This window comes from Sulfitobacter sp. 1A13496 (assembly GCF_043557225.1).
Classification (GTDB): Bacteria; Pseudomonadota; Alphaproteobacteria; order Rhodobacterales; family Rhodobacteraceae; genus Sulfitobacter; species Sulfitobacter faviae.
Map to the genome: position 1 here is coordinate 388,243 of NZ_JBIFFP010000001.1, position 890,055 is coordinate 1,278,297.

The window sequence follows — 890,055 nt, forward strand, 5'->3', positions numbered from 1 at the left end:
GCCTATCGCCGATCGAGATCGAATGCCCGGTCACCCGCGCCAAACGGCGGGCGAAGGCACTGATCTTAGCGGTATCGGACCGGCGCTGAGAGGGCGGCACGCTGTCGCCAAAGATGATTTGCATTCGCACCGGCGCATCCCAACGGCGCAGCGGGCTGACGCCGCCCTGGCCTGAGAAATTGCCGTCATATTCGTTATATAGCGCGATCTGCTCAAAGTTGCGCGCCAGCATTTCGCTGGTAAAGGGTGTGTCCACTCCGCCCCCGTCTTGGCGCAGCAGATCTTGGCCCAGCTGCGCCTTTTCGACCTGATGCAGATAGCTGCGCAGCATGGCGCTTTTTTGCGAGGTCGGTTTCGCCACCGCCGCCGGGGAAGGGGTGGCGGCGGCAGGGCGGGCCTGCGGTTTGGCGACCTTTTGCAAGACGGGCGCAGGCTCGGCGCAGGCCAAGAGCAGCGTGCTCAGCGCCAGCGCCCCTGCGGCGCGCAGATTTCTGCGCAGACGTCGTTGCATGGCCTGTTCCCTCACGTCGGTCTTAGCTTGGCACCGCGTTGCCGGTGGTATCGCCCAGCCCCGTTTCGCGGGTCTTGGCGGCGGCGAGCGTATCGCGCAGACGGCCTTCCATCTCCTGTAACTCTTTCTCGGCATTGGCGCGTTTCGCCTTGCCCTCATCCGCGATTTGCAGGGATTCCTCAATGGTGCCGATCAGGTCTTCATTGGCCTGTTTCACCGCCTCGATGTCGAAGACGCCGCGCTCCATCTCTTGACGGATCACCTTGTTGCTATCGCGCAGGTTCTTCGCGTTGGAGGTGAGCAGTTCGTTGGTGAGGTCATTGGCCTCGCGCACTGCATTTGCCGCCTCGCCGCTGCGCTGGATGGTGACAGCCTGCGCCAGCTGCGTCTCCCACAGGGGCACGGTGTTGACCAAGGTCGAGTTGATCTTGGTCACAAGGCTCTTGTCATTCTCCTGCACCAGACGGATCGAGGGCAGCGATTGCATAGTGACCTGCCGCGTCAGTTTCAGGTCATGCACCCGACGTTCCAGATCATCACGGGCGGCACGCAGATCGCGCAGTTCCTGCGCGCGCATCACCTGATCGTCCTCGCCCGCCTTATCCAGCGCGGTCTGTTTGGCGGGGATGGTCTTGTGATCCAACTCTTCGATCTTGGCCTCCCCAGCAGAGATATAGAGCGCCAGTTCGTCGTAGAATTGCAGCGTCTTTTCATAAAGCAGGTCGAGCGATTTGATGTCTTTCAACAGCGTATGCTCATGCGCCAGCAGGTTGTCGGTGATCCGGTCGATCTGGCCCTGCACCTCTTCGAAACGGGCGGTGAACTTGGCAAAGGGCGTGGCACGGCCCAGCAGTTTTTCCCACCAGCTTTGCTTGCGCCGCACGTCCAATTCCGAGACCGAGAAGCCGCGGATCGCGCTGACCATGGTGCGCAGGCTGTCGCCCGCGGGGCCGACATCCTTGTTGCGCACATCGGCCAGCATGGATTGGCTAATCTCTTGCAACTCGGCCTGCGCGGCAGAGCCGAAGCTGACGATGGACTGGGTATCGGTCACGTCGATCTCGGCCATGCGCTTTTGTATTTCCGCGCTCTGTTCGGGATCGGCTTTGTTCAGCGGCACGATGGCATTGGCATCCGCCGGTTCCGGCAAGACGGTTGCGTTCACTTCTTCTACCAACCCTTGCGATTGGGCAGCTTTGTCACGGAGGGCATCGGTCATCACTGATCTTCCTTAGTATTTGCAGGGGTGGGTTGTTCCAGTCGGACCCCCTCACGAGAGAGGCGCGCCCGCAGCACGTCGATTTCCACATTCAGATCGCTGCGGTCGTCCAGCAGAGACTTCGCCGTGCGGGCGGCAAAGTTCTGATCCAGATCGTCGAGCAACGCGAGGTAGTCATCGCGTGCTTGGGCGTCCTGGTTGCGGGCATAGAGGTCGGCGAATTTCACCGTCGCATCATGCGCCCCGCGCAGATAGACGACAAGGTATTTGCGAGCGGCGGTCAGGTCGCGGGGGTCTTCCTCGACGGTTCGGATCAAATGGCGGGCGGTTTCTTGAAACTCGGCCAGCCGCGCTTCGGCACGGCGGTCGCCCGCGCGCAGGATCGCTTGGCTCATGCCCGAGAGCAGTTTTTCGGCCTCATCCACCACCCGGGCGACGCGGTCTTGCTGGAAGGTGTCGATGCCTTCCATGCCCTTGTTCTGTAGCGGGTCGATGCCGAAGGCGGCGAGGTGCAGGGCAGTGGCGGCGATGCCATAGAGCAGGGCCGCGGCGAGACTGGGGTCGTTGCTATAAGCGGCGAGGGCCGCGCCCGCACCGGCCAAGAGGGCAGCGAGGATCTTGCGCGGCAGGACGGGGCGGCGGGCGACTTTGCGCTCGTGGTATTCCGCCTCGGCCAGCAAGCCATCGCGCAGCAACCAGACGCCCGAAGCCAGCAGGAACGCGCCAACAAGGCCAAGCACCAGCGTGCCTGCGCCCCCGATAAGCGAAGTCGCCGCCAAGAGCACCGGCGGCAGGAACATCAGGTTCACCCGACCGCCCGCCGGATCGACGCGCAGGCGCGCGGTCTTGCGCGGGGCGCTGCCGGGAACGGCATCGGTGTCGGGGCTATATTTGCCGCCAAAGCGCTGCGCCATAGGTCAAAGCCCCCCGAGAAAACCGCTGGTGAGCCCAAGCAGCAGCACCAGCAACGCGCCAAAGGCGATTTTCTGAAAGGTTGTTGGCGCCATCATGTTTCCCCTTTTGCTGCCCCAGATCGGGCGCAACGCCGTGCCGGCACTGTCAGCCGCACGCCCCACGAGCGAGGCTGCGCCGAGGATGATAACCACGAGCGCGGCCAAGGCCACCAAAAACATCACTATTCGCGCCATATTGCCCTTTTCTGACAGCGGTTTCGCGCTGATCTTGCCTGCCGTTCTCTATTCAACGCACGCAGGTCGGCCGCGTTCCGGAAACGCGCAGGGGCAGCTCGGGGCAGGGCCGGTCAGCGGCGGGGTTTTGGCCCCCGGCCTGTGGGTTTTGGCCCCGGTTTGCCATTCGGTCGCCCCGTCGGGCGCGCCCCCGGTTTGCCGCTTGCCTTGCCGCCTGCTTTGCCAGCCGTCTTGCCCATCGCGGCCTTGCCACGCGGTGCGTTCTTTGCCTCGCCGCCCCCACGGCGGGGCGGCGGTTCGTCGTCTTCGCCCCGTTGCACGGGCAGGCCCGGTTGGCCCGCGCCGCCGAAACCGCCGGGCTTGCGGCGCGGCGGGCGGCGCAGACCGGTGGGTTTCTTGGTGGCGGTGCCGCTGGGGTCTTCCAACTCGAGCCCCAGTTGATCGCGCACGACTTTGCGGCGCAGCTCTTCCACCTCGCCGATCTTCAATTCGCCCAGTTGGAACGGGCCGTAGGAGATGCGGATCAGCCGGTTCACGGTCAGGCCCACGGCCTCCATCGCGCGGCGAATCTCGCGATTGCGGCCTTCGCGCAGGCCGACGGTCAGCCAGGCGTTGGCCCCCTGTTGGCGGTCGAGTGTCACGTCCATCGGCTGAAAGTTCTCGCCTTCCACGGTGATGCCTTTGCGCAGCGGCTCCAGCATCTCATCCGTGGGGCGGCCATTCACCCGTGCGCGGTAGCGGCGCAGCCAGCCGGTGCTGGGCAGTTCCAGCTTGCGCTTCACCCCGCCGTCATTGGTCAGCAGCAACAGCCCTTCGGAGTTGAGGTCGAGCCGTCCTACCGTCATCACGCGGGGCATATCCTCGGGCAGGGCGTCAAAGATCGTCTCGCGGCCCTTTTCGTCGCGGGCGGTGGTCACCAGTCCGGCAGGTTTGTGATACAGCCACATGCGCGGCGGTTCGGGCGCGCCGACGGGGCTGTTGTCAACGGTGATCTTATCCTCGGGCGTGACGTTCAGCGCGGGCGAGGTAATCTGCTCCCCGTTCACACGCACGCGGCCCGCTTCGATCATGCGCTCGGCCTCGCGGCGCGAGGCGATGCCCGCGCGCGACAGCACCTTGGCGATGCGGTCGCCGGTGGGGGTGCCTGCACTTGCATCGCTGTCAGAGTTTTGCGGGCCGGAGCCGGAGGGGGGCGTTTTTGCGTTCATACACAGCGCTTACCCTGTTTCACGGGCTTGCGAAAGGGTGGCGTTTGCGGCCATGTGATGGGATGGAGTTTCGCTCGTATATGGGGCAGGCCTTGGCCGAGGCCCGCGCCGCCGCCGCGCGCGGCGAGGTGCCAGTGGGGGCAGTCGTCGTCTCTCCGACAGGGCAGATCGTTTCCGCCGCAGGCAATGAGACCCGGGCCCGCAATGACCCAACCGCCCATGCCGAGATGCTGGCCCTGCGCGCTGCCTGCGCCGCTGTTGGCTCGGAACGGCTGATCGGTCACGTGCTTTACGTCACGCTGGAGCCCTGCGCCATGTGCGCCGGTGCCATCGCCGCCGCCCGGGTGGAGCGGCTCTATTACGGCGCGGCGGACCCCAAATCAGGCGGCGTGGCGCAGGGCGCGCGGGTGTTCTCGCATCCGCAGTGCCACCATGTGCCCGAGGTGTTCGACGGGATCGCGGCGGGAGAGGCGGAAGAGATGCTCGTGAGGTTCTTCCGCGAGAAGCGAGGCCATTAGCCGGGCAGCGCCGGACCGGGGGATGGCGTTCAGGCGTCTCAACGATTATCCGGACGCCCCGCCCCCAGGGCGGGCGCGCAATGCGCCCCCGGTGCTGAAGCACCCGCTGGCCTCAAAAGGTCCACCGGACCTTTTGCGAGACGGCCATCGGCCCCGGGTCGGGCGCGATCCAGCCCTGCACAACGCAAAAGGCCACGCGAAATCGCGTGGCCCTTTGAAACTCAAAAGTCAGGCGATCTTACTTGATCTTGCCTTCTTTGTATTCCACGTGCTTGCGCGCAACGGGGTCGTACTTCTTGATGACCATCTTTTCGGTCATGGTGCGTGCGTTTTTCTTGGTCACGTAGAAATGGCCTGTGCCCGCGGACGAGTTCAGGCGGATCTTGATCGTGGTTGGCTTCGCCATGTGTCTTCTCCTGCTGCAGCGCCGCGCAGGCCTGCGTGAATTCTGAATTTCGGGTTCTAGTCAGACCCGCGCCCGAGTCAACCGCTATTTGCCCGCCCGGTGCCGAAAGACGCCGGTTTCGTCGAAAAACCTGCCTTTCAGCCTCGAAAGAGCAGAAATATGCGCGGAAGGCCTATAAGCCGGATTTTGTACCTGTCCGAAAACAGGCGATGACCATTCCTCTGACCGCACCGTTGCCGATGCGGCTATAGCTGCCAACCCGGACCTGCTGGGGCAGAAGAGCCCCGCCTTTGACCCGAGGATCATCGGCGCGCGGTCCCTATTTGGCATTGCTCCCGGTGGGGCTTGCCATGCCGGGGCTGTTGCCAGCCCCGCGGTGGGCTCTTACCCCACCGTTTCACCCTTACCCTTCGGCTGATCCGGCAAGGCCGGACCGAAGGGCGGTTTCATTTCTGTGGCGCTTTCCGTCGGGTTGCCCCGCCCGGGCGTTACCCGGCACCGTTTCTTCTTGGAGTCCGGACTTTCCTCTACGTCGCTTTGCCTCACAAAAGCGACGCCACGAATGTCACACATGCGTGTGACAGGAGTGGGCGCCGGTCATGCGACCGCGAGTCGACGCAGCGGCCATCCAGCCTTCCGCGCAGCCCCGCCCTAGACGCCGCCGCGCGGCGCGTCAATGGGGGCGGGCAGGGCAGCGAGGTCTGCGGGGGTGAGAGGGCCGCGCGCCCATGGCCTGAAACGCATCCGCACGGCGTCTAGCAGCGTGTCATCGTCGCAAGGCGCGGTGAAGCCTGTGGCCTGCGCGGCAGCGCGGAAGGTTTCGGTGGTTACGCTGTCAGAAAGGGGGGCATCGCCCGCAGGAAGCGCCAGCCCGCGCTGTGCTAGCCGGGCCCAATCGAATCGGGGGCCGGGGTCGATCTTGCGGCCCGGTGCCATGCAGGAATGGCCGATCACCCCTTCGGGCGGGATGGCGTGGCGTGCCATGATGCCGGGCAGGAGGGTTTCCAGCGCCTGCATCTGTGGCTCGGAAAACGGGTGGTCGCCGCGGTTGTCCAGCTCGATCCCGATGGAGCGTGAGTTGATGTCCTCCAACCCCGCCCATTCGCCCGCGCCCGCATGCCAGGCGCGTTGCTCTTCCTCGACCATCTGAATGACCTCTCCACCTCCAGAGATCAGGTAATGGGCCGAGACTTCGGCGGAGGGGGCGCACAGCCGTTCCAACGCCGCTTGGGCGCTGGTCATGGCGGTATAGTGCAAGACGATCAGCCGGGGGCGCAGCCCGTCGCGCCGCGGGCCGCAATTGGGCGAGGGATGCGCCGTCACATCAGGCGCGGCAGACATCTGTCAGCCCTGTGCAGCCCGGCGGAAGGGGGTGGGGTCCCAGTCGCAGGCGAAACCATCGCCATCGGGGTCCATGCCAAGGCGGTCTTTCTCGGGGCCACCGGCCTCAAGAAAGGCGATCTGCGCTTGGTCGGCGTGGCTGTATTGGGCGCAGGCGCGTTCGAACTTGCGGGCCTTGTTGAAACCGATGCGGCTATAAATCTGCTGACCGACCGACTGATTGGTTTGCAGCGCGTAGGCAACGATATTCGGGCCGACATTGCGGCGTTCGGGCAGGGCCTCGGGTTGGACGACCTCATATTGCGCGCGGTTCGCGGCCACGCGGGCGGCGTCGTCTTGAATGCTGCGCTGGCCCGATACGGCGTCAAAGTTGTTCTCGTTCGAGATGCCAACGGCGTTGACTGCGGCGGGGGGCGGGTTCGACGGGCTGGCGTTCACCGGGGCCACGCCCGAGTTGGTGGCCGCGTCATTGCCCAGACCGTTGCTGGCCCCGCCCGGACGGGTCGCGGCGAGAACGCGGGCGGTTTCCGCCGCCGTCGCTTCGGGAGAGCCGTCATCCAAAGGCTGGGCGGTCACCTCCGAGGCGGCGGGCATGTAGCTGCCGTCGCCCGCCAGGGCGGCATCGCGCGCGCGCTGCTCGGCCTCGAAACTGCCGTCGCCAAAACCGACACCGCGCCCGGTGTTGATGTTCCCGGAATCGGGGATCGCCGGTTGGCAGGCTGCCAAAAGACCGCCTGCCGTCATCGCTAGAAGTGTCCGTGTGATCATCTGACCCGCTCTCGCCTCTTGTTCACCGCTCTGCGGCTTACCACCATTTCTCGGGCTTGGCCACAAAACCGGCGGCCTTCTCCAGCGCATAGGCGGAGGACAGCAGGTCTGCCTCTTCCCACGGGCGCCCGATCAGTTGCAGACCCAGCGGCAGACCCGTGCTGCTTTGCCCGGTGGGCAGCGCCACGCCGGGCAGGCCGGCGAGGTTCACCGTCACGGTGAAGACATCGTTGAGATACATCGCCACCGGATCGGCGTCCTTCATCTCGCCCAGACCGAAGGCGGCGGAAGGGGTCGCCGGGGTCAGGATGCTGTCGATGCCTTGGGCGAAGACGTCTTCGAAGTCCTTCTTGATCAGCGTGCGGACCTTGCGGGCGCGGTTGTAATAGGCGTCGTAGAAACCGGCGGAGAGCACATAGGTGCCGACCATCACCCGGCGCTGAACCTCATGGCCGAAGCCCTCGGCGCGGGTCTTTTCGTACATCTCGGTGATGCCGTCGCCGTGGTCGAGCTTGGCGCGGTGGCCAAAGCGCACGCCGTCATAGCGCGCGAGGTTCGACGACGCCTCGGCGGGCGCGATGACGTAATAGGCGGGCAGGGCGTATTTCGTGTGCGGCAGCGAGATGTCGACGATCTCGGCGCCCGCGTCCTTCATCATGGCGATGCCGTCTTGCCAGAGCTTCTCGATTTCCTCGGGCATGCCATCCATGCGATATTCGCGCGGAATGCCGATCTTCTTGCCGCGAATGTCGCCGGTCAGCGCCGCCTCGAAGTCCGGCACGGCCAGATCGGCGCTGGTGCTGTCCTTGGCGTCGTGGCCGCACATGGCCTCCAACATGATGGCCGCGTCGCGCACTGTCTTGGTCATCGGCCCAGCTTGGTCGAGCGAGGAGGCGAAGGCGACGATGCCCCAGCGGGAGCAGCGGCCATAGGTCGGCTTGATCCCCACGGTGCCGGTGAAGGCGGCGGGCTGGCGGATCGAGCCGCCGGTGTCGGTGCCGGTGGCGGCAAGGCAGAGGTCGGCTGCCACGGCGGCGGCAGAGCCGCCCGAGGAACCGCCCGGCGTCAGTTCCGCCGTGTCGCCTTCGCGCCGCCACGGGTTCACCGCGTTGCCGTAGACCGAAGTTTCGTTCGACGAGCCCATGGCGAACTCGTCCATGTTGAGCTTGCCCAGCATCACCGCGCCGCTGTCGCGCAGCTTTTGGCTCACGGTGCTTTCATACTCGGGTAGAAAGCCTTCGAGGATGCGGCTGCCCGCTTGGCTCGGCACGCCCTTGGTGCAGAAGAGGTCTTTGATGCCGATGGGCAGGCCGCACATGGCCGGCGCGTCGCCCTGTTTGATGCGGGCGTCGGCCTCGGCGGCCTGTTCCATCGCGATCTCGGGCGTGCGGTGCACGAAGGCGTTCAGCGCGCCGGCGCCGTCGATGGCTTGGATGCAGGCCTCGGTCAGGTCTTTCGAGGTGGTCTCACCCTTGCGCAGGGCATCGCGGGCCTCGGCGAGGCTCAGTTTGTTCAGATCGGTCATTATTCCACCACCTTTGGCACGGCAAAGAACCCTTCACGGGCATCGGGGGCATTGGCCAGCACGCGGCCCTGCTGGTCGCCATCGGTGACCACGTCCTCGCGCCGCTTGAGCCGCTGCGGGGTCACGGAGGTCATCGGCTCGACGCCGTCGACATCCACCTCGGACAGCTGTTCGATAAAGCCGAGGATGGTGTTGAACTCTTCCGCCAGCGCCGGAAGCGCGTCGGGTTCAACCTTGATCCGGGCCAGTTTCGCCACGCGTGCGGCGGTGTTTTCGTCGATCGACATGAACATCTCCATCTCTTTGAGGCTCCTCTACCGTTTGGGGGCGGGCCTCGCAAGGGTTTGAGAGGCTCGGAACGGAGCCGGGCGGCGCCAGGCCGGGGGATGGTGCTTGATCCGAGGCAGTTGGGCAATTCATGGCTACGGCGGTATTCGGTGATGTCGGGATGGCGTCCGGGTTGCGCAAGCGCCAGCCCGTCGGGCCGCTCCGGCGCGGCCCGGCGGGCATGCGCCTTTGATTCCGGGCCAAAGTGGCATGTTCGGGGGTTACTTGATTCCGCGCAGCATAGGGTCAAATCTGATGTTAGACCCACCGCAATCAGGAGGACCCCCATGAACATCATCTGGCTCGGCCACGGCTCATTCCGCATTGAGATCGAAGACCAAGTCTTGCTGATCGACCCTTGGCTCAAAGACAACCCCATGCTGGACGACGCGCACCATGCCGATGCGATCAAAGGCGCCACACAGATCCTCGTGACCCATGGCCATTTCGACCACACGGCAGATATCGCTGACATCGCCAGCCGCACCAATGCCCCGGTCGCGGGGATGGTCGAGCTGATGGGCTGGCTGGAAAGCAAAGGCGTACAGCAGACCACGGGCTTCAACAAAGGCGGGACGATCCGCGCGGGCGAGGTGGCGATCACGATGGTACCGGCCTCGCATTCCTCATCGGTAGAGGGCGAGAACGGGCCGATCTACACCGGGATGGAGACCGGCTTCATGATCTCGGGCGAGGGGCATACGATCTATCACTCCGGTGATACGGCGATCATGGCGGATATGGATTGGATGGGCGACTATCACAAACCCGATATCGGTATCCTCTCAGCGGGCGGGCATTTCACGATGGACATGGCGCAGGCCGCCTATGCCGCCAAACGCTATTTCGATTTCAAGACCGTCATTCCCTGCCACTACCGCACCTTCGACGCGTTGGAGCAATCGGCGCAGACGCTGATCGACGGGCTTCCGGGCGTCGATGTTGTAGAGCCGCAGGTGATGCAGCCGATCACCGTCTGATCCTCCTCCGCCCCGACGCCTTGCGCGGCGGGGCGGAACGGGGGATACCTGAAGGAACTGCCGGGGGAATGCCATGTTTGCCAAATCGACTGCCGTGATCTTGCTGCTGACACTGGGGGCCTGCGCACCGTTGAGCCGGGCGGAGCCCACCGGCAGTGTCGGCTTTACCGGTGTGGGCGGCGACAGGCCGGTCATTTTCCCGGCGCATCTGTTGGTGTATCAGCCGCAGTAGACGCAAGGCGGGTCAGATGCCCAAAGAAGGTCACTTCATCAACCGCAGCAACTGGCTGCGCGCCGCCGTTCTGGGGGCCAACGATGGTATCGTCTCCTCGGCCAGCCTGCTGGTCGGGGTGAGCGCGGCGGGCATGACGCAGGGCAATGTCCTGCTGACGGGGCTTGCGGGCCTCACCGCCGGGGCGCTGTCGATGGCGGCGGGGGAATATGTCTCGGTCTCGGCGCAGGCGGATGTGGAGAAGGCCGATCTGGAGCGCGAGCGCGTCGCCCTGATCGAAGACCCGGACTATGAACTCAGCGAACTGGCCGAAGGGCTGGAGAACCGGGGCGTGCAAAGCGACCTGGCCCTAGAGGTCGCCACCCAGATGACGGACCATGACGCCCTCGGCGCCCATGCGCGCGAAGAGTTGGGCATGTTCGGCCTCGCCGGTCAGGCCGACCCGTTGCAGGCGGCGGGCGCTTCGGCGCTGGCCTTTGCCTTGGGGGGCGGTCTGCCTCTGTTTGCGGCGGTTCTGGCGCCTGCGGGGCTGCGCGGCGTGACCATCGCCTTGGTGGCGCTGTTGGCGCTGATACTGCTCGGCGCGGGCGGCGCGCAACTGGGCGGTGCGCCAAAGCGGCCCGCCATCGGGCGCGTCGTGGTTTGGGGCGGGCTGGCGATGGCTGTGACGGCCGGGGTCGGGCATCTGTTCGGCGCGATTGGATAAGCGGTGCCAAAGAAAAAGGCCGGCCCCTTTCGGAGCCGGCCTTTCGCATTAGATGGCAGAGCGATTACTCGCGGTTGCCGAAGAGCGACAGCAACATCATGAACATGTTGATGAAGTCCAGATAGAGGCTCAGCGCGCCCATGATCGCGGCTTTGCCCAGCCACTCGGTGTCGCCGTGATGGGCGTGGGCCAGATACTCGGTTTTGATCTTCTGGGTGTCATAGGCGGTCAGACCCGCGAAGATCAGAACACCGATCGCCGAGATCGCGAACATCAGCGCCGAGGAGGCGAGGAAGATGTTGACGATCGACGCGACGACCAGACCAATCACACCCATGATCAGGAAGCTGCCCCAACCGGAGATGTCCTTTTTAGTGGTGTAGCCCCAGAGCGACAGACCCGCGAAGGCGATGGAGGTGATCAGGAAGACCTGCGCGATGGAAAAGCCGGTGAAGACCAGAAAGATCGAGCTGATCGAGATGCCCATGACAGCCGCAAAGGCGTAGAACACAACCTGCGCCGTGGCGGCGGACATGCGGTTGATCATGGCGCCAAAGCCGAAAACAAAGGCCAGAGGCGCAAACATCACGACCCATTTCAGCGGCGAGGCATAGAGCGCATAACCCAATTGCGTCAGATATTTATCCTGGCTGAGCTGCGCCACGGCGGCGGAGGGGTCGGTGGTGACCGACAGGCCCGAGATGGCCCAAGCCGCGGCGAAAGTGATGAGCATGCCGATGGACATGGTGCCATACACCTTGTTCATATGAGCGCGCAGACCCTCGTCGATCGCGGAGACGCGCGACCCGGCAGCAGAGCGAATTGAATTGACGTCAGCCATTTAGTGACTCCCATTGGCAAAGTTGCGTGTCGAAACCCGGTCGACACGTTCTTGGGTCTGAATATCGGGCCTGAGGGGGCGAATTTCAAGTGTCTTGCGGGCTGATAACACGGCAATAATCGCGGGTTTTACGGGTGGGGATGTTCGGGGCATGCGCGGGGCGTCGGCTTGCCCTGCGCGCGCCTTGGACGGGGCTGCCGCGACCGGTCGATCGGCGGAAAAGCACCGATGCATTTCAAGCGGCGCGCGCGCGGGCGGCAGCCATTCCCACCGCCCCAAACACGGAAAGATGGCATTTGACGCATTCCGACGGGAACCGATTGATATTCTTCGCGTTCATCCAGTGGTTGCCGAGCGGGAAACCGACAGGCCCAAGGAAACTTGGGGATTTCACACCCGCCGGTCGCAGAGAGAGAGGGGCAGTGCACCGCCTGAGGTTGCAGTCGATACAGGGCAGATTTTTACCATCCCGTGAAAATTCTTGGCCGAATTCAACGCAACCGCTATGATAGGAGGCAGAACTTTCGCGCAACCCCTGCGGTATCGTGCGAGGCGACGGCACACTTCGTCCTTGTTTGGAACTGAGATTGGCACGGTCGCATGTGCCCTATAAGGATTAGAGAATATGGTGCATGTGGTAGATGTACATGTAGGCAAACGTATCCGGCAGCGCCGCTGGCTGACGGGGATGACCCAGCAGAAACTGGCGGAACTGGTTGGGATCAAATTCCAGCAGATACAGAAATACGAAACCGGCGCGAACCGCGTCAGCGCATCTCGGCTGTGGGATATCGCCGATGCGCTCGGGGTGCCGGTGTCTTTCTTCTTTGAGGGTCTGAAAGACGAAGAGGTCGCGGAGGGGGCGCCGATGGACGGGCTGCCCGCCGATCTGATGGCCGATAAGGAAGCGATGGAACTGGTGCGCTCTTACTACGCCATCCCCGAAAACCAACGCCGCCGTCTGTTCGAACTGGCCCGCGTGTTGAGCGACGTGGCCTGATCGGCGCCGGAAGTCTCCCATCGACGCTTCTCTAAGGCTCTGACAGGCTTGCGCTAAGGGGCGCAAACTGTCAGGTCTTTGTCATGATGAACACCACCGATTTCGATCCCGATATTCGCCGCGTCGCCCATCTGATGGCGGATGCGGCGCGGCAGGTCATCCTGCCTTATTTCCGCAGCCTTGGTTTGCAGGCCGACAACAAGCTCGGCACGGGTTTCGATCCGGTGACGGAGGCCGATCGCGCCGCCGAACGGGCGATGCGCGATATCTTGGCGGCGGAGCGGCCCGCGGATGGTATTCTGGGTGAGGAATATGGCGCGCAGCCCGGCACATCGGGGCTGACTTGGGTGCTCGACCCCATCGACGGGACGCGCGGCTTTCTCAGCGGGACACCGACTTGGGGCGTGCTAATCGCGGTCTCCGACGCCTCGGGGCCGTTCTATGGCATCATTGACCAGCCCTATATCGGGGAGCGGTTCGAGGGGGCGCCGGATGGCGCGCTGTTGAGCGGGCTCCACGGCAGCCACCCCTTGCAGACCCGCGAGGCGCGGGATTTGCGGCAGTCCATCGTTTTCACCACATTCCCCGAGGTCGGCAGCAGTGAGGAGGGCAGCGCCTTTCGCGCCGTCGCCTCGCAGGCGTTGCTGACCCGCTATGGCATGGATTGTTATGCCTATGCGCTGGTCGCGGCGGGGCAGGTCGATCTGGTGATCGAGGCGGGGCTGAACGCCTATGACATTCAAGCGCCCATTGCGGTGATCCAAGCCGCCGGGGGCATCGTCACCGATTGGCAGGGCAACCCGGTGCATGAAGGGGGCAGGGCGCTGGCCGCGGCCAACCGCGACATCCACGCCCAAGCGCTTGCGGTCCTTTCCGCCTATTGATTCAATTGTCGGGAAAGCTCGGATTGACCGGCCCCGGCGGGATGCGATAAATCTCGCAGAAGGTCGGTTCTCTTGCCCGTTTTCCACCGATCACACACGCTTTGCATGAGACGGGCATAGCGAAAGTGTGACCTATGGCAGAGACCCTCATCCGCGGCGCGGATTACCTTATCACGATGGACGACACCCGGCGGGAGCTTGCGAGCGCGGACCTGTTGCTGCGCGACGGCGTGATTGCCGAGATCGGGCAGGGCCTTCGGACAGAGGGTGAGATTGTCGAGGCGAAGGGCTGTGTCGTGACACCGGGTCTCGTGAACACCCACCACCATCTCTACCAAAGCATGACCCGCGCCGTGCCGGGGGCGCAGGATGCGCTGCTCTTTGGCTGGCTGCAACGGCTCTACCCGATCTGGGCGCGCATGGGGCCGGAGCATATGTTCGTCTCGGCCCAGATCGGTCTGGCGGAATTGGCACTCTCGGGCTGTAGCCTGAGTTCGGACCACCTTTATCTCTACCCCAACGGCGTGCGGCTGGAGGATACGATCCACGCCGCCGCCGAACTTGGGCTGCGCTTTCACCCCACCCGCGGCTCGATGAGCATCGGCGAAAGCGATGGCGGCCTGCCGCCCGATGCACTGGTGGAGCGTGAGGCGGCCATTTTGGAAGACTGCATTCGCGTGGTCGACGCCTTTCACGATCCCGCTGAAGGGGCGATGTGCCGCGTCGGATTGGCACCCTGTTCGCCCTTTTCGGTCAGCCGCGAGCTGATGCGCGACACGGCGCTTCTGGCGCGCGACAAGGGCGTGACGCTGCACACCCATCTGGCCGAGAATGCCGAGGATGTCGCCTATTCGCAGGAGAAATTCGGCTGCCGCCCGGGGGAATATGCCGAAAGCCTCGGCTGGCTCGGCGACGACGTTTGGCATGCCCATTGCGTGCAGTTGGACGGGGCCGAGATTGACCTTTTCGCCCGGACCCGCACCGGGGTTGCGCATTGTCCCTGCTCGAACTGTCGCCTCGGCTCGGGCATCGCGCCGGTGCGGGCGATGCTGGACGCAGGCGTGCCGCTGGGGCTGGGCGTCGATGGCTCCGCCAGCAACGACAGCGGCAATCTCGCCGCCGAGGCGCGGCAGGCGATGCTGTTGCAGCGGGTGGCCCGCGGGGCCGATGCGATGAGCCCGCGCGCGGCGCTGGAACTGGCCACGCGGGGCGGTGCGGATGTGCTGGGGCGGCCTGACTGCGGGCGCCTGATGCCCGGCAAACGGGCCGATGTGGCGATTTGGGATGTTTCGGGCGTGCAAAGCGCGGGCAGTTGGGACCCGGCTGCGCTGCTTCTTGCCGGTCCCACGGCGGTGCGCGACCTTTTCGTTGAAGGCCGACAGGTGGTGCGCGATGGTCAGATTATCACCATCGACTTGGCCGCTCAGGTGGCGCGGCAGAATCATTTGGCGAAAGGCTTGGCTGGATGAAGCCGGTTTTACTCTCGATACTGATGCTGGCGGGGATGCCCGCTTTGGCCGATCCGATGGGATTGGACAGGGTGAACGCCCTGCGCGATGTGAAGGGGTTGCAGCCCCTGAGCTATGACAGCCGTTTGGAACAGGCGGCAAAGGACCACGCCCGCGACATGGCCACGCATGACTATTTCAGCCACCAAGGCCGCGATGGCACCGATGTTGGCCGCCGCGCGGCGGTGGCGGGCTATCAATGGTGTTTCGTGGCCGAGAATATTGCCAAGGGGCAGCAATCGCTCGATGAGGTCATGACCGGCTGGACCAACTCGCCGGGGCATTACCGCAATATGGTCGACGCCCGGGCCGAGGAGATGGGGCTGGTGCGGGCCGATGACGCGGTTTGGGTCATGGTGCTGGGCGCGCCCTGCTGACCTTAGCCCCGCCGTGCGCCCGCGACCCAAACATCCGCGATCGCGCGGTCGTCGCCCATCATGATGGTGGCGAAAAGACTTTCCCAGATATCCTTGGCCGCGGCATGACGCTGCGCGATGGCGGGGGTGGAAGCGAGCGACAGCACGGTGATGTCGGCCTCCATCCCTTCGGCCAGTGAACCCACATGATCTTGCAGATGCAGGCTGCGGCCCGAGCCTGCGGTCGCCAGCCAGATGAGCTGTGCCGCATGCAGCGGCGTGCCGCGCAGCTGGCCGACCTCATAGGCCGCCGCCATGGTGCGCAGCATCGAAAAGGATGAGCCGCCGCCGGTATCCGTTGCCAGCGCCAGCGGGATGCCCCGCGCGGCAAGGCCGGTCATGTCGAACAGGCCCGAGCCAATGAAGGTGTTTGAGGTCGGGCAATGCACCAGCGCACCGCCGACCTCCGCCAGCCGGTCGATCTCACGCGGTTCCAGATGGATCGCATGGCCGTAGAGGCCGCGTTCGCCCAGCAGGCCGTGGGCCTCATAGGTATCGAGGTAGTCGCGCGCCTCTGGGAACAGGTCTCGGACCCATTCGATCTCATCCGTCTGCTCGCTGAGGTGGGTCTGCATCAGACAACTCGGATGCTCCGCCCAAAGCGCACCGAGGGCCGAGAGTTGCTCGGGCGTTGAGGTGGGCGAGAAACGCGGCGTGATCGCATAGCTCGCGCGGCCCTTGCCATGCCAGCGCTCGATCAGCGCTTTGCTGTCGTCATAGGCCGATTGCACCGTGTCGCGCAGCCCCTCGGGCGCGTTGCGGTCCATGCAGGTCTTGCCCGCGACGATCCGCTGGCCCCGCTCCGCCGCCGCCTGAAACAGCGCATCGGCGCTATGGGGGTGGATGGTGCAATAAGACGCGACCGTGGTGGTGCCATGGGCCAGCGTCAGGTCCAGATAGCGCGCGGCGATCTCGCCCGCGTAGGCCGGATCCGACAGGCGCATCTCTTCGGGGAAAGTATAGGTGTTCAGCCAGTCGATCAGCCGCTTGCCCCATGAGGCGATGATCGCGGTCTGCGGGTAGTGCACATGGGCATCGACAAAGCCCGGGCAAATCAGCGCATCGGCGTAGCGTGTCACCTCGGCCTGCGGATGCGCGGCGCGCAGCGCGTCCCCCTTGCCGACGGCGGCGATCCGGCCATTTTCGATCAGCACACCGCCCTGGGTGTCGATCTTCACGGCATCCTCCCAAGCGCTTTGCATCGGGTTGCCGGAATAGGTGAGCGTCGCGCCCAAAAGGAGTCGTTGATTTGTCATGCCAGTGGTTTAGGTGAGGGCGGGACGGGGAACAATACCGAAGCGTCGCTGGTGCCGTTGTACCGGCTTGGGCGCTCGCATACTATCGTTCTCAACAAAGGCGCAGAGACGGAGAGCAGCGGATGTCAGAGCAGATCGAAGAGCTGGATCCGGCGGCCTCCCCTGAAGAGCGTGCTGAGGCCTATGTGCTCGACCGCAAAGCGGTGGCCGCGATCCTTGAGGCGGTAGAGGCCAACGATCAGGCGCATCTGACCCAACTAATGGAGCCGCTGCACGCGGCAGATATCGCCGACCTTCTTGAGCAGATCGACGAGGACGACCGCGCCGCCTTGATCCGGCTTTACGGGCAGGAGTTCGACGGGGAAATCCTGTCGGAACTCGACGAGTCGGTCCGCGAGGAAGTCATCAGCATCCTGACGCCGCAGGTTCTGACCCAAGCGGTGCGCGAGCTGGACAGCGACGATGTGGTCGACCTGATCGAAGATCTGGAAGACGCGCAGCAGGAAACCATTCTCGACGCGCTGGAAGAGACCGACCGCGTCGCGGTGGAACAGGCGCTGAACTGGCCCGAATATTCCGCCGGTCGTCTGATGCAGCGCGAGGTTGTCATGGCGCCAGAGCATTGGACGGTGGGCCAAGCCATCGACCATCTGCGCGCCACCAAGGAAGAAGACCTGCCGGATCAGTTTTATCACATCGTCATGGTCGACCCGCGCCTGCATCCGGTGGGCAATGTGACCTTAGGCAAGCTCATGCGCTCGCGCCGCGAGACGCGGCTGGCGGATATTCTGGAAGAGACCTTTCAGATTATCCCCGCCATGCGCGATGAGGGCGATGTGGCCTATGCCTTCAACCAGTACCACCTGATCTCGGCCCCCGTGGTCGACGAGGAGGGGCGGCTTATCGGGGTCATCACCATTGACGACGCCATGGCCGTTCTCGACGAAGAACACGAAGAAGATATCCTGCGTCTGGCGGGTGTGGGTGAGGGGTCGCTTTCTGACCGGGTGACGGAGACGACGAAGCAGCGGCTGCCGTGGCTTGCGGTGAACCTTGTGACGGCGATTGCGGCCTCCGTGGTGATCTCGCAATTCGAGGCGGCGATTGCGCAGATCGTGGCGCTGGCCGTGTTGATGCCGATCGTGGCCTCCATGGGTGGCAACGCAGGCACGCAGAGCTTGACGGTGGCGGTGCGCGCCATCGCGACCAAAGACCTCACTGGCTCCAACGTTTGGCGGGTGATCCGGCGTGAGGTCTTGGTGGGGCTGGTCAACGGGCTGATATTTGCGGTGATCATGGGCATCGTCGGCGTGCTCTGGTTCGGCTCGCCGGGGCTGGGCTATGTCATCGCCACGGCGATGGTGATCAACCTCGTGGTGGCGGGGCTTGCGGGCACCGGCATCCCGATCTTGCTCGAGCGGTTCGGGGTGGACCCGGCGCTCGCCTCTGGCGCATTTGTGACGACGGTGACGGATGTGGTGGGCTTTTTCGCCTTCCTCGGCCTTGCCGCTATGGTGCTGTTGTGAGCGATTGCGCGGCGCGCAAGGCAGAGGCGCGCAAGGCGGCCTTTGCCCGCCGTAAGCCCTTGTTCGAACAGGCCAATGCGGCGCAGGCGGGCTATCTTTCCGAAGTTTTGGCAGGCTACCGGGGCGTGCCTCTGTCGGGTTTCATGCCGATCCGGACCGAGATCGATCCACGCCCCGCCATGGCCGAAGCCTGCGCCCACGGCCCCGTGGGCGTGCCGGTGATCAAAAAGCCGAACCACCCGCTGTCCTTTGCCCGATGGATGCCTGAGACACCGATGGTGCCGGGCACCTTTGGCGCGATGATCCCCGCTGAAACCGACTTTTTCGAGCCTGAGATCGTGATCGTGCCGCTTTTGGCCTTTAACCGCGCAGGCGGGCGGCTGGGCTATGGCGGCGGCTTTTATGACCGTACGCTGGCGATGCTGCGCGCGCGGCGGGCCACGCTGGCCATTGGCTTTGCTTTCGCGGGGCAGGAGTGGGACGACATCCCGCTGGAAGACACCGACGCGCCGCTCGATCTGATCGTGACCGAGGCCGGGGTGATCGAGGTGACGCCGGGCCAACCTCCGTCCCAAGCGGAATAAGGGTTGCCGCCAAGCCGCCCGCGTCCTAGTCCATAGGGCATGAAGATTTTGTTTCTTGGCGATGTGATGGGCCGGGCCGGACGGCGGGCGATCACCGAAAATCTGGCGCGGCTGCGGCGCGACTGGAAGCTCGATTTCATTGTGGTCAACGGCGAGAATGCGACCGGCGGCATGGGGCTTTCGGGCGCACATGCCAAGACGCTCCTCGATGCTGGGGCCGATTGTCTGACCCTTGGCGATCACGCTTTCGACCAGAAAGACATGCTCAGCTTTATCGAGCAGGAGCCGCGGGTAATCCGCCCGCTGAACTTCTCCAAATCCGCGCCGGGCAAGGGGGCTAAACTGTTCACGGCGCAGAACGGCAAGAAGGTTCTGGTGACCCAAGCGCTTGGGCAGGTCTTTATGAAACGGCCCTTCGACGATCCTTTCTCGGCGCTGGAGCCGGTGCTAAAAACCCATCCTTTGGGCGGCATGGCGCAGGCGATCATTGTCGACATGCACTGCGAAGCCACGAGTGAGAAGATGGCCATGGGCCATTGGTGCGACGGGCGGGCGAGCCTTGTGGTCGGCACCCATACCCATGTCCCCACGGCGGATGCGATGATCCTGCCGGGCGGGACGGGCTACCTGAGCGATGCCGGAATGTGCGGCGATTATCATTCGGTGATCGGCATGGATAAGGCCGAGCCGCTGCGCCGTTTCATCACCGGGATGCCGCGCGAACGTTTTACTCCCGCCAATGGCGAAGCAACCCTGTCGGGCGTCTATATCGAGACTGACGACCGCACGGGCCGCGCCACGCGGATCGTCCCGGTGCGTGAGGGCGGTGCCCTTCAGGCCAGCGCCCCTTAAGATCAGCAAGGCGCGGCCCGTGCGTCGCGCTTGCACCGAGGGCTGCAATCGGCGTAACTGGACAACGGCCTTTTGCCCGAATGACAGGTTCTTGATGGAATTTTTCAGCTTCTCTCCGATGGAGACGGCGGTGCTGACCCTCGTGGTCGTCGGCATGATGTTCGTGCTTTTCCTGCGCGAAGCCTTTCCGACCGAAGTGGTCGCCATTGCCGGGGCGGCCTTGCTGCTGGCGCTTGGCGTGCTGCCCTATGACGACGCGCTTGAGGTGCTTTCAAACCCCGCGCCATGGACCATCGCGGCGATGTTCATCATCATGGGGGCCTTGGTCCGTACCGGGGCGCTGGATGTCTTGACGCGACTGGCCGAACGTTCGGCCAAGACGCATCCCAAAACGGCGGTGGCGGGGGTGATCCTGTCGGTCATGGCGGCCAGTGCGATCATGAACAACACCCCCGTGGTGGTGGTGATGATCCCGGTGGTGGTGCAGCTGACCCGCACGCTGAACACCAAGGCCTCCAAGCTGTTGATACCGCTTAGCTATGCCGCGATCATGGGCGGCTCTCTGACGCTGATCGGCACCTCGACCAACCTATTGGTCGACGGCGTGGCGCGGTCGCAGGGCATGGCCCCTTTCGGCATTTTCGAGATTCTGCCCGTAGGCCTCGTCGTCTGCGCTTGGGGCTTGCTATACATGCTGCTCTTCGCTGACCGGCTGCTGCCCGCGCGCGACAGCATGGCGAATATGCTCTCTGACCGCTCCAAGATGAAATTCTTTACCGAGGCGGTGATCCCGCCCGAAAGCAACTTGATCGGTCGCGAAGTGTTGGACGTACAGCTTTTCAAACGCGAGGGCGTGCGGCTGATCGACGTGGTGCGGGGCGACGACTCGCTGCGCCGCAACCTTAAAGGGGTCGCGCTTCAGGTCGGCGACCGTGTCGTGCTGCGCACCCAGATGACCGAGCTTCTCAGTCTGCAAAACAACAAGGAACTCCGCCGGGTCGACCAGCTGTCGGCGGTGGAGACCACGACCGTCGAAGTGCTGATCACCCCCGGTTGCCGGATGGTGGGGCGCAGCTTGGGCTCAATGCGGTTGCGGCGGCGCTATGGGGTCTATCCGCTGGCGGTGCATCGGCGGAACCAGAACATCGGCCAGCAGCTTGACCAATTGATCGTGAAGGTCGGCGATACGCTGCTGCTGGAAGGGGCTGCCGAAGACATCCAGCGGCTGGCGAGCGAGATGAACCTTGTCGATGTGACCCAACCTTCGGCCCGGGCGTTCCGCCGGGGGCATGCGCCGATCGCCATTGCCGCCCTCGTGGGGATCGTGGCGCTGGCGGCCTTCAACGTGGCGCCCATCCTCCTGCTGGCCGTGATCGCCGTGGCCGTGGTGCTGGTGACGGGCTGTATCGACGCGGAGGAGGCTTTCTCTTTCGTCGAGGGGCGTCTGCTGGCGCTGATCTTTGCCATGTTGGCGGTTGGCGCGGCCTTGCAGAATTCCGGCGCGATCACGCTGATCGTCGACAATATCGCGCCGGGGTTGGCGCAATTGCCGCCGTTTTTCATCATCTGGGCGGTGTTCCTGCTGACCACCATCCTGACCGAGATCGTCAGCAACAATGCTGTGGCGGTGATTATGACGCCCATCGCCATCAGCCTCAGCACCGCGCTTGGCATGGACCCGCGCCCGTTGGTGGTGGCGGTGATGATCGCGGCCTCCTGCGCCTTTGCCACGCCGATTGGCTATCAGACCAACACGCTGGTTTACGGGCCGGGGGGCTATCGCTTCACTGATTTCATGCGCATCGGGATCCCGCTGAACCTGAGCATGTCGGTGCTGGTCAGCGCGGTGATCCCGCTCATCTGGTAGCTTAGGCGCTGCGCGGCACGTCGGACTGGGCGACGATTGCGTCAAAGCCTGCCTGTGCCTCAAGGAAGTTACGGGTCAGCGGGGCGGTGAGTTCGGATTGGTCCGAGAAATAGGCCCCGACCCGACAGATATGCCCCGCGAATTCAGGATGCACCCCGGCGTCGTCATAGCGCCGGATGCGGTCCTTGCTCAGCCAGCCGCGCTTCTTGGCCTCTTTGCTGATCAGTTTGAGCCGCTGCACCGCATGGAAGGTCAGGTAGACCGAGAGGTAATCGAGGTAGTCGGGCAGGGCGATGCCGCAGGTCGGATCGAAGGCGTCGATCACCACATCCACCATATCCGGCGGGGCGATGGGCCATGCCTCATCCCCGATCAGCCAAGCGATGTCTTCGGCCCCGTGGCGCAGACCGGCATATTCAAAGTCGAACCAGCGCAGCTTGTCATCCGCACCAATCGCGGCATTGCCTGAACGGCAGTCCCATTTGACGAATTGCCGCGCCGGGGCGTTGATGCGCTCATAGGCGGCGGTGCGGTCGAACTGGTCCGAGATGCCGCCGCCGAGGTCTTTTAGAAAATCCACCGCATCGACGAAGTTCAGCACCCAGTCGCGGTTGTTGCCCAGATGCGGCATGATCGCGTTCAACTCGGTCTGGCGCGCGGCACCGTGGATGCGGAAGATGGCCGAGACGGCTTCGGCTGCGAGGTCAAGCTGTTCGGCGCGTTCCACCCCCGCGACCTCAACGTTGAGGCGGCGTTTGCCGACATCGGATTGGAACATGATCTCGCCCACCACGCCCAGACATTCGGGAAGGTCGCTGCAGTGGCGGCCAAGCTCGGTCAGCACATGGGCTTCGAGATGGGTGCGGCGGAAGTTCGGGCGCAGGGTGGCGATCACCGTGCTGTCGGTCAGATGCAGCCGAAAGCTCGACCGGTTTTCGCCGCCCGGGGCCGATACCCGCGCCACATCTTGCCCGAAATGCTTGCGCGCCGCCGCGGCGATCTGGGCCTGAGCGCTTTGTTCCTTGGGTCGTGCCATGGGGCCTCCGCTGGTGTTTTCGCCTGTCTAGGTCGGCTGGCTGACGAGGGTACGGCGGGTTTTGGGCAAAACAAAGGCAATTTCCACCTATCCCGACGGGAGTGATTCGCACCCCATCAGCGCATTTGACCTATACGAAAGAACAATGCCCTCTCAGGGTGTCTCACTGTTTCGATTTATCACGCTTTGTCGGCCCAATTTACCCAAAAAATGGAAAGAATTTGGCGGAAATAGGCGCCGCTGCTAGGTTTAAAGGCCAGTGGGGGATGCGGCGCTGCAAAGCGGCCGCGGCTGCAAATGCATATGAGGGATTGGCGTCATGGGTTACAGATTCTCAAAGGGTTGGAACAGCAAGGAGAATAGCTGGTCCACCAGCGGTGAAGCGGGCAGCGGTTGCGATGCCAGCGGAACGAAGTCCTATCACAACGGCGGGGTAGAGGGCTCCTCCTTCGCGAAGTGGTATGACGCGCACTTGGCCGGGAAGTTCGACGGGAACGATGACGGCAAAGGTTCCGGTTCGGGTGGGACCAAGGGTTCCGGTTCTGGCGGCACGAAGGGCTCCGGTTCTGGTGGCACCAAGGGCTCCGGCTCTGGCGGTACGAAGGGCTCCGGCACTGGTGGCACCAAGGGTTCCGGCTCGGGTGGCACTAAGGGTTCCGGTTCCGGCGGAACGAAGGGCTCCGGCTCGGGTGGGACCAAGGGTTCCGGCTCTGGAGGCACGAAAGGCTCCGGTTCTGGCGGCACCAAGGGCTCCGGCTCGGGTGGCACGAAGGGTTCTGGTTCTGGCGGCACGAAAGGTTCCGGCTCCGGTGGTACCAAGGGTTCCGGCTCTGGCGGTACGAAGGGCTCCGGCTCGGGTGGCACTAAGGGTTCCGGTTCCGGTGGCACCAAGGGTTCCGGTTCCGGCGGTACGAAAGGCTCCGGTTCTGGCGGCACGAAGGGCTCCGGTTCTGGTGGCACCAAGGGCTCCGGTTCTGGTGGCACCAAGGGTTCCGGTTCTGGCGGTACGAAAGGCTCCGGCTCCGGCGGGACTAAAGGCTCCGGCTCTGGCGGCACCAAAGGTTCCGGCTCTTGTGGCACTAAGGGGTCTGGCTCGGGTGGTACGCAAGGGGGTGATACCGGTGGCGACGATAAATCCGTTCTTAATTTCCTGATGGGAGAGAGTGGGGAGATCACAATCGCCGTCACGGAAACGCCGGAGGGGCAGCTGCACTTCAACCTCTCGCCCACTGATCCCGAAGCGGAATCCCACGCTGACATCAACGGGCTTTTCTTCAATGTGACTGATGGCAGCGCAATCGAAGACCTGAACTTCTTCCCTGATGTGAACGCCGAAGGCTATCACCTGACGGATGTGAAGGCCGTGGATGACGGTGTCGACGGTTTCGCGGGTGGTCCCCAAGCGGGGGGCAGCTTCGATGTGGGTCTGCAATTCGGCACGACCGCTGACAGTTCCGATGGTGAAGTCTTAAGTACGAACTTCACCCTATGGACCTATCCCGGCTCGCTGTCTTTCGAAGATATCGATCTGAGTGGCATGCGTGTCGTGGTGGACTCGGATGAGAGCGGCGGCGAGGTGCTTGAGGTGTCCGGTATGGTCGATCCTGACATGGAGGACTCCGATGACGATACCTCCGACCCCGCGAGCGCCCTCATGGACGCGCTGACCCTCACTTCCGTGCCTGAGGAGGAAGACGAAGGGGGCGACACCTGCGGGGATGACGCCTTCGACATGGCCTAAGGGGCCGTCAGTCTAAAAACGAAAGGCGCGTCCCTCTGGGCGCGCCTTTTGCTTGGCGGGCGTCGCCCCCTCAGCGTCCGCGCATCCAAAGGACGAAGGGCAGGGCCACCAGATACATCGTGATGCCATAGACCGCCGAGGGCAGGGCATAGGCGCTGAACCCCGACACTTGGCCCGAGATCAACCCGGCGAGGGTGATGCCGAGCGTCGCGTTCTGGATGCCCACTTCGATCGAGATCGTCTTGCGGGTCTGCCATGCCAGCCCGGCCGCGGCGGCAATGCCCAGCCCTAGCAACATCAGCGCCGCGTTCACGCTAATAAGCGCGGGACCAAGCCGGGCGAGATTCTCGGTGAAAACGCTCCAATTTCCGGCCAATGCGGCGAGGACAATCAGCACGAAGAGCAGCGCGGCGAGGGCGGAGAGGCCCGGCTCGATCCGCGCGGCAAAGCCGGGGGCGAGGTGGCGCAGGGCAAGCCCAAGCGCCACGGGCAAGGTGGTGATCACGAACATCGCCACCGCCAGCGCCGCGACCGAAACATCCGGCGCGGCATCGCCCATGAAGTGCCGCACGGCGATGGCGGTGAAAACTGGCACGGTCAGGATGCTCAGAAGCGAGACCACCGCCGTCAAAGTCACCGAAAGCGCCACATCCCCCCGCGCGAACTTGCTGATCATATTCGAGGTCACGCCGCCCGGGCAGAAGGAGAGGATCATCAGCCCGACGGCCAGTTCTCCGCGCAGGCCAAAGGCCATGGCCACCGCCCATGCGGCAGCGGGCACCAGCACCACTTGGCAAAGCGCGCCCAAGGCAAAGGCGCGCGGGTATTTCGCCACGCGGGTGAAGTCTGGGACCGTGAGGCCCACGCCCAGCGACAGCATGATGATCGCCAATGACAGCGGCAGTACGACGTTGATTAGAATGTCCATTTGTCCCCCCCAAAGCTGACCTTCAGCCTAGGGGCGGCAAATATGCTCTGGCAAGTCCGACGCGCGGGGGCGGCTGTTAAAGCGGCCAGAAGAACAGGATGGCGGGGATCGACACGGCGACGACGATGATCTCCAGCGGCAGTCCCATGCGCCAATAGTCGCCAAAGGAATAGCCGCCGGGGCCGAGGATCAGCGTGTTGTTCTTATGCCCAATCGGCGTCAGGAAAGCCGAAGAGGCCGCCACTGCGACCGCCATCAGGAACGGATCGGGAGAGACGCCGAGCGACTGCGCCATCTGGATGCCCACGGGGGCCGCGACGATGGTCGTCGCGGTGTTGTTGAGCACATCCGACAGCGACATGGTCACCAACATCAGCACCGTGAGGACCACCCAAGCGGGCAGCCCCTCGGTCAGCCCCACCAGCGCGCCCGCGATCAATTCGGTCCCGCCCGAAGTCTCGAGCGCCGCGCCCAGCGGGATCATGGAGCCTAACAGAACGATCACCGGCCATTCGATATGGGTATAGAGTTCCGACAGCGGCACGATCTTGGCCAGCACATAGCCGACCACCACGATGCCAAGCGCAATGGGCAGGTAGATCAGCCCGAAGGAGGCCGCCGCCACGGCCCCCGCGAACATCGCAATGGCGAGCCATGTCTTGCTGTCTTGCGTCACCGCAAGCCCCCGGTCGGCCAGCGGCAGCACGCCCAGCCAGTCGGTGACATGGGCGACCGTGTCTCGCGGGACCAGCAGCAACAGGATGTCCCCGGGTTTCAGTTCGGTCGTACGCAGTTGCGAGGTGATCTTGCGGCCCTGTCGCGACAGGCCCAGCAGCACCGTGCGCTGACGCCACGACAGGCCCACCGCCTGCGCTGTGCGTCCGTTGAGCCGCGAGCCATCGGTCACCACGACCTCGACAATCTCGACCCCGTCGCCATCGGCCAGCAGGAGATCTTCACGGTCCCGGTCGGCCAGCGCGAGGTTCAGCGTGCTGCGGAATTCGTCCAATGCATCGGGCGTGGCCTCAAGCACGATCGCGTCTCCGGCTTGCAGCACCACGTTACGCGCCGTGCCATAGCGCCGCTTGCCGTCACGCATCAGGCCCAAGATCGCCACATCGGCGCGATGCGCCTCTTCTTGCAACTCGGCCAGCCGTTTGCCGATCTGTTTGTTGCCCTCGGGCACGGTCAGCTCGGCGATATATTGAGCGATATCCTCAGCCTCGATCATCGCGTCTTCGCGGGCGGGGATCAGCCGCCAGCCGATCAGCGCGACAAAGATCAGCCCCGCAATGGCGGCCAACCCGCCCACGGGGGCGAAATCGAACATCTTGAAAGGCGCGCCCAAGGATTCCTGCCGGATGGAGGCGATGATGATATTGGGCGGCGTGCCGATCAGCGTGGCCATGCCGCCAAGGATGGTGGCGAAACTGAGTGGCATCAGGCTCAGCCCCGGCGCGCGGCCCGCTTTGCGTGCGGTTTGGATGTCGACCGGCATCAGCAAAGCCAAGGCGGCGACGTTGTTCATAAAGGCCGATAGCACCCCGCCCACGGCGCCCATCATGGTGATATGCGCGCCCAGGCTGCGCGAACTGTCAACCAGCGTGCGGGTGATCAGCATCACCGCGCCCGAACGGACCAACCCAGCCGAGACCACCAAGACCAGCGCCACGATCAGCGTGGCCGGATGGCCGAAACCGTCAAAGGCGTTTTCCGTGGGCACCACCCCCAGCACCACGCCGAGCATCAGCGCCCCGAAGGCCACGATGTCATAGCGAAACCGCCCCCAGAGCAGCAGACCAAAGACCGCGCCGAAGAGGGTGAAAAGGATGATCTGATCAGTGGTCATAAATCCGGTCTAACGTGGTTGCCCCATTGGCGGAAAGCTAAGCACAGGCCGGGTGGCTTGTTCCAGCGGTGATGCTGGCATATAGAGTGGCGCAAACGCATTGCCAGAACGAGGTATTCATGGCCGGTCACTCCAAATGGGCAAACATCCAGCATCGCAAGGGCCGTCAGGACAAGCTGCGCGCCAAGGTGTTTTCCAAACTCTCCAAGGAAATCACCATCGCGGCCAAGATGGGCGACCCCGACCCGGACAAGAACCCGCGTCTTCGTCTGGCGGTGAAAGAGGCCAAGGGCCAGTCCATGCCCAAGGACAACATCGAACGCGCCATCAAGAAGGCCGTCGGCGGTGAGGGCGAGGATTACGAGGAAATCCGCTATGAGGGCTATGGCCCCAATGGCGTAGCGGTGATCGTTGAGGCGATGACCGACAACCGCAACCGCACCGCTTCGACCGTGCGCTCGACCTTCACCAAGAATGGCGGCAATCTGGGCGAGACAGGCTCAGTCGGTTTCATGTTCGAGCGCAAGGGCGAGGTGATCTATCCCGCGTCCGTGGGCGACGCGGACACCGTGATGATGGCGGCGATTGAGGCCGGGGCCGAAGATGTCGAAAGCTCCGAAGAAGGTCATGTGATCTATTGCGCCGACACCGATCTCAACGACGTGTCGACCGCGCTGGAGGCCGAACTGGGCGAGTCGGAATCGACCAAGCTGATCTGGCGTCCGACCACCACCACCGAGATGGATCTTGAGAACATGGAAAAGCTGATGAAGCTGATCGATGCGCTTGAGGAAGATGACGACGTGCAGCGCGTCACCACCAACTTTGAAGCCTCCGACGAGGTTATGTCGCAGCTTTAACGCGGCATTTGCACCAGCGCCTCGCGCGCCGCGGCCCTTATGGCGGCGGTGAGCGGGGCCAGCGCGGGCGCCATGATCCGCGCCACCTGCCAGTAAAGCGGCACATCCAGCGGCAGCGCCTCGTCGAGTGACACGAGCCGCCCCGCCGCCATATCCTCGGCCACCAGCGGCGCGGGGTTCATCCCCCAGCCCAGCCCTTGACGCGCTGCTGCGACAAAGCCGTGGCTTGAGGGCAGATGGTGGCTTGGCGGGGTCAGTCGCTGCCCGGTCTTTCGCATCAACCATCGCCCTTGCAGTTGATCCTTATGATCGAAGGTGAGCATCGGCGCGCGGGCCAGCGCCTCGGTCGTGACGCCCTCGGCAAACCAGGTCTCGCGATAGGTGGGGCTGGCGGTGGCATGATAGCGCAGCGCCCCCAAGGGCAGGACATCGCAGCCCGGTGCCGCGCGGGCTTGCCCCGTCACCGCCGCGCTGACCTCCCCCTTTCGCAGCCAATCGGCAGAGGTGTCTTGGTCGTCGATCATCAGATCGAAGAGCATGTCGGGCACCTGCGCCAGCGCCGGGATCAGCCATGTGGCCAAGACATCCGCAGGCACCGCAAGGCGCAGCCGGGGCGGGGCGGTGGCATCGCCCGCGCCAAGCGCCTGCGCTTCGAGCAGGGCCACATCCTCCGCATGTTTGGCAAGACGCTGGCCCATGGGCGTGCCGGTGCAGGGCTGGCCGCGCAGAACGAGGGTGGCCCCCACACGATCCTCCAGTGCCTTCACCCGTTGCGAAATTGCCGAGGGGGTCACCCCCAGCACCGCCGCCGCGGCATCAAAACTGCCGAGCCGCAGGATATGGGCCAATGCGGTTAGCTGCGCGCTGTCGAGCTGCATAAGATTTGCTAATCCTAACGTAGACTATTGAATTTGAGTAATCTGAACCGCCGGGCTAGGCAAAGACAACCCATGTTATAGGACGCCTTTGATGTTCACCTCTCTCCTTCCCGGCTTCGCCCTCAGCCTCACCCTCATCATGGCCATCGGGGCGCAGAACGCCTTTGTCTTGCGCCAAGGGCTGCGCCGCGAACATGTGCTGCCGGTGGTGCTGGTCTGCGCTGCCTCGGACGCGGTGTTGATCATGTCGGGGGTCGCGGGTTTTGGCGCGCTGGCCGAGGCGGCCCCGTGGTTCGGCCCGCTGATGCGCTATGGCGGCGCGGCTTTCCTGCTGTGGTACGGCTGGCGCAACGCGGTTTCCGCATGGCAGGGCGGGGAGGCGCTGGAGGCCGAGGGGCAATCCACCCGCAGCCTGCGCAAGGCGATCCTAACACTGCTGGCGCTGACGTGGCTGAACCCGCATGTCTACCTCGACACCTTGGTGCTGCTCGGTTCGATCTCGGCGCAATATCCCGACCGGCTGAGCTTTGGCATCGGAGCGGTGCTGGCAAGCTTCGTCTTCTTCTTCTCACTGGGCTATGGCGCGCGGCTGCTGGCGCCGCTCTTTGCCAGACCGCGCAGTTGGCAGGTCTTGGACGCCATCATCGCCGTGACCATGTGGGCGATTGCCATTAAACTGCTTGCGATGTGAATAAAAATGCCGCGCCCATCTTGCCCTTGGCAGCGCTTTGGGAAAGGGTCGCGGCATGACACACTCTCCCGCCACCACCCCCGACATCCCCGCTCCGCCCAACCGCCCGCTTGTCGGGGTCTTTTGGATGTTGGTGACGGGGGCCTGTTTCATCGGCGTGACCGCGCTGGTGAAATACATGGGGCCGCGCTTGCCTTCGGCCGAGGCCGCTTTCCTGCGCTACGCCATGGGGTTGGTCTTTGTCCTGCCGGTCCTGCGGTCGCTGCTGGCCACACCGGTAAGCCGGCGGCAATGGGGGCTTTTCGGCATGCGGGGCCTGTGCCACGCAGGCGGGGTGATCCTGTGGTTCTACGCCATGACCCGCCTGCCCATCGCCGAGGTGACCGCGATGAACTACCTCGCGCCGATCTATGTCACCGTGGGTGCCGCGATCTTTCTGGGGGAGAAGCTGGCCGCACGGCGCATCGTGGCGGTCTGTCTGGGGCTGGCGGGGGCGGCGATCATCCTGCGGCCCGGTTTTCGCGAAGTCTCTACCGGGCATTTGGCGATGTTGCTGGCGGCGGTGGTCTTTGCCGGGTCCTACCTCTTGGCCAAGGTGCTGGCGGATGAGGCGCGCCCGGTGATGATCGTGACCATGCTGTCAATCTTCGTCACCATCGGGCTAGCGCCCTTCGCCTTCGCCGTCTGGATCACGCCGACACCGCAGGAACTGTTGATCCTCGCCGGGGTCGCCTTTTTCGCAACGGCGGGGCATTTCACCATGACGCTGGCTTTTGCCGCCGCCCCGGTGACGGTGACGCAGCCGGTCACTTTCCTGCAATTGGTCTGGGCCACGATCCTCGGCGTGGTGGTCTTTGCCGAGCCGGTGGACCTCTGGGTCGTGCTGGGCGGGGCGGTGATCTTAGGCTCTGTCACCTTTATCACATGGCGCGAAGCGATGCTGAAACGGCAGGTCACGCCCCCCTCGCATGCGACGAAATTCTGACCTTCCGCCCCGTCGGTCGGTACTTGATTGACGAGTCAATAAAGATTCCCCTATCCTGAGGCGGTCAACACTGCCCCAAGGATCCGAATCCAATGCCCAAAGTCGGAATGGAACCCATTCGCCGCTCTGCGCTGGTCAAAGCCACCATCGCCGAGATCGGCGAGGCCCAGTCGCTGGATGTGACGGTGAGCCAGATCGCCAAGCGGGCAGGCATGTCGAGCGCGCTGGCGCATCACTACTTCGGCGGTAAGAACCAGATCTTTCTGGCGGCGATGCGGCACATCTTGTCGGAATATGCCGCCGGGGTCCGCGAACGGCTTGCCACGGCCCGCACGCCGCATGACCGCGCGGCGGCGATCATCGTGGCCAGTTTCGACGATACCGGCTTTCACCCCGGCACGATCAGCGCTTGGATGACACTCTACGCCCATGCCCGCACCAACCCCGAAACCCGGCGCTTGCTGACGGCTTACCAAAGCCGGTTGCGGTCCAACCTCACACATGCGCTGCGCCCGATCAGCCCCCAGCCCGAAGGCGACGCCGAAACCTTGGCGGCGCTGATCGACGGGCTCTACCTGCGCGCGGCGCTGTCGGATGGCGTCAGCGCGGCAGAGGCCATGACCCGCGCGCTCTATACGCTCGACCTGCTGCTTAAAGCAGGCCGTTGAACACCGCGGAGACGGGCGGCACCGCCGCGCTCCGCCTCCCTGAACACTCCTCGCCTCAGGCAAGAAAGTCCCTTTGATGTCCTATGATCCCCAACCCACCGCCAGCCACTTTATCGACGGTGCCTATGTCGAAGACACCAATGGCACGCCGATCCCGGTGATCTACCCGGCAACGGGCGAAAAGATCGCCACGGTCTATGCCGCCACGCCTCAGATCGTGGAGCAGGCCATCGCCTCGGCCCGACGCGCGCAGGCCGCATGGGGCGCGATGAGCGGCACGGAGCGGGGCCGTATCCTGCGCCGCGCCGCCGACATGATCCGCGACCGCAACCACGACCTCTCGGTGCTGGAAACCCAAGACTCCGGCAAACCCTATCAGGAGACCTCCGTCGCCGATGCCACCAGCGGCGCGGACGCGCTGGAGTATTTTGGCGGCCTCGCTGGCAGCCTGACGGGCGAACATATCCAACTGGGCGAGGACTGGGTCTATACCCGCCGCGAGCCCTTGGGCGTCTGTGTCGGCATCGGGGCATGGAACTACCCCACCCAGATCGCCTGCTGGAAGGCCGCCCCCGCGCTGGCCTGCGGCAATGCGATGATCTTCAAACCGTCCGAGACCACGCCGCTCTGCGCCCTGAAGGTCGCCGAAATCCTGATCGAGGCCGGGCTGCCCGCGGGGCTTTTCAACGTGGTGCAGGGCATGGGCGAGGTCGGCCAGTCGCTGGTCACCGACGCCCGCGTCGACAAAGTCTCGCTCACCGGCTCGGTGCCCACGGGGCGCAAAGTCTATGCCGCCGCCGCCGAGGGCATCAAACATGTGACGATGGAACTGGGCGGCAAGTCGCCCCTGATCGTCTTCGAGGATGCGGATATCGACAATGCCGTCGGCGGCGCGATCCTGGGCAACTTCTACAGCTCCGGCCAGATCTGCTCGAACGGCACGCGGGTCTTCGTGCACCGCGACATCAAGGAGAAGTTCCTCGCGCGCCTTTCCGAGCGGCTGGACAACGCCGTGATCGGTGACCCGATGGACCCCGATACAAGCTTCGGCCCCATGGTCAGCGAACGCCAGATGCAGATTGCGCTAGACTACGTCGAAAAGGGCAAGGCCGAAGGCGCGCGACTGGTCTATGGCGGCACCCGGATCGAACGTGACGGTTTCTACATGCAGCCCACGGTCTTTGCCGATGTGACCGACGACATGGTCATCGCCCGCGAAGAGATTTTCGGCCCCGTCATGGCGGTGCTCGACTTCGAGGACGAGGGTGAGGTCATGACCCGCGCCAACGCGACCGAGTTCGGCCTTGCTGCCGGTGTCTTCACCCGCGACCTCACCCGCGCGCACCGCGTCGCGGCCGGGTTCGAAGCCGGGACCTGCTACATCAACAGCTACAACGACGCGCCGGTCGAAGCGCCCTTTGGCGGCATGAAGAACTCCGGTGTCGGCCGCGAGAACGCCAAGGCGGCGATCGAGCACTACAGCCAGGTGAAATCGGTCTACGTGCGCATGGGCGATGTCGAGGCGCCCTTCTAAGGGGGCGAATTTGCTGAGAGGTGCTTGAGGGATCGGCCTGATCCTCAAGTCACCTCGTCAATTCTGGGGAGCGATTCCCCACCGCCTCAAGGACAAGCCGCGCCTGCGCGCGGTGCTGCGCATCCTTGACCCGGCGGGGAATCACGGAAGGAAGAGCTATGGAAGCTGAATTTGTCATCGTCGGCGCGGGCTCCGCGGGCTGCGCCATGGCCTACCGTCTGGCCGAAGCGGGCCGGAAGGTCATCGTTATCGAACACGGCGGCAGCGATGCGGGGCCTTTCATCCAGATGCCGGCGGCGCTCAGCTACCCGATGAACATGCCGCGCTACGACTGGGGCTATAAATCCGAGCCCGAGCCGCATTTGAACAACCGCGAATTGGTCTGCCCGCGCGGCAAGGTGATCGGCGGCTCGTCGTCGATCAACGGCATGGTCTACGTGCGCGGCCACGCCAAGGATTTCGACCATTGGGAAGAGTCCGGCGCGCGCGGCTGGTCCTACTCGGATGTGCTGCCCTACTACAAACGCATGGAGACATGGCACGAGAACGGCCACGGCGGCGATGCGGCATGGCGCGGCAAGGACGGCCCGCTGCACGTCAGCCGCGGCCCGCGCGAGAACCCGCTATTCGACGCCTTCGTGCAGGCCGGGGCGCAGGCCGGCTACCCGGTGACCCATGACTACAACGGCGAGAAGCAGGAGGGCTTCGGCCCGATGGAGCAGACCGTCTGGAACGGGCGGCGCTGGTCGGCGGCCAATGCCTATCTGCGTCCGGCGCAGAAGACGGGCAATGTCACCCTGATCCGCGCGCTGGCGCAGCGCGTGGTGATCGAAGAGGGCCGTGCTGTGGGTGTCGAGGTCAAGCGTGGCCGCGCGACGGAGGTGATCCGCGCCAGCCGCGAGGTGGTGCTGGCGGCGTCTTCGATCAACTCGCCGAAACTGCTGATGCTTTCGGGGATCGGCCCTGCCGCGCATCTGGCCGAACACGGCATCGAGGTGCTGGCCGACCGCCCCGGCGTGGGGCAGAACCTGCAGGACCATCTGGAGCTTTACATCCAGATGGCCTCGCGCCAGCCGATCACGCTCTACAAGCACTGGAACCTCTTGTCGAAGGCCGTCATCGGCGCGCAGTGGCTGTTCACCAAGACCGGCATGGGCGCCTCGAACCAGTTCGAATCTGCGGCCTTCATCCGCTCGAAACCCGGCGTGGAATACCCTGATATTCAATACCATTTCCTGCCCATTGCCGTGCGCTACGACGGGCAGGCGGCGGCCGAGGGGCACGGGTTCCAAGCCCATACGGGGCCGATGCGCTCCAAATCGCGCGGTGCCGTTACCCTGCGCTCCGCCGACCCGGCCGAGGCGCCGCGTATTCGCTTCAACTACATGTCCCATCCCGACGATTGGGAGGAGTTTCGCACCTGTATCCGCCTCACGCGGGAAATCTTCGCGCAGGATGCCTTCAGGCCCTTCGTTAAACACGAGATCCAGCCCGGCGCCGCGCTGCAGTCGGACGCGGAGCTTGATGCCTTCATCGCCGAACACGCCGAGAGCGCCTATCACCCCTGCGGCACCTGCCGCATGGGGGCGGCGGACGATCCGAACGCCGTGGTCGACCCGCAGGCACGGGTGATTGGGGTCGAGGGGCTGCGCGTGGCCGACAGTTCGATTTTCCCGCGGATCACCAACGGCAACCTCAACGCGCCCTCGATCATGGTCGGTGAAAAGGTCTCCGACCTGCTTCTGGGCCGCGATCCGCTGCCGCGCGCGAATGACGAACCTTGGGTGCATCCGAACTGGCAGGTGGCGCAGCGTTGATCGTTAACCTGCCTTAACATCCTGTCTTGAAGGCCGCGGGGCAGGGCGTCATACCTGCCTCATGTTAAGGATTTGTTCACTTTTCGCTCTCAGTCTGACACTGAGTCTCGCAACTGGATCGGCGGGGGCGCAGACCGTCTCGGGTGTGGTCCGCGTGATCGACGGGGATACTTTCGATCTCGGCGGTACGCGCATCCGCTTGCATGGTATTGATGCGCTCGAGTCCAGCCAGACCTGCGAGACAGAGGGCGGGCAGGCTTGGGCCTGCGGAGATTGGACAACGAGGGAGGTGCGCGACAGATACCAAGGGGCCGACGCGCATTGTGAGGCACTGGACCGCGACCGCTATGATCGCATTGTCGCCCGCTGCCATGTGGGCAACGTTGACGTGGGGCAGGCGCTGGTGCGTGACGGGCTGGCCTTTGCCTATCGGAAATATTCGATGGACTATGATCTGGATGAGAAGGCCGCCTTTGTCGCGGGCCGTGGGATTCATGGGTTCAAGACGGTTTCCCCCGCCCGCTACCGCGTGACCCGCCGCAGCGGGTCCGAGCCTGCCCGGCCCGAGGGGAGCTGCCAGATCAAAGGCAATATCAGCGCCAAGGGGGTCAAGATTTACCATATGCCGGGGCAGGAATTTTACAGCCGCACCCGCATCAGCACCCGCAAAGGGGAGCGTTGGTTCTGTTCCGAAGCCGAGGCGCGCGGCGCGGGTTGGCGGCGTGCGCGGCGCTGATCACTCCACCCGGTAGGGCAGGGTGTCGCGCAGATGCGGGTCGACCACCAACTGCCGCTCTAGCGGCGGGACGGAGCGTTGATGGCAATCCCGGCGTTCGCAAATCCGGCAGGAAATGCCAATCGGTTCAAAGGCATCGCTGCGGGTGACATCCATCCCATCGGCATAGACCAGCGCGGGCGCATGGCGCACCTCGCAGCCCAGTGAAATCGCGTAGCGCCGCACTGGCGCGCCAAACCGCCCCGCCGGTTTCGAGATGTCCCGCGCCAAACTGATATAGCGCACCCCATCCGGCGTCTCGGCCAGTTGCCGCAGGAACCGCCCCGGCGTCTCAAAGGCGCGGTGGACGTTCCAAAGCGGGCAGGCGCCGCCGAAACGCGCGAATTGCAGCCGGGTGGCGGAATGGCGTTTGGTAATTGTTCCCGCCTGATCGACCCGGACGAAGAAGAAGGGCACCCCCTTCGCGCCGGGGCGCTGCATTGTCGACAGCCGATGCGCCACCTGCTCGATCGAGGCACCGAAATGCCCGGCCAGCACCTCCAGATCATGGCGGCAGTCCTGCGCCTTTTGCAAAAACCGCCCATAGGGCAAGAGGGCCGCCCCGGCGAAATAATTGGCCAGCCCAATCTTTGCGATATCCCGCGCCGCGGCGCCGTGGAAGCGGGCGAGGTCCAGCGTCGCCTCCAACAGCGCGTCCTGCTGGGTCAGCGCTACCTGCAACAACATCTGAAAGGTCTGGGTCTCAGGTGCCGCCCGGGCCGATAGATGCAGCACTTTGCGCGCGGGATCATAGGCGCGCAGCCGGTCGTCATCCTCAAAAACCACGCGCACCCCGGCGCTCTCAAGCGCACGCGCCGCGGTCGCCCGCGTGTCACTGCCACTGCCTTCGCGGGTCGCAAAGTGCTCTGCCGCACGGTCGACCGCGTCGATGTAATTGTCGCAATAGTGAAAGAAGTCCCGCACCTCTTCCCAAGGGGAGGGCATCGCACGGGCATCTTCGCGCCCCAGGGCTTCGTCCAGCGAGGCCAGCCGTTCATGCACCTGTCGGTAGCTTTGATGCAGCGCGAGAAAGGCATGTGCCAGCCCCGGCGCGTTGGAGGCGGTAAGGCGCAGATCGGCCACTGGGGGTGCCTTTCCGGCGAAAATCGGATCGGCCAGCGCCTCGCGCAGATCGCTGACCAACCGCTCCCCATCGCCGCTGGAAAGCTCGGTTACATCCAGCCTGAACTCCGACGCCAAGGCGAGCACGACATTGGTGCTGACAGGCCGGTTGTTGTTCTCCATCTGGTTGAGATAGGGCAAGGAGACGCCCAACCGGGCGGCGAAGTCTTTCTGCGTCAGCCCCGCGCGGGTACGGGTCTCACGCAGTTTCACACCGGCATAGAGTTTCTGGATCGCCATCCGCGCGCCTTTGCAACTTTGCAGTCGGGTGCAGCCTAGCTTTGCAAAGCCGGGGTCACAAGTGCGGAGAGCGTGGGCCTAGAGCCCCAAGGCTTTCTCTCGCTGGATCACCACCCAGATGGAGGCGACCGAGGCGATGGCCGTCAGCAGCATGAGCCACAACAGCGGATAGGCCCCGGTTTCGGGGGTGAGCAGGGCGCCCGCCAGCGCGCTCAAGGCCGCGCCGCCGACGATCATGATCGCCCCGCCCAGCCCGGAGGCTGTGCCCGCCAAATGCGGGCGCACCGACAGCATCCCGGCGGTGGCATTGGGAATGCAGAGCCCGTTGCCCAGCCCCACCAGCGTCATCAGCCCGAAAAAGCTGAGCGGGGAGCCGTATCCTGCAAGGAAGATCAGCAGCGACACCGTGCCACCCACGGCATTGGAAATGCAGCCCCAAAGCACCAGCGTATTGACGCCAAACCGGGTCGCCGTCCGCGCGGTGACGAAGTTGCCGATGAAATAGCCGATTGCGGGCGCGCCGAAATAGAGGCCCAGCACCGCAGGCTCCATCCCGAAGACCACGGTGCCCACGAAGGGCGCGCCGCCGAGATAGGCAAAGAAGGCGCCCGAGCAAAAACCCGTGGCCAGCGCATAGCCCCAAAACCGCGGCGAGCGGAGCAGCTCGGGGTATTCGCCGAACTGCTGGCGCAGCGATTTGCCGCTGGCCCGGGCGGTTTCGCCCAAATCTGCCCAAGCCACCCAAAAGACCAGCCCGCCAAGGATAAGCATCGCCCAGAAGGAAGCCTGCCAGCCGAAACCCTGCTCCAGCAAACCGCCCAAGGCGGGGCTGATCATCGGCACCAGCGCCATGCCCATGGTCACATAGCCGATCATGGAGGCCGATTCGTCCTGAGTATAAAGGTCGCGGATCACCGCACGGCTCAGCACCATGCCCGTGGCGATCACAGCCTGCGCCATGCGGAATACCAGAAACACGGCGATGTTCGGCGCCAGCAGACAGCCGACCGTGGCCACGAAAAAGATGCCCAAGCCCCAAAGCATCACCCGCCGCCGCCCGAGGTTGTCCGAAATCGGCCCGATGAAGATTTGCAGTATCCCGCTGAAGAACAGGTAGAGCGGCACCGAAAGCTGGATCACCGCATAATCCGTGCCGAAATGCTCTGCCATCTTCGGCAAGCTGGGCAGGAAGATGTTCATGACCATGGCCGAAAGCCCGGCCAGCAGGATCAGCGTTGAAATATGGGGCGGGGTCGTCCGGTCTAAATACCGGACCCGGGGGATATCGCTCATGCAAATGCAAGTAGTCGCGGGTATGGGAAATGTCCATGTTAACTAGATTGTTTTGCAACTTTTCATTTTGCTTCACCACGCATGTATTGATTTTGCAAATTTGCAAAATTGCGCTTTGGTCAGTTGCGCTCCTCCGGTAGACTGGTCGAAATCACAATAGGGGTGCGTCATGAAAGACATTCTCGAACAACTGGAGCGGCGTCGCGAAGATGCGCGTTTGGGCGGCGGTCAGGCACGGATCGATGCGCAGCACGGCCGCGGCAAGCTCACCGCGCGGGAGCGGGTCGATCTGCTGCTCGACGAAGGCTCCTTCGAGGAATTCGACATGTTCGTCACCCACCGCTGCACCGATTTCGGCATGCAGGATCAAAAGCCCGCGGGCGATGGCGTGGTCACCGGCTGGGGCACGATCAACGGCCGCCTCGTCTATGTCTTTAGTCAGGATTTCACCGTCTTCGGCGGCTCGCTCTCTGAAACCCATGCCCAGAAAATCTGCAAAATCATGGACATGGCAGTGCAAAACGGCGCCCCGGTGATCGGCATCAACGATTCCGGCGGCGCGCGGATCCAAGAAGGTGTGGCCAGCCTTGCAGGCTATGCCGAGGTCTTCCAGCGCAACATCGAAGCCTCCGGCGTGATCCCCCAGATCAGTGTCATCATGGGCCCCTGCGCGGGCGGGGCGGTCTATTCGCCCGCGATGACCGACTTCATCTTCATGGTCAAAGACAGCTCCTATATGTTCGTCACCGGTCCGGACGTGGTGAAAACCGTCACCAACGAAGTCGTCACCGCCGAAGAGCTGGGCGGCGCCACGACCCACACGCGCAAATCCTCCGTCGCCGACGCGGCTTTCGAGAACGATGTTGAGGCATTGGCCGAGGTGCGCCGCCTCGTCGATCTGCTGCCCGCCAACAACCGCGAGAAACCACCGGTCCGCCCCTTCTTCGACGATCCCAACCGGATCGAGCCCTCGCTCGACACGCTGGTCCCGTCGAACGCCAACACCCCCTATGACATGAAGGAATTGATCCTCAAACTGGCGGATGAGGGCGACTTTTACGAAATCCAAGAGGAATTCGCCAAGAACATCATCACCGGTTTCATCCGTCTTGAGGGGCGTACCGTCGGCGTGGTGGCCAACCAGCCGATGGTGCTGGCCGGATGCCTCGACATCGACAGTTCGCGCAAAGCGGCGCGTTTCGTGCGCTTCTGCGATGCCTTCGAAATTCCGATCCTCACGCTCGTCGACGTGCCCGGCTTCCTGCCCGGCACCGGTCAGGAATTCGGCGGCGTCATCAAACACGGCGCGAAACTGCTCTTCGCCTATGGCGAGGCGACGGTGCCGATGGTCACCGTCATCACGCGCAAAGCCTATGGCGGCGCCTATGACGTGATGGCCTCAAAACACCTGCGCTCGGATTTCAACTACGCTTGGCCCACCGCCGAAGTCGCCGTGATGGGCGCCAAGGGCGCAACCGAGATCATCCACCGCAAGGATCTGAACGACCCCGAAAAGATCGCCAAACACACCAAGGATTACGAGGATCGTTTCGCCAATCCCTTCGTGGCCGCCGAACGTGGCTTCATCGACGAGGTGATCCAGCCCCGCAGCACCCGCAAACGGGTCGCCCGCGCCTTCGCCTCTCTGCGCAACAAAAAAGTGCAGACCCCGTGGAAGAAACACGACAACATCCCGCTCTGAGCGCCATCATGCAGCTTCATCCTTTCTCAAATACCGATCCCAGGACGGCCGCGCGCGGAACCCTCGGCGGGCTGGGTGGTTTTCCTTACAAAGGAGGACCGGATCATGCCGAATTCATCCATCAAGGACGAAGAGACCTACAAGTCCCTGCGCGAGGATGGGGCGAGCAAGGAGAAAGCCGCCCGCATCGCCAATGCGCAGGCCAACGACAGCCAGCATCCCGGCCAGAAGGGGGGCAAGCAGCCGCCCTACGAGGATTGGACCAAGGACGATCTCTACGACCGGGCGCAGGAGCTCGGGATCGAAGGGCGCTCGGACATGGACAAGGACGCGCTGATCGACGCGCTGCGCAACCACTAGGCGCTCTTCTGCGCCGAGCCTGGCTGCCAGCCCTGCTGGCGGTCGGGCTTGCAGCCCCCGCGCGGGCCATTGATGTCCCATCTGGACAAACAGTTGACCTGCAAGAGGTCTTGGTCGAGGAACTCGGCGGTGAGACTTGGCTTCGCTTCCGTTTCATTGCGCCGCAGATTGCCAAAGGGCCGGGGGCCATCGCCTATGACCGCGCCGCGCCGGATATGGAACATCTCTGCGCGGTCGTCGCACTTCCTTACATGACTGAACATGCGCTGGCGGGGCAGGTGATCGTCGTCTCCCTCGCCGACCGTCCGGTGGAATTCGGCGCGGCCGACCCCGAGGCGACCCAGTATTTCGAAGCTTTCCGGGCGCAGGATGACACCTGCATTTGGGAGGGTTTGTGATGCGCAGGCAATATCTTGCAAGAATCCGCCGATCCTCGGATTGGAATGATGCTTTGGAGTCACAACGCGACCGATTGCACTTGCAACCGTATCCATTGCCATGTGAATCGCATATGATGCGGTCAAGGAATACCCACGTATCCCTTACCTCAGAACCTGGGCTTGGCCGGCGTGTTGTCGTGTCAGGTTCATTTAACATTAATAGGAGATATACATGTCCAAGAGCATCAAGTTGCTGGCAGCTATCGGTTTCGTCGCAGCGGTTTCGGCCTGCGCACAGCAAGAAGAAGAGTACGTCGTGGTTGAGCCCGAGCCCATCTCGGTTGAGCCCGTCTACACCGGCAAGTACAAGTAATGCCGTTGCAGGGCAGGCGTTTGCGCCTGCCCTGATCCCAGCCACCCCTGCAACCGGGAGGGGTGTCTGATGCCCGCCTATATGCTAAAACACCGCGGGTTCCCCGGGCGTCTGCCCGGCACCGATTTCCAATTCACAATTCGCCGTCCGAACCCCAAAGGGGTCACGCCCATCACCCGGCGTGAACGTCGTCCCGATCGCCGGGCCCCGGACCGCCGCGCCGATACCGCTTTTGTCAAAGCCCTCTGGGAAGCCTTTGGCGAACATCCTTTCGAGCGTGGCAATCTGGATGCGGGCCGCCTGTCATGGCTCTTTGGCCGTGAGGTTCTGCCTGCGACCGATCCTTTCGATCCTGCCGATTACGAAGCGCTGTTGGTGCTCGACGTGGCCGCCGCCCGCGCCGCCTTTCCCGAAGCTTTCGAGGATTGATCGGCATGATGTCGCCGCGCCTGTTCACAGATCAGCATGGCTTTGCCGAAGTTCCCTCCGGGGCTGGCGCAGGCTTGGCGCTGCTGCGGGCTTGGGCCAAGCTTGCCTTGGCTAGCGGCACATCATTTGTCCTTCGTGCCGTTGGACATGAAGACCATACCCCTTCCCCTATCGGGCAGTCGCGCGCTGGTGCGGGGCTGCCCGACTTTTCGAAAGGGTGGTTTTCGCGCCACAGGGCAGCAGACCGAAAAACCGACCGGGAACTTGTCAAACGGCAGGGCGTTGGTCGGATAGTAGATAGCAGTGAAGGAACAGGCACATGTCCATTCGTAACATCATTCTCGCGCTTGGCGCGACAGCCGGTCTGGCCGCATGCGGTGACAACATCGGCGAGCAGGGTCTGGGCGGCGCAGCCGTCGGCGCAGGTGCGGCAGCCGTCACAGGCGGGTCGCTCGCGCAGGGCGCAGCAATCGGCGCTGCAGCCAACGTCGGCTACTGCCAACTCAACCCCGGCAAGTGTAACTGATCACGCCGCAATAGCCGCTTTGCCCTCCAATCGGCAGGGCGGCTCCCCTTTCCAACCTTACCCTACAGGCACCCGCGCAGTTCCGGCTGACGCGGCATTTTGCGTGGCCTGTCACCGTCAAAGGAACTGCTGATGTTTGACAAGATCCTCATTGCCAACCGGGGCGAAATCGCCTGCCGCGTGATCAAGACCGCCAAGAAAATGGGTCTGACCACCGTGGCGATCTATTCCGATGCGGACGCACAGGCGCTGCATGTGGAAATGGCGGATGAGGCCATTCACATCGGCCCGCCCCCGGCGAACCAGTCCTATATCGTCATCGACAAGGTGATGGAGGCGATCAAGCAATCCGGCGCGCAGGCGGTGCATCCGGGCTATGGTTTCTTGAGCGAAAACAGCAAATTCGCCGAGGCGCTGGAGGCCGCTGGCGTGGCCTTCGTCGGCCCGCCGAAAGGGGCCATCGAGAAGATGGGCGACAAGATCACCTCCAAGAAGATCGCCAAAGAGGCCGGGGTTTCCACCGTGCCGGGCTACATGGGGCTGATCGAAGACGCCGAGGAAGCGGTGAAGATCTCCAATGAGATCGGCTACCCGGTGATGCTCAAAGCCTCCGCCGGCGGTGGTGGCAAGGGCATGCGGATCGCCTGGAACGACGAGGAAGCGCGCGAGGGTTTCCAATCGTCCAAGAACGAGGCCGCGAATTCCTTCGGCGATGACCGTATCTTCATTGAGAAATTCGTGACCCAGCCGCGCCACATCGAAATTCAGGTGCTTTGCGACAGCCACGGCAATGGCATCTATCTGGGCGAGCGGGAGTGTTCGATCCAGCGGCGCAACCAGAAGGTGGTCGAAGAGGCGCCGAGCCCCTTCCTTGACGAAGAGACCCGCCGCGCGATGGGCGAACAGGCCGTCGCACTGGCGCAGGCCGTGGGCTACACCAGCGCGGGCACCGTGGAATTCATCGTCGACGGCGACAAGAACTTCTACTTCCTCGAGATGAACACCCGCCTGCAGGTGGAACACCCGGTGACCGAGCTGATCACCGGCGTCGATCTGGTGGAGCAGATGATCCGCGTGGCCAATGGCGAGAAGTTGTCGATCACGCAAGGCGATGTGACGCTGACCGGCTGGGCCATTGAGAACCGGCTCTACGCCGAGGATCCCTACCGCGGCTTCCTGCCCTCCATCGGCCGTCTGACCCGCTACCGCCCGCCGCAGGAGGTGGCCGCGGGGCCGCTTCTGGAGCAGGGCACATGGCAGGGCGACGCGCCCGCCGGTGACATGGCCGTGCGCAACGACACCGGCGTCTACGAGGGCGGCGAGATCTCGATGTATTACGACCCGATGATCGCCAAGCTCTGCACATGGGCGCCGACGCGCGCCGAGGCGATCGAGAAAATGCGCGTGGCGCTCGACAGTTTCGAGGTCGAGGGCATCGGACACAACCTGCCGTTCCTCAGCGCCGTGATGGATCACCCCAAGTTCGTCTCTGGCGAGATGACCACCGCCTTCATCGCCGAGGAATACCCCGATGGTTTCGAAGGCGTGACCCTACCGAAGAGCGAGCTGCGCCGCATCGCCGCCGCCTGTGCCGCCATGCACCGCGTTGGCGAAATCCGCCGCGCCCGCGTCTCGGGCCGGATGGACAACCACGAGCGCAAAGTCGGCAGCGACTGGAACGTGAAGCTTCAGGGTGAGAACTTTGATGTTGTCACCAAGGCCGATCCCGAAGGGGCGACGGTGGCTTTCTCTGACGGCAGTGAAATGCGGGTCAGCGGCGATTGGACCCCGGGCGACCAACTGGCCGAGATGACCGTCGATGGCGCGCCTTTGGTGCTGAAGGTCGGCAAAATCTCAGGCGGCTTCCGCATCCGCACCCGCGGTGCGGACCTGAAGGTCCATGTCCGCACGCCGCGTCAGGCGGAACTGGCGGCCCTGATGCCTGAAAAGCTGCCGCCTGACACATCGAAAATGCTGCTCTGCCCGATGCCGGGTCTGGTGGTGAAGCTCGACGTCGAAGTGGGCGACGAGGTTCAGGAGGGCCAAGCGCTCTGCACCATCGAGGCGATGAAGATGGAAAACATCCTGCGCGCGGAGAAGAAGGGCGTCGTCAGCAAGGTCAACGCCGGTGCGGGCGACAGCCTTGCGGTGGACGATGTGATCATGGAGTTCGAATAGGGTGCGAAGCGGGGGCGATCAGGGCGGGCAGGGCGCGGGGCATCAGCGGATGACGTCGCGCTCTTTCGCCTCTCTGATCTCCCGCTGCCTGAGCGGCATCTTGTCGATGCTGCGGGTGATCTCGCGCACGTCCCAAGGGAAGGGTTTGCGGAGCTCGATCTGGCCTTCCTTGTCGACCAGCACCAGCATGAAACCACGCGGGCGCATCCGCAGCCGCAGCGGACTTCGCGCGGCGGGGTCGGTATCGGTCAGCACGACGACATCGCGCAGGCGCAACTCATCCTCACGCTCGCGGAGGTATTCCATCTGCGCGACGAAGGCGGGGTCGTTCTCGGAATTGGCAAAGACCAGCACGGGCCGTTTGGTCCATTGGAAGGTGCTGAGATCGGCCATATCGGCAGGCAGGAACAACGGATCCTCCACCGGGGCATCGGCCCCTTGGGCCATGGCCGCCGTGGTCATCAATCCTGCAAAAACTAGTGAGATCAAACGTTTCATCAAGGCTCCTGTCCCCTCAAATATAGGGGGCCTGTGCCAGTTTGCGAAGGGCAAAGCGCCGCAGGGGGGATTTATCCCCCTAAGGGCGCGGCCTTTGACAATTCAGCCGTCACAGTTGCGCAGGCCGATGCCTGCCGCCGGGCGCTAAGGGAGAAGGACAAGCATATGACATCCGACCAAAAGGACGCGAAGGCGCGTTGGCAGGAACTGGCTACCGGCGAATTGCGTGGGCGCAGCCTTGACGATCTGACGTGGAAAACGCTGGAGGGGATCGACGTCCAGCCGCTCTACACCGCCGAGGACGTGAACGGGCTGGAGCATCTCGGCAGCATCCCCGGCGAGGCGCCGTTTACGCGCGGCGTGAAGGCGACGATGTATGCGGGCCGCCCTTGGACGATCCGGCAGTATGCGGGTTTCTCCACGGCCGAGGAATCCAACGCCTTCTACCGCCGTGCCTTGGCGGCAGGCCAGCAGGGTGTCTCCGTCGCCTTCGACCTCGCCACCCACCGCGGCTATGACAGTGACCATCCCCGCGTGGAGGGCGACGTTGGCAAGGCGGGCGTGGCCATCGACAGCGTCGAGGACATGAAGATCCTCTTCGATGGCATTCCGCTCGATCAGGTCTCGGTCTCCATGACCATGAACGGCGCGGTGATCCCGATCCTCGCCAATTTTATCGTCGCGGGCGAAGAGCAGGGGCATGACCGGGCCAAGCTCTCGGGCACGATCCAGAACGACATCCTCAAGGAATTCATGGTGCGCAACACCTATGTCTACCCGCCGGAACCGTCGATGCGGATCATCGGGGACATCATCGAATATACCTCGGACCACATGCCGAAGTTCAACTCGATCTCGATCTCGGGCTACCACATGCAGGAGGCGGGGGCGAACCTCGTGCAGGAACTGGCCTTCACCATCGCGGACGGGCGCGAATACGTGCGCACGGCGATTGCGGCGGGTATGGACGTGGACCGCTTCGCGCCGCGGCTGTCGTTCTTCTTCGCCATCGGCATGAACTTCTTCATGGAGGCTGCCAAGCTGCGCGCCGCGCGCCTCCTGTGGTCGCGGGTGATGGAGGAGTTCGAGCCGAAGAACCCCAAGTCCTCGATGCTGCGCACCCATTGCCAGACCTCCGGCGTGAGCTTGGCCGAGCAGGATCCCTACAACAACGTGGTGCGCACGGCTTACGAGGCGCTCTCGGCGGTGCTGGGCGGCACGCAATCGCTGCACACCAACTCGCTCGACGAGGCCATCGGCCTGCCGACCGACCATTCCGCGCGCATTGCCCGCAACACCCAGCTGATCCTGCAGGAAGAGACCGGCATCACCAATGTCGTCGACCCGCTGGCGGGGTCGTATTACGTTGAGAAACTGACCGCCGATCTGGCCGAAGCGGCGTGGAAGCTCATTGAGGAAGTCGAGGAGATGGGCGGCATGACCAAGGCGGTGGCCTCGGGCATGCCCAAGCTCAGGATCGAGGAAGCCGCGGCCCAGCGACAGGCGGGGATCGACCGCGGCACCGAGGTGATCGTGGGCGTCAACAAGTACCGCCGCGACAAGGAAGAGCCGATCGACATTCTCGACGTCGACAACGTCAAGGTGCGCGCAGGACAGGTGGCGCGTCTGGAGCGCATCCGCGCCGAGCGCGACGAAGAGGCCTGCACCGCCGCCTTGGCGGAACTGACACGGCGGGCGGCCGAGGGCGGCAACCTGCTTGACGCCGCGGTCGAGGCCGCGCGCGCACGCGCCACAGTGGGGGAAATCAGCATGGCGATGGAAAAGGAATTCGGACGGCATCGGGCCGAGGTCAAGACGCTCTCAGGCGTCTATGGCGCGGCCTACGAGGGCGACGCGGGCTTTGCCGACATCCAAAAGTCGGTCGATGAGTTTGCCGAGGCCGAGGGCCGCCGCCCGCGCATGTTGGTGGTCAAGATGGGTCAAGACGGCCACGACCGCGGTGCCAAGGTGATCGCCACTGCATTCGCCGACATCGGCTTTGACGTGGACGTGGGGCCGCTGTTCCAGACCCCTGCCGAGGCCGCGCAGGACGCCGTGGACAACGACGTGCATGTCATCGGCATCTCAAGTCAGGCCGCGGGGCACAAGACACTGGCGCCGCAGCTTATTCAGGCGCTGAAGGATGCGGGCGCAGAGGATATCCTCGTGATCTGCGGCGGGGTGATCCCGCAGCAGGATTACAAGTTCCTGCAAGACGCGGGCGTGAAGGCGATCTTTGGTCCCGGCACCAATATCCCAACCGCCGCGCAGGACATCCTGAAGCTGATCCGCGAGACGCGGAAGTGATGCCAGAAGACGGGAGCGCCGCCCGGAAGGACGGCGTGATCCGCCCCGCCGTGGCGCAGGATGCCGCCGCCGTGGCGGCGCTGTGGAACGGTATGATCCGCGACAGCCTGTCGACCTTCACCACCGAGGAAAAGACGCCGGAGGAGATTGCGGCGCTGATCGCCGCCCGCGCCAGTGCCTTTTGGGTGGCCGAAGGGGAGGGCGCGGTGCTTGGCTTTGTCACCTATGGCAGCTTTCGGGGCGGGCCGGGCTATGCCGCGACGGTGGAGCATAGCATCGTCCTGTCCGAGGCAGCGCAGGGGCAGGGGCTGGGCCGCGACCTGATGACACAGGCCATAGAGGCGGCAGCGGCACAGGGCCGCCACACCATGGTCGCCGCGATCAGCAGCGCCAATCCGGGTGCTGTGACATTCCATGAAAAACTGGGCTTTGCGCAGGTCGGGCGGATGCCCGAGGTGGGGCGCAAACATGGCCAATGGCTCGATCTCATCTTGATGCAAAAAACGCTGACTGCATCCTGACTTCCCCGATGCCAGCGGTTAAGCTGGGGGCCGAATACCAAAGGGTCAGCCCATGTCGATCTGGACGCGCATCTCCGAAGCTCTGTCAGCCCTCACCGCGGGCGAGGGGCTGTCGGCTGTCTTTGACCGGCTGCGCAGCCCGCGCGAGCGCTCGGTCGCCTTTACCATCGCGGTGATCGCGCTTGGCGCCAAGATGGCCAAAGCCGATGGGCTGGTGACCCGCGATGAGGTGACCGCCTTTCGCGAAGTGTTCCAGATCGCCGAGGCGGATCAGGAAGGGGCGGCGCGGGTCTTTAACCTTGCCCGCCAAGACGTGACCGGTTTCGAGGATTACGCCCGCCGCATCGCGCGGATGTTCAGCGACCAGCCCCAGACCCTGCATGACCTGATGGAGGGGCTGTTTCACATCGCGATGGCCGATGGCATCTACCATCCCAACGAGAACGCCTTTCTTGAGGATGTTGCCGCGATTTTCGGCATGGATGAAGAGGCTTTCGCCTCGCTCAAGGCGCGTTTCGTGCCGGATAGCTCGCCCCTGCCGCGCACGGTTCTGGGCATCGGCCCCAATGCGACGTTGGAAGAGGCCCGCCGCGCGTGGCGGCGACTGGTGCGCGAGAACCATCCCGACGCGCTGGTGGCGCGCGGGCTGCCGCAAGAGGCGATTAAGATGGCCGAGAAACGCATGATCGACATCAACCGCGCATGGGAAACGCTCTCGGGCAAACACGCGTGATGCGCATCGCGACCTACAATGTTGAGTGGTTCGCGAGCCTTTTTGACAATGACAACCGGCTTTACGACGATGACGCTTGGGCCGGGCGGCACGGGGTGACCCGTGCGCAGCAGACGGCGGCTTTGGGCCAAGTGCTCAGCGCGCTGGATGCCGATGCGGTCATGGTGATTGAAGCGCCGAACCACGGGCGGCGGCAATCCACCGTGGCGGCGCTTGAGCATTTTGCCGCGCGGTTTTCCCTGCGCACGCGGGCCGCCGTCATGGGGTTTTCCAACGACACCGAGCAAGAGATCGCGCTGCTCTATGACCCCGACAAGCTTAGCGCCCGCCATGTGCCGCAGGGTGCCGCGCATGCCCCGCGCTTTGACCAGACGCTGCGGATCGACCTTGACGTGGATGCGACGGAAGACGCGGTGGTCTTTTCCAAACCGCCCTTGGAGTTGGAGGTGACCACGCAGGCCGGTTTCACCTTCCAGATGATCGGCGCGCATCTCAAATCCAAAGCGCCCCATGGGGCCAAGTCAAAGGCCGATGTGCTGCGCATCGCCATCGCCAACCGGCGCAAGCAATTGGCGCAGGCGATCTGGCTCAGGCGACGGATCGACATGCATTTGGCGGCGGAACGGCCCGTGATGGTCTTGGGCGATCTGAACGACGGGCCGGGGCTGGATGAATTCGAAAGCCTCTTCGGGCGGTCCTCGGTCGAGATCGTGCTAGGGCAGGGGGCGGCGGCGCTGTTCGATCCTCATGCTAAACAGGCGCTCAGCCGCCGTTTGGGGGCCGCGCCGACCAGCGCGCGTTTCTGGATCGCGCCGGAGGAACGCTATCTTCAGGCGCTGCTGGACTACATCATGGTCAGCCCGCAGATCGCCGCCCGCGCGGCCCGTTGGCGGATCTGGCACCCGATGGACGATCCGGCCTGCTGGCAAGACGTCGCCCTGCGCGACGCGCTGCTGGCCGCCTCGGATCACTTCCCAGTCACGCTGGATGTCGATCTTTAGGCGGGGGGCTGCCAGCGGCGTGGCGTAAGACTGGACATGCGCGCGGCGCCACCTACCTCAATCTCATGACACGCTTTATGCCCCTTATCGCCCTTTGTACGGTGCTGCCCCTCGCAGCCCATGCGCAGGAAGAATCCGAAGAACGCGGCCTCGGCCTGATGGAGCGCGGCGCGCAGATGTTCATGGACGGGATCATGGATGAGATGGGCCCGGTCATGGAGGGGTTTGAAGGGTTCAGCGAAGCCATGCGCCCCGCGCTGCGTGACTTCGCGCGGGAGATGGGGCCGAAGCTTACGGAGCTTTTGGACGAGGTCGAGGATTGGAGCGCCTATCAAGCGCCCGAGATGCAGCCCAATGGCGATATCATCATCCGCCGCAAGCCCGATCACCCGATGGTCCCGCCTGAGACCCCAACCGAACCCGCGCCGCAGATCGAGCTTTAACGCGCGGCGCGTTTGCCGGTCCGAACATGCACCTCTGCCTCAAGCGATTTGGCGAGTGAGTTCAGCCGCGCCTCTGCGACCTCTCCGAAAAGGGGGACCATGTCGGGGGTGAGCCATAGTTCCAATTGCTTCTTCTTGGGGAACCAGCGCAATTCGCCGCGCTGTTCGCCCTTGTCCATCCAGAGCATCGCACCAAAGCGCATGGCTTTGCCAAGGATTTCGGCCTCCAACCGGGTCTTTTCATCGACCATTTCATAGAGGTCTTCGAAACGCGTGTTTTCACGCTTGTTGGAATAACGGTGCAGCAGGGCCAGCCCGAGGTAGATGCGTTCGGCGTGTTTCAGGCCGCCGAGATTGGCGCGGGTGGCATTGTCGAAACAGGTCTCAGCCCGGTAGTCGGGATGCGCGCGCCAGCTTACGTCGTGCAACAGGCAGGCTGCTTTGACCAAACGCCTACGGGCGTGGGGGGCAGAGCGGTAGAGCGGCAGGATGAAGTTATAAAGCACCTTGCCGAAACCGGGCATCCGCGCGTCCTTCGCCTCGGCAAAATAGCAGGCTTCGATCAGCGGATCCCGGTCGCGCAGGCGCTGCGGCATCTGCTCATAAAGCATGCCTTCGCGGATGCCGTAGCTGGAAATGGCGATGTCCTTGGGCCGAAAGGTCTTGACCAGACGGCTCAGCACCTCGGCGGCGTAGGGCACCAGCGACATCCGGCTGGCGGAGACGCCGCAGGCATTGCGCAATTCCTCAAGGTCGGAAGTTTGGATGAACTTCACCGTCTCGCGCACCGAGGTCACGGTCATGCGGTATTCATGCAGCACATGCAGCGGATAGCCCCGGCGGTACATGTCGATCCGTGCTATTGCCCGCCATGAGCCGCCCACGAGGAACAGCCGGTCGCGCTGGCTGCCCATCTTTTCCTGAAGCCCGGTGATGACCTCTTTGATATGCGCGTGCCGCCCCTTGGCCCCGCCCTTGAGGTCGCGCAGCTTGAGCGGGCCAAGCTGCGAGGTGACCCGCCGCCCGACGCGCCCGCCCGAGATTTCGGCAAGCTCCATCGAAGAGCCGCCGATGTCGCAGACAAGGCCGTAAGCGCCGGGCCAGCCCAAAAGCACCCCTTGCGCCGAGAGCCGCGCCTCTTCCTCGCCGTCGATCACCCAGATGCGCAACCCGGTTTCGCGCAGCACATCGGCGCAAAAGGCGCGCCCGTCACTGGCATCGCGTACCGCCGCCGTGGCGACGACGGTAAGTTCCGACAGGCCCATGCCATCGGCCAATTTGCTGAACCGCCGCAGGGCCGAGAGCGCGCGGGCGCGCCCTTCGGGGGATAGATGCCCGGTCTCGGCCATGCCCGCACCCAAGGCGCACATGATCTTTTCGTTGTAGAAATAGGCCGGAGAGCGCGCCGCGCCGTCAAAGACCACCAGCCGGACGGAGTTCGACCCCACATCCACCACGCCGACGCGGGCCAGCGCCCGCGCGCCCGGATCCTGAAACAAGGGTTTTCCGAAAAGGCCCAATTCCGCCACGCCCGTCTCAGGGACGGGGGCGGCTCGGGAAGGGTCGGTCTGGTCTGCCATCAATGCTCCTGCGGGCCATCCGTTTCACTGGATAATTGGCGCAGGGGGGCGGTGAGGTCAATTGCCAAAGGGGGCTTGCCGGTCAATCCTCGGTATGGGTCAGCTTGGGCACATCCGAGGCCCCGGCACTGCCCCGGCCCGAAAGCGAGGGGTTTTCCATGAAAAAGCGGTGGCAGTTGAAGGCGAAAGTGCCTTCGGGGATCGCCGGGCGGGTGAATTTGCCATCCGGCCCCATGACCCAGCTTTGCGCCACGTCAGCCAGATTGGCTGCCATGATCTGGCTGGTGATCTGCGCCTTGACGGTGGGGTTTTCGATCTCGACCAACGTCTCGACCCGGCGGTTGAGGTTGCGGCCCATCCAGTCGGCAGAAGACATGAAGACCCGTGCCTTCTTGTGCGGCAGCCCATGGCCATTGCCGAAACAGACGATGCGGCTGTGTTCCAAAAAACGCCCGATAATGGATTTGACGCGGATGTTGTCCGACAGCCCCTTCACCCCGGGGCGCAGCCCGCAGATGCCGCGAATGACGAGGCTGATTTCCACCCCGGCTTGGCTGGCGTCATACAGCGCGTCGATCACCTCGGCGTCAATGAGCGCGTTCATCTTGGCCCAGATCACAGCGGGGCGTCCGGCGCGGGCATGTTCGGCCTCGGCGCGGATCATCTCAAGCAGGCGCGGCTTCAGCGTCGTGGGGGAGATGGCGAGGTTTTCCAACTGCTCCGGCGGGGCGTAGCCCGACAGGAAATTGAACACTTTCGTCGCATCGCGCCCAAGGCTCGAGTCGCAGGTAAAGAGCGACAGGTCCGTATAAATCCGCGCGGTGATCGGGTGGTAGTTGCCGGTGCCGTAGTGGGTATAGGTCACCAGTTGGTCACCCTCGCGGCGCACCACGGTCGAGATCTTGGCATGGGTCTTGAGGTCGAGAAAGCCGTAGACCACATGCGCGCCCGCCCGCTCCAACCGGCGCGATTGGCGGATGTTGGCAGCCTCATCAAAGCGGGCCTTCAGCTCGACCAGCGCAGTGACCGATTTGCCATCCTCTGCCGCTTCGCAAAGCGCGCTGACGATGGGGCTGTCGCGCGAGGTGCGGTAGAGCGTCTGCTTGATCGCAACCACATCCGGATCCCGCGCCGCTTGGGCAAGGAAACGCACCACCATGTCGAAGGTCTCGTAAGGGTGGTGCAGCAGCATGTCTTTCTGCCGGATCGCCGCGAACATATCGCCGTCATGGTCGCTGACGCGCTCAGGCACGCGGGGGGTAAACTGCGGCCAGAGCAGGTCAGGCCGGGCGTCGGTCACCAGTTTTGACAGGTCGGCGATGCCCAACATGCCGTCGATCTCGATCACGTCTTGGGGGCGCACGCAAAGCTCGCGCATGACGACGGACTTCAGCTTTTCCGGCGCGCCTGCGGAATGGGTCAGTCGCACGACCTCGCCCCGGCGGCGGCGTTTTAGCGCGACTTCGAATTCCCGCACGAGGTCTTCGGCCTCATCCTCCACCTCAAGATCGCTGTCGCGCAGCACGCGAAATTCGAAATGCGCCTTGAGTTTGTAGCCCGGAAAGAGGTTGGGAATATTGATGATCAGCAGATCTTCAAGCGGCAGATAGCGCAGGCTGCCATCGGGGGCGGGCAGGGGCACGAAACGGTCGATCTGCGCCGGGATCGGCAGCAGCGCCTGTAGCGGGCGTTTATCGCGGGTGCGCTCTAGTTGCAGCGCCAGCGCGTAGCCGGTGTTGGGAATGAAGGGGAAGGGGTGCGCGGGGTCGATCGCCAGCGGCGAGAGCACGGCAAAGACTTGGTTGAGGAAGACCCCTTCGAGATGTTTGTAATCCGCCTCGGTCAGGTCGGCGGTGCGCTCCAGCATGATGTTCTGCGCGTCCATCTCGGCCATGAGGTCGACCAGCACCCGTTGCTGGGACATCATCAGATTGCGCGCGTCTTCGTTAATCAACACCAGTTGCTCGCCGGGGCTCAGCCCATCGGCGGCGGCGGTGGTGTTGCCCGCCTGCGCAAGCTCGCGCAGGCCCGCCACGCGCACGGTATAGAATTCATCGAGGTTGGTGGCCGAGATCGACAGGAAGCGCAGCCGTTCCAACAGCGGCACGCGCGGGTTCTCGGCCTCTTCCAGCACGCGCCAGTTGAAGTCGAGCCAGCTCAGCTCACGGTTAAAGAACCGGCCCGGCCCAGTGGTGTCGAGATCGGGCAGATCGGTGGCGGGCGGAAAGGGCGCTTGCAGGAAATCGGCTTGGGTCATGCGGGCCTCATGACATTGGAATGTAACGGGTTTGCGAAGGCTTGCGTTAATTATTCCAGTATCACGTGCGCGGCGGGGCGATGTCCAGCACCTGCGCGGCCAGTGCGCGGGTCAGGGGGCGCTTCTGCGCAAGGCTGGCGGCATCCAGCCGGTCGACCAGCGCGATTGCAGCGGCAAAGGACCGGTCCATTCGGGTCATGAGGTAGTTGATCAGCTCCGGCTTGGGCGTCAACTGCCGGTCGGCCAGCAGTTTGACCAGCAGGGCCGAGAGCAGCGCATCGTCGGGCGCCTCCATCTCGACCATCGTGGCACCGCGCATCCGGCTGACCAGATCGGGCAGCGTAAGGCCCCAATGCGCCACCGGCCCGGTGCCGGTGAGCAGCAGCGCCTGACCTTCGGCCAGCACGAGGTTGTGCAGATGGAACAGCGCCGTTTGCGCTGCCGCGTCTCCGGCGATCAGATGCACATCCTCCACCGCCACGGGACCACGGGCGAGGGCGGGAATGTCAGCCTCCAGCAGGTCCGCCGCACTGATGATCCGCGCGCCCGAAAGGTCTGCCCAGACATGCGTCAGATGCGTCTTGCCTGAGCCCTGCGGCCCGGTCAGCGCCAGCTTGCCGCCCGCCCAACCGCGCCAGCCGTCGATCATCGCCATGGCCATGGCGTTGGAGGGGGCGACAAAAAAAGCGTCGCGGCCCAGAGCCGTTCGGCTGGGCAGGTTCAACCCGAGTTGGTGGGCCATGTTAGCGGATGTCCTCGTCGACGGTCGTTTCAGGCTCGCGGCCTTTGTAGAGCACGCTTTCGCGGTAGCGCGCCGTGGCGAAACGCGCGATCACCCCGATGGCGGCGGCCACGGGCACCGCGACCAGCAGTCCCACGAAGCCGAAAAGCGTGCCGAAGACCGACAACGCCAGCAGCAGCCAGACCGGGTGCAGCCCGACCGAATTACCCACGAGCTTTGGTGTCAGCAAATTGCCCTCGACCACTTGGCCCAGCACGAAGATGCCCGCGACGAGACCGATGGAGAGCCAATCGCCCCAGAATTGGAACAGCGCCAGACCGATTGCCAGCGCCCCGCCGATCAATGCCCCGAGGTAGGGGATGAAGGTGACCAGCCCGGCGACAAAGCCGACGACGAGGCCGAATTGCAGCCCCACCAGCATCAACGCCACGGCGTAATAGGTGCCAAGGATCAAGCAGACCGTGCCCATGCCGCGCACGAAAGAGGCCAACGTCGCGTCAATCTCGCGCGCCAACTGGCGAATCATCGGGGCATGGTCGCGCGGCAGCAGCCGGTCGATGGCGGCGACCATACGGTCCCAATCGAGCAGCAGGTACACCGCGACCACGGGGACGATGACGAACAATAGCAGGACGTTGATCAGCGACGCAAAGGAGGCCAGCGCGGTTTGCAGCAATTGCCCGCCGCGTTCCTGAATGGTGGTGCCCAGTGTCGTCAACGAGGTGCGCAGGGTCGAATCATCGTCCAAGAGAGAGGGGAAACGGTCGGTGATGAAATCGGTGAAATTACGGGTCAGCTTGGGCGCGGTCTCGATCAAGTTCACGGTCTGATTGACCAGCGTCGGGATCACCAAAAGCGCCATCAGCACGAAGACCAAAAGCGCCACCACGGTGATGACGGCGGTGGCCATGGTGCGGCTGAGCCCCAAACGCTCCAACCGGTCGGCCACGGGGTCAAGGAAATAGGCAATCGCCCCGCCCAGCAGGAAGGGCAGCATCACATCGCCGATGAACCACAGCGCCACCATGAACACCGCTGCCGCGATGCCCCAGTACTTCAATTGGTCTCTGATTGGCAGGGCCATGGCGCTCTCCGGCAGGGAATGCCATCACATCGCCCATGTGGCGTTTCGTTTCAAGCCTTGGCTGCGGGTGGCGCGCGCGTCAGGGGCGCGGAACGGGTAAGCGGTGGAACTGGCCCAGCGGGCCGCCAGACCCCAGCGATGTGATTGTCTCGCCCTTTGACATGCACTAGTCAGGGGGCAATGCGTCAATGAGGAAACACCATGCGTCTGTCCCAATATTTTCTGCCCGTGCTGAAGGAAAACCCTGCCGAGGCGCAGATCGTCAGCCACCGGTTGATGCTGCGGGCGGGGATGATTAAGCAATCCAGCGCGGGTATCTATTCTTGGCTGCCGTTGGGCTACAAGGTGCTGCGCAAGGTCGAAGAGATCGTGCATCAAGAGCAGCAGCGTGTGGGCCATATTCCGATGCTGATGCCGACGCTGCAATCGGCGGACCTGTGGAAGGAATCGGGCCGCTATGACGCCTATGGCCCCGAGATGCTGCGCATCCGCGACCGGCAGGACCGCGACATGCTTTACGGTCCCACCAACGAAGAGATGATCACCGATATCTTCCGCAGCCACGTAGGCTCTTACAAAGACCTCCCGCTGACGCTCTACCACATCCAGTGGAAATTCCGCGACGAGATTCGCCCGCGTTTCGGCGTGATGCGGGGGCGTGAGTTCCTGATGAAGGACGGCTACAACTTCGACCTCACCAAAGAAGACGCATTGCACGCCTATAACCGCCATCTGGTCAGCTATCTGCGCACCTATGAGCGGATGGGCCTGCAAGCGATCCCGATGCGCGCCGACTCTGGCCCCATCGGCGGCGATGACACGCATGAGTTCCTCGTGCTGGCTGAAACGGGCGAGTCGGAGGTTTTCTATGACAGCGAGATCACCGATCTGACCTTCGGCGACCGCGAGATCGACCCCAATGATCACGACGCCTGCCGCGCGGTGCTGGAGGAGTTCACCTCCCGCTACGCCCGCACGGATGAGACCCACGATCCGGAGGTATTTGCCAAGGTGCCCGAAGAGCGCCAGCGCACCGCCCGCGGCATCGAAGTGGGGCAAATCTTCTATTTCGGCACCAAATATTCCGACGCGATGAACGCCAAGGTGCAAGGCCCCGACGGCAAACAGGTGCCGGTGCATATGGGCAGCCACGGCATCGGCGTGAGCCGCCTGCTGGGCGCGATCATTGAGGCCAGCCACGATGACAAGGGCATCATCTGGCCCGAGGGGGTGACGCCGTTCCACGCGGGGATCGTGAACCTCAAACAGGGCGATGCAGAGGCGGACGCCGCCTGTGCCGCACTTTACAACAGCCTCAAGGCGCTGGGTCTTGATCCGCTTTATGACGACCGCAAGGGCGGGGCGGGGATGAAGTTCGCCACGATGGACCTCATCGGTCTGCCATGGCGCATCACCGTCGGCCCGCGCGGGCTGAAGAATGGCGTGGTCGAACTCACCAGCCGCCGCACAGGCGAGAGCGAGGAACTGCCGCCAGAACAGGCGGTTGAGAAGATCGCCAAGATCTACGCCGGTATCGTCTGAGGGCCGCGATGATCCTACGGGCGCTGACATTGGCCGGTGGGATCGTAAGCGCAGGCATTGCCGCACAAGGCCCGGGGTTCACCCGGGCCTATGTGTTTCAACTGGAGGCGGCGGAGCAGCGCCTCGCCAAAGTCGTGGCGGATTTCGATGCCGCCGCGCAGGCCGCAGGGCTGGTGCGGGAAGACGCCGTGGCGCGGCTGCGCGGATCGGCGCTGCTAGAGCGCCGGGGCTTGGACCTGCGCCGCAACATCGAACGGCAAGGGTGGCTTGAGGCCACATTGCCGAGGCTCCAATCAGCGGGCCCCTTCCTGCGCTGCTATCTGCTATGGCGCAGCCCGGATGCCGGAGCTTTGCGCGCCGCCCTGCGCGGCTTTGCCCCCACCGCCCCGCGCAGCCGTGCCGAATGGCTCTTCGCCGGTTTGGGGCTCATCACGGGGGCCAGTCTCACCCGCCTGCTGCTATGGCTGCCCACATGGCCCGCGCGCTTCCGCCGCCGCCGGGCATTGCGTTCTTGACCCTGCTGGGGCAAAGCCTCAGGTTGCGCGCACCTCAGACCGGAGCCTTCCCGCATGGCCAGCAAACCCACACGCACCGCCCCATTCGCGGCCTTTGAATGGATGATCGCTTGGCGCTACCTGCGCGCCCGCCGCGCCGAAGGGGGCGTCAGCGTCATGACGTGGATCAGCCTTATCGGCATCACGCTGGCGGTCTTCGCGCTGATCGCCACGCTCTCGGTCCGCTCGGGCTTCCGCGCCGAGTTCGTCGACACGATCCTCGGGGCCAATGCCCATGTCACCGTCTACACGATGGGCGAGGTGCTGCCCAACGGCCAGATCGACCGCACCATCGACGATTACGAGGCCATGGCCGAGCGGGTGGCAGCCGTCGAAGGCGTGACCCGTGTGGCCCCGCTGGTGCGGCAACAGGTCATGGCCAACCGCCGCCAGTCGAACGCGGGCGTCGAGGTTTTCGGTATTGCTTCGGATGATTTGATGACCATCCCCGGCATCCAGCCTTCGGAGCGTTCTTTCGGTGACATCACACGTTTTGAAGAGGGCATGGCCATCGGCAGCGGCGTGGCGCAGTCCTTGGGCGTGCAGGTCGGCGATAGCGTCAAGCTGATCTCGCCCAATGGGGTAAAGACCGCCTTTGGCACCAGTCCGCGGGTCAATGCCTATGAGGTGGTCTATATCTTCTCTGCCGGGCGCTACGACATTGATAAGACACGGGTTTACCTGCCGATCACCGAGGCGCAGAGCTTTTTCAACCGCGAGGGCGTGGCCGATGAGCTGGAGGTCATGGTCGAAGACCCGGAAGGGGTGGATGCCATGGCGCCCGCGCTGATGCAGGCGGCGGGCGAGCGCGCGCAGGTCTGGACGTGGCGCGACGCCTCAAGCTCCTTCCTCTCGGCGCTCGACATCGAGGACCGGGTGATGTTCGTGATCCTGAGCGTATTGGTGCTGATCGCGGCGATGAACATCGTTTCGGGGCTGATCATGCTGGTCAAGAACAAGGGCCGCGACATCGGCATCCTGCGCACCATGGGGCTGTCTGAGGGCTCGGTGCTGCGGGTGTTCTTCATCTGCGGGGCCTTCACGGGCATCATCGGCACCGCCGCGGGCGTGGTGCTGGGGGTGCTGTTTGCCACTTACGTCGATCAGATCTTTGGCTTTGTGAACTACCTCAGCGGCGGCAATGCCTGGGACGCCTCGATCCGCGGCATCTACTTTTTGCCCGCGAAGCTGCAACTGGGCGATGTGCTCTCGGCCGTGGCGCTGTCGCTCGGCCTGTCGTTCGTCGTCACGATCTTTCCCGCCCGCCGTGCGGCGCGGATGAACCCGGTGGAGGCCCTGCGCTATGAATGATCCCGTCTTGCGCCTGAGCGGCATTTCCAAGGCCTACAACCCCGGCAAGCCAAACGAGGTGCAGGTGCTGCGCAGCATCGACCTTGCGGTGGAACCCGGCGAGGTGGTGGCGCTGGTCGCACCCTCCGGGGCGGGCAAGTCGACGCTTCTGCATATCGCGGGGCTTCTCGATACCGCCGACAGCGGGACGGTGGAGATCGCGGGCGATGACCTGACCGGCAAAAGCGACCGCCGCCGCACCGGCGTGCGCCGCGCGGACGTGGGCTTCATCTACCAGTTCCACCACCTGCTGCCCGAGTTCACGGCGCTGGAGAACATCGTCCTGCCACAGCTTGCCAATGGTGTCGCGCGGTCCGCGGCCGAGGCGCGGGGGCGGGCGCTGCTGGCCGAGGTCGGCATCGCCGAGCGCGCCGATCACCGCCCCGCCGCCATGTCGGGCGGCGAGCAACAGCGGGTGGCCTTCTGTCGTGCGCTGGCCAACGAGCCGCGCCTGTTGCTAGCCGATGAGCCGACTGGCAACCTTGACCCCTCAACCTCCGATCAGGTCTTCGCGGCGCTGATGACGCTGGTGCGCGGCACCGGTCTGGCCGCCGTGATTGCGACGCATAACCTCGAACTGGCCGCGCGGATGGATCGCCAGATCCGGCTCGAGGCGGGGCAACTCGCCCCGGTCTGACCTAGCCGCAGATGTTTTCGAGTTCGACCCCGTCCCAAGGCAGGCCCACGTCATAGGGGCGGCTCTGGGGCAGGGGGGCGACGGGCATGACCTCCGAGAGCATCGCATGCAGCCGTTTGGTGCGCGGCGCCTGAGGGGCCAGCGCGCGGCAGCAGACGAATTCTTCGACGATTGAGCCCTGCTGTTCATACCCGAAGTCGAGAAAGCGCGGCTGGGTGTCGACCTCGAAAAGGTAGGGGTCCGGGCTGGTAAACTGCTCGCTGGCCGCCCGCAGCGGTGAATAACCGGTGAGCTTGCGGTTCTGCCACTGCCAGACATGGGTGGCCTCATGCGCCAGCAGCATCGCGGCGAGCAGCCCGATCCGGTCGGGGTGATCGGGCAGGTAGTCCTTAAGGTACCAATCCTTGTCGAAGAGCACGTGGTTGAAGAGCGCCACGGCGGCGGGTTTCGAGGTGACGATGTCGCCCACCTGCGGCGGCAGGATGCGCTCGCGGCAGGTGGTGCGCGGGCGTGGTTTGCGGCGGAAGGTCACGGCGCGGGTGGGCGCGCCGTCGTGCAGGCGCACGCGGTTGTAGTCGAGCGTGGGGCCGTGGATGGTGTCGAGATAGGCGCGTTCGTTCTCCGTCAACGGCCGACCGCAGGCGGTGAGGAGGAGGCAGAGGAGAAGCGCGCGGATCATGGGGTGAGTTAGGCGCGGGGCGAGCGGCGGATCAAGGGGGAAGTTGGGAGGTAATCGCGAACGATGCAGGTAACTGCTGTCGCGGTCCCGACCTATCGTTGTGTGGAAGCCCCTTCCCCATGGGGGGAAGGGAAGGGGCTATGCGGCAAAGGCGCATGGGATACGGAACAGATGCGGCTGGCATGTACGATCTAATTGTCTCTATTGTTATCATCCAACCATCTATCAATTTGGGGATGTCGGGTCGCATCAGGAAGGTGGCAAAGAAAACTCCACCTAATCTGGCCCATGTTCTTTCGCATAGGCATTGGCAAGTGAAATAGAAGTATGCTCACTGCGCTAAAGACGGTCAGAGCCAAGCCTGCTCCGACAGCGGTTCTTTCTAAATAGTTTACTTCAGAGTTTTGAAGAAGAATAAACTCTTCTCGACAGATAAACATAAGAATAGCGGCGAAGGGAATGAGAGTTGAGAAGACTCCTACTAGCATAAACAGCGCTATGACCGAAGATATCGGGATAGCCTCTTTTAGAAAGTAGTTTGAGAATAGAGGTATTCCGAGAGAGACTTCGTTTTCGGGCTTCTTAATTAGGCTGTAAATGCTTGTTGAAAAACCCGAAAGAAGAATTTTACCGCCCTCCTTAGCTTTGAGAGACATCGCTACAGATGTGTGACAAAATGCTATTGCGCACAGGAACGACAGAAAGCTGGTGGTCGCCAGGAAATATGCTACCGGTACAGCGAGCTCGTAACTCCAAATCTTCAGCGATAAGCTGTCGCCATCCCTTAGTGACGTTAGGAATAGATATGAAATAGCGAGTGCCGAAAGGAATTTGACGAGGCTCTTAATCGCAGTGCTTTCTAAGGTAGTTAGGAGTTCGTACCTCCCTACCCAGTCATGTTGCTGATAGCCCATTCTTCGCAGTGTTGTGTGAAACTCATGACATTTCACCCTTTTCAAAGAAAGAAATAAAGTCTGCCGCATCCTCAAACATCCAACTCCTCCACAAACTGCGCGTTCTGCTGAATATAGGCAAACCGCATCTCAGGCTTCTTCCCCATCAGCCGCTCGACCAGATCCCCGGTCTCGCCCGGTACGTCCTCGTCCACGGTCACGCGGATGAGCTTGCGGGTCTCAGGGTCCATCGTGGTCTCCTTGAGGTCCTTCGCGTCCATCTCGCCCAGACCCTTGAAGCGGCTGACGTCGATCTTGCCCTTACCGCCGAGGCCCTTCTCCAACCACATGTTTTTCTCAGCCTCATCAAGGCAATAGACCCGTTTCGCACCTTGGGTCAGGCGGAACAGGGGCGGGCAGGCGAGGTAGAGATGGCCCGCGTCGATCAGCGGGCGCATCTGGGTGAAGAAGAAGGTCATCAGCAACGACGCGATATGCGCGCCGTCGACGTCGGCGTCGGTCATGATGATGATCTTATCATAGCGCAGATCGTCGAGGTTGAACTTCGTGCCCATGCCAACGCCAAGCGCTTCGCAAAGGTCGTTGATCTCGGCATTGGTCGTCAGCTTGCTGGAGGCCGCGCCCAGCACGTTAAGGATTTTACCCTTCAGTGGCAGCAGCGCCTGCGTATTCCGGTTGCGCGCACCTTTGCCAGAGCCGCCTGCCGAGTCGCCCTCGACGATGAACAATTCGGTGCCCTCGCGGGTCTTGCTGGTGCAGTCGGTCAGCTTGCCCGGTAGGCGCAGTTTCTTCGTAGCGCTCTTCCGCGCGGTTTCCTTTTCCTGCTTACGGCGCATCCGCTCTTCGGCGCGCAGCACGAGGAAATCGAGGATGGCGCCTGCGGATTTCGTATCCGCCGCCAGCCAGTTGTCGAAATGGTCGCGCACCGCGTTCTCGACCAGTCGCTGCGCCTCGGTGGTGGCGAGGCGGTCCTTGGTCTGGCCCACGAACTCCGGCTCGCGGATGAAGCATGACACCAGCGCGCAGCCGCCGGTGATCAGGTCATCGCGGGTGATGTCCTTGGCCTTGCGGTTGTTGGCAAGCTCGCCATAGGCGCGGATGCCCTTGAGGATCGCGGCCCAGAAGCCGCTTTCATGGGTGCCGCCCTCGGGCGTGGGGACGGTGTTACAGTAGGACTGGATGAAACCGTCGCGCGCGGGCGTCCAGTTGATCGCCCATTCGACCTTGCCCGGCACGCCAAAGCGCTCTTGGAACTCGACGGTCCCGGCAAAGGGGTTCTCGGCATAGGTCGTGGCCCTGCCCAACGTCTCGCGCAGGTAGTCGGCCAAGCCGCCGGGGAAGTGGAAGGTCGCCTCCATCGGCGTGTCGCCGTCCTCGATCTCGGACTTCCAGCGGATTTCGACGCCGGAGAAGAGATAGGCCTTGGAGCGGACCATCTTGAGCAGACGCGAGGGTTTGAACCGGTGCGCGCCGAAAATCTGTTCGTCGGCGTGGAAGGTCACGGTGGTGCCGCGCCGGTTTGGGGCCGCGCCGATTTTCTCGACCGGGCCTTGCGGGATGCCGCGCGAGAAGCGTTGCTCAAAGAGTTCACGGTTCCGCGCGACCTGTACGACCATGGAATCGCTAAGCGCGTTGACCACCGAAGCGCCAACGCCATGCAGGCCGCCCGAGGTTTGGTAAGCCTTGCCCGAGAACTTGCCGCCGGCGTGCAGGGTGCAGAGGATCACCTCGAGCGCGGATTTGTCCGGAAACTTCGGGTGCGGGTCGATCGGGATGCCGCGGCCGTTGTCGCGGATGGTCACGGAGTAATCGGCGTTCAACTCCACCTCGATCCGGTTGGCATGGCCCGCGACCGCCTCGTCCATCGAGTTGTCGAGCACCTCGGCCACCATGTGGTGCAGCGCGCGCTCATCGGTGCCGCCGATATACATCCCGGGGCGTTTGCGCACGGGCTCCAACCCCTCCAGCACTTCGATGGAGGAGGCATCGTATTCGGTGGGTTCCTGGCCGGAAAGAAGGTCGGTCATGCGGGCCTGCTCTTTGTTTGTGGGTGGGGGCCATTTTGACAGCCCCGCGCGCCGGGGGCAATCGCGGGTTTGTCTTGGGCTGCTGTTTTGCCCCGGTCAGCCAGCTTTGGCGCGTAGCCAGTCGGCGAGAGTTTCTTCGTCGATGCGGCCTTGGGCTACTTCGCGGATCAGATCGCCAGCCTCAATGGTGTCGTGGGCGATGCGGATGCCATTGAGATGCAAGCAAACAATTATGGTTTTATAGGCAGTGCGCTTGTTCGCATCATTGAAGACATGACCGGTGGCCACGGCGACACAATAGGCAGCGGCAAGATCGAAGGTGTCTTCGATCATCCCGTAGACCAGCCTGTTGTCGACCCGCCCCAGGGCCCCATCGAGAGATTTATCCAGCGCCCGACCAGCAAGCTCTCCGGGGTTCAAGACGGCATTGTGAATCGTTTCGACAAGCTCGGCGTTCAGCAGGACATAGGTCATTTGTCTTTGAGGTAGTCGAGCACGGGCTGGGTTTGCTCACGGGTGGCGGCAATGCTCTCCATCACCTCATCCAGCGTGGCCACGCGCGGTTCTTCCCGCAATGTCGCCTCGGCCGGGACGAAATACCCCACGCAGCGCGAGTTCTTCATCACTGCCACGGGCTTGCCGCCCGAGCGTTCCAATACCTTATGCGGTTCGCGCATTTCGGTCATGGTGGCGATGTGGTTGGTATGAATGCGGGTCATGGCGCGGCTCCTGAATGCATATCTGAATATACAATATTTCGCCCATTTTACAAGGGCCGCTGCCTACACCAGTCGAGTGCCGCCGCCGCCACCTCTGACGGCTTTTGGTGGTGCAGCCAGTGATCCGCCCCTTCGATCTCGACCCGGGTGAGGTCCGGCGCGAAAGCCTCCAACCCGGCGGTGGCTTCGGGCAGAAGGGCGGTGTCCTCCGTTCCCCAAATCAGCAGATGCGGGCAGGGGGCGCGCAAACGGTCGACCGGGAATTCTGGCAGGTCGCGCAGGGGCTTGCCGGGCGCGGCGACTTGCAGGGGGGAGGCACGATACCAGTTGATCATCGCCCTGAGCCGCCCCGGCCGCCCCCATTCCGCGCGGTAGTCCTCAAGCCGGTCGGGCGTCAGCCAGCTTAGGTCCATATTGGCGGAAAAGAGGTCTAGCAGCCCTGCGAAATCGTCTTTGGCAAGTCTTACCGCGCTGCCCTCGGCACGAAGCGCATTGATATATTGCGAAGCGCGCGACTGCGCACCGCCTGCGGCCATGGCGCGTTGAAATGGCACGGGATGCACGCCGTTGAGAACGATCAGCCGGGCAACCAATTCGGGCCGGAACATCGCCAAGGCGTAGCCTACCGATGCGCCCCAGTCATGCGCCAAGACGGTCACCGGCCTATTGCCGATCAAGGCGGCCATATCGGCCATGAGATGCGCCATCGCATAGGGTTCGATCCCCTCGGGCGCGCTGCTTTGGCCATAACCGCGCTGGTCGGGGGCGATACAATGGAAGTCTTGGCAGAGCAACGGTGCCAGATCACGCCACGCGCCGCCGTATTCGGGAAAACCGTGGAGCATCAACAAGGGCGGCAGGCTCTCATCGCCCCAGTGGCGAATGAAAATCTCCTGACCGTTCAATCGGCGGGTTTCGGTCCGTGTCGGTTCCATCGCGAGCCCTTCTGCCACCAGCTTTGCCGTTAAGGGCCGCGGACGCAAGGATTTCATGGCAAAACAGTGGCATCGGCCCCGCGCAAACCCATGGCAGAGCGTAAAAACCGCACTTCCCCTTTGCAGCGACCCGGCGTAAGGCTCGTGCCATGAGCAAGACAATGACCAACCGCAATCACGCCCGGGCGATCCTGACACTCGGCCTGCCGCTGATCGGCGGGCATCTGGCACAGATGGCCATCGGCGTGACCGATACCGTCATGCTCGGCTGGTATTCGGTCGAGGCACTGGCGGCGGTGGTCTTGGGCAGCACCTATTTCTTCGTCCTGTTTATCTTTGGGTCGGGCTTTGCCATGGCGGTAATGCCCTTGGTGGCCGCCTATGACGCCGAGGATGACGAGATCGGCCTGCGCCGCGCCACGCGCATGGGGCTGTGGCTCTCGGTGGGGTTCGCCATGATCGCGCTGCCTGCGATGATCTGGTCGCCCGCGGTGCTGGACCTTTTGGGGCAGGGGCCGAACCTAGCTGACCGGGCGGGCGATTATCTCAAGGTGGCGGGCTGGGGCATTCTTCCTGCGCTTTTGGTGATGGTGCTGAAATCCTACCTTGCCGCTTTGGAGCGCACGCAGGTGGTGCTGTGGATCACCCTGCTGGCGGCCGGGGTCAATGCGCTGGCGAATTACGCGCTGATCTTCGGCAACTGGGGCGCGCCGGAGCTTGGCGTGATGGGGGCGGCTGTGGCCTCGGTCACGACGCAATGCGTCTCGTTGATCGGGGTGGTGATCTATGTGCTGATCGCCCTGCCGCAGCACAGTCTGTTCGTGCGGCTCTGGCGGGCGGACGGCCAGATGCTGCTGCGGGTGTTCACGCTGGGGCTGCCGATTGGCCTGACCACGCTGAGCGAAGTCGGCCTCTTCGCGGCCTCCTCGCTGATGATGGGCTGGCTTGGGACGATCCCGCTGGCCGCACATGGCATCGCGATCCAACTCGCCTCGCTGACCTTCATGGTGCATCTGGGGCTGAGCAATGTCGCCACGATCCGCGCAGGCAATGCCTATGGCCGCCGCGACGTGCCGCATATGAAGCGCGGGGCGGTGATCGTGACCGTGCTTTCGCTGGTATTTGCGCTGCTCACCATGGTCGGTTTTGTCGGCTGGCCCGAGCCGCTGATCTCGGTCTTCATGCAAGAGGATGAGCCCGCGCGGGCTGAAATTCTCGCCATCGGCACCGGGCTTCTGGTGATGGCGGCGCTGTTCCAACTGGTCGATGGGGCGCAGGTGGTGGCCCTTGGGCTGTTGCGCGGGGTGCAGGATACCAAAGTGCCGATGGTCATGGCCGCGGTCAGCTATTGGATCGTCGGCATGCCCTGTTCCTACCTGCTGGGCTTTGTGCTGGGCTTCGGGGCCATGGGCATCTGGGCCGGTCTGGTGGCGGGGCTGGCGGTGGCCGGGCTGCTGCTGAATGCGCGTTTCTGGGGCGTCATCGTCAAGCGGCTGGCGGTTTAGGCCTTAGCCCCGGTCCATCCGATCCGCCTTTTTGCGCACCAGCGTGCTGCGCAGGTCGTGCATCGCCAGCAGCAACTCATCCGTCACCGCCTCAAGCTCGGCATCCGTGGCGCGGGACTGCGCCCATTGGGTGGTGAGGTTCAGATGCTCCACGGCGCGGCGGATGTCGTCGATCTCGCGCGCCGCAAGGGTCTCGCGGCGGGCCTTGGTCCACCGGGCAATCTCGGCCTGATCGGCTTCGGTCAAACGGTGCTGCCCATGGGGCTTTACCTCTCCGTTGCGGATGTTGACCACGGCGATCTGCTCCATCTCGATCCGGCGCTGGCGGTTGGCGGCATCGAGCCGAAACACCGCCGCGCCATTCTCGCGGACCCTGAAGTAATAGTCGGGAAGATCGCCCGCCATGGTGTTGTCCCTTACGTCAGCCCGGCGCAGAAGCTCTGGATACGGCTGCACGCCTCTTTCAGCGCCTCATCCGAGGTAGCGTAGCTGACCCGGAAATTCGGCGAAAGCCCGAAGGCCGCGCCAAAGACGACCGCAACACCGGTTTCCTCAAGCAAAGCGGTGGCGAAAGCCTCGTCATCCGTGATCTTGGTGCCCGCCGCCGAGGTCTTGCCGATCAGCCCGGCGATGGAGGGATAGACGTAAAACGCCCCCTCGGGCGTGGGGCAGGTAATGCCCTCAATGGCCGAGAGCATCTCAACCACCAGATTGCGGCGGCGCACGAAGGTCTCATTGTTTTCGGCGATGTAGTCCTGCGTGCCGTTGAGCGCCTCCACCGCGGCCCATTGGCTGACCGAACAGGGGTTCGAGGTGCTCTGCGACTGGATTTTGCGCATCGCACCGATCAGCTTTTCCGGCCCCGCGGCATAGCCGATGCGCCAGCCTGTCATGGCATAGGCTTTTGACACGCCATTGACCGTCAGCGTGCGGTCGTAGAGCGCGGGTTCCACCTCTGCCGGCGTGCAGAACTCGAAACCGTCATAGGCGAGGTGCTCATACATGTCGTCGGTCATCACCCAGACATGTGGGTGGCGCATCAGCACGTCGGTCAGCGCCTTCAGCTCGTCGCGGCTGTAGCCCGCCCCGGTGGGGTTCGAGGGCGAGTTGAAGATGAACCATTTGGTCTTGGGGGTGATCGCCTCTTCCAGCGCCTCGGGGGTGAGCTTGAAATCATTCTCCAGCGTCGCGGGGGCAATGACCGGCGTGCCGCCCGCGAGAAGCACCATGTCGGGGTAGCTGACCCAATAGGGCGCGGGGATCACGACCTCTTCGCCGGGGTTCATCGTGGCCATCAGCGCGTTATAGAGGATCTGCTTACCCCCGGTGCCGACGCTGACCTGCGCGGGCGTGTAGTCGAGGCCGTTGTCGCGCTTGAACTTGGCGCAGATCGCCTGCTTCAATTCGGGGATGCCGTCGACGGGCGTGTATTTCGTCTTGCCCGCGTTGATCGCGGCCACGGCTGCGTCCTTGATGTTCTGCGGCGTGTCGAAATCCGGCTCGCCCGCGCCAAGCGCGATGATGTCGCGCCCCGCGGCCTTGAGTTCTGCCGCTTTGGTGGTGACGGCGATGGTGGGCGACGGTTTGACCCGATCAAGGGTCGCGGACAGCAGTTCCATTTCAGCCTCGGGTTGCTTATGAATATCTCCACGTTCATAGGGGGCGTCCCCGCACCCGGCAAGGGTGTCTGGCAGGAGATAAAGCATGACCGACGAGATTGACTGGTACGGCCCCGAGGCCGCCACCTTTGGCGACCGGGTCGCGGCGGCCCGCGAACAGACCGGCATGACACAGGCGATGCTGGCCAAACGGCTGGGCGTGCGCCTGTCCACCCTGCGCGGTTGGGAAGACGACCTGTCAGAGCCACGCGCCAACCGGCTGTCGATGCTGGCGGGGCTGCTCAATGTCTCGATGATGTGGCTGATCACGGGCGAGGGGGAGGGCGTCGACGCCCCCGAAGCGGGCGAGACCGCGCGCCGTGTGGACCTCGAAGAAGTGCTGGCCGACATGCGCGCCCTGCGCAGCGACCTGCTGAAAAAGGCCGAGACTGTCGGCAAATTGGAAAAGCGCATTCGGCGCCTCATGATGGAGCCCGCAGATGGCTGAAGCCCCCGAACACCGGATCAAACGCCTGCAAATGCGCTCTATGCGCCGGGGCATCAAGGAGATGGACCTGATCCTCTCGGCCTATGCCGAGGCGCGCTTGCCGCAGATGGATGACGCGGGCCTCACACTTTACGACCAGATGCTGAACGAGAATGACCACGACCTCTATCTTTGGGTCAGCGGACAGGCCGAGGCACCCGCCGAATATGAGGGATTGATCGCAGATATCCGAGGGCAATTGGCCGAGGCGCGGGGCTAATTCAGAAAACCCGAAAGGGTTTAACGAATTATTCTGATTTTTTAGCGAGTTTCCGGTTCAAACAAAGTGAACCGGAGATTTCGCATGAGCATTCAAGACCCCGCCACGCAGCCGATGGCCATAAAGGGTTTCATGGCAGGCTATCTTGAGTCCCTGTCTTTGGTCGAGCGGTTGCACCGCTTGCTGCTGGACGTGATCAAGGACGAATTCGAACGCGTCGGCGTGTTGGAGATCAACGCCGTGCAAGCGCTGCTTTTGTTCAACATCGGCGATAATGAGGTCACCGCGGGGGAGCTTAAAAGCCGCGGCTACTATCAGGGCAGCAACGTCAGCTACAACCTCAAGAAACTGGTCGAAATGGGCTATATGCACCACCAGCGCTGCGAGATTGACCGCCGTTCCGTGCGCGTGCGCCTGACCGAAAAGGGGCGCTATATTCGCGATGTGGTAGCCGATCTATTCTCGCGCCATGCGGATGGGATGGAAAGCAAGGGTGTCTTAGGGGATGCGGGGATCGAGGATATCACCCGCTCGCTCAAACGGATGGAGCGGTATTGGACGGACCAGATCCGCTATATCTACTGATCGCGGGCAGGGGGGAGGTGAGCATAGGCCCGCTCGTCCAATTCACGCAGCAGTTTTTGCGTCATGGCGCGGGCGTAATCTTCGAACCCCTCTGCCGTCTCAACGAATGATCCGGGGCCGAGGATGACCTCGTCCCGGTAGTATGACGCCAGCGCGCCGACCTCGGCCTGTCCGCTATCGTCAAGGCCCGCGTCTTTCGCGCCGATCACCAAGCCGTTGATGGTCAGCCCTTGTGGCCCAAGGGGCTGGTTTTGGAGGCTGCTGCGTATATCCCTGGGCCGCGGTCCGAAGTTCGAGATGCCATCGCCCGAAATATCCAGCGTGTGTTTCCGGCAGTCCGAACGCGCCGCCAACTGCCGCGCGCCGAATTGCATCGCATCTCCCAAGGCCGTACCGGGCGACGCCGCGATCCGCTCGGTACTGCGCAAAAGGGTGATGGCATCGTCAAGCGTAGCCGCATCGCGTAAAGGCGTCCAAGGCAGGATCACCCGCTGATCGCTGGACCCGCTCCACTCATAGACCATCAGATCGACGTGATCTCCGGGCCGCGCCAGAAGAGCGTCCCGCAGGCGCGGATCGTCCAACGCCTCGGCCAAACCGCCCATCTGCAACCGATACTCCCGCGCATCGACAGACCCAGAAACGTCCAGCCCCAAGGTCAGCGCCTGCCGACAGGCGGCCTCGGCCCATTGCGTGCCTGATAGGGTGAGAAAAAGGGCGAGGGCGGCGCGGATCATCTCTCTGCCTTCGGCGGGGCATCAGAAAAGCGCGGGCCGAGCGCGGGAGGCGGAAAAGCCCCCCGCGCTACAATCATCAGCGCCGGGGCGGCGCGGGCGGCACCCCTTACCAATGGCCGGTGTTTTCCATGCTGGCCCATGGCTCCTGCGCGGGCAGGGCGTCACCCTCTTGCAGCAATTCGACGGAAATATTGTCAGGCGAGCGGACAAAGGCCATGCGCCCGTCGCGCGGCGGGCGGTTGATGGTCACGCCGTTGTCTTGCAGGTGCTGGCAGGTCTCATAAATATTCTCGACCGTATAGGCGAGGTGGCCGAAATGGCGGCTGTCGCTGGGCAGCGCGTCGTCGCCGTCCCAATTGTAGGTCAGCTCAACATCGGCGTGACCGTCGTCCATGCCCGGGGGGCAGAGGAAAACCAGCGTGAAACGGCCCCCTTCGTTGTCGATCCGACGCCGCTCGACCAGGCCCAGAAGTTTGTAAAATGCGATGGAGGCGTCGAGATCTTTCACGCGCACCATGGTGTGCAGGTATTTGATGGGCATCGGTTTTCCTTTGGTTGGCTGGCCTGAACGGGGCGGCGCCCTTCCAAGCTTGAATGTCGTTCAAAGCGGGGGGGCAAATCAACCCTTCGCGCTTCGCGGTGGAGGATAGGGGCGAAACCCGCGGAGTCAAAGTGGGCGGGCGATGTCAGTTGATCGGCTTGAGGCCGAGGGCCCGGAAGGCTATGCAGAAGCAACCGCCACGAATGATGAGGAAGCCCGCGTGAAACAGTACCATGATGCGCTGCGCGAAGTGCTGGAGCAGGGGGTGACCTCGACCGACCGCACGGGAACGGGGACGATCTCTCATTTCGGGATGCAGCAGCGTTACCGGATGGCCGACGGCTTCCCGCTGGTCACCACGAAAAAGCTGCATCTGAAATCCATCGTGCATGAGCTTTTGTGGTTCCTCGCCGGGGATACGAACATTGCCTATCTCAAGGAAAACGGTGTTCGCATCTGGGACGAATGGGCCGATGAAAACGGTGATCTTGGCCCGGTTTACGGCCACCAGTGGCGGCGTTTTCCGATGGTGGGTGAACCGATGCCCCAGCCCGATGGCACGGTGCTGTATCAGGCCGGGCAGGTCGACCAGATCGTCAAACTGGTCGAGGCGATCCGCAAGACCCCTGACAGCCGCCGCCTGATCGTTTCGGCGTGGAATCCGGGCGAGGTGGACCAGATGGCGCTGCCGCCCTGCCATACGCTTTGGCAGGTGCGTATCGCGGGCGGCAAGCTGCATTTGCAACTTTACCAGCGTTCGGCGGATATGTTCCTTGGCGTTCCGTTCAACATCGCCTCCTATGCGCTGCTCTTGGAAATGCTGGCCCATGTCACGGGCTACGCGCCGGGTGATTTCGTGCATTCCATGGGTGACGCGCATATCTATTCCAACCATCTAGAGCAGGTGAAAACCCAGCTTGCGCGGACGCCCAAGCCGCTGCCAAAACTGCGGATCAACCGCGAGGTCAGTTCGATCTTTGATTTCCGCTATGAGGATTTCACCTTCGAGGGCTATGATCCCGACCCCGCGATCAAAGCGCCGGTGGCCGTCTGATGCTGAGCCTGATTGTCGCCCGCGCCCGCAACGGCGCCATTGGCAAAGGCGGGGATATCCCTTGGTCGCTGCCCGAAGACTTGAAATTCTTTCAGCGTGAAACCACCGGTGGGGCCATCATCATGGGGCGCCGTACATGGGAGAGCCTGCCCTTCAAGCCACTGAAAAACCGGCTGAATTGCGTCGTCTCCAGCAGCGAGGTCGAGGGCGTAAATGTGGCGCGCGACCCGCAAGCCGCTTTGGGCTATTGCGCAGCAGAGGGCTATCGCCGGGTCTACGGCATCGGCGGCGAAGGCATCTACCGCGCGCTTTTGCCCCTTGCGGACCGGCTTTTGGTGACCGAAGTGGATGTGGAAATCGACGGCGCCGATGCGTTCTTTCCCGCGTTCGACCCAGACGAATGGATCGAATTGGGCAACCTTTGCCTGCGCACATCGGGTCCGCGTGCCATCGCGCGGGAGTGGCTGCGCCGCTGCTGACCGGCCATTGACATAGGCCGCGCGGCGGGCATCACTGCGGGTCATGTTTGATCTATCCGCACCGCCCGAAGGGTTTGTCGAGAACCCGTTCCCCCATTACGACCGCCTGCTGCGCGAGGCCCCGGTGCTGCGCCAGCCTGACGGCTCGGTCCTGATTTGCCGCCATGCGGATCTGAACGCGATCTACCGCGACCCCACACGTTATATCTCGGACAAGAAACTGGCCTTCGCGCCGAAATTCGGCCCCGGCAGCCCCCTGTTTGAACATCACTCCACCAGCCTCGTTTTCAATGACCCGCCTTTGCATACCCGCGTGCGGCGGATCATGACCTCGGCCCTCACGCCCAAGGCGCTGGCGCGGATGGAGCCGGGGTTGATTGATACGGTCGACCGGCTGCTTGAAGGGCTGAGCCCCGCGCCGGACCTGATCGAGGACTATGCCAGCTGCATCCCGGTGCAGATCATCGGCAACCTGCTGGACGTGCCGATGGAGGAGCGCGGCCCGCTTCGCGATTGGTCGCTGGCGATCCTCGGCGCGCTGGAGCCAACCTTGAGCGATGCGGCGCTAGACGCAGGCCATACCGCGGTGCGGGAGTTCAAAGCCTATCTGCAAGACCTCATCGCGCGGCGCCGGGCCGCGCCGGGGGATCCTGAAACCGATGTGTTGACCCGGTTGATCGCGGGGGATGACGGGGGGCAGTTGACCGAGATCGAGTTGATCCAAAACTGTATTTTCATCCTGAACGCGGGCCATGAGACGACGACTAATCTGATCGGCAGCGCCCTTGCGCTGCTGCATGACCATCCCGACCAAAAGGCCCGGCTGCTGGCCGAGCCTGCCCTGATCGGGCCTTGTATCGAAGAGGTGCTGCGCTTCCGCTCGCCCAATCAATTCGGCAACCGGGAAACCACGGCCCCGGTCACCATCGGCGGGGTCGAGATCGCCGCGGGCAGCAACCTGCACCTTTGTATCGGGGCTGCGAACCGCGACCCGGAAGTCTTTGAGGAGCCGACAAAATTCGATATCGGGCGCAAGCCCAATCGGCATCTGGCCTTTGCCGGTGGCCCGCATGTCTGCGTGGGGCTGACTTTGGCGCGGATGGAAGGGAAGATCGCGCTTCAACGCTTCCTGAACCGCTACCCGGATTATGAAATTAGCGCGGCCCGCCAAGGGGGCGGGCGCATCCGCTTTCACGGCTATGCAACACTTCCGGCCCGGCTGAACTAAAGCGGGCCTGCCATAAAAGCCTGGACTAAAGGAAAGCGCCCCGGCAATCTTTGTTATTATTATACATAATTACGAGGGTTATCATGCGCCTAATGACAGCTATTGCAGTGGCGGCAGGGCTGCTTTCAGCCGGGCTGGCCGGTCAGGTCTCGGCAGAGTCCAAGGTCTACGCCTATCCCAGTTCCGCAAATTATTGCCCGGCGGGGCTGCAGCCGGTGACCCTTGGCGGGGCGATCTGCTGTGGAACGCCGAACCAGACCATGACCTATGCTGAGGTCAAGGCGCACCCCGTGCAGCGCCGTCACCGCGTGGTCACACCGCGCCGTTCAGCCCGCGTGCCTTGCCCGGTTGGGACCAAGGGCTGTTCGTATAACTGATTTTTCAAGCAACGCCCGGCGCGGGACGCCGGGTGTTTTCTTGCAATATCGTGGCTAGAGCAGCGCGAGGTCGGTGGCCATCTGCCGTCCGTCGCGGCCTTCGGTCAATTCATAGCTGACCTTTTGATCGTCCGCCAAGCCGGTCAGGCCAGACCGTTCGACCGCCGAAATATGAACAAATACATCGTTACCGCCGCTTTCGGGGGCGATGAACCCGTAGCCTTTGGTGGTGTTAAACCATTTCACGGTGCCAGTTGGCATAATCTCCGCGCCTCCTTTGTCTTTGCGTCTCTGCGTTCAGCAGAATGGCGAAAGCGATTGAATTGCGACCCGCCATAATAGAAAGATCGCGCGGACTGGGAAAAAATCAAGCGATGAGCCGCGAGATCCGCAAATGGACGCGGGATCGGGAAGCTGAGGGAGACGGATGTGCAAATTTATGGGCTGAAAAATTGTGACAGCTGTCGCAAAGCGAAAAAGGCGCTGCCAGAGGCGCAATTGGTCGACGTGCGGGAGGAGGGCGTGCCCACCGCGGTCTTGGAAAAGGCCCACGCGCAGTTTGGTGCAGCCTTGCTCAACACCCGTTCGACAACCTGGCGCGGGCTGGATGACGCGGCCCGCAAGGAAGAGCCGCTGGCCCTGATTAAAGCCCATCCGGCCCTGATGAAGCGGCCCCTGATTGCGGTGGGTGATCGGCTGTTTATGGGGTGGAACAAAGAGATAGAAGCCGACGTTCAAGCGATGCTTTAACCGCGGCTCGCCAAAAGCCGGTCCAGTGACAGGGGGCCGGCCCCTTTGATGACGAGCACCAAAAGCAAGAAGATCCAGAGCGCCCGCTGGTCGAGGATATTGGCGTCGGGGAAACGGTCGAACCACGCGCCGAGGGCGCTGCCGTGGCCGTAGAGATCGGTCAGCGATTGCACCACGACAAAGCCTACCATTGCCAGCGCGGCCAGCCGGGTCAGCAGCCCGATGACGATAAGCAGGGGCAGGATGAACTCCGCCACTGTTCCGGCGACGACGACAAGCCAATGAAACAGCTCAAGCGCGTCACTGTCATAGCCGACCGCCTCGAAAACGCGGGGGAAGATCTGGGCGTAGGCGCCGGTGGAAGGGGTGAAGATGCCCAAAGGGCCGGGGCCGAGTTTGGTTAGACCGGCGTTCAGGAAGTAGACCAGCAACACCGCGGCAAAGAGGAAGCGGGCAAGGGTTGGAAGCAGCCAGCCGGCCCGCTCCAGTCGGTCGGCGGCGGTGCGGTAAAGGCGCAGAACTCGGGTCATTTGCTTTCCTCCACGGAAATCGCGCTGAAGACGCCGTGGCTCAGGGCAAAGCCTAGGGCGGCGGCAAGGTCGAACTCAGGTGCGGCACCGACTGTGGCATCATTGGCCGCCCCGAAGGTCCGCCCCTCGGCAAGGTGACCGAACCATTGCGCCGCGCCGGGCGGCGCCAGATGCGGGGCGGGATCATAAGCGGGGCGGGTGATCACCACGTCCTGCGCGACGTTGCGCGGCTTTGGCGCGTTCTCGGTGAAATTATAGCGCCAGATGTCGAAAAGTGGCCAATCTGATCGCAAAAGGCGGGTCGCGGGGGCGAGGGTCAGCTTGGCCCCCATCAGCGCATCGGGAGGGAGCGCCTCGAAGGTCTGCGGATCCAGCGGTGCCGCGTCGGCGGCGTGGTAGGAAGACCGCAGCGCGAGGTCGAGCTTTGCGGCATCGGCGAGATAGCCGATCCTCGCCAGTGGCGCGAAACCTGCGATGAACCCCGGGAAATCCGCGCCATAATGCATCATCAAGGGCGATTTCGGCGGATGCGCCCGGACATAGAGCGGCGCGAGTTCGGCAAAATTGCGGGCACCGATCAGCTTGCGCACCAGCGGAAAGGCCACTTCGAGGGCGGCGATCAGGGAATGGGTGACATTGTTGCGATAGACGCCATAACGCGCGCCCGCCGGTTGCCCCTTGCCATCGCGCAGCCCCGCGGGGGCGGGGCGTGCGGGATCGAGCAGCGCCGCGCGAAAACTGTGCTGGTCGGTCACGCCAGAACCTCGGCGGCGCGATTGGCTTCGGCCCGCAGGACGGGCCAGTCGGGCACGTCATTGTCCCACTCGACCAGTACCGGCTTTGGACCGGTTTGGGCCAGCGTGTAGCTGAGCAAGTCCCAGACCGGATCGACGACCTCTTTGCCATGGCTGTCGATCAACAGCGGCGCGCCGTGATCGTCGGTGTCGTCGTCATGGCCGCCCACATGGATCTCCCCCACATGGTCTGTCGGGAAGGCGTCGATGTAGCCTTGCGGCGATAGCCCGAGGTTGGTGGCCGAAATGAAGACATTGTTGACATCCAGCAAGAGCCCGCAGGAGGTTCGCGCGATGACCTCGGCTAAAAAGTCGGTTTCGGACAAGTCGGATTCTTCGAATGCGAGGTAGCTTGAGGGGTTTTCAAGCAGCATTTGCCGCCCCAAGACCTCTTGCACCTGATTGATATGTGCGGCGACGCGGGTCAGCGTTTCTTCGGTATAGGGCAGGGGGAGGAGGTCGTTGAGATACTCCATCCCATGGGTCGACCACGCCAGATGTTCGGAGAAGGACGCGGGCTGGGTTCGGTCACAGAGGGTCTTGAGCCGCGCGAGGTGGTCTGTGTCGAGGGGGCCTTCGCCGCCGATCGACAGGCCGACGCCATGAACCGACAGGGCGAAACGTTCCTGCAAGGCGCGCAGCTGCGCATGGGGGCGGCCACCGTCGCCCATGTAGTTCTCGGCATGCACTTCGATCCAGCGGACCGGGCCTGGATCGGCCATCAAGCCATCAAAGTGCCGGGATTTATATCCGACCCCGGGGGCATTGGGCAGCGTGGTGAGAGGGGGGGTATCGTCGCGCATATCGGCCTCCGGCATGGGGCGGGGCAGGGTCCGGGCGGGTGCCGCCCGGACCGCTTTGATTAAGCGGGCAGGTCGCGGTCAAGCGGCTCAAGAGAGCCGGTCCGCTCGGTCCCGTCGGCCATGGCGGGCAGATCGATCTCGGCGCAGGTGCCTTCGTCGACGAGGGTCCATGCGTTGCCCTGGTAGTCGGTCACGGAGGTGCCGGCGCAGGTCGTGCCAGGGCCCGCGGCGCAGTCGTTCTCACCAGCCAGCGATACGCCATAGCATTTCTCTTGCGAAGCGGCGGTTGCGGTGGTGGCGTGGCTGCCGAGTGCGGCGGCGACGGCCCCTGCGATGGCTGCGGTCTTGAGTGTGTTGGACATTGTCATTTTCCTTCCTGATGGTGTTGACAGGCTTACTAGAGCAGCCCGTTCGCTCACAAGCCAGTCACGAGCGAGTGTGTCACAGTCCCGTCAGAATTCACGCGGAAAAACGGCGAAAGTTGTAACGATCCCGCGCAGGAAGGGTGGGATTGTTACAAAAACGCTCCGGCAGGCAGGGGGCATATTGCCCGCAAACCCGCCGGAGCGCATGTTTGTTACAGCGCGTTAGCGCAGGTCAGGCGGGGTCGCGTCCTGTGCCAGTTCGGCGGTGAGTGCGTCGAGCGGCTTTACGGATGTCTGCTTTTGCCCCAGACGCCGCACCGAGACCGTGCGCTCTTCGACTTCGCGCGCGCCCACGGCGAGGATCACCGGCACCTTGCCCAGCGAATGCTCGCGGACTTTGTAGTTGATCTTCTCGTTGCGCATATCGGCCTCGGCGCGGACACCGGCGGCTTTCAGGGTTTCGACGACTTCGGCCACATAGTCATCGGCCTCGGAAGTGATGGAGGCCACGACGACCTGGCGCGGGGCGAGCCAGAAGGGCAGTTTGCCCGCGTGCTCTTCGATCAGGATGCCGATGAAACGCTCGAAACTGCCCAGGGTCGCGCGGTGCAGCATGACAGGGCGGTGCTTGTTGCCGTCCTGCCCGATGAAGCTCGCCTCCAGTCGTTCGGGCAGGTTCGCGTCGACTTGCAGGGTGCCGCATTGCCAGTTGCGCCCGATGGCGTCGGTCAGGGTGAACTCCAGCTTCGGGCCGTAGAAAGCGCCTTCGCCCTCGAGCACCTCGAAGTCATAGCCCGCGGCCTTGCAGGCATCGCCGAGCGCCTGTTCCATATGGTCCCATGTCTCGTCCGAGCCGATCCGCTTTTCCGGGCGGGTGGAAAGCTTGATGGTCCAGTTATGGAAGCCGAGGTCGGCGTAGACCTTGGACAGGAAGGCGATGAACTTCGCTGTTTCCGAGGTGATCTGATCCTCGGCGCAGAAGATATGGCCGTCATCTTGAGTAAAGCCGCGCACCCGCATGATGCCGTGCAACGCGCCCGACGGCTCGTAGCGCGCGCAGGAGCCGAACTCGGCCATGCGCAGCGGCAGGTCGCGGTAGGATTTGAGACCTTGGTTGAAGACCTGAACGTGGCAGGGGCAGTTCATCGGTTTGAGCGCATTCACCGCCTTTTCGCGGGCATGGTCCTCGTCGACTTCGACGATGAACATGTTTTCCTGGTACTTGTCCCAGTGGCCGGACTTTTCCCAAAGCTTGCGGTCAACGACCTGCGGGGTGTTGACCTCGACATAGCCATCGCGGTCCTGCATGCGGCGCATGTAGTCCTGCAAGGTGGTGTAGATGCGCCAGCCGTTGGGGTGCCAGAAGACCTGACCGGGCGCCTCTTCCTGCATGTGGAACAGGCCCATTTCCTTGCCCAGCTTGCGGTGGTCGCGCTTGGCGGCCTCTTCCAGCATGTTGAGATGGGCGCGCAGTTTCTCCTTGCCGGTGAAGGCCACGCCGTAGATGCGCTGCAGCATCGCGCGGTCACTGTCGCCGCGCCAATAGGCACCGGCGATGGACATCAGCTTGAAGGCGTCGCCCGGCACTTGGCCGGTGTGTTGCAGATGCGGCCCACGGCAGAGGTCTTGCCAATCGCCATGCCAATACATGCGCAGCGGCTCATTCCCGGGGATCGCGTTGATCAGCTCGACCTTATAGGGCTCGTTCAGGTCTTCGTAATGTTTGATCGCGCGGGCGCGGTCCCAGACCTCGGTGCGGACGGGGTCACGCTTGTTGATGATCTCTTTCATCTTCTTTTCGATCGCGCCGAGGTCTTCGGGGGTGAAGGGCTCTTTGCGGTCAAAGTCGTAATACCAGCCGTCCTTGATCACCGGACCGATGGTGACCTTGGTGTCGGGCCAGATTTCCTGCACGGCGCGGGCCATGATGTGCGCAAGGTCGTGGCGCACCAGCTCGTTGGCCTGTTCTTCGTCGGCCATGGTGTGGATAGCGATGCTGGCGTCGGCTTCGATCGGCCACGCCAGATCGTAATGCGCGCCGTTCACGGTGGCGCTGATGGCCTTTTTGCCGAGCGATTTAGAGATATCGGCAGCCACTTCACCAGCGGTGATCCCGGCGTCGTATTGCCGGCTGTTGCCATCGGGAAGGGTGAGGGAGATTTGGGCCATCTTGGGCGCTCCTCGTCGGTTTGGCGCCTACGAGACGCCCGGTTGCGGGTTATGTGTTGGGCCTATGTGGCGGGGCAGGCGCGGCTTGTCAATGCAAGCGGGGCCGCTTCGGGAAAGTTGTGGCAGGGCGATGGCGCGCTATGTCAGGCGGGCAACAACGAGGATCGGTCAGATGCAAGACGACACGGCGCAGCGCACATTCGAGACGATTTCGGGGGCGGACGACCCGGCACCGGGGTTGGACGACAAGGCGCAGCAGGCCGAGGCCCGCAACGGGCTGCGCCATATCGTGTCGCTGTCGATGACCAAGGTGGCCGATGGTCTGATCGATCCGAAACTGGTCTTGGCTTGGCTGTTGAGCGCTCTTGGCGCGCCTGCGGTTTTCGCGGGCGCCTTGGTGCCGATCCGCGAGGCAGGCTCGCTTTTGCCGCAGATCGCGTTGGCGGGCGTGGTGCAGCGCATGGCACGGCGCAAATGGGCTTGGGTCTGGGGTTCGGTCGGGCAGGGGGGCGCGGCGGGGCTGATCGCCCTTGCTGCGCTCAGCCTTGAGGGGGCCACGGGGGGCTATGCGGTCTGCGCCGCGCTGGCGCTGCTCGCCGTTTGCCGCGCGGCCTGTTCGGTGTCGTTCAAGGAGATTTTGGGCAAGACGGTGGGTAAGACCCGGCGCGGATCGGTGACCGGCTTGGCGGGGTCGGTCTCCTCGGTCGGGGTGGTGATCTTTGCCGGGCTGCTGATGTCGGGCCTGTTTCAAAGCCGAGGCGTCGTGGTGGCAGCCATCGCGCTGGCGGCGGCCCTGTGGATCGGCGCGGCGCTGTTGTTCTCGACGATCATGGAAACGCCGAGCGAGACTGAAGAGGGCGATGGCGTGGATTTCAAACTGCTGCGCGGCAACCGCGACCTGTGGCTGTTTATTCTGGTGCGCGGGCTTCTGGTCTCGACCGCGCTCGCGCCGCCCTATCTCGTAGTGCTGGCCGGATCGTCGGAGAGCGGGCAGTTGGGGCAATTGGGCGCCTTGGTGCTGGCCTCCGCGCTGGCGTCTTTGGTCAGCTCCTACGTCTGGGGGCGGCTGTCGGATATGTCGAGCCGGCGTGTGCTGATGCTGACCGGCGTCGTTGGCTCAGTGGCGATGGCGCTGGCGGTGGGGCTGTGGTTCCTTGGTCTGGCGCAGGCGGTCTGGGCGATGCCCGCCGTGCTCTTCATCCTGATGATCGCCTATCACGGCGTGCGGCAGGGGCGGTCGACCTATCTGGTCGACATGGCCCCGAAAGACCAGCGCGCCGCCTATGCGGCGGTGAGCAATACAGTGATCGGGCTGCTCTTGCTGCTGGCGGGCGTGCTGGGCGGCGGGGCTGCGCTGATCGGGGCGCAAGCAACGCTGATGCTTTTTGCCGTCATGGCGCTGGCCGCCGCCGTGTTGGCCCATTGGCTGCCGGAGGTTGAGCATCTGGCCGAGGACTGACTTGCCCTCATCCGCCGCGATGCCCATGATTGGACGAACGACGGAGGCAGCATGGCAGACAGCAAATTCATCGACACGCCGCAGGGGCGGCGCATCGCCTATCACAAGACCGAAGGGGCGGGGCCCTGCGTGGTGTTTCTGGGCGGGCTGAAGTCCGACATGATGGGGACCAAGGCGGTCTATCTCGAAGACTGGGCGCGGGCCGAGGGGCGCGCCTTTCTGCGCTTCGACTATTCGGGCCATGGGGAATCGTCGGGCCTATTTACCGAAGGGTGCATCGGCGATTGGCACGAAGACACGCTGGCCGCAGTCGCGGCGCTGACCGAGGGGCCGCTGATCGTCGTCGGCTCCTCGATGGGCGGCTGGCAGGCGCTGCTCTTGGCGCGGCATCTGCCCGAGCGGGTCGCCGGGCTGGTCGGCATCGCCGCGGCCCCCGATTTCACCGAAGATGGCTATTGGGCGAATTTCACCGAGGCGCAGAAACAGTCGTTGGAAGAGGTCGGGCAGGTCGAATTGCCGTCGGACTATATGGAGCCCTACATCATCACCCGCCGGATGATCGAGGACGGGCGCAAGCGGTTGGTGCTGCGCGATCCGCTGAACCTGCCGTTCCCGGTGCGCCTGTTGCAGGGCACGGCGGACACCGCCGTCAGCACGGCCACGGCGGTGCGGCTGTTGGAGCATGCGCAAAGCCCCGACATGCAACTGACGCTGGTCAAGGATGCCGATCACCGGTTCTCGGACGCGCGCTGTCTGGCGATGATCGTCGAGGCGATCAACGCGGTCTCCGGCGACGCGGGGTGACCAAGGGGTGACCAAGGGCGCGGGCATGGAACCGCCGACGCGCCTGCGCCCCGCTGTCCCTCGAAACCACCCATGCTAAGAGACCGCCAAACCCAAGGGGGACGGCATGAAACCACGTTATTTCAACCGCATACCGCACCGGAGCCTGCCCAATGGCTGAGCCGATCGTTCTGCTGCCCGGCATGATGTGCGACGCGCGTGTCTTCACGCCGCAGATCCAAGCGCTGTCCCCGCTCGGGACCGTGGTGCTGGCCCCGATCACCCAAGGCGAACGGATCGAAGAGATCGCCTCGGGCCTGTTGGATCAACTGCCGCCGCGTTTCTCGCTGGTGGGGCAGGGCATGGGCGGTGTGGTGGCGCTGGAACTGCTGCGCCGCGCACCCGACCGGATCAGCCGCATTGCCCTCTTGGCCACCCACGTGCTGGCCGAATTGCCCGCCATTGCCGCGGACCGTGAACCGCAGATCATCATGGCGCAGTCGGGCAAGCTGGGGGAGGCAATGCAGGCGCGGATGGCCAATGGTTTCCTCGCCCCCGGCAAGGGGCGGGGCGAGGTGCTGACCCGCGCGATGGAGATGGCTGAGACGCTGGGCGGCGATGTCTTCGTCCGCCAATCCCGCGCTTTGCAACGGCGGCGCGATCAGCAGGCGGTGCTGCGCAAATGCAAGGTGCCCGCGCTGGTGCTTTGTGGGGAGCATGACGCGCTCTGCCCGGTCAAACGCCATGCCTTCATGGCCGAGATGATCCCCTATGCCAAGCTGACGGTGCTCGAAGACGCGGGCCATCTGCCCAGCCTAGAGCAGCCAGAGGCGACCACCGCCGCGCTGCGCGACTGGCTGCATCAACCTCTCGTGCTGCAATAGGGCAGTGGCTTAGGCCGCTGCCGGTTTATCGCTTTTCTTGGCCTCGGGTTTCTGAGAGGCGGGCTTTTGCGGCTCGGGCGTTTGGGGCGCAGGGTTTTGCGGCTCAGGCGTGCCGTTGTTCGCGTCGATAAAGTCAAGCACCAAGGGCCGGATGTTGTTGCGCCAGCCTTTGCCCGCGAAGATCCCGTAATGGCCCGCGCCCTGCTCAAGATGGCTGGCCTTCTTGGCATCTGGCAGCCCGGTCAGCAGATCAAGAGCGGCGATGCACTGGCCGGGGGCCGAAATGTCATCCTTGCTGCCCTCGACCGTCTTGACGGCGACGGTGGTGATCTTGCCGATGTCGACCTGACGGCCCGCCACGGTAAAGACGTTGCGCGCGATCTCGCGCTCTTTGAAAATGCGTTGCACGGTCGACAGGTAGAACTCCGCCGGCATGTCCATCACGGCGAGGTATTCGTCGTAGAACTTGTTGTGCTTGTCATGCTCATGCGCCGTCTTTTGCGCCACGCGGGTGATCTGATTGGCAAAGGCATCGCGGTGGGTGTCATTGTTCATCGAGATGAAGGAGGTAAGTTGCAACAGCCCCGGATAGACCTTGCGCCCCACGCCCGCGTATTTGAAGCCGACCTGCTGGATCATCATCTGCTCAAGCTGGCCCATGGTCACGCTATGGCCGAAATCGGTCACGTCTGTGGGCGCGGCATCGGGGTCGATCGGCCCGCCGATCAGCGTCAGCGTGCGCGGCTGAGCTTCGGGCGCTTCCTCGGCCAGATAGGCGGTGGCGGCCAGCGTCAGCGGCGCAGGCTGACAGACCGCGATCACATGGGTGTCGGGGCCAAGGTTATGCATGAAATCAACGAGGTAGAGCGTATAATCCTCGATGTCGAACTTGCCCGCACTAACTGGAATATCACGCGCATTGTGCCAGTCCGTCACATAGACGTCGCAATCAGGCAGCAGGGAGATCACAGTGGAACGGAGCAGCGTGGCGTAATGACCCGACATCGGCGCGACCAAAAGAACCTTGCGGCCCGTCTCTTCGCGGCCTTGGACCGAGAATTTCAGCAGATCGCCAAAGGGCCGTTCCATCACCGGCTCGATGCTGACCAGACAGTCCTGCCCCTTGGGGCCGACCACCGGGGGGATGTCCCAATCGGGTTTGACGACCATCCGAGCAAAGGTCCGTTCCGTCACCTCACCCCAAGCGGCGAGCCATTCCATCGCAGGGTTTGGAAACAGAGAGAAAGCCGGGTAGGATGCCATAGCAAGCGCAGAAGCGCCGAGCCATTGATTGGTGTTCCGGATGGACTCCATCATGTCGTAGGTGGCCATATAGCGCATGTGGGGGCTCCTTTATGCTGCACCTGCGAAGATAGGAGGTAAGGGTTAAGATGACAACAGAATCCGAGAATCCCGAGATTGCCGAGCCTCAAGCCCTGTCTCGTATGGCGCAAAACTTGAAAAAGGTTGAAGAATTAAGCCAGCGCCTGACCCGTGTGATGGCGCAGCGCGAGGGCCATCAGCCCGCGCTCGATGGTCCGAACCAACAGCTTTTTGCCAAAGCGGCGCAGTCTTACTGGGCCGAGGCGATGACCAATCCGGCCCGTTTGATGGAGCATCAGATGGGCTATTGGACCAAGTCGGTCGCCCATTTCGTCGAGGCGCAGCAGGCGCTGGCCAAGGGCGGTTTGGCCCCGGTTGAAGAGGACGCGCCGACCGACAAACGTTTCGCCAATCCGCTGTGGCAGACGCATCCCTATTTCAACTTCATCAAACAGCAGTATCTGATCAACGCCGAGGCGCTGCGCCAAGCGGTCGAAGATGCCCAAGACATGGACCCGGCCGAGAAAAAGCGGCTGGTCTATTTCAGCCAGCAGATCATCGCGATGATGTCGCCGACCAACTTCCTTGCCACCAATCCCGACGTGCTGGAACGCGCGGTTGAGACCGAGGGCGAGAGCCTCGTGAAAGGTCTGGAAAACCTGATCGCGGATCTGGAGGCCAACAACGGCGAGCTGGTCGTGAAACTGGCGGATGACAGCGCCTTTGAGCTGGGCCGCAACATCGCCACCACGCCGGGCAAGGTGGTGTTTCGCAACCGCATGTTCGAGTTGATCCAATACTCCCCCAGCACCGAAGAGGTCCATAAAACCCCGCTGTTGATCTTCCCGCCGTGGATCAACAAGTTCTACATTCTCGACCTCAAGGCGCAGAACAGTCTCGTCAAATGGCTGGTCGATCAGGGGCACACGCTGTTCATCGTCTCATGGGTGAACCCCGATGCCAGCTATGCCCAGATCGGCATGGAGGATTACGTCGAAGAGGGCTACCTCGCCGCGATTGAAGAGGTGAAGGCGATCACTCAGGAAAAGCGCCTCAACGTGGTGGGCTATTGCATCGCCGGCACCACACTGGCGCTGACCCTGTCGCTGTTGAAAAAACGTGGCGATAGCTCGATCAAATCCGCGACCTTCTTCACCGCGCTCACCGATTTCTCGGATCAGGGGGAGTTTCAGCCCTTCCTCACCAATGACTTCATCGACGGGATCGAGGCCGAGACGGCGGATAAGGGCATTTTGCCCTCGGTCGTCATGGCGCGTACCTTCTCATTCCTGCGCTCCAACGATCTGGTCTATGGCCCCGCCGTGCGCAGCTACATGATGGGCGAGACGCCCCCGGCCTTTGACCTGCTCTATTGGAACGGCGACGGGGCCAATCTGCCGGGGCAGATGGCAATGCAATACCTGCGCGGTCTCTGCCAGCGAAACGAATTGGCCGAGGGCGGTTTCAAACTGCTCGGAGAGCGGCTAACGCTGGATGATATCGAGGTGCCGCTCTGCGCCGTGGCCTGTGAGACGGATCACATCGCGCCGTGGAAAGACTGCTACCGCGGGGTGCAGCAGATGGGGTCGAAGGACAAGACCTTTATCATGGCGCAATCGGGCCATATCGCGGGCATCGTCAATCCGCCCAATCGGAAGAAATACGGCCACTATGTGAACGGCGATCTCACGCAGGACTACGCCGCATGGCGCGAGGCCGCCGCCTTTCACGAAGGGTCTTGGTGGCCACGGTGGGGCAAGTGGCTGGCCAAACGGGCAGGGGCAATGATTCCCGCACGGTTTCCCGGCGACGATGGGCGCGAGATTCTCGCTGATGCCCCGGGTAGCTATGTGACCCGCAAGGCAAACGACTGATTACCTTAGGTAATCCAAACACCCTTCGGGCTCATGCTGCAATGCAGAAAAAACCTTGAAATGCTGCGCTGCGGCATCTATGTTGTGGTCAGACGCGAAACGGACGGGTCTCCCCGCTCCCTTGCCACAGTAGCATTAAAAGGATTGAGACATGACCAAGACACCTGACATGACCGCGATGTTCAAAGACGTTCTGGGCGCTTTCCCGGTGGATAACGCCGCCATGCAAGACGCATTCAAAAACACCGCCACCCTGAACGAGAAACTCTCCGGCGTTGCCTTCGACGCGGCTGAAAAATCCGCCGACATTTCCACCGCGTGGACGAAAGAGACGCTGGCCCGCCTGACCGAGATGACAAAGGTCAAAGCCGAGCCCACAGACTACGCCAAAGCGATGACCGATTTCGCTTCCGCTTCCGCTGAATCCGCGGCAGAGCATATGGCCGCCTTTGCCGAGATCGCGAAAAAGGTTCAGATGGACACCGTCGAGCTGATGATGTCGGCTGGTAAAGACCTGCAAAGCGACGCCAAAGCCGCCACCACCGAAGGCGTGGCCACCGCACAGGCTGCCGCCAAAAAAGCGACTGTGAAGTAAATCTGACGCTGGGCTCTCCAGCGCCAAGGAATGCTTAAAGAAAGGGCAGGTCCAGACGGGCCTGCCCTTTTGTCATGCGCTCTTTCTATTTGCCGATCCCTGTCCTAAGCTGCGATGCAGCACCATTGGTCGGGAGTAACATCATGGCGGACAAACCGAAGCCCTTGCTGATAAAACGCTACGCCAGCCGCAGGCTCTACAACACCGAAACAAGCGATTACGTCACGCTGGAAGATATCGCCGGTTTCATCCGCGACGGGCGCGAGGTTCAGATCGTCGATCTGAAGTCCGGCGATGACCTGACACGGCAATATCTGTTGCAAATCATCGCCGAACACGAAAGCCGGGGCGAGGCCGTCTTGCCGGTCGATGTGCTGACCGATCTGGTGCGCAGCTATATGTCAGGCAACGTCTCGGTGGTGCCGCAGTTCCTGCAGGCCTCCTTCGACATGCTGCGCGATGGCCAGTCCAAGGCGATCGAAAACATGAGCGCGATGAACCCGATGGCCAAGATGCCGGGCATGGAAGCGATGCAGGCGCAGCAAGAAGCCTTCATGAAGGCGATGACCGGCGGCTGGGCCAAATCCACCACGCCAGAGCCGCCCAAACAGCAGGCCGAACAGGGCGACGATCTGGACGCGATCAAAAAGCAGTTGGCAGAGTTGCAGGACAAACTGTCAAAGCTGAACTAACCCCAGAAGAAGCGGGCGTCGCGCGCCCGCCTCAGGCCGCCTGCGCCTCGGCCACATCCCTCAGCGCGCCCAAAATCACATCCGCCACGGCGTCGATCTCCTCCAGCGTCAACTGCACCGGCAGCCGCACGTCGCAGGCCCGCATCAGCATGGCGCGGGTGCGCGGCAGCTCGGGCAGGTCTTCGATGAATTGCCAGTTCCAAAAGGCGCGGGCGTTGTCGGTGCTCTGGCCAAAGACCTGCACTTTCACCCCCGCCACATCCGCCGCCGCCGCGAAAGCGCGGATGCTGGCATCAGAGAGGCCCACCAGATTGAACTGGATCGAATCCGGCGCGCGGGTCTCACCGGGCAGGGGGCTTGGCACCTCGATCAAGGGGGAGGCCGCCAGCCGCGCCGCCATGTGATCGTGATTGCGCAGCCCATCGGCCACCCGGCGCGGCAAATGCGGCAATTGCGGCCGGATGATCGCAGCCGAAAGGTTGGACATGCGCAGATTGTACAGCGGCAGCCGGTTCTGCCACTTGGCAAAACTGTCTTGCAGGGCCGCGTGTTTCTTCCAATTATGCTCATAAGCGCCCGACATGATGATCGCCCGCGCCACCAGATCGGCGTCATCGGTGATCAGGATACCGCCTTCGCCCGCGTTAATCATCTTGTAGGACTGGAAGGAAAAACAGCCGATCTTGCCAAGCGTCCCGATTTTCCGCCCCCGCCAAAGCGTGCCCAGCGAATGGGCCGCGTCTTCGATCACCGGCACGCCAGCAGCCTCGCAAAGCCCCATGATCGCATCCATATCCGAAGTATGCCCCCGCATATGGCTGATGATCACCGCCCGAACGCCCGGCAGTTTGGCGGCGAAATCCTCCAAATCCACACGGTAATTCTCGCCCACCTCACAAAGCACCGGCTTGCAGCCTGCGTGGATCACTGCAGAAGGCACGGCAGCAAAGGTGAAACCCGGGATCAACACCGGCGCCCCAACCGGCAGGTCCAAAGCAAGCAAGGACAGAAACAGCGCGGCCGAGCAGGAGGACACGGCCAGCGCATATTCACTGCCCATCATCTGCGCGAATTCGACCTCCAACAGGGAAACAGGCGCGTCCTTGGCCGCAGTATAGCGAAAAAGATCGCCACTTTGCAAAAGCACCGCAATGGCGGCCTCCGCTTCGGCAGGGATCGGTTCGGCACGGTGCATGTCGGGCAAAGCCATATTTCAAAATCCTGAATAATGATTTCCAGAATAGTAAAACAAACGCCTACGCAAACCAAGGGGGGATGCCCCCACAATGGGCCACCCCCTCTTCCCCTTCATCCTTTCCTAAATACCCTCGGGGGAATCGCGCCAAAGGCGCGATGGGGGCAGAGCCCCCGCACTCCACCACCAGCCAAACCCGCGCGACCGCTCAGAGCGAAGTCAAAGCCCCAACCGATCCCGCGTCGCATACCAAAGCATCGCAAGCACCAAAAGCGGGCTCCGCAGAGAGGCCCCGCCGGGGAAAGCCTGCGTCGGGATCGCGGCCATCGTGTCAAAACCCGCGGCATCGCCTTCGATCGCCTTGGCCATCAGATAGCCCGCATGGGTCGCCGTCCCAACACCGTGACCGGAATAGCCCGAGGCCGAGAGGATGTTCGGCGCGAGCCGGGCCACATAGGGCAGGCGCTTCATCGTGATGCCAAGAGTGCCGCCCCAAGCGTAGTCGATCTTAACGTCCTTCAAATGCGGAAAGACCTGCGACATCGGTTTGCGGACCTTGGCGGCGATGTCCTGCGGGAAGCGATAGCCATAGCTCTCGCCGCCGCCAAACAGCAGCCGTCCGTCGTGCGACAGTCGGAAATAGTTTACCACAAAGCGGCTGTCGGCCACGGCCACGTCGCGGGGCAGCACGTCTTTCACGCGCGCGCCCAAGGGTTCGGTCGCGGCGATGAAATTGTTGATCGGCATGACCTTAGCGGCCACGTCACCGTTCAGTTTGCCCAGATAGCCATTGCAAGCCAGCACCACATGATCGGCGCTGACGCTGCCGGTGGCGGTTTGCACCAGCGCCTTGCTGCCCTCGACGATGTTCTCGGCGGGACTTGTCTCATGAATGCGCACGCCTGCGGCGGCAGCGGCGTGGGCAAGGCCGAGGGCGTAGTTCAAGGGGTGCAAATGCGCGGCCCCCATGTCGAGCACGCCGCCCTTGTAGTCGGGCGAGGGGCAGACCGACTGCAGCGCGGCGTGATCCAACACTTCGATCTGGTCATAGCCATAGCGCTTTTGCAAATGCTCTGCATAATCATGCAGATGCCGCACATCAGATGTGGTGGAGCCGGTCCAAGCCACGCCGGGCTTCAGGTGACAGTCGATCTCATGTTTCGCGATGAGGGATTTGACCAGTTCCTTGGCGTCTTCGCCCATCTGCCACAGCTTGGCGGCATGGTCTTCGCCCAGCATCTTTTCGAGCCCATCTTGCTCGACCCGTTGGCCCGAGCCTAACTGTCCGCCATTGCGCCCCGAGGCGCCAAAACCCACGCGCTGCGCGTCCAAAAGCACCACGTCATAGCCCGCCTCGCTGAGATGCAGCGCGGCGGAAAGCCCGGTGTAGCCGCCGCCAACGACACAGACATCAGCCTTCGTATCACCCTGAAGCGGCGGGTAGGCCGCGTGTTTCGTGGCGGTGGCGGCGTACCAGCTGGTAGGGTACTGGCCGGGCGTGTCATTGGCGTAGAGCAGGTTCATCGGGCCTCCGGGCGTTAGACGTTCATCAGCAGATGTTCACGTTCCCAAGGCGAGATGACCTGTAGGAACTCCTCATATTCCGCCCGTTTCACGATGGAATAGACGCGGGCGAAATCCGGACCCAAAGCCTCATGCAACTCTGTCGCCTCCTCGAATAGGTCGAGCGCTTGGCCCAGAACCTGCGGAATATCCCCTTCGCCGACATAGGCATCGCCCTTGAATTCGGGCAGCGGATCTTTCTGCTGGATCAACCCCAGATAGCCGCAGGCAAGGCTGGCGGCGATGCCGAGGTAGGGGTTGCAGTCCATCCCGGCGAGACGGTTTTCCACCCGGCGCGACTTTGGCCCCGAGAGCGGCACGCGAATGCCCGTGGTGCGGTTGTCGCGGCCCCATTCAAGGTTGATCGGTGCGGCGTGATCCTTGACGTAGCGGCGGTAGGAATTGACATAGGGCGCAATCACGGCCAGCGCGCTTGGCATGTGATTTTGCAAACCGGCGATGAAATGGCGGAAGGGGGCGGTCTCTTCGCCTTCGGCATCGACAAAGATGTTTTCGCCGGTTTTCACGTCCAGCACCGAATGGTGGATATGCATGGCGCTGCCTGGCTCATCGGCGATGGGTTTGGCCATGAAGGTGGCGTAGCATTCATGCCGCATCGCGGCTTCGCGGATCAGCCGTTTGAAATAGAACACCTCATCGGCCAGCCGCACCGGATCCCCATGTTGCAGGTTGATCTCAAGCTGGCCCGCGCCGCCCTCTTGGGTGATGCCGTCGATCTCGAAACCCTGCGCTTCGGCAAAGTCGTAGATGTCGTCGATCACGGGGCCGAATTCATCCACCGCGGTCATCGAATAGGCCTGACGCGCCGCTGCCGGACGGCCCGAGCGGCCCATCATCGGCAGGATTTCCTTGGCCGGGTCGATGTTGCGGGCCACAAGAAAAAATTCCATCTCGGGGGCCACGACCGGCTCCCACCCCTTGTCGCGGTAAAGCTGCACCACGCGTTTGAGCACATTGCGCGGCGAATAGGCCACCGGCTTGTCGTTGCGGTCATAGGCGTCGTGGATGACCTGAAGCGTCCAGTCGCCGGTCCAAGGTGCGGCGGTGGCCGTGTCCATATCCGGGCGCAGGATCATGTCTTTTTCGATGAAACCGTCATCGCCCGCCGCTTCGCCCCATTCGCCGGTGATGGTCTGGTAGAAGATGCTGTCGGGCAGGTGGAAATACTCTTGCCGCGCGAATTTCGACGCCGGGACGGCCTTGCCCCGGGCGATGCCGGGCAGGTCGGGGATGATACATTCCACTTCGTCCAGACGCCGGCCCTCAAGATAGGCGCGCGCCGCTTCGGGTAGTGCTTCTGTCCAATCCTCGGCCATCAGGCCCTCTCTTTCCTGTTGTCTTTAAAGAATGCGGCCATTTGGTCCGCGATTTTTTGGTTGTCGATGGGGCCGCCCAAGGCGGCAGTCGCCTGTTCCAGCAGATGCTCGGGCACCACGCCCTTGCCGCGGGTTTTGATCAAGCCGTCGATGAAGTCATGGCCGAATTCGGGATGTGGCTGCACTGTCCAGATGCGGTCGTCATAGGCCAGCGCCGCATAGGCGCAAAAGTCCGATGAGGCAACGACGCGCGCCCCTTCGGGCAGGTCCACGATCTGATCCTGATGCCATGCGTTCAGCGCCAGTTTGTCACCATCCATGTCGTATTCGGTGCGGCCAATGGACCAGCCGTTGGTAAACTTCTCAACCTTGCCGCCAAGCGCTTGGGCGATGATCTGATGCCCGAAACAAACGCCGATCAGGGGGCGGCCATCGGCATAGGTCTGGCGGATGAACTCCTCCAGCGGCGGGATCCAATCGTGATCCTCATAGGCGCCGTGTTTCGATCCGGTGATCAGCCAGCCGTCGGCCTGGGTCACGCTGTCGGGCAGGATGCCATCGACGACCGACCAGATTTGAAAGTCAAACCCGTGGCCATCCAGCAGTTTGGTGAACATCTCCCCGTAGTCGCCGAGCTGTTCGAGGAAGTCGTCGGGGGAGTGGCCGGTTTGCAGAATGCCGATTTTCATGTGTCACCTGTTACACAGTGTCGAGGTAGATCTCGACCTGTTCCTCTGGGGTCAATTCCTGCATGTAATGCAATTCTTGGCGTTTGGTCAGCACGAAGTTGCGGATCATCTCGGGCGCGAAGATCCGCGCGACATGGGGGCAGCTTTCAAACAGGTCGATGGCGGTTTTCCAATCGCTCGGCATGCGCGGCAATTCGGCAGCATAGGCGTTGCCGGTGATCGGGGCGGGCGGCTCAAGCGCGTCTTCGATCCCGTTGAGCGCGGCACCCAACACGGCGGCGAGCATCAGATAGGGGTTCACATCCCCGCCCGAGACGCGGTGTTCGATGCGCCGCGCCTTGTGGCTGCCCGAGGGGATGCGGATCGCGGCGGTGCGGTTCTCATAGGCCCAGCAAACCCCGGTGGGCGCATGGGATTCCGGCACCATCCGGTCAAAGCTATTGGCATGCGGGCAAAAGACCAGCGCCGAGCCCTGCATCGCGTTCATGCAGCCCGCCACAGCGTGGCGCAGCGTGTCGGTCCCCTTTGGCCCGCCATCGTCGAAGATGTTGTCGCCCTTCTCATCCAATACCGAGAAATGCGTGTGCAGGCCGGAGCCGGAGTAATCCTCGTAAGGTTTCGCCATAAAGCTTGCGGCAAAGCCGTGCCGCCGGGCCAAACCCTTGACCAGCATCTTGAACAGCCATGCGTCATCGGCGGCGCGCAGCGCGTCGTCGCAATGCATGAGGTTGATCTCGAACTGGCCCAGACCCGCCTCGGAAATGGCGGTGTCGGCGGGAATGTCCATCTCTTCGCAGGCGTCATAGAGGTCGGTAAAGAACAGGTCGAACTGGTCGAGCGCGCGGATCGACATGGTCTCGGCCGCTTTGCGCCGCTTGCCCGACCGGGGCGAGACGGGCACTTGAAGGTTGCGGCCCGAATCGTCGATCAGGAAGAATTCCAGCTCAACGGCGCAGACCGGCGTCAGCCCGCGCGCCTTGTAGCGGTCGAGCACCGCGCGCAGTGCATGGCGTGGATCGCCGGGGTAGGGGCGGCCATCTTCGCGGAACATCCAGATGGGCAGCAGGGCCGAGGGCGCGTCGAGCCATGGCATCGGCATGAAGCCCCGTTCGGTCGGTTTCAGTACGCCATCCGCATCGCCCGTTTCGAACACCAGCGGACTGTCGTCGATATCCTCGCCCCAGATGTCGAGGTTCAGCACCGAGACGGGAAAGCGGGTGCCTTCGGTCGTGACCTTATCGGCAAAGCGCGAGGGGATGCGCTTGCCCCGCGCTTGGCCATTGAGGTCGGCAGCGGCCACACGAATGGTGCGGACCTGAGGATTTTTGCGAAGCCAGTTGTTCATACATCACCTGAATGGGCGGTGGGCATGTCACAAAGCGGTTCGCCCGGGGGCAAAAGCGGTAGGCGCCCACGCGCCGCGTAATTTGATCAAATAATGGATACTACCGGATCAAATTAGGACGCAAGCGAATTTTACGGCGTTGCGCTTGGGGCAGGTGGCGGTTGAGGCGGGAATTGATCAAACCGAAGACGCCGATGATGCAGAGCGTCAGAAGGATGAAATAACCGGCAAGAATGGGATAGGGGACGAAGGGGTTGAAGGTCTTATCCGCGAAATAGCTGGCGTAATAGAGCGCGTCACCGCGCTGTTGCCATGCCGGGAAACCGCTGAAAAACACCAGTGTCGTGGCGTGAAACAGGAAAATCGCCTCATTCGTATAGGCGGGCCAAGCGAGCCGCAGCGAGGTGGGCCAGATCACCCGGCGAAAGCGCGACCAGCCGGACAGACCATAGGCATCCGCGGCCTCCACATCGCCCTTGGGGATGGATTGCAGCGCGCCGTAAAAAATTTCGCCCGAATATGCGGCAGTGTTGAGAAAGAGCACGATCAACGCGCCCAGCCATGCCGCGGTGAAGGGGGCGAAGAAGGCGTATTCCGATTTCAGCGACAGAAACAGGAAGTAGCCAAAGAAGAACTGAATGAAGAGCGGCGAGCCGCGGAAGATAAAGATGAACCACTCCGCCGGTTTGCGGAACCACGGGTTCGCGCTGGCCTTGCCAACGCCGAGCGCCGTCGCAAAGAAAAAGCCGGTCAGCAAAGCGACGACGCCAAAATATACGTTCCAGATCATGCCCGAGCCAATCAGCGTGAACTGCTCGCAAAGCGTGAAACCTTCGCGCGGCAGCAGCCGCTCGCCATAGCCCAAGGACCGCAGGCCGTAGTCCTGAATCGTTTGCAGACAGCTCATGCGCCAGCCCTCCGCTGGGCTTCGCCGCCGGTGGTGGCTTGGCCGCGTGTCAGTCGTTTCATCAGACGGTCCAACGTGATCTCGGAAATGCGGGTGAAGAGCAGGTAGAACACCAGCAGCGCGAGGAAGTACCACATGCGCCAGTCAGGGTGCGGGTAATCGGTAAAGCGCGGGGTCTTGGTCCCGCCCAGTTCACGCGCCCAATAGACGATGTCTTCGACGCCTAGCAAAAACAGCAGCGGCGTGGCCTTGATCAGCACCATCCACAGGTTGCTGAGGCCGGGCAGGGCATAGACCCACATCTGCGGCACCAGCACCCGCCAGAAGGTTTGGCGGTGGGTCATGCCATAGGCTTCGGCGGTTTCGAGTTGCGGGCGCGGCACGGCGCGCATGGCCCCGAAAAGCACATTGGCCGCGAAGGCCCCGAAAACGATGGCAAAGGTAAAGACGGCGAGGCCGAAGCCATAGGTCTCATGCACCCATTGGGCGGCATTGCCCAAGGGCATCTTGGCTTCTTGGCAGACGACGAAGTCGCTGCCTTGGCGGATCGGCATATCCCAATCGGGGCAGAGCACCTTGTGGCGCAGATACTCGATGCCCTGATCTAGCGCGATCACGAAAAACAGGAAGAAGGCGATATCCGGCACACCACGCACCAGCGCGATATAGCCCTTGCCGACCCAACTGAGCGGCGCGAAACGCGCGCGTGCCATCATGGCCCCGCCAAAGCCGAAGGCCAGCGCCACGGGGGCGGTAACCGCCAAAAGCAGCAGGACCTTCAGGAAGGACAGGTAGAAGGACATATGGACGCCGGTGGTCAGGTAACAGGCGGTCCAGAGCCAGTCATTCAGGGTCGACGGATCGGTGCAGAAAGAGAACATGGGCCCCCGTGGGCTGATCTGCGCGCGGGGCCCGCGCAGGCATGGTCAGGCGCGCCGCGACGGGCGCGCCTGAGATGGAATCACTCGTAGGTGGTGGTGTCTTCGCCGAACCACTTCTTGAGCATCTCGTTGAGCGTACCGTCTTCCTTCATCTCAGTGATGACGGCGTCGAAGGTGTCGCGCAGTTCGGTGTCGGACTGGCGCAGGCCCATGCCGATGCCACCGCCGAGCGGCACATCGTCGCCCACGAACATCAGCTCACCGCCGGATTCCTCGACGATCGGCACAAGGTAATCCTTGTCGGCGAAGACCGCGTCGGCCTCACCGTTGCGTACGGCGGCGACGGTCTCTTCCGGGGTCGCGAATTCGATCAGCGTGGCGCCGCTTTCGGCGACATAGCCCGCCTGGATGGTCGCGGTCTGACCAGCGACGACGCCGCCTTCGAGGTCCGCGTCCTCAGATGCCGCCACATAGGCCGAGGCGGTGGGCGGATAGTAGTTCTGCGTGAAGGCGATGACTTCCTTACGCTCGTCGGTGATGCTCATGCCCGCCATGATGGTGTCGTAGTTGCCCGACACGAGGTTGGGGATGATGCTGTCCCAGTCGTTCTTGACCCATTCGCAGGTCAGCTCAGCGCGCTCGCACAGCTCGTCGCCCAGCTCACGCTCGAACCCGTCGACTTCGCCGGCGTCGTTGATGAAGTTGTAGGGGGGGTAGGCGCCCTCGGTGCCCATGCGGATGGTTTTGCCATGGGCTTCGGCCATCGCGAAGCCAGCGGTCATGCTGAGCGCGACGCTTGCCAGTAGGATCTTTTTCATTTGGTAACTCCCTTTGGTTCTTGTTTACGCAGGCTGGGTTGCCGAAAGGAACCCACGCAGACGTTCCGATTTGGGCGCGCCGAAGACCTCTTCGGGCGTCCCTTGTTCTTCGATCAGACCTTGGTGCAAAAAGACGACATGATCGCTGACATCGGCGGCCAGTTTCATGTCATGGGTCACGATCACCATCGTGCGCCCCTCTGCGGCCAGATCCTTGATAACCTTGACGACTTCCTGCTCCAACTCAGGGTCGAGCGCGCTGGTGGGCTCATCAAAGAGCAGCGCTTCGGGCTCCATGCAGAGCGCGCGGGCAATGGCGGCGCGCTGTTGCTGCCCACCGGAGAGCTGGGCGGGGTAGACATCGCATTTGTCGCCGATGCCGACCTTTTCCAGATAGCCACGCGCGGCGCGCTCCACCTCCGCCCGGTCGCGGCCCAGCACGGTCAGCGGCGCTTCCATCACGTTTTGCAGGATCGACATATGCGCCCAGAGATTGAACTGCTGGAACACCATCGACAGGTTGGTGCGGATGCGCAGCACCTGTTTGGCGTCCGCCGGGCAGCGCTGGTGGCCGTCGCCCTTCCAACGCACCGGCTCGCCCTTAAAGATCACCTCGCCCTGTTGGCTGTCTTCCAACAGGTTGCAGCAGCGCAGCAGCGTCGATTTGCCCGAGCCGGACGACCCGATCAGCGAGATCACATGGCCACGCGGGGCGGTCAGATCGACCCCTTTGAGAACCTCCAGCGCGCCATAGGCCTTGTGGAGGTTCTTGATCTGGATAACCGGGGTGTCTGTGGTCACGGAAACTGTCGCCAATCTGTCATTTCAGTGCGCTATAAAGCGACGAATCGACGGAAATTGCAACGCAGAGTTTGCCCCGCGTTGCATCACAGTCCAGGTGCTGACGCTAAGTCAGTTTTCTTTGGCAACACGCTGGCGGGCCATGGCGCTGTCGGTATCGGTGACGCCCAGGAGGTTCGACACCAGCCGCAGCAACGCGTCTTCTTCGTCGGAACGGCTGCCGTCGGCCAGAACCACCTGCCAAAGCGCCTCGATGACCTCCAGCCGGTGCTCATAGGGCACCGCATCCTTGATCGCGCGGGTAAAGCGCACGGTGTCGGGGGCTTGGGCCTCCAGCGCCTCGGCCTCTTTACGCAGGGCGGTGGCGTCGGCCTCGTTCAGGCCGTAGCGCTCGGCGGCGATCCGGTCGATCAGGCGCCGCTCGCTCATTGCGTAGTCATTGTCGGACCGGGCGATGCGCACCAAAAGCGCGGTCAGCGCGAGGCGGGCGTCATTGTCGGCCAATGGATCGGGTTCGGGCTGGGTCAGCCGTTTGAGAAAGTCACCAAACATATATGCGTCATCATCCTGCTGCGGGAAAAGGGAATGTCATAGCGTGTTCAAAGCGTTAGCCCGGGCTGCGGCCATATCCTCATCCGACAGGCCAAGGGCGGTTTCGATGGCGACAAGCTGAATTTCCTCGTCATCATTGCGCGCCCCGTCCGAAAGGGCCACCTGCCACATCGCCTCGCCCAATGCCTTGCGGTCGGCATAGTCGACCTCTTCGCGCAGGATGCGGGTGAACTCCGGCGTGCCGGGGGCGTCGCGCTCTAGCGCTTCGCAAGTGGCACGCAGTTTCGCCGCCTCGATGGGTTTGAGGCCGAAGGTCTGCGCCAGAATGCGGTCGATCTGGCCGATCTCGGAGGCGCGGTAGTTGCGATCGGCAAAGGCCACACGCACCAAAAGCGCGCCAAGTGCCAGTTGGGCATTGGGCTGCGGCAAAGGTTTCGGCTGTGCCTTGCGGCGGGGGAACAGTCGGTTCAGCATGGGGCTCACTTATCGCAGGAAACAGGGTCGCCATAGAGGAAACTGCGCATCGGGGGCGCAGGTTCCTGCAGGGGGCCGCATCGGCTTAGCCGTCATAGCCTTCGACGATCACCAAAGACCCGTCCGCCACGTTCAGGCGAATGTCTTTCGCCCGCTGGTAGCCGGGGCTTTCGTAACAAGCGACCGCATCGGCGTAGCTGTCGAATTCCAAAACAACGGTGCGGGCGCGCATCTGCCCTTCGCGGATCTGCTGGGTGCCGCCGCGGACAAGGAAGCGCGCGCCGTAATCCGCAAAGGGTTTGGCATTGGCAGCACGGTATTTGTCGTAAATCGCAGTGTCGTGGATATCCATGGTGGCGATCCAATAGCCCTTTGGCATTTGTTATCTCTCCTGTTGGGTCAAAGTGGCGAAACGGGCGGTGAGGTTCTGTGCCTCATTGTCGAGCCCGTAAGGGGGATTGATCACGAACATGCCCGAACCGACCATACCATGCCCGGGCCGCGCGGGCGGAAAGCGCACTTCGTGGCGCAGCGCATCGGGGTGGTTGGCGGTGAGCTTGTCGAGCATCGGCTCATGCGCGCGGCTTGTCAGGATCGGATACCACAGGGCGATGATGCCGACGTTCCAGGCGAGGTTGAGTTTGGCAATCTGGCGCGGAATGGTCTCGTAATCGGTTTTGATCTCGTAAGAGGGGTCGATCAGCAGCATCCCCCGGCGCGGTGTGGGCGGGGTCAGGGCAAAGGCCATCTCGAACCCGTCGCTGAGGTGGCATTTCGCCGGGTAGGGCGACATCGCCAAATCAAGGGCGCTGTGCTCTTGCGGGTGCAACTCGGCCAGATGGATGCGATCATCGGGGCGCAGCAGTTTGGCGGCCAGCAGGGGAGAGCCGGGGTAGGCGCGGGGGCCGTGGGCCTCGCGCAGCGCTTCCAGAACCTGCCTGTAGGGGTGATCAGGGGTGAACCAATCGCCCACCTTGTCGATGCCCTGCCGCGCTTCGCCAGTCTTTTCCGCCGCCGCATCCGACAGGTCATAAAGCGCCCGGCCTGCATGGGTTTCCAGATAGGTGAGCGGTTTGTCCTTGCGGGTGAGATAGGACAGCATCCACGCCAAAAGCGCATGTTTCTGCACGTCTGCAAGGTTTCCGGCGTGGTAGATGTGTTGATAGCTCAGCATGGCCTAGCTGTAGCGGATGGGATGGCGGGTGCAACGCGAAAGACGGCGAAGGGCCAGCGCCTGCGGCTTGATTCCGGGCCTAATGGTGGGGCTAGAAAAGAAGAAGGCCCGGCGCAAAACGCACGGGCCTTCAAAACTTATACCAACCGCGACACATCCTTCGCGGCCCGCACGAAATCCTTGAACAGGGGGTGCGGGTCGAAGGGCTTGGACTTCAGCTCAGGGTGGAACTGGACGCCGATGAACCACGGGTGATCCGACCATTCGACGATTTCAGGCAGCTTGCCGTCGGGGGACATGCCCGAGAACTTCAACCCGGCTTTCTCAAGCTGGTCCTTATAGGCAATGTCGACCTCGTAGCGGTGACGGTGACGCTCGTCGATGGTGGTGGTGCCATAGGCTTCGGCCACGCGCGACCCTTCGACCAGTGTCGCGTCATAGGCGCCCAAGCGCATGGTGCCGCCCTTGTCGTCATCGACCTTGCGCGCCACCTTGTGGTTGCCCTGTACCCATTCCTTGAGGTGGTAAACTACCGGCTCGAAACGCTTTTTCCCGGCTTCATGGTCGAATTCTTCCGACCCTGCCGTCTTCAGACCCGCCACGTTGCGCGCCGCTTCGATCACGGCCATCTGCATGCCAAGGCAGATGCCTAGATAGGGCACCTTATGCTCGCGGGCATATTGCGCGGCCTTGATCTTGCCCTCGGTCCCGCGCTCACCAAAGCCGCCGGGGACGAGGATCGCGTGGAACCCTTCGAGATGCGGACCAGGGTCTTCGCTGTCGAAAATCTCGGCATCGACCCATTCGACCTTGACCTTCACCCGGTTCGCCATGCCGCCATGGGTCAGCGCTTCGGCGATGGATTTATAGGCGTCTTCAAGCTGGGTGTATTTGCCGACGATGGCGACTTTGACTTCGCCCTCGGGGTTGTAAATGCGGTCGGCCACATCTTCCCAACGCGACAGGTTCGGCTTGGGCGCGGGTGTGATCTGGAAGGCATCCAGAACCGCCTGATCCAGCCCCTCGCGGTGATAGGCGAGCGGAGCTTCGTAGATAGATTTCAAATCCTGCGCGGCGATCACCGAATCCGGGCGCACGTTGCAGAAGAGCGCCAGCTTCTCACGCTCCTTGGCGGGGATCGGCCCTTCGGAGCGGCAAACCAGAATGTCGGGCGCGATGCCGATGGAGCGGAGTTCTTTGACCGAGTGCTGCGTCGGCTTGGTCTTCAATTCGCCGCTGGCCTTGACGTAGGGCAGCAGCGTGAGGTGCATGAAGATACACTGGCCGCGCGGCTTGTCTTGGCTGAACTGGCGGATCGCCTCAAAGAAGGGAAGCCCCTCGATATCGCCCACGGTGCCGCCAATTTCGCAAAGCATGAAGTCGACCTCATCGTCGCCAATGTCGATGAAGTCTTTGATTTCGTTGGTAACGTGGGGGATCACCTGAATGGTCTTGCCCAGATAATCGCCGCGGCGCTCTTTCTCTAGCACGGTGGAGTAAACCCGGCCCGAGCTGATGCTGTCGGTCTTGCGCGCAGCAACACCGGTGAAACGCTCGTAATGCCCAAGGTCGAGGTCGGTCTCTGCGCCATCATCGGTGACGAAGACTTCGCCATGCTCGAAAGGCGACATCGTGCCGGGATCGACGTTCAGATAGGGGTCCAGCTTGCGCAGACGCACCGAAAAACCGCGTGCCTGAAGCAAGGCACCCAAAGCCGCCGAGGCCAGACCCTTGCCCAGCGACGAGACCACACCGCCTGTGATGAAGATATAGCGTGCCATGTGATCGGAGACCCCCGTGAATTCAAAGTTTGTTGCAGGCAAAAACCAGCCAAACGCGCTGCGGAAAACCGCAGCACCACGGGATTTAAGCCTTACAGGATTCGTGCGTTTGAGGCAAGGCCCGCCGCAACATACAGTTGCGGAACCGGGCCGTGCCTCAAGGTTTTGTGTTCGTTAGGTTAATCGGCCGCAGGGACCAGCGGTGTGTTGCCATCCACGGAAGGCGGCAGCAGATCGTCGCCGGCGGGCAGGGCCGGGCTGCCATCTTGGCTCTGGGCGGGCGGTGTCGCGCTTAGCCGGTCGATGACCGACGAGCCTGCGGATTTTTCCGCCGCGATGATGGTCAGCGTGATCGACGTGGCGATGAAACCGGCCGCAAGCGCCCATGTCACCTTGCCCAATGCCGTGGCCGCCGCGCGGCCCGAAACGGCACCGCCGCCACCACCGCCCATGCCAAGGCCGCCGCCCTCGGACCGTTGCAGAAGTACCACGGCGATCAGGCCAAGAGCCAGAATCAGGTGAATGATCAGAACGACATTTTCCATGGGTACGACAGCTTTCGGTTTTGGTTGGCGGGTATCTATTCGTCTTTGCCCATGGGGGCAAGGGTGGATTGCCGCCGGGTGATGATCGGATCAGGAGGGGGAGGCCTAAGGGATCAAAGGCACGAGCAAAGACCGCCGCATGGGGGCGACGGTCTTTTGAAGCAGTACTCAACCACAATATGTAAGAGGGCTATCCTGGAATTAAGGTGGTGCAGACTCGCTTCGTACATTCACTATAGCATGAAATGCGGGGAAATCCGCCCATATTCTTTGCAGAGAAATGAAGGGATTGCCTGTGATCGGCGATGGACAGCCGAGTGCCGCTGGGGCAGTCTGCCGCCATGCCACATGATCATTCGGACCACGACCACCCCCATGCCCTGCTGCCGCCCGAGCCTGCGCTCAGGGTCAAGGCGTTGGAGACACTGCTGACGGCCAAGGGGCTTATCGACCCCGCCGCCTTGGATGAAATCATCGACACCTATGAAAACCGCATCGGCCCGCGCAACGGGGCCGAGGTCGTCGCCCGCGCCTGGAGCGATCCTGACTTTCGCGCGGCGCTGCTTGAGGATGCGACCGCCGTGGTGGCCGAGATGGGGTTCTTCGGGCGGCAGGGTGAGCATATGGTCGCGGTCGAGAATACGGATGAGGTGCATAATATCGTCGTTTGCACCCTATGCTCTTGCTACCCTTGGCCGCTTTTGGGCATCCCGCCGGGCTGGTATAAATCCGATGCCTACCGCGCCCGCGTGGTACGCGAGCCGCGCAAAGTGCTGGCTGAATTCGGCATCGACCTGCCCGAAGAGGCCGCCGTGCGCGTTTGGGATTCGACGGCTGAGGTGCGTTATCTGGTGATCCCGCAACGCCCGGCGGGGAGCGACGGCATGGATGTCGCCGCGCTGGCCGATCTTGTCACCCGCGACAGTATGATCGGCACCGGATTGGCCAAAGCGCCATGACCCGCGTGCATGACATGGGCGGGCGTTTCGGTGATGGCGCGGTGACGCCTGAGGGCGAAGACGTGGTCTTTCATGCCGATTGGCACCGCCGCGCGCTGGCGCTGACCTTGGCCACGGGGACGTTGGGCAAATGGAACATCGATGTGTCGCGCCACGCCCGCGAATGTCTGGCCCCTACCGATTACATGCGGTTCAGCTATTACGAGAAATGGATCGCCGGGGTGGCCGATATGCTGGTCGCCCGCGGGGTGGTCAGCCGCGAGGAACTCTCGGGCGAAGCCGCGCCCACGCTCAGCCCGCTGGCGGAAAAGGCGCTGAAAGCGCCGCAGGTGGCCAGTGTGCTGGCCCGTGGTGGTCCGGCGGATCGCCCTTCGGACATCGCGCCGCTCTTTGCGCCCGGCGACAGGGTCGTCACCCGTAAGCAGCCGGAAAACAGCTTCGTTCCGGGCGGGCACACCCGGCTGCCCGCCTATGCCGCGGGCGCTTCAGGGCGGGTGCTGCGGCTGCATGGCACCCATGTTCTGCCTGATAGCAACGCCCATGATCTGGGCGAGGCGCCGGAGCCGCTTTACGCGGTGGCCTTCCCGGCCTCTGAGCTTTGGGCGCACCCTGAACATCCCCGCGATGAGGTCGTGCTTGATCTCTGGCAAAGCTATCTGGAGGCCCCATGAGCGCCCCGGAGCCCGTGTTCGAGGCGCCATGGCACGCGCAGCTTTTCGCGCTGACGGTGCATCTGAACGAAAGCGGCCTTTTCGACTGGCCCTTCTGGGCCGACCGCTTTGGCGCAACTTTGGCGCGCCACGGGCTGAGGCGCGCGTTGAACGGGGGAGAGGATTATTTCAACGCTTGGCTCGAAACCCTCGAAACCCTGCTGATCGACGCGGGCCATGCCCGCCCCGGTGACCTGCGCGCCCTGCGCGACGGGTGGGAGGCCGCCTATCTCAGCACCCTGCATGGCGACCCGGTGCATCTGAAGGCAGGGCAAAGCGTCTAAATCCGCTCCCGCGTTTTTTCGAGTTTCACACGCCTGCCACTGTCGCTATACGGGCGCGGGACATCGCAAAGGAATATATCATGGCCAATGTCGTCGTTGTCGGCGCCCAATGGGGTGACGAGGGAAAAGGCAAGATCGTGGACTGGCTTTCGGAGCGCGCGGATGTCATCGCGCGTTTTCAGGGCGGGCATAACGCCGGGCATACGCTTGTCATCGACGGCAAGGTCTACAAGCTGCACGCGCTGCCCTCGGGCGTCGTGCGCGGCGGCAAGCTTTCGGTGATTGGCAACGGCGTGGTGCTGGACCCATGGCACCTGCTGCGCGAAATCGAAACGATCGAAGGGCAGGGCGTGGAGATCACCCCCGAGACCCTGATGATCGCCGAGAACACGCCGCTGATCCTGCCCTTCCACGGCGAGTTGGACCGCGCCCGCGAAGAGGCAGCCAGCAAGGGCACCAAGATCGGCACCACCGGGCGCGGCATCGGGCCGTGTTACGAAGACAAGGTCGGCCGCCGCGCGATCCGCGTCGCCGATCTGGCCGACGCGGCCACGCTCGAGGCCCGCGTCGACCGTGCCCTGCAGCACCACGACCCGCTGCGCAAGGGTCTGGGCGTCGAGGCGATCGACCGCGATGCGCTGATTGCGCAACTGCGTGAGATCGCGCCCAAGATCCTGCGTTTCGCCGCGCCGGTTTGGAAGGTGTTGGCCGAGAAACGCAAAGCCGGTAAGCGCATCCTCTTCGAAGGCGCGCAGGGCGCGCTGCTGGACATCGACTTCGGCACCTATCCTTTCGTGACCTCCTCGAACGTGATCGCGGGGCAGGCGGCGACGGGCGTGGGCCTTGGCCCCACCGCCATCGACTATGTGCTGGGCATCGTGAAGGCCTATACCACCCGCGTCGGCGAAGGCCCGTTCCCGACCGAGTTGGAAGATGCCGACGGCCAGCGTTTGGGTGAGCGGGGCCATGAGTTCGGCACCACCACCGGGCGCAAGCGGCGCTGCGGCTGGTTCGACGCGGCCCTGCTGCGCCAGACCTGCGCCACCTCCGGCATCACCGGTATCTGCCTGACCAAGCTTGACGTGCTTGACGGCTTCGAGACGCTGAAGGTCTGCGTGGGCTACGAGTTGGACGGTGAACGGCTGGACTATCTGCCCACCGCCGCCGAGCAGCAGGCGCGGTGCACGCCGATCTACGAGGAGCTGCCGGGCTGGTCCGAATCGACCGAAGGCGCGCGCAGCTGGGCCGATCTTCCGGCCAATGCGATCAAATATGTGCGCCGGGTCGAAGAGTTGATCCAATGCCCCGTGGCCCTCGTCTCGACCTCGCCGGAGCGGGAGGACACCATTCTGGTGACCGACCCTTTCGCGGACTGATCTGATGGCGCTGAGCTACAAAGCACGCCGCCGTTGGGCGCTGGTGATCCTGCTGATTGGGCTGCCGAGCTATATCGCCGTGGCGGTCTGGACGGTGGCCCAGTTCGACCGCCCGCCGGTGCTGCTTGAGCTTGGCATTTACGTCGCCCTTGGCATCGTTTGGGCGCTGCCGTTCAAATTTGTCTTTCGGGGCATCGGACAGGCCGACCCCGATGCGGAAGACGATCGTTAAAACCCAATAAAAAAGCGCCCCGCGGGGCGCTTTTTCGTGTCTGGCGGAGGGCCGTGGTTTAACCCACGGCGCGGTGATCGGGGCGATAACCGATCTCATCCGAGACGGTGAAACGCCCGCCTTTGATCTTTTCGATTTTACCTGCGCGCAGCAGTTGACCGAAGGAGCGCAGCCCGTCTTCGCGGGTGAAATCCGGCAGGCCGATCGAGCGGACCTTGCCCATCAACTGCGGGCGAGAGAATTGGTCACGCCCCTCGACGAAAGACATGTATGATGCCGCCGCCTCAAGCAGTTCGGGCAGTTTGGTGGCACCCATGTCGGCGGCGAAATCGGCAAAGCTTTCGGCATCGGGGTTGGTTTTGACCGGCTCGACCACGGCGGCCACCCGGCGCGGACGCACGGGGCCCGCGCTGCGCAGCTTATCGACATCGATGCGCTGTTCGGCCACCAGTTTCAGCGGGGCGGAGCGGGCATCGGCCTTGGGCCGCTCGGTCCGGGCCGGGCGGGTGACGGGGCGGCGCGGGCGGACCACATCGGCCAAGTCTTCGCGGTAGGCGTCATCCGAGGTCGCGGTGGTGGCGCGGCCGCCCAGCGCTTCGTCGGCTTTCTTGGCGGCCACGGCGGCGCGCAGGTGGGCAAAGGCATCGCGGCGCGTGGTGCTTTCGGCTTCGTCCATCTTGCTGTCGGTTTCCGCCATCAGGCGCGACATGTCGGGGCCGGCCTCATCGTCGATGGTGGGCAGGCTGTGGCGGGCCGCTTGGGCTGGCTCGGGCTGCTCTTCGACCGGCTGCGCTGCGGCTTCGACCTCTTCGGGCTCTTCCTGAGCGGGCGCCGCTTCCGGCTCGGCCATCTCAACCGCAGGCGCAGGCGTCTCTTCGGCCTCTTCCGGAGCGGCGGCACCGAGTTCGGCTTCCAAAGCGGCCAATTCGCGGGCCAGCTCGTCTTCATCCTCGGGCGACAGGGAAGAGCTGCGCTTTTCCTCAGTCTTCGCGGCAGGCGCCTCTTGCGGTGCCGGGTCCGAGACCTCTTCGAGATCGCCCCGCGCCACGGCAGCTTCGAGATGCGCGCGCTTGACCTTGATCACGCGCCCTTTGCGCGGCAGGTCGGCAGCGTCGATTTCCGGTGCGGCTTCGGCCTCAGGCTGTTCATCGGCCTCGGCGTCGAACAGGCTCTCGTCGGTCTCGGCGCTTTTGGCCTCATCTTCCTCTTCGGCCTCAAGCCGGTTGAGGATATCGGCGAGATCGTCGTCCTCACCCTCCGCAGCCTCCTGCGCCATTTCGGTCGCTTCATCGGCCTCCAGCGCGTCTTCGATGTCACGGCGGGCGGCGGCGATGGCGGCTTGGCTCTCTTCCGGCGCTGCTTGTGTTTCGGCGGTGGCGCGGGCCACGGGCGCGGCTTCTTCCTCGTCATAGCCAGCCGCTTCGTCTTCGTCCTGCTGGGCGACGACGGCGCGGATGCGCTGCAGCTTCGCGGCGATGCTGTCGGCAGGGGCGGCGCTTGCGGCGGGCAGCTCTTCGACGCTGGCATCCTGCGCTTCGTCCTCGAAATGAGTCTGCGGCTGCGGGCTGGCGGCAAAGAAGGCTTCGGCTTCGCTGGTGTCCCCGGCTTCGGCAGCCGGTGCAGGCTTTGGGGCAGGCGCGGGCTCTTCGGCAGGCGCGGGCTCTTCAGCGGTCTCTGCGATCTGGGGTTCCGGCGTGGCGGGCGCTTCCACCGCGGCGGTGTCGGCGATCTCGGCCTTGAGGGGGGCGGGGGCCTCTTCCTCTACCGGCGCAGGCTGTGCTGCGACGGGGGCTTGCGGCGCTGCGGCCTCGGCTTGAGCCGGCGCGGCGGCGGGGGCCGCCGCAGGGGGCGCTTGGGCCGGAGCTTCGGCGCTCTGGTTCTCCAGCGCGCTCAGTACGATCTTGCCTTCTTGCTCACGGGCCTGCACCCGGCGAGAGACTTCGCGCTGCGCGATCCGGGCGAGCATCTCGGCATCGGGTTGGGGTGGTTCGGCACCGAAGTAGCGGTCATCCGAGGCCAGATCGCGGAAATACTCGGCAATGGCCTTCATCGTGCCGAAGGAATCGTCGAAGCCTTCCAGCGTGCACGAAAAAGTGCCATAGGAGACCGTCAAGATTTTGTTGCTGTTCATCATCGGATGCTCGTCCTCTGCGGTGTTGCAGGTATCGTTTACCACGATGTCCAAGACCAAAGCGGCTCGAATCTGTGCCATTCAACGTATGATTTCAAGGCAAGATTAAGGCAGATTTCCAAAAGGGGCATTAATTGACCACTTCAGAGCATATCGTAAGGGAGGAGGGGCCAGTTACGCTGCTGGGCGGCGGAGAGGTCTTTGCAGGGGACATTGAGGCGGCGCTGGCGCTGGCCCCGACCTGCGTGGCGGCGGACAGCGGTGCCGCGGTGGGCGTGGCGGCGGGGGTGGAACTGGCCGCGGTCATCGGCGATCTGGATTCCGCCCCGGCGGAGGTCTTGGCCCAAATCCCGGCCGCGCGGCGCCACCGCATCGCCGAGCAAGAGAGCACTGATTTCGACAAGGCCTTGACGCGGATCGACGCGCCGCTGGTGCTCGGGGTCGGTTTTACCGGGGCGCGGTTGGATCATCAGCTTGCGGCTTTCAACACGCTCGCGACCCATCCGCATCGCTCCTGCATCCTGTTGGGCGCGCATGAGATCGTGCTGCTGGCCCCGCCGCGGATCACGCTGCCGACGACGGCGGGGGATGTCGTCTCTCTCATGCCTCTGGCCCCGGTGACGGGGCGCAGCCAAGGGTTGGAATGGCCGATCGACGGGCTGGATTTCGCGCCGGGTGGCCGGACCGGCACGTCGAACCGCGCCCTGGGGCCGGTCAGGCTTGAGATCGATGGCCCTGATATGCTGCTGATTCTGCCGCGCCGTCTTATGGCGCCACTGGCGGCGCAACTGCTGCGGCCAGAGCACGCGCCGTGGCCCGCTCGCGCATGACGATGTAAAGCCCCGCGCCCACGGTGATCAGAATGCCGAGGCCCGCCAATGGGTTGGGCAGGTCGGAGAAGATCAACAGCCCAAGCAGCGTGGCAAAGGGAATTTCCAGATATTGCATCGGCGCCAAGGTGGCCGAGGGGGCAAAGCGCAGCGACCAGGTCATCAGAAGATGCGCTACCGTGCCCAGCACCCCGATCCCGAGCAGGAGGGTCCAGTCGAGCGCATCGGGCTGGATGAGCCGAAGCGGCGCGATCTGTGTCATGGTGCCAAGCGCAAGGAGCGGCAGGATCATTGCCACCGCCATGACCCCGCTGACGGCCTGCAGGCTGATCGGATCCGTCTCTTTCGCGATTTGGCGCGTCACCAGCATGAAGAAAGAAAAGACGACCGCCACGACGACGGGCAGCAGCGCGGGCCAGCCGACATTGGCAAAGCTCGGCTGTACGATCAAAAGCGTGCCGAGAAATCCCACGATGCTCGCGCCCAAACGTCTGGGGCCGACCTCTTCGTTCAGGATGAATTTGCCGAGCAGCAGCATGAAAAAGGGCATGACGAATGCGATGGCGACCGCATCGGCGAGGGGCAGGTATTTCAGCGCGGTGAACATCGCCGCGATGCCCGCCATATGCAAAAGGGTGCGTAGAAAGGTGAGCCGTAATACCCGGCCCCGCATCCGCCAGATGCGCCCGGAGTACCAGACGATGGGGATCAGGATCAGCGCCTGAATGGCAAAGCGGAGCAGCACCACCTGCCCCAAGGGGACCGAAGCGCCCAGCAATTTTGCCATCGCATCGCCCACGGGGGCGACGATGCAGAAGCCCATCATGAGGGCTATTCCGATGAGGGGCCGATCCTGTTGCATTGCGTTACGCTAAGGAAGCTTTGTTGCAAATGCAATCTTTGGTTGAAGTTTGATTGCTGTTGTCTCGTGCTTGCTCTCAGAGGCAGAGGCAGAGGCAGAGGCAGAGGCAGAGGCAGAGGCAGAGGCAGAGGCAGAGGCAGAGGCAGAGGCAGAGGCAGAGGCAGAGGCAGAGGTCCGATCAGCCCCCCCGCTCATGAAGACAGTCAAAGTGACCCACCTTCCAGCGGCAACGCGCCCCGCCTGTCCGAACCTCAGGCCGCGGGGCGGCTCAGGTTCACCCGGTTCCGGCCATGGGTTTTTGCCGTGTAAAGCGCCCGATCCGCCCGCGCCATCAAGGCTTCGGCTGACAGCGGGTGGCCTTCCTCTTCCACTGGGCCGACGGAAAGACCGATGCTGATGGTCACATGGATCGGCTGGGGCGTGCCGGGAACGACAAAGCCGCGGTTGCCGATATCGGCACAGATGGCCGCCGCCGTCTTCTCTGCATCCGCAAGGCCGGTGCCGGGCATGACGATCAAGAATTCTTCCCCCCCGATCCGGGCCACAAGGTCCATGCCGCGCAGGTTGTTGCGCAGCCGTTCCGCCGTTTGCACCAAAACGGAATCCCCCGCGGCATGACCGTAACGATCATTGATGCCCTTGAAGTGATCCAGATCGGCGACCATCACCGAAAAGGGGCGGGCGGTCGCAACGGCATGTTCCGCGATATGGTCCAGATGGGGCAGGGCATAGCGGCGGTTGTGCAGCCCTGTCAGCGGGTCGAAAACGGCGGCCTTCAGCCCCGTGCGCACCGTGTCGCGCAGTTGGTCCGTCATTCGCTTGCGGCGCAAGATCGCATGCAGGCGCAGCGCCATTTCCGCCGGGTTGAAACCTTCGGTCATCAAATCATCCGCCCCTAGGTCAAGGGCGGTGGCGGCAAGCGCCGCATCCGGGGCCAGCTGCACCACCAGCAGCCCGGTGTGGCGGGTCTGGGCGTTGGCCCGCAGGGTCGAGATCAGACGCAAGGCCGCGGTGGCGGGCACGGGGTCTTTGGGCAGAACCAAAACGAAAGCGTCGGGCGGTCCGTTGGCGGCGGCGGCGCGAATGGCCTCCTCCGGATTGGCGAGGGTGAGGCGCGCGCGCAACTGAGGGCGGAGTTGTTTCGCCCAATTCACGCTTACCGCGCTGTCGGAATGGATGATCACACAGTGGCTGCGGGCGGTGAATTCCGCCGCAGGCTCCGCCAGCCCGAGCGCGCGGGTCGTATCCTCACGCATTTCCCATTCGCCCGCCGCGTTGCGGGCGCGGATGAGGCTGCGGGTCCGGCCCAACAGCAGCGTGCAATCGAGCGGTTTCAGCAACACATCGCTCGCCCCCGCTTCGAGCGCGGTAAACCGATCCACGGCCTGATCGCTATTACCGATGGCCAAAACCGGTAGCTGCGCGGTATCGGGAGAGGCTTTGAGCACGCGACAGAGGTCCGCCGCGCCGCCACCCGGCAATGTCAGCGCGCAGATCACCAGATCCGGCGGGTTTTCCCGCAGGCAGGCCAAAGCCTCTTCCATGTCTTCGGCCTGAACGACGTGATAGTATGCCGCACAAAGCTTGACCTTGAGGGCGATGCGATTGGTCGCGATCGCATCTGCAATAAGGATGGTCCCTTGCACGACAACTCCTTCACCGTACAAATCAGTTTGATGCGAGAGTCTTTGCCCCCTAATGGTTAACAAAGGGTTTCCAACCTTCAGCAAAAGACGGTTTTCCAATGTCCTATACCCAAGACACCGCTGAGACTTTGGCGCTTCAGGCGCTGGGCTGGCTGGCGGCGAATGATGATCTGTTGCCGGTGTTTCTGGGCAGCACCGGTGCCTCCGAAGCGGACCTCAAAACGCAGGCCAGCGACCCTATTTTTCTGGGCGCTGTGCTGGATTTCCTGATGATGGACGACGCGTGGGTGATCGGGTTTTGCGACCATCTGGCGATCCCCTATGAGCGGATCATGCAAGCTCGCGCGGCGCTGCCCGGAGGGGAGCAGGTGCATTGGACTTAAGAAATGTTAAAGCGCTGCTGTTCGACAAGGATGGCACGCTTTTCGACTTCGCCGCGACGTGGGAGCCTTGGGCCGAGGCCTTCTTGCTGCGGGTCTGCGAGGGGGATCGCGGGCTGGCCGCACAGGTGGGCGCGGGCATTGGCTTTGACCTCGCCACGCGCCGTTTCGCACCGGACAGTATCGCCATCGCTGGCACGCCGCAGGAGGTGGTCGATGCCTTGGTCCCTCATTTTCCAGACCAGCTGCCAGTGGATCTGTTGGACATCATCAATGCCGAAGCCAGCGCCGCGCCACAGCGGGAGGCGGTGCCGCTGAGACCGTTTCTGCAAGGGCTCCGCGACCGGGGTCTGCGCCTTGGCGTGGCGACGAACGATGCCGAACACCCCGCGCGGGCCCATCTGCTGGCGGCGGGGGTGGTCGATATGTTCGACTTTATCGCAGGATTTGACAGCGGCCATGGGGGCAAACCTTCGCCGGGGCAGTTGCACGCCTTTGCCGCCCATGTGAACCTTCCCGCCGCCTCTGTCGCGATGATCGGGGACAGTGTTCACGATCTGGAGGCCGCGCGGGTGGCGGGAATGCTGCGGGTCGCGGTGCTGACCGGCCCCGCCACGGCGGAAGACCTCGCCCCATACGCCGATTTGGTCTTGCCGGATATCGGCCATTTGGCGGAGCGCTTGGCCTGAGGACGCTTTATTTTTCGACCATGCGCGCGCCTTCGAGCAGCCCCTCTTCAAGAGTATCGCCATGCAGGACCGAGATATCGCCCGTGGTCTCCAACACCACGGCGCGCACATCCGAGAAGCGCAGGGCATTGGCCTCTCGCAACTTGGCGATCAGATCGGCGCGCGCGACGCGGGTCTCGCTGAGGGCGGCATCGAAAATCTCACCTTCCCGCATCAGGATCACGGGTTCGTTCTGCACGGCTTGCTCAAAGCTGTCGGAAGCCTGCCGTATCTTCGCGATGACGAATTGCGCGCCGAGCAGGGCGGAGATGGCCAAGGTCGGCTGGGCGAACTCCGGCCAAGTGGTGGCCTGACAGGCGCCGGCAAGCAGCGAGCCGGTGGCGACCGTGGCGACAAAGTCAAAAGCGGTCATTTTTGAAAAGGTGCGCAGCCCGATGACCCGGACAACGATGATCACCCAAGTCAGCGCAATGGCCGAAAGCAACAGCGCCCGGGCGAGGATATCTAGAGGGAGGTGATCAAAGAACATCAGCCATGCCCCCCGTTCAATGCCCGGCCCCGTTGGATAAAGAACCGCCCCAGCAGCACCACCATCGCCATGGCAATCAGGCCCAGATAGCGCTCATAGACGCCATCGATCCCGGTGGGCAGAAAGAAAAAGGGCGGAGCCGAGACCAGCCAGAGGAGCGAGATCACCTTGAGCGATTTGGCAAGGAAGCTTGATATATCGGCGAATCCTCTCGACAGCAGCCAAGGCACGGTGAGCATGATCAGGCCGAGCGCGTAGACCAGATAGATATGGATCACTACACCATCGGAATCGCGGTCTCCGTATTCGTTGCGCGCGCCCACTAGAAAGACGATGAGCCCCAGCAGGGCGAGCCCGATGGTGGCGATGCTCCACCAGCGGTCGCCGAAATGCACATGGGCGCAAAGCAGGGCGCAGGCGATGAGCGCGGCAGAGAAGGCATAGATGCCGATGTCGACGATGAACTCATACCGTCCCGCGCCCAGATCGCTGATCGTGTCGGCGATCCAATCGTGATCCGGCACGACGAAATCCGCGATCAGGATCGATATGGCGAATATCACACAGCCAAGGATGGCCACCCAGCCCAGACAGACCATAAACCCCGGCGCGCTGTGCTGCCGGGGTGCTGTGACGTCATTGTTCATGTTGCGTAACCCTTCTTGGCCGCCTTGGTCGGTCAAAGGTCCGACCCCGTGGTCGGACCCAATGCATCAATCCGAAAGCCGCGAGCGTTCTTCGGCGTTGGGGCTGCCGGCGGGGGCTTCGTCCAATGTGGCCTCGGGGCGGTGCAGGTCTTCTTGAGGTTTCTTGGGCGGTGTCTTGTTCTCGCCCTTGGGGTGTTTGGGATCATCGCTCATGAAAAGTCTCCTCAGGCTGGGGAGAGACGGGGCATCGCCTCTTCTTCCTTTACCGAACGCGCAGCATATAGCGGCGGTTCCGCGCGCGGCGCGGGCCGGGACCAAGGCAATTTCCCGACAACTGTATTCATCAGGTCAATCTTAACCACTGCCCCCGCAATCTGGGGTTGGGAAAATGGGAATGAGGCAATCATGCACGGGCTTATCAACCGCAGCATCCAAAACTACTTTTGCGCGAACTACGGGCAGAGGCTCTGGGCCGATGTGGCCGCGCGGGCCGGGTTGGATTTCACCGAATTCGAGGCGATGCTGACCTATCCGGATCACGTCACCCCGGCGGTGCTCGAAGCGGTTTGTGCCGTGCTGGACCGGCCCCTGGCCGAGGTGATGGAGGATGTCGGCACCTTCCTCGTGGCGCAGCCGGGCTATGAGGCCGTGCGGCGCTTGCTGCGGTTCGGCGGGGTCAGCTTCAGCGATTTCCTGCAATCGCTCGACGATCTGCCGGACCGGACCCGCCTTGCTCTGTCGGAACTGCATCTGCCCCCGGTTGAACTGCGCGAAGACCCCGATGGCCAGTATTCCCTGATCTGTGAGGCGCCGCTCGTGGGCTACGGCTATCTGATGATGGGGGTTCTGCGGGCTATGGCTGACGATTATGGCGCGCTGGTGCTGCTGGAACATTGCGGGCGATCCGAAGGCGTCGAGGCGTTGAAGATCATTCTGGTCGAGGCCGAATTCTCGGAAGGGCGCCGGTTTGAGCTTGGGGCGCGGGCATGAGTGGCGCAGGCCACGATCCGGCGGTTCTGGACAAGCTTTGCCCGATGCATCTGCTGCTTTCGGCCAGCGGCAGAATCCGTCACGCTGGGCCCACGATCCAGAAGTTGCGCCCGCAGGTGCCGCTGGCGGGGCGGCGGTTTCTGGATACGGTCACCGTCAAACGGCCCCGTGGCATATCGGGGATGGAAGACCTGCGCCGGGCCGCCGGGGTCAAGCTGCACCTCGCTTTTCGTGACGCCCCCCGGACCGAGTTGAAGGGCCTGCTGGTGCCGCTGGGGGATCGGCGTTTAATCGTGAACCTCTCTTTCGGGATTTCGATTTTCGACGGGGTGCAGGACTATGCGCTGACCAATGCGGATTTCGCTGCCACCGATCTGGCGATCGAGATGTTGTACCTGATGGAGGCGAAATCCGCTGCGATGGAAGCCTCGCGCCGTTTGAACCTGCGCCTGCAAGAGGCGCGGATCGCGGCGGAGGAACAGGCCTTTACCGATACGCTGACGGGGCTGAAAAACCGGCGCGCATTGAATGCGGTGCTGGAACGGTTGATCTCTGCCGGTGAGGGGTTTGCCGTGATGCATGTCGATCTCGACTACTTCAAAGCGGTGAACGACCGTTTGGGCCATGCGGCGGGCGATCATGTGCTGCAAGTCGTCGCCCGGATCATGCAGCAAGAGACGCGCAGCTCTGACATGGTGGTGCGTTTGGGCGGGGATGAGTTCACCGTGGTTCTGCCCGATGTGCGCAGCGAGGGCACCCTGCGCGGGATCGGCCAGCGGATCATCGACCGGCTGGAAGAGCCCATTCATTTTAAGGGCGAGGTCTGCAAGGTCTCCGCCAGCATCGGCACGGTCTGGATTCAGCGGGGGGACCGGCGATCGCGCGACGTGGTCTTGGCCAATGCCGATGCCGCGCTCTATGCCTCGAAACATGCAGGCCGGGCGCGGCATACCTTCTTTGACCCGGCCCTGCGTGCGGGGGGCGGGATGGTCGCCGCGCCTGCAGAAAAGGGCGGCGGCTAATCGCTCGGGGGCGCTGCGGGCCGGGGCGGAAGGGCACGGGGACAGTGGACCGCGCAGATCGGCTGGCGTATCACAAGGGCATGAAATCGCCCCTGCATCTGCTCCGCCGCCTGCGCCAACGCCTGCACAACGCCCGCCGTCGCGCGCGTTTTGCTGCCTCCTTGCAGCATCTGCATGGGCCGAGCAAACTCGACACCGCCCCGGCCGAGGTGGTGCTGATCGCCTTGGTGCGCGACGGCAGCTATTACCTCGACGCTTTCTTTCGCCATTACCGCGCGATGGGGGTGCAGCATTTCGTCTTTATCGACAACGGCTCACGCGATGATACCATCGCCCGGATCAAAGCCCAAAAGGGCACGGTGATCGACCGTTGCACTCTGCCGTTGGCCGAATACGAAGACCTGATCCGCCAGTACCCCGCGCAGACCTATGGCAAGGACCGCTGGTGTCTCTATGTCGATATGGACGAGATTTTCGATTTCGAAGGGCGCAGCCAGATCGGCATCAAGGGGCTGACCGCCTATCTCGACCGGCAAGGCTATACCGCTTTGGCCGCGCAGATGCTTGAGATGTTTCCAAAAACCAGCCTCGCGGCGGCGGCGGGGATGCCCGACAAACAGGCGCTGCAATCCTTCCTGTATTACGACATCAGCGCGGTGCGCAAAATCGATTACCACAGTCCGGAGATTCCGTTTTCCGCCCTGCTGGCCGACAATGCGCTTTCTAACGAGGCAGTGAAATTCGCTTTCGGCGGCGTGCGTGGCAAGGTCTTTGGCGAAGACTGCTGCCTGACGAAACATCCGCTGATTTTCAATGGGCCAGAGGTCACGCCCGCGCCGCATCCGCATCTCTCTTCGGGGGTGCGGGTGGCGGATATGACGGCGGTGATCAAACACTACAAATTCGCCAATGACGCCGCCGCGCGGGATGCCGATACATTGGGTGCGGGCAACCTGTCTCACGGAGAAGACGCGCGGCGCATGGCGGTAATCGGGCAGAACCCTGATGTGTCGCTCTTCTCGCTGGACGCGCGGCGCTGGAACCGGGTCGAACTTCTCTATCGCGCGGGCTTTCTGGTGCCGTCGGAGGCCTATAGCGCCCATGTCGCCGCTTGGCGTGAAGAGCATGCCGCATGAGCATCGGTGCCGTCGTCATCGGCCGGAATGAGGGCGCGCGGTTGGAGCGGTCCTTGCAAGGACTGGCAGGGCAGGTGGCGCAGATTATCTATGTCGACAGCGGCTCGACCGATGGCTCCGTCGCCATGGCGCGGGGACTAGGGGCCGAGGTGGTCGAGCTTGACATGCAGCAGCCCTTCACCGCCGCGCGGGCGCGCAATGCGGGCATGGCGGCATTGGGTGAGGGGATCACGCTGGTGCAGTTCCTCGACGGGGATTGCATCCTGCGAGACGGTTGGCTGGCGGGGGCGGAGGCCCATCTGAGCGCTCATCCGCAGGTCGCCGTGGTCTGTGGCAGGCGGCGTGAGGAAAACCCCGAGGCCTCTGTCTACAACAGGCTGGTCGACCGCGAGTGGGATACGCCCGTGGGCGAGGCGCTTGCCTGTGGCGGTGACGCGCTGATGCGGTTGGACGCGCTGCGCGCCGTGGGCGGCTACCGGGCCGAGATGATCGCCGGGGAAGAGCCGGAGCTTTGCCAAAGGCTGCGCCGCGCGGGCTGGCAGATATGGCGGCTCGACGCCGAGATGACATGGCATGACGCGCAGATCACTAAGGTCGGCCAGTGGTGGCGGCGCAGCCTGCGGGCGGGCCATGCCTTTGCCGAAGGAGCCGCGCTGCATGGCCGCGGGCCGGATCGGCATTGGGTGGCCGAAACGCGCCGCGCACTACTCTGGGGGGCGGTTTTGCCCGCCGTGATCCTGCTCTTGGCGCTGATGCTCCCTTGGGTTGGGCTTGGGCTGGCTCTGATTTATCCGCTGCAACTGTTGCGGTTGATACGGCGGGGCGGGGCGGCTTGGGGTTTTTTCACCCTGCTGGGCAAATTTCCCGAAGCTATGGGCGTGCTCAAATACCACATGCGCCGCGGCGGGCGGATCATCGAATACCGCTGAGCCTAGCGCGCCCGCCATGCCGCAAGCGTCAATCGCGGCAGGATCGCGAAACAACGGGCATAGCGCGGCACCATCCGCGCCGGGCTTTGCATAGCCCGCCAGAGCCACTCCAAAGCCAACATCCGCATCCATTTCGGCGCGCGGCGCTGCCGCCCGGCGAGGAAGTCCAACCCCGCCCCGATCGAGGCGAAACCCACCCCCGGCGCGATGTCGCGCCCGCGTGCGGCAAGGATCTCTTGCTTAGGCGCGCCAAGGGCCAGAAAACAAAGGCGTGCGCCGCTTTGGGCGATCTCCCGCAGGGCGGTATCCGCCTCGGCACTTTCGGGGTCAAAGCCCATGGGCGGGGCGGCGATATGGCAAATCTCCAACCCCGGCAGACGGGTCCGCAGGGCCGCTGCGGCCCCTTGCAGCGCGCCCTCATCGCTGCCGAAAAAGGCGACAGGCAGCGAGTGTGCGGCGGCCAATTCGCAGAGCGGCAAAATCAGATCGGAGCCGGGCATCAGCTCGACCGGCTGTTTGGCGAGTTGCGAGAGCCAGACCACGGGGCGGCCATCGGCCACGATGAAATCCTGCGCGCGATATGCAGCGGCGAAGCCTGCATCGCGGGGCAATTTGGTCAGATGGTCGAGGTTGAGCGTAGCAAGGGCGAATCCCTGACCCGTGGCAAAGCGGGCGCGCAGGGCCTGAAACAATGCGGCCCGCGTCGACACATTGACCTCCACGGCGGCAGTGCCCGTGCCATACTTCATGCCGCGCCTTCCGCTGTCGCACCGACGCTGGCAGGCAAAGAAGTATAAGCTTCGCACTCTATCCCATTGATTTCATGTGTCATCTATCAAACACGCCCGCGCCAAAGTGAACCTGCCGCAAAACTAGCGGGATGACAGGGCTGGGGCCAGATGGTATTTTCGCCCGGCCCCATCCTGCCGCGCCCCGACGCGGCTTTCGCGAAGGACGTCATGCCAAATCCCGTCGCCTATCTGATGTTGCTGATCTGGCCCTTCGTCTGTCTGGCCCTGTTTCGCAACCTGCCGCTTCAGCGGGCGCTGATCTGGTCGATCCTTGGCGGCTATCTGTTCCTGCCTCCGCTGGCGGAGTTCAACCTGCCGCTGGTGCCGGGGCTCGACAAAGTGTCGATCCCGAACCTGAGCGTCTTGCTGATTATCTGGCTGGGTACGCAGGAGAAATTGCAACTCTGGCCCGCCTCCCATCTGGCGGGGCTATTGGTGCTGGGGCTGGTCTTTTCGGCGGTGCCGACGGTGCTGACCAATGGCGATCCGATCCTGTTTCAGTCGATCCGCGGCTTTGAGCCGATCCTTTTCCCCGTCGACACGCTGCCGGGGCTTTCGATCCGTGACATCGGCTCGGTGCTGATCGGGCAGGTGCTGATGCTGGTGCCCTTCCTGCTGGCGCGGCAGTTCCTTGCGGATGAAAAGGGACTGCGGGAATTGCTCTTGGCCTTCATGGTAGGCGGGGTGATCTACTCTGTGCCTTCGCTGTTCGAGATCCGTTTCTCACCGCAGCTCAACACATGGATCTACGGGTTCTTCCAGCACTCATTTGAACAGATGATGCGCAATGGGGGCTTTCGCCCCATCGTGTTCCTGCCCCATGCGCTGTGGCTGGCGTTGTTTATGTGTATCGCGCTGCTGTCGGCGGTGGCGCTGGCGCGGCAGACCCCGGTGATCGACCGCTGGAAGATGCTCTTGCTGGCGGGCTATCTCGCCGTGGTTCTGCTGCTGTGCAAAAGCCTTGCCTCGCTGGCCTATGCGCTGCTTTTGGTGCCGATGGTGCTGCTGACCCCGCCGCGGTGGCAGATCCGGCTGGCGGTGGTCTTTGCCATCGTGGCGGTGATCTATCCGATGCTGCGCAATGCCGGTCTGGTGCCGCTCGATGCGATCCTTGCACAGGCCGAGGCGATCAGCGCGGACCGGGCGCAATCGCTTGGCTACCGCTTTATGAACGAAGAGCAACTGCTGGCGCGGGCCGCCGAGAAACCGTGGTTCGGCTGGGGTGGATGGGGGCGCAACCTGATCCGCGATGCGACGAACGGCAATATCCTGTCGATCCCCGATGGCCGCTGGATCATCGTTTTCGGCACTTTCGGCTGGCTTGGTTACCTATGTGAGATGGGCCTTCTGGCGCTGCCGATCATCCTCGTGGGGCTGCATCTCTACCGGAGGGGCGATGCGGCGCTATCTCCATGGCTCGCACCGCTGCTTTTGATCCTTGGCATTACCATGATGGACATGTTGCTTAATGCCACGCTGACGCCGCTTACTTGGCTCACGGCTGGGGCGATCCTTGGCCATGCCGAAGGGTTGGTGGCGGCGCGCAAGGGGCGGAACAGGATGGACGCCCCCGCGTTGAACGCAAAGCGGACGGTTTTCTAAACCGCGACCCATTCACGGCGCTGTGAAGTGATTTTGGCCGAAAGTGACCCTAGGGCACGTTATCGGCTCATTTTCGCCAGATTTGCCTGTTGTATGCTTCACCCGAAGCTTAAATTGAACCTCAAGGGTGCCGCACTCTGACCAAGCGGGCGGTGGGACATGTGTCGCAATGAATAGCACGGACAACACTCTTTCGCGCGGTGACATCGCGATCGTCGGCATGTCGGTGACGGTGCCCGGCGCCGAAGGGATTGATGCCTATTGGGCGAACCTGCGCGATGGGGTGAGCGCGCTCAAGCGCCGCGACGCGGCAGAGCTGCGCGCCGCCGGAGAGAGCGCCGAGCGGATGGCCCGGCCAAACTATGTGCCCGTCACCGCCGATATGCCCGGCTACGACATGTTCGATGCGGAGTTCTTTGGCTTTTCGCCAAAAGACGCCGCCATCCTTGACCCGCAGCACCGCAAGTTTCTTGAGATCGCATGGGAGGCGATAGAGCAGGCGGGGCATATGCCCGAAAGCCTCTCCGGCCCGGTGGGTGTCTATGCCGGCTGCGGCATGGGGAGCTATTTTTATTTCAACATCTGCTCGAACCCGGACCTCGTCGACGATGTGGGCATGTTTTTGCTGCGCCATACCGGGAACGACAAGGATTTCCTCTCGACCCGGGTGAGCCATGTGCTTGACCTCAAAGGCCCGTCGATCAATCTGCAAACCGCTTGTTCGACCTCGCTGGTGGCAATCCACTACGCCGCGCAGGCCCTGCGCGCGGGTGAGATCGACATGGCGCTGGCAGGCGGGGTGACGATCGAACTGCCGCAGGGGCGCGGCTATGAATTCAAGGAAAACGAGATCCTCTCGCCTGATGGCGAATGCCACGCTTTCGACCACCGCGCGCAGGGCACCGTCTTTGGCTCCGGCGCAGGCGCCGTGGCGTTGCGGCGGTTGGAGGATGCTGTCGCGGATGGTGACCACATCTGGGCGGTAATCAAAGGCTCGGCCGTGAACAACGACGGGGCGGCCAAGGCGGGCTATCTGGCACCTTCCGTGGACGGGCAGACCGCCGCCATTGCCCGCGCGCTGGATGATGCGGGCGTGGCGGCGCAGAGTATCGGCATGATCGAATGCCACGGCACCGGCACCTATCTGGGCGACCCGATCGAGGTGGCCGCCCTTACCCAAGCCTACCGCGCCGAGACGCAGGCCGAAGATTTCTGCCGCATCGGATCGGTCAAGACCAACATCGGCCATCTTGACACCGCGGCGGGGGTGGCGGGGCTGGCCAAGGCGGCGCTGTCGCTGCACCACCAGCAGATCCCGCCTTCGCTGGGCTATGAGGCGCCGAACCCGGCGATCCCTTTTGAGGGCTCGCCCTTCCGCGTCAATGACCGGCTCTATAACTGGTCCGGGCAAAACACCCCGCGCCGCGCCGCCGTCAATGCGCTTGGCGTGGGCGGCACCAATGCGCATATGATCTTGGAAGAGGCACCGGCCCGCGCGGCCTCGGAAGACAGCGATTTCCCTTTCCATGTGCTCTGTCTCTCGGGGCGCAGCAAGGCGGCCTTGGATGCCAATAGCGCCGCGCTCGCAGCACATTTGCGCGCCCATCCCGAACAGCCCTTGGCCGATGTGGCCTTCACCCTAAAGGAGGGCCGTCGCGGTTTTGACAAACGCCGCGTCTTGGTGGCCGAAAGCCATGCGGAGGCCGCGGCCCTGCTGGAGGCGGGCGACAGCCGCCGCGTCTTTACCCATGACCACCTCGGCCCCGATCCCGAAGTCGTTTTCATGTTCCCCGGCGGCGGCGCGCAATATGCCGATATGGCCCGCGATCTTTACGAGACCGAGCCGGTCTTTGCCGAATGGATGGACCGGGGGCTGGCCCATCTTGCCCCGCAACTCGACTACGACATTCGCGCGATCTGGCTGCCGGAGCCTGAAGGCCGTGTGGCAGCCGAGGCCAAGCTGAAACGCCCCTCGGTGCAATTGCCGCTGATCATGATCGTCGAATATGCGCTGGCGCAGCTTTGGCTGTCTTGGGGCGTGAAACCCGCCGCGATGGTGGGGCATTCCATGGGCGAGAATGTCGCCGCCTGTCTTGCCGGGGTGATGCGTTTTGAAGACTGTATCGACCTTGTGCTGCTGCGCGGGCGGCTTTTTGATGAGGTGCCATCGGGCGGGATGATTAGTATCGCCGCGCCGCTGGAGCGGATCACGCCGCTTCTGGGCGAGGCCATTGATATCGCCAGCGTGAACGGCCCGGAACTGATCGCCGTTTCCGGCCCCGAAGACGCGCTAGAGGCGCTGCAAAAGCGGCTCGACGCCGCCGGTCTTGACCATCAGCGCATCGCCATCGACATCGCCGCGCACTCGCGGATGTTGGACCCGATCCTCGACCGATACCTCGCCTTCCTCGCCACGCTTGACCTGCGCGCGCCGCAGATGCCCTTCCTGTCGAACCGCAGCGGCGAGGTGATCACGGCGCAGATGGCGACGGACCCCGACTATTGGGTCGAACAGCTCCGCCATACGGTGAATTTCGCGGATTGCATCAACACTTTGAGCCGCGATGCGCCGCGGGTTTTCCTTGAGGTCGGGCCGGGCAAGGCGCTTTCCGCCTTGGCGCAGATGCACGCCAATGTGGCTCCGGGGCAAGTGATGTCTTCGCTGCGCCACCCCGAGCAAGAGATCGCGGATGATGCCTATTTCCTCGGGGTGATCGGGCGGCTCTGGGCCTGCGGGGTCGAGGCCGATTGGGCGCAGATTTGGGGCGAGGCACGGCGCAACCGCGTGGTGCTGCCGACCTATCAATTCCAGCGCGCACGCTATTTCATCGAGCCGGGTGAGGCGGCGGCACGCCCGGCCGAGCAACCGCTGCAACGGCTGGAGGACATATGCGACTGGGGCGCGCTGCCGCATTGGCAACCGCGCTATGCCGAACGGGATTTGGACCTCTCCGGTCCGCTGAACTGGCTCGTCTTTTCCGACACGGCGGGGCTGGGGGCCGAGGCGGCGGCACGGTTTCGGGCCGAAGGGCACCGGGTGGCAGAGGTCACGGCGGGGGATGCCTTTGACCGCGTCAGTGCCGATCATTTCACGCTCGCCGCTGAACAGGGGCGGTCGGGCTATGATCAGTTGATCGCAGCGCTTGAGGCCGATGGGCGGAGGCCCGACCGGATCGCGCATTTCTGGCTGACTGATGACCAGGCCGCCCCGCGCCCCGGCTCCAGCCGGTTTGACCGCAATGTCGAACAGGGGTTCTGGAGCCTGACGTGGCTCGCCCAGTCCTTGGCCGAGGCCGAGAACCCCGCGCCGCTGCACCTCAGCGTCTTCACCACCGGCGCGGCACTGGTAGCAGAGGAAGGGCTGGCCTATCCCGAAAAAGCCCTCATTTCCGGCCCCGTCGGGGTCATGGCACGCGAGGTGCCGGGGCTGACGGCAACTCAAATCGACCTGCCCGAGGTCGCGCCTGTGGCCCCTTCGGGATGGTTCGCAAAACCGGTGGCGCCCGCGCCGGTGATTGACCCCTCGGACTTGATCGAAGAGCTTTTGGCGACCCCCGCCAACCTCCAAGTCGCCCACCGTGCTGGCCGCCGCTATGAGTTGGGCTACCGCGCCGCCGCGCTGCCCGAGGCTGATCTGCCGGGCTGGAAGTCGCAGGGCACCTACCTCATCACCGGCGGTTTCGGGGGCATCGGCATGACCCTCGCGGCGGATATTCTGGAGACGCCCGGCACCCGCGTGATCCTGCTGAGCCGCGCGGCCCTCCCGATGCGCCATGAATGGGACAGCTACCTTGCCAGCCACGGCCCGGCGGATGCCACGGCGCGGCGTCTGCGGGCTATCCTGCGGCTTGAGGCCAAGGCGGCGCAATCGGGCGGGGCGGTCGAAGTGGCCCGGGCCGATGTCGCCAACCTTGCGCAGATGCGCCGGGTGATCGACGACCTGACCGCGCGCCACGGCGGGCTGACAGGGGTGATCCATGCCGCGGGGGTGCTGGATGACGCGCCGCTTTTGGCCAAGACGGATGCCAATATCGACGCGGTGCTTGCGCCCAAGGTGCAGGGGCTGCGGGTCTTGGATCAATTGCTGCCCGATGGCGCGCTCGACCTCATGGTGCTCTTCTCCTCGACCTCCACCGCGACCCGCGCGGCGGGGCAGGTGGATTATGTGGCGGCCAATGCCTGGCTCAACGCCTTTGCGCAATCGCGGCGCGCGGCGCAGACCCGCGTGTTGGCGGTGAACTGGGGCGTTTGGGGCGATGTCGGCATGGCGGCAGAGAGCCTTGGTGGCGGCGGTGCCGTGGCGCTGCCCGCCCGCCCGATCAAGGCAGCGCTGCTGGAAACCGCCGGGTCGGGCGAGAGCGGCGCGCCCGAATTTACGACCGAGATTGCAGCCTCGCATTGGCTGCTCGCCCAACACCGCACCTTGGATGGCCGCGCGATCATGCCCGGCACGGGCTATATCGAGCTTTTGGCCGAAGCGGCGGCGGCCCAAGGGCTAGGCGGCTTCACCCTGCAAGACCTCTATTTCCTGCGCCCCCTGCCGCTGGCCGATGGGGCGCGGCGCAAAATCAAGATCACCCTGACGCCTGAGGGCGCGGGCTTTGCCGCCGAGTTGCGCAGCGCCTGTGTGGTCAACGGCAAGCCTGCGTGGCAGTTGCATGTCCAAGCGCGGATGTCTCCGGCGGACGGCAGGGCCGAACCGCTTGACCTCGCGGCCATCGCCGCCCGGTGCGAGGATGTGGCCGAGGCCGCACCCGGGCGCCATCTGCCCGCTGTTCAAGAGGCACATTTGAAGTTCGGCCCGCGCTGGCATGTATTGCAGCGCATGGCCCTCGGGCAAGGTGAGGGCATCGCCACGTTGCACCTGCCTGAGGCAGCACAGGGTGATCTGACCGATGGCTACCTGATGCACCCCGGTCTGATGGATATCGCCACCGGCTGGGCCATGACGCTGATCCCCGGCTATGCCGCGCGCCACCTCTGGGTGCCGCTGTCCTATGGGGAAATCACGCTCCACGCCCCGCTGCCTGCCGAAGTCCGCTCGCATGTCCAACTAGCCGAAGGTACGGGGGCCGAGGGTTTGGCCCGTTTCGACGTCACGATTACCGATCCGCAGGGCATGGTTCTGGTCGAGGTTCGCGATTTCGCGATGAAGCGGCTCGAAGGGGCCTTTGCCGAGGTGCCTCCGCCCGACGCCCGCGAAGTGACCTTTGAAGATGCTGACAGCAGCGAGAGCCTCAGCCCCGCCGAAGAGCGTCTGGCCCGTCTGGTGCGCCAAGGCATCCGCGCGCAGGAGGGGCCAGAGGCGCTGCGCCGCGCGCTGGCGCTGGAGGCGCCGCAGGTCATGGTCTCTTCGCTGCCCTTGCAAGGGCTGATCGCGCAGGCCGATGCGCCGCTGACCGATGCCGCCGCCCAAGGGCAGAGCTTTGAACGGCCCGATCTCGACGGCTCCTTCGTGGCCCCGCGCAATGGGATCGAAGAGAGATTGGCCGAGATTTGGTCGAACCTTTTGGGCGTCAGCCCCGTGGGGGTCGAGGACAGTTTCTTTGACCTCGGCGGCCATTCCCTGATCGCGGTGCGCCTCTTCGCGGCGGTCAAACGTGAGTTCAAGGTGGAGTTCCCGATCTCCGTCCTTTTCGAAGCGCCGACCATCGCCAAATGCGCAGCCCTGATCGCGGCGGAGCGCGGGGATGTGGCGCAGGCGGAGGCGGTCGAGACAGACGCGGCGGGCTCGCAACAGCGCTTTGACTACCTCGTGCCGCTCAACCAGTCCTCGCGAGACGCGACGCCGCTGTTCGTGGTCGCGGGGATGTTCGGCAATGTGCTGAACCTACGCCATCTTGCCCTGCCGTTTAGCAATGAGCGCCCGGTCTATGGGGTGCAGGCCCGTGGGCTGATCGGGGACGCAGCCCCCCATGAAGAGGTGCAGACCGCCGCGGCGGATTACATCGCCGAAATACGCGCCTTGCAGCCCCAAGGGCCTTATTTGCTGGCCGGATACTCCGGCGGCGGGATCACGGCCTATGAGATGGCGCAGCAGTTGAAAGCCGCGGGGCAGGAGGTGGCCGTTCTTGCGATGCTCGACACGCCGTTGCCCGTACGCCCGTCGCTCAACAAGATCGACAAGGCGCATATCAAGCTGGCCGAACTGAAGCGCAAAGGCCCGGCCTATCTGCTGGAATGGGCGCGCAACCGCTGGGCGTGGGAGCGTGAGCGGCGTCGGGCGCTACAAGACACGAGCGGCGAAGGTGAGGGGGTTTCCTTTAACAGTCTGCGCATTCAGGCGGCGTTCCTCCGCGCGGTGGGACGGTATGAAACGCCGCAGTGGGACGGGCCGATGACCCTGTTCCGCCCGCCGCTGGATCGGCATTGGGCGGTCTCTGACGGGCAGTATGTCACGGCGGAAAAGGAATATGTCTATGAGGACAACCAGTGGCGGCAATACGCGCCGCGCTTGCAGGTGATCGAAGTGCCGGGCGATCACGTCAGCATGGTGCTGGCCCCGAATGTGACCGTGCTGGCGCAAGAACTGGCCGAGGTGATTGCGGCGGCCCTGGCCGAAGGCGCAGGCCAAGACCACACCCAAGCCACGGCGGCGGAATGATGCAACAACCGCCCCGCCTGTTGGTCGTCATCCTCAATTACCGCACCGCTGAGATGACCCTGCGCGCGGCTGAGGCCGCTTTGGCCGATATGCCCGATGCGGGTGCCGAATTGGTGATCGTCGACAATGACAGCGGCGATGGCTCTGCCGCGCTACTGGCGCAGGAGATCGCCGCGCGGGGCTGGGGCGCGGGCAACCGGGTGCGGCTGATCGCTTCGCCCCGCAATGGCGGCTTTGGCGCGGGCAACAACTTGGCCATGCGGGCGGGGATGTCGGACGGGTCCGCGCCGGATTTCGTGCATGTGGTGAACTCGGATGCCTTCCTCGATCGCGGCTGTATCGGGGCGCTCTTAAATCATCTGCAAAACCACCCCCGCGCCGGATTGGCCGGAAGCCATGTGCGCGGGGAGGATGATCTGCCCCATGCCACGGCCTTTCGTTTTCCCTCTGCCGCCGGAGAGTTGGAGGCCGCTGCGCGCTTTGGCCCGCTGACGCGGCTGCTCTCTGCCTCGGTCGTGGCGCCGCCTCTGCCTGAAAAGGCGGCGCAGGTCGATTGGGTGGCCGGGGCCAGTGTCATGATGCGGTGGGACATGCTGGCCGAGATCGGCCTCTTCGACGAAGCCTATTTCCTCTATTACGAGGAAACCGACCTTTGTCTGCGGGCCGCGCGGGCGGGTTGGGACTGCTGGTATGTGCCGCAGGCGCGGTGCGTGCATGTCGGCTCAGTCTCGACCGGGATGAAGGAATGGCGGCGCATGCCGCGCTATTGGTTCGACAGCCGCCACCGCTATTTCGCCAAGAACCATGGCCGCGCCTATGCCGCACTGGCCACGCTTGCGCGGCTTGCCGGGGGCGGGTTGCACCATCTGCGCTGCCTGCTCACCGGGCGCCGCCCCGAAGATGCGCCGGGTTTCTATCGCGACCTTGCGGCCCATGCGCGCACCGCGCGGCGCGCGGCCCCCGCCGTTCAAGACCCAAGCCGTAGCCCCGCCACGGAGGACCGTTGATGACCGTCAGCTTCAAGACAGACCCGCTCACCGCCCTCTTGATGGGCGACGAATCCCTGACCATCGCCTGCGGCGACATGCTGCTGGCGGGCGGGCACCGGATCGCTGCCGTGATCACCCGCGACGACGCGGTGCGCGCTTGGGCCGAGGGGCAGGGGCTGGCGCTTTGCCGCGATGCCGAGGAACTCTTGCCGATGGGGCTGGCCGCCGACTGGCTGTTGAGCATCGCCAACCTGCGGCTGATCCCCGACACGGTTCTGGCGCTGCCCAAACGCGGGGCGGTCAACTTTCACGATGGTCCGCTGCCGCGCTATGCCGGGCTCAACACACCCGCTTGGGCGATCATCAATGGCGAGGCGCGGCATGGGATCAGTTGGCATCTGATCGAGACCGGCGTCGATACTGGCGACCTGCTGGCGCAGCGCGAGGTTGATATCGCAGCCGATGAGACAGCCTTCAGCCTCAATTCCAAATGCTACGCCGCCGGGATGGAAAGCTTTGGCGAGGTTCTGGCCCAGTTGGAAAGCGGCAGCCTGCAAGGCACCGCCCAAGACCTGAGCCAGCGCAGCTATTTCGCGAAGGACAAACGGCCCGACAACGGCGGGCTGATCGATTTTACCAAAACGGCGGAGGAGATCGGCGCGCTGGTTCGTGGCCTTGATTTCGGAAGCTATTGGAACTCGCTGACCACGGCGAAAGTCGTGGGCGCGGATGGCACGGTGTTGGCCGTTTCTCGCGTGGAAGTGCTGGCAGGGCAGGGTGGCACCCCCGGTGAGGTTATCGAGGTCGACGATGCGCGGATGATCGTGGCGGCGCGTGATGTCCATATCGCCCTTCTTGATCTGCGCGATATGGCGGGCGAGAGCGTTGCGCCCGCGCAGTTCTTCGCCGCCGGGGATATATTGCCTCAAACGGCTGGCACGGCTCCGGCACCGGCTGGGGAGGCATATTGGCGGCGTGCTTTGACCGGGTTCGACGCGCTGCCGGTCCCATTGGCCTCGACTGCCGAAACGGCATCGACATGGAACGTTCGCGAACTCGCTCTGCCGCAGGGAAGCGACCCACTGCACCAAGTCGCCGCCGCAGCCCTCGTCGCGCTGCGCAGCGCCGGGGCCAACGAAGGCGGCATCGCTTTGCGGAGTGAGGACGCACCCGCGTCGCTTATCGCCGATTGGCTGCCGGTCACCATCACGGCAGAGGCGGAAACACCGGTGGCCGAGTTGCTGGCTCAGCTGGACCCCCAACTCAGCCGCACAAAGGGGGCCGTCGGTTTCGCCCGCGACCTGCCGCTGCGCGATCCGGCGATTGATGTGGCTGCTACTCCGGAGTTCGCGATCTCCTTTGACGATGAACCGCTTGCGGGGGCGGCACTGACCCTCTGCCTTACCCCAGAGGGCGCGCGGCTTCGTTTCGATAGCGCCCGGCTGTCCGACGCCGCGGTCGACCTCTTCGCCGCGCGCCTTGAGGCGGCCTTTGCCAAGATCACCGAAGCCTCGGACTGCGGCACCGTCTGGGCGTTTCCAGAGACCGAGGCGCAGATCTTGGCCCGCGTCAACGCGACGACGCGCGCCTATGACCCCCACACCATCCACGCCGCTTTCGAGGCGCAGGTGGAGCGCAGCCCCGAGGCGCTCGCGTTGGTCTTTGAAGGTGAGACGCTCAGCTACGCCGCATTGAACACCCGCGCCAACCAATTGGCGCATCTGCTGCGCGATAGGGGGGCGGGGCCGGGGGTGCCGGTGGCGCTTTGCGTCGCACGGGGCGTAGACCTGCTGGTCGGCACGCTTGGCATTTTGAAAGCCGGGGCCGCCTATGTGCCGCTTGATCCGGCCTATCCGGCGGACCGTCTGGCGCATTACCTTTCGGACAGCGGCGCATCTATCGTGGTGACGCAATCGGCCCTCATCGCCAGCCTGCCGCCGCATGACGCGCAGGTGGTTGAGATCGACCGCGACCCGCGCCTTGCCACGGCACCGGCGGTGAACCCCGCCGCCAGCGCCGGGCCGGATGACCTCGCCTATCTGATCTACACCTCCGGCTCCACCGGGACGCCCAAGGGGGTGATGGTCAGCCATGGCAATGTGGCGAATTTCTTTGCCGGGATGGACGACCGGATCGACCATGAGGCGGGGGCGGTCTGGCTTGCCGTGACAAGCCTCAGCTTCGATATTTCGGTCTTGGAGCTTTTCTGGACCCTCGCGCGAGGCTTCAAACTGGTGCTGGCGGGCGATGACAGCCGGGCGCTCATGTCGAACGGCCCAATTGCCACGAGCGACCGCAGGATCGACTTTAACCTGTTCTATTGGGGCAATGACGATGGCGTCGGCCCCAAGAAATACGAGTTGCTTCTCGAAGGGGCAGAATTCGCCGACGCCCACGGGTTCAACGCGGTCTGGACGCCCGAGCGGCACTTCCATGCCTTTGGCGGCCCTTACCCCAACCCCTCCGTTACCGGCGCGGCGGTGGCGGCGGTGACGCAGAACCTCGACGTGCGGGCAGGGTCTTGCGTGGCGCCGCTGCACCACCCCGCGCGGATCGCCGAGGAATGGGCGGTGATCGACAATCTGACCAATGGGCGCGTCGGTCTCGCCATTGCCAGCGGCTGGCAGCCCGACGATTTCGTGCTGCGCCCGGAAAACACGCCGCCCGAAAACAAGCCCGCGATGTATGACGCCATCGATCAGTTGCGCAGGCTCTGGGCCGGGGAGCCGGTAGAGTTCCCTCGCGCCGATGGCACGCCTCATGCTGTCGTGACCCAGCCGCGCCCTGTCTCGCAAAAGCTGCCGATCTGGGTGACCACGGCGGGCAATCCGCAGACATGGAAAGAAGCCGGAGAGATTGGCGCCAATGTGCTGACACACCTCTTGGGCCAATCGGTGGAAGAGGTCGCCGACAAGATCAAAATCTACCACGACGCCCTGCGCGGGGCGGGCCATGATCCGGCGGATCACAAGGTCACGGTAATGCTGCACAGCTATCTCGCCGCCACCCGCGCCGAGGCCGAAGAGACCGCCCGCGAGCCGATGAAAGACTACCTGCGCTCGGCGGCGGGGCTGATCAAACAATACGCTTGGGCCTTCCCGGCCTTCAAGAAACCGGCGGGCACGACGAATCCGTTTGAGATCGACCTCGAAGGGCTCTCGGCCGAGGAAATGGATGCGATCCTAGAGTTCGCCTTTCAGCGCTATTTCAACGACAGCGGCATGTTCGGCACCGTGGCCGATGGTCTGGCGCGGGCCGAGCAGCTCAAGCGGATCGGCGTGGATGAGATCGCCTGTCTGATCGACTATGGCATTCCGACCGCCAAGGTGATGGCGGGGCTTGCGCCCTTGGCCGAGGTGTTGCACCGCGCCAATGCGGGCGGGCAACCGGCGGCGGATGACCACTCCATCGCCGCGCAGATCATCCGCCACGGGGTGACCCATCTGCAATGCACGCCTTCGATGGCGCAGATGATGGTGATGAACGACGAGGCGCGCGGCGCTTTGGCGCGGATCAAATCGCTGATGATCGGGGGGGAGGCGCTGCCCGGCACCCTGCTGCGCGGGCTGCGCGCGGCGACCTCGGCGCAGATCCAGAACATGTATGGCCCGACCGAGACGACGATCTGGTCCACGACCCATATGCTCGACAGTGCCGAGGCCACCACCGCGCCCATCGGCAGGCCAATTGCCAATACGCAGGTTCATATCCTCGACCCCGCGCGGCAGCCGCTGCCCATCGGTGCTTCGGGGGAGCTATGGATCGGGGGCGATGGCGTCACGCAGGGCTATTGGCAACGGGCCGAGATGACAGCGACGCGTTTCGTCGACGATCCTTTCACCGGCAGGGGCCACCTTTACGGCACGGGCGATCTGGTGCGGATGGACGCCGAGGGTGTGCTGCATTTCGAGGGCCGCGCCGATGCGCAGGTTAAGATCCGCGGCCATCGGATTGAGCTGGGCGAGGTTGAGGCGCGTCTCGCCGACCTGCCGGGCGTGCGCCAAGCCGTGGCGTTGCTGCGCGAGGATGCCGGGCAGGGTGGCGCGCAGTTGATCGGCTATGTGGTCGCGGAAAAGACGGTGGATAGCGACGCCGCGCGGCGGCAATTGGCCGCGCATCTGCCCGATATCATGGTGCCGCAGGCCATCGTCACCCTCTCTGGCATGCCACTGACGCCGAATAAGAAAATCGACCGCAAGGCGTTGCCCGCCCCTACCCGACAAAGCGCGCCCACAAATGCCGCGCCTCAGGCCGAGACGCCCGCGGGCGGCAGCCAAGCGGCGATCGCACAGATCTGGAGCGCGCTTTTGGGGCTAGGGGACATTCGCGGCGAGGATAATTTCTTTGCCCTCGGCGGCCACTCGCTGCTGGCGGTACAGGCGCATCGCGACATCAAGGCGGCCTTGGGCGTCAGCGCTTTGTCGATCACCGATATCTTCCGTTTCCCGACCCTGGCCGGACTGGCGGCACATATCGAGGGGCTGGGGGGCAAGCCCGCCGCACCGACTAAGACACCCTCCGCCGCCGAGCCCCCCGCGCGGTCCGAGACCATGTCGAAACGTCGCCTTATGCGGGCCGCGCGTGGCCGCGGGCGGGGTTGAGGTGACGGCGGAGGGTGAGATCAGGGCGGCTGTTCAGGCTATTTTCGATCTGCCGGTCGCTGTCGCCGTGACCCGCCCCGGCAGAGCCTATCCGCCCTTGCTGGCGGGCGAAGCCGCCTTCATCGCACGGGCACAACCCAAACGGGTCGCCGAATTCACCGCCGGACGCCACGCGGCGCGGGAGGCGATGCAGGCGCTTGGTCACCCGCCAGCGGCGGTTTTGGCCAGCCCCGACCGCGCACCGATTTGGCCACCCGGGCTGACCGGGTCCATCAGCCACTGTGACGACTGGTGCATCGCGGTTCTGGCGCGCAGTGCAGAGGTGGAGACCCTCGGCGTCGATATCGAAGACGACAGCCCACTGCCCGCAGACCTGCTCACCGAAATCTGCCTTCCGGCGGAAATCACCCGCCTCGGCGGCGCGGACCTAGCGGCTGCGAAACGTATCTTTTGCGCCAAGGAGGCGGCTTATAAGGCGCAGTACCCAGCGACCAAGGCGCTTTTTGGCTTTGATCGGCTTGAGGTCACCCTATCTGGCGATAATACCACCTTCGACGCGCGATTTACCCAAGACACAGAAGGCTTTAGCCGCGGCGATAAGCTGCCGGGGCGGATCGCGTCGGTGGCGGGCCACCTTGTCAGCGGGGTGGCGATTGGGCAGATTGATCGCAAAGGAGCTTGATCTCATGGTCGCACTCTCACGCCGTCTCTTTCTGGGGGGCGCCGCGCTTGCCAGCCTCGGCGGCGGGTCTTGGGTCTTTCGCCGGGCGCAGTTGCAGGACCGGGCGGAGGAACTCTATGCCACGCCGCTGAGCGCGCCTTCGGGACCGCTGCAGGTCTATCATCTGGGGCATTCTCTGGTGGGCCGCGACATGCCCGCGATGTTGGCGCAAATGGCAGGGGCGGGGCATAGCTATCACAGCCAGACCGGGTGGGGCAGTTCGCTGCGCGACCATTGGGAGCCGGATGTGCCTGTGAACGGGTTCGAGCGGTCCAACGATCACGCGCAGCACCGGCCCGCCCGGGCGGTTATCGGCTCGGGCGATTACGACGCGGTGGTGCTGACCGAGATGGTGGAAATTGCCGATGCCATCCGCTATCACGACAGCCCCGACTACCTTGCCCATTGGGCGCGGCTGGCCCATGCCGCCCGGCCCGACACTCGCGTCTACCTCTATGAGACGTGGCACCACACGGATGACGGCCACGGCTGGCTGAAGCGCATCGACCGGGACTTGGATAAATACTGGCGGCGGCAGGTGATCTACCCCGCCTTGCAGCAATCGGAGGTGCCCATTCATCTGATCCCCGCAGGGCAGGTCATGGCGGCCTTTGTCCGCGCGGTCGATGCCGCCGGTGGGGTGGGCGGTATCATCAGCCTGCATGACCTCTTTTCGCGCGATGAGAATGGCCGCCCCGATACGATCCACTTTAACGATCAGGGGGCTTACCTCGTGGCGCTGACCCATTACGCGACCCTCTATCACCGCGACCCGGCAGGGCTGCCGCACGAACTGCTGCGCGCCGACGGCACCCCGGCGCAGGCGCCAAGCGCGGAGGCCGCGCGGCTGATGCAGCGGGTGGTCTGGGACGTGGTCCGCGCCCATCCCGACAGCGGGGTCGCGGCATGAGCGGTCTGGGCGGGCTGTTCTCGGTCCTGATGGTAGGCCACAGTCTTTTTGGGGCCGACGGGCCGGATATGCTGCAAGAGGCGCTGCGCGCCGGGGTGGGCCAAGGCGAAGTGCGCGCGCAGATCATCAACGGCGCGCCCCTGCGCTACAATTGGGATGAATCGGATCGGGCTGAGGGCGTGGATGCCCGCGCGCTGCTGCCCGAAGGGGACATCACCCATCTCATCCTGACCGAAGCGATCCCGCTGGCCAATCACACCCGCTGGTCGGATACCGAGGTCTATGCTCAGGCTTTCTTTGATCTTGCGGCGGCGGCCAATCCGGAAGTGAAAGTCTATCTGCAAGAGACATGGCATTCGCTGAAAAGCGGCAGTGGGGAGGCGGTGGCCTATGACGATCACGCCCATATCCCGTGGCGCGAGAGGTTGGAGAGCGATCTGCCCGCGTGGGAGGGGATCGCATCGGCGGTGCGCAGTTCGGAGAACGCGACGATCGAGGTGATCCCAGCCGGGCAAGCGATGGCCCGGCTCTATGATGAAATCGCTTCCGAAAACTTCCCCGGGCTGACCGGGATCGACGCGCTCTTCGCGGATGACATCCATCTGAACGACCTCGGCCACTACTTCGTCGCCATGGTGCAATATGCCACGCTGACGGGCAAAGACCCGCTGGGGCTGCCGACGGATTTTAACGATCGCTGGGGCAAGGCTTTCGACACGCCGGACGCCGATCTTGCGCGGGCGTTGCAACTTGTGGCCTGGGAGGCGGTGCAGGACTATCAGGGCGGTGCTGTGATGCCGGCGCCCCCCGCGACGCGGCCCGTCGCCGAGGACAACGCGCAGACCGCGCCGATTGCCCCGACCGGCCCGCCTGCGCAGACCCCGGTCAGCGATGCGCCCAAGACCGCGAAGCCCCTCGATCCGCCAACGCCATTTGAAATTACGGCCCCGGAAGAGGCCGTTGCGGGCACCCGCGACATGGGCATCGGCCTTGCCGCCATCGCGGATTGGAGCGTGCAAGCGCCTTTCCTCGACTTGATGAAAACCGCCCGCCCGTGGCTTGGCCATGTGGCCGGGCGTTTTGGCGGGATGGAATATGCGCAGCTGGTCCAAGGCGGCTATCTCGATGCCGAGGGCTGGCCGGTGAAGATGCCGCGCGAACTTGGCAGCATCGGCACGCTGATCCTCACCGACATGCCGGCACAGGCGACGACGCTCAAGGGCCGCTATCTGCTGCGCTTCGAAGGGCAGGGCGTGATCGAGGTCACGGGCCGGGCCGAGAATGTACGCTATGGCAAGAACGAGGTGCGGTTCGACTATGCGCCGGGGCCGGGCAGTGTCGACATTCGCATCCAGCGCATGCACCGCAACAACCCGCCGCGTGAGATCACCGTGGTCCGCGAAGACCGCGTCGCCGATTACGACGCCGGGGCGCGTTTCAACCCTGATTGGACGCGGCATCTGACGGGAATGAAGGTGCTGCGCTTCATGGATTGGATGGCCACCAACGACAGCCCCATCGCCACTTGGGAAGGCCGTCCGCGCCCCGAGGACGTGACCTATGCCCTGCGCGGCGTCCCGGTGGAGGAGATGGTCGCATTGGCCAATGAGCTGGGGATCGATCCGTGGTTCAACATGCCGCATCTGGCGGATGATGGCTATGTGACCGCCTTTGCGACCTATGTCGAAGAGGCGTTGGAGGGCGAGCGCAAAGCCTATGTGGAATTCTCGAACGAGGTGTGGAACTGGCAATTCGCCCAGACCCAATGGGCCGATGAGATGGCGCAGGCCCGCTGGGATGAGGCCGAGAAGGGGATGCAGTTCTACGGTCTGCGGGCCGCTGAAGTGGCGCGCATCTGGACGGATGTCTTCGGCGGTGAGGCCAAGGCGCGGTTGCGCAATGTGATCGCGAGCCAAACGGGGTGGCTGGGGCTTGAGCGCGAAGCCTTGGACGCGCCGCTTTACGTGGCCGAGCAGACGGGCAACAGCCCCCCCGCCACGGCCTTTGATGCCTATGCGATCACCGGGTATTTCGGCGGCGTGCTGGGGTTGGAGGAGAATGCCGAATTGGTCAGCGGCTGGCTGGCCGATAGCCTTGCCAAGGCCCGCGCCGAGGGGGAGGCGCAGGGGCTGAGCGGCGCGGCTTTGGCCGATTATATCGCGGCCCACCGCTTCGATGCGGCAACAGCCCTTGCGGCGCAGGACCTGCGCAACGGGGGCACCAGCGATTTGGAGAATGACACGTTGGCCGATCTCATTGGCCGCGTTTGGCCCCATCACGCTGCCGTGGCGCAGGCGCATGACCTCGATCTGGTGATGTACGAAGGCGGCAGCCATGTGGTCGGCCTCGGCGCGCAGGTGAATGACGAAGGGCTGACCGCGTTCTTCCACCATCTGAACTACGCCCCCGAGATGGGCGCGCTTTACACCGATCTGATGGCGGGCTGGCTGGCCGTGGGCGGGCAGCTTTTCACCCATTACTCCGATGTCTATGCGCCGACGAAATGGGGCTCTTGGGGGGCGCTGCGCTATCTGGCGGATGACAATCCGCGGTGGGACGCTTTGACCGCATGGAAGTGACCAATGGCGCGTTCCAAGGGGTGAGCGTGCTGATCCCCGCCCATGATGAAGCCGACTGGTTGCCCGCTTGCCTTGATGCGCTCTGCGCTTCCGCGCCGCTGGCGGGGCCGGTTGAGGTGATCGTCGTGGCCAATGGCTGTTCGGACAACACCGCCGAACGCGCCCGTGCGGCGATCCCGTCGTTCGAGGCGCGGGGCTGGGTGTTGCAGGTGCTGGAACTGGCGCAAGGTGGCAAGCTTGGCGCGTGGAACGCAGGCGAGGCGGCGGCACGGGGGGGCGTGTTGGTCTATCTCGACGCCGATGTGCTGGTGTCACCGCTCTTGCTGAGCCAGTTGCAAGAGGCGCTGGCGGGGGACGCACCGCGCTATGGCAGCGGGGTGCCACGGGTGACGACCTCGGGCGATTGGGTGACGCGCCATTACACGCGGTTCTGGCGGACGACCGGTTTCATGACCCATGGCGTGCCGGGCTTTGGCGTCTTTGCGATGAATCGCGCCGGGCGGGCGCGGTGGGGGGCGTGGCCCGATATCATCTCGGACGACACTTTCGCGCGGCTGAACTTTCGCCCCGAGGAGCGTATCGCCGTGCCCGCCCGCTATGACTGGCCGATGATCGAAGGTTTCGCGCCGCTGGTACGGGTGCGTCGGCGGCAAGATGCAGGCGTGGCCGAGGTGGCGCGGCTGTTCCCCGAATTGATGCGCAACGATGATCCCCACGATCAGATGCGCCCCTTTTGGCGGCGGGCGCTGGCCGATCCCTTGGGCGCGCTGGTCTTTGTTGCCGTGCGGCTTACGATCCATGCGCCGGTTTTGCGCAGCGCCAACCGCTGGGTGCGGGGGCGCTAGCGGGCGGCCTCTTGCATGTGCTGGGCGAGTTTCGCCGCCTCGCGGGCGACATCATGGCGTGCAAAGACCCGCGTGCGGGCTTTCGTGCCCATTTCCTCTAACGCGGGGAGGGGGGCGTCGTGCAGGGCGGCCATCGCCTCGGCCAAGGCCGCCGCATCGCCTGCGGGCACCAGCCATCCGGTCTCGCCCGGCTGCACCAATTCCGGCGTGCCCGCGATATAGGTGGCGATCACGGGGCGGGCGGCGGCCATCGCCTCCATCACCACCATGGGCAGACCTTCGGCGAAGCTGGGCATCACAAGTGCATGGGCGGTGCCGAGTTCCGCCGTCACGCGGGCCTCATCGACCCAGCCGGTCAGGGTGACGCGCTCTTGCAGGCCGTGGCGGGCGATCTTGGCCTCGATCGCGCCGTGCAGGGGGCCGTCGCCGATCAGGGTGAGATGCAGATCGGGGTGGCTCTCGCGCAGCCGTGCCATGGCGTCGATCAGGGCAAGCTGGCCTTTTTGCTCTACAAACCGTCCGATGGAGACGAGACGGCGCGGGCCATCGGGCAGGGGGGCGGGGGCGGCAAATTTGGCGGGCTCGATGCCGCAATGCACGACCTTGATGCGCGGCCAATCCGCCGGGTCGGCCCAACGGCACAGCTGGCTGCGCCCGAACTGGCTGATCGCCACGGCGAAGGCCGCGTGGTGGATTTTCGCGCCGAGCGAGAGGGCACGCGGGCTGTCGAACTCCTCGGGCCCGTGGGCGGTGAAACTATAGCGCGGCCCGCCCAGCCTGTGGCAAAGCATCGCGACCATCGCGGCGTTGGTGCCGAAATGGGCGTGCAGATGTTGGATGTCGCTCCCCTCAAGCCGGGCGCGCAGATAACAGGCCTCTGCCAGATAGATCAGATGGCGGGCCAGCCCCGTCTCGGCCCGGCGGGCGGCCTGCCAGACGTCGCGCAGCGCTTGGCCGAACCGCCGCGGCGCGCGCAGCATCATGCCCAGACTGGCACGGGCGAGGGCGCTGCCACCGGCGGCCAGCACATAGTGGGTCGCTGCCGCCTCGGCCATGTCCTGCGGATCGACCAAAGGGACATCGGGGCTGCGCATGGCAAAACGGTCCACCTCATGGCCCGCCGCCTCTAGAGCCGCGATCTCGCGCCGGATGAAGGAATGCGAGGGCTGCGGATAGGTGTTGAGGATATAGGCGATCTTCACGGGCGGTGCGGCCTTGGCTTGGGGCTGATAAACCTTGTTACCCGCCCGCTTGCCACTGGCACAAGGGCGGGCAAGGCTTTAGGCTCTCGCAGAGAACTGGCAGAGGCGCAGCAACGGGTGTTTTCCAAGCTTTCCCAAGCGGTAACGGGCAATCGCCTGATGGCACGGGCATTGCGCTCGACCTCTTGGATCGTTTTGGGTTATGGCGGCTCGCAGGCGATCCGGCTGGCGTCGAACCTGATCCTGACGCGGCTGCTCTTTCCCGAAGCCTTTGGTCTGATGGCGCTGATACAGGTGGTGATTGTCGGGCTGACGCTGTTCTCAGACGTGGGCATCGCCCCCTCCATCGCGCAGAGCAAGCGTGGCGATGATCCGGATTTTCTGAACACCGCTTGGACAATCCAAGCGATCCGGGGGGCGTGTCTGTGGCTGGCCGCCTCTGCATTGGCATGGCCAGTGACGGCGTTTTACGGCGAGCCGCTCCTGCTGACCTATCTGCCCATCGCGGCGCTGAGCCTCGTGGTGGCTGGGTTCAATCCGACACGGATCGAAACGGCGCATCGGCATCTGCAAATGGGGCGGCTGACGCTGCTGGACCTGACATCGCAGGTGATCGGCATCGCGGTGATGATTCTGGGCGCGGCGCTCTATCAATCGGTGGCGGCGTTGGTGATCGGCGGCGTGGTGGGGGCCGTGGCGAAGCTGGCGCTGACCCATGCCTTTCTGCCGGGACCGGGCAACCGCTTTCGCTGGGAGCGTCCGGCGGTGCGCGAATTGGTGCATTTCGGCAAATGGATCTTCCTGTCGACTATGTTCTGGTTCTTTGCCAGTCAGGGCGACAAGGCGATCTTGGGCAAGTTCCTCTCGCTCGAAGGGTTGGGCATTTACAATATCGGTTATTTTCTGGCGAGCTTTCCGCTGCTGCTGGGGCAGAATGTCACCGGGCGGGTGATGATCCCAATCTACCGAGAGGCGGGGGGCGGCGACCATCCCAAGCTCAAGCGGATGCGCTATGGGCTAAGCGGCGGGTTACTGGCGCTTTTGGTGGTCATGGCGCTTGCGGGGCCTTGGTTGGTCTCGGTCCTCTATGATCCGCGCTATCTGCAAAGCGGCGCGATTCTGGTGATGCTGGCGCTGGCGTTGATGCCGCAGGTGATCGGGATGACCTATGATCAAGCGGCCCTTGCCGCGGGGGATTCGCGGCGGTTCTTCATCTCTTCGGCCTCAAGGGCCAGCCTGCAAGTGGGGCTACTGCTGGCGGGGGTGGTCACCGCCGGTTTGCCGGGGGCGCTGATCGGGTTGGGGGCCGCAATGGTGCTGTCGCATCTGGTGCTGATCTGGCTCGCAAGGGCGCATGGCGTTTGGGACGCGCGGCATGACTTGTTTTTTACCCTCTTAGGGCTGGCGCTCGGTGCGCTGGCGCTTTGGCTGCATTGGGACCGGGTTCTGGGGCTGAGTGCCTCGGTCTGAGCGGTTCAGCTCTTTTGCTTGCGGGCCATCCGCGCGGCGCGGCCTTCTTTCCCGGCCTTCAAGCGCTCCTGCCAAACCTTGCCCAAGGTCCGGCGCTTTTCGCGCGGGCTGAGGTCGGGGATCGAGACGACAGGGATCAACCCGGTCTCGCGCGTCATCTGCCGGGCCGAGCGGATCACCGGGCGGCGCAGTTCCAGCAGGAAGGCCACGATCAGCGCCAGCGCGAAGCTGGCCATCCCGCCCACCGCCGCGCGTTTCTTGCGGCTGAGCGATACGGGGTAATCCGGCAGTTCGGCCTGCTCCAGCGTGATCAGTTTCTCACCCCGTTGATCGGATTCAAGCGAGAAGCCCACCTCTGCCTCGTTCCGGCGGGCGGTGATCACTTCCAACTGGTCTTGCAACTGGGTCAGACGGCGTTCGAACCGGGCCAATTCCCGCTCAACCTCGGGCGAGGTCTGCAGGCTGGCGGTCAGGGTTTCGCGCTGTTCTTGCAGCAGGTCGCGCTGCGTGGTCAGGCTTTCGAGCGTGGCATCCAACTCGGCCTGTTCGCGGGCGATGGTGGCGGCGCGGGCATCGGGGTTGACCCGATCGCGCGCCAGCCGCGTGGCGATGATTTCACGGTCAAGTTCAAGAATGGCGTCATTGAGGCTGCTGATCTCGCCGCGGCGAAACTCAAGACTGCCTTCGAGCGACAGGTCGTTTTCGGCCCGGTAATCGGCCAGTTCGGCCTCAAGCTCCGAAATGTCGCGGATCAGGTTCTGCTCTTGGCGCTGGAAAAACTCCAAGGTTTCTTGGGTCTGGCTCTGGCGTCGGGCGGCGGACATCTGGCGCGTGCGGTCGGCGAATTCGCGGGCCACGGCCTGCGCATCGGCGGGGTTGTCCATCTCGGCGGTGAAGGTCATGACCGAGATGGTGCCGTCATCCGCATAGCCTTCGCGCGGGGCGGCGACGCCGGTGATGGTGACTGAACGGCGCAGCAGATCGACTTTCTCGGACATGCGCAATGCGGTCAGATCGTCATAAAGATCAAAGCGTTGAATGATATCGACCAAAGTGCCGCGTGCCATCAACTGCTGTTCGATCAATTGCAAACGCCGCGCCGAAGACCCTTCGACCGTAGAGGGGGCCAGATCATTGGCGATCTTGGGCTGCTCGATCTGGATGACTTCGGAGGATTGGTAGACATGCGGCGTCGCAAGCGCCCAATAGACCGAGGCGATACAGCCCAGAAGCGTGATCAAGATGATCACGCCCGCGCGGCGGCGGATCATGTCGATGAAGTCATCGAATGTATAGATCGGTCCCATGTGCCTCTTTCCAACCTGCCCAAAGCCCCCGACCGTTGCCCGGCGGAGTTTCCCCGCCTAGACCAGAAGACTTGGGCGATAATAGGGCGCTAGCGGGGGCGGCGACAGGGGGTGTCAGGCATATTTCGGCAGGCTGGAGGCCCGCGCGCGGTTCAGCACGATACCCAAAAGCGGCACCTGACCTTCGAGCATGCGTTCGCATTCACGCAGATGGCGCGCCATGGTCTGGCTGCCGTCAGAGATCAGCAGAACACCGTCCAACTGCGGCAGGAAGGCCGAGAGATCGTCGTGCTCCAGCATCGGCGGCATGTCGTAAAGGACGATTTCAGGCTGGAGCGATGCCCGCAGACGTAGCAGGGTCTCCGCCGTGGCGCTGTCTTGCAAGATTTCGGCGGCGTTCACTTCGGCCCGGTCGTTCAGGCCGAGGGCAAGCGTATCGCTTACCCGCAGCATCCCCTTGCCGAGGTCGGCACGGCCACTGAGCAGATCGCTCATCGCGCCGGGGGCCTGCATGTCAAAGGCACGGGCGAGACCGGGGCTGCGCATGTTCATGTCCATCAACACGGTGCGCGATCCCGGCACCCGCGACAGGCTCAGCGCCAGATTGGTCGCCGAGAAGCTGTTGCCGCAGCCCGAGGTGGGGGCGGTGATGGCGATATTGACCCAGCGATGCTCTAACGTGGTTTGACGCAAGCGCGTGCGCAGCAGGTCAAAGGCCCGCGCGGCGGCGCTGTTGCGATGATCGTCGACCAGCGGCATGTCGCCGCCGGGGCCGGGGGTGGCGATGGGCAAATCTTGCCAGCGCGGCGCGCGGTCGTCACCGATGTAGCGGGAAACGGCAGGGTCGGCGGGCAGGCTGTCTTCAAAGGTCAGGTCGCCTTCGGAGAAATCGCCGTCGAACTCATCTTCATGGTCGATCACGGTGCGGCGCGGGCGGATGCTGTGGCGCATCCCCGGGCCGCCGAACTGCGCCGTAACATCGCTGTTGTCCGCGCCGAGGGCATCGGATGCGTAGAGGTCTCTCATCGTCTTCCCTTTCGATTTCTTGAACATGAGGCGCTGGATTTCTCGTTATTGCCGGGCGCGGCAAGCATTGCTCAGCACCCGGTTCGGCGCAAGACGACGCCGACGGTTTTCAGCAAAATGGTCAGGTCCATCGGCAGCGACAGATTGCGGCGATAGGCGGCGTCGACCTCGTTGCGATAGGTGAAACGGCTGTTGTTGCGGGCCGAGACCTGCCACAGCCCGGTGATGCCAGGGCGCAGCGCGAAATAGGCTTTCGCATCGCCATACATCTCAAGCTGGTCGGGCATCATGGGGCGCGGGCCGATCAGGCTCATGTCGCCTTTGAACACGTTCCACAGCTGCGGCAGCTCATCCAGCGAGGTTGCCCGCAGGAAAGCGCCCACCCGCGTGATGCGGGGATCGTCCTTGAGCTTTTGCATCTCGTCCCATTCGGCCCGCATCGCGGGGTTCGCGGCAAGGTAGCTCTCCAGCACCGCGTCGGCATCGCGCACCATTGTGCGCAGCTTCAGGATGGAGAATCCTTTGCCGCCTCGGCCAAGGCGCTTTTGCGTATAGAAGGGCTGACCGCTTTCGATCCACAGCGCCAGCGCGCAAAGCGCGATGATCGGCAGGGCGATGGGCAGGGACGCGAGGATCAGCAGCCGGTCGAGAAGCGGTTTCGCGTAGCGGCCATAAAGGCCGGTCGGACGCAGACGAAGGGCCGCCAGCGCGCGCGGCGCGGGCAGCACCGCAGTCCCCGCCATGGCAGGCTGCGCACGGCCCAGCACCGGACCGGCGATCACTTCCATCGAGCCATAGGCATGGCTGTGTGCGTCAAAGTACTTCATTCCAAACCCCCCAGGGTTCAATCGCATTCATTCGGACCGTTTCGGCCACGGGGCCTTCGCACCGCTCCGTGTCAACGACCTATCCGGCCTATACGTTCAGGTAGGATATGTATCATTTGTTACCACCTTTTCGCCTTATTCGATCCTTTTTCTCAGAAACAGACTGTTTCGCGGGGCGGCGGGCAGGTGGAGATTTAGGAGTGAGTTGAGGACGTTATGGGAGGCCGGGGGGTGCAGATGTGTGGCGTTCAGTGGTGGAGGGGAGGACGTGCGCAGGCGTCGATTGGATGCCAAGTCGTTGATAAAAAAGGTCTTATGGGGCGCTGGAGTTCCGGATGATCATCTGCCTCAGGTCTCGGCCGCCAAGCCTGTACGCCTTCGGATAGCGAGGGTATCTAGGCGCAAGCCACCACCCGTCGCGCAATTCTCACAATAATGTCAAGGCGATAAATGGGCGACAGTTGGGCGCAGGGGGCAGGTGGGTAAACGCCAAAACCCCGGATCGGTTGCGCGATTCCGAGGGGATTCTTTGTTGCCTCTAGAGACTTGTCTTGTAATTCTGGAGGATAAAAGTGGCAGCCCGTAGGGGAATCGAACCCCTCTTTCCAGGTTGAAAACCTGGCGTCCTAACCGATAGACGAACGGGCCACTCTTTTGTCAGGTCAGTGCAGCGTTTGGTGTGTGCTGCTCTGTCTGTGAGCGGACGTTTAAGTAATACTGCGGGGGGCTGCAAGCGGAAAAATGAAGTTTCTTCAGAAAAAGTTTTCAGGCCCGCGCGGCGTCCTCCAAACGCAGTTGAACGGTGCGCCGACCGCGGAAATTGTTAATGTCGAGACGGCCTGCGAGGTGGAAACGCGCGCCGCCGTGGTTTTCCAGCGCGGGGCCGAGGGGGCCGTCGTAAGCGCCAAAGGAAATCGCCTCGAGATTCGCGCCCAGCCCGTCGCCAAAGCTCACTTTCAGGTGGTTTTCGCCCACGCGTTTGGCAAAGCGGATTTGCATGTCCGCAAAGGCATAGCGCGGGGCAGGGGCGCCGGCGCCGAAGGGGCCGGCTTGGTCGACCATCTCGGCCAGTTCCACGGTGGCCGCGCCGGGCATCATCATGCCGCAAAGGTTTAGGTCGGCGGGGCCTGCCAAATGCGCGCCCTGTTTGGTGAGCAATTCGCCCAAGCGCGCCATTGCCGCTTCGATCTTGTCTTCCGCCACGGTCAGGCCTGCGGCCATCTTGTGCCCGCCGCCTTTGATCAGCAGCCCTTCGGCAGCCAGACGCTGAATCGGCGCGCCGAGGTCGATGCCGCTGATCGAGCGGCCTGAGCCTTTGCCGATGCCGTCTTCGACGCCGATAACGATAGAGGGGCGGTTGGCGGCTTCCTTCAGGCGTGAGGCCACGATGCCCACCACGCCGGGATGCCAGCCGGGGCCAGCAGCCCATGCCAGCGGCCCGTCAAAGCCGCGCTCTTCGGCCTGTGCCATGGCGCTGGCGCGCACGGCGGCCTCAACCTCGCGGCGGTCGGTGTTGAGCTGGTCGAGGCGTTCGGCCAATGCGGCGGCCTCATGCGGGTCGGCGGTGGCCAAAAGCCGTGCGCCAAGGTCGGCTTGGCCAATGCGCCCGCCCGCGTTGATGCGGGGGCCGAGTAGAAATCCGAGGTGATAGGCCGTGGGGGCCGTGTCCATCCGCGCCACATCCGACAGGGCGGCAAGGCCGGGCCGCGCGCGCCGAGCCATGACCTTGAGCCCCTGACGCACGAAAGCACGGTTGACGCCTGTAAGTGGGGCCACATCGGCGACGGTGGCCAGCGCCACCAGATCGAGCATCGTCATCAGATCCGGCCCCTTGCGCCCCGCTTCGCGCAATTGCCGCCCCACTTCGACGAGCATCAAGAACACGACTGCAGCGGCGCAGAGATGCGCCAGCGTGCCGTCTTCGTCCTGTCTGTTGGGGTTCACCACGGCCAGCGCATCGGGCAGCGTTTCGCCGCCAAGGTGGTGGTCCAACACGATGACATCCGCGCCCTTGGCAGCGGCGATGGGGCCATGGGACAGCGTGCCGCAGTCAACGCAGACGATCAGGTCATGCTGGGCGGCGAGGGCCGACATCGCCTCGTCATTGGGGCCATAGCCCTCGTCGATACGGTCGGGGATATAGAGCGTCGCACGGTGGCCCATGTCGCGCAGCCAGACCAGCAGCAGCGCGGCGGAAGAGCCGCCGTCCACGTCATAGTCCGCGAAAATCGCGATGCGTTCGCGGTTTTGCAGGGCCGAAAGAAACCGCGTCGCTGCCGCCTCCATATCGCGCAGGGATCGGGGATCGGGCAGCAGGTCGCGCAGGGCGGGGGCCAGAAAGCCCGCCGCTTGGGTATCGACCACGCCGCGGCGCGCCAGCACTTGGCACACCGGATCGGGCAGGCCCGCGCGCTGCACCAGCAGTTCCGCCGCGCGGGTCAGTTCCACGTCAGGACCGATCCAGCGCCGCCCGGTCAAAGATGTTTCGACACCGAGAAAGCTCATGCGGACCTCATTTGGCCGTTATGGAAGGGGGTGGGGAGGGCCAGTCTGGCCCTCACTCCGCCGGGGTGCGGTAGTTGATGCGACGGACCGAGCCGGTGCGCGAGCGCATGATCAGCGTCTCGGTGGTCAGCCAGCCCGGCTCGCGTTTCACGCCCGGCAGGATGTTGCCCCCGGTGACGCCTGTCGCGGCAAAGATCACGTCCTGGGTGACCATCTCGTCGCGCGAATAGACGCGGTCGAATTCGGTGATCCCGGCCGTGGCGGCGCGGCCCTTTTCGTCTTCGTTGCGGAACAGCAGGCGGCCATACATCTGCCCGCCCATGCATTTCAGTGCCGCGGCGGCCAGCACGCCTTCGGGCGCGCCGCCTTGGCCCATATACATGTCGATGCCGGTTTCAGGGTCGGCGCAATGCATCACGCCAGCCACGTCACCATCGGTGATCAGACGGATGGCGGCACCGGTCGCGCGGACCTCGGCGATCATGTCGGCGTGGCGGGGGCGTTCGAGGATGCAAACGGTGATGTCGGACGCCGCGCAGCCCTTGGCGCGGGCCAGCGCTTCGACACGTTCACCGGGGCTCATGTCGAGGGTGACGACATCGGTCTCAAAACCCGGGCCGATGGCGAGCTTGTCCATATAGGTGTCGGGCGCGTGCAGCATGGAGCCGCGCGGGCCCATGGCGATCACGGTCAGCGCGTTGGGCATGTCCTTGGCGGTCAGCGTGGTGCCTTCCAGCGGGTCGAGCGCGATGTCCACGCCGGGGCCGTTGCCGGTGCCGACCTCTTCGCCGATATAGAGCATCGGGGCCTCGTCCCGCTCACCTTCGCCGATGACCACGACGCCCGCGATATCGAGCATGTTAAGCTGCTCGCGCATGGCGTTCACGGCGGCTTGGTCGGCGGCTTTCTCGTCACCCTTGCCGATCAGCTTGGCCGAGGCCAGCGCGGCGGCTTCGGATACGCGGGCGAGGCCCAGAGAGAGCATGCGGTCTTGGAATTCGGCGGAAGCGGTCATGGAGTGTCCTTGGGTGCAATGTGTTTTCTGTCCTGTACCCTTGCGCGGGCCTCGGGGCAAGTTTTGGGTTAGGCGCAGATAGCACTTGGCCCGGAAAGAAGCCGCAGGCGCCGGGCCATCGCCTGACCGCCTCGTCACGCCGAAGGCGTACCGGTCTAGCTAGGCGCACCTTTGGTGCGACCGGGTAGGCGATTTGGTGGGGCTGGGTGCGCCCCCGCGGGCGCACACCATGGTTAAGCCAGAATGTGGCACGAAGCACCGTCTCATCGCCGGCCCGCGGGCAGGAGATGGCCCTCAGCCTCAGACCTCTTCGATCCGCAGCGCCACCGGTTCACCGGCCAGCACGCCGGTCTTGTCCATATTTGCCAGCGCTTCCAGCAGCGCGTCGCGGCTGGTCTTGTGGGTCACGATCAGCACGGGGGCCGAGACATCCGCATGTTCATACTGGCGCATCCGGTAAATGCTCACACCCGCTTCGCCCAGCACCGTGGCGATTTTCGCCAAAGCGCCGGGTTTGTCGACCAGCGCCATGCGCAGATAGTAGGGGGCGGGGCGTTGGCTGCTGGCGGGGGTGGTTTGTTCAAGCGTCTCGGCAGGCTGGCCAAAGACCGGCCCGCGCAGCCCGCGCGCGATGTCGCAGACATCGGCCATCACGGCGCTGGCCGTCGGCCCTTCGCCCGCACCGGCACCGCGCAACACGATCTGGCCCACGGCATCCCCTTCGATCACCACCATATTGGTGCCGCCATCAAGCTGCCCCAAAGGCGAGGTCTGCGGCACAAGGCAGGGCATCATCCGCTGTTCCAGCCCGCGGCCGGTTTTCTGGGTCACGCCCAGCAGTTTGATCTTATAACCCATGTCGGCGGCGGCGCGGATGTCTTCGATGGCGACTCGCTCGATCCCCTCAAGCTGGATGCCGTCAAAGTCGATCTTGGTGCCAAAGGCGATGGAGGACAAGATCGCCAGCTTATGCGCCGCGTCGATGCCGCCCACATCCAATTGCGGATCGGCTTCGAGGTAGCCCAACCCATCGGCCTCGGCGAAAATCTCTTGATAGGTTTTGCCCGAGTCCTCCATCCGCGTCAGGATGTAATTGCACGAGCCGTTCATCACCCCCATGATCCGGGTGATCTCATTCCCGGCAAGCCCCTCCATCAGCGTCTTGATGACCGGGATGCCGCCCGCCACAGCGGCTTCATAGCGCAGGGCCACGCCCGCGCCTTCGGCCTGTTCGGCCAGCGCTTGGCCATGTATCGCCAGCATCGCCTTGTTCGCGGTGACCACATGTTTGCCCGCCGCCAGCGCGGCTTCGGTCGCGGCCTTGGCGGGGCCGTCCGCGCCGCCCATAAGCTCGACGAACACATCCACGTCATCGCGGGTCGCCAGTTTGACGGGGTCATCCTCCCAATCATAGGAAGAGAGTGACAGCCCGCGATCCTTGTTGCGCGTGCGGGCCGAAACCGCCGAGACCGTCATCGCGCAGCCGGTGCGGGCCTCTAACAGGGCGGCCTGCTGGCGCAGAATGCGCAGCACACCCACGCCCACGGTTCCCAATCCGGCAATCCCGAGGCGAAGCGGCTTAGACATGGCGGTGGTCCTTCTGGTCTGATCCGAAAGGCCCGGCAGGCGGGGCCGGGCATAGCCGCGATGTAGCGGGTTCGGCGCCTGCGTGCAACGCGCATACGCATCACGGGGATGCCCGTTTATTCAGCGCTTTCGCTGTCCTCGGCGGCTTGGCGGGCGCGCCGTAGCTCGGCGGCACGCGCTCTGAGCCGCGCCACCCGTGCGGCACTGGCGGATTGGGTGCTCGTGCGGCTCAGCCGCGCCGCGCGGGCTTCGAGATTGGCCGCACGCCCCGTGAGCGCCGCTTCGGTCCGCGCCGGGTCGATCCGCCCGGCGGTGGCCTTGGCCAAGAGCGGGTCGATCGGGACCAGATCGGGGTAGGGGGCGGCCTCCAGTTCAGGCGTGATGGTGCGGTCAAGTTCAGGAAACTGCGTGCAGCCCGCCAGCAGCGAGACGCCCAGAAACAGGGCGATGGTCGAGAGGGGGCGGGGCGGGCGCGCTTGGGTCATGCCTCGTTCTGCCCCAGCCGTGCTCTTCGCGCAAGCGGGGTTTGCTTTTGAACGCTTGTTCATTAAATTGCCGCCATGGCAAGAACCACAGGCTCCCACTCCGATATCACCGGCCCGCGTGTCCGCGCAGCCGCGCTGCGGCTTTTCGCACGGGGCGGCTATGCCGCCGTGTCCATGCGCGCCATCGCCGCCGAAGTCGGCGTGCAGGCCGGGGCGCTCTATAACTACACCCCCGACAAGCAGAGCCTGCTGTTCGACCTGATGCAGGCGCATATGACCGACCTGCTGGCCGAAACGCCCCATGACCCCAACCGCCCCGCCATGCAGCAGTTGCAGGATTTCGTGGCCTTTCACATCCGTTTTCACGCGGATCGGCCCGATGAGGTTTTTATCGCCTATATGGAGTTGCGCAATCTGACGGAGGAGAATTTCGCCGTGATCGAGCGGCTGCGCCGCGACTATGAGGATCGGTTGGAGGCGATCCTGCGCGCCGGGGTGGCGAGCGGCGATTTCGCCGTCGCCGACACCAAGATCGTGACGCTGGCGATCATCGCCATGCTGACGGGGGTGAACACTTGGTACCGCGCGGGCGGACGGCTTTCGCTGGACGAGGTCGTCGCACAGTATTGGGACATGGTGCGCAAGGCCGTGACCGCCTGAGCGGCCACGGCCCTTTGGGTCAATGGGCGGGGCGGATGAAGGTCCCGTTGTTCAGATCCCGCATCGCCTGCTGTATCTCGGCACGGGTGTTCATCACGATCGGCCCGTGCCACGCCACCGGCTCTTCAATCGGCGCGCCCGAGATCAGCAGGAAACGCACCCCTTCCTCCCCGGCCTGCACCGTGACCTCATCCCCGGTGCCAAAGCGGATAAGCGTCCGGTCGCCTGACATGTCGCGGATGTTGACCTCCTCGCCGGCGACCTCTTTCTCCAGCAGCACGCCCGAAGGGGCGGAGGCATCGGCGAAAGCGCCCGCGCCTTGGAAGACATAGGCAAAGGCCCGGCGATAGGTGTCGATCCGAAAGGTCTTCTTGACCCCGGCAGGCACGAAAACATCCAGATACTGCGGATCGGCGGCAATACCGTCGACGGGGCCGCGTTTGCCCCAGAACTCGCCCGTGATGATCTTGATCCGCGTGCCATCGTCATCGGTCACCACCGGGATGTCGGCGGATTTCATATCCTGATAGCGCGGCGCGGTCATCTTCTGCGCCGAGGGCAGATTGCCCCATAGCTGGAAGCCATGCATCTGCCCATTGGCATTTCCGCGCGGCATCTCCTGGTGCAGAATGCCCGAGCCGGCGGTCATCCACTGCACGTCGCCCGCGTTCAGATCGCCGGTATTGCCGAGCGAATCCGCATGGGCCACGGTGCCTTCGAGCACATAGGTAATCGTCTCTATCCCGCGGTGCGGGTGCCAAGGGAAGCCTTTCTCGAAGTCGCGCGGATGCTCGTTGCGGAAGTCGTCGAACAGCAGAAAGGGGTCAAGCTCCGACGGGTCGTGGAAGCCGAAAGCGCGGTGCAGTTTCACCCCGGCGCCTTCCATCGTGGGCGTGGCGCGGCGGGTTTCCAATGTGGGTCTGAGGGACATGATGCTCTCCTTTGCAGTTGCTCGGAAGATAGGGGGCGACGGTCACCTCAACAATTCGCCCCGGCGAACGGGGCCTGTGCAAATTTGCGCAGCTTCAGCAGTTCGGCACATTCACCGCCAACCCGCCGAGGGAGGTTTCCTTGTATTTCTCGCTCATGTCCGCGCCCGTCTGGCGCATGGTCTCAATACAGGCATCGAGCGGCACAAGATGGGTGCCGTCGCCGCGCAGCGCCAGAGAGGCCGCCGACACCGCCTTGATCGCGCCCAGGCCGTTGCGCTCGATACAAGGCACCTGCACCAGCCCTTTGACGGGGTCGCAGGTCATGCCGAGGTGATGCTCCAGCGCGATTTCGGCGGCGTTTTCGATCTGCTGCGGGGTGCCGCCCATCACGGCGCAGAGCCCGGCGGCGGACATGGCGGCGGCGCTGCCGACTTCGGCCTGACAGCCTGCTTCGGCGCCTGAGATCGAGGCGTTGTATTTCACCAGCCCGCCAATCGCGGCGGCGGTGAGCAGGAAGTCTTCGATATGCGCCTCAGACGCGCCGGGGACATGGTCGAGGTAATAGCGCAGCGTGGCGGGCATCACGCCTGCGGCCCCGTTAGTCGGCGCGGTCACGACCTGCCCGCCGGCGGCGTTCTCCTCGTTGACGGCCATGGCATAGACGCTCATCCAATCGTTGATCGTATGCGGGGCGGATTGGTTCTGTCCGCGCTCCGCCATCAGCGCGTCGTAGATGCCCTTGGCGCGGCGTTTTACCTGCAACCCACCGGGCAGGGTGCCTTCGGAGGTTAGCCCCCGGTCGATGCAGTCGCGCATGACCTGCCACAGCCGTTTCGACCCGGCGCGCAGGTTCTCGGCCCCGCCACGCGCCTCTTCATTGGCGCGTTTCATACCCGCGATGGTTTTGCCAGATTTGGCCGACATCTCAAGCATTTCCGCGGCGGACTTGAAGGGGAAGGGCACCGGCGCGCCCTCATCCGTGTCCTTGCCTGCGGCCAGTTCCTTTTCGGTCATCACGAAGCCGCCGCCGATGGAATAATAGGTCTCGCGTAAGGTCACGTCGCCTTGGGCATCGGTGGCCATCAGCATCATGCCGTTGGCATGGCCCGCAAGCTTGGTGTCGTAGTCAAAGATCATGTCGCGCTCAGGGTCGAAACGCAGTTCGGGCAGACCGTCGACGTTGATGCGGCGGGTCTGTTTGATCTCTTCCAACACCTTTTCAGCGGCATCGGCGTCATAGTCCTCGGGCGTGAACCCGGCGAGGCCGAGGATCGTGGCGCGGTCGGTCGCATGGCCGACGCCGGTAAAGGCGAGGCTGCCGTGCAGCGAGGCGCGCAGCCCGGCGAATTGGAAGGGCGATGCGCGCATTTGGTCAAGGAAACGCCCCGCCGCCACCATCGGCCCCATGGTATGCGAAGACGAGGGGCCGATGCCCACTTTGAACATGTCGAAGACCGAAAGAAACATCAGGCGGCGGACCCTTTTATGGTTGCGGGTGTCGGGGCGCGGTGGAACGGGTATCGCCCAGACCTCTGGCGCATTGCAAGCGGTGTGGGTCGATCCAACCATTTCCCGCCGCCCCGTGGCGCGCCGAAAGCGACAGGCCGTGCGCTCTGACCGTCCTGTCGCCACGGGCACCGCCAAAAACCGCCGACTTGCCCCTCGCACCCTATGCCAATTCGCCCTATAACGCGGCAAACGCCTGCAAGGGAGCACCCGATGTCCGGAGACCTATCACCGATCGACAAGGCCAAATTCGTGGCCGCGAAACGGGCGTGCGAATTCGTGGAAGACGGGATGCGCGTGGGGCTTGGCACCGGATCGACGGCGGCGTGGCTGGTGCGCTGTCTGGGTGAGATGGTGCGCGACGATGGGCTGCGGATCAAAGGCGTGCCGACCTCCTCGCGCACCGCGCAACTGGCGCGGGATGTGGGGATCGAGGTGATCTCTCTCGATGAGGCGAAATGGCTCGATCTGACGATTGACGGGGCAGATGAATTTGACGGCGACCTGAACCTCATCAAGGGCGGCGGCGGGGCCTTGCTGCAAGAAAAGATCGTGGCGACGGCCAGCGACCAGATGGTGGTGATCGCCGATATCGGCAAAGAGGTGCATCATCTGGGCGCATTCCCCCTGCCGATCGAGGTGATTCCCTTTGGTTGGCAGACCACGCAGGCGCTGGTCGAAGAGACGCTGATCTCAATGGATGTGCTGGGCCAAAGCTCGACCCTGCGGATGAACGGCGAAGTGCCTTTCATCACCGACGAGGGGAACTATATCCTAGACCTGCGGCTGGGGCGCATCGGCAACGCGCGGCAATTGGCGCTGGTGCTGAACCAGATGCCCGGCGTGGTGGAAAACGGCCTGTTCATAGATATCTGTGACGCGGTTGTGATCGGCTACGGGGATGGCAGGGTAGAGGTGCGCGACATAAATGAAGGCACCGTGGCGACCGACCGTTTGGAATTCGTCGAGACCGACAACCTATTTTCCGACCTGAGCGATTAGTGCCGACAAAGCGAGACACGCGCGACCCCGCGCAAGACCGAAATATGCGCGATCCCGCGCAAGACCCAAAACGACTAAGAGAGGCGCCAAATGGCCAAGAATGAATTCGACTACGACCTGTTTGTCATCGGTGGCGGCTCGGGCGGTGTGCGTGCGGCGCGTGTCGCAGCGGGCGAACATGACGCCAAGGTCGGTCTGGCCGAGGAAGACCGCTATGGCGGCACCTGCGTGATCCGGGGCTGCGTGCCCAAAAAGCTGATGGTCTTCGCCTCGGGCTATGCCGATGTGGTGGATGAGGCGAAATGTTTTGGCTGGGATCTGAAAGCCGGGCCCTTCGATTGGCATGATTTCAAAGGCCGTCTGAACACTGAGCTGGACCGCCTCGAAGGCGTCTATCGCAAGCTTCTGAAGAACTCCGGCGTGGACACATTCGACGCCCGCGCGCGGATCAAGGACCCCCATACCGTGGCCCTGTCCGACGGCACCGAGAAGACCGCGAAACACATCCTCATCGCCAGCGGCGGCCGCCCCGTGCGCCCCGAGATCGAGAATGCGGAACTGGGGCTGGTCTCCGACGATCTGTTCCACCTTGAAAAACTGCCCAAGTCGATCCTGATCATCGGCGGCGGCTATATCGCCTGTGAATTCGCCTGTATCCTCAACGGTTTGGGTGTCGAGGTGACGCAATACTACCGCGGCGCGCAAATCCTGCGCGGCTTTGACGACGAAGCCCGCGGCATGGTGGCCGAGATGATGCAGGAAAAGGGGATCGACCTGCATCTTGGCACGAACATTCTGGAGATGACGCCCAGCCACGAAGACGGCAGCGGCCCGATGAAGGTCAAGCCGACCAACGGCACCGAAAAGATGTTCGACCAAGTGCTCTTTGCCACGGGCCGTCGCCCCAATAGCGATGACATGGGGCTGGAAGACCTGGGCGTGAAACTGGGCCGCAGCGGTGAGATCGAGGTGGATGAATACAGCCAGACGGCGGTGCCTTCCGTCTATGCCATCGGCGACGTGACCAACCGCATCAACCTCACCCCGGTGGCGATCCGCGAGGGCATGGCCTTTGTCGAGACCGTCTTTGGCGGCAACCCGACGCCGGTGGATCATGATCTGGTGCCTTCGGCGATCTTCACCCAACCCGAGATGGGCACCGTGGGGCTGAGCGAGGAGGCCGCGAGGGAGGCGGGGCCGATTGAGGTCTATGCGACCTCTTTCAAACCGATGCAGGGCGCTTTTGCGGGCAAGGCCGACCGGGTGCTGATGAAACTCATTGTCTGCGCCGACACGCGGGTGGTGCTGGGCTGTCATATCGTCGCACCCAACGCGGGCGAATTGATCCAGATGGTCGGCATCGCGGTCAAGATGGGCGCCACGAAAGAGCAGTTCGACGCCACCTGCGCGGTGCACCCGACCATGTCCGAAGAACTGGTGACCATGCGTAATCCGACTCGCACGGCTTGAATATCACGCGAAAGCGTACAATTTTTGGAACGATAGGCCGCATGGGCGGCCCAGAGGGGAACATATCAATGGCAGGAAATTCGCAAGGCCCCTGGGGGGGCGGCGGAGGCGGCAACCGGGGCAACGGCGGTGACCGGGGCAACGGGGGCCGCAACGACGGGCCGCAGGGCCCGCAGGGTCCACGCGGGCAGGGCGGTGACCGCCCGCAGATGCCCGAGATCGACGATTTGGTGCGCAAGGGCCAAGAGCAGCTGCGCGTTCTGATGGGGGGCCGTGGCGGCGACCGGGGCAATGGCACCGGCGGCGGCGGCCGCGGCACTGGTGGGCCGGGCGTGACACGTTCGACCATTGGCATCGCGCTTTTGGCCGGTGTGGCGCTTTGGGGCTTTGCCAGCTTCTACACCGTGCGGCCTGAACAGCAGTCGATCGAACTGTTCTTGGGTGAATTTTCCGGCATCGGCACCGAGGGTCTGAACTTTGCGCCTTGGCCGCTGGTCACGGCGGAGGTTTTCGACGTCACCACCAACCGCACCGAGGAGTTGGGCGTGCGGCGCGGCGGCGGCGGCAACGAAGGCTTGATGCTGACCACGGACGAGAACATCGTCGACATCGACTTCCAAGTGGTCTGGAACATCAAGAACGCGCGTGACTTCAAATTCTCGCTGCGCGATCCCGAAGCTTCGGTCCGGGCGATCTCGGAATCCGCCATGCGTGAAGTCATTGCGCAATCCGAACTGGCGCCGATCCTCAACCGGGATCGTGGCGCGGTGGCGGATCGGGTGAAGGAGTTGATCCAGAACACCCTCGACAACCGCAACACCGGCATCAACGTGTTGCGTGTCAACGTGAACAAGGTCGACCCGCCGAGCCAGTCCGTGCAGGTCACCGATGCCAATGGCAACACCACCACGCAGTCGGTCGTCGATGCCTTCCGCGACGTGCAAGCCGCCGAGCAGGAGCGTGACCGTGTGGAGCGTCAGGCCGACGCCTATGCCAACCGGCGCACTGCCGAGGCACGCGGTGAATCCGCGCAGCTTCTGGAAGCCGCCGAAGGTTACCGCGCCCGCGTCGTGAACGATGCTGTGGGTGAAGCCAGCCGTTTTGAAGCCGTCTTGGAAGAATACCGCAATGCGCCCGACGTGACGCGCAAACGTCTGTATCTTGAGACCATGGAAAAGGTGCTGGGCGACGTGGATAAAATCATCCTCGAAAACGGCAGCGGCCAAGGCGGGCAGGGCGTTGTTCCCTATCTGCCACTCAATGAATTGCGGCGCGGCGGAGGGTCGAACTGATGCGGAAAACAAGTCTTATCATTCCCATCTTGGTGATCGCCATCGTGGGTGTCCTTTCGGCTGTCTTTGTCGTGGACGAGCGTGAAAAAGCGCTGGTGCTGCGTTTTGGCCAGATCAAACAGGTCCGCAACGAGCCGGGCATCGGGTTCAAAGTCCCGCTTTTGGATGAGGTCGTGCGCTACGAAGATCGCATCCTGTCGCTGGAAACCCCGGTGATCGAAGTCACCCCCGCCGATGACCGTCGTCTTGAGATCGACGCCTTCGTGCTCTACCGCATCGACGATATGGTGCAGTACCGGCAAGCTTTGGGTGCAGGCGGTGAACGTCAGGCCGAAAGCGAGATGGGCGGCATCATGGAAAGCCAAATCCGTGCCGTGCTTGGCTCGCAGGGCGTGACCTCAAACACCATCCTGTCACCCGAACGGGCCGACCTGATGGAGCAGATCCGTGTTCGCGCCGATGCCCGCGCGCAGGCGCTTGGCCTCAAGGTGGTGGATGTGCGTCTGCGTCAGACAAACCTGCCCGAGCAGAACTTCGACGCAACCCTGCAACGGATGATCGCCGAGCGTGAGCGTGAAGCGACCGACGAACGCGCCCGTGGCCGCGAAGCCGCGCAGCGTGTCATCGCCCTTGCCGATCGTACCTACGAAGAGATCCTCTCGGAAGCCCGCCGTGACGCGCGGATCATCGAAGGTGAGGCGGACGCGCAGCGGAACAACATCTTCGCGCAGGCCTATGGCAAGGATCAAGAATTCTTTGAATTCTACCGCTCGCTCAGCGCCTATGAGCAGGCGTTGCAGGGGCAGAACTCCACCATGGTGATGTCGCCGAACAGTGAGTTCTTCAACTACCTGCGCTCGGATCGCAGCGCCACGACCCCTGTGGATGCGATTGCACCACCGCAGACACCCGCAGCCGATGCACAGGCGGTGGAGCCTGCGCCGGAAGAAGATAGCGCCGCTGCGGAAGGCACGCAGGAGGAGGCCCCCGCGGCCCCCACCACGCCAACGCCAGCCGCACCTGAGGCAGACAGCGACCTGCCAGTGGCGACTGACGAATGAGCCTAGTTCTACTGGCTTTAGGGTCGGTTCTGATATTCGAGGGGCTGGTGTACGCACTGGCCCCTTCGTTTTTGGAACAGATGCTTGAAATGCTCCGCCGCATCCCCGAGGCGGCGCTGCGCCAGCTTGGCGCGCTGGTGGTGGTGGCCGGGTTGATATTGGTCTGGCTTGCCTTCCAACTGGGGGTCTGAAGTCGAAGGCGAGGGGCCGAGAACCGCTTGGTTTCACCCCCGGCATGGCGGGCCGAAGCCGCAAATCGTCACACTCCCCACCGTTGAAATGCCCGTGATCGGCCCCATCTTTGCTGTTGCAGCGCGTCCTTTCGGAATGCACTCTGCCCACGTTGGCAACAACAGGAACAATCAGGAGACGATGAATGCAGGCCAAGGCGGTTTCCCTGTCCACAACAGCACAACACACCCAATGGATGCGAGCGATGGCAATGGGGGTGATGGCGCTGACCCTCCTGATCCTGCAAGCCAGCATGGCGCTGGCCAAACCCGAAAGCCTCGCCCCGCTGGCCGAGAAGATCAGCCCTTCGGTGGTCAATATCACCACCTCCACCACGGTTGAGGGCCGCACCGGGCCGCAGGGCATCGTGCCCGAGGGCTCGCCCTTCGAAGACTTCTTTCGCGAGTTTCAGGACCGCAACAATGGTGAGGGCAACCGGCCCCGCCGTTCCTCGGCCCTTGGCTCGGGTTTCGTAATTTCCGAAGACGGCTATGTGGTGACCAACAATCACGTCATCGAAAGCGCGGATGAGATCACCATCGAATTCTTCTCGGGCGAGGAACTGGTCGCCGAGGTCATCGGCACCGACCCCAAAACCGACATCGCGCTTTTGAAGGTCGAAGCGGACGCGCCGCTGCCCTTCGTCTCTTTCGGTGACAGTAACGCCGCGCGGGTGGGTGACTGGGTGATTGCCATGGGCAACCCGCTCGGACAGGGCTTCTCGGTCTCGGCTGGCATCGTGTCGGCCCGCAACCGGGCGCTGTCGGGCACCTATGACGATTACATTCAGACCGACGCCGCGATCAACCGGGGCAACTCCGGCGGGCCGCTGTTCAACATGGATGGTGAGGTGATCGGCGTGAACACCGCGATCCTGTCGCCCAACGGCGGCTCCATCGGCATCGGCTTTTCGATGGCGTCGAATGTGGTCACCCGCGTGATCGACCAACTGCAGGAATACGGCGAGACCCGCCGCGGCTGGCTGGGCGTGCGCATTCAGGACGTGACCGATGACGTGGCCGATGCCATGGGCCTCAAGAAAGCCGTTGGCGCCCTGATCACCGATGTGCCGGAAGGTCCGGCGCGTGAGGCGGGGCTGAAAACCGGCGACGTGATCAAATCCTTCGATGGTGTCGAAGTGGTCGATACCCGTGGTCTCGTCCGTCAGGTGGGCAACAGCCCCGTGGGCGCGACGGTGCGCGTGACCGTGCTGCGTGACGGCAAGACCCAGACCATCAAGGTCGTACTTGGCCGCCGCGAAGAGGCTGATGGTGCGGTTCCTGCCGGTATGGATGACAACGCCGATGAGGGGGCCGAGGCCGAGCCGCAGTCGACCATGCTGATGGGCCTGACCCTGATGCCGCTGACAGACGAGCTGCGCGCGGAGCTTGGGGCCGATGACGATATGACCGGCCTTGCCGTGACGGATGTGGATCAAACATCGGAGGCCTTCGAGAAGGGCCTGCGCATGGGCGATATCATCACCGAGGCCGGGCAGGAGCAGGTGTCGAGCATTGCCGATCTCGAAGCTCGGATCGCCGCGGCGAAAGAGGCGGGCCGCCGCTCTCTGCTGCTGTTGGTCCGCCGCGGAGGCGACCCACGCTTCGTGGCGCTGTCATTGGCGGAGTGATCTGCCGGAACGGTTCGGAAAGGGCGCCTGCGGGCGCCCTTTTTCGTTCCGGGCTCAGCCCTCTTGCCGGGGCACTGCGACCAGCCCGAGCGCCCGGGCGGTGGTCAGCGACAAGACCTCGCTGTTCGGCCCCTCTTGGGCCTGATAGCGGCGGACGGCTGTCCGAGTTGCCCTGTCCATCTCGCCGGAGATCGGCCCCGCGTAGAACCCGCGCGCCTCTAGCGCCCGTTGCAGAGTGCTGTTGAACTCGGGCGTCAGCACATCGGGGCAGGGCGTTTCGAACCAGTTGTCGACACGCGCGCGCACAATCTCTTGCCGGGTCTCTGTCTTGTAGACGGGCGGTTTGGCGATGCTGCCATCGGGGTTCATCTTGGCCGGGGTCACTTCGACCTGTTCGGTCACCGTCTCGATCACCGCAGGGCTGACCGTGCGGCCCCAGCAGCTTCCCTCCGGCGCGCCTGCGGGGCCGTTGCGGGTGGCCTCTAGCACTCCCGGCTCAGGGCGGGGCGTGGCCGGTGCCGTCGTCTCGCAGCCCGCCAAGGCCGCGATGGCCAGCAGCAAAGCGGCGCAGTGCCGCGCGGTTCTGGGGGGGAGGGGCTGTGTCATGCCGGTCTCTCGGGCTCGCCTGTTGTTCGCGGGCAGACTAGCCGGATGCGTGGGCCTTGCCCACCGCAATGTCGGGCGCGCCGTGACCTTGCGAAAAGGGGGCTGGAACCGGCTGCCATAGCCCGTTAAACAAGGCCGAACTTTTAGGACGAAAGGGCATCATCATGGCCAAAATCACCTATGTCGAACACTCCGGCACCGAACATGTGGTCGAGGTGGCCAATGGTCTCACCGTCATGGAAGGCGCGCGGGACAATAACATTCCCGGCATCGAAGCCGACTGTGGCGGGGCCTGCGCCTGCTCCACTTGCCACGTCTATGTCGATCCGGCTTGGGCCGAAAAACTGCCGCCGATGGACGACATGGAAGAAGACATGCTCGACTTCGCCTTCGAGCCCGATCCCGCGCGCTCGCGTCTGACCTGCCAGATCAAGGTCACCGATGCGCTGGACGGTCTGCGCGTGCAGATGCCGGAAAAGCAAATCTGATGCGGGCGATCGGCGCGGCACTGCTGGCGCTGATCGCAACAGATGCGGCGGCGGAGACGATTACCGCCGCGCATTACATCGCGCCCACGGGGCGCTACGCCCATGGCATTCTTGGCGACGCGCTGGAATGGGGCGGCTTGCAAGTCTCTCTGACAGATGGCGGCGCGCGGCGCTTCCATTTGCCGCGTGACCATGTTTTCGAAGATATCGCCCCCCGGCTCGTGGATGTGACCGGCGATGGCGCGCCCGAGGTTCTGGTGGTCGAGACCGACGTGAATCGTGGCGCGGCGCTGGCGATCTACGGCCCCGAGGGCAAGATCACCGAGACCCCGCATATCGGCCAAAGCAACCGATGGCTCGCCCCCATAGGCGCTGCCGATCTGGATGGCGATGGCGCGGTCGAGATCGCCTATGTCGACCGGCCCCATCTGGCGCGGGTGCTGCGGGTCTGGCGCTTTGCCGATGGGCGGCTCAGCGAAGTCGCGCAAATGACGGGGCTGACCAATCACCGCATCGGAGAGCGGCATATCTCAGGCGGTTTGCGCGATTGCGGTGCGGGGCCTGAGATTGTGCTGGCGGATGCCGATTGGCAGCATGTGGTGGGCGTGCGCCTGACAGGCGGGCAGCTTGGGCGGCGCGATATTGGCCCATTCGCGGGGGCCGAGAGCTTTGCCAAGGCGCTGGCCTGTGAATGAGGGGCGGCTGCGGCTCTGGTAGAGCCGCCACCCGTCAGCTCAGCGCGCGCCAGCCGATGTCGCGGCGGCAGAACCCTTCGGGCCAATCGATTCCATCGACCATCGCATAGGCACGCTCTTGCGCCTCGGCCAGCGTGGCCCCGCGTGCGGTGACATTCAGCACCCGCCCACCATTGGCCAAGATCGCTCCGTCCTCCACCTTGGTGCCCGCGTGGAACACCATATTCGCGCTATCCTCGGGCAGGGCGGAGAGGCCCTTGATCTCACTGCCCTTTTCATAACCGCCGGGGTAGCCTTTGGCGGCCATCACCACGGTCAGCGCGTGATCTTCGGCCCAGGTCACCTGCATATCGGCAAGCGCCCCCTTGGCCGTGGCCTGCATCAGGTCGAACGCCTGCGCGCCGAGGCGCATCATCAGCACCTGACACTCCGGGTCGCCGAAACGGACGTTGTATTCCACCAGCCGCGGCTGGCCGTCCTTGATCATCAGGCCAGCGTAAAGCACGCCCTGATAGGGCATCCCGCGTTTCGCCATCTCGGCCATACAGGGGCGGATGATCTCTTCCAGCGCGCGTTCGGCGATCTCGTCGCTCAGCACCGGGGCGGGGGAATAGGCGCCCATGCCGCCGGTGTTGGGGCCGCTGTCGCCTTCGCCGACCCGCTTGTGGTCTTGGGCCGTGCCGATGGGCAGCACCGTCTCCCCGTCGCAGAGCACGAAGAAAGACGCCTCTTCGCCTTCCAAGAACTCTTCGATCACCACTTCGGCGCCTGCCTCGCCAAAGGCGCCGTCAAACATCTCATCCACGGCGGCCAGCGCTTCGGCATCGGTCATGGCGATGATGACACCTTTGCCCGCCGCCAGACCGTCGGCCTTGATCACGATGGGCGCGCCTTGCTTTTCGACATAGGCGCGGGCGCTGGCGGCGTCGGTGAAATGGCCATAGCCCGCCGTGGGCGCCGCGCAGGCGTCGCAGATTTCCTTGGTGAAGGCTTTGGAAGCTTCCAGAGCCGCTGCCGCTTTGGAGGGGCCAAAGACATCGAAACCCGCCACGCGCAGATCGTCGCCCACACCCGCGGCGAGGGGCGCTTCGGGGCCGATGATGACGAAATCGATGTTATTGCCCTCGCAAAAGGCCACAACCGCCGCGCCATCCATGATGTCGAGCTTGGCGCATTGCGCGATGGCCGCGATGCCCGCGTTCCCCGGTGCCACGATCAGCTTGTCGCATTTGGGGTTCTGCATGACCGCCCAAGCAAGTGAATGTTCGCGGCCACCGCTGCCGAGGATCAGGATATTCATGCCGCGCACTCCCTTGGACTTCGTTGCTCCGCGTTCTAAGCTGGGGGACCCACAGACACAAGGTGCCCAGATGGATCTGTTCGACGACCCCGCCCCCGGTGGCAACAGCCCCGAATTCACGGTGACCGAGCTTTCGGGCGCGATCAAACGGGTGATCGAGGGGGAGTTCGGCCATGTGCGGATTCGCGGTGAAGTGGGCCGTGTCAGCCGTCCGCGCTCGGGGCATGTCTATCTCGACCTCAAAGATGACCGCTCGGTCATCTCAGGCGTGATCTGGAAAGGCGTGACCGCGCGGCTTGAGACCCAGCCCGAAGAGGGGATGGCGGTCATCGCCACCGGGCGCATCACCACCTTTGGCGGTCAGTCGAAATACCAGATCGTTATCGAGGACATTAAACCGGCGGGCATGGGCGCGCTGATGGCGCTGTTGGAGAAACGCAAGGCAGCACTGTCGGCGGAGGGGCTGTTCGCCCCCGAACGCAAACGTCCGCTGCCCTATCTGCCTGAGATCATCGGCGTTGTGACCTCGCCCTCGGGGGCGGTGATCCGTGACATTCTGCACCGGCTGCGGGATCGTTTCCCGCGCAAGGTGCTGGTCTGGCCCGTCGCCGTACAAGGCGCGAAATGCGCGCCCGAGGTGGTGCGCGCCATCCAAGGGTTCAACCGGCTCACCCCCGGTGGCGCATTGCCCCGGCCCGAGTTGATCATCGTGGCCCGTGGCGGTGGCTCGGTCGAAGACCTCTGGGGCTTTAACGAGGAAAGCGTCGCGCGCGCGGCGGCGGCTTCGGACATTCCGCTGATCTCTGCCGTGGGGCATGAGACCGACACGACGCTGATCGACTTCGTCTCGGACAAACGCGCGCCCACGCCGACAGCGGCGGCGGAGCTTGCCGTCCCTGTGCGGCATGAGCTGGCGGCATGGCTGGAGGGGCAGGGCGCAAGGATGCGTCAGGCGCTGAGCCAAGGGTTGACCCGCCGGGGCCAGCGGATGCGGGATCTGGCGCGGGCCTTGCCCCGGGCCGACACGCTGCTGGAGGGGCCGCGCCAGCGACTTGATCGCGGGGGGGAGAAACTGGCCCCTGCGCTGATCGCAGGCGTCCAAGGGCGCCGCGTCAAGCTGGCCGATATGTCTGGCGCTCTGCGCCCCGGCACCCTGCGCCGCCAGTTGGAGGCGGATCGGCAACGTCTAGCGCAGCTCTCGGCGCGGCTCGACCCGGCGTGGCAACGCAATCTGGCCGGACAGCGCGAGCGGCTGGCCGCGCGGATTGACCGGTTCCACCCCGAGGTGCTGCACCGTCAGATCCTCCGCCGCCGGGAGCGGCTTTTGGACCGCACACAAACCTTCCGCCCCGAGGTTCTGCGCCGCGACTTGTCACGCCAAGACCAACGGTTGAAAGAGGTGCTGGCCCGGCTGGCGCGCGCAGGCCGCGCCGATCAGGACCGCCGCCGCCGCCAGATCGACGCGATGGGCCGCACGCTCGGCACGCTCGGCTACCGCGAAACGCTGGCCCGTGGTTTCGCCGTGGTGCGGGGCGACGGTGATGTGGTGACCAGCGCGGAGGCTGCCAAGAAGGCGGCGCATTTGGAGATCGAATTCGCCGACGGTCGGCTTCCGGTCAAAGGCAAGGGCTGAACTGGCCTAGACCCCGACCTGCGGCCCAAGGCACAGCAGCGGCTCGGCCATTTCCCGCGCCTCATAGAGCGCGGTTTCGGTCGGGTCATTCTCGAACCGCGCGACCAGCCCGGTCGGGCTTTCGGTAAAGCTCCAGCATTGCGGGGTGGGGTCGTCTTCGTAGACAAAGCAGATCAGCCCATCGGCCTCATACCAGCGCCCCTCTTTGCACTGGCCATCGAGAAAGGACCACTGTACGTGCCGGTCCTCGTGGTAGATTTCCGCCCCATAGGGCGCGCCGGACTGGCCGAAGTAGAGGGTTTTGCCCTCAGTATAGGCTTCGAACTCAGCCGCCGACATCTCGGCCAAGGCAGGCAGTGGAAGGAAGGCGCAGATCAGGGCGAAGGTATGTCTCATGTCACGAGCCTGCCAGAAGCCCGCACCCCGCGCCAGTGGGGTCAGCGCTGATGCCACCGCGCCACGCGCCGGTCCATCACCCGCCGCCAAAGCGGGGGAACGAGGGCGATCACCGCCATGATGGGCAGCGAATAGGGCAGTTTCGGCATCTCTGGCGTCACTTCCAGCGCCGGAAAGGCGCGGGCGGGGCGCATGTGGTGGTCCGAATGGCGCGGGGCATTCAGCATCATTGCGGCGGAGTACCATTTGGGCGCGTTCCAACTGTGCTGCGGGCCCATCGGCTCGAACCGGCCATCGGGGCGCTGCTCTCGTCGCAGCCCATAGTGTTGCACATAGTCCGACAGCAGCAGTTGCATCTGCGCATAGGCCGCCAGCCCGATATAGGCGAGCAGCCCGGCGACCCCGCCCAGCAGCATCGCCGTGAGCAGCGCCAGCGCCGCGCCACCTAGGTAGAGCGTGTAAGGGTGCAACCCTTTCGCCCCAGTCTTGCGCGCCCGCTGCGCACTGTCGGCCTGCCACCCGGCGCGAAACTCCCCCCAGCTTGCGCTCAGCAGAAACCGCCAGAACCCCATGCCCCTGGGTGCGGAGTTGGGGTCAGCCGGGGTGGCGGCGGCGGGATGATGCACCCGCAGATGGGCCGAGACGTGATGCCCGTGCAGCAGCGAGATATAGATCGCCGTGCCGATCCGCCGGGGCAGGCGGCGGCTGGCGTGGATCAATTCATGGGCGTTGGAATTGCTGATCTGGCCCAGAAACAGGCCAAGGGCGGCAAAGATCAGGGCGCGGTCCAGCCCCTCAAGATGCGGGGCTGCGCCAATCGCCCAGACCCCGAGCGGCAGCAGCAGGAAGTGCGCGGCGGCCAAGGTCAGCGTCAGGGCGCGGCCCGAGCTGTCAGAAAGGCTCAGCGCGCGGCCCAATCGGTCCATGAAGGCTACATGCACCGTGATCGACAACAGCGCCAGCACAGGCCAGACCCCGCCCCAGAGGGCGGCGGCGGCGATCAGCACCGCCGGTGTCAGACTTGCGATCACATACCACAGCATGCGTTTTCCCCTGCAAAGCCGCGCCAATCGGCTCGGCCCCCGTATTCTGCCCGCCGCAGGGGCCGCGCACAACGCAAACACCCGCGCGATTGTCGCTTTTTGATCGCACCTCGGCCTTTGGATTTGTTACCAAGGTGGAAAGCAAGGTGGGGGAGAGACATGGCGCTGGATGATCACGGCAAGGCAGCGGCGGGGGAGCCGCGAAAGGGCGTTTGGAAATCCGGCAAGGGCAAGGGGCGGCATCATCCCAAGGGGCGGCAGTTGCAGGATGTGGCGTGGGAGGAGGTCCGTGCGCTCTTGGGCGACCGTCCGCGCGCCCGCGATCTGCTGATCGAGTTTTTGCATCTAATTCAAGACCGCTTTGGCCATCTGTCGGCCGCGCATCTGCGCGCCTTGGCTGAAGAGATGCGCCTGTCGATGGCCGAAGTCTATGAGGTCGCCAGCTTCTACGCCCATTTCGACGTGGTGAAAGAAGGCGAGGCCCCGCCGCCCGCGCTGACCATCCGCGTCTGCGATTCGCTGTCTTGTGAACTGGCCGGGGCACAGGTGCTGAAAACCGCGTTACAGGACGGGCTGGACCCGACCGAGGTGCGCGTCCTGCGCGCGCCCTGTATGGGCCGCTGCGACATGGCGCCGGTGCTGGAGCTGGGGCACAACCATATCGACCTTGCCACGCCCGAGAAAGTGCTCGCGGCCATCGGGGCCGGGGATACCCATGTCCGGCTCCCCGATTATGAGACTTACGAAACCTACGCCGCATCAGGGGGTTATGACGCGCTGTTGAGCTTGCGTCAGGGCGGCGATTGGGAAGCGGTGCAAGAACAATTGTTGGAGGCCGGGCTGCGCGGTCTTGGCGGGGCGGGTTTCCCCTCGGGCAAGAAATGGGGCTTCGTACGCGGCAACCCCGGCCCGCGCTATCTGGCGGTGAATGGCGATGAGGGCGAGCCGGGCACCTTCAAGGACCGCTGGTATCTCGAACGCGGGCCGCATCTCTTCCTCGAAGGCATGTTGATCGCCGCTTGGGCGGTGGAGGCGGAGAAGGTCTTTCTCTACATGCGCGACGAATACCCGGCGGTGCTGGAGATCCTGCGCCGTGAGATCGCCGCTCTGGAAGGTGCGGGCCTCATCACCCCCGGCTATGTCGATCTGCGCCGCGGGGCGGGCGCCTATATCTGCGGCGAGGAAAGCGCCATGATCGAAAGCATCGAAGGCAAGCGCGGCTTGCCGCGCCACCGCCCGCCCTATGTGGCGCAAGTGGGTGTCTTTGGCCGCCCGACCTTGGTGCATAACGTGGAGACTCTGCATTGGATCGCCCGCATTTGCCGCGAGGGGCCGCAGGTGTTGAATGGGGTCGAAAAGAATGGCCGCAAGGGGCTGCGGAGCTATTCCGTTTCGGGCCGTGTGGCGCGCCCGGGGATGTATCTGCTGCCCGCAGGCTCGACCATCACCGATATCATCGCGGCGGCGGGGGGCATGGCAGAGGGCCATCTGTTCAAAGCCTATCAACCGGGTGGCCCGTCCTCGGGGCTGTTGCCCGCGTCGATGGCGGAGCTGCCGTTGGACTTTGACACGTTGCAGCCACATGGGTCTTTCATCGGCTCGGCGGCGGTGGTTGTCCTGTCGGAACACGACAGCGCACGGGCCGCCGCCCTCAACATGCTGCGGTTTTTCGAGGATGAAAGCTGTGGCCAGTGCACGCCCTGCCGGGTTGGCTGTGAAAAGGCGGTGAAGCTGATGCAGGAAGACCGCTGGGACCAAGACCTGCTGGAGGCGTTGTCGACCGCCATGGTCGATGCCTCGATCTGCGGGCTCGGGCAGGCGGCGCCGAACCCGATCCGGCTGGTGATGCAGCATTTCCCCGATGAAATCTGACCCCGCCCCCTCTCGGCGAGCTTGATCTGCCCGGGCGCCCTTCCATCTGCGCGGGCAAGCCTATAGATCAAGACGAAACTGCATGGGAGACGCCGATGGCCTTCTTCACGAAGCTCAAGGACCGCTTGTTCAAATCCTCGTCCAAACTCGACGAGGGGTTGGAGGCAATCGTCAGCGATGGCGGAGAGGCGGAGGCCGAAGCGGCCCCCGTGGATGCGGTGATGGACCAGCCCGGCGCGGCCTCTGACGTGATGCCCGATAGGCAGGAGGACAGCGGCCCGATGTTGGCGGCAGAGCGGGAGGCGGAAGAGCCGACACCCGCGCCTGAACCCGCCCCGGAACCCGAGACGCTCCCAGAGCCCGAGCCGCAGCCTGCGCCTGAACCGCAGCCCGAACCGTCTGAGCCCCAGCCGGACCCCACGCCCGCGCAGGACCCCCCCGCCGCTGATCCCGAGGCCACCCCGACCCCGGAGGAAGTTCCCGCGGCGACCGACCTGCGCCAAGCGATGACACCCGTCGCCCCGGCGCTGGACGAAACCCCAGCCGAGGCCGCCCCCGCCAAACCGGGCCTTCTAGGCCGTCTCATGGGCCGCGGTGCCGCGCAGCCGGTGGTGCGCCGGACGCTGGATGACGAGATGCTCGAACAGCTCGAAGAGCTGCTTATCAGCGCGGACATGGGCGTCGACACGGCGCTGCGGGTCACCGCCAACATGGCCGAAGGGCGCTTTGGCAAAAAACTCTCGGTGGCAGAGATCAAACAACTGCTCGCCAGCGAAGTCAGCCGCATCATGGAGCCTGTAGCGCGGCCCCTGCCGCTCTATGCCAAGACCCCGCAAGTGGTGCTGGTGGTCGGCGTGAACGGCTCGGGCAAGACGACGACCATCGGCAAATTGGCCTCGCAATTCCGCGCGGCAGGTAAGAAGGTCGTGATCGCCGCGGGGGATACCTTCCGCGCCGCCGCGGTGGAGCAATTGCAGGTCTGGGGCGAACGCGCAGGCGTGCCCGTTCTCACCGCCCCCGAGGGCAGCGACCCCGCGAGCCTTGCGTTTGACGCCATGGGCCGCGCGCAGGAAGAGGGGGCCGATCTGCTGTTGATCGACACCGCGGGCCGTTTGCAAAACCGTGGCGACCTGATGGAGGAATTAGCCAAGATCGTCCGCGTCATTCGCAAGAAGGACCAGACCGCGCCGCATAACACCCTATTGGTGCTGGATGCGACGACAGGGCAGAACGCGGTCAATCAGGTGAAAGTCTTTCAAGAGATTTCCGACGTCAGCGGTCTGGTGATGACCAAGCTCGACGGCACCGCCAAAGGCGGCGTGCTGGTGGCGCTGGCGGATCGCTTTGGCCTGCCCATTCATGCCGTGGGTGTGGGTGAACAGATTGACGATCTGTCGCCCTTTGACCCGGATGAATTCGCCGCCGCCTTGGTGGGCACGGATGGCTGAGAGTACACTGGCCGCCGAGAGTGGCGGCCCTGTTCAGTCATGGGTGCCAAGCTTCCGCTCGATCCAGCGCAGAACGGTGAGAACCAGTACCACGACCCCTGCGGTCAGACAGGCCAGCAGAATTTGCCCGGCGCCGCAGGACAGGCCGATGGCACCGGCCAGCCACATCGACGCGCCGGTGGTGATGTTGCGCACCTCGCCGTTCGATGTGAAGATGATCCCCGCTGCAAGGAAGGCGACGCCCGCGGTCACCGCTTCGATCAGACGCAGCGGATCAAAGCGCATCTGGTCACCTTCGCCGAACTCCAAACTGCCCAGCTCTTGTCCGATGATGATGAAGAGACAGGCGGCGATGGCCACCATGATGTGCGTTCGCAGACCCGCAGGTTTGTCGCGCCGCTCGCGTTCATACCCGACGATACCCGCCAGAAAGGCCGCCATGAGCAGCCGCGCCGCGGCCACGGTAACCGGCACTTTGGAAAAACTGTGGGTGAGATCCGCGATCAGGCTTTCAAACATGGAAATTCCGTTGGTGATAAAGGCTTTGAGGTATAAACCTCTCGCCGCCGTGGTGGTTCCGCGATGACCGATTGGATCCTGTCGATCGAAGGCACCCCGGCGGGCCATACCGTGGCCCTGTGGCTCGCGCTTTCGGCGGCCTTTTTGCATGCAGTCTTCGGCGCGCTGCAAAAGGGGCGGCATGATCCTTGGCTCACGCGCGGGGCGATTGATGTCTCCTATGGCGTGATGGCGGCTCCCTTTGCGCTTTTCGTCGTGCCATGGCCCGAGCCGCATATGTGGGTGATCTTCCTCGGCGCTTTCGTGATCCATGTTATCTACAAGCTGTTGCAGGCATGGGCCTATACCAAGGGCGCCTATACGGTGGTCTACCCGGTGGTGCGCGGCACGGGGCCGCTCTTTGCCGTGGTCGGCGCCTATTTGATTTTTGGTGAGCGGTTCAACGCGGTGCAATGGCTTGGCGTGGCGGTGCTGCTAAGCGGCATCTTCGGCCTTGCTCTTTATAACCTGCGCAATTTGGTCGCTGCGCGCGATACGCTGCACGCGGCGCTCGGGCTGGCGGTGCTGACGGGCTTGTTCGTGGCGCTTTACACCACATATGACGCATACGGCATCCGCGCCACGGCGGATCCTTTCACCTTCCTTGCATGGTTTTTCATGATCGACGGGTTGGTGATGCCGGTGATCGCATGGCGGCGCTGGCACGCGATGGAGAACCCGCCCGAGGTGGCGCCGCTGATGCTGCGCGGCTTTATCGGCGGGATCATCGCTTTTGCGAGTTTCGGGTCGGTCATGCTGGCCACGCGGCTCGACAAGGTGGGCGAGGCGGCTGTGCTGCGCGAGACCTCGACCGTCTTTGCCGCGCTGATCGGGGTGCTGGTGCTGAAAGAAACCGTCGGCCCGCGCCGCATCGCGCTGATGGCGCTGATCGCAGCCGGGGCGGTGATTGTTGAAATGGGCGGCTGAAGGAACAGGCATGTCAGAACCAAGAGAGATCAACCCAATGCTGCGGGCAGGCTTGGAATACGGGCCGGTCTTGGCCTTCCTCGTGGCCTATCTGTGGCTCAAGGATAACACCTACACTTTCGGCGGGACGGCGTATGACGGCTTTATCGTCGTCACCGCGATGTTCGTGCCGCTGCTGGTGCTGTCGACCGGCGCGCTTTGGGCGCTGACGGGCAAGCTGAGCCGGATGCAGGTTGCTACCGTGGTGCTGGTGGTGATTTTCGGCGGGCTGTCGGTCTGGCTGAATGATGACCGCTTTTTCAAGATGAAGCCGACGTTGATCTATGTGCTCTTTGGGGGTCTTTTGGCGGTCGGCCTGCTGCGCGGGCAATCCTACCTCAAATACGTCATGGAAGAGATGATGCCGCTGCGCGATGAGGGCTGGATGCTGCTCACCAAACGGCTGATGTATTTCTTCTTTGGTCTGGCGCTGGCGAATGAGGTGATTTGGCGGTTCTTCTCGACCGATACTTGGGTCTACTTCAAAACCTTCGGTCTCACGGCGGCGATTTTCGTTTTCTTCATGGCGCAGGGCAAGCTGTTCGAAGCCTACGGCGAGAAGAAAGACCAAGGCTGACCCGAATTTAACGAAGGCCCTACGCGAAACTGTTGACCTGTAGCGTCGCGCGGCGTAATCCACCCCGCGTGGCGATTTGTTACCGGATTGTGGGCCACGTTAAACATGCCGCTAAAAGGTCAGGATGAAAGACCCCTTTCGCTTGGCCGCGTCTGGGGTTTTTTTATGCCCGCGAGGTCGGGCCGGAAGGATGAAATTGATGAGCAACGACCGTCACGCGCGCACCCAAGCGATCCACGCAGGCACCCGCCGCAGCCAATATGGCGAGGTGAGCGAAGCGATCTACCTGACCCAAGGTTTCGTCTACGACAGCGCCGAACAGGCCGAGGCGCGTTTCGAAGAGATCGGTCCGGATGAGTTCATCTATGCCCGCTACGGCAACCCCACGGTCGCCATGTTCGAGGACCGCATCGCCACTTTGGAAGGGGCCGAAGATGCCTTTGCCACCGCCAGCGGCATGGCGGCGGTCTCGGGCGCGCTGATCTCGATGCTGAAGGCGGGCGATCATGTCGTCTCGGCGCGGGCGCTATTCGGGTCTTGTATCTATGTGCTGGAAGAGATCCTTGGCCGCTACGGGGTAGAGGTCACTTTCGTCGACGGCAGCGACCTCTCTGCTTGGGAGGCCGCGATCCGTGAGGACACCCGAGCGGTCTTCTTCGAATCCGTGGCCAACCCCACGCTTGAGGTGATCGACATCGAAGCCGTCGCCAAGCTGGCCCATGCCAAAGGCGCGCTGGTGGTGGTCGACAATGTCTTTGCCACGCCGGTCTTTTCGCGCGCGATTTCGCAGGGCGCGGATGTGGTGGTCTATTCCGCGACCAAACATATCGACGGGCAGGGTCGTGCGCTTGGCGGTGTGGTGCTTGGCAGCCGCGAGTTCATCCGTGGCACGCTTGAGCCTTACATGAAACACACCGGCGGCTCGATGAGCCCCTTCACGGCTTGGATCATGCTCAAAGGGTTGGAGACCATCGACCTGCGGGTGCGGGCGCAGGCGGCCAGCGCACTGGAATTGGCCGAGGCGTTGGACGGTCACGCGGCATTGGCGCGGGTGCTTTACCCGGGCCTTGCGGGCCATGCGCAGAACGCGCTGGCGATGCGGCAGATGGGGGCAGGGGGCACGGTGCTGTCCATCGACCTCAAGGGCGGCAAGGCGGCGGCTTTCGCTTTCCTGAACGCGCTGAAGGTGGGCGTGATCTCAAACAACCTTGGCGACGCCAAGACCATCGTCACCCATCCGGCCACCACCACCCACCAGCGTCTGCCGCAGGACACCAAAGACCTTTTGGGCATCACGCCGGGGCTGGTGCGGATCAGCGTGGGGCTGGAATATAGCGGCGATCTCAAGGCCGATTTGCTGCAAGCCTTGGATGCGGCGGCGCAAGCCTGACCTGATGTGTCGCGGGCGCGGTGGCATTTTGGCCCCGCGCATCATACATTGAAAGCGACAGACCGGAGGGCCGCGCAATGAACATCGTGACTGAGATGTCCGAGACACCGGACCGGGAGGCGGCGCAATCCGCGCTCGCCACGCTGCGCGCTTGGGCCGAAACGGCCACCCCGGCTGAGATTGCGGCGCTGGACCCGGCCATGGCCCGGATGCTGGCCCCAGCCGAATATCCCGCCCTCAGCCGCGCCTATCCCGAAGATTTCACCGCGGGCGACAACTACCGCGCCAGCCTGCCGGACCTGCAAAACGGCCCCTCCAGCCTGATCCGCGGCGCGCAACAGTTGATCCAGCATGTCGGTATCTCGAACTTTCGCCTGCCGATCCGCTATCGCAGCCGCGAGGGCGGGGATCTGCGGCTTGAGACTTCCGTGACCGGCTCGGTCTCGCTCGATGCGGAGAAAAAGGGCATCAACATGTCCCGCATCATGCGCAGCTTTTACCGCCATGCCGAGGCCACTTTCAGCTTCGAGGTGATCGAAGCGGCGCTGGATGATTACAAGGCCGATCTTGAGAGCTTGGACGCGCGAATTCAGATGCGCTTTTCCTTCCCAATGAAAATCGGCAGCCTGCGCTCGGGCCTCACGGGCTATCAGTATTACGACATCGCGCTGGAGTTGGTAGAACAGAACGGCGAGCGCAAGAAGATCGTGCATCTCGACTATGTCTATTCCAGCACCTGCCCCTGTTCGCTGGAACTGAGCGAACACGCGCGTCAGACCCGCGGGCAATTGGCGACGCCGCATTCGCAACGCTCCGTCGCGCGGATATCGGTCGAGACACGGGACGAGGGCGATTGTCTGTGGTTCGAAGACCTGATCGAGATTTGCCGCCGCGCCGTGCCGACCGAGACGCAGGTCATGGTCAAACGCGAAGACGAACAGGCGTTCGCCGAGCTTAACGCCGCCAATCCGATCTTTGTCGAGGATGCCGCGCGGCTGTTTTGCGAACAGCTTTTGGCCGATGACCGGGTGGGCGATTTCCGCATCGTCGCCAGCCATCAAGAAAGCCTGCATAGCCACGATGCGATCAGCGTGCTGACCCAAGGTGAGACCTTTGCCGCGCAGAGCATCGACCCCAAGCTTTTCAACACGCTCTTCCACGTCGGCTGACCCCGGACGGCGCGGCAATCGCGCATTGGTTGTTCGCAGCCCGCGCCGCGCCCCTTTGCGGGGTATTCTGTCTGTCTTAGCGCGAAAATGGCGAATGTCGCCCTGTCAGCCCTGCAAGGCCCGACCAGCGGCTATGCGAAAACGTCGGTTCTGCTGCGGCGCAGCATTGCCTATCTAACGGTCATCGAAATACTGGAAATTACAAAGGCAATCAGATGACCTACCAGAGCACTGCTCACCCCGCCCACTCCGTCTCTCCCCTCGAAGGGCTGCGGCGCGCCGGCGCCGGTCTGCGCCGCTTTTTTGCGGGGATCGGCCATGGCATCATGATGGGCTCCACCGCCCAACGCCGTTTTGAGCAAGTCCAAGGCCTGCAAGCGAAAAGCGACGAAGAACTGGCCGCCATGGGCATCAAGCGTGACGACATCGTTCACCACGTTTTCAAAGACCTCTACTACATCTAAGACGACACGGACCGGGGCCAAATCGCGCCCCGGTCCCGTCTCGGCTTGACAGCGACGAGCGGCCAAGCCAACGCTGCGCGCATGTTGGATATACGACCTGTCGGATATGTCGTGGGCCTTTTGGTGGCCGTGCTCGGCCTTGCCATGATCATCCCGATCTTGGTCGATCTGGCCGAAGGCCGGGGCCAATGGTGGGTCTTCGTCGAAAGCGCACTGATCACGACGCTGGGCGGCGGTATGATCGCCCTTGCCAGTGCCAATGGAGTCCGCGAAGGGCTCACCATTCAACAGACATTCATGCTGACCACCGGCGTCTGGTTGATGCTGCCGCTCTTCGGGGCCTTGCCCTTCGTTCTGGGCGCGACCGAGGCCAGCTTGACCGATGCCATGTTCGAGGCGATGTCGGGGCTGACGACCACCGGGGCCACGGTGCTGACCGGGTTGGAAGACCTGCCCAAGGGGCTGCTGATCTGGCGCGGTATTCTGCAATGGCTGGGCGGCATCGGTATCGTCGTTGTCGCCATGGTCTTCCTGCCTGAGTTGCGGGTCGGTGGTATGCAGATCTTCAAATCCGAATCCTTCGACACTTTCGGGAAAATCCTGCCCCGCGCGGGGCAGATCGCAACGCAGATTTCGGTGATCTACCTCTGGCTCACGCTGGCCTGCATGCTGAGCTATCTGGCCCTTGGGATGACCACCTTTGACGCGACCGTACATGCGCTGACCACGGTCTCAACGGGTGGTTTTTCCAACTACGATGCCTCCTTCAGCACCTTTTCCGGCCCCGCCGAATATGTCGCCGTGATTTTCATGATCCTCGCCGCGCTGCCCTTCGTACGCTATGTGCAGCTGATCAACGGCAACCCCGTGGCCCTGCACCGCGACCCGCAGGTGCGCGGCTTTTTCATGACGATGACCTTTCTGGTGGTGATCGTCTTTTTCGTTCTGCGCAGCGGCACGACCTATGAATCCGAGCGGGTCTTGCGCGAAGCGCTGTTCAACATCACCTCGATCATTTCGGGCACCGGCTATGCCTCGGCGGACTATATGCAATGGGGCAGCTTTGCCGTGGCGCTGTTCTTTTTCATCGGCCTGATCGGCGGCTGCGCCGGATCGACCACCTGTTCGATCAAGATCTTCCGCTATCAATTGCTCTTTGCGTCGATCCGCGCGCAATTGCGGCGGATCCGTTCGCCCCACGGTGTCTTTACCCCGCGCTACGATGGCCGCCCGGTGGGGGCGGACGTGCTAAGCTCAGTGATGTCCTTCTTCATGTTCTTCGTCGTATCGCTTGGCCTGATCTCGGTCGCGCTGAGCCTGACGGGGCTGGATTTCGTCACCTCGGTTTCGGGGGCGGCGGCGGCGCTGGCGAACATCGGCCCGGGGTTGGGAGAGATCATCGGCCCGGCGGGGAACTTCAGCAGCCTCAACGACACGGCGAAGTGGATATTGATCATCGCCATGTGGATCGGGCGGCTGGAGCTGATGGCGGTCTACGTCATGTTCACCGCCAAGTTCTGGCGCGCTTGAAACGCGAAAGGGCGGCGCCGATGGCGCCGCCCTTCGTCTTTGTCGCTTGGGGCTGAGCCCCCCGCGTTATTCCCAGCAGCTGACCAAGACGGTCATGCCCTGCGCGCGCAGGGTCAGGTCGCGCGGCGCGATCGGGCCTGTGGCCCCCTGCGCCTGTTTGCTGCCCAGCCCGGCATCCTGCGCTGCCTTGAGGATCACATCACCATCAAGGGCAAAGCTCACGTCTTCGGGCAGTTTGCGGTCCGCTTCCGTCTGGGGCAGCAACATGCCCACGACGTGGCCATTCTCGTCAAAGACCGGACCCCCGGCATCGCCGGGCTGGGCCTTGACCGACAGGCGCTTGAGGGTCTCATCTCCGTTCAGCCCCTTGAGGTCCGACAGCGCGCCAAAGGTCAGGGTCGCCGCGCTCAGCACGCCCTCGTAGGAGTAGCCCGCGACGGAGATTTCCGATTGCAGGCGCGGGGCCGCGTTGCTGAACTCGGCCACCGCCAGCGGGGCGAGGCGGCTTTCGGGCTTGAGCAGGGCAAGGCCGCGCGCCTCATCGGTGGCGACCACCGTGGCATCGGTATCGGCGTCCAGCGTCACCCGCCCGCAAGAGGCCACGACTTCGCTGGTGGTGACCACTGCGCCATTGCCATCGATGAAAAAGCCGCTGCGGGCGATCTTGGGCTGGCGGATTTGCAGACCGGCGACCAGATCAATCGCCTGCGCGTCGCTGTTGCCTGCGGCAGCGTCAAGCACGCCGGGCAGACGCGTGAGGCTTTTCGACATCTCGGCCACCACGCGGCGGCGGCGGTCTTCGTCCCCGGCGGGCCAGATCAGGGTGAAGCCCTTGATCTGACCGTTCTCCAGCGAGACCTGCGTCTGGCTGATGATGCTGCCGTTCTCGCCGATCAGCTCAAAAGAATTGCGCTTGCGCTCGCGCGGGCCATCCAAGGGGACGATCTCAAGCGTTTGCATGATGTCGTACAGGCCATAGAGCGTATCTTGATTGCCCGGCTGGCTGATCAACAACACCCGCGCGCCGATGTTGCCGCTGCTGTCGTAATGGGCAAAGGGCGGCTCATAGCGGGCGAAGTCGACCTCGGCGGTGGGCATCATGATTTCGATCCCGGCCTTCTCGTCGCGCACCATTTGCAGGCCCAGCCCGTCCAGTACGGCGTTATACTGCGCCATCAGAGCCGCCCGCTGGCGGGTGGTCAGCACGCCGGTCTGCTCATAGCTGTTGGCGCCCTGCCACGCGCGCATGGAGGCCCGGGTGCCACGGCCAAAGGCACCGTCAATCGCGGCATCATAAAAGCCTGCCCATTGCAGGGCGATTTGCAGGTCCTTGCGCTCTTGCGCCGAAAGGGCGCGTTCCGAGCGGCGCGCCTCTGCAGGGGTCTCATCTGGTTCGGGCGGGGTGGGGGCCGGGGCGGTCTCGGCCTCTGCGGCTTCGGTTTCACCCTCCGTCCCTGTGGGATCAAGCGGGGTTGTCGTGACATCGGGGGTGCTGCTGCCTGCGGCGGCTTCCTCTGGCGCAACGCCATCCACGCCCACGGGGGCGTCGATCACACCGGTTTCCAGAACGTTGTCACCCACGGGCCAGAACTGCTGCTGGAACCGGCTGGATTGCTGGATGAAGCTGTCGCGCGGCACCAGACCGTCGCGCACATAGCTGCGCAGCACCAGTTCCGCATCCTCGCGCCGGTAGGGGCCCACGGCGATACCATACCAACCGCCGCCCAAGGCAAAGCCATTCACGTCATCCAACAGGGTCTCATAGGCGCGCGCCCGGTCCGTGGCCTCGGCCAAGGACGGCTGCGCCTCGATCTGAACCCAAACGACATCCTCTGCCGATTGCGCCCGCGCAAGGCCCGCCCAGGTCAGGCTCAGGGCCAAGAAGATCGCCACGGGGGCACGTAGAATTCGCTTCATCGTCACTCAACTCTCGCAAAACCAAATCCGAGCCAGATTACGCCGGAAAGCGGCGCGAATGCCATGCCAAAGGGGGCGAAATTCTGATAAAGCTGTGATTGACCCCCATGGTTTGCAGACGTAGGAAAGGCGCGCATCATTAAGGGGCAATCACCATGTCTGACGCAGCGCAGAAACCACGCTCTTTCCAAGAGATCATCCTTGCTTTGCAGAGCTATTGGGCGCGGCAGGGCTGCGCGGTGCTGCAACCCTACGACATGGAAGTGGGGGCGGGCACCTTTCACCCGGCCACCACGCTGCGCAGCCTTGGCACCCAGCCTTGGGCCGCGGCCTATGTTCAGCCCTCGCGCCGCCCCACCGACGGGCGCTATGGTGAGAACCCGAACCGTTTGCAGCATTACTACCAGTATCAAGTGCTGATCAAACCCAGCCCCCCCAATCTGCAAGACCTGTACCTCGGCTCGCTCGAAGCCATCGGCATCGACATGGCGCTGCACGACATCCGCTTTGTCGAAGACGATTGGGAAAGCCCGACGCTCGGCGCTTGGGGGCTGGGTTGGGAAGTCTGGTGCGACGGGATGGAGGTGTCGCAGTTCACCTATTTCCAGCAGGTCGGCGGCCATGACTGCCACCCGGTTTCGGGCGAGCTGACCTACGGGCTGGAGCGTCTGGCGATGTATGTGCTGGGTGTCGATCACGTCATGGGCATGCCCTTCAACAGCCCCGACGCGCCGATCCCGCTGACCTATGGCGATGTGTTCAAACAGACCGAAGAGGAATTCGCGCGCTGGAACTTCGACACGGCCAATACCGAGGTGCTGCTCGATCAGTTCAACGAGGCCGAGGCGCATTGCAAATTCATCCTCGAACAGCCCGCCGAAGACCCAAAGACCGGCAAGCGCATCGTCATGGCGCATCCGGCCTATGACCAATGCATCAAGGCGAGCCATATCTTTAACCTGCTGGATGCCCGCGGCGTGATCTCGGTCACCGAGCGGCAGGCCTATATCGGGCGGGTGCGGGCGCTGGCCAAGCAATGCGCGGATGCCTTCGTGCAGACCCGCGCCGGCGGCTGGACGCCCGAGGCGGACAGCGCGGCATGAGCGGCAAGATTGTTGGCATCGTGATCCTCGTCTCCGCAGTGATCGCCGGTGCGGCGCTCTATTACCTTCAGATCTACGGCTTTTATCACGATGTGCCCGAGGCTAAGGTTGAACTCGTCTCTTTGACGACGGAGGAGCCGGAGGAGATCGCGGCGGAGAACCTACAGGCCATCGACGCCGACAGTTCCCCGATCCGGTTCCGCGCCTGTTTCGAGCATGACATCAGGCTCGCCATGGCGACCGAGACCTATGAGATGACCGACCACACCGATCCGCGCAACGCGCCGGGCTGGTTCGATTGTTTCGACGCCCCCGCCATCGCGGCTGAGATCGAAGCGGGCAGCGCGCTGACCTTCCTCGGCGGCAAAAACGTGCACTACGGCGTCGACCGGATCGTGGCGCTGACCGACGACGGGCGCGGCTATATCTGGCATGAGCTGAACGACTGCGGTGAGAAGTCCTATGACGGCACCGTGGTGGGCGAGGCCTGCCCGGAACGCCCCGCCGACTGATCTTATCCCCGCGCGCGGACCCTTTCGGCGGAACCTTTTGACGCTGCCGAACGCTTGTCCCCACATAGAACGGGGGCGAAAATGTCAGAGAAAACACATGAGGGGCTGAAATGGGTGATGCGCGCGGGCTATGGCGCGCGCGGGGTGATCTATACGATCATCGGGGGGCTGGCGCTTTTGGCCGCTCTGAAACGCACCCAAGCCTCGGGTACGAAAGACGCCCTCGCGGCACTGCGGGATGAGCCCTATGGCATCCCCGCTCTCTTTGCCATCGGCATCGGGCTGCTTGCCTATCTGGTCTGGCGGGTCGCGGCGGGTGTGAAGGATGTCGAAGACCACGGCACCGACGCCAAGGGGCTGATCGCGCGGCTTGGGCAGGTCACGACCGGGCTGATCCACGGCGGTATCGGCGTTTCGGTTCTCGCTCTGGCGCTGAGCGGCAAGAACTCCGGCGGCAGTTCCGCGCAAGACTGGACGCAAAAGCTGATGGCCATGCCTGCCGGGCGCTATATCGTGGCCGCCGGTGCGCTGATCCTGCTGGGCGCGGGGATTTACTACGCCTACAAAGGGCTGAGTGGTAAGTATAAGGGCCATCTGGCGCGCACCCATTTCACCGAAAGCATCGACCCCATCGTGAAGATTGGCCTTGTCATCTATGGCGGCATTCTCGCGCTCGTCGCCTTTTCGCTGGGCTATGCGGCGCTCACGGCCAACCCCGAACAGGCGGGCGGTCTGGGCGAGGCGCTGCAAGACCTGCGCGGCATGGCCTTTGGGCGCTTCCTTCTGGGCGGGGCCGGGCTGGGGCTGATCGGTTTCGCTGTCTATAACTTCGTCGAGGCGGGCTATCGCGTGGTGCCGAAATTCTCCGACCCGGATATCCGCACCTTGTTGGATTAAACGCGGGGCGGGGGGCTAGACCCTCCGCCTAGCACTCGTTATCCAAGCCCCCGATGAGACGCCGCCGTCGCGGCAAGAATTGGGGGCCGCCCGTGCCAGATCTGCTGATTGAACTTTTTTCCGAAGAAATCCCCGCGCGGATGCAGAAACGCGCGGGCGAAGACCTGCAAAAGCTGGTGACCAACGGTCTGGTCGAGGCCGGTCTGACCTATGGCTCCGCTGCCGTCTTCACCACCCCGCGCCGCCTGACGCTGGCGCTTCGCGACATGCTCGCCGCCAGCCCCCGGCAGGTGGAAGAGCGCAAGGGCCCCAAGGCCGACGCGCCCGAGAAAGCCATCGAAGGTTTCCTGCGCGGCGCGGGTCTGACGCGCGACCAGCTTGAGGAGCGCGACACACCCAAGGGCAAGGTGCTTTTTGCCAAGATCGAGAAACCGGGCCGCCCCGCCGCCGAGATCGTGGCCGAGGTGCTGGAGCAGACCATCCGCAACTTCCCTTGGCCCAAGTCCATGCGGTGGGGCAGTGGTAGCCTGAAATGGGTCCGCCCGCTCCATTCCATCCTCTGCGTCATCAGCGACGAGGCCGGGGCCGAGGTGGTGCCGCTGACCATCGACGGGATCACCGCCGGGAACACCACGCGCGGGCACCGTTTCCTCGCCCCCGACGAGATCGAAGTCGCGGGTTTCGAGGATTATCAGGACAAGCTCAGCCGCGCCTTCGTCGTGCTCGACCCCGCCGCGCGGGCCGATACGATTTGGCATGACGCCACCAATCTCGCCTTCGCCGCCGGGCTGGAAGTGGTTGAGGACGCAGGGCTTCTGGCCGAAGTCGCGGGCCTCGTGGAATACCCCGTCGTGCTGATGGGCCGCATCGGCGAGGATTTCCTCGGCCTGCCGCCGGAAGTGCTGCAAACCTCCATGAAAGAGCATCAGAAGTTCTTCTCGGTCCGCAATCCGAAGTCGGGGCAGATCGAGCGGTTCGTCACCGTCGCCAACCGTACCACCGCCGACGAGGGCGCAACGATCCTCGCCGGGAACGAAAAGGTGCTGGGCGCGCGGCTCTCGGATGCCAAATTCTTCTGGGACAACGATCTGCGCACCGTCACCTCCGGCGCGGGCATGGAGACTTGGGTCAAGGCGCTGGAAAACGTGACCTTTCACAACAAACTCGGCACGCAGGCCGAGTTGATCGACCGCATGGCGACCCTCTCGCGCGAATTGGCGCCGCTGGTTGGCGCGGACGCTGACGAGGCCGAGAAGGCTGCTCGCGTCGCTAAGGCCGATCTCAGCTCCGAGATGGTCTACGAATTCCCCGAGTTGCAGGGCCTGATGGGCAGCTATTACGCACGCAGGGCGGGGATGTCGGATGCCGTGGCCGATGCGGCCAAGGACCACTATGCACCGCTTGGGCCATCCGATGACGTGCCGACCGCGCCGGTTTCCATCGCCGTGGCACTGGCCGAGAAGATCGACAAACTCACCGGCTTCTGGGCGATTGATGAGAAACCGACCGGAAGCAAGGACCCCTTCGCGCTGCGCCGTGCAGCGTTGGGGGTTATTCGGATATTGATTGAGAATGATGTCTCCACCAACTTGGCTCCCTTATTTCAACGCTGTATTTTGGATACAACCTTAGAAATGGTTGTCGCACATCGGGCGCTAGTCGACATATCGAACAAGGGCATAGAACTCATTCAAGGTACAGTGCCTCCTCCATCCAGAGAGCAAATTGCTGAAAGGTTGAACTCTGAAAAGGTAATCTGGTCTAACGGGGCGGGCTCATTACCGCAACTTGATATAAATTCTTCTCATCTCCTCTCCTTCATCCACGACCGCCTCAAAGTCTACCTCCGCGACCAAGGCATCCGTCACGACATCATCGACGCCTGCATCGCTATGGACGGCAGCGACGACCTGACCCTCTTGGTCAAACGCGCCCGCGCCCTGTCGGAAACGCTGAAAACCGACGACGGCGAGAACCTGATCCAAGGCTTCAAACGGGCCAACAACATCCTCAGCCAAGCCGAAGAAGTCGATGGCGTGGAATACTCCTTTGGCGCCGATCCGAAGTTTGCCGAGACGGAGGCCGAGAAAGACCTCTTCGCCGCACTCGACAAGGCCGAGGCCAAGATCACCCCGGCGATGGCGGCGCAGGATTTCTCGACCGCGATGGCGGCCATGGCCGAATTGCGCGAGCCGATCGACGCCTTCTTTGAGGCGGTGCAGGTCAACGCCGAGAACCCCACGGTGCGGCGCAACCGGCTTAATCTGCTGAGCCGCATCCGCACGATCTGTAGCGCCGTGGCGGACTTGACCAAACTGGACGGCTGACCCAGAGGGGGCGAGATCCCTTGCCCCTTCTGCCTCAACCCCTATGCTGCACCGGAACGATTAAGGTGCCGCAGTGCAGAACGATCCCCATACCACGCTGGTGACCCCCACCGCGCCGATTGCCAATACCACCCACGGCGGGCGGGCCAAATGTTTGCAACGTCTCGTGCGGCTCGACCTGCCGGTGCCGCGCACCATTGCGCTGTCCTTTGACGCGGTGCAGCAGATCGCGCGGGGCCAGATGCCCGACGTGCAGGCGGTGGTCGATCAGTTCCCGAAGGGTGCGCTGCTTTGCGTGCGGCCCTCCAGCCAAGACCCCGATTGGGGCGGGCCGGGGGCGGTGCTGAACATCGGGATCAACGACGCGCTGTTTGAAAGCTATGCTGGCACCATCGGCGAAGGGCCAGCGGCGGCGCTTTATTCGCGTTTCGTGCAGTCCTACGCGGTCAATGTGGCCCGTCTCGACCCGGATATGTTCGACGATGTGAACGGCGATGGCCGCGCGGCGCTGATGGAATCCCTGCGCGCCTATGAGGCCGAGACCGAAGAGCGTTTCCCCCAAGACCCGGCAACGCAACTGGCCGCCGTGCTGCGCTCCATGGCGCGGGCGTGGAACGGCACCTCGGCGCGGCTGCTGCGGCAGGCCAAGGGCGCGCCTGCGGATGCGGGGCTGGGGCTGGTGGTGCAAGAGATGGCCTTTGGCGTGGGGCAGGGGCAATGCGGCTCGGGCGTGTTGCAACTGGTCGACAGCGACACCGGCCTGCCGCAGATCACCGGGCGCTATCTGAGCCAGAGCCAAGGGCGCGATGCGCTCGAAGGCGATGCGGCGGCGATGTATCTCACCCGCGATCCGCGCGGGCCATCGCTTGAAGAATTGGTGCCCGAAGCCTTTGCCGAGTTGAAGGATCACGCGGCGCTGATGCGCAAGAGGCTGCGGGCCGAGATGCAGGTCGAATTCGTGATCGATCAGGGCAAGCTGCATATCTTGGACGGTGTAAAGGTCGCGCGTTCCTCCCGGGCTGCCGTGCGCATTGCCGTGGCGCTGGCCGACGAGGGGATCATCAGCCGCGAGGAAGCGCTCATGCGGGTGCAGCCGCGCACGCTGTCGGAACTGCTGCACCGCCAAGTCGACCCGAGCGCCAAGCGTGACGTGATCGGCCGCGGCATCGCCGCCAGCCCCGGCGCGGCCACCGGGCGGATCGTCTTTTCCGCCAGCGACGCGCAGGCCAGCGCCGCGCGGGGGGAGCCTTGCATCCTCGTCCGGCGTGAGACTTCGCCCGAGGATATTCGCGGCATGCATGCCGCCGCCGCCGTGCTGACTGAACGCGGCGGCATCACCAGCCATGCGGCGGTGATCGGGCGCGGCATGGGGCTGCCTTGCGTGGTTGGTGCCTCGAACATGCGCTTTGTGGTGACCCAACGGCAGATCATCGCCCCCGACGGGCGGGTCTTTGTCGAAGGCGATCAAGTTACCGTCGATGGCTCCACCGGGCAGGTGCTGGCGGGGGCGGCCAAGATGCAGGAGGCCGCGCTCGACGATACCTTTAACCGGCTGATGGGCTGGGCCGAGGACGTGGCCGATATCGGCATTCGCGCCAATGCCGACACGCCGACCGACGCCCAGACCGCGCGCAACTTCAATGCCCATGGCATCGGCCTGTGCCGGACCGAGCATATGTTCTTCGAGCCGGGCCGCCTCACCGTGATGCGCGAGATGATCTTTGCCGAAAGCGGTGAAGACCGTCGCGCCGTGCTGGAACGTCTGCTGCCCATGCAGCGCGAGGATTTCACCCAGCTTTTCCGCATCATGCAGGGTCAGCCGGTCTGCATCCGCCTGTTCGACCCGCCGCTGCATGAATTCCTGCCTTCCGACAAAGCCGGGCAGCGCGAATTGGCCGAGGCGCTTGGCCTTCAGATGTCCGACGTGACGCGCCGCGTGGCGGCGATGACGGAGTATAACCCGATGCTTGGCCTGCGCGGCGTGCGCTTAGGGGTCACGGTGCCCGAGATCTACGAGATGCAGGCCCGCGCGATTTTTGAGGCGACGATCGAAGCCAGTCGCGATGGCGAGCCGGTGGTGCCCGAGATTATGATTCCGCTGGTCAGCGCCCGGCGCGAGGTGGAATTGGTTAAAGCTAGCGTCGATGCCGTGGCCGCCGCTGTGCGCAGTGAACGCGACGCGAGCTTTACCTACCGCCTTGGCGTCATGGTGGAGACCCCGCGCGCCTGTCTGCGCGCCGATGATATCGCGCCGCACTGCGCCTTCCTCAGCTTCGGGACCAACGACCTGACGCAGATGACCTATGGCCTCTCGCGCGACGATGCGGGGCGCTTCATGTCGAACTACGTCCAGCAGGGGGTCTATCCAGAGGATCCCTTCCATGTGCTCGACACCGATGGGGTCGGCGAATTGCTGCAACTTGGCGCGGCACGGGGGCGCAAAGCCCAGCCCGGAATCACCCTTTCCATCTGTGGGGAGCATGGTGGCAACCCCGAATCCATCGCGTTTTGCCGCGAATCGGGGTTCGATTATGTTTCCTGCTCGCCATTTCGCGTACCAGTCGCGCGTTTGGCCGCCGCCCAACTCGCCATTGCCCACAAGATCGGGTAGGGGCGGCGGGCGCCAGCCCAATTTATACCATAATTCGGCGAGTTTCTGCACATAACGTCTGGTTGGGTTTACCGCCGGGAACCTTTTGGCTATCCGCCCCGCAGCCCTAACAATGATGCGAGGCGCATAATGCGTTTTATCCGGTCGATCTCTTTTGCTCTTTCCATGGTGCTGTGCAGCAGCCCGCTGGCGGTTCAGGCCAGCTCCGAAAGCGCGAGCGATCTTGCGCAGATTGAAATTCAAGGTCTGAAGTCCGCCGGTGCGGCGCGGCTTCAGGAGATGGTCGCACAGCCCGTGTCGGCCAGCGAGACAGATGTGAAATTCTCCACGGCTTGGATCGACAGCCAGCCCAAGGCCGAAGGCAACGCTGAGTTGCAGTGCCTTGCCGAAGCGCTCTATTTCGAGGCGCGCGGTGAGACGGTCAAGGGCCAGTTCGCCGTGGCCGAAGTGATCATGAACCGGGTGAAATCCGCCCGTTTCCCCGGTACGCTTTGCGGCGTGATCAACCAAGGGACCGGGCGCAAGTATCAGTGCCAGTTCACCTACACCTGCGACGGCCACAAAGAGGTCATCAATGAGCCGCGCGCTTTTGCCCGTGTCTCGAAAGTCGCGCGTGCGATCATCGACGGCAGCGCGCCGAAGCTGACCAATGGCGCGACCCACTATCACACCACTGCCGTGAACCCCAATTGGGCGCGGGTCTATACCAAGACCGCGCGGATCGGGCAGCACCTCTTCTATCGCCACACATGGAAGACCGCCTCGAACTGAGGGGCGGGATGTGCCTTCGGGTGCTGGCCTGCCGCCGGTGGGCCTGCTAAATATGCATCGAAGCGCCCCGGTGGGGCCATTACCCTGATCCGATAGGCGCTGCCGATGTCCGACGACGAAATTCGACTTGCCTTTGCCCACCCTTCCGAGCGGGCAGAGACGATGGCTGGCCCCGAGCCGCGTGATCGTATCTCACTGCGCGATCATATCGTCGAGGTTGAGATCGGTGCCTTTCAGGCCGAGCGGGACGTGACCCAACGGGTCTGCTTTAACGTGGTGGTCGAGGTGGCCCCCCTGACGGGTGTGGTGGACGACGATGTCGACCGTATCCTGTCCTACGACCGCGTGACCGAAGCCATCGCCGCCGAGCTTGCCGCCGAACGGCTCAACCTTTTGGAAACGCTGGCCGAACGGGTGGCCGACCGTATTCTGATCGAGCCGCAAGCGATGCGGGTCTTCGTGCGGATCGAAAAGCTCGACCGTGGCCCCGGTGCCCTTGGCGTTGAGATCGTGCGCGCGCGGGAAGAGGCCGCTTCGCAGGACGCGGGCCAAGAGGCTCCGCAGCCGCGCGTGGTTTATCTCTCCAACGCGGCGATTGCTTCAGCGCGTTTGCCGGGATGGCTGGACCAATTGAAAGCCGCTGCGGAGCCGGTAATCCTCTGTGTCGGCCCCCCCGACACCCCTTTGCCACAGGCCGAGGATGAGAAAGCGCAGCGCCACATTGACCTCTTAGCCATCGAACAGAACGCTTGGTTGCTTTCAACCCGCGATCCGCGGGGCGCGGTGGTCGGCAGCCGGACGGAGTTGGACTGGGCGATGAAGAACGGCCAGATCAGCATCTGGGCGCCTGCGCGGATCGTGCTCGACGCGGTGGACGGCCCCACGGCCCCGCCAAGCGCGGCACCCGCCCTAGCCGCTTGGTTCGCGGAGAGTTCATCGGCCTGCGAATTAGTGCTGATCGGCGCAGACCAGCCCGAGGGCACGGCGCTGCCTATGCGCCTGCTTGACGTCGACAGCGCGGAGATCGTTTGATGACCGAGTACCATCGCCCCTTGGTTCAGATCGGCCCCGCGCGGCCCGAAGCTGCGCTGACCCTCGCGGGCGGTTGGGGCTGGTTCACCCATGTTGAGCTCTTGTCGCGGGGGCAGACGCCGCGCGTGATCCCGGCAGATGCGCTCCCCTCCGCCGCGCGCGATGCCCTCACCGCGCCGCGCCCAGCCATCGCGGGGTTAAGTTTCGACCGCCCCCGCGTGATGGGCATCCTCAATGCCACGCCTGACAGTTTCTCCGACGGGGGCCGCCATGCCGATCCGCAGGTCGCGGTCGCCGCGGGGGTGGCGATGCTGGCGGCGGGAGTCGATATACTCGACATCGGCGGGGAATCCACCCGCCCGGGCGCCGAGACGGTGCCGGAAGACGCGGAAATCGCGCGTGTCCGGCCTGTAATCGAAGGGCTGCGGGCGGCCGGGGAGGGGGCGATCAGCATCGACACCCGCAAGGCCGCCGTGGCCGAAGCCGCCGTGGCGGCAGGGGCGGATCTGGTCAATGACGTGGCAGGGCTGACCTTTGACCCGGCGCTTGCGCCCTTTTGCGCGGCGCGGGGGCTGCCGGTCTGTGTGATGCACGCCCAAGGCGACCCGGCCACGATGCAGCGCGACCCGCGCTATGATGACGTGCTGCTCGACGTCTATGAATATCTGGCCGAGCGGATCGCGGCGCTTGAGGCGCAGGGCATCCCGCGCGCGAATATCATCGCCGATCCGGGCATCGGCTTTGGCAAGACGCTGGAACACAACCTTGCGCTACTCGCGCGGCTGAGCCTGTTCCACAGCCTCGGGGTGCCGATCTTGCTCGGCGCGTCGCGTAAACGTTTCATCGGCACGATCGGCGGCGGCGCGGCGGGGGAAGACCGCGCGCCCGGCTCCATCGCGGTGGCCCTGGCGGCACTGAACCACGGGGTCCAAGTCTTACGCGTTCACGATGTGGCGCAAACCATTCAATCCATTTTACTTTATCGTTCGGCACTGGCAGGAAAATAGATATGACAAAGCTTTTTGGTACAGACGGCGTGCGGGGCACCGCCAATATTCACCCCATGACCGCCGACATGGCGCTGCGTATCGGTGCCGCCGTCGGGCGCTATTTCCGGCGTGAGAAAAGCGGCGTGCACCGTGTGGTCATCGGCAAAGACACGCGCCTGTCAGGCTATATGTTCGAAAACGCGCTGACTGCGGGCCTCACCAGCACTGGCATGAACGTGTTGCTGCTGGGGCCGGTGCCGACACCAGCGGTGGGGCTTTTGACGCGTTCCATGCGGGCCGATCTGGGGGTGATGATCTCGGCCAGCCACAACCCGGCCAGCGACAATGGCATTAAGTTCTTCGGCCCGGATGGGTTCAAACTCTCCGATCAGGTTGAGCAGGAAATCGAGGCGCTGGTCGCCGAAGGGGTTGAGCCATCGGCGCCGGATCAGATTGGCCGGGCCAAGCGGATCGACGACAGCCGCTTTCGCTATATCGAACGGGTGAAATCCTCTTTCCCGCGGCAGATGCGTCTTGATGGGCTCAAGGTGGTGATCGACTGCGCCCATGGCGCGGCCTACCATGTGGCGCCGATGGCGCTGTGGGAATTGGGCGCGAATGTGATCCCCGTGGGCGTGGACCCGAACGGGTTCAACATCAACGACGGCTGCGGTTCCACCCAGCCGCAATCGGCGGCGGAGGCCGTGGTGGCCAATGGTGCCGATGTGGGCATCTGCCTTGATGGCGACGCTGACCGGGTGATCCTGATCGATCAGAATGGCCGCATCGGCGACGGCGATCAGTTCATGGCGCTGATGGCCGCGCGTTGGGCCGAAGAGGAGCGTCTTGCGGGCAAGGCGCTTGTCGCCACGGTGATGAGCAATCTGGGGCTGGAGCGTTTCCTGAACGACCGTGGTGTGCGGCTGGAGCGGACCGGAGTCGGCGACCGCTATGTGGTGGAGCGGATGCGCGAAGGGGGCTTCAACCTCGGGGGGGAGCAGTCGGGCCATATCGTGATGACCGACTATGCGACCACGGGCGACGGGCTGATGGCTGGGATGCAGTTTCTGGCCGAGATGGTCCGCTCGGGCAAGCCTGCTTCGGAACTGCTTTACCAATTCGACCCGGTGCCGCAGCTGCTGAAAAATGTGCGCTTCTCCGCCGGGCAGGCCCCGCTGGAAGACGCGCAGGTCAAAGCCGCCATTGCGCAGGCAGAGGCCGATCTGGCGCAGGGTGGGCGGCTGTTGATCCGCAAATCGGGCACGGAACCCTTGGTGCGCGTCATGGCCGAACATGAGGACGCGGCACTGATGGAGCGTGCCGTCGACAGCGTGGTCGAGGCGGTGAATACGGCGGTGGGCAGCTAAGCTGTTCTACCCGCGCTGGAACAACCGTTTCAGCGCGTCGTATTGGCTGAGCCCGACCCCCGCAAGGATCAGCGCCATCGCGTAAAGCAGCGACATCGGCAGCGGCTCTGACAGCACCAGCGCGCCCAGCAGGACCGACCAGACTGGCACTTGGTAATTCACCAGTGACATGAAGACCGGGCCCGCGGTGCGCACCACATAGACCCGCAAAAACGCCGCGCCTGCGGTGGGGATGAGGCCGAGAAAGGCCAGCACGGCCAGTATCTTGGGCGTGGGCAGGGGCGGCGGGCCCTCGCTGAGGAAGGCGGCGGGCAGCATGACCACGGCACCGATCAGCATCAGCACCGTCCCCAGCCCAATTGGATCCACAGAAGGCAGCCGGCGCATGAGGACCGAGCTGACGGCATAGCAAGAGGCCGCGGCGACGCAGGCCATCCGCCCCGCCGTTTCCATCGCAGCGCCGGTGCTTTCAAACGCCTGCCCGCCGATCAACACGACGACGCCGACAAAACCGATGACAAAGCCGCCGACCTTGCGCGGGGTCATGCGCTCTCCCGGCAGCAGGAAATGGGCCATGGGTAGGACGATCAGTGCGACAGAAGCCATGGTCACCCCGGCAAAGCCCGAGGTCACATATTGCTGCCCCCATGCGAGCAGCGAAAAGGGCAGGGCCGAGCTGATGATGCCGATGGTCACCAGCACGAGGATGTCGGAGGCCGAGGGGCGCGCGGTGAAGAGCGCGAACCCCCGCAGGGCCCAGAGCGCCAGCATCACCACCGCCGCCAACCCGATCCGCGAGGCGGCGAGCCAGAAGGGCGTGATCCCGGTGAGCGCCACTTCGGTAAAAAGAAAGGTGCCCCCCCAAACAAACCCTAAAAGGGCGATCAGCAGCCAGCTTGTCAGCGTGATTTGAGGCGTGGTGTTCATCGGGGCTCCGGCGTAAAGGCAAAGACCCCGGCGCGAGGCCGGGGTCGATGTCGTCTTATCTCTGGGGAGATTTGGCTCAGTTCTTGGCCTTGTCCACCATCTTGCCTGCGGAAATCCACGGCATCATCTCACGCAGCTTTTCGCCGACCTGTTCGATGCGGTGCTCGTCGTTGATGCGACGGGTCGCTTTGAACGAGGGCTGGCCCACGGCGTTTTCCTGCATGAAGTCACGCACGAATTTGCCGTTCTGGATGTCGGTCAGCACGTCTTTCATGCGCTTCTTGGTCTCGTCGTAAGGCAGGATGCGAGGCCCGGAGACATATTCGCCGTATTCCGCCGTATTGGAGATCGAGTAGTTCATGTTGGCGATGCCGCCTTCATAGATCAGGTCGACGATCAGCTTCACTTCGTGCAGACATTCGAAATAGGCCATCTCAGGGGCGTAGCCGGCTTCGACCAGCGTCTCGAAGCCCATGCGGATCAGTTCAACCAGACCGCCGCAGAGCACGGCCTGCTCGCCGAAGAGGTCGGTTTCACATTCCTCGCGGAAGTTGGTCTCGATGATGCCAGAGCGGCCACCGCCGATGGCGGAGCAGTAGGAGAGGCCGATTTCCAGCGCCTTGCCGGAGGCGTCTTTGTCGACGGCCACGAGGCAGGGCACGCCGCCGCCTTTGGTGTATTCGCCGCGCACGGTGTGGCCGGGGCCTTTGGGGGCCATCATGATCACGTCGACGCCTTCTTTCGGCTCGATCAGGCCGAAGTGGACGTTCAGACCGTGGGCGAAGGCAATGGCGGCACCCTCGCGGATGTTGTCATGCACGTATTTCTTGTAAGTTTCAGCCTGAAGTTCATCGGGCATGGTGAACATGATCAGGTCGGCCCAAGCGGCGGCTTCGGCGATGCCCATGACCTTGAGGCCTTCGCCCTCGGCCTTGGCGGCGGAAGCGGAGCCTTCGCGCAGGGCGACGACGAGGTTCTTGGCACCGGAATCGCGCAGGTTCAGCGCGTGGGCGTGGCCTTGGGAGCCGTAGCCGAGGATCGCCACCTTCTTGTCCTTGATGAGGTTCACGTCGCAGTCGCGGTCGTAGTAAACGCGCATGATCTTGTCCTTTGGTTTGTCTCGTTCTGGGTCTCACCATAGCGAAGTCGCGCGCAGTAGCCATTGTCATCGCAGAGGTATTTGTGAAAGGATGAAGATAGTTATTCGTGGTATCGCTATAAAACGGAAAAATCATGCTTGATGATCTGGATCGCCGTATTCTGCGCTATTGGCAGGCGGAGCCGAGTCTCAGCCCCGGGGAGTTGGCGGAGCGGTGCAATATCACCTCCGGCAAAGCGGCGCGGCGGATTGCGCGGCTGCAAGATCAGGGGATCGTGCAGGGCAGCGGGGTGGTGATTGATTGGGCGGCGCTTGGCTATGCTTTGGAGGTGTCCTTGCGGGTGACCTTGGACAAGACGCAGGCGAATGCTTTTGATGTCTTCATGGCCGAGGCGCGACAGGTGCCTGAGGTGATCGAGTTGCAGACCTTTTTGGGGCGGGTTGATCTGCGGCTTTCGATCATTGCGCGGGACATGGGGCATTATCAGCAGATTTATCGCAGTCGCATCCTGACCCTGCCGCATATCGCTGAGATCGAGGCGCTGATGCATGTCGCGCGGATCAAGACGCAGGAGGGGCTGCCGCTGTGATCGAGCTTGATGACATTGACCGCGCCCTGCTGCGGGCGCTGGCACGGGACGCCAATCAAAGTGCCAGTGCCTTGGGGCGGCGGTTTGGTCTGTCGCAGCCTGCGACATGGCGGCGGATCAAACGGCTGGAGGAGGGCGGCGCGATTGCCGGGCGGCGGTTGCGCTTGAATGCCGAGGCTTTGGGCTTTGGCGTCACGGTGTTTCTTGGCATCAAGCTGGCCACGCGCGGGCGGGTCAGTTTGGAGGATTTCGAGCGGGCGGTTTCGGCCATTCCCGAGGTGCAGACGGTGGAGCATGTTTTGGGGTTGTTCGACTATCGTCTGCGGGTCGTGGCGCGAGACCTGCCGGATTTCGAACGTGTTCTCAGGCGGCGGATCATGACCCTGCCCGGCGCGGGGGAGGTGGAGGCCAATGTGCTGTTGAGCGAAGAGCGCCTGCCGGGGCCGCTTTAGCCGCATTTGCCTTTTGCTGTGGCGGGCCATATGCCTTTGCTTCGAATGATGGAGGAAGAACGATGGCATTGCTCAACACGGTAGACCCTTCGGGGCTTGATGAATTCAGCGTGGTCTTTACCGACCGGTCGCTCAATCACATGTCGGCGGAGTTTCAGCAGGTCATGCGCGACCTCTCGACCTGGCTGGGTGAGGTCTATAACGCCGATGCCGTGGTGCTGGTGCCCGGTGGCGGCACCTATGCGATGGAGGCCGTGGCGCGGCAGTTCGCGCGGGGGCAGGATGTGCTGGTGGTGCGCAACGGCTGGTTCTCTTACCGCTGGAGCCAGATCATCGAGAGTGCCGATCTGACCAATAGTGCCGAGGTGATGAAGGCGCGGATGCAGGGCAATGCCAGCCCCGCGCCCTTTGCGCCCGCCCCGATCGACGAGGTCACCGCCGCGATCCGCGCGCAGAAGCCGCAGGTGGTGTTCGCCCCGCATGTGGAGACGAGTTCGGGCATGATCCTGCCGGATGACTATATCAAGGAAATGGCCACGGCGGCCCATGAGGTGGGCGCGCTGATGGTGTTGGATTGCATCGCCTCGGGCTGTGTCTGGGTGGATATGAAGGCGCTTGGAGTCGATGTGCTGATCTCGGCCCCGCAGAAGGGGTGGAGCGCCTCGCCCTCGGCCGGTTTGGTGATGATGTCGGCGCGGGCCGCGGCGCGGCTGAATGAGACCACGTCGGACAGTTTCGCCATCGATCTGCGCAAATGGCGCGACATCATGAAGGCCTATGAGGCGGGCGGTCATGCCTATCACGCCACCATGCCGACGGACGCGCTGCGCGTGTTCCGCGATACGGTGAAAGAGACGCGGGACTATGGGTTCGACCGGCTGAAAGAGGCGCAGTGGCGTTTGGGCGAAGCGGTGCGTCAGGCCTTGGCCGAGCGCGGTGTAACCTCAGTCGCCGCAGAGGGGTTCGCCGCGCCGGGGGTGGTCGTGTGCTATACCGCTGATCCCGATGTGCAAAACGGCAAGGCTTTCGCCGCCCATGGCATGCAGATCGCCGCCGGGGTGCCGTTGCAGGTGGGGGAGCCGGATGATTTCCGCACCTTCCGTCTGGGGCTGTTCGGATTGGACAAGCTCTATGATGTCGACGCGACTGTAGCGCGGCTGACGGCGGTGTTGGACGAGGTTCTGTAAGACCCTCTGCGCCGCGGGTCAGCGGCGCAGGCCCAGCCCCATTTGCATCAACATCTTGCGCACCGGGGGCAGGGCGTAAAGCGCGTTGAGCCCCGCGGCGCGCGCGTCTCGGGCAAGCGGGCTGCTGGCTTGGCTGGCGCGGTTCAGCAGGTCGATGCCTCGGACCCTGAGCGCGATATCGGCGTGGCGGGCCTTGTGATAGGCCTCCAGCATCTCGGCATCGCCGAGGCGTTCGGGCGCGGCGCGGGCGAGTTCCAGCAGGGTCGCCATATCGGTCAGCGACATGTTCAACCCCTGTGCCCCGATGGGGGGCAGCACATGGGCGGCTTCCGCCACGAGGGCCAGCCGTTCGGCAGAAAGACGTTTGGCCTCTTGGCTGATGATGGGCCAGAGGGCGCGGGGGCTGGCGAGGGTGAGCGGGCCGAAGAGATTGGCCGACCGCGCGGTCGCCTCGGCCTCGAAAGCGGCGGGGTCGAGCGTGCCGCGGGCTTGGGTTGCGGGGCCATCATCCATCCAGACCACGGCGGAACAGGGCATGCCGTCGCGATCGGGTAGGGGCACGAGGGTGAAAGGCCCGCCCGAGCGGTGTACCTCGGTCGAGACATTCTCATGCGGGATCGGATGGGTCACGCAAAAGGCCAGCGCCTTTTGACCGTAGCGGCGGGTGGTGACTTCGATCCCGGCGGCCTCGCGCATCGGGCTGTTGCGTCCGTCGGCGGCGATCACCAAGCGTGTTCTGATCCGGCTGCCGTCGCTCAGGCCCACGCGGGCCTCGCTTTGCCGGGTGAAAAGTGTCGTGGTGCCGGTGCCGGGGCGAAAATCGATGTTGGGCAGCTCGTTTAGGCGGGTGAGAAGTTCACGGCGCAGCAGCCAATTTGGGAAGTTCCAGCCGAAGGGGGCATCTGAGATATCGGCGGCGTCGAACTCGCGGGTGACGCGGGGGCTCGGGTCTTCGCCGCCCGCATCGACGATCCGCATGATCTGCAAAGGGGCGGCATGGGGGGCGAGGCGGTCCCATAGTCCGGCGTCTTCTAAGAGCAGACGCGCCGGTTGCAGCAACGCGGTGGAGCGCATGTCGGCCCCCTTGGCGGCGCCATCGGTGACCGGCGGGGTGGGGTCGACGCAGATCATATCGAAGCCCGCCGCGCCAAAAGCCGCCGCCGCAGTCAGCCCGGCGATGCCGCCGCCGGAAATCAGAATATCGCAATCGAAGGTCATCAGCCCGCCACCCGTGTTAAGAATTCGCAAAGATCCTGCGTATGGTAGTGGATGTGATCGCCTTCGCCACGTTCCGGGGCCACATGCACCGTGCGCATCCCCATAGCGTGGGGCGCGGCGAGGTTGCGCGGATCATCCTCGAACATGGCGGCGTAGGCGGTCTGGAACCCGTCGATGCCAAAGACCTTATCATAGGCGGCGGCTTCGGGTTTGGGCAGGAAATCAGCGTGTTCGACACCATAGACCGCGTCGAAAAGCCCTGAAAGGCCGCGGGCCTCAAGTACCCGTTCGGCGTAGGGAGCGCAGCCGTTGGTGTAGACGATACGCCGCCCCGGCAGCACGCGAATGGCCTGAGCGAGCAGCGGGTCGGGGGTGAGCCGATCCATCGGAATGTCATGCACCTCGGTCAGGTAGGGGCCGGGGTCGACGCCGTGTTCGCGCATCAAGCCGGCCAGCGTGGTGCCGTATGTCTGCCAATAATGCTGGCGCAGGTGGTTGGCCTCGGCGCGGTCGACCTTGATCGCACGCATCACCCAATCGACCATACGCGCTTCGATCAGGTCGAAAAGCCGCGCCTCGGGCGGGTAGAGCGTCTGGTCGAGGTCGAAGACCCAAGTGGTGACATGAGAAAAAGCATCGCGCGGCATGGCGCAGAGGTAGGCCGAGACGCGCAGCCGCGCAAGCCCTGCTGGGTTGCGCAAATGGTCGCGGTGAGTAAGGTGGCGCAACTTTCAAGGACTGATAGCTGATGCCCGACCCCAAGACCGGCCCGACCGACGCCTATTCGATGATTTTGGAGGCCATCGACATTGGCACCTATCGCCCCGGTGACCGCTTGGTGGAGAGCGAGTTGGCCGAGCGTTTCGGCGTCTCACGAACGCCGATCCGTGAGGCATTACAACGGCTTGAGACGCAATCCTTGCTGATGCGTGACGGGCGTAGCCTGATCGTGGCCTCGCTGGATCACAACCAGATGGCCGAGCTTTACGTTGTACGGGGCGAGCTGGAGGGGCTGGCCGCACGTCTGGCCGCGCGCCATGCCACCGCCGAGGAGGTGCGCGTGCTGCGCGAGATGGTGGATACCGACAACGCGCTGGCGGGCAATCCCAATGCGCTGGCACGGGCCAACAAACGGTTTCACAAGCAGATCCATCTGGCGTCGCACAACCGCTATCTGGTGCAGCAGCTCGACCTCGTGCACCGCTCTATGGCCTTGATGGCGACTTCATCCCTCGCGGTGGAAGGGCGGGGGGAGATTGCGCAGGCCGAACATAACCGCATCGTGGAGATGATCGAAGCCCGCGATGAGGATGGCGCGGATGAGGCGCTGCGCACGCATATCTCCGTCGCCTTCATGACCCGGTTGAAGCAGGAAGCGGCCCGGCGCGAGGATGATTTTTGAGCCTTTTGCGGGGTTTTACATAGCGCGGCAGAGTATGCCCATGGGCGGTTTTGTCCCAAAAATGTGGGCTGCGATAGAGCTCAAACAGCGCTTTGGCGGCGGCCAAGGCGCCTAATGCGAAGTAGAGCGGGCAGGTGATGACCCACGGTAGCAGATGCCGTTGACCCCGGTTTGAGACCGCGATGGTGGCGGCGCAGAAGTTCAGCAATTCCGATAGGATGAACAGCGCGAAGATCGCCGTCAGGACGGGTGGCGCAAGCCAGTCCGTGACCGGGTGATACAGCCCAAAAAAACTCAGCCACAGCGACCAGAGAAGGGGCGCGAGGGCGAATTGCGAAACCGTGGCGAGGAAGATCGCCTGCACGCCAATGAACCGCAGGGGGCCGAGGTCTTTCAGCAGGGCGCGTGGTCTTTGCATATGGACCGCCCAAGTGATGAGATATCCCTTCAGCCAACGGGATCGTTGCCGCACCCAAGGCCAAGGCCGGCAATTGGCCTCTTCATAGGTGATGGTGCGCATCAGTTCGGTCACATAGCCGCGCCGCGCCAGCCGGAGGCCCAGATCGGCATCCTCGGTCACGTTATGGGCGTCCCAAGCGCCGAGCCGTTCGAGGATGTCGCGCCGGAAAAACAGCGTGGTGCCGCCCAGCGGGACGACCAGCCCCAGCCGGGCCACGCCCGGTAGGACCACCCGCCACCAAGTCGCATACTCGATCGAAAAACAGCGGGCCATCCAATTGCCGCGGCTGTTGTAGAAATCTAGAACCCCTTGCAAACAAGCGGTATTTTCGGGCGCGTTGTGAAAGCGGGTCACAATTTGTTCGATCTGGTCCGGCTCCGGCGCATCCTCGGCATCCCAAACGCCGATGATGCTGCCGCGGCAGAAATCGAGCGCGTAGTTCAACGCGCGGGGCTTGGTCTTGAGCGCCCCGGCATCGGGCACTTCGATCACGCTGATCCATGGCGGCAAGGGGGTGCGGGCGATGGTCGCACGTGTGAGCTTGTCACTCGCTTCGAGGACCAGAACCACCTCCAGCAGCGATTTTGGGTAGGTGAGCCGCGAAAGCCGCGCGATCAGCGCCTGCGCGATCTCTTCCTCATGCAGCAAGGGCACGAGAACCGAGACACGGGGCAGGCGAAACCCCTTAATCTCTGCGGCATTTGGCAGCGACCGAGGGGGCTTGGGCCGGGTGAGAGAGGCCCAAAGGGCCGCGGCCTTGAGCCCGCTGGTCAGCAGCAGAGTGAGCGCGCCACAGAGGAGAGCGATCGTAAGGAGGGCGGAGGGGAAAAACACCAGTAGCGCAAAGAGCGACAGCAGAATACCCCGCAGCGCAGACCGCCGTTTCCAGCTGCGCACGCCCCAGTTCCGACAGCTTTCGGCATCCGCGACGCGGGTGACGGCATGTTCCGCGAGTTCCGCGGCATAGAGCCTGCCGATCTGGATCTGCACCTGCCGGGGGTCGGCGACGACCAACACCAAGGTTTTCCCACGCTCCCCCAAGGCGTTGCAAAGGTGAGGAAATTCCGCGGGGCGACCGCTGGCCACGAAAAGCCGGTCCCCCAGTTCCAGCCATGGCACGGCACCGAATTGCAGACAGAGACGCGCGGGTATCCGAGCCGCAAGACGCTGATCGCAGGGGCTGCGGGTCAAGTCGACAGGTTGGGCGCCATACTGCCGGGCAAGCGCTTTGACGATGTCATCGGGGGCAACCAACCCTTCGGTGGCCAGAACTTCGCCAAGAGGGGCGTCGATGCGGCGCTGTAGGTCAAGCCCGTGCAGCAGATCGCGCGGGCCGATGACCCCTGCGGCGATTAAATGTTGGCCCAACCGCATCCGGCGAGCGGGCGCGGTGGCCATCCGCGGCGCTGAGAGTTTCAGGCGAAGGTTGCTCATTCCGTGCCCCGTCGAGGTTCCGGAATGAGACTGGCAGGCGACCGTTAATCGAGAGTTAAAAGTCGCCTGTGCAATCAGTGCATGTAGAAAATTTTACGCGCTGCGCTCGGCCATTGCTTCGCTAAACCGTTCGAACAGGTAATAGCTGTCTTGCGGGCCGGGGCTGGCTTCGGGATGGTGCTGGACCGACCAAATCGGGCGGCCATCGACGCGGATGCCACAGTTCGACCCGTCAAAGAGCGAGACATGCGTCTCGCGCACGCCCTCGGGCAGAGATTGCCCGTCGACCGCGAAACCGTGGTTCATCGAGGTGATCTCGACCTTGCCGGTGTCGTAATCCTTGACCGGGTGGTTGGCGCCGTGATGGCCGTGGCTCATCTTAACGGTGGTCGCCCCAAGCGCTAGCGCAAGCATCTGGTGGCCAAGGCAAATGCCAAAGACCGGCAGATCGGTTTTGTCCAGAACCTCGCGGATCATCGGCACGGCATAGGCGCCCGTCGCCGCCGGATCGCCGGGACCGTTGGAGAGGAAGACGCCATCGGGCTCATGGGCCATGATGTCGTCATAGGTCGCGGTGGCGGGCAGTACGGTGACATCGCAGCCCGCAGAGGCGAGGCAGCGCAGGATGTTGCGTTTCGCGCCATAGTCCACGGCGACGACCTTGTGCTTGGCTTCGGTCTGGGGCGCGTAGCCGTCGGGCCATGCCCACCGCATCTCGTTCCAGCGATAGGTCTGGGCGCAGGTCACGTCCTTGGCCAGATCCATCCCTTCGAGCCCGGCAAAATCGCGCGCGGCGGCGACCAGCGCTTCGATGTCGAAGTTACCATCCGGGTCGTGGGCGAGGGCGGCGTGCGGCGCACCTTGCTGGCGGATTGCGCGGGTCAGGCGGCGGGTGTCGACACCGCCGATGGCGATGCGCCCGCGCGACGCCAGCCAATCCGACAGCGGCTGAATGTTGCGCCAGCTGCTGGGCGTGGTGGGCATCCATTTGACGACCATGCCCGCAGCGACCGGATCGCCGGTCTCATCATCTTCGGAGTTGGTGCCGACATTGCCGATATGCGGGAAGGTGAAGGTCACGATCTGGCCCGCATAGGACGGGTCGGTCATGATCTCTTGGTAGCCGGTCATCGCGGTGTTGAAGCACAACTCCGCCACGGTCTGGCCGGTGGCGCCAAACCCCATGCCGTAGAAAATCGATCCATCCGCAAGGGCAAGGCAGGCGGTTGGGCGTGGGCGAGCGGGCGCGGACATGGGGCAGTCTCCGGGCAGAAAGGGTGCGGGTAAACGGGTGGCAACCTAATCCCGCGCGGGCGCGGGGTCAATAGGCGGAGGGAAAAGAGATATCGTTTCAGATCAGTAGTTTACCTATGGTCGCCCCCCATTGCTCCGCAGCGAGAGAGCAGCTAAGCTGCGACCCTTGGATTTAGCGAAACACAGGAAACCACCATGTCATTGCGGATGCGCATCTCGGATGCTTTGAAACAGGCCATGAAAGACAAGGCGGCGGACCGGCTTTCGACGCTGCGGCTGATCAATGCCGCGATCAAGGACAAGGACATCGCCGCCCGGGCCAACGGCAAGGATGAGGGCGTGTCGGATGCCGAGGTGCTGGGCATCCTCAGCAAAATGGCCAAACAGCGTCAGGAATCGGCGCGCGCCTATGAAGAGGGCGGACGGCTGGACCTCGCGGAGCGCGAGCGCGAAGAGGTCGAGGTGATCGAAGAATTCCTGCCAAGGCAGCTCAGCGTCACCGAAACCGCCGCCGCCGTGGATAAGGCCGTGGCCGATGTCGGCGCGACTTCGATCCGCGACATGGGCAAGGTTATGGGGCTGCTGAAAGAGCGTTATACCGGCCAAATGGATTTCGGCGCAGTGGGCCCGGTTATCAAAGACCGCCTGAGCTGAGCCGCAATTGAGTTGAAAAACAGAGGGCTGGGCCGCAAGGTCTGGCCCTTTTTAGTGTCTGGCCCTTTTCAGTTCCGCAGATGCCGTGCCAGATCGTCGTAAAGCGCGATGCGCTCTTCTTCGCTGAGAAAGGCGCCGATCTCAACCTCGCGGCCCTCGCCGCGTAGGGTGACGTAATGCGGCACGGGGCCGTCATCGTCGTATTTCTTCACTTGGGTCCAATAGCGGTTACAGTCCCAATCCTTGACCTCGCCCTTGGCGGTGGTGTGCACCAGCCGCGCCGTGGTGTCGTCGAGGGTCAGCACCTCTTCGATCTGGCGGGCGCGGTGATTGTGTTGCAAGGCCCAATAGACCGCCCCCAAGGCCAGAAGCACGAAGGGCAGCAGCCCCCAGAGCAGGGCGGTGCCGAGCATGGCGAAAAGCGGAATCATAGCCAGCGTAAAAGTGGCCAGCATAAAGGCCGCAAAACCGCGCGCGGGCAGGGATTGATGCGGCCAAAGGCGCATCTGCTGCGGAGTGGCGCGGGGCGGGGTGGTCCATTCGTAGGGCATGGGATCGCTCAGGCTCAGTCAAAAGCCAAAATAGCGATGGGCCGGGCAATGGCAATGCGGCGCGGAGCCGCGGGAGGGGTCAATCACCCAGCAAATCCCAACGGTTTCCGAAAGGATCGCGAAAAACGGCCACTTTGCCATAGGGCTCATGACGCGGTTCTTCTTCGAAGGTCACGCCCGCAGCGGTCAGACGGTCGAATTCCGCCGCGAAATCCTTAACCTTCAAGAACAGCCAAACACGGCCCGCACCCTGATTGCCGATGGCGGCGCGCTGCGCCCCTCCGTCCGCCCGGGCCAGAACGAACCCCGTCTCGGCGCCGGGCGGGGTGACGCGGACCCAGCGTTTGCGGCCTTGGTCGACGTCCTCGGTCAGTTCGAACCCCATGACGCCGCAGTAAAAGGCGATGCCGGCGTCATAGTCGGGCACGATCAGGGTTATCGCAGTGAGGTGCATCGGCTTGCTTCGGCTGGAGGCGCGGCAAGGGGCCGCGCCCGGGAATGATTTACTCTAACTCGACGAGCAGGTCCTTCGCATCGATCTGGCCACCGGCCTGAACATGCACGGCCTTTACCACCGCATCGCGTTCTGCGTGAAGGCCCGTCTCCATCTTCATCGCTTCGATGGTCAAAATCAGGTCGCCCGCCTTGACCTGCTGGCCCGCCTTCACCCCGACGGAGGCCACGACCCCCGGCATCGGCGCGCCGATGTGATCGGGATTGCCCGCCTCGGCCTTGGGGCGCTGCACCGTGGCATCCTTGACCAGCCGGTTCGCCACACGGATCACCCGCGGCTGGCCGTTGAGTTCAAAGAAGACCTTCACCTCGCCATCCTCACCGGCCTCGGATTCGGCCTGAAGACGGATTTCCAAGGTTTTGCCGGGATCGATCTCGGCCGAGATCTCCGCCCCCGGTTCCATGCCGTAGAAGAAGGTATGCGTGGGCAGGGTGCGCACCGGGCCATAGACGCGGTGGCGGCCCATGTAGTCGAGGAAAACCTTGGGATACATCAGATAGCCGCAGAGGTCTTCGTCGTCGATCTGCAGGCCGTCCAACTGCTCGGAAAGCTCCTTGCGCACGGCCTCTAGATCGACGGGTTCCAGATGTTTGCCGGGGCGTTCGGTGTTCGGCGTCTCGCCTTTCAGCACCTTCTTGACGATGCCCGCCGGGAAGCCATTCTGCGGCTGGCCGAGGTTGCCGCGCATCATGTCGATCACGCTGTCGGGGAAGGAGACATCGACATTCGGGTCTTCGACCTGCGCCCGGGTCAGCCCTTGGGAGACCATCATCAACGCCATGTCGCCCACGACTTTGGACGAGGGCGTGACCTTCACGATATCGCCGAACATCTGGTTCACGTCCGCATAGGTGCGCGCCACCTCGGGCCAGCGGTCTTCCAGCCCCATGGAGGCGGCCTGCGCTTTGAGGTTCGTGAACTGGCCCCCGGGCATTTCGTGCAGGTAAACCTCGGAGGAGGGCGCCTGCATCCCGGTCTCAAAGGCCGCGTAATGGCCACGCACTTCTTCCCAGTAATCAGAGATTTCGCGCACGGCCTTCATGTCGATCCCGGTGTCGCGGTCGGTATGTTGCAGGGCCGAGACCACGGTGCCGAGCGTCGCCTGAGACGTGTTGCCCGAAAGCGCATCCATCGCGCAGTCGACCGCATCGACGCCCGCCTCAGAGGCCGCGAGGATGGTGGCCGTGGCACTGCCCGCCGTGTCATGGGTGTGGAAATGAATCGGCAGACCAACCTCGGATTTCAACGCCTTGACGAGCGCGCGGGCCTGAGCGGGTTTCAACAGGCCTGCCATGTCTTTCAGCCCCAACACATGCGCGCCGGCGGCTTTCAGTTCCTTGCCCATATTGACGTAATACTGAAGGTCGTATTTCGCCCGGTCCGGGTCAAAGATGTCGCCCGTGTAGCAGATCGTGCCCTCGCAAATCTTGCCGGATTCTACGACTGCATCCATCGCCACGCGCATGTTCTCAACCCAGTTGAGACTGTCGAACACGCGGAACACGTCGACGCCGGTATTGGCCGCCGTGGCCACGAATTTCTGCACCACGTTGTCGGGGTAATTGGTATAGCCCACCCCGTTGGAGGCGCGCAGCAGCATCTGGGTCATCACATTGGGCAGGGCCGCGCGCAGGTCGCGCAGGCGCTGCCACGGGCATTCCTGCAAGAAGCGATAGGCCACATCGAAAGTCGCCCCGCCCCAGCATTCGACCGAGAAGAGCTGCGGCAGATTGGCGGCATAGGCGGGGGCTACCTTGATCATATCAAGGCTGCGCATCCGCGTGGCCAAGAGCGACTGATGCGCATCGCGCATGGTGGTGTCGGTGATGAGCAGTTGGCGCTGCTGGCCCATCCACTCGGCCACCGCCTCGGGGCCCTTTTGTTCCAAGAGGTTACGCGTGCCCATCTGCGGCTCGCCGCGCAGCACGGGCGGCTTGGGGTCGCGCACATGGGCGGCGGGCAAGGCATGGCCCTTGGTCTCTGGATGGCCGTTGACGGTGATGTCGGCGATATAGGTCAGCACCTTGGTTGCGCGGTCGCGGCGCTGCTCGAACTGGAACAGCTCGGGCGTCTCGTCGATGAATTTGGTGGTGTATTCGTTGTTCAGAAACGTCGGGTGTTTCAGCAGGTTCTCGACGAAGGCGATGTTGGTGCTAACCCCGCGCACCCGGAACTCGCGCAGGGCGCGGTCCATCCGGGCGATGGCCATCTCGGGCGTCGGCGCCTTGGCGGTGACCTTGGTCAGCAGGCTGTCGTAATAGCGCGTGATGACCCCGCCCGCATAGGCCGTGCCGCCATCGAGCCGGATGCCCATGCCGGTGGCCGAGCGGTAGGCGGTGATGCGGCCATAGTCGGGGATGAAATTGTTCTGCGGGTCTTCGGTGGTGACGCGGGTTTGCAAGGCGTGGCCGGTGAGGGTGATGTCCTCTTGCCGCGCCTTGCCCGTCGCTTCGGCCAGCGGTTTGCCCTCGGCAATGAGGATCTGGGCGCGGACGATGTCGATGCCGGTGACCTCTTCGGTCACGGTATGTTCGACCTGGACGCGGGGGTTCACCTCGATGAAGTAGAAATTGCCGGTTTCCATATCCATCAGGAATTCGACGGTGCCCGCGCATTCATAGTTCACATGGGCGCAGATTTTGCGGCCCAATTCGCAGATTTCGGCGCGTTGCTCCTCGCTCAGATAGGGGGCGGGGGCGCGTTCGACGACCTTTTGGTTGCGGCGCTGGACCGAGCAATCGCGTTCGTACAGATGGTAAATGTCGCCCTGTTTGTCGCCGAGGATCTGCACTTCGACATGGCGGGCGCGCAGGATCATCTTCTCCAGATAGCCCTCGCCATTGCCGAAAGCGGCTTCGGCCTCGCGGCGCCCTTCGCGGACTTTTTCTTCCAGTTCCTTTTCGGACATGATCGGCCGCATCCCGCGCCCGCCGCCGCCCCAAGAAGCTTTGAGCATCAGGGGGTAGCCGACCTCGGCCGCCTCGGCGCGGATCGCGTCCATGTCTTCGCCCAGCACTTCGGTGGCGGGGATGACCGGCACGCCCGCCGCCATCGCGACGCGGCGGGCAGAGGCTTTGTCCCCCAAGGCGCGCATCGTCTCGGCCCGCGGGCCGATGAAGGTGATGCCGTTCTTCTCGCAGGCATCGACGAATTCCGGGTTTTCCGACAGCAGGCCATAGCCCGGATGGATGGCATCAGCACCCGACGCCTTGGCCACGCGGATCATCTCGTCGATGCTGAGATAGGCCGCGACGGGGCCGAGACCTTCACCGATGCGATAGGCCTCATCCGCTTTGAAACGGTGCAGGCCCAGCTTGTCCTCCTCGGCGTAGACCGCGACCGTTTTCTTGCCCATCTCATTGGCGGCGCGCATGATGCGGATCGCGATCTCACCACGGTTCGCGATCAGGATCTTTTTAAAATCGGTCACTGGCTGGTCTCCCCTGCTGGTTTTAAAGGCAGCTTAGGGATGCTGCGGTGCAGCGCAAGAGGACTGTGGCCGTCTTTGTCACATTTCTGCAAGCTTTCCGATCAGAACGGCGACAGATCAAAGGGGGGAGGAAGGTCGCGCAGGTTTTGCGCGCCCAGCTGTCCCATATTGGCGGTCAGGTCGCGGGCAAGCACATCGATCAGGTGATCGACCCCGCGCGGCCCAAGGGCGGCGAGGGCAAAGTGGAAGGCCCGGCCCAGCATGACGAAATCCGCGCCGAGCGCGAAGGCACGCAGAATGTCGAGGCCCGATTCCACGCCGCTGTCAAAGATCACCGGCAGTTTCGTGGCGGCACGAATGGCGGGCAGCGCCTCGGCGCTGGCGGGGGCCGCGTCGAACTGGCGGCCCGCGTGGTTCGAGACCCAGATTGCATCGGCCCCGGCCTTTTCCATCTTCGTGGCGTCTTCGGGGCGCAGCACGCCTTTGATCACCAGCGGACCCTGCCAGTGGTCGCGCAGCCAATGCAGATAATCCCAATCGGGCGCGGTGCGCAGCAGATAGCCCACATGCGCGGTCGGCGGCAGGTTCGCGGTGGCCGTGCCTTCGGTGTATTTGTCGAGCATTTTCATATGTGGCAGACCCCGACGGGCCATGCCCATTGCCCAAGCGGGGCGCATCGCGACCTGCGCCATCAGCCGCGGGGTCAGTTTGGGCGGGCTGGTCAGGCCCGAACGGGTTTGCCGCTCACGGCGCGAGGCGACCGGTACGTCGACGGTCAGGACCAAAGTCGTGAAACCCGCAGCCTTGGCCCGCGCCAGCATATCGGTCCGAATTTCCGGGTCGCGCGGGGGGTAGAGTTGGAACCAACCATGCGCGCCCAAATGGGGCGCTACATCTTCCGGGCAGGTTGCGGCCACGGTGGACAGGCCAAAGGGAATGCCAGCACGATCCGCCGCGCGGGCAAGATGGGCTTCGGCATCGGGCCAGATCAGGCCGGACATGCCCAAGGGGGACATGCCGAAGGGCAGGGGGAGCTTTTGCCCCATCAGATCGACGCTGAGGTCAGGTGTGAATTCGCCGTGCAACACCGAAGGCATCAGCCCGACGCGGTCTAGGGCCGCGCGATTGCGGTGTTTGGTGGCCTCCGTCCCGGTGGCGGAATCAAGGTATTCCCAAACGAATTTCGGCAGGCGCGACTGCGCGCGGCTGCGAAGGTCCGAAAGGGCGGGGTAGGTTGCATGTAGGTCCATGGCGGCATTTGCGCCAAAGGGTTGCGGTTTGTCCAGATGGTGCGGCTGCGTCGGAGCCGGGGTGAGGGTGCTGCCGTCCGGGTGGGGCGCCGAGGCGCTACTGCCGAAAAACGGACCGGGCCAGCGGTGCGGCCTCGCTTACCTTTCGCACCGGAGGGGTCGGTAGGTTGTCGGCCATATCGACAAGCGCCGCGATGGCTGCTTCGATTTCGTCGCCTTCACTGGCGCTGGCGTCCTCCATGTCGATCAGATGCACGGTCGGATTGGCCTCGGCATCCAGACGTTCCTGCGCGATCGAGCGTAGCTCTTGCATGGTGCTATCGATGGCGCGGCAGAGCCCGGCCAGCATCCCCGCCGACCCGGTAAGCTTCGCCGGATCGATCAGCCCCTTTTCGGCGGCATCCAGCACCGTCGAGATTTGTTCGAGTTTGAACGAAGATGTCGCCGCGAAATAGCGCACATCCTCAAAAGCGAGGGTATCGCGGTTGTCCCGCTGCACCCGCTCCACAACGATGGCGCTGCCCACCACCCGGTCGAGGCCGCGGTAAGATTGCACATGATGCAACGTGGTGTCCCAAATCAGCGGCCCTCTTGGCATATGCAGCATCTCGCGATAGCGGATTTGCCCCGCGTTTGAGACGCAGCGCGCATAGCGTTCATTGACCGCCTCGGCCTCTTCATGGGGCATGAAACTGTGCAGGGGGCGGTTTATGACCTCGCTCATCACCATGCCGCTATGCGCCTCATGGGCGGTGTTGAGGGCCAAAAGTTCGAAATGCCCGCTGTCCGCGTTCAATTCGGCAATGAACATCGGCAGTTTGAACCGGTCAATCTCTCGGCGCAGTACCGAAGTATCATCGTTTCTGAACATGAGCGGTTCCTCTCGTTTATCGTTGTGTCAGCACATTGCCGCCAAAGCATTATCAACGGGTAAAGATTTCCCCCGCATTTTAAATTCACCCGGTTTTGCCCGCAGTGGCGCCAAATCGGGACTTGAATATCTTTCGAAAGAACATTTGAGGAACGTCTCTTTATCTCGTACCCCGGACGCGCTAGATTGCGGGCATGAGTGATTTTGACGAAATGGACGCCTTTGAGGGCGCCTCTCTCTCCGCCCGCGCCATGGCCGCGCGTCCGCAGCCTTATCTGGAGGGGTTGAACCCCGCCCAACGGGCCGCGGTCGAGACGTTGGATGGCCCCGTACTGATGCTCGCCGGGGCGGGCACCGGCAAAACGCGGGCGCTGACGGCGCGAATCGTGCATCTGCTTAACACCGGGCGCGCGCGCCCGCATGAGGTTCTGGCGGTCACTTTCACCAACAAGGCCGCGCGGGAGATGAAGAACCGCGTGGGCCAGATGCTGGGCCAACAGGTCGAAGGGATGCCGTGGCTCGGCACCTTTCACGCGATCTGCGTCAAGCTGCTGCGGCGGCATGCGGAATTGGTGGGGCTGAAAAGCAATTTCACGATTCTCGATACGGATGACCAGTTGCGCCTGCTCAAACAATTGGTCGCCGCCGAAGGGATCGACGACAAGCGCTGGCCCGCACGGATGCTGGCGGGGATCATCGACGGCTGGAAAAACCGCGCGCTGACCCCGGACAAGATCCCGAGCGCGGATGCCGGGGCATACAATCACCGCGGGCCGGAAATTTACGCGAAATATCAACGCCGTCTGATCGAATTGAACGCGACCGATTTCGGCGACCTGCTGCTGCATATGGTAACGATTTTCCAGGCGCACCCGGATGTGTTGGCGCAGTATCAGCGTTGGTTCAAATACATCCTCGTCGATGAATATCAGGATACCAACGTGGCCCAGTATTTGTGGCTGCGGCTTTTGGCGCAGGGGCACAAGAACATCTGCTGCGTGGGCGACGACGACCAGTCGATCTATGGCTGGCGCGGGGCTGAAGTGGGCAACATCCTGCGGTTTGAAACGGATTTCCCCGGCGCCCATGTGGTCAAGCTTGAGCAGAATTACCGCTCGACCCCCCATATCCTCGCCGCCGCCTCGGGCGTGATCGCGGGCAATGAGGGGCGCTTGGGCAAGACGCTCTGGACCGAAGAGACCGAGGGCGAAAAGGTCCGCCTGATCGGCCATTGGGATGGCGAGGAAGAGGCCCGTTGGATCGGGGAAGAGATCGAATCCGCGCAGCGCGGAACGAGGGGGCTCGACCCCTTCTCGTTCGACGATATGGCGATTCTCGTCCGGGCGAGCCACCAGATGCGCGCTTTCGAGGACCGGTTTTTGACCATCGGCCTGCCTTATAAGGTGATTGGCGGTCCGCGATTCTATGAGCGTTTGGAAATCCGCGACGCCATGGCCTATTTCCGCGTGGTCACCAGCCCCGATGATGATCTTGCCTTCGAGCGGATCGTGAACACGCCCAAGCGGGGTTTGGGCGAGAAGGCGCAGCAGAAGATACAGCGCACGGCGCGGGATCATGGGGTGAACCTTGTCGAAGGCGCGCGAATCCTTCTCGCCCATGGCGGGATCAGCGGCAAAGGGGCGGCGCAACTGCGGCTTTTGATCGACGGGATCGACCGTTGGTCGTCGATGTTGCAAGGCCCGCGGATCGAGATCAGCGAGGACGACACGGTGCTGGATGATGGTGCCGCGCCGCTGCGGATGGATTATGGCCCGCCCGAAGTGTCCCATGTCGAACTGGCCGAGATGATTCTCGACGAAAGCGGCTACACCGGCATGTGGCAGAATGACAAAACGCCCGAAGCGCCGGGGCGGCTGGAAAACCTCAAGGAACTCGTCAAAGCCTTGGAAGGGTTCGAGAACCTGCAGGGCTTCCTCGAACATGTCAGCCTGATCATGGATAATGAGCAGGAGGGCGATGGCGAGAAGGTCTCGATCATGACGCTGCACGCGGCCAAGGGTTTGGAATTCCCCATGGTTTTCCTGCCAGGCTGGGAAGATGGGCTGTTCCCCTCGCAGCGTTCGATGGATGAAAGCGGGATGAAAGGGCTCGAAGAAGAGCGGCGGCTGGCCTATGTCGGCATCACCCGGGCGGAGCAGATTTGCACCATCTCTTTTGCTGCCAATCGCCGGGTCTTTGGCCAATGGCAAAATGCGATGCCGTCGCGTTTCATTGATGAGCTGCCCGAAGAACATGTGGATGTGCTGACTCCGCCGGGGCTTTACGGCGGTGGCTTTGGCGCGGCCATGCCGCAATCGGACCTACATGACCGTGCCGCAAGCGCGAATGTCTATAATTCACCGGGCTGGAAACGCCTGCAATCACGCAGCGGGGCGCGGGGCACGAGCCAGTCGCGCGAAAGCCGCAATGTCACGATCGACATGCAAGCCGTCGCCGCCTTTGAAATGGGCGAGCGCGTTTTCCATGATAAATTCGGCTATGGCGAAGTGATTGGCATCGAAGGTGACAAGATGGAAGTCGCCTTTGAGAAGGCCGGGACCAAAAAGGTCGTCTCGCGCTTCTTGACCGGCGGGAAAGACGTACCGTTCTAAATCAAATCTTGCGGTGGGCTGTCAAAAGCCTGCCTAAACAGGGCTTTACAAACAAAAACGACGACACCTTGGGAGGAAGGTGCCGCCGTTTCTATGTCGGCCCGAAGCGTCGAGGGAGGGTCGGCTTCGGGTCTCCTTGCGGGGTCCGCCTCATTCAGGGAGGAGGAAAGTGACGCGCACCCCGGCTTTCAGACGGCAGAACAGGGAGGGGTTCTGACGTCCGATCTCTATCTCTGCTTAGCCGCGGGAAGATTCCCATGCGACGCGGCGCAGTTCGGAACGGCTCAGACCAAGGTCGGCCAGTTCACGGTTGCTCAACGCGCTCAGACCGTCGAAAGTTTCACGGTACAGACGGTGCTGTTTGTAGCGGGTTGCCAGTGCTTCGAATGCGCCGCCGATACGGGCGAAGACGGAAGTTGTGTTTGCGGTGGTTGTGTTCATGTAAGCCATTTCGGCGCCTCTTTTTTCATCTGTGGATCATCTCGTTGCCTGCTATTTACGCCCTTTCTGCATTTGCACAACGGGCATAAAGTCAATGCCGCTATGCAGAAAGCGCATAGGTTCTGAGTGGCGCAACTAGTTGATAAAAAACGGTTTTGCCCGCGCGGCAAAAGGGCGCAGGGTCATAAAACTGTCATATATGGGGAGGGGGGAAAGGGGGCGACGACATCTGGGAGGAGGTAGATGTCGCCGCCAATAACAGACACATCCGGGAGGAGGATGGACGCGTCTGGTCTTTCCAAACTTGCCTGCATCCGGGAGGAGGAGTGGATGCATCCAAGTCTTGGTAAAATCAGACACATTCGGGAGGAGGAATGTGTCTGGTCTTTCCGAAAGCGGGGCGCTTGGCCCTGCCTATGAACCTAAGTTAGCGCTAATTGCTGCGCCTGCACAATATTTCTTTTTGCAATGCTGCCATGCAGCAAAAACATGGTGCCCCTGCGTAATCCTTGGGCATTGTGCCTCTTCCCTATGCAAAAAGGGCCGTCCCCTTGCGCTTGGCGCAGAACCTGCCATTTCAGAAGCCGTAATAGAGGAGAATTTGCGCATGTCTGTGACCAAAGCAGAAGTCGAAGCGGCGCTGGCGCGGGTGCAACTGCCCGACGGCAAGAGCCTGCTGTCCCATGATCTGGTCCGCGCGCTGGTGGTCGAAGGTGATAAGGTGCGATTCGTCATCGAAGCGCCCAATGCCGATGTGGCGAGGCAGATGGCGCCTTTGCGCGACGCAGCAGAGCAGGTGGTCCGCGATCTGCCGGGGGTGGGTGATGTATCGGTCGCGCTGACCGCGCATGGCCCCGCACCGAAAGCGCCCAGTCTCAAGGTCGGCGGGCATCCCAAACCGCAAGAGGGGCCGATGAAACCCAGCGGCGTGAAGCGCATCCTCGCCATCGGCTCGGGCAAGGGTGGTGTGGGTAAATCCACCGTCAGTTCCAACCTTGCCGTGGCGCTGGCGCGGGCCGGGCGCAAGGTGGGGCTTCTGGATGCCGATATCTATGGTCCCAGCCAGCCGCGCATGATGGGGGTCAACAAGCGCCCGGCGAGCCCCGATGGTAAGACGATCATTCCCTTGCAGGCCCATGGCGTGACCCTGATGTCGATCGGCTTTATGCTTGAGGAGGGCAAGGCCGTCGTCTGGCGTGGGCCGATGCTGATGGGCGCGCTGCAGCAGATGCTGGGGCAAGTGGAATGGGGTGAGCTGGACGTGCTGCTCGTCGATCTGCCGCCCGGCACCGGCGATGTGCAACTGACGCTTTGCACCAAGTCCGAGCTTTCGGGCGCCATCGTGGTCAGCACGCCTCAGGACGTGGCGCTGATCGACGCGCGCAAGGCGCTTGACATGTTCGCCACATTGAAAACCCCGGTGCTGGGACTGATCGAGAATATGTCGACATTCGTCTGCCCCGATTGTGGCTCTCAGCATGAGATCTTTGGCCAAGGCGGTGTGGCGGCGGAGGCCGAGAAGATGGGCGTGCCGCTTTTGGGCAGCCTGCCGATTGATCTCGATACCCGTTTGGCCGGGGATAGCGGCACGCCGGTCGCCGTAGGCGAGGGGCCGATGGCCGATGCCTATGCCCGGCTCGCAAAGGGCTTGATCGACGGTGGTATGGCCTGATGAGGGTGGCGCGGGCGGTTACCCCAGCTCGCGCCCTTCGATCAAGTAGCCATAAAGTGTGGTCAGCATCGAGACGAAAACCAGCCCCTCTATAAGGTAGAGCAGGGAATCCAGCATCAGCCGCAGTCCGGGGTCGGCGGGCAGCAACATGCTGGCGATCACGCCGAGCAACGTGTTCACCACCGCCAGCAACACGGCCAGCGCCCAAAGCGTGCCGGCCAAAGGCTCGGTCGCGCGCCAGCTGTCGCGGACCGACATGACGTGGCCAAGAGCGGCGGCGGGCAGAACGAGGCTGAGCCGCAGCGCCAGCCAAAGAAAGGCCACTCCTGCCACCAGTCCGATCAACAGCAGTGCCGCCGGGCTCGACCCGGTCAGCCCGCCCAGAAGTAGCATGGCAAGGCCGATGGGAATGGCCGCGAGAAACTGCACGAAACCCAGAACGATGGCCCGCCAGACATAGGCCCAGAACAGCCCCATGCCCGGGCGCAGGGCGCTTCCTTTGTGATCAAGCAAGACATAGCGGTGCCAGAGGATGGCCATCAGCGCATAGCCAAGGATGCCCGCCAGCCCGCAGGCGATCAGGATCAGAAGTTGACCCGCAGGCGGCGGGGCGGCGTTCTCGATCACCTGATCCATGGCCCCAAGCGCATCCCCCGCCAGCAAGCCCGCTGCAGCGGCGGCCCCCATCACCCAAAGCACCGCAGGCAGGATCACCCGCAGCGTGGTTGAGGGCGCGTGAAACAGCATGTTCAGCGCGTGGGTAAATAGAGCCGTGGCTTGGATCATGATGCACTCCCTCCGTTTCGCGCCATTACATGCCGTGCGTGGGCCGAAAGGACAAGATACCGCTGTCGGGAGGAGCTGCGCGGCTGGGAAAGCATGGGCCGCTGGGAGGTCATGGGAAAAGTCGCGGGAATGCATGGGAAGTCTGGGAAATCATGGGCGCCCCTTGCGCTATTGGGGGTCTTGCCCGATTCGCAGCCACGGGAATTGGCGTGCAATTCGAATGCTCTGCGCGCATTCTGCGGAACAGGCAACGAACATGTCCTGTGGATAACTATGTGAGCAAATTTTAGTGGGAAACTGTGGGATATTGTGCAGGTCGCAATTCGTTAACAAGATATAGTGTTTCGGACTTAAACGGTCCCAAATTAAGCCACGCTGCGCCCGAAAAGTTATACCAGATGTTGTTCTCACAGCCTGTGCAAAACAAAATATTGGGCGGAAATCCAAAAAATATCTAGACGCCCATCAATTCCCATGGCATCCCTAATGCATCGGATGAGAACGGGACACGGGGCAGCAAACGACCCCAAAATAAATCAAAACCTAGCAGGTTTCATACAGGCACCTCGCTTTCATCAGACCAAAGAGATCCGGCGCGCGAGCGAGCAGACATCCCCCCAGGTGGCGCGCGCAGTCGGACTTCCCCCGCCAAGCTGCGGGACGTGGGCGGCGGGTTGATCAGTGGCAGCAGATCAACCCGCCGTTTCCATTTCCGGGGCAGGGGATTGAGGCGAATAACGAGTTTAAGCGCAAAGGCGCAAGAGGCAGGGACAACAAGTGAGCCGCAGGTTCAGAGGCGAAAGCCACCACAAGGTCGATACGAAGGGGCGGGTGTCTATCCCAGCCTCTTTTCGGCGTGTGTTGGAGGCTGGCGACCCGAACTGGAAGAACGGCGACAATCCCGAGCTGGTCATCGTCTATGGCGATCACCGCCGCAACTACCTTGAATGCTACACCATGGAAGCCATCGAAGAGGTTGACGCCAAGATCGACCGCATGCCGCGTGGCTCCATGCAGCGCAAGGCCCTTCAGCGTCTGTTCCACGGCCAGTCTTTCCCCACGACGGTAGATGAGACAGGCCGTTTGGTGCTGCCCGCCAAACTGCGCAACAAGATTGAACTCAACGGTGAAGCGTTCTTTATCGCCGCCGGTGACACCTTCCAAATCTGGAAGCCCGAAACCTACGAGACCGAGGAAGAGGCATGGCAGCAGGAACTGCCCGACGATGTCGATCCGCTCTCGTTCCTTGATGGTGATATGGAGATTTGAGGGAATGGTTGCTGCCTCTGACCCTTCCGCCCCTCACACCCCCGTTCTGCTGCGCCCGATCCTATCTGCCGTGGCGCCCGTAGAGGGGGTCTGGCTGGATGGCACCTTTGGCGCGGGCGGCTACACCCGTGGCTTGCTTGAGGCCGGGGCCGCGCGTGTGGTGGCCGTCGACCGCGATCCGCTGGCCTTTGAGATGGCGGCAGCATGGGCTGGCGACTATGGCGATCGGATCACCATGCAGCAGGGCGTCTTTTCGCGCATGGATGAATATGCCCAAGACCTCGATGGTGTGGTGCTGGACCTCGGTGTCTCCTCCATGCAGCTTGATCAGGCGGAGCGTGGCTTTTCCTTCATGAAAGATGGCCCGCTCGACATGCGGATGAGCCAAGATGGCCCCTCGGCTGTCGATCTGGTCAATGAGGCCGAGGAAGAGGTGATCGCCAATATCCTCTTTCAATACGGTGAAGAGCGCGCCTCGCGCCGGATCGCCAAGGCGATTGTCCGTGCCCGGGAAGAAGCGCCGATCACCACCACGTTGGAATTGGCGAAACTGGTCGAAGGCTGCCTGCCGCGCTCCAAGCCCGGCCAGAGCCATCCGGCAACCCGCAGTTTCCAAGCGCTTCGGATCGCGGTGAACAATGAATATGGCGAACTTTTTCAGGGGCTTATGGCGGCTGAGCGGGCGTTGAAGCCGGGCGGAAAGCTGGCCGTGGTGACCTTTCATTCGGTTGAGGACCGCATGGTCAAACGCTTCCTCACCGCGCGTGCCGGGGCCGGGGGCAATGCCAACCGTTTCGCCCCCGCGCTTGAGCAGGCACCGCCGCAGTTCACGCTGAAATCCCGCAAGGCGATTGGCCCTGACGCGCAGGAATTGGAAGAGAACCCGCGCAGCCGGTCGGCCAAGCTGCGGGTCGCCACGCGCACCGACGCGCCCAGTGGTGAGATTGACGCGAAAACCATCGGCATGCCGATGGTCAGGGGGATCTGAGTGATGCGCACGGTAATGTATATCCTCACCACCATTGCCGTGGTTGGATTGGCCTTCTGGGCCTACCGCGAGAATTACGCGACCCAGCAGGCGCTAAGCGATGCCGACAGGCTGCATGCCAATATCCGCGCCGCCCACGCCCGTCTGGCCGTGCTGCGCGCCGAATGGGCCTTTCAGAACCGCCCGGACCGGCTGCGCGATCTGGCGGATCTGAACTTTGACCGTCTGGGCCTGTTGCCGCTGCATCCCGGCCAGTTCGGTCAGGTCGATCAAGTCGCCTATCCGCCCCAGCCCATGCTGCCGATCACCGATCCTGTGGATGTCTCGACGATGAATTACGAGGCGCTGAACGGTCTTTCCGAGGAGAAGGTTGAATGATCCGCACCCCGCTGCGCCCGCTGGCCCGCATCCTCGAGGCCCGCGAGAAGGGGGAAAACCCTGACGCGATCGAACGTGAGAACAAGCGCATCCGCCACGAGCAGATGCGTGACAAGGCGCGGATGCGCGCTGAGGGGCGGCTTCTGGTGCTGGGGGTCTGTTTCCTCTGTGCCTTCACCGTGATCGGCGGACGCATGGGGCTGCTGGCCATGTCGGAACCGTCCGAGCCGCGCGGCCATGCGCCGGGGGCCGTGATCTCGGCCTCGCGCGCGGATATCACGGACCGGAACGGCAACCTTCTGGCCACCAATTTCGAGACCCACGCGCTCTATGCGCAGCCGCGTCATATGATCGACCCGGAGATGGCCGCGCGAAAGCTGGTCAAAATCTTTCCCGACCTGAAAGAAGAGCGCCTGATCAAGGATTTCACAGGCAAGCGCAAGTTCCTGTGGATCAAGAAGAAAATCAGCCCCGAACAGATGCAGGCCGTGCATGATATCGGCGATCCGGGGCTTTTGTTCGCGCCGCGCGACATGCGTCTTTACCCCAACGGCTCGCTTGCAGCTCATGTGCTGGGCGGGGCGAGCTATGGCAAGGAAGGCGTCCATGCCGCCGAGGTAATCGGCGTGGCAGGAGCCGAGAAGTATTTCGACGACTATCTGCGCGACCCGGCCAATGGCAACAAACCTCTAGAACTGTCGCTCGACCTCACCGTGCAGGCCGCGGCGGAGCGGGTGCTTTATGGCGGCATGAAGCTGATGAACGCCAAAGGGGCCACCAGCATTCTGATGGATGTGCACACGGGCGAGGTGATCTCGGTCGCCTCCCTGCCGGATTTCGACCCCAACAACCGGCCCCGGCCTTTGACCCAAGGAGATGCTTCGGACAGCCCGCTGTTTAACCGCGCGGTGCAAGGGGTCTATGAACTGGGCTCCACCTTCAAGATTTTCGCAGCCGCACAGGCGGTGGAACTGGGGCTGTTCAACGCCGACACGATCATCGACACCTCCGGCCCGATGAAGGTTGGCGGTTTCCGCATCGGTGAGTTCCGGAACAAGAACTACGGCAAGCTGAGCGTCGCCGACATCATCGTGCATTCCTCGAACCGGGGCACGGGCCGGATGGCGCTGGAAATCGGTATCGAACGGCAGCAGGAGTTCCTCAAAAGCCTCGGTTTCTTTGAGCCGACCCCCTTTGAGATCGTCGAAGCCTCGGGCGGCAAGCCGCTCTTGCCGAGCCGCTGGACCGAGCTGTCGAGCGTGACGATCTCCTACGGCCACGGGCTGTCGAGCACACCGATGCACCTTGCCGCAGGCTATGCGGCCATCGCCAATGGCGGGCGCGCGGTAAAACCCACGTTGCTGAAGCAATCCGCCCCCCAACTCGGCCCCCGCGTCATGTCCGAAGAGACCGCCGCGCAGGCGCGGATGATGCTGCGCAAGGTGGTGACCGATGGCACGGCCAGCTTTGCCGAGGTGCCGGGCTATCAGATCGCGGGCAAGACCGGCACCGCCGACAAGCCCAAGCCCACGGGCGGCTATTACGACGACAAGGTGATCAACACTTTCGCCAGCATCTTTCCGATCAACGATCCGAAATATGTGCTGATCGTCACGCTGGACGAACCGGTTGAGACCTCGGGCCCGAAACCGCGCCGCACGGCGGGGTGGACCGCCGTGCCCGTGGCCGCCGAGATGGTGCGCCGCATCGCACCCCTGCTGGGGCTGCGCCCCGCTGTTGAACCGGTGAACGACGCTGTGCTAACGCTGACCAGCAGCAACTGAAAAGACATTTCTATGACCGACCGGGCCGTACCCCTTTCCTCACTCGGGCTGACCGCGCGGGCGGGGGCCAACCCCATGATCACCGGCATCGCGGTCGACAGCCGTGAGGTGCGCGAGGGCACGCTCTTTGCGGCTCTGGCCGGCAGCCGTGTGCATGGGGCAGAGTTCATTCAATACGCCCTGCACATGGGCGCGGCGGCGGTGCTGACCGATGCGGCGGGCGCCAAGCTCGCCGCCGAGGAATTGGCGGGCTCGGATGCCGCGCTGGTGGTCTCCGACCTCCCGCGGGAGGCGCTGGCGCGCACGGCGGCGCTCTGGTTCGGTGGCCAGCCCGCCACGATGATCGCGGTCACGGGCACCAATGGGAAAACTTCCGTCTCGACCTTCGTGCGTCAGATTTGGGTTGAAATGGGATTGCCTGCCGTAAACCTCGGCACCACCGGGGTAGAGGGCGCATGGGCCGCCCCCTTGGCCCATACCACGCCTGAGCCGATCACCCTGCACCGCACGCTGGCCGAGGCGGCGGCGAATGGGATCACCCATGCCGCGATGGAAGCGTCCAGCCATGGGCTCGACCAGCGGCGGCTGGATGGGGTGACGCTCAAGGCGGCGGGCTTTACCAACTTCACCCAAGACCATCTGGACTATCACGAGACATTCGAGGCCTATTTCGCCGCCAAAGCCGCGCTTTTCGCCCGTGTCCTGCCCGAAGATGGCACGGCTGTGGTCAATATCGACGATGAAAAGGGCGTCGACATCGCGGCCATCGCCCGCGCGCGGGGCTGTGAGGTCATCACCGTGGGCCGCGATGGGGGCGATCTGCATCTGCAAGGCCAGCGGTTCGATGCGACGGGACAAGACCTGCGTTTCAGTTGGCGCGGCAAGACCTATCAAAAGCGCCTCAACCTGATCGGCGGCTTTCAGGGCGACAACGTATTGCTGGCGGCCGGGCTGGTCATCGCCTGCGGCGCCGATCCGCAGGAGGTCTTCGACACGCTGCCGCATCTCACCACCGTGCGGGGCCGGATGCAGCTTGCCGCGACCCGCGACAATGGCGCGGCGGTGTTTGTCGATTACGCCCATACGCCCGATGCAGTGGCCACGGCACTTGCCGCCATGCGCCCGCATGTCATGGGCCGCCTCGTCGCCATCGTCGGCGCTGGCGGCGACCGGGACCGGGCCAAACGCCCCTTGATGGGGCAGGCGGCGGCGGAACATGCGGATATGGTGATCGTAACCGACGACAACCCACGCAGCGAAGACCCCGCGAGCATCCGTGCCGCCGTGCTGGGCGGCGCACCCGAGGCTTGGGAAGTCGGCGACCGTGCCGAAGCCATCCTGCGCGGGGTGGATGCGCTAGAGCCGGGCGACGCGCTGCTCATCGCAGGCAAGGGGCATGAGACCGGGCAGACCGTGGGCGACGACGTGCTGCCTTTCGACGATGTGGAACAGGCCAGCGTGGCCGTGGCGGCACTGGACGGGAGATTGGCATGAGCCTTTGGACAGCGAGCGAAGCGGCGGAGGCCACGGGCGGGCAGGCGCAGGGCGATTGGGCTTGCAACGGTGTCTCGATCGACACGCGGACCTTGCAGCCCGGCGATCTCTTCGTCGCACTCAAGGCCGCGCGGGACGGGCATGAGTTCGTGGCCCAAGCGCTCGACAAAGGGGCCGCTGCCGCGCTCGTGACCCATATCCCCGAAGGCATGGCCACGGACGCGCCGCTGCTGATCGTTGAGGATGTGCAGCAGGCGCTCGAAGCGCTTGGCCGGGCAGGGCGCGCCCGCCTCGGCCCGCAGGCCAAGGTGGCGGCGGTGACCGGCAGCGTCGGCAAGACCTCGACCAAGGAGATGCTGCTGGCGATCTTTGGCGATCAGGGCCGGGCCCATGCCAGCGTCGACAGCTATAACAACCACTGGGGCGTGCCGCTGACCTTAGCGCGGATGCCGCGCGATACCGATTACGCGGTGATCGAGATCGGCATGAACCACCCCGGAGAGATTGCCCCCCTCGCCAAACAGGCGTGCCCCGACGCCGCGATGGTCACGAATGTCGCCGCCGTCCACCTCGAAGCCTTCAAGGATGTCGCCGCCATCGCGGTGGAAAAGGCCAGCATCTTTGACGGGATGGAGCCGGGCGGCGTGGCGGTGATCAACGCCGACCACGCGCACAGCGATATCGTCTTGGCCAAAGCGCTAGAGCGCGGCCTGCGCGAGACGACCTTTGGGCAGGCAGGGCATCACTACAAGCTGGGCGAGGTCAAGGTTCAGGGCGATGCCACCGTGGCACAGGCCGAGGTCGAAGGCGCGCCGCTGATCTTCAAGATCGCCACGCCGGGGCGGCATTTCGCGATGAACGCGCTTGGCGCGCTGGCAGTGGCCGAGGCGCTTGGCGCGGATCGGGCGCTGGCCGTGCAATCGCTGGGCCGCTGGTCGCCCTATGCCGGGCGCGGGGTGCGCGAACGTATTTTGCTGGATACTGTCGATACCCATTTGGCGCTGGAGCTGATCGACGACAGCTATAACGCCAACCCGACCTCCATGGCCGCAGCACTTGAAGTGCTGGCGGCCTCAGAAGTGACACATGACATTGGGCGCGTCAGCAAGGGGCGGCGGATTGCATTTGTCGGTGACATGAAAGAACTCGGCCCCGAGGCCGTGGCACTGCACGCCGGTCTCGCCGATCTCGAAGCCACCCGCGCGCTTGACGTGGTGCATTGCGTCGGCCCGTTGATGAAAGCCTTTTACGACAATCTGCCCGAACATCAGCGCGGCGATTGGACGGAAACCGCCGAAGAGATGTTGCAAGGACTCCGCGCAAGGCTTGATTCCGGCGATGTCGTGCTGATCAAAGGGTCGCTTTCAATGAAACTGGGCGGTATTGTTGACGCCATCCGCAAAATGGGCCATCCGGTCCCGACCGCCTGATCGGCGATTCACCCCACATGATGAGTTAGGACGCGATATATGCTCTATTGGTTGACGCTGCTGTCGGATGGCGGCGATTTTTTTAACCTGTTTCGCTATATCACCTTCCGCGCGGGCGGGGCGTTTCTGACGGCACTGGTGTTCGGCTTTATCTTCGGTAAACCGCTGATCGAAGTGCTGCGCAAGCGGCAGGGCAAGGGCCAGCCGATCCGCGATGACGGCCCAGAGGGGCACTTCGCCAAGGCGGGCACGCCCACCATGGGCGGGCTGCTGATCGTGGGGGCCTTGCTGACATCGACCCTGCTTTGGGCGCGGCTCGACAATCCTTTCGTCTGGCTGGTGCTTTTCGTCACCATGAGTTTCGCCGCCATCGGCTATGCCGACGACCACGCCAAGGTCAGTAAGCAAAACACCGATGGCGTGCCGGGTAAGCTGCGGCTTTTGCTAGGTTTTCTGATCGCGGGCATCGCGGGCTATTGGGCCGCGCAATACCATCCGGCTGAGTTGCAGTACCAGCTTGCGCTGCCGGTGTTCAAAGACACGTTGATCAACCTCGGGGTGCTCTTTGTGCCCTTCGCCATCATCGTCATCGTCGGCTCGGCCAATGCGGTGAACCTGACCGACGGCTTGGATGGTCTGGCGATCATGCCGGTGATGATCGCCGCCGGTGCGCTCGGCGTCATCGCCTATGCCGTGGGCCGGGTCGACTTCACTGACTACCTCGACGTGCACTATGTGCCGGGGACGGGCGAAATCCTGATCTTCACCGCCGGTCTCTTCGGTGGCGGCCTCGGGTTCCTGTGGTACAACGCGCCGCCCGCCGCCGTCTTCATGGGCGACACTGGCTCGCTGGCGCTTGGCGGGGCCTTGGGCGCCATCGCCGTGGCCACCAAGCACGAATTGGTGCTGGCGGTGGTCGGCGGGCTCTTCGTGGTGGAGGCACTTTCGGTGATCGTGCAGGTGCTCTACTTCAAGCGCACCGGCAAGCGGGTGTTCCTGATGGCACCGATCCACCACCATTACGAGAAAAAGGGCTGGGCCGAGCCGCAGATCGTGATCCGTTTCTGGATCATTTCACTTATCCTCGCCCTGCTGGGTCTGGCGACGCTGAAGGTGCGCTAAGCCCTTAGAAGATCGACCAATCCATGTGACGCGCCAAAAGGGCCAGTGCTTCGGTGCCCTTTTGGCTGTTGCCATAGCGATTGAGCCCCGGCGACCACACCGCGATGCTGGCCCGCCCCGGCACGATGGCGAGGATGCCGCCGCCCACACCGGACTTGCCCGGCAGGCCCACGCGATAGGCGAAATCGCCCGATCCGTCATAATGCCCGCAGGTCAGCATCAGCGCGTTAAGCCGTCGGATGCGGCTGGGGGCCACCAAGCGCGGCACGTCCGGCGCTTCGATCAAGAAACGGCCCGCCATGGCAAGCTGCTCCACCGTCATCTCCATCGCGCAATGGTGGAAATAGGTGCCGAGCGTGCGTTCCGGCGCGTTGATGAGGTTGCCGTAGCTCGCCAAAAAATGCGCCAGTGCAAAGTTGCGGTGGCCAAAATCGGTCTCTGACGCGGCGACGGTGTCATTGATGTGGATGTCGTCCGTCCCCGCCGCTTCGCGCACGAAACGCAGGATCTCGGCCAGCGCCTCGCGCGGCTCGCGGTTACCCAAGACTTCATCCGTGGTGACGATCGCGCCTGCGTTGATGAAGGGATTGCGCGGGCGGCCCTGTTCCTGCTCCAACTGCACGATGGAGTTGAAGGCCCGGCCCGAAGGCTCCCGCCCCACGCGGTGCCAGAGCTGGTCGCCCGAGCGGCCAAGCGCAATGGCCAGCGTAAAGACTTTGGTGATGGACTGGACCGAAAAGGGCACCTGCGTATCGCCCGCCACATGACATTTGCCATCCGCCGTCACCACGGCGATGCCGAACTGTGCCGGGTCCACCTTGGCCAGTTGCGGGATATAGGCCGCCACGTCACCCCAGTGGTCATCCTCGCGCATCATGGCATTGAGGCGCGGCAACACATCGTCAAGGTCAGGTTTGGCGGGGCTGGACATCTTCGGCGGCCTCTGGCTTGTGATGGGCGCATCATGCCCCATTCTGGGGTCAACGGGTAGCAGGGGATTGCAGATGATTCCAGTACAGGGCTTGGAAGGCGCACGCGTGGCGGTGCTGGGATTGGGCCGCTCGGGCCTGAGTGCGGCGCGCGCGTTGCAAGCGGGCGGGGCCAAGGTCAGCTGCTGGGACGACAACCCCGCCGCACGGGCGCGGGCCGAGCGGGAAGGCTTCGCCTGTGTCGATCTCAACGCCCCCGGTGCCTTGGACAAGATCGCCCGGCTGATCGTCAGCCCCGGCATCCCGCATCTCTACCCCGCGCCGAACCCGGTGGTGGCATCGGCGCTTGCTGCAGGGGTGCCGGTGGACAATGACATCGGCCTCTTTTTCCAAAGCTTCGCCACGCTGGCATGGGATCACTACGACGTGGCCCCGCGGGTGGTGGCGGTGACCGGCTCGAACGGGAAATCGACGACTTCGGCGCTGATCCATCACATCCTTGAGCATGTCGGGCGGCCTTGCCAATTGGCGGGCAACATTGGGCGCGGGGTGCTGGACCTCGACCCCGCCGTGGATGGGGAGGTCGTGGTGCTGGAGCTTAGCAGCTACCAGACCGAACTCGCGCGCGCGCTGACGCCCGATGTGGCGGTCTTCACCAATCTCAGCCCCGATCATCTAGACCGCCATGCGGGCATGGGGGGCTACTATGCCGCGAAGCGTCGCCTCTTTGCCGAAGGTGGCCCGGACCGCGCGGTGATCGGCGTGGATGAGGCCGAGGGCCGCTTCCTTGCCGGGCAACTCAGCGAGGGGCCAAGCGACGACCGTGTGATCCGCATCAGCGCCGAGACTAAGCTTTCCGGCCCCGGCTGGCAAGTCTTTGCCTGCAAGGGGTTCTTGAGTGAATATCGGCGCGGGAAACAGGTCGGCGCGATCGACCTGCGCGGCATCCAAGGGCTGCCGGGCGCGCATAACCACCAGAACGCCTGCGCCGCCTATGCCGCCTGCCGCGCGCTCGGCCTTGCCCCGCGGGTGATCGAGGCGGCGTTCCACAGTTTCGGTGGCCTTCCGCACCGCAGCCAGACCGTGGCCGAGGCGCATGGCGTCCGCTACGTCAATGACAGCAAGGCCACCAATGTCGACAGCGCGGCCAAGGCGCTGGCGGCGTTCAAGAATATCCGTTGGATCTGCGGCGGGCTTGAGAAAGAGGGCGGCCTGAAAGGGCTGGCAGAGGCGCAAGGATCGGTCCGCAAAGCCTATGTGATCGGGCGCGAAGCCGCGCATTTTGCCATGCAACTCACGGCAGAGACCGAAGTCTGCGGCACGATGGAACAGGCCGTGGCGCGGGCGGCGGCAGAGGCCGAAGAGGGCGATGTTGTCCTGCTGGCCCCGGCGGCGGCGAGTTTCGATCAATACGACAGTTTCGAGCGCCGCGGTGAGGATTTCGTGGCGCAGGTGCAGAAGGTGCTGGCGGAGTAGGGCGGTGCCTAGCCCGCAATCGCCCGTGCCGCCGCCATGCCCGAAGACCACGCCCACTGAAAGTTATAGCCGCCGAGCCAACCGGTCACATCCACGGCCTCGCCGATGAAATAGAGCCCCGGCACCCCTTTCGCCGCCAGGGTCTTGGAGGATAGCCCGTCGGTATCGACCCCGCCCAGAGTGACCTCTGCCGTGCGATATCCTTCGGTGCCGCCGGGGTGAAGCTGCCAGTTCTCAATGCCTGCGATGAATGCGGAAAGCCGCGCGTCGGACCAATCTGCCAGATTGCCCGACAGGTCGAACGTCTGCCCTAGATGCTCCACCAGCCGCGCGGGCAGATGTTGGGCGAGCACGGTGGTGAAGTTCCGCCGCCCCGCGCGTTGCCGCTGGTCGCGGAGCGCGTCCAGCAGGGTGCCTTCGGGGGCAAGGTTCACGGTGATCGCCTCGCCTTCGCGCCAGTAGGAGGACGCCTGCAAGACGGCGGGGCCAGAGAGGCCGCGATGGGTGAAGAGCAGCGCCTCGTCAAACGCGGCTTCTCCGGCGGTGATACGCGCCGGGGTGGCCACACCGGCCAGCGGCGCGAAGCGGCCTTCGGCAAAGGTAAAGGGCACCAGCCCGGCCCGCGTATCGGTGACGCTCAGCCCAAACTGGCGCGCGATGTCATAGGCGATACCAGTCGCGCCCATCTTGGGGATCGACTTGCCCCCGGTGGCGATCACGAGGTTTCGGGCGGTGACTTTCACCGACTTATCAGGCGTTTGAAGGTCGAAGCTGAACTGCCCATCGACCTTCGCGAAATTGCTGGCACTGCTCTTCAGTTGCAGATCGACCCCGGCCTGCTGCATCAACCCGCGCAGCATGGCGATGATCTCTTTCGCGCTGGTGTCGCAGAAAAGCTGGCCGAGGGTTTTCTCATGCCAAGCGATGCCGTGACGGTCGACCAACTCAATGAAATCCCACTGCGTGTAGCGGGCCAAAGCGGATTTGGCGAAATGCGGGTTCTGGCTCAGAAACGCCTGCGGCTCGCAATACATATTGGTGAAGTTGCAGCGCCCGCCACCCGAGATGCGGATCTTCTCGCCCGGGGCTTTGGCATGGTCCACCACCAGCACCCGCCCGTCCGCATGGGCAGCGCACATCATGCCCGCGGCACCGGCTCCGATAATGGCTGTATCGACTTGCATGGGCGCGCTCTGCCTCAATGTGCCGCCCCGGTCAAGAAGACGTGAGACCGGTTGCCGCTTTGCCAAGGCGCCATAGCTGGGGTGCAACGCAACTGACGAAAGGAGCAGAGAATGACCAAACTGACCGCAGAACAGGATTTTCCGAAGATGGACGTGAGCAAGCTCGGCGGCGGCACGCTGACCTTGGGCCAGCCACAAGCGGGGCGCGATTGGCAGTTGGTGGTGGTTTACCGCGGCCTGCACTGCCCGATTTGCAAAAAGTATCTCGCGCAATTGGAAAAGCTGCAAAGCCAGTTCCATGAGATCGGCGTCGACGTGATCGCCGTCTCCGGTGACCCCGAGGAGAAGGCCAAGGCCATGGCCGAGGAAGACAGCCTGACCCTGCCCATCGGCTATGACCTCAGCCTCGACCAGATGGCGGAACTGGGGCTCTACATCTCTGACCCGCGCAGCCCGCAGGAGACCGATCGGCCCTTCGCCGAACCTGCGACCTTCGTTATCAACGATGAGGGCAAGGTGCAGATCATCGACATTTCCAACGCGCCCTTCGCGCGGCCTGAGTTGGAAGGTCTGCTGAACGGCCTCAAATTCGTCCGCGACAAGGGCTACCCGGTGCGCGGCACCCATAAGACCGCCTGATCGCGCGCGTTGAAGGGGCGACCTGATCGCCCGTCAGCGGGGCTTGGCAAAGCCCCGCTGACCCCGCCCGCCTTAGCGGGGTGAAATGCACTAGCTTCATATGACAATTCGGGCTATTCTCCCCGGATGAGACCCCGCAAAGGGGCCGTTGAGGCAGTTAAGGCAGATACCCATGACAGAGATGGTCTATGGCGCGGTCCCGGTGCGGGATGGTGAACCGATCCTTCCAAAATGGTGGCGCACGGTCGACCGTTGGGCTTTGTCCTGCGTGTTGATCCTCTTTGCCGTCGGCATGCTTTTGGGGCTGGCCGCATCCCCGCCCTTGGCCGCGAAAAACGGCTTTGATGCTTTCCACTATGTGCAGCGGCAGGCGTTCTTCGGCGGATTGGCGCTGATTGCGATGCTGCTGACTTCGATGATGTCCCCGGTGCTGGTGCGGCGTCTGGCAGTGCTGGGCTTTGTGGTCGCCTTCGTGGCGCTGGCGCTGTTGCCTTTCTTCGGCACCGATTTCGGCAAGGGGGCGACGCGCTGGTATTCGCTGGGTTTCGCCTCGTTCCAGCCCTCTGAATTTCTGAAACCCGGTTTCATGGTCGCCGCCGCATGGATGATGGCCGCCGCGACCGAGATCAACGGCCCTCCGGGCAAATCGTGGTCCTTCGCGCTTTGTATCTCCATCGTGCTGATGCTGGCGATGCAGCCCGACTTCGGGCAGGCCTGTCTCGTGCTGTTCGGCTGGGGCGTGATGTATTTCGTCGCCGGCGCGCCGATGGTGCTGTTGGTCGGTATGGCGGGGCTCGTCGTTCTGGCGGGCACCTTCGCCTATTCCAATTCCGAGCACTTTGCGCGGCGGATTGATGGCTTTCTCAGCGTCGATGTCGACCCGACCACCCAGCTTGGCTATGCCACCAACGCCATCCGCGAGGGCGGGCTTTTCGGCGTTGGCGTCGGCGAGGGCGAGGTGAAATGGTCGCTGCCTGACGCGCATACCGACTTCATCATCGCCGTCGCCGCCGAGGAATACGGCCTGATCATGGTCGTCTGCATTATCGCCCTATATACTGTCGTGGTCGTCCGGTCGCTGCTGCGTCTGGTGCGCGAGCGTGACCCCTTCATCCGGCTGGCCGGAACCGGGCTGGCCTGCACATTCGGAGTACAGGCAATGATCAACATGGGTGTGGCAGTGCGGCTTTTGCCCGCCAAGGGCATGACCCTGCCTTTTGTGAGCTACGGCGGCTCTTCGGTGATCGCCAGCGGCATCGCCGTGGGCATGTTGTTGGCCTTTACCCGGACCCGCCCGCAGGGTGAGATCAGCGATATTCTGGGTCGGGGCCGCCGCTGATGGCTGCCCCACTGTTGATCATCGCCGCCGGGGGGACCGGTGGGCATATGTTTCCTGCGCAGGCTTTGGCCGAGGTGATGTTGAAGCGCGGCTGGCGGGTGAAGCTCAGCACCGATGCGCGCGGCGCGCGCTATACCGGCGGCTTTCCCGAAGCGGTCGAGATCAGCCAGATCAGCAGCGCCACCTTTGCCCGGGGCGGGGTGGTGGCCAAGGCGCTGGTGCCCTTCCGCATCGCCGCCGGTGTGGTCCGCTCGGGCCTCAACATGCTGCGCGACCGGCCATCGGTTGTGGTGGGCTTTGGGGGCTACCCGTCGATCCCCGCGCTTGGTGCTGCTTGGGCGCTGCGCATGCCGCGGATGATCCATGAGCAGAACGGCATTCTGGGCCGCGTGAATGAGATTTTTGCCAAACGGGTTCACGCCGTGGCCTGCGGCATCTGGCCCACCAAGCTGCCTGAGGGCGTGCAGGGCTGGCATGTGGGCAATCCGGTCCGCGCCGCCGTGCTGGACCGCGCCGGTGCCGCCTATATCCCGCCGGGTGACTACCCGATGGAGGTCTTGGTGATGGGCGGCAGCCAAGGCGCGCGCATCCTCTCGGACGTGGTGCCCCCGGCGCTCGCGGCCCTGCCGATGAACATGATCCGCAACATCCGTGTCAGCCACCAGGCCCGCGACGAAGACGGCCAGCGGGTGGCGGACTACTACGCCGAATCCGGCATCAGCGCCGATGTGCGCCCCTTCTTTGACGATGTGCCCCGCCGCATGTCCGAGGCGCAGCTGGTGATCAGCCGCTCCGGTGCCTCCAGCGTGGCCGACCTGTCGGTCATCGGGCGTCCGTCGATCCTGATCCCCTTTGCCGCCGCGGCGGGGGATCACCAAAGCGCCAATGCCCGCGGCTTGGTCGAAGCCGGGGCCGCGATCATGGTGCCCGAACGCAAAGCCAATCCAGATATCATGACCGACCAGATCCTCGCCGTGCTTGAGATGCCCGAAGGGGCAATGCAGATGGCGCGCGCCGCGCTTTCGGTCGGCAAACCCGACGCGGCCGAGACATTGGCCGATATGGTTGAGCAGCTTGCCGCCCAAGGCACGCTCACCCCCGCAGAAGAGGAACACCCGCAATGAACGCCGCCGCCACCAAACTGCCGACCGATGTCGGCCCGATCCATTTCGTCGGCATCGGCGGCATCGGCATGTCCGGCATCGCCGAAGTGCTTTTGAACCACGGCTACAAGGTGCAGGGGTCGGACCTCAAAACCACCAAGATCACCGTGCGGCTGGCCGAATTGGGCGGGCGCATCTTCGAGGGGCAGGCGGCTGAGAATATCGAAGGCGCGGCGGTGGTCGTGATTTCTTCGGCGATCAAGCCGGGCAACGCCGAGTTGGACGAGGCCCGTCGCCGTGGCTTGCCCGTCGTCCGCCGGGCCGAGATGCTGGCCGAGCTTATGCGGCTCAAGTCCAACATCGCCGTGGCGGGGACTCATGGGAAGACGACGACCACCACGCTGGTCGCAGAACTGCTGGTCGCAGGCGGTATCGACCCCACGGTCGTCAACGGCGGAATCATCCATGCCTATGGCTCCAACGCGCGCATGGGGCAGGGCGACTGGATGGTGGTCGAGGCGGATGAGAGCGACGGCAGTTTTAACCGCTTGCCCGCCACCATCGCCATCGTCACCAATATCGACCCCGAGCATATGGAGCATTGGGGCGACTTCGACACCTTGCGGCAGGGGTTTTTGAACTTCGTCTCGAACATCCCCTTCTACGGGCTGGCGGTCTGTTGCACCGATCACCCGGAGGTGCAGTCGCTTGTGGGCAAGCTCACCGACCGCCGGGTGATGACCTATGGGTTCAACGCGCAGGCCGATGTGCGCGCCGTGGGGCTGCATTACAAAGACGGCGTGGCGTATTTCGACGTGCATCTTCAGTCCGAAGACAAGGTGATCGAAAACTGCGCCCTGCCGATGCCCGGCGATCACAACGTCTCGAACGCGCTGGCGGCGGTGACCGTGGCGCGGCACCTTGGGATGAAGCTTGAGCAAATCCGCGACGCTTTGGGCAGCTTCGGCGGGGTGAACCGCCGCTTTACCCGCGTGGGCGAGGTGGACGGCGTGACCATCATCGACGACTACGGCCACCACCCGGTTGAGATTGCCGCCGTGCTGAAAGCCGCGCGGCAGGCCAGCGCGGGCCGCGTGATCGCCGTTCACCAGCCGCACCGCTATTCCCGCCTGTCGCATCACTTTGACGAGTTCTGCGCCTGTTTCAACGATGCCGATGTCGTCGGCATCGCCGATGTCTATGCCGCGGGCGAAGAGCCCATTCCCGGTGCCGACCGGGAGGGGCTGGTCGCGGGGTTGATCCAGCACGGCCATCGCCGCGCCTATGCGGTCGAGGATGCCGAGGCGCTGACGCAACTGGTCCTGCGCGAAGCGCGCCCGGGCGATATGGTGGTCTGCCTTGGGGCGGGTACGATCAGCGGCTGGGCCAATGACCTGCCCGAGGCGCTGCGCGCGGCCAAGGGGGCAGCTGCGTGAGCCTCGTCTGGCTGTCGATCCTCTGGGTCTTCGCCGCCGTGACCGTGGCCATGCTGCCGCTGCGCTCTCAATACCTGCCGGGGGTGGTTCTGCTGATTGTCGCGCCCTTGTTGATCGTCGCCATCGGTGTGACCCAGTCTTGGGCCTATGCGCTTTTGGCGCTGCTGGCGTTCCTGTCGATGTTCCGCAACCCGCTGCGCTATCTCTGGGCGCGGCTGCGGGGCCAAAAGCCGGAGCTGCCGAAATGAGCCTGTCTCTCATCCTTGCCTGTTTCTGGTTCGTGATCGCGAACATCCTTGCCATGACGCCCAGCAAGGATTCCCATTGGCGCAGCGCCTATCTGCTGATCGTTGTGGGCATACCGATCGTTGGTTTCGTCACCGCGCAGCACGGCCCGTGGCTGGGTCTGTTGGTGCTGGCGGGGGGCTGTTCGGTGCTGCGCTGGCCTGTGGTCTATTTCGCGCGCTGGCTGCGCCGCGGGGCAGGCCGGGTCAAAGGCCCGGCGGAATGACCCTGACGCCGACCCTTGTGGCGCTGCTGTCGGTCTTTGCGGTCTGGATGGTCGCCTGTATCTGGACAGGTTTTCGCGCCCGCGTGCTGTGGTTCTTTCTCGTGCTGGCAACAGGCTTTGCGCTCAATGCCACATGGATGGTTTTCGGGCTGGATGCGCGGGTGTTCGAACCGCATGCGCTTTTGGCGCAGCTTTCCGTCCTATTCTATGCGGTGGGCGGTTTCGGGCTGGGCTGGCTTGCCGGGCGGGTGGCGAAACGCTGGCGCGAGAGCCGTGTCGATCCGCCGTCTTCTTGATGGTTTGCCCCGCCTTATAAATGCGCTAAGTCCGGCGCCATGATTAAGCTGAACATCCCCGACCTGCGCGGCAGGCTGACCCCAAATCGCGCCCTGAGCGACCTGACATGGCTCCGCGTTGGCGGCCCTGCGGATTATCTGTTCCAACCCGCCGATGTGGAGGACCTGTGCCTTTTCATGCGGCGCCTGCCGCAAGGGGTGACGGTTTTCCCCATGGGCGTGGGCAGTAACCTCATCGTACGGGACGGCGGGCTGCGGGCGGTGGTGATCCGGCTGGGCCGCGGTTTCAACGGGATTGAGATCGACGGCGATCAGGTGACGGCGGGGGCGGCGGCACTCGACGCCCATGTGGCACGCAAGGCGGCGGATGCGGGGCTGGACCTGACCTTTCTGCGCACCATTCCCGGCAGCATCGGCGGCGCGTTGCGCATGAATGCGGGTTGTTACGGCAGCTACACGGCGGATCACTTCGTCTCGGCTCAGGCTGTGACCCGCGCGGGCGAGGTGGTGACCCTGACGGCAGATGACCTCAACTTCCGCTACCGGCAAAGCGATTTGTCCCCGGGCGCGGTGCTGATCGGGGCGACCTTTGCACCGCCCAAAGGCGAGCCGGAGGAGCTGCACGCTCGGATGGAGCAGCAGCTTGCCAAGCGGGATGAGAGCCAGCCCACGAAAGACCGCAGCGCCGGATCCACTTTCCGCAATCCGGCGGGCTTCTCTTCGACCGGGAAGGCGGATGATGTGCATGACCTGAAGGCGTGGAAGGTGATCGACGACGCCGGAATGCGCGGGGCCACCGTAGGCGGCGCGCAGATGAGCCCGAAGCACTCAAACTTCCTGATCAACACCGGCGGCGCTACGGCCCATGATCTTGAGACATTGGGCGAAGAGGTGCGAAAAAAGGTTTACGCTTCAAGCGGTATAAGGCTAGAATGGGAAATTAAGCGCGTCGGTGAGAAATTGGGCGATCCGGCGCCGCAAAGCTAAGCCGCGGCGCAGCAGCTAAGCCACGGCAGAAGCAAAGAAAACAACGATAGGGGCCGCAAACGGTCCGAGGCGAAGAGGCACTTTGGTGGGTAAGTCGAGCGGACAGACCCCGACAGTGGCGGTATTGATGGGTGGCCCCTCGGCCGAGCGTGAGGTGTCCCTGTCCAGTGGGCGTGCATGCGCCGCTGCCTTGCGGGAACATGGCGGATATAACGTGATCGAGGTCGAAGCCGACCGCGATCTTCCAGCCGTTCTGACAGATCTCAACCCCTATGCCGTTCTGAATTGCCTGCATGGCCGTTGGGGCGAAGATGGCTGTGTGCAGGGGTTGCTGGAGTGGCTCAAGCTGCCCTACACCCATTCCGGCGTGCTGGCCTCGGCGCTTGCGATGGACAAACAGCGCTCCAAGGATGTGTTCCGCCACGCGGGGCTGCCGGTGTTGGAAAGCGTCATCGCGCCCAAGGCCGATGTGATGGCCGCCCATGTCATGGCGCCGCCCTATGTAGTGAAGCCCAACAACGAAGGCTCTTCGGTTGGGGTCTACCTCGTGGCCGAGGAAAACAACGGCCCGCCGCAACTGTCCGAAGACATGCCCGCCGAGGTGATGGTCGAGACCTTCGCGCCGGGGCGTGAGCTGACCACCACCGTGATGGGCGACCGGGCGTTGGCGGTGACGGATATCATCACCACCGGCTGGTATGACTATGACGCGAAATACAAGCCCGGCGGCTCGCGCCACGTGGTGCCCGCCGATCTGCCGCAAGAGATCACCGATCTGTGTTTCGACTATGCCCGCCGCGCCCATGCGGCGCTTGGCTGCAAGGGCATCAGCCGCACCGATTTTCGCTGGGACGAGGCGCGCGGCCCAGAGGGGCTGATCCTGTTGGAGACCAACACCCAGCCCGGCATGACCGCCACTTCGCTCTCACCCGAGCAGGCCGCCGCCTGCGGCATTTCATTCCCTGAGCTTTGCGCTTGGATGGTGGAGGATGCCTCATGCGATCGCTGATCCGCCGCCGCCCGGAAACGGTCAAGCCCGACCCCGCCCCATCGCGGTGGTCATGGCGCATGCAGCGGTTGATGCTGACGCCGGGTTTCCGCTTTGCCCTGCGCGTGGGGCTGCCCTTCACGCTGAGCCTGCTGGCAGGCACGATCTATATGGCGGACGAAGAGCGGCGCGGCACCGTGGTGCAGGCCATCGCCGACGTGCGCGCCAGCATCGAAGAGCGGCCCGAGTTCATGGTCAAACTCATGGCCATCGACGGGGCGAGCGACATGCTCTCGACCGAAATCCGCACCGCGCTGCCGCTGGAATTTCCGCTGTCCTCCTTCGATCTCGACCTGCCGCAGATCCGCGAGAAGATCACCGACATCGACGGGGTAAAACAGGCCAATGTGCGCATCCGCCCCGGCGGCGTGCTGCAAATCGACGTGACCCCGCGCGTGCCTGTGGCCGTCTGGCGCAGTGAAACGGGGCTGGCTTTGGTGGACAATACCGGTGCACATGTGGCACGGATCGAGGCGCGTCGCGATCATGCCGACCTGCCGCTGATCGCCGGGGCAGGGGCCGACAAAGCGGTGCCCGAGGCGCTCAAGCTGATCGGGGCCGCGACTGTCTTGGGCGACCGGCTGCGCGGTTTGGTCCGCGTTGGTCAGCGCCGCTGGGACGTGGTGCTGGACCGCGATCAAACGATCATGTTGCCCGAAGAAAACGCGCTGCAAGCGCTGGAACGGGTGATCGCGCTGGAAGGCGCACAAGAGGTTCTTACGCGGGACGTGGCGCGTGTGGACATGCGGTTGGCGGCAAGACCGACCCTTAGAATGAACGAAGATGCCACCCGCGAATGGTGGCACATCAGGCAGCTTTCCGGCCAGTAAGATGGCCATTGGAATCGGGACAGTAACGAAATGATGGACCTATACGACAGTCAGCGTTCGATGCGGCACATGCGCAAATTGGCGATCCAACGCGGGGTGGTTGCCATTTTGGATGTGGGCAGCTCCAAGATCGCCTGTCTGGTGCTGCGCTTTGACGGTGCGGGGCTTGATAGCGACAGCGGCGACATCGGGTCCTTGGCCGGGCAGTCGGGGTTCCGGGTCATCGGGGCGGCGACCACCCGCTCGCGCGGGGTTCGCTTTGGTGAGATTTGCGCCATGGGCGAGACTGAGCGCGCGATCCGCACCGCCCTTCAGGCGGCACAGAAGATGGCCGGTATCCGCGTCGATCACGTCATCGCTTGTTTCTCGGGCGGGGAGCCGCGCAGCTATGGGCTCGACGCCTCGGTCGAGTTGGAGGGGCAATCGGTCTCGGAGCAAGACGTGGCGCGGGTGCTGGCGGGCTGCGACGTGCCGGAATATGGCGAGGGCCGCGAGGTGCTGCACGCCCAGCCGGTGAACTTCGCGCTGGATCACCGCAGCGGTCTGGCCGACCCGCGCGGCCAGTTGGGCAACAGCCTCTCGGTGGACATGCATATGCTGACCGTCGACGCCGATACGGTGCAGCATCTGGCCCATTGCATCAAACGCTGTGATCTGGAACTTGCCGGGATCGCCTCCTCCTCCTACGCCTCGGGCATCTCGGCGCTGGTCGAGGATGAGCAGGAGCTCGGTGCCGCCTGTATCGACTTTGGCGGTGGCACCACCGGCCTGTCGATCTTTATCAAGAAACATATGATCTATGCCGATACGGTGCGGATGGGCGGGGATCACGTCACTTCCGACATCTCCATGGGCCTGCAAGTGCCGATGGCCAATGCCGAGCGGATCAAGACCTTCTACGGCGGGGTGCATGCCACCGGCATGGACGACCGCGACATGATCGAGATCGGCGGCGAGACCGGTGATTACGAACACGACCGTCGCACCGCCAGCCGGGCGGAGTTGATCGGCATCATGCGCCCGCGGGTCGAAGAGATCCTCGAAGAGGTCCGCGTTCGGCTGGATGCCGCCGGTTTCGACCACTTGCCAAGCCAGCAGATTGTGCTTACCGGGGCGGGCAGTCAGATACCGGGTCTGGATGGGCTGGCCAGCAAGATCCTTGGCCAACAGGTTCGTCTGGGGCGTCCGCTGCGCGTGCATGGGCTGCCGCAGGCCGCGACGGGGCCGGGCTTCGCCTCTGCCGTGGGGCTTGCGCTTTTCGCGGCGCATCCGCAGGACGAATGGTGGGATTTCGACATTCCCGCCGATCGCTACCCGTCCCGCTCGCTCAAACGCGCGGTGAAATGGTTTAGAGACAACTGGTGACCCCAATATCGGGTGAGAAGCCCGAGATAAGGCGGAAACTGGCAAGTTTCTGCCCATATTTAGCGTCAAAACGATGTTTTTTAGGTGACGATGCGGCCCTAGCCCGGTAGGGTCGGGTAAATTTGGTCGAAAAACTCCCGCAGAACGCGGATAACTGGACAGGCGGACAGCACATGACACTCAACCTTTCAATGCCAGGACATGATGATCTGAAACCCCGTATCACCGTCTTCGGTGTTGGCGGGGCAGGCGGCAACGCGGTCAATAACATGATCGAAAAGCAACTTGACGGTGTTGATTTCGTCGTGGCCAACACCGACGCACAGGCGCTGCAACAGGCGCAGGCCGAGAACCGCGTGCAACTGGGCATCAAAGTGACCGAAGGTCTGGGTGCGGGCGCGCGTGCCTCTGTCGGTGCTGCCGCTGCCGAAGAGAGCATCGAGCAGATCGTCGACCATCTTGCCGGCGCGCATATGTGCTTCATCACCGCTGGCATGGGCGGCGGCACCGGTACCGGGGCGGCTCCGATCATCGCGCAGGCCGCGCGTGAACTGGGCGTGCTGACCGTCGGCGTCGTGACCAAGCCCTTCCAGTTCGAAGGCGCCAAGCGCATGCGTCAGGCCGAAGATGGCGTTGAGACGCTGCAAAAGGTCGTCGACACGCTGATCATCATTCCAAACCAGAACCTCTTCCGTCTGGCGAACGAAAAGACCACCTTCACCGAAGCCTTCTCGCTTGCCGATGACGTGCTGTACCAAGGTGTGAAGGGCGTGACCGACCTGATGGTCCGTCCGGGTCTCATCAACCTCGACTTCGCCGATGTCCGCGCCGTGATGGACGAGATGGGCAAGGCGATGATGGGAACAGGCGAGGCCGAGGGCGAAGATCGCGCCATCCAAGCCGCCGAGAAAGCCATCGCCAACCCGCTGCTGGACGAAATCAGCCTGCGCGGCGCCAAGGGCGTGCTCATCAACATCACCGGCGGTCAGGACCTTACCCTGTTCGAACTCGACGAAGCGGCCAACCGCATTCGCGAGGAAGTGGACCCCGAAGCGAACATCATCGTCGGCTCCACGCTGGACGAAAGCCTTGGTGGCCTGATGCGCGTCAGCGTTGTCGCCACTGGCATCGACGCCACCGATGTGAACACCGAAATCCCGGTCCCGCGCCGCTCCATGAGCCAGCCTTTGCGTCAGAACGTATCGGTTGACGATGTGGCGCAGGTTTCCGCCGCACAGGCGCCGGTCGCTGCCTCCGTGGCCGCCGAAGCGCCGCAGGAAGTCGAACAGGCCGCCCTGTTCCAAGACCTCCAGCCGACACAGCGTGAGCAGGACCAGTATGAGGACGAGAACGTTGTCGAAGATGACGACGGTCTGCCCGCACCGGCCTACCAGCCCGAAGTGGCCGCATTCGAGCCGCGTCAGGAAGAGAACATCGAAGCCGAACCCGAAGCCTTCGTCGCACCGCGCGCGCCGACACCCGGCACACCGTCCCCCGAAGCGCTGGCCCGCCTGCGCGCCGCTGCCCAAAAAGCAGCGCCCGAGCAGCACCGTCAGGCCCAGCAGCAGCAGGGTGAGCAGGGCGACAAGGGCCGTTTCGGCATCAACTCCCTGATCAACCGGATGACCGGCCACGCCGAAGGCGAGGCGCAAGCCCGCCCCGCGCGTCAGCAGCCGCCGGTGCAAACCCGCGCCTCTGCCGCCGTGCCGCAGCCGCAGGAAAACAACGATCCCGATCAAGAACGCATCGAAATCCCCGCGTTCCTGCGCCGTCAGGCCAACTGAACTGATCACGATAGATGATGAAAGGGTCGCCTTAGGGCGGCCCTTTTTCGTTTAATAACAATACCTTGCCCCCGGGTGAGCGCAGCCGCGCTCAAATGTTGCAATGATGTTTCAGACCGTTGCAAAGATTGAGTTGAGCAAAACGAACCCGCCCCTTAATCCAGAGTTCAACAAACAAGAAGATGTTCGAAGCTTGAGGATGACCCGGTGCAGACAACGATCAAATCAGCGGTAAGTTTTACTGGCACAGGCCTGCACTCCGGTCTGCCTGCGACGGTGACACTGCGCCCGGCGTCGGCCCATCACGGCATCTGGTTCTCGCGCAGCGATGTGGCGGTCGGTGACCGTCTGATCCCCGCCCGCTGGGACGCGGTGAACCGCTCGCCGCTCTGCACCAAGCTGGAAAACCCCACCGGCCTGTCGATCTCGACCGTCGAGCATCTGATGGCCGCCGTGGCGGGCTGCGGCATCCACAACCTTTTGATTGAGATCGATGGCCCCGAAGTGCCGATCCTCGATGGTTCCTCCGTGCCTTTCGTGCGCGGCATCATGCAGCGCGGACTGCGCCAGCTTGCAGCCCCCGTGATGGCCTTCGAAGTGCTGAAAACCATCACCGTGCAGGATGGCGACGCGGTCGCGACCATTTCTCCCGCGGATACGCTGCGCATCGACTTTGAGATCGACTTTGCCGATGCCGCCATCGGCCAGCAGCGCAAGTCGCTGGTGATGAACAATGGCTCTTTCGCGCGCGAACTCTGCGACAGCCGCACCTTCTGCCGTCAGGCGGATGTCGAGGCGATGCAGGCCAATGGTCTGGCGCTTGGTGGCGAAGCGGGTGAGAACGCGGTGGTTTTCGATGGCGATGCCGTGGTCAGCCCCGGCGGCCTGCGCCACGCGGATGAGCCTGTGCGCCACAAGATGCTCGACGCGCTCGGCGATCTGGCGCTGGCCGGGGCGCCGCTTTTGGGCCATTACGAAGGCAAACGCGCGGGCCATTCGCTGACCAACACGCTGCTGCGCGCGCTCTTTGCCACGCCGGACGCCGTGCGTCTGGTGGCCTGCGATGCGGCGCAAACGGCGCGGCTGCCCGGCTCCGGCCTGATCTGGGATGAAATCCCGCAGGTTGCCTGATCCCGGGGAAGGGGAACAGCACCGCGAAGCGCAGGGCGCTTAGGCGGCGAAGTGCCATTGAACGCCCTGCCAATGCCTTGTATTCACTAAGCCGAAGTGACAAGCCTGACCCAGCGATGCGCCGCCGCGCAGCCGCCTGCGGACGGGGGCGGAATGGGCGTTTTGCAACGCAGTTTATTGTGCTAGTCACATGCGCAAGAGGGTCAAAGACCATGGGTTGGACGATGCAAGGGGTGCGGGCATGACGGTAGCGGGATCGCGCAAGCGGACGATCAGTGCGGTGCTTCTGGTCGCGACATTGGCAGCCTGCGGCGGTGGTGACGGACGCTCTGACGGGAACTTCTTTAACCCGCAGGAAATCCCGCTTGAAACCTATTCGGCTGAGCAGATTTTCGAGCGCGGCGAATATGAGCTGACCAACAACAACCCCGGCGAAGCGGCATTCTATTTCGCTGAGATCGAGCGTCTCTATCCCTATTCCGAATGGGCCAAACGCGCCCTGATCATGCAGGCTTTCGCCTATCACAAGGATCAGGACTATCCCAACAGCCGCTCCGCCGCGCAGCGTTTCATTGATTTCTACCCCGCCGATGACGATGCCGCCTATGCGCAGTACCTCTTGGCGCTGAGCTATTACGATCAGATCGACGAAGTGGGCCGCGATCAGGGGCTGACCTTCCAAGCGTTGCAATCCCTGCGCGCCGTGATCGAAGGCTACCCGGACAGCGAATATGCCCGCTCCGCGATTCTGAAATTCGACCTCGCCTTCGACCATCTGGCGGGCAAGGAGATGGAGATCGGCCGCTACTACCTGCGCCGCGATCACTATACCGCCGCGATCAATCGCTTCCGCGTCGTGGTCGAGGATTTCCAGACCACGACCCACACCGCCGAAGCGCTGCACCGTCTTGTCGAAGCCTATCTTTCGCTCGGCCTGAACCATGAGGCGCAGACGGCGGGGGCCATCCTTGGCCACAACTACCGGGGGTCTGAGTGGTATGAGGACAGCTACAAACTGCTGACCGGGCGCGGCCTTGAGCCTGCCTTCTACAAAGACAATTGGCTGGGTGCAGCCTATCGCCAGACCATCAAGGGCGAGTGGCTTTAAGGGGGGTGGGATCGCCCACCCGACGGTTCTAGATGCTGCGCGGACTTGATATTTCAGACATGCTGATCATCGACCGGCTGGAGCTTGGCTTCCAGCCGGGGCTGAACGTGCTGACCGGTGAGACCGGCGCGGGCAAGTCCATCCTTTTGGATTCGCTCGGCTTTGTTCTGGGCTGGCGCGGTCGTGCCGATCTGGTGCGTCAAGGGGCCGAACAGGGCGAGGTGACCGCATGGTTCGATCTGGCGCCCGACCATCCGGCCCATGCGGTGCTAGAAGATGCGGGGCTGCCCGCCGGGGATGAGTTGATCCTGCGCCGCATCAACACCTCCGACGGGCGCAAGACCGCGTGGGTCAATGACCGCCGCTGTTCGGGTGAGGTGCTGCGCCGCCTGTCCGAAACATTGGTGGAACTGCACGGCCAGCATGATGACCGCGGTCTGCTCAACCCGCGGGGACACCGTGCCATCTTGGACGATTACGCCGGGAATGCCCGTGCGATTGCCAAGCTGCGCGAGGCGTGGAACGCCCTCGGGGCCGCCCGCAAAGCCGCTGCCGCCGCTGCCGCCGAACGCGAGGCCATCGCCGCCGAGGAAGAGTTCCTGCGTCACGCCGTGGCCGAGTTGGACAAGCTCGACCCAGAAGCGGGGGAGGAGGCCACCCTCGACACCCGCCGCCGCCAGATGCAGGGGGCCGAGAAAATCCGCCGCGATGTGGTCAACGCTTATGAGTTGTTGGGCCAAGGCGGGGCAGAGACCGCCATGGGCGACGCGCTGCGCTGGCTCGATGGGGTAGCCGACAAGGCCGAAGGCGCGCTGGAAGGCCCGCTCGCCGCGCTCAACCGCGCCATGGTGGAGCTGGACGAGGCCATGTCCGGTGTGGCCGATGCGATCGACGGCATGTCGTTCGACCCCTATGAGTTGGAAGCCTGCGAAGAGCGGCTCTTTGCAATCCGCGGCCTTGCACGCAAACATGACGTGCAGCCCGATGAGCTGGCCGGTTTCGCCGACACGCTGCGTGCCAAGCTCGACGCGCTCGATGCGGGCGAAGCGGCGCAGGAGGGGCTGGAGAAAGCCGTCCGCGATGCGCAGGCGCTTTACGACGAACGGGCCACCGCCTTGACCGAGAAGCGCCGCAAGGCCGCAGTCAATCTCGACAAAGCCGTCGCGGCGGAGCTTGCCCCGCTCAAGATGGAACGCGCAGTGTTCCAGACGCAATTGACCGAGGAACCCGCAGGCCCCGAGGGGCGCGATGCGGTCTCTTTCACCGTGGCTACGAACCCCGGCGCGCCTGCCGGACCCTTGGGCAAAATCGCCTCGGGCGGGGAGCTCAGCCGTTTCCTTTTGGCGCTGAAGGTTTGCCTGACCCAGACCCAATCCGGCCTCACCCTGATCTTTGACGAGATCGACCGCGGGGTAGGGGGCGCGACCGCCGACGCCGTGGGCCGCCGCCTGAAGGCGCTGGCCGCCGAGGGGCAGGTCTTGGTCGTCACCCATTCGCCGCAGGTCGCAGCCCTTGGCGCGCATCACTGGCGTGTGGCGAAATCGGTGACCAAGGGCATGACCACCTCCACCGTCACCGCCCTCGCCGCCGAAGAGCGTGTGGACGAAGTCGCCCGAATGCTCGCGGGCGATACGATCACCGATGCGGCCCGCGCGGCGGCGGAGGCACTGCTTAACGGGCAACAGGGCGCGATGACTTCTTAAATGGCGGTTTTACCCAAGGTCAGCTTGCCCTAGACAGAAAGGGTTCAACTGGTCTTAGTCCCATGCCTTCGCAAGATAACGCTTTCTTTTCCCAACAACTTCAGCAGGCGCTTGGCGGCTGCAAACAGGGCTGGACGGTGCTGCGCACCCGCGGGCCGGGGAAGGTCACATTCTGGTTTATCGCGCTGCTGGTGGGCATCGCTGCGGGCTTTGCCGCCCTGTTCTTTCGCAAGGGGATCAACTGGTTGCAGGCCACGCTTTACGGCACGGACGATGTGCAATTCCTGCACAGTTTCCTTGCCGGGCTGCCGTGGTATTGGGTGGTGCTGATCCCGACCTTGGGCGGGTTGCTTGTGGGGTTGATCCTGCACCGTTTCACCCGCGACGGGCGCGCGCGCAGCGTGGGCGATGTGATCCTCGGCGCTGCCATGCACGACGGTCGGGTCGAGACCCGCACCGGGGTGGCCTCGGCGTTGGCCTCGCTCATCACCCTGTCCACGGGCGGCTCATCGGGCCGCGAAGGGCCGGTGGTGCATCTCGCCGCCGTGATCTCGACCAAGGTCAGCCGCTTCATCAAGGCCGATGGGATCACCGGGCGGGATCTTTTGGGCTGCGCCGTGGCGGCGGCGGTCTCGGCCAGCTTCAACGCGCCCATCGCTGGCGCGCTCTTCGCGCTCGAAGTCGTGCTGCGCCACTTTGCAGTCCACGCCTTCGCCCCCATCGTCATCGCCTCCGCCGCAGGCACGGTGATCAACCGGCTGGAGTTCGGTGGGCTGACAGAGTTCGTCCTACCGGGCCTTGGCGACGTGCAATTCTACGTCGAACTGCCCGCCTTCCTGCTTTTGGGGCTGACCTGCGGTCTGGTGTCGGTCGTGCTGATGCGCGCGATCTTCTGGGCCGAGGATTTCGGCAACTACCTGCAAGCGCGCACCGGTCTCGCTCGTTGGCTGCGCCCGGCGGTGGCGGGGGCGATCCTTGGGGTCATCGCGCTCTGGTTCCCGCATATCATCGGCGTGGGCTATGAGACGACCTCCCGCGCGCTGGTCGGCGAACTGGTGCTGCATGAGGCGATCATCTTTGCTGTGCTCAAGGTCGCCGCCGTGGCGATCACGCTTGGCGGGCGCATGGGCGGCGGGGTGTTCTCGCCCTCGCTGATGCTGGGCGCCCTGACCGGGCTTGGCTTCGGGATCATCGCCACCGGTGTCTTCCCCGAGATTTCGGGGTCTTCCTCGCTCTATGCTCTGGCGGGGATGGGCGCGGTGGCGGCCGCCGTGCTGGGCGCGCCGATCTCGACCACGCTCATCGTGTTTGAGATGACGGGCGACTGGCAGACCGGACTGGCGGTGATGGTCGCCGTCAGCATGTCGACCGCACTGGCCTCCCGGCTGGTCGACCGGTCCTTCTTCCTTACCCAGATGGAGCGGCGGGGCATCCATCTGGCCGCAGGCCCGCAAGCCTATCTGCTCTCGATGTTCATGGTGGGCCGCATCATGCGCCGCCCCGATGACGAAGACGCGGCGGCGGAAGACGCCTGTTGGGATTTGATCGACAAGGGCACCTATATCGACGGCAGCGCCACGCTAGAGGCCGCTCTGCCGCTGTTCGATCAGACCCATTCCAACTTTATCCCGGTGGTCACCCTCAGCGCGGATGCGCCGCCCGAATTGCTGGGCGCGCTGTTCCATGTCGATGCGCTGAAAGCCTATAACCGCGCCCTCGCCGCCACGGCGGCAGAGGAGCATTCCTGAGCCGCGCTCAGATCCGTTCGATGGCGATTTCTTCCATCGGGGTGAAAGCCAAATAGCCCTTGATCGCGGCCACATCCTCCTTCGGGTCTTCATAAGACCAAACGGCGTCCTGCAAGGTCCGGCTCTTGGTCACCACCGAGAAATAGGTCGCATCGCCCTTATGCGGGCAGTGGGTGGTCTTGTCGGTGCCATCGAGGAACGCCATGGCGATGTCGCCACGCGGGAAATAGATCACCGGCGGATAGTCCCCCTCGCGCAATTCCAGCGCGCCCGTGGACTCGCCCAATACGGCCCCGCCAGCGCGAACAACCCATGTGCCCTCAGCCGGAGTAATCTTGATATGGTCGGCCATGCCGTACCCCCCTTTACTTAAATCGGACGCTCACAGGGGCGCCGTTGCCGCATCCAACCACAGTTTTGTAACAGGTGATACCCGCGGCCCGATCTTTTCCGCCACGTCGCGGTGATAGGCGTTTAACCAGTCCCGCGCCTCGGGGCTGAGCGCCGCCACATCAATCAAACGCCGATCGATCGGCACCAGCGTCAGCGTGCGCCAATCAAGCATCTTGCGATGCGCATCACCGCCGGGCAGGGCGGGGGCTTCTTGCACCACCAACAGGTTCTCGATCCGAATGCCAAAGGCCCCCTCGCGGTAATAGCCCGGCTCATTGCTGAGGATCATACCCGATTCCAGCGGCACATGGCTCATCCGGCTCAACCTCTGCGGCCCCTCATGAACCGACAGATAGGCGCCCACCCCATGGCCCAAACCGTGATCGAAATCCTGCCCCGCCATCCAAAGCGGCAAACGGCCCAGCATCTCGATATCCCGGCCCGCAAGCCCGCGCGGCCAGCGCAGACGGCTCATGGCGATCATCCCCGAAAGCACCCGCGTGAAAGCCGCGCGCGCCTCCGGATCGGGGCTGCCGATGGCAATGGTGCGGGTAACATCGGTGGTGCCGTCCAGATACTGACCGCCGCTGTCGAGCACCAAAAGATGCCCCTCCTGCAACACGCTGTCGGTCTCTTCATTCACCCGGTAATGGATGATCGCCCCGTTTGGCCCGGTGCCCGAAATCGTCTCGAAACTGATGTCACGCAGGGCGGGATCGCGCCGGCGCAGGGCTTCCAACTGCTGCACCACCTGCGTCTCGGTGACCGTGCCGGGCGCCTGCGCATCTAGCCAGGCCAGCAGTTCGACCATCGCCGCACCATCACGCAAATGTGCCTCTGCCGCGCCAGCGATCTCGGCATCATTCTTGCAAGCCTTGGGCAAGGCGCAGGGGTCTTCTCCCGGCTGCGCCCGATCCCCCAGCAAATCAGCAAACAACAGCGGCGCCGACTGTCGATCAATCCGCACCGGCCCTTCCAGCGCGCGGAGATAATCCGCCAGAACCTCGGGGTCACGCTGCACCACCTCTGGCCCCAGATGGTCCTCCACATCCACAAGCTTCTCAGCCGCCACGAAAAGATCGACCCGCGCATCGTCATGCAACACGGCAAAACCATGGGCCACCGGGTTGCGCGGAATGTCCTGCCCGCGAATGTTCAGCAACCAGTTGTGGCTGTCGGGCAGGGTGATCAATGCCGCCTTCTGCCCCGCCGCGCGCAAATCCGCGGCCAAACGCCGGCGTTTGGCCTCATGGCTTTCCCCGGCAAAACGCTCAGTATGCGCCGCCACCTTGCCCATCGGTGCATCGGGCTGGTCTTCCCAAATACGGTCGACCATATTCGAGACGCGCCGCATCTCGATACCAGACCCCGCCAAGGCCTCGAACAAAAGATCCATCTGCGCGGGCGTATGCAACATCGGATCAAAACCAACCACACCGCCCGCGGGCAATTGATCTTTCAACCAATCGGCCAAAGACACCTCGGGCCAAGGCACCGGGGTAAAGACATCCGCCACCTGCGCTTTGACCTGCGTCCGATAGCGCCCGTCGATGAAAACCCCGGCCACATCGCGCAGCGCCGCACAGAACCCGGCAGAGCCGGTGAACCCCGTCAGCCAAGCCAGCCGATCATCCCGCGGGGCAACATACTCACCCTGATGCGCATCGGCGCGCGGCACGAGAAACCCGTCCAAGCCCGCCGCCTGCAACTCCGCCCGCAGCGCCGCCAAACGCGGGGGACCCTGTTCCGGACGCGCGGTGACCTCGAAACTCTGGAACACGCGGCCCCTCCTTCATCCTTTTTCAAATACCGACCCGACGGTTCAGCCCACGCGGCGCATGCCCATGACACGCGCCCGTTTCCGCGGATCGCTGTCAAAGAGTGCTGCAAGCTGTTCTGTCATCGCCCCGGCAAGCTGATCCACATCCGTGATCGTGACGGCGCGGTCGTAATAACGCGTGACATCATGGCCAATCCCGATCGCCAAAAGCTCGACCGCGCGGCGTTTTTCGACCATGGCGATCACGTCGCGCAGGTGTTTTTCCAGATAGTTGGCCGGGTTCACCGACAGGGTGCTGTCATCCACCGGCGCGCCGTCGGAAATTACCATGAGGATCTTGCGCGCCTCATGCCGCGCCAGCATCCGCCGGTGCGCCCATTCCAGCGCCTCACCGTCAATGTTCTCTTTCAGCAGTCCCTCTTTCATCATCAGACCCAAGTGGTCGCGCGTCCGGCGCCAAGGGGCGTCGGCGCTTTTGTAGATGATGTGGCGCAGATCGTTCAGCCGACCGGGCTGCGCGGGGCGGCCATCGTTAAGCCACGCCTCGCGCGCCTGTCCGCCCTTCCAGGCGCGGGTGGTAAAGCCGAGGATCTCGACCTTGACGTTGCAGCGCTCCAGCGTGCGGGCGAGCACGTCGGCGCAGATCGCGGCGATGGAGATCGGGCGGCCTCGCATCGAGCCGGAGTTGTCCAAGAGCAGCGTCACGACGGTGTCGCGGAACTCGGTGTCCTTCTCGATCTTGAAGCTGAGCGGCGTGGTCGGATTCGCCACCACCCGCGCCAGACGGCCCGCGTCCAACGTGCCCTCTTCAAGGTCGAATTCCCACGAGCGGTTTTGCTGCGCTTGCAGGCGGCGTTGCAACTTATTCGCCAGACGGCCCACAGCGCCTTTCAGCGGCTCGAGCTGCTGATCCAAATAAGCGCGCAGGCGTTCCAATTCGATGGGTTCGGCCAATTCCTCGGCCCCGATCACCTCGTCGTGGTCACCCAGATAGACACGGTATTCCGGGTCGGCGTCCGAGACGGGCGGCGGCGGCGGCGGGTCCATCGGCGCGTCGCCCTCGGGCATCTCCGCCTCGTCGCCTAGCTCCTGATCGGCCTCGTCATCCATCGAGACCTGCGCCTGACTTTCGTCCTGCTGCTGCTCTTGGCTGTTTTCGGGAGTGCCTTCGGCCTCTTCCTCGTCCTGATCGTCTTGGCCGGTGCTGTCGGGATCCTGCTCTTCTTCGGTGCCCTCTTCGGCCTGATCCTCTTGATCCTCGTCTTGGCTGTCGGGATCGTCGCCCAACTGATCGCCATAGCCGAGGTCCGAGATCATCTTGCGGGCCAGCCGCGCGAAATCCGCCTGATCGGCAAGGCTGCCGTCGATCCCTTCGAGCGTGCCGCCCGCCTGATCTTCGATAAAGCCGCGCCAGAGTTCCATGGCGTTCTCGGCCCCTGCGGGCAGATCCCGCCCGGTGGCCAGATGCCGCACCATATAGCCCGCCGCGACCGAGAGTGGCACGTCGCTGGCCTGTTTGGCCTGATCGTAGCCCCGGCGCAGGGCTTCATGCTTGATCTTGACGTCGATGTTGCCGGCGGTGCCGGGCATGTCGCGCGCGCCCATGGCCTCGCAGCGTGCGGTCTCCATCGCCTCGTAAAGCTCGCGCGCCATGTCGCCTTGGGGCGCATAACGGGCGTGGGTCGCGGCATCGTGGTAGCGGCGGTTCAGCGCCAGCGCATCGGCTGTGCCGCGCGCCAGCAGCACCTCTTCGCGGGTCATCCGGCGGCTCACTTGCGGCAGGCGCATCGCGTCGCCGGAAAGCCCCGAGGGGTCGACCGAGTAGCTGACCGTCAGCTCGGCGTCATCGGCCATGACCTTGGTCGCCTCGGCCAGCGCTTTTTTGAACGCGTCAGCGGGGTTGTCGCTTTGTTTACTCATGCCGGTCCCCTTGTCTGTCAGGCAGGCGCGCGTCTGGGAAGGGCAGGGCGCCTTCGCGTGCCGAAACGCGTCCTGCAGGGCGGCGGGCGAACCCGCCGGGGCGGCTTAGCCCAAGCTCAGGCTGGCCGCGCTTTCAGGCAGTTCCTCGTCGAACAAACGCTGATAGAACTCGGCCACGGTCTGGCGCTCAAGTTCGTCGCATTTGTTGAGGAAAGACAGCCGGAAAGCATAGCCCACATTGCGGAAGATCTCGGCGTTCTGCGCCCAAGCGATCACGGTGCGCGGGCTCATCACGGTCGACAGCTCGCCATTCATGAAGGCGGTGCGGGTGAGGTCGGCCACGGTGACCATCTGCTTGAGGGTCTTGCGGCCCTTCTCGGTGTTGTAATGCGGGTTCTTGGCCAGCACGATCGCGGTCTCGGCGTCGATGCTGAGGTAGTTCAACGTGGCGACAAGGCTCCAACGGTCCATCTGCGCTTGGTTGATCTGCTGGGTGCCGTGGTAAAGGCCGGTGGTGTCGCCCAGGCCCACGGTGTTGGCCGTGGCGAAAAGACGGAAATAGGGGTGCGGGGTGATGATCTCGTTCTGATCCATCAGCGTAAGCTTGCCGTCATGCTCCAGCACGCGCTGGATCACGAACATCACATCGGCGCGGCCCGCGTCATATTCGTCAAAGACAATCGCGGTCGGGTTGCGCAGCGCCCAAGGCAGGATGCCCTCGTGGAATTCGGTGACCTGCTTGCCGTCGCGCAGCTTGATCGCGTCTTTGCCGATGAGGTCGATCCGGCTGATGTGGCTGTCGAGGTTGACGCGCACAGTGGGCCAGTTCAGCAGGGCGGCGACCTGTTCGATATGGGTCGATTTGCCCGTGCCGTGGTAGCCTTGGATCATGACGCGGCGGTTGTGGCTAAAGCCTGCGAGGATCGCCAGCGTGGTGTCGGGATCGAACTTATAGGTGCTGTCGATTTCTGGCACGCGGCTGGTGCGCTGCGGGAAACCCTTGACGACCATATCGGTGTCGATGCCAAAGACATCGCGCACCGAGACCTCTTCGGTGGGTTTCATGTCATGTTCCAGTGCACCGTCGGCCATCGCTCGTCATCCTTTTCCTTAGGCGCGCGGTCGGGGCCGCGCGCGTATCTGGTGCAACATATCGTGCATATCCGCAAGGGGAAGGGGGCAACTGGCATTATCCGCAACCGGCCGCTGGTCCGGTCGCGGGATCAGTCCTTGAAGTTGCGGCTGCCTTTGATCTGGTCCCATGCCCAGACGACCAGTTGCAACTGCTCTTCCTGACTGCGGTCACCGCCGTTCATATCGGGGTGCAGCACCTTGATCAGCGCTTTGTAGGCTTTGCGCACCTCGGGTTTGGTCCAAGTGTCTTTGGCTTCGAGAATCTCGATCGCGCGGCGTTCGGTGGGCGGCAGGCGGCGGCCCGCTTGCTGGCCCTTGCCGGGGTTCTGGGTTGCGTTCTTGCCCAGCACCTGATGGGGATCTTCGATGCCAAGACGCGCCCATGCGCGCTGCTCGGGGTCGCCCAGTGGTTTGGTGGTGCGCTCCCAGACCTTGTCTTTGGACATCTGCGCGTTCATCTCGGCCTCGGTGGTGCCGTCAAAGAAGCTCCACTTCGCGTTATATTCGCGCACGTGTTTCTGGCAGAACCAGAAGTAGTCATCCAGCACATCGGGCGCTTTGGGCGCGCGGAACTTGCCCGGCTCGTCGCAGCCTTCGTGGTCGCAAATCCGGGTCGAGGTTTCCGACGCACCGGACATGCCGCGGCGGCCGCGGGGGTTTTTCTTTTTGGAGGACGACACGGACATGTCGAATCCGAAGGGATCAGGTTTTGGCATGTGGATAGACCTTTCCGACTCAGGCCGGTCACCATATACCCTGCGTCGCAGGATTGAAGGGGGCCGGGGGTAAAAACATGTCCACAACACAAGAGATTTCGGATCGGCTGGAAGCCGCTTTTGCGCCGCGTGAACTGGAAGTGGTGGATGACAGCGAAAGCCATCGCGGTCATGCCGGATTTCAGGAGGGGGGCGAAAGCCACTTTAACGTGCGCATCCGGTCAGAGCGTTTCAAGGGCCAGAACCGGCTGGCGCGGCACCGGGCGGTGCACAGCGCGTTGGGGCCGGACCTGATGGGGCGCATTCACGCGCTGGCGCTTGACCTGGACGAATAAGCGCCGCGTTTAGGGCTTTGTCTTATCGTCGTCTTCGTCGCTGCCTTGCGGCGAAGCTTCATCCGTTGAGGGGCCGGACAGAAACGCAGGCGGCGTCGCCGCTTTGGCGGGTTCCTCTTTCGCGGGCGCGTCATCCTCGGGCGTGATAGAGGCGGGCGCATCGGCCTGGAGCGCGGTATCTTCGCCTTCGATCGTGGCGGCCAAGGCAGGCGTTGCAGTGGCAGTGGCTGGCGGCAGCAGATCGCCATCCTCCTGCTGGCCCGCGGCGGTCGCCAAGCGGCGGAACACCAGCACATTGCGCCATTCCGTGGTGGTCGAGGTCAGACCCGAACGCTCTTGCGAAGGCAAGGTCTCGGCCCGCTGGTATTCCCAGCCCTCGGCGGCCTGTTCGTTGAGGCATTCTTCCAAGGTTTTGGCGAAACGCGCTTCGGGGGCTTTCAGACCTTTGGCTTTCTGCCCTTTGCTGGGGGCGGGAAGGATCTTGTATTCGTAGCGCATAGGGGCCTCGGCTGGGTTGGCGACATAAGCCGCGTCAGGTGAGTTTCAGGCGGATTTGCGGCGGATGCCGATGCTGCGACCGGCCTGCGCCGGTTTGGGCAGTTTGGCATGGCTGCGGCGCATCGCGTCAAGACGGGTCAGGATATGGTCCGGCATGGGGGCCACACGCGGGCCGGACTGGTCCACATGCAGCGTCAGCCCCTCGGCGGTGGCGGCAAGCCAGCCGTCGACGTGCCACAGTTCCTGAAAGCTGTGAAACCGCTTCTCGTCATGGTCGAGCAATTGGAAGGTGGTATAGACGCGGTCACTCTCATGCAGTTCGCGCAGGTAGCAGACGTGGAACTCGGCCACATAGGTGGTGCAGCCCGTACGTTGATACTCCGGCCCCAGACCGATCTCGCCATAGGCTTGGTCGACGCCCTGATCGAACAGGACGTTGTAATAGGCCATGTTCAGATGGCCGTTGAAATCGATCCATTCGGGGAGAACCGTCATCTCGCCCGAACGGAAGGGGGCCGGGGCGTCGCTCATTGCTGGGCGAGCTTGCGCGACACGATTTCGTTGACGGCCTTGGGGTTGGCCTTGCCGCCCGTGGCTTTCATCACTTGACCGACGAACCAGCCCGCCAGCTTCGGGTTCTGCTGGGCCTTTTCGACCTGCGCGGGGTTGGCAGCGATGATCTCGTCCACTGCCGTCTCAATGGCGCCGGTATCGGTCACCTGCTTGAGGCCCTCAGTCTCCACGATTTCTTCCGGCTCGCGCCCGGTTGTATATGCAATTTCAAAGACTTCCTTGGCGATCTTGCCGGAAATCGCATCCGAGGCGATCAGATCGACGATGCTGCCCAATTGCGCCGGGGTGACGGGGCTTTCAGTAATGCCCTTGTCGTCTTTCTTGAGGCGGCCGAAAAGCTCGTTGATGACCCAATTCGCGGCCATCTTGCCGTCGCGGCCCTTCGCCACGGCCTCGAAATAGCCCGCGCTGTCGAGATCGGCGGTCAGCACGGAGGCGTCGTAGTCCGACAGACCGAAGTCATTAATGAAACGGGATTTCTTTTCGTCCGGCAGTTCGGGCAGATTGGCTTTGATGTCGTCCACCCATGCCTGTTCGATCTCCAGCGGCAGCAGATCGGGGTCGGGGAAATAGCGGTAGTCATGCGCTTCTTCCTTGGAGCGCATGGAGCGTGTTTCCTGCTTGTCGGGGTCGAAGAGGCGGGTTTCCTGCACGACCTCGCCACCGGCCTCGACAATCGCGATCTGGCGTTTGGCTTCGACTTCGATGGCTTGCTGGATGAAGCGCATGGAGTTCATGTTCTTGATCTCGCAGCGGGTGCCCAGATGCGAGAAATCCTGCGTTTCCTGATATTTCTCGTATTGGCCCACACGGCAGACCGAGACGTTGACGTCCGCGCGCATCGCGCCCGACTGCATGTCGCCGTTACAGGTGCCCAAGTAGCGCATGATCTGGCGCAGCTTGGCGAGATAGGCGGCGGCTTCCTCGGGCCCGCGAATGTCGGGGCGGGAGACGATCTCCATCAGGCAGACGCCGGTGCGGTTCAGATCGACGAAGGACATGTTCGGGTCCATGTCATGGATCGACTTGCCCGCGTCCTGCTCCATGTGGATGCGTTCGATCCGCACCAAGCGCGCAGTGCCGTCGCCCAGTTCCACCAGCACTTCGCCTTCGCCGACGATCGGCTCATAGAGCTGGCTGATCTGATAGCCTTGCGGCAGGTCGGGGTAGAAGTAGTTCTTGCGGTCGAAGGCAGATTTCAGGTTGATCTCGGCCTTCAGGCCAAGCCCCGTGCGAACGGCCTGTTCGACGCAATATTCGTTGATCACCGGCAGCATGCCGGGCATGGCGGCATCGACGAAGGCCACGTTGCTGTTGGGCTCGGCGCCGAATTTGGTGGAGGCGCCGGAGAAGAGTTTCGCGTTCGACGCGACCTGCGCGTGGACCTCCATCCCGATGACCAGTTCCCAGTCATGTTTGGCACCGGCAATCACGCGCGGTTTCGGGGTATCGTAACTCAGATCAAGCATCGCGGCCGCCTTCGGTCAATTGGAACTTGGCCGGTCATACTGGAGCGCACCACGCGCTTCAAGAGGCAGGCTTAGCCCGGCACAGCAATCTGGCGGCGGCCTTCGGTGAAAATGACCCGTTTGCCCGCTTCGATCTCGCGTTGGAACAGGCCAGTGATGATGCGCATGGCCTCGTCCCGGCCCGAGGCGGCAAAGCGCCGGGCGGAGCGGACGCGCAGGTTGTTGTCAAAGCCGCGCGCGGCGTGGGCCCAGAGCATCGGGTGCAGTTCCGTCATGTGGTCGCGCACGATCCAACGCGCGCAATCGGCAATCTCGGCCCGGACGGCCCCGGCGGCATCCTCTGTCTCTGCCGCCTGACCGATGGCGCTGGCGCAATAGGCCGCCAGCAGGTTGGCGGTATGCGGATCGGGGCGGCGGGCGAGGATGTCGTGCAGCCCTTCGATGAAAAACGGCACATCTAGGTTGGCACAGGCCTGCGCATCGCAGCTGATCGCGTCGAATTGCACCCAAGTGTAGCCGCCCGCGCCCCATGTCTCTTGGGTCCGCGCGGCGGTGCGGCGGGCCTCAAGTTCCAACTGGTCATATGAGCCATGCCACCGCGGCAGAAGGTGGTTGCCCATGGCCCGCATGGGGCGCGGGTTTGCGGGGTTCAGGTCGATGAGCCGGGCGTAGCGGTCTGCCACGGCGCGGGCGTCACCGCCGGTTCCCCCAAGCAGGGCACAGTGCGTCGCCGCGAGCAGGGGCGAGGCTGCTGTGTCCTTGTCGAATGGCGCGAGGATTTGCTCGGCGCGTTCAAAATGCGCGGCGAAGGCCGCATGGTTGCGGGCGGGCACGTCGCTGTCCCAGCCCGTGCCGCGCCACGCCCAGCCGATGTCCATATGCGCCTGCGCCACGATGGCCGCGATCATCGTGCTGTCGGCGTGATCGGCCAGCACATGTTCCAGCGCTTCGATCCCGGCCATCAGGGGCGCGTCACTCGCCGGTTTGCCGTCGTAAAGCGCATGTTCCGCGGCGAGAATCACATCCGCCCGCGCGCCAAAGGCCATCAGCTCGGCCACCGGCATGGCACCCGGTGTCATCTCGCGGTTCTCGTCGGCTTCTTGCAAAAGCTTTGCCATCTCCTCCCAACGTTCTTGGCGCACCAACCATTGCGCGCGGTACTGGTGACGGTCGCGCTGCATTTCTTCGGCGTTGGGGTCGGGGCAGGAAATGCGCAGCAGCGCGTCGCGTGGCGCGCGGCGGCGCAGGAGCGGCATTTCCAGCGGCTCGAACTCGGGCGCTTGCGGTGCGGGCTTGGCAAAGAACCCTTGCAAGGCGGACGGGATCATATGCGAGAGTTTCTTCATCTGGGGCCGGTCCTGCCTGCTGTTTGTCGATGATTTAGGTTTGACCGGGCAATGGGGCGGAACCGTGTCCGGCGTGCGGAGCTTTCGGGAAAATTCTGCAGCGCGGTTGGGCAGGCGGAGGCGATCCTTCGCGACAATCCGGCGGCGCGGCGGGCGCTGTTTCCCGATCAGAGGAAATCTGCCGATCCCGCGCCGCTGCCGCGCTTGCCAAGCGCGTTTTGGGGCGGTCTTATGCGCGACATGAAACCTGCCATGATCGCCCTCTTGCTCTGCGCCAGCCCCACCATGATTTGGGCCGAACTGCCCAAACAGCCCGCCCCGGTGGTGGAGGTGGATAACGTGGTGCAGACCGCCGCCACGTCTTTGTCCTTCCCTGATGCGGTCGAGACCGAGGACGAACCGCCCGCGCTTGAAACCGCGCCCTTTACCACAACGCTCCGCCCGCCCGCGCGTCCGGGCAATCTGCCGCGTACGCGCTGGCAGCATATGCGGGGGCATTCGCTTTGGACCCGCGCGGCGATCTCGGCGCTGAAATCCCATGGCAAGCCCTTGGTGGATATGGTGCCCGCCGATGTGGCGGAGTGGTGCCCGGCCTATCCTACGGCATCCGACAGCCAGCGCCGGGCCTTTTGGGTCGGCTTCATGTCGGCGCTGGCCAAACATGAAAGCACCTATCGGTCATGGGCCGTGGGTGGGGGCGGACGCTGGTACGGGTTGTTGCAAATCCTGCCCGGCACCGCGCGGGGCTATAAATGTAACGTCGGCAGTGGGGATGCGCTCAAGAACGGCGCCGCGAACCTGAGTTGTGCCGTGCGCATCATGGCGACGACCGTGCCGCGCGATGGGGTGATCGCCGGAAACGGGCGGCGCGGCGTCGGGGCCGATTGGGGGCCGATGCGCAGCGCGTCCAAACGGGCGGATATGTCCCGCTGGCTGCGGCAGCAGTCTTATTGCAAGCCGTTGAACGCGACCCGGCCCCGCAGCCGTCCGTAGATTACTGGATCAGCGTGAAGTGATGCCGCTCTGTGTTGATGCCGCGTGTCTGTAGCGCGGCTTCCAATGCGCGGTGCGGTGGGGTGGCCTCGAAAGGCAGTTTGATCTTGCGCCCGGTGCGGAGAATGACCGTGGCGCGCACGGACATATCAAGCCGCGTATCAAGCCGAACCCGGTCGACCTGCGCCAGCGCGATTTTCGCATCCCGTTTGCCGGTGAACCACGACAGGCTGTGCTGGTCGAGCGTCAGGCCGCTGGCTGGATTGCTGAAGACCTCCCATAGCGCGGGCAGGGTAAAAAGCCCCAGCAGCCCGATGATCCAGCCCGAGGCGTCAAGCCAGAGCCACGCCGCCGTGAGGGCCGCCCAGATCATGGGCAACAGCAACAGGGCCGTTCGGCTGCGGGCATGGCGGCGGTAAGTATAGGCCGCCATGCCCTTTGTCTGAATAGGCGTGTCAGGCACCGCGAATGCGGCTGAGCATCTCGGAGGTGTCCCGGCTGAGATCGGCGCTGGCGAGGATGCGGTCAAGTTGGGTCTCGATCATATCTTGCCGCGCCATGTCATAGCGCCGCCATGTCTGGAAGGCCGAGCACATCCGCGCCGTGGTCTGCGGGTTGACCGGGTCGAGCTTGATCAGCCAGTCGGCCAGCAGGGCGTAGCCCTTGCCGCTCTCATGGTGGAACCCTGCGTGATGCATGGCAAGGCTGCCAAAGACCGCGCGGAAACGGTTGGGGTTCTTCCAGTTGAAATCGGCATGCTCGGCAAGCCGGCGCGCCACTTCGGCCGCCTCTTCCGGCGCGGCTTGGCTGACTTGCAGCCCGAACCATTTGTCCATCACCAGACGGTCCTCCCGCCACTGCGCCTCAAAGGCGGCCAGCGCCTTGTCACCTTGGCCCGCACGCAGCAGGGCGGCGAGGGCGCTGAGTTGTTGGGTCATATTGTCGGCATCGTCGAACTGCGCCTGCGCGCGCGCCGGTCCCTCAACGCGGGTCAGCAGGGCAAGTGCTGCATTGGTCAAGGCGCGTTTGCCCGATTGCGCCGCATTGGGCTGATAGGGGGCGTCGACCCTGTGGCGGTCATAAAGATCGCCCAGCAGCGCGGCAAAACGCTCGGCCATGGCATAGCGGGTGGCCTCCACCGCCTGATGGATCGCCGCCGGATCCGGCGTTTTGCCTGCGTCATGCAGGGTGCTGGCCAGATCAGCGTGGCTGGGCAGCCCCAGCATCAACGCGCGGTAGGCGGGCTCAAGCGTCTCATCCCCGAGTACAGCTTGAAGTGCGGCAAGCCATTCAGCATCCGGTGCGCTGCCTTCGGTGATCGTCGCCAGCAAAGACTGCCGCGCCAAAGTGCGCCCGGCCTCCCACCGGTTGAAGGGATCGCTGTCATGGGCCAGCAGCAGAAGGCGTTCTTCTTTCGAGAGGTCATGTGCAAGCACCACCGGGGCGGAGAAACCGCGCAGCACCGAGGCCACGGGGCGCGCATCCAACCCGTCGAAGGTAAAGCTCTGTTCGGCCTCGGTCATCTCCAACACGCGAGAGGGGGCCACTTCGGCTCCATCCGCGCCGATCAGCCCCACGGTGATCGGCAGAACCTGCGGTTTCGGCTCAGGCGTGGCGGTGCTGGGCGGGGTGTGCTGGGTGAAGGTCAGCGTGAAGATGCCTTTACCCGCATCCCAAGCCTCCACCACCGAAAGACGCGGCGTGCCCGCCTGCGAATACCAGCGTTTGAACTGGGTCAGATCGCGGCCCGTGGTGTCTTCGAAGACCTTCAGCCAATCTTCGATCGTCGCCGCATCGCCGTCGTGACGCTCGAAATAAAGGTTCAGCGCTTTGGCATAGGCGTCATCGCCCACCAAGGTTTTGAGCATGCCGATCACCTCGGCGCCCTTCTCATAGACGGTGGCGGTGTAGAAGTTGTTGATCTCCTGAAAGCTTTCGGGCCGTACCGGGTGGGCCAGCGGGCCTTGATCCTCGGCGAATTGACGTGCGCGCAGGTCGATCACATCGCCAATGCGTTTCACCGCCGGAGAGCGCATGTCCGAGGTGAACTGCGCGTCGCGGTAGACGGTCAGCCCTTCCTTGAGACAGAGTTGAAACCAATCGCGACAGGTGATGCGGTTGCCGGTCCAGTTGTGGAAATACTCATGAGCGATGATCGCTTCGATCCGCTCGAAATTATCATCCGTCGAGGTTTCGGGGGAGGCGAGAACGGCGGCGGAGTTGAAGATGTTCAGCCCCTTGTTCTCCATCGCGCCCATGTTGAAATCATCGACCGCAACGATGTTGAAGATGTCGAGGTCGTATTCACGACCGTAAACCTCTTCGTCCCATTTCATTGAGGCTTTGAGCGCCTCCATACCAAAGGCGCATTTGCCTTCGTCGCCGGGGCGTACATAGAGGTTCAGATCGATCTCGCGGCCCGACATGGTGGTGAAACGGTCGGAATGGGCGACCAGATCGCCCGCCACCAGCGCGAAAAGATAGGCAGGCTTGGGCCATGGGTCATGCCACTCGGCATGGTTCTGCCCCTGCGCCACGGGATTGCCGTTGGACAACAGAACGGGATGCGGGCCGTTGATGGTAACGGTGAAGACGCTCATCACATCGGGGCGGTCGGGGTAATATGTGATCTTGCGAAAGCCTTCTGCCTCGCATTGGGTGCAATACATGCCGCCCGACATATAAAGCCCTTCGAGGGCGGTGTTGCCCTTGGGGTCAATTTCAACCTCGGCCTCCCAAATGAAGGGGCCGTCGGGCACATCGCAGGTCAGACCGCGTTCTGTCACCTTCGGGGTGACCGGCTTGCCGTCGATCTGCGCAGAGACAAGCTTGAGTTGTTCACCATGCAAGAAAAAGTCAGCCTCCTGCGCCGCCGGGTTGGGGCGAAAGGCGATGCGGCTTTTAACCCGCGTCTTATGGGGATCGAGGTCAAAGGTCAGGGCCACCTCATCCACCAGAAAGCCGAAGGGCTGGTAGTCACTGAGATAGATCGTTTGGGGGGTGGCGTCGCGCATTGGGCCTCCAGTCGCGGGAACGTAATTGGTCTGGGAAATGTTATGTCTCCAGAAGGCGGCCTGCAAGCCGAGCTGCCCCAACTTCGAGCAATGAGGTGTATCCATGTCCGCCCCCGACACCGATACCGAAACGCAGAAGAAACGTCATCGTCCCGCTTTGATCGGTATCAAAACCGCGATCATCGCAGGGGCGCTCTTGATGATTGCCGGCATCGTCTACGCGGTGTTGCAGGCCACCGACCCCTCGCCGGAAGGTGAGGTGCAGCCCGTCGATGGCCCGGCGGACGCCGAGCCGGTGATCGCCACCCCGGAGCCGGTTGCCGACTAGCGGCGCTACCGCCTGCCTGCCCGCGCTTGCGCCGCTTTGCCTTTCTGCTAGACCTTTCACAAAGGTATCCAGCGCGGGAGAGGGCGGAGAATGACGGGTAGAATTGACAAGAACGGTTTGCAGGTAGAGCCCGCACTGATCGACTTCATCGAAGGATCGGCGCTGCCGGGCACGGGTGTAGACGCGGATGTCTTTTGGGCGGGGCTGTCGGACCTTGTGCATGACCTTGGGCCGAAGAACCGTGCGTTGCTTGAAAAACGGTCCGAAATTCAGGCCAAGATTGACGACTGGCACCGCGCGCGCACAGGCAAGCCGCATGACGCGGAAAGCTACACCGCCTTTCTGCGCGAGATTGGCTATCTTCTGCCCGAAGGCCCGGCGTTCCAGATTGAGACGCAAAACGTAGACCCCGAAATCGCGCAGGTGCCCGGGCCGCAGCTTGTCGTCCCGATCACCAACGCACGCTTCGCGCTCAACGCCGCCAATGCGCGCTGGGGCAGCCTATATGACGCATTCTATGGCACCGATGCGCTGGGCGATCTGCCGGTGGGCAAGGGCTATGATGCGGAGCGGGGCGCGCGGGTGGTGGCGCGGGCAAAAGCCTTTTTGGATGACGCCGTGCCGCTTTCGGCGGGCAGCCATGCAGATTTGGCGGGGTATCGCGTTGTGGACGGGCACCTTGAAGCTGTAATGGCGCAGGATGCCGCGCCCTGCGGCTTGGCCAATCCCGCGCAGTTCGCGGGCTACCAAGGCGCGGCGGAGGCGCCCGACGCGGTCCTCTTGCGCAACAACGGGTTGCACATCGAGATCAAGATCGACCCCGATCACGCCATCGGCAAGGACGACCCCGCCAGCGTCGCCGATGTGATCATCGAATCCGCGCTTTCGACAATCATGGATTGCGAAGACAGCGTCGCGGCGGTGGATGCCGAAGACAAGGTGCTGGCCTATGGCAACTGGCTGGGGCTGATGAAAGGGGACCTTGCCGAGACCTTTGAAAAAGGCGGCCAGACCGTCACCCGCCGCATGGCCGAGGACCGTCGCTATACCGCGCCCGATGGGGAGGGGGAGGTCACGCTGAAGGGCCGTTCGCTGATGCTGGTGCGCAATGTCGGCCATCTGATGACCAACCCCGCCGTGCTCGACCGTGAGGGGCGCGAGATTGGCGAAGGGCTGATGGATGCCATGGTGACCACGCTGATCGCCATTCATGACCTCAAACGCGCGGGCGGCAACTCGGTCACCGGCAGCGTCTATGTGGTGAAGCCCAAGATGCACGGGCCCGAGGAAGTGGCCTTTGCCGACGAGATTTTCACCCATGTGGAAAAGACGCTCGGCCTGCCGCAATATACCGTAAAGCTCGGCATCATGGACGAAGAGCGCCGCACCAGCGCCAACCTCATGGAATGTATCCGCGCCGCGAAACACCGGGTGGCCTTTATCAATACCGGTTTCCTCGACCGCACGGCGGACGAGATCCATACCAGTATGGAAGCCGGGCCGATGGTGCCCAAGGGCGAGATGAAGAACAGCGCTTGGATCGCCGCCTATGAGGATCGCAACGTCGATATCGGCCTTGCCTGCGGCTTGCAGGGCCGCGCGCAGATCGGCAAGGGTATGTGGGCCATGCCCGACCGTATGGCCGAGATGCTGGAAGCCAAGATCGGCCACCCCCAATCCGGGGCCAATTGCGCCTGGGTGCCATCGCCCACCGCGGCTACCCTGCACGCTACACATTACCACAAGGTTAACGTCTTGGCGCGGCAGGAGGAGATTAAAGAGGGCGGCGCACGTGCCACGCTTGACGCGCTGCTGACCATCCCGGTGATGGAAGGCCGCAACCTCAGCACCGAGGAAATCACCCGCGAGATCGAGAATAACGCGCAGGGCATTCTGGGCTATGTCGTCCGCTGGATCGATCAGGGCGTCGGCTGTTCCAAGGTGCCGGACATCAACGATGTGGGCCTGATGGAAGACCGCGCGACTTGCCGCATCTCGGCCCAAGCGCTGGCGAATTGGCTGCATCACGGCGTCATCAGCCGCGAGGAAGTCGAGGCCGCGCTTAAAAAAATGGCAGCCGTGGTTGACCGTCAAAACGCCGACGATCCCAGCTATCGCCCCATGGCGCCGGGCTTTGACGGGGTGGCCTTTCAGGCGGCCTGCGATCTGGTGCTGAAGGGGCGCGAACAGCCCTCGGGCTATACCGAACCGGTGCTGCACGCGCGCCGGTTGGAGCTGAAGGCGCAGAGCTGAGGTTGAGACCGCGGCGCGAAGCGCCTATGTTCGGGCCATGGTGAATAAGAGGTAACTCATGGCCCGACCCGTCGTTGGTATCATTGGCAATTCCTACCTGCTGAACGATCAATACCCCGTCCACGCAGGCGGGCAGATGAACACCGAAGCGATTGCCGAGGTTTCGGGCTGTCTGCCGCTCATCGTGCCGAGCGATCCGCGCTTTGTCTCGGTCGAGGAATTGCTGGAGGTCTGCGACGGTTTCCTGCTGACCGGCGGGCGCCCCAATGTGCATCCCGAAGAATATGGTGAGCCTGAGACGGAGGCCCACGGTGCCTTTGACCGCGCGCGCGACGCCGTCGCGCTGGCGCTGGTACGGGCCTGTGTGGCGCGGGGCCAACCCTTCCTCGGCCTCTGCCGCGGGTTTCAGGAAGTGAACGTCGCCATGGGTGGGTCGCTCTATCCTGAGATCCGCGATCTGCCGGGGCGAATGAACCACCGCATGCCCCCCGATGGCACCATCGAAGAGAAATTTGAACTGCGCCATGACGTGAGCTTTACCGAAGGCGGCGTGTTCCACCGTGTGATGGGCGCGTCCAAAGTGCTGACCAACACGCTGCACGGGCAGGGGATCAAGGAACCCGGTCCGCGCGTGGTGATCGACGGCCACGCGGATGATGGCACGCCCGAGGCGATCTATATCAAAGACGCGCCGGGCTTTACCCTCGCCGTGCAGTGGCATCCCGAGTGGAATGCGGCCAATGACCCCGTTTCGCGCCCGTTGTTCGAACATTTCGGCGCGGCGGTGCGGGCCTGGGCGGCAGATGGATCGGCCATGCCGGTGATGACCGCCGCGCAATAGGGCCGGGCACAGGGCGCGCGCGTTGCACTCTCGATGACCGCGCGCCGCGCTTTTCGGGGCGCGGCAGCCTGCATCGCGATGCAGTCGTTCTGTCGGCCCCCCGCGACTCCGATCGCGCCGTCAACAAGTGCCTTATCTCAACGCCTCTCAACTGTGCAGCCCGCTCAATGGCGCAACAGCTTGGGCCGCGTGGTTCAGCGGCGTCACATCATCATCCAAGACCGCGTCCTCCTCTAGCGGCCCCGCCTCTGCGCCCTGAAGCGCTGCCGGACCTGAGCAGGCGCGGCGATAGGAGCTGTAAGGCCAAGCCTCAGGACGGTCACAATAGCCTGCATGGACGGGGCTGAGGTGCACCAAGCTGCAATGCCGTTTGAAATCTGCGGGGTCGCGGATCCGATGCTTCCAGAATCGCCGCTGCCAAATCCCTTTCTCGCCCCGTTTGATCTGCCGCAGACTGCAATGCGGAGCCGGGGGGAGATGGCGGGAAAACCGCCCCTTCCACATGCCGATCCGGTTGCCGTAATCGGTATCGTTCGGCGGCAGGGTCCAGACCGTATGGAGCACATCCGGCAAGATGGCGATGGCATCGATCCGGAAGGGTTTGCGCGCCAAAGTCTCACGCATCGCTTGGCGCAGGGCCGTGATATGCCGCAGCAGCGCATCATCATCGCGCCGCGCAAGGCGCAGGGTAAAGAAATAGCTGTTCGGGCAATGGGATGAAGGGCTGTCTCTCATGGCCCTGAGCTTGGCGCAGCTTGGTTAAAGCAACCTTAACGGCGCTACATTTGCCCGCCAGCGATTTCGATCGACTGGCCGTTGATGCTTTCGGAGCCTTCGCCAACCAGCCATGCCGCCGCGGCAGCCACTTCCGAGGGCGCGATCAGGCGTTTGTGGCGGTTGGCATTAACCATGACATCGCGGGCCTTTTCCTCGGACAGCCCGGCGCGTTTGGAGATCGCCTGCGTGTTGCGCGCGATGATCTCGGTATCGACGTAACCGGGGCAGAGCGCGTTGAAGGTAAAGGGTTGGCCCATGTAATCTTCGCTGAGCGAGCGGATCAGCCCGATCATCCCGTGTTTGGAGGCCGAGTAGCAAGCTGCCCCCGGCAGGCCGCGCAGCCCGGCCATGGAGGACACGGCGATGACCCGGCCCCAATCGGTCTGGCGCATGGATTTCAGGCTCTCGCGGATGGTGAGAAAGGCCCCGTCGAGATTGGTCGCCATCATGTCGCGCCAAAAATCGAGGTCGGTTTTATGCAGGGACCGGCCTTCGGCCACGCCCGCATTGGCCACGCAGATTTGCACCGGGCCATTGGCCTCAACCGCGCGGGCGATGGTGTCGGTGACCTGCGCCTCGTCGCGCACGTCCATCGCCATGCCGCTGATGCCATTGCCTGACACGGCGTCGAGCACCTCCTGCCGCCGCCCGGTGATGGTGACCTTTGCGCCCTTGGCGGCCAAGTCCTGCGCGATGGCAAGCCCGATGCCTGTGCCGCCGCCGGTGATGAATGCGTGTTTGTCTTTCAGTGTCATAAAGCCTCCCATTTGCGGGCAGGGTGGCGCGGAGGGGGCGGCAGTACAATAGGCAGCTTGTGATGACGGGGCGTTATGTGCGGGGCGGCTGGCACGGCGATAGGCCAAATCTTGCCGCCCGCCGATCACAATTGCGGAAGCCTTACGCCGGACTATTGCAGCGCTCGCCGCCTTGGCGCACTGGTCGGATGGGTAACCTGATGACAGGGCCTTGCTAGAACCATTGGAGCAGTAAAATGAAACACATCGAATTTTCAGTTCTCGCCCTTTCCGCAGCCCTCGCTTTTGGGGCAACCACAGCGCAGGCGGTCGAAGTGACGGGTGGATCGGTCGGGCTTTCCTATTCCGCATTCGCGGACGACACCGATTTCAGCCGGCTTGGCCTTGATGGGTCGGTAGAGCTTGGCTTTAACCGCAACCTTAGCTTGCAGTTCGACGCCGGTTACAGCGACTTCGACTTTGTCGATGAAGACAGCCATTTGCTGGGCCTGCACGGCATTTACCACTGGGATGAAGCAACCTCTTTCGGGGCCTTCTACACCCGGGAGGAAGCCTTGGGCGGAGATGCGGATATCTTGGGTCTCGAAGCAGGCTATGAAATGCTAGATTGGGACTTCGAAGGCTATCTGGCCCATGTCGATACCGATGCAGGCGACGGCACGCTTGGCGGTATCAAGGCGCGTTATGCGCTGGCGGAAGGCTTTGGCATCAGCGGCTCCTATGATCGGCTAGGCAGCGATGGAGACGACCTGTCGCGTTTTGCCATGCGGCTCGATCGTGAGGTTTCCCCGACCACCAATCTGTTCTTGGAAGTCGGGTCTGCCAAGGTGGACGTGGGCAGCATCAGCGAGTCCGAGCCCTTCGTAGGTCTGGGCGGCGAAATCAACTTCGGCGCGGATCGTGGCACCACTTTCGACCAGCGCGGTTTGGCGCGTCTGATCCCCGGTCTTTGATCGCGACTTAGCCGTCGTTTGACACTTCGGCATGGCCCTCGGGCCATGCTACTGGCGCAGGGTGGAACGGCTGTTCTATCTCTGCGCCAAAAACAGCAAACCGTTCTTCCGATGTCGCGGTGCAGCAATTTTGCACCGTTTCACCCCGCGGTTTGCTTGTACTATTGCTGCGCGCGCGCTATCGCTCTGACTAACAAAGTTGCGCCAGAGCGGCGCGACGGGCCAGCAAAGGGGGACTCTTGGTTTGAAGATCGGGACACCAAAAGAAATATTTGAGGGCGAGAACCGGGTCGCGATGACCCCGGAAAGCGCGCTGCAACTGCAAAAGCTCGGGCATAGCTGCGTCATTGAGACGGGCGCCGGGGCGGCTGCGGGCTTTGACGATGCCGCTTATGAAGCCGCGGATGTCGAGGTGGTGCAATCCGCCGCCGCGCTTTACGAGGCCGTCAATGTGGTCGCCAAGGTGCGCCCGCCCTCCGAGGAGGAGGTGAAGCACCTGCGCGCAGGCCAGACGCTGATCTCCATGTTCAACCCCGCCGGCAACACCGAGTTGATGGAGGCCGCCGCCGCCAAGGGGGCGACCGTCATGGCGATGGACATGGTGCCGCGCATCAGCCGGGCCCAGAAGATGGACGCGCTTTCGTCGATGGCGAACATCGCGGGCTACCGTGCCGTGATTGAGGCAGGCAACAACTTCGGCCGTTTCTTCACCGGTCAGATCACCGCGGCGGGCAAGGTGCCCCCGGCCAAGGTGCTGGTCGTCGGCGCGGGCGTTGCGGGCCTTGCCGCCATCGGCACGTCAACCTCGCTCGGTGCGATCACGCTGGCCTTCGACGTGCGCCCCGAAGTGGCCGAACAGGTCGAATCGATGGGCGCTGAGTTTGTCTATCTCGACTTTGAAGAAGAACAGGCCGATGGGTCGGCTTCGGGCGGCTATGCCTCTGTTTCCTCTCCCGAATTCCGCGAAGCGCAGCTTGCCAAGTTCCGCGAGCTGGCGCCCGATGTGGACATCGTGATCACCACGGCGCTGATCCCCAATCGCGAGGCGCCGGAGCTTTGGACCGAGGACATGGTGCAGGCGATGAAGCCCGGCTCCGTGATCGTCGATCTGGCCGCGGAAAAGGGCGGCAACTGCAAGCTCACCAAGATGGACGAGAAGATCGTCACCGATAACGGCGTCACCATCATCGGCTACACCGATTTCCCCTCGCGCATGGCGACGCAGGCCTCGACGCTTTACGCCACCAACATCCGTCACCTGATGGCGGACCTCACGCCCGAGAAGGACGGGGTCATCAACCACGACATGGAAGATGACGTGATCCGCGGCGCCACCATCACCCACGAGAAGGAAGTGACCTTCCCACCGCCACCGCCCAAGGTCGCGGCCATTGCAGCGGCGCCGAAGAAGGAAAAGGTCAAGGAAAAGACGCCCGAGGAAAAGCGCGCCGAGGAACTGGCGGCCTTCAAGCAGCAGACCAAGAACCAGGTCACGCTGCTGGCCGTGGGTGCGGCACTGCTGCTGAGTGTGGGCCTCGTGGCCCCCGCCAGCTTCATGCAGCACTTCATCGTCTTCGTTCTGGCGGTCTTCGTCGGTTTCCAAGTCATCTGGGGTGTGGCGCACAGCCTGCACACGCCGCTGATGGCGGTGACCAACGCGATCTCTTCGATCATCATTCTGGGCGCGCTGATGCAGATCGGCTCGGGCTCTTGGCTGGTGATCCTTCTTGCTGCCCTGTCGGTCTTTATGTGTGGGATCAACATTTTCGGCGGCTTCCTCGTGACACGGCGCATGCTCGCCATGTTCCAGAAATCCTGAAGGAGCGAGCATCATGGAATACGGATTCACGACAGCGGCCTATGTGGTCGCAGCGGTTCTCTTCATCCTGTCGCTCGGCGGTCTGTCGGGGCAGGAAAGCGCGAAACGCGCTGTATGGTACGGCATCGCCGGCATGGCGCTGGCGGTCATCGCCACGCTGATCGGGCCGGGGGCGGGGCTGTGGCTCCTCTCGCTGATCCTGATCGCCGCCGGTGGTGCCATCGGCTACCAGCTGGCCACCCGCGTTCAGATGACGCAGATGCCCGAGCTTGTCGCGGCGATGCACAGCCTCGTGGGCCTCGCCGCCGTCTTCGTGGGCTACAACGCTCATATCGAACTGGGCAACGTGCTGGCGATGGACGATGTGGCGCGCAAGGCGACCGAGGGTTTCGCCGCCCTGCTGGCCAAGAAGGACAGCGTCGAGATCGCGATCCTGCGGGTCGAACTGTTCCTCGGCGTCTTCATCGGTGCGGTGACCTTCACTGGCTCTGTCATCGCCTATGGCAAGCTCGCGGGCCGCGTAAGCTCTGCCGCCACCAAGCTGCCGGGCGGTCACCTGCTCAATGCAGCTGCGGCGGTGATCTCGCTGCTCTGCCTGATCTGGTACTTCAACACCGGGGGCTTCCTGCCGCTGTTTGTCATGACGCTGGCGGCGCTCTTCATCGGCTATCACCTGATCATGGGCATCGGCGGCGCGGACATGCCGGTGGTTGTCTCCATGCTGAACAGCTACTCGGGCTGGGCCGCGGCGGCGATCGGCTTCTCGCTGGGCAATGATCTGTTGATCGTGGTCGGCGCGCTGGTCGGCTCCTCGGGTGCGATCCTCAGCTACATCATGTGCAAGGCGATGAACCGCAGCTTCATCTCGGTCATCCTCGGCGGCTTCGGCGGCAGCGCTGGCCCGGCGATGGAGGTCGAGGGTGAGCAGGTGGCGATTGAGGCCGACGGTGTGGCACAGGCGCTTAACGAGGCCGACAGCGTCATCATCATCCCCGGCTACGGCATGGCGGTGGCGCAGGCCCAAGGTGCTGTCAGCGATCTGGTCAAGAAGCTGCGCGCCAAGGGCAAGAACGTGCGTTTCGCCATCCACCCGGTGGCGGGCCGTCTGCCCGGGCATATGAACGTGCTCTTGGCCGAGGCCAAGGTGCCCTATGACATCGTGATGGAGATGGAGGAGATCAACGACGACTTCCCCGAGACCGACGTCGCCATCGTCATCGGCTCCAACGACATCGTGAACCCCGCCGCACAGGACGATCCCAACAGCCCCATCGCCGGGATGCCGGTGCTGGAATGCTGGAAGGCGAAGACCGTCATCGTCTCCAAGCGCGGGCAAGGCACGGGCTATTCCGGCATCGAGAACCCGCTGTTCTTTAAGGAGAATACGCGCATGTTCTACGGTGACGCCAAGGCCAGCCTCGACAAGTTGCTGCCGCTGATCGACTAACGTTTTCTTTTAAAGAAAACGGCCGGGAGTTTTTGCAACATTCCCAGCCCACCGCATGAGCGCCCCGCCGGAAACGGTGGGGCGTTTGCCGTTATGGCCTTGCGGTATACCTCGGTATGCATCAACCTTTTGAAAAGACGTGATTTTTCACTGTTCATCGGCGGCAATGACGCTATTCTTGACGGGATACACCCAACAGCGGACCCCGTCATGGCCCCGATCAAAGACCACCCGCAGCGGCTTGCCCTTACCGGCGAAATGCACGCGCGCCCGTTTCCGCAGCTTGCCGCGCCCTCTCGGGTTGCCTTTCTCGCGGTGAAACCCGCGCCGGATGCCGTGCCGCAGGCCGAGTTAAACGCGCTGCTGGCCCATTACGGCGCCCCGCGCGCCGATGCGGCGGCCACGCATTATTACGGAGAGATGGGCCGCTTCACCCTGAAATGGGAGCAGCATACCGAGTTCGTCACCTATACGGTCATCGCCCCCTCAGGCCGGAGCCTACCTTTCGCCGCCTCTGATTTCGACGCCTTCCCAGAGGATTGGCTGGCCGAAGTGCAGGGGGAGCGGATCACCTCGGCCCTGCTTGCGGTGCTGCCGAAGCCGGAAGCCGACGATGAGATCGCGGCGCATTTGCAAGACTGGTTCGTGCCCGAAAGCCTCGCCGTGGCGGAGGTGCTTGACGGGGCCGCGGTGGTGGCCAGCGACTTTCGGATCGACCCCGCAGGCCATCTGCGCCTCGCGCTTTTCACCGATGCAACGACAGGCCAGCGGCGGATCGGGCGGATCGTGCAGCGGCTCTGCGAGATCGAGACCTATAAGGCGATGTCGATGCTGGGCTTCATGCAGGCGCGCGACATGGCCGGGGCGTTGAACGATCTGGACGGGCAGCTCTCGACGCTCATGGGAGCGATGCGCAGCGGGGCGGGCACGGCGGCTGAGGAAACGCTGCACGCGCTTTTGGACGTGTCGGTCGCGCTGGAGGCGCTGACGGCGGAGACCGCCTATCGTTTCGCCGCCACGGGCGCCTATGAGGCCATCGTCTATGAACGTATCTCGGCCCTGCGTGAGGCGCGTTTTCTGGGGCGGCAGGGCTTTGGCGAGTTCATGATGCGCCGCTATGCGCCCGCGATGCGCACGGTGAAATCGACCGAGACGCGCTTGCAGACCCTCGCCGCGCGGGCACTGCGGGCAGCGGATCTTTTGCGGACGCGGGTGGATGTGGAACGATCGGCCCAGAACCAAGCGATCCTTGCCAGTATGGACCGCCGCGCCGATCTGCAACTGCGCCTGCAACATACTGTAGAGGGGCTGTCTGTTGTGGCGATCAGCTATTACGCGGTGTCGCTGGTGGGCTATCTGCTCTACCCGCTCGCTGCGCCACTTGGGGTCAGCAAAGGGCTGCTGACCGCCGCCGTCACTCTGCCGGTTGTGTTTGGCGTGTGGTGGACGCTGCGCCGTCTGCGGCGGAAGATCGGTTGAGCAGCGCCTGCATGGCCAAGCCGCCCAAAGCGATCATCACGATGGCCTCGATGGCTGCGACCGAAAGCGTCGGCACCCCGGAGAGCCCCGCGCCCAAGGTGCAGCCCCCGGCCAGCACCCCGCCCACGCCCATCATGGCGGCCCCGGTCAGGTAGCGCCCGGTCTGGCGGGGGGCGTCAAAGCTCTGCCACCGGAACTCCCGCGCGAAAAGGCTGGCGATCAGCGCACCGACAAAGACGCCGCCCAATAGCCCAGTGCCAAAGCCTGCGGGGATCGAACTGCTGGCGATGGTCCAAAACAGCGTATCGGCGGAGGGGGAGGTGAAGCTGAGGCTCTCCATCGCGATCGGGTCGAATTCATCAAGCAGGATGAACCCGGTGCCCACCCATGCGGCGGGGACCAAGAGACCGATCAGCGCCGCCATCGCCAGTTGCCCCGGACGGTTGCCCGAGCGCAGCGCATAGGCCAGCGCCGCTACCGCGATCACACCCGCCCAGAGCAGCGCACCGCCGGGCAGGGCGGCGAGGCTCACGTTCTCTCCCATATTCACGGTGACGGAGCCGAGCGCCACGCGCAGCGGTGCCAAGACGCCTTTCAGCGTCGCATGGGCCACCACGGCAAAGACCAGCACCACCAGCGCCGCCCGCAGGTTGCCGCCGCCAGTCAGCACCGTGAGGCGCGAGATGCAGCCGCGTGTCAGCACCATGCCCGCGCCAAAGAGCAGCCCACCCAGGGCAATCGCCAAAAGCGGCACGTCGCTGGCCATGAAGCGATGCGCCTCAAAACTGATCCATCCGGCGGACACGGCGGCCTGCGTGCCGATCACGGCCAGCGCCAGTGCGGTCAGCCAGATGCCAAGCGCTTGGCGTCGGTCTTCGCCCACGAGGCTGCGGCGAAAGCAAAACCGCGTGCGCTGCGCCAGCACGCCGAACGCCAGCCCGATGAGGGCCGCCAGCAGAACGGACGCCTCTTTTGCTGTCGTCTCTTCAAAGCCGAAAGACTCAAACATCGCGAAAACCCTCAAAAACGGAATTATTTCCCATTTGGAGCGGCTGCGGGTCACAATCAAGTGAAAGCGCACAGGGCCGACCCCCAGAGGGGTGAATTAAATTCCGTAATGGTGGGAAAAGGGGCGACGCTGTTCACCCTGCGTCAAGGGGCGCGAAACAATCGGCCCCCGCCACAGGGGGCAGGGGCCGGTCGGTTCTTATTTTGCTCAGCGTCCGCGGATGCGCGGGTCGAGCGCGTCGCGTAACCCGTCGCCGAGGTAGTTCACCGCCAGCACGGTCAGCGAGATGGCGATGCCCGGCAGCATCACCCGCTCGGGGAACTCCTGCATGCGGTCCACGGCATCGGCCAGTTGCTTGCCCCATGTGGGGAAGTCCGACGGGAAGCCGACGCCAAGGAAGCTCAGCGCGCTTTCGGTGATGATTGCCGTGGCGAGGCCCAAGGTCGCCGAGACCATGATGGGCGAGATCACGTTGGGCAGCAGGTGGCGGCGGATGATCTTGCCCGGCGTGGTGCCGATGGAGCGCGCGGCGAGGATGAACTCACGCTCTTTCAGCGCCAGAATATCGCCGCGCACGATCCGCGCGGTCTGCATCCATGAGGTCAGGCTGATGACCGAGACGATGAGGATGAACATGCCACCCTCCGGCCCGAACTGCGCCCGCAGCGGTTGGCCAAAGAGCGTCACGGCGAGCAGGACCAGAGGCAGGATCGGCAGGCTGAGGATCAGGTCGGTGAACCGCATCAGCCAGAAGTCCATACGTTTGAAAAAGCCCGAGAGCACGCCGACGGCGGTGCCGATGATCAGCGCCAGCGCCATCGCCATCCAGCCCACGGCCATCGACACCCGTCCGCCAAAGAGCATCTGCGCAAGGATGTCGCGGCCCAACTGGTCGGTGCCGAAGGGATGCGCCCAGCCCGCCTTGGCATCGCCATCCCACAGCAGGGTATAGATCGGCCGCCAGTTCTTGTTGCGGATGTCCAGCTTCTTGGCGTCAATGTCCCACAGATAGGGGCCAAAGATCACGGCCAGCGTGATGAAGATCAGGAAGCCACCGCCGAAAAGCGCGCCTTTGTGCTTGCGGAACTGGTCCCAAACATCGCGCCATTGGCTGCGCGGCGGTTTTTGCGGGCCCTTGTCTTGCAGGGCCTTCATGAACTCGAGGTCGGCTTCGACCGGGCTTGCGGGAATGGTTTGCTCAGTCATAACGGATCCTTGGGTCAAGCAGGCCGTAGAGGATATCTGCGATCAGGTTGAACAGCACGATCAGCACCGCGAAGATGAAGGTCAGGGTCATCACCATCGGCAGGTCGTTGGCGCGCAGCGCGGTCAGCAGCAGTTGGCCGATGCCGTTCACCTTGAAGACGTTCTCGGTGATGATGGCGCCGCCGAAGATCGCGGGCATGCCAAGCGCGATAACGGTGACCACCGGGATCATCGAGTTGCGCAGCACATGCACCATGACCACGACGCTTTCCTTCAGACCCTTGGCGCGGGCGGTCCGCACGTAGTCTTGGTTGAGGTTGTCGAGCATGGCACCACGCATGTAGCGGCTGATCTGCGCCGTAGTTTGCAGCGCCAGCACCATCACCGGCATGATCATTTGGAAGAACTGCACCTTGAAGCTCTCCCAATCGTTCACGACATGGGTCGTGTCATAGATCGACGGCAGCCAGCCCAAAGAGACCGAGAAGATCACGATGAGCAGCGGACCGGTGAAGAAGGGCGGGATCGAAAAGCCGATCATGGTAATGAACGTCCCGGCCTGATCGAAGACCGAATAGTGCCGGTAGGCCGAGTAGATGCCGATCGGAATGGCGATGACGATGCCGACGATATAGGCCAGCCCCACGACCCAGAGGGTCTGCGGCATGCGCTGGATCACGATGTCCATCACCGGGGAGCGGGTCTGCCAAGAGATCACGCGCAGCTTGCCTTCGGAAAGCGCCGTATCGGGCAGCCAGCTAAACAGGGCAGAGTGGTTGGTCAGATAGTCGATGAAAACCTGCGGCTCGATCCAGAAGACCTGCACGAGCCATTTCCAATATTGGATATAGATCGGCTGGCCGAGGCCGAGCGCTTCGCGCATCTTCTCTTTCACCTCGGGCGGGACCGTCAGCGGCACTTGGGCCATCGGGTCGCCGGGGGCGAGTTGCAGCAGCAGGAAAATCACCAAGCTGATAAACAAAAGCGTCGGGATCGACAAAAGAAGTCGTCGGATGGTGAAGGTCAACATGGGCGTCGCCTTTGTAGGTCAGTCTGTGAGGGGGGGGGGCGAGACGGGGGCGCGCGGATGACGCACACCCCCGAAGGTCGGTGAAGGGAGGCGCGGGCCTGCCGCGCCTCCGTCCTAGATCACTCTTCCATGCGGTACCAATCGGCGGCATTCCACAGTTCGGAGTCCCATGTGTTCAGCACAACGCCACCAAGGGTGTTGGAAGCAGCCGAGACGCGGCCACGGTCCACCAGCGGCAGGATCGAGTAGCTGTCTTTGGTCAGCATGTCGTTCAGCTTTTTGGCCAGTTCGCCACGCTTTTCCATCTCGCCGGTGCGGCCCAGTTCGGCCACCATGGCATCATACTCTTCGTTGCAGAAGCGGTTGATGTTTTCGCCCTGCCACTGTGTCTCGGGGCTGGGGAACTTGGCGCAGGTCCGCTGGGCAAGGTAGCTCTGCGGGTCGGTGCCGTCGAAGTTGTTGGCGTACATTTCAACGTCTGCATAGAAACGCTGGAACGTGTCGGTCGAACCGGGGTCGCCACCGAAGAAGACCGAAGAGTCGATGTTGCGCAGTTCGGTTTCGACACCGATCTGGCTCCACCAATCCTTGATCAGCGCTTGGAAGTCCTGACGCACGGCGTTGGTCGAGGTCTGGTAGAGCAGGGACAGTTTCTCGCCATCCTTCTCGCGCACACCGTCGCCATCGCTGTCAACCCAGCCCGCTTCGTCCAACAGCGCCTTGGCGCCTTCGATGTCTTGGGTCAGACAGTCGGTGTTGTCCGAGGCGTAAAGCTCAGGCGCAGGCACCATGTTGCAGGTGGCGCGGCCCGCTTGGCCGTAGCCGACCTCGACCAGCAGTTCGCGGTCGATCGCCATGGAGAGCGCCCGGCGGACTTTCTCATCGCTCAGGATCGGGTGCGGATGTTTAGCTGTGGCGCGCTCACCCTCCGGCAGATCGGGGGAGGCATCGGTCATGTTCAGTTCAAGACGCTCAACCAGCGTGCCGAAAGCCGACATGGGCTTGCCCTTGCCGCCTTCGGCCATCTTGGCGATGACATCGGGGGCCAGTTGCAGGTTCCAGGCGTAGTCGAACTCACCCGTTTCCATCACGGCACGGCCCGCCGCTGTCGCGTCACCGCCGCCTTTGAAGGTCAGCGTGGCGAAGGCAGGCTTGCTCGGGTCGCGGTAGTTCTCGTTCGCGGCCATGGTGATCACGTCGTTCGGGCGGAACTCGGTGACGGTGAAGGGGCCGGTGCCGATGGGGTTGAAGTTGGCCTCGGTGCACTCAGGCGCTTTGGCGCCGGTACAATCGGCAAACTGTGCCGCCTGAATGATCGGGGATTGGCCGCCCATGAAGGGGCCGTAGGGGTTCGGCATCGGCTCGGAGAAGGTAACTTTGACTGTCTGGTCATCGACCACGTCGACCGAGGAGACACCTTCGAATTTGGCCAGCTGCGCACAGCCGCCTTCGGGGTTCATGCAGTAATCGGCGGTGAACTTGACGTCATTGGCGGTGACGGGGGTGCCGTCGGACCACATCAGCCCGTCTTTCAGCTTCCATGTGATGGTCTTAAGGTCTTCGCTCACGCCGCCGTTTTCCAGCGTCGGAATCTCGGTCGCCAGATAGGGCACCAGCGCGCCGTTCTGGTCGTAGCGGCCCAGCGGTTCGAGAACCAGCGAGGAGGCTTCGACGTCTTTTGTGCCGCTGGACAGATAGGGGTTCAGGATCGAAGGCGCCTGCCAATAGATGATTTTGACTTCGCCGTCGCGGCCCCGCTCGCCCTCATGGGCTTCGGCAAAGGCCATAGGGGCAAGCGCCGTCGATGCGACAGCCCCCATCAATAGGGTCTTCAATTTCATATCTTACTCCATGTTGGACACGTGGGCGTGCCGCTTATTGTCGACGGGATGTTCCCCGCCTTGTTGTTGTCGCCCCGGAAAGAACATGAGCTTCGCCAGCTAAACATAACAAAACAAGCAATATTCAACCTGTGATCGAAGCGCTCTTTCCAAACCGCATGGGCTATATCGAAACAGGTTTGCCGGAAATTGCAAGGGCGGACGTGGCGCAATTATGACAAAGCTCGAACTCTGCGCGTCAGGTTTGACAGTCTCGTGACATTCGCCGTAGCGTCGGGCAAAATCTGCGCCGATAAAAACAACAGGGAAACAGATGCTGGATCACACCAATGGGGCGCCAATCGCCCAAATTCAGGGCCTGCGCGTCGAATTTCAAACCAAAGATGGCCCCGTGGTCGGTGTTGAGGATGTCAGTTTCGACATCAATCCCGGTGAGACGGTTTGCGTGGTCGGAGAATCAGGATCGGGCAAATCGGTGTCCTCCCTGTCGCTGATGCGACTGGTTGAGTATGGCGGCGGTGAAATTGCAGGCGGTCGCCTGCTTTTTGAGCGCGGTGAAGAAGGCCAAGTCGATCTCGCGGCCAGCGGCGGCAATCTGATGCGCAAGATTCGCGGCAATGAGATCGGCATGATCTTCCAAGAGCCGATGACCGCGCTGAACCCCGTGTTCACCATCGGCAAGCAGATGACCGAAGGTCTGCGCCTGCATCTGAACATGACCCGCAAAGAGGCCGAGGCCCGCGCGCTGGAACTGATGAAACAGGTCCGCATCCCCGAGCCGGAGCGCCGTCTCAAGCAATATCCCCACGAACTTTCGGGCGGCATGCGCCAGCGCGTCGTCATCGCCATGGCGCTGGCCTGTGAGCCGCGCCTCTTGATCGCCGACGAGCCCACAACCGCGCTCGACGTGACCATTCAGGCCGAGATCCTCGCCCTGATGGACCGGCTGAAGCGCGAGACCGGGACCGCGGTGATGTTCATCACCCACGACATGGCCGTGGTGGCGCAGATGGCCGACCGCGTGGTCGTGATGTTCCGCGGCAAGAAGGTCGAGGAAGGGACCGTCGAGGAGATCTTCGAGAACCCGCAGCATCCCTATACCAAGGCGCTTCTGGCCGCCGTGCCGAAGCTCGGCGAGATGACGGGCAAGCCATACCCCGAGCCGATGAAACTGCTGGGCACGCCCGACAAGGAGATCGTGCCGATCAAGGGCCGCGAAGAGACGCTTCTCTCGGTCAAGAACCTGACCACGCGCTTCCCGGTGCAGGGCGGTTTCCTGCGCCGCACCGTCGCCAATGTTCATGCGGTCGAAGACCTGTCGTTCTCGCTCAACAAGGGCCAGACCCTGAGCCTCGTCGGCGAATCGGGCTGCGGCAAATCCACCGCCGGACGCTCGATCCTGCGGCTGGTGGAGCCGATGTCGGGGGAGGTGAACCTCGACGGCGTCGACATCATGTCGCTGGACCAATCGGCGCTGCGCACCGCGCGGCTCGACATGCAGATGATCTTTCAAGACCCCTTCGCCTCGCTCAACCCGCAGATGCAGTTGGCCGATCAGGTGGCCGAGCCTATCCACAACTTCGGCACGCTCAAGGGCGGTGAGATCAACAAGCGGATCGAGATGCTTTTCGACCGCGTGGAACTGCCGCGCAGCTTCATGCGCCGCTTTCCGCATGAGCTGTCGGGCGGCCAGCGCCAGCGCGTGGCCATCGCCCGCGCGCTTGCGCTGAACCCCAAGCTGATCATCGCGGACGAGGCGGTCTCGGCGCTGGACGTGTCTGTGCAGGCGCAGGTGCTGAACCTGATGATGGAGCTTCAGGCCGAGATGGAACTGTCCTTCCTCTTCATTAGCCACGACATGGCCGTGGTGGAGCGCGTCAGCCACTACGTTGGCGTCATGTATCTGGGCCGCATCGTCGAGATGGGCTCGCGCCAGCGGGTCTTCGAGAACCCGCAGCACCCCTATACGCAAGCCCTGATGAAGGCCGTGCCGATAGCCGATCCGCGCCGCCGCAAGTCCGAGAAAGACCTGAACTTCAAACCCATCCCCTCGCCGATCCACCCGGTCAGCTACCGGCCCGAGCCTTCGGTCTACCGCGAGGTGGAGCCGGGGCACCATGTGCTGACCACCGACAGCGGCTATTGAAAGAACACCCATGACCGAACGCCTGACCCCGCTCGAGTTGATGACCAAGCTCATCAGCTTTCCCACCGTGTCGCGCGACACCAATATCCCGCTGATCGACTGGGTGGCTGACTACCTCGCCTCGCACGGGATCGAGAGCCACCGCTACATCGACCCCGAGCAGCCAAAACATGCGCTTTTCGCCCATGCCGGCCCGTGGGAGGAGGGGGCCGTCGTCCTTTCCGGTCACACGGATGTGGTGCCGGTCGACGGGCAGGCTTGGGACACCGATCCTTTCACCGTGACCGAGAAGGACGGCCGCTACTACGGGCGTGGCACCTGCGACATGAAGGGCTTCGACGCGCTGGCGATCTGGGCGCTGGTCGAGGCGCATTATGCAGAAGTCAAACGCCCACTGCAGATTGCGCTTAGCTTCGATGAGGAGATCGGCTGCACTGGCGCGCCGCCGATGATCGAGGCGATGCAGGGCGTGGTGCCCAAGGGCTCGGCGGTGATCGTGGGCGAGCCCTCGACCATGCAGGCGGTGACCGGCCACAAGGGCGGCATCGGCTTCAACACCCATCTCGTAGGCTTCGAGGTGCATTCCTCGCTGCTGCACACCGGGGTCAATGCGATCATGGCGGGTGCGAAGCTTATCGAATGGGCCAATGACGTGAACAGCGACAACATGGCCGCCAAGCCGACCGAGACGGCGGCGATGTTCGATCCGCCCTTCACCACCGCCCATGTCGGCGTGATCGAGGGCGGCACGGCTCACAACATCACCGCTAAGGACTGTAAGTTCGCGATGGATTTCCGCGTCGTTCCGGGCGAGGACAAAGACAAATGGGGCACCGCCTACCTCAAGAAGGTGCGTGAGGTCGAAAAGCAGATGCAGGACGTGGTGCCCGAGACCTATATCGAAACCTCGACCCGCTTCGACGTGCCCGCGCTCCAGCCCGAGAAGGACGGCGAGGCCGAGCAGCTCGTGCGCCAGATCACCGGTGACAACGCCAGCCACAAAGTCAGCTACGGCACCGAGGCCGGGCAGTTCCAGGAGGCGGGCTATTCCGCCGTGATCTGCGGCCCCGGCGACATCGCGCAGGCGCATCAGCCCAACGAATTTATCGAGGTGTCGCAATTCGAGGCCGGCCACGACTTCATGCGCCGTCTGCTGACCCGCTTGCAGGGCTGAGCCATCCCTGACAGACCTGTGGCTGGCCCCGCGCGGGGCCAGTCCTTTTCACGGCCGCCCGGTGCAGCCGCGCGGCGTCAGCCACCGGGGTCCGCATGTCCGCTTTTCCTATCACCCTTGCCACCCCCGTCAGCTACCCGCGCACCCCGCCGCGCGAGAGCGAGGTCGTCGTCATCGGCGGCGGGGTGATCGGCGTCTGTACCGCCTTGTTTCTGGCCCGCGCAGGCAAACAGGTCACGCTCTTGGAAAAGGGCCGCATCGCCGCGGAACAATCCAGCCGCAATTGGGGCTGGATACGCCAACAGGGGCGCGACCCGGACGAGTTGCCGATCATGGTCGAGGCCGCGCGGCTTTGGCGTGAACTGGCGCCTGAACTCGACCGCGACATCGGCTTGCAGCAGACCGGCGTCACCTATCTGGCGGGGACCGAGGCCAAGATGCAGGGCTACGCCGACTGGCTGCCCCATGCCAAGACCCATGGCGTCTACAGCCGGTTGATGGACGCAGGCGAAGTCGCCAAGGCTTTCCCGGGGCTGGCCGGGACCTATGCCGGGGCGCTTACCACCCCCTCGGACATGCGCGCAGAGCCTTGGGTCGCCGTGCCCGCTTTGGCGGCGCTGGCGGCCCGCGAGGGTGTGAAGATCATCGAGAATTGCGCTGTGCGCCGCCTCGACCTTGCCGCCGGTCGCGTAGGGGGCGTGGTGAGCGAGGCGGGAGCAATCCGCTGTTCCTCGGTCGTGCTGGCGGGCGGGGCGTGGTCGGCGCTGTTCCTGCGCGCCCATGGCGTCAGCCTGCCGCAGCTTTCGGTGCGCGAGAGCGTGCTGGCCACCAATGTTCTGCCCGAGGTTCACGCCGGGGCCGCCGCCGAGGCGGGGCTAGCCTTCCGCCGCCGCGCCGATGGCGGCTATACGCTCGCCCCCGGCGGGCGGCCCGATCTCTATGTCGGCCCCGACGCCTTCCGCGCCCTGCGCCACTACCTGCCGCAACTGCGCCAGAACCCCTTCGGTCAGCGTCTGCGCGCCGCAGCCCCGCGCGGCTTTCCCGATGCCTGGCGCACGCCCCGGAACTGGGCGGCTGACGCGCACAGCCCCTTCGAGGCGATGCGTATCCTCGACCCCATGCCGGACCACCGCGCGCTGCGCCGGGCGCGCAAACGTTTTGCCGCGCTTTATCCCGATCTGCCGCCCGTCACCGCCCGCGCCTCATGGGCCGGGATGATCGACACGATGCCCGATATCGTGCCGGTGGTGAATGCTTGCGCGCAGATCCCGGGCCTTGTGATCGGCACCGGCATGTCGGGCCACGGCTTCGGCATCGGGCCGGCCATGGGGCGGGTGCTGGCGGCTCTGGTCATGGGCGACGCGCCGGGCCATGATCTGCGCAGATTCCGCGCCGACCGTTTCAGCGATGGCAGTCCCATCCGCCTCGGCCCGACGCTCTGAGATGATTTGAAAAGGACATTCCATGCCGATCAAAAACCGCTTTGCCGAGACCCATGCCGAGATCACCGCTTGGCGCCGTCATCTGCACCAGCATCCGGAGCTGATGTTCGACCTGCCCGAGACTTCGCGCTTCGTCGAGGAGAAGCTGCGCAGCTTCGGCATCACCGACATTACCACCGGCATCGCCCAGACCGGTGTGGTCGCGGTGATTGAGGGGCAGAGCAACACCTCGGGCCGCACCATCGGCCTGCGGGCGGACATGGACGCGCTGCCGATCACCGAGGCGACGGGCCTGCCGCATGCTTCAAAGAACCCCGGCAAGATGCATGCCTGCGGCCACGACGGTCATACGGCGATGCTGCTAGGAGCGGCGCAATACCTCGCCGAGACGCGCAACTTCGACGGGCGCGTGGTGCTGATCTTCCAGCCCGCCGAGGAGGGCGGCGGCGGCGGCAACGTCATGGTGCAGGAAGGGCTGATGGACCGCTGGGGCATCGATGAGGTCTACGGCATGCACAACATGCCCGGCCACCCCACCGGGCAATTCGCCATCCGCGAGGGCGCGCTGCTGGCGGCGGCGGACGAGTTTGCCATCACGCTGACGGGCCAAGGCGGCCATGCCGCGGCCCCGCATGAGGCGGTGGACACGAACCTCGCCGCCGCCCATGTGATGATCGCGCTGCAATCCATCGCCAGCCGCAACACCGATCCGCTGAAACAGGTCGTCGTTTCGGTCTGCACCCTGCGCAGCGACACCGACAGCCACAACGTCTTGCCGCATAAGGTGCTGTTGCGCGGCACGGTGCGCACGCTGGATCCGGAGGTTCAGGATTTGGCCGAGCGTCGGCTGCACGATCTCACACGCCTGACGGCGGAGGCACATCAATGCCGGGCCGAGATCGACTACCAGCGCGGTTACCCGGTCACCCGCAACCACGCCGATCAAACCCGCTTTGCCGCTGAGGCCGCCGACAAGGTCACTCCCGGCACCGACCGGGACACCCCGCCGATCATGGCCGGAGAGGATTTTTCCTATATGCTCAATGCGCGACCGGGTGCCTATATTATGATCGGCAACGGCGAAGGGGCGACGGTCCATCACCCGGAATATGACTTTGACGATGCCGCGATCCCGGCGGGCTGCTCATGGTTCGCGCAGGTGGTTGAGGACCGGCTGGCAAGGGCGTAAGCATGTCGCAGATAAATGCGACTGCATGAAAACAGCGCCCAACCCAACTCCGGAGGATACTTCCTAAATGCCCGTTAAGAACCGATTTGCCGAGCTGCACGCCGACATCACCGCATGGCGCCGCGACCTGCATGAAAACCCCGAGATCCTGTTCGAGACCCATCGCACCTCGGCCACCGTGGCCGAGAAGCTGCGCAGCTTCGGCTGCGACGAGGTCGTCGAAGGCATTGGCCGCACCGGCGTCGTCGGCGTGATCAAGGGCAATGAAACCGGATCGGGCAAGGTCATCGGGCTGCGCGCCGACATGGACGCGCTGCCGATCCACGAACAGACCGGGCTTGAGTATGCCTCTAAGACCGACGGCGCGATGCATGCCTGCGGCCATGACGGCCACACCGCGATGCTGCTGGGGGCAGCGCAATATCTGGCCGAGACCCGCAATTTCGACGGTACCGTCGTGGTGATCTTCCAGCCCGCCGAAGAGGGCGGCGGCGGTGGCCGTGAGATGTGCGAAGACGGTATGATGGAGCGTTGGGGCATTCAGGAAGTTTACGGCATGCACAACTGGCCGGGCATGCCCACGGGCTCCTTCGGCATCCGCGCAGGTTCGTTCTTTGCCGCGACCGATCAGTTCGACATCACCTTCGAAGGCCGCGGCGGCCATGCCGCCAAGCCGCATGAAACCGTCGACACCACCGTGATGTCCGCGCAGGCCGTGCTGGCGCTGCAGACCATCACCGCGCGCAATGCCGACCCGGTGGAGCAGATCGTGGTCTCGGTCACCTCCTTTGAGACCTCCTCAAAAGCCTTCAACGTGATCCCGCAGAAGGTGCAGATCAAAGGCACCGTGCGCACCATGTCCGCCGAGATGCGGGAACTGGCCGAAAAGCGGATCAACGAGATCTGCAACGGCATCGCAGGCACCTTTGGCGGTAGCGCCGATGTGACCTACCATCGCGGCTATCCGGTCATGGTGAACCACGAGGAGCAGACCGAGTTCGCCGCCGACGTGGCGCGCTCGATCTCGGGCCAATGCGAGGAAGCGCCGCTCGTGATGGGTGGCGAAGACTTCGCCTTCATGCTGGAGGAACGCCCGGGCGCCTATATCCTTGTCGGCAACGGCGACACGGCGGCGGTGCACCACCCGGAGTATAATTTCAACGACGAAGCCATTCCGGCGGGGTGTAGCTGGTGGGCAGGCATCGTCGAGCAACGGATGCCTGCGGCCTGATCCTACCTTCAGTAATGACTAGAGCGCGCCTCCCTTGGGGGGCGCGTTCTGCTTTGGGGTCTAGCCGCGCTCCCAAAGCGCGTTGTAGACGGCCTCGATCCCATCGGCCTCGGCCCGCGCGCTGAAACGGTGTTCGGCCCAGTGGCGCGCGGCCTCTGACAGGGCGGCTTGGTCATCGCGCTCAAGCAGGGACAGGGCGGATTGGGCCGCCGCCTCCGCCGCCCCCAGTGGTACGACCTTGCCCACGCGCCCCCCGTTCGAGAAGGCGCCGTAATAGCCCGCATCGCTGCCCACAAAAGGCACGCCCGAGGCGAGCGCTTCGAGCGGGACCATGCCATAGCCTTCGTAACGCGGCAGTTGCACCACCAACGACAGCGCGCGCATCAGTTTCGGCAGGTCGGCAGCAGGGTATTCGCCCACGAAAAGCAGGCGGTCCGCAAGGCCCGCGGCCTCGACCTGTGTCTTGAGCTTGGTCAAAAACGCCTCATGTTTGCCGCCCGCACGGCCAATCACCAACGCCACCGCGCCGGGGCATTGGGGCAGCAGGCGCAGCATGGCCTCGACGAAAAGGTCGGTGCCTTTCTCAGGCCGGATGCGCCCCACGGTGGCGATGCCATGGGTGCCGCCAAAGCCCAATTGCTCCCAAGCGTTCGCCCGGTTGGTGGCGGGGGAGAAGACATCGGTGTCCACCCCATGCGGCACCACGGCGCGGACATGGGGCACAAACTCCGCTGCGCGTTCGGTCGTGGCAATCACCGCGTCCATCTGCCGGATCAGCCAGCGGGGATAGGCCGAATGCAGGCGCTGCGCGGCAGAGGTAAAGACGATCCGGATGTTTGCCCCACGCACATCGCGCAGCCAAAGCGCGCTGCGCATTTCGGTGTTGCGGCGCACATGCCAAATGGCGAAGGGGCGGTCTTGGGGGGGGTGTTTGCGGGTGATCCGCCCCGCCGCGACGCGGGTCAGTGGCACCGGGCAGCCGGGCAGGGGCTGGCCCACCAGCGCCAAGTCATGCCGGTCGACCTGTTGCCGGACCACATTGGCCGCCGTGGCCGAGACCCCGGTGAAATTGCGGTTGTAGTTGGTGACGAAAAGCTCAGGCATCGCTGTTCTCTCGCAGGTGCAGGGCCGTGATCAGACGCTCGGCAATACTGTCGAGCTTGTCGGTCTGCCCTGCGGCATAGGCCTTGGCCGCCGCCACCCCGGAGGCGCGAGCGATGTCGTTGCGCAGCAGATTTCCCACACGGTCCGCCAAGTCCTGCGTGCCGGCGACGAGCCGGGCTGCACCCGCGGCTTCCATCTCGGCATAGGTCTCGGCAAAATTGGTGACATGGGTGCCCGAGAGCACCATCGCCCCGGCCTGCGCGACCTCATAGGGGTTGTGCCCCCCGATCGGGTGCAGCGACCCGCCCAGAAAGACGATGTCGGATAGCGCGTACCATGTGCCCAACTCGCCCAGAGTGTCGGCCAAATAGACCTGTTCGCGCGGCATGTCGCCCCGTGTTCTACGCCCATGCGTCAGACCGTAGCTGGCGATGAGACCGGCGACCTCGTCCCCCCGCTCGGGGTGGCGGGGGGCAAGGATCAAGCACAGCTCGGGGATGCGCTCCAGCAGTTGGCGATGCGCCTCTAATACCGCTTTCTCCTCGCCCGGGTGGGTTGAGGAAGCGATCCAGACAGGGCGGCCCTCCAAGGCCTCCCGCGCTTCGGCAATGGTCCCCTCGTCCTGCGGCAGGGGGCCTGACATGGACTTGAGGTTGATCCCCGGCGTGACCCGGTCAGCCGGGGCGTTGATCGTGGCCATGGCCCGGGCCATGGCGTCATTCTGTGTCAGGATCAGGTCAAACACGCCAAAGAGGAACCCCGCCAGCGCGGGCCGTTTCTGCCAGCTTTTGATCGAGCGTTGCGAGAGGCGGGCGTTGATCAGCGCCATCGCCGTGCCCCGCGCATGGGTCCGCCGCAGCATCTGCGGCCAAAGCTCGCTTTCCACGAAGAGCGCCGCATCGGGGCGCCAATGGTCAAGGAACCGCTTCAGCGGGCCGGGGGCGTCGAGCGGGGCGAACTGATGCCGCGTTCGCGGGGGCAGGCGGCCGCCCACCAAACGGGCCGAGGTGGCGGTGCCGGAAGTGATGAGGAAATGCGCCTGCGGCAGGGCGCGCCCCATCCGGTCGATCAGCGCCAGAACCGACAGGCTCTCCCCAACCGAGGCTGCGTGAAACCAGACCAACTGCCCCTCGGGGCGGGGTTGGCTGGCATGGCCCAGCTTTTCGCGCGCGCGTTCCGGTGCGACCTCGGCGCGGCGCAGTTTGGCCATGGAGCGCCGCCCGGCCACGGGCAAGATCACACGGCTCGCCGCGACCCAGGCCCGGTAAAGAAACGGCACCGCCAAAGGCTCAGCCGCCCGTGTGGCTCATGTGGCGGGGCATCTGCCCGTCGACACGCTGCCGCGAATAGTCGAAATCATGGCCCTTGGGCTTGCGGTCGATGGCCGCGCGGATCGCCTCCTGCAGCGGCAGGTCCGTATCCGGGTGATCGCGCAGAGGCTTGCGCAGGTCGGCCACGTCCTCTTGGCCCAGACACATGAAAATCTCGCCGGTGCAGGTGACCCGCACGCGGTTACAGCTTTCGCAGAAGTTGTGGCTCAGCGGGGTGATGAAGCCGATCTTCTGCCCGGTCTCCTCCAGCCGCACATAGCGCGCGGGGCCGCCGGTGCGCTCGGCCAAATCGGTGACGGTGTAATGTTCGGTGTATCGCGCGCGCACGTCGCGCAGCGACCAGTATTGGCCGAAACGATCCTCGTTGCCCAAATCGCCCATCGGCATGACCTCGATCCACGTGAGATCTATGCCCCGCGCGGCGCACCATTCGGTGATATGCAGCAATTCCGGCTCGTTGAAGCCCTTGAGCGCCACGGCGTTGATCTTGATCTTAAGCCCCGCGCGCTGCGCTGCGTCGATCCCGCGCAGCACCTGCGGCAGGCGCCCCCAGCGGGTGATATCCGCGAATTTCTGCTCGTCCAGCGTGTCGAGGGAGACATTCACCCGGCGCACCCCGGCGGCATAGAGATCATCGGCGAAGCGTTCAAGCTGGCTGCCGTTGGTGGTCAGCGTCAGCTCTTTCAGCTTGCCGCTGTCGAGATGCCGTTTCATGCCGTCGAAGAAGGTCATGATGCCGCGGCGGACCAGCGGCTCGCCCCCGGTGATGCGCAGCTTCTCGACGCCGAGGTCGATGAAATTGCTGCACAGGCGGTCGAGCTCCTCCAGCGTCAGCAATTCCTTCTTCGGCAGGAAGGTCATGTTCTCCGACATGCAGTAGACGCAGCGAAAATCGCAGCGGTCGGTGACGGAGACGCGCAGATAGGTGATCGCGCGCATGAAAGGGTCAATGAGGGGTGCTGTCATGCTTTATAGGTAATGCCCCGCCCAACCCGGGGCAAGCGCCATTTGGGCGATTGATAAGGGGGCAGGGCGGGGATAGGCTGCGCGGATGACACGTATAATCTTACCGCTTTTCATCGCCGCCGCCACCGCCGGTTGCAGCAACCTGACGGAACGCCTCGGGATGGATGCCAGCCAGTCTGAGCCTGCACCCGCATCGGTCGAACCCACGGCTGAGGTTGCAACGCCGAGCGCACCGGCCCCTGCTACGCCGCCCGCCGCCTCTCCCATCGCCACCGCGGGCAGCAGCGCCGAGGCGCTGGATACCACCACGGCGGCAGAGCGCGAAGCGGCCACCCGCGCGCCCGCCAGCGCCGGTGCCGCCTTGGGGTCGACCGTGGTCAGCTTGGGCAGCGCGACGGAGCCGGGGCTGTGGTTGAAAACACCTCTGATCGACGCAGAACAGCCGGGGCGGGTGACCAACCCCGCAACGGGCAAATCCGCCGCGGTGACGCTGATCCCGCTGGAGGGGCCCGCAACCGCAGGCAGCCGCATGTCGCTGCCTGCCTTGCGTTTGATCGGGGCGTCGCTGACCGACCTCACAACGGTCGAGGTCTCGACCGAAGGCTAGGGATCAGCCTGCGCCTTCTGCCTTTTTCAGCAGGCGCAGGGCTTCTTTCACCGCAAAAGGTTTCATTGCCTCCCCATGGGCGGCGATGAAAGCGCGGGTGCGGTCAGCGTCGTGTTTTGACAGGTCGCGCAGCCACCAGCCGATTGCCTTCTGAATGAACCAGCGGTGATCCGGCACCATCGTCGCGGCCCAGCCGAGGATACGGTCGCGGGCGGCCAGTTCCTCAGGCTTAGGATTGTTCTGTTTGGTCCATGGCAGGGTAGAGACGAGCGCGGCGCGCCGGGTCCAAAGGTGATCTGAGGCGACCCAGTTCTCCACTTCGTCCAAGCGCGTCGGATCGGCCACCAGACGTTTCTGCGCCGCCATGCTGGCATGATCGGCAATTGCCCAACTGTCGAAATCGGGGGTCCAGCTTGCGATCAGCGCCCATGCGGCTTGATCTTCCGGGCGCAGCCGCGCTTGGGTGAGCAGTTTTGCCGCGGCGACGCGTGCTTCGAAAATGTCGGACTGCCAAAGGGCATCGGCAAGCGCGACGCGGCCCTCGACGTCCAGCGCCGCGCGCCACGATTGGGCAAGCTCCGCAATTTGCGGGTTGGTCAGACCAAGATAGCCTCGGTTGGCTTTGTGATATGCGCGCATCTCTTCCGCGCGGGCCGGGTTGGCCTGCGCTTCGAGCTCTTCCAATGCGGTTTCGGGGGTCATTCCACCGTCACCGATTTCGCCAGGTTGCGCGGCTGGTCCACATCCGTGCCCTTCGCCACGGCGGTGTGGTAGGCCAGCAACTGCGCCGGAACCGCATATAGGATCGGCGCCAGCGCATCCGGCACCGGGGGCATCTCGATGCTGAACCAGACGCCGTCATTGGCCTCGGCCTGACCTTTGGCATCGGAGATCAAGATCACCTTGCCCTTGCGCGCCATGACCTCTTGCATGTTGCTGACGGTCTTGTCGAACAGCGCGTCGCGCGGGGCCATGACGACCACCGGCACATGCTCATCCACCAGCGCGATGGGGCCGTGTTTCAGCTCACCCGATGCATAAGCTTCGGCGTGGATGTAGCTGATTTCTTTGAGTTTTAACGCGCCTTCAAGGGCGAGGGGGTACATCTGGCCCCGGCCAAGGAACAGCACGTCGCGAGCATGGGAGAGCTTGAGCGCGGCCTCTTGCATCGCGTCGTTTTGTTCAAGCGCGGTGCTGATGGTCGCGGGCAGCCCCCGCAGGGCTGAGATGTGATCGGCGAAGGTGTCTGCGCTGATCACCTCGCGGTCCCGCGCGGCTTTGAGCACCAGCGCGAAGAGGACAACGAGCTGACAGGTGAAGGCTTTGGTCGAGGCCACGCCGACTTCGACACCGGCGTGGATCGGCAGCGCCAGATCGCTTTCGCGGGCGATTGAGCTTTCGGGCACGTTGACGACCGACAGGATACGCGCGGCTTTGCCCTCGCAATAGCGCAGAGCGGCGAGCGTGTCGGCGGTCTCACCCGATTGGCTGACGAAAACCGCCAGTGTGCGGGGCGGGATCGGCGGTTCACGGTAGCGGAATTCCGAGGCGACATCGATCTCGACCGGCAGGCGGGCGATCTGCTCAAACCAGTATTTCGCAGTGAAGCAGGCGTAGGAGGCTGTGCCGCAGGCGACCATGAGGATCCGGTCAAATTGCGTAAAATCAATGTCCTGCGCGCTGATGTTGATCTCACCCTCGGGGGTGAGGTAGTGGCCGATGGCCGCGCCGATCACGCCGGGTTGCTCGGCGATTTCCTTGGCCATGAAGTGTTTGTGCCCCGCTTTGTCGATGCGGGTATTGTCGATCTGCACGGATTTGATCGCACGGTTGGCGAGCGCCCCGTTGCGGTCGGTGACCTCGACTGAGGTCCGGGTGATGACTGCACAATCCCCTTCTTCGAGGTAGGCGATCTGGTGGGTCAGCGGGGCAAGCGCGATGGCGTCACTGCCGACATACATCTCACCTTCGCCATAGCCGATGGCCAAGGGAGAGCCCTTGCGCGCCGCGATCATCAGGTCGTCGTGACCGTCAAAGAGAAAGGCCAGCGCAAAAGCGCCTTCGAGGCGGGCAAGCGTCTGTTTGGCGGCCTCTACCGGGCCTGCGCCCTGTGCCATGTGATGCTGGGTCAGGAGGGCGACGGTCTCGGTATCGGTCTCGGTCACGAATTGCGCGCCATGTTCGGCCAGTTCGGCCCGCAGCTCGCGGAAGTTTTCGATGATCCCGTTATGCACCACGGCCACTGGTCCCGCCTGATGCGGGTGGGCGTTGGTGACGCTCGGCGCGCCATGGGTGGCCCAGCGGGTGTGGCCGATGCCCGACTTCCCCGCCAGCGGCTCATGCACCAGCGCGTCCGAGAGGTTTACCAGCTTGCCCAAGGCGCGACGCCGCTCAAGCTTGCCTTCGTTCAGGGTCGCGATGCCCGCGCTGTCATAGCCGCGATATTCCAGCCGTTTCAGCGCTTCGACCAAGATCGGCGCGACTTCATGGGTGCCAAGCACCCCAATAATTCCACACATAATTAGCTGCCTCTTTGCAATTTTGCCTTCTTGGCCTTTAAAATTTCGAACATTTTGCGCGCCATCCCGGGTTTCTCAACCTGCGGGGCGCGCGACAGGGCCAGCGCCTCGGGTTCTACATCCGAGGTGATGACCGAGCCGGAGCCGGTCATCGCACCCTCGCCGATGGTCACCGGGGCCACGAGCATGGTGTTCGACCCGATGAACGCCCCCGCGCCGATGGTGGTGTGATGTTTCATCACCCCGTCATAATTGCAGGTGATCGTGCCCGCGCCGATGTTGCTGCGCGCGCCCACGGTGGCGTCGCCGATATAGCTCAGGTGGTTGACCTTGGCCCCTTCGGCGATCTGCGCGTTCTTCACCTCGACGAAATTGCCGATACGCACGTCTTCGGCCAGTTCTGCGCCGGGGCGCAACCGGGCGTAGGGGCCGACGACCCCGCCGCGTGAGACATGGCAGCCTTCGAGATGCGAGAAGGCGCGGATGGTGCTGCCGGATTCCACGGTGACATTCGGGCCGAAGACGACATTCGGCTCCACCACCGTATCGCGCCCGATGAAAGTGTCGCGCGACAGGAAGACGGTTTCGGGGGCGACCAAGGTCACGCCGTCTTCCATCAACAGATCGCGGGCGCGGGATTGGAACGCGGCCTCGGCCCTCGCCAGATCGGCGCGGGAGTTCACGCCCATGGTCTCGGCCTCGTCGCAGGTGACCACCGTGGCGCTGCGGCCCTCGGCGCGGGCGATGCCGATGATATCGGTGAGGTAGTATTCTCCCGAAGCGTTGTCATTGCCGACCTTGTCGATCAAATCGAAGAGCAGTTCGGATTTACAGGCCACCACGCCGGAGTTGCACAAGGTAATGGCGCGCTCTTCGGCGGAGGCGTCTTTGAACTCGACGATCCGTTCCAAGGCGTCGCCCTGCATCACCAAACGGCCATAGCGGGCGGGATCGGCGGCCTCGAACCCCAGAACCACCACGTCATGTGTCGCCAGCGCTTCCTGCATCTTCTCAAGCGTCTCGGGCTGGACGAAGGGCGTGTCACCGTAAAGCACCAGCGCCATGCCCTCGAACCCGTCCAGCGCCGGGCGGGCTTGTGCCACCGCATGGGCCGTGCCCAATTGCTCGGTCTGTTCGACCACCTGCGCGTCTTCGTCAAAAAGCGTGGCGGCGGCGCGGACCTGATCGGCCCCGTGCCCGGCCACCACGACCGTATGGCGGGGGCCGAGCATGGCGCCCGCGGCCATAGCGTGTTCCAGCATCGGGGCAGAGGCCACGCGGTGCAGCACCTTTGGCAGGTCCGAGTTCATCCGTGTCCCCTTGCCCGCGGCGAGGATGATCAATGCAGTTTCCATGTAAATCTCTTTGTCCTTCAGCTTGCATTCTCTTTACGCGCTTCGCACAAAGGCGCAAGGTTGCGGCCCATCAAACTAGGTTGCGGACTGCAACACGATGCCATTTTGCAAGGCGGGGTTCCGCCCAAGGAGTATCCAGTGAAGACAGTGGTTTTCGATCTCGACGGCACCTTGGCCGATACCTCGGGCGATTTGATCGCCGCGGCCAATGCGTGCTTCCGCGACATGGGCGAGGGCGATGTGCTGGTCCATGCCGAGGATGCGGGCACCGCGCTGCGCGGCGGGCGGGCGATGCTGACCTTGGGGATGCAAAAGCTGGGCCGTGCCGATGATGCGGCGACGATTGACCGCTATTACCCGATGCTGCTCGAAGCCTATGGGCGCGACATCGACACCCATACCATCATGTACCCCGGCGCGATGGAGGCTGTGGCCGCCCTCAAAGCCGCAGGCTACCGCGTGGCGATCTGCACCAACAAACCCGAGGCTTTGGCGGAGTTGCTGCTGACCCGTCTTGGCGTGCGGGACGCATTCGGTGCGATGCTGGGGGCCGATACGCTGGCCGTGCGCAAACCCGACCCGGAACACCTGTTCGAAACCGCCCGCCGTGCCGGGGGCGATCCAGCGCAATGCGTGTTGATCGGCGACAGCGACACCGACCGCAAAACCGCCAAAGCCGCAGGGGTTCCGTGCGTGCTGGTGACCTTCGGCCCCTCGGGCGAAGACATGGCCGCGCTGGAGCCCGAAGCGCTGTTGGACGATTTCGCCGACCTGCCGGAGGTCATCGAACGTCTGATCGGCAAAGCCGCCTGATGGCCGAGCGGTTCACCGGCAGTTTCACGCAGCAAGAGCCGATCCCCGAAGATGCGATCGAGGCGGCAGTGGCGGTGATGCGTCACGGACGGTTGCACCGCTACAACACAGTCCCGGGGGAGGTGGCCGAGGTTGCCCTGCTGGAGCAGGAATTCGCCGCGATGACGGGGGCGAAATACTGCCTCGCCGTGGCCTCGGGCGGCTATGCCATGGCCACGGCGCTGCGCGCAGTGGGGGTGAAACCGGGCGACCGGGTGCTGACCAATGCCTTTACGCTCGCCCCGGTGCCGGGGGCGATTGCCGCACTGGGGGCGGTCCCGGTTTTCGTCGGCGTGACGGAGCAACTGGTGATCGACCTTGATGACCTGGCCGCCAAGGCGGATCAGGCCGATGTGCTGCTGCTCAGCCATATGCGCGGCCATCTGGCTGACATGGACGCTCTAATGGCGCTTTGCGACACGCGCGGCATCACCGTGATCGAAGATTGCGCCCATACGATGGGGGCGGCGTGGAACGACAAGCCATCGGGCACGCAGGGAAAGCTGGGGTGTTATTCCTGCCAGACCTATAAACATGTGAACGCGGGCGAAGGCGGGTTGCTGATCACCGATAACGCCGAGGTTGCGGCGCGGGCGATCATGCTGTCGGGGTCTTACATGCTCTATGACCGCCACGCCGCCGCGCCGGGGCCGGAGGCTTTTGAGACGATCCGCTATGAGACGCCCAATATCTCGGGCCGGATGGACAACCTGCGCGCCGCGGTCCTGCGCCCGCAATTGCGGCGGCTGCCGGAACAGGTGATCCGCTGGAATGAGCGTTATCGGGTGATCGAGGCGGGGTTGCGCGACACGCCGGGCCTCACGGTCATCGACCGGCCTGAGGCGGAGAGTATCGTCGGGTCGTCAATCCAATTCCTGTTGAAAGGTTGGTCGGCAGAGGATGTCGAGGCGGTGTTGGCGCGCTGCGCTGCGCGCGGGGTGGAGTTGAAATGGTTCGGCAGGGCCGAGCCTATGGGTTTCACCAGCCGCTACGACACGTGGCGCTATGCGCGGGCCGAAAAAATGCCCGCCAGCGATGCGGTGCTGGCGGGGTTGATCGACATGCGTGTGCCGCTGACCTTTTCGCTGGAGGATTGCGCCCTGATCGCGCGGATTATCCGGGCCGAGGTCAGCGCCGTTTTTCAAGGGGACTAGGCTTAGAAGCGGATGGTGCCATGTTTGCCCATGTCGGGCTTTTGGCCGGTCATCTGCGCCTTGCCGATCTCATAGAGGAACTTGATCCCACCATCGGTCGCCCAAACCTCGGCTTCGGTGAGGTCAAAGCGGATCAGCTGCACATCCGGGTCCTGCTTGCCGTCTTCGAACCACGCGCCCGCGATGGCGTTCCAAATCTTGTCCAACTCGGTCGGGTTGGTCACAGCGGAAACATGGCCATCGATCCGCGCCCAGAGGGATTCGTCCTTGCTGGCGATCAGGTATTCAGCGGCGGCGCGTCCCTCGGCGGATTGCGCCAGATCGGTGCCCTTGGCGGTGATGAACCACAGCACGGCGGCGCGGTCGTCTTCGTCGATGTAATGGGTCATTGGGATCGCGCGGGCGGTCTTGGTCATCAGCATCCCGGCGCGGGTGTCGTCCAGACGGTCCCAGAACTCTTTTTTCAGATCATCGCTCATTTGCATCTCGCTTTGTTGTAGTGTTCGCTTGGTCGCAGGGCCAACCCGCCGCGACGCGGGGCGGTTCCACATCGCGCCGCTTGACGCAAAGCGGGTGGGGCGGTAGGTAATGAACAAGCGTTCAATAAATCGGGGGGAGAAGCCGTGTTCAACGCAAGTATGCAGTTTGATCTGGGAGAAGACGTCGCGGCCATGCGGGAGATGGTGCACCGCTGGGCGCAGGAGCGCGTCAAGCCGATGGCCGCCGAGATCGACAGCAAGAACGAATTCCCCGCCGAGCTTTGGCAGGAAATGGGTGAGTTGGGCCTTCTGGGCATGACCGTTGAGGAAGAGTTCGGCGGCTCGGGGCTGGGCTATGTCGCCCATACCGTCGCGGTGGAAGAGATTGCCCGGGCCTCGGCTTCGGTCTCACTCTCCTACGGGGCGCATTCCAACCTCTGCGTGAACCAGATCAAGCTCAACGGCACCCCGGAGCAGAAGGCGCAGTTCCTGCCCAAGCTCTGTTCGGGCGAGCATGTCGGTGCGCTGGCCATGTCCGAAGTGGGCGCGGGGAGTGACGTGGTCAGCATGAAGCTGCATGCCGAGAAGCGGAACGACCACTTCCGTCTGAACGGCAACAAGTATTGGATCACCAACGGCCCCGACGCCGAGACGCTGGTGGTCTATGCCAAGACCGACCCGGATGCCGGCTCCAAGGGCATCACCACCTTTTTGATCGAGAAGTCGATGAAGGGATTCTCGACCTCCAAGCATTTCGACAAGCTCGGCATGCGCGGCTCGAACACTGCGGAACTGATTTTCGAGGATTGCGAAGTGCCCTTCGAGAACATTCTCGGCGAAGAGGGCAAGGGCGTGCGCGTGCTGATGTCGGGCCTCGATTACGAGCGCGTCGTGCTGGCGGGCATCGGCCTTGGCATCATGGCCGCCTGTCTCGATGAGATCATGCCCTACATGGCCGAGCGCAAGCAGTTCGGCCAGCGCATCGGGGATTTCCAACTGATGCAGGGCAAGATGGCGGATATGTACACCGCGATGAACTCGGCGCGGGCCTATGTTTACAGCGTGGCGCAGGCTTGTGACCGGGGTGATGTGACCCGTCAGGACGCGGCGGCCTGCTGCCTCTATGCCTCGGAACAAGCGATGGTACAGGCGCATCAGGCGGTGCAGGCGATGGGCGGCGCGGGCTATCTGTCCGACAACCCGGTGGGCCGGATCTTCCGCGACGCCAAGCTGATGGAGATCGGCGCGGGCACTTCGGAAATCCGCCGCATGCTGGTGGGCCGCGAGATGATGGGGGCGATGTGATGCGCATCCTCCTGCCGGCCCTCGCGCTTCTGGCCGGGCCAGTGGCTGCGCAAGAGATCACCTATTCCGATGCCGCCACGGCGGAATGTCTGGCCGGGGCCGAAGAGTTTGCCGATCAGCGCGCCTGTATCGGTCTTTCGGCGAACCTCTGCATGGAAGAGCCGGGGGGCTATTCGACCGTTGGCATGGGCGGGTGCCTTGATCGTGAGCTGACCTTTTGGGACAGCCTGTTGAACGAGAATTACCGCGCCCGCATGGTGCAGTCCAAATCCGCCGATGAGGAGAATGCCCTCTACCAGCCGCATCTGCCTTCGCAGGCCGAGGCGCTGCGTGACATGCAGCGCGCGTGGATTACCTTTCGCGATGCCGCCTGCGATTATGAACGCAGCCAATGGGGCGGTGGCACAGGCGGCGGGCCTGCAACCTTGGCCTGCCTGATGCAGATGACGGGGGAACAGGCGCTGCGTTTGGGGGCGGCCTATTAACCGCATCTCGCTGTGTCGGCCAAACAGGACGGAGGGATCAGGATGGAAAACCTGATAGAACTGGAGACAGAAGGCGGTGTCCTGCACCACTTTCTGCCTTGGCTGATCGAGGGTTTCGAGATCCTCGCCGCGGTCATCGACATCGCGGCCATCATTCTGCTGCTGATCGGGGCGGCACGCTTCCTGACCGGGGTGACGATCGCCGAGATCGCCCAGAAGGGGCCAGAGCGCGTCCGCCGCACCAACCGCGAGCGGATCGAACTGGGGCGCTACATCCTTGCGGGGCTGGAACTCTTCATCGTCTCGGACGTGATCCACACCGCGATCAGCCTGCGTTTTGCGGACCTGCTCTTCTTGCTGATGCTGGTCATCATCCGCTCCATCACCTCCTATTTCCTTGACCGGGAACTGGAGCAACTGAAGAAGGAACTCGGCCGTGACTGACTATTCCGATCTCAAGGCGCTCTACGTCAATTGCTCGCTCAAGAAGACCCCGGGCGACAGCCACACCCAGCTTCTGATGAACGCCAGCGCTGGGATCATGGAGGCGCAGGGCGTGGGTGTCGAACACCTCTACCTGCTGGATCACCAAGTGCCGCCGGGCGTCTATCCGGACATGACCGAGCATGGCTGGGACCGCGATGACTGGCCCGCGATCTGGGAGAAGGTGCTGGCCGCCGACATTCTGATCATCGGCACGCCGCTGTGGCTGGGCGAGGAGAGCAGCACCTGCCGCGTGCTGATCGAGCGGCTCTATGCCATGAGCGGTGAGCTCAATGACAAGGGCCAGTCGGTATTCTACGGCAAAGTCGGCGGCACCGTGGTGACGGGCAACGAGGACGGCATCAAACATGTCGCCATGACCACCGGTTTCGCGATGAACCATCTTGGCTACACGATCCCGCCGCAGGCCGATTGCGGCTGGATTGGCGAGGCCGGGCCGGGGCCGTCTTACGGCGATGAGGTGGACGGCAAGCGCGCGGGCTTCGACAACGAATTCACGCAGCGCAACACCACGATCATGACATGGAACGCCCTGCATCTGGCACGGATGCTGAAGGACGCGGGCGGCTACCCGTGTGAGGGCAACGACCGCAACGCCTGGGACGCGGGCGCGCGGTTCGATTTCGAAAATCCGGAGTACCGAAGCTGATATGAAGAACGAAGGCGACTGGCCCATCTGGCAGGGCAACATGGCGGCGCAATGCCTCGCCCAGCCCGACGATGCACTGGCGATCATCGACCTCACCGGTCCCGCGCGGCGCGATGTGACCACCGGGGAGCTGCATGCAATGGCCGACGGTCTGGCCCGCGCGCTTAAAAGCCAAGTCGCGCGCGGCGACCGGGTGGGCGTGCTGCTCAGCCAGTCGCCGTGGTGTGCGGCGGCGCATCTGGCGATCTGGAAGATCGGCGCAATCTCGGTGCCGCTGTTCAAACTGTTTAAACACGACGCGCTGGCCAGCCGGATCGGTGACGCCGGCTGCGAAATCGTGCTGACCGACGCCGAGGGCGCCGAGCTTCTGGGCGATCTCGCCACCCCGTGGATCGCGGCGGAGGCCGGCGTCGAAGGTGACGCGGTAGGTTTCGCCGAGGTCGGCCCCGAAGATCCCGCCGTGCTGATCTACACCTCCGGCACCACCGGCACGCCGAAAGGCGCGCTGCACGGGCATCGGGTGCTCTCGGGCCATTTGCCGGGCGTTTCGGTCAGTCATGATCATCTGGGAAAAGACGGCGATTGCCTTTGGACGCCCGCGGATTGGGCGTGGATCGGTGGGCTTTTCGACGTGGCGATGCCCGCACTGGCGCTTGGCGTGCCAGTGGTGGCCGCCCGGATGCCCAAGTTCACCGTCGAGGGCTGCGCCGAGGTGATCGCGAAGGGCAAGGTGCGCAACGTGTTCTTCCCGCCGACTGCGCTGCGGATGCTGAAGGCGGCGGATGTCGCGCTGCCGGGCCTGCGCTCGGTCGCCAGCGGCGGCGAGCCTTTGGGGGCTGAGATGCTGGCATGGGGCCGGGAGGCGTTTGGGCTTGAGATCAACGAGTTCTACGGCCAGACCGAATGCAATATGGTGGCTTCGAGCTGCGGCGTCAATTTCCCCGCCCAGCCCGGCTGCATCGGCAAGCCGGTACCGGGGTTCGAGATCGCCGTGCTGGACGCGGACGGCCAGCCTACCGATGCCGAGGGCGACGTGGCGGTGCGCCGTGGGGCGCCTTCGATGATGCTGCGCTACTGGAACCGGCCCGAGGAGACGGCGGCGAAGTTCCACGGCGACTTGCTGCTGACCGGCGACCGCGGCATCTGGGAGGGCGACTATTTGCGCTTCGTGGGACGCGAGGATGACGTGATCACCTCCGCCGGCTACCGCATCGGCCCGGCGGAAATCGAGGATTGCCTGCTCACCCATCCCGCCGTGGCGACCTGCGGCGTGGTCGGCAAGCCCGATGCGCTCCGCACCGAGATCGTGAAGGCCTATGTGGTGCTGAAACCGGGTGCCGTGGTCGAGGCGAAGGAATTGCAGGACTGGGTCAAGGACCGGCTCGCCAGCTATTCCTACCCGCGCGAGATCGCCTTCGTGCAGGACCTGCCCATGACCGTCACCGGCAAGGTGATCCGCAAGGAATTGAAGCGTCTGGCGGCGCGAGAGAATGAGGACGTAACATGAAACTGACATCCCAAGCCCTGCCATCCTCGGATGCCTACAAGGCCAACGAGATGACGCATCTGAAAGCCCTGAGCGAGGTGCGCGAGGCCGCCAAGGCCGCCGCCCTGGGCGGCGGCGAGAAGTCCCGCGCACGGCACGAAAGCCGCGGCAAGATGCTGCCACGTGAGCGGGTGGCGAACCTTCTCGACCCCGGCAGCCCGTTTCTGGAGATCGGCGCCACCGCGGCGCATGGTCTCTACGACGGTGCAGCACCTTGCGCGGGCGTGATCGCGGGCATCGGTCGGGTGCAGGGGCATGAAGTCATGGTGGTCTGTAACGACGCCACCGTGAAGGGCGGCACCTATTACCCGATGACGGTGAAGAAACACCTCCGCGCGCAGGAGATCGCCGAGGCGAACCATCTGCCCTGCATCTATCTGGTGGACTCTGGCGGTGCGAACCTGCCCAACCAAGACGAGGTTTTCCCCGACCGCGACCATTTCGGCGCGATCTTCTACAACCAGGCGCGGATGAGCGCCAAGGGCATCGCCCAGATCGCCGTGGTGATGGGCTCCTGTACCGCTGGCGGTGCTTACGTGCCTGCGATGTCGGACGTTACCATTATCGTGAAAGAGCAGGGCACGATCTTCCTTGCCGGCCCGCCCTTGGTGAAGGCCGCGACGGGCGAGGTGGTCAGCGCCGAAGACCTCGGCGGCGGCGACGTGCATACGCGGCTGTCGGGGGTGGCGGATTACCTTGCCGAAGACGACGCCCATGCACTGGCACTGGCGCGCCGCGCGGTGGGGCAGCTCAACAAGACCAAGCCAAAGACCGTCGATTGGGCCAGCCCCGAAGAGCCCGCCTATGACCCTGCCGAGATGCTGGGCGTCGTGCCTGCCGACCTGCGCACGCCCTATGATATCCGGGAGGTGATCATGCGGCTCGTCGACGGCAGCCGTTTCGACGAGTTCAAGTCCCGCTTCGGCGAGACGCTGGTCTGCGGCTTTGCCCATGTCAAAGGCTGTCCCATCGGCATCATCGCCAACAACGGCGTACTCTTCTCAGAAGCGGCCCAGAAGGGCGCGCATTTCGTGGAGCTTTGCAGCCAGCGCAACATCCCGCTGGTCTTCTTGCAGAACATCACCGGCTTCATGGTGGGCCGTAAATATGAAAACGAAGGCATCGCGCGTCACGGCGCCAAGATGGTGACCGCGGTGGCCACCACCAACGTGCCCAAGATCACCATGCTCGTCGGCGGCTCCTTTGGCGCGGGCAACTACGGCATGTCGGGCCGGGCCTACCGGCCGCGCTTCCTCTGGACATGGCCCAACAGCCGCATCTCCGTGATGGGCGGCGCGCAGGCGGCGGGGGTCTTGGCCACCGTCAAGCGCGACGCCATGGAACGCGCGGGCGAGACATGGACCGAGGAGGAAGAGACCGCCTTCAAACAGCCCACGATCGATATGTTCGAGGAACAGAGCCACCCGCTCTATGCCTCCGCGCGTCTGTGGGACGACGGGATCATCGATCCGCGCAAGAGCCGCGACGTGCTCTACCTGAGCCTGTCGGCCAGTCTGAACGCGCCGATCGAGCCGACGAAATTTGGGTTGTTCCGGATGTGATCGCGATGCGGTACGGGGGCTGCCCCCGGAACGCCCGACATATTTGGAGCCAGAAAGAGATGAAAAGGGTAGGGCATGTTTGACACGATCCTGATTGCGAACCGGGGTGAGATTGCTTGCCGGGTAATGGAAACGGCGCAGGCCATGGGGGTGCGCTGCGTGGCGGTGTACTCGGACGCGGATGCGGGCGCGAAACACGTCGCCATGGCAGATGCCGCGGTGCATATCGGCGGCTCGGCCCCGGCAGAGAGTTACCTCAAGGGCGAGGTGATCATCCAAGCGGCGCTCGATACCGGCGCGCAGGCGATCCACCCGGGCTATGGGTTCTTGAGCGAAAACCCCGATTTCGTGGAGGCGGTGGAGGCCGCGGGGCTGACCTTCATCGGCCCTTCGGCCAAGGCCATTCGCGCCATGGGCCTCAAGGACGCCGCCAAGGCGCTGATGGTCGAGGCGGGCGTGCCCGTCGTGCCGGGCTATCACGGGGCGGATCAGGACGACGCGTTGCTGGCGCGCGAGGCCGAGAAGATCGGCTACCCGGTGTTGATCAAGGCCGTCGCCGGCGGTGGCGGCAAGGGCATGCGGCTGGTCGAGGAGGCCAAAGGCTTTCAGGCGGCACTGGAGTCTGCGCGTTCCGAGGCCAAGACCGCTTTTGGCAACCCGGACGTGCTGGTCGAGAAATTCGTCACCAAGCCGCGCCATATCGAGGTGCAGGTCTTTGGCGACGGCACCCATGCGGTGCATCTGTTCGAGCGCGACTGCTCGCTCCAGCGCCGCCACCAGAAGGTGATCGAGGAAGCGCCCGCGCCGGGCATGACGGAAGAGATGCGCGAGGCCATGGGCCAAGCGGCGGTGCGCGCGGCCGAGGCCATTGGCTATGCCGGAGCGGGGACGGTGGAATTCATCGTCGACGGTTCGGGCGGGCTTTCGACCGACGGGTTCTTCTTCATGGAGATGAACACGCGGCTTCAGGTGGAGCATCCGGTGACCGAACTGGTGACCGGGGTCGATCTGGTGGAATGGCAGTTGCGCGTCGCCGCGGGCGAAGCCCTGCCGAAGCGCCAAGATGAGCTCACGATCAACGGCCACGCCTTCGAGGCGCGGCTTTATGCCGAGGACGTGCCGAAGGGTTTCCTGCCCGCCACCGGGACGCTGACGCATCTGTCCTTCACGCCCCAGACCCGCGCCGACAGCGGCGTGCGGGCGGGCGACACGATCAGCCCCTTTTACGATCCGATGATCGCCAAGGTCATCGTGCACGGGCCCACGCGGGACGTGGCGCTCTCGCGCCTGCGCGCGGCGCTCAAAGGCTGCGAGGTCGGCGGCACGGTCACCAACCTCGCCTTCCTCGGGGCGCTGGCCGAGCACGAGGGGTTTGCCAAGGGCGACGTGGATACGGGCCTGATCGCGCGCGACATCGAGGCCCTGACCGCGCAGCCCGATGTGCCGGGGCGGCATTTCGCTCTGGCCGGGATGGCAGCACTCGGGCTCGACCAGCCACAAGCCGAGGCGGGCTTCAATCTCTGGCGGCCGTTGCGGCATCAGGTGATGCTGGGCCGCGACGGGGAGGAACATCTGCTGAAGGTGCGGGTGCTCTCGGAGGACGTGCAGCTATGGTCCGTGGGCGATCACGAGGTGCGCGCCGAGCGCATCGCGGGCCGTTGGAAAATCGACGGCCATATAGCGCCCCCGGTCTCGGTCGCGGGCGACGTGGTCACGGTGTTTGATGCCTATGGCATCGCCTTTGACGTGATCGACCCGCTGGCCCGCGCCGCCGCCGCCCATGGCGACGGCAATATTGTCGAAGCGCCGATGCCGGGGCTGGTGCGTGCCATCGACGCCGAGGTCGGCCAGAGCGTGGCCAAGGGCGACCGTCTGGCAGTGCTGGAGGCGATGAAGATGGAACATTCGCTGCTCGCCGCGCGCGACGGCGTAGTGGCCGAGGTGTTGGCTCAGGCCGGCGATCAGGTCGAGGCCGGTGCGGCGCTGGTGCGTCTGGAAGCCGAGGAGGGCGCATGATCACGCTGCATCACTGTCCGCAGACCCGCTCGATGCGCACGCTCTGGCTGCTGCACGAGCTCGACGACGTGGAGTTCCAGGTCAAGATGCATGCCTTCGACCGCAGCCTGCGCGATCCGGAATACCTCGTGCTCTCGCCCGCGGGCCGCGTTCCGGCGCTGGAGATCGACGGCGAGCGCATGTTCGAGACCGGGGCGATCACCCAGTACCTCTGCGAGCGCTACAGCCCCGACCGCATGGGCCGCTCGGTCGGCAGCCCGGACCGCATGGCATGGCTGGTCTGGGTGCATTTCGCCGAGACCATCAGCCAGCACACCGCAGCACTCACCCAGCAGCACATCGCCCTGCGCGAGGATCACATGCGCAGCCCCATCGTGATGAAGCTCGAAGCCGCGCGGATCGGCAAGTGCTACGACGCGCTCGAGGCGCGGCTCTCGACGCCGCTGGAGAACCGCGACTACCTGCTGACTTCCGGCTTTTCCGCCGCCGACATCTCGGTCGGGCAAGCGGTCTACATGGCGCGGCATTTCGTGAAATTGGATGACCACCCCTCGGTCGCGGCGTGGTATGAACGGATCACGGAGCGCGACAGCTTCGCGCAGGCGCTGCCCGAGGGAGCCAAGCTCTACGAGAAGGATTTTTACGCGCCATGGCCGGTCGAGTGACCATGGCCCAGTCAGGGAAGGAAAGCGGCCAATGAGCCTTGGACCATGTGAGATTTTCGAGGTCGGCCCGCGCGACGGGCTGCAGAACGAGAAACGCGAGATTCCCGTGGCCGAGAAGGTCGCTTTGGTGAACAAGCTGAGCCAAGCGGGCTTTGCCCGCATCGAATGCGCCAGTTTCGTCAGCCCCAAGTGGGTGCCGCAGATGGCCGGCTCGGGCGAGGTGCTGGGGCAGATCACCCGTGCCGAGGGCGTGCGCTATGCGGCGCTGACGCCCAACATGCGCGGCTATGAAGATGCGCTGGCCGCGAAGGCCGACGAGATCGCCATTTTCGCCTCCGCCTCCGAAGGGTTCAGCCAGAAGAACATCAACGCCAGCATCGACGAGGCTTTCGAGCGTTTCGCCCCCATCCTCGAAGAGGCGCGGCACGTGGACATCCCGGTGCGCGGCTATGTCTCCTGCGTGGTGGAATGCCCCTATGACGGCAAGGTCGATCCCGGCGACGTGGCCCGCGTGGCCGACAAGCTCTTTGCCATGGGCTGCTACGAAATTTCCTTGGGCGACACCATCGGCGCGGGCACGCCCGACAGCATCGCGCGGATGCTGCTTTCGGTGCGCGACGTGGTCCCGGCGGGGCGGCTCGCGGGGCATTACCATGACACCCACGGGCGGGCGATGGCCAATATCGACGCCTCATTGTCGATGGGCCTGCGGGTGTTCGACGCGGCGGTCGGTGGCTTGGGCGGTTGCCCCTATGCGCCGGGGGCGGCGGGCAATGTCGCCACCGAGGCGGTGAATGAACATCTGACGGCGCTTGGCTACGACACCGGCGTCGATCAGGCGGTGGTCGAAGAGGCCGCCGAAATGGCACGGGCAATGAGAGGCTGACATGTACGAGACTTTGACGATCGAAACCGACGCGCGCGGGGTGGCCACGCTCACCCTGAACCGGCCGGAGAAGCACAATGCGATGTCCGCGCAGATGCTGGCCGACCTGACCGCGGCGGCGGGCAAGCTGGCGGAGGATGACGCGGTGCGCGTCGTAGTTTTGACCGGGGCGGGCAAATCCTTCTGTGCGGGCGGCGATCTGGGCTGGATGCGCGACCAGCGCGACATGGATGCCGAGACCCGCTCAGCGGAGGCGGGTAAGCTGGCGACGATGCTGGGCGCGCTCAACGCGCTGCCGAAGCCGGTGATCGGCAAGCTACAGGGCAATGCCTTCGGCGGCGGCGTCGGCATGGCCTCGGTCTGCGACGTGGCCGTGGGCGTCGATACGCTGAAGATGGGGTTCACTGAGACCCGTCTGGGCATCATCCCGGCCACCATCGGGCCCTACGTGCTGGCGCGGATGGGCGAGGGGCGCGCACGGCGGGTCTTCATGTCGGCGCGTCTGTTCGATGCCGCGGAGGCGGTCGATCTGGGGCTGCTGGCCCGCGCCGTTCCGGCGGAAGAGTTGGACGCGGCCGTCGAGGCCGAGGTCGTGCCTTACCTCTCCTGCGCGCCGGGGGCGGTGGCGGCGGCCAAGAAGCTGGCGCAGGACTTGGGTGGAATCGCCACGCCCGAGGCGGTGGAAATGTCCATTGATGCCCTCGCGGCGCGTTGGGAAACCGATGAGGCCGCCGAGGGAATCGGTGCCTTCTTTGACAAGCGCAAAGCCGCTTGGGTGGTCTAGCTCAAGGCTTTGGCGAAATGGCTCTATTGCGGGCTCGTGGGCGGCATTAACCGGGCTTGGCCCGTTGACCCTACCCACGGGCAGAGTTAAACCCGTTCCAAGTTTGTCTGCGCGGGCTTTTGGCCTTTGCCTCATGCCGCGCACCGCGAAAGGAGCATCCCCTTGGACGACATGCTGCGGGAATACCTGCCCATCCTCGTTTTTCTGGCCGTGGCGATTGGCCTTGGCCTTGTGCTGATCCTCGCCGCTGTGGTCGTGGCCGTGCGCAATCCTGACCCGGAGAAGGTCTCGGCCTATGAATGCGGGTTCAACGCATTCGACGATGCGCGGATGAAGTTTGATGTGCGTTTCTATCTGGTTTCGATCCTCTTCATCATCTTCGACCTTGAAATCGCTTTCCTCTTCCCATGGGCCGTGGCCTTCAAAGAGGTGAGCATGGTGGGCTTTTGGTCGATGATGGTGTTCTTGGGCGTGCTGACGGCGGGCTTCGCCTATGAATGGAAGAAGGGAGCGCTGGAATGGCAGTAAAAGATGACGCACTCGTCACCCCGGTGATGGGCGATGGCCACCAAAGCCCACGGGTGAAATCCGGTGCCTCCGCCCCTGCGGCCTACGGTCAATATGGCGCGGGGCCGGACCCTGAGTTCGCCACTCAAAGCCTGAATGCCGAGTTGCAGGACAAGGGTTTCCTGCTGACCTCGACCGAAGACATCATCAACTGGGCGCGCACCGGCAGCTTGCACTGGATGACCTTCGGTTTGGCCTGCTGCGCGGTAGAAATGATGCACAGCTCCATGCCGCGCTATGACCTTGAGCGTTTCGGCACAGCACCACGCGCCTCTCCGCGCCAGTCGGACCTGATGATCGTCGCGGGCACGCTGACCAACAAGATGGCCCCGGCGCTGCGCAAGGTCTATGACCAGATGCCAGAACCGCGCTATGTGATCTCGATGGGGTCCTGCGCGAACGGCGGCGGCTACTACCACTACAGCTACTCGGTCGTGCGCGGCTGTGACCGCATCGTGCCGGTCGATGTCTATGTGCCCGGTTGCCCGCCCACGGCAGAGGCGCTGCTTTATGGTATCCTCCAATTGCAGCGGAAGATCCGCCGCACCGGGACGATCGTGCGCTAAGGCAACCGCCTGCGCCGCAAGCGGGGCAGGCAGAAGGACAAAGCGCCAAAGGCGCGGGACAGTGAGATGGCGTTGATCGGCGCGTGGAAGGAAGATTTGCGATGAGCGAACAACTGCAGGAACTTGGGGCCTATATCGAAGCCAAACGCCCCGATTGCGTGCTCGGATGGGATGTCACCAAGGGTGAGTTGAACATGGATGTGGCGCTGGCCAATGTCGCCGGGCTTGTCGAGTTCCTCAAAGGTGATCCGACCTGCCGCTTCTCGACTTTGGTGGACATTACGGCGGTGGATTATCCGGGCCGGGCCAAGCGTTTCGACGTGGTTTACCACTTCCTGTCGATGTACCAGAACCAGCGCATCCGCCTGCGCGCCGCCGCGCGGGAGAAGGACATGGTGCCCTCGATCACTGGCGTGCACCCCAGTGCCGATTGGTTCGAGCGTGAAGTCTTTGACATGTTCGGCATCCTTTTTTCCGGCCACCCGGACCTGCGCCGTATCCTCACGGACTATGGTTTCCGCGGGCACCCGCTGCGCAAGGATTTTCCGACCACGGGCTATACCGAGGTGCGCTATGACGAAGGCGCCAAACGCGTGGTCTATGAGCCTGTGAGCCTCGTTCAGGAATACCGCCAGTTCGACTTCATGTCGCCATGGGAAGGGGCCGATTACATCCTGCCCGGCGACGACAAGTCGGCACCCGACGGTCATGTGAGCAAGGACGCGAAGTAATGGGCGGGCTTTGGTGGCTGATCCTCTCGGCGCTGACCGCCATTCCGATGGTCAAACTGCTGCCGTTCTTCGGCATCAACAAATACTGGGCGGTGGCCTGTCTGATCCCGCTGGGCACGATTGCCCTGCTGTGGTGGATGGGCATGAAGCTGCAAGAACTGGAGAAACGGTAATGGACGGCGACATTCGCACAAAAGCCTTTGACGACGGGTCGACCGACTTTGAGTCCGGCGAGCAGAAGATTCGCAACTTCAACATCAACTTCGGCCCGCAACACCCTGCCGCACACGGGGTTTTGCGTCTGGTGCTTGAGCTTGACGGTGAGGTGGTAGAGCGTTGCGATCCCCATATCGGCCTGCTGCACCGTGGCACCGAAAAGCTGATGGAAAGCCGCACCTACCTGCAAAACCTGCCGTATTTCGACCGGCTGGATTATGTGGCCCCGATGAACCAAGAACACGCTTGGTGTCTGGCTATCGAAAAGCTGACCGACACGGTGGTGCCGCGCCGTGCCTCGCTGATCCGGGTGCTGTTCTCGGAAATCGGGCGCATTCTGAACCACCTTCTCAACATCACCACGCAGGCGCTGGACGTGGGCGCGCTGACGCCGCCGCTCTGGGGTTTTGAAGAGCGTGAGAGCCTGATGATCTTTTACGAGCGGGCCTGTGGCGCGCGTCTGCACGCGGCGTACTTCCGCCCCGGCGGCGTCCACCAAGACCTGCCGCCCGCGCTGCTGGACGATATGGAAGCCTGGTGCGAACAGTTCCTCAAGAAGTTCATGGTCGACATCGATGAGCTGCTGACCGAGAACCGCATCTTCAAACAGCGCAACGTCGACATCGGCATCGTGACCGAAGAGGACATTCTCAACTACGGCTTCAGCGGTGTGATGGTGCGCGGGTCGGGCTTTGCTTGGGACCTGCGCCGCGCGCAGCCCTATGAATGCTACGATGAATTCGACTTCCAGATTCCCGTGGGCAAGAACGGCGACTGCTTTGACCGCTACCTCTGCCGGATGGAAGAGATGCGCCAGTCGACCTACATCATCCAGCAGGCGATCGAGAAGCTGCGCGCCCCCGAAGGGCAGGGCGATGTGCTGGCCCGGGGCAAGATCACCCCGCCATCGCGCACCGCGATGAAGACCGACATGGAAAGCCTGATCCACCACTTCAAGCTGTACACCGAAGGGTTCCACGTTCCCAAGGGCGAGGTTTACTGCGCCGTCGAAGCGCCCAAGGGCGAGTTTGGCGTCTACCTTGTGGCCGATGGCTCCAACAAACCCTATCGCTCCAAAATCCGCGCGCCGGGCTTCTTGCACTTGCAGGCGATGGACCATGTGGCCAGCGGTCACCAGCTTGCCGATGTGGCCGCGATCATCGGCACCATGGACGTCGTCTTTGGAGAGATTGACCGGTGATGCCGCTGGCGTCACCCCGTTTTGAAGAATTTTACGCCGGGGGCATCATTGGCCTCCGCCTGACCATAGGTTCGAACTAATGCTCCGCCGTCTACACCCTGACCAGCCCGACAGTTTTGCCTTCACGCCCGCCAACCAAGAATGGGCCGAAGCGCAGATCACCAAATACCCCGAAGGCCGTCAGGCCAGCGCGATCATCCCGCTTTTGTGGCGCGCGCAGGAGCAAGAGGGCTGGTTGACCCGCCCCGCGATCGAACATGTCTCGGAGATGCTGGGCATGGCCTATATCCGGGGCCTCGAAGTGGCGACATTTTACTTCATGTTCCAACTGCAACCCGTTGGTTCCGTGGCACATATCCAAGTTTGCGGCACCACCTCCTGCATGATTTGCGGGGCCGAGGATCTGGTCGCCGTCTGCAAAGAGCGTATCGCCGCCAAGCCGCATGAGTTGTCGGCGGACGGACGTTTTTCTTGGGAAGAGGTCGAATGCCTCGGCGCCTGTTCCAACGCCCCCATGGCGCAGATCGGCAAGGACTATTACGAAGACCTGACCACCGCGCGGCTGAACGAAATCCTTGATGAGTTGAGCGAGGGGCGCGTGCCCGTGCCCGGCCCTCAGAACGGGCGCTATGCCTCCGAGCCTCTGGGCGGGTTGACCAGCCTCACGGATCACGAAAGCGGGCGCACGCAGTATAACGCCAGCGCGCAAGCGGCGGTCGATATCGGCGATACGGTCAAGCGCATCGACGGCACCGAGGTGCCGCTGCTGACCCCATGGCAGCGCAAGCCCGACGCGCCGCAGCCTGAAACCGTGGAAGAGGTCGAAGCCGAAGAGCCGCGTCCCGCCGAGGGCGAAAGCGCCGACAAGACCGGTATCACCGAGCAGGAGGCCGAGGCCGCCTCGAAAAGCAAGCCGCGTTCCAAGCGCGACCCCGCGGGTGAAACCGTCGATGCCGCCGAGGCCGAGACCGACACCCCCGCGACGCCCGGCCAAAAGCCTGCGCAGTTGGACAGCCCGCGCGAAAGCGGTGCGGACGATCTGAAAAAGATCAAAGGCGTCGGTCCGAAGCTGGAGCAGATGCTCAACGGCATGGGTTTCTACCACTTTGATCAGATCGCCCAATGGGGCCCTGAGGAGGTCGCTTGGGTCGACCAGAACCTCGAAGGGTTCAAAGGCCGCGTCAGCCGCGACAATTGGGTAGAGCAGGCCGCTCGCCTCGCAGAAGAATAAGACGGAGATTAACAACGGGCCAAGGACGGCACCCACACCACCCCGCAGAGCCATAAGCCGCATCGCCCGCATCAAGGGAGAGAAGGACAGTCATGACGGATATTTCGGAACGAGAAGCCTGCACCAAGCGCTGCTGGTGGCTGGGTGCCGGTGTCGGTTTGCTCGTGGCATTCCTGTTGCTGGCTTTCGGCATCTGGGGTCTGTTGATGTCTATTTTGGCCGGTGTGCTGGTGGCGGTGATTGTGGGCTATCTGGCGATGGCCCTGCTGTGCAAAGACGTGCCAGCCGCCGCACCGCAAGACAACACCCGCAGCGCGGCGGCAGCATCGGTTGCGGCAGCGCCGACAGCATCGGACAGCGTCTCGCCAGCGGTGGGCACGGTCCCTGCCGGTGACGCAGGCATCGGGGCCGCGCGAAAGGCCAGCGCGCCGGTTGAGCCTGTGGCAGAGACATCGCCGATTGCGCCGGTGGCCGATACGGCTGCCGTTGAGGCCGCGCCGGATGATGTTGCCGAGGTCGATGTGGCGGGCGAGGAAGAACCCGCCGGAACCTCCGAGGAAAGAACGCCGACGCCGCCCGTGGCCGACACAGCCGCCGTAGAAGCCGCTCCGGAACAGGTTGTCGAAGCCGAAGAAGCGCCCGCAGTGGTGACCACCCCGGAAGAGACCGTCGAGACCGCGCCCAAGGGGGCGACAGGTGGCGCATCGACTGATGGAAAACCCGCGCTGCTGGATGCACCCCGCGCGGGTGGGGCGGATGACCTTAAGCGCATTAGTGGCATCGGGCCGAAGTTGGAACAGACGCTGAATGAACTGGGCATCTTCCATTTCGACCAGATCGCGGCCCTTGAGGGGGAGGAGATCGACTGGGTCGATTCCCGTCTGCGTTTTAAGGGCCGTATCCGGCGCGACGATTGGATCGGTCAGGCCAAGGCACTTGCCAGTGACGGCAAAGCCGAGGGCTGATCGGGGTAAGAGAGAGACATGAGCGAAGCCGAAGACAGAGCGCTTGCCCGCAAGGGCCGCACCGCAGGGCTGGTCATTGCCGTGACCATGTGCTTGTGGCTGGCCATGCAATGGGCGGGCCCGGCGCTTGGCCTGCCGGGGCGTTATGCGCTGCTCTTCGACTTTGCTGCACTGGCCGCGCTTTTCTGGGCGATGGTCGTGATATATCAAATGTGGCAGGCCCGCCGGGCCAGCCGTGAGAACCAAAGGTAGGCATCATGCTTCAGGACAAAGACCGCATTTTTACCAACATCTACGGCATGCATGACCGCACCCTGAAAGGCGCGCAGGCGCGCGGCCATTGGGATGGGACTGCCGGGATCATTCAAAAGGGGCGCGATTGGATCGTCGACCAGATGAAAGCCTCTGGCCTGCGGGGCCGGGGTGGGGCGGGCTTCCCGACGGGGCTTAAGTGGTCCTTCATGCCGAAGGAAAGCGATGGCCGCCCGGCATACCTTGTGGTCAACGCCGACGAATCCGAGCCGGGCACCTGCAAAGACCGCGAGATCATGCGCCACGATCCGCATACGTTGATCGAAGGCTGCCTGATCGCCTCTTTCGCGATGAACGCGCATACCTGCTACATCTACCTGCGCGGCGAGTATATCCGCGAGCGCGAAGCCCTGCAGGCCGCGATTGATGAGGCCTATGAGGCCGGTCTGGTGGGCAAGAACGCCAGCAAATCGGGCTGGGATTTCGATATCTACCTGCACCACGGGGCAGGAGCCTATATCTGCGGCGAAGAAACCGCGCTGCTGGAAAGCCTCGAAGGCAAGAAGGGCATGCCCCGGATGAAACCGCCGTTCCCGGCGGGTGCAGGCCTCTACGGTTGCCCGACCACGGTGAACAACGTCGAATCCATCGCCGTGGTGCCGACCATTCTGCGCCGTGGACCTGAGTGGTTCGCGGGCTTTGGCCGCGCCAATAACGCGGGCACCAAGCTCTTTGCGATCTCGGGTCACGTCAACAACCCCTGTGTCGTTGAAGAGGCGATGTCGATCTCCTTTGAAGAGCTGATCGAGACCCATTGCGGCGGCATCCGCGGCGGCTGGGACAACCTCAAGGCGGTGATCCCCGGCGGGTCGTCGGTGCCGCTGATCCCCGGCAAGGATATGCGCGACGCGATCATGGACTTCGACTACCTGCGTGAGCAGCGTTCGGGCCTCGGCACCGCGGCGGTGATCGTGATGGACAACTCCACCGACGTGATCAAAGCGATCTGGCGGCTGTCGAAGTTCTACAAGCACGAAAGCTGCGGCCAGTGCACGCCCTGCCGCGAAGGCACCGGCTGGATGATGCGGGTGATGGACCGTCTGGTCTCGGGTGATGCCGAGCCGGAAGAGATCGACATGCTGCTCGACGTGACCAAACAGGTCGAAGGCCACACGATCTGCGCGCTTGGCGATGCGGCGGCTTGGCCAATCCAAGGTCTGATCCGGCACTTCCGCGATGAGATCGAAGATCGGATCAAACACAAGCGCACGGGCCGCGTCAGCGCGGTCGCGGCGGAGTGAAACCCTGTGCAGCGTCGGGCCTCACCGGCTTGACGCTTGACGCAGGAGCGGCGATAGCGGGCGCGCGTCAGGCGCGTCCGTCCACAACAGGCGCGGGGCGATCGGCAAGGCCGGGCCTTGGCGCAGCGGAGTAGGTTTATGAAATATGCTTTGACGGTTCTGACGCTCAGCGCCCTGCTGGCGGGCTGCGCCAATGATGGCGAGCGGATTGCCTTTGACGGGCAGTATTTCAACACCAAACTGCGCAAGGTCGACGGCCAGCGGGATGTCTTTCAGGTGACAGTCAAGGACGCCGGCAAATCCATCGACGGCGCCCGCGCGGCGGCGCGCTATGAGGCGGTGAAATACTGTGTCGGCAACTACGGCAACTCGAAAATCGACTGGACCTTTGGCCCCGACGCCCCGGCAAGCGCGCTGCGGTTCGATGGCGGGGCGCTGACCTTTCAGGGGCGCTGCCCCCAGTGATCGCATCGGCGACATATCGCGGGCCTGCGGGCCTTGGGGGCGGTGATATTGAATATCACGGCCTGCGATCTCCATTTGTCAGACGGGCCGTTCCGGCCCGCTGCATGAAGGAGAATTGATATGCGCACCCTGATGATCGCCGTGATGGGCCTAAGCCTGACCGCCGCCACCGTGACACCGGTCGCCGCCAAACCGCCATTGCGCGAGGTGGCCGCCATCGACGATGCGCTCTTGGACATGGGCGTCGCCGACATCATCCGCAAAAACTGCCCCGACATCAGCGCGCGGATGCTGCGCGCGGTCAAGATGGCTTGGGACTTGAAAGGCAAGGCAACCGATCTGGGCTACTCCGACGCCGAGATCGACGCCTATATTGATAGTGACGCTGAAAAAGCGCGCATGAGAGCGCGGGGCGCCGCGTTTTTCAAGGCGAAGGGGGTCGATACTTCGGACCCGCAAAGCTATTGTGCGCTCGGACGCGAAGAGATTCAAAAATCGAGCCGGATCGGTTCGTTACTGAAGGCAAAGTGAGCTTATGAGCGATATCCGCAAGATCATCATCGACGGTAAGGAAGTCGAAGTCGAAGGGGCGATGACGCTCATTCAGGCCTGCGAGCAGGTCGGCATTGAAGTGCCGCGCTTCTGTTACCACGAGCGTCTGTCGATCGCTGGCAACTGCCGCATGTGTCTTGTGGAAGTCGTCGGCGGGCCGCCCAAGCCCGCCGCCTCCTGCGCCATGCAGGTACGCGACCTGCGCCCCGGTCCCGAGGGCCAGCCGCCGGTCGTGAAAACCAACTCGCCCATGGTCAAGAAGGCCCGTGAAGGCGTGATGGAATTCCTGCTCATCAACCACCCGCTCGATTGCCCGATCTGCGACCAGGGCGGTGAGTGCGACCTGCAGGACCAGGCGATGGCCTACGGCGTCGACTTTTCGCGCTACCGCGAGCCCAAGCGCGCGACCGAAGATCTCGATCTTGGCCCGCTGGTCGAGACCCATATGACACGCTGCATCTCCTGTACCCGCTGCGTGCGCTTCACGACCGAGGTCGCGGGCCAGCACGTCATGGGCCAAACCGGCCGCGGAGAGGATGCGGAGATCACGACCTATCTCGGCGCGCTGATCGACAGCAACCTGTCGGGCAATATCATCGATCTTTGCCCGGTGGGTGCGCTGGTCTCCAAGCCCTACGCCTTTACCGCGCGTCCGTGGGAACTGACGAAGACCGAGAGCATCGACGTGATGGATGCGCTCGGCTCCAACATCCGCGTCGACACCAAGGGCCGTGAAGTCATGCGCTTCCTGCCGCGCAACCATGATGGCGTGAACGAGGAGTGGATTTCCGACAAGACCCGTTTTGTCTGGGACGGTCTGCGCCGCCAGCGTCTTGACACACCTTACATCCGCGAGAACGGCAAGCTGCGCAAAGCCAGCTGGCCCGAGGCGCTGAATGCCGCCGCCGCCGCGATGAAGGGCAAGAAGCTGGCCGGTTTGATCGGCGATCTGGCCCCGGTCGAGGCCGCCTTTGCCCTGAAGCAGCTGATCGAGGGGCAGGGCGGTGTCGTCGAATGCCGCACCGATGGCGCGAAACTGCCCGCGGGCAACCGTTTCGGCTATGTTGGCAACGCGCGGATCGAGGATCTGGATGATGCCAAGATGATCCAGCTCATCGGCACGAACCCCGCCGTCGAGGCGCCGGTGCTGAACGCGCGTATTCGCAAGGCGTGGAGCAATGGCGCCGAGATCGGCCTGATCGGCGAAGCGGCTGACCTGACCTATCCGCATCATCATCTGGGCAACGACCGCGCCACGCTCGACAAGCTGATGGGCAGCGACTTCGATGAAGTGCTGGAGCAGCCTTCGGTGATCGTCGTGGGGCAGGGCGCCCTGCGCGAAGCCGATGGTTCGGCGGTTCTGGCGAAAGCGATGGAGCTTGCCGAGAAGACCAAGAGCAAGCTGATGGTTCTGCACACCGCAGCCTCGCGCGTCGGCGCGATGGACATCGGTGCCGTGGCCGAAAACGGTATGGACGACGTGAACGCGGCAGAGGTGATCTACAACCTCGGTGCCGACGAGATCGAGATCGGCGAAGGCCCCTTTGTGATCTACCAAGGCAGCCATGGCGACCGCGGCGCACACCGTGCCGACATCATCTTGCCGGGCGCCGCCTATACCGAGGAGCCGGGGCTGTTCGTCAACACCGAAGGCCGTCCGCAGCTGGCGCTGCGCGCAGGCTTTGCACCGGGGCAGGCGAAAGAGAACTGGGCGATTCTTCGGGCACTTTCGGCTGAGATGGGCGCGCAACTGGGCTATGATTCCATTGCCGAGCTGCGCCGCAACCTGACCGAGGCCGTGCCGCATCTGGCGAATGTCGATGAGGTGCCCGAAAACGAATGGAACGCGCTGCCTGCGGGCAAGCTGGGCGATGCGTCTTTCGCGCCTGCGGTGCGTGACTTCTATCTCTCCAACCCGATCGCGCGGGCCAGCCAGTTGATGGCGGAACTGTCGGCACTGGCCGCCGCGCGCCGGGCCGAGCCGATGGCGGCGGAGTGAGAACAATGGCGTTGGCCCCCTTGATGCTACTGGCCGCCTGCGAACCGCAGGTGCCGGTGGCCGAGGATTTTATCCCCGATTACAAGGGGGTCGAAACCCAGCTTTTGGACGGGGATTTGGTGCAATTCAACGTGGCGATGACCAAGGCGCTTTCGGCGCAGGACGTGTCGGACTACGCCGAATGCGCCGCCGCGCAATACACGCTGATCCGGGGCTACGGTTTTGCGCGTCATGTGCGGACAAATGTGAGCGAAGAGGGTGGCATATGGCGGGCAGATGCTGTTTACACAATCTCGCCGAGCCTGCCCAAAGGCTTGAAGACAATTGATGCCGAAGTGACCGCGTTTCAATGCGCGGAACGCGGCATTCCGACGGTGTGAGGACTTATGGCTGATTTCTTTTACACGACCGGGCTTGGCATTGCCCTGCTGACGGTTGGGCAGGTGTTGCTGCTGGTGGTGCCGTTGCTGCTGGCGCTGGCCTTCCTCATGTATGCCGACCGCAAGATCTGGGCCGCCGTGATGATGCGCCGCGGCCCCAACGTTGTGGGCGTCTTCGGCCTGCTGCAAAGTTTTGCCGACTTCCTCAAATATATCGTTAAGGAAGTGGTGGTTCCGGCGGGCGCAGACAAGGGGGTCTTCTTCCTTGCGCCGATGATTTCCTTCGTCATGGCAATGATCGCTTGGGCGGTGATCCCGTTTAACGACGGTTGGATCCTGTCGGACATCAACGTGGCGATCCTCTATGTCTTCGCCGTCTCCTCGCTTGAGGTTTACGGCGTGATCATGGGCGGTTGGGCGTCGAACTCGAAATATCCCTTCTTGGGCTCTTTGCGTTCTGCCGCGCAGATGATCTCTTACGAAGTGTCGATCGGTCTGATCATCATCGGCGTGATCCTCTCGACCGGGTCGATGAACTTCTCCTCCATCGTGGCGGCGCAGGATGGCGACTGGGGTCTGCTGAACTGGTACTTCCTGCCGCATTTCCCGATGTTGATCCTGTTCTTCATCTCGGCGCTGGCGGAAACTAACCGCCCGCCCTTCGACCTGCCGGAAGCGGAATCGGAGCTGGTGGCGGGCTATCAGGTGGAATATTCCTCGACCCCCTTCCTGCTCTTCATGATTGGCGAGCTGGTGGCCGTGGTGCTGATGTGCGCGCTGGTGTCGCTGATGTTCTTCGGTGGCTGGCTGTCTCCGGTGCCGTTCCTGCCCGATGGCTTCTTCTGGATGTTCATCAAGATGCTGATGGTCTTCTTCATGTTCGCCATGGTGAAGGCTATCACGCCGCGCTACCGCTATGACCAGCTGATGCGGCTGGGGTGGAAAGTCTTCCTGCCCTTCTCGCTCTTCTGGGTGGTCTTCGTGGCATTCGCTGCAAAATTCGATTGGTTCTGGGGCATCTACGCCCGCTGGACCGTAGGGGGCTGATATGGCTGCGACTGATTACACCCGCGCCGCGAAATATTTCCTGCTGGCAGATTACGCCAAGGCGTTCATGCTGGGGATGCGCTATTTCTTTGCGCCGAAAACCACGCTGAACTACCCGCATGAAAAGGGGCCGTTGTCGCCCCGTTTTCGCGGGGAGCATGCCCTGCGCCGTTATCCCAATGGGGAGGAACGCTGCATTGCCTGTAAGCTTTGCGAAGCGATCTGCCCTGCGCAGGCGATCACCATCGACGCCGAAGCGCGCGAAGACGGCAGCCGCCGCACCACGCGTTATGACATCGACATGACCAAATGCATTTACTGCGGTTTCTGTCAGGAAGCTTGCCCGGTAGATGCTATCGTCGAAGGCCCGAACTTCGAGTTCTCGACCGAGACCCGCGAAGAACTCTACTACGACAAGGCCAAGCTTTTGGACAACGGCGAACGCTGGGAAGCCGAAATTGCCCGCAACCTCGAAATGGACGCGCCCTACAGATGAACGACCCCAAGAACCCTTTTGATGCGATGATGAAGCAAGCGCAGGAAATGGCGAAAGCCTTTCCAGCGATGGATGCTTTTTCGCCTAAAGGGTTCGAGGCGATGATGGGCACCATGCCGAAGGAAATGATGGATTTCTGGTTCGGCGACACGGTCAACAAGGGCGGGCTGGACGCGCGGACGCGGCTGCTTCTGACCCTAGCCGGGCTGACCATGCAGGGCGCGCAGAATGACATGGCCCTCCGCCAAACCGTGCGCCACGCGCGCGAGGCGGGGGCCACGAAACAACATATCGTCGAGACGATCAGCCAGATGTCGGTCTTTGCCGGGCTTCCGGCGATGACCCGGGCGCTGGAATTGGCGCAATCGGTCCTCGACGACGAACAAGACACCAAGAAGGAAGACGGCGCATGACGGTCTTTTCATTTTACCTCTTCGCGATCAGCGTCATCACCGGCGGGCTGTTCACGGTGATCAGCCGCAACCCGGTGCATTCGGTGCTCTGGCTGATCCTGTCCTTCCTTTCGGCGGCGGGGCTCTTCGTTCTGCTCGGCGCGGAGTTCGTGGCGATGCTGCTGGTCATCGTCTATGTGGGCGCGGTGGCGGTGCTCTTCCTCTTCGTTGTCATGATGCTCGACGTGGACTTCGCCGAACTCAAGGCCGAGATGGCGCGCTACATGCCTTTGGCCTTGCTGATCGGGCTGGTGATTTTGATGCAATTCGTCATGGCCTTCGGCGCATGGGAGCAGAGCGCGGCGGCGGAGAGCCTGCGGGCCAATGCGATTGATCCCGCGCGGTTCAACACCGAAGCCCTCGGCCTGCTGCTGTATGATCGTTACTTCCTGCTGTTCCAACTGGCAGGTCTGATCCTGCTGGTGGCGATGATCGGGGCGATCGTGCTGACACTGCGTCACCGTAAGGATGTGAAACGCCAAGACGTGGTGGCCCAGATGATGCGCGACCCGGCCAAGGCGATGGAGCTGCGCGACGTGAAGTCAGGGCAGGGCCTTTAACTAACGGAATTTTTCAAAAATTCCGGGGCCGTTTTCTTTGAAAGAAAACGGCGTAAAAGAAAGAAAGGGACGTCGAAATGTCGAGAACAACAATCGTGGTACTGGTCGTGGTGTTGATCGTCGTATTTTTCGGCGGCTACAGCTTTATCGGCTAAAGCTTCGGCAATCCCGGTGGCAGCCGGGGCAAAGTGATACTAAAAGCCCCATTAAATGGGGCGCGACCAAAGCCCATCAAGGGGCGGGAACGTAAGGGACGACATGATCGGACTTGAGCATTACCTGACAGTGGCGGCGACGCTGTTTGTCATCGGCATCTTCGGGCTATTCCTGAACCGCAAGAACGTGATCATTCTGCTGATGAGCATCGAATTGATGCTGCTCGCGGTGAATATCAACCTCGTCGCCTTTTCCAGCTTCCTTGGTGATCTGACGGGGCAGGTCTTTACCCTTTTCGTGCTCACCGTCGCCGCGGCTGAGGCTGCCATCGGCCTCGCCATTTTGGTCTGTTTCTTCCGCAACCGTGGCTCGATCGCGGTGGAAGATGTCAACGTGATGAAGGGCTGAGGCAATGGAAACCACGATCCTATTCGCCCCGCTGGTGGGTGCCATCCTCTGCGGTTTCGGCTGGAAGATCATCGGTGAAAAGGCCGCCCAGTGGGTCGCCACCGGGCTGCTGTTCCTTGCCGCCTTCCTGTCTTGGGTGGTTTTCTTGACGCTGGACGGCCCAGCCGAGCAAATTCAGATCCTGCGCTTTATTGAAAGCGGCACGCTGAGCACCGATTGGGCGATCCGGCTCGACCGTCTGACCGCGATCATGCTGATCGTCATCACCACGGTGTCGAGCCTCGTACATCTCTATTCCTTCGGCTACATGGCCCATGACGAGAACTTCCGTGATAACGAAAGCTATCGCCCTCGGTTCTTCGCCTATCTGTCTTTTTTCACCTTCGCGATGTTGATGCTGGTGACAGCCGACAACCTCGTGCAGATGTTCTTTGGCTGGGAAGGCGTGGGCGTGGCCTCCTACTTGCTGATCGGCTTCTACTTCCGCAAGCCGTCGGCCAATGCCGCAGCGATGAAAGCCTTCGTGGTCAACCGGGTGGGGGACTTTGCCTTCCTGCTCGGCATCTTTGGCCTTTACATGCTGACGGACTCGATCCGCTTTGACGATATCTTTGCCGCCGCACCCGATCTGGCCGAACAGTCCGTTACCTTCCTGTGGAACGACTGGAACGCAGCGAACCTGATCGCCTTCCTCCTGTTCCTCGGCGCGATGGGTAAATCGGCGCAGCTTTTCCTGCACACATGGCTGCCCGACGCGATGGAAGGCCCGACGCCTGTGTCGGCGCTGATCCACGCCGCGACCATGGTGACGGCGGGTGTTTTCCTTGTCTGCCGCATGTCGCCCGTGATGGAATTCGCGCCCGAGGCGATGGGTTTCGTTACCGTGATCGGCGCCACCACTGCCTTTGTTGCCGCGACCATCGGCCTTGTGCAGACCGATATCAAACGCGTCATCGCCTATTCGACCATGTCGCAGCTTGGCTATATGTTCGTGGCCGCGGGCGTGGGCATGTACTCGGCGGCGATGTTCCACCTCTTCACGCACGCCTTCTTCAAGGCGATGCTCTTCTTGGGCGCCGGCTCGGTCATCCATGCGATGCACCATGAGCAGGACATGACCAACTACGGCGGTCTGCGCAAAAAGATCCCCTATACCTTCTGGGCAATGATGATCGGCACGCTGGCCATCACCGGCGTCGGCATTCCGCTCACACATATTGGTTTCGCGGGCTTCCTGTCGAAGGACGCGATTATCGAGAGCGCTTGGGGTGGCGGGTCGATGTATGGCTTCTGGCTTCTTGTGATCGCCGCGGCGATGACGAGCTTCTACAGCTGGCGCCTGATTTTCCTGACCTTCTTTGGCAAGCCGCGGGGCAACAAGCATACTCATGAGCATGCGCATGAGAGCCCGATGGTCATGCTGATCCCGCTTGGCGTTCTGGCGCTCGGCTCGGTCTTTGCCGGGATGATCTGGTACGGCAGCTTCTTTGGTCACGCGGATCAAGTCGGCAAGTTCTATGGCATCCCGATGGCCGAGATGGCAGGCCACGGCGACGATAATGTCGAAGGGGCGGAGGATGACCACGGCGCAACTGGTCCGGTCGATGGCGACCATGGCGCGGATGCGCTGGTCGAAGGCCACCAAGACGCCGGCACTTATCACGAAGCCTTCGGCGGTGCGCCGGGCGATGGGGCGCTTTACTTCGCACCCGACAACCATGTTCTGGAAGATGCCCATGCCGCGCCGAAATGGGTCAAGGTCTCGCCCTTCATCGCGATGCTGGCCGGTCTGGTCATGGCCCTGTGGTTCTACATCTGGAGCCCGACCGTCCCGGGACGGCTGGCGGCAAACCAACGCCCGCTTTACCTGTTCCTGAAAAACAAATGGTACTTTGATGAGGTTTACGACGTGATTTTCGTGCGTCCTGCCAAAACGATCGGCCGGTTCCTGTGGAAACGCGGCGATGGCACTGTGATCGACGGCACGCTTAATGGCATCGCCATGGGGATCATCCCCTTCTTCACCCGCCTCGCAGGTAAGGCACAGACGGGCTATATCTTCACCTATGCCTTCGCCATGGTGATCGGCATCGCCGTTCTGGTGACATGGATGACGATGAGCGGAGGAGCGAACTGATGGATACGCATCTGCTTTCAATCATCACATTCATTCCGGCATTCGCAGCGCTGATCCTTGCGGTCTTCCTGCGGGGCGATGATGCCGCCGCCGGGCGGAATGCGAAATGGTTGGCCTTCATCACCACGACGGTCACCTTCCTGATCTCGCTTTTTGTGCTGTTCGAGTTCGACCCGTCGAACACCGATTTCCAATTCGTGGATGAGGCCGACTGGCTCTTGGGCCTGAAATATCGCCTCGGCGTCGACGGCATCTCGATCCTTTTCGTGATGCTCACGACCTTCATGATGCCGCTGGTCATCGCGGCAAGCTGGAACGTCGAGCATCGCGTTAAGGAATACATGATCGCCTTCCTGCTGTTGGAGACCCTGATGCTGGGCGTCTTCATGGCGCTGGATTTGGTGCTCTTCTACCTCTTCTTCGAAGCGGGCCTGATCCCGATGTTCCTGATCATCGGCATCTGGGGCGGGAAAGAGCGGATCTACGCGAGCTTCAAGTTCTTCCTCTACACCTTCCTCGGCTCGGTGCTGATGCTGGTCGCGATGGTGGCGATGTTTACCGAAGCGGGCACCACCTGCATCGGCGGCTGTGAGATCAGCCTGCTCACGCATAACTTCGGCTCCGAAAGCTTTGAGGTTCTGGGCATCCAGATCGTCGGCGGCATGCAGACGCTGATGTTCCTCGCCTTCTTCGCCAGCTTCGCGGTGAAAATGCCGATGTGGCCGGTCCACACCTGGCTGCCCGACGCCCACGTTCAGGCGCCGACGGCAGGCTCCGTGGTGCTGGCGGCGATCCTGCTCAAGATGGGCGGCTACGGCTTCTTGCGCTTCTCTTTGCCTATGTTCCCAGTGGGGGCCGAGGTGATGACTCCGCTGATCCTGTGGATGTCGGCCATCGCCATCGTCTACACCTCGCTGGTGGCGCTGGTGCAGCAGGACATGAAAAAGCTGATCGCCTATTCCTCGGTCGCACACATGGGTTTTGTGACCATGGGCATCTTTGCGGCCAACCAGCAGGGTGTCGATGGGGCGATCTTCCAGATGATCAGCCACGGCTTCATCTCAGGCGCGCTCTTCCTCAGCGTCGGTGTGATCTATGACCGGATGCACACCCGTGAGATCGACGCCTATGGCGGTCTGGTCAACCGGATGCCCGCCTATGCGCTGGTCTTCATGTTCTTCACCATGGCCAATGTGGGCCTGCCGGGGACTTCGGGCTTCGTGGGGGAATTCCTGACGCTGATGGCGACCTTCCAAGTGAACACTTGGGTGGCGGCCGTGGCCACGACGGGCGTGATCTTCTCGGCGGCCTATGCGCTGTGGCTCTATCGCCGCGTGGTGATGGGTGACCTGATCAAGGAAAGCCTCAAGGCGATCACCGATATGACTGCGCGTGAGAAATGGATCATTGCCCCTCTGGTGGCGATGACCCTGATCCTGGGCGTCTACCCGGCGCTGGTGCTGGACATGATCGGGCCCTCCGTGGCTGCCCTGATTGAAAATTACGACATGGCGCTGGAGGCGGCTGACACCGCCGTGCAGACCGCCGATGCCTCGCATTAAGAAGGACTTGGCGCATGATATCCGCTGATCTGAACATCATTCTGCCTGAGATCGTCCTTGCGGGGTTTGCCCTGCTCGGCCTTCTCGGCGCGGTCTATACGTCGAAAGACAAGGCCGCCGGGGTGCTCGTCTGGGTGACCGCGGTGGTGATGGTGCTGCTGGCCGGTTGGGTGGCCATGTCTGGCGACGGCACCACCAATATCGCCTTCCACGGCATGTTTATCGACGACACTTTCGCGCGTTTCGCCAAGGTGACGATCCTGCTTTCTGCCGCTGCCGTCTTGGTCATGTCGGAAAACTATATGAAACTGCGCGGCTTGCTGCGGTTCGAGTATCCGATGCTCGTGGCCTTGGCCGTCGTTGGCATGATGATGATGGTCTCCGCAGGCGACCTGATGGCGCTCTACATGGGGCTGGAACTGCAGTCGCTGGCGCTTTACGTCGTGGCCTCCCTGCGCCGCGACTCGGTTAAGTCCACTGAAGCGGGTTTGAAGTATTTCGTGCTCGGCGCACTCAGCTCGGGCTTGCTGCTCTATGGCGCATCGCTGGTCTATGGCTACGCCGGGACCACGCTGTTCGCGGGCATCATCACCACGGCGCAGACGGGCGGCACATCGCTTGGCCTGCTCTTTGGTCTGGTCTTCCTGATCTCGGGCCTTGCCTTCAAAGTCTCCGCCGTGCCCTTCCACATGTGGACACCGGACGTTTACGAAGGCGCGCCCACGCCGATCGCGGCTTTCTTTGCCACGGCGCCCAAGGTTGCGGCGATGGGTCTCTTCGCCCGGGTGATGCATGACGCCTTTGGCCAGATCGTCAGCGACTGGACACAGATCGTCGCGCTGTTGTCGGTTCTGTCGATGTTCTTTGGCTCGGTCGCCGCGATCGGTCAGACCAATATCAAACGTCTGATGGCCTTCTCCTCCATCGCGCATATTGGCTATGCGCTGATGGGTCTGGCCGCGGGCACCGCCTTTGGCGTGCAGGCGATGCTGGTCTATATGGCGATCTATGTGACCATGAACCTCGGCACCTTCGCCTTTATCCTGCTGATGCAGAAAGACGGCGCGCCGGTGACGGATATCACCCTGCTCAACATGTATGCCAAGACCAACCCGGGCCGGGCGCTGGCGATGCTGGTGCTGCTGTTCAGCCTTGCGGGCGTGCCGCCGATGCTGGGTTTCTTCGGCAAGTTCTATGTGCTGCGCGCGGCCTATGACGCCAATATGACATGGCTGGCCATCGCGGGCGTGATCGCCAGTGTGATCGGTGCCTATTACTACCTGCGCATCGTCTTCTACATGTACTTCGGCGAAGAGCGTTCGGACACGCTCGACCACCAGAACGGTGGTGTGCTGACCGTGGTGCTGATGGCCTCTGCCGTCATCATGATCGTCGGTATTGCCAATATGTTCGGCGTCGAAGGCTTGGCCGCATCGGCTGCGGCATCGCTGGTGAACTGAGCGGTGCGGCACGAGATCGGCCAGACCCGCGCATGACCCCTTGGCCGGAAGGCTATGGCCGGCGCGTCTATGACACGCTCGATTCCACCCTCTCAGAGGCGGCGCGGTTACAGCAAGAGCTGACCGCGCCGACTTGGATCTTGGCGCTGGAGCAGACGGCGGCGCGCGGCCGTCGGGGCCGGAGCTGGGCCACCCCCCGCGGCAATTTTGCGGCCACCCTGATGATGCCGCGCAAAGAGCCGCCGGGCGTCGCCGCGCTGCGCTCTTTCGTGGCCTCGCTCGCGCTTTACCGTGCATTCGTCGCAGTGACGGGGCGGGAGGACGCTTTTGCGTTGAAGTGGCCGAATGACGTTCTGCTGCGCGGCGGTAAGGTTGCTGGCATTCTGTTGGAAAGCGTGGGTGAGCATTTGGCCATCGGCATCGGCGTGAACCTTGCCCATGGACCGGCGGCGGACAGCCTTGAAGCGCGCGCCTTACCTGCGGTGACCCTGCGCGAAGCGGGGAGCAATGTGGGCGCGGAAGAGTTCCTCGACGTGCTTGCGCGGGAATACGCCGGTCTGGAAGAGCAGTTCACGACCTATGGTTTCAGCACGATCCGCAGCGCGTGGCTGGCCCATGCCGCGCGGCTCGGAGAGGTCATCACCGCGCGCACCATGCGCGACGAGATGACCGGCGTTTTCGAAGATGTAGACGGCGCAGGCAATCTGATCCTGCGCACCCGCGACGGCGCGGTGCCCATCACCGCAGCGGACGTGTTTTTCTAAAATCGGGGGGAGGGGAGGCACCATGCTTCTGGCAATCGACTGCGGCAATACCAACACCGTGTTCTCTATCTGGGATGGGGATGCGTTCATCGCCACATGGCGCACGTCGACCGAATGGAAACGCACCGCCGACCAATATTACGTTTGGCTCAACACCCTGATGCGGCTTCAGAATATCGACGCCGACATCACGGATATGATCATCAGCTCGACGGTGCCGCGGGTGGTGTTCAACCTGCGCGTTCTGGCGGATCGCTACTTTAACACGCGGCCCTTCGTTGTCGGGAAACCGGGCTGCGCACTGCCCATCGACGTGCGTGTGGACGAGGGGACGCAGGTCGGCCCGGACCGGTTGGTCAACACCGTGGCAGGCTATGACCTCTATGGCGGCGACCTGATCGTGGTGGATTTCGGCACGGCCACGACCTTTGACGTGGTGGCCGATGATGGGGCCTATATCGGGGGGGTGATCGCGCCTGGGGTGAACCTCAGCCTAGAGGCGCTGCACAACGCGGCCGCCGCCCTGCCGCATGTCGATATCTCGAAACCGCCGTCGGTGATTGGCACCAATACGGTGGCCTGCATGCAGTCCGGTGTCTTTTGGGGTTATGTCGGGTTGGTTCGTGAGATATGTGAGCGGATAAGGGCGGAACGTGCAAGACCGATGCGCGTTATCGCCACGGGGGGTCTGGCACCGCTGTTTCAGCAGGCAGTCGACCTGTTCGATGATTATCAAGATGAACTCACGATGCACGGGCTGACCGTGATCCACGATTATAATAAGGACAAAGCTGAATAATATGAGCAGCGAACGATTTATCTATCTGCCCCTCGGTGGGGCGGGTGAAATTGGCATGAACGCCTATGTCTACGGTTACGGCAAGCCCGGTAAAGAACGGCTGATCGTCGTCGACATCGGTGTGGCCTTTCCGGACATGGACAGCACGCCGGGCGTGGACCTGATCCTGCCCGACATCTCTTGGCTGAAGAAGCGTCGCGATCAGATCGAAGCGATCTTCATCACCCATGCCCACGAAGACCACATCGGTGCCATCGCGCATTCCTATGAGGTGCTGAAGGCGCCGATCTATGCGCGCGCCTTTACCGCCAATATCGCCCGCCGGAAGATGTCTGAACACGGCCACCCCGAGGATGCGGTCACCACCGTCAGCGCATGGCCCGAGCAGATCACCGCAGGTCCGTTCAAAGTGGGCTTCCTGCCGATCTCGCATTCGATCCCCGAATCCTCTGCCATGGTCATCGACACGCCCGAGGGGCGCACGATCCATTCGGGCGATTTCAAGATCGACCGCACGCCGGGCGTCGGCGAAGCCTTTGACGACGCGCTTTGGGCCGAGGTTTGCAAGGATGGCGTGAAGGCGCTGATCTGCGACAGCACGAATGTTTTCTCCGCCCATCCCGGTCGCTCCGAAGCCACTGTGGGCCCGGAGATCGAAAAGCTGGTGAGCAGCGCCGAGGGCATGGTCGTCGCCACCACCTTCGCCTCCAACGTGGCGCGGGTCAAAACGCTGGCCGAAGCCGGTGCGCGGGCAGGGCGGTCTATCGTGCTCTTGGGCCGTGCGATGAACCGCATGGTCGACGCCTCGATCCAGACCGGTGTGATGAAAGACTTCCCGCCCGTCATCTCGCCCGAGAACGCCCGCGCCATCCCGCGCGAGAACCTGATGTTGCTGGTCACCGGCAGCCAAGGGGAGCGCCGCGCGGCCTCTGCGCAACTGGCACGGGGCAAGTATCAGGGGATCGAGTTGAAAGAGGGCGACCTCTTCCTCTTTTCCTCGAAAACCATCCCGGGCAATGAGCGTGGCGTGATCGGCATCATCAACCAGTTCTCGGAAAAGGGTGTAGATGTTGTCGACGACTCCTCGGGCCTCTACCATGTGTCGGGCCATGCCAACCGCCCCGATCTGGAAACCCTCCATGCCATCATAAAACCGCAGGTTCTGATCCCTATGCACGGGGAGCACCGCCACCTGCGCGAACACGTCAAGATCGCCGATGCCAAGGGCATCACCGGCGTTCTGGCGGTGAACGGGATGATGGTGGACCTGTCGGGCAACCAGCCCAAGGTGGTCGAACATGTCGATACGGGTCGCATGTATCTGGACGGTTCGGTTCAGGTTGGTGCGCTGGATGGTGTGATCCGCGACCGTATCCGCATGGCGCTGAACGGCCATGCCACAGTGACGTTGATCCTCGATACCGATGACGAGCCTTTGGGCGAGCCTTGGGTTGATCTGATGGGCCTGCCGGAAACGGGCCGGTCCAATGCGCCGCTCGTAGATGTGCTTGAACAAGACCTCAGCCAGTGGCTGAACCGTCAGAAAGCCGCCACCCTGCGGGATGACGACAAGCTAAACGACGGTCTGAAAAAGGTCGCGCGGCAGTCGTCCTATGACGAAATCGGCAAGAAGCCCGAAGTCACCGTGGTGGTCAGCCGTCTGAGCTGACCTCCGCGTCACCGCTGCACATATAGACCGCGCCGCCCACCGCGACCACGCTTACCCCCGTGGCCGCAAGGGCGGCGGGGGTCGACAGGGCAGTGGCCAGCGTGCTGCCTGTCGTCGCCAAATTGGCGCTGAGGGCAGAGGCCCCTCCCGTCAAAATGAACGCCCCCGATTTATGTGCCACGGCGCGGAGGTTGTCCGGCTGGCTGAGCCTGTCCACGGCGGAGCGCGCGATGTTCTTGCTGATCTCGACGGTCTCTTCCTTGGTGGTGTTCACCCGCTCGCAGAAGGTCTTCTTGCAATAGCCGCGATAGTTCCGCGCGCCGGGGATCAGGAAATGCCCGTCTTCGGGCGTGGCGGTCAGGCAATAGCCGTCGATCTGATCCAGCGGCACAGTGGTGGCGAGGTAGTCGAACAGCACTCCGCTGTCGCAGGCGGGCGGCGTGCCCCAAAGCTTGCTCCACTTCCGCGCGGGCCAATTCATCAGACGCTCGCGGGTGCCGACCTCTTCGGCGAAATTGGCAAAATTCTCGGCTTCCACCACAACTTCGGCGCCATTGACCTCGGCCCGGCAGCGTTCCGCGCTGGCGGGGGCGGCGGTGAAGGCGGTTAGGATCGTGAGAGCGAGGAGGGCGGGGCGCAGCATGATTGTCCTATCTGATGGGTTTCCCCTCACATAGCACAGACGAAAAAGCCGCCAATCCCGGCGGGGATCGGCGGCGAATTCATGCCCGCGTTGGCGCGGTTCAGATGCGTTCGCGGAAGCTTAGACCGATGAAGTCTGGCGTGTGATCGCCCAGACCGACGACACGGTTGTCGTTGCCGCCCCGTTTGTCGCCCCGGCCACGTCCGCCGCGCGACTTCTTCTCGTCCTTGTTGCCGCGGCCCGACTTGCGTTCGTCCTGCGCGGCCTCTGCCTTTTCGGGCTGCGCTTTGTCGTCGGTTTTGGCGTCGACCTTGGCCTCGGCCTTCTCGGCCTGCGGTTGCTTGCCCTCGGCGGGTGCCTCGACAGGTTTGTCGGCCTTGCGGCTGCGCGAGCGGGTCCGCTTGGGCTTGTCATCGGACTTGGCCGGTGCGTCGGAGGTCTCCTCGGCGGGTTTGGCTTTGCCGAGCGGGTTTTCGATGCGCGGGATTTCCTTTTGCACCAGACGCTCGACATCCTCGAAGTTCTTTTCGTCGCGCGGCTGGCAGATCATGATCGCCTTGCCATCGCGGCCCGCGCGGCCGGTGCGGCCAATGCGGTGAACGTAGTCTTCGGCATGGCTCGGCACGTCGAAGTTGAAGACATGGCTCACGCTTGGCACATCAAGGCCACGCGCGGCAACGTCGGAAGCCACGAGGAAGCGCAACTCGCCACCCCGGAACCCTTCGAGCGTGCGGGTCCGCTGGCTCTGGTCCAGATCGCCGTGGATCGGGGCCGCGTCATAGCCGTATTTCTTCAGCGATTTCGCGACGATATCCACGTCCATCTTGCGGTTGCAGAAGATGATCGCATTGGTGCATTTCTCACCTTCGGCGTCGATCAGCAGGCGCAGCAGCTTGCGCTTCTCGCTCGCCTCGCGGTCCTTGCGCGAGCCTTTGAACATCACGACGCCCTGTTCGATATTCTCGCTCGTGGTCGCCTGACGCGCCACTTCGATCCGCTCAGGGTTGCTAAGGAAGGTGTTGGTGATCCGCTCGATCTCAGGCGCCATGGTGGCCGAGAAGAACAGCGTTTGCCGGGTGAAGGGCGTGAGGCCGAAGATCCGCTCAATGTCAGGGATAAAGCCCATGTCGAGCATCCGGTCGGCTTCGTCCACGACCATGACCTTGACGTCCGACAGGATCAGCTTGCCGCGCTCGAAATGATCAAGCAGGCGGCCCGGGGTGGCGATCAGCACGTCGACGCCCTTGTCGATCAGCTTGTCCTGCTCTTTGAAGGAAACGCCGCCAATGAGCAGTGCTTTGGTCAGCTTCAGATGCTTGGAATAGGTGTCAAAGTTCTCGGCTACCTGCGCGGCCAGTTCCCGCGTGGGGCAGAGCACGAGGCTCCGCGGCATCCGCGCGCGCGCCCGGCCACGGGCGAGAAGTGACAGCATCGGCAGCGTGAAGCTGGCTGTCTTGCCGGTGCCGGTCTGGGCGATGCCCAGAACGTCACGACCTTCAAGAGCGGGGGGAATGGCGCCCGCCTGAATAGGTGTGGGCGATTCGTAGCCAGCCTCATCAATAGCTTTGAGGACCTTGGCATTCAGGTTCAGATCGGTAAATTTTGTCATGTGCGTCCGAGTTGAGCGGACACTGACTTGGCCCGCGGCAGCAATACAAGCCGGCCCGAATGGCCCAAGGGGCGGCATTTGCCGCGGCATGTTGCGAAAGCGCATAGCAAGTTGCGGCCCAGCCGTCAAACACTTGCCCTCTCAGGCGCTTAACTTGGGAACTGGCGCGACACCTTTGCATCAAGGTCGAGATCGGCGAGACGCAGCAGACCGTGGGCATTTAACGTTTCGCGCAGCTCAGGCGTATCGGCGCAGACCTCATCGAAAAAGGCGCGCAATCCCGGCTCACCCCCTTCGGATTCGATCATGGAAAAGAGTTCATGCATCGACAATCCGCCGCGATCGCGGGGGCGGTTGGGGGCCAGATCGGCGCGGTAGGAGCCTTTTTCCAGCCGGTAGCGATAGGCGGCGAGCCACTCCGGCCAGCTTTTCGCGTGAAGATGCGCGAGATCAATGCCGGGCTGCTGCTCTGGCCCGTCGATCATCGTATCGTGCTGAAAAGCGTTGTGGATCTGGAGCCGCACCTCCGCCATCCCGGTGCGAACGAAAACTTTGCCGGCCAGATGGCTCAGAAAGCCACCTTTGACGTAGTCACCATAGGTCGGGTAAAGCGCCGAGACGATCTGGGCGCGCTCGGGGCCGTTGGGAATGAAGGCTTTGAAAGCCGTCCCATCCCCGGCCAAAGCCTCCATCGGGCGGATGCGGGTGATTGTTTGTGCCGGGGGCAGGGTGGCAAGCACCTCATCCACCGGGCGGTCAGAGACGAGGAACTCGTCCACATCCATATGGATCAGCCAATCCACATCATCCGCCCGGTTATAGGCGCGGGTCGCGTTCTGGCTTTGACGGACTTGGTGCTTTTGCGGACGTTTGCCACAAAGCCTTTGCCAATAGGCCTCATCGCAGGTGGTGACACGGATTTTTGGATGGGCCTTCAGGCTTTCGAAAGCCTCTGGGTTTTCGGCATCGAGGTATAGGTAGAGGCGATGCGCGCCCGCCTCCAAATGGTAGGCGGCAAAGCGTCGTATCTCCTCTGCGGGGGCCAGGATCGTGGCCACCAGCCCCCATTTTGTCGTCGTCGTCATCGCGTCTCCCCAGTTGGGGTTAGAATGCCATGATCGGCTCCGAAATCAAGGTTTTCTGCCCCCGGGGGCGGGCCGTTTTACACCATCATTTCCTTGGTCGCGGTCAGCTTCACATCCGGGTAATCGCGCTCGACGCGGTCGATGTCCCATTGCAGGCGGGTCAGGTAAACGATGTCGCCATCATGGTCATGCGCGATGTGCTGTTTGTTACTATCGATAAACTTATCAACGGCTTGCTTCGTGCCGTTCACCCAACGGGCCGAGGTGAACTGAGACGGCTCAAACCGAACCGGCAGGCCGTATTCCAACTCGATCCGGCTGGCGAGCACTTCGAATTGCAACTGGCCGACAACGCCCACGACAAACCCCGAACCAATCGAGGGTTTGAACACTTTTGCAGCACCTTCTTCGGCGAATTGCATCAGCGCTTTTTCAAGGTGTTTCGCCTTCAGCGGATCGCCCGCGCGGACCGATTGCAGCAATTCGGGCGCGAAGGAGGGGATGCCACTCACGCGGAGCGCTTCGCCTTGGGTCAGCGTGTCACCGATGCGCAGCTGCCCGTGGTTGGGGATGCCGATGATGTCACCGGCCCAAGCCTCCTCTGCCAACTCGCGGTCGGAGGCGAGGAACATCACCGGGTTGGACACCGTCATCGGCTTTTTCGTGCGCACATGGGTCATTTTCATGCCACGCTCGAAATGCCCCGAGGCGAGGCGGACAAAGGCCACACGGTCGCGGTGCTTGGGGTCCATATTGGCCTGCACCTTAAAGACAAAGCCCGCGACCTTTTTCTCTTCGGGCAGGATCTGGCGTGGGGTGGCGGCTTGGATCTGCGGCTCTGGCCCGTATTTGGCGATGCCTTCCATCAATTCACGCACCCCGAAGGAGTTGATGGCCGAGCCGAACCAGATCGGGGTCAGCGTGCCCTCGTGCATCGCCTTGAGGTCCAGCGGTGGCAGCAGTTCGCGTGCCATCTCAAGGTCTTCGCGCAGTTTCTCCAGCAGCGCGGCGGGAACGTGTTCGGCCAGCTTTGGGTCGTCAAGCCCTTCGATCTTGATGCTGTCGGCGACGCGGTTCCGGTCGGCGCGGTCCATCAGTTCCAGCCGGTCGCGCAGCATGTCGTAGCAGCCCACAAAATCGCGGCCCACGCCGATGGGCCAGCTTGCAGGCGTTACGTCAATGGCGAGGTTTTCCTGAATTTCGTCAATGATTTCAAAGGTATCGCGGCTTTCCCGGTCCATCTTGTTACAGAAGGTGAGGATCGGCAGGTCGCGCATCCGGCAGACCTCGAAGAGCTTTTGCGTCTGGCTTTCCACGCCTTTCGCGCCGTCGATCACCATCACGGCGGCGTCCACCGCCGTCAGGGTGCGGTAGGTGTCTTCGGAAAAGTCCGAGTGGCCGGGCGTGTCAACGAGGTTGAACCGGTAGTTGGTGTCACCGCTATGAAAGTCAAAGGACATGGCCGAGGCCGAGACCGAGATACCCCGGTCCTTTTCCATCGCCATGAAGTCCGAGCGCGTGCGCCGGGCTTCGCCCTTGGCGCGCACTTGGCCGGCCATCTGAATGGCCCCGCCGAACAGCAGGAACTTTTCAGTCAGCGTGGTCTTGCCCGCGTCAGGGTGGCTGATGATCGCAAAGGTGCGACGGCGCGCGATCTCGGGCGGCAGGGCGGGGCGGTTTTGCGGCGTGTCCAACATCCGACCCATATAGGCCGCGCCGCGACCGGGCGCAATCTGGCCATTGCTGCGAATCGCTGGGTGGCGTAGGGTGAGAACATAAGGGGTACGCGGAGGGGATGCGATGGAACTGAAAGAGATTGCCCGCGAATTGGTCACGGGCTGCCGGGCGGGGAATGCTGCCGTGCGTGCGAACCTTGATCGGCTCTATGCCGACGATGCCGTCTCGGTCGAGGCGGTCGATATGGGCGGACAGGGGCGAGAGACCCATGGGGTCAATGCAATCCATGGCAAGCACGACTGGTGGGAAAACGCGATGGAGGAACATAGCACCGAGGTGATCGGCCCGTTCTACTTTGGCGACAGCCAGTTCAGCGCGATGTTCAAGGTCGATGCCACCGACAAGCAAAGCGGTGAGCGGTTCCAGATGGAAGAGATCGGCGTTTACCACGTCAAAGACGGCAAGATCGTCCGGGAGGAGTTCCACTACGCCGTCGAGGCGCCTTAACGGGTTGAGGCTTTGCGCAGCAGCGCCGCCGCGTCGGGGCGGTCTAGCAGTGCCTCTGCCAGATCGAGCCCGGCATGGGGCAGATCGGAATGGCCGGGGATCACCTCGCCCAAGGCTTCGGACATTTCCGGCGGCAGGACCGACCGGGTGCGGCTGTCGACCAACATGGATTCGGCGGCGATGCCTTCGGCATAGATGATCTGATGCCCGTCAAAGAGCAGTTGGAAGTAGTCGACGAATCCGCCGTCCTGCACCGTGACACTGTCGCCGTTGACCAGATGCCGCGCCTTGACCAGCAATTCGGACCGGCCCGCGCCCATCTCATCGCTGCGTTGATAGATGAACAGCCGGTGGTCGGGGCTGACGATCAGGTCGTGTTCGTTGTTGAGCGTGCCTGCGCGGATGCGGATCGGGGCAAACTCGCCGACCGCACGCAGGGTGCTTTGCCCGATCCAGCGCAGGGTTTGCACGCCATCATCGCGGGTCAGGATACGGTCCCCCACGCGCAGGTCTTCGATAGGCCGCAATTCACCCGTGCTGAGCGAGATATGGGTGCCGCGCGTGAAAGAGACGCAGGCCAGCTGGCCGAACTTTTGCCGCGCGGTCTGGGTGTCGATGCCCACGATCCGGTAGCCCGTCTGCGGTGTCAGCGGGCCAAGCGGCAAAAGGTAAACCTCTGCCGCGTGACCGTGTTGATCGACCTCCACCAGCAGCAGCGCCTCTTGGGTCTGCCCGTCGGGTGACATCAGCGTCAGCAGGCTGTCGAGATGCAGATCGCCCCCGGGGCGGCCCACGCCGGTATCCTCGGCAAGGCGGAATTGATCGCCGGGCAGGGTCAACAGAGACAGGCGCTGCGGCTCTGCCGTGCGGTCCAACTCATAGACATCATCGAGGACCAATTCGGCGGCAAAGGACAGCGCATCGCCCATATTGGCCCCATCGCTCGCGCGAAATTCCCCGCCGCGGTAGACGGCGAGGTTCTGTGCGGGGGCGGTGCGGCTGGGGGACATGACGGGCCTTTGGTTCAGGGGCTTTCGCCAGTGAGATAGGTTAGAATTGTGGCCCGGATGGGTCAAGGCTCGGGTGATTTGCTGGCATTGGCGGCGCGGCGTGGTAGGCATATGCAAATGCATAGGAGGAATCAAAATGGATTTGGGAATCAAAGGGAAGAAGGCGCTGGTCTGTGCTTCGTCCAAGGGGCTTGGCCTTGGCTGCGCCGAGGCGTTGGCGGCGGCAGGGGTGAACCTTGTGATGAACGCCCGCGGCGCAGAGGCGCTTGAGGCCTCGGCCGAGCGCATCCGTCAGGAACACGGCGTCGAGGTCACCACCGTCGCGGCGGATGTGGCCACGGAAGAGGGGCAGGCGCTGGTCATCAAGGCGGCAGAGGGCTGTGACATTCTGGTCAACAACGCGGGCGGCCCCCCTCCCGGCATGTGGCAGGATTGGGACCGCGAGGATTTCATCAAGGCGCTCGACGCCAATATGCTGGCCCCCATCGCGCTGATCAAAGCCCTAGTGCCCGCAATGATGGAGCGCGGCTGGGGCCGGGTCGTGAACATCACCAGCCAGTCGGTGCGCGCGCCGATCCCCGTTCTGGGGCTCAGCAACTCCGCCCGCACCGGGCTTACCGGCTATGTCGCGGGCACCGCGCGGCAGGTCGCGGGCAAGGGGGTTACGATTAACAACCTCCTGCCGGGCATCCATGCGACCGACCGGGCAGATTCGCTCGACGCCAATGTGGTCAAGCAAAAGGGCATCACGCTGGACGAAGCCCGCGCCGAGCGTCAGGCGGGCATCCCCGCGGGGCGCTATGGCACCCGTGAGGAGTTCGGCGCGACCTGTGCCTTCCTTTGTTCGCAGCACGCGGGCTTCATCGTGGGGCAGAACCTGCTGCTGGATGGCGGCGGCACCAATCTGACCATGTAAACCCTCCATGGCCGGGGCGCGCGTCCCGGCCATGACCCGTCGCGGCGGATCACATTCCTGACAGCAGCGGTTTCAGTGCTGGCCCGGATTGCAAGCGGCGGCTAACCCTTGTGGGTCAGCTTCTCGCAAAAGGTCCGCCGCCCATGCAAACCACTGTTCTTGTCCTTCTTTTCGCTGCCGTGATCCTTGCCAGCCTCTTGGTGGCACCGCGCCGCGCGACGGTCGAAGGCTTCTTTGGCGGAGCCAATGCGGCAGGCCGCGCGCCGGGGCTTTGGGTGCTGGTGCTGAGCCAAGTCACCACATGGATTTTCGCCCGCAGCCTGATGAACGCGGCGATCTTGGGTTATTTCTACGGCATCGCGGGCACACTAGCCTATGCGGCCTATTACGGGTCTTTCCTGACGGGCGGTTTCCTCGTCGGCCATCTGCGGCGCGGCGGCGCGCGGTCGGTGCAGGACTGGCTGGCGGGGCATTTTGGGGGCGCGGGGACGGCGGCCTATAACCTCGTGATCGGGCTGCGGCTGCTGTCTGAGGTTTTTGCCAATCTCTTGGTCGTCGCGCTGATTTTCGAGGCCGTCTGGCCCGGGTCGGGCACGTTTGCTGTGCTGATCGTCGCCGCCCTCGGCTTTGGCTATTCGGCGTGGGGCGGGCTTTCCGCCGCGCTGCGCACGGATGTGGTGCAGATGCTGGTCTTTCTCGTTGTCTTCGGCCTCGCCCTTGGGGCGCTGCTGCTGAGCCCGGGGTTCGAGCTTGGCGCGGTGCTGAGCGCGCCGGGCGTCTCGGGGCCGTATAACGGCTGGGTGCTGCTGGTCGTGGCGCTGTTGCAGGTCTTTTCCTATCCGGCGCATGACCCGGTGATGATGGACCGCGGTTTTCTGGCGGATGAGGCGACCACCCGGGCGTCTTTCCTCCATGCCTTCTGGATTTCGACGCTTTGCATCATCGGCTTTGGCTTTTTCGGCATCCAAGCCAGCCTGACCGGCGCGGCCTATGAGGGTGAGTTGATCGGCACATGGGGGCAAATTTTCCCGGGCTGGATTTTCGTGGCGCTGATGCTGTCGCTGCTGGTCTCGGCGCTGTCGACGCTCGACTCGGCGCTCGCCTCTGCCGCGCGGCTGATGGTTGAGGAATGGCGCATTGCGCCGCGCAGCCTGGCGGGCGGGCGGCTGGTGATGGCGGGGTTCATGGCGCTTGGTGCGCTGCTGACGCTTTGGGGCAACGCCACGCTTTTTGATGCCGTGGCGGTGAGCGGCACCGCGTCGATGTTCCTCACCCCCGTGCTGCTGGTGGGGCTGGTGGCGGGGCGCGCGATCCCGGTCCGGAGCTACCTTGCCGCCTTTGCCGCCGCGATGCTGGGGGCTGCGGCCTATTTCGCGCGGGGCTGGGGATGGGTCGCGGCACTTCTACCCGAGGGGCATAAATATGAGCAATTGTTGGTGATCTGCATCTTCGTGCTGCTGGCCGGGTTCGCGGCGGTGCTTGCGGGGGCGCGGCGGGGCTGATAGCTGGGTTTCCGAGCGATTTGATCGGATACCGCAGCCTCCATGAGTGACCCCACCCCCCGTCTGGAAATTCGCAACCTGCGCCGCGCCTATGGCGGGCGGCAGGTGGTCGATGACGTATCCCTGCAGATCTTGCCGGGGCAGGTGACCTGCCTGCTTGGCCCCTCGGGCTGCGGCAAATCCACCACGTTGCGCATGATCGCGGGTGTGGAGATGCAAGACAGCGGCACGATCCATGTCGACGGCAAACTGATCTGCGACACCATGTTTCGCGTCCCGCCCGAGCGGCGCGAGATCGGGCTGATGTTCCAAGATTTCGCCCTGTTCCCGCATCTGAGCGTGGCCGACAACGTGGGCTTTGGCCTTAAAAAAGGCACGCGTGAGGAGAAACGCGCGCGGATCGAAGAACTGCTCGAACGGGTGGACCTGCTGCGCTATATCGACGGCTACCCGCACCAGCTTTCGGGCGGGGAGCAGCAGCGCGTGGCGCTGGCCCGGGCGCTGGCGCCGCAGCCGCGTATCATGCTGATGGATGAGCCGTTTTCGGGTCTCGACAACCGCCTGCGTGATGGCATCCGCGACGAGACGCTGAGCATTCTCAAGGAAGAGGACACCGCCGTTTTGCTGGTCACCCATGAGCCGGACGAGGCGATGCGCATGGCCGATGAGATCGCCCTGATGCGCGACGGTAAGATCGTGCAGCAAGGCGCGCCCTACAACGTCTATACGCGGCCCGTCGACCGCGCCTCCGTCGCCTTTTTCAGCGATGCCAATGTGCTTGAGGCCACGGTGACCGGGGCGCTGGCCGATACGGTCTTCGGCCAATTCCTCGCCCCCGGTGTGGCCGATGGCACGCCGGTGAATATCGTCTTTCGCCCGCAACACCTGCGCATCGACTTTGACCGGGCGGGCAAGGGGCCGCGCCCCACGGCGACCGATGGCACCCCGGCCCGGGCGGTCGTGGAACGCGCGCGCTTCATGGGCAACGAAAGCCTCGTGGAATTCGTACTGGAAGAGGATGGATCGCGGCTCAAGGCCACGGTGCCCAATGTCTTTCTGCCGCAACCCGGCGCCGTCATGTGGCTGACCGTGCGCCGCGACCGTTGCTTTGTCTTTCCGGTGACCTCATGAAGCCGCTGTTGGTGGAATTCGGCATGGGCTCCTCCCTGCGCCGCGCCGATTACACGCAGGCCGCGACACGCGCTGTGCAGGATGCGCTGTGGCACAATTCGATCAACTTGGCCGAGCTTTTCGGTTTCGATAAATCCGCCATGCGCATAACCCTCGACGTGGGCGTCCAGCGCCCCGATCTGGTGGATGCCGAGGCGTTGCGCGCGGTCTTTCCCTATGGCGAGGTGACGGTGAACCTGCACCACGGCGGTCTCGACGTGCCGCGCCCCGAAGGCGAAGGGAACCCGACAGTCATGGCCAATGTAGCCCTTTCGGTGGGCTTCGACATGGAGCGTGCCAATGGCTGAGCAGCGGATCATCATCGAAATGGGCATGGGCAACGATCTGCATGGGATGGACTATACCAAGGCCGCGTCGCGCGCGATCGAGGACGCGTTGCGCCATTCCTCCCTGCCGCTGTTCGGCGCGCTGGAGGTGACGCCGGATCAGATGCGCGTGCAGGTCACCGTGGCGGTGCAGGAGCCTGAGAAGGTGGATGTCGACGCGCTGGTGGCCAAACTGCCGCGCGGTCGCGCCGAGGTGCACGCGGTGAAGGGCGGGCTGAACGTGGAAACGGGACAGGATACCATCGTGATCGCGCAGGCCAGCGTTGAGGCGTTCTTGCCCCCGCAAATCGGCTGGCAATTGAAGGGCTGAGGGGGCGGCGTTGATCTGGGGTTAGGGGCGATGATCCGCGAGCGTTCTGCCCGGCTCGTCCACGAATAACTCCGGTAGGGGCTCAGCGCTGCCGATCTGGTCAAGCGGCAGGGTCACGAAATCCGCCGCCCCCTCGCTCCAGGCCGTCAGCAGCCAGAACCGGCCCCAATTACGCACCTCAAGCGGGCGCACCACCTGCGGCGCTTCGCCGATCACTGCAATCCGCAGCTTTTGGCGGGCCTGCACCGCCGCGCGCAGCACCGGCAGATGGGTGAAAACCCGCGTGGCTTTGCCCTGCGACCTCAGCGCCTGCGCCCATGCGGCACCCTCGGCAATGGTCTCGGTCGGCAGCACCGCGTCGAATTTGGCGGCCAATGTTTCTGCTGCGGCTTGCAGGGCGGGGTCGCCCACCTCTGCTGCGACAGCGAGGCCGAGGTTCAGCGCCTCCAACTCCGCCGCCGTCAGGGTCAGCGGGGGCAGAGTGATCGCAGGGATGATCCGATAGCCTTCGCCCCGCGTCCCAGCGATGGACAGGCCCGCCGCGCTGAGCTTGCCCATATCGCGGTAGATCGTGCGGGGGGAAACGCCGAACTGCCGGGCCAAATCCTCGGCCCGGTGCAGCCGCCCATCCCGCAGCCTGTCAATCAGCCGGACAAGCCGATCTTCGGTTTTCGCTGATACCATGCTGCCTCCTGACGCTCCTGACAAAAACATGTCACAACGCGAATTGCACGCGCGAAAATCGGCAGTCCTTCGCCCGCCGCACCGCCCATCCGCCGCATTGCCCCTTCATGGTCCCGGCGCCGCCCGCTATCACGGTGCAGACTGGCGCGACGAGACTGCGCCAAACATGATGGGAGAACAGACATGTTGAACAATATCGGACTGCCGGGCCTGCTGCTGATCGCGGTTGTCGTGCTGGTGCTTTTTGGCCGGGGCAAGATTTCCTCGCTCATGGGCGAAGTCGGCAAGGGCATCACCAGCTTCAAAAAGGGCATCAGCGAAGGCGAAGAAGAGAATAAGCGCGACGAGATCAAACATGTCGAAGACGTGCACCATGCTGACCTGCCCGAACATGCCGATCAGGGCACCCATCCCAAGACCGACCTGAAGGCCGACAAGGACCGGGTGTAACCCAATGTTCGATCTGGGTTGGACGGAGCTTTTAGTCATCGGCGTGGTGGCCCTGATCGTGGTCGGCCCCAAGGACTTGCCCGTGCTGTTTCGGCGCGTTGGGCAATTCGTGGGCAAGGCCAAAGGCATGGCGCGTGAATTCAGCCAAGCGATGAACGATGCCGCCGATGAAAGTGGCATGCGCGAGATGTCATCGTCGCTGAACAAATCGCTCAAAACGGCCAGCAACCCGCTGGGCAGCGCCATGGATGAGGTCAAGGACGCGACCCGGTCACTGACCAATTTCGACCCAGAGAGCGAGACTGGCAAACTGGCGGCGCAAAAGGCCGAGGATGTGAAGAAGATCCAAGCCAGCACCGCGCGGGCCGCCGCCGAACGCAAGCAACGCGAAGCGGCGGAAGCCATGGCTGAGGCTGAAGCGGCAGAGGCGAAGCTTTCGGACGCCGCCCCGGCCAAGGAGGCCCCGGCGCGGCCTGTGATCGAAAAAGACACAGGTCAGGCCCAAGCGGTATCGGACGATGTCGCCGCCAAGACCTCAACGGCACCCAAAGCTGCCGCCAAGAAAGAGTGAGTTAAATGAGCGCCACCGACGATTATGACGAGATCGACGACAGTTCCGCCCCGTTGATCGAGCATCTGGCCGAGCTGCGCACGCGGCTCATCCATTCGGTCATCGCCTTCATCATCGGGATGGTGATCTGCTTTACCGTCTGGAACCCGATCTTCAACTTCCTGACCGAACCGCTCTGCTCGGCCATGGCCGAACGCGGGCAAGAGGATTGCGGGCTGATCCTGATCAAGCTGCAAGAGGGTTTCTTCGTCGCCATCTCGATCTCGCTTCTGGGCGGTCTGGTGCTGGGCTTCCCCTTCATCAGCTACCAGCTGTGGCGCTTCGTGGCGCCGGGGCTTTACAAGAACGAGAAGGGGGCCTTTCTGCCCTTCCTGATCTCCTCGCCGGTGATGTTCTTCCTTGGCGCGGCTTTCGCCTTTTACGTCGTCACGCCGCTGGCCTTCGACTTCTTCCTCGGCTTCCAGCAGGCCGGCACGCTGGTCGGTGGGCCGGACGGTGAGAACGGCATCGCCGCCATCGCCTTCCAAGGCTCGGCGCAGGAGTATCTGTCGCTCACGATCAAGTTCATCGTGGCCTTTGGCCTGTGTTTCCAATTGCCGGTTCTGCTGACGTTGATGGGCAAGGCGGGGCTGGTGAGTTCCGAAGGTCTGGCCAATGTGCGCAAATATGCGGTGGTGGCGATCCTCGTGCTGGCCGCGCTGGTCACCCCGCCGGATGTGATCACGCAGGTGATCCTTTTCGTGGTGGTCTATGGCCTCTACGAAATCTCGATCTTCCTCGTGCGCCGGGTTGAGACAAAGCGCAACGAAAAGCTGCGCGAAGAGGGCTACTTTGACGACGAAGACGAGGAAGACCTGCTGTGATCAATGATCCGATGGACCGTATCGCGGCGGCGCTGGAGCGTATGTCTCCCGCGCCGTTTGCCGCCCCGGACTTCGATGCGGCAACTGCCTTCGTCTGGCACACCGACCCCGACCGTCTGGTGCCAGTGCCGCAGGTCGCGCGGATCGACCTGCCGCTTTTGGTGGGGGTGGATCGGGCGCGGGATACGCTCTTGGCCAACACCCGCCAATTTGCAGCGGGGTTGCCTGCGAACAACGCGCTTCTTTGGGGCGCCCGAGGCATGGGAAAATCAAGTCTTGTCAAGGCGATACACGCGGATGTTCAAGCATCACATGAAGCATTGCGCATCGTTGAATTGCAGCGCGAAGACCTGCCGTCGGTCGGGCGGCTTCTGTCGCTCCTACGCGGGGCCTCGCAGCGGTTCATCCTGTTTTGCGACGACCTCAGCTTTGGCCACGACGACGCGCATTACAAATCGCTGAAGGCCGTGCTGGACGGTGGCATCGAAGGGCGGCCCGAGAATGTCGTGCTCTATGCCACATCGAACCGCCGCCACCTGATGCCGCGCGATATGATCGAGAACGAGCGCGGCAGCGCGATCAATCCTTCCGAAGCGGTAGAGGAAAAGGTCTCTCTCTCTGACCGGTTCGGGCTCTGGCTGGGGTTCCATCCCTGCGATCAGGACCAATATCTGGCGATGATCCGCGGCTATTGCGATGCCTTCGGCGTGGAGATCGACGACGACACATTGCGCGCCGAGGCTGTCGAATGGCAGGCCACACGCGGCGCCCGCTCGGGCCGGGTGGCTTGGCAATATTTCGTGGATTTGGCTGGCCGGAAAGGCGTTCCCGTTTCGGGCGGTTGAGCGCCGGACGGTATTGGCGAAAGGGCCCGCATATTCTGCGGGCCCTTTGTCGTTTGGTTACTGAATATAGGGCGTCGGATCGACGCTCTCAAAGCCTTTGCGCACCTCGAAATGCACATGCGATTCCGATCCGCCGCGCAGTTTGGCGATCTGTTGACCCCGGCTGACGCTATCGCCCTTAGCCACATTCACACCGTCGACATTCGCATAGACCGTGAGCAGGTTGTTGGCATGGCGCACCACGACAATCGGGATGCCCTCCGCACTTTTGGTGATCGCGGCGACGGTGCCCGCCTCGGCGGCTTTCACCGGCCCGCCGGGGCTGCCCTTGATGTTGATGCCCTCGTTCTTGCCCTTGGAATAGGCGCGGATGATGGAGCCTTGGACCGGGGGTGTCATCTTGGTGGCCTTTGCCGGGGCGGTGGGCTTGCCCACATCGGCCACAGGCTCTTTCGGCTCGACCTTGGGCGGCAGGGGCTGTGCGGTTTCATCCTGCGGCAGCGGTTTCGCGGCAGAGGGCGGCGTCGGCGTGGGGGTGCCTGCGCCGGGTGCGCTGGTGACCGGCTGCACGGGGCGCGAGGCGGCGGCGCTCGACGCGGTGTTGGTCGCCTGACGCGGGGGCGCCTGTTTCTCGACCGGGATCAGCAGGAATTGGCCCTCGCGGATTGCGAAATCTGGGCCGAGGCCGTTCCACTCGGCCAGTGCCTTGACCGGCACGTTGTAAAGACGCGCCACGGTATAGGCGGTCTCGCCCCGCTCGACCCGGTGGCGCACAGGCTCTTTCGCCTGCGGTGCCGCGGGCTGCGGCGCAGGCGTGCTGGTGGTGCCTGCGGGCGGCAGGCTTTGGGTCTGGACGCTGGGGGTCGCCGGGGCGCGGTCGATGGCGCTGCCGGCAAGGGTGGTAATGTCCACGGCGCCATTGGTGCCGGGCGCAGGCTCAGAGACGCGGCGGGGCAGGGCGATGATCTCACCCTGGCGGAGCGGGACGCCCTGATCGATCCCGTTGTAGCGGGCCAATTCGCCGCTGTCGGCGCCCACGCGCGCAGCCACGTCTTTCAGCGTATCGCCCCGGCGGGCGACGACGACTTGGTAATTGGGATAAGAGATCACGCCCCGTGCGTCGGGTTTTGGCCGGTCTGCCAAAGGCCCGCGCGCGGCTTCGGCGGTGGAGAACCCATCGCCAAAGGTGCTGCGCATGTCGTAATCCAAGGGCTGATTTTCGCAACCTGCCAGCAGTATCGCACTGGTCCCGGCCATTAGGGTCAGCCGCATGGGGCGGCGCAAGCGTGTTTGGCGCATCTGCAAGTCCTCATCTTCGCCCCCAGACGGTATGGGGCGTTGTCCGTGTCTCTGTAACCTATTAGCCGTCCTTGCCCAAGCCTTCCAGCAGGGGGACAAAGCGCACGGCACGCAATTCGTCGTATTCCAGCCCATCAGCGGTCTTTCGCACGCGGATGAGGTGTTGGACCGTGTCGGATTGGCCGACGGGCAGCACCATGATGCCCCCCTCTTTTAGCTGCGCGAGCAGGGGGCCGGGCGGGTCTTCGGCGGCGGCGGTCACGATGATCCGGTCAAAGGGGGCCTGTTCGGCAAGGCCAAAGCTGCCATCGGCGGTGATCGCGGTGATATTGGTCAAATCCATCGCCTCGAAGACACCGCGCGCCTCTTGGACCAGACGGCGGTGCCGGTCGATCGTATAGACCCGCCGGGCGAGCTTGCTGAGGATCGCGGCCTGATAGCCCGAGCCGGTCCCGATTTCGAGCACCTTATCGCGTGAGGACACCTGCAGGGCTTGGCTCATGAGCCCGACGACAGAGGGTTGGCTGATGGTCTGGCCGCAGGCGATGGGCAGGGGCATATCCTCATAGGCGCGGCTGGCAAAGAGGCCGCGAATGAAGGGGCCGCGGTCGATCGCTTCCATCGCTGTCAGCACGCGCGCATCGGTCACGCCCTTGGAGCGCAGCGCGTAGAGGAACTGCATTTTGCGTTCCGCTTCAGAGATGGGTGGCTCATTCATCCGTTGATGCCCGCCAGCGTTTCGAGGGCTGCGTGATCCGTCAGGTCGCAGCGCATCGGGGTGACTGAGACATAGCCGTCAAGGTTGACGCAGGCATCGCTGCCCGGTGCCGTCTGCACGCGTTGATCGCCGCCCTTGATCCACAAAAAGCGGCGGCCCGAGGGCGACAGATGCGCTTCGGTCGAAAACCCGGTGCCGGGGCGGCGGCCCTGAGGGGCCAGCCGGATGCCGCGCACATCAGTGCCCGCTACGGGCGGGAAGTTCACGTTGTAGAAAAGCCCATAGGCCGCGTCTTCCTTGGGGCTGTGATCCAGAATGCGGCGGCAGGTCTCGGCACCGTGCTGGGCGGCGGCCTCGAAAGGATCGGCTAGATCGCGGTTGGCGGGGCCGTAGTATTGCGACAGGGCGATGGCGGGCAAACCTTGCAACGCCGCCTCGATCGCGCCGCCAAGCGTGCCGGAATAGAGCGCGTTTTCAGCCGCGTTATTGCCCCGGTTCACGCCGGAGAGCACCAGATCGGGGGGGGCGGCGGTCATCGTGTCGTGGATCGCGGCAAGGACGCAATCGGCGGGGGAGCCTTCGGTTGCGAAGACGCGTTCGTCCAATTGCGTGATCATCATCGGCTTGGTGTAGCTGATGCAATGGCCCACACCGGATTGCTCGAACGCCGGTGCCACGGTCCAGACCTCGCCCGCAGGCCCGGCCAGTTCCTCGGCAATGGTGCGCAGCACGGCCAGACCGGGCGCGTTGATGCCGTCATCGTTTGTAATCAAAATACGCATGAATGGCCCCTTTTTGCCTTGATAGGCGAGGGGCGGACCGGCGGCAAGCGCAGCGCGCCGGTGCCGCGCGGTTCAGGAGGCGGAGTTTTTCGACAGTTGCGCCAATACCGCAGCGGCCTGCGTGGCGGTGTCGCTCAGCGCCGCGCGGTCTTCGCCGGGGAAGAAGCGGGCGCGGGTGGCGGTGGGCATCGGCTCGGGCGTGAGGATATGGACACGGGGGCCGATCTGCGCGGTCTCGACCTGCCAAGAGGTCGCCAGCGCGATCTGCGCGGCCTTCGTGGCGCCGTAGCTGCCGAAGAATTTCGTGCCCGCACGCGGATCGTCAAAGAAGACAGCTGTGCCATTCGCCCCCAAAAGCGGCGAGACAAAGGTGATCAGCCGCGCGGTGGCGGTGACGTTTCCGGCGATGGATTTCTCCATATCCTTGGCGTCGATGTGATCGGTGGGCGTCAGCGGGGCGGCATGGACGGCGCAGTGCAGCCAAAGGTCAAGCCCGCCCCAGCGGTCATGGATGCCCCGGCACAACACGGCCATGGCATCGGCGTTGGTGATGTCCATCGGCGCCAAGGTAGCGCTGCCGCCCTTGGCTTGGATACGGTCGTCCAACTCTTCGAGCGCGCCGGTCGTGCGACCGACCGCGATGATGTGATGGGTGGGGGCCAAGGCTTCCGCCAATGCGGCCCCAAGGCCGCGCGATGCGCCGGTGATCAATGCTGTCTTGCTCATGCGCGGGATGTGCACTGCCCCGCGCGGCAGGTCAAGAGGCGCGCGCCGCGCCTCCCTCAAGGTTTCAGCCCTGCGGCAGGCGCAGCACCTGATTGCCGCGGCGGCTGGAGAGCACCAACGTCCCTTGCCCAATGGCGGAGACGATGCCGCCGGCGACCTGATCGCCCACTTCGACGCGCGAGATTTTACCGCCACCTTCGCGGATCAGCGCGCCGGGCGTGCTGTCGCTGCCGAAGATGCCGATCAGCGCCGTGCTGGACAAGTCGGCCTTCTGAGTTGCCAGATCGGAGACTTTCTTTGGGGTCGGGGTCCCATTGCTCGCCATTGATATGCCTTTCGCCTGTGGTTGCGTTTCGCGCGGCAGTCCCCCGCGCTCGCAAGGCGTCAGCTAAGCCCTGCCGCAGTGCAGCGGAAGGGGGCGTTTTCGGGATGCGCAGGGTTCTGCCAAAGCGTCGGCAAAGCTGCGCCGACACCTTGGTTGTAACGCTGCGACCTTTCGTAAGGCTTAATTCGGCTTAGCCGACGAAAGCCTTTTCGACGACGAAATGCTGGGGGTCGGAATTGGCACCCTCGGTCAGGCCAAAGCCTTCGAGAATCTCCATAATATCCTTGTTGAACCCAAGGCTGCCGCAGACCATGGCGCGGTCATGGGCGGCATTGATCTGGGGCACGCCCAGATCTTTGAACACCGTGCCTTCCTGCAAAAGATTGGTGATCCGGCCCATCTTGGGGCTCTCTTCGCGGGTGGTGGTCGGGTAATAGCGAATCTTGGCAAGGTTTTCCGGGCCGATGAGTTCCTGCATCAGCTCGTCGGCCTTCAGCCCTTCGATCAACTGGCGGCCATACTCAAGCTCTGCAACGTCGCGGCAGGTGTGGGTGACGATGACCTCGTCGAATTTCTCATAGGTCTCAGGCTCGCGCAGCAGGCTTGCGAAGGGGGCAAAGCCGGTGCCGGTGGCGAACATCCACAGCCGGTCAGCGGGCAGCAGCGCGTCATGGACCAGTGTGCCCACGGGTTTGGGCCGCAGGATGATCTGATCGCCGGGCTGGATATGTTGCAGCTTGGAGGTCAGCGGGCCGTCTTGCACCTTGATCGAATAGAACTCCAACTCATCGTCCCAGGCGGGGGAGGCGATGGAATAGGCGCGCAAGAGCGGTTTTTGCTTGCCGGTTTCGGGATGCGGGTCGCCCATCAGGCCAATCATCACGAACTCACCCGAGCGAAAGCGCAGGGAAGCGGGCCGGGTTACCCGGAACGAGAAAAGCTGATCGGTCCAGTGGGTGACCGAGGTCACGGTCTGGGCGTCGGGCAATGTCGGGACGGGCTTGGCGGCGGTTTGGTTCACTGTGCTCTGCTCGGTCATCATGGTTTCCGCAAATCGGGTTGCGGCCTCTACTTATGGCAAGGAAGGGGGGAGGGCAATGAAGCGGCCTATTTGGCCGCGGTCGCCGGTCCGGATGCGGCACCGCGCAGGCGGGACTGATAGTCATGGGCCTGCCAATCGGCGCGGGCGCGCCATTGGTCCTCAGGCTGGCGGGCGGCCAGATCCTCGTCGATCTCGACCTCATCGAACCCGGCGCGGCGGGCCATGGCATATTGATCGGCCAGCACATGCCCGCGGGCGCGCAGGCGGCCCCTGTAGCCGCGCAGGCGCAGGACGCGGGCGATGGTAAAGCCGCGCCCATCCGCGAAAGAGGGGAAATCGACGCGGATCATCTCAAGCGCCGGGGTCAGCTTGAGGGCATGGGCATCGGCGTCAGAGGCCAGATCGACGGCGCGGCAATCGTTCGCGGCGCCATCCTCGCAATAGCCTTGGGTCCAGTCGTCGGCGGTGAAGCCTGTGTCGGTGACGAGTACGCTCATGATTTGTCTCCTGTTCGGACCACTTTGCCGTTCACAAAGTGGATGCCGCATTCTTCTTTGTTCTGATCGCGCCAGCGCCCGGCGCGCGGGTCTTCGCCCGGGGCCACGGGCGAGGTGCAGGGCGCGCAGCCGATCGATGGGTAGCCCTTGGCCACTAGCGGATGCCGGGGCAGGCGGTTTTCGGTGATGTAATCGCTCACGTCGGACGTGGCCCAATAGGCCAGCGGGTTCACCTTGATACGCGGTGCGGCACCGTCCTCGGGGATCTCGGTCTCGAAAAACTCCAAGGTCGCGCGGCTGCCCGATTGGAAACGTTTACGCCCGGTGATCCAGCCGTCATAGCCCGCCAGCGCGCTTTGCAGGGGCCGGGTCTTGCGCAGGGCGCAGCAGGCATCGGTGTCATATTGGTGCAGCGTGCCATCGGGATCCTGTGCTGCGATCTCTGCGCTGCGCAGGGTGGTGACATTGCGCAGGCCGAGGCGCTCACTCAGCTCCTGTTGGTAGACGAGCGTTTCGGCAAAGAGCATCTCGGTGTCGATAAAGAGCACCGGGATGTCCCGCGAGACCATGGAGGCGAGGTGCAACAGCGCCACCGATTCTGCGCCGAAGCTGGAGACGAGGGTGAGGTTCTCGATCTCCGCATCGGCGCGGCGGATCACATCCGTCGCCCCGTGGTGGCGCAGGTCGGCGTTGAGCCGTGCCACCTTTTCCTCGACCGCGCGCAGCCCCTCGGGAGGCGGCGCATCGGTATTTGAGAAAGGATGAAGTTCAGGGGTGTCAAGCGGCATTGGCCCGATCCTTCTCTGCCGGTTCGGGGTAGAGCACGGCTTTGAATGGCGCGAGGCCGAGGCGGCGGTAGGCTTGCAGGAAGGTCTCGCCGGGATCGTTGCGCAGGTCGAGATAGCCCAGAACGAGGCGTTCGATGGCGGGGATGATCTCCTCGGCCGAGAAGCCGGGGCCGGTGCGGGTGCCGAGGCTTGCGTCCTCGGTGCCGTCGCCTCCAAGCGTGATCTGGTAGTTCTCTACGCCTGCGCGGTCGAGGCCGAGGATGCCGATATGGCCCACGTGGTGGTGGCCGCAGGCGTTGATGCAGCCGGAGATCTTGATCTTGAGCGGGCCCACGTCATGCTCAAGCTTCAACTCGTCGAAACGGGTGGCGATTTCCTGCGCGATGGGGATGGAGCGCGCGGTGGCCAGCGCGCAGTAATCCATGCCGGGGCAGGCGATGATGTCCGAGATCAAGCCGATGTTGGCGGTGGCAAGTTTTGCCTCTTTCAGCGCGGCGTGCAGTTCGGGCAGGTCGCTGCGGTGCACATGGGGCAGGATCACGTTCTGCTCGTGGCTGATGCGTAGCTCGTCATGGCCGAAGCGGCGGGCTAGGTCGGCCATCACGCGCATTTGGTCCGCCGTGGCGTCGCCGGGCGTGGCGCCGTGTGCTTTGAGACTGATCGAGACGATGGCATAGCCCGGCGCGCGGTGCTGGGCGAGGTTGGTGTCGGCCCAGGCGCGGAAGACGGGATCGTTGGTATAGGCGGATTCGTAAGCCGCGAGGGATGTGGTTTTGAATTGAGGCGCTGCAAAGTCGGCTTCGATGCGCGAGAGCATTTGCTGGTCGACGCCGGTGAACTGCTCGCGGATCAGCGCATATTGCGCATCGACGCGGGCGCGGATGTCTTCGATGCCGTTTTCATGCACGGTGATCTTGATGCGCGCTTTGTATTTGTTATCGCGGCGGCCCAGCACGTTGTAGACGCTGACGATGGCTTCGAGCGTGGGCAGCAGGTCTTCATGTTCCACGAAATCATAGAGCACTTTGCCGATCATCGGGGTGCGGCCAAGACCGCCGCCGACGATGACTTCGAAGCCCTGTTCGCCGTCACGCTCGACGATGCGCAGTCCGATGTCATGGGCCTTGATCACCGCACGGTCGGCGGCGGCGCCGGTGACGGCGACCTTGAACTTGCGCGGCAGGAATTGGAACTCGGGGTGGTCGGTGGACCACTGGCGGATCAGCTCGGCCACGGGGCGGGGATCGGCGACCTCATCGGCGGCGGCGCCGGCGAAATGGTCGGCCGTCACGTTGCGGATGGTGTTGCCGGAGGTTTGGATCGCATGCAGCTTCACTTCGGCCAGCGCGTCGAGCATGTCGGGCACGTCGCGCAGCTCGGGCCAGTTGTACTGGATGTTCTGACGGGTGGTGAAATGGCCGTAGCCCTTGTCCCACCGCTCGGCGATATAGGCGAGTTGATCCATCTGGGCGCTGTTCAGCGTGCCATAGGGGATCGCCACCCGCAGCATATAGGCGTGCAGTTGCAGGTAGAGGCCGTTCATCAGGCGTAGGGGTTTGAACTCATCCTCGGTGAGCGAGCCGTCGATGCGGCGCTCGACTTGGGCGCGGAACTGGGCGTTGCGCTCGGCGAGGAATTTGTCGTCGAATTCGGTGTAGCTGTACATCAGACGGTCTCCTGTTTGCCGTGGGCGTAGTTCGACGGGCCTGTGGCGCGGAACTCTTCGCGGAAATGGGTGGGGCGGGGGCCGCCCGTTTCGGGGGCCACATCGGCGAGGTAGACGCCGACGACCAGATCCTGCTGGCTTAGTGCGTCGATCATGCGCAGGTCCGCGTCGGCCTCATCGGTGAGAACTTCGGCTTCACTCAGTTTGCGGGTCCAGCCGGTGGCGGTTTGATAGACGACATCGCCTTCGAGCAGCGCATTGGCGGTGATGACCTTGGGGGTGAAGGGTTTGGGCATGTCAGGCCAGCTCCTCTAGCGGGGTTTCGGTGGCAACTTGGACGGCGGCGCGCGGGGCGAGGCCGTAGAAGGTGAGCGCGGGGCCGGTCATTTCGGCATCGGCCAGATCGCGCGGCAGATCGTTCAGCGTGGTCGACAGCACCCGCTGATCGGCGCGCGAGGCGTTTTCGATCACGGTGACGGGTGTGGCGCGGTCGGCGCCATGCATCAGCAGGCGGCCTTGGACGAAACGGGCGGATTTCTTGCCCATATAGATTGCGGCGACTTCGTTAGGGCGCGCGAGGGCGGCCCAGTCGTGATCGGCGAAACCTTTCATGTCGTGACCCGTGAGGAACCGGACCGAGGCATTGCGGCCCCGTTTGGTCAGGCTCTGCCCGATGCCCGCCACGGCGGCGGAGGCGGCGGTGATGCCGGGCACGATGTGCCAGCCGATGCCATGGGCGTCGACCGCGTCGATCTCTTCGTCGAGCCGGCCAAAGACGGTGGCATCGCCGGATTTCAACCGCACCACCTGCGCGCCGCTTTGCGCGTGTTCGACCAGCAGGGCGTTGATGTGCTCTTGGGCCGTGGAGAGGCCGAAGCCCTCTTTGCCGACGTCGATCATCAGCGCTTCGCGGCGAGCGAGTTCGAGGATCTCGGGGCTGATCAGACGGTCGTAGATCACCACATCGGCCTCATCCAGCGCGCGGCGGGCCTTGAGCGTCAGCAGTTCCGGGTCACCCGGGCCGCCGCCGACAAATGCCACATGGCCAGCGCGGGCTTTGCGGGTGAGGTGGGTGTGCAGCAGGGTTTTCAGCGCCGGGCGCACGGTGTCCTTGCCCTCAGCCATGGCGCGGGGTCCGGTGGCGAAATAATACTCCCGCCAGAAATCACGGCGCGCGCGGCCCATGGGCAGGGCATCGGCCAGCTTGCGAAAGCCTTTGCCGATGCGCGCTAGCGGGCCGAGGGTGACGGGCAGACGCTCTTCCAGATCGGCCTTGATGGCGCGGGCCAGCACCGGGGCGGCGCCTTCGGTGCCGATGGCCACGGTCACCGGATCGCGGTCGACGATGGCGGGGGTGATGAATTCGCTGTCGTGCAGGTTGTCGACGATGTTGACCAGCACGCCCGCCGCATGGGCCAGCGCGGCATTCTCGGCATCCAGCGTGTCATCTTCGTCCGCCGCGTAGAACAGCCGCGCGCCGGGGAGGTCGGCGGCGGTGAGGGGGCGGCGGTGCAGGGTGAGCTTGCCCGCCGCATGCCAGTCGACGATCTCTGCCGCTGGGTCGGGGGCGAAGACATGCAGCGCCGCTTTGGTTTTCATCAGCAGACGGAGCTTGGCCAGAGCAGCTTCGCCGCCGCCGGAGAGGAGGATCTTTTGCCCGCGGGTGGCAAGGAAGATGGGAAAGTGATCCATGATGCGCCCTGTATTCTGTTTGACGTGACCTCTTATATAGGAAATATTCCCGATAATTGGCTATATGCTGGCGCAGATAAGAACATGCGTTCGCTTTGGCCGCAGGTTGAGTATGAACGTCCTGCCGGGGCGAGAGAGAAGAGAATGACTGTCCGAATTGATGAGACCGACCGGAAGATTTTGGCGCAGCTGCAACAGGATGCGAGCCAATCGCTGGACGATATTGCCCGTGAAGTGGGGTCTTCGAAAACGCCGGTGTGGAATCGGATACGCAAGCTGCGCGAAGCCGGGGTGATCGGCCAGCAGACCGTGGTGCTGGATTCCGAAGCGCTTGGGTTCGAGGCCTGCTTCTTTGTCCTGATCCGCACGTCAGAGCATGAGGCGGCTTGGCAGGCGGCGTTTTTGCAGGCGTTGAAAGACCGGCCCGAGGTGCAGGAGGCGCACCGTCTGGCGGGGGATATCGACTATATCCTGAAGGTGCGGGTCAAGAACGCGCGGGCTTATGATGTCTTTTATCAGGCGCTGATTTCAGAGGTGAAGGTGCATAACGTCACGGCGCTTTTGTCGATGGAAGAGATCAAATCGACGACGATGCTGCCGTTGTAGCAAGGTGGTGCGGCGGAGGGCTCCGCCGCCTCGCATTGTGTTAAGACTGGGCGAGGGCCGTCACGATGGGCGCGAAATCCTCGGCCTTGAGGCTGGCCCCGCCGACCAACGCGCCATCGACGTTTTCGACCGCGAAGATTTCGACCGCATTCCCGGCTTTTACCGAACCGCCGTAGAGCAGGGGGAGCGCATTGCCGATCTCCGCGCCGAAACGGTCGATCAGGCGGGTGCGGATGAAGTCATGCACCTCTTTGATCTGCGCAATGCTGGGGACTTTGCCGGTGCCGATGGCCCAAATCGGCTCATAGGCGATGACGGTATTCCCGGCCTCCACAGCATCGGGGAGTGACCCGTCGAGCTGCGCGCCGATAATGTCGAGCGTTTGGCCCGCGTCCCGTTCGGCTTCGCTTTCGCCGATGCAGATGAGGGCGGTGAGACCGGCACCCCATGCCGCCCGTGCCTTGGCTTGTACATCGGCGTCAGTCTCGCGGTGGGCATCGCGGCGCTCGGAATGGCCGAGGATCACATGGCTGGCCCCGCTGTCGGCAACCATCGCGGCAGAGATATCGCCCGTGTAGGCGCCCGCTTCTTCGGCATGGCAATCCTGTGCGCCGATCTGGATCGGGCTGCCATGGGTGGCGTCGGTGGCGCGAAAGAGGAGGGTGCTGGGCGGGCAGATCACGACCTGCGGCGGGTTGTCGGGCAGGCCGGTGGCAAGGCTGTGAAGCTCTGTCAGCGCGGCGGCAGTGCCGTTCATTTTCCAGTTGCCGGCGGCGATTTTGGGGCGCATCGGTTCCGTCCTGATCTGTTGATATTACCAGATCAGTTCGCAGGCCCGTGGCCTTTCGTCAAGGCCGGGGCCGATCGGCGCGCTTACTTCGCGCCGAGGCTTTCGTCGAATTTAATCGATTCGCCGCAGCCGCAGGCTTCGGTCACATTGGGATTGCGAAATTTGAAACCGGACTCGAGCAGCGTGGTCTCATAGTCGATCTCGGTGCCGAAGAGGAACATCTGCGCCATGGGGGCGATCATCACCCGCGCGCCGTCTTGTTCGACCACCTCATCATTGGGGTCGGTCGCTTCGACGTATTCCATGGTGTATTCCATGCCCGCACAGCCGCCTTTCTTGACGCCAATGCGCAGCCCGGCGTGGCCCGCCGATTGCATCAACTTCGCAATCTGGCCAGCGGCTTTGGGGGTCATGGTAACGGCTTGCTTGCCGGGAATGCCAAACATCACAAATCTCCTATGCCGCCAAGATAGGGGTGCGGCGCGGCGATCTCAAGCCGTCAGAAGGAATTCATTGCGGCCTTGGTGGCGAAGGCGGCGATGAGCGCCCAGCCGAAAGAGGCCAGCGTGCCGATAATCACGTATTCGCTTATCTTCTGGTTCTTTTTCACGGTGTCAAAGCGCAGAATCGACTTTGCCGCGATGAGAAAGCCAATGCCCGCAGGCTCGCCTATCATGACCATTAGAAAGATCAACGCGCGTTCCAGCAGGCCGATCATCCGGCCCGCATTCTCCAGCCCATCCGGTTGGGCCTGCGCCTTGTGTGGCAGCATCAAACCACCCACGGCGGGACCGCCTGCGAGCGTTGCAGTGACCAGCCCCGCGATAAACAGGGCGGGCGGGATGAGCATGCTGCTGTGGTCGGCCCAGATGCCGCGGGCAAAGGCGTCGGGGGCATAGTGGACAAGGGCTACGATGGTGATGAGATGGGCGAGTTGATCGGTAAGGTAGGACCAAAGCCGGTCGCGCTGGTGCGCCGGCACGGCGTAGGTCTTGAGCGCATCAATTGCGGTATGGGCAAGCGCGAGGAGGGCGGCGGGGATCAAATTGCCGCCGAGGGCCAATGCGGTCAGGGCAAAGACGATGACGCCGTGGAGCAGTAGCACTTGCGGCTTGCGCTTGGCGGCGACCATGGCATTGGTTTGAAACACGAAATCTGCCAGCAAGTGAGCGATCAGGCAAGCGAGAGCGGTGGCGATGGCCTGTTCGGTCATAGGAATTCCGGTAGTTGGTGATGGCGTTCATTTGAAAAGCCGTGGCGCGCTGGGGCAAGTGTTTTCTTATAGTGTTTAACAGTCTAATTTGGCTGTAATTTGATAAAACAGGCTTAAAAGGCTGTTTTGCGCGCCTCGAGAACCTCGCAGACCTCCCGCAACTCATCTATCCCCGCCGCGTCCACATGGCCCTGCACGCTCTGCTGTGTCAGATCAAACTGCCGCGCAAGCTCCGCCTGCAGGGGCGGCTCGGGGGCCAGCATGTAATAGGCGACATCGGCTTGGCGCTTGGTCCAGCCGCCCGCGATCCGGTCGGCAAGGGGCAGGGCCGTGCGCAGGGCGAGGGGGGCGTCGGGTGCATGCATGCGCCGCGCGCGGGGCATGTTGTCGAGCGCGTGGCCGGAGCTGACCAGTGCCGCTCCGTCCGCGCGAGATAGGTCGTCACCTGCGAAATGCGCGGGGCCGATACCGATGCCAAAGCGGGTGTCGGCCGTCTTGCCGCAGCGGCGCACGGTGGCGCGTAGGACGAGGGCGGCGCGGAAGGTGAAGGCGGGCGCCACGGCCATCTGCCAGCCATCTCCACGAAAACGGGTCATCCGGGCGGGCTGGCCTTGCCAAGCAGTCAGCGCCTCGGCGGCATCATCAAGGCGCGCGAAGATGGCATCCAACTCCGCCCGGCTCATCGCAGAGGATTTCACGATATCGCCGGTAAAAATTGCCCAAGTTTCCATGGCTTGCCCCTTGTTTCCCGCAATGTCGCAGGAAGGTGAAATCCATGCAAGCCCGGCCACGGAAAAGGGCCGCCCGAAAGGGGGCGGCCCTGATGGCGCTCTAACGGCTAGGACGATCAGAGGCCCATGCAGTTCGCATAATAGGTCACGGTCGCGGGCCAGTCAGAGAAGACACCGGCCACGCCCACGTCTTGGGCCAACACATCCAGTGCCACCAGATAGTCGCTGTCGTCTTTCACGATGTCATTGACCGACTGGAAGTACCAACCGCCACCGGAGGCGAGCGGGCCGGAACGCTCCAGCGTCCATGCGATCAGGGTCAGCCCTGCTTCTTTCGCGGCCATGGCGTATTCGGATGCGGCAATGGCGCCGTCCTTATTGGTCAGCATCATGTTGAGCGAGGGGGCGAGGTAGTTCACGCCCTTGGCTTTCAGATCGGCGAAATCTTCGGCCCAAGTCTCGGGGTTTTGCTCATCGAAACCATCGGACCATTGCACCAGATAGACGGCCTGTTTGCCGAATTCCGGTGTGTTCTCAACCCAGTACAGCACGTCTTCGAGGTTGAAAGACTGCGGCCAAACGTCGGAGGCGGGGATGCCTGCGGCGACATATTCATCCACCAGTTTCTGCGCGTAGTCTTCCTGAGAGAAACCCTCGTGCGGCATCTCGACGGAGGGGGATTTCAGCTCAGGCGTGAACTTGGCGCCCAGAGATTTGAACAGTTCGATCGATTCCGCATGGGTCATCAGATCGGCCTTGTCGCTGTAAAGCTCGGTGCGCCAATTCGCGACGCCGCCCTGATAGTCTTCGGCGGTGGTGGCGGTCTTGTCGGCGCTGTCCATCTTGGGCGTCAGGGTGCGGAATTCGGCCAAGGTGATGTCAGAGGTGCGGCATTCGGCGCTGGCGGGCGTGTCACCTGACGCGGCGGTGAAGCCGGTGGTGCATTTCTCGGCCAGATCGGAGACGAGGATGTTCGTCGTTGTGTGCAGGTCGTTCTGCGCGTGGCGGCAGACCAGCTCATGATCGGCGGTAAAGGTCACGTCGCATTCCAAGATGCCCGCGCCCATACGCGCGGCGGCGACGTTGGATTGCACGGTATGCTCAGGAAACATCAGCGGCGCGCCACGGTGGCCGATGGAGAAATCGGTTTTGGCGGCGTCTTGGCCCATGCAGGAGGCCAGCTTGTCCTTCAATGCGCCCTCGGGCAGCTTGTCCACCAGATAGGCCGGGCGGGGGCCGTATTCCACCGGTGTCGCGGCGGCGTGGGCCTCGGCCAGTGCCATGCCGGGCGCGAGGGCCAGAGCGGCGAGAGAAACAAGTGTTCGCATAATGTTATCCGTTCGTGAATGAAGTTCTGGGGCTTCTATGGGTGCCCGATGTAACGGTTTCACGACCGGATCATGTCAGTCAAATGAACAATCCGCGGTGACCCCGCTCGGCGGGAAGCGGCCAAAAGAAAACGCCGCCGATGAGTTACATCGACGGCGTCTGTTGTTCGCGCTGCGAGACTGCCCGCTACATGAAGCCCAGTTCGAGACGGGCTTCGTCAGACATCATGTCCATACCCCAAGGCGGTTCCCAAACCAGCGCCACATCGACCTGCTTGACCCCCGCAATCGGTTCGACCGCATCGGCAACCCATCCGGGCATCTCACCGGCCACGGGGCAGCCGGGCGCGGTCAGCGACATCTTGATGTCGACTTCGTTCTCGTCGTTGATGTCGATGGTATAGATCAGCCCCAGTTCATAGATATTCACCGGGATCTCAGGGTCATAGACCGTGCGACAAGCCTCAACGACCTGCTCGTAAAGCGGGTGATCGGTGGAGGAGGGCGCAATCAGCGGTGTCCCTTCGAGCGGTTGGGTCTGTTCGGTCATCTCTTGCCTCGCATCATTCTCGACGTTTTATATAGGGATTGCGGGCAGGGGCGTAAAGTGGCCCCGAGCCGGGCGGGGCCGGTGCCGCCCCCGCTAGCCGCCTTTGCGACGCCGTGCGGGCTGTGGCTTCACACGGGCTTCGATCTCATCATAGACCTTGCCGACGATGTCTTTCTTGGTGGCATTTTCGATCCCCTCGAACCCGGGGGAGGAGTTGACCTCAAGCACCTTTGGCCCGCTTTCCGACCGCAGCAGATCGACCCCGGCGATGCCAAGGCCAAAGGCCCGGGCGGCGCGCACGGCGGTATCGCGTTCCTCTTTCGAGATGCGCACGACCTTGGCCGAGCCGCCCCGGTGCAGGTTCGAGCGGAAGTCCCCCTCGGCGCCTGTGCGTTTCATAGAGGCCACGACCTTGCCCGCCACCACGAGGCAGCGGATGTCTTCACCGGCGGCCTCCTTGACGAAATCCTGCACGAGGAAGTTGGCGCGCAGACCGCGGAAGGCGTCAATCACACTCTCTGCGGCCTTCTTGGTTTCCGCCAGCACGACGCCCTTGCCTTGGGTCGATTCCAGCAGCTTTACGATCAGCGGCGCGGTGCCCACCAGCGCCATCAGGTTGCTGGTGTCTTTGGGCGAGGCGGCGAAGGCCGTGGTCGGCATGCCAATGCGCTTGGCGGCCAAGACCTGATGCGCGTGCAGCTTGTCACGGCTGGCGGTGATCCCGGCAGAGCCGTTGACGCAAAAGGTGCCTATGGTCTCGAACTGGCGGATCACGGCGGTGCCGTAAGAGGTGATCGACGCGCCAATGCGCGGGATCACGGCGTCGTAGCGCGGCAGGCGCTTGCCGTCGTAATGCACCTCGGGGGCGAGTTGGTTGATCGCCATATAGCAGCGCGTGGTGTCGATCACCTCAACCACATGGCCGCGCGCTTCGCCCACTTCGACCAGTCGGCGGGTGGAATAGTTGTCTTCCCGGCTCAGCACAGCGATGCGCAGCGCCCGCTGCGGCGCTTTGTGGCGCAGGCTGGCGGTATGGTAGACGTCGTAATTCAGGTCAGGCTGCAAACGCCGTTCGGTGGCCGAGATGTTGATATGTTCGGTCAACGCCTGACGGCCCAGCAGCATGCGGCTGGTCATGGTGCCCCGGTTGGTCAGGGTGACGTCGATGGGCCAGCTTTGGCCGCCGACCTCAAGCGTGGTGGCGATGACGAAACGTTGCTCAGACTCGCCGTTGGAAGAGGTCACCTCGCGCCGGTCGATGATCGGGGCGGAACAGGTGATCGAGATATCCTCGCGCCCGGAAATGGGATGCACGTTGAACCGCACCTTGGGTTTTGAGGCGGGGCCAAAGACTTCGATGTCATGGGCATGCAGCGCCGAGGTGCGCGCGCCGGTGTCGACTTTGGCTTTGATCGCGGGCAGGCCAAGATCGGGCAGGGCAACCCATTCTTCCCAACCGAATGTGAGTTTTTCCATTGCCTGCTCCTTGGGTCATTGGTCTGCCTGCCTAACCTGCGGCAGGGGCTGCATCAAGCGGCGCGATGTCAGGGGGTGCCCATATCCGCGGGGGCGGGGGGCAACATGCGGACGTCGTCTTCTTTCTCCATCCGCGCGGCGGCGGCAAGAAGTTCCTCGCGCACGCGGCATTCGATATCCCAAAAGGTGGCGGCATTGTCGGTGGGCAACTCGAAGCGCACCTTGATGCCAAAGGCATCTTGGTCGAGCACATGCACCTTGGCCTTGTCCATCGGTTTGACATCATCAGGGTCTTCGCGGGCCAAGAGGTCAAAGAACACGCGGCGCAGGGCTGCCACATCAGCGTTTTGCGACAGGGTCAAGATGATGGGGCGCACCATGGCGTGATCCTCGATCGACCAGTTTTCAAATGCGTCGGAGACGAAATAGCTGACCGGCACGATCAGCCGGGTGCCGTTCCAGTTGAGCAATTGAACGTAAGTAAAGTGAATTTGCTCAACGGTGCAGAAATGCCCTTCGAAGATCAGCTGATCCCCGATCCGTGCAGAGCGGTTCAGCGCAATCTGGATAGAGGCGAGGATATTGCCCAAAACCTCACGCGCGGCGAAACCCAAGACGATGGTCACCGCACCGGCAGAGGCCAGCAGCGACAGGCCAAGGGTGTTGTCCGCATTGCTGGAGACGAGGATCACCCCCGAGGCGACCAGCACGGCGATCACGATCACCCCTTTACGCGCCGCCGCGATTGTCGTGGCGATGGAGCGCATATGGGCATTCATCGGATCGGCCAACTCATAGGCGTTGTTGGGGCTGATCCGGTCAAAGATCTCGTCAAAGGTAAAGACAATGGCGAGGGCGGCGGCGGTGACATAGGCGATCAGCAAAATCGGGCTCAGCACCGCGTCGATGAAGCCCGAGACAACCAGCACCCGGCTGGTGGCCGTGCCGATGATCGCCGCGCAAAGCACGATGGCGGCGGGCCAGCGGAAGGAACGCAGTACAAAGCGCATCCAGCGGCGTTTGGCGGCCTGTCCGAGGCGGCGCATGATGCTAAAGGCGAACCAACCGGCTGTCAGGGCGACGACGACCAGCAAAGGCAGGAACAGCACCTCCCACAGGTACATGCCCCAAAAGGCGCGGATGCGCAGCCAGTCGGGCAGCATCGTCTCAAGGTCCGTCGGCCCATACTGCGCGTGCAGATGCGGAATGTTGTCGATGCTCTGGCGCGAGAAGACCCAGACCGGCTCGGCATCCTCACCGGGTTTGATCCGGTTAAGCCGCAGTGGCACGTCATGGCCGCCCAGTTCCAGACGGTCGATCAAGAGCGAACGGCGCACGCGCCCGGTGTCATTGTCCTCGGCGGAGCCTGAGAGCCAGCCGTCGGGCCGGTCCGCCAGCCTGCGCCATGGCACGACGACCTTGCGCTCCATCAGGACGGAAAGTTGAAAAGCACGCTCGGCCCCGATAACCGCCTGATCCCCTTGGGGCAGGTCCGACAGGTCAAGGATATGGGCCGCGTCCGAATAGTGCCCATTGTCAGTGAGGTAGATGAAGCTTTCTAACGCCGCCATCGGTGTACCGCGGTCCAGCGTCTCAGGCGGGGGCGGCAGGCCGGGGTTCAGCTCGGTCGTTTGAAACCATTTCTCCTGCGCCTGCCCGGTGGCGGCCCCCGTCAGCAGCGCAATCGCCAGCACGAAGGCCCCCAGAAAACGAGGAAACACAGTCGCGAAAGCGCGTGAGAGTAAGGCAAGCCGCTGCATGGATAGCGCAATGTAGCGGGGGTTCGGGCAATTCAAGGCTGCGCTGCGCTTTGAAACGCTATTTGCGGGCGTTCGGGCTGCGTTGAGGTTGCGCGTAGCGAGCCGCGCATAGTTGGATTGTTGGCTTCAAAACGTGCGCAGGAATGCGTTGGGGGTGATCAAGCGGCGGCGATCCAGCCCGGCCAAGCACCAAGCCCGTTATCCTTTGAACGATACCATTCTCGTGCAATTTCGGCTATTTCAGCTTTATTGCATGTTTCCCGCCACTGGTTTATCGCGCCAGTCGCAGGCAGAGAGGGCAGCGTATGACCAGCACCGGATTCACCAAACACGCGCAGGACGGCAAGGCACGCAGCGGCGTGATCCAAACCCCGCGCGGCGAGATCCGCACGCCTGCCTTCATGCCGGTGGGCACAGCGGCGACGGTCAAGGCGATGATGCCCGAGAGCGTGGCCTCCACCGGCGCGGACATTCTGCTGGGCAATACCTACCACCTCATGCTGCGCCCCACGGCAGAGCGTGTGGCCGCCTTGGGCGGGCTGCATAAGTTCATGAACTGGGACAAGCCGATCCTAACGGACAGTGGCGGTTTTCAGGTGATGAGCCTCGCTGGCCTGCGCAAGCTGACCGAACGCGGCGTGACTTTCAAAAGCCACATCGACGGCTCCAAGCATGAGATCACGCCGGAGCGCTCGATGGAGATTCAGGAGCTTCTGGGCTCGGACATCGTCATGTGTTTCGACGAATGCCCGGCGCTGCCCGCCGACCGGGATCGCATCGCCGAAAGCATGCGTCTGTCCATGCGCTGGGCCAAGCGCAGCCGGGAGGCCTTTGGCGACCGCCCCGGTCACATGCTGTTCGGCATCCAGCAAGGCGGGTTGGAAGAAGACTTCCGCCAAGAAAGCGCCGAGGCGCTGCGCGAGATCGGCTTTGACGGCTATGCCGTCGGCGGTCTGGCCGTGGGGGAGGGGCAGCAGGCGATGTTCTCTACCTTGGATTTTTCGACCGACATGCTGCCCGAGGACAAGCCGCGCTACCTGATGGGCGTGGGCAAGCCCGATGATATCGTCGGGGCGGTGGCGCGCGGCATCGACATGATGGACTGCGTGCTGCCCTCGCGCTCGGGGCGGACGGGGCAGGTCTTTACCCGGATGGGCGTGCTCAACATCAAGAACGCCCGGCATCAGGACGATCCGCGCCCGCTCGACGAGAATTGCAGCTGCCCGGCCTGCCAGAACTACTCGCGCGCCTATCTGCATCATGTCTTCCGCAGCCAAGAGATCATCTCGTCCATGCTGCTGACATGGCACAACCTGCAATACTACCAAGACATCATGGCCGGCATGCGCGCGGCCATTGCGGCGGGGCGGTTCACCCAGTGGCAGGCCGATTTCCACGCAGGCCGCGAACAGGGCGACATCGACCCGCTCTGAGGGGCGGGGCGCTTCGCCCTCACGGGAATTTGTGCGGATGATCCTTGCTGCAAGGTGGCGGGGTCTTAGGTGCCTTGCACATTCTATTGCAAGGAAAGGCCCGAATATGACCGAGAAGCTTTTTACCCCTTTCACCGCCGGTGAGATCGCGGCCGAGAACCGTTTGGTAATGGCCCCCCTAACGCGCAACCGCGCGGATAATGAGACCGGCGAAGTCTCGGACATGCATGTCGACTATTATCGCCAGCGGGCCGGCGCGGGCATCATCATCACCGAAGCCACCCAGATCAGCCCCGAGGGCAAGGGCTATTTCCAGACCCCCGGCATTCATAGTAAGGGTCAGGTCGCCGCGTGGCGCAAGGTGACCGACGCGGTCCATGCCGAAGGTGGGCGGATCGTCATTCAACTGTGGCATGTGGGCCGGATCAGCCACACCTCCCTACAACCCAACGGCGGCAAGCCTGTCGCGCCTTCTGCTATCGGCGCTGGCGTAAAAACCTTCACCGCCAACGGGTTCGAGGATACCTCCGAGCCACGCGCGCTTGAATTGGATGAGATGCCGCGTCTGGTCGCCGACTATGCCCATGCCGCCGAGATGGCCAAGAAAGCAGGCTTCGACGGGGTCGAGGTTCACGGGGCCAATGGCTATCTGCTGGACCAATTCCTCAAAACCGGCAGCAACAAACGCGAGGACGCCTATGGCGGCAGCGTGGAAAATCGCGCACGGCTGCTGTTCGAGGTGCTGGATGCGGTGACGAAGGTCTGGGGCGGCGAACGTGTGGGGCTGCGTCTATCGCCATTCTCGCCCGCCAACGGGATCGAAGACGCCAATCCGCAAGAGACCTTTGAATATGTCGTGAAGGGGCTGAACCGTTACAACCTGTCCTATCTGCATCTTGTCGAAGGCGCGACAGGCGGCTCGCGCGAGTTGGACGAAGGCGAAAGCATCGCCGCGCTGCGGGCGCTCTTTGACGGGCCTTACATGGCCAACAACGGCTATGACCGCGAGATGGCGATCAAGGCCGTGGCCGAGGATAAGGCCGATCTGATCGCCGTGGGCCGCCCCTTCATCGCCAATCCCGATCTGCCGCGCCGCTGGCAGATGAACGGGCCGCTGAACGAGGGCGATACCGATACCTACTATGGCGGTGGGCGCGAGGGCTTTACCGATTACCCGACGCTGGAACAGGCCGAAGCCTGACCGATCAGGGGGCGCCCGCGCGGCGCCCCTTTCTTACGACGCGTGCAATTGGGGCGAAATCACCCCATCGCGCGCTTGCCTCCATCCCGCCGAAGCGCGATGATGGCGGTCGAATAGCCCGCAAGGGATTGAAACAGGCGGATGGGATGCACACATGTCCTGTCCAGAAGAGGGGATGTCAGAGGCCGCCTATGACAGGGGCCCGGATGTCTTGCTAAGATAAGGAATTGAGCATGTTAGAGCCACTGAACGCATCCTACCCGGTGCTTCCGCTGCGCGACATCGTCGTGTTTCCCCACATGATCGTGCCGCTTTTCGTTGGCCGCGAGAAATCCGTCCGCGCCCTTGAAGAGGTGATGGCGGACGATAAACAAATCCTGCTGTCGAGCCAGATCGACCCCGCCGAGGATGATCCCGACACATCCGGCATCTACAAGGCCGGTGTGCTGGCCAATGTGCTGCAACTGCTGAAACTGCCCGATGGCACCGTAAAAGTGCTGGTCGAAGGGCAGGCGCGGGTGCGCATCACCGAATACCTTGAGAACGACAATTTCTTCGAAGCCCGCGCCGAGTATCTGACCGAGATGCCGGGCGACGCGGCCACCACACAAGCGCTGCTGCGCACCGTGGCCGATGAGTTCGAGCGCTACGCCAAGGTCAAGAAGAACGTTCCCGAAGAAGCGCTCGCAGCCGTTGGCGAAAGCGCCGAGCCCGCGCGTCTGGCCGATCTCGTGGCCGGTCACCTCGGCATCGAAGTCGAGCAGAAGCAGGACTTGCTGGAGACGCTGAGTATCTCCGAGCGGCTTGAGAAGGTCTATGGCCTGATGCAGGGCGAAATGTCGGTGTTGCAGGTCGAGAAGAAGATCAAGACCCGCGTGAAGTCGCAGATGGAGCGGACACAGCGCGAATATTATCTGAACGAACAGATGAAGGCGATCCAGCAGGAGCTGGGCGACGGCGAGGACGGCAAGAACGAAGTGGCCGAACTCGAAGCCAAGATCGCCGAGACCAAGCTGAGCAAGGAAGCCCGCGAAAAAGCCGAGGCCGAGCTGAAGAAGCTCAAGAACATGTCGCCCATGTCGGCCGAAGCCACCGTGGTGCGCAACTACCTCGACTGGATGCTGTCGATCCCATGGGGCGTGAAATCCCGTGTGAAGAAGGACTTGGGCCGCGCGCAAAAGGTGCTGGATGACGATCACTATGGCCTTGAGAAGGTCAAGGAGCGCATTGTCGAGTATCTGGCCGTGCAACAGCGTTCGACCAAGATGAAAGGCCCGATCATGTGCCTCGTCGGCCCTCCGGGCGTCGGTAAGACATCCTTGGGCAAATCGGTCGCCAAGGCCACGGGGCGCGAGTTCATTCGCATCTCGCTCGGCGGCGTGCGCGACGAATCCGAGATCCGCGGCCACCGTCGGACCTACATCGGCTCCATGCCCGGCAAGATCATCCAGGCGCTGAAGAAGGCCAAGACCACGAACCCGCTCATCCTGCTCGACGAAATCGACAAGATGGGGCAGGACTTCCGTGGGGATCCGGCCTCGGCCATGCTCGAAGTGCTCGACCCGGAACAGAACGGCACCTTCGTGGACCACTATCTCGAAGTGGAATACGACCTGTCGAACGTCATGTTCCTGACCACGTCGAACAGCTACAACATGCCCGGGCCGCTGCTGGACCGGATGGAGATCATACCGCTGTCGGGCTACACCGAGGACGAGAAGCGCGAGATCGCCAAGCAGCATTTGGTGCAGAAGCAGATCAAGAACCACGGTCTGAAGAAGAAGGAGTTCGAGATCGAGGATTCCGCCCTCACCGGCATGATCCGCTACTACACCCGCGAGGCAGGCGTGCGGAACCTTGAGCGCGAGATCGCCAAAGTGGCGCGTAAGTCGCTGACCAAGATCGTTAAGAAGGAGGCTGAGAGCGTCACCGTCACTGGCGACAACCTCGAAGACTACCTCGGCGTGCGCAAGCACCGCTTCGGTCTGGCCGAGGAGAAGGACCAGATTGGTGTTGTGACCGGGCTGGCCTATACCTCCGTGGGCGGCGAGCTTCTGAGCATTGAAGCACTGCGCCTGCCGGGCAAGGGCCGGATGAAGACCACCGGCAAGCTCGGCGACGTGATGAAGGAAAGCATCGACGCGGCCAGTTCTTACGTCCGGTCGATCTCTCCGCAGATCGGGGTCAAGCCGCCGAAGTTCGATACGCTGGATATCCACGTGCACGTGCCCGACGGCGCCACGCCCAAGGACGGTCCCTCGGCCGGTCTGGCGATGGTGACCTCGATCGTCTCGGTGCTAACGCAGATCCCGGTGCGGCGCGACATCGCCATGACCGGCGAGGTCAGCTTGCGCGGCAACGCCATGCCGATCGGCGGATTGAAGGAGAAACTTCTCGCGGCCCTGCGCGGCGGCATCACCACGGTGCTGATCCCCAAGGAGAACGAGAAAGACCTGCCGGACATCCCCGACAACGTCAAAGAGGGGCTGACCATCATCCCGGTGGGCCATGTTTCGGAAGTTCTGGAGCATGCGCTGGTGAGCAAGCCAAAAGCGATCGATTGGGACGAAGCCGCCCAAGAGGCCGCCGAGGCCGCCGCGATGAAGGCCCGTGCCGCAGGCGTGGACGCCACGACCACGCATTAAGGCGAACGGCCTGTCAGAATGTCATCAACGCGCGCCTTTCGGGGCGCGCGTTTTTCGTATCCGCCGTGGGGCAGGGCCCGCCGCATCTCGCGACAGTTTTTGCGCCAAACCCTCTTGCAAGCCGCGCCGCAATTGGCTACTTCGCCCCGCAAGGGTGATTAGCTCAGTGGTAGAGCGCTTCGTTCACATCGAAGATGTCAGGAGTTCAAATCTCTTATCACCCACCATTTTCCCCCTAGTTCGCGTTGGATTAGCTTGCCGCTCCGAGCCTGCGCCCATCTCCCATGGCTTGCCTTCTCTGCGTCGGAGTGATCCTTATCCCCATCGGCCCATACCACGGGCACCACGGGTGGAGAGACCATGTCGGCACATCCCAAAATCTGGTTCCTGCGCCACGGGCAGACCGAGTGGAATCGCGCGTTTCGTTTGCAAGGGCACCTCGATTCACCGTTGACCGATCAGGGCATCGCTGAGGCCGAGCGGCAAGCGCAGATCATGCCAGCGATCCTTGTACAAAAGCCGGATATCCTCGTCTCTCCGCTTGGCCGCGCGCAGCAGACGGCGCGGATTGCGTTGAATGGGGCCGCTTTCCAAACGGATGCCCGGCTGAAAGAAATCCATGCAGGCGATTGGCAGGGGGCAACCCGGGATGGGATATTCGCCGCGCACCCTGACCTCGCGGCCCGCGACCCGGCCCCCTTGGAGATCTACGCCGCCGCGCCGGACGGGGAGGGGCTGGCGGCCTTTCGCGCGCGGATACGGGCGGTGCTCGACAGTTTGACCGCGCCCACGGTGCTGGTCGCCCACGGGCTCTGGGGGCAGGTACTTCGCGCAGAGGTATGCGGCGTCGATGCGGCAGAGGCCGGTCGGCTCAGCAACCGACAAGGCTGCGTCTATCTGTTGGAAAACGGGACCGAGCGCATCTTGGAAGCCCCCGCATGAGCCGTTACCCGACGCTTTATATCCTGCGCCATGGGGAGACGGTTTGGAACCTCGCCAATCGGCTCCAAGGGCATTTCGATTCCCCGCTGACCGAGCGGGGGCGCGAACAGGCCGCGGCGCAGAATGCGATTCTGAAACGCTGCGATCTGGCGGGGCTCTCGGCGCTCAGCAGCCCGCAGGGGCGGGCGGTGGTTACAGCCGAAATCGCGCTGGCGGGGACGGGGCTAAAGGCTGCGCCTGATCCCCGTTTGGGGGAGATCGGCATCGGCGCTTGGGCCGGAATGCCGCGCGAGACGTTGCTGCGCCAAACCCCCGCCGCGCGTGATTCCTACGATCTTTATGAACACGCCCCCGAGGGGGAGGGATTCGCGGCGCTGCACAAGCGCTGCCAGCGCTTTCTGGACAGCCTGACCGGCCCCCATGTGCTGATCACCCACGGCATCACATCGCGCATGTTGCGCCTTATTTTACTGGGCCGCACGCCCGCCGCGCTGCGGGAGATGCAAGGCGGGCAGGGGGTGGTTTTCCGTCTTGAGAACGGTCAGCAAGAAAGGCTGACATTATAGGCTTGAAGCCCGCCCCCACCTTGGGCTATCAGGTCCAAGTCGGGTCGTTAGCTCAGTTGGTAGAGCGCTTCGTTTACACCGAAGATGTCGGGAGTTCGAGCCTCTCACGACCCACCATCACCCTTCAACCTATTTATAGGGATCAACCGGTTGCACCAGTGGTGAGCCCGACCGACGCCCGTCCGCTGCGCAGTCAGTCTGGGTCGGGAGTTCGAGCCTCTCACGACCCACCATCCCTCCAACCTATTTATTTGGATCAACCGGTTCCCCTAGGGGTGAGCCCGACCGACGCCGGCCCGCTGCGCGGTCTGTCTGGGACGGGAGTTCGAGACTGTCACGATCGTCTCGTTCAGAGATTGGTATTGGGCCATCGCTCGGATTTCCCACGCAGCGTCGCAGTATTCCAAGCCATAGCCTTCGTCAGCCCCGACCATCGGGGCGGCCAAGCAAAAGCGGCCCGATCCCTCCGCGAAAATCACCCGATTTTCGGCCTCAAACCCAGCCCATCAAACGCCCCAAGAACAACTTACGAAAATTTCACATTTTCGCGCAAACCGCGCTTGACGGCGGAGCGCCCTCACCATAGAACACCCAAACGCTCCGGGGCGACCTGGAGAGTGCAGCGGGCGGTTGTAGCTCAGTTGGTTAGAGTACCGGCCTGTCACGCCGGGGGTCGCGGGTTCGAGCCCCGTCAACCGCGCCACCGCTGCCTGAAAAGGGGACCTCTCTGAGGTCCCTTTTTTCGTTTCCAATCCCTCTAAAATGCCGCGCAAAAACTTCTGTTCAGAAAGCGCATTTTCTCGCGCGAATGCGCTTGACGCCCCGCGCCCCGTGGCCTATTCCGCCCACATCGCGCGGTTGTAGCTCAGTTGGTTAGAGTACCGGCCTGTCACGCCGGGGGTCGCGGGTTCGAGCCCCGTCAACCGCGCCACTTTTTCCCCTCTATTTCGTAACGTGCAGGCGCTAAGCCCTAGTTCGCGCGGGCTTATTCAGCCGTGCCTCTTGAGGCTCAACCAATGGAATAGGTGGCGACCGGGCAGGCCCGATCGCCAATCTGCTCAGGTCAGCGCATCAATGATCCGCGCCCAGGAGCGGATGCCTTTGTGAAAGCTCTCCATGTCGTATTTCTCGTTCGGGGAGTGGATTTGATCGTCATCCTTGCCAAAACCGATCAGCATCGGCTCGGTCCCGAGAATCTTCTGAAAATGCCCGGCAATCGGAATCGAGCCACCACAGCCGATATAGGCCGCGGGCACCTGCCATTCGTCGCTCAGCGCTTGGCGGGCGGGTTCGAACATCGCATGGCCAATGTCCACCCCCGAGGCTTGGCTGGCGCCATGGTCTGAGAATTCGACCGTGCAGTCTTCGGGCAGCATCTCAGCCACCATCTTGCGGAAGTTCTCACGGATGGCGAGCGGGTCTTGCGTGCCGACGAGGCGGAAGCTGATCTTGGCATGCGCCTCGGAGGGCAGCACCGTTTTAAAGCCATCGCCGGTATAGCCGCCCCAGATGCCGTTAACCTCACAGGTCGGGCGTGACCAGATCATCTCAAGCGGGGTGCGGTCCTGCTCACCCGCCGGTTTGCTGAGCCCCACGTCGCCGAGGAAGGCGGCATGGTCAAAGGCCAAACCCTGCCACTGCGCCTCTAGATCCTCGGGCAGGTCCGGCACGCCGTCATAGAAGTCGGGGATGGAGATGCGGCCTTCGTCGTCATGCAGCGACGCGATCACCTTGCTCAGCGCGCGGATCGGGTTCATCGAAATGCCACCATACATGCCCGAATGCAGGTCTTTCGACGGGGCGGTGACGGTCAGCTCTTCGCCCAAAAGCCCACGCAGCATGGTGACGATGGCAGGGGTCTTGCTCTCGAACAATCCAGTGTCGCAGATCATCGCCACATCGGCTTTCAACTCCTCGGCGTTCTCCTCCATAAATGGGACGAGGGAGGGGGAGCCGGATTCCTCTTCGCCTTCGAGGAAGAAGGTGATGCGGCAGGGCCAATCGCCTTTCACCTCTTTCCAGGCGCGCAGGGCTTCGATGATGGTCATCAGCTGGCCCTTGTCATCGGCGGCCCCGCGGCCCCGGATCACGCGGCCCTTCTCCGTCTCCTCAACCGCCGGATCGAAGGGATCGCGGTCCCAAAGGTTCAGCGGGTCGACCGGCTGCACGTCATAATGGCCATAGAACAGCAGATGCGGCTTACCTTCGCCGACATGACCCACGACCATCGGATGCCCCGGTGTGGCGCGTTTCTCGGCCTCCACACCTATGGATTTGAGATCGGCCACCAGCCAATCGGCGGCGCGGTCGCAATCGGCCTTATAGGCCGGATCGGTCGAGATTGACGGGATGCGCAGCAGGTCCAACAGACGGTCGGTGGCGGCGGGCAGATCGTTGTCGATCCGGGCGAGAACATCGTCGAGGGACATGGGCATAATTCCTTGCGCTTGTGAATTTGGCGCGAAGGTATCAGGCGGGCAGGGCGTGTCCAGTGGCCGCAGGGCCCGCGATCAGAAGTTGAGCGAGAGGCGGCTGCCCTCGGCGGTAAGCTGGCTGTCGACCTGCGCATTGAGCTGCGACGCCGCCGCCGCCATCAAGGTCTGCCCAATGCTGTCGGCTCGCCCTTTGCCTTCGTTCGCGGCCCCGATGCCATCGTCTTTGCACTCAAGGTGGAAATGCCCGTCCCGCAGGCTGAGGTCGATTTCGATATGGCCGGGCGCGCCACTCGGGAAGGCGTGTTTGATCGAATTGGCGGCAAACTCGCTAATGATCAGCCCCAAGGATGAAGCCGCGCTGGATCGTAGGGTCACAGGGTCCGACCGGTAGCTGATTTTGACATGCCCCGGTGCGGTTTCTCGCAAAAGCTCCAGGACCCTGTCGAGGTATTTGCCCGCATCGACCTCATCGCGCCCGTGCCCGGATTGCAGTTCACCATGGAGCGTTGCCATCGCGTTGACGCGGCGCTGGATGTCGTTCAACACATTGACCGTGTTCATATCGTCCAACTGGCGGCTGTGCAGCCGCACCATGGCCGACAATGTCTGAAGCGAGTTCTTGACCCGGTGGTCGGCCTCGCTCATCAGCGTCGCTTGGCTGCGCAGGGAAAGGCGCAGGTCGAGCTGTTTCATCACCTGACGGGACAAGACAGAGATCGCCTTGCGTTGCAGCGCGGTCAGCCTGCGGGGTTTGGTGTCGAGGATGCACAGCGTGCCAAGCGGCAGCCCGTTGGACGCAATCAGCAGCGCACCTGCATAAAACCGCAGCCCGTCGCCTGCGGTGCACAGCGGGTTGTCGGCCATGCGCGGGTCTTTCAGCGTGTCGGGAATCTCAACGAAGCGCTCTTCCAGAATCGCATGAGAGCAGAGCGAGGTTTCGAGCGGCGTCTCGCGCGCACCCAGACCCACTTCGGCCTTGAACCACTGTCTGTCCTTGTCGATCAGGTTGATCACTGAAATCGGCGCGTCACAGATCTCAGCCGCCAGTTCGACGATCTCGTCGAACTCCTCCTCGCGCGGGGTGTCGAGAATCTCATAATTATAAAGCGTCCGCAGGCGCTGGTCCTGCTGGGGATGTGGAGTGGCGCGCAAAACAAACTGCCCTTTCTGGATTGGTCCTTTGGAAGCATGAAAGCGGCTGGCAATACAAGCGAACAATCTTAAATCGAGCGTAGAACGCGCAGCGCCTGCGACAGTTCGCCCCGCAAAGGGGTCGGGATAAGAGATTGAAGCTTCGGCTTTGGATCTGTAATCATTCTAAAAGCTGAATATGGAGGGGCCCCCTCCTGTTCGCGCCAAAAGATGGAGACGCGCATGGACTATAACGAGAAGCTCGACGCGGCGATTGCGCGCCTGCATGACGAAGGACGCTACCGGACCTTCATCGACATCGAGCGTCGCAATGGTCAGTTCCCCCATGCCGTCTGGACCAAACCCGACGGGTCGCAGCAGGATATCACCGTTTGGTGCGGCAACGACTATTTGGGCATGGGGCAGAACCCCGTGGTGATCGAAGCCATGGAAGAAGCGCTGCGCGCCACCGGCGCAGGCTCTGGCGGGACGCGCAACATCTCGGGCACAACGGTCTATCACAAGCAGCTAGAGGCCGAACTGGCCGATCTGCATGGCAAGGAAGCGGCGCTGCTGTTCACCTCGGCCTATATTGCCAATGACGCCACGCTCTCGACCCTGCCCAAGCTTTTTCCTGGGCTGATCATCTATTCCGACGCGCTGAACCATGCTTCCATGATCGAAGGCGTGCGCCGCAACGGCGGGGCCAAGCGCATCTTCCGCCACAATGACGTGGCCCATCTGCGCGAGTTGATGGAGGCGGATGACCCTGCCGCGCCCAAGCTGATCGCTTTTGAATCGATCTATTCGATGGACGGCGATTTCGGCCCCATTGAAGAGATCTGCGATCTCGCGGATGAATTCGGCGCGCTGACCTATATCGACGAGGTGCACGCGGTTGGCATGTATGGCCCGCGCGGGGCAGGGGTGGCCGAGCGTGACCGCTTGATGCACCGGCTCGACATCATCAACGGCACGCTGGCCAAGGCTTACGGCGTGATGGGCGGCTATATCGCCGCCTCGGCCAAGATGTGCGACGCGATCCGTTCCTATGCACCGGGGTTCATCTTCACCACCTCGCTGCCGCCTGCCGTCGCTGCGGGGGCCGCCGCTTCGGTCGCCTATCTCAAACGCGCGCCCGAGCTGCGAGAGAAACACCAGCAGCAGGCCATGGCGTTGAAATTGCGGCTGAAGGGGCTGGGCCTGCCGATCATCGACCATGGCAGCCACATCGTGCCCGTCATGGTGGGCAACCCGGTGCACACCAAGCTTCTGTCGGATATGCTGCTCGAAGATCACGGGATCTATGTTCAGCCCATCAACTTCCCCACCGTGCCGCGCGGCACGGAGCGGTTGCGCTTCACGCCCTCGCCGGTACATGGACCTAAAGAGATGGATGCGCTTGTCCGGGGGATGGACGTGCTCTGGTCGCATTGTGCGCTGAATCGTGCCGAAGCTGCGGGCTAACGCAGCGCTATTCGTGTTTTCCGTTGTCTTGTGGTAGCCTTTTGTCAAGAAAAGGCTACATCCGAATCGTTGGGGCGTGTTTGGATCAAAGCTACAGGCTAACAGGGACAGGGCATATTGATGATCGGGCGATGGGCCTCCAGAACCGCTGAGGACGAAACAGTCGAACCCAAAGGGTTCGATGCATTCGAATTGCGGTTGGGGGATGTCATGCGCGGCGAACGGGCTACGCTTGGTAAGTCCCTGCTCGACGTGCAGCGCGAATTGCGCATCAAAGCCTCCTATATCGCCGCAATCGAAAACTGTGATCCCGGCGCATTTGACACGCCCGGCTTCATCGCGGGCTATGTGCGGTCCTACGCGCGCTACCTCAATATGGACCCCGATCAGGCCTTTGCCGCCTTTTGCAAGGAATCCGGTTTCGCCGTGGCCCATGGCATGTCCGCCGAAGCCTCCGTCGTCAAAAAGCCGAGCTTTGAGGAACGCCGTAAGTCCCCGAAAGAAGACGATCTTTTCGCCCGGCCCAACACGCCCTTCGTGCCCACGGGCGACGGGTTGCTCAGCCGGATTGAGCCGGGGGCGGTTGGCTCTTCGCTGGTGCTGATCGCGCTGATTTCGGCCATTGGTTTTGGCGGCTGGACTGTGCTGAAAGAGGTGCAGCGCGTGCAGGTGGCCCCGGTGGATCAAACCCCGATCGTGCTTTCCGATCTCGACCCGCTGGATGGGGCACTGGCCAGCGCGCCTGACGCAGAAGACGATTCCGCTGCGCCGCAAAGCGTGGAAAGCCCCCGGGCCGAGGCGCTGGACCGGCTATATCGCCCACAAGCGCTTGACGTGCCGGTGCTGGTGGCGCGTGACGCGCCGATTGCTTCCATCGACCCGCGCTCTGTCAGCAACTTCCCAACGCCGGACCGCCCCGATACCGCCGCGCAAGGTACCGTGGTCGCCGAGGCAGCGGAGGGTGATGACAGCCTGTCAGATGACAGCATTACCAGCGCCATCGACGAGGCGGTGATGCTCGCCAATGCCGATACCGACCTGCCCAAACCGCAGGTTGTGGAGCCTTTGGGCGAGAAAGTGCGCATGGTCGCCGCTTACCCCTCATGGGTGCGGGTCCGCGCCGCCGATGGCACAGTGATTTTCGAAGGCGTGATGAACAAGGGCGACACATGGGATGTCCCCGTCACTGAAGAGCCGCCCTCCCTTCGGACGGGCGAATCCGGTGCGCTTTATTTCGCCATGGCGGATGGCTGTTTCGGCCCCGTTGGGCCGCGCGGGGCAGTGACCTCTAACGTGCCGCTTCACGCACAGGCGCTGGCTGAGCTTTATGAGCCGGTTGATCCGACGGCGGAGCAATCGCTCAGCCGGATGTTTGCCGATCTCGAAGGCTCGCTCGACCCCTCCGCTCTGGCGGCGATGCCCTGTCAGGGCAGCTAAACGCGCGGGCCGCCGCTTCCCATTGCACATGAGGCCCCGGCTGAATAGGTAGGGGGCCAAAGCCCCTGATCCCGCGAAAGGTGTCTTCATGTCGCTTCATTCCATTCGCCCTTGGCGCGATATTCCGCGTCGCAAGTCCCGGCAGATCATGGTGGGCAATGTGCCGGTGGGCGGTGACGCGCCGATCACGGTGCAGACCATGACCAACACGCTGACCACCGATGTCGCCGCCACCATCGCACAGGTCCAAGCCGCCGCTGACGCAGGCGCCGATATCGTGCGGGTCTCGGTTCCGGATGAGGACTCGTCCAAAGCCTTGCGTGAGATCGTTCCCGAAGTGTCGGTGCCCATCGTTGCGGACATCCACTTTCACTACAAACGCGGGATTGAAGCCGCCGAGGCCGGTGCCGCCTGTCTGCGCATCAACCCGGGCAATATCGGCGATGAAAAGCGGGTGCGTGAGGTCATCAAAGCCGCGCGGGACCACAATTGCTCGATCCGCATCGGCGTGAACGCGGGCTCGCTGGAGCGGCATCTGCTGGAGAAATATGGCGAGCCATGCCCCGATGCGATGGTCGAAAGCGGTCTGGATCACATCAAGATCCTGCAAGACAACGATTTCCACGAGTTCAAGATTTCCTGCAAGGCCTCGGACGTTTTCATGGCCGCCGCCGCCTACCAACAGCTCGCCGATGCGACCGACGCGCCCATCCACCTCGGCATCACCGAGGCGGGCGGGCTCATGTCAGGCACGATCAAATCTGCCATCGGTCTGGGCAACCTTTTGTGGAGCGGCATCGGTGATACCATCCGCGTCTCCCTCTCCGCCGATCCGGTGGAAGAGGTGAAGGTTGGCTATGAGATTCTCAAATCCCTCGGGCTGCGGCACCGTGGGGTGAACATCATCTCCTGCCCCTCCTGCGCGCGGCAGGGGTTCGACGTGATCAAAACCGTTGAGACCTTGGAGAAACGGCTGGAGCATATCAAGACGCCGATGAGCCTGTCGATCATTGGCTGCGTGGTGAACGGCCCCGGTGAGGCGCTAATGACCGACGTGGGCTTTACCGGCGGCGGGGCCGGGTCTGGCATGGTCTATCTGGCGGGCAAACAGAGCCATAAGCTCGGTAATGAAGGTATGATTGACCATATCGTCGAGCAGGTCGAGGAACGCGCGGCGCAGATTGAGGCTGAGGCGGTGAAGGCGGCTGAGTAGGTTGGGGGCTGGGCCGCTGGCGCTGCGTTGGTTGAGAGGCTGCGCAGAGGTATTTTTAAAAGGATGAAGATGAGGGGGAGCGCGTGAGCCGGGAGGTTGGCGCGCTTTGTCTGTTGTGGGAATGATTATTAATCAGGGGGTTGGGGGTTGCTCTTCACCTTGTTTGGGGTGAGGTGTTTTTCGAGGACGATGGGGGGCATGTGGCCGTTGAGGATCATTTCGGGCAGCACGTAGAAGGGGGCGTCGGTGAGCCCTAGGGCGGCGGCCCAGCGGGCGGGCTGGGGGTGGCTGAGATCGTGTTGGATGAAGGTGGTGCCGTAACGATTTGTGATTGCGGTCAATTCGTGGACGGCGGGGGCGCAGGTCTCGCAGTCTTTTGCGGTGAAAAGCGCGATGGGGTGGCCTGCCAGGAGGTCAGGAGCGAGCTGTTCGAGCAGAGACAGGTCGTTTTGGATATGCTGCTGCATTTGCGTCGGGCCGGCCAAGGCTTTGGCGATGACATCGCCATTGGCAAGGACCGCGGCGCGGAGTTCGGTTTCAAACGCATCTCGCGCGGACGGTTCATCGGCCCCGGCGGGCTGGGCCAGCGCGAGCGCGGCCAAGACTGCCGGGGCGCGCATCTTTAGCCGCGCTTTTCTTCCACCAGTGCCATCATTTGGTCGTAGGGCAGGTAGCCGCGCAGCATTTCGTCTTGCATGACGAAGGTGGGGGTGCCGGTGATTTGCAGCTTTTGGGCCAGCGCGCGGGTTTGGGCAATCTCTTGCGTGACCGCGTCGCTGTCCATCTCGGCTTCGATCGCGGCGACATCCAGATCGAAGCTTTCGCCCAAGCGGCGGAGGGCGGGGAGGGTGACCGCTCCGTTGAAGGCCATAAGCGCATCGTTCAGTTGTTTGTAAGCGTCATCGCCCGCGACCTGTTTGGTTGCCACGGCAAAGCGCGACGCCAGCAGCGATTGCTCACCAAGGATCGGGAACTCTTTGACGATCAGTTTGATGTTGCCGTCTGTTTCCAGCAGTTTGGCCACTTCGCCATGGGCGCGTTTGCAGTAGCCGCAGCGGTAGTCGAGGAATTCGACCAGCGTGATGTCCCCCTCCGGGTTGCCGCCGACCCAAGAGTAGCCATCGTCGAAAATCTCATCGGCATTGGCCGAGACCAGATCGAAATCCGCCTGCATCTGCGCTTGGGCCTGACGGTTTTGCATCTGCTCCACCGCTTGCAGGATCACTTCGGGGTTTTCCATTAGATAGGCGCGGACCTCGGCCCGGAACTGCGCGCGTTCGGCGTCCGTAAGCTCGGTCAGGTCCATGGCCCCGGCGGGGGCGGCAAGGGTGACTGCGCCGACAAGGGCAGGGGCGAGGAGGCGGGCGAACATGGGCGGTCCTTTCGGGAAAGCTGCGAAATAGGGGCCAAGGGTTGACGCCCGGCATCAGGCGCGGTGAAAGCACATGCCGACAGTAGGAGCAAGCCCATGCGCAATTCAACCAGGTCCGCCGTTGATCCCTTTATCGTGATGGACGTGATGCAGGCCGCCAGCGCCGCCGAAGAGGCGGGCCGTCACATCATTCATATGGAGGTTGGCCAGCCCGGCACGGGCGCGCCGAAAGGGGCGGCGGCCGCGCTGGCCAAGGCGATGGGTGAGGGGGCCCTGGGCTATACCGTGGCGCTTGGGCTGTCTGCTTTGCGCGCGCGGATCGCGCAGATGTATGGCGAATGGTATAACGTCGATCTCGATCCGGCGCGGGTGGTGATCACCCCCGGGGCGTCGGGCGGGTTTTTGCTGGCTTTTACTGCGCTCTTCGATTCCGGGGATCGGGTGGGCATCGGCGCGCCGGGCTATCCCAGCTACCGTCAGATCCTACGCGCCTTGGGGATGCAGCCCGTCGATCTGCCCGCTGCGCCCGAGAACAGATATCAGCCCGTCGCGGCGGATTTCGCGGGGCAAGACCTGCGCGGTTTGCTCGTGGCCTCCCCGGCCAATCCTTCGGGCACGATGCTCGACCGACCCGCCTTGACGGCGCTGACGGATGCCTGTGCGGCCAATGACATGTCCTTCATTTCGGACGAGATTTACCATGGCATTGAATATGACAAGAAGGCCGTGACCGCGCTGGAGGTCACCGATGACTGCTATGTGATCAACTCCTTTTCGAAGTATTTCTCGATGACCGGCTGGCGCGTGGGCTGGATGGTGGTGCCCGAGGATCAGGTGCGCGTGGTCGAGCGGATCGCGCAGAACATGTTCATCTGCGCGCCGCATGCCAGCCAGATTGCGGCGCTGGCGGCGATGGACTGTGACGACGAATTGCAGGCCAATCTGGCGGTTTACCGGCGCAATCGCGACCTGATGATCACCGGTTTGCAAGAGGCGGGGTTTACCGACATCGCGCCGCCTGATGGGGCGTTTTACGTCTATGCCGATGTCTCGCGCTTTACCGATGACAGCCGCGCCTTCGCGGCGGAAATTCTGGAGAAGGCTGGGGTCGCCGTGACCCCCGGGCTCGATTTCGACCCTGCTCGGGGGCATAAGACGCTGCGCTTTTCCTATGCGCGCAGCACGGCGGATATGGAGGAGGGCATCGCTCGGCTCAAAGCCTTCATGGCGGCGCGCTGAGCGCTGGTTTGGCCGCGCGGCAGGTGGTAGAAGGGCGAAAACGGGCAGGGTGGTCGATCATGCGGGCAATTCTTAGAGGACTGGCAGTGGCGCTGGCCTGTGCGGCGCCATTCACTGCCGCGGCGCAGGAATTGACCGCGCTGGCGCGGGTCGAGCCGGTCGAAAGCGCTGTGAGTGATCGCTGGTTCGGCAAGACCGATTTGACCGTGGCGCTGAGCCAAGGCGTGCCTTTCCGTGTTTTTCTGCTGGATGATCCCGCCCGCCTGATCGTCGATTTCCGCGAGGCGGATTGGTCGAATGTCGCCCGGGGAGATCTGTTGGAAAAACCGGGCCGTATCTCGGCCCTGCGGTTTGGTGCGTTTCAGCCCGGTTGGTCGCGTCTGGTGGCGGATTTGGCCGAGCCGATGGTTCCCGCTGAGATTGGCATGCCGGTGGACGCAAGCAGCGGCAAGGCGCGGCTTGAGATTACCTTGGAGAGGGTCGAGCCTGCGATCTTTGCCGAGGCCGCAGGCGCGCCGGTGGACCCCGATTGGACCACCGCGCTCACCGCGCCGCCGAAACCTGAGGCGGCAGACAAGGACAGTTTCACCGTCGTTCTGGACCCCGGCCACGGCGGCATCGACCCCGGTGCGCAGCGCGAGGGATTGGACGAGAAAGACCTGATGCTTAACTTCGCTCGCGACCTGCGCGATGCGCTGCGGCGCAAGGGGGTGGATGTCTTGCTGACCCGGGACGAGGATATTTTCGTCGCCTTAGAGCACCGGGTCGCCATCGCCCATCAGGCCGAAGCGGACCTTTTCATCTCGCTCCATGCCGATAGCCTGTCGCAGGGCGGGGCGAGCGGGGCGACGGTCTATACCCTTTCCGATGATGCCAGCGATGTGGCGACCGAACATCTCGCGGCGCGGCATGACCGGTCGGATATCATCGCGGGGGCGGACCTGACCGGCTCAGATGATCAGGTGGCGGGCATCCTGTTGGACCTTGCCCGGCAAGAGACCGAGCCGCGCTCAGATGCGCTGGCCGAGATTTTGGTCGAGGGCATGGGCGCAGCGGGCGGGCCGTTGAACAGCCGGCCTCTGCGGCGGGCGGGTTTCTCGGTCTTGAAGTCTGCCGATATTCCTTCGGTTTTGGTCGAAGTGGGGTTCCTGAGTTCCAAGCGCGATCTGACCAATCTGCGCGATCCGGTGTGGCGCGCGTCGATGGTGAGCGCGATGGCGGATGCGATCGTGACATGGCGTGATCAGGACGCGGCGCTCAAGCCTTTGATCAGAAAGTAAATTAGAAAGATATGGCTGCTTTGGCGATGGGCGAAGATTCGCCCCCGCTGGCGGCCATGTGTTTTGACCCGAGCCGGTGCATCCTGTATAGGCTCGGAACTGTCTCTAGCCAATGGTGGTCCGCGCGCGTGTTTCGATTTGTTCTGTCCTTTTTCGGGGGGATCTTTACCACCCTGACCCTGAGCGTCGGCATGGTGGCTTTGACCATCGGAGCGGTGTTCTGGATGTATGGCCGGGATTTGCCCAGCCATGAGTCGTTGGCGCAGTACACGCCACCGACGATCAGCCGGATTTACTCAGGCCAAGGCCGTCTGATCGACGAATTCGCCAAGGAACGTCGTCTTTTCGCCCCGGCCAATACCATTCCGGATCTGGTGAAACAGGCCTTCATCTCGGCAGAGGACAAGAACTTCTACACTCATGAGGGCTATGACCTTCGCGGCATCGGTGCGGCGGCGGTGGATGCGGTCAAATCGCGCGGGCGCGATGTGCGCGGGGCTTCGACGATCACCCAGCAGGTGATGAAGAACTTCCTGTTGTCGGGCGACCGCCGGGCCGAGCGTAAAATCAAGGAGATCATCCTTGCCTCGCGTCTGGAAGAGACCCTGAGCAAAGAGAAAATTCTCGAGCTCTATCTGAACGAGATTTTCCTCGGCCAGAACTCCTATGGCGTGGCGGCGGCGAGCCAGACGTATTTCAACAAGACGCTGAGCGAGTTGGCCCCGCATGAGGCGGCCTTCCTCGCCTCGCTGCCCAAGGCACCCTCGGATTACCACCCGGTGCGCCGCAAGGACCGCCTGCTGGCACGGCGGAACTTCGTGCTGCGCGAGATGAAAGAGAACGGCTATATCTCGGAAGCGGTCTATGAAACCGAAGTGGCGCAGCCGCTGCGCTCGGTCCAGAACGGTGATTTCGAGAGCTTCAAGGCCGAACTGCCGCCGCGGGATTATTTCACCGACGAAATTCGTCGTCAGTTGAGCGAAGATTTCGGCGAGGGGGAGTTCTTTACCGGCGGTCTGACCGTGCGCGCGACCATCGACAACGAGATGCAGCCTATCGCCGCCAACGCTCTGCGCCGTCAGCTGGAGCAATATGACCGCGGGCGGGGCATCTGGCGCGGGACGCGTTTTGAGATCCCCGCCGATCAACTGGACAGCGAAGAGGAATGGCGCGCCGCGCTGGCGGACCTTCGGGTGCCGCGTGACATCGATCTGGAGAACCAGTGGTATCCGGCGGTGGTGCTTGAGGTCGGCAGCAATGACGCCCGCATCGGGATCGAAGGCGTCGAGGATGACGAAGACGGCCACTGGATTCCGGCCAAAGACGTGCAATGGGCGCGCAAACGGCTGGATGACGGCTCTCTCGGGCGCAAGGCTCAGGTGGCGGGCGACCTGCTTGAAGTGGGTGAGGTCGTCTTGGTCCGGCGCATGACCTCGGACAGCGACGGCTCTTTCATCCGCTGGACATTGCGGCAGGTGCCAGAGGTGCAGGGCGGTTTCGTCGCGATGGACGTGCACACGGGCCGCGTGATCGCGATGCAGGGCGGCTTTTCCTATCAGGCGAGCGTGTTCAACCGGGCCACACAGGCCAAGCGCCAGCCGGGGTCAAGCTTCAAGCCCTTCGTCTATGCCTCCGCACTCGACAGTGGCTATAGCCCCGCGACCATCGTGGTCGACGCCCCGATCGAGATCAACACGCCGCAGGGCGTTTGGCGGCCGCAGAACGCCTCGCATAAATTTTACGGGCCGACGCCTCTGCGCACCGGGATCGAACAGTCGCGCAACTTGATGACCATCCGTCTGGCACAGGAAGTCGGGATGGATGTGGTCGGCAGCTATGCGGAGCGTTTTGGCGTTTACGACGACCTTGCGCCCTTGCTGTCAAACGCGCTCGGCAGTCAGGAAACCACGCTGTATCAAATGGTTTCGGCCTATGCGATGTTCGCCAATGGCGGTGAGCGGGTGCAGCCCACTTTGGTCGACCGGGTGCAAGACCGCTATGGCCGCACCGTCTACAAACATGATGAGCGCAAATGCTACGACTGTGAGCAGATCAACCTCGCCCCCGGTGAAGCGCCGCGGATCATTTCCAACCGCGAGCGGGTGATGGACCCGGTGACGGCCTATCAGCTGACCTCCATGATGCGCGGCGTGGTCGAGCGTGGCACGGCGCGCAATGCAGTGAACCTGCCGGTGCCGATCGCGGGCAAGACAGGCACCACCAACGATGAGAAAGACGCGTGGTTCGTGGGCTTCTCCTCCAACGTGGTGGCGGGCTGCTACATCGGTTTTGATACCCCGCGCCCGATGGGCCGGGGCGCGGGCGGCGGGCGGCTCTGCGCGCCTGTATTCCAGCGCTTCATGTCCGAGGCGATCAAGAAGTATGGCGGCGGTGACTTCGCGGTCCCCGACCAGTGCCGCTTTATCAAGATCGACCGTTTCACCGGCGCGCGGCTAAGCGACAGTGCCACCGGCGCCAATGTCGTGTCGGAATGTTTCCGCGATGGCGAAGAGCCGCTCTTTGGCATCTCTTTCGATGGCGGTTTTGCCATGGGGGCGGACCTGCCGCTGGTCGAAGAATTGGGTGGCTCCTCCTCGCGTGAGGTCACCACATCGACCGGCAAGAAAGCCACCGTCGGCCCCAAGGCGAGCTTTGGCACGCTGAGCTCCGGCGGTCTTTACTAATCAGGCCGAAGGGGGCGGGGCAAAGTTGCGCTTTGCCGCCCCCCACTTGCCGCCGCTGGCGGGCTGGTCTATCTCTCGTGCGGCTCCGGTTTTGGGGGCCGCATTACTTATCAAAGGCAGGCACACATGCGCGCAGAGGCACAGAATACCGCGGACCAGATCAGCAAATCGCTGGAATTGCTGGCCCAGCGACTGGATGTGGAGACCGCGCCCTACCGGCTGGAAGAATTCAACGCCCGCGTCGAAGACCCGAACCTTTGGGACAACCCCGATGCGGCGCAAAAGCTGATGCGTGAGCGTCAGTCGCTCGTAGATGCCATCGACACCTATGAGGGCATCAAACAAGAGTTGGCCGACAATCTCGAACTGATCGAACTGGGCGAGATGGAAGAGGACGAAGAGGTCATCTCTGACGCCGAGGCGGCGCTGAAGGCGCTGGCCGAAAAGGCCGCGCAGAAGGAACTCGAAGCGTTGCTGAACGGTGAGGCCGACAGCAATGACACCTTTCTTGAGATCAACGCAGGCGCGGGCGGCACGGAAAGCTGCGACTGGGCCAGCATGCTGGCGCGGATGTATGTCCGCTGGGCCGAGAAGAAGGGCTATAAGGTCGATCTTCAGGCCGAAAGCCCCGGTGACGAGGCTGGCATCAAATCCGCGACCTATAAGATCGAAGGCCATAACGCCTATGGCTGGCTGAAGTCCGAGAGCGGTGTGCACCGTCTGGTGCGCATCTCGCCTTTCGACTCGGCAGCCAAACGGCACACCTCTTTCACCTCCGTGAAGGTTTACCCGGTGGTCGACGACAATATCGAGATCGAGGTGAACCCCTCCGATATTCGCATCGATACCTACCGGTCCTCCGGCGCGGGCGGTCAGCACGTCAACACCACCGACTCGGCGGTGCGGATCACCCACCACCCCACGGGCATCGTCGTGACCTCTTCGGAGAAGTCGCAGCACCAGAACCGCGACATCGCTATGAAAGCGCTGAAATCGCGGCTCTATCAGATGGAGTTGGACAAGCGCTCGGCACTGGTGAACGAGGCGCATGAGAATGCAGGCGACGCGGGCTGGGGCAACCAGATCCGCTCCTACGTTCTGCAGCCCTATCAGATGGTCAAAGACCTGCGCACCAATTACGAGACCTCGGACACCAAAGGCGTGCTCGACGGCGATCTCGACGGGTTGATGGGGGCGACGCTGGCGTTGGCAGTCTCGGGCAAAAGCCGGGCCGAGGCGCAGGGCGACTGAGCCCATGCTGCCCCCTTCATGAAATGACAATGATTAATAGGGGGACATGATGGAATTGCTGAATTGGGACGCCTTAGAGCTGTCTGAGGCGTTGGCCGCGCGAAAGATTTCCGCGGTCGAGTTGATGCAGGCGACCTTGGACCGGATCGAGGCGGTGAACGGCAGGGTGAGTGCCGTCGTCTCCCTCCGCGATCGCGACGCTTTGCTGGCCGAGGCTGAAGCCGCCGACGCGGGCCCGCGCAAGGGCTGGTTGCACGGCATTCCCATGGCGATCAAGGATTTGGCAGATGCAGAGGGGTTGCCTACCTCGCAGGGCTCGCCGCTGTTCGGCTCGGCACCGGCCAAGCGGGATCACCCGGCGGTGGCCCGTCTGCGTGCCGCCGGGGCCATCGTGATCGGCAAGACCAACACCCCGGAGTTTGGCCTTGGCAGCCATACGTTCAACCCGGTGCATGGGGCGACCTGCAACCCCTATGACCTCGGTCGCTCGGCTGGCGGCTCCTCTGGCGGGGCGGCGGCGGCGCTGGCGGCGCGGATGGTGGCCGTGGCCGATGGCTCCGACATGATGGGCTCCCTGCGCAATCCGGCGGGGTGGAACAACGTCTACGGCATGCGGCCCAGTTGGGGCACGGTGCCTTCGGGCAATGACGGCGATCTTTTTTTGCACCAGCTTTCGACCTTGGGCCCGATGGCGCGCAGCCCGCGCGACCTTGCCGCCCTGCTGGACGTGATGACAGGCTATGATCCGCGTGAACCGCTGACCCGCACCACCCCCGATGCAGCACCGCAGATCGACGCGGCGCTGGCCCCCCAGCGGATCGGCTGGCTGGGTGACTGGGGCGGTGCCTTCCCCTGTGCGCCGGGGATCATCGACCATAGCGAAGCGGCGCTGAAGCGCTTGGCCGACCTCGGCCATACGCTCACGCCTTTGGCGGCACCCTTCGATGCGGAGGCCATGTGGGAAAGCTGGATCACCCTGCGGTCCTTTGCCGTGGCGGCCTCTCTCGGGGCGATCTATGACGACCCCGCTCGGCGCGAGGGGCTGAAACCCGCCGCGCAATGGGAGGTCGCACGGGGGCAGGGGTTCTCGGCCTCTGACATCCAGCGGGCCAGTAGCATCCGATCTGATTGGTTCCGCGCGGCGGATGCTCTCTTTGAGGAAGTCGATGTGTTGGTGCTGCCCTCGGCGCAGGTCTGGCCCTTTGCTGTCGAACAGGTGCATCCGACCGAGATCGACGGCCAGCCGTTGGATACCTATCACCGTTGGATGCAGGTGGTGGTCCCCGCCAGCCTGATCGGCCTGCCGGTGGTCAACATCCCCGCAGGTTTCGACGCGCGCGGTCTGCCATTGGGGCTGCAACTGATCGGCAGGCGCGGCATTGACGCGCGTCTGCTCCAACTGGCCCAAGGTTGGCATGAGGCGACGGGCTATCCGCAGGCGCAGCCGCCCCAGCTCTAGCGGGGCTTAGTTAAAAGGCGCGTCAGGCTGAAGCAGGCGGCGGTGGTAGGGCATCAGCGCGTCGATGTCGGTGAACCCCGCCTGCCGCGCGGCGGGCAGAACGGTTTTGGGGTCTCTGCCGATATACTCATAGGTCAGCCGGGTCACCCGCGTGCCCGCGGCGCTTTCGGGGGCGGTGCGGGTGACGTAGCCAACCCAAAAGTTATTTTCGAAAGAGGCTACGCGGTTGAGGTAGTTGAACGACCCGGTCAGCGTGCGACGCCGCGAAACGACGATGGAAACCCCATTCTCCTGCCGTGAGACGATGCCGCGATATTCCCGCGCCATCGGGTTGGTCGGCAGCTCTTGTGCGCGCAGCGATGGCGCGCTCTCATAGCCGCGCAGGAAGGTGTTGCCGCCATGGCGCGTGATAAAAACCACGCCGGTCACGAACCTGTCTTGATCCAGAAAAGACCGCCGCGCGAAACGGTAAAAACCGCTTGGGAAATCCGCCTCGGGCACATTTTGAATTCCGGTGCCCAGAAAGTCGCGCAAGAAGCTGTTGTTGATCGGATCTTGGTTCAGGGAAATCTCGGTTACCGGCTCCAGCAGCACCCGCGCGTCGATCTCGAAAAAGCGGCAGATCCGGGCCAGCACGTCGGGGCGGGGGAAGCTTTCGCCCGAGAGGTAGCGGTTGAATTGCGTGCGATTGATGCCAAGCTGCCGGGCAAGGTCAGAGATCGAGGGGTAATCCGCTGCCAACTGGCGCAGATTGGCGCCGAACATGCTACGAAGTTCAGAGGGGGAGCGGTTGGGAGCGGACATGCAGCCTCGTTCTGATTTGCGTCGCGGCCTTAGAATAAAAGCCGTTATGGCCAGATGGTTAACAGACTGACGCGAAGGCGCGTCAAAGCTGACGCTGATTTGTAGCTGACCCTACTGGAACCGACACAAAATGCAAGCGGACGTTGCATTTTAATCTATGTTGCACCCCTTTCGATTGTCGCAAAATGGAGAACAAACATCGAAAGCGGGGTGTACTATGATTGGTGTAGTTCTGTGGAGCGATAATAGCGCCGGAAAAGCGGTTTTCTGGTGCGAAGATCAAGGCGATCTTGCCTATTACGAAGAGCCGGCGATCCGTGTCGGGCAGGGGGCGGGGTTTGACACGGGCGATATGGTGCAGTTCGACGTCTCAGTGCATCGCAAGCTGCGTATCGCGGACAACCCCCGGCTGGTGCAGGAGAAAGCGGCTTCGCATCTGCCCGAGGCGCTGCGGCAAGATAACCCCGCGGCGGCAGAGCCGGAGGCAGAGGGAAAGCGTCAGCAAGGCGCCCAGATCATCCCCTTTACCGCCAAGCCCGGACCGCGCCAATTCCGCGCGGCCCAGCTGAAAGCCTAAACGGCTCGCGTGTCAGACACCACGGGCGAGGGCGGCCACGCCGGTGCGGGCGACATCGGCCAGCCCCAACGGGCGCATCAACTCGGCGAAAGCGTCAATTTTGTCGGGCGCGCCAGTGATCTCGAAAACAAAGCTTTCGAGCGTGCTGTCGACCACATTGGCGCGGAAGATATCCGCCAGCCGCAGCGCTTCGACCCGATGCTCGCCCTTGCCGACGACTTTTAAAATCGCCAGTTCCCGCTCCACGCTTGGCCCTTCGACGGTGAGGTCATGCACCTCATGCACCGGCACGATGCGACCGACCTGCGCCTTGATCTGCTCGATCACCTGCGGGGTGCCGCTGGTGACGATGGTGATACGCGACAGATGCCCGGTGTGGTCCACCTCGGCCACGGTCAGACTGTCGATGTTGTACCCCCGGCCCGAGAACAGGCCGATCACCCGCGCCAGCGCGCCGGGCTCGTTCTCGACCAGCACGGCCAGCGTGTGTTTTTCAACCACATCCGAGAAGTTGGGCCGTAGGTTATAGGCGGAATGCGAGGTCGCACCTTTTTTGATTTTTAGGGCAGCCATGTCTTCGTCCTTCTTCATCTTCGCCGGAAATTTGAAAAATTTCCGGGACGTTTTCTTCTAAAGAAAACGGGTTACACCAACACCGAGCCTTTTGCGTCGATCACACCCTGGGTCTCATGATCGCCCGGCAACAGCATTTCGTTATGCGCCTTGCCGCTTGGGATCATGGGGAAGCAGTTTTCATGCTTCTCGACCAGACAGTCAAAGATCACCGGCCCGTCGTGGTTGATCATCTCCATGATCGCATCATCAAGGTCATCGGGGTCCGAGCAGATGATCCCCTTGGCGCCAAAGGCTTCGGCAAGTTTGACGAAATCGGGCAGGGCTTCGGACCAGCTTTGCGAATAACGCTCACCATGCAGCAGTTCCTGCCACTGGCGCACCATGCCGAGCCGCTCGTTGTTGAGGATGAACTGTTTTACCGGCAGGCCGAATTGCATCGCCGTGCCCATCTCTTGCATGTTCATCAGCCACGAGGCTTCGCCCGCCACGTTGATCACAAGGCTTTCCGGATGCGCCATCTGCACGCCGATGGAGGCGGGGAAACCATAGCCCATGGTGCCGAGGCCGCCCGAGGTCATCCAGCGGTTCGGTTCCTCAAAGCCGAGGTATTGCGCGGCCCACATCTGGTGTTGGCCCACTTCGGTGGTGATATAGCGGTCGTGATCCTTGGTCAGCGTTTCGAGCCGCGCCAGCGCGTGCTGCGGTTTGATCACCTTGCCGGTCTGGTTGAACTTGAGGCAGTCGATGCTGCGCCATTCTTCGATCTGCTGCCACCATTTCGCCACCGCCTCGCTATTGGTTTTGCGGCCGCGCGATTTCCAGACCTTCAGCAGGTCTTCGAGCACATGGGCCACATCGCCGACGATCGGAATGTCGATGCGGATCACTTTGTTGATCGACGAGGGGTCGATGTCGATATGCGCCTTGGTGGATTTCGGGCTGAAACTGTCGATGACACCGGTGATCCGGTCGTCGAACCGCGCGCCGATGTTGATCATCAGATCACAATCATGCATCGCCATATTGGCTTCGTAGAGCCCATGCATCCCGAGCATCCCAAGCCATTTCTCACCCGACGCCGGGTAGGCGCCGAGGCCCATCAGGGTCGAGGTGATGGGAAAGCCGGTGGCATCAACCAATTCGCGCAGCAACTGGCTCGCCGCCGGGCCGGAGTTGATGACCCCGCCACCGGTGTAGAAGATCGGCCGCTTCGCCGTCTCCATAGCCGCGACCAGTTCGGTGATCTCGGCCATGTCGCCCTTAACCTGAGGCTGATAGCGCGAGGTGGAGGGTTTGGGGGACTCGTAGTGGCCAGTGGCGAATTGCACGTCCTTGGGGATGTCGATCAGCACCGGGCCGGGGCGGCCATGGGTGGCGACGTGGAAGGCCTCGTGCAGAGTGGCGCCAAGGGTGTCGGTCTCTTTCACCAGCCAGTTGTGCTTGGTGCAGGGGCGGGTGATGCCCACGGTGTCGGCCTCTTGAAAGGCGTCCGAGCCGATCATGAAAGTAGGCACCTGACCGGTCAGCACCACAAGCGGAATGGAATCGAGCAGCGCATCCGTGAGGCCCGTGACCGCATTCGTGGCACCGGGGCCGGAGGTCACCAGCACAACGCCCGGCTTCCCAGTGGAACGGGCATAGCCTTCGGCGGCGTGCACCGCCCCTTGTTCATGGCGCACCAGAACGTGTTTGATCGAATTCTGCTGAAAGACCTCGTCATAGATCGGTAGCACCGCGCCACCGGGATATCCAAAGACGGTGTCCACACCCTGGTCAATCAGGGCTTGGACGATCATTTTCGCTCCGGTCATCTGGCGTTTCATCTTGGGTGCTCCGTAAGGCAGGTTATTGCGATTGGCATAAAAAAACCCCCGGTCTGACGGGGGCGCATGGGAAGGATTATGGTCTACCGTTACCGGCCCATGCGCGTGTGTCTTACAATAATGACTAGGTTGGTCATCTTCAGGGTCCTTTAAGCGTGGCGTGAGATTAGGAGGGGGAAAGAGGGGCGTCAACAGCGAAATGGCGAAAATCTTGTGTGTCAGGCGGGATTATCTGTAGGTTTATTTCACAACGTGCCTCATCTTGGTTATTTTCGGAAAGATTTGATCGGCGCGGCGTACTTTCCTGCATTTCCGGCGCGGTATCACACAAAACAAAACGGGCAGCCCAAGGGGCCGCCCGGTAATAGTGCCAAAATCAATAGGCTTCCTCAGCGCGGGCTGACATCCGGCAGGGTGATATTGGCCACCTGTTCGGCGATGGGATCGTTGCTGAGCGGGTGCTGGTCGGGCACGAAACCCTCAGGATCGCGCATCTTTTGCCACTGGCCCCCCATATAGACCTCTAGCCCCGAGAATTTGGCCTTATACCCCATCTTCTGGCTGCCGGGCACCCAATAGCCCAGATAGACATAAGGCAGCCCCGCCGCGCGGGCGATTTCGATATGGTCGAGGATAATGTAATTGCCCAGCCCGTTGCGGGGCCGGTCAGGGGTGTAGAAAGAATAGACCATGCTCACCCCGTCGCTCAGCACATCGGTCAGGCAGACGCCGACGAGTGCATTGTCGGCCTCAGGGTCGGTATATTCGATCACCCGGCTGCGGATCGGGGTTTCCTCGATCATGGCAGCGAATTCGAACACATCCATATCCGCCATGCCCCCATCCGCATGGCGACTGTCGAGGTAGCTGCGGAAAAGGTCATATTGCTCTTCCGTGGCCCAAGGCGATGTCGCGCGGCGCTCAAGGCCTGCGTTGCGCTTCAAGATGCGGCGCTGGCTTTTGCTGGGGCGAAAGGCGGCCACGTCGATCCGCGCGGAAAGACAAGCGGCGCAATCAGCGCAGGAGGGGCGGTACAGAACATTTTGCGAGCGGCGGAAGCCTTGGCTCGACAGGCTGTCATTCAGGCGAGCGGCATTATCGCCCTGAAGGGCGGTGAACAGCTTGCGCTCCATCCGGCCCTCCAGATAGGGGCAGGGTTGCGGCGCTGTGACATAGAATTGTGGTGTCAAAGGCAGTGTATGTCGCATGGGCTTCCAGCATTTATCGGGGGATGCTATCAACCCCCCCCCGCTCCGCCAAGGGCAAATTTGCGTGCGCCCCTAGCGGCTGAGCCGCCGGTTCACCGGCACGGTGCCAAGCGCCATGTCCGTAAGGCTTTGACGGCGGGCCGTGGTACAGATGAGAACGGCCGAGACGACCTGAATGATCGTGACCGTCATCGACAGCGAATAGCCGATGGTATGCAAAAGCGCGGTCATGAAATCGAAGGGTCGGTCGCGGTGGTCGCGCAGCTCCATCGCCATCAGGCGCATCCCCCATGTGGCCGAGCCGCCGGTCAGCGTGGCCACCCGGTAGGCAAAGCCCACCACCAGCGTCAGAAAGGGGAAAAAGAACAGCCCCGTAAAGGCCGTGAAGGGCAGGATCAGCACGCAAAAGAGCAAGACAAGGGTCACATCGATGACCCAAGCCAGCAGCCGTTTGCCAGCGATGCCGTCATAGAATTGCGGGTGTAGGTCGGGGTCTGGGGTCTGGGTCATGTCTTATCCTGCGAAAGGCCCCCCGGGCGCATTGCCGGGGGGCGGGGGTCAGGGTGCGATTAGGCGTTTGTGGCCGTCTCGTCCCGCTTGGCGCGTTCGTCCATGAATTGGTCGAACTCGGCCTTGTCCTTGGCCTCGCGCAGACGCTCAAGGAAGGCTTCGAAGTTGTGCTGCTCTTCCTCCAAACGGCGCAGGGTGTCGGCCTTATAGGCGTCAAAGGCGCGGTTGCCGGTGCTGCGCGACATCATCGCGCGGCTGGATTTGCGGCTGCAGGATTTCGAAGAGAACATGCGTTTGCTCCAAGTCATATAGGCAAGAAGGGCGAGGCCGAGGGGCCAGAAGAAGATGAAGCCGAGCACCATGGCGGCGATCCATGCGCCTTTGCCGCGTGCGTCCATCCAGGCTTCTGTCCGGGCCAGCCAGCTGGGGCGGGGGGAGTAGGTCGGGTCGGTGGTCACTGTCGTCATTGTTGAGCCTTTCGGTCGTGACGGGCCTGTCGCCGGCCCGGGCGTTTCGGATAATGTGAATGTCTTTCACATTGAATAGATCGGAACGCCGAACCCGTTTCGCAAGGGGCTATGTGAATGTTTTTTACATTATTTGAGAAGCGAAAGTGAAATCAGCGACTTGCGCGCCCGAAAGCTGCGCCATTCTCTGCGGTTCAAGACAGAAAACGTGATGCGGCGTGCCCGCAGCGGCCCAGACCAGCGGGAATTGCAGCAGATTGCGGTCAAACCAAGCGCGCGGCGGCGTGATATGCCCCAAAGGCGCGACGCCGCCGATGGCAAAGCCGGTCTGCGCCCGGATCAGCGCGGCATCGGCCTTGCCCAAAGGCTCCCCGGCAAGCGCTGCGGCCTGTTCTAGATCGACCTGCTGCGCGCCCGCGGTGATGAAGAGCAGCGCCGCCCCACTGTCTTCGCCGCGCAGAACGATGGATTTCGCGATTTGGTCGACCGCGCAATCAAGCGCCGTGGCCGCATCCACCGCCGTCCGCGCCAAAGCCGTCTCGCGGATTTCCGGCGTCACCCCCGCGGCCTCCAGCGTGGCGCGGACCCGTTTCAAACTCTTGCTCATTCTCTGCCCCTTGTCGCATCGCGCCCCCTCGGGGCGCCGGTCAAAGTCGTAGCAAGCCAGTGCCCTGCCGCAACCCCCATTGACGCCGCTTGGATCAGCCCGCAAAGCTGGCGCCATGACAGACCCATCTCTCGCCGCCCGGATCACCCGTTCCCCCCGTGTCTACCACCGCGAACGCGCGCAGGATGCGGCGGCGCTGCTGCCCGATCTCGCGCCGGAGTTGCGCGAAATGATCTCGGCTGCGGCCTCGACCGCGCCCTATCTGATGGCGCTTTTGGAGAAAGAGGCGGGCTGGCTGAGCGCGGCGGTCGCCAATCCCGAAGCCGCTCTGGCCGAGAATTGCGCGGCAGCAGCGGAACTGGCCCCCGATCGGCTTGCCGATGGGTTGCGGCAGGGCAAGCGGCGAATGGCGCTGCTGACCGCGCTGGCCGATCTGGGCGGGGCATGGTCGCTGGAAGAGGTGACAGGTGCGCTGACGGAATACGCCGATGCAGCCTGCGGCGCGGCCCTGCGGGCGGGGCTGGCGGCCCAGATCAAGCGCGGCAAGCTGCCGGGCATGGCGATGGACGATCTTTCCGATTGCGCGGGCATGGTCGTCTTTGCCATGGGCAAGATGGGCGCGGGGGAGCTGAACTATTCCTCCGACATCGACCTGATCTGCCTTTTCGACGAAAGCCGTTTCGCGCCCGATGATTTCCACGCCGCCCGCAGCGCCTTCGTCAAAGCCACGCGCGCCATGTCTGCTACGCTGAGCGAAAATACGGCCCAAGGCTATGTCTTCCGCACCGATCTGCGTCTGCGCCCCGATCCGGCGGTCACCCCCGTTTGCATCGCGATGGAGGCAGCCGAGCGTTACTACGAAAGCCTTGGCCGCACATGGGAGCGCGCGGCCTATATCAAGGCCCGCCCCGCGGTGGGCGACATCGCGGCAGGCGAGGCGTTTCTGCAATCGCTCCGCCCCTTCGTCTGGCGCCGTCATCTGGATTTCGCCGCGATCCAAGACGCCCACGACATGCGCCTTGCGATCCGTGAGCACAAAGGTTTGGGCGGCCCGATCACCCTGCCGGGGCATGACATGAAACTGGGCCGGGGCGGCATCCGCGAGATCGAGTTTTTCACCCAGACCCGGCAGCTCATCGCCGGGGGCCGGGATGCGGACCTGCGGCCCCGCGGGACGCTAGCGGGATTGCAAGTGCTGGCCGACAAGGGCTGGGTGCCCGAGGAGGTGGCCGAGACGCTTGGCGATCACTACCGCGCGCATCGTACGGTCGAGCATCGGTTGCAGATGGTGCAAGACGCCCAGACCCACACGCTGCCCCGAAACGACGCCGATTTTGACCGGCTGGCCGCCATGATGGATATGGATGTTAAAGACTTACAGGCCGATCTTCATGATCGGCTGCAAGCCGTGCACGACCTGATCGAAAGCTTTTTCGCCGCCACGAGGGAAGAGCCCGAAGCCGCCCTCCCGGCGCATCAATTCGACACGTCGGTGCTGGACCGCTGGCCCAGCTATCCCGCGCTGCGCTCGGAACGGGGGGCGGATATTTTCGGGCGGTTGAAGCCACTGCTGCTCGACCGTCTGGCGCAATCCGCCAAGCCGGATGAGGGGCTTTTGGCCTTTGACGGTTTTCTCGCGGGGCTGCCCGCCGGGGTGCAGCTCTTCTCGCTTTTGCGGGCCAATCCGCAACTGGGCGATCTCTTGGTGGACATCGTCGCCACATCGCCCGCGCTTGCCACGCATCTGTCGCGCAACTCCGGCGTTTTCGACGCGGTGATCGGCGGGGATTTCTTTTCGGACTGGCCGGGCCAGACCAAGCTGACCGAGATGCTGAAGCAGCACCTTGCGGGGGAGGCGGACTATGAATTGCGCCTTGACGGCACCCGCCGTTGGGCGCGCGAATGGCATTTTCGGATCGGCGTGCATCTGCTGCGCGGGCTGATCGATGCGGCCACCGCCGGGCGGCAGTATGCCGAGCTTGCCCAAGCCGTCTTGCAGGCGCTCTGGCCCGTGGTCGTCGATCAATTCGCCACCCGTCATGGCCCGCCGCCGGGGCGCGGGGCGGTGATCCTTGGCATGGGCTCGCTCGGGGCCGGGCGGCTCACGCCGACCTCTGACCTCGATATGCTGGTGATCTATGACGCCGATGGGGTGGAGAGTTCCGATGGCCCCAAACCGCTTGCCACACGCAGCTATTACGCGCGGCTGACCCAAGCGATGATCACCGCGATGACCGCGCCGATGGCCCAAGGCAAGCTTTATGACATCGACATGCGCCTGCGCCCTTCGGGAAATCAGGGACCGGTGGCGACCAGCCTTGCCAGCTTCGAGAGCTATCAGAAAGAACAAGCATGGGTGTGGGAGCATCTGGCCCTCACCCGCGCCCGGGTGATCGCGGGGGCGGAGGATCTGGGCCGCGATGTCGAAGCGCTCTGCAAAGATATCCTTGGCCGCGCCGCCCCGCGTGACAAGGTGCTGGGGGAGGTGGCCGATATGCGCCGCCGCATCGCCGCCGCCCGCAGCCCCACAGGTGCGCTCGACGCCAAGACCGGCGCGGGACGATTGCAGGATATTGAACTTTTCGCGCAGGCGGGGGCGCTCATCGGCGGCACTGGCGCGCGTGAGATCGACGCGGGGCTTGCAGCTGCGCAAAGTGAAGCCGTGATCGATGCCGAAGGAGAGGTCGCGCTTTCTTCGGCCTATACCGACGCTTGGACCCTGAACTGCGCCGCGCGGCTGCTCTCAGCCAATCCGATCGAGGCGGGGGCGATGGGGCAGGCGGGGGCGAGTTTCCTCTGCCGGGTGCTGGAATGTGACGACCTCTCGGCGTTGGAGCGCAAGATGCAGGAGGATTACGCGACGGCTGCCGAGATCATCGACGCAGCGCTGCCAGCGGCGGGGCAGGAGGAAGCATGAGCGATCCCGATGACCCAAAGGGCCTGATCCGCGAATCCTACCGGATGGAGGGGATCGGCCCCGCCGAATGCCGCAGCATCTTCCTTGATTGGGCCCTGAGCCTGCCCGACGGACACGACAGCGCCGCCGCCATCACCCGATTGCTGGAACGGCACCGCGCCGCCGCCGATCACCCGATGACCCAAGTGCTGCGCGAGGGGCAGACGACGCTGACCACCCCGCGCCGCCGGGGCGGCTGGCGGGGCAGGGCGCGCAACTGACCGCCGATCGGGGCTTGCGAAACCTCTTTCCCCAGCCGCGCGAACGCAGTACGAGGGGCGCTATGACAACGCCCCAACCCCCCTCCGCCCCGCAGCCTGCCACACGTCCCGTGGTGCGCCTATTGCCCAAGGCCAACGCCCGCGCCATCCGCCACGGCTTTCCTTGGGTCTACGCCAATGAATTGGTCACCGACCGCCGCACGCGCGGGCTCGCCCCCGGCACGCTGGCGCTGTTGGAGGATGCCGAGCGCAAGCCCATGGGGCTGGTCGCGGTCAATCCGAATTCCAAGATCATCGCCCGGATGATCGACCAAGACGCCGAGACGCAGATCGATCAGGCCTGGTTCGAAGCGCGCCTCAATCGCGCCCTTCAACTGCGCAGCCAGCTTTACGATCAACCCTATTACCGCCTGATCCACGCCGAGGCCGATGGCCTGCCGGGTGTCATCATCGACCGTTTCGGCGATACCTGCGTGATCCAACCCAATGCCGCTTGGGCAGACGCGCTGATTGAGCCGCTCGTCGCCGCGCTGCAATCCGTGACGGGCGTGCACAACGTACTCAAAAACGCCTCAGGCCGGACCCGCAAGCTCGAAGGGCTAGACGATGCCTCGGCCACGTTGGCAGGCGAAACGCCCGAGGGGCCGCTGCCGGTGCCGATGAATGGCGCGACCTATATGGCCGACCTCACCGGCGGGCAGAAAACCGGCCTGTTCTACGACCAACGCCCGAACCACGCCTTTGCCGCCAATCTCGCGCGGAATGGCGCGCGGGTGCTCGATGTTTTCTCTCACGTCGGCGGCTTCTCCCTCGCGGCACTTGCGGGCGGCGCATCCTCGGCGCTGGCGGTGGACGGTTCCGCCCCCGCGCTGGAACTAGCCGAGGCCGGGGCCACGGCGATGGGCATGCAGGACCGTTTCGCCACCCGCCAAGGGGATGCTTTCGACGTGCTCACCGCTCTGCGGGACGAGGGCAAGACTTTCGACGTGGTGATCTGCGACCCGCCCGCCTTTGCCCCCTCGCGCCAAGCGGTTGACGCGGGGCTTCGTGCCTATGAACGCGTCGCGCGGCTCTCGGCGCAACTGGTGGCAGAGAATGGCATTCTGGGGCTCTGCTCTTGCTCACATGCCGCTGATCTGAACCAATTCCGCACCGCCTCCGTCCGCGGCATCGGTCGGGCCGGACGTCGCGCCATGCTGCTGCACACCGGTTTCGCCGGGGCGGACCACCCGCAACTGCCCCAGCTTGCGGAAAGCGGCTACCTCAAATCGCTGTTCTTCCGCCTGTGATGGAAGCGCGCCCCCGCGTGCTGATCGACGCTTGCGTGCTTTACCCCACGGTGATGCGCGAAATGGTGCTCGGCGTGGCCGCAGGGGGCGCGTTCGAGCCGATTTGGTCGGCGCGTATCTTGGAGGAATGGGCCCGCGCGGCGGTCAAGCTTGGCCCCGCGGGCGAAGCGCAGGCACGGGCCGAGATTGCGCTGTTGCGCGGCAAATGGCCGGGGGCCGAGCGCGAGGCTTCCCCCGGTCTGCAAGCGCGGCTTTGGCTGCCGGATGAGAATGACATCCATGTGTTGGCCGTCGCCGTGGCCAGCAGCGCCGATATGATCCTGACGCTGAACGCCAAGGACTTCCCGCGCCAAATCCTCGCCGAAGAGGGGCTGAGCCGGGCCGATCCCGACAGCTACCTGCATGGCATCTGGCAGGCGACGCCGGAGATGGTCGCCCCCGTGGCAGAGGCCGTTCTGCAAGAGGCGCGGCGGCTTTCGGGGGCGCCATGGGAAATGCGCGCGCTGTTGAAAAAGGCGCGGCTGCCCCGGCTGGCAAAGGCTTTGGGCTAGATCAGCCGTCCCACCGCAACTGCATCTGACGCAGCTTGTTGATCCGCTCTTCCGTCTTGGGGTGGCTCAGCAGCCACGCAGGCGGACGGTTGCCGCCGGATTGGCTTAGCGCGTCCAGCTTTTCAAACAGGGAGATTTGCGGGCCAATGCCGATCCCGGCTTTTGTGAGCAGCGCGGCGGCATAGGCGTCGGCCTCATATTCGTCACTACGCGACAGCCGCGCGGCAAGCAGGCTGGTCAGCCCGCTTGCGATCCAGACGCCGATGCCCGGAATAAGCCGCCCCAACACCATCGCAAGCGCGGTGCGCAGGGCGTTCTGGCCCGAGAAATCAATCATCCGGCGGCGGGAATGGCCAAGGGCGACGTGACCCAATTCATGGGCGATAACGCTTGCCAATTCTTCAGCCGTTACAGCACCTTGGCGGAACTTGTTATAGAAGCCGCGGGTGATGAAAATTCGCCCATCGGGGGCTGCGAGGCCGTTGACCGGCTCGATCTCATACAAATGCACCTTGATGCGCGGCAGGTCGAGCGCGCGGGCCATGCGGTTGCTGATCTCGTTCAACTTCGGATCGACCAGCGGCGTCGATTTCGCATCCAACTCCCGCGCCGTGCGCCAAGCCGAGAAACGGTACATCGCCAGCGCATAGAGAATGGCGAGAAGGATGGGGATGACGCGGATCATGCGCTCAATATGGGGAGCGGGGGGACCGGGGGCAAGCGGCCATGGCCTGCGCCCCGGTGGTATTCTTGGCGATCAGACGAGTTTCGCATCCATCGTGATCTCTGCCGTCAGCAGTTTGGAGATCGGGCAGTTCTCCTTGGCGGTTTTGGCCGCCTCATCGAAGTCTTCCTGCGACGCGCCGGGGATGCTGGCCTCGACCGTTAGATGCACTTTCGGCACATGAAAGCCACCGTCTTTCTCTTCGAGATAGACCTCGGCCTTGGTCTCGATACTGTCGGGCGTCAGGTCGCTTTGGCCAAGGATCATCGACAAGGCCATGGAAAAGCAGGAGGCATGGGCCGCACCGATCAACTCTTCGGGGTTGGTGCCTTGCTTGCCTTCGAAACGGGTGTTGAAACCATAGGGCTGGTCGGACAGCACGCCGCTTTCGGTCGAGACATGGCCATTGCCGTCTTTAAGCGAGCCTTCCCATTTCGCGCTGCCGGATTTGATGATCGGGGACATTCTATTTCCTTCCACATTGCTTGCCTTCGCCCCCTGAGGTGGCGCGGCGCGGCAGGCTGTCAAGGAAGGGGTTAGCGCGTCATGGTCTTGATGCCCCGGCTCAACCCTTCGAGCGTCATGGGCACCATGGCCTCGGGGCCGAAAATCTCTTGGATCATCGCGATGGATTGGGTGTAGCCCCACTGCCGTTCGGGGACGGGGTTGATCCACAGGTGGTTTGGCCACTGGTCGCGTGCGCGGGCAAGCCAAGTCGCCCCGGCCTCGGCGTTCCAATGTTCATTCGCGCCGCCCGGATAGGCGATCTCATAGGGTGACATAGAGGCATCGCCCACGAAAATGCATTTGTAGTCAGACCCATAGCTGCGCAGCACCTCATGGGTGGGGATCTGCGCATCCCAGCGGCGGCGGTTGTCGCGCCACACGCCTTCGTAGAGGCAGTTGTGGAAGTAGAAATGTTCGAGATGCTTGAACTCGCCCTTTGCGGCGCTGAAGAGTTCTTCGACCACCTTTACATGCGGATCCATCGAACCGCCGATGTCGAGAAACAGCAGCACTTTCACCGCATTGCGCCGCTCGGGGCGGGTTTTAACGTCGAGATAGCCATGTTCCGCCGTGGCGCGGATCGTGCCGTTGAGGTCAAACTCCTCTGCCGCGCCATCGCGCGCCCAACGGCGCAGGCGTTTCAGCGCGAGCTTGATGTTGCGGGTGCCGATCTCGACATTGTCGTCAAGGTTGCGGAACTCGCGCTTGTCCCAGACTTTGACCGCGCGTTGGTGGCGGCTTTCCTTCTGGCCGATCCGCACGCCTTCGGGATTGTAGCCATAGGCGCCGAAGGGCGAGGTGCCCGCCGTGCCGACCCATTTGGAGCCGCCCTGATGCCGGCCCTTCTGCTCCTCCAGCCGCTTTTTCAGCGTCTCCATCAGCTTGTCGAAACCGCCGATGGCTTCGATCTCGGCCTTTTCCTCGGGCGAGAGGTGCTTCTCGGCCATTTTACGCAGCCAGTCTTCGGGCAGGTCCACGGCGTCGAGCACATCGTCGAGGCTGATCTTCTCCAACCCTTTGAAGGCGGCGGCAAAGGCGCGGTCGAACTTGTCGATGTTGCGCTCGTCTTTGACCATCGACACGCGGGCGAGGTAGTAGAACGCCTCCACGTCATAGGTCGCAAGCCCCGCTTTCATACCTTCCAGAAAGGCCAGAAACTCCCGCAGGGAGACCGGAACATTGTGGCGGCGCAGCTGATCGAAGAAGGGCAGAAACATCAGAGGCTCAATGCGCGGTCCAACAGAACCGTGGCGACCATGCCGACGATGAGAAAGGCCATGCCATAGCCCGCGGCATATTGCGCGATGTCCTTGCGGTTGCCGCCGCGTTTGCGCGCGGTCAGCCCGCCGATTATCGCGCCGATCAATGCCAATCCGAGTGCTATCATAACCTATTGCCCGTTTGTTTTGCGGGCCTATCCATTGCGCGGGTTCAGGCTTGCGATCTCGCGCAGCTTGGCCCGCACGGCCCAGTCAGGGCCAAAGCCGTATCGCGCCCAGCCGATGCTGTCCAGCCTGACGCGGCGCGCCTCAATGCCGCGGCCTTCGATCTCGAGCGCCTCGGCTTTGAGCAGCATGAGCGTGGCCAGAAGGGCGGCGTTTTCGCTGGCTTCGGCCACGGGCAGATGCGGCGCGATCAGGGCCAGCGCGCCTGCGCCGTCGCCGATGGTCACCGCATAGCCCGCCCGCTGGGTGGCGACATAGGCGCGGTGCAGCGTTGTGCCGGGGGTGCGAGCATAGAGGGCGTCGGCGGTTTGGTAATGCGCCTGTGCGGCGGCCGGGTCGGTCATTTGCGTGACGCGGCCCATGGCGTAATGCGAAAAGGCGTGGCGGTTGTCCTGCCAGCCCTGCGTCTCGGCAATGCGCAGCGCGTCACGGGCGGCCTTCAGCCGGGCGTTGCGGCCCACGTCGCGGCCAAGAGCGGTTTGGATTGCGCGGCTCCAGACCTGCGGCGTGGCGCGGGCGGGGCGGGGGGCGACGGTGCCGCCTGCGGGGTTCACCCGGGCCAGAATGCCCGGCAGACGGGCGGCGACCTCTTCGCGGCTCATGCCCGAGCGCAGCGCGGGGTCATAATAGATGCGCAGCACCAGCATGTCGAAACCGGTCAGCACCGTATGCACATTGTCGTCGTTAAAGACCGAATCCGGCAGCCGGTAGAGATCGTTCAGCGGCCCAAGCGCTTGGGCCAGTTCCTCATGCAGGCAGTCGCGGCTTTCTTGCGGGCTCACGTCATTGGGCAGAAAAATCGCCAGCTTGCGCCGCTCGGTCAGGCGGGTCCAATCGGTGGCGGGCGAGCGGCGCGCGCGGCGGTATTCCTCAAGCGTGCTGACGTTTGGCACTACGAAACAGGCCGCCTGCGGCAAGAGTCGCCGGATTTGGCTGCGGTTCACCGCTTGGATGGTGATGCTGGCCTCTCCGCCCGTGACCTCCCGCAGTTCGATCCCGGCCTCGCGGCGCAGGCGGGCCAGCAGACGCGCAAGGTCCGGCCCCAGCGTGGCGGGCGGCTGGCCCAGCACGCGCAGGGTGATCGGCCCCTCGAAACGGGTCAGAACGGGCAGGGCGCGGCCACTTTCCATCCGGAAGGACAGGTCGAGGAAATCCTCTGCCAGCGCGGCATTCGACACATGCGGCTGAGCGGGGCGGGCTTGGGTGAACTGCTTCATCGGGGGCAGGGTGCTGTCGGCGATGACCGCGCGGGTCGCCACCTCGGAATGCGACGCGGGCACGCAGGCGTTCAGCAGCATCATCAGCGGCAGGATCAGCCGCGCCTTCACGCTGCGCCTCATGCGGCGAGCCCTCATGCGCCCGGGCCTCTCTGCTTCCCTGCGTGGGCTGCTCTATCCCAATATGCGCGTGGCGCGGTTGCTGATTGTCCTTGCATCTGCCTGCCCCATCGGTCGTTTCAACCCGGGTCTTTGCGCCCGTGATTGATCTCAGCCTAGGCAGGCGAAAAATCAAAAGCGAGGAAAATACCCGCTTTTGACGTAAAGTCGCATTTGTGTTGCCGCCCTACCGCTGGCGACGCGCCATGAAGGCCAGCCGCTCGAACAGATGCACGTCCTGCTCGTTCTTCAACAGCGCGCCATGCAGCTTGGGCAGGGCGTTGGGGCCGTCCTTGGCCAGATCTTCGGCGTCCATATCCTCGGCCAGCAAAAGCTTCAGCCAGTCCAACACCTCGGAGGTCGAGGGTTTCTTCTTCAGCCCCTGCTGTTCGCGGATCTCGTAGAACTGCGTCAGCGCGGTGGTCAGAAGCTGTTGCTTGATGCCCGGATGGTGCACTTCGACGATCTGTTTCAGCGTCTCCATGTCGGGGAATTGGATGTAATGAAAGAAGCAGCGGCGCAGGAAGGCGTCGGGCAGTTCCTTTTCGTTGTTCGAGGTGATGATGACGATGGGGCGCTGGCGCGCGCGGATCGTCTCGCCCGTCTCATAGACGAAGAACTCCATCTTATCGAGTTCCTGCAACAGGTCGTTGGGAAACTCGATGTCGGCCTTGTCGATTTCGTCGATCAAGAGCACGACCTTCTCATCCGCTTCGAAAGCCTGCCAGAGCTTGCCCTTGCGGATGTAATTCTTAACGTCATGCACGCGCTCATCACCCAACTGGCTGTCGCGCAGACGGTTCACGGCGTCATACTCGTACAGGCCCTGCTGTGCGCGGGTGGTCGATTTGATGTTCCATTCGATCATGCGCAGGCCCAAAGCGTCGCTGACCTGCCGCGCCAACTCGGTCTTGCCGGTGCCGGGCTCGCCCTTCACCAGCAATGGCCGCTCCAGCGTCACCGCCGCATTTACGGCAATTTTCAGGTCCTCGGTGGCGACGTAGTCTTTGGTGCCTTGGAATTTCATCTTGTTTTCAACCTCGTGTGACGGGCGCTTGATCCTTGGCCTTTAACCAAAAATCAAAGGGATTGTGTAGTGACAATTGTTACCCGCTCAGATAGACGCTGCGGCAGGGGACGATGTCGGGAGACAGGCCTTTTTAATGTCTGAGTTGAAAAACGCCGGGGAAAAACAAATGAAGCAGGAAATGTTCCTGCCGGACGACTATCGTCCGGCCGAGGACGAGCCATTCATGAATGACCGTCAGCTTGAGTACTTTCGTCGCAAGCTGATCAACTGGAAGGCGGAACTGTTGGCAGGCAGCCGCGACACCATCGAAACACTGCAAGACGGCACCCGGAACATCCCGGACGTGACCGACCGCGCCTCGGAAGAGACCGACCGCGCTTTGGAACTGCGCACCCGGGATCGGGCGCGTAAACTGGTCGGCAAGATCGACGCGGCGCTGCGGCGGATCGACGAGGGAGAGTTCGGTTACTGCATGGTCACCGGCGATCCGATCTCGCTCAAACGGCTGGACGCGCGGCCCATAGCCACCATGACCCTTGAGGCGCAAGAGCGTCACGAGCGGCGCGAAAAAGTCCACCGCGACGACTGACATCACCTGAAACACCACACGCCGGGGCAAATGCTTCGGCGTTTGTGGTTGGGGCGCGAATGAAACCTTCCAATGCGATTGTCGTGGGCGGCGGGATCGGCGGGCTGGCGCTGGCCACAGCGCTGGCGCGGCGTGGCGTGGCCGTGACCCTGCTCGAACAGGCCGCGCGCTTTTCCGAGATCGGTGCCGGGCTTCAGATCAGCCCCAATGGCCTCGCCGTCCTGCGCGGGCTGGGGCTTGAGCGTGGGTTGGCGGCACGCGGTGCGGTGCGCGGGCAGGTGGTACGGCTTTGCGACTATGCCAAGGGCGGCCAAGTGGCGCGGCTGGACCTGACCCGCCTGCCGGAGGACCAGCGTTATTATTTCCTCCACCGTGCCGATCTGATCGACCTTTTGCGTGAGGCCGCACAGCGGGCCAATGTCACTTTCGAGACCGATGCGCAGGTCGCCTCCATCCACCCCGGCGCTTTGCCGCAGGTCCAGATGGCGCGCGGCGGGCGGCGGCGGGCGGAACTGGTGGTGGCCGCCGATGGCATCCACTCGGTCGGGCGGATACAGTTGAATGGGGCGGATCAGGCGCGGTTCTCGGGGCAGGTCGCATGGCGCGCGCTTATCCCCAACGTGGTCGATCATCCGCCCGAGGCGCGGGTCACCATGGGGCCGGGGAAGCATCTGGTCAGCTATCCGTTACGCGAGGGGCGTATGGTCAACCTCGTGGCCGTGGAAGAGCGTGACGATTGGGCCGCCGAAGGCTGGCACCATCGCGACGATCCCGCCAACCTGCGCCGCGCCTTTGCCGGTTTCGGGGCACAGGCCGCGCAGATGTTGGAGGCGGTGGAGGAGGTCACTCTCTGGGGGCTGCACCATCACCCCGTCGCCGCAAATTGGCAGGCCGATGGCGTCGCGCTTTTGGGCGACGCGGCCCATCCGACACTGCCCTTTCTGGCGCAGGGCGCGAATATGGCGTTGGAGGATGCATGGGTCTTGGCCGATTGCCTGACCCGCTATCCGCGCGACGCGGCGCTCACCGCCTATCAGGCGGCGCGCATCGACCGGGCGCGGCGCATCGTGAAAACCTCCGAAGGCAACGCCACCCGCTATCACCTGCGCTCAGGTCCGATACGCTTTGCGGCCCATACCGGGCTGCGCATCGCCTCAACGCTGGCCCCCGGTGCCATGCTGCGGGCCTTCGATTGGCTCTATGCCCATGACGTGACGAAAGGGTAGAGGCCGCCGCGGAAGAACGGCGGCCCCAAACACTCAACCCGCGCGTTGCAGCATGCCAAACAGGTCGCGCGGATCATCCGGGTCGGCCAGAAGGTCGAGCGGCTGGAACAGCCCGGTTTCGGCAATCTGGTCGCGGACATAGCGCAGGGCCGAGAAATCTTCGATCGCGAAGCCCACGGAGTCGAACAGGGTGATCTGTTGCGCATCGCGGCGGCCCTCTGCCTGACCGGTCAGCACCTGCCAGATCTCGGTCACCGGGTGGTCAGGCTCAAGCTGCTGGATTTCGCCCTCGATGCGGGTCTGCTCGGGGTATTCCACGAAGATGCCCGAGCGGTGCAGGATCGCGGGCGCCAGTTCCGTCTTGCCCGGACAGTCGCCGCCGATCGCGTTGATATGTACGCCGGAGCCGACCATATTGTCGGTCAGGATCGTGGCATATTGCTTGTCCGCGGTGCAGGTCGTGATGATCTGCGCGCCCATGATCGCCTCCTCGGCACTGTCGCATTCCACGACCTTCAGCCCCGAGCCCGCCAGATTGCGCGCGCATTTCGCGGTTGCCGCGCGGTCGATGTCGTAAAGCCGCACCTCGTCGATGCCGCAGATCGCCTTCATGGCGAGGCTTTGGAACTCGGACTGCGCGCCGTTGCCGATCATCGCCATGACTCGGCTGCCCTTGGGCGCCAGCAGCCGCGCCACCACCGCCGAGGTCGCCGCCGTGCGCAGCGCGGTGAGGATCGTCATCTCGGTCAGCAGCACCGGGTAGCCGTTGGCCACATTGGCCAGAAGGCCAAAGGCGGTCACGGTCTGGAAGCCGGTTTTGGTGTTGTCGGGATGGCCATTGACGTATTTGAAACCGTAAACATCGCCGTCCGAGGTCGGCATCAATTCGATCACGCCCTTCTCGGAGTGGCTCGCCACGCGCGGGGTCTTGTCAAAAAGCTCCCAACGTTTGAAATCGGCTTCGATATATTCGGCCAGCCCGCGCAGCATCTCTTCGACGCCAACATGGTGGATGAGCTTCATCATCTGGTCGACGGAAACGAAAGGCACCAGCGCCTTGTCGGAGGGTTTGAGGTTGGTCATCTTGGGGTCTCCAATCAATATGCGCGTGTGGGGCGGTCAAAGACGCGGCGGCCAAAGGCCGAGGCGGTGAGGTCGACCATCAGCTGCGCGGTGCGCCCGCGTTCATCGAGGAAGGGGTTCAGCTCCACCAGATCGAGCGAGCTCATCAGCCCGCTGTCCGAAAGCATCTCCATCACCAGATGCCCCTCGCGCACGGTGGCGCCGCCCGGCACGGTGGTGCCCACGGCGGGCGCGACGGAAGGATCGAGGAAATCAACGTCGAGCGAGACATGCAGCATCCCGCCCGCCGCCGCGACCTTGTCGAGGAAGCGTTGCAGCGGCTTGGCGATGCCGCTCTCGTCGATCTCGCGCATGTCGACGTAAGTAACGGTGGTTTCCTGCAATGCGGCACGTTCGGCCGCATCGACGGAGCGCAGCCCGATCATGGCAATATTGTCATGGGGCAGGGGGCTGTCGATCACGGGGAAGCCGTCAAACCCCTCGCGCCCGGTGACATAGCCCAACGGCGTGCCGTGCAGATTGCCGCTGTCGCTGGTCTGGGGCGTGTGGAAATCCGTATGCGCATCGAGCCAGAGCACGAAGAGCGGGCGGCCCGCCTTCTCGGCGTGGCGCATCGCGCCCAGCACGGTGCCGAGCGCCAACGCGTGGTCGCCGCCCATGAAGATCGGCAAGCCGTCGTCCATCGCCGCATCGGCGGCGGCAGCGAGGCTCTCGGTCCAGGCGATGGTCTCTTCCAGCGCATGCAGCTTCTCGTGCTCCTTGGCGTGGAAGGGGGCGGGGGCCACGTTGCCGCGGTCGGTCACGCTATGGCCGAGGTCGCGCAGCGCGCGCTCCAGCCCCGCGGTGCGGTAGGCGTCCGGCCCCATCAGGCAGCCGCGACGGCGCTTGCCGCTGTCCAGCGGAACGCCCAGCAAAATACAGTTCTGTTGGTTCGACATGGGGGACTCCTGAGATGTTTGATCTCAGATAATCCGCGCATCTGTCGAACGACAAGCCGTCAAACTGTCCGTTTCGGGGGTGTTTTTGACAAACTGGAAGGTCACCTGTCCAGTTTGTCCGGTTCTCGTCTTTCAGGCCGCCTTCCGCGCGGCGGCGACCCAAAGGCCGACCAAGATGAAAGAGAAAATCGCGTTCCACCCGGCCATCGACAGGCCCAGAAACTGCCAGACGATCTCATCGCACATGACCAAGCCGCTGGGGCCCTCGGTCGACAGCAGCGACCCGCCATCGAGGCTGCCCAAATCCATGCCGCCGCCGGTGCAGGAACTTGGCCCCGGCCACCAGCCCCATTCCACACCGGCATGAAAGACGCCGATCAACGCGGTCACCGCCGCCGCCAAGGTGCCGAGCCAAGCCAGCATGCGCGGCCCGCCCAGCAGCACGATTGCCCCAATCAGCACCGCCGCTGCATGGGGCCAGCGCTGCCAAAGGCACATCTGACAGGGCGCGTAGCCGCCCAGATGTTGAAACCCGAAAGCCCCCAGCAACAGCGCGGCCGAACCGAGCGTCGCCAGCAAAGTCAATGTCTTACCCGTCATAGAACCTTCACCACCATGAAGCCGCCGATCAGCAGGGCGACGGCCAATGTGAACATCAAACCCAAGCGCCGTTCAATGAAGTCTCGGATCGGTGCGCCAAAGCGCCACAGCAGCCCTGCCACGACAAAGAACCGCAGCCCGCGGGCGAGGATCGAGGTCATGATAAAGGTGCCAAGCGGCATACCCGTCCAGCCCGACATGATCGTGATGACCTTGTAAGGGAAGGGTGTGACCCCGGCGACCAGCACCGCCCAAAAGCCCATGTCATTGAACCGGGACGAGAATTCCGCCATCGCATCGGTCTTGCCCAGACTTGCAAGGATCGGCTGGCCGAGGTTCTCAAAGGCCAGCGCGCCGATGGCATAACCCAAAAGCCCGCCCAAGACCGACGCGAGCAGCGCCACCCCGGCGATCAGCCAGGCGCGATTTGGCCGCGCGATGATCATCGGGATCATCAGGATGTCGGGGGGGATGGGAAAGAAGGAGCTTTCGACAAATGCGACAACGGCAAGCGCCCAAAGGGCATGGCGGTGTTGGGCCAGGCCCAGGGTCCAGTCATAAAGGCGGCGGATCATTATCGGGGGCTCCGGCTGTTTTGAATGCCTCACCATGTCGCGCGTCCAAGGTCAAGCAACTGAGCCCGCAGCAGGGGTGAAAATCCACTTGCTCCTGCCGCTTTTGCAGGCTACATCGCCCTACGTGCCCAAGTGGCGGAATGGTAGACGCAGGGGATTCAAAATCCCCCGCCGCGAGGCGTGCCGGTTCGAGTCCGGCCTTGGGTACCACCTTCTTCGTAAGGTTTTCCGCATATTTACATGAATGACACCGGTGCTCTGCGCCTTTCGAGCCTGTTCATTCTTCGCGCCAAAACCCTGCGATCACCTCCTGCGCCACCTTATTCTGCACCGTAAAATCAGTGTCTCCCGCGCCGCCGCCTTCGGGGTCGGTGAACCAACGCCAGATCCAGACGTCACGAATCCCGCGGGCCTTGAGGGCGCGGAGCCAGCGATCCAGCACCTCCGCCTGAAGCGCCATGTCGGCGGGGGCGGCGCGTTCTTCGGCGCTTTCCCATGGGCGGGCGGTCGCGCCTTCGGCGGAGCGGAGGCCGATTTCCGCGATCCAGATGGGTTTTGCGTGTTTTCGCGCCACGGCGGCGACACGGTCCAATTCTGCGGTAATGGCGCGGTCCCAATCGGTCGGCGCGTCCGGGGCGCCTAGAACGGGGTAGAGGGATACCGCTACGGCATCCAGTTCGGGCCAAAAGGTGATCTCCTCGGCCTCATCGGCGCCGTGGGCGACATAGGTGAGCTTTCCGCTGAAAAGCGCGCGTATCTCGGCGATGGTCTCGCCCCAACGCGCCGCCCCCGATACGCCGCGCAATTCGGTGCCGAGGACAAGCACGTCGGCGCCGTTACGCTCTGCTGTGAACGCGATGGCGCGTAGAACCTCTGCGTAGGCGGCGTGCCATGCGTCTGCGCTGTCCGGCTCGGGGGCAATGGCGCCGGCCCAGCTTTCGGGCACCCAGACATGGGGTTTGACGATGGCGGCGATCCCGGCGGCGTGCAGCTGCGCGATCCCGGCGGCGATCCTGTCATGGGGCAGCGCATCCCCCATGACGATGGCGCTGGAGCTGGGCGAAGGCTGCCATAGGAAGGGGATCACCGTCGCCGCCGTCGCGCCCGTGTCACGCAGCCGCGCGATGCTTTGGGCGGCGGCGGGGCTGCCGAAGGGGGCGTTCGGCGTCTCGATCAGATTGAACCCGCGTAGGATGCCACCCGCCTCTCGCGAAAACGCCGCTGTCGCAGTCAAAGCGGTAGAGCCGAGGGCCCAGAGAAGCGTGCGACGGTCGATCATGGGGCTAGGGTAGGGCGACTTCCCCTGCCGCACAACGGCATGCTGGCGAAGATGCTTGGCCTTTTGGTCGCAGCCGCGGGCCGAATAGCGTCAATTTCGCGCAAAATTGGCGCGCTTTTATCTGTCGGACCCGCGCAGAGCCCCGTGACAATTCCCTTTCCCCGGTCGGCCCAAGCGCGTAGGCAGCGCCTACCTTGGAAAACGAGACATATCATGGCGCAGAATGCCACCATCTACAAAGTCGAGCTTTCGGTCTCGGACATGGACCGTCATTATTACGAGACCCATAAGCTGACCATCGCCAAACACCCTTCGGAAACCGATGAGCGGCTGATGGTGCGGCTGGTGGCCTTTGCCCTTAACGCCCATGAGCATCTGGAGATGACCAAGGGCCTCTCTACGGATGATGAGCCGGACATCTGGCAGAAGAGTCTGAGCGGCGAGTTGGACGTTTGGATCACGCTCGGCTTGCCAAGCGAGAAGGTCCTGCGCCAGTCCTGCAACAAAGCGGCCAAGGTGGTGGTCTATCCCTACGGCGGCAAAACGGCGGAGGTCTGGTGGGATAAGGTCAAGAACGGCACCACCCGTTTTGACAATCTGGACGTGGTGAACCTGGCCGAGGGTGACACCAAGGCGCTGGCGGAACTGGCCAGCCGGGCGATGAAGCTTCAGGTGATGATCCAAGACGGCGAGGTGACGGTGAACCTTGATGAGGCGATGGTGACGCTCACGCTCGACCGTTGGAAGACTGCCCGGTAAAGGACAGCGCGCTTAAAGGCTGTCGAAAAAAGGCGCGCCTCTATGGGCGCGCCTTTAAATTTAAACGTCCAGCTTCTTGTCGCCGCGCTTCCATGCCAGCGGCTGGAAAACCTCATCCACCGGGGTTTCGGCAACGTGGTTGACGTAGTTGGAGATGGTTTTCTGCGCCATGCCGAGGATCACGTCCAGCACCGCGCGGTGGCCATAGCCTGCGTCGAAAAACGCCTGCATCTGCGCGTCGGAAACGAAGCCGCGGTTGCGCACCATTTGCACGGTAAAGGTTCGCAGCGCTTCGAGTTTCGGCGTCGGCAGGGCCGTTTCATTGCGCAGCGCGTCGCTGATCTCGTCCGAGACTTTCATCATCTTGGCGATGCCGGTGTGGGCGGGCACGCAGTAGTGGCACTCGTTCTCGACGTTGATCGACTGCCAGACCACGGTCAGTTCTTCGGCGTCAAAGTCAGTCTCGGTGAAAAGCTTATGCAGCACCTGATAGCCCTCATAGGCCTGCGGGCTTTCGGCCAGCACCTTGTGCAGACCCGGCAGGCGGCCAAAGGCCTTTTGCGATTCTTCCAGCAGCGGCTTGGAGGCTTCGGGCGCGGTGTTTTGGTCGTGGGACGGGAATGTCATGGTTTTTACCTTTGTAAATCGTCGATATCCGTCATTTAGGCTTTCTTGAGCGATCACTCAAGTATATATTTGAGTGATCGTTCAACATATGGTGATCTCATGCCCCGCAAACCGAACCACGACCGAGCCGAGCTGATCGACCGCGCCCGCGATCTGTTCTGGCGTCAGGGCTGGGCGGGCACGTCGCTGAAAGACCTCGAAGCGGTGCTGAAGATGAAGCCCGGCAGTTTCTACGCGGCCTTCGGGTCAAAAGAGGCGCTGTTTGAAATCGCTTTGGACAAATATGCCGAGGATGGGGCCGGGCGCTTGGCCGAATTGGTCGCGGAACATGGTCCGATGGCGGCGCTGAAACGCTATCCCGAATTGGCGATCTGCCGCGAGGAGGCTCCGGCCAAAGCCTGCATGCTCTCCAAAACTTTGCTGGAGTTGCAGGCCCATGGCCACCCGTTGGCGAAACGGGCCAGCGCGCATCTTATGGGGATGGAAGAGCAATTCGCGGCCCTTTTCGCCCAGATGCAGCGGGACGGGGAAATCGGCGCGGCGCATGACCCGAAGGCGCTGGCACGCCGCTATCAGAGCGACCTTTTGGGCCTGCGCGTCTCGGCCGAGCGGGAGGAGATCGACGCCCATGCCATTGCCCGTGAAATCGCCGAAGGTCTGGAGCGGTTGTAACCTGAGGCCGCGCTATTCGATCTGCTCTTCCAGCATGGCCGTGATCTTGCGCCGTTGAAAAATATTGCGGATCTGACGCGCCATGATCCGTTCCGGCACGAAATAGGGTTTGCCGTCTTTCCATTCCGCCCGGAACTCAAGCCGCGCGGCGATCAGCTTGGTGGTATGGCCATCCGCTGCAGCAACGGTGAGGTCCATCTGCCGGACTTTATCGAACAGCCCCTCGGTCCCGATCCGCGTCTCGGCGCGGCGGAGCAGGTCGAGAAAACTGCCGATGTCGATGAAATCACCGCTTTTGATCGGCCCTTGATTGGTGCGGGTCAGGGGGTTCTCCACATCGTTCAGTGCCACCTCTTCGCGTTCGGTGACCTTGACGTGGTAGGTTTTGTCATCCGTCACCACCCGTGCCATGACCTCCAGCAGGTAAATCGGCTCGGCCCCCATATTGGTCACGAAGCAATGGGCATTCTCATCCCGGGCAATCGATCGGTTGATCAAGATCACCGGCTGTCGCTGCCGCCGGAAGTTGAGCCATAGGATATGCAGATAGGCCAGCCAGACCACTGCCGTAAAAAGGCTCACCGCCACTTGCAACGTGCCGGAATTCTCTGCGATCCAATCGAGCATTCTGTCTCTTCCTTACCAAGCCTGCGGGGGTCGCGAGATTAACGCACGGGGCGGCGCTTCGTTGCACAGAGATTGGCGGGGCGGGGTTGACCGGGCGGTATTATATCAATAATTCGCGATATATGGATAATGAAAACGCCCTCCAAGCCTTCGCCGCCTTGGGTCAGTCGACCCGGCTGGATGTCTTTCGCCTGCTGATCAAAGCGGGCGGTAAAGGCATGTCGGCGGGCGAGATCGGCACCGCGCTTGATGTGCGGCAAAATACGATGTCGGCCAACCTCTCGGTGCTGGCCCGCGCAGGGCTGATCCGCAGCAAGCGCGAAGGACGCAGCATCCGATATTTCGCCGATATGAACGGGCTGCGCGCGCTGCTGGGCTTTCTCTTGGAAGACTGCTGCGGCGGCCAGCCTGAACTCTGCCAACCGCTGCTGGATGAGCTGACCTGCTGCTAACCCCCGAACCCCCAACACGAAAGACCGCCATGACCGATACCGCTGATCCCGCAACCGCTGGCCTTGGGGCTTTTGAACGCTGGCTTTCGCTCTGGGTGGCGCTGGCCATTGGGGCGGGGCTTTTGCTGGGCAATCTCTTTCCCGGTATTTTCGGCGCGCTGGCGGCGCTTGAGGTCGCCTCGGTCAACCTGCCGGTGGCGGTGCTGATCTGGGCCATGGTCTATCCGATGATGGTCGGCGTCGATTTCGGCGCGCTGCGGCAGGTGGGGGACAAGCCGAAAGGGCTGGTGGTGACGCTGGTGGTCAATTGGCTGATCAAACCCTTCACCATGGCCGCCCTTGGGGTGTTGTTCTTCAATCATGTCTTCGCCGGGCTGATCCCGCCGGATGATGCGCAGGCCTATCTGGCGGGCGTGATCCTCTTGGGCGCAGCGCCCTGTACCGCCATGGTCTTTGTCTGGTCCAACCTCACCCGCGGCGACGCCACCTATACGCTGGTGCAGGTCAGCGTGAACGATGTGATCATGATCTTCGCCTTCGCGCCGATCGTGGCTTTCCTCTTGGGCGTGACCGATATCACCGTGCCTTGGGACACGCTGCTGATCTCGGTCGGCCTCTACGTCATGCTGCCGCTGCTGGCGGGCTACCTTACCCGCGGGCGGTTGGTGGCCAAGGGCGGTGAGGCGGCGGTCGACGCTTTTAAGGCTCGGGTGCAGCCCTTTGCCATCATGGGGCTTCTGCTGACGGTCGTGCTGCTCTTTGGCTTTCAGGGCGAGGTGATCCTCGACCGCCCGCTCGTGATCTCACTGATTGCCGTGCCGCTGTTGCTGCAATCCTACGGCATCTTCTTCATCGCCTATGGCGCCGCGCGGGCTTGGGGCATTCCCTTCAACGTGGCCGCCCCCTGCGCCTTGATCGGCACGTCGAACTTCTTTGAACTGGCCGTCGCCGTGGCGATCAGCCTCTTTGGGCTGGGGTCGGGCGCGGCTTTGGCCACCGTCGTGGGCGTCCTGGTCGAAGTGCCGGTCATGCTCTCCCTCGTAGGCTTTGCCAACCGCACACAGCATTGGTTCCCCGCCGCCAAATGAACCACGCCCGATAACCCTCTGCCGCCTAAGGAAATTCCCGTGACCGATACGCCAAATATCGAAGAAGACCACTTCAACCCCATCGACGAGAGCCGCCTCCTGTCGCCAAAGCGCGTCACCCACGGCCCGCGCATTCTGCTGCTCTACGGCTCGCTTCGCCCGCGGTCCTTCAGCCGTCTGATGACCGAAGAGGCCGCCCGCATCCTCACCCGTCTCGGGGCCGAGACGCGGACTTTCAACCCCACGGGCCTGCCGCTGCCCGACGATGTCGCGCCTGAGCATCCCAAGGTGCAGGAACTGCGCGATCTGGTGTCATGGTCCGAAGGCATGGTCTGGTGTTCGCCCGAACGCCACGGCGCGATGACGGGGATCATGAAAACCCAGATCGACTGGATCCCCCTGTCGCTCGGCGGGGTGCGCCCGACCCAAGGCAAGACCTTGGCCGTGATGCAGGTCAGCGGGGGGTCGCAAAGTTTCAACGCGGTGAACCAGTTGCGCATTTTGGGCCGCTGGATGCGGCTGCTGACCATCCCCAACCAATCCTCGACCCCCAAAGCTTTCTTGGAGTTTGACGAGGGTGACCGGATGAAACCCTCACCCTTCTATGACCGCGTGGTCGATGTGATGGAGGAGTTGGTGAAATTCACCCTGCTGACCCGCGACAATAAGGATTATCTGCTCGACCGTTATAGCGAGCGTAAGGAAAGCGCCGAGGAGCTTTCCAAACGGGTAAACCAAAAGGCGATCTGACCGCCAAATGCAAACGGCAGGGCCAATCTTGGCCCTGCCGCATCATACTCGCGCTAAAAAGCGATCAGTCGTTGGACCAGCCGGAAACCGCTTTGATTTCGCAGAAGTCCTCGATCCCCCAAACGCCGCCTTCGCGCCCGTTGCCCGAACGTTTCATGCCGCCGAAGGGCGCACCTGCGCCACGGCTCTCGCCGTTCATCTCAACCATGCCCGAACGCAGCTTGGTCGCCAGACGGTTGCGGCGGGTGCCATCGCTGGATTGAACATAGTTGGTCAGGCCATAGACCGTGTCATTGGCCATCTCAACGGCTTGATCTTCGCTCTCGAACTTCATGATCGAAAGCACGGGGCCAAAGATCTCTTCGCGGGCGATGGTCATATCGGGCGTCACATCGGCGAAAACGGTGGGTTTGACATAGAAACCCCGGTTCAGATGCTCGGGCCGACCGGTGCCACCGGCCACCAGACGCGCGCCTTCGTCGATGCCTTTCTGGATCAGGTCTTGGATCTTGCCCCATTGCGCTTCGTTCACGACGGGACCGATGTGGCGGCCCTCTTCGCTGGCGGGGCCGACTTCGACCTTATTGGCCACTTCGGCTGCCGTCTCGACCGCTTGGTCATAGACACTGGCCTCGACCATCATCCGGCTCGGCGCGTTACAGCTTTGGCCGGTGTTGTTCATCATATGCAGCACGCCGCGTTTGACGGCCTTGTCATCGGCATCGGCGAAGACAAGGTTCGCGCCCTTGCCGCCAAGCTCCAGATGGACCTTCTTCAGTGTATCCGCCGCGTTCTTGGAGATCGCGATGCCGGCGCGGGTGGAGCCGGTGAAGCTCACCATATCCACATCCTCATGGCCGGTCAGGGCGGTGCCCACGGTCGCGCCGTCGCCGTTCACAAGGTTGAAGACACCGGCGGGGAAGCCTGCCTCATCCATCATCTCGGCAAAGATCACCGCGCTCAGCGGGCTTTCCTCAGACGGCTTCAGCACCATGGTGCAGCCCGCGGCGACAGCAGCGCCGACTTTCAGCATCACTTGGTTCATCGGCCAGTTCCACGGCGTGATCATCGCCACGACGCCAACCGCTTCGTGAATGATCCGGTCGTTCGGCGCGTGATCGCCCAAAGGCTTTACAAATTTGAAATCTTTCGCCGCTTTGATGAAGTTCTTCAGGTGGGTGTAACCCGCCCCCCATTGGGAACTGCGCGCCATCTCAATGGGCGCGCCCATCTCGGTGCTGATCGCCTGCGCCATGTCCTCGGTGCGGGATTTATAGACCTCGGCCAGTTTCTCCATCAGCGCGATACGCTCTTCGGGGGCGGTGGCCATCCATGCGGGCAGGGCGGCCTTGGCCGCAGCCACGGCAGCGTCCACATCCTTCGGCCCGCCGAGCGAGATCACGGTGCAGGGTTCTTCGGTCGACGGGTTGATGACCTTATGTTCTCTGCCCTCAAGCGGGGCGACCCATTTGCCGTCGATATAGAAATCACGTTTTTCGATCATGCTCTGTCTCCGTTATTGGCCAGGCGCGCGTCTTTCTTGCCGCCTAGAAGTGTCCGGGAATCGCCGGCTCCCGATATGCCTAAGACAATTTTACGGGGCGGAAAAGTTCAGAGGTGATTTTTGATCAAAAAGACGGGCGCGGTGGCTTGAAACCTGCGGGCGGGTAGGGGGCGCTCAGCCCTGCGCCGGGAAGCTGATTTCGACACAAAGCCCGTCTTGGCCTTCGACCTTCAGCGTCGCTTCGTGCTGGAAGGTCAGCGTGCGGATCATGCGCCAGCCCAGCGAATCCGACCTCTCGGGCCGTTTGGCGTCATCGGGCAGGCCGACGCCATCGTCATAGACCTTGAGCGTGAGCCCTTCGTCATCCTCTTGCGTGACTTCGATGGTGATCACCCCTTTGTCGCGCCCTTTGAAAGCGTGTTTATAGGCGTTGGTGATCAGCTCACCCACGATCAGCCCGATGTCGACGGCCAGTTTGTTGTCCATCTTCAGGCTGGGGCAAATCAGCTTGATCGCGATGCTCTGACGATCTCCGGTAAAGGCGCGTTCGGCGTTTTTGGCGACTTCATCCAGCATATCCTCCAGATCAAGGTCGGTGCTGTCGGTTGAGCGTTGCATCAGCTCATGCGCCTTGGAGAGCGAACCCACCCGGGTCTCCAACTCGCGCAACACTTGGCGGGTCTCATCCTCTTTGGCTTGGGTCTTGCTCATCCGGATCAGCGCCACGATCAGGGCAAGGTTGTTGCCCGTGCGGTGGTGAAGCTCCTGCATCAAGAGATCGCGGTCGGCGATGCCTTCGCTGAGTTCGCGGTTCTGTTCGGTCAGCGCGGCGGTGGGGTCTTTGGCATTATAGGCCTCCAGCGCCGCGAGAGCATCGGCCTTGATCTGCTCGACCGCGCTTTGCGGCTCGGGCAGGAGGAACTCCGCATGAACCCGCGTGCCTTCTTGCCCGGTGTCCACATCGAAACGCGCCGCGATCCGCTGCACGCCCCGCAGGCCCAGCCCCATGCCCGTCTCAGACACGATGGCGCGGTTGGGGTCGAGCTTGTCCTCTTCGATCCCACGGCCCTGATCAATCACCGTCAGCCCAAGGGCGGGCTTGCCGTTGACATCGGTCAACGAAAAACGCGCGCGGCCCTTCTGCCCGTGCTCGATGGCATTGCGGCCCAGTTCCACGGCGGCGGTGACGGTGCGCGTCCGCTCGAATGAGGTAAAGCGCATGGCTTCGGTCAGGGTCAGGGCGATCTGGCGCAGGGCTGCGATATCGCCGCCCTTTTCAAGGTTCACCGAGGTGAGATTGGTTGCTTTCATCAGTCCGCGTCCCGTGCAATGCGTATGACCACGATGGAGGCGTCATCACGCCCGCGAAATGCCCGGTCGAGCAGGTAGCCAGCGATCAAAAGCGGAGATTTCCACAATAGACCCTGTGGAAGATAGCTGTCGCGCAGGGTTTTCAACCCGTCGCTGTGCAGGATCATCAGATCCCCCGGTTCAAGGTCAAAGGTGTCTTCATAGCCTCGCGTGGCGCGGGCACCGATCCGCCCGTCACGCACCGGCAGGCGTTTGACCGCACCGTCGCGGACCCGCAGCGTGGCGATATTCCCCAAGGCGGCATAGCGCAGGACCATCTGCGGCTGCGCGATATGCACAAGGGCCGCCACCGCGCCGCGTTTGCCGATCAACTGCTCGGTCACCTCATACATTACCGCGCCCGGCTCACTGTTGAAGCTGCGCGTGGCTTTGACGGCGTCGGTGACCTCCAGCGAAGCGGCTGCGGCTTCGGGGCCATGGCCCAACCCGTCGCACAGCAGGATGTCGGTGGCTTTCGGCGTCTGCCGCAGCAGGTAATCGTCGCCGCATTCTTCTTCGTTCGGATGGCAGACCCGTAGGCCCACGGCCTCGACCCCATGGGTCGGGCAGGGGGTACTGTTTTTGACAAAGCTGCAAACGATGGTGGTGCCCACCTCCGGCCCGCTGAAAATGTCGAAATCATTCGACAGGCGGCGGATCGCCCCGAGGCCCAGCCCAGCAGAGCCGCCGCTGCTCATGCCGTCCTGAAACATGTGATCCATATCGCTGATGCCGGGGCCACGGTCGGTAAAGATCATCACGATCTTATCGCCCTTGCCCTCGGCCGGGGCATTGATCAGCGCGCGGCCCTTTTCGGCGTAGCGCAGGATGTTGGTGGTGGCTTCGGTGGCGACGATGGCCAATTCGTCGGTCCGATGTTTGGGCCATCCGTGTTCCGCCGCCAGACGACGCGCGGCGCGGCGCACCACAGCGATGGCGCTTTGGTCCTGAACTTCGACCCACTGTATCATAGGTTCACACTCATCAACACGCTGGTGCCCCCGCCAACGGCGGTGCGAATTTCAAACTTCTGGGCCAGCCGCTGCGCGCCGCCCAAGCCCCGGCCAAGCCCGCCGCCCGAGGTATAGCCGTCCGTTAGGGCCAGTGCCACGTCCTCGATCCCCGGTCCCTTGTCCCAACAGACCACGCTCAACCGCTTGGCCCTTGGATCGACATAGATGGAAAATTCGCCGCCGCCAGCGTGAACGATCGCGTTGCGGGCGATTTCACTGACGGCGGTGGCGAAGCGTGTGACATTCAGCGCCGAAGCGCCGTGTTCTTTCATGTAGCGCGCCACGGCTTGGCGGACCGTAACCGCGTCGCCGCTGGTCTTTAGTTTGAACTGAGAGAGAAGAACCTGCGCCCCAAGGTCCTTTTCATCAAACGCGTCGTAGCTGGGTGAGGGCATGGGTCAGGCTCAAGGCGGTGCGGATTTCTGGCAAGTACATGCCAAGCTCAACCAGCGTGACCGCCACCGTGGGGCGCATGCCGACCACATAGGTATCCGCCGCCAGCAGGCGAGAGATCCCCGCCAACTGCGCAATCACCCGCCCAACGAAAGTGTCCACGATCTCAAGCGCCGAGATATCGAGGATCACCCCATCGATGCGATTCTGGGATATCTTGTTCGACAGCCGATCCTGAAGCTCCAAAATCTCCGTGTCCGTGATGTCATCCTGTATCGAAACGAGGAGCGCATGTTCGACCAGATTAATCGACGTGACACCGGCCACCTTATTGGCCCTCGGTCTTCTTGATCACATAGCCGACGGTCATCAGCGCATCCGAAAGGGCGGTGCGGATGCTGGACCGGGTCGAGACAGTGCCCACGTCGATGCCAAGCTGCACCATGGTCTGGGCGATCATCGGGCTGATGCCGCTGATGATACATTCGGCCCCCATCAGGCGCACGGCGGCGGCGGCGCGCAGCAGGTGTTGCGCCACCTGCGTATCGACGGTGCCGACGCCAGTGATGTCCATGATGACCACTTCGGCCTGACGCTCCAGAATGGTTTGCAGCAGGTTCTCCATCACCTCTTGGGCGCGGGCGGAATCTAGCGTGCCGATCAGCGGCAGGGTCAAAACGCGGTCCCAAAGCTCGACCACGGGGGTCGAAAGCTCCAACATCTCTTGGCGTTGGCGGTCTATGATCTGCTCGCGCTCGAGAATGAAAATCTCATTCGTGTAGATGGCAAAGGCATCGACGAGACGGGTAACCAGCATCACGTCGCGGATCAGCATCGCATGGTCGCTGTCCAGCATCGTCTCAAGCCGTTTGAACAGCGGCGTTTTCAACGCCAGCACAAAGGTCGCCATCTCGGTCGGGGTCACGCCACGGTTGACCCGCTCGCGACTGACATCGGTCAGAACGGCACGCAGATCGTCCCATTGGGTGTCGTCAAAGTCGAAATCCTCGCCGGTGACCCCATCGCGCACACCTTTGGAGAAGGCTTTGAGCAATTCGCGGTTCTGGTTACGGCTCTCCGCATCGGAGAACAGGTCAGAACGCTTTACGCCTTCTTTGACCTGCGTTCCCAGCCACTCCTCGATGATACCTTTGAAATCGGTGTCGAGAACAGTCAGAATATTGGCCGTAGCAGATTGCGGCATCTTGAACCCCAGTATTTATTTCACCCCCCATAGGCCAATCGTGGGCGTGAGTGTCAATAGGACGCAGGGAGTTTGATCGGCGGTAAAGCGCCGTTTTACAGAATGAAATGGCGCGTAAGTAGCTGTTTTTAAGCAGGCTCTCGCGACGAAACGTAAGGGTCGCCTGCAAAAAGGGCAGCAACGGCGCTTTGGCCGGGTGCTGCCCCTTTCTTGGTCTTGTCTTGCGGCTGTCAGGTTGCCGCGAGGTTATTACGCCGCCTCGCCGGGGTGACGCGGCACCAGCGCGCGCACTAGATCGCGCATATGCAGCACGCCAACCTGTTTGCCTTCGCGCATGACGCGGTAGTTGTTGGTGGTATCCCCGCCGGAAACGGCAATGATGCTTTCCAGCGTGTCGTCGAAATCAACCTCACCGGCCACATCCGTGGGCGGCACATCGGTCTTTTCCATGACCGAGCGGACGCGCAGCACGCGGGCACGGTTAATGTCGCTGACGAAGGCTTCGATATAGGGATCGTTGGGGTTCAGCAGGATATGCTGCGGCTCGCCCTGTTGGACGATGAACCCGTCTTTGAGGATCACCAGATGGTCCGCCAGTTTCAGCGCCTCGTCCAGATCGTGGGTGATGAAGATCACCGTCTTATGCAGTTCTTCCTGCAATTCGATCAGCAGGTCCTGCATGTCGGTGCGGATCAACGGGTCGAGCGCGGAAAATGCCTCATCCATCAGCATCACGTCGGAGTTTGAGGTCAGCGCCCGGGCAATGCCCACACGTTGCTGCATCCCGCCCGAAAGCTGCGCGGGATACTGCTCTCCTTGGCCTTCCAGCCCGACGCGGTTGAGCCATTTGGTGGCCTCATCCGCGTATTTGCTGCGGCTTTTGCCTTCGATCTCCCAACTCAGCCCGGTGTTTTCCAGCACCGTGCGGTGGGGCAGCAGGGCGAACTTTTGGAACACCATCGACATGTCATGCTTGCGCAACTGGCGCAGGCGACGCTCGTTATAGTCGAGGATGTTCTCACCGTTCACGATGACCTCGCCCGCCGTGGGGTCGATCAGCCGGTTGAGGTGGCGGATCAGCGTTGATTTGCCCGAGCCCGAGAGCCCCATGATCACCGTCGTCTTGCCCGCAGGCATGTCCACGTTAATGTCATTAAGGCCCAGCACATGGCCCGTCTCGGCCTGAAGGTCGGCTTTGCTCATCCCCCCGCGGACCTTCTCCAGCGCGGTTTTGGGATCGTCGCCGAAGATCTTGTAGAGGTTGCGGACGGAAATCTTGATGTCGTCTGTCATGTCTGGCCTCACTTCTGCGCCGCGTTGATCCGCGCGAGCGCGGCTTTGGTGACCCGGTCAAGGATGATCGCAAGCAGCACGATCCCCAGACCCGACAGGAGGCCCACGCCCAACTCAAGGCTGCGAATGCCGCGCAGCACCAGCACGCCAAGGCCGGGAGCGGACACCAGCGAGGCGATGACGACCATGGCAAGGCTCATCATGATGGTCTGGTTCACACCGGCCATGATGTTGGGCAGGGCCAGCGGGATCTGCACCTTGTAGAGCTTTTGACGGTTGGTCATGCCAAAGGCATCGGCGGCCTCGATCACGTCTTTATCGACCAGACGGATGCCAAGGTCAGTCAGGCGCACCACCGGGACGATGGCATAGAGGATGATGGCGATGCCGTAGAGCTTGGGCTCGGTCACCGAAAAGAGGAAGATCAGCGGAATGAGGTAGACGAAGGGCGGCAGGGTCTGGAGCATGTCCAGCACCGGGATCATCGAGCGTTGCACCCTGTCGCTGCGCGACATGGCGATGCCAATGGGCACGCCCAAAAGCACGCAGATGAAGGCACAGACAAAGATGATCGCCAGCGTCTGCATGGTGTGCTCATAAAAGTCGATGAAGGCGAGGAAACCAAAGACCAGCGCCACCAGACCCACCAGCTTGAGCGAACGGCCCACGGCATAGGTGATTGCCATCAAAAGCGGGATCATCACGAACCACGGCACCGACTGCATCAGCCACAGTGCGTTTTCCAGCGCCCAGCTCAGCGGTTGGGTGAGGGGGTCGACAACAACTTTGAGACTGTCCTTGATGGCAAGGAAGCCTTGCTCCAGCCCTTGGGTCAGGTCGCGCGATTGTGGGATGGCGTCGCAACTGTCGTGCAGCGCATCCAGAGAGGGGAAGGGCATGTCCCAAAGCGTGGTGTCGGTATCACCGCCCGCTTGGCCCATGAGGTCGGCCATGGAGCTGAGCCCGCCGCCTTGATCGTCGCCGCACCAGTCCCGCAGACCGAGCGTGTCAAAGAGATTGTCGTAGGTTGCCATCTGTCGCTTTCCCGGCCTGCATCAGACCGTTTGCTTTGGGGAAGGGGGCCGGTGCGCCGCGCAGGCCGCGCGGCGTCGGCTGCCCCATGCAGTGGCGGCAATTCAAACCTATGTCCTTACAAAGGAACTGCGCATCGGGCCAAAGGGGTCAAGGCGCAGTCGGTATGAAAAGACGTAAGTCTAGCCGCAGGTCATCGAAACGAACGGGCGGGAAACCCTGATGAGTTCCCCGCCCGTCGTTTTGGTCAGTCTGTCTTACTGCTCAAGCAGCTTGGACAGGTTGCCACGGGCGTCATCGCTCAGCCATTCGGCCCAGACGTCCTTGTTGTTTTGCAGGAAATACACCGCCGCTTCCTCGTTGGAGGCGTTGTTTTCACCCTGCCATGCCAGCAGCTTGCTCATGTCGTCGGTCTTGAAGGTCACATTGCCGATGAACTCCGCGATCTCGGGGTTCTCGTCGTGGAAATCCTTGGTCATGACGGTCAGCACCGGCGCGGTCGGGAAGGCCGAAGGCTTGGGGTCCGGCGTGTCGGCGTTCTGGTTGGCGTTATGCGCGGCTTCGTCATATTCGCCCAGATCGACGCTGGTCATGTCGTATTTGCCAAGCGGGGTGGTCGGCGCCCAGTAGTAGCCGAACCAAGGCTCTTGGCTCTCGTAGGCCGAGGCCATCGAGGTCACCATCGTCTCACCCGAGCCGTGGTTGAAGACTTCGATGCCGTTGCCTTCGAGGTCATAGGCCCGCGCGAGGTTGTCGCTCACCACGCGGCAGCCCCAGCCATCGGGGCAGTTGTTGAACATGCCGCCGACCAGTTCGGGGTTTTCCAAAATGCCTTCGATGGTCTTCAGCTCGGGGTGCTCTTCGGCCAGATAGGTGGGGATCCACCAGCCTTCGACGCCACCGGGATCGAGCACGGAGGTGAGTTCAACAATCTTGCCGTCCGCTTTCAGCTTCTTGTAAGCGTCACCGGCGGAGTTGGGCCACAGTTCGGGCACGATGTCCGGCTCGTTGTTCTCGGACAGGGAGGTCACGGCGGGGGTGGTGTCCGAAGGCACCACGGTCACGTCGCAGGAATAGCCCTGTGTCAGCAGGAATTCGGTGACGGCGGTGACGATCTGCGCCGAAGCCCAGTTCATTTCCGCGATCGAGACTTCGCCACAGTCCTGTGCGGCGGCGGCCATCGGGGTTGCAACGGCAAAGGCCGTGCCAAGCAAATAGCGTTTCATAGTGATATCTCCTCTATTGTATCCGCAGTGTCGCGCAGCCGCGCACCGCTGATCTTTGCCCCTTTCCATCAAGAAGGAGCCGGTCGCGCGATAGGCGCGGCAGCTTTCGATGGGTGGGTTTGCTGGAGATATGAAAACAAATCATGCGCCCCTGTGCAACACGATTGCCGGGCGCAAGACGCAAGAACGGGCACCGCGCCGGGCCTGACGCGATGCCGCTATATGCGGCGTTCCCATGCAGAACGCCATATTTTAAGGGTCGGCACGGCCCCTCACGCAGGGCGCGGGCCAGAGCATTCAGCGGCGGGAAAAACTTTCCATGTCGCGGATGTGCTGGGGAATATCTTTGCGGTTCAGGCCGATATCCTGAAGCAGACGGTCGTCCATCGCGTTCAAGGTCGACAGCGTGCGGTTACGCTCCCAACGGCGCGCGGTGTCGCGCAGCGCACGGCGCAGCATGGCGACAAGGGCCAGCCCTTCGGCATTGGCGACTTGACCGATGCTGCCGTTAAAGGCGGTTCCGGGCATCCCGGCGATCTGGTTTGTGTTTTTCAGCAGGCGGAAATGCATGGCATGCTCCATATCAAAAAGGTCGAAGTGGGAAGGATCCGCAAGAGACGACGGTCAGTGCCAGAAGGCCGGGCCGGGTCGGTTGTGTGGGTCTCATCCCGAGTGTGATCCGGAAAGTCAGTTGGAACCCCGATGGTCTAAACAGGCGGATCGGCCTGTCCGACCGGGGTTACCGGCGGTTCAGCAGCGTGCCCGGTTTGCGCGGGCGCCTCTTATGAACAGCATACATCAACATGCCGCGCATTTGGTCCACCCGAGCGGGCTTTGCAATAGGGTGAAATAGGGGTGCGACACCCTGCCGCATGTGCAGGGCGCAGAGCCTACTATGGCTGAGGTTTCCGCCCGCCCGGCGCGGTGTCGTTTGCAGCATCTGAAATGTCGTTTTGAGGGTCGGATTTGGCGCATTTTGGCCCGGCGGATCGAACGGAAAGGGGCGGTTGTTTGAGCGGCCTTCGCGGCTGGCAATTGCATTTTTTCCGCGGTCAATCTCGGCGCGGAGTGAGGGGCGGAGCGCTCACCATGACTCACCCGTAACGCGCGCGGCTTTTGCCGCCGCGGGCGCTCAATGCCGCGAGGAGTTGATTCGGCGGGAATAAGGCGGGTCGCCCGTGGTTTCGTCACCAGTTCCGCAGGTTTGCGGGCGATTGGTTCCAGCCGGTGAACAAGCAATCGAAAAGAATGACGAAAACAAGGCGGCGCAGATGCGGCTGATTTGCGGCGGCATTGTCGCGCAATGCGAAACAGTCTTGACCGAGGGATCGATGCAGTCGTCCCGCGCAGGCGTTAATTCACCTTAATTCTATGGCGATTCGGGATTCCGGCGCGGGGTGCGCCGGAAACAATCCCGCCCGAAAGTCGCGCTAAACCACCTGAATTGCGGCAAAACTTCAATTGGTTCCGGCAATTTTCAAACATTTTTTGCTTTGTCCATTCGTATAGGAGGGCTATTCCTATAGGTGCCCAACTGGGGGGCATAGAAGTCTGTAGGTCACGGGGGCGGCCGCATTAAGCGCATCAGGGATGCGGGAAATGTGGATACGCCGCAAGTTTGCGACCGTAAGCACAACATACCGAAGCGCATCGCGCCTCGGCTGTGGGCCATGTTCCGGCTCTTCCCCTTCGTTGCGCAGGATGCGTGCCGCTCGATCTGGATTTCTGCCAGTGGGGCGCGTGTGAACGGAGGGAGAGACGAGATGATACACAAGCGACAGGCCCTGCCACTGGCCTTTTGCGGGGCAAGAAATGCCCGGTTCGACCGCTCTGCCGTTCGGCGCTCCATTCCTCAAATTGAAACAGCATCCACTTCCAAGACGGCCGCGTTGCGCGCCGCGTGCAACACCGCTCAGGAGATTTCACAATGATTAGAACACTTGATTTCAATGCGTTCAGCGCAGGCACCATTATTGACGACGAATATGCGGATCTGGGCGTTACGGTTTCGGCCAGCGGCGGCTCTGGCGATGCGATGATCTTTGACAGCAGCAACCCCACGGGCGGCGACAGCGATCTGGCCTCCGACACGCTTGAGGGGCTGTTGATCGTCTCCGAAGATGGCGACCAAAGCGACCCGGACGACAACGCCGGCGGCGGCAGCTTGTTCTTTGACTTCGATGATATGGTGCGCATGAAGGGCGTGACCTTCAAAGACATCGAAGAGACCGGCGGGGAAGGCACCCGTGTCATCTTTTACGATGACAATGGCGATGTGATCCAAAACCATTATGTGCAGCCCACCGGCGATGGCGGTGAGCGTTTCGTTCAGTTCAACATTGATGGCGTGTCGCGTTTCGAAGTGCGTTTCGAAGGCTCGGGCGCGATCGACAATTTGGTTTTCGACGATGGCCAACCGCAGGGCGGCGGCAATGACGCGCCCGTGGCCGAAGACGATGTGCTTGAGATCGACGAAGACACCTCCGGCACCGTCGACGTGCTGGGCAATGACAGCGACAGCGATGGCGACACGCTGACCGTCACCATGGCAACCTGCCCGGCGGGCCCGGTCGTCATCAATGACGATGGCACGCTGACCTTCACGCCCGACGCGGATTTCAACGGCGACACCACAATCACCTATACCGTGGATGACGGCAATGGCGGCACCGACACCGGTACCGTGAATGTCACCGTGAACCCGGTGAACGACGCCCCCGTCGCCAATGACGACACCGCCGACACCACCGGCACCGATCCGGTCGTGATCCCGGTTCTGGACAATGACACCGATGTCGACGGCGACACCCTGAGCGTGACAGATGCGTCGAGCGATGATGGCACCGTGACCATCAACGACGATGGCACCATCACCTTTGTCGCCAATGACGACTTCACCGGCGATGCGACGATCACCTATACCGTGTCCGACCCCGACGGCCTGACCGACGAAGGCTCGGTGACCGTGACGGTGGGCGACGGCGGTTCGACCCGTGACGGCTATGTCGACGGCACAGCGGGCGCAGACTTGATCGACACCGCCTATACCGGCGACCCCGATGGCGACATGATCGACAATGACGACGCGATCCTGCCCGATGCGGAAGGCGACGACGACTATGTTCGCGCTGGCGACGGTGACGACACAATTCTGGCGGGCGACGGCGATGATATCGTCGAGGCTGGCGCAGGCTCCGACGTGGTCGAGGGCGGTGAGGGTGATGACATGATCACCACCGGCAGCGATGACCTCGCCCCCGATCTGGGCTACCCGGAAAGCGACAGCGACGATCTGGGCTTTGACCCCGACGCCGACCCCGAGAATGACCGCGACTCTGTCGATGGCGGGGCGGGCAATGACACGATCAGCACCGGCGATGACCGCGACACCATCACCGGCGGCACCGGCGATGACGTGATCAACGCTGGCATCGACGACGATATCGTCGACGGCGGTGACGGCGACGACCGGATCGTCGGCGGCGAGGGCAACGACAGCCTGCTCGGCGGCGCTGGCAACGACACGATCTATGCAGGCAACGACCCCGATCTGGGCCTCGATGTGCTCGACATCCCCGACGAAGAGGATGCGTCCAACCCCTTCACCCCCGACCGCAACCCGAACAACGGGATGGATACGGTCGACGGTGGCGCGGGCAATGACGTGATCTATGGCGCCGACGATGCGGACATGCTGCGCGGCGGCTCGGGCGATGACTATATCGACGGCCAGATCGACGATGACGTCATCTCGGGCAACACCGGCGACGACACGCTGCTGGGCGGTCAGGGCGATGACAGCCTGTCGGGCGGTCAGGGCAATGACGAGCTTGACGGTGGCACCGGCGACGACACCCTGCGCGGCAACCGGGACGACGACCTGCTGGTCGGCGGCGAAGGCGATGACCTGCTTGACGGTGGCGGTGAGAATGACACGCTGATGGGCGGCGAAGGCGACGACGAACTGCAAGGCGGTCGGGGTGACGATCTGCTCGACGGTGGCGCAGGCGTCGACGTGATGACCGGCGGTGCCGATCAAGACAGCTTCGTCAACGTCAACGCAGGCGATGATGTCGATGGTGGCAGCGCGGGCGTGGATTACGACACGCTCGACCTGCGCGGCTCTGCCCCCGAGGGTGGCCGTCTGGAGATCACCTATACCTCCGACGATCGCGAAGACGGTTTCGTTGACTACTTCAACCAAGATGGCAGCGATGCCGGGCGTTTGAACTTCGTCGAGATCGAGAATGTGATCCCCTGTTTCACACCGGGGACCAAGATCGCCACGCCGCGCGGCGAGGTTCTGGTCGAGACGCTTGAGGTCGGTGACCGGGTCATCACCCGCGACAACGGCATCCAGACGATCCGCTGGGTCGGCGCGCGTGAGATAACGGGGGCCGAGTTCGAAATGGCCGCGCATCTCAAGCCGGTGCTGATCCGCAAAGGTGCGCTTGGCAACGATCTGCCCGAGCGTGACATGATGGTCAGCCCCAACCACCGCGTCTTGGTCGCCAATGAAAAGACCGCGCTCTACTTCGAAGAGCGTGAGGTGCTCGTCGCGGCGAAACACCTGACCGGGATGGAAGGCATCGACGTGGTCGAGGTTTCGGGCACCAGCTACATCCATGTGATGTTCGACCGTCACGAGGTGATCCTCTCCGACGGGACATGGACCGAGAGCTTCCAGCCCGGTGACATGTCGCTGGCCGGTATCGGTGAAGAGCAGCGTCAGGAAATCTTTGAACTGTTCCCCGAACTGGCGACAAAGAACGGGATCGAAGGCTACACCGCCGCGCGTCGTTCGCTGAAAAAGCACGAGGCCAGCCTGCTGGTGAAGTGATCCGGCAAAAGCCAAGCGTGACAAAGTTTGAAAACGGGGCGGGCGACCGCCCCGTTTTTTCATGCGCGGGCTATTCCTGCTCTGCGCGCCACGCCGCCCAGTCCTCGGGCGTGTCGAGGTCGCGCCTTGCGCGCTGGCCGGGCAGGGGCACAAGCTGCATCCGGTCTGCGGCAGCGCGCACAACCGCGCGGCCCCCGTCATCGCCGCGCAGCTGTTTCAACTGATCGAAAAGCGCGGCGGCAAAGATGATGGGATGCCCGGGCTTGCCGTCCTCCGTGGTCGCGCGCCAGATCAGGGTTTCGCCCGTCAGGTCCACCGCAGCCGCGAGGCGGGCAAGATCGCTGGCCTCAAGCGCGGGCATATCGGCCAGCAGCACCATGGCGGCGGGCGTGTCCAACGGCAGGGCGGCAAAGGCGCGGCGCAGGCTGGCGCCCATGCCCTCTGCGGCCTCGGGAACGGGCAGCGGCGTGATGTCCAACCCGCTAAGCGCCGTGTAGCGCGGGTGCGGCGGGGGCGGCAGGGCGACGGTGACGGGGCCAATGCCCTGCGCCAGCCGTGCCTGACGGCGCAACAAGGGCTCACCGCCGATATCTTCCAACAATTTGTCACGCCCCCGCATCCGAGTGGAGGCACCGGCGGCGAGGAGGATCACGGGCAAAGGGGCTATCGTCATGCCGCCCAACCTACCGGGCACGGGGGGCGAGGATAAGGGCTTTCTTGCCCCCGCGCCGTGGGGCGGCGTTTCGCGCCGGGCCAGAGTGCAGATTCCGTTAAACCGCCGTTGGCAGGGCGCTTTTTCGTGCTACCCTTTCCCCATGAATATCAAAGACCTGATCCCGCACACGCTGTTTCGCAAAGCCCGCGAATATTCTCGCAAACTTTGGGTGCGGGTGGTTTTCATGGGGCTGCTGGCCTTCGTCGCCCTCGGGCTGACCCAGCTTTTTGAGCCCTTGGTGCCCAAGGAAGTCGCCACGAGGTTGACCGGCGAAGCGGCGGATCGTCTGTTGCAGATCATCGCCGATGCGATGCTGGCGGTCACGATCTTTTCGATCACGATCATGGTCACGGTCTACCGGGCCTCCTCGGCGCAATTCACGCCACGGGCGCATCGGCTGATCATTCAGGACCGCACCACGCAGAACACGCTGGCCGTTTTCATCGGGGCCTATGTCTATGCGCTGGTGGCGATCATTATGCGCGAGTTGGGCATCTATGTCGACGAACGCTCCTTTGTGCTGTTCCTGACCACGGTCTTGGTGCTGGCGATCATCGTGATCTTCCTGATCCGCTGGGTGCTGCATCTGCAAAGCTTCGGCAGCCTGATCGACACCACCCGCCAGATCGAGGCGGTGACCACCTCATTGTTCAAGGAACGGCTGAAGACGCCCTGCATGGGCGGCCATCCCCTGACCGGTCCGGTGCCCGATGACGCCCGCCCGATTTTTGCCCCCGAAAGCGGCTATATCCAACATATCTACCCCGAGGCGCTGGACCAGCAGGCGCGGGACCATGGGGTGGCGATCTATCTGCCCCGGCGCATCAGTGATTTCGTCTTTGTCGGAGAGCCTCTGGTGATGGTCACCCGACGGGGCAGCCCGCAGGACGCGGAACATGATTGGGACAGTCTAGAGCAAAAGGTTTTGGAGACCGTGCAACTGGGCGATCTGCGCACCTTTGACCAAGACCCGCGTTTTGGCTTGCGGGTGCTGGGCGAGGTTGCCTCCAAGGCGCTGTCGCCGGGGATCAACGATGGCGGCACGGCGATTGACGTGATCACTCGGATCGGGCGCGTGCTGTCCTATTACTCGGATGAGGCCAAGCCGGGCGGCAAGGTCGCGCTGCCGAACCTACATATCCCGCCCATTCCGGCGGATGCGCTGATCGAAGACGGGTTTGGTGCGCTGGCGCGGGATGGCGCCTCGGTCGTCGATGTGCAGATGGTCTTGCAAGAGGTGCTGACAGGGCTGATGCAGCACCCCGATCCCGGCCTCTCGGCCGCTGCCCGTGACGCGGCAGAGGATCACCTGCGCCGGGCCTTTGAAGAGGTGCCCTTCGGCCCCGACCGCGCGCGCATCTGGTCCGCCGCCTGCAAGGACGTGCAGGCAGCGGTGGAAACCCCGGCCTAAGCCGGATCAGAGGGGGCGGATCTTGAGCTGGGTGATCCGGTTGCCATCCCGCTCGATCACCTCAAAGCGGAAGTTGTGGAAGGAGAAGACCTGCCCCACGGTGGGGATCATCTGCGCCTCATGGATCACCAGCCCGGCCACAGTATTGGCCTCATCATCGGGCAGGGACCAATCGGTCGCGCGGTTGAGGTCACGGATCGTCATCGCGCCTTCCACCATCAGATGCCCGTCGTCCGACTGTTTCAGCGGGTGATCCGCATCGGGGTCAAACTCATCCGTGATCTCGCCCACGATTTCTTCGAGAATGTCTTCAAGCGTGATCAGCCCTTGGAGCGAGCCATATTCGTCCACCACCAGCGCAAAATGCGTGCGGCGGCGCAGGAACTGGCGCATCTGTTCGTCCAGCGTCGAGGTTTCGGGCACGAAATAGGGTTTCATCACCACGTCGGCCACGTTGAACCCGTTAAGCGCTGCGGCATCGCCGTTGGGGCCGCCGATCAGCTTGTACATGGCGCGCAGCAGGTCTTTGGCGTGGATCACGCCGATGATGTTTTCAGGGTCATCGCGAAAGACTGGCAGGCGGGTGTGGTTCGATTGCAGGCATTTCTCCATGATGTCGGTCGGGTCTGAATCCGCGTCGATCATCTCGATCCCCGAGCGGTGCAGCATGACCTCTTCGACCGCGCGTTCGCGCAGGTCGAGCGCGCCCAGAATACGGTCGCGGTCTTCCTTTTCGACGACACCTTCGGAATGGCCCAGTTGCAGCGCCCCGGCGATTTCTTCGCGCACCGCCAGAATGTTGCTGTCGGGGTCGATCTGCACGCCGAAAAGCCGCAGCACGCCGCGCACGAAATAGCGCACCGCCGTCACCACGGGCGAGAAGACAAGCACCACGATGCTAATCGGGCGCGAGACCAGCGCCGCCGCCGTTTCGGCATTGGTGATGGCATAGGTCTTGGGCAGAACCTCCGCAAAGACGAGCACCAGAAGCGTCATCACCAGCGTCGCCAGCGCCACGCCGCTTTCGCCGAAAAGCCGGGTGAAGAGCGCTGTCGCCATGGAGGCGGCAAGGATGTTGACCAAGTTGTTGCCTAACAGGACCGAGCCGATCAGCCGCTCGTTATCCTCGGTGATCTTGAGCGCGCGGATCGCGCCGCTTGCGCCCTTGTCGGCCTGCGCGCGCAGCTTGCCGCGCGAGGCGGCGGTCAGGGCGGTCTCGGAGCCTGAGAAGAAGCCCGAGAGGACAAGGAGGAACAGGATAATTCCGGTGCTGATCCAGAAAGCGGTGTCAAAAAGGGCGGGGCCCGTTTCCATGAGGTCTAAATCCATCCATTATGTGTTGCGAATGTTATGGGCGCAGGGGCTGCGTCATTCAAGGGTTGCAACGGGGCAGGGTGGTGCGATGCAGGCGAAAATCAACTGCGCGGAGCTTGGGGTTTTGGACGGGCCGTTGCTGCTTTTTGGCGGGCCCTATTCCAACCTTCAGGCGGTCGAGGCGCTAGCGGCTTTCGCCGCGGCGCGCGGCATCGACAGGGGGCAGATGATCTGCACCGGCGACATGGTGGCCTATTGCGGCGCGCCGCGCGAATGCGTGGCGGCAATCCGGGCGCTTGGCTGTGTGGTGGTGGCAGGCAATTGCGAGGTGCAACTGGCCAGCGGGGCCGCAGATTGCGGCTGCGGCTTCGCGCCGGGCAGCAGTTGCGACATGCTTTCGGGCGCGTGGTATGCCCATGCGGCAGGCCAGTTGGACGCGGATGCGAAAGACTGGATGGGTCGCCTGCCGGATGTGGCGGTGTTCCAGCATCAAGGCCAGCGCTATGGCGTGATCCACGGCGGGGTGCGCGATGTGGCGCGGTTCATCTGGTCTGAGAGTGCGGCGGCGGTGTTTGACGAAGAATGGCAGGCGCTGGAAGACATCGCAGGCCCCGTCGATCACATCATCGCGGGCCACTCCGGTCTGCCCTTCATCCGCGAGACAGAGCGCGGGCGTTGGATCAACGCAGGCGTGATCGGCATGCCACCCCATGACGGCGGCCAGCAGACGCGGGTGGCGCTGCTCGACGGGGGTGAGGTGGGCTTTCACCGGCTGAGTTACGATGTGGCCGGGGCCGTGGTCGATATGGCCAAGGCAGGCTTGCCGCGGGCCTATGCAGACGCGCTACAGAGCGGTTACTGGCCTTCGGAAGACGTGTTGCCGCCGGAATTGCGGGTGCCGTCCTTGGCGAGGGGGTGACGCTCCAGCACGAGGTCCGACAGCCGCTCTTCCAAGACATGGGTGTAGATCTCGGTCGTGGCGACATCGGCGTGGCCCAGCATGGTCTGGATCGCCCGCAGGTCCGCGCCATTGGCCAGCAGATGCGTGGCAAAGGCATGGCGCAGGGTGTGGGGCGTGACTTTCTCGGGCGGCACGCCGCCTGTGACGGCGAATTCCTTGATCAGCAGATAGAACCGATGCCGCGTCAAATGCCCCGTCGCCCCGCGGGACGGGAAGAGGTGCCGCGCGGGCGGTTTGCCCTTGGCTTGGGCCGCCTCATCCGCCTTGTCGCGCACCACGAGCCATGCCGCCAGCGCGTCGCGCGCGGGCTCTGACAGGGGCACCAGCCGCTCGCGGCCCCCTTTACCTGCGATCAGCAGCAGACGTGGATCGCCCCGCGCGGCGCTGACCGGCAGGCTGACCAATTCACTGACCCGCATGCCGGTGGCATAAAGCAGCTCCATCAGGCAGGTGTTGCGCAGCTGATCGGCCAGCGACCGGCCAGAATTGCGCGCGGCATCGAGCAGCCGGTCGACCTCTTCCTCGGACAGGATCTTGGGCAGGCGTTTGTCCTGCCCCGGTCCGGCGATTTGCACCGCTGGGTTGTCTTCGCGCAGCCCTTCCTCAAAAGCGAAACGGTAAAGCTGCTTGATGGCCGAGAGCCGCCGCGCGCGGGTGGATTTGGCCAGCCCCTGCGCGTCGCAATAGACGAGGTAATCTTCGACCTCACCGCGGCTGGCGGTCAGGAAATCATGGTTGCGCTGCGCCAGAAAGGAATCGAAATCCTTCAGGTCGCGGCCATAGGCCAACTGCGTGTTGGTGGCGGCACCCTGTTCGGCGGCGGCGGCCTCCAGAAAGCTGGAGATCCAATGGAAGGTCGGGGTCTGGGACATCATCATTGCTGGAGCAATACAATCTGCAAAGCGGCACGTCGGGCGGTGTCTTCCAATCCGAGGGCGCGCAGGGTGGCTAGGGCGTCGCGAAGCGCCGATGTGTCACCACTCGCCCCGTCATGCAAGAGCGACAGTAGGCGCAAAATCGCCATGCCCAATTCCTTGTCCCGCGCCAGCGCCATCAGGTCGGCGCGGGGGGTGGGATTGGCGAAAGCGTCATGCACCGCGGCGGCCAATGGCGCATCGGGCGCGGGGCCGTTGGGCGTGTCGCCCACGGCCACGGCGCGCAGCAATTCGTCCTCGGGGGACTTGCCGATCACCCGCGCCGCGGCGGCCTCATACTCAGGCGACAGCAGCGCCACATCCCGCGCCAGACGCGCGGCATGGCCCGCCAGCGGAATGGTCGAGAGCGGTTCGGCAAAGAGCGCGGCAAAGGCCACTTCGAGAGAGGCTTCCCGCATCGCCTCCCACGCCGGCGGCAGGGTCTTGGCCACCGCCTCGGCGCTGCCGGTGCGCAGAGCCGTTTCAAACCTTTGCAGCGCCGCAACCCGGTCCCAGACCCCGCCAGAGGCGGCGGGCTGCCTATCGGTGTAAAGCCCCAGCAGCAGGTTATCGGGCAGGGCGCCCGCGCGGGTCAACCGCTCGGCAGCTTCAAGCTGGGCCTTCCAACCGGCGATGTCACGCAGATCGGCCACCGCATAGGCGCGGGGCAGAATGTTGGAAGGCAGCGGCTCGCCAATGGTTTCGAATAGACGGAAGGTCATCGGGTCCATCTGACGCGGCACGCGCAGCGGCTCGGCCCCCTCGTAGAAATCCGGGTTGAGGAAACGGTCGAAGAGTTCAAGCTGTGTCTCTGGCAGCAGGCCAAGCGCTTGGGCCGAGCCAAAGGTCAGGGCCGCGTTCTCCCAATTGCCAGCGCGGGCGTTGCAGAAAATCCGGGTGCCATAGTCGCGGGTCAGATGCGGCGATTTCACCAACCGCTCGCAGACGCGATGCTCGGTCCCGGTAAGCAGGGAAAGCTGCATCCACAGGTCGAAATGCGCGGTCGAGGTGGTTACCCCAGCCTGTTCGATCAGCGACAGCGCCGGGTCGAGGGCGCCAAGCTCCATCAGCTTTTCGCCCCGCGCCAGCGCCAAAAGATCGCCGTTGCGCGCCTCGCCCTGCGGGGCCTGCGCCTCGGCCAGAAGCACGGTGTAGAGCAGCGCCTGCGCGGCGGGCAGATGCAGGTCGGGCAGGTCGTGGATACGGTCGATCAGCGCGCTGGTGTCGCTGCCCAGCCAGATGTCCCCGCGCAGCCCGGTGACAGAGCTGGGCACCAGCCCGATGCGGCGCGGCGCGCCATCGCCCAGGGGCGTGACTTGCACGGCAGGCGGCAGGGCGCTGTCGGCCACGGGCGGTTCCGGCACCCGGCCCGGATTGGGCGGGCGTTTGGGCCGGTTTTCGGGCGGCGATTGCGCGCCCAGCCAGTCGATCACCGAAAGCGGCTGATCATTGGCCGCGGGGGGCTGTTCTTGCTGCTGAGCCGCCTGTCGCGATTCGCGGCCCAGATTGCGGTCTTCTTCGGATTCGGCCAGCAGGGCCGTGGCGCTGACCGAGCAGATCAATGCAGCACAAAGGGCCCGTTTGCCTCTGGACAGGGCGTTTATCACGCCGCTCAATCCGCTGTCAGCGTGACAGGCTGGCGCGTCTCAATCTGTTCGGGCGAAAAATCCACGCCAAAGAAAGGCCCGACATAGGCATAGCCCACAAGACCGATGAAGCCGACAATCAATAGAAATATCAAAAGCTTGAAAAGTTTACCCATGATTTATGCCTGCCCGGAATTCTGCTATTTTGCCAAACTATATATGGCCTTTTCGGCAAGATCACGTCATTCAGAGAAAAATGAGCGGAATTAAGCACAGCATGGCCAATGGCGAAGAAACGCCGCCCCGCTACCGTCTGAACAAGACGGTGGCGCTGGTTGGCATGATGGGGGCGGGCAAGACGGCGGTGGGGCGTGCGGTCTCGGCCAAACTGGGCGCGCCTTTTCTGGACAGCGATGCGGAGATCGAAGCAGCGGCCAATCTCAGCGTGCCTGAGATTTTCACCCGCGACGGGGAGCCGTTCTTTCGCAAGCGGGAGACCGAGGTGATCGCGCGGCTTTTGGCCGAGGAGCGCTGCATCCTGTCGACCGGCGGCGGCGCCTTTCTAGCCGAGGTGAACCGCGACAATATCGCGGCTTCCGGTGTGGCGCTTTGGTTGGATGCGGATTTGGACCTGCTGTGGAACCGGGTGCGCTACAAAGACAGCCGTCCGCTGCTACGCACGGCTGATCCCAAGGCCACGCTGGCCGCGCTTTATCGCGACCGGGTGCCGCTTTACCGGTTGGCGGATCTTTCGGTGCGCTGCGACCCGCGCCTTTCGATTGACGCCATGGCCAACCGGGTGATCGACAAGCTGCTGACAAGACCCGATGTTTTGGAGAGATTGGATGCGTGAGACGGTTTCCGTCGCCCTGCCGGGGCGGGAGTATGACGTGGTTATCGGGCCGGGCTTGCTCGGGGATGCCGGCGCGCTGATCGCGCCGCTGCTGCGCCGCAAGCGGGTGGCCGTCATCACCGAAAGCCGCGTCGCCGCATTGCACTTAAACGCGCTACGGGAGGGATTGGCGGCCGAGGGCATCGCGATGTCGGCGCTGGAACTCGCCCCCGGAGAGGGGACCAAGGATTGGGCCAATCTTCAGCGCTGCGTGGACTGGCTGCTTGATGAGCAGGTGGAGCGCGGCGATATCGTCGTGGCCTTTGGCGGTGGGGTGATCGGTGATCTGGTGGGCTTTGCTGCCGCCGTGCTGCGGCGCGGGGTGCGTTTTGTGCAGATCCCCACCTCTCTTTTGGCGCAGGTCGACAGTTCGGTGGGCGGCAAGACCGGGATCAACGCGCGCCAAGGCAAGAACCTGATCGGGGCCTTCCACCAGCCCAGCCTCGTGCTGGCGGATACCGAGGTGTTGGGCACCATGCCCAAGCGGGATTTCCTCGCCGGTTATGGCGAGGTGGTAAAGTACGGGCTGCTTGGCGATGCCGCGTTCTTTGATTGGCTGGAGGCGCAGGGCCCAGCCCTTGCGGCGGGCGATATGGCCGCCCGGATCGAAGCGGTGCGGCGGTCGGTTCAGATGAAAGCCGATATTGTGGAGCGCGACGAGACCGAACAGGGCGACCGTGCGCTTTTGAACCTTGGCCATACATTCGGCCATGCGCTTGAGGCCGCGACGGGCTATTCCGACCGGCTGCTGCATGGCGAAGGGGTGGCGATTGGCTGTGCGCTGGCGTTTGAGCTTTCCGCGCGGCTGGGGCTTTGCCCGCAGGAAGACCCGAGCCGTCTGCGCGCCCATTTGGTGCAGATGGGCATGAAGACCGACCTGCGCGACATTCCCGGCGATCTGCCCGAAGCCGAGGAACTGCTGCGGCTGATGGGGCAAGACAAGAAGGTGGTCGATGGCCGATTGCGCTTTGTTCTGGCGCGGGGCATCGGGCAGGCCTTTGCGGGGGCCGAGGTAGAGAACGAGCAGGTGCTGGCGTTGTTGCTGGATGCATTGAGCGCACGGCAGTAACCCGCGGCGGGTGGGGCCCGGCGGTTTAACTTAATTCTCTAAGCTATTGTAGAGCCGTATAAAAAGGGCGGCGCCGCCAAATCGGATGTTTGAGACAGGCGTCACCCTGCATGTCTTGACGTCTTGACATGGCGCCCGCGCGGGGCGCCTCTGATCCTGTTGCCGAACGGTTGATTGCCCGGCGGGTATCGCGATGGGGAAAGGTCTAAAGCGGCGCGGTTAAGGGTTTCTCATAGCCGCGTTCGCAAAGGTTGGGCAGGGCGCAACAGCGCCCCGCCCCAAGCCGCATAGGGTTTAGAACGGGATCTCGTCGTCCAGATCACGGCTGCCGCCGCCGCCACCGCCGCCCGAAGAGGACGGGCCGCTGTCATAGCCGCCGCCGTAGTCGTTGCCGCCACCGCCGTAGCCGCCACCGCCGCCACCACCGTAGCCGCCGCCACCACCGCCGCCGCCGGAGCCGCCGCCGGGACCGTCGAGCATGGTCAGCGTGCCGCCGAAGCCTTGCAGCACGACTTCGGTGCTATAGCGGTCTGCGCCCGATTGGTCCTGCCATTTGCGGGTCTGCAACTGGCCCTCGATATACACTTTGGAGCCCTTCTTGAGGTATTGCTCGGCCACGCGGACGAGCCCTTCTTGAAAGATCGCCACCGAATGCCATTCGGTCTTCTCGCGGCGCTCACCGGTGTTGCGGTCTTTCCATGTCTCCGAGGTGGCAATGCGCAGGTTGCACACTTTGCCGCCGTTCTGGAACGACCGCACCTCGGGGTCGCGCCCGAGGTTGCCGATAAGGATCACTTTGTTCACTGAGCCGGCCATCTTGCCCCCTCGTTTGTCATTGCTGTGTCATTGCGTCGGGCGCGAATCCGAGCGCGCCCAATTCGGCCGTTTATATCGTGCTTGTTCGCCGGATGACACCGGCTTTCCATCCCGCCGCCCATCGCCACGGCCCGCAAAATGGCCGGGATTTCGGGGGCTGGTAGAAGGGGCGCATTTAAGTATACTGCGCGCAATGCAACGGCAGGGGGCAGATATGCGAAAGACGGGACTTTTGGCCGGTCTGGCGGCGGTGAGTTTGACGGCAGCCGGGATCATCGCGATGGGGGCAGCACCAGCGGCTGCCGATATGTTCGCCAGCAAGAACCGCGCGGGGCTCTTTGCCTCGCAGAAAAGCATCCTCGATAATCGGGCATCCAAACAATATTCCGCCTCCGTGCGGCTGCAACCGCCCAAGGTCGTCACCCCGACGAAATGGGATGTGCCGAAATACAACGGGTCTTACAAAGGGGCCTTTCTGACCCATGCCCGCGCCGCGGCCACGCGCCACGGCATCCCGGTCGATCTGTTTTTGCGGTTGGTGCAGCAGGAAAGCGGGTGGAACCCCAAGGCGCTGTCGCACAAGGGGGCGATGGGGCTGGCGCAGTTGATGCCGCAGACCGCGCGGGCGCTGCGTGTCGATCCCGCCGATCCGGTGCAAAACCTCGAAGGCGGGGCGCGTTACCTCAAGATGCAGTACCGCGCTTTCGGCAGTTGGGAGCTGGCGCTGGCCGCCTATAACGCGGGGCCGGGGGCGGTGAAGAAATACGGGGGCATCCCGCCCTACAAGGAAACCCGCAATTACGTTAAAGTGATCACGGGCAGTTAAGTTATTGATATTTATGGGATGGGCGCTGCGCTTGGGCGTTTGTCCGCCTATTTGCACCCCCGTAAGCCCCTTTGGCATCGGCCCCCTCGGGAACCGCCGGGGCAATCGTGGTGTTCTCTGATCAGAAACTTTGCAGCGGGGCATTCTCGCCGCAGAGAGGAAAGATCAAAGGAGAACGACATGCTGACGAATATGAAAAACATCGCCCTTGCCGCTGGTGTAAGCGTTATCGCGCTGAGCGGCTCTGCCTTCGCCGATGACAAGATCATGGTCTCGAAAATCGACGTCGAATCCTCTGTCGCCGCCGCGGCTGACAGCAATGCCATGGATTTCTATCCTGATCTGGAAGAAGACCTGCGCGCCGAAGTGGCAGAGCGCGTGCCGATGAGCAGCGATGGCTCCGATCCGCAGATCAAGATCGACATCCGCAAAATCTCTCTGAACGGCGCGACCATGCTGCCCGACAGTAAGGAATTCAACGAGTTGGAAGGCGTTGTTGATATTACAAGCCCCACCGGTGACAACGCGGGCCTGAGCTTCCCGGTGATGATTTCGGCCTATAGCGGCGATGAGATCGCGCCCGAAGGCTATGTCAACGTGCAGCCGTCCGAGACTGAGTTCTATGTGGCGCTCGTCTCGACCTTCGCGGATGTTGTGGCTGAAGGTCTGGCCAATGTGAACACTGCCGGTTCGCCTGTTGATCCCTAAATCCGGGTTTGATTTGGCCATGCTGGCCGGATCGTCATAACCTCAGGCCGTTCCCCCTTAGATAGCCTGAGGCATGAGGCGTGGTTCTTCGGAACCGCGCCTTTTTTCATTCCGCCGCCGTGCCTGTCTCAATCACCGGTTCCATTTCAGCGAATTGCTGGGCCGAGAGGTGGCATTTAATCTGATGCCCATCGGCCATGGTCACCATCGGCGGCACCTCGCGTTCGCACAGATCGCCGGGCACCTGCGACTTCCACCGGCAGCGCGTCTGGAAGGGGCAGCCCGGGGGCGGGTTCATTGCTGAAGGCACGTCGCCTTCCAGCACGATGTGTTTCTTTTTCACCTTGGTATCGGCAATCGGCACCGCGCTCAGCAGCGCTTCGGTATAGGGGTGATAGGGCGGGGCGAAGACCTGATCGGTGTCGCCCAGTTCAACCACATGGCCCAGATACATCACCATCACCCGGTCCGAGAGATAGCGCACGATAGAAAGGTCGTGGGAGATGAACAAAAGCGTCGTCTTCTGCTCGCGTTGGATCTCCATCAGCAGGTCGGTGACGGCGGCCTGCACGCTCACGTCGAGGGCCGAGACCGGCTCATCCGCCACCACGATCCGCGCGTCTCCGGCAAAGGCGCGGGCGATGCCGACGCGCTGTTTCTGCCCGCCCGACAATTGGCGCGGCATGCGGCCTGCGAATTCACGGGGCAGTTTCACCAGATCGAGCAGTTCAAGCATGCGCTGGCGGCGCTCTTTCTCGTTCTTGCCGATTCGGAAGATTTCGAGCGCGCGGATGATCTGCCGCCCCACGGTCATCGAGGGGTTCAGCGTGTCGAAAGGGTTCTGGAACACCATCTGTACATCGGCGACATTCTTGGTGGTGCGGTCATCGATCGGCACGCCGCCGATGTCTTTGCCATCAAGGTAGATGTGCCCCTCGGTCGCTGTTTCCAGCCCCATGAGCACCTTGGCGAATGTCGATTTACCGCAGCCCGACTCACCGACGATGGCGAGCGTTTCACTCTCATGGGCCTCGAAACTCAAGGTTTCATTGGCTTTGACCACTTTGGTATTGCCGCCGCCGAACATGGCATTGGCGGCGACCTGATAGTATTTCTTGAGCTTGTCCATCTTGAGGACGACCTCACCCACGTCGCCCTTTTCTTTGACCTCCGCCAGTTCCAAGGGCGCTTGCCAGTCGATCTCCTGAAACCGGATGCAGCGGGTTTCATGCCGGTCGTTGCCGGGCACGCTCTCCATCGGGATCGGCGCGGCGTCGCAGCGGCCGGGGACGAAATAGTCGCAGCGCGGGCCGAAGTTGCAGCCCGTCGGGCGCTCATGGGGCAGGGGGAAATTGCCCGGGATGGCCTTGAGGGGCCGCGCGTTTTTGTCCGCCCCCGGCAGCGGGATCGAGCGGAACAGCGCCTGCGTATAGGGGTGTTGCATCTCGTCAAAGACATCCTCGATCGAGCCTTTCTCGACCGCCTCGCCCGAGTACATCACGCAGATCCGGTCGCAGGTTTCCAGCACCAGCCCGAGGTTGTGCGAGATGAACAGCATCGAGGTGCCGTATTTCTTGCCCAGATCCTTCACCAGCTCCACCACCGCGGCCTCGACGGTCACGTCGAGCGCGGTTGTTGGCTCGTCGAGGATCAAGAGCGAGGGTTCGGACATCAGCGCCATGGCGATGACGATACGCTGCTGCTGCCCGCCCGAAAGCTGGTGCGGATAGGCCTTCAGAATGCGCTCGGGGTCCGGCAGTTTCACGTCCGTGACCACTTGCAAGGCGCGTGCATAGGCTTCCTTCTCGGACATGCCGGCGTGGATCATCGGCACTTCCATCAACTGCTTGCCGATCCGCATGGCGGGGTTCAGGCTCGCCATCGGTTCTTGGTAGATCATCGCGATTTCGCTGCCGCGTATGTCGCGTAGCTCTTCCGTGCTCATCTCGCTCAGGTCGCGGCCTTTGAATTTGATCGAGCCGCCGACGATCCGGCCATTGCGACCCAGATCCTGCATCACGCCCAGCGCCACGGTGGATTTGCCGCAGCCGCTTTCGCCGACCAGCCCCACGGCCTCCCCCGGTTGGACGTTGACAGAGAAATCCATCACGGCGGGAATCTCTCGCAGACGGGTGAAGAAGGAGATCGACAGGTTGTTGATCTCTAGAATGGGACCGTCGTAATCAGTCTTTGGCATTTGGCTCTCCCAGTCGGGGGATCAAAAGGGGCCGGGAGGGCTGGCCCCCCGGAGGATGTTTTTTAGTCGCGCAGAGATTCTTCGCGCAGGCCATCGGCCAAGAGGTTCAGACCCAGCACGAGGCTCAGCAGCGCCAGTGCAGGCGCGATGGCGGCATGCGGGTAGAGCGACAGCAGGCGGCGGCCCGCGTTGATCGTGCTGCCCCAATCGGGGCTCTCGCTCTCCAGCCCGAGGCCGAAGAAGCCCAGCGTGCCCAGAAGGATCGTGGTATAACCGATGCGCAGGCAGAAATCGACGATCAGCGGCCCGCGCGCATTGGGCAGGATTTCCCACAGCATGATATACCACGGGCCTTCGCCACGGGTCTGGGCGGCGGCGACGTAGTCGCGGGTTTTGATGTCGAGGGCCAAGCCGCGCACGATGCGGAACACCGTGGGCGAGTTCACGAAGACCACCGAGACGAAGACCACCAGCACGCCGGGGTCGATGTCGAAGAGGTCGATCATGCTGGGAAGGCCGGGGATGCGGTAGCTGTCCGTCGCCACGATCGCCCCGTCGGTGGAGACCAGCGACAGGTAGAGCCAGCCGACCACCCCAAGCACCACGATCAGAAGCGGCGTGCGGAACGAAGGTTGCGTGTAGTAGCGCGCGTTCAACAGCACGGCGAGGAAGATCAGCGGGAAGATAAATAGGAAGACCGCCATGTAGTTCGGGATGCCGGTCAGCACGATCTCGGGCGTGACCAGCAGGTAGAAGAGCAGGATCACCGGGAAGGCGAGGATCAGGTTCGCCAGAAAGCTCAGCACCGTATCCAACCGCCCGCCATAGTATCCCGCAGGCAGGCCCAGCGTGATCCCCACCATAAAGGCAAAAAGCGTCGCCATCGGCGCGATCTGCACCACGACCCAAGACCCTTTGATCAGCCGCGAGAAGACATCGCGGGCAAGGTTGTCACCGCCCAGAAGGAACCAAGGGTATTTGCCTTCATCCGGGCTGCGCAGGGGCGTGCCGGGCAGTTTGTTCTTCATCCCCGAGGTCTGGCTGAGGCTGTCATGCGTCACCAACAGGTCGAACAGCCCGCCGAAGATGCCGGTGTAGACCCAGAACATGACGATAGCGAAACCGATCATGCCGACGGTGCTTTCAAACAGCTTGCCGTAAAGGCCGAGCCGCCGCTTGAAGTGGAGGGAGAGCGCAAAGGTCAGGATCAGCGCGATCCACACGGGCAGCATCTGCTGCGACATGCCGCCGATGATGCCCGCTTGCGGCCCCATGAAGGCGCCTGCGATGATATAGATCAACAGCACGAGGATCAGCAGTGCAAAGAGCAGGATCACCGCACGGTTCACCCCGCCCGCCAGCCCGCCTTGCCGGGCGACGGTGCCGTCCGGGTTGATCTGGCGTGCCTCACTGGCGGGAAAGAAGGAAACGACGATCTGCACCGCCACGGCCAAGGCCAGAAGCACCGCGAGACCGAGGAAGATGATGTTGAGCCCCGCAAGCGACCCGGTCCATGTCAAAGGTTCCATGTCCAAGCTCCGTTAAGAAATGCGAATGCGCGGGTTGAGGAAAACATAGCCGATGTCCGAGATCAGCTGCGTCACGAGGACGACGATCACCGACACGACCGAGACCGCCAGCAGCAGTTCGATGTCGTTATTGGCCGCCGCCTGCACCAGCAGCCAGCCGAAGCCCTTGTAGTTAAACAGGGTCTCGACGATCACCACGCCGTTCAAGAGCCACGGGATTTGCAGCATGATCACGGTGAAGGGCGCAATGAGTGCGTTGCGCAGTGCGTGTTTCAGCACGATCTCTGAGAATTTCACCCCCTTGAGCCTTGCGGTGCGGATATATTGCGCGGTCATCACCTCGGTCATCGAGGCCCGTGTCATCCGCGCGATATAGCCCATGCCGTAGAGCGAGATGGTCAGCACCGGCAGGAAGAAGTTCCAGAAGTTCGCATCCTTCATGGCAGAGGTGGCCGAGCCCAGAAACAGTGTCTTGCTGTCGATCCAGCCCCATTCGGCCAGCAGCGGCGATAGGCCAAAGCGCGAGGAGGCCAGCACCGCGATGAAGATCACGCCCGAGACATATTCAGGCGTCGCCGTGGTGGCGATCGAGAAGGTGGAGAGCGAGCGGTCGAGCTTGGAGCCTTCGCGCATCCCCGCCAGCACGCCGACGATCAGCGCCGAGGGGACCATCAGCACCAGCACCCAGAACATCAGCTTGCCGGTAAGTGCCAGACGGGTGAGCACCGTCTCGCCCACGGGTTCTTTGAAGACGGTCGAGAAACCCCAATCGCCTTGCAGGATGCCGCAGCGGGTGGGGCGCTCTTCCACCGGGGTGCCGGGGGCGAAACAGCGGCCAAAGGTTTCCTCGGGCGTGTCGCCTTCAGTGACCCAGCCGGGTAGCACGCCCAGCCATTCGCCGAACTTGTCGACCGTGGGCTGCAGGTAGCCGCGGTCTTCGAGGTAGCTGGCCACGGCCTCGTCCGACATGCGGAAGTTGCCTTGGGTCTTGGCCAGCTTTTCGAGGTTCGGATAGAGATTGGTCAGCCAGAATACGATGAACGTCAGGCAGAGCGCCGTCAGCAACATCACACCCAGCCGGCGCAAAATGAATAGTCCCATGTGGTCCCCTGTAGCAGGGTCGGGCGGTGACTTGGCCCGACGATGCGGCCTTTTTGGCCTTTTTAATTCGTGCGGCGCCTTGGGGGCGCCGGTTCTGTTCGCGGCAGGTTTTCTCTGCCTTGTTGCGCTGGGGTGCCGAAGACCTTTTGGCGGTCTTTCTGGCAGCCTGCGCTTGTTCATTGCCCCGCCCCTGTGCGGAGCGGTTCAGCCATGAGGCACGGAAATCACCCGCGCGTCAACATTCGGCTGAGGAGTTTGGAGGAGTTTTTGCGACATGCTGAGGGTCTGAAAACGACATTTCGGCCCGGTTCTCAGCGCAGTTTGCTGGGGGGCAGGCCGCTGTGCTGTTGCATGAAACGGGTGAAATAGGCGGCAGAGCCGAAGCCCAAGGTGGCGGCGATCTCGGCAGCGGTGTGATCGGTCTCGGCCAGCAGGCGACGGGCGGCATGGCAACTGCGCTCGGTCAGAAGGTCAGCCGCGGATTTGCCGGTGGCCGCCTTCACGGCGCGGGTCAGATGGGTTGGGGTCACGCCGAGAGCTGCGGCGTGTTCGGCCATGCTGGTGCCCTTGGGGGCGCCTTGAGTGACCAAGGCGCAGAACCGCGCGCTGAGCCTGTCGCCTGCCTTGGGCCGGGGGGCGGTATGGGCCTCCGCCATGATCTGGCGGCGCAGCCAGACCGACATCAGCGCCACCTGCGCTTTGAGCGCATCTTGGTGCAGGGGGCGGGCCTGTTGGACCTCCCGTTGGGTCTGTTCGATGAGGGTTGCGATCTCCGATTGCGCGGCCCCATCGCGGATCCGCAATTGGCGAGGGCTCTCGGGCATGCGTTCGTCGCTGTCTTCGGGGATCAGCACCGCATGGCCCAGACATTGATAGCCTAGCTCCAGCGCGAAGAGCGACCGCGCCGGTATCCAAAGCGCGTTATGCGGGCTGATGCCGCGGCGTTGGCCATCGAGCAGTAGCCGCCCTTGGCCCCGGGTGATCCAGATCAAAAGATGGTGGTCGCGGTCGTGCGCGAGGGTCAGCCGCCAGTCTTGCCCCGCTGAAAGCTGGGCTAGGGACTGGGTCTGAATCTCTGTCTCGGGCACACGACGCTTTCGTTGAGAAATGGAAACCTTACAAGGGCAATCTTCAACGTCAGGCTAGCGGCGGGTTGGGATAACGCAAGAAATTCCGCCCGCTCGGCGGCTATCCCGGCGTGACCCGCTGCCAATCTGCCATCTTACTGCGCATCCAAGTGCGCTGCCGCTTGGCAAAACGGCGGGTGGCGACCACGGCAGCTTCGCGGGCGCGGTGCAGCGGCCAGTCGCCGTCGAGGTGGCGGATCAGTTCCGGCACGCCGATGGCGCGATGGGCGGGCAGCGATGGGTCATAGCGCGGGCGGAGGGCGGCGACCTCTTCCAAGGCGCCTTGCTCTAGCATCAGGTCAAAGCGCTGCGCGATGCGGGCGTTCAGCCAATCCCGCTCGACATCGAAGACGATCGGCAGACAATCCGCCAGCGGCAAAAGCGGTGCGCCGGTGTCGCGTTGCCAGTCCGACAGGCCGCGCCCGGTGGCCTGCCACACTTCCCAAGCGCGCTGCACCCGCGCGCGGTTGCGTTGGTCGAGGCCTGCGGCGGTCTCGGCATCCAGCCCGGCCAACAGGTCTTCGAGCGCCATCTCGTCGCCTTGGGCGCGCACCTCTACCGGGGTGGCCGGAATCTCGGCCAGCCCCTGCGTCAGGGCAGAGAAGTAAAGCCCGGTGCCGCCGGTGATGATCACCCTCTGGTCGCCGCCCAGCAGCGGGGCCACCTCGCGCAGCCAATGGCCGGTGGAATAGGGCGCATCTTCGGCCAGATGACCATAAAGCAGATGCGGCGCGCGTGCCTCTTCCTCGGGTGAGGGGCGGGCGCTGATGATGCGCAGGGGGGCGTAGACCTGACTGGCATCGGCGTTGACGATCACACCGCCCTGCGCCTCGGCAATGGCGAGGGCAAGGGCGGATTTGCCACTGGCAGTCGGCCCGGCGATCAGCACAGGCCGCTCGGGCGGTAAGTCTTGCAACAGGGCGTCCATCTGGGCCTTGGGAATATCCGGCATTTCTTTGCGTCTTCCTTACGTCCCGCATTGAACCTTGGGCGTATTTGCGACATTTTGGCGCGAAATGAAAACCCTTCACCGCCGCAAGGCCCAAATCTCCCCCGGTTGGTGAAATAGTAAGGTGTGCCCGATGTCCCAAGACACCCCCCAAGTCTCCTTTAACCGCGTGATGCTAAAGATTTCCGGGGAGGCGCTGATGGGTGACCTCGGCTATGGTCTGCATCCGCCAACCGTCGAACGCATCGCCCGTGAGGTGCAATCGGTGCACAGTCTGGGCGTCGAAATCTGCATGGTGATCGGCGGCGGCAACATCTTCCGCGGGCTGCAAGGCTCGGCGCAGGGGATGGAGCGGACCACGGCGGATTACATGGGGATGCTCGCCACCGTCATGAACGCGCTGGCGATGCAATCGGCGCTCGAAGGCTTGGGCATCCACACCCGCGTGATCAGCGCCATCACCATGAACGAAGTGGCCGAGCCCTATATCCGCCGCCGCGCCGTGCGCCACCTTGAGAAGAAGCGGGTCTGCATTTTTGCCGCGGGCACCGGCAACCCCTATTTCACCACCGACACCGCCGCGACCCTGCGCGCCAATGAGATGTCCTGCGAGGCGATCTTCAAGGGCACCAAGGTCGATGGTGTTTATGACAAGGACCCGGCCAAGTTCGACGATGCGAAACGCTATGATCTGGTGAGCTATGACGACGTGCTGCAAAAGCGGCTCGGCGTGATGGACGCCTCTGCCATCGCGCTGGCGCGGGACAACAACCTGCCGATCATCGTCTTCTCGCTGGATGAACCGGGCGGCTTCCAAGGCATCTTGGCGGGGCAGGGCACCTATACCCGCGTCGGGTAACTCCGCCCGCAATCCAAAGCATCGCCCCACGGCGGGGCGATTGACCTGATGCCGTCCGCGTCTCTCACAGCAGGGGCGCGGGGCGCGTATGGTGGCGCAACAATGGGCAGTTGTGAAAGCGCCGCGCCACCGTTAGAAAGCCGTAACGCAAGGAAACAACAAGCAGGCTCGCCATGTCAGACGAATTTATGCTCGATACCGATGATCTTGAACGGCGGATGAACGGCGCGATTGCGTCGCTTCGGACCGAGTTCGCATCGCTGCGCACGGGGCGTGGCTCGGCCTCCATGCTGGAGCCGGTGATGGTCGAGGCTTACGGCCAGATGACCCCGGTGAACCAAGTCGGCACCGTCAACGTGCCTGAGCCGCGCATGGTCACGATCAACGTCTGGGACAAAGGTCTTGTTGGTAAGGTTGAAAAAGCCATCCGCGAAAGCGGTCTGGGCATCAATCCGCAGCTCAATGGCACCATTATCATGCTGCCGATCCCTGAGCTGAACGAAGAGCGCCGCACCCAGTTGACCAAGGTCGCGGGCCAATACGCCGAACACGCGCGCGTCTCGATCCGCAACATCCGCCGCGACGGGATGGACCAGATCAAGAAAGCCAAGAACGACGGCGCGATGTCAGAGGACGACCAGAAAATCTGGGAAGGCGAAGTGCAGGATCTGACCAACCGTTTCATTACGCTCATCGATGAACAGCTTGAGACGAAACAGGCCGAAATCATGCAAGTCTGACCCCGCCAAGACGCCGGGAAACAGAACTTGAAAGAAAAAGGTCGAGACATGAGCACCGCCGAAATTCAGCCCCAAACGATACCCGGCGGGCCACGCCATGTGGCGATCATCATGGACGGCAATGGCCGTTGGGCCACCCAACGCGGGCGGCCCCGGCTTTTTGGGCATCACGCCGGCGCCAAACGCGTCCGCGAGATCGTCGAATGCTGCCCCGATGTGGGGGTGGAGTATCTGACGATCTTTGCCTTCTCGACCGAGAATTGGAAACGCACGCAGGTCGAAGTGGCCGGGCTGATGTCGCTGTTCCGGCGCTATATTTCTAAAGAAATGCGCAGCCTCAGCGACTATGGCGCGCGGGTGCGGTTCATTGGGGATCGCGACCGGCTGGATGACAAGCTGATCAAGCTCATGGGAGAGCTTGAGGCCCATACCGCCCATAACACCCGCATCAATCTAACCATCGCGCTCAATTATGGTGGCCGCGATGAGGTGGCCCGCGCCACCCATCGTTTGGCCCAAGATGTCGCCAGCGGCAAACTTGACCCCGATAGCGTGGACGAAGAGACCCTGCCGCGCTACCTCGATACCCATGTGTTGCCCGACCCCGATCTGGTGATCCGCACCAGCGGCGAGGCGCGGATTTCGAACTTTCTGCTGTGGCAATCGGCCTATGCGGAATATGAGTTCATCGACACGCTGTGGCCGGATTTCACCCGCGAGGAATTCGCCCGGCTCTGCGCCGCCTATGGCGGGCGTGACAGGCGGTTCGGTGCGGTCAAGACCTGAGGAGAGCTGCGATGAAATCACCTGAACAATGGTCCGACCTACGCGCCCGTATGCTATCGGCCAGTGCGATGATCCTGATCGGTCTGTTGGGCATCTGGTTGGGCGGCACCGTCTTTCATCTGCTGGTGGCGCTGATCTGCGGCATGATGGTCTGGGAATTGGTCGGCATGCTGCGCGGGCAGGGGCAGGCGGCGGCTTGGCAATTGGGGCTGGTGACCGCGGCGGCGGTGCTGGCCTCGGTCTATCTGCCGGTGGGCTTTGGCCTGCCGCTTTTGCTGGCCCCGGCGCTGGCGGGCTTTGCACTATTGAGCGCCAATCGCACGCTTTACATGAGTTTTACCGCGCTAATCCTGCTGGCGGGCTTTGGTCTGATCCAGCTGCGCGATGACATGGGTTTTGGCTGGTTGATGTGGCTGGTGCTGGTGGTCGTGGTGACCGATGTGGTGGGCTATTTCGCAGGCCGCGCCATCGGAGGGCCCAAATTCTGGCCCAAGGTCAGCCCCAAAAAAACATGGTCCGGCACCGCCTCGGGCTGGGTTGGGGCGGCTGTTGTCGGGCTGATTTTCTCGTTCAACACCGGCTTTGGCCTGCAACTTGTCGGCATCTCGGTGGCCCTGTCGATGGCCTCTCAGATGGGCGATATGGCGGAGTCGGGCATGAAGCGAAAGATGGGCGTCAAAGACAGCTCGGCGCTGATCCCCGGCCATGGCGGCCTGTTGGACCGTTTTGACGGGATGCTGGGCGCTGCCGTCTTCTTGCTGATCGTCGGCCCGCTGATCGGCTTCCCGCCGGGCGTGAACTGACCCGCTATGCCGCGCAAGATTTCGATACTGGGGGCGACCGGGTCCATCGGTCAGAACACGATTGACCTGATCCGCCGCGCGCCCGATGCCTATGAGGTCGTGGCCCTGACCGGCGCGGGCAATATCGCGCAATTGGCTAAGGACGCCATTGCGCTGAAGGCCGATGTGGCCGTCACCGCGCGTGAAGACCTGCTGGATGATTTGCGCGACGCGCTCAGCGGCAGCGGGGTCGAAGCCGCAGCGGGGGACGAGGCGATCACCGAGGCCGCCTCGCGCCCGGCGGATTGGACCATGTCGGCGATCATCGGCGCGGCGGGGCTGGCACCGGGGCTGGCGGCGCTGCGCCAAGGTGGCACGCTGGCGCTGGCAAACAAGGAATCGCTGGTCTGCGCCGGGGCGTTGATCATGGGCGAGGCCGAGCGCCACGGCGCCACGATCCTGCCCGTGGACAGTGAGCATTCCGCTGTGTTTCAGGCGCTCGTCGGCGAAGATATGGCCGCGGTTGAGCGTGTCATCATCACCGCCAGCGGCGGCGCGTTCCGTGATTGGCCGCTGGAAGACCTCGCCAATGCGACGCTCGACCAAGCCTCAAGCCATCCCAATTGGGACATGGGGCAGCGCATCACCATCGACTCGGCGTCGATGTTTAACAAGGCGATGGAAGTCATTGAAACGCGTGAGTTTTTCGGCGTCTCGCCCGAGGCGATTGAGGTACTGGTGCATCCGCAGTCGATGATCCATGCGCTGGTGGGCTTTTGCGACGGTGGCTTGATGGCCCATGTCGGCCCCGCGGATATGCGCCATGCCATCGGCTATGCGCTGAACCATCCCGCGCGCGGGCATGTTCCGGTCGAGCGGCTGGACCTGACCAAGATAGGACGTTTCGATTTCACCGCCCCCGATGACGCCCGCTGGCCCGCGCTGCGGCTGGCGCGGGACGTCATGGCGGCGGGCGGTCTGATGGGCGCGGTTTTTAACGCGGCCAAGGAGGTGGCGCTTGACGGTTTTATTGACGGACGGCTGCGCTTCACGCAGATGGCCGAGATCGTCGAAGAGGTGCTGGAGCGCCGCGCCGAAGAGGCCGCGCAGGGCCGCGACGACATGACACTTGAACTGGTGGCGCAGGCGGACCATCTCGCACGCAAGGCGGCAGAGGCCGCAATTCAGAAAAGGGCAGGGTAGCACGTTGGACATCATGGGATTTTTGCCGGAGTTCGGCGGGCTGATCTGGACGATACTGGCCTTTGTCGTGGCGCTGTCGGTGATCGTGGCGATCCACGAGTACGGCCATTACATCGTGGGCCGCTGGACCGGGATCAAGGCGGATGTCTTCAGTCTCGGCTTCGGCCCCGTGCTCTTCTCTCGCGTCGACAAACGCGGCACGCGCTGGCAGTTCGCGCTGCTGCCCTTTGGCGGCTATGTGAAATTCGCAGGCGACTCCAACGCGGCCTCAGGCAAGGATGAGACCGCGATGGAAGCGCTCGCCGACGACCCCGAGGCGCTGCGCCACACGATGCACGGCGCGCCGCTCTATGCCCGCGCGCTGACCGTGGCGGCGGGGCCGGTGTTCAACTTTGCCCTGTCGATCATCATTTTCTTCGCCGTGGCGATGACCGCGGGCACCGCCCGCGATCCGCTGACCGTGGGCGCGCTGCGCGCGCTGCCGAGTGATGCCTATGAGTTGGCTCCGGGCGATATTCTGCGCGCGGTCGAAGGCACCCCGGTGCCCTCGCTCTCTGCCGGGAAAGGCTATGGCGATTTCCTGACCAACTTGCCGCAGGAAGCGGTTCTGAGCTATGACATCACCCGCGATGGCGAAGAGCTGACCGTGCCCGGCCCCTATCTGATGCCGCCGCTGGTCAGCAATGTCGCCCCGCAATCGGCGGCGCAAGAGGCCGGTCTGCGCAGTGGCGATGTGATCACCGCCGTGAATGGACAAGAGATCGTGGCCTTTGGGGAATTGAAAGAGGTGGTCGAAGCCTCCGAAGGGGCGCCGCAGGAGTTGACCGTCTGGCGCGATGGCGAGACCCTGCCTTTCACTCTTGTCCCCAAACCCACGGATGAGCCGCAGCCCGATGGCAGTTTCAAACAGAACCTGCGCATTGGCATCGTTGGCGGCATGGCCTTCGTGCCTGCGACCGATACCCCCGGCGTGGGTGAGGCGCTCGGCACCGGTTTGGACAACACTTGGCGCATTATCACCGGCTCGATCTCGGGTCTGCGTGAGATGATCGTGGGCAATATCAGCACCTGCAACCTCAGCGGTCCGGTGGGCATCGCCCAGACCTCGGGCGCGATGGCGAGCCAAGGGGCGCAGTCCTTCATCTATTTCATTGCGGTGCTGAGCACGGCGGTCGGTCTGCTGAACCTCTTCCCGATCCCGGCCTTGGACGGCGGACATCTGGTGTTCTACGCCTATGAGGCGGTGACCGGCAAACCGCCCAGCGACGGCGCGCTGCGCTTTTTGATGAGCATCGGCATCGCCTTGGTGCTGACCCTGATGCTCTTTGCGCTCGGCAATGATCTGTTCTGCCCCTAAGCGGCGCAACGACAGCGAAAGAGAGCCTGCGCCTTGCCCCTCGAGGCAGGGCGCAATGCCTTCAAATGGCCACAATTGAACAAAATCGTGCCGCAATCTCTGGCTATGGTTCCCCTTCATCGAGAAGGAACCGAAAATGCACGTCTTGCAAGGAACATACCGCGGTCTGAGCCTGCTTTTGGACCTGAATTGGGACCGTGCGTTCTTTGGCGCGGCCATTGCCGCGGCGCTTTCCGCCGGGGCCTTTGTCGTCTCTCTCTGACCGCTGCGAGCTGCTGGATCGGGCAGTTTCACACGATCTTGTCCCATCATGTCATTCCGGCCCAACTTGCCGCATGATATGGACTATTTTTCCCGCCGTTGCTTTTGACAAACCCCGTTAACCTGCGTAGTCAGGTTGACAACAATGTCGTAAAAAAACGGGTCGGTGTAATGGGACTGAGGAACGAGGGCAGAATGCCCGTCGAATGGGCGCAGCGCAGCAATGTCGGCAAGACCCTTCGGGGGGCATCGCTTTGTGTCATGTTGTCCGTCGCGTGGCTCGTGCCCGGCAGCCAAGCGCAGGCGCAGCAATATCAGTTCAACACAGTCGTCATCGACGGCAATGAGCGGATCGGCGACAGCGCGATCCTGCGCCGCGCGGGCATCGGGCGCGGGCAGGCGGTGACGGGCGGTCAGTTGAACGACGCCTATCAGAACCTGCAAAACTCGGGCCTGTTCGAATCCGTCTCGCTTGAGCCACAGGGCGGCACGCTGGTGATCACCGTGGTCGAACTGCCGACGCTGAACCGCGTCAGCTTTGAAGGCAACCGCCGCATCAAGGATGAGATGCTGGCGGAACTCATCGGCTCGACCGAGCGTCGGGTGTTCAATCCCAGCCAAGCCGAGCAGGACGCCGCCGCCATCGCCGAGGCTTATAGCAACGAGGGCCGTCTTTCGGCCCGCGTGCAGCCGCGCATCATCCGCCGCGATCAGAACCGCGTCGATCTGGTGTTCGAGATTTTCGAAGGCGACAATGTCGAGATCGAGCGTCTGAGCTTTGTCGGCAACCGCGTCTATTCCGACCGCCGCCTGCGCCGCGTTCTGGGCACCAAACAGGCTGGTCTGTTCCGCCGCTTGGTCAAGCGCGACACCTATGTCGAAGGCCGCGTCGAAGCCGACAAACAGTTGCTGCGGGACTTTTACCTGTCGCGCGGCTATGTCGACATGCGCACCGAGGCGGTGAATGCCGAGTTGACCGAAGAGCGTGATGGCGTCTTTGTGGCCTATAACATCACCGAGGGGCAGCAGTTCCGTTTCGGCGAGGTGAAGCTGGAATCCGAAGTGCCCGGCCTGAATGCGGCGGCCTATCGCGACCTGCTCAAGATCCGCCCTGGCGTGATCTATTCCCCGACCCTGATCGAGAATGACATCGCCCGGATCGAGCGCCAAGCGATCCGCGATGGTGTCGATTTCCTGCGGGTCGAGCCGGTGATCGACCGCAATGACCGCGATCTGTCGCTCAACGTGACCTACAAACTCTCCCGTGGGGAGCGCATCTTTGTTGAGCGGATCGACATCGAAGGCAACACCACCACGCTTGACCGCGTGATCCGGCGCGAATTCGACAGCGTGGAGGGTGACCCCTTCAACCCACGCGAAATCCGCCAAGCAGCGGAACGCATCCGCGCGTTGCAGTATTTCGAGACGGCAGAGGTCAACGCCCGCCAAGGCTCCAGCCCCGAGCAGGTCGTGATCGACGTGGATGTGGAGGAACAGCCCACAGGCTCGCTGAACTTCGGCGGCTCCTTCTCTAACAATGACGGTTTCGGTGTGGCGGTCAGCTTCCAAGAGGAAAACTTCCTTGGGCGCGGTCAGCGGCTGAACCTGTCGATCTCCACTGCCGAGGATGCGACGCGCTATGGCGTGACCTTCGTCGAGCCGCGCTTCCTTGGCCGCGACGTGGCGCTTGGCCTCAAGCTGGACTATGCCGAGACCAACTCCTCCTACACCAGCTATGACACCGAACGTCTGGTCTTCCAGCCCAGCCTGACCTTCCCGGTCAGCGAGAATGGCCGTCTGTCGACGCGCTATACCCTCGAAGGGATCGAGATGCTGGAGCGGGACGACGAGGACAACAGCGCCACCATCGCGAATGAAATCGCCGAGGGCGCGCTCTTCTCCTCCTCCGTTGGCTATACCTATACCTACGACACCCGCCGCAGCGGGCTGGACCCGACACAGGGCGTTCTGTTCGAGTTCGGACAGGACTTTGCCGGGCTTGGCGGCGACAACGAATATATCAAGACCACGGCCAAAGTCGCGGGCGAGAAGCGTATCTTTAACGAGGAAGTCACCCTGCGTGCCACGCTCGAAGGCGGGGCGCTGTCGTGGAACAGCGGTACCAACCGTGCGGTTGACCGTTTTATCCTCGGCCCGTCGATCATGCGCGGCTTTGAGCCGGGCGGCATCGGCCCGCGCGATCAGAGCAACGGGGTGGACGACGCGCTTGGTGGCAACCTTTTTGCCGTGGCCCGTTTCGAGGCCGAGTTCCCGCTGGGTCTGCCTGAGGAATATGGCATCACCGGCGGCGTCTTCTACGACGTGGGCAACCTGTGGGATCTGAGCGATGTGGACACCTCCGGCGGCACCATCGTCGGCGAAAGCGGTTCGTTCCGTCATGTGATCGGCTTCTCGGTCTTCTGGGACACGCCGCTTGGCCCGCTTCAGTTCAACGTCTCCGACGCGCTGAAGAAAGAGAGCTTTGACAAAGAGCAAAGCTTTGAGGTCACACTGCGGACCACGTTCTAAGCCCATGCGCCGCGCCTTCATCCCCTTGGTGATGATGCTGGCCGGGGCCACCCCCGGCCTCGCGCAGCAGGCGCCCGTGGCGGACCCTCAGACAAATACAGCCGCCCCCGCAGGGGGCGGTGTGATCAGCCCGGTGCTGACCATCGATTCCGAACGGCTGTTCCGTGACAGCGCCTTTGGCGAGCGTGTCAGCCGCGAGATCGAAGCCCAGAGTGAGCAATTGGCCACGGAGAACCGTGAGATCGAAGCGGCGCTTGAGGCGGAAGAACGCGAACTCACCGAAAAACGCTCTCAGTTGAAACCGGCGCAGTTCCGGCTGCTGGCAGATGCCTTTGACGAAAAGGTGCAGCGCACAAGGGCAGAGCAGGCGGCGAAGAACCGGGCGCTGAGCGAGGCGCTGGACCTTGAGCGGGAGCGGTTTCTGGCCGCTGCGGCCCCGGTGCTTGAGCAGTTGATGCGCAATTCCGACGCGGCGGTCATTCTGGAGCGGCGTCGGGTCTTTGTCTCGTCCTCCGCGATCGAGGTTACGGATGAGGCGATTGCGCTTTTGGACGAGACGATCGGCAGCGGGCTGACGGACGCCGAGTAAGCGCCGCACCTGCCGGGATGCTTGCCCCCAGCCGCCCGAATTGGTAGCCCTTCGGCAACCTTCTGAGACAAAGGACAGTCCATGACCGAAGAGCTGCTGCGCGCCGATATACAAATGATCCAGCGCATCCTGCCGCACCGCTATCCCTTTTTGCTGGTCGACAAGGTCGAAGAGATCGCGGGCACCGAGAGTGCTGTCGGCTATAAAAACGTTACCATGAACGAGCCGCATTTTCAGGGCCATTTTCCCGGCACGCCGATCATGCCGGGCGTGACGATTGTGGAGGCAATGGCCCAGACTGCGGGTGTGATGGTGGGCACGGCCCTTGGCATGCAGGACCGCGACATGCTGATCTATTTCATGTCCATCGACAAATGTAAGTTCCGCCGCAAGGTTGGCCCCGGTGATGTGCTGCGGATGGACCTCAAGACCCTGCGCGGCAAGCCGGGCGCGAAGATTTGGAAATTCGGCGGCGTGGCCACAGTTGAGGGTGAAATGGCCGCCGAGGCCGAGTTCATGGCAATGTTGGATCTCCCGCAGGACGCGGCATGAGCAATATCCACCCCAGTGCCGTGATCGAAGAGGGCGCGCAGATCGACCCTTCGGCGCGCGTCGGCCCTTTCTGCGTGGTCGGGCCCGAGGTCGTGTTAAAGGCGGATGTGGAGCTGAAATCCCATGTCGTCGTCACTGGCCGGACCGAGGTCGGCGCGGGCACGGTGATCTTCTCTTTCGCGGTGATCGGTGAGATTCCGCAGGATCTGAAGTTCAAGGGCGAAGCCAGCCGTCTGGTCATCGGGGAGCGGAACCGCATCCGCGAACATGTCACCATGAACTGCGGCACCGAAGGTGGCGGCGGGGTGACCCGCGTGGGCGATGACGGGCTCTTCATGGCCGGCTGCCACATCGCCCATGACGCTGTGGTCGGCAATCGCGTGATCGTGGTGAACAACGCCGCCGTCGCCGGGCATTGCGTGCTTGAAGATGACGTGATCATCGGCGGGCTGTCTGGCATTCATCAATTCGTTCGCGTCGGGCAAGGCGCGATCGTCGGCGCGGTGACCATGGTGACGAATGACGTGATCCCCTACGGCCTTGTGCAAGCGCCGCGCGGTGATCTGGACGGGCTGAACCTTGTTGGGCTGAAACGCGCGGGCGTGGCGCGCAGCGATATCACGGCGCTCAGGGCCGCGTTCCAGATGCTGGCGCAGGGCGAGGGGACATTCTCGGACCGGGCGCGGCGTTTGGGGGACGAGACCCAAAGCGATTACGTCCGCCAGATCGTCGATTTCGTCATGGCCGACACGGGCCGCCATTTCCTGACGCCGAAATGAGCCTTGCGCTGATCGCCGGGCGCGGCGGCCTGCCCGTGCGGGTGGCGGCGGCGCAGGAGGTGCCGCCTTTGGTCTGCGCCTATGAGGGCTGCGCGCCCGATGGGCTGAAGGCCGATCTGACCTTCCGGTTGGAGACTTTGGGCAGCCTGCTTGCGCATCTTCTGGGCCTTGGCATCCGCGAGGTTTGCCTCTGCGGTGCGATTGACCGGCCTACGCTCGATCCTGCCAAGCTCGACATGCGCACCGCACCTCTCGTGCCGCAGTTCAAGGCCGCCCTTGCGGCGGGCGACAATGGCGCGCTTGAGGTGATCAAGACGATTTTCGAAGATCACGGCCTGCGGGTGGTCGGGGCCGATGAACTCGTCCCAGACCTGCTGGCCGACAGCGGTGTGCTGTCCCGCGAACTGCCCGACGATCAGATGCGCCGGGATGCGGCGCGCGGCACGGCGGTGCTGGACGGGTTGGCAAGCTTGGATATCGGGCAGGCCTGTGTGATCGGGCGCGAACAGGTCTATGGGGTTGAGACCATTGGGGGCACGGATCACCTGCTTGCGACCCTGCCAGAAGCGATACAGGGCGCGCGCGCAGTGCTTTGCAAAGGCCCGAAAACTGGCCAAATCCGTGAGATCGACCTGCCGACCATCGGCCCCGACACGCTGCGTACCGCCCAAGCGGCGGGGCTGGCAGGCGTGGTGGTCAAAGCCGGTGGTGTGATGCTGCTGGAGCGGGACGCTTGCGTGGCGCTGGCAGATGAATTGGGATTGGTGCTTTGGGTCCGAGAGGGGGACGCTGGATGAAGGTGTTCATTCTGGCAGGCGAGCCTTCGGGCGACCGGTTGGGCGGCGCGCTCATGGCGGGGCTGAAAGAGCTCTGCCCCGAGGTGACATTTGACGGCATCGGTGGGCCGCAGATGATGGCTGAGGGGCTGGAAAGCCGCTTTAATATGGATGAGCTCAGCGTCATGGGGTTGGCCGAGATCCTGCCCAAATACCGCGCGCTGATGGCCCGGATCAACGAGACGGCGCAGGCGGTGGTCGAGTTGAGGCCGGATGTGCTCATCACCATCGACAGCCCCGATTTCTCACTGCGCGTGGCGCGCAAGGTGAAAGAGAAATCCGATATCAGAACAGTGCATTACGTGGCCCCAACCGTCTGGGCATGGCGCCCCGGCAGGGCCGAGAAAATGGCCCGTTCCGTCGATCACGTCCTTGCCCTGTTCCCCTTCGAGCCGCCCTATATGGAAGCGGCAGGCATGGCCTGCGATTTCGTCGGCCACCCGGTGGTGGCCGAGCCCGTGGCCGATGACGCCGCCGCCGCGTCGTTCCGTGCCGAACACCGCCTCGCCGATGCGCCCTTGTTGCTTGCCTTGCCCGGTTCGCGTCGGGGGGAGGTCTCGCGGCTGGCGCCGGTGTTCCAGCAGGTCGTTGCGCGATTGGTCGAGGCCGAGCCGTCCTTGCGTGTCGTCGTCCCTGCGGCGGCCCCTGTGGCCGCCTTGGTCAAACAGGTCACGCGCAACTGGGCGGGCAACCCGCTGGTGCTGGATCCGCGCGACCAAAGCGTCGAGGCTTTCACCGCCAGCAAACGCGCCGCCTTCCGCGCGGCGGATGTGGCGCTTGCGGCCTCGGGCACCGTATCGCTGGAGCTTGCCGCGGTGAACACGCCGATGGTTATCGCCTATGACATGAATTGGATCAGCCGCCAGATCATCGGGCGGATGCTGCGGGTGGATACGGTGACGCTGGTCAACCTCGTTTCGGAAACCCGCGTGGTGCCGGAATTCATCGGCGCGAACTGCCGCCCCGGCCCGATTGCTGAAGGTGTCTTGCAAGTGCTGCGCGCGCCCGGCGCCCAGAAGGACGCCATGGCGCTGACGATGGCGCGTTTGGGGCAGGAGGGTGAGGCACCCGGCCTGCGCGCCGCGCGGGCGGTGCTGGCGCGACTTTAAGGGCTGTCAGCCGCGGTGAATCCAGCCGCCGCCGAAAATGCGCGTGCTGTCAGGATCATAGAAAACACAGGCCTGCCCGGGAGAGACGCCTTCCTCAGCGGTGAGTAGCTCGACCTCGGCCTCCGTCTCGCTGATCGGGCGCAGGATGGCATCGCGCGGTGGACGGGTAGAGCGCACCCGCACGGCGATGTTCCATTCCGCCTGCGAGGTCAGGGGCGCATCGCCCAGCCAGTTGATCTCGCGCACCGGGATTTTACGGGTGGCGAGCATGGACTTCGGACCGACGACAACTTCTTTCCGCTCGGGATCGAGCTTCACGACATAGAGCGGATCGGCCAGACCGCCGATGCCGAGGCCCCGGCGCTGCCCGATGGTGTAATGGATCACGCCCTCGTGGCTGCCCAGTACATTGCCCTCGGTATCGACGATATCGCCCGGATCAGCGGCCTCGGGGCGCAGCTTGCGGATCACCGCAGCGTAGTCGCCGTTCGGGACAAAGCAGATGTCTTGGCTGTCGGGCTTGTCGGCAACCTCCAGCCCGTATTTCGCGGCGAGCTTGCGGGTGTCGTCCTTGCTTGGCAGATGGCCCAGCGGGAAGCGCAGGTAGGAAAGCTGCTCTTCGGTGGTGGAGAAGAGGAAGTAGCTCTGGTCGCGGTTGCCATCGGCGGCGGCATGCAGCTCCGGCCCGTTCTCACCCATCTTGCGCTGGATATAGTGCCCGGTGGCCATGCAGTCGGCCTCCAGATCCTTGGCGGTTTCCAGCAGGTCCTTGAACTTCACCCGCTCGTTGCAGCGGATGCAGGGCACGGGCGTGGCGCCGCCGAGGTAGCTGTCGGCAAACTCGTCGATCACGGCGTCCTTGAAGACATTCTCATAGTCCAAGACGTAATGCGGGAAGCCCATCTCCTCGGCCACGCGGCGGGCATCCTGAATGTCGACGCCCGCGCAGCAGGCGCCTTTCTTGGCCAGCGCCGCGCCGTGGTCGTAGAGCTGCAGGGTGACGCCCACAACGTCATAGCCCTCGTCCTTGAGCATGGCCGCGACGACGGAACTGTCCACGCCGCCCGACATCGCCACGACGACGCGCGTATCGGCAGGCGCTTTGGCAAAGCCAAGCGAATTGAGCGGCGGGGTCTGATCAAGGGCCATGGGTCTCTCCGGAGTTTGTGCGCGAATATAGGAAAATCCTACCTAGTCACAAGGGCGGGCTTCACGCCGCGTTAAGGCAGGTGGGGGTTATTGGACGCCAAAACAATGGCGGATGATGCGATGTACCTGAAAAAAGTCGATGGGCCACGGTCTGTTACCCTCGCTGGCGGGAGCGTGATGTCCCGCGCCGATTTGCCAAGCGCCGATACCCGCAGGTGGGTGGCCTCGCGCAAGGCGGCGGTGGTGCGGGGGGTGGTCTATGGGCTGATCACCCAATCCGAAGCGCTGGAGCGTTACGGCATCAGTGACGAAGAATTTATGGAGTGGTTACATGCGGTTACCGAACATGGGGAGGCGGCGCTGAAGGCCACGGCCTTGAAAAAATATAGACAACTTTAAGTTGTTAATCTATCCTATCGAGTATCGGTAACGGGTAGTTAACCTTTTTTGCTCAGGGTGAGCCCATCGTCCAAGATGAGCCGGAGTAACCGAAATGCGTGTATTGTTAGTTGAAGACGACCCAACGACCTCTCGCAGTATCGAACTGATGCTGACCCATGCGAATCTTAACGTCTACGCCACCGACCTGGGCGAAGAGGGAATCGATCTGGCCAAGCTTTACGACTATGATTTGATCCTGCTCGACCTCGATCTGCCGGATATGAACGGCCATGACGTGCTGCGCCAGTTGCGGCTCGCCCGGATCGAGACGCCGATCCTGATCCTCTCGGGCTCCGACGATACGGAAAATAAGCTGAGGGGCTTCGGCTTCGGCGCTGACGATTATTTGACGAAACCCTTTCATCGGGAGGAATTGGTCGCCCGGATTCATGCCATCATTCGGCGGTCCAAGGGGCATTCGCAATCCATCATCAAGACGGGCCAAGTGGCGGTGAACCTTGATGCCAAGACCGTCAGCGTGAATGATTCCCCCGTGCATTTGACCGGCAAGGAATATCAGATGCTCGAACTCCTGAGCCTGCGGAAGGGCACGACCCTCACCAAGGAAATGTTTCTCAACCACCTCTATGGCGGCATGGACGAGCCTGAGTTGAAGATCATCGATGTCTTCATTTGCAAACTTCGCAAGAAGCTGAGTCAAGCCACTGGCGGGGAGAACTATATCGAGACGGTCTGGGGCCGCGGCTATGTGCTGCGCGATCCTGACCCGGTCGAGATGGATTTGGCCGCCAGCGCCTGATCCCCCTCGGCTCGGGCTTGAAATCATTCGCCCTGAAATCGCTAGACCTGCCCCTGATCGCCACCTATCTAAGCGACAGATGACAATATCGGGGGCAGATCGTGACATCCCAGATCGAGGTTGAAGCGCTGACCAAAGCGCAGGCAGAGACGGAACTGGCCCGGCTGGCCGAGGTGTTGCGCGTAGCCAACACGGCCTATCATACGGAAGATGCGCCGGAAATTTCCGATGCGGAATATGACGCGCTCAAGCGCCGCAATGCCGAGATCGAAGCGCGTTTCCCGGACCTCAAGCGCGCCGATAGCCCCTCCGAACAGGTCGGCGCGCCGGTCGCCGAAGGTTTTGGGAAGATTCGCCATGCGGTGCCGATGCTCTCGCTCGCCAATGCTTTCGACGCCGAGGAAGTCACCGAATTCGACGCACGAATCCGCAAATACCTCGGCCTCGGCGCCGATGCGCCGCTGGCCTATACGGCCGAGCCCAAGATCGACGGGCTGTCGCTTTCTCTGTGCTACGAAAACGGCGTGCTGGTCCAAGCCGCCACGCGCGGCGATGGTGCTGTGGGTGAGAATGTCACCGCGAACGCCCGCACGATCCAAGACATCCCGCAAGAGCTCAAGAACGCGCCCGATCTGCTGGAGGTGCGCGGCGAGGTCTATATGAGCCACGCCGATTTCGCGGCCCTGAACGCGCGGCAGGCGGAAAGGGGCGGCAAGACTTTCGCCAACCCGCGCAATGCCGCTGCCGGATCGCTGCGCCAATTGGACCCCGAAATCACCCGCGTGCGGCCTCTGCGGTTCTTCGCCTATGCTTGGGGCGCGCTTTCGGCCCCTTTGGCCAACACCCAAAAAGGCGCCATCGACCGTTTGGCGGAACTGGGGTTCTCGACCAACCCTTTGACCGCGCTTTGCAAGGGGCCGGGCGATATGGTCGCCCATTATGAGGCGATCGAGGCGCAGCGCGCCACCCTTGGCTATGACATCGACGGCGTGGTCTACAAGGTCGATGACCTTGCTCTGCAGGACCGGCTCGGCTTTCGCTCGACCACCCCGCGTTGGGCCGTGGCCCATAAATTTGCTGCCGAACTGGCATGGACCCGGCTTGAGAGCATCGACATTCAGGTCGGCCGCACCGGCGCATTGTCCCCCGTGGCGCGGTTGCAGCCGGTAACGGTGGGCGGTGTCGTCGTCTCCAACGCGACGCTGCACAATGAGGACTACATCAAAGGGCTCGACAGCAAGGGTGCCGAAATCCGCGGTGGCAAGGATGTGCGCGTCGGTGACTGGGTGCAGATTTACCGCGCGGGCGATGTGATCCCGAAAGTGGCAGATGTTGACCTGTCGAAACGCCCCGAGGATGCGGCGCCTTTCGTCTTTCCGACCACCTGTCCGGAATGCGGGTCGGATGCGATCCGCGAGCCTGGCGATGCGGTGCGACGCTGCACGGGCGGGCTGATCTGTCCGGCCCAAGCCGTTGAAAAGCTGATCCATTTCGTCAGCCGCAAAGCCTTTGACATCGACGGTCTGGGGGCCAAACAGGTCGAACAGTTCTACCACGACGGCTGGATCGCAGAGCCTGCGGATATCTTCACCCTGAAAGAGCGTTACGGCAGCGGCGTGCAGCAGTTGAAGAACCGCGAAGGCTGGGGGCCGAAATCGGCCGAAAATCTGTTCCAAGCCATTGAAGATCGGCGTGAAATTCCCATGGCGCGGCTGATCTTTGCCCTCGGCATTCGCCATGTGGGCGAGGCGGCGTCGAACCTGATCGCGCTCCACTACGGCGATTGGCAGAGTTTCGAGGCCGCCATGGCCGAGGCCCGCGGGCTGGACGGCCCGGCGTGGGACGATCTGATCGGCGTCGATGGGGTGGGCAGCGTTATGGCGGGCTCGCTCGTCTCGGCCTTCGCGCAGGAGGCGGAGCGCGCCTCCATCGACCGGTTGGTGGCCCATCTGACCGTGATTCCTGCCGAGCGGCCCGACACCGAAGGCAGCCCCGTGGCGGGCAAAACGGTCGTCTTCACCGGCACCTTGGAGAAGATGAGCCGTGCCGAGGCCAAGGCCCGGGCGGAGCGTTTGGGGGCCAAGGTTTCGGGCTCGGTCAGCGGCAAGACCGACATTCTGGTCGCGGGGCCGGGGGCGGGGTCCAAGGCCAAAAAGGCCGCCGAACTGGGGATCGAGACCTTGGATGAAGACGGCTGGCTGGCCCTGATCGACGGCCAATGAGCGGCAGACCGGAACAGCTTTTCCCGCTTTTCGCCGGGCTGGAAACGCTCGAAGGGGTGGGGCCTAAGACCGCGCAGGTGCTGGGGCAGTTGGGCATCCAAGCGCCGCGCGATCTGCTCTTTACCCTGCCGCATTCCGGCATCGACCGCCGTCTTCGCGACAGTGTGCAGGACGCGCATCTGCCCGCGACATTGACCGTCGCGGTCACCATCGGCGCGCATCGCCCGGCCCGCAACAAGGGCGGCGCCTATCGCATCATGGTTGAGGACGCGCAGACCAGTTTTCAACTGGTCTATTTCCACGCGCGGGGCGATTACTGGCAGCGCCAATTACCCGAAGGCAGCCGTCGCATCGTCTCGGGCCGGGTGGAGTTTTTCGATGGGATGGCGCAGATGGTCCACCCCGATTTCGCGGTGCCGGAGGATCAGGCCAGCAGCATTCCCGATTTTGAGCCGGTTTATCCGCTGACCTCCGGACTGACACAAAAGCTGATGTACAAGGCCACCCGCGGCGCGTTGAAACGGCTGCCCGTGGTCGCCGAATGGGCCGATCCGGGGCAGGTGGCGCAGGCCGGCTGGCCCGATTTTGCCGCCGCCGCAGAGGCCGCCCATGATCCGCGGAAGGCCGAGGATCTGACCGCCACCGCGCCCGCGCGCGAGCGGTTGGCCTATGACGAGCTTTTCGCCCATCAGGTGACCTTGGCGCTGGCGCGACAGAATGAACGGCGCAAGATGGGGCGGGCAAATCGGGGCGACGGGCGGCTGCAACAAAGGGTCCTGTCCTCCTTGCCCTATCGCCCCACAGGCGCGCAGCAGCGCGCGATCGAAGAGATCACCGCCGACATGGGCCGCGAGACCCGGATGAACCGGCTGTTGCAGGGCGATGTGGGGGCGGGCAAGACGCTGGTGGCCTTCATGGCGCTCTTGCGCGCAGTTGAAGCGGGGGGACAAGCGGTGCTGATGGCGCCGACGGAAATCCTTGCCCGTCAGCACCTTATGGGGCTGCAACCGCTGGCGGAACAGGCGGGCGTGGTGCTGGAACTGCTCACCGGGCGCGACAAGGGGGGCGAGCGTCGGGCCAAGCTCGCGGCGCTGGAACGCGGCGATATCCAGATCCTCGTCGGCACCCATGCGGTCTTTCAGGCCGATGTCAGCTTTGCCGATCTGCGCCTCGCCGTGGTTGATGAACAGCACCGTTTCGGCGTGCGGCAGCGGCTGGAACTGGGCCGTAAGGGGAAGCTTGCCGATGTGTTGGTGATGACCGCCACGCCGATTCCGCGCAGTCTGGCGCTGGCGCAATACGGCGATATGGATGTGTCGATCCTCGACGAAAAGCCCCCCGGGCGGCAGCCCATTCGCACCGCGCTCGTCTCGACGTCACGGATGGATGAGGTGATCGACCGGATGCGCCATGCGATCAGCGAGGGGCGGCAATGCTACTGGGTATGTCCGCTGGTTGAGGAAAGCGAAGTCAGCGATCTCACCGCGGCGGAGGACCGGTTTAAGCGGCTGCGTGCGGCCTTGGGCGAAGGGATCGTCGGGTTGGTCCACGGCCAGATGCCACCTGCCGAGAAGGACGCGGCAATGCGCGCCTTCCAAGCGGGGGAGACCAAGGTGCTGGTGGCCACCACGGTGATCGAAGTGGGCGTCGACGTGCCCAATGCCACGATCATGGTGGTCGAACGGGCCGAAATTTTCGGCCTCGCGCAGCTGCATCAGTTGCGGGGCCGCGTCGGGCGGGGTTCAGGCGCCTCGACCTGTCTTTTGATGTATCAAGCGCCGTTAAGCGAGACGGGCCGCCAGCGGCTTGAGGTGCTGCGCGAATCCGAAGACGGGTTTGTCATCGCCGAAACCGACCTGAAAATGCGTGGCACGGGGGATCTGATTGGCACGGCGCAGTCCGGCGTGCCGCGTTTCCGCGTGGCGGATTTGGAGCGTCAGGCGGGACTGATGGCGGTGGCGCAATCGGATGCCCGCAAGCTTTTGGCCGATGACCCCAGCCTCGAAGGGCCGCGCGGCAAGGCCGTGAGGGTGCTTCTGTGGCTCATGCGGCAGGATGAGGCGATCCGTTTGATAACAGTGGGTTAGCGATCGAAAACTCATTATGTTCGCGGATGTTCTCAAAAAGTTCTTTACTTGTGGGTGAGGAAATGAGAACAAAGAAGCAACACAGATAAGGAGGTATTGATGATTACTTACACTGCCCTGAAATCTATCGCCGTCAGATCACAGGCCACATTGCTGCAAGATGCAGCAGGGGCCGCCGCTTTGATCGTGATGCTGGTGGTGGGTCTGCATCTGCCCGCCTTTATCTGAGTTCTGCCAAGGCTCTCATGCCGCTTTGCCGCTGCATCCGTCCCAATTTGATGCTCCGACTTGCCTGTCCGCGTCGGGTTTCGGCAAAGTGGGTCCCACATGAGGCACGCCGACTGACGCCGCCATCCTTCGCAGGATGTGCGGCGTTTTTTTAGCTTTTCAGGGGGGGGGGAGGCAGGCTGAGGCTGGTCGCGTTCAGCGCTCGCCCGCTTCGGCAGGTGCCTCGGCCTCCTGCATCGCTTCCGTCAGTGCTTCGATGCTGAGCATGATGGAGGCATGGCGGTTTTTATAGCCCGTGGCGGGGGTTAGCACTTCGAAACCGTCGAAAGGGGCATCCGGCACCGGGCCTTCGCCCTTGAGCATGGCGCGCAGTTGATCGCGTGCGGTTGTGATCTGCGCAAGCGACCTGCCGGGGGCGGCATCGCCCACCACGGCGGCGGCGGCTTGCCCCAAGGCGCAGGCTTTCACGTCCTGCTTCATCTCGGCCAGATGCCCATCCTCAACCCGCACATCGACCGTCACGGTGGAGCCGCAGAGCGGTGAGCGGCGTTTCACACTGGCCTGCGGTGCCTCCATGCGGCCCAAGTGGGGGATCTCGGCCGCGAGCGCGAGAATGCGCGCGGAGTAGAGCTTGATGAGGTCCGTCTCATCCGACATGGGCTGTTCCTTTTCGTACTGAAACCCTACATAAGCGCCGCAGAGACAGATGCAAATATTTCCACGAGGTGCCCGATGACATTTGATCCTGGAAGCCTTCAGTTTAACGAAGCGGGTCTGATCCCGGCCATCGCGCAGGACGCCGAGACCCATGAGGTGCTCATGCTGGCGTGGATGAATGCGCAGAGCATCGCGCGCAGCCTTGAGACCGGCAAGGTTACCTATTGGAGCCGCTCGCGGCAGGCGTTCTGGGTGAAGGGCGAAACCAGCGGCAATGTGCAAAAGCTGGTCGAGATGCGCGTCGATTGTGACCGGGATTGCCTGTTGGTGATGGTGGATCAGACTGGGCCGGCCTGTCACACCGGGCGGCGGAGCTGCTTTTACACCGGCATTCAGGACGGTGAAGAGGTCGAACTGATGAAGCCGATGGATTAAGAGCGTGCGCTAAAGCCCGACGATATCACGAATTTCGTCGGGCGTGGCGCCGTTCTCGCGATAGAGCGCGATGGCGCGGGCGTCATCACGTTTGGCCAGTCGTTTGCCGCTGGCATCGCGGATCAGCCGGTGATGGTGATACAGCGGCGTGGGCAGATCGAGCAAAGCCTGTAGCACCACATGAATATAGGTCGCCTCAAACAGATCGGCCCCGCGCGGGACCAGCGTCACCCCCTGCGCGGCGTCGTCGAGCACGACCGACAGGTGATAGGACGTGCCCATGTCGCGGCGGGCCAAGACCACATCCCCGACCGTGTCGATCAACTGATCATGGGAGAGGGTGATCTTCCCAGTTTTGGCATTCGGTCCCTGGCCGTTTTCGGTGAAGCTTAGCTTGGTATTGTCAAGGTTTCCCAGTGCCTTACGCATATCTAGGCGCAGCGCGCCGGCGTTTTTGGAGTGGCCTGCCGTGCGGCAGGTGCCGGGGTAGATGAGGCCATCGGGGCCGTAGACGGGTTCCGCTCCCTCTTGCGGCGCGCTGGTGGCAGCGGCAATATCGCGGCGGTTGCAGGTGCAGGCATAGAGCAGGCCGCGCGACCAGAGGACATCTAGGGCGGCTTGATAGGCTGCCATTCGATCCGATTGCCGCATGACGGGTTGCGGCCAGTCGATGCCCAGCCATGCGAGGTCTTCGTAGATTTGCGCCTCCCAATGCGCACGCGCGCGGGATTGGTCTATGTCTTCGATCCGCAGCAGAAAATCGCCCCCTGCCGCCGTTGCCAGATCATGGGCCAAGAGTGCGGAATAGGCGTGGCCGAGGTGCAGTGGTCCGGTCGGAGATGGCGCGAATCTGGTGGTGAGAGTCAATTCTTTTCAATCAGATATACGGTAGACTTCATGTCGATCCCGGGCAGGTGCGGCCCTTCCTCGGCAAAGAGAAGGATCGCCGCGCCGCAATCGGTCCATTCGTGGATCATGCCTAAAGCACCGCGATCTTCCAGTGCCTTTTCATTCAGTGAAAATAAAAGCTTACCGCCCTTTTCTAATCCATGCATCAGCGTATCGAAGAGGGTGATCGGAGCCGCACCGGGGCCGATCACACCGATGGCGCTGATCGCCGCATAAGCCCCGGGCGCAAAGGGAAGCGGCGCATCAACTTCGAGTTCTAATAGGTTGCGGTATATGCCTTTTTTGCGCGCTTGATCCAGCATGGCGGCGGATACATCACCGCCATCGATGGTGGTGAAACCCGCCTGTTTCAGCGCCGCGCCGGACAGCCCGGTGCCGCAGCCGATGTCGAAGATCGGCTGCTCTTTGTCGTCGAGGAATTCTGCGAGCGTGGCAGCGGCGCGGTCGGGCGTGGCATAGCCTTGCGCCTTGATGTCCTCGTCATAGCTGCTTGCCCATTCGTCATAGAGGCTGCGGATCACATTCGTGTCCCGCGCCGCATAGGCCTTGTCGAAAAAATGCTGTGTCATGCCCCTAGGATATGGGGGATGGGCGGGAGGATCCAGTGTTAACCCCCGCCGCGTTAACCTTGATTAAGCCACGTCTGCCAATCGGCCTTGGCGCGGTCGGTATAGGCTTTGTAGCGGTCCTTGCGGCCACGGCGGCCCGATTTCAGCCCTTCGACCGGGGGGAAAAGGCCGAAGTTCACGTTCATCGGTTGGAAGGTCTTTGCCTCGGCCCCGCCGGTGATATGGGTGATCAGCGCGCCCATGGCGGTGCTGTCGGGCGGGGTGGGCAGGCTGCCGCCCTTGATTTCGGCGGCGGCCATACGGCCCGCCAGCAGGCCCATGGCGGCGCTTTCGACATAGCCTTCGACACCGGTGATCTGACCCGCAAAGCGGATATTGTCGCGGCTGCGCAGGCGCATCTGGTCGTCAAGCAGTGTCGGCGAGTTGATGAAGGAGTTCCGGTGAATGCCGCCCAAACGAGCGAAGCGCGCGTTTTCCAGTCCCGGAATACGTTTAAAAACATCCGTTTGCGCGCCGTACTTCATCTTGGTCTGGAAGCCGACGATATTGTAAAGCGTGCCCAGTTTGTTGTCGCGGCGCAATTGCACCACGGCATGGGCCTTGACCTCGGGCTGGTGCGGATTGGTCAGCCCCACGGGTTTCATCGGGCCGTGGCGCAGGGTTTCGCGGCCCCGTTCGGCCATCACTTCGATGGGCAGGCAGCCGTCGAAATAGCCTGCGGTTTCGCCCTCGCGGAACTCGGTTTTTTCTGCGGCCAGCAGCGCGTCGATGAAATCCTCGTATTGCTCCTTGTCCATCGGGCAGTTGAGGTAGGCGGTGCGCTCTTCCTCGGTCTCGCCCTTGTCATAGCGCGACTGCATCCAGGCTTTGGACATGTCGATGCTGTCAAAATAGACGATCGGCGCGATGGCGTCGAAAAAGGCCAGCGCCTCGGCGCCGGTTTCAGCCGCGATGGCTTCGGCGAGCTTGCCCGAGGTCAGCGGACCGGTCGCGATGATCCATTTGCCGTCGCGCGGCAGTTCGGTGATCTCGCCATATTCGACGGTGATGTTGGGGTGGGCGAACAGCGTGTCGGTGACGCTCTGCGCGAAGGGGTCGCGGTCCACCGCCAATGCGCCGCCTGCGGGCAGGCGGTTCTTGTCAGCGCAGGCCATGATCAGCCCGTTGGCGGCACGCATTTCCCAATGCAGCAGGCCGACGGCGTTCTGTTCGTCATCATCCGAGCGGAAGGAGTTGGAGCAGACCATCTCGCCCAGAAGTCCGGTTTGGTGGGCGAAGGTTTCGACTTTGGGGCGCATTTCGTGGATCACGACCTTCACGCCCGCGTTCGCCGCTTGCCAAGCCGCCTCTGATCCGGCCATGCCGCCGCCGATGATGTGCAATGTATCTGTCATGGGGGCGATGTAGGGCAGGGCAGCGCCGCACGCAACAGGCAAGAAGGGGCGATGAGGCTGCGGGAGAGGAATGGTTTTGGGGTCGCCGCGGCGGGAATGGTCGGTCAGTGAGAGGCTGACCCGGAGGGACCTTCCGCCTGCGGCGACCCAAAATCATCAGGGTTTCTATGCCCTAACATAACTATGCCGTGATTTCGCCAGATTTGCCAGCCCCCGCGTGGCAACAAAGGCTGGCGGTTTTGGAAACAATCATTGGGGCCAATCGGGTCGGCGTTTTTCCAAGAAGGCGTCGATGCCCTCGCGTGTTTCTGCCTCAAGCATATTGCGGACCATGACCTCGCCAGTGAAGGCGTAGGCTTGTTCGCTGGGCATCTGCATTTGCTGGTAGAAGGCGCCTTTGCCATGGGCGACGGCGGTGCCGAGTTTGGCGGCGATCTTCTCGGCCAGTGCCTCGGTCTCTTGGGCCAGTTGGTCGCCCGGCACGGCGCGGTTAATCAGGCCCAGTTCAGCAGCCCGGGGGGCGGAGATGAAGTCTCCGGTGGTGAGCATCTCGAACGCCTGTTTGCGCGGGATGTTGCGGGTCAGGGCGACCATGGGAGTCGAACAGAAGAGGCCGATGTTCACGCCGTTGACGCCAAAGCGGCAGTCATCCGCGGCGATGGCCAGATCGCAGGTGGCGACAAGCTGACAGCCCGCGGCGGTGGCGATGCCATGTACTTGGGCGATGACGGGCTGCGGCAGGCTTTGGATGCGGGCCATCAGGGCGGCGCAGCGGTCGAAAAGGTCTTTGAAGCCCGCCGCTCCCCCGTCTTCGGCTTGGCGCATGGCGGTCATTTGGCGCAGGTCGTGCCCCGCGCAGAAGGCTTTGCCAGCGCCGGACAGGACGACGACCCGCGTGGCGCGGTCTTGGGCCAATTGGTCGAAGCGCGCGTGCAGGGCGGCCAGCATTTCGTCCGACAGGGCGTTGAGCCGTTCGGGGGCGTTCATGCGCAGGTGGGTCACCGGCCCGCGTGCCGTAACGTCAAGAATTGCCACCTTGCCCTCCCCGGTTGATCACGCCAACGTTACGCCGAGGACAGCAGGGAGGACAAGTATGGCCGTGGTGATGGATGCGGAGGCGTTGGAGGCCTTCATGCGGGAGGTGTTCGATCAGGTGGCGGATGATTTCGCCGTGGATCATGTGGCCGAGAACGAGATCACCATGCGCCTGTTGACCAGCCGTCGCCATCTGCGGCCCGGAGGGACTGTTTCAGGCCCATCGATGTTCGCGCTGGCGGATGTCTCGGCCTATCTGGTGACGCTGGCGATGATCGGGCCCAAGGCGCTGGCGGTAACGACGAATTGCTCGATTGATTTCATGCGCAAACCGCTGGCGGATGTGCCGCTGGTGGCCCATGCCAAGTTACTGAAGCTGGGGCGGCAGCTGTCGGTGACGGATGTGTTGATTTATTCCGAAGGGTCGGACAAGCCGGTGGCGCGGGCCGGGCTGACCTATGCGATTCCGCCAGCGTCGATGGGGTGAGGGGCAGAGTTTAGGGCCAGCGCCTGACCGTGGGGTGGCGATTGCGACGCCGGTCCATGCCACTTTATGGCGCAGCCGTGATGCGCCTTCTCGCAAATGCGCCCAGCCTCACCAAATCGCCAGCCCGCCGGGACGGACAGGCGATGGCCCGGCGCCTGCGGCTTGATTCCGGGCCGAGGAATTCTCAGAGGCCACAAAAAAGGGCCGGGAAAACCCGGCCCGAGGAAGAGGTCTGGCAGTCGCCACAGGGAAGCTACGCCTGCCAGAACACGCGGGAAGCCTCGGCCGAGGCTTGTTCCGGTGTCAGTCCCGCATCTTCAAGCTCCCACGGTTCAAGCGCGGCAAGCGCGATCCGGGTGCGTCGGCGGGCCGCCCATGTGGTCACGACCGCCGCAAAGCGCAGCGCAATCACCGCAGGGACCGGCAGGGCGCGGTATGTCATCAATGTCATTGCATCAGCGGTAAGGGGGCGTGCCTGTGTCATGGGGGAACTCCTTGAAATTGTATTGGCGAAATTGTATTGACACAAAGTGTAGAATGCCTACAGGTGCAAAGGTACAAAGCGCGATACAATTTGACCACAGGAATATTGTAATGGGTACAATTTGGCAGCCGACACTGGCCGAGGGGCAGGGGCCGAAGTACAAACTCGTCGCGCTGACCATCCGGCAGGGGATCAACTCCGGCGCTCTGGCGGTGGGGGATAAGCTGCCGCCGGTGCGGGAACTGGCGTGGCAATTGGGGATTACCCCCGGCACCGTGGCGCGGGCCTATACCATCCTCACCGATGAAGGTCTGTTGGAGGCCGAGGTGGGCCGTGGCACCTTTGTCGCCCCGCCGCAGGCGGCCATCCGCGAAGATGTCTGGAATCGCGAACAAGATAGTTGGATCAAGGAATTGGAGGTTGCTGATACGGATGCGGTCAGCCTCTTCAGCCCACGCCTGCCGGACATGGGGCAGGTGGCGCTGATTCGCAGCGCCCTGCGGCAGGTGGCGGATGTGCCGGGCGAAGACCTGATGAACTATCCCACCCGCGACGCCTATGCCCCGGTGCGGCAAGCGGTGGTCGACTGGCTGTCGCATCTCGCCCTCGGGCCGCTGAGCGAGCGTGACGTCGTGCTGTCGCATGGCGGGCAGAGCGGGATTGTATTGGTACTGCAAGCGATCCTCTTGGGGCCGAAGCCGGTGATGCTGGTCGAAGACCTCTCTTACGCCGGGTTTCGCCGCGCGGCGGAAGTGCTGCGCGCCGAGGTGGTCGGGGTGGCGATGGATGCAGAGGGCGTGCTGCCAGAGGCGCTGGACAAGGCCGCGCGCGACAGCGGGGCGCAGGTCTTTTGCACGACGCCGGAGGTGCATAACCCCACGGGCAGCCACACCAGCCTTGAACGGCGGCGTGCGCTGTTGGAAGTCGCGAAACGGCATGGGTTGGAGATTTTGGAGGATGATTGCTACCGCATGGGCCTCGCCCGCGCGCCGAGCTACCGCTCGCTCTGGCCTGAGCATGTCTGGCATGTCTCTTCGATCTCAAAGGAATTGACGCCTGCCTTGCGGGTGGGGTTTGCGCTGGCCCCCGCAGGCCGTGCGGCGGACCTCCGGCGGGTGGCGGAATATGGCTATTTCGGTCTCGCGCGTCCCTTGGCCGAAGCCACGCGGATTCTCCTGACGGACCCGCGGCTCAAAGGGATCTGCGCGGATATTCGCGAAAGACTGGCGGAATATGTCGAAGTGGCGGTGAACCATCTGGGCGGCCACGCCTTGGAATGGTCGCGCGATGTGCCCTTCCTCTGGCTGCAACTGCCGCCGGGGTGGCGGGCCGCCGGGTTCTGCCGCGCGGCAGAGGCGCAGGGCGTGCAGATCCGCTCGGCCGATGAATTCGCCCTGCGCGATGGCCGCGCACCCCATGCGGTGCGCATTGCCGTGAACGCCCATGTCTCCCTGCGCTCCTTCGAGGCGGCAATGCAGCGGCTGCGCTGCCTTTTGGACAATCCGCCAGAGCAGATCAGCGTGTAGGAATATGGGGTATTATTATACCTAAATCGTAACTAACTGTTATTGCTAGTTTAATACGCGATTGCTGCGCTTGACCCGGCGATGCAGGTGTTTATAACGCCTCCATCAGACACCGGGCGGGGATTCCTCGTTCCGACCAACCTCAAACGGGAATTCATCCATGAAAACCTTTTCTGCGACACCGGCAGATATCGACAAGAAATGGATCATCATCGACGCCGAAGGCGTCGTGCTGGGCCGTCTCGCCTCGATCGTTGCCATGCGCCTGCGCGGCAAGCACAAGCCGTCCTTCACGCCGCATATGGATTGCGGCGACAACGTGATCGTCATCAACGCCGACAAGGTGCAGATGACCGGCAAGAAGCGCGAAGAGCACTTCTACTGGCACACCGGCCACCCCGGTGGCATCAAATCGCGCACCAAGGCACAGATCCTCGAAGGCGCGCATCCTGAGCGTGTTGTGACCCAAGCGGTCAAGCGCATGCTGCCCGGCAACCGCCTGAGCCGCCAGATCATGACCAACCTGCGCGTCTATGCAGGTAGCGAACACCCCCATGAGGCGCAGAGCCCCGAAGTTCTGGATGTCAAATCCCTGAACAAGAAAAACACGCGGAGTGCATGAGCATGGCTGACGAAATCAAATCCCTCGACGGTCTGGAAGCAGCCGTGACCGACAACATCGGCGGCGTGCAGGGCACCGAGACCGAAGTTACCCCCCGTGAGCCGGTTCGTGACGAACTGGGCCGCGCCTATGCCACCGGCAAACGTAAAGACGCGGTCGCCCGCGTTTGGATCAAGCCGGGTTCCGGCAAGGTCATCGTGAACGGCAAGCCGCAGAACGAATACTTCGCGCGCCCCGTGCAGCAGCTGATCCTCGCGCAGCCGTTCGGCATCACCAACACCGAAGGCCAGTTCGACGTGATCGCGACTGTCAAAGGCGGCGGTCTGTCCGGTCAAGCGGGCGCGGTCAAGCACGGCATCTCCAAAGCCCTGCAGCTCTACGATCCCTCCCTGCGCGGTGCGCTGAAAGCGGCAGGCTTCCTGACCCGCGACAGCCGCGTTGTCGAGCGGAAGAAATACGGTAAGGCCAAGGCGCGCCGGAGCTTCCAGTTCTCCAAGCGTTAAGCTTACCGATCAAGTTTGCGAAAGGGCTGCCCTCCGGGGTGGCCCTTTTTCATTGCGGTGGGCAGGGTTGGCCGCGGCACATGAAAAAGGCCGCCGCGGGTTCCCGCAGCGGCCTTAGGGTCGGATCGCCTTTGATCCTAAATCGGCTTAGCCGCCGATTTCGTAGCTCACGGTGAAGCCCAGCACGCCGTCGCCATCGTTGGTGTCTTCGTAAAGCGCTTCGAAGGTGACGCCGTCACCGAAGTCATAAACGGCACCGGCTTCGGCATAGATGTTGTCGTCACGGTCGCTGTTGCCGATGAGGCCAACGGCGGTCCAACGCTCGGACAGGGGCGCTTCAAACGCGACTTCCTGATCGCTTTCGCCATTGTCGGGGTCGATGATCACGGCGAATGCGCCCGAGGCGTCACGCCCGATGGGGAAGCCCAGCGTCGCGGTGATCTCTTCGCTGTGGTCTTTGGAATCGTTCAGCCAGATGTAGCCATATGTCAGATCCCAGCTCAGGCCCTGACCGAAGTCCGCGCCGTAGCCGAGGTTCGCTTCGAATTCGACGTCATCGGTGGGGTCTTGGTAAAGCGATGTCGCGCTCAGCCCGGTGTGGAAGCCGCCGTAGGTCAGCTCGACAAAACCTTCGACTTCGTTTTCGAGGTGATCGAAATCATCCGACGTGTTGAACCGTGTCGCGGCAGAGACGCCGGCGGTCCAGCCAACCATCGAAGTCATGCTGCGGTCTTCGATGACCGGGTCGAAACCGGTGGTGACGTTTTCCTGCGCATAGGCAGCAGAGGAGAGCAGCCCGGCGGTGAGGCCGAACCCGATAAGATGTTTGATATTCATGGCATTTGCCTAGTTTTGGACCATAGCTTGTCTGCGACTGGCGAGGTCAGGTTGTGAAGGCCCCTCGGATAGGGCGCTCACCGGGGGGCGGCAAGGCCCGATTGCGCATATCTGACATGCGTTAGAACATAACATTGTGATCGACGGAAATTTCGCCCAAGTCGTTGGTTTTTCTGGGGCGACGTGGTTCCGGGCAGGGCTGTGCCTGCCTATATCAGCCCCAACACAGGAGACAGTCATGCAGTATTCAGTTCTTGATCTTGCGCCCGTGCCCGAAGGGTCGGACACCACCACCGCCATCGCAAATTCCGTCGCTCTGGCACAACTGGCCGAGGCCAAGGGCTATCACCGGTTTTGGATGGCGGAGCATCATAATATGCCCGGAATCGCCTCGGCGGCGACCTCGGTTCTGCTGGGGCATGTGGCGGATCACACGAAAGAGATTCGCGTCGGCGCGGGTGGGGTGATGCTGCCCAACCATGCGCCCTTGGCCATTGCCGAACAGTTCGGCACGCTGGCGGCGATTCATGGCGACCGGATCGATCTGGGGCTTGGCCGCGCGCCGGGTGGGGATCAGGCGGTGATGCGCGCCATGCGCCGGGGCATGAGCGCGGGCGATCAATTCCCCGATGACGTGGCCGAGTTGATGGCTTATCTTGGCGCGCCCGATCCCCGCGCGCCGGTCCGCGCCCATCCGGGTGAGGGGACGCATGTGCCGATCTGGATCCTTGGCTCTTCGCTCTATGGCGCACAATTGGCGGCGCATTTCGGGCTCCCCTTTGCCTTTGCCTCGCATTTCGCGCCGGACGCCTTGGAAGAGGCCACGGCGATCTATCGCCGCGATTTCAAACCATCCGAAGCCTGCCCCGAACCGCGTTTCATGCTGGCGGTGAACGTCTTTGCCGCCGAAACGGATGAGGAAGGCGCCTATCTGCGGACCACCATGCAGCAGGCTTTCGCCCGTCTGCGTACTGGCCGCCCCGGCAAGCTTCCGGCCCCGGTGCGCGACATCGATGCCGAGATCGGCGCGGGCCTGCGCCAAGGGGTCGACCACGCATTGCGCGTCTCTGCCGTGGGCAGCCCTGAGACGGTGAAACGCCAGTTGGAGACGCTGATCGCGCAGCATCGCCCCGATGAGTTGATCCTGACCGGGCAGATTCACGACCACGCAGCGCGCCTGCGCTCGTTCGAGATTGCGGCGGATGTCTTGCAGGAGATGAAAGTGGCGGCCTAAGGGCCGCCGCCCTCACTCGTCCGGGCTGACCAGCCCCAAGCCGCGCAGATAAATCCCGATCCCGGTTTCCAGCAGGTCATCGGGCGGGAAGGGCGAGGCGCGACCGGGCGAGTTACGGGCAAATAGCTCAACCACCCCGTGGCTCATCGCCCAGATATGGGCCGAGAACATTGAGGCGGGCGGGCGTTTGTCCGCCGGGATATGTTGGCTGAGGTCTGTGGCCGCGCGTTCCAGCACCGCATTGGCGCGGTTGGCAGCATGGGCCAGTTCCGGCGTACGGTTGACCGAGATGCCGGATTCGAACATCGCGATGTAATGGCCGGGATGTTTGCGGGCGAAGGCAAGATAGGCGCGGCCCGTCGCCTCAAAGGCTTTGAGCGCCGAGGGCTGGCCGGATTGATAGGCGAATTCCATCAAATCGGCAAAGATATCATAGCCTTGATGCGCGGCCTCGGCAATGAGGTCTTCGCGGCCCTCAAAATGGCGATAGACCGCCGCCGGGGTGACGCCCGCGCGTTTGGCGGCCTCGGAAAGGGTGAAACCCGTGGGGCCGCGCTGCTCGATCAACTCAAGCGCCGCGTCGATCAGCGCTTGGCGCAGGTTGCCGTGATGGTAACCGCGCTTAGGCATCCCAGATGTCCGGTGCGCCGCAGATTTCATCGTCGATCTTGCCGATCGCCTTGGCGTCTTTCTGGGGGTATTCGAAACGGTGCAGCAGGTGGCGCATCGCGGCCAGACGGGCGCGGCGCTTGTCGTCAGAGCGGATAACCGTCCACGGGGTCTCCTCCGTATGGCTGCGCAACAGCGTCTCGGCGATGGCGGCGGAATATTCCTCCCATTTCGACAGACCTTTGACGTCGATGGGGCTGAGTTTCCACTGTTTCAACGGATCGGACTCGCGCGACAACATGCGGCGCAACTGCTCGGCCCGGCCCACGTTGAGCCAGAACTTAATCAGGTGAATGCCGTCTTCGACAAGCATCTGCTCGAATGGGGTGACCTGTTCAAAGAAATGCGCGCGCTGTTCGGGGGTGCAGAAGTCAAAGACCTTTTCCACCACCCCGCGATTGTACCAAGAGCGATCATAGAAAACCATCTCGCCCGCCGTGGGCAAGTGTTTGATGTAGCGTTGGAAATACCATTCGCCCTGCTCGGTCTCGGTAGGCTTCGACAGGGCCACCACACGGGCGGAACGGGGGCTGAGGTTCTCGCGCATACGGCGGATTGTGCCGCCTTTGCCAGCGGCGTCGCGGCCCTCGAAAACCATGACCACGCGCTGCTCGGTTTCGCGCACCCAAGATTGCAGTTTGACCATCTCGATCTGCAACCGGTCATAGTCGCGCTCATAGGTCTTGCGCGACAGACGTTCGTCATGCGGGTAGCTGGGCGAAAGGATATCGTCCTTGTCGGCCCGTTGGATCGCTTGGCGGATGTCTTCGGGGGCGTCGTTCTCATAAAAGGCGCTGATCGCGCCGTCAAAGGGCAGGTCCATGGGCGCTCCTTGCGGTTTGTTCTTGTTTCAATATGGGATGTTAAGGCGATTAACGCAAACCGGCACGGGCGGCGGCGCGGTCGATGGCATCGGCCACTGCCTGCGGGTCGGCGTGATGGGGCATATGGCCCATGCCGGGCAGGCCCGTCAGGGCGCCGTTGGGGATGTCTTTGATCAGTTCCTCGGCGTGGATATGCATGGGGACAATGGTATCGGCATCGCCGTGAATGATCTCGACCGGCATGGTCAGGCGGTCATATTGCGCTGCCATTTCAACCACATGCGGGCGGAGTTGATGGACCTGTTGCGCATTGGCGCGGCTGGCGCTGCGGCGCAGGGTGAGACCCGTGCCGATGTGATCGGCATAGCCTTTGGGCGCTTGCTGTGGGGCAAAGATCGCCGCGATGCTGCTTTGCACCACGCTGTCAGGCACAAAGGCGGTGACGGCGGGGATAAAGAGCGCACCGCCAAGCCGTGAGGCGCTGACGTTATAGAGCCAGCCCAGACCGCCGGGCCAAGGCTCCGACACCGCAGAGACCAGCACCAGCGCTGCGGTCTCATCGGGGCGTTGCAGCCCCCAAGCCAGCGCCACGGCCCCGCCAAAGGAATGGCCCACCACGATGGGGTTTTCGACGCCCAGTTGATCCGCCGCTTTCTGCAAGAGTGCGGCCTGTTCCTGCGGTGACTCGCCGCGCGGGTTCCAAGGCCCGCGCGCGCCGGGAAGGCGGGCGGTATAGCCCATGCCGGGACGGTCGAACATGATGACGCGGTAGCGGTCGCTCAGCCGCTCAGCGAAGCCCAGAGTGAAATCGCGCAGGTTGCCGCTGGCCCCGTGGATCAACACCAGATCCGGCCCGCTGCCGATGATCTTGGCATGGACCGGCAGGCCGTCGACCGTGATGATTTCCCCCTCAGGCGGATGGCTGGCTTCGGCCCGCGCCTCATGCCGCGCGGCGCGCCATTGGACGAGCGCGGTGAGCAGCGCCAGCCCGAGGAGGAGGGCAAGCAGCAGTTTAATGGCCGATCTCATTCATATCAAAGGGGGTGGTTTGGTATATCTCGTTGATCCAATTGCCATAAAGCAGATGCGCATGGCTGCGCCAGCGGTTCACGGGCGTGCGCGCGGGGTCATCCTCGGGGTAGTAGTTGCAGGGCACGTTGATCGGCACGCCATTCTCGACATCGCGGTCATACTCTTGCTTGAGCGTGTCGCGGTCGTATTCGAAATGGTTGAAGACATAGAGCGCGCGGTGCGCGGGGTCTTCGATCAGACAGGGGCCAACCTCATCACTGCCCAAAAGCGTGGTGAGGCCGGGATGGGCGTCAACCTCATCTTGGCGCATCTCGGTCCAGCGGGAGACGGGCACGGTGCAATCATCCGAAAAGCCGCGCAGATAGGGCGAGGCGGGCGCGAGGTTGCGGTGGCGGAAACAGCCGAAAGCCTTTGCGCTCAGCATGTGTTTCTTGACGCCGTGGAAGTGGTTGATCATCGCCATGCCGCCCCAGCAGACGCCAAAGGTGGAGTGGATGTTGGTCTGGGTCCATTCCATTACCTCGCGCAGCTCGTCCCAATAGGTCACCTCGTCAAAGTCGAGATGTTCGATCGGGGCGCCGGTGATGATCAGCCCGTCGAACTTCTCGGCCTTCATCTCCTCGAAGGGGCGGTAGAAGCTTTCCATATGTTCGGCGGCGGTGTTGCGGGTCCGGTGGTCGGACATGCGGATGAGGCTCAGTTCGATCTGCAAGGGTGTCGCACCGATCAGCCGGGCAAACTGGTTCTCGGTCTGGATTTTCTTGGGCATCAGGTTCAGCAGAGCGATGCGCAGGGGGCGGATGTCTTGCCGCGAGGCCAGTTCCTCGTCCAGCACCATGACCCCTTCGTTGCGCAGAACGTCGAAGGCGGGCAGGCGGGAGGGGATCTTGATGGGCATGAGACAGGTCTTTCAGGGGTGGCCAGTGCAGTCAGATAATCTTGGGCGGGGCGGGTTCAACCGCCCGCGGGCAGGTGGCGGGCGATCAGATCGGTAAAGTCTTCGGGAGCTTTCAGGGCGTCGATGTCGGCAGGGGTGATGGTGACGCCCCATTTCGACATCGCCTCATAGCGGGGTTGGCGGTGCGACAGGGCGGCGGCGTAGGTCCAGCGGATGAAATCGTCGGGGTTCACCGCATCCTCGGTGATGCTTTTCTCCGCCAGATAATCGGCCCATGCCCGGGCGAGGAATTCGGGCTGATAGGCCATCGGCTTGGGCGCTTTGTCAAAGCGGCGGATAAGTTCCTCGGTATGGGCCTCGTCGCCCTTGATCCAGACCAGCAGACATTCCTCGGCCAATTGCCGCAGGAGCGGGTCGTTCGGGTCTTCGGGGTCGACCCATTCGCAGATCGAGCCACCGGTGTCGCAGATGAAATGCGGATAGCCATAGAGCGCTTCGGCACGGGTGGCGAAATAGGCGGTGTCTTGCAGCGCGTTGATCTCGGCCCGGCGGAAAGCCTCTTGCCGTTTGGCGTATTCTTCCATCGGCAGTCCGCCGCGCGAAGGGTCACCCGGTTTGCCCAGCCATGTGGCCACGGGCGACAGATTGTCGAAGGTGATGTTCGAGCCGATGTAGATGCTATCGCTCAGCAGCAGATCGCGCAGGAAGGGCACTTTCATCGCCTCGGCCTTGGCGTTGTCGGCGATCAACTCACCCAGATAGCGGGTGCCGATGCGGTAATCGATGGAGTAGTGAAACCAATCCCCGCTGGCGCGCAGCAGGCTGGAGAGATGGGTCTTGCCCAAGCCCGACATGCCGAAGATCAGAACTTTGCGCCGCGGCGCCGCGCGCCAATCGTCAGCCGTGGGGTAGAGCATGTATCACCAAGGTTAAGTGCTTCGTTTCCCCTGACTACCCCAGTGCTTCACCAGACGCCAGATGCGGCCATCGAGCACCAGAAGCCCAAGTGCGAGAAGGGCGAAACCGCCATAGGCAGCGGGGCGCAGGGTCTCATCCCGCAACCATGCGCCCAGTAGGATCGCCACGGGGGCGACCAGTAGTGTCACCAACATAAGGTTGCTGCTGCCCGCCATGCCGAGCACGCGGTAATATAGCAGATAGGCCAGCGCCGTCGCGGCCAGCGCGTAATAGGCGATGGCGACGAGGGTGGCGGGGGCGAGGTCGAGCGTCAGCGGTCCCTCGACGATCCAGGCCGCGGGCAACATGACGAGCGTGGCGCCGGTCAGCATCCCGGCGGCGGCCAATTGCGGCGGCTGGCCCGGCAGCAGTTTGCGCGCGCAGACCCCGGCCATGGCATAGGACATCGCCCCGCCCAGCACGGCCAGTTGTGCAAGGCTGCCGAGGTCGAAATTCGTGAGATTTTCCAGACCGATGGCGGTACTGACACCCGCGAAGCCAAGGCAGACGCCAATCGCCTTGCGCGGGGTGATCCGCTCATCCGCCAGAAAGATTGCGGCGGCCAGCACGCCAAAGATCGCGGTGGCGGCATTGAGGATCGAGGTCAGCCCCGAGGGGATGTGCAGCTGCCCCCATGCCATCAGCGAAAACGGGATCACATTGTTCAAAAGCCCCATCAGCAGGAAGGCCGCCCAGATGCGCGGGTCGCGCGGCAGCGGCAGGCGCATGGTGGCGACGGCGGCCCAAAGCACCAACATCGCCCAGAACACCCGATGCGCAACCGATGTCAGCGGCCCGATCTCATCCAAGGCCACCCGCACGGCGACAAAGGACGCGCCCCAGAGCAGGGCGAGACAGCCCATTTCGATCCAAGCGCGCGGGGGGATGGTTTTCTGTGTGATCATGGCTTGGGTTTAGGCTGTTCCACGGATCGGCACGACCCGAAAGATGCGCATGCATAAAAAACGCCGCCCGAGGGTCTCGGGCGGCGTAATCGCGACGGGTCTGGTGTGGATCAGAAGGTGAAGCCCACTTTCACACCAAAGGCCAGAGCATCGTTGTCTTCGAACTCGCCCGATGCATTCACACCGTTCAAAGTTGTCTCTGCATCACCGATGTTGACGTAGCGCACGCCGGTGGTGATCTTCATGTTGTCGCGGGTATAGACGGCAGCCAGAGCGAGGCTTTTGTTGCCATCGGTCGGCCCGAGGTTGGAGGCGAACCCGCCGTTGGACTTCTCATAGCCAACGGAGGCCGAGACCGACCAGTTGTCGTTCAGACGGCGGCCGACGCCGAGCGAGTAGGTGAAAACGTCGTCATTGTAGCTGACGAGCGAGCCACCGGTCGCGCCTTGGTATTGGGCGGGGGTGATGTCGAAGGAGGACCAATCGACCCAGCGGACGCCACCAAAAAGCAACGTGTCGGCGGCGATGCCGGTCTGGAAATCAAGGTTCACCGACTGCGGGGTTTCGATTTCGGTCGTGCTCATGATGGCGCCGAACTCGGTCGTGTCGACCTCGTGGTCGATGCTGGAATTATAGGTCAGCGCGACACGCATGGCGATGTCGGGGCGCTCATAGGCGACACCCGCAACATAGCCGACGCCGGTGTCACGCTCGCCGTTCACCGTATAGCCGGCGACGAAGGGCACAGCTGCGACCGCTTCGATGGTCTGGACGCGCAGACCGCCGTGAACGCTGAAGTTCTCGTTCATGCGGTAGCGCAGCAGGCCGGTTATCGCGTGGCTTTCCAGATCCGCTTGGGCACCTTGTGCATAGTAGCCGGTGGGCGTGGGGTAATCGACATCCGCGCCGAACGGCTGATCATAGATGATCGCATAGGACAGCTTGTCGTTGATGTCGGCCTTATAGGCTGCGCCAAACTGGAGATAGCTTGAGGTCATATCGCCGGAGCTTACATTCGACAGCGATGGCGGCGGCACCGCCATTGTCGACGTCCCGCTGGTGGATGGATCGATATGCCCGAAGCTGAACTCCGCATAGCGGCCGCTTTCAAATAGGGCGTTGATGGATTGGCCCGACCGATCGATGCCGCCAGCGTGAACGATTGCCGTAGATGCCAACAGTGCCGGAATTGCCAAGAAATAGGTTTTCATTTGCTTTCCTCCCAAGACTTCTGTGCGGTTCCTCCCCGGCACAGGTTAGAAACGATCTAAGCGGATTGCTGCCGTTTGCGTCAATCACTGACCTTGGGTCAGGTTGAAATCTGCGCAAACATTACCTTGGGTGTGCTTTGCGGGTCTCAAACCAGATGTTGAGGTAGTTGCAAGCAAAGATGATCGCGGCCCCGACGAAGACCCAGATATCCAGCGCTTCGGCATAGAGCAGCATTCCGACCACGGCGATGGCCGGAAGGCGGACAAAATCGATCGGCACCACCACCGTCGCGGGGGCGAGGCTCAGCGCGTTGGTCAGGCAGTAATGCGCAAGCAGCCCGCAGGCGCCGACAAGCAGGAGGAAGGGCATCGTCTCAACCGTGGGTCCGGCGATGTCGCCGTCGTATCCCGCCGAGATCAGGCCAAAGATCAATTGCAGCGTGGTGAGGTAGAACAGGATCGTGGTGATCCCTTGGGTCCGCGTCAGCCGTTTGGTCAGCACATTGGTCAGGGCAAAGAAGACGGCACAGCCCGCCGCCGCCAGAATGCCGGTGTTTAGGTTGCCGATATCGGGCCGTGCCACGATCAGGATGCCGATAAAGCCCATAACCCCGGCCAGCGCCCGTGTCGCGGTCAGCCGTTCGCCCAACAGAAAGATCGACAGGACGATGACCCAGAGGGGCGAGGTAAACTCAAGCGCGAAGACCTGTGCCAGCGGGATCAGCGACACGGCGAGGAACCACAGGTTCTGCCCGGTGAAATGAGCGAGGTTGCGCAGGAGTTGTAGGCCGAAGTTGCGGGTGTTGATCTGCCGCCACGCGCCCGTGGCCCCGGCAAGCGACAGGACGATGATCACGCCAATCACGCTGCGGTAAAGCATCACCTCGAAAGTGTCGAACCGCGCCGAGAGTTCGCGCCCCGCCACGGCCATGGTGGAGAATGACCCGATGGAGCCGATCATCCAGAGTGCGGCGCGGAAGGTGGGGCTCATGAGTTCTCGGTAATCCGGTAGTCGCGGGCGATCCCGGCGGTAAGCCTCGCCCAGTCCGATGCTGCGGCACGGGCTTGATGTGCCGCGAAGGCCGCGCGGTCGGTAAAAAGCTCCGCGACCTGCCAGACAAGGGGATCGTCGGTCGGGGTCACGTCGAAGCGCAGGCAGCCCGGCTCGGACCGGGTGAGACGCTGATGCGCGTCAAGTCCTGCGCGCACCCGGTCCGCCTCGGCCCGGGTGGCGCAGCGAAGGTGGCCGGTTAGGGCCACCCGCATTTTTATTCCCACTCGATGGTGCCCGGAGGTTTCGAGGTGATGTCATAGGTAACGCGATTGATGCCCGGCACCTCGTTGATGATCCGCGTGGCGGTTTCACCAAGGAAATCATGCGAGAAGGGGTAGTAATCCGCCGTCATCCCATCCACCGAGGTCACCGCACGCAGGGCGCAGGCGAAGTCATAGGTGCGGCCATCGCCCATCACGCCCACGGTACGCACCGGCAGGATCGCCACGAAGGCTTGCCAGATATCGTCATAGAGGCCGTGACGGCGGATTTGGTCGATATAGACCGCATCGGCTTCGCGCAGGATGTCGAGCTTCTCGCGGGTGATCTCACCAGGACAGCGGATCGCAAGACCCGGCCCGGGGAAGGGGTGGCGGCCGATGAAGGAGGGCGGCAGGCCCAACTCGCGGCCCAACTCGCGCACCTCGTCTTTGAAAAGCTCGCGCAGCGGCTCGACCAGCTTCAGGCCCATCTTTTCAGGCAGGCCGCCGACGTTGTGGTGGCTTTTGATCGTTACAGAAGGCCCACCGGAGAAGGAAACGCTCTCGATCACATCGGGGTAGAGCGTGCCTTGGGCGAGGAAGGTGGCATCGCCCACTTCCTTGGCGTGTTTCTGGAACACGTCGATGAAGAGTTTGCCGATGATCTTGCGCTTGGTCTCGGGGTCGGAGACACCGTCGAGCTCGCCGAGGAAAAGTTCCTGCTCGTCGGCATGGATCAGCGGCATGTTGTAATGATCGCGGAACATGGTGACGACCTCTTCGGCCTCGCCCTTGCGCAGCAGGCCGTGGTCGACGAAGACGCAAGTCAGCTGGTCGCCGATCGCCTCATGGATCAGCACGGCGGCAACGGAGGAGTCGACACCGCCGGAAAGGCCGCAGATCACCTTCTGGTCGCCGACCTGCTCGCGGATCGCGGCAATGGCTTCCTCACGGTAGGCGCTCATGGTCCAGTCGCCCTTGAAGCCCGCCAAACGCACGAAGTTCTCGTATAGGCGCGGGCCGTTGGGGGTGTGGTGCACCTCGGGGTGGAACTGCACGGCGTAGAAGTGACGTTCAACATCGGCGGTAATGGCGAAGGGCGCGTTGGGGGAGGTGCCATAGACCTCGAACCCCGGGGCGATCTTGCTGACGTGGTCTCCATGGCTCATCCAGACCTGTTCGCGGTCGGTGGCGAACCAGCCTTCGAGCAGATCAAGCTGTTGGCCCGTGGGGGTGACAAAGGCCCGACCGAATTCAGCGGTGCCATGGCCGCGCTCCACATGGCCGCCAAGGCAGTGCATCATGACTTGCTGGCCATAGCAGATGCCAAGGATCGGCACGCCCAGTTCGAAAACGGCCTGCGGCGGACGCGGCGCGCCTTCGGCAAACACCGAGGACGGGCCACCCGACAGGATCACCGCCTTAGGCGCGAATTCCTTGAGGAAGGCTTCGTCCACCGTGTTGAACGGGTGGATTTCGCAAAAGACATTCAGCTCCCGCAGGCGACGCGCGATAAGCTGCGTGACCTGGCTGCCGAAGTCGATGATGAGAAGGCGGTCATGGGTGATATCTGTCATGGGGCTGTGATTAGGCCCGTGCGCGCGCTCTGGCAAGTCTCTAGCAGGCCGAAGACCGGTGCCGCCCGCGTTTAATTCGCGCAAGTGGCGCGGGGACGGCACGCGATGTCGCTTTTTGCCGCTAGGGGGCGTTATCCGCGCGAAGCTCCTGCCGGGAATGGGGTAGTGACGGGCCAAGACTTGCGGGAAGGATAGAGCAATGGCGGAATCAGCACGACGGGCACGCGGCGGTGGTGGTGCGGCAAGACGCGCGGCGCGCACAGCCGTCTCTTTCGAGACAGCGCGCTATATCGAACGGAATATCCCGAACTTCGAAGTGCTGACCGAAGAGGCGCTGGAAATCATCGAGCAGAACGCCGATGCGGTGCTGGAAGAGATCGGCGTGAACTTCCCCGACAACCCCGAGGCATTGGCGCTCTGGCGTGAGGCCGGGGCCGATGTTCAGGGAGAGCGGGTGCGTATCCCACGGGGGCTGGCACGCAAGCTCTGTTCCACCGCGCCTTCGACGATCACCCAAGTGGCCCGCAACCGAGATCGGGATGTGGTGATCGGGGGGAGGAACCTTGTCCTTGCCCCCGTCTATGGCCCGCCCTTTGTGCGCGATGCCGCAGGGGGGCGCCGCTATGCCACGATGGCGGATTTCGAGAAGTTCGTGAAGCTGGGCTATATGTCCAAATGGCTGCATCACTCGGGGGGGACGGTATGCGAGCCGACGGATATCCCGGTGAACAAACGCCACCTCGATATGCTGCATGCCCATATGACGCTGAGCGACAAACCCTTCATGGGATCGGTGACCGAACCCAGCCGGGCGCAGGATTCCGTCGACATGTGCGGTATCCTCTTCGGCAAGGACTTTGTGCAAGAAAACACGGTGATGACCTCGCTCATCAATATCAACTCGCCGATGACGTTTGACGATGTGATGATGGGCGCGCTCAAGGTCTATGCCGAGAACAATCAGGCCTGCATCATCTCGCCCTTCATCGTGGGCGGTGCCATGGCCCCGGTGAGTGTGGCGGGCACGCTGACACAGGTCTTGGCTGAGACGCTGGCGGGCATCGCCTATAGCCAGTTGGTCCGTCCCGGGGCGCCGGTGATCATGGGGGCTTTCGTCACCTCCATCGACATGAACTCGGGCGCGCCCACATTCGGCACGCCCGAGGCTGCGCATATCACCTATGGCGCTGGGCAACTGGCGCGCAGGCTCAACCTGCCGTACCGCAGCGCCGGGTCTTTCACCGGCTCGAAACTGCCCGACGCGCAGGCTGCTTACGAGACCTCGAACAGCCTGAACATGGGGCTGCTTTCGGGGGTGAACTTCATGCTGCACGCCTGTGGCTGGCTGGAAGGGGGGCTTGTTTCCTCCTTCGAGAAGTTCGTCATGGATGCGGATCAACTGGGCACGTTGCATCACCTTGCCCGTGGGGTGGAGATCGACGTGAACGCACAGGCCATGGACGCGATCCGCGAAGTGGGGCCGGGGGGGCATTACCTTGGCTGCGCCCATACGCAGAGCAATTTCCGCGATGCCTTTTGGAAGTCGGATCTGTTGGACTACAAACCCTTTGAGACATGGTCGGACGAGGGCGCGCGCGACACGCAGAGCCTTGCCACCGCGCGGGTCGAAAAGATGCTGGCCGACTATCAGCAGCCTGCGCTGGATCCTACCATTCGCGAAGCGCTCGATGCCTTTGTCGCGACCCGTAAGGCGGCGGAACCCGATAGTTTTAGCTAAGGCTTTGCGGCGGGTGCGATCCCCCGCTTTGCAATTCAGGCGCTGGGCATCATCGCGGCCTTCAAGAACCGCGCCTCGCCAACCATGGCGATAAGAACATCTACATGGCGGATCAGGCTATAGCTTGCATCCGCCGTCTTGCGCTGGGCGTCCAACGCGGCCTCGATCTCGATCAGTTTGATCAGCGCGGTGCCGTGGCGTGGCAATATGCCGAAGCCCAGTATCCGTGGCAAATGGGTGCCGCGGCGGTAGTCTTCGGCCCCGATGCGGGCGGCCCGCATCAAGAGGCGCGGGCGGTGAAGTTTTTGCAACATGGTCAGTAGATCTTGCATCACACTCTCCGATTTCTGAGGGGTGAATCACCCCGGATCGGCGAAGTGTCGCACAACCTTTCCGGGTGTTGCGTGTTGCGGGTTCCCGGCGCACGGCGCCTTTCGATGGCGTTTACCTTTTGGAAACAATCATTGCCAAATGCGACGATTTTAACGAACGGGTAACCAAAACATCCATAGGTTGTGAATAACTCTGGGGATAACTCACCCAGCTTGGGGACCCGCCAAAATGGAAGTGGCAGTCAATTGAAGGCGCATTACCAAATTCAACAGTCCGTCCTGCCGGGATGGGTGCCGCACGGAGCCCTGCATTACCTCGCACATACGGAGACCGGCGCCCCGATCCGGGCCTTGGCGCGCCAAGCTGGTGTTCATGCCTCGACCATCATGCGCCAAATCCGCCGTATCGAGACGCGGCGTGACGATCCGCTGGTGGATGCAGCCCTGCGCAGGCTCGGGGCGGTGCGGCGCGCCTTGGATTGTACTGCTGGCCCCCCAGCAGGAAAGACAGCGACAATGATGAAACCCGCCGCCCCCCTTCTTGACGAAGACACTTTCGCCGCCGAGGCGCTGCGCGTCCTGCGGCGCCTGCATGAGGCAGGCGCGATCCTTGCCGTGGCCGAGGGAATGGAAAAGGCCGTCGTCCTGCGCGAGACGGACACCGGCCCCGGCGCACGCACTGCCGTGGTCGACAGCGCCGTGGCGCAGGCGATGGCCCTGAAAGATTGGATCGCGCCGGGCAGCACAGGCCGGGTGACACGCTATCATATCACCAGCGCGGGGCGCGCGGCGCTGCGGCGCATGCTTGAAGAGCAAGGGGCAGCCACAGATGGCTTTGCCGAAGATCAGGCCGCCTTTCTGGGCGGGCCCGACGCGCCCGCCGCAGACTTGGGCGCAGATGCGGATACGGCCCCGCGCCGTGGCCGCTATTGCTTGTCAGAAAGCCCGCTTTCGACCCTCGCAAGGCGGCGCGACAAATCCGGCGCGCTCTTTCTGAACGAGGGGCTGGTCCATGCGGGCGAAAGGCTGCGCGAAGATTTCGAACTGGCGCAGATGGGCGGTGAGGTTACGCAGAATTGGGATCACTTCCTGACCCCGGGCGCCAAACTCACTGGCCGGCGTGACGGGGCCGGCGCCATGGCCGCGGCGGAGGCGCGCAAGAGGGTGGCCGATGCCATGGCCGACCTCGGCCCCGGCCTGTCGGACGTGGTGCTGCGCTGTTGCTGTTATCTGGAAGGGCTAGAGACCACCGAAAAACGGCTCGGTTGGTCAGCGCGTTCGGGCAAGATCGTGCTTCGGATCGCACTCATGCGGCTGAAACGGCATTACGATGAAACCGTGGGGCCGGGTGGCCCAATGATCGGTTAAATGCTGGTCGGGTAAAGAAGGGGCGGCAGGATGATAACCCTGCCGCCCCGATTGTTTTAGTCTGCGACCTTCGTCGGCGTCTCATCCGTGACCGAAATCGCGACTTCGTCTTTCTCGCAAGCGGCACGCACACCGGCGGCATAGTCGGGGTGCACTTTCTCAAGCACCGCATACCAGCGTTCTTTCACCGATTGCGAACAGGGCGCCATGGCACCGGCCATGTTCTCGTGCAGACGGTCACGCTGCGCCTGATCGAACACCTCGGTATAGAGCTTGCGCGGCTGGACGTAATCGGCATCCGCCTCTTCCTGCACATAGCGGTCCGCATCGCCCGAGATGCGCAGCGGTGGTTCTTGCACCGATGGATCGGGACGGGCCGAGCCTTCGTATTGGTTCGGCTCGTAATAGGCATCCGGATGGCCGGTCTGCTGCGGGAAGAACCGCATCGCGCCGTCCTTGTGGTAGTGATGCATCGGCGCGGCCTTGGGCGCGTTCACGGGCAGGGCCTCGTAATGCGTGCCAAGACGGTAGCGGTGCGCATCCGCATAGGAGAACACCCGCGCCTGCAACATCTTATCGGGCGAGAAGCCGATGCCGGGGATTTTGTTCGACGGCGAATAGGCGGCGTTCTCGATGCTCTGGAAGTAGTTGTCAGGGTTGCGGTTGAACTCCAACATGCCGACGGGGATCAGCGGATAGTCCGCATGCGGCCAAACCTTGGTCAGGTCGAAGGGGTTGAAGCCGCAGGTCTCGGCCTCTTCCTCGGGCATGACTTGGATGTTCAGCTCCCATTTCGGGTAGTCGCCGCCTTCGATCGCGTTAAAGAGATCCTCTTGGAAGTTCTCACGGGTGGAGCCGATCAGCTTTTCCGCATCCTCATTGGTGCGGTTGCGGATTTCCTGCTGGCAGCGGAAGTGGAACTTCACCCAATGACGCTCGCCCTTGGCGTTCCACATCGAATAGGTGTGGCTGCCGTAGCCGTGCATATGCATCGGGTTCACCGGAATGCCCCGGTCGGACATCAGGATGGTGACCTGGTGCACACATTCGGGCTGGGCCGCCCAGAAGTCGAACATCGCCTCGGGCGAGCGCAGGTTGGTGCGCGGGTGGCGTTTCTGGGTGCGGATGAAGTCCGGGAATTTATAGGCATCGCGGACAAAGAAGATCGGTGTATTGTTGCCCACAACGTCCCAGTTGCCCTCTTCGGTGTAGAATTTCACCGAAAAGCCGCGCACGTCACGCTCACTGTCGGCGGCGCCAAGCTCGCCCGCCACGGTGGACCAGCGCGAGATGATTTCGCAGGTCTTGCCCACTTCGGAGAAGATCGCAGCACAGCTATACTGGCTGATGTCATGGGTGACGGTGAAGGTGCCCTCGGCACCCCAGCCCTTGGCGTGAACGGCACGCTCAGGAATGCGCTCGCGGTTCTGATGGGCGAGCTTCTCGATCAGTTGGTAGTCGTCCAGCAGCACCGGGCCACGGGCGCCCGCGGTCTTGCTGGTGTCGTTTGTCGGCATCGGTGCGCCGGCGGTGGTGGTGAGACGCTTGCTCATCTTGGGTTCCCCTCGGTTACTGTCTGACAGGAAGATGATCGATTCTGCCCATAATTTCCAATTGCAGTTTTATAAAATTGCGATAGGTAAAAGTTATGAATTTTACCCTGAAACAACTCGAATACTTTCGCGCGCTGGCGACCTTGGGCAACTTCGGGCGGGCGGCGGAGGCGAGCAATATCTCCCAGCCCGCGCTTTCGGTGCAGATCCGCACTTTGGAGGAAACGCTCGGCGGGCGGCTGATCGAGCGGCAGAGCCGCGCTTCGGTGCTCACGCCCTTGGGCCGCGAGGTGCTGACCCGCGCCGAGGATATCCTGCGCCGCGCCAAGCTGTTGGAGGCCACGGCGCGGGAGCAGGTGGGGCTGGCGGGCACGTTGAACCTTGGGCTGATCCCGACCGTGGCGCCCTATCTTTTGCCCGGCGTGTTGGCCGCGTTGCGGGCGCAGGATATCTCGCTTCGGGTCGAGGTGCGCGAGGCGCAGACGGATCAATTGCTGGCCGATCTGCGCGCCGGGGCGCTGGATGCGGCGGTAATGGCGGTGCCCTCGGGCGAAACGGGCCTCGCCGAGGTGCCGCTTTTCGAGGATCGCTTTCTGCTGGCCGGGTCCGCCGACCGGATGGCGGGGGCGGATGTCGCCCGCCCGACCGATCTGGCCCGCACGCCGCTGATGTTGCTGGAGGATGGGCACTGCCTCACCGATCAGGCGCTGGAGGTTTGCCAGCGGGACCGCACGCAGGCGGGCATTCACACCGGGGCGTCCTCCCTCGCCACGCTGTCGCGGCTGGTGGAGGCGGGCTTTGGCATGACCCTGATGCCCGAAATCGCCGCCAAGACCGAGCTTGATGCCGCGCCGGGCCTGCGCCTGCACCGTTTCGGCGCGCCGGAGCCTGCGCGGCAAATCGGGCTGGTCCGCCGGGCTGGCACGCCGGGCAGCGGTTGGGCGGCGCAATTGGCCGATACGCTGAAGGAAGTGGGGGAAGGGCTGACCGGAGAACTGCGCGCGAGATACTAGGCGCGGTGAGGCCTGTCGGGTCAAAGGGCGTGGGTCAAACGGAGCGTGTCAAAGGACCGGGCCAAATGGCCCGATCCGGTCATGCAAAGGGCGCTTAGGCCGCTTCGGTTTGTTTCTGGTTCTCGAGGTATTCCAGCAGGGTCTCAGGGCTGGAAACGCCGTAGGGGTCTTCGTCGTGGTTGTCACGGATGCCGGGCTCTTCGAACCATGCTTCGATCTGACCATCGTTGATGATCGCCGCATAGCGCCAGCTGCGCGGGCCGAAGCCGAGGTTGTCTTTTGCGACCAGCATGCCCATGCGGCGGGTGAATTCGCCCGAACCGTCAGGGATCACGTCGATGTTCTGGACGCCCTGCATCTCTTTCCACTTGTTCATGACAAAGCTGTCGTTGACCGACAGGCAATAGATCGCGTCGATGCCATGCTCTTGGAAAGCGGCGAAGTTATTCTCGAACCCGGGCAGCTGGTAGGTGCTGCAGGTCGGGGTGAAGGCACCGGGGAGGGAGAAGAGCACAACGCGCTTGCCTTTGAAGAAATCATCGCTGGTTTTGTCTTCCCAGCGGAAGGGGTTCGACCCTTCGATGCTATCGTCGCGCACGCGTGTTTTGAAGGTGACGTTGGGGACATTGATACCGGGTTTCATCGCGTCTCTCTTTCTCGGATTGGAATCTTTGTGGCTTGGTAGCTCATATAGGAAGCCTGAGCAACTCTCGCAATGCTGCAACTGCATTGTAGTTTTTCTGTTGCATATCAAAGCTATAATGCGGGCGTGTCGGGCGATGCCGCTGGCGCATGGCTGCCTTGTCGCGGGGGCGTATGCAGTAGGTGGCCATCGGGTCAAGGACTGTGATAAACAGGCCGCGACACAATGATCAGAGGCCCCCGATGCGCGATCTGAAGATACCCGAACAGCGCCACCCCGAGAAGGCGCGCAAGCCTGACAACGCCCAGCCGAAAAAACCGAGCTGGATCAGGGTCAAAGCGCCCGGCGGCAAAGGCTATGCCGAAACCGCGCGGATCATGCGCGACAACAAGCTGACCACGGTCTGCGAAGAGGCGGGCTGCCCCAATGTCGGCGAATGCTGGTCTCAGGGCCACGCCACGATGATGATCATGGGCGAGGTTTGTACCCGGGCCTGTACCTTCTGCAACATCGCCACCGGCAAGCCGCCCGAAGCGCTGGACGTGTTCGAGCCGGGGCGCGTGGCCGATGCGGTCGCCAAACTGGGGCTGAACCATGTGGTCATCACGAGCGTTGACCGCGACGATATCGAAGACGGCGGGGCGGAGCATTTCGCTCAGACGATCCGCGCCGTGCGTCACCGCAGCCCCGACACGACAATCGAAATCCTGACACCGGATTTCATCCGCTGCGGCCCCGAAGCCCTTGAAAAGGTTGTCGAAGCACGGCCTGATGTGTTCAACCACAACCTTGAAACCGTGCCGGGCCTTTACCCCGAGGTACGCCCCGGCGCGCGCTACTTCCACTCCCTCCGCCTGCTTCAGCGGGTAAAGGAGTTGGATCCCTCGATGTTCACCAAATCGGGCATCATGGTAGGTTTGGGCGAAGATCGCCAAGCGGTCATTCAGGTCATGGAAGACATGCGCGCCGCCGACATCGATTTCCTGACCATCGGCCAGTACCTACAGCCGACACCCAAGCACCATGTGCTGGACCGTTTCGTCACCCCCGAAGAGTTCACCTCTTACGAAAAGGCGGCCTACGGTAAGGGCTTTCTCATGGTCTCGGCCACGCCGCTGACGCGGTCGAGCTACCACGCGGGCGACGATTTTGCGCGTCTGCGCGAGGCGCGGAACCGCAAACTGGGGATTGCCTGATCGAAAAGACGCGCCCGGCGTTAACCGCTGGGCAGGGCCTTGAGGTAGGCCGCAATCGCTTCGCGGTCACTCTCGGGGAGCTGCGCGAGGTTGCTGACCACCTCGGCCATCTCTCCGCCCGCGCTGTCGTATTCCGGCGTGAAGCCGGAGGTGAAATAGGCCACGAGATCGGCCTTTGACCAATCAAGCTGATCCGGTGTGATGCCGGGAATGCGCCCCTTGCCCGAAGGGTTCGGCGCGCCGGTCAGCCAAGCGCCCCGGTCAAGCGCGCCCAAGGCATTGCGCGGCGTGTGGCATTCGCCGCAATGGGCAAGACCTTCGACCAGATAACGCCCGCGTTCGACCTCAGCATCAGGCGTGTCGGCCATCACGAAATCATCATGTGAAAACAGCGCCTTCCATGCGCCAAGCCCGCGGCGGATATTGAAGGGGAATCCCACCTCATGCGGCAGGCTCGGCGTATCCGAGGCGGGCAGGGTCTGCATATGGGCGAAGAGGTCCACCACATCCTGCGGGGCGAGGTGTTGGTAGGCCGTGTATGGAAAGGCAGGGTAATAATGCTGCCCCTCGGGCGAGACGCCCCGCGTCACGGCACGGGCGAACTCCGGCAGGGTCCAGTCGCCGATGCCATGATCTGGGTCGGGGGAGATATTGGGCGCGTGGAAGGTGCCGAAATCACTGGCGAAGGGCAGCCCCCCGGCCAGCACCAACTGCTCATCCTCCTCACTTTCGGGCGCGGCGTGGCAGGAAATACAGCCACCGGCGGCAAAGACCAGCGCGCCCGCCTCCGGGTCCGGCGTCAGCCCGGCACCATAGGACGGCTCAAGCGGATCGGGCCGGGTGAGCGCCCAGCCAAGGGCCGCGCCGAGAGCGGCACAGCCCAGCAGTACTGGAATGACCCGTCGCAAGGATCAGTTCTTGGGGCCGCGGTAATCGTCATGGCAAGCGCCGCAAGCCTTGCCGATTGCGCCCATGCCCGCCCTCAGCGCATCCAGATCGGTGCCCGCGGCCTCGATCATATCCGCGCTGGCGGTTTCCAGCGCCATGAGCGCTCCGTTGAACCCTTCGGCATCGCTCCAGATTTCGGCCTTGGCGCGGGAACCTTCGACAGCGCCTTGCTCGGTCCCTTCGAGCCAGAGGGTGCCCGGCGCGAAACCGGCGGCGGCGTTCAGATTGGTCGCGGCGGCGGTGGCCATCTCGGCGTTATACTCTGTCTCGCCCTTGGCCATGCCGCCCAGAATGCCGGTATGATAGGCAATCAGTTGCATCTGCGCATGGCGCGCATTCACCGCCGCACTGGCGGCTTTCTCACTATGGCTGGCGGCGAAGCCTGCGGTGGCAATCAGAGCGGCGCTGATACCAATGGCGGTAATGCTTTTGGTCAAATGCATGGTCATCTCCCTTTTCTTGCCGCAGCGTAACATGGCAGGGGCAGGTCGCAAAAAACAAAAATGTGATCAGCGGGATAAGGCTGCGCGCAGGGTCAGAACCGGCGGGGGTGACGTTCGGCCGTGGCCCAGTCGGGCCAATAGCCCAGCCATTCGACAAGCCCCACGGCCAAGGCCGCAGCGATGATGGCAAAGACCAATATCACCCGTTTGCCCGAAGGTGGATGGCGCGCCCATTGGGACATGCGCAGCAGCCACCGCGGGTCCATCACGTAAAGCGGACTTTCCCGATGAAGGGCAGGTTGCGGTCGCGTTGGGCAAAGTCGATGCCATAGCCCACAACGAATTCATCGGGGATTTCAAAGCCGGTCCAATCCGCCTTCAGGTCGACCTCACGCCGGGTGGGTTTGTCGAGCAGGGCGATGGATTTCAACCGCGCAGGCTCACGCGAGCGCAGCAGGTTGGTGACATGGTGCAGCGTGTGGCCGGTATCGACGATATCTTCAACGACCAACACGTCGCGCCCTTCGATGGCACCGCGCAAGTCTTTGAGAATGCGCACCTCTCGGCTGCTCTCCATGCCGTCACCATAGCTGGAGGCTTCGAGGAAATCGACTTCGATCGGCAGGTCCAACTCGCGCACCAGATCGGCGATAAAGACGAAAGAGCCGCGCAGCAGGCCGACCACGACCAATTTATCGGTGCCGTTGAATTCACCGTGAATCTCACGGCAAAGATCTTCGATCCGCGCCGCGATGGCCTTGGCCGAGATCATTTCGTCGATGACATAAGGCCCGTGTGCCATGGTTTTGCCCTTGAATCTGCGGGGTTGAGACGTGAAATAGGGGGTTAACCCGCAACGCTACGGAACGCAATGCCTACGCACTCAGAGACCCGCCAACTGCCCTATAGCGCGCAACAGATGTATGATCTTGTCGCCGATGTGGGCCGCTACCCTGAATTCCTGCCCTGGACCGCCGCCGCGCGCATCCGCAGCGACGAGGACCGCGGCGATCATCGGGTGATGGACGCCGATCTGGTGATCTCGTTCAAAGTCTTTCGGGAACGGTTTACAAGCCGCGTCGTGCTGTGGCCCGAGGCCAAGAAGATCGATACGGAATACCTCGACGGGCCTTTCAAGTATATGAAATCAAACTGGCATTTCGAGGATAATCTCGAAGGCTGTCAGGTGCATTTCTTCGTCGATTTCGAATTCCGCAACGCCATCCTGCAAAAGGTCATCGGCGTGGTTTTCAATGAGGCCATGCAGCGTATCGTGCGCGCCTTTGAGAACCGCGCGAAAGAGCTTTACGGCCCCAAGGGTTAAAGCGCCGCGTAGCCTCGCAGCAAAAGGCCGAGCGCATGGTCGCGGGCGGCCAAGCGCACGGCATCACGGCCCTGCGCGCCGAACTCCACCGTTTCGGTCTGAACCCCGGCTGCCGTGGCAAGGCCGAAACAGACGCGGCCCTCGGGCTTGTGCTCTGACCCGCCGGGGCCTGCGATGCCGGTGATCGAGACGGCGATCCGCGCCTCGGACCGCGCCAATGCGCCCGCCGCCATTTCTTCGGCGACCTGTTCCGAGACCGCACCCCAATCCGCCAACGTCTCCTCTGACACCCCCAGCATCGCCATCTTCGCCGCATTGGTATAGGTGACGAAACCCCGGTCCAGCAGCGCTGAGGAGCCCGGCAGATCGGTTAGCGCGGCGGCGAGCATGCCGCCGGTGCAGCTTTCCGCACAGGCGACCATCGCGCCGGTTTCGCGGGCCTTTTCCAACAGTTGCGCGGCAAGGCTCATTTACAGCACCCCGTGATAAAGTGCGGCCAGCGCCATGACGCCGAGCGCTGCGAAAACCCCGGCAAAGATATCGTCGAGCATCACCCCCCGAGGCCCGCCCAAACGGTCGGCCCAGCCGATGATCAGCGGTTTGGTGATGTCGAACAGCCGGAACAGCGCGAAGGCGGCGATCCAACCGGGCCACATGGCAAGGATCGGGATTTGCATCGACCATGCGGCATAGGAGAGCGGCAAAAGCGCGATCCACTGGCCGACCAATTCATCGACCACGACCTCTCCGGGGTCATGATCCGGCCCGCCCGCGGTGTAGCGCCCGGTGGCCCACCAGCCCAAGGGAATGGCCACCAGAAGCCCGATCACCAGCAGCGGAAAGCCCCCCAACACATGCAAAAGCCAAGCATAGGGCAAGGCGATGAGCGACCCCCAAGTGCCCGGCGCGGGGCGGATATGGCCAACGCCCAGAAGCGTCGCGATCAGATGTGCTGCGGTCATGATTTCACCAATGTTGCCGTGGCCATACAGGCGATACCTTCGCCCCGCCCGGTAAAGCCGAGGCGCTCGCTCGTGGTGGCTTTGACTGATACGCGGTCGATCTCAATCTCCAGCATCTCGGCCATCGCGGCGCGCATCGGCTCGACATGGGGGCCGATCTTGGGCGTCTCGCAAATGAGCGTGCAATCGACATGGCTGAGGGTGAAGCCCATGTCGCGCGCCAGTTCTGCGGCATGACGCAGGAAGATATCGCTGCGCGCGCCTTTCCACTGCGGATCACTCGGCGGGAAATGCTGACCGATGTCGCCGCGTGCAAGCGCGCCGTAGATGGCGTCGGTCACCGTGTGCAGCGCCACATCGGCGTCGGAATGGCCGACCAGCCCGTTGCTATGTGGAATGTCGATGCCGCAGAGGGTCACGTGATCTCCGGGGCCGAAAGCGTGCACGTCAAATCCATTGCCGGTGCGAATGTCCATGCGGGTCTCCAATATGCGGGCGGCGCGGGCGAAATCCTCGGGCCGGGTGATTTTCAGGTTATCGGCGCTGCCTTGGGTGATGGCAACGGTCAGGCCCGCCGCGCGGGCGACTTCGACGTCATCCGCCGCTTGGCCGTCATAAGCCGCATGCGCCGCACGGATCGCGGCGAGGTCAAAGCCCTGCGGTGTCTGCGCGGCGAAAAGGGCGCTGCGGTCTTGGGTGCCGGTGACGCGGCCTTCGTGCCCCTGCCAAAGCGCGTCACTCACCGGCAGCCCCGGCGCGGCGGCTTGATGTTGGTTAAGCGCGTCGATCACGCCTAAGATGATCTGAGCCGAAACACAGGGCCGCGCGGCGTCATGGATCAGCACCTTCGTCGCCTGCCGGATCGCCGCAAGCCCGCGTTGGACCGAGGCCGCGCGGTCCGCCCCGCCGGTGGTGACGGTGATGCCATCCGCCGTAAATGCCGCCGCCTGATCCATGTCGTCCGCGTTCAGCACTAACACGATCTCGGTGATCTGGGGCAGGGCGCGAAAGGCGGCGATCGTGTGGTCGATCACCCGCGCGCCCGCCAGCGCCTGCCATTGCTTCGGCTGCGGACCGCCGGCGCGGCTGCCGCGTCCTGCGGCAACGATCAGAGCTGCGATACTCATTTGGGCAATCCGGAAAAGCTGGCGAACATGGCCCTGTCTAGGCAATGCGGCGACGGGGTGCAATCTGGGGTGACTGCCTAAAAAATGGGCAGCGCCTTGGCGCATAGCTGCTTTTCAGGGTAGTTTTATTGAGGTCACCCCGTGGCAGAGCTACACAGCAAGGGACCGCACAAGGATTAAGCATGTGACCGCCGACCCCCTGACATTCGACCCGCCGGTATTCCTCGCCCCGATGGCCGGGATCACCGATCTGCCCTATCGCAGCCTCGTGGCGCGATTCGGGGCCGGATTGGTCGTGTCCGAGATGGTCGCCAGCCAAGAATTGCTCAGCCGCCGCCCCGGCACGCGAGAGAAGGCGGAACTGGGGCTGGATGTCATCGGCACCTCGGTTCAGCTTGCGGGGCGTGAGGCCGAACCGATGGCCGAAGCCGCCCGCATGGTCGAGGCGATGGGCGCGCGGATCATCGACATTAATATGGGCTGCCCGGCCAAGAAGGTGACGCAGGGCGCCTCCGGCTCGGCACTGATGAAGACCCCCGATCACGCGCTGCGGCTGATCGAGGCGGTGGTCGGCGCGGTCAAGGTGCCGGTGACGCTGAAAACCCGGCTGGGCTGGGACGACAATATGCTCAACGCCGCCCCGATCGCCAAACGGGCCGAAGAGGTGGGCGTGCAGATGATCACAATCCACGGGCGCACGCGCTGTCAGTTCTACAAGGGCCGCGCCGATTGGGCCGCGATCCGGGCGGTGAAAGAGGCCGTGAATGTTCCCGTCATCGCCAATGGCGACATCATCGACAGTGACACGGCGCGCACGGCGCTGCGGCTGTCGGGGGCGGACGGCGTGATGGTGGGCCGCGGTGCGCAAGGTCGGCCGTGGCTGCTGGCGCAGATCGCCCATGATCTGCACGGACGGCCCAAGCCGATGATCCCGCAAGGTCAGGCGATGGCCGAGATGGTGGCCGAACATTACGACGAGATGCTGCGTTTCTACGGGGCCGAACTGGGTGCCAAGGTCGCGCGGAAACATCTGGGCTGGTACATGGATCACTGCGCCACCCCTGCCGATCTGCGCCGCGCGCTGCTCACGGCGCGCGAGGTGAAAACCACTTTCGATCTCATCGCGGAGGCTATGCAATATGACGCCGCCACCGCCCAACCCCGGGCCGCAGCATGAGAAGCGAGACCCCGGAGCGGCAGGTTTGGACCTCTCTGCCGGTGCCTGCTTTCATCGTCGGTGCCGATGATCAGGTCGTCGATCTGAACCCCTCTGCCGAAGGTTTCCTCAATGCCTCCGCCCGGGCCACGATCGGGCAGTCGATCTGGCAGTTGATCGCGGTGGATCACCCGCTTGAGGCCGCATTCGCCCGTGCGCGGCTGCAAGGCACGCCGCTTTTCGTCAATGACGTTGATGTGGGCGCGATGCAGCGCGCGCCCTTGCAATGCGGCTTGCAGATCGCCCCGCTGGTGGGCGGCGCAGGCGAGATGGTCTTGATGATCACGCCGCGCGAATTGGCCGGGCGCATCACCCAAGATCACAGCGTGAAATCCGCCGCCAAATCCGCCATCGGCATGGCCGAGATGCTGGCCCATGAGATCAAGAACCCGCTGGCCGGGATCACCGGCGCGGCGCAGCTCTTGTCGATGAACCTTTCCAAGAATGATCTGGAACTGACCGATTTGATCGTCGCCGAAAGCCGCCGCATCGTGAAACTGCTAGAGCAGGTCGAACAATTCGGCAATCTGACGGCGCCTGAGCGCAAGCCCGTGAACCTGCATGACGTGTTGGACCGCGCCCGCCGGTCGGCTCTGCTGGGCTTCGGCTCGCACATGAAAATCACCGAGGATTATGACCCCTCGCTGCCGCCCGCGCTTGGCGACAAGGACCAGCTTTTGCAGGTCTTGCTCAACCTCATTCGCAACGCGGCTGAGGCGGCGGGCGAGGCGGGAGGCACCATCCGGCTGCGCAGTTTCTATGAACATGGCTTCCAACTGCGCCGCGCCGATGGGGATGGCCAGCCGCTGCCCCTCCAGATCGAAGTGATCGACGATGGCCCCGGCCTGCCGGATCATATCCGCGCCGATGTTTTCGATCCCTTCGTCTCGGGCCGGGAGAATGGCACCGGGCTGGGCCTCGCCTTGGTGAGCAAGATCATCTCAGACCACGGAGGCTGGATTTCTGTCAGTTCCGCCCCCGGTCGAACCGCATTCCGCATTTCGCTGCCGCGCGCAGGCGCCGCTGCCCTTAAGGAGAATTGACATGGATGGCACCATCCTCGTCGCCGATGACGACCGCACGATCCGCACCGTTCTGACCCAAGCGCTAACCCGCGCGGGTTGCAAGGTTCATGCCACATCCAGCCTGACCACCCTGATGCGATGGGTGAGCGAGGGCAAGGGCGACGCGGTGATATCCGACGTGGTCATGCCCGATGGTAACGGTCTGGAAATGCTGCCGAAAATTGCGCAGGACCGTCCCGGCCTGCCGGTGATCGTGATCTCGGCGCAGAACACGATCATGACGGCGATCAAGGCGGCAGAGGCCGAAGCCTTTGACTATCTGCCCAAACCCTTCGACCTGCCGGATCTGATGAAGCGCACCGCCCGCGCCTTGGAGCAGCGCACGACGCTCAGCCGCAAGGCCGCTGCCGACGACGGTGCCGAGATCGACGCCGAGCGTGACGATCTGCCGATGATTGGCCGCACCCCGGTGATGCAAGCGCTCTACCGCACCGTGGCGCGGGTGATGAACACCGACCTGCCGGTGCTGATCTGGGGCGAGAGCGGTTCGGGCAAGTCACTGATCGCGCGGGCGATACACGACTTCTCTGATCGCCGCAGCCTGCCGTTCGTGACCGTGACGGATGCCGATCTTGCGGATATCGAAGGCCCCTCGCGGGTGCTGGCGCGGGTCGGCGGCGGCACCCTGATGATCGACGAGATCGCGGATTTCCCGCAAGATATCCAAGCCCGTCTGGTGCGGATGATGGACGCGCCGGGCGATGACGCGCCGCGCTTCATGGCCACCAGCCAAAGCGATCTGGATGCCGCGATGCAAGAGGGCAAGCTGCGCCGCGATCTCTATTACCGTCTGTCTGGGGCGACCCTCGAAGTGCCCGCCCTGCGGGATCGGGTCGAAGACATCCCGCTTCTGGCGGACCATTTTCTGGCCCGCGCCAATCCCGGCCCTGCCTCGCCGCGCAAGCTGTCGGACAAGGCCGCGCAGATTCTGTTGAAATTCCCATGGCCCGGCAATGTGCGCCAGTTGGAACATGCGATGCGGCAACTCGCGCTGGCCAGTCAAGCGGCTGAGATCACGGCCAGCGAGGCCGAGCAACTGCTGGGCGCGCAAAGCGGTCCGGCACCGATGCAGACCGAGGCCGATACCGAACGGCTGGGTGCCTCGGTCGAGCGTCATTTGCAGCGTTATTTCGACCTGCACGGCTCCATGCTGCCGCCTCCGGGGCTTTACGCGCGGATCCTGCGCGAGGTTGAACTGCCGATGATCGAAATCGCCCTTGCGGCGACGGCGGGGAATCAGGCGAAATGCGCCGCTTTGCTGGGAATTAACCGAAATACTTTGCGCAAGAAGATCACCGACCTCGATATTGAGGTGACACGGGGCCGGAAGATGATGTAAAAGAGCCACATAACAGTGGCCATCGGGGAACTCCCCCGTTCAGGACCACATAATATGGCGGTTGATGCAGCGATGCATCACAACATCGGTGAGGTATGCGGGTGGCAACCCGGTCACGCAGGTTCAAGCTCGAGCGGTTGGGGCGTCTCAGGCGGGTCAAACGGCTGCGCAATTGGTCCACCTTCGGGCTGGTGGTGCTGGGGCCGGTTCTGGCGCTGGCAACCTATCTGGCGCTTGGGCCGCTAGGGCAGGGGGCCGATACGCTCAACCTGCGGCTCATTCTTTTGACCGATCTGGTTTATGTGCTGCTGGTGGCGGCGCTGGTGCTGATCCAAGTCGGGCGGCTGATCTCGGCGCGGCGCGCCAAATCGGCGGGGTCGCGGTTGCACCTGCGGTTGACGGGGGTCTTTGCGCTGATGGCGCTGATCCCGACTGTCACGGTGGCGATTTTCGCGGGGCTCACGGTGAATGTCGGGCTTGAAGGCTGGTTTTCTGATCGGGTCAGCGGCGTGGTCGGCTCGTCTCTGGCAGCGGCAGAGGCTTACGAGGCCGAGCAGCGCGAGGCGCTGATCTTGGACGCGCAGACCCTTGCCCGTAGCATCGACAGCGCCCGGGCACAGGGCATCAATCTGAGCGACAGTGAGCTTTTGGGCGAAGGCCAGCGGCAAATCCAGCGCGGCTTGCGCGAGGCTTTCTTGATCGACAGCACCGCGCAGATCCGCGCGCGGGGGGATCGGTCCTATCTCTTTGATTTCGAAGCGCCCACCGAGGCACAGCTTGAAACCGCCAGTGACGAGGGGCTTCTCGTCATCGAAGACTGGCCCAACAACGAATTCCGCGCGCTGGTGCCGATGGACGCCTATGTCGATCGTTTCCTCTATGTCTCCCGCGCGGTGGATGGTGAGATTCTGGCGCTGCTGGATGAAACCAAGGAAACGGTGCGCCTCTACCAACAGCTTGAATCCGAACGCGGGCGGCTGCTGTTTGAATTCGCCCTTGTTTATCTGGGCTTTGCGGTAATCCTCATTTTGGCCGCCGTTTGGCTGGGCCTGTGGTTCGCCGAGCGGCTTTCCGGCCCGGTTGGGCGGCTCACGGGGGCCGCGCAGCAGGTGGGCGCGGGCGATTTGAACGTGCAGGTCCGCGAGGAAGAGGGCGATGACGAGATCGCCATGCTGGGCCGTTACTTCAACCAGATGACCCGGCAGTTGAAGGGCCAGCGGGAGACGCTGTTGGAGAATACCGACCAGATCGAACGCCGCCGCCGCCTGTTCGATTCCGTGCTAAGCTCGGTGACCTCGGGCGTGGTGGGGCTCGACCCCGAGGGGCGCGTGACCTTCGTGAACCGCTCGGCCATGCGGCTGCTGGATTGGTCCGAAGATCAGCAAAGCCTGCCCCTGACACTTGCGGTGCCGGAGTTCGGGCCGCTGTTCGAGACGGTCAAGGCCGCCTCGGATGAGGCGGCGCAGGCCGAGGTTAAGGTCTCGCGCCAAGGGGCGATGGAGAACCTCTTGGTCCGCATGGCGACCCGCCGGTCCAAGGATGGCGATCTTGAGGGCTATGTGGTGGCCTTCGACGATGTGACCGATCTGGTCTCGGCGCAGCGCATGGCCGCATGGGGTGACGTCGCACGCCGCATCGCGCATGAGATTAAGAACCCGCTGACGCCCATCCAGCTGAGTGCCGAGCGCATTCGCCGCAAGTTCGGCCCCAAGATGGCAGAGGGCGATGATGAGGCGCTGGAACAGATGACCGGCGTGATCATCCGCCAGACGGGTGACCTGCGGCGCATCGTCGACGAATTCTCGAAATTCGCGCGGATGCCGGAGCCGGAAACCAGCCGTCAGGACATCCGGCAGTTGCTGCGCGACGCGGTGCTGCTTCAGCAAAGCCGGCAGGAAGAGGTGGCGATCAAGCTTGACCTGCCCACGCAGCCGGTCATGGCCAATATCGACGGCACGATGATTTCGCAGGCGCTGACCAATCTGATCAAGAACGCAGGCGAAGCCATTGAAAGCCTGAAGAAAGAGGGTGCGCCCGAAGGGCACGAGCCGCAGATCCGCGTGACGCTCACGCCCGAGAACCGGCTTTTGCGGCTGACCATTGCCGACAATGGCATCGGTCTGCCCGAAGACCGCGCCCGGCTGTTCGAGCCCTATGTGACCACGCGCAGCGAAGGCACGGGGCTGGGCCTGCCGATCGTCAAAAAGATTATCGAGGAACACGGCGGCAGCCTGACGCTCGAAACCGCGCCCGCATTTGACGGGCAAGACCATCACGGTGCCATGGCAGTCATTTCGCTGCCCTTGGCCATCGACGCAACGACAGACCAAGGGGATAAGGCAGATGAGTGACATTCTGATTGTAGACGACGAACGCGACATCCGTGAGCTGATCTCGGACATCCTTGAGGATGAGGGTTTCGCCACGCGCTTGGCCAGCAATTCGGATGAGACGATGGCCGAGATCAACACCGAGGCACCGGCGCTGATCATCCTCGATATCTGGTTGAAAGACAGCCGCATGGACGGGATCGACATCCTCAAGACGGTCAAGCGCGACAACCCGGATGTGCCGGTGGTGATCATCTCGGGCCATGGCAATATCGAGATTGCCGTGGCGGCGATCAAACAGGGCGCTTACGATTTTATTGAAAAGCCGTTCAACATCGACCAGTTGCTAGTGGTGATCCGCCGCGCGATGGAAACCTCGCGTCTGCGCCGTGAGAACCAGAACCTCAAGCGCCGCGATGTGGCGACCTCCGAGATGATCGGCACCTCCGCGCCTTATCGCGCTCTGCTGGGGCAGCTTGACAAGGTGACCAAATCCAATGGCCGGGTGATGCTGACCGGCCCCGCAGGGTCGGGTAAAGAAGTGGCCGCGCGCTATATTCATGCCCATTCGGCCCGCGCCTCGGCGCCCTTCGTCACCGTCAACTGCGCCGGGGTGGCCCCGGACCGGATGGAAGAGGTGCTTTTTGGCCGCGAGACGCCGGACCGCGGGGTTGAGCCGGGGCTGTTGGAGCAGGCCCATGGCGGGGTGATCTATTTCGATGAGGTCGCCGACATGCCGCTTGGCACCCAGTCCAAGATCCTGCGGGTCTTGGTCGATCAACAATTCACCCGCGTTGGCGGGACGGATAAGGTCCGGGTCGATCTGCGGGTGATCTCTTCGACGAACCGCGATCTGGATCAGGCGATCAAGGCCGATACTTTCCGGCAGGAACTCTATCACCGTCTCAACGTCGTGCCGATCGCCGTGCCCTCGCTTGAAGAACGCCGCGAGGATATCCCGCTGCTGGCCGAACATTTCATCGCCGAATTCAACGCCTCGCAAGGTTTGCCGCAGCGTGCGTTGACCGAAGACGCCGTGGCGCTGATGCAGACGATGGTCTGGCCCGGCAACGTGCGCCAGCTGAAGAACCTTGTCGAACGGGTGTTGATCCTTGGCGATGGCACTGGCCCGATCGAAGCGCGGGAACTGCCGGGCGAAGAAGAGAATGGCAGCGATGAGGGGCGTGTGGTGCTTTCAGGCGCCTTGGCGACGCTGCCGCTGCGCGAAGCGCGCGAGGCGTTTGAGCGGGAATATCTGCTGACCCAGATCAACCGTTTCGGCGGCAACATCAGCCGCACCGCGAATTTTGTGGGGATGGAGCGCAGCGCCCTGCACCGCAAGCTAAAATCGCTCGGCGTCGTGACCTCAGCCAAAGCGGGTGTGCGCGTGGCCCATGTTGACGAGGAAGTCGAAGCGGCGGGCTAAGCCCCGCCGGTCGCGCGCGGGGGCTGCCCCGCGCGCGCTTGCGTCACCCTTGGGTGACGATCTGGAATGACCCATCGCTGTTGCGGATCACGCAGGATTTGGGGTTGAGCGCGGGCAGCGTGGTCGTCGCGCGTGTCGGTGCGGCGCGGGCCACATTGCGGGGGCAGGCGGGGATCGACACGGGCGCGAAACCTTTGTCGGCCATACATTGCACCTCGACCCGGTTGCGCAGGTCTTCGTTCGGGTCAAAGGTCACCAATTCCCCCGGTACATAAAAACCGCCCCGTGTGGTGCAATTGTTGTCGGCATCGCAGTGGCGCCGCGCGGGCACATAGCGTGGCGGTTCGCGGCGGATTTGCGTCGAGATCGGCACGTCGCGCAGGGCCTGAACCTCGCAAGCGGTGGTGGCGCGATTGACCTGCGCGACACTCGCGCCCGGTTTGTAATAGGTGTTGAGCGGCGCACAGGCCGCCGCGGCCAAGCCGACAAAGGTCAGAGCGACAGCGGCGCGGGAGGGGCGGGCAGATATCGGTTTCATGACCCCATGATGCCGCCGTTGCGGGGTAAAGACAATTGATTTGACCCTTGCCAACCCATCTGTCATGCCCTCTAACCGACCCAAGACAACCCTCACACGATCTTTGCTCAGGGTAAGGAAGCCTTCATGAAAATCATCATTTGCGGCGCAGGGCAGGTGGGTTGGCAGATTGCCCGCCACCTCAGCGGAGAGCGCAACGATGTGACCGTGGTCGACAGCAATGCCGAATTGATCCGCCGCGCCACCGATACGCTGGATGTGCAGGGCATCGCCGGTTTCGCGAGCTACCCTGACGTGCTGGACCGTGCAGGCGCGCGCGACGCCGAGATGATCATCGCGGCGACCCATTCGGACGAGGTCAATATGGTGACCTGTCAGGTCGCGCATTCGGTCTTTGGCATCAATCGCAAAATCGCGCGGCTGCGCAGCCAGTCCTATCTTGATGCGATTTACTCCGACCTTTACCGCCGCGATCACATGCCGATCGACGTGGTGATTTCCCCCGAGAAGGAGGTCGCGACCGCCGCGCTCCAACGGCTCAGCGCGCCCGCCGCTTTCGATACCGAGATCTTCATGGAGGGGCAGGCGCAGCTCTTGGGCATTTCGATCGACAGCGATTGCCCGGTGGTGAACACGCCGTTGCGGCAGCTCACCGATCTTTTCTCGACCCTCCGTGCAGTCGTCGTGGGCGTGCGCCGCGATGGCACGCTATTCGCGCCCGAGGCGAAGGACCAGCTTTTTGTCGGCGATGACTGCTATGTCTTCTCGCATCACGACGACATCGACCGCACGATGGAGATTTTCGGCAAGCAGACCACCAAACAAGAGCGTGTCGTCTTGGTCGGCGGCGGCAATGTCGGTCTGACCGTGGCGCAGCATCTGGAAAGCGGGCCTCTCCGCGTGCGCACCAAGATGATTGAGAAGAACCGAAAATGCGCCGAGCGTGCCGCCGAAGGGTTGGAGCGGACTATCGTGCTCAATGGCGACGGGCTGGATGCGGCGCTGCTGGCCGAGGCGGGCATCAGCCGCGCCGATGCGATGCTGGCGGTGACCGACGACGATAAGACCAACATGCTGTCATGCGTCCGCGCCAAGGCCGAGGGCTGCCCCTATGTGATCGCGCTGATCAACGACCCGACGCTGGTGCCGCTGATGACCCACCTTGGAATCGACGCCTATATCAACCCGCGCGCCACGACCGTGAGTTCGATCCTGCGTCACATCCGCCATGGCCGGGTGCGGGCGGTCTATTCCATCGGTGACGCCGAGGCCGAGGTGATCGAGGCCGAAGTGCTGTCGACCTCCCCCCTCGCGGGCAAGAAAGTGTCGGAAATTGACTTCCCCGAGGGCGTGTTGATCGGCATGCTGCGCAAGGAAGGCAAGGTCATTCGCCCCTTGGGCAGCACGCGGATCGACGAAGGCGATGTGGTCGCGCTCTTCGCTTTGGCCGAGGATGTGCCGCGGGTCGAACAGCTTTTGCAGGTCTCGATCGACTTTTTCTAAGCGCAGGAGCGCCTTTGTGACGCAACCGAACCGCATAGGCCCGACCGGCATCCGCCGGGAGATCGTGCAGCTGCCGCTGTTCTTGCAATTGTTCGGCGTCTCGGCCCTGTCGATGATCTTGCCGTCGATCCACGGGCTGGTGATGAACGACCATCTGGCCAGCCGCGCCTTTCTTTATGCGGGGCTTTTGGGGCTTGTGGCCTTCACGCTGATCGCCATCGCCCATGCCGGGCGCAAACCTTTGGACGGGGCGCTTGGGCCGCTTTTGTCGCTGCTCTCGGCCTTTGTGTTGCTGCCGGTCTTCTTTGCGGTGCCTTTTCTTGAGGCGCTGCCGACGACGCGTTTCGTGAATGTCTATTTCGAGATGGTCAGCGCCCTGACCACCACCGGGGCCACCATGTTCAACCCCGAACGGTTGAGCGACACGCTGCATCTGTGGCGCGCGCAGGTCGGCTGGATGGGCGGGCTGCTCATGTGGGTCACGGCCTCGGCCATTCTGGCTCCGCTGCATTTGGGGGGCTTTGAGGTTACGGCGCAGGCCGAACCGGGGCGGCCTGATGACCGGATCAACACGCGGATGGGCCGGATCACCCCGCGCCAACGGCTGCTGCGCACCACCCAAGCGCTGCTGCCGATCTACTTCGGGCTGACACTTCTGCTGTGGCTCTTGCTGGTCATCGGGGGAGAGACGGCCCTCGTGGCGCTTTGCCATGCCATGTCGGTCATGGCGACGTCGGGCATTTCGCCCATTGGCGGCGTGGCTGAGGCGCAGGTCGGCGTGACGGGCGAGGCGGTGATGATGCTCTTCATGCTTTTCGCCCTGTCGCGGCTGACCTTTTCCAAAGATACCGTCACCGCCACCCAAGGCGGGCTGATGACCGACCCTGAGTTTCGCATCGGTCTTTTGGTGGTGATCGGCGTGCCGCTGCTGCTGTTCGCGCGCCATTGGATCGGCGCTTTTGAGGTTGAGGTTGAGGTCGACGGCACCCGCGCCTTGCACGCGCTTTGGGGCGGGCTGTTCACGGTGCTCTCCTTCCTGTCGACCACCGGTTTCGTCTCTGAGCATTGGGCCGATGCGCAGAATTGGTCGGGGCTGCGCACGCCGGGGCTGGTGCTCATGGGGCTTGCGCTGATCGGCGGCGGTGTGGCCACCACGGCGGGCGGGGTGAAGCTGCTGCGGGTCTTCGCGCTTTACCAAAACGGCGTGCGCGAGATGGACCGGCTGGTCTATCCCAACTCCGTCAGCGGGGCGGGGGCGGCCGGGCGGCGTTTGCAAAGCAACGGGGCTTTCATCGCTTGGATTTTCTTCATGCTCTTCGCCATGTCACTGGCCGGGGTGACCCTGCTGCTGACCCTGACCGGCGCGTCATTCGATGCGGCGGTGGTCATGTCGGTGGCCACGCTTTCCACCACCGGGCCGCTGATCGAACATGCCGTCGACAAGCCCATTCACCTGATCGAGCTGGGATTGGCGGCCAAAGTTATCCTGAGCGGCGCGATGGTGCTGGGGCGGCTCGAAACCTTGGCGATTATTGCGCTGATGACTCCGAATTTGTGGCGCGCTTGACACGTTTGGCAACCGATCCGCCCTAGTCCTCTGATATTGGGGCTGGAAACTCACGCTTTCGCACTCCATACTTGAGGCAATGGGGGGGTCCGGTACGCGGACGCCAGCAAGAACAAAAGGCGAGACTACGATGGCGTCAGACAGACAGAACCTTCAGGATGCGTTCCTTAACCACGTTCGCAAGACCAAAGTACCGGTGACAATTTTCCTGATCAATGGCGTCAAATTGCAGGGCGTCATTACATGGTTTGACAACTTCTGCGTTCTGCTGCGCCGCGACGGGCAATCGCAACTTGTGTACAAACACGCGATTTCGACCATCATGCCAAGCCAGCCGATCAGCCTATATGAGGGCGAAGACGCTTCTTGAGCCGTCCAGCATTTCAGATCGACAACAGCGAAGGACCCCGCGTAACGCGCGCTTGGGTGCTGCATCCTGATATCAAGTCCGACAACGACCGGCGCGCGCCAGAGCCCGCGCTGGCCGAAGCCGTGGCATTGGCCGAGGCGCTGCCAGAGTTGCAGGTCGTCGGCTCCGAAGTCGTGCCCCTGCGCGCGGTGCATGCGGGTATGCTTTTCGGCAAGGGCAAGATCGAAGAGCTTGAGCAGCGCATGAAGGGGGCAGAGGTCGACCTCGTGCTGGTCGATGGCCCCGTGACCCCGGTGCAGCAGCGCAATCTTGAGAAGGCTTGGGGCGTCAAACTGCTCGACCGGACCGGGCTGATTCTCGAAATCTTCAGCGACCGTGCGGCGACCCGCGAAGGGGTGCTTCAGGTTGAGATGGCCGCGCTGAACTACCAGCGCACGCGGCTTGTCCGGGCATGGACCCACCTTGAGCGGCAGCGGGGCGGTTTGGGCTTTGTCGGCGGGCCGGGTGAGACCCAGATCGAGGCCGACCGCCGTGCCATCGACGACCAATTGGTGCGCCTGCGGCGCCAATTGGAAAAGGTCGTGAAAACCCGCGCGTTGCACCGTGCCGCACGGGCGAAGGTGCCGTTCCCGATCGTGGCCCTAGTGGGCTATACCAACGCCGGGAAATCCACGCTTTTCAACCGCTTGACCGGGGCCGAGGTCATGGCAAAAGACATGCTCTTTGCCACGCTCGACCCGACCATGCGCAGCCTCGTGTTGCCCGATGGGCCTGAGATTATCCTCAGCGACACGGTGGGGTTCATCAGCGATCTGCCCACGGAACTCGTCGCCGCCTTCCGCGCCACGCTGGAAGAGGTTTTGGCCGCCGATATCATCTGCCATGTGCGCGATGTCTCCCACGCCGAGACCGAGGAGCAGGCGCAGAACGTGCGCGATATTCTCGCCTCTCTCGGCGTCCCGAAAGAGACCCGCAGTTTCGAGGTATGGAACAAGCTGGACCTGCTGCCCGAAGACCGGGCCGAGGCCATGCGGGCCCGTGCCGCGCGCAACGATGATGTGCTGGCGATCTCGGCCATCACGGGCGAAGGGCTGGAAACGCTGCAAGAAACCATCGCCGAGGCCCTGCAAGGTGCCGTCCGCGAAGCGGTGCTGACCCTCGGGTTCGCCGAAGGCAAGAAACGCGCATGGCTTTTTGCGCAGGACGTGATCGAGGGCGAGCGCCAGACTGACGATGGGTTCGAGATCACCGTGCGCTGGTCCGCGCGGCAAGAGTCGGAATTCCAGCAACTTTAACGGGTTGAGCGCAGGTGCTGCGGGGCCAGGTGGATCAGTGAAGATGCAGATTCGAAAACTCCACGCCAGTGATGCCGCGGGGTTTCATGCGCTCAGGCTCGAAGGACTACGCGCATGCCCCGAAGCCTTTGGCGCGTCCTTTGAAGAGGAATCCCGCCTGTCAGTTGCCGATGTGGCAAAGCGGCTGGCGGCAGGTTGTGTTTTCGGAGGCTTCAGTGATGCCGGCCGTCTTGAGGGCGTCGTTGGTCTTGCGCAGTCTCAGACATCGAAGACCCGGCATATCGCGACAATCTGGGGTATGTATGTTCGACCTGAAGCGCGGGGAGGCGGGCTGGCGGGGGCATTGATGGAGGCGGCTATGGCGGAGGCTGATCGCGCCTGCACCTCGATCCGCCTATCTGTCGTTTCCACGAACCAAGCCGCGCTGCGTCTCTACAAGCGGATGGGGTTCACCCCATGGGCCGTAGATAGAGAAGCGCTTTTGGTGGATGGCGTTTACTTTGACGAGGTTTTGATGCGGCGGTCGCGCCCCTAGGCATCGGCGGAGGCTGCGGCGTCTGTGCAATATTCGTCGCAAATCGCTCGAATTCCGCGCCCCGCGCCGCATATGGTCCTATGACCAAAAACGGAGCGCGCCACATGACCCTCGTCATCCTCTATATCTCAACCGTCGTCATCTTCCTCGGGCTGGATTATCTCGGGCTGACCTATTTCATCAAACCCGCGTTCGAGCGTGATATCGGCAACTGGCTGTTGGATGAATTCCGCATGGCCCCGGCGCTTATCTTCTACGCCTTCTTCGTGGCCGTGGTGCTGTGGTTCGTGTCTTGGCCCGCGATGGTGCAGGATCATTCGCTGCTCTGGGTCTTTGGCAATGCGTTGCTGATCGGGGCGATGGGTTATGGTACCTATGAGTTCACCAATCTGGCGACGCTCAAGGATTGGACATGGGCCATGGTCGCGCGCGACTTCACTTGGGGCTCGGTCCTGACCGGGACGGCGGCGACGGCGGGGGTGGCGATCACCCGCGCCTTTACCTAACGGCCTGTCTCGGTCGACCAGCGCCATGCGCCGGGTTGCAGCCCGGCCAGCGTCCAGTCGCCCACGCTTTCGCGGATCAGCCGCAGGGTGGGCAGGCCGACATGGGCTGTCATGCGCCGCACTTGCCGGTTGCGCCCCTCGCGGATGGTGATGCGCAGCCAAGCGTCGGGGACCGTTTTGCGAAAGCGCACCGGCGGGTCGCGCGGCCAAAGTGGATCGGGCGCGTCGATCTGATCCACTTGGGCGGGTTTTGTCAGACCGTCCTTCAGTTCGACACCTTTGCGCAGAGCGTCGAGCGCCGCGGCATCCGGCGTGCCTTCGACCTGCACCAAATAGCTCTTGGGCCGTTTGTATTTCGGATGCGCGATGCGGGCCTGAAGCGGGCCGTGGTCGGTCAGCACCAAAAGCCCTTCGCTGTCGCGGTCAAGCCGCCCGGCAGGATAAAACCCCTTTTCATCGACATAGGCGGAGAGGGTGGGCCGGGTGCTGCCTTCGGTGCCTTTGTCGGTGAATTGCGACAGCACGCCATAGGGTTTGTTCAGCAAGATCACGCGGGCGGTCATTGGGCAGGCTCCAATCGGGTCACGCCCACGGCGGCGGCGCGGGCCAGTTCGGCGTCCAGCGACATCGGGATATATTCGCCCCGCCGCCAGAGTTGCGCCATATCATCGTAATGCCGCGACAGGAAATGCCCCGATTGCCCGGTGGAGATGACAAAGACCGAACTGTCGGGATCGGCAAAATCGTAAACGCCGCGATAGCCCGCGCCGTGCACGTTAAAGAAGGGGTCTTTGCCGGTGCCGCGTGTCAGCCCGCGTTGCAGGGTGTTGTCCCCGCCCGAGGTCGACTGCCGGATGTTCACGAAGTAGCGCAAAAGCGGCACGTCGCCCAGCACGGGGTGGTCATGAGTCGCCTGATGCGCGTCGCCCCAGCGGAGCGATTCAAGCTGTGTGCCCCATGTCTCGTTGATCCACAAAAGCGCGTCGTCGAGCGCCAGCCGGGCCATGTCGTGGCAGGTTTCCACCGGGGCGGATTGGCGCACGTCGCACCATTTCGCGGCGCCCTGCACATCGCGAAAGGCACGTTCGATGAAGAGCGGCTGAATATGGGTGAACTCCTCGGCCAGCGGTCCCAATTCGTCGCGGATCAGCCGGTCCTGCAGGGCGCGGATCCACGCAGCATAGATCAGCGGCTCGGGCAGGTGTTCGTTCATCTCACCCGACCAGCCGGCAAGCAGGTCGAGCGCGCGCTGGCGCTGGCGCTCCGGCGTGCCGTCGGGGGCGGCCTCTCCGGTGAACCACAACTCGGCGCCGATGAGCGGCAGCAGCGATCGGGCCGTGGGGCTGACGGTATCAAGCTGCGCTTCGATGAAACTGTCGCGTGTGTGCACCTCGCGGTTCTGCATCAGCCGTTGCCAGCGCTGCACCCGCTGCGTGTCGCCCCAGACAAAGGAGACATGGTTGGGGAAGGGGCGGTCGACCGTCTTGTTGTTGGTATTGCCAAGGATGCCGCCTGCGGGGGCGATGAACTCAGGGTTCGCGGTATAGGGCAGCATCCCGTCCCAGCGGTTGGCGGCGATCCAACCGGGGCTGGGCATGCGCCCTTCGCTTTGGTGATTGGCATCGCGGCGCGGCATGGCGCCGATGGTCTTCATCGCAATGGTGTCGCGGTCGACAAGCGTGAGGTTCTGCGCGGGCGCCACATAGTCGGTCGCGGCATTGATCGCCTGCTGCACCGATTTCGCGCGCATCACCTTCATCGCGGCGGCAAGCGAGGTGTCTTCTTCGGTAAAGAGGGTCGAGGCGACAGCGGCCACATGCCCTGGCGGGGTGATGCTGCCAAGGTTGTAGTGGCTCCCGGGCAGCACCGGGCCATTGTCGGTCCAGCGCAGGGTGACGGTGATCGGGTCGGCATCGGCGATATTAATGATTGACGCGCGTTTGCGGAACTTCTTGAACCCGTTGGGCGTGCGGTATTCCTCGGCGTTGTCGGGGTTCAGCTCTTCGATATAGACGTCTTGATCGTCGACATAGGCAGTGGTCAGCCCCCAGCCCAGATCGGCGCTGCGACCCGTGAGCACCACCGGCATCCCCGGAATGGTGCCACCGATCACGCCGCCGGTCTCAAGCTCCAACCGAGCGAGATACCAGATCGCGGGGGCGGTGAAGCCCAAATGCGGGTCATTGGCCAAAAGCGTGCCCCCCGCGGCAGAGCGGGAGGGCGCGGCGGCCCAAGCGTTGGAAGCCCCGGCGAAGGCCTGCCGTTTGAAGGGCGACAGCGGGTGGCGCGCCACTGGCGCTGCGGCGGCGTGGCGGCGGCTGACCTTGGGGAAGAGGGCGGCATATTCGGGCAGGGCGGCGACCCCGCTGCCCGGCGCTTCGGGCAGGATGTCCCGCAGACGGTCCGGATCGCTCAACTCCAAAGACACGCGTGCGCGCAGCACCTCGGCCTCCAGATGGCCCGACATTTGCAGGCCCATGAGTTTGGTGATCGCGAGTGAATCTGCCGGCCGCCAAGGGGCCATGGGCGCATTGAAGAGCCACATCTCGGGCGCCCCGCGGCCCAAGGCTTCGGTGTTGATCTGGTCGAGGCGCGCGTTGATCCCGGCGGAATAAGCCTCAAGCGCCGCTTCGGTTTCGGGGTCGAGCTTATCCGCCGCCGCCACGGCAAGGCGGTAGATGTCATAGCGCCGCATCAGCTTGTCGGTGGTGACCGTGGCGGTGCCGAAGACCTCGGACAGCCGCCCCTGCGCGGTGCGGCGCAGGGTGATCAATTGCCACAGCCGGTCTTGGGCATGGGCGAAACCGAGGCCGAAAAAGACATCCTCATCGCTCTGCCCGAAGATATGCGGCACGTTGGCATTGTCCCGCACGATCTCGACCGGGGCGCTGACGCCTGCGACCTCGACCGTATCGTCATAGTCGGGCAGGGACCGCGCGGCGAACCAATAGACCAGCACCAAAACCACGACGCTCAGCGCGACGAGAAACACCGCCAATCGGATAAGCCAGCGAAACATCAATGCCATCGGGGGATCCTCGACTGGCGCGCAGATTGACCGGAGCGCGCAGGGTGGTAGGTGTAATGACAGGGAATAACGCAACTGAATGACAAGGAAAAGCACATGGCAAAGCTCGCGTTTTTGGGACTGGGGGTCATGGGGGCTCCGATGGCGGGGCATCTGCAAAAGGCGGGCCACGATGTGACCGTCTACAACCGCACCGAAGCCAAGGCGGACGACTGGGTGAAAACCTATGGCGGCGCCATGGCCAAGACCCCGCGTGCGGCGGCAAAGGATGCGGATTTCGTGATCGCCTGCGTGGGCAATGACGACGATCTGCGCTCGGTCTGTTTGGGGGATGACGGGGCCTTTGGCGGCATGACGGCGGGGGCGATCTTTGTCGATCACACCACCGTTTCGGCGGCCGTCACGCGTGAGCTTTATGCCGCCGCCGATGAGGCGCAGGTGAGCTTTGTCGACGCGCCGATCTCGGGCGGTCAGGCGGGTGCGGAAAACGGCCAGTTGTCGATCATGTGCGGCGGCGACGAAGGCGCTTTTGACCGGGCGCTGCCGATCATGGAGGTCTACGCGAAAATTTGCCGCCGCATTGGGGAAAGCGGCGCAGGTCAGATGACCAAGATGTGCAACCAGATCGCCATCGCCGGTCTGGTACAGGGCCTGTCCGAGGCGCTGCATTTCGCCGAGAAGGCGGGCCTTGATGGCCGCGCCGTGGTCGAGGTGATTAGCCAAGGTGCGGCAGGGTCATGGCAGATGGAAAACCGCTATGAGACCATGCTCGACGACAAGTTTGATCACGGCTTCGCGGTGGATTGGATGCGCAAGGATTTGGGCATCTGTCTCGATGCGGCGGATGAGACGGGGGCGAGCCTGCCGGTTACCGCGCTGGTCGATCAGTTCTACAAGGACGTGCAGAAGATGGGCGGCGGGCGTTGGGATACGTCGAGCCTGTTCAAACGGTTGCAGAACCTCGGGTAACGCGTGACGGGCCGTTTTGCCCATTGCCCCAGACAAAAACGCCCGGCTTAAAGCCGGGCGTTCGCTTTCCGCAGGCGCGGGTGCCCTTAGGGAATGATCCGCGTGTATTTCGTGCCTTCCAGCGTCGCGCCGATGCGCAGGCCCGCGCGGCCAAAGACGGCGGCCAGAACCGGGGCCATGACGGTGGTGGTATCCGCGCTGACGCTGTCGCCCTTGTCGGAGATCACATATTCCAGTCCGGCCCCCGCCGCCCAACCGGGCGAGCTGCGGAATTCGCGCAGGGCGGGTTCGGTCATGAAGAACAGCACATGCGCATATTGCTGCGCGCCGATCTGCAAGCCGCCCGAGGCTTTGGTCACCGAATAATAGTCCACCGTCACGTCGTTCACGCGCAGCGCGCCGCGCCCGTAGGCACCGCCAAAGCCGAGGCCGGCTTCGGTCACCAGCGGCATGACCAACATGCCATTGGCCTTTTCGGCCAATTGCCGGGTGTTGGGATAGCCGCGGTACATCTCGGCCAGTGTCGCGTCCACGCGCGCGTCGATCATCGCGCTGCCGCGTCCGCCCACGCCATTGCCGCAGGCCGCGGTCGCGCCGAGCGCCGAAAGGGCGCCCAATGTCACGAAGCGCCGGTTATATGTCTGATTGGTCATCTTTTCTGCCTGTATATTTAAGATCGGTTGCCTGCTGCCGGTTTTCCCGACTTATGCGCGAGATTACGCATAATCACGCGGCTTGTCATGTTGATTGGCCCCTTTGCGCAGATTTACGCCCTTAGGTCACGCGCTTTTGAGCAAAAGCCGGGCGACGTCGGGGGCGAAATAGGTCAGCACGCCGTCGCAGCCCGCGCGTTTAAAGGCCAGAAGGCTCTCCATCATCGCGCGTTCGCCGTCGATCCAACCTTGGTCTGCCGCGCCCTTGATCATGCTGTATTCGCCCGAGACCTGATAGGCGAAGGTTGGCGCGCCGAAGGCGTCTTTCACCCGGCGGCAAATATCAAGGTAGGGCATCCCCGGCTTTACCATGACCATATCTGCACCTTCTGAGAGGTCACGCGCCACCAGCCGCAGCGCCTCGTCACTATTGGCCGGATCCATCTGATAGGTCTTCTTGTCGCCGGTCAGCGCCGAGGAGGCACCAACCGCGTCGCGGAAGGGGCCGTAGAAGGCACTGGCGTATTTGGCGGCGTAGCTCAGGATCATCACATCTTGATGCCCGGCCTCTTCGAGACCTGCGCGGATCGCGCCGATGCGCCCGTCCATCATATCCGAAGGGCCGATGATATCCGCCCCTGCTTCGGCCTGTGCCAGCGCCATCTTGACCAGCGCCTCGACCGTGCGGTCGTTCACGATGATGCCGTCTTCGACGAAACCGTCATGGCCGTTGATATTATAGGTATCGAGCGCCACATCCGTCATTACCACCATCTCCGGCACCGCCTCTTTGATCGCGGCGATGGCGCGGTTGGTGGCGTTCTGCGAATCCCATGCGCGGGCGCAATCCTCGGTCCGGTCTTCAGGCCCGGTATAGGGGAAGACGCAGACCGTGCCGATGCCCAGATCCGCCGCCGCACGCACCGCCGGGACCAGCGTGTCGACCGAGCGGCGCATGACACCGGGCATGGAGGGGATCGGCTCTTCCACGCCTTCGCCTTCGCGCACGAAAACCGGCCAGATCAGATCGCCCAAGTGCAGGTCATTCTCGCGCACCAGCGCGCGGATACCGGCATTGGCGCGGGTGCGGCGCAGGCGTGTGGCGGGGAAGGGGGCGTGGACGGGTTGCATCAATTATACCTCAGAATGGCTTGGCACGGGCTTGCCATGTATTTTTGAACGCCTCAACCCTATGAATTGTCGCGCCGGACCGCTAAGAGATCCGAACTCAATATTCGGACGAGCACGCCTTGGACTGGTATCAAACCCTTTTCGAAATGATCGACATGCGCTCTTTCTCGAACCTTTGGTTCTGGATCGCGCTGGCTGTGATGTGGTCAACGGCGAGCCACTGGGTGCTGGGCGTGCCCTTCGATATGGTCCTGCGCGCCCGCCGCTATGGCGGAGAGGCCGAGGCCGATCTGGAAGACATCGTGCGGATCAACGTGAACCGGATGCTCTATATCTCGCAGGTCTCGGGGCTGTGGCTCTTGGGGCTGGGGTTCTTCGCGTTGACCTCTCTGGTTCTCTTGGGGTTCGTCTATGGCATCGAATTCGCCCAAGCCTTGCTGCTCTTGGGTTTTCCCATTTCGCTGGTGGGGCTTTTGAGCCTGTCGACCGCGCGGCTCATTCGCATTGAAGGGTCAACCGGCGAGGTGCTGCGGCGGCGATTGATGCGGCACCGGCTTTACACCCAGATCATCGGCATGGTCTCGATCTTCGTGACCGCGCTTTGGGGAATGTATCAAAATCTAAGCATCGGCCCGCTGGCGGGTTGACAGCCCCCCTCCGAGGGCCAATTGAGACCCGATGAACGATCCGCGCAATATCACCCTCTCCGGCGTTCCCGAAGGCTATGATGCCCGCGCCATCCTCGATGAAATCGCCAAGGGCGGCCAGCCGGTGGTCCATGTGGCGCGCGATGACAAACGCATGGCGGCGATGCAGGCTGCCTTGCGGTTCTACGCCCCCGACATGCCGGTCGTCACTTTCCCGGGCTGGGATTGTCTGCCCTATGACCGGGTGTCGCCCAACGCCGATATCTCGGCCCGGCGGATGGCGACGCTGGCGGCGCTGGTGCACGGGATGCCCGATCAGTTCGTCCTGCTGACGACCTTGAACGCGGCCAGCCAACGCATCCCCGCCCGTGACACCCTGCGCGACGCGGCCTTTGCCGCCCGCGTGGGCAGCCGGATCGACGAAAAGGCGCTGCGCGCGTTTCTGGTACGCATGGGCTTTGTGCAAAGCCCCACGGTGATGGAGCCGGGCGATTACGCGGTGCGCGGCGGGATCATCGACATTTACCCGCCCGGCGATCTTGGCCCAGTGCGGCTTGATCTCTTCGGCGACGTGCTGGATGGCGCGCGGCGGTTTGATCCGGCGACGCAGCGGACCACAGAAAAGCTCGATCTGGTCGAGCTTGCCCCGGTGAGCGAGGTCATCCTCGACGAGGCCGCGATCACCCGGTTCCGGCAGAACTACCGCATCGAGTTTGGTGCAGCGGGCACCGACGATCCGCTTTACGAGGCGATCAGCGCGGGCCGCAAACATCAGGGTGCGGAGCATTGGCTCGCGTTTTTCCATGACGATCTGGAAACGCTTTTCGACTATCTGCCCAAGGCGACGGTCACTCTGGACGACCAACTGACCCCGATGCGGATTGCGCGGTGGGAAACCATCGCCGACCAGTATGAGACCCGCAAACTGGCGATGAAGACGCGCTCGAAGATGGACAGCGTGTACAAACCCGCCCCGCCGGACGGGCTATACCTGACCGATGAGGCTTGGACCCAAGCGTTGCTGGATCACCGCGTCATCCAGTTCAACCCGCTACCGCAGCCCACGGGGCCGGGAGTGCTGGATGCCGGCGCGCGGCTCGGACGCAATTTCGCCCCTGAGCGTCAGCAGGAATCCGTAAGTCTTTTCGGTGCTTTGGCTGCGCATATTAAAGAAAAGCTTGAAGTTGGGCCGGTGCTGATCGCCAGCTACTCCGAAGGCGCGCGGGAGCGCCTGACCGGGTTGATCGAAGACGAAGGTCTGGCCGAGGCGATCCCGGTGATGGATGCCACTCGCATCGGCAAGCGCGGGCTGCATCTGGCGGTTTGGGCGCTGGAGCATGGGTTCGAGGCGCCGGGGATGACGGTGATCTCAGAACAGGACGTGCTGGGCGACCGGCTGATCCGTGCGCCGAAACGCAAGCGCCGGGCCGAGAACTTCCTGACCGAGACCCAAAGCCTCAGCCCCGGCGATCTGGTGGTTCATGTCGACCACGGCATCGGGCGCTATCACGGGATGGAAGTCGTCACCGCCGCAGGCGCCGCGCATGAGTGCCTCGTGCTGGAATACGCCGAACAGTCAAAGCTTTACCTGCCGGTGGAGAATATCGAACTGCTGTCGCGCTACGGCCATGAGGAAGGGCTTTTGGACAAGCTCGGCGGCGGCGCATGGCAATCCAAAAAGGCCAAGCTCAAAGAGCGCATTCGCGAGATGGCGGACAAGCTCATCCGCATCGCCGCAGAGCGCAGCCTGCGTAAAGCGCCCGTGCTCGACCCGCCGCCGGGCATGTGGGACGCCTTCTCGGCCCGTTTCCCTTACACGGAAACCGACGACCAGCTCCGCGCCATCGGTGATGTGATCGACGATCTGACCTCCGGCAACCCGATGGACCGTCTGGTCTGCGGCGATGTGGGTTTCGGCAAGACCGAGGTGGCGATGCGCGCGGCTTTCGTCGCGGCCATGTCGGGCGTGCAGGTGGCGGTGATCGCGCCGACGACATTGCTGGCGCGGCAGCACTACAAGAGCTTCGCGGAACGCTTCCGCGGCTTCCCGATCAACGTGCGGCAACTCAGCCGTTTCGTCTCGGCCAAGGAAGCAGCGGCAACGCGTGAGGGGATGGCCAAGGGCACGGTAGATATCGTCATCGGCACCCATGCGCTGCTGGCAAAGGGGATTCGTTTCAACGACCTCGGCCTTTTGATTATTGATGAAGAACAACACTTTGGCGTCACCCATAAGGAGCGGCTGAAGGCCCTGCGCACCGATATCCACGTGCTGACCCTGACCGCCACGCCGATCCCGCGCACTTTGCAACTGTCGCTCACCGGCGTGCGCGATCTGTCGATCATTGGCACGCCGCCCGTGGACCGTCTGTCGATCCGCACCTACGTCAGCGAGTTCGACGCGGTGACCATCCGCGAGGCGCTCTTGCGTGAGCATTACCGCGGTGGGCAGAGCTTCTACGTGGTGCCGCGCGTGAGTGACCTGCGCGAGATCGAGGAGTTTTTGAAGGCCCAACTGCCCGAGCTTTCTTACGTCGTCGCCCACGGCCAGATGGCACCGGGCGAGCTCGACGACCGGATGAACGCCTTCTACGATGGCAAGTTCGACATTCTGTTGGCCACGACCATCGTCGAATCCGGCCTCGACATTCCCACCGCCAACACGATGATCGTGCACCGCGCGGATATGTTCGGGCTGGCGCAGCTCTATCAGATCCGGGGCCGGGTGGGGCGCTCAAAAACGCGCGCCTATGCCTATCTCACGACCAAGCCACGCGCCAAGCTGACCGACACGGCCCAGAAACGCCTGCGGGTGCTGGGCAGCCTCGACACGCTCGGCGCGGGCTTCACGCTGGCCTCCCAAGACCTCGACATTCGCGGCGCGGGCAACCTGCTGGGCGAAGAACAGTCCGGCCAGATGCGCGACGTGGGTTTCGAGCTTTATCAGTCCATGCTGGAAGAGGCGATCGCCAAGATCAAGGCGGGCGAACTTGAGGGGTTGTTCGAGGCCGACGAGCAATGGGCGCCACAGATCAACCTTGGCGTTCCGGTGCTGATCCCCGAAGACTATGTGCCCGATCTTGACGTGCGGCTTGGCCTCTATCGCCGCCTGAGCGAGCTTTCGACCAAGGTCGAGCTGGAAGGCTTCGCCGCCGAGTTGATCGACCGTTTCGGCAAACTGCCGAAAGAGGTCAACACGCTGATGCTGGTGGTGCGGATCAAGGCGATGTGCAAACGCGCCGGGATCGCTAAGCTCGACGGCGGGCCAAAGGGCGCGACGATCCAGTTCCACAACGACAAGTTCGCCTCGCCCGAGGGGTTGGTGAAGTTCATTCAGGACCAGCGCGGGCTGGCCAAGGTCAAGGACAACAAGATCGTCGTGCGCAGGGATTGGAAGACGGATGCCGATAAGATCAAAGGCGCCTTTGCCATCGCACGCGATTTGGCCGAACATGTGATCGCCAAGGAAAAGACTGCGAAAAAGGCCAAGGCGAAGGGCTAAGCCCTTCGAAAGGCGGCGGTTATTCCGCCGCCGCCGGCTGCCGGTTTTCCACCCGACCCATGTAGAGCATCAGCGCATAGGCCGCGATTGCCATCAGCAGCATGGCCAGCGCCAGCGGCTTGGTCGTGCCGTCGAACATCAACCCCACCGGGGAGGCGATCAGCGCCGCCAATACGGTGGAAATTGCCCCCACGACCGAAGCCGCCATGCCCGCGATATGGCCCATCGGCTCCATCGCGATGGCGTTGAGGTTGCCCAATGTCAGCCCCGCTTGGAAGAACAGGCAGGTCTGGAAGAACACGAATGCGGCGAAGCCGTAAGGGTCGGGCAGGGCGCCGAGGTTGAGGAAATACATGGCGCCCGACAGCAGGATTTGCACGCCCAAGGCGATGGTCACCAGCCGCCGCATGCCGTAGCGCACGACCAAAAGCGCGTTGATCAGGCTGGCGCTGGCCGCCACCACGGCGATGCCGCCGAACCACAGCGGGAAGCTTTCGCCGCGGCCATAGACGGTGTCATAAATCGGCTGCACCAGCATCAGCATCGAAAAGAGCATCGCCATGGCAAGCGACTGCACGAGGATCGACAGGCGCACCGTGGGGTGACCCACCAACTCGCGCACCGCGCCAATGATCAGCCGCGCCCGCAACGGGCGGCGGTCTTCGGTGGCGAGGGTTTCGGGCAGACGCAGGGCCATCCAGATGACCGAGATGAGCGAGAAGGCCATGAAGGCGATGAAAATCGCGCGCCAGCCCGCCGTCAGGATGATGCCCGCGCCCAGCATCGGGGCCAAGGCGGGCACCAGCGCGAAGACCATCATCACCACCGACATGATCCGCGCCATCTCGCGCCCCGCGTAGAGGTCACGGATGATCGCCACGGCCACCACACGCGGGCCAGAGGCGCCAAGCCCTTGGAAGATGCGTGCCACGAGCATGACTTCGAGAGAGTTGCTCATCCAAGCGACGAAGGCCGAAAGACAATAGAGCGCCGCTCCGCCGAAGACCACGTTGCGGCGGCCGAATGCATCCGACAGCGCGCCGCTAAAGAATGTGCCCAGCCCCATGCCCAGCACGAAGGCTGTCAGGATCAGCGGGGCGCGGTGGGCCATCTCGGGCGAGAGTTCCGCCGCGATCTCGGGCAGGGCGGGCAGCATCGCGTCGATGGAAAAGGCGATGGTGGCGATCATCATCGCGATAAGGCCGACGAATTCGATCCGCCCCATGGAGAATTCTGGTTTTTCGGTGGTCACGAAGGCGCACTCCGGCGATTGTCCCGAACGGCGGATCCGTTTGGGCAGGATTCAGGGAATAACTTGTGGTTGCGCTCTCGATAGTCGAGAACGCTTAACTTGGCAATGATTGCCGCCTTGTTTAGTCCTACTGATTGGTCAGATCGGCAATGACCTGCGCCCATAGCTCGGGCGGCTGCGCGCCGGGGACGGCATGGGTGTTGGCAACGATGAAGGTCGGGACCGAGTTCACGCCCATCTTGCGGCTATGGGCATCACGGTCGCGGATGTCCTGCGCATCGACATCGGATTTCAGCAGGCGGGTGACCACAGCGGCGTCCATCTCGATACTGTCGGCGATATCGGCCAGTACTTCGGCGTCACCGATATCGCGGGCATCGACGAAATAGGCTTTGAAAAGGGCAGAGACGGCTGCGGTCTGGCGGCCTTCGATCCCGGCCCAATGGATCAGACGGTGCGCGTCCAGCGTGTTAGGCGTGCGCTGCATGGCCTCGAAGTTGATCTCAAGCCCCGCCTTTTCGGCGTGTTCGACGACCGGTGCATAGGCTTTGACGGCGCCTTCCTTGCCGCCGAACTTGGCTTCGAGGTAGGCGCGTCGGTCCATGCCCTCGCGCGGCATCTCGGGGTTGAGCTGGAACGGGTGCCATTCGATCACAAAGGGGTGATCGGGGTGGTCCATCAGCGCGCGGTCGAGATGCGCCTTGCCGATGTAGCACCACGGGCAGATCGGATCGGACATGATATCAAGCTTGATCGCATCGGCCATGGGACACCCCTTTGTTAAAGCCCCCCGGGCATAGCGGGCACGGCGACGCATCGCAAGCGGGCAGCGTTGCAAGCGGCAGGGGGCGCGGCTATAGCAGGTCCATGACAGATCGCCCGCCGCCATCTTTGATCCAGATCGCCCGCGAAAACGGGGCGAGCGAGACCGCCCCGCCGGTGGACCTCGGGGCACGGGTGCGCGAATTGCGCAAGGCGCGTAATTGGACGCTGGAACAGGCCGCGCGGCAGGCGGGGCTGGCGCGCTCGACCTTGAGCAAGATCGAGAACGGGTTGATGTCGCCCACCTATGACGCGCTGAAGAAGCTCGCCGTGGGGCTAGAGATCACCGTGCCGCAGCTTTTCACCCCGCCCGCGGGGGAGAAGATCACCGGCCGCATGGCCGTGACCCGCGCCGAGGAAGGCGCGCCCAAGGCCACCGGCACCTATGAGCATGTCCTGCTGGCCGATGCGTTGCGCAAGAAGCAGATGCTGCCCTACCGCGCCCGCATCCGCGCCCGCCGGATGGAGGAGTTCGACGGCTGGGTGCGCCACGACGGGGAGGAGTTCCTCTATGTGCTGACCGGCATGGTGCGGCTGTTTACCGAGTTCTACGAACCCGTCGACATGCGCCGCGGCGACAGCGCCTATTACGACGCCACCATGGGGCATAACGTTGTCTCGCTCAGCGATGAGGATGCGACGATCCTCTGGGTGACCTCACTGGTCTGACCCTTCCGCGGGTTGCCACCACCAGACCTCGGGCATGAAGTTCGGCCCATCGCCGTAAAGCGGGATCGTCTCGGGGTAGGCCATGCGCGCGTCATGGGCGATCAGACCTTCGTCGAACTGCCAGAAGGGGATGACATAGCGCCCCGCCGTCAGGATCCGGTCAAGCGCGCGGGTGGCGGCCACGAAATCCGCCGTTTCGCGGGCCTGCAGCATCCTGTCGATCATCGCATCCACCGCCGGAGAGCGCACGCCCATGAGGTTGCGTGTGCCGGGCAGATCGGCGGCCTCCGACCCCCAGTAGAAACGCTGCTCCGTACCGGGGCTGAGCGACAGGGCGCGGCGGAAGGTTGTCATGTCGAAATCATAGCTGTTCTGCCGTGCGACGAATTGCGCATCATCCACGGTTTCGATCTCGGCGGTGATGCCCAGTCGCTTGAGGGCCTGCGTGTAAAGCTCTGCAATCGCGAGGTTTTCCCGGCTTCCCTTGGACAGAAGGATGGTAAAGGTCAGCGGCGTGCCGTCGCCCCGGCGCATGACGCCGCCTTCGGCCTCGTAACCTGCGGCATTCAACTGCTGCATCGCGGCGCGGATGCCCGCGCGGTTGCGGGCAGAGCCGTCACCCACCGGCAGCCGATAGCCATCCACCGTGCCGGGCGGCAGCGTGTCGGCGTAATCGGCCAGCAGATCGAAAACCCGCCCTGACGCCGGACCGTCGCGCATGGCAAGGTCGGAGTTCGAGAAATAAGAGGTGATCCGGGGAAGGGTGCCGCCGGTCAACGTCTCGTTAATATACTCGAAGTTGAAGGCCGAAATCAGCGCGTCGCGCACCCGCCAATCGTCGAAAGGCGCGCGGCGGGCGTTCATGACAAAGCCGGTCATGCCCGACGGTTTGCTATGCGGGAAGGTCGATTTCACCACGTCGCCCCGGGTGATCGCGGGGAAGTCGTATTGCGTCGCCCAAGTCTCGGCGTTGAATTCGCGCACGGCTGAGATTTGGCCGGCCTTGAAGGCTTCGAAGAGCACATTGGCATCGCCGTAGAAGTCGATCTTTACCTCATCGTAGTTATGCGTGCCTTGGCGAAAGGGCACGTCGGCGCCCCAGTAATCGGGGTTGCGCGTCAGCGTGACATGGCGGCCCGCCTGATAGTCGGTGATGGTATAGGGGCCGCTGCCCAAAGGAATTTCGGACAGGGGGGCATTGGCAAAGTCCTGCCCTTCCCATTGCGCCTTGCTGAGGATGGGGCGCATCCCGGCGAGCAGGGCAAGCTCGCGATTGTCGCTGTTGAAAGTCATCCGCAGGCTGCGCGGGCCGGTCTGTTCGATGCTGTCGATCTGCTGGCGCAGCCCTTGGTAGCGGGGATGGCCTTCGGTGCCGAGCAAATCGAAGGAAAAGATCACATCCTCGACGGTGACGGGCGTGCCATCGGAAAACCGCGCCTCCTCGCGCAGGGTGAATTCCACCCACGCGCGGTCCTCGGGCACCTCGATCGTCTCGGCCAGCAGGCCGTAAAGCGCGAAGGGTTCATCCCAGGACCTCCCCATCAAGGTTTCATGGGTGAAATGCGGCAACTGCCAAGGCGCGGTGCCCTTGCGGACGAAGGGGTTGAGGCTGTCGAATCCCCCGGTATTGCCCAGCACGATCTCACCCCCCTTGGGGGCTTCGGGGTTCACATAAGGAAGGGCGTCAAAATCGGCCGGCAAAGCAGGGTCGCCATACATGGCGATTCCATGTTGCGGGGCGGCCGATGCCGCCCCCGAGAGCAGAATCAGTGAAGAAAGGGCCGCAACGCCCCGTGCTTTCGAGAAAAATTCCCAGCTCATTTTTGAAACGATCACGATCTGCCCTTATTTTGTTGGAGTTATTCCATACCCGCGGATTCTCGCCTTATCAAACTTTTAGCTTGGATTGTGAGCGTGAAAGGCGTATACAGAGGTCACTGCTCGATAGGTTTCTTGCCTGTATGAAACCTGCCTCAATAACTTACGCCCGCCTCGCGCGGGCGTTTTTTTTTGGCCAATTTTCACCGACCCTTAAGCTCCTTCGCGCAAACCCTTTCCCTTTGGCGCGCGCGCAGTACATGATGCAGGCGCAGCATGAACAAGGAGACGCGCCATGGCTTTCACCATCGACCTGTCCGGCAAGACAGCCGTCATCACGGGATCGAACTCTGGAATCGGACTGGGCATCGCCTGGGAATTGGCGCGGGCCGGGGCCGATGTTTTGTTGAACTCTTATACCGATGACGAGGCGGATCATGCGCTGGCGCAGGAGATTGCGCAGACATGCAACGTAACGGCCCGCTACATCAAGGCCGACATGTCCAAAGGGGCGGAGTGTCGGCGTTTGATTGCCGAAGCGGGGGCCTGTGACATTCTGGTGAACAACGCAGGGATCCAGCATGTCGCGCCAATCCCTGAGTTTCCGGCCGAGAAATGGGACGCGATCATCGCGATCAACCTGTCGTCGGCCTTTCACACCACCGCCGAAGCGCTGCCGATGATGCGCAAAGCGGGCTGGGGTCGTGTGATCAACATCGCCTCGGCCCATGGTCTGACGGCATCGCCCTATAAATCCGCCTATATCGCCGCGAAACACGGGATTGTCGGCCTCAGCAAGACCACAGCGCTGGAGACGGCGAAAGACCCGATCACCTGCAACGCCATTTGCCCCGGCTATGTGCTGACCCCGATCGTCGAGAAGCAGATCCCCGACACGATGAAGGAATACGACATGAGCCGCGAAGAGGTGATCGAACAGGTCATGCTCACCCGGCAACCGTCGCGCGAATTCGCCACTGTTGAACAGATGGGCGGCACGGCAACCTTCCTGTGCTCGGATGCAGCGGCGCAGATCACCGGCACGACGATCAGTGTCGATGGCGGCTGGACGGCCTTGTAAGCGCCGTGGCGGTCAAGAAACGCATCAACCTCGCCCTCCAAGGCGGCGGCGCCCATGGCGCTTTCACTTGGGGGGTGCTCGACCGGCTGTTGCAGCAGGACGATCTGGATATCTGCGGGATCTCGGGCACCTCGGCGGGGGCGCTGAACGGCGCGGCCTTGAAATCGGGGATGATCGCAGGCGGGCGCGAGGGCGCGCGGGAGAATCTCGATTGGCTTTGGTCGCAGGTCTCGGGCATTTCGGACCTGCGGCTGTCGCATTGGCTGGCGCCTTTCGGTTTGGACAAGCTCAGTCAGGCGATGGAATATTCGCTGCCCATGGCGATCTCGGATTCGCTCACGCGTGTCGTGTCGCCCTATGCTTACGGCCCGTTCTATCGCAATTCGCTCGAAGATGTTGTGGCCCGGTTCGACTATGGCAAAGTGGGCGCGCATAAGCCGCCGTTCTTTTTCGTCTGCGCCACACGGGTCCGCAACGGCAAGATCCGGGTGTTTGAGGGGGATGAGATCGGGCCTGATGCATTGCTCGCCTCAGCCTGTCTGCCGACGATCTTTAAGGCCGTAGAGATTGACGACGCCCAGACCGGCCAGCGCGAGGCGTTTTGGGACGGGGGCTATACCGGCAACCCGGCGCTGTTTCCGCTGTTCCGCGATGACCTGCCCGAAGATATCGTGGTGGTGAACATCAACCCGCTCGACCGCGAAGACCTGCCGGTCACGCCGCAGCAGATCCAGAACCGTATTAATGAGATCAGCTTTAATTCCAGCCTCTTGCGCGAGATGCGGGCGATTGAATTCGTCCAGCGGCTGATCGCGGATGGCACCTTGCCAGAGGGTCGGATGAAGCGGGTGCACATGCATATGATCGCCGACGACGCGCTGATGGCGCAGCTATCAGTGGCGACAAAGCTGATGCCCAACCCGGCGGTGATACGGGCGCTGCATGAGGCCGGTGTCGCAGCGGCGGATCAGTTCCTTGTTGAGCACTTCGACGACCTGAACCAGCGCAGCAGCGTTGATCTACCCGCGATGTTCGGCTGAGTTTTCAGGGTCCGACAGCGCCAGCGCCTCGGGGAGATCGCCACCGGGGCGCGGCGGATAGACCAGCCCGGCAGAGATCACCAGCTTCGCCGCGTCTTCGACGCTCATGTCGAGTTCGATCACATCCTCCCGCGGCAGGAACAGCAAGAAGCCCGAGGTTGGGTTCGGCGTGGTCGGCAGAAAGACCGAGAGCATCTCGCCCCCCGCGTTGGTGCGGGCCAAGACCTCTCCCTTCGCCTCGGTCGAGATGAAGCCAAGCGCCCAGATGCCGCGCCGTGGGTATTCGATCAGGCAGGCGGTCTCAAAGCTCCGCTCGGACTGGGCGAAGATCGTTTCGGAAATCTGTTTGATGCCGGAATAGATCGTCCGCACGACGGGGGTGCGTTCCACCAGACTTTCGGCGAAGCGGATCATCGAACGGCCAATCAGCCCTTTCGCGGCCCAGCCCACCATGACGGTGAAGATCAGAAAGATCACCACCCCAAGGCCGCGCACGTTGAACTGCATCGACGGGTCGAGGCCCAAGAAATCTTGGAGCAGCCGGTCGGGATGGTAGGCTTTGGGCACCAGCGGCAGCACGAAACCGTCGATCCAGCCGACCACGCTCCAGATCAGCCAGATGGTCAGCCCGACAGGCGCAATCACGACCAGACCGGTCAGGAAAGACGCGCGCAGCCTTGCGACAAGGCTGCGCCGAACCTGCGTTGGGTCGGGATCAAAAGGTGTGTTCATCTGCGCCGTTTTCCGAAGAGTTAATCGCAACATAGCTAAGGCGTATGCCCCGGCCCGGCAATGGCTCCGCGGTGTTTTTCGCCTTTAACGCGGCAGGTTGACGAGGTTTGCGGCGATCTTGGCCCCCAGCCGGGCATTGTTGCGCACCAGTGCGATATTGGCGGTCAGCGAACGGCCCTCGGTCAGCTCAAAGATGCGTTGCAGCAAGAAGGGGGTCACGCCCTTGCCGTGGACGCCTTGGGCATCGGCCTCGGACTGGGCCTGCGCGATGATCGGGGCGAGTTCGGCGGCGGGGATTTCCTCTGCCGCGGGGATCGGGTTGGCCACCAACTGGCCACCGGGCAGGCCCATGGCGGCGCGGGTGCGGTGGGCTTTGGCAAGTGCTGCGGCATCATCGAGGCGCAGCGGCGATTGCAGGTCCGAGCCTGCGCTCCAGAAGGCGGGGAAGCTGTCTTGGCCCACGGTGATGACCGGCACGCCTTGGGTTTCCAGCACTTCCAGCGTCTTCGGCACGTCGAGGATCGCCTTGGCGCCCGCCGCGATGACGGTGACGGGGGTTTGTGCCAGTTCCATGAGGTCGGCGGAGACATCAAAGCTGTCTTCCGCGCCCTTATGCACGCCGCCGATGCCGCCGGTGGCGAAGACTTCGATGCCCGCAAGATTGGCCGCAATCATGGTGGCGGCGACGGTGGTGGCACCTGTCCCGCGCGAGGCGATGCAAACGGCCATATCGGCGCGCGACAGTTTGGCCACATGCTTGGCCTGGGCCAAATCGCTCAACTGGTCATCGTCCAGACCGATGTGCAGCGCGCCACGGATCACGGCGATGGTGGCGGGAACGGCGCCAGCGTCGCGGATGTCCTGTTCGACCTGCCGCGCCACTTCGAGGTTTTGCGGATAGGGCATGCCATGGGTGATGATGGTGCTTTCCAAGGCCACGATCGGCGCGGCGTTCTCGCGGGCCTTGGCCACCTCGGCGCTGAAGGTCAGGGGCAGGGCGGATGTGGCGGTGGTCATATCTTGGTCTCTCCGGAAACGTAAAGGGCGGCGGCATCAAGTGCTGCCTTGAGGGCGGATTGCGCAACGGCACCGCCAAGTTCAGCGGCCACATGGGCCGCCATGAATGTATCGCCTGCACCCGTGACCCGGGCGACATGCACCTGCGGCGGGGTGAGGGTGATGATCTCGTCGCCTTGGCCCACGGTGGCGGGGTTGCCGCCGTCGGTCACCACGGCGCGGCGTGCGCCACGGGCCAGCAGGGCGCGGGCGGCGGTTGGGGAATCGTCAAAGCTCGACTGGCAGAGTAGCCCGGCCTCTTCGAGGTTCACATAAAGCGTACCGCGTCCCGCTTTGAGGAAGGGTGTCAGCCGTAGCGCCTTGCCGGGAGAGGCGGGCGCGACGCGCAGATCGGCCCTTGCCAACAGCGGGCTTTGCGCCATGCGGGCCAGCAGTTCGACGGTCAGGTTGCCATCAAGCGCCACGGCCCCTTCATAGGGGCTGGGCAGGCTGCCATCCTCCAGCGGGCGCAGGATCTTGTCGCCCGCAGCCTCCAGCGAATGGGCATCGGCAATCGCGGCGATCAACCCGTTGGACCCTTCGACGGCCATGTAACGGTCGGTCGGCAGATCGTCCGAGCGGTAGACGTGATCGGTGATCAGCCCGCGCAGGGCGCAGGCGGCGATCAACTCATCCCCTTCGGCATCGCGCCCCACGGCGGAAAGCAGCGCCGGCGTTAGCCCAAAGCGCGCCAGCGCCATGCCGATGTTCAGCGCCACGCCGCCGGGCAGGCGGGTGATCCGCCCCGGCATGTCAGAGCCTTGGCGCATGGCGTTTTCAGAGCGGCCGATCACGTCCCAAAGGACGGAGCCGATGCAAAGGATGTCAGCTGTCTTGGTCATGCGGCGCTTCTAGCCGCCAAATCTCCCCACGCGCAAGCGGCGTTATTGTGGCACCGCGAATGTCAGCGCCGCCCAGAGCGTTTCCCAGACCGGTTGATCGGGGTCGTAGCCCGGGCCGGTCTGCGCCTCTGCCGCCGGGCGCAGCACCACCGCGTCAAAGAGGTACTCATGCCCCGCCGTGACCGGAATCAGTGCTTCGCCTGCCGCATCGGTGCGGTGGAGGGAGATGGCGACGCTGTCATCCGGAGCGCGATCGAATACTTCGATCTGCGCGTTGGGGCGGGGGGCGCCTTGATAAAGGAGTGCCACCTTCATCTCACCCGCGAAATCTGGGTCATAGGGATTCGTTAGTGCCACGAACTCCGTCGCCATGCCGGTGGGCGCATCCTGCCCCGTGCCCGCGCCGAGGGCGATCAGGGTCTTGACGTGGCGGGTGTAGCTTTCGACAACCTTATCGGTCGACCATCCGTTCGCGCGGTGATCGCTCTCAGCCTTAGGGAAGTCCTTATGCGCGGCGAAACGGAGGAATTTGTCAAAGTCCTCATAGGTGACTTTGGAGGGCGTCGTTTCGGCCACCGCCACGACCAGCGCGTCACCCTCGGGCGCGGGGAGGCTCAGGGCAGGGCTGTCGCCCGCGCGCGGCGATAGCGGGACCTCTCGCCCCCCGATTTTGACCTCAAAACGCGTGAGCCGGTTAGGCAGATAGGGGAAGGCCGCGCCGGTAAATTCCTCACCATTGCGAAAATGCGCCGCGATCTTTTCACCGCTTTCCACTTGATAGTTCACCGGCGACAGCCAGTATTCATGTGCAAAGGCAGGCGCTGCCGATAAGATACTGAAAATAATAGCGGACAACTGGGACAGTTTCATGAAGCGAACTTTCATTTTGTTAAGAACCAAGCTGGCGTTGCTGTGGCTGTTGTCAAGCGCGGTACTGCTTTCGGCAGGCGCGGGTGCACAGGCGCATGAGGTCAAACCCACCATCGCAGATCTGACCGTGGCCGACGGACGGGCGGTGCTGGCGCTGGAGGTCAACCTCGAAGCGCTCTTGGCGGGCATCGACCTCGATACCCTCGAAGACACCGACAATGCCGAGAATGCGGGCGATTACGATGCGTTGCGCAGCCTGCCCGCCGCGCGCATCGCCGACCGCGCGCCTGAGCTTTTGCCGAAGTGGAACAGCCTGCCGCTGCTCAGCATCGATGGCGCCGCCGTGCCGTTGGAGAGTGTGACACTCGAGGTGCCCGAAGGAGTGGACGCCGAACTGCCGCGCGACAGTCAATGGCGGCTGGAGGGCGCGGTGCCGGCAGGCGCCGCGCAAGTACAGGTGACGTGGCCCGACGGCGCGGGCGCATTGGTACTGCGCCAGCAAGGGGTCGCGGACCCCTATACCGGGTATCTCTCGGGGGGCGAGACGAGCCCCGAGATCACGCTTTCGGGCGGGGATGCTCAAAGCGGTTGGCAAGCTTTCGTCAGCTACATTCCGGTTGGTTTCGATCACATCCTGCCGAAAGGGCTGGACCACATCCTCTTTGTCTTGGGGCTGTTCTTTCTGTCGACCCGTCTGCGGCCTTTGATCTGGCAGGTCACCGCCTTCACGCTGGCCCATACGGTCACGCTGGCGCTCGGCGCTTTGGGCTGGGTTAACGTGCCCGGTGCCATCGTCGAGCCGCTGATCGCCGCCTCAATCACCTATGTCGCGGTCGAGAATATCTTTCACTCCGCCCTAAACCGCTGGCGGCCCTTGGTGATCTTTGGCTTTGGGCTGTTGCACGGACTTGGCTTCGCCTCAGTGCTGGGGGATTTCGGCCTACCTGCGGGGCAATTCGTGCCGGCGCTTATCGGCTTCAATATCGGGGTGGAACTGGGGCAGCTGGCAGTGATCGCCATCGCCTTCGTACTGGTCGGCTGGGCGATGAATCGCGATTGGTACCGCCGGGCCATCGCGGTTCCCGCCTCCTGCGTCATCGCGGCGATCGGGGCCTATTGGTTCATCGAACGGGTGTTTCTGTAAGCGAACGGGCAGCCCTTGACCGGGCTGCCCTAGGGGCCGCTTAGCCCTGCATGGCGGCGATCAGGGTGGCGAGTTCGGCCACCGGATCGTCCTTGTCCCAAATCTCGGTCCCGATGCCGAAAAAGTCAGTCCGGGGGGCGAGATCGCGGATCATGTTGATGTCGAGCGCGCCTTCGGCGACGACGGGCACTTCGATGACTTCGGACCACCACTGAAACAGATCGGCCTCGGCAAAGCTTCCATCGCCGAGCGCGCTGGCTTGGGTCGGGCCAAAGCTGATGTAGTCTGCCCCGGCTTCGCCAGCCGCCATCCCCTCATGCCGCGATGTGCCGCAGAAGGCACCGACGATGGCATCATCGCCCAGCTCTTTGCGGGCATGGCGCACGGTGCGGGCGGCATCGCTCAGGTGCACGCCGTCAAGGCCGAGCTTTTCGACCAGCAGCAGATGATCCGAGATCACCAAGGCCACGTCGCGCGCATGGGTCACTTCGCGCAGCGCATCACCGGCGCGGGCGAGGCGGTCTTCATCCCGGGTCGAAAGCGCCATGCGCACACAGGCCACCGGATGGGCGTCGAGCACGGCGGCGAGTTGCGCGGGGAATTGGCTCAGCTCAACTTCGGGCGGGGTGATAAGGTAAATCTGCGGCTGTTCTGGCGCGTCCATGGTCACTGTCCTTAATCGAGTCTGGGGCCTAATCGAGTCATGGGCCTTAATCGGGTCTGGGAGCCTGACTAGCGCAGGGCGTTGCAAAAGAAAACGGATATGCGTGTGTCGCGCGGGCTTTCTTGCGGTGCTGCGGCGCAGGGGCTATGAGGCGCGCATGACAGAGACATCATCCTCCCCCGTTCAGCCCGCGCCGATCCCGGCCATCGTGCTTGTCCGCCCTCAGATGGGCGAGAACATCGGCGCTGCGGCGCGCGCAATGTGGAACTTCGGCCTCGATCACATGCGGGTCGTGGCCCCGCGCGATGGCTGGCCGAGCCAATCCGCCGTGGCCATGGCCTCGGGGGCGGGGCGGCTGTTGGACGAGGCACAGCATTGCGCCGATCTGCCCGAAGCGCTTGGCGATTGCGATTTCACCTTTGCCACCACGGCGCGTAGTCGCGATCTGACGAAACCGGTCTACAGCCCCGAAGCCGCGATGCGGCTGGCGGCAAAGAAAATCGCGGCGGGCCAACGGGTTGCGGTGCTGTTCGGACCCGAGCGGGCAGGGCTTGAGAATGAGGATATCGCGCAGGCCAATGCCATCGTCTCGGTCCCGGTGAATCCGAAGTTCGCCTCTCTCAATCTCGCGCAATGCGTGCTGTTGATGTCTTACGAATGGATGCGGGCGCAGGGCGAGGTGACCCATGAGGTCGTCGAGATGGCGGGCACCGATTGGGCCAAGGGCGCCGAGGTTGACCATTTGGCGCGGCATTACGAGGAGCAATTGACCGAGGCCGGGTTCTTCTTCCCCGAGCATAAGGTCGCCTCGATGAAGCTCAACCTTCGCAACATGTGGTCGCGGATGCCGTTGACGCGGGCGGATGTGCAGATGTTGCACGGCATCCTGCGGCAAATGGTCCGCTGGAAGGAGAAGGGCTGAGGGCCATCGGCTGCCCGTGGGGTGGCGATCCTGAAGGTTTTTCTGCCACTTTATGGTGCAGCATCAATGCTTTGCCGCAGTGTCGCGCCTGTCCTTGCCAAATCGCCTCCCCGTGGGGCGGGCAGGCGATGGCCCGGCGCCTTCGGCTTGATTCCGGGCCGGGGTTGGCGGCGCATGCGGCAACATAACCCACCCCGCTAGACCTTTCTCTGCCCATGTCATACCACTCTATCCAAACGGAAAAAGAGGCGCGCCATGGCGGAGAAACGCAAACTGTTTGAAGAGGTCGGGTCCGACCAACCCAGCCGTGCACCGGTGCAAACCGGCACGATCGACAAGGGCCGGGGCGGCGCGCGCGGGCCGATCCGGGTCTGGCTGATGATCCTCTTTGCGTTGGTCTTTGTCATGATCGCCGTGGGCGGGCTCACGCGGCTCACTGACTCCGGCCTCAGCATCACGGAATGGCGCCCGGTGACCGGTGCCTTGCCGCCGATGAACGAGGCCGACTGGCAGTCAGAATTCGAGAAATACAAGCAGATCGACGAGTTTCAGGTCCAGAACTCCTGGATGGAACTCTCTGATTTCAAAAGCATCTACTGGTGGGAATGGGGGCATCGGCAGCTTGGCCGGGTGATCGGCCTCGTCTGGGTCTTGGGCTTTCTCTACTTCTTCCTGCGCCGGCAAATCCCTATCGGCTGGACCAAACGGCTGCTCTTTATCGGCGCTTTGGGCGGCGCGCAGGGGGCGATTGGCTGGTGGATGGTCGCCTCGGGTGTGACCAGTGGGCAGGGGGTGACGGATGTGGCCTCCTACCGTTTGGCGACGCATCTGGGGCTGGCCTTTGTCATCCTCGGTTTCATCACATGGTATGTGCTCTTGCTGGGTCGCAGCGAACGCGATCTGATTCAGGCCCGCCGCGCCAAGGAGGCCAAGCAATTCGGCATGGCAACGGGTCTGTTGCATTTCGCCGCACTGCAGATCCTGCTGGGCGCCTTGGTCGCAGGGATTGACGCGGGGCGCTACTTCGTCGATTGGCCGTTGATGCAGGGGCAGTTCTTCCCGCCCGAGGCATTCGACATCACGCCGACATGGCGGAATTTCTTTGAGAACCCGGGGTTGGTGCAGTTCATGCACCGGATGGCGGGCTATCTGCTTTTCGCTTTCGGGGTGGTCGTCTGGCTGCGCGGTCGCCGCTCGGCCCATGCCCGCACGCGCTTTGCTTTCAACGCCGTGATGGCGGCGCTGTCTTTGCAAGTGGTTCTGGGCATCACCACCGTGCTCTATGCCGCGCCTGTGCATCTGGCGCTCGCGCATCAGGCGCTGGCCGTGCTGCTTTGGGTGCTGATCCTGCGCGCGCGTTTCCTCGCGGCCTATCCCGTCGCCACATCGCTGAGAGGCTGAGACATGACTGCATATGATGATTTGATGGCTTTCCAGCGCGACACCGAGGCGCTGGCACAGGTCGCAGGCCGTTTGGGCTGGGATCAAGAAACGGTCATGCCGCGGGGCGCGGCCCCGCAGCGGGCCGAGGAGATGGCGGCGATGGAAAGCGTCCTCCACGCCCGCCGCATCGACCCGCGCATCGCAGATTGGCTGGCCCAGATCGAGCCCGCTGCGTTGGATGCGGTCGGGCAGGCGAACCTGCGCCACATCAAGCGCGACTTTGATCGTGCCACCCGCGTTCCCGCCGATCTGGCGGCGCGCATCGCCCGCGTCACCTCCGCCGCCCAAGGCACTTGGGCCGAGGCCCGCGCCGCCGATGACTTCGCGGCCTTCGCTCCTACTTTGAAAGAAGTGATCGCGCTCAAACGCGAAGAGGGGGCCGCACTGGCCGAAGGGCGCGAGATCGAGATTTATGACGCGATGTTGGAGGATTACGAGCCCGGCACCACGGCGGCGGACCTCGAAGCCATGTTTGGCGCGCTGCGGCCAAAGCTCTCCGAACTGCGCGCCGCCGTCCGCGAAGCCGAAGCCCCGCCGGTGTTGGAAGGGGTCTTTGATGAAGCGGCGCAGATGACCCTCACCGCCAAACTGGCGCGGCGTTTTGGCTATGATTCGGCCACCGGGCGCATCGACAAGGCCGTGCATCCCTTCTCCTCCGGATCGGGGCTGGACGTCCGGATTACCACGCGAACCAATGCCGTCGACCCGTTCAACTGCTTTTATTCCACCGTGCATGAGGTTGGCCATGCGGCCTATGAGCAGGGGATCGATAGCGCCTATCTGCTGACGCCTTTGGGCCGGGGCGTGTCGATGGGGGTGCATGAAAGCCAAAGCCGCATCTACGAAAACCAAATCGGCCGCAGCCGCGCCTTCACCGGGTGGCTCTTTGGTGAGATGACGGCGGTCTATGGCGATTTCGGCGTACCGAATGCCGAGACTTTCTACCGGATCGTCAACCGTGTGTCCGATGGTTTCATTCGAACCGAGGCGGATGAGCTTCAGTACAATCTCCATGTTCTGTTACGTTTCGATCTTGAACGGGCGTTGATGTCGGGCGACCTGCAGGTCGACGGGTTGGAAGCGGCGTGGAACGATCGCTTCGAAGCTGATTTCGGCTATCCGGTCGACCGTCCGTCAAACGGTGTCTTGCAGGACGTGCATTGGTCGGTCGGGCTTCTGGGCTATTTCCCGACCTATAGCCTCGGCAATGTCTATGCCGGATGCCTTCACGAGGCTTTGCGGGAGGCCGTACCCGATCTCGACGAAGCCTTGGCAAGGGGGGATACGAGTGCTGCTACCGGTTGGCTGCGTGAGAACGTGCAAAAGCATGGGGGCCTTTACGAGCCGCGTGAGGTAATCACCCGCGCTTGCGGAAAGCCGCCGACCGAGGCACCGTTGCTGACCTACCTAGAAAACAAGTTCACGGATCTGTATGGAATTTGAGCATCCGAGATGGGGAACAATTCGCCATTTTGGATGTTGCTTAAACAACGGGCATCGCTATAAATCCTAACCATAGCTTAATATTTCGCCTTTGCGCCGGATAAGATTATATGCGATGCTGCGGTGAGTTTCATTTTTGACGAGATATAGGAGTACCTAGACATGAAAATTCTTGCAACGGTGGCGGCAACTATCGCTCTTTCGGGTGCTGCTTTCGCCCAAACCACTTCTCAAGCGGCTGTTCTTGGGGCGTCTGACGATGCGGTCTATTCGCTTCAGGTTCAAGGTGCCAATGGTGTGGTCTATAACTGTAAGCCTGATCCGGTCACCGTAGACGGCAACACTGCGCGCGTTTGCGTGCCTGCCGATGCAGATGGTGCAGGGCTCTTTGCTGCTGGTGCCGGTCTTGGTGGCGGCGCGGCGGCAGCTGGTGCTGCTTTGGTTCTGGTTGCAGTCGCGGCATCCGGTTCCTCTTCTTCGACCACTACTACCAACTAATTTCCTAACGGAAGTTTAAGATTAGAAAATCCCCCGCGCTGATGGCGCGGGGGATTTTTTGTTGTTCGATGATGTTTTGGTAAAAAGCCCCCGCCCCAAAGCATATGCATGGGGCAGGGGGGCGCCGATCATTCGGCGGCGCTGTCACCCTCGACTTCATCCTCTTCGTTGCCCTGATCGGCGATCCAGGCCACGCTGACGACTTCCTCGTTCTTGCCGGTGCTGAACACTTTCACACCACCAGCGCTGCGCGAGCGGAATGAGATGCCTTCAACCGGCACGCGGATCGACTGGCCCTTGGAGGTCGCCAGCATCACCTGATCGGACATCTCGACCGGGAAGCAGGCGACGATGGGACCGTGGGCCATGGCCTTGGTCCAAGCCGTCACGCCCATGCCGCCGCGGCCCCGCACGGGGTAGTCATGGGCCGAGGAGACCTTGCCCGCGCCCTTGGCGGTGATCGTCAGTATCAGATCCTCGGCGGCGGACATTTCGGCATAGCGTTCGGTGCTGAGCTGGCCAGCTTGAACCTGCTCTTCCTCGTCATCGCTGCTGTCCTCATCGGTCAGCCCCGCCATCAAGCGGCGCTGTTTGAGATAGGCGACACGCTCTTCCGAACTCGCTTCGAAGTGGCGGATGACGGACATGGAAACGAGGTTGTCGCCTTCGCCCAGACGGATGCCGCGGACGCCGACGGAGTTGCGTGAGTTGAACACCCGCACGTCGGTCGCCGGGAAGCGGATCGCGCGGCCCGCGTCGGTGACCAGCATCACGTCATCGTCGTTCGAGGCGATACGCGCGTTGATCAGCGTGGTGCCCTCATGCTCGCCTTCGAACTTCATGGCGATCTTGCCGTTGGCCTTCACATTGGTGAAATCCGACAGCTTATTGCGCCGAACGGTCCCGGCAGAGGTGGCAAAGATCACCTGCAGGTCGTCCCATTCCTTCTCATCCCGGTCCACCGGCATGATCGCCGCGATGGAGACACCGGTGGGGATGGGCAGGATATTCACGATGGCCTTGCCTTTGGCGGTGCGCGCGCCCTGCGGCAGGCGCCATGTCTTTAGCTTGTAGACCATCCCGTCGGTGGTGAAGAACAAAAGCTGCGTATGGGTGTTGGCGACGAAGAGGTTGGTGACGACATCCTCTTCCTTGGTCTGCATGCCCGAGACACCCTTGCCGCCGCGGCGCTGCGCGCGGAAGTCGGCCAGGGGCGTGCGCTTGATGTAGCCGCCGGAGGTCACGGTCACGACCATTTCCTCGCGGGCGATCAGGTCTTCGTCGTCCATGTCGCCCGACCAGTCGACGATCTCGGTCCGACGTGGCACGGCGAATTGCTCGCGCACCTCGCGCAACTCGTCGGAAATAATGCCGAGGATACGCTCGCGGCTGCCCAGAATCTCAAGGTATTCTTTGATCTTACCCGCCAGCTCTTCCAGCTCGTCGGTCACTTCCTTGACGCCGATCTGGGTGAGGCGCTGTAGGCGCAGTTCCAGAATGGCGCGGGCCTGTGCTTCGGAGAGGTTGTAGGTGCCGTCTTCGTTCGCCGTATGGGTCGGGTCGTCGATGAGCGCGATATAGGGCAGGATGTCCTCGGCGGGCCAGCGGCGGGTCATCAGCTTCTCGCGCGCCTCGGCGGCGTCGGCGGAGGAGCGGATGGTGGCAACCACCTCGTCGATATTGGTGACAGCGACCGCGAGACCACAAAGGATATGGCTGCGCTCGCGCGCCTTGCGCAGCAGGTAGGCCGTGCGGCGCGCCACGACATCTTCGCGGAAGTCGATGAAGTAGCTGAGGAATTTGCGCAAAGTGAGCTGCTCAGGCCGGCCGCCGTTCAGCGCCAGCATGTTGCAGCCGAAGTATGTCTGCATCGGGGTGAAGCGGTAGAGCTGGTTCATTACCACTTCGGCGGTGGCGTCGCGTTTGAGTTCGATGACCACACGCACGCCGTTGCGGTCGCTCTCATCCTGAACGTGGGCGATGCCCTCGATCTTCTTCTCGCGGACCTGTTCGGCGATCTTTTCGATCATCGTAGCTTTGTTGACCTGATAGGGGATCTCGTCGATGACGATGGCCCAGCGGTCTTTGCGGATTTCCTCGACCCGGGTCTTGGCGCGGATCACCACGCTGCCGCGGCCCTCAAGGTAGGCTTTGCGTGCGCCGGAGCGGCCCAGCATGATGCCGCCAGTGGGAAAGTCGGGGCCGGGGATGTATTCGATGAGCTGTTCCGAGGTCAGGTCCGGATCGTCGATCAGCGCGAGGCAGGCATCCACCACCTCGCCAAGGTTATGCGGCGGGATGTTCGTCGCCATGCCAACGGCAATGCCGCCCGCGCCGTTGACCAGCATGTTCGGAAAGCGCGCGGGCAGGACGGTCGGTTCCTGCTGCTTGCCGTCGTAGTTGTCCTGAAAATCGACGGTTTCTTTGTCGATATCGGCCAGAAGATAGGCGGCGGGCTTGTCCATGCGCACTTCGGTATAGCGCATGGCCGCCGGGTTATCGCCGTCCATCGAGCCGAAGTTGCCCTGACCGTCCAAGAGCGGCAGCGACATGGAGAAATCCTGCGCCATCCGCACAAGCGCGTCATAGATCGCGCTGTCGCCATGGGGGTGGTACTGGCCCATCACGTCGCCCACGGGACGGGCGGATTTGCGGTAGGGTTTGTCATGGGTGTTGCCGGTCTCGTGCATCGCGTAGAGGATGCGGCGGTGCACCGGTTTCAGACCGTCGCGCAGATCGGGAATCGCGCGGCTGACGATCACGCTCATCGCGTAGTCCAGATAGGACGTGCGCATCTCGTGTTCGATGGTCACCGACGGCCCGTGAAAGATGGGCTTTTCGTCTGCGTTTTCAGGGGTATCCGGCGTATCGGTCACGTATCTTGCCCACCATTTTTATGGTTCTATATCTTGGGGTTTTCTATAGCAGACGGGGCATATCAGGTGCAATGGCTGTGGCCGAAACGCACTGGCAGCACTTAGGGCGAAGTGCCAACACACTGTTTTCATTGAAAAGTAATTCTGACCGCGCAAACTTGTTCTACAGAGGCAGCAAGGGAGGCGCAACATGCCCCGCAGTGAAACCGAATTGATGCTGAAAGGTTACGGGCTGACCACGGCAGAGTTCTTTTACCACATGCCCGATTACAGCCATGTGCTGAACAGCTATATCTGGCAGGATTACGACATCGCACCGGACCATCCGCGCCTGTTCGAATTCGTCGAATTCTGGCGCGCGGAGTTGGACGGGCCGCTGCATTCGGTCCGCTTCACCCACCGCAAGCTGATCGGCCCCGGCGAATGGCAAAACCAAGTGGGTGAGTTCACGCTACATTGAGCCCGCAGGGCAAAGGGCAGGGGCGTCAGACCGAACAGCTCGCCCCGCCCAACACGCAGAACTTTGCGCAATGCGGGTGGTTCAGCGCCACGTCGCGCTCCGCCTCGGCCAATGTGGTGCCGAGTTCAAACTCAGGGTCGTAGGGCAAGAGCGTGCAGGCCAGCACGGCGGGTTTCTCGGCCCCCTTGCGTTTGACCACCATACGGGAGGAGGCGCACATCACCGCGTCGGGGGATTTGTCCAGAATGCCCCAACAGGCGGTGGTGATCTCGGGCACTTCGACGGCCTCGTCCATCTCTGGGAAGAGGACGGTCATGGCGGGGTCTTGCGCGTCGATGTCAAAGCCGTGTTCGGCGTAGAAGGCGGCATAGCCCGCGCGGCTGTCGGCATCGCTGTCGGCAAAGATCGACCGCCCCGCCACGGCCATGCGAAAGCCGTTGTCGCGGAGCCATTCCATGCCAGTCAGGGTCTTGTCGAAGGCACCCTCGCCACGTTCCGCGTCGTGCAGATCGCGGCGATAATGGTCGACGGAGATGCGGAAGGTCATCTTGCCGGGATAGGCATCGCGCAGCCGCAACAGCCCCTTTTGCACCGATTTACGCATCATCGGACGCATCGCGTTGGTCAGGATCAACACCTCGTAACCGCGCTCTAGCGAGGCTTCGGTGATCTCGATCATCTGGGGGTTCATGAAGGGCTCGCCGCCGGTGAAGGCGATTTCGCGCACCGGCCAGCTACGCTCCTCGATCTGGTCGAGATAGTCGCGCACCTCATTCGCGGTGATATAGACCAGCGCGTCGTTCTTGGGGCTGGAGGCGATGTAGCAGTTCACGCATTCGATGTTGCACAGGGTGCCTGTGTTGAACCAAAGCGTTTCCGCCCCGCGCAGGGCCACGGTGGCGCGGGGTTCCCCCTTGGCGGTGACCGCCGGGTTCTGGAACTTGCCCTCGTTTGCTTGCGCAATATCTTTCATGATTGTTCCTTGCGTGATCCCGTGTGTTCCTGTTGTGGTAAGCTATTGCGGCGCACCCTAAAAGTCCAAGCACCGGGGCGCACAGTCTTGTGATGTAGGGAGAAATAAGTATGTTTGCGCTAACTCTGCCATTCTGCCCGGACAAGGATTAATCAATGGTTTCGCGTGTTATCCCTGTCGACCCCTTCGATCTTGTCATCTTTGGCGGCACCGGCGATCTGGCCCGGCGCAAGATTTTGCCGGGTCTTTATCGCCGTTACTGTGCGGGACAAATGCCCGAAGAGGCGCGGATCATCGGCGCTGCGCGCACCGAGATGGACGCCGCAGGCTACCGCGAGATGGTTGCCGAAGCGATTGAAGAGTTTGGCGGGAAAGACGCCTGCGACAACCTCGACGCCTTTCTGGCCAAGCTCGACTATGTCGCCATCGACGCACGCGGAGAGACCGGCTGGGCCGAGCTGCAGGGGCTGATGTCCGGTAAGGACCGGATCGAGGTCTATTACTTCTCTGTCGCGCCGGGGCTTTTCGGCGATCTGGCCGAACGGTTGCAGCAATGGGGCATGGCGGGCGAAGAATGTCGCATTGTCGTGGAAAAACCCTTTGGCCGCGATCTGGAGAGTGCGCGCGCCCTCAACGCGACGCTGGCCACCTATTTCAAAGAACAACAGATCTACCGGATCGATCACTATCTCGGCAAAGAGACGGTGCAGAACCTCATGGCGGTGCGCTTTGGCAATATGCTGTTCGAGCCGCTGTGGAACCGCCAATACGTCGACCACATCCAGATCACCGTGGCCGAGACGGTGGGCGTCGGCGGGCGTGGGGAGTATTACGACAAATCCGGCGCGATGCGGGACATGGTGCAGAACCATCTGATGCAACTCTTGTGCCTGATCGCGATGGAGCCGCCCGCGCGTTTTGATCCCGATGCGGTGCGCGACGAAAAGCTGAAAGTGATCCGCGCGATTGATCCGGTGCTGCCGCATCACCTCGTGCGCGGACAGTATGAGGCTGAAGAGGGCAATGAAGAAGATGCCCCCAGCTACCGCGATGCCGTCGGCAACCCACGGTCGCGGACCGAGAGTTTCGTGGCGTTGAAGGCCCATATCAGCAACTGGCGTTGGCATGGCACGCCGTTTTATCTGCGCACCGGCAAGCGCATGGTGGCGCGGTCGAGCGAAATCACGGTGGTTTTCAAAGACACGCCGCATTCCATCTTTGCCGAAGACGCGGGCCGTCATCGCAACGTGCTGTCGATCCGCTTGCAGCCGAACGAGGGCATCACCCTTGGCGTGACGATCAAGGAACCCGGGCCGGGGGGCATGCGTCTGGTCGATGTGCCGCTCGACATGACCTTTGCCGAAGCGCTTGGCCCCGATGGGGGCGATCAGGTCGATGCCTATGAGCGGCTTATCATGGACGTGATCCGGGGCAACCAGACATTGTTCATGCGCGACGACGAGGTCGAGGCCGCCTGGGCCTGGACCGATCCGATCATCCAAGGCTGGGAGGCCCGTCACGACGTGCCCAAACCCTATGACAGCGGCTCGGCAGGGCCCACGGATGCGACAGAAATGATGCGGCGCGATGGCCGTGAATGGCGAAAGGTATCCCCATGAACATCATCGAATATGCGGACCGCGAAATGCTGGTGATGAATGTCGCCAACAAACTGGCGGGCAAGTTGAAATCGGCGCTTTCGGGCAATGACCGCGTGTCTTTCGCGGTGCCGGGCGGCTCTACCCCCGGGCCGATCTTTGAGATGCTCAGCGCGACCGATCTGGATTGGAGCCGGGTGGATGTGATGCTGACCGATGAGCGTTGGGTGGACGTGGATGACCCGCTGTCGAACGCGCGTCTGGTGCGCGCGCATCTGTTGAACGACCGTGCCGCGGCGGCGCAGTTCATCCCCTTTTTCCGCCCCGGGCTTTCTCCGGGCGAGGGGGCAGAGGTGGTGGCCCCCAGTCTGACGGATCATGTGCCGATCTCTGTCCTGCTGCTTGGCATGGGTGACGACATGCACACTGCCTCGCTTTTCCCCGGCGACCCGAGCCTGCCTGACGCTTTGGCCGCCGATGCCCCGCTTTTGTGCCCGGTCTATCCCGAGGGCCAGCCCACTGCGCGTGTCACGCTGCCGGCGCATGTGCTCGACGGGGCGCTGAACAAACATCTCGTGATTTTCGGGGATGAGAAGCGCGCGGCTCTTGAGCGCGCGCAGGGGCTTTCCCCCGAAGAGGCCCCGATTGCAGCGGTGCTGGATGAAATCGAAGTTTACTGGGCGGCATGATGAACATTTGGCAAGACCTTCAAGAGCGGCAGAGCGCCGTGGCGGACCGCAAGATCACGGCACTGTTCGATGACCCGAACCGGGCCGAGGACTTCTCGCTGCGCACGCAGCATATGCTGTTCGACTACGCCAAGACGAATATCGACACCGAGACCCGTGCGGCGCTGCTGCAACTGGTCGAAAACGCCAAGGTCACCGAGCGGCGCGATGCGATGTTCGCGGGCGCGCCGATCAATGAGACTGAGGACCGCGCAGTGCTGCACACGGCGCTGCGCAATCTCGATTGCGGGGCGGTAAAGGTCGCGGGCGAAGATGTCATGCCGCAGGTGCGCGACACGCTGGCGCGGATGCGCAGCTTTGCCGATCAGGTGCGCAGCGGCGACATTACGGATGTGGTCAACATCGGCATCGGCGGCTCCGACCTTGGCCCCGCCATGGCGACCCGCGCGCTGACACCCTATCACGATGGGCCGCGCTGCCATTTCGTCTCGAACGTCGATGGCGCGCATATCGCGGATACGCTGCGTGGGCTGGATGCCAAGAAAACGCTGGTGATCGTCGCGTCCAAGACTTTCACCACCATTGAGACCATGACCAACGCGCGCACGGCGCGGGCATGGATGCAGGACCATGGCGGCGATCCGGCGACGCAATTCGCCGCGCTCAGCACCGCAGATGACAAGACTGCCGAGTTCGGGATCGACCCCACCCGCGTCTTCGGGTTCGAGGATTGGGTCGGCGGGCGCTATTCCGTCTGGGGGCCGATTGGTCTTTCGCTGATGATCGCCATCGGACCCAAGGCATTTGACAGTTTCTTGCGTGGCGCGCAGGAGATGGACCGCCATTTCTGCGCCGCAGATCCGGCGGAGAACATGCCGATCCTTCTGGCGCTCGTGGGCATTTGGCACAATCAAATCTGCGGCCATGCCACCCGCGCGGTGCTGCCCTATGACCAACGGCTTGAGATGCTGCCCGATTACCTGCAACAGCTTGAGATGGAATCGAACGGCAAAGGCGTGCAAATGGACGGCGCCGACAGCCCGCGCCACACCGGCCCGGTGGTCTGGGGCGCGGCGGGGACCAATGGGCAGCACGCTTTCTATCAGTTGATCCACCAAGGCACCCGGGTGATCCCTTGCGAGTTTCTGGTGGCGGCCAAGGGGCATGAGCCGGAGTTGCAGCATCACCACGATCTGCTGATTGCCAATTGCCTTGCCCAATCCGAAGCGCTGATGCGCGGGCGGTCTTTGGATGAAGCGCGCGCCATCATGCGCGACGGGGGGCTTTCGGGCGACGCGCTTGAACGCCAAGCGCGCCACCGTGTCTTCCCCGGCAACCGGCCCTCGACCACACTCGCCTATGAAATGCTTGATCCCTTCACGCTGGGCCAGATCATCGCGCTTTACGAGCATCGCGTTTTCGTCGAAGGGGTGATCCTCGGCATCAACTCTTTCGATCAATGGGGCGTGGAACTGGGCAAGGAACTGGCTAAATCGCTCCAACCGCTGGTCGAAGGAGAGGTCTCTGCCGAGGGCAAGGACGGCTCCACCGCCGGGTTGATCGGCTATATTCACCAGCATCGCGACTAGGGACAGCTTTTGAACCAGAGCGACCGACCGCGCAGGCAAAGCCCGTCTGCGCGGTCGTTTTGCTGCCTGCCATTGCCGATTCCAACTTGCCGGAGGGGAAGGCTTGCAACTGCTCTGACCTTTGGACAGTCTCAACGCAAATGATTGGAGGATCCCCTATGCTTGGCCAGATGATGACGCAGCCGCTGCTGATCTCAAGCCTGATTTCCCATGCCGAACGCTATCACCCCGAGGGGGATATTATTTCGGTTTCGACCACGGGCGGGGTTGAAGAGACGAACTGGGGGCAGGTGGCCGAGAATGCGCGGCGTTTGGGCGCGGCCTTGACCGATCTGGGGCTGTCGCCGCAAGCGCGTTGCGGGACCATCGCATGGAACAATCGGCGGCATCTGGAGATCTACTTCGGCACCTCCGGCGCGGGCTTTGTCTGCCATACGATCAACCCGCGGCTCTTTGCCGATCAGCTTGTCTATATCCTCAACCATGCCGCGGATGAGGTGCTGTTCATCGACAAGACCTTCGTCCCGCTCGTCGCCGCGATCCGCGACAAGCTTGAGCATCTCAAGCACCTCGTCCTGATGTCCGGCCCCGATGCCGAGGCCGCTGAGGCGCTGCCGGGGTTGGTCTTCTACGACGAATTGGTGGCTTCGGGCGATCCCGGGTTCGACTGGCCCGATCTGGATGAGAACACGGCGTCGAGTCTGTGCTACACCTCTGGCACCACGGGCAATCCCAAGGGCGTGCTCTATTCCCACCGCTCGACCGTGCTGCATTCCTTTGGCATCAACATGGCCGACAGCATCGCGATCTCCGCGCGGGACATCGTGATGGCCGTGGTGCCGATGTTCCATGTCAACGCTTGGGGCTGCCCCTATGCCAGTGCCATGACCGGCGCGCGGATGGTGTTGCCGGGGCCGAACCTCGATGGGGCGTCGCTGGTTGGGCTGATCGACACCTACCGCGTTTCCTTGGCGCTTGGCGTGCCGACGATCTGGCAAGGGCTCTTGGCGGCGGCAAAGAAATCCGGCAGCGAACTGCCCAGCCTAGAGCGTACCGTGGTCGGCGGTTCGGCCTGTCCGCCGTCGATGATCAAGACCTTCCGCGAAGACTATGGGGTGGAGACCATCCACGCTTGGGGCATGACCGAGATGTCGCCGGTGGGCAGCGTCAACAAGCCCTTGGCGAAACACGGTGAATTGCCCGAAGACGCCCAGCACAAGCTGCGCGAGAACCAAGGCCGCCCGGTCTTTGGCGTCGAACTTGAGATCTGGGATGACGCAGGCAAACCGCTGCCCCATGACGGAGAGGCCCAAGGTGCGCTGGTCACCCGCGGGCATTGGATTTTGGATGCCTACTACCAATCCGACCGGGACAGCACCCTGCGCGATGGCTGGTTCGACACCGGCGATATCGCGACGATGGACGCCGACGGCTATATCACCATCCGCGACCGCGCCAAGGATATCATCAAGTCGGGCGGCGAATGGATCAGTTCGGTTGAGTTAGAGAATATCGCCATTGCCCATCCCGATCTGGCCGACGCCGCTGTCATCGGGGCCACCCATCCCAAATGGGACGAGCGCCCGGTTCTGGTCGCGGTAAAGGCCGAAGGGGCCGATCCGTCAGAGGCGGATATCCTCAAGGTTTTCGAGGATCAGATCGCCAAATGGCAGGTGCCGGACAGGGTGGTCTTCGCCGAGGCACTGCCGCGCAACGCGACGGGCAAAGTGCTGAAACGCGATCTGCGGGACCGCTTTGGCGATGTACTGATGCAGGGCGAGAGCTAAGATAATCCGCCCCGGTCCGCTTTGGGCCGGGGCGATTTACCGTCAAGCCGATCGGCGCATCTCGCTATCGGCCACGGGGCGGGGCAGGGTCAGCCGGAAGGTGCTGCCCACGTCGACTTTGCTTTCCAGCGACAGGCTGCCGCCATGCAGGCTGGCCAGTTGCTCGGCAATGGCAAGGCCCAATCCCAAGCCGCCGTTCTCACGCGACATTGAGCCGTCAACCTGCTGAAACCGCAGGAAAACCCGCTCGAGATTGTTCTCGGAAATACCGCAGCCCGTGTCGGAGACCGAGAAGGTGATCTCTTCGTCATCCTGCTGCATCTGCAGATGAATATTGCCGCTGCGGGTGAATTTGATCGCGTTTGAAATCAGGTTGTAAAGGATCTGCCGCAGGCGCACCGGATCCGCATTGGCAAGGGCCGTGCCATTGTCCTCATAGGTCAGCGTCAGCCCCTTGGCCTCGGCATCCGGGCGAAGGTCTTCGGCGACGGAGCGGGCGATCTCGCTGGTTTCGATCTCTTGAAGATCAAGCTCCATCTTGCCGCGCGCGACCTTGGTCCAATCCAACAGGTCTTCGACAAGGCGCAGCATATGTTTTGACGACCCCGCGATGCCGCCCGCTTGGTCAGAGACGAAGTTCTGGAACTCATCGACGCTGTGGCGAATGTCGGGCGTGGCATTGGCGCTGTTGTTCAGCGCGGTCTGCAAACGCCGGGCTTGGGGCAGCTTCTCGGCATGTTGCAAGAAGGTCGCCCGGCCCGAGATCACGGTCAACGGCGTGCGCAGCTCGTGGCTGACGTTGTTCAAGAACTCGGTCTTTTCGCGGTCCGCCGCCTTGGCCGCGTCGAGCGCGCGTTTCTCGGCCGTCACATCGGTCCAGATGCCCACAGTATAGCCATGCGGCGTGCGCGATTCCGTCACTTTGAGCCAGAAGTTATCCGAGACCTCAAGAATGAAGGCGCCGGTCGGGTTGCGGAACCGGGCGAGACGTTTGGCGATCCAAGCCTCACGCTCCTCGACCTCTTCAGGGTGCTGATGGCGGGCGACCCAATGGCGCAACAGCTCTTCGATGGTTTTGCCGGGGATCAGAAGGTCAGCGATTTCAGGGTGATACTCCAGAAACTTGCTGTTGACGGTGACAAGGCGTTCTTTCTCGTCAAAGGCGATGAACCCCTCTTGGATCGAGCCGATCCCTTCGGCCAAAAGCGCATGGGCCTCTTGCTTTTTCAGTGTCACCCGGCGGAACGCCCAGAGCCCCGCCATCAGCGCGATGGTCGCGATCAGGGCGAAGGCCACGAGGTAGGGGCTTTGCGGGGCATAGGGGGGCAGGCCGTTGGCGGGGCTGGCCGTGGCCTCCCATGTCTTGCCCAAAAGCTCGAACCGGGTGCGCACGGGGGCTGTGGGGTCGACCCCCGCAGGCTCAATCTCAGGCGGCATGACGCCCGTGGGAAAGGCGCGGAGGCTATAGATGTAGTCGGCGGCCTGATGCGGGTTTTGATGCGGCTCGAACAGCCGGTCGGGCTGGAAGACGATGGACATCACCCCCCAAAAACGCGGCGCGCCCAGGCCGATGGGGCGCTCGAACACCGGGTAGTGCATGATATAGCCCTTGCCGCCTTGAACGAGGTTCAGCGGCCCTTCGATGGTCGGGCTTTGGCGGCGGTAGGCATTGGCGACGCCGGAAAGCTGCGTCGGGATGTTCTTGTATTCCAGGCCAATCGTCTCGCCATTCTGGGTCTTGGGATAGCTATGGGTGATCTTCAGGTCCGGGGCGAGGGCGAAGGCCTGAATGCCGGGATTCCGGTCGCGCAACTCCTTGACCAGCAGTTCGATCTTTTTGTCTTTGAAGGCCTCGCCGGAGAGCAGGATATTCTCGATGTTCTTAGTGACCAGAATGGTCTCTTGGAACTGATGCTGCACCTGATTGCTGACTTCATGCAGTGTTTGCCGGGCATCTTGACGGATGCTGGCGATATGCTGCTCGTAATCCAGTTTGACGATCGAATAGCTGATGCCGGCGACACATCACAGTACGATGAAATTGACGATGATATACGCCTTGGATGTCGCGTAGTCCCGAAACGCGTTTGCCACGCTTTTTTCCTTTGCCTCAATGCGCATCCGACATCGTTGGGCCATTTGCGCGTAAGTTACTTCCCTGTTGGTTGCTACTTTTGCGGGCAATCATGGCGAAATTCGGACCAGATTAGGCTTTTCATGGGTGTGACCTTGGGGAACCCTGCGGGGCCTGTGTGGGGCCATGTGGCGGGATCACAAAGGCGGAGGGGGGAGCGTGGAGCGGGTAACGAGAATCGAACTCGTAACTAAAGCTTGGGAAGCTGCCGTGATACCTTTTCACCATACCCGCGCGCTGAGGGTCAGATAATCGGCGCGCGGGGGAAGGTCAAGTCAGGGTTTCGTCGCAGTGACGAAATTGATTTCGGCAGGCAGGCGCAGGGGGCCGTCTTTCGCATAGGGGCGCAGAGCTTCGGCGATGGTTTGCCGAAGTTCCTCGACCTGTGCCGGGGCTGCCTCGAAATGATTAACTGCGCCGCTGGCCGGGCCGATGTCGCACATCTGCTGGGCAAGGTCATCGACCGTGCCCGCGGGGGTGAGGTCAAGCCGTGTCACCTTGCAGGCGATATCGACAAATCCCGCCTCGGCGAGGATCGATACCACGCGTTCGGGATCGCGAAAGGCGAAAGGTCCGGGGCCGTCGGGATCGCTTTTCGGCATGGCCCCGATGGTGGCTCGGGCCGCGCGGGCGGGCAGGGTGAAGAAAGGGTTCTCGGGGATTTGCCCCCACGCGGCAAAGCTGAGCTTCGCGCCGGGGCTGAGTTGCGCGGCCATACGCATAAAGCTCAGCACCGGATCGGCGAAGAACATCACGCCAAAGCGCGAGATCAGCCGGTCATAGGGAGGGGAAAGCGCTAGCGTCGTTGCATCACCGTGGTGAAAGGCGACATGGGGCAGGGCGGCGGCCCGTTGCCGCGCGAGGTCGAGCAGCGGGGCAGAGACATCGACGCCCAGCACCGCGCCCGCAGCGCCCACCGCCTCGGCGGCGGCGAGACAGCCCGCCCCCGCGCCGCAGCCGATGTCGAGCACCCTCAGCCCCGGCGCCAGTTCGGCGCGCGCCAGCACGCCATCCAGCACAGGCTGCATCAGAATGTCCAACTCAGCCTGCCGCACGGCCCATCTCTGCCCCGCAGAGGCGCTCCAGAATTCGACCTGATCGCTGTTGTCCGAGGCAGTCATCACGTCGCCTTTCTTCTGCGCCGACGGCCGCCGCGTTCGCTTTCGCCGCTGCCGCCGGTGTTGAAGGTCACCTCCGGCAGGGCGACGAGGCTGTTGAGGATGGGGAAAGGCTCTACCGCGTTGGGGATGGCAGAAGCATTGACGAAATGCTCTTGAAAGCGCGGTTCGACGGCGGTTTCGATCTTGTGGATCGCGCCCACGGTCGCCTCGATCTCGGCCCGGGCCTCGGTATTGAGCAGGGCGATCCGGGCGCCGGTGCCTGCGGCATTGCCCGCGCTGGTGACTTTGTCGAGCGGCGCGTCGGGGATCATGCCCAGCACCATCGCGTGTTTGGGGCTGATATGCGCGCCAAAGGCCCCCGCCAACACCACGCGGTCGACCTTGTCGACGCCGAATTTGTCCATCAGCAGCCGCGCGCCGGAATAGAGCGCGGCCTTGGCCATCTGGATTTCGCGAATGTCGCGGTTGGTCACCGTGATCTTGGGCCCGCCCTTTTCGGTGCCGTCATAGACCAGATAGCTGTTGGTGCGCCCATCTGCAAAGACCGAGGCCGAGCCTGTTTGCGCGGCACTGCCGATCAAGCCGGGGGCGTCGACGATGCCGTGAATGCGCATTTCAGCGACCATTTCGATAATGCCCGATCCGCAGATGCCGGTGACGCCGGTGCTGGCCACGGCTTCCTCAAAGCCCTCTTCGTCTGACCACAGGTCACAGCCGATCACCTTGAACCGTGCTACCTTTGTCTCGGGGTCGATCTCTACCCGTTCGATCGCCCCCGGTGCCGCCCGTTGGCCCGAGCTGATCTGCGCCCCCTCAAACGCGGGCCCGGTGGGAGAGGAACAGGCCAGCACCTTTTCCTTATTGCCCAGCAGGATCTCCGCGTTGGTGCCCACATCGACCACCAGCATCAACTCGTCGGACTTCTCAGGCGCCTCTGACAGGGCGACGGCGGCGGCATCCGCGCCGACATGGCCCGCGATGCAGGGCAGCAGGTAGACACGGGCCGAGGGGTGGATGTTCAGGTCCAAATCCTCGGCCCGCAGACGCAGCGCGCCGGAGGTCGCAAGCGCGAAGGGTGCTTGGCCGAGCTCGAAGGGGTCGATGCCCAGCAGCAGGTGGTGCATCACCGGGTTGCAGACGAAGACCGCGTCGACGATCAGATCGGGCGCGACATTCCCCTCGGCGGCGATCTGGGTGAAAAGCGTCGCCATCCCTTCGCGCACCGCGCGGGTCATCTCCTGCGCGCCGTCGGGGTTCATCATGGAATAGCTGACGCGGCTCATCAGGTCTTCGCCGAAACGGATCTGCGGGTTCATCACACCGGAAGAGGCCATGACCTCACCGGTTTGCAGATCGCACAGATGCGCCGCGATGGTGGTGGAGCCGAGATCGACCGCCAGACCATAGACAGTGCCCTCGTAATACCCCGGCCAGATGTTCATGATCCGCGCGGCGTTTTCCTGATCGCCGAGATGCACAGCGACGGTGACTTTCCAATCGCCCTTGCGCAGGACCGGCTGCATCATTTGCAGGATGTGCAGATCGGCGGTGACTTTCTCCAGCTCCCACTGCTCGGCCAGCGCGGCCCTGAGACGTTCCAGATCGCCCGAGGGTTCGTGCATGTCGGGCTCCGTCACCTCGACGTAGAAGAGTTTGACCGACGGGTTCAGCACAATCTCCCGCGCCTCGGCGCGTTTGCGCACGACCTGTTTGTGCACTTGGCTCTCTGGCGGCACGTCGATCACCACATCGCCCTGCACCGTGGCCTGACAGCCCAGACGGCGGCCCTCTTTCAGGCCGCGCTTTTCGTCATAGCGTTCCTCGACCGCGTTCCATGGGCTCAGCGCATCGGGCGCGACGGTCACCCCATGTTTCGAGAACTGCCCATACCCCGGCGAGACCTGACATTTTGAACAGATGCCGCGCCCGCCGCAGACCGAGTCCAGATCGACACCCAATTGCCGCGCGGCGGTCAGCACCGGGGTGCCTTTGGGAAAGCGCCCTCTCTTGCCGGAGGGCGTGAAAATCACGAGGGGGTCACTGCTCATCGGGGCCGTCCTTTGTTTCTTTGCGACAGCATAGCGTGCCGCGCGGCGGGGGAAAGATGCGGGGCGGCAATTCGTGCCGCGCCCGCGTCATTCCCCGTCTGTGGCTTACGCGGGGGAATAGGTCTTTCCAATCCCGGCCATCCGTGAAATAGGAAACCGCCAAATGAACCCATCCAGACCCGAGGTGTTAAATGGAGATTCGTGAGGCCCTGACCTTTGATGACGTCCTGCTGGTTCCCGCAGCGTCTTCTGTGTTGCCGTCCACCGCAGACACGCGAACCCGCGTCACGCAGAGCATCGCGCTCAATATCCCGCTGCTCAGCTCGGCCATGGATACGGTGACCGAAAGCCGCATGGCCATTGCACTGGCGCAGGCCGGGGGCATGGGGGTGGTGCACCGGAACCTCACGATCGAAGAACAGGCCCGCGAAGTGCGTCGGGTGAAACGCTTTGAGTCCGGCATCGTTTACAACCCGATCACCCTGCGCCCCGACCAGACGCTGGCGGATGCCAAGGACCTGCAAGAACGCTACCGCGTGACCGGCTTCCCGGTTGTAGACGAAAATGGCCGCGTGCTGGGCATCGTGACCAACCGCGACATGCGTTTTGCCTCCGACGACCGCACGCCGGTCTCGGTCATGATGACCTCTGAACGGCTGGCGATCCTGCAAGAGCCTGCGGACCGGGACGAGGCGATCAGCCTGATGAAATCGCGCCGGATCGAGAAACTGTTGGTCACGGATGCCAGCGGCAAGCTCACCGGGCTGCTGACCCTGCGTGACACCGAACAGGCTGTGCTGAACCCCACCGCCTGCAAAGATGATCTAGGCCGCTTGCGTGTCGCTGCGGCGACGACAGTGGGCGAAGCGGGCTTCGAGCGCTCCGAAGCACTGGTCGATGCGGGCGTCGATATGATCGTGATCGACACCGCCCATGGCCATTCCGAAGGCGTGGCCCATGCGGTGACCCGGGCCAAGAAACAGTTCGGCGATGTGCAGGTCGTCGCGGGCAATGTGGCCACCGGTGACGCCACCCGCGCGCTGATCGACGCGGGCGCCGATGCGGTCAAGGTCGGCATCGGGCCGGGCTCAATCTGCACCACGCGGATGGTGGCGGGCGTGGGCGTGCCGCAATTGACCGCGATCATGGACTGCGTGGCCGCTGCGGGCGACGTGCCGATCATCGCCGATGGCGGCATCAAGTTCTCCGGCGATTTCGCCAAGGCGATTGCCGCAGGTGCCTCCTGCGCCATGGTCGGCAGCATGATCGCCGGCACCGACGAAAGCCCCGGCGAAGTCGTTCTTTATCAAGGCCGTAGCTTCAAAAGCTACCGTGGAATGGGCAGCATGGGCGCCATGGCGCGCGGCTCGGCAGACCGGTATTTCCAGAAAGACGCCGCTTCTGACAAACTGGTGCCCGAGGGGATCGAAGGTCAGGTGCCTTACAAGGGCAGCGCGGGCAATGTGCTGCACCAATTGGTCGGCGGTCTGCGCGCGGCCATGGGCTATACCGGTTGCGCCACGGTCGATGAGATGCGCCGCAACTGCAACTTCGTGAAGATCACCGGCGCGGGGCTGAAGGAAAGCCATGTCCACGACGTGCAGATCACCCGCGAAAGCCCGAATTACCGTATCGGTTAACCCATAAAGCAACGGCCCGAGGGCCGTTCGTTGCAAAAGGAAGATGCCATGATCCCCGGCGCGCGCGTATCCGCTGCGATAGAAGTATTGGACGCAATTGCCGGGGGTCTGGCCGCCGAACAGGCGCTGACCCGATGGGCGCGTCAGAGCCGTTTCGCGGGCTCCAAAGACCGTGCCGCCGTGCGCGATCATGTGTTCGACGTGCTGCGCCAGAAACGCAGCGCGGCACATTACGGCAGAGGGGAGACGGGCCGCGCGCTGATGATCGGTGTGCTGCACGGGCAGGGTGGCGACCTTGACGCGCTCTTCTCAGGGGCGGGCCATGCGCCCGCGGCGCTGTCCGAGGCTGAACGGGCTTTCCCGCCGGCGCCGGATGACCGCGCGACGCGGCTGAACCTGCCCGATTGGCTACTCCCCCTGTTCGATACGGCGCTCGGGGAGAATGCGGATGCCGCGGCCCTCGCGCTTCAAGAGCGCGGGCCGATCTGCCTGCGGGTTAACACGGCGCGGATCGCCGTGCCCGCGGCGCAAGAACTGCTGGCCGAAGAGGGTGTCCAAACCCGCGCAAACCCGCTTGCCGAAGCCGCGCTGACCGTGACTGAAGGCGCGCGCCGCATCCGAAATTCCGCCGCCTTCACCGACGGTTACGTCGAATTGCAAGACGCAGCGAGCCAAGCTGTCGTCGCCGCTTTGCCTTCGGGGGGCCGGGTGCTCGACTACTGCGCCGGCGGCGGCGGCAAAGCGCTTGCTCTGGCCATGGACCTCGCGCGCGAGATCACGGCACACGACATTGACCCCCGCAGAATGAGTGACCTTCCCCCCCGCGCCGATCGCGCGGGCGTCGCGATTTCCCTGGCCGATACCGAAGAGGCCAAGGCGGGCGCCCCCTATGATCTCGTCCTCTGCGATGCCCCCTGTTCCGGCTCGGGCGCATGGCGCCGCGCGGCGGAGGGGAAATGGACCCTGACCCCCGAGCGCTTGACCGATCTGACCACCATTCAGGACCAGATTCTCGATACAGCAGCAGGACTTACCGCACGCGACGGAGTCTTGGCCTATGCCACTTGCTCCCTGTTGCGAGAGGAGAACGAGGCGCGGGTCGAGGCTTTTCTGGACCGCCACCCCGAGTGGCGAGTCGCCCGCATGGACCGCTATGACGTAACCCCCGATGGCGACGGATTCTTTTCAGCACAGTTGACGCGCGAGTAAATTTACCCATAATCAACCAATGCGTGCAAACCGATTTCGGTTAAAGCCTGCTTAACCTCTGTCGCACGTAATAGTCGTATGATTCGGTTGTTAGGGGATGTGCGTGCAGCAGGGCGTTGGGCATTCAGGAATTGGGGGGCAGGCGGGCCTCAGGCGGCTTTGGCTGCTTGTGGTGATGGCTCTTGCCGCTGGCGCGCTTGCGATGCGCAGCACTGATGCGACGTTGCAGCTTGCCCTTGCCGCGTCGGCGGCCACATTGGTTTTTACTTCAACTGGTTACATCGTCTTTCTTCTATGGGATAGGGGCCGGAATCGGGTCAGCGCGGATGGGGTCGCGGACTTCATCGCAAAAGACGCCGCACCGAGTTTCATCGCCACTTCCGATCGGCAAGTCATTTACCGCAACGAGGCGGCTCTAAAGCAGTTCGGCAAGGTCGGCGAAGAATCCCTCGCGCAGGCCTTACGAGCACATTTCGCCAATCCCGTGGGCCTTCTCTACCGTCTGCAATCACGCGCCACCGCCAGCGGCAACGCACGGGAAGAGGTGATCACCCGGTCCGGCCCCATGCGCCTATCGGTGCACCAGTTATCAGCCGACCGCCTGCTTTGGCGGATTGAAAGCGTTGCCACCCGCGAGGGCCCCCGCAGTACGCACGAAAGCATGGCCTTGCCAATGGTCATGCTGGGCCGCGGTGGGGCGATCCTTTTCATGAATGAAGCGGCCCGCATACTGGTCGGGCAACGGGTGAAGTCACTGGACCGATTGTTCAATTCCCTACCCTTAACCCCCGGAACCGTGACTGAAATCGCCACCGCAGAAGGAAACCGGCAGGTACTGGTGGCCGAGGTTGAGGCTGGCGCGAAACGCCGCGCGCTCTATCTTCTGCCGCCGCCCGAAGGGGCGGCCTCTCCCAATGAATTAGGCTGGGAAACGTTTCAAGACCTCCCCGTGCCGATGATCAAACTGCGCTCCGACGGAACGGTACTGGCCTTCAACCATATGGCGGGGAAATTGCTCGGCGTATCGCTGCGGCGCGACACCCATCTTTCGCATCTGATGGAGGGGCTCGGCCGCTCGATCTCGGATTGGCTACAAGACAGTCTGGCGGGGCGGCTGGTTCAGAAGTCCGAATTTCTCAGGCTCACCCGAACGGATCAGGAGGTCTTCGTTCAGGTTTCGCTCAACCGCATATCCGAAGCCGGCGAGGCGGCCCTCATCGCGGTGCTGCAGGACGCGACCGAACTCAAATCGCTTGAGGCACAATTCGTGCAGAGCCAGAAGATGCAGGCCATTGGACAGCTTGCCGGGGGCGTCGCGCATGACTTCAACAACCTTTTGACTGCGATTTCCGGGCATTGTGACCTCCTCTTGCTGCGGCACGATCAGGGAGACCCGGATTTCAGCGATCTGGTCCAGATCAACCAAAACGCCAATCGGGCGGCCGCGCTGGTGGGGCAACTCCTCGCCTTTTCGCGCAAACAAACCCTCCGGCCAGAGACGCTCGACATGCGCGATACCCTCGCCGATCTCACGCATTTGCTGAACCGACTGGTGGGCAAAAAGTAACGCTGACCCTTAGCCATGACCCGGTACTTGCGCCGATCCGCGCGGATAAACGCCAGTTGGAGCAGGTTTTGATGAACCTCGTCGTCAACGCCCGCGATGCCATGCCCGCCGGGGGCGAGATCCGTATCGTGACCGAGGTGACGAGCCTCGACCAACCGCTTGAAAGAGATCGGGTCAGCGTGCCAGCAGGCCGCTACGTCACGGTGCAGGTGCATGATGATGGCACGGGCATTCCGAAGGATAAGCTGCAAAAGGTGTTCGAGCCGTTCTTCACCACCAAGCGAACCGGCGAGGGCACCGGCCTTGGCCTCTCCACTGCCTACGGAATCGTCAAACAAACGGGCGGTTTCATCTTTATCGACAGTGAGTTGGGCAGGGGCACATGTTTCACCCTCTACTTCCCCGTGCTGGAGGGCCAGCCCACTGCGGTCGCGAAAAAGCCCCCGGCATCGCCGGATCAAAGCCCGCTTCAGCGGTCCGACGGGGTGATCCTTCTGGTGGAGGATGAAGCACCCGTGCGGGCCTTCGCAAGCCGCGCCTTACGGCTGCGTGGCTACACGGTGCTGGAAGCCGAATCCGCCGAAGCCGCGTTAAAGATGCTCGAAGATAAGGAGTTGGATATCGATGTATTCGTAACAGACGTCGTTATGCCCGGCATGGATGGGCCAAGCTGGGTGCGCCAAGCGCTCAAACAACGCCCGGATGTGCGGGTTGTTTTTGTCTCGGGCTATGCGGAGGATAACTTCGGTCAAGAACAGTCGAAAATTCCGAATTCTGTCTTCCTACCCAAACCCTTCTCTCTCACTGACCTGACCACAACGGTCCACAATCAGCTGCACTGAGCATCTCGCGGGGCAGGGTTATGTAATCGACTCGTAAAGCTCAAACTCCGCCGCGAACTTACGACGAAAGCGTTTTTCAACATTCGGGGAAAGCGCTAGCTCCATCTTGGGAGAGACATTCTCCTGCCCAAGGGTCAGCGTCACGTCGAGCCGCTCTTCCAAAAAGCGACGGAGCCGCGTCTGATCTTCATAGCGGAAATGATGGGTGATCCCGGTGCCGTTCGGTTGTGTCTCCATGAACTTCAACTGGCTCCCCACATCAGCGAACCCCGGCTTGTCGCCCTTCATATAGGCGAGAACGAATTCGTCGAAATTGATCCCAAAGGTGTTGTTCGGCTTACCCTTCATGAAGGGGCGCTGCCGATAGCGATACCAACTGCCCAGCCAAGAGATCGGTTCGCGCATTACCGCCATCAGCTCAAGCTCGGCATCGCAAACTTTTAGAAACATTGGTCGAATAAAGCGGTTATAGCGATAAACCGGCGCATGCTTCAGCATCGGCGGATCGGAAATCACCATATCCGCCCGCGGCGCCAGTGCTTTCTCATAGGCGGTGGTTCCGGTCTTTGGAACCGATAAAAAAGCCAGCCGTTCTTTAAAAAAAACAATCAATTGCGTCTTACCTTGGGCTGCAAGCGGCCCTTTCTGGGGTGGGTAAACCATTTCTTTACCATTCTCGCCAAAACATAAAGGACAAACAAAGTCATTGAAATGTTCCGCATTTACCCTCATATGGAACATTAGAGGAACATAAGCGACGCAGCGCGCAGGCGATTGCCGCCGGGGCGCCACTGTGACACTAAGGAATGAACCTAATGGCAACGGCAGATCTTTTGACGATGGACAGCAAGAAAACCGCAGAAAAGCAAAAGGCGCTCGACAGCGCGCTGGCCCAGATCGAACGTCAGTTCGGCAAAGGGTCGATCATGAAACTGGGGGCCGAAGGGGCGATCCAGGATATCAAAGCCAGCTCCACAGGCTCGCTTGGCCTTGATATTGCGCTTGGCATCGGCGGCTTGCCGATGGGGCGTATCATTGAGATTTATGGCCCGGAATCCTCGGGTAAGACAACGCTGACGCTGCATTGCGTGGCAGAGCAGCAGAAGGCCGGGGGCGTATGCGCCTTTGTCGACGCGGAACATGCCCTTGATCCGCAATATGCGAAAAAGCTTGGCGTGGACATTGACGAGCTGTTGATTTCCCAGCCCGACACGGGTGAACAGGCGCTGGAAATCACCGATACGTTGGTACGCTCTGGCGCGGTCAATATGGTGATCGTCGACTCCGTCGCGGCCCTGACGCCGAAATCCGAGCTTGAAGGTGAGATGGGCGACAGCAATGTTGGCGTTCAGGCCCGTTTGATGAGCCAAGCAATGCGCAAGCTCACCGGGTCGATCAGCCGGTCCAATTGTATGGTTATCTTTATCAACCAAATCCGGATGAAGATCGGCGTGATGTTCGGCTCTCCGGAGACCACCACCGGCGGTAACGCGCTGAAATTCTACTCCTCCGTCCGTCTCGACATCCGCCGGATCGGCGCCCTGAAGGACCGGGACGAAGTCGTGGGCAACGCAACGAAGGTTAAGATCGTCAAGAACAAGGTGGCGCCGCCTTTCAAACAGGTCGAATTCGATATCATGTATGGTGAAGGCATCTCCAAAATGGGGGAGTTGCTGGACCTTGGGGTGAAGGCCGGTGTGGTCGATAAATCCGGCTCATGGTTCAGCTACGGGGATGAACGGATCGGGCAGGGGCGTGAGAACGCTAAGAACTTCCTGAAACAGAACACTGCCATGGCATCGGAGATCGAAGACAAGATCCGCGCGGCCCACGGATTGGACTTTGAAGGGTCCGGGGGTGACGACGCGGATATTCTCGAAGCTTGAACCTGCTTTGACAATTTGAATTTAAGAAGGGGCGTGGCCAAAGGCTGCGCCCCTTTTTCATTGGCAGGAACGGTGGACAGCGCCGGGACTGAGGGGTATTTGGGACCGATCAAATCTGCCCCGGAAGGCCTCGCCATGAAGACGCTGAATGAAATTCGCTCAACTTTTCTGAATTATTTCGATGCGCAGGGGCATCAGATCGTGCCCTCCAGCCCGCTGGTGCCGCGCAACGACCCGACATTGATGTTCACTGCGGCCGGCATGGTCCAGTTCAAGAACCTCTTCACCGGGGTCGAGACGCGCGATTACAGCCGTGCCACATCGGCGCAGAAATGTGTGCGGGCGGGCGGCAAGCACAATGACCTCGATAATGTCGGCTATACCGCGCGGCATCACACGTTTTTCGAAATGCTCGGCAACTTCAGCTTCGGCGACTACTTCAAGGCCGAAGCGATCCCCTTTGCTTGGGACCTGCTGACCAAGGAGTTCGGCATTGACCCGAACCGCCTTTTGGTCACAGTGTACCATACCGATGAAGAAGCGGTTAAAATCTGGAAGGCCCATACCGGCCTGCCGGATGAGCGCATCATTCGCATCGCGACGGATGATAACTTCTGGTCCGCTGGCCCCACCGGCCCGTGCGGGCCCTGTACCGAGATTTTCTACGATCACGGCGATCACATTTGGGGCGGCCCTCCGGGATCGCCCGAGGAAGACGGTGACCGTTTCGTCGAGATCTGGAACCTCGTTTTCATGCAATACGAGCAGTTCGAAGACGGCACCCGCCAGCCGCTTCCCAACCAGTCGATCGATACCGGGATGGGGATCGAACGGGTGGCGGCGCTGTTGCAGGGCACGAATGACAACTATGCCACCGACCTCATGCGCAACCTGATTGAGGCGAGCGCCCATGCGTCTTCGACCGATCCCGATGGGCCGGGCAAGACCCATCACCGGGTGATCGCGGATCACCTGCGCTCGACCTCCTTCCTGATTGCCGATGGGGTGATGCCCTCCAACGAAGGCCGCGGATATGTGCTGCGCCGGATTATGCGGCGCGCCATGCGCCATGCGCATCTGCTCGGCGTTAAGGATCCCTTAATGCATCAGCTGGTACCATCCTTGGTGCAGCAGATGGGCGCGGCTTACCCTGAGTTGGGACAGGCGCAATCGCTTATCCGTGAGACTTTGCTGTTGGAGGAAACCCGTTTCCGCCAAACGTTGGATCGCGGTCTGAAGCTGCTGGATGATGAGTTGAGCGGTTTGCCCGAGGGGGCGACCCTGCCGGGGGAGGCGGCATTTAAACTTTATGATACATATGGCTTCCCACTTGATCTGACGCAGGATGCGCTGCGCGAGAAGGGTCGTGCGGTCGATACCGAGGGGTTCGACACGGCGATGGCGGCGCAGAAGGCCAAGGCCCGTGCGGCTTGGGCCGGCTCCGGCGAGGCTGCGGATGCTACCGTTTGGTTCGATGTGGCCGACAAAAGCGGCGTGACAGAGTTTCTGGGCTATGACACCGAAAGTGCTGAGGGGCAGATCGTCGCCTTGGTGCAGGGCAGTGATCAGGTCGAAACAGCCGCAGTGGGCAGCGACGTGCAGGTCGCGCTGAACCAGACACCGTTTTATGCGGAAAGCGGCGGGCAGGTCGGCGATACCGGCGTGATCCGGACGCAGACCGGTATCGTGAACGTGACCGATACGCGGAAATCGGCGGGCGTTTTCGTGCATTTCGGCCGTGTGGTCGAAGGCGAGGTGAAGCCGGGGCAGACCGCTGTTCTTGAGGTGGATCGTTTGCGGCGCGGTGCCATCCGCGCCAACCACTCGGCCACGCACTTGCTGCATGAGGCCCTGCGCAACGCGCTTGGGGACCATGTCTCGCAGCGCGGTTCGCTGAATGCGCATGATCGTCTACGGTTTGACTTCTCCCATGCCAAGGGGCTGACGCAGGAAGAGTTGAGCCAGGTCGAGCGTGAGGTGAATGATTACATTCGCCAGAACACGCCGGTTGAGACACGGATCATGACGCCAGACGATGCGCGTGCCATGGGGGCGCAGGCGCTCTTTGGTGAGAAATACGGCGACGAGGTGCGTGTCGTCTCGATGGGGCAGTTGGAAGGGTCCGGCAAGGGCAGCGACAAGTCGACCTATTCGCTGGAGCTTTGCGGCGGCACCCATGTGCGGCAGACGGGTGATATCGGCGCCTTCGTCCTTTTAGGGGATAGCGCGAGCAGCGCGGGCGTCCGCCGGATCGAAGCGCTGACCGGGACCGAGGCTTTGGCATGGCTGCGCGAGCAGGAAGCGGCGCTGAGCCGGGTCGCGGCGGAGTTGAAAACCTCGGCCAGTGACGTGCCGGAACGGGTGCGTGCATTGCTGGACGAGCGCCGCAGCTTGTCCAACGAAGTGGCGCAGCTGCGTCGTGAATTGGCGATGTCGGGCGGCGGCGCGGCTGCACCCGAAGCGCGCGAGGTGAACGGCGTGAAATTCGTAGGCCAAGTGCTGAGCGGTATCACGGGCAAAGACCTGCCGGGTCTGGTGGATGAACATAAGTCCAAGCTCGGCTCGGGCGCGGTTTTGTTGATCGCTGACACCGGCGGCAAGGCCGCAGTCGCAGGCGGTGTGACGAAGGATTTGACAGATCGCCTCTCGGCGGTCGACATGGTGAAAGCGGCGGTGGCCGAACTGGGCGGAAAGGGCGGCGGTGGCCGTCCCGACATGGCGCAGGGCGGCGGCGCTTCGGCGGAGAATGCCGAGGCGGCGATTGCTGCGGCTGAGAACGTCTTGAAAGGATAAGGCCCATGGGCGCACTTTGGATTGCACATGTCACCGTCACCGATGAGGAGGCGTATAAGAAATACGCCGCCGGCGCCACCGAGGCCATTGCGGCACATGGCGGTAAGTTCATCGCCCGCGGCGGGCGGTTCGTTCAGCTTGAGGGTAAAGAGCGGCCGCGCAACGTGGTGGCGCGTTTCCCCGATGTCGAAACGGCCGAAAAATGTTATCATTCCGATGCTTATCAAGCGGCGTTGAACCATGCGCGCGGGGCGTCGGAGCGCGAATTGATGATCGTCGAAACTGAGGAATGATCCTGAAACGCCCCGCCTGAATGACAGGCGGGGCGTCTTGCATTGCCGGGGTGGAACCTTCCAAGGGGAGGGTGGTTGATCCCTCATGAACTTCGACCGACTATCCGCTTTCGCCCAATGGTGCCGCCGCCATGTGGAGGTGACGACACTGGCCCTGATGGGGCTTTCGATCACAGCCGTTTGGACCTTGGCCGAACTGACTGAAGAGGTCGTCGAAGGCAGTACCAGCAGCCTTGACCGTGACATCTTGTTGTTCCTGCGCACGCCGGGCGACCTGTCCGATCCCATCGGCCCGTGGTGGGTGGAGGAAATTGGCCGCGATTTGACGGCGTTGGGCGGGGTCGCGGTGCTAGTACTGACGACCGTCGTCGTCTCGCTCTTTTTCCTGCTGCAACGGCGGTGGTCGACCGCGCTTTACATCCTCGCCACCGTTGGCGGGGGCATCGTGCTGAGCAGCATCGCCAAGGAGTTTTTCGACCGTCCGCGCCCCGACCTCGTGCCGCATGGCTCGCTCGTGCATACGGCAAGCTTCCCCTCGGGGCATTCGATGATGGCGGCGGTGGCTTATCTTACCCTTGGCGCGATGGTGGCGCGGGCGCAGAAACGGCGGGCGCTCAAGGTCTATACGCTGGCGGTTGTGGTCCTGCTGACGCTGCTCGTCGGGATCAGCCGGGTCTATATGGGGGTGCATTGGCCGACGGATGTGGCGGCGGGCTGGCTTGGTGGCGGGGCTTGGGCCATCCTTTGCCTGATTGCTGCGCTGAGTTTGGCGAGGCGCGGGCATATCGATCGCGAGGAAAGCGATACTTAACGCCGCGAGGTCTCCGGGGCGCGGATGTGAAAACGGCAGCGCATCGTAAAATGCGCTGCCGTTTTGCTTTTAATTTACCGTAGCTTAGCTGGCTTTTGCCATCCGCTTGCGCTCATGCGGGTCGAGGTAGCGCTTGCGCAGACGCACGGCGTTCGGGGTCACTTCGACCAGCTCGTCGTCGTCGATATAGGCAATCGCCTCTTCAAGGCTCAGCGTCATCGGCGGGGTCAGGCGCACCGCGTCATCGGTGCCCGAGGCTCGCACGTTGGTCAGCTTCTTGCCCTTCAGCGGGTTCACTTCCAGATCGTTGTCGCGGCTGTGCTCGCCGATGATCATGCCGGTGTAGACGTCCGCCTGCGCGCCGATCATCATCTTGCCGCGCTCTTCGAGGTTCCACAGCGCGTAGGCGACCGAGGTGCCGTTCTCCATCGAGATTAGCACGCCCGCGCGACGGCCCGGGATCGGACCCTTGTGCGGTGCCCAGCCGTGGAACACGCGGTTCAACACGCCGGTGCCGCGGGTGTCGGTCAGGAACTCGCCGTGATAGCCGATGAGCCCGCGCGAGGGGACATGGGCGATGATCCGGGTCTTGCCGGCGCCGGCGGGTTTCATCTCGACCAGCTCGCCCTTGCGGGTGCCGGTGATTTTCTCGATCACCGCGCCGGAGTATTCGTCATCCACGTCGATGGTGGCTTCTTCGATCGGCTCATGGCGCACGCCGTCGATCTCTTGGAACAGCACCTGCGGGCGGGAGATCGACAGCTCGAACCCTTCACGGCGCATGTTCTCGATCAACACGCCCATCTGCAATTCGCCGCGGCCTGCGACTTCGAAAGCCTCGCCGCCCGGCGTGTCGGAAATTTTGATCGCCACGTTGCTTTCGGCTTCTTTCAGCAGACGCTCGCGGATCACGCGGGATTGCACCTTTTTGCCGTCGCGGCCCGCGAGCGGGCTGTCGTTGATGCCGAAGGTCACAGTGATGGTGGGCGGGTCGATCGGCTGCGCCGGGATCGCTTCGTTCACCGAAGGATCGGCCAGCGTATCGGCCACGGTGGCCTTGGCCATGCCCGCGATAGAGACGATGTCCCCCGCTTCGGCCACGTCGATGGCGGTCTGCTCCAGCCCGCGGAAAGCGAGGATTTTGGTGGCGCGGAAGGTCTCGATCTGGGTGCCGTCGCGCGACATCGCTTTGACGGTTTGGCCCGCTTTCAGGGTGCCGGTTTCGACACGACCGGTCAGCAGGCGGCCCAGGAACGGGTCGCCGCCGAGCGTGGTGGCCAGCATGGTGAAGGGCTTGTCGGCGTTTTCGATCTGCTTGGGCGCGGGGACGTGATCGAGGATCAGGTCAAACAGCGCAGAGAGGTCTTTGCGCGGCCCGTCAAGTTCGGCATCCGCCCAGCCGGAGCGGCCCGAGGCATACATATGCGGGAATTCGAGCTGTTCGTCGGTGGCATCGAGGCTGGCGAAAAGGTCAAAACACTCATCGAGCGCGCGGTCAGGCTCGGCATCCGGCTTGTCGACCTTGTTCAGCACGACGATCGGGCGCAGGCCCAGTTTCAGCGCCTTGGAGGTCACGAATTTGGTCTGGGGCATCGGGCCTTCGGCGGCGTCCACCAGAAGGACCACGCCGTCGACCATCGACAGGATGCGCTCGACCTCGCCGCCGAAGTCAGCGTGGCCCGGCGTGTCGACGATGTTGATGCGGGTGTCGTTCCAGACGACGGAGGTTGGCTTGGCGAAGATGGTGATGCCGCGCTCACGCTCCAGATCGTTGCTGTCCATGGCGCGCTCGGTGGTCGCCTGGTTTTCACGATAGGTGCCGGATTGTTTCAGAAGCTCGTCCACCAGCGTCGTCTTGCCGTGGTCGACGTGGGCGATGATTGCGATGTTGCGCAGGTCCATTAAGTCAGCCTTTGGATAGGGGAGGGACGCGCCAACCTGAAGCTGCGCGTATAATTGCGCCGCCCATACCGCGCCCCGGCTACAATTGCTAGCCCTAATGCCGTGACGCCCCCCTTACTGCGCGAAGCTGTGCCACTGGTGCAGCCTTAATGGGTGGCGCTGTTCGAAAAGAGGTGGATGACCAGAATGCCGCTGATGATCAGGAAAAGCCCCAGAACCGCCGGCAGGTCGAGCCGCTGACCGAAGAGGACGAAGCCGATAATCGCGATCAGCACGATGCCCAGACCGGCCCAAAAGGCATAGACGATCCCAACCGGCATGACCTTCAGTGCCAGCGACATGCAGTAGAAAGAAATCATGTAGAAGACCACCACCGCCACCGAAGGCCAGAGCCGGGTGAATTGATGCGAGGCCTGTACCGCGGTCGTGCCAAGGGTTTCCGCCACCACGGCGATGATGAGCCACAGGTAATGCATCTCGGTCTTCCTCAGAGCGGGAGTTCGGTGGTTTCCTTGATCTCCTCCATCACGAAACTGGCCGAGACATCCGACAGCGGCACCCGGCGGATCAGGTCCTGATAGAGGCGATCATATCCCGCCATATCCCGAACGCGCGCCCGGATCAAATAGTCCAGATCACCGGTCATTCGGTAGACGCCGAGGATCTCGGGCATGGCTTTCGTGGCGCGGGAGAACTTCTCAAGCCAGTCGGGGGCATGGGCGTTGGTGCGGACTTGGATAAAGACGCTGAGGCCGAGGCCGAGTTTCGCCGCGTCCAAGAGCGTCACCCGGTTCTTGATCACGCCGGCCTTTTCCAGCGCCCGGATGCGGCGCCAGCAGGCATTGCGCGACAGGTGGACCGCCGCGCCAAGCGCCTCAAGGGATTGGCTGGCGTCGCGTTGCAGTTCGACCAATATGTGGCGGTCTATGTCATCAAGTGTTATCATGGCGGTAGTTTGGTGGGAAATCTTCTCGCGCACAAGCGGTTGTCGGGAGTAATTTGGGACAATGTCACAAGCAGGCTCGGCTAGGGTGGGGGAAAGGCAGAGACAGGAGTTTCCCATGATCGCACGCATCTTCCTCGACCATCCCGCCAAGGTGGATGAGACGTTCCTTGAGCATATGGCCTTCGCGCTGAAGTTTTCGGGGCTGCTGTTCGCGGCAGCTGGCGCGGCGCTCGTGCATGCGCTGATACCGTGCCTGTTCGAGAAGACGGCGAGTGGGATCATCGCGAAGCTTTACGCGCGGACGCACAACCGGGGGCAATGAGGGCCAGCGCGGCTCCAGTTTCGCAATGAGGGCCAGCGCCTGCCCGCGGGTGGGCGATTTTACGTGGCCTCGTGCCACTTTATGGCTCAGCAATGTTGTGCGTTCCGCGAGTTCACGCCCAGCCTAGCCAAATCGCCTACCCGGTCGCACCGAAGGTGCGCCCCCTTTATAGCGGCACGCCTCCGGCGTGACGGGCGGGCAGGCGATGGCCCGGCGCCTACGGCTTGATTCCGGGCCGGGTGGCAGGCGTGACCGAAAAATAGAAAAGGGCCGCATCGTGCGGCCCTCTGTCATTCCAAACATCCGACAGGCTCAGCCCGCCAGCGCCTTGTTCAGGTTCTCGTCCACCTTCTCCAAGAACCCCATCGTCGTCAGCCAGCCCTGATCCGGCCCCACCAGCAGGGCGAGGTCCTTGGTCATGAAACCTGATTCCACCGTATCCACCACGACCTTCTCCAGCGTCTCGGCGAAGTTGATCAGCGCGGTGTTCTCGTCCAGCTTGCCCCGGTGCTTCAGCCCGCCGGTCCAAGCGTAGATCGAGGCGATGGAGTTCGTCGACGTCTCCTCGCCCTTCTGGTGCTGGCGGTAATGGCGCGTGACGGTGCCATGGGCGGCCTCGGCCTCCACGATCTTGCCGTCGGGCGTCATCAGCTGCGAGGTCATCAGCCCCAGCGAGCCGAAACCCTGCGCCACGGTGTCCGACTGCACGTCGCCGTCGTAGTTCTTGCAGGCCCAGACATAGCCGCCCGACCATTTCATCGCCGATGCGACCATGTCGTCGATCAGGCGGTGCTCGTACCAGATGTTCTTTTTCTTGAAGTCCTCGGCGAATTCCGCGTCGAAAATCTCTTGGAACAGGTCTTTGAAACGCCCGTCATAGGCTTTCAGGATCGTGTTCTTGGTCGAGAGATAGACCGGCCAGCCACGGTTCAGACCGTAGTTGAAAGACGCGCGCGCGAAATCGCGGATCGAATCGTCGAGGTTGTACATCGCCATGGTGACACCGGCGGAGGGGGCGTCAAAGACCTCCTTCTCGATGGTCTCACCATCATCGCCGACGAATTTGATGGTCAGCTTGCCCTTGCCGGGGAAGCGGAAATCGGTGGCGCGGTACTGGTCGCCGAAGGCATGGCGGCCGACGACGATGGGCTGCGTCCAGCCCGGCACAAGGCGCGGCACGTTGCGACAGATGATCGGTTCGCGGAAGATCACGCCGCCGAGGATGTTGCGGATGGTGCCGTTGGGGCTGCGGTACATGCGCTTGAGGCCGAACTCCTCGACCCGCGCCTCGTCGGGCGTGATGGTGGCGCATTTCACGCCGACGCCATGTTCGCGGATCGCATGGGCCGCGTCGACGGTGATCTGGTCGTTAGTCTTGTCCCGCACTTCGATGCCGAGGTCGTAATACTTCAGGTCAACGTCAAGATAGGGCGTGATTAACTTCTTTTTAATGAAATCCCAGATGATCCGGGTCATCTCATCGCCGTCGAGTTCGACGATGGGGTTTTCTACCTTGATCTTCGACATGACGAATTCCTCTGTTTCAGGGTGCGTTTGGCCGTGCTTTAGCCTATTCTGGGCCAAAGAGAAAGATCGTATACAATGGTATGCCGAAGGCTGCGGTCAGGCGCCGACCCCGGCGAAAAAGCTGCTGATGCGGGCGCGGGCATAAGACCAAAGGGCAGGGGCGCCGGCGGCGATCTTGCGGCCGACCTTCTCTTCGATCTGCGCTTCTGAGACGTTGTAATCGGTCCAGCTTCCGCCGCCGGAGGCGAGGTTCTGCATCGGCGGCTGGAACCGGTCGAGCGATTTGGCAAAGCGGGCAGAAGGGCTTTCGGCGGCCTCGAACTCTTCCCAAATACTGCGCAGGTCATCACGCAGATCGCCGGGCAGCAGGCCAAAGATGCGGTCGGCGGCGATCTGTTCCTGCGCTTCCATCTCTGCGGCGTCATAGTCACCGAAGATCGGATTGTCGCCCGCGTCGATCTCGACAAGATCGTGCAGGATCAACATCTTGATGACGCGGTTGATGTCCACCTCCGGCCCTGCCTGATCAGCCAGCACCAGTGCATAGAGCGTCAGATGCCACGAATGTTCGGCAGAGTTTTCCGCACGGCTGGCATCGCATAGGGTGGTGCCGCGCAGCACGGTTTTCAGCTTGTCGGCCTCGTTCAGAAAGGCGATCTGCTTGTCGAGCCGTTCTGTCATGCGCCGCCCTTACCGCGATGGACGCGCAGCTTGCGCGCCAGAAAGGCGCGGGCCTTGTCATTGGCCATCCGGGTGCGAACGGCGGTGAGAAAGGCTTCTTCCAGCGTTTGCGACGAGGCGCCCAGCACCTCGCCGACTTCCATGAACAAGCGGTCTTCACCCGTCTCGGCCTGTACGGCGAGACATTCCTCGGCCAATTTATTGGCCAGTTGGGTAACGACCGCGTCCGCCATCAGCGGGTCGATTCCGTCAGGCGGCGTTTGACATAGTCGCTGGTCGAGGTGATCAGCGTGTCCATATGCGGCTCTTCAAAGAAGTGCCCGGCGCCTTCGATCTCCTGATGGGTGATCGTAATGCCCTTTTGCTCGTGCAGCTTGCTGACGAGGTTCGTGGTATCGGCGGGCGGCGCCACGCGGTCGGCGGTGCCGTTGATCACCAGACCCGAGGCCGGGCAGGGCGCGAGGAAGGAAAAGTCGTACATATTCGCAGGCGGAGAGACCGAAATGAAGCCCGTGATCTCAGGCCGACGCATCAGCAGTTGCATCCCGATCCATGCGCCAAAGGAGAACCCCGCAACCCAGCAATGCTTGGAGTTGTTGTTCATCGATTGCAGGTAATCAAGTGCGGAGGCCGCATCAGACAATTCGCCGATGCCCTGATCGTATTCGCCCTGGCTGCGGCCCACGCCACGGAAGTTGAAGCGCAACACGGTGAAACCCATGTTGTAGAACGCATAGTGCAGGTTATAGACGACCTTGTGATTCATCGTGCCGCCGAACTGCGGATGCGGATGCAGCACGATGGCAATCGGGGCGTCACGTTCTTTTTGGGGGTGGTAGCGGCCTTCAAGGCGGCCTTCGGGTCCGGGAAAAATAACCTCGGGCATGGGTATCCCTGTCTAGGGGTTCAAAGATCGCCGCGAATAGTTGACGAATTCGCTAGGCCACCTTAGAACGGTTCTAATCTGGTTCCGCGCAGTGTCGCGTGGATCAGTCTTTGGACTTAGGCATTTAAGCCGCCCACGTCAATCAAATGGCGCGGCGGGTGAGGGTGAGACGATGAAGCTATCTACCAAAGGGCGCTACGCGATGGTCGCTTTGGCCGATATTGCCCTGCAACCCGAGGGCACCTTGGTGTCTCTGGGCGACATTGCCGAGCGGCAGTCGGTCTCTTTGCCCTATCTGGAACAGTTGTTCGTCAAGCTGCGCCGGGCCGAGTTGGTGACCTCTGTCCGGGGCCCGGGCGGCGGGTATCGTTTGGCGCGTCCGGCGGCGGATATTCGCGTGGTCGATGTGCTGGCGGCGGTGGATGAGACGGTGGATGCGATGCACAAGGGGGCGGGCGCCTCGGGCGGGCTGTCGGGCAGCCGGGCACAATCGCTGACCAACCGGCTCTGGCAGGGGCTGAGCGCGCATGTCTATGTATTCCTGCACCAGACGCGCCTTTCGGATGTGGTCGAGAATGAGCTTGCCCCCTGTCCGGCGGTGCCGACCCTCTTTGCCGTGGTGGATGAGTCGTGAGGGTGGTTTTGGGCAGCGGGCGCGCTTTGGCGGCTGCGGTCTGCGCGGGTGGCGATGTGGAATTTCGGGGGCGCTGCCCCCGGACCCCCGCGGTATTTGGAAAAGGATGAAGGATGCGGGTCTACCTTGACCATAACGCGACCACGCCGCTGCGGGCGGAGGCGCGCGCGGCGATGATCGCGGCGATGGAACTGCCGGGCAACCCGTCTTCGGTCCATGCTGAGGGGCGTGCGGCCAAGGCTGTGGTCGAGCGCGCGCGGGTGCAGGTGGCGGGGCTTGTGGGCTGTGATCCGGTCGATGTGATTTTTACCTCCGGTGCGACCGAGGCGGCGGCGCTTGCGGCTGGGATGGGGGCGCAGGTTGTGACCTCAGCGGTGGAGCATGATGCGGTTCTGTCGTGGGGGCAGGCGGCGCGTTTGGGCGTCGACGGACAGGGTGTTTGGGACGGTGACCTGACCGCCGCGGCGGGGGCCGATGTGGTGGCCCTACAGGCCGCGAACAGCGAGACGGGTGTGTTGCAGCAGACCATGCCCTTAGCCCAGCAGTGTTGGGCGATGGAGAGCACGCCCTATGTGTTGGTCGATGCGGTGCAGGCGCTCGGCAAGACCCGGTTCAAAATGGCGACCTCGGGCGCGGATTTCATCCTTGTCTCCGCACATAAGCTGGGCGGGCCCAAGGGCATCGGCGCCTTGATCGTCAAACGCGGCATCGATCTGGCCGAACATGCGCTGCTGCGCGGCGGCGGGCAGGAGATGGGCCGCCGTTCGGGGACCGAGAATATCCCCGCCATCGCAGGGTTCGGCGCAGCGGCTGAGGCGGCGGCGGCGGATCTGGCTGCGGGGCGTTGGGAAGAGGTGGCAGAACAGCGTGATTTGCTGGAAGCGACCCTTGCGGATGCCGCAAGTCTGACTATTTTTGTAGGGAAAGGCGCTCAGCGCCTGCCCAACACCTCTTGTATCATCACGCCCGGCTGGAAGGGCGAGACCCAAGTGATGCAGATGGACCTTGCCGGTTTTGCCATTTCGGCGGGGTCGGCTTGTTCCAGCGGCAAGGTGCGCGCCAGTGCCGTATTGCGCGCCATGGGCTTTGATGAAACACAGGCCGCCAGCGCGATCCGGGTGTCGCTGGGCCTCGACACCACCCGGGAAGATATCCTGCGGTTCGCCACAAGCTGGACCGCCAAATTGAAAAAGCACGAAACGCGGGCCGCCTGAGCGCCGCCACGGAAAGGAACTGAAACCTTGGAAAATATGACCCTGAAAGAGAATGATGGCGTCAAGGAAGGCGTTGACCAGGAAACCGTGGATGCCGTGCGCGAAGTCGGCGGCAAGTATAAATACGGCTGGTCCACCGACATCGAGATGGAATACGCGCCCAAAGGGCTGACGCCGGAGATCGTGAAGCTGATCTCGGAGAAGAACGACGAGCCTGAGTGGATGACCGAATGGCGGCTTGAGGCTTACAACCGTTGGCTCAGCAAGGAAGAGCCGGATTGGGCGATGGTGGATTATCCTGAAATCGACTTTCAGGAGCAGTATTATTACGCTCGCCCCAAAAGCATGGCCGAGAAGCCCAAGTCGCTCGACGAGGTCGATCCGAAACTGCTGGCGACCTATGAAAAGCTCGGCATCCCGCTGAAGGAGCAAATGATCCTTGCCGGTGTCGAAGGGGCTGAGGATGCGCCTGCAGAGGGCCGCAAGGTTGCGGTGGATGCGGTGTTCGATTCAGTCTCCGTCGGCACCACCTTCCAGGAAGAGTTGAAGAAGGCCGGCGTGATCTTCTGCTCGATCTCCGAGGCGATCCGCGAATACCCCGATCTGGTGAAGAAGTACCTCGGCTCGGTCGTGCCGGTCTCGGACAATTTCTATGCCACGCTGAACTCCGCCGTCTTCTCCGATGGGTCCTTCGTCTACGTGCCGCCGGGCGTGCGCTGCCCGATGGAGCTGTCGACCTATTTCCGCATCAACGCCGAGAACACCGGCCAGTTCGAGCGCACGCTGATCATCGCCGACAAGGGCTCTTACGTGAGCTACCTCGAAGGCTGCACCGCGCCGCAGCGCGACGAGAGCCAGTTGCACGCCGCCGTGGTCGAGATCATCGTCGAGGAAGACGCGGAAGTGAAATACTCCACCGTCCAGAACTGGTACCCCGGTGACGAGGACGGCAAGGGCGGTATCTACAACTTCGTGACCAAGCGCGCCGATTGCCGGGGTGACCGGGCCAAAGTGATGTGGACTCAGGTCGAGACCGGCTCGGCCGTGACGTGGAAATACCCCTCCTGCATCCTGCGCGGCGACGACAGCCAGGGCGAGTTCTACTCCATCGCCATCGCCAACAACATGCAGCAGGCCGACACCGGCACCAAGATGGTGCACCTCGGCAAGCGCACCAAGTCGCGCATCGTGTCCAAGGGCATCTCAGCGGGCAAGGCGCAGAACACCTACCGCGGGTTGGTCTCGATGCACCCCAAGGCCAAGGAATCGCGCAACTATACCCAGTGCGACAGTCTGCTGATCGGCTCGGAATGCGGGGCGCATACGGTGCCTTATATCGAGGTGAAGAACAACTCGAGCCGGGTGGAGCATGAGGCGACGACCTCCAAAGTGGACGACGACCAGATGTTCTATTGCCGCTCGCGCGGCATGGACGAGGAAGAGGCCGTGGCGCTGGTGGTGAACGGTTTCTGCAAGGACGTGCTGCAGGCGCTGCCGATGGAGTTCGCCATGGAAGCGCAGGCGCTGGTGGCGATCTCGCTGGAAGGCTCTGTCGGCTAATGAGCCTTGACGCGGCGCATACTCCCCTCCGCCTGCATTGGTGGAAGGCGCAGCCGAACTTTGGCGATGCGCTGAGCCCGCTGATCCTGAGCCATGTCTCGGGGCGGCGGGTGGAGCATGCGTCGGTGGATGAGGCGGATGTCTTTGGTCTCGGCTCGCTTTTGCAGATCGTGCGGCGGAACTATGACACGCCGCGTGCGGGGGCCAAGCCGGTGATCTGGGGCAGCGGTCTGCTGCGCCCCGCCGGGGGCCGTGCGTTCCTGAAGAACATCGAGATCGCGCTGCTGCGGGGGCCGGTGACGGCGGCGCTTCTGGGCATCGAAACAAATGCTTTTGGCGATCCGGGGCTTTTGGTAAACGAGGTTCTGCCCGGCGAGGGACCACGCGGCGACAAGATCGGCATCGTGCCGCATCACACGCTGGCGGACGATCCTGACCTGCTGGAACTCGTGGCCTCCGACAGCGCCTATGTGCTGATCGACCCGCGCGATCCGGTGGAGCAGGTTTGCGCCGGCATCGCCGCCTGTGCCCATGTCTTTGCCTCGTCGCTGCACGGGTTGATCACGGCGGATGCTTACGGCGTGGCCAACACTTGGGCGACGCCCGAGGGGCAGGGGCGGTTGAAGTTTCACGACTACGCCGCCTCCGTGGGGCGCAACATGCGCGCGCCGATTGCCTTGGCCGATATTCCGGCGGCACCCAAACCCGACGGGCCGCTGACCTACCAAGACGGCATCACTGCCTGCCGCGCCGCGCTGAAAGACAGCTTTCCCGCCGCGCTCTGCGCCCGTCAGGGGGCGGCATGAACTTTAACACGCAGGGGCAAGCCCCTGAGACAACACTGAAATAGCATGAATTGCGGCGCAAGGCGCGCCAGAAGGAGACCGAAATGCTGAGCATCAAGAACCTGCAGGTGAAACTGGAAGAAGAGGAGAAGCAGATCCTCAAGGGCGTCGATCTGGAAGTCGAGGCCGGCAAGGTCCACGCCATCATGGGGCCGAACGGCTCGGGCAAGTCCACGCTGAGCTACGTGCTCTCGGGCAAGGACGGCTACGAGGTCACCGAAGGCTCCGCCACACTCGAAGGCGAAGACATCCTCGAACTGGAACCCGAAGAGCGCGCCGCGGCGGGCCTCTTCCTTGCCTTCCAGTACCCGGTGGAAATCCCCGGCGTCGGCAACATGACCTTCCTGCGCACCGCCGTGAACGCACAGCGCAAGGCGCGCGGCGAAGAGGAAATCTCCGCCGCCGACTTCCTCAAGGAAATCCGCGCCAAGGCGAAGGACCTCAAGATCGACGCAGAGATGCTGAAGCGCCCCGTGAACATGGGCTTCTCCGGCGGTGAGAAAAAGCGCAACGAAATTCTGCAGATGGCGATGCTCGAGCCCAAGATGTGCATCCTCGACGAGACCGACTCGGGCCTCGACGTGGACGCGATGAAACTGGTGGCCGAAGGCGTGAACGCCCTGCGCACCGAGGGCCGTGGCTTCCTTGTCATCACGCACTACCAGCGTCTTTTGGACCACATCAAACCCGACGTCGTGCACATCATGTCCGACGGCCGCATCATCAAGACCGGTGGGCCGGAGCTCGCGCTCGAAGTCGAGAACAACGGTTATGCCGACATCCTCGCCGAGGTGGTGTAATGGCCGAAGCGAAGCTCAAAGAAACCCCGACCGAGGCGATGATCGCAGCGCTCGATATGCCACAGGGTGGCTGGAGCCGAGCGGCGCGTGAAGACGCGTTGGCGCGGGTTCGTGCCATGGGCCTGCCGCAGCGCCGGGATGAATACTGGAAGTTTACCCGCCCCGACACGCTGACCCAAGCCGAAGCGTTGCCCGCCGCGATCTTCGATCATGGCGACGCGCCGCTCTTTGACGGAACCGACCGTCTGCGCATCGTCTTCGTCGATGGTGAGTTCGACGCCGAGGCATCGGACGACCTGTCGCTCGAAGGCGTCAGCATCGAACGGCTGGCGGCTGCCGACAGCGACCTGCACTGGGCGCGCGACCTTTATGGCACGCTGGAAAAGAACGGCCAGACTCCGGTGCAGCGCCCGCTGGCGGCGCTGAACACCGCTTTCGCTACCGATGGTGTCTTGATCCATGTCACCGGCACCCCAAGCAAGCCGATCAATCTGGTTTATCAACACAAATCAGAGACTTCGGACGCGATGCTGCACCATGTCGTGAAGCTCGACAAAGGCGCGGAAGTCACGCTTTTGGAGAACGGCCCCGCGGCCGCACGCTTCAACACCGTGATGGAGGTCGAGGTGGCCGACACCGCGCGCTTCCACCATGTCCGCGCGCAGGGCCGTGACCACGAGCGCCGCGCTGCGACCCATGTCTTCACCCGTTTGGGCACCGAGTCGCTGTTCAAGAGCTTTACCGTCACCGTGAACGGCGCGCTGACGCGCAACGAATGCGTGATCGAACTCACTGGCGACGATGCCTCGGCTCATGTCGCGGGCGCCTGCGTTGGAGATGGCGATTTCCACCATGACGACACGGTCTTCATCACCCATGATGCCGAGAACTGCGAAAGCCGTCAGGTCTTCAAGAAGGTGCTGCGCAACGGTGCCACAGGCGTGTTCCAGGGCAAGATCCTCGTCAAGGAAGGCGCGCAGAAGACCGATGGCTACCAGATCAGCCAGTCGCTGCTGCTGGACGGCGACAGCCAGTTCCTCGCCAAGCCAGAGCTTGAGATCTACGCCGACGATGTGGCCTGTTCGCATGGCTCCACCTCCGGCGCGATCGACGAGGAGGCGCTGTTTTACCTCCGCGCCCGCGGTGTGTCCCATGCCGAGGCGACCGACCTGCTGACGCTCGCCTTCCTTGCCGAAGCAGTGGAGGAGATCGAGGCCGAGGAACTGCGCGAAGAGATCACCGGGCGTCTCAGCTCGTGGTTGGAGCGTCGTAGCGCCTGATGGCTGTTACCAGCGATATCGTTGCGACCTACCGCGGCCCCGGCAAAGTGATGTCGGGGCTGCTTGCGCAGGGACGCAACGAGGTGCGCGTGCTGATGTTCGCGCTGATGGCGGGGCTGCTGATCTTCGTGGCCCTGTCGCCGTATCAAGCCCGCGCGGCGCATCTCGATCCGGACGGGCCGCTCGCGGTGCGCCAATATTGGAGTGCGTTTTTCTGGATCTTTGTGATGCCCTTGCTGCTCTATGGCTTGGCCGCGATGGTCTGGGGGATCAGCCGTCTCGCGGGGCAACGGCTCAGCGGTTATGCGGTGCGGCTGACCTTGGTTTGGTCGCTCCTCGCCTCTGCGCCGATCCTTTTGTTGCTGGGCCTCGCGCTTGGGTTCATCGGGCCGGGCCTACAGGCGCAGATCGTCGGGGTGGTCTGGTTGGCCGTGTTCTTTTGGTTCTGGATCGCGGGCCTTGTTGCCGCGCAGCGGGGCTGAGATGAGCGGCGCCCTGATCCAGCTTGCGCAGACCACCCTGCGCAACCCCCGCGCCGCAGCGCGCCAGATTGCGGAACTGCCTTTAGGCAATGATGTCATCTGGACGTCCCTTGCCTTGGTCGCTGCGCTGAACGCGCTGGTCATCTCGGCCACCTTCGTGATCGCGCCGCCCGCCATGGCGCTGCCGAGCTATTTCCAATCGCCGCTGGTGCTCTTCGCGCTGCTGGCCGGGTTGATGGTGCTCTATGTGCATGCGCTGACTTGGGTTGGCCGGGCACTGGGCGGGCAGGGCGCGTTGACGCCGCTTTTGGCTGCCGTCGTGTGGCTTCAGGCGCTTCGCCTCTGCGCCCAACTGGGCATCCTGCTGCTGACTTTGGCCCTACCGCCAGTGGCGCTGCTGGCCTCTTTCGTCGTTACCTTCTGGGGTCTTTGGATCCTTTTGAATTTCGTGGCCGAACTCTTGCATCTGCCGGGGCTGTTCCACGCCGCTGCAGTGCTCGCGGGCGCCGCGCTTGGGGTCTTGTTGGGGTTGGGCCTTTTGCTGTCTTTGATCGGGCTGACCGCCCAGGGAGTTTAAGTCATGTTCGACGTTGAAGCCGTCCGGGCGCAGTTTCCGATCCTTGGGCGCGAGGTGAACGGCAAACCGCTGGTCTACCTCGACAATGGCGCTTCGGCCCAGAAGCCGCAGGTGGTGATCGACGCGATTACCCAAGCCTATGCGAATGAATATTCCAACGTTCACAGAGGCTTGCACTACCTTTCTAATCTTGCGACCGACAAGTACGAAAGCGTGCGCGGCACCGTGGCGCGCTTCCTCAACGCCGGGTCGGAAGATGAGATCGTGCTCAACACCGGGGCGACCATGGGGATCAACACCGTGGCCTATGGCTGGGCCATGCCGCGCATGCAGGCGGGCGATGAGATCGTCCTGTCGGTGATGGAGCATCATGCCAATATCGTGCCCTGGCATTTCCTGCGCGAACGGCAGGGCGTGGTTCTGAAATGGGTCGATGTGGACGCCACCGGCGCGCTTGACCCGCAGGCGGTGATCGATGCCATCGGGCCGAAGACCAAGCTGGTTGCAATATCGCACCTTTCCAACGTCTTGGGCACGAAAGTTGATGTGAAAACCATCGCTGAAGCCGCCCATGAGAAGGGCGTTCCGGTCTTGGTCGATGGCTCGCAGGCGGCGGTGCATATGCCGGTCGATGTGCAGGACCTCGACTGTGATTTCTATGCCGTTACCGGGCATAAACTCTACGGTCCCTCCGGTTCGGGCGCGATCTATATCAAGTCCGAGCGCATGGCCGAAATGCGCCCCTTCATCGGCGGCGGTGACATGATCCGCGAAGTCAGCAAGGACGCGGTGAGCTACAACGATCCGCCTATGATGTTCGAAGCCGGCACCCCTGGAATCGTCGGCACCATTGGCTTGGGCGTGGCGCTAGAGTTCATGATGGATCTGGGGATGGAGAATATCGCCGCCCATGAGGACGATCTGCGCGACTACGCGGTCTCGCGGCTCGGCGGTTTGAATTGGCTCAACCTGCAAGGCACGACGCCGGACAAAGCGGCGATCTTTAGCTTCACACTGGACGGCGCCGCCCATGCGCATGACATCTCGACCGTGCTCGACAAGAAAGGCGTGGCCGTCCGGGCTGGGCATCATTGCGCTGCGCCTTTGATGACGCATCTCGGCGTTTCGGCCACCTGCCGCGCGTCTTTTGGCATGTATAACACCCGGGCCGAGGTCGACACTTTGGTCGACGCCCTCGAATTGGCGCATGATCTTTTCGCCTAACGTGAATTTCGCCGCCCTCGCCCCCGGATTTCCCATTGCAGGGGCGGCGCGCTCTGGCTATACCGCCCCTCAGTGGACCCTTAGCTCAGCTGGATAGAGCGCTGCCCTCCGAAGGCAGAGGCCAGAGGTTCGAATCCTCTAGGGTCCGCCATTTTTTCCATATGAATGTCGTTTGTCGCGTTGGGGCTGTGCCTTCGCCTGCGGGGGCTTTGCCGTAGGCCCGCCAATCGTTTGGATTATACTCTGTATCTATAAACTCTATCCGCATCGGCCTCGGTTTATATAGCCGAACAAACTGATACCTTCTGCCCAACAGTAATATCCCTGCGGAAGGACAGACAAAATGAAAGCTATCGGCTATAACACCACCGGCCCGGCAGAGGTTTTGGAGATGCTCGAAATTGAGCGTCCCACACCCGGACCAAATGATCTTTTGGTGGAGGTGAAGGGCATCTCGGTCAATCCGGTGGACGTGAAGCTGCGCGCGCTTTCGGGGCCTGAGGGTGGTCCGAAGGTCTTGGGCTTTGATGCCGCGGGCGTGGTCGTGGAACTGGGCGCAGAGGTTAGCGATTTCGCGGTGGGGGATGAGGTGTTCTATGCCGGAGACGTGACCCGCGCGGGGACCAATGTCGCCTTCCACACGGTCGATTCCCGGATCGTCGGGCGAAAGCCGGAAACCCTTGATTTCGTGGAGGCCGCCGGGCTGCCACTGACCGCGATCACGGCTTGGGAGATGCTGTTCAATTCCTTCCGGCTGGCCGAGGGCTCTGGCGAAGGGGAGGCGATTTTGGTCATTGGCGGTGCCGGGGGCGTGGGGTCGATCCTCATTCAACTGGCCAAGGCCCTGACCGGTTTGACCGTGATCGCGACCGCCTCGCGGCCAGAGACCCAAGATTGGGTGCGCAAGATGGGGGCGGATCATTTGGTGGATCACCGGGGCGATCTGGTGGCGCAGCTTGCCGAGCTCGACCTCACGCCAAGCTATGTCGCCGCGCTGACGGCCACCGATACGCATTGGCCCGCCATCATCCAAGCCATCGCGCCGCGCGGGCAGATCGCGCTGATCGACGACCCTGAGACGCTGGATATGAAAGCGGCGAAACCGAAAGCCCTAAGCGTGCATTGGGAGTTCATGTTCACACGCTCGATGTTCCAGACCGAGGACATGACTGCGCAGCGCGACCTGTTGAACCGGGTGTCGCAGATGATCGACGCAGGCATTTTACGCTCTACCGTGACGGAACATGCGGGCGTGATAAATGTGGAAAACCTTCGCGCGGCCCATGAGCGTCAGGAAAGTGGGCGGGTGATCGGCAAGCAGGTTCTGGGCGGGTGGTGATCGCGCAGAGCCGCTTCCCATCCCCGCGCAGAGACAGAGCAAGGAGAGACAGATGACCAAGACGATCCTCATCACCGGCGCGACCGACGGTATCGGTCTGTTGACCGCCAAAAAGCTCAGCGCGCAGGGGCATAGCGTTTTGCTGCACGGGCGCAGTGCCGAGAAACTCAGCGCCGCCGCGGCGGAGGTGGGCGGCAATCCCCAGACCTACCGCGCGGACCTGTCGCGGCTGGAAGAGGTCGTGACGCTGGCAGAGGCGCTGCGCATCGATCACAGCCAGATCGACGTGGTGATCAACAATGCCGGTGTCTTGAAACTGCCTGAGCCGCGCACCGACGCCGGGTTGGACGCGCGTTTCGTGGTCAACACGCTGGCGCCCTATCTGCTGGTTCAACTGTTGCTGCCGGTGCTTCCCAAAGCGGGCAGGGTGGTGAACCTCTCCTCCGCCGCGCAGGCGCCGGTGGAGGTAGCCGCGCTTAGGGGCGAGGTGACGCTTGACGATATGGCGGCCTATGCGCAGAGCAAATTGGCGATCACGATCTGGACCCAACAGATGGCCCGCGCGCATCAGGACGGGCCGCTCTTTATCGCGGTGAACCCCGGCTCTCTCTTGGCGTCGAAGATGGTAAAGGAAGGCTTTGGCGTCGCCGGGAACGACCTGAGCATCGGGGCTGACATCCTTGCCCGCGCCGCGGTTTCGGATGAGTTTGCAGAGGCCTCCGGCGCCTATTTCGACAATGACATGGGCGGGTTCAATGAGCCGCATAGCGCGGCAAAAGACCCCGATCATGTGGCCGCCGTCATGGCCGCGATCCAAGAATTGGTGAGCGGGAACCGGGCGGAGTAGCGCCGGAAAGCGCCATCTCGGACTTCCGCCTGCCCGTATAGAAAAAGGCCCGACCGAGCGACGCTGGCGGGGCTTTTAGATCTTGTCAGGCGGCCTTAGCGGCGGCGGCGCCCACCTGAACGGCCCGCGCGACCGCGGCCCTCTTGACCCGCTTTGGGCGCGCTTTTGTTGAACTCAATCCAAGCGCTGCCGTGAGGGTCACGGTCGAAGAGGAAGTTGGCGGCGCGGATGGCCTCCATCTCCTTGCCCGGGCGGGGTTTGGTCGAGCCGAGGTTGAAGAGCGTCGCAAAGGTCTCATCATCCATGTCTTCGGGCAGGATGATCCCCGCGGCGGCAATCTCAGCCCGCTTTTCGGCGATTTTGGTGGCGTTCAGCGGCACGGCCACCGGGTTCATGATCGCACTTGTCATGCCTGCGCCCATCGCCATGGGGAGGAAGGCATTGTTGATGCCGTGGCGGTTGGGCAGCCCGAAGGAGATGTTAGAGGCGCCACAGGTGGTGTTCACGCCCAATTCCTCGCGCAAACGGCGGACGAGGGTAAAGACCTGATGCCCCGCCGTCGCCATGGCGCCAATCGGCATGACCAGCGGGTCGACGACGATATCATGGGCGGGAATGCCAAAATCGGCGGCGCGTTCGACGATCTTTTTCGCCACGGCAAAGCGGACATCCGGGTCCTCGGAGATCCCTGTGTCGTCATTGGAGATCGCCACGACAGGCACGTTGTATTTCTTGACCAGCGGCAGGACGACTTCGAGCCGCTCTTCCTCTCCGGTGACGGAGTTCAGCAGCGGGCGGCCTTCGCAGGCCTCAAGCCCCGCCTCAAGCGCGCCGGGGACCGAACTGTCGATGCAGATCGGCACGTCGACGGCGTTTTGCACGACCTTGATTAGCTCCGGCATCAGCATCGGCTCGACAAAGTTGTTGTCGGCATAGCGGGGGTCTTCGGCCATTTTGTTGGAGAAGACCGCGCCCGAGTTCACGTCGAGCACCGTGGCGCCTGCGGCGACCTGCGCGATGGCATCCGCCTCGACCCGCGAAAAATCGCCTTGCTCCAGCTCTTGGCTGAGGATCTTGCGGCCCGTGGGGTTGATCCGCTCTCCGATCACGCAAAACGGCTCGTCAAAGCCGATGACGGCGGTCTTGGTCTTGGATTCGATGACGGTTCTGGTCATGTAACTTCCTTCAGGCTGCGTCGGCGGGCACCCCAGAGGCGCCGCCATTCTCTTGGACCCATGTGGCGCTGGTTTTGATCCCGCCCAGCGGGAAAAGATGCACATGGGTGATGTTGAAATCCGGGTGGGCCGCTTTGTGGGCGGCCAAGTCGCTGATTACATCTGTCGGCTCATAGGGCAACAGCAGCTTGGTGACATCCATCGCCCGCTTTTGCAGCACCTTGAGCGAGGGGCCAACACCGCAGGCGATGGCGAATTTGATCAGCGTTTGCAGTTTGGCGGGGCCCGCGATGCCGATGTGGATCGGCAGGGTGATGCCAGCGGCCTTTAGACTGTCGGCCCATTCGATGATCGGCTGCGCGTCAAAGGCGAATTGCGTGGCAATGGCCATTTCGGCATCGGTGCGGGTCTGGAAATCATTCTTCCATTTCAGCGCCGCATCGACGTTGAGGCGGCCGCCGTCAGCGTCGATATCGCGGTTGCCCTCGGGGTGGCCGGCGACATGCAGGCGGGTAAAGCCTGCCTTGTCGAACAGCCCCGTTTCCATCAACTGCATCGAGTTGCTGAATTCCCCCGCCGGGGTGGTGACACCGCCCGCCAGCAGCAGCGCTTGGCGCACATCGGCCTCGCCTTGATAACGGGCAATCCAGTCGGCCAGCGTGGCGCGGTCTTTGATGATGCGGGCCGGGAAATGCGGCATGACCTTAAAGCCGTCCGCATTCAACCGCGCGGCGGTGGCGACCATATCTTCGATCGGGGTGCCGTCGATATGGGCGATATAGACACGGGTGCCCTCTGGCAGCAGGGCGCGGAAATCCTCGACCTTTTCGGCGGTGCGGGGCATCACCTCGATCGAGTAATCTTTCAACAGCGCCTCGACTTCGGCCACCGGCGCCTGTGGGGCCGGTGTTTCCTTTTTGCGGAAGTTCAAAAGTGCCATGAGCGTGTCCTTGATCATAGGGCTGGCAGGCTATGCCCAGCCGTCGTTGTCAATCAGTTGCTTAATCCGGTCGCGGTCGTATTCCGCGTCGATGCGGGCGGCTTCGGCATCGGCGATGCTGTCGGGATCACCCTCGACCTCAAAAGGCTCCGCCTTGCGCCATTCCGCGAGATAGGCGTCGGTATTGGCAGCCCCCACCTTCATCGCCGCGCGGTCGATGGCCTGCTCAAAGCGTTCGGGCAGGGGGCGTTTCGACCCGCGACGGCCCTTGCCGACGATCACCTGAGCGGGAATGTCGCGCCAGTAAACGATGGTGACTGCGGGCATGGGACGATTCCTCCGGTTTAAACCTGTCTAACGAGCGTCGCGGTCAGGACAGGGCCGTTTTTCGACGAAACACGACCCATCCGCGACTTGGGAGAGGTGATAGCGCATTGACCCTGCCATCACGAGGGGGCGGCGCCCCCATTATTCTCAAGATGATTGTGAGGTGGCCCTGATGGCGGGGCGAGGGCGCCCCGCGGACGCCGCGGAAATTGGCCCAAGGCACCGCGACCACTTGCACCGGCTGGGCGCAGGGAATACCTTGGGGGCAACTCGATATGAAAGGCGCGTAACCATGGCGCCACAGCGTCCCAAAGGTGCGGGTGCGCTCGACAAAGACATTCCGGCTCTGAGCCCCGCGCCAGTTCCGCCCAGATCTAATGAGCTATATGCGGCCCTAGATCTGGGTACAAATAGCTGCCGCATGTTGATCGCCCAGCCTCGGGGCAGCGGTTTCCATGTGGTGGACAGTTTTTCGAAATCGGTGCAATTGGGTGCCGGTTTGGAAAAGACCGGGCGGTTGTCGCGCGGATCGATGGCGCGCACCATTCAGGCATTGCGCATCTGTCAGCAAAAGTTGCGGCGCAACAAGGTGCAGAACATGCGTCTTGTCGCGACCGAAGCCTGCCGCCGCGCGCAGAACGGGGCGGAGTTCATGCGCCGTATCCAGCGCGAGACCGGGCTGAAGCTCGACATTATCCGGCCCGAGGAAGAAGCCCAGCTTGCCGTGATCTCCTGCGCGCCGCTGGTCAGCCGCAAGACGGAAAACCTGCTGGTGGTGGACATCGGCGGCGGCTCGACGGAGTTGGTCTGGATCGATATTTCCAAGGTGCCGCGGGCCGACCGCGCACGCTCGATCATGCGGCTTCAGGGCGGGTTCTATCAGGCGAAATCCGACGTGCCAGCCGCGCGGGTGGTCGACTGGATCAGCGTGCCGCTAGGCGTCGCGACGCTCCGCGACCAATTTTCGGATGTCGAAGACGACGCCGCGCGTTTCGCTTTGATGAGCTGGTTTTTCGAAGAAAACCTCACCGATTTCACGCCCTATCAGACGATCCAGTCGCAAAAGCGGTTCCAGATCGTCGGCACCTCGGGCACCGTGACCACCGTCGCGGCGAGCCACCTGAACCTGAAACGCTATGACCGGACAAAGGTCGATGGCCTCAGCATGACCAGCGCCCAGATCGACAAGGTGATCCACTCCTATATCGCCATGGGGCCGGGTGGGCGACGCGCGGATCCGCGCATTGGCCAAGACCGCGCCGCACTGATCATGTCGGGCGCTGCGATCCTGCAAGCCCTGATGCGCTGCTGGCCGACCGACAGGCTGTCAGTTGCGGATCGCGGTCTGCGCGAAGGCCTGCTATATGCACAGATGAGCGCCGATGGCGTATTAGAAGAAGGGGTCTTTTGATGGCCAAGACACCGGACGGAAAGAACACCTCGGGGCGCGGTCAGCGTGACCTCAAGGTCAAGGTGAAATCCGCACGCGGGCGCAAGCTCAGTTCGACCCGTTGGTTGCAGCGGCAGTTGAACGATCCTTATGTCAAACGCGCGCAGGCCGAAGGCTATCGCGGGCGGGCGGCTTATAAGATCATGGAATTGGACGATAAATATCGCTTCCTCGTCCCCGGCGCGCGGGTGGTGGACCTTGGCGCCGCGCCGGGCGGTTGGTGTCAGGTCGCCGTCAAACGCTGCAACGTATTGGGCGAAAAGAAGGGCAAAGCGCAGGGCACCATTCTGGGGGTCGACCTTCAAGAGATGGAGCCGATTGCAGGCTGCGAGTTGCACCAGCTCGACTTCATGGAGGATGACGCCGACCTTAAGGTCAAGGAATGGCTCGGCGGCAAGGCAGATGTGGTGATGTCGGACATGGCCGCGGCCTCATCCGGGCATAAACAGACCGACCACCTGCGCATCATCGCGCTTTGCGAGGCGGCGGCCTATTTCGCTTTCGATGTGTTGGAAGAGGGCGGCACATTCGTAGCCAAGGTGCTGGCAGGCGGCGCGGAAGGTGAGTTGCAAAAGCTGCTCAAGCGCCGTTTTGCCAAGGTCGCCAATATCAAACCACCTGCCAGCCGCCCCGATTCATCGGAGAAATTCGTGGTGGCGACAGGGTTTAAGGGCGAAGAGGGTTAAGCCGCCATCGCCGTTCATGGGGCGTAAACCAGTCAAACGTTAGGGTGTAGCTCTCCCGCGGTATTGTGCCGCCTACCTCATGAGGGCTCCCCGATGCTACGACACCTGCCACTTGTATCGCTCATCTTCATCCTGTGTTCCGGGCTCAAGGTTTCCGCCTCCGAAGTGCCTTGGGCGGTGACCGATTACATCGACCGTGAATTGCTGTCTTGGGTCAATGATGCCCGCATCGTCGATGCGATCGCACAGCAGAACGCGCGGCACCGCGAAATGAATGCGCTGGCGGTCACGCCGGCGGCAGTCACCGGGCCGGGCGCCGGGGTGCCCCAGCTGAAAGCCCCGATTGCCGCGGCCTTTCTCCAAACGCAGATCGCCCGCGCCGAGGGTCAGATCGCTGGGGTGACTTTGCTGGATGCCTATGGGCTGACCGTGGTCTCCAGCGGCAGCGACTCGGTCTATTTCACGGGCGGCAAGCCCAAGAACAGCATTCGTTTTTCGCCGCCGTCGGGGGTTTTCGTGATTGATCAGGTGGCCGTTGACGAGAGGTCGAAGGCCCATCAAAGCCGCGTCTCGATGCCGATCACGGAGCCATCGAACGGGGCAATTATCGGGGTGATTACAGTTGAGTTGGAAGCGGCGGCTTTCTTCTGAGGCTGCTCGCTGCGCAGACCGGCCCCGGCAGGCGGGGCCGGTTTGTTGCTCCCCCCTAAGCGGGGTCGGGACTATCAAATATCCCCGAACAATCCTTCAGCGATAAAACCCTTGGCCTCGGCCTGGGAAGCGGCAATTCTGCAGTCCATCCCGACGGAGAGAGTTGATGACCCCCCCAAGCTATTTCGCACCCACCGGCGGCCACCCGGATCAAAAAACGCTTTTGTCAGATCGCGCCGTCTTTACAGAGGCCTATGCCGTTCTCCCGCGCGGTACGATGCGCGATATCGTGACTTCATTCCTGCCGTTCTGGGAGGGCACGCGGCTTTGGGTCATCGCCCGCCCGATGACCGGCTTTGCCGAGACGTTCTCGCAATATATCATGGAAGTGCAGCCCGGTGGCGGCTCGGACCGGCCTGAGCTTGATGCGCAGGCGCAGGGGGTGCTTTTCGTGGTCGAGGGCGGCTTCACCCTGACCGTTGAGGGCCAGCAGCACGCGATGCGTGAGGGCAGCTATGCCTATATCCCCGCGGGGGCCGATTGGACGCTGAAAAACGACAGCGGCGTGGTGACGCGCTTTCACTGGATCCGCAAAGCCTATGAGGCGGTGGAGGGGTTGGACCGCCCCGACCCGCTCGTGCTGAACGAGCAGGACATCGAGCCGAATGTGATGCCCGATACCGATGGTGTCTGGGCGACGACACGGTTCGTGGATCCGCAGGACCTGCGCCATGACATGCATGTGACCATCGTCACGCTACAGCCCGGTGGGGTGATCCCCTTTTGCGAGACTCATGTGATGGAACACGGGCTCTATGTGTTGGAGGGCAAGGCGGTCTACCGGCTTAATCAGGATTGGGTCGAGGTCGAAGCGGGTGATTTCATGTGGCTGCGCGCTTTCTGCCCGCAGGCTTGCTACGCGGGCGGACCGGGGCCGTTCCGGTATCTGCTTTATAAGGACGTGAACCGGCATATGAAGCTGCGGTGAAGCGGTGAGGGCCAGCGCCTGCGACTTGGTGCCTCTGTGGGAGGTGGCAGTCTGCGGTGAGTACAGGCAGGTTTGCTTCCTCGGACCGAATTTAGCTCTGAGGGCCAGCGCCTGCCTGCGGGTGGGCGAACATACCTTGGTTCGTGCCACTTTATGGTTCTGTCATGATGTGTGCTCGCTAGGTTACGCCCAGCCTCGCCAAATCGCCTACCCGGTGGGGCGGGCAGGCGATGGCCCGGCGCCTTCGGCTTGATTCCGGGCCAAGGTGGTTTCCAAAATCGGTGGTCTTAAGCGACATGCGCTAGCCGGTTGCCTATCGCATTGTATCGAGCCGAGTTAGTCTCAACAAAGGGGCGCCGCATCGGGCGCCCCTTCATCATCAAACCCGCTTCTCCAACGACCCCGAACCATGCCCCGAAAGCCCGCCGGAAACCTCCTCGGTCGCCTCATCCGACAGTTGTTCGGGCAGCAACAAGTTCAGCACAATCGCAATCAGCGCGGCAGGCAGCAGCCCGCTGGTCATCAGCACGCGCAGCGTGTCGGGCAGGTATTGCACCGCCTTGGGGTCGAGTTGCAGCCCCAGACCGATCGAGAGCGAGATCGCGAAGATCACCATGTTGCGGCGGTTCCAGTTCACGTCCGACAGCATCGAGATGCCCGCCGCGACCACCATGCCGAACATCACGATCACCCCGCCGCCCAGCACTTCGATGGGAATGGTGCGGATCACCGCGCCGACCTTGGGCACCAGTCCGCAAAGGATCAGGAAGAGCGCGCCCACGGTCACCACGTGGCGGCTCATCACGCCGGTCATGGCGATGAGGCCGACGTTCTGGCTGAAAGAGGTGTTGGGAAACCCACCAAAGACCCCGGCCACCGCGCTGCCCAAACCGTCAGCATAGGTGGCACCCGTGATCTCGGCATCCGTCGCCTCACGCCCCGCGCCGCCCTTCGTGATGCCCGAGACATCGCCCACGGTCTCAACCGCCGAGACGAAGGCCATCAGGCAGAAACCGACGATGGCGGCGAAGCTGAACTCGAACCCGTAAGCAAAGGGCACAGGCAGCGCCACGACGGCGGCGCGGTTCCAACTTGTGGCGATGCCCTCGAAGGTGACCATCCCCATCGCCAGCGCATAGAGATAGCCCACGCCAATGCCGATCACGACGGCGGAGACCGACAGCATGCCCCGGGCGAAGAACTTCAGCCCCAGCGTCGCCACGATCACCACCAGCGCCGCCGACCAGTTCAGCAGGCTGCCGTATTCGGGGCTATTGATCGCGGGCACGCCCCCGGCGGCATATTGGATGCCCACTTTGACCAGCGCGAGGCCGATCATCGTCACCACCAGCCCGGTCACCAGTGGCGGCAGGGCAAAGCGAATGCGTCCGATGAAAGTCCCCAGCAACACATGAAACAGCCCGCCGACCAGCACGCCGCCAAAGAGCGCGGGCAGCGCCTCGACCCCTTTGCCCGCGACCAGCGGGATCATGATTGGCAGGAACGCGAAACTCGTACCCTGCACGATCGGCAGCCGTGCGCCCACCGGCCCCATGCCAATGGTCTGAAACAGCGTGGCGATGCCCGCGAAGAGCATCGACATCTGGATCAGATAGGTCATGTCCGGAAACCCCTGCGCCCCGGCGTCCGAGCCAAAGCCAAAGCCCGCAGCCCCTGCCACGATGATCGCGGGTGTCACGTTGGAGACGAACATCGCCAAGACATGCTGAATGCCCAAGGGCACGGCCTTGGACAGGGCGGGGGTATAATTCGGGTCGCGCAGTTGCGCCGGCGTGCCCAGTGAAGCGTCAGTCATGTCATTCTCCCTATTGACCGATCCCGTCTGCCGCTTCTGATGAGGGCATGACGGTTAATCCTTGGCTGCGACCACCTCCCACGGCTGATCGAACCAATGTTCTTCCAAATTGTCGCCTGCGCCGATCCGGTCGACCACGGCGAAAAGACCGGGGGCGCTCAGCGGGCAGCAAACCGCGTGCCATGTATTGCGGCGGTAGTTCACGCCTTGACCGGGGCCTGCGAGAAACGCCTGCAGGGGGCCGGGGCGGCCCGCGTCATCGGGGGCCACGACCACGAGATAGGGGTTTTGGTGCATCGGCAGAAAAGCCTGCGCGCCAAGCGGATGCCGCTCGACCATCTCAAGGCTGAAGGGCAGGGCGCGCGGCTCTGCTTTAAAGATGCTGATGCCCGCGCGGCCCCCGCCAAAGTCGAGATCGGCCAGATCGTGATGCCGCTCGCAAAGCCCTTGGTTGATGATTTTGTCGGGCGCGCCGCGCACTTCCAGCACCTCGCCGAAGGGGGCGAAAGCCTCGGCGGTGAGGGGCTGGAGCAGGATCTGTCTGCTCATGGCAGCAGGTCTTTCAGACGCAGCTGCGCAATCCGTTCGACTTGGCGGCAGGCCTCGGCAAACTCGGTGTCGCGGTCACTGTCGATGCGGCGCTTGAAAGCGGCGAGGATGCCCGCCTTGTCGTGATCGCGCACGGCGATGATGAAGGGGAAGCCGTGTTTCTCGACATAGCGGTCGTTCAATTGGGTAAAGGCTTCCCGCTCTTCATCCGTCAGCGCATCCAGCCCCGCAGTTGCCTGTTCCGAGGTGCTCTCAGCCGTCAGCCGCTTGGCCTGCGCCAGTTTGCCCGCCAGATCGGGGTGGGCTTGCAGCACGCTGAGGCGCTGCGCATCTGAGGCGGAGCGGAAGACCCGCGCCAGAGCATTGTGCAGGCCGACGGCGGTGTCATGGCCCGCGCCCAGTTCCAGCGCATGGGCGCCCTCGGCAATCCAAGGCGAATGCTCAAAAATGCTGCCGTATTTGGCGACGAAAGTCTCGCGGTCCATCTGGCTGGGGCGCGCGCGGCGCTGGTGCGGATGGGTGGCGGCCCAGTGATCCGCGATTTGCTCACGGGTGGCGAACCAAACGCCCTCATGGCTTTGGGCGTAGTCGATGAACTGCCGCAGCGCCTCGACCCGACCGGGGCGGCCGATTAGGCGGCAGTGCAACCCGACCGAGAGCATCTTCGGCGCGCCCTCGGCCCCTTCGCGGTAAAGCGCGTCGAAACTGGCTTTGAGGTAGTCAAAGAACTGCGCGCCCGCGTTGAACCCCTGCGGCGTGGCGAAACGCATGTCGTTTGCGTCGAGCGTATAGGGCACGATCAACTGGTCGCGGTCACCGACCTCCATCCAATAGGGCAGATCATCGGCATAGGCGTCGGCCACATAGGCGAACTGCCCGGTCTCTGCCGCAAGGCGCAGTGTGTTCTCGGACGAGCGCCCACAGTAAAAGCCGCGCGGCGCTTGGCCGGTCACTTCGGTATGCAGGCGGATCGCCTCGGCGATGGCCGCGCGCTCTGCGTCTTCTGCCATGTCCTTGTGTTCGATCCATTTCAGACCGTGGGTCGCCATCTCCCAGCCTGCGTCGATCATCGCGGCGACCTGCACGGGCGAGCGCGCCAGCGCCGTGGCGACGCCATAGACCGTGACGGGCAGGTCTTTCATCAAACGGTGCAGCCGCCAGAACCCGGCGCGGGCGCCGTATTCATAGATCGATTCCATATTGGCATGACGCTGGCCCGGCCATTGCGCGGCGCCGACGATCTCGGACAGGAACGCTTCTGATGCCGCATCCCCATGCAGGATGTTGTTCTCACCGCCTTCTTCGTAGTTCAGCACCAGCTGCACGGCGATCTTCGCACCACCGGGCCATTGTGCATCTGGGGGGGTCGGGCCGTAACCCTGCATGTCGCGGGGGTAGCGAGTCATGTCGTTCTCCTTCTGTCGTTCTCTGTCTAGACCGGAAGGTCTTGGATTGCTTTCAATTAATTCCTGAAAGACTATCGTGAAAAGGGTACTTTCGCTCGGGCGCGGCGCGGGCGATCAAGGGTTAAGCACGGAGGGTATGATGACAGGCTATCTGACAACACATGTATTGGACACCGCGCGCGGCTGCCCGGCGGCGGGGCTGAAGATCGACCTCTATCGTCTGGAGGGCGAGACGCGGACCCATCTGCGCAGCCTCACCACCAATGCCGATGGCCGCACCGATGAGCAGATCCTGCCCGCGGCGGAGTTCCAGACCGGCACCTATGAGCTGCTGTTCCACTGCGGCGATTACCTTGATGCGCAGGGCGTCCCGGCAAAGGAACCGCGCTTTCTGGATGTCGTCCCGCTTCGGTTCGGCATGTCTGAGGCCGCGCATTATCATGTGCCGCTGCTGCTCTCGCCCTTCGGCTATTCCACCTATCGGGGCAGCTAGACCTTTAGCGCGTCTTCCATCCGCGCGATCATGAAGTCCATGAAAAGCCTTGTTTTCGGGTCTTGATGGCGGCGATGGGTGTAAAGGCAGGCCATCTGAACGGGCAGGGGCGGCGTGTCTTCCACGACCCGCACCAAAGCGCCGCTTTGCAGATGTTCGGCGATCTCGAAGATCGGTTTCATGGCGATGCCCGCGCCGGCCAGCGCCCAATCGGTCAGCACATCGCCGTCATCACTCTCAAACCGCCCGCGCACGTCGTATTTCACCGCCCCTTCAGGGCCTTGTAGCTGCCATCGAAATTCGGTCGCGCCGGGAAAGCGCAGGTTGAGGCAATTGTGCTGGCCGCGGTCGATCTCGGCCCCCGAGCGGGGATGCCCATGCGCCGCGACATAGGCCGGGCTGGCGCAGAGCACGCGCTCGCAATCGGCCACCTTGCGGATCCGTAGTGTGGAATCCTGCGGACGGCCCAGAAAAAAGGCCACGTCCAGCCCTTCGGCGGTGAGATCGAGCTTACGGTCGCTGAGGCGCAGCCGCAGATCGACGAGCGGATAGGCTTCTGCAAAGGCAGGCACATGCGGCGCGATCAGCCGCCGCCCGACGCCCAAGGGGGCCGCCACATGCAGCGTGCCGCGCGGGTTGTCGGTGACGTCTTCGATGCCCGCCTCCGCCTCGGCCACGGAGGCGAGGATCTTGCAGGCCCCGTCATAGAAAATCCGCCCCTGTTCGGTGGCCGACAGGCTGCGTGTGGTGCGTTGAAACAAACGCACGCCCAGATGCCCCTCCAACTGCGTGATCCGCGCCGAGGCCACTGCAGGCGAGACCCGCTGGTCGCGCGCCGCCGCCGACATGCTGCCAAGCTCGTAGACGCGCACGAAGGTGCGGATGTTGTCGAAATAGGACATTTATCGGGAACTTTTGATAGAGTTTAGGGAATGCCAAATCTAGCGGTAAAATCCGCGATTGAATAGTCTGCCCGGTGAATCATCCGGAGAGACCTCATGCACGACTTAGCCATCATCTGGGACTGGATCGGATTTGCCATCCGCTGGGTGCATGTCATCACCGCCATGGCATGGATCGGCGCGTCCTTCTACTTCATCGCGCTGGACCTCGGCCTGCGCAAGGTGCCGCATCTGCCCGCCGGCGCCTTCGGCGAGGAATGGCAGGTCCATGGCGGCGGTTTCTACCATATCCAGAAGTACCTCGTGGCGCCGGAAAACATGCCCGAGCACTTGATCTGGCACAAATGGCAGAGCTATTCGACGTGGCTGTCGGGGGCCGCGCTCTTGATGGTCGTCTATTGGGCGGGCGCGGAGCTCTACCTGATCGATCCGGCCAAGGCGGACCTCTCGGTCTTCCAAGGCATCCTGATCTCGGCGGGTTCGCTGACGCTGGGCTGGCTGATCTACGACTTCCTGTGCAAATCGCAGCTCGGCAACCGGCCCACGGTGCTGATGCTGCTCTTGTTCGTGCTGCTGGTGGCGATGGCCTGGGGCTACAACCAGGTTTTCACGGGCCGCGCGGCACTGCTGCATCTGGGGGCATTTACTGCCACGATCATGACGGCGAATGTGTTTTTCATCATCATGCCGAACCAACGCATCGTGGTGAAGGACCTGCAAGAGGGTCGCACGCCGGACGCGAAATACGGCAAGATCGCCAAGCTGCGCTCGACCCACAACAACTACCTGACGCTGCCGGTCATCTTCCTGATGCTTAGCAACCACTACCCGCTGGCTTTCGCGACCGAGTACAACTGGTTGATCGCCGCGCTGGTCTTCCTGATGGGGGTGACGATCCGCCATTACTTCAACACCATGCATGCCACCGGCAAGGGCCCGCATTGGACATGGGGCGTGACCGCGCTTTTGTTCGTGGCGATCATGTGGCTCTCGACCGCGCCCCTGATGCAAGACGATATCGAAGCGGCAGAGGCCCGCGCCCTGACAGAGACAGAGCAGCTTTTCGCCAGCGCCGAGGGGTTTGACGAGGTGGCCAATATCGTGCCGGGGCGTTGCGCCATGTGCCATGCGCGCGAGCCGTTCTACGACGGTATCCACCGCGCGCCCAAGGGGTTGCTGCTTGAAACACCCGCGGACATCGCCCGCGCCGCGCGGCAGATCTATCTGCAAGCGGGGGTGACCAATGCCATGCCCCCTGCCAATGTGTCCTTCATGGAGGAAGAAGAGCGCCGCAAGATCATGCGCTGGTATCGCGACGGGGCCGCATCACAGCCCTTCAGCCTTGCGGGGAAGTAGCGGGCGCGCTACTCGAACTCCATCTGCTCGAACACGCGGCCTGCGTTTTTTGTCGCCAATTCCTCGAAAGTATCAAGCCCCGCATAGGGCGATTGATCTACATAGTAAGCCTCGGCCAGACCGCCGCCCGCCTCCAGATGGGCGGCGATCTGCGCGCGGAGGTAGAGCAGATAATCCCGCGTGAAGCGACGGACCTGCGCCATATTGGTCGGATGCCCGTGACCGGGGATCACATAACGCGCCTCCAGCGGCTCAAACGCGGTTTCCCAAGTCTCGATCCATTCGGCGGTCATCGTGTCGGAAAAGATCGGCAGCATGCGCTCGTGAAAGGCCATGTCGCCCGAGATCACGAGGCTCTGCTTCGGCAGCCAGATCACGATATCGCCGGGGCTATGAGCCGGGCCGAGGTGGCGGGCCTCGATGCGGAAATCGCCCATCTCGACGATATATTCCTCCTCGAAGGTCTCGGTTGGCAGTTGCACCTCCGTCCCCTCGGCCCGGTCGCGGTTGTAGCGCTGCATGGCCTCCAGAATGCTGCCGCCAAAGCGCTCCACTTCATGCGCGGCGTCTGCATGCGCGACGATCGGCACGCCTTGCTCAGCCCAGTAACCGTTGCCCAGAACCGCGTGACCCTGACCGTTCTCGTTAAAGACCAGTTTGACCGGCTCATCGGTCACGGCCTTAATCTCATCATGCAGTGCCGCGGCCAGCCCATAGGCCGCGCCGTCGTTAATTACGACAACGCCTTGGCCGGTCACGATGAAGCTTAGGTTATTGTTATGGCCCGCGTTTTCGTAAGTGGGCGGGGCCGTCGCTCCGATGGCCGAAAAGACGCCGGGAATGACTTCATAGGGTTTGTCGTAGAGCAGGGAGCCGTGGTATTTATCGGCGATATCCTCGCTGGCCATGGCGTGCGAGCCGAGCAGAAGGGCGGCGGCGTAAATCAGGTGCTTCATTGCGCGGCCCCCAGAAAACGATAGCCTTCGCCACTCCGTTCGACGCGGCCCAATCCGCCCTGCGGCAAGTGGAAGCCCATCAGCCAGATTTTCTCCTGCACCAGCCGATCGAGCAAACGCTGCCGGGTGCTCGCGCCTTGCTCGGGGTCTTGGTCCGATCCGCTGGCCCAGCCCGGGCGGGCAAAGGCAAGATGGTGGTTGCCAATGGCGTCGCCGCCGATCAACAGCGCATCACCGCCCGTACCCAGAAGGAAGGACATATGCCCGGGCGTATGGCCGAAACTCGCCTGCGCCGTGATGCCGGGCAGCACTTCGTCCCCGTCGGCAAAATGGCTTACCCGATCCTCGATCGCGGCCAGTCGCCGCGCGGCCCCCACGGCAAAGGCGGCGCGGGCCGGGCCAATCCGGTCCACCGTCGCCGGATCGCGCCAATAGTCCCATTCGACTTGGCCCATATGGTAGCGCGCATTGGGAATGACCAGATCGTCGAAATCGTCCAGCACGCCCCACAGGTGGTCGGGGTGGCCATGGGTAAAGACCACATCGGTCACCGCCTCCGGCGCGACGCCTGCGGCATCAAGGCTGTCGAGCAGCGACCCGGCGGAGGGCATGAAGGCAGGGCCCGCGCCCGCGTCAAAGAGGATCACACGCTCGCCATTGCGCAAAAGCGTTAGGTTGCAGGGCGGCTCCAACTGGTCTTGCGGCAGGTCGAAGGGCGCCAAAGCCTCCGCCAGTGCGTCTTGCGGCAAACCTTCGAAGAAAAAGCTGCGCGGCAGCACCAGATTGCCGTCGCTTACGCTGATGAACTCATAGCCGCCGATCTGGGCCGAGGTCATCGCGAAGGCGCGCAGCGGCGTTTGGGCGAGGGCGGCAGCCCCCATTCCGGCCAGCACCATCCGTCTGTTAATCTTCATCTGCTCCCCTCCCATCATTCATTCCGATTCGTGAATATAATCATCCCCATCGGTTTGCGGCACAAGGGGCGAATGCGGCTGTGAGAGATAGGCCCGAGAAACAAGGCAGCTATGCATGATCATCCCTTGCATCGCCCGCAGGGGTTCTATCTACGGGGGCACCACTCGAAACCCACCCCGATCCGGACGGAAAATGACTGATATCACTACAGAAGGCGCCTCGATCGCCTTTGACAAGGTCGGCAAGGCCTTTACCAAAGCGGGCGGTGCGACCGTGAACGCGCTCGAAGGGATTTCCCTCGACGTGGCGCCCGGCTCCATCACCGGGATTATCGGGCGTTCGGGGGCGGGCAAGTCGACCCTGCTGCGTATGGTCAACGGGTTGGAGCATCCGACGACCGGCAAAGTGCTGGTCGGGGGTGAGGATGTTGGCAGCGCCAAGGGCGGCAAGCTGCGCGCGATCCGCCGTGACGTTGGCATGATTTTTCAACACTTTAACCTGCTGTCTTCACGCACTGTGGCGGGCAATATCGCCCTGCCGCTCGAAGTGGCGGGAATGCCGAGCGCGCAGATCAAGCCGCGGGTGGCCGACCTGATCGACCGTGTCGGTCTCAGCGCGCAGGCGGGGCGCTATCCGGCGGAGCTTTCGGGTGGGCAGAAACAGCGTATCGGCATCGCGCGGGCTTTGGCCACCGGACCGAAGGTGCTGCTGTCGGATGAGGCGACATCGGCGCTCGACCCTGAGACGACCCAAACGGTTCTGGCACTGCTGAAAGACATCAACCGCGATCTGGGGCTGACGATCCTGCTGATCACCCATGAGATGGCTGTGGTGCGCGACATCGCGAGCCATGTGGCCGTGATCGACGCGGGCCGCATCGTGGAGCATGGGGAGACCTATGACATCTTCACCGCGCCGCAACATGCGACGACGCGGTCTTTCCTGTCGGGCGTGACGGGCGTCACCCTGCCTGCCTTCGTCAAAGACCGCCTGACCCAAACCCCGCCCGCGGCAGGGGGCGAAGAGGTCATCCGCGTCACCTTTGCGGGCACCCATGCCACCGATCCGATGCTGGCGCGATTGACGCAAGAGATGGGCATTCCGGTCAATATTCTTGCCGGTGCGGTGGAAGAGATCGGCACGCGGCCCTTCGGCAACCTGCTGGTGTCGATGCCCGTGGCGCAGGCCGCCCAAGCGCGGGCGTTTTTGGAACAACACGGGCTTCTGACGGAGGTGCTGGGCTATGTCGGCTAACCTGATTAACCTATTGATCGAGGCCACGGGGCAAACGCTTTACATGGTCGCAATCTCGGCCATCCTCGGCACCGTTTTCGGCCTGCCGCTGGGGTTGTTTCTGGCCACCTCGCAGCGCGGCGAACTGCTGTCGTCCCCATGGGTGAACAAGGTGCTGGGGTTGGTGGTGAACGCCACGCGTTCCGTGCCGTTCATCATTCTGGTCGTGGCGATCATCCCATTTACCCGCATGATCGCGGGCACCTCGATCGGCACCACGGCGGCGATCGTGCCGCTGACGATTGCGACCGTGCCTTTCATCGCCCGTCTGGTGGAAAACGCGATCCGCGAAGTCGATTCCGGCTTGATCGAAGCCGCCCGCGCCATGGGCGCGACGCCGCTGCAAATCATCCGCAAGGTGCTACTGCCCGAGGCGCTGCCGAGCATCACACTGGGCCTCACCCTCGCTATCGTTAGCCTGATCGGCTATTCTGCCATGGTCGGCGCCGTGGGCGGCGAGGGGCTGGGTGATCTGGGTATCCGTTATGGATATCAACGGTTTATGCCCGACGTCATGGCGATCGTCGTGATCATTCTTATCGTATTGGTGCAGCTTGTGCAGTCCATTGGTGAGCGTATTGCCAGCGCCGTGGACAAACGGGCCACCAAAAGCGGCGGCCAATAGACCGCGCCTTACTTCCGCTCTCTCAATCTAAGGAGACTACTATGCTTCGTCTTACAACACTCACCTCCGTTCTGGCGTTGATGGCCACCGGCCTTGCCGCCGAAGAAATCAAGGTCGGTGTGTCCCCCGGCGAACACGCCGAGATCATGGAAGAGGTCGCCCGCATCGCGGAGCCTATGGGGCTTGAGATCGACGTGGTCGAATTCTCTGACTATGTGGTGCCGAACCAAGCACTCGCCGATGGCGACATTCAGGCGAACTCTTTCCAGCACGTGCCCTATCTCGAAGCGCAGATGAAAGACCGCGGCTTTGAGCTGAGCGTGGTCGGCAACACGATCACCACCCCGATGGGCGTCTATTCCGACAAGATCACCGATCTTGCCGATCTCGAAGAAGGCGCGACATTCGGCATTCCGAACGATCCCACGAACGGTGGCCGCGCGCTGTTGGTTCTGCAAGAACTCGGGTTGATCAAAGTCGATGAGGCCGCAGGTCTGGTGCCGACCGTCCTCGACATCATAGAGAACCCCAAAGACCTGTCCTTCAAAGAACTCGACGCCGCGCAACTGCCGCGTTCGCTGGCCGATCTGGATGCGGCTTTGATCAACACCAACTACGCGATTGCCTCGGGCCTCAGCCCCAAGGAAGATTCCATCGCGATGGAAAGCGCCGAGAACCCCTATGTGAACGTCATCGCCGTCCGCAAGGGCGACGAGGAAGCGGCATGGGTTGAGACATTGCTCAAGGCCTATCACTCCGATGAGATCAAAACCTTCATCGATGAAAGCTATCAGGGCACGGTCATCACCTCCTGGTAAGCGCTTGTTCTAGAAGCGTATTGATAGACTTGACCCGCGCCCGCGCGGGTCAAGAGCGCCCCGGCCCGGGCCGGGGCATTCCGATTGGTTAAGGCTCCCCTAATCATTGGGTCGAGGCTGACGGTCAGCTAAAACCCTTAAATTTCTGTTTAGAAATTCCGCGTAGTTCTCGCAGACAACGCGCGCTCTGGCGTATTTTCTACGCATACTTCTTAACATTGAAATTATGTTGCGCTGCGTCGTGAGAAAATTGTTGAAAAGTTCAATTCCGCCCGTATCGTGAAATCGTGAGGGATTTTTTCACATGACCCGGGGCTTGCCCTTCCTGATGTCTGACAGGGCCGATGGTCGCGATCCATGTGAACGGGAGTTCGACTGCAAGCCGCGACCATAACAAACCAAGGGAGACTATCATGAAGACCGTGAAACTGATGGGCACCGCCGCCAGCCTGCTTGTGCTGGGGGTCAGCCAATCCGCCGCGCAGGATCTGACCGTTGGGTATTTCCTCGAATGGCCGATGCCGTTCCAATACGCCAAGGCGGAGGGGATGTATGACGAAGCGCTCGGCACGACGGTGAATTGGGTGAGCTTCGATTCCGGCACCGCCATGTCGGCGGCGATGGCCTCGGGGGATGTGCAGTTGTCGCTCAGCCAAGGCGTGCCGCCCTTCGTGGTCGCCACTTCGGCGGGGCAAGACCTGCAAATTCTCGATGTCGCGGTCAGCTATTCCGAGAATGACAATTGCGTCGTGCGCGAGGCGCTGGAGATCGACAAATCCTCTGCCGAGGAACTGACGGGCAAGAAGGTCGCGGTGCCGCTCGGTACAGCTGCGCATTACGGTTTTCTAAAACAAATGAACCACTTCGACGTCGATGTTGGATCGCTCGACGTGGTGGATATGGCGCCGCCAGATGGGGCCGCGGCCATCGCACAGGGATCGGTCGATATGGCCTGCGGCTGGGGTGGATCGCTGCGCCGGATGATGGAACATGGCAATATCCTTTTGACCGGCGCGGAGAAGGAAGAGCTGGGCATTCTCGTCTTCGACGTCACTTCCGGCCCGGCCTCTTGGGTGGCCGAGAACTCCGACACGGTCGCGGCCTTCTTGAGCGTGACGGCCGAGGCAAATGCGATGTGGGCGGATGAGGCCAACCGCGACAAGATGCTGCCCGTCATCGCCAAGGACGCCGGTATGGACGAAGACGCCACGATGGAAACCATCGCGACCTTCTCCTTCCCTTCGGTCGATGAGCAAATGGGTGAGAAATGGCTCGGCGGGGGCGCGCAGGAGTTTATGAAAGGCGTGGCCGATGTCTTTGTCGAAGCAGGCGCGATCGACGGTGCGCTCGACAGCTATGAAGACGCGGTGAACACCGGCCCGCTGCAAGCCGCGAGCGATATGTAAGCCAAGCGGCGCAAAAATAGGCCGCCCCGTTGCAGCCCGGTGCCTGATTGCGAGGGACCGGGCAGATGGGGCGCGCCGATAAACGAATATGCAGCGGGGCGGCATGTCGGGATTGAAAATCGAAAACCTGTCGATGCGGTTTGATCTGCCCAATGGCAGTCATGTGCAGGCGCTTGAGGACGTATCGCTTGATCTTGCGGAGGGGGAGTTGATGTCGGTCCTCGGCCCCTCGGGCTGTGGCAAGACGACGCTGCTCAATATCGTGGCGGGTTTCCTTGCCCCCAGTTCGGGCGAGATCGTGATGAACGGCCATAGCGTCACCGGGCCGGATGCCGAGCGTGGCATGGTCTTTCAACAGGGCGCGCTCTTTGAGTGGATGTCAGTGCGTGAAAACGTGAGTTTTGGTCCGCGCATGAAGGGGCAGGGCGAAAAGCAATACGGGGCCGAGGTTGACCATTTGCTCGATATCGTCGGGCTGGGCGATTTCAAGGAAAAGGCGATCTACGAACTCTCTGGCGGGATGCAGCAGCGGGTGGCGCTGGCGCGTTGTCTGGCGAATGACCCCGATGTGATCTTGATGGACGAACCCTTGGGCGCGCTGGATGCGCTGACCCGCGAAAAAATGCAAAGCCTCGTGCTGAAACTGTGGAAAGAGACCGGCAAGACCATCATCTTGATCACCCATTCGGTCGAAGAGGCGCTGCTGCTTGGCGAGCGGCTTTTGGTCATGGCGCCGCGCCCGGGGCGCATTCACCGCGAATACCGTCTGCCCTTTGCCGATCTGGGCGTGGGGCAAGACCTGCGTGAGGTCAAGAAACACCCGGAATTCGCCGAAAGGCGCGAGGAGATCCTCGGCATGATCTGGGACATGGAGGAAGAGATCATGGGCCGGACGGAGGAGGCATGATGTTGATCCTGCTTATTTATATCGTCATCTTCGCGCTTTCCTTCTTCCTTGTCCGTCTGGTTGTCGATCAGACCGCCAGCGGTTTCGCGGCGCGTAAAACGGTAACCTTTGGCGACGAAAGCGCGGTGACGTCGAACCGCACCGCCAGCGTGATTTCGATCCTGACGATCTTCTTGCTGTGGGGCGCCTTCACCGGCTCATCCCTGCTGCCCCGGTTTTTACATGCGCCCGGCCCGTTTGAGGGGCTGGCCGAGCTGACCTATACTGCCGAGGCCGATGACGGCTCCCGCGATGACGGCACGATCACGGTGCTGGTGCATCCGGTGGGCGAAGACGCCGAGACGCCGCAAGTCGATCCCGGCGAAGGCTGGGCCAAGAATGACGCTTTCACCATCGGCGCTTGGCGCTCGGGGCTGTTGCGTGTTGATAAGAATGACGAGAAGGGCCGCGATCTCGGGCACCGGGTTGTTGCCGTGAACGGGCAGAAGATCGCGCCCGGTGGCGAGGTGCAGACCGAGTTTGGCCGTGTGGGCATGTCGCCCAAGGGCACGCTGAACTTCGAGCCTGCCAAGGGTTGGCAGATGGAGCCGATCTGGCTGCCGCCCCCCGAAGCCGTGGTCTCCCGCCTTGCTGAAATCTCAAGCCAAGGCTACCGCGACAGCACCCTGTGGGAGCATCTGGGCTATTCGCTGTTCCGCGTGGTGGTGGGGTTCGCTCTTGGGGCGCTGGTGGGCATTCCGCTGGGCTATGCCATGGGGCTGTCGGGCTGGTTTCGGGGCTGGTTCGATCCGATTGTCGAATTCATGCGCCCGGTGCCGCCGCTCGCGCTGATCCCGCTGGTGATCATCTGGGCGGGGATCGGGGAGGTGGGCAAGATCATCCTGCTGTTCCTCGCGGCGCTGTGGATCATGGCCATTGCTGCGCGGTCGGGCGTGTCGGGGGTGAATATCACCAAGGTCCATGCGGCTTATTCTCTGGGCGCCTCCAAGGCGCAGATCATGCGCCATGTCATCGTGCCAAACTCACTGCCCGAGATCTTTACCGGCGCGCGGGTGGCGATGGGGGTCTGCTGGGGCACGGTGGTCGCCGCCGAACTGGTCGCGGCAGAGAAGGGGGCGGGGATGATGATCATGGTCGCCTCCAAATTCCAACTGACTGATATCGTGCTCATGGGGATCATCCTGATCGGCATCATCGGTTTCGGCATCGACATGCTGATGCGCAAGGCTGAGCGGTTGCTGGTGCCTTGGAAAGGGCGGTCTTAACCCCGCCCGTCACCCTTCGTTTTCAAGGAAAAACACTTGCCAGACGCCGAATTCCGCGCCACAGTGAAAAAATGGAGAGAATTTTCACATGACCCGAGCGAAGACGTACGGGGCCGGGGGCACGAGCCCACGCTCACTCGGTGCGGATTTGCGCGCGATCCGCAAGGGGCGGAAACTGACGCTTGCGGATATGGCCGAGGCGTTGGACCGTTCGGTTGGCTGGGTCAGTCAGGTCGAACGCGATATCTCGACCCCCTCCATCGCCGATCTGCGGCGCATGGCCGAGATTTTGGACGTGCCGATTTCCCTGCTTTTCGGCGAGGCGACAGTGACCTCCGAAGAGCGCGGCTATGTCGTGCGGGCCGGGGCGCGGCGGGCCATGGGCAGTGCCGCCAATGGGCTGACGGAAGAACTGCTTTCGCCCGATCTGACCGACAGTTTCGAAGTGATCCATTCGACCTTTGCGGCCTATTCGGGGCTGGAAGCGCCGGTGAAGCGGGAGACGCAAGAGGTCGGCTTCGTCATCTCGGGCCGGTTGAACCTCACGATTGCCGACCGCCGCTTTACCGTTGGCCCCGGCGACAGCTTTCGCATTCGCGGCGAATATTACACTTGGGACAACCCGCACGACACGCCCGCCGTGGTGGTCTGGGTGATCTCTCCGCCGGTTTACTGAACCGGGTTTTCATCAATTTAAAAGAACTGCAACTGACCGGGGGCGCCTCTGGCCAGCCCTTTGGCGGTGCATGGCGATAGGAGGTGCGTGTGGCTGATTTTCCGACAACGGCACGGGTTGTGATCATCGGGGGCGGGGTGGTTGGGGTCTCGACCCTATACCACCTTGCCCGCGCGGGCTGGACCGATTGCGTCTTGCTTGAGAAGAACGAACTGACGGCAGGCTCCACTTGGCACGCGGCGGGCAATTGCCCGAATTTCTCGAACTCTTGGGCCGTGATGAACATGCAGCGCTACGGGCTTGAGATGTACCGCAGTTTGGGCGGGGAGGTGGGCTATCCGATCAATTACCATGTCACCGGGGCGCTGCGGCTCGCGCATAGTCGGGAGAGGATGCAGGAGTTTGAACATGTCGCCTCCATGGCCCGCGCGCAGGGGCTGGGGATGGAGATGTGCACCCCAGCCGAATTGAAGGAACACAACCCTTTCATAGAGTTGCACGATCTGGCGGGCGGGCTGTGGGATCCCTTGGATGGGGACATCGACCCGGCGCAGCTGACCCAAGCCCTTGCCAAAGGCGCGCGAGAGGCGGGCGCGGCGATCCATCGTTTCACCCCCGCGACCGGGATAGACCGCGAAGGGGATGAATGGATCGTCCATACCGATAAGGGCGCGATCCGCTGCGAGAAGGTGGTCAACGCTGCTGGCTACTACGCGCAACGGGTGGGCGAATGGTTCCGCCCACATGGGGGCCGCCAAGTGCCTGCGGTGGTGATGAGCCATCAGTATTTCCTGACCGAGGAAATCCCCGAGCTTGCCGCTTGGACCGCCGAGAAGGGCCATAAGATGCCAATGGTCCGCGATGTGGACAGTTCCTACTACCTGCGGCAGGACAAGAACGGGCTGAACCTCGGCCCCTATGAGCGCAACTGCAAGGCGCATTGGATCACCCCTGACGATCCGATGCCCGAGGATTTCAGTTTTCAGCTTTATCCCGACGATCTGGATCGGCTGGAATGGTATATTGAAGACGCCATGGCGCGGATGCCGCTGTTGGGCCAGAGCGGTGTGGGGCGGGTGATCAACGGGCCGATCCCCTATGCGCCCGATGGGCTGCCGATGCTGGGCCCGATGCCCGGCGTGCCAAACGCTTTCGAGGCGCATAGCTTTACCTTTGGTATCGCGCAGGGCGGCGGCGCGGGCAAGGTCATGGCCGAATGGATCACGCAAGGTGAAACGGAGTGGGACATGTGGGATGTCGACCCGCGCCGCTACACCGCCCATGCCGATCACGACTTTACCCTCGCTAAGGCGCTTGAGACCTATGGCCATGAATATGCGATGCATTTTCCGCATCACGCATGGCATGCCGGGCGCGATAAGAAGCTGTCAACGCTGCACGACCGTCTGTGCGACGCGGGCGGTCAGATGGGGGCCTACAACGGGTGGGAGCGGGCGAATTATTTCGCCAAACCCGGTGATAACACCTCAGAGTCCGCGACCCAGACATGGGACCGGGATGGCCCATGGGCGGCGCGGATTCGTGAGGAGGTCGCGGCGGTGCGCGACGATGTGGGCGTGCTCGATCTGCCGGGGTTCTCGCGGTTCGCGCTTGCGGGGCCGGGGGCGGCGGAATGGCTGAGGGGGCGGATCGCGGGCGCGCTTCCCAAGGTCGGGCGGATGACGCTGGGCTATTTCCCCGACAGCCGGGGCCGGGCGCTGACCGAGATGTCGATCCTGCGCCATGCGGAGGATGACTTCACCCTGATCACCGCCGCGCCCGCGCAATGGCATGACTATGAATTGCTGCGCGATGCGCTGCCCCAAGAGGGTGAGATCGGCCTGACGGATCGAACCGATGCCGTCTCGACCCTGATCCTGTGCGGCCCGAAATCCCGCGCCCTGCTGGCGCCGCTTGCTCCGGAGGCCGATCTGGCGCTGCCGTGGCTCAGCCATCAAGAGGCGTCGGTAAAGGGCAAGCCAGCGCTGCTCGCCCGGGTCTGTTTCGCGGGCGAGTTGGGCTGGGAAATCCACGCGGCCCCCGAAGACATGCCGGCGATCTATGATGCGGTCATCGCGGGCGGGGCCAGGCCCTTTGGGATGTTCGCGCTCAATTCCATGCGGCTGGAAAAAGGCTACCGGACGTGGAAGGGCGATCTGTCGCAGGAGTATACCTTGCTGGAGGCCGGCTTGGACCGTTTCCTCCGCCTCGACAAGCCGGAGGCATTTCCAGGAAAGGAGGCGCTGATCGCCGAACGGGACGCAGGGCCACAGCGCCGCTTCGTGACGCTGGTGGTTGAAGGCAACCCGCAAGATGCGCCGCCGATGGCCACGCTGCGCCTGAAGGGAGATGCCGTGGGCGAGGTGACGAGTGGCGGCTATGGCTACCGGGTTGATGCCTCCATCGCCCTCGGCGTCGTGCGGGCCGAGGCTGCGGTGCCGGGCACCGAACTCACGGTCGAAATCTATGGGCAAAGCTACCGCGCTACGGTGCAGCCCGACGGCCCTCTCTGGGACAGCGAAAATGCGCGTATCCGCGCGCAGGAGGCCTGAGATGGTACAGCTTCCTACCAAAGCCCGCGCGGTGATTATCGGCGGTGGCGTGATCGGCTGTTCGGTCGCCTATCATCTGACAAAGCTCGGCTGGACCGATGTGGTACTGCTGGAGCGCAAACAACTGACCTCCGGCACCACATGGCACGCGGCGGGGCTGATCGCGCAGCTGCGCGCGACGCAGAACATGACGCGGCTGGCGGCATACTCCCAAGAACTCTACGGCGCGTTGGAGGGGGAAACCGGGGTCGCCACCGGGTTCAAGCGCGTGGGCTCGATCACCGCCGCCCTGACGCCTGCGCGGCGCGAGGAGATCCTGCGGCAGGCCGCCATGGCCCGCGCCTTTGGCGTCGAGGTCGAAGAGATCACGCCTGAAGAGGTGCGCGCGAAATACCCCCATGTGGAGACCAAAGGCATGACCGGCGCGGTCTATCTGCCGAAAGACGGTCAGGGCGATCCGGCCAATATCGCGCTGGCCTTGGCCAAGGGCGCCCGGGCGCGTGGCGCGGTGGTGGCCGAGCGGGTCAAGGCGACGGGGGTCACCCGCGCGGGGCGTCGGATCACCGCGGTGGATTGGGCCCGGGAGGATGGCAGCACGGGCCGGATCGAGGCCGAACATGTCATCAATTGCGCGGGCATGTGGGGGCAGGACGTCGGCCGGATGCTGGGCAGCAACGTGCCGCTGCAAGCCTGTGAGCATTTCTATATCGTCACCGAGGCCGTGCCGGGCTTGCACGAGTTGCCGGTGCTGCGCATCCCCGATGAATACGCCTATTACAAAGAGGATGCGGGGAAGATCCTGCTCGGCGCTTTCGAACCCGTCGCCAAACCATGGGCGCTGGACGGCATCCCCGAAAATTTCGAGTTCGATCAATTGCCCGAAGATTTCGACCATTTCGAGCCGATCCTCGAGATGGCGGTCAAACGGCTGCCGCTGCTCGCGGAGGCGGGAATTCATACCTTTTTCAACGGCCCCGAAAGCTTCACCCCCGACGATGCCTATCACCTTGGCCAAGCACCCGAGATGGACAATGTCTGGGTCGCCGCCGGGTTCAACTCCATCGGCATTCAATCGGCAGGCGGGGCGGGCATGGCGCTGGCGCAGTGGATGGAGGGCGGGCAGAAACCCTTTGATCTGGGCGATGTGGACATCGCGCGGATGCAGCCGTTTCAGGGCAACAAGACCTATCTGGCAGAACGGTCGACCGAAACGCTGGGGCTGCTCTATGCCGATCACTTCCCCTACCGCCAAAAGGCCACCGCGCGGGGCATCCGGCGCAGCCCGCTCCATGCGCATCTGCTGGAGCATGGCGCGGTCATGGGCGAATTCGCAGGCTGGGAACGGGCCAATTGGTTCGCTGATCCCGGGCAGCCGCGCGAATATCGCTATGGCTGGGGCCGGCAGAATTGGTTCGACAATCAAGCCGCCGAACATGCCGCCATCCGCGCGGGCGTGGGGCTTTACGATATGTCGTCTTTCGGCAAAATCCGCGTCGAGGGGCCAGAGGCCGAAGCTTTCATGAACCACGTCTGCGGCGCGCAGATGGCGGTGCCGGTGGGCAAGATCGTCTACACTCAGTTCCTCAACCCTCGCGGCGGGATCGAGGCGGATGTCACCGTGACCCGGCTGAGCGAGACCGCCTATCTTGTCGTCACTCCGGCAGCGACGCGGCTGGCGGATGAGACATGGCTGCGCCGCCACGCAGGCAACCGGATGGTGGTGATCACCGATGTGACAGCGGGTGAGGCGGTGCTCGCGATTATGGGGCCGAAGGCGCGGGAGGTCTTGCAGGCCGTTTCCCCCAATGACTTCTCAAATGACACCCATCCCTTTGGCATGGCGCGCGAAATCGAGATCGGCATGGGCCTCGCCCGGGCGCATCGGGTGTCCTATGTGGGCGAACTGGGCTGGGAGCTTTACGTCAGCGCCGAGATGGCAGGCCATGTCTTTGAGGCGCTGATGGAAGCGGGCGCGGCCTTTGGCCTGAAACTTTGCGGTCTGCATGCGATGGACAGTTGCCGGATCGAAAAGGGCTTTCGCCACTTCGGCCATGACATCACCTGCGAGGATCATGTGCTGGAGGCGGGCTTGGGCTTTGCGGTGAAGACCGACAAGCCCGATTTCATCGGCCGCGACGCGGTGCTGCGCAAAAAGGAAGAGGGGTTGAAACTGCGGATGCTGCAATTCCGCCTGACGGACCCCGAGCCATTGCTCTACCACGCTGAACCGATCCTACGGGAGGGGGCCATCGTGGGCTATCTCACCTCAGGCAACTATGGCCATCACTTAGGGGGTGCGATCGGGCTGGGCTATGTGCCCTGCGCGGGCGAAAGCCCCGCCGATCTGCTTGCCTCGACCTATGAGATCGACGTGGCGGGCCGCCGGATCAAGGCCGAGGCTAGTTTGAAACCGATGTATGACCCCAGCGGGGCCCGGTCCAAAAGCTAGGCCGTCGCCTTACGAAAAACGCCCCCTTCGCAGGCTTATCGCCCCGGCTTTGACATAGATCAAAGCGGCGGCTTGGGGCTCATGCGATCCGTCTCCCAAAGATGAAGGGATTCGGAATATGTTCGATACGCTCAAGTTGATCGTGCTTGCGCTTATAGTGTTCTTTGCAGCACTCGGGGCGGATTGGGCGCGCGATCCGGCTTATATGGTTCACGCCCTGCTGGTCATGTTGGTGGCCGCTGGGTTGTTTTTCTGGCAATTGCGCCGGATGCCTGTCGAGGACGCGGCGCCGGTCGCGCCTGCGCCGCCGCAGGGCTATATGGATGGCCCCATTCGCTATGGCGTCATCGCCACCGCCTTTTGGGGCGTGGTGGGATTTTTGGTCGGCACCTTCATCGCCTTCCAACTGGCCTTTCCGGCGCTGAACATCGACTGGGCACAGCCCTATGCCAACTTTGGCCGGTTGCGCCCGCTGCACACCAGCGCGGTGATCTTCGCCTTTGGCGGCAATGCCCTGATCGCCACGTCTTTCTACATCGTGCAGCGCACCTCTTCGGCGCGGCTCTGGGGTGGGAACGCGGCTTGGTTCGTCTTTTGGGGCTATCAGCTCTTTATCGTTCTGGCGGCCACGGGCTATCTGCTGGGGGCGACCCAGTCCAAAGAATATGCCGAGCCGGAATGGTACGTCGACATCTGGCTCACCATCGTCTGGCTGGTCTACCTCGCCGTCTTCTTCGGCACGATCCTGAAGCGGCGTGAGCGGCATATCTATGTCGCCAATTGGTTCTTTCTGGCCTTCATCATCACCGTGGCGATGCTGCATGTGGTCAATAACCTCGCCATCCCGGTCTCGATCTGGGGCTCCAAATCAGTGCAGGTCTTTGCCGGTGTGCAGGATGCGATGACGCAGTGGTGGTACGGCCATAACGCCGTGGGCTTCTTCCTGACCGCGGGTTTCCTCGGCATGATGTATTACTTCGTGCCGAAACAGGCGGGGCGTCCGGTCTATAGCTACAAACTGTCAATCATCCACTTCTGGGCGCTGATCTTTCTGTATATCTGGGCCGGTCCGCACCACTTGCACTATACCGCCTTGCCCGATTGGGCGGCGACGCTGGGGATGGTGTTCTCGATCATCCTGTGGATGCCAAGCTGGGGCGGCATGATCAACGGGCTGATGACGCTCGAAGGCGCGTGGGACAAGATCCGCACCGATCCGATCATCCGCATGTTCGTGGCCTCGCTCGCTTTCTACGGGATGTCCACCTTCGAAGGGCCAATGATGTCGATCCGCGCGGTGAACAGCCTCAGCCACTACACCGACTGGACCATCGGCCATGTGCATTCCGGCGCGCTTGGTTGGAACGGGCTTATCACCTTTGGCGCGCTCTACTTCCTCACCCCGCGGCTCTGGGGCCGGGCGCAGATGCACTCCATGGCGGCGATCAACCTGCACTTCTGGCTCGCGACCCTTGGGATCGTGCTCTACGCCGCGTCGATGTGGGTCTCGGGCATCATGGAGGGGCTGATGTGGCGTGAGGTCGATGCCAATGGCTTCCTCGTCAACAGCTTTGCCGACACCGTCGAAGCGAAATTCCTGATGTATGTGGTCCGTGGTCTGGGCGGGGTTCTCTACCTCGCGGGGGGTGCGGTGATGGTCTGGAACATGTGGATGACCATCCGCGCCCCGCAAGCCCGCCCCGTCACCGTCGCCCTGCCAGCGGAGTAAGATCAATGGCCAAGAACCCCCACAGCCCCAATTATGACCCCGCAGACGACCCGAAGGTGGTGACCGCCAGCGAAGGGATGAAAAAGGGCAAAATTCCCAACGAACTGCCGCCCGAGACGGAGGCGATCACCTTTCACCAGCGGTTCGAGCGCAACGCGACGCTGCTGCTGATCGCCTCGCTCGGGGTGGTGAGCATCGGCGGCATCATTGAAATCGCGCCGCTGTTCTGGCTGGAGAACACGATCGAGAAGGTCGAGGGCATGCGCCCCTATTCGCCGCTGGAACTGGCCGGGCGCGAGATCTATGTGCGCGAGGGCTGCTATGTCTGCCACAGTCAGATGATCCGCCCGATGCGCGATGAGACGGAGCGCTATGGCCACTACAGTCTCGCCGCCGAGTCGATGTATGACCACCCGTTTCAATGGGGTTCCAAACGCACCGGTCCCGATCTGGCGCGGGTCGGCGGGCGCTATTCGGATGAGTGGCATGTCGATCACCTGATGGACCCGCAATCGGTGGTGCCGGAAAGCATCATGCCGAAATACGCGTTTCTGATGGACGCCAAACTTGAGCCTGAGGATGTGATCGATCTGGTCGCCACCCACCGCACGGTCGGCGTGCCCTATAGCGATGAGATGATCGCGAATGTCCGTGGCGACTTCCGGGTGCAAGTCGACCCTTTCGGCGATTACGATGGGCTGCTGGAACGCTACCCCGGCGCGCAGGTGCGCAACTTCGACGGCCAGCCGGGGGTGAGCGAGATGGATGCCCTGATCGCCTATTTGCAAATGCTCGGAACGCTGGTCGATTTCTCGACCTTCGTGCCTGACGCCAGCCGCTAAGGAGGCCGCAATGGACACCTATTCTTTCCTGCGTGAACTGGCCGATAGCTGGGCGCTGTTGATCCTGACGCTGATCTTTCTGGGCGTCATTGCTTGGGCCTTTCGCCCCGGCTCGCGCGCCCTGCACGACGATGCCGCCGCCGTCCCGTTTCGCAACGACGACCCCGATCAAGCCCGCAATGACGGAGCCCGCACATGACCGATAAACGCAAGATCGACCCCGCCACCGGGACCGAGACCACAGGCCACAGTTGGGACGGGATCGAAGAGCTGAACACGCCGCTGCCGCGCTGGTGGCTCTGGACCTTTTACGCAACGGTCGTCTGGGGCGTGATCTATACCATCCTTTATCCCGCCTGGCCGATGGTCTCAGGCGCGACGGCGGGGCTGCTCGGCTATTCTACCCGTGGCGAAGTCGCTGCCGAGATTGCGCGGGTGGACCTGTCGAATGCTGACCTGACCGAAAGTCTCGTCAACGTCGATCTGGGGGTGCTGAAGGACAACGAAGAACTTCAGCGTTTCGCGACACAGGCCGGGCGCTCGGTCTTTGCGGCCAATTGCTCGCAATGCCACGGCGCGGGGGCAGGGGGTGTGGTGGCCTCGGGCTATCCGAACCTTTTGGACGATGACTGGCTCTGGGGCGGCACGATGGAGGAGATCGCCTATACCGTGCGCCATGGCATCCGCAACGAGGATGACCCCGACGCGCGTTTCTCGGAGATGCCGCCGTTTGATTGGATGGAGGAGGCCGAGCTCGACGCCACCGTGCATTTCGTGCGCAGCCTTTCGGGGCTTGAGCATGACGCTGGCGCGGCGCAGGCGGGGGCAGAGGTCTATGCCGACAACTGTAGTGCCTGCCATGGGGAGCGCGGCCTTGGCGACCGTGAGATGGGCGCGCCCAACCTTGCCGATGCGATCTGGCTGCGCGGCGGCAGTCATGAGGCGATCCTGCGGCAACTCAAAGCGCCGCGCATGGGGGTGATGCCGCCGTGGCAGGCCCGTCTGGGCGAGGCCGAGGTGCGCGCCGTGACTGCCTATGTCCACGGTCTGGGCGGCGGTGAGGCCGCGGTCGATGCCGAGGGCGCTGCCGCCGACTAAACCGGTACGACAAATAATCTGCGGATTGATGCAGATCAAAGCGGCCTGCGCCCTAGGGGTGTAGGCCGCAAGACGTAACACCGGAGCCTACTGCCCATGTCCAACGCCGCCCCCCCGCTTTTCGCCGCCCGCGAGCCGATCTTTCCCCGCCGGGTCAGTGGGTTCTTTCGTCGGTTGAAATGGGTGATCCTGATCCTCACGCTGGGGGTCTATTACATCACCCCGTGGATCCGCTGGGACCGGGGGCCGAACCTGCCGGACCAAGCGGTTCTGGTCGATCTCGCAAACCGGCGCTTCCATTTCCTCTGGATCGAGATTTGGCCGCATGAGTTCTACTTCGTGGCCGGGCTGCTGATCATGGCGGGGCTGGGGCTGTTCCTGTTTACCTCTGCTCTGGGGCGGGTCTGGTGTGGCTATGCCTGCCCGCAGACCGTCTGGTCCGATCTCTTCATGACCGTGGAGCGTTGGATCGAAGGCGACCGCAACGCGCGTATCCGTCTGCACAACGCACCTTGGAGCCTGCGCAAGGCGCGGTTGCGGGGGGCGAAATGGGTGGTCTGGCTGCTGATCGCGGTGGCGACGGGCGGGGCTTGGGTCTTTTACTTTGCCGATGCGCCAAGCCTCGCGCGCGACCTCGTGACCCTGCAAGCCGCCCCCGTGGCCTATGCCACCATCGCCGTGCTGACGGCCACGACCTTCATCTTTGGCGGTTTCATGCGCGAACAGGTCTGCATCTACATGTGCCCTTGGCCCCGTATCCAAGGCGCGATGATGGACCCCGGCACGCTGACCGTTGGCTACCGCAAATGGCGGGGCGAGCCGCGCGGCAAGGGCGGGGTGAAGCGCCAGAAAGCGGCAGCAGAGGCGATCGGCAGCGGCGATGCGGTGGCGCGCTATGGTGCGGCGCTCGACAAAAACACCGCGGGCGACCGCCAGTCGCGGGATGGCGAAGTTTTGGGCGATTGCATTGATTGCAACGCCTGTGTGGCGGTCTGCCCGATGGGGATCGACATCCGCGAAGGCCAGCAGATGGAATGTATCACCTGCGCGCTCTGTATCGATGCCTGCGACGATGTGATGGCCAAGATTGGCCGCCCGCGCGGGCTGATCGACTACCTCGCGCTGGATGATGAGCCGCCCACCGCGCCGAAGGAAAGCGCCGCCGTGGCGGGCCTTGCCGAGGCGCCCGCGGGCGATGTCGCCGGGGCCACTGCGCCGCCCTGGCAGCCCAAGCCGCTTTGGCAGCATGTCTTCCGCCCGCGCACCTTGATCTATACCGCCGCTTGGGCCGCCATCGGTGTGGCGCTTGTCGTGGCGCTCTTCATCCGGCCTGAGATCGACATGACCATCGCGCCGGTGCGCAATCCGACCTTCGTCACCCTCTCGGACGGGTCGATCCGCAACGCCTATGACATCCGTCTGCGCAACAAACATGGGGAGGCACGGGATTTCCGGCTGTCTCTCGCCGGAGACCGTGGTTTGGACCTCAGCGTCGAGGGGGCTGCGGGTCCGGTGGTCTCCGTCCCCGCCGACACCACCCGCCTGCAACGGGTCTATGTCATCGCCCCGCCGCAGAATGACGCCGCCACCGCGCCGCGCAGCGATCTGCGGTTCTGGGTCGAAGACGTCCGCTCGGGCGAGCGGGCCTTTGGTGACACGATTTTCAATGGAAAGGACAGCCAATGACCGCAGCGCAATTGCAACGGGGGCGCCCCCTGACAGGCTGGCATGTGCTGGCGATCTTCGTGGGCGGGTTTTCGATCATCATCGCGGTGAACCTCGCGCTCGCTTTCAATGCGGTGCGCACCTTCCCGGGCAAGGAAACCGAATCGAGCTATGTCGCCTCGCAGAATTTTGACAGCGACCGCGCGGCGCAGGAAGCGCTCGGCTGGGCGGTGCAGACCGAGTTGACGGGGGAGACGCTCCGCTTGGCGGTGCAGGATGCCAATGGCGTGGTGCAGCCCGAGATCATCGCGGCGACATTGGGCCGGGCGACCACCGTGGCGGATGACATGACGCCCGACTTCGCCTGGGATGGCCGCGCGTGGACCGCGCCGGTCACCGCAGGCCCCGGCAACTGGAACCTGCGGATCGAGATGCGCGCCGCCGATGGCACGCTCTTTCGCCGCCGCATTCCCTTGCGGGTGACACGATGACCGTCGCCGCCTGTCCCGGCTGTGTCGCAGGCACCCCCACGGCTGAGGCCGCGGCGCAGCGCATCGCGGAGAACGACAAGGCCATCCATCTCGCCCTGCCGCAGATCCGCTGCGCGGCCTGTATTGCGGGGGTCGAGGGGGTCTTGGCCCGCTTGCCCTCGGTCAAAGCCGCGCGGGTGAACCTTGGGGCCAAACGGGTGCGGATCATGCTGAGCCCCGGGTATGACGCCAGCGCCGCGCTTCAGGCGTTGAACGACGCGGGCTTCGAGGCGCATGAGCTGGACGCGACCGCCCTGCGGCCTGCGGGGGATGACACGGGCCACCGTCTGCTGGCCCGCGCCGCCGTGGCGGGCTTTGCCATGATGAATGTGATGGCAGTCTCCGTCGCGGTCTGGTCCGGGGCGGGCGATATCACGCGCGAGATGTTTCACTGGGTCTCTGCCGCCATCGCGCTGCCCGCCTTGGCCTTTTCGGCGGTGCCCTTCTTCGCCTCGGCATCGGTCGCCCTGCGGGCTGGGCGGATGAATATGGATGTGCCGATTGCGGTGGCGATCCTGCTGGCGGCGGCGACCTCGCTTTATGAGACTTTGGCCGCCACCGGGGCGCATACTTGGTTCGATGCGGCGCTCTCGCTGACCTTTTTCCTGCTGGTGGGCCGCTATCTTGAGCATCGCGCGCGGGCCACGGCACGTTCCGCCGCGGCGGAGTTGACGGCGCTGGAACTGCCCCGCGCGACGCGGCTGACCGCGACGGGGCGTGAGACGGTGGACGTCAGCGCCCTGATGCCCGATGACCGCATCGCCCTCGCCGCTGGGGCGCGCGCGCCGGTGGATGGCATCGCCTTGGGCGCGGTGATGGTGGACCGCTCCGCCCTGACCGGAGAGGCCGACCCCGTCGCGGTGGCGGCGGGCGGGCCGATCTGCGCGGGCGAGGTAATCCTTGGCACGCCGCTGACCCTAAGGGTCACCCGCCGGGCCGAGGACAGCACCCTGCGCCGCCTTGCGGCTTTGGTCGAGGTCGCCGAGACCGGCAAACACCGTTACAGCGGGATCGCGGACCGCGCCGCGCGGCTTTATGCGCCGGTGGTGCATGGGCTGGCGGCGCTGGCTTTCGTGGTCTGGTGGGCACTGACCGGGGACCTTTATAACGCGATTGCCGTGGCCACGGCGACGCTGATCATTACATGCCCCTGCGCACTGGCGCTGGCCATTCCGGCGGTAACGGCGGCGATGACCGGGCGTTTGTTCCGCGCGGGCGTGCTGCTGAAATTCCCCACGGCGTTGGAGCGTTTGGCCGAGATCGACACGGTTCTCTTCGACAAGACCGGCACGTTGACCGAAGGAGTCGCGCGTCTGCCCGCGCTTGATGCAGAGGCGGCATCGGTCGCGCTGGCCCTCGCGCAGGCGTCTGACCACCCAGCCTCGCGCGCCTTGGCGGCGGCGTTGCAGGGGCAGATGCCCGCCGATCTGCACGACCTGCAAGAGGTGCCGGGCGAGGGCGTCTGCGGCCTGTGGCACGGGGCGCGGGTCTCTCTGCGCCGTGGGCTGGAGGGGCCGGAACTGCATCTGCCAGACCGCTCTATCCCCTTGCCCCTGTCCGAGACCCCGCGCGCCGGTGCGGCGGAAGTGGTCAACACTCTGCGGCGGCGGGGGCTGGAGGTGGCGATGGTCACCGGCGATACCGAGCAGCGTGCCTCAACACTCGCCCAGACCCTCGGCATCGCCACCGTCCATGCCGCCGTTCGGCCTGAGGACAAGGCCGGTCTGGTCCGCGACATGGCCGCGCGGGGCAAGCGGGTGCTCATGGTGGGCGACGGGCTGAATGACACGGCGGCGCTTGCCGGGGCGCATGCCTCTCTCGCGCCTGCCACGGCGCTGGATGCCGCGCGGGTCGCCTCAGACGGGGTGATGCTGGGCGGTGATCTTTCGGCGGTCGCCAATACCCTGCGGCTGGCCCGTCGGGCGCGCAGCCGGATTCGCCAGAACCTCGGGCTGGCCGCCGCCTATAACGCGGTCGCGATCCCGGTGGCGGTCATGGGCTTCGCCACCCCGCTGATGGCGGCGGCGGTGATGTCTTCCTCGTCTATCCTCGTGGTTTTGAATGCGGTGCGCCGATGAATATCCTGATCGTTCTCATCCCCGTCTCCGTCTGTCTTGGCGCAGCAGGGCTTGCGGCCTGTCTCTGGACGCTGCGCAACGGGCAATACGATGACCTCGAAGGAGACGCGGCGCGGATTTTGCTGGAGAATGGCGCGCCTAATGGTGACACCCACCAGCGCGATACCGAAGAGCCGACCTAAAAACGCAAAACGCGGGCCGTGGCCCGCGCTTTCTTAGCTCAATGAAAGCCTGCCGTCAGTCGGCGGCCTGAGAGGCCGAGATCAGCGCGTCCATATCCTTGATCAGCACGGTCTGAGAGGTCTCAAGCGCAATGATATCCTGCTTGCGCAGGCGGGTCAGGGTGCGGCTCACCGTCTCAATCGTCAGGCCAAGGAAATCCGCGATGTCGCTGCGGGTCATCGGCAGGGCGCAGGTGGTGTAATTGCCGATCGGCCTGCCCGTGCGCTCTGCCAGCGTGATGAGGAAGGAGGCAACCTTTTCCAGTGCGGATTTGCGCGCCAGCATCATGAAGTGATCCTGCATCGCCGAAATCTCACGCAGTGCAGCGTTCAACAGCCGCTTATGCGTCTCGTGATCCCCCTCGAAATCGTCGAGCGCATGGCGGCGGTGGGCAATCACCTCTGCCGTCTGGATCGCCTCGCAATCGCTGTGATGGAGCGCGCCATTGGGAAAGCCGATGATGTCTCCGGGCAGGCCAAAGGCGATGACCTGCCGCCGCCCGTTGTCGAGCACGCGGGTCAGGCGAAAAACGCCCGAGGTGATCTCATAGATATGGTTGGCGATATCGCCCTCGCGAAAGAGATGGCTGCCGACCGCCTGCCGCTTGCGCGGAGATTGCGCGGCGGGCGTGCGAGAGCGAAGCTGCGCCTTGGGCACTTTGGTTGCGGGGGTGAACTCATTGGATAGCGTCACGTACATGCGATCGTCCTTTCTGCGGCGCGGTCACATTCTCAAGCGCATGTCGCAGAACGATCTGTGGTCTTGTATCCGTTTGTAACGCTTTGTCGCAGGGGATGGCGTGGCGGGTGGTGCTCGCTTGGGTTGCGGACTATACAAACGCAACTTTTGGGGTGATGGGCGTGACCGCGAAGAAGATCCTTGTTGTTGATGACGATGCGAAGATCCGGACGCTTCTGAGGCGCTGCCTTGAAAGCGACGGCTACCTTGTGACCGAGGCGCATGACGCGCAGAGCGTGGGCGCGGCCTTTGCGGCGGAGGCTTTCGATCTGGTGACCTTGGATCTGAACCTCGGCGCGGAGGACGGGCTGGACATCGCGCGCGACCTCCGCCGCGATCATGACGTGCCGATCTTCATGGTGACGGGCAAGGACGATGTGATCGACCGTGTTGTCGGGCTGGAGCTGGGTGCGGATGACTATCTGACCAAACCCTTCCATGTGCGTGAGGTCTTGGCCCGTGTAAAATCCGTCCTGCGGCGCAGCGGCAAGCGCGAGGCGGAGGCGCCCGCACCGCAAAGCGCGGAGCCGTGGCTTGCGCTTGATGGGCTCAAGATCAACCTCGACCGGATGCTGCTGGTGGGCCGGAACGGGCAGGAGGGGGATCTGACCACGGCTGATTTCAAACTCTTGGCCGCCTTTGTGAACCACGCGAAAAAGCCCTTGTCGCGGGACCGGTTGATGGATCTGATCGACGGGCAGAACTGGGCACCCTTGGACCGCACCATCGACAACCAAGTGGCGCGGCTGCGCAAGAAGGTCGAGCGTGATCCGGCGCGTCCGCTGTTGATCAAAACGGTGCGCGGGGTGGGTTATGTGCTGACCGAAAGCCCCACCGCCACCTCGGGTTAGTCCTGTAACAAGGCGCGAAACGCTTCGGCCAGATCCGCTTGCCTATAGGGTTTGCGCAGGAGGGCGAAGGCGTGGCTCTCTTCCTCGCCGCGCAGGACGTTTTCGGAGAAGCCTGAGGTGATCAATATCCGCAGATCGGGCATTTCCGCCGCGACCCGTTTGGCCAGCGCATGGCCCGACAACTCCCCCGGCATCACCAGATCGGTAAAGACCACGTCGATGTCGTCGCGGTCTTGCAGGATGTCCCAAGCCGCATCGCCGGTGCTTGCCGTAACGCAGTCGAACCCGAGCGACTCCAGCCGCCGCTCCGACAGGCGCAGGACCATCGGGTCATCCTCGACCAGCAGCACGCGCAGGCCGGTGCCGATCCCGGCGTGCTGCTCTGGCGCGTCGCTGGATGCCGCCCGCGTGCTGGTGCTGTCCACGAGGGCGGGGAAATAGAGGCTGATCATCGTGCCCTTGCCCAATTCGCTGTAGATCGCGATATGCCCGCCGGATTGCTTGATGAAGCCGTAAACCATCGACAGGCCCAGCCCCGTGCCTTGGCCGACCGGTTTGGTCGAAAAGAACGGCTCCATCGCGCGGGTGCGGGTCTCGGCGGACATGCCTTCGCCCGTGTCCGCGATCGACAGGCGGATGTAGTTGCCCACGTCGATGCCGATTTCTTGTGCGACATAGGTGTCGTCAAGCTGCATGTTGCGCGTTTCCAGCGTGATTTTCCCGCCCGAAGGCATGGCGTCTTGGGCATTGAGCGCAATGTTGAGCACGGCAGTCTGAAGCTGGGTGGCGTCGACCTTGGCCTGCCAAAGATCCTCGGCAAAACCCGTCTCAACCGCGATATGCGCGCCGATGGTGCGTTTGAGCATCGCCACGGCTTTGGAGACTTCGGCGTTGAGGTCGATCTCCGCCGCGTTCAGCGTGGTCTTGCGGGCAAAGACCATCAGGCGCGAGGTGAGGTCCGCGCCGATCTCTGCCGCCTCCAGCGCGTCCGAGATCAGCGCGCCGCTTTTGGCCGAGGTTTCCGACATCTCCAGCAGTTCCAGATTGCCGATCACGACCGTCAGAAGGTTGTTGAAATCATGCGCGATGCCGCCGGTCATCTGGCCGATGGCGTCCATCCGTTGCGAGCGGGCGGTGGCCTCCTCGGCGGCTTTTCGACGCGACAGATCGTGCATGATGCCGACAAAGGCGACCTCACCCGAGATATCGGCGCGGCCCACGGAAAGATGCAGCGGGAAGACACTGCCATCGGCGCGCAGCCCTTCCACGTCGCGGCCCACGCCGATGATGCGTTTTTCACCGGTCTCAAGATGGTGGCGCAGAAAGCCGTCGTGTTGAACGGCCATATCCCCCGGCATCAGCATGCGCACGTTCTGCCCTACCAAATCCTCGACCGGATGGCCGAAGAGCGTCGCTGCCGCCTTGTTCACCCGCAGGATATTGCCCGCGTGATCGGCCACCACCATGGCGTCGACAGCGGCGTCCAGAAGGGCCAGCAGAACGGGGCTTTCGTCGTTGATCTTCATGCAAGGGTTCCGTCTGTAGGGGCTGCGGGGCAAGGCATCCGATAGCGTGAGAGGGGGCGGGGGCGCAATGCAGGGCGGGGGCGCCTCAAGTGCCCGAGGGCTGCCTCCCGAACCACGCCGGCCCTACCACTGGATCGCTTCCAGATAGTCGAGCAGATTGGCGAAATCGGTTTCCAGCACCTCCCCATCCGCGCCGCCATTGGGGTAGACGTGGCGCAGACCCACCGCGGAAAAGTCCGGCATGGGCGAAGAAGGATCGTCTTTTGCAAGCTGGCCCATGACAAAGCGGCTGACAAACTCGCGCGGGAAGTAGCCGTCGTTGCGCTGTTTCAGCCCGGCCAAATCCGGCGGCACGACATCCAGATGCAAGGACATCGGACCGCCCCCTTCGCCCTGCGCCCCGTGGCAGGCGGCGCATTCCTTGGCATAGACCCGCTGCCCCGCGCGCACCCGGTCGGTGTCGTCAGAGGACCCTTCCGAACAGGCGGAGAGGAGGGCGCAGGATAGCCCGGCGAGGGCAGCGAGGTGAGGGCGCATAGGGGGTCCTTTCGATGGGCGTTAGTGCGACAGAAGCACAGGAAAGGCGCTTTGTTCAATCAGGCTGCGGGTCGTGCCGCCAAAAACCATCTCGCGCAGGCGGGAGTGGTCATAGGCGCCCATGACAATCAGATCGGCCCCGGTTTCTTTGGCGCGTTTCAGGATGGCGGTGCCAATGTCCTCGCCTCCGCTGGCATATTGCTGCACGGCAACGTTGCAGCCTTGGTGGGTCAGCCAAGCGGCGACATCGGTGCCGGGGTTTTCCCCGTCATAGGCCGAGATCGAGACCGGATCGAAAAGCGCCACGGTCACCTCACGCGCCGTGCGCAGGATCGGCAGAGCGGCGCGGATCGCCCGCGTGGCGGGAATGCCCGCTTTCCATGCGACGAAGACCGATTGTGGGGTCAAGGCCGCCTTGGACTGCGCGGTGTTGAGCAGAACCGGCACGGCGGACTCGAAGAGGGCGGCATGCACGATGTCCTCGAACAGGCGGCTGTCTTCGCGCAGGTCCGCGCCGATAAGCACCGCATCACAGGTCAGCCCCGCCCGCGCCACCGTGTTGCGCAAGGCGGAGGCATCGCCACAAACCGCGCGCACATCCGCGCTGGCGCCTTGGTCGGTGAGATACTGTGAAAATTCCGCGCGCTGTTTTTCGACCGCCTCGCGGGCCGCGTCCACATCCGCCTGCCAGCCTGCCGGGAGGGAATAGGTGCTGAGTTCGCCCACCCCCATCGAATAGACCGGGACGGCAGGGGTTTCGCTGAGCAGAAGAACGATCAGATGCGCGCCCTGGGTCTGCGCCTCGCGGGCGAGGGCCTCTAGCTGATTGGGTCGGGCATCAACCCCCAGAACGACTGTGATGGTGGCATTTTGCATGGCGACGCTCCTCATGTGACCACGGCCATTATGGGGCGGGCGGGCGTTGCTGCATTGATCTGGATCAAGCGGGAGGAGGACTGCGGAAAGAACCGTAGGCGGCAAGCGCCGGAAAAGGGTATCGCCCCCGCGCAAAGGGGGGCGATACCTGCGTCAGTTAAAAGCTGATCGACGCGGTCAGGCTGACAGTGCGGCCCGGTTCGGTCAAGGGCACCACATTGGCAAGCCCAAGCCCATCGGAACTGCGGCTTGCATAGGTCGCGTCGAACAGGTTCTGCACGTCCATGCGCACGTTCAGGTTCTCCATCCGCCGCGGTTTGTATTCCGCGTAGAGATTGACCACCTCATAGCCGTCGAGCGACACATCGGTATCGTCGTTCTCCAAGGCGATCTGCGCGGTCGCGCCGATGCGCCATTCCTCGGTCACGTCATAGCCCGCTTCGAAGCCAAAGATATGGCCGACCGGGCGGCCAAGGTAATAGGCGGTCGTGGCGGTTGTCGCGTCGTTGGTTTGCACATCGGCATAGGTGTAGTTCAAGGTCGCGAAGCCGCGCGCGCCGGTATAGGTGACCGACCCGTCGAAGCCGCGCGATGTCAGATCGTCCACAGCACCGCGTGCACCGCTTGAGGGCAGAACGGCGTTGATGTCTTCGATCTCAGTGTCAAACAGCGCGCCTTTGACCGCCCAAGGGCCACTGTCGTAACGCAGGCCCAAACGCACCGCATTGGCGCGCGAGGTGGTGAAGCCGTCATAATTCCACGGGGTGCGGAAGTTGACCAATGCAGCCTCACCCAACTCATAACCGCCCCAGCTGGAGGCGGCCCCTGCGTTGAGGGTCCATTGATCGTTCAAGACGTAGTCGACCGAGCCGTTGACGCTGGCGCCGCTGGCATCGAAATCGCTCCCATCCGCGCCTTCGAAGGACGCCCAGTCATAGCGCCCGCCGTAGGACACGGAAATGCGGTCGGACAGATCTTGCCGTGCCTGTGCGAAGATGCCGATGTTGCTTAGTTCTTCGCGGCCGCTTGAGCTGCGCGGGCTGACCGTGTTGTCATAGCCTTCGGCGCTTTCGTCAAAGAAATCGACACCGACATTGACGCTGCCGTTGCGGAGCGTGAAGTCGTTGCTGAGCACACCGCTGAGGCTTTTGTTCACACCATAAAGCGAGCCTACGTCCATCGCCTGCTCGTTGTAGCTGAGCTGCGCATAGGGCGCCCAGATGCCCGAGGGATTCTCATCCTCATAGGTCAGCGTATAGGAGGTGCGCTGCGACAGCGCTTCGTAAAGCACCGTGTCGCGCCCGATCACATCGGCAAAGTCGGGGCGGATGAAGCCACCCTGAGACGCGCGCAGGCCGTTGTCAGTGGTCTCAGAAGCAGAGAAGCTCAGACGTTTGCCGCTTTGCGAGGTATAGGCGAATTTCGCGATATAGTCGGTTAGGTCCGCCGCCGTGCCGGTGATGGTGCTGTCCGAGCCGTCTTCATAGTCATCGCCCGTCGCCCGGGTGCCGCTCAGCAGATATTCGAAACCGTCGTTCTGCCCGAAGAGCGTCAGGGTGTTGCGGAACCCTTGGCCATTGCTGCCATAGGACAGCGTGTAGCGACCTCCAAAGGGATCATCCCCGTCCAATAGGTCACGGGCGTCTTTGGTGGTATAGGCGATAGAGCCCGCCAGCGCGTTTGGCCCCTGATCCGCCGGGGCAAGCCCCGCGCTGACCTCAACGGATTTCAGCAAGGCCGGATCCAGCAGAACGTTGCCGGTATGGTGGAAGGCCGACTTGTTCTGTCGCGCGCCATCGATGGTGACGGAAAGCAGGCTTTCCTCGATCCCGTTCACATAGACCTTCTGCGCAATCGGCGCGCCGCCGCTGGCGGTGATCGCGGATTCGCCGGCAAAGACATCGGCCACGGTGGCCGGGTTGCGCTGTTCGATTTCGGTTTCGGTGATCTCGTCATTGCCCAAAACAGCCTGAGCGGCTGAGGTCTGAATGCGCAGCACACCGAGATCGAAGGCGGTGTCGTCTTGCGCGTAAGCGAGAGTGGCGGTCGAGCACATCAGCCAAGAGAGCGCGACGCGCTTGGCGGTATTGGTTTTCATTTTATTGTCCCTTGTAGAAATCCTTGGCTGGCTGGGACTCATGAAACCGCTTGCTTGCTCTGCGCGGATAGTTGCGACAATCCGCCGAAATGTTCAAGGCGCGGATTTGGCTAAAGCGGGAGGGGGGCCGCTGCGGCGTTGGATTTCTACGCGGGTGCCTGGTCTTTAAGCAGACCGGTTTGGAGGACGGCGACGTCGCCCCTTGCGCGGCGACTGACCAGCGTCTTCGTATCGGGGGAAATAAGCACCACGCCCAAGGCGTTAGTGGCGGAGAGACAGGCCGCCAAAGTAGTGTCTACGGGGTTCTATGGCCGTCTTTCGTTAACCTTTATAGTCAATGGGTTATAGCGATAATTGTTCTATAGGGGTCTTGATTTGCCTCTGACCTTCTCCTAGATTTTATTAGTAGAAAATCAGTAGGAGGGCCGCAGGATGGCACGCGGGATACACCGGCTTTCAGCCGTCGAAGTGAAGACGAAGACCAAGCCGGGCCACTATGCCGACGGCGGCGGGCTTTACCTGCAAGTGTCGAAGTGGGGCACGAAGTCTTGGGTGTTCAAATTCACAATTGGCGGTCGCACCCGTGGCATGGGGCTAGGACCAATCCACACTTATTCGCTAGCCGAAGCCCGCGCCAAAGCTGGCGACCTGCGCAAGACCGTAGCAGAGGGCCGCGACCCTATCGAAGAACGGAAAGAAATGCAGGCCAGTGCGGCAGCGGAAGCCGCGCCTACCATGACCTTCAAGCAAGCCGTTGAACGCACCCTTGAGAAGAAGGAAAACGAATTCCGCAATGATAAGCACCGCAAGCAATGGCGTAGCACCTTGGACACCTACGCGTCGCCGGTCATTGGCAACATGGACGTAGCCGCGATCACGACGCAGGACATTCTACGCGTTCTGACGCAGGACACCGACGGCGGCACACTGTGGGAAAGCAAGACTGAAACCGCTTCCCGCCTTCGTGGTCGTATCGAAGCCGTGCTTAGCCAAGCGACCGTTGCGGGCTTCCGCGCGGGCGACAACCCGGCGCGTTGGGCGGGCAACCTGAAAGAACTTCTGCCGAAGCCTAGCGCCATAGCCGACAAGGGTAATCAACCCGCATTGGCCGTCGCAGAACTACCCGCATGGTTCGCGGCGCTTCGGAAGCGTGACGGCATTAGCGCCCGCGCAATCGAATTCTTGGCGTTGACCGCCGCGCGTTCCGGCGAAATCCGGGGCATGGTGTGGTCGGAGGTTCACGACCTAGACGGCGACAAGCCTATGTGGGTCATTCCTGCACAGCGCATGAAGGCCAAGCGCGAACACCGCGTGCCCCTGTCGCCGGAAGCTGTGAAGTTGTTGAAGGCCGTTCCGCAGGTCGAAGGCTCCGACTACGTGTTCCCCGCCGTTCGGGGCGGTTCCCTGTCCGATATGGCCCTGTCTGGCGTCATGCGGCGGATGCAGGAAGCCGAAGTGAGGACGGGGCGGAAAGGGTGGCTGGACCCGCGTTCGGGCCGTCCTGCGGTGCCTCACGGGCTGCGCAGCACCTTCCGCGATTGGGCGGCTGAAAAGGGCTATGAACGCGACATGGCCGAAATCGCCCTTGCCCACACGGTCGGTAGCGAAGTCGAACGGGCATACCGTCGTAGCGACGTGATTGAACGCCGCCGCGCCATGATGGCAGCTTGGGCCGCGACGTGCCGGGGCGAACGCACCGACAATGTTGTGCAGCTTCACGCGGGGGCGGTGTGATGGAACACCAACGCCTTTTAGAGTTGCACGAAGCACTAGCCGCAGAAATTTCCTGCACGTTTTCCGAAGTAGCTACGGTCTTTAGCCACCTGTTTGACCATGAAAGAAAACTATCCGAACGCGCCGACACGCGGGCGACGCAGAAGGACACGAAAGCGTTGCGGGCTATTGCCGACGACTTGGACAAGGCTATCCGTCGCGCAGAAGCCTTGCCGCAAGATAGTGGCGCGGCGTTCGTGCTTTTGACCGGAAACTTGCCAAGCCTTACGGAACTGCGGCGGATGCGTGACCACCTGCGGGGTTACGCTGACCTTGTGTCGGACAACTACGTTTCCAAAATATACCCGGCACCGAATGGTCGGAAAGAACAAGCCCGCGTCGTCGCTAAGGCCGTGGCGCTGATGTTCGCTGCGAAAGGCGAACGCATGGGGTGTGGGAAACTCCCCGATGGCAGCGGCAAGCCGTCGGGTCCGTTCGGGCGAGCGGTTAAAGCTGCGTTGGCCGTGTTCGAGATTGACGCCAATTCGGACAATGCTTGGTTCAGGCCAGCGAAGGAAGCTGCGGCCCAGCACGACAATACCAACTAGCCCCTGAATTTTCTGCCACTTGGTATTTTTTCAAGCCGCGCGGCTTCTGTCTTTGTGTGTCTCAGTGATTGATTGGAGACACCGACATGCACACCGATACCGACCCGACCGCGACGCCCCCGGCGACCGGCCCCCGCGCCAAGATGCTTCCCACACGCGCCACCATGGAAGCGACCGGCTTTTCCCGGCCCTATCTCTACGCATTGATGAAGGACGGCTTGTTCCCGCGCCCTGTGAAGTGGGGCGACAAGTTTTCCGTGTGGCCGGAAGATGAAGTTTACGCCGTTATTAACGCCCGCGTCGCAGGCCGCACTAGCGATGAAATCCGCGAACTTGTCACCGAACTTGTCGAAGCCCGGAAGACCCGGATTTGAGCGTTAGGCGGACGTATAATCCGCCAAGAGCCGCTGAAATAACAAAGCATTTTCCCGCCAAGGGAATTCTACTAACTCTTGACTCACAGGCACACCCCGCATGACCGCGCAAACGTATCCCCGACCCCCCGGCCTTCTAGGCGATATGGCCGATTACATCTACGCGCAAGCGCCGTATCCCATCCTTGAAGTTGCCTTGGGTGCCAGCGCCGCGCTTATGGCCGGTGTTTGCGGTGCTGCGTTTCAAACACCCGACCCGATGGCCGGGCTAAATCTCTACGTCATGGTCGTAGCGCCGACCGGCGAAGGCAAGGAAGCCGGGCACGACGGGATTGACGCGTTAGTACGGGCGGTCGTTGAGGGCGTGAACGATACGCAAGTGCCCGACATGCCGTCGGCAAAAGACTTCATCGGCCCTTCGCACTTCGCGTCGGAAACCGCCTTGGTGCGGCACTTGGTGAAGTCGCGGTGCTTCGTGTCCTTGTTCGGCGAAGCCGGGAAATGGCTGCAACGCGTATCGAACCCGCGCGGGTCACAGCACGACAAGGACGTAGGCACGGCCTTGTTGAAGCTATACGGCAAGTCGCGCAACGGAAGCGTGTTCCGGGGAAGCGCCTTCGCCGACACCGGCAAGAACATTCCCGACGTAGTGTCACCGGCCCTTAGCCTGTATGCCGAAGGCACGCCGGAAACCGTGTTCGCCAACATGACCGAAGACATGATTAGCGACGGGCTTTTCCCGCGCTTCCTTGTGCTGGAAAGCGTCGGGCGTTGGTCGGACCTGAACCGGAACGCACTGTGCAGCCCGCCACCCGAATTGACCGCCAAGCTATCGGCCCTGTGCTTCCGGTCGCTGCAACTCATGCAACAAGGCACCTACGCGCAAGTGCGGATTGACCCCGAAGCCGACGAATTACTTGAAGCCTTCCGCGTCGCAATCCGGGGCACGCTCAAGAGCGCGGGCGACGAAGTATCCCGCCACTTTTGGAGCCGGTCGCACTTGCGGGCCGTCAAGCTGGCATCCCTTGCCGCCGTCGGCGTTGATATGGAAGTGCCCACAATCACCCGCGAAATCGCCGTGTGGGCAATCAATGTCGAAAAGACCGCGACCAACGGCGTATCGGCGCGGTTCGACCGGGGCGACGCGGGAGGTTCTGAAAACAACGAAGCGAAACAAGAGCGCGAACTTAAGAAGGCGATTATCCGGTATCTGGCGACCGAATACGACGCCCTAAAGAACACGGCCCGCACGACACGCGCCATGCACGCCGACCACGTAATACCCGACGCGTTCTTGCAACAAAGCGTCGCCAACAACGCCGCATTCACGAAAGACCGGCTTGGAAAAACCGCCGCGTTGAAACGCGCAATCGGCAACATGCTAAGCGCCGATTACCTAATCCAAGTGGACCCCGGAACCATGGTCAAGAAATACAAGAAATCGACGCGGTTCAAAGCCTACGGCATCGGCAACGCTTCATATTTCAACGACGCGCCCGAAGACGACGGCAGCGACGCCGACAACTTCTTCACCGGATAGCGACCGAAGCACCCGGTGTAGAGCATGTAGAAAAGCCGTTGAGCGGCTAACCCACTGAAAACAAACAATGTAGAGTGTAGAGCGCGTAGAGCGGGAATAGGAGAGAAGGCAGGGGGAAAAGGGAATGGGTATTCTTACTCTACAAACTCTACACTCTACACACTCTCTTTCCTTATTATTTTCAGTCACTTGCATGTTGAGCGCATAGTCTCAACAACGCTCAACGTAAAACGACCGACGCAGAAAGGAACGAAGCCCATGTATGTTCACGACGCAATCACCCATAGCAGGCTTTCGGACTTATTCGACATGGCCGAAGAACGGATACTTTCGCGCGGCTGCTATTCCCCCGACGCGGTGGAGCAAGTGCTTTTTGACCGATACATGGAATTCGTGTCGGCGTATTTGTCGGGCTGCAATCAGTATCTTGTGACCGAAGAACGCTGCGCGGGCGAAAGCTTCATTTACGAACTGTGCCAATGGGTAGGGGCGAAGACGCTTCTTCGGCATAGCTACAATATGGCCGAACAACTCATGTCGCAGCCGTGGTTCTACTTCCCCAACTTTGAACACATGGCGACCGCGAAATACCTGGACTTGTTGAACACCGTAGACGACGTGGAGCGGTTGCGGTTTTCCGGCTTGGTCTTGTTCGCCGTGGCGCATATTCCCGGTGCCCGAAGCGACATGCGCCGCGCTCTACGTCGTAGGGGCATTGACGGGGGTGAACGGTATGTGCCGACGCTTGTAGCCGACGAAACCATGTCGCAACGCATTCGAGCCGTGAAGGGCTTGCCACCTGTGGGCAAAGGGCGCAAGCGTGTTCGCAAAACGAAATTGAAGCCATTGGCGGAGTGATTATCCGCCGTGGTGCATTGTAACGACTCAGTATTTATCGGTCGCGTTCATTCTACTAACTTTTGACTCATAGAATTGCCCCGAAGACCGGTTTTCGCGGTCCCGACTGGACCCCCTGAAATTTTCTTTTGTCTCTGTTTGTCTGCATCTGTCGGCCCCCCGAAATCGCCGTTGACCGTTCGAAATTGACCCGGCTTAGCTGGCGATAAGACGCCCATAACGGGCCGGAATTGACGGGTTCAGGCAATGGAAAATGCAGCACCTACAGCGGCATGGGGCAACACCCCCCACCCCCAAGAAGGGAAAGCCCGTCGTGTGCGCGTGAAGCTGGATAGCGTGACCGACGCCCGCAAGGAAATGGCGAAGCTATACCGCGAAGCCCGCGCCGGGAAAATCGACGTGCAGGACGCAAGCCGCTTGGCAAACATCCTCATGCTTATCGGTCGCATGATTGAAGGAAGCGACTTTGAGCGCCGCTTAGAAGCCCTTGAAGCGGGGGAACGGTAATGGCCCGCCCCGCAATTGCCGCACGCCTGAAACGGCTGGAAACCCGCAACCGACCGCCCGCACGGGTCCGGTCTTCCGTCGCGCGGTTCACGCCCGAAGGCAAGCTTATCGGCACCATGCCGAAGGGGCCGTGCATGATCGTGACCGAACACGGGTCCGACGACGAATGGCAGGCCGCGCTATTGGCGCAGCAAGCCCGACTTATCAACGAAGCAAGCGAAACAATCGCAGAAGAAGAAGGAATTAGGCACAATGCGTAGCGTCATGGGAAGCCCCGCAATCGGGCACGCAGAAGGGAATAGCGTTCATCTTGTCCCGTCGCGGGCAAACACGATCCAGAACTTGCGCACGAATACTTGGCTGCGCATCAAGCTTGGCGACCCGGAGAAGCTTCCGAGCGTGAAGAACGACCTTGAAGCCCTGTTTTCCAAGGTCACGGCGACGACCGAAAAGGCGCAGAAGCTTGCGGGCGACCGAACGCGCAACAAGGCGCAACAGCACATGGCCGCGCACGAACTTGCCGTGCAGCTTTCCAGCGACCTGCGGCGGCACGCCCAAATCTTCGGGAAGAAGGCCAGCGAACTCAAAGACGACGGGCAGGCCGTCGCCGACGAAATCTTGGGGCCGCGCGATAACTATGGCTATCTGCAATCCGAAATCCGGGGCTGGATCAGGGACCAAATCAAGACCCCGGAAGGGATGCAGAAGGTATCCAACGCCTACAAGGTGGATTTGCAAGTCGCATCTACCATCTATTCGTCGCCGTCGTTTCTCATGGATATGACCGACCAACTGCATTCGACCATGCGCCTTAAGGCCGTCGAACTTTTCGCGCCGTCGGGCTTCAAGCTGTTGAATGAAGGCGTCGAACTTGCCGACAAGGTGCAGAACTACGAACGCGTCGTAGGCGACGTTCATTCGTCGTATTACTCGCACGAAGTCGTTGAAGCGGCGCAGGCAAGCCGGGTCGAAGTGTAAGCCATGACCGCCGCAGCCGACATAGGAGCCATTCGGGATTGGCTGGACGCGTCGTCGCCCGCACGCGTTCGTGCCCCCATGGGCGGCGAATGGATATGGCCCGCGCCCTTCGCCGCGCTGTTGCCGGTTGACCCCGACGCGCCCGCAGGTCCGCAGGTTGACCTATCCGACCTATCCGAAGGGGGCATGGTGTTCGTGTGCCCGCAGGGCCAGCTTTCGGCCCCCTTCGCTGACGACCGGCTGTCGCGGGCGGTTGCGGGCCTGCCGTCGCTTGTGGAGCGGGTGCGGCACCTTTTCGGGCACCGGCTAGGGGTGGAGCTGCCCGACGTGCTGACGCTGGCCCTGTCGTCACCCTCACAGAGCGTCGTGGACGTTCTGACCGGGGAAGGACTAGGCGACCTTGATCTTGCCGCCGTGGCGGTCTTGGCGGTGCCCCTGTGGGCACTACCCGTTGTCGACCGGCCCACCGTCGCGGCCCTGTGCAGGCACCCATGATCCTCTGAAATTACTGGTCACGAGATTTGAAACGAAGTGGTGCCGCATATTCTGCATCGAAGATTTCATGTGCTCGTTTCAAAACCATCGCAACAGTCAGGAGAAAGTGCGAGTAGAGTAGCACAAGTCCAGCCGCTTCAATTCGGGCCGGTATGGGCGTGGCGACAAAAACTAAGAATATCGTAACGGAAACGCAAGATATCAAAATGAGGTAGGATATGTTGGCATTTACCTCACGAAGCAGTACGCGAGCGTTTTCCGCAAACTTTTCATCATCCGAGTCAAGTACCTTGTCGCCAGTTGACTTGCGGTCTGATCTAAAGACGCCATACATTGCCACTTGAACACTAAATAAAAGCGCTGAAAAAATCGCAAAAACTGAGATAGACGCAGAGTAAACTTCGTTCGTGAAGTAAAGGCAGAAGTGCCAGCTTGCAATCGCGCCCAAAATCGGAATACCAAAAAAAACCAAGATGTCGGATCGGCTAGTCTTTTCGCTACCCACATTTTTAAGCGTTGCAATGTGTGCCAAAATTATTCTAGTCAAGCCAATTTTCATTATCTCATTCCGTATTGTTCGCGGAAGCTTTCAATAATATGAGTAGTGACTTGACTTACGGAAGCAAGCGTTGGATGCTGATCTTGTCCGAGAGTTACTTCGTCTGAAATGTCAATTACTCCGGCGTTATTGGACGGGCCGACTATACCAACTTTCATGTACGATCCGCCGATGGAAACCATAGCACTAGCTTCATCGAATTGGATTCCGTCAAACACGAAGGCGGCACCTCCTTGGGCTTGACGAATTTCCGGCGCTACATCAGAAAATAAACCGAACCGACCGTTCCGCCGAACTGAAAATGACAGTTCAACGTTAAGTTCCTCGGGAGGTAGGTTCCGCAGAATTTCCGCGCGATCTTTTGGTACGCGTTTTTTTGACAAGATTAGTTTTTTTACCGGCGCATGACGATAGACTTCATCGTTGGCAGGCATGACTTTGCGCGACGTTAAGCGAACATGTTGAAAGCGGTTATTAAATTCTGAATTAAGTTCGCCAAGGACTTGACTAACGCAAGACCTTTCACGAAAGGACTGTAGTGCTGCGAAGCCAAAGTTGCCTTGGTCGGGAACCCAAAACTGATAATACAGCGGAATTTCTTCCACGTCGCGTGCGTCGCGATCATACAGGGTAGCATTGTTCGTAGGGTCTACAATGGTCGAACTATAACCAAAGGTGCCGTAGTAGACTAGGCCGTGACGTGCCCGACCTTGATCGGGCTGAGGGTCTAATCGCCAGCTTCTTTCTATGTTATTGTTCTGATGTGTAGTGCGCTTTCCGGCTACGAATTGTGGTAGGAATGAATGGAGTTCAGAGCCGACACCTTGCTGCGCAAACGGAATTTGTTGCTGGTTGTCAGTCCGGTGGAGCACCAACTGATAAACGTAAAGTCCAATCTTGCTCATTCCAACCTCATCCGTCGTACCTTTTCGCGCGGCTAATGAGTGGCAACGTATTTTGGAATACAACCTTGAGCAATAGTCGCGAAGCGTAGGTTTGCGCTTTTGCGAACTGTTGCATGGGTCAGCGCTAGTTGAGCGCGGGCTTCTACTGGCTAACTATCGAGAGTACAGAGTTAGTAGATTTAGCTACTTGCCAAATTTCCAAATGAAATCAAAGGCAAGTGGCGGAGAGACAGGGATTCGAACCCTGGGAACCCGTGAAGGCTCAACGGTTTTCGAGACCGCCCCGTTCGACCACTCCGGCACCTCTCCGCGGGGGTCTGGGGGGTCCGTTTAGTCGCCTTTTCCAGCAGTGGCAAGAGGGGTTTTGCGCATCAATTGAAAGTTTGGGGATTTTCATTGCGCCGAGGCTGGTAGAGCCTAAGTTCACAGGCAGATTTCTGCGAAAGGACCGCCCATGTTTCGCCAAAACCGAATGATTGCAGCCCCCTTTGTCATGGCGTTGATGCTGCTTGTCGCGCTTGCCCAGCCGCTGCGGGCGGCGGATCGCGGCGCGTTGGAGCGGTTTTTGGAGGTGACCGGCTTTGACGTGGCGTTGGAGAGCATCCGCCTGTCCGCCGATTCCGCGCCTGAGATGTTGGGGCTGCAAAGCGAGGATTTCGGCTCAGAGTGGTCGCGGCTGGTGCGCGATGTCTTTGACACCGAGTTGATGCACGACATGGCGATGGATATCCTTGCCGAGACGCTCAGCGATGACCTGTTGGGTCATGCCGCCGGGTTCTATGCCTCCGATCTAGGCCAGCGTTTGGTGGCGGTCGAAAACAAAGCTCATATGGCTGAGGATGATGGGCTGAAGGCCGAAAGCGGTGCCGCCATCATCGCGGGGCTCGAGCGGATCGGCTCCCCCCGGTTGGAGACCCTGCGGCGCTTGAACGTGGCCAGCGATGTCGAGGAAATTTCGATCCGGGCCATTCAAGAGGTGCAGATTCGCTTCCTTCTGGCCGCTGCGGCGGCCGGGGTGATCGAATTGCAGATGGAAGAGCCGGACCTGCGCGAGGCGATGCGGGCGCAGGCGGATGAGCTGGGCGCGCAGATCGCCGCTAACGCATTGGCCAACGCCGCCTATACCTACCAATCCTTCTCGGACGAAGACCTTGCCGCCTATGCCGAGGCGTTGGAGCATCCCAAGATGCAGCAGGTCTATACGCTGATGAACGCCGTTCAATATGAGATCATGGCCAACCGGTTCGAGGCCGTGGCCGCGCGCCTTGCGGCCATGCAGCCCAGTCAGGACATCTGATGCGGGCTTGGGTTTTCGCGCCGCTTTTGTGGCTTCTGGCGCTGCCCGCTTGGGCCGATGCGCGGATGACTGTGCTGGTTGATCTGTTGGAGCTTCGCCAAGCGGCGGTGATCCTCGGCAACGAAGGGCAGGCCCATGCGGAGGTGCTGAACCAAGACATGCTGGGCGGGCAGGGCGGCCCAGCCTGGCAGATGCAGGTCGAAAGCATCCACGATCCCGAGCGTATGGTCGAAATGGTCCGCCGCGCCTTGGAAGAGACGATGACGGCGGAGGAGGTCGAAAAGACGATCGTCTTCTATTCCACCGAACTGGGGCGCCGGATCGTCGGGTTGGAGAATGCCGCCCGCGCCGCCATCGCCGAGCCTGAAGTCGAGCAGATTGCGCGGGCAAACTATGGGGTGCTGGCGGGAGACGGTGATCCCCGGGTGACTTTGATCCGCCGGTTGATCGACGCTTCCGATATGATCGACCGCAATGTTGGCACGGCACTCAACAGCAATTTCCAATTCCTCTGCGGCATGCGCGATGGCGGCGCGCTGGAGGACAGTGACGAAGACCTCTTGGCCGATGTTGGCGCCGATCTGGATGCGGTGACCGAAGACACCTCCGTCTGGTTGCACGCCTATATGCTGCTGGCCTATCACCCCTTGAGCAACGCCGAAATCGCGCAATATGCGGCCTTTGCCGAGACACCGGCGGGCCGGGCGCTCAATCGCGGACTTTTCGACGGATTCGGTCGGGCCTATGAGGATATCTCTTACGGGCTGGGGCGCGCATTGGCGCTGAACATGGTGGCCGAAAGCCTCTGACAGGCCCAAGGGGCAGGGCCAAGAAAACCTACTTGACTTGCCCCGCCATTCCGAAGATAAGCCCGCATCCCGGCGGGTAATCCGTTTTCGGGATTGTTTTTTAATGACGCCCCATGGGCGCGCTGTTCGAGGCGGATCGGCCGGAAAGCCATCCACAAACTCCCAAGCGGGGGCCACAGAACGCGGATGACAGAAAAGGAAGACGCATGTTTGCGGTCATCAAGACAGGCGGCAAGCAATACAAGGTTCAAGCAGGCGATATGCTGCGCGTTGAACGTATTGCGGCCAATGCTGGCGAAACGGTCCAGTTCAACGAAGTTCTGATGCTGGGCGGCGACAGCCCCGTGCTCGGCGCGCCTACGGTCAAAGACGCAGGCGTTCAGGCCGAAGTCGTCGATCAGATCAAAGGCGAAAAGGTCATCAACTTCGTCAAGCGCCGCCGGAAGCACTCTTCCAAGCGCACCAAGGGTCACCGTCAGAAGCTGACGCTGGTCAAGATCACCGACATCCTCGCCTCCGGCGCAGAGAAGTCGGGCGTATCCGAAGCTGTCGGCACCGGTTCCGTAAGCGCCGCTGCCGTGGCTGCCATCACCGGCAAGACCGATGAGGCTGCGCAGATCAAGAAGGCCAAGAAGGCGAAAGCCACCAAGGCCGCTCCGAAAGCCGAGAAAGCCGACCAGATGTCGGAAGTCGGCGCGGACGACCTGAAGGCGCTGAGCGGCGTTGGCCCCGCACTTGAGAAAAAGCTGCACGAAGCGGGCATCACCTCCTTCGCTCAAATCGCAGCATGGACCGAAGCGGATATCGCTGAAGTTGACGAGAAACTGTCTTTCAAAGGCCGTATCCAGCGTGAAGGCTGGGTCGAACAGGCCAAAGAAAAGACCAAAGGCTAAGGAGAGACCGAGATGGCACATAAAAAAGCAGGCGGTTCATCCCGTAACGGGCGCGACTCAGCTGGTCGTCGCCTTGGCGTGAAAAAATACGGCGGCGAAGCCGTCATCCCCGGCAACATCATCGTGCGTCAGCGCGGCACCAAGTTTTGGCCTGCCGAAGGCGTTGGCATGGGCAAGGATCACACGATCTTTGCAACCGTCGACGGCGCTGTGACCTTCCACAAGGGTCTGAAAAACCGCACGTTCATTTCGGTTCTGCCACGCGCGGAGGCCGCTGAATAAGCCGTACCCCAAAGGGTTTGAAAAAATCAGGGATCGGCGATAACGCCGGTCCCTTTTTCTTTTTCGGAAAGACCCCCGATGTTTTTGTTTTCCAGTTCAGGGCCCATTGGCCTGCCGGGCCGTTTCTCCGCTCTTTGCGGACCGCGGCTGAATTTTGATAAAGTCGTTACATTCGGCAGGGAGGAATATGTCGAATGTGTCAACGCCTCGGCGCGCGGGTTACGCGCGATCGGGGCAGGGGCGGCCCGTCTGGCCAAAGGCCCCCAATCCAGTCTGTTCGGAGGAGGAACATGACGATGCAGTTGGAAGCGATTGTGAACCAACCCCTTATTGAGACAGAGCGGTTTGACCTGCGCCCGGTGCGCCGGTCCGACATGGGCATGATTGAGATGTATGCCAGCGACCCGCGGGTCGCCAATGCCACATCCTCGATCCCGCATCCGCTGCCGCCCGGCAGTGTCGAGGCCTATGTCACCCGCGCCATGTCCGATGACCGTGAAGAAGACGTCTGGGTCATGGACGGTACCCGCGCGGATAGTTCCGAAGTGATGGGCGTGATCTCCCTAACCCGGCTGGATCGCAACCAATCCGAAATCGGCTATTGGGTGGCACCGGCGTTCTGGAACACGCATCTTGCCTCTGACGCGGTGCAGGCTTTGGTAAACGCCAACCCCTTGGGCAATGACGCGCTTTTTGCCTCTGTTTTCCATGACAACCCGGCGTCGGCCAAGGTGCTGACCAATGCGGGTTTTGTCTATCTCGGCGACGCGGAAACCTATTGCTTGGCCCGCGATGCTGCCGTACCCACATGGACCTATAGCCGCAAGCTGTAGCTCCGTTTCCCGTGCCTGAAAGGCAAGACCATGAAGTTTCTCGATCTGTGCAAAGTCTACATCCGATCCGGCGCCGGGGGCGGCGGCTGTGTGTCGTTCCGGCGTGAGAAATACATCGAATATGGTGGCCCGGATGGCGGCGATGGCGGTACCGGCGGCTCGGTCTGGGCCGAGGCGGTCGATGGGCTGAACACGCTGATCGACTTTCGCTATCAGCAACACTTCTTTGCCAAGAACGGCCAGCCCGGCATGGGCAAGCAGCGCACCGGTAAGGACGGTGAGGATATCATCCTGCGGGTGCCCGTGGGCACGGAGATCCTTGATGAGGATCAGGAGACCGTCATCGCCGACCTGACTGAGCTTGGCCAGCGCGTGCAGCTCGCGCGCGGCGGTAATGGCGGCTGGGGCAACCTGCATTTCAAATCCGCGACCAACCAGGCCCCCCGCCGCTCGAACCCCGGGCAGGAAGGGGTGGAGAGGACGCTTTGGCTGCGGCTCAAGCTGATCGCCGACGTCGGCTTGCTTGGCCTGCCGAACGCGGGCAAGTCGACCTTCCTTGCGAGCACGTCGAACGCGCGGCCCAAGATTGCCGATTACCCATTCACCACGTTGCACCCAAACCTTGGCGTGGTCGGTGTCGATAACACTGAATTCGTCGTGGCGGACATTCCCGGCCTCATCGAAGGCGCCTCCGAAGGGCGGGGTCTGGGCGATCTTTTCCTTGGCCACGTCGAGCGTTGCGCGGTGTTGTTGCACCTCATCGATGGCACCTCCGAAACCGTGGCGGAGGATTACCACACCATCATTGGAGAGCTGGAAGCCTATGGCGGCGATCTGGCAGAAAAGCCGCGTGTCACTGTGTTGAATAAAGTTGATGCATTGGATGAGGAAGAGCGCGCAAGCCGTTTGAAAGAACTGGAAAAAGCTTCCGGCGGAAACGTGATGATGATGTCCAGTGTGGCTGGCGAAGGCGTGACGGAAGTATTGCGCACCCTGCGCCAGAATATCGACGAAGACCGCCTGCGTTTCCGCAGCACCGAGGAAGAGACACCTTGGCAACCCTAAGCACCGCCCGCCGCGTCGTCATCAAGATCGGCTCCGCCCTTCTGGTAGACCGCGATAGCGGCAATCTGCGCCGGGACTGGCTGACTGGATTGGCGCAAGATGTCTTGTGGCTCAAGGGCTTAGGCTGCGATGTTGTGCTGGTATCCTCGGGCTCCATCGCGCTTGGCCGGGGTGTTCTGGGCCTTCCGCCGACCGTCTTGGCGCTGGAACAGGCGCAGGCCGCCGCGGCGGTGGGGCAAATCCGCCTTGCCCGGGCCTATGAAGAGGTGCTGGCCCCCCATGGGATCACCACGGCGCAGGTGCTGGTAACGTTGGAAGACAGCGCCAACCGCCGGCGCTACCTCAACAGCCGCGCGACCTTGGAGCAGCTGCTCTCGCTCGGCGTCGTGCCCATCGTGAATGAAAATGACACGATCGCGACCGATGAAATCCGCTTTGGCGACAATGACCGGCTCGCCGCGCAGATTGCGGTGACGGTGGGGGCGGATCAGTTGATTTTGCTCTCCGATGTGGATGGGTTCTACAGTGCCAACCCCTCACAGGACCCGACCGCGAAACGCTATGATGTGATCGATAGCATCACGCCCGAGATTGAGGCGATGGCCGGTGATGCCGGGTCGGGCCTGTCCAAAGGTGGCATGAAAACCAAGCTGATGGCCGCCCGCACGGCGACAACGGCGGGCTGTGCGATGGCGATCACCGATGGGTTCGTCATGCGCCCGCTCACCGCGCTCGAAGGTGGTGCGAATGCCACTTGGTTCAGCGCGCAGAGCGATCCACAGGCCGCGCGCAAGCGCTGGATTGCCGCGATGAAGCCGCGCGGGGCGGTGACCTTGGACGCCGGAGCCGTGGCGGCATTGGCGCGGGGCACATCCCTCTTGCCGGCCGGGGTGACCGCCGTTGAGGGGCGTTTTGAACGGGGCGATAGCATCGCCATGTATGACCCCGCCGGTCATGCGGTGGGCCATGGTCTCAGCCGCTATTCGGCGGGGGAGATCGGGCAGATCAAAGGCCACAAGAGCGCGGAGATCGAGGCGCTTTTGGGTTATCCCGGGCGGGCGGCTTTGATCCATCGGGACGATATGGCGCTTTAGGCGAAGGTGAAGATAGGGGCATAAGGCTATGAACGAAATCGAGAATATCTCTGAGCTGATGGCCGATATCGGCGCCCGCGCCCGTGCAGCGGCAGCGCAACTGGCAACCGCCACAGCCGAGCGCAAACACGCCGCCCTGATCAGCGCTGCTGATGCGGTCTGGAAAAACCGGGCCGAGATCATTGCCGCCAATGAGCAAGACCTCGCCTTTGGCCGCGACAAGGGGCTGTCGGATGCCATGATGGACCGGCTGATGCTGAACGAAGAGCGCATTCGCGGCATGGTCGACGGGCTGCGGTCGGTCGCGGAACAGCTCGATCCGGTGGGCGAGGTGATCGCTGAATGGGACCAGCCCTCGGGCCTTAACATCCAGCGCGTGCGCACGCCGCTTGGCGTGATCGGCGTGATCTATGAATCGCGCCCTAATGTGACGGCGGATGCGGGCGCGCTTTGTCTCAAAGCGGGCAATGCGGTGATCCTGCGCGGCGGATCGGAAAGCTTTCATTCATCGCGCGCCATTCACGCCTGCCTGCAACAGGGGTTGCGGGATGCAGGCATGCCGGAAGACGCGGTGCAATTGGTGCCGACGCGCGACCGGGCGGCGGTGCGTGAGATGCTGACGATGACCGATACCATCGACGTGATCGTGCCGCGCGGCGGCAAGGGGCTTGTCGGCTTGGTCCAGCGTGAGGCGCGGGTGCCGGTCTTTGCCCATCTGGAAGGCATCGTGCACATCTATATCGACGCCGAGGCGGACCCCGAAAAAGCCTTGAAGGTCGTGCTGAACGCCAAGACACGGCGGACGGGCATTTGCGGCGCGGCGGAATGTCTTTTGATCCATGAGGACGTCGCCAAGACCATTGGCAATGGCGTGATCCGGGCGCTGATCGACGCGGGCGTCGAAGTGCGCGCCGATACGGCCTTGCAGGATGTCCCCGGCACGGTCCCGGCCAGCGATGCGGATTGGGGGCGAGAATACCTCGATATGATCGTCGCGGCGCGGGTCGTCCCCGATCTGGACGCTGCGATATCGCATATTCGCGAGTATGGATCGGGGCATACCGATTGCATCCTGACCGAGAATGCGGAGACCGCCGCGGCGTTCTTTAACGGGCTGGATTCGGCGATCCTGATGCACAATGCCTCGACCCAATTTGCGGATGGGGGAGAGTTCGGCATGGGCGCAGAGATCGGCATCGCCACGGGTAAACTTCACGCCCGCGGCCCCGTTGGCGCGGCGCAGTTGACGAGTTTCAAATACCTCGTGCGTGGCGAGGGGACCGTGCGCGGCTGACCGTCAGAAAGACAGGGTCAGTGCCGTATCGCTGCTGTCGAGCGTGATTTCTTTCGCCTGTGCTTCGGCCAGAATTGGCAATAGAGCGAATTGAACCTGCGCAGGCTGTAGCGGCTGGTCCGGCCCGGGCTGTGTCAGCAGCGCCCAAAGTTCAGGGTCTATCGCGATTTTGTCAGCCTCGGCCAGTAGGGACCAATGGCCTGCCTCTTCGGCGATGGTGATCCGGCCGCCGTGGTGCAGGGCCGTTTCGATACAGAGCAGCGCGAGGAAGGCCATCCGCACGCAGTTGCGCGATTGGGGGCTTGTGATCTGCCAATCAACCTCAACCCGCGAGGCGGCATAGAGATCACGTAGGATCGAAGTCACCTCGTTCTGGCCCATGGTCTGATCGCCCGCGGCCCCAAAGGCGATGCGGAAAAAGCGGATCCGGGCCGAAGCGCTTTCGACGCTTTGACCGATCAAGGCAAGCTCAGGCCCCGGGGCGGCCCCGGTGCCCGCCATCTGAAGCAGTTCAAGCCCGTTGTTGATGGCCCCGATTGGCGATATCAAGTCGTGGCAAATGCGGCTGCCGATCAGGGTGGGCAGGTCAATGTTAAGCTGGCCCATAGTGGCCCCTCGGAATGATTGGAAATGGTATGGATGATCTGAACGCGCTGCTGACGCCGGGCATGTTGGTGATGCATCCGCAGCATCCCGAATGGGGCACGGGACAGGTGCAAAGCAATATCGGCGGCAAAGTGACGGTCAACTTTCGTGACCAAGGCAAAGTGGTCATAGACAGCTTTCGTTTGGAATTAATGCCGGTCTTTGATGAGGGATGACCCTTTCCAAATCCTTAATGGTGGAAGGAAATTTTCTTCAAGCAACCATAGGGAGAGTAACCGATTTCCGCTTTCCCCGCAACTGTTGCGCCCGCGCAGCCGATTGCCTATCAGGCAGAGACTTTCATTTCGGGCATAGGATTGGCCGATGCCACGGGGCGTAGCAGCAGATTTTCAGGTCAGATTGGCGCAGACGGAGGCCGATGTGCAGGCGGCACAGCGGCTGCGGTACGACGTTTTCGTGCGCGAGTTGGGCGGCGGTGGGCCGATGGTCGATCATGCCACCGGCTTGGAGCGGGACCGGTTCGATCCCTACTTTGACCATCTGCTTTTGACCGACCGGCGCAGCGGTAAATTGGCGGGCGTCTACCGGGTGATGCGGAGCGATATGGCCGCACGGGCAGGGGGCTTCTATTCGGCGGCGGAATATGATCTGGCGCCGCTTGTCCAGTCGGGGCGTAAGCTGTTGGAATTGGGGCGCTCTTGCCTTGACCCCGCCTATCGCGGTGGCACGGCGATGCACCACCTTTGGGCCGCGCTTGCAGGCTATGTTGCCGAACATGAGATCGAGGTTCTTTTCGGCGTGGCGAGCTTTCACGGCACCGACACCGCGGCTCTGGCAGAGCCGCTTTCGCTTTTGCACCATCGGCATTTGGCGCCGCCCGAACTGCGGGTCCGCGCGCGTGATTACGCGCCCATGGACCTGATTCCTGAGCCCGAGTTGGACCGGCGCAAGGCCATGCTGGCGGTGCCGAGCCTGATCAAAGCCTACCTTCGGCTGGGCGGCACCGTGGGCGAGGGGGCCTATATCGACCGCGCCTTCAACACCACGGATGTTTGCTTGATCCTTGATACGAAACAGATGAGCGCGCGGCAGATGCGGTTCTATAACGGGAGCGCTGCATGAGCACGACTTGGGACAGTGACCAGCCGCCGCCAGAGCGGCGTTTGACGCTTGCAGGGATGCTGCGCGTCATGCTCCGCGGCGCGGTCTTGGCTATTTTGGTTTTCGGCGGGTTACTGGTCTTGCTGCTGCTGCGCTTGATCGAGCGGCCGATTTTTGGCCTGCATCGGCCCATCACCCCCCATATCACGCAGATGGTATGCCGCGCGTCGTTCTGGGTGCTGGGCATGCGCTTTATCCGCCGCGGCACCCCGATGGAAGGGCGCGGCGCGGTGGTGGCCAACCATACCTCATGGCTTGATATTTTCGCGCTGAACGCGGCCAAACGGATCTATTTCGTCTCCAAATCCGAGGTAGCGGGCTGGCCCGGCATCGGCTGGCTGGCGCGGGCGACGGGCACCGTCTTTATTCGCCGCGACCGGGCCGAGGCGCGCAACCAGACGGAAGTTTTTCGGACCCGCCTCTTGGCCGGGCATAAGCTGCTGTTTTTCCCCGAGGGGACCAGCACCGACGGGCTACAAGTGCTCCCCTTCAAGACCACGCTGTTCGAGGCCTTCTTTGACCCTTCCTTGCAGGACGAGATCGCGGTGCAGCCGGTCAGCGTGGTCTACCACGCGCCGCAGGGTGAAGATCCGCGGTTCTATGGCTGGTGGGGGGATATGTCCTTTGGCGCGCATCTGCTAACGACGCTGGCCGCGGCTCGGCAGGGCGCGGTCGAGGTGCTCTATCATCCGCCGGTGCCGGTGGCGGAATTCACCGGGCGCAAGGCGCTGGCGCAACGCTGCGAAGCGATCGTGCGCGCGGGGCATGCCCAGACAGGTGCTAATGGCGGGTCGGGCCTGCAATAAGCCCCTTGCGCTGCGCCGCGCGCTGGCCTATATGCGCCCCACTTGAACCCGCAGTCGGGGTTGGGCCTTTTGGGGAGAAATCCCAGATCGTCCGCCGGTTGGCAGCATGAGGCTGTCATACCCCCGATGAGGCTAAACCGGAAAGGTATAAAGACATGGCTCTTCCTGAGTTCTCCATGCGCCAACTGCTCGAAGCAGGCGTACACTTTGGTCACCAGACACAGCGCTGGAACCCCCGCATGGGCCCGTATATCTACGGCGCGCGCAACGGCATCCACATCATGGACCTCACACAGACCGTCCCCATGCTGGACGAAGCGCTGAAAGTGATCCGTGACACCGTCGCCAAGGGCGGCAGCGTTCTCTTCGTCGGCACCAAGCGTCAGGCTGCACAGCCGATCGCCGACGCCGCAGAGAAATGCGCACAGTATTACATGAACCACCGTTGGCTCGGCGGTACGCTGACCAACTGGCAGACCGTTTCGCAGTCGATCAACCGTCTGAAAAACATCGACGAACAGTCCGAGCGTGGCTTCGAAGGCCTGACCAAGAAAGAGCGTCTTGGCATGGAACGCGACCAAGCGAAGCTTGAAGCGTCGCTGGGTGGTATCCGCGAAATGGGCGGCCGTCCTGACCTGCTCTTCGTCATCGACGTGAAGAAAGAGTCGCTGGCCATCGCAGAAGCCAACAAGCTGGGCATCCCGGTTGTGGCCGTGGTTGATACCAACTGCTCGCCCGACGGTGTTGATTACATCATCCCCGGCAACGACGACGCGGCCCGCGCCATCGCGCTCTACTGTGATCTGGCATCGCGCGCTGCTCTCGACGGCATGTCGGCTCAGCTGGGTGCGGCAGGCGTTGATCTGGGCGCCATGGAAGAAGCCCCCGAGGAAGAAGCCGTGAGCGAAGAAAGCACCGGCGTCGAAATCGGCAACGCGTCCGAAGAGACTCTGCACGACGATGCCATGGGCAAAGACGCGCCGCTGGACATCGAATCCAAGAAAGAGACCGTCGCCAAAGCCGAAGGCTAAGCGTCACGGACCTGAAACACGGGGCAGGGTAACCTGCCCCGATTTCCACCAGAGGCGGGCCTTGGGCCTGCACCCGATTTCCAAAGGAGAACCAAGAGATGGCAATCACAGCATCCATGGTCAAGGAACTGCGCGACAGCACCGGCGCAGGCATGATGGACGCCAAGAAGGCACTGACAGAAAACGACGGCGACATGGAAGCCGCTGTCGACTGGCTGCGCACCAAAGGTCTGGCCAAAGCGGCGAAGAAATCCGGCCGTACCGCTGCCGAAGGTCTCGTGGCCGTTAAGGTTGAGGGCGGTCGCGGTGTCGCCGTTGAAGTGAACTCCGAAACCGACTTCGTCGGCAAGAACGCCGAATTCCAATCCATGGTCAGCAGCATCGCCGATGCCGCGCTGAAAGTGGACGATGTCGAAGCGCTAAAAGCGGCTGAGATCGACGGCAAAACCGTTGAAACCACCCTGACAGACGCCATCGCCAAAATCGGCGAGAACATGTCTCTGCGCCGCATGCAGAGCATCGAAGGCGAGACTGTCGTCTCCTACGTCCACAACGCCGCCGCACCCGGCATGGGCAAAATCGGCGTTCTGGTTGCCATGACCGGTGGCAACGAGGAACTGGGCAAGCAGATCGCGATGCACATCGCCGCTGTGAACCCCGCGTCGCTCTCCGAAGCTGATCTGGACCCGGCCGTGGTCGAGAAGGAAAAGCAGGTTCAGATGGACATCGCCCGCGAAAGCGGCAAGCCCGAAGCCGTGATCGAAAAAATGATCACTGGCCGCATGCAGAAGTACATGTCCGAAGTGACACTGGTGAACCAGTCCTTCGTCGTGAACCCTGACCTGACTGTTGGCAAGGCCGCTGAAGAAGCGGGTGCGACCATCACCGGTTTCGTGCGTCTGGAAGTTGGCGAAGGCATCGAAGTCGTCAAAGAAGACTTCGCAGCGGAAGTGGCGAAAGCCGCAAAAGGCTAAGCCTTCTCGACCTGATGGATATGGGGCGGTGCATTCCGATGCGCCGCCCTTTTTCGTGGGCAATCACCGATAGCGACGCCAATTAAAACGACGGCTCGAAGCATCAGGGCGGGTTCTGGATGGGGCAGGGGAAGGATCCGGTCAGCCAGGCGAAAAATAAACCTGACTGAGACCGGCGAGCCAAAAAGCGCCTTGGTATTACAAGGATTTAGGGCCCGTCGTACCGCAGGTGCGAACACCCGCGATACTGGCGGACCATGGCCATCTACTACCTGAGGTGCCAGTAAGGTATTCCATACCCTAATATATTACGGATCCATTACAAACATCTGGTTGGCAAAGGCCGCTTTCAGCACCGCCTGAGCCGTCGTTTCGACCGACAAAGCCTCCCGCGCGAGGCGCAGGTGTTTTTCGACCGTAGGCGCCGTCAGGCCCATCAGCAGGGCGATATCCTGCGTGGTCTTGCCATCTCCGACCCATTGCAGCACCTCCAGTTGACGCCGGGTGAGGCTGCGGTTGGGGCTGCTATAGGGCAGGGAGAGGATCTTCAGATGCGCGATTTCATTCATCAGCTGAATATCAGCGCCATGGTTCTTCCAAATCGCATCCACCTCATCCTGAGACAGGCCACGGCGCGCCGTTAGCGCAATCGCCCCCTTGGACCGGGCCGAGATCGAGCGGAAACTGATCGTATAGCCCGCCGTCACATCCATGCTGGCGTTGAAGTCGATCACCCGTTTTTCGGTCTCCGACAGGCCATCGCGCTGCGTGATCTCCGCCAAGGTGCCCCAGCTACAAGCGCCTTCATTGTTGAGTGCCCAACGCAGCATCGGCGCATTGAAGTAGAGCCCGCTGTGCAGGTAGCCGTTGAGGTATTCCGCGCTTTGATTGCTCAAAATCACGAAATCCGCCGGGTCGCCCAAAGAGGTCGGTGTCCGGTAGCGCGTAAAGCCGTAGATCAGCCGGTCGAACCCATAGTCAGCCATCTGTCGCGTATGGGCATCCCAGAGTGCTTCGATTGTCGGGCTATGCGCGATCTGATGCAGATAGTCGCGCAAAATCATCAGCTTACGATATGACGTTGAAGGGCTTGGATTGCCAGAACATAGCCATGAACGCCAAAACCGCAGATTTGTCCAAGGGCCACAGGCGCGATATAGGATGTGTGGCGGAAACTCTCGCGCGCGTGAATATTGCTCAGATGCACTTCGACCACCGGCAGTTCGACAGAGGCGATGGCGTCCATCAGCGCGATGGAGGTATGGGTATAGGCGCCGGCATTCAGAATGATACCAGCATGTTGGCCACGGGCCGCGTGGATCAGATCGATCAACGCGCCTTCGTGGTTCGACTGCGCAAACTCCATCTCCAGACCCAGCCGCGCGGTTTCCTCGACACAGAGCGCCTCAACATCCGCCAAGGTGGTCTTGCCATAGACCTCAGGCTGTCGCGTGCCCAAAAGGTTCAGGTTCGGGCCGTTCAAGATAAGTACAGACGCCATAATCACTCGCATTAAATCATCTAGATAGTGTTAACGGAGCAAAACTGGCGCTGTCCAGCGTCAGGTGGCATTGCGGTGCTACTGTGGCGAGAAAATCGCAACAACAGGGCTGGCGTGGTGATATGTAAAGCTGATAATCAGCATTATGTATATAAAACAAGACCTGAGAGGGGATTGAACAGTTTAACCCAAGGCATAACCCGCACCGCGCACGGTTCGGATCGGGTCTCCGCCACCTTCGCGCGTCAATGCTTTGCGCAGCCGCGCGATATGAACGTCCACCGTGCGCGTATCGACATAGATGTCGCGGCCCCAAACGTGGTCGAGCAGTTGATCGCGGCTGAACACGCGCCCGGGTTTCTCCAGCAGCGTCGTCAGCAGCCGATACTCCGTTGGCCCCAGTTTGAGCTCGTTGCCCGCGCGGCTCACGCGGTGACGCTCTGGGTCGAGCTGGATATCGTCAAAGCTCAGCAGCGCGCCTGCGGCTGCGGGACGTGTGCGGCGCAACTGCGTGCGCACACGGGCCATGAGTTCGCGCAGGTTGTACGGCTTGATCACATAGTCATCCGCGCCGGTTTCGAGCCCCCGCACGGTATCCACTTCCTCAGAGCGCGCGGAGAGCATGATGACTGGAATATGCCGCGTCGCCTCGCGCGATTTAAGCTGACGGCAAACTTCGATGCCGCTCATCAAAGGCATCATCCAATCGAGGATCACCAAATCCGGCGCGGCCTCTGAGACCAGAAGCATGGCTTCTTCGCCGTCTTCGGCCCGGCGCACCTCAAAGCCTTCGGCTTCGAGGTTATAGGCCAGTACCTCACGTTGCGCGGGTTCATCTTCTACCAATAGAACCTGGGGTCGTGTGACGTCCATCGCCTCAGTCCTTCGCGGTGATCGAAGTGCGGTCGGCCTTGGGCCGGTCGTCCTCGGGCGTCTCACCGGTCACCAGATAGACAACCTGTTCGGCGATGGCGGTCACATGGTCGCCCATGCGCTCGACGTTTTTGGCGATGAAATGCAAGTGCATACAGGCGGTGATGCTGCGCGGGTCTTCCATCATGAAGGTTAGGAATTCGCGGAACAGCGCGTTATACATCTGGTCGACATCTTCGTCGCGGGTAATCACATCGCGTGCAAGATCCGCGTCGCGCTGGATATAGGCGTCGAGCGCGTCTTTCAGCATCGCCTCGACCGCGCCAGCCATGCGGCGGATCGCGCCGGTGCTGTCGCTGACCGGCTCCATCTGGTTCAGGACGCTGGTGCGCTTGGCCATGTTTTTTGCATAGTCGCCAATGCGTTCGAGGTTGGCGCTAATCTTGATGACGCTCAGCGTCAGACGCAGGTCGATCGCCGTGGGCGCCCGCAGCGCAATGACACGGGCGGCGCTTTCGTTGATCTGCTCTTCCAGCCCGTCGATGGCCTTGTCCCCTGCCCGCACCTCATTGGCGAGCTCTTCGTCGCGGGTTTCGAGTGATTGCGCGCCGCGGCGGATGGCGTCTTCGACCAAGCCGCCCATTTTGAGGATCTGCGCCTGAACGGCTTCCAGATCGCGGTCGAATGCTGATGCAATGTGTTGATCTGACATGATATTATCCAATACGGCCGGTGATGTAGCTTTCGGTGCGCGGGTCTTGGGGCCGCGTGAAGATGTCGTCGGTGTCGCCAAATTCCACGAGGTTGCCGAGGTGGAAAAAGGCGGTTTTCTGGCTCACCCGCGCGGCCTGTTGCATTGAGTGTGTGACGATCACGACGGAGTAGTTCTGCCGCAATTCGTCAATCAATTCCTCGACTTGTGCGGTGGCAATGGGGTCAAGGGCCGAGCATGGTTCGTCCATCAAAAGCACTTCGGGTTCGGTTGCCACGGCGCGGGCGATGCAAAGACGCTGCTGTTGGCCGCCCGAAAGGCCGGTGCCCGGTGCGTGCAGACGGTCCTTCACCTCGTTCCAGATCGCGCCACGGCGCAGCGCCTGTTCGACGATATCGTCGAGGTCGGCCTTATTGCGGGCCAGCCCGTGGATGCGCGGGCCGTAGGCCACGTTGTCGTAGATCGACTTTGGAAAGGGGTTTGGCTTTTGAAAAACCATACCCACTTTGGCGCGCAGCTGCACCGGGTCGACCCGTTTGTCATAGATGTCTTCGCCATCGATGCGGATGTCGCCGGTCACCCGGGCCACATCAATTGTGTCGTTCATCCTGTTGATACAGCGCAGGAAAGTAGATTTACCGCAGCCCGATGGGCCGATAAAGGCGGTTACTGTCTTGTCGTTGATGTCGATGTCCACATCGCGAATGGCGTGGCTGTCACCGTAGTAGACCTGCACGTTGCGGGCCGCGATCTTGACGGGTTGGGTTGTCACGTCACTCTCCGAATATCTGTTGTCTTTCATGGGTCCCGTCCTTTGTTTACCAGCGACGCTCAAAACGGCGGCGCAGCAGCACGGCAATGGCATTCATCGTGATCAGGAACACCAGCAAGATGATGATACCGCCCCAAGCACGTTCGTAGAAGGCCGGGTCGGCGCGTTTGGCCCATTCATAGATCTGGGCCGGCATGGCGGAGTTCGGCGACATCAGCCCTTCGGCGATGCTCTCCGGCGGGTTAGAGGCGATGAAGCCCACCATGCCGATTAGCAGCAAAGGTGCTGTTTCGCCAAGGGCTTGGGCAAGCCCGATGATCGTCCCCGTCAGGATGCCCGGTGCGGCGAGGGGCAGCACATGGTGGAACACCGATTGCATTTTCGAGGCTCCTACCCCAAGCGCCGCGTCACGGATCGACGGGGGCACGGATTTCAGCGAGGCGCGGGTCGAGATGATGATCGTCGGCAGGGTCATCAGCGTCAGCACCAGACCACCGACCAGCGGGGCCGAGTTCGGCAGGTGCATGTAGTTGATGAAGACCGCAAGGCCAAGGATACCAAAGACGATCGACGGCACCGCGGCGAGGTTCGAGATGTTCACTTCGATGATGTCGGTGATCCAGTTCTTCGGCGCGAATTCTTCGAGGTAGATCGAGGCGGCGACCCCGATGGGCAGCGCCAGCACCAACACCACCAGCATCATCGCGAAAGAGCCCAGCATCGACACGCCCATGCCCGCCGCTTCGGGCCGCGCGTCAGAGGCGTCGGCACCAGTGATGAAGTCGAGGTTGAACCGCTTTTCGATGCTGCCGTCGGCGATCAACGCATCGACCAGATCAAGCTGCTCGGCGCTGATGTTCTTGTCATTGGCGATGCTTTCGCGGGTCACGCGGCCCTTGAGGTAGCCATCGACACGGCTGTTGGTCAGGAACTCGAATTCGGCATTCGTGCCGATCAGCTCCGGGTTGGCCAAGACGTAGTTGCGCAATTGAGCGGCGGCGTCTTTCGACAGGATATCTGCCATCGCCTTGGGCTTGAGATCGGTCTCAACCTCGCCCGCTTCGACCTTGTTTTCAAAGGCAGCTTTCAGCAGGGGCGAATATCCGAAGGTCGAGACCTTCTTGATGTCTTCCAAATCGCGGTTGCCGTTCTTGTCGAGCTTGTCTTCCAGCAACGGCACGGAAAGCGTCACATAGGTCTGCTGAAACGCGCCGGTCCCGCGGGAGATGATGGTGAAGAGCAGCGTCAGCAGCATCAAGAGGCCGATGACGATGGCAATGATGCCATAGAGCTTGAAACGGCCCTCGGAAGCGTTGCGGCGTTTGGTGCGCCCGTCTTGGACCAGCAGAGAGGCTCCGCGCGGGTCTGCGATGGGGGCTGCGGGGTTGGGGATATCGCTCATTCGTACTGCTCCCGGTATTTGCGCACGATGTAGAGGGCCAGCACGTTCAGGCCCAAGGTCAGGACGAAGAGGGTCAGGCCAAGGGCGAAGGCCACCAGCGTCTCGGGGCTGGCGAAATCGCTGTCCCCGGTCAACTGGCTGACGATGCGGGTGGTGATGGTGGTCATGGCTTCCAGCGGGTTGGCCGAGATGCGGGCGATGGCCCCTGCCCCCAGCACCACGATCATGGTCTCACCGATGGCGCGGCTCGCGGCCAGTAGCACGGCGCCCACGATGCCCGGCAGCGCCGCAGGCAGCACCACTTGGCGGATCGTTTCGGACTGGGTCGCGCCCAGCCCGAAGGAGCCGTCGCGCAGCGATTGCGGCACCGCGTTGATGATGTCGTCCGACAGGGAGGAGACGAAGGGGATCAACATGATGCCCATGACCAGCCCCGCGGTCAGGACCGAGGTCGCCCCCGACATCCAATCGACGCCCAAAAGCCCCTCTTCCCCGCGCCCGAAGACTTGGACGAGGAACGGCCCCACCGTCAGCAGTGCGAAAAGGCCGTAGACGATTGTCGGGATGCCTGCGAGGATTTCGAGCAGCGGCTTGGCCGTGGCCCGCACCTTGGGGCCTGCATATTCACTTAGGTAAATGGCGGCGAAAAGCCCGATGGGCACGGCCACCAGCAGCGCGATGAGCGAGATATATAGCGTCCCCCAAAGCAGCGGCAGGATCGACAGGTCACTGTCGCCGCGGAAGTTCGGTGCCCAGGAAGAGCCGAAGAAGAAGTCGGTCCAAGGGTGCAGGTTGAAGAAATTGATCGTCTCGAACAGCATCGACAGCACGATGCCCACGGTGGTCAGGATCGCCATCGAGGCCGCGAGGATCAGCAGCGCCTTCACGCCCCCTTCGACCCGGTTGCGGGCGCGGAAGGTGGCATCGGTTTCGCGGTAGACCATGGCCAGCCCGGCCAAGGCGATCAGCGCCACGATGATGTTGCGCCAGAAATTGCCCGTCGCCGTCATCTCGCGGTAAGCCTGCGCAGCTTGCAGCACCTCGGGGCTGATCTCGGCGCCCAAGGCAACGCCCTGTTCGCCCAGCCATGCGCGCAGGTCATCGGCGGCGGAAAGATCGGTCGCATCTGCCGCGCTGAGCGCGCCGGAAGAGACGGCCGCGTCCAGCCCATCGGCCAGACGACGCACATCGCTCATGATCAGATTGACGGAGGAACCTTCGGGCACAGCCTCGGCGGGGATCATATCGACCACCGAAGATTGCACCAGCATCGGCTGGACCAGCAGCCAGATGCCCAAAACCAAAAGCGCGGGCACCGCCACGCTCATCACCGCATTGTAGCCGTAGTAGCTTGGCAGCGAATGCAGCTTGCGGCTGTCGCCTTGGGCAGAGGCCAAAGCCCGACGCTGCGCAAGGAAATACCCGCCCAGTGCCAGTGCCGCGATCAGGATGACCAGCGGCAGCACCGCGCCTGTTGTCAGTATTTGTCCCACATGTCCCCCGGTGGATCAAAAAGCGAAAAACCGGGGGCAGTCACCCGCCCCCGGCGATAAGGGTAAAGGCTTAGGAGCCGCTGCCCATCACGGTCTCATCGGCAACCACGGACTGGGTGTCGGCTAGTTCAGGGTCGGAGACCAGACCGTATTCGGCCAGCGGGCCGTCGGGGCCGGCAACTTCGTCGGCGACGAAGAACTCAGCGTATTCCTTCAGGCCGGGGATCACGCCGATGTGGGCTTTCTTGACGTAGAAGAACAGCGGGCGCGACACGGGGTAGTCACCCGAGGCGATGCTCTCGGTGGTTGGCTCGACGCCGCCCATGGTGGCAACTTGCAGCTTGTCGGTGTTGTTCTCGTAGAAGGCCAGACCGAAGACGCCGATGCCGTCTTGGTTGCTCTCGATGCGCGCCAGCGTCTCGGTGTAGTCGCCGTCGATGTCCACGGACTTGCCGTCGGTGCGCAGGCTGATGCACTCTTTCTCGGCGGCTTTCTTGTCGCCATCCGCGGCTTCGAGGAAGGCTTCGTAATCACCGGTCTCTTCGCAGCCTGCGAGGATCACCTTGTCTTCAAACACTTCGCGCGTGCCGTGCTTGGTGCCGGGGATGAAGGCTTGGATCGGCTGCGCGGGGAAGTCGGGGTTGACCTGATCCCATGTGGTATAGGGGTTCTCGGTCACTTCGCCGTCGACAACAACTTTGGCGGAGAGGGCTTTGTACCAATCGACCGGCGTGAACTCGAAGGTCTCGCCATTGATGTCGGAGGCGAAGACGATGCCGTCATAGCCGATGCGCACTTCGATGATGTCGGTCACGCCGTTCTCGGCACAGGCCGCCACTTCGGCGTCTTTGATCTGGCGCGAGGCATTGGCCACGTCGATGGTGTTCTCGCCCACGCCTTCGCAGAAACGCTTGAGGCCAGCCGAGGAGCCGCCCGATTCCACGACCGGTGTCGGGAAGTCAAAGTTTTCGCCAAAGGCTTCGGCGACGATGGAGGCATAGGGCAGCACGGTCGAGGAACCGGCAACCTGTACTTGGTCACGCGCGGCAGCAGCGGTTGCGGATACGGCGGCAATCGCCAGGGCGGAAGTGGTGAGTTTTGCGAGTGACATGATATCTCCTGTCAGATGCGAATTGGTGACCACCCCATGGTGATCTGCGCCCCGTCTATGAAGGCGGTGCTGTGCTTTTGTGACAGCAACGTTACAGTTTCATGACAGTCGGCCTGAATCACCAAATTTCTGCAAAAATCAGTCAGAACCCGGTTTCATCGGCAGAATCACGCGGAATTCGGCCCCTTCGCCGGGGGTGCTGGTGATCTTGAGCCGCCCGCGGTGACGATTCATGATGTGCTTGACGATGGCCAGACCCAGTCCCGTTCCGCCAAGGGCGCGGCTGCGGTGGCTGTCGACCCGGTAGAACCGTTCGGTCAGCCGTGGCAGGTGAATCGCGTCGATCCCGGGACCATGGTCGCGCACATTGACATAGACCGCGGGGCCGCGCATCGCGGGATCATGGCCCGTGCGTTTAAGAGAAATCTCGACCCGGTTGTCGCGCCCGCCGTATTTGATCGCGTTCTCGATGAGGTTCGTGAAGACCTGCACCAACTGATCCGCATCGCCTAGCACGAGGGCGGGCACATCCCCCAAGGTCGGTGCCAGTGTCACATTGCTGTCGACCGCCAGCGGCGCGAGGTTGCGCAGGGTGCCGCGTAGCACGTCGCGCACATCGATCGGCGCTTCGGGGCGCACGCGCTCTTCGGCCTCGACCCGGCTGAGGGACAAAAGCTCTCCCACCAGCCGATTCATCCGCTCGGCCTCTTGCGCCATAATCCCCAGAAACCGCTCGCGCGCCGCCGTGTCATCGCGCGCCGGACCTTGCAGCGTCTCAATGAAGCCGATCAGCGCGGTGAGCGGGGTGCGCAACTCATGGCTCACATTGGCCACGAAATCGCGGCGCATCTGGCCTGCCTGCGCCATCTCCGTCACATCGTTGAAACTGAGTAGGACAATCCCGTGGTCACCCACCGGGCGCAGGCTGACGTCATAGGTGGTGCCATGTTCGCCGCCGGTGCTGGTAAAGCGCGCTTGGCAGGGCCCCGCACCCGCGAGACAGCGTTCGACCGCTTCGACCAGCCCCGGCTGGCGCAGCGCGGTGACGAAATGGCGGCCCAGCAGCCCCTTGCCCAGCAGATCCTCGGCGGGCGCGTTCAGAACGGTGATCCGCTCTTCGGCATTGATGGCCACGCTTGGCAGCGGCAGCGCCGCCACCACATCGGAAAGGGTTACGGCGGTGCTGCCCATGTCAGAGCGGTTCAAGATCGCGGCGGAAGCGCGCGGCGTTCTCGGCATAGTGTTTGGCGCTTGCGGTCAACTGTTGGATCGCCTGCGCGTCAAGCTCACGCACCACTTTGCCCGGCACGCCCATGACCAGAGACCCATCGGGGATCACCTTGTTCTCGGTGATCAGCGCCCCTGCCCCGATCAGGCAGTTCTTGCCGATCTTGGCACCATTCAGCACCGTGGCCCCCATGCCGATCAGAGAGTTGTCGCCGATGGTGCAACCATGCAGCATGACCTTATGACCGATGGTGCAATCTTCGCCCACGGTCAGCGGATAGCCCATATCGGTGTGAAAGACGCAATTCTCCTGCACATTGCTGCCGCGGCCCACGGTGATCATCTCATTGTCGCCGCGCAGGGTGCTGCCAAACCAGACAGAGGCTTCGGGGCCGAGCGTCACCTTGCCGATGACTTTCGCATCAGGGGCGACCCATGCATCGGGGGAGACTTCGGGGCGGGCATCGGCGAGGGCGTAGAGGGTCATTTCAATTCCTCGAATTCGGATTGCAGACGGCGAACGTGATCCTTGATGGCGGGTTGTTGGCTCAGCCGCAGGCGCGCGGCGGTGATAATGGATTTCAGCCGCGCCTCAGTCTGGTCGAGATCGTCGTTCACCAGCACGAAGTCATAGCCGTCCCAATGGCTGATCTCATCCCAGCTTTTGCCCATGCGCTTGGCGATGGTTTCGGCATCGTCCTGCCCCCGGCTTTCCAAACGGCGCTTCAACTCGGTGATCGTGGGCGGCAGCAGGAAGATCGACAGCGTGTGTGTGTTCAGGTCGGAGTTGCGGATCTGCTGTGCGCCCTGCCAGTCGATGTCGAAAAGGATGTCCTGCCCCTCGTCAATCGCCGCCTGCACGGGCGCTTTGGGGGAGCCGTAGAAATTGCCAAAGACATGGGCGTGTTCCAGCATTTCGCCCTCGGCCACGGCCTGCCGGAACTCCTCTTCGCCGACAAAGCGGTAATCCTTGCCGTCCTCCTCGCCCGGTCGGGGGGCGCGGGTGGTGGCAGAGACCGAGAAGTTGATCGTCGGATCCCATGCGCGCAGGGCGCGGGCCATGGTCGATTTGCCCGCCCCGGAGGGGGAACTGAGGATGATCAGAAGGCCGCGTCGGCTTGGGTTTGTCACGTCTTACTCCACATTTTGCACTTGTTCGCGCATTTGGTCGATCACCGCCTTCAGGGCCAGACCGACAGTCGTCAATTCGGTGCTCTGCGCCTTGGAGCAGAGCGTGTTGGCTTCGCGGTTGAACTCCTGCATCAGGAAATCCAGCTTGCGCCCCACCGGCCCGCCCAGCCCGATCAGCGCACGCGCGGCGGCGACATGGGCGGCAAGGCGGTCGATCTCTTCGGTGACATCGGCTTTGACCGCGATCAAGGCCAGCTCCTGCGCCACCCGGTCCGCATCCGCGCCCTCACTGTTGTCGAGCACGCGGGCAAGGTTGCGGCGCAACTGGGCAGCGGTTTCTGCCTTACGGGCCTCGGCCAAAGCGGCGGCTTCGGCGGCGCGGTTTTCGACCTCGGTCAACTGCTCTTGCATTACAACGGCCAGCGCCGCGCCTTCCTGCGCGCGCATCTCGTTGAAATCATGCAGCAGGGTCGGCACTTCCGCCAGCAAAGCGGCGCGCAGCGCGTTGATGTCCTGTGCCTGATCGGCCTGTTCCAACACACCGCGCATGGAAAGAATATCGCTCGCCCGTGAGGGCGCCAGCGATACGCCGGCATCCATCGCACGGGCCTCGATCTCATGCAGGGCGGTCAGCAGCGTGTCGACATGCGCCTCGTTAATCTGCAAGCTGCCGTCACTCTCAGCCGAGGAGATGCGCAGGTTGCAGGTGATATTGCCCCGCGCCACCTCCGCCGAAATCTGCTTGCGCAGGGCGGCCTCAAGCCCCTCGACCCAATCGGGCAGGCGCAGCCGCAGGTCGAGCCCTTTGCCATTGACCGCGCGCAGCTCCCAAGACCATCTCCAACCCTCCAAAGCGCCGGAGGCAGAGGCGAAACCTGTCATGGACCTGATCATCGGCGCGTTCCTTGCAAGGGCGGTCATGTCCTGCCTTACGGCGAAACCCCCGCGATGGGCAAGCCCCCGGCCCCTCGCCCGGCGGATCCCATGGCTCACGCGTTAACCACTTCAGCGAAAGCGTGACGAATTCCTTAACCGCCTGCGGTATTAATGATTTGGTAATCATTTCGGCCGCATTGTGCCGCTGTCGTTTCAAAAACGGCTGCTGTATTGGCCAAGACCTTATGGGTGAGTTTCAATGGGCAATACAGGCCACACCGCGCAGAATGTTGTCGCCATGTCAGATCATCGGACGCATGTTGGCTATGGCCCGCTCGCGCAGGTCGAAGCCTATTGGGAGGCCCTGCGCGGCAACAGGTTGATGCCGCGGCGGTCGGATATCGACCCGCGCGGGATCGAGCAGGCATTGGAATATGCCTTTATCCTCGAACGTGTCGCCGTGGGTGCCGGACGGTTGCGGATTGCGGGCGGCCATCTGCGCGATCTCATGGGGATGGAGGTGCGCGGCATGCCGATCACCGCCTTTTTCGGCACGCAGTCACGCCCCCGCGTCAGCGAAGCGCTGGAAGAAGTGTTTCAGATGCCCGGCCAAATCACACTGCACCTAGGCGCGGCGGCGAGCTATGGGCGGCCTGCCTTGACGGGGCGGATGCTGCTCTTGCCGCTGAAAAGCGATCTGGGCGATGTCAGTCGGGTGCTGGGCTGTCTCGTCGTGCTGGGGGAGATCGGACAAACCCCACGGCGTTTCGATCTGGCGCAGGCCACGCGGCATAGCGCCTTTGGCGGGTTGGCCAAACCTGTGCGCCATGCCGATCCCCTGCAGCAGCCGCTTTTGCCACGCGAAACCGGATTCGCAGAGCCGAAGGCAAGCTTCACCGCCGCCCCGACGGGTGAGAACCCGCCCTATCTGCGTTTGGTGAAGTCAGAGCAGGAATAGCCCGTCCGCCGCCCTCGGAACGCGAAAACGCCGCCCCGGAAAACGGGACGGCGTTTCTTTCGTCACAATCGAGTGCAGGCTGAGGCTGCTACCCCGCCGCCCGCGCCGTTTGAGCCACGCGGCGGTTCGACAGTTCCTCCGCCACGAGGAAGGCCAGTTCCAGCGACTGGCTGGCGTTGAGCCGTGGGTCGCATGCCGTGTGGTAACGGTCCGACAGGTCTTCGTCGCTGACCGCCCGCACACCGCCGGTGCATTCGGTCACGTCTTGGCCGGTCATCTCGAAATGTACACCGCCGGGGACGGAACCTTCGGCGTTATGCACGGCAAAGAATTCATGCACTTCGCGCAGCACGGAATCGAAGGGCCGGGTCTTGTAGCCCGTGGAGGATTTGATCGTGTTGCCGTGCATCGCGTCACAGGTCCAGACGACATTGGCGCCCTCTTCCTGAACCGTTTTGATCAGACGCGGCAAGTGATCGCCCACCTGCCCCGCACCAAAGCGCGAGATCAGGGTGAGACGGCCCTCTTCATTCTCGGGGTTCAGTTTGGCCATCAACTGTTTGAGGTCATCGCTGGTCATTGAGGGGCCACACTTCAGGCCAATCGGGTTTTGCACGCCGCTGGCAAATTCCACATGCGCCCCGTCGGGCTGCCGCGTGCGGTCACCGATCCAGATCATGTGACCCGAGCCTGCGAGCCACTTGCCGGTTTGGCTGTCACGGCGGCAAAGCGCCTCTTCATACTCCAGCAACAGCGCTTCGTGGCTGGTGTAGAATTCCACCGATTGCAGCGTATGTGCGGTTTCGGCGGTCACCCCTGCGGCGGCCATGAAATCAAGTGTGTCAGAGATGCGGTTGGCGATCTCACGGTATTTCTCGGCCTTTTCGTCGTCGGTGAAGCCCAGCGTCCAGCCGTGGACCTGATGCACATCCGCATAGCCCCCGGTCGAGAAGGCGCGCAGCAGGTTCAGCGTGGCGGCGGCCTGCGTATAGGCGCGCAGCATCTTTTGCGGGTCGGGGATACGGGCCGCTTCGTTGAAGGCCAGATCGTTGATGATATCGCCGCGGTAGCTGGGCAGTTCCACGCCATCCACCACCTCGGTCGGGGCCGAGCGCGGTTTGGCGAATTGACCGGCCATGCGGCCCAGTTTGATCACCGGCACCTTGGCCCCATGGGTCAGCACGATGGCCATCTGCAACATCACCTTAAAGGTATCGCGAATGGCGTCCGAGCTGAACTGCTCGAAGCTTTCGGCACAGTCGCCGCCCTGCAAAAGGAAGGCTTCGCCACGGCCCGCGGCGGCCAGATGTTTCTTCAACCGGCGTGCTTCGCCCGCAAAAACGAGGACCGGATAGCGTGCCAGCTGTGCCTCAACCGCTTCCAATGCGGCTTGGTCAGGGTAATCGGGCATCTGGACGCGCGGTTTGCTGCGCCAGCTCGAGGTGCTCCAGTCTGTCATCTTTCTACTCCGCTCCACAGCGCCGAGTGTCGGCACTTCGTGATCTTTCTCTATACAAAGGCGCGGGGAAAGTGACCAGAACCGAAATGCGCCCTATTGACGTGGCGTGAGGCCCGTGGGCAATGTTTCCGGCAAGTTCTGGCGGCCATGGCACATGTCGGCAGAGACGACCTGAATAGAAAGACGCCGTGATGTCCCAACCGCGCCCGGCCACCCGCATGCCCCCCCAGACCGACAAGCCGCGGCGCTTCGTCTTTGTGTTGTTGGAGAATTTCACCCTTCTGAGCTTTGCCTCGGCGGTGGAATGCCTGCGGATCACCAACCGCATGCTCGAACGCGAGGTCTATGAATGGCAGGTCGTGGGCGAAAGCGGTGAAACCTGTGTAAGCTCATCCGGCGCGGTGTTCGCACTGGACGGCGGGCTTGAGGAGTTGGGCCGCGACGATACCATCATGATCTGTGGCGGCATCGGCGTGCAGGCCGCGACCACCAAGAAGCTGCTGGCATGGCTGCGCCGCGAGGCGCGCAAGGGCCTGGTTGTTGGCGGGCTTTGTACCGCGGCGCATACGCTGGCCAAAGCGGGCCTGCTCGACGGCAAACGCGCCACGATCCATTGGGAGAATCAAGACAGTTTCGGCGAGGAATTTGAAGAAGTCATTCTGACGAAATCGGTCTTCGTGGTCGACGGCAACCGGCTGACCACGGCGGGTGGCACGTCTTCTTTGGACATGATGCTAAAACTCATCGCCGATGATCACGGTGAGGAGACAGCCAACGCCGTGGCGGATCAGCTCATTTATTCCTCGATCCGCACTGACCAAGACACGCAGCGCCTGTCGGTGCCCACGCGAATCGGCGTGCGCCATCCCAAGCTTTCCCAAGTTATTCAGCAGATGGAGCGCAATATCGAAGAGCCGATCAGCCCCTCCATCCTCGCCCGCGACGTGGGCATGTCGACCCGCCAATTGGAGCGTTTGTTTCGCCGCTACCTAAACCGCAGCCCCAAACGGTATTATATGGAATTGCGGCTGCAAAAGGCGCGCAACCTGTTGATGCAGACGGATATGAGCGTGATCAACGTGGCGCTGGCCTGCGGCTTTGCCTCGCCCTCGCATTTCTCGAAATGCTACCGGGCGCATTACCAGACCACGCCTTATCGTGAACGCGGCAGCCAATCCACCCGGCAGCCCGCCTGAGGGTCAGGGCGTGATCCGGTAGACGGTGCCGTTGACCTCCGAGATGAACCAGATCCCACCCTCGGGCCCTTCGACGACATCCCGCACGCGGGCGGTCTCCGCGGTTTTGATCTGCGCCACCTCTTCCAGCGGCGTGCCGCTTAGCCGGGCGATATAGTCGAACTTGAGCGAACCGACAAAGATGTCACCTTCCCATTCAGGGAAAAGCGCGCCGGAGTAGACCATCAGCCCCGCAGGCGCGATGGAAGGGTCCCAGTAGAATTCGGGCTGCGCCATCCCCTCTTTCGCCGTGCCCTCGCCGATCTTCGCGCCCGAATAGTGCTCACCGTAGGAAATCACCGGCCAGCCGTAATTCGTGCCTTTGGTGATGCGGTTCACCTCATCCCCGCCCTTGGCCCCGTGTTCCGACACCCAAAGCCGCCCATCCAGATCCAGCCCCGCCCCTTGTGGGTTGCGATGGCCGTAGGACCAGATTTCGGGCAGCACGTCGGGCATGTCGACAAAGGGATTGTCATCAGGGACCGAGCCGTCGCGGTTCACCCGGATGATGCTGCCGTTATGGGTGCTGCGGTCCTGCGCCGCCGGACGATCACCGCGTTCGCCAATGGTCACCAACAGCGTACCATCCGGCGCTTCGACCACGCGCGAGCCGAAGTGCTGGCCGCCGCTGCTGCCCGGCTTCATGGCGAAAAGCTCGGTCAGGTTTTCCAGACTGCGGGTATCCTCCGACAACTGCGCGCTTGCCAAAGCGGTCCCCGCGCCGCCGCCCTCTTGGGGTTTGGCATAGGTCAGGAACAACAGGTGGCTCTGCGCGAAATCCCCGGCCAAGGTGATGTCCAACAGACCGCCCTGCCCGACCACGGCGACCTCCGGTAGGCCCGAGACCTCATGCCGTATGTCGTCCTTTTGATAGATCAAACGCCCGGCCTTCTCTGTCACCAACAGACCGCCACCCGGCAAGGGGGCAACGCCCCAAGGGGCCTCGAGATCCTCGGCCATGGGGGTGATCGAGAGACCGCTCTGCGCTGTGGCGGCGCCCGCGGCGCAGAAGCTGCCAAGGCTGATGAAGGCGGCGGTGGCGAGGTGTTTTGCGCAGGTCATGGGCAGGCTCCTTTGGGCATGGGGGCTTGGATCAAGACATAGCCATCGCACCGCCACTTTCCACCATCGTTCCCGGTCCACGCGAAAACCTGCCCGCGAAAAACACTTTATAAATCGCCTTTTCTTTTCCGAAACCACGACCTAACGTTCGATCAGAACGAGAGTTCAACTAAGGGAGAGTACCAAATGAAAAAAATACTGATGGCCACAACGGCCGTTGCTCTGCTCGCCACTGGCGCGCATGCGGAAGACACCAAAATCGGCATTCTGCTGGGCTTCACCGGCCCGCTGGAATCGCTGGCCAATGACATGGCCGCCGGTGCCGAACTGGCGATTTCCGAGGTTAACGAGAGCGGCATGTTCCTCGACGGGGCTACCGTTTCGTCCGAGCGTGGCGACACCGGCTGTATCGATGCGGGCCTCGCCGTGGCATCGGCTGAGCGTCTGATCACCTCCGACCGCGTGAGCGGCATCGTGGGCGGCATGTGCTCGGGCGAAACGACAGCCTCGTTGCAGAACGTCGCCATTCCGAACGGCATCGTGATGATCTCGCCCTCCGCGACATCGCCCGCCCTGTCGACCGTCGAAGACAACGGCCTGTTCTTCCGCACATCCCCATCGGATGCGCGTCAGGGTCAGGTCATGGCCGACATCCTGAACGACCGTGGCATCAAAGAAGTCGCCGTTACCTATACCAACAACGACTATGGTAAAGGTTTGGCCGACAGCTTTGAGACCGCCTACAAAGAATCCGGCGGTACCGTGACCATCAACACTTCGCATGAAGACGGCAAAGCGGACTACTCCGCCGAAGTCGGCGCGCTGGCCTCTGCCGGTGGTGAGGTTCTGGTCGTGGCAGGCTATGTCGACCAAGGTGGCGCGGGCATCGTGAACGGAGCGCTGGACGCCGGTGCATTCGACGTCTTCATGTTCCCCGACGGCATGGTCTCCGACACGCTGGAAGAGAAATTCGCCGAGATCGCGGATGGCTCCTTTGGTCAGAACCCGAGTGCTGCTGGCGAAGGCCCGGACAACTACAAGAAGATGGGCAAGGAAGCCGGCTTCGAGCCGACCAACGCCTTCTCGCCTGAATCCTATGACGCGGCAGCGCTGATGCTGCTGGCGATGCAGGCCGCAGGCTCCAACGATCCGGCGGAGTACAAGGAAAAGGTGATGGAAGTCGCCAACGCACCGGGTGAAAAAATCCTGCCGGGTGAACTGGGCAAGGCGCTTCAAATCATCAAAGACGGCGGCGACGTGGACTATGTCGGTGCCTCGGCGGTCGAGCTGATCGGACCGGGCGAGAGCGCGGGCAACTACCGCGAGATCGAGATGAAAGACGGCAAGATGGTCACAGTCGGCTACCGCTGATCCACGCCACCATCTAACCGCTAAGAGAGGCCCGGTCGCAGTGCGATCGGGCCTTTTGCTTAGGAAATCGGCTTTTCTTCCTGGGTTGCAGCCAGTACAAATCCCCTATTGAGGACGTGGAAAACACGTCCCGTCTGGGAGGACAGGATGAAAAAGCAACGTATGGCCGTCTCGGTCAGGGCTTTGGGCATGTATTTTGCTGAACGTGATTTCGGCAATACGGCGCAATCTGCCTCTGACAAGGCAGCGCAGGGCTTTCTTCAGATCAGGACCGCAGCGGTCCCTTCCAAGAATCTCAGCACATTGTAAACAGGTATGGCGGCGCGCATCTGCCTGCGCGGCCCATATGACGACCAATAAAAACCAGCCACAAGGTGGCGGACACGGGGATGGACATATGATCGTCGTAGACGACGTACACAAACACTTCGGCGGGTTTCACGCCGTCGACGGGGCAAGCCTGTCGATCGAGAAAGGATCGATCACCGGTTTGATCGGCCCCAATGGCGCGGGAAAAACCACGCTGTTCAACGTAATTGCCGGCGTGCTTCAGCCCACATCGGGCCGCGTCACCATGGATGGGGAGGACATCACCGGCCTGCCCCCGCATGAGCTTTTTCATAAGGGGCTGCTGCGCACCTTCCAGATCGCGCATGAGTTTTCTTCGATGTCCTGTCGTGAGAACTTGATGATGGTGCCAGGCAATCAGTCGGGCGAGACGCTGTGGAACACATGGTTCGGCACCAAACGCATCGCCAACGAAGAACGCGCGCTGAAGGCCAAAGCCGATGAGGTGCTTGAGTTCCTGACCATCGAACATCTCGCCGAACAGAAAGCGGGTCAGATCTCGGGCGGCCAGAAAAAGCTGTTGGAGCTTGGCCGCACCATGATGGTGGATGCCAAGATCGTCTTTCTCGATGAGGTCGGCGCGGGCGTGAACCGGACGCTGCTGAACACCATCGGCGACGCGATCATCCGGCTCAACCAAGAGCGCAATTACACTTTCGTCGTGATCGAGCATGACATGGATTTCATCGGCCGCCTTTGCGACCCGGTGATCTGCATGGCCGAGGGCCACGTGCTGGCCGAAGGCACGCTAGATGAGATCAAGGCGAACGAACAGGTGATCGAGGCCTATCTCGGCACCGGGCTGAAGAACAAGGACAAGGTAGGCGCATGAGCAATGATCCCTACGGCGACCGCGGCAACAAAGATTGGTCGGTCGGCAACGCGAAGGGCCAAGGCAGCATCATGCCCAAGGCCAGCGGCAAAACCCACCCCGCCCCCGGCGGCCCCTTCCTGATCGGTGACGGTATGACGGCGGGCTACGGCAACGGCCCCGACATCCTGCATGACTGCACCATCGCCGTGGACCGCGGCGAGATCGCGGTGATCGTCGGCCCCAATGGGGCGGGCAAATCCACCGGCATGAAGGCGGTCTTTGGCATGCTCGACATGCGCAAGGGCCATGTGCGGCTGGATGGTGAAGACATCACCGAACTCAGCCCGCAGGACCGCGTGGCCAAGGGCATGGGCTTCGTGCCCCAAACCTCGAACATCTTCACCTCCATGTCGGTCGAAGAGAACCTTGAGATGGGCGCTTTCATCCGCCGCGATGACTTTCGCGATACGATGGCGCAGGTCTATGACCTTTTTCCGATCCTCAAGGAAAAGCGCCATCAGGCGGCGGGTGAACTGTCGGGCGGGCAACGCCAGCAGGTGGCCGTGGGCCGCGCGTTGATGACCCAGCCCAAGGTGCTGATGCTGGATGAGCCGACGGCGGGTGTCTCGCCCATCGTCATGGACGAGCTTTTCGACCGGATCATTGAGGTTGCCCGCACCGGCATCCCGATCCTGATGGTCGAACAGAACGCCCGACAAGCGCTTGAAATCGCGGACAAAGGCTATGTGCTTGTGCAGGGGGCGAACGCCTTTACCGGCACCGGCAAAGAGCTTTTAGCCGATCCTGAAGTCCGCAAATCGTTTCTGGGGGGCTGAACATGGATCTGCTCAACGCTTTCATTGCACTTTCGAACTATGTGCTCATTCCGGGCATCGCCTATGGCTCGCAGCTGGCGCTCGGCGCGCTTGGCGTGACGCTGGTCTACGGCATCCTGCGGTTTTCCAACTTCGCCCATGGCGACACGATGGCCATGGGGACCATGGCGACGATCCTGATGACATGGCTGTTCCAGTCCATGGGTCTGAGCCTCGGCGTGCTGCCGACAGCGCTTCTGGCCCTGCCCTTCGGCATCGCCTTTACCATGCTGCTGGTGCTCGGCACCGACAAGGTGGTCTACAAATTCTACCGCGAGCAAAAGGCCAAGCCCGTGATCCTCGTGATCGTGTCGCTCGGCGTTACCTTCATCTACAACGGCATCACTCGTTTCATCATCGGCGCGGACGATCAGAACTTCCTCGACGGGCAGCGTTTCATCATGTCGGCGCGGGATTTCAAAGAAATGACCGGCCTGCGCGAAGGTCTTGCCTTCAAGACCACCCAAGGCATCACCATCGTCACCGCGATCATTGTCGTGGCGCTGCTGTTTTGGTTCCTCAACAAGACGCGGGCGGGTAAATCCATGCGCGCCTATTCTGATAACGAGGATCTTGCGCTCTTGTCGGGCATCAACCCCGAGCGTGTGGTGATGATCACATGGATGATCGTGGCCGCCTTGGCGACCATCGCAGGCACGCTTTATGGCCTTGATAAGTCGTTCAAACCCTTCACCTATTTCCAACTTCTGCTGCCGATCTTCGCGGCGGCCATCGTCGGCGGGCTCGGCTCTCCGGTCGGGGCTATCGCGGGCGGTTTCGTGATCGCGTTTAGCGAGGTCACGATCACCTATGCGTGGAAAAAGGTGCTGGGCTATGTGATGCCCGAAGGGTTGCAGCCGGACGGCTTGGTGCAGCTCATGAGCACGGATTACAAATTTGCGGTCAGCTTCGTCATTCTTCTGATCGTTCTGCTGATCAAGCCCACCGGCCTGTTCAAGGGGAAATCGGTATGACCCAGACTGTGAAAAACACGATCCTTTTCGCGATCATCGCCCTGATGATTATCTACACCGGCTTTGCGCAAAGCTGGAACTCGGCTCTGCTGATCATCGCGATGGGCCTGATCTCTTCGATCATGGCGCTTGGGGTGAACCTGCAATGGGGCTTTGCGGGGCTGTTCAACGTGGGCGTCATGGGCTTCGTGGCGCTTGGCGGTTTGGCGGCTGTGCTGGTCTCCATGCCCCCGACCGAGGGCGCTTGGTCCACCGGTGGTTTCGCCATTCTGGGGGCGCTGGCGCTTGGGGCGGCCACCGTGGTGGCGGCGGTCATGCTGATGAAACGGATGGCCCCGGGCACGCTGCGCACGCTTTCGGTGATTGCGGTGCTGGTCATCGGTTTCTTCATCTTCCGTGCCCTGCTCGATCCTGCGGTCGAAGCGGTGGAGGCGATCAACCCCGCGCAGACCGGTTATCTTGGTGGGCTTGGCCTGCCGGTGCTGATTTCTTGGCCTGTGGGTGGGCTCTTTGCCGCTGGCGCGGCTTGGCTGATCGGCAAGACGGCCCTTGGCCTGCGGTCGGACTATCTGGCGATTGCGACGCTGGGGATTGCCGAGATCATCATCGCGGTGCTGAAGAACGAAGACTGGATGAGCCGTGGCGTGAAGAACGTCATCGGCCTGCCCCGTCCCGTGCCTTACGAGATCGACCTGCAAAACAACCCGGTCTTCGTGGAACGCGCGGCGGGCCTTGGGTTCGACGCGGTGGACGCCTCGACGCTTTGGGTTAAGCTCCTCTACATCGCGCTTTTCGCCATGGTGTTGATCCTCCTGCTGTGGATGAGCCAACGCGCGCTGCATTCCCCATGGGGCCGGATGCTGCGCGCGATCCGTGATAACGAGGTCGCGGCCGAAGCCATGGGCAAGGACGTCACAGCGCGGCATTTGCAGGTCTTCATCCTCGGCTCTGCCATTTGCGGCATAGCAGGTGCGATGATGACCACGATGGACAGCCAGTTGACGCCCGGCACCTACCAGCCGCTGCGCTTTACCTTCCTGATCTGGGTGATGGTCATCGTCGGTGGGTCGGGCAACAACTTCGGCGCGATTCTGGGCGGCTTTCTGATCTGGTTCCTTTGGGTGCAGGTCGAACCGATGGGTCTGTGGCTGATGAACCTGATCACAGCGGGCATGTCCGAAGGATCGGCGCTGAAGGCGCATCTGATCGAGAGCGCGGCGCATATGCGTCTGCTGACGATGGGCATCGTGCTGCTGCTGGTGCTCCGCTTCAGCCCGCGCGGGTTGATCCCCGAGCGGTAAAGCTGGTGGACCTTCATGACACAAAAAAGGGGCGCGGTAGCAATACCAAGCCCCTTACCGGATGTGTGGAAGGTTGCGCGCTGCTATTGGCAGCGCGCTTCTTCGTTCATTCTCCGAACAGATCCCGCTCGTAGATCTTGCCCTTTGCGAGGCCGAGTTTCATCGCGGGAGTTCGTTTCGTGTCCCGTGATCCCATCCAGTTGTGATGGAAGCGGTAGATCTCGATGATCTTGACCAGCATTTCGGGCTTGTAGAGGAAGTGGCGATCCCAGGTCCGTCCATTCGCGCTCGGCGTCGAGACCGGCCGTGAGGCCGCCCGCACATTGCTACGAATCTTGGGGAAATAGCTATCCACGCTTCGCAGCGTGGCCAGACGCATCAGCCTTGCGCATCGTTCCCTTGAGAGCTCTGGTCGGTCCGTCCTGAGATCAACGACCCGGGAAGGCTCAGACTTCGTGTGGTAGGGCCACTCGAAGGGAGTGTCGAGAGGTCGGCCGGCAAGCCGCTTTACGATCTCTCGGTCGATCTCCTCGTTCAATACGAACTCCGGCAGGCTATCGAGTTGCTGTGCCGTCAGGTTGAGGTCGTTGCGCAGGTCTTTCCGACCCTTGGCATAGAGGACCTCGCGGGTGTCGTTGAACTCGTATTTTCCGAAGGAAACTGTGGCAACATCCACCAGGCCCGCAGCGACCTCTGGCGCGAAGGCGGCGAGGAAGGCTTTGCTGAGACCCGCATCGCCGTCCTGGACGAAGAAGAAGCGGCTGTCGGATTTCGACACCATTCTCCGGAGCATCAGCGCGTGGGCGTATTGTTGGATATCCTGCCGCACGAGGCCGCCTTCGTGGGGCAGTTGAAGGCCGAGATCGACATCCGCGAGTATCTCTGGGTCGATCTCGACGCCTGCGGTGATGTCGTCGAGATATTTCTTGAACTCGGAAGCTGTCCAGAGACGCCCATGGCGCCGCCAACAACGGTCCTTCGCCAAGTCCCCATTAACCGCCATGTCGACCTCGATTTGCGCCATATCGCCCGCAGGGTCGAACTGGAGATGCCCGAGGACGATGAAGCCGGAGTTCGCGTGCGCAGTGCAGAGGTGCTGCACGGACACGGAGGCGCGCTTCTTGCGGTTGGGCCAGTTGAGCGTCAGGGACTGGCTGTCCGTCGCAAAACGGCGGCCATACCTCTCCCAGTCGACATGGCGGAGATCACCTTCCCGCCGATCAGTGAACTCTCGAACCCGATCGTAGATGAAGTCGATCTTTCGATAGACATCACGCGGCGCGACATCGGCGATCTCCGTGATCTTCGACAGGGAGGTCCCGTGAACAAGCAGTTTCAGGATCTGCCCGTTCTTCGATTGCCGGCGATGGTTGCGCGCTGGATGTCCAATCGTGAAGGACGATCGGCACCGCTTGCAGGCATATCTTTGATGCCCGGCTTTTGTCCGACCGCTCTTCCAGTAGAACTCCGGCCAAGTCTCCAATGTCTTCCCGTGAGAAGGGCAGGCCTCATTTCCGCACGCCTTTCCATGGAAGCGTTGCAACCGCCGGAGGCGTGTGTATTCTTCGGCAATAGCGCGGTTATTCTTGACGCCGGATTCTTTCCCGCAAGAGCCGCACTCGAAGTATTTGTCGTCGCCTGTTCCGCCGACCCTGCCCCGCGGGAAGTTGGTATTTGCAGAGCTCAGCTTGAGCCCCCGACCATCTCGGGGATCAGGACGCACGCCAAAATGGGCGCATTGTGCGTTCCGGCAAAAGTTAACATCCACCCCAAAATGTGGGAGTGGAAGCCGCCTTTTAGCGGCTGTCGCGGATTTTTGCGAAACGGACTTCACCTGACATCTCCATTCGTGGATTCGGTCAAGTCAAGTTTCTAAGGATAAGGTTGGCCACTCTGTGGCCAACCGAAGCATTTTATTCCACACATCCGGTAAGGGGCTTGTAGCAATACCGCGTCCCTTTTTCATTTCTCAGGCCGCTTCAACGCCCCTTGAACAATCCGCCCAAAATACCACGCACGATCCGGCGCCCGGTGGTGCCTTTCAGCTCTTTGATCACCGCGCTCGCGATGGCATCCCCGAAACCGTCCGTCGCCTTGCGGCTCGACCGGCTGCCGCCGCTGCGTGCCCTGCCATAGCGGCGGGCCTTCTGGAACTCACGCGCGGCTGCGTCCTCGGTCTCTGCCGCGGCTTCGATCTTTTCCGCCTCTTTGGCCGCCGCCTCTGCGCGGGCCTTCAGCATTTCATAGGCGGACTCGCGGTCCTGCACGGTCTCGTATTTCCCTGCCAGATCGGAGTCCGCCAGCACCGCCGCCCGCTCTGCCACGGTGATCGGGCCGAGCCGCGAAGACGGGGGTCGGATCAAGGTACGCTCCACCACGCCCGGCACGCCCTTGCGTTGCAGCATGGAGGTCACGGCCTCCCCAACACCGACCTCGCGGATCGCCTCTTCGGTGTCGAAGCGCGGGTTCTCGCGGTAGGTCTCGGCGGCTTGGCGCAGTTCCTTACGGTCCCGCGCGGTAAAGGCGCGTAGCGCGTGTTGGATACGGTTGCCAAGCTGGCCGAGGATATCGTCGGGCACATCGGCGGGGTTCTGGGTCACGAAATAAACCCCGACGCCTTTGGAGCGGATGAGCCGCGCCACCTGTTCCACTTTGTCGACCAGCGCCTTGGGCGCATCGTCGAACAGCAGATGCGCCTCGTCGAAGAAGAACACGAGCTTGGGTTTGTCGGGGTCGCCCACCTCGGGCAGTTCCTCGAACAGTTCGGACATGAGCCACAGCAAGAAAGTCGCATAGAGTTTGGGCGAGGCCATGAGCTTGTCAGCGGCGAGTATGTTGATCCGCCCGCGCCCTTCGGCGTCGCAGCGCATGAGGTCCGAGAGCGCCAGCGCCGGCTCGCCAAACAACTGCGCGCCGCCTTGGTTTTCCAGCACCAGCAGCCGCCGTTGAATGGTGCCGACGGAGGCGGTCGAGACATTGCCATAGCGCAGCGCCAAGTCCTTTGCATTCTCGCCGACCCAGACCAGTAGGGATTGCAGGTCTTTCAGGTCCAAAAGCGGCATGCCTTCCTCATCGGCCACGCGGAAGGCGATGTTCAGGATGCCCTCCTGCGCCTCGGACAGGCTGAGCAACTGCGCGATGAGCAGCGGCCCCATCTCGGAAACCGTGGTGCGGACGGGATGGCCCTGCTCACCAAAGAGATCCCAAAAGGTGACCGGGAAGGATTGATAGCTATAGTCGTCAAAGCCGATCTTGGCCGCGCGTTCGGTGAAAGCGCCGTGCAGTTTGGCGGCCTCGCTCCCCGCGACGGCAAGGCCGGACAGATCGCCCTTCACATCCGACAAGAACACCGGCACCCCGGCGTTGGCAAAGCCCTCAGCAAGGATTTGCAGCGTCACCGTTTTGCCCGTCCCCGTCGCCCCTGCGATCAGCCCATGACGGTTGGCATAGCCAAGATCGAGGAATTGCTTTGTCGCATGGTCGGGGCCGCCGCCGCCGATAAAGATGTCACTGCTCACGCTGGGGCCTTTCTGTCAATTTTAGCCATTCGTCCGTTCCACTAGAGCATACAAACTTAACCTTTGCGCGCCATAGTGAAGGCATCCCGCTCGCATGTCCTTTCATCGGGTGGGTGTACTTCCTCCCTGTTAGACTTGGCCGCGCCTTCGGGTGCGGCCCTTTTTCTGACAGGGGCCGTGCTAAAACCCTGACAGATTGTCGCATTTTTCCTGTTGACCGGCATCACGCGCTTGCCTAACGTGGCATTAATAAGTCGGCCCAGTCCGACGGGGAGAAAGTACACGGAAAGGGGGCGCGCTGAGTCCCCTTTTGCATTTCTGGTCTTTAAGCCTCTGACATCGCGTGAAAACCGCGATTGCGGGGTCGGCATGAAATTGCCCGAACCTTGATCGAAATGCGGCCCTGGCCACTGACAATCCCGGGGCGGCGTGGTAAGGGGCGGTAACGCAACAAATGTGGATATGACATGAGCAAGTTTATGACCGCCCTGCCGCTTTGTGCAGCGCTTGCACTGACGGCCCCAATGACGGCTTTCGCCCAGACCGCCACGGAAGAAGACACCGCTCAGACCGAAGAGCAGCAGCCCCAGCCCGGCACCAGCGGCAATGCTTCGCAGATCGAAGAGCAGTTGAGCCTTGGTGAAGACGCGGACAAAGACCCCGATCTGGGCAAGCCCTACACCAAGAAAGAAATCGGTTCTTGGGAGATGCGCTGCATCAAGACCGAAGAAGAGGTCGACCCCTGCCAGATGTACCAGCTTCTCGCTGATGGCGAAGGTGCCCCGGTGGCCGAAGTCTCGCTCTTCCGTCTGCCCGATGGGGGTCAGGCCAAGGCCGGTGCCACGGTTGTCGTCCCGCTTGAGACCGCCCTGCCCGCGCAGCTGACCCTGTCGGTCGACGGTGGCAAGGCCCGTCGCTACCCCTATGCCTTCTGCAACCCCGTGGGCTGCTATGTGCGCATGGGCCTGACCGATGCCGATATCGGCGCCTTCAAACGCGGCAAGGAGGCGGTGCTGACCATCGTGCCCGCTCTGGCACCGGATCAGGAAGTGAAGCTGACCCTCTCGCTCGACGGGTTCACCGCCAGCTACGACGAAGTCTCGGTGATCGAGCAGTAAGACTGGATTTCGCCGATTTGAATGCCGCGCCCGACCTCGGGGGCGGCATTTTTTATGGCCGCGCGTGGATCAGGCGCGGCGCAGTGCCAGCACGGCGTTCATCCCGCCAAAGGCGAAGGCATTGCTCAGCGCCACATCGACCTGCGCCTCGCGTGCCTCATTGGGCACCACGTCAAGCGCGCATTCCGGGTCGGGTTCCTCATAGCCAATGGTCGGCGCGATCACCCCGTCGCGCAGCGCCATGATACAGGCTAAAAGCTCAACCGCCCCGGTGCCACCGATGATATGGCCATGCATCGACTTGGTGGAAGAGATCATCAACTGGTCCGCATGGGTGCCAAAGACATCCGCCACGGCGGCGCATTCGGTCTTATCATTCGCCGCGGTCCCGGTGCCATGGGCGTTGATATAGCCGACCTCTTCGCGGTTGATGCCCGCGTCGGCCAGCGCCCCTTCCATCGCCCGCGCGGCCCCGGCCTTGGAGGGCATCACGATGTCGCTGGCATCCGAGGTCATGGCGAAACCAGCCACTTCGCAAAGGATCTCGGCCCCCCGCGCCCGGGCATGTTCATAGTCTTCAAAGACAAAGACCCCCGCCCCCTCGCCCTGCACCATCCCATTACGGTTGGCAGAGAATGGGCGGCAGGCATCGCGGCTCATCACGCGCAGCCCTTCCCAAGCCTTCACCCCGCCGAAGCAGAGCATGGATTCGGATCCGCCCGTCACCATCACAGGGCTCATGCCGGAGCGAACCATCGCGAAAGCCTGTGCCATGGCGTGGTTCGACGAAGCACAGGCGGTGGAGACCGTGAAGGACGGCCCGCGCAGGTTCCATTCCATGCTGACATGGCTGGCGGCGGCGTTGTTCATCAGCTTGGGCACCACGAAGGGATGCACCCGATTTTTGCCCCCTTCGTAGACCGCGCGGTAATTGTCGTCCCATGTCGAGACACCGCCCCCCGCCGTGCCCAGCACCACCCCTGTGCGGGCGGCAAGCTCATCGGTAAAGGTCAGACCCGATTGCTCGATCGCCTCGTGGGCGGCGGTGAGGGTGAATTGCGTGAACCGGTCATAAAGCGCAATTTGCTGGCGGTTGTAGCGGCCCTCGGCCTCGAACCCGCGCACCTGACCGCCGATGCGGATGGCCAGCCGCTCCACATCCCGGAACTCTAGCGGGCCGATGCCGCATTTGCCCTCGCGCATGGCCGCCAAGGTCTCGGGCACCGACAGGCCCAGAGCGTTGATCGTGCCCGCGCCGGTGATGACAACGCGCCGCATCGCTTAGCTCTGTTCGGCTTGCAGCCGTTCCACCCCGGCGACGATGCTGCGCACGGTCGAGATGTCGAAATCGCTTTCGCTGGGGCTGTTGGCGTTGAAAGGCACGTTGATGTCGAATGTCTCTTCAATGGCAAAGATGCATTCCACAACCCCCATGCTGTCGATCCCGAGGTCTTCAAGCGTGCTGTCGAGCGTGACATCCTCCGGCTCGATCATGGCCTGTTCGGCGAGGATGGAAATGACCTGATCCTGAGTGCTCATGCGGCGTCCCCCAACATATGTCCGCGGCAGGTTTAGTCAGCCTTGTCGGCTTTGGAAACCACCTTTTGCAGGGCCGCGACATCACGCAGCAACTTGGGCAAACGGCGCAGCGCTTTGTAGATTTCGGTCTGCTTGCTCATCTGTGTGGCGGGGTAGCCCAGCATCGTGCGTCCCTCGGGCACGTTGGACAGCACGATCGTCCCGCCCCCTGCGATCACCCGGTCGCCAATGGTGATGTTGTCGGCCAGACCGACCTGCCCGCCGAGCACCACATTGTCGCCCACGCGGGTCGAGCCGCCAACGCCCGCCTGCCCGCAGAGCAGGCAGTTTTTGCCGATCACCGCATTGTGGCCGATATGCACGAGGTTGTCGATTTTCGTGCCGTCACCGACCTGCGTGTCGCGAATGGTGCCGTTGTCGATGGTGGAACCCATGCCCATTTCGACATCCGCGCCGATGGTCACAGCGCCGAGCGAATGGATACGAGTCCAAGGCTGCGGGGCGGCATCGCCCTGATCGCCGAGCGTTTGCCGCGCGCTCTCCACGGTGGAAAGCTCAGCCGTCACGAAGGAGAACCCGTCGCCGCCCAAGCGGACGCCAGATTGCGCGATGAAACCCGATCCGATGGTGACCCGCGCGCCGATGCTGACATGTTCGCGCAGAAAACAGCCGTCACTCAATGTCGCATCCACGCCAACAAAACACAGCGGCCCGATGACGCTGCCCGCGCCGATCCGCGCCCCGGCAGAGATCACCGCCAAGGGGCCGACCGAGACGCCCTTGCCCAGCACGGCCTCGGGGTCGATCACGGCGGTGGGGTGAATGCCCGGCTTGAACCCCTGCCCCTTGTCGAGCATCCGCGTCACGCCAGAAAGCGCGTAGCGCGGGCGGTTGGGCAGGATTGCGGCCTTGAGGCCCAGAGCGCGCCAGTCGGCTCCTTCCCAAAGCATCGCCACCTCGGCGGCGCCATCGGAAAGGCTGCTGGCATAGCGCGGATCCATTGCCAGCGCCATTTCGCCCGATTTGGCGCTGGCGGGTTCCGCGACGCCGCTTACCTTGAGTTCGATGTCGCCCTCGGCGCTGGCGCCGACGGCTTTGGCGATTTGCTGAACACTATAGGTCATTTGGGCGGCCCTTACTTGTTGCGCGCCCGAGAGTTACCCCTGAACGCCGCGCAAGGCCACCCCCGCCTTGGAGAGTGCGTTCCAGATCAGCGCATCCCGGCCATATACGTCATCGCGGTATTCGGTATGTCCACGGGCGTCGGTCACGGCGGTGCGGTAGATCAGATGCACCGGCACCTGCTCTTCAAGGACAACCCGTGTCTCACGACCACTGCGCAGAATGGCTTGGAACTCGCCTTCGGGATCCGCCGATTGCGGCGCCAGCAGCGCATAGGCGAACTCGAACGGTTCGGCCAGACGCACGCAGCCATGGCTGAAGGCACGCACATCGCGGGCAAACAGGCTCTTGGCCGGGGTGTCATGCAGGTAGATGTTGTATTTGTTGGGGAACATGAACTTCACCAGACCCAAAGCATTGGTGTTGCTGGGCGGTTGGCGCATGGAGAAGGGGAAGGTCCGCGCGGTGTAGCGGTTAAAGTTCACGGCGCCGCGGTTCACCTTGCGGCCCCGGCTGTCGGTGATCTCGATATGGCCCACGGCATAGGGGTTGCGTTTGAGCTGCGGCAGGTATTCCCCAGTGACGATCGACCGCGGTACATACCAGCTGGGGTTGACCACCATATGCTCCATCACGTCCGAGAATTCGGGCGTCGGACGGTCCTCGCGGGCGGCCCCCACGACCGAGCGGGTTTGGAAGGTGATCTTGCCATCGTCGATGATCTTGGCCGAGAAATCGGGGATGTTCACAAGGATATGGCGTTTGCCGCGGTCGGTGTTGAACCAACGCTCACGCTCAAGTGCGACCATGACCGATTGCAGCCGCTGCTCAACGCCGATGTTGATCTGTTTCATCGTGGCCGGACCGGCGACGCCATCGGTGTTCAGCCCGTGGGCCTCTTGGAACTGGCGCACGGCTTCGGTCAGGCTGGCGTCATAGCCCATGGCATTGGACCGCTCCAGAAAGCCCATGGCGATTAGGCGGTTGCGCAGGGCAATCACGTCATTTCCGGTATCACCCGGCTCAAGCTTGCCCGCAGGCACCGAAGGACCCCAGCCGCCCTGCGACAGCAGTTTTTCCATCGCGATCTTCTCTTTCAGCAGCGCATTATACTCAAGGCTGCGCGGCGGCAGGGCGCGGAAATAAGCGGCAGGCGTGGATTTGGGCAGGTCTTGCAGATAGGTCTTGCGGTCACGGTATGGAATTTCGCGCACGATCTGGCTGATGATCCGTTTGGGGATCAGCACACCGGTCTGCACGTCACGGGCATAGCGCAGGAACACGCGGCTCAACTCCACCTCGGCGAATCCCCGATCACGCGGGGTCTTGGCCGTGCGCAGCATCTCCAAGACGGCATCGGGGTTGTAGCGGGTGACCGGCAGGCCATGATCATCCGCCGTGGTGATCGCCCGCATCAGTTCCGACCGGCGCGCGCGGTGCTCTTCGGCGGCCCCTGTCCAGATCGCGGTATAATCGTTCTCACGATAGAAGGCGGCGATGTCATCGTCTTGGGCAGCAGCTTCGGCGACGGCTTGTTTGAAAGCGGTGACCTGCGCCGTGGCAGGCGCGGCAAGGACCAGTGCCGAAATCAACAGGGCAAACCCTGCGATAAATTTGGACAGTTGCCGTGAATAAGTCGCGCTAAATCCCATGTCGTACCCCGTGAATATACCATTGCCGCCGCGCGACCCTATTGCCTGCCCGGTTTGCCAATAATAATACGCGCAAGTCCATTCAAATTTCCGTTCGCAGGAAAAACGCGTGATGGCCTGTGCGGATTGCGCATCGGTTACCCCTGCAAACATTGGGTTTTTTAACCGCATTGCGCAAAAACTTGCCTAAATTTGAACCACTCGGGAACCATTCCGATTCAGCCCTTGGTCAGGTTTTCCCGCTATGCAATAACAATGTTGCATCTGGGGATGAGATGAATGGCCCATGTAACATCTTGGGTAACTTAGGCAGACGACGGGACAGAGACACATGACAGGCAAAAGCTCCTCGGGGATGACCCGGCGCGCCCTTCTCGGCGCATTCGCAGCAACCACCGTTGCAGCAGCTCCCACCTTCTCGAACGCGGCAGGCTTTCTACGGGGCGCAGGCGACATTCGCCGCATCCGCATGTATTCGGGCCGCACCGGTGAGCGGTTGGACATGATCTATTGGATCGAAGGCCACTATATCAAAGATGCCTTTGCCGAAATTAATCATTTCATGCGCGACTGGCGGACCGACGATGTCATCAACATGGACCTGCGCACCATCGATATCATGGCCGCGTCGCACAATCTGCTGGATGTGAACGAGCCCTATATGCTCCTCTCCGGCTACCGCAGCCCGAAAACCAACGCGATGCTGCGCTCCCGTTCCAGCGGTGTCGCCAAGAATTCGCTGCACCTCAAAGGTCAGGCCGCTGACCTGCGCCTTGCCTCGCGCTCGGTGCATCAGGTGGCACGCGCGGCGATGGCTTGTCGCGGTGGCGGTGTCGGGCGCTACTCCGGCTCCAACTTCACCCATATGGACTGCGGCACAGTGCGCAGCTGGGGCGGCTGATCGCAGCCTCTCGGGCGGGATGAGTGAATTGTTAAGGGCGCCTTCGGGTGCCTTTTTTGTTGCCCGATTTTGTCGCCGGTGGGCTTTCGCTGGCCGTGGTACGGCTCTACGGTCGCGCCAAACACATGCCGGGGAGAGAGATGCAGATAGAAGCGGCGCGCATTGCGGTGATCGGTTTCGGGCCGCGCGGCCTTGGCGCGTTGGAGGCTCTGTCGCAACGGCTTACGGGGAACGAAGGGCGGATAGAGATCGACATCTATGAACCTGGCCCCCATCCCGGCGCGGGTCCGAATTTCGCCCCCTCCGAGCCCGCCTATTGTCTTCTTAACATCCCAAACCGAGATATCGCGATCCGCCCGCCAAAGGGGTCGCGGGTCGGGCATTTCGCGGAATGGCAAGACCGCCCAGTCCATCCCGACAGTTTCCCCTTCCGCGCCGAAATGGGCCGCTACCTCATGGCGCGGCGGGACGATCTTTTTACCCGGGGTTTTACGAAAACTGGCGTGACTTGCAGGGTGATCCCCGCCGCTGTGGCGCGCATTTCGCCCGAGGGGGCGGGTTGGTGCGTGCAATCGGAAAGCGGGGCGGAGGCGCGATATGACGAAGTCCTCCTCACCCTCGGGCAGCCCCCTGTCGAGCCGGACGCGCAGTGGGCCGATTGGGAAGAGCACGCGGCGCGGCGCGAGGCGGAAGTCGCGCAGGCCTATCCGGCTGCAGATCTGCGCCCGAGGGCGGCGGCATGGCAGGGCAAGCACGTCGCGATCCGGGGCTTGGGGCTGTCGACCTATGACGTGTTGCGCGGTCTGACCATGGCGCAGGGCGGGCGCTTCGATGCGGCGGGTTATCATGCCTCGGGCCGGGAGCCCTGCCGCATTCTGCCCTTCTCGCTCAACGGGCAACCCCCCTTCCCCAAGCCACAGGCTGCCGCTTTCGACGCGCTGTTCAATCCCACATCGGAAGAGACCGCAGGTTTCTCAAAAGCCGCCACGGCTGCGGTCAGTGCGGCACGCGAAGCGGCGCCTTCGTTGATCTCTGACGCCCTCCTGCCCGTGGTCGCGCGCATCCTCGCGCCCCAGAATGTGCGGGCGGCGGAAATTGCAAACTGGCTCAAGGTGGAATGGTCAGACCCCGGCGCGCAGGACCAGTTGCCCCCCATGAAGGCGCTGCGTCACGGGATAGAACTGGCCGCCGGAGAGGTCGCGCCGAGCATTGGCTACACGCTCGGGCAGGTTTGGCGCAAATGGCAAGACACATGGCGCGCGGCATTCAATCCCCGCGGCGCGTCGCCCCAGACAGCCAAGCGGCTGATAGACTTCGATGAGGGGTTGAAACGATATTCCTACGGCCCGCCCCTCGCCTCCGCTCGGGAGCTTTTGGCCCTGATCGACGCGGGGCTGGTCGACCTGTCCTTCGCCACCAATCCAGAGATCACGAATAGCGCGCAAGGCTGGACATTGCAGGCGGAGGGGCACGCGGCGGAGGTGTCGGTCATCGTCGACGCGGTGCTGCCTGCGCCAGACCTCTCGGGCATCGCAGCACCGCCCCTGCCCGATCTCATCTCCCAAGGTTTGCTCGCCCCGCTGTCATCCGATCTGGCCGCAGCGAACGCGCCTGACGGGACGCTGCGCGCCCCTGACGGACGCCCCGTGCCCGGCCTTTGCCTGTTGGGTCGGCTGGCGCTCGGCAGCGTGACGGCGGTGGATTCCCTGCATGATTGCTTTGGCCAATCCGCCGACCGTTGGGCGCAGGGCGTGATCGACAGGCTGTCGGTTTGACGCGCTGCCGCTTGGCTACAACAGTTTGTGATCCGGCCCCGCGCGATGGAACGGCAAGGCGCTGAAACGGTTTCCCTTTCAACACGAGATTGAGGAATAGGGGAACGACGCAATGAAGAGACGACATTTCATCACCGGTGTAGCCGCCAGCGGTGCCGCATTCGGCGGTGGCCTGGCCACGCCCGCACTGGCGCACCCGCCCAAGGAAATGCCGAGCTATGACGTGCCGCCAGAAATGATGCCGCGCAAAGTGCCAATCGCGGCAGGCGCGCCGCCCTATGAAATCCACGTCGATCCCGACAATTTCGCGCTCTACTGGACACTGCCCGACAATATGGCGTGGCGCTATACCGTGGGCGTGGGCCGCCCCGGTCTCTACGAATCCGGCGAGTTCTACGTTGGTGCCAAGAAGGAATGGCCGAGCTGGACCCCGACCCCGGGTATGATTGACCGCGAACCGGAGAAATACAAGAAATACGCCGATGGTATGGAAGGCGGTTTGGACAATCCGCTGGGGTCGCGTGCCCTCTATCTCTTCACCGAAGAGCGCGGCGATACCTTCCTGCGCATCCATGGCACCAATGACCCCAGCACATTGGGCAAACGCGTCTCGAACGGCTGTGCCCGTCTGGTGAACGATCAGATGGCCGAGCTTTATGACCGCGTGCCGATGAACACCCGCGTGGTGCTTTACGAACCGATCGGCTGAGTTTTCTTTCGGCCACATCAAGTAGCCCGGAGCGGAGAATATCCGCTTCGGGCTTTTTTTGTGCCTCTCGATCGACCAGTAGGATTGAAACATTTCACACGGGCCAAAGAGGTTTGGGTGCGGTGGCGGCACACACGTTTCTGCGACGACTGTGTAGCAGGTCTTGAACACTCTTCGCGGGGCCGGCCAATGTCATAAGTCCCGTTCTGCGGCATGGTGAGAACTTATTAAAATCAGTATCTTATGCGGATATGTCAATTTGTTACGATTTGATCGCGCCGGGTCTCGCTCTAACACTGGGCCGTGATCCGAGTTGCTTTGTAACCGCCCCTCACTGCGCCTTAATATCATTGTATCGAACGGGCCTCCCGACCTCCCCGCCTCTCCCCAGAGCGAGAAAGCCGACGCCCTTTCCCAAACCTGAAAGGACTAGAACAATGAAACTCTTTATCGCAACCGCCGCCGCCACTCTGATCGCCACCGCGAGCTTCGCAGGCCAATCGACGCGCTACGAAGACCTGCGCTTGGACACGTCTGTCACGGCTGATGTCGTCCATGCCGCGGATGCCGGTGAAACCCGCCCTAATGAACGCGCCGCTGACCTGCGGTTGGAAACATTCTCGGACGAGATTGCGCCGGTCGCCACCTTCTCGACCAGCGGCCCCGTGAGCAGCTTGGGCGAAGGTTTCGCCTATGGTGGTTATGGCGCGGGCAACGACTCCCGCTAAATTGTCATAGGTAGACCCGAGAGGCCCGGCCCGAAAGGTGCCGGGCTTTTTTCTTGCAGGCGGAGCCGCATGGCCCGATGGGCAACAACTTCTTTCTGCAAAAAAGGGAAAATGGCGGAGCGACAGGGATTCGAACCCTGGAGACGGTCTCCCGCCTACACACTTTCCAGGCGTGCGCCTTCGACCACTCGGCCACCGCTCCGTTGAGGCGGGGTTTAGCTTGGGGGGGCAGTGAGTTGCAAGAGCGAATTCCCCCCAGAGAGGATAAATTTATCTAACCGCCCAGATGAACATAGACACGGCGGTTCAAACGGCCCTTTTTCTCAATCTTTCCAAGGCGAAGCCCGCCGATTTCGCCGGTGCGCGCGACATGGGTGCCGCCACAGGGCTGTAGATCGATGGGGTCCTGCGCCTCTCCGATGCGGATCAGGCGAATGTCCCCCCGTCCGCGCGGCGGGGCGACGGACATGGTTTTAATGAGTTCAGGCGCGGCGTCCAATTCGGCTTCGGTGATCCAGTCCTCGCTCACCCGCGCATCGAGGGAGACGAAGTGGTTCAGCGCCTCCTCCAGTTCCTCGCGATCCTGCGGCGCATCGGGCATGTTGAAATCAAGCCGCCCGTGGGTGGCCGAAATCTGCCCCCCCGTCACCGGATGTGGGATCACGACCGACAGAAGGTGCAGCGCCGTATGGACGCGCATGTGCTTGTGACGGCGGTCCCAATCGAGTTCCTGTTTCACGAAAGCGCCCACCGGCGGCAAAGGACGCGGTTCCGCCGGAACCAGCGCGATGCCGCCGCTGTCGCGGTCGCGCACCGTGGTCGCGATGGTGAGCTCTTGCTTGTCCCAGGTCAGCCACCCGCTATCGCCCGGCTGGCCGCCGCCCGTGGGGTAGAACAGGGAATTGTCCAAGATCACCCCACCTTCGGGCGTATGGGCCGCCACCCGGGCCGGGGCGTCGCGCAGGTAGGTCTCGGTCCGGTACAGCTCGCCCGTCATGCCTGCGGCTCCGGTTTTGCGTCATCTTCTATTTTCGGTGCTTCGGCCTTCAAAGTCTCAGGGTTGCGCAGCCATAGGTCGCGTTGGGCAAAGGGAATTTCGATCCCTTCCTCTTTGAAACGCGCGGCGATGGCGTGATTGATGTCGTTCTTGACCTTCATCATCCAGTTCACGTCCCGCAGGTAGCAGCGCACCTCGAACTCCAGCGCATCGGCGCCGAAGTTCAAGAACAGGACTGCGGGCGGCGGGTTGGTCAGGACGATGGGCTGCGCCTCGGCAATCTCTTGCAGGATGCCTTCGATCCGTTTGGTATCGGTGCCGTAAGCCACGCCCACGGGCACGATGAGGCGGCCCACGGTATTGCCGCGGGTGTAGTTGGTGACCGTGCCGCTGATTAGATCGGCGTTGGGCACGATCACATCGGTGCGGTCGAAGGTCTCGATCCTTGTGGAGCGCACCGAGATGTCGCGCACATAGCCCATCTGGCCACCCACCTCGATCCAATCCCCCTCGGAGATCGGACGTTCGATCAACAGGATGATGCCCGAGACGAAGTTCGACACCACGTTTTGTAGGCCAAAACCAATACCGACCGACAGCGCACCGGCGACATAGGCCAGCGCAGAAAGGTCGATCCCTGCCCCGGTGATGGCGAGCAGCGCGGCGAGGAAAATCCCGACATAGCCGATCCCCGAGACGATGGCGTTCTGCCCGCCGATGTCCATCCGCGTCTTGGGCAGGACGTTGCTGCGCAGCGCCCCTTGGATCAGACGGGTGGCGGCATAGCCGATCACGAAGATCACCGCGAAGGAGAGGAAATCCGTGGGACGGATCCGCGTCTCGCCAAAGGCGAAGCCGCGGCTGAACAGCGCCCAAAGCTCAGTCAGATCGGTGACCCGCGCGCCCCATGCCAGCGCCATCACAGGCAGCGACAGCAGCAGCAGGATCAGGCCAAAGAAGACGGGCATCAGCGCGTCGCGTGCCTGCACCCCCTGCCCGGTCATGGCACCGTAAACATCGGCCAAGAAGCGTTGCAGCGTCATCACCAGCCCCAGAAGCACCAGCGTGGTGACATAGGGCGGCAGCAGCGAAACGGCGGCGTTGTAATAGCCGCTGATCAGCAAGAGGGGCGCGACCACGGCCACGATCATCGCGCCCAAGCCCAGCCCGCGCACGACGCGGTTCAATGTCGAGGTCCGCGGCTCTTCGGCGGCGGAGACATCTTCCGTCGCTGGATCGCTATAACCGCGCAGGATTTTCCCGATGCGGAACAGGGCAAAGGCGCTCAGCAGCATTACCGGCAGTCGCAGCACGGCCTCCGTGGTTTCTGCCGGTTGCTGGCCGTCGAAGATGGCGGTGATGATAGCGCCAAGGATGACGGTGACGGTGATGATGCTGACGTAGAAACGAACCGCTTTGCGCTCTGCCGCCGGCAGCAGGATCAGCGCCTCGTCCTCATCGCGCGAGAACACCCGTTCGGCGATCCAGCGAACACCCAGCATCGCGCCGCCGATCACCGGGATCAGCTGCACAAGGGTTGAGCCGCGGGGGCCAATCCAATCGGTCGCCAAGACGGCCATGGCCAGCAAGACCAGACCGACCGTGGGCAGGATGATCCGCAAAAGAGACACGACAAAGCGCCAGATGCCAAAGCCGCGCGCGCCGAATTGCTGGAGCCGTCCCACAATCGCGGTCGACCAATGGTGGCCGCGGAAGATCAGCACCAAGCCCAGAATGGTGAGGGCCAGAACCGCAGGGAGAGAGGAGCGCAGGCTGCGCCGCGCCGTGTCGGCATCGTCAGGCGCTTCGGCGGCGATCTCACCCGCCGCTGTCGCCAGATCGTCAATCGCGGTACGCCAGTGGACGGGGTTGAGCGGCGTGGGCACCACCTCCATCAACTGCTCGGTCTGGCGTTCGCGTAAGGCAACGTCGATCTGCCCGATCAGCGCATCGGCGCGCAGATATGCCGCTTCGGCCCGCTGGACCGGGGTCAGCAGTGTGTTGAGCTGTCGGTTCAACTCTTCACGGTTGGCCGCGACTTCGGGGGATTCCGGCTCGGCCCCCTCGCCCTCGGGCGGGGTTCCGAGCGCAGCCAATTGTTCGCGCAGCGCGCTGATCCGCGCCGCGTTCAGGTTGCGCGCCGCGTCGAACTCGGCGCGGTAATCCACGAGCCGGGCGCGCTGCACCTCCAGCATGGTTTCGGTGGTATCGGGCGCGTCAATCGCCTCTTCAGCCGAAGAGGCGACGGTTTCCCATTGGTCGAAATCCGGCAAAGCCGGTTCCTGTGCGACAGCAGCGCCGGTCAGCCAGACCAGCAGCGCGGTAAGGCCGAGGGCGAAGCGGAGCATTTGGGTCATGTATCCTCGAAAACACCTGGGATGGATTGCGGCGCGGCATCAAGCCATGCGGGCGTCGGCAGCCCCTTCTCGCGCAGGAACTCCGGGTTGAAGAGTTTGGATTGATAGCGCGTGCCGAAGTCGCACAGCACGGTCACGATGGTATGGCCCGGCCCCATCTCTTTCGCCAGACGCATGGCCCCGGCGACGTTGACGCCCGAGGAGGCACCAAGGCAGAGCCCCTCATTCTCCAGCAGGTCAAAGACGACCGGCAGCGCCTCTTCGTCTGAGATGTTGTAGGAATAGTCGGGCTTGAACCCTTCGAGGTTCGCAGTAATCCGCCCCTGCCCGATCCCCTCGGCGATGGAGCTGCCTTCGGACTTCAACTCGCCTTCGGTATAGTAGCTGTGCAGCGCCGCCCCATCGGGATCGGCCAGTGCGATTTTGACGCCCTTGGGTTGCAGCGCCATGGCCACGCCAACGAGCGTGCCGCCCGAGCCGACCGCGCAGCAAAAGCCATCGACCTTGCCGCCGGTCTGTTCCCAAATCTCGGGGCCAGTGGTTTCGATATGGGCTTGTCGGTTGGCGGTGTTGTCAAACTGGTTCGCCCAAATCACCCCCTCGGGCGTGGTCTTGGCCAATTCCTTGGCCAAACGCTCGGAATAGCGGACGAAGTTATTGGGGTTCTTGTAGGGTGCGGCGGGCACCTGCACCAATTCCGCACCGGCCAGCCGCAGCATGTCTTTCTTTTCCTGTGACTGGGTCTCAGGAATGACGATGACGGTCTTGAACCCCATCGACGCGCCCACCAGCGCAAGCCCGATGCCGGTGTTGCCCGCGGTGCCTTCGACAATGGTGCCGCCGGGCTTCAACTCACCCCGTGCGATGGCGTCGCGGATGATGAACAGCGCCGCGCGGTCCTTGACCGATTGGCCGGGGTTCATGAACTCTGCCTTGCCCAAGATTTCGCAGCCGGTCTCTTCGCTCGCGCCGCGCAGCCGGATCAGCGGTGTGTTTCCAATGGCCTCGGCCAGATCTTTAGCAACCTGCATGTTTGCCCCCAGTTCATGTTCCGTCCGGTTTAGCTGTCGCGCCTTCGGACCTCAAGCGTTCGCGGTGGCGGGCCAGCCAATAGGCGCTTGCCACCAATGGCGCATTCGCAAGCGCCTGCGCATCGGCCAAGGCCATCAGATCATCGAATGACATCAGATGCGACCGGATATCCTCGCCCTCCGCAGCCAAACCGCCGGTGCCGATGATATGATCCGGCAAATCCGCCAATCCCACGAAAATGTGAAAGAATTCCGTCGCATTCCCGGGGGAGGCATAGACGTTTCCGACCGGCTCCAAGGTGCCCAAGGTGATCCCTGCCTCTTCCTGCGCTTCGCGCCGGGCGGCGGCCTCCGGTGTCTCGCCGGGGTCGATATGGCCTGCGATGGGTTCCAACTGCCAGCGGGTATGATCGCCGCGCGCCAGCGGGCCCATGCGGATTTGCTCAACCAGCAGCACGCGGTCGCGCAGCGGGTCATAGGGCAGCACCAAAGCTGCATCCGCGCTGACAAAAACCGCCCGGTCGATCTGCGCCGACATGCTGCCGTCAAAGGTCTCATGTCGCAGCGAGATTTCATCAAGGGCGAAGAAGTCTGCATAAACGCGGCGGCGGTCGGTCACTTCGACCTTGCCATCTAGCGCCAGGGGATCATGCATGCCCTGTGCCGCCAGCACCTGCTGATGGGCCCGGCGGCGGATCATCGGAAACATCGCATCGACCTCGGCCCGCGGGCGCTTGCCCATATAGCTCATCACTTCGCGCGCGGCGTGGCAGGAAAGCGCGGCCCAATCACGCTCCCACTCAGGCAAGGACCATGGCCCCTGCGCGTTCCAGCGCCCGGGCTGGGGCAGATAGACCTCGGCCCCCTGCCCGTCTGCCAGTGTCACCGGCACCAAATCATAGTCGAACGCGCCTTCATAAAAATCGAGCCGCGCAAAATCATCCATGCTCAGGCCCCTCACCAGCAAGCCCTCGGCCTGCGCGCCATCGCGCGTCTCAATCGTGGGAAACGGGCCTTCGGCGGCGGCAGAGACTTGGTAGCCGGACAGATTGGCGGGGCTGAGATCAATCGCCTCGGCGGAGCGGCCAAGCACGATTTCCAACAGCGGCAGATGCCGCAGAGTGCCGTAGATAAAGAGATGTCGCATGGTGATCAGGGCCAACGGTTATAAGCAAATTCGGTCAAAAGCCCTGCGATCACGCCGCCGACGACAAGTGCCACGCCGATGGGCACGGTGGCGATCATCAGGCCGAATTCCGCGCCGATCTGGAACACGGCGACGATGGCCTCGAAGGGATCGTCATAGCGGTTGCGCAACGCCAGCCGGACCATTTCATTCGCCGCCTGCAAGAAGATCGCCCAGAGCATCAGCACGAAGACACCGGCAAAACCGTTGTTGATCGCAGCCACGATGCCCCGGCCCGCGCGCCGGCCCATCACGCGCCAGCCCACGATGAGGCCAAGCACCACATTAAGCGGCAGGAAATACCCGAAATCCGTGCTTTCCGGCATCAGGGGCACCACCATGCCCGACAGGACAAAGGCCAGCACGGCGAGTGAGATCGCCGCCATAAGTCGTGCACCAGTCGGCATTTTTCGGCTCCTTGCGGGGGCGGACCGCAGGGGCGGTCACACAGGTCGCCGTACCGTAATCTGCGTCACGTCGCAATTGCCACTGTCAAATGTCGCGGCACAGGAAGTGAGGTAAAAATTCCACATCCGGCGAAAGCGTTCGTCAAAGCCAAGCGCGGTGATCTGATCCCATTTCTCGTTAAAGGTCTCATGCCAACGGCGCAGAGTGATGTCATAGCTTTTGCCAAATTCGATCGACCGGTCGACCACCAGCCCTGCACGCTCTACCTGCTCCCGCAGGATCGTGGGGCTGGGCAACATGCCGCCGGGGAAGATGTACTTTTGGATGAAATCCACCCCGCGTTTGTAGACCTCCCAACGGCGGTCGGCGACGGTGATGATCTGCAAGGTCGCGGCGCGGCCCGGTTTCAGACGTTGGTGCAGCGTGTCGAAATAGACCGGCCAGTATTTCTCGCCCACCGCCTCGAACATCTCGATGCTGGCGATGCCATCATAGCTTTCGGTCTCGTCGCGGTAATCTTGCAGTTTGAAGGTCACGCGGTCCGAGAGGCCCGCCTTGGCAATGCGTTCTTGCGCGTAGTTGAACTGCTCTTGGCTGATGGTCAGCGCGGTCACTTTCAGCCCGCGTTCGGCGGCGGCATATTCCGCAAAACCGCCCCATCCGCAGCCGATTTCCAAGACATGATCGCCGGGCTGCACGCCCATCTGATCGACCATGGATTTGTATTTCGCCCGCTGCGCGGCCTCCAGCGATTGCTGGGCGTCGCCCTCGAAAATGGCCGAGGAATAGGTCATCGTATCATCCAGCCAGAGGCTGTAGAACGCATTGCCCAGATCGTAGTGATAGCTGATATTGCGCTTGGCCTGTTTGCGGTTGTTGCGCTGAAGCCAAAAGCGGAACTTCTCGAACTGACGCAGCAGCCCTTGGCCGGGGAAACCGTCATAGACCGTCTCATTCCCCGCATGAACCAAATCCATGAAGGCTTGCAGGTCCGGCGTCGACCACCACTCGTCCAGATAGGCGTCGCAAAAGCCCAGATCGCCCTCGCGGATCAACCGTGCGAAAAGGTCATCGTTATGGATGTGCAGTTCCGCCACCGGGCCGGGCTTGGCCCCTTCGGCACGGAACACGCGGCCATCGGGCAGGACAAAGTCCACCCGCCCGTGCTGCATCTCTTGCGCCATGGCGAAGACCTGCGGGAAATAGCGCGGCAGACCTTTCTGCCCCTCGGTGGTCGTAAGCTTCATACCTCGGTTCCGTTCTTGTTCTTGACGCCTACTGTAACCGCAGGCTGCTGTTTCGCAAAAAGTTAAAAGTCGCGGTTGCGATAGGCGTCGAGCGCCCGTTCCCGCCCTTCCGACAGATCGATGATCGGATCGGGGTAATCGTCCTCCGGGCTCCGGCCCCAGCGGCGTGGGATCGCGTCGAAATAGGCCAGCGCCTCGTCACCCGGTTTCGCGCGCCCCTCGGCGATCCAACGGCGGGTGTAGTCGCGCCCCTTGTCGAACCGATCAAGCTGCGTGTCGGGGTTGAAAATGCGAAAGAACGGCGTCGCATCGGGGCCAGAGCCTGCGGCCCATTGCCAGCCCATCGCATTATTGGCCGGGTCCCAGTCGATCAGGTGTTCTTCGAACCACTTTTGCCCGATCCGCCAGTGGCACATCAGATGTTTCGTCAGATAGCTCGCTACGATCATGCGGCCCCGGTTGTGCATGCGCCCCGTGACCTGCAACTCGCGCATGGCCGCGTCGACGAATGGCACCCCGGTGCGCCCCTGTTTCCATGCCAGCACCTCGGCGCGGCGCTCGTCCTCATTCCACGGGAAAGCCTGCCATTCCTCGCGCCAGTTTTGGTCAAGGATGCGCGGCGTGTGATACATGAGGTGATAGGCAAACTCGCGCCATGCCAGTTCCTTGAAGAAGGTCTCAGCCCCGCGCTTGCCCTCCTGCATGGCCCGCTGGCCCGCGTGCCAACACTGGGCCGGGCTGATCTCACCCAGCGACAGGTTTTCCGACAGGGCCGAGGTGCCATCTTCGCCCGGCATGTCGCGGCTTTCGTCGTAGCCTTCAACGATATGGGCCATGAATGACCCAAGCCGGGCCTGAGCCGCGGCCTCGCCCAGACGCACATAGGGGCGCACTACGTCGCGCCCGCGCTGCATCTCGGCGTCCATTTGCCAATCGTCGAGCGCGGCGCTCTGGGGCCAGCTTTGTGGGGCTGGGATGTCGCTCGGGGTGTCCAAGGGGGCCGCCACATCGCGGCCCCGGACCGCCTTCCAATATGGGGTGAAGACTTTGTAAAAGCCGCCGGTCTTGGTCTCAACCGTCCAAGGCTCGAACATCAGATGCCCGGCAAAGCTACAGGCCTCGACCCCATTGCCCTTTAGCGTCTCTTTGACCTTGGTGTCGCGGTCGATCGCGGCGGGATCGTAAAGGCGGCTCCAATAGACCGCGCCCGCGCCGGTAGTTTCGATCACCTCGCGCAGCACCTCAAGCGTATCGCCACGGTGCAGGATCAGGCGGCTGCCCTTCTCGGCCAGAGTTTCTCCAAGACAGCCCAAGGCCAGCCCGAGGCGGAACTTTGGGGCCGCGCCCAAAGCCTCTGATTGTGCGTCGTGGATGAACAGCGGGATGACCGGGCGGCCCGACTGGCAGGCCGCCGTCAGGGCGGGATGGTCGCTGAGCCGCAGATCGCGGCGGAACCACATGATAATCGGGGAATTGTCGCTCACGTTCGGGGTCTTGCTCCTGCACCTGTCCCGAAACATAGCGCCCCTGCGCCGGGGTCAAGGATCAGAGCAGATCATCCAGCGCATTCAGCAGTTTGTCCATTTCATCCTGCGTCGTGTAATGGGTGAAACTGAGGCGGAGCACGCCTTTGGCCTCATCTACCCCCATCGCACCCAACGCCCGGCCTGCGTAGAAATTGCCGCCCCCTGCCATGATGCCGCGCGCGGCCAATGCCTGCGCCATCTCGACCGCCGGTCGATCAAGCGCCAATGCCACCGTGGGCGCGCGAGTTGCCGCATCGGTGGGGCCGATGACCCGCACAGAGTTGCGCGCCGCCATGGCATCCAGCAGCGGTTGCAGCAAAGCCGTCTCATGGGCGCGCATCGCGTCATGCACAGCAACACCGCGCGCCGTGGCCCCGGCAGTGCCGCCGATATGGTGGGCGTGGAAAGCGTCGATATAGTCCGCCATGCCCGCGCTGGCTGCGATCTGCGCGTGATCCGGCCCGGCGGGGGTGAAACGTTTGTAAAGCACGTCCCCGTTGAAGTGATGGGCTTGGTTCGGCAGCAGTTCGGCCAGCGCCCGGCGGATGACCATGACACCCTGATGCGGCCCGAAGGTCTTGTAAGCCGAGAAGAGGTAGATATCCGGCCCCAGCACCCCGACATCGGCAAAGCCATGTGGCGCATAGGAGACGCCATCGACGCAGACGAAAGCACCGGCGGCATGGGCCAGCGCCGTGATCTCGGTCACCGGGTTGATCTCGCCCACCACATTTGAGCAATGCGGGAAGCAGACCAGCCGGACATTCTCGTCGAGTAGGTCTTCGAGCTTTGCCGGGTCGAGATGCCCGGTCTCAGGGTCGATTTGCCATTCACGGATCTCGATCCCCCGCTCGGCCAGCCTGCGCCACGGGCCGGTATTGGCCTCATGGTCCTGATTGGTCACGACGATCGCCTCACCGGGCTGCATCATCTGGCCAAAAGCCTGCGCCAGCACATATGTGTTTTGCGTGGTCGAGGGGCCAAAGCTCAGCTCCTCCGGCGTCACGCCTAGGATCGCGGCCATGCGGGTGCGGGCCTCGTCCATCTCCTCCCCACCAAGGCGGCTGGCCTCATAGGCGCCGTAGGGCTGCACCTTTCGCTGGGTGTAGAAGCGATGCAGCCGGTCGATGACTTGGCGGCAGGTGTAAGACCCACCGGCGTTCTCAAAGAAAGCCTGCCCCTGAAGGCTCGGCTCGGCGAAGGCGGGAAATTGGGCGCGGACCCATTCGGAATCAATATGCATGGCGCGAAGGTTGACCGCAGCGCGGCCAAGGTCAAGCGCCCAAACAAAACGGCGACCCCGAAGGGCCGCCGTCATCCGTTTTACAAAGGCTGTGCAGGTTAGCGAATTTTACGCTCGTCCTGCAGACCGCGGAAGATGCAGAAGCACATGAAGAGCAGCAGCAGCGTGAACAGCAAACCGGTGGAAATCACCATGGATTGCAACGCCGCGAGGCCCCCGCCGATCAACAGCGCGATGGCCACGGCACCCTCAAAGATGCACCAGAACACCCGCTGCGGCACCGGCGCGTCGACCTTGCCGCCAGCGGTGATCGTGTCGATCACAAGCGACCCGGAGTCGGAGGAGGTGACGAAGAACACCACCACCAGCACGATGCCGATGAAGGAGGTGATCGAAGCCAAGGGCAGCGCGTCGAGCATTTTGAACAGCTGCAACGGCAGACCCGCATCTTGAGCCGCGGTGTAGCCGTCATTCAGCACCTGATGGATCGCGGTGCCGCCAAAGATCGACATCCACAGCACACAGACAAGCGATGGGATCAACAGCACGCAAACGATGAATTCGCGCACGGTACGGCCCCGGCTGACGCGGGCGATGAACATGCCGACGAAGGGTGACCAGCTAATCCACCAAGCCCAGTAGAACGCCGTCCAGCCTTGGGAGAAGTTCACGTCTTCACGGCCAAACGGGTTTGCGAGTGCGGGCAGATATTCGATATAGGCCACCAGCGAGTCCCAGAAGAAGGACAGCAAGAAGATCGTCGGCCCCACAAAGAGCGTGAAGAGCGCCAGCAAGGCGGCCAGCCCCATGTTGATCTCACTCAGCACCTTCACACCGCCATCAAGGCCGCGCAGAACCGAGACCAGCGCCACGGCGGTGATCAAGGAGATCAGCACGACTTCGGAGGTGGTGCCGGTTGGGATGCCGAACAATTCGTTCAGACCCGCGTTCGCCTGCGTGGCCCCCAGACCAAGCGACGTCGCCAGACCAAAGAGCGTGGCGAAAACCGCGATGGTGTCGATGATATGCCCGGGCCAGCCCCAAACACGTTCGCCCAGAACCGGGTAAAAGGCCGAGCGGATCGTCAGCGGCAGACCCTTGTTATAGGTGAACAACGCCAGCGCCAGCGCGACGATGGCATAGATCGCCCAAGGGTGCAGGCCCCAGTGATAGATCGTCGCCGCCATGCCAAGGCGCAGCGAACCAGCCTCGTCACCCGTGGCGGCACCCAAGGGGGCCCAGTCGGTGCGCAAGCCGTTCTCTGTCGTGATCTCGCCCATGGAGGTCGAGAAATGGGTCAAAGGCTCGGAGACGCCGTAGAACATCAGGCCAATGCCCATGCCCGCCGCGAAAAGCATCGCGAACCAGCCCAGATAGGTATAATCCGCGACCGCTTCATTGCCGCCAAGGCGGACACTGCCAAAGGGCGTGACGATCAGCAAAAGTGCAAAAATCACCACCAAGTCGGCAGAGCCGATCAGGAACCAGTCGAAGTTTTTGGTGGTAAAGTTGAACATGGCCGAGAAGATCGCGGCGGCCTGTTCCGGCAATGCGATGGTGTAGAAAACGAAGACCACGACCGCGATCCCCGAGATTAGAAAGACCGGGTTGTGAATATCCAGCCCGAACGGCCCGATCTGCCGTTCGATATTGTCCTGACCGATCTCATAATCGGTATCGATCACATCCGCCTTGCCCTCAGGCTCGGGGATGCCGTGCGAATTGGTATCGCTCATAATCTGTTCCCTCTTTGATGACAGATTACCGCGCAAAACGCGGCGTTCTGTTTTTCTCATCCGTGCGCAACAGGATAGAGGCTTGCGACCATTGGGCAAGCCATTGCGGCCAAGCCCCCTTGGAAACTTGGCTAAAACGACCGTTTCGGTATCTGCTGCGACGTAAGTTTGGGGGGACTACCCTGTCCCGAGCGCGGCTGCAATCGCATCGGCCTGTTCGCGAATCCGGTCCATATCCCCCTGCACACCGGGCGGGCGCAGCTTATCGCCCTCATGCCGCGGCAGGATGTGGTAATGGAGGTGAAAGACCTCTTGCCCGCCTGCGGCCTCGTTAAACTGCTGCACGGTAATGCCATCGGCGCCAAAGGCGCGTAGGCAGGCATTGGCGACTTTCTGAACCGTCGCCAAACAATCCGCCAATTGTGCGGGGCTGGCGTCGAGCATATTGCGGCAGGGCGACTTGGGGATCACCAGACAATGCCCTTCGGCGCGGGGCATGATGTCCATAAAGCAATAGGTCTTGTCGTCTTCATAGACCTTAAAACTGGGGATCTCTTTGCGCAGAATCTTGGCAAAGATATTGTCGTCGTCGTAGCTGGCCATCATGCTCTCCTTCTGGCGGTCGGGGCGGCGCGGACCATTAACCACACCGCCCCGCGCCGAGGCAATATCAAGCGTTTACGTCAACGACCACCCGGCCCTTGACTTGCCCTTTCAGGATGTCCGCCCCCAATTGCGGCAGGTCGCTGAGCCCAGCGGGTTGGACCATCGCTTCCAGCTTGTCCATCGGCAGGTCTTTGGCCACCCGCTCCCAGGCGCGCAGACGGTTGTCATAGGGCTGCATGACGCTGTCGATGCCCAAGAGGTTCACGCCGCGCAGCAGGAAGGGGATCACCGTGGCAGGCAGGGCCGCACCGCCCGCAAGGCCCACGGCCGCCACGCTCGCCCCATATTCCATCTGACCCAGCACGCGGGCCAGCATCGCGCCGCCCACGGCATCGACGCATCCGCCCCATGTCTCGCCCTCAAGGGGGCGTTTGACCGTCTCGTTGATCTCGTCCCGCGCGACAATCCGGGCCGCCCCGAGGCTCTTTAGGTAATCCTCGGTCTCGGGCCGCCCGGTGACCGCCGCCACCTCATAGCCGAGGTTGGCAAGGATCGCCGTGGCGACGGAGCCGACGCCCCCCGCCGCACCCGTGACCAGAACCGGGCCTTTCTTGATGCCGCGATCCTCAAGCGCCATGACGGCCAGCATCGCGGTGAAACCTGCCGTGCCCACGGCCATCGCTTGACGCGTGTCCAACCCTTCGGGCAGCGGCACCAGCCAATCGGCCTTGACCCGCGCCTTTTGCGCATAGCCGCCCCAATGGGCCTCGCCGACGCGCCAACCGGTCAACACCACCTTGTCGCCGGGCTTGTAACGGTCGTCATTCGAGGTCTCGACCGTGCCGGCGAAATCAATGCCCGGCACATGCGGATAGTTGCGGACCAAGCCACCACCGGGCCCGATGCACAACCCGTCTTTGTAGTTCACGGTGGAATATTCGACCGCGACCGTCACCTCGGCCTCGGGCAGTTGATCTTCGGTGATCTGGGTGACCTCTGCGTGGGTCTTGCCTTCGTCATCCTTGTTTACAATCAGCGCATTAAAGCTCATTTCTCATCTCCTTCTCAGGTTTCATTCTACCGGGCCTTAGGCCCAGAAACTCTCACGCACGGTTACATCCCGCAGTCCATCGGGCGCCTGTACCTGCAACCGCGTGCCCGGGTCCCAATGGGTCATTCGCACCATTCCGATGGCGACATTCACGCCAAAATCGGGCGACCAAACCGCCGAGGTCACCTGCCCCACGTGTTTGTCGCCCGCCATCAGTGGCCAGACACGATCACAAAGCGGCACAGGGTCGCCTCCGATCTCTAAGGGACGTATCTGTTGCACCGGCCCCTCTTTCGCCACCCGCAGCAGCGCATCTCTGCCGATGCAGCCCATCGCCGCCTGCGTATCGCAAAGCTTGCCAAGGCCGCATTCATGGGGCGTGTTGTCGTCGGTCATGTCATTGCCGTAACTCAACAATCCGCCTTCGATCCGCTCAATAAGGTTTGGACAGCCCGCCCGCACACCCAGATCGCGGCCCGCCCCGAAAAGGGCCTCCCAAAGTGGCATCGCGATGTCGGCCCCTTCGGTATAAATCTCAAAGCCGCCCTGTTTGGAGTAGCCGGAGCGCGCGACATTCATGGCGCGGCCTTGAAACTGAAACTCTCCGAAGCGGAAGAACTTCACCTCCCGCACCGCCGCGCCAAAGATGCGATCCATCAGATCTTCGGCTTTCGGCCCCTGCACCGCCAGTAGGTTCACATCCGGCTCATCGACCAAAACATCAAGATGATAACCGTTGCATATCCCCTTGGCCCACAACAACAAATCGCTATCGGCGATGGAAATCCACCAACGATCCTCGGCCAGTTTTACCGCCACAGGATCATTGAGCATACCACCCGTCTCATCCACGACCGGCACATAGACGCAGCGGCCCGGCGCCACATCGCGCAGATCGCGGGGCGTCAGCATTTGCATCAGTCGGGAAGCATCAGGCCCGCGCAGTTCAACCTGTCTTTCGCATGCCACGTCCCAGACTTGCACGGCTTTCTTCAAGTGGTGATAATCCGCCTCGGTGCTCTCAAATACGGTGGGCAGCAGCATCCGGTTGTAGACCGTATAGGCTTTCACCCCCGCCGCCTCGACCCCGGCAGAGAATGGCGTGCGCCTGATCCGGCGCGAGGGAGAGAGTTCGGCCATCAGCCCTCCTCCGGCATAAAGATGAAATCGGTCACCGGCGCGTCATATCCTGCGTTGGTGAGCATGGCGTGCACTTGGCCGCGGTGGTGGGTTTGGTGGTTGAAGAAATGCACCACACATCCCGCCATCGGCTTAGAAACATCGCGCTGCAAGATACCGGAATGCCAAGTTAAATCTCCATCCAACATCGACTGGTCGAGCCCCGCCGCCCACTCAGAAATGGCAAGATCCCTTTGCCCTCGCGCCAAAACCCATGCGTCACCGGAAGAGCAAAGCTCGGTGTCTTTGCCTTCCGGCTTTGCCGCGGCAGGGTCGAACCGCGACAGCCAGAGTTGATCGCACCACAGAAGATGGTTCAGCGTGCCGAGGATGGAGCCGAAGAACGCCCCGCGATCCTGCGTTAACGATGCTTCATCCAAAGTCTGAACGACATTTGACAACTGTCTGTTTTGCCAGGCATTATAGCGCGCCATTTCCTTGGCATAGGCGGGGGTGATCACCGCGCCCCCTGCCAATCAATCGCGCAGACCTCAGCCGATTTGCCACCGAAATCCCAGACCCGGCCATAGTCGCGGACCTTGGATTTTACGCCACGCGCAGCCACGATATTCGGGCCCATCCAGTATTTCGAATTGGTGATCGTCACAGGCTCTCCCGGTTCGGCCCCGGCCAGCATCTCGATCTCGCCGTTGATCTTTCGGCCAATGTTGATGACCCGGCGGTTGCCGTCGCGAATGATTTCGACCGGGGCGCGTTCGGCGCCGATGATCTCGCTCACCAACATGGTGAACAGCCCCGTGGTGCCGCCCGCAGCGCCTGAGAAGATTTGCAGCAACCCGTCATAGGCCGCCTCACTCGCGCGGTCGTCCACATAGGCGGCGACCTTCCAATTTCCCTCGCCCATGCGGCCGGGAATGTCGACTAATAGCCCAACGTTCAGCCCGGCCAAATCCTCCCCCTCGAAATGGCCCTCGTCGATCACGATGCCCATCCATGCATGGCAGTGGCCTTCGGTCGGCAGATGCGCGCCAAGGCTGACCACGCAGGGGCAGAAGACATCGCAAGAGCAGTTTAGGAAAAGCTCGCCCTTGATCGCCCAATCGGCGGGTGTCATCTCTCTGTTTGGCATATCATCCTCCTGTGATCATGGGCCAACCCGCCACGACACCTGCGCCGAGGATCAGGGCGAAACCCATTGGTTTTGTTACGTAATGCCCGATCTGGGGCAGTTTTTCGATGACCATGAAAAGCGTGGCCAGCCCCATCCAAGCAAGGTTCATGACCCCGCCGGCAAAGCCCAGAAGCATAAAGCCCCAGCAGCAGCCCGCGCAAAAGGCGCCGAGGCCCAGCCCCATGCGAAAGCCGCCCGCGGCGCCGGGGCGCCAGTGGCCCATGAAATACATCATCGGAGAGTGGCAGACGCCGTGGCAAATCTCCTTGGCGCGGGTAAATTGGAAGAGGCCCACAGCCAAGAGCAGCGCCGCCGCCGTCCAACGCGATTTGGCGATGCCGAGCATATCGATGACGCCGCCGTGCAGCAGCAACAGTTGCAAACCCGCGATCCCCGCCGCGAAGACGAGCCAGACCGCGAGGTAGCCCGCAAGCACCGCCAGCCAGCCCGCGCGCGTGCCATTGGCCGAAGTCATGAGGTCTTCGTAGGCGCGTAGCGTCGGCACCATGGTCGGGACCATCATCGCCGCCATCATCGCGCCCCACATCACGAACAGTGGAAAGAAACGCGCCATGGGCATATACATATCCATGCCCGGATCCATCTGCCGCATGCGTTCGCCCATGGCCCCGGGGCGGCCCAGCAGATCGAGATCCATCTGCATCGCCATGCTGTACATCATCCACCAAGCGGCGAGAATCAGGGCGAAAAACCCCAGCCATAGTGTTGATCGTACCATCCCGGCCATCGCCGCCCTCCCCTGCGTGCTATTGTAGATTTAATGTCAGACAATTAAAGTCCTCGCAAACACTAATTGTAAGACATATGAAAATCGACCCGAGCAACCCCGCCGATCTATCGGCTCAGATCGCCACGGCCATTCGCGACGCCATCATCGGCGGGCATCTGATCGTCGACCAGCGCCTGCCCTCCGAGGCGGAGCTTGCCGAGCAGTTCGAGGTTTCCCGCCCCACGGTGCGCGAGGCGCTCAAGCGGCTGGCCGCGCAATCGCTGATCCGCACGCAGCGCGGGGCCACGGGGGGTGCTTTCGTCAACCGGCTAAGCTTCCCGGATGCCTATGCGCAGCAGATCACCACCTCGACCCTGCTGCTGTCGATGAATGCGGTGAGTTTTGAGACCGCATGCGAGGCGCGCTTCGCCTTGGAGCGCGCCTGCGCTCCGCTATCGGCAGAGCGGCGGACGGCGGACCACCTTGCCACCATGCGCGCGGAGATTCATCGGCAGGCGCAGCCGGGGCTGACCGATGAGGCCTTTTGCGCCTCCGACGTGGCATTTCACCGGGCGCTGGTCGATGGTGCGGGCAATCCGGTGCTAAGTTATCAACTTGCGGGCGCGGTTGAGGCGATGCAGCCCCTGATGAATATGATCACCTTCACCGCGCGGGATCGCGCGCGGATCGTAGCTCTGCATCAAGAGATCGCGGATGCGGCAGAGGCCCATGACGGCAAGGCGGTGACGGCAGGGCTGACCGCGCTGGAGGCCGAGACCCAACAGCTTGCCCAAAGCGTGTTCGCCGCACGCGCGGCGCGGAATGCCGAAACTGCGGGCCGAAGCTAGGTTCGATGATATAAAACAAAGGGATGCGCGCTTCTCTTGACGTGATAAATTCGCCGCATCCCACCCCTTGCAATTCACCCATGGCAGCCCTACTTTAATCCTGTCCTTCGGGACTATGGACATAAACGCGCTCGTAATAAGCGGTTCGGACCCGGGGGCGGTACCCGGCGGCTCCACCAAACATCCTTCATTTGGGGATCATGGGGCCGAAATAGGATCGACGAACGTCTAAAGGGGTTGCTTTGTCTCGGTGAGATACCACCGTTATCGGTTCAAACTGTACAATTGCAAATGACAATCGTGCTCCAGTTGCGATGGCCGCGTAAGCGGTTTCAGCGACTGAAATCTTAAGTCCTTAGGCTTTGCAGCTTAAGGCGGGGTTCGCAGGTACCTGGCAACAGAAACCTGCACTTTTCCCTTCCGTTTCATACCCGTTAGACGGCGCTCTTGCCTTAACTTGACCGCGCTTTTCTCTGGCCCTATCCGTGACGCAGCGAAGCCGTGGTGGCTTTGATGACGCAGGATGGCCCCGATGACCCCGCCCAGTTGGCCCGATATGTTTCGCGTGTTTGGCCGGATTGGGTTGATGTCCTTCGGCGGCCCCGCAGCCCAAATCGCCGTGATGCACCGCGAGCTGGTTGAGCATCGCCCGTGGCTGAGCGAGCAGACCTACTTGCGGGCCCTTTCGCTCTGTATGCTGTTGCCGGGACCGGAGGCGATGCAGCTGGCGACCTATGCAGGCTGGCGCCTGCGCGGCGTCGCGGGCGGGCTGTTGGGAGGGTTGCTTTTCGTCGTGCCGGGTGCGGTCTTCATCGCGGCACTTGCGCTGCTTTATGCGTGGTATGGGCAGATGCCCTTGGTGCAAACGGCCTTCCTGGGCATCAAGGCCGCTGTCATTATCGTGGTATTCCAAGCGCTTCTGAAGGTTTCTTCAAAGGCGCTTCACGGGCGTCTCGGCTGGGCGCTGGCCTTTGGGTCTTTCATCGCGCTCTTCGTGCTGGGCCTGCCGTTTCCGCTGATCATTCTGGTGGCCGGGGCCATTGGGATGCTGACCCGAAGCCCGACGCCCGAGACCGAAGCCGCCGACCTGCCCCCGGCGCATAGCCTGCGTACCCTGCTCATCTGGGGTGGTCTCTGGGCCGCGCCGCTTCTGTTCCTTGCCTTCATCTGCGACGACTTTCTGCTGCAACTGGGGCTGTTCTTTTCCAAGCTGGCCGTGGTGACCTTCGGCGGGGCCTATGCGGTGCTGGCCTATATGACCCAGACCGTGGTGCAGGATTTCGGCTGGATCGAGACCGATCAGATGATCGACGCGCTCGGCTTGGCCGAGACGACGCCCGGCCCGCTGATCCTTGTGACGCAATTCGTCGGGATGCTGGCGGGATTTGCGCAAAGCGGCCCCGCGGGGGCGATGGCTGCCGGGCTGCTGGCGCTTTGGGTCACTTTCACGCCCTGTTTTCTGTGGATTTTCCTTGCTGGCCCGTATCTTGAGGCGCTCTCTGAACAGCCGCGCATCGCAGGCGCGCTGCGGGCGATCACGGCGGCTGTGGTGGGGGTCATCGCCAATCTCTCGGTATGGTTCGCGCTGCATGTGCTGTTTGATCGGGTGGGCGCTGATGGCCCGCTCGCCCTGGCCCTGCCCGTTTGGGACAGTTTCAACCCCATGGCCGCCGCGCTCACCCTCTTGGCTGCCGTGCTGATGCTGGCCCTCAAGCGTGGTTTTGTCCTCACGATGGTTCTGATCGCCACGCTGGCGCTGATCCTTCACGCGATTTAGCGCGGGACCCCCTTTCACTCGCCCCTGAATGGGGTATGCTTACCCCTGCCCATCGCCCGGACCGGAGAGAAGAATGAGCCGCAGCATTGATTACGGCAACCTGATGCACGAAGCCATGCGGGGCCTGATCCGCAGGGTCTTGCAAGACGTATCGGACAAGGGGCTGCCGGGGAATCACCATTTCTTCATCACCTTCGACACCTCGCATCCGGATGCGGAATTGGCCGATTGGCTGTCGGACCGCTATCCCGATGAGATGACCGTGGTGATGCAGCATTGGTACGACGGCCTCGATGTGGGTGAAGACGGTTTCGCCATCACGTTGAACTTCGGCGATGCGCCAGAGCCGCTTTATATTCCTTACGACGCGATCCGCACCTTCGTGGACCCTTCGGTTGAGTTTGGCCTGCGGTTCGAACAGCAAGAGACCGAAGAGGAAGACGTGGCGGAAGACGAGGCCACGCTCGACCAGACGGATGAGGCAGAGTTGGAAGTCGCGGAAGAGCCGGTCAAAGATGCTGAGATCGTCTCGCTCGATTCCTTTCGGAAGTAGCGGCGGAATGGCCGTTAGCGCCATCCCCGCATTGCGCAGCGCGTAAGGCGCAGGTACACCGCTGGACAACGATAAGTCACAGCAGGAGCCGCAGAATGGCCGATACCCGCACCGAAACCGACAGCTTTGGTCCGCTCGAAGTCCCCGCCGATAAATACTGGGGCGCGCAGACGCAGCGTTCGATCATGAACTTCCCGATTGGCTGGGAAAAGCAGCCCATAGCCATCGTGCGCGCGCTCGGCGTGATCAAAAAAGCCTGCGCGCAGGCGAATGTGGCGCAGGGCTCGCTGGACGAGGAACGCGGTCGCGCGATCATTCAAGCCGCTGGCGAAGTGTTCGAGGGTAAGTTCGACGACAACTTCCCGCTGGTGGTCTGGCAGACCGGTTCCGGCACCCAGTCTAACATGAACGCCAATGAGGTCATCGCCAACCGCGCAATTGAACTCATGGGCGGCACCATCGGCTCCAAGGACCCGGTGCACCCCAACGATCACTGCAACATGGGCCAGTCCTCGAACGACACTTTCCCCACCGCCATGCATATCGCCACCGCGATGACGGCGCGTGACGTGCTGCTGCCGGGGCTGGAGAAGCTGCACGGCGCATTGCAGAAGAAGGTCGAGGAATTCGACGGTATCATCAAAATCGGCCGCACCCATACGCAGGACGCGACCCCGCTGACGCTGTCTCAGGAATTCTCGGGCTATACCCATCAGGTCGCCATGGGCATCGCCCGCGTGCGCGACGCGCTTGGCCGTATCTATGAGCTGGCGCAGGGCGGCACCGCCGTGGGCACCGGGCTGAACACCAAGAAGGGCTGGGCTGAGACTGTGGCGCATAACATGGCCGAGATCACCGGCCTGCCCTTCGTCACAGCGCCCAACAAGTTTGAAGCGCTGGCCGCCCATGACGCGATGGTCGAGATCTCCGGCGCGCTGAAGACCGTGTCGGCCTCGCTGTTCAAAATTGCCAATGACATCCGCCTTTTGGGCTCCGGCCCGCGCTGCGGTCTGGGCGAATTGATCCTGCCCGAGAATGAGCCCGGCTCTTCGATCATGCCGGGCAAGGTGAACCCAACCCAATGCGAGGCGCTGACGCAGGTCTGCGCCCATGTCATGGGCAATGATGCCGCCGTCGGTTTCGCCGGGTCGCAGGGCCATTTCGAGCTGAACGTCTACAAACCAATGATGGCCTATAACGTGCTGCAATCTATGCAACTCTTGGGCGATGCGGCTTCGGCCTTTACCGACAATCTGGTGGATGGCCTGAAGGCTGACGCGGACCGGATCGAGAAGCTCATGCGCGAGTCGCTGATGCTGGTCACCGCGCTGGCCCCCGAGATCGGTTATGACAATGCCACCAAGGTCGCCAAGACCGCGCATAAGAACGGCACCACGTTGAAGGAAGAGGCAATTGCCTTGGGCTTCGTCGATGCCGAAACTTTCGAGCGTGTGGTGCGCCCCGAAAACATGATCGGCCCGAAATGAGCCAGCCCATCAACCTGAACAAGGCGAGAAAGGCACGCGATCGTGCGGCCCGCCGCGCTCAGGCGGATGAGAATGCGCTGCGCTTTGGCCGTAGCAAAGCTGAGAAGGAGGCGGCGCGCAAAAGCGCCGCCCAAGCCAAGGCCACGCTCGATGCGCATAAGCGCGAGACATGAGCGTACGGCCCCGCAAACATTCGGTGACCCTAAGGGGTCACCGGACATCGATCTCCCTCGAAGACGAATTCTGGGATGAGTTCCGCGCCATCGCCGCCGCACGAGGCATGCCGATCAACGCGTTGGTGGCCGAGATTGACGCCGCCCGCGGACTGGACATCGGGCTGGCAGGGGCGATCCGCCTATTCGTGCTGCGGTCGTTAAAGGAACGTTTACCAAAAGCGGATTAGCGTCGGGTCATGACTTTGGCCTTTCCCCTTTTGCCACAGGCGTGGCTCCACAGCCTCTTTGCCTCGCGCGCCGCGATCAGCGGTCAGGTGATCCGGCGCAAAGCGCGTGATTTCGAGAAATTCGTCGGACGCCGGGCATTCGAAGCGGAATTGAAGCGCCGTGGGTATCAAGCGGTGGAAAACGCCGGACAGGTCATCATATTTTGCAATCGTGAACCCATCCGGCGGATCGTGTAGCCGTTTTCTTTAAAAGAAAACGGCTACGGAATTTTTTAAAAATTCCGTTTAGCAAATCGACGCTTGGTAGATTTTCTCGATGTTCTGCCCGAGCGCCTCGTTGAACTCCGCGTCCGTCATCTTGACGTTCAGCCCTTCCGTCAAAGCGCGGGAGAAGCTGGCGATCATGGTCCGGTTCTTGCCCAGCCGTTCGCAGGCTTCCGCTGTGGAATAGCCACCCGACAGCGCCACGACGCGCAGCACATTGGCATGTTCGGCCAGATCAGCATAGAGACCGGCCTTCTCAGGGATCGTCAGCTTCAGCATTACCATCTCACCTTCGGGCAGCGCCTTTAGGTGTTTCGCGATCTCGCCGCGCAGAATCTCTTCGGCCTCGGCCTTGCTCTCGGAGTTGATGTTCACCTCGGGCTCGATGATCGGCACGAGACCGGCGGCGCAGACCTGTTTGGCCAGTTCGAACTGCTGCGCCACCACGGCGGCGATGCCGTTTTCGTTGGCCTCATGAATGACAGAGCGTTCCTTGGTGCCGAAGATGCCGTGTTTCACGGCACGGGCCAGAAGATCGTCGATCTCCATGATCGGCTTCATCATCTGCACGCCGTTATTGATCTCTTCCAGACCCTTATCGATCTTCAGGAAAGGCACCACGCCGCGGTCTTCCCAGAGCAGCTGCGCGACCGGTTTGCCGTTGATCGTGTCATCCATCGTGCGCTCGAAAAGGATCGCGCCGATCACTTTTTCAGAGGTGAAATCATCGGCCAAGATGATCCGCGCCCGCATGTCATGGACGGCTTTGAACATCTCTTCGTCGCCGTTGTAATCCGACGGTTCCACGCCATAGAGGCTGAGCGCCTTGGGGGTGGAGCCACCCGATTGATCAAGCGCCGCGATGAAGCCCTTGCCGCTGTCCATTTGCTCAAGTTGCGCCTTGTCGTAGCCCATGTCACCCAGGTCCTATTTTGATTCCGTTCGCTGCGTTTCTAATTGAAACGCAAAGCCGATGATAGCAGCTAGCGTCTTGATAGCGCTAACCAAATGCCCTTATCTGAACGGACGGTCAAATGTGCGACAGGCACTGGCACGCGGTCCGGTTGGGCCGTCACGCGGAAGTCGCGCAGGATGCGCGACAGGATCAGCGGCCCCTCGACCATGGCAAAGCCCGCCCCGGTGCAGACCCGCGGCCCGGCGGAGAATGGGATGAAAGCGTCGCGCTGGCACTGTTTGCCATTCTCGGTCTGCCAACGGGTCGGGTCAAAGCCGTCGGGGTTGTCCCAGAGCCGTTCGTGGCGGTGCAGATGCCACGGGCTGAGCACCAGTTGCGCGCCCTGTTTCACCTGTCGGTCACGGAAGTGTTCGGGGCAGCGGTTCTCGCGCACCATCATCGGCACCGGCGGGTAGAGGCGCAGCGTCTCGCGAAATACATCGCGGCTGAGCTTGAGTTTCGACATCACCGCGAAATCGTAGGTCTCAAGCGCCTGCGCCTCTTCCGCCAACCGCTCTTGCCACGCGGGATGGGTGGCCATCAGGTACAGCGCCCAAGCAAGGGCCGAGGCGCTGGTCTCATGCCCTGCAAGAAAGAAAATCGCGACCTGATCGACCATTTCTTCGGTGTCGAAGCGCGCTCCGGTTTCGGGGTCGGCTTGGGTCATGATCTTGGTGGCAAGATCATCGGGCGCGGTGCCCGCCTCGATCTGCGCGATGCGCGCGAGGGTCAGATCGGTGATCAGCGCCCTGATCCGCGCCGCACTGGCCCGCGTGTCGCGGCGAAACAGGCGCGGCATCCAGCGCGGCAGCGGCAAAAGCGCCCCGAGGTTCAGGATCGGCTGGCTGCGCTGGTAATTGCGAAACTCGTCAAAAACCGCGCGGGCGACCTCATGTTCGATCGGCAGGGAGAACAGCGTGCGAAAGATCACATCGGCGGCGGCGTGGCTTGTCTCAGCCTCGATCTCGACCACCTGGCCCGCCTTGGGCTCCAGCCTTGCCGCAGCCGCCTCTGCCGCGTCCCACATGGCTGGGAAAGTCTCACGCAGCCGCCCGCCCTCGAAGGCTGGGTCGATAATGCGGCGCTGGCGTTTCCATGTCTCGCCATTGGTCAGAAAGACAGAGTTGCCCAAGAGGGGCCGCAGGCCCTCGCCGATACGGTCGGACTTGGGGAAATCCTCGGGCCGGTCCTTCAACACGGTTTTCACCAGTTCGGGCTGGTTCATCAGGTAGCTGCGAAAAAACGGCGTTTTGAACTCAGCCATCCACGCCCGATAGAGCCGCGCGGGCTGGGCCGAGAGGATGTCGGCGCGAAACAGTTTGGCATAGCGCCAGAGCGACACGCGGTCGGGGCGCGCGGGGGGTTTGGGCGGATGGCTCATGCAGCGACAGAGGTGTATTTGCTGACCGCGTGGTCGATCCGCGATTTCGATGCGGGCCGCCCGTCATAGCGCGCGGCGAGTGTCTGCGGCCCGGCGGTGATCTGGAAATAATCATAGTCACGTGGACGGTCGAAGGCACAAAGATACTGGAAATGCAGCCGGAAGAAGCGCCAGCGCAGCGCCTTCCAACGCGCGGGGCTAAGCGTTTGCGTGAAGGCGGCGGAGAAGACCAGCGGCCAGCGTTTCCCTTCGGGCGCGACACCAGACACCGACACCGGATCGCAAAGCGCAAAGGCGCAGCCATCGCCCGGGGCGGTGACATCGACCCAAGCCAATTCATCTCGCGCTGAGAGATAGCGCAGATCGCCGCGCAACCGCTCGGCCCGGGGCAGGAAAGACACCATTGGCACCACCTGCCCCAGCGTGAGGAAACCCAGAGCAGGCCCGCCTTCGGCCACCCTGCCCGACCGGATCAGATCGGCCAGCACAGAAACTCCCAAATGCGCGCCCGAGGAATGGCCGACGACCAAGACCTCGTCGACATCATCAGACAGCGCGGCGGCGATGGCATCGGCAAAGGTGGCCATCCGGGCCTCAAGCTGCGGCGGATTCGCGCCCTTGGTGGCGGCGGAATAGGCGTAATCATGCATGAGGTAATAGGCGAAAAACTTGCCGTCCTTCTTTTTGAACCAGCGCAGCAGGGCAATGCCCAACCCCATGCCCAGTGCCGCGAAGGCGAGCCGCGCGGCCCAATGATCGCTGAGCATGCCGAGAAGGCCATAGGTCAACAGGCCAAGCGCCACCGCCAACAGCGCCTGCGCGATCAACATGCCAACGGGGTAGAGTGCGGCGATCACCGGCCCCTTGCGCAGCCGCATGAGCCGCCAAAGCGCGCCCGACCCGATGTAGACCCAAGCCGTGCGCAGCAATTGCCAATAGGTCGCCGGGATCGAACTGCTCATGCTTTCGCGCACGATGTCGGACCAGACCAGAACCTCGACCTGCGCGCTCACCCGCTGCCCGTCGATCTCAGCATCCACCTGCCAGCCGTAATTGCCGCGGCCCGCCTTCGGCTTCAGCCCGATCTCATAACCCGAGATCGCCGCCTGCGCGGCGCCTTCCTTGCGGTACAGCTCGCGGTAGCGGCGCGGGTGAATCGGATCGTAGCCGGGGATGTAGAACACCCGGCGCGTTTTCACCGTCTTTCCCTGCGCTTTGCTTACCATGCCCGCCCTCTTCTTCGGCATAGTCTAGCCGTAATTCGGGGCGAGAATAAGGCTTAACCCACGGTTGCGAGGATCGGGAAGGTTTCGAGCAGCCAGAAGGAGAAGGCGGTGAAGGCACCGGTCAGCAAGGCTAGCCCGACGAGCACGAGAAGCCCCCCCATGATCCGCTCAATCAGCTTCATATGCGGTTTGATACGGTTCATCAGGGTCATTGCGCGGGTGATAAACATCGCGGCCAGCAGGAACGGGATCCCCAGCCCTGCCGCATAGATGCCCAGCAAAAGCGTACCGCGAGAGACGGAAGCCTCGCTTGCCGCGAGCGACAGGATCGCGCCAAGCTGCGGGCCGATACAGGGCGTCCAGCCAAAGGCGAAAGCCAGCCCCAGAACATAGGCGCCAAAGCTGGAACCGCCTTTATCGCCCGCGTCCAACCGTGCCTCTTGGTCCAGAAAGGGAATGCGGAAGAGGCCGATGAAATGCAGGCCAAAGACGATGATCACCACGCCGGAGATCTTGGCGAAGAGCGCCTGATTCTGGAGAAAGAACATCCCAAAGGCCGAGGCGGTGAAGCCCAAGAGCACGAAAACGGTGCTTAGCCCCAGCACGAAGAACAGCGCCGCCACCACCGCCCGCCGGCGCGCGCTGGATTGGCTCGACATGTCATTGATCGACACGCCCCCCATATAGGCCAGATAGGGCGGCACGATGGGCAGCACGCAGGGCGACAGGAAACTGAAAATCCCGGCGACAAGGGCGATGGTCATGGCCGGCAGGATCCCGGCGTCGAGGAGGCTTATTTCAAACATGACCAACTCCTAGACCGACATGGCCCCGGCGTCACCTGTCATATTGTCACAAGATCGTGGACCTCGGGACCGGCTTGCCTTAACTGATCTCATGAAGATCGAAAAACTGGATGCCACGGGGCTTCTCTGCCCCCTGCCCGTGCTGAAAGCACGCAAACGACTGGCCGCGCTTGCGCCGGGCGATCAGCTTCACATGACGGCGGATGACCCCGCCGCCGTGATCGACGTGCCGCATTTCTGTGCCGAGGCGGGCCATCAGCTGACCGAAACCCGGACCGAGGGCGCGGCAGAGCTTTACATCATCACCAAGGGCGGCTGAACGGGCGCAATCACGCCGTCTTTCTTACCCTATCGCAAAACTGAAAACGGCGGGCCTGAAAGCCCGCCGTTTCCTTTATCTAGAGCGCTTTAGCTGCCCAGTGACCACCAGCCGCGCCGTTTGGGCTTGGGCTTCTCGGCGGGCTGCTCTTCGACTTTTTCCACGACCGGCTCGGGAGCGGTTTCGGCAGCGGGTGCCTCGGCCTCCGCCGGCTGCGGCACGGGGTCGGGCTGCGGCTCAGGCTGAGGCGCTTCCGCGACGGGCGTCGCCGTCTCCGGTGACGGAGCCGCGATGGGCGCTTCGCTCGGCAGGGCTTCGGCCATTGCATCGGGCGTGGCTTCGGCGACCGGCTCGACCGGCTTGGCCTTGGCCCGGCTGCGGCGCTTGGGCTTCGGCGCGGGTGCGGCCTCTTCCTCACTTGCCACGGCGTCTGCGCTTACGGTCTCTTCCGCCGCTTCGGCTGCGGGTTTCTTGGTCCGTCGGCTACGCTTGGGCTTGGGCTTGGGCGTCTCCTCCCCTTCAGCCTCGGCACTGACCTTCGGCGCTTCGCCTTCTGCGGCGGCAAGGGCTTCGGGCGCGGGTTCCGCTTCGGGAGCGACTTCGGCCTTAGGCTTGCGTGAGCGGCTGCGGGATTTCGGCTTGGGCTTCTCCTCGGCGGGCGCGGCTTCCGCTTCGGCCTGCGGGGCTTCTGCCTCTACCGGCGCGGTTTTCTCGCCCTCGTCCGATTTCACTTCGTCCTGCTGCTGAGCACCGTTTTGATCCTCTGCGCCGTTCTGCTGATCGCCATTGCCATTGCGGCCACGGCCACCCCGGCTGCGACGACGGCGGCGGCGGCGTTTGGATTTGCCCTCGCCCTCTTCACCGTTGCCATTGCCGTTCCCGTTGTCTGAGGGGCTGGCGTCCTGTGCGGCGGGGGCCTCTTCGGCCTCGGCGGCGCTCTCATCCTCGTCGATTTGATCCATGAGGGAAGTATCGACCGAGACGACGTGATCCGAGACGGGCGGCACGGTGCGCGTGGCCGTCTTGAACTTCTCGATGTGGAAGTCGGGGCTCACCAGCGACGGATCGCCTTCGATCCGCACGGACATGCCGTAGCGCATTTCGATATGGGCGATATGCTCGCGCTTTTGGTTCATCAGGAAGTTGGCGATGCCCACGGGCGCGCGCACCAGTACTTCGCGGGAGCGGCGGCGGGTGCCTTCTTCTTCGATCTGGCGGATGATCGACAGGGCGAGGTTATCGTCCGAGCGCACGAGGCCGGTGCCGTGGCAGGCGTGGCAAGGCTGGGTCGTCGCCTCGATCATGCCGGGGCGCAGACGCTGGCGCGACATTTCCATCAGGCCAAAGCCCGAGATGCGGCCCACTTGAATCCGCGCGCGGTCGGTCTTGAGCCGGTCCTTCATGCGCTTTTCGACGGCAGCGTTGTTCTTGCGCTCGTCCATGTCGATGAAATCAATCACGATGAGCCCGGCAAGGTCACGCAGACGCAGCTGGCGTGCGACCTCATCAGCGGCTTCAAGGTTGGTTTTGAGCGCGGTCTGTTCGATCGAGCCTTCCTTGGTGGCCCGGCCCGAGTTCACGTCGATCGCCACCAGCGCTTCGGTCACGCCGATCACGATATAGCCGCCCGAGGGCAGTTGCACCGTGGGGTTGAACATGCCCGAGAGGTAGCTTTCCACCTGATAGCGGGCGAAGAGCGGCAGGCTCTCGTTGTAGAGCTTCACGTTCTTGGCGTGGGACGGCATGATCATTTTCATGAAGTCCTTGGCGATGCGGTAGCCGCGCTCGCCCTCGACGTGAATCTCGTCGATCTCGCGATTGTAGAGGTCGCGGATCGAGCGTTTGATCAGATCGCCTTCCTCGTAGATTTTGGCAGGCGCGATGGACTTCAGCGTCAACTCGCGGATCTGTTCCCACAGCCGCTGGAGGTATTCGTAGTCGCGCTTGATCTCGGCCTTTGTGCGTTTCGCCCCGGCGGTGCGCACGATGAGGCCGGCACCTTTCGGCACCTCGATCTCGGTCGCGATCTCTTTCAGCTTCTTGCGGTCGGCGGCATTGGTGATCTTGCGGCTGATGCCGCCCCCACGGGCGGTGTTGGGCATCAGCACGCAGTAACGACCGGCGAGGCTGAGATAGGTGGTCAGCGCCGCACCCTTGTTGCCGCGCTCTTCCTTGACGACCTGCACCAGCAGGATCTGGCGGACCTTGATGACTTCTTGAATCTTGTAGCGGCGCGGGCGCGGTTTGCGCACGGGGCGGATGTCTTCGCTGTCGTCTTCATCGGCGACGGATTCGATGGAATCGTCTTTCGCCGTGGCATCGCTGCCTTTGTCCTCGCCATCGGCGTCTTCACCGTCGGCCTGCGCGTCATCCTTGGCGTCGGCATCCTCGGCCTTTGCCGCGTCATCCGCCTTGGCGGGGGCCGCGTCCTCGGCCTTGGCGACATCACCCTCCGCCGCGTCATTCTCGGGCTCTTCGACCGGCGTTTCCGCGACCCGCTCCATGGGCGAGCTGCCCTCTTCGCTGTCGAGATCGACGGTTTCCATGCCCGCGATCTGATCGCTGTTGTCCTCGGCGACCTCGGCGGTGGCTACGGCGTCATCGCTGTTGGTCTCGGCCGCTTGGCTTTTCGACCGGCTGCGCGACCGCGAGCGGGTGCGCTTGGGTTTTTCTTCTTCGTCATCCTTGGCGGCCTGCGCTTCGGCATAGGCGCGCTCTTCTTCCAGCAACGCCTGACGGTCGGCGACGGGAATCTGGTAATAATCGGGGTGAATTTCCGAGAAAGCGAGGAAACCGTGACGGTTGCCGCCATAGTCGACAAAGGCCGCCTGAAGCGACGGTTCGACCCGTGTAACCTTGGCTAGATAGATATTGCCAGCAAGCTGGCGTTTGTTTTCCGATTCAAAATCGAATTCTTCGACCTTGTTTCCGTCCACGACCACGACCCGAGTTTCCTCGGCGTGGGTGGCATCGATAAGCATTTTCTTAGACATAGATCCATTATGCACAGCACCCGCGCACAAAAGGCCCCTGGCGGGGCTTCGGGCTGGGAGGTGTGACTTGTCAGGGCGATGGAGGACGCGGCAACAGCAGGGCCACGAATGGCCCCCGACTGTCTGCTCTGAGCATCTGCGCGCGTCATCGCGGTTCTTCTCCGATGCGAGGGCTCTGCGGCCTCTCCCATCCATTAATTAGCTGTGCTTCGGTCGGGCTAACCCTCGCGAATATCAGCGGTTCTTCGGCCGTTTCCGGCCCAATCGGTCTGCTGGCCCCCCGGTGTCGGGCGGGCACGGCAGCGAAACTGTCAAAAGTCACCCCACGCCGGTCGGGCGTTACGGGACTTATCCGGCTAGTTAAGGGCTTTACGGGGTGAAACACAATGGTCAATCGAATGAGCAACAGTCAAATGCGCTTTATCCCCGGTCGGTTGACAAGGCGCATGGGCTTGGAAACATTCAGACTGTCGCAGCGGCTGTCGCCGGTCGACGCTATAGAATTGCCTTGCCGCCGATGCGGCCCAGAGTTTCAAAGGACCGCTTTCATGCCTAAATTTCTGCGCCCCGCGCTTTGTCTGACCCTTCTGGGCCTCGCCGCCTGTGATGAGATCGCCGTGGCCGACGACCCCGCAGCGCTGGCGGAATTGCGCGGGCAGAAAAGCTGTATCTCCGCGGTGGCCCAGCAAACCGGAGCGGCGGGGATTGCGATCAATACCACCCGTCCGGTGGTTGAGCTTTACCGCCATATCGTCGATGTGCCCGGCGCGGCGAGCTGGTCTTGCATCACCGATCCGAATGGCAAAGCGGTCGAGATCGCAGAGCAGCGCAACGGTTAAGCCGCGCTGCTTGTGGGGCGCGGTCAGAGGTAATCTGACCGCTGCAACCCGTATTTCGCCATCTTCTCGTTCAAGGTCCGGCGTGGCAGGCAAAGCTCGTCCATGACGCTGGCGATCGAGCCCTTGTGGCGGCGCATGGTGTTGTCGATCAACATACGCTCAAAGGCTTCGACATATTCTTTCAGCGGCTTGCCCTCGGTGGTCATCACCGGCTGCATTTCGTCATGGTCACTCATCAACAGCGAGGCAATGGTGCCCGATCCGCGGCGCGATTGCAGCACGGCGCGTTCGGCGACGTTGATGAGTTGACGCACGTTGCCGGGCCAAGGCGCCTGCAACAGCTGTGCCGCCTCTTGCGCGCTAACCTGAGGCGCCTCGCAACCGTATTCATCCGCGAATTGATCGCTCAACCGGGTGAAGAGCGTCAGAATATCCTCGCCCCGTTGGCGCAGCGGGGGCACGGTGATGCGCAGGGCCGCCAGACGATAAAACAGGTCCGAGCGCAGCGCGTCTTCCGAGGTGCGCCCTGCCTCTTGCAGGTTCGAGATGGCAACGATCCGCGTCTCCGCCGGGGTGCCCTGCTCGTTGATCGCGCTCAGCAGCCGGGCTTGGAGTTGCTCGGATAGCGCTTCGATATCCTCCAAAACCAAAGTGCCGCCGCGGGCCTCTTCGATGGCGGGCAGTTGCGCGTCTTCGGGCTGCATCGGGCCGAATAGCCGCTTGGCCAGCGCCTCTTCCTCCAAGGCGCCGCAGGAGACGAGCACGAATTTCTTGCCCGCCCGCGAGCCTACGGCGTGCAGCGCATGGGCGACCAAAGTCTTGCCCGTCCCGGTTTCCCCGTCGATCAGCACATGCCCATCGGCCTGCCCCAGATCGAGAATATCTTCGCGCAGGCGTTCCATCACCGGGGATTGGCCGATCAGCTTTTTCATCAACTGGCCACCGTCCGACAGTTCACGCCGCAGCGCGCGGTTGTCCATCACCAGCCGCCGCGCGTTGGTGGCTTTCTTAGCCAACTCGCTCATCCGATCGGGGTTGAAGGGCTTTTCGAGGAAATCGAACGCGCCCACCCGCATCGCCTCAACCGCCATCGGCACATCGCCATGGCCGGTGATCATAATGACCGGCAGGGCCGAGTCGCTGCCCATGAGTTTTTTCAAAAACTGCATCCCGTCCATGCCCGGCATCTTGATGTCGGAAATGACGATGCCCGGATAATCGGGCCCCAATGTCTTGAGCGCGTCCTCGGCGCTGCCGAAAGTTTCCGTGTCATAACCCGAAAGGGCCAGCCACTGGCTGATCGACTGCCGCATGTCCTGTTCGTCATCTACAATCGCGATTTTCATTGCCTGAGCCATGCGTTCACTCCGCCGCTTCTATCTTCGTTTCATCTGCCAATATGGGCAGCTGCATTTCAAATACAGCGCCACCGTTCTGTCCGTTGCGCGCCGTCAGCCTCCCGCCGAGGTCGTTGACGATCCCCGATGAAATGGCAAGACCCAGCCCAACGCCATCGCCGGGCTGTTTGGTCGTGTAGAAAGGTTCGAACAGCGCGTCCAAGTCTTCGATCCCCGGGCCATTGTCGCGCACGGTCAATGTCGCCGTCTCCCCCGCTGATAGTATAATGTCCACCTGAGGGTTTCGTTCCGATTTTGTTGCGTCTAATGCGTTTCTTAACAGGTTTACCATAACTTGCTCGATCCGCATACGGTCTCCCATCACCATGACTGGATTATCGGGTAGAATCCGGCTGATCTGGACCTGTCGTTGGCGCAATTGTGGCTCCATCATCGACAGGGACGATGCCAGCGCCGCGCCCATGTCGACCGGAGAGAAAGCCTCCTGCCCCTTGCGGGCATAGGATTTCAGCTGCCGGGTGATCGCGCCCATCCGTTCGATCAGATCGTCGATCCGCCCAAAGGACGACAGCGCCTCATCCTGCCGGTTGCGGTTGAGCAACAACCGCGCGCCCGCCAAATAGGTCTTCATCGCGGCAAGCGGTTGGTTCAACTCATGGCTGACGGCGGCAGACATCTCGCCCAAGGCGGCGAGTTTCGACGACTGTTCAAGCGTTTGTTCGGCCACGGCGAGGGTCTGTTGCACGCGCTTGCGTTCGGCAATCTCACGTTGAAGGGCAAGGTTCAGCGCCCTGAGTTTGGCCGATTCCCGTTGGAAGATCGCCAGCCTTCCGGCCGTGCGACGGCTGAGAAAGTAGAAAGCCAAAGCCAGCAGGATCGCAAAACCCATGACCTCAAGCGCCAGCACGCCGTTCACCTTCTCGCGGACGGAAGCATAAGTGGTGTAGCTGCTCATCCGCCAGCCCCGGAACGGGATGCGGTTTTCCAGACGCATCACCGCTTCGCCCTGCAAATAGGCGTCGGGCGGCAGCGCGGTCCAATCGGTGGTGGCTTGGATGGCGCGCTCAATGGCGCTTTGCGGCGTGTGGTTGGCCAAAGCTTCGGGTTCGGTCAGGCCACGCCAGCGCGGCTCGGTGGCGAGGATGATCTGCCCGGTGCTGTCCATGACAATCACCGCATCGGAAATCCCGGCCCATGCGCGCTCGAACTTCTGCAAGTCGACCTCGACCGCGATCACGCCAAGGGTCGTGCCGCCCGACTGCATGCGCCGCGAATAGAGGAAACGATAGCCGCCCTGCTCACGCTCAATCGTCGAAAAGATTGTGGCGTTGGAGCGAATGGCGTCGACGAAATAAGGCTCGGATTTATGCGCAGAGCCCAAACGGTTGCGGTCGGTCGCCGCAACGGTACGCCCGTCGATGTCATAAAGCATCAAAGAGGCCGCGCCAATCTCTTCCACGAAGGAGATAAGCCGCTGCGTCGATAGGGAATAATCCGCCGTTTGCAGCGCCCCTATCAAGGTTGGGTCGCGGGCCAAAAGCTGCGGGACGATGGCATTCTGGCGCAGTTCCGCCAACAGGTTGCCGCTATAAAGCGCGATGCGCAGTTCGGCGCGGTTGCGGGTGCTTTCGGTAAAACGGTCGGTCAGCAGTTTGTTGGTGATCGAAATGGTCACCACGGCGAGGATCATCAGCGCCGCGATGGCGAACCGCACCCGCCAGGATACGGCCATGCTATTGCCTTCGGAACCGGATGTATCACTCATCGCGGCAACCTACGCGCTCCGCGCGCCGCACTCAAGTCAGGCGGTTTGCAAAGCACCGGTCAATGCGCGGAAGAGCGCCGCCCCATCCGTATTGCCATGCGCCGCTTCCGCCGCCCGCTCAGGGTGCGGCATCATGCCCAGCACCCGGCGGTTTTCCGACAGGATGCCCGCGATGTCATCGCGCGCGCCATTCGGGTTCTCGGCATAGCTAAAGGCCACGCGATCTTCGCCGCGCAATTTCGCTATCGTCTCGTCATCCGCGAAATAGTTGCCGTCGTGGTGGGCAATCGGAATGTCGATGACCTGACCGGCGGTGTAGCCGTTGGTGTAATCGCTCGCTGTAGTCTCGACCTTCAGACCAACGGTCTTGCAGATGTATTTCAATCCCCTGTTCCGCAGCAACGCGCCCGGCAGCAGGCCGGTTTCGGTCAGCACCTGAAATCCGTTGCAGATGCCCAGCACATAGCCGCCCCGCTCCGCATGGGCGGCCACTGTACGGCAGATCGGCGAATTCGCGGCGATGGCCCCGCAGCGCAGGTAATCGCCATAGGAGAACCCGCCGGGGATCCCCACGATATCAACGCCTTGCGGCAGTTCGCTGTCCTTGTGCCAGACCATGGAGACCTTGGCACCCGCGGCTTTGAAAGCCACGGCAAGGTCGCGGTCGCAATTGGACCCGGGAAAGACAACTACCGCTGCGTGCATCAGGCCAACTCCACCGAATAGGATTCGATCACCGTATTGGCCAAGAGCTTTTCGCACATGGCGTTCACATCAGCCTCGGAGGTGCCTTCGGCGAGGTCAAGTTCGATCACCTTGCCCTGACGCACACCGTTCACCCCGTCAAAGCCCAAGGCTCCGAGCGCGTGGCGAACCGCTTCGCCCTGAGGGTCGAGCACCCCGTTCTTCAGCATCACATGCACCCGTGCTTTCATGGCGCGACACCCCTTTGTAACATCTGCAAATTGAACGGCGAAGCCGCGTTAGTTGATCAGCGTCGGCTTGGTCACCGGCGCGTTGTTCTTGGGCATGACGCCAAGGCGTTTGGCCACTTCGGTATAGGCATCGGTGAGCGAGCCGAGATCGCGGCGGAACACGTCTTTATCGAGCTTCTGACCCGTTTCGATGTCCCACAGGCGACAGCTGTCGGGGCTTATCTCATCGGCGACGATCAGACGCTGGAAATCACCGTCATAGACGCGGCCAATCTCGATCTTGAAGTCCACCAGCTTGATGCCGACGGCCATCATCACGCCCGACATGAAGTCATTGACCCGCAGCGCAAGGCTCAGGATATCGTCCATGTCTTGCTGGCTGGCCCAGCCGAATGCGGCGATATGCTCTTCTGTCACCAGCGGATCGCCGAGCGAGTCGTCCTTGTAGCAATATTCAACAATCGGGCGCGGCAGTTGCGTGCCCTCTTCGATGCCAAGGCGCTTGGACATGGAACCGGCGGCGTAGTTGCGCACGATCACTTCCAGCGGAATGATCTCAACCTGACGCACGAGCTGTTCGCGCATGTTCAGGCGTTTGATGAAATGTGTCGGCACGCCGATGCTATTCAGTCCAGTCATAAAGAACTCGGACAGGCGGTTGTTCAACACGCCCTTGCCTTCAATCGTGGCTTTCTTCTCGGCGTTAAAGGCCGTGGCATCGTCTTTGAAATATTGAACGATCGTACCGGGCTCGGGACCTTCATAGAGGATCTTTGCCTTGCCTTCGTAGATCTTGTTGCGCCGGGCCATGGGCATCCTTTCCAACAGGGGGCCGGGAACATCCCCGCCGCTTGGGCTTCTCTTAGTGCAAGCACCCCGCTGCTGCAAGCATGGCCCGTCACCTTTGCCGCGCCACTTGCGCGAACGGGCGCGCGTTCGCATATCAAAGGGGTAACCGCAGCAATCGGAGACCCGATATGAGCAACTTTGACGACCGTGCAAATGCCTTTGAAAGCAAGTTCGCCCACGACGCGGACATGCAATTCCGTGCCGAGGCGCGGCGCAACAAGCTTCTGGGCCTCTGGGCTGCTGAACTTTTGGGCAAGTCCGGCAGCGATGCCGAGGACTATGCCAAAGAGGTCGTGAAATCTGATTTCGAAGAAGCGGGCGACGAAGACGTTTATCGCAAAGTCTCGGGCGATCTGGGCGACCGCGCGGATGAGGCGACGATCCGCGGCAAGATGCAAAGCCTGATGGCCGAGGCCAAGGCGCAATTGCTGAGCGAGACAAGCTGACACCCTGCGCCCCGGTCTCGGCGCCGGGGCGCGGCCTCCCCGCCTGCCCTCATAATGAAGATGAATATTATGAGATTGCCCCCAAGTGGCCAGCATGACATCAGGCGAAATTCCCAGACCCAACAGGAGCCCCCATGAGCAACGCATTCACCGATCTTCTCGCTGAAAAGGGCACATTGCTCGCCGATGGGGCCACGGGGACCAATCTGTTCAACATGGGGCTGATGTCGGGCGACGCGCCCGAATTGTGGAACACTGACGAGCCTGCCAAGATCACCAAGCTCTACCGTTTCGCGGTGGATTCAGGCAGCGATCTGTTCCTGACCAATTCCTTCGGCGCCAATGCCGCCCGTCTCAAGCTGCACGACGCGCAGAACCGCGTGCATGAGTTGAGCCGTGTCTCCGCCGAACTGGCGCGCGAAGTGGCCGATACTGCCGAGCGTAAGGTGATCGTTGCAGGTTCCGTCGGCCCCACGGGTGAGATCATGGAGCCTGTGGGCACCCTGTCCCACTCCCTCGCCGTTGAGATGTTCCACGAGACCGCCGATGGGCTCAAGACAGGTGGCGCGGATATCGGCTGGCTAGAGACGATCAGCGCCCCCGAAGAATACCGCGCCGCTGCTGAGGGGTTCCAGCTTGCCGGTCTGCCGTGGTGTGGCACGATGAGCTTTGACACCGCGGGCCGCACGATGATGGGGCTGACCTCCGAAGGGATGGTCGACTTGGTGCATGGGCTCGACAACATGCCGCTGGCCTATGGTGCCAACTGCGGCACCGGCGCCTCTGACCTGCTACGCACCGTGCTTGGCTTTGCCGCGAAGAACGGCACGCTGCCGATCATCTCCAAAGGCAACGCTGGCATCCCGAAATACGTCGAAGGCCACATCCACTATGACGGCACGCCCGAGTTGATGGCACGCTATGCGGTGATGGCCCGCAACGCAGGCGCAAGCGTCATCGGCGGTTGCTGCGGCACCCTGCCCGAGCATCTGGTCGCCATGCGCGAGGCGCTCGATAGCACCGAAAAAGGCCCAGCCCCCACGCTGGAGCAGATCCGCGAAGAGATCGGCGATTTCTCTTCCGAGAGCGATGGCACCGATGGCCAAGGCCCGACGCGCGCGCCGCGCCGCGGGCGCCGCCGGGGCTGAGGCTCAGAACAAGCTTAATTGATCGCCCTTTTCGGAGGGCGGTCGAAACAGATCACAGCGCAGCGGCACGCCGGAACGGGCCAGCCCCAAACGCTTTACCGCCAGATCAAAACGTTGCGCCACCATCTGCGCATATGGCCCCTCGCCCCGCATCCGCTTGTGCCAGCCCGCGTCATATTCCTTGCCGCCATGCATATCGCGCAAGCGCGCCATGATCCGCTCGGCCCGGTCGGGGTAATGGGTGGCGAGCCAGTCCTGTACCAACGGCGAAACCTCTCGCGGCAGGCGCAGCATGATCCAACTGGCGTGCCGCGCTCCCGCGTCGCGCCCGGCGGTCAGGATCGCCTCCAATTCCGGGTCGGTCAGCGCCGGGATCATCGGCGATGCCATGATCCGCACCGGAATCCCTGCTTCCGACAGCTTTCGGATCACCTGCAACCGCCGCTGCGGCGCGGGCGCGCGCGGCTCCATCAAGCGGCTCAGCTTCGCGTCCAGTGAGGTCACCGAAATGCCGACCGCCGCCAATCCGCGCCCTGCCATGTCGCCCAAGATGTCGATGTCGCGTTCGATCAGGCTGCCCTTTGTGACGATCGCCACCGGGTGATTGAACGCCGACAACACCTCAAGACACTCTCGCATGATGCCATGGGTCTTTTCGATCGGCTGATAGGGATCGGTGTTGGTGCCGATGGCGATGGGCGCGACCTGATAGCGCTTCGACCGCAGCTCCCGCGCCAGAACGTCCGGCGCTTCGGGGCGGGCGATCAACTGCGTCTCAAAATCCAAGCCCGGCGATAGGCCGAGGTAGGCATGGCTGGGCCGCGCGAAACAGTAGACGCAGCCATGTTCGCAACCGCGATAGGGGTTGATCGACCGATCAAAAGGCAAATCCGGCGAGCGGTTGTAGGTGATCACCCGGCGCGGCACCTCAATACTGGTCTGGGTGCGCAGCACCGGAAGCACCTCGTCGCGCGCCCAACCGTCATCTTCGGCGACGCGGGTATGACGCTCAAACCGGCCCGCATCATTGCTGCCTGCCGCGCGGCCAAGCACGCGGAATCGCTGGTCTTCCCTATCCATGAAAGAAGGTTAGAACATTGCGCGAACATCGGCAAGTAACCTCGTGCAAACCCTTGTCCTTACACCGCAAAAAGCAGTAGTTTGCCCCCAAGGCGTCGCGCAAGGCGCGGCCGATGTCGCAAACCGCGACCCCGGCGCTAACATTCCGTGAGACAAGGGCTCAAGTGTCATGCACCTGCACGCCCAGCAGAAGGAAACACCATGTCGGAAGAAGACGATATCATCCTGGCCGAGTTGGACGACGAAGAACTGGTCCAGCAGATGTTCGATGACCTCTATGACGGTCTCAAGGAAGAGATCGAAGAAGGGGTGCAAATCCTGCTCGACCGCGGGTGGGAGCCCTATGAGATCCTGACCAAGGCGCTTGTCGGCGGGATGACCATCGTCGGCGCGGATTTCCGCGACGGTATCCTTTTCGTGCCCGAAGTGCTGCTAGCCGCCAATGCGATGAAGGGCGGCATGGCCATCCTCAAGCCGCTGCTTGCTGAAACCGGCGCGCCGCGCGTCGGCAAGATGGTCATCGGCACCGTCAAAGGCGACATTCACGACATCGGCAAGAACCTTGTTGGCATGATGATGGAAGGCGCGGGTTTCGAGGTTGTCGATCTGGGCATCAACAACGCGGTTGAAGCCTATCTCGAAGCGCTCGAAGCGGAAAAGGCCGATATCCTTGGCATGTCCGCCCTGCTGACCACCACCATGCCCTATATGAAAGTGGTGATTGACACGCTGGTCGAACAGGGCAAGCGCGAAGACTATATCGTGCTGGTCGGTGGCGCGCCGCTGAACGAGGAATTCGGCAAGGCCATCGGGGCTGATGCCTATTGCCGCGACGCCGCCGTGGCGGTGGAAACCGCGAAGGATTGGATGGGCCGTCGACATAATTCGGCCAACGCCTAAGCCTCCCGCCCCTGCCCGCTTGGCTTGAGGCGCGGTGACATGCGATGGTATCGGCATGAATGACGCCCCGCTGCCAGATGACCGGACCCTGACCCAAGACGGGCTCGCGCACACCCGCGCGGGCCGTATCTTGCTGATTGCCTGCGGGGCGCTGGCGCGTGAGATTTTGGATCTGAAAGCCGCCAACGGTTGGACCCATCTGGACCTGACCTGCCTGCCCGCGAAATATCACCTCTACCCGGAGAAGATCACGCAGGCGGTGCGTGATACGGTCGCCAAGCACCGCGCGGATTATGACGATTTCTTTGTTGTCTACGCCGATTGCGGCACGGGCGGCGGGCTGGAACGCGCCTGCGCAGAACTCGGCGTGCAAATGGTCGCAGGGCCGCATTGCTACAGCTTTTTCCAAGGCAACGAGAGCTTCGCCAAAACCGCCGAAGATGAGATCACCACCTTCTACCTCACCGATTTTCTGGTCCGGCAGTTCGACGCTTTCATCATCAAACCCATGGGCCTCGACCGGCACCCAGAGTTGCGCGACATGTATTTCGGCAATTACGAGAAACTGGTCTATCAGGCGCAGACGGATGACCCGGCGCTGACCGAAAAGGCCCAAGACTGCGCCGCACGGCTCGGCCTCGCGTTCGAGCGGCGCTTCACGGGCTACGGGGATTTGGCGCGGGTGTTGCGCGCCCTCTGAGCGTTACGCTTCCTGCGCTGCCGTCTCGCGCACCCGCTCGATCATCGCGCGCAATCCGTTCGACCGCTGCGCCGAAAGGTGGTCGTTCAACCCCAGCCGCGCCAGTTCCGCCTTTGCATCGACCCCGCCCACCTCACTAGGTGTCAAACCGTTGTAAAGCTTGCGCAAAACCGCGATTAGCCCTGAGACGATCATCGCATCGCTGGCGCCGTCGAAATGCAGCTTCCCGCCCTCGAACTGTGCATGCAGCCAGACCTGAGAGGCGCAGCCATCGACCTTGGTCGCGGGGACGCGCAGCGGCTCAGGCAGCGGCTCCATCGCTTTGCCAAGGTCGATCACATGGCGATAGCGGTCTTCCCAATCGTCCAGAAACTCGAAATCCTCGACCAGTTCTTCAAAGGCGGGCGTGGCCATCTGTGCACTCTCTTCGGGTGAATTCCATTGCCTGACAGGTAGGATGCCCATGGGCAAAGGTCCACCCCCTTCCCAAGGCTGGCGGGATGGGGTAGCACAAGGCAAGTAAACTTAACGGCGGTTCCCATGCGCAAGACAACCCTCGCTCTTTTGGCTTCGACCCTTTTGGTATCCGCCTGCGGCACGGTCCGTGACAGCCGCATCAACCCGCTGAATTGGTTCGGCCCCGCCCGTTCGGTTGAGACCGCCCCGGCGGAGAGCACGAACCCCCTGATTCCGCAGCGCAGCGGGCTGTTCGCGCGGCGCGCGGTTGAGGTCGACACCTATGAGGGGCGCCCCTTTGAGCAGATCACCGATCTGACCATCGAGCCGGTGCCGGGCGGTGCGATTCTGCGCGCCACCGGGCTGGCGGCACGCCAAGGCATCTACAAAGTGCGCCTGACCCCCGCGACCCCGGATGAGACGCCCGTAGACGGTGTTCTGACCTATCGTTTGGAAGGGGTCCGGCCCGACAAGGCCACCCCGCAAGGCAGCCGCCCCACGCGCGAAGTGATTGCCGGGCGTCGCCTGACCGATCAGACGCTGGCCGGGGTGCGCGAGATTCGCGTCGAAGGGCAGCTAAACGCGCTGGTCTCTCGCCGCTAAGACGCCGCATGCCCTCTATTGAGAAAGAGCCGCCCCTGATCGGGCGGCTCTTTTCGTTTCAGACTTTGACCGCTTTCACGTCATTGCCATCCGCGGCCAAGGCGATCTTGCCCTCGCAGAGCAGCAGCGCATCGGCGCCAAAGACCTCATGCCGCCAGCCGCGCAGCGCCTGCACGTCACGCTCTCCTGCCGACAGCATGTCAAGATCGCTGGCCGAGGCGATGAGCTTGGCCGCGACGCCCGCGCTTTCGGTCTTGGCCTTGAGCAGCACCCGCAGCAGATCGGCCAAGGCCGGGTTCACTTGCAGCTTGTCGCGCTTGCGGTCGGGCTGGGGCATGTCGGCGGGTTTGCAGGCCACGCCTGCGGCCACGGCTTTCAGGATGCCTTCGGCGATTTCACCCTTGCGGGCCTCGCGCAGCAACAGCCGGGCGCGGTTCAACTCTTCGCCATTCGACGGCTTGAGGCTCGCCAATTCGACCAGCGCGTCATCTTTGAACACCCGGTTGCGCGGGATGTTGCGGCTGCGGGCGTAATCCTCACGGAAAGCCGCCAGCTCGCGGACGATCGCCAGAAACTTGGGCGAATTGGTCCGGGTCTTGACCCGTTTCCACGCGTCCTGCGGTTGGGTGACATAGGTATCGGGGCTGAGCAGCGTCTCAAGCTCTTCGGCCACCCACCGCGCACGCCCGGTCTGTTCAAGCTTGTGGGCGAGAAATTCGTAGATTTGGCGCAGATGGGTCACGTCGGCCAGCGCATAGGTCTTCTGCGCCTCGGTCAGCGGGCGGCGCGACCAATCGGTGAAACGCGAGGTTTTGTCGAGCGACTGATGCGTGATCTTGCGCACCAAGGTCTCATAACCCACCTGCTCTCCAAAACCGCAGACCATCGCGGCGACCTGCGTGTCGAATAGCGGCTTGGGAAAGACTTTGGCATCGACATAGAAGATCTCAAGATCCTGCCGCGCGGCGTGGAAGACTTTGACCACCGATGTGTCGCGGAACAGATCGTAGAGAGGTTCAAGCGAGATGCCATCGGCCAAGGGATCGACCAGCACGGCGTTGCTGTCGTCGGTGCCCGGCATGGCAAGCTGGACAAGGCAGAGTTTGGAATAATAGGTCCGCTCACGCAGGAATTCCGTGTCGACGGTCACGTAATCATGGCGCGCAGCCTCTTCACAGAATTGCGCGAGGTCGGCGGTCGTGGTGATGGTTTTCATAAATGCTCTTTGACATGTTGCACGCCCGGTCATCGGGCTTTGTCAAAGAGGTACATCACGCGAGAGGGTTTGACCAGCGTCAGCCCGTGAGCAGGACCGGCTCCCGCTCACCGGCGGCGAAACGGCGCAGCACGGCGGGATAAAGGCGGTGTTCCTGCACCAGCACCCGCTCGGCCAAACTCTCGGCCGTGTCGCCGGGCAGGACGGGGATGCGCGCCTGACCGAGGATCGGACCGTCATCGAGTGCGGCGGTCACCTCATGCACGGTGCAGCCATGTTCGGTATCGCCAGCCTCCAGCGCGCGGGCATGGGTGTGCAGCCCGCGGTATTTCGGCAATAGCGAGGGGTGGATGTTGATCATCCGCCCGGCCCAGGCATCGGTAAACCCTTCGGTCAGTTTGCGCATGAAACCAGCAAGGCAGATGATGTCAGGCGCATGGGCCTTAAGCGCGGCGCTGAGCGCCGCCTCAAAGGCCGGGCGATCCTTGCCGAAGGGGCGGTGATCGACCACTTCGGTCGCGATCCCCTGCCCCTGCGCCCAAGCGATCCCGCCCGCATCCGCGTTGTTTGACAGCACCAGACAGGGGCGGCCCGCATGGTCGCCGGTCATATCCTCAACCAGCGCCCGCATATTGGAGCCGCCGCCCGAGACGAAAATCGCAACCCGCTTGGTCAAAGCAGCGCGCCGGAATAGGTGACGCCATTGCCGGTGGTGATGCGCCCGATCTCGATGGCGGCATGGCCATCCTCGGCAAAAGCGGCCTTGGCGGCTTCGACCTTGTCGGCGGCGACCACTGCGACCATGCCAATCCCGGCGTTGAAGGTCTTGAGCAACTCGGCCTCGGCCATGCCGCCTTGGGCAGCCAGCCATTTGAAGACCGGCGGCAACTCCCATGCGTTGAGGTCGATCTCAGCGGCGAGCCCCACGGGCAGCACGCGCGGCAGGTTCTCGGTCAGGCCACCGCCGGTGATATGCGCCAGAGCCGAGACGGCATCCGCGCGCAGAGCCGCCACAGCGCCTTTGACGTAAAGTTTCGTGGGTGTGAGCAGCGCATTGCCGAGATCACCTTCGCCCCATGGGCAATCGTCACCCCAGCCGAGACCACTACGTTCGACAATCTTCCGCACAAGGCTGTAGCCGTTGGAATGCACCCCGTCGCTCGGCAGACCCAAGAGCACGTCGCCCTCTTTCACGTCGCGCGGCAGCTCGGTCCCGCGCTCCATCGCGCCGACCGAGAAACCAGCGAGGTCGAAGTCGCCCGCGTGATACATGCCCGGCATTTCAGCCGTCTCGCCCCCGATCAAGGCACAACCGGAATCGGCGCAGCCCTTGGCGATGCCTTCGATAATCCGCGCGGCACTGTCGAGTTCCAGTTTGCCAGTGGCGAAATAGTCGAGGAAGAAGAGCGGCTCGGCCCCCTGACAGACCAGATCGTTGACACACATGGCGACCAGATCGATGCCGATACTGTCGACATTGCCCGTATCAATCGCGATGCGCAGCTTGGTGCCCACGCCATCGGTCGCGGCGACCAGCACCGGGTCAGTAAAGCCTGCGCCCTTGAGGTCGAACAGCGCGCCAAAGCCGCCGAGGCCGGACATGACACCGGGCCGCGCGGTGGATTTCGCCGCCGGTTTGATCCGCTCTACAAGCGCATTGCCTGCGTCAATATCCACGCCTGCTTCGGCATAGGTGATTCCGTTGTCGGATTTCGTCATGGTCATGGCCCCCGGCGCGCATTTTCCCTTGCGCGCGGAGTTAGAGTATTGCGCGGCCCACTGCAATCATTTGGTGCAGCTAATGTCTTGACGCTCGGCCTGCGGCGTCATACCCAAACGCTCATGGCGGGCCTGTAGCTCAATTGGTTAGAGCAGAGCGCTCATAACGCTTTGGTTGCGGGTTCAAGTCCTGCCGGGCCTACCATACTTCCGCCCCCGCCTTTCGTGGCCGTCACCGTTTGGCGCTGACGTGCCAGTTCACCTGCATCTCGACCACCGTTTCACCCGCTTCGTTCTGGATGTCGACCGCCACGTCAAAGGCGACTTTGCCGTCTTCTTGCAGCGCGCTCAGCAGGTCGGACCCGGGGCGCGAGGTTTTGGCATGGGCGGTCAGCGTGCCTTCGGCGATCTTTTTGAAAGTGATCTGCCCCATGGCCGCCACGGGGCGCATGTCCATGATCACCGGTGCAATAGCCCCGGCCATGGCGGCCCCCGAGGCGGCTTCGCCCAGTGTGAACATCGCGCCCGCGTGCTGCGTGCCGATGTGGTTCGAGGTCTCATGCCGCTGCACCAATTCGGCGCTGGCGGTGCCGTCTCCGATCTCGAGCAGTTTCACCCCGACATGGGCGGCAAAGGGCACGGCCGAGTCGAGATGGGCTTTGATCATGTCATAGGGGGTCATCGCTGCGCTCCGTATTAAGGTCACCTCACTGTGGCAAAGCCGGACGCATCGCACAATCATGCCGCCGGGTCACCGCGCGATGACGATATCCGCGCGCAGCCCCCCAAGGCGGTCCGATTCCCCAAGCCGCAGCACCCCGCCATGGGCGCGTGCGATGTCGGAGGCGATGGCAAGGCCAAGCCCCACGCCGCCGCCCTTGTCCTGGTTGCGCGCAGGATCAAGCCGCGAGAAGGGCCGCGTCGCCTCGTCTCGCCGCGCTTCTGGGATGCCGGGGCCATCGTCTTCGACCCGGATGCGCAGGGTGCGGTCGCTCAGCATGACCGAGACTTCGGCCTGCGTGCCATAGCGCACGGCGTTGGAAATAAGGTTGTCCACCGCCCGGCGCATCGCGACCCTGCGCAGTTTCACGATCCCCTCGCCCGCGCCCTCGGGCGGCAGCAGCGTGACCTTGCGCCCGGCCCGTTGCGCGTCTTCGACGATGGCGCTGACGAACCCATGCGGGGCCACCTCTTCAGGCTCACCCTCGGCGGCGCCCTTGGCGAAGTTCAGGAATTCGTCGAGCATCCGCTGCATGTCATCGACATCGGCCAGCAGAGGTGCTGCGTCCTCTTCGTCGATCATCGACAGGCCGAGGCGCATCCGGGTCAGCGGCGTACGCAGGTCGTGGCTCACGCCTGAGAGCATCAGCGTGCGCTGCTCGATCTGCCGCTCGATCCGGGCGCGCATGTCGACAAAAGCATTGCCCGCCGCGCGGACTTCGATGGCGCCGGTGGGGGTATAGGGCTCATGCCGCCCCCGGCCAAAGGCCTCCGCCGCGCGGGCCAGACGTTTGATGGGGCGCAGCTGATTGCGCAGATAGATCGTGGCGATATAGCTCAAAAGCACGCCGAAAAACACGGTGTAGACGAAAAGCTGATGCGGGTTCGAGGCCGATATGCGCCGCCGCTCGAACTGGATCCGCAGCGGCCCGTGCACGCTTTCGATATAGAGCACGACGAAATCGTCATCGCTGAGGTCCACCGCTTCGATCCCGTCCATCTTGCTGCGCAGCCGGGGAATGAGGACGCGGCCCGAGTAATCGTACCATAGCATGCTGTCTTTTTCGGGCAGCGGACGGTTGGCGGGCGTCACCACGAAATCAAGCGGACCCGCCCGCGCCTCAACCGCCGTGGGCACGGATTGCGCATCGGGGGCCGTGCCGACCGCCAGCATGACCAGCTCCAGTTCCCGCAGGACCGTATCGGTCATCTGGCCGGTGACACCTTCGAAATGCCTCTGCGCAAAGATCACCACGACGACCAACTGCAAAAACACCACTGGTAACAGCAGGATCAGCGCGGCGCGTCCATAGATGCCGCGCGGAACATATCGTTTGAGCCAGGCAAAATTCATGGCTAGACCTTAGCCAGCCCCCTGCCCCAGCGAAAGGTGAAACCATGCTGCCGCCCGACAACTTCGACCCCGAGATTGGCCTTGCCGAAACCTTGGAACCCGGGCTGCGGCGGATCGTGGCGCCCAACCCCTCACCGATGACCTATCGCGGCACCAATACCTATCTCTTGGGCGAGACCGATGTGGCGGTGATCGACCCCGGCCCCGATAGCGCTGCGCATCTTGAGGCGATCCTCGCCGCGATCCAGCCCGGGCAGCGCATCAGCCATATCATCGTGACCCATACGCATCTGGATCACTCGCCGCTTGCCCGCCCACTGGCCGAGCGTACGGGGGCCGAGGTCTGGGCCTTTGGTGAGGCCACGGCGGGCCGTTCGACGGTGATGCAGGGGCTGGCCGAGGCGGGGTTGATGGGCGGCGGTGAAGGTGTCGACCACGGGTTTCGCCCCGATCACGTACTGGCCGATGGGGATGTACTAGAGGGGGACGGCTGGGCGTTGGAGGTGCTGCACACGCCGGGCCATATCGGCAATCATGTCAGCCTCGCTTGGGGGGATGCCTGTCTGACAGCGGATCACGTCATGGGCTGGGCGACCTCGCTCGTTTCGCCCCCTGATGGGGACCTGACTGATTTCATGGCCTCCTGCGAGAAGCTGGGCGCGCGGCAATGGCGGGTGTTCTACCCCGGTCACGGCGCCCCGGTGAGCGATCCCAACGCGCGGCTCGACTGGTTGGTCGCGCATCGTCGCGCGCGGGAGGTGTCGATCCTCGACGCGCTGGCTGCCGGGCCCGCGACGGCAGAGGACCTCGCTCGCGCCATCTATACCGAAACGCCTGCCGCGCTCTTGGGGGCGGCCACGCGAAACGTGCTCGCACATCTGGTCGATCTGACTGGCCGTGAGCGTGTTGCCCCAGAGGGCACCTTGCAGGCAGAGGCGCGTTTCTTCTTCAAGCCATAGGGAAATACCGGGCATTCCGTCGCAAAATCGCAACAAATGCCCCATTCTGGGCGCAATCTGGCCCCCTTATGGACCCGAACCGCGCCCAAGCTGGTTTCGGGGGTGAGAGACATCAAACCCCAGCGAGCAGCAAAGGAGCTACCCGATGGCCCGACTTGACAGAACGCCGCAACCACAGAAACCAAAGCCCGCGCCGAAGCCGAACGGCACCTCGGCCCAACCACCGCAGCGCCCCACGCCGCTGATCACCGACTACGCCAGTCTTTGAACGGCGCTCCCCGCGCACCGGAGGGGGCCGGTGGATGGGGGGAACTTTGGGGCCGGACCATGCGTTTGCCGCCTAGAGCAACACGCAAGGACAGATATGAAACCCCATACCCCCTCTCACGAAGCTGACCTCGCCCGTCTGCGCCGTTTGGCCGTCAGCATGGACAGCGCCTTTAAGCTGCCGATCGTCGGCGTGCGGATGGGATGGGATTCGATTCTGGGCCTCGTGCCGGTGGTGGGCGATACGCTCGCCCTTCTGCCCGCGGCCTACATCCTGAAAGAATCGCACCGCATGGGCGCGCCGAAAAGCGTATTGGCGAAAATGCTGGTGAACACCGGGGTCGACTATGTGATCGGCTCGGTCCCGCTGGTCGGTGACCTTTTCGATATCGGTTGGAAGTCGAAACTGCGCAACGTCGACTTGCTGGAGCGTCACCTGAAAGACCAAGCTGCTAAAGCCCCGCCGCTGGGCAATGTCGAAGGGCGCATGTCCTCGCACCACCCGACGCTCAACAACTGATCACCAAAGAAAAAGGGCCGCCCCAAGGCGACCCTTTCAGTCTTTCCGAAGAACGGGTGGCTTAGCCGACCAGTTCCAGACCGGAGAAGAAGTATGCGATCTCAACCGCTGCGGTTTCCGGCGCGTCGGAACCGTGCACGGAGTTTTCGCCAACGCTTTCAGCAAATTCTGCGCGGATGGTGCCCTCTGCCGCATCGGCAGGGTTGGTCGCGCCCATCACTTCGCGGTTTTTCGCGATGGCATTTTCACCTTCCAGAACCTGGGCCACGATCGGCGCGGAGGCCATGAACTCGCACAGTTCGTCGTAGAAGGGACGCTCGGCGTGCACTTTGTAGAACTCGCCCGCCTGCGCTTTGGTCAGGTGGATGCGCTTTTGTGCGACAACGCGCAGGCCCGCGTCTTCGAATTTCTTGACGATGGCGCCGGTCAGGTTGCGGCGGGTTGCGTCGGGCTTGATGATCGAGAATGTGCGTTCGAGGGCCATTGGCTGTACTCCATAGCGGGTGTTGATTTGCGCGCTCCCTAGCATGGGGTCTGGCCCATGAAAAGCCGTGATTGACCTTCGGCCCCGCTTGCTCCAAACGGCTTTCATGTTACGCATTTCAGAAATCAACTACTCCGTCGAAGGCCGCCCCCTGTTCGAGGAAGCCTCCGCCGTGATCCCCGAGGGGCATAAGGTCGGCATCGTCGGGCGCAACGGCGCGGGCAAGACGACGCTGTTCAAAATCATCCGTGGTGAGCTGTCACTCGACAGCGGCGATATCTCTTTGCCCTCCCGCGCCAAGATCGGCGGTGTGGCACAAGAGGTGCCCTCGTCCGAGACCTCGCTGATCGACACGGTGCTGGAGGCCGACGTTGAACGCGCCCGGTTGATGAAAGAGAGCGAGACCGCCGAAGACCCTGCCCGCATCGCTGACATCCAGACCCGTCTGGCCGATATCGACGCTTGGTCCGCCGAAGGCCGCGCAGCGTCGATCCTGAAGGGGCTTGGTTTCGACGACGAAGAGCAGCAGATGCCCTGCTCCGCCTTCTCCGGCGGCTGGCGGATGCGCGTGGCGCTGGCTGCCGTGCTCTTTGCCCAGCCCGACCTGCTGCTTTTGGACGAGCCGACCAACTACCTCGACCTTGAAGGCGCGCTCTGGCTGGAAAGCTATCTGGCGAAATACCCCCATACGGTTCTGATCATCAGCCACGACCGCGGCCTGTTGAACCGCGCCGTGGGCGGCATCCTGCATCTCGAAGACCGCAAGCTGACCTATTACCAAGGCCCCTACGACCAATTCGCCCGCCAGCGCGCCGAGAAACGCGCGTTGCAGGCGGCGATGGCCAAGAAGCAACAGGCCCGGCGCGATCACATGCAGGCCTTTGTCGACCGTTTCAAGGCCAAGGCCAGCAAGGCCAAGCAGGCGCAATCGCGTCTGAAGATGATCGAGAAGATGGACATGATCACCGCGCCCGAGGAGGCGGCGCGCAAGGTATTCACCTTCCCCGAGCCCGAGGAACTCTCGCCGCCGATCATCAATATCGAGAACGGTTCAGTCGGCTATAGCGACGACAACCCGGTGCTGACGCGGTTGAACCTGCGCATCGACCAAGACGACCGGATCGCCCTTCTGGGCAAGAACGGTCAGGGCAAATCGACGCTGGCGAAACTTCTGTCGGACCGGTTGCCGCTGATGGCTGGGCGGCAGATCAACTCCTCCAAGCTGCGCGTCGGTTTCTTCGCCCAGCATCAGGTCGACGAGCTGATCGTCGAAGAGACCCCGCTGCAGCACATGATCGCCGCGCGCCCCGGCGTGCTGCAATCGAAACTGCGCGCGCAGCTTGCGGGCTTCGGCCTTGGCCCCGAACAGGCCGAGACCGAGGTTGGGCGGCTTTCGGGCGGGCAGAAGGCGCGGCTCTCGCTGCTTTTGGCGACGCTGCACGCGCCGCATCTGCTGATCCTCGACGAGCCGACCAACCACCTCGACATCGAAAGCCGCGAAGCACTGGTGGAAGCGCTGACGCGCTATTCGGGCGCGGTGATCCTCGTCAGCCACGATATGCACCTGCTGTCGCTGGTGGCCGACCGGCTGTGGCTGGTGTCGAAAGGCACGGTCAAACCCTATGAGGAAGACCTCGAAGCCTATCGCAAAATGCTGCTGACGCCGGAAAAACCGGTCAGCAAGAACCCCGCCAAGCCGAAAGAAGCGCCAAAGCCCAAACGCGCAAGCCGCGATGAGGTGTTGGCCCTGCGCAGCGAGGTCCGCAAGGCCGAAGCGCGGATGGAAAAGATCAACGAGATGCGCGACAAGCTCGCCAAGAAACTCGCCGATCCCGCGCTCTATGAGGACGCCAAAACCGGTGAGCTTGAGGTCTGGAACAAGAAATACGCCGAGGTGATGGAGGCGCTGGACCGCGCGGAATCGCTTTGGATGGGCGCACAGGAAAAGCTGGAGAAGGCCACGGCCTGATCCGGAAGCGTTCACTTTATCACATCGCAGGGGTCGCCTAAGGGGCGGCCCTCGTGCATTCTGGCAAGAAGCCCCGCGCCAAGGAAGTCCCATGACCCTCGACACCGCCTATATGATCACCGCCCTCGTCACGATGTTCGTGGTGATCGACCCCATCGCCATCGCGCCGGTCTTCCTCGCGCTTACCCGCGGGATGAGCAATGCAGAGCGGCGCAAGATCGCATGGCGCGCGGTGGGCGTGGCCGGGTTGGTGCTGCTGATCTTTGCCGCCTTCGGCGAAGCGGTGCTGGGGTTCATCGGCATCTCCATGCCCGCTTTCCGCGTGGCGGGCGGCATCTTGTTGTTCATCACCGCCCTCGACATGCTCTTCGACCGCCGTACCAAACGGCGTGAGGACCGCGCGGATGAAGACGACCACGACGATCCGTCGGTCTTCCCCATGGCCATTCCGTTGATTGCGGGCCCCGGCTCCATCGCCTCGGTCATCCTGCTGACGGGAGAAAAACCGGGCGGCGAAGGGCTGTTGACCATTATCGTGATCACCGCGCTGACACTGGTGGTCATGGCGCTGACCATGCAGGTCAGCGGCGCGCTTGAGCGGGCGATGGGCAAGACCGGCATTAACATCGTGACCCGACTGCTTGGCATGTTGCTGGCGGCGCTCTCAGTTCAATTCGTGCTCGACGGCTTGGCGGCCTTTGGCTTTGGCCCGGGCCCCACGTCCGGCTGACATTTCCGCGCGGCCTTCCTATATGAGATGTAAGGGGGCGCGTTCATGGCCGGTATCGACACAGCACATCTGATCTATCTCATCGTTCTTCTGGCGATGGTGGCGGGCTGGTTTTTCATGCACAGCCGCCCGAATATGAACAAGACCCTGCAACAGGCGGCGGTCTGGGGGCTGATCTTTACCGGTGCCGCGGCGGGCGTCGGCCTGTGGCAAGACATCACCCGCGACAGCGCCCGCCAACATCTCACCATCAGCGAAGAGGGTGACATCGTCCTGCCCCGCGGGCGCGATGGGCATTACTACCTGACGGCCCAGATCAACGGCGCGCCGGTGCGCTTTGTCGTCGATACGGGCGCATCCGATATCGTGCTGACCAAATCCGACGCGGCGCGCATCGGCATCGACCCCGAGGGGCTGGATTACCTTGGCCGCGCGGGCACCGCCAATGGCGAAACGCGCACCGCCTTCGTGCGTCTCGACGAGGTGGTGGTGGGCCATGCGGTCGATCACAACGTCCCCGCGGTGGTGAATGACGGGATCATGTCGCAATCATTGCTCGGCATGGGCTACCTGCAACGTTGGGGCCGGATCGAGATCAGCGGCGGTGAACTGCGCCTGAGCCGCTGACGGAATAGGGCAAGACCTTGCCGGAAATACGGGGCAAAACATCAAACACGCCGCAAAATGACGCCGCATTCGCCGTGAATTGAACAGGTTCCCGCCCTTTTGAGCGGATATCTGCAGGGCACAACTGTACCCAATTTTGGAGAAAGTGCTGCTATGCTGATGAACATTTTTGGTGGGTCATCCTCCTACCAACAAAGCAACAAACCCGCTAAGGCGGAGAAGGCTGAAAAGCCGCAGGAAGCCGAGAAGGCCAAGGACAAGCCATCTCAGGCGCAGGCGAAACCTGCCAATGACGGGCAGAACGCGCAGAACAGCGCGGCGGCGCAGGAGGCATCCAAACCTCAAGCCGTGCAAGCGCCTGCCAAGGTCGAAACGGTGCAAGCCGTGGCACAGGCAAAGCCAGTTGAGACGGCCCAAAAAGCCACGAGCGCGGATGACGAAGCCTTTGCCCGCGCCGCAGCACAGCGCAGCGTCGACAGCCAACGCACCCGCGCCCTGCTGGACACGATCGCGCCCGTGAACAACAGCGCGGTCGAAGCGGCCAAATCCTATGTCAGCAAGGTCGAACCCGCAGCACCGGAGGCCGAGGCGACCAAATCCGCCGCTGCCGCGAAACCCGCGCTCGACAAAGCGGCCTGATCCGCGTTCAGGGGCGGCGGGCTTTCGGCCCCTGCCCCTGCACTGCCGCCCTTTAAGTCTCGGCCTTCTTTTCCCAGCGACCGCTTTCCTCGGACCAATATTGGGCCGAGGCGCCGTCGGATTTCAGCCGCTTCCACAGGCCGCGTGCCTCATCCAACGCCACGGGATCATGGCCGTCGAACAAGACGCAGACCCGTTGGTGCGCTGCCACTTCCGCAGCCGTGACATCGGCCCCATGCACCGTCATCAGACAATCCGCCCGATTGGGGGCGCCATCCTCCAGCGTCAGCAGCACGGGCTGATCCGCGTCCTGCGGCCCGCCCGCCATGCCATGGGGCAGAAAACTGTCATCCGCATAGGTCCAAAGCGCCCGGTCCAGCGCCTGTAGCCCCGCCCGATCCGTCCCGCGCAGAGCCACGCGCCAGCCATTGGCGAGCGACTTTTCCAGCAGCATCGTCAGCGTCTCGACCAGAGGTCGCTGGGTCAGGTGATAGAAGTAAGCCGCCCCCATCAGTCGCTCAGCCCTTCTCGAAACGATCGGCGACGAGACGGTTCAACGCCGCCACGCCCCAGCCCGTCGCGCCCGCGGGCGCCAGCGTGCTTTCGGATTTCAGTGAGGCAACACCGGCAATATCGAGGTGAATCCAAGGTGTCTCATCCTTGACGAACCGCTTGAGGAATTGCGCCGCAGTGATCGACCCCGCCGGACGCCCGCCGATGTTCTTCATGTCGGCCACGCGGCTTTTCAGCAGGTCATCATAGCCCTGCCCCAGCGGCATCCGCCACGCGCCCTCGCCTTCGCTCTCGGCGGCTTTTAGGAAATCGTTGCACAGCCCGTCGTCATTCGAAAAGACCCCGGCGTTCTCATGGCCCAGCCCGATGATGATAGCCCCGGTCAGCGTCGCCAAATCAATCATCGCCGCGGGTTTGAAACGATCTTGCGCGTACCACATGACATCGCAGAGCACCAAACGCCCCTCGGCGTCGGTGTTAATCACCTCCACCGTATCGCCCTTCATCGTGGTGATCACATCGCCCGGACGGGTGGCATTGCCCGAGGGCATGTTCTCAACGATGCCCACAAGCCCCACGACATTCGCCTTGGCCTTGCGCAGCGCCAGCGTGCGCATCACGCCCGAGACGACGCCCGCGCCGCCCATGTCCATGGTCATGTCTTCCATGCCAGCCCCGGGTTTAAGGCTGATGCCGCCGGTGTCAAAGACCACGCCTTTGCCGACCAGCGCCAGAGGGGCTGCGTCATCCGCGCCGCCTTCCCACCGCATCACGACCACTTTCGATGGGCTGTCCGAACCTTGGCCCACAGACAAAAGCGTGCGCATTCCGAGCTTTGCGAGTTCTTCCTCATCCAGAACTTCAACTTTCAGGCCCAAGCTCTCCAACTCGGCCAGTCGTTCGGCAAAATTGGTGGTGGTCAGGATGTTGGCGGGCGCATTGGTCAGATCGCGGGTCATGAAGGCCCCCTCGGCCACGGCCATGAGCGGTGCGGCGGCCTCACGCGCGTCATCGGGTTTGGAGCACATAATTTCGACCGTGCCTTTGCGCACCTTGGGCGCGGATTTGTGATCTTCGAACCCGTAGTCCCGCATTGCCAGACCAAAGGCCACATCGGCCACCCGGCGTGTCGCGGCGGCGAGCATCAGCAGATCGCTGTCGCCCCGGCGCTTGGCCAGCGCGGCCCCGGCTTTGCGCGCGGTCATCACCTCTGCCCGGCGCGGCATATGGATCACGTCGACCGCCTCTGCCGCCATGCCCGCAGGATATCCCATGCTGAGAACCTCGCCGGGTTTCAGCGCCGCGAAACGCTCACTCTCTACCAGCCGCTGCAAAGCGCCTTTGGTCAGACGGTTCACCCGCCGCGCCCCGGTATCCAAACGGCCCTCAGGCTCCAGAAACACCGCGATCCGCCCGGAATGCCCCGCGATACGGTCGATGTCGGTCTCGGCGAAGGTGATGGGGGTCAGATCGGTCATGGCATGCCTCATGGTTGATTTTGCCCCAGACCTAGCGCGCCGCGCGGCCCATGGCCAGATAGCAGTTTTCCCGCCCCGCGAATTGCTCTAAGATCTGCGCAAAGGCCGTCACAGCATCTCGGGGGATCAGAGTGGCAAGAATTGACCGCTACATGCTGTCGCAACTTCTGGTTATGTTCGGCTTTTTCGCTTTGGTGCTGGTGGCGCTTTTCTGGATCAACCGCGCGGTTGTCCTGTTCGACCGCTTGATCGGCGATGGCCAGTCCGCCTTGGTGTTTTTGGAGTTTACGGCCCTTGGTCTGCCGAAACTCATCGTCACCGTCCTGCCCATCGCGACCTTTGCCGCCTCGGTCTATGTGACCAACCGCATGTCGGGCGAATCCGAGTTGACGGTGCTTCAGGCCGCAGGCTCCGGCCCGTGGCGGCTGGCGCGGCCTGTCTTCGTTTTCGGGCTTTGCGTGGCGGCGATGATGACGGTGCTGAGCCATTTTCTGGTCCCCATGGCGCAGGGGCAGTTGAAGCAGCGCGAGGCCGAAATCTCGCGCAACCTCACCGCAAGGCTGCTGACGGAGGGGACTTTTCTGCATCCCTCCGACGATGTCACCTTTTATACCCGCGCCATCGACAGCGACGGGGTGCTGCGCGATGTTTTCCTGTCGGATCGGCGCAAGGCCGACGAAGGTGTGATCTACACCGCTGCCGAAGCCTACCTCGCCCGCAACGGCGACGACACGACGCTGATCATGCTCAACGGCATGGCGCAACGGCTGGACACCGAGAGCAACCGTTTGGCCACGGCCAAATTCCGCGACTTTTCGTTCGATATTTCCCCGCTGGTCAGCAGCGGAGACGCGATCGACCTGTCGGTGAGTGCCATGGTCACGCCTGATCTGCTTTGGGATTGGGACGGGGTGGCGGCGGCGACCGACACCTCGCCGGGCGTGGTGGCCGAAGAGCTGCATGGCCGCTTCGCGCAGCCGCTGTTCTGCCTTGTCGCCGCGATGATTGGTTTCGCGACTTTGATCCTCGGCGGTTTCTCCCGCTTTGGCGTCTGGCGCGAGGCGGTGATCGCTTTCGGCCTGCTCATCGCCATTGATGGGCTGCGGGGCACGATGGTGGTGCAAATCCGCGAGGCGGCAGCGCTCTGGCCGCTGGCCTATTTGCCCTCGCTCATCGGGGCCGTGCTGACGCTGGCGATGCTTTGGCAAGCCGCACATCCGCGCTGGATAAGGCGGCGTCTGCGTGGCAAGAGGGCCGCCACATGATCCTGCATTTCTATTTCGCCCGCCGCTTTTTCATGAGCTTTCTCGTCATCACCGGGGTGCTGGCCGCGCTGGTGATGCTGGTCGATGGTGTGGATCAGGCCCGGCGTTTCGCCGATGACGATGTGGGCTGGGATCAGGTGCTGGGCATGACGCTGCTGCACATGCCCCAGACCATCAACATGATCCTGCCGCTGATCATGATCCTCGCCACGGTGGCGCTTTTCATTGGGCTTGCCCGGTCCTCCGAACTGGTGGTGACCCGGGCCGCGGGCCGCTCGGCCCTGCGCGCGCTGGTGGCCCCGGTGGTGGTGGCCTTGATCATCGGCACGCTGGCCGTGGCCATGCTCAACCCCATCGTCGCGGCGACCAGTGAGCGGGCCGAGCAATTGACCCAAGAGTACCGGTCCAATGGCCGCGCGGCGCTTTCGGTCAGTGACGAGGGGCTGTGGCTGCGGCAAGGCACGGAGGAAGGCCAATCGGTTATTCGCGCATGGCGTACCAACGCCGACGCCTCCGTGCTCTATAACGTCACGATTATCAGCTATGATGCCGAGAAGGGTCCGATCCGGCGCATCGAAGCCGAAAGCGCAAAACTCAGCAGCGGCGATTGGGAGCTCACCGGGGCAAAGATTTGGCCGCTGGCGGCCGGGGTGAACGCCGAAGGCGCGGCGGAGGTGCATGAGACCCTGACGATCCCCTCTTCCCTCACCGTCGAGCGTATCCGCGAGAGCATTGGCCGTGTCGCCGCCGTCTCGATCTATGAACTGCCCGAGTTCATCCGGCAATTGGAACAGGCCGGGTTCAGCACGCGCCAGCATGAGGTCTGGCTTCAGGCCGAGCTTGCGCGGCCCTTCTTTCTGGTGGCCATGGTTCTGGTTGCGAGCGCATTCACCATGCGCCATACCCGCTTTGGGGGGACCGGCGTCGCTGTGCTGGCCTCGATTTTGCTGGGGTTCGGTTTGTATTTCATTCGCAGTTTCGCACAGATCCTTGGCGAGAATGGCCAGATCCCCGTGATCCTTGCCGCTTGGGCGCCGCCCGTGGCGGCGATCTTTCTGGCGCTAGGCCTGCTACTGCATGCGGAGGACGGCTGACATGCGCGCGGCCCTTGTTGGACTTGCCCTTACTTTCGCGCCTCTGAGCCTCGCCGCCCAGACCGCGCCCGCCAGCGACCGCCCCGCCGTTCTGGTGGCCGATCAGGTCTTCATTACCCGCGATAAGGTCTTGGTCGCGCAGGGAAATGTCGAAGCTTTCCAAGGTGATACGCGGCTGCGCGCCACGGCGATCCGCTATGATCAGGCCACCGGCGCGCTTAGCATCGAAGGGCCGATTGTGCTGTCTGAGGGGGAGAATACCACGATCCTCGCCGATGCGGCCTCGCTCGATGCGGGTTTGCAGTCCGGCCTTTTGCGCGGCGCGCGGATGATCCTTGAACAGCAGTTGCAGCTTGCCGCCGTGCAGATCAACCGGGTCGAAGGGCGCTATAGTCAACTTTACAAAGCCGCCGTAACCTCTTGCAAAGTCTGCGAAGATGGCGAAACGCCGCTTTGGCAAATCCGCGCGAAACGGGTGGTGCATGATCAATTGGCGCAGCAGCTTTACTTTGACGAGGCGCAGTTCCGGATCAAGAACGTGCCCATTGCCTATCTGCCCCGCCTGCGGCTGCCCGACCCCACGTTGGACCGCGCGACTGGCTTTCTGGCGCCCACGGTCCGCTCGACCTCGCAACTGGGCGTGGGGCTGAAACTGCCCTATTTCATCAAGATCGGCGATCACCGCGATCTGACGCTGACGCCCTATCTATCCGCCGAAACCCGCACGCTTGAGTTCCGCTACCGTCAGGCTTTCGTTTCGGGACGGATCGAGTTCGAAGGGGCGATCACCGATGATGAGTTGGACCCCGGCAAAACCCGTGGCTACCTCTTTGGCACCGGCAGTTTCGATCTGCGGCGCGACTACAAACTGTATTTCGATATCGAAACGACGAGCGACAGTTCCTATCTCAGCGACTATGGCTATTCGGGCAAGGACCGTCTGACCAGCGAATTGACCGTCAGCCGCGCACGGCGCGATGAATATATGCGGGCAACCCTGCTGAACTACCAATCGCTCCGCGATGGTGAAGACAATGATCTGCTGCCCAATCTGGTCTTGGATGGTGAATTCCAGCGGCGTTATTTCCCGACTTCCGTGGGCGGCGAACTCCGCCTGACGCTTGAGGCCCATAGCCACCGCCGGTCGTCGGACCTCAGCACCGATGGTAATGGGGATGGCGAGGCCGACGGGCGCGATGTGTCGCGGCTTAACGGGGAGGCCGCGTGGCTGCGGCGCTTCACCTTTGGCAACGGTCTGATGACCGATGTTGAGGCGGGGGCAAGCTTTGGTCTGTTCAACATCGCGCAGGATGCCGTCTATGACGGGCGCTACTCCGACCTCGTGCCCCATGCCGCCGTGACCATGCGCTACCCCATGCAGCGCCGCGAGGCCGCGGGCGTGGTGCAACAGCTTGAACCGCTGGTGCAATTGGGCTGGACTGGCGGTGATCGCCTCGACATTCCGAATGAGGAAAGCACGCTGGTGGAATATGACGAGGGCAACCTCTTGGCGCTCAGCCGTTTCCCCCGGCCCGACCGGCGCGAACGGGGTGCTGTGGCGGCCATCGGGGTGAATTGGGCGCGGCTCGATCCCAACGGCATGGATGCCAGCTTGTCTTTCGGTCAGGTGATCCGCGCCGATGCGGATGACGCCTTTAGCTTTAGCTCTGGCCTGCAGGGCACCTATTCCGATTTCCTGCTGGCCGGACAATTGCGCAGCGACAATGGTCTGGCGCTCATCGGGCGCGGGCTGGTCGACGATGACTTCGAGGTCGCCAAGGCGGAGCTGCGCGGGGTCTGGGATTTCAAACGCGGGCAGGTCTCGGGCAGCTATGTCTGGCTTCACGAAGACGCTGCCGAGGACCGCAACGAAGACGTGTCTGAGATCACCTTCGACGGCAGCTATTCGATCAACAGCCAGTGGCAGGCCTCCGCCGAATGGCGGTTCGATCTTGCTGACGAACGCGCAGCGACGGCGGGTCTTGGCCTGAGCTACAACAATGAATGCGTGCAGGTCGACCTTTCCGTGAACCGCAGCTATTCATCCTCAACAAGTGTTGAGCCCTCAACGGATATCGGTTTTAACATCGGCCTCAGGGGCTTTGCCGCAAACACCGGAACAGAAAGATACGTACGCTCATGTGGGAAGTAACGAAACAGACCGTCCGCGCCGGGATCCGTGGGACTGCGGCACTCGCCCTTGCTCTGGTCATTGGCCAATCGGCAGCGGCGCAGAACCTCTTTGCCCCCGTGGCCCGTGTCAATGACGAGGTGATCACAGGCTACGAAGTGCAGCAGCGTCAGCGCTTCATGCAGCTGATCGGCGCGCCCGGGACCGATACCGACAGCGTGATCGACAGTCTGATCGACGATCGCCTGCGTGGGCAGATCCTTGATCAAGCCGGGCTCGAAGTTACCCCCGAGGGCATTCGATCCGGCATGGCGGAATTTGCCCGCCGCGCGGACCTGACGACCGAGGAGTTTCTGAAAGTCCTTGGCCAAGCGCAGATTTCCGAAGAGACGTTTCGCGATTTCATCGTGATCAGCGCCGCATGGCGTGATCTTATTCGCGCGCGCTACAATGGCCGGGTCGACATCACCGACGAAGAGGTCGACCGCGCGCTTGGCAGCAGCCGGGGCAACAACGGTCTGCGTGTGCTGTTGTCGGAGATTATCATTCCCGCCCCGCCGCAGAATGCCGATCAGGTGAACGCGCTGGCCGAACGCATTTCGGAAAGCCGCTCCGAGGCCGAATTCTCGTCCTATGCCAGCAAGCATTCCGCCACAGCCTCGCGCGGACGCGGGGGCCGGATGCCTTGGACACCGCTTGAAAAACTGCCCGCCAGCCTGCGGCCCATCCTCTTGGCCCTCGCCCCGGGTGAGGTGACAGCGCCGCTGCCGATCCCCAATGCCGTGGCCCTGTTCCAACTGCGCGGCATCGAAGAGACCGGCAAGCCGAGCGTCGAGTATTCCGAAATCGATTATGCCGCCTATTACATCCCCGGTGGCCGTTCCGAGGCTGCGCTGTCGCGCGCGGCTGAGCTGCGCGGTCAGGTGGATCAATGTGATGACCTCTATGGCGTGGCCAAGGGCCAGCCCGCCAATGTGCTCGACCGTGGCACCAAGGCCCCGGCGGAAATTCCGCAGGACGTGGCCATTGAACTGGCGAAACTCGATACCGGCGAAGTCTCCACCGCGCTGACCCGTGCCAATGGGGAGACTTTGGTCTTCCTGATGCTCTGCAACCGCACCACGGCGGCCAATGCCGATGTGAACCGCGAGGCGGTGGTCAGTTCGATCCGGCAGCGCAAACTTGAGGGCTATGCCACTCAGCTGCTGGAACAGGCCCGCGCCGAAGCCCGTATCACCCGCCAATGAGCCGCCCGTCCCGGCCGGTGGCCATCACCTGCGGTGAACCCGCCGGGATCGGCCCCGAGATCGCCGCCCGCGCTTGGGCGGCGCTTTCGAAGGACATCCCAATGGTCTGGATCGGCGACCCGCGTCATCTGCCGCAGGATGTCCCGCACCGCGTGATCGACAGCCCGGATGAGGTGAGCGTGCCCAGTGCCGATGCGCTGCCCGTGCTCCCCCATCCCTTCGACAGCGCTGCCCTGCCCGGCGTGCCGCAGCCCGGCCATGCGCAGGGGGTGATCGACGTGATCGCCCGGGCGGTCGATCTGGTGCAGACGGGCGCGGCCTGCGGCGTCTGCACCGCGCCGATCCACAAGAAGGCCCTGCAAGACGGGGCCGGATTCGCCTATCCGGGCCATACCGAATACCTCGCAGCACTTGCAGGTGTCGATGACGTGGTGATGATGCTCGCCTCTGATCAATTGCGCGTCGTGCCTGCCACGATCCATATCGCGCTCGATCAGGTGCCGCAGGCGCTGACCCCTTCGGGCCTGCGCCGCACGATTGAGATCACCGCGCAGGAATTGCAAAACCGCTTTGGCATCGCCCGCCCCCGGATCGCCGTCGCCGGGCTGAACCCGCACGCGGGCGAAGGCGGCAGCATGGGCCGGCAAGAGATCGACTGGATCGCGCCGCTGATCCTTGAGATGCAGGGCGAAGGCTTTGCGCTGACCGGGCCGCTGCCTGCCGATACGATGTTCCACGCCCGCGCCCGCGAGGGCTATGACGCGGCGGTGGCAATGTATCACGACCAAGCGCTGATCCCGATCAAGACCTTGGATTTCGACCGGGGCGTGAATGTGACGCTGGGGCTGCCCTTCGTGCGCACCTCGCCCGATCACGGCACCGCCTTTGACATCGCGGGCCAAGGGCGCGCCAACCCGACCAGCATGATCGAAGCGATCAAATTGGCATGGCAGATGGGCCAAAAGACATGAGTGCAATCGACAATCTCCCGCCGCTGCGCGAGGTGATCAACACCCACGAATTGGCCGCGCGGAAGTCCCTCGGCCAGAACTTCCTGCTGGATCTGAACCTCACGGCAAAGATCGCGCGGCAAGCGGGGGATATGGCCGATTGCGACGTGTTGGAGATCGGCCCCGGCCCCGGTGGCCTCACCCGTGGGCTGCTGGCTGAAGGCGCACGTCATGTGCTGGCGATCGAAAAGGACCGCCGATGCCTGCCCGCGCTGGCCGAGGTGGCGGAACATTACCCCGGTCGCCTGACGGTGATCGAAGGCGATGCGCTTGAGATCGACCCGCTGAGCCATCTGACCCCGCCCATCCGGGTGGCGGCCAACCTGCCCTATAACGTCGGGACCGAACTGCTGGTCCGTTGGCTCACCCCGCCCGAGTGGCCGCCGTTTTGGCAAAGCCTCACGCTGATGTTCCAGCGCGAGGTGGCGGAGCGGATCGTGGCAACGCCCGGCTCCAAAGCCTATGGGCGGCTGGCCGTGCTGGCGCAGTGGCGCAGCGACGCGCGGATCGTGATGCAGTTGCCGCCCGGTGCCTTCACCCCGCCGCCCAAGGTCTCGTCGAGCGTGGTGCATCTGACCGCCCTGCCCGAACCGCGCTTCCCTGCCGACCCGAAGGTGCTGAGCCATGTGGTCGCGATGGCCTTCAACCAGCGGCGCAAGATGCTGCGCTCGGCGCTCAAAGGCGCCGCGCCGGATATTGAGGACCGTCTGACCGCCGCGGGGCTGAAACCCACCGACCGCGCCGAGCAGGTGCCGCTTGAGGGGTTCTGCGCCCTCGCTCGCGAGATTGCCAAGGGGTAACCATGTTCTACCGACTATTGCTCGTCTTTGCCCTATTGCTGGGGCTTTCCGCCTGCGCCCTGCCGCGCAACGGCCCACCGCCTATGGGCACCGAGGCCGAGATCACGGAACTCGCCCGCGCTATCGAAAACCTCTCACCGCAGGTAAATCCCGAAGAGGCCGCCCGTGCCGCGCGGATCGCTTACCGGCATACCCATGACCTGGCGATCGCCTATCAGATCACCGACCCGCCGCTGATCCATAACGTGAAGGTCAACAACGGCAGCAAGCCGCGCGGCCTGTGTTGGCATTGGGCAGAGGATTTGGAGAAACGCCTGAAGGCCGAGGGTTTCGCAACCCTCGACCTGCACCGCGCCATCGCCAATGGCGACTCGCGGATTCTGCTGGATCATTCCACGGCCATCATCTCGGCCGCCGGTGCGCCGATGCAGGCGGGGCTTGTCCTTGATCCGTGGCGGCGCGGGGGGGAACTGTTCTGGTCGCCGGTCACCAGCGACCCGCGGTATGACTGGGCGCCCCGCGAAGAGGTGCTGCGGCGCAACGGGCGGATCAGATATGTGCAGGCGGGGATGGAAGGGTAAATCTGCCCCGCGCTGTCGACCATCACCACCCACGAAAAAGCCCCGCAAATTGCGGGGCTTTTCTTATTCTGCGACCTTTGCGGTGTCGCTCTTGCTGTCGCCACCCTCCTGCGGCTGTGCCTCTGCCGCTTTCGGCTTGGGCTTGCGGCGCGGGGCGCGTTTCGGCTTGGGCTTGCTTTCGGGCGTGTCGACCAGCGTGCTCTCTTCGCTGTTCGTCTCGGCCTCGGCCTGCTGTTGCGCGGGCTCTTGCTGCTCGGGCTGTTTGTCGGCTTTCGGCTGCTCGCCCTGCGACTGGCCGCCCTGCTGTGCCTCGCGCTCCTGACGCTCGGCCCGCTCGCGATCCCGCTCGGCCTGACGCTCACGGTTCTGGCGCTCTTGCTCCTCGCGGCGCTGGTCCACTTCGCGCTGTGCCTCGCTCAGCAGGCGCAGGTAGTGTTCGGCGTGCTGTTGAAAGTTCTCGGCGGCCACACGGTCATTGCTCAACTGGGCATCGCGGGCCAGTTGGTTGTATTTCTCGATAACCTGCTGCGGCGTGCCGCGCACCTTGCCCTCGGGGCCGGAGCTGTCAAAAACACGGTTGACGACATTGCCGCCGCCACCTTGCGACGAGCGTTTGCGGTTATTCTTCGACCGGGAGCGTGATCTGGGAGAATTCATGGAATGATGTCAGCCTTGTGTGCTGTGTGTCGTTCACCGGGGGTGCAAAGCACGTCTTGAACCCGGCCTAAGCGATATGTTGGGCATAGTGCCGCGCGGGACCGCCTGTGGCATCCACCGCTGCAACACCCCTGACTAACCATGCCAGAAAGGCTTGGGCAAGAAGAAACTGCCGCTTAGCCCGCCAAATGGCGGTTTTTTCGCGATTTCACGCCGGTTTATCGGCTGAAACGACCCTTGGCCGCCCATCGAGATCATGCGCCAGCTTGACCCGGCCCCAGCCCGCCGCGGTAAAGATTTCCTGCACCGCTTCGCCCTGTTGCCAGCCGATTTCGACCATAACGCGGCCTTGAGCCGTGAGGTAGCCCTGCGCCTCGGCGGCGATGATGCGGTAGATGCTCAGCCCGTCTTGGCCGTCAGTCAGCGCCATTTCCGGCTCATGCTGGCGCAATTCCGGTGAGACATCGGCCATTTCCTCGGCGGCCAGATAGGGCGGGTTCGACAGGATCAGATCAAACCGCCCCTCAACGGCGCTGAACCAATCGGACTGCCGGATATCGGTGCGGTCGGCCACCCCGTGCTGCACCGCATTGGCGCTGGCCTGAAGGCAGGCAGCTTCCGAGAGGTCCACCCCCAGCCCCGTCGCCGCTGCCCGTTCGGCCAGCAGGGTAACGAGGATACAGCCCGAGCCGGTGCCGAGGTCCAGAATGCGGGTGAAATCCTCGCCGAGCGCGAGGTCAATCAGGGTCTCCGTCTCAGGCCGCGGGTCAAGCACATCGCGGCTGATCGCGAAATCGCGGCCATAAAAGGCCCGCCGGCCGATCAACTGCGAGACTGGCACGCGCACGGCGCGCAGGGAGATGAGCTGGTCAAAGCGTTCGGCAACCTCGGGGGCGATTTCCTCGGGCGCGATGAGGGTCACGCGGGCGGCATCGACAGCGGCGGCATGGGCGAGCAACAGCCGCGCATCCCGCGCCGGATCGGGCACACCGGCGGCACGCAGCCGTCCGGCGGCGGCGGCCATGGCTTGGGCGGCGGTTTGGGCCCTCACCCCTCCATCTCCGCCAATTGCCGGGCTTGGGCGTCGGCAGTCAGGGCATCGACGATCTCATCCAGATCGCCCTGCATCACGGCTTCGAGCCGGTAAAGCGTCAGGTTGATCCGATGGTCCGTCATACGACCTTGGGGGAAATTATAGGTGCGGATCCGCTCGGACCGGTCACCGGATCCCACCTGCGCCGCCCGGTCGGCAGAGCGCTCGCTGTCCATCCGGCTGCGCTCCATATCATAGAGCCGTGCTTTGAGCACCTGCATCGCCTTGTCGCGGTTGCGGTGTTGGGACTTCTCTGACGAGGTGACGACGATCCCGGTCGGGATATGGGTGATCCGCACGGCGGAATCAGTGGTGTTGACGTGCTGGCCGCCCGCGCCCGAAGAGCGCATCGTGTCGATCCGCAGGTCATTTGCGTTGATCTCGATATCCACATCCTCGGCCTCGGGCAGCACCGCCACGGTCGCCGCCGAAGTATGGATACGCCCGCCGCTTTCGGTGGTGGGCACGCGCTGCACCCGGTGCACGCCGCTTTCGAACTTAAGCCGGGCAAAGACGTTCTGACCGGTGATATGGGCCACGACCTCTTTCACGCCGCCGAGTTCGGTCATCTGGCTTTCGATCAGGTCAAACCCCCAGCCCTGCGCCTCGGCATAGCGTTGGTACATGCGCAGCAGGTCACCGGCGAAAAGTGCCGCCTCATCGCCGCCCGTACCTGGGCGGATCTCCAACATGGCGGGTTTCGCATCCGCCGCGTCGCGCGGCAGAAGTGCGAGTTGCAACCCCTGCTCGACCTCCGGCAGACGGGCGCGCAGGCGCGGCAGTTCATCCCGCGCAAGCTCAGCCATCTCGGGGTCTTTCAGCATCTCTTCGGCCTCTTCAAGGTCGCGCTGAAGCTGCTGGTAAAGATCGATCTGATCGACCACGGGCTTGAGATCGCTGTATTCTTTGGCGAGGGCTGCAAAATCGGCCCCATCGGAACCCGCAGACATGCTGGCCTCCAGAAACTGGAAGCGTTGCGAGATTTGCGCGAGACGGTGCATCGGGATCATGGGGTTCCTGTCGCTTATGCAATTGCTTTGGTCAAGAGGCGGCTTGTGCTATCATGGGCTATGACACGTCTTATGCCGCTCATCTGCCTTATGGGCCTGACGGCCCTGCACCCTGCCCTTGCGGATGTCAAAGCGCCGGGCGGCAAGACGATTGATTGCTATTGCACCAACAGCAGCGGCGCCCGGGTGGAACTGGGTGAGACCATTTGCCTGCAAGTGGATGGGCGCATGTTCATGGCGCAATGCCAGATGTCGCTCAATGTGCCGATGTGGCGGGAGGTGCAGCAAGGCTGCCTGTCATCGCGCCTCGATCTGATCAAGCCATCCGTTGACCCGCTTGGCGTTGACCCCCAGATCTGATCGGCCAAAGCGCGAGCGGCCATAGACCTCGACATAGCGCGGCGCGTCTCCATAGATGCCGATGGTGGTGAAATCGGGATAGCCCATCAATTTGGTGCGGGTGACATAGGTGACCTGCCCCTCGGCGAGCGATCCGGCGACGACTTCGGTGCGCGGGGTTTGCAGGATCACCCGGTCAAGCTGGGCCAAGGTCTCGGCCCCGTCGCCCTCGACGGGCGCGCGCCAGATATAGCTGTTGGTGCCTTGGGTCTTGCCCATCTTCTGCCCTTCGGCCTGAACATGCCAACGCGCGGTGTCGATGGGCGCAAGGCGGACATAGGCCACCAAGGCGACGAGGGCGATCACGATGATCCAGAACAGCATTTTAAGCACCTTTCAAAGCTCGGCGGTCAGGGGCGACGGAGGTCGCAGTAAGCAAGCCGGCCCGCCGTTCAGCGGACCGGTGCGTGATGTCGTGGCTTTCGCTCACGCGGTTCTCATGCGGTGACCCAACAGCGACAGAATCTCGGTCGCGACATGGGCGCCTGCGACCGCCGTGGCGCCGGTTGTGTCGAAGGGGGGCGAGACTTCGACGACGTCACCCCCCATGATGTTGATCCCCGCAAGATCGCGCAGCATGATCGACGCCTGCGCCGAGGTCAGCCCCCCCCACACCGGCGTGCCGGTCCCGGGGGCAAAGGCCGGGTCCAGCGCGTCGATGTCAAAGGTCAGATAGCAGGGGCGATCGCCGAGGATTTCCTTGATCTTGGCCACGGTGGCCTGCGGCCCTTTCTCATGCACCTCACGCGCGTCGATGATATTGACGCCCATCGTGTCTTCGTTGGTGGTGCGGATGCCGACCTGAACGCTGGTAGACGGGTCGACAATGCCAGACTTCACGGCCTTGTAGAACATCGTCCCGTGGTCGATCCGGTCCATGTCGTCGTCTTCCCAAGTATCCGTATGCGCATCGAACTGTAACAGGCTGATGGGCCCGTATTTTTCCGCATAGGCCTTGAGGATCGGGAATGAGATATAGTGATCCCCCCCCAGCACTACAGAGGCCGCCCCGGCGTCCAGAATGGTCTTGATATGGGCCGTCAGGGCGGCGGGAAACTGGCTGACATGACCATAGTCGAAGGCCAGATCGCCGTAATCCGCGATGGCGAATTCGCTGAGCACGTCGAAATCCCAGCCATAGGGCGCATCGGGCGCTTGCAGCGCGCTGGCCTCGCGGATGGCGCGGGGGCCTAGGCGCGTGCCGGGGCGGTTGGTCACCGCTTGATCGAAGGGCACGCCGGTCACCGCGATGTCGACGCCGGTCAGATCCTTGGTGTATTTCCGTCGCAGGAAGGAGGTCGCCCCGCCAAAGGTCAACTCATAGCTCGGCCCTTTGAGGTCCTCGCGGGTAAAGGCCATATCCATCTGTTTGGCCGCGTCTTCCAATGCCATTAGTTGCCTCCTGCTGGCTGTGCCCGCTCAACGATACGGGCGAAAAAGGATGCGCCAAGCGGCGCGATCTCGTCGTTGAAGTCGTATTCCGGGTGGTGCAGCCCCGCGCCTTCCCCAGCCCCGAGGAAGAGATAGGCACCGGGGCGTTTTTCAAGCATGAAGCTGAAATCCTCCGCACCCATCTCGCGGCCATAGTCACCGTGCACTTGGGCCGCGCCCACTACCTCGGTCGCTGCCGCGATGGCGGCCTCGGCCTTGGCCGGATCATTGACCGTGGCGGGATAGCCGACCTCATAGTCCAACTCGGCGGTGACGTCATAACTCGCCGCCTGCCCGTCCACGATCTGCTGCATCCGGCGCATCACCATGGCCTGCACCTCACGGTCAAAGGTGCGCACGGTACCGTTGATATAGGCGGTTTCGGGGATGATGTTATCGGCGGTGCCGGTGTGGATCTGCGTGACTGAGACGACCAAATCCTGCGCCGCGACATGGTTGCGGCTGACGATGGTCTGAATGGCCGTGGCGATGCCACAGGCCGCCACAACGGGGTCGCGGCTCTCATGGGGCATCGCGCCATGGCCGCCTTTGCCCTTGATATGAATGTGGAACTCATCCACCGCCGCCATGATCGGCCCCGGCGTCGTGTAGAATGCGCCTTCGTCAAAGCCGGGCGCGTTGTGGATGCCGTAAACCTGCGCGATTTCGAACCGCTCCATGATGCCTTCTTCGACCATCACGCCCGCGCCGCCGCCCGCCTCTTCGGCGGGTTGAAAGATCAGCGCCACCCGGCCTGCGAAATTGCGTGTCTCGGCCAGATATCGCGCCGCGCCGAGAAGCATGGTGGTGTGCCCGTCATGGCCGCAGGCGTGCATCTTGCCCTCCCGCGTGCTGGCATAGTCCTTGCCCGTTGCCTCTTGGATCGGCAGCGCATCCATATCGGCGCGCAGGCCGATGGTCGGGCCTTCGCCCTGCCCCTCGATGATCGCCACGATGCCGGTTGTCGCGATGCCCTCGTGCAGTTCATCCACACCAAATTCGCGCAGCCGCTCGGCCACGAAAGCTGCCGTCTCATGGCAGTCAAACGCCAGTTCGGGGATCCCGTGCAAATGGCGCCGCCATGCTGTCATATCCTCCGCAAAGGCGTTGATGCGGTTCACCACGGGCATGGGCTGGACTCCTTGGGGTTGGTTTGGTCAGGGTGCATCTGACACCAGACATACGGGGCCTGCAATGCCGGACAACACAAAAGCCGATCTCATTCACGATTCAGATGCCGGGATCGAACGGTTGCTCGAAATCATGCGCCGCCTGCGCGACCCCGAGACGGGCTGCCCCTGGGATATCGAGCAAGATTTCGACAGCATCGCGCCCTATACCATTGAAGAGGCTTATGAAGTCGCCGACGCCATCGCCCGGCGTGATTGGAGCGAGCTTGAGGGGGAATTGGGCGATCTGCTGCTGCAATCGGTCTATCACACGGCGATGGGTGAGGAAGCGGGGCATTTCACCTTTCAATCCGTGGTGCGCAACATCAGCGACAAGATGGTGGCGCGGCATCCGCATGTCTTTGGCGACGAATCCCGCGACAAAAGCGCCGAACAGCAGACCGCCGATTGGGAAAAGATCAAAGCCCGCGAACGCGCGGGCAAGGCACAGAGGGGCACCTTGGACGGGGTGGCAATCGGCCTGCCAGCGCTGTTGCGGGCGATGAAGCTTCAGAAACGCGCGGCGCGTGTGGGGTTCGACTGGCCCGAGACGACGCAGGTGCTCGACAAGATCACCGAAGAGGCCGCCGAATTGGTCGAGGCGAAGGACCAGCTGAGCCAAGCGGAGGTCGAGGAAGAATACGGCGATCTGCTTTTCGTCATGGCCAATCTGGGCCGCCATCTGGGCCTTGACCCGGAAGCCGCTCTGCGCGCCGCCAATGCCAAATTCACCCGCCGGTTCGAAGGGGTCGAGGCCCGGCTTGCCGCCATGGGCAAAACCCCGCAAGACAGTGATCTGGCCGAGATGGATGCGCTGTGGGATGCGGTGAAACTGGCGGAACGCGGCTAATCCCCCGGGCAGCGGCTGGACAAAGACCGGCCCCTCCGGCAAGGCTCTGCCCCAAGCAATTTGACGAAAGTAAGCCCATGACCCCGCGCAAAATCATCATCGACACCGACCCCGGCCAAGACGACGCCGTCGCGATCCTCCTCGCGCTAGCAAGCCCCGAAGAGATCGACGTTCTCGGCATCACCTGTGTGGCGGGCAATGTGCCGCTGGATCTGACCTCGAAGAACGCGCGGATCGTTTGCGAGTTGGCGGGGCGCAGTGATGTGAAGGTTTTCGCCGGTTGCGACCGCCCGCTGGGGCGTGAACTGGTGACCGCGGAACATGTGCATGGCAAGACCGGCCTCGACGGCCCTGACCTGCCCGACCCGCAGATGCCACTGGCCGAAGGGCATGGGGTGGATTTTATCATCGAACAGGTCCGCGCCCATTCCGCAGGCAGCGTGACCCTCTGCCCCTTGGGGCCGCTGACCAATATCGCGACCGCCCTGCAAAAAGCGCCCGACATCGCCGAGAAGGTGCAAGAGATCGTGCTGATGGGCGGCGGCTATTTCGAGGGGGGCAACATCACGCCCACGGCGGAATTCAACATTTACGTCGACCCCCATGCCGCTGATATCGTTTTCAAATCCGGCATTCCGATCGTCGTGATGCCGCTCGATGTCACCCATAAGGCGCTGGTCACCAAATCGCGCAACGATGCCTTCCGCGCGCTTGGCACCAAGGTCGGCGTCGCGGTGGCCGAGATGACCGATTTCTTCGAGCGGTTCGACAAAGAGAAATACGGCTCCGAAGGCGCGCCCCTGCATGACCCTTGCGTCACCGCCTATTTGATCAACCCCGATCTTTTCCAAGGCCGTCATATCAATGTCGAGATCGAGACCCAGTCGGAACTGACCATGGGCATGACCGTTGCCGACTGGTGGCGCGTGACCGACCGGGCGCCCAACGCGCTCTTCGTAGGCGATCTTGATGCCGACGGGTTCTTTGCCCTGCTCACCGAAAGGCTGGCCCGCCTATGAGCGCACATCTCACCCTCGGCGCGCCAGAGCATCTCGACAAGCTTGTCGCGCTGGTGGCGGCATTTCACGCCGAAGCGGGGATCGAGATGAGCGATGAACAGCGCCGCCGCGGGCTGGCCCCGCTGCTGGATGGCATCCCCCACGGCGCCGCCTATCTAATCGGCCCGCCCCGCGCGCCGATTGGCTATGTGGTGATCTGTTTCGGCTGGTCGGTTGAATTCGGCGGGTTGGACGCCACCATTGATGAAATCTACGTCCGCCCCGGTGTTCGGGGGCGCGGTATCGCCTCGGAGGCGTTGATCGCGCTGCCCCGGGCGCTGGCGGCAGGCGGGCTGCGGGCCGTCCATCTTGAGGTGGATCGCAACAATGCCGCGGCGATGAAACTCTATACCCGTGCGGGCTTTCGCCCGCGCGAGGATTACATGCTTATGTCCCGGACCCTGTGATGCGTATTCCTTTCGATAACAGCTATGCCGCCCTGCCAGAGGGGTTCTTTACCCGGCTGGCTCCCACGCCTGTCAAAGCGCCCCAGCTTTTGGCATGGAACACCGAATTGGCGGTGGAACTGGGTATCGAAGGGGCTGAGCCCGCGCAAATCACGCAGGTCTTCGCCGGAAACGATGTGCCTGCGGGGGCCGATCCTCTGGCGCAGCTTTACGCCGGGCATCAGTTTGGCAACTTCAACCCGCAGCTTGGCGATGGCCGGGCGATCCTGCTGGGGGAAGTCGTCGATCAAGGCGGCCAGCGCCGCGACATCCAGTTGAAAGGCTCTGGCCCCACGCCCTATTCGCGGATGGGCGATGGCCGCGCATGGGTCGGGCCGGTGCTGCGCGAATATCTGGTGAGCGAGGCGATGTATGCCCTTGGCGTGCCCACCACCCGCGCCTTGGCCGCCGTCGCCACTGGTGAGCCGATCCTGCGCGAAAGCGGCCCCCTGCCCGGTGCCATCGTGACCCGCGTCGCCGCCAGCCACCTGCGCGTTGGCACCTTTGAGGTCTTCGCCCATCGCGGGGAGACCGAAGCGCTCAAAACCCTCACCGACTATGCCATCGCGCGCCATTACCCCGAGACCTATGGCCCGCTTGGCCTTTTGCGCGCAGTCTGTGCCGCGCAGGCGGAACTGGTGGCGCAATGGATGTCGGTAGGCTTTATCCACGGCGTGATGAACACCGACAATTGCAGCATCTCGGGCGAGACGATCGACTATGGCCCCTGTGCCTTTATGGATGCCTTCCATCAGGGCCGTGTCTTCAGCTCAATCGACCGGCAGGGGCGCTATGCCTATGGGAACCAGCCGCAGATCGTGGTCTGGAACATGGCGCAGCTGGCGACCTCGCTTTTGCAGCAGATGGAGGACAAGGAGAGCGCCGTCGAAGAGGCCACCGAGATCGTCCACGACATGCCCGACTTGATCGAAGCCGCATGGCTGCGCCGTTTCGCGGCGAAGATCGGCATCTCGACGCCACGGGCCGAAGATGTTGACTTGATCAACGAATTGCTGGGGCTGATGCAACAGGATGGTGCGGACTTCACCAATGCCTTCCGCGCGCTTCCCACAGATCAAGCCCGCGACCAGTTCACCGACCGCGACGCTTTTGACACATGGGCCGAAGGCTGGCGCGCGCGGATTGAAGGGGAGCCCGATCCGCAAGCGGTGATGAATGCGGCGAACCCTGCCGTGATCCCCCGCAACCACCGGATTGAAGAGATGATCGAGGCGGCCGTCGCGGGCGACATGGCCCCTTTCGAGCGGCTGATGAGAGCGCTGGCCACCCCCTTTGACGAGACGGACCCCGAGCTTCAGCGCCCGCCGACCGAGGACGAGATCGTGCCCGCCACATTCTGCGGCACCTGAGCTTAGTGGCTGCGGGGTTTACGGTTAATCAGGTAAATCCCCGCCGCCACCAGCAGCAATGCGGCCCAGATGCTCAGCCCCACTTCTTCCGAAAGGATCAGCCAGCCCAGAAGCACGGCAAAGACCGGCGACAGAAAGCTAAACGAGGCGACGGAGGCTGCGGGATAGATCGTCAGCAACCAGAACCATGCCAGAAAGCCAAAGCTCGCCACCGCGATGATCTGATAGGCAAGCCCCGCCAGATGCACCGGGGCCACTTCGCGCAGCAAGGGGCCGAAGAGTGGCGCAAGCAGCAGAAGGATCGGGGCGGAGATCACCAGTTGCATCATCAGTTGCTGCGCAGGCGGCACTTTGGCCAGCGGCGTGACGCGAACGCAAAGCGCGATGCCTGCCCAGCAGAGTGCTGCGAAAAGCGCCAGAAGATCGCCCAGCCAATGCGCCCCTTCGGCCCCGCCATCGCTTAGCGCCAGCACCACACCGCCCATGGCCAGCCCCATGCCGATGAGCCGCGCGCCGCTCAGCCGTTCCCCCGGCAGCCACAGATGCGCGGCGATGCCAAGCCAGACCGGCATGGAATAAAGCAGGATCGACGCGCGGCTGACCGTGGTCAGATCGAGCGCGAGGAACAGGCAGACAAACTCTAGCGTAAAGAAAAGCCCCGCCGCCAAACCGCCCCATAGGGCGGCACGCGGGATCGACAGGCTGACGCCCCGCAACCGCATCCAGATCAGCAGCAAAAACACCGCCCCGAGAGAGCGCAGCCCGGCCAGAAAGACCGGGTTGAAGCCGCCAGTGCTGACCTTGATGACGACTTGGTTAAAGCCGAGGTTCAGCGCGAAGAGCACCAGCGCCACGGCGCCAAATGTGTCGATATGTGATTTGCGTTCCATCCTGACAAAAGCGCTGCCCGGATCGGATAAGTCAATGGCGCGCCGCGGTTTTCCGGGCGCGCCATTTCGCTGTCCTAGGGAGGTGCCTCGGCTCAGGCCGCCTGCTGGCCGCCCGACTTGGCGCCGCCGCCACGCCTGCGACGGCGCCCGCCGCTCGGCTTGCCCGCGCCTTCACCACCGCCGCCGCCGCCACCGGGACGACCGCCACCACCACCGGGGCGGCCACCGCGTCTGCGGCCCCGGCCCTTGGGTTTCGCAGGCTCATCGATCACTTCCCAAGGACGGCCCGAGGCCACGGGGATCGAAATGCCCATGGTCTTTTGGATCGCCTTCAATTCGCCCATCTCATCGGGGGCGCAGAAGGCCACGGCGGCCCCATCCTTGCCCGCCCGCGCGGTCCGACCAATGCGGTGGACATAGTTGTCCGGCACATTCGGCAGGTCGAAGTTATAGACGTGTTTCACATCCGGAATGTCGAGGCCCCGCGCCGCCACATCGGTGGCCACCAGCACGGTAATGTCGCCATTCTTGAACCCCGCAATCGCGCGGTCCCGCTGACCTTGGCTTTTGTTGCCATGGATCGAAGCAGCGTCAAACCCGGCCTTCACCAGCGTCTTCATCAGCTTTTCCGAGCCGTGTTTCGTGCGGCCAAAGACCAGCGCGCGTTCGCCCTTGTGTTTGGCCAGCAGTTCTTTCAGCAGTTCGGTCTTCTCAGCCTTGGCGATGAAATGCACCTCTTGCGTCACCTTATCCGCCGCCTTGCCCGGAGGCGAGACTTCGATGCGGATCGGGCTGTTGAGATAGCTGTTGGCGATCTCGTTCATCAGCTTGGGCATGGTCGCCGAGAAGAGCATCGTCTGCCGCTCTTTCGGGATCATGTCCGAGATTTTGCGCAGATCATGGATGAACCCCATGTCGAGCATCTGGTCGGCCTCATCCAGCACGAGAAAGGTCGTTGCGTCGAGCTTGACCGCGCGGCGGTCGAGCAAGTCCAGCAGACGGCCCGGTGTGGCAATCAGCAGATCGACACCCCGTTCCAGACGTTTGATCTGGGTGTTGATCGACTGGCCGCCAACCACCATCGCCACTTTGATCGGCGTGCCTTCGGCATAGCCGCGCAGGTTCACGGCGATCTGCTGCGCCAGCTCACGCGTAGGCGCAAGCACCAGCCCGCGCACGGAACGCGCTGCGGGGCGGCCCTCGATCTCCATCATCTGGGCCAGCAGCGGCACGCCAAAGGCGGCGGTCTTGCCGGTGCCGGTCTGTGCAAGGCCCATCACGTCGCGCCCGTTCAGCGCATGGGGGATCGCCTGTTTCTGGATCGGGGTCGGCTCGTTCAGCCCCATCTCTTTCAATCGGGCCACCAGTTTGGCAGGCAGGCCCATCATGTCAAAATCGCTCATTCGTTCACTTTCCGGCACACAAAACCGCGCGCCATGTTCTTTCGCCGCGCCACTCAGCAGGCGCCACGGGGTCGCGCAAGCCAGATCGCGGGCGCAGGCCACATGCCTCACACCCGTCTGTCGCGCTTGGCCCCACGCGTGATTTTGGGAACATCGGCGGGCCTTGTCGTCAGCGTCCCAGAGGCCCCTCATGGGACTTGGCGCTGATACTGCTCACGCGGCAGAAGGCTTCGCTTGATCATCACATGGGCGCTACGTGCGCAAAAGTCAACCGGCGCGGTCAATTCCGGTGGCGTCCGGCGGTGCTAAAATGCTAGGACCGTAGTCCGACGGACGAAGGGCGAGACGATGCGCAACCCGATCATCAAACGCTGCGAGGCGATGGGCCTGCGCATGACAGGTCAACGCCGGGTCATCGCTCAGGTGATTCACGACAGCGAAGACCACCCCGATGCCGAAGAGATCCTGACCCGCGCCAGCGTGATCGACAGCGGCATCTCCATCGCCACGGTCTACCGCACGGTGAAGCTGTTTGAGGAAGCGGGCATTCTGGACAAGTTGGAGTTCGGCGATGGCCGGGCGCGTTACGAGGATGCTCAGCGGGCGCATCACGATCACCTCATCGACGTGAACTCGGGCGAGGTGATCGAATTCGTCGATGCGGAAATCGAAGAGCTTCAGGAACGGATCGCGCGCAAGCTGGGTTACAAATTACAGGGCCACCGGATGGAACTCTACGGTGTGCCGATCAAGAAGGATGACCCATGACAGAACGTGACCGCCCTTTGCTGGCCGTGTTGATCGACGCCGACAACGTGCCCGCAAAACATGCCGCTGCCATCATGCGGGAGGTTACGACGATTGGAGAGCCCGCCCTGCGCCGGGTCTATGGCGATTGGTCGAACGACCACCTTAAGGGCTGGAAAGCGCCGATCCGCGAGTTGGGTTTGGTGGCGCATCAGGAAACCGCGAACACCAAGGGCAAGAACGCCAGCGACATCGGGCTGGTCATTCAGGCGATGGACATCCTGCACAGCCGCCGCTTCGATATTATCGTGATCGTTTCCTCCGACAGCGATTTCACCGCGCTGGTGAACCGCCTGCGCGAGGATGGGGTGACCGTTATCGGCATCGGCGAGAAGAAGACCCACGATTCGCTGCGCAATGTCTACAACCGCTTCATCCTGATCGAAAACCTCGACGAGGTAGAGCCCGACACCCCCTCGCGGGCCAAGGCCAAGGTGGGCGATGCCCTGCCCCTGTTCAAAGCCGCGATGGACAAGATCGACACCGAAGACGATTGGTATAACCTCGGCCAGATCGGCCAGACCATTCAGGCAGCGCATCCCGATTTCGACAGCCGTACCTATGGTCATGGCAAGCTGAGCGCCTTGGCCGCCGACCTCAAAGCCTTGGAAACGCGGAAGGACGGCAACCGCTTGATGGTCCGCCTAAAAAGCTAACGCCGGATCACTCGGCGGCGCGCTGCTCTTGCTTCGCGACGCGGGCGAGCATGGCCGGCAGCAGTACGCTCAGCACCACCAGACGCATGATGTGGCAGGCGGCGACAAAGCCCGGCACCACCGCCAGCACCGCGCCAAGGGCGATCATCGTCTCCAGCCCGCCGGGTGCGAAGGCCACCAGCACATGCCCCAGCGGCATGCCAAGCGCCCAGGTCACCGGCACCGCGCCAAGGCCCGCCAGCCCCACCGCCACGCCGGTAATCGCCAGCCCCGCGCCAAGCCCGCTTGCCAGACGCGCAGGCGTGATGCCGGAAAACCGCGTACCGATGAGGCTGCCGAGCACGAGATAGGCGACAAGGGTCAGCCAGCCCGGCAGAACGCCAGTTTCTAGCCCAGTCAGATGCGCGATGGCCGAGACCACCATCGCCCCCATCAAGAGCGGCGCGGGCACGGAAAGACGGGCAAAGATCATCCCCACGAGGACGGAGACGCCGATCATCACGAGGATCGACAGCAGGCTCATCCCCGCGCCCGCAGGGGCGATATTGCCGGTCATGTCGACGCCCATCAGCAAAGCGGCGAAAGGCACGACGATGGTCAGCGCCAGAAGCCGGACCGACTGCGTAATCGAGATGCGCGGCACGTCCGACCCGCTGTCGCTGGCAATCGCCATCACGAAACTCAGATGTCCGGGGGCCGAGGCCAGAAGCGCGGAGCGCGCGTCAAAGCCAAAATACCGCGCCAGCATCCAACGGCAAAGCGCCATGATCCCCCAAATCACCCCGGTCATAAAGACAAAGGCCAGTGGCCAGCGCAGCATGGCGTTCACCGCATCTTGGTTGAACCCTGCCCCCACGGCGATGCCCAGCACGACGAAACAGGCATCCCGCAGCCGCGGATCGACCGCCGTGCGCACCCCCATTAGCCCTAAGAGGCTCACCGCGATCACCGGGCCAAGCAGCATATAGACCGGCGCATTCAGCCACCAGAACAGCAGCGCCCCAAAGCCCCCGACCGCAAGGGTCAGCACTGTGTCGCGCGGGGCGAGCGAGGGGATCGGCCATCTCATGCGATAGGGCTAGCACTCCGGTAGAGCCTGCGCCAGTGCCACACGCATGACGCGCATCGCGCGCCCTTGCCCTTTCGTCGCAAAAGGTTCATGGGCGACTGGCAATACCACGGGATGAAGGGGCGTGATCATGGACAATCTGCGCGGCGCGATGCTGATGGTGCTGGCCATGGCCGGTTTCGCGGTCGAGGACATGTTCGTCAAACTGACGAGCGATGCGCTCCCCGTCGGCCAGATCATCGCGCTTTTGGGCGCGGGCGGCGGGGCGATCTTTGCGGTGATCCTGCGCATTCAGGGAAAGCGCCTGTTCTCTGCCGATATGTTGACGCAGCCGATCCTGCTGCGCGCTGTGGGCGAAGTGCTGGGCACGCTCTGTTTTGTCACCGCCATCGTGCTGACGCCGCTCTCTTCGGCCTCGGCTATTCTGCAGGCGACCCCCTTGGCGGTCACACTCGGTGCGGCGCTGTTCCTTAACGAGCCGGTCGGCTGGCGGCGCTGGAGCGCGATCATCGTAGGCTTCCTCGGCGTGCTCTTGATCGTGCGCCCGGGGCTGGAGGGGTTCAACGCGCTGTCGCTCTTCGCCGTGGCCGGTGTCATCGGCCTCGCTTTGCGCGACTTGGCGACGCGCAAAGTTCCCAAAAGCATCAGTTCCATGCAGCTTAGCTTTCTGGCCTTTATCGTCTTGGTCCCCGCAGGGCTGATCCTGATGCTGGCCGCAGGCACGCCAGCCGCCATGCCCGGCGGGGCCGAGGTGCTCTATCTCGCCGGGGCGATGGTGATCGGGGTGCTGGCCTATTACGCCATCGTCGCCGCCATGCGCGTGGGCGAGGTGAGCTTTGTCACCCCCTTTCGCTATACCCGGATGCTCTTTGCGCTGGTGGCGGGGATCGTGGTTTTTGACGAATCCCCCGACACGCTGACGCTGGTCGGGGCCGGGATCATCATCGCCTCGGGGGTCTATACCCTGCTGCGCGAACGCAAAATCACCCCCCGGCCCCGCCGTGGTCTTTCCAAGCCGGGCCTGCCGGGGTAAACCGCCACAAACCCGAACATGAGGACAAAGCCCATGAGCACGATCATCGACATCCACGCCCGCGAAATCCTCGACAGCCGGGGCAACCCGACGGTCGAAGTCGACGTTATCCTCGAAGACGGCACCATGGGCCGCGCCGCTGTCCCCTCCGGTGCCTCGACCGGTGCCTATGAGGCGAACGAGCGGCGCGATGGCGACAAGTCGCGCTATCTGGGCAAAGGCGTGCTCGAAGCCTGCGCCGCGGTTAATGGCGAGATTGCCGAGGCGCTTGTAGGGGTCGAGGCGACGGAACAGGTCGAGATCGACGAGATGATGATCGAACTCGACGGGACCGAGAACAAATCCCGCCTCGGCGCCAATGCGATCTTGGGCGTGTCGATGGCCGCGGCCAAGGCGGCGGCGGACTACTGCGCGCAACCGCTCTACCGCTACATCGGCGGCACCACCGCCCGCGTTCTGCCGGTGCCAATGATGAACATCATCAACGGCGGCGAACATGCCGACAACCCGATCGACATTCAGGAATTCATGATCATGCCGGTCGCCGCGGAAAACATCCGCGAAGCCGTGCGCATGGGGGCCGAGGTGTTCCACACGCTGAAGAAAGAGCTTTCCGCCGCGGGCCTGTCGACCGGGATCGGCGACGAAGGCGGCTTTGCCCCCAACATCAACTCCTCGCGCGATGCGCTTGATTTCATTCTGAAGTCTATCGAAAAAGCGGGCTACAAGCCAGGGGAAGACATGTATCTCGCCCTCGATTGCGCGGCGACGGAATACTACAAAGACGGCAAATATGTCCTCTCCGGCGAAGGCAAAACCCTGTCGAGCGCAGAGAACGCCGACTACCTCGCGGCGCTCGTGAACGACTACCCGATCATCTCCATCGAAGACGGCATGGCCGAAGACGATTGGGACGGTTGGAAGGCGCTGACCGACCTTCTGGGCGGCAAGGTCCAACTGGTAGGCGATGACCTTTTCGTCACCAACCCTGCGCGTCTGAGCGATGGCATCCAGCGCGGCGCGGCGAACTCCATGCTGGTCAAGGTCAACCAGATCGGCACCCTGACCGAGACCCTCAAAGCCGTGGATGTCGCGCATCGCGCGGGCTACACCAACGTCATGTCGCACCGCTCGGGCGAGACCGAAGACGCCACGATTGCCGACCTTGCAGTCGCCACCAACTGCGGCCAGATCAAAACCGGCTCGCTGGCGCGTTCCGACAGGCTGGCGAAGTACAACCAGTTGATCCGTATCGAAGAAATGCTGGGCGAGACCGCTCAATACGCGGGCCGCTCGATCCTGCGCGGCTGATGTCGGCCCTCACCATCCGCCCTGTCACCACCGCTGCGGACCTCGCGGCGGTGGTGGACCTCTGCTGGGCCTATCGCGACTTCCTCTACCACTTCGGCCCGACCGAACAGCGGATCGTTGAGACCTTCTACCCCCAAGACAAATATAGCGCCCTGATGGCGCGCCTGCCCGAGGAACACGCCCGCCCGCGCGGCATCATCCTATTGGCCGAGCGGGATGGCATCGCCCTGGGCTGCGGCATGTCCCATGCGCTGACCAAGACGGAGAGCGAGATCAAACGCGTCTTCGTCACCGATGCGGCCCGTGGCACGGGAGCGGGTCGGGCGATCTGTCAGCGCCTTGTCGATCAAGCGCGGGAGGACGGGTTCGCAAAGGTCTATCTCGACACCTCCGTGGGCTTCGCCCCTGCCCGCGCGCTTTATCGCTCGCTTGGATTTGTTGAGCGCGGGCCCTATCAACCGATGCCGGATTTCACGCGGGATGCGATCTGTTTCTTTGAGATGCCGCTGAGGGACGTGGCTGCGCCAGCCGACTAACGCAAACGGGGCGGCCAGATTGCCGCCCCGTTTTTCATTGCCGCGCGGTTTACCCGGCGAAGAGTTTTAGGAACTTCTGCTTCGAATACCCCAGCTTCAGTGCCCCACGGTCCGACAGGCGGGGCGCGATGCGCATGCGGATGATATCCCGGTCGGTATCAAGGGCTGCGTTGAGGCGCAGCACCGCGTCGACCTTGCCGTTTGGCCCCGGGGCGACCTCTTCGATCATGCCGACCAAGACACTGTCTTTGCTCCAGACCGGCGCGCCGATGAGGGTCGCGATGTTGATCGGCCTTGGGGTGGTGGCACTGTTGTCGCCGCCGGTGGTCGCCCGGCCTGCGGTCGCCGTGGGGGTGCTATCGGGGTCATCCGTCCCGCTGTGGCCGCTGCCACCGCCGACCGAGACGCCAGCCCCGGCCCCCAGACCGTCACCGCCGCCCACCGAAGCGCCGACGCCTGCGTTCACACCGTCGCCCCCACCGACCGAAGCACCAACTCCGGCCCCGATGCCATCACTGCCACCGACCGAAGCGCCAACTCCGGCCCCGATGCCGTCACTGCCGCCAACCGAAGCACCGACACCGACATCCGCGCCGCCATGGTCGCCATGGCCCCCGACGCTGACCCCAACCCCGAGGTCGATTTCGGCCTGCGCTGCGGGTGCGAGCATGAGCGTCACTGCCGTAACGGCGAGGCTGTTTTTGAAAGCACCTGTGTGAAAGATAGTCATAGCGAATCTCCTTCTCTAAGCCGGTCGAATGCCTTCGACCCTTAGCCCCCACAGGGAACCTACGCGGGAAGTCGCGATTGCGTTTCAAGAAAATTGCGCTATAGGTATATTTTTCGCAACTTTGTTAGCAAATTGGCGTTCTTGCCGATATGACGGCATAGCGACTGCACGCTGGGGCCTTAAAATCCTTCTCCGGCACCTTTCCGTCAAAGTTAGGCAACGCCCCGCTCACCTCACTCCCGGCTGACGGTGCCCCCGCCAATGGCGGCGCGGACGCCTGTCGTGCCGGGGCACGAGGTGGGCAGCCCGCGCGCCACGCGTACTGCCAGATAGGCAAAGGCCTGCGCCTCCAGCATGTCACCATCGAGGCCGATCTCCTCCACCGGGGCGACGGGGCAATCGAGGCTGACATCCAACATTCGCATCAGCACCGGATTATGCCGCCCGCCGCCCGTCACATAGACGCGTTCGGGCGGGGCTGGGCAATGCTGCATCGCCTCGGCCACGCCAGCCGCGCACATGGCAGTGAGGGTCGCGCAGGCGTCGGCGTCGGACAACTCACCTACGAGGGCTACCATTTCCGCGAAGTCATTCCGGTCGAGGGATTTGGGCGGCATGCGCGCGAAGTAAGGCTCGGCCAGAAACAGTTCCAACGCGCCATGCTCCACCCTGCCCCGCGCAGCCAGTTTTCCACCTTCGTCAAAGTCTTGACCGAGGCGGGCTTGCATCAAATCGTTGATCGGCGCATTGGCGGGGCCGGTGTCAAAGGCCAGCAGCGCGCCCTCTTCTTCGGGGCGGGCGATGCGCGGGTCGACCCAAGTGAGGTTGCCGACGCCGCCGAGGTTCAAGAAAGCCACCGGCCCGCTTCGCCGCGCATAGCGCGCGCAGGCATGGTGAAAGAACGGAGCCAGCGGTGCGCCTTCGCCGCCCAGTTCCACATCGGCACTGCGGAAATCCCAGACCACCGGCAGGCCAATCTCACGCGCCAGCAGCGCGCCGTCACCGACCTGCAGCGTGCCCTGCAGGCGCGGGGCGTGGGCCAACGTCTGGCCGTGGAACCCTATGAGTTCGACTTCGGGCTCATCCTTCAGCAGGTCGGCCAGAAGCGCCAGATGCGCGGCCTCCACCGCCTTGGCGGCCTCCTCAACCTCGGCCCCGTGCCACTTGCCGAACCCCGCGGCGATCACGCGCCGCTCTTCGGCGGAATAGCTGCGATAGGCGCTGCGGCCAAAGCTGGCGATGCCCTGCCCATCGGTGCGCAAAATAGCGGCGTCCACCCCATCCAGAGAGGTGCCCGACATCATTCCCAAAGCCGTCACCACTTCGGTTCCGGCATCTTGCCTGTGCTTGGCCCTATTCATGGCCTTTTCCTTTGCCGCTCGTGCGCATATAGATTGCCCCGCAATACAGTTTTGAGGCAAGTCACCATGACATACCATCCCAAATCGGAGTTCATCCACACGATGATGCAGCGCGGCTTTCTGGCCGATTGCACCGATTATCAGGGGTTGGACGAAGCCCTGCTGAAAGGCGCGGCCCCGGCCTACGTGGGCTATGACGCCACAGCCAAATCGCTGCATGTGGGGCATCTGGTCAATATCATGATGCTGCGCTGGCTACAGAAATGCGGCGGTAAGCCGATTACCCTGATGGGCGGCGGCACGACCAAGGTGGGCGATCCCTCCTTCCGCTCGGACGAGCGCCCGCTGCTGACGCCCGAGGCGATCGACGACAATATCGAAGGCATCCGTCAGGTCTTTGCGCAATACCTCGATTACGGCGAGGGCGAGAATGGCGCCTTGATGCTGAACAACGCGGAATGGCTCGACGGGTTGAACTACCTCGATTTCCTGCGCGACATCGGGCGGCATTTCTCGATCAACCGTATGCTGAGCTTTGAGAGCGTGACGTCGCGACTGGACCGCGAGCAGTCGCTGTCTTTCCTCGAGTTCAATTACATGATTCTCCAAGCCTATGACTTCATGGAGCTGCACCGCCGCTATGGCTGCATTCTCCAGATGGGCGGGTCGGATCAATGGGGCAATATCGTCAACGGCATCGACCTGACGCGCCGGGTGATCGATGGGGAGGTTTACGGCCTGACGTCACCGCTCTTGACCACCAGCGACGGCAAGAAGATGGGCAAATCGGCGGGCGGTGCGGTCTGGCTCAATGGCGATATGCTGAGCCCTTATGAGTTCTGGCAGTTCTGGCGCAATTGCACCGATGCCGATGTGGGCCGTTTCCTCAAGCTCTATACCGAGCTGCCGGTCGATGAATGCGACCGTCTGGGCGCGCTGGCGGGGTCCGAGATCAATGAGGCGAAGGTGCGTTTGGCCAATGAGGTCACCGGCCTGCTGCATGGCGAAGAAGCGGCGCGCAACGCCGAGGCCACGGCGCGCGAGGTCTTTGAAAAAGGCGGCGTGGGCGATGACCTGCCCACCTTGACCCTTTCGGCGGCGGATGTGGGCGATGGGGTTTCCATCGTGCAATTGCTGGTTAAATCGGGCCTTGCCGGCTCTGGCAAAGAAGCCAAGCGCCTGATTGCCGAGAACGGCGCACGTATCGACGACAAGCCGCTGACGGATGCGGGCTTGATGCTGGATGCGGGCGCGCTGTCCTCTCCGGTCAAACTCAGCGCGGGCAAGAAGCGCCACGCGCTGGTGCAGGTCGGCTAATCTCTCACGGGGCGGGCTTCGGTCTGCCCCGTCTTCCCAGCTCCCGCAGCCCTCCTCCCGCCGCAACGGCATCTCTTGCATGGGGTGAGACTTCGTGCTGAACTGAACAAGTGTTCATATCGGGGGGAGCCATCATGAAACTAGACAGTACAGCCGCCATCATCACCGGGGGCGCATCGGGGCTTGGCGAAGCCACGGCGCGCTATTTCGCGTCGCAGGGCGCGCAGGTCACCCTGTTGGACCGTGACGCTGCCCGGGGCGAAGCCATCGCGAAAGAGATCGGCGGCCACTACGTCTTGACCGATGTAACGGATGAGACCTCGGTGCAGGAAGCGGTGGACTATGCCCAAGAAAAGATGGGCTGGATCACCGCGGCGGTGAATTGCGCGGGCATCGCACTTGGGATCAAAACCACGGGCCGCGACGGGCCGCATCCGCTCGACGCCTTTCAACGCACCATCGACATCAACCTCGTCGGCAGCTTTAACGTGGCGCGGCTGGCGGCGGTGGCTATGGCCAAGAACACCCCCGAAGACGACGGCGCGCGCGGGGTAATCATCAATACCGCCTCCATCGCCGCCTTCGACGGGCAGAAGGGCCAAGCCGCCTATGCTGCCTCCAAAGGCGGGATCGCGGGCATGACCCTGCCGATGGCGCGGGATCTGGCCAAGGAAGGGATTCGCGTGATGACCATCGCGCCAGGCATTTTCAAAACGCCGATGCTGGCCGGATTGCCGGAAGAGGTGCAGGCCGAACTGGCCAAGGATGTGCCCAACCCGCCGCGTCTTGGCGATCCGGCGGAATACGGGCGGCTGGCCGGGTTCATCGTCGAAATGGGCTATCTCAATGGTGAAGTGATCCGCCTCGACGGCGCGCTCAGGATGCGCTGATGCCGCTGCAAAATCGCGTTCAACCGGATGGGGAGATCATCGCCCACCCGGCGCGGGGCAGCTTCATGGGCAACCGTGGCATCCTGCATGACGAAAACGGACTGCACCCCAGACGCCGTTGGGCGCATCAGAATTGGGTCTGTTGTCGGCTCAGCTTCAAGGGGCGTCGCCGCAAGCTGATGGCGCCCCGCCACTATACCGAGCTGTTCTTTCTTGATGAGGCCGTGGCCTTTGCCGCCGGTCACCGGCCTTGTGCGGAATGCCGAGCCGCGGATTATCGACGGTTTCGCGCGTGTTGCGACCTCCCCGGCCCCGCCGCGGATCTGGACCGTCAGTTGCACGCCGAACGCGCAGTGCCGCGCGTTTTTCGTCAGCGCCGCCATGGGGATGTAGAAGCACAGGACCTGCCCGACGGCAGTTTCGTCTTGGATCACGACGGCCAGAGCGGCGTGCTTCTCGGCGATGCCCTTCACCCCTTTGCGCCGGAGGGCTACGGGGCCGCGCAGCGACGCCCGCAGGGCCGCGTCACCCTGCTCACTCCGCCGAGCATCGTCGCGGCATTCCGCAACGGTTACCGCCCGCAGATCGCCTTGGCAGAGGCGCCGGATTAACCCTGCGCCTTCTCCTCCAGCGCCATCCACTCTTCTTCGGCGTTAGAGAGCTTTTCATGCCGCTGAACCAGCGCATCGGTGGCTTTCTGAAACTTCACCGGCTCACGGGTGAAAAGCTCTGCATCGCTGAGCAGTTCTTCGAGCTTGCCAATCTCGGCCTCCAACCGCTCGATCTCAGCAGGCAAGGCTTCGAGCCGGTGTTTTTCGGTAAAGCTCAGCCCGCCCGCGGATTGCTTTTTCTCCGCTTTCGGCTCGGGTTTGCTCGGCTTGGGTTTAACCACGCTTTGGGCGAAATCATCCTGCCCGCGCTGTGCCAGATAATCGGACCAGCCGCCCGCATAGACCGTGGCACGGCCATCGCCTTCCATCGCGATGGTGGTCGCCGCCACCCGATCGAGGAAGTCACGGTCGTGGCTGACCAGCAGCACCGTGCCGTCATAGGTGCCCAAGAGTTCCTGCATGAGGTCGAGCGTCTCAACGTCGAGATCGTTCGTCGGCTCGTCGAGCACCAAAAGGTTCGAGGAGCGCGCCATGATCTTGGCCAAGAGCAGCCGCGCCTTTTCGCCGCCCGAAAGCGAGCGGACCGGCGCGCGGGCCTGTGCCTCGTCAAAAAGGAATTCCTTGAGGTATCCGACCACATGTTTCGGCTGACCCCGCACCAGCACCTGATCGGCCTTGCCCGAGACGCGCATTTCAGGATCGCCGGTGAGGCTGTCCCAAAGGGTCATGTCCCCATCAAGCTGTGCGCGCGCCTGATCGAACAGCGCGAGTTCCAGATTGGTGCCCAGTTTGATCTCGCCCGCGTCGGGCTCTTCTTTGCCGATCAGCATGTTCAACAACGTGGTCTTGCCCACGCCGTTTGGCCCCACCAGCGCGATCCGGTCGCCGCGCTGCACGGTGATCGAAAAGTCGCGCAGGATCTGTTTGTCGCCGAATTTCTTGGCGATGCCAGTCGCTTCGATCACCTTGCGGCCTGACTTCGGCCCAGCCTCCAACGCCATGGCCGCCGTGCCCTGCCGTTTGATCTGCGCCGAACGTTCGGCGCGCAACTCTTGAAGCGCGCGCACCCGGCCCTGATTGCGCTTGCGCCGGGCCGAGATCCCCTCGACCGCCCAACGCGCCTCGGCCTTGATCTTGCGGTTCAGCTTGTGGCGCTGCATGTCCTCTTCTTCCCAGACCTGATCGCGCCATGCCTCGAACCCTTCAAAGCCGATGTCCTGACGGCGCACGGTGCCGCGATCGACCCAGAGGGTCGCGCGGGTCAGCTCGCGTAGGAAGGCGCGGTCGTGGCTGATGATGACAAAGGCCGTGCGGGTCCCCTTTAGCTCGGATTCGAGCCATGCGATGGCTTCGATGTCGAGGTGGTTGGTCGGCTCGTCCAGCAGCATCAGTTCCGGCTCTTCGGCCATCAGCCGCGCCAGTGCCGCGCGGCGACGCTCCCCGCCCGATGCGGTGGCCACAGGGCGCGCCGGGTCAAACTTCAGCCCCTCGCCTGCGCGTTCGACCTTATACATCTCACCCGGATCGAGCCCGTGGGCCGCGAAGTCGCCAAGCGTCTCGAAGCCCGAGAGGTCCGGCTCCTGCTCCATATAGCCGACCGAGACGCCGGGCCCGGCCACAACCGCCCCGCTGTCGGGCTCTACCAGCCCGGCCATGACCTTCATCAGCGTCGATTTGCCAGAGCCGTTGCGGCCCACCAAGGCCAGCCGATCGCCGGTCTGAACCACGAGGGAGAGGTCTTCGAAAACAGGATCGCCGCCAAAGGTCAGCGAAATGTCGGTGAGTTGTAAAAGGGGTGCGCGTGCCATGCCTGCCAGCTATCTTTCGGCGCGGGCAAGGTCAATGTCCAAAGGCGGTGCGGCCTCAGGCCAACGCCCGCAAAAGCCGCGCGCGGTTGGGCGGGATCGCGGCGATCTCCAGCCCGGTGAAGACATGCAGCGTGCCCATTTGCCGGTCGATCACGGCGTGGTCGCTGACCCAGCCGCCCATCGCCAGATAGCTGCGCAGCAGCGGCGGGATTTGCTGGCGCGCGCGCCGGGGATCGGGGCTGTGGCGCTCGCGGGCATAGGGGTGGACCTCAGCCGCCCTCACGCGGGGGCGCCATTCCGCGGGGGCAAGATGCTGTTGTTTCAACAGGGCAAAGGCATCGCGGTAGCGGGTCGGATCCGTGCCCGTGAAAGAGGAACAGCCAAACAAAAGCGCCGCGCTGCTGTCATCGACTTCCCGCACCAATTGCCCCCAAGCGAGGCGCTGAATGTCGTGGTCTTGCCATTCTGGGTGGATACAAAAGCGGCCCAATTCCAGCATGGCGCCTTGCGTGCGCCCCAGACGGCTCAGATCGTAAAACTGTGCGGCATAGCTCTGGGCCAGCTCCGCGCCCTGAAACCGGGTCAGGCGAAAGCAGCAGACCAATGTGCCGCTGTCGCGATCCTCTATCAGAAAATGCCGCGCTGCCGCGTCGAATGCATCATGGTCGACGGTCCCGGTCTGAAAACACTGCGTCCGCAGCGCGTGCGCCCGGGTGATGTCCCCGGGCGTGAGGGCTTCGCGCGTCAGATATCGGCCCGGGGGCGCTTGGGTCATCTGCGAGGTCGCCTTCGCTTATCCGCGGCCCTGCCCCGCTGCCGGGGCATGCCAAGGGGAACTTAGCTGCCGAAGGCCGACGGGCTGAAGCGGCCAAGGTTGCCCAGAAGCTGGCGCAGGAAGGTGTTGTCGGCCACAGGCGATGTCGTCACGCGGCGCGACAGCGGCACGACCTGCCCGCGTTCAAGCCCGAAGCGTTCGACATTCGACACCACACCGGCTTCGTTGAAGCTGACGGTCACCACCTCACGCTCGATCTCTTTCGGAGCCATGAAGCCAAGAGCGCGTTTGCGCATCTTAACGTAATAGTAACTATCATCGCTCAAAACACCCGAAACCGTGGGTACACCGATCTTCTGCGCGACGCTTTCTTTGGTATCGCTGCCCACAACGACCTGCTCAAGCTGGTCTTGCGGCGGCACATAGCCGTGGTTCTCATACTGCGGGCTACAGGCGGTCAGAAGCAGTGCAAGGCCCGTACCCGCGATCCGGAGGTGCGTCTTGCCGGTCTGTTTGGTTTTGCGCATTTGGTCTGCCCTCTTGCCCTGACGGATTATGGCTTTTATTTCGCATACACCAAGGCACCCCAAGTGTACAAGAAACGAAAGTCGGATCTCATGTCGCGCAAATCACCTACGCCAACCGCTCTTCGGGTCGCGGACCTGTCCCAGACGGAGCCAAACGCGTTCACGCTGCGCCCTGAGGCGGAAGCGCTCAAGCAGATCGCCGAGGAACTCGATTTATCGGCCCTGCGCAAACTTAGCTTTTCGGGCAGCATCAAACCGCTCGGCAAGCAGGACTGGCAGCTGGACGGGAAACTGGGCGCGACCGTGGTGCAACCCTGCGTCGTCACGCTTGAGCCAGTGACCACGCGGATCGACGCCGATATTACCCGCCGCTTCATCCATGATTTCGAACTCCCCGAAGAAGAGGAGGTCGAAATGCCTGAGGACGATACGGCAGAGCCTTTGGGCCAATGGATCGACCCCGCGCAGGTCATGATCGAGGCGCTGGCGCTGGAAGTGCCGGAATATCCCCGCAAGGGCGATGCGGAACTGGGCCAGATGGTTCATGCCGAACCGGGAAAAAAGCCGATGACCGACGAAGACGCGCGGCCCTTCGCGGGCTTGGGCGCGCTGCGCGATGCGCTGAAGAAAGACGAAACCTAAGGAAACAAGCGGAAAACCGCGGAAATTCGCGCTTGCATCGCGCCGGTTTCGCGTTATTTTCCCGCCCTCACCCGAATTAAGGTTGGACATTGCGCGGCTGCGGCCCTAAAGCGTCGTCACGCCCGAAACGGGGTCCGAATTGAAACACGGTTGCGGCCTGCTTTGACAAGTCAGCAACCCCGAAGGCAAAGGCACCAGACATGGCTGTCCAACAGAATAAAGTATCCAAATCCCGCCGCAACAACCGCCGCGCCCACGATTCGCTCTCTGCGGCGAACCCGAACGAATGTTCGAACTGCGGTGAGCTGAAGCGCCCCCACCACATCTGCGCGGCTTGCGGTCACTATGACGACGCCGAAGTTGTCGCCCTGACCGAAGAAGTGGACCTGGAAGACGACGCAGCATAAGCTGCGGTAGTTTTTAAGGTTTTCTCTTAGGCAGTGAGGCATTCGCACTGATGACGGCCCAGCCCGATCACCCCAACGCGAAAGCCGGACACACCCTGATCTCGGTCGACGCGATGGGGGGTGACGAAGGCCCGGCAGCAGTTGTTGCCGGGTGTGCGCTTTCTGCGACAGCAAATCCCGATATCGGTTTTATCCTGCATGGTCCCCGTGATCAGTTGGAGCCTTTGATCGCCAAACGTGGTGAGTTGTCGGGCCGTTGCGAGATACGTCACGCCACGGATGTCGTCACGATGGACGACAAGCCCAGCCAAGTCGTGCGCACCGGCAAAGACAGTTCCATGTGGTCTGCCATCGAATCCGTGCGCAGCGGAGAGGCGGCTGTGGCTGTCTCTTGCGGCAATACCGGCGCGCTGATGGCGATGTCGATGATACGGCTGCGCAAATTGCCGGGCGTGAATCGCCCTGCAATTGCCGTGCTCTACCCCTCTTCCAACCCGCAGGGTTTTAACGTGATGCTCGACGTGGGCGCCGATGTGCGCGCCGACGCCGATGATCTGTTGCGTTTCGCGCTGATGGGCACCTCCTATGCCCGCAACGGTATGGATTTGCAGCGCCCCCGCGTGGGGCTGCTGAATGTCGGCACCGAAGAGCATAAGGGCCGCACCGAACTCAAAGAAGCCTATGATTTGATTCGCGCCCAAGGTGATGCCACTGGGTTTGAATTCGTCGGTTTCGTCGAGGGGGGCGATATCTCGGGCAATCGCGCCGATGTTATCGTGACCGATGGTTTCACAGGCAATGTCGCGATCAAGACCGGCGAAGGCACGGCCAGCATGATCGGCGACCGGCTGCGCGAAGCGTTCAAATACTCACCCCTGTCGCGGCTCGCCTCGCTGCTGGCCTATACCTCTCTGCGCCGTCTCAGCAAAAAGATCGACCCGCGCCGCGTGAACGGCGGCGTCTTTCTGGGCCTGAACGGCACGGTGGTGAAATCGCACGGTTCCGCCGATGCGACCGGCATCTCCGCTGCGATCAAACTCGCCGCGCAGTTGTCGCAGAATAAATTCAATGACAAGCTAGCCGCTCGCGTCGCCGCGACGCTGCCAGCTGAGGAGTCCGTCAAATGAGCCTGCGCGCCGTTGTCACTGGTTGTGGCCACTATCTGCCCGCCCGTGTCGTGGAAAATGCCGAATTTGAAGCGACCCTCGACACCAATGACGAATGGATCCGCTCGCGCTCGGGCATCGAACGCCGCCACTTCGCCGCTGAAGGTGAAACGACCTCTTCCATGGCCAGCGCCGCCGCGCGCAAGGCGCTTGAATACGCGGGGCGCGATGTCTCCGATGTCGACGCGATCGTCTTGGCCACCTCCACCCCCGACCTGACCTTCCCGTCGGCCGCGACCATGGTGCAGGCCGAATTGGGCATGACCAATGGTTTTGCCTTTGACGTGCAGGCGGTTTGCGCGGGTTTTGTCTATGCGCTGGCGAACGCCAATGCGCTTATCGTTTCCGGTCAGGCGCGCAATGTGCTGGTGATCGGGGCCGAGACGTTCAGCCGCATCATGGACTGGACCGACCGGTCGACCTGTGTGCTTTTCGGCGACGGCGCGGGCGCGCTGCTGCTCGAGGCGCAAGAAGGGCAAGGCACGCCCGAAGATCGTGGGATCCTCGCGACCGACCTGAATTCCGACGGGCGCTACCGCGAGTTGCTCTACGTCGATGGCGGCGTCAGCACCGGCACCACCGGCTATCTGCGGATGCAGGGCAATCAAGTGTTCCGCCACGCGGTCGAAAAGCTGGCCGCCACGGCCAATACCGCCATGGAGCGCGCCGGCGTCAGCGCCGAAGATGTGGATTGGATCGTGCCGCATCAGGCCAATATCCGCATCATCCAAGGCACCGCGAAGAAACTGAACCTGCCGATGGAGCGCGTTGTCGTGACCGTGCAGGACCATGGCAACACCTCTGCCGCCTCGATCCCGCTGGCGCTGTCGGTGGGCCGTGAGCGTGGTCAGATCAACAAGGGCGATCTGATCGTCACCGAAGCCATTGGCGGCGGTCTGGCTTGGGGCTCTGTCGTCGTGCGCTGGTAAGTCCCTGAGCTAGCGCAGAAAATCTCTGCCGAATCGTGCTCGATCCGGGCATTGATGTTGACTCTAAAAATCTGAGCAGCATATGCTATTGGAAAGCATGGGGGATATAATGCCGAACAAGACATTGACGCGCATGGATTTAAGCGAAGCTGTATTTCGTGAGGTCGGTCTTTCTCGCAATGAGAGTGCTCAGCTGGTCGAAGCCGTGCTTGAGCATATGTCCGACGCTCTGGTCGACGGGGAACAGGTCAAGATTTCCTCTTTCGGCACCTTCTCGGTACGCGACAAGACCGCGCGTGTGGGCCGTAATCCGAAAACCGGCGAAGAGGTACCGATCAACCCGCGCCGGGTGCTGACCTTCCGCCCCTCGCATCTGATGAAAGACCGGGTTGCCGAAGGCAACAAGTCCTGACCCATGGTCAAATCGCCGGACGCTTTTCGCACCATCTCCGAAGTCGCTGACTGGCTCGGTATTCAGGCCCATGTTCTGCGGTTCTGGGAGAGTAAGTTCACCCAAGTGAAACCCATCAAACGGGCGGGCGGGCGGCGCTATTACCGTCCCGCCGATATGCTTCTGCTTGGCGGAATCAAGAAGTTGCTGCATGACGATGGGCTGACCATCAAAGGCGTTCAGAAGATCTTGCGTGAGGAAGGGATGACCCATGTCTCCTCCCTCTCCGCCCCGCTTGATGAGTTGGATTTCGTGGAACCGCGCCCTGCACCGAAGCCCGACATTATCCGCACTGAGACCGGTGTTGTTCTGAACTTCGGTGCGAAGACGGAAGCGCGCGGGGATGAGGCGAGCGCTGAGACGGTCGACACGCGGCAGGAGAACACGGCGAAGGTAGAAGAACCCGCCCCTGCGGCAGCGCAGCGTCCCTCGCCCATGCCGCCCGCCGACGATCACCCACGGGCCACTCCCGATCCGCTGGCCCCTTCTGACAGCAACACGCTCGATGCGCCGCAACTCCCTGCGTCCGAATTGGAGCCCGAAGAGGAGCCTGCGCCGGAACCTGCATCGGAGACCGGCCTGCCCGAGTTCCTCAAGCGCCCGCTGGCGGCTGAGCCGGAGGAGACCGTAGAGCCTTCACCCGCTCCTGCCGAAGCCGAGGCGGAAGACCCCGCAGACGACACGCCAAAACCCGCGATCATTGACCTGCCCGATTTCACTCCGGAAGCCGATTTCCCCGCCCGTCCGGGGCTGCTCAGCGTGGGGGCGCGTGTCCATCGCCTGCCCCGTGACGTGCAACCGCAGGTCGCCGGTCTGTTGTTGGATTTGGCTGAATTGCGCGCGCGCATGGCCGCAGAAGCCGGCGCGGAAACAAATTTCTAATCGCGATGAAAAGATTGGCAATTCCCTCTTGCACCCCCTGCGAGATCGGGTATGAAGCCCACGTAGTCGGGCTATGGCGCAGCCTGGTAGCGCGTCCGTCTGGGGGACGGAAGGTCGCAGGTTCGAGTCCTGCTAGCCCGACCAACCGACTACAACAAAACGCCCGCGCCGGTAACGCGCGGGCGTTTGTCATTTAAGAAGGCCGCGCCCGATGCCCAATGCGATGAACGGGGTGCTCCCCAACCAGCAGATTGCAGCGATGATCGAAAGCGGCGCCATTGCCGCCGATCCCGCGGTCACCTCTGCCCAGATCCAGCCCGCCAGTCTTGACCTCCGCCTCGGCAGCGTCGCCTATCGCGTCCGCGCGTCTTTCCTTGCCGGGCATGGGGCCAAGGTCTCGGATCGTCTCGCGGAATTTGAGATGCACCGGGTCGACCTCAGCGAAGGGGCCGTGCTGGAAAAGGGTTGTGTCTATGTGGTGCCACTGATGGAGCAGTTGGCGCTGCCCGAAGGCGTTTCGGCCGTGGCGAATGCCAAAAGTTCCACCGGGCGGCTTGACCTGCTGACCCGCACCATCACCGATGGTGGCACCGAATTCGACCGCATCGCGCCGGGCTACACCGGCGCGCTCTACGCCGAGATCTGCCCGCGCTCTTTCTCTGTGCTGGTGCGGCCCGGGATGCGGCTCAATCAGATTCGTTTCGGCAGCGGGGATGCGACCCTCGATGACGACGCGCTGCGCACGCTGCACGATAAGACACCACTGGTGGATGGGACCGCCGTGATCGATGAGGGGCTGGGCTTCTCCGTCGATCTGCGGCTGCCCGGCACCAGCCTCGTCGGCTACCGCGCCAAGCCGCATACCGGGGTGATCGACCTCGACAAGATTGGCCACTACGATCCCGCCGCCTATTGGGAAGAGGTGCACAGCACCAACGGTCAGATCATCCTCGACCCCGGCGCGTTCTACATCCTCGTCAGCCGCGAAGCAGTGACGATCCCGCCTGCCTATGCCGCCGAAATGGCACCCTATTTGGCGATGGTCGGAGAGTTCCGCGTGCATTACGCGGGCTTCTTCGATCCGGGCTTTGGCCATGCCGAGGCAGGCGGCGCAGGCTCACGCGGGGTGCTGGAAGTGCGCTGTCACGAGGCGCCCTTTGTGCTGGAGCATGGGCAAGTCGTGGGCCGTTTGGTCTATGAGCATATGGCGCAGATCCCAAGTCAGCTTTACGGCGCCGACATCGCGTCGAACTACCAAGGTCAGGGGCTGAAACTGTCGAAGCATTTCCGCTCCGCGTAAACACGCGGCGCCGGTCAATCCTCGAACAACTCGCTCTGCCCTTCGGTCGCTTCCGGCTCGTCCTCGCCATCGCCGACGGTGGGCAGCAGACCGGCAGGCGGACGGTTCTCCAACAACCCGGCAGAGCGCAGTTCTTTCAGCCCCGGCAGATCCCGCGCGCTTTCCAAACCGAAGTGATCCAGAAACTCCTGCGTGACGACAAAGGTCACTGGACGGCCAGGGGTCATCTTGCGGCGGCCAAAACGGATCCACTCCATCTCAAGCAACTGGTCCACCGTGCCCCGCGACACCGAAACGCCGCGAATCTCTTCGATCTCGGCGCGGGTGACGGGCTGGTGATAGGCGATGATCGCCAAAGTCTCGATCGCCGCGCGGCTGAGCTTACGGGTCTCGACCGTTTCCTTATGCATCAGGAAACCAAGGTCCGGCGCGGTGCGAAAGGCATAGGCATCGCCGACTTTCATCACCTGCACGCCGCGCCCCTGATACCGGTGCCGAAGGAAGGCCATCGCCTCGCCCACGTCTGAGCCGCGCGGCAAACGCTCTTCGAGTTCGCGCAGGGTGATCGGCTCGGAACTGGCGAAAAGCACGGCTTCGATCATACGCTCCTGCTCGGCGAGCGACGGCGCGTCGAACAGTTTCTTCTCTTTGGTTTCAATCTCTTCCGACACGCATCAATCCTTCTTGCGCAGTTGGATGGGGGCGAAAATCTCTTTCTGCTGGATCTCCATATGCCCCTCTTTGACCAGTTGCAAAGAGGCGGCAAAGGTCGCCGCCGTGGCCGAGCGGCGGCGTTCCGGGTCGCTCTCCCAGCCCTCGGGCAGGTAGCTGTTCAGATCGCCCCAATCGCCCGCATAGCCGATCAGCCCGCGCATGCGCTCCAGCGCCTCTTCCATGGTGAAGACCTTGTCGCGGTCCATCACGAAGGGGCGAAAATCCTCACGCGTGCGGGTGCGCGCATAGCCCTGCATCAGGTCCAGCAGCGTCGCGGTATAGGTGACCTTTTTGACGCTGGTGATCTCTTGGGTCTGGCCGCGGGCAAAGAAGTCCCGGCCAAGCTGATCGCGCGCCATCAGACGCGCGGCGGCGTCGCGCATGGCTTGCAAACGTTCCAGTTGGAAGGCCAGATGCGCGGCCATTTCCTCGCCCGATGGGCCCTCTTCGGTCGGGTCCGGGGGCAGCAGCAGGCGCGACTTGAGGAACGCCAGCCAGGCGGCCATGACAAGATAATCCGCCGCAAGTTCCAGCCGCAGCTCCTTGGCACGCTCAACAAAAGCCAGATACTGCCGCGCCAGTTGCAGCACCGAGATCTTGCGCAGATCGACCTTTTGCGTCCGGCTCAGCGACAGCAGCAGATCAAGCGGACCTTCATAGCCTTCGACATCGATGATGAAGGCCTCGGCGGCCAGCCGGTCGGCCACGGTGCTGCCAGCCCCGCCCCGGTCTTCCTGAAATGTCGTGTCAGCCATGCAATGTCCCGCCCAGAAGCGTCTCAAGCTGGGCGCTGAGGGCGTCGATGTCAACGTCATCGGGGGTTTGCCGCGCATCCATGGCGCGCAGGGCGCGGGTCTGGGCGGCGGGGGTCATCTCGCCCGCCGCTTCGGCCACGGCGCGGCGCTTTTCCAGTGGGCCGTTGCAAAAGAGTGCCACGTCGCAGCCCGCCGCAATGGCGGCGCGGGTGCTCTCCGCTGGGGACATTTGCAGCGCTTTCATTGAAATATCGTCGGTCATCACAAGGTTGTCGAACCCGATCTCTTCGCGGATCAGGCGCATCACCTCGGGCGACAGGGTGGCGGGGCGATGGTCCAGCGCGTCATAGACCAAATGCGCGGTCATCCCCATCGGCAGGTCGCGCAGGCTGCGGAAGGGGGCGAAGTCGACCGCTTCCAGATCGATCCGGGGGGCGTCTACACGGGGCAAGTTGTGGTGGCTGTCGAGCGTGGCGCGGCCATGACCGGGCATGTGCTTCATCACCGGCAAAACGCCCCCCGCCAGCAGCGCATCCGCGACGGCGCGGCCAATCTCGGCCACCTGCCCCGGCGTCTCACCATAGCAGCGATTGCGCAGAAAACGGTGGGTGTCCGGCCCGGCCACATCGATCAGTGGGGCGCAGTTACTGTCGATCCCGACACTGTGCAGCTCATGGGCGATGATCCGGTACATCAAGTAGAAGGCTTGGCGCCCTTGATCGCCGGCGCGGGCGGCGAGGTCCATCGGCGGCATCCAATCGCGCCAGTGGGGCGCGCGCATGCGCTGCACGCGGCCGCCCTCTTGGTCGATGGTGATGACGGCCTCATGCCCCGCCGCCTCGCGCATCTCTTCGCAGAGCGCGCGCAGCTGGTCGGGGCTGTCGATGTTGCGGGCGAAGAGGATAAAGCCAAAGGGCCGCACGTCCCGAAAGAACGCCTTTTCCTCGACGCTGAGCCGATGGCCCGTCGCGTCGAGGATCGTGGCCCCGAAGGGGGGCATCAGCGCATCACCACCGGGATGCAATCCGCGTTTTCGGCCACGAGGGCCGAGCAGAAGCGGCGTGCGTCGGCGATGTCGTTAAAGCCCATGGCACGCAGGCGGTAGAAGACCCGCCCGCCGCTGGTGGCCTTTTGCACGACGCGGCTCTTGCCTTCGAGATAGGCACCGAAACGGCCCTGCAAACGGTCCCATTGTTCGCGCGCCACCTCGGGGCTGTCAAAGGCGCCAAGCTGGGCCATGCGGGTGCCGGCGGGCAGCGATGCGGGATCGACTTCTTGGGTGGCCGCGGCCACTGGGTTAGGTTGCACGGCGGCGGGTGTCACCACGGCACCGCCCGCCGGACGGCGGCGCGGACGCAGGGAGTTGCGCACGCCGGGCGCGTTCAGCACGGCCTTGACCACCTTGGGCTGCACGGATGTATCGGCCAGCGCCATCGCCACGGCGGCATCGACAGGATCGCCAGCGGCGGCCTCCTCACCGGTGAGCGGTGCCACGCCATTGGTCAATTGCGCCACGAGGTCTTGCACATTGCCCGAGCGGATCGCCTCGGAGGCGTCGATCAGGTCGCTGTCATCCTCACGCGCCACGGCTGGCGTCACGTTGCCTTGTGTCTTTGCGGCAACCATTGCCGCTTTGACGGGCTGGTCTTCGTCTTGCAATTCGATCTGGCGCGGCGCGAGGCGCAGCTCATCCGCCGGGCGCCCGGCGCTGCCTTCGGCGGCAACCACATTGACCGAAAGCCCCTGATGCCGGGCCAATTCGCCACCCGGCTCTTCGGGGCGCACGCGCATCTCACCTTCGATCGCGCGGACCACCGGGATGCCGGTCACGTCACGCACAAGCAGTTTGTACCCCCAAACACCGATCCCCGCCACCAGCGCCAAGGACACCACGGCGCCCGCGATATTGGTGAGCGTTGTCAGGGTCTTGGGCGCGCTGCCCACTGCGTAGCTATGCGCGGAATCGGGCGCATAGCCCGCCGTCGTCGGGGAAGACGTGAAATCTGCCATCTCTGCCTCTTTGCCCGGCGTGATACATCGCCACGCGGGTCTGGTCATGGGGTTGCCTGTTTTCGGCGCGCTGGTGCGGTTACCGCATCTCCTGCGCCGGTGTGACCCCGAGAATACCAAGACCCGCCGCAATTACAATCGCAACGGCACGCGACAGCGCGATTTTTGCCTGCGACGTGGCCGCGTCCCCTTCTTGCAACGCGCGCAAGCCATCCTCGGACCGGCCCAAGTGGTAGAGGCTGTGGAAGTCGGAGGCCAATTCATAGAGGTAGAAGGCCACCCGGTGCGGCTCATTGCTGCGCGCGGCGGTCTCGACCAGACGGGGCCATTCGGCAAGCTTGCGCAGCAGGCCGATCTCGGCCTCATGGTCGAGCTTAGACAGATCCGCGTCCAGCAGCGTGGCATCCGCCACCTCAATCCCCGCCTCTTCGGCTTTGCGCAGGATCGACGCGACCCGGGCATGGGCGTATTGCACATAAAATACGGGATTCTCGCGGCTCTGCTCCAACACCTTGTCGAAATCGAAGTCGAGCATGGCGTCGTTCTTGCGCGTCAGCATGACAAAGCGCGTCACGTCCGGGCCAACCTGATCGACAACATCTCGCAGGGTCACAAAGGTCCCTGCCCGTTTGGACATCTTGAACGGCTCGCCGTTTTTGAAAAGCTTCACCAGCTGCGTCAGCTTGATGTCAAGCGGCACATGCCCGTCGCTCAGCGCCGAAACCGCCGCTTTCATCCGTTTGACGTAGCCGCCATGATCCGCGCCAAAGACATCGATCAGCATGTCGAAATCACGGCTGACCTTGTCATAGTGATAGGCGATATCGGGGGCGAAATAGGTCCATGACCCGTCGGACTTCTTGACCGGGCGGTCGACATCGTCGCCATGTTCGGTGGATTTGAACAGGGTCTGTTCGCGCGGTTCCCAATCGTCGGGCTTCTTACCCTTCGGCGGCTCCAACACGCCTTCGTAGATCAACCCTTTGGCTTCGAGCGAGGCGATGGCCGCTTCGATCTGACCCGTGCCATAGAGCGATTTTTCGCTATAGAAGACGTCCATCTCGACACCCAGTGCCGCCAGATCGTCGCGAATGAGGTTCATCATTGCGTCGGTGGCGAATTCGCGGATATCGTCCAGCCATTCGCTTTCCGGCTGATCGACCAGCTTGTCGCCGTACATCTTGGCCAGCGCTTCACCCAGCGGAATCAGATAGTCGCCGGGATAGGTGCCATCGGGGAAGGCCACCTCTTTGCCGTTGGCTTCGAGGTAGCGCAGATAGACCGACCGGGCGAGCACATCGACCTGCGCACCGCCGTCGTTAATGTAATATTCGCGCGTCACGTCATAGCCCGCGAAATCAAGCAGGCTGGCGAGCGCATCGCCAAATACCGCGCCGCGCGTGTGACCGACGTGCAGCGGCCCCGTGGGGTTGGCCGAGACATATTCCACGTTTACCCGCTGACCGGCGCCAAGGATCGCGCGGCCAAAGTCGGTGCCTTGGCTCAGCACCTGACGGGCGACGTTTTGCCAGACCGAAGGTGCCAGACGCAGGTTGATGAAGCCCGGCCCCGCCACTTCGGCAGAGGTGATGCGCGGATCGTTTTGCAACTGCGCGGCCAGTGCTTCGGCGATGTCGCGCGGCTTCATGCCCGCGGGCTTGGCCAGCACCATCGCGGCATTGGTGGCCATGTCGCCATGGGCCGCGTCGCGCGGCGGCTCGGCGGTGATCGGATCAAAGTTCAGGGTCGCTGGCAGGGCTTCCTGCGCGACCATCTGTTCCAGCGTCGCAATGATAAGATGGCGAATTTGGGCAAATAGGTTCATGTCGGGTATCCTTGTTCCCCGCCCGTTTATCATGTGCGGGGGTGCAGTCAATCAAGCGTCGGGCCGTCGCGGCCCAAGTTGGGGAGTGGCGTTTGAAGCGGCGCGCTCAGCCGAGGTCCAAACGCCCAGATCGGAGCCGTCGCCCCGCTTCGGACCCGAGGAACAGCGCGCTTTCCGCTGCAAGCTCTGCCTGCCCCTCGGGCACGGTGATCAAATGGAAGCGCAGCCCCCGCGGCCCGAACACCTTGTCGAGCGCGGCATTGGCCGCTTCGAACGCACCGATCATGGCATGCCCGGCAAGCGCCAATGGTTGGCTTGGCCGCGGCAGAACGGTCACCACCGCCCCCTGCCCGGCCACCAGACCCCGGCCCAAGGCGCGCATCATGGCCGAAAGCCCGCGGACCTGCGCATCCGTGCCTTTGCAGCAATCCTCTGGGTCGAGCGGCATCAAGTTCAGCACCATATGCAGCGGCGTGCCGCCCCAATTGCGGTGCAACGGCTCAAACCGCGCGACAAGATCGCCGGCCAGCGCCAGCGCTTCGACACGTTCTGTCGATTGGCTCATCAACCGCGCCAGCACCGTGGGATCGCGGTCCATCGCCACGACTTCCGCCCCCAGATCCGCCGCGCGTTTGGCCACCGCAGGCCCCGGCGCTTGCCCCGCCGAGAGGATCGCGAATGTCGCGTCACCGGCCAGACTTTCCGGCAGAACGGGGGTTTGTATCATGTCATCTCACCTATGGATCATCAAAAGAAGACTACCATGCCGCGGAGACTAGCGGAAGCTGCGCAGGTCGCTGTCGAAGAGACGGGCGTGTTCTTGCAGGGCGAAACGGTCGGTCATGCCCGCAATGTAATCAGACACCATCCGCGCCAGCGTGGTTTCATCCTCTGCCGCCTCGATCGCCGCCGCCCAATGGCGTGGCAAGAGGTTGGGCTGGGACAGGAACAGCGGGAACAGGTCTTCGACCACCTTGGTCACCTTCTCGCGATTCTCCATCACCGAGGGGGCGCGATACATGCGGGTGAAAAGAAACTTGCGGATCTCGCGCAGGTCTTGCCAGACGGGATCTGAGAAACGGATCAGCGGGCGGCCTAGATTTCGGATGTCGTCAGGGGATTTCGCCCCCGAGTCTTTCAGCAGTTTGGCCGAGGTTTCAATCACATCGCCGACCATCACCCCAAAGACCCGCCGCAGCGCCTCATGACGGCGGCGGTAGCTGTCGGTCTCGGGGTAGAGCCGGTCAACCTCGGCGTAGGCGGGGCCGACCATGGGCAGTTCGGCAATCTCACTTTCGGTGAACAGCCCTGCGCGCAGACCGTCGTGCAGATCGTGGTTGTTATAGGCGATATCATCGGAGAGCGCGGCGACCTGCGCCTCGGCGCTGGCATGGGTGTGCAGTTCCAGATCGTGCCGCGCGTTGTAATCGGCCAGCGCGTGGGGCACCTCGCCCGTCACCGGGCCATTGTGTTTCGCGATGCCTTCCAGCGTGTCCCACGTCAGGTTCAGCCCATCGAATTCGGCATAGTGCCGCTCCAGCGTGGTGACGATCTTGATCGCCTGCGCGTTGTGGTCGAAGCCGCCGTAGGGCTCCATTAGCTTGTGCAGCGCATCTTCGCCAGTGTGGCCAAAGGGCGTATGGCCCAGATCATGGGCCAGTGCCACCGCCTCGGTCAGCTCGCCATTCAGACGCAGCGCGCCTGCGATGGTCCGCGCGACCTGCGCCACTTCGATGGAATGGGTCAGACGGGTGCGGAAATAGTCGCCCTCATGCTCCACAAAGACCTGTGTCTTATGTTTGAGCCGCCGAAAGGCAGAGGCATGAATGATCCGGTCCCGATCCCGCTGATAACAGGAGCGAAAAGTGCTTTCCTCTTCCGGCACCAACCTTCCCTTGGCGGTGTTCGGATCAGAGGCGAATTCTGCGCGCATCGCGGCTGGTCCTCTCTCGCGGTCCTTGTGACCTGTCCTTGTACTTTCTATATGTTAGAGGAACGCGAAAGAAAACCGATGCATCGGAGCCCGCAGATGAACCTGCCCCCCAAAGTCACCCCCCGCGCCTTTGAACGCCTCGCCGAGATCGGGGCCGCAGACGAAGGCAAGGCCCTGCGCATCGCTGTCGAAGGCGGCGGCTGCTCGGGCTTTCAATACGACATCGCGCTGGACGAGCCCGCTGAAGATGACCTCATTCTCGAAGGCAGCGGTCAGAAGGTGGTGGTCGATAGCGTCTCCCTGCCGTTTCTGGCCGACGCCGTGATTGATTTTACCGAAGAGTTAATCGGCGCGCGTTTCACCATCGAGAACCCGAACGCGACAGCGGCCTGCGGCTGCGGCACGTCCTTTTCGATGTAAGTCTTTCGGGCGCGTTTAACCGCGCGCCCGGGCGAACCCCTCGAAGAATTCTTCGAAATAAGGCCCGGCGCGTTCGGCACGCAGCAGGGTCGCGTGGCTTTCCGGGCAAAGATACGACAGCACATGCGGGCGCATCTGCCCCCAGTCAGCCCGGCGGTTCGCGCACATGTCGTTGAGGCAAGCCGCCAAGGGGCGCAGCGCCCCCGCCCCCTTTCGACTTTTGCGAAAACGCAATGCGCCTTTTGGGATATCGGTAGATCGCATCCGGCGGCCCGCAATCTGCATGGCCCAGCCGGTAACAAGCCATTCGTGGTATTCGTCCTGCAAAGGCGCGCCTTCGTCAGCGTAGACCTTCATGACACGGTGGCTGGCGGCAATGGCATCCTCCCACAGGGGGCTGGGGGCATGCCCGGCAAACCGCAACGCGGCGCAGACCTCGGCCAGCAGGTCCATATCTTGATCGAGAAAAGCCAGCAGCCCCGTGAAATGCAGGCTTTTCAGCGCGGCCTCCGGCAGGTCCGGGGGCCGGCGGCCATAGTCCGACAAGTAAAAAACGATATGGGTCAACTCATAGGCCGCCTTGCGATTGGGCATGGCAAAAGTGGCACTGCGGGCGATAAAATCGCGCAACCGTTGACCGAGGGCCCCGTCCTCCACCCGCGGCCCGACACCCCGACGGCGCAGCAGACGACGCGCCTCGGCCCGTTGTAGATCCGACAGTTCCGCCCCCTCCAGCCCCGCCCGCGCAACCTTGGCGCAAAGGGCCGCGCCGTAGTGCCGAGGCAAACCGACGTCTTCGAGGTCGAGGCAAATCGACAGGATGAAACGGTAATACTGAGGAAAATCGCGCAGCAGGTCCCGGCAGCCCCGATGGAAGGCCGCAAGCGGCTGAAGCGCCGCAGTGTTAAGCGTGGCCCCCGTGCTCGCCAGCGCCCCGAGCAGTTCGGCGTTTTCCTTCAGCCAAAAAACATCCCCCTGCGCGCGACGCCCCTCTGCGAAGGCTCGGATCAGCCGGGCCGTTTGAATGGCCGGGTCTTGGCTTTTGTCAGGTCTGAGCAGAACAACATTGGTCATCGCATGGCCTCCGACAGGGGGAACGGCAGGCGACAAAGCCGCCCGCTTGAAAGGGCTTCAGCCGCTGAAGGGCAGCACCTCAGCCGGGGCGAGGCCCGTGGTGAACAGGCCGACCCCGCCCCCTTGCGTGATGCTGCTGCCGTCCTGCTGTAACCCAGTGGTGAAGATCTCGACCCCCTCGCCAAACAACATGTCACCTCTCCCACGGTTGAGGCCGGTGGTGAAAAGGCCAACACCGGCGCCGAGCGCCATGGGATTGTCCTCTGTCTGAGGGGCTGATACGGGGGCAAAGTCGCGCGCAAAAATAGCAGTCATAGTATGGTCCTTTCAAAGGGCTTTGCAATTTAAAGATGTAGCTCCTCGACTGACGCACGTTAAGCGTGTCGATCCAAGCATTTTTCGGCTAACGTATTGTACTGAAACACTTATCCACATTAAGGACGCGCCACAGTTTCGCCTTAGTTCTCGATTTCTCTTGCGCCCTGTGGAGAAAAAGAAATGCCGCCCACAGGGCAGGATAGAGACAATACGGGCAACCGCCTCGCGGAATTTCTATAATAGCGAGAAATCTAACCCGAGAATCACCTTAAGCGCGCAAGCCTTCCCCTTGCTCCGCGACGCCAATTGCGCGATAGCAGTCGGACGTCGAAAGAGGGCCGGATATGAAAATCGCGAGTTTCAACATCAACGGTATCAAGGCCCGCGCGGCGGCCCTTCCCGATTGGCTCGACGAGGCGCAGCCGGACGTTGTCGTGCTGCAAGAGATCAAGTCGGTGGATGAGGCCTTCCCCCGCGAAATGCTCGAAGAGCGCGGCTATAACGTGGAGACCCACGGGCAGAAGTCCTTTAACGGCGTGGCGATCCTGTCGAAGCTCCCGCTTGAGGATGTGACCCGCGGCCTGCCGGGCGATGATGCCGATGATCAGGCACGCTGGATCGAAGCGACGGTTGTGGGCGACGATATGGCGCTGCGGGTCTGCGGGCTCTACCTGCCCAATGGCAACCCGGCGCCGGGGCCAAAATATGACTATAAACTCGCATGGATGTTGCGGCTGCAAGCCCGTGCCGAAGCGCTTCTGGCCGAGGAAACGCCCTTCCTCATGGCGGGAGATTACAACATCATCCCGCAGGCCGAGGATGCTGCCAAACCCGACAGCTGGCGCGAAGATGCCCTCTTCCGCCCCGAGTCCCGCGCCGCATGGCGGCGGCTGGTGAACCTTGGCCTCACGGACGCGTTCCGGGCGCGCACCCAAGGGCCGGGGCATTACTCCTTCTGGGATTATCAGGCCGGGGCGTGGAACCGCAACAACGGCATCCGCATCGACCACTTCCTCCTGTCCCCCACCGTGGCCGACCGGCTGTGTGATTGCCAGATCGACCGCGACGTGCGCGGGCGCGACAAGCCGTCGGATCACGTGCCCATCTGGGTCGAACTGGATATCTGAGGTCAGGCCTCCAGCTCGGCATCCCAATAGAGGAAATCCATCCAGCTTTCATGCAGATGGCCGGGCGGGAATTTGCGGCCCATGTTGCGCAGCTCTTCGGCGGCGGGTTGCCGCGGCGGTTTGCGCAGGGCAAGCCCCGTGCGGTGCAGGGGCCGCGAGCCTTTTCGCAGGTTGCAAGGGCTACAGGCGGCGACCACGTTTTGCCAGCTTGTCACCCCACCGGCGGCGCGCGGTACCACATGGTCAAAGGTCAGATCGCCCTTCGCGCCGCAGTATTGACAGCGGAATTCATCCCTCAGAAATAAATTAAAGCGCGTGAAGGCCACGCGCTTTTGAGGTTTGACATAGTCTTTAAGAACGACAACCGAGGGGATCCTGATCACCGTAGAGGGGCTGCGCACCACCTCGTCATATTCGGCGACGATCTCGACCCGGTCGAGCCATTTGGCCTTTACCGCCTCCTGCCATGGCCAGAGCGACAGCGGGTAATAGGATAAAGGTCGGTAATCCGCGTTGAGCACCAGCGCGGGGTGGTGTTTGAGCGCCGCCGGGTGGCGGGTAAATTCGGTCCTGAAATCGCCGTCCATCTGGTCGCGTCCTCTGCCCGTTTTAGTCACTATATCTCGCGGTTTCTCTCTGGCAAGACAAAGGTGAACCACTAGATGTCGCCGGTTTTGCCCAAAGATTACGACAGAGGCGTGACAGATGGGCAGAGTTTGTTAACCTTGTGGCATGTCGAAAAGCCCCCTGCCCGATGCGCCCGCCCCGCAATCCCTGCTCGAAGCCGCCGTCTATGCCGATGATCTAGACGCGGCACGCGCGTTTTACCGCGACGTTCTGGGGCTGAAACTGTTTCAGGAGGTGCCGGAGCGGCATATGTTCTTTGCGCTCGGCGCCTCGGTCTTGCTGGTCTTCAACCCGACCGCCACGGCGCAGCCGCCCGGCAATCCGAAAATGCCGGTGCCGCCCCATGGGGCGCGCGGCCCGGGGCATGTCTGCATTGCGATGAAACGCGATGAGATCGCCGCGATGGAGACGCGGCTGCGGGCCGCCGGGGTCGAGATCGACACCAGTTTTGATTGGCCCAACGGGGCGCGCTCGCTCTATGTGCGCGACCCCGCTGGCAATTCGGTCGAGTTCGCCGAACCATGGCTCTGGGACGAGGTGAAGGGTTAAAGCCCCAGTTTGTCGCGCATGAAGGCCAGCGCCACGCTCAAGCCATCGGGCGCAATGCCGTGGCCCGTGCCCTTCATCACATGGGCGTAAACGTCCTGCCAGCCCGCCTCTTGCAGCGCTTCGGCGGCCTGCGGCAGGGATTGCGGCGGCACCACGTCATCGGCATCCCCATGGACCAGCAGCACCGGCGGTTTGACCTGCGCCTCTTCGGCCAGCGCTTCGGGGTTGAGCAGACGGCCCGAGAAGGCCACGATCCCCGCCACCGCATCTTCGCGCCGTGGGGCCACATGCAGCGACATCATCGTGCCTTGGGAAAAGCCGAAGAGCACGACCTGTTCGGGCAACACGTCTTCGTCGACCATCAGCGCGTCGAGGAAGGCGTCGAGGTCTTCGACCGCGCTCATCATGCCGCGCATCGATTCCTCTTCGGATGATCCGTCGATCCAAGGGATCGGGAACCACTGATAGCCCATCGGCGCACCGGCGCAGGCCTCGGGCGCGTCGGGTGCGACGAAAAGCGTGTCGGGCAAATGCTCGCTCAGCGGATCGGCAAGGCCCAGCAGATCGGCGCCATTCGCGCCGTAGCCATGCAGGAACACCACCATCGACCGTGTGGTGCCAGAGACCGGCGCGCGGCGCTCGGCGTTCAAAACCCGTGTCATGACAATCCTTCCTTTTGTTTCAACACCCGGTAGTAGGCAAAGAGCAGCCGCGCCGCAACCGACCGCCAAGGTGACCATGCGGCGGCCATGGCGGAGAGGTCTTTCGGGCTGGGACGGACGGGCAGATCAAAGAGCCCCCGCGCCGCCTCTTGCAGCGCAAGGTCGCCGCTGGGAAAGATATCGCGGCGGCCAAGGCAGAACATCACATAGATCTGCGCCGTCCATGGCCCGATGCCCGGCATCTCGACCAGCGCGGCGATGGCCGCGTCATCAGGCAACCCGTACAGCGCTTCAAAGTCGAAATCACGTTCCGCCAAAGCCAATACATAGCGCGCCTTGGGGCGGCTCAGCCCCGCAGCGCGCAAGCCGTCGTCTCCGGCGCGCAGGACGTTCTCCGGCTGATCCAACCCCGCCGCAACCAGCCGCGCATAGATCGCCCGGGCCGAGGCCACGCTCACCTGCTGCCCCACGATAATGTCGAGCAGCCCCGCGAAATCGGGCGGGCGCAGGCGCAGCGGCAGCGGTCCGGTTTTGCTCAGCGCCATGGCAAAACGCGGCTCCCGTTCGGCCAGCCATGCCGCGCCCTCGGCCACATCGGCGTCGCAGGTGATCGGGGGCGCGAGGCTCACAGTCGTGCCACCCAATCCAGCATCGCGTCGAGATCGCTCAGACAAGGCGCGCCCTTTGGCAGTGGCGGTCTGTCGATCAGGATCACCGGCAGGCCGAGCGACAGGGCGGCGTCGACCTTCGGGCGGCTGGCCTGCCCGCCGAGGTTGCGGCAAATCAACAGGTCGACGCCGAGGTCGCGGAACAATACCGTTTCACTCTCCACGGTGAACGGCGGATCGCCAAAGATCAGATCGACAAAGTCATAGGGCACGGCGCGGTCATGGCGGCTCGTCTGCCGTAGCATGAGGCGCGCGCCCTTGAACGGTTGGAAGGTTGGCAGGCTGGCCCAACCAGTCGCTGCAAAGACGCGGGCAGCGGGCGGCACGGTACGGGCGGCGGCCGCGACATCCGGCACCGATTGCAGCAGCGGGTTGTCCAAGGGCCAGAGGGGGCGCGAAAAGCTGACGAAGGGTTTGCCCAGAGACGTGGCGGCGGCATAGCCTGCGTGGCTTAGCCCCGCATCGAACCCGTGGCTGAGATCGAGCACCGCATCAAAGCCCGCCATATCGCGCCGCAGCGCCGCGGCTTCCCTGGCATCGCGCATCTCAAAGGTCATCGGCATCGGATTGTTGCCGCGCGGCGGCTCCGTCAGCCAAGCGGTGACCCGGTGCCCGGCCTGCGTCAAGGCACGTGCAAGCTGCCGCGCTTCGGCGGTGCCAGCGAGCAGCAGGAGGTTCAGCGAAGGGCGGTCAAGCGCGGTCATCGGCGCGATCATCGGCGAGCTTGCCGCCGGGCGCAAGCGGCATCGCAGTCGCAAAAACCGATGCCGGACTTGCCCTTACCCGACGGCAAGGCTACCCCTTGGCGGGAAGTGAGGAATTCAAACATGATCGACGACAGACGCGCGCGGCGCAATGTAGCGGTGCTGGTGGCAGCACAGGCCTTTCTCGGGGCGCAGATGCCGATGATTTTCCTTGTCGGCGGTCTTGCGGGGCAGTCGCTTGCGACGAACGTCTGTCTTGCCACCCTGCCGATCTCGATGATCGTTTTGGGCTCCATGCTTTCGGCCACACCGGTCTCGGCCATCATGCAGCGCTATGGCCGCCGGGCGGGGTTCTTTTTGGGCGCGGCGGGCGGTGCCTTGGGCGGCGCGGTCGCGGCCTACGGGCTTTATCTCGCGTCCTTTCCGGTTTTCCTGCTGGGGTCGCTTCTGACGGGCATCTATATGTCGGCGCAGGGTTTCTACCGTTTCGCCGCCGCCGATACCGCCTCGGATGATTTTCGGCCCAAGGCGATCTCCTATGTCATGGCGGGCGGTCTTGTCTCGGCCATCATCGGGCCGCAGCTTGCCACGGCCACGTCGATGAGCCTCGTGGTGCCCTTCCTTGGCACCTATATGGCCGTGGTGGCGGTGAACCTCATCGGGGCGCTGCTGTTTCTCTTCATCGACATTCCGAAACCGCCGATCCCGGCCCATGACGCGCCCAAGGGCCGCAGCCGGTGGGAACTGCTGACCACGCCGCGCATCGCCGTCGCGGTGATCTGCGCCATGGTCTCCTATGCGTTGATGAACCTCGTGATGACCTCGACCCCGCTGGCGGTCGTCGGCTGCGGCTATAGCCAAGACAGCGCGGGCTATGTGGTCACCGGCCATGTGCTGGCGATGTTCGCGCCTTCGTTCTTTACTGGCCATCTGATCAACCGTTTCGGGGTTGAGCGGATCATGGGCCTTGGCATTGTGATCCTTGCCGCCGCCGGGGTGGTGGCTTTGCAAGGTGTGGAACTGGGCAACTTCTTTGTCGCGCTGATCCTTTTGGGGCTGGGCTGGAACTTCGGCTTTATCGGGGCCACCACCATGCTGGCGGGCGCGCATGAGCCGCATGAGCGCGGGCGGATGCAGGGCCTGAACGACCTGCTGGTGTTCGGCGGCGTGACCGTGGCCTCGCTGGCCTCGGGCGGGCTGATGAACTGTTCGGGCGGCACGGCGCAGGAAGGCTGGGCGGCGGTGAACCTTGCCATGGTGCCCTTCTTGGTGCTCGCGGGCGGGTCGCTGATCTGGCTGGTGCTGCGCAGCCGCAAGGAGACGCAGCTGAGCTAATCGCCTACCAGCGCGACGCCATGGCCCGCAGCGCGAAATGGCGGCGCGGGTCAGGCAGCGCAGCTTGGGAGACCTTTTCCGGCGCATCCACCGCGGCCCGCAACACCGGACCCGCATGGGCGGCAGGCAGCAGCGCCGCGCGCGCGGCTTTGGGGATCCTGCCTCGATTGGCACGCGCCGATTTCAGCCGGTCGAGCGCCCCCTTGGCAAGGGCCGAGACTCCTTCTGCCGTGCCGTCCAACAGCGGCACGCGGCCTGCCTCTTCCAAGTTCGGAATGGCGCAGAGCCATGCGGCGATCCCAGTGGCATAGGCCGCATCCCGCACCACTGCTTCATCCGTCGCCCCGAGGCGGCGGGCGGCGACCCACATCAGATGGCCTGCGGTCTGGTCGATGTAGCGCTCGAAATGCGCGGCGTCCTCAAAAGTGTCTTTGTAGATGTCCCACCGCCGAGCGGCGACGAGTTCATCGAGCAGTTCGGCATCCTCTGGCGCAATCGCACGGGCAAGCGGCGTGGTCACCTCATGCCGCCTGACAGGGCCGCCCTTGGCGATCTCTTCCAGCGCGTCGCGCCACCATTGCAGGCGCATCTCGGCGATCATCGTCTCTTGGGTGACCCATGGGGCGCGGGCCACCTCGACGTTAAAGGCATAGAGTGGGAAGAGCAGCTTGCGCGTCTCGACGGGGGCGGCCATGGCGGCGCGAAAGCGCCAAGGGTCGGCGCGCTCTACCATGGCGGCGCAGGCGTTCAGGTCAGCGTCGAAGGTCATGTGGGGCGCGCCACCGTCAGAAGATAGCCAAACTCATCCCGATGCGCGCGCCAACAGGCGATCTCCGCCTCGGCGGCATCGAGCACTTGGGCCAAATCATCATCCGCACCCGGGCGCAGCTTTTCAATCCGCGCCTCCAGGGGGGTGTAGTAATTCTCCCAAGCCTCATCCGACAGGACACGGGTCGCCACGACCTCATAGCCCGCCTCGCGGACCCGCTCGGCAATGCCGTCCGCGTCGCTCATCGCGGGGTAGTCGGCCCATTGCGCGCGGGCCTCTTCCGACGGGCTATCCGTCAGCCAGCAGGGCTCGGAGAAGGCCACCACCCCGCCCGCGCGCAGCGATTTGCGCCAACGACTCAGCGCCTCGGTCACACCAAGAAAGTAGACCGCACCGGCGCACCAAATGAGATCATATTCATTGGCGATGGCGGCCATATCGGCGCGCAGCAGGGTGACATTGCCATCCGCCACAAAACGCCCCCGCGCGGTGTCGACGAAATGCGCGGTTTTATCGAGGGCTGTAACATGGCCCTGCGGGATCGCCGCGCGGAGGGCGCCGATGTCGCTGCCGGGGCCACAGGCCACATCGGCAATCTCGGCCCGCGCGGGCAGATCGACCTGATCCACGGCCCAGCTCACATCCGCAGGCTCCCCCGGCCCTTCGCGCGGCAGATCGCGATGGAGAGTGAAAAAGGCGGTCATATCATCTGTCATTGGGCGCGGTCCCGGATCAATTTCCAACGTATCGCATCAAGCAGCGCTTCGAATGAGGCGTCGAGTATGTTGGCGCTGACGCCCACAGTGGACCAGCGCCGCCCCTGCCCGTCTTCGCTGTCGATGATGACGCGGGTGGTGGCTTCGGTGCCGCCTTGGGTGATGCGCACCTTGAAGTCAACCAGACGCATGTCATCCAGAAGGCTGCTGTATTTGCCCAAGTCCTTGGCCAGTGCCTTGGACAGCGCGTTGACCGGGCCACGGTCCGCGCCATCCTCGTCCAGCGATTCCGAGACCGAGAGCCGTTTCTCCCCGTCCACATCGATCACCACGACCGCTTCGGAAAGGCTGACCATCCGGCCTTCGGCATTGCGGCGGCGTTCGACGGTAACGCGGTAGCGCTCGACCTCGAACAGATGCGGCAGTTGGCCCATCACGTCGCGGGCCAGCAACTCAAAGCTCGCCTGCGCGGTGTCATAGGCATAGCCCTGCGCCTCGCGGTCCTTGACCACCTCCAAGATCCGGCCAAGCGCCGGGTCGCCCTTGGCGACCGAGAGGCCCGCATCGCTCAGCCGTTTGCGTAGGTTAGATTGCCCGGCTTGGTTCGACATCGGAATGACGCGCGTATTGCCGACCAGTGCGGGGTCAATATGCTCATAGGTGCTGGGGTCTTTGGCGATGGCACTGGCATGCAGCCCCGCCTTATGTGCAAAGGCCGAAGACCCGACGAAGCCTGCCTGTTTCATCGGCACGCGGTTGAGGATCTCATCCAGCATCCGGCTAGTGCGCGTGAGCCCGCGCAGCGCCTCAGGGCTTACCCCGATCTCATAGCGGCTGGCATAGGGCTCTTTCAGCAGCAGGATCGGGATCAGGGTGGTGAGGTTGGCGTTGCCACAACGCTCCCCCAGCCCGTTGAGCGTGCCTTGGATCTGTCGCGCGCCCGCGTCGACGGCAGCCAGCGTGCAGGCCACGGCGTTTTCGGTGTCGTCGTGGGTGTGAATGCCCAGATGATCTCCCGGAATGCCCGCCGCGATCACGGCGCGGGTGATGCGGCCAATCTCATCGGGCAGCGTGCCACCATTGGTGTCGCAAAGCACGATCCAACGCGCGCCCGCGTTATAGGCTACGCGGATCGCTTCCAGCGCGTAGTCGGGATTTGCCTTGTAGCCGTCAAAGAAATGCTCGGCGTCGAAGAGCGCCTCCCGCCCTTGGGCGACCAGATGGGCGACAGATTTGGCGATGTTGTCGGTGTTTTCCGCCAGTGTGATGCCAAGGGCGGTTTTGACATGGAAATCATGGGTCTTGCCGACGATGCAGACGGATTTGGTGCCCGCGTTGAGCACGGCGGCCAGCACGTCGTCATTCTCAGCCGACATGCCCGCGCGTTTGGTCATGCCAAAGGCAGTGAGCTTTGCCTGCGTCGGCGGCGCGGCGTCGAAGAAGGCGCTGTCGGTCGGGTTGGCCCCGGGCCAGCCGCCTTCGATGTAATCCACGCCGAGCGCGTTGAGCGCTTCGGCAATCTGGCGTTTTTCGTCGGTGGAGAATTGAACGCCTTGGGTCTGCTGCCCATCGCGGAGCGTGGTGTCGTAGAGGGTAAGGCGCGCGCGGGTCATGAGGTAGCCCTCCTGCCACGAACCTCAGCAGAGGTGCGCAGGCGCCATGCCCGACCTCGGGAGGGCCGTGCCGAATAGAACAACCGGCGCTTTGACACTTTCTGATCACAGCGCGCGTGGCGAATGTTGTGATATGCCCTCCCGGGGGGGAGGTCGGGCATGGCGCATGCGCGCCGGGGGGCGGTTGGGGCTATGGTCACAACAACCCCTCCAACTGGCTCCGATCAAAGCCCGGCGGCGGCGTCAGCTTTACCCCATCCTTGCTCATCTGCACCTCGATCCCGACCGAAGTCAGCGCTTTCTTGATCCGGTCCACCTCGGCGAAATCCTTGGTCTCCATCGCAGTGGCGCGGGCATCGCTGAGGAAGGCTTCGATATCGGTCAGATCCAGCGCTTGAACCGCGGCCCATTCGGGGATCAGATCATCCAGCAGCCCCAAAAGCGACAGCGCCCCGCGCAAACCTGCCGTATCGCCCGCGTTGGACAGCCGGTGGCATTCGGTCAAAGCAGCATGGGTGTTGAGATCATCAGCCAAAAGCGCCACCAGTTCAGGCCCGGGCGTCGCGGCCTCGGCCTCCGCCGCCTGAAGATACCATTTGCGCAGGGTCTTTTCGGCCTCCTCGCGCTTCTTCTCGGTCCAGTCCATCGGCTTGCGGTAATGGGTCGAGAGCATCACGAAACGGATGACCTCCCCCGGCACGCCTTGGTCCAGCAAGTCACGGACGGTAAAGAAGTTGCCCAGGGACTTTGACATCTTCTTGCCCTCGACCTGCAACATCTCATTGTGCAGCCAGTAGTTGGCGAACCCGTGGCCCGCGCATTTCGACTGGGCGATCTCATTCTCATGATGCGGGAACTGCAGATCGATGCCGCCGCCGTGGATGTCGAACCGCTCACCCAACAGGTCATGCGCCATGGCGGAGCATTCGATATGCCAGCCCGGACGCCCCTCACCCCAAGGGGAATCCCAGCCGGGGGTGTCTTCGTCCGAAGGCTTCCACAGCACGAAATCCATCGGGTCTTCTTTATAAGGCGCCACCTCGACCCGTGCACCAGCAATCATATCGTCGACCGACCGGCCCGAAAGCGCGCCATATTCGGCGTATTTACGCACCCGGAACAGCACATGGCCCTCGGCCTCATAGGCATAGCCTTCATCCATCAGCCCGCGGATCATCGCGACCATCTGGGGGATATACTGCGTGGCACGCGGCATGTGATCGGGCTCCAAGGCGCCCACGGCGGCCATGTCGTCCAGATACCACTGCGTCGTCTCGGCGGTGATCTCTCCAATGGTGCGCCGGCTTGTCGCGGCGCGGGCGTTGATCTTGTCGTCCACATCGGTGAAATTGCGCACGTAAGTCACATGCTGCGGCCCATAGACATGGCGCAGCAAGCGGTAGAGCACATCGAACACGATCACAGGCCGTGCGTTGCCCAGATGCGCCCGGTCATAGACGGTGGGGCCGCAGACATACATCCGCACATTCTGCGCATCGATCGGGGTGAAATCCTCTTTCTTGCGGGTGGCGGTGTTGTGCAGCTTGATCGTCAGGTCACGGGTCATGGGCAGGCGTCCTTGCGCGGGTGTGACGCGGGCTTGGCATAGTTTTGTCAGAATGGGAATGACGTGAACAGCGGCCCGCGAGGATGTCTCAGCGGGTAATGCAGCAAATAATGAGCGTTGCGGTGTTCATGACCGGGTTGTAGCAAGCGCGCCGCCCTGCGCCAAGCCCCTTGTCCGGTTAAGTTTTATGCAACCCTGCCTTCCGCCTTGCCTGCGCGGATTGACAAAGCCCCAAGGCTCTGCCCCCTTGTGCGGAAAATTTCGGAGGCATCATGGATAGATCATCGCGCATCAAAGGGGTTCTGGCCGGAGGGTCAGACGGTTGGGAAGTGTTTCACAAATCGCGCGCCATGATCGCGGCGGGGGTGCCGGTGACCGAGCTTACCATCGGCGAGCATGACATCCGCACCGCCGCCCCGATCCTGCAAGAGATGCACCGCAGCGCCCTCGGCGGCCATACCGGCTATGCCGCCGTGCCGGGCACCGATGCCCTGCGCGACCGGATTGCAAAACGCGCCGAAGAGCGGACCGGCGTGCCGACGACGCGGGACAATGTGGTGGTCACCCCGGGCGGGCAAGCGGGGCTTTTCGCGGCGTTCATGGCGGTCTGCGACCCCGGCGATGCGGCGCTTTACATCGACCCCTATTATGCCACCTACCCCGGCACCCTGCGTGCTGCCGGGGCACGGGCCGTGTCGGTCGAAGCGCGGGCCGATCAGGGGTTCTTGCCCCGCAGGGCGGATCTGGCGGCAGCCGCCGAGGGCGCAAAAGCGCTGTTGATCAACACGCCCAACAACCCGACCGGCGTGATCTATGGCCGCGAAACCTTGGAAGAGATCGCACAGGTTTGCCAAGATCACGACCTTTGGCTCGTCTCGGATGAGGTCTATGACACGCAGATTTGGGAGGGCACGCATCTTAGCCCCCGCGCCCTGCCCGGCATGGAGGAGCGGACGCTGGTCATCGGCTCCGTGTCGAAATCCCACGCGATGACAGGCAGCCGCTGTGGCTGGATCATCGGGCCTAAAGACATCATTGCCGACCTGATCGACCTTGCCACCCATACCAACTACGGCGTGCCGGGCTTCATTCAGGACGCGAGCGACTATGCCCTTGCCCAAGGTGCCGCTTTCGAAGAGGAAATCAGCGCCCCCTTCGCCCGCCGCCGCGCGCTGGCGCAGCGGGTCTTGAGCACTCAGAACGTGGTGCGTTCGGTGCCCTCGCAAGGGGCGATGTATCTGATGCTGGATATCCGCGCCACGGGCCTCAGCGGCAGCGAATTTGCGGATGCCCTGCTGGAAGATCAGCATATTGCAGTGATGCCGGGCGAGAGTTTCGGCGCGGCGGCGGCGGGCCATGTCCGCGTGGCCATGACGATCGAAGACAGCGCGTTCGAGGCGGCCCTGCGCGACCTCTGCCGCTTTGCCGAAGGGCGCGCCAGCCGCGCCGCGTAAACAAAAAAGACCGGCCTCCTTACGGAAGCCGGCCCTTCATCAAAGCGGGTCATCCCGCCAAGACAGATCAGAAGCGCATGGAGCCGCGCAGGGAGATCGTGGTCGCGTCCAGATCTTCGCCTGTGCCGCCTACGTCATCGAATTTGTGCTGCAGCACTTCGCCACCGACGGTGTAGCGGTCGGTCACTTTATAGGTGACGCCCAGACCGGCGAAGGGACCAGTTTCATCGCCAACGCTTGTGTCGGCACGGGCCGCACCTGCTGTCGCGTAAACCAGTGTCTTGCCGAAGTCGTAGCCAGCCTTGACCTTGGCGCGTGCCACGGAGTCCACATCGCCTGCGCCGTTGCCCAGATCGATGTCGGTCTTGTCGTAGTCAAGTTCGCCACCCAGAACGAATTTGCCGAAGTCATAGTCGTAACCGGCGTGGAAACCGTAGGACGTGTCGTCGCCGTCAAGGTTGCCGCTGTCGCTATCGACGTCGGTCTGGCCGACCTGAAGACCGGTGTAGAAGCCTGTCCAGTCGCCATCAACGGCCACGGGTGTCGGCGCCGGTGTGAAAACCGGTGCTTCAACGGTGGTGTCTTCCAGCGAACCGGCTGCTGCGGCACCCGCGAAGGCGCTGGATGCGATCAGGGCGATGCTGGCGATTGTTGTCGTGCGTTTCATGTTCTGCTCCTTAAATACAGGTGACCCCGCGATCCTCGCCGCAGGGTCACTCACGCAACGCCCCATTTAGGGTTGGGTTTCAGGTTTTTCACATCACAGAATTGCGATGCGCTGATTGTCGCACATTTGCAACACACCTTCGGCTAGGGGCCGCTTAAGTTATGTATCATGTGTCGAATTAGGCGATGTGCAGATGCATTTTGCCTTGTTAAATCAGAGGGTTGATGCCGCAATACGAATTCCCGGCCATGTTTGCCCTCACCGCAGCGAAAGTTCCGGCAGAGAAACGACCCCGAGGCAACTGCGCAAAAGAGGCTCCCCGATCGAAAACCACTAAAACGCCCCCGGCCCCGCACCATTCCTGCACGCCAGCCCCCGTCCGAGGCTTGCTGTCACCACTGAACGCGTTATCTGCCTGTATTGTCAGCAAGAAGGAGCAGGCCCCACCCCATGTCTTGGATCACCACCCATCTGGAAGTCGTCATTATCGTGATCCTGACGCTGCTGGCGGCGATCGTGATCTTGCAACAACGCCGCACGCCGCAATCGACTGCGGCGTGGCTACTGTTCATCATCGTGCTGCCATGGGTCGCGGTGCCGCTGTTTCTGGGGCTTGGCTTTCGCAAACAATCCTCGCGCTATTCACCGGTGCATTTCCTGAAAGGCGACACCGGCGGCCCGCCGCCGCGCCCCGTCCATACCCTCGACGCGACGATGCAGTATTTCGGCCTGCCCGCCGCCGCGCATGGCCAAGACCTACGTCTTCTGGGCGATCCAACGGCGGCGCATGAGGCCGTGATGGCGCTGATCCAAGGGGCCGAGAGGCGGCTCGACGTGCTGTTTTATATCGTTGCCAATGACGACACCGGGCGCATTTTCGTGGACGCGCTGACCGAACGCGCCAAGGCGGGCGTTAAGGTCCGGTTGTTGATGGACCGTTTGGGCACCCTGCGCGGCCCTGCCGCCGCCCTGCGCCGCCTGCGCGAAGCTGGCGGCGACGTGCGCTTTTATTCACCGCTGTTGCAACTGCCCGGCTCGGGCCACCTGAACCTGCGCAATCACCGCAAAATGATCATTGCGGATGATGCGCGGGTATTTTCGGGCGGCATGAACATCGGCGCGCATTACCTCGGCCCCGCCGCGTTAGAGGATGGCTGGACCGACCTCGCCTTCCTGCTTGAGGGCCGCGCTGTGCAAAGCTTCGGCGATGTCTTCCGCTCCGATTGGGGTGTGGCCAGCGGCGAGGCATTGGACCCTGCCCCCTCGGTCGCGGCCCATACGGGCGGAACGGCGACGGTGCAACTCGTGCCCTCCGGCCCCGATATCGCCGAAGACCCGCTGCATGATGGTCTGATCCGCGCGATTCATCTGGCCGAGGCGCGCATTTGGCTGGTGACCCCCTATTTTGTCCCGACCGAAGCCCTCGGTTCGGCTTTGACCACTGCGGCCCGGCGGGGTGTGGATGTACGGGTTCTGGTCCCAGAACGCTCAAACCAACGGATGGCCGATTTCGCACGAGGCGCCTATCTGCGCGATCTGCATGAGGCGGGCGGCCATGTGCTGTACTACCAGCCCGGAATGATCCACGCCAAAGCCGGGATCATCGACGATCTGGGGCTGGTGGGCACGGCCAATTTCGATGTGCGCAGCATGTTGCTGAATTTCGAGGTCACGCTTTTCGTCTATGACGCGGGCTCGGTCGCGAAGCTGCATGATTGGTTCGAACATCTCTCCGAGCATTGCGCCATGGAAAGACCGCCAAGCGGGATGTTCCGCAAGGTGGCCGAAGGGCTGTTTCGTCTGGGAGCGCCCATCCTATGATCCCCGCCGTCGCCCCGCAATCGCTGCGCATCGTGAGCTATAACATCCGCAAGGCCATGGGCACCGACCGGCGCCGCGACCCTGAGCGGATCATGCAGATCATCCGCAGCCTGCATGCCGATGTGGTCGTGCTGCAAGAGGCCGACCGCCGCCGCGCGCCGCGCCCCTCGGCCCTGCCGCTCGACCGGGTTGAAGAGGTGACGGGCCTGCGCCCTCTGCCCACGCCGAGCGACGTGAGCATCGGCTGGCATGGCAATGCCGTTCTGGTCCGCCCCTCGGCCAAGATCGACCGGGTCGCGCATCTGACCCTGCCGGGGGTGGAGCCGCGCGGCGCCATGGTGGCCGACCTACATATCGGCGCGCGCCAATTGCGCGTGATCGCCTCGCATCTGGGGCTGCTGCGTCCGTCGCGCAAGGAGCAACTGAGCGCCATGATCGCCCATCTCGACGCCTGCGCCGCCTGCCCCACGCTGATCGCGGGCGACTTGAACGAATGGTCGCAAAAGGTGGGGCTCGGGCGTCTGGCGAAACGGTTCACCATTCATGCGCCGGGCAAGAGCTATCACGCGCGGATGCCCGTGGCCTTCCTAGATCGCATCGCCTTGGACCAGCATCTTACCGTGCGCCAAGGTGGTGTGATCGAGACAGCCCAAACCCGCCGCGCCTCGGACCATCTGCCGATCTGGCTCGACGTGGCGCATCGCTAGACGTCCTCACCCCGTGGCCCAAGCCAATTCGCCCACCATCATGTTGCAGGCCTGTTGCGGGGTCGAGAAAGCGACCTGCATATCAAAGGCCATGCGCACATCCGCCCGCGCCTTGGCGATAGTGGCATCCGTCGCCCCAAGCCGCCGCGCGGTGGCAATGTTCTGGTTCGCGTCATGCCGCAGCTTGCGCACGCTTTCATAGCCGCCCGCAAAACCCGCACATTGTTTCGCCGTCAACTCCGCCGCCGCCGCTTTACGCGCCGCGGCCTCCATCGGTGAGGCCGGAGGTTCCACACAGCCCGCCAGCGATCCGGCGAGAAATCCCGATATGATAAGACGTTCCATCAAATTCTCCCTTTCACGACCTTGATAGGGAGAGACTGGTTTAATTTTGGTTAACGCAATCTGGATGGCAGCGCGGAAATTAACCCTTTCGCGCAATCATGCCTGAGGCGCCCCGGCAGCCTCGTCGGGGCGGGCCTTGCGGCCCTGCCCCTGCGCGCCCCTTCCGGGGCACATCTCATCAGCTACAACCAGAGGTGCCACCGCAGGTGTTGCACTTCATACAGGTGCCGTTGCGAACCAATGTGTAGTTGCCGCATTCACCGCAGGCTTCGCCCTCATAGCCCTGCATCTTGGCTTTGGCCCGCGCATCAAGGCTGACCGCCCCGGTGCTGGCAGAGGCCGAGGGTTGCACCGCGACCGCCACGTCGCCGCCGCTCACTTGGGGCGCGTAAGCGGTGCTCGGCTCGACGCCCTGCCCGCCTTGCAACACCACCAACTCTTGCGGAAGGCGGTTGCGCAGATAGCCGGTGGAGCTGATTTGCTTGAGCACTTCCAAGGACTTATTCGCGGCTCCTTCGCTCAACTCGCTGACGTTAGAGAGGTTCTCTTCCTCGCCCCGGCCCAGATCGTCAAAGGTCGCGCCCTCGGGCTTCACATGTGCCAGATCGGTGCGGTCGAGGTAGCTCACCGCCAATTCACGGAACACATAGTCGAGGATCGAGGTCGCCTGCTTGATGCTGTCGTTGCCCTGCACCATGCCCGCCGGTTCGAACTTGGTAAAGGTGAAGGCGTCAACGAATTCCTCCAGCGGCACGCCGTATTGCAGACCGACCGAGACCGCGATGGCGAAGTTATTCATCATCGCCCGGAAGCCCGCGCCTTCCTTGTGCATGTCGATGAAGATCTCGCCGAGTTTGCCATCCTCATATTCGCCGGTGCGCAGGTAGACCTTGTGACCGCCGACGTTGGCCTTCTGGGTATAGCCCTTGCGGCGCTGCGGCATCTTCTCGCGATGCGATTTGATGATCTCTTTCACGATCACCTTCTCAACGATCTTTTCAGCCAGCACGGCGGCCTTCTCATGGGTGTTGCCGCTTTCCAGCGTCTCGGCGACGTCCTCGTCGTCCTCCACGAGGGCCGCGGCCAGCGGTTGGCTCAGTTTCGAACCGTCGCGGTAGAGCGCGTTGGCCTTGATCCCCAGCGACCAGCTGAGTTCATAAGCCTTCTGGCAATCCTCGATCGTCGCGTCATTTGGCATGTTGATCGTTTTAGAGATCGCCCCCGAGATGAAGCTCTGCGCCGCTGCCATCATGTGGATGTGGCTGTTGACCGACAGGTAACGCTTGCCCTTCTTGCCGCAGGGGTTGGCACAGTCGAAGATGTCGTAATGCTCCTCGCGCAGATGCGGCGCGCCCTCCAGCGTCATGGTCCCGCAGACGTGGTCATTGGCCGCTTCGATATCGGCCTTGCTGAAACCGAGGGAGCGGAGCAGATCGAAGGTCGGGTCGTTCAGCTTTTCGGTCGGAATGCCCAGCACCTGCGTGCAGAAGGCTTCGCCCAGCGTCCATTGGTTGAACACAAAGCGGATGTCGAAAGCCTGTTTCAGCGCGGCGTCGATCTTGGCCAATTCATTGGCGCCAAAGCCGTGCCCTGCCAGCGTGGTGTGGTTGATCGCAGGCGCATTGCCGATGGTGCCGTGGCCCACGGCATAGCTGACGATCTCTTCGATCTGGGCCGACCCGTAGCCGAGTTTTTCCAGCGCGGCAGGGACGGATTGGTTGATGATCTTGAAGTATCCACCCCCGGCGAGCTTCTTGAACTTCACCAGCGCGAAGTCGGGCTCAATGCCGGTGGTGTCGCAGTCCATCACCAGACCGATGGTGCCGGTGGGCGCGATGACAGAGGTCTGCGCGTTGCGGTAGCCGTGGGCTTCGCCCAGTTTCAGCGCTTCGTCCCAGCAGGATTTAGCGATGTCAACCAGCCCCGCCTGCGGGCAGTTGGCGTGATCCAGCGGCACCGGTTTGACCGACAGCTTCTCGTAGCCGTCCGCCTTCCCATAGGCCGCGGTGCGGTGGTTGCGGATGATGCGGAGCATGTGCTCGGCGTTCTTGGCATAGCCCGGGAAGGCGCCCAATTCGCCCGCCATCTCGGCAGAGGTCGCATAGGCCACGCCGGTCATGATCGCGGTCAGGGCACCGCCCAAAGCGCGGCCCTCGTCGCTGTCATAGGAATAGCCCATGTTCATCAGTAAGCCGCCGATATTGGCATAGCCCAGACCCAGCGTGCGGAAGTCATAAGACCGCTGCGCGATTTCCTTGGAGGGGAACTGCGCCATCATCACGCTGATCTCCAGCGTCACGGTCCACAGGCGCGAGGCGTGCATGTAGTCCTCGACCTGAAAGACACCGTCCTTGAGGAAGGTCAGCAGGTTCATTGAGGCCAAGTTGCAGGCCGTGTCGTCGAGGAACATATACTCCGAACAGGGGTTCGAGCCGCGGATCGCACCGTCTTCGGGGCAGGTGTGCCAGTCGTTCACGGTGTCGTGGTACTGGATGCCCGGATCGGCGCAGGCCCATGCGGCATGACCCACCTGATCCCAGAGGTCACGGGCCCGGACGGTCTTGACCACCCGGTTCTCAGTGCGACTGATCAGCTCCCAGTCGGCATCCTTTTCGACGGCCTTGAGGAAGGCATTGGTGACGCGGATCGAGTTATTGGAGTTCTGACCGGAGACCGAGTTATAGGCCTCGGAGTCCCAATCGGTGTCGTAGGTCGGGAATTCAATGCCGGTGTGGCCCTGTTTGGCGTAGTCCAGCACGCGCTTAACGTAAGTCTCGGGGATCGCGACCTTCTTGGCCTCGCGGATCGCCTGTTTCAGCGCCGCGTTCTTGGCGGGGTCATAGGCATCCGCCTCGGCCCCGTCCCATGCCTTGATCGCGTCGAACAAAAGGTTGAGCTTCTGCTCGTGCATCTTGGAGCCGGCGACGATGGAGGCCACCTTCTGCTCTTCGAGCACCTTCCAGTTGATGAAATCCTCGATATCGGGGTGGTCGGCGTCGACGATCACCATCTTGGCCGCCCGGCGGGTGGTGCCGCCGGATTTGATGGCGCCGGCGGCGCGGTCCCCGATCTTGAGGAACCCCATCAAACCCGACGACTTGCCGCCGCCCGACAGCTTCTCGCCCTCTCCGCGGAGCGATGAAAAGTTAGTGCCCGTGCCCGAGCCGTATTTGAACAGACGCGCCTCGCGGACCCAAAGGTCCATGATGCCGCCATCGCCCACCAGATCGTCGCCCACGGACTGGATGAAGCAGGCATGCGGCTGCGGGTGCTCATAGGAAGATTTCGACCGGGTCAGTTTGCCGGTCTTGTAGTCGACGTAGTAATGCCCCTGCGCCGGTCCATCGATGCCATAGGCCCAGTGCAGGCCGGTGTTGAACCACTGCGGGCTGTTCGGGGCCGCGCGCTGGCTGGCCAGCATGTGGCGCATCTCGTCGTAATAGGCGCGGGCGTCCTCTTCGGTCGAGAAATAGCCGCCCTTCCAGCCCCAATAGGCCCAAGCGCCCGCCAGACGGTCGAAGACCTGCTTGGAGGAAGTCTCACCGCCCATCTCGGCACCCTCGGCGGGCTCGGAGCGCCACAGGAACTCGGGCACGTCCTTTTCCTTGACCTTGCGGGTCTTGCTGGGCACGCCCGCCTTGCGGAAATACTTCTGCGCGATCACGTCGCTGGCGACCTGGCTCCAGGATTTAGGCACTTCGACGTTGTCGAGCTTGAACACCACCGAACCGTCAGGGTTGCGGATCTCTGACACCGTGGTGACAAAGTCCAAATCCGCATAGGCATCCTGCCCGGCCTTGGTGAAATTCCGTTCAATCTTCATCGTCGCTGCCCTTTTTCAAACTCTCAAAATTTGGAGCCGACCTGCCCACGGCAGGCCGTCTCACCCCTATGTGCTGGCAGTTTGAACAAAGCTTCCCCGCACCACCTGCTGACGCAAGCGGCCCGAAACCGATTGAAACACTGGCTCTATACTCTGTCCCCGCCGCCGAAGCGCCCCGTTGCGTTAAACACAACATATTGTGGCGCTTTACTTGACCCCCACAAGCTGACGTAGATCGCACTATTTGGTCAACGCTTTTTTTCAGAATAATTTCAGGGCGGGTAGTTGACCGAAGCCCCCCGATTTGCCCCGCGCCCTACCCCAGTGATTCAGCCTCAGGATATCCCCAGAGATACCCGCAAGTCCGATTGGTGGGCGCCTTTGAAATAATCCATTGCCGGGGCCGGGTTAGCGGAGGTGTTTGAGAGATCGGTTGAATTCATCCACAGCCAAAGACCCACCCCCGGGCGACGGGCCGCCGAAAGTGGGCTCTGTGCCGCGATCACCCGGCCCAAGTCCTCTGCCCCACGTCCGCGCCAAGAACCGCGGCAGAATCATCACGATCTGGGCGCGCACAGGCGCAAACCTGCCAATGCGGCGGCGGCAGCTACTATATCTTGTGCAGAATGAGGATAGGACAACGGGAGCGCCTCAACCAAAGCGGGAAGCGCTACACCAGCGATGTTGGAAGAAAGTGGTCGGAGCGAGAGGATTCGAACCTCCGACCCCCTGTACCCAAAACAGGTGCGCTACCAGGCTGCGCCACGCTCCGACTGGGGCTTCTTTAGCCATAAGCCCGCCAATTGAAAAGCCCCGATTGACCTTAAAATCGGAAAATCCGCGAAGTCTTTAGCAGGGCCAAGCCGGAGCGTTCCCGGCAAAGGCCGGATGGCGGATTTCGCTGCCTTCGGTGATGCCGAGGCGTTTTGACAAGCCGCCGTTAATCTCCAGCACCGACAGCAAATCGTCGCCGCCCGGGATCGGTGTTTCGTCAAGCGGTTTGGCGGAGTGGTGGATCTTCTGCACCACGCCCCTTTCGTCGATGAACAGCAGGTCCAGCGGGATCAGCGTGTTGCGCATCCAGAAATTCAGCGGCTGAGGTCTTTCGTAGATAAAGAGCATGCCCGCGCTCAGCGGCAGTGAACGGCGGTGCATCAGCCCCTTAGCGCGTTCCGCCGTGTCATCGGCCACTTCGACAGAGAACCGGGCCTTGCCCCACTCGCCGCGGAGCGTCACGGAATCAATACGGCAAACCTCGGCCACCGCCGCGCCGGTCAGCAGCAGGCCAGCCAGTGCCGCCCCTGCCATATGCCTTGCCGGTCGCCTAACCTTTAGCCGTCTATCACCGCGTCCCATGAGCTTACCTCCGCCGCCAGATGGCCCCGATCGCCAACAATCACACGCATGGCAAGTGCTTCGCCCGGTTGCAAATCACAAAGTCCGGATTGGCGCAGCACGTCGATATGCAAAAACACATCTTCCGCGCAGCCAAAGACATTTGCAAACCCGAATCCCTTGGCCTTGTCGAACCATTTCACGCGGGCGGGCTCAAATTGGGCCGTGGCCAGTTGCTCGGGGTCGAAACCGGCGAATTCCACCACGGCGGCGGGCAATTCACTGGGCGCCTCGACGGAAAGCAATTCGATCGCCTGCGCGCCGCGCTCGGTCTGTTGGACGCGCACCGCCACCCGCGCCCCATCCGCGACAGAGCTTTGGCCGTAATTGCGCAGGACATTGACGTGCAGCAGGATGTCTGCCCCGCCTGCATCCGCGACGACAAAGCCGAAACCCTTGACCGGATCAAACCATTTGACCACGCCTTCAAGGGGGTCATCTATCGCCGCTGGTTCCGCTTGGGTTTCAGACACATCTTTCATGGGGTATCGCGCCGTCAGATCAGGGGTTGAGCCGGGTCACGGCCCAGGGTGCCGCGACACCTGCGCGCCGCCATTGGAAACGGTCATGCAGGCGAAACTCTCCATCGGCCCAGAATTCGATTTCCAGCGGGGTGATCCGGTAGCCGCCCCAGAACGGGGGGCGCTCAGGGTTCACCCCCTTCTGCGCCGTCACCTTGGCCACCTCGGCCATCAGCGCACCGCGGCCCGAGAGCGGCTGCGATTGACGCGAGGCCCAAGCCCCCAGACGGCTTTTGAGCGAGCGCGAGGCGTAATAGGCATCGGCCTGCGGCCCGTCCTCTCGGCTGATCAAGCCGCGCACCCGCAGTTGGCGGCGCAGGGATTTCCAATGCATGACAAAGGCCGCCTTGCCCGCGCCATCCAGTTCCTGCGCCTTCTGGCTTTCGTAATTGGTGTAAAAGACAAAAGCCTCCGGCTCGATCTCTTTCAGCAGCACCATGCGGGCGTTGGGCAGACCTTGCGAATCTACCGTGCTGAGCGCGATGGCATTGGGATCATTAGGCTCGGTCGCCTCTGCTTCGGAAAGCCAACGCTGCGCAATTGCAAAGGGATCATCCCCCGCAAAAATACCAGTCCGCGTCTCCATTCGGCATCTCCTTCAGAGTGCTTTGCCTGTCACCGGTTCTACGCCGGGGTCCGATCTCTTCGGTATGGCATTTGTTAACAATCGGCAACTCAAAGGACAACCTCACCCGATTTCCGACAGTTAGCCGCCGATCTTATGGCAAATCTCGGGGGTGAAGGCGCCTGTGCAGTCTTGATGGTAGCGCTGCAATCGCCTAGACCAAGACAACCTCAACGGAACATAGACAAAAACATAGACAAGGCGGCGGAATGGGAAACGAACTGATGCAGGGCAAGCGCGGGCTCATCATGGGGCTGGCGAATGACAAATCCATCGCATGGGGCGTGGCCAAGGCGCTGGCCGATGCGGGGGCGGAGCTTGCTTTTTCCTACCAAGGCGAAGCGCTGAAGAAACGCGTCGGCCCGCTGGCCGAGCAGCTTGGCAGCGATATCGTTCTGCCCTGCGACGTGGGCGATGAAGCGTCTATCGACGCGCTTTTCGAGAGCCTGAAAGAACGCTGGGGTGAGTTGGATTTCATCGTGCACGCCATCGGCTTTTCCGACAAGGGCGAGCTGCGGGGCCGCTACGTTGACACCAGCCGCGGCAATTTCGCCATGTCGATGGACATCTCGGTCTACTCCTTCACCGCCGTGATGCAGCGCGCCGAGAAGATGATGTCGCCCGGGGCAAGCGCGCTGACGCTCACCTACTACGGCGCCGAGAAGGTGATGCCGCATTACAATGTGATGGGGGTGGCCAAAGCGGCGCTGGAGGCGAGCGTAAAATACCTCGCCGAAGATCTGGGCAAGGACGGCATCCGCGTCAACGCGATCTCGGCGGGGCCGATCAAGACGCTGGCGGCTTCCGGCATCGGCGACTTCCGCTACATCATGAAATGGAACGAGTACAACTCGCCCCTGCGCCGCAACGTCACCACCGAGGACGTGGGCAAGGCCGCGCTGTTCCTGCTGTCGGATCTGGGCAGCGGCACCACGGGCGAGAACCTGCATGTGGACGCGGGCTATCACGTCGTCGGTATGAAGGCGGTTGACGCGCCGGACATGTCCAAGGAATAAGCCGCCCAAATTAATTCGCGCGGGTGCCCGCGCCAGCTGCTGCAAAGGACCACCATGACCAAATCCAAGGACGCCTCGCGCCTGCCCCATGAAAAGGGCTTTCACATCTCCTGGGATCAGATCCACCGCGACAGCCGCGCGCTGGCGTGGCGGCTGGATGGTCTGGGCCCCGACGATGGCGCTTGGCGTGCCGTGGTGGCGATCACCCGTGGCGGCATGGCGCCCGCGATGATCGTCGCGCGCGAACTCGACATCCGCACCGTCGACACGATCTCGGTCATGTCCTACCACTCGGGCGGCGGGGCCGCTGACCAGCGCCGCGAGGCGAAGGTGCTGAAATCGCCGGACGCCGAGATGATGGGCGATGGCACCGGCATCCTGATCGTCGACGACCTTGTCGACAGCGGCAAGACCATCGAACTGGTACGCGAACTCTACCCGCAGGCGCATTTCGCCACCGTCTATGCCAAGCCCGAGGGCGAGCCGCAGGTCGATACCTTCATCACCGGCGTCAGCCAGGACACATGGATCTTCTTCCCGTGGGACATGGCCCTGCAATATGTCGAACCCTACCGCGGCAGGGACTGACCGGCCCCGCGCCACCTGCCCTGCCCCTATCTGACCGGATACACCCATGACGCTTCCGCGCACCGCCACCACGTTCTTCCCCCCGGTGATGGAGGCGCGGCGCTGGCTCGACGGAGTCGACTTCCCGCCCGACCGCCCGCTTATTAACGTGAGCCAAGCCGCCCCCGTCGATCCGCCCCCCGAAGGGCTGCGCCGTGCGATGGCCGAGGTCACGCTGCACAACGATGAGGCGCATCTCTACGGGCCGGTGCTGGGCCTGCCCGAGCTGCGCGCCGAACTGGCGCGGCAGACGGCCGAAAAATACGCGGGCGTGGTGACCGACGAACAGGTCTGCATTACCTCCGGCTGCAACCAGGCTTTCGCCGCCGCCATCGCCACGCTCTGCGGTGAAGGCGACGAGGTCATCATCCCGACGCCCTGGTACTTCAATCACAAGATGTGGCTCGACATGAGCGGCGTCACCGCGGTGCCACTGCCCGTCGAGGTCGACATGCTGCCCGACCCCGAGAAGGCCGGGGCATCCATCACCCCGCGCACCCGTGCCATCGCGCTGGTCACGCCGAACAATCCCGGCGGCGTGGAATATCCCGCCGCCCTCGTGCAGGAATTCTTCGAACTGGCTCGCCGCCACGGCATTGCGCTGATCCTTGATGAGACCTACCGCGACTTCCACAGCCGCCCCGGCCCGCCACACGCGCTGTTCCGCGACCCCGATTGGCATGACACGCTCATTCATCTCTATTCCTTCTCCAAGGCCTACCGCCTGACCGGCCACCGCGTCGGCGCGCTGATCGCCAGCCGCGCACGGTTGGCCGAGGTCGAGAAGTTCCTCGACACCGTCGCCATCTGCCCCGCGCAGATCGGCCAACACGGCGCGCTTTGGGGGATGCAGAACCTCAGCGCATGGCTCGCCGAAGAACGCGAGGAAATCCTCACCCGTCGCGCCGCCATTGCCGACCTGATGCCCCGGCTTGAACCGCTGGGCTGGGAGCTTCTGGGGCTGGGTGGCTACTTCGCCTATATGCGCCACCCTTTCAGCGTTTCTTCGGCTGATCTGGCGCGCGATCTGGTGCGCGACGCAGGCGTGCTCTGCCTGCCCGGGACGATGTTCCAGCCCGAGGGCGACGCCCGCGGCGAAAGCCAGTTGCGCATCGCCTTTGCCAACCTCGACGCCGCCGGTCTCAAGGTGCTTTTCGACAGGCTTGCAGCCCTGCCACGCAACGCATAGACAGGTCCGAAATTAACGAGGGACCGTGTCATGGCCAAAAAGGGCTTCAGCTTTTCGAAAACCGCCGTCTGGGCCTTGATGGCCCTTTTGATCTTGGGTCTGGGCGGCTTTGGCGCGATCAACCTCAGCGGCAATCTGCGCAGCATCGGCACCGTGGGCGACAAGTCGATCTCGGTCGATCAATATGCCCGCCAGTTGCAGCAGGAAATCCGCGCGATCGAAGCGCAAACGGGGGAGAGCCTGCCCTTCGCCCGCGCCCAAGAAATGGGGCTGGACCGCGCCGTGCTGCAACGGATCGTGCGCAACCGCGCGCTGGACCATGAGGCCGACCAGATGGGCATCTCCATCGGTGACGCCACCCTGCGCGATGAGATCGTGGCAATCTCGGCCTTCCAAGGGATCGACGGCAACTTTGACCGCGAAGGCTATCGCTTTGCCCTTCAGCAAAGCGGGATGAGCGAGGCCGAGTTCGAACGCTCGATCCGCGAAGAAGCCGCGCGTGGCCTGCTACAACGCGCCATTCTGGGCGGCGTCTCCATGCCCGACACCTATGCCCGCACGCTGGTCGACTATGTTGCCGAAGAGCGCAGCTTCACTTGGGCCCGGCTGAGCGAGGATGACCTCGACGCGCCCCTGCCCGCCGCCACCGAAGACGAATTGCGCGCCTATTACGACGCCAACACCGATGACTTCATGCTGCCCGCCAGCAAAAGCATCACCTACGCTTGGCTCGCTCCCGAAGACCTGCTGGACGAAGTCGAAGTGCCCGAAGAAGAACTGCGCGCCGAATATGACGCCCGCAGCGACGAATACGACCAGCCCGAGCGGCGTTTGGTCGAACGTCTGGTCTTTGCAGATCAGGACGCCGCAGATCGCGCTGCCGCAGCGCTTGAGGTTGACGGCACCACTTTTGAAGCACTGGTCGAAGAGCGCGGCCTTGCTCTGGCGGACGTTGATCTGGGCGATGTCGCCAAATCGGATCTCGATGACGCAGGTGATGCGGTATTCTCCGCCGAAAGCGGTGATATTGTAGGCCCGCTGCCCAGCTCGCTTGGGCCAGCCCTGTTCCGCGTGAACGCCATCCTCCCCGCGCAGCATGTGCCTTTCGAAGAGGCCCGTGAGGTGCTGGAAGAAACCCTCGCCATCTCCCGCGCCACCCGCGCCGTCGAAGCCCGCGCGCAAGAGATTGACGACCAGCTTGCCGGGGGCGCCACGCTCGAAGATCTGGCCGAAGAGACCAAAATGCGCCTCGGCACCATCGACTGGACCCAAGACAGCAGCGAAGGCATCGCCGCCTATGGCGCCTTCCGCGAAGCCGCCGCGGGGCTGAGCGCCAATGACTTCCCGCAGATCGACCAGCTTGAAGACGGCGGCATCTTTGCCATGCGTCTTGATGAGACCAAGGACGAACGCCCCGAACCTTTCGAAGAGGCCCGTGATGCGGTTGAGACAGCATGGCGCAACGCTCAGATCGTCGAGGCGCTGACCGAAAAGGCCGAAAGCCTGACCGAGACGCTCGGCGAAGAAGGGGGTTTTGAGGCCGCCGGTCTCACGCCGCAGCTTGGCGAAGGGCTGACCCGCAGCTCCTACGTCGACGGCACGCCGGACGACTTCATGGATCAGGTCTTTGACCTCGACGAAGGCGGCGTGGCCGTCCTGCCTGCAGGCGATAGCGTCGTGGTTCTGCGCGTCGATGCCGTGACACCGGTGGGCGAAGACGACCAGACCCAAGCGCTGATGGACCGTCTGTCGCAGCAGTTGGATCAGGCGCTGGCCCAAGGTCTTTTCGATATCTACAGCAATGCCGTTATGCGCGACGCCGATCCCCAGATCGACCAGCGCGCGGTCAATGCCGTGCATGTGAACTTTCCCTGATAGGCAATTTTGATGGCCCTGACCCCGGATTTCGATAGTTTCGCCCGCGCCTATGAGGCGGGCGAGAATCAAATCGTCTACACCCGCCTTGCCGCCGATCTCGACACACCTGTGTCCTTGATGCTGAAACTCACCGGCGCGGCAGAGAATGCCTTTGTGCTGGAATCCGTCACCGGCGGCGATGTGCGCGGGCGGTATTCGATCATCGGCATGAAACCCGACCTGATCTGGCGCTGCCGGGGCGAGACCTCTGCGCTCAACCGTGCGGCGCGCTATGATGCCGATGCCTTTGAGGATATGCCCGGTGACCCGCTGGACCGTCTGCGCGACGTGATCGCGGAATCGCGGATCACCCTGCCCGACGATCTGCCGCAAGCCGCCGCCGGGCTCTTTGGCTACCTCGGCTATGACATGATCCGGCTGGTGGAACATCTGCCCAATGTGAACCCCGACCCTCTGGGCCTGCCCGACGCGGTGATGGTGCGCCCTTCGGTCGTCGCGGTGCTCGACGGGGTGAAGGGCGAGGTGACCATCGTTTCCCCCGCTTGGGTATCCGACGGCCAAACCGCCCGCGCGGCCTATGCTCAAGCGGCCGAGCGCGTGATGGACGCCGTGCGCGATCTGGAACGCGCCATGCCCCAGACCTCCCGCGATTTGGGAGAGGCCGAAGACGCGCCGGAGCCGGTCAGCAATTTCACCCGCGACGGCTATAAATCTGCCGTGGAAAAGGCGCGCGACTATATCAAGGCGGGCGATATCTTTCAGGTGGTGCCAAGCCAGCGGTGGGCCCAAGGTTTCACCCAGCCCCCCTTCGCGCTCTACCGCAGCCTGCGGCGCACCAACCCCTCGCCCTTCATGTTCTATTTCAACTTCGGCGGCTTCCATGTGGTGGGCGCCAGCCCCGAGATCCTCGTCCGGGTCTTCGGCAACGAAGTGACCATCCGCCCCATCGCAGGCACCCGCAAACGCGGCGCCACGCCGGAGGAGGATCGCGCGCTGGAAGCCGATTTGCTCAGCGACCCCAAGGAGTTGGCCGAGCACCTGATGCTGCTGGATCTGGGCCGCAACGACGTGGGCCGGGTTGCTAAGATCGGTAGCGTGCGCCCGACGGAAGAGTTCATCGTCGAGCGCTACAGCCACGTCATGCACATCGTCTCAAACGTGGTGGGCGAATTGAAAGAGGGTAAGGACGCACTCGACGCCTTTTTTGCGGGCATGCCTGCCGGCACCGTTTCCGGCGCGCCAAAGGTTCGCGCGATGGAGATCATTGACGAGTTGGAGCCCGAGAAGCGCGGCGTTTATGGCGGCGGCGTGGGCTACTTCAGCGCGGGCGGCGACATGGACATGTGCATCGCCCTGCGCACCGCCGTGGTGAAGGACGAGACGCTCTATATCCAAGCGGGCGGCGGCGTGGTCTATGACAGCGACCCCGAGGCCGAATTCATGGAGACGGTGCATAAATCCGGCGCAATCCGCCGCGCGGCTGCGGATGCGTCGCGCTTTGGTGGCAAAGGCAACGGCTGATCATGGCCCCGCGCGCGCCCTTCCAGATCGCGGGGCATTCCGTCGCCCCCGGGAGCAGCCTTGCCGTCGATCTGCCCGTCTCGATCCTGCCCGATCACACGCCGGTGCATCTGTCGCTTGAAATCTTCCACGGCAAGCGTCCCGGTCCGACGATGTTCGTCTCAGCAGCGGTGCATGGGGATGAGGTGATCGGCGTGGAGATCCTGCGCCGCCTTCTGCGCGCGCCGCAACTCTCGGCGCTGCGCGGCACGCTCATTGTAGTGCCTGTCGTGAACTCCTTCGGCTTCCTGAACCGCTCGCGCTACCTGCCAGACCGACGCGATCTGAACCGCTGTTTCCCCGGCTCGCCCACCGGCAGCCTCGGCGCGCGGTTGGCGCATATCTTTCTGCAAGAGGTGGTACTGCGCTGCGACTTCGGCATCGACCTGCATTCGGCGGCGATCCACCGCACAAACCTGCCGCAGGTGCGCGTCTCTCCGGCGGATAAGGTGACCCAGAAAATGGCGCTGGATTTCGGCGCGCCGGTGGTGCTGACCTCCCCCCTGCGCGACGGATCGCTGCGCGCGGTCGCCGCGAAACAGGGCACGCCGATCCTGCTCTACGAGGCGGGCGAAGGGCTGCGCTTTGACGAGATGGCCGTGCGTGCCGGTCTGGCGGGCATCCTGCGCGTCATGCGCGGCCAAGACATGCTGCCCGCCAAGGGCATCGCCCGCGCCCGCAGCGCGCCCTATATCTGCACCGCTTCCCATTGGCTGCGCGCCCCCGCAGGCGGCCTGCTGCGCACCTTCCGGGCCGAGGGCGAGACCGTCGCCGAGGGCGATCTTCTGGCCATCGTCTCAGACCCTTTCGGCAAGGAGGAGGCCGAGCTTCTCGCCGATGCGCCCTGCATCCTCATCGGGCGGGCGATGCTGCCCATCGTTAACGAAGGCGATGCAGTCTTTCACCTTGCCAAACTTAGCCCCCGCGCGGCGGAGGCGACGGTGGATGAACTCGCCAGCCAGTTGGAGGAAGACCCGCTCTTCGACGAAGACGAGATCATCTAGCGCCAAGGCGCGCGCCGCGCCGGGTCATTCCTCGCGCAGCAGCACCGCCGAGATCGGGACCAAGGCCACATCGCTCGCGCGGTCTTGCAGCCCCCAGAGCAACAGGGCGGAGACGGTATCAGGGCGCAGGCGGCCCAGCATGATCACAGCACCCTCCTGCCCCGCTTTGAAAGCCGCTTGATCCAGAAAACGCCGGATCACCCGCGCGGATTGGTCCTTGCTGTCAAAATCGCGAAACACCGGATCGGCAGGCACACCCGCCTTGCGGGCCAGCTTGGGCATGGTGTTGAGCCCCTTGTCCTGCGTGACCAGCCCGTGGCCGGATTGCGCGAGGATATCGGTCACCTGATCGGCCAGCGCACGGCTGCCTTGAAAGCCGCTTTCGGTGCCTTCCAACACCCCCACCACCGGGCCGATCTGGTCGAGCGTTGCGCCAAATGTGGTCTCGGCGTCGCTGGGCTGCGCGCCCTGCGGCAGGTCGACCATGGCCAAGACCTCGAACCCAGCCTCGCGGTAGGTTTCCACCCGCTCGGCGGCATCCGGCAGGGTGCTATCGACGGCGAAACTCAGCGGATAGGGAAAGCTGCGCAATGCGGCCAACCCGGCGCTGCCCGCGGTGACCGAGGTGCCATCGTCGATCAGCACCACGCTCATCAGCGGCTTGCCCTCGGGCAGGTCCACGGCGAGGCTGTTGGCCACCACGGGGCGCGGGTCTTCGTTCACGATTTCGTCAGCTTCAGCGGGCTCTGCCACCACCTCTGCACCGGGGCGGTTGATCACGACGCCTGTGTCTCGCTCGGTCAGGCTGGTCGCTGGTGTACCGATGGCCGGGCGGCTGTCGGCTTCAGTTTCAGCAGGCTCTGGAGTGGCTTCGGCAACCTCCGTCTCTTCCAGCGGCGCGGGCCGCGCCTCCTCGATCTTATCCGGCTCAAGCATCGGGGAAGACAGGTCAGCTTCAGCGGCCTCCGCCTCACCGCGAGGCGCGTCTTCAAGCGCATCGGCTTCAACCTCCGGCTCTTCGATCACAACCTCCTCCGCCGGCAGGGTGATCGCCTCCTCCTCTTCGACCTCCGGCGCGACCATGCCCTGTGGCGCGTCAAAGGCCCCTTCGATACCCGCCACATCCGGCGCGGGCGGCTGCGCGGGTTCGGTGCTGATCGAAAGCTCATCCGCCGCAGGCGGCGCATCCGGCGCTGTGGCCTGCGGATTGGGCATGACCGGCTCTTCCGCGCCGGGCGACATCGGCGTCTGCCCCTCGGGGGCCGCGGGGGTGCTGAGCCCCTCCGCACCGCCGGTCTCTGGCAGGCTGGCCGAGGTCTGCGTGTCGGGGTCAAGCGCGGCGAGGCTGTCTTGCTGCGGCACATCCGCGCGCGGCGCGGGGGCGTTCAACACCGGCGCGCTATCGCGGCTGCGCCCCTGCTCGCCTGCATCCGTCACGTTGATCCGCGCTGGCGCGGGGCCTGATCCGGGCGCATCGCCTACCTGCGGCGGCAGCGGCAAAGGCATCATCAGTGACACCGCACCGGCCACACCGATGCTTGCCACACCGCCCCAAACCAGCCCGCTCAGAACTCCGCGTGCCATCTGCGCTACTCCTGCTGTCTGCGCCATGGCCAGAAAGCCCGGCGTTCCCCTCAATTGGCTTGCCCCAAACTCTTGACGATGGGGTTCAAGCCTGAACATGTATGCGAAAACCTATACCGCGCTCCGGCGCGGTTTCTCCAGTCCTAATACAAAGAAATGCCTGCCTGTGCTGCTGCTCATCGATAACTACGACAGCTTTACCTATAACTTGGTCCACTATCTGGGCAGCCTCGGGGCGGATGTGCAAGTGCACCGCAACGACGCGCTCAGCGTGGACGAAGCGATGGCCATGAACCCCGCCGGTATCCTGCTGTCTCCCGGCCCCTGCGACCCCGACCAAGCGGGAATTTGCCTAGAGCTGACCCATGCCGCCGCCGCAGCGCGCGTGCCGCTTCTGGGGGTCTGCCTTGGCCATCAGACGCTTGGCCAAGCCTTCGGCGGCAAGGTCGTGCGCGCGGATGATATCGTGCATGGTAAACTGGGCCAGATGCACCACGACGGGCGCGGCGTTTTCGCCGGGCTCCCCTCGCCCTTCGGGGCCACGCGCTATCACTCGCTGGTGGTCGAACGCGCGAGCCTGCCCGATTGCCTTGAGATTACCGCAGCGCTTGAAGACGGCACCATCATGGGCCTGCAACACCGCGAGTTGCCGCTACACGGCGTGCAATTCCACCCGGAATCGATCCGGTCCGAGCATGGCCACGCCCTGCTGCAAAACTTCCTGAACGAGATGAAGGTCCCGGCATGAGTAGCGCGCTGAAACCCCTGCTGGATGCCGCTGCGAACGGGCCGCTGACCTCGGATCAGGCCGTTGAGGCCTTTGAAATCCTGTTCGAGGGCGAAGCGACCCCCAGCCAGATCGGCGGCTTTCTCATGGCGCTGCGCACGCGCGGCGAAACGGTCACGGAATATGCCGCCGCCGCGCAGGTCATGCGCAGCAAATGCAACGCCGTCCGCGCGCCCGAAGGCGCGATCGACATCGTTGGTACCGGCGGCGACGGCAAGGGCACGCTGAACATCTCAACCGCGGCCGCCTTCGTGGCTGCGGGCGCAGGCGCTGTCGTGGCGAAACATGGCAACCGCAACCTCAGTTCGAAATCGGGTGCTTCCGACGCGCTGTCGCAACTGGGGATCAACGTCATGGTCGGCCCCGCGGTGGTCGAGCGTGAACTGGCCGAAGCTGGCATCGGTTTCATGATGGCGCCCATGCATCACCCCGCCGTCGCCCATGTCATGCCGACCCGGTCCGAACTTGGCACCCGCACGATTTTTAACATCCTCGGGCCGCTGACCAATCCGGCAGGGGTCAAACGGCAGCTGACCGGCGCCTATACCCGCGATCTGATTGAACCGATGGCGCTGACGCTAAAACAACTTGGTTCGGAAAAAGCATGGCTCGTGCACGGCTCGGACGGCACGGATGAATTGACCATCACCGGCGTCAGCTGGGTCGCAGCACTGGAAGACGGTGTCGTCAACCTGCGCGAATTGCACCCCGAGGATGCGGGCCTGCCGGTCCATCCGTTCGAGGCAATCGCCGGGGGCGAGCCTGCCGAAAACACCAAACATTTCAAAGCGCTCCTCGACGGGGTTCCATCAGGTTACCGCGATGCGGTGCTGCTGAACGCGGCCTCTGCTTTGGTGGTGGCCGACGTGGCCCCGGATCTGAAAACCGGCGTCGAGATGGCCCGCGAAAGCATCGACAGCGGCGCGGCGCGTGAGCGGATCGAGAAAGTGGCGCGGATCAGCCATTCGGCATGACACCGCCGAGCCTCAGCGCCCTTGGCGCATGGGCCGAGCTGCCCTTTTTTGCCGAGGACTGGCCGCGTATTGCCGAGCAGCTTGCCGCGGAAACGAGGGTCGTCCTACCGCCCGCCCCGCAGATATTCGCCGCACTAGAGCATCTGCAACCGCCGGCTGTAGACGTGGTTATCCTTGGTCAAGACCCCTATCCGACACCCGGCCACGCCCATGGCTACGCCTTCTCGGCCGAGCCGGATGTGCGCCCCATTCCCCGCTCCCTTGTCAATATCTTCAAGGAGTTAGACGCCGATCTTAGCGCATCACCGCAAGACCCAGACCTGCGGTTCTGGGCCGATCAAGGGGTTCTGCTGCTCAACAGCGTGCTGACCGTTCCGGCGGGCTGCGCACATGGGCACGCGAGGCTCGGATGGCAAAGGTTAACCGCTCAGGTGCTCAACCGTCTTTCTGATCGCCCCCGCGCCTACCTGCTTTGGGGGGCGCATGCGCAAAAGGCGGCGGCAGAGGTCGATCCGGCCCGCAACCTGAAGATAGAGACGCCGCACCCTTCACCGCTATCTGCAAGGCGCGGCTTCTTCGGCTCACGCCCCTTCAGCCGCGTGAATGACTGGTTGCAGGGCCAAGGCAAGCCCGGCATACATTGGACAAAGCCGTGAGGAAGCCATGACCGCCACAATTCTTGAAAAAATCAAAGCCTACAAGCTGGACGAAATTGCCGCTGCCAAGGCCGAAAAATCGCAGGCAGAGGTCGAAGCTGCGGCCCGCGCCGCCCCGCCAGTCCGCCCCTTCGCGCAGAGCTTGCACAAAGCCTCCCGCGAAGGCTACGGCCTGATCGCCGAGATCAAAAAAGCCAGCCCCTCCAAAGGTTTGATCCGCGAAGATTTCGAACCCGCCGCCCTCGCCCGCGCCTATGCTGCGGGCGGCGCGACCTGCCTCTCGGTCCTTACCGACACCCCGAGTTTTCAAGGCGCGAAGGAATTCCTCGTCGAGGCCCGCGCCGAATGCGATCTGCCGGTACTGCGCAAAGATTTCCTCTACGACCCCTACCAGGTCGCCGAAGCGCGCAGCCTTGGGGCCGACTGCATCCTGATCATCATGGCCTCCGTCTCAGACGCGCAGGCCGCGGAACTTGAGCAAGCCGCAGATGAATGGGGCATGGACGCGCTGATTGAGGTTCATGACGCAGAGGAACTCGCCCGGGCCGAAAAGCTCAACAGCCGCATGATCGGGATAAATAACCGCAATCTCAACACCTTCGAGACCTCTCTTGACGTGACGCGCCAACTGTCAGAGGCCGTCCCTCACGACCGTATGCTGGTCTGTGAATCCGGCCTATACACCCCCGCGGATCTTGCCGATATGGCGGTCTATGGCGCGCGCTGTTTCCTAATCGGCGAAAGCCTGATGCGGCAGCAAGATGTCGAACAGGCCACCCGCGATCTGCTCGCAAACCCGCTCGTTCCCGGAGGGATGTAATGGCGCTCACCCATTTCGACGCCGAGGGCGACGCCCATATGGTCGATGTCTCGGAAAAAGCTGTGACTTCGCGAGTTGCCAAGGCTGAAACCCACATCAAGATGGCGCCGGAAACGCTTGATATCATTACTGAAGGGCGCGCTAAGAAGGGTGATGTTCTGGGTGTCGCAAGGCTTGCCGGGATCATGGCGGCCAAACGGACGGCAGACCTGATCCCGCTTTGCCATCCTCTGCCGATCACCAAGGTGAGCGTCGATCTGACTCCCGACGCCGCACTGCCCGGCATTCGCATTCTCGCCACTGTCAAAACCACTGGCCAAACCGGGGTTGAGATGGAAGCCCTCACCGCGGCCTCCGTCACCGCCCTCACCGTCTATGACATGGCCAAAGCCGTGGATAAGGCGATGGAGATTGGCGGCACGCGGGTCGTTCTGAAAGATGGCGGTAAATCAGGCCGTTACGAGGCGACATGATCAGCGTCGAAGCGGCTTTGGAAGCCGTCCTGAACCTTGTTGCACCTCTGGAAACCGAAGAAGTCGCCCTTCGCGCCGCCAATGGCCGTGTCTTGTCGCAGCCCGTGCGCGCGCAGCGCAGCCAGCCGCCTTTCGCCGCCTCCTCTATGGACGGCTACGCCCTGCGCCGCGCCGAAGTCGAACCGGATGCGATGTGCAAAGTCGTCGGCGAAGCCGCGGCGGGCCATGGCTATGCGGGTACGCTGCGAGCCGGACAAGCGGTGCGCATTTTCACCGGCGCGCCGGTGCCCGAGGGCGCCGATTTCGTGGTGATCCAAGAAGATGTGACCCGGCGGGGCGACCTTATCACCCTCGGCCACCATATTGATGACAAAGACAATATTCGTCCTGCCGGCGGAGACTTCACCGAAGGCGAGGACCTAATCGCCCCGCGCATTTTGCGACCCGCCGATGTGGCGCTGCTCGCTGCGATGAACGTGGCACAGGTGCCTGTCACCCGCAAACCCATCATCGCGATCCTCGCCACGGGGGATGAATTGGTGCAGCCCGGTGAAAAACCCGGCCCCGACCAGATCATCGCCTCCAACAGCTACGGCCTCGCCGCGATGTTCGAAGAGGCGGGCGCTGAGGTGCGCATGCTGCCCATCGCGCGTGACACGACAGCGTCGCTTAAACAGGCCTTCGCCCTGGCCCGCGGCGCGGATTTGATCGTCACCATCGGCGGCGCGTCGGTGGGCGATCATGACCTCATCGCGCCCGTGGCGGCTGAGCTTGGCATGGAGCAGTCTTTTTACAAGGTCGCGATGCGCCCCGGCAAGCCGTTGATGGCAGGCAAGATCGGTGATGCCGCGATGGTCGGGCTGCCGGGAAACCCCGTTTCTGCAATGGTTTGCGGTGCGATCTTCGTGTTGCCTATGCTGCGGCGCATGCTTGGGCTGACCGAAGTCCATCCTACGATGCGCGAAGCCCCCCTTGGACGCGAGATTGGCCCGAATGGACCCCGAGCGCATTACATGCGCGCCCATCTTCGCGATGGCGCACTCCACCCGGATGATCGGCAGGATTCGTCTCTTCTATCCGTGCTCGCGCAGGCCGATGCGCTGATGATCCGCCCGCCTAATGAACCGGCGCGCAAGGCGGGCGATTTCCAAAAGTACATCTTGATTTAACGCCAACCCACGGTTGACACAAAACAAGAACATCCCTAGAACAAAAGCAATAAAAGCTTCAGGGGCCGCGCGATGCTGACCAAAAAACAACTCGATCTGCTTTCTTTCATCCACCAACGCGTGCAGCGCGACGGCGTCCCGCCCAGCTTTGATGAGATGAAATTGGCGCTCGACTTGCGGTCGAAATCCGGCATCCACCGGCTGATCACGGCATTGGAGGAGCGTGGCTTCATCCGGCGCCTTGCCCATCGTGCCCGTGCGATCGAAGTGGTCAAACTGCCCGAAAGCCTTGGCGGTGCGCCCGGTTTCGCCCCCCGCGTGATCGATGGGGACCGGCCCGACGCCCCGCCCCCGCCCGCGGCGCAACCGGTCACCGCGCATCACGCGTTCGATGTGCCGGTCATGGGCCGGATCGCTGCCGGTGTCCCGATCGAGGCGATCTCCCAAGTTTCCCATAGCGTCACGGTGCCCGGCGGGATGATCGCCGGTCAGGGGGAGCATTACGCCCTTGAAGTGCGCGGCGACTCGATGATCGAAGCGGGTATTAACGATGGCGATATCGTGGTGATCCGCGAAACCTCCGTCGCCGATAATGGTGATATCGTGGTGGCCTTGGTCGAAGATCAGGAAGCCACGCTGAAGCGTTTCCGCAGACAAGGGTCGTCAGTCGCCTTGGAAGCAGCCAATGCCGCCTATGAAACGCGGGTCCTGCCCTCGGACAAGGTGAAGGTTCAGGGGCGACTGGTCGGGTTGATCCGCACTTACTGACGCTGCTGGCGGCTGTTCCATAAACGCGTCCCGGCGCGGTCTTTCGCGGTGGTGACTTCCCAACCCTGCGCCGATTTGTTCAGCGCGATTGCGCCGGTTTCCCGCAGCCGCAAGGGATCGTAGACTTGGCAGCCCCAATCTCGGGCGGTCGTCATATCGACGGATGCAACCACGACCTCCTCGGGCTGGCAGCCGCTGAAGGCGGCGACCGCCCGTTTTCCTGACAAATGGATGATACCCTCCTCTTGGCCCGCCCATCTTTGGGCGGCCACGGCTTGATCCGCCCCATCGCCATCATTCTCCAACCAATTGCGCGCGACGAAACCTGCGGCTTTGTCTTTGCTGAGCGCCCTGCCCGCCGGGGTCATGACGCCCACGAGCGTTCCCGTGTCGGCGACAAGCACGTCCGGGCGTGTGGTTCCTTTCCAGAGGGTGAAAGACAGCAAGATCGCGGGCAGGCCGAACCACCGTAGATGACCTTGCCACAGGACGAGCCAGAGAAACCCGAGTGACAGGAGCGGCAGCACCCATCCCCCCGGCCCCGGCACGAAGCTGCGCGCGCCGGGGAGATGTGCCACTACATCCGCGACCGATAGGATCCACTCAAGGCCCAGACCCATCGCCCAAAGCGGTATTCCTTCACCGCCGAAGGGCGCAAGGATCGCCGCCAGCACGGCGGCGGGGATGACAAAGACCCCCATCAAGGGGACCGAGAGCAGGTTCGCGACCAATCCGTAATGCGCGATCGTGTTGAAATGCGCGGCGGATATGGGCGCGGTTGCGATACCCGCCACGGCCGAAGAGATCACCACCGCGGCGACGGGGCGGAGGCGTTTGGGAATAACCTCTCCTTCGAAATCGCGGATCCAGCCAAAGACCGCGACAAGCGCCGTGGTCGCGGCGAATGACATCTGAAACCCCGGCCCCATCAGCGCCTCGGGCCGCAGGGTCAGGACGATGATGCCCGCAATTGCGACGGCGCGCAGGGAGATCGCCCGCCGCCCGATCATCAGCGCGCATAGCGCCACGGCGCACATAACATAGGCCCGCTCGGTCGCGACATTTCCGCCCGACAGCGCGAGGTATCCGGTGGCGGCGATCAGAGCGGCCCCCGCGGCGATGCTTCGGCTTGGCCAACGGGTGGCGGTGACCGGATGCAACGCGAGAAGCAGGCGCGCTGCGCCGAAGACAACTCCGCTGAGCAACCCCATATGCAGGCCCGAGATCGCCAATAGATGCGCCAAATTGCTGCTGCGCAGGTCTTGCAGGGCGTCTTGCGAAATGGCGCTGCGGTCACCGGTGGTGATGGCGGCGGCGATACCGCCGATATCGCCGGGAAGATGCGCGCGCACCCGCGCGGAGGCGGCCATGCGCAATCGGAAGAGGGTCAGCGCGATGCCCCCTTCCACAGGGTCCGCCATGCCCAAAAGCGGCACGCGGGTGTAGCCCACCGCACCCAACTCGGCAAACCAAGCATGGCGCTGAAAATCAAAGCCGCCCGGCTCGACCGGGCCTGCGAGGGGCGACAGATGCGCCGTGGTCATCACCTGCATGCCGGGCCGTGGCGTAATTGCGCCGGGGAGCGTCGAATGGAGTGAGACGCGCACCCGGGGCGGTGTGCGCGCGGGCGGCACCCGGTCCAACCGCACCTGATCGAGCGTCACGCGGGGCGCGTCGGACTGGCTTCGGTCAAGCGCCACGACACGCCCTTCGACCGAGCCATAGTAACGCCAGCCGAGAACCGGGGCTGCCACCGAATGCGCCCGAAACGCCGCCAGCAGCACTCCCAGCAAGACCAAAGCCGCGGCGACAGCAAAGGGGGCCGTGACCTCAGGCAGCGCCCGCGCGACGACCGCCAGCACGACCACGACACCTGCGACCGCCGCCAGCATCACCCCCGAAGGCTCTGCCCGCAGCGAAAAATACCAGCCGATCCCCAAGGCGAGGCAGACCGGCACCCAGCAAAACAGATGCCCGCGCTGGCGCAGCATCACGGCGCTGAACTGGTTCCAAAGGCCCATGCTTGCCCCCGCGGATCGCACTGGGTAGACAGGCGTCAAATCCTAGGACCGGGATGGTTACCAATTGGTAAACGCCGCTCCGAACACCATATCTCTGACCGAAAGGCCCTCCGCCATGAACGCCCCTGTTGTGACCCGTTTCGCCCCTTCTCCCACCGGGTTCCTGCATATCGGCGGGGCGCGGACCGCCCTGTTCAACTGGCTCTATGCGCGTGGCCGGGGGGGTAAATTCCTGCTGCGCATCGAAGACACCGACCGCGCGCGCTCAACCCCTGAAGCGACGGCGGCGATTCTTCAGGGCATGTCGTGGCTCGGCCTCGACCACGATGGCGAGATCGTGAGCCAGTTCGAAAATGCCCCGCGCCACGCCGAAGTCGCGCAGGAGCTGCTGGCCGCCGGCAAAGCCTATAAGTGCTTCGCCAGCCAAGAAGAAATCACCGCCTTCCGCGAGGCGGCCAAGGCCGAGGGGCGCAGCACGCTCTATCGCTCCCCGTGGCGCGATGCCGATCCGGCCAGCCACCCGGACGCGCCTTATGTCATCCGCATCAAGGCGCCGCTGGAAGGCACCACCGTGATCCACGATCAGGTGCAGGGCGATGTCACCATCCGCAACGACCAGCTCGACGATATGATCCTGCTGCGCTCGGACGGCACGCCGGTCTATATGCTGGCCGTCGTGGTGGACGATCACGACATGGGCGTGACCCATGTGGTGCGCGGGGACGATCACCTCAACAACGCCGCTCGCCAGATGATGATCTATGAGGCGATGGGCTGGGACGTGCCGGTTTGGGCGCACATCCCGCTGATTCACGGCGCGGATGGCAAGAAGCTGTCGAAACGTCACGGCGCCTTGGGTGCGCAGGAATATCAGGTGATGGGCTATCCTGCGGCGGGCATGCGCAACTACCTCGCCCGTCTGGGCTGGAGCCATGGGGATGACGAATTCTTTACCGATGCACAGGCGCAGGAATGGTTCGATCTGGACGGGATCCGCAAAAGCCCCGCGCAGTTTGACCTGAAAAAGCTGGAAAACCTCTGCGGTCAGCATATCGCACAGGCCGATGATGCCGCACTGCGGCGCGAGATTGAAGCCTATCTTGAAGCGGCAGGAGAGCCCGCGCTGACCGAAGGTCAGGCCGAGGGGTTGGAACGGGCGATGTACTGCCTGAAAGATCGCGCGAAGAAATTCCCCGAACTGATTGAAAAAGCGGCCTTTGTCTTGGCCGAGCGACCGATCACCCCGGATGAGAAAGCAGCAAAGAATCTCGATACGGTATCCCGTGGCATACTGTCGGAATTGACGCCGCAATTGCAAAATGCTAGCTGGAACAAAGAAACGCTGGAGGAGGTACTGAACGGCTTTGCTGCCGCGCATGACACCAAATTTGGCAAGCTGGCGGGGCCGCTTCGGGCGGCCTTGGCTGGCAGGGCAGTCACCCCATCGGTTTTTGACATGATGTTGGTGCTGGGGCGCGATGAGACCCTTGCCCGACTGACGGACGCCGCGGCCTAAGTTTTGGTTCACCACTTCTTTGGGCGGCAGGTATAACTGAACGGGACAGCCCCATATGGGGCTAGGCCCAGACGGCGGGGGCATCTCCGCAGCCTACATTCGGGAAGGGATTTCATGACCAATAACAATAAAACCGCAACGCTGACGATCGACGATCAAAGCTTCGATCTGCCGATTCACAGCCCCACTGACGGGCCCGATGTTGTTGATATCCGCAAGCTCTATGGGCAGGCGGGTGTCTTTACCTACGACCCGGGCTTCACCTCGACCGCGGCTTGCGACAGCACGATCACTTTCATCGATGGTGACAAAGGCGTGCTGCTGCACCGGGGCTACCCGATCGAACAACTGGCGTCGAAGTCGCATTACCTCGAAGTCTGCTACCTGCTGCTTTATGGCGAGCTGCCCTCCCCCAAGGCGCTGGAAGATTTCGAGCGCCTAGTGACCAACCACACCATGCTGCACGAGCAGATGATGAACTTTTTCCGCGGCTTCCGTCGCGATGCGCATCCGATGGCGATCATGGTGGGCGTGGTTGGCGCGATGTCGGCCTTCTATCACGACAGCACCGACATCAACGATGAGCACCAGCGCGAGGTCGCCACGATCCGCCTGATCGCCAAGATGCCAACGATCGCGGCGATGGCCTATAAATACACCATTGGCCAGCCATTCGTTTATCCGCGCAACGATCTCGACTATGCGTCGAACTTCCTGCGCATGTGCTTTGCCGTTCCGGCCGAAGAGCATGAGGTCAACCCAATTCTCAGCCGCGCGATGGACCGGATCTTTACGCTCCACGCCGATCACGAGCAGAACGCCTCGACCTCGACCGTGCGTTTGGCGTCGTCTTCCGGTGCGAACCCCTTCGCCTGTATCGCCGCTGGCATTGCCTGCCTCTGGGGTCCGGCGCATGGTGGCGCGAACCAAGCCTGCCTTGAGATGCTCAAGGAGATCGGCACGCCCGATCGAATCCCTGAGTTCATCGCCCGCGCCAAGGACAAGAACGACCCCTTCCGCCTGATGGGCTTTGGCCACCGCGTCTACAAGAACCACGACCCGCGCGCGACCGTGATGAAGGAAAGCGCCGACGAGGTTCTCGAACTGCTGGGCGTGGAGAACAACCCGATCCTTCAGGTCGCGAAGGAGTTGAAGAAAGCCGCGCTGGAGGATCCATATTTCGCGGAGAAGAAGCTCTTCCCGAACGTGGATTTCTATTCCGGCATCATCCTCGAAGCGATGGGCTTCCCCACGTCGATGTTCACCCCGATCTTCGCGCTGGCGCGGACCGTGGGCTGGATCTCCCAGTGGAAAGAGCAGATCAGCGATCCGCAGCTCAAAATCGGCCGTCCGCGTCAACTGTACCTCGGCGAAGACAAGCGCGATTATGTCGATATCGAGAACCGCTGAAGCAACCTTCAAAGACCATGCAAACGCCCCGGATTTCCGGGGCGTTTCGCGTTTCGCCCGCCACTGCCCGCAATACCTATGATTGAGGTTGTTGACCCTAGGGCAACAATGGCGCCGCCGGTGGGGCAACTGATTCCGCTCGCCCGAATCGCGAAAACCGGTGCCCTTTTATGCACTGTCAGCAATGGCGTGAAAAATCAGTGAATGTTTCCAAGCGTTTTGCCGGACACGAAACACCGGAGCCGAAAATACGGCCAAATTGCGGCACTGTTTCGCACCTCGTGACAATGCCCGCGCCCCGCTTGACGGGATTCCCCCCGCGGCGGTAGCGTCCCTTCACGATGTCTTTTCGGGGTGGGAAGGGCATCATTGCGGCACTGCCGAAGGGGTTCGCTCTTTCGCATTCCGGCCGGCGTCCACCCCATTGTAGACGCCCAGCAGTACAGCCGGGCCGCGACGAGAGGATGCAGGATGACCGCAACGGACCGGACCAAAGGGCTTCGCTGGGACTGCGCCATCGGTCTGACGCCGGCGAAGGCCGACGATGTCCCTGGCCCTCAGGGTGCGCTCGTCCCCGATACATTGCATGATTGCGACCAGATCGCCGTGGTCTATGACAAGGGCCAGACCCCGCCGCGCATCACCATCGCGCAGGTTTCGAACTCGGTCCATACGGTTTTGGCGGACGGCGTCGCTGTGGCGGTTGTGGCGCGGGCCAATGGCCCGGCACCTTCGGCAAGTGATGTGCTTTTGGTTGAGCGTAGTTGCTAGCGCTCAGCGCCCCTGAAACTTGGGGCTGCGCTTTTGGGTAAAGGCCGTCACCCCCTCGGCGAAGTCCTGAGACTTGCCGCAGCGGCCCTGCGCTTGGGCCTCCAGCGAGAGTTGATCCTCAAGCCCATTGTCCCATGACGCGCGGATCGCCTTCTTGGCCTCGGCATAGGCAGCGGTCGGGCCGGCGGCCAATTGCGCGGCCTTGGCACGCCAATGGGCATCGAACTCCGCATCCGGCACGGCCTGCCAGATCATCCCCCAATCATCGGCCTGTCGCGCGGTGATCTTATCGGCGAAGAGGGCCGCCCCCATTGCCTTGGCCATGCCCATTTGCCGGGGCAGCGCATAGGTGCCGCCCGCGTCGGGGATCAGGCCAATGCGCGTGAAAGCCTGCATGAAATAGGCGCTCTCGCTCGCAAAGACGACATCGGCGGCCAGCGCGATATTCGCCCCTGCCCCTGCCGCCGGGCCGTTCACGGCAGCGATGGTCGGCACCGGGCAGTTGATGATGGCGCGCAGCAGCGGCGCATATTCTTCGCGCAGCGTTTTCTCCAGATCGGCCACGCCGCCCGCCCGGTCGGCCAAGTCTTGGCCCGAGCAAAAGGCACGCCCCGCCCCCGTCAGGACCACGACCCGCGCCGCGCGCCCGCCTTCGGTCACCGCATGGGTCAGCTCTGCCCGCATCTGGGTGGTGAGCGCGTTCATCTTATCGGCGCGGTTCAGCGTGATCAGCGCGACATCGTCGGTCAGCGCATAGGTGATCGTTTCATAGTCCATCTTGCTATCCTCGATTGCTTGGCCGCAGCATATCAAAGCAATGTGCCGCTGCCAGTGCAACGGGGCGTCAGCGGTCAAGAATATCGCGCAGGCGGGCTTCTTCCTCTGCCGAAAGGGGCGCTTCGCTTGGGGTTTTGCTGCGGGCGCGGCCGCGCAGATAGATCACGCCCAGCCCCCCGGCCAGCAAGAGCATCAGCGGCCCGGCCCCCCAGAGCAACCAATTGGCCCCCGTCGCCTGCGGGTTCAGCAGGACATATTCACCGTATCGGTCGACGATAAAATCCACCGCCTCCTCATCGCTGTCGCCCGCCACCAGCCGCTCGCGCAGCAAGATGCGCAGGTCACGCGCAAGGCTCGCGTTGCTCTCATCAATGCTTTCGTTCCGGCAGACAAGGCAGCGCAGACCTTGGCTCAACTCCCGCGCGCGGGCCTCCAATGCGGGGTCGTCCAACACCTCATCAGGCTGCACCGCCCAGAGCGGGCTGGCGAGCAGAGTCAGGATCAGCAGCAGCCGTTTCATTCCGCAGGCACTCCTACCGTTTGCTTGCGTGCGCCCGCCGCGACCCGAAAGCGCCGGTCGCTGAGGCTCAGCATCCCGCCAAGCGCCATGAGCGCGCAGCCGATCCAAATCCAATTGGTCATCGGCTTGATATAGGTTCGCACGGCCCAACCGCCCCCGTCCTGCGCGTCGCCGATCACCACATAGACGTCCCGCGCGAGGTTATAGTCGATCGCCGCCTCGGTCGTCGGCATCTGCGCCACGGGGTAGAACCGCTTTTCCGGCAGCAGGGTCGAGATCACTTCGCCGTCCTGCGCTAGCGTGATCTCGGCCATGGTGCTGAGGTAGTTCGGCCCTCTGACCTCGCTCACATCCCGCAGGGTCAGCGTGTAGCTGCCCACGTCAAAAGGCGCGTCGATCCGGGCCACGCGGATGTCATCCACGGCCCAAGCCATCAGCCCCGCGATCCCGGCCATGGTGACGCCCAGCCCGCCATGCGCCGTGGCCTTGCCCCAATCCGCACGCGGCAGGCGGCGCAACCGGCGCAGCTTGCCCGGGCCGCGCCCAAGACGTTGCATCACATCCACCACGGTGCCCATCACCAGCCATGCCCCAAGGAACAGGCCCACAGGCCCCAGCAGGCCGCGCCCGGTCTGCATGGCAAAGGCCAGCCCCCCAAGCGCCAGCGCTAGCAGGAAGGCATAGCGCAACGGGTAGAGCGCACGCATGATCTTGGCCCGTTTCCATGGCATCGCGCTGCCAATCGGCAGGATCAGCCCGAGCGCTACCATGAAAGGGGTAAACGCGGCGTTAAAGAACGGCGGCCCGACGCTGAGTTTTCGGTCGAGGAACATCTCAGCCACCAGCGGCCACATGGTGCCGACGAAGACAACGAAACAGGCCACTGCGAGCAGCAGGTTGTTCACCACGAGGGCCGTCTCGCGGCTCAGCAAGCCAAAGACGCCTTTCGCCTCCAGCGCCGAGGCGCGCAGCGAATAGAGCACCAGCGCACCGCCGGTAAAGACCCCCAGAATGGCCAGAATAAAGACCCCCCGCTCGGGGTCATTGGCGAAGGCATGGACGGAAGTCAGCAGGCCAGAGCGCACAATGAAAGTCCCGATCAGCGAAAAGCCGAAGGCGAGGATGGCCAGCAGAATGGTCCAGCTTTTCAAGCTCTCGCGTTTCTCGACCACAATGGCGGAATGCAACAGCGCCGCCGCCAAGAGCCAGGGCATGAAGCTCGCGTTCTCGACCGGATCCCAGAACCAGAAACCGCCCCAGCCCAGCTCGTAATAGGCCCACCAAGACCCAAGCGCGATGCCAATGGTCAGAAACACCCAAGCCGCCAGCGTCCACGGCCGCACCCACCGGCCCCAAGCCGCATCCACGCGCCCCTCAATCAGCGCCGCCACGGCAAAGCTGAAGGCCATGCTGAGACCGACATAGCCGAGATAGAGAAACGGAGGGTGGAAGGCCAAACCGGGGTCTTGCAAAAGCGGGTTCAGGTCTTGGCCATCAAAGGGCGGCGTGCCCATGCGCAGAAAGGGGTTCGAGGTGAAAAGGATGAACGCCAGAAAGGCCACCCCAATCGCCGCCTGCACCGAGAGCACCCGCGCCCGCAGCCGCGGCGGCAGGTTGCCGCCAAACCACGCGGCCATCGCCCCGAAAAGCGCCACGATCAGCACCCAAAGCAGCATCGACCCTTCGTGATTGCCCCATGTGCCGCTGATTTTATAAAGCATCGGCTTGGCGGAATGGCTGTTGGCCACGACCAGTTGCAGGCTGAAATCCGAGGTGACGAAGGCCCACATCAGCGCGCCAAAGGACAGGGCGATCAGGATAAATTGCGCCGCCGCTGCCGGTTCGGCCACCGCCATCCAGCCCGCGCGGCCCCGCCAAGCGCCCCACATCGGCACCACCATCTGTACAAGCGCCACGCCAAAGGCGAGCACAAGCGCGAAATGTCCAAGCTCTGTAATCATGGGCCGGACTATAGGGGGCCGACGCCCCCTAAGCCATGGCAAATCAAACGTGAAAAACGGTCAATCGGTCGCAGTCAGCCCCGGCTGCGACGCCAAGCATCAAGGGCGGCATTCTCCGACGGCGCAACCGCGGCGAGGGCCAGACGGCTGTCGGCACCGGTGTCGGCCACCTGAGGGCTGTCGGCGCGCATCTCGCGCAAAATCTCGATATTCTCAACCACCTGCGGCACCCGCGCGATGGTGCCGACGATGGCACGCTGAAACTCCTGCGATTTCACCTGCTGCCGCGCACCAAAATAGAAAGAGACGATCACCCCCAACAACCACCAAAGCGGCTCGGGCACCAAGCCGATGCCCTGCATCCGTTCGGAGAACCACAGCGGATTGACCATGGCGGTGACGAACAGGCCGAGCGTGCCGAGCGCCAGCATCGGGCGGGGAAGACGATTGACCCCGTCCATGAAGCGGTCAAAGCCACCCTGCCGCGCTTGGGCGAACTCGGCCCCATATTGCGCCATGGCTTGGCCCTGCACCGCATGGGCGCGCTGCGCCCCGGCCTCGGCATTCTCGCGGAACACTTCGACCGTGTCGCGGATGACGTTCCGCTCACCGCCGAAGATTGTCATGAAGATACGTTCGATCAGCCCCATTGTGCCACCCTCCGTGCGAAATCGGCGTCGCTCATGTGATACCGCGGCGAGATGAATTCTTCGGCCCTGCGTATCCACCCCCCCTTGCCGCCTGAGCGACTGCGCGCGTATTTACGGCTGGCAGGACGCCGGTCAGCAAGGCGGAAGTAATAGTTGCGCCGCGCGATGCCGTAGGCGTCGACCAGATGTTCGGGGGCGGCCTGCCATGCGGCATGAGCAGCGCGGATCGTCTGCGGCCCAATGGCCCCATCAACGGTGATATCCTGCCCAATCTCACGCAGCAGATTTTGCAGTATTTTCACCGCGTTGCTACCTGCGTTGACATACATGTCAAAGACGCTCGGCTGCAATGGCGCGGGCAGTTCGGCGATGCGCGGCGCGTTGAAGTAATGCCGGACAAAAATATCGACTGCCTGCGCGCGGCCAATGCGGCGCACATCCGCCACATCGACCGCCCCATCGCCGGTCAGGTCCAGCCCCAAGCGGCGCATGGTGTGGATCGTCACCCCGTATTTCGTCGCCCCGCCGGGGTCGTCGGGGTCATTCACAAAGCCGCCCTCGCGGGCGACGATGGCGCTGGCGATCTCACGCACGGACTGCATCGCGACTCTCCTGTTTTGCATGCAAACAGGCTCCGCCGGATTGGTTAAGAGATGCTCAGGCCCCCGCGCGTTGCGCAGCGGTCAGCCTTCGGATTCGCGATAAACGCCCTGCTCTTTCAGCGCGTCCGTCACTTCCTTGGGCATGTAGGTCTCATCATGTTTTGCAAGAATTTCAGTGGCTTCAAACACGCCGCCGACATAGCTGCCGGTGCCGACCATGCCTTGGTTCTCTTCAAAGAGATCCGGCAAGACGCCCGTGAAAACCACCGGGACAGAGGCCCCGCCATCGGTCACGGCAAAGCTGATCTGCTCGCCCTGCCCGCGCTTCAGCGACCCTTCCTCAACCAGCCCGCCGATGCGGAACACCTCTGACGGGCCGGGCGGCTCGGCGATGACTTGGCTTGGGGCGCGGAAATAGTTGATCCCGTCGCGCAGCGCATAGCCGATCAGTGCGGTCGACAGGACCAAGGCCACCGCCGCCACGGCGATGATCTGGATCCGGCGCTGTTTCTTGAGGCTCTTCATGGGAAGAGCGGGGCCATCATTAGCCCGTCAGTTTCCGGCAGGCCCAGCATCAGGTTCGCGTTTTGCAAGGCTTGCCCGCTGGAGCCTTTGGTCAGATTATCCAGCGCCGCGACCACCGTTGCCCGCCCAGTCTGACGGTCGGCCACCACGCCGATATGACAGAAGTTCGAGCCGCGCACATGCCGCGTGCTGGGCGCCTCGCCGAAGGGCAGCACCTCGATAAAGGGTTCATCAGCATAGGCTTTTTGCATTGTCTCATAGATCGCTAGCGCATCGCCTTTGACATAGCAGGTCGCCAGAATGCCGCGGTTCGCAGGCACCAGATGCGGGGTGAACTGCACCTGCACGGGCCGTCCTGCAAGGGCCGAAAACTCCTGATCGAACTCCCCTAGATGCCGGTGTGTGCTGCCAAGCGCATAGCCGTGATAGCCCTCGCTCAACTCCGCATGAAGCAGGTTTTCCTTGAGCGATCGCCCTGCCCCGGAGACGGCGCATTTCAGGTCCAGTATGATATCATCCAGATCAACCACCCCCGCCGCGATCAACGGGCGCAGGGCAAACTGCCCCGTGGCCGCATTGCAGCCCGTCCCCGCCACCAGCCGCGCGGCGGCAATCTCTTCGCGGTAGAATTCGGTGAGTCCGTAGACCGCCTCTTTCTGCTGCTCAAGCGCAGCATGTTCATTGCCGTACCACTTGGCATAATCCTCAGGATCGCGCAGGCGGAAGTCGGCGGAAAGATCGACGATTTTCATGTCCTTCGGCAGCGCCGCGATCACCTCTTGGCTGGTCTTATGGGGCAATGCGCAAAAGCACAGATCAATCTGCGAAAAGTCGATTTCATCAATCGTGACCAATGTGGGCAGATCGAGATGGCGCAGATGGGGAAAGACCTCGGCCATGGTCTGGCCGGCCTTGGAGTTCGCGCCCAAAGCCTTGATCTGCATAGAAGAATGGCCAGCAATCAGCCGGATGAGTTCTGCCCCGGTATAGCCGGAGGCGCCAAGAATGGCGATGTTCTGGGTCATGGTCTGTCCCCTTGTTCGGAACGAAATGTAATTGGAGTTCAGGCGGCGGTGAATGTGATCTGTCGTCGCAGGAACTGCGTCGCGCGGTCGCTCACCCGGGCGGGATCACCAGTGGTGAGAAAAGCCGCCTCACCCGTGCCTGTCATATCAGGATGCCGCTCAAGGTAATCGGCCAAGGAATCCGCCACCAACTCGGCCTGACTGAAGACTTTGACCTGCCCGCCCAAAGCCGCCTGAAAGGCCTCCTGCATCAGCGGGTAATGGGTACAGCCCAGGATTGCCGCATCGGGGTTGGGCATCTTGCGCTTCAGCGCGTCGACATGGCTGCGCACCAGCGCTTCGGCAAGGATCATGTCGCCTTCTTCGATGGCATCGACCACCCCGCCGCAGGCCTGCGCCTCAACATCCACACCGATGGCGCGGAAAGACAGTTCACGCTGAAACGCGCGACTTGCCACCGTGGCAGGCGTGGCGAAGAGCGCCACATGGTTGACGGCCACCTCGCGCGGCGGAGAGTTGTCGCCCCACTGCCGCTCGGTCATCGCTTCGATCAAGGGCACAAAGACGCCCAGCACCCGCTTGTCGCGCGGGATCCACCCCTCTTGCATCCGGCGCAGCGCGGCGGCAGAGGCGGTGTTGCAGGCAAGGATCACCAGATCGCAGCCCGCATCGAAAAGCCGCTGCACGGCGGCGCAGGTCAGCTCATAGATATCATCGGCATTGCGCACGCCGTAGGGCGCATGGGCGCTGTCGGCGAGATAGACGAAATCCACCTCCGGCAGCCGTTCTTGCACCTTGTTCCAGACGGTCAGCCCGCCCAGCCCCGAATCGAATATACCAACTGCCATGGTCTGTCGTCACCTGTCGGCTCTATGCCGTTCCTCAAACTCGTAGCCGAGGCCCTGATACTGGCCCGGCTTTGGTGACAACTCATAGGTGGCTTTGCGCAGGAAATCCATCATCGCTTTTGCGTCCCCTGCGAGCGGGTCGAGCGTGGTGCGCGGGATCGGGTCGCCGATGGCCACGCGCACGGGCGTATCGACGCGGGCGCGGAACTCTTTGATCAGCAGCCCCATGCGCAGGTTGGCATGCAGGTGACTGGCGATCTGGAACAAGCGGCTGGTGTGACCGTCAAAGTAGATCGGCACCACCGTGGCGTCAGACTTGGCGATCATCCGCGCCGTGAAGCTGCGCCAGCCGGGGTCCAACGGCTGCGAAAACGGTCGCGCGGCGGTGCTGACGGTGCCCCCGGGAAAGATACCAATCGCCCCGCCCTGCGCCAGATAGTTTAACGCGGTCCGGCGGGTGGCGAGGTTGAGCGCCAGTGCGGCGCGGTCTTCGGCAAAGCTGATGGGCAGCAGATGATGCGCCAGATCCGGCGCTTGGCTGAAAACCGCATTGGCCATGATGCGAAAATCGCCGCGCGTCTGGCTCAGGATATGGCCCAACATCAGCCCGTCCAGAATGCCGTAGGGGTGATTGGCGATCAGAATGACCGGCCCCCGCGTCGGGATATTGGCCAAAGCGCCGCGCATCACGTCCAGCGTCAGACCACAGCGCCGGACCATCGCATCGAAGAACCCCAGCCCCGCGGCCAGATCGTCTTCGTAGCCTTCGGCCCGTTTGAGCAAGGAAACGCGCCCGGTGGTGTTTTCCATCAATCGAATGAGCGCCCTCCCGCCCCGGGTTCGGGCGGAATGGGCATAGCTTATGTCACGGGCGTAGGTCACATCTCGGCCTCAGGATCGTCTTGGCGGACACTTTAAGGCAAAGATGTAACAGCGGTATTACTCCGCCGCCTTGGCCGTGGCCGTGCCGCCTGCGCGGATCACCGCCAGCAGTTCTTCGCGCCGTTTCGCGGCCTTCGCCTCATTGCCTTGTTTGACCGGCCCAAAGCCGCGGATTTGCAGCGGCAGTTCGGCCAGCGCCACGATGGCGTCGCGGGTCTGGTCGGTCAGCTTCGGCAGCACCTCGGCCATATCGGCCTCATATTGCTTGATCAACGCACGCTCCATCTTGCGCTCGGCGGTATAGCCGAAGGGATCGAGCGGCGTGCCGCGCAGCCCTTTGAACTTCGCCATGACCCGCAGCGGCCCTTCCAGCCACTGGCCGAACTCACGCTTCTCCGGCCGGCCATTCGGCCCCATCTTCGAGATCAGCGGAGGCGCCATGTGAAAGGTCATGTTAAAGTCGCCGTCGAACTCCGCCCGCGCCTTGTCCCGGCTGGTGATCAGCAGGCGGGCGACCTCATATTCGTCCTTGTAGCTCAGGAGTTTATGATACCCCAAGGCCACCGCCGCTTTGACGTCACGATCCTCGATACCGTCGAGCATCTTGGTATAGCGTTTGGCCAACCCCTTGCCCTGATACTCGGTCAGGTGGTTTTCACGGAAGGCGATCTTCTCCCCCAGCGATTTGGGCAGTTCGACCACGTTATCGGGCTGGCTCACCGCTCGGGCATCCTCGGGGTAGAGCACGGCCCAGCGACCGATCTCAAAGGCCCGTTTGTTGCGCTCCACCGCCGCGCCGTTCATCTCGATCGCCTGCATCAGGCTCTCGAACGTCAGCGGTAGCAGGCCGCGCTGCCACGCGGCACCGAAGATCATCATGTTGGAGAAAATCGAGTCGCCCAAAGTCGCCTTGGCGAGATCCGAGGCATCGAACATCGCCACGTCGTCTTTCAGCCGCGCCTCGAGCGCGAGGCTCAGCCGGTCGTAGGGCATCTGGAACTCGGTGTCGCGGGTGAAGTCGCCGGTGATGATCTGGTGCGAGTTCACCACGGCCCCGGTACGGCCCGCGCGGGTCAGCCCCAGCGTCTTGTGACCAGCAGAGACCACCAGATCCCCGCCGATAAGCGCATGCGCCTCACCGGTGGCCACGCGGATTGCGCTGATGTCCTCGGGGCGTTCGGCCAGTCGGCAGTGGATATGCACCGCACCGCCCTTCTGTGCGAGGCCGGCCATCTCCATCATGCCCGCGCCCTTGCCGTCCAACTGTGCCGCCTGCGCCAGCAGCGCGCCGATAGTCACGACGCCGGTGCCGCCCACGCCAGTGATGACGACGTTATGGGTGCCGTCGATCTTGGGCAACTCGGGCTGCGGCAGGTCGGGGATGGTCAGTTCCGTGGTCGGGTCCTTGCGGATCTTGGCGCCTTCCAGCGTCACGAAGGAGGGGCAGAACCCGTCGAGGCAGGAGAAATCTTTGTTGCACTGCGACTGGTCGATGGCGCGCTTGCGGCCCAGCTCGGTCTCGTTCGGCACCACGGCCACGCAGTTCGACTGCACGCCGCAATCGCCGCAGCCTTCGCAGACGTCCTCGTTGATGAAGACGCGCTTGTCGGGGTCCGGGAACAGCCCGCGCTTGCGGCGGCGGCGTTTCTCGGCGGCACATGTCTGGATGTAGACGATGGCCGACACGCCCTTGTGCTCGCGGTAGGCCTTTTGCACGTTCGGCATCTCGGCCCGTTCGTGGATTTCCACGCCTTTGAAGCGTGTCAGGTCCACGTCTTCCTTCTGGTCGTAGACGACCGCGACGTTCTTCACGCCCATCGCCTTCAACTCTTCGACGATGCGGTAGGCGTCAAGGTCGCCTTCGTTGTGCTGGCCCCCGGTCATGGCAACCGCGTCGTTATAGAGGATCTTGTAAGTAATGTTCGTCCCCGCCGCGATGGCAGCACGAATGGCCAACACGCCGGAATGGTTGTAGGTGCCGTCGCCGAGGTTCTGGAACACATGCTCGGTATTCGAGAACGGCGCCTCCCCGATCCAGTTCGCGCCCTCGCCGCCCATATGGGTAAAGCCCGTGGTTTCGCGGTCCATCCATTGCACCATGTAGTGACAGCCGATGCCCGCATAGGCGCGGGAGCCATCCGGCACCTTGGTCGAGGAGTTATGCGGGCACCCCGCGCAGTAGTACGGCAGGCGCGCGGCGATATCTTCGGCGTTGTCCGAACGCCGCGCCTCGTTCAGCGCCTCCAGCCCGGCACGGATGCCATCGGTCTCTCGGCCCTCCTCCAGCAGAATACCACCAATCTTTTCGGCGATCAGAATGGGATCGAGCGCGCCACGGGTCGGGAACAGCTCTTCGCCATGTTCCATCCCCGCGCCGCCCTTGTGCCAGCCGTAAACGCGGCGATGGGTGTCGTTGAAGAGCGCTTCCTTGATCTGGATCTCGATCAGTTTGCGTTTCTCTTCGACGACCACGATCAGGTCCAGCCCATCGGCCCAATCGTGGAACCCCTGCATGTCGAGCGGAAAGGTCTGGCCGATCTTGTAGGTCGTGATCCCCAGCCGCTCCGCCTCGTTCTCGTCAATGTTCAACAGGCTCAGCGCATGGACCAGATCGAGCCAGTTCTTGCCCGCCGCGGCAAAGCCGATCTTGGCCCCGCGCTTGCCCCAGACACGTTTGTCCATCTTGTTAGCATGAGAGAACGCCTCGGCCGCGAAGCGCTTGTAGTCGATCATCCGCGCTTCTTGCAGGTGCGGCGTGTCGTTCAGCCGGATCGAAAGCCCGCCAACAGGCATGTCGAAGTCAGGCGTGATCAGCTTCATCCGGTTGGGATCGCCGTTGACCACGCTGGTTGCTTCCACCGTGTCCTTCATAGTCTTGAGACCGACCCAAAGACCCGAGAAACGGCTGAGCGCCCAGCCGTAAATCCCATAGTCGAGAATTTCCTGCACACCAGCAGGAGACACGACTGGCATATAGGCATCGACCATCGCCCATTCCGACTGGTGCAATACGGTAGAGGATTCGCCGGTATGGTCATCCCCCATGGCCATCAACACACCACCATGGGGCGAAGTGCCCGCCATATTCGCATGGCGCATCACATCGCCGGTGCGGTCCACCCCCGGCCCCTTGCCGTACCACAGGCCATAAACGCCGTCGTATTTGCCCTCCCCGCGCAGTTCCGCCTGCTGGCTGCCCCAAAGCATGGTCGCCGCGAGGTCTTCGTTCAGCCCCGGCTCAAAGCGCACGTTATGCTCGGCCAGCTTCTTCTCGGCGCGCTGCATTTGCAGATCCACGCCCCCTAGCGGGCTGCCCCGGTAGCCGGTGACATAGCCCGCGGTATTCAACCCCGCGGCGCGATCCCGTGCCGATTGCATCATCATCAGCCGGACCAGCGCCTGCGTGCCGTTCAGCAGCACCGGGCTTTTCTCAAGGTCGAAACGGTCGTTCAGCGAAATCTTTTGCGTCGTCATGGCGGGCCCTCCCTAGCACGTCAGTCTTGCATGATTGCCCGGATTATAGGTCACAGTTGCTGACCTGTATAGCAGTTATTCCGCAACGGCAGTCCCGCAGGCGACGGTTTGTGCTGTTTTCTCCCGGCTATTAAGGTAGGAGAAAGGCTGGGCAAGGAAAGTACGGGCCATGGATTGGGACAAACTCAGAATTTTTCACGCCGTGGCCGATGCGGGGTCGCTGACCCATGCGGGGGACAAGCTCAACCTGTCGCAATCCGCCGTCAGCCGACAGATTCGCGGGCTGGAAGAGCAGCTTAACACCAACCTCTTCCACCGACATGCGCGCGGGCTGATCCTGACCGAACAAGGCGAGCTTTTGTTCGACGCGACCTCGGCCATGGCCAAACGCCTTGACGCCGCCGCCGCACGCATCCGCGACAGCGAAGAAGAGGTCTTTGGCGAGCTGCGTGTCACGACGACGACCGGCTTCGGCACCCTTTGGCTCGCCCCGCGTCTGCCCAAACTCTACGAGCAATATCCCGACCTCAAAGTCGACCTGATGCTCGAAGAACGCGTGCTCGACCTGCCGATGCGCGAGGCCGACGTGGCGATCCGCATGAAGGAACCGAGCCAGGCCGATCTGGTCCGCAAACGGCTGATGTCGGTGCGCATGGGCCTCTACGCCAGCCCGGAATACCTCGAAAAACACGGCACGCCCGCGCGTATGGAGGATATGACCGATCACCGGTTGATTTGTCAGAACACCGACAGCGATCAGGTCGGCGCGGGGCTGCAACTGGTCAAAGAGCTGATGATGTACGACCTGCGCTCGCTCTTGACCGTGAACAACTATTTCGGCGTGCTGCAAGGCGTGGTGCACCATCTTGGCCTCGGCGTGCTGCCCAACTACCTGATCCAAGACTTCCCCCATATCGTGCAGGTCATGCCCGATATCGAATCCGCCGAAGTGCCGGTCTACCTCGCCTATCCGGAGGAACTGCGCCAATCCAAACGCGTCGCCGCCTTCAAGGATTTCGTTCAAGAAGAGATCATTACCTACCGCAAGCAATGGCGCGAACGGGTGGAGGGCGAAGGCTAAACCGCAGCCCATGGCCAGCCATGCAATAGGCGCATATCGGCCATGATGACTTGCGATGTTAAATAGCCTTGATTTGGGCAGCCCTGCCTCCTATTTCACCATCATGAAGATTGACAGCCTGAGGGCGCGTCGCTTCATACCTCCCTGTTGGACTTGGCCGAGCTTTTAGCTCGGCCTTTTTTTTGGCCCATCGCCTTCTTTCAGCCCGCAGGCGGCCAAAGCCACTTCCCCCCCGGCATTTCCCCTTGTATGAGGGCGCAAACGCGCCAGCCGGGGAATTTCCATGCAAGATCCAGCCATCACGCCCGACCTTATCGCCAGCCACGGGTTCACCCCCGAGGAATACGCCGAGGTCGTCAATATCCTCGGGCGCGAGCCGAACTACACCGAGATGGGCATTTTCTCGGCCATGTGGAACGAGCACTGCTCTTATAAATCTTCCAAGAAATGGTTGCGCACCCTGCCCACCGACGGCCCGCAGGTGATCTGTGGCCCGGGCGAGAATGCGGGCGTGGTCGACATCGGCGATGGCCAAGCGCTGGTCTTTAAGATGGAAAGCCACAACCACCCCTCCTACATCGAACCCTACCAGGGTGCGGCGACCGGCGTCGGCGGCATCCTGCGCGATGTCTTCACCATGGGCGCGCGCCCCATCGCGGCGATGAACGCGCTGAGCTTCGGCCGCCCCGATCACCCCAAAACACGCCAGCTTGTGCACGGCGTCGTCGAAGGCGTCGGCGGCTATGGCAACTGTTTCGGCGTGCCAACCGTTGGCGGCGAAGTGCGTTTCGACAAAGCCTATGACGGCAACTGCCTCGTGAACGCTTTCGCGGCAGGCTTAGCGGATGCCGACAAGATCTTCTACTCCGCCGCCTCCGGCGTGGGCATGCCCGTGGTCTACCTCGGTGCGAAAACCGGCCGCGACGGCGTCGGCGGCGCCACCATGGCCAGTGCCGAATTCGACGACACCATCGAAGAGAAACGCCCCACCGTTCAAGTCGGCGACCCCTTCACCGAAAAGCGCCTGATGGAAGCCACGCTCGAGCTGATGGCCACCGGCGCCGTGATCTCGATCCAAGACATGGGTGCTGCGGGCCTCACCTGCTCTGCCGTGGAAATGGGCGACAAAGGCGGTCTCGGCGTGCGTCTCGACCTTGAAAAGGTTCCGACGCGCGAGCCGCATATGACCGCCTATGAAATGATGCTCAGCGAAAGCCAAGAGCGGATGCTCATGGTCCTGCGCCCCGAGCTTGAGGCCGAGGCCAAAGCCGTCTTCGACAAATGGGACCTCGACTTCGCCATTGTGGGCGAAACCCTCCCCGAAGACCGGTTCCTCATCTGTCTCGATGGTGAGGTCAAAGCCGACCTGCCGCTGTCAAAACTCGCCTCCACCGCGCCCGAATACGACCGCCCTTGGGTGGAAACACCCGCCGCCGCCGCGCTGACCGATGCGCCCAGCATCGACCCGATCGAAGGCCTGCGCGCCCTGATCGGCTCCGTGAACCACGCCTCGAAAGACTGGGTTTACGAACAATACGACACGATGGTCATGGGCGATACGGTCCGCCTGCCCGGCCTCGGCGCGGGCATCGTGCGGGTGCATGGCACCGACAAGGCGCTGGCCTTCACCTCTGACGTGACCCCGCGCTACGTCAAAGCCAACCCAACCGAAGGCGGCAAACAGGCCGTCGCCGAAGCCTATCGCAACCTCTGCGCCGTCGGCGCCAAACCGCTGGCAACGACCGACAACCTCAACTTCGGCAACCCCGAAAAGCCCGAGATCATGGGCCAATTCGTCGGCGCCATCAAAGGCATCGGCGAGGCCGTGGGCGCGCTGGACATGCCCATCGTTTCCGGCAACGTCTCGCTCTATAATGAGACCGACGGCAAGGGCATCCTGCCCACGCCCACCATCGGCGCGGTCGGCCTGATCGACAGCCTCGACCAAGTCATTAGCAACCAATTGCGCGACGGCCATGTCGCCCTCCTGATCGGCGCGACTGGCAGCCACCTCGGCCAATCCGCCCTGCTCGCCGAAGCCTTCGACCGGGCCGAGGGCGACGCCCCCCATGTCGACCTCGCCATCGAACGCCGCCACGGCGAATTCATCCGCGCACATGCCACCCACATCTCCGCCTGCACCGACCTCGGCGACGGCGGCCTCGCCCTCGCGGCCTTCGAGCTGGCCGAAACCGCAGGGATCGGCGTCGAAATCGAAAGCGAAGACACCGCCACCCTCTTCGGCGAAGACCAAGCCCGCTACCTCGTCGCCTGCACCGCCGACGCCGCGGAAACCCTGATCGCCGCGGGCAAGGAAGCGGGCGTAGCGGTCACCGCCGTCGGCGCCTTTGGCGGCGACAAGGTCAGCTTCGGCTGCGCCTCCGCGCCTCTGTCGGACCTGCGCACGATCTACCGGACCACTTTCGCCCAGACCTTCGCCTGAACCTCTGGTTTCGGAGCCGCCCTTGCTTGAGACCAAACGGTCGCGCGCAGGGCGGCGGGGCAAGCTAAATCGCCGAGGGGCCCCTTTAGGGGATACGGCTATTTCGCTTGAACCGACGACAGGCGGGTGACAGGCCGGGATCAATCAAGGGTGGGTCCGAGACCCCTCTGGTTTTGGAGAGACCCGCAGCCCTCCGCCTGCCCCTCATTGGCTAAACCTCTGCGTTTAACCCCGCCAACATCCGCGCCTTCTCCCCCGCATCATCGGGGCGCGAGATCGCCTCGGCCAGCGCTTCCAATGATGCAATCGAATGCCCGGCGCGAAAACTATCGACATGGGGCAGCATCGCGCGAATGCCCGCCGCCTTGGGCGCGAAACCGTCCCAGCGAAGCAGCGGGTTCAGCCAAATCACCCGCCGCGCGGTCAGATGTAGCCGCTGCATTTGCCGAGCCAATTCCGCCGGGTCGTCCCGGTCCAGCCCGTCGGTGATCAACAAGACCACCGCCCCCTGCCCCATGACCCGCCGCGACCAGTCGCGGTTGAAGGCCGCCAGCGCCGCGCCGATACGCGTGCCGCCCTCCCAATCCTGCGCCTGCGCCCCCGCCGCGGCGAGCGCCGCATCCACATCGCGGGTGGCGAGATGCCGGGTGATATTGGTCAGCCGGGTGCCAAAGGTGAAACCATGCACCTGCGCCCAGCCTTTGCCCTTGCGGTTGGCCACCGCATGCAAAAAATGCAGGATCACCCGGCTGTATTGGCTCATCGAGCCGGAAATATCGCACAGCACGACGAGGTTGGGATAGCGCGCGCGCGGTGTCTTCCGATAAAGCCGGTCCGCCTCTCCGCCCCGCCGCAGCGCCGCTTTCATCGTGCGCGCCACATCGATCCGCCCCCGCGCCGCCGCCACATTGCGGCGGCTCGGCATCGGCGGCACCGGCAGGTCGAGCTTGGCCAACATCCGTTTCGCCTCAGCCATTTCCGCAAGGCTCATCTGTTCGAAATCCAATGTCCGCAACCGTTCCCGCGCGGACATGGTCAGGCTCGCATCCACCTCGACGAGGGTCTCCTCGGGCTGAGGCGCGTCCTCCCGCTCCGGTGCCTCGGCCCCGTCCAACAGGGCCTCTGCCGCACGTTTCTCGGCGGGCGTGGCGGGGCGATCCTCTTGCACCCCGCGGATCGCAGGCAGCATCGCGGCCATCATATGCTTCAAATACCGCGGGTCACGCCAATAAAGCCGGAATATCTGCGCAAAGACCCGCGCCTGTTCGGGGCGGCTCACGAAACAGGCATGGAGCGTCCAATAGAAATCGCGGCGGCTGGTGAAGCCCACGGCGGCGACGGCCTCCACCGCCTCTACCACCCGCCCCGGCCCGATTGACAGCCCCGCCCGGCGCAGGGCGCGGGCAAAATGGGTGATATTCCCCGCCAGCTTGGGGTCGTCAGGCAGGTCCAAAGGTAGGTCTTCGGCCATCGGTTCAGCCAGGCGCCAGCGATGCGCGGGCCTGGTCGAGAATGCGCGCCGCCTCGGAGCCTTGCAGCTTGGCGATGTCATCTTGATACTTCAGCACGGCCCCTAGCGTATCGGCGATAACCTCGGGGCTGAGCGTTGTGACATCCAAAGCCAGCAGGCATTTCGCCCAGTCAATCGTCTCCGCCACGCCCGGCTTCTTGAACAGATCCTCGGTCCGCAATTGCTGGACAAAGGCCACCACCTCGCGGCTAAGCGCCTCTGCCGCCTCAGGCGCGCGAGCCGCAAGGATCGCCATCTCGCGCGAGACATCCGGGTAATCGACCCAGTGGTAAAGACAGCGGCGTTTCAGCGCGTCATGCACCTCACGCGTGCGGTTCGAGGTCAGGATCACGATCGGCGGCTCGGGCGCGCGGATCGTGCCAAGCTCGGGGATGGTCACCTGAAAATCGCTCAACGCCTCCAGCAAGAACGCCTCGAAAGGCGCATCGGTGCGGTCCAACTCGTCGATCAGCAGCACCGGGGCGCCGTTCTCATCCGGGCGCAGCGCCTGCAACAGCGGGCGTTCGATCAGGTAGTCGTCGCTGAACAACTCCTGCGTCAGCGCGCGCCGGTCTGCACCGCCGCCTGCCTCCGCCGTGCGGATCGCCACCATCTGAGCGGGAAAATTCCATTCGTAAACCGCGCTAGAAGCGTCGAGCCCCTCATAGCATTGCAACCGGATCAACCGCCGCCCCAGACCGGCGGCCAGCGCCTTGGCGATCTCGGTCTTGCCAACGCCCGCCTCGCCCTCCAAAAACAAGGGCCGCCCCAGCGTGAGGCTGAGGAACACCACGACCCCAAGCGCGCGGTCGCAGACATAGCCCTCAGCGCTCAGCATCTCTTGGACCGCGTCGATCGTATCAATGTTTTTCATGGCCCCAGTGGTGCATTCCCACCCCGCCCCGTCAAGAGGGCAGACCGCGCGGCGGCAGATTGACGGGATTTCCCCGCGCTGGCATAGTCCTGCGCGATAAACGACGGCTTCCGGCAACAAGGGGGCCACAGGGGCGGATATGGGACAGAGCATTTTCATCGCGATCCGGCGCGGCGGGGTCTGACATGCGCATCACCGCTGTCACCTGCGTCAAGAATGAAGGCCCGTTTTTGCTGGAATGGATCGCCTTCAACCGGGTGATAGGGGTCACGGATTTCCTATTCTACTCCAACGATTGCAGCGATGGCACCGATGCCCTGCTCGACGCGCTTGCCCGCCACGGTATCGTCACCCATCTGCCCAACCCGGCCACCAATCGAAACTACCAGATGCAGGCGCTCAAGGATGCGCGGCGTCACCCCATCGTCACGCAGGCCGATTGGGTCTGGATCGCCGATGTGGACGAGTTCCTTAACATTCATGTCGGCGACCACCGCCTGCCCGCTCTGATCACGGCCTGCGGCAACCCGCAGGCGATCTCGCTGCATTTCCAGTTCTTCGCCAATGGCGGGGTCGAGGATTTTGCCGACGCACCCGTCATCGCGCAATTCACTCATAGCCATAACCCCGACATTTGGTGCGCCGATACGGCGATTGAGGTTAAGACCTTGGTCCGGCACGACTTTCCCTTGGGCTACTACGGGGCGCACCGGCCCTTCCACGACGACACGAAGCATCAGCCGCATTGGACCGATGGCGCAGGCCGACAGGTGCCTAAGCCCTTCCGCAGTGCCGCCACCAAACGCCGCATCCGGGCCTTTCCCGCCCGCGGCGCACGGCGCTTTGCCACGCTGAACCACTACGCGCTGCGCTCGCTTGACAGCTATCTCGTCAAGAACGACCGTGGCGACGTGAACCGCGAACACCGCGCTTTTGATGACAGTTATTGGCGCGACCGGAACGACGCGGCTTGGGAGGATCGCTCGATCCAGCGCTACCTGCCCGCCTTGCACGCCGAAATCGACCGCCTGAAAGCGCTGCCCGGCGTCGCCGATCTGCATGCCGCCTCCGTGGCCGCCCACCGCGCGCGCCGCGACGCGCTGCTGACCGATCCCAGCTACCGCGAAATGCAGGCGCAACTGCGCGACGCCAGCCCGTTCTGCGCCGCCGAAGAGCGGATCCGCAAAGAGATCGGCCTCACATGACAGGGCCGCGGATAGTCAACCTCGGCCTGCCCAAGACCGGCACCACCACGCTCACGGATGCGCTGCGCCACGCCGGGCTCAAGGTCGCGGACTGGCGCATCCGCAAGGGCCAAAGCACCTCGCCCGAGATTACCGGCGCGCATGTAGGGCGGATCATCTATGCCGATTACTTCGCCAGCGGCGACCCGCTGGCGCGGCTGCATGAGTTCGACGTGATCAATGAGATGAGCGCCGTGCGCCATGACCGCAGCCTCTGGCCGCAGACCGATTGGGGCGTGATAAGCGCCATCCAGCAACACCACCCCGAGGTCAAGTTCCTACTCTCGCACCGTGATCCGGCCAAGACGGCCAACAGCATGATGCGCTGGAATAATCTGGGCCGCCGCCGCTTGCCGCAGGCCGATGTGCCGGGGCTGCCCCGCGGTTTCGGTCGCAACGAGGCCGAGCTTACCCGGTGGATCGAAGGGCATTTCGCCTTTTGCCGCCGTGTCTTCGCCGGCTGTGCCAACTTTCTGGAGTTCGACATCGAAGACCCCGAGGCGCGCGACAAGATCGCGGATTATCTTGAGATCGACTTGCCGTGGTGGGGCCAAAGCAACACCGGCAAGGCGGAGGCCGGGTGATGCGGCTGACTCTCTTCATCGGTCCGTCCGAACGCGCTGCCGCCCGGCTGCGCAACATCCTGCAACAGCAAAAGGACGCGTTGCTCAAGCAGGGGGTTCTCGCCGCTGACTGGAACCACGTCCGCCTCTATGCCGCTTGCGCCGCCCCGGAAGCGGTGGGGCTGCTACGGCACCGCCGCGGCTTGGACAGCCCCCTGATCGGCACCACCCTGCGCGATGAATTTCACGCGCTGATCCCCCATGAGCTGGCCAAGACCCGCGCCGATCATGTGGTGCTTAGCGCGGCGCAACTGGGCAATCTGCTGTCCCGGCCCGAGGAGCTGCGCGCCCTGCACGATCTGCTGCGCCCCTATTTCGACGATATCCGCGTGATCGCGCATCTGGATGAACAGGCGCGGACGCTGGTCGCGCATTACGGCTTTGCCGTGGCCGAAAGCCGCCGTCATCCGCTGACGCAGGAATTGGCCTTGGCCGAGCGCGGCGACTGGTGGCAGGGCGCGCTTGCGCAGAGAGAGACCGCGCCGGACTTCGGCCTTTTCCCCGAGGTGCAAGCCCCGCCCTTTTGGCTCGATTATCAAGCGCTGCACGCCCATTGGGCCGCCGCCTTCGGCGCAGAGAAGATCACCTTTCGCACCCTCGACCTGCCCCATCTTATGTCTAAGGCCGGGGCCGGCGAGATCACCGAAAGCCTCGGCCTTTCCACGCCCCTCGGCCCCGTCGATCCCGGCCGCGCCCTCGCAGCCCTGCCCGCGCCTTGGCTGACGCGGATGCGGCAGTTCAACAATGTGCTGATCCGCTACCAACAGGCCCATGACCTCGCCTGTCCGCGCAGCACATGGAGCCAGATGTTGCAAGCGCTGCAAATCGGCGGCCCCGTGATCAAACCGGGGAGCCTCGCCGCGATCTCCGACCATTTCGCCCGCGACAACGCAGCACTCATCGCCCGTTTTCCCGGGCTGGATCAGGCGCTTACCCCCGACGCGCCCGAGGCCCCGTGGCAAGAAGTCGACCCCCAGTTCGGCTTTCGCGCCACCCAATACCTCGCCGCCTTCGCCCACCGCATCCGCAGTACCGCGACCCCGCTCGCGCAAAAACGCGCTGAGACCGAGGAGGCCCACCGCTCCGCCGCGAGGTTCGAGGCGCTGTTGCACGATCCCGACGCCCCCGAAGAGACACGCGCCGCCAATGCCCGGCTCCTCACCCGGCTGAAGGTCAACCACGAAACCATCCTGCGCGGCCCCTTCCGCCCCCACAACGGCGCAGCCCCTGCGGGCGAAGACCAACCCGCGCCCGCCTACACCGCCGTGCCCCCGCGCGCATTGCCGCCCGGCAACAGCGGCAATGTCATCGTCGCCTGCATGAAGAACGAAGCGCCCTATATCGTCGAATGGGTGGCCTATCACCGCGCCGTGGGAATCGATAACTTCCTGATCTACACCAATGATTGCAGCGACGGCACCGATGCCGTTTTGGGACGGCTGCAAGATATGGGCATTCTCCAGCACCGCAACAACGACGATTGGAAAGGCAACTCCCCCCAACAACACGCGCTGAACCAAGCTCTGGAGGAACCGCTCGTCCGCCAAGCGGAATGGATCGCGCATATCGATGTGGACGAATTCGTCAACATCCGCACCGGCAACGGCAGGCTTGAAGACTTCTTCGCCGCCGCCCCCGAGGCCACGAATATCGCGATGACGTGGCGCCTCTTCGGCCACAACGGCGTGGCCGCCCTGTCGGAGGCCCCCGTGATCGGCCAATTCGACCACTGCGCGCCGAGTTTTTGCCCCAAACCCCATACCGCATGGGGGTTCAAAACGATGTTCCGCAACCTCGGCGCCTATGGCAAACTCTCCTGCCACCGCCCAAACAAATTGGACGAGGCCGCGGTGTCCAAGGTCAAATGGGTCAACGGCGCGGGCCGCGACATGACGCGCGACGCGCTGCGCAACGGCTGGCGGTCCTCGCGCAGCAACGTCGGCTATGATCTGCTACAGTTGAACCATTATGCCCTCCGGTCAGCCGACTCCTTCCTCATCAAACGCCAGCGCGGGCGCGCCCTTCACGTCGACCGCTCCATCGGGATCAACTATTGGATCCGAATGGACTGGAACGACCACCGCGACCTGTCGATCCAGCGCAATTTGCCCCGCCTGCGCGCCGAGATGAACCACCTCCTCACCGACGCCCAACTCCGCAAACATCACCAAGCGGGCCTCGACTGGCACCGCGCCAAGGCCGAAGAACTGCGCCAGACACCGGAGTTCCGCGATCTCTACCGCCAAGCGCTTAACATCAAGTTAACCGCAACCGAACGCGCTGCCTATGCCCTTGCCCTCGATATGGAAAGCTGACCCGTGACACAGGCCGCGCCCCCGTCTGAACCCAATTTCATCCACTCCCGCGGCATGAAGTTTCCCGACGATCCGGCGATCCTGCGCGGGCGGATCCGCAAGCTGCTGCGACAGAACGCCTATGAAGCCAAGGAGAGTGAGGCTGCGCTGCGCGTCGTCCGCGAAGGCGACAGGGTGATCGAACTGGGCGGCGGGGTTGGCTATATGTCGACGCTGGTGGCCAGCAAACGCAATGTCGCCTCAGTCCATAGCTTTGAGGCGAACCCCAACCTCATCCCCTATATCCGACGGGTCCACGCGGCCAACGGGCTGTCGAACGCCCATGTCACCAACGCGATCCTCGGCCCCGCCCCCGGCAAGGCGGATTTCTATGTGCGCGACCGCATCCTGTCGTCTTCCCTGACCCGTTTCAAAGACGAATACCCGCCTGAGCCCCATCAGATCGACGTGCTCGACGCGGCTAAAGTCTTTGCCGATTTCACCCCAAGCGTATTGATCTGCGACATCGAAGGGGCCGAGGTCGATCTCATCCCCACCCTGCCCCTCGACACCCTCCGCGCCGCGATCATCGAATTGCACCCGCAATGGATCGGCCCCGAGGGTGTCAACAAGGTCTTCACCGCCTTCATGCAAGCGGGCTTGGCCTATTATCACCGCGGCTCGCACAACAAAGTCGTGGCTTTCCGCCGTAGGTGGTAACGCCCCTCCGACAACCGCGCCCCCGGAAAACCGTCACATTCTCTTCAATTTCTCACGGATTTTCCGCATTTTCGCCCTAATATCCGGCTACACTCAGCTGAAACGGCGGTTCTGCCCCGCCCCGACAAGCCCGAGGATGCCCGATGCCGCGCGAGACGCCCACGATCGAAAGCTCACTGGCCGATATGCCCAAACGCAAATGGCTGCGCGCGATTGAGGCCGTCGCCGAAGAAGACGGCTATTTCCAATCTCTGGGTAAAAGCCACTTCTCCGCCTTCATCGAGCGTGAGACGACCCTGCTCGTCACCTTCGAGACCTATCAAGGCATGCATGCGCTCTCTGACAAGGCGCAGCCCTTGGGCTGGGACATGGTGCGCAATCACGACTGGTCGCATCTGTGCCTTGCCAGCGACGGAGACACATGGTTCCGCGCCGAAGAGGTCTATGCCTATTTCGACCGGCTGATCGACGACGGCTTCTTCGACGAATTCGATCAAGTGCTCTTCTACGGCGCCGGCCCCTGCGCCTATGCCGCCGCCGTCTATTCCGTGGCCGCCCCCGGCGCGGCGGTGGTGGCGATCCAACCGCAGGCCACGCTGAACCCGCGCATCACCGAATGGGATGACCGTTTCGCCGATATGCGCATCCTCGATTTCACGTCCCGTTATGGATATGCGCCCGATATGCTCGACGCCGCCGAACGGGTCTTCGTCCTCTACGATCCGCGCGAGAGGCTCGACGCGATGCATGCGGCGCTCTTCACCCGTGCCAATGTCACCAAATTGCGGATGCCCTTCATGGGCGATGCGCTGCAAACCGACCTGCTAGAGATCGACCAGCTCGACCCGCTGCTGCAAGCAGCCGCCGAAGGCACGTTGGACGCAGCCCGCTTCGCCGCCCTCTACCGCGCGCGGCGCGATTACCTACCCTATCTGCGCAACCTCAGCCAAGCGATCAACACCCAAGGGCGCGAACTGCTGCTCGAAGCGCTCTGCGCCAATGTCTCGGCCCGGATGAAAGCCCCCCGCTTTGCCCGCCGCCTCGAACGCATCCGCGCCAGACGCAAGGCCCGTGTGGCCGAGGCCGCGACCGCCACCGGATAGGTTTTCAATCTGGCGCGCGGCCCCGCTCTGTGCTAGCCCCGCGCCCATGACACAAAGCCTCACGATCCGCCGTCCCGATGACTGGCACCTGCACCTGCGCGACGGCGACATGCTGCGCGCCGTGGTCCCGCACAGCGCCCGCGACTTTGCCCGCGCCATCATCATGCCCAATCTCGTGCCCCCCGTGGTGACAGGCGCCCAGGCTGCCGCCTACCGCGACCGGATCATGGCCGCCCTGCCAGAGGGCGCGGATTTCACGCCCCTGATGACCCTCTACCTGACCGAGGAGACGGACCCCGACGATGTCGCCCGCGCCCATGCCGAGGGGCTGATCCACGCCGTCAAACTCTATCCCGCAGGCGCCACCACCAACTCCGCCAGCGGCGTGTCGAACTTCGACAATGTCGCGCCGGTGCTCGACCGGATGGCCGAAATCGGCCTGCCCCTTTGCACCCACGGCGAGGTCACCGACAGCGAGGTCGACATCTTCGACCGCGAAGCTGTCTTCATCGACCGTGTGCTCGACCCGATCCGCCGCGCCCACCCCGCGCTGCGCGTGATCATGGAACATATCACCACCGCCGAGGCCGCCGACTATGTGCGCAGCAACGCCAGCGGGCTTGCTGCCACGATCACCACGCACCACCTCGTGATCAACCGCAACCACATCCTCGCCGGTGGCATCCGCCCGCATTATTACTGCCTGCCGGTCGCCAAACGCGAGACCCACCGCCGCGCATTGCGCCAAGCGGCCACCTCCGGCGATCCGCGCTTTTTCCTCGGCACCGATAGCGCGCCCCATACCGATGGCGCGAAACTCCAACCCTGCGGCTGCGCCGGCTGCTTCACCGCGCCCAGCACGATGTCCATCCTCGCTCAAGTGTTCGAAGAAGACGGCGCGCTCGACAATCTCGAAGCCTTCACCTCGCTCAACGGCCCTGCCTTCTACGGCCTCCCGCCGAACGAAACACAGATCACCCTGCGCCGCGAAGCACCCCAGCACCCCGACAGCATCGACACGCCCGACGGCCCGGTCACGGTCTTCGACCCCGATTTCGATCTGCACTGGACCACCTGATCTTCATCCTTTCTTAAATACCGCTCCGACCTCTCCCCACCCAAGGACGCCTGCCATGATCCCCACCAGCCACCCAAGCCCCCAAGAAATGGCCCGCCTCACCGCACGCATGCTGCTGGAGATCGGCGCGGTGCATTTCAACGCGGAGGAGCCCTTCACGCTGGCCTCTGGCCTGCCGTCGCCCACCTATATCGACTGCCGCAAGCTGATCTCTCACCCACGCATCCGGTCCACGCTGATGGATTTCCTCACCGTCACCGTCATGCGTGACGCGGGCTTTGAGGCCTTCGACAATATCGCCGGGGGCGAGACGGCGGGCATCCCCTTTGCCGCCATGGTCGCCGAACGCATGGCCCTGCCGATGACCTATGTGCGCAAAAAGCCCAAAGGCTACGGTCGCAACGCGCGGATCGAAGGTGAGATGACGCCGGGCCAGCGCGTGCTGCTGGTCGAAGACCTGACCACCGATGGCGGCTCGAAACTCAGCTTCGTCGACGCGATTCGCGAAACCGGGGCGACCTGCGCCCATACGGCGGTGATCTTCCACTACGGCATCTTCCCCCAGACCGAAAAGACCCTTGGCGACCATGGCGTTACGCTCCACGCGCTTTGCACATGGTGGGACGTGCTGGCCGAGGCCCGGGCCCAAGGGACCTTTGACGCAGCCACGCTGACGGAGGTCGAAGCCTTCCTGAACGCCCCGCGCGATTGGCAGGAATCCCGCAAAAGTTAACCGAAATTCCGCAAGATGTTGACCGAAGGCCCCACCACAAGGCAAAATGTGGTGGGGCCTTTTGTCGGTAAAGATATCCACAAAAGATACAATTTGCGCCGGACGAACCCACTGGCTATGAGGTCCATCTGGGTAGAAATGGGTGAGGTCATGAACGAGATTACATCGCTAAACGCGAACCAATTGGCCGTGCAGGCACCGGAATCGATGCCGCATTCGATCGAGGCCGAACAGCAGCTTTTGGGCGCGATCCTGACCAACAATGACGTCTACGACCGTGTCGCGTCCGTCATCGGGCCCAAACACTTCTACGAGCCGGTCCACGCCCGCATCTTCGACATCGCGGCCCAGCGAATCGCCAAGAACAACCTCGCCTCCCCGGTCACGCTCAAGGCCTTCATGGAAGACGACGAGGGGCTGAAGGAGCTGGGCGGCCCGGCCTATCTGGCCCGTCTCGCGGGTGCAGCGATCAGCGCCTTCGCTGTACGCGACTACGCGCAGATGATCTATGACCTCGCCGTGCGCCGCGACCTCATCCAGCTCGGTCGCGACATTTCGGCCAAGGCAGCACAGGTCGACGTCTCTTCCGAGCCGCGCGAGCAGATCGTCGAGGCCGAGCAGGAGCTTTACAAGCTGGCCGAACAGGGCCAGGTCGAAAGCGGTTTCCAGTCCTTCCTGAAGGCCGTCACCGACGCGGTGAACGTGGCGAATGCCGCCTACCAGCGTGACGGGGGGCTTTCGGGCGTCTCCACCGGTTTGATCGACATGGACAAGAAACTGGGCGGGTTGCACCGTTCGGACCTTCTGATCCTCGCCGGGCGCCCTTCGATGGGTAAAACATCGCTTGCCACCAACATCGCCTTCAACGTGGCCAAGGCTTACAAGCGCGGGATGAAGCCCGACGGCACTGAGGGTGCCATCGACGGCGGCGTCGTGGGCTTCTACAGCCTCGAGATGAGCGCCGAACAGCTTGCCTCGCGGATCCTCTCCGAGGCCGCCGAGATCCCCAGCCACCAGATCCGCTCGGGCGACATGACCGAGGCCGAGTTCCGCCGTTTTGTCGATGCCGCCAAGGCGCTCGAGGCCTGCCCGCTTTTCATCGACGACACGCCCGCCCTGCCGATCAGCCAGCTTGCCGCGCGCGCACGGCGCCTGAAGCGGACCCACGGGCTTGACGTGCTGATCATCGACTACCTGCAGCTGGTGCGCGGCACCGGCAAATCCGAGAACCGGGTGAACGAGATTTCCGAGATCACCATGGGTCTCAAGGCCATCGCCAAGGAACTCGACATTCCGGTGATCGCCCTGTCGCAGCTCTCGCGTCAGGTGGAAAGCCGCGACGATAAACGCCCGCAGCTCTCGGACCTTCGGGAATCCGGCTCGATCGAACAGGACGCCGACGTGGTGATGTTCGTGTACCGCGAGGAATACTACAAGGAGCGCGAGAAACCCGGCGATCACGAGCTCGACAAGATGGCGGTCTGGCAGGAAGAGATGGAGCGCCTGCACGGCCGCGCCGAGGTGGTGATCGGCAAGCAGCGTCACGGGCCCATCGGCACGGTTGACCTCAGCTTCGAGGGCAAGTTCACCCGCTTCGGCAACCTCGTGCAGCCTTGGCAGCAGGGCGGCGGGGACGATCAGGAGTTTTGAGGGGAGAGCCTGCGGTACTTCCAAACTGAAATTCTCGGAACAAGGGCCATCGCCTGCCCGCGGGTCGGCGATCCCCGGTGGCCTCGTGCCACTTTATGGTTCAGCCGTGATGTGCGTTCGCCGAGTTACGCCCAGCCTCACCAAATCGCCTACCCGTCCGGGCGGGCAGGCGATGGCCCGGCGCCTGCGGCTTGTTCCGGGCCAGGGTGGCAAGGAGGCCCGGCGTTTCAACCGGGCCACGCGTTTCACTCTGCCGCCGATTTCTCCTCATACATCAGCCCCTTGGCGGTCCCCTCCGGAAACCCCTTCCAGTAGCTGTGGTCCTCCTTCTCGGTCCCATCCTCCTCGACCGACCAGACGCCGTCGTTCGAGTTCTCTACCAGATCGAGATACGCAGCCTTGGCTTCGTCACCCTTCAAATGACTGTCCATCCACACGGTCACGAAATGCTGCGCGATATTGTTCATCCGCGCCGTGTCCCAAACCGCGTCGGTGTAATGCTCCGAGATGTTGAAGCCCTTGTCCTCGCTGAAGTAATAGGCCTCCTCCGGCGCCGGCATGGGCGCGCCCGCGTTATGGCCCGCGTTCATGTAGGTCAGCAGCGCACGGTCTACGTTCGAGGTGTTCTCCCAGATCGCCCGGATGCCGTTCTCGTAGAGCGAGGTATCGTCCTGCGAGCCTGCGATAAACAACATCGGGATCTGCACCCCGGCCAGCCCCTCGGCATCCCAGAAGCCGCGGTTCATGCCCCAGGGGCCGAAGGCCACGGCGGTCTTGATACGCGGATCGGGCAGCGCGTCATGCGTCTTGGAGCCCGCCTGATGAATGCCCAGCGTTCCATGCGGACCGCCCCATGTATAGCCAACCGATGCCTCCGTCACCCCGCCCCCGGCGGTGATGATCGCGCCGTAGCCGCCCATGGAATAGCCGATCAGACCTGTGTTCTCGGCATCATAAAGCCCCGCGAAATCACCGCCATCCGCGGCCTTCTGCGCCATCTGCTCCAGCACGAAAAGCTGGTCCAGCGAGCGGTTCACCAGCGTCGAGCCAAAGGCCGCCTGCGTGCGGTAGGTGCTGTCGGTATGGTCGATCGAAGCCACGACATAGCCCTTGGAGGCGAGGTTCTCCGCCAGATGTGACAGCAGGTAACGGTTGCCCGGATAGCCATGGCTGATCAGCACCAGCGGAAAGGTCTCGCCCGTCGCCGGATCGACGTCGCGCATGGCCTGTCCCTCGAGCGTGACCTCGGTGGTGCCGTCGCGGAGATAAGCCTTGAAGGAGGTCTCGCCCTCCGCCCCCTCGGCGGCGGGGTAATACATCTCCACCGTCAGCGGCCGGTCGTAGCGCGGCATCTCCTCGGGCTTGTCGGCGGCGGGGTCGATGGCGAGGATGTCGATCTGGCCGGGGTTGACCATCTCCAGTGTCCGCACCCCCACGGCATGGTCGCCATAGGCCGCAAGTTCGGGCGCATTCGGCAATTGCCGGTCGATCCGGTTTTCCGCCTGCGCCGCGCCAGCGGTAAGGCCCGCGGCAAGCAGGGCCGTGGTGGTCATATGTTGGTGCATGGTTCGTCCTCCCTTGAATTGGGCCAAGCCTACCCGCGCCACGGGGACAGGCAAGCGCCCTTCGGGTAACGTTACGGAAGTTTCACACCTACCCCCGCGCGGCGCGGGCCACTTCGGCCTCGCTCAGCCCGTATTTCCCGGCGAATTTCGCGCGGGCGGCCAGCAGTCTTGGGTCATCGGGCTGCATCCCCAAGGTGCGGATGAAAGCCACCCGCTGCTGCTGTTTCAAAGCCTCGGTGTCGATATCGGTGCCCATGGCCCGGTCGATGATCTCCCCGCCCGGGCTGACGTGGAACCACTTGTTAAAGTCGCGAAAGTGATGCTGGTTGTGCAGCCGCGTGACATGCCGCTCCACCGCCGTTTTCGGCACCGTCAGATGCGCCGTCATGTGAAACCACTCATAGCCCAGAAAGATCAGCACCCCGCCCAAGGGCACGATCGCCGTGGCGATCCAGATGCTGGCCTCGAACCCCAAAAGCGCCGCGATGCCCCAGACCAGAAGGAAATTCCCCACGAGCATCGGCAGCGCGACCCAGACCGGCACGAAGAACAGCCCGTGATTGGTCGGGAAGTCATGGTGCCCGTAATGCGCGCGGTACAGCAGATCAAAGGCCCACTGCCGCTTGGGCGGGGCAAGGTGAAAGACATGCCGGTGCAGGTTGTATTCATTGAGCATCTGCGCCGCGACCCCCAGCGGCACCAGCGCCCAAGACCACAGCGGCGCCCCCCAAAGCATCGCAACAAAGGCCACCACAGCGGCCAGCGCCATGAGCGACACGCCCGCATGGCCGAACATGATCTTGATCCGTGACATCCGCCTGACCTCCCCATCCTGCGCATCCGGTAGGCAAAACTGTAACAAATCCCCCACCTCCCTGTCGCGCATGACGTTAGGTGCCCCTGGCCGCTTGACCTCCCCCCTCATTCCGGCCCACATCCGCGCATGAGCAAAGCGACCCTGACCATCGACCTACAAGCCATCGCCGACAACTGGCGCGCCCTCGACCGTATGACAAAGGCCGAGACCGCCGCCGTGGTCAAAGCCGACAGCTATGGGCTGGGCGCCGCCCGTGTGGCCAAAACATTGGCTGAGGCCGGTGCGCGGCAGTTCTTCGTGGCCCTGACCGAAGAGGGCGTGGCCCTGCGCCAAGCCTTGGGCGAAGGCCCGGTGATCAATGTCTTTTCTGGGCATATGGCGGGGGATGCGGAGACGATTGCCGGTGCCGCGCTGACGCCGATGATCAACTCGACAGAGCAGCTTCTGCGCCAGCTAGAGACCCTGCCCGGCCATGCTTTCGGCATCCAACTCGACAGCGGGATGAACCGGCTGGGGATGGAGCCTGCGGAATGGGCAGCCCTGCGCGACATCGCGCTGAGCCAGAACCCCACGCTGATCATGTCGCATCTGGCCTGCTCGGACGCGCCGGATCATGAAATGAACGATGCGCAACTGCGCAGTTTCAGCGACATGACCCAAGGGGTCGAGGTGCCGCGCTCGCTCTCCGCAACGGGCGGCATTCTGCTGGGGCCGGAGTATCATTTCGACGTCACCCGGCCCGGCATCGGTCTTTACGGCGGGCGCCCTTTCACAGAGGCGCGGCCCGTGGTCACCCTCGACGTGCCGGTGATCCAGACCCGCAGCGTTACCCCCGGGGAGACTGTGGGCTATGGCAACACTTGGACTGCGGAGAGCACCGTGACGCTCGCCACCGTGGCCGCGGGCTACGCCGACGGCCTTCTGCGCGCGATGGGCAATGCGACCGGCACTGCCTGTTTCCAGCATGAGAGTGTTACCCTACCCATCCTCGGGCGCGTCTCAATGGACCTGATCACGGTGGATGTCTCTGCATTGGACGAGGTGCCCGCGACCCTGCAACTGCTGGGGCAAAGCCAAGGCGTTGATGATTTGGCGGATTGGGCGGGCACGATCGGCTATGAGGTGCTCACCTCTTTGGGCGCAAGATATGCGCGAAACTACGCCGGTTAGGTCGGCGATCTTCCCCCGCATCGCAGCACGCCGCCGCGAAAGACGCTGCGCGACTCACTGCCATTTCCCCAGGGTACGCCTCGTCCCTGCCCTGCGCTGCAGATCACGAATTGCACTGCGCAGGCGCAAATAACTTCCGAAAAACCTGCGGTTGTGCCATAATCTCGGCAAAACTACGTTAAATCCTCAGCATAATCCCGCAGGGAATGGGAACAAAGAAGGATAAGGAGGCGTTGGTCGGCAGAAACTTGCTTAGTAGCTCTTCCAGGGGGGAGAAAGTATGTCCCAGCTTCGTTCCTTTGCCTACCTCATTCAATTCGCCTTTCAGCGGCTCGCCGTTGTGGTCTTCGCCCTTGCGGCGCTTGCCCTTACCGGGGCCAGCATCATGGCGGCCCTTGGCCTTTGGAATTGGATCAGCCTTGATCTGCAATACGGCGGTGAGCCTGTCGAAAACGCCGGGATGTACGCCCAACTGGCGCTGACCGTCCTTGCTGTGGGCCTGTGCTTTTTCCTGCCCACCAACCGCCGCGTCATGCAGCTTGAGACCTCGCACCGTCAGTTCAATGTCGGCATGCAGGACGTAGCCCGCGCCTATGCCGCCGTGCACGCCGCCGACCGGGCCGAAACCTTTCAGATGAGCTCAGAATTCGATTCGGTGCGCGAGCGTCTGGCCTATCTGCGCGATCATCCCGACCTCGCCACGCTGGAGCCTGCCGTGCTGGAAATGGCCGCTCAGATGAGCCATGTGGCCCGCGATCTGGCCGAAGTCTATTCGGATGAGAAACTGGCCCGTGCCCGCAGCTTCCTCAAACAGCGTCAGGAAGAAGTCGAACTTTTCAACAGCCGTCTTGATCAGGCGAAAGCCATCTCGACGGAGATGAAGCACTGGCTGCACGAAGTCGAACTCGAAGAAAGCGTCGCCGTGGCCCAGCTTGAACGTCTGCGGGACGAGATGCGTGAGATTATGCCTGAGCTTGGCCTTGAACGTGTGGTCCAGACCGAAACACCCGAGCGCAAGCCTGAGACGACATCGCTCGACAATATCGTGATCGACCTGCCGCCCAAAGCCGCTGAGTAATGCCAGCGGCGGCATCCGGCCCATTGGGTTCCCCCCCGGGATCATCACCCAAGGGCCGGATGCTTTTCCTTTGACGCCATCGGGCACCTGCGCGAAAAGGGCCCATGGCCAAATCCTCCTCCAGTTTTTCCTGCGCCGAATGCGGCGCGAAACATTCCAAATGGTCCGGGCGCTGTGACGCCTGCGGCGCTTGGAACTCCATCGTCGAAGACAAAGGCATCTCCGCAGGCCCGCCCAGCAAATCCTTGGGCGCAAGGCGCGGCTCTGCCATTGAACTCACCGATCTTGCCACACAAGAAACCCCGCCCCCGCGCGCACAGTCGGGCATTGCGGAGTTGGACCGCGTGTTGGGCGGCGGGCTGGTGCCTGCTTCGGCGATCCTCGTGGGCGGCGATCCCGGCATCGGGAAATCGACCCTCCTGCTGCAAGCCGCCGCGCATTTCGCAAATTCCGGCCTCAAGACGATCTATGTCAGCGGCGAAGAAGCCAGCGCGCAGGTCCGCATGCGCGCGCAACGTCTGGGGCTTTCCGAAGCGCCGGTGAAACTGGCCGCGGAAACCAACCTGCGCGACATCCTAACCACGCTCGAGGCCGAGCGCCCGCAGCTTGCCATCATCGACTCGATCCAAACCATGTGGGCCGACAACGTCGAAAGCGCCCCCGGCTCGGTCAGTCAGGTCCGCGCGGCGGCGCATGAGTTGACCAGCTTCGCCAAACGCCGCGGGGTCGCGGTGATCCTCGTGGGCCATGTCACCAAGGAAGGCCAGATCGCTGGCCCCCGCGTGGTGGAGCATATGGTCGACACCGTGCTCTATTTCGAAGGAGAGCGTGGCCACCAGTTCCGCATCCTGCGCGCGGTGAAAAACCGCTTCGGCCCGGCGGATGAGATCGGCGTTTTCGAGATGACGGGCGGCGGTCTGTCAGAGGTGATCAACCCCTCGGCGCTGTTCTTGTCGGAACGCGGGCAACCCTCCCCCGGTTCGGTTGTCTTTGCGGGCATCGAAGGCACCCGGCCTGTTTTGGTCGAGCTTCAGGCGCTCGTGGCACCCTCGCCCCATTCCCAAGCGCGCCGCACGGTGGTGGGCTGGGATTCGGGGCGTCTGGCGATGATCCTCGCGGTATTGGAAGCGCGGTGCGGAATTCCTTTCGCGGGGCTGGATGTCTACCTCAATGTGGCGGGCGGGATGAAGATCTCCGAACCCGCCGCCGATCTCGCCGTGGCCGCCGCGATCCTGTCGGCGCGGGAAGACGCGGCCCTGCCCGCCGAAACCGTTGTTTTCGGCGAGATTAGCCTCTCCGGTGCGCTGCGCCCCGCCAGCCAGACGGAAAACAGGTTGAAAGAGGCGCAAAAACTTGGTTTTACGAGCGCTATTGCACCGCGCGGCGGCAAGGCTGTGGGTGTGACCGGAATTGCGCTGAATACGATGAGCGATCTGACCGGATTTGTTGGCGAAATTTTCGGGGCGGGCTGATCCCCCCTTAGACGAGGGCGAGAACGCGCATGGACGGTTTTACCATTATTGACGGGGTGGTCGCGGTTGTCATCGTGCTATCGGCATTGCTGGCCTATGGCCGCGGGCTGGTGCGCGAGTTGATGGCGATTGTAGGCTGGATTGCAGCGGCTGTGCTGGCCTTTCTCTTTGCGCCGCAGGTCGAACCGCTGGTGCGTGAGCTCCCCTATGTAGGCGAATTTTTGGCCGATAGCTGCGAATTGTCGGTGATCGGTGCCTTCGCGCTGGTCTTTGCCGCGGCGCTGATCGTGGTCTCGCTCTTCACGCCGCTCTTCTCCTCGCTCGTGCACCGCTCAATGCTGGGCGGCGTGGACCAAGGGCTTGGCTTCATCTTTGGCGTCGTGCGCGGCGTACTGCTCGTCGCGATTGCCTTCTTCGTCTACGACACCGTCATCACCGGTGAGCGGACCACAATGGTCGAAAACAGCCGCTCCGCCGCCGTATTCTCGCGCTTCACCGGCCAGATCGAAGAAAAAGACCCGCAAGAGGCGCTCGGCTGGATCACCAACCGCTATGAGGCGCTGGTGGGCAAATGTAGCGTCTAAGGCCTTCATAATCTCTTAACACAATCCTTTTAAACAGGCGGCCAGAGCATCATGGCCGCCTGTTTTGCGTTTGGGCTTGGCAGGTTACGGGGGCCGCCTCCTTGGCGGGCAATGCGGCGCTTTATCCTGCCTCATGCCCCCCGCAGGCGACATGCGGGGTGACAGCCGCTTACGAAGCCCCTACATAGGCAGCGACCTCACCCGGATTCGGAGTTGCCCCGTTGTCCAAGCACATGCCGCCCGCCCATCCCTTTGACACTTCCTATCTGCGTGACAGCGGAGATGAGGATAAACTGAAGGAGGAATGCGGCGTCTTTGGCGTGGTTGGCGTTGCCGATGCCGCCACTTTCGTGGCCCTTGGCCTGCACGCCCTCCAGCACCGTGGACAAGAGGCTGGCGGCATCGTCAGCTACGATCCCGCCGCCGGTTTCCAATCGGCCCGCCGCTTTGGCTATGTCCGCGACAACTTCACCTCGCAGGATGTCATGCAGACCCTGCCCGGCGAGCTTTCCATCGGTCACGTCCGTTATTCGACCTCAGGCAACAAAGGCCCCACCGCGATCCGCGACGTGCAGCCCTTCTTTGGCGAGTTCGCCATGGGCGGGGCCGCGATTGCGCATAACGGCAATATCACCAATGCCAACGCCCTACGCCGTGAGTTGATTGAGCGGGGCTCGATCTTCCAATCCTCATCCGACAGTGAGTGTATCATTCACTTGATGGCCCGGTCCTTGCAGCAGAACATCCCCGAGCGGATGGAAGATGCGTTGCGCCGGGTCGAGGGGGCTTTCTCGGTCGTTGCCATGACGCGCACCAAATTGATCGGCGTGCGCGATCCGCTGGGCGTGCGCCCGCTCGTGCTGGGCCGTGTCGGCGATGGCTGGGCGCTGAGTTCGGAGACCTGCGCGCTCGACATCATCGGCGCGGAATTCGTCCGCGAGATCGAACCGGGCGAAATGGTGGTAATCACCGAGAAAGGGGTCGAGAGCCATTTCCCCTTCCGCCGCGTCGCCTCGCGGTTCTGTATTTTCGAACACGTCTACTTCAGCCGCCCCGACAGCATCCTCGGCGGTCGCTCTGTCTATGAAACGCGTGAGAATATTGGCCGCGAACTGGCCAAGGAAAGCCCCGTGGAGGCCGATCTCGTCTGCCCTGTGCCCGACAGCGGCACCCCGGCGGCGATTGGCTATAGCCTTGAATCCGGCATCCCCTACGCCATGGGCATCATTCGCAACCAATATATGGGCCGGACCTTCATCGAGCCGACCGAGCAGATCCGCAACATGGGGGTCCGTCTCAAGCTCAACGTCAACCGCGCGCTGATCAAGGGCAAGCGGGTGATCTTGGTCGACGACTCGGTGGTGCGCGGCACGACATCGCGCAAGATCAAAGAGATGATCCTCGACGCGGGCGCGAAAGAGGTGCACTTCCGCATCGCCTCCCCCCCCACGGCTTGGCCCTGTTTCTACGGCGTCGACACCCCGCAGCGCGAAAAGCTACTGGCGGCGACCATGTCCGAGGATGAGATGCGCGACCACTTGCAGGTCGACAGCCTCAAGTTCATCTCGCTGGACGGCCTCTACCGCGCGGTGGGCGAAGCTGAAGGCCGCAACGCCGAGTGCCCGCAGTATTGTGACGCCTGCTTCTCTGGCGACTACCCGGTCACCCCTGCCGATCAGGTTAAGGAAGGTTTCCAGATGAAGCCCGCCGCCGAGTAACCCACCAGAGGGATCAAACCAAAGCAAAGGCCGCGCCCGGTTCCCCGGACGCGGCCTTTGCTTTTCCGCGCTGCGCGGAGCCGCTTAATTCTGCGCCGCAGGCTCCGCCGCGTCATTGGCGCTCTCGGTTGCGTCATCCACGGCATCGCTGATCGCCTCTTCGGCGGCATCCACGCTGCCTGCGATCGCATCGGCGGCGCCTTCGGCGGCGTTGGTCATATCTTCGGCCACCTCGGGCGCATTGATCGCCTCAGAAGCTTCGATGGCCACTTCTTGCGGCCCCTTGCCGGTGAAAAGCATATAGCCCGCCAGCGCAATCAGCGCCGCCACGACCAACCAGACCAGATTCTTCATTCCATTCCCCTTAATCTACGCCCCGCGAGGTTAAAGATTTCCCCCGGGGCCGCATAGCCGTGAATTGCGCCACAATCGCCCCAGATCAAGGGTAAATCGCCCCAAACCCCACGCATAGCGTGATTTTGCGACTTGAAGATGGCCCCACGCGGGTTTACCTTGCATTCTCGAATTAGGTAACAATCAAAGGACCATCACCATCGCTCGCAGACCTCATAACGCGCCGCCCCAACGTGACACCGGCCCGCGCGTCAACGACAAGATCCGTGCCCCCGAAATCCGCCTGATCGGTGCCGATGGCGAAAACGTCGGCGTTGTCTCGCCGCAGCGTGCCATGGAAATGGCCGATGACGCAGGCCTCGACCTTGTTGAAATTTCGCCCAATGCCAAGCCGCCCGTGTGTAAGATCATGGATTTCGGCAAGTTCAAATATGAACAGCAAAAGCGCGAGAGCGAAGCCCGCAAGAAACAGAAGATCATCGAGATCAAAGAGGTCAAGTTCCGTCCCAATACGGACAAGAACGACTACGATGTGAAGATGCGCAATGTCTTCAAGTTTCTTGAAGGTGGCGACAAGGTGAAAGTTACCCTCCGGTTCCGTGGCCGTGAGATGGCGCACCAGAACCTCGGTCGTGAGCTTTTGGAGCGCGTGGCTGCCGACACCAAAGAGATCGGCCGGGTGGAGAACTTCCCCAAGATGGAAGGCCGCCAGATGGTCATGGTGATCGGGCCGCTGCCCAACAAGTGATCAGGCTCAATCGGGTCCGCATGACGGGCCCGATTGCCACATTCACCATCCAATAACGCAAAACGCCCCCGGATCGCTCCGGGGGCGTTTTCTGTTTGGGGTGCTGGTCTGCTTAGCGCAGCAGACCTGTAATGTTCCGTACCACGGCGCGCCGGTTCGCGGGTTCCGCCGATGTGGTCGGCACGCGCAGCTGGCTCTCGCCATAGCCTTGCGTGATCAGGTTGGCGGGCGGCACATCGAAGTACTCGGTCAGCGCCAGCGCCACGGTCTCCGCGCGGCGGTCCGACAGGGCGAGGTTATAGCTCGCATCGCCAACCGCATCGGTGTGACCTTCGACGAGGATCACGGTGCGCGGGTCCTTCTGGATCAGGTCACGCAGTGTGGTGCCGATATTGGCAAGCGCGCGGGCCTGTTCAGGCTGGATCGCGGCGGAGCCTGTGGGGAAGCGCACGGCATCAAGTTCCAGTTCCGGCGCGAGCGAGCGTACCTCACGGATTTCACGCACCTGACGCAGGGAGAAGGTTCTTCCCTGATCGTTGCGCATCTCGGCTTGCAGGGCCTGACGCAGCGCGGCTTCGTCTTGGGTGCTGGCACGCTGTGCCTGCTGAGACTGCTGGACCTGCGGCAGATCGTTCACGACAACTTCGCGCTCTTCCACGAGGTCATCGACCAGCACATATTCACGGCCCTGCGCGTCAAAATTCGTCCGGCGCAGCACGGTGCCATCGCGCGAGCGGATGGTCTCGACCCGGCTGCCGTCGCTCTTGGTCACGATGGTCCGGGTGGAGCCGTCGTCGAAGGTCTGGGTCTGCACCTCGTCACCGGGGCGGCGGAGCAGTGCGTTGTCATCCTTCAGAACGCGCAACTCTCCTGTGTCGTCCTGCACGACCACACGGTCACCGGAGCGGCTGACGATTTTCTCACCATTGTTCAGAACCGAGCCGACAGCCACGGCCCCAAGGCCGAGCAGCAGCGCTTTTTCGAAGTCCGACATCCCGCTGTCGTCGTCCTCAGCGGCGGCGGCATCGGCTTCGCCTGCGGCAGTCACTTCGGTTTCGAAGTCTTCGTCCGAGCTGCGTACGTCTTCTTCGGTAACTTCTTCGGTCACGACTTCGGCGTCCGCATCGCTTTCGGCAGCAGCGGCGGCGGCGGCGGCAGCTTCACGCTCGGCGCGGCGTTGCTCACGGCGCTCTTCGCGGCGTTCGGCACGGCGGGCTTCGCGGCGCTCTTCACGGGCTTGGATCTGCTCTTCGGTCAGACCGGCGTTGTCTTCCTCGCCGACCGCTTCGCCGCTGGTTTCGGCTTCCATTTCGGCCTCGGCTTCTTCCGAGGTCTCGACGGCAGTCTCATTGGTTCCCGCGTCAGCCGCAGCTTCAGCGTTTTCCTCAGTTTCTACGTTCCCAGTCACCTCGGCATCAGCTTCAGCGGTCGCTTCGGCTTCAGCTTCCACGTCCTGCGCGGTCTCGGCCTCGGCGTTGTCTTCAATCTCAGCCTCGGCCTCAACCTCGACTTCGCTTTCCTGCTCGGCTTCAACTTCTGCTTCGGTCTCGACCTCTTCGTCGACTTCGACCTCGCTCTCAGTCTCGGCGGTCATTTCGGCTTCGGCCTCGGCGGTCTCCGCTTCCGCTTCGCTTGCGGTTTCCTTTGCCGCCTCGGCTGCGGCTTCAGCCTGCGCCACTGCTGCGTCCGCGGCCTCTTCGGCCTGTTCGGTCACGCCGTTCACAGCAGCCGCAGCAGCGTCACCCGTCGCTTCAACCGCGCCAGTTGCCTGATCCAGCAGCGAACCCGCCTCGGCTTCGGTCTCCGCCTCGGCCTCGACCTCTGCTTCACCTTCCGCTTCGACTTCCGCCTCGGCCTCACCGCTCAGCCCGGCAATAACACGAAGCTCTTCGGCACTTTCTACCGTCTGATCGTCGAATGCGCAGGGGAATTCGGTCGCTTCGCCCACGGGGCCGCATTCATTCAGATTTTGCTCCTGCGCAAAGGCGCCATGCGGGAAAGCCAAGGCAAGGCTCAGACCCAGCGAAGTCGTAGATCTCAGTAGGTTTTTCATGTTCACGTCCTCATCATTACGGGAACGCCGTTCGGGCAGCGCTTGTCACCCAACGCATGATGGGGGCGCTGGTTCCGCTATCCAATATCAAGAGCTTACCCCATGAAAATACCGCGCCCGCTATAAGGACGCGGCAAAGGTTTACGCTGCTGTTATCGGCTATCAGGCGAGGGCGGCCGCGGCGCGGCGGGTCATCACGCCGCACAGATGGGCCCGGTAGGCGCCGCTGCCGTGCAGATCGCTGATCATATCGCCCGCGTCGAGGGTCAGCCCCTCCAAGGCTTCCGGCGCGAAGCGTTCCGACAGGGCAGCTTCGGCTTCGGTCCAGCGGAAGACACCGTCGTTCGACGCGCCCGTGATCGCCACGCGCACCCCATCGCTGAAACGCGCGACATAGGCCGCGACCAGCGGGAAGCGCGAGGCGGGCTGAATGAATTTCTCGTAATGCGCGGCCTCAGGGATGGGGAAACGGACGCCGGTCACGATCTCCCCCTCCTCAAGTGCGGTGGTGAACATGCCTTGGAAATAGTCATCCGCGGCAATCTCGCGGCGGTCGGTCTCAATCGTCGCACCGCTGGCCAGAGCGCCCGCCGGGTAGCAGGCAGAGGGGTCGTTATTGGCGAGCGATCCGCCGATGGTCCCCCGGTTGCGCACCGCCGGGTCGCCGATCCGTGCGGCGAGGCTGGCGAGCGCAGGGTAGCTCTCCGCCGCCTCGCGCATGACCGTGGCATGGGTCGTGCCGCCACCGATCCAAAGCGCGCCATCGCGCATCTCAACCCCTTTGAGCGCATCGATCCCCGCCAGCGACACCAGAACCGAGGGCATCGCCAGCCGCGCCTTCAGCGTGGGGATCAACGTCTGACCGCCGCTGAGCGGTTGCGCATCCTCCTGCCCCAAAGCCTTGACCGCATCCGCCACGCTGCTGGGGCGCTCTACTTCGAAATCATACATCTTTCATCCTTCCCAGAGGCCGCCCGAGCGTCGCCTCTTTTCTCAAACCAATCTTCAGCAGGCGCTTAGCCATTCATCGCCTCCCAGACCCGCGCGGGGCTGACCGGCATGTCAATATGGCCGATGTCCTTCCCGCCCGAGCGCATGGCGTCGAGCACCGCGTTGACCACCGCAGGCGGCGAGCCGATGGCCCCCGCCTCCCCGCAGCCTTTCACGCCCAAGGGGTTGTGGGTGCAGGGCGTCTGGCAGGAGTGATCCACGTCATAAAACGGCAAATCGCTGGCGCGCGGCATGGCGTAATCCATGTAAGACGCGCTAAGCAGTTGGCCGTCCTCGTCGTAGGCGCAGTTCTCCAACAGCGCCTGACCGATGCCTTGGGCCAAACCGCCATGGACTTGGCCGGTCACGATCATCGGGTTCACCACATTGCCGAAATCATCGGCGGCGGTGAAACGTTCGACGGTGACATGGCCGGTTTCAGGGTCCAACTCGACCTCGCAGGCATAGGCCCCCGCCGGATAGGTGAAGTTCGACGGGTCGTAAAAGGCGGTTTCCTCAAGCCCCGGTTCGATCTCCTCCAACGGGTAGTTATGCGGCACATAGGCGGCAAGCGTCACATCGCCCCACGCCACGGATTTATCCGTGCCCGCAACACTAAAGGCCCCATCCTTCAACTCGATATCCCCTTCCGAGGCTTCGAGCAGGTGGCTTGCGATCTTCTTGGCCTTGGCGATAATCTTTTCGGTCGCGCGCACCATGGCGCTGCCGCCCACCGCGAGCGAGCGCGAGCCATAGGTGCCCATGCCCATCGGCACTTTGGAGGTGTCGCCATGCACGATCTCGACCATATTCTCGTCGATGCCGATCATGTCAGCCACCACTTGGGCGAAGGACGTCTCATGCCCCTGCCCATGGCTGTGGCTGCCGGTCATCACAACGAGCCCCCCGGTCGCGTTGACCCGCACCGTTGCGCTTTCATAAAGCCCCGCCCGCGCGCCGAGTTGGCCCACAAGGTTCGACGGCGCAATCCCGCAGGCCTCGATATAGCAGTTCACGCCGAAGCCACGCAGCTTGCCCTTCGCCTCACTCTCACGGCGCCGCGCTTCAAAACCCGCGTGGTCGGCGATCTCTTCGAGCTTGTCCATCGTGGCGTTGTAATCGCCCGTGTCATATTCCACCGCCACCGGGGTGGCATAGGGAAACTCCGTCACGAAGTTCTGGCGGCGCAGTTTGATCGGGTCGACCTGCAACTCATGCGCGGCCTTGTCGATCAAACGCTCCAACTGATAGGTCGCCTCGGGCCGACCGGCCCCGCGATAGGCATCTACTGGCACGGTATTGGTAAAGACCGCCTTAACGTTCACGTAGATCAGCGGCGTTTTATAGTTCCCCGCCATGAGCGTGCCGTGCAGCCAAGTCGGCACCGAAGGCGCGAAGGTCGACAGGTAGGCCCCCATATTGGCATAGGTATCGGTGCGCAGGGCGGTGAAGTTGTTCTCTGCATCCAGCGCCAGTTCGATCTTGGTCACATGGTCGCGGCCATGGGCGTCGGACATGAAGGCTTCCGACCGGCTCGACGTCCATTTCACCGGACGCCCCACCGCCTTGGCGGCGAAGGTGCAGAAGGCCTCTTCCTGATAGTGAAAGATCTTGGTGCCGAAGCCACCGCCCACATCCGGGGCCACCACGCGCAGCTTGTGCTCGGGGATGCCCAGCACGAAGGCGCCCATCAGCAGGCGGATCACATGCGGGTTCTGGCTGGTGGTATAGAGCGTATGCTCCCCGTCCGAGCGGTTGTAATCGCCGATGGCGACGCGCGGCTCCATCGGGTTGGCGACGAGGCGGTTGTTGACCAGTTCCAACGTGGTGACATGGGCGGCCTCGTCAAAGGCTTTGTTCACCGCCTCCTTATTCTCTTCCACGAAACCCCAGTCGTAGCAGAGGTTGCTGGTCAGGTCGTCATGCACCTTGGGCGTATCGTCTTTCACCGCGTCTTTCATGTTCACCACGGCGGGCAACTCGTCGATATCGACGACAATCGCCTCGGCGGCGTCACGGGCCTGCGCCAACGTCTCGGCCACGACGGCGGCGATGGGCTCGCCCACATGGCGGACCTTTTCATGGGCCAGCACGGGGTGTTTCGGCTCCTGCATGGGTTGGCCGTGTTTGTCGGTCACCTGCCAGCCGCAGGGCATCCCGCCCACTTCGGCGAAATCCGCGCCGGTGAAAATCTTCAGCACGCCGGGCATGTCTTCGGCGGCAGAGGTATCGACCCCGGTCAGCCGCCCATGGGCCACATCCGAGCGCAGGAAAAATACATGGGTCTGGCGGCGCAGGTTGATGTCATCGGTGTAGCGCCCCGACCCGGTGAGAAAGCGCACATCCTCCCGCCGTTTGCTGCTGGCCCCAATACCGCTCGTCGGTTCAAAATCCTTTGGCATAATATCCTCCCGTTTGGTGGCGGTGCGATGCACCTGATCCGTCACGCGGGTTCCGGTTCTGGCGGTCCTCCCTCCGCCATCACAGGTCTGCTCAGCGCGACACTGCTTCCAACGTTACTCTGCCGCCAGCGCGCTGACCTCCTGGCCGCTGGCCGCCATGATCGCTTTGACGATGTTGTGGTAGCCGGTGCAGCGGCAGATGTTGCCGTCAAGGTAATGGCGCACCTCGGCCTCCGAAGGTTTCGGGTTTTCCTTTAGCAGCGCCGCCGCCGACATCACCATGCCCGGCGTGCAAAAGCCGCATTGCAACCCGTGGTGATCCTGAAACGCCTGTTGGATGGTGCTGAGCGTGCCATCGGGGGCCGCCTGCCCTTCAATGGTCTCGACTTCGGCGCCATCGGCCTCGACCGCGAACATGGTGCAGGCCTTAACAGCATTGCCGTTCACATGCACCACGCAGGCGCCGCATTGGCTGGTATCGCAGCCCACATGGGTGCCGGTCAGTTCCAGATCATCGCGCAGGAAATGCACCAGCAGCGTGCGGCCCTCGACCTCTCCCGACGCGGGTTTGCCGTTCACGGTCATCTTGACCTGTGTCATGTTCTTCCTCCCAGTCTGACGCTTGTTGAGATCAGTTAAGCACGACAAGCCCTAGTTGAGAACATATATTTTCCTAAGGTTTTGCCTCAGCCGTTGCCCGCGCTTTTGCCGGGGTTGCGCGGCTGCGGGCGCGTGGGGATCTCTTTCAGCAAGCCGCCCACCCCCATCGCCGCGATATCCGCGCTGGTGACGGGAATGCCGCAGACCAGCCGCGACAGCACCCAATCGGCTCCGTTGAGCGCGGGCGAGCGGGCACAGCCCGGCAGGCCGATCACGGCGCGGGCGCCAAGTTGGCCGAGAAAAAGCAGATTGCCCGGATCAACCGGCATACCAAAGCGCGTCACCCCGCCCCCCGCCGCGCGCAGGGCTGAGGGGGCCACATCATTGACGTCCGACGTGGCGGAGGCGGTGAGGATCAGGACCAGATCGGTCTCTGCCGCCGCAATCGCCTCGGCCAGCGGGGCGCTGCGATGGGGGACGGTTACGACATCGCGAAGGGTCACATTAAGCGCCGTCAGCCGCCCCTCCACCGCGGCGCGGCCCTTGTCCCCGGCGCCGCCGGGCACGTCTGTGATGATCAGCGTGGCATCGCGCAGCACAGGCGGCGCGAGGCGCAAGGCGCCCTCTCCCGCCGCCGCGCAGGCGGCCGCGACTGTGCTTTCAGACAGGGCGTAGGAGATGATCTTGATCGTCGCCACCATGCCGCTCTCGCCCATCTGCTGATAGGGTGGCACGGTGGCCAGCGTGATCATCGGGTCCACCGCATTGACCGCCTCAAGCGCCGCGCGGTCCATCACCACCACCCCCGGCCCATCGGCCAGCAGGTTCACCCGCCCGGTGAAGGGTTTTGACATTCGCAGCCCCGCACCGCAGAGGCTTTCGGCCAGCCGCGCGGCGCCTGCGTTCTCGTCGATATCGCCGGGGTCGAGCCGGGCAACGATCACCTCTTCGATGCCCGCGCCTTCCAGTGCTGCGATATCCTCTTGGGTCAGCACGCGGCCCTTGCGCAGCCGCCCCTTTTCAACCGCAACGGAATGGGCCAGCGTCGCGCCCAAAGCCGCGCTTAGAGGAACCGGGCCAAACCTCATGGTCGGCGCAGGCTTTGGATCATCTGGGCAAGGATCGACACGGCGATTTCAGCCGGGCTGGCCGCGCCGATATCGAGGCCGACCGGCCCGTGGATACGCGCCGCTTGCTCTGCCGCCACACCTGCTTCCGCCAGCCGGTCAAGCCTACTGACCTGCGTCCGGGTCGAGCCGAGCGCGCCGATATAGAAAGCCTCGGACCCGAGCGCCACATGCAGCGCCGGATCGTCGAGTTTCGGGTCATGGGTCAGCAAGACCACGGCGGTGCGCGCATCAACCCCGATCTCACGCAGGGCGGCATCGGGCCAATCGTTCACCACTTGGCAGTCGGGGAAACGGGCGGGTGAGCCGAAAGCCTCCCGCGGGTCGACGACGATCGGATCGAACCCCGCCTCTATCGCCATGCGCACCAGATGCTGCGCGATATGCACGGCACCCACGATCACCAACCGCAGCGGCGGATTGTGGATACCAATGAACCGCCCTGTTTCATCCTCCACACCTGAGCGGTCGCGGCGAAAGCGGTCATCATGCCCCCCCTCTGACAGCCGACGGTCGCTGCCGTCCAACGCCACCTCATAGGCCACCGGCTTACGGGCCGCGCGCCGTGCCACCAATTCGCGCAGCATCTCGAGGCTCAGCGCCTCCGGCCCCACCGGCTCCACCAGCACCTTGATCGTGCCGCCGCAGGCCAAGCCCACGGCGAAGGCATCACCGTCACTGACGCCGTATTCCAAAAGCCGCGTGCGGCCGTCCTCCAGGGCCTCTAAAGCCTCAACCACCACGGCCCCTTCGACGCAACCGCCCGAGACGGACCCCATCATCGTGCCATCGCCCGCCACGGCCAGTTGCGCGCCAGCGCGCCGGGGGGCGGAACCCCATGTTTCCACCACCGTGGCAAGGGCCACAGGCTGTCCGGCTTCGGCCCAGTCGAGTGCTTGTTCGGGGATCCGGTCCATCGGTCGTCCTTTCAACGTGAGGGCGCAAAGTGTGTCGCAATAGGGGCAAAGGTCAATGGCCGATCCGGCCTTCGGCTTCGCCTTGCACGCGGCGCGGCGCGGCACTACATCTAGCCCAAGCACTCACAACAGCCGGAGCCACCCCATGCCCATGCAAGCCAGCGAAATCGAAGACCTGATCCGCGCTTCCTTTCCGGACGCCAAGATCACCGTCGAAGGCAACGATGGTGTGCATATGGCGGCCATGGTCGTCGACGAAAGCTTTCGCGGCATGAACCGGGTGCAGCAGCAGCGCGCGGTCTATGCGGCCCTGAAAGGCAAGATGGACGGCTCGAATGGTGAGCTGCACGCGCTGGCGCTGACCACCCGGACCCCGGACTAAGCCATGTGGGGCTGGGTCGCTGCGGCTCTCGTGGGCGGGATCGCCGCCACCGCCTATGCCCAGCACCGCGCCCGGCGCGGCCAGCATGTGCCGCTGTCGCAGCGCCAGCCACCCCGGCCTGAGACCGGCAAGGTGCCGCTGGGGATGGAGGCGCTGGATTTGGATGCCGTGGCCAGCACCGCGCGGCGCAACGAAAGCCTAGAACGCGGGCATACGAATTGGACCAAGAAACGGGGCGGCTTTTTCCTCGGCGGGGCCGAAGTTGAGGTCAAACCCTGGGCCGACGATGAAACCTATGCGCGGCGCTATCACGCTGCGTTCAAGAAACCAGATACGAAGGACGAATGACATGAGCGATGCCGCAAGCCAGATTAAGGAACAGATCACCGAGAATGACGTGGTTCTGTTTATGAAAGGCACGAAAGAAATGCCGCAGTGCGGCTTCTCCAGCCGCGTGGCCGGGGTGCTGAACTACATTGGCGTGAACTACAGCGACGTGAACGTGCTGGCAGATGAGAACCTGCGTCAGGGGATCAAAGATTTCTCCGACTGGCCGACCATCCCGCAGCTTTACGTCAAAGGCGAATTCGTCGGCGGCTGCGACATCATCACCGAGATGACGCTGTCGGGCGAATTGGACACCCTGTTCGACGAGAACGGCGTCGCCTTCGACAAGGAAGCCGCCGACAAGATCCGCGAAGCCAACGGCTAAGCCGGGCGCCCGCGTCAAACAAAACACCCCGGAGCGGTTTCGCGCTCCGGGGTGTTTTTGCATCTAAGGCTCGGGCGGGGCCTCAGTCTTCGATGGCCGAGATCATATCGACACGGCGGCCATGCCGCCCCCCCTCGAATTCGGTGTCGAGAAAGGCATCCACGATCTCAAGCGCGAGACCGGCGCCGATTACCCGCGCGCCCATCGACAGCATATTCGCGTCATTATGCGCCCGGATCATCTTGGCCGAGAAGGTATCGCTGCACACGCCGCAGCGGATGCCCTTGACCTTATTCGCGGCCATCATGATGCCCTGACCCGTGCCGCAGATCAGAATGCCCAGATCGAACTCCCCCGCCGCGATGCGCCGTGCGGCGGCTTCGCCATGTTTGGGGTAATCGGTGCTTTCCGTCGTGGCGGGGCCGATGTCTTCGACAGTGAACCCGCGTTCGGCCACATGGCGCGCGATGTCTTGGCGCAGGGAGATGTCGGCGTGGTCACTTGAGATGATGATGCGGGGTTTGGTGGTCATCTGAGGGCGTCCTGATTTTGCGTCATGGAGGGTCGCCCCGTAGGGGCGCGTTAGGTGGTCGCCCCGTAGGGGCGCGTTTGGTGGTCGCGCCGAAAGGGGCACTTTTCGCGCCCCCCAGAGCATATTGCAGCCCGCGCCGCAATCCCGCCCCTTCAATCTTGCGGCAAACAGTCAGTGTAGATCGGGGTCACTTCGCCATCGGTCGTTGTCCGCCAAGCCAGCGAAGCGCGGCCCTGATGCTCCCACCACTCATAGCCCGCGCCGTCCGAAGACCAGCCATAGCGCGCGCCAGAGGCGGATGGCAGGCGGCGCAACTGAATCAACCGCCCCTCGACATAGAGCACCACCACGCCCGGATCGGCACCGGGCACATAGACCACCGGCACCGAAACCCCGCGCTCACAAATGTAAGTAACGGAAGAGGTTTCGGCGCCCGCAGGCGCGGCCCAGAGCAGCGCGCAGAGGGCTGCCCTGAGGACCCGGCTCATTTACCCGCCTTCTCCTCGATCTCGGCGGCCAGCGCCTCGGCCCGGGCGGCGATTTCGGCAAGGGTGTCTTTCACCCCCTGCGGCACCACCGGCACTTCGATCCGCTCAGGCTCGACCTTGACGTTGCGCAGGCTGGTGAGTTCGGCCTCACGCTCGGCCAGTTCCGCGCGCAGCTCTGCGATGCGATCCTCGACGCTGGCGGTCTTGTCGGCCAAAAGCAGGCCCGCCATCAGCAACATCCGCGCCTCGGGCATGCGGCCCACCTGATCGCTCAGCACGCGGGCTTCGTCGTCCAGCATCTTGGCGGCGGATTGCAGATAGCTTTCTTCACCTTCCTGACAGGCGACTTCGAAATGGCGGCCGCCAATGGTGATCCGTACCTCGGGCATCAGTCGGCCCCTCCTGACTTGGGTTCTTCTTCGGCGCTGTCGTCTTGCGCAGTTGTCTCGGACGCGGGCGCTTCGGCTTTGGCCTCTGCCCCCGTTTCATCCGCAGCTTCAACTTCCGGCTCGCCCTCTTCGACCAAGGGGGCCAGCGCGGTCAATACCGCGTCGATCTCGGCCATCTCGATCGCGCGGGTGGCGCGCAGGCTCTCCAACTCTGCAATCACGGCGGTGTCGATCAGCTTGGGATCGGCCAGCCCCTCGGCATTGGCCAGCCGCAACTGCTCGCAGGCCGCCGACAGTTGCTCATTCGCCTGACGCAGACGCTGCACGTCCATATCAAGCTGCGTCACCCGGTCGTTGTTGAAGTCCATCTGCGCGCGCAGGTCGTTCAATTCATCCTGATGGCTTTCCTTCAGCGTCTTGACCCGGTCGGTCAGCTGAGCGTTGGCTTGCCGCTCCTCTTCCAAGGCCTGCACGATATCTTCATCCGGTTCTGCGGGCGCGGCGCTCAGCCGGTCCACCCCCTTGGCCATCTGGTCCATCGCGGCCGTGATGCGGCGCTGATAGTCTTCAAGTTCACTCATCCGCATGAATTCTCCTCACTCGTCCTGCTCTCTCGGCGGCGTTTTCGCCTGCCGTGCCCCGGGCTGCGCCCTGTTGCGGCGGCCCGTCCCGCAGATAGCGCGCGCCCCGCCCAATGTCACGCGCGCGAATCGCCCGTATCAGCCGGTTTTCGCAATCCTAGCCAAAGCGCGCTCAAATTGCGCCCCCCCTTTCGTTTCAGCGACTTGAGCCGCCAAGTTCACTCTCGCCCCCGCTATGGGCCGCCCCGGACCCGCCCGCGCACCCCAGTTGTGCTTGAACTTTGCCCCATCGCTGGTATGCACGAGCCCAATCTGCCACAGCCCCAAAGGAAGCCCCCGTGGATCTGACAGCCCTCGCAAGCGCAAACCCCGACCACTGGTCCAAGGCCACCGCCATTCGCGCGCTGACCCTCGATGCCGTGGCCGCCGCCAATTCCGGCCACTCCGGCATGCCGATGGGCATGGCCGATGTGGCCACCGTCCTCTTTGAGAAGCACCTGAAGTTCGACGCGTCCAACCCGCTTTGGCCCGACCGCGACCGCTTCATCCTGTCGGCAGGCCACGGCTCCATGCTGCTTTATTCGCTGCTGCACCTGACGGGCTATGAGCAATTCCCCATCGAAGAGTTGAAGAACTTCCGCCAAATGGGCGCGCGCACCGCGGGCCACCCGGAGAACTTCCTTGCCGATGCGATTGAGACCACCACCGGCCCGCTGGGCCAAGGCATCGCCAATTCCGTCGGTTTCGCCATGGCCGAAGAGATGCTGCGCGCGCAATACGGTGCAAAGGTCGTGGATCACCACACCTATGTCATCGCTGGCGACGGCTGCCTGATGGAAGGCGTCAGCCAAGAGGCAATCACACTGGCCGGCCGCCACAAGCTGAGCAAGCTCATCGTGATGTGGGACAACAACAACATCACCATCGACGGCCCCGTCACCCTGTCGGACAGCACCGATCAGGTCACCCGCTTCAAGGCCGCCGGCTGGCATGTGATTGAGATCGACGGCCACAACCCCGATGAAATCGACGCCGCCCTGACCGAAGCGAAATCCACTGACCTGCCCTCGATGATTGCCTGTAAGACGCATATCGCGCTCGGCCACGCCGCGCAGGACACCTCGAAAGGCCACGGCGCTTTGACGGACGCCGACCAGATGGCCGAAGCCAAAAAGGCTTACGGCTGGACCACCGGCCCCTTCGAAGTGCCCGCTGACGTGAAATCCGCTTGGGAAGAGATCGGCAAACGCGGCGCCGACGCCCGCCGCGACTGGGAAGAGCGTTTCGAGAAACTGCCCCGCGCCAAGCGCGAGACCTTCAACCGAGCCCTCGCCCTCGACGCGCCGAAAAAGATGAGCGCGACGGTCAAGGCCTTCAAAAAGCAGATCACCGAAGGCGCGCCCAAGATGGCGACCCGCGCGGCAAGCGAGAAAGCCCTCGAAGTGCTGAACCCGATCTTGCCCGAAACCGTCGGCGGCTCGGCGGACCTGACCGGTTCGAACAACACCAAGACCAGCGATCTCGGCATCTTCGACACCGACAACCGTGGCGGACGCTATGTCTACTGGGGCATTCGCGAACACGGCATGGCGGCGGCGATGAACGGCATGGCACTGCACGGCGGCCTGCGCCCCTATGGCGGCACCTTCATGTGTTTCACCGACTACGCGCGCCCCGCGATGCGTCTGGCGGCCCTGATGCAAATCCCCACGGCCTTCGTCATGACCCATGACAGCATCGGCCTTGGCGAAGATGGCCCGACCCACCAGCCGATCGAACATCTGGCGATCAGCCGTGCCACGCCCAACACCTACGTCTTCCGCCCCGCCGACGCGGTGGAAACGGCAGAGGCTTGGGAAATCGCCTTCACCGCGAAAACCACGCCATCGGTTCTGTCACTGACCCGTCAGGGCCTGCCCACCGTGCGTCTGGAGCACAAAAACAACAACCTCACCGAAAAAGGCGCCTATGTGCTGGCCGACGCCGAGGGCAAGCGTCAGGTGATCCTGATTGCCACCGGCTCTGAGGTGCATGTCGCATTGGCCGCGCGCGAGCTGCTCCAAGCCGAAGGCATCGGCACCCGCGTCGTCTCCATGCCTTGTATGGAACTCTTCGCCGCGCAGGACGAAGCCTACCGCAAGCGCGTCCTGCCCGGTGGCGCCGTGCGCGTCGGGATTGAGGCTGGCGCACGTCAGGGCTGGGACCAGTGGCTCTTTGGCGAACGTGGCAAATACGGCAAGGCTGACTTCGTCGGCATGGACCGTTTCGGCGCCTCCGCCCCGGCGGAAGAACTCTTCGAGCGCTTCGGCTTCACCGCAGAGAACGTGGCAGAGAAGGCCAAAGCGCTGCTCTGATCTGCGGGTCATACAATACAAAAAGGGGGGCGACGGTTCATCCGTCGCCCCCTTTTTCCTTTGCGAGATAAGGTCGCTCTTAAACGGCAGCCTTATGAAACACCTTACGCCAGATCGGCGTCACGATCTTTTCCCCGATTGGGATCAGCACCAGACCAAGCGCCAAACCAAAGAGCCCGTCGATCCCCGCCGTGGTGATCCATTCGACCGCTCCTTCGAACTGGGCCGGAACCGCATGGCCCACGGTCACGGCGATGTCGTGGATCCATTTATAGGGGGCGGCAAAGCCCATCTGCTCCAACCCGTGAATGATGATCGACCCGCCAACCCAAAGCATGGCCGCCGTGCCCACGATGGTGAGCAGCTTCAAGAACCCCGGCATCCCGCGGACCAGACCGCGGCCCAAGCTCCGCGTCAGGCCAAACCGCCCCCGGTTCGCCATCACAAGCCCCACATCATCCATTTTGACGATCAAGGCGACAGCGCCATAGACCGCCACGGTGATCATGATCGCCACCGCCGCAAGCGTCGCCGCTTCCATCCAAAAGTTGCTTTCGGGGATCGCGGAAAGGGCAATGGTCATGATCTCCGCGGACAGGATAAAGTCAGTCTTGATCGCGCCTGCGGCCTTCTTCTCTTCCAGCTGCGCAGGGTCTTCGACCACCTTCTCTTTATCGGGATAATCCTCATGCCCATGACCCCAACCAAGCGCATGGGCGACCTTCTCGGCCCCCTCGAAACACAGGTAAGCCCCGCCCAGCATCAAAAGCGGCGGGATCGCCCATGGCGCAAAATTCGCCAAAAGCAGACCCACGGGCAGCAAATAGACCAGCTTGTTGCGCAACGACCCCTTGGTGATCCGCCAGATCACCGGCAATTCACGCTCGGCCTTGAACCCATGCAGATATTTCGGCGTCACGGCGGCATCGTCGATCACCGCGCCCGCCGCTTTAGAGCCCGCCTTGGCCGCCTGCCCGATCACGTCATCCACGCTCGCTGCTGCAACCTTGGCGATCGCCGCCACGTCATCCACAAGTGCCAGTAAACCGCTCATTCCATGCCCCTTTTTGCGTGCTGCTTCCGAAGTAGCATGTGCAGCCCATCTGGCAAGTCCGAAGCCGTTGCGACCTTTACCGCTAACATGCAAGTTTAACGCTAACATATGGAAATCATTTGGTTTTGCCCCTTTCCCCTGACCGCCCCTGCCGGATATAGAACCCGCGACCCCGACATACGGCCCCCCACCCGCGCGGCCCGAGACAAGGAATGCACCATGACCATCAAAGTTGGCATCAACGGATTTGGCCGCATCGGCCGCTGCACGCTCAGCCATATCGCGGCCTCGGGGCGCGATGATATCGAAGTGATCAAGGTCAACGCCACCGGACCACTCAGCACCGCGGCGCATCTCATCAAATACGATTCCGTCCATGGCCGTTTCCCGGGCGAGGTGCAGATCGACGACGGCTACATGAACCTCGGCCAAAACGACATCGAGATGATGTCGACCTACAACCTCGAAGAGCTCGACTGGTCCGGCTGCGACGTGGTGCTGGAATGCACCGGCAAGTTCAACGACGGCAACAAGGCTAATGTGCACCTCGAAAACGGCGCCAAACGCGTGCTCCTCTCGGCGCCGGGCAAGAACGTCGACAAGACCATCGTCTATGGCGTCAACGATGACCAGCTTGAGGTCTCCGACCGGATGATCTCCAACGGGTCCTGCACCACCAACTGCCTCGCGCCGTTGGCCAAGGTAATGCATGAGGCCGTGGGCATCGAAAGCGGCCTGATGACAACGATCCACAGCTACACCGGCGACCAGCCGACGCTCGACCGCCGCCACAACGACCTCTACCGCGCCCGCGCCGCCGCCATGGCGCTGATCCCCACCTCCACCGGCGCCGCCAAGGCCTTGGGTGAGGTGCTGCCGGCACTGAAAGGCAAACTCGACGGTACCGCAATGCGCGTGCCCACCCCCAATGTCTCCGCCGTCGACCTCACCTTCCAAGCCAGCCGTGACGTGACGGTCGAGGAAATCAACGCCGCCGCCCGCGCCGCCGCCGATGGCCCGATGAAACGCGTGCTGGCCTACGACCCCGAGCAGAAGGTCAGCATCGACTTCAACCATACCGAGGAAAGCTGCATCTTCGCCCCCGACCAGACCATCGTCGTCGCAGGCCGCACGGTGCGCGTGCTGGGCTGGTACGATAACGAATGGGCCTTCTCGGTGCGCATGGCCGACGTCGCCGTCGCCATGGGCAAACTGGGCTGAGGCTTGCACGGCGGGGATGTGCCTGTAATATCAGGCCATTCCCCGGCCGGAGCCACACCATGACCAATCCAATCGCCATCGTGCTGGCCCTCGTCATCGCCGGGGCAATGGCGGTCGACCTCTATTTCTATGGGGCCGACCATATGATCTATCTCGGCAAAAAACTCTTCGCGCTGATCGAATGGATTGCCTTCTGGCGGTAACCTTTCCCCAATCACTCGCCCCCACAGCCAAAAAAAGACGCGGCCGCCAATCAAGCGCCACGCCCCTCCCCTTCATCCTTTTAAAAATACCTCGCAGAACCACGCCTCACGCGGCCCACTCGCCACTCCAAACGCTACTTCTGCGAAAACCGCTCAATCAGCACCTTATTCACCGCCGGCGTCACGAATTTGCTGACATCCCCATCCAACCGCGCGATCTCTTTCACCAATTTGCTGGCAATCGCCTGATGGGTCGCCTCGGCCATCAAGAAAACCGTTTCGATGGAATCGTCCAACTGCCGGTTCATGCCGACCATCTGGAACTCATATTCGAAATCGGACACGGCGCGCAGGCCGCGCACGATGGTCTGGGCGCCGACATCGCGCGCGCAGTCGATCAGCAGATTCTCGAAAGGATGCACCACGATCTCGACGCCGGTCTCTTCGGCCAATTGCGCGCATTCCGCTTCGATCAAGGCGACCCGTTCTTCGAGGGTGAACAACGGCCCCTTGTCGCGGTTGATGGCCACGCCGATCACCAGCCGGTCGACCATACGGGCCGCGCGGCGGATGATGTCGATATGCCCCAGCGTGATCGGGTCGAACGTACCGGGGTAAAGGGCTATGCGCATGTAATTGTCCTGCGTATCTGCTGCGTTGCGGCACAGCCAATCATTTCACCGCCCCAAGCGCAAGTCGGTTAGCGGTAGCGCTGCCCCGCGGTCAGGCCGCGGCGACCATACTTCTAAGGCCGCTTCAGTGTCCCATGATCATGCCTTCAAGGGCCTGTTTCTCCATCGACAGCTCTTGCAATTGTGCTTTGACCACATCGCCGAGCGAGATCAGCCCTACCAGTTCTCCGTCCTCCAGCACCGGCATATGGCGGAACCGCCCATCGGTCATCTTTTGCAGCACCGCATCGGACCGGTCGTCACGGCTACAGGTCACCAATTTGCGGGTCATGAGGGTTTCGGCCGCCTGCTCCAGACAGCCCGCGCCCGCGCGGCTCAGCTCGCGCACGATGTCCCGCTCGGACAGGATCCCATCCGGCGTCTTGCCATCGGCCGAGATCACCAGCGTCCCGATCCGTTTCTCGGCCAGCATCGCCGCCGCTTCGGAGATCGCCAATCCGGGTTTGGCCGTCACCACCTTGTCATCGGGCTTGGTCTTGAGAATCTGCGATACGAGCATCTGGCGCCTCCTTGGGTACAGGGCAAAGTCACCTCCAGCGTCACCGCGAAATCCTTTTCTGTCAAGCTTTTGGCGCAGCCCGGCCCGAGGCCAGCGCCTCCAGCCGCGCGGTCTCGGCCCGCAATCCGGTGGCCAGCGCCTCGGCAAAGGCCGCCAACCGCGCGTTGCGGCGGTCATCGGCGTGGCGGATCAGATAGAAGGCGCGTTTGAGGCTCACGGCATCGGTAAGGATGCGCCGCACCCCCTGTGTCGCAGCAAGCGAGAAGTCATGCGCGACCCCAATCCCCCCGCCCTGCTGGATCATCCGCACCTGCACGGAGACGGAATTCGACGCCAGCGCCACCCGGCTGATGCCAAGGTCCGCAAGGTAATCCAACTCACGGTCAAAGATCATATCGGGGATATAGCCGACCATCCGATGCCCTTGCAGATCGCCCACGGCGGTCACCTCAGGGTGCTGCGCCAAATAGCTTTCGGCGGCGGCGAGATGGAGGTGGTAGTCCGTCACTTTTTGCACCACCAGCCGCCCCGCCGTGGGTGCACTTACCCCGATGGCCATATCCGCCTCGCGCCGGGACAGGTTAAAGACGCGCGGCAATGCGATGATCTGGACGTCCAGATCGGGGTTCTTCGCGGCAATGGCCGCACAGACCTGCGGGAGCAGGTAGTTCGCCGCCCCATCGGGCGCGCCGACACGGATCTGCCCCGAAAGCTGATCGCTTTGCACCTGCACCCCGGCAGTGGCCGCGCGCATCGCCTGCTCCGCCCGCTCTGCCCGTTGCATCAGGTCGCGCCCCGCCTCGGTCAGCATATAGCCCTGTGGCGATTTCACGAAGAGGACGGTCTGCAACGCCTTTTCCAACCGTGCCATGCGGCGGCCCAGCGTTGCGGGATCGAGCCGCAGCAGCTTGCCCGCACCAGACAAGCTTTCCTCTCGTGCGACGGCCAGAAACAGCCGCAGGTCGTCCCAATTTTGATCCATCCATCTGCCCCCACACTTTGCAAAAATGCAAGACGGTTTTGCCATCCTTCCTCTGTTCCGGTTCTTTTTGCAAGGCTATCGTGCCGCCAACCATAGAGGAGACCGATCATGCAAGAGATGACGCATTACCTGAACGGCGAACATGTCAAAGGCACCTCCGGGCGCTTTGCCGATGTGATGAACCCCGCCACTGGCGAGGTGCAGGCCAAGGTGCCGCTCGCCAATGGCGACGAGTTGAACAAGGCCGTGGAATACGCCCAAGCCGCGCAGCCGAAATGGGCCGCCACCAACCCGCAGCGCCGTGCCCGCGTGCTGATGAAATTCGTGGCCCTGCTGAACCGCGACATGGACAAGCTGGCCGAAGCGCTGAGCCGCGAGCACGGCAAGACCCTGCCCGACGCCGCCGGCGACGTGCAGCGTGGTCTCGAAGTGGTGGAATACTGCATCGGTGCGCCGGAACTGCTGAAGGGCGACTTCACCGACAGCGCGGGCCCCGGCATCGACATGTACTCCATGCGTCAGCCGCTGGGTGTCACCGCGGGCATCACGCCCTTCAATTTCCCGGCGATGATTCCGATGTGGATGTTCGCGCCCGCCATCGCCTGCGGCAATGCCTTCATCCTCAAGCCATCCGAGCGTGACCCCTCCGTGCCCCTGATGCTGGCCGAACTGCTGGAAGAAGCCGGTCTGCCCAAGGGTATCCTGCAGGTCGTCAACGGCGACAAGGAAGCGGTCGACGCGATCCTGCATCATGACGTGATCCAGTCCATCGGCTTCGTCGGCTCCACCCCGATCGCCGAGTACATCTATGCCACCGGCTGCGCCAACGGCAAACGCGTGCAGTGCTTCGGCGGTGCCAAGAACCACATGATCATCATGCCCGACGCCGACCTCGACCAGGCCGCCGACGCGCTGGTGGGCGCGGGCTACGGTGCCGCGGGCGAACGCTGCATGGCGATCTCCGTCGCCGTGCCGGTGGGCGAGGAAACCGCCGACCGCCTGATCGAGAAGCTGGTGCCGCGCATCGAGAAGCTGAAAGTTGGCCCTTACACCGCGGGCAACGACGTGGACTATGGCCCCGTCGTCACCGCCGCCGCCAAGGCCAACATCGAACGTCTGGTCCAGACCGGCATCGATCAGGGCGCAGAACTGGTTGTCGATGGGCGCGACTTTAAACTGCAGGGCTACGAGAACGGTTACTTCGTCGGCCCGCACCTGTTTGACCGCGCGACCAAGGACATGGACATCTACCAGCAGGAAATCTTCGGCCCCGTGCTGACCTGCGTCCGCGCCAAGGACTATGAAGAGGCGATCGGCCTTGCGATGGACCATGAGTATGGCAACGGCACCGCAATCTTCACCCGCGACGGCGACGCAGCGCGTGACTTTGCCAATCGCATCAACATCGGCATGGTCGGTATCAACGTGCCGATCCCGGTGCCGCTGGCCTATCACACCTTCGGCGGCTGGAAGAAATCCGTCTTCGGCGATTTGAACCAGCACGGGCCCGATGCGTTCAAGTTCTACACCCGCACCAAGACCGTGACGGCCCGCTGGCCGTCGGGCATCAAGGAGGGTGGCGAGTTCTCCATCCCCGTGATGGAGTGATCCATCACGCCGGCTGCCCCCGTGGCAGTCGGCCCCATTGAACGAGGCCAGCGCCATGCAAAAAGAATTCACCATCGGGATCGAAGAAGAGTATCTTCTGGTCGATAGGGATTCACTGGCGCTGGCTGACACGCCCGAAGGGCTGATGGAAGACTGCCGCAAGGACCTCGGCGATCAGGTCAGCCCCGAGATGCTGCAATGTCAGATCGAGATCGGCTCGAAGCCCTGCACCGATGTGGCCGCGGCCCGCGATGATTTGCGCCACCTGCGCAGCACCATCGCCAAACATGCCGCCAAACATAACCTCGCCCCCATCGCCGTGTCCTGCCATCCGTTTTCGGATTGGAAGAACCAAGAGATCACCCACAAGGAACGCTACGCTAAGATCGAGAACGAGTTGGAAAACGTCGCCCGCCGTATGCTGAGCTGCGGCATGCACGTCCATGTGGGGATCGAGGGCGATGACCTGCGCATCGATCTGATGCCGCAGTTCTCCTATTTCCTGCCGCATCTGCTGGCGCTCTCGGCCTCTTCGCCCTATTGGCAGGGCGAAGACACCGGGCTGGCCTCCTACCGACTTGCGGTGATGGAAAGCATGCCGCGCACCGGCCTGCCGCCTCTGCTCCATAGCTGGGGGGAATATGAACGCAGCACGCAGGCGTTGATCGACCTCGACATCATTCCCGATCAATCGAAAATCTGGTGGGACCTGCGCCCCTCGACCCATTACCCCACGCTGGAAAGCCGCATTTGCGATGTGCAGCCGCGCCTGTCGCATGCGCTTGGGCTGGCGGGTCTGACCCAGTCTATCGCGCGCTTCCTCCTGCGCCTGCGCGACGGCAACCTGCGTTGGCGCGAGTATGACCGTTTCCTGATTGAAGAAAACCGCTGGCGCGCGCAGCGCTACGGGGTGAACGAGACGCTGATCGACTTTGGCGGGCCGACCCTCAAACCCTTCGACCAACTGTTCGAAGAGATCATCGGCCTGATCGCCGAAGACGCTGAGGCGCTCGGGTGTTTGGACGAGGTCTGCGCCCTGCGCGATGTCGTCAAACAGGGCACCTCCGCCGACCGGCAGCGCAAAGTCTGGGCCGACGCCCCCGAGGGCAAAGGCGGCGAAGCGGTCGTGCGCCAGTTGATAGAGGAATACCACGCCGATCTGTGACGCTTGTTGCGGCTCCTTTCGGCTGATAGAATTAAACAAGTGTTCAGTTCCAAGGACACATGACTTCAGGGAGGAGCCGCGATGGATTTCGCATTGAACGAGGAACAGACCGCCATTTTCGACATGGCCCATGCCTTTGGGCAGGACACTATCGCCCCCCATGCTCACCAGTGGGAAAAGGACGGCACCATTCCCAAGGAGCTGTGGCCGCAGATCGGCGAGCTGGGCTTCGGCGGGCTCTATGTCTCCGAGGAGACCGGCGGCGCGGGGCTCACGCGGCTCGACGCCACGCTGGTCTTCGAGGCGCTCTCGATGGCCTGCCCCTCCGTCGCGGCGTTCCTGTCGATCCACAACATGTGCGCCAAGATGCTCGACACTTTCGCCAGTGACGAGATGAAAGAGCGCGTCATGCCCAAGGTGCTGAGCATGGAGACCGTGCTGAGCTACTGCCTGACCGAACCCGGCTCCGGCTCCGATGCGGCGGCCCTGAAAACCCGCTGCGAGCGCACGAACGAGGGCTATACGCTCAACGGCACCAAGGCCTTTATCTCGGGTGGCGGCTATTCGGATGCCTATGTCACCATGGTGCGCACCTCCGATGATGGCGCGCGCGGGGTTTCGACCGTCTATGTCGAGGACGGCACCCCCGGTCTCAGCTTCGGCGGGCTGGAAGACAAGATGGGCTGGCGCAGCCAACCAACGGCGCTGGTGCAGTTCGACGATTGCAAGATCGGGGCCGAGAACCTTGTCGGCGAAGAGGGCAAGGGCTTCAAATACGCCATGGCGGGGCTCGACGGCGGGCGGCTTAACATCTCTGCCTGCTCGCTTGGCGCGGCACAAACCGCGCTGAACAAGACGCTGGAATACATGGGCGACCGGAAGGCCTTTGGGCAGACCATCGACCAGTTCCAGGGGCTGCAGTTCCGCCTCGCCGATATGGAGATCGAGTTGCAGGCCGCGCGCACCTTCCTGCGTCAGGCCGCATGGAAGCTCGACACCGGTGCACCGGACGCCACCAAGTTCTGCGCCATGGCCAAGAAATTCGTGACCGAGACCGGCAGCAAGGTCGTCGACCAGTGCCTGCAACTGCACGGCGGCTATGGCTACCTTGCCGACTACGGGATCGAGAAACTGGTCCGCGACCTGCGCGTGCACCAGATCCTTGAAGGCACCAATGAGATCATGCGCGTGATCGTCGCCCGCGACATGCTCAAGAACCGCTGAGGCCACCCGTGAGTGACATCAACATCCGCAAAACGGGGCGCGCGGGCCGCATCACCCTAACACGGCCCAAGGCGCTGAACGCGCTGAGCTACGACATGTGTATCGCCATCGAGAAGGCCATTGATGCTTGGCGCGACGACCCGGAGGTCGCGGTCGTCGTGCTGGACGCGGAGGGCGAGAAAGCCTTCTGCGCTGGCGGCGACGTCGCGCAACTCTACCAGACCGTCAAGGAGGGCGATTACGATTTCGCCCGGCAGTTCTGGGCCGATGAATACCGGCTCAACAACAAGCTGCATGGCTACCCCAAACCGGTGATTTCCTTCATGCAGGGCTTCACCATGGGCGGCGGCGTCGGCATCGGCTGCCACGGCTCGCACCGCGTGGTGGGCGAGACGAGCAAGATCGCCATGCCGGAATGCGGCATCGGTCTGGTACCAGACGTGGGCGGCACGCTGCTGCTGGCGCAGGCACCGGGGCGGATGGGCGAATACCTCGGCCTCACCGGGGCGCGCATGGGTCCGGCGGATGTGCTGCACGCGGGCTTTGCTGACTACTTCATCCCCGAAGACCAATGGCCCGAACTGATCGCGCAACTGGCAGAGAACGGCGATCCCTTCATCCTGGACCGCGCGGCGACGACCCCGTCCCCATCCAGACTGGCCGAGGTGCAGGACGAGGTAGACCACCTTTTCGCCCCGGAGAATTTAGCAATGATCGAAGCCACGTTTTCCATGACGGAAAGCGCCTTCGCCGCCGAGACGCTGAAGACCCTGCGCCGCAACTCCCCCCTGTCGATGGGCTGCACGCTGGAAATGCTCCGCCGTCTGCGCGGCCCGGGCATCGGCATGGTCTCGGCGCTGCAACAGGAATACCGCTTTACCGCGCGGTCACTGGAAAAAGGTGACTTCATCGAAGGCGTACGCGCCGCGATCATCGACAAGGATCGCAGCCCCAATTGGCAACATTCCGATTGGAACGTACCGCAGGCCGATGTCGAAGCCATGCTCGCCCCCTTGGGCGACAACGAATTGAAGTTGGAGGAAAATTCATGAGCAAACTCACAATCGGTTTCATCGGTCTGGGCAATATGGGCGGCCCGATGGCGGCCAACCTCGCCGCCGCCGGCCATACGGTGCGCGGCAATGACGTGGCCGGTACCACCGCCGAAGGGGTCGCCGAAGCCAAGACCATCGCCGAAGCGGTGACCGACGCCGAAGTCGTCATCACCATGCTGCCCAATGGCGCGATCCTGCGCCAAGTTGCCGAAGAAGCGGTCGCCCATATGGCCCCTGGCGCGCTGCTGATCGACTGCTCCACCGTCGACGTAGAAAGCGCGCGTTTCGCGGCAGAGGCGGCGCAGAAAGCCGGGCTGCTCTTCGTCGACGCCCCCGTATCCGGCGGCATCGGCGGCGCGCAGGGCGGCACGCTCACCTTCATGGCCGGCGGTGCGGAGGCGGCCTTTGAGAAAGCCAAGCCGCTCTTCGACATCATGGGTCAGAAGGCCGTACACTGCGGCGACGCGGGCGCGGGCCAAGCCGCGAAGATCTGCAACAACATGATCCTCGGCGCCACGATGATCGCCACCTGCGAAGCCTTCGCACTCGCCGACAAGCTGGGCCTTGATCGTGAGCGGATGTTCGACGTGGTTAGCACGTCCTCCGGCTATTCATGGTCAATGAACGCCTACTGCCCCGCCCCCGGCGTCGGTCCGCAATCGCCCGCCGACAACGACTACAAACCGGGCTTCGCGGCGGAGTTGATGCTGAAAGACCTCGGCCTCGCGCAGCAAGCCGCTGAAATGGCCAATGCCGACACGCCCATGGGCGCGCTGGCGAAAGAGCTCTACACCCGCTTCGTCGAAGACGAGGGCGGCAAGGGCAGAGATTTCTCTGCCATGCTACCCCGTTTCGAGCAGCGCGGATATCAGGGCTAAGCCCCTAACATAACTGACACAGTGAAGTGGCGGCGGTTATTCCGCCGCCACTTTCGTTTCCTTACGCAACATGGGCTTGAGATACTTCCCCGTGTAGCTCTCGGCCACTTCCGCGACCTTTTCGGGCGTACCCGTGGCCACAACACGGCCCCCGCCATCACCGCCCTCGGGGCCAATATCGATAATGTGATCCGCAGTCTTCACCACGTCGAGGTTATGCTCAATCACCACGACGGAGTTGCCCTGATCAACCAATTCATGCAACACTTCCAAAAGCTTACGGACATCTTCAAAATGCAAACCGGTGGTTGGCTCATCCAGAATGTAAAGCGTGCGCCCGGTCGAGCGTTTGCTCAACTCCTTACTGAGCTTCACCCGCTGCGCCTCACCACCCGAAAGCGTCGTGGCCTGTTGACCGACCTTGATATACCCAAGACCAACCCGCATCAGCGCATCCATCTTCTCACGGATCGACGGCACCGCGGCAAAGAAGTTCTGCGCATCTTCTACAGTCATATCAAGGACATCTGCGATGCTCTTGCCCTTGAACTTCACCTCTAGCGTCTCACGGTTATAACGCGCGCCCTTACAGGTCTCGCATTCCACATAGACGTCCGGCAGGAAATGCATCTCGATCTTGATGACCCCGTCGCCCTGACAGGCCTCGCAACGCCCCCCTTTGACATTGAAGGAGAAGCGCCCGGGCTTATAGCCGCGCTCCTTGGCCTCCGGCAGACCGGCAAACCAGTCTCGGATCGGGGTGAAGGCCCCGGTGTAAGTTGCTGGATTAGAACGCGGAGTCCGCCCAATCGGGCGTTGGTCAATGTCGATGACCTTATCGAGATGCTCCAACCCTTTGATCGTTTGACACGGCGCAGGCGTCTGTCGTGCACCGTTCAGATTCATCGAAGCGGTCTTGAACAAGGTTTCAATCGTCAGGGTTGATTTGCCGCCCCCCGACACGCCCGTCACGCAGACGAATTTCCCCAGCGGAAAGTCCACCGTCACATTCTGCAAGTTGTTGCCAGTGGCCTTTACCACCTGCAACTTCTTCTTATTCCCCTTGCGCCGCTTCGCCGGGACCGAGATTTCGCGAACGCCGGTAAGGTATTGACCCGTCATAGAATTCGGATCGGCTGCTACCTCTTGCGGCGTGCCATGGCTGATAACCTGCCCGCCGTGCACCCCGGCCCCCGGCCCGATGTCAAAGACGTAATCCGCCTCGCGGATGGCCTCCTCATCGTGCTCCACCACGATCACGGTGTTCCCCTGATCGCGCAGGTTCTTCAATGTATCGAGCAGACGGTCATTGTCGCGCTGGTGCAGACCAATCGACGGCTCATCAAGAACGTAGAGAACGCCCGTCAGCCCCGAGCCGATCTGGCTCGCCAAACGAATGCGCTGGCTCTCACCACCACTTAACGTACCACTCGAACGTGACATCGTAAGGTACTCAAGACCAACGTTATTTAGGAAGCCAAGACGCTCCCGGATTTCCTTCAAAATGGCCCGGGCAATCTCGTTCTTCTGATCGGTCAGATGGTCTGGCACAGTCCTGCACCAGTCGAAAGCCTCGCGGATCGACATCTCGACCACTTTGCCGATATGCAGCAATTCATCTTCACCGCCGTCCCGGGGGCCAATCCGCACCGCCAGCGCTTCGGGCCGCAGGCGATAGCCGCCGCAGGTGCCGCAAGGGCGGTTATTCTGATAGCGTTCGAACTCCTCGCGCACCCAATTACTATCGGTTTCGCGGTAGCGCCGCTGCATGTTGGGAATGACCCCTTCGAACACCCGCTTCACCTCATAGACGCGGCCGCCTTCGTCATAGCGGAAGGTGATCTCTTCTTTGCCGGAGCCGTGGAGGAAGACGTTCTGCACTTTCTCAGGCAGGTCTTTCCAGCGGGTCTTCTGATCAAAATTGTAATGTTTCGCAATGGCTTCGATGGTCTGCTTAAAGTAAGGTGACTTCCCCTTACGCCACGGCGCCAGCGCACCATCATAGATCTTTAGGTTTTGATCCGGCACCACCAAACGTTCGTCGAAGAAGAGCTCGACCCCAAGGCCGTCACAAGACGGACAAGCCCCGAAGGGCGCGTTGAAGGAAAACAACCGCGGCTCAATCTCGGGGATGGTGAAGCCACTGACGGGACAGGCGAATTTCTCCGAAAACGTATGGCGTTCCGGCTCTCCTTCGCTGGGTGCCGTCTCTAGCACGGCGATTCCATCGGCAAGATCCAGCGCGGTGCGAAGCGAGTCCGCAAGCCGCGTTTCCAAACCTTCGCGCACCACGATCCGGTCGACGACGACGTCGATGTCATGGCGGAATTTCTTATCCAAGGTGGGCGGCTCATCCAGATCGTAGAAGTCGCCATTCACCTTGACCCGCTGGAAGCCCTGCTTGCGCAACTCAATGAATTCCTTGCGGTATTCCCCCTTCCGATCGCGGATGATGGGGGCCAGCAGATAGGCCCGCGTGCCCTCTTCCATCGTCATGATCCGGTCGACCATATCCTGCACCTGCTGCGCTTCAATGGGCTTGCCGGTGGCGGGGCTATAGGGCGTGCCGACGCGGGCGAAGAGCAGACGCAGGTAGTCGTAAATCTCGGTCACCGTGCCGACGGTCGACCTTGGGTTCTTCGACGTGGTCTTTTGCTCGATTGAGATGGCGGGGCTGAGGCCGGAAATGTGATCCACATCCGGCTTTTGCATCATATCAAGGAACTGCCGCGCATAGGCCGAGAGCGATTCCACATAGCGCCGCTGCCCTTCGGCATAGATCGTGTCGAAGGCAAGGCTCGACTTGCCGGAACCAGAAAGCCCGGTGATTACAACCAGTTGGTCCCGTGGAATATCCACGTCGATGTTCTTCAAATTGTGCTCGCGCGCGCCGCGCACTTCAATATTCTTCAGCTCAGCCATCACATGCCCCTCTTAACGATTTGTACATAGGTGCTGATGCAGTGTTTTCCAACGGAAAAGTGAGAACTAAACAGGAACGTGCCGCCTGCGACGTCGGGCCGCACCGAGGAGGAGATGGGCCACAAGCCCCATAACGAAGGCCCCGCCCGCAAGTAACGGCAGCGCCGCGGCGCCGAAGCTTGCCAGACCGAAGGCCATGACCGGCGTGCCCAGGCTGTTGCCGAGGTTGCCCATCTGCGCCACCGCGCCGTTGGCCTGCGCCTGCGCGGCAGGGCCGGTGTTCAGCTGCGCCACAGCGGTGAAACTTGCCCCTTGGATCAGCCCCATGGCCCCAGCAAGCGCCAGACAGGCCAGCGGGGTGCCGGGGGCGAGCCAGAGCCAAACCATGGAAAGGGCCGAGAGGCCAAAGCCCGTTTGCACGACGTAGACCGCTGGCAGGCGGCGCAGCAGCGCCACGCCAATGGTCATCGACACCGCGATACTGGTGAGCGGCATGGCGGCCATGGTGACCGCGCGCCATCCCTCGGGGAGGTAGGGCGGCAAGACAGTAAGGATGGAGACGAAGCTGAATGTATAGAACAACCACCCCGCCGCCGGGGCGGAGAGAAAGGGTGACCTGTAGATTGCAAGGTGATCGCGGAGTATCTGCGGCAGGGAGAAAGGCGGCTGCGCGCCCTCCTCCGGCAAGCTGCGCAGACTGGTGGAGAGCACCAGCGCGCAGCCCGCCATATAAGCCGCGTGAACGGCGAAAAGCGCTGGCACGCCCAAGGTCAAAGCGAGCGGACGGCCAAGAAGCGTCAGGACTGCGAAGGCGACGCCAAAGAAGGTGCCCCAGAGGGTCAGGGTAAACCCGCGGTCTTTCACGGCGCTAAGCTGCGCGATGAGGGTCGGCGCGGCGACGACGATGGCCAGATGTGACAGCCCTTCGACCACGCGGCTGGCCAGCATCCAACCAAAACCCGGCAAGAACGCCTGAAAAGCCGACACGGCCGCGCCGAGCCAGAGGGCGAAGAGAAGCGCGCGGCGATAGCGGACCCGGGCGACCACCAGCCCCGCCACGACACCAAGGAGGATACCGACACCGCCCACCAAGGAGACCAAGAACCCGAGCGCCGCCCCGGCCTGCGGGTAGATATCCGGCAGCAGGTCGAAGATGACACTCATCTTGCCATATTGCGCTGCCGCCCCCAGCCCCGCGGCCCAAAGCGCAAAGACGCGCAGAAAGGAGGTGTGTTCAGCCATCTGCCCTCAAGCCTTCTGGGCCAGCGCCCAAGCGCAGAGCGGCATCTCGGGGTCGTTGGTCAGATCATCTGTGGCCTTGTCGAAAGCCGGGGGCCAGTCGGGTTCTAGATTGCGTGCAGCGGCGGCGCGGTTGCCCCATTGTTTGGCGGTGATCCGGTGCGCGTCGAACCCGGCCTCGATCAGCAGGTTCTTCAGGCCCCGGGCGGACCAACGGGAGTTGTCATTTGGGGCCGCATGAAAGGGGATGAAAAACGGCACGGCGATCCAGAAATATCCCCTCGGCCTGAGCATCTGTTGAACATGGCCCAGTGCCGTATAGGGCCGGTCGAGATGCTCCCAAACCTGATTGGCGAGGATCAGATCGAACTGCCGCACGGCTCCGCTCGCCGGATCGGTGAAGGGACCTGCGCAGATGTCATAGGTCGGATAGGCGAACTGGGTGTAGCTCTTGAACGTGAACCGTTTGCCGAACTTGCCGGAGATTTCGGCGGCGTCCAGCGTTTCAGGGGTCAAACGGTCAATCATCCGGCGGGTGCTGCGGTGCATGACGACACGGTTTAGGCTGACCACGACATGGCTCCCGACGGTTTGGCCGAAGTGCGACGGGGCAAGGCGCGTTGGGCGCGCCCTGCCCCGCGCGCCTTACATATGGATCACGCGGTCGAAAGCGTCGAGGACGGATTCATGCATCATTTCGCTGAGCGTCGGATGCGGGAAGACGGTGTTCATCAGGTCTTCTTCGGTGGTCTCCAACTGGCGGCCCACGACATAGCCTTGGATCAGCTCCGTCACCTCGGCCCCGACCATATGCGCGCCCAGAAGTTCGCCGGTTTGGGCGTCGAAGATGGTTTTCACCAGCCCCTCAGGCTCACCCAAAGCCACGGCCTTGCCATTGCCGATGAAGGGGAAACGCCCGACCTTGATGTCATAGCCCTGCTCTTTGGCCTTCGCCTCGGTCAGCCCGACGGAGGCGACTTGGGGGTGGCAATAGGTGCAGCCGGCGATGCTTTCGGGTTTGACGGGATGGGGTTTCTCGCCTGCGATCAGCTCGGCCACCATGACGCCCTCGTGGCTGGCCTTATGCGCAAGCCAAGGCGCACCCGCGATGTCGCCGATGGCAAAGAGCCCATCGACCCCGGTGCGGCAGTATTCATCCGTCACGACATGGGTGCGGTCAACCTTGACGCCAAGCTCTTCCAGCCCCAGCCCTTCGGTATTGCCGACGATGCCAACGGCTGAGATCACGGTGTCGAACTCAAGCTTTTCGACCTTGCCGTCCCGCTCGATATGGGCGGTGACCTTGTCCTCCGCACGGTCGAGTTTCTTGACCGTGGCCTTTTGCATGATGGTCATGCCCTGTTTCTCGAATGCCTTTTTGGCGAATTTCGAAATCTCTTCGTCTTCGACCGGCAGCACGCGGTCCATCACCTCGACCACGGTCGTGTCGGCGCCAAGGGTGTTGTAAAAGCTCGCAAATTCGATGCCGATGGCACCGGACCCGATGACCAGCAGTTTCTTGGGGTCGTGCACAGGTTGCAGGGCATGGCGATAGGTCCAGACCCGCTTGCCGTCCGCCTCTAGCCCCGGCAATTCGCGAGCCCGTGCGCCGGTGGCGAGCACGATGTTCTTGGCCGTCAGTTCCTCGCTGCCCTTGTCAGTCTTGACGGCGACCTTTCCCTTCGCGGGGATCGAAGCCTCGCCCATGAAGACATCGACCTTGTTTTTCTTCAGCAGGTGTTTGACCCCGCCTTCCATCTGTTTGGCAACGCCGCGCGAGCGTTTGACCACGGCGGCAAGATCATAGTCGATCTTATCCGCCGCCAGACCGAAATCCTTGGCACGGTGCATCAGGTGGAACACTTCGGCAGAGCGCAGCAGCGCCTTGGTGGGGATGCAGCCCCAGTTCAGACAGATGCCGCCGAGATTCTCCCGTTCGACCACCGCGACCTTCAGGCCGAGCTGGGCGCCACGGATCGCGGCGACATAGCCGCCCGGTCCCGCACCGATCACGATCAGATCAAAGGATTTGGCAGCCATGGCAAGGACCTCGCGTTAGGGTTTGCAAATATAGTTTACCGCTAAACCATATTTGCAATCGCCACAACCACGCGTGTTGCCCCGGCCTGCCCAAGGCTCAGGCCGCTTGAAGTTCCGCGCGCAGGTCCTTGACTGTTCGCCCATAGCCGCCCGCGTCGAGATAGGAGGTCTCCTGTGCGGTGAAACTGCGTGACAGCGCCTTATTGCGATAGGGAAAACGGCCAAACTGGCGGATCACTTCGCGGTGGGCGCGGGCATGCAACAGGTTGCTGCCGTCGCTTTTCGGCATCCGCTCGCACATCAGACGCACGCAGCGGTCCTGATCGCAGAGGTTCTCGGAATGCATCAGCGGCAGGTAGAAGAACTGCCGCGCGGGCGCCTCAACGCGCATGTCCCAGCCTTTCTCGATCGCCAGTTTTGCCGCCGCCAGCGCGATACGGTCGCTAGAAAACGCCTTGCCCGTGTCGCGGAACATGTTGCGCGGGAATTGATCGGTCAGGATCAGAAAGGCCAGCGCGTCGGTGGGATTGGTCAGCCAATGGTTCAGCTTGCCAGCCTGCGCCTCATCCCAAAGCCCCTCGAAACGCGCGCGGATATCGGCATCCAGCGTTTCGGAACTGTTGTACCATCCGGCCGGACCTACGTCTTCGAGCCAGAAATTCAGTACATCTTGGGGTTCTGCATTTGTGGCAGCCATCCCGCACACTCCTTTGCCGCAATCTGGGCGTTTCGTTAAAGTTAAGAACGTCTTACCGCAAAAGCCTAGTCACGTTTTATGTCATCCGCGACATCGTTATCGCTATCAGGGGCGTTTTTCTCTGCTTCGGCGTTTTCTTGGGCAGCTTCCTCGGCGGCCTCCTGTTCCGTTTCAATGATATATTCCTGCGCGATTTCCACGGCCACGGCAGTGGCCGAGGGGTAGATCGGCACGTAGTTGCCGGTTTCGTCGACAGGCACCGCGGCACGCTGTGTCTTACGATAGGAGGCATAGGCGGCCAGAGCGGCGAAAAGCACGGCGGTGAACAGGTAAAAGCCCCCCGGCCCGAGCGCCGTGCCCATCATCCAACCGGTGATTACGGGGCCCAGAACCGCACCCAAGCCGTTGATAAATATCATCCCGCCCGAGGCCGAGGCCATGTCCTCATGCTCCAGAAAGTCGTTGGTGTGGGCCATGAGCAGCGAGTAGAGCGGGTTCGACATGCCCCCCACAAGAAAGGCCGTGGCCAGCAGGATCGGGAAGACATGGCCCAGCGTCATCCCGATGACCGAGCCGATACCGCCGAGGGTCGCGACGATGACGATCAGGCTGCGGCGGTCCATGCGGTCCGAGATCCAGCCGATGGGGTATTGCAGGATCACGGAGCCGACGAAGAACATGGCCACGAAAAGTGAAATCTGCCCGACACTCAGCCCGGCCTCGGCGCCGTAAACCGCCGCCATGCCGAACTGCGCGGAGAAGACGCCGCCGAGAAGAAACATGCCGACGCAGCCCAGCGGCGAGAAATCCATCAACTCGCGCAGGCTCATCGGTTTGGTGGTATCAAAAGGCGGTGTCGGGCTGATCGACAGAAGGATCGGGGTCACTGCGATGCTTACCAGCACCGAGGGGATGACGAAGAGCACGAAGCCCGAGGGATCGGCGGTCAGCAAAAGCGCCTGCGCGATCACGATGCCCAGCGTTTGCACGATCATATAGGCCGAGAGCGCCTGGCCGCGGTTCTCATTCGTGGCGGCGTTGTTCAGCCAGCTTTCCGCTGTGACGTAGACGGCGGAGAAGCAAAAGCCGATCAGCACCCGGCCCAGCGACCAGACGATGGTGTTGGGGAAGGTCGGATAGATGATCATCACCGCCGAGATCAACGAGGCCAGCGCCGCAAAGACCCGCACATGGCCCACCCGGCGGATCATCCCCGGCGCCATACGCGACCCGCCGAGGAAACCCACGAAATAGGCCGACATGACGATCGACATCTGGAAGGTCGAGAAGCCTTCGATGCCGCCGCGGATACCCAGCAATGTGCCCTGCATGCCGTTGCCGACCATCAAAAGGCACATACCCAGCAAAAGCGCCCATGCGCTTGAAACCACTTGAATCATCAGTCAATTCCTTGTTCGCCCAAGCCCTCCCATGGACGGCAATCGCAGGCTAGTCACCCCCTAGTGCGACATTCAAGCGGGTTTTTGCGCCTCAGGCAGCAGAAGGGAGGAATCGCCGTAGGAGAAAAAGCGATAGCCCTCGCCGATGGCATGGGCATAGATGTCTTTCACCCGCTGCACCCCCATGAGGGCCGAGACCAGCATCATCAGCGTGGATTTGGGCAGGTGGAAATTCGTCATCAGCCCGTCGGTCACGTTGAACTTGAACCCCGGCGTGATGAAGATGTCGGTGTCGCCTTCCCATGCGGTGATCTCACCCTCGCGCGCCGCCGTCTCAATTAGGCGCAGGGCGGTGGTGCCCACGGGGATCACGCGCCCTCCGGCGGCGCGGGTGGCGGCAATCTCTTCAGCGGCCTTTGCGCTGACCCGGCCCCATTCGGCGTGCATCTTGTGTTCCGAGATGTCGTCGACCTTGACCGGCAGGAAGGTGCCTGCGCCGACATGCAGGGTGACATGGCTAAAACTCACGCCCTTCGCGGCCAGTGCTTCAAGCAGCGGCTCGTCGAAATGCAGCGAGGCTGTGGGCGCCGCGACCGCGCCCGCGTGGCGGGCAAAGACGGTTTGGTAATCGGTCTTGTCCTGCGCATCGGCGGCGCGTTTGGCGGCGATATAGGGCGGCAGCGGCATCGCCCCCGCGGCATTGAGCGCCGCGTCGAAATCATCGCCCGCGCAGTTGAACCGCAGATGCCCCTGCCCGTCCTCCACCGCATCCAACGTGGCGCGCAGATCATCGGAAAAGACGACCTCTTCGCCAATCTTCAGCTTGCGCAGCGGTTTGATCAGCGCCGACCAAGTGCCGTTCCCGCGCGGCTCCAACAGGGTGACTTCGATCTTGGCCTGCACCGCCCCTTGGGCCGACGCGCGGTGGCGAATGCCGCTTAGCCGCGCGGGGATCACACGGGTATCGTTCAGCACCAATCGGTCGCCGGGGCGCAGCCAGTCGGTCAGATCGGTCACGCGCCGGTCGTGCAGAGCTTCGCCATTGGCCACCAGCAACCGCGCGGAAGAGCGCGGGTTGGCAGGGCGGGTGGCGATCAGGGTCTCAGGCAGGTCGAAATCGAAATCGGAAAGCTTCATCGGCGCGGCTCCGGGTCTGGCGGCAGGGTCGCTTCGGCGCTTAGCGTTCCTCCGGCACCCGGGCAACCGGATTCGCTTGGCCCTGCACCTGTGGCGGCTGGGGCGGCGGGCGGCGGAACAGCTCGCGGAACATGCCAGGGGTGAGTGCCGAGAGCGGATTGACCGAAACGCTGGGCTCTTTCGCGGCCCCCGTGAGCCGGTAGTTGAACCCGATCAGCCCCTCGCCCTTGCGGGTAAAAAGGGACCCGATCCCGTTGAACATATAGACCGGAGAGATCACCCCTTGCATGTCGATCAACCCGCTGTCGAGCGCATAGACACCGTCCATCGACAGGCCCAAGGAAGCGCCCACGGCGCTGGCCTCGGTCAGGGTCAGGCGGTTCGGGGTCAGGCGAAAATTCGCTTCCACATCGTCAAAGTAAATCCCATCGCCGTTGAGCTCGTTGATTAGCCCGACGACCGAGATGGCATTGACCAGCGCCGCGATCCCCGGCGCGTCGCGAATGGCGACATCGCTGACCGTAAGCTGCCCGTCAAAGGCGCCGCCCGAACCCACGGGCAGCAGGGTGAGCGACAGGTTGCCCCCGACCACCTGTTTCACCAACCCGGCAGAGCGCAGAACCCCGCCTGCGTCGTCCGAGACCACCCGTACCGCGCTGCGCCCCGCTTGGGGCAGCACCCGCCCCTGCACCGGCGTGCCGCCGTTGAGCCGGGCGGTAAAGGCGCCGTCCATCCCCTTGGCGGTGTCGAATGTGCCCGAAAGATCGGTCAGGTAAATCGTGTCGGTGATCTGCAACCGGTCCAGCGCCACGCGCATCGGCGGCCCGGCTTGCCCCTCGGCCCCGCCGAACTCGGCCCGGCGCATGTCGAGCGTGCCGCCGCCCAGCACCACCTGCACCGGGTTGCCCTTGCCCTGCCCGATCAGTTGCAACGGGATATCCAGCCAGTCGCCCCGCCGCAGCCGGTCGATCTGCACCCGGTCCAATGCGCCGCCGGGGGCGAGGTCGATGGAGCCCGCCACCCGCAGCCCCGGCGCGTTTAGCTGAAAGGCGTCGATATTCGGCGTCTCGCCCAAACGCCCCGCCAGTCGGAGTTCGCCCTTAGTTTTCGTAGCTTTGTTCCAAGACAGTTGCGGAACGAAGACACCCAGCCCGGCCAGATCGCTTTGCAAGGTGAAGCGCGGCGCTTCGCCCTTCTTGAGGTCCACGGCAATCTGCCCGCGCCCCTCGCCGCGCAGGCTGCCGGGGGGCAGTGCCACGCCAAAGGCTTCGAGCCCCGCCGGGGTCAGCGCCACCTGCGCGGTCAGGCGGCTTTCATCCGAGCCGGGGCCGATTGCCTGCGACCATTCCCCGTCGAAACCCACCCCATCGATACGCCCTGCGCCGCCGATGGTGATACGGTCATTGTTGGCGGTGATGGACAGTTTGCTGGCCTGAAGGCTCCGGTCTTTGACTAACGTATCGGTCGAGAGCGCCAGCAGATCCCCCGCGAAGTGATAGCGCACGTCTTCGGGCTTGCCGCCCTTTTTCAACGGCAACGCCAGCGTGCCTTTCAGCACCGCCTCCCCATCCGCGAGCGTCACAGGCAACCCTGCCTTCTCCATCACCCGCATCGGCGGCTGATTGAGCAGCGACAGCGCCGCGGTCAGGGTGGAGCGCGTGTTGAGCCGGATAACCGAGGGGCTGCCGTCTTTCACCCGCACATCGGGAATGATGAAGGAGGACCCATCCAGCGTCACCGCCCCGCCCTGCGGCGCGATGACCTCGCCCGCGTCCACCGTGACGACAAGGCGGTTGTCGAGCAGGCTCATATGGCCGCTGCCATCGGTGATATGCGGCAGGGTTTTGAGAAACCGCACCTCGGCCCCGGCATAGTCGAAGGCGACATAGGTCTGCGGCGCCTGCCCCGGCGCCATGCGCAGCGCCAGATCGAGGTTGCGCATCCGGCCCGCGTGAAGGTTCTCATCCAGCCATTTGCGGGTCTTGGGCTTCACCCCCTCGGGCCAGAGCGCCAGCAGGCGTTCGGGGCTGAGCCGGTCCATCCGCCCGTCGAGGGACAGGTTCCAGCCCTCAGGCTCGGCCACCAACGCGCCATCAAGGCGCAGGTTGCGGCCCTGATCACTGATCTCCAGACGCCCCAGTTTCAGGTGAAACGGGTCGAGGCTGAGTTCAAAGTCGATATCCGCCTGATCCAAGGCCACCGTTTCGGGGTAGACTTCCGCCGGATTGGCCCGCAGGTCGCGCAGGCTGAACTGCCCCACCATCCGCCCCGGAATGCCGCCCGTGACATCGCCCAGTTGCGAACTGCCTGTGATATTGCCCGAGACCCAAGGGCTGTCGAGCGACATCTCGTCAAAGCGCAACACCTGGCGCGCGGGGTCGTAGCTGAAATAGCTCTGCGCCCCATCGAAGGGGATCGGCTTGGTCTGCGGGTTGGGCTGCAAGACGCCCTTGCCGATCTGCAAAGAGGCGTTGATCGGCGCGAAACGCCCTGCGCTGTCGATGCCGCTGCGCACCGCGCCCGAGATATTGGTCCGCAGCACCTCAAGCCACGAAAAGGCAGGCCCCTGCGCCGCGATGTCGCGCGCATCGACCCCGTCGAAGGTCACACCAAAGATCGCGGCATTCTCACCGATTTGGCTGCTGTAATTGGCGGTGAGCGTGGCCACCCCCGCGCCCCCGCTGAGCACCGCGAGGTCCGCCGAGAGGTCAAGCGCATCGCCATGGCGCGACAGGCGCAGCCGCCCGCCATCTCCGGTCCAAGCGCGGCCCGCGCGGGCATCCTCGAACCGCAGTGTCAGCGCGCGCAGCTCGACCGAGCGGAGGGCGGAAAGCGCGGGTGCGGCCAGCACCTCGTCGATCTGGCCGATGAGTTGCGGCAGGGTCGCCGCTTCCCGCTCGGGTGGGGCGATTCCGGCCCCGGCGCTCAGGCTCACCCGGCCATCCGCCCCGCGGCGCAGGTTGGCCACCACGCCCGAAAGCGAAATCGCCCGCGGCTGCGCCACACCGCGCAGCAGGGACCGCATCGACAGGCTGGCCTTGAACTCATTGAAACTGACGATCTCATCGCCCTCGGGCGTGGTGACGAAGATGTTTTGCAAACGCACGCGGGGGCGCCATCCCTCGTCGATGACGAATTCCATCGCACCGAAGTCCACCCGCGCCTGTGGCAGGGCGCTCGCGATCCGCGCCTCGATCCGTGTCTGCACCCAAAGCGGCGCCGGGATCGGACGCCCGGTGAAATAGACCGCCGCCCCGGTGGCCAGCGCCGCCAAGAGCACCAGCACCACAGCCGAGACGATCCCCGCGCGGCGGCGCGACCGGCGGCGCGGCGACCCTTCGCCATCTGGCGCAGGGGGGCTGGAAGGGGACGGGTCGCGCATCGTGCTCCGGTTCGGATAGGGCGGCTTTCTGGGGCGGCTTTGACGTTGTCAAATCAGATGCAGTATGACAGCCCTGAACGACCCTTCACAAGCCAAAGGAACCGCCCCATGTCGCAGATCGGACCCCAGCCCGGCCAACCGGCCCCGGATTTCACCCTTCCCGTGACCGGCGGTGGCGAGATCACGCTCTCTGCCTTGCGCGGCGCGCCGGTGGTTCTGTTCTTCTACCCACGCGACGACACGCCCGGCTGCACCAAGGAATCGATCGGCTTTTCCGAGCGTTTGTCTGAGTTCGCCGAGGCAGGCGTGCAGGTCTTTGGCATTTCGCGCGACAGTATGGACAAACACGAAAAATTCGCTGCCAAACACGTGTTGACGGTGCCGCTTTTGTCAGACACCGATGGCGCGGTGACCGAAGCCTATGAGGTTTGGGTCGAAAAGAACATGTACGGCAAGAAATCCATGGGCATTGAACGCGCGACCTATCTGATCGACGCCGAAGGGCAGATCGCGCAGGTCTGGCGCAAGGTGAAGGTGCCCGGCCATGTGGATGCCGTGCTCGACGCGGTGCGCGGCGCATGATGCCGCTGGCGGAAATGGCCGAGGCTGTGCTGCGCACGGCGGATGGGCGCGAGAAGACGGCGCTGTCGCGGAAATATGCGGCGCAGTGGCTTTCGGCCCGGGAGGCCGGTGAGCGCCCCGAAGTGGGCCGCGCCGACCCGCCGCTGCACCCTGCCCGGCCCGCGCAGCCCGAATTGCTCTCGCCCCGCGACGTCCCGCGCCGCCGTCCCGGCACACCCGAGGGCCGCGCGGCGCTGCTTCATGCCGTGGCGCATATCGAGTTGAACGCAGTGGACCTGCATTGGGATGTGATCGCCCGCTTCTCCCATGTGCCGCTGCCCTTGGGCTTTTATGACGATTGGGTCAAAGCGGCTGATGACGAATCCAAACATTTCAACCTTATGTGCGATTGTCTTGAGGAAATGGGCAGCCATTACGGTGCCATGCCCGCCCATGCCGGCATGTGGCGCGCCGCCGAAGACACGGTGGACGATCTGATGGGCCGCCTCGCCGTGGTGCCCATGGTGCTGGAGGCCCGCGGCCTTGATGTGACCCCCGGCATGATCGAGATTTTCCGCAAAGCAAAGGCCACCAGCGCCGTGGCCGCGCTTGAGACGATCTATTCCGAAGAGGTCGCCCATGTGGCCTATGGCAGCAAGTGGTTTCACTTTCTCTGTGGCCGCCATGACGACGACCCAAAGGACCGTTTTCATGCCCTCGTGCGCAAGTATTTCCACGGCGATCTCAAGCCGCCCTTCAACGAGGAAAAGCGCGCCGAGGCGGGAATCCCGCCCGATTTCTACTGGCCCCTGACCGCGGATGGCGGGCCAAGCTGATCAAGGCCTGACGCAGCAAGTGTTTGGTATCGGCGGATTTTTGCCAATTAAAAAGCGCTTTTTCGGGCGAATGGGGGAATGCCGCGCAGGCGCGGGTCAATAGGGTTGCCCCATTCGCGGGCACTGGCTATTGACGTTGGGCGCGAAGGGGCCGAGGCCCCGCGCAGCGACGGGGCGGGACAAAGGACGAAAACGTGCGCACACGGATTGCCATCAAGACGCATGCTCTGCTTGAGCATTACTTTCCCGAACGCCGCGTCTTTCTGAAATCCGACAGCGACACACGTTTCATCCGCCTGCGGCCCGGCACGCAAATCCTCGGGCTGGCGGGATCGGCCTTTCTGGTCTCTTGGGCCATCATTGCCACCGCCATCATCTTGATGGACAGCATTGGCTCCGGCAATTTTCGCGAACAGGCCAAACGCGACCAGCGCACCTATCAGGCCCGGCTGAACGAGCTTTCCGCACAGCGCGATCTGCGCGCCGAAGAGGCGCTTGCCGCCCAAGACCGCTTTAACGCCGCGCTGACGCAGATTTCCGTCATGCAGTCCGAACTGCTGGCCTCTGAGACCCGCCGCCGCGAATTGGAGACCGGGATCGAGGTGATCCAATCCACCCTGCGCGACACGATGAAAGACCGCCAGAAGGCCCGGCTGAAACTGGCCGAACTGGAAGGCAGCCTTGAGAATGGCGAAGCGGGCAGCCTGCGCGCCGATGCCGATCAGGCGCCGGTCGATTTCCTTGCCCAAGCCCTTGCCCGGACCGCGGCGGAGCGCGACAAGGTCGTGGTGGACGCGCAGGATGCGCTGTTGCAAGCCGATGAGATGGCCCAAGAAATCGCCCTGATGCGCGATCAGAACGACGCAATCTTCCGCCAGCTTGAAGAGGCGATGAGCGTTTCCGTTGCCCCGCTCGACAAGATGTTCCGCAGCGCAGGCATGCCGACTGACCGTATCCTCGCCACCGTGCGCCGGGGCTATTCGGGCCAAGGCGGGCCGATGACGCCGCTGTCCTTCACCACCCGCGGCGAAGAGCTGAGCCCCGACACGCTGCGCGCGAACAAGCTGCTGGGCCAGATGGACCGGTTGAACCTCTACCGCATCGCCGCCGAAAAGGCGCCCTTCGCGAACCCGGTTAAAAACGCTTTCCGCTTCACCAGCCAGTTCGGCTATCGCCGCGATCCCAAGACCGGCGGCCGCCGGATGCACAAGGGCGTCGACTTTGCCGCCGGGATGGGCACGCCGCTCTATGCGACCGCCGATGGCGTGGTGATTCACGCAGGCTGGTCCTCGGGCTATGGCCGTCTGGTCAAGATCCAGCATGAGTTCGGCATCGAGACCCGTTATGCCCACATGTCCAAGCTGCGCGTGAAAGTTGGTCAAAGAGTCTCGCGCGGGCAGCATATTGGTGATATGGGAGCATCAGGACGGGTCACCGGTGTCCATCTCCACTATGAAGTCCGCGTAGGTGGCAAGGCTGTTAACCCCATGATCTATATCAAGGCTGCAAACGATGTTTTCTAAAAGCAAAATCAACGATCCCGCCCCTCAGGATGCAGATGTGTCCAAACCGGCACCCTCCGGTGCATCCTCGGCCCCGGCGCCCTCTAAGCAGAGCGAATTCAAGGCCAGCGCGCCCAAGGCAAAGCCGCCTGCATCCGTTCTGTCTTCGGACCTGCATGTAACCGGCAATATGAAAACGACGGGCGACGTTCAGGTCGAAGGCACCGTCGAAGGCGACATTCGCGCCCATCTGCTGACCATCGGTGAGACGGCGACGATCAAGGGCGAAGTGGTTGCCGATGACGTGGTGATCAATGGCCGCATCGTGGGCCGCGTGCGGGGCCTCAAGGTCCGTCTGACATCGACCGCGCGGGTCGAGGGCGACATCATCCACAAGACCATCGCGATCGAATCCGGCGCGCATTTCGAAGGCTCCGTGCAGCGTCAGGACGATCCGCTGAACCCCGGCGCGAAATCCGCACCCGCGCAGAAGCCAAACCCTGCGTCCTAAGGTTTCGGCAGGCTAAACATTCGCAGGCGTCGCAGGGAATGCGGCGCCTGTTTGCTTGGGGGGGGGGGGACAGTCTACGCTGCACCCTGCCCGCTTCGCCAATATCAGTAGTTCGGAATATGCGCCGCGCTGCGCTGATGGCAGACCACTGGCGATAACGCTCATTTCTCTACAGCCTGAGCTGGCCGATGCGTGGGGAGAGCAAGCCCCCCCACGCGATGCTAGTCGGGACGTTACTCGGTCACGGTGACCTTTTCCATCACGTCCGGCGTGCCCACGACGGCGCCGTTCGGGCCGGTGCCGCGCTTGATGGCATCGACCACGTCCTGCCCTTCGGTGACCTTGCCGACAACGGTGTACTGACCGTTGAGGAAAGGTGCTTCGTCGAACATAATGAAGAACTGGCTGTTGGCACTGTTCGGGCTCTGGCTACGGGCCATGCCGACGACGCCTTTCTCATAGGCGATGTCCGAGAACTCGGCCTTGAGGTCAGGCTTCTCGGAGCCGCCCATGCCAGCGCGTGCGGTGTCGCCATCGGCGCGGCCAAACTGCACATCGCCGGTCTGCGCCATGAAACCGTCGATCACGCGGTGAAAGACCACCCCGTCATAGGCGCCCTCTTCGGCCAGTTCGGTGATCTGCGCGACGTGGGCAGGTGCCACATCTTCCAACAGGTCGATCTTGATGGTGCCATTGGCCTCGCCCGCGATCTCGATCTCTAGCCCGGTGGCCGCAGCCGCCGAGCCGAGGAGCGCCAGTACGGCGCTGGTGCCGAAAAGCTTACGCATCGGCGGCCACCTTGACGGAGATCATGCGGTCGGGGTTCGCAGGCGGCTCGCCCCGGGTGATCGCATCGACATGCTCCATGCCGGAAATGACCTGCCCGTAAACGGTGTATTGACCGTTGAGGAAGTCATTGTCCTTGAAGTTGATGAAGAACTGGCTGTTGGCGCTGTCGGGGTTGGCCGAACGGGCCGCACCGATGGTGCCGCGTGCGTGCGGAACCTTGGAGAATTCTGCGGGCAGGTTCGGCAGGTCCGAGCCGCCAGTGCCCGCCGCGCGCAGGTTGAAGTTGTCTTCCATGTTGCCATTGGCCACGTCGCCGGTCTGGGCCATGAAGCCTTCGATCACGCGGTGAAAGGCGACGTTGTCGTATTTACCGGCGCGGGCCAGTTCCTTCATCCGCTCCACATGTTTGGGCGCAAGGTCGGGCATCAATTCGATGGTGACGGTGCCGCCTTTCAGTTCCATCAGGATGGTGTTCTCGGGGTCTTTGATCTCGGCCATGGGGCAATCCTTTGGTTTGTCTTTGCCAGATACCTAAGGAGCTTGGCCGCGATTGCCAAGCCGCGCATTGACCTGAGGAAAGATAACAGCAAAACACAGCGCAAGAGATTGGATTGGGAGAATACCGATGGGCTGGAAGTCACTGGACGATATGGAACTGGACGGCAAGCGCGTGCTCTTGCGCGTCGACATTAACGTGCCGGTCGAAGAGGGCCGCGTCACCGATGCCACGCGGATCGAGCGGATCGTCCCCACGGTGAACGACATCCTGTCGCGCGGCGGCAAGGTGACGCTGCTGGCGCATTTCGGACGGCCCAAGGGCAAGGTCGTCGAGGAAATGAGCCTGCGCCAAGTCCTCCCCGCGCTGGAAAAGGCACTGGGCCGCGACGTGGCATTCTTGCCCTCGTTGGACGCCGCAGGCGATGCGCAGGCCGATCTGCAACTCATGGAAAACATCCGCTTCTACCCGGGTGAGGAGGCCAACGACGAAGATTTCGCCCGCCAACTGGCCGCGCTCGGCGATATCTATTGCAATGATGCCTTCTCTGCCGCGCACCGCGCCCATGCCTCGACCGAGGCGCTGGCGCGGCTGCTGCCCGCCTGCGCAGGGCGCTTGATGCAGGCGGAGCTCTCGGCGCTGGAGACGGCACTGGCCAAGCCCGAGCGCCCGGTGGGCGCTGTCGTGGGCGGGGCCAAAGTCTCCACCAAGATCGCGCTTTTGGAGAACCTCGTGAACCGGCTCGACGTCTTGGTCATCGGCGGCGGCATGGCGAACACCTTCCTCGCCGCATTCGGGGCCGATCTGGGCAAATCGTTGGAAGAGCCAGACTATTACGACACGGCCAAGGACATCATGGCGCAGGCCGAGAAGGCGGGCTGCCGGGTCATCCTGCCGGTCGACGGTCTGGTCTCGCGGGAGTTCGCCAAGGGTGCGGCCCATGAGGTCGCCCCGCTTGGCCCCGATGCGAAGCTCGCGACAGATCAGATGGTGCTCGACGCGGGCCCTGAGACTGTCGCATTGGTCGAGACGGCCTTCGCCGAACTGCGCACCCTGATCTGGAACGGCCCCATGGGGGCCTTTGAAATTCCGCCCTTCGACACCGCCACCGTCGCCGCCGCTCGGGCAGCCGCCGCCAAGACCCGCGAGGGCAAGCTGACCTCCGTCGCCGGGGGCGGTGACACGGTCGCGGCGCTGAACCAAGCGGGCGTGGCGGATGATTTCACCTATATCTCCACCGCCGGGGGCGCTTTCCTTGAATGGATGGAAGGCAAGACCCTGCCCGGCGTCGCAGCTTTGGGCGGCTAAGTCGCGCAAAAACGCGATTTACCGCTAAAAACAACGGGTTTCCCGCAATTGTGGGATTCCCATGACGAATCGCCTGTGTCATACTGATGTCACGTCCGCCAAGAGACGCAGAGGCAGAACCATGACACGCAACACCCGTCCGGCTTTCGGCACATTGCTGTTTTTCGCAATCGCTTTCGCGCTGAGCCTGTATTTCACCTTCGCCGCCGTGCAGGGGGATTTCGGCCTTTTCCGCCGGACCGAGATCGTGGCCGAGAACCAAAAGCTGAGCGACCGTCTGGCCGAGGTCCGCGCCGAAGTTGCCCGGATGGAAAACCTGACCCGCCGCCTGTCGGACGACTACCTCGACCTTGATCTTCTGGACGAACGCGCGCGCAAAGTGTTGGGCATGGTCCGTACCGATGAGATCGTCATTCGCTAAGCTTTCGCGGCTTATCGTCTATTGGCCTCTGCCCCGCGCCTGCGGCCTTGCAATCACACGAAATCTCTGGCCTCCTTCGCCTTGTCAGCCGTGGTGCGCGCACCACGTCACAAAGTCTCTCGCAATCCATTCTGGAATGCGTTAGGGAATAGTTTAACGCTAAACTACTTTTGGCACCTGACCAAAGCCGACGGAGGAGACGTCCATGGCCGCGAGGAAATCGAGCAAGAAACCCAATGTCTCGGCGGAGGAGCTGACCAGCTACTACCGCGACATGCTGCTGATCCGGCGGTTTGAAGAGAAAGCCGGACAACTTTACGGCATGGGGCTGATCGGGGGGTTCTGTCACCTCTATATCGGACAAGAAGCGGTTGTTGTCGGCCTTGAGGCCGCTGCCGAGGAGGGCGACAAGCGCATCACCTCCTACCGCGACCACGGGCATATGCTGGCCTGCGGCATGGACCCTAACGGCGTCATGGCCGAGCTGACGGGCCGCGAGGGCGGTTATTCCAAAGGCAAGGGCGGCTCGATGCACATGTTCTCGAAAGAGAAGCATTTCTATGGCGGTCACGGCATTGTGGCGGCACAGGTGCCGCTTGGTGCGGGCCTTGCCTTTGCCGATCAATACAAGGGCAACGGGCGCGTCACCTTCACCTATTTCGGCGACGGTGCGGCGAACCAGGGCCAGGTCTACGAGACCTTCAATATGGCCGCGCTGTGGAAACTGCCGGTGATCTTCGTGATCGAGAACAACCAATACGCCATGGGCACCTCGCAGCAGCGCTCGACCTCCTCGGCCGAGATCTGGGAACGTGGCCGCGCCTTCGGCATCCCCGGTGAGGCGGTCGACGGCATGGACGTGCTGGCGGTCAAGGAAGCCGGTCAGAAGGCCGTGGAACACGCCCGCAAGGACGGCCCCTATATTCTGGAGATCAAGACCTACCGCTATCGCGGCCACTCCATGTCCGACCCCGCAAAATACCGCACCCGCGAGGAAGTGCAGAAAATGCGCGACGAGCGTGACCCGATCGAAGCCGTGCGCACGCTGCTGCTGGAG

852 protein-coding genes, 13 tRNA genes, 2 other RNA genes, 1 pseudogene and 1 riboswitch (2 of these 869 cut by a window edge) are annotated in these 890,055 nt (G+C 63.0%); of the genes and pseudogenes, 472 read left to right on the plus strand and 396 right to left on the minus strand.

From position 1 onward, the window contains the following. The 5 genes from ACGYLX_RS01940 to ACGYLX_RS01960 form a co-directional block, all read right to left on the minus strand. Positions 1 to 511: the 5' portion of a DUF2927 domain-containing protein gene (locus ACGYLX_RS01940; RefSeq protein WP_394447048.1), read on the minus strand. It extends 452 nt beyond the left edge of the window; the window shows 511 of its 963 coding nt (coding positions 1-511); its start codon is at positions 509 to 511; its stop codon lies off the left edge, out of view. 22 nt (positions 512 to 533) lie between these two features. After that, positions 534 to 1,730, minus strand: a complete 1,197-nt coding sequence (locus ACGYLX_RS01945) for a toxic anion resistance protein (RefSeq protein ID WP_394447050.1) — start codon at positions 1,728 to 1,730, stop codon at positions 534 to 536. Next, positions 1,730 to 2,644, minus strand: coding sequence for a 5-bromo-4-chloroindolyl phosphate hydrolysis family protein (locus tag ACGYLX_RS01950; protein WP_394447052.1), 915 nt, complete (start codon positions 2,642 to 2,644; stop codon positions 1,730 to 1,732). The genes ACGYLX_RS01945 and ACGYLX_RS01950 overlap by 1 nt, the downstream gene beginning before the upstream one ends. Before the next feature lie 3 nt (positions 2,645 to 2,647). Beyond that, on the minus strand, positions 2,648 to 2,863 hold the full coding sequence (locus ACGYLX_RS01955) for a hypothetical protein (RefSeq protein ID WP_067267561.1): 216 nt from the start codon (positions 2,861 to 2,863) through the stop codon (positions 2,648 to 2,650). A 128-nt stretch (positions 2,864 to 2,991) separates the two neighbouring features. Continuing rightward, a complete protein-coding gene (locus tag ACGYLX_RS01960; RefSeq protein WP_394447054.1) occupies positions 2,992 to 4,086 on the minus strand; it encodes a pseudouridine synthase in 1,095 nt (364 codons plus the stop codon). Between the two features lie 62 nt (positions 4,087 to 4,148). Between ACGYLX_RS01960 and ACGYLX_RS01965 the strand changes: the two genes are divergently transcribed. Continuing rightward, the gene (locus ACGYLX_RS01965) at positions 4,149 to 4,604 is read left to right on the plus strand and encodes a nucleoside deaminase (protein ID WP_394447056.1); all 456 of its coding nucleotides are present in this window, start codon (positions 4,149 to 4,151) and stop codon (positions 4,602 to 4,604) included. A 238-nt stretch (positions 4,605 to 4,842) separates the two neighbouring features. On the opposite strand, the gene rpmG is transcribed toward ACGYLX_RS01965, so the two are convergent. The 6 genes from rpmG to gatC form a co-directional block, all read right to left on the minus strand. Further along, positions 4,843 to 5,010 (minus strand): 50S ribosomal protein L33, encoded by a 168-nt coding sequence (gene rpmG / locus ACGYLX_RS01970; protein ID WP_007119221.1) that lies wholly within the window; start codon positions 5,008 to 5,010, stop codon positions 4,843 to 4,845. Between the two features lie 159 nt (positions 5,011 to 5,169). Continuing rightward, positions 5,170 to 5,650: RNase P RNA component class A (gene rnpB, locus ACGYLX_RS01975), an RNA gene on the minus strand. Between the two features lie 11 nt (positions 5,651 to 5,661). Then, complete coding sequence (locus ACGYLX_RS01980; protein ID WP_394447058.1) at positions 5,662 to 6,351, minus strand: N-acetylmuramoyl-L-alanine amidase; 690 nt, start codon at positions 6,349 to 6,351, stop codon at positions 5,662 to 5,664. Positions 6,352 to 6,354: 3 nt separating this feature from the next. Then, complete coding sequence (locus tag ACGYLX_RS01985) at positions 6,355 to 7,119, minus strand: hypothetical protein (RefSeq protein ID WP_394447060.1); 765 nt, start codon at positions 7,117 to 7,119, stop codon at positions 6,355 to 6,357. 37 nt (positions 7,120 to 7,156) lie between these two features. After that, on the minus strand, positions 7,157 to 8,644 hold the full coding sequence (gene gatA, locus ACGYLX_RS01990) for an Asp-tRNA(Asn)/Glu-tRNA(Gln) amidotransferase subunit GatA (RefSeq protein WP_394447062.1): 1,488 nt from the start codon (positions 8,642 to 8,644) through the stop codon (positions 7,157 to 7,159). Further along, positions 8,644 to 8,931: an Asp-tRNA(Asn)/Glu-tRNA(Gln) amidotransferase subunit GatC gene (gene gatC / locus ACGYLX_RS01995; RefSeq protein ID WP_394447063.1), complete on the minus strand. Its 288-nt coding sequence runs from the start codon at positions 8,929 to 8,931 to the stop codon at positions 8,644 to 8,646. The genes gatA and gatC overlap by 1 nt, the downstream gene beginning before the upstream one ends. Before the next feature lie 327 nt (positions 8,932 to 9,258). Between gatC and ACGYLX_RS02000 the strand changes: the two genes are divergently transcribed. The 3 genes from ACGYLX_RS02000 (at position 9,259) to ACGYLX_RS02010 (ending at position 10,889) form a co-directional block, all read left to right on the plus strand. Beyond that, positions 9,259 to 9,951 (plus strand): metal-dependent hydrolase, encoded by a 693-nt coding sequence (locus ACGYLX_RS02000; RefSeq protein ID WP_394410049.1) that lies wholly within the window; start codon positions 9,259 to 9,261, stop codon positions 9,949 to 9,951. A 73-nt stretch (positions 9,952 to 10,024) separates the two neighbouring features. Continuing rightward, entirely contained in the window at positions 10,025 to 10,183 is a 159-nt protein-coding gene (locus tag ACGYLX_RS02005) for a hypothetical protein (protein WP_156505794.1), read from the plus strand. 16 nt (positions 10,184 to 10,199) lie between these two features. Then, a complete protein-coding gene (locus tag ACGYLX_RS02010) occupies positions 10,200 to 10,889 on the plus strand; it encodes a VIT family protein (protein ID WP_067267575.1) in 690 nt (229 codons plus the stop codon). Between the two features lie 64 nt (positions 10,890 to 10,953). On the opposite strand, the gene ACGYLX_RS02015 is transcribed toward ACGYLX_RS02010, so the two are convergent. Next, the gene (locus tag ACGYLX_RS02015; RefSeq protein ID WP_394447065.1) at positions 10,954 to 11,730 is read right to left on the minus strand and encodes a Bax inhibitor-1 family protein; all 777 of its coding nucleotides are present in this window, start codon (positions 11,728 to 11,730) and stop codon (positions 10,954 to 10,956) included. Between the two features lie 625 nt (positions 11,731 to 12,355). On the opposite strand from ACGYLX_RS02015, the gene ACGYLX_RS02020 reads away from it, so the two are divergent. From ACGYLX_RS02020 to ACGYLX_RS02035, 4 genes are all read left to right on the plus strand, one after another. Then, the gene (locus tag ACGYLX_RS02020; protein ID WP_168612238.1) at positions 12,356 to 12,730 is read left to right on the plus strand and encodes a helix-turn-helix domain-containing protein; all 375 of its coding nucleotides are present in this window, start codon (positions 12,356 to 12,358) and stop codon (positions 12,728 to 12,730) included. An 83-nt stretch (positions 12,731 to 12,813) separates the two neighbouring features. After that, positions 12,814 to 13,614 carry a histidinol-phosphatase gene (gene hisN, locus ACGYLX_RS02025; RefSeq protein ID WP_394447067.1) on the plus strand — a complete coding sequence of 267 codons (801 nt, stop codon included), beginning with the start codon at positions 12,814 to 12,816 and terminating at the stop codon, positions 13,612 to 13,614. A 134-nt stretch (positions 13,615 to 13,748) separates the two neighbouring features. After that, positions 13,749 to 15,083, plus strand: a complete 1,335-nt coding sequence (locus ACGYLX_RS02030; RefSeq protein ID WP_394447069.1) for an 8-oxoguanine deaminase — start codon at positions 13,749 to 13,751, stop codon at positions 15,081 to 15,083. Further along, positions 15,080 to 15,499: a CAP domain-containing protein gene (locus ACGYLX_RS02035; protein WP_394410040.1), complete on the plus strand. Its 420-nt coding sequence runs from the start codon at positions 15,080 to 15,082 to the stop codon at positions 15,497 to 15,499. The genes ACGYLX_RS02030 and ACGYLX_RS02035 overlap by 4 nt, the downstream gene beginning before the upstream one ends. Before the next feature lie 2 nt (positions 15,500 to 15,501). Here ACGYLX_RS02035 and guaD read toward each other — a convergent pair whose 3' ends face one another. After that, positions 15,502 to 16,794, minus strand: coding sequence for a guanine deaminase (gene guaD / locus ACGYLX_RS02040; protein ID WP_394447071.1), 1,293 nt, complete (start codon positions 16,792 to 16,794; stop codon positions 15,502 to 15,504). A 122-nt stretch (positions 16,795 to 16,916) separates the two neighbouring features. Between guaD and mgtE the strand changes: the two genes are divergently transcribed. The 4 genes from mgtE to ACGYLX_RS02060 all read left to right on the plus strand — a co-directional run bounded on the left by mgtE (position 16,917) and on the right by ACGYLX_RS02060 (position 21,623). Beyond that, positions 16,917 to 18,320, plus strand: a complete 1,404-nt coding sequence (gene mgtE, locus ACGYLX_RS02045) for a magnesium transporter (protein WP_271687952.1) — start codon at positions 16,917 to 16,919, stop codon at positions 18,318 to 18,320. Beyond that, the gene (locus ACGYLX_RS02050; protein WP_394447073.1) at positions 18,317 to 18,904 is read left to right on the plus strand and encodes a 5-formyltetrahydrofolate cyclo-ligase; all 588 of its coding nucleotides are present in this window, start codon (positions 18,317 to 18,319) and stop codon (positions 18,902 to 18,904) included. Before mgtE ends, ACGYLX_RS02050 begins: the two co-directional genes overlap by 4 nt. Positions 18,905 to 18,943: 39 nt before the next feature. Further along, the gene (locus tag ACGYLX_RS02055) at positions 18,944 to 19,756 is read left to right on the plus strand and encodes a TIGR00282 family metallophosphoesterase (RefSeq protein ID WP_067267593.1); all 813 of its coding nucleotides are present in this window, start codon (positions 18,944 to 18,946) and stop codon (positions 19,754 to 19,756) included. A gap of 94 nt (positions 19,757 to 19,850) precedes the next feature. Next, the gene (locus tag ACGYLX_RS02060; RefSeq protein WP_168612245.1) at positions 19,851 to 21,623 is read left to right on the plus strand and encodes an SLC13 family permease; all 1,773 of its coding nucleotides are present in this window, start codon (positions 19,851 to 19,853) and stop codon (positions 21,621 to 21,623) included. A 1-nt stretch (position 21,624) separates the two neighbouring features. On the opposite strand, the gene ACGYLX_RS02065 is transcribed toward ACGYLX_RS02060, so the two are convergent. Beyond that, positions 21,625 to 22,659: a hypothetical protein gene (locus ACGYLX_RS02065; RefSeq protein WP_394447076.1), complete on the minus strand. Its 1,035-nt coding sequence runs from the start codon at positions 22,657 to 22,659 to the stop codon at positions 21,625 to 21,627. Positions 22,660 to 22,978: 319 nt separating this feature from the next. Here ACGYLX_RS02065 and ACGYLX_RS02070 point away from each other — a divergent pair, with 319 nt between their 5' ends. Then, the gene (locus ACGYLX_RS02070) at positions 22,979 to 24,400 is read left to right on the plus strand and encodes a hypothetical protein (protein ID WP_394447078.1); all 1,422 of its coding nucleotides are present in this window, start codon (positions 22,979 to 22,981) and stop codon (positions 24,398 to 24,400) included. Between the two features lie 70 nt (positions 24,401 to 24,470). Here ACGYLX_RS02070 and ACGYLX_RS02075 read toward each other — a convergent pair whose 3' ends face one another. Both ACGYLX_RS02075 and ACGYLX_RS02080 read right to left on the minus strand, forming a co-directional pair. Further along, complete coding sequence (locus ACGYLX_RS02075; protein WP_394447079.1) at positions 24,471 to 25,328, minus strand: bile acid:sodium symporter family protein; 858 nt, start codon at positions 25,326 to 25,328, stop codon at positions 24,471 to 24,473. Positions 25,329 to 25,404: 76 nt separating this feature from the next. Then, a complete protein-coding gene (locus tag ACGYLX_RS02080) occupies positions 25,405 to 27,177 on the minus strand; it encodes an SLC13 family permease (protein WP_394447081.1) in 1,773 nt (590 codons plus the stop codon). Between the two features lie 119 nt (positions 27,178 to 27,296). Here ACGYLX_RS02080 and ACGYLX_RS02085 point away from each other — a divergent pair, with 119 nt between their 5' ends. Continuing rightward, positions 27,297 to 28,037, plus strand: a complete 741-nt coding sequence (locus ACGYLX_RS02085) for a YebC/PmpR family DNA-binding transcriptional regulator (protein WP_394402223.1) — start codon at positions 27,297 to 27,299, stop codon at positions 28,035 to 28,037. Here the strand turns inward: ACGYLX_RS02085 and ACGYLX_RS02090 are convergent. After that, positions 28,034 to 28,915, minus strand: coding sequence for a LysR family transcriptional regulator ArgP (locus tag ACGYLX_RS02090; RefSeq protein ID WP_394447083.1), 882 nt, complete (start codon positions 28,913 to 28,915; stop codon positions 28,034 to 28,036). The genes ACGYLX_RS02085 and ACGYLX_RS02090 overlap by 4 nt on opposite strands. A gap of 91 nt (positions 28,916 to 29,006) precedes the next feature. Here ACGYLX_RS02090 and ACGYLX_RS02095 point away from each other — a divergent pair, with 91 nt between their 5' ends. From ACGYLX_RS02095 to ACGYLX_RS02120, 6 genes are all read left to right on the plus strand, one after another. Then, complete coding sequence (locus tag ACGYLX_RS02095) at positions 29,007 to 29,606, plus strand: LysE/ArgO family amino acid transporter (protein ID WP_209219057.1); 600 nt, start codon at positions 29,007 to 29,009, stop codon at positions 29,604 to 29,606. Between the two features lie 55 nt (positions 29,607 to 29,661). Then, entirely contained in the window at positions 29,662 to 30,591 is a 930-nt protein-coding gene (locus ACGYLX_RS02100) for a DMT family transporter (protein WP_136720479.1), read from the plus strand. Between the two features lie 92 nt (positions 30,592 to 30,683). Then, positions 30,684 to 31,259, plus strand: coding sequence for a choline-responsive transcriptional repressor BetI (gene betI / locus ACGYLX_RS02105; RefSeq protein WP_209219056.1), 576 nt, complete (start codon positions 30,684 to 30,686; stop codon positions 31,257 to 31,259). Positions 31,260 to 31,335: 76 nt separating this feature from the next. Beyond that, a complete protein-coding gene (gene betB, locus ACGYLX_RS02110; RefSeq protein WP_394447085.1) occupies positions 31,336 to 32,793 on the plus strand; it encodes a betaine-aldehyde dehydrogenase in 1,458 nt (485 codons plus the stop codon). Between the two features lie 158 nt (positions 32,794 to 32,951). Next, positions 32,952 to 34,610 (plus strand): choline dehydrogenase, encoded by a 1,659-nt coding sequence (gene betA, locus ACGYLX_RS02115; RefSeq protein WP_394447087.1) that lies wholly within the window; start codon positions 32,952 to 32,954, stop codon positions 34,608 to 34,610. Between the two features lie 61 nt (positions 34,611 to 34,671). Further along, entirely contained in the window at positions 34,672 to 35,346 is a 675-nt protein-coding gene (locus ACGYLX_RS02120; RefSeq protein WP_394447089.1) for a thermonuclease family protein, read from the plus strand. Here ACGYLX_RS02120 and ACGYLX_RS02125 read toward each other — a convergent pair whose 3' ends face one another. Together ACGYLX_RS02125 and ACGYLX_RS02130 are read right to left on the minus strand one after the other, a co-directional pair. After that, positions 35,347 to 36,747 carry a short-chain fatty acyl-CoA regulator family protein gene (locus tag ACGYLX_RS02125; RefSeq protein ID WP_394447091.1) on the minus strand — a complete coding sequence of 467 codons (1,401 nt, stop codon included), beginning with the start codon at positions 36,745 to 36,747 and terminating at the stop codon, positions 35,347 to 35,349. It lies immediately after the preceding gene. Between the two features lie 78 nt (positions 36,748 to 36,825). After that, a complete protein-coding gene (locus tag ACGYLX_RS02130; RefSeq protein ID WP_394447093.1) occupies positions 36,826 to 38,040 on the minus strand; it encodes a multidrug effflux MFS transporter in 1,215 nt (404 codons plus the stop codon). Between the two features lie 169 nt (positions 38,041 to 38,209). Between ACGYLX_RS02130 and ACGYLX_RS02135 the strand changes: the two genes are divergently transcribed. From ACGYLX_RS02135 to ACGYLX_RS02165, 7 genes are all read left to right on the plus strand, one after another. Further along, positions 38,210 to 39,742: an acyl-CoA carboxylase subunit beta gene (locus ACGYLX_RS02135; protein ID WP_168612268.1), complete on the plus strand. Its 1,533-nt coding sequence runs from the start codon at positions 38,210 to 38,212 to the stop codon at positions 39,740 to 39,742. Between the two features lie 105 nt (positions 39,743 to 39,847). After that, positions 39,848 to 40,102 (plus strand): Rho termination factor, encoded by a 255-nt coding sequence (locus ACGYLX_RS02140; RefSeq protein WP_271687933.1) that lies wholly within the window; start codon positions 39,848 to 39,850, stop codon positions 40,100 to 40,102. Continuing rightward, the gene (locus ACGYLX_RS02145) at positions 40,000 to 40,500 is read left to right on the plus strand and encodes a DUF6497 family protein (RefSeq protein WP_394416605.1); all 501 of its coding nucleotides are present in this window, start codon (positions 40,000 to 40,002) and stop codon (positions 40,498 to 40,500) included. The genes ACGYLX_RS02140 and ACGYLX_RS02145 overlap by 103 nt, the downstream gene beginning before the upstream one ends. Before the next feature lie 214 nt (positions 40,501 to 40,714). Beyond that, the gene (locus ACGYLX_RS02150; protein ID WP_168613065.1) at positions 40,715 to 40,855 is read left to right on the plus strand and encodes a hypothetical protein; all 141 of its coding nucleotides are present in this window, start codon (positions 40,715 to 40,717) and stop codon (positions 40,853 to 40,855) included. Positions 40,856 to 40,936: 81 nt separating this feature from the next. Beyond that, on the plus strand, positions 40,937 to 41,284 hold the full coding sequence (locus ACGYLX_RS02155) for a hypothetical protein (RefSeq protein ID WP_067261657.1): 348 nt from the start codon (positions 40,937 to 40,939) through the stop codon (positions 41,282 to 41,284). A gap of 319 nt (positions 41,285 to 41,603) precedes the next feature. Continuing rightward, entirely contained in the window at positions 41,604 to 41,810 is a 207-nt protein-coding gene (locus tag ACGYLX_RS02160) for a hypothetical protein (RefSeq protein ID WP_067261646.1), read from the plus strand. A 132-nt stretch (positions 41,811 to 41,942) separates the two neighbouring features. Beyond that, positions 41,943 to 43,988 carry an acetyl-CoA carboxylase biotin carboxylase subunit gene (locus tag ACGYLX_RS02165; protein WP_394447095.1) on the plus strand — a complete coding sequence of 682 codons (2,046 nt, stop codon included), beginning with the start codon at positions 41,943 to 41,945 and terminating at the stop codon, positions 43,986 to 43,988. Positions 43,989 to 44,030: 42 nt separating this feature from the next. On the opposite strand, the gene ACGYLX_RS02170 is transcribed toward ACGYLX_RS02165, so the two are convergent. Next, the gene (locus tag ACGYLX_RS02170) at positions 44,031 to 44,486 is read right to left on the minus strand and encodes a DUF4174 domain-containing protein (protein ID WP_394447097.1); all 456 of its coding nucleotides are present in this window, start codon (positions 44,484 to 44,486) and stop codon (positions 44,031 to 44,033) included. Between the two features lie 165 nt (positions 44,487 to 44,651). Between ACGYLX_RS02170 and scpA the strand changes: the two genes are divergently transcribed. From scpA to ACGYLX_RS02195, 5 genes are all read left to right on the plus strand, one after another. Next, the gene (gene scpA, locus ACGYLX_RS02175) at positions 44,652 to 46,793 is read left to right on the plus strand and encodes a methylmalonyl-CoA mutase (RefSeq protein WP_394447099.1); all 2,142 of its coding nucleotides are present in this window, start codon (positions 44,652 to 44,654) and stop codon (positions 46,791 to 46,793) included. Continuing rightward, positions 46,793 to 47,314 (plus strand): GNAT family N-acetyltransferase, encoded by a 522-nt coding sequence (locus tag ACGYLX_RS02180; RefSeq protein WP_394447100.1) that lies wholly within the window; start codon positions 46,793 to 46,795, stop codon positions 47,312 to 47,314. Before scpA ends, ACGYLX_RS02180 begins: the two co-directional genes overlap by 1 nt. A 52-nt stretch (positions 47,315 to 47,366) precedes the next feature. After that, entirely contained in the window at positions 47,367 to 48,047 is a 681-nt protein-coding gene (locus ACGYLX_RS02185) for a TerB family tellurite resistance protein (RefSeq protein ID WP_394447101.1), read from the plus strand. Beyond that, positions 48,047 to 49,048 (plus strand): endonuclease/exonuclease/phosphatase family protein, encoded by a 1,002-nt coding sequence (locus tag ACGYLX_RS02190; protein WP_394447103.1) that lies wholly within the window; start codon positions 48,047 to 48,049, stop codon positions 49,046 to 49,048. The genes ACGYLX_RS02185 and ACGYLX_RS02190 overlap by 1 nt, the downstream gene beginning before the upstream one ends. Before the next feature lie 77 nt (positions 49,049 to 49,125). Continuing rightward, positions 49,126 to 49,491, plus strand: coding sequence for a hypothetical protein (locus ACGYLX_RS02195; RefSeq protein ID WP_394422635.1), 366 nt, complete (start codon positions 49,126 to 49,128; stop codon positions 49,489 to 49,491). Here the strand turns inward: ACGYLX_RS02195 and ACGYLX_RS02200 are convergent. The 4 genes from ACGYLX_RS02200 to ACGYLX_RS02215 all read right to left on the minus strand — a co-directional run bounded on the left by ACGYLX_RS02200 (position 49,488) and on the right by ACGYLX_RS02215 (position 55,154). After that, positions 49,488 to 51,071 carry a Ppx/GppA family phosphatase gene (locus ACGYLX_RS02200; protein ID WP_209219044.1) on the minus strand — a complete coding sequence of 528 codons (1,584 nt, stop codon included), beginning with the start codon at positions 51,069 to 51,071 and terminating at the stop codon, positions 49,488 to 49,490. The genes ACGYLX_RS02195 and ACGYLX_RS02200 overlap by 4 nt on opposite strands. A gap of 82 nt (positions 51,072 to 51,153) precedes the next feature. Beyond that, entirely contained in the window at positions 51,154 to 53,328 is a 2,175-nt protein-coding gene (locus ACGYLX_RS02205; RefSeq protein WP_394414857.1) for an RNA degradosome polyphosphate kinase, read from the minus strand. A 61-nt stretch (positions 53,329 to 53,389) separates the two neighbouring features. Continuing rightward, a complete protein-coding gene (locus ACGYLX_RS02210; RefSeq protein WP_394414854.1) occupies positions 53,390 to 54,070 on the minus strand; it encodes a chromosomal replication initiator DnaA in 681 nt (226 codons plus the stop codon). Between the two features lies 1 nt (position 54,071). Beyond that, the gene (locus ACGYLX_RS02215; protein ID WP_394447106.1) at positions 54,072 to 55,154 is read right to left on the minus strand and encodes an AI-2E family transporter; all 1,083 of its coding nucleotides are present in this window, start codon (positions 55,152 to 55,154) and stop codon (positions 54,072 to 54,074) included. Positions 55,155 to 55,355: 201 nt separating this feature from the next. Between ACGYLX_RS02215 and proS the strand changes: the two genes are divergently transcribed. Genes proS through ACGYLX_RS02235 form a run of 4 tightly spaced genes read left to right on the plus strand, consistent with a single transcriptional unit; the run spans position 55,356 to position 59,237 of the window. Then, on the plus strand, positions 55,356 to 56,696 hold the full coding sequence (proS, locus tag ACGYLX_RS02220) for a proline--tRNA ligase (protein ID WP_394447108.1): 1,341 nt from the start codon (positions 55,356 to 55,358) through the stop codon (positions 56,694 to 56,696). Positions 56,697 to 56,704: 8 nt separating this feature from the next. After that, positions 56,705 to 57,211 carry a DUF2937 family protein gene (locus ACGYLX_RS02225; protein ID WP_394447110.1) on the plus strand — a complete coding sequence of 169 codons (507 nt, stop codon included), beginning with the start codon at positions 56,705 to 56,707 and terminating at the stop codon, positions 57,209 to 57,211. 54 nt (positions 57,212 to 57,265) lie between these two features. Beyond that, positions 57,266 to 58,561 carry a lipoprotein-releasing ABC transporter permease subunit gene (locus ACGYLX_RS02230; RefSeq protein ID WP_394409915.1) on the plus strand — a complete coding sequence of 432 codons (1,296 nt, stop codon included), beginning with the start codon at positions 57,266 to 57,268 and terminating at the stop codon, positions 58,559 to 58,561. Further along, on the plus strand, positions 58,554 to 59,237 hold the full coding sequence (locus ACGYLX_RS02235) for an ABC transporter ATP-binding protein (protein WP_394447112.1): 684 nt from the start codon (positions 58,554 to 58,556) through the stop codon (positions 59,235 to 59,237). Before ACGYLX_RS02230 ends, ACGYLX_RS02235 begins: the two co-directional genes overlap by 8 nt. Position 59,238: 1 nt before the next feature. On the opposite strand, the gene ACGYLX_RS02240 is transcribed toward ACGYLX_RS02235, so the two are convergent. The 5 genes from ACGYLX_RS02240 to ACGYLX_RS02260 form a co-directional block, all read right to left on the minus strand. Beyond that, positions 59,239 to 59,916: a hypothetical protein gene (locus ACGYLX_RS02240; protein WP_394447114.1), complete on the minus strand. Its 678-nt coding sequence runs from the start codon at positions 59,914 to 59,916 to the stop codon at positions 59,239 to 59,241. Between the two features lie 985 nt (positions 59,917 to 60,901). After that, positions 60,902 to 62,857, minus strand: coding sequence for a DNA topoisomerase IV subunit B (gene parE, locus ACGYLX_RS02245; protein ID WP_394447116.1), 1,956 nt, complete (start codon positions 62,855 to 62,857; stop codon positions 60,902 to 60,904). Between the two features lie 96 nt (positions 62,858 to 62,953). Next, complete coding sequence (locus ACGYLX_RS02250; RefSeq protein WP_394447118.1) at positions 62,954 to 63,331, minus strand: type II toxin-antitoxin system death-on-curing family toxin; 378 nt, start codon at positions 63,329 to 63,331, stop codon at positions 62,954 to 62,956. Beyond that, positions 63,328 to 63,576, minus strand: a complete 249-nt coding sequence (locus ACGYLX_RS02255; protein ID WP_394447120.1) for a hypothetical protein — start codon at positions 63,574 to 63,576, stop codon at positions 63,328 to 63,330. Before ACGYLX_RS02255 ends, ACGYLX_RS02250 begins: the two co-directional genes overlap by 4 nt. A gap of 47 nt (positions 63,577 to 63,623) precedes the next feature. Next, a complete protein-coding gene (locus ACGYLX_RS02260) occupies positions 63,624 to 64,511 on the minus strand; it encodes an alpha/beta fold hydrolase (protein ID WP_394447122.1) in 888 nt (295 codons plus the stop codon). Positions 64,512 to 64,660: 149 nt separating this feature from the next. Between ACGYLX_RS02260 and ACGYLX_RS02265 the strand changes: the two genes are divergently transcribed. Beyond that, on the plus strand, positions 64,661 to 66,016 hold the full coding sequence (locus tag ACGYLX_RS02265; protein WP_394447124.1) for an MATE family efflux transporter: 1,356 nt from the start codon (positions 64,661 to 64,663) through the stop codon (positions 66,014 to 66,016). 3 nt (positions 66,017 to 66,019) lie between these two features. Here the strand turns inward: ACGYLX_RS02265 and ACGYLX_RS02270 are convergent, their stop codons facing one another. Together ACGYLX_RS02270 and ACGYLX_RS02275 are read right to left on the minus strand one after the other, a co-directional pair. Continuing rightward, on the minus strand, positions 66,020 to 66,421 hold the full coding sequence (locus ACGYLX_RS02270; RefSeq protein WP_271693256.1) for a hypothetical protein: 402 nt from the start codon (positions 66,419 to 66,421) through the stop codon (positions 66,020 to 66,022). 11 nt (positions 66,422 to 66,432) lie between these two features. Next, the gene (locus ACGYLX_RS02275; RefSeq protein ID WP_394432694.1) at positions 66,433 to 67,635 is read right to left on the minus strand and encodes a pyridoxal phosphate-dependent aminotransferase; all 1,203 of its coding nucleotides are present in this window, start codon (positions 67,633 to 67,635) and stop codon (positions 66,433 to 66,435) included. A gap of 85 nt (positions 67,636 to 67,720) precedes the next feature. Between ACGYLX_RS02275 and ACGYLX_RS02280 the strand changes: the two genes are divergently transcribed. The 3 genes from ACGYLX_RS02280 (at position 67,721) to ACGYLX_RS02290 (ending at position 68,966) form a co-directional block, all read left to right on the plus strand. Then, positions 67,721 to 68,122, plus strand: coding sequence for a helix-turn-helix domain-containing protein (locus ACGYLX_RS02280; protein ID WP_067262132.1), 402 nt, complete (start codon positions 67,721 to 67,723; stop codon positions 68,120 to 68,122). Then, complete coding sequence (locus tag ACGYLX_RS02285) at positions 68,115 to 68,381, plus strand: succinate dehydrogenase assembly factor 2 (protein ID WP_394447126.1); 267 nt, start codon at positions 68,115 to 68,117, stop codon at positions 68,379 to 68,381. Before ACGYLX_RS02280 ends, ACGYLX_RS02285 begins: the two co-directional genes overlap by 8 nt. Positions 68,382 to 68,465: 84 nt before the next feature. Then, a complete protein-coding gene (locus ACGYLX_RS02290; protein WP_067262129.1) occupies positions 68,466 to 68,966 on the plus strand; it encodes a MarR family winged helix-turn-helix transcriptional regulator in 501 nt (166 codons plus the stop codon). Here the strand turns inward: ACGYLX_RS02290 and ACGYLX_RS02295 are convergent. Next, entirely contained in the window at positions 68,960 to 69,703 is a 744-nt protein-coding gene (locus tag ACGYLX_RS02295; RefSeq protein ID WP_394447128.1) for a DUF1194 domain-containing protein, read from the minus strand. The genes ACGYLX_RS02290 and ACGYLX_RS02295 overlap by 7 nt on opposite strands. Positions 69,704 to 69,809: 106 nt before the next feature. Next, positions 69,810 to 70,244 carry a VOC family protein gene (locus tag ACGYLX_RS02300; RefSeq protein ID WP_067262125.1) on the minus strand — a complete coding sequence of 145 codons (435 nt, stop codon included), beginning with the start codon at positions 70,242 to 70,244 and terminating at the stop codon, positions 69,810 to 69,812. Positions 70,245 to 70,464: 220 nt separating this feature from the next. On the opposite strand from ACGYLX_RS02300, the gene ACGYLX_RS02305 reads away from it, so the two are divergent. From ACGYLX_RS02305 to ACGYLX_RS02320, 4 genes are all read left to right on the plus strand, one after another. Further along, a complete protein-coding gene (locus ACGYLX_RS02305; RefSeq protein WP_394448075.1) occupies positions 70,465 to 71,298 on the plus strand; it encodes a thymidylate synthase in 834 nt (277 codons plus the stop codon). Continuing rightward, entirely contained in the window at positions 71,298 to 71,777 is a 480-nt protein-coding gene (locus tag ACGYLX_RS02310) for a dihydrofolate reductase (RefSeq protein WP_394447130.1), read from the plus strand. Before ACGYLX_RS02305 ends, ACGYLX_RS02310 begins: the two co-directional genes overlap by 1 nt. 43 nt (positions 71,778 to 71,820) lie before the next feature. Further along, positions 71,821 to 73,005: a cytochrome P450 gene (locus tag ACGYLX_RS02315; protein WP_394447132.1), complete on the plus strand. Its 1,185-nt coding sequence runs from the start codon at positions 71,821 to 71,823 to the stop codon at positions 73,003 to 73,005. Positions 73,006 to 73,097: 92 nt separating this feature from the next. Then, positions 73,098 to 73,382, plus strand: a complete 285-nt coding sequence (locus ACGYLX_RS02320) for a hypothetical protein (protein ID WP_394447134.1) — start codon at positions 73,098 to 73,100, stop codon at positions 73,380 to 73,382. A gap of 54 nt (positions 73,383 to 73,436) precedes the next feature. Here the strand turns inward: ACGYLX_RS02320 and ACGYLX_RS02325 are convergent, their stop codons facing one another. Next, positions 73,437 to 73,643 carry a cold-shock protein gene (locus ACGYLX_RS02325; protein ID WP_067262111.1) on the minus strand — a complete coding sequence of 69 codons (207 nt, stop codon included), beginning with the start codon at positions 73,641 to 73,643 and terminating at the stop codon, positions 73,437 to 73,439. Positions 73,644 to 73,811: 168 nt separating this feature from the next. Here ACGYLX_RS02325 and ACGYLX_RS02330 point away from each other — a divergent pair, with 168 nt between their 5' ends. After that, on the plus strand, positions 73,812 to 74,132 hold the full coding sequence (locus ACGYLX_RS02330) for an arsenate reductase family protein (protein ID WP_394447136.1): 321 nt from the start codon (positions 73,812 to 73,814) through the stop codon (positions 74,130 to 74,132). On the opposite strand, the gene ACGYLX_RS02335 is transcribed toward ACGYLX_RS02330, so the two are convergent. The 5 genes from ACGYLX_RS02335 to thrS all read right to left on the minus strand — a co-directional run bounded on the left by ACGYLX_RS02335 (position 74,129) and on the right by thrS (position 78,793). Continuing rightward, the gene (locus tag ACGYLX_RS02335; RefSeq protein ID WP_394447138.1) at positions 74,129 to 74,662 is read right to left on the minus strand and encodes a DoxX family protein; all 534 of its coding nucleotides are present in this window, start codon (positions 74,660 to 74,662) and stop codon (positions 74,129 to 74,131) included. The genes ACGYLX_RS02330 and ACGYLX_RS02335 overlap by 4 nt on opposite strands. Further along, the gene (locus ACGYLX_RS02340) at positions 74,659 to 75,417 is read right to left on the minus strand and encodes a putative DNA-binding domain-containing protein (protein WP_394447140.1); all 759 of its coding nucleotides are present in this window, start codon (positions 75,415 to 75,417) and stop codon (positions 74,659 to 74,661) included. Before ACGYLX_RS02340 ends, ACGYLX_RS02335 begins: the two co-directional genes overlap by 4 nt. Next, the gene (locus ACGYLX_RS02345; RefSeq protein ID WP_394447142.1) at positions 75,414 to 76,259 is read right to left on the minus strand and encodes a DUF692 family multinuclear iron-containing protein; all 846 of its coding nucleotides are present in this window, start codon (positions 76,257 to 76,259) and stop codon (positions 75,414 to 75,416) included. Before ACGYLX_RS02345 ends, ACGYLX_RS02340 begins: the two co-directional genes overlap by 4 nt. Positions 76,260 to 76,318: 59 nt before the next feature. Beyond that, positions 76,319 to 76,621, minus strand: a complete 303-nt coding sequence (locus ACGYLX_RS02350; RefSeq protein ID WP_271687884.1) for a DUF2282 domain-containing protein — start codon at positions 76,619 to 76,621, stop codon at positions 76,319 to 76,321. 225 nt (positions 76,622 to 76,846) lie between these two features. Continuing rightward, positions 76,847 to 78,793 carry a threonine--tRNA ligase gene (gene thrS / locus ACGYLX_RS02355; RefSeq protein WP_394447144.1) on the minus strand — a complete coding sequence of 649 codons (1,947 nt, stop codon included), beginning with the start codon at positions 78,791 to 78,793 and terminating at the stop codon, positions 76,847 to 76,849. A 172-nt stretch (positions 78,794 to 78,965) separates the two neighbouring features. On the opposite strand from thrS, the gene ACGYLX_RS02360 reads away from it, so the two are divergent. From ACGYLX_RS02360 to ACGYLX_RS02370, 3 genes are all read left to right on the plus strand, one after another. Then, positions 78,966 to 80,252 carry an MFS transporter gene (locus ACGYLX_RS02360; RefSeq protein WP_394447146.1) on the plus strand — a complete coding sequence of 429 codons (1,287 nt, stop codon included), beginning with the start codon at positions 78,966 to 78,968 and terminating at the stop codon, positions 80,250 to 80,252. Between the two features lie 51 nt (positions 80,253 to 80,303). Further along, complete coding sequence (locus ACGYLX_RS02365; protein ID WP_394447148.1) at positions 80,304 to 81,056, plus strand: alpha/beta hydrolase; 753 nt, start codon at positions 80,304 to 80,306, stop codon at positions 81,054 to 81,056. A 152-nt stretch (positions 81,057 to 81,208) separates the two neighbouring features. Continuing rightward, positions 81,209 to 81,919 (plus strand): alpha/beta fold hydrolase, encoded by a 711-nt coding sequence (locus tag ACGYLX_RS02370; protein WP_394447150.1) that lies wholly within the window; start codon positions 81,209 to 81,211, stop codon positions 81,917 to 81,919. Between the two features lie 9 nt (positions 81,920 to 81,928). Here ACGYLX_RS02370 and phaZ read toward each other — a convergent pair whose 3' ends face one another. Then, positions 81,929 to 83,260: a polyhydroxyalkanoate depolymerase gene (gene phaZ / locus ACGYLX_RS02375; RefSeq protein WP_394447152.1), complete on the minus strand. Its 1,332-nt coding sequence runs from the start codon at positions 83,258 to 83,260 to the stop codon at positions 81,929 to 81,931. Between the two features lie 50 nt (positions 83,261 to 83,310). Here phaZ and ACGYLX_RS02380 point away from each other — a divergent pair, with 50 nt between their 5' ends. From ACGYLX_RS02380 to phaR, 3 genes are all read left to right on the plus strand, one after another. Next, positions 83,311 to 85,116 carry a PHA/PHB synthase family protein gene (locus ACGYLX_RS02380; RefSeq protein WP_394447154.1) on the plus strand — a complete coding sequence of 602 codons (1,806 nt, stop codon included), beginning with the start codon at positions 83,311 to 83,313 and terminating at the stop codon, positions 85,114 to 85,116. A gap of 151 nt (positions 85,117 to 85,267) precedes the next feature. Further along, positions 85,268 to 85,711, plus strand: coding sequence for a phasin family protein (locus ACGYLX_RS02385; RefSeq protein WP_067260985.1), 444 nt, complete (start codon positions 85,268 to 85,270; stop codon positions 85,709 to 85,711). A 143-nt stretch (positions 85,712 to 85,854) separates the two neighbouring features. Beyond that, positions 85,855 to 86,403: a polyhydroxyalkanoate synthesis repressor PhaR gene (phaR, locus tag ACGYLX_RS02390; RefSeq protein WP_271687875.1), complete on the plus strand. Its 549-nt coding sequence runs from the start codon at positions 85,855 to 85,857 to the stop codon at positions 86,401 to 86,403. 31 nt (positions 86,404 to 86,434) lie between these two features. On the opposite strand, the gene ACGYLX_RS02395 is transcribed toward phaR, so the two are convergent. The 15 genes from ACGYLX_RS02395 to secG all read right to left on the minus strand — a co-directional run bounded on the left by ACGYLX_RS02395 (position 86,435) and on the right by secG (position 100,465). Then, a complete protein-coding gene (locus tag ACGYLX_RS02395) occupies positions 86,435 to 87,613 on the minus strand; it encodes a DegT/DnrJ/EryC1/StrS family aminotransferase (protein WP_394447155.1) in 1,179 nt (392 codons plus the stop codon). 204 nt (positions 87,614 to 87,817) lie between these two features. Next, positions 87,818 to 89,122, minus strand: a complete 1,305-nt coding sequence (locus ACGYLX_RS02400; RefSeq protein ID WP_394447157.1) for an NAD(P)/FAD-dependent oxidoreductase — start codon at positions 89,120 to 89,122, stop codon at positions 87,818 to 87,820. Positions 89,123 to 89,136: 14 nt separating this feature from the next. Further along, entirely contained in the window at positions 89,137 to 90,498 is a 1,362-nt protein-coding gene (locus tag ACGYLX_RS02405) for a glutamine synthetase family protein (protein ID WP_067260991.1), read from the minus strand. Next, on the minus strand, positions 90,498 to 91,187 hold the full coding sequence (locus tag ACGYLX_RS02410; protein WP_394447159.1) for a type 1 glutamine amidotransferase: 690 nt from the start codon (positions 91,185 to 91,187) through the stop codon (positions 90,498 to 90,500). The genes ACGYLX_RS02405 and ACGYLX_RS02410 overlap by 1 nt, the downstream gene beginning before the upstream one ends. Positions 91,188 to 91,197: 10 nt before the next feature. Continuing rightward, on the minus strand, positions 91,198 to 92,532 hold the full coding sequence (locus ACGYLX_RS02415; RefSeq protein ID WP_067260995.1) for a glutamine synthetase family protein: 1,335 nt from the start codon (positions 92,530 to 92,532) through the stop codon (positions 91,198 to 91,200). A gap of 100 nt (positions 92,533 to 92,632) precedes the next feature. Further along, positions 92,633 to 93,439, minus strand: coding sequence for an ABC transporter permease (locus tag ACGYLX_RS02420; protein ID WP_271693281.1), 807 nt, complete (start codon positions 93,437 to 93,439; stop codon positions 92,633 to 92,635). After that, entirely contained in the window at positions 93,436 to 94,320 is an 885-nt protein-coding gene (locus ACGYLX_RS02425) for an ABC transporter permease (protein ID WP_209219004.1), read from the minus strand. The genes ACGYLX_RS02420 and ACGYLX_RS02425 overlap by 4 nt, the downstream gene beginning before the upstream one ends. 80 nt (positions 94,321 to 94,400) lie before the next feature. Further along, positions 94,401 to 95,138: a transporter substrate-binding domain-containing protein gene (locus ACGYLX_RS02430; protein ID WP_271687868.1), complete on the minus strand. Its 738-nt coding sequence runs from the start codon at positions 95,136 to 95,138 to the stop codon at positions 94,401 to 94,403. Positions 95,139 to 95,162: 24 nt separating this feature from the next. After that, entirely contained in the window at positions 95,163 to 95,939 is a 777-nt protein-coding gene (locus ACGYLX_RS02435) for an ABC transporter ATP-binding protein (protein ID WP_209219002.1), read from the minus strand. A 111-nt stretch (positions 95,940 to 96,050) separates the two neighbouring features. After that, on the minus strand, positions 96,051 to 96,491 hold the full coding sequence (locus ACGYLX_RS02440; RefSeq protein WP_209219001.1) for a TerB family tellurite resistance protein: 441 nt from the start codon (positions 96,489 to 96,491) through the stop codon (positions 96,051 to 96,053). A gap of 36 nt (positions 96,492 to 96,527) precedes the next feature. After that, entirely contained in the window at positions 96,528 to 96,965 is a 438-nt protein-coding gene (locus tag ACGYLX_RS02445; RefSeq protein WP_209219000.1) for a TerB family tellurite resistance protein, read from the minus strand. An 85-nt stretch (positions 96,966 to 97,050) separates the two neighbouring features. Beyond that, positions 97,051 to 97,344, minus strand: a complete 294-nt coding sequence (locus tag ACGYLX_RS02450) for a DUF1330 domain-containing protein (protein WP_067261008.1) — start codon at positions 97,342 to 97,344, stop codon at positions 97,051 to 97,053. A gap of 3 nt (positions 97,345 to 97,347) precedes the next feature. Further along, positions 97,348 to 98,139 carry a 23S rRNA (adenine(2030)-N(6))-methyltransferase RlmJ gene (locus tag ACGYLX_RS02455; protein WP_394447161.1) on the minus strand — a complete coding sequence of 264 codons (792 nt, stop codon included), beginning with the start codon at positions 98,137 to 98,139 and terminating at the stop codon, positions 97,348 to 97,350. Between the two features lie 137 nt (positions 98,140 to 98,276). After that, positions 98,277 to 99,920, minus strand: coding sequence for a CTP synthase (locus ACGYLX_RS02460; RefSeq protein ID WP_067262354.1), 1,644 nt, complete (start codon positions 99,918 to 99,920; stop codon positions 98,277 to 98,279). A 179-nt stretch (positions 99,921 to 100,099) separates the two neighbouring features. After that, positions 100,100 to 100,465: a preprotein translocase subunit SecG gene (gene secG, locus ACGYLX_RS02465; RefSeq protein WP_394447163.1), complete on the minus strand. Its 366-nt coding sequence runs from the start codon at positions 100,463 to 100,465 to the stop codon at positions 100,100 to 100,102. A 341-nt stretch (positions 100,466 to 100,806) separates the two neighbouring features. On the opposite strand from secG, the gene nthA reads away from it, so the two are divergent. The 5 genes from nthA (at position 100,807) to ACGYLX_RS02490 (ending at position 104,026) form a co-directional block, all read left to right on the plus strand. Beyond that, positions 100,807 to 101,424, plus strand: a complete 618-nt coding sequence (nthA, locus tag ACGYLX_RS02470; protein ID WP_394447165.1) for a nitrile hydratase subunit alpha — start codon at positions 100,807 to 100,809, stop codon at positions 101,422 to 101,424. Next, on the plus strand, positions 101,421 to 102,095 hold the full coding sequence (gene nthB, locus ACGYLX_RS02475; RefSeq protein WP_394447167.1) for a nitrile hydratase subunit beta: 675 nt from the start codon (positions 101,421 to 101,423) through the stop codon (positions 102,093 to 102,095). The genes nthA and nthB overlap by 4 nt, the downstream gene beginning before the upstream one ends. Then, positions 102,092 to 102,418 carry a nitrile hydratase accessory protein gene (locus ACGYLX_RS02480; RefSeq protein WP_394447169.1) on the plus strand — a complete coding sequence of 109 codons (327 nt, stop codon included), beginning with the start codon at positions 102,092 to 102,094 and terminating at the stop codon, positions 102,416 to 102,418. The genes nthB and ACGYLX_RS02480 overlap by 4 nt, the downstream gene beginning before the upstream one ends. An 80-nt stretch (positions 102,419 to 102,498) precedes the next feature. After that, positions 102,499 to 103,794, plus strand: coding sequence for an adenylosuccinate synthase (locus tag ACGYLX_RS02485; protein WP_394447171.1), 1,296 nt, complete (start codon positions 102,499 to 102,501; stop codon positions 103,792 to 103,794). Positions 103,795 to 103,798: 4 nt separating this feature from the next. After that, complete coding sequence (locus ACGYLX_RS02490; protein ID WP_067262328.1) at positions 103,799 to 104,026, plus strand: DUF2842 domain-containing protein; 228 nt, start codon at positions 103,799 to 103,801, stop codon at positions 104,024 to 104,026. Positions 104,027 to 104,084: 58 nt separating this feature from the next. On the opposite strand, the gene ACGYLX_RS02495 is transcribed toward ACGYLX_RS02490, so the two are convergent. Continuing rightward, positions 104,085 to 106,238 carry a hypothetical protein gene (locus tag ACGYLX_RS02495; RefSeq protein ID WP_394447173.1) on the minus strand — a complete coding sequence of 718 codons (2,154 nt, stop codon included), beginning with the start codon at positions 106,236 to 106,238 and terminating at the stop codon, positions 104,085 to 104,087. 53 nt (positions 106,239 to 106,291) lie between these two features. Between ACGYLX_RS02495 and ACGYLX_RS02500 the strand changes: the two genes are divergently transcribed. Then, positions 106,292 to 106,987, plus strand: coding sequence for a thiamine diphosphokinase (locus ACGYLX_RS02500; protein WP_394447175.1), 696 nt, complete (start codon positions 106,292 to 106,294; stop codon positions 106,985 to 106,987). On the opposite strand, the gene ACGYLX_RS02505 is transcribed toward ACGYLX_RS02500, so the two are convergent. Both ACGYLX_RS02505 and ACGYLX_RS02510 read right to left on the minus strand, forming a co-directional pair. Continuing rightward, entirely contained in the window at positions 106,923 to 107,849 is a 927-nt protein-coding gene (locus ACGYLX_RS02505; RefSeq protein WP_394447177.1) for a DMT family transporter, read from the minus strand. The two genes, ACGYLX_RS02500 and ACGYLX_RS02505, sit on opposite strands and share 65 nt — an antisense overlap. A 251-nt stretch (positions 107,850 to 108,100) precedes the next feature. Next, positions 108,101 to 109,495 (minus strand): diguanylate cyclase, encoded by a 1,395-nt coding sequence (locus ACGYLX_RS02510; RefSeq protein ID WP_394447179.1) that lies wholly within the window; start codon positions 109,493 to 109,495, stop codon positions 108,101 to 108,103. Between the two features lie 98 nt (positions 109,496 to 109,593). Between ACGYLX_RS02510 and ACGYLX_RS02515 the strand changes: the two genes are divergently transcribed. Together ACGYLX_RS02515 and ACGYLX_RS02520 are read left to right on the plus strand one after the other, a co-directional pair. After that, entirely contained in the window at positions 109,594 to 109,878 is a 285-nt protein-coding gene (locus ACGYLX_RS02515; protein WP_271687853.1) for a DUF3572 domain-containing protein, read from the plus strand. Further along, positions 109,869 to 110,564, plus strand: a complete 696-nt coding sequence (locus ACGYLX_RS02520; protein ID WP_394447181.1) for an HAD family hydrolase — start codon at positions 109,869 to 109,871, stop codon at positions 110,562 to 110,564. The genes ACGYLX_RS02515 and ACGYLX_RS02520 overlap by 10 nt, the downstream gene beginning before the upstream one ends. A gap of 7 nt (positions 110,565 to 110,571) precedes the next feature. On the opposite strand, the gene ACGYLX_RS02525 is transcribed toward ACGYLX_RS02520, so the two are convergent. The 3 genes from ACGYLX_RS02525 to ACGYLX_RS02535 form a co-directional block, all read right to left on the minus strand. Further along, a complete protein-coding gene (locus ACGYLX_RS02525) occupies positions 110,572 to 111,093 on the minus strand; it encodes a DUF421 domain-containing protein (protein WP_067261620.1) in 522 nt (173 codons plus the stop codon). Then, complete coding sequence (locus ACGYLX_RS02530) at positions 111,093 to 111,740, minus strand: DUF998 domain-containing protein (RefSeq protein WP_394447183.1); 648 nt, start codon at positions 111,738 to 111,740, stop codon at positions 111,093 to 111,095. The genes ACGYLX_RS02525 and ACGYLX_RS02530 overlap by 1 nt, the downstream gene beginning before the upstream one ends. A 66-nt stretch (positions 111,741 to 111,806) precedes the next feature. Then, on the minus strand, positions 111,807 to 111,953 hold the full coding sequence (locus ACGYLX_RS02535) for a hypothetical protein (RefSeq protein ID WP_394447185.1): 147 nt from the start codon (positions 111,951 to 111,953) through the stop codon (positions 111,807 to 111,809). 192 nt (positions 111,954 to 112,145) lie between these two features. Between ACGYLX_RS02535 and ACGYLX_RS02540 the strand changes: the two genes are divergently transcribed. Genes ACGYLX_RS02540 through ACGYLX_RS02555 form a run of 4 tightly spaced genes read left to right on the plus strand, consistent with a single transcriptional unit; the run spans position 112,146 to position 115,817 of the window. Next, positions 112,146 to 112,730 carry a heme NO-binding domain-containing protein gene (locus ACGYLX_RS02540; protein WP_394432767.1) on the plus strand — a complete coding sequence of 195 codons (585 nt, stop codon included), beginning with the start codon at positions 112,146 to 112,148 and terminating at the stop codon, positions 112,728 to 112,730. Further along, positions 112,727 to 113,752 (plus strand): diguanylate cyclase domain-containing protein, encoded by a 1,026-nt coding sequence (locus ACGYLX_RS02545; protein WP_394447187.1) that lies wholly within the window; start codon positions 112,727 to 112,729, stop codon positions 113,750 to 113,752. The genes ACGYLX_RS02540 and ACGYLX_RS02545 overlap by 4 nt, the downstream gene beginning before the upstream one ends. A 44-nt stretch (positions 113,753 to 113,796) precedes the next feature. After that, positions 113,797 to 114,888, plus strand: coding sequence for a glycosyltransferase family 2 protein (locus ACGYLX_RS02550; RefSeq protein ID WP_394447189.1), 1,092 nt, complete (start codon positions 113,797 to 113,799; stop codon positions 114,886 to 114,888). Continuing rightward, entirely contained in the window at positions 114,885 to 115,817 is a 933-nt protein-coding gene (locus tag ACGYLX_RS02555; protein WP_394447191.1) for a glycosyltransferase, read from the plus strand. Before ACGYLX_RS02550 ends, ACGYLX_RS02555 begins: the two co-directional genes overlap by 4 nt. A gap of 2 nt (positions 115,818 to 115,819) precedes the next feature. On the opposite strand, the gene ACGYLX_RS02560 is transcribed toward ACGYLX_RS02555, so the two are convergent. Next, on the minus strand, positions 115,820 to 116,566 hold the full coding sequence (locus tag ACGYLX_RS02560; protein ID WP_394447193.1) for a WecB/TagA/CpsF family glycosyltransferase: 747 nt from the start codon (positions 116,564 to 116,566) through the stop codon (positions 115,820 to 115,822). Positions 116,567 to 116,716: 150 nt separating this feature from the next. Here ACGYLX_RS02560 and ACGYLX_RS02565 point away from each other — a divergent pair, with 150 nt between their 5' ends. The 8 genes from ACGYLX_RS02565 to ACGYLX_RS02600 all read left to right on the plus strand — a co-directional run bounded on the left by ACGYLX_RS02565 (position 116,717) and on the right by ACGYLX_RS02600 (position 135,459). Further along, complete coding sequence (locus ACGYLX_RS02565; protein ID WP_394447195.1) at positions 116,717 to 118,210, plus strand: hypothetical protein; 1,494 nt, start codon at positions 116,717 to 116,719, stop codon at positions 118,208 to 118,210. A gap of 169 nt (positions 118,211 to 118,379) precedes the next feature. Further along, complete coding sequence (locus tag ACGYLX_RS02570; protein ID WP_394447197.1) at positions 118,380 to 124,814, plus strand: type I polyketide synthase; 6,435 nt, start codon at positions 118,380 to 118,382, stop codon at positions 124,812 to 124,814. Next, a complete protein-coding gene (locus ACGYLX_RS02575; RefSeq protein WP_394447199.1) occupies positions 124,811 to 125,821 on the plus strand; it encodes a glycosyltransferase family 2 protein in 1,011 nt (336 codons plus the stop codon). Before ACGYLX_RS02570 ends, ACGYLX_RS02575 begins: the two co-directional genes overlap by 4 nt. Beyond that, positions 125,821 to 130,404, plus strand: coding sequence for a MupA/Atu3671 family FMN-dependent luciferase-like monooxygenase (locus tag ACGYLX_RS02580; RefSeq protein WP_394447201.1), 4,584 nt, complete (start codon positions 125,821 to 125,823; stop codon positions 130,402 to 130,404). The genes ACGYLX_RS02575 and ACGYLX_RS02580 overlap by 1 nt, the downstream gene beginning before the upstream one ends. Beyond that, positions 130,385 to 131,086 (plus strand): 4'-phosphopantetheinyl transferase, encoded by a 702-nt coding sequence (locus tag ACGYLX_RS02585; RefSeq protein ID WP_394447203.1) that lies wholly within the window; start codon positions 130,385 to 130,387, stop codon positions 131,084 to 131,086. Before ACGYLX_RS02580 ends, ACGYLX_RS02585 begins: the two co-directional genes overlap by 20 nt. Before the next feature lie 4 nt (positions 131,087 to 131,090). Continuing rightward, positions 131,091 to 132,035, plus strand: coding sequence for a hypothetical protein (locus ACGYLX_RS02590; RefSeq protein ID WP_394447205.1), 945 nt, complete (start codon positions 131,091 to 131,093; stop codon positions 132,033 to 132,035). Further along, entirely contained in the window at positions 132,032 to 134,614 is a 2,583-nt protein-coding gene (locus ACGYLX_RS02595; protein ID WP_394447206.1) for a hypothetical protein, read from the plus strand. Before ACGYLX_RS02590 ends, ACGYLX_RS02595 begins: the two co-directional genes overlap by 4 nt. Next, entirely contained in the window at positions 134,605 to 135,459 is an 855-nt protein-coding gene (locus ACGYLX_RS02600) for a glycosyltransferase family 2 protein (protein ID WP_394448077.1), read from the plus strand. The genes ACGYLX_RS02595 and ACGYLX_RS02600 overlap by 10 nt, the downstream gene beginning before the upstream one ends. Here the strand turns inward: ACGYLX_RS02600 and ACGYLX_RS02605 are convergent. Beyond that, on the minus strand, positions 135,456 to 136,661 hold the full coding sequence (locus ACGYLX_RS02605) for a glycosyltransferase (RefSeq protein WP_394447208.1): 1,206 nt from the start codon (positions 136,659 to 136,661) through the stop codon (positions 135,456 to 135,458). The two genes, ACGYLX_RS02600 and ACGYLX_RS02605, sit on opposite strands and share 4 nt — an antisense overlap. 159 nt (positions 136,662 to 136,820) lie before the next feature. Here ACGYLX_RS02605 and ACGYLX_RS02610 point away from each other — a divergent pair, with 159 nt between their 5' ends. Then, complete coding sequence (locus ACGYLX_RS02610; RefSeq protein ID WP_394447210.1) at positions 136,821 to 138,131, plus strand: oligosaccharide flippase family protein; 1,311 nt, start codon at positions 136,821 to 136,823, stop codon at positions 138,129 to 138,131. Positions 138,132 to 138,136: 5 nt separating this feature from the next. On the opposite strand, the gene ACGYLX_RS02615 is transcribed toward ACGYLX_RS02610, so the two are convergent. The 8 genes from ACGYLX_RS02615 to ACGYLX_RS02650 form a co-directional block, all read right to left on the minus strand. Continuing rightward, positions 138,137 to 139,438 carry a GumC family protein gene (locus ACGYLX_RS02615; RefSeq protein ID WP_394447212.1) on the minus strand — a complete coding sequence of 434 codons (1,302 nt, stop codon included), beginning with the start codon at positions 139,436 to 139,438 and terminating at the stop codon, positions 138,137 to 138,139. A 114-nt stretch (positions 139,439 to 139,552) separates the two neighbouring features. Then, positions 139,553 to 140,464: a CpsD/CapB family tyrosine-protein kinase gene (locus tag ACGYLX_RS02620; protein ID WP_394447214.1), complete on the minus strand. Its 912-nt coding sequence runs from the start codon at positions 140,462 to 140,464 to the stop codon at positions 139,553 to 139,555. A 71-nt stretch (positions 140,465 to 140,535) separates the two neighbouring features. Further along, positions 140,536 to 141,252: a sugar transferase gene (locus ACGYLX_RS02625; protein WP_394410453.1), complete on the minus strand. Its 717-nt coding sequence runs from the start codon at positions 141,250 to 141,252 to the stop codon at positions 140,536 to 140,538. A 612-nt stretch (positions 141,253 to 141,864) separates the two neighbouring features. Beyond that, positions 141,865 to 141,939: transfer RNA gene (locus ACGYLX_RS02630), tRNA-Glu, on the minus strand. Positions 141,940 to 142,056: 117 nt separating this feature from the next. Beyond that, positions 142,057 to 143,796, minus strand: a complete 1,740-nt coding sequence (gene recJ, locus ACGYLX_RS02635; protein WP_394447216.1) for a single-stranded-DNA-specific exonuclease RecJ — start codon at positions 143,794 to 143,796, stop codon at positions 142,057 to 142,059. Between the two features lie 52 nt (positions 143,797 to 143,848). Then, entirely contained in the window at positions 143,849 to 144,811 is a 963-nt protein-coding gene (glpX, locus tag ACGYLX_RS02640) for a class II fructose-bisphosphatase (RefSeq protein WP_394447218.1), read from the minus strand. 300 nt (positions 144,812 to 145,111) lie between these two features. Continuing rightward, entirely contained in the window at positions 145,112 to 146,398 is a 1,287-nt protein-coding gene (locus tag ACGYLX_RS02645; protein WP_067266207.1) for a homoserine dehydrogenase, read from the minus strand. A gap of 116 nt (positions 146,399 to 146,514) precedes the next feature. Further along, positions 146,515 to 146,883, minus strand: a complete 369-nt coding sequence (locus tag ACGYLX_RS02650) for a hypothetical protein (RefSeq protein WP_394447220.1) — start codon at positions 146,881 to 146,883, stop codon at positions 146,515 to 146,517. A gap of 75 nt (positions 146,884 to 146,958) precedes the next feature. Here ACGYLX_RS02650 and ACGYLX_RS02655 point away from each other — a divergent pair, with 75 nt between their 5' ends. Next, positions 146,959 to 147,543, plus strand: a complete 585-nt coding sequence (locus ACGYLX_RS02655) for a TetR/AcrR family transcriptional regulator (protein ID WP_394447221.1) — start codon at positions 146,959 to 146,961, stop codon at positions 147,541 to 147,543. A gap of 19 nt (positions 147,544 to 147,562) precedes the next feature. On the opposite strand, the gene ACGYLX_RS02660 is transcribed toward ACGYLX_RS02655, so the two are convergent. After that, entirely contained in the window at positions 147,563 to 148,474 is a 912-nt protein-coding gene (locus ACGYLX_RS02660; RefSeq protein ID WP_168612715.1) for a pirin family protein, read from the minus strand. 94 nt (positions 148,475 to 148,568) lie between these two features. Next, complete coding sequence (locus ACGYLX_RS02665; RefSeq protein WP_168612716.1) at positions 148,569 to 149,942, minus strand: L-serine ammonia-lyase; 1,374 nt, start codon at positions 149,940 to 149,942, stop codon at positions 148,569 to 148,571. Between the two features lie 252 nt (positions 149,943 to 150,194). Here ACGYLX_RS02665 and rpiA point away from each other — a divergent pair, with 252 nt between their 5' ends. From rpiA to ACGYLX_RS02695, 6 genes are all read left to right on the plus strand, one after another. After that, complete coding sequence (gene rpiA, locus ACGYLX_RS02670; protein WP_067266197.1) at positions 150,195 to 150,983, plus strand: ribose-5-phosphate isomerase RpiA; 789 nt, start codon at positions 150,195 to 150,197, stop codon at positions 150,981 to 150,983. A 90-nt stretch (positions 150,984 to 151,073) separates the two neighbouring features. Continuing rightward, positions 151,074 to 152,453, plus strand: coding sequence for a glutathione-disulfide reductase (gene gorA, locus ACGYLX_RS02675; protein WP_168612717.1), 1,380 nt, complete (start codon positions 151,074 to 151,076; stop codon positions 152,451 to 152,453). Between the two features lie 68 nt (positions 152,454 to 152,521). Next, complete coding sequence (hflK, locus tag ACGYLX_RS02680) at positions 152,522 to 153,745, plus strand: FtsH protease activity modulator HflK (protein WP_394447224.1); 1,224 nt, start codon at positions 152,522 to 152,524, stop codon at positions 153,743 to 153,745. After that, on the plus strand, positions 153,745 to 154,806 hold the full coding sequence (hflC, locus tag ACGYLX_RS02685; protein ID WP_168612718.1) for a protease modulator HflC: 1,062 nt from the start codon (positions 153,745 to 153,747) through the stop codon (positions 154,804 to 154,806). The genes hflK and hflC overlap by 1 nt, the downstream gene beginning before the upstream one ends. After that, a complete protein-coding gene (locus ACGYLX_RS02690) occupies positions 154,803 to 154,997 on the plus strand; it encodes a DUF2065 domain-containing protein (RefSeq protein ID WP_120351421.1) in 195 nt (64 codons plus the stop codon). Before hflC ends, ACGYLX_RS02690 begins: the two co-directional genes overlap by 4 nt. A 236-nt stretch (positions 154,998 to 155,233) precedes the next feature. Further along, entirely contained in the window at positions 155,234 to 156,667 is a 1,434-nt protein-coding gene (locus tag ACGYLX_RS02695) for a Do family serine endopeptidase (protein WP_394448079.1), read from the plus strand. Positions 156,668 to 156,721: 54 nt separating this feature from the next. Here the strand turns inward: ACGYLX_RS02695 and ACGYLX_RS02700 are convergent, their stop codons facing one another. After that, positions 156,722 to 157,273 carry a peptidoglycan-binding domain-containing protein gene (locus tag ACGYLX_RS02700; RefSeq protein WP_168612720.1) on the minus strand — a complete coding sequence of 184 codons (552 nt, stop codon included), beginning with the start codon at positions 157,271 to 157,273 and terminating at the stop codon, positions 156,722 to 156,724. A 164-nt stretch (positions 157,274 to 157,437) separates the two neighbouring features. On the opposite strand from ACGYLX_RS02700, the gene ACGYLX_RS02705 reads away from it, so the two are divergent. Both ACGYLX_RS02705 and ACGYLX_RS02710 read left to right on the plus strand, forming a co-directional pair. After that, positions 157,438 to 157,761, plus strand: a complete 324-nt coding sequence (locus ACGYLX_RS02705) for a 2Fe-2S iron-sulfur cluster-binding protein (RefSeq protein WP_067266186.1) — start codon at positions 157,438 to 157,440, stop codon at positions 157,759 to 157,761. After that, complete coding sequence (locus ACGYLX_RS02710; RefSeq protein ID WP_168612721.1) at positions 157,761 to 158,456, plus strand: VCBS repeat-containing protein; 696 nt, start codon at positions 157,761 to 157,763, stop codon at positions 158,454 to 158,456. The genes ACGYLX_RS02705 and ACGYLX_RS02710 overlap by 1 nt, the downstream gene beginning before the upstream one ends. Positions 158,457 to 158,490: 34 nt before the next feature. Here the strand turns inward: ACGYLX_RS02710 and purD are convergent, their stop codons facing one another. Next, entirely contained in the window at positions 158,491 to 159,756 is a 1,266-nt protein-coding gene (gene purD, locus ACGYLX_RS02715; protein WP_394447227.1) for a phosphoribosylamine--glycine ligase, read from the minus strand. A 70-nt stretch (positions 159,757 to 159,826) separates the two neighbouring features. Between purD and xseA the strand changes: the two genes are divergently transcribed. After that, on the plus strand, positions 159,827 to 161,389 hold the full coding sequence (xseA, locus tag ACGYLX_RS02720; protein ID WP_168612723.1) for an exodeoxyribonuclease VII large subunit: 1,563 nt from the start codon (positions 159,827 to 159,829) through the stop codon (positions 161,387 to 161,389). Between the two features lie 6 nt (positions 161,390 to 161,395). On the opposite strand, the gene ACGYLX_RS02725 is transcribed toward xseA, so the two are convergent. Together ACGYLX_RS02725 and ACGYLX_RS02730 are read right to left on the minus strand one after the other, a co-directional pair. Continuing rightward, positions 161,396 to 161,785: a hypothetical protein gene (locus tag ACGYLX_RS02725; protein WP_394447229.1), complete on the minus strand. Its 390-nt coding sequence runs from the start codon at positions 161,783 to 161,785 to the stop codon at positions 161,396 to 161,398. Between the two features lie 41 nt (positions 161,786 to 161,826). Continuing rightward, positions 161,827 to 162,828 (minus strand): alkane 1-monooxygenase, encoded by a 1,002-nt coding sequence (locus tag ACGYLX_RS02730; RefSeq protein ID WP_168612725.1) that lies wholly within the window; start codon positions 162,826 to 162,828, stop codon positions 161,827 to 161,829. A gap of 159 nt (positions 162,829 to 162,987) precedes the next feature. Here ACGYLX_RS02730 and ACGYLX_RS02735 point away from each other — a divergent pair, with 159 nt between their 5' ends. Together ACGYLX_RS02735 and ftsY are read left to right on the plus strand one after the other, a co-directional pair. Then, complete coding sequence (locus tag ACGYLX_RS02735) at positions 162,988 to 164,700, plus strand: NAD(P)H-dependent oxidoreductase subunit E (RefSeq protein WP_168612726.1); 1,713 nt, start codon at positions 162,988 to 162,990, stop codon at positions 164,698 to 164,700. Between the two features lie 95 nt (positions 164,701 to 164,795). After that, a complete protein-coding gene (ftsY, locus tag ACGYLX_RS02740) occupies positions 164,796 to 166,148 on the plus strand; it encodes a signal recognition particle-docking protein FtsY (RefSeq protein ID WP_394447232.1) in 1,353 nt (450 codons plus the stop codon). A 33-nt stretch (positions 166,149 to 166,181) separates the two neighbouring features. Here ftsY and ACGYLX_RS02745 read toward each other — a convergent pair whose 3' ends face one another. Beyond that, the gene (locus tag ACGYLX_RS02745) at positions 166,182 to 166,667 is read right to left on the minus strand and encodes an MgtC/SapB family protein (RefSeq protein WP_168611952.1); all 486 of its coding nucleotides are present in this window, start codon (positions 166,665 to 166,667) and stop codon (positions 166,182 to 166,184) included. A 63-nt stretch (positions 166,668 to 166,730) separates the two neighbouring features. Between ACGYLX_RS02745 and ACGYLX_RS02750 the strand changes: the two genes are divergently transcribed. The 6 genes from ACGYLX_RS02750 (at position 166,731) to ACGYLX_RS02775 (ending at position 172,802) form a co-directional block, all read left to right on the plus strand. After that, entirely contained in the window at positions 166,731 to 167,633 is a 903-nt protein-coding gene (locus ACGYLX_RS02750; RefSeq protein WP_168611953.1) for a DMT family transporter, read from the plus strand. Between the two features lie 10 nt (positions 167,634 to 167,643). Continuing rightward, positions 167,644 to 168,249 carry an inner membrane-spanning protein YciB gene (locus tag ACGYLX_RS02755; RefSeq protein ID WP_168611954.1) on the plus strand — a complete coding sequence of 202 codons (606 nt, stop codon included), beginning with the start codon at positions 167,644 to 167,646 and terminating at the stop codon, positions 168,247 to 168,249. Between the two features lie 58 nt (positions 168,250 to 168,307). Beyond that, positions 168,308 to 168,384: riboswitch (SAM riboswitch) on the plus strand. 64 nt (positions 168,385 to 168,448) lie between these two features. Beyond that, a complete protein-coding gene (gene metZ / locus ACGYLX_RS02760) occupies positions 168,449 to 169,639 on the plus strand; it encodes an O-succinylhomoserine sulfhydrylase (RefSeq protein WP_168611955.1) in 1,191 nt (396 codons plus the stop codon). 77 nt (positions 169,640 to 169,716) lie between these two features. Beyond that, on the plus strand, positions 169,717 to 170,808 hold the full coding sequence (gene folE2, locus ACGYLX_RS02765; RefSeq protein WP_168611956.1) for a GTP cyclohydrolase FolE2: 1,092 nt from the start codon (positions 169,717 to 169,719) through the stop codon (positions 170,806 to 170,808). 215 nt (positions 170,809 to 171,023) lie between these two features. Then, positions 171,024 to 171,272, plus strand: coding sequence for a hypothetical protein (locus ACGYLX_RS02770; protein WP_067262845.1), 249 nt, complete (start codon positions 171,024 to 171,026; stop codon positions 171,270 to 171,272). A gap of 81 nt (positions 171,273 to 171,353) precedes the next feature. Continuing rightward, positions 171,354 to 172,802, plus strand: coding sequence for a TrkH family potassium uptake protein (locus tag ACGYLX_RS02775; protein WP_168611957.1), 1,449 nt, complete (start codon positions 171,354 to 171,356; stop codon positions 172,800 to 172,802). 66 nt (positions 172,803 to 172,868) lie between these two features. Here the strand turns inward: ACGYLX_RS02775 and ACGYLX_RS02780 are convergent, their stop codons facing one another. Further along, a complete protein-coding gene (locus ACGYLX_RS02780) occupies positions 172,869 to 174,719 on the minus strand; it encodes a serine protease (RefSeq protein WP_168611958.1) in 1,851 nt (616 codons plus the stop codon). 155 nt (positions 174,720 to 174,874) lie between these two features. Here ACGYLX_RS02780 and ACGYLX_RS02785 point away from each other — a divergent pair, with 155 nt between their 5' ends. From ACGYLX_RS02785 to glmM, 9 genes are all read left to right on the plus strand, one after another. Then, the gene (locus tag ACGYLX_RS02785) at positions 174,875 to 175,822 is read left to right on the plus strand and encodes a glycine--tRNA ligase subunit alpha (protein ID WP_168611959.1); all 948 of its coding nucleotides are present in this window, start codon (positions 174,875 to 174,877) and stop codon (positions 175,820 to 175,822) included. Beyond that, complete coding sequence (locus tag ACGYLX_RS02790) at positions 175,819 to 176,334, plus strand: DUF6446 family protein (protein WP_168611960.1); 516 nt, start codon at positions 175,819 to 175,821, stop codon at positions 176,332 to 176,334. Before ACGYLX_RS02785 ends, ACGYLX_RS02790 begins: the two co-directional genes overlap by 4 nt. Before the next feature lie 81 nt (positions 176,335 to 176,415). After that, positions 176,416 to 177,231: a DUF1206 domain-containing protein gene (locus ACGYLX_RS02795; RefSeq protein WP_394447236.1), complete on the plus strand. Its 816-nt coding sequence runs from the start codon at positions 176,416 to 176,418 to the stop codon at positions 177,229 to 177,231. 92 nt (positions 177,232 to 177,323) lie between these two features. Beyond that, positions 177,324 to 179,558: a glycine--tRNA ligase subunit beta gene (gene glyS, locus ACGYLX_RS02800; protein ID WP_168611961.1), complete on the plus strand. Its 2,235-nt coding sequence runs from the start codon at positions 177,324 to 177,326 to the stop codon at positions 179,556 to 179,558. 73 nt (positions 179,559 to 179,631) lie between these two features. After that, positions 179,632 to 182,169, plus strand: a complete 2,538-nt coding sequence (locus ACGYLX_RS02805) for a pyruvate, phosphate dikinase (RefSeq protein ID WP_168611962.1) — start codon at positions 179,632 to 179,634, stop codon at positions 182,167 to 182,169. A 129-nt stretch (positions 182,170 to 182,298) separates the two neighbouring features. After that, on the plus strand, positions 182,299 to 182,940 hold the full coding sequence (locus ACGYLX_RS02810; RefSeq protein WP_168611963.1) for a cell wall hydrolase: 642 nt from the start codon (positions 182,299 to 182,301) through the stop codon (positions 182,938 to 182,940). Positions 182,941 to 183,045: 105 nt separating this feature from the next. Next, the gene (locus ACGYLX_RS02815) at positions 183,046 to 183,972 is read left to right on the plus strand and encodes a dihydroneopterin aldolase (RefSeq protein WP_168611964.1); all 927 of its coding nucleotides are present in this window, start codon (positions 183,046 to 183,048) and stop codon (positions 183,970 to 183,972) included. Continuing rightward, positions 183,972 to 184,979, plus strand: coding sequence for a dihydropteroate synthase (gene folP, locus ACGYLX_RS02820; RefSeq protein ID WP_168611965.1), 1,008 nt, complete (start codon positions 183,972 to 183,974; stop codon positions 184,977 to 184,979). Before ACGYLX_RS02815 ends, folP begins: the two co-directional genes overlap by 1 nt. Before the next feature lie 2 nt (positions 184,980 to 184,981). After that, positions 184,982 to 186,328 (plus strand): phosphoglucosamine mutase, encoded by a 1,347-nt coding sequence (gene glmM / locus ACGYLX_RS02825; protein ID WP_168611966.1) that lies wholly within the window; start codon positions 184,982 to 184,984, stop codon positions 186,326 to 186,328. 6 nt (positions 186,329 to 186,334) lie between these two features. Here the strand turns inward: glmM and ACGYLX_RS02830 are convergent, their stop codons facing one another. After that, a complete protein-coding gene (locus ACGYLX_RS02830) occupies positions 186,335 to 187,255 on the minus strand; it encodes a DMT family transporter (RefSeq protein ID WP_168611967.1) in 921 nt (306 codons plus the stop codon). A gap of 76 nt (positions 187,256 to 187,331) precedes the next feature. Next, complete coding sequence (gene ilvC / locus ACGYLX_RS02835) at positions 187,332 to 188,354, minus strand: ketol-acid reductoisomerase (RefSeq protein WP_168611968.1); 1,023 nt, start codon at positions 188,352 to 188,354, stop codon at positions 187,332 to 187,334. 134 nt (positions 188,355 to 188,488) lie between these two features. Between ilvC and ACGYLX_RS02840 the strand changes: the two genes are divergently transcribed. From ACGYLX_RS02840 to ACGYLX_RS02850, 3 genes are all read left to right on the plus strand, one after another. After that, positions 188,489 to 188,944 carry an Lrp/AsnC family transcriptional regulator gene (locus tag ACGYLX_RS02840; protein ID WP_168611969.1) on the plus strand — a complete coding sequence of 152 codons (456 nt, stop codon included), beginning with the start codon at positions 188,489 to 188,491 and terminating at the stop codon, positions 188,942 to 188,944. Then, on the plus strand, positions 188,941 to 189,396 hold the full coding sequence (locus ACGYLX_RS02845) for an Lrp/AsnC family transcriptional regulator (RefSeq protein WP_168611970.1): 456 nt from the start codon (positions 188,941 to 188,943) through the stop codon (positions 189,394 to 189,396). Before ACGYLX_RS02840 ends, ACGYLX_RS02845 begins: the two co-directional genes overlap by 4 nt. Positions 189,397 to 189,458: 62 nt before the next feature. Then, positions 189,459 to 190,583, plus strand: coding sequence for an aminotransferase class V-fold PLP-dependent enzyme (locus ACGYLX_RS02850; protein WP_168611971.1), 1,125 nt, complete (start codon positions 189,459 to 189,461; stop codon positions 190,581 to 190,583). 18 nt (positions 190,584 to 190,601) lie between these two features. On the opposite strand, the gene ACGYLX_RS02855 is transcribed toward ACGYLX_RS02850, so the two are convergent. Both ACGYLX_RS02855 and ACGYLX_RS02860 read right to left on the minus strand, forming a co-directional pair. Beyond that, the gene (locus ACGYLX_RS02855; RefSeq protein ID WP_168611972.1) at positions 190,602 to 191,801 is read right to left on the minus strand and encodes a UbiH/UbiF family hydroxylase; all 1,200 of its coding nucleotides are present in this window, start codon (positions 191,799 to 191,801) and stop codon (positions 190,602 to 190,604) included. Then, on the minus strand, positions 191,801 to 192,448 hold the full coding sequence (locus ACGYLX_RS02860; protein WP_168612035.1) for a pyrimidine 5'-nucleotidase: 648 nt from the start codon (positions 192,446 to 192,448) through the stop codon (positions 191,801 to 191,803). The genes ACGYLX_RS02855 and ACGYLX_RS02860 overlap by 1 nt, the downstream gene beginning before the upstream one ends. 101 nt (positions 192,449 to 192,549) lie before the next feature. Between ACGYLX_RS02860 and ACGYLX_RS02865 the strand changes: the two genes are divergently transcribed. Beyond that, complete coding sequence (locus ACGYLX_RS02865; protein ID WP_168611973.1) at positions 192,550 to 193,203, plus strand: GntR family transcriptional regulator; 654 nt, start codon at positions 192,550 to 192,552, stop codon at positions 193,201 to 193,203. On the opposite strand, the gene ACGYLX_RS02870 is transcribed toward ACGYLX_RS02865, so the two are convergent. Continuing rightward, positions 193,154 to 195,097: a glycosyltransferase family 2 protein gene (locus ACGYLX_RS02870; RefSeq protein WP_168611974.1), complete on the minus strand. Its 1,944-nt coding sequence runs from the start codon at positions 195,095 to 195,097 to the stop codon at positions 193,154 to 193,156. The two genes, ACGYLX_RS02865 and ACGYLX_RS02870, sit on opposite strands and share 50 nt — an antisense overlap. A 93-nt stretch (positions 195,098 to 195,190) precedes the next feature. Next, the gene (carA, locus tag ACGYLX_RS02875) at positions 195,191 to 196,351 is read right to left on the minus strand and encodes a glutamine-hydrolyzing carbamoyl-phosphate synthase small subunit (protein ID WP_168611975.1); all 1,161 of its coding nucleotides are present in this window, start codon (positions 196,349 to 196,351) and stop codon (positions 195,191 to 195,193) included. Between the two features lie 195 nt (positions 196,352 to 196,546). Here carA and ACGYLX_RS02880 point away from each other — a divergent pair, with 195 nt between their 5' ends. Then, a complete protein-coding gene (locus tag ACGYLX_RS02880) occupies positions 196,547 to 197,005 on the plus strand; it encodes a GatB/YqeY domain-containing protein (RefSeq protein WP_067262660.1) in 459 nt (152 codons plus the stop codon). 68 nt (positions 197,006 to 197,073) lie between these two features. Here ACGYLX_RS02880 and ACGYLX_RS02885 read toward each other — a convergent pair whose 3' ends face one another. From ACGYLX_RS02885 to ACGYLX_RS02905, 5 genes are all read right to left on the minus strand, one after another. Further along, positions 197,074 to 197,556 carry a DUF2244 domain-containing protein gene (locus ACGYLX_RS02885; RefSeq protein WP_168611976.1) on the minus strand — a complete coding sequence of 161 codons (483 nt, stop codon included), beginning with the start codon at positions 197,554 to 197,556 and terminating at the stop codon, positions 197,074 to 197,076. 79 nt (positions 197,557 to 197,635) lie between these two features. Beyond that, positions 197,636 to 198,010, minus strand: a complete 375-nt coding sequence (locus ACGYLX_RS02890; protein WP_168611977.1) for a VOC family protein — start codon at positions 198,008 to 198,010, stop codon at positions 197,636 to 197,638. A gap of 49 nt (positions 198,011 to 198,059) precedes the next feature. Further along, complete coding sequence (locus ACGYLX_RS02895; RefSeq protein WP_394447243.1) at positions 198,060 to 201,500, minus strand: pyruvate carboxylase; 3,441 nt, start codon at positions 201,498 to 201,500, stop codon at positions 198,060 to 198,062. Between the two features lie 101 nt (positions 201,501 to 201,601). Next, positions 201,602 to 202,750, minus strand: coding sequence for an alpha-hydroxy acid oxidase (locus tag ACGYLX_RS02900; RefSeq protein ID WP_168611979.1), 1,149 nt, complete (start codon positions 202,748 to 202,750; stop codon positions 201,602 to 201,604). Positions 202,751 to 202,847: 97 nt separating this feature from the next. After that, entirely contained in the window at positions 202,848 to 203,621 is a 774-nt protein-coding gene (locus tag ACGYLX_RS02905; RefSeq protein ID WP_168611980.1) for a hypothetical protein, read from the minus strand. A 194-nt stretch (positions 203,622 to 203,815) separates the two neighbouring features. On the opposite strand from ACGYLX_RS02905, the gene ACGYLX_RS02910 reads away from it, so the two are divergent. Beyond that, positions 203,816 to 206,233 carry a UvrD-helicase domain-containing protein gene (locus ACGYLX_RS02910; RefSeq protein WP_168611981.1) on the plus strand — a complete coding sequence of 806 codons (2,418 nt, stop codon included), beginning with the start codon at positions 203,816 to 203,818 and terminating at the stop codon, positions 206,231 to 206,233. Positions 206,234 to 206,470: 237 nt separating this feature from the next. Here ACGYLX_RS02910 and ACGYLX_RS02915 read toward each other — a convergent pair whose 3' ends face one another. Beyond that, on the minus strand, positions 206,471 to 206,683 hold the full coding sequence (locus tag ACGYLX_RS02915) for a DUF1127 domain-containing protein (protein ID WP_067262642.1): 213 nt from the start codon (positions 206,681 to 206,683) through the stop codon (positions 206,471 to 206,473). Positions 206,684 to 207,281: 598 nt separating this feature from the next. On the opposite strand from ACGYLX_RS02915, the gene ACGYLX_RS02920 reads away from it, so the two are divergent. Next, positions 207,282 to 208,346, plus strand: coding sequence for an Mrp/NBP35 family ATP-binding protein (locus tag ACGYLX_RS02920; RefSeq protein ID WP_168611982.1), 1,065 nt, complete (start codon positions 207,282 to 207,284; stop codon positions 208,344 to 208,346). A gap of 18 nt (positions 208,347 to 208,364) precedes the next feature. Here the strand turns inward: ACGYLX_RS02920 and ACGYLX_RS02925 are convergent, their stop codons facing one another. After that, positions 208,365 to 209,132: a hypothetical protein gene (locus tag ACGYLX_RS02925; protein WP_168611983.1), complete on the minus strand. Its 768-nt coding sequence runs from the start codon at positions 209,130 to 209,132 to the stop codon at positions 208,365 to 208,367. 777 nt (positions 209,133 to 209,909) lie between these two features. Between ACGYLX_RS02925 and mraZ the strand changes: the two genes are divergently transcribed. Genes mraZ through mraY form a run of 7 tightly spaced genes read left to right on the plus strand, consistent with a single transcriptional unit; the run spans position 209,910 to position 217,597 of the window. Then, positions 209,910 to 210,401, plus strand: a complete 492-nt coding sequence (mraZ, locus tag ACGYLX_RS02930) for a division/cell wall cluster transcriptional repressor MraZ (RefSeq protein ID WP_082851962.1) — start codon at positions 209,910 to 209,912, stop codon at positions 210,399 to 210,401. A gap of 4 nt (positions 210,402 to 210,405) precedes the next feature. Continuing rightward, positions 210,406 to 211,389, plus strand: a complete 984-nt coding sequence (rsmH, locus tag ACGYLX_RS02935; protein WP_168611984.1) for a 16S rRNA (cytosine(1402)-N(4))-methyltransferase RsmH — start codon at positions 210,406 to 210,408, stop codon at positions 211,387 to 211,389. 3 nt (positions 211,390 to 211,392) lie between these two features. Further along, the gene (locus tag ACGYLX_RS02940) at positions 211,393 to 211,767 is read left to right on the plus strand and encodes a cell division protein FtsL (protein ID WP_168611985.1); all 375 of its coding nucleotides are present in this window, start codon (positions 211,393 to 211,395) and stop codon (positions 211,765 to 211,767) included. Next, the gene (locus ACGYLX_RS02945) at positions 211,764 to 213,551 is read left to right on the plus strand and encodes a penicillin-binding protein 2 (protein WP_168611986.1); all 1,788 of its coding nucleotides are present in this window, start codon (positions 211,764 to 211,766) and stop codon (positions 213,549 to 213,551) included. Before ACGYLX_RS02940 ends, ACGYLX_RS02945 begins: the two co-directional genes overlap by 4 nt. A gap of 12 nt (positions 213,552 to 213,563) precedes the next feature. Beyond that, a complete protein-coding gene (locus ACGYLX_RS02950) occupies positions 213,564 to 215,045 on the plus strand; it encodes a UDP-N-acetylmuramoyl-L-alanyl-D-glutamate--2,6-diaminopimelate ligase (protein WP_168611987.1) in 1,482 nt (493 codons plus the stop codon). After that, positions 215,042 to 216,475 carry a UDP-N-acetylmuramoyl-tripeptide--D-alanyl-D-alanine ligase gene (murF, locus tag ACGYLX_RS02955; RefSeq protein WP_168611988.1) on the plus strand — a complete coding sequence of 478 codons (1,434 nt, stop codon included), beginning with the start codon at positions 215,042 to 215,044 and terminating at the stop codon, positions 216,473 to 216,475. Before ACGYLX_RS02950 ends, murF begins: the two co-directional genes overlap by 4 nt. 39 nt (positions 216,476 to 216,514) lie before the next feature. Beyond that, positions 216,515 to 217,597, plus strand: coding sequence for a phospho-N-acetylmuramoyl-pentapeptide-transferase (gene mraY / locus ACGYLX_RS02960; protein ID WP_168611989.1), 1,083 nt, complete (start codon positions 216,515 to 216,517; stop codon positions 217,595 to 217,597). A gap of 4 nt (positions 217,598 to 217,601) precedes the next feature. Here the strand turns inward: mraY and ACGYLX_RS02965 are convergent, their stop codons facing one another. Beyond that, positions 217,602 to 218,528 carry a glutaminase gene (locus tag ACGYLX_RS02965; protein WP_067261778.1) on the minus strand — a complete coding sequence of 309 codons (927 nt, stop codon included), beginning with the start codon at positions 218,526 to 218,528 and terminating at the stop codon, positions 217,602 to 217,604. Between the two features lie 73 nt (positions 218,529 to 218,601). On the opposite strand from ACGYLX_RS02965, the gene murD reads away from it, so the two are divergent. Beyond that, a complete protein-coding gene (gene murD / locus ACGYLX_RS02970) occupies positions 218,602 to 220,002 on the plus strand; it encodes a UDP-N-acetylmuramoyl-L-alanine--D-glutamate ligase (protein WP_394447248.1) in 1,401 nt (466 codons plus the stop codon). A gap of 8 nt (positions 220,003 to 220,010) precedes the next feature. Here murD and ACGYLX_RS02975 read toward each other — a convergent pair whose 3' ends face one another. Then, complete coding sequence (locus ACGYLX_RS02975) at positions 220,011 to 221,186, minus strand: NAD(P)/FAD-dependent oxidoreductase (protein ID WP_168611992.1); 1,176 nt, start codon at positions 221,184 to 221,186, stop codon at positions 220,011 to 220,013. A gap of 111 nt (positions 221,187 to 221,297) precedes the next feature. On the opposite strand from ACGYLX_RS02975, the gene ACGYLX_RS02980 reads away from it, so the two are divergent. From ACGYLX_RS02980 to ACGYLX_RS03055, 16 genes are all read left to right on the plus strand, one after another. After that, a complete protein-coding gene (locus tag ACGYLX_RS02980; RefSeq protein ID WP_168611993.1) occupies positions 221,298 to 221,825 on the plus strand; it encodes a peroxiredoxin-like family protein in 528 nt (175 codons plus the stop codon). Between the two features lie 172 nt (positions 221,826 to 221,997). Next, positions 221,998 to 223,164 carry a putative lipid II flippase FtsW gene (ftsW, locus tag ACGYLX_RS02985; protein WP_067261784.1) on the plus strand — a complete coding sequence of 389 codons (1,167 nt, stop codon included), beginning with the start codon at positions 221,998 to 222,000 and terminating at the stop codon, positions 223,162 to 223,164. Next, positions 223,164 to 224,288: a UDP-N-acetylglucosamine--N-acetylmuramyl-(pentapeptide) pyrophosphoryl-undecaprenol N-acetylglucosamine transferase gene (locus ACGYLX_RS02990; protein ID WP_168611994.1), complete on the plus strand. Its 1,125-nt coding sequence runs from the start codon at positions 223,164 to 223,166 to the stop codon at positions 224,286 to 224,288. The genes ftsW and ACGYLX_RS02990 overlap by 1 nt, the downstream gene beginning before the upstream one ends. Beyond that, positions 224,285 to 225,703 carry a UDP-N-acetylmuramate--L-alanine ligase gene (murC, locus tag ACGYLX_RS02995; protein ID WP_394447251.1) on the plus strand — a complete coding sequence of 473 codons (1,419 nt, stop codon included), beginning with the start codon at positions 224,285 to 224,287 and terminating at the stop codon, positions 225,701 to 225,703. Before ACGYLX_RS02990 ends, murC begins: the two co-directional genes overlap by 4 nt. Next, positions 225,700 to 225,951: a DUF2484 family protein gene (locus tag ACGYLX_RS03000; protein WP_168611996.1), complete on the plus strand. Its 252-nt coding sequence runs from the start codon at positions 225,700 to 225,702 to the stop codon at positions 225,949 to 225,951. Before murC ends, ACGYLX_RS03000 begins: the two co-directional genes overlap by 4 nt. Continuing rightward, complete coding sequence (locus tag ACGYLX_RS03005; protein ID WP_168611997.1) at positions 225,948 to 226,214, plus strand: DUF2484 family protein; 267 nt, start codon at positions 225,948 to 225,950, stop codon at positions 226,212 to 226,214. Before ACGYLX_RS03000 ends, ACGYLX_RS03005 begins: the two co-directional genes overlap by 4 nt. Next, positions 226,211 to 226,510, plus strand: a complete 300-nt coding sequence (locus ACGYLX_RS03010; protein WP_168611998.1) for a hypothetical protein — start codon at positions 226,211 to 226,213, stop codon at positions 226,508 to 226,510. The genes ACGYLX_RS03005 and ACGYLX_RS03010 overlap by 4 nt, the downstream gene beginning before the upstream one ends. A 39-nt stretch (positions 226,511 to 226,549) precedes the next feature. Next, on the plus strand, positions 226,550 to 227,497 hold the full coding sequence (murB, locus tag ACGYLX_RS03015) for a UDP-N-acetylmuramate dehydrogenase (RefSeq protein WP_394410197.1): 948 nt from the start codon (positions 226,550 to 226,552) through the stop codon (positions 227,495 to 227,497). 127 nt (positions 227,498 to 227,624) lie between these two features. Further along, entirely contained in the window at positions 227,625 to 228,506 is an 882-nt protein-coding gene (locus ACGYLX_RS03020) for a D-alanine--D-alanine ligase (protein ID WP_394448081.1), read from the plus strand. Further along, the gene (locus ACGYLX_RS03025) at positions 228,494 to 229,375 is read left to right on the plus strand and encodes a cell division protein FtsQ/DivIB (protein WP_168612001.1); all 882 of its coding nucleotides are present in this window, start codon (positions 228,494 to 228,496) and stop codon (positions 229,373 to 229,375) included. Before ACGYLX_RS03020 ends, ACGYLX_RS03025 begins: the two co-directional genes overlap by 13 nt. A gap of 30 nt (positions 229,376 to 229,405) precedes the next feature. Next, positions 229,406 to 230,740 carry a cell division protein FtsA gene (gene ftsA, locus ACGYLX_RS03030; RefSeq protein ID WP_067263257.1) on the plus strand — a complete coding sequence of 445 codons (1,335 nt, stop codon included), beginning with the start codon at positions 229,406 to 229,408 and terminating at the stop codon, positions 230,738 to 230,740. Between the two features lie 173 nt (positions 230,741 to 230,913). Next, positions 230,914 to 232,524, plus strand: coding sequence for a cell division protein FtsZ (ftsZ, locus tag ACGYLX_RS03035; protein ID WP_168612002.1), 1,611 nt, complete (start codon positions 230,914 to 230,916; stop codon positions 232,522 to 232,524). A gap of 207 nt (positions 232,525 to 232,731) precedes the next feature. Beyond that, on the plus strand, positions 232,732 to 233,655 hold the full coding sequence (gene lpxC / locus ACGYLX_RS03040) for a UDP-3-O-acyl-N-acetylglucosamine deacetylase (protein WP_168612003.1): 924 nt from the start codon (positions 232,732 to 232,734) through the stop codon (positions 233,653 to 233,655). A gap of 241 nt (positions 233,656 to 233,896) precedes the next feature. After that, positions 233,897 to 234,763: an outer membrane protein assembly factor BamD gene (locus ACGYLX_RS03045; RefSeq protein WP_067263264.1), complete on the plus strand. Its 867-nt coding sequence runs from the start codon at positions 233,897 to 233,899 to the stop codon at positions 234,761 to 234,763. Positions 234,764 to 234,795: 32 nt separating this feature from the next. Then, entirely contained in the window at positions 234,796 to 236,466 is a 1,671-nt protein-coding gene (recN, locus tag ACGYLX_RS03050; RefSeq protein ID WP_168612004.1) for a DNA repair protein RecN, read from the plus strand. A 62-nt stretch (positions 236,467 to 236,528) separates the two neighbouring features. After that, positions 236,529 to 238,214: a chloride channel protein gene (locus tag ACGYLX_RS03055; RefSeq protein WP_168612005.1), complete on the plus strand. Its 1,686-nt coding sequence runs from the start codon at positions 236,529 to 236,531 to the stop codon at positions 238,212 to 238,214. A gap of 7 nt (positions 238,215 to 238,221) precedes the next feature. Here ACGYLX_RS03055 and ACGYLX_RS03060 read toward each other — a convergent pair whose 3' ends face one another. The 5 genes from ACGYLX_RS03060 to ACGYLX_RS03080 form a co-directional block, all read right to left on the minus strand. Beyond that, entirely contained in the window at positions 238,222 to 238,566 is a 345-nt protein-coding gene (locus ACGYLX_RS03060; protein WP_168612006.1) for a DUF427 domain-containing protein, read from the minus strand. Between the two features lie 30 nt (positions 238,567 to 238,596). Then, positions 238,597 to 240,387, minus strand: coding sequence for an aminopeptidase P family protein (locus ACGYLX_RS03065; RefSeq protein WP_168612007.1), 1,791 nt, complete (start codon positions 240,385 to 240,387; stop codon positions 238,597 to 238,599). Between the two features lie 42 nt (positions 240,388 to 240,429). Next, the gene (cobT, locus tag ACGYLX_RS03070) at positions 240,430 to 242,307 is read right to left on the minus strand and encodes a cobaltochelatase subunit CobT (protein WP_168612008.1); all 1,878 of its coding nucleotides are present in this window, start codon (positions 242,305 to 242,307) and stop codon (positions 240,430 to 240,432) included. Between the two features lie 105 nt (positions 242,308 to 242,412). Then, positions 242,413 to 243,399, minus strand: a complete 987-nt coding sequence (gene cobS, locus ACGYLX_RS03075; protein ID WP_168612009.1) for a cobaltochelatase subunit CobS — start codon at positions 243,397 to 243,399, stop codon at positions 242,413 to 242,415. Positions 243,400 to 243,530: 131 nt separating this feature from the next. Continuing rightward, positions 243,531 to 244,157 carry a J domain-containing protein gene (locus ACGYLX_RS03080; protein ID WP_168612010.1) on the minus strand — a complete coding sequence of 209 codons (627 nt, stop codon included), beginning with the start codon at positions 244,155 to 244,157 and terminating at the stop codon, positions 243,531 to 243,533. A gap of 77 nt (positions 244,158 to 244,234) precedes the next feature. Between ACGYLX_RS03080 and ACGYLX_RS03085 the strand changes: the two genes are divergently transcribed. Further along, positions 244,235 to 244,492 (plus strand): BolA family transcriptional regulator, encoded by a 258-nt coding sequence (locus ACGYLX_RS03085; protein ID WP_067263286.1) that lies wholly within the window; start codon positions 244,235 to 244,237, stop codon positions 244,490 to 244,492. Positions 244,493 to 244,501: 9 nt separating this feature from the next. Here ACGYLX_RS03085 and ACGYLX_RS03090 read toward each other — a convergent pair whose 3' ends face one another. From ACGYLX_RS03090 to ACGYLX_RS03105, 4 genes are all read right to left on the minus strand, one after another. After that, on the minus strand, positions 244,502 to 244,990 hold the full coding sequence (locus ACGYLX_RS03090) for a DUF4177 domain-containing protein (RefSeq protein WP_168612011.1): 489 nt from the start codon (positions 244,988 to 244,990) through the stop codon (positions 244,502 to 244,504). 45 nt (positions 244,991 to 245,035) lie between these two features. Beyond that, positions 245,036 to 245,521, minus strand: coding sequence for a thioesterase family protein (locus ACGYLX_RS03095; protein ID WP_394447256.1), 486 nt, complete (start codon positions 245,519 to 245,521; stop codon positions 245,036 to 245,038). Next, a complete protein-coding gene (gene gatB, locus ACGYLX_RS03100; protein WP_168612013.1) occupies positions 245,518 to 247,032 on the minus strand; it encodes an Asp-tRNA(Asn)/Glu-tRNA(Gln) amidotransferase subunit GatB in 1,515 nt (504 codons plus the stop codon). The genes ACGYLX_RS03095 and gatB overlap by 4 nt, the downstream gene beginning before the upstream one ends. A 71-nt stretch (positions 247,033 to 247,103) precedes the next feature. Then, positions 247,104 to 248,378 carry a hypothetical protein gene (locus ACGYLX_RS03105; RefSeq protein ID WP_394447257.1) on the minus strand — a complete coding sequence of 425 codons (1,275 nt, stop codon included), beginning with the start codon at positions 248,376 to 248,378 and terminating at the stop codon, positions 247,104 to 247,106. Positions 248,379 to 248,609: 231 nt separating this feature from the next. On the opposite strand from ACGYLX_RS03105, the gene ACGYLX_RS03110 reads away from it, so the two are divergent. Next, entirely contained in the window at positions 248,610 to 249,371 is a 762-nt protein-coding gene (locus ACGYLX_RS03110; RefSeq protein ID WP_394447259.1) for a transglycosylase SLT domain-containing protein, read from the plus strand. Position 249,372: 1 nt separating this feature from the next. Here ACGYLX_RS03110 and ACGYLX_RS03115 read toward each other — a convergent pair whose 3' ends face one another. Both ACGYLX_RS03115 and pepN read right to left on the minus strand, forming a co-directional pair. Continuing rightward, positions 249,373 to 249,804 (minus strand): hypothetical protein, encoded by a 432-nt coding sequence (locus ACGYLX_RS03115; RefSeq protein ID WP_394447261.1) that lies wholly within the window; start codon positions 249,802 to 249,804, stop codon positions 249,373 to 249,375. A 22-nt stretch (positions 249,805 to 249,826) separates the two neighbouring features. After that, positions 249,827 to 252,385, minus strand: coding sequence for an aminopeptidase N (gene pepN / locus ACGYLX_RS03120; protein WP_168612015.1), 2,559 nt, complete (start codon positions 252,383 to 252,385; stop codon positions 249,827 to 249,829). A gap of 103 nt (positions 252,386 to 252,488) precedes the next feature. On the opposite strand from pepN, the gene ACGYLX_RS03125 reads away from it, so the two are divergent. From ACGYLX_RS03125 to ACGYLX_RS03135, 3 genes are all read left to right on the plus strand, one after another. After that, positions 252,489 to 252,713 carry a hypothetical protein gene (locus tag ACGYLX_RS03125; protein ID WP_168612016.1) on the plus strand — a complete coding sequence of 75 codons (225 nt, stop codon included), beginning with the start codon at positions 252,489 to 252,491 and terminating at the stop codon, positions 252,711 to 252,713. A 90-nt stretch (positions 252,714 to 252,803) separates the two neighbouring features. After that, positions 252,804 to 254,966, plus strand: a complete 2,163-nt coding sequence (locus ACGYLX_RS03130) for a malate synthase G (protein ID WP_168612017.1) — start codon at positions 252,804 to 252,806, stop codon at positions 254,964 to 254,966. Positions 254,967 to 255,024: 58 nt separating this feature from the next. Then, positions 255,025 to 255,807, plus strand: coding sequence for a gamma-glutamyl-gamma-aminobutyrate hydrolase family protein (locus tag ACGYLX_RS03135; RefSeq protein ID WP_168612018.1), 783 nt, complete (start codon positions 255,025 to 255,027; stop codon positions 255,805 to 255,807). A gap of 147 nt (positions 255,808 to 255,954) precedes the next feature. Here ACGYLX_RS03135 and ACGYLX_RS03140 read toward each other — a convergent pair whose 3' ends face one another. Together ACGYLX_RS03140 and ACGYLX_RS03145 are read right to left on the minus strand one after the other, a co-directional pair. Then, positions 255,955 to 256,542, minus strand: coding sequence for an REP-associated tyrosine transposase (locus ACGYLX_RS03140; protein WP_394447264.1), 588 nt, complete (start codon positions 256,540 to 256,542; stop codon positions 255,955 to 255,957). Positions 256,543 to 256,586: 44 nt separating this feature from the next. After that, complete coding sequence (locus ACGYLX_RS03145; RefSeq protein ID WP_168612020.1) at positions 256,587 to 257,339, minus strand: SDR family oxidoreductase; 753 nt, start codon at positions 257,337 to 257,339, stop codon at positions 256,587 to 256,589. A gap of 236 nt (positions 257,340 to 257,575) precedes the next feature. Between ACGYLX_RS03145 and ACGYLX_RS03150 the strand changes: the two genes are divergently transcribed. The 4 genes from ACGYLX_RS03150 to ACGYLX_RS03165 all read left to right on the plus strand — a co-directional run bounded on the left by ACGYLX_RS03150 (position 257,576) and on the right by ACGYLX_RS03165 (position 263,037). After that, positions 257,576 to 258,292, plus strand: coding sequence for a porin family protein (locus ACGYLX_RS03150; RefSeq protein WP_168612021.1), 717 nt, complete (start codon positions 257,576 to 257,578; stop codon positions 258,290 to 258,292). Positions 258,293 to 258,536: 244 nt separating this feature from the next. After that, positions 258,537 to 260,111, plus strand: a complete 1,575-nt coding sequence (locus ACGYLX_RS03155; protein WP_394447266.1) for a Re/Si-specific NAD(P)(+) transhydrogenase subunit alpha — start codon at positions 258,537 to 258,539, stop codon at positions 260,109 to 260,111. A 13-nt stretch (positions 260,112 to 260,124) separates the two neighbouring features. After that, positions 260,125 to 261,558 (plus strand): NAD(P)(+) transhydrogenase (Re/Si-specific) subunit beta, encoded by a 1,434-nt coding sequence (locus tag ACGYLX_RS03160; protein WP_168612023.1) that lies wholly within the window; start codon positions 260,125 to 260,127, stop codon positions 261,556 to 261,558. Between the two features lie 210 nt (positions 261,559 to 261,768). Continuing rightward, positions 261,769 to 263,037 carry a DUF3422 domain-containing protein gene (locus ACGYLX_RS03165; RefSeq protein ID WP_168612024.1) on the plus strand — a complete coding sequence of 423 codons (1,269 nt, stop codon included), beginning with the start codon at positions 261,769 to 261,771 and terminating at the stop codon, positions 263,035 to 263,037. Here the strand turns inward: ACGYLX_RS03165 and ACGYLX_RS03170 are convergent. From ACGYLX_RS03170 to ACGYLX_RS03185, 4 genes are all read right to left on the minus strand, one after another. Further along, the gene (locus tag ACGYLX_RS03170) at positions 262,973 to 264,046 is read right to left on the minus strand and encodes a YeeE/YedE family protein (RefSeq protein ID WP_168612025.1); all 1,074 of its coding nucleotides are present in this window, start codon (positions 264,044 to 264,046) and stop codon (positions 262,973 to 262,975) included. The two genes, ACGYLX_RS03165 and ACGYLX_RS03170, sit on opposite strands and share 65 nt — an antisense overlap. Before the next feature lie 207 nt (positions 264,047 to 264,253). After that, the gene (locus tag ACGYLX_RS03175) at positions 264,254 to 265,252 is read right to left on the minus strand and encodes an ABC transporter permease (protein WP_168612026.1); all 999 of its coding nucleotides are present in this window, start codon (positions 265,250 to 265,252) and stop codon (positions 264,254 to 264,256) included. Continuing rightward, positions 265,245 to 266,282 (minus strand): ABC transporter permease, encoded by a 1,038-nt coding sequence (locus ACGYLX_RS03180; RefSeq protein ID WP_067263329.1) that lies wholly within the window; start codon positions 266,280 to 266,282, stop codon positions 265,245 to 265,247. Before ACGYLX_RS03180 ends, ACGYLX_RS03175 begins: the two co-directional genes overlap by 8 nt. Before the next feature lie 119 nt (positions 266,283 to 266,401). Continuing rightward, a complete protein-coding gene (locus tag ACGYLX_RS03185) occupies positions 266,402 to 268,123 on the minus strand; it encodes a peptide ABC transporter substrate-binding protein (RefSeq protein ID WP_168612027.1) in 1,722 nt (573 codons plus the stop codon). A 313-nt stretch (positions 268,124 to 268,436) separates the two neighbouring features. Between ACGYLX_RS03185 and ACGYLX_RS03190 the strand changes: the two genes are divergently transcribed. From ACGYLX_RS03190 to ACGYLX_RS03210, 5 genes are all read left to right on the plus strand, one after another. After that, entirely contained in the window at positions 268,437 to 270,269 is a 1,833-nt protein-coding gene (locus ACGYLX_RS03190) for an ABC transporter ATP-binding protein (protein WP_168612028.1), read from the plus strand. A gap of 10 nt (positions 270,270 to 270,279) precedes the next feature. After that, on the plus strand, positions 270,280 to 271,443 hold the full coding sequence (gene argE, locus ACGYLX_RS03195) for an acetylornithine deacetylase (protein WP_168612029.1): 1,164 nt from the start codon (positions 270,280 to 270,282) through the stop codon (positions 271,441 to 271,443). A gap of 95 nt (positions 271,444 to 271,538) precedes the next feature. Next, the gene (locus ACGYLX_RS03200) at positions 271,539 to 272,885 is read left to right on the plus strand and encodes an FAD-binding oxidoreductase (RefSeq protein WP_168612030.1); all 1,347 of its coding nucleotides are present in this window, start codon (positions 271,539 to 271,541) and stop codon (positions 272,883 to 272,885) included. Between the two features lie 22 nt (positions 272,886 to 272,907). Beyond that, on the plus strand, positions 272,908 to 274,074 hold the full coding sequence (locus tag ACGYLX_RS03205) for a M20 aminoacylase family protein (protein ID WP_168612031.1): 1,167 nt from the start codon (positions 272,908 to 272,910) through the stop codon (positions 274,072 to 274,074). A gap of 67 nt (positions 274,075 to 274,141) precedes the next feature. Further along, positions 274,142 to 275,305 (plus strand): M20 aminoacylase family protein, encoded by a 1,164-nt coding sequence (locus tag ACGYLX_RS03210; protein ID WP_168612032.1) that lies wholly within the window; start codon positions 274,142 to 274,144, stop codon positions 275,303 to 275,305. Between the two features lie 60 nt (positions 275,306 to 275,365). Here ACGYLX_RS03210 and ACGYLX_RS03215 read toward each other — a convergent pair whose 3' ends face one another. Genes ACGYLX_RS03215 through moaA form a run of 3 tightly spaced genes read right to left on the minus strand, consistent with a single transcriptional unit; the run spans position 275,366 to position 278,706 of the window. Further along, positions 275,366 to 276,409 carry a glycosyltransferase family 4 protein gene (locus tag ACGYLX_RS03215; protein ID WP_394447271.1) on the minus strand — a complete coding sequence of 348 codons (1,044 nt, stop codon included), beginning with the start codon at positions 276,407 to 276,409 and terminating at the stop codon, positions 275,366 to 275,368. Then, positions 276,402 to 277,694: a 3-deoxy-D-manno-octulosonic acid transferase gene (locus tag ACGYLX_RS03220; RefSeq protein ID WP_394447273.1), complete on the minus strand. Its 1,293-nt coding sequence runs from the start codon at positions 277,692 to 277,694 to the stop codon at positions 276,402 to 276,404. Before ACGYLX_RS03220 ends, ACGYLX_RS03215 begins: the two co-directional genes overlap by 8 nt. A gap of 4 nt (positions 277,695 to 277,698) precedes the next feature. Next, positions 277,699 to 278,706, minus strand: coding sequence for a GTP 3',8-cyclase MoaA (gene moaA, locus ACGYLX_RS03225; protein WP_168613498.1), 1,008 nt, complete (start codon positions 278,704 to 278,706; stop codon positions 277,699 to 277,701). Between the two features lie 85 nt (positions 278,707 to 278,791). Between moaA and ACGYLX_RS03230 the strand changes: the two genes are divergently transcribed. Beyond that, positions 278,792 to 279,313, plus strand: coding sequence for a hypothetical protein (locus ACGYLX_RS03230; RefSeq protein ID WP_168613499.1), 522 nt, complete (start codon positions 278,792 to 278,794; stop codon positions 279,311 to 279,313). Positions 279,314 to 279,316: 3 nt separating this feature from the next. Here ACGYLX_RS03230 and ACGYLX_RS03235 read toward each other — a convergent pair whose 3' ends face one another. The 3 genes from ACGYLX_RS03235 to glmU are packed head-to-tail and all read right to left on the minus strand — an operon-like array spanning position 279,317 to position 283,187. Continuing rightward, complete coding sequence (locus ACGYLX_RS03235) at positions 279,317 to 280,015, minus strand: DNA alkylation repair protein (protein ID WP_394447275.1); 699 nt, start codon at positions 280,013 to 280,015, stop codon at positions 279,317 to 279,319. Beyond that, positions 280,012 to 281,832: a glutamine--fructose-6-phosphate transaminase (isomerizing) gene (gene glmS, locus ACGYLX_RS03240; protein ID WP_168613572.1), complete on the minus strand. Its 1,821-nt coding sequence runs from the start codon at positions 281,830 to 281,832 to the stop codon at positions 280,012 to 280,014. The genes ACGYLX_RS03235 and glmS overlap by 4 nt, the downstream gene beginning before the upstream one ends. 2 nt (positions 281,833 to 281,834) lie before the next feature. Further along, positions 281,835 to 283,187 carry a bifunctional UDP-N-acetylglucosamine diphosphorylase/glucosamine-1-phosphate N-acetyltransferase GlmU gene (glmU, locus tag ACGYLX_RS03245; protein ID WP_394447278.1) on the minus strand — a complete coding sequence of 451 codons (1,353 nt, stop codon included), beginning with the start codon at positions 283,185 to 283,187 and terminating at the stop codon, positions 281,835 to 281,837. Between the two features lie 138 nt (positions 283,188 to 283,325). Here glmU and ACGYLX_RS03250 point away from each other — a divergent pair, with 138 nt between their 5' ends. Together ACGYLX_RS03250 and ACGYLX_RS03255 are read left to right on the plus strand one after the other, a co-directional pair. Next, positions 283,326 to 284,000 (plus strand): HAD-IIIA family hydrolase, encoded by a 675-nt coding sequence (locus tag ACGYLX_RS03250; RefSeq protein WP_271687669.1) that lies wholly within the window; start codon positions 283,326 to 283,328, stop codon positions 283,998 to 284,000. Next, a complete protein-coding gene (locus ACGYLX_RS03255; RefSeq protein WP_394447280.1) occupies positions 284,000 to 285,193 on the plus strand; it encodes a DegT/DnrJ/EryC1/StrS family aminotransferase in 1,194 nt (397 codons plus the stop codon). Before ACGYLX_RS03250 ends, ACGYLX_RS03255 begins: the two co-directional genes overlap by 1 nt. Positions 285,194 to 285,195: 2 nt before the next feature. On the opposite strand, the gene ACGYLX_RS03260 is transcribed toward ACGYLX_RS03255, so the two are convergent. Further along, the gene (locus ACGYLX_RS03260; protein WP_271693429.1) at positions 285,196 to 285,672 is read right to left on the minus strand and encodes a pyridoxamine 5'-phosphate oxidase family protein; all 477 of its coding nucleotides are present in this window, start codon (positions 285,670 to 285,672) and stop codon (positions 285,196 to 285,198) included. Positions 285,673 to 285,816: 144 nt separating this feature from the next. On the opposite strand from ACGYLX_RS03260, the gene ACGYLX_RS03265 reads away from it, so the two are divergent. The 34 genes from ACGYLX_RS03265 to ACGYLX_RS03430 all read left to right on the plus strand — a co-directional run bounded on the left by ACGYLX_RS03265 (position 285,817) and on the right by ACGYLX_RS03430 (position 318,010). Continuing rightward, on the plus strand, positions 285,817 to 286,977 hold the full coding sequence (locus ACGYLX_RS03265) for an isovaleryl-CoA dehydrogenase (RefSeq protein WP_394447282.1): 1,161 nt from the start codon (positions 285,817 to 285,819) through the stop codon (positions 286,975 to 286,977). Then, entirely contained in the window at positions 286,977 to 287,462 is a 486-nt protein-coding gene (locus ACGYLX_RS03270; RefSeq protein ID WP_394447284.1) for a lysozyme inhibitor LprI family protein, read from the plus strand. Before ACGYLX_RS03265 ends, ACGYLX_RS03270 begins: the two co-directional genes overlap by 1 nt. Positions 287,463 to 287,504: 42 nt before the next feature. After that, on the plus strand, positions 287,505 to 287,906 hold the full coding sequence (locus tag ACGYLX_RS03275; protein ID WP_209217992.1) for a DUF1622 domain-containing protein: 402 nt from the start codon (positions 287,505 to 287,507) through the stop codon (positions 287,904 to 287,906). Beyond that, the gene (locus tag ACGYLX_RS03280) at positions 287,899 to 288,615 is read left to right on the plus strand and encodes a flavodoxin family protein (RefSeq protein ID WP_394447286.1); all 717 of its coding nucleotides are present in this window, start codon (positions 287,899 to 287,901) and stop codon (positions 288,613 to 288,615) included. The genes ACGYLX_RS03275 and ACGYLX_RS03280 overlap by 8 nt, the downstream gene beginning before the upstream one ends. Position 288,616: 1 nt before the next feature. Continuing rightward, entirely contained in the window at positions 288,617 to 290,122 is a 1,506-nt protein-coding gene (locus ACGYLX_RS03285; RefSeq protein WP_394447287.1) for an AMP-binding protein, read from the plus strand. Next, positions 290,119 to 291,723, plus strand: coding sequence for a carboxyl transferase domain-containing protein (locus ACGYLX_RS03290; RefSeq protein ID WP_168613470.1), 1,605 nt, complete (start codon positions 290,119 to 290,121; stop codon positions 291,721 to 291,723). Before ACGYLX_RS03285 ends, ACGYLX_RS03290 begins: the two co-directional genes overlap by 4 nt. Before the next feature lie 75 nt (positions 291,724 to 291,798). Then, positions 291,799 to 293,739 carry an acetyl/propionyl/methylcrotonyl-CoA carboxylase subunit alpha gene (locus ACGYLX_RS03295; protein ID WP_394447289.1) on the plus strand — a complete coding sequence of 647 codons (1,941 nt, stop codon included), beginning with the start codon at positions 291,799 to 291,801 and terminating at the stop codon, positions 293,737 to 293,739. Further along, positions 293,736 to 294,404 (plus strand): glutathione S-transferase family protein, encoded by a 669-nt coding sequence (locus ACGYLX_RS03300; RefSeq protein ID WP_394447291.1) that lies wholly within the window; start codon positions 293,736 to 293,738, stop codon positions 294,402 to 294,404. Before ACGYLX_RS03295 ends, ACGYLX_RS03300 begins: the two co-directional genes overlap by 4 nt. Before the next feature lie 31 nt (positions 294,405 to 294,435). After that, a complete protein-coding gene (locus ACGYLX_RS03305; RefSeq protein WP_394447293.1) occupies positions 294,436 to 295,290 on the plus strand; it encodes a hydroxymethylglutaryl-CoA lyase in 855 nt (284 codons plus the stop codon). Position 295,291: 1 nt separating this feature from the next. Beyond that, positions 295,292 to 296,074, plus strand: a complete 783-nt coding sequence (locus ACGYLX_RS03310; protein WP_271693441.1) for a crotonase/enoyl-CoA hydratase family protein — start codon at positions 295,292 to 295,294, stop codon at positions 296,072 to 296,074. A 162-nt stretch (positions 296,075 to 296,236) separates the two neighbouring features. Continuing rightward, positions 296,237 to 296,602: an NADH-quinone oxidoreductase subunit A gene (locus ACGYLX_RS03315; protein WP_067263411.1), complete on the plus strand. Its 366-nt coding sequence runs from the start codon at positions 296,237 to 296,239 to the stop codon at positions 296,600 to 296,602. Next, positions 296,593 to 297,207 carry an NADH-quinone oxidoreductase subunit B family protein gene (locus ACGYLX_RS03320; RefSeq protein ID WP_231886322.1) on the plus strand — a complete coding sequence of 205 codons (615 nt, stop codon included), beginning with the start codon at positions 296,593 to 296,595 and terminating at the stop codon, positions 297,205 to 297,207. Before ACGYLX_RS03315 ends, ACGYLX_RS03320 begins: the two co-directional genes overlap by 10 nt. Before the next feature lie 101 nt (positions 297,208 to 297,308). Continuing rightward, positions 297,309 to 297,938, plus strand: a complete 630-nt coding sequence (locus ACGYLX_RS03325; RefSeq protein WP_136720172.1) for an NADH-quinone oxidoreductase subunit C — start codon at positions 297,309 to 297,311, stop codon at positions 297,936 to 297,938. Further along, positions 297,938 to 298,111 (plus strand): hypothetical protein, encoded by a 174-nt coding sequence (locus tag ACGYLX_RS03330; RefSeq protein ID WP_169306047.1) that lies wholly within the window; start codon positions 297,938 to 297,940, stop codon positions 298,109 to 298,111. Before ACGYLX_RS03325 ends, ACGYLX_RS03330 begins: the two co-directional genes overlap by 1 nt. After that, positions 298,111 to 299,355 carry an NADH-quinone oxidoreductase subunit D gene (locus ACGYLX_RS03335; protein WP_394447295.1) on the plus strand — a complete coding sequence of 415 codons (1,245 nt, stop codon included), beginning with the start codon at positions 298,111 to 298,113 and terminating at the stop codon, positions 299,353 to 299,355. Before ACGYLX_RS03330 ends, ACGYLX_RS03335 begins: the two co-directional genes overlap by 1 nt. Positions 299,356 to 299,434: 79 nt before the next feature. Continuing rightward, positions 299,435 to 300,586, plus strand: a complete 1,152-nt coding sequence (locus ACGYLX_RS03340; protein WP_394447297.1) for an NADH-quinone oxidoreductase subunit E — start codon at positions 299,435 to 299,437, stop codon at positions 300,584 to 300,586. A 92-nt stretch (positions 300,587 to 300,678) separates the two neighbouring features. Continuing rightward, the gene (locus ACGYLX_RS03345; protein ID WP_394447299.1) at positions 300,679 to 301,551 is read left to right on the plus strand and encodes a hypothetical protein; all 873 of its coding nucleotides are present in this window, start codon (positions 300,679 to 300,681) and stop codon (positions 301,549 to 301,551) included. 18 nt (positions 301,552 to 301,569) lie between these two features. Next, on the plus strand, positions 301,570 to 301,803 hold the full coding sequence (locus ACGYLX_RS03350) for a DUF5337 domain-containing protein (protein WP_067263425.1): 234 nt from the start codon (positions 301,570 to 301,572) through the stop codon (positions 301,801 to 301,803). 5 nt (positions 301,804 to 301,808) lie between these two features. After that, entirely contained in the window at positions 301,809 to 303,104 is a 1,296-nt protein-coding gene (gene nuoF, locus ACGYLX_RS03355; RefSeq protein ID WP_209218008.1) for an NADH-quinone oxidoreductase subunit NuoF, read from the plus strand. Between the two features lie 138 nt (positions 303,105 to 303,242). Further along, a complete protein-coding gene (locus ACGYLX_RS03360; protein WP_209218009.1) occupies positions 303,243 to 303,569 on the plus strand; it encodes a hypothetical protein in 327 nt (108 codons plus the stop codon). Between the two features lie 120 nt (positions 303,570 to 303,689). Continuing rightward, entirely contained in the window at positions 303,690 to 304,100 is a 411-nt protein-coding gene (locus ACGYLX_RS03365; RefSeq protein WP_067263433.1) for a DUF5333 domain-containing protein, read from the plus strand. A 4-nt stretch (positions 304,101 to 304,104) separates the two neighbouring features. After that, a complete protein-coding gene (nuoG, locus tag ACGYLX_RS03370) occupies positions 304,105 to 306,120 on the plus strand; it encodes an NADH-quinone oxidoreductase subunit NuoG (RefSeq protein WP_394447300.1) in 2,016 nt (671 codons plus the stop codon). Between the two features lie 5 nt (positions 306,121 to 306,125). Further along, positions 306,126 to 306,500, plus strand: a complete 375-nt coding sequence (locus ACGYLX_RS03375) for a hypothetical protein (protein ID WP_067263450.1) — start codon at positions 306,126 to 306,128, stop codon at positions 306,498 to 306,500. A 6-nt stretch (positions 306,501 to 306,506) separates the two neighbouring features. Beyond that, complete coding sequence (gene nuoH, locus ACGYLX_RS03380) at positions 306,507 to 307,547, plus strand: NADH-quinone oxidoreductase subunit NuoH (RefSeq protein ID WP_067263452.1); 1,041 nt, start codon at positions 306,507 to 306,509, stop codon at positions 307,545 to 307,547. Position 307,548: 1 nt separating this feature from the next. Continuing rightward, positions 307,549 to 308,043, plus strand: coding sequence for an NADH-quinone oxidoreductase subunit NuoI (nuoI, locus tag ACGYLX_RS03385; RefSeq protein WP_067263454.1), 495 nt, complete (start codon positions 307,549 to 307,551; stop codon positions 308,041 to 308,043). Beyond that, positions 308,040 to 308,456, plus strand: a complete 417-nt coding sequence (locus tag ACGYLX_RS03390; protein WP_394447302.1) for a carboxymuconolactone decarboxylase family protein — start codon at positions 308,040 to 308,042, stop codon at positions 308,454 to 308,456. The genes nuoI and ACGYLX_RS03390 overlap by 4 nt, the downstream gene beginning before the upstream one ends. Then, positions 308,453 to 309,055 (plus strand): NADH-quinone oxidoreductase subunit J, encoded by a 603-nt coding sequence (locus tag ACGYLX_RS03395; RefSeq protein WP_067268146.1) that lies wholly within the window; start codon positions 308,453 to 308,455, stop codon positions 309,053 to 309,055. The genes ACGYLX_RS03390 and ACGYLX_RS03395 overlap by 4 nt, the downstream gene beginning before the upstream one ends. A 258-nt stretch (positions 309,056 to 309,313) precedes the next feature. Next, positions 309,314 to 309,619: an NADH-quinone oxidoreductase subunit NuoK gene (nuoK, locus tag ACGYLX_RS03400; protein ID WP_007119508.1), complete on the plus strand. Its 306-nt coding sequence runs from the start codon at positions 309,314 to 309,316 to the stop codon at positions 309,617 to 309,619. Between the two features lie 4 nt (positions 309,620 to 309,623). Continuing rightward, entirely contained in the window at positions 309,624 to 311,756 is a 2,133-nt protein-coding gene (gene nuoL, locus ACGYLX_RS03405) for an NADH-quinone oxidoreductase subunit L (RefSeq protein WP_394447304.1), read from the plus strand. Next, positions 311,756 to 313,318, plus strand: a complete 1,563-nt coding sequence (locus ACGYLX_RS03410) for an NADH-quinone oxidoreductase subunit M (protein ID WP_271687634.1) — start codon at positions 311,756 to 311,758, stop codon at positions 313,316 to 313,318. Before nuoL ends, ACGYLX_RS03410 begins: the two co-directional genes overlap by 1 nt. A 14-nt stretch (positions 313,319 to 313,332) precedes the next feature. Next, the gene (gene nuoN / locus ACGYLX_RS03415; RefSeq protein WP_067268151.1) at positions 313,333 to 314,778 is read left to right on the plus strand and encodes an NADH-quinone oxidoreductase subunit NuoN; all 1,446 of its coding nucleotides are present in this window, start codon (positions 313,333 to 313,335) and stop codon (positions 314,776 to 314,778) included. A gap of 32 nt (positions 314,779 to 314,810) precedes the next feature. Next, a complete protein-coding gene (locus ACGYLX_RS03420) occupies positions 314,811 to 315,542 on the plus strand; it encodes a biotin--[acetyl-CoA-carboxylase] ligase (protein ID WP_394447306.1) in 732 nt (243 codons plus the stop codon). A 22-nt stretch (positions 315,543 to 315,564) separates the two neighbouring features. After that, on the plus strand, positions 315,565 to 316,341 hold the full coding sequence (locus tag ACGYLX_RS03425) for a type III pantothenate kinase (RefSeq protein ID WP_209218020.1): 777 nt from the start codon (positions 315,565 to 315,567) through the stop codon (positions 316,339 to 316,341). Between the two features lies 1 nt (position 316,342). Next, positions 316,343 to 318,010 carry a ribonuclease J gene (locus tag ACGYLX_RS03430; protein ID WP_394447308.1) on the plus strand — a complete coding sequence of 556 codons (1,668 nt, stop codon included), beginning with the start codon at positions 316,343 to 316,345 and terminating at the stop codon, positions 318,008 to 318,010. Here the strand turns inward: ACGYLX_RS03430 and ACGYLX_RS03435 are convergent. From ACGYLX_RS03435 to ACGYLX_RS03450, 4 genes are all read right to left on the minus strand, one after another. Beyond that, the gene (locus tag ACGYLX_RS03435) at positions 317,994 to 318,653 is read right to left on the minus strand and encodes a hypothetical protein (RefSeq protein ID WP_394447310.1); all 660 of its coding nucleotides are present in this window, start codon (positions 318,651 to 318,653) and stop codon (positions 317,994 to 317,996) included. The two genes, ACGYLX_RS03430 and ACGYLX_RS03435, sit on opposite strands and share 17 nt — an antisense overlap. 100 nt (positions 318,654 to 318,753) lie before the next feature. Beyond that, the gene (locus tag ACGYLX_RS03440; protein WP_394447312.1) at positions 318,754 to 320,262 is read right to left on the minus strand and encodes a DEAD/DEAH box helicase; all 1,509 of its coding nucleotides are present in this window, start codon (positions 320,260 to 320,262) and stop codon (positions 318,754 to 318,756) included. Positions 320,263 to 320,411: 149 nt separating this feature from the next. Next, the gene (locus tag ACGYLX_RS03445) at positions 320,412 to 321,347 is read right to left on the minus strand and encodes a glycosyltransferase family 2 protein (protein WP_394447314.1); all 936 of its coding nucleotides are present in this window, start codon (positions 321,345 to 321,347) and stop codon (positions 320,412 to 320,414) included. A gap of 77 nt (positions 321,348 to 321,424) precedes the next feature. After that, positions 321,425 to 323,044, minus strand: coding sequence for a peptide chain release factor 3 (locus tag ACGYLX_RS03450; protein ID WP_067268179.1), 1,620 nt, complete (start codon positions 323,042 to 323,044; stop codon positions 321,425 to 321,427). 103 nt (positions 323,045 to 323,147) lie between these two features. Between ACGYLX_RS03450 and ACGYLX_RS03455 the strand changes: the two genes are divergently transcribed. Beyond that, positions 323,148 to 323,531: a SnoaL-like domain-containing protein gene (locus ACGYLX_RS03455; protein WP_394447316.1), complete on the plus strand. Its 384-nt coding sequence runs from the start codon at positions 323,148 to 323,150 to the stop codon at positions 323,529 to 323,531. On the opposite strand, the gene ACGYLX_RS03460 is transcribed toward ACGYLX_RS03455, so the two are convergent. After that, positions 323,528 to 324,541: a Hint domain-containing protein gene (locus ACGYLX_RS03460; protein WP_394447318.1), complete on the minus strand. Its 1,014-nt coding sequence runs from the start codon at positions 324,539 to 324,541 to the stop codon at positions 323,528 to 323,530. The two genes, ACGYLX_RS03455 and ACGYLX_RS03460, sit on opposite strands and share 4 nt — an antisense overlap. 136 nt (positions 324,542 to 324,677) lie before the next feature. Between ACGYLX_RS03460 and ACGYLX_RS03465 the strand changes: the two genes are divergently transcribed. The 5 genes from ACGYLX_RS03465 to ACGYLX_RS03485 all read left to right on the plus strand — a co-directional run bounded on the left by ACGYLX_RS03465 (position 324,678) and on the right by ACGYLX_RS03485 (position 328,786). Then, positions 324,678 to 325,457 (plus strand): SDR family oxidoreductase, encoded by a 780-nt coding sequence (locus ACGYLX_RS03465; RefSeq protein ID WP_209218030.1) that lies wholly within the window; start codon positions 324,678 to 324,680, stop codon positions 325,455 to 325,457. 143 nt (positions 325,458 to 325,600) lie between these two features. Then, positions 325,601 to 326,959, plus strand: a complete 1,359-nt coding sequence (locus tag ACGYLX_RS03470; protein ID WP_394447320.1) for a sodium:proline symporter — start codon at positions 325,601 to 325,603, stop codon at positions 326,957 to 326,959. A gap of 42 nt (positions 326,960 to 327,001) precedes the next feature. Then, positions 327,002 to 328,090, plus strand: coding sequence for an ABC transporter ATP-binding protein (locus ACGYLX_RS03475; RefSeq protein WP_067268171.1), 1,089 nt, complete (start codon positions 327,002 to 327,004; stop codon positions 328,088 to 328,090). After that, positions 328,087 to 328,437: a Lin0512 family protein gene (locus tag ACGYLX_RS03480; RefSeq protein WP_394447321.1), complete on the plus strand. Its 351-nt coding sequence runs from the start codon at positions 328,087 to 328,089 to the stop codon at positions 328,435 to 328,437. Before ACGYLX_RS03475 ends, ACGYLX_RS03480 begins: the two co-directional genes overlap by 4 nt. Continuing rightward, positions 328,430 to 328,786 carry a Lin0512 family protein gene (locus ACGYLX_RS03485; protein WP_394447323.1) on the plus strand — a complete coding sequence of 119 codons (357 nt, stop codon included), beginning with the start codon at positions 328,430 to 328,432 and terminating at the stop codon, positions 328,784 to 328,786. Before ACGYLX_RS03480 ends, ACGYLX_RS03485 begins: the two co-directional genes overlap by 8 nt. Positions 328,787 to 328,807: 21 nt before the next feature. Here ACGYLX_RS03485 and ACGYLX_RS03490 read toward each other — a convergent pair whose 3' ends face one another. Next, a complete protein-coding gene (locus ACGYLX_RS03490) occupies positions 328,808 to 329,470 on the minus strand; it encodes a helix-turn-helix transcriptional regulator (protein WP_394447325.1) in 663 nt (220 codons plus the stop codon). 183 nt (positions 329,471 to 329,653) lie between these two features. On the opposite strand from ACGYLX_RS03490, the gene ACGYLX_RS03495 reads away from it, so the two are divergent. From ACGYLX_RS03495 to ACGYLX_RS03510, 4 genes are read left to right on the plus strand one after another with little or no spacing between them, the layout of a single operon-like run. After that, positions 329,654 to 329,920: a twin-arginine translocase TatA/TatE family subunit gene (locus ACGYLX_RS03495; protein ID WP_067268177.1), complete on the plus strand. Its 267-nt coding sequence runs from the start codon at positions 329,654 to 329,656 to the stop codon at positions 329,918 to 329,920. 4 nt (positions 329,921 to 329,924) lie between these two features. Then, positions 329,925 to 330,491 carry a Sec-independent protein translocase protein TatB gene (tatB, locus tag ACGYLX_RS03500; protein ID WP_394447327.1) on the plus strand — a complete coding sequence of 189 codons (567 nt, stop codon included), beginning with the start codon at positions 329,925 to 329,927 and terminating at the stop codon, positions 330,489 to 330,491. A 5-nt stretch (positions 330,492 to 330,496) separates the two neighbouring features. Further along, the gene (gene tatC / locus ACGYLX_RS03505) at positions 330,497 to 331,354 is read left to right on the plus strand and encodes a twin-arginine translocase subunit TatC (RefSeq protein WP_067267932.1); all 858 of its coding nucleotides are present in this window, start codon (positions 330,497 to 330,499) and stop codon (positions 331,352 to 331,354) included. Then, entirely contained in the window at positions 331,351 to 332,199 is an 849-nt protein-coding gene (locus tag ACGYLX_RS03510; RefSeq protein WP_394447329.1) for an ATP-binding protein, read from the plus strand. Before tatC ends, ACGYLX_RS03510 begins: the two co-directional genes overlap by 4 nt. A 57-nt stretch (positions 332,200 to 332,256) precedes the next feature. Here the strand turns inward: ACGYLX_RS03510 and ACGYLX_RS03515 are convergent, their stop codons facing one another. The 11 genes from ACGYLX_RS03515 to cysG form a co-directional block, all read right to left on the minus strand. Continuing rightward, on the minus strand, positions 332,257 to 333,498 hold the full coding sequence (locus ACGYLX_RS03515; RefSeq protein WP_271693468.1) for a M23 family metallopeptidase: 1,242 nt from the start codon (positions 333,496 to 333,498) through the stop codon (positions 332,257 to 332,259). A 61-nt stretch (positions 333,499 to 333,559) separates the two neighbouring features. Then, complete coding sequence (locus ACGYLX_RS03520) at positions 333,560 to 334,216, minus strand: protein-L-isoaspartate(D-aspartate) O-methyltransferase (protein WP_067267929.1); 657 nt, start codon at positions 334,214 to 334,216, stop codon at positions 333,560 to 333,562. Then, positions 334,213 to 334,998, minus strand: a complete 786-nt coding sequence (gene surE / locus ACGYLX_RS03525) for a 5'/3'-nucleotidase SurE (protein WP_394447331.1) — start codon at positions 334,996 to 334,998, stop codon at positions 334,213 to 334,215. The genes ACGYLX_RS03520 and surE overlap by 4 nt, the downstream gene beginning before the upstream one ends. Positions 334,999 to 335,070: 72 nt before the next feature. Beyond that, positions 335,071 to 335,724 carry an SDR family NAD(P)-dependent oxidoreductase gene (locus ACGYLX_RS03530; protein ID WP_394447332.1) on the minus strand — a complete coding sequence of 218 codons (654 nt, stop codon included), beginning with the start codon at positions 335,722 to 335,724 and terminating at the stop codon, positions 335,071 to 335,073. A gap of 64 nt (positions 335,725 to 335,788) precedes the next feature. Then, positions 335,789 to 336,049 carry a pilus assembly protein PilZ gene (locus ACGYLX_RS03535; protein WP_271693471.1) on the minus strand — a complete coding sequence of 87 codons (261 nt, stop codon included), beginning with the start codon at positions 336,047 to 336,049 and terminating at the stop codon, positions 335,789 to 335,791. A 190-nt stretch (positions 336,050 to 336,239) separates the two neighbouring features. Further along, a complete protein-coding gene (locus tag ACGYLX_RS03540) occupies positions 336,240 to 337,088 on the minus strand; it encodes a ferredoxin--NADP reductase (protein WP_394447334.1) in 849 nt (282 codons plus the stop codon). Between the two features lie 68 nt (positions 337,089 to 337,156). Then, positions 337,157 to 337,588 carry a DUF934 domain-containing protein gene (locus tag ACGYLX_RS03545; protein WP_394447336.1) on the minus strand — a complete coding sequence of 144 codons (432 nt, stop codon included), beginning with the start codon at positions 337,586 to 337,588 and terminating at the stop codon, positions 337,157 to 337,159. Next, positions 337,585 to 338,376, minus strand: a complete 792-nt coding sequence (locus ACGYLX_RS03550) for a phosphoadenylyl-sulfate reductase (RefSeq protein ID WP_394447338.1) — start codon at positions 338,374 to 338,376, stop codon at positions 337,585 to 337,587. The genes ACGYLX_RS03545 and ACGYLX_RS03550 overlap by 4 nt, the downstream gene beginning before the upstream one ends. Beyond that, positions 338,366 to 340,042, minus strand: a complete 1,677-nt coding sequence (locus ACGYLX_RS03555) for a nitrite/sulfite reductase (protein ID WP_394447340.1) — start codon at positions 340,040 to 340,042, stop codon at positions 338,366 to 338,368. The genes ACGYLX_RS03550 and ACGYLX_RS03555 overlap by 11 nt, the downstream gene beginning before the upstream one ends. Beyond that, complete coding sequence (locus tag ACGYLX_RS03560) at positions 340,042 to 340,338, minus strand: DUF2849 domain-containing protein (protein WP_394447342.1); 297 nt, start codon at positions 340,336 to 340,338, stop codon at positions 340,042 to 340,044. The genes ACGYLX_RS03555 and ACGYLX_RS03560 overlap by 1 nt, the downstream gene beginning before the upstream one ends. Before the next feature lies 1 nt (position 340,339). Then, positions 340,340 to 341,734, minus strand: a complete 1,395-nt coding sequence (gene cysG / locus ACGYLX_RS03565; RefSeq protein WP_394447344.1) for a siroheme synthase CysG — start codon at positions 341,732 to 341,734, stop codon at positions 340,340 to 340,342. Positions 341,735 to 341,878: 144 nt separating this feature from the next. On the opposite strand from cysG, the gene ACGYLX_RS03570 reads away from it, so the two are divergent. Continuing rightward, positions 341,879 to 342,340 (plus strand): Lrp/AsnC family transcriptional regulator, encoded by a 462-nt coding sequence (locus ACGYLX_RS03570; RefSeq protein WP_394447346.1) that lies wholly within the window; start codon positions 341,879 to 341,881, stop codon positions 342,338 to 342,340. Positions 342,341 to 342,380: 40 nt separating this feature from the next. On the opposite strand, the gene tpiA is transcribed toward ACGYLX_RS03570, so the two are convergent. The 8 genes from tpiA to ACGYLX_RS03610 all read right to left on the minus strand — a co-directional run bounded on the left by tpiA (position 342,381) and on the right by ACGYLX_RS03610 (position 350,122). Then, positions 342,381 to 343,130, minus strand: a complete 750-nt coding sequence (gene tpiA / locus ACGYLX_RS03575; protein WP_394447348.1) for a triose-phosphate isomerase — start codon at positions 343,128 to 343,130, stop codon at positions 342,381 to 342,383. Between the two features lie 83 nt (positions 343,131 to 343,213). Continuing rightward, on the minus strand, positions 343,214 to 343,576 hold the full coding sequence (locus ACGYLX_RS03580; protein ID WP_067265014.1) for an iron-sulfur cluster assembly accessory protein: 363 nt from the start codon (positions 343,574 to 343,576) through the stop codon (positions 343,214 to 343,216). A 53-nt stretch (positions 343,577 to 343,629) separates the two neighbouring features. Further along, on the minus strand, positions 343,630 to 344,343 hold the full coding sequence (locus tag ACGYLX_RS03585; protein WP_394447350.1) for a DUF3307 domain-containing protein: 714 nt from the start codon (positions 344,341 to 344,343) through the stop codon (positions 343,630 to 343,632). Positions 344,344 to 344,456: 113 nt separating this feature from the next. After that, positions 344,457 to 345,074, minus strand: coding sequence for a hypothetical protein (locus tag ACGYLX_RS03590; protein WP_168613476.1), 618 nt, complete (start codon positions 345,072 to 345,074; stop codon positions 344,457 to 344,459). Between the two features lie 116 nt (positions 345,075 to 345,190). Then, positions 345,191 to 346,402, minus strand: coding sequence for a glycerophosphodiester phosphodiesterase family protein (locus tag ACGYLX_RS03595; RefSeq protein WP_168613477.1), 1,212 nt, complete (start codon positions 346,400 to 346,402; stop codon positions 345,191 to 345,193). A gap of 187 nt (positions 346,403 to 346,589) precedes the next feature. Continuing rightward, positions 346,590 to 346,952, minus strand: coding sequence for an SUF system Fe-S cluster assembly protein (locus tag ACGYLX_RS03600; RefSeq protein ID WP_168613478.1), 363 nt, complete (start codon positions 346,950 to 346,952; stop codon positions 346,590 to 346,592). 93 nt (positions 346,953 to 347,045) lie between these two features. Then, positions 347,046 to 348,428 (minus strand): 30S ribosomal protein S6--L-glutamate ligase, encoded by a 1,383-nt coding sequence (rimK, locus tag ACGYLX_RS03605; protein WP_394447351.1) that lies wholly within the window; start codon positions 348,426 to 348,428, stop codon positions 347,046 to 347,048. 68 nt (positions 348,429 to 348,496) lie between these two features. Next, on the minus strand, positions 348,497 to 350,122 hold the full coding sequence (locus ACGYLX_RS03610) for a mechanosensitive ion channel family protein (RefSeq protein ID WP_394447353.1): 1,626 nt from the start codon (positions 350,120 to 350,122) through the stop codon (positions 348,497 to 348,499). Positions 350,123 to 350,493: 371 nt separating this feature from the next. Here ACGYLX_RS03610 and tgt point away from each other — a divergent pair, with 371 nt between their 5' ends. From tgt to ACGYLX_RS03655, 9 genes are all read left to right on the plus strand, one after another. Then, complete coding sequence (gene tgt, locus ACGYLX_RS03615; RefSeq protein WP_394447355.1) at positions 350,494 to 351,621, plus strand: tRNA guanosine(34) transglycosylase Tgt; 1,128 nt, start codon at positions 350,494 to 350,496, stop codon at positions 351,619 to 351,621. Positions 351,622 to 351,727: 106 nt separating this feature from the next. Further along, positions 351,728 to 352,822: an alkene reductase gene (locus ACGYLX_RS03620; protein WP_394447357.1), complete on the plus strand. Its 1,095-nt coding sequence runs from the start codon at positions 351,728 to 351,730 to the stop codon at positions 352,820 to 352,822. 233 nt (positions 352,823 to 353,055) lie between these two features. Further along, positions 353,056 to 355,467 (plus strand): endopeptidase La, encoded by a 2,412-nt coding sequence (gene lon, locus ACGYLX_RS03625; RefSeq protein ID WP_394447359.1) that lies wholly within the window; start codon positions 353,056 to 353,058, stop codon positions 355,465 to 355,467. A 152-nt stretch (positions 355,468 to 355,619) separates the two neighbouring features. Beyond that, positions 355,620 to 355,694: transfer RNA gene (locus tag ACGYLX_RS03630), tRNA-Val, on the plus strand. A gap of 133 nt (positions 355,695 to 355,827) precedes the next feature. Further along, a complete protein-coding gene (locus ACGYLX_RS03635) occupies positions 355,828 to 356,409 on the plus strand; it encodes a histidine phosphatase family protein (protein ID WP_394447361.1) in 582 nt (193 codons plus the stop codon). After that, positions 356,406 to 356,975, plus strand: a complete 570-nt coding sequence (locus ACGYLX_RS03640; RefSeq protein ID WP_394447363.1) for a histidine phosphatase family protein — start codon at positions 356,406 to 356,408, stop codon at positions 356,973 to 356,975. The genes ACGYLX_RS03635 and ACGYLX_RS03640 overlap by 4 nt, the downstream gene beginning before the upstream one ends. A 41-nt stretch (positions 356,976 to 357,016) precedes the next feature. Beyond that, positions 357,017 to 357,092 (plus strand) — tRNA-Val (locus tag ACGYLX_RS03645). Positions 357,093 to 357,601: 509 nt separating this feature from the next. Next, positions 357,602 to 357,678: transfer RNA gene (locus tag ACGYLX_RS03650), tRNA-Asp, on the plus strand. Positions 357,679 to 357,829: 151 nt separating this feature from the next. Continuing rightward, positions 357,830 to 357,906 (plus strand) — tRNA-Asp (locus tag ACGYLX_RS03655). Between the two features lie 127 nt (positions 357,907 to 358,033). Here ACGYLX_RS03655 and ACGYLX_RS03660 read toward each other — a convergent pair. Then, entirely contained in the window at positions 358,034 to 359,404 is a 1,371-nt protein-coding gene (locus tag ACGYLX_RS03660; RefSeq protein WP_394447365.1) for a M20/M25/M40 family metallo-hydrolase, read from the minus strand. Positions 359,405 to 359,485: 81 nt separating this feature from the next. Further along, positions 359,486 to 360,562 carry a sensor histidine kinase gene (locus tag ACGYLX_RS03665; RefSeq protein WP_394447367.1) on the minus strand — a complete coding sequence of 359 codons (1,077 nt, stop codon included), beginning with the start codon at positions 360,560 to 360,562 and terminating at the stop codon, positions 359,486 to 359,488. Between the two features lie 222 nt (positions 360,563 to 360,784). On the opposite strand from ACGYLX_RS03665, the gene hemA reads away from it, so the two are divergent. The 3 genes from hemA (at position 360,785) to ispG (ending at position 364,658) form a co-directional block, all read left to right on the plus strand. Beyond that, on the plus strand, positions 360,785 to 362,008 hold the full coding sequence (gene hemA / locus ACGYLX_RS03670) for a 5-aminolevulinate synthase (protein WP_394447369.1): 1,224 nt from the start codon (positions 360,785 to 360,787) through the stop codon (positions 362,006 to 362,008). Between the two features lie 120 nt (positions 362,009 to 362,128). After that, a complete protein-coding gene (locus tag ACGYLX_RS03675; protein ID WP_271687584.1) occupies positions 362,129 to 363,445 on the plus strand; it encodes a RodZ domain-containing protein in 1,317 nt (438 codons plus the stop codon). 88 nt (positions 363,446 to 363,533) lie between these two features. Continuing rightward, positions 363,534 to 364,658: a flavodoxin-dependent (E)-4-hydroxy-3-methylbut-2-enyl-diphosphate synthase gene (gene ispG, locus ACGYLX_RS03680; RefSeq protein WP_067265051.1), complete on the plus strand. Its 1,125-nt coding sequence runs from the start codon at positions 363,534 to 363,536 to the stop codon at positions 364,656 to 364,658. 128 nt (positions 364,659 to 364,786) lie between these two features. Here ispG and ACGYLX_RS03685 read toward each other — a convergent pair whose 3' ends face one another. Both ACGYLX_RS03685 and ACGYLX_RS03690 read right to left on the minus strand, forming a co-directional pair. Continuing rightward, positions 364,787 to 365,260, minus strand: a complete 474-nt coding sequence (locus ACGYLX_RS03685; RefSeq protein WP_394447370.1) for a disulfide bond formation protein DsbA — start codon at positions 365,258 to 365,260, stop codon at positions 364,787 to 364,789. A 20-nt stretch (positions 365,261 to 365,280) separates the two neighbouring features. After that, positions 365,281 to 366,030, minus strand: a complete 750-nt coding sequence (locus ACGYLX_RS03690) for a DsbA family protein (RefSeq protein ID WP_394447372.1) — start codon at positions 366,028 to 366,030, stop codon at positions 365,281 to 365,283. A 96-nt stretch (positions 366,031 to 366,126) separates the two neighbouring features. Here ACGYLX_RS03690 and ACGYLX_RS03695 point away from each other — a divergent pair, with 96 nt between their 5' ends. The 5 genes from ACGYLX_RS03695 to ACGYLX_RS03715 all read left to right on the plus strand — a co-directional run bounded on the left by ACGYLX_RS03695 (position 366,127) and on the right by ACGYLX_RS03715 (position 373,943). After that, entirely contained in the window at positions 366,127 to 367,269 is a 1,143-nt protein-coding gene (locus tag ACGYLX_RS03695) for a pyridoxal phosphate-dependent aminotransferase (protein WP_394447374.1), read from the plus strand. Between the two features lie 59 nt (positions 367,270 to 367,328). Then, positions 367,329 to 368,549: an N-acetylmuramoyl-L-alanine amidase gene (locus tag ACGYLX_RS03700; RefSeq protein WP_394447376.1), complete on the plus strand. Its 1,221-nt coding sequence runs from the start codon at positions 367,329 to 367,331 to the stop codon at positions 368,547 to 368,549. A 128-nt stretch (positions 368,550 to 368,677) separates the two neighbouring features. Next, positions 368,678 to 371,233 carry a penicillin-binding protein 1A gene (locus tag ACGYLX_RS03705; protein ID WP_394447378.1) on the plus strand — a complete coding sequence of 852 codons (2,556 nt, stop codon included), beginning with the start codon at positions 368,678 to 368,680 and terminating at the stop codon, positions 371,231 to 371,233. 126 nt (positions 371,234 to 371,359) lie between these two features. Continuing rightward, positions 371,360 to 372,484: a peptide chain release factor 2 gene (gene prfB / locus ACGYLX_RS03710; RefSeq protein WP_067268656.1), complete on the plus strand. Its 1,125-nt coding sequence runs from the start codon at positions 371,360 to 371,362 to the stop codon at positions 372,482 to 372,484. Positions 372,485 to 372,533: 49 nt separating this feature from the next. Beyond that, the gene (locus ACGYLX_RS03715) at positions 372,534 to 373,943 is read left to right on the plus strand and encodes an amidase (protein WP_394447380.1); all 1,410 of its coding nucleotides are present in this window, start codon (positions 372,534 to 372,536) and stop codon (positions 373,941 to 373,943) included. Between the two features lie 6 nt (positions 373,944 to 373,949). Here the strand turns inward: ACGYLX_RS03715 and ACGYLX_RS03720 are convergent, their stop codons facing one another. Continuing rightward, positions 373,950 to 374,747, minus strand: coding sequence for a helix-turn-helix domain-containing protein (locus tag ACGYLX_RS03720; protein ID WP_394447382.1), 798 nt, complete (start codon positions 374,745 to 374,747; stop codon positions 373,950 to 373,952). A 217-nt stretch (positions 374,748 to 374,964) separates the two neighbouring features. Between ACGYLX_RS03720 and ACGYLX_RS03725 the strand changes: the two genes are divergently transcribed. Next, complete coding sequence (locus tag ACGYLX_RS03725; RefSeq protein WP_394447384.1) at positions 374,965 to 375,324, plus strand: hypothetical protein; 360 nt, start codon at positions 374,965 to 374,967, stop codon at positions 375,322 to 375,324. A gap of 12 nt (positions 375,325 to 375,336) precedes the next feature. On the opposite strand, the gene ilvN is transcribed toward ACGYLX_RS03725, so the two are convergent. The 6 genes from ilvN to ACGYLX_RS03755 form a co-directional block, all read right to left on the minus strand. Then, entirely contained in the window at positions 375,337 to 375,897 is a 561-nt protein-coding gene (ilvN, locus tag ACGYLX_RS03730; RefSeq protein ID WP_394447386.1) for an acetolactate synthase small subunit, read from the minus strand. Positions 375,898 to 375,968: 71 nt separating this feature from the next. Then, complete coding sequence (locus ACGYLX_RS03735; protein ID WP_394447388.1) at positions 375,969 to 377,723, minus strand: acetolactate synthase 3 large subunit; 1,755 nt, start codon at positions 377,721 to 377,723, stop codon at positions 375,969 to 375,971. Between the two features lie 389 nt (positions 377,724 to 378,112). Next, complete coding sequence (locus ACGYLX_RS03740) at positions 378,113 to 378,931, minus strand: arginyltransferase (RefSeq protein WP_394447389.1); 819 nt, start codon at positions 378,929 to 378,931, stop codon at positions 378,113 to 378,115. Positions 378,932 to 379,003: 72 nt separating this feature from the next. Beyond that, the gene (locus ACGYLX_RS03745; RefSeq protein WP_322327896.1) at positions 379,004 to 379,441 is read right to left on the minus strand and encodes an RDD family protein; all 438 of its coding nucleotides are present in this window, start codon (positions 379,439 to 379,441) and stop codon (positions 379,004 to 379,006) included. Positions 379,442 to 379,500: 59 nt separating this feature from the next. Next, on the minus strand, positions 379,501 to 379,908 hold the full coding sequence (locus tag ACGYLX_RS03750; protein ID WP_209218085.1) for a DUF2852 domain-containing protein: 408 nt from the start codon (positions 379,906 to 379,908) through the stop codon (positions 379,501 to 379,503). A 124-nt stretch (positions 379,909 to 380,032) separates the two neighbouring features. Further along, positions 380,033 to 380,515, minus strand: a complete 483-nt coding sequence (locus ACGYLX_RS03755) for a YbaK/EbsC family protein (RefSeq protein ID WP_394447391.1) — start codon at positions 380,513 to 380,515, stop codon at positions 380,033 to 380,035. Between the two features lie 115 nt (positions 380,516 to 380,630). On the opposite strand from ACGYLX_RS03755, the gene ACGYLX_RS03760 reads away from it, so the two are divergent. The 4 genes from ACGYLX_RS03760 (at position 380,631) to ACGYLX_RS03775 (ending at position 385,532) form a co-directional block, all read left to right on the plus strand. Then, positions 380,631 to 383,432, plus strand: coding sequence for a glutamine-synthetase adenylyltransferase (locus ACGYLX_RS03760; RefSeq protein WP_394447393.1), 2,802 nt, complete (start codon positions 380,631 to 380,633; stop codon positions 383,430 to 383,432). Beyond that, positions 383,429 to 383,692: a hypothetical protein gene (locus ACGYLX_RS03765; protein WP_394447395.1), complete on the plus strand. Its 264-nt coding sequence runs from the start codon at positions 383,429 to 383,431 to the stop codon at positions 383,690 to 383,692. The genes ACGYLX_RS03760 and ACGYLX_RS03765 overlap by 4 nt, the downstream gene beginning before the upstream one ends. 62 nt (positions 383,693 to 383,754) lie before the next feature. Next, on the plus strand, positions 383,755 to 384,981 hold the full coding sequence (locus ACGYLX_RS03770) for an RSP_2647 family RNA methyltransferase (protein ID WP_394447397.1): 1,227 nt from the start codon (positions 383,755 to 383,757) through the stop codon (positions 384,979 to 384,981). Beyond that, complete coding sequence (locus ACGYLX_RS03775; protein ID WP_394447399.1) at positions 384,981 to 385,532, plus strand: RSP_2648 family PIN domain-containing protein; 552 nt, start codon at positions 384,981 to 384,983, stop codon at positions 385,530 to 385,532. Before ACGYLX_RS03770 ends, ACGYLX_RS03775 begins: the two co-directional genes overlap by 1 nt. Before the next feature lies 1 nt (position 385,533). On the opposite strand, the gene ACGYLX_RS03780 is transcribed toward ACGYLX_RS03775, so the two are convergent. The 6 genes from ACGYLX_RS03780 to ACGYLX_RS03805 form a co-directional block, all read right to left on the minus strand. Continuing rightward, positions 385,534 to 386,217, minus strand: coding sequence for a M48 family metalloprotease (locus ACGYLX_RS03780; protein WP_394447401.1), 684 nt, complete (start codon positions 386,215 to 386,217; stop codon positions 385,534 to 385,536). A 72-nt stretch (positions 386,218 to 386,289) separates the two neighbouring features. After that, positions 386,290 to 386,721: an OsmC family protein gene (locus ACGYLX_RS03785; protein ID WP_394447403.1), complete on the minus strand. Its 432-nt coding sequence runs from the start codon at positions 386,719 to 386,721 to the stop codon at positions 386,290 to 386,292. A 71-nt stretch (positions 386,722 to 386,792) separates the two neighbouring features. Further along, positions 386,793 to 387,980 (minus strand): VWA domain-containing protein, encoded by a 1,188-nt coding sequence (locus tag ACGYLX_RS03790; RefSeq protein ID WP_394447405.1) that lies wholly within the window; start codon positions 387,978 to 387,980, stop codon positions 386,793 to 386,795. After that, positions 387,980 to 388,150, minus strand: coding sequence for an apolipoprotein acyltransferase (locus tag ACGYLX_RS03795; RefSeq protein ID WP_394447407.1), 171 nt, complete (start codon positions 388,148 to 388,150; stop codon positions 387,980 to 387,982). Before ACGYLX_RS03795 ends, ACGYLX_RS03790 begins: the two co-directional genes overlap by 1 nt. 27 nt (positions 388,151 to 388,177) lie before the next feature. Beyond that, entirely contained in the window at positions 388,178 to 389,548 is a 1,371-nt protein-coding gene (locus ACGYLX_RS03800; protein ID WP_394447409.1) for a DUF2927 domain-containing protein, read from the minus strand. A 223-nt stretch (positions 389,549 to 389,771) separates the two neighbouring features. Then, positions 389,772 to 390,611 (minus strand): MoxR family ATPase, encoded by an 840-nt coding sequence (locus ACGYLX_RS03805; protein ID WP_271693512.1) that lies wholly within the window; start codon positions 390,609 to 390,611, stop codon positions 389,772 to 389,774. Positions 390,612 to 390,780: 169 nt separating this feature from the next. Here ACGYLX_RS03805 and dksA point away from each other — a divergent pair, with 169 nt between their 5' ends. Further along, complete coding sequence (dksA, locus tag ACGYLX_RS03810; RefSeq protein WP_168613149.1) at positions 390,781 to 391,203, plus strand: RNA polymerase-binding protein DksA; 423 nt, start codon at positions 390,781 to 390,783, stop codon at positions 391,201 to 391,203. A gap of 59 nt (positions 391,204 to 391,262) precedes the next feature. After that, the gene (locus tag ACGYLX_RS03815) at positions 391,263 to 392,429 is read left to right on the plus strand and encodes an FAD-dependent monooxygenase (protein ID WP_394408875.1); all 1,167 of its coding nucleotides are present in this window, start codon (positions 391,263 to 391,265) and stop codon (positions 392,427 to 392,429) included. Between the two features lie 33 nt (positions 392,430 to 392,462). On the opposite strand, the gene ACGYLX_RS03820 is transcribed toward ACGYLX_RS03815, so the two are convergent. The 4 genes from ACGYLX_RS03820 to ACGYLX_RS03835 form a co-directional block, all read right to left on the minus strand. After that, the gene (locus tag ACGYLX_RS03820; protein ID WP_394408878.1) at positions 392,463 to 393,512 is read right to left on the minus strand and encodes an ornithine cyclodeaminase; all 1,050 of its coding nucleotides are present in this window, start codon (positions 393,510 to 393,512) and stop codon (positions 392,463 to 392,465) included. Positions 393,513 to 393,526: 14 nt separating this feature from the next. Beyond that, positions 393,527 to 394,450: an arginase gene (gene rocF / locus ACGYLX_RS03825; protein WP_394447411.1), complete on the minus strand. Its 924-nt coding sequence runs from the start codon at positions 394,448 to 394,450 to the stop codon at positions 393,527 to 393,529. A 132-nt stretch (positions 394,451 to 394,582) separates the two neighbouring features. Beyond that, positions 394,583 to 395,050, minus strand: coding sequence for a disulfide bond formation protein B (locus ACGYLX_RS03830; protein ID WP_394447413.1), 468 nt, complete (start codon positions 395,048 to 395,050; stop codon positions 394,583 to 394,585). Further along, entirely contained in the window at positions 395,047 to 395,625 is a 579-nt protein-coding gene (locus tag ACGYLX_RS03835) for a YqaA family protein (protein WP_394447415.1), read from the minus strand. The genes ACGYLX_RS03830 and ACGYLX_RS03835 overlap by 4 nt, the downstream gene beginning before the upstream one ends. 126 nt (positions 395,626 to 395,751) lie before the next feature. Between ACGYLX_RS03835 and ACGYLX_RS03840 the strand changes: the two genes are divergently transcribed. Beyond that, a tRNA-Leu gene (locus ACGYLX_RS03840) sits at positions 395,752 to 395,835 on the plus strand. Positions 395,836 to 395,902: 67 nt separating this feature from the next. Here ACGYLX_RS03840 and ACGYLX_RS03845 read toward each other — a convergent pair. Further along, a complete protein-coding gene (locus ACGYLX_RS03845; RefSeq protein WP_394447417.1) occupies positions 395,903 to 396,904 on the minus strand; it encodes a glycoside hydrolase family 113 in 1,002 nt (333 codons plus the stop codon). A 213-nt stretch (positions 396,905 to 397,117) separates the two neighbouring features. Here ACGYLX_RS03845 and ACGYLX_RS03850 point away from each other — a divergent pair, with 213 nt between their 5' ends. After that, positions 397,118 to 397,663, plus strand: coding sequence for a YaeQ family protein (locus ACGYLX_RS03850; protein WP_271687506.1), 546 nt, complete (start codon positions 397,118 to 397,120; stop codon positions 397,661 to 397,663). Positions 397,664 to 397,723: 60 nt separating this feature from the next. On the opposite strand, the gene ACGYLX_RS03855 is transcribed toward ACGYLX_RS03850, so the two are convergent. Next, entirely contained in the window at positions 397,724 to 398,290 is a 567-nt protein-coding gene (locus ACGYLX_RS03855) for a carboxymuconolactone decarboxylase family protein (protein ID WP_394430972.1), read from the minus strand. 99 nt (positions 398,291 to 398,389) lie between these two features. Here ACGYLX_RS03855 and ACGYLX_RS03860 point away from each other — a divergent pair, with 99 nt between their 5' ends. Continuing rightward, a complete protein-coding gene (locus tag ACGYLX_RS03860; RefSeq protein ID WP_394447419.1) occupies positions 398,390 to 398,962 on the plus strand; it encodes a TetR/AcrR family transcriptional regulator in 573 nt (190 codons plus the stop codon). A 12-nt stretch (positions 398,963 to 398,974) separates the two neighbouring features. Here the strand turns inward: ACGYLX_RS03860 and ACGYLX_RS03865 are convergent, their stop codons facing one another. Beyond that, a complete protein-coding gene (locus ACGYLX_RS03865) occupies positions 398,975 to 399,589 on the minus strand; it encodes a hypothetical protein (RefSeq protein WP_394447421.1) in 615 nt (204 codons plus the stop codon). 122 nt (positions 399,590 to 399,711) lie between these two features. Here ACGYLX_RS03865 and ACGYLX_RS03870 point away from each other — a divergent pair, with 122 nt between their 5' ends. Genes ACGYLX_RS03870 through arsH form a run of 3 tightly spaced genes read left to right on the plus strand, consistent with a single transcriptional unit; the run spans position 399,712 to position 401,879 of the window. Next, positions 399,712 to 400,041 carry a helix-turn-helix transcriptional regulator gene (locus tag ACGYLX_RS03870; protein ID WP_271693587.1) on the plus strand — a complete coding sequence of 110 codons (330 nt, stop codon included), beginning with the start codon at positions 399,712 to 399,714 and terminating at the stop codon, positions 400,039 to 400,041. A gap of 29 nt (positions 400,042 to 400,070) precedes the next feature. Further along, the gene (arsB, locus tag ACGYLX_RS03875) at positions 400,071 to 401,129 is read left to right on the plus strand and encodes an ACR3 family arsenite efflux transporter (RefSeq protein ID WP_394447423.1); all 1,059 of its coding nucleotides are present in this window, start codon (positions 400,071 to 400,073) and stop codon (positions 401,127 to 401,129) included. 39 nt (positions 401,130 to 401,168) lie between these two features. After that, positions 401,169 to 401,879: an arsenical resistance protein ArsH gene (gene arsH / locus ACGYLX_RS03880; protein WP_394447425.1), complete on the plus strand. Its 711-nt coding sequence runs from the start codon at positions 401,169 to 401,171 to the stop codon at positions 401,877 to 401,879. Between the two features lie 64 nt (positions 401,880 to 401,943). On the opposite strand, the gene ACGYLX_RS03885 is transcribed toward arsH, so the two are convergent. From ACGYLX_RS03885 to ACGYLX_RS03930, 10 genes are all read right to left on the minus strand, one after another. Then, complete coding sequence (locus ACGYLX_RS03885; protein ID WP_394447427.1) at positions 401,944 to 403,383, minus strand: aldehyde dehydrogenase family protein; 1,440 nt, start codon at positions 403,381 to 403,383, stop codon at positions 401,944 to 401,946. 174 nt (positions 403,384 to 403,557) lie between these two features. Further along, positions 403,558 to 404,694 carry a sensor histidine kinase gene (locus tag ACGYLX_RS03890; RefSeq protein WP_394447428.1) on the minus strand — a complete coding sequence of 379 codons (1,137 nt, stop codon included), beginning with the start codon at positions 404,692 to 404,694 and terminating at the stop codon, positions 403,558 to 403,560. Beyond that, on the minus strand, positions 404,694 to 405,704 hold the full coding sequence (locus tag ACGYLX_RS03895) for an ATP-binding protein (RefSeq protein ID WP_394447430.1): 1,011 nt from the start codon (positions 405,702 to 405,704) through the stop codon (positions 404,694 to 404,696). The genes ACGYLX_RS03890 and ACGYLX_RS03895 overlap by 1 nt, the downstream gene beginning before the upstream one ends. After that, on the minus strand, positions 405,701 to 406,141 hold the full coding sequence (locus ACGYLX_RS03900) for an ATP-binding protein (protein WP_271687494.1): 441 nt from the start codon (positions 406,139 to 406,141) through the stop codon (positions 405,701 to 405,703). Before ACGYLX_RS03900 ends, ACGYLX_RS03895 begins: the two co-directional genes overlap by 4 nt. After that, positions 406,113 to 406,466, minus strand: a complete 354-nt coding sequence (locus ACGYLX_RS03905; protein ID WP_271687493.1) for an STAS domain-containing protein — start codon at positions 406,464 to 406,466, stop codon at positions 406,113 to 406,115. The genes ACGYLX_RS03900 and ACGYLX_RS03905 overlap by 29 nt, the downstream gene beginning before the upstream one ends. A 1-nt stretch (position 406,467) precedes the next feature. Then, complete coding sequence (locus tag ACGYLX_RS03910) at positions 406,468 to 407,343, minus strand: STAS domain-containing protein (RefSeq protein WP_271687490.1); 876 nt, start codon at positions 407,341 to 407,343, stop codon at positions 406,468 to 406,470. A 249-nt stretch (positions 407,344 to 407,592) separates the two neighbouring features. Further along, positions 407,593 to 408,636 carry a glycine betaine/L-proline ABC transporter ATP-binding protein gene (locus ACGYLX_RS03915; RefSeq protein WP_271693595.1) on the minus strand — a complete coding sequence of 348 codons (1,044 nt, stop codon included), beginning with the start codon at positions 408,634 to 408,636 and terminating at the stop codon, positions 407,593 to 407,595. Positions 408,637 to 408,644: 8 nt separating this feature from the next. Continuing rightward, entirely contained in the window at positions 408,645 to 409,670 is a 1,026-nt protein-coding gene (locus ACGYLX_RS03920; protein ID WP_271693596.1) for a proline/glycine betaine ABC transporter permease, read from the minus strand. Between the two features lie 255 nt (positions 409,671 to 409,925). After that, positions 409,926 to 410,894, minus strand: coding sequence for an ABC transporter substrate-binding protein (locus ACGYLX_RS03925; protein WP_394440959.1), 969 nt, complete (start codon positions 410,892 to 410,894; stop codon positions 409,926 to 409,928). Positions 410,895 to 411,191: 297 nt separating this feature from the next. Continuing rightward, positions 411,192 to 411,464, minus strand: a complete 273-nt coding sequence (locus ACGYLX_RS03930; RefSeq protein WP_169306066.1) for a DUF1127 domain-containing protein — start codon at positions 411,462 to 411,464, stop codon at positions 411,192 to 411,194. A 1,357-nt stretch (positions 411,465 to 412,821) separates the two neighbouring features. On the opposite strand from ACGYLX_RS03930, the gene ACGYLX_RS03935 reads away from it, so the two are divergent. Beyond that, positions 412,822 to 415,734, plus strand: coding sequence for a Hint domain-containing protein (locus ACGYLX_RS03935; protein ID WP_394447432.1), 2,913 nt, complete (start codon positions 412,822 to 412,824; stop codon positions 415,732 to 415,734). A 70-nt stretch (positions 415,735 to 415,804) separates the two neighbouring features. On the opposite strand, the gene ACGYLX_RS03940 is transcribed toward ACGYLX_RS03935, so the two are convergent. Next, positions 415,805 to 416,407 (minus strand): NTP transferase domain-containing protein, encoded by a 603-nt coding sequence (locus ACGYLX_RS03940; RefSeq protein WP_394447434.1) that lies wholly within the window; start codon positions 416,405 to 416,407, stop codon positions 415,805 to 415,807. Positions 416,408 to 416,549: 142 nt separating this feature from the next. Here ACGYLX_RS03940 and ACGYLX_RS03945 point away from each other — a divergent pair, with 142 nt between their 5' ends. Then, a complete protein-coding gene (locus ACGYLX_RS03945) occupies positions 416,550 to 417,860 on the plus strand; it encodes a DUF2254 domain-containing protein (RefSeq protein WP_394447436.1) in 1,311 nt (436 codons plus the stop codon). 6 nt (positions 417,861 to 417,866) lie between these two features. Here ACGYLX_RS03945 and ACGYLX_RS03950 read toward each other — a convergent pair whose 3' ends face one another. Beyond that, positions 417,867 to 419,174 (minus strand): HlyC/CorC family transporter, encoded by a 1,308-nt coding sequence (locus ACGYLX_RS03950; RefSeq protein ID WP_209218910.1) that lies wholly within the window; start codon positions 419,172 to 419,174, stop codon positions 417,867 to 417,869. An 88-nt stretch (positions 419,175 to 419,262) separates the two neighbouring features. On the opposite strand from ACGYLX_RS03950, the gene ACGYLX_RS03955 reads away from it, so the two are divergent. Further along, a complete protein-coding gene (locus ACGYLX_RS03955) occupies positions 419,263 to 420,093 on the plus strand; it encodes a metallophosphoesterase family protein (RefSeq protein WP_394447438.1) in 831 nt (276 codons plus the stop codon). Here the strand turns inward: ACGYLX_RS03955 and ACGYLX_RS03960 are convergent. Genes ACGYLX_RS03960 through ACGYLX_RS03970 form a run of 3 tightly spaced genes read right to left on the minus strand, consistent with a single transcriptional unit; the run spans position 420,030 to position 422,811 of the window. Beyond that, positions 420,030 to 421,010 (minus strand): site-specific tyrosine recombinase XerD, encoded by a 981-nt coding sequence (locus ACGYLX_RS03960; RefSeq protein WP_394408920.1) that lies wholly within the window; start codon positions 421,008 to 421,010, stop codon positions 420,030 to 420,032. The genes ACGYLX_RS03955 and ACGYLX_RS03960 overlap by 64 nt on opposite strands. Further along, entirely contained in the window at positions 421,010 to 422,656 is a 1,647-nt protein-coding gene (locus tag ACGYLX_RS03965) for a hypothetical protein (protein ID WP_394447440.1), read from the minus strand. The genes ACGYLX_RS03960 and ACGYLX_RS03965 overlap by 1 nt, the downstream gene beginning before the upstream one ends. Before the next feature lie 5 nt (positions 422,657 to 422,661). Then, entirely contained in the window at positions 422,662 to 422,811 is a 150-nt protein-coding gene (locus tag ACGYLX_RS03970; RefSeq protein WP_007120408.1) for a hypothetical protein, read from the minus strand. Positions 422,812 to 422,891: 80 nt separating this feature from the next. Between ACGYLX_RS03970 and ACGYLX_RS03975 the strand changes: the two genes are divergently transcribed. Together ACGYLX_RS03975 and aroB are read left to right on the plus strand one after the other, a co-directional pair. Further along, on the plus strand, positions 422,892 to 423,488 hold the full coding sequence (locus tag ACGYLX_RS03975; protein WP_394447441.1) for a shikimate kinase: 597 nt from the start codon (positions 422,892 to 422,894) through the stop codon (positions 423,486 to 423,488). Then, the gene (gene aroB, locus ACGYLX_RS03980) at positions 423,481 to 424,596 is read left to right on the plus strand and encodes a 3-dehydroquinate synthase (protein ID WP_394447443.1); all 1,116 of its coding nucleotides are present in this window, start codon (positions 423,481 to 423,483) and stop codon (positions 424,594 to 424,596) included. Before ACGYLX_RS03975 ends, aroB begins: the two co-directional genes overlap by 8 nt. 294 nt (positions 424,597 to 424,890) lie before the next feature. On the opposite strand, the gene ACGYLX_RS03985 is transcribed toward aroB, so the two are convergent. Beyond that, a complete protein-coding gene (locus ACGYLX_RS03985) occupies positions 424,891 to 425,412 on the minus strand; it encodes a single-stranded DNA-binding protein (protein ID WP_067261546.1) in 522 nt (173 codons plus the stop codon). A 280-nt stretch (positions 425,413 to 425,692) separates the two neighbouring features. Between ACGYLX_RS03985 and ACGYLX_RS03990 the strand changes: the two genes are divergently transcribed. After that, complete coding sequence (locus tag ACGYLX_RS03990) at positions 425,693 to 426,238, plus strand: lytic transglycosylase domain-containing protein (RefSeq protein ID WP_271689979.1); 546 nt, start codon at positions 425,693 to 425,695, stop codon at positions 426,236 to 426,238. Between the two features lie 180 nt (positions 426,239 to 426,418). Continuing rightward, positions 426,419 to 426,946 (plus strand): hypothetical protein, encoded by a 528-nt coding sequence (locus ACGYLX_RS03995; RefSeq protein WP_209218906.1) that lies wholly within the window; start codon positions 426,419 to 426,421, stop codon positions 426,944 to 426,946. Positions 426,947 to 427,052: 106 nt separating this feature from the next. Here the strand turns inward: ACGYLX_RS03995 and ACGYLX_RS04000 are convergent, their stop codons facing one another. From ACGYLX_RS04000 to miaA, 5 genes are all read right to left on the minus strand, one after another. Then, the gene (locus tag ACGYLX_RS04000) at positions 427,053 to 429,143 is read right to left on the minus strand and encodes a dipeptide ABC transporter ATP-binding protein (RefSeq protein WP_394447445.1); all 2,091 of its coding nucleotides are present in this window, start codon (positions 429,141 to 429,143) and stop codon (positions 427,053 to 427,055) included. 62 nt (positions 429,144 to 429,205) lie between these two features. After that, positions 429,206 to 430,672 (minus strand): ABC transporter permease, encoded by a 1,467-nt coding sequence (locus tag ACGYLX_RS04005; protein WP_394447447.1) that lies wholly within the window; start codon positions 430,670 to 430,672, stop codon positions 429,206 to 429,208. Positions 430,673 to 430,684: 12 nt separating this feature from the next. Next, positions 430,685 to 431,773 (minus strand): ABC transporter permease, encoded by a 1,089-nt coding sequence (locus ACGYLX_RS04010; RefSeq protein ID WP_394447449.1) that lies wholly within the window; start codon positions 431,771 to 431,773, stop codon positions 430,685 to 430,687. Between the two features lie 311 nt (positions 431,774 to 432,084). After that, the gene (locus ACGYLX_RS04015; RefSeq protein ID WP_394447451.1) at positions 432,085 to 432,861 is read right to left on the minus strand and encodes an AraC family transcriptional regulator; all 777 of its coding nucleotides are present in this window, start codon (positions 432,859 to 432,861) and stop codon (positions 432,085 to 432,087) included. 100 nt (positions 432,862 to 432,961) lie between these two features. Beyond that, positions 432,962 to 433,852 carry a tRNA (adenosine(37)-N6)-dimethylallyltransferase MiaA gene (gene miaA / locus ACGYLX_RS04020; protein ID WP_394447453.1) on the minus strand — a complete coding sequence of 297 codons (891 nt, stop codon included), beginning with the start codon at positions 433,850 to 433,852 and terminating at the stop codon, positions 432,962 to 432,964. Between the two features lie 130 nt (positions 433,853 to 433,982). Between miaA and pyrH the strand changes: the two genes are divergently transcribed. The 13 genes from pyrH (at position 433,983) to lpxB (ending at position 446,231) form a co-directional block, all read left to right on the plus strand. Next, positions 433,983 to 434,708 carry a UMP kinase gene (gene pyrH / locus ACGYLX_RS04025; protein WP_067261559.1) on the plus strand — a complete coding sequence of 242 codons (726 nt, stop codon included), beginning with the start codon at positions 433,983 to 433,985 and terminating at the stop codon, positions 434,706 to 434,708. A 173-nt stretch (positions 434,709 to 434,881) separates the two neighbouring features. Continuing rightward, positions 434,882 to 435,448 (plus strand): ribosome recycling factor, encoded by a 567-nt coding sequence (gene frr, locus ACGYLX_RS04030; RefSeq protein WP_067261561.1) that lies wholly within the window; start codon positions 434,882 to 434,884, stop codon positions 435,446 to 435,448. A gap of 48 nt (positions 435,449 to 435,496) precedes the next feature. Continuing rightward, a complete protein-coding gene (gene uppS / locus ACGYLX_RS04035) occupies positions 435,497 to 436,234 on the plus strand; it encodes a polyprenyl diphosphate synthase (protein WP_067261562.1) in 738 nt (245 codons plus the stop codon). An 11-nt stretch (positions 436,235 to 436,245) separates the two neighbouring features. After that, positions 436,246 to 437,037, plus strand: a complete 792-nt coding sequence (locus ACGYLX_RS04040; RefSeq protein WP_067261564.1) for a phosphatidate cytidylyltransferase — start codon at positions 436,246 to 436,248, stop codon at positions 437,035 to 437,037. Between the two features lie 6 nt (positions 437,038 to 437,043). Beyond that, complete coding sequence (gene dxr / locus ACGYLX_RS04045) at positions 437,044 to 438,219, plus strand: 1-deoxy-D-xylulose-5-phosphate reductoisomerase (RefSeq protein WP_394447455.1); 1,176 nt, start codon at positions 437,044 to 437,046, stop codon at positions 438,217 to 438,219. 13 nt (positions 438,220 to 438,232) lie between these two features. Next, a complete protein-coding gene (gene rseP, locus ACGYLX_RS04050; RefSeq protein ID WP_394447457.1) occupies positions 438,233 to 439,576 on the plus strand; it encodes an RIP metalloprotease RseP in 1,344 nt (447 codons plus the stop codon). 136 nt (positions 439,577 to 439,712) lie between these two features. Then, positions 439,713 to 439,838 (plus strand): hypothetical protein, encoded by a 126-nt coding sequence (locus tag ACGYLX_RS04055; protein ID WP_394447459.1) that lies wholly within the window; start codon positions 439,713 to 439,715, stop codon positions 439,836 to 439,838. A 194-nt stretch (positions 439,839 to 440,032) separates the two neighbouring features. Beyond that, the gene (gene bamA, locus ACGYLX_RS04060) at positions 440,033 to 442,366 is read left to right on the plus strand and encodes an outer membrane protein assembly factor BamA (RefSeq protein WP_394447461.1); all 2,334 of its coding nucleotides are present in this window, start codon (positions 440,033 to 440,035) and stop codon (positions 442,364 to 442,366) included. Positions 442,367 to 442,370: 4 nt separating this feature from the next. Beyond that, entirely contained in the window at positions 442,371 to 442,955 is a 585-nt protein-coding gene (locus tag ACGYLX_RS04065) for an OmpH family outer membrane protein (protein WP_394447463.1), read from the plus strand. A gap of 81 nt (positions 442,956 to 443,036) precedes the next feature. Next, entirely contained in the window at positions 443,037 to 443,507 is a 471-nt protein-coding gene (fabZ, locus tag ACGYLX_RS04070) for a 3-hydroxyacyl-ACP dehydratase FabZ (RefSeq protein WP_067264885.1), read from the plus strand. Then, positions 443,504 to 444,286, plus strand: coding sequence for an acyl-ACP--UDP-N-acetylglucosamine O-acyltransferase (gene lpxA, locus ACGYLX_RS04075; RefSeq protein WP_394447465.1), 783 nt, complete (start codon positions 443,504 to 443,506; stop codon positions 444,284 to 444,286). Before fabZ ends, lpxA begins: the two co-directional genes overlap by 4 nt. Further along, positions 444,283 to 445,083 (plus strand): LpxI family protein, encoded by an 801-nt coding sequence (locus tag ACGYLX_RS04080; RefSeq protein WP_394447467.1) that lies wholly within the window; start codon positions 444,283 to 444,285, stop codon positions 445,081 to 445,083. The genes lpxA and ACGYLX_RS04080 overlap by 4 nt, the downstream gene beginning before the upstream one ends. Next, positions 445,080 to 446,231 (plus strand): lipid-A-disaccharide synthase, encoded by a 1,152-nt coding sequence (gene lpxB / locus ACGYLX_RS04085; RefSeq protein WP_394447469.1) that lies wholly within the window; start codon positions 445,080 to 445,082, stop codon positions 446,229 to 446,231. Before ACGYLX_RS04080 ends, lpxB begins: the two co-directional genes overlap by 4 nt. Before the next feature lie 6 nt (positions 446,232 to 446,237). Here the strand turns inward: lpxB and mnmA are convergent, their stop codons facing one another. Continuing rightward, positions 446,238 to 447,380, minus strand: a complete 1,143-nt coding sequence (gene mnmA, locus ACGYLX_RS04090) for a tRNA 2-thiouridine(34) synthase MnmA (protein ID WP_394447471.1) — start codon at positions 447,378 to 447,380, stop codon at positions 446,238 to 446,240. A gap of 120 nt (positions 447,381 to 447,500) precedes the next feature. Between mnmA and ACGYLX_RS04095 the strand changes: the two genes are divergently transcribed. The 5 genes from ACGYLX_RS04095 (at position 447,501) to ACGYLX_RS04115 (ending at position 453,118) form a co-directional block, all read left to right on the plus strand. Beyond that, positions 447,501 to 447,779 (plus strand): DUF1153 domain-containing protein, encoded by a 279-nt coding sequence (locus tag ACGYLX_RS04095; RefSeq protein ID WP_394448083.1) that lies wholly within the window; start codon positions 447,501 to 447,503, stop codon positions 447,777 to 447,779. A 94-nt stretch (positions 447,780 to 447,873) separates the two neighbouring features. Further along, complete coding sequence (gene ctrA / locus ACGYLX_RS04100) at positions 447,874 to 448,581, plus strand: response regulator transcription factor CtrA (RefSeq protein WP_394447473.1); 708 nt, start codon at positions 447,874 to 447,876, stop codon at positions 448,579 to 448,581. A 101-nt stretch (positions 448,582 to 448,682) separates the two neighbouring features. Next, positions 448,683 to 450,803: an NAD-dependent DNA ligase LigA gene (gene ligA / locus ACGYLX_RS04105; RefSeq protein WP_394447475.1), complete on the plus strand. Its 2,121-nt coding sequence runs from the start codon at positions 448,683 to 448,685 to the stop codon at positions 450,801 to 450,803. Continuing rightward, positions 450,800 to 452,890: an ATP-dependent DNA helicase RecG gene (gene recG / locus ACGYLX_RS04110; RefSeq protein ID WP_394447477.1), complete on the plus strand. Its 2,091-nt coding sequence runs from the start codon at positions 450,800 to 450,802 to the stop codon at positions 452,888 to 452,890. The genes ligA and recG overlap by 4 nt, the downstream gene beginning before the upstream one ends. 99 nt (positions 452,891 to 452,989) lie before the next feature. Then, positions 452,990 to 453,118: a hypothetical protein gene (locus tag ACGYLX_RS04115; protein WP_271693624.1), complete on the plus strand. Its 129-nt coding sequence runs from the start codon at positions 452,990 to 452,992 to the stop codon at positions 453,116 to 453,118. Between the two features lie 195 nt (positions 453,119 to 453,313). Here ACGYLX_RS04115 and ACGYLX_RS04120 read toward each other — a convergent pair whose 3' ends face one another. Further along, complete coding sequence (locus ACGYLX_RS04120) at positions 453,314 to 453,775, minus strand: iron-sulfur cluster assembly scaffold protein (RefSeq protein ID WP_394447479.1); 462 nt, start codon at positions 453,773 to 453,775, stop codon at positions 453,314 to 453,316. A 75-nt stretch (positions 453,776 to 453,850) separates the two neighbouring features. Here ACGYLX_RS04120 and hisI point away from each other — a divergent pair, with 75 nt between their 5' ends. After that, positions 453,851 to 454,210 (plus strand): phosphoribosyl-AMP cyclohydrolase, encoded by a 360-nt coding sequence (hisI, locus tag ACGYLX_RS04125; RefSeq protein ID WP_394447481.1) that lies wholly within the window; start codon positions 453,851 to 453,853, stop codon positions 454,208 to 454,210. A gap of 9 nt (positions 454,211 to 454,219) precedes the next feature. Here hisI and gluQRS read toward each other — a convergent pair whose 3' ends face one another. The 4 genes from gluQRS to ACGYLX_RS04145 all read right to left on the minus strand — a co-directional run bounded on the left by gluQRS (position 454,220) and on the right by ACGYLX_RS04145 (position 458,117). Continuing rightward, on the minus strand, positions 454,220 to 455,077 hold the full coding sequence (gene gluQRS / locus ACGYLX_RS04130; protein ID WP_394447483.1) for a tRNA glutamyl-Q(34) synthetase GluQRS: 858 nt from the start codon (positions 455,075 to 455,077) through the stop codon (positions 454,220 to 454,222). Continuing rightward, positions 455,074 to 455,688, minus strand: coding sequence for a class I SAM-dependent DNA methyltransferase (locus tag ACGYLX_RS04135; protein ID WP_394447485.1), 615 nt, complete (start codon positions 455,686 to 455,688; stop codon positions 455,074 to 455,076). The genes gluQRS and ACGYLX_RS04135 overlap by 4 nt, the downstream gene beginning before the upstream one ends. A gap of 53 nt (positions 455,689 to 455,741) precedes the next feature. Further along, the gene (gene trmFO, locus ACGYLX_RS04140) at positions 455,742 to 457,082 is read right to left on the minus strand and encodes a methylenetetrahydrofolate--tRNA-(uracil(54)-C(5))-methyltransferase (FADH(2)-oxidizing) TrmFO (protein ID WP_394447487.1); all 1,341 of its coding nucleotides are present in this window, start codon (positions 457,080 to 457,082) and stop codon (positions 455,742 to 455,744) included. Between the two features lie 249 nt (positions 457,083 to 457,331). Beyond that, positions 457,332 to 458,117 carry an enoyl-CoA hydratase gene (locus tag ACGYLX_RS04145; RefSeq protein WP_394447489.1) on the minus strand — a complete coding sequence of 262 codons (786 nt, stop codon included), beginning with the start codon at positions 458,115 to 458,117 and terminating at the stop codon, positions 457,332 to 457,334. A gap of 58 nt (positions 458,118 to 458,175) precedes the next feature. On the opposite strand from ACGYLX_RS04145, the gene ACGYLX_RS04150 reads away from it, so the two are divergent. Beyond that, positions 458,176 to 458,604 (plus strand): PaaI family thioesterase, encoded by a 429-nt coding sequence (locus ACGYLX_RS04150; RefSeq protein ID WP_209218884.1) that lies wholly within the window; start codon positions 458,176 to 458,178, stop codon positions 458,602 to 458,604. 253 nt (positions 458,605 to 458,857) lie between these two features. Here ACGYLX_RS04150 and ACGYLX_RS04155 read toward each other — a convergent pair whose 3' ends face one another. Next, positions 458,858 to 459,088 (minus strand): DUF1127 domain-containing protein, encoded by a 231-nt coding sequence (locus ACGYLX_RS04155; RefSeq protein WP_067266882.1) that lies wholly within the window; start codon positions 459,086 to 459,088, stop codon positions 458,858 to 458,860. A gap of 110 nt (positions 459,089 to 459,198) precedes the next feature. Between ACGYLX_RS04155 and ACGYLX_RS04160 the strand changes: the two genes are divergently transcribed. The 3 genes from ACGYLX_RS04160 to rpsI all read left to right on the plus strand — a co-directional run bounded on the left by ACGYLX_RS04160 (position 459,199) and on the right by rpsI (position 461,739). Then, on the plus strand, positions 459,199 to 460,614 hold the full coding sequence (locus ACGYLX_RS04160) for a PLP-dependent aminotransferase family protein (protein ID WP_394447491.1): 1,416 nt from the start codon (positions 459,199 to 459,201) through the stop codon (positions 460,612 to 460,614). A gap of 160 nt (positions 460,615 to 460,774) precedes the next feature. Then, positions 460,775 to 461,236 (plus strand): 50S ribosomal protein L13, encoded by a 462-nt coding sequence (gene rplM / locus ACGYLX_RS04165; protein WP_067266879.1) that lies wholly within the window; start codon positions 460,775 to 460,777, stop codon positions 461,234 to 461,236. Between the two features lie 2 nt (positions 461,237 to 461,238). Then, the gene (gene rpsI, locus ACGYLX_RS04170) at positions 461,239 to 461,739 is read left to right on the plus strand and encodes a 30S ribosomal protein S9 (RefSeq protein WP_067266905.1); all 501 of its coding nucleotides are present in this window, start codon (positions 461,239 to 461,241) and stop codon (positions 461,737 to 461,739) included. Between the two features lie 147 nt (positions 461,740 to 461,886). On the opposite strand, the gene ACGYLX_RS04175 is transcribed toward rpsI, so the two are convergent. Beyond that, the gene (locus ACGYLX_RS04175; RefSeq protein ID WP_394417274.1) at positions 461,887 to 462,576 is read right to left on the minus strand and encodes a hypothetical protein; all 690 of its coding nucleotides are present in this window, start codon (positions 462,574 to 462,576) and stop codon (positions 461,887 to 461,889) included. Positions 462,577 to 462,814: 238 nt separating this feature from the next. On the opposite strand from ACGYLX_RS04175, the gene ACGYLX_RS04180 reads away from it, so the two are divergent. Next, positions 462,815 to 463,810 carry an LLM class flavin-dependent oxidoreductase gene (locus tag ACGYLX_RS04180; RefSeq protein WP_394447493.1) on the plus strand — a complete coding sequence of 332 codons (996 nt, stop codon included), beginning with the start codon at positions 462,815 to 462,817 and terminating at the stop codon, positions 463,808 to 463,810. A gap of 12 nt (positions 463,811 to 463,822) precedes the next feature. On the opposite strand, the gene ACGYLX_RS04185 is transcribed toward ACGYLX_RS04180, so the two are convergent. From ACGYLX_RS04185 to guaA, 10 genes are all read right to left on the minus strand, one after another. Further along, entirely contained in the window at positions 463,823 to 464,440 is a 618-nt protein-coding gene (locus ACGYLX_RS04185; RefSeq protein ID WP_067266873.1) for a TetR/AcrR family transcriptional regulator, read from the minus strand. Then, positions 464,433 to 465,302, minus strand: a complete 870-nt coding sequence (gene ppk2, locus ACGYLX_RS04190) for a polyphosphate kinase 2 (RefSeq protein WP_394447495.1) — start codon at positions 465,300 to 465,302, stop codon at positions 464,433 to 464,435. The genes ACGYLX_RS04185 and ppk2 overlap by 8 nt, the downstream gene beginning before the upstream one ends. A 49-nt stretch (positions 465,303 to 465,351) precedes the next feature. Continuing rightward, positions 465,352 to 466,332 carry an alpha/beta fold hydrolase gene (locus ACGYLX_RS04195; RefSeq protein ID WP_394447497.1) on the minus strand — a complete coding sequence of 327 codons (981 nt, stop codon included), beginning with the start codon at positions 466,330 to 466,332 and terminating at the stop codon, positions 465,352 to 465,354. Continuing rightward, the gene (gene metA, locus ACGYLX_RS04200; RefSeq protein WP_394431056.1) at positions 466,316 to 467,233 is read right to left on the minus strand and encodes a homoserine O-succinyltransferase; all 918 of its coding nucleotides are present in this window, start codon (positions 467,231 to 467,233) and stop codon (positions 466,316 to 466,318) included. Before metA ends, ACGYLX_RS04195 begins: the two co-directional genes overlap by 17 nt. A 56-nt stretch (positions 467,234 to 467,289) precedes the next feature. Continuing rightward, positions 467,290 to 468,150, minus strand: a complete 861-nt coding sequence (locus tag ACGYLX_RS04205; protein WP_394447499.1) for an ATPase — start codon at positions 468,148 to 468,150, stop codon at positions 467,290 to 467,292. A 12-nt stretch (positions 468,151 to 468,162) separates the two neighbouring features. Next, positions 468,163 to 469,095, minus strand: coding sequence for a DMT family transporter (locus ACGYLX_RS04210; protein ID WP_394447501.1), 933 nt, complete (start codon positions 469,093 to 469,095; stop codon positions 468,163 to 468,165). Positions 469,096 to 469,205: 110 nt separating this feature from the next. Continuing rightward, positions 469,206 to 470,306, minus strand: coding sequence for an OmpP1/FadL family transporter (locus ACGYLX_RS04215; protein ID WP_394447503.1), 1,101 nt, complete (start codon positions 470,304 to 470,306; stop codon positions 469,206 to 469,208). Between the two features lie 121 nt (positions 470,307 to 470,427). Further along, a complete protein-coding gene (locus ACGYLX_RS04220; RefSeq protein WP_394447505.1) occupies positions 470,428 to 471,297 on the minus strand; it encodes a DMT family transporter in 870 nt (289 codons plus the stop codon). Continuing rightward, on the minus strand, positions 471,294 to 471,572 hold the full coding sequence (locus tag ACGYLX_RS04225; RefSeq protein WP_394447507.1) for a putative quinol monooxygenase: 279 nt from the start codon (positions 471,570 to 471,572) through the stop codon (positions 471,294 to 471,296). The genes ACGYLX_RS04220 and ACGYLX_RS04225 overlap by 4 nt, the downstream gene beginning before the upstream one ends. A gap of 2 nt (positions 471,573 to 471,574) precedes the next feature. Then, a complete protein-coding gene (gene guaA / locus ACGYLX_RS04230) occupies positions 471,575 to 473,137 on the minus strand; it encodes a glutamine-hydrolyzing GMP synthase (protein WP_067266859.1) in 1,563 nt (520 codons plus the stop codon). Between the two features lie 199 nt (positions 473,138 to 473,336). Here guaA and ACGYLX_RS04235 point away from each other — a divergent pair, with 199 nt between their 5' ends. Further along, a complete protein-coding gene (locus ACGYLX_RS04235) occupies positions 473,337 to 474,875 on the plus strand; it encodes a trimethylamine methyltransferase family protein (protein WP_394447509.1) in 1,539 nt (512 codons plus the stop codon). Between the two features lie 35 nt (positions 474,876 to 474,910). Here ACGYLX_RS04235 and ACGYLX_RS04240 read toward each other — a convergent pair whose 3' ends face one another. Further along, positions 474,911 to 475,207 (minus strand): DUF6477 family protein, encoded by a 297-nt coding sequence (locus ACGYLX_RS04240; RefSeq protein WP_394447511.1) that lies wholly within the window; start codon positions 475,205 to 475,207, stop codon positions 474,911 to 474,913. A 279-nt stretch (positions 475,208 to 475,486) separates the two neighbouring features. On the opposite strand from ACGYLX_RS04240, the gene ACGYLX_RS04245 reads away from it, so the two are divergent. Further along, complete coding sequence (locus ACGYLX_RS04245; RefSeq protein ID WP_394448085.1) at positions 475,487 to 476,575, plus strand: DUF6456 domain-containing protein; 1,089 nt, start codon at positions 475,487 to 475,489, stop codon at positions 476,573 to 476,575. 56 nt (positions 476,576 to 476,631) lie between these two features. Here the strand turns inward: ACGYLX_RS04245 and ACGYLX_RS04250 are convergent, their stop codons facing one another. Next, positions 476,632 to 478,128 (minus strand): catalase, encoded by a 1,497-nt coding sequence (locus ACGYLX_RS04250; RefSeq protein ID WP_168612958.1) that lies wholly within the window; start codon positions 478,126 to 478,128, stop codon positions 476,632 to 476,634. A 95-nt stretch (positions 478,129 to 478,223) separates the two neighbouring features. Between ACGYLX_RS04250 and ACGYLX_RS04255 the strand changes: the two genes are divergently transcribed. Further along, positions 478,224 to 479,141 carry a LysR substrate-binding domain-containing protein gene (locus ACGYLX_RS04255; RefSeq protein ID WP_394447513.1) on the plus strand — a complete coding sequence of 306 codons (918 nt, stop codon included), beginning with the start codon at positions 478,224 to 478,226 and terminating at the stop codon, positions 479,139 to 479,141. Positions 479,142 to 479,235: 94 nt separating this feature from the next. On the opposite strand, the gene ACGYLX_RS04260 is transcribed toward ACGYLX_RS04255, so the two are convergent. Further along, complete coding sequence (locus ACGYLX_RS04260; protein ID WP_394447515.1) at positions 479,236 to 479,784, minus strand: peroxiredoxin; 549 nt, start codon at positions 479,782 to 479,784, stop codon at positions 479,236 to 479,238. A gap of 242 nt (positions 479,785 to 480,026) precedes the next feature. Between ACGYLX_RS04260 and lipA the strand changes: the two genes are divergently transcribed. Beyond that, positions 480,027 to 480,980: a lipoyl synthase gene (gene lipA / locus ACGYLX_RS04265; protein WP_394447517.1), complete on the plus strand. Its 954-nt coding sequence runs from the start codon at positions 480,027 to 480,029 to the stop codon at positions 480,978 to 480,980. Positions 480,981 to 481,000: 20 nt separating this feature from the next. Here the strand turns inward: lipA and ACGYLX_RS04270 are convergent, their stop codons facing one another. From ACGYLX_RS04270 to hpt, 4 genes are all read right to left on the minus strand, one after another. Further along, positions 481,001 to 481,888: a c-type cytochrome gene (locus ACGYLX_RS04270; protein ID WP_394447519.1), complete on the minus strand. Its 888-nt coding sequence runs from the start codon at positions 481,886 to 481,888 to the stop codon at positions 481,001 to 481,003. A 3-nt stretch (positions 481,889 to 481,891) separates the two neighbouring features. Then, complete coding sequence (locus tag ACGYLX_RS04275) at positions 481,892 to 482,371, minus strand: c-type cytochrome (protein ID WP_394447521.1); 480 nt, start codon at positions 482,369 to 482,371, stop codon at positions 481,892 to 481,894. 92 nt (positions 482,372 to 482,463) lie between these two features. After that, positions 482,464 to 482,640, minus strand: coding sequence for a hypothetical protein (locus ACGYLX_RS04280; RefSeq protein ID WP_394448108.1), 177 nt, complete (start codon positions 482,638 to 482,640; stop codon positions 482,464 to 482,466). Next, positions 482,637 to 483,173, minus strand: coding sequence for a hypoxanthine phosphoribosyltransferase (hpt, locus tag ACGYLX_RS04285; protein WP_067264049.1), 537 nt, complete (start codon positions 483,171 to 483,173; stop codon positions 482,637 to 482,639). Before hpt ends, ACGYLX_RS04280 begins: the two co-directional genes overlap by 4 nt. A gap of 69 nt (positions 483,174 to 483,242) precedes the next feature. Here hpt and ACGYLX_RS04290 point away from each other — a divergent pair, with 69 nt between their 5' ends. After that, positions 483,243 to 483,695 carry a type II toxin-antitoxin system RatA family toxin gene (locus ACGYLX_RS04290; protein ID WP_168613460.1) on the plus strand — a complete coding sequence of 151 codons (453 nt, stop codon included), beginning with the start codon at positions 483,243 to 483,245 and terminating at the stop codon, positions 483,693 to 483,695. Here ACGYLX_RS04290 and ACGYLX_RS04295 read toward each other — a convergent pair. Genes ACGYLX_RS04295 through ACGYLX_RS04305 form a run of 3 tightly spaced genes read right to left on the minus strand, consistent with a single transcriptional unit; the run spans position 483,692 to position 485,784 of the window. Then, positions 483,692 to 484,165 (minus strand): CinA family protein, encoded by a 474-nt coding sequence (locus ACGYLX_RS04295; RefSeq protein ID WP_394447523.1) that lies wholly within the window; start codon positions 484,163 to 484,165, stop codon positions 483,692 to 483,694. The two genes, ACGYLX_RS04290 and ACGYLX_RS04295, sit on opposite strands and share 4 nt — an antisense overlap. Then, complete coding sequence (locus ACGYLX_RS04300) at positions 484,166 to 484,657, minus strand: phosphatidylglycerophosphatase A (RefSeq protein ID WP_394447525.1); 492 nt, start codon at positions 484,655 to 484,657, stop codon at positions 484,166 to 484,168. It abuts the gene before it with no gap. Beyond that, positions 484,654 to 485,784, minus strand: a complete 1,131-nt coding sequence (locus ACGYLX_RS04305) for a bifunctional 2-C-methyl-D-erythritol 4-phosphate cytidylyltransferase/2-C-methyl-D-erythritol 2,4-cyclodiphosphate synthase (RefSeq protein ID WP_394447527.1) — start codon at positions 485,782 to 485,784, stop codon at positions 484,654 to 484,656. Before ACGYLX_RS04305 ends, ACGYLX_RS04300 begins: the two co-directional genes overlap by 4 nt. A gap of 184 nt (positions 485,785 to 485,968) precedes the next feature. Between ACGYLX_RS04305 and dusB the strand changes: the two genes are divergently transcribed. The 5 genes from dusB to ACGYLX_RS04330 all read left to right on the plus strand — a co-directional run bounded on the left by dusB (position 485,969) and on the right by ACGYLX_RS04330 (position 493,180). Further along, entirely contained in the window at positions 485,969 to 486,961 is a 993-nt protein-coding gene (dusB, locus tag ACGYLX_RS04310) for a tRNA dihydrouridine synthase DusB (RefSeq protein ID WP_394447529.1), read from the plus strand. Continuing rightward, positions 486,958 to 488,043, plus strand: a complete 1,086-nt coding sequence (locus tag ACGYLX_RS04315) for a nitrogen regulation protein NR(II) (protein ID WP_271687400.1) — start codon at positions 486,958 to 486,960, stop codon at positions 488,041 to 488,043. Before dusB ends, ACGYLX_RS04315 begins: the two co-directional genes overlap by 4 nt. A gap of 1 nt (position 488,044) precedes the next feature. After that, the gene (locus ACGYLX_RS04320; RefSeq protein WP_394431082.1) at positions 488,045 to 489,424 is read left to right on the plus strand and encodes a response regulator; all 1,380 of its coding nucleotides are present in this window, start codon (positions 488,045 to 488,047) and stop codon (positions 489,422 to 489,424) included. A gap of 95 nt (positions 489,425 to 489,519) precedes the next feature. Then, positions 489,520 to 491,775 carry an ATP-binding protein gene (locus ACGYLX_RS04325; protein ID WP_394447531.1) on the plus strand — a complete coding sequence of 752 codons (2,256 nt, stop codon included), beginning with the start codon at positions 489,520 to 489,522 and terminating at the stop codon, positions 491,773 to 491,775. Next, positions 491,768 to 493,180, plus strand: a complete 1,413-nt coding sequence (locus tag ACGYLX_RS04330; RefSeq protein WP_209218858.1) for a sigma-54 dependent transcriptional regulator — start codon at positions 491,768 to 491,770, stop codon at positions 493,178 to 493,180. Before ACGYLX_RS04325 ends, ACGYLX_RS04330 begins: the two co-directional genes overlap by 8 nt. Before the next feature lie 43 nt (positions 493,181 to 493,223). On the opposite strand, the gene ACGYLX_RS04335 is transcribed toward ACGYLX_RS04330, so the two are convergent. Next, complete coding sequence (locus ACGYLX_RS04335) at positions 493,224 to 493,718, minus strand: hypothetical protein (protein WP_394447533.1); 495 nt, start codon at positions 493,716 to 493,718, stop codon at positions 493,224 to 493,226. A 126-nt stretch (positions 493,719 to 493,844) separates the two neighbouring features. On the opposite strand from ACGYLX_RS04335, the gene trkA reads away from it, so the two are divergent. From trkA to ACGYLX_RS04365, 6 genes are all read left to right on the plus strand, one after another. Beyond that, positions 493,845 to 495,221: a Trk system potassium transporter TrkA gene (trkA, locus tag ACGYLX_RS04340; RefSeq protein WP_394447535.1), complete on the plus strand. Its 1,377-nt coding sequence runs from the start codon at positions 493,845 to 493,847 to the stop codon at positions 495,219 to 495,221. 16 nt (positions 495,222 to 495,237) lie between these two features. Further along, a complete protein-coding gene (locus tag ACGYLX_RS04345) occupies positions 495,238 to 496,788 on the plus strand; it encodes a TrkH family potassium uptake protein (protein ID WP_394447537.1) in 1,551 nt (516 codons plus the stop codon). Between the two features lie 130 nt (positions 496,789 to 496,918). Beyond that, entirely contained in the window at positions 496,919 to 497,158 is a 240-nt protein-coding gene (gene hfq, locus ACGYLX_RS04350) for an RNA chaperone Hfq (RefSeq protein WP_007119530.1), read from the plus strand. After that, entirely contained in the window at positions 497,155 to 498,453 is a 1,299-nt protein-coding gene (gene hflX / locus ACGYLX_RS04355) for a GTPase HflX (RefSeq protein WP_394447539.1), read from the plus strand. Before hfq ends, hflX begins: the two co-directional genes overlap by 4 nt. A gap of 43 nt (positions 498,454 to 498,496) precedes the next feature. Then, a complete protein-coding gene (locus tag ACGYLX_RS04360; protein ID WP_271693659.1) occupies positions 498,497 to 498,988 on the plus strand; it encodes a GNAT family N-acetyltransferase in 492 nt (163 codons plus the stop codon). A gap of 104 nt (positions 498,989 to 499,092) precedes the next feature. Next, positions 499,093 to 499,494 (plus strand): DUF2177 family protein, encoded by a 402-nt coding sequence (locus tag ACGYLX_RS04365; protein ID WP_394447541.1) that lies wholly within the window; start codon positions 499,093 to 499,095, stop codon positions 499,492 to 499,494. Here the strand turns inward: ACGYLX_RS04365 and ACGYLX_RS04370 are convergent. Together ACGYLX_RS04370 and ACGYLX_RS04375 are read right to left on the minus strand one after the other, a co-directional pair. Beyond that, complete coding sequence (locus ACGYLX_RS04370; protein ID WP_271687376.1) at positions 499,491 to 500,057, minus strand: pseudouridine synthase; 567 nt, start codon at positions 500,055 to 500,057, stop codon at positions 499,491 to 499,493. The two genes, ACGYLX_RS04365 and ACGYLX_RS04370, sit on opposite strands and share 4 nt — an antisense overlap. Continuing rightward, on the minus strand, positions 500,054 to 502,522 hold the full coding sequence (locus ACGYLX_RS04375; RefSeq protein WP_394447543.1) for a penicillin acylase family protein: 2,469 nt from the start codon (positions 502,520 to 502,522) through the stop codon (positions 500,054 to 500,056). The genes ACGYLX_RS04370 and ACGYLX_RS04375 overlap by 4 nt, the downstream gene beginning before the upstream one ends. Positions 502,523 to 502,618: 96 nt before the next feature. Here ACGYLX_RS04375 and ACGYLX_RS04380 point away from each other — a divergent pair, with 96 nt between their 5' ends. Next, a complete protein-coding gene (locus tag ACGYLX_RS04380) occupies positions 502,619 to 503,491 on the plus strand; it encodes an NAD(P)-dependent oxidoreductase (protein ID WP_394401193.1) in 873 nt (290 codons plus the stop codon). A gap of 86 nt (positions 503,492 to 503,577) precedes the next feature. Here ACGYLX_RS04380 and ACGYLX_RS04385 read toward each other — a convergent pair whose 3' ends face one another. Next, the gene (locus tag ACGYLX_RS04385) at positions 503,578 to 504,144 is read right to left on the minus strand and encodes a YSC84-related protein (protein WP_271693665.1); all 567 of its coding nucleotides are present in this window, start codon (positions 504,142 to 504,144) and stop codon (positions 503,578 to 503,580) included. Between the two features lie 126 nt (positions 504,145 to 504,270). Next, entirely contained in the window at positions 504,271 to 505,275 is a 1,005-nt protein-coding gene (gene hemB, locus ACGYLX_RS04390; protein WP_394447545.1) for a porphobilinogen synthase, read from the minus strand. 119 nt (positions 505,276 to 505,394) lie between these two features. Here hemB and ACGYLX_RS04395 point away from each other — a divergent pair, with 119 nt between their 5' ends. Next, positions 505,395 to 505,922 carry a component of SufBCD complex gene (locus ACGYLX_RS04395; RefSeq protein ID WP_394447547.1) on the plus strand — a complete coding sequence of 176 codons (528 nt, stop codon included), beginning with the start codon at positions 505,395 to 505,397 and terminating at the stop codon, positions 505,920 to 505,922. Positions 505,923 to 505,953: 31 nt separating this feature from the next. Then, complete coding sequence (gene mfd, locus ACGYLX_RS04400) at positions 505,954 to 509,424, plus strand: transcription-repair coupling factor (RefSeq protein ID WP_394447549.1); 3,471 nt, start codon at positions 505,954 to 505,956, stop codon at positions 509,422 to 509,424. 19 nt (positions 509,425 to 509,443) lie between these two features. Here mfd and ACGYLX_RS04405 read toward each other — a convergent pair whose 3' ends face one another. After that, on the minus strand, positions 509,444 to 510,649 hold the full coding sequence (locus ACGYLX_RS04405) for a multidrug effflux MFS transporter (protein WP_394448087.1): 1,206 nt from the start codon (positions 510,647 to 510,649) through the stop codon (positions 509,444 to 509,446). A 154-nt stretch (positions 510,650 to 510,803) separates the two neighbouring features. Continuing rightward, on the minus strand, positions 510,804 to 511,442 hold the full coding sequence (locus tag ACGYLX_RS04410; RefSeq protein WP_394447551.1) for a DsbA family oxidoreductase: 639 nt from the start codon (positions 511,440 to 511,442) through the stop codon (positions 510,804 to 510,806). A 101-nt stretch (positions 511,443 to 511,543) separates the two neighbouring features. On the opposite strand from ACGYLX_RS04410, the gene ACGYLX_RS04415 reads away from it, so the two are divergent. After that, positions 511,544 to 512,167 carry a helix-turn-helix domain-containing protein gene (locus tag ACGYLX_RS04415; protein ID WP_394447552.1) on the plus strand — a complete coding sequence of 208 codons (624 nt, stop codon included), beginning with the start codon at positions 511,544 to 511,546 and terminating at the stop codon, positions 512,165 to 512,167. Here ACGYLX_RS04415 and ACGYLX_RS04420 read toward each other — a convergent pair. Then, complete coding sequence (locus ACGYLX_RS04420; protein ID WP_394447553.1) at positions 512,156 to 513,886, minus strand: extracellular solute-binding protein; 1,731 nt, start codon at positions 513,884 to 513,886, stop codon at positions 512,156 to 512,158. The two genes, ACGYLX_RS04415 and ACGYLX_RS04420, sit on opposite strands and share 12 nt — an antisense overlap. Positions 513,887 to 514,280: 394 nt before the next feature. Here ACGYLX_RS04420 and ACGYLX_RS04425 point away from each other — a divergent pair, with 394 nt between their 5' ends. Both ACGYLX_RS04425 and ACGYLX_RS04430 read left to right on the plus strand, forming a co-directional pair. Beyond that, the gene (locus tag ACGYLX_RS04425) at positions 514,281 to 515,066 is read left to right on the plus strand and encodes a 3-hydroxybutyrate dehydrogenase (RefSeq protein ID WP_394447555.1); all 786 of its coding nucleotides are present in this window, start codon (positions 514,281 to 514,283) and stop codon (positions 515,064 to 515,066) included. A gap of 5 nt (positions 515,067 to 515,071) precedes the next feature. Next, the gene (locus tag ACGYLX_RS04430; RefSeq protein WP_394447557.1) at positions 515,072 to 516,106 is read left to right on the plus strand and encodes a patatin-like phospholipase family protein; all 1,035 of its coding nucleotides are present in this window, start codon (positions 515,072 to 515,074) and stop codon (positions 516,104 to 516,106) included. Here ACGYLX_RS04430 and ACGYLX_RS04435 read toward each other — a convergent pair. The 4 genes from ACGYLX_RS04435 to ACGYLX_RS04450 all read right to left on the minus strand — a co-directional run bounded on the left by ACGYLX_RS04435 (position 516,086) and on the right by ACGYLX_RS04450 (position 519,621). Beyond that, positions 516,086 to 516,838 carry a DUF502 domain-containing protein gene (locus tag ACGYLX_RS04435; RefSeq protein WP_394447559.1) on the minus strand — a complete coding sequence of 251 codons (753 nt, stop codon included), beginning with the start codon at positions 516,836 to 516,838 and terminating at the stop codon, positions 516,086 to 516,088. The genes ACGYLX_RS04430 and ACGYLX_RS04435 overlap by 21 nt on opposite strands. Positions 516,839 to 516,922: 84 nt before the next feature. Then, complete coding sequence (locus ACGYLX_RS04440) at positions 516,923 to 517,855, minus strand: pseudouridine-5'-phosphate glycosidase (RefSeq protein ID WP_394447560.1); 933 nt, start codon at positions 517,853 to 517,855, stop codon at positions 516,923 to 516,925. Then, complete coding sequence (locus ACGYLX_RS04445) at positions 517,852 to 518,736, minus strand: PfkB family carbohydrate kinase (RefSeq protein WP_168613089.1); 885 nt, start codon at positions 518,734 to 518,736, stop codon at positions 517,852 to 517,854. Before ACGYLX_RS04445 ends, ACGYLX_RS04440 begins: the two co-directional genes overlap by 4 nt. A gap of 42 nt (positions 518,737 to 518,778) precedes the next feature. Further along, positions 518,779 to 519,621 (minus strand): DUF4198 domain-containing protein, encoded by an 843-nt coding sequence (locus ACGYLX_RS04450; RefSeq protein ID WP_168613090.1) that lies wholly within the window; start codon positions 519,619 to 519,621, stop codon positions 518,779 to 518,781. On the opposite strand from ACGYLX_RS04450, the gene ACGYLX_RS04455 reads away from it, so the two are divergent. Continuing rightward, a complete protein-coding gene (locus tag ACGYLX_RS04455) occupies positions 519,605 to 520,750 on the plus strand; it encodes a HupE/UreJ family protein (RefSeq protein WP_168613091.1) in 1,146 nt (381 codons plus the stop codon). The two genes, ACGYLX_RS04450 and ACGYLX_RS04455, sit on opposite strands and share 17 nt — an antisense overlap. A 40-nt stretch (positions 520,751 to 520,790) precedes the next feature. On the opposite strand, the gene ACGYLX_RS04460 is transcribed toward ACGYLX_RS04455, so the two are convergent. Beyond that, positions 520,791 to 521,414: a thiamine phosphate synthase gene (locus ACGYLX_RS04460; RefSeq protein WP_168613092.1), complete on the minus strand. Its 624-nt coding sequence runs from the start codon at positions 521,412 to 521,414 to the stop codon at positions 520,791 to 520,793. A gap of 157 nt (positions 521,415 to 521,571) precedes the next feature. Between ACGYLX_RS04460 and ACGYLX_RS04465 the strand changes: the two genes are divergently transcribed. The 4 genes from ACGYLX_RS04465 to ACGYLX_RS04480 all read left to right on the plus strand — a co-directional run bounded on the left by ACGYLX_RS04465 (position 521,572) and on the right by ACGYLX_RS04480 (position 525,720). Then, a complete protein-coding gene (locus ACGYLX_RS04465) occupies positions 521,572 to 522,336 on the plus strand; it encodes an RNA methyltransferase (protein ID WP_168613093.1) in 765 nt (254 codons plus the stop codon). Between the two features lie 255 nt (positions 522,337 to 522,591). After that, entirely contained in the window at positions 522,592 to 523,737 is a 1,146-nt protein-coding gene (gene ctaA, locus ACGYLX_RS04470; RefSeq protein WP_168613094.1) for a heme A synthase, read from the plus strand. Between the two features lie 3 nt (positions 523,738 to 523,740). Beyond that, positions 523,741 to 525,222 (plus strand): carboxypeptidase M32, encoded by a 1,482-nt coding sequence (locus tag ACGYLX_RS04475; RefSeq protein WP_168613095.1) that lies wholly within the window; start codon positions 523,741 to 523,743, stop codon positions 525,220 to 525,222. Between the two features lie 162 nt (positions 525,223 to 525,384). Next, positions 525,385 to 525,720, plus strand: coding sequence for a hypothetical protein (locus ACGYLX_RS04480; protein WP_394447564.1), 336 nt, complete (start codon positions 525,385 to 525,387; stop codon positions 525,718 to 525,720). 128 nt (positions 525,721 to 525,848) lie between these two features. Here ACGYLX_RS04480 and gyrA read toward each other — a convergent pair whose 3' ends face one another. Then, the gene (gene gyrA, locus ACGYLX_RS04485; protein ID WP_168612954.1) at positions 525,849 to 528,596 is read right to left on the minus strand and encodes a DNA gyrase subunit A; all 2,748 of its coding nucleotides are present in this window, start codon (positions 528,594 to 528,596) and stop codon (positions 525,849 to 525,851) included. A 190-nt stretch (positions 528,597 to 528,786) separates the two neighbouring features. On the opposite strand from gyrA, the gene ACGYLX_RS04490 reads away from it, so the two are divergent. Then, positions 528,787 to 529,056: an usg protein gene (locus ACGYLX_RS04490; protein WP_067262037.1), complete on the plus strand. Its 270-nt coding sequence runs from the start codon at positions 528,787 to 528,789 to the stop codon at positions 529,054 to 529,056. A gap of 25 nt (positions 529,057 to 529,081) precedes the next feature. Here ACGYLX_RS04490 and ACGYLX_RS04495 read toward each other — a convergent pair whose 3' ends face one another. Next, positions 529,082 to 530,029 (minus strand): radical SAM protein, encoded by a 948-nt coding sequence (locus ACGYLX_RS04495; RefSeq protein WP_168612953.1) that lies wholly within the window; start codon positions 530,027 to 530,029, stop codon positions 529,082 to 529,084. Between the two features lie 155 nt (positions 530,030 to 530,184). Between ACGYLX_RS04495 and zwf the strand changes: the two genes are divergently transcribed. From zwf to ACGYLX_RS04515, 4 genes are all read left to right on the plus strand, one after another. After that, positions 530,185 to 531,648 (plus strand): glucose-6-phosphate dehydrogenase, encoded by a 1,464-nt coding sequence (gene zwf / locus ACGYLX_RS04500; protein WP_168612952.1) that lies wholly within the window; start codon positions 530,185 to 530,187, stop codon positions 531,646 to 531,648. Beyond that, entirely contained in the window at positions 531,645 to 532,316 is a 672-nt protein-coding gene (pgl, locus tag ACGYLX_RS04505) for a 6-phosphogluconolactonase (protein WP_168612951.1), read from the plus strand. The genes zwf and pgl overlap by 4 nt, the downstream gene beginning before the upstream one ends. Next, positions 532,313 to 533,905, plus strand: coding sequence for a glucose-6-phosphate isomerase (pgi, locus tag ACGYLX_RS04510; protein WP_394447567.1), 1,593 nt, complete (start codon positions 532,313 to 532,315; stop codon positions 533,903 to 533,905). Before pgl ends, pgi begins: the two co-directional genes overlap by 4 nt. Positions 533,906 to 534,063: 158 nt before the next feature. Continuing rightward, entirely contained in the window at positions 534,064 to 535,692 is a 1,629-nt protein-coding gene (locus tag ACGYLX_RS04515; RefSeq protein ID WP_168612949.1) for a long-chain fatty acid--CoA ligase, read from the plus strand. Between the two features lie 42 nt (positions 535,693 to 535,734). Here the strand turns inward: ACGYLX_RS04515 and ACGYLX_RS04520 are convergent, their stop codons facing one another. The 4 genes from ACGYLX_RS04520 to ACGYLX_RS04535 form a co-directional block, all read right to left on the minus strand. After that, positions 535,735 to 537,612, minus strand: coding sequence for an ATP-binding protein (locus tag ACGYLX_RS04520; protein ID WP_394447569.1), 1,878 nt, complete (start codon positions 537,610 to 537,612; stop codon positions 535,735 to 535,737). A 374-nt stretch (positions 537,613 to 537,986) separates the two neighbouring features. Then, positions 537,987 to 538,060: transfer RNA gene (locus ACGYLX_RS04525), tRNA-Gly, on the minus strand. 41 nt (positions 538,061 to 538,101) lie between these two features. Continuing rightward, on the minus strand, positions 538,102 to 538,947 hold the full coding sequence (locus tag ACGYLX_RS04530) for a methyltransferase domain-containing protein (RefSeq protein WP_394447571.1): 846 nt from the start codon (positions 538,945 to 538,947) through the stop codon (positions 538,102 to 538,104). Further along, the gene (locus tag ACGYLX_RS04535; protein ID WP_394447573.1) at positions 538,947 to 540,995 is read right to left on the minus strand and encodes an ASKHA domain-containing protein; all 2,049 of its coding nucleotides are present in this window, start codon (positions 540,993 to 540,995) and stop codon (positions 538,947 to 538,949) included. The genes ACGYLX_RS04530 and ACGYLX_RS04535 overlap by 1 nt, the downstream gene beginning before the upstream one ends. Positions 540,996 to 541,186: 191 nt before the next feature. Here ACGYLX_RS04535 and guaB point away from each other — a divergent pair, with 191 nt between their 5' ends. The 3 genes and pseudogenes from guaB (at position 541,187) to ACGYLX_RS04550 (ending at position 546,253) form a co-directional block, all read left to right on the plus strand. Next, a complete protein-coding gene (gene guaB / locus ACGYLX_RS04540; protein ID WP_394447574.1) occupies positions 541,187 to 542,635 on the plus strand; it encodes an IMP dehydrogenase in 1,449 nt (482 codons plus the stop codon). Positions 542,636 to 542,683: 48 nt separating this feature from the next. Then, positions 542,684 to 543,844, plus strand: coding sequence for an RsmB/NOP family class I SAM-dependent RNA methyltransferase (locus ACGYLX_RS04545; RefSeq protein ID WP_394447576.1), 1,161 nt, complete (start codon positions 542,684 to 542,686; stop codon positions 543,842 to 543,844). 175 nt (positions 543,845 to 544,019) lie between these two features. After that, positions 544,020 to 546,253, plus strand: a pseudogene (locus tag ACGYLX_RS04550) (ATP-binding protein). 18 nt (positions 546,254 to 546,271) lie between these two features. On the opposite strand, the gene ACGYLX_RS04555 reads toward ACGYLX_RS04550, so the two are convergent. Next, positions 546,272 to 546,865, minus strand: coding sequence for a gamma-glutamyl kinase (locus ACGYLX_RS04555; RefSeq protein WP_394448089.1), 594 nt, complete (start codon positions 546,863 to 546,865; stop codon positions 546,272 to 546,274). 203 nt (positions 546,866 to 547,068) lie between these two features. Between ACGYLX_RS04555 and recA the strand changes: the two genes are divergently transcribed. From recA to ACGYLX_RS04575, 4 genes are all read left to right on the plus strand, one after another. Continuing rightward, positions 547,069 to 548,139 carry a recombinase RecA gene (recA, locus tag ACGYLX_RS04560; protein WP_067261794.1) on the plus strand — a complete coding sequence of 357 codons (1,071 nt, stop codon included), beginning with the start codon at positions 547,069 to 547,071 and terminating at the stop codon, positions 548,137 to 548,139. Between the two features lie 135 nt (positions 548,140 to 548,274). Next, a complete protein-coding gene (gene alaS, locus ACGYLX_RS04565) occupies positions 548,275 to 550,932 on the plus strand; it encodes an alanine--tRNA ligase (protein ID WP_394447578.1) in 2,658 nt (885 codons plus the stop codon). Between the two features lie 5 nt (positions 550,933 to 550,937). Continuing rightward, positions 550,938 to 551,225, plus strand: a complete 288-nt coding sequence (locus ACGYLX_RS04570) for a DUF1330 domain-containing protein (protein ID WP_394417440.1) — start codon at positions 550,938 to 550,940, stop codon at positions 551,223 to 551,225. Positions 551,226 to 551,310: 85 nt separating this feature from the next. After that, positions 551,311 to 552,036, plus strand: a complete 726-nt coding sequence (locus ACGYLX_RS04575; protein WP_394447579.1) for a phosphatase PAP2 family protein — start codon at positions 551,311 to 551,313, stop codon at positions 552,034 to 552,036. 84 nt (positions 552,037 to 552,120) lie between these two features. Here ACGYLX_RS04575 and typA read toward each other — a convergent pair whose 3' ends face one another. The 3 genes from typA to ACGYLX_RS04590 form a co-directional block, all read right to left on the minus strand. Beyond that, entirely contained in the window at positions 552,121 to 553,938 is a 1,818-nt protein-coding gene (typA, locus tag ACGYLX_RS04580; RefSeq protein ID WP_209218798.1) for a translational GTPase TypA, read from the minus strand. Positions 553,939 to 554,084: 146 nt separating this feature from the next. Further along, on the minus strand, positions 554,085 to 554,414 hold the full coding sequence (locus ACGYLX_RS04585; protein ID WP_394447581.1) for a DMT family transporter: 330 nt from the start codon (positions 554,412 to 554,414) through the stop codon (positions 554,085 to 554,087). An 11-nt stretch (positions 554,415 to 554,425) separates the two neighbouring features. Beyond that, complete coding sequence (locus tag ACGYLX_RS04590; RefSeq protein WP_394447583.1) at positions 554,426 to 554,884, minus strand: Lrp/AsnC family transcriptional regulator; 459 nt, start codon at positions 554,882 to 554,884, stop codon at positions 554,426 to 554,428. 115 nt (positions 554,885 to 554,999) lie between these two features. On the opposite strand from ACGYLX_RS04590, the gene ACGYLX_RS04595 reads away from it, so the two are divergent. After that, entirely contained in the window at positions 555,000 to 555,206 is a 207-nt protein-coding gene (locus ACGYLX_RS04595) for a DUF6356 family protein (protein WP_067262973.1), read from the plus strand. 312 nt (positions 555,207 to 555,518) lie between these two features. Here ACGYLX_RS04595 and ACGYLX_RS04600 read toward each other — a convergent pair whose 3' ends face one another. The 4 genes from ACGYLX_RS04600 to ACGYLX_RS04615 all read right to left on the minus strand — a co-directional run bounded on the left by ACGYLX_RS04600 (position 555,519) and on the right by ACGYLX_RS04615 (position 558,300). Next, positions 555,519 to 556,733 carry an NADP-dependent isocitrate dehydrogenase gene (locus ACGYLX_RS04600; protein WP_394447585.1) on the minus strand — a complete coding sequence of 405 codons (1,215 nt, stop codon included), beginning with the start codon at positions 556,731 to 556,733 and terminating at the stop codon, positions 555,519 to 555,521. 96 nt (positions 556,734 to 556,829) lie between these two features. After that, entirely contained in the window at positions 556,830 to 557,414 is a 585-nt protein-coding gene (locus ACGYLX_RS04605; protein ID WP_394447587.1) for an HD family hydrolase, read from the minus strand. Next, a complete protein-coding gene (locus ACGYLX_RS04610; RefSeq protein ID WP_394447588.1) occupies positions 557,411 to 557,647 on the minus strand; it encodes a hypothetical protein in 237 nt (78 codons plus the stop codon). The genes ACGYLX_RS04605 and ACGYLX_RS04610 overlap by 4 nt, the downstream gene beginning before the upstream one ends. Next, positions 557,647 to 558,300 (minus strand): alpha/beta hydrolase, encoded by a 654-nt coding sequence (locus ACGYLX_RS04615; RefSeq protein WP_067262961.1) that lies wholly within the window; start codon positions 558,298 to 558,300, stop codon positions 557,647 to 557,649. The genes ACGYLX_RS04610 and ACGYLX_RS04615 overlap by 1 nt, the downstream gene beginning before the upstream one ends. 172 nt (positions 558,301 to 558,472) lie before the next feature. On the opposite strand from ACGYLX_RS04615, the gene ACGYLX_RS04620 reads away from it, so the two are divergent. The 12 genes from ACGYLX_RS04620 to ACGYLX_RS04675 all read left to right on the plus strand — a co-directional run bounded on the left by ACGYLX_RS04620 (position 558,473) and on the right by ACGYLX_RS04675 (position 569,102). Further along, complete coding sequence (locus ACGYLX_RS04620) at positions 558,473 to 558,934, plus strand: Rrf2 family transcriptional regulator (RefSeq protein ID WP_067262959.1); 462 nt, start codon at positions 558,473 to 558,475, stop codon at positions 558,932 to 558,934. 113 nt (positions 558,935 to 559,047) lie between these two features. After that, positions 559,048 to 560,148, plus strand: coding sequence for a cysteine desulfurase family protein (locus tag ACGYLX_RS04625; protein WP_394447590.1), 1,101 nt, complete (start codon positions 559,048 to 559,050; stop codon positions 560,146 to 560,148). Positions 560,149 to 560,184: 36 nt separating this feature from the next. Next, positions 560,185 to 561,708, plus strand: a complete 1,524-nt coding sequence (gene sufB, locus ACGYLX_RS04630; protein WP_394441258.1) for a Fe-S cluster assembly protein SufB — start codon at positions 560,185 to 560,187, stop codon at positions 561,706 to 561,708. Next, positions 561,708 to 562,514: a polysaccharide pyruvyl transferase family protein gene (locus ACGYLX_RS04635; protein WP_394447591.1), complete on the plus strand. Its 807-nt coding sequence runs from the start codon at positions 561,708 to 561,710 to the stop codon at positions 562,512 to 562,514. Before sufB ends, ACGYLX_RS04635 begins: the two co-directional genes overlap by 1 nt. Before the next feature lie 83 nt (positions 562,515 to 562,597). Beyond that, positions 562,598 to 563,353 carry a Fe-S cluster assembly ATPase SufC gene (gene sufC, locus ACGYLX_RS04640; protein WP_394447593.1) on the plus strand — a complete coding sequence of 252 codons (756 nt, stop codon included), beginning with the start codon at positions 562,598 to 562,600 and terminating at the stop codon, positions 563,351 to 563,353. Continuing rightward, the gene (gene sufD, locus ACGYLX_RS04645; RefSeq protein WP_394447595.1) at positions 563,353 to 564,633 is read left to right on the plus strand and encodes a Fe-S cluster assembly protein SufD; all 1,281 of its coding nucleotides are present in this window, start codon (positions 563,353 to 563,355) and stop codon (positions 564,631 to 564,633) included. Before sufC ends, sufD begins: the two co-directional genes overlap by 1 nt. Then, positions 564,633 to 565,115 carry a YIP1 family protein gene (locus ACGYLX_RS04650; RefSeq protein ID WP_394447597.1) on the plus strand — a complete coding sequence of 161 codons (483 nt, stop codon included), beginning with the start codon at positions 564,633 to 564,635 and terminating at the stop codon, positions 565,113 to 565,115. The genes sufD and ACGYLX_RS04650 overlap by 1 nt, the downstream gene beginning before the upstream one ends. Position 565,116: 1 nt before the next feature. Further along, positions 565,117 to 565,692: a YIP1 family protein gene (locus ACGYLX_RS04655; protein ID WP_394447599.1), complete on the plus strand. Its 576-nt coding sequence runs from the start codon at positions 565,117 to 565,119 to the stop codon at positions 565,690 to 565,692. Between the two features lie 3 nt (positions 565,693 to 565,695). Next, the gene (locus ACGYLX_RS04660; protein WP_394447601.1) at positions 565,696 to 566,916 is read left to right on the plus strand and encodes a cysteine desulfurase; all 1,221 of its coding nucleotides are present in this window, start codon (positions 565,696 to 565,698) and stop codon (positions 566,914 to 566,916) included. Positions 566,917 to 566,990: 74 nt separating this feature from the next. Continuing rightward, positions 566,991 to 567,067, plus strand: a tRNA-Arg gene (locus tag ACGYLX_RS04665). A gap of 192 nt (positions 567,068 to 567,259) precedes the next feature. Beyond that, complete coding sequence (locus ACGYLX_RS04670; protein WP_394447603.1) at positions 567,260 to 568,255, plus strand: zinc-binding alcohol dehydrogenase family protein; 996 nt, start codon at positions 567,260 to 567,262, stop codon at positions 568,253 to 568,255. Positions 568,256 to 568,307: 52 nt separating this feature from the next. Next, complete coding sequence (locus tag ACGYLX_RS04675; RefSeq protein WP_168613618.1) at positions 568,308 to 569,102, plus strand: SDR family NAD(P)-dependent oxidoreductase; 795 nt, start codon at positions 568,308 to 568,310, stop codon at positions 569,100 to 569,102. Positions 569,103 to 569,197: 95 nt separating this feature from the next. On the opposite strand, the gene ACGYLX_RS04680 is transcribed toward ACGYLX_RS04675, so the two are convergent. From ACGYLX_RS04680 to ACGYLX_RS04690, 3 genes are read right to left on the minus strand one after another with little or no spacing between them, the layout of a single operon-like run. Further along, a complete protein-coding gene (locus ACGYLX_RS04680) occupies positions 569,198 to 570,277 on the minus strand; it encodes a methyltetrahydrofolate cobalamin methyltransferase (RefSeq protein ID WP_271693733.1) in 1,080 nt (359 codons plus the stop codon). Positions 570,278 to 570,287: 10 nt separating this feature from the next. After that, positions 570,288 to 571,217 (minus strand): methylenetetrahydrofolate reductase, encoded by a 930-nt coding sequence (locus ACGYLX_RS04685; protein ID WP_394447606.1) that lies wholly within the window; start codon positions 571,215 to 571,217, stop codon positions 570,288 to 570,290. Positions 571,218 to 571,247: 30 nt separating this feature from the next. Beyond that, positions 571,248 to 571,544: a virulence factor gene (locus ACGYLX_RS04690; protein ID WP_168613014.1), complete on the minus strand. Its 297-nt coding sequence runs from the start codon at positions 571,542 to 571,544 to the stop codon at positions 571,248 to 571,250. A gap of 292 nt (positions 571,545 to 571,836) precedes the next feature. Here ACGYLX_RS04690 and ACGYLX_RS04695 point away from each other — a divergent pair, with 292 nt between their 5' ends. The 4 genes from ACGYLX_RS04695 (at position 571,837) to ACGYLX_RS04710 (ending at position 575,319) form a co-directional block, all read left to right on the plus strand. Beyond that, positions 571,837 to 572,955, plus strand: coding sequence for a Ppx/GppA phosphatase family protein (locus ACGYLX_RS04695; protein ID WP_067266266.1), 1,119 nt, complete (start codon positions 571,837 to 571,839; stop codon positions 572,953 to 572,955). Continuing rightward, positions 572,955 to 573,680 carry an RlmE family RNA methyltransferase gene (locus ACGYLX_RS04700; protein ID WP_168613015.1) on the plus strand — a complete coding sequence of 242 codons (726 nt, stop codon included), beginning with the start codon at positions 572,955 to 572,957 and terminating at the stop codon, positions 573,678 to 573,680. Before ACGYLX_RS04695 ends, ACGYLX_RS04700 begins: the two co-directional genes overlap by 1 nt. 93 nt (positions 573,681 to 573,773) lie before the next feature. Further along, a complete protein-coding gene (locus ACGYLX_RS04705) occupies positions 573,774 to 574,331 on the plus strand; it encodes a hypothetical protein (protein WP_168613016.1) in 558 nt (185 codons plus the stop codon). A gap of 166 nt (positions 574,332 to 574,497) precedes the next feature. Beyond that, the gene (locus ACGYLX_RS04710; RefSeq protein ID WP_168613017.1) at positions 574,498 to 575,319 is read left to right on the plus strand and encodes a bifunctional allantoicase/(S)-ureidoglycine aminohydrolase; all 822 of its coding nucleotides are present in this window, start codon (positions 574,498 to 574,500) and stop codon (positions 575,317 to 575,319) included. Between the two features lie 379 nt (positions 575,320 to 575,698). Here ACGYLX_RS04710 and ACGYLX_RS04715 read toward each other — a convergent pair whose 3' ends face one another. Genes ACGYLX_RS04715 through puuE form a run of 3 tightly spaced genes read right to left on the minus strand, consistent with a single transcriptional unit; the run spans position 575,699 to position 579,090 of the window. Next, positions 575,699 to 577,135, minus strand: coding sequence for a nucleobase:cation symporter-2 family protein (locus tag ACGYLX_RS04715; protein WP_168613018.1), 1,437 nt, complete (start codon positions 577,133 to 577,135; stop codon positions 575,699 to 575,701). 54 nt (positions 577,136 to 577,189) lie between these two features. Beyond that, on the minus strand, positions 577,190 to 577,684 hold the full coding sequence (locus ACGYLX_RS04720) for an ureidoglycolate lyase (protein ID WP_394447609.1): 495 nt from the start codon (positions 577,682 to 577,684) through the stop codon (positions 577,190 to 577,192). Continuing rightward, positions 577,681 to 579,090 (minus strand): allantoinase PuuE, encoded by a 1,410-nt coding sequence (puuE, locus tag ACGYLX_RS04725; RefSeq protein ID WP_168613020.1) that lies wholly within the window; start codon positions 579,088 to 579,090, stop codon positions 577,681 to 577,683. Before puuE ends, ACGYLX_RS04720 begins: the two co-directional genes overlap by 4 nt. Before the next feature lie 139 nt (positions 579,091 to 579,229). Between puuE and uraH the strand changes: the two genes are divergently transcribed. After that, positions 579,230 to 579,583 carry a hydroxyisourate hydrolase gene (gene uraH, locus ACGYLX_RS04730; RefSeq protein WP_394447611.1) on the plus strand — a complete coding sequence of 118 codons (354 nt, stop codon included), beginning with the start codon at positions 579,230 to 579,232 and terminating at the stop codon, positions 579,581 to 579,583. Here the strand turns inward: uraH and ACGYLX_RS04735 are convergent. Continuing rightward, a complete protein-coding gene (locus ACGYLX_RS04735; RefSeq protein WP_394447613.1) occupies positions 579,580 to 580,485 on the minus strand; it encodes a LysR family transcriptional regulator in 906 nt (301 codons plus the stop codon). The two genes, uraH and ACGYLX_RS04735, sit on opposite strands and share 4 nt — an antisense overlap. A 96-nt stretch (positions 580,486 to 580,581) precedes the next feature. Between ACGYLX_RS04735 and ACGYLX_RS04740 the strand changes: the two genes are divergently transcribed. Next, complete coding sequence (locus ACGYLX_RS04740) at positions 580,582 to 581,841, plus strand: urate hydroxylase PuuD (RefSeq protein ID WP_168613207.1); 1,260 nt, start codon at positions 580,582 to 580,584, stop codon at positions 581,839 to 581,841. Between the two features lie 8 nt (positions 581,842 to 581,849). Here ACGYLX_RS04740 and ACGYLX_RS04745 read toward each other — a convergent pair whose 3' ends face one another. Together ACGYLX_RS04745 and ACGYLX_RS04750 are read right to left on the minus strand one after the other, a co-directional pair. Then, complete coding sequence (locus ACGYLX_RS04745; RefSeq protein ID WP_168613206.1) at positions 581,850 to 582,797, minus strand: MBL fold metallo-hydrolase; 948 nt, start codon at positions 582,795 to 582,797, stop codon at positions 581,850 to 581,852. Beyond that, positions 582,794 to 583,711: an MBL fold metallo-hydrolase gene (locus ACGYLX_RS04750; protein ID WP_394447616.1), complete on the minus strand. Its 918-nt coding sequence runs from the start codon at positions 583,709 to 583,711 to the stop codon at positions 582,794 to 582,796. The genes ACGYLX_RS04745 and ACGYLX_RS04750 overlap by 4 nt, the downstream gene beginning before the upstream one ends. A gap of 193 nt (positions 583,712 to 583,904) precedes the next feature. Here ACGYLX_RS04750 and ACGYLX_RS04755 point away from each other — a divergent pair, with 193 nt between their 5' ends. The 17 genes from ACGYLX_RS04755 (at position 583,905) to ccoS (ending at position 603,827) form a co-directional block, all read left to right on the plus strand. After that, on the plus strand, positions 583,905 to 584,966 hold the full coding sequence (locus ACGYLX_RS04755) for a methionine ABC transporter ATP-binding protein (protein ID WP_168613205.1): 1,062 nt from the start codon (positions 583,905 to 583,907) through the stop codon (positions 584,964 to 584,966). Beyond that, on the plus strand, positions 584,956 to 585,630 hold the full coding sequence (locus ACGYLX_RS04760) for a methionine ABC transporter permease (RefSeq protein WP_168613204.1): 675 nt from the start codon (positions 584,956 to 584,958) through the stop codon (positions 585,628 to 585,630). The genes ACGYLX_RS04755 and ACGYLX_RS04760 overlap by 11 nt, the downstream gene beginning before the upstream one ends. A gap of 41 nt (positions 585,631 to 585,671) precedes the next feature. Continuing rightward, positions 585,672 to 586,448 carry a MetQ/NlpA family ABC transporter substrate-binding protein gene (locus ACGYLX_RS04765; RefSeq protein ID WP_394447619.1) on the plus strand — a complete coding sequence of 259 codons (777 nt, stop codon included), beginning with the start codon at positions 585,672 to 585,674 and terminating at the stop codon, positions 586,446 to 586,448. 413 nt (positions 586,449 to 586,861) lie between these two features. Beyond that, the gene (locus ACGYLX_RS04770) at positions 586,862 to 587,854 is read left to right on the plus strand and encodes an ABC transporter substrate-binding protein (RefSeq protein ID WP_168613496.1); all 993 of its coding nucleotides are present in this window, start codon (positions 586,862 to 586,864) and stop codon (positions 587,852 to 587,854) included. Between the two features lie 103 nt (positions 587,855 to 587,957). Then, positions 587,958 to 588,761: a taurine ABC transporter ATP-binding protein gene (locus ACGYLX_RS04775; RefSeq protein WP_067266249.1), complete on the plus strand. Its 804-nt coding sequence runs from the start codon at positions 587,958 to 587,960 to the stop codon at positions 588,759 to 588,761. After that, on the plus strand, positions 588,761 to 590,026 hold the full coding sequence (locus ACGYLX_RS04780; RefSeq protein ID WP_394448091.1) for an ABC transporter permease: 1,266 nt from the start codon (positions 588,761 to 588,763) through the stop codon (positions 590,024 to 590,026). Before ACGYLX_RS04775 ends, ACGYLX_RS04780 begins: the two co-directional genes overlap by 1 nt. An 88-nt stretch (positions 590,027 to 590,114) precedes the next feature. Further along, positions 590,115 to 590,702 (plus strand): XRE family transcriptional regulator, encoded by a 588-nt coding sequence (locus tag ACGYLX_RS04785; protein WP_168613585.1) that lies wholly within the window; start codon positions 590,115 to 590,117, stop codon positions 590,700 to 590,702. Between the two features lie 89 nt (positions 590,703 to 590,791). Further along, on the plus strand, positions 590,792 to 593,254 hold the full coding sequence (locus ACGYLX_RS04790) for an FAD-dependent oxidoreductase (RefSeq protein WP_394447621.1): 2,463 nt from the start codon (positions 590,792 to 590,794) through the stop codon (positions 593,252 to 593,254). 1 nt (position 593,255) lies between these two features. Then, a complete protein-coding gene (locus ACGYLX_RS04795) occupies positions 593,256 to 595,703 on the plus strand; it encodes an FAD-dependent oxidoreductase (protein WP_168613301.1) in 2,448 nt (815 codons plus the stop codon). 118 nt (positions 595,704 to 595,821) lie between these two features. Then, positions 595,822 to 597,432, plus strand: coding sequence for a cytochrome-c oxidase, cbb3-type subunit I (ccoN, locus tag ACGYLX_RS04800; protein WP_271687301.1), 1,611 nt, complete (start codon positions 595,822 to 595,824; stop codon positions 597,430 to 597,432). A 5-nt stretch (positions 597,433 to 597,437) separates the two neighbouring features. Next, positions 597,438 to 598,274 carry a cytochrome-c oxidase, cbb3-type subunit II gene (ccoO, locus tag ACGYLX_RS04805; protein WP_394447623.1) on the plus strand — a complete coding sequence of 279 codons (837 nt, stop codon included), beginning with the start codon at positions 597,438 to 597,440 and terminating at the stop codon, positions 598,272 to 598,274. Between the two features lie 10 nt (positions 598,275 to 598,284). Beyond that, complete coding sequence (locus ACGYLX_RS04810) at positions 598,285 to 598,473, plus strand: cbb3-type cytochrome c oxidase subunit 3 (RefSeq protein ID WP_136720504.1); 189 nt, start codon at positions 598,285 to 598,287, stop codon at positions 598,471 to 598,473. After that, positions 598,470 to 599,372 (plus strand): cytochrome-c oxidase, cbb3-type subunit III, encoded by a 903-nt coding sequence (gene ccoP / locus ACGYLX_RS04815; RefSeq protein WP_394447625.1) that lies wholly within the window; start codon positions 598,470 to 598,472, stop codon positions 599,370 to 599,372. Before ACGYLX_RS04810 ends, ccoP begins: the two co-directional genes overlap by 4 nt. Before the next feature lie 96 nt (positions 599,373 to 599,468). Beyond that, on the plus strand, positions 599,469 to 601,058 hold the full coding sequence (gene ccoG, locus ACGYLX_RS04820; RefSeq protein ID WP_394447627.1) for a cytochrome c oxidase accessory protein CcoG: 1,590 nt from the start codon (positions 599,469 to 599,471) through the stop codon (positions 601,056 to 601,058). Continuing rightward, positions 601,055 to 601,528, plus strand: a complete 474-nt coding sequence (locus ACGYLX_RS04825) for a FixH family protein (protein WP_394447629.1) — start codon at positions 601,055 to 601,057, stop codon at positions 601,526 to 601,528. The genes ccoG and ACGYLX_RS04825 overlap by 4 nt, the downstream gene beginning before the upstream one ends. Further along, positions 601,525 to 603,645, plus strand: a complete 2,121-nt coding sequence (locus ACGYLX_RS04830) for a heavy metal translocating P-type ATPase (RefSeq protein WP_394447631.1) — start codon at positions 601,525 to 601,527, stop codon at positions 603,643 to 603,645. The genes ACGYLX_RS04825 and ACGYLX_RS04830 overlap by 4 nt, the downstream gene beginning before the upstream one ends. Beyond that, a complete protein-coding gene (gene ccoS, locus ACGYLX_RS04835; protein WP_394447633.1) occupies positions 603,642 to 603,827 on the plus strand; it encodes a cbb3-type cytochrome oxidase assembly protein CcoS in 186 nt (61 codons plus the stop codon). The genes ACGYLX_RS04830 and ccoS overlap by 4 nt, the downstream gene beginning before the upstream one ends. Before the next feature lie 55 nt (positions 603,828 to 603,882). Here ccoS and ACGYLX_RS04840 read toward each other — a convergent pair whose 3' ends face one another. After that, complete coding sequence (locus ACGYLX_RS04840) at positions 603,883 to 604,566, minus strand: helix-turn-helix domain-containing protein (protein WP_394447635.1); 684 nt, start codon at positions 604,564 to 604,566, stop codon at positions 603,883 to 603,885. 155 nt (positions 604,567 to 604,721) lie between these two features. Between ACGYLX_RS04840 and ACGYLX_RS04845 the strand changes: the two genes are divergently transcribed. Then, on the plus strand, positions 604,722 to 605,456 hold the full coding sequence (locus ACGYLX_RS04845) for a response regulator (RefSeq protein WP_394448093.1): 735 nt from the start codon (positions 604,722 to 604,724) through the stop codon (positions 605,454 to 605,456). Here ACGYLX_RS04845 and ACGYLX_RS04850 read toward each other — a convergent pair. The 4 genes from ACGYLX_RS04850 to ACGYLX_RS04865 form a co-directional block, all read right to left on the minus strand. After that, positions 605,453 to 606,982 carry a PAS domain S-box protein gene (locus ACGYLX_RS04850; RefSeq protein WP_394447637.1) on the minus strand — a complete coding sequence of 510 codons (1,530 nt, stop codon included), beginning with the start codon at positions 606,980 to 606,982 and terminating at the stop codon, positions 605,453 to 605,455. The two genes, ACGYLX_RS04845 and ACGYLX_RS04850, sit on opposite strands and share 4 nt — an antisense overlap. Before the next feature lie 123 nt (positions 606,983 to 607,105). After that, complete coding sequence (locus tag ACGYLX_RS04855; RefSeq protein WP_394447639.1) at positions 607,106 to 607,519, minus strand: c-type cytochrome; 414 nt, start codon at positions 607,517 to 607,519, stop codon at positions 607,106 to 607,108. Between the two features lie 21 nt (positions 607,520 to 607,540). After that, the gene (locus ACGYLX_RS04860; RefSeq protein ID WP_394447641.1) at positions 607,541 to 608,395 is read right to left on the minus strand and encodes a universal stress protein; all 855 of its coding nucleotides are present in this window, start codon (positions 608,393 to 608,395) and stop codon (positions 607,541 to 607,543) included. Between the two features lie 157 nt (positions 608,396 to 608,552). Next, positions 608,553 to 610,493 (minus strand): TonB-dependent receptor domain-containing protein, encoded by a 1,941-nt coding sequence (locus ACGYLX_RS04865; protein WP_394447643.1) that lies wholly within the window; start codon positions 610,491 to 610,493, stop codon positions 608,553 to 608,555. 432 nt (positions 610,494 to 610,925) lie between these two features. On the opposite strand from ACGYLX_RS04865, the gene ACGYLX_RS04870 reads away from it, so the two are divergent. The 9 genes from ACGYLX_RS04870 (at position 610,926) to ACGYLX_RS04910 (ending at position 617,566) form a co-directional block, all read left to right on the plus strand. Continuing rightward, the gene (locus tag ACGYLX_RS04870; protein WP_394447645.1) at positions 610,926 to 612,227 is read left to right on the plus strand and encodes a tyrosine-type recombinase/integrase; all 1,302 of its coding nucleotides are present in this window, start codon (positions 610,926 to 610,928) and stop codon (positions 612,225 to 612,227) included. Beyond that, complete coding sequence (locus tag ACGYLX_RS04875; RefSeq protein WP_394447646.1) at positions 612,227 to 612,814, plus strand: hypothetical protein; 588 nt, start codon at positions 612,227 to 612,229, stop codon at positions 612,812 to 612,814. The genes ACGYLX_RS04870 and ACGYLX_RS04875 overlap by 1 nt, the downstream gene beginning before the upstream one ends. Before the next feature lie 86 nt (positions 612,815 to 612,900). After that, on the plus strand, positions 612,901 to 613,188 hold the full coding sequence (locus ACGYLX_RS04880) for a helix-turn-helix transcriptional regulator (protein WP_394447648.1): 288 nt from the start codon (positions 612,901 to 612,903) through the stop codon (positions 613,186 to 613,188). Between the two features lie 145 nt (positions 613,189 to 613,333). Then, positions 613,334 to 614,728 carry a hypothetical protein gene (locus ACGYLX_RS04885; protein WP_394447650.1) on the plus strand — a complete coding sequence of 465 codons (1,395 nt, stop codon included), beginning with the start codon at positions 613,334 to 613,336 and terminating at the stop codon, positions 614,726 to 614,728. Positions 614,729 to 614,986: 258 nt separating this feature from the next. Continuing rightward, the gene (locus tag ACGYLX_RS04890; RefSeq protein WP_394447652.1) at positions 614,987 to 615,586 is read left to right on the plus strand and encodes a hypothetical protein; all 600 of its coding nucleotides are present in this window, start codon (positions 614,987 to 614,989) and stop codon (positions 615,584 to 615,586) included. Positions 615,587 to 615,832: 246 nt separating this feature from the next. Next, the gene (locus ACGYLX_RS04895) at positions 615,833 to 616,093 is read left to right on the plus strand and encodes a hypothetical protein (RefSeq protein ID WP_218451106.1); all 261 of its coding nucleotides are present in this window, start codon (positions 615,833 to 615,835) and stop codon (positions 616,091 to 616,093) included. Continuing rightward, the gene (locus tag ACGYLX_RS04900; protein WP_394447653.1) at positions 616,093 to 616,353 is read left to right on the plus strand and encodes a hypothetical protein; all 261 of its coding nucleotides are present in this window, start codon (positions 616,093 to 616,095) and stop codon (positions 616,351 to 616,353) included. Before ACGYLX_RS04895 ends, ACGYLX_RS04900 begins: the two co-directional genes overlap by 1 nt. Further along, entirely contained in the window at positions 616,346 to 617,071 is a 726-nt protein-coding gene (locus ACGYLX_RS04905) for a hypothetical protein (RefSeq protein WP_394447655.1), read from the plus strand. Before ACGYLX_RS04900 ends, ACGYLX_RS04905 begins: the two co-directional genes overlap by 8 nt. Before the next feature lie 3 nt (positions 617,072 to 617,074). Next, positions 617,075 to 617,566, plus strand: a complete 492-nt coding sequence (locus ACGYLX_RS04910; RefSeq protein ID WP_394447656.1) for a hypothetical protein — start codon at positions 617,075 to 617,077, stop codon at positions 617,564 to 617,566. Between the two features lie 10 nt (positions 617,567 to 617,576). Here ACGYLX_RS04910 and ACGYLX_RS04915 read toward each other — a convergent pair whose 3' ends face one another. The 3 genes from ACGYLX_RS04915 to ACGYLX_RS04925 form a co-directional block, all read right to left on the minus strand. Further along, positions 617,577 to 618,125, minus strand: a complete 549-nt coding sequence (locus ACGYLX_RS04915) for a hypothetical protein (protein WP_394447657.1) — start codon at positions 618,123 to 618,125, stop codon at positions 617,577 to 617,579. Further along, a complete protein-coding gene (locus tag ACGYLX_RS04920; RefSeq protein ID WP_394447659.1) occupies positions 618,125 to 619,030 on the minus strand; it encodes a hypothetical protein in 906 nt (301 codons plus the stop codon). Before ACGYLX_RS04920 ends, ACGYLX_RS04915 begins: the two co-directional genes overlap by 1 nt. Positions 619,031 to 619,249: 219 nt before the next feature. After that, a tRNA-Ser gene (locus ACGYLX_RS04925) sits at positions 619,250 to 619,339 on the minus strand. Positions 619,340 to 619,484: 145 nt separating this feature from the next. On the opposite strand from ACGYLX_RS04925, the gene ACGYLX_RS04930 reads away from it, so the two are divergent. The 8 genes from ACGYLX_RS04930 to ACGYLX_RS04965 all read left to right on the plus strand — a co-directional run bounded on the left by ACGYLX_RS04930 (position 619,485) and on the right by ACGYLX_RS04965 (position 626,597). Next, positions 619,485 to 620,327, plus strand: a complete 843-nt coding sequence (locus ACGYLX_RS04930; protein ID WP_394447661.1) for a DUF2059 domain-containing protein — start codon at positions 619,485 to 619,487, stop codon at positions 620,325 to 620,327. Beyond that, a complete protein-coding gene (locus ACGYLX_RS04935) occupies positions 620,327 to 621,136 on the plus strand; it encodes a DUF2059 domain-containing protein (RefSeq protein ID WP_394447663.1) in 810 nt (269 codons plus the stop codon). Before ACGYLX_RS04930 ends, ACGYLX_RS04935 begins: the two co-directional genes overlap by 1 nt. A 206-nt stretch (positions 621,137 to 621,342) precedes the next feature. Beyond that, complete coding sequence (locus tag ACGYLX_RS04940; RefSeq protein ID WP_394447664.1) at positions 621,343 to 622,029, plus strand: 50S ribosomal protein L21; 687 nt, start codon at positions 621,343 to 621,345, stop codon at positions 622,027 to 622,029. 12 nt (positions 622,030 to 622,041) lie between these two features. Then, a complete protein-coding gene (gene rpmA / locus ACGYLX_RS04945) occupies positions 622,042 to 622,311 on the plus strand; it encodes a 50S ribosomal protein L27 (protein ID WP_067262095.1) in 270 nt (89 codons plus the stop codon). Between the two features lie 296 nt (positions 622,312 to 622,607). Beyond that, positions 622,608 to 623,144: a GNAT family N-acetyltransferase gene (locus ACGYLX_RS04950; protein WP_067262104.1), complete on the plus strand. Its 537-nt coding sequence runs from the start codon at positions 622,608 to 622,610 to the stop codon at positions 623,142 to 623,144. Between the two features lie 30 nt (positions 623,145 to 623,174). Next, positions 623,175 to 624,209, plus strand: a complete 1,035-nt coding sequence (gene obgE, locus ACGYLX_RS04955) for a GTPase ObgE (RefSeq protein ID WP_394407730.1) — start codon at positions 623,175 to 623,177, stop codon at positions 624,207 to 624,209. Further along, positions 624,197 to 625,303: a glutamate 5-kinase gene (gene proB, locus ACGYLX_RS04960; protein ID WP_394447666.1), complete on the plus strand. Its 1,107-nt coding sequence runs from the start codon at positions 624,197 to 624,199 to the stop codon at positions 625,301 to 625,303. Before obgE ends, proB begins: the two co-directional genes overlap by 13 nt. A 28-nt stretch (positions 625,304 to 625,331) precedes the next feature. After that, the gene (locus ACGYLX_RS04965; protein ID WP_394447668.1) at positions 625,332 to 626,597 is read left to right on the plus strand and encodes a glutamate-5-semialdehyde dehydrogenase; all 1,266 of its coding nucleotides are present in this window, start codon (positions 625,332 to 625,334) and stop codon (positions 626,595 to 626,597) included. A 3-nt stretch (positions 626,598 to 626,600) separates the two neighbouring features. Here ACGYLX_RS04965 and ACGYLX_RS04970 read toward each other — a convergent pair whose 3' ends face one another. Further along, positions 626,601 to 627,203 carry a histidine phosphotransferase family protein gene (locus ACGYLX_RS04970; RefSeq protein ID WP_394447670.1) on the minus strand — a complete coding sequence of 201 codons (603 nt, stop codon included), beginning with the start codon at positions 627,201 to 627,203 and terminating at the stop codon, positions 626,601 to 626,603. A 29-nt stretch (positions 627,204 to 627,232) separates the two neighbouring features. Between ACGYLX_RS04970 and ACGYLX_RS04975 the strand changes: the two genes are divergently transcribed. The 5 genes from ACGYLX_RS04975 (at position 627,233) to tsf (ending at position 631,175) form a co-directional block, all read left to right on the plus strand. Beyond that, positions 627,233 to 627,418 carry a DUF3553 domain-containing protein gene (locus ACGYLX_RS04975; protein ID WP_067262087.1) on the plus strand — a complete coding sequence of 62 codons (186 nt, stop codon included), beginning with the start codon at positions 627,233 to 627,235 and terminating at the stop codon, positions 627,416 to 627,418. Between the two features lie 148 nt (positions 627,419 to 627,566). Continuing rightward, positions 627,567 to 628,325, plus strand: coding sequence for a GNAT family N-acetyltransferase (locus tag ACGYLX_RS04980; protein WP_394447672.1), 759 nt, complete (start codon positions 627,567 to 627,569; stop codon positions 628,323 to 628,325). Further along, positions 628,322 to 629,170, plus strand: a complete 849-nt coding sequence (locus tag ACGYLX_RS04985; protein ID WP_394447674.1) for a lysophospholipid acyltransferase family protein — start codon at positions 628,322 to 628,324, stop codon at positions 629,168 to 629,170. Before ACGYLX_RS04980 ends, ACGYLX_RS04985 begins: the two co-directional genes overlap by 4 nt. Before the next feature lie 155 nt (positions 629,171 to 629,325). Beyond that, positions 629,326 to 630,201, plus strand: coding sequence for a 30S ribosomal protein S2 (gene rpsB / locus ACGYLX_RS04990; RefSeq protein ID WP_067262080.1), 876 nt, complete (start codon positions 629,326 to 629,328; stop codon positions 630,199 to 630,201). Between the two features lie 98 nt (positions 630,202 to 630,299). Then, the gene (gene tsf, locus ACGYLX_RS04995; RefSeq protein ID WP_394447676.1) at positions 630,300 to 631,175 is read left to right on the plus strand and encodes a translation elongation factor Ts; all 876 of its coding nucleotides are present in this window, start codon (positions 630,300 to 630,302) and stop codon (positions 631,173 to 631,175) included. A 308-nt stretch (positions 631,176 to 631,483) separates the two neighbouring features. Here tsf and ACGYLX_RS05000 read toward each other — a convergent pair whose 3' ends face one another. From ACGYLX_RS05000 to ACGYLX_RS05055, 12 genes are all read right to left on the minus strand, one after another. After that, entirely contained in the window at positions 631,484 to 632,239 is a 756-nt protein-coding gene (locus ACGYLX_RS05000) for a LuxR family transcriptional regulator (RefSeq protein WP_394447678.1), read from the minus strand. After that, complete coding sequence (gene aroQ, locus ACGYLX_RS05005) at positions 632,239 to 632,676, minus strand: type II 3-dehydroquinate dehydratase (RefSeq protein WP_394447679.1); 438 nt, start codon at positions 632,674 to 632,676, stop codon at positions 632,239 to 632,241. Before aroQ ends, ACGYLX_RS05000 begins: the two co-directional genes overlap by 1 nt. Before the next feature lie 183 nt (positions 632,677 to 632,859). Then, on the minus strand, positions 632,860 to 633,549 hold the full coding sequence (phoB, locus tag ACGYLX_RS05010) for a phosphate regulon transcriptional regulator PhoB (protein WP_067266767.1): 690 nt from the start codon (positions 633,547 to 633,549) through the stop codon (positions 632,860 to 632,862). A gap of 4 nt (positions 633,550 to 633,553) precedes the next feature. Beyond that, positions 633,554 to 634,261, minus strand: a complete 708-nt coding sequence (gene phoU / locus ACGYLX_RS05015; RefSeq protein ID WP_067266769.1) for a phosphate signaling complex protein PhoU — start codon at positions 634,259 to 634,261, stop codon at positions 633,554 to 633,556. A 4-nt stretch (positions 634,262 to 634,265) separates the two neighbouring features. Beyond that, positions 634,266 to 635,063 carry a phosphate ABC transporter ATP-binding protein PstB gene (pstB, locus tag ACGYLX_RS05020; protein ID WP_067266771.1) on the minus strand — a complete coding sequence of 266 codons (798 nt, stop codon included), beginning with the start codon at positions 635,061 to 635,063 and terminating at the stop codon, positions 634,266 to 634,268. 16 nt (positions 635,064 to 635,079) lie between these two features. Further along, positions 635,080 to 636,435 (minus strand): phosphate ABC transporter permease PstA, encoded by a 1,356-nt coding sequence (gene pstA, locus ACGYLX_RS05025; protein WP_394447680.1) that lies wholly within the window; start codon positions 636,433 to 636,435, stop codon positions 635,080 to 635,082. Continuing rightward, on the minus strand, positions 636,432 to 637,901 hold the full coding sequence (gene pstC, locus ACGYLX_RS05030) for a phosphate ABC transporter permease subunit PstC (protein WP_394448095.1): 1,470 nt from the start codon (positions 637,899 to 637,901) through the stop codon (positions 636,432 to 636,434). The genes pstA and pstC overlap by 4 nt, the downstream gene beginning before the upstream one ends. A gap of 97 nt (positions 637,902 to 637,998) precedes the next feature. After that, entirely contained in the window at positions 637,999 to 639,039 is a 1,041-nt protein-coding gene (locus tag ACGYLX_RS05035; protein WP_271687278.1) for a substrate-binding domain-containing protein, read from the minus strand. Between the two features lie 138 nt (positions 639,040 to 639,177). Beyond that, positions 639,178 to 640,230 (minus strand): ATP-binding protein, encoded by a 1,053-nt coding sequence (locus ACGYLX_RS05040; protein WP_394448097.1) that lies wholly within the window; start codon positions 640,228 to 640,230, stop codon positions 639,178 to 639,180. 1 nt (position 640,231) lies between these two features. After that, positions 640,232 to 640,753, minus strand: coding sequence for a gamma carbonic anhydrase family protein (locus tag ACGYLX_RS05045; RefSeq protein ID WP_394447681.1), 522 nt, complete (start codon positions 640,751 to 640,753; stop codon positions 640,232 to 640,234). Further along, the gene (gene gmk, locus ACGYLX_RS05050; protein WP_394447682.1) at positions 640,750 to 641,397 is read right to left on the minus strand and encodes a guanylate kinase; all 648 of its coding nucleotides are present in this window, start codon (positions 641,395 to 641,397) and stop codon (positions 640,750 to 640,752) included. The genes ACGYLX_RS05045 and gmk overlap by 4 nt, the downstream gene beginning before the upstream one ends. A 3-nt stretch (positions 641,398 to 641,400) precedes the next feature. Beyond that, positions 641,401 to 642,291 carry a YicC/YloC family endoribonuclease gene (locus ACGYLX_RS05055; protein WP_394447684.1) on the minus strand — a complete coding sequence of 297 codons (891 nt, stop codon included), beginning with the start codon at positions 642,289 to 642,291 and terminating at the stop codon, positions 641,401 to 641,403. A 280-nt stretch (positions 642,292 to 642,571) separates the two neighbouring features. Here ACGYLX_RS05055 and ACGYLX_RS05060 point away from each other — a divergent pair, with 280 nt between their 5' ends. Then, positions 642,572 to 643,231, plus strand: a complete 660-nt coding sequence (locus ACGYLX_RS05060; protein ID WP_394447686.1) for a PAS domain-containing protein — start codon at positions 642,572 to 642,574, stop codon at positions 643,229 to 643,231. 88 nt (positions 643,232 to 643,319) lie between these two features. On the opposite strand, the gene ACGYLX_RS05065 is transcribed toward ACGYLX_RS05060, so the two are convergent. Then, positions 643,320 to 644,690, minus strand: coding sequence for a class II 3-deoxy-7-phosphoheptulonate synthase (locus ACGYLX_RS05065; RefSeq protein ID WP_271687274.1), 1,371 nt, complete (start codon positions 644,688 to 644,690; stop codon positions 643,320 to 643,322). A gap of 191 nt (positions 644,691 to 644,881) precedes the next feature. Between ACGYLX_RS05065 and ACGYLX_RS05070 the strand changes: the two genes are divergently transcribed. Continuing rightward, complete coding sequence (locus tag ACGYLX_RS05070; protein WP_271687273.1) at positions 644,882 to 645,886, plus strand: GlxA family transcriptional regulator; 1,005 nt, start codon at positions 644,882 to 644,884, stop codon at positions 645,884 to 645,886. 3 nt (positions 645,887 to 645,889) lie between these two features. On the opposite strand, the gene ACGYLX_RS05075 is transcribed toward ACGYLX_RS05070, so the two are convergent. Further along, positions 645,890 to 646,987, minus strand: a complete 1,098-nt coding sequence (locus ACGYLX_RS05075) for a PQQ-dependent sugar dehydrogenase (RefSeq protein ID WP_394447688.1) — start codon at positions 646,985 to 646,987, stop codon at positions 645,890 to 645,892. A 186-nt stretch (positions 646,988 to 647,173) separates the two neighbouring features. Between ACGYLX_RS05075 and ACGYLX_RS05080 the strand changes: the two genes are divergently transcribed. The 6 genes from ACGYLX_RS05080 (at position 647,174) to ACGYLX_RS05105 (ending at position 652,670) form a co-directional block, all read left to right on the plus strand. Next, positions 647,174 to 648,358, plus strand: coding sequence for an ABC transporter substrate-binding protein (locus ACGYLX_RS05080; protein ID WP_067266789.1), 1,185 nt, complete (start codon positions 647,174 to 647,176; stop codon positions 648,356 to 648,358). A 147-nt stretch (positions 648,359 to 648,505) separates the two neighbouring features. After that, on the plus strand, positions 648,506 to 648,667 hold the full coding sequence (locus tag ACGYLX_RS05085; RefSeq protein WP_156505744.1) for a hypothetical protein: 162 nt from the start codon (positions 648,506 to 648,508) through the stop codon (positions 648,665 to 648,667). 88 nt (positions 648,668 to 648,755) lie between these two features. Next, the gene (locus ACGYLX_RS05090) at positions 648,756 to 649,538 is read left to right on the plus strand and encodes an ABC transporter ATP-binding protein (RefSeq protein WP_067266791.1); all 783 of its coding nucleotides are present in this window, start codon (positions 648,756 to 648,758) and stop codon (positions 649,536 to 649,538) included. Beyond that, the gene (locus ACGYLX_RS05095) at positions 649,535 to 650,356 is read left to right on the plus strand and encodes an ABC transporter ATP-binding protein (RefSeq protein ID WP_271687269.1); all 822 of its coding nucleotides are present in this window, start codon (positions 649,535 to 649,537) and stop codon (positions 650,354 to 650,356) included. The genes ACGYLX_RS05090 and ACGYLX_RS05095 overlap by 4 nt, the downstream gene beginning before the upstream one ends. Positions 650,357 to 650,358: 2 nt before the next feature. Then, a complete protein-coding gene (locus tag ACGYLX_RS05100) occupies positions 650,359 to 651,369 on the plus strand; it encodes a branched-chain amino acid ABC transporter permease (RefSeq protein WP_067261483.1) in 1,011 nt (336 codons plus the stop codon). Continuing rightward, the gene (locus tag ACGYLX_RS05105; RefSeq protein ID WP_394447690.1) at positions 651,366 to 652,670 is read left to right on the plus strand and encodes a branched-chain amino acid ABC transporter permease; all 1,305 of its coding nucleotides are present in this window, start codon (positions 651,366 to 651,368) and stop codon (positions 652,668 to 652,670) included. Before ACGYLX_RS05100 ends, ACGYLX_RS05105 begins: the two co-directional genes overlap by 4 nt. Positions 652,671 to 652,776: 106 nt before the next feature. On the opposite strand, the gene ACGYLX_RS05110 is transcribed toward ACGYLX_RS05105, so the two are convergent. Together ACGYLX_RS05110 and ACGYLX_RS05115 are read right to left on the minus strand one after the other, a co-directional pair. Continuing rightward, positions 652,777 to 654,153: a hypothetical protein gene (locus tag ACGYLX_RS05110; protein WP_394447692.1), complete on the minus strand. Its 1,377-nt coding sequence runs from the start codon at positions 654,151 to 654,153 to the stop codon at positions 652,777 to 652,779. 496 nt (positions 654,154 to 654,649) lie between these two features. Further along, the gene (locus ACGYLX_RS05115; protein WP_394447694.1) at positions 654,650 to 656,188 is read right to left on the minus strand and encodes a helicase HerA-like domain-containing protein; all 1,539 of its coding nucleotides are present in this window, start codon (positions 656,186 to 656,188) and stop codon (positions 654,650 to 654,652) included. Positions 656,189 to 656,655: 467 nt separating this feature from the next. Here ACGYLX_RS05115 and ACGYLX_RS05120 point away from each other — a divergent pair, with 467 nt between their 5' ends. Beyond that, positions 656,656 to 657,306, plus strand: a complete 651-nt coding sequence (locus tag ACGYLX_RS05120; protein WP_394447696.1) for an invasion associated locus B family protein — start codon at positions 656,656 to 656,658, stop codon at positions 657,304 to 657,306. A gap of 69 nt (positions 657,307 to 657,375) precedes the next feature. On the opposite strand, the gene ACGYLX_RS05125 is transcribed toward ACGYLX_RS05120, so the two are convergent. From ACGYLX_RS05125 to ACGYLX_RS05140, 4 genes are read right to left on the minus strand one after another with little or no spacing between them, the layout of a single operon-like run. Beyond that, entirely contained in the window at positions 657,376 to 658,584 is a 1,209-nt protein-coding gene (locus ACGYLX_RS05125) for a beta-ketoacyl-[acyl-carrier-protein] synthase family protein (protein WP_394447698.1), read from the minus strand. Positions 658,585 to 658,587: 3 nt separating this feature from the next. Then, positions 658,588 to 658,845 carry an acyl carrier protein gene (locus ACGYLX_RS05130; RefSeq protein WP_394447700.1) on the minus strand — a complete coding sequence of 86 codons (258 nt, stop codon included), beginning with the start codon at positions 658,843 to 658,845 and terminating at the stop codon, positions 658,588 to 658,590. Between the two features lie 32 nt (positions 658,846 to 658,877). Then, positions 658,878 to 659,969 (minus strand): UDP-3-O-(3-hydroxymyristoyl)glucosamine N-acyltransferase, encoded by a 1,092-nt coding sequence (gene lpxD, locus ACGYLX_RS05135; protein ID WP_394447702.1) that lies wholly within the window; start codon positions 659,967 to 659,969, stop codon positions 658,878 to 658,880. Between the two features lie 33 nt (positions 659,970 to 660,002). Then, positions 660,003 to 661,619: a murein L,D-transpeptidase gene (locus tag ACGYLX_RS05140; RefSeq protein WP_394447704.1), complete on the minus strand. Its 1,617-nt coding sequence runs from the start codon at positions 661,617 to 661,619 to the stop codon at positions 660,003 to 660,005. A gap of 331 nt (positions 661,620 to 661,950) precedes the next feature. On the opposite strand from ACGYLX_RS05140, the gene ACGYLX_RS05145 reads away from it, so the two are divergent. The 4 genes from ACGYLX_RS05145 (at position 661,951) to ACGYLX_RS05160 (ending at position 665,732) form a co-directional block, all read left to right on the plus strand. Continuing rightward, entirely contained in the window at positions 661,951 to 662,520 is a 570-nt protein-coding gene (locus tag ACGYLX_RS05145) for a DUF882 domain-containing protein (protein ID WP_067267369.1), read from the plus strand. Between the two features lie 47 nt (positions 662,521 to 662,567). Continuing rightward, positions 662,568 to 664,295 (plus strand): FAD/NAD(P)-binding protein, encoded by a 1,728-nt coding sequence (locus ACGYLX_RS05150; protein WP_394447706.1) that lies wholly within the window; start codon positions 662,568 to 662,570, stop codon positions 664,293 to 664,295. Positions 664,296 to 664,407: 112 nt separating this feature from the next. Further along, complete coding sequence (locus ACGYLX_RS05155) at positions 664,408 to 665,004, plus strand: L,D-transpeptidase (RefSeq protein ID WP_067267373.1); 597 nt, start codon at positions 664,408 to 664,410, stop codon at positions 665,002 to 665,004. A 437-nt stretch (positions 665,005 to 665,441) separates the two neighbouring features. Further along, the gene (locus ACGYLX_RS05160) at positions 665,442 to 665,732 is read left to right on the plus strand and encodes a hypothetical protein (RefSeq protein ID WP_394409675.1); all 291 of its coding nucleotides are present in this window, start codon (positions 665,442 to 665,444) and stop codon (positions 665,730 to 665,732) included. Positions 665,733 to 665,844: 112 nt separating this feature from the next. Here the strand turns inward: ACGYLX_RS05160 and ACGYLX_RS05165 are convergent. The 16 genes from ACGYLX_RS05165 to ACGYLX_RS05240 form a co-directional block, all read right to left on the minus strand. After that, a tRNA-Ser gene (locus ACGYLX_RS05165) sits at positions 665,845 to 665,934 on the minus strand. A 72-nt stretch (positions 665,935 to 666,006) separates the two neighbouring features. Beyond that, positions 666,007 to 666,729: an alanyl-tRNA editing protein gene (locus ACGYLX_RS05170; RefSeq protein ID WP_394447708.1), complete on the minus strand. Its 723-nt coding sequence runs from the start codon at positions 666,727 to 666,729 to the stop codon at positions 666,007 to 666,009. Further along, on the minus strand, positions 666,726 to 669,086 hold the full coding sequence (locus ACGYLX_RS05175) for a DUF3772 domain-containing protein (RefSeq protein WP_394447710.1): 2,361 nt from the start codon (positions 669,084 to 669,086) through the stop codon (positions 666,726 to 666,728). Before ACGYLX_RS05175 ends, ACGYLX_RS05170 begins: the two co-directional genes overlap by 4 nt. Further along, positions 669,083 to 670,117 carry a cysteine synthase A gene (locus tag ACGYLX_RS05180; protein WP_271691326.1) on the minus strand — a complete coding sequence of 345 codons (1,035 nt, stop codon included), beginning with the start codon at positions 670,115 to 670,117 and terminating at the stop codon, positions 669,083 to 669,085. The genes ACGYLX_RS05175 and ACGYLX_RS05180 overlap by 4 nt, the downstream gene beginning before the upstream one ends. A 13-nt stretch (positions 670,118 to 670,130) precedes the next feature. Next, positions 670,131 to 671,264, minus strand: a complete 1,134-nt coding sequence (locus ACGYLX_RS05185; RefSeq protein WP_394447712.1) for an NUDIX domain-containing protein — start codon at positions 671,262 to 671,264, stop codon at positions 670,131 to 670,133. A gap of 5 nt (positions 671,265 to 671,269) precedes the next feature. Then, complete coding sequence (locus ACGYLX_RS05190; RefSeq protein ID WP_271687254.1) at positions 671,270 to 671,710, minus strand: TrgA family protein; 441 nt, start codon at positions 671,708 to 671,710, stop codon at positions 671,270 to 671,272. Positions 671,711 to 671,746: 36 nt separating this feature from the next. Further along, positions 671,747 to 672,958, minus strand: a complete 1,212-nt coding sequence (locus ACGYLX_RS05195; protein WP_271687253.1) for a cyclopropane-fatty-acyl-phospholipid synthase family protein — start codon at positions 672,956 to 672,958, stop codon at positions 671,747 to 671,749. Between the two features lie 62 nt (positions 672,959 to 673,020). Further along, entirely contained in the window at positions 673,021 to 674,442 is a 1,422-nt protein-coding gene (locus tag ACGYLX_RS05200) for a cryptochrome/photolyase family protein (protein ID WP_394447713.1), read from the minus strand. 61 nt (positions 674,443 to 674,503) lie between these two features. Continuing rightward, positions 674,504 to 675,727, minus strand: coding sequence for an aminotransferase class V-fold PLP-dependent enzyme (locus ACGYLX_RS05205; protein ID WP_394447716.1), 1,224 nt, complete (start codon positions 675,725 to 675,727; stop codon positions 674,504 to 674,506). Between the two features lie 98 nt (positions 675,728 to 675,825). Further along, positions 675,826 to 677,463, minus strand: coding sequence for a BCCT family transporter (locus tag ACGYLX_RS05210; RefSeq protein WP_394447718.1), 1,638 nt, complete (start codon positions 677,461 to 677,463; stop codon positions 675,826 to 675,828). 177 nt (positions 677,464 to 677,640) lie between these two features. Next, complete coding sequence (locus tag ACGYLX_RS05215) at positions 677,641 to 678,066, minus strand: HIT family protein (protein WP_067266693.1); 426 nt, start codon at positions 678,064 to 678,066, stop codon at positions 677,641 to 677,643. A gap of 67 nt (positions 678,067 to 678,133) precedes the next feature. Beyond that, positions 678,134 to 679,120 (minus strand): acryloyl-CoA reductase, encoded by a 987-nt coding sequence (gene acuI / locus ACGYLX_RS05220; RefSeq protein ID WP_394447720.1) that lies wholly within the window; start codon positions 679,118 to 679,120, stop codon positions 678,134 to 678,136. 36 nt (positions 679,121 to 679,156) lie between these two features. After that, complete coding sequence (locus ACGYLX_RS05225) at positions 679,157 to 680,260, minus strand: dimethylsulfoniopropionate demethylase (RefSeq protein WP_394447722.1); 1,104 nt, start codon at positions 680,258 to 680,260, stop codon at positions 679,157 to 679,159. After that, entirely contained in the window at positions 680,260 to 680,760 is a 501-nt protein-coding gene (locus tag ACGYLX_RS05230) for a DinB family protein (RefSeq protein WP_394447724.1), read from the minus strand. Before ACGYLX_RS05230 ends, ACGYLX_RS05225 begins: the two co-directional genes overlap by 1 nt. Then, the gene (locus ACGYLX_RS05235) at positions 680,757 to 681,389 is read right to left on the minus strand and encodes a DUF1326 domain-containing protein (protein WP_067266687.1); all 633 of its coding nucleotides are present in this window, start codon (positions 681,387 to 681,389) and stop codon (positions 680,757 to 680,759) included. Before ACGYLX_RS05235 ends, ACGYLX_RS05230 begins: the two co-directional genes overlap by 4 nt. A gap of 1 nt (position 681,390) precedes the next feature. Beyond that, positions 681,391 to 682,179, minus strand: coding sequence for a DUF2182 domain-containing protein (locus ACGYLX_RS05240; protein ID WP_394447726.1), 789 nt, complete (start codon positions 682,177 to 682,179; stop codon positions 681,391 to 681,393). A gap of 77 nt (positions 682,180 to 682,256) precedes the next feature. Between ACGYLX_RS05240 and ACGYLX_RS05245 the strand changes: the two genes are divergently transcribed. From ACGYLX_RS05245 to ACGYLX_RS05280, 8 genes are all read left to right on the plus strand, one after another. Then, positions 682,257 to 683,009: a FadR/GntR family transcriptional regulator gene (locus tag ACGYLX_RS05245; RefSeq protein WP_394403102.1), complete on the plus strand. Its 753-nt coding sequence runs from the start codon at positions 682,257 to 682,259 to the stop codon at positions 683,007 to 683,009. Between the two features lie 63 nt (positions 683,010 to 683,072). Then, positions 683,073 to 683,421: a transfer-messenger RNA gene (gene ssrA / locus ACGYLX_RS05250) on the plus strand. Positions 683,422 to 683,541: 120 nt separating this feature from the next. Further along, positions 683,542 to 684,786 carry a chromate efflux transporter gene (chrA, locus tag ACGYLX_RS05255; RefSeq protein ID WP_394447728.1) on the plus strand — a complete coding sequence of 415 codons (1,245 nt, stop codon included), beginning with the start codon at positions 683,542 to 683,544 and terminating at the stop codon, positions 684,784 to 684,786. 73 nt (positions 684,787 to 684,859) lie between these two features. Continuing rightward, the gene (locus ACGYLX_RS05260) at positions 684,860 to 685,339 is read left to right on the plus strand and encodes an SspB family protein (RefSeq protein WP_067266680.1); all 480 of its coding nucleotides are present in this window, start codon (positions 684,860 to 684,862) and stop codon (positions 685,337 to 685,339) included. A 95-nt stretch (positions 685,340 to 685,434) separates the two neighbouring features. After that, positions 685,435 to 686,826: a class II fumarate hydratase gene (fumC, locus tag ACGYLX_RS05265; protein ID WP_271691334.1), complete on the plus strand. Its 1,392-nt coding sequence runs from the start codon at positions 685,435 to 685,437 to the stop codon at positions 686,824 to 686,826. Further along, entirely contained in the window at positions 686,823 to 686,999 is a 177-nt protein-coding gene (locus tag ACGYLX_RS05270; RefSeq protein ID WP_394447730.1) for a DUF4169 family protein, read from the plus strand. Before fumC ends, ACGYLX_RS05270 begins: the two co-directional genes overlap by 4 nt. After that, entirely contained in the window at positions 686,996 to 687,229 is a 234-nt protein-coding gene (locus ACGYLX_RS05275; protein ID WP_394447731.1) for a ribbon-helix-helix domain-containing protein, read from the plus strand. Before ACGYLX_RS05270 ends, ACGYLX_RS05275 begins: the two co-directional genes overlap by 4 nt. A 9-nt stretch (positions 687,230 to 687,238) precedes the next feature. Then, positions 687,239 to 687,466 (plus strand): N-(5'-phosphoribosyl)anthranilate isomerase, encoded by a 228-nt coding sequence (locus ACGYLX_RS05280; RefSeq protein WP_394447733.1) that lies wholly within the window; start codon positions 687,239 to 687,241, stop codon positions 687,464 to 687,466. Between the two features lie 48 nt (positions 687,467 to 687,514). Here the strand turns inward: ACGYLX_RS05280 and ACGYLX_RS05285 are convergent, their stop codons facing one another. The 4 genes from ACGYLX_RS05285 to ACGYLX_RS05300 form a co-directional block, all read right to left on the minus strand. Next, a complete protein-coding gene (locus ACGYLX_RS05285; RefSeq protein ID WP_394447735.1) occupies positions 687,515 to 688,408 on the minus strand; it encodes a fructose bisphosphate aldolase in 894 nt (297 codons plus the stop codon). A 68-nt stretch (positions 688,409 to 688,476) separates the two neighbouring features. After that, positions 688,477 to 689,829, minus strand: a complete 1,353-nt coding sequence (locus tag ACGYLX_RS05290; protein WP_394447737.1) for a cytochrome P450 — start codon at positions 689,827 to 689,829, stop codon at positions 688,477 to 688,479. Then, the gene (locus ACGYLX_RS05295) at positions 689,826 to 691,055 is read right to left on the minus strand and encodes a hypothetical protein (protein WP_394447739.1); all 1,230 of its coding nucleotides are present in this window, start codon (positions 691,053 to 691,055) and stop codon (positions 689,826 to 689,828) included. Before ACGYLX_RS05295 ends, ACGYLX_RS05290 begins: the two co-directional genes overlap by 4 nt. Before the next feature lie 53 nt (positions 691,056 to 691,108). Beyond that, positions 691,109 to 691,861 (minus strand): cytochrome c biogenesis CcdA family protein, encoded by a 753-nt coding sequence (locus ACGYLX_RS05300; RefSeq protein WP_394417758.1) that lies wholly within the window; start codon positions 691,859 to 691,861, stop codon positions 691,109 to 691,111. 91 nt (positions 691,862 to 691,952) lie between these two features. Here ACGYLX_RS05300 and ACGYLX_RS05305 point away from each other — a divergent pair, with 91 nt between their 5' ends. Further along, on the plus strand, positions 691,953 to 692,180 hold the full coding sequence (locus ACGYLX_RS05305; protein ID WP_067266668.1) for a sulfurtransferase TusA family protein: 228 nt from the start codon (positions 691,953 to 691,955) through the stop codon (positions 692,178 to 692,180). An 89-nt stretch (positions 692,181 to 692,269) separates the two neighbouring features. Here the strand turns inward: ACGYLX_RS05305 and ACGYLX_RS05310 are convergent, their stop codons facing one another. Further along, positions 692,270 to 695,161 (minus strand): Rne/Rng family ribonuclease, encoded by a 2,892-nt coding sequence (locus ACGYLX_RS05310; protein WP_394447741.1) that lies wholly within the window; start codon positions 695,159 to 695,161, stop codon positions 692,270 to 692,272. 560 nt (positions 695,162 to 695,721) lie between these two features. Between ACGYLX_RS05310 and ACGYLX_RS05315 the strand changes: the two genes are divergently transcribed. Further along, a complete protein-coding gene (locus ACGYLX_RS05315) occupies positions 695,722 to 696,012 on the plus strand; it encodes a hypothetical protein (RefSeq protein ID WP_271691341.1) in 291 nt (96 codons plus the stop codon). A 23-nt stretch (positions 696,013 to 696,035) separates the two neighbouring features. Here the strand turns inward: ACGYLX_RS05315 and ACGYLX_RS05320 are convergent, their stop codons facing one another. Genes ACGYLX_RS05320 through purC form a run of 5 tightly spaced genes read right to left on the minus strand, consistent with a single transcriptional unit; the run spans position 696,036 to position 700,880 of the window. After that, entirely contained in the window at positions 696,036 to 697,370 is a 1,335-nt protein-coding gene (locus tag ACGYLX_RS05320; RefSeq protein ID WP_067266663.1) for a sigma-54 dependent transcriptional regulator, read from the minus strand. A gap of 4 nt (positions 697,371 to 697,374) precedes the next feature. Then, positions 697,375 to 699,135 carry an ATP-binding protein gene (locus ACGYLX_RS05325; RefSeq protein WP_067266661.1) on the minus strand — a complete coding sequence of 587 codons (1,761 nt, stop codon included), beginning with the start codon at positions 699,133 to 699,135 and terminating at the stop codon, positions 697,375 to 697,377. Between the two features lie 36 nt (positions 699,136 to 699,171). Beyond that, positions 699,172 to 699,840, minus strand: a complete 669-nt coding sequence (purQ, locus tag ACGYLX_RS05330; RefSeq protein ID WP_394447744.1) for a phosphoribosylformylglycinamidine synthase subunit PurQ — start codon at positions 699,838 to 699,840, stop codon at positions 699,172 to 699,174. Further along, positions 699,840 to 700,070 (minus strand): phosphoribosylformylglycinamidine synthase subunit PurS, encoded by a 231-nt coding sequence (gene purS / locus ACGYLX_RS05335; RefSeq protein ID WP_067266658.1) that lies wholly within the window; start codon positions 700,068 to 700,070, stop codon positions 699,840 to 699,842. The genes purQ and purS overlap by 1 nt, the downstream gene beginning before the upstream one ends. 48 nt (positions 700,071 to 700,118) lie before the next feature. Then, positions 700,119 to 700,880, minus strand: coding sequence for a phosphoribosylaminoimidazolesuccinocarboxamide synthase (gene purC / locus ACGYLX_RS05340; protein ID WP_067266657.1), 762 nt, complete (start codon positions 700,878 to 700,880; stop codon positions 700,119 to 700,121). Positions 700,881 to 701,047: 167 nt separating this feature from the next. On the opposite strand from purC, the gene ACGYLX_RS05345 reads away from it, so the two are divergent. Continuing rightward, a complete protein-coding gene (locus ACGYLX_RS05345; RefSeq protein WP_209217756.1) occupies positions 701,048 to 701,365 on the plus strand; it encodes a DUF1476 domain-containing protein in 318 nt (105 codons plus the stop codon). Between the two features lie 134 nt (positions 701,366 to 701,499). Next, positions 701,500 to 702,513: a betaine--homocysteine S-methyltransferase gene (gene bmt, locus ACGYLX_RS05350; protein WP_394447745.1), complete on the plus strand. Its 1,014-nt coding sequence runs from the start codon at positions 701,500 to 701,502 to the stop codon at positions 702,511 to 702,513. Positions 702,514 to 702,516: 3 nt separating this feature from the next. Here the strand turns inward: bmt and ACGYLX_RS05355 are convergent, their stop codons facing one another. After that, a complete protein-coding gene (locus tag ACGYLX_RS05355) occupies positions 702,517 to 703,593 on the minus strand; it encodes a PA0069 family radical SAM protein (protein ID WP_394447747.1) in 1,077 nt (358 codons plus the stop codon). Positions 703,594 to 703,794: 201 nt separating this feature from the next. Here ACGYLX_RS05355 and ACGYLX_RS05360 point away from each other — a divergent pair, with 201 nt between their 5' ends. Further along, positions 703,795 to 704,493, plus strand: a complete 699-nt coding sequence (locus tag ACGYLX_RS05360) for a corrinoid protein (RefSeq protein ID WP_394409604.1) — start codon at positions 703,795 to 703,797, stop codon at positions 704,491 to 704,493. Positions 704,494 to 704,548: 55 nt separating this feature from the next. Next, positions 704,549 to 705,193, plus strand: a complete 645-nt coding sequence (locus tag ACGYLX_RS05365) for a DUF1638 domain-containing protein (protein ID WP_394447750.1) — start codon at positions 704,549 to 704,551, stop codon at positions 705,191 to 705,193. 3 nt (positions 705,194 to 705,196) lie between these two features. On the opposite strand, the gene ACGYLX_RS05370 is transcribed toward ACGYLX_RS05365, so the two are convergent. After that, complete coding sequence (locus tag ACGYLX_RS05370; RefSeq protein ID WP_067266648.1) at positions 705,197 to 705,607, minus strand: SufE family protein; 411 nt, start codon at positions 705,605 to 705,607, stop codon at positions 705,197 to 705,199. 126 nt (positions 705,608 to 705,733) lie between these two features. On the opposite strand from ACGYLX_RS05370, the gene ACGYLX_RS05375 reads away from it, so the two are divergent. Continuing rightward, on the plus strand, positions 705,734 to 706,252 hold the full coding sequence (locus tag ACGYLX_RS05375) for a hypothetical protein (protein WP_394447751.1): 519 nt from the start codon (positions 705,734 to 705,736) through the stop codon (positions 706,250 to 706,252). Positions 706,253 to 706,310: 58 nt separating this feature from the next. On the opposite strand, the gene rnd is transcribed toward ACGYLX_RS05375, so the two are convergent. The 3 genes from rnd to purM form a co-directional block, all read right to left on the minus strand. Continuing rightward, positions 706,311 to 707,468: a ribonuclease D gene (gene rnd, locus ACGYLX_RS05380; RefSeq protein WP_394447754.1), complete on the minus strand. Its 1,158-nt coding sequence runs from the start codon at positions 707,466 to 707,468 to the stop codon at positions 706,311 to 706,313. A 79-nt stretch (positions 707,469 to 707,547) separates the two neighbouring features. Then, positions 707,548 to 708,144: a phosphoribosylglycinamide formyltransferase gene (gene purN, locus ACGYLX_RS05385; RefSeq protein ID WP_394447757.1), complete on the minus strand. Its 597-nt coding sequence runs from the start codon at positions 708,142 to 708,144 to the stop codon at positions 707,548 to 707,550. After that, on the minus strand, positions 708,141 to 709,187 hold the full coding sequence (gene purM, locus ACGYLX_RS05390) for a phosphoribosylformylglycinamidine cyclo-ligase (protein WP_394448099.1): 1,047 nt from the start codon (positions 709,185 to 709,187) through the stop codon (positions 708,141 to 708,143). Before purM ends, purN begins: the two co-directional genes overlap by 4 nt. Before the next feature lie 128 nt (positions 709,188 to 709,315). Between purM and ACGYLX_RS05395 the strand changes: the two genes are divergently transcribed. Next, positions 709,316 to 709,392, plus strand: a tRNA-Ile gene (locus tag ACGYLX_RS05395). A gap of 27 nt (positions 709,393 to 709,419) precedes the next feature. Here ACGYLX_RS05395 and ACGYLX_RS05400 read toward each other — a convergent pair. Together ACGYLX_RS05400 and ACGYLX_RS05405 are read right to left on the minus strand one after the other, a co-directional pair. Next, positions 709,420 to 709,869 carry a DUF4442 domain-containing protein gene (locus ACGYLX_RS05400; RefSeq protein ID WP_394447760.1) on the minus strand — a complete coding sequence of 150 codons (450 nt, stop codon included), beginning with the start codon at positions 709,867 to 709,869 and terminating at the stop codon, positions 709,420 to 709,422. 69 nt (positions 709,870 to 709,938) lie between these two features. After that, positions 709,939 to 711,261 carry an ATP-binding protein gene (locus ACGYLX_RS05405; protein WP_394447762.1) on the minus strand — a complete coding sequence of 441 codons (1,323 nt, stop codon included), beginning with the start codon at positions 711,259 to 711,261 and terminating at the stop codon, positions 709,939 to 709,941. Positions 711,262 to 711,305: 44 nt separating this feature from the next. Here ACGYLX_RS05405 and ACGYLX_RS05410 point away from each other — a divergent pair, with 44 nt between their 5' ends. The 3 genes from ACGYLX_RS05410 to ACGYLX_RS05420 all read left to right on the plus strand — a co-directional run bounded on the left by ACGYLX_RS05410 (position 711,306) and on the right by ACGYLX_RS05420 (position 713,007). Next, a complete protein-coding gene (locus ACGYLX_RS05410; protein ID WP_394447765.1) occupies positions 711,306 to 712,220 on the plus strand; it encodes an MBL fold metallo-hydrolase in 915 nt (304 codons plus the stop codon). A gap of 145 nt (positions 712,221 to 712,365) precedes the next feature. Continuing rightward, the gene (locus ACGYLX_RS05415) at positions 712,366 to 712,488 is read left to right on the plus strand and encodes a hypothetical protein (RefSeq protein ID WP_269451603.1); all 123 of its coding nucleotides are present in this window, start codon (positions 712,366 to 712,368) and stop codon (positions 712,486 to 712,488) included. A gap of 96 nt (positions 712,489 to 712,584) precedes the next feature. Beyond that, positions 712,585 to 713,007 carry a DUF4112 domain-containing protein gene (locus tag ACGYLX_RS05420; protein ID WP_394447767.1) on the plus strand — a complete coding sequence of 141 codons (423 nt, stop codon included), beginning with the start codon at positions 712,585 to 712,587 and terminating at the stop codon, positions 713,005 to 713,007. Between the two features lie 61 nt (positions 713,008 to 713,068). Here the strand turns inward: ACGYLX_RS05420 and ndk are convergent, their stop codons facing one another. Next, the gene (ndk, locus tag ACGYLX_RS05425) at positions 713,069 to 713,491 is read right to left on the minus strand and encodes a nucleoside-diphosphate kinase (protein WP_067266630.1); all 423 of its coding nucleotides are present in this window, start codon (positions 713,489 to 713,491) and stop codon (positions 713,069 to 713,071) included. Positions 713,492 to 713,597: 106 nt separating this feature from the next. Here ndk and ACGYLX_RS05430 point away from each other — a divergent pair, with 106 nt between their 5' ends. From ACGYLX_RS05430 to ACGYLX_RS05445, 4 genes are all read left to right on the plus strand, one after another. Continuing rightward, positions 713,598 to 715,460, plus strand: a complete 1,863-nt coding sequence (locus ACGYLX_RS05430) for an ABC-F family ATP-binding cassette domain-containing protein (RefSeq protein ID WP_394447769.1) — start codon at positions 713,598 to 713,600, stop codon at positions 715,458 to 715,460. Between the two features lie 91 nt (positions 715,461 to 715,551). Further along, positions 715,552 to 716,190, plus strand: coding sequence for a MarC family protein (locus ACGYLX_RS05435; RefSeq protein WP_067266625.1), 639 nt, complete (start codon positions 715,552 to 715,554; stop codon positions 716,188 to 716,190). Positions 716,191 to 716,235: 45 nt separating this feature from the next. Beyond that, entirely contained in the window at positions 716,236 to 716,817 is a 582-nt protein-coding gene (locus ACGYLX_RS05440; RefSeq protein ID WP_394403047.1) for a TIGR02281 family clan AA aspartic protease, read from the plus strand. Between the two features lie 153 nt (positions 716,818 to 716,970). Continuing rightward, positions 716,971 to 717,456, plus strand: coding sequence for a hypothetical protein (locus ACGYLX_RS05445; RefSeq protein WP_394447772.1), 486 nt, complete (start codon positions 716,971 to 716,973; stop codon positions 717,454 to 717,456). Between the two features lie 52 nt (positions 717,457 to 717,508). On the opposite strand, the gene ACGYLX_RS05450 is transcribed toward ACGYLX_RS05445, so the two are convergent. Beyond that, on the minus strand, positions 717,509 to 717,967 hold the full coding sequence (locus ACGYLX_RS05450) for a DNA polymerase III subunit chi (protein WP_394447774.1): 459 nt from the start codon (positions 717,965 to 717,967) through the stop codon (positions 717,509 to 717,511). 7 nt (positions 717,968 to 717,974) lie between these two features. Further along, the gene (locus ACGYLX_RS05455; protein WP_394447777.1) at positions 717,975 to 719,447 is read right to left on the minus strand and encodes a leucyl aminopeptidase; all 1,473 of its coding nucleotides are present in this window, start codon (positions 719,445 to 719,447) and stop codon (positions 717,975 to 717,977) included. A 131-nt stretch (positions 719,448 to 719,578) separates the two neighbouring features. Between ACGYLX_RS05455 and lptF the strand changes: the two genes are divergently transcribed. The 7 genes from lptF to ACGYLX_RS05490 are packed head-to-tail and all read left to right on the plus strand — an operon-like array spanning position 719,579 to position 727,575. Beyond that, the gene (gene lptF / locus ACGYLX_RS05460; RefSeq protein WP_067265972.1) at positions 719,579 to 720,712 is read left to right on the plus strand and encodes an LPS export ABC transporter permease LptF; all 1,134 of its coding nucleotides are present in this window, start codon (positions 719,579 to 719,581) and stop codon (positions 720,710 to 720,712) included. Further along, positions 720,709 to 721,806 (plus strand): LPS export ABC transporter permease LptG, encoded by a 1,098-nt coding sequence (gene lptG / locus ACGYLX_RS05465; protein ID WP_394447778.1) that lies wholly within the window; start codon positions 720,709 to 720,711, stop codon positions 721,804 to 721,806. Before lptF ends, lptG begins: the two co-directional genes overlap by 4 nt. A 1-nt stretch (position 721,807) precedes the next feature. Then, positions 721,808 to 723,958 (plus strand): LPS-assembly protein LptD, encoded by a 2,151-nt coding sequence (locus ACGYLX_RS05470; RefSeq protein ID WP_394447781.1) that lies wholly within the window; start codon positions 721,808 to 721,810, stop codon positions 723,956 to 723,958. Then, positions 723,946 to 725,184, plus strand: coding sequence for a peptidylprolyl isomerase (locus ACGYLX_RS05475; protein ID WP_394447783.1), 1,239 nt, complete (start codon positions 723,946 to 723,948; stop codon positions 725,182 to 725,184). Before ACGYLX_RS05470 ends, ACGYLX_RS05475 begins: the two co-directional genes overlap by 13 nt. Beyond that, positions 725,181 to 726,155, plus strand: a complete 975-nt coding sequence (gene pdxA, locus ACGYLX_RS05480; RefSeq protein ID WP_394447784.1) for a 4-hydroxythreonine-4-phosphate dehydrogenase PdxA — start codon at positions 725,181 to 725,183, stop codon at positions 726,153 to 726,155. Before ACGYLX_RS05475 ends, pdxA begins: the two co-directional genes overlap by 4 nt. After that, a complete protein-coding gene (gene rsmA / locus ACGYLX_RS05485; RefSeq protein ID WP_394447787.1) occupies positions 726,152 to 726,994 on the plus strand; it encodes a 16S rRNA (adenine(1518)-N(6)/adenine(1519)-N(6))-dimethyltransferase RsmA in 843 nt (280 codons plus the stop codon). Before pdxA ends, rsmA begins: the two co-directional genes overlap by 4 nt. 2 nt (positions 726,995 to 726,996) lie before the next feature. Beyond that, the gene (locus tag ACGYLX_RS05490; RefSeq protein WP_394447789.1) at positions 726,997 to 727,575 is read left to right on the plus strand and encodes a hypothetical protein; all 579 of its coding nucleotides are present in this window, start codon (positions 726,997 to 726,999) and stop codon (positions 727,573 to 727,575) included. Between the two features lie 63 nt (positions 727,576 to 727,638). Here ACGYLX_RS05490 and ACGYLX_RS05495 read toward each other — a convergent pair whose 3' ends face one another. The 3 genes from ACGYLX_RS05495 to prfA all read right to left on the minus strand — a co-directional run bounded on the left by ACGYLX_RS05495 (position 727,639) and on the right by prfA (position 730,335). Next, positions 727,639 to 728,232: a DUF4167 domain-containing protein gene (locus tag ACGYLX_RS05495; protein WP_394417835.1), complete on the minus strand. Its 594-nt coding sequence runs from the start codon at positions 728,230 to 728,232 to the stop codon at positions 727,639 to 727,641. A 208-nt stretch (positions 728,233 to 728,440) separates the two neighbouring features. Further along, on the minus strand, positions 728,441 to 729,283 hold the full coding sequence (gene prmC / locus ACGYLX_RS05500) for a peptide chain release factor N(5)-glutamine methyltransferase (protein WP_394447792.1): 843 nt from the start codon (positions 729,281 to 729,283) through the stop codon (positions 728,441 to 728,443). After that, positions 729,280 to 730,335, minus strand: a complete 1,056-nt coding sequence (prfA, locus tag ACGYLX_RS05505) for a peptide chain release factor 1 (RefSeq protein ID WP_394447795.1) — start codon at positions 730,333 to 730,335, stop codon at positions 729,280 to 729,282. Before prfA ends, prmC begins: the two co-directional genes overlap by 4 nt. Positions 730,336 to 730,395: 60 nt before the next feature. Between prfA and ACGYLX_RS05510 the strand changes: the two genes are divergently transcribed. Next, positions 730,396 to 730,695: a hypothetical protein gene (locus tag ACGYLX_RS05510; RefSeq protein ID WP_271687199.1), complete on the plus strand. Its 300-nt coding sequence runs from the start codon at positions 730,396 to 730,398 to the stop codon at positions 730,693 to 730,695. Here the strand turns inward: ACGYLX_RS05510 and ACGYLX_RS05515 are convergent. The 3 genes from ACGYLX_RS05515 to ACGYLX_RS05525 all read right to left on the minus strand — a co-directional run bounded on the left by ACGYLX_RS05515 (position 730,633) and on the right by ACGYLX_RS05525 (position 733,295). Further along, complete coding sequence (locus tag ACGYLX_RS05515) at positions 730,633 to 731,058, minus strand: DUF1499 domain-containing protein (protein WP_394447797.1); 426 nt, start codon at positions 731,056 to 731,058, stop codon at positions 730,633 to 730,635. The genes ACGYLX_RS05510 and ACGYLX_RS05515 overlap by 63 nt on opposite strands. 102 nt (positions 731,059 to 731,160) lie before the next feature. Beyond that, complete coding sequence (speB, locus tag ACGYLX_RS05520) at positions 731,161 to 732,126, minus strand: agmatinase (protein ID WP_394447799.1); 966 nt, start codon at positions 732,124 to 732,126, stop codon at positions 731,161 to 731,163. Continuing rightward, positions 732,126 to 733,295, minus strand: coding sequence for a M20 aminoacylase family protein (locus ACGYLX_RS05525; protein WP_322327674.1), 1,170 nt, complete (start codon positions 733,293 to 733,295; stop codon positions 732,126 to 732,128). Before ACGYLX_RS05525 ends, speB begins: the two co-directional genes overlap by 1 nt. A 64-nt stretch (positions 733,296 to 733,359) precedes the next feature. Here ACGYLX_RS05525 and mazG point away from each other — a divergent pair, with 64 nt between their 5' ends. From mazG to ACGYLX_RS05545, 4 genes are all read left to right on the plus strand, one after another. After that, positions 733,360 to 734,184, plus strand: coding sequence for a nucleoside triphosphate pyrophosphohydrolase (gene mazG, locus ACGYLX_RS05530; RefSeq protein ID WP_394447802.1), 825 nt, complete (start codon positions 733,360 to 733,362; stop codon positions 734,182 to 734,184). 77 nt (positions 734,185 to 734,261) lie between these two features. Next, positions 734,262 to 735,203, plus strand: coding sequence for a nucleoside hydrolase (locus ACGYLX_RS05535; RefSeq protein ID WP_394447804.1), 942 nt, complete (start codon positions 734,262 to 734,264; stop codon positions 735,201 to 735,203). Beyond that, positions 735,200 to 735,649 carry a GNAT family N-acetyltransferase gene (locus ACGYLX_RS05540; protein WP_394447806.1) on the plus strand — a complete coding sequence of 150 codons (450 nt, stop codon included), beginning with the start codon at positions 735,200 to 735,202 and terminating at the stop codon, positions 735,647 to 735,649. Before ACGYLX_RS05535 ends, ACGYLX_RS05540 begins: the two co-directional genes overlap by 4 nt. Further along, positions 735,649 to 737,058, plus strand: coding sequence for a YdiU family protein (locus ACGYLX_RS05545; RefSeq protein ID WP_394447808.1), 1,410 nt, complete (start codon positions 735,649 to 735,651; stop codon positions 737,056 to 737,058). Before ACGYLX_RS05540 ends, ACGYLX_RS05545 begins: the two co-directional genes overlap by 1 nt. A gap of 2 nt (positions 737,059 to 737,060) precedes the next feature. Here ACGYLX_RS05545 and ACGYLX_RS05550 read toward each other — a convergent pair whose 3' ends face one another. Then, the gene (locus tag ACGYLX_RS05550) at positions 737,061 to 737,948 is read right to left on the minus strand and encodes a DMT family transporter (RefSeq protein WP_394447810.1); all 888 of its coding nucleotides are present in this window, start codon (positions 737,946 to 737,948) and stop codon (positions 737,061 to 737,063) included. A gap of 92 nt (positions 737,949 to 738,040) precedes the next feature. Beyond that, positions 738,041 to 739,351 carry a DEAD/DEAH box helicase gene (locus tag ACGYLX_RS05555; protein WP_394447811.1) on the minus strand — a complete coding sequence of 437 codons (1,311 nt, stop codon included), beginning with the start codon at positions 739,349 to 739,351 and terminating at the stop codon, positions 738,041 to 738,043. Positions 739,352 to 739,699: 348 nt separating this feature from the next. Between ACGYLX_RS05555 and ACGYLX_RS05560 the strand changes: the two genes are divergently transcribed. Further along, complete coding sequence (locus ACGYLX_RS05560) at positions 739,700 to 740,119, plus strand: Fur family transcriptional regulator (RefSeq protein WP_067265902.1); 420 nt, start codon at positions 739,700 to 739,702, stop codon at positions 740,117 to 740,119. Beyond that, positions 740,116 to 740,814: an NYN domain-containing protein gene (locus ACGYLX_RS05565; protein ID WP_209217720.1), complete on the plus strand. Its 699-nt coding sequence runs from the start codon at positions 740,116 to 740,118 to the stop codon at positions 740,812 to 740,814. The genes ACGYLX_RS05560 and ACGYLX_RS05565 overlap by 4 nt, the downstream gene beginning before the upstream one ends. 7 nt (positions 740,815 to 740,821) lie before the next feature. Here the strand turns inward: ACGYLX_RS05565 and ACGYLX_RS05570 are convergent, their stop codons facing one another. Then, entirely contained in the window at positions 740,822 to 741,883 is a 1,062-nt protein-coding gene (locus ACGYLX_RS05570) for an AbrB family transcriptional regulator (RefSeq protein WP_394447812.1), read from the minus strand. 130 nt (positions 741,884 to 742,013) lie between these two features. On the opposite strand from ACGYLX_RS05570, the gene ACGYLX_RS05575 reads away from it, so the two are divergent. The 3 genes from ACGYLX_RS05575 to ACGYLX_RS05585 are packed head-to-tail and all read left to right on the plus strand — an operon-like array spanning position 742,014 to position 744,763. Further along, entirely contained in the window at positions 742,014 to 742,916 is a 903-nt protein-coding gene (locus tag ACGYLX_RS05575) for a DMT family transporter (protein WP_394447814.1), read from the plus strand. Between the two features lie 33 nt (positions 742,917 to 742,949). Further along, positions 742,950 to 744,227 carry a phosphopyruvate hydratase gene (eno, locus tag ACGYLX_RS05580; RefSeq protein ID WP_394447816.1) on the plus strand — a complete coding sequence of 426 codons (1,278 nt, stop codon included), beginning with the start codon at positions 742,950 to 742,952 and terminating at the stop codon, positions 744,225 to 744,227. Next, positions 744,227 to 744,763: a GNAT family N-acetyltransferase gene (locus ACGYLX_RS05585; RefSeq protein ID WP_394447818.1), complete on the plus strand. Its 537-nt coding sequence runs from the start codon at positions 744,227 to 744,229 to the stop codon at positions 744,761 to 744,763. The genes eno and ACGYLX_RS05585 overlap by 1 nt, the downstream gene beginning before the upstream one ends. Before the next feature lie 49 nt (positions 744,764 to 744,812). On the opposite strand, the gene ACGYLX_RS05590 is transcribed toward ACGYLX_RS05585, so the two are convergent. Together ACGYLX_RS05590 and ACGYLX_RS05595 are read right to left on the minus strand one after the other, a co-directional pair. Then, positions 744,813 to 745,493, minus strand: coding sequence for a hypothetical protein (locus ACGYLX_RS05590; RefSeq protein WP_394447820.1), 681 nt, complete (start codon positions 745,491 to 745,493; stop codon positions 744,813 to 744,815). Positions 745,494 to 745,726: 233 nt separating this feature from the next. Continuing rightward, complete coding sequence (locus ACGYLX_RS05595; RefSeq protein ID WP_394447821.1) at positions 745,727 to 746,854, minus strand: anhydro-N-acetylmuramic acid kinase; 1,128 nt, start codon at positions 746,852 to 746,854, stop codon at positions 745,727 to 745,729. A gap of 66 nt (positions 746,855 to 746,920) precedes the next feature. On the opposite strand from ACGYLX_RS05595, the gene tyrS reads away from it, so the two are divergent. From tyrS to ACGYLX_RS05610, 3 genes are all read left to right on the plus strand, one after another. Beyond that, positions 746,921 to 748,171, plus strand: coding sequence for a tyrosine--tRNA ligase (tyrS, locus tag ACGYLX_RS05600; protein WP_394447823.1), 1,251 nt, complete (start codon positions 746,921 to 746,923; stop codon positions 748,169 to 748,171). Between the two features lie 134 nt (positions 748,172 to 748,305). Continuing rightward, complete coding sequence (locus ACGYLX_RS05605) at positions 748,306 to 749,061, plus strand: 3-hydroxyacyl-CoA dehydrogenase (protein WP_209217712.1); 756 nt, start codon at positions 748,306 to 748,308, stop codon at positions 749,059 to 749,061. Next, on the plus strand, positions 749,061 to 749,672 hold the full coding sequence (locus ACGYLX_RS05610; protein ID WP_394447824.1) for a hypothetical protein: 612 nt from the start codon (positions 749,061 to 749,063) through the stop codon (positions 749,670 to 749,672). Before ACGYLX_RS05605 ends, ACGYLX_RS05610 begins: the two co-directional genes overlap by 1 nt. Here the strand turns inward: ACGYLX_RS05610 and ACGYLX_RS05615 are convergent. From ACGYLX_RS05615 to ACGYLX_RS05625, 3 genes are all read right to left on the minus strand, one after another. Then, positions 749,669 to 751,480, minus strand: coding sequence for an ABC-F family ATP-binding cassette domain-containing protein (locus tag ACGYLX_RS05615; protein WP_394447826.1), 1,812 nt, complete (start codon positions 751,478 to 751,480; stop codon positions 749,669 to 749,671). The two genes, ACGYLX_RS05610 and ACGYLX_RS05615, sit on opposite strands and share 4 nt — an antisense overlap. Before the next feature lie 55 nt (positions 751,481 to 751,535). Next, a complete protein-coding gene (locus tag ACGYLX_RS05620) occupies positions 751,536 to 752,255 on the minus strand; it encodes a GNAT family N-acetyltransferase (RefSeq protein WP_394447828.1) in 720 nt (239 codons plus the stop codon). 62 nt (positions 752,256 to 752,317) lie between these two features. Next, entirely contained in the window at positions 752,318 to 752,782 is a 465-nt protein-coding gene (locus tag ACGYLX_RS05625; protein WP_394447830.1) for an outer membrane protein assembly factor BamE, read from the minus strand. Positions 752,783 to 752,872: 90 nt separating this feature from the next. On the opposite strand from ACGYLX_RS05625, the gene ACGYLX_RS05630 reads away from it, so the two are divergent. From ACGYLX_RS05630 to ACGYLX_RS05665, 8 genes are all read left to right on the plus strand, one after another. Continuing rightward, positions 752,873 to 753,424 carry a YceD family protein gene (locus ACGYLX_RS05630; RefSeq protein ID WP_394448101.1) on the plus strand — a complete coding sequence of 184 codons (552 nt, stop codon included), beginning with the start codon at positions 752,873 to 752,875 and terminating at the stop codon, positions 753,422 to 753,424. A gap of 200 nt (positions 753,425 to 753,624) precedes the next feature. Further along, positions 753,625 to 753,831: a 50S ribosomal protein L32 gene (gene rpmF, locus ACGYLX_RS05635; protein ID WP_067265873.1), complete on the plus strand. Its 207-nt coding sequence runs from the start codon at positions 753,625 to 753,627 to the stop codon at positions 753,829 to 753,831. 50 nt (positions 753,832 to 753,881) lie between these two features. Beyond that, a complete protein-coding gene (gene plsX, locus ACGYLX_RS05640) occupies positions 753,882 to 754,958 on the plus strand; it encodes a phosphate acyltransferase PlsX (protein ID WP_209217708.1) in 1,077 nt (358 codons plus the stop codon). Next, positions 754,955 to 755,926: a beta-ketoacyl-ACP synthase III gene (locus tag ACGYLX_RS05645; RefSeq protein ID WP_394447832.1), complete on the plus strand. Its 972-nt coding sequence runs from the start codon at positions 754,955 to 754,957 to the stop codon at positions 755,924 to 755,926. The genes plsX and ACGYLX_RS05645 overlap by 4 nt, the downstream gene beginning before the upstream one ends. A gap of 109 nt (positions 755,927 to 756,035) precedes the next feature. Continuing rightward, on the plus strand, positions 756,036 to 756,338 hold the full coding sequence (ihfA, locus tag ACGYLX_RS05650) for an integration host factor subunit alpha (protein ID WP_067265868.1): 303 nt from the start codon (positions 756,036 to 756,038) through the stop codon (positions 756,336 to 756,338). Between the two features lie 3 nt (positions 756,339 to 756,341). After that, positions 756,342 to 757,259, plus strand: coding sequence for a MerR family transcriptional regulator (locus ACGYLX_RS05655; protein ID WP_394447834.1), 918 nt, complete (start codon positions 756,342 to 756,344; stop codon positions 757,257 to 757,259). Between the two features lie 67 nt (positions 757,260 to 757,326). Further along, positions 757,327 to 757,403 (plus strand) — tRNA-Pro (locus ACGYLX_RS05660). A 79-nt stretch (positions 757,404 to 757,482) separates the two neighbouring features. Further along, positions 757,483 to 758,559, plus strand: a complete 1,077-nt coding sequence (locus ACGYLX_RS05665; RefSeq protein WP_394448103.1) for a 2'-deoxycytidine 5'-triphosphate deaminase — start codon at positions 757,483 to 757,485, stop codon at positions 758,557 to 758,559. 14 nt (positions 758,560 to 758,573) lie between these two features. On the opposite strand, the gene scpB is transcribed toward ACGYLX_RS05665, so the two are convergent. From scpB to ACGYLX_RS05700, 7 genes are all read right to left on the minus strand, one after another. Continuing rightward, positions 758,574 to 759,230: an SMC-Scp complex subunit ScpB gene (scpB, locus tag ACGYLX_RS05670; RefSeq protein ID WP_067265864.1), complete on the minus strand. Its 657-nt coding sequence runs from the start codon at positions 759,228 to 759,230 to the stop codon at positions 758,574 to 758,576. Positions 759,231 to 759,233: 3 nt separating this feature from the next. After that, on the minus strand, positions 759,234 to 760,028 hold the full coding sequence (locus ACGYLX_RS05675; RefSeq protein ID WP_394447836.1) for a segregation and condensation protein A: 795 nt from the start codon (positions 760,026 to 760,028) through the stop codon (positions 759,234 to 759,236). Beyond that, positions 760,021 to 761,028, minus strand: coding sequence for a beta-N-acetylhexosaminidase (gene nagZ, locus ACGYLX_RS05680; protein WP_394447838.1), 1,008 nt, complete (start codon positions 761,026 to 761,028; stop codon positions 760,021 to 760,023). The genes ACGYLX_RS05675 and nagZ overlap by 8 nt, the downstream gene beginning before the upstream one ends. Then, positions 761,028 to 762,038 (minus strand): SPOR domain-containing protein, encoded by a 1,011-nt coding sequence (locus ACGYLX_RS05685; protein WP_394447839.1) that lies wholly within the window; start codon positions 762,036 to 762,038, stop codon positions 761,028 to 761,030. Before ACGYLX_RS05685 ends, nagZ begins: the two co-directional genes overlap by 1 nt. A 79-nt stretch (positions 762,039 to 762,117) precedes the next feature. Continuing rightward, entirely contained in the window at positions 762,118 to 763,863 is a 1,746-nt protein-coding gene (gene argS / locus ACGYLX_RS05690) for an arginine--tRNA ligase (protein WP_394447841.1), read from the minus strand. Between the two features lie 106 nt (positions 763,864 to 763,969). Further along, a complete protein-coding gene (locus ACGYLX_RS05695) occupies positions 763,970 to 764,590 on the minus strand; it encodes a hypothetical protein (RefSeq protein WP_394447842.1) in 621 nt (206 codons plus the stop codon). Between the two features lie 48 nt (positions 764,591 to 764,638). Next, a complete protein-coding gene (locus ACGYLX_RS05700) occupies positions 764,639 to 765,796 on the minus strand; it encodes a deoxyguanosinetriphosphate triphosphohydrolase (protein ID WP_394447844.1) in 1,158 nt (385 codons plus the stop codon). 96 nt (positions 765,797 to 765,892) lie between these two features. Here ACGYLX_RS05700 and ACGYLX_RS05705 point away from each other — a divergent pair, with 96 nt between their 5' ends. Next, on the plus strand, positions 765,893 to 766,216 hold the full coding sequence (locus ACGYLX_RS05705; RefSeq protein ID WP_209217699.1) for an iron-sulfur cluster assembly accessory protein: 324 nt from the start codon (positions 765,893 to 765,895) through the stop codon (positions 766,214 to 766,216). A gap of 15 nt (positions 766,217 to 766,231) precedes the next feature. Here the strand turns inward: ACGYLX_RS05705 and ACGYLX_RS05710 are convergent, their stop codons facing one another. Next, complete coding sequence (locus ACGYLX_RS05710; protein ID WP_394447846.1) at positions 766,232 to 767,290, minus strand: DUF6902 family protein; 1,059 nt, start codon at positions 767,288 to 767,290, stop codon at positions 766,232 to 766,234. A gap of 57 nt (positions 767,291 to 767,347) precedes the next feature. Further along, positions 767,348 to 767,605, minus strand: a complete 258-nt coding sequence (locus tag ACGYLX_RS05715) for a hypothetical protein (RefSeq protein ID WP_394447848.1) — start codon at positions 767,603 to 767,605, stop codon at positions 767,348 to 767,350. Positions 767,606 to 767,952: 347 nt separating this feature from the next. Here ACGYLX_RS05715 and xth point away from each other — a divergent pair, with 347 nt between their 5' ends. After that, on the plus strand, positions 767,953 to 768,735 hold the full coding sequence (gene xth, locus ACGYLX_RS05720) for an exodeoxyribonuclease III (protein ID WP_394447850.1): 783 nt from the start codon (positions 767,953 to 767,955) through the stop codon (positions 768,733 to 768,735). Positions 768,736 to 768,737: 2 nt separating this feature from the next. On the opposite strand, the gene ACGYLX_RS05725 is transcribed toward xth, so the two are convergent. Next, entirely contained in the window at positions 768,738 to 769,322 is a 585-nt protein-coding gene (locus tag ACGYLX_RS05725) for an HNH endonuclease (protein WP_067265843.1), read from the minus strand. Between the two features lie 145 nt (positions 769,323 to 769,467). On the opposite strand from ACGYLX_RS05725, the gene ACGYLX_RS05730 reads away from it, so the two are divergent. Continuing rightward, positions 769,468 to 769,911, plus strand: coding sequence for a VOC family protein (locus ACGYLX_RS05730; protein ID WP_394447852.1), 444 nt, complete (start codon positions 769,468 to 769,470; stop codon positions 769,909 to 769,911). On the opposite strand, the gene ACGYLX_RS05735 is transcribed toward ACGYLX_RS05730, so the two are convergent. The 3 genes from ACGYLX_RS05735 to ACGYLX_RS05745 are packed head-to-tail and all read right to left on the minus strand — an operon-like array spanning position 769,908 to position 771,945. Then, positions 769,908 to 770,573 carry an alpha/beta hydrolase gene (locus ACGYLX_RS05735; protein ID WP_394447854.1) on the minus strand — a complete coding sequence of 222 codons (666 nt, stop codon included), beginning with the start codon at positions 770,571 to 770,573 and terminating at the stop codon, positions 769,908 to 769,910. The two genes, ACGYLX_RS05730 and ACGYLX_RS05735, sit on opposite strands and share 4 nt — an antisense overlap. Then, complete coding sequence (locus ACGYLX_RS05740; RefSeq protein WP_394447856.1) at positions 770,570 to 771,202, minus strand: DNA-3-methyladenine glycosylase family protein; 633 nt, start codon at positions 771,200 to 771,202, stop codon at positions 770,570 to 770,572. The genes ACGYLX_RS05735 and ACGYLX_RS05740 overlap by 4 nt, the downstream gene beginning before the upstream one ends. After that, on the minus strand, positions 771,199 to 771,945 hold the full coding sequence (locus ACGYLX_RS05745; protein ID WP_394447858.1) for a precorrin-6A/cobalt-precorrin-6A reductase: 747 nt from the start codon (positions 771,943 to 771,945) through the stop codon (positions 771,199 to 771,201). Before ACGYLX_RS05745 ends, ACGYLX_RS05740 begins: the two co-directional genes overlap by 4 nt. Positions 771,946 to 772,005: 60 nt before the next feature. Here ACGYLX_RS05745 and ACGYLX_RS05750 point away from each other — a divergent pair, with 60 nt between their 5' ends. Beyond that, on the plus strand, positions 772,006 to 773,280 hold the full coding sequence (locus tag ACGYLX_RS05750) for an MFS transporter (protein WP_394447860.1): 1,275 nt from the start codon (positions 772,006 to 772,008) through the stop codon (positions 773,278 to 773,280). A gap of 4 nt (positions 773,281 to 773,284) precedes the next feature. Here the strand turns inward: ACGYLX_RS05750 and ACGYLX_RS05755 are convergent, their stop codons facing one another. The 4 genes from ACGYLX_RS05755 to cysS all read right to left on the minus strand — a co-directional run bounded on the left by ACGYLX_RS05755 (position 773,285) and on the right by cysS (position 777,945). After that, positions 773,285 to 774,049, minus strand: a complete 765-nt coding sequence (locus ACGYLX_RS05755; RefSeq protein ID WP_394447862.1) for a squalene/phytoene synthase family protein — start codon at positions 774,047 to 774,049, stop codon at positions 773,285 to 773,287. Further along, complete coding sequence (locus ACGYLX_RS05760; protein WP_394447864.1) at positions 774,046 to 774,765, minus strand: class I SAM-dependent methyltransferase; 720 nt, start codon at positions 774,763 to 774,765, stop codon at positions 774,046 to 774,048. Before ACGYLX_RS05760 ends, ACGYLX_RS05755 begins: the two co-directional genes overlap by 4 nt. Continuing rightward, positions 774,762 to 776,378, minus strand: coding sequence for a citramalate synthase (gene cimA / locus ACGYLX_RS05765; protein WP_394447866.1), 1,617 nt, complete (start codon positions 776,376 to 776,378; stop codon positions 774,762 to 774,764). The genes ACGYLX_RS05760 and cimA overlap by 4 nt, the downstream gene beginning before the upstream one ends. Positions 776,379 to 776,574: 196 nt before the next feature. Then, positions 776,575 to 777,945 (minus strand): cysteine--tRNA ligase, encoded by a 1,371-nt coding sequence (gene cysS, locus ACGYLX_RS05770; RefSeq protein WP_394447868.1) that lies wholly within the window; start codon positions 777,943 to 777,945, stop codon positions 776,575 to 776,577. A 272-nt stretch (positions 777,946 to 778,217) separates the two neighbouring features. On the opposite strand from cysS, the gene ACGYLX_RS05775 reads away from it, so the two are divergent. Beyond that, the gene (locus ACGYLX_RS05775; protein WP_394447870.1) at positions 778,218 to 779,399 is read left to right on the plus strand and encodes a pyridoxal phosphate-dependent aminotransferase; all 1,182 of its coding nucleotides are present in this window, start codon (positions 778,218 to 778,220) and stop codon (positions 779,397 to 779,399) included. 67 nt (positions 779,400 to 779,466) lie between these two features. Here the strand turns inward: ACGYLX_RS05775 and ACGYLX_RS05780 are convergent, their stop codons facing one another. Beyond that, on the minus strand, positions 779,467 to 780,066 hold the full coding sequence (locus tag ACGYLX_RS05780; protein ID WP_271687147.1) for an outer membrane protein: 600 nt from the start codon (positions 780,064 to 780,066) through the stop codon (positions 779,467 to 779,469). A gap of 450 nt (positions 780,067 to 780,516) precedes the next feature. On the opposite strand from ACGYLX_RS05780, the gene ACGYLX_RS05785 reads away from it, so the two are divergent. Beyond that, entirely contained in the window at positions 780,517 to 781,887 is a 1,371-nt protein-coding gene (locus ACGYLX_RS05785) for a phospholipase D-like domain-containing protein (RefSeq protein WP_394447871.1), read from the plus strand. Beyond that, positions 781,884 to 782,594 (plus strand): endonuclease/exonuclease/phosphatase family protein, encoded by a 711-nt coding sequence (locus ACGYLX_RS05790; protein ID WP_394447873.1) that lies wholly within the window; start codon positions 781,884 to 781,886, stop codon positions 782,592 to 782,594. Before ACGYLX_RS05785 ends, ACGYLX_RS05790 begins: the two co-directional genes overlap by 4 nt. A gap of 6 nt (positions 782,595 to 782,600) precedes the next feature. Here the strand turns inward: ACGYLX_RS05790 and ACGYLX_RS05795 are convergent, their stop codons facing one another. The 6 genes from ACGYLX_RS05795 to pdxH form a co-directional block, all read right to left on the minus strand. Continuing rightward, entirely contained in the window at positions 782,601 to 782,939 is a 339-nt protein-coding gene (locus tag ACGYLX_RS05795; protein WP_394447875.1) for a hypothetical protein, read from the minus strand. Positions 782,940 to 783,117: 178 nt separating this feature from the next. Continuing rightward, the gene (locus ACGYLX_RS05800; RefSeq protein WP_394447877.1) at positions 783,118 to 786,762 is read right to left on the minus strand and encodes a vitamin B12-dependent ribonucleotide reductase; all 3,645 of its coding nucleotides are present in this window, start codon (positions 786,760 to 786,762) and stop codon (positions 783,118 to 783,120) included. A gap of 695 nt (positions 786,763 to 787,457) precedes the next feature. After that, positions 787,458 to 787,534 (minus strand) — tRNA-Pro (locus ACGYLX_RS05805). A 77-nt stretch (positions 787,535 to 787,611) separates the two neighbouring features. Continuing rightward, on the minus strand, positions 787,612 to 788,070 hold the full coding sequence (locus ACGYLX_RS05810) for a DUF192 domain-containing protein (RefSeq protein ID WP_271693828.1): 459 nt from the start codon (positions 788,068 to 788,070) through the stop codon (positions 787,612 to 787,614). A gap of 23 nt (positions 788,071 to 788,093) precedes the next feature. After that, positions 788,094 to 788,639: a cold shock domain-containing protein gene (locus tag ACGYLX_RS05815; RefSeq protein ID WP_394447878.1), complete on the minus strand. Its 546-nt coding sequence runs from the start codon at positions 788,637 to 788,639 to the stop codon at positions 788,094 to 788,096. 19 nt (positions 788,640 to 788,658) lie between these two features. Next, on the minus strand, positions 788,659 to 789,264 hold the full coding sequence (gene pdxH / locus ACGYLX_RS05820; protein ID WP_394447880.1) for a pyridoxamine 5'-phosphate oxidase: 606 nt from the start codon (positions 789,262 to 789,264) through the stop codon (positions 788,659 to 788,661). A gap of 248 nt (positions 789,265 to 789,512) precedes the next feature. Here pdxH and fabI point away from each other — a divergent pair, with 248 nt between their 5' ends. The 6 genes from fabI to ACGYLX_RS05850 are packed head-to-tail and all read left to right on the plus strand — an operon-like array spanning position 789,513 to position 796,577. Next, on the plus strand, positions 789,513 to 790,319 hold the full coding sequence (fabI, locus tag ACGYLX_RS05825) for an enoyl-ACP reductase FabI (protein ID WP_067261594.1): 807 nt from the start codon (positions 789,513 to 789,515) through the stop codon (positions 790,317 to 790,319). A 54-nt stretch (positions 790,320 to 790,373) separates the two neighbouring features. Further along, positions 790,374 to 790,907: a xanthine phosphoribosyltransferase gene (gpt, locus tag ACGYLX_RS05830; protein ID WP_394447882.1), complete on the plus strand. Its 534-nt coding sequence runs from the start codon at positions 790,374 to 790,376 to the stop codon at positions 790,905 to 790,907. Positions 790,908 to 790,953: 46 nt separating this feature from the next. After that, entirely contained in the window at positions 790,954 to 792,135 is a 1,182-nt protein-coding gene (locus ACGYLX_RS05835; protein ID WP_394447884.1) for an aminotransferase, read from the plus strand. Positions 792,136 to 792,165: 30 nt separating this feature from the next. Further along, positions 792,166 to 794,010: a peptidyl-prolyl cis-trans isomerase gene (locus tag ACGYLX_RS05840; protein WP_394447886.1), complete on the plus strand. Its 1,845-nt coding sequence runs from the start codon at positions 792,166 to 792,168 to the stop codon at positions 794,008 to 794,010. A 12-nt stretch (positions 794,011 to 794,022) separates the two neighbouring features. Continuing rightward, complete coding sequence (gene trpE / locus ACGYLX_RS05845; RefSeq protein ID WP_394447888.1) at positions 794,023 to 795,534, plus strand: anthranilate synthase component I; 1,512 nt, start codon at positions 794,023 to 794,025, stop codon at positions 795,532 to 795,534. A 2-nt stretch (positions 795,535 to 795,536) separates the two neighbouring features. Beyond that, positions 795,537 to 796,577, plus strand: a complete 1,041-nt coding sequence (locus tag ACGYLX_RS05850; protein WP_394447890.1) for a succinylglutamate desuccinylase/aspartoacylase family protein — start codon at positions 795,537 to 795,539, stop codon at positions 796,575 to 796,577. A 24-nt stretch (positions 796,578 to 796,601) separates the two neighbouring features. Here the strand turns inward: ACGYLX_RS05850 and ACGYLX_RS05855 are convergent, their stop codons facing one another. Next, positions 796,602 to 798,161 (minus strand): divergent polysaccharide deacetylase family protein, encoded by a 1,560-nt coding sequence (locus tag ACGYLX_RS05855; RefSeq protein ID WP_394447892.1) that lies wholly within the window; start codon positions 798,159 to 798,161, stop codon positions 796,602 to 796,604. Between the two features lie 166 nt (positions 798,162 to 798,327). Between ACGYLX_RS05855 and ACGYLX_RS05860 the strand changes: the two genes are divergently transcribed. The 7 genes from ACGYLX_RS05860 (at position 798,328) to lexA (ending at position 803,808) form a co-directional block, all read left to right on the plus strand. Further along, positions 798,328 to 798,909, plus strand: a complete 582-nt coding sequence (locus tag ACGYLX_RS05860; protein ID WP_394447894.1) for an anthranilate synthase component II — start codon at positions 798,328 to 798,330, stop codon at positions 798,907 to 798,909. Next, positions 798,906 to 799,922 (plus strand): anthranilate phosphoribosyltransferase, encoded by a 1,017-nt coding sequence (trpD, locus tag ACGYLX_RS05865; RefSeq protein ID WP_394447896.1) that lies wholly within the window; start codon positions 798,906 to 798,908, stop codon positions 799,920 to 799,922. Before ACGYLX_RS05860 ends, trpD begins: the two co-directional genes overlap by 4 nt. Then, on the plus strand, positions 799,919 to 800,578 hold the full coding sequence (locus tag ACGYLX_RS05870) for a uracil-DNA glycosylase (protein ID WP_394447898.1): 660 nt from the start codon (positions 799,919 to 799,921) through the stop codon (positions 800,576 to 800,578). The genes trpD and ACGYLX_RS05870 overlap by 4 nt, the downstream gene beginning before the upstream one ends. 7 nt (positions 800,579 to 800,585) lie before the next feature. Continuing rightward, positions 800,586 to 801,398: an indole-3-glycerol phosphate synthase TrpC gene (trpC, locus tag ACGYLX_RS05875; RefSeq protein ID WP_271687133.1), complete on the plus strand. Its 813-nt coding sequence runs from the start codon at positions 800,586 to 800,588 to the stop codon at positions 801,396 to 801,398. Continuing rightward, a complete protein-coding gene (gene moaC / locus ACGYLX_RS05880; RefSeq protein WP_394447900.1) occupies positions 801,398 to 801,871 on the plus strand; it encodes a cyclic pyranopterin monophosphate synthase MoaC in 474 nt (157 codons plus the stop codon). The genes trpC and moaC overlap by 1 nt, the downstream gene beginning before the upstream one ends. Next, positions 801,868 to 803,040 carry a gephyrin-like molybdotransferase Glp gene (glp, locus tag ACGYLX_RS05885; RefSeq protein WP_394447902.1) on the plus strand — a complete coding sequence of 391 codons (1,173 nt, stop codon included), beginning with the start codon at positions 801,868 to 801,870 and terminating at the stop codon, positions 803,038 to 803,040. Before moaC ends, glp begins: the two co-directional genes overlap by 4 nt. Positions 803,041 to 803,112: 72 nt before the next feature. Then, on the plus strand, positions 803,113 to 803,808 hold the full coding sequence (lexA, locus tag ACGYLX_RS05890; protein ID WP_067260680.1) for a transcriptional repressor LexA: 696 nt from the start codon (positions 803,113 to 803,115) through the stop codon (positions 803,806 to 803,808). On the opposite strand, the gene ACGYLX_RS05895 is transcribed toward lexA, so the two are convergent. Continuing rightward, complete coding sequence (locus ACGYLX_RS05895) at positions 803,802 to 805,829, minus strand: ComEC/Rec2 family competence protein (protein WP_394447904.1); 2,028 nt, start codon at positions 805,827 to 805,829, stop codon at positions 803,802 to 803,804. The genes lexA and ACGYLX_RS05895 overlap by 7 nt on opposite strands. Positions 805,830 to 805,944: 115 nt before the next feature. Here ACGYLX_RS05895 and gltX point away from each other — a divergent pair, with 115 nt between their 5' ends. The 3 genes from gltX (at position 805,945) to ACGYLX_RS05910 (ending at position 809,526) form a co-directional block, all read left to right on the plus strand. Then, the gene (gene gltX / locus ACGYLX_RS05900; protein WP_394447906.1) at positions 805,945 to 807,345 is read left to right on the plus strand and encodes a glutamate--tRNA ligase; all 1,401 of its coding nucleotides are present in this window, start codon (positions 805,945 to 805,947) and stop codon (positions 807,343 to 807,345) included. Between the two features lie 114 nt (positions 807,346 to 807,459). Further along, on the plus strand, positions 807,460 to 808,755 hold the full coding sequence (locus tag ACGYLX_RS05905) for a citrate synthase (RefSeq protein WP_394447908.1): 1,296 nt from the start codon (positions 807,460 to 807,462) through the stop codon (positions 808,753 to 808,755). 471 nt (positions 808,756 to 809,226) lie between these two features. Further along, positions 809,227 to 809,526 (plus strand): hypothetical protein, encoded by a 300-nt coding sequence (locus ACGYLX_RS05910; protein ID WP_394447910.1) that lies wholly within the window; start codon positions 809,227 to 809,229, stop codon positions 809,524 to 809,526. A gap of 3 nt (positions 809,527 to 809,529) precedes the next feature. On the opposite strand, the gene ACGYLX_RS05915 is transcribed toward ACGYLX_RS05910, so the two are convergent. The 10 genes from ACGYLX_RS05915 to ACGYLX_RS05960 form a co-directional block, all read right to left on the minus strand. Then, a complete protein-coding gene (locus ACGYLX_RS05915; RefSeq protein WP_067260694.1) occupies positions 809,530 to 810,303 on the minus strand; it encodes an enoyl-CoA hydratase-related protein in 774 nt (257 codons plus the stop codon). 67 nt (positions 810,304 to 810,370) lie between these two features. After that, on the minus strand, positions 810,371 to 810,823 hold the full coding sequence (locus ACGYLX_RS05920) for a cytochrome c-type biogenesis protein (RefSeq protein ID WP_322327616.1): 453 nt from the start codon (positions 810,821 to 810,823) through the stop codon (positions 810,371 to 810,373). Beyond that, positions 810,820 to 812,784, minus strand: a complete 1,965-nt coding sequence (locus tag ACGYLX_RS05925) for a heme lyase CcmF/NrfE family subunit (protein ID WP_394447912.1) — start codon at positions 812,782 to 812,784, stop codon at positions 810,820 to 810,822. The genes ACGYLX_RS05920 and ACGYLX_RS05925 overlap by 4 nt, the downstream gene beginning before the upstream one ends. Before the next feature lie 74 nt (positions 812,785 to 812,858). Continuing rightward, a complete protein-coding gene (locus ACGYLX_RS05930) occupies positions 812,859 to 813,434 on the minus strand; it encodes a holin family protein (RefSeq protein WP_394447914.1) in 576 nt (191 codons plus the stop codon). Further along, positions 813,425 to 814,036 carry a holin-associated N-acetylmuramidase gene (locus tag ACGYLX_RS05935; protein WP_394447916.1) on the minus strand — a complete coding sequence of 204 codons (612 nt, stop codon included), beginning with the start codon at positions 814,034 to 814,036 and terminating at the stop codon, positions 813,425 to 813,427. Before ACGYLX_RS05935 ends, ACGYLX_RS05930 begins: the two co-directional genes overlap by 10 nt. Before the next feature lie 81 nt (positions 814,037 to 814,117). Then, entirely contained in the window at positions 814,118 to 814,561 is a 444-nt protein-coding gene (gene ccmE, locus ACGYLX_RS05940; protein WP_394412449.1) for a cytochrome c maturation protein CcmE, read from the minus strand. Then, positions 814,558 to 815,586, minus strand: a complete 1,029-nt coding sequence (gene argC / locus ACGYLX_RS05945; RefSeq protein WP_394447918.1) for an N-acetyl-gamma-glutamyl-phosphate reductase — start codon at positions 815,584 to 815,586, stop codon at positions 814,558 to 814,560. Before argC ends, ccmE begins: the two co-directional genes overlap by 4 nt. A 38-nt stretch (positions 815,587 to 815,624) precedes the next feature. Then, positions 815,625 to 816,434: a glutamate racemase gene (locus tag ACGYLX_RS05950; protein WP_271691460.1), complete on the minus strand. Its 810-nt coding sequence runs from the start codon at positions 816,432 to 816,434 to the stop codon at positions 815,625 to 815,627. Between the two features lie 9 nt (positions 816,435 to 816,443). After that, positions 816,444 to 817,316 carry a lysophospholipid acyltransferase family protein gene (locus tag ACGYLX_RS05955; RefSeq protein ID WP_394447920.1) on the minus strand — a complete coding sequence of 291 codons (873 nt, stop codon included), beginning with the start codon at positions 817,314 to 817,316 and terminating at the stop codon, positions 816,444 to 816,446. Positions 817,317 to 817,373: 57 nt separating this feature from the next. Beyond that, a complete protein-coding gene (locus ACGYLX_RS05960; RefSeq protein ID WP_394447922.1) occupies positions 817,374 to 820,790 on the minus strand; it encodes an indolepyruvate ferredoxin oxidoreductase family protein in 3,417 nt (1,138 codons plus the stop codon). A 169-nt stretch (positions 820,791 to 820,959) separates the two neighbouring features. Between ACGYLX_RS05960 and ACGYLX_RS05965 the strand changes: the two genes are divergently transcribed. Next, positions 820,960 to 821,871: a LysR family transcriptional regulator gene (locus ACGYLX_RS05965; RefSeq protein ID WP_067260717.1), complete on the plus strand. Its 912-nt coding sequence runs from the start codon at positions 820,960 to 820,962 to the stop codon at positions 821,869 to 821,871. A gap of 283 nt (positions 821,872 to 822,154) precedes the next feature. Beyond that, positions 822,155 to 824,314 (plus strand): phosphoribosylformylglycinamidine synthase subunit PurL, encoded by a 2,160-nt coding sequence (gene purL / locus ACGYLX_RS05970; RefSeq protein WP_394447924.1) that lies wholly within the window; start codon positions 822,155 to 822,157, stop codon positions 824,312 to 824,314. 211 nt (positions 824,315 to 824,525) lie between these two features. Here the strand turns inward: purL and ACGYLX_RS05975 are convergent, their stop codons facing one another. After that, positions 824,526 to 825,785 carry a VWA domain-containing protein gene (locus ACGYLX_RS05975; RefSeq protein ID WP_394447926.1) on the minus strand — a complete coding sequence of 420 codons (1,260 nt, stop codon included), beginning with the start codon at positions 825,783 to 825,785 and terminating at the stop codon, positions 824,526 to 824,528. 4 nt (positions 825,786 to 825,789) lie between these two features. Beyond that, positions 825,790 to 826,698: a MoxR family ATPase gene (locus ACGYLX_RS05980; RefSeq protein ID WP_168613237.1), complete on the minus strand. Its 909-nt coding sequence runs from the start codon at positions 826,696 to 826,698 to the stop codon at positions 825,790 to 825,792. A 185-nt stretch (positions 826,699 to 826,883) separates the two neighbouring features. On the opposite strand from ACGYLX_RS05980, the gene ACGYLX_RS05985 reads away from it, so the two are divergent. The 8 genes from ACGYLX_RS05985 (at position 826,884) to ACGYLX_RS06020 (ending at position 836,143) form a co-directional block, all read left to right on the plus strand. After that, on the plus strand, positions 826,884 to 827,903 hold the full coding sequence (locus tag ACGYLX_RS05985; RefSeq protein WP_168613238.1) for a glycosyltransferase family 2 protein: 1,020 nt from the start codon (positions 826,884 to 826,886) through the stop codon (positions 827,901 to 827,903). Further along, the gene (locus ACGYLX_RS05990) at positions 827,900 to 828,526 is read left to right on the plus strand and encodes a sulfotransferase (protein WP_168613239.1); all 627 of its coding nucleotides are present in this window, start codon (positions 827,900 to 827,902) and stop codon (positions 828,524 to 828,526) included. The genes ACGYLX_RS05985 and ACGYLX_RS05990 overlap by 4 nt, the downstream gene beginning before the upstream one ends. After that, positions 828,526 to 830,880: a glycosyltransferase family 2 protein gene (locus ACGYLX_RS05995; RefSeq protein WP_394447929.1), complete on the plus strand. Its 2,355-nt coding sequence runs from the start codon at positions 828,526 to 828,528 to the stop codon at positions 830,878 to 830,880. The genes ACGYLX_RS05990 and ACGYLX_RS05995 overlap by 1 nt, the downstream gene beginning before the upstream one ends. Before the next feature lie 3 nt (positions 830,881 to 830,883). After that, positions 830,884 to 831,579 carry an FkbM family methyltransferase gene (locus tag ACGYLX_RS06000; protein WP_394447930.1) on the plus strand — a complete coding sequence of 232 codons (696 nt, stop codon included), beginning with the start codon at positions 830,884 to 830,886 and terminating at the stop codon, positions 831,577 to 831,579. A 143-nt stretch (positions 831,580 to 831,722) separates the two neighbouring features. Then, entirely contained in the window at positions 831,723 to 832,682 is a 960-nt protein-coding gene (locus ACGYLX_RS06005) for a phosphoadenosine phosphosulfate reductase (RefSeq protein WP_168613174.1), read from the plus strand. Between the two features lie 46 nt (positions 832,683 to 832,728). Next, entirely contained in the window at positions 832,729 to 833,760 is a 1,032-nt protein-coding gene (pyrC, locus tag ACGYLX_RS06010; RefSeq protein WP_168613173.1) for a dihydroorotase, read from the plus strand. A 55-nt stretch (positions 833,761 to 833,815) separates the two neighbouring features. Beyond that, positions 833,816 to 834,493: an orotate phosphoribosyltransferase gene (locus ACGYLX_RS06015; RefSeq protein ID WP_168613172.1), complete on the plus strand. Its 678-nt coding sequence runs from the start codon at positions 833,816 to 833,818 to the stop codon at positions 834,491 to 834,493. A gap of 150 nt (positions 834,494 to 834,643) precedes the next feature. Next, the gene (locus tag ACGYLX_RS06020; RefSeq protein ID WP_067268251.1) at positions 834,644 to 836,143 is read left to right on the plus strand and encodes a replicative DNA helicase; all 1,500 of its coding nucleotides are present in this window, start codon (positions 834,644 to 834,646) and stop codon (positions 836,141 to 836,143) included. Positions 836,144 to 836,388: 245 nt separating this feature from the next. Here ACGYLX_RS06020 and ACGYLX_RS06025 read toward each other — a convergent pair whose 3' ends face one another. Together ACGYLX_RS06025 and ACGYLX_RS06030 are read right to left on the minus strand one after the other, a co-directional pair. Further along, positions 836,389 to 837,696: a dienelactone hydrolase gene (locus tag ACGYLX_RS06025; protein ID WP_168613175.1), complete on the minus strand. Its 1,308-nt coding sequence runs from the start codon at positions 837,694 to 837,696 to the stop codon at positions 836,389 to 836,391. 100 nt (positions 837,697 to 837,796) lie between these two features. Then, on the minus strand, positions 837,797 to 838,522 hold the full coding sequence (locus ACGYLX_RS06030) for a sterol desaturase family protein (protein WP_394447933.1): 726 nt from the start codon (positions 838,520 to 838,522) through the stop codon (positions 837,797 to 837,799). Positions 838,523 to 838,651: 129 nt separating this feature from the next. Here ACGYLX_RS06030 and alr point away from each other — a divergent pair, with 129 nt between their 5' ends. The 5 genes from alr to purF all read left to right on the plus strand — a co-directional run bounded on the left by alr (position 838,652) and on the right by purF (position 844,547). Then, the gene (gene alr / locus ACGYLX_RS06035) at positions 838,652 to 839,695 is read left to right on the plus strand and encodes an alanine racemase (protein WP_394447935.1); all 1,044 of its coding nucleotides are present in this window, start codon (positions 838,652 to 838,654) and stop codon (positions 839,693 to 839,695) included. A 280-nt stretch (positions 839,696 to 839,975) separates the two neighbouring features. After that, complete coding sequence (locus tag ACGYLX_RS06040; protein ID WP_168613528.1) at positions 839,976 to 840,773, plus strand: DNA repair protein; 798 nt, start codon at positions 839,976 to 839,978, stop codon at positions 840,771 to 840,773. Between the two features lie 104 nt (positions 840,774 to 840,877). Next, positions 840,878 to 842,245 (plus strand): DNA repair protein RadA, encoded by a 1,368-nt coding sequence (gene radA, locus ACGYLX_RS06045; RefSeq protein ID WP_067268243.1) that lies wholly within the window; start codon positions 840,878 to 840,880, stop codon positions 842,243 to 842,245. Positions 842,246 to 842,274: 29 nt separating this feature from the next. Next, positions 842,275 to 842,829 (plus strand): CvpA family protein, encoded by a 555-nt coding sequence (locus ACGYLX_RS06050; protein ID WP_394447937.1) that lies wholly within the window; start codon positions 842,275 to 842,277, stop codon positions 842,827 to 842,829. A gap of 233 nt (positions 842,830 to 843,062) precedes the next feature. Next, the gene (purF, locus tag ACGYLX_RS06055; protein ID WP_394412823.1) at positions 843,063 to 844,547 is read left to right on the plus strand and encodes an amidophosphoribosyltransferase; all 1,485 of its coding nucleotides are present in this window, start codon (positions 843,063 to 843,065) and stop codon (positions 844,545 to 844,547) included. A gap of 84 nt (positions 844,548 to 844,631) precedes the next feature. Here purF and ACGYLX_RS06060 read toward each other — a convergent pair whose 3' ends face one another. Beyond that, positions 844,632 to 844,901, minus strand: a complete 270-nt coding sequence (locus ACGYLX_RS06060; RefSeq protein WP_394447938.1) for a hypothetical protein — start codon at positions 844,899 to 844,901, stop codon at positions 844,632 to 844,634. A 199-nt stretch (positions 844,902 to 845,100) separates the two neighbouring features. On the opposite strand from ACGYLX_RS06060, the gene infC reads away from it, so the two are divergent. Then, a complete protein-coding gene (gene infC, locus ACGYLX_RS06065; RefSeq protein WP_209217843.1) occupies positions 845,101 to 845,649 on the plus strand; it encodes a translation initiation factor IF-3 in 549 nt (182 codons plus the stop codon). Between the two features lie 112 nt (positions 845,650 to 845,761). Here infC and ACGYLX_RS06070 read toward each other — a convergent pair whose 3' ends face one another. From ACGYLX_RS06070 to ACGYLX_RS06095, 6 genes are all read right to left on the minus strand, one after another. Then, entirely contained in the window at positions 845,762 to 847,702 is a 1,941-nt protein-coding gene (locus tag ACGYLX_RS06070; RefSeq protein WP_394447939.1) for an OmpA family protein, read from the minus strand. Positions 847,703 to 847,864: 162 nt separating this feature from the next. Then, positions 847,865 to 848,653 carry an FAD binding domain-containing protein gene (locus ACGYLX_RS06075; protein ID WP_394447941.1) on the minus strand — a complete coding sequence of 263 codons (789 nt, stop codon included), beginning with the start codon at positions 848,651 to 848,653 and terminating at the stop codon, positions 847,865 to 847,867. A 65-nt stretch (positions 848,654 to 848,718) separates the two neighbouring features. Next, complete coding sequence (locus ACGYLX_RS06080) at positions 848,719 to 851,094, minus strand: xanthine dehydrogenase family protein molybdopterin-binding subunit (protein WP_394447943.1); 2,376 nt, start codon at positions 851,092 to 851,094, stop codon at positions 848,719 to 848,721. Positions 851,095 to 851,208: 114 nt separating this feature from the next. Continuing rightward, complete coding sequence (locus ACGYLX_RS06085; protein WP_067268228.1) at positions 851,209 to 851,694, minus strand: (2Fe-2S)-binding protein; 486 nt, start codon at positions 851,692 to 851,694, stop codon at positions 851,209 to 851,211. 86 nt (positions 851,695 to 851,780) lie between these two features. After that, positions 851,781 to 852,782: a molybdopterin-binding protein gene (locus ACGYLX_RS06090; protein WP_394447945.1), complete on the minus strand. Its 1,002-nt coding sequence runs from the start codon at positions 852,780 to 852,782 to the stop codon at positions 851,781 to 851,783. Then, positions 852,779 to 853,738 (minus strand): XdhC family protein, encoded by a 960-nt coding sequence (locus ACGYLX_RS06095; RefSeq protein WP_394447947.1) that lies wholly within the window; start codon positions 853,736 to 853,738, stop codon positions 852,779 to 852,781. The genes ACGYLX_RS06090 and ACGYLX_RS06095 overlap by 4 nt, the downstream gene beginning before the upstream one ends. Before the next feature lie 145 nt (positions 853,739 to 853,883). Between ACGYLX_RS06095 and ACGYLX_RS06100 the strand changes: the two genes are divergently transcribed. Genes ACGYLX_RS06100 through grxD form a run of 3 tightly spaced genes read left to right on the plus strand, consistent with a single transcriptional unit; the run spans position 853,884 to position 854,832 of the window. After that, entirely contained in the window at positions 853,884 to 854,120 is a 237-nt protein-coding gene (locus ACGYLX_RS06100; RefSeq protein ID WP_067268222.1) for a BolA family protein, read from the plus strand. A gap of 3 nt (positions 854,121 to 854,123) precedes the next feature. After that, positions 854,124 to 854,468, plus strand: a complete 345-nt coding sequence (locus tag ACGYLX_RS06105) for a hypothetical protein (RefSeq protein ID WP_394447949.1) — start codon at positions 854,124 to 854,126, stop codon at positions 854,466 to 854,468. 1 nt (position 854,469) lies between these two features. Continuing rightward, positions 854,470 to 854,832, plus strand: a complete 363-nt coding sequence (gene grxD / locus ACGYLX_RS06110) for a Grx4 family monothiol glutaredoxin (protein ID WP_394447951.1) — start codon at positions 854,470 to 854,472, stop codon at positions 854,830 to 854,832. Positions 854,833 to 854,914: 82 nt separating this feature from the next. On the opposite strand, the gene rpiB is transcribed toward grxD, so the two are convergent. The 4 genes from rpiB to ACGYLX_RS06130 all read right to left on the minus strand — a co-directional run bounded on the left by rpiB (position 854,915) and on the right by ACGYLX_RS06130 (position 856,828). After that, the gene (rpiB, locus tag ACGYLX_RS06115) at positions 854,915 to 855,364 is read right to left on the minus strand and encodes a ribose 5-phosphate isomerase B (RefSeq protein ID WP_394447952.1); all 450 of its coding nucleotides are present in this window, start codon (positions 855,362 to 855,364) and stop codon (positions 854,915 to 854,917) included. A 152-nt stretch (positions 855,365 to 855,516) separates the two neighbouring features. Further along, a complete protein-coding gene (locus tag ACGYLX_RS06120; RefSeq protein ID WP_168613526.1) occupies positions 855,517 to 855,852 on the minus strand; it encodes an MliC family protein in 336 nt (111 codons plus the stop codon). Then, entirely contained in the window at positions 855,849 to 856,241 is a 393-nt protein-coding gene (locus ACGYLX_RS06125; protein ID WP_168613525.1) for a cell division protein ZapA, read from the minus strand. Before ACGYLX_RS06125 ends, ACGYLX_RS06120 begins: the two co-directional genes overlap by 4 nt. Then, positions 856,241 to 856,828: a hypothetical protein gene (locus ACGYLX_RS06130; RefSeq protein ID WP_394447954.1), complete on the minus strand. Its 588-nt coding sequence runs from the start codon at positions 856,826 to 856,828 to the stop codon at positions 856,241 to 856,243. Before ACGYLX_RS06130 ends, ACGYLX_RS06125 begins: the two co-directional genes overlap by 1 nt. Positions 856,829 to 857,160: 332 nt before the next feature. On the opposite strand from ACGYLX_RS06130, the gene tkt reads away from it, so the two are divergent. Then, on the plus strand, positions 857,161 to 859,176 hold the full coding sequence (gene tkt, locus ACGYLX_RS06135) for a transketolase (RefSeq protein ID WP_394447956.1): 2,016 nt from the start codon (positions 857,161 to 857,163) through the stop codon (positions 859,174 to 859,176). A gap of 79 nt (positions 859,177 to 859,255) precedes the next feature. Here the strand turns inward: tkt and ACGYLX_RS06140 are convergent, their stop codons facing one another. Continuing rightward, complete coding sequence (locus ACGYLX_RS06140; RefSeq protein WP_394447957.1) at positions 859,256 to 860,230, minus strand: DUF808 domain-containing protein; 975 nt, start codon at positions 860,228 to 860,230, stop codon at positions 859,256 to 859,258. A gap of 219 nt (positions 860,231 to 860,449) precedes the next feature. Between ACGYLX_RS06140 and gap the strand changes: the two genes are divergently transcribed. After that, positions 860,450 to 861,451, plus strand: a complete 1,002-nt coding sequence (gap, locus tag ACGYLX_RS06145) for a type I glyceraldehyde-3-phosphate dehydrogenase (protein ID WP_394408285.1) — start codon at positions 860,450 to 860,452, stop codon at positions 861,449 to 861,451. 59 nt (positions 861,452 to 861,510) lie between these two features. Next, complete coding sequence (locus ACGYLX_RS06150) at positions 861,511 to 861,654, plus strand: hypothetical protein (RefSeq protein WP_168613530.1); 144 nt, start codon at positions 861,511 to 861,513, stop codon at positions 861,652 to 861,654. 134 nt (positions 861,655 to 861,788) lie between these two features. On the opposite strand, the gene coaD is transcribed toward ACGYLX_RS06150, so the two are convergent. The 3 genes from coaD to ACGYLX_RS06165 form a co-directional block, all read right to left on the minus strand. Further along, complete coding sequence (coaD, locus tag ACGYLX_RS06155) at positions 861,789 to 862,286, minus strand: pantetheine-phosphate adenylyltransferase (protein ID WP_168613531.1); 498 nt, start codon at positions 862,284 to 862,286, stop codon at positions 861,789 to 861,791. A gap of 124 nt (positions 862,287 to 862,410) precedes the next feature. Then, positions 862,411 to 862,845, minus strand: a complete 435-nt coding sequence (locus ACGYLX_RS06160; protein WP_168613532.1) for a CBS domain-containing protein — start codon at positions 862,843 to 862,845, stop codon at positions 862,411 to 862,413. Positions 862,846 to 862,906: 61 nt separating this feature from the next. Further along, the gene (locus ACGYLX_RS06165; RefSeq protein ID WP_067265445.1) at positions 862,907 to 863,827 is read right to left on the minus strand and encodes a LysR family transcriptional regulator; all 921 of its coding nucleotides are present in this window, start codon (positions 863,825 to 863,827) and stop codon (positions 862,907 to 862,909) included. 108 nt (positions 863,828 to 863,935) lie between these two features. Here ACGYLX_RS06165 and ACGYLX_RS06170 point away from each other — a divergent pair, with 108 nt between their 5' ends. The 5 genes from ACGYLX_RS06170 (at position 863,936) to mmsB (ending at position 869,757) form a co-directional block, all read left to right on the plus strand. Beyond that, a complete protein-coding gene (locus ACGYLX_RS06170; RefSeq protein ID WP_394447959.1) occupies positions 863,936 to 865,435 on the plus strand; it encodes a CoA-acylating methylmalonate-semialdehyde dehydrogenase in 1,500 nt (499 codons plus the stop codon). 55 nt (positions 865,436 to 865,490) lie between these two features. Beyond that, a complete protein-coding gene (locus ACGYLX_RS06175; RefSeq protein ID WP_394447961.1) occupies positions 865,491 to 866,600 on the plus strand; it encodes a carboxylate-amine ligase in 1,110 nt (369 codons plus the stop codon). 81 nt (positions 866,601 to 866,681) lie between these two features. Next, entirely contained in the window at positions 866,682 to 867,824 is a 1,143-nt protein-coding gene (locus tag ACGYLX_RS06180) for an acyl-CoA dehydrogenase family protein (protein WP_394447963.1), read from the plus strand. An 8-nt stretch (positions 867,825 to 867,832) separates the two neighbouring features. Then, positions 867,833 to 868,876 (plus strand): enoyl-CoA hydratase/isomerase family protein, encoded by a 1,044-nt coding sequence (locus tag ACGYLX_RS06185; RefSeq protein WP_394447966.1) that lies wholly within the window; start codon positions 867,833 to 867,835, stop codon positions 868,874 to 868,876. Next, a complete protein-coding gene (mmsB, locus tag ACGYLX_RS06190) occupies positions 868,873 to 869,757 on the plus strand; it encodes a 3-hydroxyisobutyrate dehydrogenase (RefSeq protein WP_394447968.1) in 885 nt (294 codons plus the stop codon). Before ACGYLX_RS06185 ends, mmsB begins: the two co-directional genes overlap by 4 nt. A gap of 36 nt (positions 869,758 to 869,793) precedes the next feature. On the opposite strand, the gene uvrA is transcribed toward mmsB, so the two are convergent. The 8 genes from uvrA to ACGYLX_RS06230 all read right to left on the minus strand — a co-directional run bounded on the left by uvrA (position 869,794) and on the right by ACGYLX_RS06230 (position 882,574). After that, entirely contained in the window at positions 869,794 to 872,679 is a 2,886-nt protein-coding gene (uvrA, locus tag ACGYLX_RS06195) for an excinuclease ABC subunit UvrA (protein ID WP_394447970.1), read from the minus strand. A 66-nt stretch (positions 872,680 to 872,745) separates the two neighbouring features. Next, entirely contained in the window at positions 872,746 to 873,921 is a 1,176-nt protein-coding gene (locus ACGYLX_RS06200; RefSeq protein WP_394447972.1) for an MFS transporter, read from the minus strand. Positions 873,922 to 873,927: 6 nt separating this feature from the next. Then, a complete protein-coding gene (locus ACGYLX_RS06205; RefSeq protein WP_394447974.1) occupies positions 873,928 to 874,491 on the minus strand; it encodes a methyltransferase domain-containing protein in 564 nt (187 codons plus the stop codon). A gap of 72 nt (positions 874,492 to 874,563) precedes the next feature. Beyond that, complete coding sequence (gene lpdA, locus ACGYLX_RS06210; protein ID WP_394447976.1) at positions 874,564 to 875,958, minus strand: dihydrolipoyl dehydrogenase; 1,395 nt, start codon at positions 875,956 to 875,958, stop codon at positions 874,564 to 874,566. A gap of 97 nt (positions 875,959 to 876,055) precedes the next feature. Continuing rightward, on the minus strand, positions 876,056 to 876,655 hold the full coding sequence (locus ACGYLX_RS06215) for a DUF924 family protein (protein ID WP_394412559.1): 600 nt from the start codon (positions 876,653 to 876,655) through the stop codon (positions 876,056 to 876,058). Between the two features lie 65 nt (positions 876,656 to 876,720). Beyond that, positions 876,721 to 878,055, minus strand: coding sequence for an MFS transporter (locus ACGYLX_RS06220; RefSeq protein WP_209217619.1), 1,335 nt, complete (start codon positions 878,053 to 878,055; stop codon positions 876,721 to 876,723). A gap of 72 nt (positions 878,056 to 878,127) precedes the next feature. Further along, the gene (gene queA / locus ACGYLX_RS06225) at positions 878,128 to 879,192 is read right to left on the minus strand and encodes a tRNA preQ1(34) S-adenosylmethionine ribosyltransferase-isomerase QueA (RefSeq protein ID WP_394447978.1); all 1,065 of its coding nucleotides are present in this window, start codon (positions 879,190 to 879,192) and stop codon (positions 878,128 to 878,130) included. Between the two features lie 40 nt (positions 879,193 to 879,232). Then, complete coding sequence (locus ACGYLX_RS06230) at positions 879,233 to 882,574, minus strand: DUF3971 domain-containing protein (protein ID WP_394447980.1); 3,342 nt, start codon at positions 882,572 to 882,574, stop codon at positions 879,233 to 879,235. 108 nt (positions 882,575 to 882,682) lie between these two features. On the opposite strand from ACGYLX_RS06230, the gene ACGYLX_RS06235 reads away from it, so the two are divergent. The 4 genes from ACGYLX_RS06235 to ACGYLX_RS06250 all read left to right on the plus strand — a co-directional run bounded on the left by ACGYLX_RS06235 (position 882,683) and on the right by ACGYLX_RS06250 (position 885,984). Beyond that, positions 882,683 to 883,156: a peroxiredoxin gene (locus ACGYLX_RS06235; protein ID WP_394447982.1), complete on the plus strand. Its 474-nt coding sequence runs from the start codon at positions 882,683 to 882,685 to the stop codon at positions 883,154 to 883,156. Further along, positions 883,153 to 883,971 carry a ferritin-like domain-containing protein gene (locus tag ACGYLX_RS06240; RefSeq protein ID WP_394447984.1) on the plus strand — a complete coding sequence of 273 codons (819 nt, stop codon included), beginning with the start codon at positions 883,153 to 883,155 and terminating at the stop codon, positions 883,969 to 883,971. Before ACGYLX_RS06235 ends, ACGYLX_RS06240 begins: the two co-directional genes overlap by 4 nt. Positions 883,972 to 884,165: 194 nt before the next feature. Then, positions 884,166 to 885,494 (plus strand): M23 family metallopeptidase, encoded by a 1,329-nt coding sequence (locus tag ACGYLX_RS06245; protein WP_067265396.1) that lies wholly within the window; start codon positions 884,166 to 884,168, stop codon positions 885,492 to 885,494. Continuing rightward, entirely contained in the window at positions 885,484 to 885,984 is a 501-nt protein-coding gene (locus tag ACGYLX_RS06250) for a polymer-forming cytoskeletal protein (RefSeq protein ID WP_209217613.1), read from the plus strand. Before ACGYLX_RS06245 ends, ACGYLX_RS06250 begins: the two co-directional genes overlap by 11 nt. Before the next feature lie 233 nt (positions 885,985 to 886,217). On the opposite strand, the gene ACGYLX_RS06255 is transcribed toward ACGYLX_RS06250, so the two are convergent. Together ACGYLX_RS06255 and ACGYLX_RS06260 are read right to left on the minus strand one after the other, a co-directional pair. Further along, a complete protein-coding gene (locus ACGYLX_RS06255) occupies positions 886,218 to 886,772 on the minus strand; it encodes a peptidylprolyl isomerase (protein WP_394447986.1) in 555 nt (184 codons plus the stop codon). Continuing rightward, the gene (locus ACGYLX_RS06260) at positions 886,765 to 887,271 is read right to left on the minus strand and encodes a peptidylprolyl isomerase (protein WP_174858656.1); all 507 of its coding nucleotides are present in this window, start codon (positions 887,269 to 887,271) and stop codon (positions 886,765 to 886,767) included. Before ACGYLX_RS06260 ends, ACGYLX_RS06255 begins: the two co-directional genes overlap by 8 nt. Before the next feature lie 127 nt (positions 887,272 to 887,398). Between ACGYLX_RS06260 and ACGYLX_RS06265 the strand changes: the two genes are divergently transcribed. From ACGYLX_RS06265 to pdhA, 3 genes are all read left to right on the plus strand, one after another. Then, positions 887,399 to 888,577 (plus strand): phosphoglycerate kinase, encoded by a 1,179-nt coding sequence (locus ACGYLX_RS06265; protein WP_394447988.1) that lies wholly within the window; start codon positions 887,399 to 887,401, stop codon positions 888,575 to 888,577. 121 nt (positions 888,578 to 888,698) lie between these two features. Continuing rightward, positions 888,699 to 888,998: a septum formation initiator family protein gene (locus ACGYLX_RS06270; protein ID WP_067265383.1), complete on the plus strand. Its 300-nt coding sequence runs from the start codon at positions 888,699 to 888,701 to the stop codon at positions 888,996 to 888,998. A 205-nt stretch (positions 888,999 to 889,203) separates the two neighbouring features. Beyond that, positions 889,204 to 890,055, plus strand: the 5' portion of a protein-coding gene (gene pdhA / locus ACGYLX_RS06275) for a pyruvate dehydrogenase (acetyl-transferring) E1 component subunit alpha (protein WP_394447990.1). 156 nt of this gene lie beyond the right edge of the window; only the first 852 of its 1,008 coding nucleotides appear in the window; its start codon is at positions 889,204 to 889,206; the stop codon falls past the right edge of the window.

What these genes read in the sequence shown, in the direction of transcription:
- ACGYLX_RS03570 (WP_394447346.1), top strand. Translation starts at nt 341,879, where the DNA reads ATGACTGTCCGAATTGATGAGACCGACCGGAAGATTTTGGCGCAGCTG.
- trkA (WP_394447535.1), top strand. Translation starts at nt 493,845, where the DNA reads ATGAAAATCATCATTTGCGGCGCAGGGCAGGTGGGTTGGCAGATTGCC.
- ACGYLX_RS02165 (WP_394447095.1), top strand. Translation starts at nt 41,943, where the DNA reads ATGTTTGACAAGATCCTCATTGCCAACCGGGGCGAAATCGCCTGCCGC.
- nagZ (WP_394447838.1), bottom strand. Translation starts at nt 761,028, where the DNA reads ATGCCCCCCTTCGGGGCCACGATCCTCGACGCGACGGGCCATCGGCTC.
- ACGYLX_RS03105 (WP_394447257.1), bottom strand. Translation starts at nt 248,378, where the DNA reads ATGAAGAAACTCTCGCATATGATCCCGTCCGCCTTGCAAGGGTTCTTT.
- ACGYLX_RS02860 (WP_168612035.1), bottom strand. Translation starts at nt 192,448, where the DNA reads ATGCCGCGCGATGCTTTTTCTCATGTCACCACTTGGGTCTTCGACCTC.
- ccoO (WP_394447623.1), top strand. Translation starts at nt 597,438, where the DNA reads ATGGCCAAGAACCCCCACAGCCCCAATTATGACCCCGCAGACGACCCG.
- ACGYLX_RS04440 (WP_394447560.1), bottom strand. Translation starts at nt 517,855, where the DNA reads ATGACCACCGCCACATCCGCCCTGCCCCTGACCTTCAGCGCCGAGGTG.
- ACGYLX_RS05245 (WP_394403102.1), top strand. Translation starts at nt 682,257, where the DNA reads ATGAAAATCGACCCGAGCAACCCCGCCGATCTATCGGCTCAGATCGCC.
- ACGYLX_RS05990 (WP_168613239.1), top strand. Translation starts at nt 827,900, where the DNA reads ATGACAGGGCCGCGGATAGTCAACCTCGGCCTGCCCAAGACCGGCACC.
- ACGYLX_RS02335 (WP_394447138.1), bottom strand. Translation starts at nt 74,662, where the DNA reads ATGACCCGAGTTCTGCGCCTTTACCGCACCGCCGCCGACCGACTGGAG.
- ACGYLX_RS02405 (WP_067260991.1), bottom strand. Translation starts at nt 90,498, where the DNA reads ATGGCCGAGGATTGGACAGAAGCACTACCCGAAGCGGCGCGCGCCTAT.
- ACGYLX_RS05565 (WP_209217720.1), top strand. Translation starts at nt 740,116, where the DNA reads ATGACAGAACGTGACCGCCCTTTGCTGGCCGTGTTGATCGACGCCGAC.
- ACGYLX_RS02160 (WP_067261646.1), top strand. Translation starts at nt 41,604, where the DNA reads ATGTCCATTCGTAACATCATTCTCGCGCTTGGCGCGACAGCCGGTCTG.
- ACGYLX_RS03335 (WP_394447295.1), top strand. Translation starts at nt 298,111, where the DNA reads ATGGACGGCGACATTCGCACAAAAGCCTTTGACGACGGGTCGACCGAC.
- ACGYLX_RS04385 (WP_271693665.1), bottom strand. Translation starts at nt 504,144, where the DNA reads ATGACCAATCAGACATATAACCGGCGCTTCGTGACATTGGGCGCCCTT.
- ACGYLX_RS02120 (WP_394447089.1), top strand. Translation starts at nt 34,672, where the DNA reads ATGTTAAGGATTTGTTCACTTTTCGCTCTCAGTCTGACACTGAGTCTC.
- ACGYLX_RS04290 (WP_168613460.1), top strand. Translation starts at nt 483,243, where the DNA reads ATGCCTACGCACTCAGAGACCCGCCAACTGCCCTATAGCGCGCAACAG.
- lexA (WP_067260680.1), top strand. Translation starts at nt 803,113, where the DNA reads ATGCTGACCAAAAAACAACTCGATCTGCTTTCTTTCATCCACCAACGC.
- lpxD (WP_394447702.1), bottom strand. Translation starts at nt 659,969, where the DNA reads ATGACCTATAGTGTTCAGCAAATCGCCAAAGCCGTCGGCGCCAGCGCC.
- ACGYLX_RS05780 (WP_271687147.1), bottom strand. Translation starts at nt 780,066, where the DNA reads ATGAAACGCACGACAACAATCGCCAGCATCGCCCTGATCGCATCCAGC.
- ACGYLX_RS04250 (WP_168612958.1), bottom strand. Translation starts at nt 478,128, where the DNA reads ATGAGCAAGCGTCTCACCACCACCGCCGGCGCACCGATGCCGACAAAC.
- ACGYLX_RS05750 (WP_394447860.1), top strand. Translation starts at nt 772,006, where the DNA reads ATGCCGGACTTGCCCTTACCCGACGGCAAGGCTACCCCTTGGCGGGAA.
- speB (WP_394447799.1), bottom strand. Translation starts at nt 732,126, where the DNA reads ATGGCATTGGAAGACGCGGCCAAACAGATGGATATGGCCTTTACCCGC.
- ACGYLX_RS04870 (WP_394447645.1), top strand. Translation starts at nt 610,926, where the DNA reads ATGGCACGCGGGATACACCGGCTTTCAGCCGTCGAAGTGAAGACGAAG.
- ACGYLX_RS02000 (WP_394410049.1), top strand. Translation starts at nt 9,259, where the DNA reads ATGAACATCATCTGGCTCGGCCACGGCTCATTCCGCATTGAGATCGAA.
- ACGYLX_RS05555 (WP_394447811.1), bottom strand. Translation starts at nt 739,351, where the DNA reads ATGAGCGATTTTGACATGATGGGCCTGCCTGCCAAACTGGTGGCCCGA.
- ACGYLX_RS04635 (WP_394447591.1), top strand. Translation starts at nt 561,708, where the DNA reads ATGAGCCTTGACGCGGCGCATACTCCCCTCCGCCTGCATTGGTGGAAG.
- ACGYLX_RS02320 (WP_394447134.1), top strand. Translation starts at nt 73,098, where the DNA reads ATGACAGCTATTGCAGTGGCGGCAGGGCTGCTTTCAGCCGGGCTGGCC.
- surE (WP_394447331.1), bottom strand. Translation starts at nt 334,998, where the DNA reads ATGCGTATTTTGATTACAAACGATGACGGCATCAACGCGCCCGGTCTG.
- ACGYLX_RS04435 (WP_394447559.1), bottom strand. Translation starts at nt 516,838, where the DNA reads ATGAACACACCTTTTGATCCCGACCCAACGCAGGTTCGGCGCAGCCTT.
- ACGYLX_RS03005 (WP_168611997.1), top strand. Translation starts at nt 225,948, where the DNA reads ATGAGCCTGTCTCTCATCCTTGCCTGTTTCTGGTTCGTGATCGCGAAC.
- tgt (WP_394447355.1), top strand. Translation starts at nt 350,494, where the DNA reads ATGACCAGCACCGGATTCACCAAACACGCGCAGGACGGCAAGGCACGC.
- ACGYLX_RS02910 (WP_168611981.1), top strand. Translation starts at nt 203,816, where the DNA reads ATGAGTGATTTTGACGAAATGGACGCCTTTGAGGGCGCCTCTCTCTCC.
- ACGYLX_RS02495 (WP_394447173.1), bottom strand. Translation starts at nt 106,238, where the DNA reads ATGGCACAGATTCGAGCCGCTTTGGTCTTGGACATCGTGGTAAACGAT.
- ACGYLX_RS03910 (WP_271687490.1), bottom strand. Translation starts at nt 407,343, where the DNA reads ATGCCGCAATCTGCTACGGCCAATATTCTGACTGTTCTCGACACCGAT.
- ACGYLX_RS03410 (WP_271687634.1), top strand. Translation starts at nt 311,756, where the DNA reads ATGGATACGCATCTGCTTTCAATCATCACATTCATTCCGGCATTCGCA.
- ccoN (WP_271687301.1), top strand. Translation starts at nt 595,822, where the DNA reads ATGTTCGATACGCTCAAGTTGATCGTGCTTGCGCTTATAGTGTTCTTT.
- ACGYLX_RS03200 (WP_168612030.1), top strand. Translation starts at nt 271,539, where the DNA reads ATGTCCGCTTTTCCTATCACCCTTGCCACCCCCGTCAGCTACCCGCGC.
- tatC (WP_067267932.1), top strand. Translation starts at nt 330,497, where the DNA reads ATGAGCGCCACCGACGATTATGACGAGATCGACGACAGTTCCGCCCCG.
- purC (WP_067266657.1), bottom strand. Translation starts at nt 700,880, where the DNA reads ATGGCCCGGCGCAACAAGATCTACGAAGGCAAGGCAAAGATCCTCTAT.
- ACGYLX_RS02485 (WP_394447171.1), top strand. Translation starts at nt 102,499, where the DNA reads ATGGCCAATGTCGTCGTTGTCGGCGCCCAATGGGGTGACGAGGGAAAA.
- ACGYLX_RS02730 (WP_168612725.1), bottom strand. Translation starts at nt 162,828, where the DNA reads ATGCTGTGGTATGTGATCGCAAGTCTGACACCGGCGGTGCTGATCGCC.
- ACGYLX_RS05155 (WP_067267373.1), top strand. Translation starts at nt 664,408, where the DNA reads ATGAAGAGACGACATTTCATCACCGGTGTAGCCGCCAGCGGTGCCGCA.
- ACGYLX_RS06260 (WP_174858656.1), bottom strand. Translation starts at nt 887,271, where the DNA reads ATGGCCGAGATCAAAGACCCCGAGAACACCATCCTGATGGAACTGAAA.
- ACGYLX_RS02945 (WP_168611986.1), top strand. Translation starts at nt 211,764, where the DNA reads ATGATCCGCACCCCGCTGCGCCCGCTGGCCCGCATCCTCGAGGCCCGC.
- guaB (WP_394447574.1), top strand. Translation starts at nt 541,187, where the DNA reads ATGGAGATTCGTGAGGCCCTGACCTTTGATGACGTCCTGCTGGTTCCC.
- fabZ (WP_067264885.1), top strand. Translation starts at nt 443,037, where the DNA reads ATGACCGAAGAGCTGCTGCGCGCCGATATACAAATGATCCAGCGCATC.
- ACGYLX_RS03475 (WP_067268171.1), top strand. Translation starts at nt 327,002, where the DNA reads ATGAGTGACCCCACCCCCCGTCTGGAAATTCGCAACCTGCGCCGCGCC.
- ACGYLX_RS03975 (WP_394447441.1), top strand. Translation starts at nt 422,892, where the DNA reads ATGAGCGGAATTAAGCACAGCATGGCCAATGGCGAAGAAACGCCGCCC.
- guaA (WP_067266859.1), bottom strand. Translation starts at nt 473,137, where the DNA reads ATGACAGATATCACCCATGACCGCCTTCTCATCATCGACTTCGGCAGC.
- hisN (WP_394447067.1), top strand. Translation starts at nt 12,814, where the DNA reads ATGATGAACACCACCGATTTCGATCCCGATATTCGCCGCGTCGCCCAT.
- uppS (WP_067261562.1), top strand. Translation starts at nt 435,497, where the DNA reads ATGAGCACCGCCGAAATTCAGCCCCAAACGATACCCGGCGGGCCACGC.
- ACGYLX_RS05130 (WP_394447700.1), bottom strand. Translation starts at nt 658,845, where the DNA reads ATGAGCACTCAGGATCAGGTCATTTCCATCCTCGCCGAACAGGCCATG.
- ACGYLX_RS03210 (WP_168612032.1), top strand. Translation starts at nt 274,142, where the DNA reads ATGCCCGTTAAGAACCGATTTGCCGAGCTGCACGCCGACATCACCGCA.
- cobT (WP_168612008.1), bottom strand. Translation starts at nt 242,307, where the DNA reads ATGAGTAAACAAAGCGACAACCCCGCTGACGCGTTCAAAAAAGCGCTG.
- ACGYLX_RS02790 (WP_168611960.1), top strand. Translation starts at nt 175,819, where the DNA reads ATGAGCGGCAAGATTGTTGGCATCGTGATCCTCGTCTCCGCAGTGATC.
- ACGYLX_RS01955 (WP_067267561.1), bottom strand. Translation starts at nt 2,863, where the DNA reads ATGTTTTTGGTGGCCTTGGCCGCGCTCGTGGTTATCATCCTCGGCGCA.
- ACGYLX_RS03045 (WP_067263264.1), top strand. Translation starts at nt 233,897, where the DNA reads ATGACGGTAGCGGGATCGCGCAAGCGGACGATCAGTGCGGTGCTTCTG.
- ACGYLX_RS04865 (WP_394447643.1), bottom strand. Translation starts at nt 610,493, where the DNA reads ATGAAAACCAATACCGCCAAGCGCGTCGCGCTCTCTTGGCTGATGTGC.
- guaD (WP_394447071.1), bottom strand. Translation starts at nt 16,794, where the DNA reads ATGACAAATCAACGACTCCTTTTGGGCGCGACGCTCACCTATTCCGGC.
- frr (WP_067261561.1), top strand. Translation starts at nt 434,882, where the DNA reads ATGTCAGACGAATTTATGCTCGATACCGATGATCTTGAACGGCGGATG.
- ACGYLX_RS05870 (WP_394447898.1), top strand. Translation starts at nt 799,919, where the DNA reads ATGACACCGCCGAGCCTCAGCGCCCTTGGCGCATGGGCCGAGCTGCCC.
- ACGYLX_RS03110 (WP_394447259.1), top strand. Translation starts at nt 248,610, where the DNA reads ATGCGCGACATGAAACCTGCCATGATCGCCCTCTTGCTCTGCGCCAGC.
- ACGYLX_RS04005 (WP_394447447.1), bottom strand. Translation starts at nt 430,672, where the DNA reads ATGGAACCTTTGACATGGACCGGGTCGCTTGCGGGGCTCAACATCATC.
- mgtE (WP_271687952.1), top strand. Translation starts at nt 16,917, where the DNA reads ATGTCAGAGCAGATCGAAGAGCTGGATCCGGCGGCCTCCCCTGAAGAG.
- ccmE (WP_394412449.1), bottom strand. Translation starts at nt 814,561, where the DNA reads ATGAAGAGCCTCAAGAAACAGCGCCGGATCCAGATCATCGCCGTGGCG.
- ACGYLX_RS03715 (WP_394447380.1), top strand. Translation starts at nt 372,534, where the DNA reads ATGGAATTGCTGAATTGGGACGCCTTAGAGCTGTCTGAGGCGTTGGCC.
- ACGYLX_RS03135 (WP_168612018.1), top strand. Translation starts at nt 255,025, where the DNA reads ATGGCCCGACCCGTCGTTGGTATCATTGGCAATTCCTACCTGCTGAAC.
- nuoK (WP_007119508.1), top strand. Translation starts at nt 309,314, where the DNA reads ATGATCGGACTTGAGCATTACCTGACAGTGGCGGCGACGCTGTTTGTC.
- ACGYLX_RS04490 (WP_067262037.1), top strand. Translation starts at nt 528,787, where the DNA reads ATGCCCCGCAGTGAAACCGAATTGATGCTGAAAGGTTACGGGCTGACC.
- glpX (WP_394447218.1), bottom strand. Translation starts at nt 144,811, where the DNA reads ATGACCGCTTCCGCCGAATTCCAAGACCGCATGCTCTCTCTGGGCCTC.
- gatA (WP_394447062.1), bottom strand. Translation starts at nt 8,644, where the DNA reads ATGACCGATCTGAACAAACTGAGCCTCGCCGAGGCCCGCGATGCCCTG.
- sufC (WP_394447593.1), top strand. Translation starts at nt 562,598, where the DNA reads ATGCTGAGCATCAAGAACCTGCAGGTGAAACTGGAAGAAGAGGAGAAG.
- ACGYLX_RS02345 (WP_394447142.1), bottom strand. Translation starts at nt 76,259, where the DNA reads ATGCGCGACGATACCCCCCCTCTCACCACGCTGCCCAATGCCCCCGGG.
- ACGYLX_RS05105 (WP_394447690.1), top strand. Translation starts at nt 651,366, where the DNA reads ATGACCCAGACTGTGAAAAACACGATCCTTTTCGCGATCATCGCCCTG.
- ACGYLX_RS01980 (WP_394447058.1), bottom strand. Translation starts at nt 6,351, where the DNA reads ATGTCTGCCGCGCCTGATGTGACGGCGCATCCCTCGCCCAATTGCGGC.
- ACGYLX_RS03780 (WP_394447401.1), bottom strand. Translation starts at nt 386,217, where the DNA reads ATGATCCGCGTCATCCCCATCCTTCTCGCCATTCTCTATGCGCTGGCG.
- ACGYLX_RS04810 (WP_136720504.1), top strand. Translation starts at nt 598,285, where the DNA reads ATGGACACCTATTCTTTCCTGCGTGAACTGGCCGATAGCTGGGCGCTG.
- fumC (WP_271691334.1), top strand. Translation starts at nt 685,435, where the DNA reads ATGGCCGATACCCGCACCGAAACCGACAGCTTTGGTCCGCTCGAAGTC.
- ACGYLX_RS04895 (WP_218451106.1), top strand. Translation starts at nt 615,833, where the DNA reads ATGGAAAATGCAGCACCTACAGCGGCATGGGGCAACACCCCCCACCCC.
- ACGYLX_RS04320 (WP_394431082.1), top strand. Translation starts at nt 488,045, where the DNA reads ATGGATGGCACCATCCTCGTCGCCGATGACGACCGCACGATCCGCACC.
- ppk2 (WP_394447495.1), bottom strand. Translation starts at nt 465,302, where the DNA reads ATGGACCTGCCCTTTGACGGCGCGATCAGCGCCTTTTATGAGAACGAC.
- radA (WP_067268243.1), top strand. Translation starts at nt 840,878, where the DNA reads ATGGCCAAATCCTCCTCCAGTTTTTCCTGCGCCGAATGCGGCGCGAAA.
- ACGYLX_RS04705 (WP_168613016.1), top strand. Translation starts at nt 573,774, where the DNA reads ATGCTACGACACCTGCCACTTGTATCGCTCATCTTCATCCTGTGTTCC.
- ACGYLX_RS03360 (WP_209218009.1), top strand. Translation starts at nt 303,243, where the DNA reads ATGAAATATGCTTTGACGGTTCTGACGCTCAGCGCCCTGCTGGCGGGC.
- hemB (WP_394447545.1), bottom strand. Translation starts at nt 505,275, where the DNA reads ATGCAACCCGTCCACGCCCCCTTCCCCGCCACACGCCTGCGCCGCACC.
- ACGYLX_RS03915 (WP_271693595.1), bottom strand. Translation starts at nt 408,636, where the DNA reads ATGACAGACGACATCAAGATTTCCGTCCGCAACCTCTACAAGATCTTC.
- ACGYLX_RS02260 (WP_394447122.1), bottom strand. Translation starts at nt 64,511, where the DNA reads ATGGAACCGACACGGACCGAAACCCGCCGATTGAACGGTCAGGAGATT.
- ACGYLX_RS05605 (WP_209217712.1), top strand. Translation starts at nt 748,306, where the DNA reads ATGAAACTAGACAGTACAGCCGCCATCATCACCGGGGGCGCATCGGGG.
- ACGYLX_RS05175 (WP_394447710.1), bottom strand. Translation starts at nt 669,086, where the DNA reads ATGACCCAAATGCTCCGCTTCGCCCTCGGCCTTACCGCGCTGCTGGTC.
- ACGYLX_RS05075 (WP_394447688.1), bottom strand. Translation starts at nt 646,987, where the DNA reads ATGACCTGCGCAAAACACCTCGCCACCGCCGCCTTCATCAGCCTTGGC.
- ACGYLX_RS01965 (WP_394447056.1), top strand. Translation starts at nt 4,149, where the DNA reads ATGGAGTTTCGCTCGTATATGGGGCAGGCCTTGGCCGAGGCCCGCGCC.
- lpdA (WP_394447976.1), bottom strand. Translation starts at nt 875,958, where the DNA reads ATGGCTGCCAAATCCTTTGATCTGATCGTGATCGGTGCGGGACCGGGC.
- ACGYLX_RS04305 (WP_394447527.1), bottom strand. Translation starts at nt 485,784, where the DNA reads ATGAGTATCGCAGCTCTGATCGTTGCCGCAGGACGCGGCAGCCGCGCC.
- ACGYLX_RS06020 (WP_067268251.1), top strand. Translation starts at nt 834,644, where the DNA reads ATGAACGAGATTACATCGCTAAACGCGAACCAATTGGCCGTGCAGGCA.
- ACGYLX_RS03960 (WP_394408920.1), bottom strand. Translation starts at nt 421,010, where the DNA reads ATGATGTCCCAGACCCCGACCTTCCATTGGATCTCCAGCTTTCTGGAG.
- ACGYLX_RS03900 (WP_271687494.1), bottom strand. Translation starts at nt 406,141, where the DNA reads ATGCCCTCACCCAGCTACGACGCGTTTGATGAAAAGGACCTTGGGGCG.
- ACGYLX_RS04600 (WP_394447585.1), bottom strand. Translation starts at nt 556,733, where the DNA reads ATGTCGAAGATCAAGGTAGAAAACCCCATCGTCGAACTCGACGGCGAT.
- ACGYLX_RS05550 (WP_394447810.1), bottom strand. Translation starts at nt 737,948, where the DNA reads ATGGAACGCAAATCACATATCGACACATTTGGCGCCGTGGCGCTGGTG.
- ACGYLX_RS02625 (WP_394410453.1), bottom strand. Translation starts at nt 141,252, where the DNA reads ATGGAAGTGATCGCCGGTCCGGTGCTGGGCCGTGCGCAGCCTGCCATG.
- ACGYLX_RS02705 (WP_067266186.1), top strand. Translation starts at nt 157,438, where the DNA reads ATGGCCAAAATCACCTATGTCGAACACTCCGGCACCGAACATGTGGTC.
- ACGYLX_RS03555 (WP_394447340.1), bottom strand. Translation starts at nt 340,042, where the DNA reads ATGTACAGCTACACCGAATTCGACGACAAATTCCTCGCCGAGCGCAAC.
- betI (WP_209219056.1), top strand. Translation starts at nt 30,684, where the DNA reads ATGCCCAAAGTCGGAATGGAACCCATTCGCCGCTCTGCGCTGGTCAAA.
- ACGYLX_RS04150 (WP_209218884.1), top strand. Translation starts at nt 458,176, where the DNA reads ATGGCCGTGGTGATGGATGCGGAGGCGTTGGAGGCCTTCATGCGGGAG.
- ACGYLX_RS02210 (WP_394414854.1), bottom strand. Translation starts at nt 54,070, where the DNA reads ATGGCCCACCAACTCGGGTTGAACCTGCCCAGCCGAACGGCTCTGGGC.
- ACGYLX_RS04315 (WP_271687400.1), top strand. Translation starts at nt 486,958, where the DNA reads ATGAGAAGCGAGACCCCGGAGCGGCAGGTTTGGACCTCTCTGCCGGTG.
- ACGYLX_RS05705 (WP_209217699.1), top strand. Translation starts at nt 765,893, where the DNA reads ATGAACCTGCCCCCCAAAGTCACCCCCCGCGCCTTTGAACGCCTCGCC.
- glp (WP_394447902.1), top strand. Translation starts at nt 801,868, where the DNA reads ATGATCAGCGTCGAAGCGGCTTTGGAAGCCGTCCTGAACCTTGTTGCA.
- queA (WP_394447978.1), bottom strand. Translation starts at nt 879,192, where the DNA reads ATGAAGCTTTCCGATTTCGATTTCGACCTGCCTGAGACCCTGATCGCC.
- ACGYLX_RS03055 (WP_168612005.1), top strand. Translation starts at nt 236,529, where the DNA reads ATGCCTTCGCAAGATAACGCTTTCTTTTCCCAACAACTTCAGCAGGCG.
- ACGYLX_RS02515 (WP_271687853.1), top strand. Translation starts at nt 109,594, where the DNA reads ATGTCCTATACCCAAGACACCGCTGAGACTTTGGCGCTTCAGGCGCTG.
- ACGYLX_RS03820 (WP_394408878.1), bottom strand. Translation starts at nt 393,512, where the DNA reads ATGACCAACCTCAAACCCTCCGACAAGGCGCTGGTGCCTTTCGTTTCC.
- ACGYLX_RS06240 (WP_394447984.1), top strand. Translation starts at nt 883,153, where the DNA reads ATGATGCCGCTGGCGGAAATGGCCGAGGCTGTGCTGCGCACGGCGGAT.
- secG (WP_394447163.1), bottom strand. Translation starts at nt 100,465, where the DNA reads ATGGAAAATGTCGTTCTGATCATTCACCTGATTCTGGCTCTTGGCCTG.
- ACGYLX_RS05760 (WP_394447864.1), bottom strand. Translation starts at nt 774,765, where the DNA reads ATGACAGATGATATGACCGCCTTTTTCACTCTCCATCGCGATCTGCCG.
- ACGYLX_RS02070 (WP_394447078.1), top strand. Translation starts at nt 22,979, where the DNA reads ATGGGTTACAGATTCTCAAAGGGTTGGAACAGCAAGGAGAATAGCTGG.
- ACGYLX_RS05260 (WP_067266680.1), top strand. Translation starts at nt 684,860, where the DNA reads ATGAGCCGCAGCATTGATTACGGCAACCTGATGCACGAAGCCATGCGG.
- ACGYLX_RS04370 (WP_271687376.1), bottom strand. Translation starts at nt 500,057, where the DNA reads ATGACCGCCCGCGTGATCTTGCTGAACAAACCCTATGGCGTGCTGTCG.
- ccoG (WP_394447627.1), top strand. Translation starts at nt 599,469, where the DNA reads ATGTCCAACGCCGCCCCCCCGCTTTTCGCCGCCCGCGAGCCGATCTTT.
- ACGYLX_RS04840 (WP_394447635.1), bottom strand. Translation starts at nt 604,566, where the DNA reads ATGTACGTGACGCTATCCAATGAGTTCACCCCCGCAACCAAAGTGCCC.
- ACGYLX_RS05235 (WP_067266687.1), bottom strand. Translation starts at nt 681,389, where the DNA reads ATGCCAAACAGAGAGATGACACCCGCCGATTGGGCGATCAAGGGCGAG.
- ACGYLX_RS02870 (WP_168611974.1), bottom strand. Translation starts at nt 195,097, where the DNA reads ATGAGCAACCTTCGCCTGAAACTCTCAGCGCCGCGGATGGCCACCGCG.
- ACGYLX_RS05145 (WP_067267369.1), top strand. Translation starts at nt 661,951, where the DNA reads ATGACAGGCAAAAGCTCCTCGGGGATGACCCGGCGCGCCCTTCTCGGC.
- ACGYLX_RS05930 (WP_394447914.1), bottom strand. Translation starts at nt 813,434, where the DNA reads ATGGGGCTGATCGAACGTATCTTCATGACAATCTTCGGCGGTGAGCGG.
- rsmH (WP_168611984.1), top strand. Translation starts at nt 210,406, where the DNA reads ATGGTTGCTGCCTCTGACCCTTCCGCCCCTCACACCCCCGTTCTGCTG.
- ftsW (WP_067261784.1), top strand. Translation starts at nt 221,998, where the DNA reads ATGACAGAGATGGTCTATGGCGCGGTCCCGGTGCGGGATGGTGAACCG.
- ACGYLX_RS04690 (WP_168613014.1), bottom strand. Translation starts at nt 571,544, where the DNA reads ATGCCCGCAGTCACCATCGTTTACTGGCGCGACATTCCCGCTCAGGTG.
- ACGYLX_RS02100 (WP_136720479.1), top strand. Translation starts at nt 29,662, where the DNA reads ATGACACACTCTCCCGCCACCACCCCCGACATCCCCGCTCCGCCCAAC.
- ACGYLX_RS02745 (WP_168611952.1), bottom strand. Translation starts at nt 166,667, where the DNA reads ATGTTTGAAAGCCTGATCGCGGATCTCACCCACAGTTTTTCCAAAGTG.
- ACGYLX_RS02780 (WP_168611958.1), bottom strand. Translation starts at nt 174,719, where the DNA reads ATGAAGCGAATTCTACGTGCCCCCGTGGCGATCTTCTTGGCCCTGAGC.
- ACGYLX_RS04465 (WP_168613093.1), top strand. Translation starts at nt 521,572, where the DNA reads ATGACAGAGACATCATCCTCCCCCGTTCAGCCCGCGCCGATCCCGGCC.
- hfq (WP_007119530.1), top strand. Translation starts at nt 496,919, where the DNA reads ATGGCGTCAGACAGACAGAACCTTCAGGATGCGTTCCTTAACCACGTT.
- ACGYLX_RS02580 (WP_394447201.1), top strand. Translation starts at nt 125,821, where the DNA reads ATGACCGTCAGCTTCAAGACAGACCCGCTCACCGCCCTCTTGATGGGC.
- ACGYLX_RS04930 (WP_394447661.1), top strand. Translation starts at nt 619,485, where the DNA reads ATGTTTCGCCAAAACCGAATGATTGCAGCCCCCTTTGTCATGGCGTTG.
- ACGYLX_RS05925 (WP_394447912.1), bottom strand. Translation starts at nt 812,784, where the DNA reads ATGATTACAGAGCTTGGACATTTCGCGCTTGTGCTCGCCTTTGGCGTG.
- uvrA (WP_394447970.1), bottom strand. Translation starts at nt 872,679, where the DNA reads ATGGCTGAGCTGAAGAATATTGAAGTGCGCGGCGCGCGCGAGCACAAT.
- ACGYLX_RS03305 (WP_394447293.1), top strand. Translation starts at nt 294,436, where the DNA reads ATGAGCCTTGGACCATGTGAGATTTTCGAGGTCGGCCCGCGCGACGGG.
- ACGYLX_RS03325 (WP_136720172.1), top strand. Translation starts at nt 297,309, where the DNA reads ATGAGCGAACAACTGCAGGAACTTGGGGCCTATATCGAAGCCAAACGC.
- ACGYLX_RS02660 (WP_168612715.1), bottom strand. Translation starts at nt 148,474, where the DNA reads ATGTCCCTCAGACCCACATTGGAAACCCGCCGCGCCACGCCCACGATG.
- ACGYLX_RS04185 (WP_067266873.1), bottom strand. Translation starts at nt 464,440, where the DNA reads ATGCCTAAGCGCGGTTACCATCACGGCAACCTGCGCCAAGCGCTGATC.
- ACGYLX_RS05370 (WP_067266648.1), bottom strand. Translation starts at nt 705,607, where the DNA reads ATGGCCACGCCCGCCTTTGAAGAACTGGTCGAGGATTTCGAGTTTCTG.
- pstB (WP_067266771.1), bottom strand. Translation starts at nt 635,063, where the DNA reads ATGAAAGACAACAGATATTCGGAGAGTGACGTGACAACCCAACCCGTC.
- hflK (WP_394447224.1), top strand. Translation starts at nt 152,522, where the DNA reads ATGGCAGGAAATTCGCAAGGCCCCTGGGGGGGCGGCGGAGGCGGCAAC.
- ACGYLX_RS02890 (WP_168611977.1), bottom strand. Translation starts at nt 198,010, where the DNA reads ATGCACCTCACTGCGATAACCCTGATCGTGCCCGACTATGACGCCGGC.
- ACGYLX_RS03480 (WP_394447321.1), top strand. Translation starts at nt 328,087, where the DNA reads ATGAAGCCGCTGTTGGTGGAATTCGGCATGGGCTCCTCCCTGCGCCGC.
- ACGYLX_RS05355 (WP_394447747.1), bottom strand. Translation starts at nt 703,593, where the DNA reads ATGGATAGGGAAGACCAGCGATTCCGCGTGCTTGGCCGCGCGGCAGGC.
- ACGYLX_RS03020 (WP_394448081.1), top strand. Translation starts at nt 227,625, where the DNA reads ATGGGTGGCCCCTCGGCCGAGCGTGAGGTGTCCCTGTCCAGTGGGCGT.
- ACGYLX_RS03290 (WP_168613470.1), top strand. Translation starts at nt 290,119, where the DNA reads ATGAAACTGACATCCCAAGCCCTGCCATCCTCGGATGCCTACAAGGCC.
- phoB (WP_067266767.1), bottom strand. Translation starts at nt 633,549, where the DNA reads ATGGACGTCACACGACCCCAGGTTCTATTGGTAGAAGATGAACCCGCG.
- ACGYLX_RS02770 (WP_067262845.1), top strand. Translation starts at nt 171,024, where the DNA reads ATGACCTACCAGAGCACTGCTCACCCCGCCCACTCCGTCTCTCCCCTC.
- ACGYLX_RS05810 (WP_271693828.1), bottom strand. Translation starts at nt 788,070, where the DNA reads ATGGCAGGGGCGGCACTGGCTGGCCTGCTGCTGACCGGCGCGGCGGTG.
- ACGYLX_RS03535 (WP_271693471.1), bottom strand. Translation starts at nt 336,049, where the DNA reads ATGGCGAGCAATGGGACCCCGACCCCAAAGAAAGTCTCCGATCTGGCA.
- ACGYLX_RS03690 (WP_394447372.1), bottom strand. Translation starts at nt 366,030, where the DNA reads ATGTTCGCCCGCCTCCTCGCCCCTGCCCTTGTCGGCGCAGTCACCCTT.
- ACGYLX_RS04365 (WP_394447541.1), top strand. Translation starts at nt 499,093, where the DNA reads ATGACCCTCGTCATCCTCTATATCTCAACCGTCGTCATCTTCCTCGGG.
- pyrH (WP_067261559.1), top strand. Translation starts at nt 433,983, where the DNA reads ATGTCCCAAGACACCCCCCAAGTCTCCTTTAACCGCGTGATGCTAAAG.
- ACGYLX_RS02255 (WP_394447120.1), bottom strand. Translation starts at nt 63,576, where the DNA reads ATGACCCGCATTCATACCAACCACATCGCCACCATGACCGAAATGCGC.
- ACGYLX_RS02775 (WP_168611957.1), top strand. Translation starts at nt 171,354, where the DNA reads ATGTTGGATATACGACCTGTCGGATATGTCGTGGGCCTTTTGGTGGCC.
- ACGYLX_RS05305 (WP_067266668.1), top strand. Translation starts at nt 691,953, where the DNA reads ATGAAGATCGAAAAACTGGATGCCACGGGGCTTCTCTGCCCCCTGCCC.
- ACGYLX_RS05160 (WP_394409675.1), top strand. Translation starts at nt 665,442, where the DNA reads ATGAAACTCTTTATCGCAACCGCCGCCGCCACTCTGATCGCCACCGCG.
- ACGYLX_RS03850 (WP_271687506.1), top strand. Translation starts at nt 397,118, where the DNA reads ATGGCGCAGAATGCCACCATCTACAAAGTCGAGCTTTCGGTCTCGGAC.
- ilvN (WP_394447386.1), bottom strand. Translation starts at nt 375,897, where the DNA reads ATGGCTGCCCTAAAAATCAAAAAAGGTGCGACCTCGCATTCCGCCTAT.
- ACGYLX_RS04375 (WP_394447543.1), bottom strand. Translation starts at nt 502,522, where the DNA reads ATGGCATTGATGTTTCGCTGGCTTATCCGATTGGCGGTGTTTCTCGTC.
- ndk (WP_067266630.1), bottom strand. Translation starts at nt 713,491, where the DNA reads ATGGCCCTCGAACGCACATTCTCGATCATCAAGCCCGACGCAACCCGC.
- ACGYLX_RS05040 (WP_394448097.1), bottom strand. Translation starts at nt 640,230, where the DNA reads ATGGGCAGCACCGCCGTAACCCTTTCCGATGTGGTGGCGGCGCTGCCG.
- ACGYLX_RS03830 (WP_394447413.1), bottom strand. Translation starts at nt 395,050, where the DNA reads ATGACGGGTAAGACATTGACTTTGCTGGCGACGCTCGGTTCGGCCGCG.
- ACGYLX_RS05755 (WP_394447862.1), bottom strand. Translation starts at nt 774,049, where the DNA reads ATGACCTTCGACGCTGACCTGAACGCCTGCGCCGCCATGGTAGAGCGC.
- ACGYLX_RS05435 (WP_067266625.1), top strand. Translation starts at nt 715,552, where the DNA reads ATGACCCTCGACACCGCCTATATGATCACCGCCCTCGTCACGATGTTC.
- ACGYLX_RS02615 (WP_394447212.1), bottom strand. Translation starts at nt 139,438, where the DNA reads ATGGGACCGATCTATACATTCGATGACTTCATCGACATGATCCGCCGC.
- ACGYLX_RS02450 (WP_067261008.1), bottom strand. Translation starts at nt 97,344, where the DNA reads ATGCCAAAGGGCTATTGGATCGCCACCATGGATATCCACGACACTGCG.
- ACGYLX_RS05285 (WP_394447735.1), bottom strand. Translation starts at nt 688,408, where the DNA reads ATGGGCTACGACAAGGCGCAACTTGAGCAAATGGACAGCGGCAAGGGC.
- ACGYLX_RS02880 (WP_067262660.1), top strand. Translation starts at nt 196,547, where the DNA reads ATGTCATTGCGGATGCGCATCTCGGATGCTTTGAAACAGGCCATGAAA.
- ACGYLX_RS02055 (WP_067267593.1), top strand. Translation starts at nt 18,944, where the DNA reads ATGAAGATTTTGTTTCTTGGCGATGTGATGGGCCGGGCCGGACGGCGG.
- pepN (WP_168612015.1), bottom strand. Translation starts at nt 252,385, where the DNA reads ATGCGCGACGCCACCCCCCAAACGATCTATCTCAGTGACTACCAGCCC.
- hpt (WP_067264049.1), bottom strand. Translation starts at nt 483,173, where the DNA reads ATGGCACACGGGCCTTATGTCATCGACGAAATGATCTCGGCCAAGGCC.
- ACGYLX_RS04615 (WP_067262961.1), bottom strand. Translation starts at nt 558,300, where the DNA reads ATGCCCGAGGTTATTTTTCCCGGACCCGAAGGCCGCCTTGAAGGCCGC.
- pdxA (WP_394447784.1), top strand. Translation starts at nt 725,181, where the DNA reads ATGAGCCGCCCGTCCCGGCCGGTGGCCATCACCTGCGGTGAACCCGCC.
- moaA (WP_168613498.1), bottom strand. Translation starts at nt 278,706, where the DNA reads ATGACAGCACCCCTCATTGACCCTTTCATGCGCGCGATCACCTATCTG.
- alr (WP_394447935.1), top strand. Translation starts at nt 838,652, where the DNA reads ATGAGCAAAGCGACCCTGACCATCGACCTACAAGCCATCGCCGACAAC.
- ACGYLX_RS03520 (WP_067267929.1), bottom strand. Translation starts at nt 334,216, where the DNA reads ATGAATGAGCCACCCATCTCTGAAGCGGAACGCAAAATGCAGTTCCTC.
- ftsZ (WP_168612002.1), top strand. Translation starts at nt 230,914, where the DNA reads ATGACACTCAACCTTTCAATGCCAGGACATGATGATCTGAAACCCCGT.
- ACGYLX_RS03205 (WP_168612031.1), top strand. Translation starts at nt 272,908, where the DNA reads ATGCCGATCAAAAACCGCTTTGCCGAGACCCATGCCGAGATCACCGCT.
- phaZ (WP_394447152.1), bottom strand. Translation starts at nt 83,260, where the DNA reads ATGCGCTATATGGCCACCTACGACATGATGGAGTCCATCCGGAACACC.
- ACGYLX_RS04210 (WP_394447501.1), bottom strand. Translation starts at nt 469,095, where the DNA reads ATGATCACACAGAAAACCATCCCCCCGCGCGCTTGGATCGAAATGGGC.
- rplM (WP_067266879.1), top strand. Translation starts at nt 460,775, where the DNA reads ATGAAAACCTTTTCTGCGACACCGGCAGATATCGACAAGAAATGGATC.
- ACGYLX_RS04590 (WP_394447583.1), bottom strand. Translation starts at nt 554,884, where the DNA reads ATGATAACACTTGATGACATAGACCGCCACATATTGGTCGAACTGCAA.
- ACGYLX_RS04515 (WP_168612949.1), top strand. Translation starts at nt 534,064, where the DNA reads ATGCTTGGCCAGATGATGACGCAGCCGCTGCTGATCTCAAGCCTGATT.
- ACGYLX_RS04460 (WP_168613092.1), bottom strand. Translation starts at nt 521,414, where the DNA reads ATGGACGCGCCAGAACAGCCGCAGATTTACCTTATCACCCCGCCCGAA.
- ACGYLX_RS05345 (WP_209217756.1), top strand. Translation starts at nt 701,048, where the DNA reads ATGAGCAACTTTGACGACCGTGCAAATGCCTTTGAAAGCAAGTTCGCC.
- mraY (WP_168611989.1), top strand. Translation starts at nt 216,515, where the DNA reads ATGCTCTATTGGTTGACGCTGCTGTCGGATGGCGGCGATTTTTTTAAC.
- hisI (WP_394447481.1), top strand. Translation starts at nt 453,851, where the DNA reads ATGACATTTGATCCTGGAAGCCTTCAGTTTAACGAAGCGGGTCTGATC.
- ACGYLX_RS04180 (WP_394447493.1), top strand. Translation starts at nt 462,815, where the DNA reads ATGCAGTATTCAGTTCTTGATCTTGCGCCCGTGCCCGAAGGGTCGGAC.
- murF (WP_168611988.1), top strand. Translation starts at nt 215,042, where the DNA reads ATGAGCCTTTGGACAGCGAGCGAAGCGGCGGAGGCCACGGGCGGGCAG.
- ACGYLX_RS02710 (WP_168612721.1), top strand. Translation starts at nt 157,761, where the DNA reads ATGCGGGCGATCGGCGCGGCACTGCTGGCGCTGATCGCAACAGATGCG.
- ACGYLX_RS05405 (WP_394447762.1), bottom strand. Translation starts at nt 711,261, where the DNA reads ATGAATTTTGCCTGGCTCAAACGATATGTTCCGCGCGGCATCTATGGA.
- ftsY (WP_394447232.1), top strand. Translation starts at nt 164,796, where the DNA reads ATGGCCTTCTTCACGAAGCTCAAGGACCGCTTGTTCAAATCCTCGTCC.
- ACGYLX_RS04445 (WP_168613089.1), bottom strand. Translation starts at nt 518,736, where the DNA reads ATGACCAAGACAGCTGACATCCTTTGCATCGGCTCCGTCCTTTGGGAC.
- lipA (WP_394447517.1), top strand. Translation starts at nt 480,027, where the DNA reads ATGCGCGATCTGAAGATACCCGAACAGCGCCACCCCGAGAAGGCGCGC.
- ACGYLX_RS04720 (WP_394447609.1), bottom strand. Translation starts at nt 577,684, where the DNA reads ATGAGCAGACAGATCCTGCTCCAGCCCCTCACCGCCGAGGCTTTCGCC.
- ACGYLX_RS05205 (WP_394447716.1), bottom strand. Translation starts at nt 675,727, where the DNA reads ATGCATATTGATTCCGAATGGGTCCGCGCCCAATTTCCCGCCTTCGCC.
- ACGYLX_RS04755 (WP_168613205.1), top strand. Translation starts at nt 583,905, where the DNA reads ATGACTGATATCACTACAGAAGGCGCCTCGATCGCCTTTGACAAGGTC.
- ACGYLX_RS05170 (WP_394447708.1), bottom strand. Translation starts at nt 666,729, where the DNA reads ATGACGGGCGAGCTGTACCGGACCGAGACCTACCTGCGCGACGCCCCG.
- ACGYLX_RS02080 (WP_394447081.1), bottom strand. Translation starts at nt 27,177, where the DNA reads ATGACCACTGATCAGATCATCCTTTTCACCCTCTTCGGCGCGGTCTTT.
- ACGYLX_RS02815 (WP_168611964.1), top strand. Translation starts at nt 183,046, where the DNA reads ATGTCCGACGACGAAATTCGACTTGCCTTTGCCCACCCTTCCGAGCGG.
- miaA (WP_394447453.1), bottom strand. Translation starts at nt 433,852, where the DNA reads ATGCCGGATATTCCCAAGGCCCAGATGGACGCCCTGTTGCAAGACTTA.
- ACGYLX_RS05080 (WP_067266789.1), top strand. Translation starts at nt 647,174, where the DNA reads ATGAAAAAAATACTGATGGCCACAACGGCCGTTGCTCTGCTCGCCACT.
- ACGYLX_RS03490 (WP_394447325.1), bottom strand. Translation starts at nt 329,470, where the DNA reads ATGGTATCAGCGAAAACCGAAGATCGGCTTGTCCGGCTGATTGACAGG.
- ACGYLX_RS02455 (WP_394447161.1), bottom strand. Translation starts at nt 98,139, where the DNA reads ATGCTGAGCTATCAACACATCTACCACGCCGGAAACCTTGCAGACGTG.
- ACGYLX_RS04950 (WP_067262104.1), top strand. Translation starts at nt 622,608, where the DNA reads ATGCAGTTGGAAGCGATTGTGAACCAACCCCTTATTGAGACAGAGCGG.
- ACGYLX_RS03420 (WP_394447306.1), top strand. Translation starts at nt 314,811, where the DNA reads ATGACCCCTTGGCCGGAAGGCTATGGCCGGCGCGTCTATGACACGCTC.
- lptG (WP_394447778.1), top strand. Translation starts at nt 720,709, where the DNA reads ATGATCCTGCATTTCTATTTCGCCCGCCGCTTTTTCATGAGCTTTCTC.
- ACGYLX_RS05185 (WP_394447712.1), bottom strand. Translation starts at nt 671,264, where the DNA reads ATGCGACATCTCTTTATCTACGGCACTCTGCGGCATCTGCCGCTGTTG.
- ACGYLX_RS02140 (WP_271687933.1), top strand. Translation starts at nt 39,848, where the DNA reads ATGCCGAATTCATCCATCAAGGACGAAGAGACCTACAAGTCCCTGCGC.
- ACGYLX_RS05725 (WP_067265843.1), bottom strand. Translation starts at nt 769,322, where the DNA reads ATGGACGGCGATTTCAGGACCGAATTTACCCGCCACCCGGCGGCGCTC.
- ACGYLX_RS04330 (WP_209218858.1), top strand. Translation starts at nt 491,768, where the DNA reads ATGAGTGACATTCTGATTGTAGACGACGAACGCGACATCCGTGAGCTG.
- ACGYLX_RS04420 (WP_394447553.1), bottom strand. Translation starts at nt 513,886, where the DNA reads ATGTATGGCGACCCTGCTTTGCCGGCCGATTTTGACGCCCTTCCTTAT.
- ACGYLX_RS02610 (WP_394447210.1), top strand. Translation starts at nt 136,821, where the DNA reads ATGGCACGGGCATTGCGCTCGACCTCTTGGATCGTTTTGGGTTATGGC.
- ACGYLX_RS03805 (WP_271693512.1), bottom strand. Translation starts at nt 390,611, where the DNA reads ATGAAATTCCAAGGCACCAAAGACTACGTCGCCACCGAGGACCTGAAA.
- ACGYLX_RS04405 (WP_394448087.1), bottom strand. Translation starts at nt 510,649, where the DNA reads ATGGGGCGGATCGAATTCGTCGGCCTTATCGCGATGATGATCGCCACC.
- ACGYLX_RS05035 (WP_271687278.1), bottom strand. Translation starts at nt 639,039, where the DNA reads ATGTCACTCGCAAAACTCACCACTTCCGCCCTGGCGATTGCCGCCGTA.
- ACGYLX_RS02060 (WP_168612245.1), top strand. Translation starts at nt 19,851, where the DNA reads ATGGAATTTTTCAGCTTCTCTCCGATGGAGACGGCGGTGCTGACCCTC.
- ACGYLX_RS03580 (WP_067265014.1), bottom strand. Translation starts at nt 343,576, where the DNA reads ATGTTTGGCATTCCCGGCAAGCAAGCCGTTACCATGACCCCCAAAGCC.
- ACGYLX_RS04760 (WP_168613204.1), top strand. Translation starts at nt 584,956, where the DNA reads ATGTCGGCTAACCTGATTAACCTATTGATCGAGGCCACGGGGCAAACG.
- ACGYLX_RS04475 (WP_168613095.1), top strand. Translation starts at nt 523,741, where the DNA reads ATGACTGCATATGATGATTTGATGGCTTTCCAGCGCGACACCGAGGCG.
- ACGYLX_RS04595 (WP_067262973.1), top strand. Translation starts at nt 555,000, where the DNA reads ATGATCGCACGCATCTTCCTCGACCATCCCGCCAAGGTGGATGAGACG.
- mfd (WP_394447549.1), top strand. Translation starts at nt 505,954, where the DNA reads ATGAACGATCCGCGCAATATCACCCTCTCCGGCGTTCCCGAAGGCTAT.
- gpt (WP_394447882.1), top strand. Translation starts at nt 790,374, where the DNA reads ATGACCAAATCCAAGGACGCCTCGCGCCTGCCCCATGAAAAGGGCTTT.
- ACGYLX_RS05570 (WP_394447812.1), bottom strand. Translation starts at nt 741,883, where the DNA reads ATGAGATGGCCGATCCCCTCGCTCGCCCCGCGCGACACAGTGCTGACC.
- ACGYLX_RS04295 (WP_394447523.1), bottom strand. Translation starts at nt 484,165, where the DNA reads ATGAGCCTTGCCGCGCAACTGTTGGAAAAGGCCCGCGAAACCGGCGCG.
- metZ (WP_168611955.1), top strand. Translation starts at nt 168,449, where the DNA reads ATGAGCAACGACCGTCACGCGCGCACCCAAGCGATCCACGCAGGCACC.
- ctrA (WP_394447473.1), top strand. Translation starts at nt 447,874, where the DNA reads ATGCGTGTATTGTTAGTTGAAGACGACCCAACGACCTCTCGCAGTATC.
- thrS (WP_394447144.1), bottom strand. Translation starts at nt 78,793, where the DNA reads ATGGCCCAAATCTCCCTCACCCTTCCCGATGGCAACAGCCGGCAATAC.
- ACGYLX_RS03445 (WP_394447314.1), bottom strand. Translation starts at nt 321,347, where the DNA reads ATGACGACGACGACAAAATGGGGGCTGGTGGCCACGATCCTGGCCCCC.
- ACGYLX_RS04530 (WP_394447571.1), bottom strand. Translation starts at nt 538,947, where the DNA reads ATGACTGCCTCGGACAACAGCGATCAGGTCGAATTCTGGAGCGCCTCT.
- ACGYLX_RS05960 (WP_394447922.1), bottom strand. Translation starts at nt 820,790, where the DNA reads ATGACGACGCAAAAGATTTCGCTGAACGACCGTTTCGACCTTGAGAAA.
- ACGYLX_RS05510 (WP_271687199.1), top strand. Translation starts at nt 730,396, where the DNA reads ATGACACGTCTTATGCCGCTCATCTGCCTTATGGGCCTGACGGCCCTG.
- dxr (WP_394447455.1), top strand. Translation starts at nt 437,044, where the DNA reads ATGCCGCGCAAGATTTCGATACTGGGGGCGACCGGGTCCATCGGTCAG.
- ACGYLX_RS04425 (WP_394447555.1), top strand. Translation starts at nt 514,281, where the DNA reads ATGGCTTTCACCATCGACCTGTCCGGCAAGACAGCCGTCATCACGGGA.
- nuoN (WP_067268151.1), top strand. Translation starts at nt 313,333, where the DNA reads ATGATATCCGCTGATCTGAACATCATTCTGCCTGAGATCGTCCTTGCG.
- ACGYLX_RS04605 (WP_394447587.1), bottom strand. Translation starts at nt 557,414, where the DNA reads ATGACAGAACGGCTCGACAAGCAGATCGCCTTTCTGAACGAGGCCGAC.
- ACGYLX_RS05795 (WP_394447875.1), bottom strand. Translation starts at nt 782,939, where the DNA reads ATGGAACGTCTTATCATATCGGGATTTCTCGCCGGATCGCTGGCGGGC.
- ACGYLX_RS05745 (WP_394447858.1), bottom strand. Translation starts at nt 771,945, where the DNA reads ATGACCGCGCTTGACCGCCCTTCGCTGAACCTCCTGCTGCTCGCTGGC.
- ACGYLX_RS02130 (WP_394447093.1), bottom strand. Translation starts at nt 38,040, where the DNA reads ATGAGCGATATCCCCCGGGTCCGGTATTTAGACCGGACGACCCCGCCC.
- ACGYLX_RS04680 (WP_271693733.1), bottom strand. Translation starts at nt 570,277, where the DNA reads ATGACCAGAACCGTCATCGAATCCAAGACCAAGACCGCCGTCATCGGC.
- recG (WP_394447477.1), top strand. Translation starts at nt 450,800, where the DNA reads ATGAGCGGCAGACCGGAACAGCTTTTCCCGCTTTTCGCCGGGCTGGAA.
- ACGYLX_RS05950 (WP_271691460.1), bottom strand. Translation starts at nt 816,434, where the DNA reads ATGGCAGTTGGTATATTCGATTCGGGGCTGGGCGGGCTGACCGTCTGG.
- ACGYLX_RS03770 (WP_394447397.1), top strand. Translation starts at nt 383,755, where the DNA reads ATGACAACGCCCCAACCCCCCTCCGCCCCGCAGCCTGCCACACGTCCC.
- ACGYLX_RS06070 (WP_394447939.1), bottom strand. Translation starts at nt 847,702, where the DNA reads ATGAAAAACCTACTGAGATCTACGACTTCGCTGGGTCTGAGCCTTGCC.
- ACGYLX_RS03170 (WP_168612025.1), bottom strand. Translation starts at nt 264,046, where the DNA reads ATGTTTGAGTCTTTCGGCTTTGAAGAGACGACAGCAAAAGAGGCGTCC.
- ACGYLX_RS06080 (WP_394447943.1), bottom strand. Translation starts at nt 851,094, where the DNA reads ATGCCAAAGGATTTTGAACCGACGAGCGGTATTGGGGCCAGCAGCAAA.
- ACGYLX_RS03970 (WP_007120408.1), bottom strand. Translation starts at nt 422,811, where the DNA reads ATGGGTAAACTTTTCAAGCTTTTGATATTTCTATTGATTGTCGGCTTC.
- trpD (WP_394447896.1), top strand. Translation starts at nt 798,906, where the DNA reads ATGAGTAGCGCGCTGAAACCCCTGCTGGATGCCGCTGCGAACGGGCCG.
- ACGYLX_RS05525 (WP_322327674.1), bottom strand. Translation starts at nt 733,295, where the DNA reads ATGCCCGTGGTGAACCGCATCAACGCCTTTGCGGAGGATATGACAGCA.
- ACGYLX_RS03540 (WP_394447334.1), bottom strand. Translation starts at nt 337,088, where the DNA reads ATGACCGAGCAGAGCACAGTGAACCAAACCGCCGCCAAGCCCGTCCCG.
- ACGYLX_RS03775 (WP_394447399.1), top strand. Translation starts at nt 384,981, where the DNA reads ATGGAAGCGCGCCCCCGCGTGCTGATCGACGCTTGCGTGCTTTACCCC.
- rimK (WP_394447351.1), bottom strand. Translation starts at nt 348,428, where the DNA reads ATGGAAAAACTCACATTCGGTTGGGAAGAATGGGTTGCCCTGCCCGAT.
- ACGYLX_RS06230 (WP_394447980.1), bottom strand. Translation starts at nt 882,574, where the DNA reads ATGCGCGACCCGTCCCCTTCCAGCCCCCCTGCGCCAGATGGCGAAGGG.
- trpE (WP_394447888.1), top strand. Translation starts at nt 794,023, where the DNA reads ATGGCCCTGACCCCGGATTTCGATAGTTTCGCCCGCGCCTATGAGGCG.
- ACGYLX_RS06150 (WP_168613530.1), top strand. Translation starts at nt 861,511, where the DNA reads ATGACCAATCCAATCGCCATCGTGCTGGCCCTCGTCATCGCCGGGGCA.
- ACGYLX_RS03230 (WP_168613499.1), top strand. Translation starts at nt 278,792, where the DNA reads ATGACACGTATAATCTTACCGCTTTTCATCGCCGCCGCCACCGCCGGT.
- ACGYLX_RS04240 (WP_394447511.1), bottom strand. Translation starts at nt 475,207, where the DNA reads ATGCAAGATCTACTGACCATGTTGCAAAAACTTCACCGCCCGCGCCTC.
- ACGYLX_RS02360 (WP_394447146.1), top strand. Translation starts at nt 78,966, where the DNA reads ATGCAAGACGACACGGCGCAGCGCACATTCGAGACGATTTCGGGGGCG.
- ACGYLX_RS05295 (WP_394447739.1), bottom strand. Translation starts at nt 691,055, where the DNA reads ATGGTAAGCAAAGCGCAGGGAAAGACGGTGAAAACGCGCCGGGTGTTC.
- ACGYLX_RS06030 (WP_394447933.1), bottom strand. Translation starts at nt 838,522, where the DNA reads ATGTCACGGATCAAGATCATGTTCGGCCATGCGGGCGTGTCGCTCATG.
- ACGYLX_RS04215 (WP_394447503.1), bottom strand. Translation starts at nt 470,306, where the DNA reads ATGAAAACCTATTTCTTGGCAATTCCGGCACTGTTGGCATCTACGGCA.
- ACGYLX_RS06255 (WP_394447986.1), bottom strand. Translation starts at nt 886,772, where the DNA reads ATGCGTAAGCTTTTCGGCACCAGCGCCGTACTGGCGCTCCTCGGCTCG.
- ACGYLX_RS05475 (WP_394447783.1), top strand. Translation starts at nt 723,946, where the DNA reads ATGTGGGAAGTAACGAAACAGACCGTCCGCGCCGGGATCCGTGGGACT.
- typA (WP_209218798.1), bottom strand. Translation starts at nt 553,938, where the DNA reads ATGGACCTGCGCAACATCGCAATCATCGCCCACGTCGACCACGGCAAG.
- lon (WP_394447359.1), top strand. Translation starts at nt 353,056, where the DNA reads ATGTTAGAGCCACTGAACGCATCCTACCCGGTGCTTCCGCTGCGCGAC.
- ACGYLX_RS02010 (WP_067267575.1), top strand. Translation starts at nt 10,200, where the DNA reads ATGCCCAAAGAAGGTCACTTCATCAACCGCAGCAACTGGCTGCGCGCC.
- ACGYLX_RS05975 (WP_394447926.1), bottom strand. Translation starts at nt 825,785, where the DNA reads ATGGCCGAAGACCTACCTTTGGACCTGCCTGACGACCCCAAGCTGGCG.
- ACGYLX_RS05985 (WP_168613238.1), top strand. Translation starts at nt 826,884, where the DNA reads ATGCGCATCACCGCTGTCACCTGCGTCAAGAATGAAGGCCCGTTTTTG.
- ACGYLX_RS04700 (WP_168613015.1), top strand. Translation starts at nt 572,955, where the DNA reads ATGGCCAAGACACCGGACGGAAAGAACACCTCGGGGCGCGGTCAGCGT.
- ACGYLX_RS02410 (WP_394447159.1), bottom strand. Translation starts at nt 91,187, where the DNA reads ATGAAAATCGGCATTCTGCAAACCGGCCACTCCCCCGACGACTTCCTC.
- ACGYLX_RS02300 (WP_067262125.1), bottom strand. Translation starts at nt 70,244, where the DNA reads ATGCCCATCAAATACCTGCACACCATGGTGCGCGTGAAAGATCTCGAC.
- ACGYLX_RS03165 (WP_168612024.1), top strand. Translation starts at nt 261,769, where the DNA reads ATGGCCCCGATCAAAGACCACCCGCAGCGGCTTGCCCTTACCGGCGAA.
- ACGYLX_RS02250 (WP_394447118.1), bottom strand. Translation starts at nt 63,331, where the DNA reads ATGACCTATGTCCTGCTGAACGCCGAGCTTGTCGAAACGATTCACAAT.
- folE2 (WP_168611956.1), top strand. Translation starts at nt 169,717, where the DNA reads ATGAACATCGTGACTGAGATGTCCGAGACACCGGACCGGGAGGCGGCG.
- ACGYLX_RS05280 (WP_394447733.1), top strand. Translation starts at nt 687,239, where the DNA reads ATGACTTTGGCCTTTCCCCTTTTGCCACAGGCGTGGCTCCACAGCCTC.
- ACGYLX_RS04980 (WP_394447672.1), top strand. Translation starts at nt 627,567, where the DNA reads ATGCCACGGGGCGTAGCAGCAGATTTTCAGGTCAGATTGGCGCAGACG.
- ACGYLX_RS03160 (WP_168612023.1), top strand. Translation starts at nt 260,125, where the DNA reads ATGGAATACGGATTCACGACAGCGGCCTATGTGGTCGCAGCGGTTCTC.
- cobS (WP_168612009.1), bottom strand. Translation starts at nt 243,399, where the DNA reads ATGGCCGACGGTGCACTGGAACATGACATGAAACCCACCGAAGAGGTC.
- ACGYLX_RS06060 (WP_394447938.1), bottom strand. Translation starts at nt 844,901, where the DNA reads ATGAAGAATCTGGTCTGGTTGGTCGTGGCGGCGCTGATTGCGCTGGCG.
- ACGYLX_RS03275 (WP_209217992.1), top strand. Translation starts at nt 287,505, where the DNA reads ATGGAAAACCTGATAGAACTGGAGACAGAAGGCGGTGTCCTGCACCAC.
- ACGYLX_RS03090 (WP_168612011.1), bottom strand. Translation starts at nt 244,990, where the DNA reads ATGCGCTACGAATACAAGATCCTTCCCGCCCCCAGCAAAGGGCAGAAA.
- purL (WP_394447924.1), top strand. Translation starts at nt 822,155, where the DNA reads ATGCAAGATCCAGCCATCACGCCCGACCTTATCGCCAGCCACGGGTTC.
- ACGYLX_RS02525 (WP_067261620.1), bottom strand. Translation starts at nt 111,093, where the DNA reads ATGTTCTTTGATCACCTCCCTCTAGATATCCTCGCCCGGGCGCTGTTG.
- ACGYLX_RS02565 (WP_394447195.1), top strand. Translation starts at nt 116,717, where the DNA reads ATGGTATTTTCGCCCGGCCCCATCCTGCCGCGCCCCGACGCGGCTTTC.
- ACGYLX_RS05700 (WP_394447844.1), bottom strand. Translation starts at nt 765,796, where the DNA reads ATGCGCGCAGAATTCGCCTCTGATCCGAACACCGCCAAGGGAAGGTTG.
- ACGYLX_RS05775 (WP_394447870.1), top strand. Translation starts at nt 778,218, where the DNA reads ATGGATAGATCATCGCGCATCAAAGGGGTTCTGGCCGGAGGGTCAGAC.
- ACGYLX_RS02595 (WP_394447206.1), top strand. Translation starts at nt 132,032, where the DNA reads ATGAGCGGTCTGGGCGGGCTGTTCTCGGTCCTGATGGTAGGCCACAGT.
- rpsB (WP_067262080.1), top strand. Translation starts at nt 629,326, where the DNA reads ATGGCTCTTCCTGAGTTCTCCATGCGCCAACTGCTCGAAGCAGGCGTA.
- ACGYLX_RS05430 (WP_394447769.1), top strand. Translation starts at nt 713,598, where the DNA reads ATGTTACGCATTTCAGAAATCAACTACTCCGTCGAAGGCCGCCCCCTG.
- ACGYLX_RS02035 (WP_394410040.1), top strand. Translation starts at nt 15,080, where the DNA reads ATGAAGCCGGTTTTACTCTCGATACTGATGCTGGCGGGGATGCCCGCT.
- ACGYLX_RS04660 (WP_394447601.1), top strand. Translation starts at nt 565,696, where the DNA reads ATGTTCGACGTTGAAGCCGTCCGGGCGCAGTTTCCGATCCTTGGGCGC.
- ACGYLX_RS06250 (WP_209217613.1), top strand. Translation starts at nt 885,484, where the DNA reads ATGTTTTCTAAAAGCAAAATCAACGATCCCGCCCCTCAGGATGCAGAT.
- ACGYLX_RS02200 (WP_209219044.1), bottom strand. Translation starts at nt 51,071, where the DNA reads ATGGCAGACCAGACCGACCCTTCCCGAGCCGCCCCCGTCCCTGAGACG.
- ACGYLX_RS03835 (WP_394447415.1), bottom strand. Translation starts at nt 395,625, where the DNA reads ATGATCCGCCGCCTTTATGACTGGACCCTGGGCCTGGCCCAACACCGC.
- metA (WP_394431056.1), bottom strand. Translation starts at nt 467,233, where the DNA reads ATGCCCATCAAGATCCCCTCCCGCCTGCCCGCCTTCGACGTTCTGCGC.
- ACGYLX_RS05310 (WP_394447741.1), bottom strand. Translation starts at nt 695,161, where the DNA reads ATGCTTATCGATGCCACCCACGCCGAGGAAACTCGGGTCGTGGTCGTG.
- ACGYLX_RS04010 (WP_394447449.1), bottom strand. Translation starts at nt 431,773, where the DNA reads ATGGGACTATTCATTTTGCGCCGGCTGGGTGTGATGTTGCTGACGGCG.
- ACGYLX_RS04455 (WP_168613091.1), top strand. Translation starts at nt 519,605, where the DNA reads ATGAAGCGAACTTTCATTTTGTTAAGAACCAAGCTGGCGTTGCTGTGG.
- ACGYLX_RS04220 (WP_394447505.1), bottom strand. Translation starts at nt 471,297, where the DNA reads ATGAGCCCCACCTTCCGCGCCGCACTCTGGATGATCGGCTCCATCGGG.
- ACGYLX_RS02695 (WP_394448079.1), top strand. Translation starts at nt 155,234, where the DNA reads ATGCGAGCGATGGCAATGGGGGTGATGGCGCTGACCCTCCTGATCCTG.
- ACGYLX_RS05645 (WP_394447832.1), top strand. Translation starts at nt 754,955, where the DNA reads ATGAGCCTGCGCGCCGTTGTCACTGGTTGTGGCCACTATCTGCCCGCC.
- ACGYLX_RS03115 (WP_394447261.1), bottom strand. Translation starts at nt 249,804, where the DNA reads ATGGCGGCCTATACTTACCGCCGCCATGCCCGCAGCCGAACGGCCCTG.
- ACGYLX_RS04450 (WP_168613090.1), bottom strand. Translation starts at nt 519,621, where the DNA reads ATGAAAGTTCGCTTCATGAAACTGTCCCAGTTGTCCGCTATTATTTTC.
- ACGYLX_RS03515 (WP_271693468.1), bottom strand. Translation starts at nt 333,498, where the DNA reads ATGCGCCAAACACGCTTGCGCCGCCCCATGCGGCTGACCCTAATGGCC.
- ACGYLX_RS02365 (WP_394447148.1), top strand. Translation starts at nt 80,304, where the DNA reads ATGGCAGACAGCAAATTCATCGACACGCCGCAGGGGCGGCGCATCGCC.
- aroQ (WP_394447679.1), bottom strand. Translation starts at nt 632,676, where the DNA reads ATGGCGTCTGTACTTATCTTGAACGGCCCGAACCTGAACCTTTTGGGC.
- nuoH (WP_067263452.1), top strand. Translation starts at nt 306,507, where the DNA reads ATGGCTGATTTCTTTTACACGACCGGGCTTGGCATTGCCCTGCTGACG.
- rsmA (WP_394447787.1), top strand. Translation starts at nt 726,152, where the DNA reads ATGAGTGCAATCGACAATCTCCCGCCGCTGCGCGAGGTGATCAACACC.
- ACGYLX_RS02215 (WP_394447106.1), bottom strand. Translation starts at nt 55,154, where the DNA reads ATGGCCCTGCCAATCAGAGACCAATTGAAGTACTGGGGCATCGCGGCA.
- ACGYLX_RS03470 (WP_394447320.1), top strand. Translation starts at nt 325,601, where the DNA reads ATGCAAACCACTGTTCTTGTCCTTCTTTTCGCTGCCGTGATCCTTGCC.
- ACGYLX_RS02090 (WP_394447083.1), bottom strand. Translation starts at nt 28,915, where the DNA reads ATGCAGCTCGACAGCGCGCAGCTAACCGCATTGGCCCATATCCTGCGG.
- ACGYLX_RS05470 (WP_394447781.1), top strand. Translation starts at nt 721,808, where the DNA reads ATGCGCGCGGCCCTTGTTGGACTTGCCCTTACTTTCGCGCCTCTGAGC.
- ACGYLX_RS03190 (WP_168612028.1), top strand. Translation starts at nt 268,437, where the DNA reads ATGCTGGATCACACCAATGGGGCGCCAATCGCCCAAATTCAGGGCCTG.
- ACGYLX_RS01950 (WP_394447052.1), bottom strand. Translation starts at nt 2,644, where the DNA reads ATGGCGCAGCGCTTTGGCGGCAAATATAGCCCCGACACCGATGCCGTT.
- ACGYLX_RS03425 (WP_209218020.1), top strand. Translation starts at nt 315,565, where the DNA reads ATGCTTCTGGCAATCGACTGCGGCAATACCAACACCGTGTTCTCTATC.
- arsB (WP_394447423.1), top strand. Translation starts at nt 400,071, where the DNA reads ATGACCGATACCGCTGATCCCGCAACCGCTGGCCTTGGGGCTTTTGAA.
- ACGYLX_RS05360 (WP_394409604.1), top strand. Translation starts at nt 703,795, where the DNA reads ATGTCGGAAGAAGACGATATCATCCTGGCCGAGTTGGACGACGAAGAA.
- ACGYLX_RS03945 (WP_394447436.1), top strand. Translation starts at nt 416,550, where the DNA reads ATGAATATCAAAGACCTGATCCCGCACACGCTGTTTCGCAAAGCCCGC.
- ACGYLX_RS05270 (WP_394447730.1), top strand. Translation starts at nt 686,823, where the DNA reads ATGAGCCAGCCCATCAACCTGAACAAGGCGAGAAAGGCACGCGATCGT.
- ACGYLX_RS04905 (WP_394447655.1), top strand. Translation starts at nt 616,346, where the DNA reads ATGCGTAGCGTCATGGGAAGCCCCGCAATCGGGCACGCAGAAGGGAAT.
- ACGYLX_RS05045 (WP_394447681.1), bottom strand. Translation starts at nt 640,753, where the DNA reads ATGACCCTCTACGCCCTCGCCGATGCCCGCCCCGAAGTCTCCCCCGAT.
- ACGYLX_RS04575 (WP_394447579.1), top strand. Translation starts at nt 551,311, where the DNA reads ATGAACTTCGACCGACTATCCGCTTTCGCCCAATGGTGCCGCCGCCAT.
- ACGYLX_RS02185 (WP_394447101.1), top strand. Translation starts at nt 47,367, where the DNA reads ATGTCGATCTGGACGCGCATCTCCGAAGCTCTGTCAGCCCTCACCGCG.
- ACGYLX_RS04785 (WP_168613585.1), top strand. Translation starts at nt 590,115, where the DNA reads ATGACCCGAGCGAAGACGTACGGGGCCGGGGGCACGAGCCCACGCTCA.
- parE (WP_394447116.1), bottom strand. Translation starts at nt 62,857, where the DNA reads ATGACCGACCTTCTTTCCGGCCAGGAACCCACCGAATACGATGCCTCC.
- ACGYLX_RS03340 (WP_394447297.1), top strand. Translation starts at nt 299,435, where the DNA reads ATGCTCCGCCGTCTACACCCTGACCAGCCCGACAGTTTTGCCTTCACG.
- ACGYLX_RS03950 (WP_209218910.1), bottom strand. Translation starts at nt 419,174, where the DNA reads ATGGAAACGGGCCCCGCCCTTTTTGACACCGCTTTCTGGATCAGCACC.
- ACGYLX_RS02265 (WP_394447124.1), top strand. Translation starts at nt 64,661, where the DNA reads ATGAGCAAGACAATGACCAACCGCAATCACGCCCGGGCGATCCTGACA.
- ACGYLX_RS02425 (WP_209219004.1), bottom strand. Translation starts at nt 94,320, where the DNA reads ATGTTCTCTTTCTGCACCGATCCGTCGACCCTGAATGACTGGCTCTGG.
- ACGYLX_RS02180 (WP_394447100.1), top strand. Translation starts at nt 46,793, where the DNA reads ATGCCAGAAGACGGGAGCGCCGCCCGGAAGGACGGCGTGATCCGCCCC.
- ACGYLX_RS03300 (WP_394447291.1), top strand. Translation starts at nt 293,736, where the DNA reads ATGATCACGCTGCATCACTGTCCGCAGACCCGCTCGATGCGCACGCTC.
- ACGYLX_RS06215 (WP_394412559.1), bottom strand. Translation starts at nt 876,655, where the DNA reads ATGGCTGCCACAAATGCAGAACCCCAAGATGTACTGAATTTCTGGCTC.
- ACGYLX_RS05730 (WP_394447852.1), top strand. Translation starts at nt 769,468, where the DNA reads ATGTCGAAAAGCCCCCTGCCCGATGCGCCCGCCCCGCAATCCCTGCTC.
- purM (WP_394448099.1), bottom strand. Translation starts at nt 709,187, where the DNA reads ATGACGAAATCCGACAACGGAATCACCTATGCCGAAGCAGGCGTGGAT.
- ACGYLX_RS04900 (WP_394447653.1), top strand. Translation starts at nt 616,093, where the DNA reads ATGGCCCGCCCCGCAATTGCCGCACGCCTGAAACGGCTGGAAACCCGC.
- ACGYLX_RS06270 (WP_067265383.1), top strand. Translation starts at nt 888,699, where the DNA reads ATGACACGCAACACCCGTCCGGCTTTCGGCACATTGCTGTTTTTCGCA.
- tpiA (WP_394447348.1), bottom strand. Translation starts at nt 343,130, where the DNA reads ATGCGCCCCAAAATCGCCGCCGGCAACTGGAAAATGAACGGCACTGCC.
- ACGYLX_RS04845 (WP_394448093.1), top strand. Translation starts at nt 604,722, where the DNA reads ATGGGCGTGACCGCGAAGAAGATCCTTGTTGTTGATGACGATGCGAAG.
- ACGYLX_RS02735 (WP_168612726.1), top strand. Translation starts at nt 162,988, where the DNA reads ATGGCGCTGGATGATCACGGCAAGGCAGCGGCGGGGGAGCCGCGAAAG.
- ACGYLX_RS03260 (WP_271693429.1), bottom strand. Translation starts at nt 285,672, where the DNA reads ATGAGCGATGATCTGAAAAAAGAGTTCTGGGACCGTCTGGACGACACC.
- gltX (WP_394447906.1), top strand. Translation starts at nt 805,945, where the DNA reads ATGAACGCCCCTGTTGTGACCCGTTTCGCCCCTTCTCCCACCGGGTTC.
- pdxH (WP_394447880.1), bottom strand. Translation starts at nt 789,264, where the DNA reads ATGGAGACGCGGACTGGTATTTTTGCGGGGGATGATCCCTTTGCAATT.
- ACGYLX_RS05300 (WP_394417758.1), bottom strand. Translation starts at nt 691,861, where the DNA reads ATGTTTGAAATAAGCCTCCTCGACGCCGGGATCCTGCCGGCCATGACC.
- ACGYLX_RS05965 (WP_067260717.1), top strand. Translation starts at nt 820,960, where the DNA reads ATGGATTGGGACAAACTCAGAATTTTTCACGCCGTGGCCGATGCGGGG.
- ACGYLX_RS03450 (WP_067268179.1), bottom strand. Translation starts at nt 323,044, where the DNA reads ATGTTGGACACGCCGCAAAACCGCCCCGCCCTGCCGCCCGAGATCGCG.
- ACGYLX_RS05455 (WP_394447777.1), bottom strand. Translation starts at nt 719,447, where the DNA reads ATGACCGATCTGACCCCCATCACCTTCGCCGAGACCGACATCGACCGT.
- ACGYLX_RS05290 (WP_394447737.1), bottom strand. Translation starts at nt 689,829, where the DNA reads ATGAGCCATCCGCCCAAACCCCCCGCGCGCCCCGACCGCGTGTCGCTC.
- ACGYLX_RS05915 (WP_067260694.1), bottom strand. Translation starts at nt 810,303, where the DNA reads ATGGACTATGAAACGATCACCTATGCGCTGACCGACGATGTCGCGCTG.
- ACGYLX_RS02440 (WP_209219001.1), bottom strand. Translation starts at nt 96,491, where the DNA reads ATGTTTGGTGACTTTCTCAAACGGCTGACCCAGCCCGAACCCGATCCA.
- ACGYLX_RS06105 (WP_394447949.1), top strand. Translation starts at nt 854,124, where the DNA reads ATGTGGGGCTGGGTCGCTGCGGCTCTCGTGGGCGGGATCGCCGCCACC.
- ACGYLX_RS03935 (WP_394447432.1), top strand. Translation starts at nt 412,822, where the DNA reads ATGATTAGAACACTTGATTTCAATGCGTTCAGCGCAGGCACCATTATT.
- ACGYLX_RS04325 (WP_394447531.1), top strand. Translation starts at nt 489,520, where the DNA reads ATGCGGGTGGCAACCCGGTCACGCAGGTTCAAGCTCGAGCGGTTGGGG.
- ACGYLX_RS05000 (WP_394447678.1), bottom strand. Translation starts at nt 632,239, where the DNA reads ATGATTTTGCGCGACTATCTGCATCAGATCGCGCATAGCCCGACAATC.
- prfA (WP_394447795.1), bottom strand. Translation starts at nt 730,335, where the DNA reads ATGATCCCGATGCACCGTCTCGCGCAAATCTCGCAACGCTTCCAGTTT.
- gatC (WP_394447063.1), bottom strand. Translation starts at nt 8,931, where the DNA reads ATGTCGATCGACGAAAACACCGCCGCACGCGTGGCGAAACTGGCCCGG.
- glmU (WP_394447278.1), bottom strand. Translation starts at nt 283,187, where the DNA reads ATGGAAACTGCATTGATCATCCTCGCCGCGGGCAAGGGGACACGGATG.
- ACGYLX_RS03890 (WP_394447428.1), bottom strand. Translation starts at nt 404,694, where the DNA reads ATGAAAGCAACCAATCTCACCTCGGTGAACCTTGAAAAGGGCGGCGAT.
- ACGYLX_RS04735 (WP_394447613.1), bottom strand. Translation starts at nt 580,485, where the DNA reads ATGTCCTATTTCGACAACATCCGCACCTTCGTGCGCGTCTACGAGCTT.
- ACGYLX_RS05815 (WP_394447878.1), bottom strand. Translation starts at nt 788,639, where the DNA reads ATGAAAGATGTGTCTGAAACCCAAGCGGAACCAGCGGCGATAGATGAC.
- ACGYLX_RS04155 (WP_067266882.1), bottom strand. Translation starts at nt 459,088, where the DNA reads ATGACACAGGCACGCCCCCTTACCGCTGATGCAATGACATTGATGACA.
- ACGYLX_RS05085 (WP_156505744.1), top strand. Translation starts at nt 648,506, where the DNA reads ATGAAAAAGCAACGTATGGCCGTCTCGGTCAGGGCTTTGGGCATGTAT.
- lpxA (WP_394447465.1), top strand. Translation starts at nt 443,504, where the DNA reads ATGAGCAATATCCACCCCAGTGCCGTGATCGAAGAGGGCGCGCAGATC.
- ACGYLX_RS03465 (WP_209218030.1), top strand. Translation starts at nt 324,678, where the DNA reads ATGGATTTGGGAATCAAAGGGAAGAAGGCGCTGGTCTGTGCTTCGTCC.
- ACGYLX_RS02385 (WP_067260985.1), top strand. Translation starts at nt 85,268, where the DNA reads ATGACCAAGACACCTGACATGACCGCGATGTTCAAAGACGTTCTGGGC.
- ACGYLX_RS02235 (WP_394447112.1), top strand. Translation starts at nt 58,554, where the DNA reads ATGAATGATCCCGTCTTGCGCCTGAGCGGCATTTCCAAGGCCTACAAC.
- ACGYLX_RS04770 (WP_168613496.1), top strand. Translation starts at nt 586,862, where the DNA reads ATGAAGACCGTGAAACTGATGGGCACCGCCGCCAGCCTGCTTGTGCTG.
- ACGYLX_RS03345 (WP_394447299.1), top strand. Translation starts at nt 300,679, where the DNA reads ATGACGGATATTTCGGAACGAGAAGCCTGCACCAAGCGCTGCTGGTGG.
- ACGYLX_RS03845 (WP_394447417.1), bottom strand. Translation starts at nt 396,904, where the DNA reads ATGATCGACCGTCGCACGCTTCTCTGGGCCCTCGGCTCTACCGCTTTG.
- nuoG (WP_394447300.1), top strand. Translation starts at nt 304,105, where the DNA reads ATGAGCGATATCCGCAAGATCATCATCGACGGTAAGGAAGTCGAAGTC.
- nthA (WP_394447165.1), top strand. Translation starts at nt 100,807, where the DNA reads ATGCCACATGATCATTCGGACCACGACCACCCCCATGCCCTGCTGCCG.
- coaD (WP_168613531.1), bottom strand. Translation starts at nt 862,286, where the DNA reads ATGCGCATAGCCCTTTACCCCGGTACGTTCGACCCGATCACGCTGGGG.
- ACGYLX_RS03125 (WP_168612016.1), top strand. Translation starts at nt 252,489, where the DNA reads ATGTCCGCCCCCGACACCGATACCGAAACGCAGAAGAAACGTCATCGT.
- ACGYLX_RS02915 (WP_067262642.1), bottom strand. Translation starts at nt 206,683, where the DNA reads ATGGCTTACATGAACACAACCACCGCAAACACAACTTCCGTCTTCGCC.
- hflC (WP_168612718.1), top strand. Translation starts at nt 153,745, where the DNA reads ATGCGGAAAACAAGTCTTATCATTCCCATCTTGGTGATCGCCATCGTG.
- ACGYLX_RS05590 (WP_394447820.1), bottom strand. Translation starts at nt 745,493, where the DNA reads ATGACTATCTTTCACACAGGTGCTTTCAAAAACAGCCTCGCCGTTACG.
- ACGYLX_RS02570 (WP_394447197.1), top strand. Translation starts at nt 118,380, where the DNA reads ATGAATAGCACGGACAACACTCTTTCGCGCGGTGACATCGCGATCGTC.
- ACGYLX_RS04710 (WP_168613017.1), top strand. Translation starts at nt 574,498, where the DNA reads ATGACCCCCCCAAGCTATTTCGCACCCACCGGCGGCCACCCGGATCAA.
- ACGYLX_RS02430 (WP_271687868.1), bottom strand. Translation starts at nt 95,138, where the DNA reads ATGAAAAAGATCCTACTGGCAAGCGTCGCGCTCAGCATGACCGCTGGC.
- ACGYLX_RS04940 (WP_394447664.1), top strand. Translation starts at nt 621,343, where the DNA reads ATGTTTGCGGTCATCAAGACAGGCGGCAAGCAATACAAGGTTCAAGCA.
- ACGYLX_RS02795 (WP_394447236.1), top strand. Translation starts at nt 176,416, where the DNA reads ATGTCAGAGAAAACACATGAGGGGCTGAAATGGGTGATGCGCGCGGGC.
- chrA (WP_394447728.1), top strand. Translation starts at nt 683,542, where the DNA reads ATGACCCCGCCCAGTTGGCCCGATATGTTTCGCGTGTTTGGCCGGATT.
- ACGYLX_RS04920 (WP_394447659.1), bottom strand. Translation starts at nt 619,030, where the DNA reads ATGAGCAAGATTGGACTTTACGTTTATCAGTTGGTGCTCCACCGGACT.
- ACGYLX_RS03940 (WP_394447434.1), bottom strand. Translation starts at nt 416,407, where the DNA reads ATGACGATAGCCCCTTTGCCCGTGATCCTCCTCGCCGCCGGTGCCTCC.
- ACGYLX_RS03270 (WP_394447284.1), top strand. Translation starts at nt 286,977, where the DNA reads ATGCGCATCCTCCTGCCGGCCCTCGCGCTTCTGGCCGGGCCAGTGGCT.
- ACGYLX_RS04610 (WP_394447588.1), bottom strand. Translation starts at nt 557,647, where the DNA reads ATGGCGGACGCGGTCGTTACCCAACTGGCCAATAAATTGGCCGAGGAA.
- ACGYLX_RS02560 (WP_394447193.1), bottom strand. Translation starts at nt 116,566, where the DNA reads ATGAAGTATGGCACGGGCACTGCCGCCGTGGAGGTCAATGTGTCGACG.
- ccoS (WP_394447633.1), top strand. Translation starts at nt 603,642, where the DNA reads ATGAATATCCTGATCGTTCTCATCCCCGTCTCCGTCTGTCTTGGCGCA.
- ACGYLX_RS05055 (WP_394447684.1), bottom strand. Translation starts at nt 642,291, where the DNA reads ATGATCAGGTCCATGACAGGTTTCGCCTCTGCCTCCGGCGCTTTGGAG.
- ACGYLX_RS03285 (WP_394447287.1), top strand. Translation starts at nt 288,617, where the DNA reads ATGAAGAACGAAGGCGACTGGCCCATCTGGCAGGGCAACATGGCGGCG.
- rseP (WP_394447457.1), top strand. Translation starts at nt 438,233, where the DNA reads ATGGGATTTTTGCCGGAGTTCGGCGGGCTGATCTGGACGATACTGGCC.
- ACGYLX_RS03235 (WP_394447275.1), bottom strand. Translation starts at nt 280,015, where the DNA reads ATGACCCCCGAAACCGCATTGGAAGAGCTCGAAGCGCAGGCCAACCCG.
- ACGYLX_RS02065 (WP_394447076.1), bottom strand. Translation starts at nt 22,659, where the DNA reads ATGGCACGACCCAAGGAACAAAGCGCTCAGGCCCAGATCGCCGCGGCG.
- ACGYLX_RS04620 (WP_067262959.1), top strand. Translation starts at nt 558,473, where the DNA reads ATGAAGCTATCTACCAAAGGGCGCTACGCGATGGTCGCTTTGGCCGAT.
- ACGYLX_RS04795 (WP_168613301.1), top strand. Translation starts at nt 593,256, where the DNA reads ATGGTACAGCTTCCTACCAAAGCCCGCGCGGTGATTATCGGCGGTGGC.
- recA (WP_067261794.1), top strand. Translation starts at nt 547,069, where the DNA reads ATGGCAACGGCAGATCTTTTGACGATGGACAGCAAGAAAACCGCAGAA.
- ACGYLX_RS03990 (WP_271689979.1), top strand. Translation starts at nt 425,693, where the DNA reads ATGGGGGCAGCACCAGCGGCTGCCGATATGTTCGCCAGCAAGAACCGC.
- tyrS (WP_394447823.1), top strand. Translation starts at nt 746,921, where the DNA reads ATGACATACCATCCCAAATCGGAGTTCATCCACACGATGATGCAGCGC.
- ACGYLX_RS05735 (WP_394447854.1), bottom strand. Translation starts at nt 770,573, where the DNA reads ATGACACGGGTTTTGAACGCCGAGCGCCGCGCGCCGGTCTCTGGCACC.
- phaR (WP_271687875.1), top strand. Translation starts at nt 85,855, where the DNA reads ATGGCGGACAAACCGAAGCCCTTGCTGATAAAACGCTACGCCAGCCGC.
- ACGYLX_RS03735 (WP_394447388.1), bottom strand. Translation starts at nt 377,723, where the DNA reads ATGAAACGCCAGATGACCGGAGCGAAAATGATCGTCCAAGCCCTGATT.
- ACGYLX_RS05410 (WP_394447765.1), top strand. Translation starts at nt 711,306, where the DNA reads ATGCTGCCGCCCGACAACTTCGACCCCGAGATTGGCCTTGCCGAAACC.
- sufD (WP_394447595.1), top strand. Translation starts at nt 563,353, where the DNA reads ATGGCCGAAGCGAAGCTCAAAGAAACCCCGACCGAGGCGATGATCGCA.
- argS (WP_394447841.1), bottom strand. Translation starts at nt 763,863, where the DNA reads ATGAACCTATTTGCCCAAATTCGCCATCTTATCATTGCGACGCTGGAA.
- ACGYLX_RS06025 (WP_168613175.1), bottom strand. Translation starts at nt 837,696, where the DNA reads ATGACCACCACGGCCCTGCTTGCCGCGGGCCTTACCGCTGGCGCGGCG.
- ACGYLX_RS05585 (WP_394447818.1), top strand. Translation starts at nt 744,227, where the DNA reads ATGTCGGCCCTCACCATCCGCCCTGTCACCACCGCTGCGGACCTCGCG.
- rpmF (WP_067265873.1), top strand. Translation starts at nt 753,625, where the DNA reads ATGGCTGTCCAACAGAATAAAGTATCCAAATCCCGCCGCAACAACCGC.
- purD (WP_394447227.1), bottom strand. Translation starts at nt 159,756, where the DNA reads ATGAATATCCTGATCCTCGGCAGCGGTGGCCGCGAACATTCACTTGCT.
- nuoI (WP_067263454.1), top strand. Translation starts at nt 307,549, where the DNA reads ATGGCTGCGACTGATTACACCCGCGCCGCGAAATATTTCCTGCTGGCA.
- ACGYLX_RS03865 (WP_394447421.1), bottom strand. Translation starts at nt 399,589, where the DNA reads ATGCTCGATTGGATCGCAGAGAATTCCGGCACGTTGCAAGTGGCGGTG.
- nuoF (WP_209218008.1), top strand. Translation starts at nt 301,809, where the DNA reads ATGCTTCAGGACAAAGACCGCATTTTTACCAACATCTACGGCATGCAT.
- ACGYLX_RS02480 (WP_394447169.1), top strand. Translation starts at nt 102,092, where the DNA reads ATGAGCGCCCCGGAGCCCGTGTTCGAGGCGCCATGGCACGCGCAGCTT.
- ACGYLX_RS04715 (WP_168613018.1), bottom strand. Translation starts at nt 577,135, where the DNA reads ATGACTGACGCTTCACTGGGCACGCCGGCGCAACTGCGCGACCCGAAT.
- tatB (WP_394447327.1), top strand. Translation starts at nt 329,925, where the DNA reads ATGTTCGATCTGGGTTGGACGGAGCTTTTAGTCATCGGCGTGGTGGCC.
- ACGYLX_RS03595 (WP_168613477.1), bottom strand. Translation starts at nt 346,402, where the DNA reads ATGCGAACACTTGTTTCTCTCGCCGCTCTGGCCCTCGCGCCCGGCATG.
- recJ (WP_394447216.1), bottom strand. Translation starts at nt 143,796, where the DNA reads ATGAGCTTTCTCGGTGTCGAAACATCTTTGACCGGGCGGCGCTGGATC.
- folP (WP_168611965.1), top strand. Translation starts at nt 183,972, where the DNA reads ATGACCGAGTACCATCGCCCCTTGGTTCAGATCGGCCCCGCGCGGCCC.
- ACGYLX_RS03530 (WP_394447332.1), bottom strand. Translation starts at nt 335,724, where the DNA reads ATGAGCAAGACAGCATTGATCACCGGCGCATCGCGCGGCCTTGGGGCC.
- ACGYLX_RS06090 (WP_394447945.1), bottom strand. Translation starts at nt 852,782, where the DNA reads ATGAGGTTTGGCCCGGTTCCTCTAAGCGCGGCTTTGGGCGCGACGCTG.
- ACGYLX_RS03895 (WP_394447430.1), bottom strand. Translation starts at nt 405,704, where the DNA reads ATGATACAGTGGGTCGAAGTTCAGGACCAAAGCGCCATCGCTGTGGTG.
- ACGYLX_RS05575 (WP_394447814.1), top strand. Translation starts at nt 742,014, where the DNA reads ATGGACAATCTGCGCGGCGCGATGCTGATGGTGCTGGCCATGGCCGGT.
- trmFO (WP_394447487.1), bottom strand. Translation starts at nt 457,082, where the DNA reads ATGACAGATACATTGCACATCATCGGCGGCGGCATGGCCGGATCAGAG.
- ACGYLX_RS02575 (WP_394447199.1), top strand. Translation starts at nt 124,811, where the DNA reads ATGATGCAACAACCGCCCCGCCTGTTGGTCGTCATCCTCAATTACCGC.
- ACGYLX_RS03955 (WP_394447438.1), top strand. Translation starts at nt 419,263, where the DNA reads ATGCAGGCGAAAATCAACTGCGCGGAGCTTGGGGTTTTGGACGGGCCG.
- ACGYLX_RS03995 (WP_209218906.1), top strand. Translation starts at nt 426,419, where the DNA reads ATGCTGACGAATATGAAAAACATCGCCCTTGCCGCTGGTGTAAGCGTT.
- ACGYLX_RS03790 (WP_394447405.1), bottom strand. Translation starts at nt 387,980, where the DNA reads ATGTTTCTGCCCTTCTTCGATCAGCTGCGCCGCCACAATGTTCCGGTC.
- ACGYLX_RS03140 (WP_394447264.1), bottom strand. Translation starts at nt 256,542, where the DNA reads ATGAGAGACAGCCCTTCATCCCATTGCCCGAACAGCTATTTCTTTACC.
- ACGYLX_RS03785 (WP_394447403.1), bottom strand. Translation starts at nt 386,721, where the DNA reads ATGTCCCCGATCATCAAATCCGGCAGCGCGAAATGGGAAGGCTCGCTT.
- ACGYLX_RS05400 (WP_394447760.1), bottom strand. Translation starts at nt 709,869, where the DNA reads ATGACCCCCTATGACATGATCAAAGCCCATCTCGACTCGGCCGTGCCC.
- ACGYLX_RS04410 (WP_394447551.1), bottom strand. Translation starts at nt 511,442, where the DNA reads ATGGCCGATGCGATCAAGCTTGATATCATGTCCGATCCGATCTGCCCG.
- betB (WP_394447085.1), top strand. Translation starts at nt 31,336, where the DNA reads ATGTCCTATGATCCCCAACCCACCGCCAGCCACTTTATCGACGGTGCC.
- ACGYLX_RS04235 (WP_394447509.1), top strand. Translation starts at nt 473,337, where the DNA reads ATGGCGGAATCAGCACGACGGGCACGCGGCGGTGGTGGTGCGGCAAGA.
- ACGYLX_RS05610 (WP_394447824.1), top strand. Translation starts at nt 749,061, where the DNA reads ATGCCGCTGCAAAATCGCGTTCAACCGGATGGGGAGATCATCGCCCAC.
- ACGYLX_RS05910 (WP_394447910.1), top strand. Translation starts at nt 809,227, where the DNA reads ATGACCGCAACGGACCGGACCAAAGGGCTTCGCTGGGACTGCGCCATC.
- rocF (WP_394447411.1), bottom strand. Translation starts at nt 394,450, where the DNA reads ATGTCGAACCAACAGAACTGTATTTTGCTGGGCGTTCCGCTGGACAGC.
- ACGYLX_RS05625 (WP_394447830.1), bottom strand. Translation starts at nt 752,782, where the DNA reads ATGCGCAAAACCAAACAGACCGGCAAGACGCACCTCCGGATCGCGGGT.
- ACGYLX_RS06265 (WP_394447988.1), top strand. Translation starts at nt 887,399, where the DNA reads ATGGGCTGGAAGTCACTGGACGATATGGAACTGGACGGCAAGCGCGTG.
- ACGYLX_RS02555 (WP_394447191.1), top strand. Translation starts at nt 114,885, where the DNA reads ATGAGCATCGGTGCCGTCGTCATCGGCCGGAATGAGGGCGCGCGGTTG.
- ACGYLX_RS06170 (WP_394447959.1), top strand. Translation starts at nt 863,936, where the DNA reads ATGCAAGAGATGACGCATTACCTGAACGGCGAACATGTCAAAGGCACC.
- ACGYLX_RS05445 (WP_394447772.1), top strand. Translation starts at nt 716,971, where the DNA reads ATGCTGATGAACATTTTTGGTGGGTCATCCTCCTACCAACAAAGCAAC.
- ACGYLX_RS03295 (WP_394447289.1), top strand. Translation starts at nt 291,799, where the DNA reads ATGTTTGACACGATCCTGATTGCGAACCGGGGTGAGATTGCTTGCCGG.
- ACGYLX_RS02030 (WP_394447069.1), top strand. Translation starts at nt 13,749, where the DNA reads ATGGCAGAGACCCTCATCCGCGGCGCGGATTACCTTATCACGATGGAC.
- ACGYLX_RS03460 (WP_394447318.1), bottom strand. Translation starts at nt 324,541, where the DNA reads ATGTCCCCCAGCCGCACCGCCCCCGCACAGAACCTCGCCGTCTACCGC.
- ACGYLX_RS02150 (WP_168613065.1), top strand. Translation starts at nt 40,715, where the DNA reads ATGTCCAAGAGCATCAAGTTGCTGGCAGCTATCGGTTTCGTCGCAGCG.
- ACGYLX_RS05630 (WP_394448101.1), top strand. Translation starts at nt 752,873, where the DNA reads ATGTCGCGCAAATCACCTACGCCAACCGCTCTTCGGGTCGCGGACCTG.
- ACGYLX_RS05665 (WP_394448103.1), top strand. Translation starts at nt 757,483, where the DNA reads ATGAACGGGGTGCTCCCCAACCAGCAGATTGCAGCGATGATCGAAAGC.
- mmsB (WP_394447968.1), top strand. Translation starts at nt 868,873, where the DNA reads ATGAGCAAACTCACAATCGGTTTCATCGGTCTGGGCAATATGGGCGGC.
- ACGYLX_RS06040 (WP_168613528.1), top strand. Translation starts at nt 839,976, where the DNA reads ATGTCCCAGCTTCGTTCCTTTGCCTACCTCATTCAATTCGCCTTTCAG.
- ACGYLX_RS02830 (WP_168611967.1), bottom strand. Translation starts at nt 187,255, where the DNA reads ATGAACACCACGCCTCAAATCACGCTGACAAGCTGGCTGCTGATCGCC.
- ACGYLX_RS03185 (WP_168612027.1), bottom strand. Translation starts at nt 268,123, where the DNA reads ATGAAATTGAAGACCCTATTGATGGGGGCTGTCGCATCGACGGCGCTT.
- ACGYLX_RS05315 (WP_271691341.1), top strand. Translation starts at nt 695,722, where the DNA reads ATGCCTAAATTTCTGCGCCCCGCGCTTTGTCTGACCCTTCTGGGCCTC.
- ACGYLX_RS04135 (WP_394447485.1), bottom strand. Translation starts at nt 455,688, where the DNA reads ATGACACAGCATTTTTTCGACAAGGCCTATGCGGCGCGGGACACGAAT.
- sufB (WP_394441258.1), top strand. Translation starts at nt 560,185, where the DNA reads ATGACCCTGAAAGAGAATGATGGCGTCAAGGAAGGCGTTGACCAGGAA.
- ACGYLX_RS02170 (WP_394447097.1), bottom strand. Translation starts at nt 44,486, where the DNA reads ATGAAACGTTTGATCTCACTAGTTTTTGCAGGATTGATGACCACGGCG.
- ACGYLX_RS03695 (WP_394447374.1), top strand. Translation starts at nt 366,127, where the DNA reads ATGCGCAATTCAACCAGGTCCGCCGTTGATCCCTTTATCGTGATGGAC.
- ACGYLX_RS03390 (WP_394447302.1), top strand. Translation starts at nt 308,040, where the DNA reads ATGAACGACCCCAAGAACCCTTTTGATGCGATGATGAAGCAAGCGCAG.
- ACGYLX_RS05440 (WP_394403047.1), top strand. Translation starts at nt 716,236, where the DNA reads ATGGCCGGTATCGACACAGCACATCTGATCTATCTCATCGTTCTTCTG.
- pgi (WP_394447567.1), top strand. Translation starts at nt 532,313, where the DNA reads ATGATGAACATTTGGCAAGACCTTCAAGAGCGGCAGAGCGCCGTGGCG.
- ACGYLX_RS05905 (WP_394447908.1), top strand. Translation starts at nt 807,460, where the DNA reads ATGACCAATAACAATAAAACCGCAACGCTGACGATCGACGATCAAAGC.
- ACGYLX_RS04115 (WP_271693624.1), top strand. Translation starts at nt 452,990, where the DNA reads ATGATTACTTACACTGCCCTGAAATCTATCGCCGTCAGATCACAGGCC.
- ACGYLX_RS05710 (WP_394447846.1), bottom strand. Translation starts at nt 767,290, where the DNA reads ATGACCAATGTTGTTCTGCTCAGACCTGACAAAAGCCAAGACCCGGCC.
- ACGYLX_RS03660 (WP_394447365.1), bottom strand. Translation starts at nt 359,404, where the DNA reads ATGTCCCTCGACGATGTTCTCGCCCGGATCGACAACGATCTGCCCGCC.
- ACGYLX_RS04535 (WP_394447573.1), bottom strand. Translation starts at nt 540,995, where the DNA reads ATGAGCAGTGACCCCCTCGTGATTTTCACGCCCTCCGGCAAGAGAGGG.
- ACGYLX_RS02690 (WP_120351421.1), top strand. Translation starts at nt 154,803, where the DNA reads ATGAGCCTAGTTCTACTGGCTTTAGGGTCGGTTCTGATATTCGAGGGG.
- ACGYLX_RS04675 (WP_168613618.1), top strand. Translation starts at nt 568,308, where the DNA reads ATGACCAAGACGATCCTCATCACCGGCGCGACCGACGGTATCGGTCTG.
- ACGYLX_RS05180 (WP_271691326.1), bottom strand. Translation starts at nt 670,117, where the DNA reads ATGCAGGTTGCTAAAGATCTGGCCGAGGCCATTGGAAACACACCGCTG.
- ACGYLX_RS04260 (WP_394447515.1), bottom strand. Translation starts at nt 479,784, where the DNA reads ATGAAACCCGGTATCAATGTCCCCAACGTCACCTTCAAAACACGCGTG.
- ACGYLX_RS03860 (WP_394447419.1), top strand. Translation starts at nt 398,390, where the DNA reads ATGCCCCGCAAACCGAACCACGACCGAGCCGAGCTGATCGACCGCGCC.
- ACGYLX_RS05980 (WP_168613237.1), bottom strand. Translation starts at nt 826,698, where the DNA reads ATGAAAAACATTGATACGATCGACGCGGTCCAAGAGATGCTGAGCGCT.
- ACGYLX_RS04880 (WP_394447648.1), top strand. Translation starts at nt 612,901, where the DNA reads ATGCACACCGATACCGACCCGACCGCGACGCCCCCGGCGACCGGCCCC.
- ACGYLX_RS06140 (WP_394447957.1), bottom strand. Translation starts at nt 860,230, where the DNA reads ATGAGCGGTTTACTGGCACTTGTGGATGACGTGGCGGCGATCGCCAAG.
- ACGYLX_RS02925 (WP_168611983.1), bottom strand. Translation starts at nt 209,132, where the DNA reads ATGATCCAAGCCACGGCTCTATTTACCCACGCGCTGAACATGCTGTTT.
- ACGYLX_RS04120 (WP_394447479.1), bottom strand. Translation starts at nt 453,775, where the DNA reads ATGTCGGATGAGACGGACCTCATCAAGCTCTACTCCGCGCGCATTCTC.
- ACGYLX_RS02415 (WP_067260995.1), bottom strand. Translation starts at nt 92,532, where the DNA reads ATGAACAACTGGCTTCGCAAAAATCCTCAGGTCCGCACCATTCGTGTG.
- ACGYLX_RS04910 (WP_394447656.1), top strand. Translation starts at nt 617,075, where the DNA reads ATGACCGCCGCAGCCGACATAGGAGCCATTCGGGATTGGCTGGACGCG.
- ACGYLX_RS05490 (WP_394447789.1), top strand. Translation starts at nt 726,997, where the DNA reads ATGTTCTACCGACTATTGCTCGTCTTTGCCCTATTGCTGGGGCTTTCC.
- ACGYLX_RS05420 (WP_394447767.1), top strand. Translation starts at nt 712,585, where the DNA reads ATGAAACCCCATACCCCCTCTCACGAAGCTGACCTCGCCCGTCTGCGC.
- ACGYLX_RS03925 (WP_394440959.1), bottom strand. Translation starts at nt 410,894, where the DNA reads ATGAAACGCTATTTGCTTGGCACGGCCTTTGCCGTTGCAACCCCGATG.
- scpA (WP_394447099.1), top strand. Translation starts at nt 44,652, where the DNA reads ATGACATCCGACCAAAAGGACGCGAAGGCGCGTTGGCAGGAACTGGCT.
- ACGYLX_RS02075 (WP_394447079.1), bottom strand. Translation starts at nt 25,328, where the DNA reads ATGGACATTCTAATCAACGTCGTACTGCCGCTGTCATTGGCGATCATC.
- ACGYLX_RS04055 (WP_394447459.1), top strand. Translation starts at nt 439,713, where the DNA reads ATGCACGTCTTGCAAGGAACATACCGCGGTCTGAGCCTGCTTTTGGAC.
- ACGYLX_RS02420 (WP_271693281.1), bottom strand. Translation starts at nt 93,439, where the DNA reads ATGAGCTGTCTGCAAACGATTCAGGACTACGGCCTGCGGTCCTTGGGC.
- ACGYLX_RS05790 (WP_394447873.1), top strand. Translation starts at nt 781,884, where the DNA reads ATGATCCCCGCCGTCGCCCCGCAATCGCTGCGCATCGTGAGCTATAAC.
- ACGYLX_RS02725 (WP_394447229.1), bottom strand. Translation starts at nt 161,785, where the DNA reads ATGAGACATACCTTCGCCCTGATCTGCGCCTTCCTTCCACTGCCTGCC.
- ACGYLX_RS04985 (WP_394447674.1), top strand. Translation starts at nt 628,322, where the DNA reads ATGAGCACGACTTGGGACAGTGACCAGCCGCCGCCAGAGCGGCGTTTG.
- ACGYLX_RS06180 (WP_394447963.1), top strand. Translation starts at nt 866,682, where the DNA reads ATGGATTTCGCATTGAACGAGGAACAGACCGCCATTTTCGACATGGCC.
- ACGYLX_RS05375 (WP_394447751.1), top strand. Translation starts at nt 705,734, where the DNA reads ATGCGCAAGACAACCCTCGCTCTTTTGGCTTCGACCCTTTTGGTATCC.
- ACGYLX_RS03815 (WP_394408875.1), top strand. Translation starts at nt 391,263, where the DNA reads ATGAAACCTTCCAATGCGATTGTCGTGGGCGGCGGGATCGGCGGGCTG.
- ACGYLX_RS01945 (WP_394447050.1), bottom strand. Translation starts at nt 1,730, where the DNA reads ATGACCGATGCCCTCCGTGACAAAGCTGCCCAATCGCAAGGGTTGGTA.
- plsX (WP_209217708.1), top strand. Translation starts at nt 753,882, where the DNA reads ATGACGGCCCAGCCCGATCACCCCAACGCGAAAGCCGGACACACCCTG.
- ACGYLX_RS05835 (WP_394447884.1), top strand. Translation starts at nt 790,954, where the DNA reads ATGACGCTTCCGCGCACCGCCACCACGTTCTTCCCCCCGGTGATGGAG.
- rpmG (WP_007119221.1), bottom strand. Translation starts at nt 5,010, where the DNA reads ATGGCGAAGCCAACCACGATCAAGATCCGCCTGAACTCGTCCGCGGGC.
- ACGYLX_RS05495 (WP_394417835.1), bottom strand. Translation starts at nt 728,232, where the DNA reads ATGAATTCTCCCAGATCACGCTCCCGGTCGAAGAATAACCGCAAACGC.
- acuI (WP_394447720.1), bottom strand. Translation starts at nt 679,120, where the DNA reads ATGAGCTTTAATGCGCTGATTGTAAACAAGGATGACGAAGGCAAGACC.
- hemA (WP_394447369.1), top strand. Translation starts at nt 360,785, where the DNA reads ATGGACTATAACGAGAAGCTCGACGCGGCGATTGCGCGCCTGCATGAC.
- zwf (WP_168612952.1), top strand. Translation starts at nt 530,185, where the DNA reads ATGGTTTCGCGTGTTATCCCTGTCGACCCCTTCGATCTTGTCATCTTT.
- moaC (WP_394447900.1), top strand. Translation starts at nt 801,398, where the DNA reads ATGGCGCTCACCCATTTCGACGCCGAGGGCGACGCCCATATGGTCGAT.
- nuoL (WP_394447304.1), top strand. Translation starts at nt 309,624, where the DNA reads ATGGAAACCACGATCCTATTCGCCCCGCTGGTGGGTGCCATCCTCTGC.
- ACGYLX_RS04335 (WP_394447533.1), bottom strand. Translation starts at nt 493,718, where the DNA reads ATGAAACCGATATCTGCCCGCCCCTCCCGCGCCGCTGTCGCTCTGACC.
- ACGYLX_RS03255 (WP_394447280.1), top strand. Translation starts at nt 284,000, where the DNA reads ATGGCCGAGCGGTTCACCGGCAGTTTCACGCAGCAAGAGCCGATCCCC.
- ACGYLX_RS03365 (WP_067263433.1), top strand. Translation starts at nt 303,690, where the DNA reads ATGCGCACCCTGATGATCGCCGTGATGGGCCTAAGCCTGACCGCCGCC.
- ACGYLX_RS03675 (WP_271687584.1), top strand. Translation starts at nt 362,129, where the DNA reads ATGATCGGGCGATGGGCCTCCAGAACCGCTGAGGACGAAACAGTCGAA.
- xseA (WP_168612723.1), top strand. Translation starts at nt 159,827, where the DNA reads ATGGATCTGTTCGACGACCCCGCCCCCGGTGGCAACAGCCCCGAATTC.
- ACGYLX_RS02325 (WP_067262111.1), bottom strand. Translation starts at nt 73,643, where the DNA reads ATGCCAACTGGCACCGTGAAATGGTTTAACACCACCAAAGGCTACGGG.
- ACGYLX_RS03310 (WP_271693441.1), top strand. Translation starts at nt 295,292, where the DNA reads ATGTACGAGACTTTGACGATCGAAACCGACGCGCGCGGGGTGGCCACG.
- proS (WP_394447108.1), top strand. Translation starts at nt 55,356, where the DNA reads ATGCGTCTGTCCCAATATTTTCTGCCCGTGCTGAAGGAAAACCCTGCC.
- ACGYLX_RS06095 (WP_394447947.1), bottom strand. Translation starts at nt 853,738, where the DNA reads ATGGACCGGATCCCCGAACAAGCACTCGACTGGGCCGAAGCCGGACAG.
- rpsI (WP_067266905.1), top strand. Translation starts at nt 461,239, where the DNA reads ATGGCTGACGAAATCAAATCCCTCGACGGTCTGGAAGCAGCCGTGACC.
- murC (WP_394447251.1), top strand. Translation starts at nt 224,285, where the DNA reads ATGAACGCCGCCGCCACCAAACTGCCGACCGATGTCGGCCCGATCCAT.
- ACGYLX_RS04380 (WP_394401193.1), top strand. Translation starts at nt 502,619, where the DNA reads ATGGCAAAGCTCGCGTTTTTGGGACTGGGGGTCATGGGGGCTCCGATG.
- ACGYLX_RS02135 (WP_168612268.1), top strand. Translation starts at nt 38,210, where the DNA reads ATGAAAGACATTCTCGAACAACTGGAGCGGCGTCGCGAAGATGCGCGT.
- ACGYLX_RS04585 (WP_394447581.1), bottom strand. Translation starts at nt 554,414, where the DNA reads ATGCATTACCTGTGGCTCATCATCGCCGTGGTGGCGGAAACCCTTGGC.
- ACGYLX_RS04765 (WP_394447619.1), top strand. Translation starts at nt 585,672, where the DNA reads ATGCTTCGTCTTACAACACTCACCTCCGTTCTGGCGTTGATGGCCACC.
- bmt (WP_394447745.1), top strand. Translation starts at nt 701,500, where the DNA reads ATGAGCAACGCATTCACCGATCTTCTCGCTGAAAAGGGCACATTGCTC.
- ACGYLX_RS04625 (WP_394447590.1), top strand. Translation starts at nt 559,048, where the DNA reads ATGCGGGTCTACCTTGACCATAACGCGACCACGCCGCTGCGGGCGGAG.
- uraH (WP_394447611.1), top strand. Translation starts at nt 579,230, where the DNA reads ATGACAGGCTATCTGACAACACATGTATTGGACACCGCGCGCGGCTGC.
- ACGYLX_RS03485 (WP_394447323.1), top strand. Translation starts at nt 328,430, where the DNA reads ATGGCTGAGCAGCGGATCATCATCGAAATGGGCATGGGCAACGATCTG.
- ACGYLX_RS05620 (WP_394447828.1), bottom strand. Translation starts at nt 752,255, where the DNA reads ATGACCCAAGCGCCCCCGGGCCGATATCTGACGCGCGAAGCCCTCACG.
- ACGYLX_RS02020 (WP_168612238.1), top strand. Translation starts at nt 12,356, where the DNA reads ATGGTGCATGTGGTAGATGTACATGTAGGCAAACGTATCCGGCAGCGC.
- ACGYLX_RS05695 (WP_394447842.1), bottom strand. Translation starts at nt 764,590, where the DNA reads ATGATACAAACCCCCGTTCTGCCGGAAAGTCTGGCCGGTGACGCGACA.
- ACGYLX_RS03455 (WP_394447316.1), top strand. Translation starts at nt 323,148, where the DNA reads ATGGAACTGAAAGAGATTGCCCGCGAATTGGTCACGGGCTGCCGGGCG.
- ACGYLX_RS04965 (WP_394447668.1), top strand. Translation starts at nt 625,332, where the DNA reads ATGAACGAAATCGAGAATATCTCTGAGCTGATGGCCGATATCGGCGCC.
- ACGYLX_RS02980 (WP_168611993.1), top strand. Translation starts at nt 221,298, where the DNA reads ATGACCAAACTGACCGCAGAACAGGATTTTCCGAAGATGGACGTGAGC.
- ACGYLX_RS03395 (WP_067268146.1), top strand. Translation starts at nt 308,453, where the DNA reads ATGACGGTCTTTTCATTTTACCTCTTCGCGATCAGCGTCATCACCGGC.
- ACGYLX_RS05070 (WP_271687273.1), top strand. Translation starts at nt 644,882, where the DNA reads ATGTCCCAACCGCGCCCGGCCACCCGCATGCCCCCCCAGACCGACAAG.
- ACGYLX_RS05675 (WP_394447836.1), bottom strand. Translation starts at nt 760,028, where the DNA reads ATGGCTGACACGACATTTCAGGAAGACCGGGGCGGGGCTGGCAGCACC.
- ACGYLX_RS05560 (WP_067265902.1), top strand. Translation starts at nt 739,700, where the DNA reads ATGCGCAACCCGATCATCAAACGCTGCGAGGCGATGGGCCTGCGCATG.
- ACGYLX_RS02840 (WP_168611969.1), top strand. Translation starts at nt 188,489, where the DNA reads ATGCTTGATGATCTGGATCGCCGTATTCTGCGCTATTGGCAGGCGGAG.
- eno (WP_394447816.1), top strand. Translation starts at nt 742,950, where the DNA reads ATGAGCACGATCATCGACATCCACGCCCGCGAAATCCTCGACAGCCGG.
- ACGYLX_RS04830 (WP_394447631.1), top strand. Translation starts at nt 601,525, where the DNA reads ATGACCGTCGCCGCCTGTCCCGGCTGTGTCGCAGGCACCCCCACGGCT.
- ACGYLX_RS02665 (WP_168612716.1), bottom strand. Translation starts at nt 149,942, where the DNA reads ATGTTTCTTTCGGTCTTCGACATGTTCAAAGTGGGCATCGGCCCCTCG.
- ACGYLX_RS04685 (WP_394447606.1), bottom strand. Translation starts at nt 571,217, where the DNA reads ATGGCACTTTTGAACTTCCGCAAAAAGGAAACACCGGCCCCACAGGCG.
- ACGYLX_RS02940 (WP_168611985.1), top strand. Translation starts at nt 211,393, where the DNA reads ATGCGCACGGTAATGTATATCCTCACCACCATTGCCGTGGTTGGATTG.
- ACGYLX_RS02275 (WP_394432694.1), bottom strand. Translation starts at nt 67,635, where the DNA reads ATGGAACTGCTGTCCGCGACCCTTGATCGGGTCAAACCGTCGCCCACC.
- rpiB (WP_394447952.1), bottom strand. Translation starts at nt 855,364, where the DNA reads ATGACCACCAAACCCCGCATCATCATCTCAAGTGACCACGCCGACATC.
- ACGYLX_RS02225 (WP_394447110.1), top strand. Translation starts at nt 56,705, where the DNA reads ATGATCCTACGGGCGCTGACATTGGCCGGTGGGATCGTAAGCGCAGGC.
- ACGYLX_RS02370 (WP_394447150.1), top strand. Translation starts at nt 81,209, where the DNA reads ATGGCTGAGCCGATCGTTCTGCTGCCCGGCATGATGTGCGACGCGCGT.
- trpC (WP_271687133.1), top strand. Translation starts at nt 800,586, where the DNA reads ATGACCGCCACAATTCTTGAAAAAATCAAAGCCTACAAGCTGGACGAA.
- ACGYLX_RS03795 (WP_394447407.1), bottom strand. Translation starts at nt 388,150, where the DNA reads ATGATAGCACTCGGATTGGCATTGATCGGCGCGATAATCGGCGGGCTG.
- ACGYLX_RS06050 (WP_394447937.1), top strand. Translation starts at nt 842,275, where the DNA reads ATGGACGGTTTTACCATTATTGACGGGGTGGTCGCGGTTGTCATCGTG.
- ACGYLX_RS05210 (WP_394447718.1), bottom strand. Translation starts at nt 677,463, where the DNA reads ATGAGCGATACCAATTCGCACGGCATCCCCGAGCCTGAGGGCAAGGCG.
- ACGYLX_RS03740 (WP_394447389.1), bottom strand. Translation starts at nt 378,931, where the DNA reads ATGCGACATACACTGCCTTTGACACCACAATTCTATGTCACAGCGCCG.
- argC (WP_394447918.1), bottom strand. Translation starts at nt 815,586, where the DNA reads ATGACCCAGAACATCGCCATTCTTGGCGCCTCCGGCTATACCGGGGCA.
- lpxB (WP_394447469.1), top strand. Translation starts at nt 445,080, where the DNA reads ATGAAGGTGTTCATTCTGGCAGGCGAGCCTTCGGGCGACCGGTTGGGC.
- ACGYLX_RS03350 (WP_067263425.1), top strand. Translation starts at nt 301,570, where the DNA reads ATGAGCGAAGCCGAAGACAGAGCGCTTGCCCGCAAGGGCCGCACCGCA.
- ACGYLX_RS02395 (WP_394447155.1), bottom strand. Translation starts at nt 87,613, where the DNA reads ATGGCTTTGCCCGACATGCACCGTGCCGAACCGATCCCTGCCGAAGCG.
- ACGYLX_RS02905 (WP_168611980.1), bottom strand. Translation starts at nt 203,621, where the DNA reads ATGTTCAGAAACGATGATACTTCGGTACTGCGCCGAGAGATTGACCGG.
- murD (WP_394447248.1), top strand. Translation starts at nt 218,602, where the DNA reads ATGATTCCAGTACAGGGCTTGGAAGGCGCACGCGTGGCGGTGCTGGGA.
- ACGYLX_RS02590 (WP_394447205.1), top strand. Translation starts at nt 131,091, where the DNA reads ATGGTCGCACTCTCACGCCGTCTCTTTCTGGGGGGCGCCGCGCTTGCC.
- ACGYLX_RS03375 (WP_067263450.1), top strand. Translation starts at nt 306,126, where the DNA reads ATGGCGTTGGCCCCCTTGATGCTACTGGCCGCCTGCGAACCGCAGGTG.
- bamA (WP_394447461.1), top strand. Translation starts at nt 440,033, where the DNA reads ATGCCCGTCGAATGGGCGCAGCGCAGCAATGTCGGCAAGACCCTTCGG.
- ACGYLX_RS03635 (WP_394447361.1), top strand. Translation starts at nt 355,828, where the DNA reads ATGTCGGCACATCCCAAAATCTGGTTCCTGCGCCACGGGCAGACCGAG.
- ACGYLX_RS02990 (WP_168611994.1), top strand. Translation starts at nt 223,164, where the DNA reads ATGGCTGCCCCACTGTTGATCATCGCCGCCGGGGGGACCGGTGGGCAT.
- ccoP (WP_394447625.1), top strand. Translation starts at nt 598,470, where the DNA reads ATGACCGATAAACGCAAGATCGACCCCGCCACCGGGACCGAGACCACA.
- ACGYLX_RS03855 (WP_394430972.1), bottom strand. Translation starts at nt 398,290, where the DNA reads ATGACATTCCCGTCCCACGACCAAAACACCGCGCCCGAAGCCTCCAAG.
- ACGYLX_RS02290 (WP_067262129.1), top strand. Translation starts at nt 68,466, where the DNA reads ATGAGCATTCAAGACCCCGCCACGCAGCCGATGGCCATAAAGGGTTTC.
- ACGYLX_RS03215 (WP_394447271.1), bottom strand. Translation starts at nt 276,409, where the DNA reads ATGCCTGAGCTTTTCGTCACCAACTACAACCGCAATTTCACCGGGGTC.
- ACGYLX_RS04855 (WP_394447639.1), bottom strand. Translation starts at nt 607,519, where the DNA reads ATGCGCCCTCACCTCGCTGCCCTCGCCGGGCTATCCTGCGCCCTCCTC.
- ACGYLX_RS04495 (WP_168612953.1), bottom strand. Translation starts at nt 530,029, where the DNA reads ATGAAAGATATTGCGCAAGCAAACGAGGGCAAGTTCCAGAACCCGGCG.
- ispG (WP_067265051.1), top strand. Translation starts at nt 363,534, where the DNA reads ATGTCGCTTCATTCCATTCGCCCTTGGCGCGATATTCCGCGTCGCAAG.
- ACGYLX_RS05140 (WP_394447704.1), bottom strand. Translation starts at nt 661,619, where the DNA reads ATGGGATTTAGCGCGACTTATTCACGGCAACTGTCCAAATTTATCGCA.
- ACGYLX_RS05450 (WP_394447774.1), bottom strand. Translation starts at nt 717,967, where the DNA reads ATGGGGGCGGCTTACTTCTATCACCTGACCCAGCGACCTCTGGTCGAG.
- cysS (WP_394447868.1), bottom strand. Translation starts at nt 777,945, where the DNA reads ATGACCCGTGACCTGACGATCAAGCTGCACAACACCGCCACCCGCAAG.
- ACGYLX_RS04570 (WP_394417440.1), top strand. Translation starts at nt 550,938, where the DNA reads ATGGGCGCACTTTGGATTGCACATGTCACCGTCACCGATGAGGAGGCG.
- ACGYLX_RS03870 (WP_271693587.1), top strand. Translation starts at nt 399,712, where the DNA reads ATGGATAATGAAAACGCCCTCCAAGCCTTCGCCGCCTTGGGTCAGTCG.
- ACGYLX_RS06165 (WP_067265445.1), bottom strand. Translation starts at nt 863,827, where the DNA reads ATGGATCAAAATTGGGACGACCTGCGGCTGTTTCTGGCCGTCGCACGA.
- ACGYLX_RS05920 (WP_322327616.1), bottom strand. Translation starts at nt 810,823, where the DNA reads ATGAAACGGCTGCTGCTGATCCTGACTCTGCTCGCCAGCCCGCTCTGG.
- ACGYLX_RS05320 (WP_067266663.1), bottom strand. Translation starts at nt 697,370, where the DNA reads ATGGCTCAGGCAATGAAAATCGCGATTGTAGATGACGAACAGGACATG.
- ACGYLX_RS02975 (WP_168611992.1), bottom strand. Translation starts at nt 221,186, where the DNA reads ATGCAAGTCGATACAGCCATTATCGGAGCCGGTGCCGCGGGCATGATG.
- ACGYLX_RS02755 (WP_168611954.1), top strand. Translation starts at nt 167,644, where the DNA reads ATGTCAGAACCAAGAGAGATCAACCCAATGCTGCGGGCAGGCTTGGAA.
- tsf (WP_394447676.1), top strand. Translation starts at nt 630,300, where the DNA reads ATGGCAATCACAGCATCCATGGTCAAGGAACTGCGCGACAGCACCGGC.
- ACGYLX_RS02700 (WP_168612720.1), bottom strand. Translation starts at nt 157,273, where the DNA reads ATGACACAGCCCCTCCCCCCCAGAACCGCGCGGCACTGCGCCGCTTTG.
- ACGYLX_RS04740 (WP_168613207.1), top strand. Translation starts at nt 580,582, where the DNA reads ATGCACGACTTAGCCATCATCTGGGACTGGATCGGATTTGCCATCCGC.
- ACGYLX_RS03025 (WP_168612001.1), top strand. Translation starts at nt 228,494, where the DNA reads ATGCGATCGCTGATCCGCCGCCGCCCGGAAACGGTCAAGCCCGACCCC.
- ACGYLX_RS05785 (WP_394447871.1), top strand. Translation starts at nt 780,517, where the DNA reads ATGTCTTGGATCACCACCCATCTGGAAGTCGTCATTATCGTGATCCTG.
- ACGYLX_RS05540 (WP_394447806.1), top strand. Translation starts at nt 735,200, where the DNA reads ATGAGCGCACATCTCACCCTCGGCGCGCCAGAGCATCTCGACAAGCTT.
- ACGYLX_RS03545 (WP_394447336.1), bottom strand. Translation starts at nt 337,588, where the DNA reads ATGAGCGTACTCGTCACCGACACAGGCTTCACCGCCGACGACTGGACC.
- ACGYLX_RS02005 (WP_156505794.1), top strand. Translation starts at nt 10,025, where the DNA reads ATGTTTGCCAAATCGACTGCCGTGATCTTGCTGCTGACACTGGGGGCC.
- ACGYLX_RS06120 (WP_168613526.1), bottom strand. Translation starts at nt 855,852, where the DNA reads ATGAGCCGGGTCCTCAGGGCAGCCCTCTGCGCGCTGCTCTGGGCCGCG.
- ACGYLX_RS04885 (WP_394447650.1), top strand. Translation starts at nt 613,334, where the DNA reads ATGGCCGATTACATCTACGCGCAAGCGCCGTATCCCATCCTTGAAGTT.
- ACGYLX_RS05060 (WP_394447686.1), top strand. Translation starts at nt 642,572, where the DNA reads ATGTCAGATCATCGGACGCATGTTGGCTATGGCCCGCTCGCGCAGGTC.
- ACGYLX_RS02920 (WP_168611982.1), top strand. Translation starts at nt 207,282, where the DNA reads ATGTCTGTGACCAAAGCAGAAGTCGAAGCGGCGCTGGCGCGGGTGCAA.
- ACGYLX_RS02350 (WP_271687884.1), bottom strand. Translation starts at nt 76,621, where the DNA reads ATGTCCAACACACTCAAGACCGCAGCCATCGCAGGGGCCGTCGCCGCC.
- ACGYLX_RS05215 (WP_067266693.1), bottom strand. Translation starts at nt 678,066, where the DNA reads ATGGCCAGCTACGACGACGACAATATCTTTGCCAAGATTCTGCGCAAA.
- prfB (WP_067268656.1), top strand. Translation starts at nt 371,360, where the DNA reads ATGCGCGCAGAGGCACAGAATACCGCGGACCAGATCAGCAAATCGCTG.
- ACGYLX_RS06200 (WP_394447972.1), bottom strand. Translation starts at nt 873,921, where the DNA reads ATGGCTGAACACACCTCCTTTCTGCGCGTCTTTGCGCTTTGGGCCGCG.
- ACGYLX_RS05095 (WP_271687269.1), top strand. Translation starts at nt 649,535, where the DNA reads ATGAGCAATGATCCCTACGGCGACCGCGGCAACAAAGATTGGTCGGTC.
- ACGYLX_RS02505 (WP_394447177.1), bottom strand. Translation starts at nt 107,849, where the DNA reads ATGCAACAGGATCGGCCCCTCATCGGAATAGCCCTCATGATGGGCTTC.
- ACGYLX_RS02785 (WP_168611959.1), top strand. Translation starts at nt 174,875, where the DNA reads ATGTCTGACGCAGCGCAGAAACCACGCTCTTTCCAAGAGATCATCCTT.
- ACGYLX_RS06100 (WP_067268222.1), top strand. Translation starts at nt 853,884, where the DNA reads ATGCCCATGCAAGCCAGCGAAATCGAAGACCTGATCCGCGCTTCCTTT.
- grxD (WP_394447951.1), top strand. Translation starts at nt 854,470, where the DNA reads ATGAGCGATGCCGCAAGCCAGATTAAGGAACAGATCACCGAGAATGAC.
- ACGYLX_RS02380 (WP_394447154.1), top strand. Translation starts at nt 83,311, where the DNA reads ATGACAACAGAATCCGAGAATCCCGAGATTGCCGAGCCTCAAGCCCTG.
- ACGYLX_RS04860 (WP_394447641.1), bottom strand. Translation starts at nt 608,395, where the DNA reads ATGCAAAATGCCACCATCACAGTCGTTCTGGGGGTTGATGCCCGACCC.
- gorA (WP_168612717.1), top strand. Translation starts at nt 151,074, where the DNA reads ATGGCCAAGAATGAATTCGACTACGACCTGTTTGTCATCGGTGGCGGC.
- ACGYLX_RS05935 (WP_394447916.1), bottom strand. Translation starts at nt 814,036, where the DNA reads ATGCAGTCCGTGCGTGAGATCGCCAGCGCCATCGTCGCCCGCGAGGGC.
- ACGYLX_RS05275 (WP_394447731.1), top strand. Translation starts at nt 686,996, where the DNA reads ATGAGCGTACGGCCCCGCAAACATTCGGTGACCCTAAGGGGTCACCGG.
- ACGYLX_RS02655 (WP_394447221.1), top strand. Translation starts at nt 146,959, where the DNA reads ATGGCAAGAACCACAGGCTCCCACTCCGATATCACCGGCCCGCGTGTC.
- ACGYLX_RS03600 (WP_168613478.1), bottom strand. Translation starts at nt 346,952, where the DNA reads ATGACCGAACAGACCCAACCGCTCGAAGGGACACCGCTGATTGCGCCC.
- purQ (WP_394447744.1), bottom strand. Translation starts at nt 699,840, where the DNA reads ATGCACGCAGCGGTAGTTGTCTTTCCCGGGTCCAATTGCGACCGCGAC.
- ACGYLX_RS05125 (WP_394447698.1), bottom strand. Translation starts at nt 658,584, where the DNA reads ATGCGGCGCGTTGTCATCACCGGCGCGGGCACGATCAACGCTCTGGGC.
- ACGYLX_RS02195 (WP_394422635.1), top strand. Translation starts at nt 49,126, where the DNA reads ATGCCCCTTATCGCCCTTTGTACGGTGCTGCCCCTCGCAGCCCATGCG.
- ACGYLX_RS04300 (WP_394447525.1), bottom strand. Translation starts at nt 484,657, where the DNA reads ATGACCGCAGCACATCTGATCGCGACGCTTCTGGGCGTTGGCCATATC.
- ACGYLX_RS04255 (WP_394447513.1), top strand. Translation starts at nt 478,224, where the DNA reads ATGAATTTTACCCTGAAACAACTCGAATACTTTCGCGCGCTGGCGACC.
- ACGYLX_RS02295 (WP_394447128.1), bottom strand. Translation starts at nt 69,703, where the DNA reads ATGATCCGCGCCGCCCTCGCCCTTTTTCTCACCCTATCAGGCACGCAA.
- ACGYLX_RS02650 (WP_394447220.1), bottom strand. Translation starts at nt 146,883, where the DNA reads ATGACCCAAGCGCGCCCGCCCCGCCCCCTCTCGACCATCGCCCTGTTT.
- ACGYLX_RS06085 (WP_067268228.1), bottom strand. Translation starts at nt 851,694, where the DNA reads ATGACACAGGTCAAGATGACCGTGAACGGCAAACCCGCGTCGGGAGAG.
- ACGYLX_RS04695 (WP_067266266.1), top strand. Translation starts at nt 571,837, where the DNA reads ATGGCGCCACAGCGTCCCAAAGGTGCGGGTGCGCTCGACAAAGACATT.
- ACGYLX_RS03440 (WP_394447312.1), bottom strand. Translation starts at nt 320,262, where the DNA reads ATGACAAAATTTACCGATCTGAACCTGAATGCCAAGGTCCTCAAAGCT.
- ACGYLX_RS03560 (WP_394447342.1), bottom strand. Translation starts at nt 340,338, where the DNA reads ATGCCCAAACCCTTCACCCCCAAGGTCATCACCGCCAATGCGCTGCTC.
- ftsA (WP_067263257.1), top strand. Translation starts at nt 229,406, where the DNA reads ATGATGGACCTATACGACAGTCAGCGTTCGATGCGGCACATGCGCAAA.
- ACGYLX_RS04095 (WP_394448083.1), top strand. Translation starts at nt 447,501, where the DNA reads ATGTACCTGAAAAAAGTCGATGGGCCACGGTCTGTTACCCTCGCTGGC.
- ACGYLX_RS03765 (WP_394447395.1), top strand. Translation starts at nt 383,429, where the DNA reads ATGAGCGATCCCGATGACCCAAAGGGCCTGATCCGCGAATCCTACCGG.
- ACGYLX_RS05240 (WP_394447726.1), bottom strand. Translation starts at nt 682,179, where the DNA reads ATGGCCGGGATGGTACGATCAACACTATGGCTGGGGTTTTTCGCCCTG.
- puuE (WP_168613020.1), bottom strand. Translation starts at nt 579,090, where the DNA reads ATGACTCGCTACCCCCGCGACATGCAGGGTTACGGCCCGACCCCCCCA.
- glmS (WP_168613572.1), bottom strand. Translation starts at nt 281,832, where the DNA reads ATGTGTGGAATTATTGGGGTGCTTGGCACCCATGAAGTCGCGCCGATC.
- ACGYLX_RS02855 (WP_168611972.1), bottom strand. Translation starts at nt 191,801, where the DNA reads ATGACCTTCGATTGCGATATTCTGATTTCCGGCGGCGGCATCGCCGGG.
- ACGYLX_RS02240 (WP_394447114.1), bottom strand. Translation starts at nt 59,916, where the DNA reads ATGATCCGCGCGCTTCTCCTCTGCCTCCTCCTCACCGCCTGCGGTCGG.
- ACGYLX_RS02865 (WP_168611973.1), top strand. Translation starts at nt 192,550, where the DNA reads ATGCCCGACCCCAAGACCGGCCCGACCGACGCCTATTCGATGATTTTG.
- ACGYLX_RS06160 (WP_168613532.1), bottom strand. Translation starts at nt 862,845, where the DNA reads ATGCTCGTATCGCAGATTCTCAAGACCAAGCCCGATGACAAGGTGGTG.
- ACGYLX_RS05100 (WP_067261483.1), top strand. Translation starts at nt 650,359, where the DNA reads ATGGATCTGCTCAACGCTTTCATTGCACTTTCGAACTATGTGCTCATT.
- ACGYLX_RS02885 (WP_168611976.1), bottom strand. Translation starts at nt 197,556, where the DNA reads ATGCCCTACGAATGGACCACCCCGCCCCGCGCCACTCCGCAGCAGATG.
- ACGYLX_RS05195 (WP_271687253.1), bottom strand. Translation starts at nt 672,958, where the DNA reads ATGAAGCTTACGACCACCGAGGGGCAGAAAGGTCTGCCGCGCTATTTC.
- ACGYLX_RS04065 (WP_394447463.1), top strand. Translation starts at nt 442,371, where the DNA reads ATGCGCCGCGCCTTCATCCCCTTGGTGATGATGCTGGCCGGGGCCACC.
- ACGYLX_RS03745 (WP_322327896.1), bottom strand. Translation starts at nt 379,441, where the DNA reads ATGACCCAGACCCCAGACCCCGACCTACACCCGCAATTCTATGACGGC.
- dksA (WP_168613149.1), top strand. Translation starts at nt 390,781, where the DNA reads ATGAAGCAGGAAATGTTCCTGCCGGACGACTATCGTCCGGCCGAGGAC.
- ACGYLX_RS02545 (WP_394447187.1), top strand. Translation starts at nt 112,727, where the DNA reads ATGAGTGGCGCAGGCCACGATCCGGCGGTTCTGGACAAGCTTTGCCCG.
- ACGYLX_RS04935 (WP_394447663.1), top strand. Translation starts at nt 620,327, where the DNA reads ATGCGGGCTTGGGTTTTCGCGCCGCTTTTGTGGCTTCTGGCGCTGCCC.
- ACGYLX_RS02400 (WP_394447157.1), bottom strand. Translation starts at nt 89,122, where the DNA reads ATGAACCTGCTCTACGCCAATGACACGCCCGGCCAGTACCCTACCAGC.
- gap (WP_394408285.1), top strand. Translation starts at nt 860,450, where the DNA reads ATGACCATCAAAGTTGGCATCAACGGATTTGGCCGCATCGGCCGCTGC.
- aroB (WP_394447443.1), top strand. Translation starts at nt 423,481, where the DNA reads ATGCGTGAGACGGTTTCCGTCGCCCTGCCGGGGCGGGAGTATGACGTG.
- fabI (WP_067261594.1), top strand. Translation starts at nt 789,513, where the DNA reads ATGGGAAACGAACTGATGCAGGGCAAGCGCGGGCTCATCATGGGGCTG.
- ACGYLX_RS02205 (WP_394414857.1), bottom strand. Translation starts at nt 53,328, where the DNA reads ATGACCCAAGCCGATTTCCTGCAAGCGCCCTTTCCGCCCGCCACCGAT.
- ACGYLX_RS02445 (WP_209219000.1), bottom strand. Translation starts at nt 96,965, where the DNA reads ATGCTGAACCGACTGTTCCCCCGCCGCAAGGCACAGCCGAAACCTTTG.
- ACGYLX_RS02315 (WP_394447132.1), top strand. Translation starts at nt 71,821, where the DNA reads ATGTTTGATCTATCCGCACCGCCCGAAGGGTTTGTCGAGAACCCGTTC.
- ACGYLX_RS02285 (WP_394447126.1), top strand. Translation starts at nt 68,115, where the DNA reads ATGGCTGAAGCCCCCGAACACCGGATCAAACGCCTGCAAATGCGCTCT.
- ACGYLX_RS02645 (WP_067266207.1), bottom strand. Translation starts at nt 146,398, where the DNA reads ATGTCTAAGCCGCTTCGCCTCGGGATTGCCGGATTGGGAACCGTGGGC.
- ACGYLX_RS02125 (WP_394447091.1), bottom strand. Translation starts at nt 36,747, where the DNA reads ATGGCGATCCAGAAACTCTATGCCGGTGTGAAACTGCGTGAGACCCGT.
- ACGYLX_RS04545 (WP_394447576.1), top strand. Translation starts at nt 542,684, where the DNA reads ATGATCCCCGGCGCGCGCGTATCCGCTGCGATAGAAGTATTGGACGCA.
- ACGYLX_RS03060 (WP_168612006.1), bottom strand. Translation starts at nt 238,566, where the DNA reads ATGGCCGACCATATCAAGATTACTCCGGCTGAGGGCACATGGGTTGTT.
- ACGYLX_RS05855 (WP_394447892.1), bottom strand. Translation starts at nt 798,161, where the DNA reads ATGGCACGCGGAGTTCTGAGCGGGCTGGTTTGGGGCGGTGTGGCAAGC.
- ACGYLX_RS05365 (WP_394447750.1), top strand. Translation starts at nt 704,549, where the DNA reads ATGAATGACGCCCCGCTGCCAGATGACCGGACCCTGACCCAAGACGGG.
- ACGYLX_RS03760 (WP_394447393.1), top strand. Translation starts at nt 380,631, where the DNA reads ATGACAGACCCATCTCTCGCCGCCCGGATCACCCGTTCCCCCCGTGTC.
- ACGYLX_RS03085 (WP_067263286.1), top strand. Translation starts at nt 244,235, where the DNA reads ATGTCCACAACACAAGAGATTTCGGATCGGCTGGAAGCCGCTTTTGCG.
- ACGYLX_RS01960 (WP_394447054.1), bottom strand. Translation starts at nt 4,086, where the DNA reads ATGAACGCAAAAACGCCCCCCTCCGGCTCCGGCCCGCAAAACTCTGAC.
- ACGYLX_RS03145 (WP_168612020.1), bottom strand. Translation starts at nt 257,339, where the DNA reads ATGACACTGAAAGACAAACACGCATTCATCACCGGCGGCGGCACAGGC.
- ACGYLX_RS03700 (WP_394447376.1), top strand. Translation starts at nt 367,329, where the DNA reads ATGCGGGCAATTCTTAGAGGACTGGCAGTGGCGCTGGCCTGTGCGGCG.
- ACGYLX_RS04275 (WP_394447521.1), bottom strand. Translation starts at nt 482,371, where the DNA reads ATGCATTTGACCAAAAGCATTACCGCCATTGGTATCAGCGCCGCTCTG.
- alaS (WP_394447578.1), top strand. Translation starts at nt 548,275, where the DNA reads ATGAAGACGCTGAATGAAATTCGCTCAACTTTTCTGAATTATTTCGAT.
- ACGYLX_RS05800 (WP_394447877.1), bottom strand. Translation starts at nt 786,762, where the DNA reads ATGAAGATTGAACGGAATTTCACCAAGGCCGGGCAGGATGCCTATGCG.
- ACGYLX_RS05715 (WP_394447848.1), bottom strand. Translation starts at nt 767,605, where the DNA reads ATGACTGCTATTTTTGCGCGCGACTTTGCCCCCGTATCAGCCCCTCAG.
- ACGYLX_RS01985 (WP_394447060.1), bottom strand. Translation starts at nt 7,119, where the DNA reads ATGATCACACGGACACTTCTAGCGATGACGGCAGGCGGTCTTTTGGCA.
- purF (WP_394412823.1), top strand. Translation starts at nt 843,063, where the DNA reads ATGCCGCCCGCCCATCCCTTTGACACTTCCTATCTGCGTGACAGCGGA.
- ACGYLX_RS02530 (WP_394447183.1), bottom strand. Translation starts at nt 111,740, where the DNA reads ATGAACAATGACGTCACAGCACCCCGGCAGCACAGCGCGCCGGGGTTT.
- ACGYLX_RS05415 (WP_269451603.1), top strand. Translation starts at nt 712,366, where the DNA reads ATGGCCCGACTTGACAGAACGCCGCAACCACAGAAACCAAAGCCCGCG.
- ACGYLX_RS03720 (WP_394447382.1), bottom strand. Translation starts at nt 374,747, where the DNA reads ATGTCCGCTCCCAACCGCTCCCCCTCTGAACTTCGTAGCATGTTCGGC.
- ACGYLX_RS05545 (WP_394447808.1), top strand. Translation starts at nt 735,649, where the DNA reads ATGCGTATTCCTTTCGATAACAGCTATGCCGCCCTGCCAGAGGGGTTC.
- ACGYLX_RS04825 (WP_394447629.1), top strand. Translation starts at nt 601,055, where the DNA reads ATGACCGCAGCGCAATTGCAACGGGGGCGCCCCCTGACAGGCTGGCAT.
- ACGYLX_RS06015 (WP_168613172.1), top strand. Translation starts at nt 833,816, where the DNA reads ATGATCCCCACCAGCCACCCAAGCCCCCAAGAAATGGCCCGCCTCACC.
- ACGYLX_RS02490 (WP_067262328.1), top strand. Translation starts at nt 103,799, where the DNA reads ATGGCGCTGAGCTACAAAGCACGCCGCCGTTGGGCGCTGGTGATCCTG.
- ACGYLX_RS04975 (WP_067262087.1), top strand. Translation starts at nt 627,233, where the DNA reads ATGGATGATCTGAACGCGCTGCTGACGCCGGGCATGTTGGTGATGCAT.
- rpiA (WP_067266197.1), top strand. Translation starts at nt 150,195, where the DNA reads ATGTCCGGAGACCTATCACCGATCGACAAGGCCAAATTCGTGGCCGCG.
- glmM (WP_168611966.1), top strand. Translation starts at nt 184,982, where the DNA reads ATGACAAAGCTTTTTGGTACAGACGGCGTGCGGGGCACCGCCAATATT.
- ACGYLX_RS04670 (WP_394447603.1), top strand. Translation starts at nt 567,260, where the DNA reads ATGAAAGCTATCGGCTATAACACCACCGGCCCGGCAGAGGTTTTGGAG.
- ACGYLX_RS02085 (WP_394402223.1), top strand. Translation starts at nt 27,297, where the DNA reads ATGGCCGGTCACTCCAAATGGGCAAACATCCAGCATCGCAAGGGCCGT.
- ACGYLX_RS04890 (WP_394447652.1), top strand. Translation starts at nt 614,987, where the DNA reads ATGTATGTTCACGACGCAATCACCCATAGCAGGCTTTCGGACTTATTC.
- ACGYLX_RS02280 (WP_067262132.1), top strand. Translation starts at nt 67,721, where the DNA reads ATGACCGACGAGATTGACTGGTACGGCCCCGAGGCCGCCACCTTTGGC.
- pgl (WP_168612951.1), top strand. Translation starts at nt 531,645, where the DNA reads ATGAACATCATCGAATATGCGGACCGCGAAATGCTGGTGATGAATGTC.
- ACGYLX_RS04775 (WP_067266249.1), top strand. Translation starts at nt 587,958, where the DNA reads ATGTCGGGATTGAAAATCGAAAACCTGTCGATGCGGTTTGATCTGCCC.
- ACGYLX_RS05995 (WP_394447929.1), top strand. Translation starts at nt 828,526, where the DNA reads ATGCGGCTGACTCTCTTCATCGGTCCGTCCGAACGCGCTGCCGCCCGG.
- ACGYLX_RS03930 (WP_169306066.1), bottom strand. Translation starts at nt 411,464, where the DNA reads ATGCATTTCCGCCTGCTGAAAAACACAAACCAGATCGCCGGGATGCCC.
- ACGYLX_RS02230 (WP_394409915.1), top strand. Translation starts at nt 57,266, where the DNA reads ATGGCCAGCAAACCCACACGCACCGCCCCATTCGCGGCCTTTGAATGG.
- ACGYLX_RS05090 (WP_067266791.1), top strand. Translation starts at nt 648,756, where the DNA reads ATGATCGTCGTAGACGACGTACACAAACACTTCGGCGGGTTTCACGCC.
- ACGYLX_RS06220 (WP_209217619.1), bottom strand. Translation starts at nt 878,055, where the DNA reads ATGATTCAAGTGGTTTCAAGCGCATGGGCGCTTTTGCTGGGTATGTGC.
- ACGYLX_RS05655 (WP_394447834.1), top strand. Translation starts at nt 756,342, where the DNA reads ATGGTCAAATCGCCGGACGCTTTTCGCACCATCTCCGAAGTCGCTGAC.
- ACGYLX_RS04000 (WP_394447445.1), bottom strand. Translation starts at nt 429,143, where the DNA reads ATGCCAAAGACTGATTACGACGGTCCCATTCTAGAGATCAACAACCTG.
- ACGYLX_RS03010 (WP_168611998.1), top strand. Translation starts at nt 226,211, where the DNA reads ATGACCCTGACGCCGACCCTTGTGGCGCTGCTGTCGGTCTTTGCGGTC.
- ACGYLX_RS03800 (WP_394447409.1), bottom strand. Translation starts at nt 389,548, where the DNA reads ATGAGGCGCAGCGTGAAGGCGCGGCTGATCCTGCCGCTGATGATGCTG.
- ACGYLX_RS04875 (WP_394447646.1), top strand. Translation starts at nt 612,227, where the DNA reads ATGGAACACCAACGCCTTTTAGAGTTGCACGAAGCACTAGCCGCAGAA.
- ACGYLX_RS03620 (WP_394447357.1), top strand. Translation starts at nt 351,728, where the DNA reads ATGACCGAGAAGCTTTTTACCCCTTTCACCGCCGGTGAGATCGCGGCC.
- ACGYLX_RS03985 (WP_067261546.1), bottom strand. Translation starts at nt 425,412, where the DNA reads ATGGCCGGCTCAGTGAACAAAGTGATCCTTATCGGCAACCTCGGGCGC.
- ACGYLX_RS03885 (WP_394447427.1), bottom strand. Translation starts at nt 403,383, where the DNA reads ATGATCGAAAAACGTGATTTCTATATCGACGGCAAATGGGTCGCCCCG.
- ACGYLX_RS03180 (WP_067263329.1), bottom strand. Translation starts at nt 266,282, where the DNA reads ATGTTGACCTTCACCATCCGACGACTTCTTTTGTCGATCCCGACGCTT.
- ACGYLX_RS03495 (WP_067268177.1), top strand. Translation starts at nt 329,654, where the DNA reads ATGTTGAACAATATCGGACTGCCGGGCCTGCTGCTGATCGCGGTTGTC.
- rnd (WP_394447754.1), bottom strand. Translation starts at nt 707,468, where the DNA reads ATGAAAACCATCACCACGACCGCCGACCTCGCGCAATTCTGTGAAGAG.
- ACGYLX_RS04970 (WP_394447670.1), bottom strand. Translation starts at nt 627,203, where the DNA reads ATGGGCCAGCTTAACATTGACCTGCCCACCCTGATCGGCAGCCGCATT.
- ACGYLX_RS04480 (WP_394447564.1), top strand. Translation starts at nt 525,385, where the DNA reads ATGAAAATTCTTGCAACGGTGGCGGCAACTATCGCTCTTTCGGGTGCT.
- ACGYLX_RS02270 (WP_271693256.1), bottom strand. Translation starts at nt 66,421, where the DNA reads ATGGCGGGCGATCTTCCCGACTATTACTTCAGGGTCCGCGAGAATGGC.
- ACGYLX_RS05850 (WP_394447890.1), top strand. Translation starts at nt 795,537, where the DNA reads ATGGCCCCGCGCGCGCCCTTCCAGATCGCGGGGCATTCCGTCGCCCCC.
- ACGYLX_RS04850 (WP_394447637.1), bottom strand. Translation starts at nt 606,982, where the DNA reads ATGAAGATCAACGACGAAAGCCCCGTTCTGCTGGCCCTTCTGGACGCC.
- ilvC (WP_168611968.1), bottom strand. Translation starts at nt 188,354, where the DNA reads ATGCGCGTTTACTACGACCGCGACTGCGACGTGAACCTCATCAAGGAC.
- ACGYLX_RS03130 (WP_168612017.1), top strand. Translation starts at nt 252,804, where the DNA reads ATGACGGGTAGAATTGACAAGAACGGTTTGCAGGTAGAGCCCGCACTG.
- carA (WP_168611975.1), bottom strand. Translation starts at nt 196,351, where the DNA reads ATGTCCGCGCCCGCTCGCCCACGCCCAACCGCCTGCCTTGCCCTTGCG.
- ACGYLX_RS02540 (WP_394432767.1), top strand. Translation starts at nt 112,146, where the DNA reads ATGCACGGGCTTATCAACCGCAGCATCCAAAACTACTTTTGCGCGAAC.
- rpmA (WP_067262095.1), top strand. Translation starts at nt 622,042, where the DNA reads ATGGCACATAAAAAAGCAGGCGGTTCATCCCGTAACGGGCGCGACTCA.
- ACGYLX_RS03430 (WP_394447308.1), top strand. Translation starts at nt 316,343, where the DNA reads ATGAGCAGCGAACGATTTATCTATCTGCCCCTCGGTGGGGCGGGTGAA.
- ACGYLX_RS02600 (WP_394448077.1), top strand. Translation starts at nt 134,605, where the DNA reads ATGGAAGTGACCAATGGCGCGTTCCAAGGGGTGAGCGTGCTGATCCCC.
- ACGYLX_RS04175 (WP_394417274.1), bottom strand. Translation starts at nt 462,576, where the DNA reads ATGAATATCAAACATCTTATCGGGTTCGGCCTCACCGCCGGGCTGCTC.
- cysG (WP_394447344.1), bottom strand. Translation starts at nt 341,734, where the DNA reads ATGGATCACTTTCCCATCTTCCTTGCCACCCGCGGGCAAAAGATCCTC.
- ACGYLX_RS02850 (WP_168611971.1), top strand. Translation starts at nt 189,459, where the DNA reads ATGGCATTGCTCAACACGGTAGACCCTTCGGGGCTTGATGAATTCAGC.
- ACGYLX_RS02460 (WP_067262354.1), bottom strand. Translation starts at nt 99,920, where the DNA reads ATGGCACGCTATATCTTCATCACAGGCGGTGTGGTCTCGTCGCTGGGC.
- mazG (WP_394447802.1), top strand. Translation starts at nt 733,360, where the DNA reads ATGCCGGACAACACAAAAGCCGATCTCATTCACGATTCAGATGCCGGG.
- ACGYLX_RS04750 (WP_394447616.1), bottom strand. Translation starts at nt 583,711, where the DNA reads ATGAAGATTAACAGACGGATGGTGCTGGCCGGAATGGGGGCTGCCGCC.
- ACGYLX_RS04160 (WP_394447491.1), top strand. Translation starts at nt 459,199, where the DNA reads ATGGGTACAATTTGGCAGCCGACACTGGCCGAGGGGCAGGGGCCGAAG.
- nthB (WP_394447167.1), top strand. Translation starts at nt 101,421, where the DNA reads ATGACCCGCGTGCATGACATGGGCGGGCGTTTCGGTGATGGCGCGGTG.
- cimA (WP_394447866.1), bottom strand. Translation starts at nt 776,378, where the DNA reads ATGACCCGCGCGCGCCTTACCCTCTACGACACCACGCTCCGCGATGGG.
- obgE (WP_394407730.1), top strand. Translation starts at nt 623,175, where the DNA reads ATGAAGTTTCTCGATCTGTGCAAAGTCTACATCCGATCCGGCGCCGGG.
- ACGYLX_RS02190 (WP_394447103.1), top strand. Translation starts at nt 48,047, where the DNA reads ATGCGCATCGCGACCTACAATGTTGAGTGGTTCGCGAGCCTTTTTGAC.
- ACGYLX_RS02950 (WP_168611987.1), top strand. Translation starts at nt 213,564, where the DNA reads ATGACCGACCGGGCCGTACCCCTTTCCTCACTCGGGCTGACCGCGCGG.
- ACGYLX_RS06235 (WP_394447982.1), top strand. Translation starts at nt 882,683, where the DNA reads ATGTCGCAGATCGGACCCCAGCCCGGCCAACCGGCCCCGGATTTCACC.
- ACGYLX_RS05065 (WP_271687274.1), bottom strand. Translation starts at nt 644,690, where the DNA reads ATGACAGACTGGAGCACCTCGAGCTGGCGCAGCAAACCGCGCGTCCAG.
- ACGYLX_RS03725 (WP_394447384.1), top strand. Translation starts at nt 374,965, where the DNA reads ATGATTGGTGTAGTTCTGTGGAGCGATAATAGCGCCGGAAAAGCGGTT.
- ACGYLX_RS03080 (WP_168612010.1), bottom strand. Translation starts at nt 244,157, where the DNA reads ATGCCAAAACCTGATCCCTTCGGATTCGACATGTCCGTGTCGTCCTCC.
- ACGYLX_RS02310 (WP_394447130.1), top strand. Translation starts at nt 71,298, where the DNA reads ATGCTGAGCCTGATTGTCGCCCGCGCCCGCAACGGCGCCATTGGCAAA.
- ACGYLX_RS04195 (WP_394447497.1), bottom strand. Translation starts at nt 466,332, where the DNA reads ATGAGATCGGCCATTAAACTGCTGCTTGCCCTCCTCCTCGGGCTGGCG.
- ACGYLX_RS03095 (WP_394447256.1), bottom strand. Translation starts at nt 245,521, where the DNA reads ATGAGCGACGCCCCGGCCCCCTTCCGTTCGGGCGAGATGACGGTTCTC.
- ACGYLX_RS02965 (WP_067261778.1), bottom strand. Translation starts at nt 218,528, where the DNA reads ATGTCCAGCCCCGCCAAACCTGACCTTGACGATGTGTTGCCGCGCCTC.
- ACGYLX_RS06005 (WP_168613174.1), top strand. Translation starts at nt 831,723, where the DNA reads ATGCCGCGCGAGACGCCCACGATCGAAAGCTCACTGGCCGATATGCCC.
- ACGYLX_RS04040 (WP_067261564.1), top strand. Translation starts at nt 436,246, where the DNA reads ATGAAATCACCTGAACAATGGTCCGACCTACGCGCCCGTATGCTATCG.
- ACGYLX_RS05225 (WP_394447722.1), bottom strand. Translation starts at nt 680,260, where the DNA reads ATGGCCGAACTCTCTCCCTCGCGCCGGATCAGGCGCACGCCATTCTCT.
- ACGYLX_RS03550 (WP_394447338.1), bottom strand. Translation starts at nt 338,376, where the DNA reads ATGCCGCTTGACACCCCTGAACTTCATCCTTTCTCAAATACCGATGCG.
- ACGYLX_RS04745 (WP_168613206.1), bottom strand. Translation starts at nt 582,797, where the DNA reads ATGAAGCACCTGATTTACGCCGCCGCCCTTCTGCTCGGCTCGCACGCC.
- recN (WP_168612004.1), top strand. Translation starts at nt 234,796, where the DNA reads ATGCTGCGCGGACTTGATATTTCAGACATGCTGATCATCGACCGGCTG.
- ACGYLX_RS02095 (WP_209219057.1), top strand. Translation starts at nt 29,007, where the DNA reads ATGTTCACCTCTCTCCTTCCCGGCTTCGCCCTCAGCCTCACCCTCATC.
- ACGYLX_RS02810 (WP_168611963.1), top strand. Translation starts at nt 182,299, where the DNA reads ATGCGTTTTATCCGGTCGATCTCTTTTGCTCTTTCCATGGTGCTGTGC.
- ACGYLX_RS05595 (WP_394447821.1), bottom strand. Translation starts at nt 746,854, where the DNA reads ATGAATAGGGCCAAGCACAGGCAAGATGCCGGAACCGAAGTGGTGACG.
- phoU (WP_067266769.1), bottom strand. Translation starts at nt 634,261, where the DNA reads ATGTCAGATCAACACATTGCATCAGCATTCGACCGCGATCTGGAAGCC.
- ACGYLX_RS05120 (WP_394447696.1), top strand. Translation starts at nt 656,656, where the DNA reads ATGAGCAAGTTTATGACCGCCCTGCCGCTTTGTGCAGCGCTTGCACTG.
- ACGYLX_RS05615 (WP_394447826.1), bottom strand. Translation starts at nt 751,480, where the DNA reads ATGGCACGCGCACCCCTTTTACAACTCACCGACATTTCGCTGACCTTT.
- ACGYLX_RS03585 (WP_394447350.1), bottom strand. Translation starts at nt 344,343, where the DNA reads ATGACCGAACAGGCCATCGCCACCGCTCTCGCTTGCCTGATCGCTCAC.
- gatB (WP_168612013.1), bottom strand. Translation starts at nt 247,032, where the DNA reads ATGCTTGATCTGAGTTACGATACCCCGAAACCGCGCGTGATTGCCGGT.
- ACGYLX_RS04080 (WP_394447467.1), top strand. Translation starts at nt 444,283, where the DNA reads ATGAGCCTTGCGCTGATCGCCGGGCGCGGCGGCCTGCCCGTGCGGGTG.
- ACGYLX_RS03330 (WP_169306047.1), top strand. Translation starts at nt 297,938, where the DNA reads ATGGGCGGGCTTTGGTGGCTGATCCTCTCGGCGCTGACCGCCATTCCG.
- ACGYLX_RS04650 (WP_394447597.1), top strand. Translation starts at nt 564,633, where the DNA reads ATGGCTGTTACCAGCGATATCGTTGCGACCTACCGCGGCCCCGGCAAA.
- pstA (WP_394447680.1), bottom strand. Translation starts at nt 636,435, where the DNA reads ATGAGCGATATCCCCAACCCCGCAGCCCCCATCGCAGACCCGCGCGGA.
- ACGYLX_RS03320 (WP_231886322.1), top strand. Translation starts at nt 296,593, where the DNA reads ATGGCAGTAAAAGATGACGCACTCGTCACCCCGGTGATGGGCGATGGC.
- ACGYLX_RS06075 (WP_394447941.1), bottom strand. Translation starts at nt 848,653, where the DNA reads ATGTATGATTTCGAAGTAGAGCGCCCCAGCAGCGTGGCGGATGCGGTC.
- ACGYLX_RS03920 (WP_271693596.1), bottom strand. Translation starts at nt 409,670, where the DNA reads ATGGCAACCTACGACAATCTCTTTGACACGCTCGGTCTGCGGGACTGG.
- ACGYLX_RS04360 (WP_271693659.1), top strand. Translation starts at nt 498,497, where the DNA reads ATGCAGATTCGAAAACTCCACGCCAGTGATGCCGCGGGGTTTCATGCG.
- ihfA (WP_067265868.1), top strand. Translation starts at nt 756,036, where the DNA reads ATGCCGAACAAGACATTGACGCGCATGGATTTAAGCGAAGCTGTATTT.
- ACGYLX_RS04225 (WP_394447507.1), bottom strand. Translation starts at nt 471,572, where the DNA reads ATGCGGGTGGCCCTAACCGGCCACCTTCGCTGCGCCACCCGGGCCGAG.
- ACGYLX_RS04655 (WP_394447599.1), top strand. Translation starts at nt 565,117, where the DNA reads ATGAGCGGCGCCCTGATCCAGCTTGCGCAGACCACCCTGCGCAACCCC.
- ACGYLX_RS03640 (WP_394447363.1), top strand. Translation starts at nt 356,406, where the DNA reads ATGAGCCGTTACCCGACGCTTTATATCCTGCGCCATGGGGAGACGGTT.
- ACGYLX_RS05895 (WP_394447904.1), bottom strand. Translation starts at nt 805,829, where the DNA reads ATGGGCCTTTGGAACCAGTTCAGCGCCGTGATGCTGCGCCAGCGCGGG.
- ACGYLX_RS04415 (WP_394447552.1), top strand. Translation starts at nt 511,544, where the DNA reads ATGACAGATCGCCCGCCGCCATCTTTGATCCAGATCGCCCGCGAAAAC.
- argE (WP_168612029.1), top strand. Translation starts at nt 270,280, where the DNA reads ATGACCGAACGCCTGACCCCGCTCGAGTTGATGACCAAGCTCATCAGC.
- ACGYLX_RS03175 (WP_168612026.1), bottom strand. Translation starts at nt 265,252, where the DNA reads ATGACTGAGCAAACCATTCCCGCAAGCCCGGTCGAAGCCGACCTCGAG.
- pyrC (WP_168613173.1), top strand. Translation starts at nt 832,729, where the DNA reads ATGACACAAAGCCTCACGATCCGCCGTCCCGATGACTGGCACCTGCAC.
- ACGYLX_RS05535 (WP_394447804.1), top strand. Translation starts at nt 734,262, where the DNA reads ATGACCCCGCGCAAAATCATCATCGACACCGACCCCGGCCAAGACGAC.
- ACGYLX_RS02620 (WP_394447214.1), bottom strand. Translation starts at nt 140,464, where the DNA reads ATGAGAGACCTCTACGCATCCGATGCCCTCGGCGCGGACAACAGCGAT.
- ACGYLX_RS05685 (WP_394447839.1), bottom strand. Translation starts at nt 762,038, where the DNA reads ATGGCAGATTTCACGTCTTCCCCGACGACGGCGGGCTATGCGCCCGAT.
- ACGYLX_RS05515 (WP_394447797.1), bottom strand. Translation starts at nt 731,058, where the DNA reads ATGCTGTTCTGGATCATCGTGATCGCCCTCGTCGCCTTGGTGGCCTAT.
- betA (WP_394447087.1), top strand. Translation starts at nt 32,952, where the DNA reads ATGGAAGCTGAATTTGTCATCGTCGGCGCGGGCTCCGCGGGCTGCGCC.
- ACGYLX_RS04915 (WP_394447657.1), bottom strand. Translation starts at nt 618,125, where the DNA reads ATGAAAATTGGCTTGACTAGAATAATTTTGGCACACATTGCAACGCTT.
- ACGYLX_RS06175 (WP_394447961.1), top strand. Translation starts at nt 865,491, where the DNA reads ATGCAAAAAGAATTCACCATCGGGATCGAAGAAGAGTATCTTCTGGTC.
- purS (WP_067266658.1), bottom strand. Translation starts at nt 700,070, where the DNA reads ATGAAAGCACGGGTGCATGTGATGCTGAAGAACGGGGTGCTCGACCCT.
- xth (WP_394447850.1), top strand. Translation starts at nt 767,953, where the DNA reads ATGAAAATCGCGAGTTTCAACATCAACGGTATCAAGGCCCGCGCGGCG.
- ACGYLX_RS03755 (WP_394447391.1), bottom strand. Translation starts at nt 380,515, where the DNA reads ATGAGCAAGAGTTTGAAACGGGTCCGCGCCACGCTGGAGGCCGCGGGG.
- ACGYLX_RS04205 (WP_394447499.1), bottom strand. Translation starts at nt 468,150, where the DNA reads ATGCTCTACCCCACGGCTGACGATTGGCGCGCGGCGCCGCGGCGCAAA.
- ACGYLX_RS03150 (WP_168612021.1), top strand. Translation starts at nt 257,576, where the DNA reads ATGAAACACATCGAATTTTCAGTTCTCGCCCTTTCCGCAGCCCTCGCT.
- ACGYLX_RS05325 (WP_067266661.1), bottom strand. Translation starts at nt 699,135, where the DNA reads ATGAGTGATACATCCGGTTCCGAAGGCAATAGCATGGCCGTATCCTGG.
- ACGYLX_RS06130 (WP_394447954.1), bottom strand. Translation starts at nt 856,828, where the DNA reads ATGCGGATGAGTGAACTTGAAGACTATCAGCGCCGCATCACGGCCGCG.
- ACGYLX_RS02750 (WP_168611953.1), top strand. Translation starts at nt 166,731, where the DNA reads ATGACCGATTGGATCCTGTCGATCGAAGGCACCCCGGCGGGCCATACC.
- ACGYLX_RS03590 (WP_168613476.1), bottom strand. Translation starts at nt 345,074, where the DNA reads ATGGAAACTTGGGCAATTTTTACCGGCGATATCGTGAAATCCTCTGCG.
- ACGYLX_RS04780 (WP_394448091.1), top strand. Translation starts at nt 588,761, where the DNA reads ATGTTGATCCTGCTTATTTATATCGTCATCTTCGCGCTTTCCTTCTTC.
- ACGYLX_RS02015 (WP_394447065.1), bottom strand. Translation starts at nt 11,730, where the DNA reads ATGGCTGACGTCAATTCAATTCGCTCTGCTGCCGGGTCGCGCGTCTCC.
- ACGYLX_RS02900 (WP_168611979.1), bottom strand. Translation starts at nt 202,750, where the DNA reads ATGGACCTACATGCAACCTACCCCGCCCTTTCGGACCTTCGCAGCCGC.
- ACGYLX_RS03750 (WP_209218085.1), bottom strand. Translation starts at nt 379,908, where the DNA reads ATGACGACAGTGACCACCGACCCGACCTACTCCCCCCGCCCCAGCTGG.
- ACGYLX_RS05190 (WP_271687254.1), bottom strand. Translation starts at nt 671,710, where the DNA reads ATGCCGACTGGTGCACGACTTATGGCGGCGATCTCACTCGCCGTGCTG.
- ACGYLX_RS06125 (WP_168613525.1), bottom strand. Translation starts at nt 856,241, where the DNA reads ATGCCCGAGGTACGGATCACCATTGGCGGCCGCCATTTCGAAGTCGCC.
- ACGYLX_RS02535 (WP_394447185.1), bottom strand. Translation starts at nt 111,953, where the DNA reads ATGAGCGATGATCCCAAACACCCCAAGGGCGAGAACAAGACACCGCCC.
- mnmA (WP_394447471.1), bottom strand. Translation starts at nt 447,380, where the DNA reads ATGGCCCTTGATCAGACCCCGCCGCTCAATTCGCTTGGCTTTGCCAAA.
- ACGYLX_RS05840 (WP_394447886.1), top strand. Translation starts at nt 792,166, where the DNA reads ATGGCCAAAAAGGGCTTCAGCTTTTCGAAAACCGCCGTCTGGGCCTTG.
- murB (WP_394410197.1), top strand. Translation starts at nt 226,550, where the DNA reads ATGATTAAGCTGAACATCCCCGACCTGCGCGGCAGGCTGACCCCAAAT.
- ctaA (WP_168613094.1), top strand. Translation starts at nt 522,592, where the DNA reads ATGGCGGAGAAACGCAAACTGTTTGAAGAGGTCGGGTCCGACCAACCC.
- ACGYLX_RS03435 (WP_394447310.1), bottom strand. Translation starts at nt 318,653, where the DNA reads ATGCTGCGCCCCGCCCTCCTCGCTCTCACGATCCTAACCGCCTTCACC.
- ACGYLX_RS02155 (WP_067261657.1), top strand. Translation starts at nt 40,937, where the DNA reads ATGCTAAAACACCGCGGGTTCCCCGGGCGTCTGCCCGGCACCGATTTC.